Here is a 905,576-nt window from a genome sequence, read left to right on the forward strand (position 1 = left end):
CGCCTATCGCCGCGTGACCCAGGGCTCGCTGTTGCCGCAGAACCTGCGGACCCTGGAGGCGCGGATCCGCGAGATCGCCCGGGGGTTCGTCGACCGCATGGCCGCCCAGGGTGATCGCTGCGACTTCGCCCGCGACGTGGCCTTCCTCTATCCGCTGCACGTGATCATGGAGGTCCTGGGCGTGCCCGAGGCCGACGAGCCGCGCATGCTGAAACTGACCCAGGAGCTGTTCGGCAGCGCCGACCCCGATCTGAACCGCGACGGCAAGATCGCCACCAACGTCAATGAGGGCATCGACAGCCTGCAGTCGGTGATCATGGACTTCATGATGTACTTCAACGCCATGACCGAGGATCGCCGGGCCAATCCGCGCGAGGACCTGGCCAGCATCATCGCCAACGGCAAGATCAACGGCGAGCCGATGGGCCACCTGGAGGCGATGAGCTACTACATCATCGCCGCCACGGCCGGCCACGACACCACCTCCTCGACCACCGCCGGCGCGCTGTGGGCCCTGGCCGAGAACCCAGACCAGTTCGCCCGGGTCAAAAACGATCCCAGCCTGATCCCCGGCCTGGTCGAGGAGTCGATCCGCTGGGTCACGCCGGTGAAGCACTTCATGCGCACCGCCACCGCCGACGCCGAACTGGCCGGCCGCAAGATCGCCAAGGGCGACTGGCTGATGCTGTCCTACCCGTCGGGCAACCGCGACGAGGCGGTGTTCGAGGATCCGTTCAGCTTCCGTATCGACCGCACGCCCAACAAGCATGTGGCCTTCGGCTATGGCGCCCACGTGTGCCTGGGCCAGCACCTGGCGAGGATGGAGATGCGGGTGCTGTGGGAGGAACTGTTCGCCCGTGTCGAGAGTGTTGAACTGGACGGCCAGCCTACCCGCATGACCGCCAACTTCGTCTGCGGCCCCAAGGCCGTGCCGATCCGCTTCAAGATGCACTGAGGCGACCATGAGCGAGCCCTTCAAGGTCTGGCAGTGCCGAACCTGCGGCTACATCTATGACGAGGCCGAAGGCGATCCGGGCGAAGGCCTGGCGCCCGGAACCCGGTGGGCGGACCTCCCCGCCCACTGGATCTGCCCGCTGTGCGGCACGCCCAAGTCCGACTTCGACATGATCGAGCTGTAGGGTTCAGACTCAATTCCAGCGCAAGCCTCTCAAACCCTCACCCCGTTTCCCCGGCGAAGGCCGGGGCCCAGATCCATCCTGAGCGTGTGGGGGTGATGCGCCCTCAAAAGCGCGAAACCGACCCAATCTGTGGGCTCGATCTGGATCCCGGCTTTCGCCGGGAAGACGGAAGATGGGGTAGCTCATCGCGCAATTGAATGTGGACCCTAGCAACAGCCCCTTGCCCTCGAAGCTTCGCCACACAATGTTCGGTTGGCGACCTTCAGGAGAAAACCATGAGCGCGACGTTCCACCTCGCGCAGGTCAATATCGGTCGCCTTCGCGCGCCGATCGACGATCCGATGATCAAGGACTTCGCCGACAATCTCGACGCCGTGAACGCCATCGCCGAGGCCTCGCCCGGCTTCGTCTGGCGGCTGACCGGCGAAGGCAACAACGCCACCGACCTTGCCCCCTACGAAGACCCGCTGATCGCCATCAACATGTCGGTCTGGGCCGACATCCCGTCGCTGGGCGCCTTCGTCTATCGCGGTGACCACGTGAAGATCATGCGCCGCCGCCGCGAGTGGTTCGAGCATATGGACGTGTTCATGGTGCTGTGGTGGGTGCCGGCAGGCCACCGCCCGACCATCGACGAGGCCAAGGAAAGGCTGGCGCTGCTGGAGGCGCTGGGCCCCACGGACCGCGCCTTCACCTTCAGGACGCCCTTCCCTGCGCCCGACGCCGTTCCGGTGACGCCGGTGCTGGATGAATGCGGAGCCTAGATTTACCGCCCCCAACCGCTGACAGCCGGTGCGAACGGTGCTACAGGCCCGCGCCATGAAAGCCGCCGTCATCGTCTTCCCGGGTTCCAACTGCGACCGCGATTGCAAGGTCGCCATCGAGCGCTCCGCCGGAGCCCGCGTCGAGATGGTCTGGCACCAGGAGACGTCCCTGCCGGACGACCTGGACCTGGTGGTCCTGCCCGGCGGTTTCTCGTACGGCGACTATCTGCGCTGCGGCGCGATGGCGGCCCAGAGCCCGATCATGAAGGACGTCGTCAAGGTCGCAGGCGACGGCATGGCCGTGGTCGGCATCTGCAACGGCTTCCAGGTGCTGTGCGAGGCGGGCCTGCTGCCCGGCGCCCTGCTGCGCAACGAGAAGCTGAAATATATCTGCAAGCCGGTCGAACTGGACATCGTCAACAGCCAGACCCGCTTCACCGCCGAGTTCGGCGAACAGCGCGAGGCGGTGATGACCGTCGGCAACGGCGAAGGCAACTTCTTCGCCGATGAGGAAACGCTGGACCGCCTCGAAGGCGAGGGCCAGGTCGTGTTCCGCTACAAGGACAATCCCAACGGCTCGGCCCGCGACATCGCCGGCATCATGAACGCCAAGGGCAATGTCCTGGGCCTGATGCCCCACCCCGACCGTTCGTTCGACGCGGATCTGGGCTCCGAGGACGGCGCGATCCTGTTCCGCAGCATTTTCGCCAGCGCCTAGATCTGTCATCCCGGCCAAGCGCGCAGCGCGCCGAGCCGGGACCACCGGAAACACTAAGCCTGTTGCGGTCCCGGGTCTTCGCTCCGCTGCGCCCGGGATGACAGACTTAGACGTTACATCATAGCACTCCGCGAAAACCGATCCTAAGGTGCGCGCCTCGTATTGGAGGGCCATCATGAGTCTCGTCACCACCCTGCGCGCCGGTCTGCTGGCCGCTGTCGCCCTGACCGCCGTCGCAACCGCGGTTCACGCCCAGACCCCGGCGATGACGCCGGACATCGACGGCAAGTACGTCGCCGCCAAGGTCGGCTTCGACTACGAAAAGCGCGTGGTCATGGTCCCCATGCGCGACGGGACCAAGCTCTATACCGTCATCGTGGTCCCCAAGGGCGGCAAGAGCCTGCCGATCATGCTGACCCGCACGCCGTACAACGCCGCCAAGCGCGCCGCGCGCAACGACAGCCCGCACATGCTGGCCGCCATGCCCCAGGGCGACGAGCCCTTCGTGGCCGACGGCGGCTATATCCGCGTGTTCCAGGACATCCGCGGCAAGTATGGTTCCGAAGGCGACTATGTGATGACCCGGCCGCTGAAGGGGCCGCTCAACTCGTCCGAGGTCGACCACTCCACCGACGCCTATGACACCATCGACTGGCTGGTGAAGAACGTGCCCGAGACCAACGGCAAGGTCGGCATGCTGGGCAGCTCGTATGAGGGCTTCACGGTGGTGATGGCCCTGGTCAATCCGCACCCGGCCCTGAAGGTCGCCGCGCCGATGAGCCCGATGGTCGACGGCTGGATGGGCGACGACTGGTTCCACCACGGGGCCTTCCGCCAGCCCAATTTCGACTACTTCACCGGCCAGACCACGGTGCGGGGCGCGGGCGAGAGCGTTCGTCGCTCCGGCTATGACGACTACGCCAATTTCCTCAAGGCGGGCTCGGCCGGCGACTACGCCAAGCTCAATGGCCTGGACCAGCTGCCGTGGTGGAAGAAGATGGTCGAGAACGCGGCCTACACCCCGTTCTGGAGCCAGCAGGCCCTGGACAAGACCATGTCGGACCAGCCGCTGAAAGTGCCGACCATGTGGATCCAGGGCCTGTGGGACCAGGAAGACATGTGGGGCGCGGTCCACGCCTATGCGGCCACCGAGCCCAAGGACGCAGGCAACGACAAGAGCTATCTGGTGCTGGGCCCCTGGCGGCACAGCCAGGTCAATTACGACGCCTACAACCTGGGTCCGTTCAAGTGGGACGGCGACACCGCCCTGCAGTTCCGCCGCGACGTGCTCAAGCCCTTCTTCGACCAGTATCTGAAGGACGGCGCGCCCAAGGCCGACACCCCGCCGGTGCTGATCTACAACCCCGGCGCCAATCACTGGGACCGCTTCAAGAGCTGGCCGCTGTCGTGCGAGAGCAACTGCCAGGCCAAGTCCAAGCCGCTGTATCTCGAGCCCAATGGCGGTCTGTCCTTCGCCGCCCCGGCGGCGGCCAAAGGCGCGGCGGCCTATGACGAATACGTCTCCGATCCGGCCAAGCCGGTGCCCTATCTGCCGCGTCCCGTGCGCTTCGCCGACGGCGATCGCTGGAAGCAGTGGCTGGTGACCGACCAGCGCGCCTTCGCCGACCGCCCCGACGTGCTGACCTATACGACCGAGCCGCTGGACAAGCCGCTGACCATCGCCGGCGTGCCCAAGGTCAACCTGACAGCCTCGACCAGCGGCACCGACGCCGACTGGGTGGTCAAGCTGATCGACGTCTATCCTGACGAGGTCCCCAGCCAGCCCGAACTGGGCGGCTACCAGCTGGCCGTCGGCATGGACATCTTCCGCGGCCGCTATCGCGAAAGCTTCAGCGAACCCAAGGCGCTCAAGCCCAACACCCCGCTAAAGTACCAGTTCATCCTGCCGACCGCGAACTACACCTTCCAGCCGGGGCACCGGATCATGGTGCAGGTCCAGTCCAGCTGGTTCCCGCTGTACGACCGCAACCCGCAGACCTTCGTGCCCAACATCTTCCTGGCCAAGCCGGCCGACTATGTGAAGGCGACCCAGCGGGTGTTCCACGCCGGCGACACGGCCAGCTTCATCGAGCTGCCGGTCGTCGAGAAGTAGCGACCAGGAAAAAGGGCCGGCGAATGATCGCCGGCCCTCCACCTTCGGAAGCTGTGTGTCGCGTCAGCGATCGCGCCGCACGTCGTCGTCGCGTTTCAACTGATCGGACCTGGCCGCGCTCGCGGCCTGATCACCCTGACCGCCGGGATTTCGTCCCTGTTCGGGCAGCTTGGGCCGGCCCTGCTGCTGTTGCTGCCCGGGGGCCTGTCGGGCGGGGTCGTTCTGCTGTTGCGGGGGATTGCGATTGTTATCGGCCATCGGCTTTGCTCCTTTGCACAGCGCGCTTGTGGCGCACGATGAAAGAACGGTCCGCGCCGGGGGGCGTTCCTAAGGCTCCGCTGCCTTAGTTGCGGCTTAGCTTCTGAATCTTCACGGGTTTCGCGAGGATCTGCCCCTTCAGATAGGGATCGTCCGCCTTGCTGACGGTGGGCGCGTCGTGGATCTGGCGCACCACATCCATGCCCGAAACCACCTTGCCGAACGCCGCGAAGCCCTGGCCGTCCTTGTTGCGCGCGCCGCCGAAATCCAGGGCCGGATTGTCCCCCAGGCAGATGAAGAATTCCGAGCCCGCCGAACCCGGCGCGTCGCGCGCCATCGAGATCACGCCGTCGGTGTGGCGGATGCCGGTGACCCGGGTCGTCTCGTGGGCGATGGCCGGCAGCGGACTGTCGTCGCGATTCAGCCCGCCCTGGATAACGCTGATGGTGGCGGGATTGTTGTCGTTCTTCGGGCCCACCGTCCGATAGAAGCTGCCCCCGTCCAGCAGATGCCGGTCGGCATAGGCCAGGAAGTTGGCGACGGTGATCGGCGCCTTGTCGGGATAGAGCTCGACCACGATCGGCCCCAGCTCCGTGGCCAGGGTCACGCGCACCGGCCCCGGCGCGGCGGCGACCAGCGGCAGGGTCGCCAGCCCCAAGACGAGGGCGCGGCGGCTGGTGGCCAGGGCGATTGAGCTTGGCATCGACGGATCTCCAGGCCGCGCCACGACGCGACTCCCTTGTTTTCGCCGACAACACCGCCCCCGGCCAGTCGCCTTTTCGCACCCGTCGCCCGGACCGGGCTCGCGCCGCTGGAGAGGACGTTGGATCGCCGGCGGGATCTGGCGGCCTAGTGGGGGCAACGAGACGACGTCCGGCCGTTCGCCCACGCGCGCGTTCGAGACGCGGAGACAGACCTTTGGGGGGTCCGATGAGCGTTCCAGAGCCGACCAGTGGCGTGCCCGTCTGGGCCCGGAAACGCCGCAGGCAGGGCAATCCGCTTGTCGGCCTGGTGCTGGTCCCCCTGGCCCTGTTCGGCGCCGCGACGGCCGGCCTGGCCATCCACGACAAGTCGTTCGCCGCCGCCGGCGCCCGAATGGACGGCTGGGTGGTCCTGGCCCATGAGCGTGTCAGGGAAGTCCTGCACGAGGCCGCCGCGCCAGCTGCGGACAAAAAGGCCGGCTGATCGCGTCAGATCCGGCGATCGGCGCGTCTGCTTGGTGGCGGAATCCATGAGGCCGCGCTAGAAGGCGCCCTCATGAGCACCCCCTCCGCCACCCCCGCCCAGACCGCTCCGAAGTCCATGGCCGATATGGCCCGCGAATTCGGTCTCAACGCCGAGGAATACGGCGTCGTCCTCGACCGCCTGGGCCGCGAGCCCAACCTGGTCGAGCTGGGCGTGTTCTCGGTGATGTGGTCCGAGCACTGCTCGTACAAATCCTCCAAGAACCAGCTGAAGAAGTTCCCGATCACCGGCCCCCGCGTGATCTGCGGACCGGGCGAGAACGCCGGCGTGATCGATATCGGCGACGGCGACGCGATCATCTTCAAGATGGAAAGCCACAACCACCCCTCGTACATCGAGCCCTATCAGGGCGCGGCGACGGGCGTGGGCGGCATCATGCGCGACGTCTTCACGATGGGCGCGCGACCGATCGCCCTGCTCAACGCCCTGCGCTTTGGCGATCCTTCGCACCCCAAGACCAAGCGTCTGGTCGACGGCGTGGTCGCGGGCATCGCGGGCTACGGCAACTGCGTGGGCGTGCCCACCGTGGCCGGTGAGACCAATTTCCACAGCGGCTACAACGGCAATATCCTGGTCAACGCCATGTGCGTGGGCCATGCCGAAGCCGACAAGATCTTCTATTCCGCCGCCCCGGGCGCGGGCCTGGCCGTGGTCTATTTCGGCTCCAAGACCGGCCGCGACGGCATCCACGGCGCCACCATGTCGTCGGCCGAGTTCTCCGAAGACTCCGAGGAAAAGCGCCCCACCGTCCAGGTCGGCGACCCCTTCGCCGAAAAGCTGCTGATCGAGGCGACGCTTGAGCTGATGGCCACCGGCGCCGTCGCCGCCATTCAGGACATGGGCGCCGCGGGTCTTACGTCGTCGTCGGTCGAGATGGCCGGCAAGGGCGGCGTCGGCATCGAGCTGAACATGGATATGGTGCCCCAGCGCGAAGAGGGCATGAGCGCCTACGAGATGATGCTGTCGGAAAGCCAGGAACGCATGCTGGCGGTCCTCAAGCCCGGCCGCGAGCACGAAGGCCACGCCATCTTCGAAAAGTGGGGCCTGGACGCCGCCGTCATCGGCCACACCACCGACACCGGCCGTCTGGTGCTGAAGCATCACGGCGAGACGGTGTGCGACGTGCCGCTGGCCCCGCTGTTCGACGACGCGCCTCTGTATGATCGCCCGTGGGTCCAGCCGACCCTGCATCCGCGCCTCGACCCGGCCAGCATCCCTGCCCCGACGGACTGGAACGCCGCCGTGCTCAAGGTCGTCGGCAGCCCCGACATGGCCTCCAAGCGCTGGCTGTGGGAGCAATATGACCGCCACGTGATGGCCGACACCCTGGAAGACAGCGCCACCGGCTGCGACGCCGGCATCGTGCGCATCCACGGCAAGGGCAAGGCCATCGCCGTGACCAGCGATGTCACCCCGCGCTACGTCCAGAACGATCCCTATGAGGGCGGCAAGCAGGCCGTGGCCGAGGCCTGGCGCAACCTGACGGCCGCCGGCTCGCTGCCGATCGCCATCACCGACAATCTGAACTTCGGCAGCCCTGAAAAGCCCGAGACCATGGGCCAGATCGTCCGCGCCACCGACGGCATGGCCGAGGCCTGCCGCGCGCTGGACTTCCCGGTCGTGAGCGGCAATGTCAGCCTCTACAACGAGACCAATGGCGTCGCCATTCCGCCCACCCCGACCGTCGGGGCCGTGGGCCTGCTGGAAGACTATGACCTGCGCATGGGCTTCGGCAATGTGGCCGAGGGCGATGCGCTGATCCTGATCGGCGAGACGCACGGCGAACTGGGCGCCTCGATCTATCTGCGCGAGATCCTGGGCCGCGAGGATGGCGCCCCGCCGCCGGTCGACCTGGCCGCCGAGCGCAAGCATGGCGACTTCGTGCGCGACCTGATCCCCACCGGCCTGGTGGCCGGCCTGCACGACCTGTCTGACGGCGGCCTGCTGATCGCGGCGGCCGACATCGCCCTGGCCAGCAAGGTCGGGATCACCCTCGACGCCGCAGACGCCCTGCCGGCGCAGGCCTATCTGCTGGGCGAGGACCAGGCGCGCTATCTGGTCGCCACGCCCGATCCGGACGCGGTGCTGGCCGCCGCCAAGGACGCCGGCGTCCCGGCCCGCGTGGCGGGCGTGGCCGGCGGCGACGCCTTCGCCTGCACGAATCTGTTCAGCATCCCGGTTGAGACCCTGCGCGCCGCGCACGAGGCCTGGATGCCGGGCTTCATGGGCGCGGCCGCGTAATGCGCGCGCTCATCGCCTCAGCGACTCTCGCCGTCCTGCTGCTGGCGGGCTGCGCGCCCACGGCGCCCGGGCCCGCGCCCGCCGCTCAGACCACCGAGGCCGCCTGCGCGGCGCGCGGCGGCGTCATCCAGAAGGCGGGCAAGCTGCAACTGCCGACCTGCGCCATTCCCTATGCCGACGCCGGCAAGGCCTGCACCGACAAGGCTCAGTGCCAGGGCGCCTGCATCATCGAGGGCAACCTGGAGGCCCAGGGCGCCGTCAGCGGCCAATGCCAGAAGACCAGCGTCCAGTTCGGCTGCTTCGCCAGGGTCGTGAACGGTCAGGCGACCGGCGCAATCTGTATCGACTGACGGCGCGCCCTGGGGCGCCCGCGAAACGCCGGCCGGGAGAGATCCCGGCCGGCGTTGGCGTGTCAGGGCATCAGCACGGTATCGACGACGTGGATCACGCCGTTGGACTGCAGCACATCGGCGATGGTGATCATCGACTTGCCGCCCTTGGCGTCCGTGATCGCCCAGCCCATGCCGGACTTGGACACGGTGAGCGTCTCGCCCTGGACCGTGGTCAGGACGGCCTTGCCGCCATTGGCCTTGGCCTGGGCTTCGATGTCGGCCGCCGTCAGGCGACCGGCCACCACGTGATAGGTCAGGATCGTGGTCAGGGTGGCCTTGTTCTCGGGCTTGACCAGGGTCTCGACCGTGCCGGCCGGCAGCTTGGCGAAGGCGGCGTTCGTCGGCGCGAACACCGTGAACGGACCAGGACCCGACAGGGTCTCGACAAGACCAGCGGCCTTGACGGCGGCGACCAGCGTCGTGTGATCCTTGGAGTTTACCGCGTTCTCGATAATATTCTTCGACGGATACATGGCCGCCCCACCGACCAGCACAGTCTTGCCATGCCCCATGGACGCATGATCCATTTGGGCAAGAGTGGGACCGGCAAGCGACATCGACAGCACGCCGACAGCGGCGAGCACCAACGACTTCTTCATAGGATCGTCTCCGAGAGTTTTACTGGTCCGTTGCTGGGACGAAGACAGCTACGAGACCAAGGCGCGTGAGGATGCGCGAGGCGGTGAAATCTTTACGCGATCACGGTCGGAGCGCCGTCAGGCGTGCGCCCGCCCCGACCAGCGGGCCACCGCTTCCAGCAGCTTGGCCGGATTGATGGGCTTGCCCAGGTGGTCGTCCATGCCTGCGGCCAGGCAGCTGGCGACCTGCTCGGGCAGGACATTGGCGGTCATGGCCACAATCGGGATATTGCCGCCCGCGTCGCGGGTCAGCTCGCGGATGCGCCGGGTGGCGGTCAAGCCGTCCATCCCGGGCATCTGAACATCCATGAGCACCAGATCATAGTGGCCCCGGCGCACGGCCTCCACGCCGCCGACGCCGTCATTGGCGGTTTCGACCTCGATCTCGAAAGGCTCGAGCATGGCGCGGACCAGTTCGCGATTGACGGCGTTGTCCTCCACCAGCAACAGCCGAACCGGCTGATCGGTCTCCGGCGCCGCCGGCTCCTCAAGTGAGGCTGGAGCCGTGGTGAGATCGCGCAGCGGCGCCCGGATCTCGAACCAGAAACACGAACCCTCGCCCGGTCGGCTGTCGGCGCCGATCGCGCCATCCATCTGCTCGATGATCCGACGCGAGATGGCAAGACCCAGTCCCGTACCGCCAAATCGCCGGGAGACCGCAGCGTCGGCCTGCGAGAAACGCTCGAAGACGCTGTCCAGCTGATGCGGGGCGATGCCGATGCCGGTGTCACGCACCTCGACCCGCAGCAGGCCCAGATCGCCCTCCAGCCGCTGCTCCAGCACGATCTCGATACGGCCCACGCTGGTGAATTTCACGGCGTTGGACAGGAAGTTCAGCAGCACCTGGCTCAGGCGGGGCCCGTCGGCCTCCATCGGGCGCGGATCCTCGCCCCGCGTGGTGACGGCCAGTTCAAGTCCCTTGGCCCGCACCTGATCCTCGACCAGCGCCGCGCAGGAGGCGACCAGGGCCCGGGGATCAAACGGCTGGGGGTCCAGCTCGACACCACCAGCCTCCAGGCGCGAGAAGTCGAGCACGTCGTTGACGACGCTGAGCAGCGTATTGCTGGCGTCCTGGATCAGGCCCACATGCCGGGCGTCGCGCTCCGACAGGGTGCTGGAGCCGCGCAGCACCCCGGCGAAGCCGATGATGGCGTTGAGCGGCGTGCGCAGCTCGTGGGTCATGTTGGCCAGGAAGTCGGACTTGGCGGCGGCGGCGGCCTGCGCCAGCTCCAAGGCCTGGGTCAGCTCCAGTTCGAGCTTCTTGCGCTGGGTGACATCGCGCGTGGTCACCAGCAGTTCCTGCTCGGCGCCGGGAACGCGCGAATAGGTGCTCTCGAACCAGATCGGCGTGCCGTCCTTGCGAGCGCTCTCGTACTCGTAGACCTTGGCCTCGCCGCCCGGAACCAGGGAGGCCACGAGCTTCATGATCGCCTGATAGTCCTCGGCGCTGGTCATGGCGGCAGGCGGGAGCGACTGCCATTCCGCGATCGAAAAGCCGGTGAGCCGCTCGATCGAGGGCGACATGTAGAGCCGCTCGCCGGTCCGGGACCACAGATTGATGTTGTCGGTCAGGTTGTCGGAGAAAAGGCGATAGAGGCGATCGCTTTCCCGCAGACGCTCCAGCGCGTCCTCGGCCTCGGCGCGGCGGCGCTCGGCCTCCTCGATGGCGATCTTCTGGGCGGCCATGCTGCCCGACAGCTCGCGCTCAAGGCGGAGAAGGCCCTCTTTGCGGACGTTCAGGAAATAGGCCAGCGGAACGCCGATCACCAAGGCTACGACGAAGGTGGCCAGCGGCGAATAGGCGGCGGGGTTATGGGCGATCAGGATATTGACGATGTAGTCCGACGCCATCGCGAGGCCGACGATGACCACGACCGTCAACGCGGTTTTGAAGACCGTGGCGCGGAGCATCGATTTGGAGATCGCGCGCATCCCTCTGTGAATCACCCTGTCGGATCCATTTAAGGGCAGATGCCGCGATTTAACCACGCGCGCGACAATTCGCCGCGCGCGCAGAGGGGCTTTCCGAACTCAAAATGCGTCGCGGGCGTAAAGGGCTCGGCGGCGAGCCTACCTGTGGGCCACCTGGTCCAATCCCTTTTCCAGCGCCTGGCTCGCCGCGATCACCGTCACGATCGACCGCTTGAAGAAGTCCTGCGGGATGGTTTCGAAGTCGTCCGTGCTCTTGTGATATTCGGGGTGATCCTCGACCCCGAAATACACCCACGGCACGCCCTTTTCGCCGAAGGCGTAGTGGTCGGACTGGTCGGTCCAGTTGTTGTGCTTGCCGTCCGCGTCGGTGTCGTGACCCTGCCTGAGGGTGACCGGCGCTGTCGCCGCCACCCTGTCGAGGATCGGCTTCACGGACGGGAACGGCGTCGCGCCGCTGACATAGAGCTCGTTCCTGGTATTCTTGCTCAGCATGTCGAAATTGACGTTCAGCGCGATGGTGGACAGCGGCACGGGCGGATTGGCGACGAAGGCGCGCGCGCCGCGCAGGCCGCCCTCCTCGGCGTCGACCACCGCCAGGATCACATCATGCTGGGGAGGATTGGCCTTGAAGGCCTCGGCCACCGCCAGCAGGCCGGCGACGCCCGAGGCGTTATCGTCGGCGCCGTTGAAGATCTCGCCGTCCCGGACGCCCAGGTGGTCATAGTGGGCCGAGACCACCATGGCCTTGCCGCCCTTGTCCGTTCCCGGGATGCGGGCCACCAGGTTGACGGCGTTGACCTTCGTCCCATCGCGCTTGGCATAACTGAACGGCTGCTCGAAGCTGGCCCCGATCGGCGCCAGGCCGATCTGCCCAAACCGTTCCAGGATATGGGCCCGCGCCGCCGCCGAGCCCGGCGTGCCCGGCGCGCGCCCCTGCATGGCGTCCGAGGACAGGATCCTGACGTCGTCAAGCGCCTTGTCACCGGGACCGGCGAGGGCCGGCGCGGCGACGCCCAGCACGAAAAGCACGGCGATCGGCGCGAGCCGGAGAACGAAGTTGGATGTCATGACGACCGTATGCCTCGCGTCGGGTTCGAGGAGGAGTTAAATCCTCTTAACCGTGGGCGACCGCCGAAACACGTCCTATTTGCCGCCTGTATGCCCGTTCTTAAGGATTGCGGGCGATACAACCCCTTCAAGGATTGGAGTTTTCTCCCGTGCCCATGTCTCCCGCCGACCTCGAAGCGCGCCTTCACACCGCTTTCCCCGACGCCGAGATCGTTCTGACCGATCTGGCCGGCGACGGCGATCACTACAAGGCCCGCATCGTTTCTCCGGCTTTCCGGGGCCTGAACCGGGTCAAGCAACACCAGATGGTCAACCGCGCCCTGGCCGATGTGCTGGGCGGAACGCTGCACGCCCTGGCTCTCGAAACCCTGGCCCCGGCGGACTGATCGATGCGCTACCGGCCGTTCGGCAACTCGGGCATGACGGTTTCGGCGATCACGCTTCGCCTGTCCGACCAGTCGCGCCTGCGCGCCGCTGAATGGCGGACCCTGATTTTCACGGCCATTGAAAACGGCATCAACAGCTTTCAGATCGACGGCGAGTCGCCGGACCTGCTGCGGGGCGCGGCCGAAGCCTTCGCCTCGGTCGAGCGGCGGCTGCTGTTCCTGACCTGGCGCGTGCGCGACGAGGACGGCCAGGTGACGCCGGCCGTCATCGACGCCATGATGGCTGCGGCCTCCGATGATCTGGGCCTGGACTATCTGGACCTCGTCCTGATCAACGATCCGCAAACCCCCGAGCCGCCGGCGGCGGCCAATGCCGCGCTTCGAACGCTGCGCGAGGGCCGCGCGATCCGGGGCCTGGGCGTCGCCAGTCGGGGCGACGTGGATCCCGGCCTCATGGCGTCCGGCCTGGTCACCGCCCTGTCGTCGCCCTTCAACCTGTCGTCGGGCTGGGCCGAGCGCAATCGCGTCCGCGCCGCCGTGAGACAGGACCTGGCCGTGATCGGCGAGGATTTCTGGCCCCAGGCCCTGCGCGAGACGGGCGCCAAGCCCATCTTCCAGAAGCCCTCGCTGTGGCGGCGTCGCAGCGATCCGCTGGCCGATGTCGGCGGCTACGACTTCCTGACCAGCACGCCCGGCTGGAGCGCCGAGGACATCTGCCTGGGCTACGCCCTGACCGAACCCTCGCTGGCCACGGTGCGGATCACCGCCGACACCCCGGCCGAGGTCGAGCGCCTGGCGGCCGTGGTCGAGCGCGACCTGCCCAACGGCGTGTGCGCCCAGATCGAAATGGCCCGCTTTTCCGCCCAGGAGCGCGAACGCGCCGCCGGCCGCGGCTAGAGGTCACGCGCCGCACTTGACCCCGGCCCATGCGGCGCCTAGCTGAAGGGACTTGCAAGGACCTGCCCGCCATGACCGACGTCGCCTCCTCCCCCGCCCTCGACTTCATCGCCAAGACCGTGGCCGACCACGCCGTGGTGCTGTTCATGAAGGGCGTTCCCGACCAGCCGCGCTGCGGCTTCTCGGCGGTCAGCGTGCAGATTCTCGACCATCTTGGCGTCGAGTTCATCGGCGTTGACGTGCTGCAGGACGACGACCTGCGCCAGGGCATCAAGACCTTCACCGACTGGCCCACCATTCCCCAGCTGTATGTGAAGGGTGAGTTCATCGGCGGCAGCGACATCATCCGCGAGATGTTCCAGTCGGGCGAGCTGAAGACCCTTATGACCGATCAGGGCCTGATCGCTTCTTGAGCCGAGTCTTCGTCCCGCCGGGCGACGCCTTTTCCCTGACCTTCACGCCCACGGCGTCAGATATCGACGCCAACGGCCACGTCAACAACGTGGTCTATCTGGGCTGGGCCCAGGACCTGGCCATCGCCCATTGGGAAGCCTGGGCCTCGCCCGAAGAGCGGGCGCCCTGGAGCTGGGTCGCGCGTCGGCACGAGATCGACTATCGCCGTGAACTGCTGCCGCACGAGGTCGCCACCGGCTACACCTGGGTGGGCGAGCTGAAGGGCCCGCGCTTCGAGCGCTATGTCCGCATCGACGGCCCCGACGGCGAGATGTGCGCCCAGAGCCGCACCGACTGGGTGCTGATCGACATCGCCGCCCGGCGTCCCGCGCGGGTGATGGACTGGATGGTCGAGCGGTTCACGCCAAAGGCGTGAACCTTCGCTGCATTCTTTCATTGTCATCCCGGAAGCCTCGCAGAGGCTCTCCGCTTCGCTGCGGCCGGGATGACAAGCTAGATTAGTTAGAAGGATTGGCCACCACGAAGCGCTCGCCCCGCCGCAAGCCCAGCTCTTCATAGCCGAACACCAGATCCACCGTCCCCACGTCTCCGAACCGGCAGGTCTCCAGCCGCCGCCGCGCGAAGGCCAGAACCGTCCGGCCGCCCACACGATCCAGCCGGAACACGATGTCCGCCTTGACCGTGCAGCCTCTGGACGCGAACCGAACGGTCAGTCCCTCGCGCCCGGCCGTCACGGCCACGGTCTCCAGTTCGGGCCAGCTTTCATGGGACGCCATCAGGCTGGGCCGCGTCGCGCAGCCGGTCGCTATCAGCGCCAGGCCGGAAGCCAGAATCGATCGACGCGAGAAAGACATGGACGACCGTCACACCCCAGGAGCCGGGCTGATCCTTGGGGAGAGACGGTCCATGCGCAATGGTGTTGTTGACCGGCGGCCTAGCTCCAGGGCCCCGGCCGGCGGGGCGTGCTGACCGGCACGGCCGTGCCCACGCGACGCGCATGCGTTCCCTGCCCCACGCCCAGCGCCAGCAGCGCCTCGACGCGGTTGTGGGTGGCCGGGTGGGTCGAGAACAGGCTGTCGGCGCCCTTCCCGTTCAGCGGGTTGATGATGAACATGTGAGCCGTGGCCGGATTGCGCTCGGCCTCGTGGTTCACCGCCCCGCCGCGCGCATAGGCCTCGATCTTCGACAGAGCCCGCGCCAGGGCGGCGGGGTCGCCGCCGATCTGCGCGCCGATGCGGTCGGCCTCGTATTCGCGCGAGCGGCTGATGGCCATCTGCACCAGCATGGCCGCGATCGGGGCCAGGATGGCGATGGCGATCGCGCCGATCATCCCGCCGGGACGGTCGTCGTCCTCGCGCGAGCCGCCGAAGAAGAACGCGAAATTGGCCAGGGCCGAGATGGCGCCGGCGATGGTGGCCGTCACCGTCATGGTCAGGGTGTCGCGGTTCTTCACGTGGGCCAGTTCGTGGCCCATGACGCCGGCGATCTCGTCGCGGTCCAGCATGGCCAGCAGGCCCGTCGTGGCGGCGACGGCGGCGTGCTGCGGGTCGCGGCCCGTGGCGAAGGCGTTGGGCTGGTCATTGTCTATCACGCAGACGCGCGGACGCGGCAGACCGGCCCGGTCGGCCATGGCGTGGACGTCGATGGCGTAGTCGCGGATGCGCCGGTCGGGATGGGTCTCGTCGACCTCGACCGCGCCATAGGTCTTCAGCACGATCTTGTCGGCGTTCCAGTAAGAGAAGGCGTTCAGGCACACGGCGAAGACCAGGGCGATCAGCATGCCCGTGGCGCCGCCCAGCAGAAAGCCCGCCGCCATGAACAGGGCGGTCAGGCCGGCCAGCAGCATGTAGGTCTTGAAGTGGTTCATGGCTCTTTCGTCAGTCGAAGATGTCAAACAGGTCGAAGCGTTTTTTCTTGTGATGGCCGGGCTGGCCATGGCGGTAGCGGTCGTCGTCCTTGTAGCGGCGCGGCTCGTCATGGCGCGGCTGGGCGTATTCCCGGGGAGCGTATTCCCTGGGGCGGGGGGCATAGGCGTCCTGCGGGGGCGCGGCCTGGGCTGTGGCTTCGGCGTGTTCCAGGGCCATCAGCTTTTCCAGCTCGCCGCGATCCAGCCAGACGCCCCGGCACTTGGGGCACATGTCGAACTCGACGCCGGCGCGTTGCACGGCCTGCATCGAACCATCGCAGTTGGGACACATCAGTAGCGGCATGGACGGGGCTCCTATCCGTTGGGGATGGGTGCTCTCGACGCTGATCCGGACCGAGGGGGAGAGGGACAACCGGACCCATGCATCGAGAACACCCGATGCGGTCCGACATCACGAGTGCTTGCATCACTCGCCAGAGGGGCCCGGCCCGCTTCTAGAAACTAGGGAGCCAAAAAGCCGGTTCAAGGCGGCGACGTGAAAAAAGATCAAAGATGCTCCCCCTCTGGAGGTGCTGTCGCGGAGCGACTGGGGGGCTACGCGGCCTGAACGGAGCTGCCCCCCCCGGCCCTCTGGGCCACCTCCCCCAGCGGGGGAGGATCTGCACAACATGCAAAGAAAAAGGCCCCGGATCGCTCCGGGGCCTTTCCGTATCTCTTCGAGGTCGAAGGGCTTCTTACGAAGCGTAGAATTCGACGACGAGGTTGGGTTCCATCTTCACCGGGTACGGCACTTCCGACAGTTCCGGAGCGCGGACGAACGTGGCCGACAGGCCCTTGACGTCGACGGTGACATATTCGGCGAAGTCGCGTTCGGCCGAGGCGACGGCTTCCAGCACCAGGGCCATGTTGCGCGAACGCTCACGGACGGCGATGACGTCGCCGGCCTTGCAGCGGTACGAGGCGATGTTGACGCGCTTGCCGTTCACGGTCACGTGGCCGTGGTTCACGAACTGGCGGGCGGCGAACACGGTCGGCACGAACTTGGCGCGATAGACGATGGCGTCCAGGCGCGACTCGAGCAGCGAGATGAGGTTTTCCGAGGTGTTGCCCTTGCGGCGGGCGGCTTCCTCGTAGGTGCGCGAGAATTGCTTCTCGGTCAGGTTGCCGTAGTAGCCCTTCAGCTTTTGCTTGGCGCGCAGCTGCAGACCGAAGTCGGAAACCTTCTGCTTGCGGCGCTGGCCGTGCTGGCCAGGGCCGTAGGACCGCTGGTTGACCGGCGACTTGGGCCGGCCCCAGAGGTTTTCGCCCATACGGCGGTCGATCTTGTACTTGGCGCTATGGCGCTTGGACATGTGTAGCTCTTCAGTTCGATCCGGGCCGGCACCTCAAGAAGTAGAAGCGCGATCTCAACGGCGGCGTCGCATCAGTCCGTCATATGATTCCACGCCGCACGGCGAGCCGGCGGCGGGAAGGCGCGGTTTATGACGGAGGGGCGACGGGGAGTCAACGCCCAGGGGCCCCTCCTTCGCGCTTAAGGCCGCACGATCGGATTGCGCACGCGGATCTTGCCGCCCCGCTCCACGCCATAGGCGTCGAGATAGAAGCGCATGTCGACGCCCTCGGCGATCAGGGCCCGGCACAGGTCGGGGCGCTTGCGGGTGAAGGTGAAGGTGGCCACGCCGTCGCGGCGCTGGGTCTCAACCGCGAAGTCGTCCAGCCGCGTGCAGCCGTTGGACGAGACGCGCACCACCAGGGCGTCCTTGTCGATGGTCGCGCCATAGATCGGCTCGAGGTCGGACTTGGTCATGTTCATCGAGACGTTCTCGTGATCGTCGGCGTCGATGATCACGCAGGCCGAGGTCGAAAGCGCCATCGCGATGACGGCGGCGAGCGGTGCGAATTTCATTGGGGGTCCCCTCCGGTGCAAACTTGACCTTGAGAGGAGCGTCCGCCGCCTGAACCCAGGATGAATTACAGGAAGTTCACAACCCGGGCGACGCCGGCGGCTGCGGGCGAACGACGTTACTTCACCTGCGACTTCCCTCTGGACGTGTATTACAATGGCGCTCGCCAGACACAGGGGAGCGCCATGGCCGTATCCGATCAGGAGATCAACACCGCTGTCGCCGTGACCGGGCGCTTCGAGAACGCCGGCGATCCCTGGCGCGGCGTCACGGGCGATTTCGACGGCATGGGCATTTCCTGCGGCGTGCTGCAGTGGAACATCGGCTCGGCCTCGCTGCAGCCCCTGGTCAAGGCGGTGGGGCAGGCGGTGGTGCTGCGCGAGGCGCCCACGATCGGCCCCGATCTCTGGAAGGCCTGCAACACGGGGGTGGCGACCGGCCTGACCCTCGTGCGCGGCTGGCAGACCGGAACCCGGCTGAAGGCGACACCCGCCAAGGAGCTGGCCAGCCTGATGGGCTGTCCCGAGATGAAGGCCCAGCAGACCAGCCGCATCCGCGTGGTCGCCGAAAAGGCCGACACCCTGGCCAAGGGCTGGGCCCAGGCTGCGGGTCGAAGCGAACGGACGCTGCAGGAACTGATCTGGTTCTTCGACCTGGTCACCCAGAACGGCGGCCTGAAGGGCCTGACCCATGCCGATGTGAAGGCCTTCATCCAGACCTCGACGCCGGGCCGCGCCGATGACGTGGTCTGCGACTGGCTGCTGGCCGCGCCGGCGGCCTGGTGGGGTCGCCTGGACTGCATCAAGAACGCCGGCCTGTGGCGCGACAAGATCACCCCGGCCCAGCTGGACCTGTTCGCCCTCAGCTATCTGCGGTCAGGGCTGAGCACCCCACGGGCGCGCGGCGTGGTCATGAACCGCAAGGGCGCGCTGGCCTTCCGCAAGGGCTGGGTGAACGGCCAGCTGTTCGACTTCGCCGGCCAGTTCTGACCGCTACAGCCGCGCGGCGTGCCAGGCCAGGTGGTCGCCGATGAAGGTGGTGATGAAGAAGTAGCTGTGGTCGTAGCCCGCCTGACGACGCACCGTGACCTTGCGGCCGGCCGAGTTGGCGGCGGCTTCGATCAGCTGCGGCTTCAGCTGGTTTTCCAGGAAGCTGTCGGCCAGGCCCTGGTCGATCAGGATGTCGTCCAGGCCGCTCCCCGCCCCATCCTCGATCAGGGCGCAGGCGTCGTGCGCCCGCCACAGGCCGCGATCCTCGCCCAGATAGGCGCTCATCGCCTTGTCGCCCCACGGGCAGTTCAGCGGCGAGACGATCGGCGAGAAGGCGCTGACCGACTTGAAGCTGTCCGGGTTGCGCAGGGCGATGGTCAGGGCGCCGTGCCCGCCCATCGAGTGTCCGAAGATCCCCCGCCGCGACGGGTTCAGCGGAAAGGCGCCGTCGACGGCCTCCAACAGGTCCTTGGTCACGTAGGAATACATCTGGAAGTGCGGCGCCCAGGGCGCCTGCGTCGCGTCGACATAGAAGCCCGCCCCCTGCCCCAGGTCATAGGCCGGATCGTCGGCCACACCTTCCCCGCGCGGCGAGGTGTCGGGCGCGACGATGGCGATCCCGTGCTGGGCGGCGTGTTCATAGACGCCCGACTTGGTGGTGAAGTTGTCTTCCGTGCAGGTCAGGCCCGACAGCCAGACCAGATAGGGAAACGGCCCCTCGCCGTCCGGCGTCCACACCGTGAACTTCATCGGCGTGCCGGTGCTGGCGCTGGCGTGCCGGCAGTAGCGCAGGGTTCCGCCGTGGACGCGGTGGGTGGCGGTGATTTCGACGGTCATGGACGTCTTCTCCCCCTTCCCCCTTGATGGGGGAAGGGTCGGGGATGGGGGTGAACAGCGGTGGCGGACGTCACTGAGGCCGCGCCTAATCCTGAAGCGGGGTCACCCCCACCCCTACCCCTCCCCCATCCAAGGGGGAGGGAAGAGTTTGCCCTAGAACGTCACCACCGTCCGGATGCTCTCGCCCGCGTGCATCAGGTCGAACGCTTCATTGATGCGCTCCAGCGGCAGGACGTGGGTGATCATCGGGTCGATCTGGATCTTGCCGTCCATGTACCAGTCGACGATCTTGGGCGTGTCGGTGCGGCCCCGCGCGCCGCCGAAGGCGGTGCCCTTCCAGACCCGGCCGGTGACCAGCTGGAACGGACGGGTCGAGATCTCTTTACCGGCCTCGGCCACGCCGATGATGATGCTTGTCCCCCAGCCGCGATGGCAGGCTTCCAGCGCCTGGCGCATCACCGTGGTGTTGCCGGTGGCGTCGAAGGTGTAGTCGGCGCCGCCGTCGGTCAGGGCCACCAGATGGGCGACGATGTCGCCGTCGATGGTCTTGGGATTGACGAAGTGGGTCATGCCGAACTGGCGGCCCCAGGCCTCGCGGGCGGGATTGATGTCGACGCCGACGATCATGTTGGCGCCGGCCAGGCGAGCGCCTTGCAGCACGTTCAGGCCGATGCCGCCCAGGCCGAAGACGATGACATTGTCGCCCGGCTTGACCTTGGCCGTGTTGACCACCGCCCCCACGCCCGTGGTCACCCCACAGCCGCAGTAACAAGCGCTCTTGAACGGCGCGTCCTTGCGGATCCTCGCCACCGCGATCTCGGGCAGGACCGTGTAGTTCGAGAAGGTCGAGCAGCCCATATAGTGGTGGATGGTCTGGCCCTTGTAGGAGAAGCGGCTGGTGCCGTCCGGCATGAGCCCCTTGCCCTGGGTGGCGCGGATGGCCGTGCACAGGTTGGTCTTGCCGCTCAGACAGCTTTTGCACTGGCGACATTCGGGCGTGTAGAGCGGGATCACGTGGTCGCCGACCGCCAGGCTGGTGACGCCCGCGCCGACCTCGACCACGACGCCCGCGCCTTCATGGCCCAGGATCGAGGGGAACAGGCCCTCGCTGTCCAGGCCGTCCAGCGTGTAGGCGTCGGTGTGGCAGACGCCGGTGGCCTTGATCTCGATTAGGACCTCGCCGGCCTTGGGCCCTTCCAGATCGACCTCGACGATCTCCAGCGGATGTTTGGGCGCGAAGGCGACGGCGGCGCGGGTTTTCATCGGCAGGTCTCCGGGAACTTGAGTCGGGGGATTTTGCCGTCCCCAGGGGTTCCGGTCGAGGCCCTAGACGCCTCCAGGCCTCAGACCGGCGTAATTGGCGCGAACCGGAACTGGCCGTTCAGCAGTTCGGCGCGCGGCAGATAGGTGCGCAGGGTCATCGAGAACGGCCCGGCCTTGGGGGCCGGCAGCCAGTTGGCCGACCGCTCGCCGCCCGGGTCGGTGCGCCCGATCCAGATATCCAGCGTCCCGTCGGCATTGCGCTTCAGCCCGGCCGTGCGGTCGCCGATCGCATAGCGCCGGAGCGGATTATCGGTGAAGAAATACTGCCCGTCGGGCGTGACCTCGTACATCGACAGCGACCAGAAGCCGTCCAGCGGCAACTGGGCCGGCAGGGTCAGGCGATACAGGCCGTCTCCCTTGAAGTTGCCGGCCCCGTCATCGCCGGCCGCCTTCATGTACATGGCCTCGGCCACCGGCAGGGCGCCCAGCCCCTGCAGGGCGACGATGGCGCGGTAGAGATAGTCCTGGCCATAGTCGCCCAGGTTGGCGCGCGGATAGGCCCAGCCGTTGACGAAGGTCTGCCGGCCCTTGGCGAACACGGTGATCATCCGGGCGTTGTCGACGCCCTCGTCGGCGGCGGCCGCGTCGAACGGGCCGGCGCCCAGATAGGCCGAGGTTCGGCGCAGGAGGCGCAGGTCGGTGGGCGGCGCCGGGTCGGCAGCGAGCAACTGGCGGGCGGCGGCGAAATAGGCGGCGGGCGCGGCCTCGCGGGCGGCATAGGCCGGCGTCGCGGTCGCGGCCGGCCCCTTCAGCCCAAAGCCGTCCTGAACCTTGTGGGCGGCGGCGAGATCGGCGTTGTCATTGACCAGGGTGCGGATCAGCAGCCAGGCATGGGCGGTGGCGATGCGGGTGGGGTTGGGCCCCGTCGCGGCCTGGCCCGGTCCGACCAGGGTGAAGATCCCACCCTCTCCGCCGACCGTGCGGGTACCCAGCACGACATTGTTGTTGGTGAACATGTCCATGACGGCGACCGAATAGTAGCGCGTCCCGGTCACGGGGATGGTCAGGGTCACCGGCCCCTTGGTCAGGTCCAGGAAGGCCGTCGAATAGAGCGTGTCGTTGTTGGGCGTCGTCACCGCGCGCCCGGTATGGTCGGTCAGGGTGCGGCTGTGGTTGAGCGCATTGATCGCCGCGCCGGGCATCTTGAGCATGCGCGCCCGCGCGGTCGCCATCTCGATCAGCGGCAGGGCATAGAGCCAAGCGTCGCGCGCGGCCGAAGCCGCGGCGGCGTCGCCGGTCTGCCGGGCCTGGGCCCATGACGGCGCCCATGACGGCGCAAGGCCCAGCACGCCGGCCATGGCCAGCAGCTCCCGACGGTTCATGGCGCTTTCTCCCCAACGCTTGTTTGAAGGGGAGATTAGTCCCGCGCGCGCCACCTGTCTCGCATTTTACGGCACGATCCGTGCCACTGTGTGGGCCAGGCGCGCCGGGCGGATGGCCCGGCGCTGTCGCGGGGCTAGCTCGCCGCTTCGCGCCGGGCGGTGTGGACCACATCCTCCAGGGTCATGATCGTCGCATCGACCCGCTCATGGGGATTGCAGCCGACCACCTTGCTGGCCAGGGCCGGCGACAGGTCTTCGCGCAGATGGCCGAGGGCGCGGGGCGGCGCGATCAGGATCAGCTGATCAAAGGCGTGCTCCTGGGCGACGCCGTCGAGGCGGTGGGCCAGATCCTTGATGAAGGCGCGCTCGGCCCGGTCGTTGGCGTCGCCGTCGTGCGGCGCCGGCTTGCGCGAATGGGCGTGATGCTCCTTCAGGCCATGCAGCCAGTCGGGGCGATCGTGCAAAGGCCCGTCCAGCCTGGGCTGTTCCAGCAGCCGGGCGCGATGGCCATCGGCGACCACGACCAGGGTCTTTGCATCGGGGTTCATCGGTCGGACTCCATTCAGGGCTTCAAGCCCGAACGTTGCTCACCGGGCCCGGAATTCAGCCATGACCTAGATCAATCCCCGAGCGGTCGCGCGGCTCAGTTGACGGCGGGAACCCGGGTGGCGTGCAGGAAGTCGATCACCCAACGGCCCGCCTGGCGATGCAGGGCGGCGGACTCCAGCCAGGTGACGGGCTTCATCTCGGCCGTCGTGCCGACCGCCCCGTGATTTTCCCACGCCGCCCAGGCCAGTCCGCAGCGCGTCTGGACCTCGATATCGCCCGGCGCCCACTCATAGACCACGCCCCGGTCGTGCGATTCCTTGATCAGACCGGTCAGTTCCGCCTTATCGAAACGCTTGCCGGTCTCGAAGGCGTGGAACGACGGCGCCAGCAGGCGATCCAGGGCCTCGTCGTCATCCTTGGCCAGAGCGTCATAGAGGGCGTGGATCGTGGTCCTGACCTGCTCGCCATCCTTCGGCGAGGCCTGGCATGCCGGCGTCGCGGCGCTGGCCATGCCGGCGGTCATCAGGGTCAGGGCGGCGGCGAGCAGAGTGATGCGCATCAGGCGTCATGATCCGGATGGGGCCTGTCGCCAGCGGAAGTGTCGGCCCGGCGCCCGTTGGACAAGGGTGACGACGTCAGAAAGGGTTTGGCAAGCCGGGCCGCGCCCTACTCTTCAACCTTGCCCGCCTTCGCCGCCAGCTTGGCCAGCACCCGACCCCGACCTCTCGACAGGGCCGTGATCACGCCCCGGAAGGTGCGGACCTCCTGCTCGGTCAGGCGGGCGCGGGCCAGCGGGACGCGCAGGTTGCGGACCATCGAGGGCTTCTTCTCCGGCGGATGATAGAAGCCGGCCTTTTCCAGCTCGTCCTCCAGCTGGCCGTAGAGGCCCAGCAGCGAGGCCTGGTCGGCGGGGTCTTCGACGTTCTGTTCGAACTTGGCCCACGGGCGGTCATTGACCGTCATCATCCACTCATAGGCGTTGATCGACACGGCCTGGGCCAGGTTCAGCGACCGGAAGCGCTCGTGGATCGGGATGCTGATGATCGCCTGGCACAGGGCGATGTCCTGGGTTTCCAGCCCGGCCCGCTCGCCGCCGAACAGCAGGCCCACGGCGCGGCCCTGGGCCACATCGTCCGACAGCTGGGTCGCCGCCTCGCGCGGGGTGAGGATCGGCAGGCGCGTCTCGCGCGGACGGGCGGTGGTGGCGAACACCAGCTTCAGGTCCGAGATCGCCTCTTCCAGGGTGTCGAACACCTTGGCGTCATTCAGCGGCCAGTCGGCGCCCGAGGCCGAGGGCCAGGCGCGCTCCTGGGGCCAGCCGTCGCGGGGCCGCACCAGGCGCAGGTCGGCCAGGCCGAAATTGGCCATCACGCGCGCCACCGCGCCGATGTTCTCGGCCAGCTGGGGCTCGTTCAGGATGACGCAGGGAGGAAGGCGCGTTTCAGTCATGCCTCCCTTTGCCGCCGCCGGCGGGCCGGGCGCAAGTCCCGTGTGACGCCACGCGATGATCGTCGGGCGCCGAACCGGGCCGCCATGCGTTCATGGTCCAGCTTGTCTTCGAGAGAACACCCATGCTTCGCCGCGCCTTCCTGCTGTCCGCCGCCGCCCTGCTCACCGCCTGCAAGGCCGAGCCGATGTTGGGTCAGCTGGAGCCGGTGTTCGACGGCAAGGACCTGAGACAGCGGCTCCAGGCGCTGGCCGACGGGGCCGCCCCCGGCGTGCTGGGCGTCGCGGTGCGCGACTGCCAGACGGGCCAGACCGTGGCCTTCAACGGCGAGCATCCCTTTCCGCTGCAGAGCGTCTTCAAGGCGGCGCTCGGCGCGGCCGTCCTGGCCGAGATCGACGCCGGCAAGCTGCGCCTCGACCAGACCATCACCATTCGTGACATCGACCTGTCGCCGCCGTTCAGCCCCATCGCCGACGCCTGGCCGGACCGCACCGACTACACGCTGGAGGACCTGCTGGAACGGGCCAGCGGGGCCAGCGACAACACCGCCGCCGATGTGCTGATGAAGCTGATCGGCGGTCCCGGCGTGCTGACCGCGTGGCTGGTCCAGAAGAAGATCGAACACTTCCGGGTGGATCGCTACGAGCGCCAGCTGCAGCCCGAGATCGCCGGCATGGCCTCGTTCCGCGCCGGCTGGAAGGGCGAGGCCAACTACCGCCCCGTGCTGCTGGCCGTGCCGGAAGCGACCCGCCGCGCGGCGACGGCGGCCTATCTGGCCGATCCGCAGGACACCGCCACGCCGATCGCGGCGGTCACCTTCCTTGAAGCGCTGCGGGCGGGGCAATTGATCTCCAAGCCTTCGACCGAACGGCTGCTGGGCATCATGACCCGCACGGGAACCGGGGCGAAGCGCCTGAAGGCCGCCCTGCCCGACGGCGCGACCCTGGCGCACAAGACCGGCGGGGCGCGCACCGACCTGGGCATGACCCCCGCCACCAACGACATCGGGATCTATACGCTCAAGGATGGTCGCCAGTATGCCGTGGCCGTGTTCCTGAGCGCATCGACCGCCCCGGAGGATCAGCGCGACGCGGTCATCGCCGAGGTGGGGCGGATCGTCCTCAGGGCGGCGGGCGCCTAGAGCCCTTTAGCCGGCTCTAGAGCCTCACTCCGCCGCGCTGGCCGATCCCGCCGCGGCCGCCGCCAGCCGCACTCCGGCCAGGGCGGCCAGCAGCTGGTCGGGATGCAGGGGCTTGGCCAGATGGAGATCGGCGCCGGCGGCTCGGGCCGAGACGATGTGCTCTTCCATGGCGTTGGCCGTCAGCATGATGATCAGCACCGGCGGACGGCCCTCGGCCGCCTCGTGCGCCCGAATGGCCCGGGTGGCGGTCAGGCCGTCCATGATCGGCATCTGCATGTCCATCAGGACGGCGTCGAAGGTCTGGCGCTCGAAGGCCTCCACCGCGGACGCGCCGTCCTCGACCATGGTCAGGTCCACGCCGAACGGCTCCAGCACCACCTCGACCACCTTGCGGTTGGTCGGGTGATCCTCGGCCACCAGCACCCGCAGGCCCTGCAGGGACACCTCGTCCTCGGGCTGGTCGGGCGCATCGCCCACCGAAACCTCGCAGCGCGGCAGGGGCAGCTCGACCAGGAAGGTGGCGCCGGCTCCGACAACGGCCCGCGCATCGATCCGGCCGCCCATCATCTCGGCCAGGGCCGCCGAGATCGACAGGCCCAGACCCGTGCCGCCGAACTGGCGGGTGATCGACTGGTCGGCCTGGACGAAGCGCTTGAACAGGCGCTCGCGCACCGTGTCGTCGAAGCCCACGCCGGTGTCGGCCACCGTGAACACCAGCATCTCGTCGCACCGCTCGACGGCGAGGCTCACCGAGCCCCTGACCGTGAACTTCACCGCGTTGGCCAGGAGGTTGGAGAGAATCTGGCTGATCCGGCCGGAGTCGCCCAGATAGCAGCCCTCGGCGTCCGGCGTGATCGACCAGGTGAATGTCAGATGCTTGGCGGCGGCGGCGGCGGCGTGCAGCTCGGCCATGCCGCGCACCAGACGTTGCAGGTCGAACGGCCCGGTCGTCAGCTGGAACTGGCCGGCCTCGATCTTGGAGACGTCGAGAATGTCGCCCAGCACCTGCTCCAGCAGCCGGCCTGACGAGGTGACCAGAGCGCCCAGCTCGCGGCGAACCGCCGGGTCGCTTTCCTCGGCCAGCCGGTCGCCGATGGCGATCACCCCGTTCAGCGGCGTGCGCAGCTCGTGGCTCATATTGGCCAGGAACACCGACTTGGCCTGGTTGGCGCGCTCCAGCTCGGCGGTGCGCTCGGCGACGCGATCCTCCAGCGACCGCAGCAGCTCCTCGTTGCCTTCGCGTTGCTGGCGCAGGCTGCGGGCCAGATCGCCGATCTCGTCGGGGCGCGCCTCGACCGCCAGCGCTTCCTCGCGGTCGCCGGTGCGCTGGGCCCGGGCCAGCACGCCCAGCGGCCAGGCCACCTCCCGGCTGATCACGCGGTAGAGCAGCAGCACCTGGATCACCACGCCCAGCACGCCAAACAACAGCACCCAGGAGGCGGTCTTGATCGACGACCAGATCAGGTCGCCCGAGGGGAAGCTCATCAGGAACCACCAGTTGGGCTCCTTCAGTCGGCCATAGGCGATGATGCGGTCGCCGCGGCTGTCGCGGATGGCGCCGACGTCCCTGCCCTGCCGGCGGATCTGGCTCATGATCTCGCCGAGATGGGCCTGGGCCTCGGCCGAGCGCAGGCGGGCGACATCGACCACCCCGTTGCTGGCCAGGCCCGGCGCGGCGATCAGCTCGCCGTCGTCGGAGACGATCATGTTGCTTCCGCCCGGCAGGGACTCGGCCATGGCCCGCAGCAGGTAGGAGTTCAGCGACAGGCTGGTGCCCCAGGCCCCCATGAACTGGTCGTGGAAATAGAAGGGCGTCACGCACGCCGCGTTCAGGCCCCGACCGCTGGGATCGGAAATCAGGCGGCGAAGCTTGGTGCACCGCATCACCCGCTCGGGATTGTTTTCCGGCAGGGCCAGCTGCGTCATCTCCTCCTGGGCGATGTCCAGGTTCGGCGGCGCGTCGCGGCGGTAGTAGAGCAGCTTGTCCGGCCGCCTGGGCCCGAACATCACCAGCCGGGTCCTGGGCGTGAAAAAGTAGAAGTTGTCGTAGTGATGGATCTCGGTCTCGCCGGTGTTGGCCACCACTTCCATCGCCGAGACGAACAGGGCCCGTTCCTCGCGACTCAGGGTTTCGGCCTGGGGGAGATAACCGCCGATCCCGTACACGAAATGCGGCCCGTTGCGGGCGCCGGCGAACAGCGCGGGCGCGGTGCGGCGGGTGCCATCGCCGAACTCGGGATAGAGGACGTTGAACTCCCGCTGCGCGTCGGCGGCGTCGCGGCTGTCAAGTCGCCGGGTCAGGGCCTGGCTGGCGGCCGCGTGCACCTTGACCAGGTCCGAGAACAGGCGGTCCTCGGTCTTGACCCGCTGGCCCACATATTCGGCCAGGTGGCGCATCTGGGTGTCGGCGGCGCTCTTCTGCACGAAGACGAACGCGACGGCGGTCGCCACGCCGGTGACGGCGATCGACAGCACCGCGACAATCGCCAGCAACCGCTTGGCCAGCGGCGAGGCGATCTCGGCATTGGGTCGAAGGCTGAGCACGCCCTGTTCAATTCCCCTGCCCCGGATCAGGGGCTGTCGGTCACTTCATCACAGAGCGGGACGCCCTAACAGGGGCTGAAGATCACCTGCGCGAAGCGAGTCGCTTTTCCCTTTACGCGCAACAGTCTATAGCCAGCCCGTCCGCGCCCGCGACCTGGCCCTCTGCGCCAGATTGCCTCAGGCGCGCCACCGCGAGAGGAAAGACCCAGCAATGGCCAAGATCAAAGTCGCCAATCCCGTTGTCGATATGGACGGCGACGAAATGACCCGGATCATCTGGAAGCTTATCAAGGATAAGCTGATCTTCCCGTATCTGGACCTGGAACTCGACTACTACGACCTGTCGGTCGAGAACCGCGACGCCACCAACGACCAGGTGACGATCGACGCCGCCGAGGCCACCAAGAAGCACGGCGTCGCCGTCAAGTGCGCCACCATCACGCCTGACGAAGCCCGCGTGAAGGAATTCAATCTCAAGAAGATGTGGAAGTCGCCCAACGGCACGATCCGCAACATCCTGGGCGGCGTGATCTTCCGTGAACCGATCATCTGCCAGAACGTGCCGCGCCTGGTGCCCGGCTGGACCCAGCCGATCATCGTCGGCCGCCACGCGTTCGGCGACCAGTACAAGGCCACCGACTTCCTGTTCCCCGGCAAGGGCGTCCTGACGATGAAGTTCGTCGGCGAGGACGGCGCGGTCATCGAACACGAGATCTACCAGGCCCCCGGCGCCGGCGTGGCGATGGGCATGTACAATCTCGACGAGTCGATCCGCGACTTCGCGCACGCCTCGTTCGCCTACGGCCTGGGCCGCGGCTATCCGGTCTATCTGTCGACGAAGAACACCATCCTGAAAGCCTATGACGGCCGCTTCAAGGACATCTTCCAGGAGATCTTCGACGCCGAATACGCCGACAAGTTCAAGGCCGCCGGCATCCACTACGAGCACCGCCTGATCGACGACATGGTGGCTTCGGCCCTCAAGTGGTCGGGCGGCTATGTCTGGGCCTGCAAGAACTACGACGGCGACGTGCAGTCCGACATCGTCGCCCAGGGCTTCGGCTCGCTGGGCCTGATGACCTCGGTGCTGATGACCCCGGACGGCAAGACGGTGGAAGCCGAGGCCGCCCACGGCACCGTGACCCGTCACTATCGCCAGCACCAGAAGGGCCAGAGCACCTCGACCAACTCGATCGCCTCGATCTTCGCCTGGACGCGTGGCCTGGCCCACCGCGCCAAGCTGGACGACAACGCCGAGCTGGCCAAGTTCGCCCTGACCCTCGAAAAGGTCTGCGTCGACACCGTCGAAAGCGGCTTCATGACCAAGGACCTGGCCCTGCTGGTCGGCGACAAGCAGTCGTGGCTGACCACCGAAGGCTTCCTCGACAAGATCGACGAGAACCTCCAGAAGGCCATGGCTTAATTCATCCGCCCCCTATGGGGGCGGACGACCGCGAAGCGGGCCGGTGGGGGCGAGTGGTCGAAAGACAGGCCCCCTCCGCGCGGAGGGGGCCTGTCCTCGGGAGCGCGCTTCGCGCGACCCGGGGGCGCTCCTCCCCCGTAGGGATAAGATGAAATCAGCGCCTCCCGGGAAACCGGGGGGCGTTTTTCGTTTGGGGATGACACGCCGTCTGACGGAGCCAGAACAACGCCCGCTGCGGGTTAGATCTGGACCCCGGCTTTCGCCGGGGAGAGCGGCGTTTTAGGGTCTGAGGGTCACCCGACGCCCCGCCTAGCGGCCGTCTTTCAGGGCGGTGGCGTGGCCCTACCCAATCCCGCCAGATCCGGCGAGGCCGCGCCTAGCAATGGCAGGGTATCACGCCAGCAGACCATGCCGAATTTGGCTAGATTTCCACCAAAGCAACCAAAAGCGTGACTAACGCGGAACTCACGTGAATAGTGCCAAGCTGCGCCAGACCACCTGAAGTGGCCAGAAAAATCTGCTCACAACTGGCTCGAGAGAGGGGGAACCATGGACTTGGCTATGCGACTCGCGGAACTGCAAAAGCGCACAATTGAACACCGTGAGGTGCTGCTGACAGAAGAGGCCGCGAAAACAGCCTTGGTCATGCCCTTCATTCAAGCGCTCGGATACGACGTTTTCAATCCCTCAGAGGTCGTCCCCGAATACACAGCGGACGTGGGAACCAAGAAGGGCGAAAAGGTCGATTATGCCATCTGCAGTGGTGGCAAGGTCACTGTCCTTATCGAGTGTAAGCCGTCGTCATCAGAGCTAAATCTCAATCATGCGGGGCAGTTGTTCCGTTACTTTTCTGTGACCGAGGCCCGCCTTGCGCTCCTGACAAACGGCGTCGTCTATCAGTTTTATTCTGATATCGAAGCTCCGAACAAGATGGATAATAAACCATTTTTCACATTCAGCATGGATGCGATTAAACCCACAGATATCAAGACACTTGAAAATTTCGCTAAATCTACTTTCGACATTGAAAAAATAGTAAAGGAAGCTGGAAATCTAAAAATACAATCTTCACTCAGAAAAGAACTTGAGAAAGAGTTTTCGGAGCCATCGGAGGAATTTGTCAGGCTTTTGGCGAGACGCGTCTACACCGGTAACGTCACCGCAGCCATTAAAGACAATACGGCTAAGCTACTCGTAAGCACGATCTCAACGATGGTTCGAGACATGGTGACCGAGCGCCTATCCTCCGCACTAAATGCTTCTACACCCAAACCTACCGAGACTATCGGCGAGGCCGATACGATTGAGGAAGAGGTTACGACGACAGCCGAGGAGTTTTCCGGCTTCCATATCGTACAGGCTATCGCTTCTCGGCTTGTGCACCCTAAGCGCGTCGTTATGCGTGACGCTAAATCCTACTGCGCTATTCTGCTCGATGACAACAATCGCAAGAGTATAGCGCGCATGCACTTTAATGGAATTACGACAAAATACTTCGGAACATTCTCTGGCAAGGAAGAGACACGTCACGTGATCGGAGATTTGACGGACATTTATCAGTTCGCGGCTCAAATCGAGCAGCGGCTGCGCGAGTTAGATGAAAGTATCTCGGCCTGACGCAAGCCGCACTCAGAACACGAAGCCCTGCGCGACCCACCTACCCCGCCGCCCGCGATCTCCCAGTGGGCGCGCTGGATGGGTGTGGCCGCCTGCAGGCGCGGATACCAGGCCAGCGGCGCGGCGACGCTGCGGCCGTCCACGAGTTCGACCACCAGCCGTTCGTCATCACAGCGGACGTCGCGCACGCGCTCGTCAGCCGAATTTGACGCAGTGGTCATGACGATCAACGATCCCGGCTTAGCCTTCAGACACCTTGGCGCCGCCCCGGAAGGACCTCTCGCTGAACCCGCGTCCGTGAAGACCCCTCCATGAGCCGCCCGGGCCCGGGCCACGACGTCGACCGCGTCTGCGAACTCCTCCGCACCGCCCGCGCGCGCGTCGGCGAGATAGGCAGCTATGGCCTCATCACTGTCGAGGTATTCCGCCGGGTCAAAGGGCCGGGTTTCCACGTCAAACCTCCTGCGCGAAAGTCGATTATCGCGCCGCCGGCGCCCCGCGCAGCAGGCCTTCGGTGCTGAGGTCCTCGTCCAGGTCCGGCCAGTGAATGCCGTATCCACCGCCCGCGACTTCCCAATGGGCACGCTGCGCCGGCGTGGCCTTCAGCAGGCGCGGATACCAGGCGAGCGGCGCGGCGATGCTGCGGCCGTCCATGAGTTCGACCACCAGCCGTTCATCATCACAGCGGACGTCGCGCACGCGCTCGTCAGCGGCTGTCGCCAAAATGCTCATGCCATGCCTCCACGAGGGTGACCCTGTGCTCGCGCACAAGGGTGAGGATAACATTCAACTCGTGCGCCCGGTAGCCGAGGTTGCGCGCCAGAGCCACGGGCGTGAGCCACGCCTTCAGGGATGCGTCGCCCCTATCGACATGAACGTGCGGCGGCTCGTTCGGCTCATGGCTGTAAAAGTAGAACCGGTAGCCGTTGATGCGCAGGATTGTGGGCACCGATAATTCTACTCATCGTAGATTTATCTCGTCAATACCACCTCTGTTTCCCTTCCCCTCCTCACCACACCCGCGACCGCCCCGTCGGCGCCAGCCGCAGCCTCTGCATCACCCCCGCGTCCGAAACCCCCGCCTCGTCCGCAGCCAACGCCGCCTCGTCCGCATAGGCCGTCATCCAGACCAGCACCCGCTCGCCCTCGCGCACCGGCAGGCGGGGAAAGGTGTTTTCGGCCGGGTTGGTGACCCAGGCGGCGAGGATCTCGGCGCCGGGGTGACCGGGGTCGGGCACGTCCAGGGCGGTGTCGAGGGTCTGGACGGTGAGGGTCAGCAGTCGGTCGCCACCGGTCCACGGCCTTTCAGCCCCGGCCCGCATAGGGTGGGGCTGCAGCAGCAGGACGTCGTCGCTGTCGATCATGGTCGCGTTGGCCGCGTCGCGATGGGCGGCCCAGACCGGGCCGTCATAGAAGGCGGTCAGGGCCGCTCGCCGCTGCTCCATGTCGGTGAAGCCGCGCAGCCAGACGAAGCGGTTGGGATCGTCCAGATCGCGGAACAGGCCGATCAGGGTGACGCCCGCCGCCTGCTGGCTCTCGACGAATTCCCGCTCGAACAGGGTGATCAGGGCGTCGCGCCGGCCCGGATGCAGGGTGTATTGGCGAAGCTCGACGACGGCGGGGCTGGGGATGGTCATGGTGTCTCCCTTGCCAGGGCTAGTGACCGGGACCTGCTGGCCGGGCGGCGCGCCCGCGCGACAGGCCTAGCGCGCGGCGGCGCCAGAAGCTGTCAGCAGAAAGCCTGTCTACCCCGCCATCCACGCCTAAGACGTTGAAATGGCTTGTCTGGAACAGCGCTTATCCCCCGCTCCACGCGTCGGCCTATACTGTCTTCACCTTGAGGCGATGGGGAGGGCGCGCGGCCAGCGACCTTCGCGGCCTTGGGGGGCGATCGAGCGGAGACGCGCTCGTCGACGGCGTCGGTTCTCCACGTGGGGATCGGCGCGACCTCCATCCCTCTGGCGGCGGTCGGCCGTGGAAAACAAAAACGACGTGGGATGACAGGGTTGGCGAGGGCGGCAGGCGAGCGGAAACGTTCGCGGTCCGGGACCAGGCCTCGCGGCCTGGCCCGCCGTCGGCGGCCTAGACGGTCTGGCGTCAACAGCGCCCAGGGGCCGGAAGCCGTCGAATAACGGTCGCGCGGAGCGTTCTGTCCGAGTCGAAACGGTATTTTTTCCAAGTCTCCGGGCCCGGCCCGGACGCTCCGCATCCCTCCCCCATCTTCGCAGCGAAAGCGCGAGGCCGAGACCTCGCGCCTCATCTCAAAGGAGTTCCCATGCCCCGTAGCCGCACCCGAGCCCGCCTGTACCCCCGCCCCGCCCCCGCCCACGATCCGGCCTGGCCGAAGGCGCGCAGGGCGCGGCTGTATCGCGAGTTCGACAAGCGCATCGACAAGCTGTTCGCCCTGAAGGCCCTGGATGAGGCGCGCGACGCCCAGGTTCGGGCCGCCAAGGCCGCCCAGGTTCAGGACGCCCTGGTTCGGGATGGGGGCGCGGCGGCGACCGATGAGGGTCCCGCGCCGCGCGAAGCCCCTTGCGAGGCGGCGGCGATTACCCCTTCTATGCCGCGTTAACCTTCACTGGCCCGAGACCCGACATGAGTTTGCAGAAGCGGATCTGGGACCTGATCGTCCTGGGGATCTTCGTGTTCGCGGCGGCCTTCGCCACGGCGCCGTGGTTCGCCTTCCGGGCCCTGAAGGCGGCTGCGCAGTACGAAGACGTGCAGGCGATCAGCGAGCTGGTCGACTTTCCGTCCGTGCGGCGCAGCCTGACCGGCCAGCTGCAGGAGGACGCTCCGGCGACGGCCGCCGAGCCGCCCTCGATCTGGCGCGACCCTCTGGGCGCGATGCGGCGGGCCATCGAGCCCATCGCCCCGCCCGAGCCCAAGGTCGATCGCTATCTGACCGTCGCCGGCCTCTGGGCCCTGACCCGGGGCTATGCGCCCGGGTCGGCGCCCACCGGGCCGCCCCGCCCGGAGACGACGACCGGCAAGGTCAAGGCCACCCTCCAGGGCCCCTATCCGACCATTGTCTACTGGGATCCCAACCGGGTGCGGGTGGGCATGAAGCGGCCCGGCGATCCCCGCCGCGTGACGGTGTTCACCTTCCAGCGGCGCGCGCTGTTCACCTGGAAGCTGGTCCACATCCGGCTGCCGCGCGAGGATCGCCAGGCCGCCAGTCGCGCTGTCACTGAAGCATCAAGCTAGGCTGGTAACCGCGTGGGGCCCTCTCGCTGGAAGCCCGCGCCATGATCCGTTTCGCCCGCCCGCTGCTGTTCGCCGCCGCCTCGCTGCTGGCCATGGCCACGGCCGTGGCGGCCCAGCCGACCGCCTGGTCTCGCCCCAACGTCGCCACCGCGCAGGGCGCGGTCACCGTGGAGTTCCAGGGCGCCAAGCTGGTCAATCACGGCCTGGTGGGGGCCGGCCGGCTGGCGGCCTCGACCCGCGATTTCCACGGCGACACCCTGGGCTCGTTCTCGGCCATGGCCATCACCGACTGGCGCCGGCTGGCCGACGGGACCTATGCCGGCAGCCTGACCACCCTGCCCGATCGCGGCCCCAACGGCGTGGGCACGATCGTCGGCACCTCCGACTATGCCGGCCGCCTGCACCGCTTCAGCTTCACCTTCGCGCCCCATGTCGGCGCGGGCGTCGCCGCCCCGGACCAGGTGACGCTGACCCCGACCGGCGGCCTGCTGCTGAAGGACGCCAAGGGCCAGACCTTCACGGGCCTCGACCCGGCCGAACCCGCCGCCGCCGGCCGCACCAGCCTGGACAGCGAGGGCCTGGCCATCGCCGCCGACGGCGGCTTCTACGTGTCCGACGAATATGCCGCCAACATCTACCGCTTCGACAAGACCGGCGCCCTGATGGGCGTGATCGCCCCGGTCGCGGCCGTGGCCCCGATGAGCGGCGGCGCGCTGACGCTGACCGGCGCCAAGGCCCCGGACACCGGGCGTCGCAACAACCAGGGCCTCGAAGGCGTCAGCATCGTCCCGGGCGGCAAGCGCCTGGCCGCCCTGCTGCAGAGCGCGACCGTGCAGGATTCGGCCCCCGGCAAGGACGCCGACCAGAGCCGGGCCAACACCCGCCTGTTCCTGTACGACATCAGCAAGACCGCCACCCCGGCCGCGCCGGTGGCGGAATACGTCGTCCAGCTGCCGGTGTTCCGCAACAAGGGCGACGGCGCCGCGCCCGACAAGACCGCCGCCCAGTCCGAGATCCTGGCCCTGAACGATCACCAGTTCCTGGTTCTGGCCCGCGACGGCAATGGACGCGGCAACGGCGCGACCCGGCCGGCGGTCTATCGCAGCGTGCTGCTGATCGACACCACCGGCGCGACCAATCTCGCCGGCACGCCCTATGAGACCTCGACCCGGCCCATCGCGCCCAATGGCGTGCTGGAAGCCGGGATCGTCCCGGTCGGCCAGGTCGAGCTGGTCAACCTGATCAACCCCGGCCAGCTGGCGCGGCTTGGCCTCAACATCGACAACGCCGCCTCGAACGCCTTCACCCTGCCCGAAAAGTTCGAGGCCCTGGCGCTCGAGCCCGCCCTGGACCCCAAGACCCCCCACGACGCCTTCCTGTTCATCGGCTCGGACAACGACTTCCAGACCGCCAGCGGCATGGTCGGCGGCGTCGCCTTCGACGCCGGGGTCAAGGCCGCCGACGGCAGCCCGGCCGGCGACACCGACAACCTGATCCTCGTCTATCGCCTGACCCTGCCGGGCTGGTCGCCGACCGCCGCCAGGTGATAGAGCGGGGCGTCCTCCCACCCGGAACCCGCGCCCTGTGATCCATCTCGTGCTCGACATCCTGTCGCGGGTGCTGCCGTTCTTCCTGCTGGTCGGCGCCGGCGTGGCCCTGGTTCGGCTGCGCCTGCTGGACGAGCCGATGTCGCGCGGCCTGTCGGCCTATGTATTCTGGATCGGCTTCCCGGCCCTGCTGATCCATTCGCTGTCGCGGATCGGCACGCCCGGCCCCGCCCTGGCCTGGGGCCTGGCGGCCTTCGCCGGGGCGGCGCTGACGGTGATGGCGGGACTGCTGGTCGTGGGTCTGGCGCTGGGCTGGACCCGCGAGGAACGCGCCGGCGCCGCCCTGTCCGGCGGACTGGGCAACAGCGCCTTCCTGGGCCTGCCCGTCGCCGCCGCCGTGCTTGGCCCCGAAGCGGCCCGACTGGCGGCCGGCGTCGTGGCCGTGGACTTCGTGCTGATCGCCGCCACCGGCATCGCCCTGCTGGGCTGGGCGGCGGGACGCTCGATACCCGGCTCGGCGCTGCGGGCTCTGGGTAACCCGATCGTCGCTGCATCCCTGATCGGCGTGGTCATGGCGCTGACAGGCCTGGCCCTGCCCGACCTCCTGGACCGCGCTGTAGGCGCCGCGGCGGTGTCAGGCAGCCCCGTGGCGCTGGTGGCCCTGGGCGCGGCCCTGGCCCTGCGATCGTCCGAAAGCGAAGCCGCGCCCCGCACCGGACCCGTCCTGGCGGCGGCGGCGGCCAAGCTGCTGGCCTTGCCCGTCCTGACCTGGCTGGCCGTGGGCCTGACCGACGCGCCGACCGCCTTCCGCCTGGGCGCCACCCTGCTGGCCGCCACCCCGACGGCGGTCAACGTCTTCATCCAGACCCGCGCCCTGGGCGTATTCGCCCGAGGCGGCGCCCGAACCGTGGCCCTCACCACGGCGGCGGCGTGCGTGACCCTGTCGGCTGTCGCGATCATGCTGACACAGGGTGTCAGCTAGTTCCTGTTCCGTTCTGGATTGAAGCGTCGCCTTGCGGCTAGTCTGGGTCTCCAAGGAGGACACCCACCATGATCCGCTACGTCACCATCGGCGCCAACGACCTCGATCGCGCCCAGAGCTTCTACGACGCCGTCTTCGCCGTGCTGGGCCAGCAGCGCCTGTGGCGACAGGGCGACTGGATCGGGTACGGCCCGGAAGGCGGCGACGCCAAGGTGTTCATCTGCAAACCCCATGACGGCCAGGCGGCCCGCGCCGGCAACGGCATCATGGTGGGCCTGCAGGCTGAAAACACCGCCCAGATCGACGCCTTTCACGCGGCGGCCCTGGCCCATGGGGGCACGTGTGAAGGACCGCCCGGCCCCCGACCCGCCTATGGCGACGGCCACTATGGCGCTTACGTCCGGGATCCGGACGGCAACAAGCTCTCGACCTTCCTGAGCAGCTGATCGCAAAGAAAAACCCGCCGCCTCCTGCGAGACGGCGGGTTCCCATGTTACGAGCTAAACAGGCCCTAGCCCGCGATGGCCGCCTTGATCGCGTCCAGACCATCCTGGGCCTTTGTCGCGTCGGGCGCGCCGCCCTGGGCGAAGTCGGCCTTGCCGCCCGCCCCCTGGCCGCCCATGGCCAGCACAGCGGCCTTGGCCAGCTCGGCGGCGCTGAACCTCGCCGTCAGGTCAGCGGTGACAGCCACGGTCACGGCCGCCTTGCCTTCGCCGGTTCCGACCAGGGCCACAACGCCGCTGGTCAGCTGTTTCTTGAACTCCTCGGCCACGCCGCGCAGTTCCTTGCCGCCGACGCCATCCAGGATCCTGGCGATCACGGCCGTGCCGGCAATGTCTTCCGGACCCGAGGCCGCGCCGCCTCCGCCCAGGGCCAACTGCTTCTTGGCCTCGGCCAGCTGCTTCTCCAGCGACTTGCGCTCGGCGATCAGGGCCTCGACGCGCGCGCCGACCTCCAGCACCGGGGTCTTGAACTGGTCGGCCAGGGCCTTGGCGACGCCGGCCTGGTCCAGCAGGAAGCGGCGAGCCGCCTCGCCGGTCAGGGCCTCGATGCGGCGGATGCCGGCGGCCACGCCCTGTTCCGAGACGATCTTGAACAGAGCGATGTCGCCGGTGCGGGCCACATGGGTGCCGCCGCACAGCTCGACCGAATAGGCCTTGCCGGCCTCGACCAGCGACTTGCCCAGGGTCAGGACCCGGACGCTGTCGCCGTACTTCTCACCAAACAGCGCCACGGCGCCGGCCTCGATCGCCTCCTGCGGCGCCATTTCCTTGGTCTCGGCGGGCACGTTCTGGCGGATCACCGCGTTGACCTCGGCCTCGATGCGCTCGATCTCGTCGGGCGACAGCGGGCCGCCGTGGCTGAAGTCGAAACGCATGCGCTCGCCATCGACCATCTGGCCCTTCTGGGCGACGTGCGGGCCCAGCACATGGTGCAGGGCGGCGTGAACGAGGTGGGCGGCCGAGTGGTTCGAGCGGGTGGTGGCCCGCCGCGCGGCGTCCACCGAGGCGACCACGCTGTCGCCGACCTTCAGGTCGCCGGCCAGTTCGACGCGGTGAACATAGAGCTCGCCGGCCTGCTTCTGGGTGTCGAGCACGCGGCTTTCAACGCCCGCGACCTCGATCATGCCCGTGTCGCCGGCTTGACCGCCGCTCTCGGCATAGAAGCTCGTGCGGTCCAGCAGGATCTCGACGGTCTGGCCAGCGGCGGCGGCATCGACCTCCGCGCCGTCGGCCAGGATGGCCTTCACCACGCCCGTGGTCTCGGTGTTGTCATAGCCGACGAAGTTGGTCGGGCCCGAGCGTTCCTTGATGCCGAACCAGGCGGCGGCCGCGCCGGTCTGGCCCGAGCCGGCCCAGTTGGCGCGGGCCATGGTGCGCTGGCGATCCATGGCCACATCGAAGCCGTCGGTGTCGACCGTGATGCCCTTGGCGCGCACGGCGTCCTGGGTCAGGTCCAGCGGAAAGCCGTAGGTGTCGTAGAGCTTGAAGGCGGTTTCACCGTCCAGCACGCCGCCGGCGGTCAGGTTGGCGGTCGCCTCGTCCAGCAGGCCCATGCCGCGGCCCAGGGTGACCCGGAAGCGCTCTTCTTCCTGGCGCAGGGTCTCGACGATCGAGGCCTCGGCGCGGCGCAGTTCCGGATAGGCCTGGCCCATCTCGGCCACCAGGGTCGGGGCCAGGCGGTGCATCAGGGGCTCCTGCGCGCCCAGCAGATAGGCGTGGCGCATGGCCCGGCGCATGATCCGGCGCAGGACATAGCCGCGCCCTTCATTCGAGGGCGTGACGCCGTCGGCCAACAGGAACGAGGTCGAACGCAGGTGGTCGGCGATCACGCGGTGCGACGGGGCCTCGGCGCCTTCAGCCTTGACGCCGGTCAGCTCGACGCTGGCGGCGATCAGGGTCTTGAACAGGTCAATGTCGTAGTTGTTGTGCACGCCCTGCAACACGGCTGCGACGCGCTCCAGGCCCATGCCGGTGTCAATCGAGGGCTTGGGCAGCGACAGGCGCTCACCGCCGGCCAGCTGCTCGAACTGCATGAACACCAGGTTCCAGATCTCGATGAACCGGTCGCCGTCTTCATCGGGACTGCCGGGGGGGCCGCCGGCGATGCCTTCGCCATGGTCGAAGAAGATCTCGGAGCACGGGCCGCACGGACCGGTGTCGCCCATCGACCAGAAATTGTCGTTGGTCGCGATGCGGATGATGCGGTCATCGGACAGTCCGGCGATCTTCTTCCACAGATCGGCCGCTTCGGTATCGGTATGATAGACCGTGACCAGCAGCTTGTCCTTGGGAAGGGCGAAGTCGCGGGTCAGCAGGGTCCAGGCGTGGGTGATCGCCTGTTCCTTGAAATAGTCGCCGAACGAGAAGTTCCCCAGCATCTCGAAGAAGGTGTGGTGGCGGGCCGTGTAGCCGACATTGTCCAGGTCGTTGTGCTTACCGCCGGCGCGAACGCACTTCTGCGAGCTGACCGCGCGCGGATAGGCCGGGGCCTCGGCGCCCGTGAACACGTTCTTGAACGGCACCATGCCCGCATTAACGAACAGCAGCGTCGGGTCGTTCTGCGGCACCAGGGGCGCGGAAGGCGTAATCGCGTGATCGGCCTTGCCGAAGTAGTCGAGGAAGGCGCCGCGGATCTCGTTCAGCTTAGGCATGGGAATCTCAGGTGTTCAGCAGGTCCGGCGAACCGGAGGTTGGGGCTGCATAGCGCGGTTTTCGGCGGAGTGGAAACCGAGTTGGCGTCGGGCGTGGCGTGTTGGCGGATATGGGACGGTCGATGACGGAAACTCGCCCCCTCTGCGCCAGCGGCTCGCGCTTCGGCTTGGGCGGTTGAGATGGGTTCGTCGGCGTCGTCACTGAGCGCATGATTGGGCGGCAGCCCCGTTGGAGCAAGGCCAGATCCAGCCCCTCCCCCACCTGGCTCTTCGGGCCGCGTCCTCGGTCAGGCGGAAGGATAAACGAAATCGGACGCCTGGCATGGGGTCCAGGCGTCCGGGGGATCGCGGCCTTCGCGGCGGGGAGCCACGGGCGTCATAGTCAGGCGGGAAACGCCCGGGCAGGCAAAGGTCGCGAAACCTGTCTGGGACTATTCGTCGCCGTCCTCGGGACCGCCGACCAGAAGCTCTTCCTCGATCTTCTGGGAAGACTTGCGGACCGCAGCTTCGATCTCGTCGCACATGTCCTTGTTGGCCTTCAGGAATTCACGGGCGTTATCGCGACCCTGGCCGATGCGCTGGCTATTGTAGGAGAACCACGAGCCGGCCTTGTCGATGATCCCGGCCTTGACGCCCAGATCGATGATTTCGCCCAGCTTGGAGATCCCCTCGCCGTACATGATGTCGAACTCGACCTCGCGGAACGGCGGGGCGACCTTGTTCTTGACCACCTTGACCCGGACGTTGTTGCCGATGATCTCGTCGCGCACCTTAACCGAACCCGTGCGACGGATATCCAGGCGCACCGAAGCGTAGAACTTCAGAGCGTTGCCGCCCGTGGTGGTCTCGGGGCTGCCGTACATCACGCCGATCTTGTGACGGATCTGGTTGATGAAAATGACGATGGTGTTGGCCTTGTTGATCGAGCCGGTCAGCTTGCGCAGCGCCTGGCTCATCAGTCGGGCCTGAAGACCCGGCAGGCTGTCGCCCATCTCGCCTTCGATTTCGGCCTTGGGCGTCAGGGCGGCCACCGAGTCGATGACCACGATGTCGACCGCGCCCGAGCGCACTAGCGTATCGGTGATCTCGAGCGCCTGCTCGCCGTTGTCGGGTTGCGAGACCAGCAGGTTGTCGAGATTGACCCCCAGCTTGAACGCATAGCCCGGATCCAGCGCATGCTCGGCGTCGACGAAGGCGGCGGTGCCGCCGGCCTTCTGAACCTCGGCCACCACGTGCAGGGCCAGGGTCGTCTTGCCCGAGCTTTCGGGGCCATAGATCTCGATCACCCGGCCCTTGGGCAGGCCGCCAATGCCGAGGGCGATATCGAGCCCGAGCGAGCCGGTGGACACCGACTCCATCTCGACCTTGCCCTTTTCGCCCAGCTTCATGACCGAGCCCTTGCCGAAGGCCCGATCGATCTGCGCCAGCGCCGCTTCGAGCGCGCGCTGCTTGTCGCCGTCTTCCTTGCCCACGAGTTTCAAAGCCGCCTGATTGCTCATTTAAGGTCCGCCCTTATTCCATGATTCCAACCGAGGGATCGGAGGTTCGCGCCCGCCGCGCTCATCCGCCTGTGGAATGATTAATGCGTACATGCTTTGTTCCATGTTCGCAAGATGTTCTTTTCCGCAAGGCGAAGAACAGAGCCTTCCACGCAGCGCGCGTGGCGGACGACGTTCCCGTCGTCACGGCCCGCCGTTCCTCATATCGGGTAACGCCACACACCGAGGCGCGCGATTTACGCCCTTGGGAGCAAGGGGTCTTTAAGACGCGCGTGCGATTATCCGGAGTTCTTGGGGGAAGTCCGACTTGTCCATCGATCCGCGCCGCCTGCTGGGACTGGCCTTCGCCAGCGCTGACCTGCTTGTCGAGATTCGCGACGGCAAGATCGACATGGCCCTGGGCGCCGCCCAGCGCATCCTCGGCCAAAGCGAAGCCGCACTGTCCGGCAAGGTCTGGCGAGACCTGTTCGCCGAGGTCGACGGATCGCTGATCGATGCGATTCTCGCCTGCGCCGACGACGGGGCGCGACGGGGCCCGGTTTCCCTGCGCCTGGCGGACGGCGAAGATCGCCATGTCAACGTGGTGATGCGCGCCCTACCGGAGAACAAGGGACGGATTTCCTGCGCCGTCACCTCCGGCCAGGCCAGCAGCGCCAAGGTCGATGACAAGGGCCTGCATCCGCGCGAGTCGTTCGAGGATATCGCCAAGGGCCTGTTCGAGGCCGCCAGGGTGACCGGCCTGGAGCTTGAACTGGCGATGATCGAGTTCTCGGGTCTTGGCGACAAGCGCGCCAGCCTGCCGCGCGCCGAAGCGGAGGCTCTCGATATCCAGGTCGCCGGCGCGGTGCGGGCTGAGTCCCATGGCGGGTCGGCGGCGACCCGGCTGTCAGATGACCGCTTCGCCGTGCTGCGCGCCAAGGACGACAATCCCGAGAACCTGACCCGCCGGCTTGGCCAGATGGTCGCGCTCGACGTCGCGGCCCACGTGGTGACGCTGGAAGGCGGCGGCGCGCCGGCCCGAGCCATGCGCGCCCTGCGCTATGCGCTGGACGATTTCCTGCGGGAGGGCCTCAAGGACACGCCGCCCATGAGCCTGTCCGAGGCGATGAACCGCTCGGTCAAGCGCACCCTGGCCAGGGCCGGCGCGCTGGGCGTGGCGGTCAGCCAGCGACGCTTCAATCTGGCCTTCCAGCCCGTGGTCAATCTGATGACGGGCGCGGCTCATCACCACGAGGTGCTGGTGCGCTTCGAGGAGGGGGTCAGCCCGTTCGCCCTGATCCGCATGGCCGAGGAATTCGACCTGATCGAGGAACTGGACCAGGCGATCGTGGAACAGGCCATCCGCCGCCTGGCCCAGGACCGCTCTGGGGATCTGAAGCTGGCGGTGAACGTCTCGGGCCGCACGATCGTCAACGAGAGCTTCATCGACAATGTCGAGCGCGAACTCAACAAGTATGATCGCGCCAAGGGCCGGCTGATCTTCGAGATCACCGAGACCTCGACGATCGACGACCTGCCGCGCGCGAACCGCCACATCCAGTCCCTGCGCGCCCTGGGCTCGCTGGTCTGCCTAGATGATTTCGGAGCAGGTTCGGCCTCGTTCGCCTATCTGCAGGAGCTCAATCTCGACATCGTCAAGATCGACGGACGCTATGTTCGCGAACTGGCTGACAACGGACGCGACGGCGCCATGGTGCGTCGCCTGGTCGAGCTTTGCCGCGACCTCAATATCCGCACCGTCGCCGAGATGGTCGAGACCTCCGAGGTTGAGGATGTGGTGCGCAAGGCCGGCGTCGATTTCGCGCAGGGCTGGCTGTACGGCCGACCGGCGGACATGCCGCAATCGGCCCTGAAACCCAGCGCCGCGACCAAACCCCTGGCGCGACGCGCCGGAGCCTCCGAGAGCTGGGGCTAAAAACCCGCGAACTGGCGCGAGGGCCCGAAAGCCCTCGCCCCGATTCCCGTGTGACTGAAAGCCCTCAGACCTTGCCGCCGTTGGCGACGATGTAGTTGTCGATCACCTTGTCCAGCACGGTCAGCGGCGTCATGCCCGCCAGCAGGCCGGCGTCGTGGAACTTGCGGATGTCGAACTTCTTGCCCAGCGCCTTCCTGGCGCGCTCGCGGGCCCGCAGCCAGGTGATCTTGCCGATCATGTAGCTGCACGCCTGGCCCGGCCACACGACATAGCGTTCAATCTCGGTGATCGAGCCGCTTTCCTCGTCGCCCATGGTCTCCGCCATGTACTTGACGGCCTGTTCGCGGCTCCACTTCTTGTGGTGCATGCCGCTGTCGACCACCAGACGGACGGCGCGGAACAGGGCGTCGTGCAGCATGCCGATGTGGCCGCGGGGGTCGGTCTTGTAGATGCCCATCTCCACGGCCAGTTGCTCGGCATAGAGCGCCCAGCCTTCCGCGTAGCCCGAGAAGCCGACGACCTTGCGGATCAGCGGCAGGCCCTGCGCCTCGTTGGACAGGGAGAGCTGCAGATGGTGGCCCGGAACGCCCTCGTGCACCGTCAGGGTGGTCAGGGTATATTTGGCCTGCTCCTTGGTGTCGCGCAGGTTGATCCAGTAGATCCCCGGGCGCTTCCCATCCAGCGACGGCGAGTTGTAGTAGCCGCCCGGCGCGCCGGCCTCGATGGCCTTGGGCACGCGGCGGATCTCCAGCGGGGCCTTGGGCAGTTGGCCGAAATAGGCCGGCAGCTGCTTGTCGATCCACTTGGCCTTGGTGTTGAGGTCCGCGATCAGCTGTTCCTTGGCCGCGTCGGTGTTCGGATAGATGTCCTTGCCCAGTTCGGCCATGCGCTCGCCGACCGTGCCCTTGGTCATGCCCATGGTCTTGAAGATCTTGTCGGCCTCGACGGAGATCGACTTCACCAGGTCCAGGCCCAGCTGGTGGATCTCGTCGGGGGTCAGGGTCGAGGTCGTGTAGTTCTTCAGCGAGGTGGCGTAGTAGTCGGCTCCGTCCTTCAGGCGCCAGACGCCGGCGTCGTGGGTGGCCTTGGGACGCACGCTTTCCAGCAGCGCGATCTGCCGCTTCAGGGCCGGCAGAACCGAGTTCTCATAGACCTTGGTCGCCTCGCCCGCCCAGTCGCCGGCGATGGCCTTTTCCTTGGTGCGACGGGCGATTGACTTGACCAGAGGCGCGTCGGCCACCGGCGTGTCGGCGAAGGACCTCATCTGGATCAACGCCTTGTCGATCACGAAATCGGGCGGGATCACGCCGTCGGCCATGTCCCTCCTGGCGATCAGGGTTTCCTGATCCATCAGGCGGGCGAACCCTTCCATGCGCTGCAGATAGGCGTCGGCGTCGGCCTTGGTCTCGATCGCGTGCTGAGTGTCCAGGAAATCGGGCATGTACTGGTAGGAGCCCGTCAGTTGGCTCAGCACATAGGGCGCGCCCGAGCCGCCGCCGCCATAGCTGAACTTCCGGTTGCCTTCATCCTGCACAGCCAGCACGAACTCGACGGTGTCGTAGTTCACGGCGTCCATGCCGGCCAAGGCGCGACGGTCGATGCCGCGCAGGGCGGCCAGTTGCTCGCTGGTTTGCAGCGCGTTGGCGCCGATCGCCTCAAACGAACGGTCGCTGAGCAGCCCCTTGGTCCAGGCCAGATCGCCCGTGTCCAGGCCAAGGCCGGTCGCGGTCTCAGGCGACTGGCGCAGTTGCTTGGCCATGAACGCGTCGAACAGCGCGTTCAGCTTGGCGGCTTCCCCGCTCGCGGCCGCCTGGCGGGCCAGGCCAAGCGACGGCGCCGTCGCGGCCAGACCGGCGGCGACAGTGGACAGCAGCATCTGACGACGATTTTGCAAGGCGAGACCCCTAAAGAACAGTTTGTTGGGGCGAATGCGTAGGCCTTGAGGGGGATAGCCGTAAATTAATTTCTCTTAATGCGCGGCCGCGAACCCGGGCTGCCCTGAAGCGATCAGCGGCCCCGATCCAGCGTGACATAGAGCTCGCTCTCGATCACCCACTGGCCAGTGACCTTCTTCCAGGTCGCCAGATAGGTCCCGGACTGGTCCGGCGTTCCCTTCCAGGCTCCGACCCATCGGCCGCGCTCGGCCGCGCGAAGACCGGCGCTGTCGATCTCAGTCGCCTCGCTGGTGCGGACATAAGCGATGAAGTCCGGGTCGCGGAACTGGGCGTCAAAGGCGGCGATCACCTCGGCCGCGCCCATCAGTAACGAGCCGTCGCCGGCGATCAGCACCACCTTCGGATCGAAGAAGGGCGCCAGGCGCGCGGCGACCTTTCCGGCGATCAGCTTGTTGGTCAGCTTACGGCGGGCGGCGATGGCGTCTTGAGGCGTGGTCATGCTGGGTCTCGCAAACAAGCTTCAGCGGTGTAGCCTGCGGGTTCAACGCGCCGCAAACAGAGTTGTCCCGTCCTCATGCTCGCCCCTCCCCCGACCCTGGTCACCAAGCGCCTAACGCTCCGTCCGCCCGAAGTCAGCGACTTCGACGACAGCGCCGCCATGTGGGCCGACCCCGTGGTGACGCGCTTCGTCGGCGGACGGCCCAACACCAGCGAGGAAAGCTGGGCGCGGCTGCTGCGGGCGCGCGGGCTGTGGTCCCTGCTCGGCTACGGCTATTGGGCGGTGCGCGAGACCTCGACCGGCCGCTATGTCGGCGAGGTCGGCTTCGCCGATTTTCATCGTGACATCGAGCCCTCGCTGACGGGCCTTCCGGAAATGGGTTGGGTGCTGACCGCGTGGTCCCACGGTCAGGGCTTCGGGACCGAGGCCGTGACCGCGGGTCTGGCCTGGATCGACGCGGCGCTGAAGCCGAGGGTGACGCCGTGCATCATCGATCCAGGCAACGCGGCGTCGCTGGCTCTGGCGGCCAAGATGGATTTCCGGATCAAGGCCCACACCACCTACAAGGACGCCCCGATCATCATGCTGGAGCGCCGAACATAGACGGCGCCGCAGGCCTGTTTCAGTGTTCGGCGGCGGATGTCTCCTCGCAGGCCCGCACGGCCTCCGCCATGGCCTGGAACAGCAGCCTTACGCGCTCGACGGATTCAAGATCGGCGGCCACGGAGAAGGCTGAAACGATCTCTTCGCGCTCGACGAGCCCCTTGGCCACCAACAGCGAGGTCAGGGCCAGCGTGGCGCCGACCTGAAATCGCAATGCGTCGCCTTCGATATCAAACTTGGTCAGTGACTTTACTCCGGACGGCGCCTGGGGAGCGCATAGACTCTAGGGGACGGTCGCGAGAGACGGCGTTGCGGGTTCAAGAACCCGCGAAAGGGTTTCGAGCAGACCCGCGATGTCGATCGGCTTGGTGACCACGGCGTCCATGCCGGCGGCGCGATAGGCCGCGATCTGGCGGGCCAGGGCGTTGGCGGTCAGGCCGATGATGGGAATGCGCGGACGGGCGGTCGCGGCCTCCTCGCGCCGAATGACCTTGGTGGCTTCCCGTCCATCGAGAACGGGCATCTGCACATCCATCAGGATCACGTCATAGGTCGCCGCGCGCCAGGCCTCGATCGCCAGCTGGCCATTGTCGACGACCGAGGCCTCGAGCCCCACCTGTTCGAGGATCGTCTGGATCACCACCTGGTTGGTCGGATTATCCTCGGCGACCAGCACCCGGATCGACGACTCCGGCCGCGCGGCGCGCGGGTTTGGCCGGGATGGCGATGGGGGCGCCTGGTGCTCCTCGCCAGACACCCTGATCAGCGGAAGGGTGACGACGAAGCGAGAGCCGTGACCTGGCGCGCTGTCGACGGCGATCGCGCCGCCCATCAACTCCACCAGGCGCCGCGTGATGCTGAGGCCCAGGCCCGTTCCGCCATGACGCCGGGTCATCGAGGGGTCGCCCTGATAGAATGGAGCAAACAGCGCGCCCATGACCGCCGCGCCCATGCCGATCCCAGTGTCAGCGATGGTCAGGCGCAGCACGTCGGCTTCGTGACGCGCCGTGACGGTGACGGAGCCGGTCTCCGTGAACTTCACGGCATTGGAAATCAGGTTGTAAAGGACCTGCAGGACGCGGGTTTGATCGCCTCGGTAGGTCCCGCGCGCCGCCTCGATATCCAGCATGAAGGTCAGCCCTTTCTGGCTGGCCAGCGAGGCGAAGGTGGCCTGGGCGCCCTTGACCAGCGTTTCCAGATCGAACTCGGCGACTTCAAGGTTCAGCTTGCCCGCCTCGATCTTGGAGAGATCCAGAACGTCATTGAGGATCGCCAGCAGAGCCTGACCGGATTGCTGGATCACTTCGATCCGGGCGCGCTGGGCGGGTGTCAACTCGTCAAGGGCCATCACCTGAGCCATGCCCAACACCCCGTTCAGGGGCGTGCGTATCTCGTGACTCATCGTCGCGAGGAAGGCGCTCTTGGCGTCGCTAGCGACCTTGGCGTCCTCGAGGGCCGCGCCAAGAGCGGCCTGGGTCTGCCGGCGTTCGGTGATGTCCTGCAGCGCACAGATCAGACGCCGGGGCCGCCCGGCTTCGTCGGCTTCCAGTTCACCGGTGATCAGCGCCCAGGTCTCGCGCCCGCTGGGACGGTTCAACATCGCCTCGAAGCGGAAGGGCGCGCCCGTGGCCTGATGCTTTCGCCAGGCCTCCAGCCCAACCGGGCGATGATCGGGATGCAGGCCACACCAGACCTCGTCGCGAAGGTCCTCGTAGGTCATCGGCTGGTCGAAGAACGGCTCCTCCGTCCCGACCTTGAACAGGCTCTCGGCGACGTAATCGACCTCGAAGACAAGCAGGGTCGCCGTCTGCACGGCGATGCGTAGACGGCGTTCGGACTGTCGCAGGATCTCCTGGGATCGCTCGCGCGCGCTGGTGTCGCGGACAATGGCGGTGAAGGCGAGCCCCCGCGGCGTCTTGCGTTTGGAAAGCGAGGCTTCGAGCGCGAACACCTCGCCATTCTTGCGCTGCCCCACGACCGAACCGCGCTGGCGCATCACCAGGGTCTCGGCGTCATCCGAGGCGAACGCTTCCACGTGACCGGCATGGCGGTCCCTGAAAGCGCTCGGCATCAGAACACTGACCGGCTGGCCGAGGATTTCGGCTTCGTCGTATCCGAAGATGGCCTCCGCGCCCTTGCTGAACAGAGAGATCCGCGTCTCGCAGTCCATCACGATCACCGCTTCGGTCGAGATCTTGAGGATCCCCTCGAGAACACCGTCCCGCTGTCGTCGACGACGCTTCTTGAACTCACGCGACACGATTCTTCTCCAACGCCGACAAAGCATCTGTTCGTCGAGGTTTGACCCAGATCAAGGCGATCGGTTCGCAAAATGGGAAGATCCGTGGTTATTTGAAAGGAAAGTGGACATGAGGCGTCGTCAGACACCGGCGCTCATACGTCGACATTTGAATCTTGGGGCAGATTACGTCCTTAGATGTGTTGGACTTTTGAGTGATGTTTTCGGCGGCGATATCATTTCGGGCCTTGTCTTCCTGGCCGCTGTCCAAGCTTCCACCCAACACCTGCGTAATCCCTCCGCCCAGGACGACTGTGAGGAAGAGTTCTTTCCCGATGAGGTCCGGCGCCCCGCCAGCCTGTCGGCCATTGCTCGCTCGCTCGGCATCCCGGTGGAGACCACCCGGCGACATGTCATCAAGCTGGAGCGCGCCGGTTTCGCGCACCGCAGCAAGGGCGGCGGTGTCCTGGTTACCGCCGACATCCTGGCCCGCGAGGATATCCGCGCGGCGATGCTCGCCAACAGCGGCTACGTCCTGCGCCTCAATGACGGCGTTACGCGAAGCGAAATGATCCGGGATGCAGGCGCCGGTCGAGAGTGCCCATCCTACGAACGCGCGGACGATTAGACCGTCCGATGCAACGTCGGCGGCTCTCAGCCGCTCAACGACCTTGTGAACCGTGAAGGATGGACGCGATGATACTTCCCAAGGGCGCCGTGGTGGCCGTCGTCGACGGCGAAAAGCTGCTGCTGTTCAAGAACACCGGGGACCATGAGCCCCAGTTGTCGGCCCTGCCGACGCCGGCGGTCGACGGGTCCGCCGCGGGATCCGGCGGGCATCAGTCGAGCTCGGCCAATCCCGACGACAGCACGCGGGCGGAAGATGGCTTCGCCGCCGGCGTGGCCGCGCTGCTGAACCATCAGGCCGGCGCCGGCGACTTCGACCAGTTGCTGGTCATCGCCGCACCCAGGACTTTGGGCGAACTGCGCAAGCACTGGGCCAAGCCGCTGCAGGCCAAACTGGCGGGCGAGATCGCCAAGGATCTGACCGGCCAGAGCGTCGATCACATCATCAAGGCGATCGACAACGCCTGAGGACGATGGCGGGGGCTCGTAAGCTCCCGCCGCGTCTTTCTAGGCCGCCGCCATCTGCTGCTTGACACGCTCGGCCAGGGTCTTGATGTCGATCGGCTTGGGCAGGAACGTCACGCCCGTCTCGCCTTCCAGCAGATCGCTGAACTCGGCCTCGGCATAGCCGCTGATGAACATCACCGGCGCGTTGCCCAGATAGCCGCGCGCCTTCTTCAGCAGCGTCGGGCCGTCGATGCCCGGCATGATCACGTCGCTGATCAGCAGGTCGATGGTGCCGGCATGGGCCTCGGCGATCAGCAGGGCCTCTTCGCCATCGCAGGCTTCCAGCACCTCGTAGCCGCGTGCGCGCAACAGGCGGGCGGCGACCCCGCGCACGGCGTCCTCGTCCTCGACGAACAGGATACGGCCGGCGCCCGACAGGTCACGGGGCGGACGCACCTTGGCCGGCGCGGCGGCGACGGCGGCGGCCTCCGCCAGTGCGGCCTGGGTGGGAACATGCACCGGCAGGAAGATCCGGAAGGCGGCGCCTTCATCCGGACGGCTGTGGACGTGGATCCAGCCATCGCTCTGCTTGACGATGCCATAGACAGTGGCAAGGCCCAGGCCAGTGCCCTCGCCCACCGGCTTGGTGGTGAAGAACGGGTCGAAGATCTTGCCCATGACGTCGGGCGGGATGCCCGGACCGTCGTCGGAAACCTCGATGAAGGCGGTGTCGCCATCAGCGCCGGGGAAGCCCAGAGCCACGGCCTCTTCCTGGGTCAGGCGCGCGGTGCGGATGCGGACCACGCCGCCGCCCTTGGCGGCGCGCACGGCGTCACGGGCGTTGACGGCCAGGTTCATGACCGCCGTTTCCAGCTGACTCTTGTCGGCCCGCACCTGCGGCAGGTCGCGGCCATAGTCGGTGATCAACTTGACGTCTTCGCGCAACAGACGGCGCAGCAGAACCTCGAACTCGGAAATCAGCTCGCCCAGGTCCAGCACCTCGCGCTGCACGGTCTGCTTGCGCGAGAAGGCCAGCAGCTTGCGCACCAGGTCAGCGGCGCGAACGCCTGTCTGCCGGATTTCGTTGAGGCCTTCATACGAGGGATCGCCGACCGGATGACGATGCAGCAGCTCGTCCAGGCGCAGCTGGATGGCGGTCAGCAGGTTGTTGAAGTCGTGGGCGACGCCGCCGGCCAGCTGGCCAATGGCCTGCATCTTCTGGGCCTGGGCCAGCTGAAGCTCGATCTGCTTCTGCTCGGACACGTCGATCATGTAGGCGACCAGACGCCCCTCGGCCCGATAGAGATAGAGGTGAGCGATGCGGGTCGGGTCGCGTGACAGGCGCACCTCGAACGGCCCGGCCTTGCCGCCGGCCATTCGGGTCTCGGCCTCGGTGCGGGTGGAGGGCTCGATCAGGTCGCCAAACAGCACCCCGGCCTTGGCGTTCGGACCGGCCATCGCCGACAGGGCGGGATTGGCCTCGAGGATGCGGGAATTGAACGGGTCCAGTCCCTCCAGCAAGGCCGCGCCGAACGGCGAGGCGCCCGAGAAAGCGTCCAGCGACCCCGGCGGCGGCGCCACGGCCTCGACCTTGGGGGCGACGGGAAGCTCGGAGGCGATCGTGTGGATCACGGCGGGCGGGGCCAGGCGCACCAACAGGCGACCGCCAGCAAGACGAGAAACGGTGGCGATGCGTTCTTCGCCGTCGACGCGCAGCACGCCCTCGGCCATCTCGCCCTTGCGGGCCCGGACCAGGGCGGCGAACAGGCCGGAGCCCGCCACGCCCTTGGGCAGGCGCTTGGCCTCGCCCATCACGCCGCGCCAAGCGGTGTTGGAGGCCATCAGGCGGCCGTCGGCGGCGACCAAGGCGGCCGGCTCGCTCAGCGCGTCGATAAAGCCTTCGGTGGCGTCCACGTCGCTTTCATGGTGGGCAGAGGCCCGGATGGCGACCAGGCCCAGAATAGCCACGCCCGCGACCCCGCCCAGCAGCAACAGGCCGGCCAGGGTGGTCGGCCCAGCCCGCATGGCCGGCATCGCCGCCAGGCCCGCCGCGGCCACGAAGAAAACCGCCGCGCCCCAGATGTAGGGATCGAAGCGGCGACGCGGCGCGTCGTGTTCGGCGATGTCCTGGACGGGCATTTCGGCCATGGACGGCGGCAATCCTTGTTCAGCGATCAGGTCGCGACTCACTCGAAGACCTTCGGAGGATACTCTTTATGGAACGCAAGGTCAGAGGGCGTCTGAATTACGCTTTTTAAGCGGCTAAAGCGGTCTTGCCCTCGCCTTGGGCTTCTTGCCGTTCATGATGAAGCCGATGACCTTGGCCACGGCCTCGAAATGCTCGGCCGGAATTTCGTCGTCGATCTCCACCGAGGCATAGAGCGCGCGGGCCAGGGGAGCGTCTTCCAGCACCGGCACGCCGTGCTCTTCGGCCACGGCGCGGATCTTCAGCGCCAGTTCGTCCATGCCCTTGGCCACGCACAGCGGCGCTGGCGTCTCGCCGGCCTCGTACTTCAGCGCCACGGCGTAGTGGGTTGGGTTCATGACCACGACCGTGGCCTTGGGCACCGCCTGCATCATCCGCTGACGCGAGCGCTGCATCTGGATCTGGCGGCGCTTGGCCTTGATGTGCGGGTCGCCGTCCGACTGCTTGTACTCGTCCTTCACTTCCTGGAGCGTCATGCGCATGCGGGCCATGAAGCGCTGGCGCTGCCAGAACCAGTCGAAGCCGGCCATCACGACCAGCAGCAGGATGACCGCGAAGAACAGGCTCTTGGCCAGCTTCATCGCCTCGGGGATCATCGCCGCCGGGTCCATGCCGACCAGATTGACCACCTCGCCGGTGTGCGGCTTCAGCACCATCCAGGCGATGATGCCGGTGACGATGAACTTGATGGCCGACTTGGCGAACTGCACCAGGCCATCGATGCCGAACAGGCGCCCCAGGCCCTTGACCACATCCAGCTTGGACAGGTCGGGCTTGATCTTCTCGGCGCTGAGGATGAATCCCGACTGCGAGACGTGGGCGATGGCGCCGAACAGGCCCGTGACCACCATCACCAGGATCACCGGCGGCAGGGCGGCCGTGATCGCCTGACGCGCCACGACAACGGCGCCGCCGCTGCTCATGTCCATCTGGCCGGCATGGGCCAGGAAGGGCGTCAGCGCCGCCGACAGGTCGCGGGTCAGCCAGCCGCCGGCCATCAGCACCACGCAGACCGCGCCCAGAAGAGACGCCAGCTGCGGGACGTCCTGGCTCTTGGGCGTATCGCCCTTGGCCTTGGCGTCCGACAGCTTCTTGGCTGACGGTTCTTCTGTTTTCGAGTCGTTGTCTGTGTCTTCCGCCATGGCCCGCCCCTAGTTGAAGATCATGAGGAGGTCGCGATAACGGTCGGTCCAGACCATGGCGATGCCGCCAAGGCTCAGGGCCAGCAGGGACAGGCCCAGGATCACGCTGAGCGGAGACGCCACGAAGAAGATCTGGAAGGCGGGCATCACCCGTCCCACCAGGCCGACGGCCAGGTTGAACACCAGCGAGAAAACGATCACCGGCGCGGCCAGCTGAACGCCCAGCGAGAAGCTGTCGGCCACCGTCCGCACGGCCAGGGTGGCGGCGTCATTCACCGGCACCGCGCGGGTGAACGGAAAGATGTCGTAGGATTTGACGATCGCGCCGATGAACAGGTGGTGCAGGTCGGTGGCCATGATCAGGGTCAGGCCCAGCATCGACAGGAAGGTCGAGACCGCCGTGCTGGACTGCCCCATCGACGGGTTGGTGGTCTGGGCGAACGACAGGGTGGTCTGCATCGAGATCACTTCGCCGGCCGTCGACATGGCGGTGAAGAACAGCTTCAGCACCGAGCCGATCATCAGGCCGATCAGAAGCTCGTGGATCACCGCGCCGGCCAGCCCGCCGACGGTGGCGGGCATCGGGCCCACGCTCCGGTAGACCAGCGGCGCCAGCAGCAGGGCCATCAGCAGGGCGAACGACAGGCGGATGCGCGGCGGCACGGCGTTGTCGCCGATACCGGGCATCAGCATGACCATGGCGCCGACCCGCGCGAAAACGAGGCCGCCGACATAGACCTGGGCCGCTGTCGCGTAGGAGTCCAACCGCCCTCGCCTCCCCTACATGCCGGCGATGCGGGCGGCGATCTGACGCATGAAGCCCGCCATCAGGGCTCCCATCAGCGGCAGGAAGATCAGCAGCGAGATGAAGATGGCCACGATCTTGGGGGCGTAGACCAGGGTGGCTTCCTGGATCTGGGTCAGGGCCTGGAACAGGCCGATGGCCACGCCGACCACCAGACCGACGATCAGAACGGGCGCGCACAGCTGAAGGGTCAGCCAGATCGCGTCGCGACCGACATCAAGAACTTCGGCGCCGGTCATTCCAGAAAGCCTCGTGAAAGCAGGCCCGAACAGGGCGTGGAATCAAGGCTTGAGGATGGGCGGATATGGTTAACAGGGCGTTAGGGGTTAGGATTGAGCGGCCTTGATCAAGGCTCGAGCGTTGGCGGGTCATGCCGCGTCGGCAAAAAAGCAAGATCGATCTGTCGGCTCAGGCGCGGCTCAATCGTTCTTGAGTCACCCGGGCAAACGCCCTCCGCCAGCGGGCGAACAGGAGAGGATACGATGGCGAAGTTCATGGCGATCTATACCGGCACGCCCGGTGCGACGGCTCAGCCCGACCCCGACACCATCGCCAGGGGCATGCAGGCCTGGGGCGAGTGGATGGCGCGCCACGCTGGCCAGATCATCGATGCCGGCGGCCCTCTGGGCAAGACCAGGAAAGTCTCGGCCGCCGGGATCACCGACATCCAGAACAACGTCGCCGGCTACATCATCGTCGAGGCCGAGGATCATGAGGCGGCCGCGCTCATGTTCGAGGGCCATCCCCATTTCAGCATCTTTCCCGGCGACGCGGTCGAGGTGATGCCCTGCCTGCCGATTCCGACAGCCTGAAGCCAGCACCCCGATAACGTGACCCGCGACAGTTGGGCCACGTTAGGAAATCAACCAAAGCAAGGGAGAAATGCGATGGCCAGCAAGATGACCACCTGCCTGTGGTTCGACCACGGCGAGGCGCGCAAGGCGGCTGAGTTCTATGCCAGCGTCTTTCCAGACAGCCATGTCGGCGCGGTGATGGCGGCGCCCAGTGACTTCCCCGACGGCGCGGAGGGCGTGGAGCTGACGGTGACCTTCACCGTGCTGGGCGCGCCCTTCCTGGGGTTGAACGGCGGCTCTGCCTTCAAGCCCAACGAGTCTGTTTCATTCATGGTCGAAACCCAGGACCAGGCCGAAACCGACCGGTACTGGGACGCCATCGTCGGCAACGGGGGCCAGGCGAGCGCGTGCGGCTGGTGCAAGGACCGCTGGGGCTATTCCTGGCAGATCACGCCGCGTCAGCTGACCGAAGCGATGGCCGATCCGGACAAGGCGGTCGCCAAGCGGGTGTTCGAGGCGATGATGACCATGGGCAAGATCGACGTCGCAAAGATCGAAGCCGCGCGACGGGGCGCGAACTGACCGGGCCTCTCAGGGCAGGCTAACGCGCCTGCCCCTCATCCCTTGCTCAGCGAATACGGATGCGAACCGGCACTTCGATGTAGGTGCCTGCGCGGCTCTTGCCGTCGGGGCCCAGCAAGTCGATCTGGAAGCGCGAGGCCATCTTGAGGGCGGCGTCGCCGACGCCCAGTTCCGGCGAGCTTTCGCCCTGGACGGTGCAACCCGTCAGGTGGCCGTCGTTGGTGACCATGCAGTTGAGGATCGCGACGGCTTCCCGCGGCTGCGAGGCCGGCACCAGCATGTCCATGGCGGCCTTGGCCGGCGCGGCGTTGGAGATCATGGCGGCGAGAGCAAGCGTAACGATCACGATTTCGTCCCTGTTATTCCCGCCCCGTCGCGCCGCCTTTACGGCGCGCGGAGCTTGTTTCGATCCGGCGGTCCACCCGCCTGGCTGTCCCGATCCGGGTCAGTGCGCGTGGGTCGCCTTCAACCGATGCAGACCCTGTGCCGCGAGGTCGGTCAGCGACCGCAGGCCCAGTTCGGAGAACACGTCGAAGGCGCAGGCCAGAGCGACGGCGGCACGGTCCAGCCGGCCGTCATCGCGGCCGGTGATCTCGACCCGGGCCTCGTACAGCCGCGCCAGGTTCAGCTGCGCCACGGCCCACAAGGCGGGATCGCGCGCGCCCGGCTGGGCCGAGAGTTCTGACTTGAAGGCCATCTCGGCGGCGTCCAGCACGGCCAGGTCGGCGGTCAGCTCAGCGCAGCGCGCCAGGCTGAGGGCCCGGTTGTTGGCGACCACGGCGCGCAGGGCCAGGGCCGGCTGCACCTTCAGCACCTGGGTGGCGCGGTCGTAGCAGGTGACGGCCTGTTCGAAGGCGCGGTCAGACGTCGTGGCTTCGCCGATCGCCTGCAGGCCGGCGCCAAGCGCGGCCTGGGCGCGCGCCCAGTCCATCGGGCTGTGATCCATCGACAGGGCGCCCACGGCGGCGTGCAGCGCCTCGACGCCCTTGGCCAGATGGGCGAGTTCGCCGTCCAGTTCGCCCAGCTGGACCAGCGCCGAGCCGCGCAGGCCCTCCAGACGGGCCCAGGTCAGGGGTTCGAAATCAGCGTCCAGGGCGGTGGCCGCGGCGGTCGCCTCGGTGATCGCCAGCTGGGTCAGGGCGCGGTCCTTGAGGCGAGCGCCGCAGGTCAGGATCAGCTCGATCCGCGCGGCGCGCTGGTCGGCCAGCATCAGCCTCGCCGAACCGCCCTTAGTGCGCTTGGCGGCGGCCAGGGCGCGAAGCGGCGCGTCATAGCCCTGCACGGCGGCGAGGGCGCGATCGACATTGTTTTCAGCCAGGCCCGCGCGACCGTCGAGCCCGGCGATCAGCGCCATGGCCAGACCACAGCGCTGGCTGGGCGCGGTGCGCGCCAGGGTGAGAGCCGCGCCGGCGGCGGCGTTCAGACCTTCGTCGCCGAACAGGTCGGCGCCCAGGATCGCCAGGGTCGCCTGCTCGCAGCGGGCCGAGGCTAGGGCGTCCTGGCGGCGCTCGCTCTCGAACATCTTGCTGGCGGCCTCGGCGTGAGAGGCGGCCTTGCGCAGTGCGGCGGCGTCGCCCGAACGGCGGGCCAGTTCGCGCCAGACAATGGCGGCTTCCAGCAAGCGCGAGCCCCTGTCCTTGGCGCTGATACGCCCGGCCGCGACATCGGCTGAACGCGCCTCGTTGGTCAGAAGCCGCATGTCCAGCAGCTCCAGCAGCGACGTGTCGCCACCGGTCAGGCCTTCCCTATGGGCGGCGGCCCGGGACTCTCCCCCGGCGTCAACACCGAAGAGACGTTTCAGATCACGACCGAACTCGAACATCGACGCGCATCTCCGCACACGGACCGTCCCACACCGGGACGTCCGGCAAGGGTTCAACGCATCAAGAGCAAAGCCGGAGCCAACGATCTTAACAAGTGGTTAATGGGTATTTACGACGCGTTAACCATAATTAGTTGTGACCTCCTGGAAAAGTTAACCATCCGGCATGATTTCAGCGATTTGCGGCCCGCTTTGGCACACTTCTTGCTTCGCAGCCCCATCGGTGGAGCTAGCGTAAACCACGCCCTTTAGAGATTTGTTCATCAAACCAAAGATGACGTTAACCATCAAATTTAAGAGCTCGTTTACTTTTCGTTCCTCGGAGCGCGTCTTCGCGATGGCATTTCCGGGTTTTGGTCGCCCGACCCGCCCTCCCCTCACGACGAAAACACGCTAGAAAGTCGGCCTTCGTCACGAGGGAGCCCGCCATGTCCGTCATCCTGTGGACCGCCAGCCTGTGCAGGCCCGATCCAGGCTATGGTGGGTATGCCTTCGTGCGTCGGATCGAGGGCGAGACCGGAGCCGCGGCGCTCAAGGGCCTGGCCGGCGGCGAGCGTCGCACCAGCGGCGCGCGCATGGCCCTGGCGGGACTGACCGAAGCCCTGGCCAGCCTGGCGGACCTGCCGTCGGGCCAATCCGTCACCCTGCATTTCGCCGATCCCGCCCTGGCGGCGGAGCTGGTCAGCGCCGACGGCGCCTATGCGACCGCCGAGCCCGAGGCCTGGGCCGCCGCCCGCGCGGCTGTCGCGGCCTGCCCGGCCCTGAGCCTTTCACCGCTGTCGACCAGCGTCCCCGCCCACGGCTTCCTGGCCGCCTGGGCCGACTTCGGCCTCGACACGGCCAAGACGCGCGGCAGCTTCAAGGCCGCCATCCCCAAGCCCAACCTGCTGAAGTTTCCGGGCTAGCTAGCCAAGGCCGTCGGCGATCAGGTCGGCCGTCGCGGGATTGCAGGCCAAAGGGATGTCGGCCAGCGTCGCCATCCGGATCAGGGCCTTGACGTCGACATCGTGCGGCTGCGGCGACAGCGGATCGACGAAGAAGATCAGCACGTCCAGTCGCCCCTCGGCGATCATCGCGCCCAGTTGCTGGTCGCCGCCCAGCGGGCCGCTCTTCAGCCGGGTCAGGTTGAGGTCCGGCAGGGCTTCCAGGATCCGACCGCCCGTCGTGCCGGTGGCGTAGAGCGTCTTGTCGGCCAGGAACGCCGCGTGCGCTCGCGCCCACCCGACCAGCGCCGCCTTGCGCTCATCATGGGCGACCAGGCCTATCGTGAGAGGGGCGGACATGAGGATGTCTCCAGGGCCAGGGCCGACCGCACTCTTTTCGCGCCTGGCCGCCAATGACAAGGCGCCGGCGCGCCGAACCTTTGTGCACGCCCCCCGCCCGGACACTTTTCGCGTCAAAGCGCCCTTGCGCGAACCGCCCGACAGGTTCGTCCTTCGACCGTTCGGGAAAAGGGGAGAACCATCATGACCACCCAGGCATCCAACCCGTCGGCGCTGGGCCGGCGATCGTTCCTGCGCGGCGCGGCGTTCGCGGCCGCCGCGGTTCCCATCCTGACCGAGGCGCATCTGGCCCAGGCTGCCCAGACCGGGGCCGCGCCGTCGGGCCTGGCCCTGCATGGCCAGAGCCCAAACGCCCCGCCGCCCGGCATGGTGCTGATCAACGCCAACGAAAACCCGCTGGGTCCCAGCAAGGCGGCCTGCGAGGCCATCGCGCGCGTGGCGCCGCTGGGCGGTCGCTACGACCAGTATGGCGAAACCGAAATGCTCGCCAGCACCTTCGCCGCCCAGAACGGGCTGAAGATGGAGAACGTCGCCGTCTATGCCGGCTCGTCCGAGCCGCTGCACTACAGCGTTCTGGCCTTCACCTCGCCGACGCGCAGCTTCGTCACCGCCGACCCGTCCTATGAGGCGGGGATGTACGCGGCCAAGACCAGCCAGGCCAGGATCGTCAAGGTTCCCCTCACCGCCGACTGCGCCCACGACGTCAAGGCGATGGTCGCGGCCGATCCGCAGGCCGGCGTGATCTATATCTGCAATCCCAACAACCCCACCGGCACCCTGACCACAAAGCAGGACATCGTCTGGGCACTGGAGAACAAGCCGGCCGGCGCCATCGTGCTGGTGGACGAGGCCTATATCCACCTGACCGACGCCCAGGACACGCTGGACCTGGTGGCGGCGGGCAAGGACCTGATCGTGCTGCGCACCTTCTCCAAGATCTATGGCATGGCCGGCATCCGCTGTGGCTTCGCGGTAGGCCGCCCCGACCTGCTGGCCAAGCTGACGCCCTTTGGCCAGAACGCCATGCCGATCACCGGCTCGGCCGCCGCGCGCGCCTCGCTGGAGGAGCCGGGCCTCGTGCCGCTGCGTCGCAAGATCATCGGCGACACCCGCCGCGACACCCTGGCCTGGCTGAAGGCCAACAATTACAAGGTGATCGGCGATCCGCAGACCAACTGCTTCATGATCGACACCGGCCGAGACGGCAAATCAGTGATCGCGGCGATGAAGGCCAGGAACGTCCTGATCGGTCGCACCTGGCCCATCTGGCCCAACGCCGTGCGCGTTTCGGTAGGCACGCCCGAGGAGATGGCCAGCTTCAAGACCGCCTTCAAGGCTGTCATGGACGCCAAGCCGGTGGCCCTGGAGGCGTCGCGCCAGCACGCCGAACTGGACTATTTCGCGACGCTGTAGAGGCGGACGCGCCCGAAATCACGCCAGCTTGAACGTCGGCGGCGGCAGGCTCAGTCGGGTGTCGGCCACGGCCTCGCCCCGGAAGAACCGCACCAGCATCCCCTGCACGTCGGGGTGGGCCTCGAAGACGTTATGGCCGGCGTTTTCGACGATCACCCGGGACTTGCGCGTGAACTGGGCGGCCACCTCGTCCTGCTCGGACATCGGCGTGCGGCCGTCCAGCGTGCCGGCGACCAACAGGGCCGGATGGTCGATGCGGAGCGGCGAGCGGAAGCCCGCGCCCAGGTCGACGCCCGGGACCACGCCCAGCAGCTGCGGCATTGGGAAGTTCAGCGCCTCGCCCAGCACGGCGGTCTTGGCCTCGCGCCGCACCAGAGCCAGCCGGGCTGGCGAGATCCCCGACGCCAGGTCCGTGGCCTCGGGCATGCCGGCGATGCCGAGCAGGCCCGAAAATTCGCCCATGAACGGCGCCAGAACCTCGGTCTTGCCCGCGTCGAGCGCCAGATAGAGCCCCGGCAGCATGACGAGGGTCTGCGGATTGGCGATCAGCCCACCTGACATGAGCTGAATGGCGAAGCCGCCCAGCTTCAGCTCGACCGGCGCGCCATTCAGCATCGCCGGCATCTTCACCGGAGCCGCCTCCATCCTGGCATGCACCCGCCGCATCAGGGCCGGCAGGTCAGGGATGGCCGCGCGGACGGCGGGATCGGCGGCCAGCAGACCATCTACATGCTGCAGGAGCGCATCGACCGCCGCCGGCCGCTTCACGGTCTGGTCCTGCCCCTCGAGGCTGGCCAGGGCCACGCGGCTCACACGATCGCCGTGCCGCTTGAGCATGCTCAGCGCCAAATGGGTGCCGTAGCTGATGCCCCACAGGTCGACCTTCTCGGCGCCCAGGTGGCGGCGCAGGTCGTCGATGTCATCGGCGTTCTGCTCGGTGTTGTAGCCGGTCATGGCCACGCCGGCCTTGGTCCAGTCGGCCCAGGCGCTCTTGAAGTCCTCCCGGAAATACGAGGTCAGCCCAGCCTGGGTAAATTCCGGCAGAGGGCGCGTCGAGAGCGGGCGCTCGGGGATGTGGTTGGATAGGCCCGTGCCCCGCTGGTCGAAGGCGATGACGTCAGCCACCTCGCGCAGGGCCATCATGATCGGAAAGCGCGGCCCGGCCAGCGCGCGTGTCGCCGTGCCGCCGGGGCCACCGGCGAGATAGATGATCGGCGGCCCCGGCTTGGCCGCCGTGGAGGCGAACCGCACATAGCTGAGCCGGATCTTCCGAGAGTTGAGATCGCGGCGATCCTCGGGAACCTCGAAGAAGCCGCGCTCGGCGTCGGTATCCTGCCCCTTCCAGCCCTTGAAACGGAAGGGTCCGGCCTGGGACGGTGGAGCGGTCGGCGGCGCGGCGGCCTGGGCGAGGGCCAGCCCGGGAAGGGCGAGGCCGGCGGCGGCGAGCACGGCGCGGCGGTTGAGCGAGGCATGGGTCATGTCGACAGCTGAGCGATACGCGGGGCCGTCCGCCACGCCGCTTCGGTCAATGGCGTCCCGCCATCGGCGAACGGTGGCGCGTCTCGGCGAACGACGCTCTAAGGTGGCGCCATGTGGCGAACCCTGCTTTTCACCCTTCTGCTGACCGGCCTTTCAACCCTGGCGCGGGCCCAGGATATCGCTTGGGAGGTCTGCCATGGCGCGATCGGCCCCTCCGGCCCGGCGCTGAGCGACTGCCGCCCGATGCGGGATTTCGTCGATCCCCAGGGCCGGGAACTCTGGATCCGCTCGACGATCAACACCCCGAACGACCTGCGCCCCAGAGCGCTCTACGTGGCGGGCGTCGCCTCGTCCGAAGCCTGGCTCAACGGCGAGCGCCTGGGCGTCAATGGCAGGCCCGGAGCGACGGCGCGGGACGAGACACCTGGACGATATCAGGCGACCTTTCCCATCCGCGAGACGGCCTGGCGGCCCGTCGGAAACACCCTGGTGATGCACCTGTCGTCCTTCCACGGCGGCCTGCGTTTTTCCCGACCGATGAGCGCTCTGGTCGTCCTGCCCTATCCCTATCCGCAGCGCACCGCGTTGCTGGCCGTCACCTTCGTGGCGGCCGGAGCCCTGCTGGCGGCGGCGTTCGGCTTTGGTGTCATCCACGCGATGCGGCGAACGGCATCCAGCCTGTTGCTGGCCGCCATGGCCGGGGTCGCGGCCCTGCAGGCCGTCGTCGAGAGCCTGCGGCCGCTGTTCGACTATCCCTACCCCCTGCACGCCTGGCGGATGAGCGCCATCTGGGGACTGGCGGCCACCTTCGCGATCCTGCTGGTGGTCTCCATCACCAGCCGGTTCCTGCCCAAGGCGCGCGGCCTGATGACTGGCCTGGCCCTGGGCGTGGTCGGCGCCACGGTCCTGTTGCCAGGGTTCGACATCAAGACGGCATGGGCGCTGATCCTGGGGGTCGCGCTCGCCGTGCCGCCGGCCGCGGCGGGCGTGCGCCTGGGGGTCCCCGGCGCGCGGCTGGCCCTGGCCTATCTGGCGCTGTTCCTGGCGCTGGCGCTGGGCTTCCCGGAATGGCTGGCCGACTTCTCCTACTTCCTGCTCGCCGCCAGCCTGGTGCTGCCGCTGCTGATGGTCGAGGTGGTGCGACTGGGCCGCGACGACCGCAGCCGGGAGGCCGCCCTGACCCAGGCCGCCAGCCGCCCCGACCGCCTGACCGTGGCCTCGGCGCGCGGCGTCGAGCTGGCGCCGATCGCCGACATCTTGGCCGTGGTCGGGGCCGACGACTATGTCGAGCTGCGGCTGGTCGGCGGCCGCAGCCTGCTGCACGCCGCGCGCCTAGACGGGCTGTCGAGCCAGTTGCCGGCGAACTTCCTGCGCGTCCACCGGTCGGTGATCGCCAACCTGGAGCACGTCCAGCGGCTGGAGCGCGATGGCGATCGCTGGCGGCTGCATCTGAGCGAGGGCGCGCCCCTGCCCGTCAGCCGCTCCCGCCAGCCGGCCCTGCGCGAGGCTTTGGAAGACCCTAGCCCCGCTCGCGCGTCCGTTCGAACCGCACCTTAGGGAATTTCTCGGCTACATAGCCGATCTCCCACGACGACTTGCCCAGGAACACCGGCTGGTCGTCGATGTCGGTGGCCATGGCGGTCTTGTGCTTGTCCTGGAAGTCCTCGACATCGGCGCGAGCGCCGCTGATCCAGCGGGCCTCGGCATAGGGCGAAGGCTCGAACATCACGTCCAGCTGGTACTCGCCGCCCAGCCGGTCGGCCATGACCTCGAACTGCAGCTGGCCCACGGCGCCGACGATGAAGTCGGAACTGCCCAGCATCGGCCGGAACAGCTGGGTGACGCCTTCTTCAGCGAGGCCTTCCAGCGCCTTCTTCAGGTGCTTGGCCTTCAGAGGATCCTTGACCCGCACGCGGCGCAGGATTTCCGGCGCGAAGTTGGGCAGGCCGGCGAAACGCAGGGCTCCGCTCTCCGACAGGCTGTCGCCCACCCGCAGCACGCCGTGGTTGGGGATACCGATCACGTCGCCGGCGTAGGCGTCTTCAGCCAGTTCGCGGTCGCTGGCGAAGAACATCACCGGGGCGTTGACGCTCATCGACTTGCCGGTGTTCTGCGCCTTCAGCTTCATGCCGCGCGTGAAGCGGCCGCTGGTCAGACGCAGGAAGGCGATCCGGTCGCGGTGATTGGGGTCCATATTGGCCTGGACCTTGAAGACGAAGCCCGACACCTCGGGATCGCCCGGCGCGACATGGGTCTCGACGCCGTTGCGCACGGCCCTGGCCGGATGGGGCGCGGGGGCATAGGCGCCGATGCCGGCCAGCAGTTCGGCCACGCCGAAATGGCGCAGGGCCGAGCCGAAGAACACCGGCGTCATGTGGCCTTCCAGGAAGCTCTGCACGTCGAACGGCTTGGCGGCCTCGGAGACCAGCATCGCGCCTTCCTCGACCTCGGCCTGTTCCTCGGGGCTCAGATACTGGACGATGGCGTTGGAGTTGATCGGGACAGGCGCGGGGTGGCCCTCGTCATCGGTCGAGCTTTTCTTCGCGTAGGGGATGAAGGTCTGCTTTCGCAGGTCCAGCATGCCCTTGAACCGCCCGCCCGACCCGGCCGGCCAGAACAGTGGCGCGGGGTCCAGGGCCAGCTTGGACGACACCTCGTCCAGCAGCTCGAACGGGTCCTGGGCCTCGCGGTCCATCTTGTTGATGAAGGTGATGATCGGGATGTCGCGCAGGCGGCACACCTCGAACAGCTTCAGGGTCTGGGGCTCGATGCCCTTGGCGGCGTCCAGCACCATGATCGCCGCGTCGGCGGCTGTCAGGGTGCGATAGGTGTCTTCCGAGAAGTCCTCGTGGCCCGGGGTGTCGAGCAGGTTGAACATCAGACCGTCGTGGTCGAACGTCATCACCGAGGCCGACACCGAGATCCCGCGCTCGCGCTCGATCTTCATCCAGTCCGACTGGGTGCGGCGGGTCTGCCCCCGCGCCCGCACCGCGCCGGCCGCGCGGATGGCGCCGCCGGCCAGCAGCAGGTTTTCGGTCAGGGTCGTCTTGCCGGCGTCAGGGTGACTGATGATGGCGAAGGTGCGCCGACGGGCGGCCTGGGCGGCGGGGGAAGTGCTCATGGCGCGGGACTAGCCGTCCGGGCCCGATTTGTCACCTTCCAGCTTGAGAGCCGGCGTGAGGGCGAGCCTTTCGACCCGCCCTCTTGCAAGCCTAGAACGAGACGGCCAGGCGCGCGTACCAGAGCCCGCCATCGGTGTCGTAGACGGCGTTGCGCGAATAGATCAGGCCGCGCGAGGCCTGGAACGTGGCCTCGTCCGGATAGGTGTTGAACAGGTTCTCGGCGCCGACCGTGAGCTTGAGGCTGTCGGTGAGACGGGCCGTGGCCGACAGGTCGACAAAGGTTTTCGCCCCGAACACCTGGATCAGGTTGGCCGTGCCGTTCAGCTGGGCGTCGGTCCATTCACCGGTGTAGCGGACGCGGGCCATCAGGCTGTAGCGGCCTCGGGCATAGTCGAAGGTCACGTTGCCCGCGTACTCCGGCAGGCTGTCTTCGATATTGATCTTGGACAGCGCGCTGATCTGGGCCGGGTTGGCGCGGCGCACCTTGGTGTCGTTCCAGTTCATGGCGCCGGTCAGGCCGACCTTGCCGCTCAGCCAGTCGCCCTTCCAGGCGGCCACGGCGTCCAGGCCCTGGGTGCGGGTGTCGAAGGCGTTGGTGAAATAGGACACCGAGGTCAGGCTGTCGGCGCCGGGCACGCCCAGGGCCAGCAGTTGCGCCTTGACCGCCGCCGTCACCGTGAACGCCTGCGACGAGGCGAAGCGGTTGTCGACGTCGATGCGGTAGTAGTCCAGCGAGGCGGTAAAGCCCGCATGGCGATAGACCGCGCCCAGCGACAGGTTGGTCGACTCTTCCGGCTGCAGCGGCTTGGCGCCGAAGAACACCGCCACCGGATTGGTCGTGGCCAAGCGGCCCGAGGTGAACAGTTGCAGGGTCGTGGTGTTGAGCCCCTGCGAGGTGCGGGTGCTGTAGATCTGGCCCGGGGTCGGGGCGCGGAAGCCGGTCGAAACCGCGCCGCGCACCGCGAAGTCCGGCGTGAACTCGTAGCGCGCGGTGATCTTGCCGTCGGTGGTCGAACCGAATTCCGAGAAGTCTTCATATCGGATGGCCACGGCCGTGGTCAGCTTGTCGGTCAGCGGCAGGTCTAGATCGACATAGCCGGCATAGCTGGTCTGGTCCCATGACCCGGCCTGGCTGGGGCTGTAGCCGGGGAAGCCGTTGGACCCGCTGGGCAGGCCGCTGGCCGCGCCCGGTCCCACGTCCCACGAATAGCGGTCGCCGGCCTTGATCTCGAAGGTCTCGGTGCGCGCCTCGGCGCCCATGGCCAGGTTGGCGGGCTGGGCCAGGAACGACCAGGCCAGCGGACGGGTGACGTCGAAGTTCAGCGTCTGCTCTTCCTGCACCAGCGTCCCGGCGTCGAACGACGTCGGCGAGTTGGGACCGAACGAGGCGTTGATGCTGTTGTTGAGGAAGTAGTTGACCTCATCGCGCCCAAAGCCTGCGCTCAGATCCCAGTGATACGAACCCAGATCGCCGCGCACGCCGCCATTGAGCTGGTAGTCGGTCTCGTCCTGGCCGAACTTCGGCGAGAAGCCGGTCGGATAGACCGAGTTGAGCGTCCAGCCCGGGAACACGGTGCTGGCGCGGTAAGAGCTGTCGGTCGACGGGTTGCGCCAGTTGAAGTCGGTGACGCCGGTGCTGTCGGTGTAGGTGGCGAAGCCATAGGCCTCGACCGCCTCACTGATCGGCAGGGCGGCGTTGAGGCTGGAGCGCCAGACGGTACGGTCGGGCTGGCCCCACCGCTGCACCGGATTGGGAACCTTCAGCGACGGATTGGCGGCCTGAAAGGCGATGGCGTCGGGGCGCTGGCGGGTGCGCGAGGTGGCCTCGGCGTCGGTATAGTCCAGCGCGCCGACCAGATAGCCGCCCTCGCCCAGCTTGACTCCGTAACGGCCGCCGACCTCGGTCTTGGTCCCATCGCCCTCATAATACTGGCTGGTCTGGGCGTAGCCGTTGAAACCCTCGCGGTCGCTGAGGATGACATTGATCACCCCGGCGATGGCGTCCGAACCGTACTGGGCCGAGGCGCCGTCGCGCAGAACCTCGATCCGCTCCATGCCGCCGGCCGAGAACTGGGCCATGTCCACGCCCTGCTGGCCGCGACCGCCCAGCACCGCCGAACGGTGGCGGCGCTTGCCGTTGACCATCACCAGGGTCTGGTCGGGCGATAGCCCGCGCAGGGTGGCCGGGCGCACGAACGCCTGTCCGTCGGCGGCCGGCAGACGCTGCACGTTGAACGACGGGGTCGTCGCCTGCAGCTTGTTCATGATCTCGTCGGACGCGATGCTCTCCAGAACGTCGTGCGAAACCACATCGACCGGGGCGGCGGACTCGAAGGCGGTGCGATTGACCCGTCGCGTGCCGGTGACGATCAGCGCATCGATTTCAGTGACAGCAGCGGCCGGGGATGGCGCGGCGGGGGCCTGCGCCCAGGCCGGCGCGGCGACGGCCATGGCCAGAACGGTCCAGGCGGTTGAGGTCATAAGCGTCATGAGTCGGCAGCCCCGTTGTTACTGCCGGGGGGATAGGCAGGGGGTATGACCGGGATGCGACGCCACGGTAGTGCTTAGATGACGATCACGCCGGGCTTCACGGCGTGCAGATCGCAGGACGGAACGCGACAAACCGCCCCTAACAACCGTTCGAAATGCCACTTCCTTTGTAAGGGATTTCGGATCATGCTCCCAATGTCAGGGATGTGGCGTCCATCGAGAACGCTCAGCCTGCAGAGGAAACGACATGGCTCTCTGGGACGAGCACCACCACGCGCAACGGCCTCGCGCTGAAGCCAGCGCCCTGTGCATGGCGATCACCATCGGCGGACTGGTCGCCGTGGCGGTGGCCGTGAAGTGGCTGATCGCTCTGGTTCTCTAGAGTCCTTTCCCGCCTGACACCTTCACCAGGGTCGGGCGAAAAGGGCTCTCAATCAGATTTTGGCGGCCCGATCAGGCCGCCAAACGCCGCCAGACCTGACGGTCGGCCTCGACATTGGTCAGGCTGCCAGCCTTTTGCCTTTGCAGCAGCGCGCCCATGACTTCCAGGCCGATCTGGGCATAGCGGACCTGCACTTGATCGACCAGGCAACCGCGTCCGGGCGCGATGAACAGCGCCGCATTGATTTCCGGCGACTTGTTGATGATCAGGGCGGCCAGGCGCTTGGCCCGTTCCGGATCCTTCAGATGCAGCAGCGGCTCTTCCGCGTACAGCTCGCGCCCAAGTTCCCCGACATAGGCCATCGACAGTTTCGCGAAGCGGTCACGCGCCATCGGCGGCGTCAACTCGGCCGCGTCGAAACTGAAAACAACATCGTTCATCAGGAAAAGCATGGCGGAACGCGCACTGATCTCTCGGGGGTGAACAGGAGCCGAAAGATTGCCCTAACGAACTTTAAGTCCGGTGTAGGAGCGAGGTTAACAGCCCGCCGGAACTGCGTTGTCCACAGCCGGTTGGCGCGCCGCGCGCGCCCTGGCTCCTATTCCTCGACCGCCTCGGTCAGGAAGTGGCGGCCGTCCCGGTCCTCGATCTCGATCACCCAGATATCCGGATCAATGCGCGCCGCGCGCTCGGCATAGGCGTCCAGATCAGGCTCGAAGTCCGACTTGGTGGGCTGCATCCAGAAGCGTTCACCGTCGCCGCGCGTGGCCTCGGCGAACAGGCGGGCCGTGTTCTGGCGGCGATCGACAGCCTTGACCAGCACCGCCCCGGCCTTGGCGTCGCCCTTGCGGGCCACGGTGGCGAAGGCCCCGCCCAGTTCGGCGCGGCGGATCAGCGCGCTCACCCAGATATCCGTCGACAGAAGCATGCTAACCGAACCGCAACCCCGAGGCCGCTACAGTCGCCCCTCAAGCCTCGAAGCATACGAGAAAACCGAGCCCCGAGCCTGCTCTTTCGAACAGGCGCCGCTCCAGGAGTGAGACGCGTGATGGCCGCCGAAGCCGGCTTTCCCTTTCGGCGATCGCGCGTTGTGACACCCGCCAAGGGCCGCGCGGCGCGATGGGCGGGATTCCTCGCCTGCGCGGCATCCTTGACCGCACCCGGGCTCGCCTTGGCCGCCACCGCAACCGATCAGCTCTATGAACGCACGGTGATGACGGCGGCGGACGGCCGCTGCCGCCTGTTCGCGCCCGCCATCGGCTCGGCGCTGGACGCCGCCCGCGCCCAGGCGCGAGGCGCCGCCCTGCGCTCCGGCGTCAGCCAGACCCAGGTCGAAGGCGTGGAACAGAGAGCGCGGGCCAAGGCGGCCAGCGCCGCCTGCAACTCGGCCGACCTGGCCACCGCCGCCGCGCGGGTCCGCAAGGCCTTCGAGGCCTATACGACCATGCAGCGCATCAACTATCCCGGCGATGTCTCGTCCTGGCAGGCCGAGCGGACCAGCTCGGCGACCATTCCCATCTGGCGGCTGTCGCAGTCTGCAAGCTTCGGCGCCGATCGGCTGATCTTCGGGCTGGCGGGGCGCAACGGCCTGGTCACGGCGACGGTCACGTTCGCGGACGGGGCGCGCCCCTATGCGGCGCGGATCGTCATGCGCGACCCCGCCCGCACCCAGGGCCCCTACATAGACCAGCGCGGCAAGGGGCTGGCGGCCAAGGTCGCGCCGCGGTCGGCCAGCCTGGTGTTCAACGCCGAGACCCGCGAGGAATCGCCCCTGACCCTGCTGCCGACCGGCGCCAAGACCGGTCTGAGTTTCCGCTTCCCCAACGCGCCGGCCGAGGTCATCTCGCGCCTTGACCCGCGCGAGGCCGTGACCATCGAGTTCAGCTTCGCCGGACGTGGCGGCGGCGAGGATCTGGTGCGCAGAGCCTATATCGAGGTTGGCGACTTCGCCGCCGGGCGCGCGTTTCTGCGTTAGAACGGCCTAACGCGGCGCGAAGGCGATCACGTTGTCGCCCAGGCTAGCCGGCGGCTCGGGGTCCGGCGACGGGGGGGCGACGGGTTCCGGCGACGGCTCCACCGGCGGACTGGCCGCGCGCAGCGGCGCCAGCAGCACCGGCAGGCGCACCGAAACGCTGGTGCCCGCGCCCAGACGGCTTTCGATATGCATCTCCCCGCCATGCAGCTTGGCGAAGGCGCGGACCAGCGACAGGCCAAGGCCCGTCCCCTTGGCGCGCTGGTCGACCCCGCCCGCCTGCTCGTAGGGACGCCCCAGACGCTCCAGGTCTTCAGGGCTGATGCCGACGCCGGTGTCGGCGACCACGATCTCCAGAACGCCGTCATAGCCGTCGGCCGTGACCGTCACCTGACCACCGCGCGGGGTGAATTTCAGGGCGTTGGAGATCAGGTTCAGCACGATCTGTTTCAGCGCCCGGCGATCGGCGTCGACCTCCAGGTCGGCCGGCGGCAGGACCCCGCGCAGCTGAACGCCCGCCCCGTCGGCCTGGACACGCATCAGCCGCATGGCCGCCTGCACGGCCTCGCGGGCGTCGAACACGCCGCGCGACAGCTCGAAGCGTTCTGCCTCGATCTTGGACATGTCCAGCACGTCGTTGATCAGGTCCAGCAGATGGCCGCCGCTCTCGTGGATCAGCTCGGCGTATTCGCCGTAGCGATCGGACAGGGGGCCGAACATGCGAGCGCGCATGATGTCGGAAAAGCCCATGATGGCGTTCAGCGGCGTGCGCAGTTCATGACTCATATTGGCCAGGAAGCGGGCTCGGCCGGCGGCCAGGGCCTCGGCGTCGGCGCGGGCGCGATCCAGGTCACTCTCGCGCGTCCGCTCGACGGTGACGTCGCGCAGCAGGCCCACCAGCAACACGGGCGAGACCCTTTGCAGGTCCAGCGCCACGATCCGGTCCAGCCCCAGGGCCGGATTGAAGGTGATGCTGACCTGGCCTTCGCGAAAGGCCTGGGCGATCGCCCCGCCCACCCGCTGACGGTCGTTCGGCGCCGCCGCGGCGGCCAGGCCGCGATTGACGATATCGACGATGGTCACGCCGGGCGGCGGCGCGCCGCGCACGGCCGTGACCTTGCCCCGCGTCGTCACGGCGATGGCCAGGTTAGGCAGGCCGTCCAGCATGACCTCAAGCGATTGAAGTTCCGAGGCATGACGGCTGTCGCGCACGCCACTCCTGCGGCGCCCGATCAGCAGGCCCGAGGCCAAACCAAGCCCGGTGGTGGACAGGGCCAGGAAGCCCATGATGAAAGCCAGGGGACCGGTCGGCGCGGCCGGCGCCAGGCCCGACAGCTGGGTCAGGGCCGCCACGCAGCCGCCGATCAGCGACAGGGCCGCGCCCTCGGCCAGTCTGCGGGAGGGCGTCTGGGTGGATGCCGCCGCCACCGGAGCCAGGCACCAGGCGCTCATCGCGCCGGACACGCCGCCCGTCAGGACGGCTGCGGCGGATCCGCCCACCGCCCACAAAACCAGCAGCAGGGACTGGATACGATCATCCTCGCCCGCCCTATCGCCCGCAATCGGAAGGGATACGAGCGCCGGAATCGCGCCGGCCGCGAAGGCCGCCCAGATTGGCCAGCCCACCCGACCCGGCAGGAACGCCGTCGCCCCGGCCGCCAGACAGATGGCCGCCAGCCAGCCCAGCCGCCACAGACGCGCGGTCCCGAGGCCCCGCGCCTGTGGCGCGGGTCGCTTGAACGGGTCCGGAAGCGTTTCAAATTCCAAGCGCGAGTGACTTCCCTGAACGCGACGCCAATCAGCGCCGTCGCCAAACCTTAACGCGACAAGCCCGATCTCTCCAGACCGCTCAATCAGTGAGCGATCATTCCTGGTGGAGGGTCTGTGGACGGAAACGGAATCGTAAGCGGCATCGGGCATGGTTCAGACCGCGCCAAGGCGGACAGAACGTCCCGGAGCTTATCGCATGCCTGAACCGGCGTCTCTGGACGCATCGCCCCCTCTGGACGCCTCGACCGCGCGACGCGCGGCCGCGCACGCGCGTCGCCGGGCCGCGCTGGACGATCGCAAGCGCTCGTTCCTGCGGATGGTCAGCCATGAACTGCGCACCCCGCTCAACGCCGTCATCGGCTTTTCCGAGATCCTGTCGCGCGAGCTTTACGGCCCCCTGGGCTCTCCCCAGTATCGGGAGTACGCGGAGATCGTGCACGACAGCGGCCTGAAGCTGCTGAAACTGGTCAACCAGATTGTGGAAATCGCCCGGCTTGAAGGTCATGTCACGGACCTGGATCTGGCGCCCGAGGCGCTGGACGAAGCCATCGACGACGCCATCGAGCAACTGAAGGGCGAGATCGCGGCGCGCCAGATCAAGATCACGGTCGCCGAAGCGCGCCCCCTGGCCCCGATCATGGCCGACAGCCGCGGGCTGCGGACCATGCTGGGCAATCTGCTGCAGAACGCGATCACCCATTCCCCGGTCGGGGGTCAGGTCTACATCACGGCGCACGACCTTCCCGGCGACATGGTCGAGATCGCCATCACCGATCAGGGCCCAGGCGTCGAGCCCGAGGACCTGCCCCGCCTGCTGCGCCCGTTCGAACAGGGCGGAACGGCCCTGACACGGTGCAGCGAGGGCGCGGGACTCGGCCTGCCAATCGTGGACCTGCTGGCGCGGGCCATGGGCGGGGCCCTGCGGCTGAACTCGCGACCAGGCGCGGGCCTCTGCGCGATGGTCAGCCTGCGTCAGGCCTGAACGCGGCGACCAGAACGCTTGCCAGCGATCGGCCACGCCCCTAAACGGCGCGGCATGACACGCCCCATTGACGCCGCCCTGACGGAACTGGTCGACGAGTTCGACATGCTCGGCGACTGGGAAGAGCGCTATCGTTATGTGATCGAGTTGGGCGGGTCGCTGACGCCGCTGAGCGACGCCGAGCGCTCCGACGAGAACAAGGTGCGCGGGTGCGCCAGCCAGGTGTGGCTGGTCACAGAACCCAAGGCGGACGGGACCATCGTGTTCCGGGGCGACAGCGACGCGCACATCGTCAGCGGACTGATCGCCATCCTGCTACGGCTCTATTCGGGTCGACCCGCGGCGGACATCGCGTCGTTCGACGCCAAGGCGGCCCTGGACAAGCTGGGCCTGTCCGACGCCCTGTCTTCACAGCGGTCGAACGGCCTCAAGGCCATGGTCGCCCGGATCCAGCGCGACGCGGAAGCCGCGCTGACCCAGGGGCCAAAGGCCTAGAAGAAGCCCGCGCGATTGCCGATGAACAGGATCGCGATGACCACCAGCACGAGCTGGATCATCCAGTTCACGGGTGACGGGATCGGCGACCTCTGAACGATGTAGAGGGCGAGTCCGAGAAGGACCAGGGCGATAAGGATGACGATCAGGATGCTCATGCCAGCTTAACCGCCAAGCCTGGATCTTGGTTCCGCGAGCGCTTGAGACCGCTTCCAGAAGCGCCTATGGCCTCCCTGAGATGACGTCTGAAACCCAAGCTTTCCGCGTGGCCGCCCTCTACCGGTTCACGCGCTTTTCCGATCCGGCCGCCCTGCGGGGCCCGCTGGCCAAGGCCTGCTGCGCGGTCGGCGTGAAGGGCACCCTGCTGCTGGCGCGCGAGGGGATCAACGGCACCATCGCCGGAACCGACGCCGCCATTGAGAGCGTGTTGGCCCACATCCGCGCCCTGCCCGGCTGCGGCGATCTGGTCCCCAAGAGCGCCTGGGCCGAGGCCATGCCCTTCCACCGCATGAAGGTGCGGCTGAAGAAAGAGATCGTGACCCTGGGCCTTCCCGACCTCGATCCCGTCGCCAACGCCGGGACCTATGTCGAGCCAGCCGACTGGAACGCCCTGATCACCGATCCCGACGTCGTGGTGATCGACACCCGCAACGACTACGAGGTCGCCATCGGCGCCTTCGCCCGCGCGGTCGATCCGAAGACCTCAAGCTTTTCGGCCTTTCCCGACTGGTTCCGCGACTATCGCGCCGGTCTGGAAGAGGAGCGCGGTCCCGGCGCCCCGCCGTTGAAGGTGGCCATGTATTGCACCGGCGGAATCCGCTGCGAGAAATCGACGGCCTTCCTGAAGTCGGAGGGGATCGAGGAGGTCTTCCACCTCAAGGGCGGCATCCTCGACTATCTGGAACAGGTTCCCGAACCCGAAAGTCTGTGGCGCGGCGAGTGCTTCGTGTTCGACGAGCGGGTGGCGGTCGGCCATGGCCTGTCCCCCGGAACCCACGCCCTGTGCCGGGCCTGCCGGCGGCCGATCAGTCCGGAAGAGCGCGCCTCGCCGCTGTTTGTCGAAGGCGTCGCCTGCCCGGCCTGTCACGACACCCGAGACGAGGCGTCAAAGGCCCGCTACGCCGAGCGCCACCGCCAGGTCGCCCGCGCGCGCGAACTGGGCATCGCCCATGTCGGCGCGACGCGGGATAGCGGCGAGACCTGACATCTCGCGCGGATCGTCCGCGCCCGGCTCGCGTTATCGGAGGCAACCCCCAGCAAGGAGCCTCCCCATGGCCCATACCAACGAAGACCACATCAAGCTCGTCAACGGCCTGGTCGAGACCACCATCGACAGCGCCGACGGCTATGAAACCGCCGCCAAGGACGCCGAAGGCCAGCGCTTCAAGACCCTGTTCGAGCAGCGCGCCCAGGAGCGCCGCAGCGTCGCCTCGGAACTGCAGGACGAGGTCCGTCGCCTGGGCGGCGAGCCCAAGGACGACGGCACCATCCTGGCCGCCGCACATCGCGCCTTCGTCAATCTCCGCGACAGCCTGTCCAAGGGCGACGAGGCGGTGATCAACGAGGTCGAGTCCGGCGAGGACTTCATCAAGGGCAAGTACGAGAAGGCGATGAAGGACACGGACGTCGACGCCCAGACCCGCGCCGTCATCGAAAAGGCCTGGACCTCGGTGAAGTCGGGCCACGACCAGATGCGCGACATCAAGCACATGCTGAAGCACTAGCTTTCGGCGTTTGAGCGCGAAGGGCGGGACCGCAAGGTCCCGCCCTTTTTCGTGTCAGCCCATTCCGTAGTGAACGACCAACCGCTGCAGGGCCAGTTTCAGCACCGTCTTGCCCGCCCGGCGCGGCAGGCCCAGAGACCGCTCCGCCGCCTCAAGGGCGGTGCCGGCCAGGCAGACATGCTCGAGGATCTCGCGCAGACCGGGACCAGCGGCCTCCAGCGCGGCCGCGATCCGCGCCTTGGCCGCACGGCCACGCTCCGCCGGATCCAGACGGCGACCGCCGCCGCCATCGACGCGCGGGCCGGCGTCCCAGTTCATGGTCAGGCGGCCCACCGTGCCGGCGCGGTGAAAGTCTTCGCGCAGACGCTCGCCCGCCCCGGCCTCCACCGGCGTCAGCCACGGACGCCCCTTGCCGTCGCGACGCCGCGCCAGCCAGGCCAGCGGCGACTCGCCCAGATTGGCCTTGAAGGCGATCGGGCCCAGGCCCGGCTCCTCCAACACCTTCTCGCCCTCGATCACGCCCGGCTTGCCGGCCGGCGGCGCGGGCTTGGCCGGCGGGGTCAGCACCAGAGACCACCCGCCCTGGGCGCGTGGCCGGAGAGTGGCCATCCGCACCAGCGCCTGAAAGGCGGCCTCGTCGATGACCAGCATCGGCCGCCGCCGGCGATTGGAGCCCAGCCGCACCGCATAGCCCAGGGGCGCGCCCTCGATCACCGCGCCGGGACGGGCCAGCAGCCGGGCCGCACGGCCGGCCAGGTGTTCGACCTCAAGATCGTTCATCGCGGGATCTCCGCCACCAGGCGCGGCGCCTGACGCAGGCAGTCCTCCAGGGCCACCAGCCGGGCGTCGAAGGCGGCATCGGCGCGCAGGTCCTCCACCTTGTGGCAGGCATGACCGCAGGTCGTCCGGTCGCGGCCGAAGGCGAAGGCCACGCGCGACAGCGGCCAGTGGAAGGTGACGTGGGTGAGGTAGATGGCGATCTGCCGGGCGCGCGCCGCCGCCACCGACGTGCGCTTGTGGGCCGAGATATCGCCCGGCGAAACATCCGTCGCCATGGCGACCAGATGGGTGACGAAGGCGACCGTCAAACGGTCGCGACGGGGATCGGGCGTGATCGCCCAGATATCCTCAAGTGCTTGAACCAACATGGCGTCCTCTCATCGGGATCGCGATCAGCGACCACACCCGAATCTAGGTTGATTTTCCGCACATGAGGATAATTTTCCTATCGTGACGCACAAGTAGGAAAATAAGCCTTTGAAAATCCTACGTCCGAATCTGTCCTATCCCCGTTCGCGAACGGGGATAGAGCCACAAACCGCTGGAAAATCGGCCACCAGCGCATCGCGCCAAGCCTGGTCCGAAGCCCGTCCCGTCGCCCGCGCCGATTGGCAAGCCTGGATCGCCGCCTCCCGTCCCGGAGGCCCTGCGGCGGCGAGCAGGGGCGCGGGGCAAAGCGACCTGACCGCCTCGATCACGTCAGTGGACGGCGCGGGTCCTTCGGTCAGCCAGGCTTGCGACCGCGCGAAGGCGTCCTGGCGGAACAGTTCGACCATGTACTGGGTGTTGGATTGCAGATGGGCGGGCCCGCTGACCGGCACGCCGATCATCGGCAGCAGCGGCGCAAGGGATGGCACGGCGTGATTGGCGTAGACCCGCAGCCCCCAATAGGCCTCGGCGATCCCCGCGAAATGAGCGGCGTCGCGAATGGCCTCGAAACCGGATTCCTGGATCGGCAGGATCTCGACCTTGGGCTTGCGCACATCGACCGTGTCGTTGGCGACGTCGATGTACAGCCCGCCGATCTGCAGGGCGGTCTGGAAATACTGGCCGCGCAGCACGCCCCAGACACAGCGCCCGTCGCCGCCGGCGTGGATGAAGGCCTTCAGCGCTCGCTCTCCGGCGTGGCGCGGCTGGCGAAGCCTCGCCCCCAGTCGCGCCAGCACATCGTGGGTGATCTCGGCGCAATAGCCGATCGGATAGGGCTTGCCGTACCGGGCCGCGCCTTCGCCAAGCGCCAGGTCGGTCTCGGCGCGGACCTCCAGCAGTAACGCCTCCAGGGCGGGAAGGACGGGACGTAGAAAACGCGCCGTCAGAGCCGCTTCGGGGCGCTGCACGGCGGCGGGTTGCTGGAAAAGGACGACCATGACGCTAAAAAAATCGCTCTACTGCACCACGCCCGCCGCCGCGACGAAGCGGGGGCCAAGCCCCGGCATTCTAGCATCGCTTCGCGGCGACCGTCTCCGTCATCCCGGAGGATGATCGCGCCCTTGCAGGTGACGACCCGGGTCGCGAGTGCTCTGGGAGCGGCCTCGCACAAACGGCTATCTCAGAGGCGGCGGCTCAACCTGGAGGGCGAATATTCCGATTCACAGCATCGTGAACAGAGTCCGCCCGGGAGGCCGTTCCATCTAAAGTCGCATTCAGGCAGCCTCTCGCATAGATATAGCAAGGAGGCTCGAGTGCTCAACAAGGTCGTTTTGGTGGTAACGCTTTTCGCCGCGTCCGCGATTGCCGCCCCTAGCAAGGCCGACAACAACGCTGCATGTCTTCTGAGTGCGGGCTGTTTCTTCCAAAGCCCCGCCGGTGGATGGATATGCCCCAACCCCGAGACCTACATGCTCTGCATTGACGAGTAATCTAGAGGCGGAAAACATAATTGCGTCTAAGGTCACACTGAGAACAGCGAGACCTTAGACGCCACCCTTCAATTCATACACCAATCGTCGCAGACAACATCAAGCGACTTGCGGCAGTTCAGCGGTTCGTTGACCGCTCAGAGCTCAGCACATCCGCAAGACGGCTGGCCCTACCCCCGCGCCGCCTTCGCCCCGATCTTCCCGAGCCCTTCAACCGCCGCCCGGAACGCTTCGCCCCGCGCCTCGAAGTCGGCGAACTGGTCGAATGAGGCGCAGGCGGGCGACAGCAGCACGATGGCGTCCTCGCCGCTGTCCAGCGCGTCGGAGAACGCGGCGGCGGTGGCCACCTCGATCGAGCCGCACAGTCGCGTGGGGGCCTTGCCTTCGAGGGTTTCAGCGAAGTCTTCGGCGGCTTCCCCGATCAGATAAGCCTTGGCCACGCGGGGGAAGAGGTCGATCAGATCGGCGATACCGCCCGCCTTGGGCACGCCGCCGGCGATCCAGTAGAACTTGGGATAGCTGCTCATCGCCTGGCGCGCGGCGTCGGCGTTGGTGGCCTTGCTGTCGTTGACGAAGCGCACGCGGCCGATCTTGCCGACGGTCTCCATCCGGTGCGCGAGGCCCGGGAAGGTCATCAGGCCCTCGACCGCGTCGTGGTGCGGGATGCCGATGGCGATGGCGGCGGCGTAGGCGGCGCAGGCGTTCTGCCAGTTGTGGCGGCCCGGCAGGCTGCGGGCGCGCAGCAGGTCGGCCATCTCGGTCACCCGGTCGCCGGTGGCGTCGTACAGCACGCCCTGCAGGGCGTAGACGCCCCGGCCCATGGCCTTGCCGGCGCTGATCGGCCAGATGGTGCGGCGGTTGGCGGCGGTGATCTCGGTGCAGATCTGCTGGCACCAGGGATCGTCGACGCCGATGATGGCGGTGTCGCCCTTGCCCTGGTTGAGGAAGATCCGGCGCTTGGCGGCGATATAGCCTTCCATGCCGCCGTGACGGTCCAGGTGGTCGGGCGAGATGTTGAGCAGCACCGTGGCGTCGGCCTTGAGGCTGCTGGTCAGGTCCAACTGGTAGGAGGACAGCTCCAGCACGTAGACCGCGCCGCCATGCATGTCTTCCAGGCCCAGCACGCCGGCGCCGATATTGCCGCCGACGCGGGTGTCGCGTCCGGCCGAAGCGCACAGGTGGCCGATCAGCGCCGTGGTCGTCGACTTGCCGTTGGTGCCGGTGATGGCGATGATCTTGGGGCGCTTGTGCGGCGGGGCCTCGTTGACCGTGCGCGCGAAGAGCTCGATGTCGCCCAGGATCTCGACCCCGGCGTCCTTGGCCATCTTCACCGTCCAGTGCGGCTGGGGATGGGTCAGGGGCACGCCGGGCGACAGCATCAGGGCGGCGAACTGGCTCCAGTCGGCGGCGCGCAGATCCACGGGCTTGAAGCCCTCGTCCTCGGCGGCGGCGCGACGGGCCGGACTTTCGTCCCACAGGGCGACCTTCGCCCCGCCGGCCGCGAGCGCGCGGGCGGCCGTCAGGCCGGTCCGGCCCAGGCCGAACACCGCGACCGTCTTGCCCTCGAAACCACGGACGGGGATCATCGTCTGGCGCTCCCTATCTCAGCTTCAGCGTGGCGAGACCCACGAAGGACAACATCATCGCCACGATCCAGAAGCGGATCACGACGGTGGATTCTGCCCAGCCCAGCTTCTCGAAATGGTGGTGGATCGGCGCCATCAGGAACACCCGCTTGCCGGTCTTCTTGAAGTAGCCGACCTGGATGATCACGCTGAGCGCCTCGACCACGAACAGGCCGCCCACGATGCCCAGCACCAGCTCGTGCTTGGAGCAGACGGCGATCGCGCCCAGGGCGCCGCCCAGGGCCAGTGAGCCGGTGTCGCCCATGAAGATCTTGGCCGGCGGGGCGTTGTACCAGAGGAAGCCCATGCCCCCGCCGATGATCGCGCCGCACAGCACCGCCAGCTCGCCGACGCCCGGCGCGAAGTGCAGGTTCAGATAGTCGGCGAACCTGTAGTTGCCGACCAGATAGGTGATCAGGCCGAAGGTCGAGGCGGCGATCATCACCGGCACGATGGCCAGGCCGTCCAGGCCGTCGGTGAGGTTCACGGCGTTCGAGAAGCCCGCGATCGTGACGGCGGCGAAGGCCACGTAGAACCAGCCCAGATTGATCACCAGGGCCTTGAAGAACGGGAAGACCACGCTGGTTTCCATGCCCGGCGTCATCGGCGACTTGGGCGCGTAGAGGATCAGCAGAACGGTGGCGACGATGGCCACGACGAACTGGGCGACCAGCTTCTGGCCGCTGGAAAGGCCGGCCGTGGTCTGCTTGGTGACCTTGGCGTAGTCGTCCATGAAGCCCAGCACGCCGTAGCTGCCGGTGATCAGCAGCACGACCCAGACGTGGATGTTGCGCAGATCGGCCCACAGCAGCGCGCCGACGAACAGGCCGGCCAGGATCATGAAGCCGCCCATGGTGGGCGTGCCGGATTTCTCGGTGACGTGGCGGGCGATGCCGTCGGTGCGGATCGGCTGGCCCTTGCCCTGCTTGCTCTTCATCCAGCGGATGAAGCGCGAGCCCATGGCGACAGCGACGACATAGGCCGTCAGCATCGACATGCCGGTGCGGAAAGTCAGGTATTTCAGCAGGTTGAGCAGCGGCACGTGGTCGTGCGCGCGCGCCAGCCATTCATAGAGAAAATACAGCATCAGCCCTGCCCCTCGAGATCGAGCGCGGCCAGCGCCCGGGCGACAACCCCGGCCCTGGAGCCATTCGACCCCTTCACCATCACCACGTCGCCCGGCGCGATCTCCGCGGCCAGTAGCGGCGTTAACGTTTCAGAAACCTCCGCGTAGCCGCCCCGCCGAGTCGGCGGAAGCGCCTCCCACAGTGATTTCATGTGGACGCCCGCGAGAAAGACGAGATCGACCTTGGCCGCGTCCAGCGGCGCGGCGAGTTCGGCGTGAAAACGGGCGCTGCCCTCGCCCAGTTCGAGCATGTCGGTCAGCACGACGATGCGCCTGCCGGCCACCTTTCGCGCGCCCAGCGTCTTCAGCGCCGCCTGCATCGAGACCGGATTGGCGTTGTAGCTCTCATCGACCAGGGTGAAGGCGCCGCCCTCGATCCTGACCGTTTTTTCGGCGCCCCGGCCTTCGATCGGCTCGAAGGTCGCCAGGGCTGCCAGGGCGATCTCGCGCGAGACGCCCAGCGCCTCCAGCATCAACAGCACGCACAGGCTGTTGGGGCCCCAGTGGACGCCGGTCTGCAGGATCGGGAAGCTGATGGCTTCGCCGCGCAGATTGACCGAAACGGTCGCGCCGCCGGCGTGGACGTCAAAGCCCGTCAGCTGGGCGGTGACGCCCTCGTGCGAGCCGAAGCTCCAGATGCTGGCGCCGGCCTTGCGGGCCTCTTCGCTGAGCAGGCCAAACCACGGATTGTCGGCGTTCAGCACCGCCACGCCTTCGGGCTCCAGGCCGGCGAAGATCTCGGCCTTGGCCCGGGCGACGCCCGCCTCGCCGTCGGCGAAGTTCTCAAGGTGCACCGGGCCGACCGTGGTGATGGCCACGGCGTGCGGACGGATCATCCGCGACAGCGGGACGATCTCGTTGGCGTGGTTCATGCCCACCTCGAACACCGCGCGCTCGGTGTCGCGCGGCATACGGGCCAGGGTCAGCGGCACGCCGATATGGTTGTTGTACGACTTGACCGAGGCGTGGGCCTTGCCGGCCAGGCGCAGGCCGGCCTCGACCGCGCGGGTGACGCTGGTCTTGCCGACCGAGCCGGTCACCGCGCCACGACGGGTCTGCGGCGCGCGCAGGCGCGCGGCCTCGCCCAGGCGCTCCAGGCCGCGGAAGGTGTCTTCCACCAGTACGGCCGGCACGGCGACGGGCTTGGAGACCAGGGCCCCGGCCGCGCCCTTGTCATTGGTCTGCACGACGAACTCGTGACCGTCCCGCGCGCCGGTCAGGGCCACGAAAAGGTCGCCGGGCTCGATGCTGCGGCTGTCGATCGAGACGCCGGTGGCGGAGAAGTCCTGCGTGACCTTGCCGCCCGTGGCTTCGGCGATCTCGTGCGCTGTCCAGAGGGGCTCAGACATCAGCCATCTCCAGCGCGGCCAGCGTCTCGGTGACGTCATCGAACGGGTGGTTGACGCCCGCGACCAGCTGACCCTGCTCGTGGCCCTTGCCCGCGACGACCAGCACGTCGCCCTCGCCCAGCTGGGCGGCGGCGGCGCGGATGGCCGCCCTGCGGTCGCCGATCTCGGTCGCGCCGGGCGCGGCGGCCAGGATGGCGGCGCGGATCGCGCCGGGCTCTTCCGAACGCGGATTGTCGTCGGTGACGATGGCCACGTCGGCCAACCGCGCGGCGATCTCGCCCATCAGGGGCCGCTTGCCGCGATCGCGATCGCCGCCGGCCCCGAACACCACGATCAGCTTGCCGGCCGTGTGCGGGCGCAGAGCCTCGAGCACGGTCTCCAGACCATCGGGCGTGTGGGCGTAGTCGACATAGGCTTCGCCGCCCCTGGCGCCGCGCCCCACGCGCTGAAGACGACCAGCGGCGCCCTCCAGGCTCTCCAGCGCCTTCAGCACGGCGGCGGTGTCTTCGCCGGCCGCGATGCACAGGCCCGCCGCGACCAGCACATTGCTGGCCTGGAAGGCGCCGGCCAGCGGCAGATCCACGGTGTAGGTCTGGCCGGCGGCTTCGACGATCATGGTCTGCCCGCGCGGGGTCAGGACGCGCGAGACCAGCTTCAGCCCCTGCCCTTCATCACCCACAGAGAACACGCTCTGGCCCGAGGTCACCGCGCTGGCGGCGAAGATCGGGAAGGCGTCGCTGTCGGCGTTGAGAACGGCCGTCGCGCCCGTCGGCAGCAGGGTGTCGAACAGGCGCAGCTTGGCGGCGCGATAGCTCTCCATCGAGCCGTGATAGTCCAGGTGATCCTGGGTGAAGTTGGTGAAGCCGGCGGCCTTCAGGGTCACGCCGTCCAGGCGGCGCTGATCGACGCCGTGCGACGAGGCCTCCACCGCCAGGTGGGTGACGCCCATGCCGGCTAGCTTGGCCATCATCTCGGCGACATCGGCCGCGTCAGGAGTGGTCAGGCCGGGAGGGGTCAGTTGCTGGTCCGCGACGCCGGGACCACTGACCACGACGCCCAGGGTTCCCATGCTGGCGGCCTTGTGACCGAGTCTCGCGAAGATCTGGCGACAGAAGCCGGCGACCGAGGTCTTGCCGTTGGTGCCGGTGATCGCGATGCAGGTCGCCGGCTGGGCGCCCCAGAAGGCGGCGGACGCCAGGGCATAGGCGCGACGCGGATCCTCGACCGTCACGGTCGGAACCGCGAAGGTCTCCATGCCGACCGGCCCCAGCACGGCGGCGGCGCCGGCCGCGATCGCGCCCGGGGCGAAGCTGGCGCCGTCGACCTTGGTTCCCGGCAGGGCGGCGAACAGGGTTCCAGGCCCGACCTTGCGGCTGTCGGCCGTCACCCCGGTGATCACCGGGTTGGCGGGCAGATCGCGTTTCAGGAGGTCGGAAAGCGTCTTGGTCACAGGCCGGTTCCAGGGTTGACGTTGGGCGAGGTGGCGACGGTGAGGATCTCGGCCCGGCGCTTGACGCCGAGGAACGGCGCGATGCGGGCGATCACCCGGCCGGCGGCCGGCGCGGCGACCCAGCCGCCGGTCGAGAAGCCGGCGGTGGCGGCGGTGCCCTTGGGCTCGTCCAGCAGGATCAGCACGAAATAGCGGTCGGCCTCGATCGGCCCCTCGGTCGGGAACACGGCGGCGAAGGACGAGACCTGACGCTGGTGGTTGTAGCCCCGGATCGCGGGATCGTACTTCTCGCCGGTGCCGGTCTTGCCGCCGACGGTCAGGCCGGGCACGTCGGCCTTGCCGCCGCTGCCGCCCTCGCCGGGGATCACATTGGCCCGCATGATCCGCAGCATCTGCTGCGAGGTCTCCTCGGAGATCACCCTTGGTCCTTCGGGCCGCACGCCCGAGGCCAGCTTCAGGATGGTCAGGGGCGGGCGGGTGCCGCCATTCAGCAGCGGGCCCATGGCCGCCGCCAGAGCCAGGGGGCTGACGTTCATGCCATGGCCGAACGAGGTGGAGGCCACGGCGTCCACGTCCCACTTGCGCGGGGTCAGGGGGCGGGCCGATTCCTGCAGCTCGACGATGGCGGGCTTGGTCAGGCCCAGCTTGGCGAAATACTGGCTCAGGCGCGTCGCCCCGACGCCCTCGGCCAGCTTGGCGGTGCCGATGTTGGACGAGTGCTTGAACACCTCGACCAGCGTCAGGATCGCCTTGGCCGCGTGGTAGTCGTGGATCGTCCGGTAGCCCAGCTTGAACGGTTCGCGCGCGTCGAAGGTCGAGGCCGGTGTGGCGACTCCGGTGTCCAGACCGATCGCGACGGTGAAGGCCTTGAAGGTCGAGCCCATCTCGTAGACCGAAGCGGCCGCGCGGTTCAGTTTCTGGTCGTCGGTGGCCGCACCAGCCTTGTTGGGATCGAAGTCGGGATAGCTGGCCAGACCCAGGATCTCGCCGGTGTGGACGTTGGTGACGATGCCCACGGCGCCCTTGGGCTGGAACTCCATCGCCGCCTTGCGCAGCTCGTCTTCCAGCGCGGCCTGCACGCGGATGTCGATCGACAGGACCGTGGGTCCGCCGCCGCCCGCCGCCTGGCGGATCGGCTTGTCCAGAGCGCGCTCGGCGCCGGCCAGGCCCTTGCCGCCACTGTCGACAAAGCCCACCAGATGAGACGCCGTGGCGCCCAGCGGATACATGCGCCGCTCCTGGTCCTCGAACGAGATGCCCGGCAGGCCCAGATTGAAGATGGCGTCCTTCTCGTCGGGCGTCAGGCCGCCGATCAGGAAGGTGCGGCGATCGCCATAGACGGCCTTGTCCAGGCGCTTGGCCGGGATCTGAGGCAGGGCGCGACCGAGGGCGCGGCGCGCCTCGCCCTTGTCCCAGACTTCCCGGGGATCGACGTAGAGGGCGTAGTGGGTCAGGTCGACGGCCAGCAGACGACCATCGCGATCGACCAGGTCGCCGCGCGCGCCCTCGGTGGAGGCCATGAAGCCGTTGCCCTTGCCGGCGTTCGACAGCAGCGCCGCCACGCTGGCGCCCAGGCCCAGGGCCACGAAGCAGACGCCGAAGAAGGCCATCACGAAGAAGATGCGGATGCGGGTGTCGTCTTCGGGCTTGGCGGCGGCGCGCGAGCGCTCGAAGGCGTGCTCCAGCCGCCAGACCCGCTCGATCAGCCAGCGCCAGGCGCCGGGCTGGAAGCCCGAGGGACCAAGGTTGGCCAGGCTCATCGCGGCGCCTCCGGCGGCGGCGCGACGTCATCGGGCAGAGCCTCTGGCGCGTCGGCGGCCAGGGCGGCGGCCTCGACAGGCGCGGCCGACAGCTCAACCGGCTGGGCGGCCGGATGGTGGCGCGCCACATCGACCAGCGCGTCCTCGGTCGTTTCTCGGCTGGCCGGGATGGGCTCCAGCCCCATGGCCACGGCCAGGGCCTCGATGCGGCGCGGCTGCTCCAGGTGGGCGACCTCGGCCATCAGCAAGCGCTTGCGGCCCTTCTCGTCCTCGATCTGCTGCTCGATGCTGGCGATCTCGTTGCGCTCGCGACCGGCCACGGTCTTGGCCAGATAGACGCCCGTGACCAGGGTCACCAGAATACCCAGGCCGACAACCTCGACCACGCGGAAACCGCGAACCCGGCGATTGAAGACGCCCGAGATGGTCACGCGACGGCCTCCCAGATCGGGGCGGTCGTGCGGATAGCGGCGCGCAGCTTGGACGAGCGGGCGCGCGGATTGACGGCCAGCTCGGCCTCGCTGGGGGCGATGGCCTTGTTGGCGATCAGCTGGAAGCTGGACGGCGCGCCGGCCGGCGCCTGCGGCAGGTGGCGCGAGCCGCCCGGCGTACGCCCAGCCCGCTCGGCCAGATAGTTTTTCACGATGCGGTCTTCCAGCGAGTGGAAGGTCACCACCGCCAGACGGCCGCCCGGCTTGAGGATGCGCTCTGCGGCGGCGAGGCCCGCCTCCAGCTCGGCCAACTCTTCATTGACCGCGATGCGCAGCCCCTGGAACGAGCGGGTGGCCGGATGCACCTTGGCGCCCTTGCGGCCGCCCAGGGCGCGCTCGATCACATGGGCCAGGTCCAGGGTGCGCTCGAACCGGCGCTCCTCGCGGCGGCGGAGGATGAAACTGGCGATGCGGCGTGAGGCGTGCTCCTCGCCATAGACGTAGAGGATGCGGGCCAGTTCGGTGTGGTCCAGCTCGTTGACGAGGTCGGCGGCGGTCGGGCCGGTGTCGCTCATCCGCATGTCCAGCGGACCGTCGCGCATGAACGAAAAGCCGCGCTCGGCCTCGTCCAGTTGCATGGACGAGACGCCGATATCCAGCACCACGCCGTCCACCGACTGCGGCTCGAAATGCTCGGCCATCTGCGAGAAGCGGTCCTGGATCAGGCTGAAGCGGTCAGCCGGCAGCCCCTCGGCGAACCGCTGGACGGTGGGATCGCGGTCGAAGCCCACGACGCTCGCGCCCGAAGCCAGGATGGCGCGGGTATAGCCGCCCGCCCCGAAGGTGCCGTCGATGATCGTCTCGCCCGGCTTGGCGTCCAGGGCCTCGACGATCTCATTGAGCAGGACGGAGATGTGCGGCGCCGTGTCGGTCATGCGGCGCCGCCGACGATCCGCGCCGTGCGCTGCTGAACCCGCATGGCCGCCAGACCCTCGCGGGCCAACTCACGTTGCGCCGCGCGATGGGCCTGGAAGGCCTCGCGCGACCAGATCTGAAAACGCTCACCCATGCCGACGACAGTCACCCAATCACTAAGGCCGAACATCTCGCACAGGTGATCGGGCAAGGTAATGCGACCAGCTGTATCAAAAGACAGCTTGGCCATGCCGCCCAGGACGCTGGTCTCCAGCGCGCTGCGGACCGGATCGCCGAATTCCAGCTCCTCGATCACGCCCAGGTAACGGTCGAACAGGGCTTTGCCGCCACCCTCAAGGCAATCGGCCTCGATGGAGGGGAAGCAGAACACGCCGTCGAACGGGCCCGAGACAGCGGCGCGGAAGTCCTGCGGCACAACGATGCGCCGCTTGCTGTCCACCTGCTTCTCGAACGTCGAGAGGAACACGCCCTACCCCTGCCAAGCCCCAGTCGGAGCCACGCAATTCCAGCGCGCCCGACGCAACTGGGTTAACATGGGATGAATTGGGAAACAATGACACCAGCGGCTATTTTGCCATGAAAACAAAGATGTCGCACCGCCTCGTGACTTGTGATCACAAGCCATCAACAGAACATACACAGAACTGTTAAGTGTTAGGCGCGCGCAACGGCTTATCCCGTAAAGGGATCGACGTGCGATAAAGCTGGATTGGGGACACCCGCCGCCTCCCCGCCACATTCAAGACGGGGAGAGAACGGACCAGACGGTCTATAAGCCGGGTTCTGTGCCACCCTTGCCCCGAAGGCCAAGAGCGCGACGATCATTCCTCTGGACCGCCCATTGCTGGACGGTTCTCGCGACCTACCCGGACCCTTCTCAGCCAGTGACGGCCTATCCGACGCAAGGTCGGCGCGGGGTCCCTATTCGGTCTTGCTCCAGGCGGGGCTTGCCATGCCGTCCCTGTCGCCAGGTCCGCGGTGGGCTCTTACCCCACCCTTTCACCCTTCCCGCCCTCGAAAGGGAGGAGGTTTGCTTTCTGTGGCGCTATCCCTGGGATCGCTCCCGGCGGGCGTTACCCGCCGCCTTGTCACCGTGGAGCCCGGACTTTCCTCGACCTTCTTGCGAAGACCGCGACCGCCCGACCGTCTGGTCCGAGGGTTCAATGACCGTCAAAGGCCGAGGGGTCAAGCCGGATGGGATTTTCCATGGCGCACCACCAGGACCAACCGGGTGATGAGCATGGCCAGCCAGTACGGTGTCTTTCTGGGCAGGAACTCGTAGGGATGCCCCGCGGGCAGCGCCAGGCCGCGAGATCGCGCCTCATACGCTTCCCAACGCGCCCGGCGACGGCTGGGAAAACCGGATCGCGTCGGTAGAACCTGTTTGTTGCGCATCGTCGTCATCGCCATAACCCGCCGCCCGCACGGCCTGTCTAGTCTGATCGGACGTCAAGACTATGACCCTGTGGCCAAGGTTGTTCAATCGCCCAAGCGCCAGGGCGCGAGGCGCGCCTTCGACGGCGGCAGGCAGAGGGGGTCCTGAGCTTCGGCTGCTCGCTTCGGGCGCGAAAACGCGACCCTACGCGACGCGCCGCATCAACTCGGCGAGGGGATGAGCGCCCAGGGCCTCGGCGGCGCCCAGACGGTCCGCCTCGCTCTTGTTTTGCGACAGCTTGAAGGTCCCCTCCAGCCGGTCGACATGCAGCCGGCCGCCGATGATACCGCGCAGCATCGCCTCGAACTTGCCGGGCGCCATCTTGTGGCGGGTCCATAGCGGCTTGGGGGCCAGCCGCGCCTCTTCCTGGTCCGACAGGCTGTCGAGCTGGGCGATCAGCTCGGCCTCGTTCAGCACCGCCACAGAGCCCTCGGCCTCGACGGAGAGGTAGTTCCAGGTCGGCACCTGGTCGGCGCTCTCGTACCAGTCAGGACTGACATAGGTATCGGGGCCTGTCGCCAGCATCACGGCGCGGAAACCCTGCACCAGATGCGGGACCAGAACGTTGCCGCGCGACAGGTGGAAGTCGATGACCAGCTCACCATCGACCTCGCGCGCCACGACCGGGGCCTGGGCCACCATCGGACGACCGCCGACGCTGGCGGCGATCGTCACGAAAGGATGCTCGCGCAGGAAGGCGAGCAGCGTTTCCCGATCCTCGACCCTAAACAGCCTGGCCGGATGCATCAGTCGCCGGCCCGCAGCAGACCGACCAGCCGGGCGCGGGTCTCCCCATCGGCGATGCCGTCGAAGCGCGTCTGCAGCCAGTGGCGCTGGAAGGCGCTGACCACGGTGGTGGTCCATTCGTCGTACTTGCCGGTGGGCGGGCAGTCATAGCCCAGCCGGGTCAGGCCGGCCTGCAGGGCGAAGACGCCCGTGCCCTCCTCGCCCTCGCCCAGCGGCGCGCCGGGCGACGGGGGCGGCTCGATCCACAGGCCGTGGCCGCTCTGCGCCAGACGCTTCCACGGGAACAGCTCGCCCGGATCGATCTTGCGGGCGGGGGCGATATCGGAGTGGCCCAGGATGCGGCTGTCGCTGATCATCCAGCGCGAGCGCACATCGGCCAGCAGGTTGATGACCGCGGCGATCTGGGCTTCGGGAAAGGCGCGATAGCCGAACTCGTGGCCGGGATTGACGATCTCGACGCCGATCGAGGCCGAGTTGATGTCCTTGACGCCTTTCCAGAAGGCGGCTCCGGCGTGCCAGGCGCGACGCTCCTCGGCCACCAGACGGAAGATGCGGCCATCCTCCTCGACCACATAGTGGGCCGAGACCTTGGCTTCCGGATCGCGCAGGCGCTCGATGGCGCCCTCGCCGGTTTCCATGCCCGTGTAGTGCAGGATCACGCAGTCGGGCACGGCCTTGCGGGCGTCGAAATTGGGCGACGGCGCCTCGATCAGCGGCAGGGTCATTGGGCGCGGTTCCGGATGGACATCAGCAGGGGCATCACCTGGTTCTTGCGCAGGGCGATGACCAGAACGCCTAGCAAAGCCAGGGCCGCGCCGACACCCATCCGCAGATCGAAATGGTCGTGGGTGATCAGCACGCCCAGCCCGATGGTCATCAGCGGCGTCATCAGGGTGAGCGGCGCGATCAGATTGGCTTCATAGCGCTGGATCAGGCCGTAATAGGCGGTATGGCCGACCACCGAGACCACCAGGGCCGAGAACACCACCGCGGCCACGAACGGCCAGCCGGCGTGCAGGGCCGCCGGGATCGAGCCGGGTTCGGTCAGGGCGCTCAGCGCCGCCAGCGGCCAGACCGACGAGAAGCCGACCCAGGCCTGGAACTGCAGGGGTTTGACGCCTTCCATCTGCTTCATCATCACCGCGCCCAGCGATCCGGTGAAGGCCGCCGCCGCGACCAGCCACAGGCCGGCCGACAATTGCAGACCGTGCGGACTCCACATCACCACCACCGCGCCCGACAGGGTGAGCGCGATGCCCAGGCCGCGTTTCCAGCGGATGCGCTCGCCCAGGATGAGGACCGACAGGATGGTCGTGAACGGCACGCCCAGCTGGATGATGACCGAGGCGGCCGAGGGCGAGGCGGTCTTGAAGCCCATGAACAGCAGGGCGAAATTACCGGCGCCCATCAGCAGGGCCACCAGGATCAGCCGCCACACAGGGCGCGGCGCCGGAAGCAGCCACGGCAGGGTGACCAGCGCCACCAGGCCAAAGCGCACCGCCGCATAGGCCAGCGGCGGCACGCCCCAGTGGGCGACCACGATCTTGGAGATGATGTTGTTGCCGGCCCAGACCAGACAGATCAGGATCAGCACGCCGAAATCGCGCAGGGTCATGCCCCGCAATACGCGCGAGAGACGACCGTGCGCAATGAAAACCGACGCCATGCTCATGTGTCGCGGTTGACGCTAGGTTGAAACGGTCGTTTGCTGGTGAACACTGATCAGATACCAAGACGTCCGGAACAGCCGGACCGATCCATCAGGGGCGGGAACGGCATGACGACCCAGCATTTCGACGTTTTGATCGTGGGGGCCGGGCTCTCCGGCATCGGCGCGGGCTATCACCTGCAGGCCAACTGCCCGGGCAAGACCTATGCGATCCTCGAGGGCCGCGCGGCGATCGGCGGCACCTGGGACCTGTTCCGCTATCCCGGCATCCGCTCCGACAGCGACATGTACACCCTGGGCTATTCGTTCAAGCCGTGGCGTCAGGCCAAGGCCATCGCCGATGGCCCGTCGATCCTGAACTATGTGCGCGAGACCGCCGCCGAGCATGGCATCGACCGCCACATCCGCTACGGCCACCACGTCAAGCGCGCCAGCTGGTCGTCGGACACCGCCACCTGGACGGTCGAGGCCGAGCATGTGGGCAAGATCGTCAGCCTGACCTGCAACTTCCTCTACATGTGCGCCGGCTACTACGACTACGCCGCCGGCTACACGCCCGACTTCGCGGGGGTTGAGACCTTCAAGGGCCGCATCGTGCACCCCCAGCACTGGCCCGCCGACCTCGACTATGCCGGCAAGAAGGTCGTGGTGATCGGCAGCGGCGCCACCGCCGTCACCCTGGTGCCGGAGATGGCCAAGACCGCCAGCCACGTCACCATGCTGCAGCGCTCGCCCACCTATGTGGTTTCACGCCCGGCCGAGGACGGCGTCGCCAACTGGTTGCGGGCGAAGCTGCCGGCCATGACCGCCTATGGCATCACGCGCTGGAAAAACGTGCTGATGCAGATGCTGTTCTTCAACATCGCCCGCAAGAAGCCGGAAAAGACCAAGGCCCAGCTGATCGAGCTGGTGCGCGGGCACCTGGGGCCGGACTACGATGTCGAGACCCACTTCACGCCCAGCTACAATCCCTGGGACCAGCGCCTGTGCCTGGTGCCCGACGCCGACCTGTTCGACGCGCTGAAATCAGGCAGCGCCTCGGTGGTCACCGACCATATCGACACCTTCACCCCCACCGGCCTGAAGCTGAAATCGGGCCAGACGCTGGAGGCCGACGTCGTCGTCACCGCCACCGGCCTGCAGATGCAACTGCTCAGCGGCATGGAGATCGTGGTCGACGGCAAGGTCGCCGACCTCTCCAAGTCGATGAGCTACAAGGGCATGATGTTCAGCGACGTGCCCAACCTGGCCTCGGCGTTCGGCTACACCAACGCCTCGTGGACGCTGAAGGCCGACCTCACCAGCGAATATGTCTGCAAGCTGCTCAACCACATGGACCGCAACGGCCTGGCCTTCTGCGTGCCGCGCCTGGATGAGTCGGGCATGGAGGTCGAACCCTGGCTGGACTTCTCGTCCGGCTACGTTCAGCGGGCCATGGCCAAGTTCCCCAAGCAGGGCAAGAAGAAGCCCTGGAAGGCCTATCAGAACTACGCCCTGGACCTGATGGCCCTGAAGCTGGGCCGCGTGGACGATGGAGCGATGAAGTTCGAGAAGAAGAAGCGGGCGAAGGAAGCCGCATAGCCCTCAGCGCTCGATCGACGGCCCGCCCTCAACGCGGCATCCGCAGCACCGGGTCGTTATTGGCCGCGTGCGGATTGATGATGGTGTTGTGGCCATGGATCAGCAGCCAGCGGCCGTCCCTCTGGACCGCCGTCAGGCTGAGGCGGTCATGGGCCTGTGGCATGCTATTGCCGTCCGGCGTGGTGTAGGCGTCCTGGATCATGGTCACCACCGCCAGCGCGACGCCGGGCGCAACCGCACGCGCCTCGATCGACACCAGGGTCTGCTTGCAGTCCTTGAAGATGGTCGCCAGGAAGGTCTTGTGGGCGAACGCCACCTGCTCGCGCCCGCGCCAGTGCATGCCCACCACATTGACCCAGCTGGCGTCCGGCCAGAAATGATCGGCATAGGCCTGGGCGTCGGTGGCGTTCCACGCCGCCAGCAGGGTCTTCACCAAGCCTTCGATCTGCGCGACGCCGTCATCGGCCGCGCGCGCTTCGCTCGCCAGTCCCGTCACCACAAGTCCTCCCATCGCCAGCAAGGCTCGTCGTCCGATCATTCGTCCCGCTCCACCGATCCTCGACCGGGGGAAAGACTAGGATCCGGCAGGCTGGCCCGATTGTAGATTTCCGACAACCGGCACGACGGTCTCCCGCGCGGGGGCCATGGCGGCCATCAGGCGTTCGGGACTGTCGCCGGCCAGGGCCTGAAACTCATGGATCATGTGGGCCTGATCCACATAGCCGGCGGCCTGAGCCACCGAGGCCCAGCCGGCTTCGACACCCTCGGCCTTCAGCCGCAGGGCCTCGCGAAACCGCAGCACGCGGGCGTAGCGCTTGGGCGAGACACCCACCGCGCGGGTGAACCGGCGCTCGAACTGGCGCTCTCCCAGATCCGCGGCGCGGGCCAGGTCGGCCACCCGGACACCGCCGTGCAGGGCCGTCATCCGCCGAGCGGCCCAGGCGATCGGGTCGCGCGCCTGGGCCAGCGCCCTTGGGGCCAGCCAGGCCTCGATGATCGCGGCCCGGGCGGCGAGATCAGGCGCGGCTTCCAGGCGCTCGGCGATCAGGGCGACCTCCGGCCCCAGCACGTCGCCACCCGCAAGGGCCCGGTCCGTCAGCTGCGCCGTCGACGGGCCAAAAAGGGCTGAAAAGCCGGTCGGCGTGAACTGGATCGTGAACAGCCTGAGCGCGCCGCCCAGCAGCACATCCACCCGGCGATAGGTCTGCAGGCCCACCAGCACGGCCTGAGGCGCGGTCTCGATCGCACCGCTCGCGATGTCGCGCACCCGATAGCGGTCGGCCAGGTAGAATTCGAGAAATTGCTCGGTGCGCGCCGGCAGGGGCCGCAGGACGACGGTGGCGTCCAGCCGCTGAACCCGCTCCTCGAACGCCTTCACATAGGGGGAAAGGAGGCGGGAAGGACGAATGCGCCGAACCGGAAACATCGCCCCTCCCCGCCCTCAGATCTCGTCGTCGAAGGCGACGTCATCCTCGACCGGCTTGCTCGCCGCCGGCGGTCCCGCCTTGCGCTTGACGAACCGCAGGGCCGAATGGGACTTGGAAAAGCTGCAGACCTTGGTGTCGATCAGGCCATGACCGCGCGCGGCGGCCAGGATCTCGGTGTCCTTCAGCGGCGCGCCCTTGCCCTTCTGGGCCACGATCCAGATCGCGCCCTTGGGACCCAGGCCGCCGATCAGGTCTTCCAGCTGGTCGAAATCGGCCAGATCCTCGACGCCCAGGAACAGCAGGTCGATGTTCTCCTCGGCCTCGACCGGTTCGACCCGGGTCGCCAGCTCCTCGAGGAACTCCTCGTCTTCCAGACCCAGGACCACGACGGTTTGGCCCGGCTTGACGCCCAGCTTGTCCAGTCGCCCCGGCGGATTGAGAATGGCGTGCAGCCACTTGTCGGCCTCGCCCGGCTCCATCTCGAACCGGGTGCCGTCGTTCAGGACGAGGTCGTTGCCCTCGACCTTGATGTAGCGCAGGGCGTGGCCCTGAAAGATGCCGCGATGGGCCCCGCGGAAGATCAGCTTGGGAAACTCCCACAGGAGCTTGCCCTCGCAGTCCCCGTCCGACAGGTGGCCCCAGACGCCCCGCGCTTCCTTGCCCATGACCTCAGGCGCCCTTGAAGACCGGAGCGCGCTTTTCGAGGATCGCATCGACGCCTTCCATGTGGTCCTCGGTGTGGTGGGCGATCGCCTGGGCGGCCGCGCTCATTTCCATCAGGGTGTCATAGCTGGCGGTCGTGCCGTGCTTGAGCAGGCTCTTGGCCATGCGCAGGGCATGCGGCGGCTGCTGGGCGATCCGCGTGGCCAGGGCCATCGCTTCGTCCATCAGGGTGTCGGCGGGAACCGCCTTGCTGATCAGGCCCCATTCGGCGGCCTTGGCCGCGTCGATGACGTCGCCGGTGAACAGCAGTTCCGCCGCGCGGCTCATGCCGATGGTGCGCGGCATCAGCCAGGCGCCGCCGTCGCCGGGGATCAGGCCCAGCTTCAGGAAGGTGACGCCGAACTTGGCGGTGTCGGCCCCGATGCGGATGTCGGTCATGCAGGCCACGTCGCAGCCCAGGCCGATGGCCGCGCCGTTGACGGCCGCGATCGAGGGGACCTCCAGGCCATAGATGGCGCGGACGATGCGGTGGATGTTCTTGCGATAGCCGTCGCGGACCTTGACGCCGTTGCCGCCGAACGCGCCCTCGCGGGCCTTCATCGCCTTGACGTCGCCGCCGGCCGAGAAGGCCCGGCCCGCGCCCGTCAGGATCACGCAGCGGATGTCCTGATCGTCATTGATCGCCTCGCAGGCGGCCGCCACCTGGTCGCCGTCGCCCGGCGCGCCCAGGGCGTTCATGGCGTCGGGACGGTTGAGGGTGAGGATGGCGATGTGACCGCGTTTCTCGGTCAGGATCAGGGGGGCGTCTTGCGACATGGGTGGAGCGCTCCTGCGACTTGGCTTTTTCGCCTGCATAGCGCGGATCGCACCTCCGCGTCGCCTGTCTCGCGGCGGATATCGGGATCAGGGCAAGGCGGCGCACGGGTCCCCGGTACCCAGGGCGAGAACCCATGCGCCTATCAGCCCCGTCGCGTCACGCCGCGCCCAAGGCCGAACCCTTCGCCCTCAGCCCGGCGCGTCGCGGACGACGAACGCCAGGCCTGGCAAGACCGGCAACCCGGTAATGGGCCCCTTCGAAATCGTCCTCTCGCCCGAATCGGGCGACACTGGAGCCAACGTTTGAAACGTTGGTTTTTTCCGCTTCACCGTCAATTTTCGCGACTCGCCCTCTCCGTGCAAGCCCCTGATCACGAAAACGAGACTGGCGCCGGTGGTATCCCGGGCGTTGAAATCGAGGCGGGACGACAAAGAAGGCAGCGGCGATGACCGTGCACACCAAGGCCCGCCACGCACTGATTATCGAGGATGAGATCCTCATCGCCTTCGAGGTGGAAGCGCTCCTGGCCGAACAGGGCTTCACCAGCTTCGACATCGCCGACACCCCTCAGGACGCCCTTGCCCTGGCCCTGGCCCACAGGCCGGACCTGATCACCGCCGACTACCGCATCGTCGGCGGCACGGGGGTCGAAGCGGTCGAGGCCATTCACGAGCAGCTGGGCGAGATTCCCGTCGTCTATGTCACCGGCAATTCCGACCTGCTGCTGGGCCGCAAGCCGCCGGTGGTGGGCAAGCCGATCTCGGCCCTGCGTCTTGCCGAGGCCTGCGCCCGGGCCTTCACGCGCTGAAGCTCAACCTCTAGGCTCCCACGGATACGGAGGGCCACATGACCGAGATCCGCAGCCTTGAGGCCCTTGAGGCCATCTACAACACGGCCCCCGCGCCGGCCTCGATGGTCAAGGCCGCCGACCACATCACCCCCGACTATCGCGCCCTGATCGAGGCCTCGCCCTTCGTGGCCCTGGCCACCATCGGTCCCGAGGGCCTGGACTGCAGCCCGCGCGGCGACCGGCCCGGCTTCGTGCGGATCGCCGATCCAAAAACTCTGATCCTGCCCGACCGGCGCGGCAACAACCGCATCGACTCCCTGCGCAACGTGGTCCGCGACCCGCGCGTGGCCCTGCTGTTCCTGATCCCCGGTTCTGGCACGACCTTCCGCGTCAACGGCCGCGCGGTGATCAGCGCCGATCCGGCGCTGCTGGATAGCTTCATGATCGACGGCAAGGCCCCGCGCACGGCCATGGTGATCACCGTCGAGGAGGCCTATTTCCAGTGCGCCCGCGCCATCGTGCGCTCCGGCCTGTGGAAGCCCGAAAGCCACGTCGATCCCAACTCCATCCCCTCCCCCGGCGCCATGCTGGCTGCGGTGACGGCCGGTGAGGTCGGGGGTGAGGCTTATGATCGCGAATGGCCGGAGCGGGCGGCCAAGACGATGTGGTGATTTCCCCTCTCCCCTTGTGGGAGAGGGAAAAACAAAACGGCCCCGGGGTTTCCCCCAGGGCCGCTTCAAAACACATAAGCCGTGAGGGCTCGCTAGTCGTCGCGGTGGACGCGTTCGCGGCGCTCGTGGCGCTCCTGGGCTTCCAGACTGAGCGTCGCCGTGGGGCGGGCGTCCAGCCGGGCCAGGCCGATCGGTTCGCCCGTTTCCTCGCAGTAGCCGTAAGATCCGTCCTCGATGCGGCGCAGGGCCTGGTCGATCTTCGAGATCAGCTTGCGTTGACGGTCGCGGGTGCGCAGTTCAAGCGCCCGATCAGTTTCCGAGGACGCGCGATCGGCCAGATCGGCGTGGTTCTCGGTTTCTTTCTGGAGGTGAGCGACCGTTTCGCGAGATTCGCGAAGGATCTCTTCCTTCCATTCGTTCAGCTTGCCCTTGAAATACTCAAGCTGACGCTCGTTCATGAACTCTTCGCCCTCGGAAGGGCGATAGGTCTTCGTGTCGACTAGAACAGTGGCCGTTTGCATTAACGCCTCACGCCCCGATGAACTCAGCCCTAGACAGGCCGGGTGCTTATACCAAAAGAAGAGCCGCGTTCAATGAACCTCGCGTGAGTGGCGCGTTCATGCTCGCCCCAGCCGCGATATCCGCCTCGGGCGCGGCCCGCGACAAGTGTGGAAACGCGCGAAAGCGGCGCGCGCAACATCTTGATTTCGCTCAAGGCGCCAGCCCGGACATCGTCCGTGGTCGTCGCCCGGCGCATCAGGCGCCCCGCGCCTGTTCGAGCTTGGCCTTCTCGACCGCCGCGCGGGTTTCGATCTCGTTGAGCACCCCGTCCAGCCGGGGATCGTCCGTCGATTCGCGCTGCTCGCGGATGGCGCGGGTCAGGCGGTCGAGGGTTCCGGTCGACACATCGCCGTCCAGCAGGGCGATCTTCACCTCGCCCAGGATGTCCAGGATGTTGTCGGCGCGCTTGACCTGCTTGCGGCGGCGCTCCAGCGGATCGCCATTGGCCTGCAGCGCCAGAAGGGCGTCCAGCGAGCCGATGCCGGCCAGGCCGCCGACCGAGGCCGTGCTGGCCGCGCCGCTGGCGGCGTTGACCGAAGGCAGGGCGAAGCCCGACCCGCCGCCGCTGGATGGCTTGGCCCGCGATGCGCCGCTCGCGCCCACGCCCCCCGTGCTCGAAACCTTCATCGCGTACGCCGCTCCGATATGACTGTGGGCGAGTCACTTCCCCGCCGCTTAACCATAGTCGGTCAGGTCGCTTGCGGTATGGTTAATGCCGGGCAGAATCTGCCGAAGGGCGCCCGCTGGCCTGCGTCATTCCGCACAATCCCTTACGACTCAAGCCTTTGAGATTGGCCCGCTTTTGGCATGGGGCGGCGTGGGGACGTTTCCCCACGTCAGGATAGCCATGTCGCGTTTACGTCTGCGCACCGTTCTAGCCCTTATCGCCACGGCCTGCGCCCTGGTGGCCGGACCCGCGTTCGCCAAGTCGCGGATCAAGGACATCGTCTCGTTCGAGGGCGTGCGCGACAACCAGCTGATCGGCTACGGCATCGTCGTGGGCCTGAACGGTTCGGGCGACAGCCTGCGTAACGCGCCGATGACCAAGCAGAGCCTGGAGGCCATGCTGGAACGTCAGGGCGTCAACGTCCGCGACGGCAACCTCAACACCAAGAACACCGCCGCCGTGATGGTCACGGCCAACCTGCCGCCGTTCTCGGCCGCCGGCGCCAAGCTGGACGTCACGGTCTCGACCCTGGGCGACGCCAAGAGCCTGCTGGGCGGCACCCTGCTGGTCACCAGCCTGCAGGGCGCGGACGGCCAGACCTATGCCGTGGCCCAGGGCAGCGTGCAGACAGGCGCCATCTCGGCCGGCGGCGCCTCGGGCAGCTCGGTCACCAAGGGCGTTCCGACCGCCGGTCGCATCGCCGCCGGCGGCATCATCGAAAAGGAGACCGGCTTCCAGATGGTGAACATGGGCGAGCTGCGCATGACCCTGCGCAACCCCGACTTCACCACCTCGCGCCGGATCGCCGACGTGATCAACGCCAAGTTCCCGCGCTGCGCCCAGGCCCAGAACCCCACCATCGTCGCCATCCGCCCGCCGCAGGGCACGGACATGATCAGCTTCGTCACGTCGATCGAAAACCTAGAGGTCGAGCCCGACGGCCCGGCCAAGGTGATCATCGACGAGGTGGCCGGCGTCATCGTCATGGGCGACGACGTTCGCATCAGCCAGGTGGCCATCGCCCAGGGCAACCTGACCATCTCGGTGCAGGAGACCCCGGCCGTCAGCCAGCCCGCCCCCTTCAGCCAGGGCCAGACCGCCGTCGTCCCGCAGTCGTCGGTCAAGGTCGACGAGGAGAAGGGCAAGCAGCTGATCACCCTCAACGCCGGCGCTTCGCTGAAGAGCCTGGTCGGCGGTCTCAACGCCCTGGGCGTGACCCCGCGCGACATGATCTCGATCCTGCAGGCGGTGAAGGCCGCCGGCGCCCTGCAAGCCGACATCGAGGTGATGTGATGAGCGCCCTGTCCTCCATAGCCGCCCCGATCGACGCGCTCTCCAAGGCCGTCACGGCGGCCTCGACCAAGGAACTGGCCAAGCGCGGCCAGATCAAGGAGACGGCCCAGAAGTTCGAGGCCTCGTTCCTGTCGGTGATGATGCAAACGATGTTCGAAGGGGTGAAGACCTCCGAACCGTTCGGCGGCGGCCAGGGCGAGGAAATGTTCAAGTCGCTGCTGACCGAGTCCATGGCCAAGGAAGTCACCAAGGCCGGCGGCGTCGGCCTCGCCAACACCGTCCAACGCGAAATGCTCAAGCTTCAAGGGTTGAAATAGTCATGGCCCTCGCCGCCACCGATCCCAACGACCGCGTCGACCAGTTGGTCATCCTGACCGAGCGCCTCACCGACCTGATCGCCAAGGAGGCCACGGCCTTCGAAGCCCGTCGTCCGCAGGACGCGGCCCAGTATGTCGAGGAGACGGCCAAGCTGGCCAATCTCTATCGGCATGAATCGGCGCGGGTGCGCGCCAACATCGCCCTGGTCTCCAGCGCCGACTCCGCCCTGCGCGAGCGCCTGATCCGCGCCACCGAGGCCTTCGACGCCGTGCTGGCCCGTCAGGCCCGCGCGCTCAACGCCGCCCGCACGGTCACCGAGGGCTTGGTCAAGGCCGTGGCCGAGGAGATCGCCAACCAGCGCGCGCCCGCCTCCGGCTACGGCGCCGGCGCGCGGATGAACAATCCGGTGTCCAGCGGCACGGCGATCACGCTGAACAAGAAGGCCTGACCGCAAGCATCGGGTGGAAGGCGGGCACGGGGCCCGGGCATGAAGGCGCCATTGGTTCAGCCCTCTGGAGACGCCCCATGTCCTTCACGATTTCCGGCCTGCCGGTCGAAGACTTCCGTCCTCTGTTCACCCTCGACACCGAAGCCCTCGCCGCGCGCGGGATCATCCGGCGCGTCGCCACCGCCAAGCCCGGCTTTCCCTGCCGCATCGGCCTACGCGACGCCGAGTTGGGCGAGACCGTGCTGCTGCTGAACCATGAGCATCAGCCGGCCGACAGCCCCTATCGCTCGTCCTACGCCATCTATGTCAGCGAGGCGGCCGTCGAAACCTGGAGCGCCCGCGACACCATCCCGTCGGCGATGCGCGGTCGCCCGATCGCCCTGCGCGCCTTCAGCGACGAAGGCCATCTGGTCGGGGCCGAGGTGGCCGCGGGCGACCACCTCGAAATCGCGATCGAGCGACAGCTGGCGGCGCCGGGCTCTGCCTATCTGCACGCCCACAACGCCGCCCATGGATGCTTCGTGGCGCGGATCGACAGGGTCGAAACCTAGACGGCCTCGGCCGCCTGGGTCGCCTCGTCCAGGGCCGGATAGTCGGTGTAACCCTTCTCGTCCGGGCCATAGAAGGTCGAGGCGTTCCAGGCGTTCAGCTCGGCGCCGATCCGCAGGCGCTTGACCAGGTCGGGGTTGGCGATGAAGGCCTTGCCGAAGGCGATGGCGTCATACCGCCCGCTCTCGACGGCGGCCTTCGCCGTCTCGCCGGTGAACTTCTCGTTGGCGATATAGACGCCGCCGAAAGCCGTCTTCAGCGCCACGCCCAGGCTGTCATCACCCTCGTATTCACGGGCGCAGATGAAGGCGACGCCGCGCTTGCCCAGCTCGGCGGCGACATAGCCGAAGGTGGCCGCGAGATCGCTGTCGCCCATGTCGTGGGAGTCGGCGCGCGGGGCCAGGTGGACGCCCACGCGGCCCGGACCGAACACCGAGATCGCCGCGTCGGTCGCTTCCAGCAGCAGGCGGGCGCGGTTCTCGATCGGGCCGCCGTATTCGTCGGTGCGCTGGTTGGTGCCGTCCTGCAGGAACTGGTCCAGCAGATAGCCATTGGCGCCGTGCAGCTCCACGCCGTCGAAGCCGGCGGCCTTGGCGTTTTCAGCGCCGCGGCGGAAGTCCTCGACCACGCCCTTGACCTCTTCGGTGGTCAACGGACGGGGTGTGGAATAGGGGCGCTCGGGGCGCAGCAGGCTGACATGGCCCTTGGCCGCGATGGCGCTGGGGCCGACCGGCGTCTCGCCGTGCAGCAGCGACGGGTCGGAGATCCGGCCCACATGCCAGATCTGCATGAAGATGCGGCCGCCCTCGGCGTGGACGGCGCGGGTGACCTGCTTCCAGCCCTCGACCTGCTCCTGCGACCAGATGCCCGGCACGCCGGCATAGCCGACGCCCTGGGGCGAAACGGGCACGCCCTCGCTGATGATCAGGCCGGCGCTGGCGCGTTGACGATAGTACTCGGCCATCATCGCGTTGGGGATCTGGGTGGGGCCGGCGCGCAGGCGCGTCAGCGGCGCCATGATCACGCGATTGGGCAGGTGCAGGTCGCCAAGGCGCAGGGGATCGAAAAGCGTGGGCATGGAAGCCGTCCTCAATGGAAAGGCGCCGCTCGGCGGCGCGTGAGCCTGATGTGGCGCCGCACCGCAGCAAAACAACCGGCCTCGCCTGCAATTCTCCTGAGCCCGTGCCGGTCAAAATCTGGACGCGGAGAGATCGATCCGCCGCTCCACGCCGATGGCGTCCAGGAAGTCACTGTCGTGGCTGACCACCAGCAGCGCGCCGTCATAGCCCGCCAGGGCCGCCTCGACCGCCTCGATCGAGGCCAGGTCCAGGTGGTTGGTCGGTTCGTCCAGGATCAGCAGTTGCGGCGGGACGGCGGCGCACAGCACGCAGGCCAAGGCCGCGCGCAGGCGCTCTCCGCCGCTCAGCGTCCCGGCCACCTGATGGGCGGCGGCGTTGCGGAACAGGAACCGCGCCAGCGCCGCATGGGCGTCATTGACCGAGGCGGCCGGGTTCAGCCGGCGGAAGTTCTCCAGAATGGTCTGATCGTCCTCCAGCAACGCCGCCCGCTGGTCCAGCAGGGCCGCCGCGACACCGCGCCGGATCTCGCCGCCGGTGGGCGCCAGATCACCGACCGCCAGCCGGATCAGGGTGGTCTTGCCCGCGCCGTTGGGGCCGACCGCCGCCACCCGCTCGGGACCGATGATCTGGAACGACAGGTCCGCCAGCACGGGCGTCCCGTCCGGCCAGGCGAAGGTCACGCCGTCGAAGTCCAGCACGGTCCGGCCGGCCGGCAGGTGCGAGGGCGGCAGGTCGAAGGCCAGGGTCTTCGGTCGCTCCACCCGCGCCTCGGCCGACGCCCTGGCTTCGGCGGCGTCGGCGGCCAGGCGCTGGGCCAGCTTGCCCTCGCGCGCGCCGCTGAGTTCCGCCCGCTCGGCCATGGCCCCCAGCAGGATCTTCGGCTCCGAGCGCCTGGCGGCGAACTTTCGCCCGGCCGCGTCGCGGCGGTCCTTGCGTTCGCGCGCCACCTGCGCCTCTCGCGCCACGCGCCGGGTCTCGCGCTCGGCGTGATCCAGATCGCGTTCGGCGGCGGCGGCCTCCTCGGCCTTGCGGTCGACATAGAGATCATAGCCGCCGCCATAGGAGCGCGCGCCCAGCGACGACAGCTCGACGATGCGATCCATGCCGCGCAGCAGCGACCGGTCGTGACTGACCACCACCGCCCCGCCCTTCCAGCGCGACAGGACCCGGCCCACGAGATCGCGGGCGTCGGCGTCCAGATTGTTGGTCGGCTCGTCCAGCAGCAGCACGTCGGGCGCGGCGATCAGCAGCCGCGCCAGGGCGGCGCGCGTGGCCTGGCCGCCGGACAGCGAGCGAGCGGGCCGTTCGGGGTCCAGGTCGCCCAGGCCGACATCGGCCAGGGCCTGGGCCAGACGCCCGGGCAGGTCCCAGTCCGCGTCCGAGAGATCGGCTTCGTCCCCCTGCCCGGCCTGGATGCGGCTCAGCCGATCCCATGCGGTGGCGACGCCCAGCAGGGCGACAAGGCGGTCGTCGGTGGCGAGGTCGGGCGTCTGGTCCAGCACCGCCACCGATCCGGCGCGCGCCACGGTCCCGGCGGCGGGCGACCGCTGGCCGGCCATGATGGCCAGCAGGCTGGACTTGCCCACGCCGTTGCGGCCGACCAGGCCGATGCGCTCGGCCCCGATCGACAGGGTCAGGTTTTCGAAGAGGCGACGGCCGTCAGGCGTGGCGGCGGCGACGGATTCCAGCGTGATGAAGGCAGGCATTGGGGCTCACGGTCAGGGTAACGGGAAGGACGAACCGGTCTTCCGTCGCGCTGATCATGGGAGCCTCCATCAAGGGTGTCGGGTCTGCGATTTACGCTGACCGTGGGTCTCGGGCAAGCGTGGCCGCGCCTAGTTCGGCGCGATGGTGTTGAACACGTAGATCAGCGAGCCGACGCCGCCGACAAAGACCATGAAGTCGATGATCACCGAGCGCGGCTTGGGTTGCTTCAGGGCGTCGAAGGCCTCCTGCTTGGCGTCCAGCTTCTCGTTGCCCGCGGCCTTCTTGCTCATCGCGATCTCCGTCACCGCCGAGCCTGGCGGTTGTATCAGCAGAGCTTGAACCATGCGTCTGCTGAAGATCGCGCTTCCAAGAAGGGTTAAGCCATGCCGAACGCGCGCAAAACGTCCCTGGCCGTAAACCGTCACGGAACCGTAGCGCGACCGTAGCAAAACCGCCGGACGACGCGGCTAAGCCCCCACCTCAACGCGGCCGCTCCCCGAGCCGCGCGGGGGATAATCATGACCATTCGCACGCTTCGCCTGGGCCTTCTGGCCACCACCGCCCTGCTGGCCCTGAACGGCCGCGCGCTGGCCGCGCCCGCCTCGGAAGCGCCGATCGCCACGGCCGCCGCCGACGCGACACCCGAAGACGCAAACGCCGTGGACTCCGTCGTCGTCAGCCTGACCAAGACCACTCGCTCGGCCGTCGCCCTGGGCGGCGACGAGATGCAGAAGCTGCTGCCCGGCGTGAACCCGCTGAAGGCCCTGCAGACCCTGCCGGGCGTCAACTATCAAACGGCCGATCCGTGGGGGAACAACGAGCAGAACATCACGCTCAACGTCCACGGCTTCTCGACCCAGCAGCTGGGCTACACCCTGGACGGCGTGCCGCTGGGCGACCAGCAGTACGGCAACTACAACGGCCTGTCGCCGCAGCGCGCCGTGATCAGCGAGAACGTCAGCAAGGTCGTGTTCTCGGCCGGCACCGGCGACCTGGGCACCGCCTCGACCAGCAACCTGGGCGGCGCGATCGAGACCTTCACCAGCGATCCGCGCAAGGAACACGGCTGGAACCTGCAGCAGACCCTGGGCAGCTATTCGGCCACCCGCACCTTCCTGCGCCTGGACACCGGCGAGTTCGGCGACGGCAACAGCGCCTACATCTCCTACGTCCACCAGGACGCGCGCGCCTGGGACTTCCGCGCCCACCAGGGCGGCGACCAGTTCAACATCAAGTATGTGCGCGACCAGGACGCCGGCAAGCTGACGATCTTCGCCGACTATTCCGACAAGATGGAGCCCAACGAGGACTCGATCGTCCACCTGGCCGGCGAGACCAGCACCATCTACACGCGCCCGTTCCTGTACCCTGACTATGACGCGGCGATCTCGTACCTGTCGAACGCCGGCGCGCCGCCTGCCTCGGCGGGCAGCAACTTCCGCAACTATCACAGCGCCGCCCAGCGGATGGATGCGCTGGCCTATGTGAAGTACGACGCCAAGCTGAACGCCAATGTCACCTGGTCCAACCAGGTCTATTTCCACCATGACGAAGGCCGCGGCGTGGTCGCCGGCCCGATCAACCAGGCCGGCCTGCCCGCCCTGTTCGCCATCTACTATCCGGGCCAGGACCTGAAGACCGTGTTCGGCGGCAGCGGCTACGCCGTGCGCACCACCGAATACATGATCAATCGCGGCGGCCTGGTCAGCAATGTCGACTGGACCCTGGGCGACCACCAGATCGGCTTCGGCGCCTGGTACGAGCACAACAACTCGGGCACCCAGCGCGCCTGGTATCCCTTCTCGGCCAACTCGACCGACCTGAACCCCTACAGCATCCCGACCAACAAGAACTTCAGCCAGTACGCCAGCAACATCAACAACGACGTCGTGCAGTTCCACGTGCAGGACGAGTGGAAGATCCGCCCGAACCTGCGCCTGAGCTATGGCTTCAAGTCCAGCCTGCAGTTCGCCGAAGGCACGGTGCCGATCCAGCAGAAGAACCTGGCCACCAACCTCAACCCCACCCTGCTGCCGACCGGCAAGATCACGACCAAGGAATGGTTCCTGCCCCAGGTCGGCGGCGTCTGGGACGTCACCGAGAACGAGCAGGTCTTCTTCAACGTGCAGAAGAACCTGCGCCAGTTCGTGACCTACGGCGCCGGCGGCCTGTCGCCCTGGAGCCTGGGCAGCCAGGCCGCGTTCGATCTGTTCAAGAAGAACGTCAATCCGGAAACCGCCCTGACGTATGAAGCGGGCCTGCGCACCCGTCGCGCCTTCAACGGCCCGATCAGCGCCATCGAAGGCCAGGTCAGCCTGTACCACGTCGACTTCTCCGACCGCCTGCTGCAGATCAGCTCGACCCCGGTGATCTCGTCACTGGTGGCCGGCGCGGCCATCCTGGCCAATGTCGGCAGCGTCAAGACCGACGGCGTCGACGTGGCCGCCACCGTGCACTTCGGCGACCATTTCTCGGTCTATGACGCCCTGTCGTACAATCGCTCGCAATACCAGGACAACTACACCACCGGCGCCAACAACACCGTGGTCAAGACGGCCGGCAAGAACGTTCCGGCCAGCCCGGCCTGGCTCAACAAGTTCGTCGCGGCGGTCAATTACGGCAATTTCGAAGGCCAGCTGGTCGGCGACTTCGTCGGCGAGCGCTTCGCCACCTATACCAACGACCTGAAGGTCGACAGCTACTTCCAGCTGGGCCTGCAGGCCTCCTACCGCTTCCCGATCGAGGAGCCGGTGCATGGGATCAAGGCCGCCAAGATCAGCCTCAACGTCACCAACCTGAACGACGAAAAGGGCGTCTCGACCCTGGTCGTGGGCGCGGCTTCGGGCACCTACAACACCTTCCCGATCGCGCCGCGCCAGTACTTCGTGACGCTGAACGCCTCGTTCTAACCCCCTCCACCCCTCCTCCCCTCAACTTCAGGCCCCGGCGCAAGCCGGGGCCTTTTCTTTTTGGAAGATCAGGCGCGCGACTGCGCCCCCTGCTGACACCAACTGTCAGCAGGATGCCGCATCACCACACCGCGACATTTGTTCGCATCTTGTTCTTGTGTTAATTCCCGGTTCGAGCCCTACATATAGCCGCTGCGCTGCACCCTCCCTGCGGCCCCATGCGTTCCGGAAAACATGGCTGAACAACTGAACTTCATCCGCGTGCGTGGCGCGCGGGAGCACAATCTGAAGAATGTCAGCGTCGACATCCCGCGCGGCGAACTCGTCGTGCTGACCGGCCTGTCCGGCTCGGGCAAGAGCTCGCTGGCGTTCGACACCATCTATGCCGAGGGCCAGCGGCGCTATGTCGAGAGCCTGTCGGCCTATGCCCGCCAGTTCCTGGAGCTGATGAGCAAGCCGGACGTGGACCTGATCGAGGGCCTGTCGCCGGCCATCTCGATCGAGCAGAAGACCACCAGCCGCAACCCGCGCTCGACCGTCGGCACGGTCACCGAGATCCACGACTACATGCGCCTGCTGTGGGCGCGGGTCGGCGTGCCCTATTCGCCCGCCACCGGCCTGCCGATCGAGAGCCAGACCGTCAGCCAGATGGTCGACAAGATCACCGTCCTGCCCGAGGGCACGCGTCTCTACCTGCTGGCCCCGGTCGTTCGCGACCGCAAGGGCGAGTACAAGAAGGAGATCGCCGAGTGGCAGAAGGCCGGCTTCCAGCGGCTGAAGATCGACGGCGAATACTATCCGATCGAGGACGCCCCGGCCCTCGACAAGAAGTTCAAGCACGACATCGACGTGGTCGTGGACCGCATCGTCACCAAGCCCGACATGGAGCAGCGCCTGGCTGACTCCATCGAGCAGGCCCTGCGCCTGGCCGATGGCCTGGCCGTGGCCGAGTGGGCGACGATCGACGAGGGCGAGAAGGAGCCCAAGCGGCTGCTGTTCTCGGAACGCTTCGCCTGCCCGGTCAGCGGCTTCACGATCGCCGAGATCGAGCCGCGCCTGTTCTCGTTCAACAATCCGGCGGGCGCCTGCCCGGCCTGTGACGGCCTGGGCGCCAAGCTCGCCTTCGACGCCGACATGATCGTGCCCGACAAGGACAAGAGCCTGCACAAGGGCGCCATCGCCCCGTGGGCCAAGGGCCAGTCGCCACTCTACACCCAGACCCTGCAGGCCCTGGCCCGCCACTACGGCTTCTCGATGGACGAGCCCTGGCACAAGCTGCCGGCCAGCGCCCGCGACATCGTGCTGCAAGGCTCGAAGGGAGAGAAGATCAAGTTCGTCTATGATGACAACGCCCGCAAATACGAGGTCGCCAAGCCCTTCGAGGGCGTGATGCCCAACCTCGAGCGCCGCTGGCGCGAGACTGACAGCAGCTGGGTTCGCGAGGAGCTGGGCCGATACCAGTCCGACACCCCGTGCGAGGTCTGCCACGGCAAGCGCCTGAAGCCCGAGGCCCTGGCGGTGAAGATCGCCGGCATGGACATCTCGGCCGTCTCGATGCTGGCCATCCGCCCGGCCCGCGACTGGTTCACGGCGCTGGAGACCAGCCTCTCCGACAAGCAGATGGAGATCGCCCGGCGGATCCTGAAGGAGATTAACGACCGCCTGCGGTTCCTGGTCGATGTCGGGCTGGACTATCTCAACCTCTCGCGCGGCTCGGGCACCCTGTCGGGCGGTGAGAGCCAGCGCATCCGCCTGGCCAGCCAGATCGGCTCGGGCCTGACCGGCGTGCTGTACGTGCTGGACGAGCCGTCGATCGGCCTGCACCAGCGCGACAACACCCGCCTGCTGACCAGTCTCCAGGGCCTGCGGGACCTGGGCAATTCGGTGCTGGTGGTCGAGCACGACGAGGAAGCCATCCTCACCGCCGACTATGTCATCGACATGGGCCCGGCGGCGGGCGTGCACGGCGGCCAGATCATCGCCGAGGGCAAGCCGGCCGACATCATGGCCAATCCCAACAGCATCACCGGCCAGTACCTGACCGGCGCGCGCGAGATCGAGGTTCCCGAAGACCGCCGCCCGATCAACAAGAAGAAGATGCTGAAGGTCATCGGCGCCACCGGCAACAACCTGAAGAACGTCACCGGCGAAATCCCGGTCGGCACCTTCACCTGCATCACCGGCGTCTCCGGCGGCGGCAAGTCGACCTTCACGATCGAGACCCTCTACAAGGCCGCCGCGCGTCGCCTGAACAACGCGTCGGACGCCCCAGCCCACCATGAGCGCATCGAGGGTCTGGAGAACTTCGACAAGGTCATCGACATCGACCAGAGCCCGATCGGCCGCACCCCGCGCTCGAACCCGGCCACCTATACCGGCGCCTTCGGCCCGATCCGCGACTGGTTCGCCCAGCTGCCGGAAAGCAAGGCGCGGGGCTATGGCCCCGGCCGCTTCAGCTTCAACGTCAAGGGCGGCCGCTGCGAGGCCTGCCAAGGCGACGGCCTGATCAAGATCGAGATGCACTTCCTGCCCGACGTGTACGTCACCTGCGACGTCTGCAAAGGCAAGCGCTACAACCGCGAGACCCTGGACATCCTGTTCAAGGGCAAGACCATCGCCGACGTCCTGGACATGACGGTGGAAGAGGCCGCCGACTTCTTCAAGGCCGTGCCGCCGATCCGCGACAAGATGGAAACGCTGAAACGCGTGGGCCTGACCTATATCAAGGTCGGCCAGCAGGCCACGACCCTGTCGGGCGGCGAGGCCCAGCGCGTGAAGCTGTCCAAGGAGCTTTCCAAGCGCGCCACCGGCCGCACGCTCTACATCCTCGATGAGCCGACAACCGGCCTGCACTTCGAGGACACCAAGAAGCTGCTGGAAGTGCTGCATGAGCTGGTCGACCAGGGCAACACCGTGGTCGTCATCGAGCACAATCTGGATGTGGTGAAGACCGCCGACTGGCTGCTGGACTTCGGCCCCGAAGGCGGCGACGGCGGCGGCGAGATCGTCGCCGTGGGCTCGCCCCAGGACGTGGCCAAGGTCGAGGCCTCGTGGACCGGGAAGTACCTGAAAGAAGTGCTGGATCGCCACGAGACGCGCCGCAAGGCGCGGGTGGCCGAGCTGAAGAAGAGCAAGAAAAGCGCCTGATGAAACTCCCTTCCCCCTTGATGGGGGAAGGGCCGGGGATGGGGGTGAACGCGCAGCGTTCAGCTCCGACCTGAAAGCCATTTGGGTTGAGGGAGGTTGAACCGCAGCATCACCCCCATCCCAACCCTTCCCCCATCAAGGGGGAAGGGCTTTAGGATCAGACGCTGGCGTCCACCGGCTCCGCCCCACCCGACTTCAGGATCTGATAGATCGTCGGGGCCGGCGAGAAGATGATCAGCGTCGTCAGCACCGAGATCAGGCCGGCGAACACCGCCCGCACGATGCCGACCGGGGTGAAGAAGGCCTCCAGTGAGCTCATGTCCGGCTCGAACAGGCCGCCAAGGCCTCCGATGCCGCCGGCCACGATGGCGCCGACCGCCGCGACGATGGTCATGATCAGCAGATAGACGATGACCCCCATCACCACCGCCAGCAGATAGGCGCCCAGCAGCGCGCCGACATGACCCTTGGTCACGGCCCAGGACTCGAAGACCGAGACCTTGCCGGTGGCGAAGGTGATGGCCGAAGCGAAGGACAGCCGCACGGCGGTGTAGATCATCAGGCACGCCACGGCCACGAAGCCCACCAGACCGATGATCCCGCCGATGGCGCCGCCGCCCGCGGCGATGCCGATGCCCAGAAGCACGGCATAGATCAGCACGGCCACGAAATAGACGCCCAGCAGCAGCAGGTTCGACAGGATCAGCACCCCGGCCTGCCGCAGTTCGTCGCGACCCAGCCGCAGATAGGCCGAACGACCCTCGTCCGGGCGCAGCACGATCCGGTTCACCGCCGCCAGCATCACCGAATAGAGCGCCAGGCTGTAGACCAGGGACACGGCCATCAGCGGCGCCAGACGACCCAGCATCGCCATCATCTCCTGGGGCGAGGCGTTGTTCTCGGCGCTCATGGCCATGAACTCGGCCAGCTGCGGACCGGCCAGCTTGATCGTCAGGGTGCTGATGGCCAGCGACAGCACGGTCATCAAGGCCGCCCAGACCGCCACCGTCCTGGGATGCTCCCGCACGAGCCGGAAGCCGACGAAAGCGGCGTCGGAGGCGGAGAACTTGGACATGCGGCCCTCGATGGCGAGACGGATAATTCTATACGCCTAACGCGGTTTGCGGCGCTTCAACAGGGCGCTCAACTGGAAATCGACATCGCGGCGAATGACACTTGCCCGCGTCGCCGCCCGACCTCTAACATCCGTTTGAAAGGCGGCCGTCAGCGTCGCCACCCGGGAGGTCGACATGAAGCTCTATGGTGAAGCCAACCCCGCGCCCAATCCGCGCCGGGTCCGCATCTTCCTGGCCGAGAAGGGCGTCGACCTGCCGGAGATCCGGATCGGCATGCGCCAGGGCGGCCACAAGTCGCCCGAGCACAAGGCCCGCAACAGCCTGGGCCAGGTGCCGACCCTGGAGCTCGACGACGGCACGATGATCAGCGAGAGCGTGTCGATCTGCCGCTATCTGGAAGCCCTGCATCCCGAGCCGCCGCTGTTCGGGACCACGCCGCTGGAGCAGGCCCAGATCGACATGTGGCTGCGGCGGGTGGAGTTCCAGCTGCTGATCCCGGTCGGCATGTTCTGGCGCCACGCTCACCCGCTGACCGCGTCGCTGCTGAAGCAGAACGTCGAGTTCGGCGAATCCAACCGCGAGACCGTGGCGCGCGCGATGAAGTGGCTGGACCGCGAACTGGCCGACGGACGCGCCTTCATCGCCGGCGAGACCTACTCGATCGCCGACATCGTGGCCCAGACCACGATCGACTTCGCGGGGTTCACCGGCCTGGAGGTTCCGGAGGACACGCCGCACCTGACGGCCTGGCGCGAGCGGGTAGGGTCGCGGCCCAGCGCGGCGGCTTAGGTCTACTCAAGTTTAAGCTCAAATAGCTTGTCATCCCGGCCGCAGCGAAGCGGAGCGCCGGGACCCAGGGGCCAACGCAATGCGTTGGCCCCTGGGTCCCGGACAGCCTCTGCGAGGCTTCCGGGATGACAAGATTATAGGACTTCAAATCTAGTCCAGATCTCTAGGAGGCTTCAGCTTCCGTCTTCGCCAACTGCCGGAACGCCGCCGCCGGCGCCGCCGTGACGATCACCGCCTGCAGCGTCAGGAAGATCGGGGCCAGCAGCAGGTTGGCCAGCAGGGCCAGGATCAGGCGCGGGTGGCTGGCGGCTGGACCGCCGGCGATGGGGTCTTCCAGTCCGCCGGCGATCACCGCACCGACAATGGTCGACACCGTGGTGCCCACGATGGAGACGATCACGCACATCACGATCACCATCACCAGCATGATCAGCAGCCGCCAGAACTGGCCATGGGTCAGCAGCCAGGCGGCGCGGGGGTCGATATGGCCGACCTGGAAGGCGTGCGGGGCCAGCAGGCACAGGCGCACGGCCACCCAGGTGGACAGTCCGATCACGGTCAGGCCGCCCAGGAAGGTGAACCACCCCGCCACCGGCGTGCCGCCCAGCAGGGACGCGCCCAGGGCCACGACGCCGCCCGGGATCACCGTGACCATCAGGGCCGCCGCCCAGGCGATCAGGGACACGACCAGCAGCCGAAGATCCTCGCGACCGACGCGCAGATAGGCCCAGCGGCTCTGCTGGGGCTGCAGCACCGCCCGCATGATCGCCGCCGACAGGATCGCCCCCAGCACCAGGGCCAGCATGATCAGCAGCACCATCACCCCCCCCAGCTGCGAGACCATGTCGAGGATCTCGCGCGGGTCGGCCGACGACTGACGCTGCGCCAGGGCCAGGCGCTGCTGTTCCCCCAGCACCATCTTGGCCAGCAGGCCCAGCAACGGCAGCATGACCAGGGAGAACGTCGCCCAGGCCAGCACCACAAGCGGGCGCCGGCGCATGATCCGAGGGCCCTCGAGGGCCGCGTCAAAAGGCGAAAGCGAGGTCATCCAGGTGTCCCGTCCGGCGTCCAGCGATGTCTGTAGACGTGAACCAGCGCGCCGGTCCAGACCGGGGCCAGATAGAGATAGAGCAGAATGGCGCCCAGCAGGGCCAGCGGGGCGTCCAGGCCCGGCCCCGCCCAGCGGCCGATCAGGCTGGAGACCCCCGCCAGCGCGACCACCGGAAGGGCCAGAACAAGGCCCGCGCCCAGCAGTTGCGGGGTGACGCCGCGCGTCAGGGGAAAGGCGCTGAGCACCCTCACCCGGGCCTGATCCACCGAGGCCGGCGCGGAGAGGGACAGGCGCAGACAGAGCCAGACCAGCAGGCAAAGACTGAACAGCGGCGCGGCGCCGGCGACGATCCCGCCCAGGCCCGACCGGGCGAAGGCGTCGCGCCAGGCCTGGGCCGATGTGGCGTCAAAGCCCGGCGCGCTGGCCCGGGCGACACCCAGGGCGATGGCGCCCACGACGGTGGCCAGCACCGCCAGGACCACCAGCATCAGGGCCGCGATCAGCAGTTGCGCGCCCAGCAGACGCCACTCGTCCATGCCCCAGCGCAGGCCGGCCAAGCCGCTTTGACGTCCGAAGGCGCGGCGATAGAGCGCGCCGGAGGCGAGCACGGCGGCGGCGATCTCGACCAGCAGGGTCAGCCCCCCGGCGGCCGGGGGCAGAAGCCGGCTGATCGCGCTGATCAGCACCGCGACCGCCAGCGCCGCCCAGCAGGCGCGAAGCGATGGGAGCAGGCCGGACAGGCCCGCGCGAACGGTCGCTCCGATCGCGACCGATCCATCCGTCATCGCCTGGTCCCTTCTGATCCATGGGCGCGCGAGTCGCGCCGCGCCTGACCTTACGACGCACCGTCCCGCCTTGCGACGCACGCGCGAGGCCGCCGGCGAATTTAGGACAGGCGTTGCGCCGCCGCTTCAGGGGCCGGTCAGGCCCGGCGAGTCAGGCTGGCCGGGTCAGGTCGCGATAGGCCGCCGCCCAGGGCGCGCAGAAGATCGTGAACAGGCCCGAGGCGATCAGGGTCCAGACCGCGCCGCCCGCCGCCAGCCACGGCCAGACGCGACGGAAGAGCTCCGCGGGCGGCTGGGCGATGAAGGCTTCAACGGCCTTGCCGTCATGGATCCAGGCCGGCGGACCACCGGCGGCGAACAGGGCGCATAGCACCAGGCCGCAGATCACCAGTTCCAGAACCAGCACGATCACCACGGTCAGAACGCCCACGCCCAGCAGCCGCGCCGCCGAGCCGCGTGTCAGGCTCCACGACTCGAACAGCCGGAACTGACGGTCGGCGAAGGTCATGGGGGCGGCCATCGACAGCCGCAGGGCGATCCAGATCAGCACCGCCGCCGCCACGAAGCCCAGCCCCACCGCCGTGAGCACGCCGCTGGCCGCGCCCTGCCCCCCGTGCCCCCCGGCTACGCCGACGATGACGGCGGGCAGGACCACCATCATCGTGGTGATGATGGCGACGATATAGGCCAGCACGCTCTCGACCAGGAACAGCAGGGCCAGCCACAGCTCCTGGGCGCCCAGCCGTAGATGGGCCAGGCCCGACGCCTTCGGCTCGAGGATCGCGCGAAACACCGCCGCGCAGATCACCGCCTTGACCAGCGTGCCCCAGATCCAGCTGCCCAGGTTGAACAGCATCATTCCCGACTGCAGCCGCATCATCTGCTGCATCGCCACGGAATCGGGGCCGCCGCCCTTGCTGGCCTGGATCGTCTGGATCATCCGCAGCAGTTCCGGCCCCATGGCGGCCATCATGCCCATGGCCGGAACCAGGGCCAGCACCAGCAGGGCCAGGCCCCAGATGACGATGGTCATGGGCTCGCGCACGATCAGGCTCAGGCCCGCCGTCGCCGAGCCTCCCACGGAAATCCTGGCCATGCGGTTCCCCCACGCTCGCCAGACGCGAAACGCGCCCGATTTCGCGTGAGTCTACACGCAGGTTTCGCCGAGCGACAGCCGGAGGTATGAGGGCGGCCATGAACACCAAGACCTCCTCGCTCGCCCCCATCCACGTCATCGGCGGTGGCCTCGCCGGTTCGGAAGCCGCCTGGCAGATCGCCAGCGCCGGCGTGCCCGTGATCCTGCACGAGATGCGGCGCGACGAACCCTCGGGCCCCGTGCGCACCGAGGCCCACCATACCGACGGCCTGGCCGAGATGGTCTGCTCCAACTCGTTCCGCTCGGACGACTGGCAGTTCAACGCCGTGGGCCTGCTGCACGCCGAGATGCGCAAGCTGGACTCGCTGATCCTGTCGGCCGCCGACCAGCATCAGGTGCCCGCCGGCGGCGCCCTGGCCGTCGACCGCGACGGCTTCTCGGCCGAGGTCACCCGCCGCCTGGAGGCTCATCCTCTGGTGAGCATCGTGCGCGAGGAAATCGCCGGCCTGCCGCCCGAGGACTGGGACAATGTGGTGGTCGCCACCGGCCCCCTCACCTCGCCGGCCCTGGCCCAGGCGATCCTGGAGCTTTCGGGCGAGGGCCAGCTGAGCTTCTTCGACGCCATCGCCCCGATCATCCATCTTGAATCGATCAACATGGACGTCGCCTGGCGCCAGTCGCGCTACGACAAGGAAGGCCCCGGCGGCGACGCGGCGGCCTATATCAACCTGCCCATGGACAAGGCCCAGTACGAGGCCTTCGTCGACGCCCTGATCGAAGGCCCCAAGGCCGAATTCAAGGAGTGGGAGCATGTCCCCTATTTCGACGGCTGCCTGCCGATCGAGGTGATGGCCGAGCGCGGCCGCGAAACCCTGCGCCATGGCCCGATGAAGCCGGTGGGCCTGACCAATCCGCGTGACCCGCTGGTCAAGTCCTACGCCATCGTCCAGCTGCGCCAGGACAACGCCCTGGGCACGCTGTGGAACATGGTCGGCTTCCAGACCAAGCTGAAGCACGGCGCCCAGGCCGAGGTGTTCCGGATGATCCCGGGCCTGGAGAACGCCCAGTTCGCCCGGCTGGGCGGTCTGCACCGCAACACCTTCATCAACAGCCCGCGCCTGCTGGACCGCAGCCTGCGGATGAAGGTCGCCCCGCGCCTGCGCTTCGCCGGACAGATGACCGGCGTCGAGGGCTATGTCGAAAGCGCGGCCACGGGCCTGCTGGCCGGTCGCTTCGCCGCCGCCGAGCGCCTGGGCCGAACGCTGGACGCGCCGCCGCCCACAACGGCTCTTGGCGCTTTGGTCGACCACGTCACCGGCGGCCACATCGCGGCCGACGTCGAGCCGGGCAAGACCTCGTTCCAGCCGATGAACATCAACTATGGCCTGCTGCCGCCGATGGAGGCCCCCAAGACCGGTGAGGACGGCGTCAAGATCCCGCTGAAGGAACGCGGCCGCGCCAAGAAGCGCCTGATGAGCCTGCGGGCCCTGGCCGATCTGGACGCCTGGATCGCCTGATCCGCGGCCCGACGCCCGTCCGGGCGCCGCGACAAGACGTTAAAAGCATGCGCCCGCACACCCTGTGGCGCCATGGCTACGCTCGCCCGATAAGTGTGGCCGACCGCCTCCATTCCGCCCGACCTTGATTGCGCGCAAACGCCGATAGTATCAAATGACACCGGTTTCTGTTGCAAATGACACCGGTAACCGTTAGCGATAACAGTCAAATCTGGGGTCCGGCCGGCCAAAAAAGAGCCGGACCTTTCGTGACCTTTCGGGAGGGAACCATGCAGGACACCATCAAGACCTCGCGCGTGCGCGCGCTCCTTGGCCAGGCTTCGTTGGGCGCGCTGGTCGCCGCCTCGACGCTGATGATGGCCGGCTCAGCCTTGGCCCAGAACGCCGCCGCCCCGGCCGCCGCGCCCGCTTCCGAGCCCGAGACCGTCGAGGCCGTGGTCGTCACCGGCTACCGCGCCGCTCTGCAGAGCGCCCTCAACCTGAAGCGCAGCTCGAACGTGATGGTCGACGCCATCAACGCCGAAGACATCGCCGACTTCCCGGACGCCAACCTCGCCGAGTCCCTGCAGCGCCTGCCAGGCGTTTCGATCGACCGCGACAACGGCGAAGGCCGCACCATCACCGTGCGCGGCCTGGGCCCGGACTTCACCCGCGTTCGCCTGAACGGCCTGGAAGCCCTGTCCACCGCCGGCGCCAACGACAGCGGCACCAGCGGCAACCGCACCCGCGGCTTCGACTTCAGCGTGTTCGCCTCGGAGCTGTTCAGCTCGCTGCGCGTCCAGAAGACCGCCTCGGCCGAGACCGACGAAGGCTCGCTGGGCGCGACCGTCGACCTGATCACCGGCCGCCCGCTGGACTACAAGGGCCGCCGCATGGCCCTGTCCGTCCAGGACGCCTATTACGCCGCCGGCAAGCACAACAACCCGCGCGTCGCGGCCCTGTATTCCGACCGCTGGGACACCAAGTGGGGCCAATTCGGCGCCCTGTTCTCGGTGGCCTATAACGAGCGCAACAGCACCATCGACAGCTATGGCCGCCAGGCCGGCCAGTCGGACTACGCCTATCGCGGCGCCACCTTCGCCGGCACCACCCTGACCACCAACGGCACGAGCATCCTGCAGCGCCAGGGCTTCGCCGCCCCGACCGGCACGTCGTGCAACGGCTCGGTGGTTCCGGGCGTCAACATCACCAACGCCGCGCTGTGCTCGGCCCTCACGGGATCGAACCCGACCGCCTACGCGCTGGTCAACAATCCGATCGGCTCGACGCTGACCCGCGCCAACGGCATCACGACGACGACCGCGCCGGGTTCGCTGGTCCGCATCCCCGCCCTGCCGACCGTCAACCAGCAGGAGCTGGAGCAGGAGCGCCTGGGCATCACCGGTTCGCTGCAGTGGAAGCCGACCGACCGCACCAAGATCACCTTCGACGGCGTCTATTCGCGCTTCTACAACAACTCGATCAACTACCAGATCAGCGCCGTCGGCCTGAACCGCAACAACACCACCGCCAACTACAACACCGCCACGGCGGCGACGGCGGCCGCCACCAAGCGCGCCCTCTACAACGGCTGTAACTTCAACGCCGGCAGCGCCATCGTCCAGGCGGTCGACTGCGGCCAGTCGCTGAACGGCACGACCCCGGTCGCGGGCTATACCTACAGCTTCAACCCCAACAACCTTGATCCGTACGAGTATTACAACAACCCGCTGTCGGTGGGCTACGTGGCCAGCGCCGACGGCCTGGCGATGCGCGACAAGTTCATCGGCCGCCCCTCGGTCAAGCTGATCGACGCCGCCCTCAGCGAGTCCGGCGCCAACGCCAGCTATCTGAAGCTGGGCAATGTCGACATGCGCTCGGCCGCCGACCAGCAGTACTACACGACCTTCTTCCAGCAGGGCTCGCTGAACCTCGAGCACGAGTTCACCGACCGCCTGAAGATGACGGCGATCTGGGGCCAGTCGCGCTCGTACAACAAGGGCACAGGCCTGCTGGCCGACTACCTGAAGCTGGACAGCGGCAACGGCACGACCGGCAACGACTACTTCACCTATGACGAGCGTGGCGGCGGCGCGATGCCGCTGGTCAATTTCGGCTTCGACGCGGCCAACCCGGCCAACTGGGACCTGATCAAGGGCTACTCGTCGCTGCGCGTGTACCGCACCACGGCCGACAACCGCTATGAAGGCGGCCGGGTCGACTTCAGCTACGACGCCGACGACAACCTGACGGTCAAGTTCGGCTTCTCGCGCCGCAAGTACTCGTTCTACACGACCCGCGAAGGCCGCGCCGGCGGTTCGTCGGGCGAAACCCTGATCCCGTCGCTGAAGGAAGCCGGCAGCTCGGTGGCCGCCACCAGCCGCCTGATCAACTGGGGCCGCGGCCTGGACGTGCCGGCCGGCACCACCACCAGCTTCCTGGCGCCGGACCTGGACAAGTTCACGTCCCTGTTCGACTTCAACTGCAACTGCATCAACAAGTGGGGCGACTGGCGCACCTCGGCCCTGTCGAACCCGGCCAACACCTTCGGCGTCGACGAGGTCGACACCGGCGCGTTCGTGCAGTTCGACTTCAACACCGATCTGTTCGACCGTCAGCTGCGCGGCAACTTCGGCACGCGCTACGCCATCACCGAGGTCGACTCCAACGGCCTGACCAACACCTCGCGTCCGATCTACGGCGACAACAAGTACACCGACATCCTGCCGTCGCTGAACATGTCGTACGAGGTGGCCGACAACATGCTGCTGCGCTTCGGCGCGGCCAAGGTCATGGCCCGTCCGCTGCTCGGCAACCTGGCGCCCAGCATCACCTCGTTCAGCGCGCCCAACTCGGCGGGCGTGACCACCGGCGGCTCGATCACGGTCGGCAATCCCAAGCTTGAGCCCTTCCGAGCGATCAACCTCGACCTGAGCCTGGAGTGGTACTTCGGCCAAGGCTCGCTGATCTCGCTGGCCGTGTTCGACAAGGACGTCCGCAGCTTCCCGCAGACCGTCGTCAACTCGGGCACCCTGGACAGCATCCTGTCGGCCACCGCCATCCAGGACCTGATCACGGGCTCGACGACCACGGGCACGCCGGCCCAGATCGCCGCCATCACCAACTACATCAACACCCAGTCGTTCGACATCCGCCAGTATCGCGACGCGCCGGGCGGCTATATCCGCGGCTTCGAGATCGGCTATCAGCAGAACCTGACGTTCCTGCCGGGCTTCCTCGACAAGTTCGGCATCCAGGCCAACTACACCCACCTGGAATCCGAGCTGAAATACATCATCGATCCGGGCGCGCTCGAGGTGAAGAACGCCGCCGGCGTCGTCACCACCGTGGGCCGCGCCCAAGTCGTGGCGCCGGGTCCGTTCACGGGCGCCTCGCCGGACTCGTTCAACTTCACGCTCTACTATGACGCCGACAAGTGGACGGCCCGCGTGTCGACCGCCTATCGCGCCAAGTATTACACCCAGTATCCGATCGCGTCGGGCACCTGTAACCCCGGCTATTGCGACTCGCCGCTGGTCAACGACTTCCTGGGCAGCGAGGCCACCACCAATATCGACGCCTCGTTCAGCTACAAGTTCAACAAGAACATGTCGTTCAGCGTTGAAGCCCTGAACCTGACCGAAGAGACCAGCAACCGCTTCGGCTATGCCGACGACCCTGTCGTCACCAGCTATTCCGCCCCGGGCCGCCAGTTCTTCGTCGGCTTCCGGATGGTCTACTAGGCGCTCTTCCTCCTCGGACACGCGACTTTCGGCGGCGCTGGTTCATCCAGCGCCGCCTTTTCTTTGCGCGCGGTCCTGGCGGGGCGGAACGGTGGGGTCCGGGTAGGTGCGAAAGCCCTTCAGCACGATCTTCAGCGCCTCCCAGACGATCGCCGCCAGCACGCCCACCACCTGCCAGGGATGGCCCAGCAGGGCCCGAAGCAGGGCCGCGTCGGTCAATTCGCGCCGCGCGCCGTCGAACGACGCCGACAGCACCAGCCCCTGCTCGTCGAAGGTGTCGACCCCGACATGGACGCCCTGCCCCGGCGGCGCGATCTCGAACGCATAGCGCAGGTCCATCGGCAGGAACGGCGAGACGTGGAAGGTCTTGGCGCAGCCCTGGTCCACCCAGCCGCCGCGCTCGCGCCGCACCGGCAGCACGTAGTCGTGGCGGCCGCCGAAGGTGTTGCGCACCGCATAGACGATCGCCGCAAGCGCTCCCCCGCCGTCATGGCAGAAATAGACGCTCAGCGGATTGAAGCCATGCCCCAGCACGCGCGGCATGCACAGCAGCGAGATCCTCGGATCGGCCAGCACGATCCCTTGGCCCGCCAGCTTGTCCAGCACCGCCGCTTTCGCGCTCTGGCCTTCGGCGCCGACATGGTCGCGGTCGAAGAACGACAGCAGATTGAAGCGGTTCAGCGAGAAGCGCTTCAGCTCACGGTCCAGATCCTCCAGCTCGTCGAGATCCAGCAGCAGCATGAAGACGCGATAACGCAGGTGGTGCCTCTTGGGCCGCGCCCGGTCGTGAACGACCTCGCCCGCATAGATCGCCGAGCCCCGGGTCATGCCACCAGCGCGGCCTCCTCGACGGAGGGCGTCTCGACAAAGATCCGGCCCGAAGGATCCGGGGTCAGCCACGGACGATGCACGCCGCCCAGCTGTTCGGCGACGGCGAGGCCGGCCTGCAGGCCGTCCTCGTGGAAGCCCGAGCCGAAATAGGCCCCGCAGAACCACACCCGGTCGCGGCCCTGCAGCGACCACAGCCGGCGCTGGGCCAGCATGGCCGGACCGTCGAACAGCGGGTGCTCATAGACCTGGTCGTGCAGGGTGTGCGCGGCGCCGGGCGAGGCCTGCGGGTTCAGCGACAGGAAGAACGGATCGGCGCTGTCCAAAGGCTGCAGCTTGTTCATCCAGTAGGTCACGCCGCCCTCGCCGCTTTCGCCGCGATGGCCCACATGGTTCCAGCTGGCCCAGGCGGCCGGCCGCTTGGGCATCAGGGCCTTGTCGCGGTGCAGGACGGCGCGGTTGCGGCTGTAGCGGAAGGCGCCCAGCAGTTGGACTTCGTCCGCCGTGGGCGAGGCCAGCATGGTCAGGGCCTGGTCGGCATGGGCGCCGATGACCACCTGGTCGAACCGCCGGGCGCGACCCGTGGCGTCCTCGACCATCGCCCCGTCGGGGCCCCGCGTGATCCGCCGCACTGGGCTGCTCAGCAGGATCTCGCCCTGGAAGTCGGCCTCGAGACGCGAGACATAGGCGCGGCTGCCGCCGACCACGGTGCGCCAGGTCGGGCGCTTGTCGATCGGCAGCATCAGGCCGTGATTGTCGAAGAAGCGCAGCAGGGCGGCGGCGGGAAACTCGCGGATGTCGCGCATCGAGGCCGACCAGATGGCGGCGGCCTGGGGCAGCAGGTGATCCTCGGCGAAGGCCTGGCCGAAACCCTGCTGGCGCAGATAGTCGTCCAGCCGGCACAGGCCGCCCTTTTCCAGCTCCACAACGTCGCGCGCGCCGGCCTTGTAGAAGCGGGTGACGTCCAGCAGCATCCGCAGGAAGCGCGGGTTCACCACATTGCGCTTCTGGGCCAGCAGGTTGTTGCTGCTGTATTCCAGCGCGCCGTCGTCCAGCGAGACGCCGAACGACATGTCGCTGTCGACGGTGGGCACGTCCAGATGCCGGAACAGCGCCACGAGATTGGGATAGTTGGGCTCGTTATAGACGATGAACCCGGTGTCGACCGGCACGCCCTCGACATCGATGGTGTTGGCGTGTCCGCCCAGGCGATCATCGGCCTCATACAGGGTGACGTCATGGCGCTTGGACAGCAGCCAGGCGGCCGAGAGGCCAGCGATTCCCGCGCCGATCACGGCGATGTTCAGGCGTTGGGTCGAATGCGACGCGGGCAAATGGAGCTTCCCTTCAACACGTCATGACGACGCGACTGGCCAAGGTACGTAACGCGCGAGACCTTGGACGCGCCGCGCCTCCGCCAAAGCGCATCCAACCGGCGGCCCCGCGCGTAGCTGACCCTGTCGAGCCCGCCCGCCTGGCGGACGTGTCAGCAGGAGCCGCCATGAGCCTGGTCAAGGCCGCCATCCACGCCTTCGAGGACGCGCCCCTGCCCGACGTGGTTTCTCGCGCCGCCATCCGCTTCCTGGTCGGCGACGCCCGCCGGCGGCTGGCCGGCGCGCCTGAAGGCGCCTCGGCCGACTTCGCGCGCGACATGGCCGCCCACCCGATCGCCGAACACACCGAAGCCGCCAACGCCCAGCACTACGAACTGCCCGCCGAGTTCTTCGAGGTCGTGCTGGGTCCCAATCTGAAATATTCCAGCGGCCTCTATCCGCCCGGCGCATCCACCCTGGCCGAGGGCGAGCTGGCCGCCCTGCGCGAGACCGAGGCCCATGCCGACCTGAAGGACGGCCAGACGGTGCTGGAGCTGGGTTGCGGCTGGGGCTCGCTGTCGCTGTGGATGGCGGCGCGCTTCCCCAATTCCGAGATCACCTCGGTCTCGAACTCGGCCTCGCAGCGCCAGTATATCGAGGCGCGCGCCGCCGAGCTGGGCCTGAACAACCTGACCATCGTCACCGCCGACATGAACGACTTCCAGACCGGCCAGCGGTTCGACCGCGTGGTGTCGGTGGAGATGTTCGAACACATGTCCAACTGGCGCGCCCTGCTGACCCGGGTCAACGGCTGGCTCAAGCCCGACGGCCTGCTGTTCATCCACATCTTCACGCACCGCAACACGCCCTATCGCTTCGACGTCAACGACCCGGCCGACTGGATCGCCCAGTATTTCTTCACCGGCGGCGTCATGCCCAGCCACGACCTGCTGGCCCAGTTCCCGGACCTGTTCACGGTCGAACAGGACTGGCGCTGGAGCGGCGCGCACTACGCCCGCACCGCCCAGCAGTGGCTGGAGAATTTCGACGCCAACCGCGCCAGGATCGATCCTGTGCTGGACCGCGTTTATGGATCCGACGCCGCCGTCTGGCGCCGCCGCTGGCGTCTGTTCTTCCTGGCCACGGCCGGCCTGTTCGGCCATCGTGGCGGCGAGGAATGGGGCGTCAGCCACTATCGCCTTCGCCCCGTCCTCCAGACCACGAGCCCCGCATGATCCGCTATATCCTCGGTTACCTGGCCACCGGCGGCGCCATGCTGGTGCTGGATTTCGTCTGGCTGAGCCTGATGGCCCCGCGCCTGTATCGCCCCCGAATCGGCGAACTGATGGCCGACAAGCCGGCGATGGTCCCGGCGGCGGCCTTCTACCTGATCTATCTGACCGCGATCATGCTGCTGGCCATCCTGCCGGCCGTCCGCGAGGACAGCTGGAAGCGTCTGCTGTTCAACGCCGTCGTGTTCGGCTTCTGCGCCTACGCCACCTACGACCTGACCAACCAGGCGACCCTGAAGACCTGGTCGACCACCATCACCCTGGCCGACATGGCCTGGGGCACGTTCCTGACCACGGTCGCGGCCTCAGCCGGCTTCGCGGCGATGCGGGCGGTGAAGTAGGTCGGGGCTGACGAGGGGCGTCGGCCAGATAGATCCTCCCCCTGAGGGGGGAGGTGTCGGCGAAAGCCGACGGAGGGGGAAGTTTCGCTGACTCATTGCGGCCTTCCCCCTCCGGCCTCCGGCCGCCTCCCCCTTCAGGGGGAGGATCTTCGACTCCCAACCGAACCCTCCCCGCGACAACCGGCCATTGCCTCGCTCAAGCCGGCATGCCACCGTTGCGTGACAGTGTGTCGCGGGAATTGACTGAACATGGATGCGGATACCAGTCGCGCCTTGCTTTCGCGCGCGATCGCCCGAGTGGCCAACCGCGATTCCGACGCCCTGAAATACGTGTATCGTCACACATCCGCGAAACTGTTTGGCGTCTGCCTCCGTATCTTGAATGACCGCGAGGAGGCGGAAGACGTGCTTCAGGATGTGTATCTCTCGGTCTGGAACAAAGCTGATCGCTTCGATCCGGAAAAGGCCAGTCCGATCACCTGGCTGGTGTCGATGGCCCGCAACCGCTCGATCGACAAGCTGCGCTCGCGCGGCGGCCGGGTGATGGCGGGCGTGGAAGAAGCCGAAGCCCTGCCCGACTCCGCGCCCCTGGCCTCGACCCTGGTCGAGGCCGACGAGGACCGCCGCCGGCTGGACGGTTGCCTGGACCAGCTGGATCCCAAGTACGCCAACGCGGTGCGCACCGCCTTCTTCGAGGGCGTCACCTATGACGCCCTGGCGCAGATGATCGGGGCGCCGCTGGGCACCGTCAAAAGCTGGATCCGGCGCAGCCTGATCAGCCTTCGCGCGTGTCTCGAAGCATGACCGACGCTTCGCCCCCCGTTCCCGACGAAGACCGCCCCCTGGCCGGCGAATATGTGCTGGGCGTGCTCGACGCCAATGAGCGGGCGGAAGCCCGCCGCCGGATCGCCGCCGAACCGGCCTTCGCCCGCGCCGTGCAGTGGTGGGAGAACCACCTGACTCCGCTGGCCGCCGACATCCGGGCGGTCGAGCCCTCGGCCGGCCTGTGGCCCCGCATCGCCAGCCTGGTGGGCGAACGCGCCAGGCCGCCGCTGTGGAACAATGTCCGCGTCTGGCGCGGTGTGTCGGTGGGGGCCCTGGCCCTGGCGGCCGCCAGCGTCGCGGCCCTGGTGCTGACGCCGCGCTCGGCGCCGACGCCGGCGATCGCGCCCGCCGCGCCGGCCCCGGCCGAGGTGGCGGTGATCAACGACCCGACCTCCAAGCAGCCCGCCCTGATCGCCACGCTGGACCACGCGACCGACAAGCTGATCCTCACCCCGGTGAAGATGAAGATGCCGGCCGGCCGCGAGCCGGAACTGTGGATCATCCCCGAAGGCCAGAAGGCCATCTCGCTGGGCGTGATTCCGACCGACGCGCCGATCCAGATCGCCCTGCCCGCCGGCCTGCGCGGCGGCGGAACCTATACCGCCACCCTGGCGGTCACCGACGAGCCCCCCGGCGGCGCCCCCACCGGCGTGGCCACCGGCTCGGTCCGCGCGATCGGCAAGTTCGTGAAGGCATAGCTCCGACTAAGTAAGTGGTTTATGACTTATTCGCAGGCGCCGACCGCAAGGTCTTGCGCCTGTCGAGGCATCGGCGCGGGATCGAGATCACCGCCGCCCTTGGACCGCGCGGCTTGGCGAAAGCTGCGCTACCAAGGACGCCACGGCAAGCCTAGCTGTGGATCGGAGCCAGGACGGGGTGACGGGGAAGTTCGACATCGGCGGCAGGGCCAAGGCCCGCTGCGGCCTGCTGGGCGTTTCGCCCTATAGCGAGGTCGAGGGCCAGCTGACGCGGCGCTTCCTGACCCCCGCCCACGACGCGGCGCTGCAAACCCTGACCCAGTGGATGACGTCCGCCGGCATGAGCGTCCGTCGCGACGCCGCCGGCAGCCTGGTCGGCCGCTATGAGGGCCAGACGCCGGACGCGCCGGCCCTGCTGATCGGCTCGCACATCGACAGCGTCCGCAACGGCGGGCGCTATGACGGCCCGCTGGGGATCATGCTGGGCATAGACGTGATCGAGGCCCTGCGCGACACCGGCCGCCGCCTGCCCTTCGCCGTCGAGGTCATCGCGTTCGGCGATGAAGAAGGCTCGCGCTTCGCCGCCTCGATGAGCTGCAGCCGCGCCATCGCCGGCACGCTGGATCCGTCGGCCGTGCTGGGCCTGACCGACGCGGAAGGCGTAACCTTGGCCGATGCGTTCGTGGCCTTCGGACTCGACCCGACCAGGATCACCGACGCGGCCCGTACGCCGTCCGATGTCATCGCCTTTCTGGAAGCCCACATAGAACAGGGCCCGGTGCTCGAAGCCGAAGGCCTCGCCCTCGGCGTGGTCACCGCCATCGCCGCCCAGAAGCGGCTGATGGTGCGGATCACCGGCATGGCCGGTCATGCCGGCACGACACCGATGAACCTGCGCAAGGACCCCGGCCCCGCCGCCGCCGAGTGTCTGCTTGCACTCGAGCGCATCTGCCGGGCCGGGACCGACAATCTGGTCGGCACGGTCGGCCGCATGACCGCCCTGCCCGGCGCCTTCAACGTCATCCCGGGCGCGGTCGAGTTCTCGATGGACATCCGGGCCGAGACCTACGCGACCCGTGACGGGGCGGTCGAGGCCGTCACCGCCGAGATCCACGCCATCGCCGCGCGGCGGGGTCTCACGGCGACTGTCACCCTGATGCAGGCCCTGGACGAGAGTCCCTGCGATCCCGGCCTCACCGCCCTGCTGGAAGCGGCCGTCGCCGACCTGGGCCCGCCGCCCCGCCGCCTGCCCTCGGGCGCGGGCCACGACGCCATGGTGATGGCGGCCCTCTGCCCCACCGCCATGCTATTCATCCGCTGCGAAGGCGGGATCAGCCACAACCCGGCCGAGTCGGTCACGCAGGCCGATTGCGCCCTGGCGGCCCAGGCGATGCTGGGGTTCGTGGACAAACTCTCAGACCAGTTTTCCCCGCAAATTTCCTTGTCATCCCGGCCGGAGCGCGCCAGCGCGGAGCGCCGGGACCCAGGGGCCGCGCGCGCCGCCCCTGGGTCCCGGATCGCCCCTTCGGGTCGTCCGGGATGACAAACTTATGGATCGTGACATGAGCACCTTCGGCGAACTCGACCACCCGCCCCGCCTGCTGATGGGCCCCGGCCCGATCAACGTGCATCCGCGCGTGCTGCGGGCCATGTCGGTGCAACTGCTGGGCCAGTTCGACCCGGAATTCACCGGCTACATGAACGAGACCATGGCGCTGTACCGCCAGGTCTTTCAGACGCAGAACCGCTGGACCTTCCTGATCGACGGCACCTCGCGGGCCGGGATCGAGGCGGCGCTGGTGTCGGTGCTGGCCCCGGGCGACGACGTGGTTGTGGTCAATGCCGGCCGGTTTGGCCTGCTGCTGTCCGAGATCGCCGAGCGCTGCGACGCCAAGGTCACCCTGGTCGAGGGCGAGTGGGGCAAGGTCATCGACCCGCAGGCCGTCGAGGACGCCGTCGCGCGCGTGAAGCCGCGCCTGGTCGCCTGCGTGCACGGCGACACCTCCACCACCATGGCCCAGCCGATCGAGGCCATCGGCGAGATCTGCCGCCGTCACGACGCCCTGCTGTATGTCGACGCCACCGCCACCCTGGCCGGGATGAACTGCCCGGTCGACCAATGGCAGGCCGACATCGTCACCGCCGGTCTGCAGAAGTGCCTGGGTGGTCCGTCCGGCTCGGCGCCGATCACGATCAGCGACCGCGCCGCCGAGCACATCGCCGGCCGCAAGCATGTCGAGCGCGGCATCGCCACGGCGGGGTCGGTCAGCGGCAATGGCCGCCGCATCGCCTCCAACTATTTCGACCTGGCGATGATCATGGACTACTGGTCCGACAAGCGCCTGAACCACCACACCGAGGCGGCCAGCATGTTGTACGCCGCCCGCGAATGCGCCCGCGTGGCGCTGGAGGAAGGCCTGGAAGCCCGTTTCGCCCGCCACGCTGCGGCCGGCGCCGCCGTGGTCGCCGGGGTCGAGGCGATGGGGTTGAGCGTCTATGGCGACCCGGCCCACAAGATGACTAACGTCACCGGCATCTGGATTCCCGACGGCGTCGACGGCGACCGGGTGCGGGCCCGCATGCGCACCGAATTCGAGATCGAGATCGGCACGGCGTTCGGGCCGCTGACCGGCAAGATCTGGCGGATCGGGGCGATGGGGGTCAATGCGCGCAAGCATGCGGTGCTGACCACGCTGGCGGCGCTGGAGGCGGTGCTGCGGTGGGAAGGGTTCACGGCGACGCCGGGGGCCGGGGTCGATGCGGCGGCGAAGGTGTTTTCGTGATCGGCGGGGCGTCAAAGGTCCTCCCCCTAGCGGGGGAGGTGTCGCCGAAGGCGACGGAGGGGGAAGTTGGCCGGCGTGGGATGACTTCCCCCTCCGGTCGCGTCGCGACCGCCTCCCCCGCTAGGGGGAGGACTTACCGATGACCACCGCCTACCCCCGCGACCTCATCGGCTACGGCGCCACCCCGCCCCACGCCGCCTGGCCCAACGGCGCCCGCATCGCCGTGCAGTTCGTCCTCAACTACGAGGAAGGCGCTGAACGCTCGATCCTGCATGGCGACCCCGCCTCCGAGTTCTTCCTGTCGGAAATGGTCGGCGCCCAGCCCATCGAGGGCATGCGCAACATGTCGATGGAGAGCCTCTACGAATACGGCTCGCGCGCCGGCTTCTGGCGCATCCGCCGGCTGTTCGACGAGCTGGGTCTGCCGCTGACCGTGTTCGGCGTCGCCCAAGCGATGGAGCGCCATCCCGACGCCGTCGAGGCGATGATGGAGTCCGGCTGGGAGATCGCCAGCCACGGCTATCGCTGGATCGACTACCAGCACTTCACGCCCGACCAGGAGCTGGAGCACATCCAGAAGGCCATCGAGATCCAGGCCCGCCTGACGGGCGAGCGGCCGCTGGGCTGGTACCAGGGCCGCACCAGCCCCAACACCGCGCGGCTGATCGCCCAGGAAGGCGGCTTTCTCTACGACGCCGACAGCTATGCCGACGACCTGCCCTATTACGACGACCAGCATGGCCGCCCGCAGCTGATCGTGCCCTACACGCTGGAGGCCAACGACATGCGCTTTACGGCCGCCCAGGGCTTCAACACCGGCGAGCACTTCTTCACCTATCTGCGCGACGCCTTCGACGCCCTCTATGCCGAGGGCGAGACCGCGCCGAAGATGATGAGCGTCGGCCTGCACTGCCGGGTGGTCGGCAAGCCCGGCCGCATCCTGGGCCTCAGGCGCTTCCTCGAGCACGTCATGGCCCACGACAAGGTCTGGGTGGCCCGGCGCATCGACATCGCCCGGCACTGGATCGAGACGCATCCGTATGGGGAGAGCGCGACATGATCGCTTCCACTATTTCCCCGTCATCCCGCGCCTTGTGCGCGGGACCCATGGTTCAGCTTCCACGTGAGAGCGTGATCATCCCCGCATTTGCGACGGACAAATGGGTCCCGCGCATGAAGCGCGGGATGACGGGATTGGAAAGGGTGACCGCATGAGCTCAGCACCGCCCCTTTCGCTGAAACTCCTCAACAGCATGAACCAGACCGGCTTCACCACCGCCCTGGGCTTTGCCTTCGAGCTCTCCCCTTGGGTGGTGCAGCGCGCGTGGGACGAGCGGCCGTTCGACACCGTCGAGGGGCTGCACGCCGCGATGATGCGGGTGCTCGACGCCTCGACCACCGCCGACAAGCTGGCCCTGATCCGCGCCCACCCCGAACTGGCCGGCAAGGCCGCCATCGCCAAGGCCCTGACCGCCGAGAGCAACGCCGAACAGGCCAGCGCCGGCCTCGACAGGCTGACCCCGGAAGAGTTCGAGCGCTTCCATCAGCTGAACGCCGCCCATGCCGAGCGTTTCGGCTTTCCGTTCATCATCGCCGTGCGCCTGAACGACAAGACCTCGATCCTGGCCGCCATGCAGGCGCGGCTTTCCAACGACGAGGCGACCGAGATCAACACCGCGATCGAACAGATCGGCTTGATCAGCAAGCTGCGCATCCTGGATGCGGTGAGCTCATGAAGATCTCAAAATTCCCGTCATCCCACGGTCGCGAAGCGGTCCGGGGGACCCAAGCCGAGCCGGCCAAAGCCGCTTGGGTCGCCCGGACAAGCCGGGCGATGACGGCGGGGGGCATGGACTAGATGGACTATGATTTCGCCGCCTGGGCCGGCCTCTGCCTTCGCTGGCTGCACGTGATCACCGGCGTCGCCTGGATCGGCGCGTCGTTCTATTTCGTCTGGCTGGACAACAATCTGCGCGACCCCGTCCCGCCGAAGGACGGCGTGAAGGGCGAGCTGTGGGCCGTGCACGGCGGCGGCTTCTATCACTCGCAGAAGTACATGACCGCCCCGCCGCACATGCCCGACCACCTGCACTGGTTCAAATGGGAGGCCTACACCACCTGGCTGTCGGGCTTCGCCCTGCTGACGGTGCTGTATTACGTCCAGGCGCCGCTCTATCTGATCGACACCGCCAAGTTCGCCTTCACCCAGCCCCAGGCGATCGGGGTGGGCCTGGCCTTCATCTTCGGCGGCCTGCTGGTCTATGAGGCTCTGTGCCGCTCGCCCCTGGGCCAGCGACCCCGCGCCTTCGGGATCGTCTGGTTCCTGACCCTGACGGCGGCGACCTGGGCCCTGACCCAGCTGTTCAGCGACCGGGGCGCCTTCATCCACGTGGGCGCGATCATCGGCACCTGCATGGTCGGCAACGTCTTCCTGATCATCATCCCCAACCAGCGCAGGATCGTCGCCGACATGCTGGCCGGCCGCCCGGTGGATCCGCGCCTGGGGGCGATGGGCAAGCAGCGGTCGGTGCACAACACCCACATGACCCTGCCGGTCATCTTCATCATGATCAGCAACCACTACGCCATGGTCACCGGCCACCCGCTGGCCTGGCTGCTGCTGGCGATGATCAGCGCCGGCGGGGTGTCGATCCGCTATTTCTTCATTCTCAAGCACCACGGCACGATCCGGCACGACTTCCTGTTCTATGGCGCGATGCTGATCTTCGCGGTCAGCGTGATCGCCAGCGCCAAGCCCAGGACCGACGCCGCGACAATGTCGCCCGTGCCCTTCACCACCGCCCAGGCCATCATCAGCAAGCACTGCGTGATGTGCCACAGCCCGGCGCCGACCCATGCGGGCATCCCCGCCCCGCCGCTGGGCGCCAGCTTCGACACGCCTGCCCATATCCAGACCTATGCGGCGAAAATCCATGAGCGCGCGGTGGCCACCGACTCTATGCCCCTTGGCAACGAGACCGGCATGACCGATGAGGAGCGCGCCCAACTGGGCGCCTGGATCAAACAGGGAGCCAAGATCCCGTGACCGACGCCCTCACCCTGGACGCGCCCGCGCCCTTGGAAGACGCGCCCGCGCCGCGCAAGCGCGACGCCGAGCGCACCCGCAAGGCCATCCTGGCCGCGGCGCTGAAGGAGTTCTCGCAGGCGGGTTTCGCCGGCGCCCGGATCGAGAAGATCGTCCGCGCCGCCAAGTGCAATATCCGCATGCTCTACCACTATTTCGGCGACAAGAAGGGCCTCTACATGGCCGTTCTCGAGGCCGCCTATGTGGACCTGCGGGCCCGCGAGGCCGAGCTGAAGATCGACTTCGACAAGCCGCTGGAGGGCCTGCTGGAGCTGCAGCGCTTCACCTTCAACTACTTCGAGAAGAACCCCAAGTTCGAGGGTCTGCTGCGCAACGAAAACCTGGCCCACGGCAAGTTCGCGGCCCAGTCGCGGGTGGTCACCGAGACCGCCTTCCCCCTGCGTCGCACCATCGAGCGCCTGATCGAGAGCGGCCAGCGCCAGGGCCTGTTCCGCCCCGACCTCGACCCCGTGCAGTTGTATGTGACCATCGCGGCGATGAGCCGCTTCCACCTGGCCAACGGCTATTCGCTGTCGGCCACCCTGGACACCGACATGACCACCGCCGAATGGCGCAAGGCCCGCCTGGCCCATTCGCTGGCCCTGCTGGAAGGGTATCTGACGGCGGGCAGGCGGTAGGGACGGAAAGTTGCTCCCCCTTTGGGGGAGCTGTCGCGGAGCGACTGAGGGGGCCTTCTGGACTTAGGCCGAGCTAGCCCCCTCCGGCCCTCTGGGCCACCTCCCCCACAGGGGGAGGATCTTTTGCCTTACTGCGCCGCCACCGGCGCCGCGACCAGCGGCGGACCGCTGAACTCGGTCTCGATCACCACGTCCACCGCGTCGCTGACGCCCATGGTCGTGCCGGGGGCCGGAACGCCATAGGCGATGCCGAAGTCCGAGCGCTTGAACGATCCCTTGGCCGAGAAGCCGATGCGGGCGTGCGGATCCATCGGGTGGCCCGCATAGCCGCCGTTATAGACCACATCCAGCACCACCGGCTTGGTGACCCCGTGCAGGGTGAAGTCGCCCGTGACCTTGGCGGTGTCGGCGCCGGTCACCTCCACCTTGGTCGACTTGAAGGTGATGGCCGGATACTGGGCGGCGTTCAGCCACTGCGGGCCGGTCAGCTCCTCGACAAAGCCGGCCGGCGGATGCGGCAGGGTCAGGGACCGCGGATCGATCGTCACCTCCAGCGTCGCCGCGCCGGGATTGGCCGGATCGAGGTTCAGCTTGGCGTCGAAGTCGGCGAAAGCCGCCGTATAGTTGGAAAAGCCCAGGTGGCTGAGGCGGAAGATCAGCGTCGCGTGGGACTTGTCTAGCGTATAGGCGCCGCCCGGGATCTTGGCGGGCGGCGGCTTGGCGGCGACGGGCGCGGCGGCCGGCGGGGCCTTTTCCGCGACCGGCTTGGGCGAACAAGCAGCCAGGGCCAGCAGGGCGACGACGGGCAGGATGGTCTTCATGGCGTTTCCCTTTGCGGCGATATCGCGCGTCGTGACGGGTCGCTAGGCCAAGAACGTTCAGGCGGGCCGATCGCCGACATCGGCCCGCAAAATATTGCCCGCGCCGAGTCTAGCGGAAGTTGTTGAAGGCGACCTCGTCGATTCCGACCCCCACCAGCTTGACCACATTTTCCAGATGGGCGCCGGTGGCGTCCCTGGCGCCCGAAAAGACAAAGACGTCGCTTCCGACCTGCACCGCCGTGAAGACCTTTTCCGTGAGCGCGCCCGCCAGGCTGTCCTGCGCCAGGGCCAGGGCCTCGACATAGGAGCTCCGCACGGCTTCGCCGTACGTCATGGTGACGCTGGTCGAACCGAACACCAGCTGATCGACCGCCTTGAAGTCCATGATGACATCGACGCCATTGCCCAGAGCGTCGGTCGCGACGGAGTCGCCGGCCGCGAAGACGAAATGATCCTTGTCCGCGCCGCCCCACAGCACGTCCCTGCCCTTGCCGCCGGTCAGGGTGTCGCTGCCCGCGCCGCCGTCCAGGGTGTCGTCGCCCAGGCCGCCGCCAATCACGTCGTTGCCGTCAAAGCCGATCAAGATGTTGTCGTCGGCGCTCCCCGTGATGTGGTCGCCCGCCATCGAGCCGACGACCTTTTCGATGCCGCTCAGCACCATGGAAACGCCGGTCGCGACCTGCTGGGCCTGGAGGAGAAGCGACAGGTCGACGGTCACGCCGGCGGCGAACTCCAGCGGCCCGCCCGTTCGATAGGAGAATTGCAGGCTGTCGACGCCCTCGCCGCCGGCGATGATCTTAAGCCCCGCCAGGTTGTTGACGTAGAAGACGTCATCGCCCTCGTCGCCCTCGGCGCGATTGTCGCCAAGGCCCAACTCGAGGGTGTCGCGTCCGGCCCCGCCCCGCAGGGTCGTACCCGCCGAGGACGCCGTATTGTTGTTCAGGACATAGGCCGAGAGGTAATCGTCGCCTTCGCCGCCCTCCAGCGTGTCGTAGCCGCCATAACCCCAGATGACGTCATTGCCGCCATTGCCGCGCAGAACGTCATTGCCCGCGCTTCCCGTGATGAAATCATCAAAGGCCGAGCCCTCCACGCCCTCGATCGAGATCAGGGTGTCCTGCCCCCGATCCGAAAGAGTGCTCTGCCAGCCCATGTAGAGATTGACCGTGACGCCCGTCTGCAGGCCGTCGTCGAGATAGCTGACGAAATCGACGCCCTCTCCGCCGTCGATCACATCATCGCCCGCGCCGCCGGTGAAGACATTGTTGCCGGCGTCGCCGGTCAGGCGGTCGGCATAGGCCGTGCCGATGATATTCTCGATCGCGATCAGCGTGTCCTGGCCATGGGCGCTCCTCGCCTGGAGGGACTGGCGCAAGTCGATGGTGACGCCGCCCGACGCCCCGTCGTTCAGATAGCTGACGGTGTCGACGCCCGCCCCGCCGTCCAGGATGTCGTCGCCTTCGCGCCCTTGCAGCACATTGTCCTTGGTGTCGCCGATCAGGTGATCATTTCCGGGCCCGCCGATGAGGTTCTCGACGCCCTTGATGTCCAGAAACTGCCCCGCGCCGATGTCCTGCGGTCCCAGGATCCTGAGATCAACGACCGCCCCGCCGATCGGCACGTAGCCGCCGCTCAGCTCCAGGGTGTCGATACCGGCCCCGCCGTCCACGGTGGTCACCCCCACCAGTCCTGGCGCGCGGTCGACGAAGAACCGGTCATCGCCCTCGCCGCCGTCCATGGTCACCCAACCGTTGTAGGTGAAGAAGGCGTCGTTACCCGCCCCGCCGGTCAGATAGTCTCCCGACGCATTCTGGCTGGCGCGCAGCAGGTCATTGCCCTCGCCGCCGTCCACAACGTCTCCGCCGCCGATTGCGATCAGATAGTCATCGCCGCCGGCGCCGTAGATGTAGTTTTCAGCGGCGTTGCCGCTGATGTCGTCGCGCAGGTCGCTGCCGATCACGCCCTCGATCGAGACCAGGGTGTCGCGGCCGTGGTTGCCGCCCTGTTGCAGGGTCGCCGCCAGATCGACCAACCCCTCACCGCCATCCAGGGTGATCACGTCGAAGCCGGCGCCGCCGTCGATATAATCGCTGCCCCAACCGCCGCTGAGATGGTCATCGCCCGCGCCCGCGATGAGACGATCATCACCGTCGCCGCCGGCCAGGGTGTTGTCCTTGCCATCACCCGTCAGCACGTCATCGAACGCCGAGCCGTAGACGTTCTCGATCGAGATCAGCTTGTCGGTCCCGCCGCCGCCGGTGTTCTGGGCCGTGGTCAGGTTGAGGTTCACGGTCACGCCGGAGGTCGCGTCCTCATAGGCCGACCAGTCCGAACCCGCGCCGCCATCGATGGTGTCGTTGCCGGGGCCGCCGAAGATGTAGTCGTCGCCGTCGCCGCCCAGCACGGTGTCGTTTCCAGCGCCGCCGTTCAGGGTGTCGTCGCCCTTACCGCCGGTCAGGCTGTCATTGCCGTCGCCGCCGCCCAGCATGTTGGCGCCCGCGTCGCCGATCAGGGTGTCGTTGAAGGCCGAGCCGTAGAGGTTCTCGATGCCGATCAGCTTGTCGGTCCCGCCGCCGCCGGTGTTCTGGGCGGCGGTCAGGTTGAGATCGACCTTCACGGCCGACGCGGCGTCCTCATAGGCCGCCCAGTCGTTGCCGGCCCCGCCGTCCAGCGTGTCATTGCCCGCGCCGCCCAGCAGATAGTCGTCGCCGTCGCCGCCGTTCAGGGTGTCGGCGCCGTCCATACCCGCCAGGACATCATCGCCCGGACCGCCGTTCAGGGTGTCATTGCCGCCGAAGCCGTAGAGCGTGTCCGCATCCGGGCTGCCAATCAGAACGTCCCCGCCTTGCGTGCCGTGCAATTCCATCTTTCAAGCCCCTCGACCCTGCTGCAACCTCAGCGTGACCTAGCGAGTGCAAGATGCAGGCCGAACTCCTTTCAGCCTCTACGGGAATATTAACGATAATCCCTGTGTCGGCGCGGGACGTTCCGCGCCATTTTGGCACGCAACCCTTTATCAGAAAGGGGTTGTGGCGGTTCAATGACAGCCGCGACGCTGGCCCCGGGAGCCGAGGCGCCCGGGACTTCGCGGTCAGAAACCGCCACACGCAAAAGTCGTCCTAGAATCCCAGGATGGCGCTGGGATCGATCGACGACAGGGTCATTCCGCTGAGGATGATCATCTGATCGTAGCCCGTCCCCTCGTCGCCGACATCGGCGAACAGGAACACGTCCGAGAACATCTGCATCGCCACATAGCGAACGCCCTCGCCCGCGAAGGCGGCGCTGACGGCCCCGAAGTCGATCGTCGACAGTTCCAGATAGTTGCCGCTGGTTCCGGCCGGCCCGTCGACAAACAGGATGTGATCGTCGGCCGTGAAGGCCTGGATCGTATCGGGCGCGACGCTGTCGCCCGCGGCGAAGGCGAAGGTGTCGGCCCCGGCGCCGCCGGTCATCGAATCCTGGCCCTGACCGCCTTGAATGTAGTCGTCGCCGTCGCCGCCCTCGATGCGGTCATCGCCAGCGCCGCCGTACAAGATGTCGGCGCCGCCATTGCCTCTGAGCAGGTTGGCGTTCGCGTCGCCGATCAGCGTGTCGCCGGCGCCGGAGCCATAGACGTTCTCGACATTGCTCACGGTAACCACGACGCCGGAAGCGACGGTCTGAGCACCGGTGTTGTTCAGGTCGAAGACGACACCGGTGGAATAGATCACCGAGCCGTTGTCCAAGAAGCCAAGCGCGTCGACGCCCGCCCCGCCGTCGATGATGCGAGTGGTCGTGTAGTTGTCGGCTTCGAGAAAGTCGTCGCCGTCGCCGCCCAGCAGGGTGTCGTTGGAATTGCCGCTCTGGATTGAATCATTGCCGTCGCCGCCGATCATCACGGAGCCGATGGCGGCCGCGCCGAAGATGCCGAGCGTGTTGATTGCGTCGGCGCCGTCGCCGCCGTCCAGAACGTCGGCGCCGCCCTTGCCTTCGATGTGGTCGGCGCCCGCCCCGCCCGACAGAACATTGTCGCCGCTGGTTCCGACCAACCAGTCCGCCCCGCTGGAGCCGATCGCGTTCTCGATCGAGACCAGCGTGTCGATCGCGCCGCCGCCCGGACCGACCATCGAGGTGTACTGGCCCTGGAGATTGATCATCAGAAAGCCGAACATCCCCGCAGGCGTAGCGCCCGCATAGCTGACGGTGTCGCTGCCGTCGCCGCCGTCCAGGGTGTTGTGTCCGCCGCCGCCGACCAGCAGATCGTCGCCGGCCAGGCCTTGGATGGTGTCGTCTTCGGCGCCGCCGACCAGGCTGTCGTCGCCTTCGGTTCCCGTCAGATACATGCTTGGACCTCCTGCCCCCGGATCGGGGCGAGGCCACTTCGAACAACCTGAGATTTTATCTCAAGTGAATTTTTCAATTCATGAGAGATAAGTTATGAGCGACAAATTCAAGTTAAGTCCGCCGCTCGATCAGAACAGAACGCCCTTCTCCAGCATGCCGTGCACGCCCTTCTCGCCGTTCACCGTCTGGGTGACGCGGAAGTCCACGGCCAGCGAACAGAACTGATAGGCCTGCACCCGGGTCAGGGCCGAGCGGGCGGTGATGAAGTCGATCATGCCGCGCAGGGCCTGCTTCATGGCCAGGTCCAGATCCTCGTTGAAGCCCATGACAATGTAGTGGGTCGGGGTCTCGGCCCGGGGCCAGACGGCGACGCCCACGTCGGCGGCCTTGTGCAGGATGAAACTGAAGGTCCCCGTCAGGCCCATCTCCAGCGCGTTGACGCACACCTCGCCGTCGCCCTGACGGCCATGGCCGTCGCCCACGGAGAAGTTGGCGCCGGGAACCCAGACCGGCAGGAACAAGGTCGCGCCCGCGCCCAGCTCCTTGTTGTCCATGTTGCCGCCATGCTCGCGCGGCTCCTTGCTGGACAGGCGTCCGTACCTCGCGGGCGGCGCGACGCCCATGGTGCCGAAGAAGGGCCTCAGCGGCAGGGTCGGGCCCCAGTCGGGCTTGCAGGTGCCCGCCGCGCGGTCGACGGCGATGTGGCTGACATAGCGCTCGGGGAAGTCCTCGGGCAGGGTCCCGGCCAGGGGGCGCACGGCGCAGTAGCCCCAGTCGTTATTGGGCTCCACCGCCTCGATCCGCACCTCCAGCGTGTCGCCTGCCTCGGCGCCGGCGATGGCGACGGGGCCGGTCAGGATATGCGGGCCGATCCGTTCGGGTCTGGCGTCGTGGATCGCCCGCAGGGCCGGCGGGATCGTAAGGCCGCTGCCCTCGCCCGGCATCACCTCCACCCCGCCCGAGACGCACTCGAAGGTGACGCTGTCGCCGGACGCGACGGTCAGCACCGGATCAAAGGCCGCGTCGAACATGCCGAAGCGGATGGTCTGCGGCGTGGAGGTCAGAATGTGGTGGGGCATCAAGTAAGCCTTCTCTTACAAGCTCCCACTTCGACCCTGCTCCGCCGCCGGACCCAAGGGCGGCGCGACCTGGGGCCCGCCGATTGCCGCGAGGCGCCCGCCCGGCGGGCGTTTGGCGGCGAGACTGTCCGTCTGGCGGGCGAAGCCGCCCCGCCGCAGGCGCACGCGCCGCCGCACTAGCCTCGACGCACAACCCCGGTATATGAATAAATTTCTTACTTAGGAGGACCGCCCGACGATGGCGATCGATGCGGCGCTGAAGGCCTTTCTCGACCTGTCCGACGGCGACGTCGCGGCCTATGCCGAGGCGCGCGCGGCGGAGATCGGCCTGCCCCTGCCCGAGCCGACCCTGCCGGGCGTGCGGGAGAACCTGGCCCTGCTGCGCGTCCAGACGGCCCTGTTCGTCGCCGCCCTTTCCTCCGGGGTAGGTAGCGACACCGCCGAAACCTTCACGCCATGAGCTTTCCCAGCGTCGTCGAGATCGCCGGCGAGGTCCGCGCCGGTCGCGTCACCGCCCGCGCGGTGACCCAGGCCACCCTGTCGCGGATCGCCCGCCGCAACGGATCCCTCAACGCCTTCACCGCCGTGCTGGACGCGCGCGCCCTGGCGCGGGCCGACGCCGTCGATGCGGCCATCGCGGGCGGCGCCGCCGTGGGCGCGCTGGCCGGCGTGCCGTTCGCGGTCAAGAACCTGTTCGACGTCGAGGGCCTGCCCACCCTGGCCGGCTCTAAGATCCGCCGGGATGCGACGCAGCCGCCCCGCGACGCCACCCTGATCCAGCGGCTGGAGGCCGCCGGCGCCATCCTGGTTGGCGCGCTGAACATGGACGAGTTCGCCTATGGCTTCGTCACAGAGAACGCCCATGACGGCCCGACCCACAATCCCCACGACCTGACACGGATCGCCGGCGGCTCGTCGGGCGGCTCGGCCGCGGCCGTGGCGGCGGGCCTCGTGCCGCTGACCCTGGGTTCGGACACCAACGGCTCGATCCGCATCCCCGCCAGCCTGTGCGGGGTGTTTGGCCTGAAACCCACCTATGGCCGCCTGTCGCGCCAGGGCGTGTTTCCCTTCGTCGAGAGCCTGGACCATGCCGGCGCCTTCGCCCGGTCGATCGAGGATCTGGCCCTGGCCTATGACGTCTTGCAGGGGCCGGACGCCGAGGGCGACGCGATCTGCACGCGCGTGGCCGAGCCGGTGTCCGACGTGATCGCCGCCCTGGCCGACGGCCCGCTGCGCGTGGGCGTGCTGGGCGGCTGGTTCGCGCAGGGCGCCTTTCCCGAGGTGCTGGAGGCGCTGGACAGCGTGGCCAGGGCGCTGGACGCCCGCGACCGCGTGATCCTGCCCGGCGCCCAGGCCGCCCGCGCCGCCGCCTTCTGCCTGACGCCGGTCGAGGCCGCCCACCTGCACCTGCCCGACCTGCAGACCCGCGCCCTGGACTACGACCCCGCCGTCCGCGACCGCCTGCTGGCCGGCGCCCTGCTGCCCAGGGGCATCGCCGAAGCCGCCCAGCGCTATCGCACGGTGTTCCGCGACGAGGCGCGCCGCGCGTTCGAACACTTCGATATCCTGCTGGCGCCGTCCTCGGTCTGTCCCGCCCCCGGCATCGGCCAGGCGACCATGGAGATGGGCGGCCAGCAGGTCTCCGTCCGCAAGAACCTGGGGGCCTTCACCCAGCCGATCAGCTATATCGGCCTGCCGGTGCTGGCCGCGCCGGTCAATCGCCCGGGCCAACTGCCGATCGGCGTGCAGATCATCGCCCCGGCGTGGCGCGAAGACCTGGCCCTGGCCGCCGGCCTGAAACTGCAACGCCAGGGCGTCGTCGCCGCCCATGCGCCGGAGGGCCTGCTGTGATCCTCAACAATCCCGTGGTGCTGGCCCAGGTCGCCGAAGCCGTCGACGCCTATGAGGCGGCCCTGATGGCCAATGACGTCGAGGCCCTGGACGGCGCGTTCTGGGCCTCGCCGCACACCGTGCGCCTGGGCGTCAGCGAAAACCTCTACGGCTTCGACGAGATCGCCGCCTTCCGGGTCGGCCGGGCCGGCGGCTCGCCGCCCCGCACCCGTCTGCGGACCGAGATCACCACCTTCGGCGACGACTTCGCCATCGCCAATGTCGAGTTCCGCCGCGATGGCGCGGACAAGATCGGCCGCCAGAGCCAGACCTGGATCCGCACGCCGGAGGGCTGGAAGGTGGCCTCCGCCCACGTCTCCCTGATGCAATCGGGCGCCGATCAACGCCTCGCGTCACCCGAAGAAAAACGCTAGAGCCCGCCCATGACGCACAAGATCATTTTCGACACCGACCCCGGCATCGACGACGCCATGGCGCTGCTGTTCATCGCGGCCAGCCCGGCGCTGGACCTGCTGGCCATCACCACGATCTTCGGCAATTCCGACATCGACACCACCACCCGCAACGCCCTGTATCTGAAGCAGCGCTTCAACCTGGCCGCGCCGGTGTTCAAGGGGACCGACAAGCCGCTGACCCGGCCGCGCAACCCTTCGCCGACCTTCGTGCACGGCGAGAACGGCCTGGGCGACGTGGAGCTGACCGGCCTGATCCCGGCCCAGCCCGAGGCCAAGCCGGCGCATCAGGCGATCATCGACCTGGCCCGCAAGCATCCCGGCGAGGTGACCCTGGTCGCCGTCGGCCCGCTGACCAATCTGGCCCTGGCCCTGAAGGCTGATCCGCAGGTCGCGACCCTGCTGAAGGGCGTGGTGATCATGGGCGGCGCGTTCGGGATCGCCGGCAAGCCCGGCAATGTCACCCCCGTCGCAGAGGCCAATATCTGGAACGATCCGGAAGCCGCCGATCTGGTCTTCACGGCTCCGTGGAACCTGACCGCCGTCAGCCTGGACGTGACGACCCAGGTGGTGATGTCGCCGGCCTATATGGACGCTCTGGAAGCGTCGGCCGGCCCCGCGGGCGTGTTCCTCAACGCCATCTCCAAGCCCTATGCCGCCTTCTATGGCGGCCGCGACGGCATCGAGGGCTGCTGCGTCCACGACGCGGCGGCGGTGGCGTTCGTCATCGACCCCGCCCTGTTCGAGACCCGGCGCGGATCGGTGCGGGTGGTGACCGAGGGCATCGCCCTGGGCCAGACCTGCCTGAAGGCCGAGGGCGAACTGTTCGGACCATCGGCCTGGGACGACCAGCCGATCCAGGCGGTGACCGTGGCGGTAAACGAGGCGGGGCTGTTGGCGCTGTATGCGCAGACGATGAAGGTCGGCGCTTAGGCGGCCAGGCCGTGCGTCCGTCGAGGCTCGCCGCTGGCTCGCACCTCAGGATGAGGACTGTTTGTTTCTGAATTCCTCATCCTGAGGCGCCCGCGCAGCGGGCCTCGAAGGACGCACAACCTCACAACCGCCCGCGCCGCCCCCCCTTGAGCCGGTCGATACCGCGCGCCGGCGCCGGCGGCGCATCGACCGCCTCGAATGGCGCCCCGGACGGCGCGACGGCGACGCTCGCCGGCCGTCGAGGCCCCGTCATCAGCACGATCCGGCGGGCCGTCGCGGCCATCACCCCGCACGCCCGGGCCTTTTCGCGGGCCTTGCGCAGGGCGACGGGGTCGTCGGTCTTTTCGATCAGGGCCCAGGCGGCCTCGAGGCCGGCCATCAGCTTGCCCTGCAGGCGTTCGCACCAGGTGTCAGGCGAGATCTGTGTCATGCCGCCATGATGCGGCCGGTTTGGAGGCCGGGGACAAGAAACGTGCGTTTTTGTCTAGGGCGTTGAATTTGCTGGGGTCTGATCCGGCGAGAGCGGGGATAGAGCGCTCCAGATCCTCTCCCTGAGGGGAGAGGTGTCGGCGCAGCCGACGGAGAGGGAAGCATCAGCGGAACCTCAGCTGACTTCCCCCTCCGGTCGCTTCGCGACCACCTCCCCCGCTGGGGGGAGGATCACCCTGTGGATAACTTTTACCGCGTGTGGCGCAGCGTGCCGGCCAGATAGGTCCGCTCCACCACCCGGTCATCACCCAGCACGGTCAGGGCGAACAGCCGGTTCTCCAGGCTGCGGTCTCCCGACATCCGTCGCTTCAGCAGTGGCGTCGCGGCCAGGTCCAGCACCAGGAAATCGGCTTCCTTGCCGGGCGCCAGATTGCCGATACGGTCGCCCAGGTCCAGGGCCCGCGCACCGCCCAGGGTGGCCAGATAGAGGGCGTGGAACGGGTCCAGCGCCGCGCCCCGCAGCTGGCCCACCTTGTAGGCCTCGCCCAGGGTGTGAAGGATCGAGAAGGTCGTCCCTGCCCCGACGTCGGTGCCGATCCCCACCTTCACACCGTGCGAACAGGCCTCCTCCAGCGGGAACAGGCCCGAGCCCAGGAAAAGGTTCGAGGTTGGGCAGAACGCAACCGCCGAGCCCGCCGCCGCCAGCCGCTGAAACGCCTCGCCCTGCAGATGAACACAGTGGGCGAACACCGAGCGCGACCCCACCAGGCCAAAGCCGTCATAGACGTCGAGATAGTCCTTCGCGGCCGGAAACAGCGCCGCCGTCTCCTCGATCTCGCGTTGGTTCTCCGACAGGTGGGTCTGCATCCAGACGCCCGGATGCGCTGCCAGAACCTCGCCGGCCATGGCCAGCTGCTCGTCGCTGCAGCTGATGGCGAAGCGCGGGGTGACGGCGTAGCCGAGGCGCCCCTTGCCGTGCCAGTCGGCGATCAGGCTTTCCATGTCGGCGCGGCTGGACTCGACCGTGTCGGTCAGGCCCGCCGGGGCATTGCGGTCCATCAGCGACTTGCCGGCGATCAGCCGCATGTCGCGGGCCAGGGCGGCGCGGAACAGGGCCTCGACCGAGCCCTTGTGGACCGAGCCGAACACCAGGGCCGTGGTCGTGCCGTTGCGCAGCAACTCCTCAATGAAGAACTCCGCCGCCTCGGCCGCGTGGACGGGATCGGCGAACGCCGCCTCGGCCGGAAAGGTGTGCTGCTCCAGCCAGTCCAGCAACTGCGCGCCATGGGCGGCGATGATGTCGACCTGGGGGAAGTGGATGTGGGTGTCGATGAAGCCGGGCGTGATCAGCTTGCCGCTCAGGTCCTCGACCGGCGCATCGCCCAGCAACTCGCGCAGTTCGGCATAGTCGCCGCAGGCCACGACATGGCCGTCCTCGACCAGCAGCAGGCCGTCCTCGTGGAAGGCCACGGCCCCCGCGTCTTTTGTCGGATCATCCAGCAGGTGGAGGATCGACGCCCTATAGGCTTGCAACGGCGACGTCCTCGTCATTGGAAACACGCGCCGCTTCCAGGCGCATCAGCAGGTCGGCGGCCACCGAGACGGCGATCACCTCGGGCGCCTTGCTCTTCAGGGCCGGCAGGCCGATCGGACAGGTCAGGCGGGTCAGGGCGGCCTCGGAGAAGCCGTCGTCGCGCAGCCGGCTCATGAACCGGGCGCGCTTGGTCTTCGAGCCGATCAGACCCAGATAGCCAAATCCGCCGCCGGCCAGTCCGGCCGAGGCCAGGGCGTAGTCGAGGGCGTGGTCGTGGGTCAGGATCAGGCCATAGGCCTCCGGGCTCGCGCCCATGGCGGCGGCGGCCAGCTCGGCCGGTTCGGCGACGGTGACGCCCGGGATCTGGGCGGTCTCGGGCCGGCTGTCATACCAGAACAAGCGGAAGGGCAGCGGCGCGAAGGCCCGGGCGATGGCCTGGCCCACATGACCGGCGCCGAACAGCAGCAGGGGCGGACGCGGCGCGGCGTTGCGCTCGACCAGTTCGTCACCCAGCTCGGGGCGCGCGCCCCGCGCGGCGGCCTGGGCGCCGGACAGGCTGACGGCCGGAGCGTCGGACAGGGCGGCGATCGGCGCGATGGTCTTGGTCAGCAGGCCTGGATCGAAGCGGGTGCGGACCTCGAACGGCTGGTCGGCGTCCATCCGGCGGGCGGCGTCGGTCAGCCAGTCGCGGCTGGCGGCCTCAATCCGCTCGATCAGCAGCCGCACCCGGCCGCCGCAGCACTGGGCCAGCAGCGGGCCCAGCGGATAGTCCTGGATGGCGAAACTGGCCTGGGATCCGGTCAGCATCCTGCGGGCCTGGCTGGTGGCCTGATGCTCCAGATTGCCGCCGCCGATCGTGCCCGACTGGCCGCCCTCCCAGACCACCATCTTGGTCCCGGCCTCGCGCGGGGCCGAGCCCTCGGTGGCCAGCACGGTGACCAGGGCGGCGGGTTGGTTCTCGCCGATACGGGCCAGGGCGGAACGGGCCCAGTTCATTGACCCTCTCCCAGAGGGAGAGGGAGGGGCCCATGCGCAGCATGGGAGGGTGAGGGGTTAGGGTGGCTGACGGCGTACCGGCACACCGGCTGGCGGCGTAACCCCTCACCCTCCCACGCCTGCGGCGCGGGCCCCGCCCTCTCCCTCTGGGAGAGGGACCTAAGCACGAGCCCTCGCCTTCACGTCCTCAACCGCCATCAGGATCCGCTCCGGCGTGGCCGGCGCATCCAGACGCGGCATCACCTTGTGGTCAGCCACGCTGGCCACCGCCCGGGTGATCGCCGAAAACACCGAGATCGCCAGCATCAGCGGCGGCTCGCCCACGGCCTTGGAGCGGTGCACCGTGGCCTCGACATTGCGGCCCGCCGCCCACAGCTTGACGTCCAGATGAGCCGGACGGTCGCCGAGGGTCGGGATCTTGTAGGTCGAGGGAGCGTGGGTGCGCAGGCGGCCCTTGTCGTCGAACACCAGCTCCTCGGTGGTCAGCCAGCCCATGCCCTGGATGAAGCCGCCCTCGATCTGGCCCAGGTCTATGGCCGGGTTCAGCGACTTGCCCACGTCGTGCAGGATGTCGGCCCGCGTGACCTTCATCTCGCCGGTCAGGGTGTCGATGATCACCTCCGACGCCGCCGCGCCATAGGCGAAGTAGAAAAACGGCCGGCCGGTGTGGGTGGCGCGGTCGTAGTGGATCTTGGGCGTGGCGTAGAAGCCGGTCGAGGACAGCGAGATCCGCGCCAGATAGGCCTGCCGGCACAGGTCGTTGAACGACACCAGCGTCTGGCCGGCCCGCACGCCCTGGGGGGTGAACACCACCTCGTCCGGCGCGCAGCCCCACTTGCCGGCGGCGAACGCCACCAGTCGGGCCTTGATCTTGTCGGCCGCGTCCAGCGCCGCCATGCCGTTGAGGTCCGCGCCCGAGGAGGCGGCGGTGGCCGAGGTGTTGGGCACCTTGTCGGTGACGGTCGAGCTGATCCTGATCCGCGACAGGTTTACCTGGAAGGCCTCGGCCACCACCTGGGCGACCTTCAGATAAAGCCCCTGCCCCATCTCGGTCCCGCCGTGGTTCAGCAGGATCGAGCCGTCGGCATAGACGTGGATCAGGGCGCCGGCCTGGTTCAGGTGGGTGGTGGTGAACGAGACCCCGAACTTCACCGGCGTCAGAGCCAGGCCCTTCTTCAGGATCGGGCTGCTCGCATTGAACGCGTCGATCTCGCGCTGGCGGGCCGCATAGTCGCAGGAGGCGGCCAGCTGCGCCATCAGCTCCGGCGCGACATTGTCCTCGACGGTCTGGCCATAGGGGGTCAGGTCGCGGCCCGCGCCGCCATAGAGGTTGCGACGGCGCACCTCCAGCGGATCGATCCCGAGGTCTTGCGCCACCGCGTCCATCACCCGCTCGATGGCGATCATGCCCTGCGGTCCGCCAAAGCCCCTGAACGCGGTGTTGGATACCGTGTGGGTGCGATAGCGGTGCGACAGGATCTCGACCGCCGGCAGGAAATAGGTGTTGTCGGCGTGGAACATCGCCCGGTCGTTGATGGCCATCGACAGGTCGGTGGTCGCCCCGCAGCGCGAGGACAGCTCCAGCGCCAGGCCGGTCAGAACGCCGTCGTCGTCGAAGCCGACATCATAGGCGGCCTCGAAGTCATGCCGCTTGCCGGTCATGATCATGTCTTCGTCGCGGTCGGGCCGGCACTTGGCGGCGCGGCCGGTCTTCACCGCCACCAGGGCGGCGGCGGCGGCGAACAGCGAGGCCTGAGTTTCCTTGCCGCCGAAGCCTCCGCCCATCCGGCGCACCTCGACGGTGACGGCGTGGTCGGGACGGCCCAGCACCCGGGCGATCAGGTGCTGCACCTCGGTGGGATGTTGCGTGGACGACCAGACGTGGACGTCGCCCTCCTCGCGCGGCGTCGCCAGGGCCACCTGACCTTCGAGGTAGAAGTGATCCTGGCCGCCGATGGCGAACTGGCCTTGCAGCCGTCGGGGCGACGCCACCAGGGCGGCGGCGGCGTCGCCGCGCGCCATGCGCTGGCTGGCTTCGATCTTCAGGCCGGCGTCGCGGGCGGTGGCGATATCGAGGGCGGCCGGAAGATCCTCGTATTCGACAATCGCCAGCCCGGCGGCGGCCCGCGCGGCGGCGATCGAGGTCGCGGCCACGGCGAACAGGCTCTGGCCCACGCAGTAGACCTCGCCGTCAGCGAACAGCTTGTCGTCCTTGATTACCGGACTGACGTCGTTCTCGCCGGGAATGTCCTCGGCGCTCAGGACCAGCACGACGCCAGGCGCGGCGCGAACGGCCGAAAGGTCCATCCGCGTGATCCGCGCATGGGCCTTGGCGCTCATGCCCAGATGGACGTGCAGCATGCCGGCCGGCTCGGGCAGGTCGTCGATATAGACCGCAGAGCCGGAAACATGGCGGGCGGCGCTGTCATGCGGCAACGAGGCGGCGACGCCCTGGAAGGCGGCCAAGACGGGCGCGGTGGCGGAGGAGTCAGCCATTCAGCGTCTCCTGGGCGGCGCTCTCCGGTTCGACGCGAGCGACGACACCCGGCGAGGTGGTCTCTATGAACACCTTGCGCAGCATGTTCCGCGCGGTCAGGGCGCGATAGGCCGCCGAGGCCCGCATGTCGCTGAGCGGCGTGTAGTCGGCGTCGAGCGCGGCCATGGCCGCTTCGACCGTCGCCTCGCTCCAGGCCTGGCCGACCAGCGCCGCCTCGCAGGCGCTCGCCCGCTTCGGCGTGCCCGCCATCCCGCCAAAGGCGATCCGCGCCGAAGTGACGACACCGCCGTCGAGGGTCAGGGCGAACGCGCCGCAGACGGCCGAGATGTCCTGGTCGAAGCGCTTGCTGAGCTTGAAGACCTTGAAGATCAGATCCGGCCTCGGCGCCGGCGCGATCACCGCCTCAACGAACTCGCCGGGTTTGCGGTTCTGCTTGCCATAGTCGATGAAGAAGGCTTCCAGCGGCATCTCGCGCCGCTCGCCGCCGTGATTCAGCACCAGGGTCGCGCCCGCCGCGATCAGGGCCGGCGGCATGTCGCCGATCGGCGAGCCGTTGGCGATGTTGCCCCCGATCGTGCCGCTGTTGCGCACCTGGGTCGATCCCAGCCGCCGCATCATCGCGCCGAGTTCGGGATAGAGCCCGCTCAGCGTCTCCATGGCGTCGACATAGCGAACGCCCGCGCCGATGCGCACCCCGCCCTCGACCGGTTCGATGGCCTTCAGCTCGGCGACCTGGCCGATATCGATCAGCGTTTCCAGCGGCTTGCGCAGCTTGGTGACCCACAGGCCGACATCGGTGGCCCCGGCCACGATCGTCGCGTCCGGATGCTCGGCAAACGCCTGGGCCAACTGATCGAGTGACCGTGGCGCCAGCCAGCGGCGGGTTACGCCCTGCACCGGATCGTCATGCGACAGGTCGAGCATGGTCTCGTCGCTTACGACCGAAAAATCGACCTCCGGAGCCGGCTCGGCTTCGATGGCCTTCGCAACTTCGATGATTGGGCCATAGCCCGTGCAGCGGCACAGATTCCCCGCCAGCACCTCAGCCGGCGGCGCGTCGGTTCCGCTGGCTCCAACGGCCTTGCCATACAGCGACATGACGATGCCGGGCGTGCAGAAGCCGCATTGCGAGCCATGCTTGTCGACCATGGCCTGTTGCACAGGATGCAGCGCGCCGTCTCGCGCCAGGCTCTCGACCGTGATCAGGGCCTTGCCGTGCAGCATCGGCAGGAACTGGATGCAGCTGTTGACCGCGCGCCAGGCCACGCCCTCGCCGTCCGGCTCGCCCACCAGCACGGTGCACGACCCGCAGTCGCCTTCGGCGCACCCCTCCTTGGTTCCGGTGCGCCGCAGATCGCCGCGCAGATGCTCCAGCAGGGTCCGGGTGGGATCCACGCCGCGCACCGCCTGCGCCTGACCGTCCAGCAGAAAACGGATCGTCTCTCCCATCAGCTGCCCCGATAGGTCGAATAGCCGTAGGGCGAGACCAGCAAGGGCACATGATAGTGCTGCTCGACGTTCGAGACGGCGAAATCGATCACCACCACGTCCAGGAACGGCGGATCGGTCACAGCCGCGCCGGTGCGCGTGAAATGCTCGCCGATCGAGAACTCCAGGCGATAGCCGCCGACGGCGAGGTCTTCTCCGGCGATCAAACGCGCCCGGCCATCGTCGTCCGTGCGAAATTCGGCCAGCGACGACAGCGTTTCGCCGTCGCGGCGCGACACGCGCACCAGGACCCCGGCCGCAGGCCGCCCGACCGCCTGGTCGAGAATATGGGTCGTCAGTCCGCTCATGCCTTGCCCTTCCAAACGCCTCACGCGGATGCTCCGCTCGCCCGAGCGCCATGTCCAGCTTGATGCGCGATACCGGCGCGAGGCCTCTCACGCCGCCGCGGAACGCGGCGACCGGCGCCCGCAAGTCAGGCATTATATAATAGATTTATTACTTACCAGAGCCCTCACCAGCCCCGTTGAAATGTGACCGCTACCATAAAAAGTATCCCTATCTGCCGCATAGGGTTGGCAATGAACGTCCATCCCCGGTAGCTAGAACCCGACGGTCCACCAGTGAGATGGGCCGCGGCCATACGCCTGCGCAGACGCCACAAAGGACCGCTTCATGGACGAGGATTTCCGCAAAGCCGCGCTGGACTATCACCGTCTGCCGCGCCCCGGAAAGCTGGCCATCGAGGCCACCAAGCGCATGGCCACGCAGCGCGACCTTGGCCTGGCCTACTCGCCCGGCGTCGCCGCGCCCTGCGAAGCCATCGCGGCCGATCCCGACAAGGCCCGCGATTATACCGCTCGCGGCAACCTGGTCGCGGTGATCTCCAACGGCACTGCCGTTCTGGGCCTCGGCAATATCGGTCCGCTGGCCAGCAAGCCGGTGATGGAAGGCAAGGCGGTCCTCTTCAAGAAGTTCGCAGGCATCGACGTGTTCGACATCGAGGTCGACGCCGAGGATCCGGACAGGTTCATCGAGGTGGTCGCAGCGCTGGAGCCCACCTTCGGCGGCATCAATCTGGAAGATATCAAGGCGCCGGAGTGCTTCATCATCGAGCGCAAGCTGCGCGCCAGAATGAAGATCCCGGTCTTCCACGATGACCAGCACGGCACGGCCATCGTCTGCGCCGCCGCCGTCCGCAACGCCCTGGTCGTCCAGGGCAAGCAACTGAAAGACGTCAAGCTGGTCACCTCGGGCGCGGGCGCGGCCGCCCTCGCCTGCGTCGATCTGCTGGTCTCCATGGGCCTGCCGGTCGAGAACGTGACCCTGACCGACATCAAGGGCGTGGTCCATGCCGGCCGCGATCCCGACATGCTGGACAACATGGCCCGTTATGCGCGCCAGACCGACGCGCGGACCCTGCCCGAAGTGCTGTCCGGCGCCGACATCTTTCTGGGCCTTTCGGCTCCGCGGGTGTTCAAGGCCGAGTGGCTGCCTCTGCTGGCGCCCAATCCGCTGATCCTGGCCATGGCCAATCCGGAGCCTGAAATCCTGCCCGAACTGGTCGCCGCCGCGCGTCCCGACGCGATCATGGCCACCGGCCGCAGCGACTATCCCAACCAGGTCAACAACGTCCTGTGCTTCCCCTTCATCTTCCGGGGCGCTCTGGATGTCGGGGCCTCGGAAATCAACGAGGCGATGAAGGTCGCCGCCGTCGAGGCGATCGCTGAGCTGGCCCGCGCCGAAGCGTCCGAAGTGGTGGCTTCGGCCTATGGCGGCGTCGCGCCGATGTTTGGCGCCCAATACATCATTCCCAAGCCGTTCGACCCGCGCCTGATCCTCCAGATCGCCCCGGCGGTGGCCAAGGCGGCCATGGACTCGGGCGTCGCCACCCGACCGATCGCCGACTTCGACGCCTATCGGCAGGAACTGGAATTGTTCGTCTACCGTTCGGGCCAGCTTATGCGGCCGGTATTCGAGCGCGCCCGCAAGGCGACCAAGGCCGCCGTCGAGACCGGAGGCGTCCGCGTGGCCTATGCCGAGGGCGAGGACGAGCGCGTGCTGCGGGCCGTCCAGACCGTGCTCGATGAGGGTCTGGCCAAGCCGGTGCTGATCGGACAACGCGAATCCATTATCGCCAAGGCCACCGAAATGGGGCTACGGCTGGACTTCGACAACCGGGTTGAGATCCTCGATCCCGCCGCCGACAAGGCGCTGTTCGCACCCCTCGTCGAAAGCTACCAGAGCCTGGTCAGTCGCCGGGGCGTTCCCCCGCTGGCCGCGGAGCGCCGCGTGGCCAACCGCCGGACGGTCGCGGCCTCCATGCTGCTGCAGGCCGGCCATGTCGACGCCGCCCTGGTGGGCGGGTCGGGTGACTGGTGGCAGCACATGACCTATGTGCTGCCGATCATTCCCAAGCACGAGACCGTCGATCGGATCTATGCCCTGTCGGCCCTGATCCTGGACAACGGCACGCTGTTCTTCTGCGACACCCACGTCAATGTCGACCCGACCGCCGAGCAAGTGGCCGAGATGACGCTGCTGGCCGCCGAATCCGTCCGCCGCTTCGGCCTGACGCCGAAGGCGGCGCTGCTGTCGCACTCAAGCTTCGGCGCCAGCAACTCACCGACGGCCCGCAAGATGCGCGACGCCCTGGCGATTGTCCGCGAGAAGGCGCCTGAGCTTGAAGTGGACGGCGAAATGCATGCCGACGCCGCCCTTTCCCAGGCCCTGCGCGATCGACTGGTGCATGACAGCGCCCTGAAGGGCTCGGCCAATCTGCTGGTGATGCCCACCCTGGACGCCGCCAACATCGCCCTGACCTTGCTCAGCGCCGCCACGGAAGGCCTGCTCGTCGGGCCGGTGCTGCTGGGTATGAGCCGTCCGCTGCATGTGCTGACGCCCAGCGTCACCGCGCGCGGCATCGCCAATATGACGGCCCTGGCGGTCAACCAGGCGGTCGGCGAACGCGCGCTCCGAGCCTAAACTCCAGACGCGGAAAAGCCCCACGCGAAGGCAGCCTCCGCCCAGTGGGTCGGAAGCCGCTTCGCGCGGGGCCTGATCTTCAGGTCAGAAGGATGGGCGGGCGCGTCGCGCGGCCGCCCAAGCCTCTCAAACCTTAGAGAATGCGCAGGTTGCCGGCCGAGGTCTTGCCCGAGCGGCGGTCCTGTTCCAGTTCGTAGCCAACTTGCTGGCCTTCGTTCAGGCCGCGCAGACCGGCGCGCTCAACGGCCGAGATGTGCACGAACACGTCGCCGCCGCCGTTGTCGGGCTGGATGAAGCCGAAGCCCTTGGTGGTGTTGAACCACTTCACGACGCCGGTGCCGGCTTCGCCGCCACCGCCACCGCCACCGCCACCACCACCGTAGCCGCCGCCGCGGGGCGCGTCATAGCCGCCGCCGCGCGGGGCGTCGAAGCTGCGAGCCGGACGGCGCGGAGCCGACGGCGCGGCGCCTTGACCGGTGACGCGCAGGTTGCCGGCCGAGGTCTTGCCCGAGCGGCGATCTTCTTCGAGTTCGTAGGCGACGAGGTCGCCTTCGTTCAGGCCCGAAAGGCCCGACCGTTCAACGGCCGCGATGTGGACGAACACGTCCTCGCCGCCGTTCTCGGGCTGAATAAAACCAAAGCCCTTGGCCGGGTTGAACCACTTAACGACACCGTTCGCCATCTTATCCTCAAAAACCTATTCCGTGGGCCAGTTGCCGACCCACGCCTTCCATAGCATCTCATGACGCAAATCAAAGGATCGCGCCATGGGCTTTGAACGGAGATTCTCGAAGAACGATGTCAGAAACGTAGAAAATATCGCTTACGGGGCGATCAAGCCCCGATAACCCGGATAATTCGATCGCCCATGTTGGGCGCTTGGCGAAGTTAAGCAAGGCGCTCGCGCAAGAAGCTTGGGTGCGGGGACAGGATTTGAACCTGTGACCTTCAGGTTATGAGCCTGACGAGCTACCGGGCTGCTCCACCCCGCGGCGAAGTCGGTAGTTTGGTATCGTGAGGTAGGGTTGGACTTTGAAGACTTGGTATTGGCATCCTTTTAGCGGACCTGGCGGCGACCTACTCTCCCGCGCCTTGAGACGAAGTACCATTGGCCCAGGGGGACTTAACGACCGAGTTCGGAATGGGATCGGGTGGGGAACCCCCGGCATAGCCACCAGGTCAGCAAAAAGGATGCTAGCAGCGCCTTTTGAGGGGCGCTGGTTATATCAAGTCGAAGAAGACATCGTATGTCTGAGCTCTACAAAGAGCATTTGCATAGGTTTGGCTGAAGAACGATCAAGCCTATCGAGCTATTAGTACCAGTAAGCTACACGCCTCACAGCGCTTCCACACCTGGCCTATCAACGTGGTGGTCTTCCACGGCTCTCAGCGAGACCTTGTTTTGAGGTTAGTTTCCCGCTTAGATGCTTTCAGCGGTTATCTAGTCCACACTTAGCTACCCTGCTGCACAGCTGGCGCCATGACAGGTCCACCAGAGGTGTGTCCATCCCGGTCCTCTCGTACTAGGGACAGATCCTCTCAAGTCTCGTACACCCACGGCAGATAGGGACCAAACTGTCTCACGACGTTCTGAACCCAGCTCACGTACCACTTTAATCGGCGAACAGCCGAACCCTTGGGACCTGCTCCAGCCCCAGGATGTGATGAGCCGACATCGAGGTGCCAAACTTTGCCGTCGATATGGACTCTTGGGCAAAATCAGCCTGTTATCCCTAGAGTACCTTTTATTCGTTGAGCGATGGCCCTTCCACGCAGGACCACCGGATCACTATGGCCGACTTTCGTCTCTGCTCGACTTGTCAGTCTCGCAGTCAGGCGGGCTTATGCCATTGCACTCGACGACCGATTTCCGACCGGTCTGAGCCCACCATCGCGCGCCTCCGTTACACTTTGGGAGGCGACCGCCCCAGTCAAACTGCCCGCCACGCCATGTCCCGGACCCGGATAACGGGCCGCGGTTAGACGTCAACAACAATAAGGGTGGTATTTCAAGGATGGCTCCACTCGAACTGGCGCCCAAGTTTCATAGCCTCCCACCTATCCTACACATGTTGTTGCTAACGCCAAGGCGAAGCTGCAGTAAAGGTTCATAGGGTCTTTCCGTCTGACCGCGGGAACCCCGCATCTTCACGGGGAATTCAATTTCGCTGAGCCCATGCTGGAGACAGTGGGGAAGTCGTTACGCCATTCGTGCAGGTCGGAACTTACCCGACAAGGAATTTCGCTACCTTAGGACCGTTATAGTTACGGCCGCCGTTTACCTGGGCTTCAGTTCGCTGCTTGCACAACTCCCTTTAACCTTCAGGCACCGGGCAGGCGTCAGACCCTATACGTCGCCTTACGGCTTCGCAGAGCCCTGTGTTTTTGATAAACAGTCGCTACCCCCTGGCCTGTGCCACTCTACTCTGGTTGCCCAAAGCAGAGTCACGCTTATCCCGAAGTTACGCGTGCAATTTGCCGAGTTCCTTCAGCATGGTTCTCTCAAGCGCCTTGGTATACTCTACCTGCCCACCTGTGTCGGTTTCGGGTACGGTCTCCGTTGGAGTTATTTCCAGGGACCTGTTCACTGCCCAGAGCAATCCAATAAGCCTAGACAATTTACCAGATCCGTCACTTCCAACTGGTTCAGGAATATTCACCTGATTCCCATCGACTACGCCTTTCGGCCTCGCCTTAGGGGCCGACTAACCCTGCGCAGATTAGCTTTACGCAGGAACCCTTGGGCTTTCGGCGAGAGTGTCTCTCACACTCTTTATCGCTACTCATGTCAGCATTCTCACTTCCGATACCTCCAGCCAGCCTCACGACTGACCTTCAACGGCTTACGGAACGCTCCGCTACCGCGTGCACAAAGTGCACACCCATACCTTCGGCGTCTGGCTTGAGCCCCGTTACATTTTCCGCGCAGGTTCGCTTGACCAGTGAGCTGTTACGCTTTCTTTAAATGATGGCTGCTTCTAAGCCAACATCCTGGTTGTCAAAGCAAACCCACATCGTTTCCCACTTAGCCAGAACTTGGGGGCCTTAGATGATGGTTAGGGTTGTTTCCCTTTTCACGACGGACGTTAGCACCCGCCGTGTGTCTCCCGGATAGTTCTCTTGGGTATTCGGAGTTTGATTAGAATTGGTAGAGATCGCTCCCCCCGCATCCATTCAGTGCTCTACCCCCCAAGGAATACGTCCGAGGCACTACCTAAATAGTTTTCGCGGAGAACCAGCTATGTCCAGGTTTGATTGGCCTTTCACCCCTATCCACAAGTCATCCGAGAATTTTTCAACATTCACCGGTTCGGTCCTCCAGTAAGTGTTACCTTACCTTCAACCTGCTCATGGATAGATCACCTGGTTTCGGGTCGTCATGCGACGTACTTATTCGCCCTATTCAGACTCGCTTTCGCTGCGCCTACACCTAACGGCTTAAGCTTGCACGACACATGAAGTCGCTGACCCATTATACAAAAGGTACGCCGTCACCACGCGCGGTGGCTCCGACTGCTTGTAGGCTTCCGATTTCAGGATCTGTTTCACTCCCCTTGTCGGGGTGCTTTTCACCTTTCCCTCACGGTACTTGTTCACTATCGGTCATTGAGGAGTACTTAGGCTTGGAGGGTGGTCCCCCCATGTTCAGACAGGATTTCACGTGTCCCGCCCTACTCGAGTCTGTCGCTATTTGACGCTTACGGGGCTATCACCCACTATGGCCGACCTTTCCAAGTCGTTCAGCTTTATGTCACGACAGCACTGGCCTGGTCCCGGTTCGCTCGCCACTACTACGGGAGTCTCGGTTGATGTCCTTTCCTCCAGGTACTGAGATGTTTCAGTTCCCTGGGTTTGCTTAATGGAGCCTATGTATTCAGCCCATTATACCTCTTCTGACCAACCCACTACGTGCCCAGCCGAAGCTGGAAACAAGTGGAGTGACCATAAAGGTGGGTTTCCCCATTCGGAAATAGCCGGATCAAAGGGTGCTCGCGCCTCCCCGGCTCTTATCGCAGCGTGCCACGTCCTTCATCGCCTCTCAATGCCAAGGCATCCGTCAGAAGCCCTTATGCGCTTGATCGTTCTCAGCAAAACCCATGCGCTTACCGTCTAGGGACGGTTCGCATGCGCTTTGTATTTAGTCAGACATTTGATGTCTTCTTCAAAGTCCGCCCTAAAACCTCGACCATCCCCAAGGGGAGATGATGTCGGCGGGTGAACCCTACCTTTACGATGTCATTTCGTAGCTGGTGCTAAGCACACGGCTACAAACTTGATCATTCCTCGATCGCGTTACCAAATCTTCCGGATGAAGAGGTGGTGGAGCCAGACGGATTCGAACCGACGACATCCTGCTTGCAAAGCAGGCGCTCTACCAACTGAGCTATGGCCCCTCACACTCGGTGTGAGTTGCTTCGCCCAGGAGAGCCTGGTCGCCAAGATGAACTTGGATTGGTTCGGATCCGTGTAGGAGAGAGTGGTAGGCCCGATAAGATTTGAACTTATGACCTCACGCTTATCAAGCGTGCGCTCTAACCAACTGAGCTACGGGCCCATAGGCCACATAGACCAGATCCAGTCCGCTAGGGACTGACCCGCTCCTGGGCTCGCGATCGCCCCAAAAGCCTGAACGGCTATTGAGGAGTGGAAAGAGAAACGAAGACGGCGGCGATCCGCTCATCTGTATATTTAGACGTCTCAATAAGCCGAAGCTTGGAGAGACAGTCCTTAGAAAGGAGGTGATCCAGCCGCAGGTTCCCCTACGGCTACCTTGTTACGACTTCACCCCAGTCGCTGACCCTACCGTGGTCGCCTGCCCCCTTGCGGTTAGCGCAGCGCCTTCGGGTAGAGCCAACTCCCATGGTGTGACGGGCGGTGTGTACAAGGCCCGGGAACGTATTCACCGCGGCATGCTGATCCGCGATTACTAGCGATTCCAACTTCATGCACTCGAGTTGCAGAGTGCAATCCGAACTGAGACGACTTTTAGGGATTGGCTCCCCCTCGCGGGATTGCAGCCCTCTGTAGTCGCCATTGTAGCACGTGTGTAGCCCACCTTGTAAGGGCCATGAGGACTTGACGTCATCCCCACCTTCCTCCGGCTTACCACCGGCGGTCCTATTAGAGTGCCCAGCCAAACCTGATGGCAACTAATAGCGAGGGTTGCGCTCGTTGCGGGACTTAACCCAACATCTCACGACACGAGCTGACGACAGCCATGCAGCACCTGTGTCCCAGTCCCCGAAGGGAAAACCACATCTCTGTGGCGGTCCGGGCATGTCAAAAGGTGGTAAGGTTCTGCGCGTTGCTTCGAATTAAACCACATGCTCCACCGCTTGTGCGGGCCCCCGTCAATTCCTTTGAGTTTTAATCTTGCGACCGTACTCCCCAGGCGGAGTGCTTAATGCGTTAGCTGCGTCACCGACATGCATGCATGCCGACAACTAGCACTCATCGTTTACAGCGTGGACTACCAGGGTATCTAATCCTGTTTGCTCCCCACGCTTTCGAGCCTCAGCGTCAGTAACGGACCAGTATGTCGCCTTCGCCACTGGTGTTCTTCCGAATATCTACGAATTTCACCTCTACACTCGGAGTTCCACATACCTCTTCCGTACTCAAGATAGCCAGTATCAAGGGCAATTCCAAGGTTGAGCCCTGGGCTTTCACCTCTGACTAAACTATCCGCCTACGCTCCCTTTACGCCCAGTAATTCCGAGCAACGCTAGCCCCCTTCGTATTACCGCGGCTGCTGGCACGAAGTTAGCCGGGGCTTCTTCTCCGGGTACCGTCATTATCGTCCCCGGTGAAAGAATTTTACAATCCTAAGACCTTCATCATTCACGCGGCATGGCTGCGTCAGGCTTTCGCCCATTGCGCAAGATTCCCCACTGCTGCCTCCCGTAGGAGTTTGGGCCGTGTCTCAGTCCCAATGTGGCTGATCATCCTCTCAGACCAGCTAAGGATCGTAGCCTTGGTGGGCCTTTACCCCACCAACTAGCTAATCCTACGCGGGCCGCTCTAATGGCGATAAATCTTTCCCCCGAAGGGCTTATCCGGTATTAGCTCAAGTTTCCCTGAGTTGTTCCGAACCAAAAGGCACGTTCCCACGTGTTACTCACCCGTCCGCCACTAATCCCGAAGGATCCGTTCGACTTGCATGTGTTAGGCCTGCCGCCAGCGTTCGCTCTGAGCCAGGATCAAACTCTCAGGTTGAGTTGACCGCTAACACAGACTTCAGTTCCAAGGGGAAAACCGAGGAACCGGTTCTGGTTTGCATAGTATCTTGACGAGTTCCCAATCACATCGATGGATTGAAGATCGAAACCTTCAGTCCATGATATTCATGGTGTCTTCAAGAGACCGCATTTGTCAGCGTTCGAGATGGACCTTTTCAGTCCATCGCCAGAGCGCCGCCGCCTGCGTTTCTCTTTCCAAATCAACAATGTCAAAGACCCAGAGCCGAAGCTCCCAGAACCGCCTCTCAGCGGAACCAACCGTTTAGCGCCAGTTGTCGGCGGAGGCGGCTATCTATCCAACCTCGAATTCCGTGTCAAATCGTTTTTTGCAAAACCATCTGACTTTCTCAACTTGACCAGCCCGAAGGCAGATCCGGAAGAGTTGGCAGCTTCTAAAGAAGCCGGCCAATCCAGTCAAGCTATTATTTTGAAGAAAACTTCGAAACAACAACCAACTAGACCTTCGAAATACTTGGAAGATCTTGAGATCTTCTTCCGCACTTCTCAGGGAGGGCGGCTTCTAACGAAACCAAAACTCCCTGTCAACCGAACGTTCTGAACTTTGTTTCCAGTCCGGCAACCGCCGTATCCAGAGACAAAAACGGAGCCGTCAGCGCGCCGTAAGGAGCGCTTGTCATTTCCGTGACCGAGTCGATTGAGGCTGCTGAACCTAGCGATCCATCTTCCGAAAAGCAAGGCCCGAAAGCCGTGATTTCGTCCGACGGGCGTTGGCCCCGAGGCGAGGGGCGGCTTCTAGAGACAGCCCCCGGGACTCGCAAGCCTTGAATCCAGGAAATATCCCCAGACCGGCCATTCCCCTGTGCACGGATGCTTGCGCGTCGCCTTATCCTCCCCCAGAAGTCGGGATTAGAGGAGCACCCGCCTACTATGTTGTCTCAGAAAGCGCGTTACGCACTGCGCGCGATGATCGAACTGGCCCGCGAGGACGGGCAGGTCACGGCCGGCGAACTCTCGGTTCGGGCCGACGCGCCGCGCAAGTTCCTGGAAGCCATTCTCCTGAACCTGGCACGCGAGCGCCTCGTCGTCAGCCGCCGGGGCAAGTTCGGCGGCTACCTTCTGGGTCGCCCCGCCGAAGACATCAGCTTCGCGGAGATCATCAGACTGGTCGACGGCCCCCTCGCCCTGGCGCCCTGCGTCAGTCGAACGGCCTTCAAGCGCTGTGAAGATTGCCGTGACCTGGCCACCTGCGCCCTGCGCGAGGCTCTGCTCAAGGCCCGCGACGCCACGGCCCAGGTGCTGGAGGGTTACAGCCTCGCCGACGCGGTCGCCGGCAAGGGGGCGGAACTGCTCGGCGGCTAGCCCCGCCCTTGTCTCTATGTACGCACGCTTGATGCACGCACTCTTGGATCAGCCCGCGGCGATATAGGCCTTGAGACCCTCGGCCTCGGCCTGAGCTTCGTTGATCTTGTACTTCACCAGGTCGCCGATCGAGATGATGCCGGCCAGGCGCCCATCGCGCACGACCGGCAGGTGGCGGATGCGGCGATCGGTCATACGCTCCAGGAGAGCATCGATGCTCTCCTCCGGCTGGGCGAAGATCACGTCGGCGCTCATGCAGCCGGCGATCGGCTTGCTCAGGGCGCCCGCCCCTTCCTTGGCGATCACCCGCACGATGTCACGCTCGGAGAGGATGCCGACGATCGCCTCATTGGCGTCCACCACAACCATGGCGCCGACCCTGCGGGTATGAAGCAGAGCCGCCGCGGCTCCCACCGTTTCCTGGGGCGAGGCCGTGAACACGAGATCGCCCTTGTCCTTGAGGATCTGAGAAACCAGCACTGCGCATCTCCCTTGTTCGTTATTGTTGAACGAGGGTCTCGCAAAGCGGTCCGGGGATCAATGGGTCTCCGCGCGCTGGGCCAGTCGCGAGACGGGTGAAATGAGTAGGGCTCCGGCGGCAAAGCCGAAAAGGTGCGCCTCCCAGGCGATGGCGCCGGTTCCAAAGCCGGGAAAGCCTCCAACCAGCGCCATCACGACATTGACGATCAGCCACCCCAGGGCCATCGAAGCCGCGCGGGGGGCGAAGGGGCTGCTCAGTCGCCCGGGGCGATCCATCAGGCGAGCCGCCGCGCCCATCAGGCCGGCGACCGCGCCAGACGCGCCCACCAGCGGAGTGACGCTCGCCGGGTGAATGGCCGCATAGCCCAGCCCCGCGAAGACACCACTCACTATATAGAACAACACGAACAGGGCCCCTCCCCGCGCGCCCAATCCCAGGAAGCGGGCGACCGGCGCGCCGAAAGCCAGAGCAAAGACGCTGTTCATCAGCGCGTGCAGCCAGCCGCCATGCACGAACAGGCAGGTGACCAGTCCGATGGGATCGCCGGCCAGCACACGCGCAGGCACGAGGGCGAGCTGATAGATCGTCGCGTCACTGGCCCCGCTCAGGATCAGATGCGGACCCAGGATGCTCACGGCCGCCAGAAGCGCCGGCCAAGGCGCATTGAAGATGGGTTCGGGGCGGTCGTCGGGGCGGTCGGGGGTCATCACGCTCTTACATATAGAGTCGACGCCGGGATTCGCAGGGGCGCCGCCTCCGGCTTAACCATTTTGCGAGACCTTGGCGCTAGACCTGAGACTGTACGGATTTGGCACAAGGGTTGCTTGCACCCTCGCGTCGGCACTCGCGGAGCCTCTCATGGCCTGGCATCGGAAGAACACCATCGGTCTCGGCGTGGGTCTCACCGCCGCTGCCCTGAGCCTTGGCGCGTTCGGCGCGGCCAGCGCGCAGTCGATGTCCAGCAATTCCGCCGCCTTCAACTCGGGCTACGGCCGCATCGCCGGCCAGGAGAACCGGGTCGTCGAGTATTCGACCCGCGACGCCAACGGCAACCGCATCATCGTCGACGGCGTGATGCTGACGGGCGCCGATCAGAGCGTCTATTCCTCCAGCAATTCCTCGGGTTCGCTCGACTCCTATTCCGGCGTCGGCGGCCTGGGCGGCTACAGCGGCGCGACGGCGATCGGCAATAACCTGACCGTCATCACCCAGGGCAACAACAACACCGTCATCGTCAATTCCACACAGACAAACACTGGGAACATCAGTGCGGGATCGTCGACGAACGGCGGGGTCTCCAATGGCAAGTAAGCGTCTCTCCCTCGCCGTCGTGGCCCTGGCCTGCACGGCCCTGACGGCCTGCGGCACGTCGATGCCCAAGGTTTCGACGGCCGGCAACTACGCCACGCCGATCGGCACGGCGCCGGTCACGGCTAACCCGACCGACTATTCCGCCGCCCTGGTCTGCCTGAACCAGTACGCCAAGCAGAACCGTGTCGCCGCGCCGCGCGTGGCCATCGGGCGCATCGCCGACTACACTGGCAAGGAAGAGTCCGACGGCTCTGGCCGCAAGGTGACGCAGGGCGCGTCCCTGCTGGCCATGACCGCCTTCGCCAAGGCCGGCATGCCCATGGTCGAACGCTTCGACACCTCGGTGTCGGAGTTCGAGCTGAAGTACGCCAACAACAAGCTGATCACCGACCGGCCCAACCCGGGCGCCGACGTGCCTGTGGACTATCGCCGCATCCTGGCCGGCCAGGTGCCAGGCTCCGACTTCTATGTGGTCGGCGGCATCACCGAGCTGAACTACAACATCCGCTCGGCGGGCGTTGACGCCTATATCGGCGACAAGGACACCGACGGCCTCAAGGGCAACTTCAAGCGCCGGGTATTCGTGATGAACATCGCGCTGGACCTGCGCCTGGTGAACACCCGCACGCTGGAAGTGGTCGATGTCGTCGCCTACCAGAAGCAGGTGGTGGGCCGCGAGATCAGCGCCGGCATCTTCGACTTCCTCAATGGCAACATCTTCGACATCTCGGCCGGCAAGGGCGCGCTTGAGCCGATCCAGCTGGCCGTGCGCGCGCTGATCGAGCGCTCGGTCGTCGAGTTCAGCGCCAATCTCTATGGCATGCCGGGGCCGCAGGGCTGCCTGCGCTACGATCCAATAGGCGACCCCACCGTGGGCCAGACGGGCGCTTTCACCCCGGCCTACAACAACCTGGGAACCAACAATGCGCAGACCCGCGAAGACCCGGCTCGCTGGAACGCTCGCCGCGATTCCGATATGCGCGATACTGCTAAGCGAGGCCGCTACTAGCCAGACCCTGCCGGGTCAGGTCCTGAACAACCAGATCAATCTCGGCGACGTGTTCGCCGAGCAGAGCCTGAACGTCCAGACCGTCAGCGATGGCATCAGCGCCACCACGACCGCTCCAGCCAACAGCGCCTTCGTGTCGGTCCAGAACGCCGACGCGACCATGACCTCCAACCAGGAGAACTCTGGCCAGGTGCTGGCGCATGGCGTGGTCAATGTCAGCGCCTATGGCGGGACCGCCAGCAACATCACGACCACGGCCGTTGGCAACGCCGGCACGGCGGCCGCCGTGGAGGGCACGCTCACCGGGCGCGCGACGCAGTTGAACACGGCCGCCGTCACCGCGCGCAGTCAGCTGGAAGGCGATGGCGCGGCGTTCGGCGACCTTTCGATCAGCACCCTGGCCAGCGGCAACACCCACGGGCTGACCCTGATCAATGGCGCCATGGGCGCGCGGGTCAGCCAAGGCAACACCGCCAATACGCTGGCCGACGGCGGCGCCATCGCCACCTATGTCTCGGGCACGGCGGCGGTGGCAGGCACCGCGACCGGCAACAACATCACACTCTCGGGCAGTCAGCAGTCAGCAGCCCGGGTGATCACCGAGCAGTCGAGTTCGGGCATCACCCAGGCCAGCAAGTTCACGGCCTATGGCAACGCCTATCTGTCCAGCACCGTGGCCACCGCCAGCGCCAACAATCTGTCGGCGACCAACGAAGGCCCCCTGCTGGATGTGACCTCCAGCCAGTACAACGCGGGCTATGTCAGGGCTCAGGCCGAGGCCACATCCTACGAGTTCGGCGCGGCCCAGGTCGGCGCGCACGGGGTGGGCAATTCCGCCCTGGTCGGCAACACCGGCCAGGAAGTCGTGCTCGACAACACCCAGACCAACGAGGGCGGCGGCGTCGAGGTGATCGCCAGCCTGGGCGGCGACACCGGCTATGACGGCGTGGCCAGCGCCACGGCCATGGGCAACGCGGTGACGGGCTACGCCTGCAGCGATTGCAGCGGCAGGATGACCGTCAACAACAACCAGACCAACAGCGCCGACATCGGCGCGCGGACCACGGTCTCGGTCGTCCATTCAGGTCGCTCGATCGTCGGGGTCACCACCGCCACCGGCAACAACGCCAGCTTCTATGTGAGCTCGCCCACCAACTAGGCAGGCCGCTAGATTGGACGATTGCGCGCAGTTCGGCGCGCGGCGACGCCGCCGGGCTCGCTCCATTCCGCGATCCGGGTCAGCAACTCGCGTGGATTGATCGGCTTGCCGACGTGGTCGTCGATGCCCTGGGCGCGATAGAAGGCGACCTGGTCGGCCAGCACATTGGCGGTCAGGGCGATGATCGGCGTGGCGGCCACCTCACCGGGCAACGCGCGGATCACCCGGGTCGCGGCCAGACCATCCATCACCGGCATCTGCACGTCCATCAGGATGAGATCGTAGTCGCCAGAGGCCGCCGCCTCGACCGCCTCGGCGCCGTCGCGCGCGACCTCGACCACATGGCCGGCGGCCCGGACGATGGCTCCGATCAGTTCCCGATTGGCCTCGTTGTCGTCGACGACCAGGATCCGCAGCCCTTCAATGATCTCGAGCGCCGGCTTCTCGATCACCTCCGTCGCGGCCCGGGCGACCGGCAGATCGATGACACACCAGAAGCGCGCGCCCAGACCGGCCGTGCTTTCGACGCCAATCTCGCCGCCCATCATCTCGACCAGTTGCCGGGTGATCGTCAGCCCCAGCCCCGTGCCGCCAAAGCGGCGCGACACGTCCGGCCCTGCCTGGGCGAAGCGGTCAAAGACCGTGCTCAGCATGGCCTCGGGTACGCCGACGCCAGTATCCGAAACGACCAGTTCCAGACGCGCCAGGTCGGGATCACCAGGGTTGCGGCGCGCGACAGACAGGGTGACGCCGCCCTCGCTGGTGAACTTGATGGCATTGCCCAGCAGATTGAGCAGCACCTGGCGCAGGCGCTCGGGATCCCCCTCCACCCACTCGGGACAGAGATCGTCGACCGAAAGATCCAGGGCCAGCCCTTTCACGACGGCCTGAACCTCCACGATGCCGACCGCCTGTGTCAGCATCTCGCGAAGATCGAAGGGGCGCGGCGCCAGCTGCAGACCGCCGGCCTCAAGTTTGGAAAGGTCCAGCACGTCGTTCAACGTGGACATCAGGGCCGAGCCCGCGTCCTGCACACGATCAAGATGGCCCCTTTGCTCGGGATTCAGGGGCGTATCGGCCAGCAGACCGGCGAAGCCGATCACACTGGTCAGGGGCGTTCGCAGTTCATGGCTCATATTGGCCAGAAACGCTTGGCGCGCCCGCATCGCGGTCTCGGCGCGTTCGCGGGCCTCGCTCAGCGCGTCGCGGGCCTCGACCTCCTCGGTGATGTCCATGGCGTTGACCAGCACGCAGACGTCACCGCTGACCGGATCGCGGGTGAGGCGCGCGTCAACGCTGTGCCAGCGCGCGCCCGTGGTGGTCGCCAGGAGGAAGGAGCCGAAGGCCGGAGCGCCGGTCAGGGCCGTCCGCCAAAGCCGCTGGCCCGCCTCGTGGTCGACAAAGGTCTCGCCAAACACGTCACCGCGGAAGCCTCCGGCCTTCAGGGCCGCCGGGTTCGCGAACAGCCGCGCGCCCTCCGCGTCATGAAGCGTCACGCGCACGGTGGTGTGACGCAGGGCTTCGATCGCGCGATGCTCCTCGGCCTCGATCTCGGCGGGTACGGCCTCGAACAGCATGGCCGATCCGCCATCCGTGAGTGCGATGCCCGATATCGCCGTGCGCACCGCCACCGGCTCGCCATTGGGATAGAAGGTCCAGCGGTCGTGAACGGTCTCTCCCCGCGCGATGCGCTGGCTGATCGCGTCCATCCGGATGCGCACCGCGTCAGACTGTTCGGTAAAATCGCGGAGAAGAAGATCCTCCAGGCTGGCCGCCCCCCAGAGCTCCAGCGCCGCCGGATTGGCGTAGACCTTGCGCTTGGCCACATCGTCGAACACCCAGACCGGTCGACGCAGATGCTCAAGCGCGTCGACCGAGAACGGCAAACGACCCAGAGCCTTGGCTAAGGTGGGGTTGAACGACAAGATCTGAACTTCTGCTTCCTGAGGCCGCTATCCTAGCAAGCGCGCGCTTGGAGGGCCGTTAACGGGTGAATTTGTCGCGGCTTGCCCGGGTTGGGTTTCAAATTGGTCGGTGTGACATCTCATCAATGCCGTAAGGCCGGATTTTGGCGTTTCTTCGCCGCCAAGCCTGATATAGGCCGCATCTTCCGCGACCCCCCAGTTACGAGCACCTTATGGCTTCCCCTACCCGCGCGCCGATCCTCGCCCTCAAGGACGTCCGACTGGCGGATGGCGCCAAGCCCCTGTTCGACGGCGTCGACCTGGCGCTGGAGCCGCGCGTCCGCGCCTGCCTAGTGGGCCGCAACGGGGCCGGCAAGTCCACCCTGCTCAAGATCCTGGCCGCCCGGGGCGTCGAGGCTGACAGCGGCGAACGCTCCGTGCAGCCGGGCGCCAAGATCGTCTTCGTCGACCAGGAGCCGGAGATCACCGGCGAGACCCTGCTGGACTACTGCACCGCCGGCGGCGCCGAGGACTATGAGGCGCACACGACCCTGGCCGACTTCGGCCTGGACTACGCCAAGAGCACCCAGGGCCTGTCAGGCGGCGAGCGGCGGCGAGCGGCGCTCGCCCGCGCCTTCGCCGAACAGCCCGACGTGCTGCTGCTGGACGAGCCGACCAACCACCTGGATATCTTCGCCATCCAGACGCTTGAGGAAGAGCTGGCAAGCTCCAAGTGCGCGGCGCTGATCGTCAGCCACGATCGCGCCTTCCTCAATCGCGTCACCCAGCGCACCTTCTGGCTGGAGCATCGCAAGGTGCGCCGCCTGGACAAGGGCTTCGCCGAGTTCGAGGTCTGGAGCGAACAGGTGCTGGCCGCCGAGGCCGACGAGGAGCGTCGCCTCAACAAGCAGCTTGAGAAGGAAAACGCCTGGCTGGCGCGCGGCGTCCAGGGCCGCCGGGCCCGCAACGAAGGTCGCCGTCGCGCCCTGCTGGAACTGCGCGGCCAGAAGAAGGACCTGCAGGCCGACAAGCGCGGCAGCATGACCATGGCCGTCGAGTCCTCGGGCACGTCCGGCAAGCGCGTGGTCGAGGCCAAGCACGTCACCAAGCGCTTCGGCGACCGGGTGATCGTCGAGGACTTCTCGACCCGCATCCTGCGCGGCGACCGCGTGGCGCTGGTCGGCCCCAATGGCGCGGGCAAGACCACCCTGGTGCGCATGCTGCTGGGCGAACTTGAGATCGACGCCGGCGACATCAAGCTGGGGACCAATCTCGAGATTTCCTATGTCGACCAGAACCGCATGGCGCTGTCGGAGAAGATGACGCTGTGGGACTTCCTGACCCCCGGCGGCGGCGACTCCATCCTGGTGCGCGGCATTCCCAAGCACGTGGCCGGCTACGCCAAGGAGTTCCTGTTCACCGAGGCCCAGCTGCGCCAGCCGGTCACCAGCCTGTCGGGCGGTGAGCGAAACCGCCTGCTACTGGCGCGGGCCCTGGCCTCGCCGACCAACCTGATGGTCCTCGACGAGCCGACCAACGACCTGGACATGGACACCCTGGACCTTCTGGAGGAGCTGCTGGCCGACTTCGAGGGCACGCTGATCCTGGTCAGCCACGATCGCGACTTCATCGATCGCCTGGCCACCTCGACCATCGCCATGAACGGCCATGGCAAGGTGCTGGAAACCCCCGGCGGCTGGAGCGACCTGATCGATCAGAGCCCGGACTTCTTCAAGGGCGCGCGCGGCGCGGCCGGCGACTTCGCCACCGGAACCGGCTCCAACAAGGCTGTCGTGGCCGCTCCGCCCCCTCCGCCCAAGAAGACCGGCAAGCTGTCCTACAAGGACCAGCGCCGCTTCGAGGAATGCGAAGCCCTGGTCGCGGCCAGCCCGAAGATCATCGCCGATCTGGAGAAGAAGCTGGAAGACACCAACTTCTACGCTCGCGATCCGGCCGGCTTCGACAAGGTGATGAAGGCGATCGACAAGGCGCGCGCCGACCTGGCCCAGGCTGAAGAAGACTGGCTGGCCCTGGAGGAAAAGCGAGAGGCGCTGGCGAGCTGAGCCCGCGCCCGGGGGCGCCCGGCCCCGATCGCCGCCTGATCCATCAGCCTTCGCCGCGAACGCGTCCAACTGAAGGTAGCCAAGCTTCGAAAGGCCGGCTCGAAACATCCGGGCGCCGCCCTGCGCTTGAAACCCGCCGCGCCCTATGCATTGTCGTGCGTTCGCAAAGTAGACGCTCCGCCAAAAGGGGTCAGCCCTGAGTTGAACACGGCGACGGCGGACCACTGCGGCAAAGCGACACAGCCGCAAATAAGCCGGCAACCGCGATCAGCCGTGGGCGTAATTGTTCGGGGGGAACCAGACAGGCATGCGGCATCAGCTGGCACAACACGAGCAACGACGGCAGAACACTCTGCTGCTGAGCTTGGCCGTGGCCGTCGTCGCGAGCCTGGCGTTCAGTGAGTTCCTGACCCGCACAGACCTGGGCGTTGCGTCCTTCTGGCCCGCCAACGGGCTGCTGGCCGTCGGCCTGATGGCGCTCCATCCGCCCCGCCGCATCGCCCTGACCAGCGTGATGATCGTGTTCCACGTGATCATCGATCTGTTGGTCGGAGACACCGTCGGCAAGGCCCTGCTGTACACCAGCGTCGATGTGCTGGAAGCCTACGCGGTCTGGGCCGTGGCCCGCCGGTTCTCGGGCGGCGTGCTGCGCTTGAGGACCATGCGTCAGTTGGCCCTTCTCGTGGCGATAGGCGCGCCCATCGCCGCGGCCGCCGCGGTGATCTGCGTAACACCGCTTTCGATAATGTCGGGAGCGCCCGTCCTGACCCTGATGTGGGCCTGGTTCGCGCGAAGCGGACTGGGGCTTGCCGTCGTACTGCCCGCCACCCTGGTGTTGCTCGACGCCGAGCATCGACGCACCTTCCATCGCTCCATCACCGAGCGCCTGGCGTTGTACGCGTCGATCGCGGCGATGACCGCGATCTGCTTTCACCCCGATGGCATTCCGGCGCCGTTCCTGATCTTTCCCCTGGCCATGCTGGCGGCCTTCCGACTGGGTGCGCGAGGGGCTGCTGAAAGTTCTCTGGTGGTGGCGTTCATCGCCATCCCCCTTGTGACCTCCTCCGGCGAATTGGCGATGGGCCTGCGGTGGGAAACCGCCAATCCGACCCGTGTGGCCCAGGTGTTCATCAGCCTCCTGTTCGGCACAAACCTGGCGACGGGCCTCGCGCTGGCTCAACAGGAGCGCCTCAAGCGCCTCCTTGTACGCCGCGAGCAGCTGACACGCGCCGCCAGGGCCCGAGCGCTGGCCGCCACCGAGGCCAAGACCGAATTTTTGGCCACCATGAGCCACGAGATCCGGACGCCCCTGAACAGCGTGCTGGGCTTCGCCCAACTCCTGGCCGCCCGCAACGACCTGCCGCCCGACGCCCGCAGGCAGGTGAACCTGATCGACTCGGCCGGGGGCGCTCTCCTGACCGTGGTCAACGATATCCTCGACTTCTCGCGGGTCGAGGCGGGCCAGGTTGAGCTTGCGCCGCAACCAACCTCCGCGGCCGCCCTGCTGCGCGACACGGTCGCGATCATGGCCCCTGAGGCGCGCGCCAAGGGTCTGACGCTGGACGTCGAGATCGTCGATCCGATCGACGCCCTGCACGATCTGGACGACACCCGTCTGCGCCAGGTGTTGCTCAACCTGCTCAACAACGCGGTCAAGTTCACGGATTCCGGCCGTATCGACGCCAGCCTGATCGTCGAGCCAGGCGACCATGAGGATCGACTGCGCTTCGAAATCGCCGACACCGGCGTCGGAATCTCGATTGAACAGCAGACCCTGCTGTTCCAGCGCTTCTCGCAGATCGACAGCTCGGCGAGCCGCACCTATGGCGGCGCGGGCCTGGGTCTGGCGATCAGCCGGGCGCTGGTTGAGTTGATGGGTGGAAGGATCGGCGTCGACAGCGTGCCGGGACGTGGCTCATGCTTCTGGATCGAGATCACCGCCCCGGTGGCTGAGCCTCTGGCCGAGCCCGAGCATCCCGCGCCCGCCTCTCCGGGCGCCGCGCGTATCCTGCTGGTCGACGACCATCCCATGAACCGCGAAATCGGCGTGGCCCTGCTGACCCTGGCGGGTTGCAAGGTCGATATCGCCGAGAATGGCCAGCAGGCGGTCGACGCCGCCACGGTCGGCGAATACGACATGATCCTGATGGATATTCACATGCCGCTGATGGACGGCCTGGCCGCCACCCGCGCCATCCGCGCCCTGCCCACCCCGGCCGGCAAGATCCCGATCATCGCCATGAGCGCCGACGCCCTGCCCCAGCAGGTCGAGCGCTGCTACGCGGCCGGCATGGTCGACCACATCGCCAAGCCGATCCAGCGCGAGGTGCTCTACGCCAAGGTGGAACGCTGGCTGACGGCGCCGCCCGCCCCCTGAAACAGAACGCCGTTCACTCTTGGAAGTCTCGGCCGGCGCGCCTAACTTAGCCGGGCTTGTCCGGGAGAGATTCATGGGTTTCCGTCGCTTGGCCGTTCTGGCCCTCTGCGCGCTCGTCGCGGCCTGCTCTCCCGCCAAGAAGGACGTCGCCGCGCCGACCGGCCGCACCGCGATGAAGCTGGCCACCGACTGGCGGGCCGAAGCCGAACTGGGCGGCTACTATCAGGCCCTCGCCACCGGCGAATACGCCAAGCGCGGCCTGGACGTGACCCTGATCCAGGGCGGCCCCGCCGTGAACGTGCCCCAGCTTCTCGCCACCGGCGCGGTCGATGTCGGGGTCGGCTCCAACAGCTTCATCGTCATGAACCTGGCCAAGGAAAAGGCCCCGGTGAAGGCCGTCGCCGCCTTCATGCAGAAGGACCCGCAGGTCCTGATCGCGCACCCGGACCAGGGCATCAATTCCCTCGCCGACATGAAGGGCCGGCCAATCCTGCTTTCGGACGCCTCGATCACCGCCTTCTGGGTCTGGCTGAAGGCCAAGTACGGCTTCACCGACGATCAGGTCCGCAAGTACAATTACAGCGCCGCCCCGTTCCTCGCCGACAAGCGCGTCGTCCAGCAGGGCTACGCCACCAGCGAGCCGTACCTCATCGAGAAGGAAGGCAAGATCAAGCCGGCGGTCTTCCTGCTGGCCGATAGCGGCTATCCGGCCTACGCCTCGATGGCCCTGATGCCCGAAAGCTTCATCGCCAAGAACCCGACGGCGGCCCAGGCCTTCGTCGAGGCCACGGCGGCGGGCTGGAAATCCTATCTCTATGGCGACGCCAAGCCTGGCGACGCGGCGATCCTCAAGGACAATCCGGAAATGACCCAGGACGTGCTCGACCAGGCCCGCGAGAAGATGCGGTCCTACGGCATCGTCGGTCCCAATGGTCCGGGCATCGGCCAGATGACCGACGCCCGCTGGGCCGAGTTCTTCAAGGTCGCCTCCGACCAGGGCGTCTATCCCAAGGACATGGACTACAAGCGCGCCTACACCCTGCAGTTCCTCCCGAAGGGGCAATGAGCGTCTCGATCGCGTCCCTCACGGCGGTAGAGGTCGACTATCCCAGGCGCGGCCGCGCTCTGGGTCCGGTCGATCTGGACCTGCGCGCCGGAGAGATCGTCGCGCTGGTCGGCCCCTCGGGCTGTGGCAAGTCCACGGCGCTGCGGCTGCTGGCCGGGTTGGAACAGCCGACACGCGGCGCCGTGGCCCGCGCGGCCGGCAAAGGCGAGACAGCCGTGGTCTTCCAGGCGGCCACGCTCGCGCCGTGGCTGAGCGCGAGGGCCAATGTGGCCCTGCCGCTGGAACTGGCCGGCGAAAATCGAGCGATCGCCATGGGGGCCGCCGCCCAGGCCCTGATCCGGGTGGGCCTGGGTGACGCCCTTGAGGCGCGGCCGGCGCAGCTGTCCGGCGGCATGGCCATGCGCGTCTCGCTGGCGAGGGCCCTGGTCACCCGCCCGCGTCTGCTGCTGCTGGACGAGCCCTTCGCCGCGCTCGACGAGATCACCCGCCGGGTGCTGGCCGATGACGTCCTGGCCCTGGCCGCGGACCTGGCGCCGGCGATGGTCTTCGTGACTCACAATGTCGAGGAAGCCGTCTACATGGCCGGTCGCGTGGTGGTGATGAGTCCCGGTCCGGGTCGGATCGCTGGTGAAGTCTCCATCGAGGGTCCCATCGTGCGACCGCCTGGCTTTCGCACCACCGAGGCGTTCCGCCAGGCCGCGGAGGCCGTCTCCGATCTGCTGGCCCAGGCCGGAGCCCGCGCCGCGTGAACAGAAACGTTTCAGCCTTTCTCTCACCCTTGATCCTGATCGGCCTGATGCTGGCGGGCTGGGAGATCGCCTGCTCGCGTCTCGCCATCCCGCCCTATCTGCTGCCGCCGCCCAGCGCGATCTGGACTGCCCTGCTGCAAGGCTGGCCTCTGCTGCTGGCCTCGGCCTGGGGTACGTTATCCACAGCCCTTCTGGCCCTGGTCATGGCCAGCGTCCTGGCCTGCGCCCTGGCCTTCGCCGTCAGCCTCAGTCCGCTGATGGAGGATGCGGTCCGCCCGATCGCCGTCACCCTGCAGGTCACGCCGCTGGTGGCCATCGCGCCGCTGGTGACGATCTGGGCCGGCATCGACCATCCCGAACGGGCCGTGATCGGTCTGGCGGCCGTGGTCGCCTTCTTCCCGATCTTCTCGGGCGCTCTGACGGGCCTGAAAGCCGTCGATCCCGACCTCTCGCGCCTGTTCGACCTTTATGGCGCGACATCCTTCCAGCGCCTGCTGCGGCTTCGTCTGCCCTCTGCCGTGCCCGCTCTGCTGGAGGGGCACAAGGTCGCGTCCGGCCTGGCGGTGATCGGGGCCGTGGTCGCTGAGTTCGTCGCCGGGTCGGGCGGAGCCCAGGGCCTGGCCTGGCGGATTCTCGAGGCCTACAACCGCCTGCAGACCGCCAGGGTGTTCGCCGCCCTGCTGGCCCTGGCCCTGCTGGGCGTGGCCCTGCATGCCCTGATGGAATGGGCCGAACGCCGCCTGCTCATCTGGTGGCGCGGACGTTAGCCCAAGGTTAAGCGACGCGGCGTAGGAGTTGAGGTCAGGAGCCTCGGGCCAACCATGCGTTCAGTCGTTCTCATCGCCGCCCTTGCCTGCGCCGCGTCCGCCGCGAGCGGCGTTGAAGCGCGTGAAGACCGCTATGGCCCCAGCCCTGATCGTAGAACCGCCCCCCTCAGCGCCGCCGACGGCTATGTGGGTCCAGTGCTGCGCTGGGCCGGCAAGCGGGACGCCCCCCCGCCGGCGCCCACCCAGGTGGCCCAACCGCTCAATCGCCCGTGGCTGAAGATGGGCGCCGCACCCCCGCAAACGGTCGCCCAGCCCGCCTTGACGGCTGCAAGCGCGCCTCTCGCGACCGCGCCACCCTCGACACAGGTCGCCGCCCCGGCCATCGGCCCGAACATGGCCCGCACCTATTCGGTGGGTCGCCTCTACGGCCAGCAGCCTGATCCGCTCGCGCCGCTGAAACCCAACGGCATGGTGTTCATCGCGCCGTCCGACGAGCGCGCGCCCGCCAGGAACGAACCGCCACGTCACGGCTCGGCCGAGTGGCTGGCGCAGGCGCCGCTGGACGCCGACGACACGGCCAAGGGCGAAGACGCCAAGGACAATACCTTCTGATGCAATCCCGCCTTCACGACCTGATCGCCCTGGCCGACGAGCCGTCGAGCGCCAAGCGCCGCGAGCTGCTGCGCGGCGTTACCGACCTGTTCTTCACGGGCGAGAACCACGGCCAGGTCGAGATGGGCCTGTTCGACGACGTCATGAGCCAACTGGCCGGCGACATGGAAGAAGCCGTCCAGGTCGAACTGGCCGAACGCCTCAGCCACGCACCCGCCGCGCCGCGCGGAATCACCCTGAACCTGGTCTCGCAAAGCATCGCGGTCGCCCGGCCGTTGCTGCAGAGCTCTTCGGCCCTTTCCGAGGACGACCTGCTGCAGGTGGCCCGCACCCAGGGCCAGGACCATCTGCGCGCTATTTCCCAGCGGCCGACCGTGCCCAGCGCCGTGTCCGACGCCATCGTCCAGCGCGGCGATGATGACACCCTGGGCGTATTGCTGCGCAACGAGGGCGCGGTTCTGTCGCGCGAGGCTCACGAAGCCGTGGTGGATCGCGCCGCCGCCAACCCGGCCCTGCACGAAGCCGTGGTCGATCGCCACAGCCTGCCGGTCGATCTGCTCAACGAAATGTACTTCATGGTCGAGGCCAAGCTTCGCGACCGGATCATGGAAAAGAACGCCGACATGGATCCGGCCACGCTGGAGGCCGCGCTCAGCGCCGGCCGCAAGCGCGTCGCCGCCCAGGACGGCGCCCTGCCCGCCGACCACGCGGCCGCCGAAGAGGAATTCCGCGCCATCAAGTCCAAGGGCGGCGTCTCGCCCCAGACCCTGGCCAACATGCTGCGCGGCAAGAAGACCACCCTGTTCCTCGTCGCCTTGGCGGACCTTGCCGACATCGACTTCCATACGGCCCGCAGGATCCTGGAGCGCCGGGAACTGGACGCCCTGGCCGTGGTGTGCAGGGCGGCCGATTTCGATCGCGCCCTGTTCCTGACCTTCGCCCTGCTGATCCTGGATCCGACGGACGACGTGATGGGCAAGGCCAAGGCCTATGGCGAGATCTATGGCGCGCTGCCGCGCGAGGCGGCCCTGCGGACCATCCGCTTCTGGCGTTTGCGTCGCCAGACCGGCGACGTGGCCGCCGCCTGATCGCGGCTTTCGCGAGGCGGCAGACGCCTTGCTTGCGCCTTCACCCCCGGTCAAGGTGCGGCTTCCTTGAAGCCCGCCATAACCCTGGGTCGTATATGATTCGCGCCTCGCGCCTGACACTGCTCGCCGCGGCAGGTCTCTCCCTCGCCGCCTGCTCGGCGCTCCCCAAGATATCCATGCCGACCATGGGCGGCAAAGAATCCGCTCCCGCCGCCCAGGCGCGGCTGGGCGGACCGACCCTGGCGTCGCTGAAGCCGGGACAGTGGGCCCATACCCTTTCCGACATCGCGCCCGACCCCCGCGTGCGTTTCGGCGTCCTGCCCAACGGCATGCGTTACGCTCTCGAAAAGAACGCTACCCCGCCCAACCAGGCCGCGGTCCGCCTTTGGTTCGACACCGGATCGATGATGGAGGCCGACGACCAGCAGGGTCTGGCCCACTTCCTCGAGCACATGGCCTTCAACGGCAGCAAGAACGTGCCCGAAGGCGAGATGATCAAGATCCTGGAGCGCCACGGCCTGGCCTTCGGCGCCGACACCAACGCCTCTACCGGCCTGGACGAGACCGTCTACCAGTTGGACCTGCCCAAGACCGACGACGCCACGGTCGACAGTTCGCTGATGCTGCTGCGCGAGGTGGCCGGCGAACTGACCATCGCCCCCGAGGCCGTGGATCGCGAGCGCGGCGTGGTGTTGTCCGAAGAACGCACCCGCGACAGCCCCGGCTATCGCGTGGCCATCAAGACCATGGACTTCCAGATGGAAGGCCAACTGCCGCCCAAACGGATCCCGATCGGCAAGACCGACATTCTCAAGAGCGCCCCGGCCCAGAAAATCCGCGACTATTACGAAGCCTATTACCGTCCCGAGCGCGCGGTGATCGTGGCTGTCGGCGACTTCGACCTCGACGCCATGGAAGCCAAGATCAAGGCGCGCTTCGGCGACTGGCAGGGCAAGGGCAAGGCCGGCGGAAGCCCCGACATTGGCAAGGTCGCCAAGCGCGGCGAGACCGCGCGTCTGATCGTCGAGCCAGGCGCCCCGCTTTCGGTGCAGCTGTCATGGGCCAATACGCCTGATGGCCTGATCGAGACCAAGGCCGTCGATGAGCGCGACACCCTGAAGAACCTGGGCTTCGCGGTGCTGAACCGCCGCCTGCAGGCCCTGAGCCGTTCGGGCGACCCGCCCTTCATCGCCGGCGGCGCCTTCAGCGGCGACCAGTACGGCGCCGTGCGCCTGACCACCTTGGGCGCCACCGCCCAGCCGGGCCGCTGGAAGGAGGCGCTCTCCGCTCTGGAGCAGGAGCAGCGCCGCGCCGCGCAGTTCGGCATTCGCCAGGATGAGCTGGACCGCGAGATCGCCGGCATGCGCGCCGGCCTGGTCGCCGCGGTCTCGGGCGAAGCCACTCAACGCACCACCACACTGGCCGCCAGCATCGTCGGCACGCTGGGCGACGGCGAAACCGTCACCAGTCCCAGCCAGAACCTGGCCGCCTTCGACGAAACGGTGAAAGGCCTGACGGCCGAGCGGGTTTCGGCGGTGCTGAAAGACGCCTTCGCGGGCCAGGGCCCGCTGATCCTGATCCCGACGCCGGTCAATATCGAGGGCGGCGAAGCCACCGTCCTGGCGGCCTTCGCAGACTCCCGGAAGGTGGCCGTCACCGCGCCCGCCGCGCCCGGCGTCACCGTCTGGCCCTATTCCAGCTTCGGCCCCATCGGCAAGGTCGCCGAACAGAAGGACGTGGCCGACCTCGACACCGTCTTCGTGCGCTTCGACAATGGCGTGCGCCTGACCGTCAAGCCGACCAAGTTCCGTGACGATCAGGTGCTGATCAAGACCCGTATCGGCCATGGCCTGCTGGACCTGCCGTCCAACGTCCAGACGCCGTTGTGGTCGGCTTCGGCCCTCGTCGAGGGCGGTCTCAAGCAGATCAGCACCCAGGACATGGAGCGGGTGCTGAACGGCAAGATCTGGAACGCCAGCCTCGGCGTCGAAGACGACGCCTTCACCCTGACCGGTCGCACCCGCCCGGCCGATGTCGAGACCGAACTCCAGGTTCTGGCCGGTTACGCAACGGAGCCCGGCTGGCGTCCCGAGGCGTTCTCGCGGATCAAGACCTACTACGGCACCATTCACGATCAGCTGGAGACCACCCCAGGCGGCGTGATGGGCCGCGACCTCAGCGGCATGCTGCATGGCGGCGACCTGCGCTGGACCTTCCCGACTCGCGCCGACATCGCCTCGGCCTCGATCGACACCATGAAGTCCATCGTCAGCCCGCCGCTGGCCAAGGGCGACATCGAGGTCGTCGTGGTGGGCGACATCACGGTCGACAAGGCGATCGCCGCCGTGGCCGCGACCTTCGGCGCCCTGCCGGCCAGGCCGGGTCTGGCGGATCCGGCCGCCCAGCGCCAGTCGCCCTTCCCGGCTCCGTCGAAGACGCCCGTGGTGCTGACCCACAAGGGCCGCGCCGATCAGGCCCAGCTGTTCATGGCCTGGCGCACCGACGACCTGTTCTCGGACCTTCAGCGGGCCCGCAACGTCTCGATCCTCGCCCAGGTGATGCAACTGCGCCTGACCGACGAACTGCGCGAAAAGCAGGGCGCCACCTATTCGCCCTCGGCTTCGGCGACCCACAGCGTGGTCTTCAACGACTGGGGCTATCTGGCCGTCAGCGTCGAGGTTCCGCCCGAGAAGCTGGATGCGGTGATCGCCTCGATCCAGAAGATCGCCGCCGATCTGCGCGACAAGCCGGTCACCGACGACGAGCTGGACAGGGCCAAGAAGCCGCGCATCGACCAGATCGAGAAGTCGCGGGTGACCAACGAATATTGGCTGAGCTCGCTGTCGGGCGCCCAGAGCGATCCGCGGATACTGGACTCCACCCGCTCGGTCATCGCCGGGCTGGAACGGGTCAAGGCCGCCGATGTGCAGAAGGCCGCCAGGACCTTCCTGGGCGACGACAAGTCGTGGACCGTACTGGTGAAGCCGCAGGGCAAATAGGCCGTCGCAGCGATCATGGCGCCTACGAAAAGGCCCTCCCGCCGGACTGGCGGGAGGGCCTGATTGTTTGCGGTGGAGCCGGCCCTAGTAGACCACGCCGCCCACGCCGCCATCGAGGCTGAAGCTCATCGAGGTGGTGGCCGCTTCCCGCACCGTTTCCTCGCGATAGGCCGTGTAGGTCTCGGTGGTCAGGATCGTCAGGATCTTCACCCCCGCGCCGAAGCGGCGCAGCAGCGAGCGCTCGTTGCAATCGCGGGCGGGGCGTTGCGGGCGACAGACCAGCGTACCGGCCTGGCCGCGCTGACCCGCACCCGGCGTGTGGTAGAGGGCCTCGTTCTTGGCGCAGATATAGGTCTGGGCGCCGCGGCCGCCGGTGCTGATGTCGATCGCGCCGTCAAAGTCGCCGATCACGTACTGCATGCGCGAGCCGGCGATGCAGCGATAGAGTTCGCCGTCATAGAGATCGTCGATGTCGCGGTCCGGTGTGACCTGCGAAGCCGGGTGGGGAATGTCCTTGTCGTCCAGGCAGACGGCGCGGATGACAACGCGGCGCATCTTGGTGCGGGTGGCCTCGTAGGCGGCGCGACGGCGGGCTTCGCCGCCCTCGACATTGAGGCCCTGAATGTAGCCGGTCGCCATCGGACCGGAATAGTAGCCGCCATGCGTACCGCCGCCGTAATAGACGTTGGATGTCGCGCCGGCTCCAGCGCCGGCTCCGGCGCCCGCCGAGGCGCTGCCGCTGGCCGAGGCATTGGCGTTGGCATTGACGATCACCGTCGCGCCGACGTTCACGTTCACGCCCGGAATGTTGACGTTATGGCCCGGCGTGCAGCACGGCGTGACCGGCGGCTTGGGCGGCCGGGGTGGCGGCGTCGGGGTGGTGCAGCAGGTCGGCGGGGTCGGCGTGCAGCCCGAGGTGCAGCCGGCATAGGCCGCGCCGCCCAGCATCAGGCTTCCCAGCAGGGCGCCAAGGCCCCACAGCAGCCCGCGCATCGATCGTTTCGGCGCCTTCATGGCGGTCCCCTTCACACGACGTCGTCCGGCCATTTGGCCAGCAAGAATCGGGCCGTGAACCGCCGCCCGGCCGGCTTGCGCCAAAACGGGACGGTCGGGCTCTGGCCCGGATCTCCTAGCAAGCCCCGTGCGGCCGAAAACAGCCGTGGAAGGACCCGCGAGGGGACGACGATGTTCCATCCAAGCACGGAACGGTTGATAGACTATTGGCGTGAGCGGAAAGGCGACGCGCCGGCCCCAGCACGCGCCGACATCAATCCGGGTGATTTCACCGATCTGCTGCCGCAGGTGTTCATCGTCGGTCGTGAGAAACTGGGCCGCATGCCATTCCGCCTGACCGGCGGCTTCGTCGCGGACCTGCACGCCCGCGATCTGCGCAATGAGGACCTCCTGAGCCTGTGGGCCCTGTCCCACCGCCTGGAACTGAAGTCGTCGCTTGAGATCGCGCGTCGCCGGCGCCAGCCCGTCGTCGTCACGGCCGATATCCGCGCCCAAGGCGTGCCCTCGGTCGGGATGGAGGTCCTGTTCGCCCCCCTGCGCGGCGCGAACGGGGAAACCGACCGCTTCCTGGGCCTGTATCAGCCCATCGCCATGATCCAGCGCCTGGAAGGCCGTCCGGCCCATGAACTGGGCGTGCGCCAGATCCAGTCCCTGGGCCTGGCCAACCAGGAGGGCCCGCAACTGCGCCTGGCCACCCTGGATGGACGCCGGATCGCCTAGAGCGCGGTAGCCGAAAGTGTACGCGGCTTCGGCGGCTATCACGCTCTAAATGTTTGATTTAGAGCCTTTTTAGACGCCTCACATGATTCCATGCGAGGCTAAAAGGCTCTAGGATAAAGCCGCCCGGGCTGTCTCGGACTGGTCGGGATGGGTGACATAGTAGTCCAGCTCGACCAGCAGTTCGCGCCAGGCCGCGTCGATCTCCGGCGACCAGTCCTGACCCAGCACCTCGCGCAGCGTCGCGGCCACAACCCCAAAAAAAGTCCCGAACACGGCTGGCGGAACGTCATAGCCCGCGTGCGTCATCACCTCGGTCTGGATCAGCGTGGCCGCGTACTGACGCTCGCCCACGAAATCCAGGATCGACCGGATCACCTGGGACAGCATCTCGCCCCGCACCTGATGATTGGCGTCCAGGCAGAACAGGGCTTCCATCTGGGGCTGCTCGGCGAACAGGCGGGCATAGACCAGTGGCGTCAGATCCTCGATCCGCCCCGCGGCGACCTCGAAGGTCCGCTCGATCAGGGCGGCGCGCATCGCGATCAGGTCGCCGCGTCCAGATCGGCCAGGATCTCCACCGGCAGCGCCAGATGGGCGGCCTTCATCAACTCCTCCAGCTGGGCCACCGAGGTTGCGCTGGCGATCGGCGCGGTAATGGACGGATGGGCCATGATCCAGGCAAGAGCGATCTGGGCATGGGTCGCGCCCGTGGTCGAGGCCGCCTTGTCCAGCGCGGCCAACACCCGCGCGCCCTTCTCGTTGAGATAGTCGCGCTTGATCGTGCTGCTCCGGGCACGGCCTTCCAGATCGGCTTCCGACCGGTACTTGCCCGTCAAAAAGCCCGCCGCCAGCCCGTAGAATGGAATGACGCCCAGCCCTTCGGCCTGGGTCAGGGCCGCCAGTTCACCCTCGACCTGGTCGCGATCATAGAGATTGAACTTGGGCTGGATGGTCTCGTAGCGCGGCAGGCCGTGCGCCGCCGAAACCTTCAGGGACTCCGCCAGCCGGGCAGGCGTGAAGTTGGACGCTCCGATCGCCCGAACCTTGCCGGCCTTCACCAGCCGGCCAAAGGCCTCCAGGGTTTCCTCGACCGGCGTCGCCGCGTCGTCCTGGTGAGATTGATAGAGGTCGACATAGTCCGTCTGCAGCCGCTTCAGCGAACCCTCGACCGCCGCCTCGATATTGGCGGCGGACAGGCCCGGCTGTTTGGGCCACATCGCCACCTTGGTCAGGATCAGGACGTCGTCGCGCCTGCCGCGCGCCTTGAGCCAGCGGCCGATGACGCTCTCGGACTCCCCGCCCGTGTGACCGGGAACCCAGGCCGAATAGACGTCGGCCGTGTCGACGGCGTTGAAGCCGCCGCCGACGAAGGCGTCGAGCAGGCGATGCGAGGTCGCCTCATCCGCCGTCCAGCCAAAGACGTTGCCGCCGAAGATCAGCGGCGCGGTCGAAAGGCTGGAACGGCCGAGAGGACGCTTTTGCATGACTTAGCTCCGCCGATCAGGCCGCCACGGCCCGGCCGTCTTCGAACACAGGGACGTCGACCGGCGGCAGTGTGGCCTTGCCCCGCAGCAGGTCGGCCGCCCGCTCGGCGATCATGATGGTGGGCGCGTTGGTGTTGCCGCCCACCAGGGTGGGCATGACCGAAGCGTCGATGACCCGCAGGCCCGCCACACCCTGAACGCGAAGTTGGTCGTCGACCACCGCCAGCGGATCGCCCGCCGCGCCCATCCGGCAGGTGCCGACCGGGTGGTAGATCGTTTCGGACTTGGCGCGGATCCAGGCATCGAGGTCGGCGTCCGCGCGCACATCGGCGCCCGGCGCGTATTCGGCGTCGCGGTAGGGGTCCAGGGCCGCCTGGGCCACGACTTCGCGGGCCATCCGGACGCCTTCGCGCAGGGCGCGGCGGTCTTCATCGGTGGCGAGATAGTTGCCCAGGATGGTCGGATCATCGAAGGGGTCGGCGGACCGCAGACCCACCTTGCCCCGGCTCTCCGGCCGCAACTGGCAGACGTGAAGGGTGAAGCCGTCCTTCTCGATCAGGGTCTTGCCGTGGTCCTGCATGATGGCCAGCACGCCGTGGATCTGCAGATCCGGGCGATCGAGATCCGGGCGCGACTTCAGGAAGGCGCCCGATTCCAGAAACTGCTGCCGCCCCAGGCCCTTGCCCATCAGCATGTAGGACAGGCCCGTACCCAGCTTGCGCAGGCCCTTGTTAGCCGAGTAGGCGCTGACGAGGTTCTTGCTGGTCCACGACAGGCAGACATCCAGGTGGTCCTGCAGGTTGGCGCCGACGCCCTTGGATTCCTGAACTACCGCCACGCCGTGCGTCTTCAGCAGGTCGGGCGCGCCGATCCCCGACAACTGCAGGATCTGCGGCGACTGCACCGCCCCGGCGCTCAGCAGCACCTCGGCGTCGGCGTGGGCCGTGACCTTTTGGCCGCCCTTGCCGACCACATATTCAACCCCGATCGCCCGGCCCTTCTCGATCAGGATTTTGGTGGTCCGGGCCTCGGTCACGCAGGTCAGGTTCGGCCGCGACAGGGCCTCGGTCAGATAGGCCGCCGCCGCGCTCCAGCGCTTGCCGTCGCGGATCGTCAGGTCGTAGGGCCCGAAGCCCTCCTGCTGGAAGCCATTGAAATCATGTGTAGTCTTGTAGCCCGCCTGGCGACCGGCCTCGACCAGGGCCGGATAGAAGGGGCTGGGCGACTCGCCCTTGGACACGTGCAGCGGACCCTGGCCGCCATGATAGGCGTCGCCGCCGGCGTGGTGGGTCTCCGAGCGCTTGAAATAGGGCAGGACCTCCGAATACGACCAGCCCGACAGTCCCATCTGCCGCCACTGATCGTAATCGCGCGCATGGCCCCGGATATAGATCATGCCGTTGATCGCCGAGCTGCCGCCCAGACCCTTGCCGCGCGGCCACCACAGCTTGCGGTTATTCAGGTGCGGCTCCTCCTCGGTCCAGAAGCCCCAGTTCTGCTCGCCCTTGGCCTTGATCAGCTCGCCCACGCCGGCGGGCATCTTGACCAGGATCGAGGTGTTCTTGCCGCCGGCCTCCAGCAGCAGAACCTTGATGTTGGGATCTTCCGTCAGCCGCGCCGCCAGGACGCAGCCCGCCGATCCGGCGCCGATGACGATATAATCGAAGCGTTCGCTAGCCATGGCCCCGACGCCCTCCCTGAATGTTATCGTTGTTAAGGCAGAGAGTGGCTCGGCTTTTGGCCGGGCACAAGAGCGCTCGCGGTTGTCGGTACAGGTTAGAAGTGGCCCCGCTACGGGTCAGAGCCGCCAACAACGCGAGGAGGTCGCAACTTCCCGCTTGGATTGGTCCTTGCTGCGGTGTGTCGATGAACACCGGGTTCGGGCGGTTTGAGGAGTCGGCGCCGCTACCCTCCGGGGTGCAATCCCGGCGCTTCCTGGCCCGTGCGGGTGACGTATTCCGTATAGCCGCCGCCGTACTGATGCACCCCCTCGGGCGTCAGTTCGAGCACGCGGTTTGACAGCGCCGCCAGGAAATGGCGGTCGTGGGAGACGAAGAGCATCGTGCCCTCGAAGTCCGCCAGGGCCGCGACCAGCATCTCCTTGGTCGCCATGTCGAGGTGGTTGGTCGGCTCGTCGAGCACCAGCAGGTTCGGCGGATCGAACAGCATCTTGGCCATGACCAGCCGCGCCTTCTCGCCGCCGGACAGGACGCGGCAGGGCTTTTCGACATCGTCGCCGGAGAAGCCGAAGCAGCCCGCCAGGGTGCGCAACGCCCCCTGGCCCGCCTGCGGGAACGAGCTCTCCAGGGACTCGAAGATCGTCTCTTCGCCATCCAGCAGGTCCATGGAGTGCTGGGCGAAATAGCCCATCCTGACGCTGGCGCCGATGTTGACCACGCCCTGGTCGGGCTTGGTGTCGCCGGCCACCAGCTTGAGCAGCGTTGATTTGCCGGCGCCGTTGGCGCCGAGGACGCACCAGCGCTCCTTGCGGCGCACCAGGAAATCGAGCCCCTCATAGATCGGCTGGGCGCCGTAGCCCTTGTGGACATTGCGCAGGTTGATCACGTCCTCGCCCGAACGCGGCGGGCTCTGGAAATCGAACTGGACCGACTGTCGACGGCGCGGCGGCTCGACGCGTTCGATCTTGTCGAGCTTCTTCACCCGGCTCTGCACCTGAGCGGCGTGCGAGGCGCGCGCCTTGAACTTCTCGATGAACTTGATTTCCTTGGCCAGCATGGCCTGCTGGCGCTCGTACTGCGCCTGGCGCTGCGCCTCGCCGAGCGCGCGCTGCTGGTCGTAGAAGTCCAGATCGCCCGAATAGGTGATGAGCGAGCCGGCGTCGATCTCCACAACCTTGCCGATGATGCGGTTCATGAACGCCCGATCGTGCGAGGTCATCAACAGCGCGCCGTCATAGCTCTTGAGGAAGGCCTCAAGCCAGATCAGGCTTTCCAGGTCCAGGTGGTTGCTGGGTTCGTCCAGCAGCATGCCGTCGGGCCGCATCAGCAGGATGCGGGCCAGCGCCACGCGCATCTTCCAGCCGCCGGACAGAAGGCCGACGTCGCCGTCCATGCGTTCCTGGCTGAAGCTCAGACCGGCCAGCACCTCGCGCGCCCGCGCCTCCAGCGCATAGCCGTCCAGTTCCTGGAAGCGTTCCAGCACCTCGCCATAGCGTTCCATGACGGCGTCCAGGGCGTCGGCCTGGTCCGGATCGACCATGGCCGCCTCGAGCGTGGCCATTTCGGCGGCCAGCGCGCTGACCGGACCGACGCCATCCATCACCGCGGCGACCGCGCTCTGGCCCGACATCTCGCCGACATCCTGGCTGAAATAGCCGATCGTCATGCCGGGATCGATCGTGACCAGTCCGTCGTCGGGCTGCTCCTGACCGGTGATCATGCGGAACAGCGTCGTCTTGCCGGCGCCGTTTGGACCGACAAGCCCGACCTTTTCGCCCTTCTGGACGCCCATCGAGGCTTCGATGAACAGGATCTGGTGGCCGTTCTGCTTGGAGATATTGTCGAGGCGGATCATGGGGGGCTGCTAACCCGGGTGGAGGCAGAAAGCCAGCCTTGGAGCCATGCCAATTCCCGGTGCGATGATCTGCCCCTCCCCCTCCTGACACCGCGAGTGATCCCGCATCGGAGCGCGGAGTCGAAGGCGGAGCGCGCCGGCCACCGCGGCGACCCGGTTCTGGCTAGATCTGGCGGCCAATGTCGCGGCGCGCGACTGGCATGAACTTCCCGGGAAGTGGACCCCGCTGCCCAACGTCGACAGCCAGCGCATCCTCTCGATCACGCCGCGGCTGCCGCCGCTGGCCCGCGCCATCTTCGCGGGCCAGATCGGCTACGAGGCGCCGGTCTCAAGCGCTGTCCTGTCGGCCGGAGAACTCGATGAGGTCATCAAGGCGGGTTACGCGCCGGCGGCCGGCGCCTCTTCCTAGCCGAGGCAGGTCTCTCGAACCGCCGGGAAGACCCCAACCTCGGAGTCTGCGGCGCGACCGGAACCATGGGCTCGCCGGGAGGTTTCAGAAGTCGGCCGACCGTCAGGCCGCTTTTGGGGAAGAGCTTGCCATGCGTATCGCCCAGGTGCCGCCGCTGTACGAAGCCGTCCCTCCTCGCCTGTATGGCGGAACGGAGCGCGTGGTGGCCCATCTGACCGACGCTCTGGTCGAGCTGGGTCATGAGGTGACGCTGTTCGCCAGCGCCGAGGCGCAGACCAAGGCCAATCTGGTGGTCGTGCGCGATCAGGCCATACGGCTGGATCCGGCGGCGTTGAAATCCGACCTCGCCGCTCACCTGGCCATGCTGCTGGAAGTGCGCGACAGGGCCGATGACTTCGACATCATCCACTTCCATACCGACATGCTGCAGTTTGGCCTGTTCGCCGACATGGCCGAAAAGACCCTGACGACCCTGCACGGCCGGCTGGACCTGAAGGACCTGCCGGATCTGTATCGACGCTACCCGGAATTTGGACTGGTCTCGATCTCGAACTCCCAGCGCGCGCCGCTGCCGAACGCCAACTGGATCGGCACGGTGCTGCATGGCGTCCACGCCGACAGCGACGTCTATCATGACAGCACCGAAGGCTATCTGGCCTTCCTGGGGCGCATCTCTCCCGAGAAAGGTCCCGAACGCGCGATCGCCATCGCCAGACGCTCTGGCCGTCGCCTGAAGATCGCCGCCAAGATAGATCCCGTTGATGTCGCCTACTTCCACGAAGTGGTCGAACCCCTGCTGGCCGATCCGCTGGTCGAGTTCATCGGCGAGATCGGCGAGCACGAGAAGGGCGCGTTTCTGGGCGGCGCGGACGCCCTGCTGTTTCCCATCGACTGGCCAGAGCCCTTCGGCCTGGTGATGATCGAGGCCATGGCCGCCGGCACGCCGGTGATCGCCTATGAGCGCGGCTCGGTTCCCGAAGTCATCGAACACGGACTGACGGGCTTCATCGTCAACAGCGAAAGCGAAGCGGCGGACGCGGTGGCGCGGCTCGGGAGCCTCAGCCGACGCGCGATCCGCGATCGCTTCGACCTTCGCTTCTCGGCCATCGCCATGGCGCGGCGCTACCAGGCCCTCTACGCGCGACAGCTCCAGGGCTTGGTCGCGGGCCAGGATCTCGCGCTTCGCGCCTGACCGCAGACAGGGCAAAATGATGGATGACCTAGCGGCGGCGCCCGCCGCGACGACCAGCGACGAACGGATGGGCGAGCCTCGCCCGCCCTTTCCCCTCTATGCGCTCAAGGACCATGACACCTTCCTGGTCGCCGATTCCTTCGGCGACATCGGTGGCGTCGGCGACGGCCTGTTCCACAACGACACCCGCCTTCTGTCCCGGTTCAAGCTGACGCTGGGAGGCGAAGCGCCGTCGCACCTAAGTTCGTCGGTTTCGCAGGACAACGTCTTCTTCAACTGCCACGCCACCAATCAGAACCTGCCGCTGCTGGGGGCCGGAGCCGCGCCCCACGGCACTATCCATCTGGAGCGAAAGCGGTTCCTGTGGGGCCAGCGCTGCTATGAGCGCATCACCTTCTCCAACTACAGCCGCGACCTGGTGATGCTGCCGGTCAGCCTGGAGTTCGACGCCGACTTCAGCGACATGTTCGAGGTACGCGGCAGCAAGCGCGGCGCGCGCGGCGTGAACCATACGCCCGTGGCCGAAGGTCGTTCGGTGACCTTCGCCTATACCGGTCTGGACAAAGTGGACCGCGGAAGCGTCATCAGTTTTTCCGAGCCGCCCGGCCGCCTCTCGTCCTCGCGGGCGGATTTCCTGTTCATGCTGGCGGCCGCCGACCGCTTTGAGCTGTATGTCGAGATCGGCCCGATCCTGGCGCATCCGCCAAGCCGCGCGCGCTGGCGCGACGCGGCGGCCCGCGCCAAGCTGAGCATGCGCCACCGCATCCGGCGCGGCGCGCGGCTGCACAGTTCCGGACGGCTGTTCAACGAGTGGCTTGAGAAGTCCCGCGCCGACCTGGCCCTGCTGACCACCGAGCTCGACACCGGGCCGTATCCCTATGCGGGCATTCCCTGGTTCTCGACGCCGTTCGGCCGCGACGCGATCATCACCGCCTGGCAGGTGCTTTGGATCCAGCCTGAACTGGCGCGCGGCGTACTGGCCTATCTGGCCAAGTATCAGGCGGTCGAGGTCTCGGCCTTCCAGGACAGCGCGCCGGGCAAGATCATGCACGAGACCCGGCGCGGTGAGATGACCGCCTTGGGCGAACTGCCCTTCGCGCGCTACTACGGCGGCGTCGACACCACGCCGCTATTCGTGGGCCTGGCCTGCGCCTATGCCGACCGCACGGGCGACATGGCGTTCGTCGATGAGCTTTGGCCCGCCATGGTCAAGGCCGTCGGCTGGATCGAGCAGTATGGCGACAGCGACGGCGACGGCCTGATCGACTATGCGCGCGGCGCCGCCAGCGGGCTGTCGAACCAGAACTGGAAGGACAGCGAAGACAGCGTCTTCCACGCGGACGGCCGCTTTCCCGCCGGCCCCATCGCCGTGGTCGAGGTGCAGGGCTATGCCTACGCAGCGTTCAAGGGCATGGCCGACCTCGCCAGGCGTCGCGATGATCGGGCCAACGCCCGGCGCTGGAGCCGGCGCGCTGAAACCCTGCGCAAGACGGTCGAGGATCGCTTCTGGATGGAGGATCAGGGCTTCTACGCCATGGCCATCGACGGCCTGGGCCAGCCCTGTCGGGTGCGGGGCTCGAACCCGGGCCATCTGCTCTTTTCGGGACTGCCCAGTCCGGAGCGCGCAAAGCGGGTCACCGAGACCCTGCTGAGCTCGGCCTTCCATGCCGGCTGGGGCTTTCGGACCCTGGCGGCGGGCGAGCCGCGCTTCAATCCCATGTCCTACCACAACGGTTCGATCTGGCCGCATGACACCGCGATGTGCGTGCTGGGCATGGCGCGCTATGGCGAGCGCCAGGGCGTTGTCAGGATGCTGGCGGGCCTGTTCGAGACAGCCTCGAACTTCGGAATGCGTCTGCCGGAGCTGTTCTGCGGCTTCTCCCGCGCCGCCGGCGAGCCGCCCGTCGCCTATCCAGTCGCCTGCCTGCCCCAGGCCTGGGCGGCGGGCTCGGTGTTCATGATGCTGCAGGCCTGCCTTGGCGTCAGCGTCGATGGCTGGAAGCGGCAGGTGCGCCTGACCGATCCGCGCTTGCCGATCGGCGTCGATCGCCTCGACATCGACAGCCTGATCCTGGGCGACAAGATCATCGACATCCGCCTTGCCCGAACGGGCGAGCGCACGCGGGCGCGGATCAACCATTCAAGCTCACCGTCCGGCGTGTGGCCCGGTCGCCTGGGCCGGGCCTAGACCTTTCCCAGACGCTGGATGGCGGTCGCCAGGGACCGTTCGCTTTCAGGATAGTCTTCCCAGGCGGTGAGCTTGCCCATCAGGCCCGGCGCCGTGCGCATAGTGTAGCGCGCGGGGTCCAGGCCGGCCTTGACCTGGGTCCAGGTTAGCGGAAACGACACCGGCGCGCCCGAGCGGCCGCGCGGCGACAGGGGCGCCACGGCGGTCGCCATCCGGTCGTTGCGCAGATAGTCCAGAAAGATCCGGCCGGCCCGAGCCTTCTTGGCCATGGTGATCAGGAACCGATCGGGGGCGTCGGCCGCCATGGCCTTGCAGACGTCGCGCGCGAAGGCCTTGGCCGTGGGCCAGTCGACGCCCTTGGCCTTCAAGGGGGTGACGACGTGCAGTCCCTTGCCGCCCGTGGTCTTGCAGAAGCTGACCAGCCCCAGGTCCTCCAGTCGGTCGCGCACCTCCCGCGCCGCCGCGATCACCTCGCCGAAGTCCACATCAGGCGCGGGGTCGAGATCGAAGACCAGTCGACCCGGCTGCTCCAGAGCGAAGGGCTCGCAGTTCCACGGGTGCAGTTCGACGGCGCCGATCTGGGCCGCCGCGATCAGGGCCTCGACCCGGTCCAGCTGGAGATAGGTCTTTGGATCGCCCGCGACCTGGACCTGGGTGAACAGGGCCGACGCGCCGCGCGTGGCGTGGCGCTGGAAGAAGGTCTCGCCGCCAAGCCCGTCCGGCATGCGGATCAAGGAGCAGGGCCGGCCCTGGATATGCGGCAGCATCCAGGGGCCGACGGCCTCGTAATAGCGCGCCAGATCCAGCTTGGTCACGGGCTGGCCATCACCGCCATCCGGCCACAGCGCCTTGTCGGCGCTGGACAGGGTGACGCCCATCACGGTCGAGCCGCCCGCGCGACGCACGACGCGCGGCGACGCGTCGGGGGTCTTCAGCGGCGTCGACGCGGCGGCCGGCGCCTCGGCCTCGACCTCGCTGGCGGGCTTGTCCTCCCGCAGAGCCTTGAAGGCTCCCTGGCGGATCAGCCCCTCGCCAGTGAAGCCGGCATATTCGATCTCGGCGACCAGCTCGGGCTTGACCCAGTGAACACCCTCCGCCCCACGTGGCGCGCCCTTGCCACTGAACGGGCTGGTGTCGGCTTCCAGGGCATGCAGCCTGGGCGTCAGCCGGGCGACCTTCTCGCGGCCATAGCCCGTGCCGATCCGCCCGACATAGATCAGGCGGTCGCCGCGATACACACCGGCGAGCAGGGAGCGGAAGGCCTGGCCCGTGGTGGTCCAACCGCCGATGACCACCTCGTGGCCCTGGCGGCACTTGGACTTCACCCAGCTGTCGCCGCGCCCCGACCTGTAGGCCGCGTCCAGCCGCTTGGAGATGATACCCTCGAGATCCATGCGACAGGCCGATTGCAGAACCGCGTCGCCGGCGGTCACGAAATGGTCGACATAGCGGAGCGTCGAAGGCGCCCCGGCCAGGAGCGCCTTCAGACGGATCTTTCGCTCGGACAGCGGCAGGTCGCGCAGGTCCGCCCCGCCCTCGAACAGCAGGTCGAAGGCGAAGAAAATCAGCTCATCCGTCCGCGCGTCCGATATGGCCGCCTGCAGAGCCACGAAGTCGGGCGCGCCGGTGTCGTCCAGCGCGACAATCTCGCCGTCGAACAGGCCGTCGGGCAACGTGGCGGCGGCCTTCACCAGCGCCGGGAACTTCGCCGACCAGTCCAGCCCCTTCCGGGTCAGCAGTGTCGCCTTGCCGTCCAGCACGCGAAGCTGCATCCGATAGCCGTCGAACTTGATCTCGTGCGCCCAGCCCGCTCCGCCGGGCGGCTTTTCCTGGGTCTTGCACAGCTGGGGTTCGACGAAGCTGGGTACGGACGCCGCCTTTGGCCGCGCCTTGCGGGGCGAGGCGGTCGGCTCTGATGGCTTGGGAGACTGCCCCCGCGTCTCCGCGGTGCTCCAGACCGCATCGGCCTGCCCCTTCGCGGCGGTCATGAAGGGCGACGCGCCCTTTCCCTCTCCGTTGGCGATCTGGGCCATGCTTCGGCCCGAGGCGATGGATCGGTCTTCCGCCGCCAGCGCGCCGCCGTTTCCGTCGACGGCGGCGGCGTCGCGATGCTTGATCAGCAGCCAGTTGTGACGCTTGCCCTCGTCCCGCAGGCGCACCAGCACCCATGAGCCGTGCAGGCGGCCGCCCTCCATGACGAACTTCAGCTCGCCCTTTTTCAGCGCCTTGTCGATGTCCTCGAAGCCGGCCTCCGGCGCCCAGTAGCCGCGATCCCACAGCTGCACGGTGCCGCCGCCATATTGCCCCTTGGGGATGGTCCCTTCGAAGTCGCCATAGTCCAGCGGATGGTCCTCGACCTCGACCGCCAGACGCTTGTCGCGCGGATCGAGCGACGGCCCGCGGGTGACCGCCCAGGACTTGAAGACACCCTCGTGCTCCAGCCTCAGATCAAAGTGCAGCCGCGTGGCGTCATGCTTCTGGATGACGAAGCGACGCTGGTCGGCCGCGACCACTCGGGCGTCACGCCCTGACGGCTCGGCGGTTTTCCTGAAGTCGCGCTTGTCCTGATATCGCGCGAGTTTCGTCATGGCGTCATGGCTCCAGGCGTTGCCCGACAGGAACGAACAGACCGCCGTCTTGATCCTCCGTTCGCCTTGGACCCAGTTCCGTCCGCGGGCGCACAACCGTCAAGCGCTCACTCCACCAGGAGCCTTCTCATGTTGAGCAGAACAAATCAGCGGGTCAGCCGTTCAGGATTCCTAGCCGGCCGTCGTGGCGCTGGGGATCTGGAACATGGCTTATCGACCCACCTGGCAGGGGCATCTTCGCCTGTCGCTCGTGACCTGTCCGGTCGCGCTCTACACGGCGACCGACAGCGGCGGCGACGTGCATTTCAACCTGATCAACCCCAAGACCAGCAACCGGATCAAGATGGTCGCGACCGACCCCGACACCGGTCCGATCGAGCGCGCCGATCTGGTCAAGGGCTACGAGATCTCCGACGGTCAGTACGTGCTGCTGACCGACGAGGAGATCAAGTCGGTCAAGCTGGAGAGCACCAAGACCATCGACATCGAGCGCTTCGTTCCCGCCGCCGACATCGATCGGATCTATTGGGACAACCCCTATTATCTGGCCCCCGACGGCAAGCTGGCCCAGGAGGCCTTCGCCGTCATCCGCGAGGCGATGGAGCGGTCAGGCCAGATCGCGCTCGGCCGGGTGGTGCTCTCGACTCGCGAGCGACTGCTGGCCCTGGAGCCTCGCGGCCAGGGTATTCTGGCCTATTCGCTTCGCACCGACGACGAGGTGCGCAAGGCCGACGAAATCTTCGCGTCGATCACCGACAAGGCGCCCGACAAGGCCATGATCGCCATCGCCGAGAAGATCATCGAACAGCAGAAGGGCCCGTTCGATCCCACCCTGTTCGTCGATCGCTATGAGACCGCTCTGAAGGCGCTGATCGCCGACAAGCAGAAGGGTCACAAGGTCAAGACGGTCGCCGAGGTCGAGGACACCAACGTGGTCGACCTGATGGCCGCGCTTCGCGCCAGCCTGGCGGGAAAGTCTTCGCCAACGGCCCCGAAGGCCAAGGCGACCGCGGCGAAAAAGCCGGCGGCCAGATCCAGCGCGCGAAAATCGGGCTGACGGCTTCGGGTGGACGTTGTGGCGGCGGAGCCGCGCGCCAGACCTTTTCCGAGACGGGACGCCGGCGGTCCGGATATTCGCGCTTAAGGCGACAGCCCTTGTTGATGCAACCAAATTGAAGGTGAAGCCTTCTTAAGAGCGAAGGATCGGTTGGCCTACCGAACTTCCTGACTTCGGCCGGCGACAGCGCTCCTGTTCCGGCCCAGCCCCTCGCGCTGGTCGCCCAACGCGAGACCGGAGCGCCGCTTCCCGATTCCCCCTGAAGGACGCGGCGCTCCAACCTCGGCCTATCAGGCCTCTTCGCGGACCAGCAGGTCGCGACGGTAGCGCCGCCAGTTCTCGACATAATGCATCGCCGAGGCCTGCAGGATCAGGGCGTGCTGCTCGCCGATCTCGCGCACCACCTTGCCTGGAGCGCCCATGACCATTGAGTTATCCGGAATTTCCTTGCCTTCGGTGATCAGGGCGCCGGCGCCGATCAGGCAGTTGCGGCCGATCCTGGCGCCGTTCAGCACGATGGCGCCGATCCCGATCAGGGAGCCGTCGCCGATCGTGCAGCCATGCAGCATCACCATGTGACCGATGGTCACATTGGACCCGATGGTCAGCGGCGAGCCATGATCGGTATGAAGTACTGAGCCGTCCTGGACGTTGCTGTTCTCGCCGATTTCAATGGGATCGTTGTCCCCGCGAGCAACCACGCCCCACCAAATACTGGCATTTTTCTTGAGAATGACATTGCCCATGACCGATGCCGTCGGCGCGATCCAGTAATCGTCCGACGCGGGAAGGATCGGGCCGACGGCGCCCAAGGAATAGACAGTCATCCGTACACCCCATTTTCTTAAAATCGTTGCTTGCTTAACATCTGAGAAACCACGTTAGCATCATCCTAGTCGGGCGATTCGAGGGGATAAATCCCGTCGATTCCCACCGGAGCCGATGTTCGGTTCCGGCTCCCGATAACGGAGACCAGGGTGTCGCTCTTGGCGTGCAGGCGTTCTCTCGAACCACCGCCCTCTCGGCCAGGCGCCGAGCCGTCGCGCGACGCACGGGTCTTTGTTCATCTCCTCCCCACCGCCAAGGACGACGCCACACGGCCTCGTCCTTTTTTCATGCCTGAATGGAGGCTTCCATGACCAAGCGAGCCCTGAAGCGTATGGCGCGTGAAGGCGCGATCGAGACCGGCAACTACGGTGACGACGCGAAGGTACGCCGCCTGCCGATCGATGTTCGGGAGCGCGGAAACGGCTGGTCGCCGCTAGGCCATGACGGGGCTCCGCGGAATCCGGATCGGGACCAGAGTTACCTCAAAACCATCAAACCCAAGTCACCCGGCCAGGCCGCGTTGATGGAGGCGATCGACAACAAGAACCTGGTCATGGCCCTGGGCCCGGCGGGCACAGGCAAGACCTACATCGCCATCGCCAAGGCCGTTGAGGCGCTGGAGGCTGGCAGCGTCGCGCGCATCGTCCTGTCGCGACCAGCGGTCGAGGCCGGCGAGTCGATCGGCTACCTGCCGGGCGACATGGAAGACAAGCTGGCGCCCTATCTGCGCCCGCTCTATGACGCCCTCACCGACAGACTCTCCACCCGGCGCATGCGCGCCATGATGGCCGAGGGCTCGATCGAGATCGCTCCCGTGGGCTTCATGCGCGGCCGGACGCTGAACAACGCCTTCGTGGTGATCGATGAGGCCCAGAACTGCACCTACATGCAGCTGAAGATGCTGCTGACCCGCCTGGGCTGGAACTCCACCATGGTGGTCACCGGCGACCCGAACCAGTCCGACCTGCTGCCGGGCATTTCGGGCCTGGCCGACGTGGCCGCCAAGTTCGACGCGCTCGAGAACATCGGCGTGGTTCGCCTCGCCGACCGCGACATCGTTCGCCACCCGCTGGTCGCGGAGATGCTGGGCGTTCTTTAGGGCGCCGCAAGCTCCCGCCCCGGTTCGCCGGGGCGGGATACTTGCAGCCTCCAGAGCTTCAACCTTGACGAACCGTTTCGAGCGGCCGCAATCTACGGAAATGCGGCCACTCTCCTTCGATGGGACCGGGTCTGCACAAAGGAGCGGACCTTGCGCACTTTGAACACGATCGGCGTCGCCGCCATCACCGGCGCCCTGCTGCTGGCCACCGGGGCCCAGGCCCAGAGCGCCTCGACGCCTTGGTCGCCGCCTGCAGCCTATCGAACGCCCAGCACCCCGTTCAATGACAGCAGCATACTGACCCAGATGTGGCGCCAGTCGCTGACCGACACCGCCAGGATCAAGGCCACCCGCCCAGAGTGGATCCGCGCCCGTCGCGCCGCCGCCCTCGTCAATGCCAACCGCTGCGCCGAAGCCTATGCGCTGGCGCGAGCGGAACGGGACGCCCGCCTAGCGTCAGGTGTGAAGAAGATCTGCACCGCGCCCGCCACCTGACCGCCTCAAGGAGATCTTCATGCGCAAGTCAGTCGCCATCCTGTTGACCGCCGCCGCGCTCGCGGCCGCCACGACCGCCGCCAGCGCCCAGTCGCGTCCCACCGCCCCTGTGGCGGGGAACATCTTCGACCGCTCCAACACCGCCCACGGAACGCCGTCGGGCTATCCGTTCGTGAACTACACCCGCGAACGCGAGCTTAGCGAACAGCGCCTGCGGGTGGCCGCCGGCCTGGTGCGCGCGGGGCGTTGCGACGCCGCCGCCCGGCTGGCCAAGCGCCAGTCCGATGATGTCCTGGCCGACAAGCTGGCCCGGGTCTGCGCCGCGCCTTCCGCCTCCGGAACGTCCAACCGGCCCATCTAGACCGGCGACGCCCAGCGCTTTCGCGCGAAAATACCCGCTTGAGTTCCGGGCGGTCGGACGTGCAAGGTCCGGCCGCCTTAACTGTTTCGGGACTGCTTCATGGCCGACGCCGCACCACGCTCGGAGTTCACCCTCCGGGGCGTCCTGCTGGGGATTCTGATCACCCTGGTCTTCACCGCCGCCCAGGTCTATCTGGGCCTCAAGGTGGGCCTGACCTTCGCGACCTCGATCCCCGCCGCCGTGATCTCGATGGCCCTGCTTCGGGCCTTCAAGACGGCCACGATCCAGGAGAACAATATCGTCCAGACCATCGCCTCGGCGGCGGGGACGCTGTCGTCGGTGATCTTCGTGCTGCCGGGCCTGCTGATGATCGGCTGGTGGGCGCACATTCCGTTCCTGCCCACCTTCGGCGCCTGCGCGGTCGGCGGCATTCTGGGCGTGATGTACACCATCCCGCTGCGCCGGGCCCTGGTCAGCAATTCCGACCTGCCCTATCCCGAAGGCGTCGCCGCCGCTGAAGTGCTGAAGGTCGGCACCGGCTCGCGGGCCGGCGAGGCCGAAGGTCAGGCCGGTCTGCTGGCCGTGGCCGCAGGCACGATCGCTTCGGCCGCCTTCGCCGCCCTGGCCGCCGCCAAGATCTTCGCCGCCGAGGTCGCGGGCTACTTCAAGGCCGGAGCCGGCGCGACCGGCCTGGGCGCGTCAAGCTCGCTAGCCTTGATGGGCGCGGGCCACCTGATGGGCATCACCGTCGGCGTCGCCATGTTCGCGGGCCTGGCCATCGCCTGGGGCGTGCTGGTGCCGATCATGACCACCCTGCACCCGATCGCCGGCGCGGATGCCGCCAAGCACGCCCTCACCGTCTGGAAGACCGAGGTCCGCTTCATGGGGGCCGGCGTCATCGGCGCGGCCGCCATCTGGACCCTGGGCAAGCTGGCCGGTCCGATCTGGAGCGGCTTGATTTCCTCCCTGGAGGCCGGCAAGGCCCGCAAGGTCGACGGCGCGGTCATTCCCCGCACAGAACAGGACATCCCGATCACCATCGTCGGCCTGGTCACCCTGCTGCTGCTGGCTCCGGCCGGCTGGTTCCTGGCCGAGTTCCTGGTCGGCGGTCCGATCGCCAGCCTGACCGTTCCGCTGGTCGCCATCGGCGTCGGCTATGTGCTGATCGCCGGCCTGCTGGCCGCCGCCGTCTGCGGCTACATGGCCGGCCTGATCGGCTCGTCCAATAGCCCCGTCTCCGGCATCGCCATCCTGACCGTGCTGGGCGCCTCGCTGATGGTCGGCGCCGCCGCGCGCGGCGTGATCGGTCCCGACGTGACCAAGGCCCTGGTCGCCTTCGCCCTCTATGTCACCACCGTGGTCCTGGCCGTGGCTGTCGTCGCCAACGACAACCTGCAGGACCTGAAGACCGGCCAACTGGTCGACGCCACCCCGTGGAAGCAGCAGGTCGCCCTGGTGATCGGCGTCATCGCCGGCGCCATCGTGATCCCGTTCGTGCTTGAACTGCTGAACCGCTCCAACGGCTTCGCCGGCGCGCCCAACCTCGACTCGATCTCCAATGACCCCCTCGCCGCGCCCCAGGCGACGCTGATCTCCACCCTGGCCAAGGGCGTGCTGGGCGGCGACCTCAACTGGAGCCTGCTGGGCGTCGGAGCCCTGATCGGCATCGCGCTGGTGATCGTCGACGCCATCCTGCGCAAGTCCAGCGCCGGGCGTCTCAGCCTGCCGCCCCTGGGCGTGGGCCTGGCCATCTACCTGCCCAGCTCGGTCACAGCCCCGGTCGTTGTGGGCGCGGTCGCCGGCTGGATCTATGACAAGGTGGTGGCCAAGGACAAAACCGCCGAACCGGCCAAGCGCCTGGGCGTTCTGATCGCCTCGGGCTTCATCGTCGGCGAAAGCCTGTTCAACGTCGCCCTAGCCGGCCTGATCGTGGCCACCAACAAGGGCGAGCCCCTGGCCGTGCCGTTCGCGCCGTCCGAGCACATCGGCATGATCCTGGCCCTGATCGCCGCGGCCATCGTGGTGTTCGGGCTCTACAGCTGGGCGCGCAAGGCGGCGGCCAAGACGGCCAGCGTCTGAAGCGTCTCGCATCCGACAGGATCAGCCCCGGAGGACCAGCGTCCTCCGGGGTTTTTCTTGGCGACTAGGCGGGCTGGAGGATCGTGAACACCACCTCGCGCCGGCCGCGATAGCTCAGCGACTCGTACAGGCCGATGGCCGTCGCGTTGTCGGCGTAGCTGTGCAGGAAGACCTTCTCGCCACGCGCCAGGATCCTGGCCGTCACCTCGCGCAGCAGACGGGCGGCGTAGCCCTTGCCGCGATGATCCGGATGGACACAGACGCCGCTGGCCTCGGTGAAGCCATCCGGCCGCATCCGCTCGCCGGCCATGGCGACCAGTTGGCCATCGACGCGCACGCCAATGAAGCTGCCCAGTTGGTGGGTGCGCGAAAAGAACGGGCCGGGCTTGGTCAGGGTGGCCAGGGCCAGCATCTCGGCCGCGTCGGCGTCGCCCAGCGGTATCAGCTCGAAGGCGGCCTCCCAGGCCGAAACGACGGTCTCGGCGACCATCTGCAGGCAGACGGCGCTGGAGACGACTTCGGTCCCAGGAATGGGCGGCGGGGCGGCCAGCTCGATCAGGCCGACGGACCCCATCTCGCGCACCAGGTCGCCGAGATCGGCGAGCGCTTCGGCAGAGTTATCCACAGCCCCGGCGAACAGGCCGAAGTCTGGATGCACGCGCAAGGCGCCGCCGCGCCGGATCGCGACATCTGCCTGCCGACCGGTGAACGCCGACCAGACCGGCCGATCCAGGAGATGGGTCATGGTCGATGCGAAGCCTGGGGACGGAAGACGATCAACGCCGGCGGCCGCCTGATCAGCGGCCGCGCGGCGGATCAAGTCTAGTCGAGGTCTTCGGCCAGGATCGCCATTTCGAACATGAACGAGCCGTCCTCGTCCTCGTCCTGGAAGACGACGCCGATGAACTCGCCGGCCACTTCGACCTCGGCGGAGTCCTTCTGCTTCGGGCGCGCCTTCACGGCGATGTGCGGGTTGCCGAAGGTGCGCTTCAGATGCTTTTCGATCTTTTCGATGGATGCAGCGTCCACGGGGAGCTCCTGTTTTCTCGTTGGGCGCCGTGGCGCGTATCGACGCGAACCTAGCGTTCCGCGCTGGAGTCGCAAGCCGCTTCCGGCGAAGTCGGCGGCAGGGGCGAGCTTCGCCCCTCCTCCACCAGCCAATCGCGGAACCGAAGCGCGGCCGGCGCCGAGCCCTCGATGGGGGTGAGGGCGACGACCGCGGCCTCACCGGAGACAAATCCCAGCGGCGCGGTCAGGCGGCCGCTGGCCAGGTCGCGCTGCACGAAAGCCCACGGACCGACCGCGACGCCCAGGCCGGCCGCCGCCGCCTCGATCAGATAGAAATAGTGGTCGAACTCCTGCTGGCTGACAGGCTCCGGCAGGTCGCCCGGCATCTTTCGGGCCCAGTCCGACCAGCTTTCCATGAAGGTGCGGGTGTGCAGACGCGGCAAGGCGCAGATATTGGCCAGGGTGGGCTCGATGCTGGCCGCCAGCTCGGGCGACATCACCGGCCCATGGAAGTGCTCCATGAACGGGGTCTCGAGCGAGTCCTGCGGATAGGTCTGGCCCAAAGTCCGCATGCGAATGGCCAGATCGACACCGTCGGCTTGATAGTCGAAGGGGCCGTTGGACTCCATGACCCGCACGGGAATATCCGGATGCGCCGCCTGGAAGCGCGGCAAACGCGGGATCAGCCACTTCATCGCGAAGGTCGGCAGGCAAGAGACTACCAGCGGGCGCGGGCCAACCTGCGGCGGGCGCGGCACGGCGGCCTCGATCTGGTCAAAGGCCGGCGACAGGCCCTGGGCCAGCTTGAGCCCGGCCTCGGTCATCCGCAGGCGCGAGCGCGGCCCCTCGGTCAGGGGCACGCCCAGCTGTTCTTCGAGCTGGCGGATCTGCCGGCTGATCGCGCCATGCGTGACGCACAGCTCGTCAGCGGCCAGGGTCATCCGTCCATGCCGCGCGAAGGCCTCGAAGGCCCGCAGGGCGTTCAGCGACGGCAGGGCGCGGCGAGCCATGTGATGAAACCTCACAGAAGGCCGACGGATAAGTCGTTATCGCGACGGATTCAACTGCGGGATAAGGCGGACATGCCCAACCGCATAACCCCCGTTCAGCTCTTCGCCCTCACCGTCATCTGGACGGCGGTAGCCTATGGGGTGGCGACCAATGAGGATCGCCCTACACGACCCCTCTCCTATAAGGAGAGGGAGGGGCCCCCGCCCAAAGGGCGTGGGAGGGTGAGGTGCTACAGCCTGTCAGGCGTTCGCGCTGAACCGCCGCCGCAGCTTCCGGGGTAGAATTGGCCATGGGCGCCCCCCTCACCTCCCACCGCTGCGCGGCGGGTCCCTCCTCTCCCTCTGGGAAAGGATCCAAGATTATTTCGGCGTCAGCCTGATCTCGAACAGCCTGGGCCACAGCTTGCCGGTGACGAACAGCCGGTCGCCCGCCGCGTCATAGGCGATGCCGTTCAGCACATCGACAGGGCCCACCAGGTCCGCTGGGCTCAGCAGACCGCTCATGTCGATCCAGCCCGTCACGTGGCCCGTCCTGGGATCAATGCGGGCGATACGGTCGGTCTGCCAGATATTGGCCAGGACCTCGCCCTTCACCCACTCCAGCTCGTTGATGTTATCCACAGGCTTGCCGTCGTCGGTCACCTGGACGCGGCCGGTTTCCTTCAGGGTCTCGGGATCCAGGAACCGCAGAAACGACGTGCCGTCGCTCATGATGATCCGGCTGTCGTCGCGGGTCAGGGCCCAGCCTTCGCCGGGATAGCTGAACTCGCCGAGCTTCTCGAAGCTGGCCAGGTCATAGATGAAGCCGATCTGGTCCTTCCAGGTCAGCTCGATCAGCTTGCCCTTCCAGTCGATGATCCCCTCGCCGAAATAGCGGGACTCCACCAGCCGCTCCTGCTCGGGCAGGCCGGTCTCCAGCGTCACCTTGCGGATCGACGAGCGGCCTTCCAGGCCCGTGCTCTCATACAGAAAGCCGTCGCGCCAGAAGAGGCCCTCGGTGAAGGCTCCGGCGTCATGCGGATAGGCCTTCACCACCGTGTAGCCGTACTGGCGCGGCTTTTCGGCCAGGGCCGGCGCGGAAACGCTCGCGGTCAGCAGCGCCGCGAGGGCCAGGCCCTTCCAGAAACCAAACCGCACTCAGATCACCCAAACCTTAAATGACGTAGTCGTACACGGCCTCGGCCAGGGTGTGGTCCATGGTCCGGGCGGGCTCGTCGCAGGTCGGGCAGTTGACGATGCGGGCCGGAACGCCAGCGGCCGTGCAGTGCGGCGGCACGGGCTTGAGCACCACCGAACCCGACGCCACCTTGGCGTAGTCGCCGACCGTGATGTTGCCCAGTACCTTGGCCCCCGCGCCCAGCAGCACGCCGCGGCCGATCTTGGGGTGACGGTCGCCGCGCTCGGCGCCGGTGCCGCCCAGGGTCACGCCGTGCAGCATCGAGACGTCGTCGCCGACCACCGCCGTCTCGCCGATGACGATGCCGGTGCCGTGGTCGATGAATACGCCCTGGCCGATGCGGGCGGCGGGATTGATATCGACCTGGAAGACCTCGCTGGCGCGGCTCTGCAGGTAGAAGGCCAGGGTCTCGCGGCCCTCGTTCCACAGCCAGTGCGACACGCGGTGGGTCTGCAGGGCCAGGAAGCCCTTGAAGAACAGGAACGGCTGGACGTAGCCCTTGCAGGCGGGATCACGCTCGAACACGGCCATCAGGTCGGCCTCGGCGGCGGCGATCAGGGCCGGATCGGAATAGAAGGCTTCCGCCGCGAACTCACGCGCTGTCATGGCCCGCATTTCCTGGTCGCCCAGCTTGCGCGCCAGCTGGAAGGTCAGGGCGTCGGCGATGTTGTCGTGGCTGAGGATCACCGCGTTGAGCAGCGAGGCCAGGGCCGGCTCGGCCTTGGCGGCGTGTTCGGCCTGGTTGCGCAGCGCGGCCCATACGGGGGGCGTCGACTGCTCCGTGACGACTTCCAGATGCTTAGCCACCGGGCTCTCCCTCTGCCTTGCGGCACTAGAGCATCCTTTTTGGAAACGCTCTAGTCCCTTTGGGAAAGGCCATGCCTTCGCCCGGTCGCGCCTATCCTAGCACAAGCCGGGCAAGATCGCTCGGAAGCTCTCCCCTGACCGCCATATGGTGCACCCGAAGCAGTAACGCCACCGTCAACGCGTCGGGCATGTGGCCGGCCACCGCCGCGTCCAGCGCCTCGGTGAAGGGGACGCGCACGACGGCCAGGTCCTCGGTCTCGTCCGGCTCGGTTTGGGTGGGGGTGAGCCCCAGGGCGAGATAGCCGTATCCGCGCTCGTCGGTGACCGAATTGGAAAGCTCCAGCCGCAGGATGAGCCGCCAGTCGGAGGCCTCTAGCCCGGCTTCCTCGGCCAGTTCGCGCTTGGCGCCGTCCAGCGGATCCTCGCCCATGGGCGCGCCGCCCTCGGGCAGCTCCCAGCTGTAGTTGGCCAGGGAAAAGCGGTTCTGGCCGATCAGGGTCACCGTGCCGTCGTCGTGCAGCGGCACGATGCCGATCGCTTGGTTCTTGAACCCGATCTTGCCGTACAGCGCCGGCCGCCCCGTCGGCGCCGTGGCCTGATACTCGGTCACGGTGATCCATGGATTGTCGTAAACGATCTTTTCCGAGCGTACGCTCCAGGGCGTTCCGTGCGACTTCAGCCAGGCGGGTTTGTCGGACATGCCGTCTCGCGACTTGTGGCGGCCGAACCCCGGCCATAGGTAGACCTGCAGTACATCGCTTCGAGGAGATCGTCTTGACCGGTTCCGTCCCCCCCGCGCCGGAGTTTGGCGAGACCCTGCCCGTGCAAGCCGTTCCCGAAGTGCTGGCCTATCTGGCGCGTCGCCGATCGGCCTCGGCCATGGCCCTGACCGCGCCCGGTCCCAGCGACGCCGAACTGGCCGACCTGCTTCGCCTGGCCGTCCGCGTGCCCGACCATGGAAAGCTGGCGCCGTGGCGGTTCGTCATCCTGCGCGGGCCGGCCAAGGACGCCTTCGCCGCGAAGATCACCACCCTGGCCGATAGCCAGGCCAATCCGGCCAAGGCCAACGCCGCCCTGCGCAAGCTGACGCGCCCGCCGATCTGCGTGGTGGTGATCTCGCGCCACATCCCCGGCGAGATCCCGGAATGGGAGCAGCGCCAGAGCGCGTCGGCGGTGTGCCAACAATTGCTGCTGGCGGCGCCCGCCATGGGCTATGGCGCCAACTGGATCACCGACTGGTATTCCTATGACCCCCGCGCGCTGGAGATCCTGGGCGTCGAGGCCGGCGAACAGGTGGCCGGCTACCTCTATCTGGGCACGACCACCGAGCAGCCGCAGGAGCGCGTTCGCCCCGACGTGGCGGCGATCACGACCGAATGGACGCCCGGCTAGGTCGAAAACGCCTCGTCGCGCGTTGTCGAGAGGCAAGCCGAGGAGGCGACCATGAAACGACGCGACAACCCTTGGGCCGGCATGGCCTGGGACGCCTGGGCGATGGGGCTGGAAGCCTCGTCGGTGATCGGGATGCGAACGCTGAAGATCGCCGCCGGCGGCGCGGCGGCCGATGCGGAAATCCGGCTCATGGTTGGCGAGAAGGTGACGGCCGCCATGACCCTGCCGATGCTGGCCATGACCGGTCAGTTGGGCGCCAACCCGACGGCGGTGGCCGCGCGCTCGCTCACGCACCTGCGCAAGAAGGTCCGCGCCAACCGCCGCCGCCTGTCGAAGGGTTAGATCAGCCCCGGCCACGATAGGGCGCGACGCCCTGGTCGGGCACCCAAAGGCCTTCCGGCGCCGGGCCCGTCTGCCAGAACACGTCGATCGGGATGCCGCCGCGCGGATACCAGTAGCCGCCGATGCGCAGCCAGCGGGGCTGCGCGATCTCGACGATCTTGCGAGCCACCTTCACCGTGCAGTCCTCGTGGAACGAGCCGTGATTGCGGAAGCTGGTCAGATACAGCTTCAGCGACTTGCTCTCGATCAGCCAATCGCCGGGCGCATAGTCGATGACCAGATGCGCGAAGTCCGGCTGGCCGGTGACGGGGCACAGCGAGGTGAATTCCGGGGCGACGAAGCGCGCCAAATAGAGCACGTCGGACTGCGGATTGGGCACGCGCTCGAGGATCGCCGCTTCAGGGCTTTCAGGCGCATCGACCATGCGGCCGAGTTGGGTGACGTTGAGATCTGTCATCGGCGGGATTTAGGCGTCTCCGGTCCGCGAGACAAGCGGACGCCGTGTCGCTACAAAAGTCCAAACACGTGTTCGAACGCGGGAGGATCGCCATGACGGGACGGGATTTCGACGGCTTTACGGTGGTTGTCACCGGGGCCTCCACGGGGCTGGGCCGGGCCATCGCCCTGGAAGTCGCCGGGCGCGGCGCGGGCCTGGTGGTCGTCAACTTCGCCCGGAGCGCCGAGGAGGCCGAGGAAACCGCCCAGATGGTCGAGGCTCTGGGCGCCAGGGCCGTGCTGGCCCAGGGCGATGTCGCGGTGGACGCCGACTGCCAGGCCATCGCCCAGGCCGCGGCGTCGACCGGGCGAATCGATGCGCTGTTCAACAATGCCGGCGTGACCAAGTTCGCGCCCAACCACGCCGATCTGGACGCGGTGAACGCCGAGGATTTCCTGCGGCTCTACAGCGTCAATGTCGTGGGCGCCTTCCAGATGACGCGGGCGGCGCGGTCGCTGCTCGAGGCCGCGCCGCAGCCGGGCGCCGTGGTCAACACCTCGTCGATCGCAGGGGTCGTCGGCAACGGCTCGTCGATTCCCTACGCGGCGTCGAAGGGCGCGATGACCACCATGACCCTGTCGCTAGCGCGGGCTCTGGCGCCACACATCAGGGTTAACGCCGTATGCCCCGGATTCATTGATACGCCCTGGTTCGGCAAGGCCATGGACGCTGAACGGGTGGACCGTCTGCGGGCCGGCGCGGCCGCCGCGACCCCGCTCAAGGTGGCCTCGACCGCCGAGGATATCGCCGGCGCGGCGGTGTTTCTGGCCTCGCCCGCCTCACGCCACGTAACGGGTGAAACCCTGCTGGTGGACGGCGGCCTGCACCTGGGCGGCGCGAGTCTTTCGATGCGCTGAAGCCACAGATAAAGGTTAAACAAGCGTTATAGACAACTGTGGCTTCCTGCGATGAATCTGAAGCAATTTCGTCACACTGCGCCCAAACTTTAGTCGAATAACACTGTTCGGACTAGCGCTTCGTCTGGCTTGATTGCAACTACGGGATGGTCAACGGCTAATCGGCCGTCGGCTAAGTGCGCTTGCAGGCGCCGTCGATATCGGGGCGAGCCCTGATAAAGCGACACAGACAAGGGGATACCACAGATGAACCTCATGAAGATCTCGCTGGCCGCCGCCGCTGCCACCGTCGCCCTGAGCGGCGCCGCCATGGCCGAAGAGCTGAAGCTCTCGTACAACGTTGGCGTCGCCAGCGACTACGTGTTCCGCGGCGTCAGCAACACCCAGGAAGACCCGCAAATCTTCGGCGGCGTCGACGCCACCTACGGCATCGGCTACGCTGGCGTCTGGGCCTCGAACGTCGACTTCGGCGCCGATGACCCCACCGCTGAAATCGACCTGTACGCTGGCGTGAAGCCGGTTGTCGCCGGCACCAACCTGGACCTCGGCGTCATCTATTACGGCTATGTCGACGACAAGGGCATGACCCCCGGTTCGTTCAGCTACGTCGAACTGAAGGCCGCCGCCTCGCGCGCCTTCGGCCCGGCCACGCTCGGCGTCGCCGGCTACTACTCGCCGGAATTCCCTGGCAAGGGCGGTAACGCGTTCTACTACGAAGTGAACGGTTCGGTTCCGGTTGCTGAAAAGCTGTCGGTGAGCGCCGCCCTGGGTCACCAGGAAATCAAGAACTACGGCGACTACAACACCTGGAACATCGGCGCGACCTACGCCATCACCAGCCAACTGGCCGCTGACCTGCGCTACTCGGACACCGACGAGCACGGCTACGGCAAGATCTACGGCGACCGCGTCACGGTCAGCCTGAAGGCCGCGTTCTAAGAAAAGTCCCGCGTCATCGACGCAGGATCGAGCCGCCCCGGGCAACCGGGGCGGCTTTTTCTTGGCCGGTACTCCCGGCGCGTCCCTCAGGGCCGAGCCGCCGGACCCGTTACTCCGGGACGTCGACCATGTCGGTCGGCGCGGCGGGCGGGCGCATGAAGACAGCCGCCACGAACACCACGGCGATCACCGCCGCGAAGATCTGGAAGGTCGGCGCGAAGCCCCCCAGCCGGTCGCGCATGAACCCGCCGATGAACGGCCCCGCCGCCGAAACGGCTCCGACCAGGCAGGTCAGGGAAAAGAGCTCCAGATTGCTTCGCCGGCCATAGTAGTTGAGCAGCAGCACGGTCACAGCCAGCACGGTCAGGCCAAAGCCCACACCGGTGCCCAGGGCGTAGAGCAGCATCAGCGGCAGGGTCGTCGCCTGGGCCAGGGCCAGCAGCCCGGCCACCAGCATGGCCTGCGCGCCGACCAGCAGCCACTTGGGATCGATCCGGTCGCCCAGGAAGCCGCCCCCCAGCCGGGCCAGGGTCTGCATCAGCGATTCCAAGCTCAGCATCTTGGCCGCGATGGCGGCCGCCGCCACGGCCGACACGCCGGCGGCGACGCCGATCTCGCTCAGATGGCTCACCGACAGGCTGGCCACCGTCACGCCGGTCAGCAGGTGGGTAAAGTAGGCCGCCGCCAGCACGTAGAACTGCGGCGTGCGCAGGGCCGCCTTCACCGTCCACTCGTGCGACGTGCGATACACCCGCGCGTCGGCGGGGGCCGCGCGGGCCGCCTGCTCGACCTCGATATCGACCTCGTGAGCGGCCGCCGCCAGCCACTTGGACCCGCCGACCAGACCCGCGCAGATCAGGCCAACCACACAGGCCAGCACGGCCTGCACCAGCCAGTAGGCGCGCCAGTCATTGTGCGTCGCGCCCATGATCGACAGCGCCATCCACGGGCCGGCGACGCCGCCCAGGGATCCGAAGGTGAAATAGATCCCGAACGGCAGGGCCCGCTGGCGATACAGCGCCGACAGCACGTGGGTGCCGGGAATCAGGGCCGCCATCTGGAAGCCGATCCCGCACAGGGCCGCGCCGATATAGTAGCGCGCGATACTCTCCGAACCGGCGAAGCCCAGCAGCCCCGCGCCCAGCACGACCGAGCCCAGCAGCAGGGTGCCGCGCACGCCGATCCTGCGGATAAGGATGGCCGGCAACCACGACGACGCGCCGGTGAAGACGCCCAGCACCGAAAAGCCCAGGAACGCCTTCTCGAAGCTCCAGTGCAGCTCGCCGATCATCGTGGGCAGGATCACGCCCAGCGAACCGTAGGTCGAGGCAGTGATCAGGAACAGCAGCAGGCTGAAGCCGGCCAGAAGCGAGATGCGACGCAGATCCGTTGAAGCCAAGGTCAGAACGTCCGCTTGAGGGTCACACGCCATTCGCGGCCCTTGCCGGGCAGCGCGCCCAGATTGGCATAGGTGTCCGCGTCCGGGGTGAAATAGAACGTGTCGAACAGATTATCGACGTTGAGCTCGGCGGTGTAAGGCCCGCGCGTCACATAGGCTGAACCGTTGACCACGGAATAGGCGGGATAGCGGACGGCGTTCTGCACGGTCCCGGCGGTGCGGCTGACATGGCTGACACCCAGGGTCGCCCCGGCCTGCCCCCAGTCATGGCCCTTGCTGGTATAGGCGCCGTACAGGCTGACCACTGACTTGGGGATCAGGGTGTAGGCATAGTCCCCGCTCCGCCCCGGCAGGCCCGCGAAGCTCCAGACCACATAGGATCCGCCATAGGCGCTCGCGCCCGCCACGCCCGCCGTATAGGCCGGGATATATTGGAACGAGGCGTCGGGTCCCTTGATCGTGGTGCGCTGGCTGTTGCCGGTGAAGGTGAAGCTGAGCTGCTCCGACGCCAGCCACCGAACCTCAAGCTCCACGCCCTTGGCGCGCGTGCCCTGCACGGTGGGCGGCGAGGTGTTGGTCAGCTGGGTGCGGTTCTGACGATAGGCGGCCAGCGAGCCGACCAGGGTCCCGTCCAGCAGTTGGAATTTCACGCCGGTCTCAGCGAGATTCGAGCCCGACAGCCACGAGCCGTCGGCCACCAGTGAGGGCGCGATGTCGCCGGCCTGGCTCATCTCCAGCGCCGAGGCCTTGGCGTAGCTGAGGTAGGGCATCAGGCCGAACGCGGTCTTGTAGGTCAGGCTGGCGTTCCAGGTGGCCTTGTCGCGATCGTCCGATTGGCGGCCCGCGACCGTGTAGCTGAGAAAGCCCGTGTCCTGGCTCTCGACGTCGTAGTGATCGTAGCGCCCGCCCAGGACCAGGTTCCAGCGCCCGGCCTCGACATCCGACGTGAAGAACACGCCCGTCTGGTTCCAGGTCGAGCGGTTGTCGTTCTCCCACTGCAAACCGATACCGCCGGCCTCGCTAGTGAACGGGCTGTCGATGGTGTCGGTCGCCGTGGCGCCAAAGGCGATGTCGCGGCGGTCGATGGCGATCAGGCCGCTGTTATAGCTCTCGCGACGACGCCCCTCGAACCGGCGATAAGACGCGCCGGCCAGGGTCCGTGCGCTGACCGCCCCGACGCGCGTCGGCAGGGCCAGGGTGATCCGCGCCTCGCTGACCTTGGCGTCCACGGCCGACGGATAGCCGTAGGAGACAAAGCGCTTGTTGTCCTGGGTGTCGTGGAACAGCTGCAGCTTGAGCGTCCGGTCGCCGCCCAGGTCCTTGGCCAGGTCAAAATAGAGCGTGCCGGTGGTGGTCTTCGAGAAGTCGGCCGGACTGATATAGACCGTGCGACGGTTGAGCCTGGTCTTGCCGACGCCGGTGTCCAGCGTGTGGGCCGCGTCACTGCTGGGGAAGCCGTAGTACGGAATGTAGAGCGCGCTGGCATAAGGATAGAAGCCCACCTCGTTGGGCGTCAGGCGACCATTGCCGTCGGCGTCCTTCAGGCTGGAGTCGCGGCCGGTGATGTAGGTGCGGTTGTCGATCAGGTCCTGGGTCAGGCGGTTCCAGCCGGGCGTCTGAACGTCGCCGTCAGAGTGGAAGGCCATGCCGCCGAAGGCCGTGCTCCAGCCGTCGCCGAGGTCGAAATCGGCCGACAGTTCCAGCGTCTGGTGACGCGGATAGACGCCCCGATAATAGCTGTGGCTGTCCTCGACCTCGCCATAGGCATAGACGCCGCCCTCGGCCGCGCCCAGGCTGACCGGAGCCCCGAACTGGCCGGTCAGCAACTTCTTGTTGAAACTGCCGAAGGTGGCGGTGACCTGCCCTTCCGGCTGGGCCAGGAAGCGGCCTTCGTCGCGGGCCGACTTGGGGATGAAGTTCACCAGCCCCCCGACCTTGCCCGCGCCATAGACCGGGGTCGGCGGGCCGCGCAGGATCTCGATCCGCGCCGCGCCGCCGATCGGGGTCGAATAGGTCCCGCGGTTCTCCACCCGCTTGAAGCCTCGGAAGTAGTTCTCGGCCAGGGTGCCGCGAATATTCAGCGCGCCCGGCACGCCGTAGAAGCTGGCGGTGTGGGTCCCTGGCGAGACCGCCGAGATCCCGTCCAGGGTCTCGATGCCGAAGCGTTCCAGCGTCACGTCGCTGACCAGGCTGGCCGAGCGCGGCGTCTCGATCAGCGGTTTGTCGATCCCGAACACCGTGCTGGACGGCTGCTTCTCCAGCAGCCCGGCCTTGTCGCGGGCCAGTACCAGCACCGTGTCGACCTGGTCGGAGATCTGCTCTTCAGCCTGAGCTCCGCTTGCGGCGGCGAGCGACAGAAGACTGGCGGAAAGCAGCGCGCGACGAAACGACATGCGGACGAACCCCGTATTGCCCGGCGATGCGGGCGGCGACCTGCACCATTTGGGAATGACGCGGCGTTCGTCAAAATGCCTTCTGACATTTCAGATGATATTGCGAGAGACCTGTGACCTCCGCGCCTCACCCTTTGAAAAGTACGGGAATTAGAGTTCGAACGTCATCCCCGCCGGGGAAAAGGTCTAGGCCGCCCCGACCATGGGCCGCTGCACGGCGTCGGGCGTGATGTTCAGCACTCGCATCATGGCGGCGCGCGAGCCTTCGACATCGCCCTTGGCGATCACGCGGGCCACGTCGCGGTGCTGCTCGATATCGGCCATCAGTTCGGCCTCGGTGGCCCCGCCGAACGAGAACACCCAGAATCGCGCGGCCTTGTGCTGCAGGGGAATGAGGATGCGGGCCAGGGCCAGGTTCTGGCTGGCGCGGGCCACGGCGGCGTGGAAACGCTGGTCCATGGCCACCAGGGCCGGCAGGTCGCGCTCCCGCGCCGCCTGCTCCCCGTCGGCAAAGGCGTCGAGGATGGCCTTGGCCTCGGCCTTCGAGGCGTGACGGGCGGCTAGGCCCGCGCAGTGCGGCTCGATCAGCGCCCGGGCCTCATAGCCCTGACGCAGTTCCACCAGATCCAGCGGCGCGACCAGGGTGCCTGACCGAGCGCGACGGATGACCAGACCCTCCAGCGCCAGACGGCCCAGAGCGTCGCGCACGCCGGCCAGGCCGGTCTCGTAGCGGGCCGCCAGCGACTGCTCGTCAAGCCGCGCGCCGGGCGCCAGTTCGCCCAGGATCAGGTCCAGCAGGATCCGCTCATAGACCTTGGCCTTCTGAAGGTCCGGCGACCAGTCCTCCAGGCCCGACGAGGAACAGACGTCTAGCACCAGCATCCGCGAACGCGCGTCCTGGACAGGCGAAAGTGGCACGGGCGAGGCTCCGTTCAGGTTGAGCCCTGATAGGTAGGCTGAAATGTCAGTCGGCGCTAGCCGCCCTGTTTAAAACGCCGGCACCACCGCGCCTTCGTACTTCTGCTGCATGAACGCGCGGACCTCGGGGGTGGTCAGGGCGGCGGCCAGCTTCTGGACGCGCGGGTCGTCCTTGTTGTCCAGGCGACCGACCAGATAGTTCACATAGGGGCTCTTGCTGTCTTCGATCAGCAGGGCGTCCTTGGTCGGGTTCAGCTTGGCGTCCAGGGCGTAGTTGGTGTTGATGATCGCCAGATCGACCTGACCCAGCACGCGCGGCAGGGTGGCGCCTTCCAGTTCCTTGAACTTCAGGCCCTTGGGGTTGTCGACGATGTCCTTGAGGCTGGACAGGGCGTTGGTCGGGTCCTTCAGGGTGATCACGCCGTTGCGCGACAGCAGCAGCAGGGCGCGGCCCTCGGTGCTGGCGTCGTTGGGAATGGCAACGGTCGCGCCTTGCGGAATTTCGGCCACCGACTTCAGCTTGGCCGAATACAGGCCCATCGGCTCGATGTGGATGCCCTTGATCGGCACCAGGTGCGTGCCCTTGTCCCGGTTGAAGGTCTCCAGATAGGGCAGCGTCTCGAAATAGCTGACGTCGATGCGCTTCTCGGCCACCTGGGTGTTGGGCTGGACGTAGTCGTTGAAGACCTTGATCTCGATCTTCAGGCCCTGGGCCGCCAGCTTGGGCTTGATGAACTCCAGCACCTCGGCGTGCGGGATGGCCGTGGCCGCGACGGTCAGGGTGTCGCTGGCGCTCGACGAGGCGGCGGGCTTCTGGCCGCAGGCGGCAAGCGCCAGAGCGGCGAGGCTGAGGGCGACGAAAGCGCGACGGGCGACCATGAACGGCTCCATAAGGCGATAAATCGAGTAGGGTTTTGCCCGGTTTTCGGCGGGGAGCGAAATCAGATTTCCTGATCGGCGATGGAGGGATCACTTGACCCTGCCGTCGAACAGGTCGCCTCAGGAGGGATGGCCAAGGAAACCGTCTATATCGTGCAAGCCTATATCGCCGGGCGCGGCAAGGGCTTGAAGGCCGAGCAGCAGATCGGCTGCAAGGACGCCGCCGAGGCCCGCCGCAAGGCCGAGCGCCTGGCGCCGCTGCGCGAAGGCGTCGTGGCCTTCGCCGCCTCGGCCGACGTCGAGCTGGGCGACTATGACGAGAACCCGGACATCCTGTTCAAGGCAGGCAGGCTGCCGTTTCCGTTCGATCAGAGCTGAGGTTCGGCCTCAATTCAACCTCCCAAAGCTTGTCATCCCGGCCGCAGCGAAGCGGAGAGCCGGGACCCAGGGGCCGATGCACTGCGGCTGCCCCTGGGTCCCGGACAGCCTCTGCGAGGCTTCCGGGATGACAAGGGTTTGAGACCTTTAGGCGCTTCGTAGAGTACGTCTCTAGTCCAGGTCCTCGTCATTGGCCGGCTCGTCCGGCGCGCCGTGGATCGTCCAGCTGACGACGAAGTCGGGCGCGTCGCCCGCCAGGCTGGTGACGCCCGCCTCGGCCGCCTTGATGGCTGACGTTTGGGGCGGCAGGGCATAGGTGTCGCCGTCGTGCTCGCCCAGCAGGTCCAGCACGATACCGTCGCGATCGTCGGCCTCGATCACCACGCCGAAGACCTGCTGGCGCTCGGTGATCTCACCGTCCTCGTCGAGAAAGGTCAGGCCGACCAGCAGGGTCTTGCCGATCAGCGCCTTGGCGAAGGCCTCGTCCCAATGTTCGGGCGGCGGGGCGGAGAGGATGGGCGTTTCGTCGGTCATGGCCGCCTTCTAGCGTTTGGGCGCCGCGATGGGAACGCCGTGCGTCCTTCGAGGCCCGCTGCGCGGGCGCCGCAGGATGAGGAGCGCTATTCTGAATTCCTCATCCTGAGGTGCGAGCCAGTGGCGAGCCTCGAAGGACGCAAGGCCTCAACGGTGCGAGACCCGCCGCACCACCCGATCGCCGATCATCTGCAACGCCTGCACCAGAACCAGCAGCAGAACGACAGTCACCACCATCACGTCGGTCTGGAAGCGCTGATAGCCGAAGCGGATGGCCAGATCGCCCAGGCCGCCGGCCCCGACCACCCCGGCCATGGCCGTGTAGGACACCAGCGCGATGGCCGTGACCGTCGCGGCGGCGATGATCCCCGGCATGGCTTCGGGCAACAGCGCGCCCAGCACCACCTGCCGACGCTTCGCGCCCATGGCGAAGCTGGCCTCGACCACGCCCTTGTCGACCTCGCGCAGAGCGGTCTCGACCAGGCGGGCGAAGAAGGGCGCGGCGCCGGCCACCAGCGGCGGGATCGCGCCGGCCACGCCCAGCGACGTGCCGACCAGAGCCACGGTCAGGGGGATCATCACGATCAGCAGGATCACGAACGGGACCGAGCGCAGGATGTTGACCAGCAACGACAGCGCACCGTGAGCGAGGCGGTTCTCGAGCATCTGGCCCTTGCCGGTCAGGAACAGGATCACGCCCAGCGGCAGTCCCAGCGCGACGGTCAGCACCATCGATCCGCCCAGCATGCTCAGGGTGTCGAGGGTGGCCTGGGCGATCTCGGACCAGTCGATGTTGGACACGCTCATCGGCCATTCTCCCTGGTGGGGGCCTCCCCGATCAGGACGGGATCCACCCGCACGCCCTCGGCCTTGAACTGGGCGATGGCCGCGTCGACGTCGCCGCCGGTCAGGGCCAGGGTCAACTGACCGTAGGGCGTCTCGCGCAAACGATGGATGCGGCCGCCCAGGATCGAATAGTCGACGCCCGTGGCGCGGGCCACCTCGCCCAGCACCGGCTTGTAGGTCGCCTCGCCCTTGAAGGTCAGCCGCACCACGCGGCCGGCCAGCACGGCGCCGGCGGCGGGTTCGCCATCGGCCTCGCGCACGAAGCGGCGGGCGGTGTCGCTGGCCGGATGCAGGAAGACGTCCTCAACCGCGCCGGCCTCCACCACGCGGCCGGCCTCCAGCACCGCCACCCGGTCGCAGACGCGGCGCACCACGTCCATCTCGTGGGTGATCAGCACGATGGTCAGGCCCAGCTCGCGATTGAGACCCGAGACCAGATCCAGGATTTGCTCGGTGGTCTCCGGATCCAGGGCGCTGGTCGCCTCGTCGCACAGCAGCACCTTTGGACCCGTCGCCAGGGCCCGGGCGATGCCCACGCGCTGCTTTTGCCCGCCCGACAGCTGGGCCGGATACTTGGTCGCGTGGTCCGACAGGCCCACCCGCGCCAGCAGCTCGGCCGTGCGCGCCTTGACCTCGGCGGCCGGACGACCGGCCAGCTTCAGCGGGAAGGCGACATTGTCGGCCACGGTCTTGGACGACAGCAGGTTGAAGTGCTGGAAGATCATCCCCACCCGGCGCCGAAGGGCGCGCAGCCCCTCGACGCCCAGGGCGGCGACATCGTCGCCATCGACCACGACGCGACCGCCGGTGGGCTTCTCCAGCCCGTTGATCAGCCGGATCAGGGTCGACTTGCCGGCGCCCGAGGCCCCGATCACCCCGAACACCTCGCCGGCCTTCACCGACAGCGACACCTCGCTGAGGGCGGCGTGACCGCCGGCTGAATAGGTCTTGGAAACGGCCTCGAAGGCGATCACGGGCGCGAAGATCCTTTGGAAAGAAGACCCGGGTGATCGCTCACGCGGCCGAAAGGGTCAAGTTAAGGCGGCGCCTGCGGAGCGCCTGCAATCAGAACCCGGTTCGGCGAACCAAGGGTCTTCGCCAATCCGTCACACACGCGTTATAGCTGTGTCGCTATGGGTTTGGGGCCAGAAGTATGAATCACCTGATGATCGGGCTCGGCGGCACGGGCGGCCGGGTTCTGCGCGCGATGCGCAAGTCCATGTATCGCTCGTTTCGCGATCGTCAGCCCGACAACACGGTCGTCGACTACCTGTTCGTCGACAGCGACCCCAAGTCCTTCGTCGATGGCGATCCGGCCTGGACCGTGCTGGGCAAGTCGATCCACTTGCCCAAGCGCAGCCAGATGCTGATCGCCCAGGCGAACCTCAACAGCATCGTCGACGACCTGAACGCTCACCCGAACCTGAAGCCATGGATCGGCGACAGGACGGCCTGGGGCGAGATCCTGGCCAGCCTGAACATCGACTCGGCCGGCGGCCAGAAGCGCCGCCTGGGCCGGTTCCTGTTCGCCATGAGCGCCCGCAAGTTTCGCGACTCGGTCTCGACCATCGTGGCCGACATGCAGCAGCAGGGGCCGCGTTCGACCGACGTCACCTTCCACATCTTCTGCGGCCTGGCCGGCGGCACGGGCTCGGGCGCGATCGTCGACACGGTCGCCCAGCTGCGCGCCATGTATCCGGATCCACGCCAAAAGATCGTGCTCTATCTCTACCTGCCGGACCTGAACCCGCCGGCCAAGTGGAACACCGGCAACTATCACGCCAACGCCTATGCGGCCCTGATGGAGCTGAACGCCATGGGCGCGGGGGCGTTCGCGCCGTTCGACGTCGTGGGCGGCGGCGGACCGGTCAAGAACCCCGGCGGCTTCTGGTACAACGGCGCCTACGTCTTCACCGACGACAACAACCTGGGCTTCCGCGCCGCGATCGACCGCGACCTGCCCGACATCCTGGCGGACTTCGTCTTCCAGAAGGTGATCGTCGCCCGCAAGGTCAACTGGGACGGCCTGGTGCGGATGGAGAACTCCGAGAACGGCGACGCCTCGCCGGAAATCTCGGCCGGGGCGAAGATCGGCCAGCGCTCGGTGCGGTTCCTGTCGTTCGGTGTCCGCCGCATCGCCTTCCCAGAAGAAGCGATCCGCGAGTCCCTGACCTACGACTTCGAGATGCAGGGCCTGCGCCAGCTGGCCTTCAACAACTGGCAGGACGGCGTCGGCTATCTCGAGAACGCCCGGCCGCGCGCCAACGCCGAGTTCGTCGCCGACAAGCAGAAGCGCGAGGACTGGCGCCTGACCGACGACCACCTGCGCCTGCAGCGTCCGATCATCGACACCGAGGGTTCAAAGCGCTGGAAGACCTTCGCCGAGGAGTGGGAGACCTGGGAGACCCACTATGTGGGCCTGGCTCAGCAGACCGACCGCGCCCAGTGGCTGAACGAGCTGAAGACCCTGTTCCAGACCGCCTGGTCGCAGAATTTCCGCAACGCGGGCGTGCCGCAGTTCTTCCAGGCCGCCGGCCGCGACCGCAAGAACCTCGCCCAGGCCATTCGTAACCTGATCGAACAGTCGCTGTTCGAGGACTGGCGCAACGGCGTCCGGGCGATCTCGGAGAACGGCCGCGTGGTCGACGCCCTGCTGGTCGACATCGAGGAGCGCCTGAACCAGGTCGCCGACTTCGCCGCCAAGCGCGAGTCCTCGGCAGACGACCTGGACCGCCAGTTCGGCGAGATCGAGCGCAAGTGGAACGAGTTCCGCCTGATCCCCGGCTCGCGCGAGCGCGAGATGACCAAGGCCGGCTTCATCCTGCGCGAGCAGTACACCGCCCGCACCCTGGCCGAGGCGGCGCGCTTCTCGCGGTCGCTGATGGAGGACCTGCGCAGCGAACTGACCGACCTGGCCAGCTCGATCGACGCGGCCGAGAAGGTGGTCACCGAGGCCGCCGACCGGGCGATGAAACGCGTTCAGGCCCGCAAGGGCATGGTCGGGGCCGCGCCCAGCGACGCGCCGTCCTACGTCACGACCATCGGCGACGCCGGCGCGGTCGAGAAAGCCCGCCGCACGCTGGTTCTCTCCGAGGAGGAGCAGCGCACCCACACCGCCAAGCTGCGCCAGAAGATCCTGGAGGCCCTGGGCAACCAGCCGACCTTCTCGCTGTTCTCGCGCCGCCTGGCCGAGACCGACGTGCAGAACGCCCTGACCGCGGCCAGCGCCGAGGAGGTGGCCTCGGCCCACCAGCGCCTGGTGACCGAAAAGAGCGATCGCGTGATCGGCGTCTCGGTCATCGACAAGCTGCGCGACCAGTGGGGCGACGACCAGGAGCGCCTGAACAGCGAAGCCGCCGCCCTGACGCGCGGCGCCGGCCGGTTCATCAGCTTCGACGAGGCCGAGGTCAACAAGTCGTTCCCCGGCAAATCCCCAGCCCCGCGCGGCGTCGAGAGCTTCGCCGTCATTGTCCCCGCCCCGCCCGAGCAGAAAGACTTCGTCGACAAGCTGGAGCGTGCGTTCAAGAACGCCCGCCCAGGCGGCGATGTCGACTTCATCCGCTCGGACGACACCTCGGGCGACATCGCCCTGGTGACCCTGGTCAACCTGTTCCCGCTGCGCTTCGCGCGCGTCGTGCGCGGCCTGCGCGACCGCTACAACGACCGCTTGGCCGAGGGTAAGGCGCGGGCCCAGCTTGAGGTGCACACCGAAGGCGACGGCTCGCAGTTCCCCGAACTGTTCGTGGCCGACCGGGCCCAGGTCGCCACCCGCCTGCGGCCGGTGCTGCTGGTCGGCGTCGCGCTGGGCGCGGTGGCGACCGTACGCAGCCAGTCCTCGGGCCGCGACCAGCTGGTGCTGGTTCGCAAGGACGCCGACGGTTTCGACCTGGATCCGCTGGTGCTGGGCGACAGCGCCCTTGGCGCCACGGAAGGCTGCGGCGAGACCGAGTACTTCGCCCTGGAGGACACCGTCGAAGACGCTCTGGGCAAGGGCGCCCTGACCAGCGACCCCGACCGCGAGGCGGCGCGGACCAAGATCATGGAAGTGGTCGAGTCCGTGAAAGCCGCCAAAGGCGGCGACGCCACCGATCCCGAAGTCGCCGCGTGGAACAGCGCCGCGCGCGACGCCATGAAGCTCATCCGGCGGGAAGCCTGACCATGTCCACGACCTTCGGCGTTTGCACCAACCTGCCCAGCCAGTGCGCCAAGGCGGCGGCCAAGGAGCAGATCCCCATCACCTCGGCGGACAGCGTGTGCCCGGAGTGCGGCAGCCGGCTGCAGTTCGTGAAGCCCACCGCCACCGAGAAGGCGAAGTCATTCATCCGCCCGGCGCTTGCCGGCGTAGGGATCGTGATCGGCCTGTTCCTGCTGATCGGGCTCTACGGCGCCCTGTCCGGCGGCGACAAGACGACCAGCGGCGGGGGCGCCGCTCCGGGCAGCGCCAGCGACTACTATCTCAGCCTTTCCGGCTCCAACACCGTCGGCAGCTCGCTGGCGCCCGAACTGGTCAAGGCCTGGCTGGCGGCCAAGGGCGCGACCAACATCCGCGAGGAGGAACGCAAGATCACCGGCAAGCCCGCGCCGGAAAAGATCATCAGCGCCCGTCTCGAAGACAAGGACATCCAGGTCATCGTGCGGGCTCACGGCAGCGCCACCGCCTTCACCGACCTGAAGAGCGGCGCGTCCGACATCGGCATGGCCTCGCGCCCGGTCAAGGACGCCGAGGCTGAAAGCCTGGCTTCCATGGGCGACATGCGCTCGGTCTCGAACGAGTATGTGCTGGGCCTGGACGGCGTGGCGGTCATCGTGCCGGCCAGCAACGAAACCCCCACCCTCTCGCGCCACGAACTGCGCCGCATCTTCTCGGGCGAGGTGACCAACTGGTCCGAGGTCGGCGGCCCTGACCGGCCCATCCGCCTCTATGCGCGCAATGACGAGTCCGGCACCTACGACACCTTCAAGGAGCTTGTCCTGAAGGACTCGCCCCTGGCCGCGGCCAAACGGTTCGAGGACAGCGCCCAGCTGGAGGAAGCGGTCTCGCGCGATCCGGGCGGCGTCGGCTTCGTCGGTCTGCCCTATGTGAAGACCACCCGCGCGGTGGCGGTCAGCGACGGCGAGTCGTCCGCCCTGGAGCCGACGCGCTTCAGCATCAAGACCGAGAACTACCCGCTAAGCCGCCGCCTGTTCCTCTACAGCTCCAGCGATCCGACGAACCCCGCGGTCAAGGACTTCATCACCTTCGCGCTGTCGGCGCGCGGCCAGGCGATCGTCCGCCAGGCCCACTTCGTCGACCTCGACCTCAACCAGATCGTGTCGCGCGAGGAGGTCTCGACCCGCGGCGGCTGTCGCCTGTCCTCGCGCTGGCGCGGGGATCCCAACGCCTATTGCCGCCTGCGCAACGGCGCCGAGCAGCTGGGCACAACCTTCCGCTTCCGCACAGGCTCGGCCGAGCTCGACACTCGCGCCTCGCAGGACCTGCGCCGGGTGCTGGAGCGGATGGAGCGCTCGACGGACAAGACCATCGTGCTGGCGGGCTTCGCCGACAGCTCCGGCGAGTACACCGCCAATTGCGCCCTGTCCCTGTCGCGGGCCAAGAGCATCGCCAAGGCCCTGGGCACCCTGGGCCTGCAGATCGACAACACAGTCGGCTTCTGCAGCGAACTGCCGGTGCGCAACAACGGCACGCCGGAAGGCCGCGACCAGAACCGTCGTGTCGAGATCTTCCTGAAATAGCGAGAACCTGGTCCGGGGCCGCCGCCGGCGCGCCCCGGACCATCGCCTTCTACGGCTGACGGACGACCGCCCCGCCCTTCATGACGAACACGGGCTTTTCCAGCACCGTGACGTCCGCCAGCGGATCACCCGACACCGCGATGATGTCGCCATAGCGGCCGACGGCCACCTGGCCGACGTCCTTGGTCTGGCCCAGGGCCTCGGCGGCGGTCACGGTGGCGGCCTGGATCGCCTGCAGCGGAGTGGCGCCATAGCGCACCATCACCGCGAACTGCTTGGCGTTGTCGCCGTGCGGATAGACCCCGGCGTCGGTGCCGTAGACCATTTTCACGCCCGCCTTCAGGGCCTTCTTGAAGTTCTGCCGCTGGATCTCGCCGATATCGCGATCCTTGCGCAGGTTGTCTTCCAGTACGCCGTTCTTCTTGCCCTCGGCCTGGGTGTAGTCGGTGTTGTAGATGTCCATCGAGAAGTAGGTCCCATGCTGGACCGCCAGCTTGATGCCCTCGTCGTCGACCAGGCTGGCGTGCTCGATGGTGTCGATACCGGCCTTGATCGCCTCGCGGATGCCCGCCGCGCCGTGGGCGTGGGCCGCCACCTTGATGCCGGCCATGTGGGCCTCGTCGGCCACGGCGGTCATCTCGGCCAGGGTCAGTTGCTGCTGGCCCGGCTCGTCGCCGCGCGAGAACACCCCGCCCGTCGCGCAGATCTTGATCACCTGGGCGCCGTACTTCTTCAGCGTCCGCACCACCTTGCGGGCCTCGTCGGGGCTGTCGATGTTGTAGGGGCTCTTCTCGTCCATCGACGGCGGGAAGAAGGTGGAGTCGCAGTGACCGCCCGTCGCGCCGATGGCGTAGGCGGCTGTGACGACGCGCGGGCCAGACACATAGCCGCCGTCGATGGCCTCGCGCAGGCCCACGTCGTCGAAATCGGCCGAGCCGACATTGCGCACGGTGGTGAAGCCGGCCTCCAGGGTCTTCTTGGCGTTGGCCGTCTGGACCACGCTCCAGAAGCGGTCGCTGTGTTCCAGGCTGTTATACCCGCCGATCTCGGCCAGGCTGTCCAGATGGACGTGCATGTCGATCAGGCCCGGCAGCAAGGTCGCGCCAGGCAGGTCGACCAGAGTAGCGCCGGCCGGCACGGGCACTTCGCCCTTCTTGCCGATGGCGGTGATGCGCCCGTCGGTGATCACCACCATAGGATTGTCGACATACTTGCCGGTGGTCACGTCCAGCAGGCGCGCGGCGCTCACCGCCTCGACCTGCGCTGCCTGGGCCGACGCCGCGACGCCCAACGCGCCGACCACCGCCATAACCTTGATACCCTTACGCATCTCTCATCCCCGTCCTGATTCAGGACCGGGACGCTAGCATGGGATCACAGGGCGTCGAGGGCGTTTCGGAGCGTGGCGGCCGAGGCCTGCAAGGCGATGACTTCCTGCTCGGAAAGAGGCGGCGAAAGCACGTGCTCGACCCCGCCGGCGCCCAGCACGCAGGGCAGGCTCAGGCACAGGTCGCGGATGCCGTATTCCCCGGTCAGCAGAGTCGAGACCGGAAGCACCGCCCGCTCGCCCCGCTGGATGACCTCGCAGATCCGTACGATGGCGGTGGCGACGCCGAACGAGGTGTAGCCCTTGCCCTGGATAATGCGATAGGCGGCCGTGCGCACATCATGAGCGATCTGGGCGTGGTCCAGAGCCGCTCCGGCGGCGGGGAACTGATCCAGCGCCACCGCGCCGATCCGGGCGACCGAGAAGGCCGCCACTTCGCTGTCGCCGTGCTCGCCCAGCACCATGGCGTCGATCGCGCTGGACGCCACGTCCAGACGCCCGGCCAGGGCCTGCTTGAAGCGGCTGGAGTCCAGCAGCGTGCCCGAGCCGATGACGCGCGCGGGCGGAAAGCCCGAACGGCGCAGGGCCACCAGGGTCATCAGATCCACGGGATTGGCGGCGACCAGGATGATCCCCGCGAACCCGGCGCCCAGCAGCTGATCGACACAGCTGGTGACGATGGCGGCGCTGCGACTGGCGACCGAAAGACGATCCTCGGAGCCCCGCGTGGCCGCGCCGGCGGTGATCACGGCGATCCGCGCCAGGCCGGCGTCGGCATAGTCGCCCGCCCAGATCCTGGCCGGGCGCGCCAGGGCGTTGGCGTCGGAGAGATCGGCGGCCTCGGCCTGCGCCAGCGCCGTGTCACTGTCGACCAGAACGATCTCGCGAAACAACGCCCGCAGCATCAGGGCGTAGGCCGCCGTCGACCCCACATGACCGGCGCCGATGATGGCGATGCGCTCGTGCTCGATCATGGCGCGCTCAGTTTTTCTTCGCAGCGGGCTGGAGGCTTTCCAGATAGGCGATCAGGTCATTGACCTGCTGCGCCTCAAGAACGATCTCGGGCATCTTGGGGTGCCCCGTCGAGATCCCCTCGGCGAAGGCTTCCTGCAGATTGGCCACGGGATAGCGCTGACCCAGGGTCCGGAACGGCGGCGCGGGCGAGACCGGGCTGTCCCCGCTTGTCCCCACGGCATGGCAAGCCGAACAGCGCGCCTCGACCAGCGCCTTGCCGCGTTCGACGGGACTGGAGGCGAGCGCCACGGGCGGCGCGGCGGACGCCGGGCGGGGCGGGGCCACCGGCGCGCAGGCCGCGACCAGCAACAGGCTCAGGATCGATATCCGACGCACGAGAATCTCCAGGATCAGACACACCCGTTCGTACCGCGGGGCGACTTGGCGGGTCTTGACCCCGGTCAAGCCCAGGCTAGCACGTCTCTCAGGCGATCGGCGCGCCCGGCATGGGCCGCAAACGAAAATCGCCTCCGTTGAAGGCTCAACGGAGGCGATTGATCGTGAACGCTAAGCGGTGAGGCTTATGCGCCGCCCGGGAAGCGGAAGGGAACCTTCACCGAACCCGACTTGGCGCCCATCGGCAGCTTCTCGGCGATGCACATGGCGGCCTTGTCGAAGCCCTTACCGGCGGCCGAATTTTCAACGACCTTGCAGTCGCCCAGCTTGCCGGCGTCAGCGGTGCATTCCAGCATCACCTGAGCGGCGTCGCGGGTGTTGGCGTACTGCTGCAGGCAGCGGCCCATTTGGTCTTCAAAGCCGCCGGCGGCCGAAGCGGCTTGGGCGATGAAGAGGCTACCGGCAAAGCCAGCGACGACGGCGATCGAAAATTTCATGGCCCATTCCCTGTGGCGACCAACAACTGATGACGACGTTGTCGCACCCTCGCCCTAAGGAATGCCGAAAGGTTGAGGTTAATCATTTTCGAAAATCATGAATGTGCTTCCGGAACCTGCTGAAGCCGCCAACTCAAGGCTGCCTCGCGACGGGCAGGGCCCGCGCCGTTACTCAGGCTATAGTCGATCAGGTCGCCACACAGGCGATCGCCGACGATTTCGTCGCCGGCCGCCCTGGCCTATGCCTGACCACGGTCGTTCAGGCGGCTTTCTCGACGCGGGACGACGTCGCCGCCCCCTCAAGCCGGAAGAGCGCGACGCGGTCGGTGAGTTCGCCCGCCTCGCGCTTGAGCGCATGGGCCGCGGCCGTGGTCTGCTCGACCATGGCGGCGTTCTGCTGAACGACCCGATCCATCGCGCCCATGGTCGTGTTGACGTCATCCAGGCGCTGGGCCTGATCATTGGCCGACCGGGCGATCGCCGTGACCTGGGCGTCGATTTCGGAAACCCGCGCGACGATGCGCTCCAGGGCCTCGCGGGTGTGGCCCACGCGTTCCACGCCGGCCGACACCTGGCGGCCCGACAGTTCGATCAGCGTCTTGATTTCGCTGGCGGCCTGAGCCGAGCGCTGCGCCAGGGCCCGGACTTCCTGCGCCACCACCGCGAAGCCCCTGCCCGCCTCTCCGGCCCGGGCCGCCTCGACCCCGGCGTTGAGCGCCAGCAGGTTGGTCTGGAACGCGATCTCGTCGATGACCGAGACGATCTGGCCGATCTGGCCTGAAGAGCTCTCGATCAGGGTCATCGCCTCGACCGCCCCCATGACCACCGTGTCGGAATTCTTGGCTTCCTGTTGCGCGCCGGCCGCGGCGGCGTTGGCCTGGCGCGCCCCGCGAGCGGTTTCGGTCACGGCCGTGGTGATCTCGTCGAGGGCGGCGGCCGTCTCAACCAGGCTGGCGGCCTGGTGTTCGGTTCTTTGCGCCAGGTCGTCGGTGGCGCGGCTCATGTCGGCCACGCCGGCGTTCATGCTGGCGGCGTTGTTGTGGATTTCGCTGAGGGCGGCGCGCAGCCGGTCCAGCGCGTGGTTGAACGTGGCGCGCAGCCCCTCGTAGCGGGGCGCGAACACCACCTCGACGCGGCCCGTCAGATCACCGTCGGCGAGTCGCGAGATCGCGCGATCAAGGGCCTCCACCACCTCGGTCTGCTCGGCTTCGATGGCGGCCCGGAGCGTGGCCTTCTCGGCGTTGGACGCGTCGTGGGCCGCGCGTTCGAGCGTGGCTTGCGCATTGGCCGCGTCGGCGCGGCGCGCGGCGTCCTCGGCGCGGTCCGTGCGGGCGGAAACGGTGGCGAACAGCCGGGAGACCCCGGCGGTCAGCCAGATCAGCGACCAGGCCGTGGCCAGCGTCACGCCGATGCTGAACATCACCGCCAGGGGGCGGGCGTCGGCCGACAGATGGTGCGGGAACCAAAGCGCCGCGACCACGTCGAGGATGACCAGTTGGGCCGCGCCGGCGGCGACGATGCGCCAGTCGCCATAGGCCACCAGCAGCGCCAGCCCGGCCAGGAAGGCCATCCGCGCCTGGGCCTGCAGCGGATCGCCCTTGAAGGCGAGAACAAAGAGCGTGATCTGGCCCATCAGGGCGACGGCGGCGACAAGGCGTTGTCCCAGGCGTTCGGATCGCCAGCGATAGATCGCCAGCGCAACGACGGCGAGACCCAGCGCGACCAGGAACGATGTCAGGACAGGCCCATGCGCCACGGCGCACGCGCCCGGCACGAGAAGCACCATCGCGGCGATACAAGCGACGACCAGCTTTCCGCCGATGCGGCGCTGCTCCTCTATCGTCTCGAATTCAATCATGGGGGGCCCTTCCTGCCATCAGAGCCTTCCCAGCATTTGGTTAAATGCAGATTATGAACAGGCGGCCGAGACCAACTTGACGCATACGCAGATTTACCTATCGATCGAAGAATCTCGGGATATTTTCTCAAAATGAGAAGACTATAGGGCAGGCGCCGCCAATCCAGGCGCTGTCGTCCGCCGGGTGAAGAGACGACACACCCATCAGCCCGTCGCGGACCGAGCGATCAATCGCCGGGGTGATCATCGCGCCTTCCCCGCCCTGGAAGGCGCCGCGACGAGTCTTTGACATCGAAAGCGCGATATCGAGGGGGCTATGGCGACCAATCCGTGTCATCACCCTAAGACGTTTGCCGGAGGGCGGGGTCGACCGGAAGATGAACGATCTGCGGACGGTCTATCGTTCATTCCTGGCGCGGACGCGCTGGGCCCAGCCCCGACACCTGGCGCGCGCGCTGTTGCTGAGCGCGGGTCTGGTATCGGCCAGCGTCATGGCCAGGCTAGCCTGCGAGCCCGTTCTGGGCGAACGCGGCGTCTATCTGTTCTTCATGCCGGCCGTGATCGGCGCTTCGGTGTTTGGCGGCGCATCGACCGGCGCGATCAGCACGGCCCTGGCGGCCATGGCGTGCCTTGGCCTGGCCCTGCGCAAGCGCGCCCTCGATCAGGGAGACCTGCTTGGCGTGGCGCTTTTCTTCACCGTCAGCATCTTCGTGCTGATCGGCGGTGAGGCCTTCCACGCCGGTCGGCGTCGAGCCGAGCGGGCCAATGACGATCTGGCCGCGCGCGAGGCCCACCTGAAGTCCATTCTCGACACGGTTCCTGACGCCATGGTCGTGATCGACGATGCCGGCCGGATCCAGTCCTTCAGCCAGGCGGCCGAGCGTCTGTTTGGCTGGTCTTCCGCCGAGGTGGCGGGGCGCAATGTCAGCCTGTTGATGCCCAGCCCTCACCGGGACGCGCACGACGGCTATCTGGCCCGCTACTACACCACCGGAGAGCGTCGCATCATCGGCCAGGGCCGGATCGTCGTCGGCGAGCGCAAGGATGGATCGACGTTTCCGATGGAATTGTCGGTCGGCGAGATGCTGACGACGGCGGGCCGGTTCTTCACCGGCTTTGTCAGGGACCTGACCGAGCGACAGCAGACCGAGGCGCGCCTCCAGGAACTGCAGAACGAGCTGATCCATATCTCGCGGCTGACCGCCATGGGCGAGATGGCCTCGGCCCTGGCCCATGAGATCAATCAGCCCCTGACCGCGATCGCCAACTACCTGAAGGGCAGCAAGCGTCTGTTGTCGCAGGACGGAGCTCCCGAGATCGCGCGGGTCATCGACGCCATCGACAAGGCCGGCGATCAGGCGCTGAGGGCCGGCGACATCATCCGCAGACTGCGGGACTTCGTGGCGCGCGGGGAAACCGAACGCTCGGTCGAGAGTCTGCCCCGTCTGGTCGAGGAGGCCGGGGCCCTGGCCCTGGTCGGCGTCAAGGAGAACGGGGTGCGGGTCCGGTTCGAGTATGCGCCGGAGATCGATCTGGTTCTCGCCGATCGCGTCCAGATCCAGCAGGTGTTGCTCAACCTGATCCGCAACGCCATCGAGGCGATGGAAGCCTCGCCGCGCCGCGACCTCATGGTGACGGTCGCGGGCCTGGAAGAGGACGCCGTGGTCAGCGTCGCCGATACCGGACCCGGCATCGCACCGCACATGATCGAGCAACTGTTCTCGCCGTTCGTCACCACCAAGCGAGACGGTATGGGCGTTGGTCTGTCGATATCGCGCACGATCATCGAGGCCCACGGCGGCCGGCTATGGGCCGAGGAAACGTCGGGCGGCGGCGCGACGTTTCACTTCACGCTGAAACGCGCGGACACAGGGGACGAGGGCGATGGGGACGACAGCGATGACTGACGGTGTGGTCCACATCATCGACGACGACGAAGCGCTGCGCGACTCGCTGGCCTTCCTCCTCGACAGCGCCAGGATGCCTTGCGCCCTTTACCCTTCCGCGCGCGATTTTCTGGAGCGTCTGCCGGGCCTCGCCAACGGCTGCGTGCTGACCGACGTGCGCATGCCCGACATGAACGGCCTGGAACTGGTGCGCCGCCTGAACACGGTGGGGTATCGCGATCCGATCGTCGTGATGACCGGCCATGCCGACGTGCCGCTGGCCGTGGAGGCGATGAAGGAGGGCGTGCACGACTTCATCGAGAAGCCCTTTGACGACGAGCTGATGCTGAACGCGCTGGATTCGGCGCTGCGCCGCCGGGCGGCCGATCGCATCGAGGATGACCAGATCGCCGAGCTCGACCGCCGCCTCGACCTGCTGTCCGGACGCGAGCGTGAAGTGCTGGAAGGCCTGATCGCGGGCTCCGCCAACAAGGTCATCGCCTTTGACCTGGGCATCAGCCCGCGCACGGTCGAGATCTATCGCGCCCACGTGATGAGCAAGATGCAGGCCGCCAGCCTGTCCCAGCTGGTTCGCATGGTGATGACCGTTCGGCGCTGACCGCCCGCGTGCGGCGAGGGCGGGTTGTCTTCGATCAAGGCGCGACGGACGCGACGGGCGCACGGTCCGCACCTCACGAACGGTGCGCCATGTCAGTCCTCTCGCCTTCGCCCTCGACCATCGTCCTCGTCGAGGATGACGAGGCTGTGCGCTCGGCGTTGACCTTCACGCTGCAGCTCGAAGGCTGGACGGTGATCGGCCTGGCCAGTGGCGAGGCCCTGCTGGAGATGGCCCTCCCCGCCGGACCAACGTGCCTGGTCCTCGACCAACTGCTGGAGGGGATCAGCGGGCTGGACGCCCTGTCGGCCCTGCGCGAGCGCGCGGTCACGGCGCCGGCGATCCTGATCACTACCCATCCTCCCGCAGCGGTGCGGCGCCGCGCCCGGAGCCTGGGCGCGACCCTCATCGAAAAGCCGCTGCTGAGCGATCGACTGCTGGCGACGATTCGGCGCGATCTGGCCGCCTAGAGCTTCGCGCCGTCAGGGCCCCCTGCCTCCGAAGGCCATGGACGCGAGCGGAAAGCCGGCCCGCCGGCTCATCTCCGACGCCTCGCCGTCCGCGAAACTTTTCGTCGCTCCCCGTGGAACCTTTTTCTGCGCTCTCCGTTAGACGCTCCGCGCCATGGGGCGGGCGGTCGGGAGTAGCGCGTTGATTTCATGGCCTTTGGTGTCAGCGAACGTCGGGGAGAGGCTCCCCGCGTCGCCCGACGGCGCGCCTTCGGACGGGTGTGCGACGCCGCCAGACCTCGCATCCGGTCGTCCAGCGGTATCGCCCCCTGTCGATCCGGCCTCGCGCGCCCTGTGCGGCAAGACTCAAAAGCCTTCGATTTCGAGGCCCTCATGTCACTGACCCAACCGAATGGCGCGTCCTCCTCGCGGACGAACGTGGAGCTATGGACGGCGCTGGGGCTGGGGCTGGTGCTCGCCTTCTTCCTGATCAGCGGCGTCATCGCCTACCGCAACATCGAGGTTCTGCGGACCAACAGCGAGAAGATCTGGCACACCCACAAGGTCATCGTCGCGCTCGACGATCTTCTCTCCACCGCCCAGGACGCGGAGACCGGCCAGCGGGGCTATCTCCTGACCGGCAACGATCGCTACCTCGAACCCTACCAGAGCGCGGCCGCGGCCATGACCGCGCGCATCGACACCGTCGCGGCGCTCACCAGGGACAACGCCGCCCAACAGGCCAATCTCGTCCAGCTCAAACGCCATATCGGCGCCAAGCTGGCCGAGCTCAATGAAACGGTCGAGCTTCGGCGCGAAAACGGCCATCAGGCGGCGCTCGCAATCGTCGGCACCGACCGCGGCAAGGTCGAGATGGACGCGGTCCGCAACCAACTCTCGATCATGCGCCAGGAAGAAAATCGCCTGCGCCAGGGCCGTCTGGACGAGATGGACGCCGCCTACACCACGGCGCTGGTCAGCGGCGCGCTGGCCAGCCTGCTGGGCGCGGCGCTGACCGCGATCGTCTTCATTCTCATCCGTCGCGGCGTCGGCGCCCGCGCGCGCCAGCAATGGCTGCAATCTGGCCAGGTCGGCCTTGCCCAGGCGATGATCGGCGACAAGTCGGTCGAGGAACTGGGCGACAGCATACTGAGCTTCCTGGCGCAGTATCTCGGCTTCCAGGCCGGCGCGCTGTTCAAGGGCGAGAAAGGCCAGTTCTACCGCGCCGCAGCCCTGGGGATTCCGGGCGACGCCGATGTGCCCGTGCGCTTCAATGTCAAGGAAGGCCTGCTGGGCAAGGTCGCCGCCGAGGGACGGACGATGATCGTTCGCGACGTGCCGGACGGCTATCTGACCATCGGGTCGGCCTTGGGACGCGACAAGCCCAGGCACCTGGTCCTCGTGCCGGCCCACGCCGATGAAAACGTCAACGCCGTGATCGAACTGGGCTTCCTGCAGCCGGTGGATGACCGCATCGTCGAGCTTCTGGATCAGGCGGCGGCATCCATCGGCATCGCCCTGCGATCCGCGCGCTATCGCTCAGAGCTCCAGGCCGTCCTGGAGGAAACCCAGCGTCAGGCCGAAGAGCTGCAGGTCCAGAGCGAAGAGCTTCGCGTCTCCAACGAGGAGCTGGAGGAACAGGGTCGAGCCCTGAGGGAATCCCAGACGCGACTGGAGCAGCAGCAGGTCGAGCTGGAACAGACCAACAGCCAGCTGGAAGAACAGGCCCAGACGCTGGAAGCTCAACGCGACGAACTGGAACGCACCAGCGCCGCGGTGTCGCTGAAGGCGCGGGAACTGGCGCAGGCCAGCCAGTACAAGTCCGACTTCCTGGCCAACATGTCGCACGAACTGCGCACGCCGCTGAACTCGCTGCTGATCCTGTCAAAGCTGCTCAGCGACAATCCCGAAGGCAACCTGTCGAGCCAGCAGGTCAAGTTCGCCCAGACCATCGCCTCGTCGGGCAATGATCTGCTGGTTCTGATCAATGACATCCTCGACCTGTCTAAGATCGAGGCGGGTCATATCGAGATCCGACCCGAAAGCGTTCCGATTTCCCGCCTGACGGGCGACCTGCGCCAGATGTTCCAGCCTGTCGCCGACGAGCGCCAGCTGGACTTCGCGATCAGCGCGTCCAGCGACTGCCCGCCCCTGATCGAAACCGATCGCCAGCGTCTGGAACAGATCCTCAAGAACCTGCTGTCGAACGCCTTCAAGTTCACGGAGACCGGCGGCGTTCGCCTGGTCATCGCGCCCGCCGACGCCGACCGCCTGGCCTTCTCCGTGATCGACACCGGCATCGGGGTTTCGCGCGAGCAGCAACAGGCGATTTTCGAGGCGTTCCGCCAGGCCGACGGCGCCATCAGCCGCAGGTACGGCGGCACGGGCCTGGGTCTGTCGATTTCGCGGGAACTGGCGCGCCTGCTCGGCGGGGCGATCACCCTCGAAAGCCAGGCCGGGAAGGGCAGCACCTTCACCGTCACCATTCCGCTCGCCTACGACCCGGCCCGCGTCGGCGCGCACCACCAGCCCGCCAGCGTCGAAGCCGCCCCCTCGCCCGCTCCTCCGCGCCCCAAGCGGTCCAGACCCCTGGCCCGAACGGTCGATGACGATCGCGAACAGGTCGACGGGACGCGTCGGGTGCTGCTGGTGGTCGAGGACGACGACAAGTTCGCGAGCATCGTGCGCGACCTGGCTCGCGAGCTGGACTTTGATTGCCTGGTCGCCGGCACCGCCGAAGAGGCCCTGAAGCTGGCCCGTCAGTTCAAGCCCAACGCCGTGGTGCTGGACGTCGGCCTTCCCGATGAATCAGGCCTGATGGTGCTGGACCGTCTCAAGCGCGACGATGCGACCCGGCACATCCCGATCCACGTCGTCTCGGCCAGCGACCACAGCCAGACCGCCCTGTCGCTGGGCGCGATCGGCTACCTGGTCAAGCCGGTCAAGCGCGAGGCGTTGGCCGAAGTGCTCGAGGCGCTGCAGTCGAAACTGGCCAGCACGATGCGGCGGGTGCTGATCGTCGAGGACGATCCCGTCCAGCGCGACGCGGTCAGCCGATTGCTGTCGTCGGGCGAGGTCGAGACCGTCGGCGTCGGCACGGCGGCCGAGTGTCTGGAACAGCTCAGCCAGCAGACCTTCGACTGCATGGTGCTGGATCTGTCCCTGCCCGACGCCTCGGGGTTCTCGTTGCTGGAGACGCTCAGCCGCGACGGCGACCGCCCCTTCCCGCCGGTCATCGTCTATACCGGCCACGACCTGTCGGCCGACGACGAGCAGCGACTGCGCCGCTACTCGAGCTCCATCATCATCAAGGGCGCGAAGTCGCCCGAGCGCCTGCTCGACGAGGTCTCGCTGTTCCTGCACCAGGTGGTGTCCAAGCTGCCGCCCGAGCACCAGAAGATGATCCAGAAGGCGCGCCATCGCGACGCTGTCCTGGAGGGTCGCCGCGTCCTGATCGTCGAGGACGACATCCGCAACGTCTACTCCCTGACCAATGTCCTGGAACCCCGCGGCGCCCAGGTAGAGATCGCGCGCAACGGGCAGGAGGCCCTCGACGCCCTGGCCCGCTCGACCGAAGACCCCGCGAACGCGATCGACCTGGTGCTGATGGACGTGATGATGCCGGTCATGGACGGCCTGACGGCGACGCGGCGGATCCGTGACGACGCGCGGTGGACCAGGCTGCCGATCCTGATGCTGACCGCCAAGGCCATGCCCGACGACCAGGAACGCTGCATCGCCGCCGGCGCCAACGACTACATGGCCAAGCCCATCGACGTGGACAAGCTGCTGTCGCTTGTCCGGGTCTGGATGCCGCGATGAACGTGACCGCGCCGGACACGATCGTGGACCTGGAGATTCAGCTGCTGCTGGAAGCGCTGTTCCAGCGCTATCACTACGACTTCCGTCACTATGCGCGGGCCTCGATCAAGCGACGTCTTGTCCAGGCGCGCGACCAACTGGGCTTTGGCAGCATCTCGGCGATGCAGGAGCAGGTTCTGCACGATCCCGCCATCCTGCCCCGCCTGCTCGGCTACCTCACCGTGCAGGTGAGCGAGATGTTCCGCGACCCGTCCTATTTCCGGGCCCTGCGCGAGAAGGTCCTGCCCCACCTGCGGACCTATCCCTCGCTGAAGGTCTGGATCGCGGGCTGCAGCGAGGGCGAGGAGCTGTATTCGCTGGCCATCCTTTTCCGCGAAGAAGGCCTCTATGAGCGGACGCTGTTCTACGCCACCGACATCAATCCGGATGCGCTGAACGCGGCGGAGGCCGGCGTCTATCCCCTGGACCGGATCCGGAAATTCACCGAGAACCACCAGAAGTCGGGGGGGAAGTCGTCGCTGTCGGACTACTACACCGCCGACTACGGACGCGCGGTGTTTGACAAGACCTTACGCGAGCGTGTCGTGTTTTCGGACCACAGCCTGGTGACCGACGCCGTGTTCGCAGAGATGCACCTGATCTCGTGCCGCAACGTGATGATCTATTTCGATCGCGTGCTGCAGGATCGAGCGATTGGCCTGTTTCGCGAGTCCCTGGCCCGCAAGGCGTTCCTCGGCCTGGGCTCGAAGGAAAGCCTTCGCTTCTCCACCCACGCCGCCGCCTTCTCCGACTTCGTGCCAGACGAAAAGATCTATCAAAGGCGCGAGCCATGAACCGCGCGCCCGTCAGGGCGGTGGCGATCGGCGCCTCCGCCGGCGCCGTCCAGGCGCTGCAGGCCATTCTGCCGGCGATGGCCGCCGGCTACGGCCTTCCCGTGCTGGTCGTGGTGCACGTGCCGCCGGACCGCGCCAACATGCTGGTGCCGCTGTTCCAGGCCCGGTGCGCGATCACGGTCAAGGAAGCCGAGGACAAGGAGCCCGCCCTTCCCGGCGTGATCTATTTCGCCCCATCGGACTATCATCTGCTGGTCGAGCCCGATGAAAGCCTGGCCCTGTCTGTCGACGAGCCGGTGAACTATTCGCGGCCTTCCATCGACGTCCTGTTCGAGAGCGCCGCCGACACCTACGGGGCGGGACTGGTGGGCGTGGTGCTCACCGGCGCCAATCATGACGGCGCGGCGGGGCTTCGCGCGATCATCGACGCCGGCGGACTGGCGGTCGTGGAAGACCCCGGCGGCGCCTATGCCACCGCCATGCCCCTGGCGGCGATCAAGGCGTGCCCCTCGGCGAGGGTCATGACCCTGGACGCGATCGCGTCCTATCTGTCGAATCTGGGAGCCGCCCAATGAGCGCGGAAAAGCCAATCAACTTCCTCCTGGTCGACGATCTCGAAGAAAACCTGCTCGCGCTCGAGGCCCTGCTGCAGCGCGAGGGGCTGACCTGCCTCAAGGCCCGATCGGGCGAAGAGGCTCTCGAGCTTCTGTTGACGCATGAGGTGGCGCTGGCGCTGCTCGACGTCCAGATGCCGGGCATGGATGGCTTCGAACTGGCCGAGTTCATGCGCGGCAACGAGCGCGCGCGTCATATCCCGATCATTTTCGTGACCGCCGGCGCCGCCGACAAGCAGCGCCGTTTTCGCGGCTACGAGGCCGGAGCGGTCGACTTCATCCAGAAGCCGATCGAGGCCGACATCCTGCGCAGCAAGGCCAATGTGTTCTTCGACCTTCACAGACAGCGCCAGCAGATCGAACGCCAGCGCGACGAGCTGGAGACCGCGGCCCTGGCCCTGCGACGCGCCGACCGGCACAAGGACAACTTCCTGGCGGTGCTGGCCCATGAACTGCGCAATCCCGTCGCGGCCCTGAGCGGCGGCCTGCACCTGCTGGGCAAGGACATCACGCCCGAACGATCACAGGACATCCGTGGACGGATGGACCGGATGCTCACCCACCTGACGCATCTGGTCGACGATCTCCTCGACGTCTCGCGCGTCAGCCAGGGCAAGATCTCGCTGAAGAAGGAACGGATCGCCCTGAGCGAAATCCTTCAGTCGGCCATCGAGGCGAGCCAGCACTATCTCGACGCCGGCCGCCATCGGTTCGTCACCGAGATCCCCGACGATCCGATCTGGCTGGACGCCGATCACACCCGATTGGCCCAGGTTGTGACCAACCTTCTCAACAACGCCGCCAAATATACGCCCCCAGGCGGATTGGTGACCCTGTCGGCGAGCGTGAGCGGCGACATGGCGGAGATCAAGGTCCAGGACACGGGGGTCGGCATTCCCCCCGACATGCAGCCGCGCATCTTCGAGATCTTCGCCCAGGTCGAGGACCATCTGGCCAAGGCGCAGGGCGGCCTGGGCATCGGACTGGCGCTTGTCAAACAACTGGTCGCCCTCCACGAGGGCGCGATCGAGGTGCGGAGCGCCGGTCGGGACATGGGCAGCACCTTCATCGTCAGGATCCCGATCGCCATCGACCTGGCGACCAGCGGGCGCTGAGCAGCGTTCGCCCCCAAGCGCGCGCTCTCCTCGCCCGTTCCCCGGCCCCCGCATCGTCCGCCATCGCGGATGCGGGGCGATCTGGACAGGGCGCGCCGTTGGGCGTAGGCGAGCGGCCATGGGACGGTGGTGGTCACGATTGACTCGAATGCAGGGGCGCGTCGGCGCGCTGCTGGCCGTCTGCGCCATCGCCGTCAGGGTGCTGATCCCGGCGGGCTACATGATGGCCCCCACCCAGGGACAGGGCGGTTTGCCCGCCATCGTCATCTGTACGGCGCAGGGCGCCAAGACCGTCTCGGTCGACGCCAGCGGCGTCGTCCAGAACGGTGAAAGCGCGCCTAAGCCGGCTGACGGCAAGGCCAATCCCGACCATGGCTGCATATTCGCCGGCGCGGTGACGCCGCTGCCGGTTCCGAGCCTCGCGCTGGTCCCGGCCGAAGCCTTCGTCACGGTTTCAAGGGTCGATCTGCCGGTCGGACATCAGCGACCGGGCCTGGGTCTGGCCGCGCCGCCACCCTTCAAGACCGGACCGCCCACCATCGTCTGACGCCCATCGCCGCCGGCCGCCTCGCGCGCCGGCCCCTTGACGTTCGACGATTGGAATTTTCATGTCCTCCACGCTTTGTCGCGCCGCTTCGGCGCGCGCCCTGCTGGCCGCGCTCGCGATCAGCCCCGCCCTCCTGCCCGCTCTCGCCCTGGCCGATGACCGCGTCATCGGAGCGGTCGATCCCACCGAAAACACCGCCTCCGAAGTCGATCAGGTCCTGGTCGTGGGCCGCAGCGACAAGCCCATCACCGTCGTGCCGCGCGGCCTGGCCGTCTCGCTGGGCCAGACCGAGTTCGAGGCCATCAACGCGGTCAATGTCGAAGACCTGATGAAGTACGCGCCCGATTTCTTCGTGCGCAAACGCTTCGCCGGCGACGACAACGCCGTGGTCGCCCTGCGCGGCACCAACACCGTCCAGAGCGCCCGCACCATCGTGCTGGTCGACGGCTTCGTGGTCTCCAACTTCCTGGGCAACCGCTACGACTTCCCGCCCAAATGGAACGTTGTCGGCCCGGCCGAGGTGCGCCAGTTCGACATCGTGTATGGCCCCTATTCGGCCCGCTACGGCGGCAACTCGATGGGCGGGGTGATCTCGGTCACCACCCGCGAACCCGAGCCCGGCCGCGAGGTCTACGCCAACGCCCAGACCATGATCATGCCGTTCAAGGAGTACGGCTATGACCAGACCTTTAAGGGCTACAGCGCCGAGGGCGGCGTCTCCTACAAGCAGGACGACGGCCCCTGGAGCGTGCGCACCGGCTTCCGGCATTTCGAGAACACCGGCCAGTCGATGACCTACAACCTGTTGTCGGCCACGACCGGCACAGGCACGGCGGTGACCGCCGCCTATGACGACAAGCGCCTGGCGACCCCGGTGTTCGGCGGGGCCTCGCCGGTGCATGTGATCCAGGACCAGCTGCGTCTGCGGGTGGGCTACGCGGCCAGCAATGGCTGGGACATCCAGGCCCTGGGCTTTGCCTGGAAGACAAACCAGGACCTGACCAATCCGCGCAGCTGGCTGGTCGATGCGTCGGGCAAGCCGGTCTACCAGGGCAAGGTCAGCCATGGCGGCAGGACCTGGAACGCCACGGGCCTGACCTTCTCCGAAACCGACCGGATCGAGTATCTGGCCGGTCTGAAGCTGGCGGGGCCGCTGGCCGGCTGGAACGCCGCCTTCAACCTGTCGCGCTACTGGATCCCCGACCAGGACGCCCGCACGTCCAACGACTACGCGACCGGCGCGGCCAACGGGGCCGGGACCCAGACGCGCCAGACCAAGCCGGGCTGGTGGACGGGCGACGCAAGCTTCGATCGGGCCTTCGGCAAGCATGAGGTGGGCTTTGGCTTGAACGCCAACCTCTACGAGGCCGGAACCGACACCTACACGACCACCAACTGGCACACGGCCACCGCCCCGGTCTACTCGACCTCGACCTATGGCAAGACCAGCCTGTGGGGCGTGTGGGCCGAGGACGCCTATGATCTGGACGGCAATTTCGTCCTGACCGGCGGCCTGCGGTTCGACAGCTGGCGGGCCTTCGACGGCGGCATCGGCAAGCGGGTCAGCGGCGCGCGCGCCGACAGCGCCTATCCCGAACGCGAGGAAACCTCGGTCAGTCCGAAACTGTCGTTGCAGGGCCGCATCCCGGGCGACGTCGAACTGCAGGTCAGCCTGGGCACGGCCGAGCGCTTCCCCACCGTGGGCGAGCTCTATCAAGGCCGGTTCGACGACATCACCCGCGAGATCGACCCCACCAGCTATGACCCCAACCTGAAGGCCGAGAAGTCCAGGGACGCCAACCTCATCCTGCGGCGCACCTTCGGCAAGGTCCGCTCGACCACCAGCCTGTTCTACCAGGACATCGAGGACGCGATCTTCAGCTTCAGCGGTCTCAACCAGTATGGAACCGTCGTCTCGTCCTACAAGAACGTCGACAAGGTCCGGCAGTACGGCCTGGAGCTGATGCTGGAGGCCAGCGACGTCCTGATCCCTGGCCTGGACATCGACGCCAATGTCACCCGCATCGACGCCAAGACGATCAAGAACAGCGCCAACACCGCCGCCGAGGGCGTGAAGTTCCCGCGCATTCCCGACTGGCGGTCCAGCGGCAATGTCCGCTACCGGATCAGCGACAGCGTCAAGGCTTCGCTGGGCTGGCGCTACGCCTCGCGGCCCAACTCGGACCTGTTTGGCCTGTCCCGCGGCGACGCTTACGGCTTCCAGACCGAGTATTTCACGGTCGACGGCCGGGTGACGTGGAACGTAACCGAAAAGGCCCAACTGGGCGTCGGGATCGACAACCTGTTCAACGACCAGGCCTACGTTTCGCACCCGCTGCCGCAGCGGACCTTCGTCTTCGACATCAAGACCAAGTGGTAGGAGTCTGATCTCATGACCGCGTCCAGCCCGGCCCTGATCAAGGCCCGCCGAACGATCTTCGACTATCGCGCCATCTGGCGCTGGCACTTCTATGCCGGCCTGTTTTGCGCGCCGTTCGTCATCATCCTGGCGATCACCGGCTCGATCTATCTGTTCAAGCCCCAGGTCGAGGCCTGGCTGGATCGCCCCTATGACCACCTCACGCTGACGGGGAAACCCGTCAGCGCCCAGGCCCAGGTCGACGCCGCCCTCAAGGCCGTGCCCGGCTCACGTCTGCGCACCTATGAGGTCAGGCGCGAAGCCGATGACGCCGCCCGCGTGGTGGTGGGCAAGAAGGGCGAGAATATCCTCGTCTATGTTCACCCCGAAACCCTGCGGATCCTGAAGGTGATCAATCAGGACGACCGCCTGATGGACATCGACAAGACCATCCATGGCGAGTTGCTGATGGGCGACAACGGCTCGATCCTGGTCGAGCTGGCCGCCTGCTGGGCCATCGTCATGGTGGTGACCGGGCTTTATCTGTGGTGGCCGCGACAGGCCCGGGGGCTGGGCGGGGTGCTGTATCCCCGCCTGGGTCGGGGGTCGAAGCTGTTCTGGCGCGACCTCCACGCGATGACCGGCGTGTGGATTTCCGGACTGGCGCTGTTTCTGCTGCTGACCGGCCTGCCCTGGGCCAAGGTCTGGGGCGACAGCTTCAAGGAGGTGCGCAGGCTGACCGGCACGGCGGTCGCAAAGCAGGACTGGTCCAACGGCCGGGCGGGCGAGAAGGCCGAGCGCAAGGCTCTCGACGCCTCGGGCGGCGGCGAGCACGCCGGGCACATGATGGGCATGGATATGGCCGGCATGGATATGTCGAGCATGGACATGTCGGGGATGGCTATGGACCCCACGCCCCCGCTCGATCGCATGGTCGCCACGGTGCGGGCCCTGGATCTGCCGCCGCCGGTGCTGATCGCCCCGCCGTCAAGGAAGAAGGGCCGCAACGCCTCGCCCGACTGGACCGCGCGTTCGGACACGCCCAACCGGCCCCATCGCGTGACCCTGACGCTCGATCCCGACACCGCCCAGGTGATCCGCACCGAGGACTTCGCCAGCCGCCATCCGATCGACAGGGTGATCGGCTACGGCATCGCCGCCCATGAGGGGCAGTTGTTTGGCCTGGCCAACCAGCTTCTCGGCGTCCTGACCGCCCTCGGCCTGATCACCCTCAGCGTCAGCGGCCTGGTCATCTGGTGGCGTCGGCGGCCGGAAGGACAGCTGGGCGCGCCGCCCGCCTTGCCGGAAGGCCGCATCGCCGCGGGCGTCGGCGTTCTCATCGTGGTGTTCGGCGTTCTGCTGCCCGTGCTCGGGATCTCGATGATCGCCATCGCCCTGATCGAACGTCTGGCCCTGCGCCACATCCCCGGCGTCCGCCACTGGCTGGGCCTGCGCCAAGCCAACCCCGCAGCCTGATAGACCAAAGAGGTTTTCCATGAAGAACGCAGCTTTCATCACGGCCGCCGTCTGCCTGGTCGCCACCTCGGCGCTGGCCGCCGCTTCGACCCCGCGCATCGAGGCGGGCTGGGTGCGCGCCACGCCGCCCGGCGCGCCCGCCGGCGCGGCCTATCTGACCCTCACCAACCCCGGCAAGACGCCTGATCGCCTGCTCGGCGGCTCGGCGCCCGGCGTCAAGCGCGTCGAGGTTCACGAGATGTCCATGACGGGCGGCGTCATGCGCATGCGGCCGTTGACGGAGGGCCTGGCGATCCCCGCCGGCGGGACCGTCGTCCTGAAGCCGGGCGGCTATCACATCATGCTCATCGGGTTGGACAGCCCCCTGAAGGCCGGCGACACCCTGCGGCTGACCCTGCGGTTCGAGAAGGCCGGGCCCGTCGAGGCGGTGTTGCCGATCAAGACCCCGCCCGCCGCCGGGGCGCACTGATGCGGCGCAGGACCCTGGTGCTGGGCGGCCTGGCCGCCGCGCTCGGCGCGGCGACGGGCGGCGCGCTCTATGTCAGAAGCCGCCAGGGCAAGCCGCTGCTGAAAGTCGGCGGCCCCTTCGCCTGACGGATGTCGATGGCAAGGCCGTCACCGATCGCGACCTGCTGGGCAAGCCGACCCTGATCTATTTCGGCTTCACCTATTGCCCGGAAATATGCCCGACGACGCTGACCGATATCGGCCAGTGGCTGGAGAAGCTGGGCCCAAAGGCCGACCGCCTCAATGTGATCTTCATCACGGTCGATCCCGAGCGCGATACGGCCCCACAGCTCAAGCGCTATCTGTCGAACTTCGATCCGCGCATCCGGGGCCTGACCGGCTCCCCCGAGGCGGTCGCCGCCACGGCCAAGGCCTATCGCATCTACTACAGCAAGGTCCCGCTGGAGGGCGGCGAGTACACGCTCGACCATTCCACGGCTGTCTATCTGTTTGATCGGCGGGGCGAGTTCGTGGGTCCGATCGGCTATGGCAGTTCGCCCGATCAGGCCCTTGAGCGTTTGCGAGCGGTGCTCGGCTAGAGCATTTTCCGACGAAGTGGACGCCGGTTCGTCGTCAGAAAATGCGTTAAAACAAAAGACTAGAGCGTTTCACCGATCCAATTGGATCGGAAAATGCTCTAGACAGGCCTTGGCGCGGCGGCGGACCATCTGCCGCGCCCGCGGACCGGTGAGACAACAGCCTCCGGGGTTGGACACCTGACCCCGGGGGATTTTCCGACCGCCGAGCCCTGCCCTCTCGACGGGGAAACCCCTCGCGTAAGACCTTCAGACCGCCACGTCGTGTGATTTCGGTGGCGGCGTGGTGGCGCAGGTCATGGGCGGGCCGGGCGTCTGCAATGCCTGCCTTGTCGAGCGCCTTGCGCGATGCCCAAGCAAAGCCGCGGAGCCAGCGCACCTGCCCGCGCAGCCGCTCAACCTTCTCCTTCAGGCGCTCCGAGGGCGCCTCGACGGCTTCGCCCTCCTGGCGGTCGGCGGTGTCCAGGTCGCCCAGATAGCCGGCGATGTGCTCGGCCACGTAGTCGTCCAAACATTCGGAAAGCAGCGTCGGCTGCCGGCGGTCGCAACCCTCAACAAAGCGGCTCAAACCCACCGCCAGACTGCTACTCTGACGTCAGGATTCCAGCCGATTTGGGGGTGTTTTCACACAGCCTCGACTCGTAGGTGACCTTGGGAGCGTCCGCTCGTTGACGTGCCAGGCGCCTAGTCTCCGCGACATCCCCAGCGTGGCGCATTTCGGTCGGGTTGTCGCTGTAACGAGGAGAGGACGAACATCGTCGCGAGGTCCGCTCATGAGCGACAAGACGATTCTTACTAGATCTGGCAAACAGTCCGGATGTTGCATTTCGTGTGATCCAGATGAAAATGCGTTTTCCAGCGAATCTTGCAACGTCGAATTGTCGACACTAATTGAAGCTCCAGCATAAAAACTCAAATATTTCAGCAAATTCGCCAGAAAAATAAATTGCAGTGCGATAACCTGTCGCATTACGGTCCCACAATTTCGCTTGTAGTTTAAATTAACCATACAAGGTTGAGTGCGAGTACAAAGGGGGCGTCATTGTTACATAAGATCGCCCGCCAGGCGCTGCTGGCGGTATGCGCGGGCTGTTGCCTGGGTGTCGGCGAAGTCTCTGCGCAGGTGTTCGAGATCGGCGACGAAGGCCAGGTCACCCGCTTCGACGGCCCGGCAGTGTTCACCCGCCAAGGCGTCCAGACCCTGGCGCTGACGCCCGCCGCCGACGCCTCGGGCTCGGTGGGCGAGGTGCGAGGCCAAATCAGCCTGGCCGCCGCCGACTACGCCCTCGACCCCAAGCTCGTCGAAGCTGTCGCCTGGCGCGAGAGCGCCTTTCGCCACGGGGTCCGCTCCAGCAAGGGCGCGCTCGGGGTGATGCAGCTGATGCCGTCAACGGCCCGCGCCCTGGGCGTCGATCCCAGCGACATGGCCCAGAACGTCAGGGGTGGAGCCTTGTATCTGCGCCAGATGCTCAACCGGTTCGGCGGCAGCGTGCCGCTCGCCTTGGCCGCTTACAACGCTGGTCCCGGAGCAGTTTTGAAGCATGGCGGCGTGCCGCCTTATGCCGAAACCCAAGCCTATGTCACCTCGGTCCTGGGTCGCATGGCCGCCACCCGCACCGACCTTGCCGTCCTGCCTGCCCTCGGAGCCGTCAACTGATGCGCACTTTCCTCGATCGCCGCCTGGCGGCGCTGGCCGTCGCCTTGAGCGCAGCCGCCAGCCAGGCCCACGCCCAGGCCGTGCAGGCTGTGCAGGCCGACCCCCAGGGGTCGGGCGCGCTTCTGGCCGGCGTCCAGTGGTTGCAAGGTACGCTGCTGGGCAATGTCGCCACCGTGGTGGCGGTGATTGCCGTCGCCGCCGTCGGCTTCATGATGCTGACCGGTCGGATGAACTGGCGCTATGGCGCGACCGTCATCCTGGGCTGCTTCATCCTGTTTGGCGCCGCCACCATCGTCAGCGGCATCCGCTCGGCTTCCGGCGGCGCGATCTAGCCGATGGCCGCGCCCCTGGATCGCGACGTGGTGTTCGGCGCCCTGACCCGGCCGCAGATGTTCGCGGGCGTCACCTACAGCTACTTCGTGCTGAACGGCGTGGTCACGGCCGAGCTGTTCCTGATCACCAAGTCGTTTTGGGTCATAGCGGCCGCCCTGGTGATCCACGCGATCGGCTACGCCGCCTGCCTGCGCGAACCGCGCATCTTCGACCTCTGGCTTACCAAGGTCAGCCGCTGTCCCCGCGTGCCCAATTTCAAGGTCTGGCGATGCAACAGCTATCAGCCATGAAAGCACGCAAAGAGGCCTCGGCCGGCAAGCGCCTGCCCTATGGCCGTCATCTCGACGAGCGTACGATCGAGACCCGCGACGGCATGCTGATGCAGGTCATCCACCTGGCCGGCCTGCCGTTCGAGACGGCCGACAGCGAGGAGCTGAACTACCGCAAGGCTGTGCGCGACGTGATGCTGCGCGGCCTGGCCAGTTCGCACTTCGCCGTCTACCACCACATCATCCGCCGTCAGGTTCCGGCTCAGACGCAAGGCGCGTTCACCGACGCCTTCAGCCAGAATCTCGACGCGGCCTGGGGCGAGCGCCTCGCCGCCCGCAAGCTCTATGTGAACGACCTTTTCCTGACGATCGTGCGCCGCCCCCTGCAAGGTCACGGCGGGATCATCGACGGTTTCCTCCGCGCACTGAAGGGAACCGGCAAGGCGGAAGCCGCCGCCACCCTGGCCCAGGATCGCCGCGAGCTCGACAGCGCCACAGGCAGCCTGATCTCCGCCCTCGCCCCCTATGGCGCGCGGGTGCTGGGCGCCTATGAGGGCGTCCAGGGTCGTTGTTCCGAGCCGCTGGAATTCCTGTCGTGCCTCTTCAATGGCGAGATGCGCCCGGTCCAGGCTCCGCTGGGCGACGCTGGCGACTACCTGCCCTATCGCCGCGTCAGCTTCGGTGTCGAGACGCTGGAGATGTCCCGCGCGGGTGTCCTGGCGCGCGGTTTCGGGGCCATGGTCTCGATCAAGGACTATCCGGCCCAGACCAATGCCGGCATGCTGGACGACCTTCTGCGCCTGCCCTGCGAGATGGTGGTCACCCAAAGCTTTGGCTTCGTCGACCGCCAGCCGACCCTGGAGCGGATGAATCTGGCCCTGCGCCGGATGCGCGCCGCTGACGACGACGGCGTCAGCCTGCGCGCCGACCTTACCCGCGCCAAGGACGACGTCGTCTCGGGCCGCGCGGCCTTTGGCGAACATCACCTGACCGTTCTGGTACGCGGCGAGACGCTGGACGGCCTCGATCGTTCGACCGCCGAAGTGCTGTCGGCCTTCACCGAGATGGGCGCCATCGCGGTGCGCGAGGACATCAATCTGGAACCGGCCTTCTGGGCTCAGTTCCCGGGAAACTTCAAGGATATCGCCCGTCGGTCGATGATCTCGACGGCCAATTTCGCCGGCTTCGCCAGCGGCCACAACTTCCCGGTCGGCCAGGCCGAGGGCAACCACTGGGGTCCGGCGGTGACGCTGCTGGAGACCACCTCGGCCGGTCCCTACCACTTCAATTTCCACAAGGGTGACCTGGGCAACTTCACGATCATAGGTCCGTCCGGGTCGGGCAAGACGGTGGTGCTGAACTTCCTGCTCGCCCAGGCCCGCAAGTACGACCCGCGCATCGTGTTCTTCGACAAGGATCGCGGCGCCGAGATCTTCTTGCGCGCAATCGGCGGGCGCTACGAGACCCTGCGCCCCGGCCAGCTGACCGGCTTCAACCCGCTTGCCCTGCCGGATACAGCCGCCAACCGCCGCTTCCTCGCCGACTGGACCGCGCGTCTCGTGTCGATCCCGGGCGAGCCCCTCACCGCCGACGACCAGGCCCGCATCAAGGACGCCGTCGACGCCAATTTCGACCAGGCGCCCCGCTTGCGGCGCCTGCGGTTCTTCGCCGAACTGTTCAAGGGCGCGCGTCGTCCCGACGCCGCCGATCTGGCCGCGCGTCTGGCGCCCTGGCACGGCGCGGGTGAGCACGCCTGGCTGTTCGACAACGCCGAGGACGAGCTCGATCTGGACCAGGCCACGCTGGGCTTCGACATGACCCAGCTGCTGGACGACCCGACCCTGCGCACGCCGGCCATGATGTACCTGTTCCACCGCGTGGAGCAGCGCCTGGACGGCCATCCGACCCTGATCGTCATCGACGAGGGCTGGAAGGCGCTGGACGACGACGTCTTTGTGGCGCGGATCAAGGACTGGGAAAAGACCCTGCGCAAACGCAACGGCGTGGTCGGTTTCGCCACCCAGAGCGCTCAGGACGCCCTGGAAAGCCGCATCGCCAGCGCCATCATCGAACAGGCCGCCACCCAGATCTTCATGGCCAATCCCAAGGCCCAGGCCAAGGATTACTGCCAGGGCTTCGGACTCACCGACCACGAGTTCGAGCTGGTCAGGAGCCTGCCCGACACCGCCCGCTGCTTCCTGATCAAGCACGGGACCGACAGCGTCGTCGCCCGCCTGAACCTGGCCGGCGCGCCTGAGCTGCTGACCGTGCTGTCGGGCCGCGAAAAGACTGTCCGCCAGCTCGACGCCCTGCGCGAGGCCGTCGGCGACGCGCCAGAGGCCTGGATGGCCAGGCTGCTGCGTGAGGCCGCATGAACGCCCTGGCCTGTCCCAATCCCGGCAGCGCCCTGGTTCAGGGCCTGATCGGTTCGGTCGACTGCAAGGTCCATGGCCTGGCCCAGGCCGGCTACGCGACCCTGTCCGCCCCCGGCTCGCCGATCGCCGGCCTGCTGACCGCTTTGCTGACCCTCTATGTCGCCTTCATCGGCTATCGCCTGATCCTGGGTCACGGGAACCTGCGGATCGGCGATGTCACCATCTCGGTCCTGAAGATGGGCCTGGTCGTGGCCTTGGCCACCAACTGGGCGCTGTTCCAGACCCTGGTCTACGACACCCTGTTCCAGGCGCCGGCTGAATTGGGCGCGATCTTGCTGGGCCAACTGCAGGGGCCGGACGCCACGCTTGGCGCGGATCCCTATGCTGGTTTGCAGGTCGCCTTCGACACCCTGCAGAAGGCCGCCGTCCAGTTCGCGGCCCGAGCCGGGGGCGGAGCCTCGGCCCTGCAAGGCGGTCCAGGCTTTGCGGCCTTCGCGGTCAATGCCGGCGGCATGGTCATGCTGCTGTCGACCTTGGGTCTGGTTCTGGCCAGCAAGGTCGTGCTCGCCGTTCTCTTGGCTGTGGCCCCGCTGGTCGCCGGCCTGCTGTTGTTCGAAGCCACCCGCGGCGTGGTCGAGGGTTGGATCAAGGCCATGGTCGCCCTGGCCCTGGCTCCGATGATCGCCACCCTGGCTCTGTCGCTGGAGCTGGCCATGCTTGAGCCGGCGCTGAAGGCCCTGGCGGCCATGGGCGCTGCCCAGCAGTTCGCTGAGTTCGACATCGGCCCGGCCGTCACCGTGCTGGTCCTGACCCTGGTGTTCGCCGCCGTGCTGGTGCTGGCCTCGATCGCCATCGCCGTGATCTGCGCCGGCATCCGCCTGCCGCGTCGCGCGCCGGGACAGGCCCAGTCCGATGCCGCCGGCGCCGCGTCCCAGGACCGCTACGCCGCCTCCCAGGTCGAGCCGCGCTCGCGCGCCACGGCGATCGCGGCGGCGGCGGCGGCCCTTGATCATCGCGAACCGACCACGGCCGCGAGTTCGAGCCCGATCGGTCCGCGAATGCTGACCGTGGTCTCCGACCGCACCGCCGCCCCCGCTCCCGCCAGCCAAGGCGTCGCACCGCTGGGAACTACCTATCGCCGCAACCCCGCCACCCGTCGCACCGCCTCGGGCGTCCGGAGAGACCAGTGACCGTTCCCGCTTTCCGCAAAAGCGTCCTGACCGCCCTGGTCCTGGGCTGCGCCCTGTCCGGCGCTGCTCAGGCGGCCGACGTTCCGCGCCCCGGCCTGATCGATCCGCGCATCCGCACGGTGGCCTACAACCCAGACCAGGTGGTGCGTCTGACCGGCTATTTCGGCATCCAGACCATGCTGGAATTCGCCGCCGACGAGCGGATCGAGAACGTCTCGATCGGCGACGCCATGGGCTGGCAGGTGACGCCGAACAAGAAGGCCAACCTGCTGTTCCTCAAGCCGCTGGACCGCACGGCCGCCACCAACATGACCGTGGTCACAGACCGCCGGCGCTATGTATTCGAGCTGGTCATCGCCCCGGCCAGGGCCTCGACCCGCGACCTCGCCTACGTCGTGCGCTTTCTGGTCCCCCAGGCCGCGCCGGTCTCCATCGCTCCGCCGCCGCCCGCGCTTCCAGCGGCTCCTGTCGCCCGCAACAGCGCCTACAGCCTGCAAGGCCCCGCCGCCATCCAGCCGACCCGCGTGTTCGATGACGGCGCGGCGACCTATTTCGCCTGGCCGACGCAAGTGGACCTGCCGGCCGTATTCGTGGTCGGCGCCGACGGCGTCGAGGGTCTGGCCAACGCCGTGGTGCGCGACGGCTACCTGGTGGTCGACCAGTTGGCTCCGCGCTTCGTGCTGCGCGGCGGCAAGTCGGCCGTGACCGTCACCAACACCGCCTACAACGCCCGCTCGGAGACGGTCCGATGAGTCCGCGCGACCTCGATCCCCGCCAATCGGCCCAAGTCATCGACGACCTCGCCGCCGCCGACGCCCAGGCCCGACCCGTCATTGCGCGCGCCCATGCCGGCGTGCCCAACGCCGTCATCGTCGCCGGCTTCGGCGTGGTGGGCGTTGGCCTCTTCCTGTGGATGTCGAGCCACCGGGTCGACGCCAAGTCGATGCCCCGCCAGGCCGCCCAGCCCGTCGTGGCTCAGGCGCCACCGGCAGCTCCTCTGCCGTTGCCGGCTAGCGGCCCGCTCTACGCCGTGCCCGCCCCGCAGTTCACCGAAAACAACAGCCTCCCGCAGCCGCAGATCATCGCGGGCTCTATGGCGGCGAGCGGTTCGATGTCGGCAATGCCAGCACACGCGCTGACACAAGCTGATCTCTTGCAACGTCGTCGTGCGCCGAGTCTGGTCGTGGACTTCGGCGGCGAGCGTCCGGCCAGCGTGATCAAGGCCAGCGTCGACGCCTCGGTCATCGCCCAGATGGCCAAGACCGGCGCGGCCGACACCGGCCTCAACGCCGACGAGCGCTTCGCCGACCGCGTGTCGTTGTCCGAAGCCGAGCCGGCCAGGGCTGTCGCCATGCGCGACCTCGACGCCGTCGTGCCGCAAGGCGCGGTGATCCCGGCGGTGATGGAAACGGCGATCAACTCGGATTTGCCGGGTCTGGCCCGCGCCATGGTCACCCGCGACATCAAGAGCTTTGACGGCTCCACCGTGCTGATCCCGCGCGGCAGCCGGGTGATTGGCCAGTACAAGTCCGGCGTCGCCATGGGCGCCTCGCGCGTCTTCGTGATCTGGACCCGGGTGATCCGTCCCGACGGCGTGTCGATCCAGATCGCGTCTCCCGCCGCCGACCCGCTGGGTCGCGGCGGCCTGGAGGGCAAGGTCGATCGCCACTTCTTCAATCGCTTCAGTGGCTCGATCCTGCTGTCGGTGCTCAACGCCGGCGTCGCCGCCGTCAGCAACACCCGCAGCAGCTCGCAGATCTATATCGGCTCGGCCGCCGAAGCCGCCAGCGTGGCCGGCGCGGCGATCAAGACCGACGGCGGCACGGCCCCGACCATCCAGACGCCGCAAGGCGCGCCAGTGACCATCTTTGTCGCCCGCGACCTGGACTTCTCGGGCGTGCGGAGCCCTCGCCGATGACCGCCCACGTCGCATCCTTGGGCGTCTATCTCGAAGCCTATTTGGCGCCACTGGCCCCTTGGCTGGCCGAGCCTGCTGTCACCGATCTCTATGTCAATCGCCCCGGCGAACTATGGGTCGAACGCCTGGGCGGCGGACTCGAACAGATCGCCGTGCCGGAGCTGGACGAAACCAACCTCTGGCGGCTGGCCCGGCAGGTCGCGAGCCTCTCCAGCCAGGGCGTCAGCCGCGAGCACCCGCTGCTCTCGGCCGTACTGCCCGATGGCTCCCGGGTTCAGGTCATCGCCCCGCCCGCCACGCGCGGCGGGTTGGCCCTGGCCATCCGCAAGCACGTGGTCTCAGACCTCACTTTGGCTGACTATGCCTCGGCCGGAGCCTTCGACCACGCGACCAAGCGCCCGGCGCGGCCGGACGCGGCGCTGCGCGCCCTGCTCGACGCCGGCGACGTGCAAGGCTTCCTTTCCGCCGCGGTTCGGGCCGGCAAGAACATCGTCATCAGCGGCGGCACATCGACCGGCAAGACCACCTTCCTCAACGCCCTGCTGAAGGAAGTGCCCCTCGACCAGCGCCTGGTGCTGATCGAGGACGCCCCGGAAATCCGCCTCGCCCACCCCAACGCCGTCGGTCTGGTGGCCGTGCGCGGCGACCAGGGACAGGCCCGGGTCTCGACCGAGGACCTGCTGCAGGCCTCGCTTCGGCTGCGTCCCGACCGCATCATCCTGGGTGAGCTACGCGGCGCCGAAGCCTTCAGCTTCCTGCGCGCGGTCAGCAGCGGCCATCCCGGCTCCATGACCACCGTCCATGCCGACAGTCCATCGGGCGCAGTCGATCAGCTTGCGCTGATGGCCTTGCAGGCCGGCGCCAACCTGGGTCGCCAGGACGTGGTCGACCATGTTGCCGGCGTCGTCGACGTCTTTATCCAGCTTCATCGCCAGAACGGCGTCCGAGCGGTGCGGGAGGTCGTCTTCAGCGACCGGTAGCCCACCGCTCAACCTCTTTTCTCAAATGTCATGACACGCCCCCTCCAGGGTGTGATCGGGAAAGTGTGCCATGCGTATCAAATATCTGACCTCAAGCGCGTTGCTCGGAGCCGCCTTGATCCTGTCCGCCTGCGGCGGCGGGGGAAGCGGCGGGGGGAGCGGTGAGACCAGCAGCGCCATTCGCGGCGGAGAAACCACGGCCCCGCCCGTCCTGCCGCTGGAGGACACCAACATTACGCCCAGCGAGGCCGCGCGCTTGGCCAAGCAGGCCAGCTTTGGCCCCACACCGCAGCTGATCGACCGCATAGTGGCGCTCAAGAACGCCTCGGCCTGGATCGACGAGCAGATGAGTCTGAAGTCGAGCACCTATGCGGATATCGCCGCCCTGCCGGTGCCGGTAAATTATTGCGCCGCCAAGACGGGCCAGGATCTGACCAACTGCAATCGAGACAACTACTCCTCCGTGCCGATGGTGATGCGCTTCTACGCCAACGCCACAGCCAAGGATGACCAGCTGCGCCAGCGGGTCGCCTTCGCCCTGTCGCAGATTCTGGTCGCTTCCGACCTGGAAGTGCACTCCACGGCGGGCCTGGCGACCTACAACCAGATCCTGCTCGACCGGTCTTTCGGCAACTACCGCGACCTCCTGGCCGCGATCACGCTGAACCCGTTCATGGGCAACTTCCTGGACATGGTCGATAGCAACAAGACCGCCGCCAACGAGAACTATGCCCGCGAACTGATGCAGCTGTTCTCGTTGGGTACGGTGCTTCTCAATGCTGACGGCACGCCGCAGACCGACACCGCTGGCGCGCCGATCGCCGCCTACAGCAACACCGACGTCAAGGAAGTGGCCCGCGCCCTGACCGGCTGGACCTATGCCCGCCTCGATGGCGCGGCGGTCAGCGACTACAACAAGATCGACTATACCCGACCGATGATCCTGTACCCCGCGCGCTACGACACGGGATCCAAGACCTTCCTGGGCAAGACTGTCGCGGCCAACGCCACCCAGCAGGCCAATGTCGACGCTGTCATCGACGCGGTGTTCAACCACCCCAACACCGCGCCCTTCATCTCCAAGCGCCTGATCCAGCAATTGGTGCTCGCCAATCCCACACCGGCCTATGTCGGACGCGTGTCGGCGGTGTTCGCCAACAATGGCGATGGCGTGCGCGGCGACATGAAGGCGGTGATCAAGGCGATCCTGACCGACAGCGAGGCGCGCGGCTCGGCCGCGATCCCTGGCAAGGTCAAGGAGCCGGTGCTGCTGGCCACCTCCCTGGCCCGCGCCATCGGCTTCACCACCGACGGCTATTCGCTCTACACGCGCGACTCCGGCATGGGACAGCGCCCCTTCAGCTCGCCGTCGGTGTTCAACTTCTATCCCTACGACTTCCCGCTGCCCCTGGGGGATGGCGCGGTCAGCCCGGTCAGCAAGCTGATGACCACCTCGACCAGCATCGCGCGCCACAACTTCGTCTACGACTGGACGGTCAGCGGCGAGCAGACCCGCAGCGAGTTCCAGCCTCAGACGGTCATTACCGGCGCGACCGGAACCCAACTGGGCTGGGCGACCTGGGAGGCCCTGGCCGCGGATGAGACCAAGCTGCTGGATCGCATCAACTTGGTTTTGCTGAACGGCACAATGACCTCCGCCCAGCGACAGTCGCTGTCATCGGCCATGGCCGCCATCACGAACAATGACCCCGTCCTGCAGGCCCGCAAGCGCGTCCAGGTGGCGCTCTACGTAGCGGCCTCATCCCCCATGTTCCAAGTCGATCGGTAAGCGTCCCATGACCATTTCCCGCCGTGAACTCTTCCGCCTTGTCGCCGGAAGCACCGCCGTCGCCGCCATGGGGCAGATGGGCCTGGCCAGCGCCATGGCCGACACCTCATCCTACCGCGCCATGGTCGGCGTCTTCCTGTTCGGCGGCAACGACGCCTGGAACATGGTCGTTCCGACCGACGGCAGGTTCTCGACCTATACCAGCCAGCGCGGTTCGGTCGCTCTGCAACAGAGCAGCCTCGTGCCTCTGACCGGCACGCCGTTTGGGCTGCACCCCAGCTTCGCGTCGCTGAAGCCGGCGTGGGATGACGGAGCCCTGAGCGTCGTGCTCAACACCGGCACTCTGTTCCAGCCTCTGACCAAGAGCCTCTATACGAGCCAGCCCGCTCTGCGCCCGCTGAACCTGATGTCCCACGAGGACCAGCAGAACCAGTGGCAGAGCCAGATGATGCGCTCGAGGGGCGTCAACGGCTTCATGGGCCGGATCAACGACCGCGCGCCCAAGGTCGACCTGCCGCCATTGATCTCCATCGCGGGGTCGCAACTGGCCCTGATCGGCGACCGCAGCTCGCCGCTGATCCTGCCGTCCACCGGCTCGATCGTGCGCAACGGCTATAGCGCCACCTCCACCGACGCCAGGGTCAAGGCCCGCCAACTGGCCCTGGACACCTTCGCCGACGCCTCGTCGTTTGGCCAAATGACCGACCTGACCGGCAAGGGCATGTCATCGGCCTACGCCCAGGCCGTGGCCGCCAACACCGTGATCAGCGCCACGACCTCGGTGGTCGACAAGTATTTCGTCAATCCGACAACGGGTGTGACCCTGACCTCGGACATCTCGCGCCAACTCCTGCGCGCGGCGCGGATGATCGAGGCGCGCGACAGCCTGGGCCACGCCAAGCAGACCTTCTTCGTCAGCCAGGGCGGCTACGACACCCACGTCGGCCAGCTGGCGACCCACACCGCGATCTACGCCGACCTCGCCAACGCCCTGGCCGGCTTCTACAACGCCATGAAGGCGCTGGGTCTACAGAACAATGTCACGGCCTTCACGATGTCGGACTTCGGGCGGGTGTTCAAAGGTAACAGCCAGGCGGGCACCGACCACGCCTGGGGCTCAAACCACCTCGTCCTGGGGGCCGCCCTGGCCAAGGGCAAGGTGCATGGCCGCTATCCGGACATGACCTTCGGCGGACCGGAAGACTCGGCCAACGACGGCCGCTGGATCCCCAGCATCGCGACCGAGGAATATATCGGCGCCATCGCCCAGTGGTACGGCGTCAGCGCCGCAGACCTGCCTTACATCTTTCCCAACTGGTCGACCTGGAATGGCGGCGGGCGCGGGCCGGTGCCGCTGTTTGGCTAGGTGTGTGGTCCCGCAGTGTGATGGTGCATCATCGGTCCTGACACGTCAGGAGGAGGATGGCCTATGCAAGCGTTCTTCACGGCAGCGCCGGACGCGTCATTGGGCCGAGAAGATTGGGCTCCAGACGATCTAGGTCGCAGGCTTCAAGCGCCATGCCTGGACGCAAAGCTTGCTACCAGGGAGGAACCGAACTTGGCAGCTTATGCTCACCAGGGCGTCGCTCTAGCCTAGCAGCGCATGTTTCACCGGAAGCTTGGCGCCGTCTTCCACGCTCATCACGCCGCTGTGCCCGTTGAGGTCGGTCTTCACGTAGCCCGGGCTGATCGAGTTGACGACGATGTGGGTGCCTTGAGCTCTTGCGTGCGCTGTGCGCGTCGAAAGACGCTCCACGGCCGGAAAGCAGGTCCCGCTCCCCTCACCTTCGTCGCGGGCGTGCTGAAGGCCCACTTCATCGCATGGAACCCCATCCCTACGCCCTCCACGAGGGGCGGGACAAATCAGGGCGTGAGACCACAACAGGAACGGACTGTGGTCGATTTTGTGTCACGCCCGTTCCAGAGACCTCCCGAAGTTCTCTGATCGTTCCCGCCTTCACATGGACAACCACCTTGTGAATAGGGCCCGAAACGCTTACGCCACGCGGGCGGGGACATGGCGGAACTGGTAGACGCGCCGGACTTAAAATCCGTTGGAGCAATCCGTGTGGGTTCGACTCCCACTGTCCCTACCAGCGCCCGCGCCGCCGAGGGGGCCGGTCCAGCAGGTCGGGAACTTCCAGGAACCGGCTCCGCGCTTGCGATTTCCCTAGACCACGGGCCAGATCATGCTCGACGGACTGGAGACCAGCATGGCCCTCTACGCTTTCGCTCCGCTGCCCGTGTGAGCGAGGTTTCAATGACCCAGACATTCGACGCGATCATCATCGGGGCGGGCCAGGCGGGGCCTGCCCTGGCCGGACGTCTGACGGCGGCCGGCCAGACGGTGGCCGTGATCGAGCGCAAGCTGTTTGGCGGCACCTGCGTCAATACCGGCTGCATGCCGACCAAGACCCTTGTGGCCAGCGCCTACGCCGCCCATCTGGCCCGTCGCGCCGCCGAATATGGCGTCACCTTTGAGGGCCCGGTCGGGATCGACATGAAACGGGTCAAGGCGCGCCAGCAGACGGTGGTCCACAACGCGCGCCATGGCGTCGAGACCTGGCTGAAGGGCATGAAGGGCTGCACGGTCTTCGAAGGCCATGCCCGTCTCGAATCCGCGACCACCGTGCGGGTGGGCGACGCCCTGCTAAGCGCCCGTCAGATCTTCATCAATGTCGGCGGCCGCGCCAACATCCCCGACATGCCGGGCGTGGATCAGGTGCCTTACCTGACCAACACCGGCATGATGCAGATCGACACCGTGCCCAAGCACCTGGTGATCGTCGGCGGCAGCTATATCGGCCTGGAGTTCGCCCAGATGTTCCGGCGCTTCGGCGCCGAGGTGACGGTTGTCGAGATGGGGCCGCGCCTGATCCAGCGCGAGGATCCCGAGATCTCGCAGGCCATTCAGGACATCCTCGAGGCCGAGGGCATCGCGGTGCGGCTCAACGCCGAATGCATCAGCTTCGCGCCCTGCGAGGAGGGTGTCTGCGTGCACGTCACTTGCGAGGCCGGCGCGCCCCAGGTGACCGGATCGGATCTGCTGCTGGCGGTGGGACGCAAGCCCAATACCGACGATCTGGGCTTGGACGTGGCCGGCGTGGCGACCGACAAGCGCGGCTATATCGTGGTCGATGACCAGTTGCGCACCAGTGTCCCGGGGATCTGGGCGATGGGCGACTGCAACGGCAAGGGCGCCTTCACCCACACCGCCTATAACGACTTCGAGATCATCGCCGCCAATCTGCTGGATGCCAATTTACAGGAAAAGGGGCCGCGCAAGGTCAGCGACCGCCTGACCGCCTACGCCCTCTATATCGACCCGCCGCTGGGCCGGGTGGGCCTGACCGAGGCCGAGGTTCGCGCCTCCGGCCGCCCGGCCCTGGTGGGAACGCGGCCGATGACCCGCGTGGGCCGGGCCGTCGAGAAGGGCGAGACCCAGGGTTTCATGAAGGTGGTGGTCGACGCCGAGACCAAGATGATCCTCGGCGCCGCGATCCTGGGCCTCAATGGCGACGAGGCGATCCACGGCATCCTGGACATCATGTACGCCAAGGCGCCGTACACCACCCTGCAGCGGGCGGTGCATATTCACCCCACCGTGTCGGAGCTGATCCCGACCGTGCTGGGCGATCTGAAGCCGCTTTAGGCGGTCGCTTCGATCCGCTCGATGTTCGCGGCGCCGGCTTCGGTGAGCGCCGCCACCAGCTCCTCGACGGCCGCGTCGACCTCGGCCGGGTCGCGGCCGCGCACCACCAGATTGGCGCCATAGATGTCGGGCGGCGAAAAGAACGGATAGCTGCCCAGGGACATGTCCGGATGGGCCTTGGCCACGGCTTCCAGCGGCGCGGCGATCAGGCCCTCGCCCGAACCGGTGACGCGGACGGTCTTGCTGATCACCACAGCGCCCGTGCGCAGGCGCGGGCCCACGTCGTCGAGCATGCCGCGCATGATCGCCGGCACCCCGGCCAGCACGAAGACGTTTTCCTTCTGGAAGCCGGGCGGCCCCTGCACCGGGTTTTTGACCAGCACCCCGCCCTCCGGAACGTGGGCCATCCGGCGGCGGGCGGCGTTGGGCTCGCCCCAGCGCTCGCGCAGCATGGCCATGATCTCGGGATGCTCGGGCGCGGTCACGCCGAAGGCCTTGGCCACCGAATCGGCGGTGATGTCGTCATGCGTCGGGCCGATGCCGCCCGTTGTGATCAGGTAGTCGTACTTGGCGCGCAGATGGTTCACGGCGTCGACGATCTCGTCCTCGATGTCGGGCACGACCCGCGCCTCGGCCAGATCCACGCCATAGGTCGCCAGATACTTGGCGATGGCGTTGAGGTTCACATCCTGGGTGCGGCCCGACAGGATCTCGTCGCCGATGATCAGAACCGCCGCCGTCACGCGTTGCTTGCTGGTCGTCATCGCCACGTTCCCTTACAGCCATCGTCTCTGCTGAACCGACTTAGGGCTCGCATGCTTCTCCCGCAACCGCTCGTTCGCGGCCGCCTGGTCCAGCGCTACAAGCGCTTCTTCGCCGACATGGTTCTGGACGATGGTCGGGAGATCACCGCCCACTGCCCCAACCCCGGCGCGATGCTCGGCGTCAATCTGCCGGGACAGGGCGGCTGGGTGTCGTGGTCGGACGATCCCAAGCGAAAACTGCCTTGGACTCTGCAACTGGTCGAGGCTGGCGACGCCCTGGTCGGCGTCAACACCATGCTGCCCAACAGGATTGTCACCGAGGCCCTGGCGGCGGGCGCCATACCGGAACTGACAGGCTACGCATCCATACGGCCCGAGGTGAAGTACGCCGAGGCCAGCCGCGTGGACTTCCTGTTGACGGGCCCGGACCGGCCCGACTGCTGGCTCGAGATCAAGAACGTCCACCTTTCGCGAACGCCGGGTCTGGCGGAGTTTCCCGACTGCGTGGCCGCACGGTCGACCAGGCACCTTGCCGATCTGGCGGCGCAGGTCGCGGCGGGCGATCGGGCGGTGGCGCTGTTTGTGGTGCAACGCGCCGACTGCGACGCCCTGACGGCCTGCGCCGACCTGGACCCGGCCTTCGCGAAAGGCCTGGCCCAGGCCAGCGCGGCCGGCGTGGAGGTGCTGGTCTATGCCTGCGAGGTGACCACCCAGGCCGTCACCCTGCGGCGGCGCATTCCCTGGCGCCCCTGAGCGGGCGGCCTAGCCGAAGATCAGGTCGCCGACGCCGCCGCCATTGGCGACCTGCAGGCCGGTGACCCCGGCCAGCATCACCAGGCCGTCGGCCATGTCGAGCGCGGCGTTGTAGTTCTGGTGATAGACATAGGTCGCGCCATTCCACTCGAACACGCTGTTGCTGTTGGCCGCCGTGACGCTGGCCACATAGGTCAGCACCTGCTCCAGCTTGATCCCGACCACCGCCGGCAGCACCAGATCAACCTTGGTGGCGGCCCCCAGGGACGGGAGGAAGTGGACGGAGTCAAAGCCCTTGGCGAAATCGGTGACGATCGCCGTGGGAATGATGTCCGGGACGATTCCGTGGTTGTGCAAAGGGCCAAAGCCCTCGATCTCGATCGAGTCGTAGCCGGCGCCCGTGGTGATCTGGCCGTCGGCCTTGAAGATCAGGATGGTGTCGTTGCCGGCGCCAGAGTCGATGTGGCCCGACGTCAGACCGTTGGTGACCGCGATGATGTCATTGCCGCCGCCGGTGAAGATCGTCCGACCGGCGTCCAGCCCCGCGTCCACGCCCGGGAGACTGCTGATGAGGTCATTGCCCTCGGTGGCGATGGCGTGGACGTCCGAGGCGGGCCCATCCTTGCTGACGCCGACATTCCAGTCGTGCTCGAACTTGGCGCGCGCGCCGGGCAGGCCTGGGTCATCCACGCCGCCGGGGGCATAGGCGCCGCCGGGTCGATAGGTCGCGAAGAAATCCTCGACCTGGTGCGGAGCGCCGTCGCCGGCCACGTCGCGAAGATAGTTCTGGTTGGCGACGGCGTAGGGCCCGATCCCCGCCTTCACCGCCTCGGCCAGCAGCCAGCCGACCATGGCCGCCTTGGTTCCGATGCCGTTGCCGCCGTCATGACCGATCGCGGCGAAATACTCGCCCCGCGTGAACACGCCGCCCCGTCCGTCAGGAACATCTGCGCCCAGGATATCGAAGGCCTCCTGCAGGGTCTTGGTGACGCCAAACAGCTTCTGATAGGCGTGAACGAAGGCCTGGAAGATCGAGCCGTCGCCATAGTCTGCGGCGAAATCGGCCTTGCCCTCGCCCATCGTGGCCAGGTTGACGGCGAAGTTGATGTAGCGGTTCTCCAGTGAGAACCCCTTGTAGTAGTCGGAATTGAGATTGTTCGGATTGCCGCCGGTCGGCGAGACCAGATAGGTCAATCCAGCCGCCGTCAGGCTGGTGTCGGTGATGAAGCCATAGGTCATCGACGCCACTGAGGTGGTGGTCCTGGCGGTGTCGATGATCTGGGCCAGCGCGCTGTTCAGCGTCCAGCCGAGACCGACCTGCCCGTCGCGGGCGGCGTCAATGCCATCGGCCATGATCTTCAGCTGCGCGGCGGCGTCGCTCGGCAAGGCCGCGCTCGGGGCCATCCGCTGAACGTTGCGGTAGAGCGCCGATAGGGTATCCAAGGTGGTCACGTTAAATCTCGATGTCTGAAAGGTCCCTCTGGCCGCCCCCTGAGCGACCTGTGGCCAAGCTAGAAGGCCCAACATGAACGTGGGATAACAACGCTCTGAAATCGGGGAAAATTAAATATAAGCAATGTGATGGTCACATCTGACCCCGGAATTGATCGCCGCGCCGGGTCCTCTGGAGAGAGGCGCGTCATCGCTCCGGCGCCGTCGGACGGGCGCCCGAAGCCTTAAGCGGACGAACAATCCAAGGTGGTCCGCCGCCACACATGACGGCGAATTAAGCTGCAATCGCATCGCGATCCGATACCCCTTGCCCACGATCTGGGGGAACGCCGTCACATGAAAATCTCGACCCTGGCGGCCGTGTCGCTGGCCCTGGTGCTCTGCGCCTGCGGACCTGGAGCGCACGGCCAGTCGAGCGCCGAAGCGGGTGGCAAGGAGAGCAGCCTGATGACCGCCCTGCGCGCCGTGTTCGCCTTCAAGGCCTGCACCGGCAAGCTTGAGGAAAAATTCAACCTCGGACCGATCAACGGCGTCTCGTCCAACGACATGGATCCCGTCGCGGTCGGCAAGCCCGGCGAATGGGACGTGAAGTTCACCGCCGACGTGACCGAGAAGCTGACCGGTCGTGTCAGCCGCTACAAGGGCGTCTGCCATGTCCGCCGCGACAGGCCCACCACCCTGGAGGCGGCCTTCCTGAGCGAGATCAAGCCCAGCAAGGTCGGCGGAGAGGTGCGGCGCATCACTCCCTGAGGCTGGCCGCCCAGGGCGCCATTGCGGAGATGCCCGAAGTTCACGCGGTCGGTGTGGCGCCGGGGAAGCGGTCATTGAAGATTCGTGCTATAGCACCACCTTCAGTTCACCCGCCCCGCGCCCTTCCGGATCAGGGCGGTTCCAAATCCGAGTACGCCATGACCCTTGACGACGCCCTTGAGATCGAAGCCGAGACCCGCACGGGCGCGATCAAGATCCACAAGCCGGAAGATTTCGAAGGCATGCGCCGCGCCGGCAAGCTGGCGGCCGAATGCCTGGACATGCTGATCCCGCACGTCGTGCCGGGCGTCTCGTCCGACCACCTGGACACCCTGGCCCGCGAATTCATTCTGGATCACAAGGCCGTCCCGGCCTGCCTGTACTATCGCGGCTATCCCAAGACGGTCTGCATCTCGCGCAATCACGTGGTCTGCCACGGCATTCCGGGCGACTGGAACCTGCGCGAGGGCGACATCGTCAATATCGACGTCACCGTGATCGTCGACGGCTGGCACGGCGACACGTCGCGGATGTACGGCGTGGGCGAAGTGGGCCCCCGCGCCCGTCGCCTGGTCGAGATCACCTATGAAGGCATGGCCCGCGGCCTGGCCGCCGTGAAGCCCGGCGCGACGCTGGGCGACATCGGCCACGCCATCCAGTCGTATGTCGAGGCGCAGCGCTGCAGCGTCGTGCGCGACTTCTGCGGCCACGGCCTGGGCAAGGTGTTCCACGACGCCCCCAACATCCTGCACTTTGGTCGCCCCGGTCAGGGCGCGGTGCTGAAGCCCGGCATGTTCTTCACCGTCGAGCCGATGGTGAACCTGGGCAAGCCGGCCGTGAAGGTGCTGGGCGACGGCTGGACGGCCGTGACCCGCGACAAGTCGCTGTCGGCCCAATGCGAGCACTCGATCGGCGTCACCGAGGACGGCTTCGAGATCTTCACCGGCTCGCCCGCCGGCCTGTTCCAGCCGGCGATCCTGGGCGCCTGATCCAAGATCCTCCCCCTGGCGGGGGAGGATCTGATCTAGACAACCTGAAAGTGTTAAGGCCAAATACTCGCCTCTGACTCGGGGGCGGTATGGTCAGCGCGACTTCACTCGGCTTATCGGACATGACGCCGGCCGCCCATCACCTGGGGCATCGGGAGCGACTGCGCAGCCGCGCGAAGGCCGGAGGTCTGGTCGCCCTGCCCGACTACGAACTGCTCGAGCTGTATCTCTTCCGCACGTTCGCGCGGGGCGACGTCAAGCCCAAGGCCAAGGCCCTGCTGGCGCGGTTTGGCTCGTTCGGCGCGGTGATCAGCGCCTCGATCGAAGAGCTCAAGACCGTGCCCGGCGTTGGCGAGACAGCCGCCATCGACATCAAGCTCCTGCACGAGGCCACGATGCGGGCCGGCCGCGACAAGATCGCCAAGCGGCCGGTGATCTCGTCCTGGACCGCCCTGCTGGGCTATGTCCGCGTCGCCCTGGCCAACGAGCCGCGCGAGCAGTTCCGGGTGCTGTTTCTCGACAAGAAGAATCAGCTGATCGCCGACGAGATCATGAACCACGGCACGGTCGATCACGCGCCCGTCTATCCGCGCGAGGTCATGCGGCGGGCGCTGGAGCTGTCGAGCAGCAACATCATCCTGTTGCACAACCATCCCAGCGGAGACCCCACCCCGTCGCGCCCCGACATCGACATGACCAAGCAGATCATCGAGGCCGGGCGGGCGTTGAAGATCAATGTTCACGACCATCTGGTGGTGGGACGCGAGGGCGTGGCCAGCTTCAAGGCGCTGGGGTTGATGTGAGCCTGTCATGACCTCAATCAAGCCGGCGCGCCGACAAAGGGGCTAGGATGGGTTCGCCGGAGCCTCCCGGTCCGAGGATCACGCCATGAAGCACGCCATTATTCTCGCCCATCCCAAGCCCGACAGTTTCTGCGCCTCCATCGCCCGGACGGCGCGCGAGACCCTGCTCGCACTCGGCCAGGAGGTGGCGCCGCGCGACCTCTACGCCATGGGCTTCGACCCGTGCCTGAAGGCCGACGAAATCCCGACCCCGGACGGCGTCCAGGCCCGTCCGGATGTGCTGGCCGAGCGGGATGTCATCAAGGACGTCGACAGCCTGATCTTTGTCTACCCCTTCTGGTTCAACGCGCCGCCCGCGATCCTGAAAGGCTATGTGGACCGCGTGTTCAGCATGGGCTTCGGCTATGATCCGCGGCGCGGCGGCCCCCTGCTGGAAGACAAGACCCTCGTCAGCATCTCGACCTCCGGCGCGCCCGAGCACTGGGTCAAGGACACCGGCGCGATGGAAGCCCTGATGACGCTGTTCGACCGCCACCTCTCTGGCGTCTGCGGTCTGCGCGTGCTCGACCACGTCCATCTGGGCGGCGTCGTTTCCAGCATCACCCAGGAGGCCGCCGATGACATGCTGGGCGTGGTGAGCGAACGGCTGCGCGGCGCTTTCGGCCCCGAGGACGCCCGCGTCTGAGGCAGGCCGGACCGGGGCGCCGCCGAAAGTGTCGGTAAGGCCGCCCCGCGCCGCCAGACCACGGTTGCGCTTGACCTGTCCTCGACCATCCGTGACCGTGATGTTCCAGTCCGCGTCCCATATCCCGGAGCCTTGATGTCCTATCGCCTGCTGTCCGCCCTGCTCGGCTCCGCCGCCCTGCTCGCCACCGCCGCCCACGCCGCGACGCCTCCCGCGCCCAAGCCCGCCGCTCTCAAGGAAGGCGTGTCCAAGGCCGACATGGCCGCGCATCAGAAGATGCTGATCCTCGACACCCACCTGGACACGCCCGAACACTTCGCGCGACCGGGCTGGAGCATGCTGGACGGTCACGGCGTTTCGGTCGACGGCACCCAGGTCGACCTGCCGCGCATGAAGGCCGGCGGCCTGGATGGCGGATTCTTCGTGATCTACACCGGCCAGGGCGACCTGACCGCCGAGGGCTATCGCTACGCCCGCGACTTCGCCCTCAAGCGCGCGGTGGACATCCGCGAGATGGTGGCGGCCCATCCCGACCAGTTCGAGCTGGCCTTCACGCCCGAAGACGCTGTCCGCATCAACAAGGCCGGCAAGATCTTCGCCTTCCAGAGCATCGAGAACAGTTGGCCGATGGGTGAGGACCTCACCCTGATGCAGACCTTCTACCAGGCCGGCGTGCGGATGGCCGGACCGGTCCACTTCCGCAACAACCAGTTCGCCGACAGCTCGACCGATCCCAAGGGCAAGATCTGGAACGGCTTCTCGCCGCTGGGCCTGCGCTGGATCGCCGAGGCCAACCGCCTGGGCATCCTGATCGACGTCAGCCACGCCTCCGACGACGTGGTCGACCAGGCCGTCGCCCTGTCGAAGTCGCCGATCATCGCCTCGCACTCGGGCGCGCGGGCGGTGTCGGACCATCCGCGCAATCTGGATGACAAGCACATCAAGACCATCGCCGACGGCGGCGGGGCGATCTGCATCAACTCGGTCTATCTGATCCCGCCCAAGTCCACGCCCGAGCGTGACGCCGCGCTGAAGGCCCTGGGTCGTCCGCCCCGCGACGAGGCCAGCCAGGCCGACATCGTGGCCTGGACCGCAAAGCGCGTGGCGATCGACAAGCAGTACCCGCCGGTCCGCGCCAATTTCGACATCTACATGGCCAGCATGCTGCACACCCTGAAGATCGCCGGCCCGCAGCACGTCTGCGTCGGCGCCGACTGGGACGGCGGCGGCGGTGTCGAGGGCCTGGAAGACGTGGCCGACCTGCCCAAGATCACCGCGCGCCTGAAGGCCGAGGGCTATTCCGACGCCGACATCGAGGCGATCTGGAGCGGCAATGTGCTGCGCCTGATCGGCCAGGCCCAGGCCTACGCCAAGAGCGTGGCGGCGAAGTAGATTCGGAAAATCCTCTCCCTGAAGGGAGAGGTGTCGCCGCAGGCGACGGAGAGGGAAGTCGACGGTGGCTCAGCCAGACTTCCCCCTCCGGTCGCTTCGCGACAGCCTCGCCCTTCAGGGGGAGGATCTTTTGAGCCGATCCCACACCCGCCACCCCATCAGCACCACGAACAGCGCCGCATAGATCACCGGCGGCCGGTGGTCGGCCTTCACCAGCAGGTAGTAGTGGGCCACGCCCAGCGGGACGATCAGGTAGATCAGCCAGTGCAGCCGCTGCCAGGCGGCGCGGCCCATGCGGAGGATCCAGCCGTTGGTCGAGGTCACCGCCAGCGGGATCAGCATCACGAAGGCGCCCATGCCCAGGGTGATGAAGGGCCGCTTGAGGATGTCCTTCCACAGCTGGTTGAAGTCGAAGAACAGGTCGACGCCGATATAGCTGAGCAAATGCAGCACGATGTAACTGAAGGCGAACAGGCCCACGGTCCGCCGGAACCGCACAAGGCGCGGCTGATTGAAGATCCGCGCCGCCGGAGTGATCGCCAGGCCCACCAGCAGCAGTCGCAGCCCCCAGACGCCGAGCTGGCGGATCAGCTTCTCGATCGGGTTGGCGCCCAGGTCGCCATGGAAGCCCTTCCACGCCAGCCAGGCCAGGGGCGCGAAACAGGCCAGCCAGACCAGGCCATAGACTAGGTTGTCTTGGAGCTTTGACGGGCGTTTGCGTTTGCTCATCACGCCTTCCAAACCCCGCTCTCCCCGGCGAAGGCCGGGGCCCAGATCGAACCCCTGGACATGATCGATTTGGGCTGAGGCGGAAGGCGAGTCATCCCCCGACGCTCAGGCTGAATCTGGCCCCCGGTTTTCGCCGGGGAGATCGGAATATTGAGACCCATCAGTAGAACGTCTTCAGGTCCATGCCCCGATACAGATCGGCGACATACTGGCCATAGCCGTTGAACGGCAGGGTCTCGCGGCGTCGGAACTCGCCGATCCGGCGCTCGGTGGCCTGGGACCAGCGGGGATGGTCCACGGCCGGATTGACGTTGGAATAGAAGCCGTACTCGCGGGCGGCCAGCTTGTTCCAGGCCGTGACCGGCTGCTTCTCGGTCAGGGTGATCCGCACGATCGACTTGATGCCCTTGAAACCGTATTTCCAAGGCACAACCAGCCGCAGCGGCGCGCCGTTCTGGTTGGGCAGGGTCTCGCCATACAGGCCCACCGCCATCAGGGTCAGGGGATGGGTCGCCTCGTCGATCCGCAGCCCTTCGCGATAGGGCCAGTCCAGCGTGTTCCAGCTCTGACCCGTCATTTCGGACGGCCGCATCAGGGTCTCGAAGGCGACGTACTTGGCCTTGGAGGTCGGCTTGACCGACGCGATCAGGTCCTTGAGCGGGAAGCCCACCCACGGGATCACCATCGACCAGCCCTCGACGCAGCGCATACGGTAGATGCGCTCCTCCAGCTTGTTGGCCTTGATCAGGTCGTCGATGCCGACGGTGCGGGGCGCCTCGCACTCGCCGTCGATACGCACGGTCCAGGGGCGGGTCTTCAGCTTACCGGCGTTCTCGGCGGGGTCGCCCTTGTCGACGCCGAACTCATAGAAGTTGTTGTAGCTGGTGATGTCGTCCTTCGAGGTCGGCGGCTCGGTGGTCGAAAAGCCCTTGGAAAAGCTCAGCGGCGCCGCGCCGGCGGCTCCGGCCAAACCCGCCAGCCCAAGACCCGCCGCCCCGCCGATGAACTCGCGCCGCCGCAGATACAGCCCATGGTCAGTGGTGTCGTTCTCGGTCAGGTCGGGGGCGTTGCGGATCAGCATGACGGGCTCCGGAGGCGATCTCTTGGGTGAAGATACGCACGGTCGCGCCGATTGGTTACGCCCGGGACGCGTTTTTCATCGCGGCTGGCCATTGGCCCGCGGACGCTGCGCATAGACCCGCGCCAGACCGTCCGCCAGGGCCGCTCGCTCTTCCGGCGAAAGGGTCGCCGCATAGCTTGACAGGGCGGCTTCGACATTGCCCCGCGCCTGGATGTCCAGCGCCCGGGCGGCGGCCAGACGTTTGCTGACCTCGGCGGGATCATAGGACTTGGCCTTCAGCGCCTGCAGGGCCGCCTGCCGCTCGCCCCGCGCCTGACGGGTGATCGGCTGGTTGCGCTGATTGGCCTCGCGAAGGGCCCGGCGCAGAGCTTGCCGGCTCTCCGGTGAAAGGTTCTGGCCAGCGGTCCAGAGGGGCCGACGCCCCATCTGTTCGCCCTGGACCAGGGGGTTCTCAAGCTTGGCGCGCGGCGCGGGCGGCTGTCGAAGCTGCGGCAAGACCTGCTCGGGCGACGCTTCGCCGGGAAGCGGACGCTCTGGCGGTTCAGCATAGTGCGGCGACGGCGGCGGGGGCGCCGAACGCCTCACCCAGACCACACCGGCGACGCCGCCGATCAGGAACACATTCAGCGCCGCCGAGACGATCAGGCCGATGAGCAGCGAGCGGGACAGGGTCATAGCTCGGCGGGCTCCTCGAGGGCCTCTGAAAGATCGGAGGTGAAGTCGGTGGCGATCACCGTCTCGACCTCGACAGGCGCGGCGACGGGTTGTTGATGGCCCACGGCCACGCCCACCGCGACGCCCGCGACGGCGGCGGCGGCCAGCCCGAGTCCCGCGCCCAGGCCGGCGATCCAGCGGCGCGCCGAATTGGCCGGCCGTGGCGCGGCGTTGATCAATCGGCCCAGCAGGGCGGCGCTCACCGCCCCGGCCGGCGCCAGATCCAGCAGGCGATCCAGATGCGCGGCCTCGGCCAGGACGGGGTCAAGCGTTTCCGGATGGGCGGCCAGCGCGGCGCGCGCCGCCTCGCGGCAGGCCTCGGGCCAGCGCGCGATGTCACCGCCGTGGATCTCGGCGAGCTGCGCGAACCGTTCGACGGTCATGGTCATCGCTTCATCTCCCTTGCCCCCTCAGATCGGCCAGCGACGCCTTCAACGCCCGCCGACCGCGTCCCAGAAGGCTTTCCAGCGCCTCGACGCTGATCTCCATCAGGGCGGCCGCCTCGATATTGCCCAGCCCCTGGTGATGACACAGCACGATCGCCTCGCGTTGGCGCTCCGGCAAGGCCGCGAGGGCCGCCTCGACCCGGCGCGAGAGATCCGCGCCCAGCAGCCCGGCGTCCGGGGCCGGGCCGTTGTCGATCTGCTCCGGCGGCTCGGCGGTCGCCACCTCCCGTCGACGGCGCAGGCGATCGTAGCAGAGGTTCAGCGCCACCCGGTGCAGCCAGGTGTCGAATTTCGCGCCGTCCGGCCGCCACGACCGCGCCTGTTTCCAGGCCCGCAGGAAGGTCTCCTGCGCCACATCCTCGGCCTCGCCGGCGTCGTTGAGCATGCGCCTGGCCAGGGCCAGGACGCGCGGCAGGCGTCGGTCCAGCAGCTGGCGAACGGCGGCCGGATCGCCCCGGCCCACCCCTGTCAGCAACGCCTCGTCGGGATCGCTCCCCTCGGCCGCCAAACCTCACCTCGCCGCGCGCGGACACATCAACCCGTCAGATCCCGACCTTCGCCCTGCCCGCGCCGGTCTTCAACTCCGCCATGGTCAGGGCGCCGTCATTGTCGGCGTCCATATGCTTGAAGCGGCTTTCGAGGAAACCGTCCAGCTCGGCCTTCGACACCAAGCCGTCGCTGTCGCCGTCGATCCTCGACCACATCCGCCCCGCGCCCTTGCCGGGCTTGGCGGCGTCCTCGGACTTGCCCCTGCGCATCGCGGCGAACTCGTCCTTGGACAGCTTGCCGTCCTTGTTGGCGTCGAGCCGGGCCATCATCTGCCCGCCCCGTCCGGCCTGGAATTCCGACAGGGTGACCTTGCCGTCGCCATTGGCGTCAAGCGCGGCCGCGCCCCGGGGCTGGGCCAAGCTGGGGCCGGCCAGCATGACAATCGCGGCGGCCGCGATAAGTGCGTGTTTGACCATGTGATCTGCGTCTCCAAGACGTTGAAAGCCCGTCCCATGATCCGTTGAACGGCGGGGTCCGGCATTTCCGTCGCGGATGTTCAGACTTTCGCGCGGACGATGGTCTACAGCGCCGCCCGCGCGGCAGTTCTGGCCCGAGCCAGCAGGGTGCGAAAGGCCTTCCCTATCGCGGCGTAAGCCGGTTGGGGTCGATGAACTGACGGGGAAGGCCGGGCCCCTGAAAGTAGGCCCCTAGCCAGGCGCCGCCACCGCCGTTGAACCATTCCACCCGGATGGCGTGCTTGCCGGGCTGCAGGTCGACGCCGCCATTGGCCGTGACCACGCCGTGGTCGCCGTCATTGTCGACCACCGGCTTGCCGTCGATATAAAGCTTGCTGCCGTCGTCCGAGGCCAGCGAGAAACCATAGGCCCCGGCGGCCGCGATCTGGAGGTCGCCCTCGAACACCACGGCGATGCTGTCTTCGCGGGGAAGCTTCAGGCCCGTGAGGGAGATTTCATGGGCCAGGCCGGAGGCCACGGGTTCAAGCCGGGTGAAATCAGGCAGCCGTACCGGCCCCTCCGGCAGCAGATAGACCTTGTAGGTCACGCCACGCGCGCCGGAGGTCTTGGTGTCAAGGATCCGGAAATAGCCCGTGGCCGGAACGCTGGCGGCCTTGCCCTCCACGAACAGGGAAGCGCGCACGATCGTGTTGCGCGTAATCGTGACCGGGCCGGTATAGAGCGTGGAACCGGGCGCGGGGATTGAATTGTCCAGCGTGTAGCGGACCTCGCCCTCGGGGTTGGGGTTGCGGATGGTCATCTGCACGGCTTGATCGACGAACAGCCCGCCTGCGGTCGCCGTCCCATCATTGGCCGGTTCGATTACCGGCGCGGCGTAAAAGCTGCTGGAGCGATAGGCCTGCTCCGGCGCCGTTTCGCCCTTCAGGATGGGTGTCACCGGCCGGCCCAGCCAGGCATAGGGGATCTTGGCTCCCAGCAACCAGGCGGCGGTGGCCGCGGTGTCAAAGGTGTTGATCGGCAGGTCGAGTTGGACGCCCGGCTTGATGGCCTTGCCATAGGCGATCCAGGGAATTTCCAGTTCGGCCAGGCTTTCGCCGCCGTGCCCCTTGCCCACGCCGCCATGGTCGGCGGTCACCAGGATCACCGTCTCGTCGGCGATGCCCGCATCGACGGTCGCCTGCCGGATCGCCTTGATCAGCGCATCGACCTTGGTCACGGCCTCATAGTAGCGCGGGGAGCCATGACCATAGGCATGGCCCGCATGGTCGACATCATCGAAATGCACGAACAGGAACCCGGGCTTCTTGGCCTTGATATAGGCGACAGCCAGAGCCGCGGTGTCGTCCTCGTCCTTGCCGTTGACGTCGTAGTCCACGAACCGGTGGTCGTAGAGATTGCCGAAGCCATCCCACTGATAGATCGAGCCCACCTCCAGCTGCGGTTGCTGATCGAACAGAACCTGGAAGATCGACGGGAAGAAGCCGCCGGAACCGGTCACCGAGGCGGGGAAGTTGAACTCGCCCACCTTCCAGTCATTGCTGGTGACGCCGTGCTGCTCCGGCCCCACCCCGTCGATGATGGAGGCCCAGTTGGCGCCGCTGGTGGTGGGCAGGACGCCCCGCGCATGGAGGCTCCAACTGCCGTGCTTCATCATGTCGTGCAGGGTCGGGGTCTCGGCCTTCATCACCCCATCCGGGCTGAGCGCGTCCACGCCGATGATGATCACGTGCTCGGCCTTCCGGGGCCCTGCGGCAAGGGCGCCGCTGGCGCTGGCGCTGGCCAGGCCGGCGATGAGCGCGATCGACGTTACGAGGTCGCGGATGGGGTTGGTCATGACAGGCTCCAGAAACGGGCCAGCACGCTGGACCGCGGACACCCTGCTGGAGCCGACCGTCCCTCATGATTGGTATAGACCAGTTACCACGGCACATTTGCAGTTTTGCGACTGTCGCCTTTGACGGCCCAGAAGGCCTTGGGCGCCCTCACCTCTCCGCCCGCATCACCGCCTCGAACGCCGCCCGGGCCTCGGCCTTGGCCTTGGTCAGCTTGGTCTTCAGCGTGGCGAAGGTGCGCGCCTGGCCGGCCCTGGCCAGCAGAGCCTTGAAGGCCTTGGGCTCGGCCTCGGGATCGCCGCCGTCCTCCAGCGCCACCTTGATCAGCTGCGACAGGTCCTGCTCCAGCCGCCAAGCCGCTTCCAGCGACGACAGGGCCGCATCGTCGGCCAGACCCGCCGAACGCAGGGCTGTCAGGGCCTCGCCGGTGTTCTGCGCCAGCGGGCCGCCAGCGGCCGCATGCTTGAGCTGCAGGAACTGGGCGACGAACTCGATGTCGACGAGGCCGCCGGGCGTCAGCTTCAGGTCCCAGACACCGTTGCCGGGACGCTCCTGCTCCATCAGATCGCGCATCTCCAGCACATCGGCGGCGGTCTTCACCGGATCGCGCGGACGGCGCAGGGCGGCCTCGATGGCGGCCTCGGCGCGCGCCTGGAAGGCGGGTGAGCTGGCCCACATGACCCGGGCGCGGGTCATCGCGAGCAGCTCCCAGGTCTCGGCCTCGCGGGCGTAGTAGTCCTCGAAAGCCGCGAAGCTGACCGCGACGGGGCCCTTGGTCCCGGACGGCCGCAGCTTAAGGTCCACCTCGTAGAGCGTGCCCTCGCCGGTCGGCGCCGACAGGGCCGAGGTCAAGCGCTGGGTGAAGCGAGCGTAGAAGCTGTCGGCGCTCCACGACTTGATCGACGACATCGCCGTCGGATCATCGGCTGCATACAGAGTCATCAGGTCGAGGTCCGACTTGGCCGTCATCTCGCGCGAGCCGGCCTTTCCCAGGGCCACCACAGCGACCTGCCCGGGGAAGTCGCCGCCGATGCGCACCGTCTCGGCCAGGGCGGCCGGGGCAAGGCCGCCGACGATCAGATCGCCCAGGCCGGCGAAGGCCGCCCCGACGTCGCTGGCCCCGGCCGTGCCGCTCATCACCCGCACGCCAATCCGGAAGCTCTGGTCGCGGAAGAGCCGCCGGGCGGCGTTCATCGCGCCCTCGAAGTCCTCAGGATCCCAGGAGGCGATCTCGGGGACGGCCATGGGACCGAAGAAGGCCGGATCCAGCAGGGCGTCCAGCGCCGTCGGCCGCCGGGCCAGGGTGGCGGCCAGGCGCGGAGCGAAGGCCATGACCTCGACGATCAGTTCGAACAGGCGCGGCTGGGCCAGGAACAGCGACTGGATCTGCACGCCGGAACTGAGCGAGGCGAAGAAGTCGGCGAACCGGTTGAAGGCGGTGTCGGGCGCGCCCGTGGCGTTGGCGGCGTCCAGTAGGCGCGGGGCCACGCGGGTGAACAGCTCTCGCCCGCGTTCGGTGCGGGTGGCGGCGATGTGGCCGTGGTGCCAGCCCCGGATGGTGGCGGCCACGCGTTCGGGGCTGGAAAAGCCCATCCGCTTCAGCGTGGCCAGGGTCTCCGGATCATCCTCGACGCCGGTGAAGACCAGGCTGCCAAAGCGCGAGGACAGCGCCTCCTCGCCCGCGAACAGCCGGCCATAGCGGACATTGACGCCCTTGAGGATCTTGCCGACGGCGGCGTCGAAGCCGCGCAGATTGTCGTGGTTCCACAGCGCCGCGACCCTCTTCCGGTCGACATCGGACTCCGGCAGTTTGTGGGTCTGCTCGTCGGCGATCATTTGGGCGCGGTGTTCCAGGGCCCGCAGGTCCTGATAGGCCTTGGCCAGCCAGCCCGCGTCCTCGGGCGTGACGTGGCCCGCCGCCGAAAGGGCTAGCAGGGCGTCCAGGGTGCGCGGGCCGCGCAGGTCGGTCTGGCGGCCGCCCAGGATCAGCTGCTGGGTCTGGACGAAGAACTCGATCTCGCGGATGCCGCCCCGGCCCAGCTTCAGGTCCGCGCCCTTGGCGGTCAGACGGTCGTCGACCTTGTAGGTGTGGATCTGGCGCTTGATCGAGTGGATGTCGGCGATGGCCGCGAAGTCCAGATTGCGCCGCCAGATGAAGGGCTGCAGCTCGGCCAGGAAGGCTTGCCCCTCGGCCATGTCGCCCGCCGCGATCCGCGCCTTGATGTGGGCGGCGCGCTCCCAGTTCTGGCCAACGGTCTCGTAATATTCCAGCGCCGCGTCGATCGGCATGGCCGGTGGCGTGGATGACGGATCGGGCCGCAGGCGCAGGTCGATGCGGAAGACGTAGCCGTCGGCGGTGCGCTCCTGCAGGACCCGGCCCAGATGGTTGGCGATGCGCACCGCCACGCCCTGGGGCTCGACACCCTCGGCGACGGGCAGCTTTTCGGGCGCGTAGAAGATCGAGAAATCGATGTCGCTGGAATAGTTGAGCTCGAAGGCGCCGTGCTTGCCCATGGCGATACAGAACAGGCCCGGCGCGGGGCCGGCGTCGCTGTCGCCGATGTGGGTGAGCGCGCCGCGATCGACCTCCAGCCGTACGGCCTGGGCCAGGGCGGCGCGCAAGGACGCGTCGGCGAAGCGGGTCAGGGCCCCGGTGACGGCGTCCAGGTCCCAGACGCCGCCCAGGTCGCACAGGGCGGTTAGCAGGTGCAGATCAGCCTTCAGCTCGCGCAGGGTCTTGCGGGCGGTCTCGAAGTCCGGCTCGGCGGCCACAGCGTCCGTGGCGGCCAGAATCTGGGCCAGGCGCTCGACGGGCTCGGCGTCCAGGATCAAGGGCAGTCGGGTCGCGTCACGTCGCGCCAGGCCGGCCAGATAGGGCGAGGCCGCGAAGGCCGGGGCCAGGGCGGGCCAGGCCGCCTCGACCATCTCCGCCGCCTCCCCGACCCGGCGAACTATGGCCTCATGGGCCCGTTCGGCGGCCTTCGGATCGGCGATGGGACCGCAGGGGGCGAGGCGTTCGAGCAGGCGAGTCATGACCCGCACCGTGGCCCGCCCTGACCGGCCGGGCAAGCTGCGTGCTTGACGCGCCAAATTACAGTTGTAACCATTGCAACCTGGAGATCCGCATTCTGGACGGATCTCGCGCTGGGACTGGAAACCACGCGATGATGGCGGAACTGTTTGCCCTGGCCCTGACCCGAGCCCAGATCGCCGCTGCGGCGGCCGTGGTGCTGATCATCCTGACGCGCGGCCCGGTCCGCCGCCTGTTCGGCGCGCGCCTGGCCTATGGCCTGTGGCTGCTGGTTCCCGCCGCCGCCGCCGCCGCTGTTTTTCCCAGCCTGGCCGAGACGCTGGAGATGGGCGCGCCCACCGCGCCGCTGGGCGCCAGTCTGGCGACCAAGATCCTGATCGCCTGGATCATCGGCGGCCTGGCGTTGACCGTGCTGATCGCCCAGCAGGAGCACGCCTTCCGCCGCCGCGCCGCACGCGGTCAAGCCGGTCCCGCCGTGATGGGCGCGCTATGGCCCCGGATCGTCCTGCCGGCCGACTTCACCACCCGGTTCAACGCCCGCGACCGCGAGCTGATCCAGATGCACGAGCGCACCCACATCCGGCGCGGCGACCCGATCGCCAACCTGGCGGTGGCCGCCTGCTGCGTTCTGGGCTGGTGCAATCCGCTGATCCTTCTGGGCGCGGCCCTGGTGCGCGTCGACCAGGAGCTGGCCTGCGACGCCACCGTGCTGGCCCTGCGGGGCGAAGTGCGCGCCGACTACGCCAAGGCCCTGATGAAGGCGCAGATGGGCCGGGCCGCTTCACCCCTGGCCTGCGGCTGGGGCACGCATCCCCTGCTGCTGCGGGTGCGTCTGCTAAGCCGTCGCGAGCCCAGCCGCCCGCGCGAAATCGCCGGCTTCACGGCCCTGTCCCTGCTGGGTCTGGTCACCGTCACCGCCGTGTGGAGCGTGGCGCCGCGCGGCCTCGACAGTTACGCCCTGGCCCCGGTCGTCGAGCCCGACCACGGGCCGGAGGTTCAGCTGCCGGTCCTGTCCGCCCGGCGATAGAGGCCGGCGATCGTGGCGATCGCGGCCTCGGCTTCGGTCCGGCTGGCGGTCTCGTTGTCGTCGTTGTAGCCCCAGGCCTCGGTCTCGCCGACATACTGCACGACGATGCCGTCGCGACGCGGCAGCACCGAGACGTTCCTGTAATAGAGGCCGTAGTGCAGTTCGGGCTGGGGGATCAGCCAGGCGATCTGGCCGCGCACTGGAATGATCGACTCGTCCTTCCACAGCGCCCGCGCGCCATAGCCGGTGCAGTTGACCACTACCTTCTGCTTCAGCACCGCCAGATCGGCCGGGGTATGGAAGGTCATGGTCTCGATCTGTCCGCCGGCCAGCAGATAGTCGGTCAGCAGCAGATGGGCGTATTCGGCGACGTTGAACTGCATCGACGACCCGCGCCGCGCATAGGGCGTCGGGAACGGATGGCTGCCCGCCGGCAGGTCCACGCCGCGCGGAGTGATGTCGCGCACCCGCTCCACATAGTCGACGAACCGCACGCCGTTCGGATCATGCGGGGTGACGCGGCCGGGACCGGGCGGCGTGTCGAACAGGCTGTAGCGGTCGGTCCATTCCACCGGATCGCCGGCCAGGCCCAGATAGGTCTGATAGGCCTTGTAGGAGGTGCGGCACATCTCCTCCCACTGCTCTTCGAAGCCGGGGGCGGTCGAGCCGACGGCGGCGATGCGCGAGTCCGGCGACCAGGTGCCGGTCGCCCGGGCCGAGCGGGTATAGGGCGTCCGCTCGCTGGCATAGATGGTCACATTGGCTCCCGCCCGGCGCAGCAGGGTCGCCGCCGTCAGACCCAGGGCGCCGCAGCCGATCACGGCGACGTCCTTCTCGCCGGTCGACAAGGCGTTCTTCGCCGCGATGGTCCCGGAGCCCCAGGACAGCGACCAGCCGCTGCCGCCGTGGCCGTAATTGTGAACGATGGTCTTGTCGCCCACCGTCTCGACATCCAGACGCGGTCCGGCCTTGCGGAAGGGACGCAGGCAGACGGTGATCTTCGAGATCCGGTCGGGTCGCATGCGGATCGGCGCCAGCGGCGGCGTGACGTCGAAGGGGGCCAGACCGCTGACCCGGCCCGGCCGCATCATCTGCCCCGGCGCGCAGGCGGCCACACCCATCAGGCTGAGGCCGCCCAGCCCCGCCAGCAGCCGCCGCCGGCTGGCCATCGTGTCGTTCTTGAAAGTCATGCGGCCTCACCCTGCTTTGGATTGAGCGTCAGTTTGGCCCAGCCTGTCACGCGGTTCGACCTTGATCAGCCGGCCAGTCACAGCTGCGTGGCGCACGCCGCAGGAACGGGCGCGCCGTGCCTTGCGAGCGAGCTATTCGCGGACGTGCTGCTCCAGGTCCATCGCGTCGTGCAGCACGCGCAGCACAAGTACTCTGGAGGGATCGGGAAGTTCGTAGACCAGCAGATGGCGTGGCGACCTGACACGTCCACTTTCGACCGGCGTGCGATCACGGCTGAATCGAAAATGATAGGTGCGGGAGCCCTCGCCGAGCTCGGGACGAACGACACTGCCTGGCCGCAAGGGATCCGCCCGAATGTCCTCCAGAGCGCAGGCGACCAACGCCTCATAGCGGCGACGGGTCATTGAGCCAAAACGTTCCGCGCTGGTGTCGAGAAGCTCGGCGATGTCATCACGAGCCTGAAGCGTCAGATGAAGCTGACGTTCATCCTTCACGTAGCTGGACGTCCGGTACGTCCAAGTCCAGCGAGAAACTCGCCGGTCTGGCCCGGCTCTACGCGAATGGTGCGACCACGCCTGGCATCTTCGCGGCCAATCTCAACAGCCTGTCGCAAACGCTCGAGCTTAAGTTCATCCTCGCGCTGGCGTTGCTCCAGCAATCGCAAGCCTTCGCGAACCACTTCGCTGGCGTTCTGAAACCGCCCCGTCGCGACGTTCGCATCGACGAAGTCCGCCAGATGATCCGTCAGATTGACATTGCGCGCCGCCATCGCATCGGCCTCCAGGATCCGATCAAAACGATAGGGCCATTGTCAATCTTTGACAACCTTACTCCACCCGAGGCAGCACCAGCGCCACCCGCAGACCCGGGCCCATGCCGTTGTATTCACCCGGCCCCTCGGCCAGTTCCAGCCGGCCGCCGTGCGAGGCGGCGACGGCCTGGACCAGCGACAGGCCCAGGCCCGCGCCCGGCTCGCTGCGGCTGTTCTCCAGGCGCACGAAGCGCTGGACGACGCGGGCGCGGTCCTCCTCGGGCACGCCGGGGCCGGTGTCGGTGACCGAGAACTCAAGCTCTCCGGACGAGCGGCGGCGGGCCCGCAGCATCACGGCGCCGCCTTCGGGGGTATATTTGATGGCGTTGTCGAGGATGTTGGCCAGGGCCTGGGCGATGAACTCGCGATTGCCCCGGATGGTCAGGGCCGGGGTGATCTCGGCCTTGAAGTCCAGGCCCTTGTCCTCGCAGCTGGCCTCGTACAGTTCGGCCATGTCGGTGGCCAGTTCGCTGGAGTCGAAGTGCTTCTGGTCGGGGGCCTGGCCGGCGGCCTGCAGGCGGGCGATGGCCAGCACGGCGTTGAAGGTCTTGAGCACGCCGTCGGCGTCCTGCAACGCCGTTTCCAGCGCCGCCACGGGATCGCCCTTGCCGTTCTCGGCGTCGATCAGGGCCACTTCCATGCGGGCGCGCAGGCGGGTCAGGGGCGAGCGCAGGTCGTGGGCGATGGCGTCGCCGGCGTGGCGCAGGCCGCCCATCAGGCGCTCGATCCGGTCGAGCATGTCGTTGAGCCCCTCGGCCAGCTCGTCATACTCGTCGCGCGCGCCCCGCACCTTGGCGCGGGCCTGTAGGTCGCCCGCCTGCACGGCGGCCACCAGATCCACCAGGCCCTGCATGCTGCGCGAGACGTTGCGGCTGATCAGGACGCCGCCCGCCAGACCCAGGAGGATGACCAGAGCCCCCGCGCCCCACAGGGCCCGGACGATCTTGCGGACATAGCCCTCGGACGCGGCCACGTCGGCGCCGACGAACAGCACCTCGCCCCCCATCAGGCGCTCCTGCACCCCGCGCGCGGCGTTCTTGACCTCGGCGCCGTCCAGATCGGTCTCGGTGACCTTGAAGCTGGCCCAGCTGGGGCCGTCGCCCTTGAAGTCGTCCAGGGGCGAGGCCTCGATCGAGCCGGAGATCCGCTTGCCGCTCTTGTCGGCCAGGAAATACAGGAACGGCCGCTCGCCGGTGGCCCGCTCGACGATGGTCTGGTTCAGCGCATTGACGCCGCCCTGGCGATAGGCGGCCTCGAGGCTCTCCATCTCGCGGCTGATCTCGGCGTCGGCGCGGCGGTTCACCTCGCCGGCCGTGGCGACGTAGATGTAGCCCAGGAAGGCGCTAGCGGCCGCCGCGAACAGCGCCAGGAACAGCAGGGTCAGCCGAAACGGCGTGGTGCGGAGAAGACGCGGCAGGCGCATGGCGGGTCTCGGCGGCGAACCGCCCTGGGTCCTACGGATCGAGGCGGTAGCCGGCGCCGCGCACAGTCTGCAGCATGGGGCGATCGAAGCCCTTGTCGATCTTGCTGCGCAGGCGGGAGATGTGCACGTCGATCACGTTGGTCTGCGGGTCGAAGTGGTATTCCCACACCTTCTCCAGCAGCATCGTGCGGGTCACCGACTGGCCGGCGTGGCGCATCATGAATTCCAGCAGCTGGAACTCGCGGGGCTGGAGGTCGATCTCCTTGCCGGCGCGATGGACCGTGCGGTTGATCAGGTTCATCTCAAGCTCGCCCACCTTCAGGGTGGTGGCCACGGCGCCGGTCTCGCGACGACGCGACAGGGCCTCGACCCGGGCCATCAGTTCGGGGAAGGCGTAGGGCTTGACCAGATAGTCGTCGGCGCCGGCCTTGAGGCCCACCACGCGGTCGCTGACCTCGCCCAGGGCCGAAAGGAACAGCACCGGGGTGTTGTCACCTTCGCGGCGCAGGGTCTCGACGACCTCGACGCCGTCCTTCTTGGGCATCATCCGGTCCACGATCAGCACGTCGAAGCCGCCCTTGCCGGCCTCGGTTAGGCCCGCCTCGCCGTCAGGGGCGTGGACGCACTGATAGCCGGCCTCGGTAAGACCGTGCGCCATGGCGGCGGCCGCCTCGAGATCGTCTTCGATAATCAGAATACGCATCAGCAACCCCTCATGCGCCGAACGGACAGAGAAACGACGTTCTCCCGATTCTGCCCCGCGACGCGATAGAGCTGATCGATACCGGTTTTGGGCTGGCCCGTCCCTTAAACCTTGGACAGATATAAAAAGTCCCGCCTCGGACGTTCCGAGGCGGGACTGATCTTGCGCGAAGAGGCTGCGTCTTACGGCGCGATCTTCAGCGGCACGAAGACCGGCCGGTTCTGGCGGATCACCTTGGCCAGAACGCTGGTGCGGCCGCCCGCCTTGGCCGCGGCGATCGCGGTGGCGACCTCGCCGGTGGTGTTGACCGCCACGCCGTTGACGCTGGACAGAACGTCGCCCTTCACCAGGCCCTTTTCGTCAGCGTCGGAGTCAGCCTTCACGCCCGCGATCAGGAGACCGCGCACGTCGGGCTCGATCTTGTAGGTGGAGCGGGCCGTCGCATCGATCGGGGTCAGGGTCAGGCCCAGCGCCTCGAACTTCTGCGTCTGCGGCTTGTCCGGGGTCGGCGTCGCGTTGTCCTCGCCGTCCTCGGAATTGATCGCGTTCTCGGCCGGACGGACACCCGACTTGACCTCGACGGTGCGCGGCTTGCCGCTGCGCAGGATCGACAGGCGAATGGTCTCGCCCGGACGGGCCTTGGCGACTTCGCGGGTCAGTTCCGAGCGGTTCTTGACGTTGACGCCGTTGACGCCGACCAGAACGTCCTCGGGCAGCAGGCCGGCCTTCTGGGCCGGCGCGCCGGGCACCAGCTCGGCGACGATCGCGCCCTGCACGCCCGTCAGGCCCTGGGCTTCGGCCATTTCCGGGCTGAAGTCCTGGATGTTGACGCCGATATAGCCGCGCACGACCTTGCCGCCAGCGATCAGTTGCTTGGCGGTAGCCTCGGCCACGTCGGCGGGGATGGCGAAGCCGATGCCGACCGAACCGCCCGTCGGCGAGAAGATCGCCGTGTTGACGCCGATCACGCGGCCATAGATGTCGAAGCTGGGACCACCCGAATTGCCCCGATTGATGGGGGCGTCGATCTGGATGTAGTTGACGAACTGCGAGGAGCTGTCGCCCAGGTCGCGGTTATAGGCCGAGATGATGCCGGCCGTGGCGGTGCCGCCCAGGCCGAACGGGTTGCCGATGGTGATGACCCAGTCGCCGACCCGCGGCTTGGCCGAGTTCTCGAAGTCCACATACGGGAAGTCGGCGCCCTTGGCCTTGGGGTCGGTGACCTTGATCACCGCCAGGTCGGTGCCTTCGTCGCGGCCGACCACGGTGGCCTTCAGCTCGCGACCGTCCTTCATCACCACCTTGATCTCGTCGGCGTCGGCGACGACGTGGTTGTTGGTGACGATGTAGCCGTCGGCCGAGATGAAGAAGCCCGAGCCCGAGGACTGCTGCTTGGGCGCGGCGGGGGTTTCTTCCTCGCCCTCGGCGCCCGGCTTGGCGCCGCGCGGCACGATGTCGAAGCCTTCAAGACCCGGAATGCGCAGGCGCGGCGAGGCGGCGGCCTTGGACGTCACGTCGATCTGGACGACGGCCGGGGAAACCTTTTCGAAGATGTCGGCGAACGACAACGGCGCGCCGGGCGGCGGCGAGAAGGCCGGCGCCGCGACCGCGGCGACACGGGTTACGGCGGGGGCCTCGGCCGCGCCGGCCGTCCCCATGCGCATGCCCATGCCCGCCAGAGCGGCGGCGGCGACACCGGCGCCCGCGATAGCGCCAACAACGAAACCCGACTTCCTAGCGGTCATCTCTTGTCTTTCCTCACCCACGACGCGACGCGTCGGGACCTGCTTGCCTCGGCGCCCGGCGCCGCGACACTCCTTGATATGGGAACCTAGACGCGATGGCGTATCGCGCAATGGCTCCCGCACCATCTTTCCGTTACCGGGGAGGTGCTTCTTGCGGCGTCTTTTCGGCGCAATCGTGGCCTTTGTCTTCCAGCAAGTCGGCGAGCCGGGCTTCCTCCTCGGCCGACAGCCCCGGATCCTCGTCCAATTCGCCGGCCTCGCCCGTCCGACGGCGACGCAGCAGGGCGATCAGCAGCCCGCCGCCGGCCGCCAGGATTCCCGCCGGGGCCAGCCACAGCACGGCGTTGCCGGCCGAGAACGGCGGCTTCAGCAGAACAAATTCGCCATAGCGCGCCACCAGGAAGGCGCGGATCTCGCGATCGCTGCGCCCCTTGGCGATCTCTTGCCGGACAATTCGTCGCAGGTCGGCGGCCAAGTCGGCCTGCGAATCGTCGATCGACTCGTTCTGGCAGACCAGGCAGCGCACTTCCCGGAACATGGCCCGGGCGCGGGCCTCCTGGGCGGGATCGGGCAGACGCTCGTTGGGCTCGGACGCGGCGGCCATGCAGGCCACGGCGGCCAGGGTCACCAGCAGGGCGCGAAGGGCCTTCACGCCTTGGCCTCCGAAGCCTTGCGCCCGACGCCCAGCCGCAGCCGGCGATCCGACAGCGACACCGCGCCGCCCAGCGCCATCAGCAGCGGACCCAGGAAGATCAGCCGCACCCACGGATTGACATAGGCGCGCACCAGCCAAGCGGGCTTGCCGCCCTCGCCGGCCCGGCGCTCGCCCAGCACCACATAGAGGTCATCCAGACCCCGGGGGCAGATGTGCACCTCGGACGTCGTCTGGCCGCCGGTGGGATAGAAGCGGCGCTCGGGCTGGGCCTTGCAGATCAGGCGCCCGGCCTTGTCGGTGATCCGAACCAGGCCGCGCTCGGCCAGGTAGTTGGGCCCCTCGACCGTGCCGACATCGGTCAGGGTCAGCTCATAGGCGCCCAGCTGGAAGTGGCCATTGAGGCTAAGCGCCTGGGCCTGCTCGACACGCCAGGCGGTCTCGAACGAGGCCCCCAGCACGAAAACCCCCATGCCGGCGTGAGCCAGGGTCGTGCCCCAGGCGCCGCGCGGCAGACCAAAGGCCCGGCGGCCCACCTCGGCCAGCGGCGCGCGGAACAGCTTCAGGCGCTCGGCCAGTTCGGTCAGGGCCCCGCCGATCAGCCAGAAGCCCAGGGCGACGCCGGCGCTGGCCAGGGCCTTGCGCGGGACGATCAGGCCATAGGTGACCAGGCCCAGCGCTGCGGCGGCGGCCAGGGCGATCCACAGGCGGCGGGCCACGGCCGAGGCGTCGCCACGCTTCCAGGCCAGCAGGGGTCCGGCCGGCAGGATGGCCAGGGCCAGCAGCATCACCGGCGTGAAGGTCAGGTTGAAGAACGGCGGGCCCACCGACACCGCCTCGCCGTCGATCGCCTCGCGGATCAGCGGATAGAGGGTGCCCAGCAGCACGGTGGCCGTGGCGGTCGACAGCACGATGTTGTTGAGCACGATGGCGCTCTCGCGGCTGACCGGGGCGAACAGGCCGCCCGAATTGAGCGACGGCGCGCGGATCGCGAACAGCAGGAAGCCCGCCCCCGCCGCCACGCCCATCATGATCAGCAGCAGCACGCCGCGGGTCGGATCGACCGCGAAGGCGTGGACGCTGGTCAGCACGCCCGACCGCACCAGGAAGGCGCCCAGCATCGAGAAGGTGAAGGCCGCCAGGGCCAGAAAGGCGGTCCAGCCCGGCAGGGCCCCGCGCTTCTCCATGACGATGGCCGAGTGCAGCAGGGCCGCGCCGATCAGCCACGGCATGAAGCTGGCGTTCTCGACCGGGTCCCAGAACCACCAGCCGCCCCAGCCCAGTTCGTAATAGGCCCAGAAGGCGCCCAGGGTGATGCCGATGGTCAGCAGGCTCCAGGCCGCCAGGGTCCAGGGCCGCACCCAGCGGGCCCAGGCCGCGTCGATGCGGCCGTCGATCAGCGCGGCCATGGCCAGGCTGTAGACCACCGAGAAGCCGACATAGCCCGCGTAGAGGAAGGGCGGATGCACCGCCAGCGCCCAGTCCTGCAGCAGCGGATTGAGCGAGCGCCCCTCGACCGGCGGATCCATCAGCCGGATCATCGGGTTGGAGGCGAAGACGGTATAGGCCAGGAACATCACGCCCAGCGCGCCCTGCACGGCCACGGCGTAGGCCCGAAGGCGCGGCGGCAGGCTGGCGCCGAACAGGGCCATGGCCGCGCCGTAGCCGGTCAGCACCAGGCACCACAGCAGCATCGAGCCTTCATGGCTGCCCCAGGCGCCGGCCACCTTGTAGAGCAGCGGCTTGGCGGTGTGGGAGTTGGCGGCGACGTTGGCCACCGAGAAGTCGGAGGTCACGAACGCCCAGACCAGGCAGGCGAAGGTGACCAGGGTCGCGCCGAACGCGCCCACGGCCGCGCCGCGTCCCGCGCCGGCCAGCACGGTCGAGCGCCGCGCGCCGCCGACGGCCGACAGACCGCTCTGCAGCACCGACAGCATCAGCGCCAGGATGAGGGCGAAGCCGCCCAGTTCAACGGTCATTGGGTCTTGGCCCCATAGGCCGGCGGCGGCGCGCCATCGCCGCGCCACTCGCCCTGTTCCTTCAGCGCCTTGGACACTTCACGCGGCATGTAGCGCTCGTCGTGCTTGGCCAGGACCTGCTTGGCGACGAAGACGCCCGACTTGTCGAAGGCGCCCTGCGCCACGATCCCCTGCCCTTCGCGGAACAGGTCGGGCAGGTCGCCGTGGAACTTCACCTTGGCGGTTGAGCGATGGTCAGCGACCACGAACTCGACGTCGCCGCCGGGATGCTTGACCACGCTGCCCTTCTGGACGAGGCCGCCCAGCTGCACCTTGCGGCCGGCCTTGACGTGAGCCTCCTGCGCCTGGGCGGGCGTGTAGAACAGCGAGATGGCGTCACGCATCCCGTAGAGGGCCAGGCCCACGGCCAGGGCCAGCACCGGCGCGATGGCCAGCAGCACGGTCAGGCGACGGCGCGCCTTGCGGGATTTCGGCCACAGGCTCATCGGGCGGTCTTCTGCTGGGGCGGCGTCTGCGCGGCCTGGCGCAGGGCGGCGAGGATCTTGGGCTGACCCGCGTAGCGCCGGGTCGCGTCGGCCATGGCGGCGTCGCGCTTGGCCGTCTCGCCCAGCACGGCATAGGCCCGCACCAGCCGCACCCAGCCATCGGGATCGTCGGGCGAGGTCTTCAGCCGCGTGGCCAGGCCCTCGACCATGCCGGCGATCATGCCCTGGACCTGCGAGGTCTCTTCCGGGGCGGCGACCGGCGCGGGCAGGCCGCCGGCGCGTTCGACCACGTCGATCTCGTTGACCATGGCGGCGTGGCGCGGATCGGCGTCCGGAAGGTCGGCGGCGATGGCGCGCCAGTCGGCCAGACCCGCGTCCACGTCGCCGTCGGCGATCTTGCCCCGGGCCAGGTGATAGCGGGCCGACAGGCTGGTCGGGTCGATCTTCAGGACCTCGCGGAAGGCCAGGCGGGCGTCGGGACCGATCTGGCCCTCGGCCTCGGCGACGAAGGTCTCGCCCAGGGCGGTCCACAGGTCGGCGCGGGCCGGCGCCAGGCGCACCGCGCGGCGCAGGGCCTGCTCGGCCCCGGCCAGGTCGCCAGAGGCGGCGCGGGCCATGGCCAGATGCTTGAGCGGCTCGGCGTCCTTGGGGCGCTGGGCGGCGATGCTTTCCAGAACGGCGGCGACGCGCGGCGGATCCAGCTGGACCGGGTCGGTGGCGCGCCATTCGGCCACCCGGCGGGCATAGGGCTGGTCGGGCGTTCCTGGCGATCCGACCACGACATAGGCGGCCACGGCCGCCAAGGGCGCGACCACGGCCGCGATCAGGGCGATCCGGCGCGGGCCGCGGCCTTCCTCGGGCCAGGCCTCGGCGGTGTCGGCGGCGATCAGCAGGCGACGTCCCGCCTCGGCCCGCGCGGCCTTGCGCTCGGCCTCGCCCAGCAGGCCGCCCTCGGCCAGCCGGTCGATCTCGGCCAGTTGGCGTTTATGGGCGTCAAAATCGGTCAGGGGCGCGCCGGCGGCGCTCGTCCGCGCCGCGCCGCGCAGAATCAGGGCGCCGGCCACAGCCGACAGCCCCGCCGCCGAGATCCAGAAAGCGATCATGAGCGCGTGTTAGCCGGGAAAACGATCCGCCGTTAGCGAAAAAAGCGCTTAAGGGCCCAGGCCCGGGGCGACGCCCGGTCTAGGCCGCGGCGGCGATGGCGGCCGCCGCGCGGCGACGCACGATTTCGGCGGTCTTCTCGTCGCGGGAATAGGCGATGAAGTCGGCGGCGACATCCAGATACTGCTGGGCGATGACGGGATCGCCACCCTCGCCGGTCCGCGCCGCGTAAAGGACGTCCTCGATATACTGGTCCAGCCGGGTGTTGAGCTTTTCCAGCGTCTTGGTGCGGGTCGAGCCATATCCGCTCTGGGTGGCGCAGGACCGCAGGTCGGCGATGAAGGCCAGGATCGAGGTGGCCCGGCGGATCATCTTCTCGTCCGGGGGATCGGTCAGCCGGGCCACGCCCTTGCCGCCCTTCTTGCCCAGGATCGAGATGGGCCTGGTCGGCAGCGCGTCGTTCAGCTCCTTGTCGGCGGCGCTCATCCGCAGATCCACTTCCTTGGCGATCTGCTGCCGGAACTTGGCCAGGCGGCGGCCCCAGGGCCCGTCCTTGGCGATGTTCACCGACTGCTCGAACTCGGTGATCTGCAGCGCCACGCGCTGGGCGGCCAGCGCCGCGTCACGCCCCTGTTTCTCGCCCTTGTTCAGGTCGAAGTCGCGGATCAGCGCGATCGAGGCCTCGATGTCGGCCAGCACGCGCTCGCCAAAGGCGCTGACCTCGGACGAGGCCAGATAGCGGTCGTTGGGCCGGTCCATGACCGCCGAGATCACGCGCAGGATCCGCCAGTCGTCGGGCAGGTGAGCGGCCAGGATGTCGAACAGGCGGGCGCCGGAATCGCCGCGAATGACGCAGGCGTCGTTATAGGCCAGGCGCGCCGCGGCGGCGCGCTCGCCGCTCATCCGGCTGACCCATTCGGAAAGCTTGGGCAGGGCCCCGCGGACGATGACGCAGAGGTCCAGGCAGTTGGCCAGCTCCTCGGCCGCGCCCAGCGCGCGGACGGGATCGAACAGGTCCTGCTCGGCGTCGCGCAGTCCCCGCGCGGCCAGTTTGCACAGATCGTCGAACACCTCGGGCGAGCCCTGTTCGAGATCCCAGGGATTGCACTTGGACGAGGCTTCCTCGACGCGTTGCGGCGCGGTGCCCTTCAGGGCCTTCCACAGCAGCGGCAGGGTGCGCGGCGAAAAGCTGATCTGGCCGGGCGCGCGCACGGCGCACAGCGGCACGATCGGCGCCAGCACGTTGTTGCGGATGAATCGCTCGGAGGTTTCGCCCTCGACCAGGCCGCGCACCTGCGCCAGGCCGCCGGTCGCACCGACGCCCGCCAAGGCCATTTCCAGGCTGCGCAGGGCAGAGTCCGGAGCGGTTTCCACCAACATCCGGATGATCTGCAATTTGTGTGCAGCGATTGCGGTCATAGTCCCCCGCCGGATCACAAAGACCGACAGCGTCAACCATGTTCGCAACGAGGTTAAGACTTTCCCAAGCACGGCAAAAAACACGCCCTGTCCCGCGGGACGCGCCCGCGGCGAAAGCTCAAGGGCTCCAGAGGCTTAGGGTCGGCGATCAGAGCGGCTCGCGACACAACCTGGGCGACGCCCGATCGCTAGGTTTCCGACCTCGGCAGATCCAGGCAAACCCGCAATCCGCCCAGCGGCGATTCACCAAGCGTGACCGAGCCGCCATAGGCCCGGGCCAACTCATCGACGATCGACAGACCCAGGCCCGAACCGGGCGTGTGCTCGTCCATCCGCTGTCCGCGCTTGAGGGCGTCGCTCCAGCGTTCGGGCGGCAGGCCAGGGCCGTCGTCGTCGACCACCAGGGTCCAGCGGTCGATCGTGGTGGGACTGGCGACGGCGCGGATCCTGCCCTTGCACCACTTGGCGGCGTTTTCCATGACGTTGCCGGCCAGTTCCATCAGGTCCTGCTTCTCGCCCTGGAAGCACAGGTCCTCGGGGCAGCGCCAGTCGATCTCGACGCCCCGCCCCTCTGACTTGTCCTGGAAGATCCGCTCCAGGGTCACGGCCAGTTCGTCGAGGATCGGCTCGACCGGCGTGCGTTCGCCCGAGGTCTGGGAGCGGGCCGCGGCGCGGGCCCGGCGCAGATGGTGGTCAACCTGCCCGCGCATCACGTCGGCCTGGCGGCTGACCACCTCGGCCAAACTTCCAGGGACTTGGCCCCCCGGCTGCTGACTGGCCTCGGTGATCATCACCGACAGCGGGGTCTTCAGGGCGTGGGCCAGGTTGCCGACATGGGTGCGCTGGCGCTCGACCACTTCCTGGTTGTGGGCCAGCAGGGCGTTCAGCTCGACGGCCAGAGGCTCCAGCTCCTCGGGATACAGCCCCGCCAGCCGCTCGGCCTTGCCGCGTCGCACTGACGCCACCTCGCGCCGCAGCCGAAACAGCGGCTGCAAGCCGACCCGCACCTGCACCACCACCGCCAGGATCAGGCCGCCGCCCAGCAGCAGCAGGGCCAGGGCGGTGATGCGGCCGAAATGGGCGGCGTCGGCGTCGATGGGCGAGCGGTCCTCGGCGGCGACGAACACCACCGGATCGGCATAGCCGGGCAGCCGGGCCAGCAGGGCGGCGGCGCGCAACGGCTTGTCCTGCGGGCCGCGCATGTCGAAGAACAGGGTCTTGCCCGGCGCGGCGTCCAGGCGCTCCACCTGCTGGGACGCCACCATCAGGTCGCTGTCGAACAGCGAGCGCGAGCGCTCCACCACCCGCAGGGCGCCGTCAGGCGTGCGGCGCGAGATCGTCCAGTAACGGCCCGAATAGGTGCGGGTGGCGCGGATGTCGGTCAGGAACGGGGCCTTAAGCACCCCCTCCTCCACCGACGATCCGGCATAGAGGTCGTCGGTCAGCACCGCCAGGGTCTGGTCGAAGCGGCGGATGGCGGCGTCGCGGAACTGGGCGGTCAGGAACGCGCCCGCCACCACCAGCACCACCAGGTTCCAGGCGGTGGCCAGCAGCACCAGCCGCCGGACCAGCGAGGGGCGGCGCAGGTCGATCATCGACAGACCTCCGCCGGGGCCGTCACGCGGTCGCCTCGCCCTCCAGCGGGGTCAGGCGATAGCCCAGGCCGCGCACCGTCTCGATGCGGTCGGCGCCCAGTTTCTTGCGCAGACGGCCGATGAACACCTCGATGGTGTTGGAGTCGCGGTCGAAGTCCTGGTCGTACAGGTGCTCGACCAGCTCGGTGCGGCCGATCACCCGGCCCTGGTGCATCATCATGTAGTGCAGCAGTCGGTATTCCAGCGAAGTCAGGCGCAGCGGCTCGCCATTGACGCTGGCCCGGGCGGCGCGCGGATCCAGGCGCAGGGCCCCGCACGACAGGCTGGGCGCGGCGTGGCCGGCCGAGCGGCGCAGCAGGGCGCGCAGGCGGGCCAGCAGCTCCTCGGTGTGGAACGGCTTGGCCAGATAGTCGTCGGCCCCGGCGTCGAACCCGGCGACCTTGTCGCTCCAGGCGGCGCGGGCGGTCAGGATCAGCACCGGCGTGGCGACATTGCCGCGCCGCCAGCGCTCCAGCACCGAGACGCCGTCCACCTTGGGCAGGCCCAGGTCGAGGATCACCGCGTCATAGGGCTCGGTCTCGCCCAGGAACTGGGCTTCCTCGCCGTCGGGCGCGTGGTCGACGGCATAGCCGGCGTCGGCCAGGGCCAGCTTCAGCTGGCGCGACAGATCGGGATCGTCCTCGACGAGCAGGATACGCATGCGGAGCCTTTAGTTGGCGCTGAGGATCTGGCCGGTTTCCGCATCGACGATGAAATCGATGCGGCGGCCGTCGGTGGTGGCCCACCGGACCCGGTAGTTGCGACCTTCCAGTCCGGCGTCCAGCACCCGGCCCGGCGTGCGGCGGCTGATCTGCTCGATCACCCGCGCCAGCGGCACCAGCCGGCCCGACTGCACGCCGCCGCGCGCCTGGTCCTGCTGGGCGCGCCAGTCGGCCCCCAGCGAGTCCGGACGCCGCTGCGCCGACGCCGCGCCCGGCAGGGCGGCGGCGATGGCGATGGCGACGAGAAGGGCGCGGATCGGTTTCATGCGCTCAGATGTAAGGGACGGTGGCTGAATGGAGACTGAACGGACAGCTTATGAAGCGCGTGTGGCGTTCTGTCACGGGCGGACCACGCCACATCGACCTCCTCGCGCGAAGGGCCGCGAAACAGCGCGCCGGACAGGTCTCGATCAACCCCGGAAACAACCTGGAAGATTCTTTGGGCCAGACAATCGTTTCACGTGTTTTTGATGCGTCGGGAGCTCGACCGTGGCGCATAGTTAACACGCGCCGATGAGGTCTGCTCCAGCGACCGGACGCGCATGGAGGAAGCCGATGCAGTCTCCCAAGGGCCATGCCGAAACACCGGCCGCCAAGACCCCGTTCCAACCGAACATGCTGGTCGTTCAGGCCGATCTGATGAGCTCGACACTCAGTCGCGTGCGCCACGATCATTCGGTCATCGCCGACAGCCGCTATCTCAACTGCGCCTTTGTCGACACCAACTTCGAAGGCTCCAGCTTCGCGGGCTGCGAGTTCGACGGCAGCGTCATCGAGAACAGCAGCCTGCGCGGCGTTGAACTGCGCAACTGCGACGTCGAAGGCCTGGTGATCAACGGGATCAAGATCGGTGCGCTGCTGCATCAACTGACCGGACAATAGGGGGCTCGGCCATGGCGAACTCAAAATCCCACGCGGCCACGGCGTTTCTGCCGTTGGCGCATCGGCGGGAACTGCTGGCGGGAATGGCGCGCGGCAATCGCGGCGTCATCGCCAAGACCGTGCAGGAGCTGATCGAGCGAGGCCTCAAGGCCAAGCCCGAGCTCAAGACGGACGGCAAGAACGGCGCTGTCGACGGCGTCGATCGCTGGGTCGACGGCGAACTGGTCAATCCGGGCCGCGTCGGCGGTTTCGACCCCGGAACGATCGGTCCGGGCGGCGTCACCGAAAAGGGCTTCAAGGAAGGCAAGGACTTCAAGGAAGGCAAGGATTTCAAAGAGGGCAAGGACTTCAAGGAGGGCGGCGACAGCGGCTTCCCGGGCGACGAGGTGATCAATCCGGTGTTCCGCTACGGGCAAACCGAAGCCCTGAGCTGGAAGGCCCTCGACGCCGTCGGCGGGATCCATGGCCAGCGCATGCAGCATCTGCTCAAGAGCGGCCCGCTGATCTGACGAGGTCGCCGGCATGGACCTCCTGTTGGTCTGCGAACCGGATGATCCGGTGGCGGCGGGTATCGCCAGCATCGCCCTGGGTCGGGGCCGTCAGGCCATACTGCTGAACCACGACCAGGCGGCGCGGCTGTTCACCATCGCCGGCGGCCCGGACAATGTCCGCGTCGAACCCGATGTTCCGATGATGCTGCGCCCCCGGGCCCCGCCCGCGGCCCCGCTGACGTCGGACGAGCGGTTCCTGCGCGGCGAGGCCTGGGCCACGCTGTGGGCCGCCGCCGCCCTGGCGACCTCGCCGGTGATCAACCGTCCCGGCGCGTTCGGCCCGGAGGGGCGCTGGTCGCCCTCCGGCGCGATCGTGGAAGCCCGCGCCGCCGCGCCGCCCACACCTGAATTGCATCTGGCCGAACGACGGCGCGGCGCACCGCCCGACGCCCGGCCCTGGGCGATAGAGCCCTCTGGCCAGCCCGCCCGGCGGTGGCTGAAGGCCGGAGGGGTCCGGGCCCTCGGGCGGGCGCGACCGCTCCTGAAGGATGAACGCTACGAGCGCGTCATCGTGTTGGGCGACCAGGCCTGGAAGAGCTCGACGGTGGACCTGACGCCCCTGAACCTGGAGGCGCGCAGCATCGAGGCGGCGCGCGGGCTGGAGCTGGCCTTCGCGACGGTGATCTGGGGCGTCGGCGCCGGTCATGACGCCGCCCGGCTGGCGCGTGTTGATCCCTATCCCAGCCTGGAGCAGCTGTGGCCCGTCTGGACGGACGTCGCCCCGGCCTTGCTGGCGAGGCTGGGATGCTGATCGCCATCGGGCTGGACACCGACCCCACGCTCTCGCATTTCACGCGCCAGGCCTCCCGGATGGTGGAGCGCCTGGACCTGATCAACCTGCGCGCCGCCGTGGGCGGGGAATGGTGTCTGCCGCTGAACCTCGACACACCGGCCTGGATCGCGTTCGGCGGCCGCCGCATCGACCTGCGCCCCGAACACGCGGTCTATTGCCGCCTCATCGACCTGTCGTCCGTGTCGGGCGGGTCGGCGCGGCGGCGGCGCTGGCGATCGCTGATCTCCGGGCTGGCGGCATGGCTTGAACAAACGCCGGGGCGGGTGGCCAACCGGCCGGGCCATTCGGCCGACAACGGCTCCAAGCCGCTGCACGAGACCTGGCTGCGCCGAAACGGCTTCGCCGTGCCCGAAAGCCTGACCTCCAGTCAGCGCGACAGACTGACCGCGTTCGCCGAAGAGGGACCCTGCATCGCCAAGTCGGTGGCGGGCGTGCGGGCCGACACGCGGCGCGTGACCGGCGCCGATTTCGCCGATTTCACCCCCGAGCGCGGCCCGGTTCATCTGCAACGACGGATCATCGGCCGCGACGCGCGCCTGCACGTGATCGGCCAGACCGTCCACGCCGAACTGATCGAAAGCCAGGCCGTCGACTATCGCGTCGCGCCGGCCAGATTTCGCCCCTTTGAACCGCCCGCCGACCTGGCCGCGCAGATCGTCGCCGCCACGCGACAGGCCGGCCTGGTGTTCGCGGGCTGGGACTTCAAGCTGGATGACGACGGGAGGTTCTGGTGTCTCGAGGCCAATCCGATGCCGGGTTACGACAGCTACGATCGCCGAGCCCAAGGCGCAATTACGAGATCGTTGGTCGAACAGCTGATCTCCCGACCCTGATCGTCGACCTGCCGCTGCTGGACGTGGCCGGGGCGGACTCGGTGCTGGCGCGGGTGATGGCGCTGCGCGGGTCCTGGATCGGGCGCGGCGATCGCGACCGCACGCAGTTCCACACGCTGGGCGCGGCGTCCTATCTCGACTTCTGCTGCTCGGACGATCCGCGGCGCGACTATCTGGAGCGCGCCCCCGAGGAAAACACGCTGCTCTGGCTTGAGTTCGACGATCTCTACGAGAGTCTGCGGTCGACGCTTGAGAACCATCTGGGCGAGCCCGTCGCCTTCACCGACGTCTTCGCCCTGCCCGGCTTCCACATCTTCATGGGCGAGGCGATCGCCTCGGCGGCCCGCGCGCCGGTGCATTTCGACGGGCAATATCAGTATCTTCCGTGGGAGCGGCCGCTGGATCTGGTCCCGCCGATCAGCTTCACCCTGCCGATCAGCCTGCCGGCGGCGGGGGGCGGACTGGATCTGTGGAACCTGACGCCCCACGACGTGCGCCGGGCCGGCGACATGGGGATGGACACCGACATCGACCGGATCAAGGACCGCAAGCACAAGACCTTCCACCCCTATTCGCGGGGTGTCATGGCGCTGCACTCAGGCCTGCTTCTGCACCGCATCGGCGACGTGGGACCGATGGGGCCCCGGGATCACAGGATCACCCTGCAGGGCCACGGGGTCCGGGTTGACGGAACCTGGCTGCTGCACTGGTAGGCCGGCCTACTTCCGCTTCGGCGTGTAGGGCTTCTGCTCCCGCCAGGCCTGGGCGAACTTTTCCAGGTCGGGGTCGATCGTCTCCGGCAGCGTCAGCATCAGCCGGGCCAGCAGGTCGCCGCGCTTGCCCTTGGCGTCGACCAGGCCCCGGCCCTTGAGACGCAGGGTGGCGCCGCTGCTGGAGCCCTTGGGCACGGCCAGCATGACATTGCCGTCGGGCGTCGGGGCCTCGACCTTGCCGCCCAGCACAGCGTCGGGGATCGAGACGGGCAGGTCCATGACCAGGGTCTCGCCCTCGCGGCGATAAATCGGGTGCGGCTTGAAGGTCAGCTCGATCAGGGCGTCGCCGGGGCCGGCGCGGCCGGGGCTGCCCTGGCCTTTCAGGCGCAGGGTCTGGCCTTCCTGGGCGCCGACCGGGATGGTCACGTCGATGGTGCGGCCGTCCGAGAAGGCGACGCGCTTCTTGCCGCCGCGAATGGCTTCTTCCAGGTCGATGTCGAGGCGCGCCTTGACGTCGGCGCCGCGCGGCGAGAAGCCGCCGCCGCCCGCGCCGCCGCCGAACCCGCCACCCCCGCGCGCGCCGCGGCCCAGGATGTCGCCGAACAGGTCGCCCAGGTCGACCTCGGGCCCGTCGCCGGTGCGCGCCGAGAAGCCGCCGCGCTGAAAGCCGCCGGCCCCGAACGGATTGCCCGCGCCCGAGGCGCCGCCAAAGCCGCGCATGGTCTCGCGACCGTCGGCGTCGATCTCGCCGGCGTCGAACTTCTTCTTCTTGGCCGCGTCGCCCAGGATGTCGAAGGCGGCGCTGACCTGCTTGAAGCGTTCCTCGGCCGCCGCATTGCCCGGATTGGTGTCGGGGTGAAACTGCTTGGCGAGCTTGCGGAACGCCTTGCGGATCTCGTCCGCGCTCGCGGTCCGGGAAACACCTAGTTCCTGATAAGGGTCGCGCGCCAAGGAAGGTCCTCGAGTTGTGATTGGATAGGCCCGCCCTCACTTAGGCCATTCGCGGCGGCGCACAAGCGTTATGTTGCATTATTATCACAGCAACCTTGTCGTAAAGACACCCCAACCCACTGAAGCCGAGCCCTGAGCGACCTCGACGCTCAAAGATCCGGCGCTTGCGGCCGCCAGATCGGCGGCGCGCATCGCGGCGGTGTGGACGAAGGCGGGGCTGTCCAGCTCAACCTCACGGACCACCGCCGCGCCGTTCAGGATGCGCAGACGATAGACCTCGCGCGCCTCGCCCAGCGGCGTTTCCCCGTCCCAGACATCGCCGCCCAGGCGGTCGCGGCGGATCCAGCTGATCACGCGGTCGCCCGACGACGCCTTCACCCTCAGGTGGGCCGGCGCCAGGGGCCGCAGGGCGCGGGCCCGCCACACCACCGTCGCCTCGGTCATCGACGGTCCCGAAGGCGGCCCGCCGGCCGGGGCCGCGCGGACCAGCAACGGCGCGCCGCGCTCGAACGGCGCGACGTCCAGCCGGACCACGGCGTCATCCAGCAGCGCCACCGCCGCCCCGGCCGGGATCACGGCCTCGTCCGCCGCGCCGTCGCGCTGGCCGCGCAGCAGGCCCGACAGGGTCCAGACGTCCTCGCCGACCAGCTGCGCCGTGGTGAAGCCGATGATTTCCCACTCGCCCGAGGTCGCCAGCACCGCCAGGGCGTTGTCGCCGGCCAGCACGGCGGCCAGGGTCCGGCTCTGGGGCGAGACGCCCTCCAGCCGCACGGTCAGACGGCCGGACCGGTCCAGCCGATGGGGTGAGGCTGGCGCCAGGTCGGTCAGGGTCTGACCCAGGGTGGCGGGCGCGGCCAACCTGGCCCGCAGGCGCAGGGTGTCGAGATCGCCGCCGGCATGGATGTCGAACGGCCGCCAGGGCTCGGCGGCGGCCACCACCCAGGGGCGAGCGTCATCGTCGGCGCCCGGCAGGTCCAGCACCCGCAGCAGCGGCGGGCCGACCGGATCGCGGACCGGCGCCGGGGTCCAGTCCAGCCGGCCGTCCAGCGCCGAGGCGGCCACCACCGGCGCCAGCACGGCGCGGGGCCGCTCGTCCAGATCCACCCGCAGCACCCGCCAGGCCTCGCCCGCATGGATCACCCGGTCGCCGGGCTCCAGCCTCAAGGCGGCCAGCGGCGACAGGTGGACGGTCAGCTCGCGCAGCGCCGCCGCCGCGCCGTCCAGCATCCGGCGGGCCGCCAACTCGGCCTCGGGCCCGGTCATGACGATGGGTGCGTCGGCGTCGGCGGTCCCCTGCCCGGCCTCGCGCCGCACGATCAGCGCGCCGGTCTGGTAGTCGCGGGCGGCGTCGATGAAGCGCAGCCGCAGGGCCCGGGCCGGCGCGACCAGGGTGCGGGCGGCCGACACGGCGGCGGGTCGATCCTCGGGCCAGGCCAGGTCAGCCGGGTCCAGCGCCGCCCCGGCGCGACCGGACTGGGCCACGACGCGGACATGGTCGCCCCGCTCCACCGTCTCCAGCCCGAAGGCCGACAGCAGCGGGGCCAGGGCGTCGCGCAGCCGCATCGGCCGGTCCACGACATAGCCCACCACCGCCCCGCCGGCCTCGCCCGGATCGACGGTGACGCCCGACCGCGCGGCCAGGGCCCGGATCAGCTCGGCCAGCGGCGCGATGCCCGTGCGGCCATTCAGCCAGTGGCCCAGCGACCAGTTGGGACCGTCCTTCCAGACCTCGACCCTCGCCGGAAAGTCCGGAAACGGCCGCGCGTCCCAGCACCAGACGCTGGCCGCCTCGATCATCGGCCCGCCATAGACCGGCGAGACGGGATTGGCCGCCGGGTCGGCCACCCAGTCCAGCACCGCCTCCAGCAGCCGCCGCTGCCCGAACGCGTCGCGCGCGCCGCTGGAAAAGGGCGGCAGGACGCTCTCGCTGCTCTTGGGATCAATGAACAGGTTGGGCGAGTTGGCGCCCCGGTCGACGGCCGGGCAGCCGAACTCGGTCAGCCGGATCGGCTTGGACATCGGAACCCACGCCGTCGACGTGGCCGAGCGCACGCCGCCGGGACGGTCGCGATGGCTGTGACTCCACCAGCCCTTCAGGTCCTTGGGCCGGAACATCCAGGCCTCGCCATGGGCGCCGTCGGTGATGGGCGTGCGCACCTGGGCGGCGCGGGCGGCGGGGCTGGCATAGAACCAGTCATAGCCCTCGCCACTGTCCAGCCGGGCGCGCAGATAGGCGGGGTCATGCGGACCTGAGAAGCCGGCCTGAGCGTCCAGATGGGTCTCGCCGTCGCGCCAGTCCGTGACCGGCGGGTAATAGTCGACACCGACAAAGTCGATGGCCGCGTCGCTCCACAGCGGATCGAGGTGGAACACCGCATGGCCCGAGCCGTCGGCGGGCTGGTGGCCGAAATACTCGCTCCAGTCGGCGGCGTAGCCCAGCTTCGTCCCGCCGCCGACCAGGCCGCGCACGTCGGCGGCCAGGGCTTTCAGCGCGCTGACGGCGGGGTAGCTCCCGCCCGCGCCGCGCACCGTGGTCACCCCGCGCAGCTCCGAGCCGATCAGGAAACCGTCCACCCCGCCGGCCAGCTGGGCCAGGCGGGCATAGTGCAGCACCATGCGGCGAAAGCCCCATTCGCCGGACGGCCCCGTATAGCTCGGCAGGCCGTCGCTCGCCCCGAACTGGCCCGGCGTGGCATTGCCGAAGAAGGCTCCCACCTGACCGGCCGCCGTGGCCGTGCCGTCCGGCGATCCTGGCCGTCCCGCCGCCGGGTGGCAGGTGATCCGCCCCCGCCACGGATAGGCGCCCTGGCCGGCGGCCCCATAGGGATCGGGCAGGCTGGAGCCCTCCGGCACGTCCATCAGCACGAACGGATAAAGACTGACCTTCAGCCCCCGCCGTTTCAGCTCGGCGATGGCCTGCAGCACCGCCGCGTCGGCCGGCGTGCCGCCATAGGCCGGGCCGCCGTCATGGTCGGAGATCAGATGCGCGCCGGCGCGATCGACCCCGCCGGCCCGCCAGTCCAGCGGCGCGGTGGCCTTGGCCGCCTGCTCGACGCCCGGCTTGATCTGGCACACTCCGGCCCGCAGGTCGGTTCCGAACCACGAGACCACCAGGGTCACGTGATCCACATTGGGCAGCTGGGCCTGCAGCTGGTCCAGCGACACGGCGATGTCGGGCCGCCCCTCGGCGTTGTTGACGTTCTCGGCCTGGGTGCGGGTCAGACCCGTGCGGCGCAGCACGGCTTGCGTGGCATAGACGAACTCGCCCGCCCCGGGGATCAGGCAGACGCCCTTCAGCCGCTCCTCCAGCCCGGGCGGCGCGTCGGGCGCGCGGGGCCGGCGGAACACCTCGAACGACAGCTGCGGCGGGCGGTTACCGAAGGCCTCCAGCGGCAGGTCTTCGAACACCACATAGGCCAGGCCGCGATAGGCCGGCGCCGCGCCCTCGACGGCCTCGATCAGCGGATCGGGCGTCTGGTCCTCGGTCCCGCGATACAGGCGCATCGTCACCCCGGACAGGTCCATCGCCTTGCCGTCGGCCCAGACCCGGCCGATCCCGTCGATCGGCCCCTCGGCCAGGGCCACGGCGAACGACAGGCTGTAAGCATAGCTGGTAGTCTTCTGGCCCTTGCCGCCCCCGACCCGGCCCTCGATCCGCTTCTCGCGAAACCGCGCCGCCCAGATCACCTGGCCGCCCACCCGCCCTCGCCCGAACACGCAGGGGATCGGCGCGCCCTCGGCGGCGCCGGTCAGCCGCAGCTCGGGAATGCGCGGGCCGATCTGCCGCGCGGGCGACAGGGCGTTGAGCGCGGCGTTGTCGATCGCCCGACCGAGCATCGCGCCGACAAACCCGCCCACCGGCCCGCCCAGGGCGGCGCCGGCGGCGGACAGGATCACCTGGGCCATGTGAAAATCTCCATGTCTCCTTCTCCCCATGCGGGAGAAGGTGGCGGCCGAAGGCCGACGGATGAGGGGTCAATAGGCCTGTCGGCGTGGCGCGTTTCAGGGTTGGTCGCCGCCGTGCGACCCCTCACCCTCCCGCTGCTTCGCATCGGGCCCCTCCCTCTCCCGCAAGGGGAGAGGGGTGCTTTTCCGGAAACCGAAACGCCCCCGCCAGCCTCTGCCGCCACCAGCGGCCCAGCCAGCTTTCGACGCAGGCGCGGCCCCAATAGGCGTGGATCATGCGGTCGGGCGCCGAGAGGATCGCGCAGTGCTTGGCGGCGGCCTCGGGGACGATGCGGAACACCAGCACGTCGCCGGCACGCGCCTCGCCGGGGTCCAGCGGGACCAGCCAGCGCCCCAGCGCCTCCAGCAACGCCTCGCGCCCACCGACCTCGGCCCAGTCGGGACGATACGGCGGCGGGGCTTGCGGCTCGGCGCCATGCAAAGCCCGCCAGATCCCCCGCACCAGCCCGAGACAGTCGCAGCCGACGCCGCGCAGGCTGGCCTGATGACGATAGGGCGTGCCCAGCCACAGGCGGGCTTCGGCGAGGGCTTGATCCCGGAGATCCTCCCCCTGAAGGGGGAGGCGGTCCCCATGCCAATGGGGGCCGGTGGGGGAAGACCGCAATGAGTCAGCAGCACTTCCCCCTCCGTCGGCTTCGCCGACACCTCCCCCGCTAGGGGGAGGACTTAGACCCCTCACCGCTTCCCCCCATCATTCCGCTCACCCTCCGCCGGATACAGCGTCACGAAGTCCTCCCCCGGCGTGGTCGGAAAGCCGCGAAAATTGATCCCGTTGGCGAAGGTCTCGACGCAGGTGCCCCAGCGCTTGTCGCAGACCGCGCCGGGAAACGCCGAGGCGGCCACCCCGCAGCGCCCGTCGCCGAACGCCGCGTCGCACAGGCGGCCCAGCGTGCGCCCGGCAACGCGGTCGAGGTCGGCCAGCGGCCCCTCAAGGTCGGCGGAGAAGGCCTGGCCCTGGCGCGCGATCCGGGCGATCCGCGCCGTCCACAGGCGCACCAGTAGCGACGGCGCGCTCCAGTCGACGCGCAGGCACGCCACGCGGGCCCCGTCATAGAGCCCCGCCTCCAGGTCGGCCTCGGTCACCGCCGCGTCGTCCAGCGCGCCGAGGGCGGCGGCCAGACCCGGCGCGGAGCCGGCGGCGGTCTCGTGGGCGCCGGCGGTCCAGCCGGTGGCGGCGCGGCAGGTCACGCCGTCGACCACCAGGTCGCGGTCATGATCGGTGAAGCCCAGCACCACGCCGTCGGCGCGGGTCAGGACCCAGGCGTGGCAAAGGGTGGCCGCCCCGCTGTCGAGGCGGGCGGCGAAGTCTTCGGAGACCGCGCGCATCAGACCCGCACCTCCACCAGCGGACAGGCCGTGATCCGCGCGGCGGCGAAGCCCTCCATCTGCAGGTCCAGCCGGTCGATGTCGAAGCGCACGGGCGTGTCGAACTCGAAGCCGGCGGTGACGGCGGCGCCCGAGGCCGGCGCGCTGACCAGGGTGACGATGCCGGTCGCCGCATCGACGCTGAACGCCGCCGGCGCCAGGACCGCCCCCGCCACCGCCACCTTCACCGTGCCGGCCACCGGCTTGGCGATGACCCGCGACACGGCGTCGGCGCCGACCCCATAGGCCTTGGCCAGCTGGAAGCTCTTGCGGGCGCCGTCGCCGGTTCCCAGCGCCTGATCGACGGCGGCGGGCTGGGCCGAGGGCGCGCACGACTTGAAGTCGGTCGGATCGCGGAACCGGAAACCGTACAGCTGGCCCCGCCGCGCCTCGAAAAACGCGACCAGCTCGGCGGCGTCGTCCAGCGGACGTGGGGCGGTGGCGATCAGATAGCGGCGGCGGCCCTGGGCCCAGGGGCTGGAGCGGCGCTCGTGGCCCGAGGCCAGGCTGACCACCTCGGTCCGCCGCTCGACGCCGCCCGTGCAGCCGAAAGCCAACCGCGCGGGCAGGCGCGTTTCATGGAAGGCGCTCATGGCGCGGCTCCTTGTTTGTTGGAACTCCCCCTCTCCGCTCATCCCCGCGAAAGCGGGGACCCAAGCTGGATCGGGAGGAAGGACAGGGCCAAGCCGCGTCGCCGAGCGTCTCGCGGACAGGCGGCTTGGGTCCCCGCTTTCGCGGGGATGAACGGTGGAAGAAGAGGCGCTCGCAAAACACCACCGCCGATTAAGTCTGCGTCATGACCCGCTTTTCACTTCGCTTGCGGCAGGCCAGCCCCTAAGTTCAGGTCAAGACTTGGAGACCGACATGGACTGGAAAAATCTGTTCTTTTCGCCTGAGGGCCGTATCGGCCGGCAGTCGTTCTGGATCGGATGGCTGTGCCTTCTGGGCGCCAACGTGGTTCTGGGCTGGGTTCCGTTCTTCGGCTGGGCGCTGTCGCTGGCCACCCTCTGGTGCTCGGTCTGCATCCACACCAAGCGCCTGCACGACATGGGTCAGACCGGCTGGTGGCAGGTGCTGCCCTGGGTGTTCGGCCCGATCCTGGTGTTCGGTTCGGCGATCTCGATCGGCGTCTCGGCGGCCCTGGCGGCGATCAGCCACGGCGAGCCCGACCTGGCGGCCCTGACCGCCCTGGGCGGCTTCTTCATCTCGCTGTTCGTCGCCTTCGCGGTGTGGTTGGCCTTCACCCTGTGGGTCGGCTGCAGCACTGGCCAGGCGGGCGAGAACAAGTATGGCTCCGAGCCGATGCGCGCGGCGGTGGCGATCTAGCAATCTCCCTTCCCCCTTTGATGGGGGAAGGGTCGGGGATGGGGGTGACACCCTGTCCGAACGGACGCGGCCCGCGTGAAATCCACCGCCCCATCACCCCCAACCCTGCCCTTCCCCCATCGAGGGGGAAGGGTTCTTCATAACCCCCTCGCCCCCAGGCTCACCGCCCGCGCCAGCGCCTGGGCCAGTTGCGCGTCCGACCGGGCCAGGCCCGCCGCGTCGCCGCCAGAGACATTGACCGTCACCGAAACACCCCCGCCGCCCAGCGGCTCAATGCTGCCGGCCGAGGCGGGGCGAAACACCTCCGGCCCGCGCTCGCCGACCAGATAGGCGCCGCCGCCGGTCACCGGGCCGCCATCAGCTCTCGCGCCCGAAAACACCCCCGACACCGCCGCACCCAGCCCGCCGCCCTTGAGAGCCGCGCCCGCCGCGCCGATCACCGCCCGCGCCAGCTCGGCCAGCGACACCTCGCCGTCGGCCGCCGCGCGGGCCAGGGACTGGACCAGGCTGGATCCCGCCCGGGCGAAGGCCTGGTCGATGGCGCTGGCCGCCTTTTCGGCGGGCGCCTTCAGGCTCTCCAGAGCAGCAGCCGCCTCGGCTGTCTTCGCGGGAAGGCTCGAGAGGCCGTCGTCGTTGAAACCGCTCATGCGGGGATCTCCTGATCGGGAAAGCGGGCGACCAGGGCGTCCAGGCCCGGCCGGGTCAGCACCGGCGCGGCGGGCGCGTCGGTCAGGGCCCGCCACTCACGCAGCGAAAGGCGCCAGAAGGCCTCGGGCGGGACGCCCAGCCGGACGGCCAGACGCAGGGCGTCGCTCCAGGCGTTCACGCGCTGGCCGCCAGGGCGGCGGCCACGGCGGCGACCGCCTCCGGCACGGTGACAGGGTCGGTCAGCCCGGCCGGCTCGCCCCCGCCGTCCAGCAGGGCGGCCAGCACGGCCATCAGCTCTCGGGCCGACAGGGTCTCCATCCGGGCCGGCAGCTCGCGCCAGTCGGCCAGGTTCAGCGCGCCCTCAATGCGCGCCAGGGCGCCCAGGGTCAGGCACAGGCGGCGCGGGACGCCGGCCAGGAGCGCGACGATTTCGCCGCGGGCGGGGTTGGGGGGTGGCATTTTGGGAGCGCCTTTCAAGTCCTCCCCCTGAAGGGGAGGTGTCGCGAAGCGACGGAGGGGGAAGTCGGCCGGCTTGGGATCACTTCCCCCTCCGGCCCGTTCGGGCCGCCTCCCCCATCAGGGGGAGGACTGTCAGATCGCCGTGAACGTCAGCGCGCCCGCCGACGCGAGGCTCAGCGCGAACGCCGCCTCGCCGTCGTGGTCGCCGGCATATTCCAGGGCCGCCACCAGGAACGGCCCTTCCAGCTGGCCAAAGTCGGGGATGATCAGCCGCCAGGTCCTGGCGGACTGGTCGAAGAAGCTCTGGCGCACCTGGGCGTCGGAGGCGGCGTCGCGGAACACGCCCGCGCCCGACACCGCGCACGATCGCACGCCGGCTCCGGCCAGCAGTTCGCGCCAGCGGCCGGCGCTGTCGCCGTCAGTGGCGTCGATGGTCCTGGCGTTGAGACTGATGGTCCGGGCCCGCAGGCCCGCGACGGTGACGAAGGTCGGGGTGGGCGCCCCGTCGCTGATCTTCAGCAGGATATCCTTGCCGGCTTGTGCGGCCATGGGTGGGCTCCAAATCTGCTCCCTTCCCCCTTGGATGGGGGAAGGCGGGGATGGGGGTGGAAGAGGTTCAGGAGGAGGCGCGGCCGGCGTGAAATCCGCCGACGGTGTCACCCCCACCCCTGCCCCTCCCCCATCCAAGGGGGAGGGGTTCATTCAGGGTCAGGCCGGCTCGGTCACCGCCCGCACGCGCACGATGCCGAGGGTCAGCTCGCGGTCGGCGGCGGGGAAGACGTCGGCATAGGCGACGCGGAGGTTGACCAGTCGCCGACCGGCGATGGTCGGGCGGGCGTCGTGGATCGCGGCGCGGACGGCGGCGACCACCGCCCTGGCCTCCTCCGGTCCGCCGAACCTGGAGACACAGGTCAGGGTCAGCAGGTGCTCCAGCACCTCGCCCTCGACCACGCGGCTCTCGGTGCGGCTGACGGCCAGGCAGGGATAGGTCGGCACGCGGGGGGCGCGGGCGTAGATGCGCTGGCCGAGGATGGCGGTGACGGCCGGCGCGGCCTTGAGGGCGGCGACGAGGCCGTCGGCCAGGGCTTGATCGCTCACAGGCGAGCCTTTCGGTAGGGGGCCAGCCACGGCTCGACCAGGCTGAGCGGCGGATCGCTCGCGTCGCGCTGGGCGTAGGCGTGGGCGACCAGGGTCAGGATCGCCAGGCGCAGCGGCGCCGGCGCGGCGGGGGTCAGGGTCAGGCCGGCGGCGGCGGCGACGCGGGCCTCGGCGGCGTCGATCATCAGGGTGACCAGGGCGTCTTCCGAGGTGTCGGCCACGCGCAGGAAACCCTTGGCTTCCGCCAGAGTCAGGGATTGGGGCATGTGGGGGTCTTTCTGAAATCCTCCCCCCAGCGGGGGAGGTGTCGTTCCGACAGGGACGACGGAGGGGGAAGTTCAGCGGACCGTCAGCGGCCCCTTCCCCCTCCGGCGCTTCGCGCCGCCTCCCCCTTCAGGGGGAGGACTTGCGCCTACGAAACCGCGAACTTCAGCAGCTTCACCGCGTCGAAGTTCTGCACCCCGCCGCCGACGCGCTTGGTGGTGTAGAACAGCACGTGCGGCTTGGCCGAGTACGGGTCGCGCAGCACCCGCACGCCGGCGCGGTCGACGATCAGGTAGCCCTTCTCGAAGTCGCCGAACGCCACCGAGACGCTGCTGGCGGCCACATCGGGCATGGCCTCGATCTCGGTGACGGGGAAGCCCAGCAGCGACGCCGACTGGCCCGGCTGCAGGGCGGCGTTCCAGATGTAGTTGCCCTGCGCGTCCTTGAACTTGCGCACCGCGCTGACCGTGCGGCGGTTCAGCACAAAGCGGCCGTTCTGACGGTACTGGGCCTTGGTGGAATAGATCAGGTCGATCAGCTTGTCGGTCGGGTTGCTGGCCGGCCAGCCGCCCGCGACGCCGGTGGCCAGATAGCCGACCTGGCCCCAGGTGTAGGAGGCGTCCGGCGCGGCGGTGTAGGCCAGCAGGCCCTTGGGCTTGTTGACGCCATCGCCGCTGATGAAGGCCGTGGTCTCCTGGGCGGCGAAGGCGTCCTGCACCTCCTCGGCCAGCCACTCGTCGATGCTGACATAGGCGTCGTCCAGCAGGGCCTGGGTCGCGGCCGGGCTGGCGTAGAGCTCGCCGGCCGGGAAGTCGATCACGTCCAGCGTCGGGGCCGTGGTCTCGGGACGGGCGGCGGTCTCGGCCACCCAGGCGGCGGCCAGGCCAGCGGGCGACACCGGCTTGCGGAACGTGCCGGCGCCGATGGTGCGCACCTGGCAGATCTCGCGCATCGGGCTGGTGGCCGCCAGGCGACGCAGGATCAGCCGCTCCAGCTCCGGCGGCGCCACATAGCCGCCGGCCGTGGCCGTGCCCTCGGAAAGGCCCTTGGCTTCCAGCAGCAGACCGGGCGTCTCGCCGGTCTTGATGTAGCGGTCGAAGGCGGCCTTGCGCTCGTCCACCCGCGCCAGCGGCGCATCAACGCCAAGAGAGGGTCTACGGCTGTCGGCCAGCACCCGGTCCAGGCGGTCCTGGGCGCGGCTGACGGCCTCGTCGATACGGCTGACCTTCTCCTCCAGCAGCACGTCGGCCCGCTTGGTCTCGATGGCCGAGAGGCGCTGGTCGTTGGCGGCCTTGAAGGCCTCGAACGCGGCCAGCACCTCATGCATCATCGCGCCCGGCGAAGCCGGGGCGTGTTTGGTCTCTTTCATGGAGTTCTCCGGTTTGTGGAAAGTCCTCCCCTGAAGGGGGAGGTGTCGCCCCACCGGGGCGACGGAGGGGGAAGTCGGCCGGCGGGGATCACTTCCCCCTCCGGCCCTTCGGGCCACCTCCCCCTTTGGGGGGAGGATCTTGGTTGCGCGGCCCAGCCCGTTCAGGCCAGGCTGGCGAAATGACCGATCACGCCACGCCCAACCTGCCGTCCCGCGACTTCGAGACCACCGCCCGCTTCTACGCGGCGCTGGGGTTCGTGCAGGGCTGGCGCGACAAGGGCTGGATGATCCTGACGCGCGGATCGCTGACGCTGGAATTCTTTCCGTATCCGGAACTCGACCCGGCCAGCAGCTCGTTCGGATCGTGCCTGCGGCTCGACGATGTCGACGGCTTCTACGCGGCGTGCGTAGCCGCCGGCCTGCCCGAGACCACCAAGGGCTGGCCCCGCCTGCACCGGCCAAAGCTGGAAGCCAGCGGCCTGCGCATCGGCGCCCTGATCGACCCGGACGGCTCGCTGCTAAGACTGATCCAGAACCCGGACTAGGCGGGCGCCGGGCAGCATCGGGAAGGTGACGATCGAGACCTCCCACAGCTCGACACGCCCCAGCACCCGCAGGCGCCCGTCCTGCCGCGCCTTCACCTGGCGAAAGCCGATGGAGAGGCCGTCCAGCGCGCCGGCCTCGACCAGAGCGGCGACGAGGCGACCGCGCGGGGTCGAGCGCAGGATCCGTCCACGGACGAACAGGCCCTTGGCGTCCTCGGCGATCTCGTCCCAGACGCCGACGGGTTCGGCGTCGTCGTGCTGGTGCAGCATCTTGACGCCCGCCGCGCCGCTCGCGGCCAGGCTGCCCTCGAAGGCGCCGGCGGCGGTGACGTCGTCATTGAGGTCGCGGGTCCAGAACAGCGAGGCGTAGCCCTCGATCTTGAGGTCATCCGTCATCGGTCGCGCTCCAGCTTGGCTTCAATACGGTCCAGCGCCGCGCGGCTGGCCGAGGCCTGCTCTTCCAGCCGGGCCAGGCGTTCGGCGACGGGGGCCTGGGCGTTGAGGCGGCTCTGCATCTCGTCGATCCGGGCCGAGGCGCGTCCGGCCCACATCAGGGCGGCGGCGGCCTGCAGGGCCACGGCCACGATCAGGGCGACCGAGATCTGGCGGTCGAGCCGCCAGCGGTTGGGGGTGGTTGGCATGGGTGGGATGCTCTCAAAAGTCCTCCCCCTGAGGGGGGAGGGGTCGCCCCATCGGGGCGACGGAGGGGGAAGTCGGCCGGCGGTGGATCACTTCCCCCTCCGGCCCTTGCGGGCCGCCTCCCCCCTCAGGGGGAGGACTTTTCGCGGCACTAACCGTCCAACCCCGCCAACCGCCGCCGCTCCTGCGGCGTCAGAAAGCTCGCGCCCTCCAGCCGCGCCCACAGGGCGTCGCGTTCGGCCGACAGGGCCGGCACGGCGTCGAGGTCCGGCGCGATCCGGGCATCGGGGAACTTGACCGCCAGCCACGCGGTCATCGCCCGCGCCGCCCGCTCGACCAACGGCACCACCGTGTGGCGCCAGAAGGCGGCGTTGGCCTCGCGATAGTTGGCGTAGGTGGCGTCGCCGGGGATGCCCAGCAGCTGGGGCGGCACCCCAAAGGCCAGGGCGATCTCGCGGGCGGCGGCGTGCTTGCCGTCGGTGAAGTCCATCTCGGCCGGGCTCAGCGACATGGCTCGCCAGTCCAGGCCCCCTTCCAGCAGCAGCGGCCGGCCGGCGTTGGCGGCGCCGGAATGGACCGAGGACAGCTCGGTCTTCAGCCGGTCGAACTGCTCGTCGGAAAGCCGGTCGCCGGCCTCGCGGTTGGAATAGACCAGGGCGCCGGACGGCCGGGCGCTGTTGTCCAGCAGGGCCTTGTTCCAGGCGCTGGAGGCGTTGTGCACGTCGATGGCGAAGGCCGCGGCCTCCAGCGGCGACAGGCCGTAGTGGTCGCTGGTGGGGTTGAACAGCTTCAGGTGCAGCACCGGCAACCAGCCGTCGGCGTCGCGCCCGATCCGCGCCGTCTGCCCGCCGGCCTGGTAGTCATAGGCCAGCGGCCAGCCGCGCGGGCCGGGAACCAGGGTCATGCGATCCGGGCGCAGGGCGTAGAGCTCGCCCGGCGCCTCGCCCTCCCCGGCCGCTTCCAGATAGGCGTTGCCGGCCGTCTGCAGATTGCCAAAGAACGCCTCCATCAGGTCGGGGCCGCCCTGTTCGGGATTGGGCGTCTTCAGCAGCTTTTGCAGCGGGTGATCGGGGGCGCGCTGGCCGTCCGCGAACACGATCAAGGGCGTGGCGGCGGCGGCCTCGGCGATCATCCGCACGCAGCGATAGACGACGGGGTTCTTGGCGAAGCCCTCGCTGGCCAGGGCGGCATAGTCGCGCGGCGTCCACTGGGGCCGGCCGCCGGTGGTCAGGGCGATCAGGCGAGCGGCGCGGGAGTCTTTCACCTCGCGCTCGGACTGGGGCGGGCGGGGTTTTCGGAACAGGGGCATGGAGCCTCGCGGTTGAGAACAAATAAGGAACATGTTAGGGTTGAACGATCCAGGTCCTCCCCCTGAGGGGGGAGGCGGCCGGAGGCCGGTGGGGGAAGACCGCATTGAGTCAGCAGTCACTTCCCCCTCCGTCGGCTGCGCCGACACCTCCCCCGCTAGGGGGAGGACTTGGGGGAAACGGAGAGGGTTATGAAGAGACCTGAAAAGCCGCCCATCGCTCGCGCCCGATCGCTCCGGCGGGAGATGTCGCTACCCGAAATCCTGTTGTGGTCTGAGCTGCGCGGCGGTCGGCTGGGCGGCCTCAAGTTTCGCCGACAGCATCCCTTTGGTCCCTATGTTCTGGACTTCTACTGCGCCGAAAAACGGCTGGCGGTAGAGGTCGACGGTGAGGCTCACGCTCACGAAGACCGACCCGAACAGGATCGGATCAGGGACCAACGTCTCTCCGAGAACGGGGTCATAACCTTGAGAATTCCCGCGCGTGACGTGCTCCAGTCCGTGGACAGCGCCATCGCCGTCATCCGCGAAGCCCTCTGGCCCTGGCGCCCAAATCCTCCCCCCAGAGGGGGAGGTGTCGGCCCGTAGGGACGACGGAGGGGGAAGTATACACAAAGCAGGATCCAGGTTCCGGATCGGCCCCAGCCACTTCCCCCTCCGGCGCTTCGCGCCACCTCCCCCGCTAGGGGGAGGATCTTTAAAGCGCCCGCAACCTCGGCGCCCCCGCCACCCCCAGCATCAGCTCACTCACCGCCCAGACCAGCGCATCCGCGCGGTCGGGACTGTGCCCCAGATCCCCGGTCCCCAGGGCCATCAACTCCTCCTCCAGCGCCGGGAAGGCGCCGCAGTGAACCACGCGGCCCTGTTCGTAGAGGGCCGCCACCGGTTCGGCGCGAGCGCGTTTGCCGACCGAGGCGCGGACCAGTTTGACCGCGCAGGGCGGGTCGGCCTGGACCAGCACCGCGCGCACCATCTCGCCGCCCTGGTTGGCCTCGGCGACAAGAGCCTGGGCGTCGAAGGCGCGGGCGGCGTCCACCGCCTGGCGGGCCCAGCCGTTGGGCGACAGGCCCTTGGCCGAGCGGTCGGCCAGCACGAAGGCGCGGTCGCCCAGGCGGCCCACCACCACGATCCCGCAGGCGTCGCCCGTGGCCGTGGCCGGCGGATCGACCGCCACCACCACCCGGTCGAAGCGCGCGGGAACAGCGCCGCGGCAGCGGGCCAGGTCCTCGGCGCGGAACAGGCCGCCCTCGTCCTCGACGATGACGCCGTCCAGCTCCTGGGCCGCCAGCCGCGTGCCGCCGTAAAGGGCGTGCAGGGTCGACAGGAAGGCCGGCGCCAGGTTCTCGGCGTTGGCCGCCGTGCCGGCCCGGGTGACCGCGACGCCGGGCTCGGCGATCAGGGTCTTGAGCGCCCGGATCGGCCGGGGCGTGGTGGTGACCACCAGCCGGGGATCCTCGCCCAGGCGAAGGCCGAACCGCAGCATGGCCAGGGTCTCGGCGGGCTTTGGCCAGGCGCAGAACTCGTCGGCCCAGGCGGCGTGGAACTGCGGGCCGCGCAGGCTGTCGGGGTCTTCGGCCGAGAAGGCGTAGGCGACGGCGCCGTTGGGCCAGACCAGGCGTTTGCGCGATGTCTCCCACCGGGGTTGGAAAGCCGGGCCGCTCATGGCCCGCAGGCCCGAGGGCCCGTCGATCATCACCTCGCGCACATCGTGCAGGGTGGCGCCGACAAGGGCCAGATTGGAATGGGTCAGGGCCTGCCAGACCATCCAGCGGGCGCCCGCGAAGGTCTTGCCCGCGCCGCGTCCGCCCAGCATCAGCCACGCCGACCAGTCGGTGTGTTCGGGCTGTTGCTGGTGCAGCGCCGCCTTAGCCAGACCGACGCTGAGGAGCGCCCGCCGGTCCTCGTGACTCAGGGGCGCGAGCGCCTCGATGAGGATCGCCTCCCTCTCGGCGCTTGAGCTCGATAAGGTCAGCAACGCCGCTGATCTGGGTGACAAGAGCGGCCTGAAGCTCGGCCGGATCGTCGGGAATATCGTCATGCATGGGGGCCTCTTCCTCAGGCGCCGGCTGTGCGGGTTTTCGGGCGACAGGCTTGTCTTCGGGAACCATGACCACGATGGCCCGCGTGGTGCGGGCGTGCGTGCCATAGGTCTCCGCCTTGCGCTTGGACAGCACCACGACGGCGACCTCGGTCGCGGTCCTGGTGATCTCCCACTCGCTGTCCATTTCCTTCATGAGCCGGGCCTGGTGCATCTCGCCCCATTCCCGAACTCCCTCGCTTTTTCCGGCCATGACACAAAGATACGGGAGCAGCGGGCGCCTCTGATCCAGAGACGCGAGAAAGTTTTAGAGCATTGATTTCGTTGGATTCGATTCGCTGTACGCAGAGGATAGAGGGCAGCTTATCCCCGTAGTCGGGCTCGACGAGCCCACCTTTGACAGCTTGCTCGGCCGCCTCATGGCAGGAGACCAACCGAACTACGGCGATGGAACCCGATGTGAGTAAATGGGAGAATTTTCGCGCAATTGTTGAATTGACCGATTAATTCCCGCCATTAGTGTCCCCATGGGGTGTTAGACTCCGGGGGAAATCAAAATGTTCAGGAAGCTTATAGTGGCCAGCGTTTGCGCTGGGCTGATGACGGGTTGCGCCACGAGTTCTGACAAAATCAGCTCTAGCTACGTGTCTCCACTTACCTATTCAAACTATGACTGCGACCAGATCCGAATGGAACTTATGCGGGTCTCCGCCAAGGTCCAGGAAGTGGCCGGTTCGCAGAACAAGCAGGCCAAGAACGACAAGATTGCGATGGGTGTAGGCCTGGTCCTGTTCTGGCCCGCGCTGTTCTTCCTGGCGGGCAGTGACAAGAAGGACGAACTGGCGAACCTGAAGGGTCAGTACGACGCCCTGGGCACCGCCGCGATCGAGAAAAAATGTCCTGTCGCCAATGAGATGAAGAAGACCTAACGGTCTTTGCGGGCCGCCCTTCCCCTGACCAAAGCGGGAAGGGCGAGGCCGCTCGGCCTATTGACCTGCGCACCCAGCGCAACGAATTCTGCGGCGCTTTCAAACAGAACCCCCGAACATGACCCTGCACGCCCTCGCCGTCCCCACCTTCGTCCAGATGCTCAACGGCCTGTCGGGCCAGCTCGACAAGGGGGCTGAACTGGCGCGGGCCAAGGGGTTCGACGCGGCGGTGCTGGTCAACGCCCGCCTGGCGCCCGACATGTTCCCGCTGTCGGCCCAGGTGCGGTTCACCTGCTTCCAGGCCACCGACGCCGTCGCCAAGCTGACCGGCCTGACGGGCCCCGGCATGCCCGAGGGCGAGGCCAGCCTGGAGGACCTCAAGGCCCATGTCGCCGCCGCGATCGCCTTCGTGGAAAGCGTCCCGGCCTCGGCCTTCGACGGGGCGGAGACGCGGACCACCACCCTGAACCTGCCGGGAAATCTGGTGTTCGAGATGACCGGGATGCAGTTCCTGCGCGACTGGGCCCTGGCCCAGTTCTACTTCCACGCCGTCACCGCCTACGACATCCTGCGCCACAACGGGGTGGAGCTGAGCAAGCGGGACTATGTGGCCCACGCGCTGGCGTATCTGAAGGCTTAGGGGCTGTGGATAACTTTTGAGATTGTGCGCCTTCCCTCTCCCCTTGCGGGAGAGGGTGGCCCGCGACAGCGGGTCGGGTGAGGGGTCGCGCGGGCCCTTCCGACAGGGTTTTCAACCCCTCATCCGGCGCTGCGCGCCACTTTCTCCCGCAAGGGGAGAAGGAAAACCCCTCAATCCTCGTCCGGGTCGTAAATCTCGTCGCCGCGATCCTTCATCAGGTCCAGGGCCACGAAGTCCATGGCGTCCTCGGCCTCGACGAACGACAGCTCGCTGACGGTCTGGTCGCGGATCGAGATGCCCTGCTTGCGGGTGCTGTCGGGGTCGCCCGTCACCAGCGGGTGCCACATCGGCAGGGGCTTGCCCTCGTGCAGGCGGCGATAGGCGCAGGAGGGGGGCATCCACTCCAGGTCCTCGATATTGTAGGGGGTCAGCTTGATGCAGTCGGGCACCGTCTTGCGGCGGTTCGCATAGTCCTTGCAGCTGCAGCGGTGCTCGTCGAACAGCTGGCAGTGCACGCGGGTGGGAATGACCTCGCCGGAATCTTCGTCTTCGAAGCGAACCAGGCAGCAAAGCCCGCAGCCATCGCATAGGCTCTCCCACTCGGGGACGGTCATCTGCTGGAGAGACTTTGTCTCCCAGAAAGGTTTGCGCGGCATCATCCGCGCGTCCTAAACCGGATTTAGGCTGAGACCAAACAGGGCCGTACCGAAACCGTGAACGACTGGACGCTTCCCCCGTACCGTTTCGAAGAAGGTCCCAAGCCGCCGCCGACTCCGGAGGCGGCGTTTGGCGCGTCCGCGCCCCCGCCGGAAGAGCCGCCGCCCGAGCCTCCGGCGCCCGAACCTGAACAGCCGTTCCGCGCCGACCTGAAGCACCAGAAGGCCAGGCGGCGGGGCTGGATCCTGCCCACCCTGCTGGTCGGCCTGCTGCTGGGCGTGCTCACCGCGGGCGGCGGGGCCGGCTATGTCTGGTGGAAATATCTGCGCGACACCCCCGCCCTGCCCACCCGCGAGGCCCTGTTCGCGGTCAACCGCGCGCCCGGCATCCGCTTCGAGGACAAGAACGGCCAGGTGATCGCCACCCGGGGTCCGCGCTATGGCCAGCGCATCACCCTGGGGACCGTGCCCAACTATGTGCCGCTGGCCTTCATGGCCGCCGAGGACCGCCGGTTCTACAAGCACGGCCCGATCGACCTGCAGGGCATCGCCCGCGCCGCCTGGGTCAACTTCAAGGCCAAGCGCACCGTGCAGGGCGCCTCGACCCTGAGCCAGCAGTTGGCCAAAGGCCTGTTCCTGACCCCCGACCGCACCGTCAAGCGCAAGCTGCAGGAAATGGTCATGGCCCGGCGCCTGGAGCAGGTGCTGACCAAGGACGAGGTGCTGGAGCTGTACCTCAACCGGGTGTTCTTCGGGGCCAACACCTTCGGCGTCGACGGGGCCAGCCGCACCTATTTCGGCAAGCCGGCCAGCGAGCTGACGCTGTCGGAAGCCGCCCTGCTAGCGTCCCTGCCCAAGGCCCCCTCGCGCCTGGCCCTGAACCGCGACATGAGCGGCGCCCTGGCCCGCTCGCGCCTGGTGCTGGCCAATATGCGCAAGGAAGGCTGGATCACGGCGGAGCAGGAAAGCCGCGCGCTGGACGACACCCCGCGCCTGTCGCCGATGGCCGTCCAGAACGAGGGCGACTATGGCTGGGTGCTGGACTACGCCACCACCGAGGCCGTGCGGATCGCCGGTCAGAACGCGCCCGACCTCGTCGTTCGCCTGACCATCGACCCCCTGCTTCAGCGGCAGGGCTCCGAGGTCGTCCGCCAGACCATGGCCTTCGACGGCGAACGCGGCGGCGCCACCCAGGCGGCCCTGCTGTCGCTGTCGGCCGACGGCGCCATCCGCGCCATGGTGGGCGGGACCGACTATATCGAAAGCCCCTTCAACCGCGCCGTCCAGGCCCGTCGCCAGCCGGGCTCGACCTTCAAGCCGTTCATCTACGCCGCCGCCCTCGACCGGGGCGTGCTGCCCACCGACATCCGGGTGGACGAGCCGGTGAAGTTCGGCGAATGGGCCCCGGAAAACTACGGCGGCGGCTATCGCGGCCCGATGACCGTGGAACAGGCCCTGGTCAATTCGACCAACACCATCGCCGTCAAGCTGGGCCAGGAGGTCGGCGGTCCGGCGATCGGCGAGCTGGTCCGGCGGTTCGGAATCACCAGCCTGCCGCCCAATCCCGACCTGTCGGTCGCCCTGGGCTCCTATGGCGTCAGCCTGCTGCAGATGACCTCGGGCTTCCAGGTGTTCCAGCAGGGCGGAAACCGCATCGAGCCCTACATCATCGAGAGCATTTCCAGCCAGGGCGGCGCGCCGATCTTCGCCCGCCAGGCGCCGGCCCCGCTCAGCGTCTATGACGTCGGCCGGGCCAGCATGATGGTCAAGATGATGAAGAAGGTCGTCACCGAGGGCACCGCCCGGCGCGCCGCCTTCGGCCGTCCGGCGGCGGGCAAGACCGGCACCAGCCAGAACTGGCGCGACGCCTGGTTCGTGGGCTTCACCCCCGACTACGTCACCGGCGTCTGGGTGGGCAACGACAACGAAAAGCCCATGAACAAGGTGGTCGGCGGCGACATTCCGGCCAGCATCTGGCGGCGGTTCATGATGGTGGCCCACCAGACCCTGGCGGTGCGCGACTTCGACTGGCTGCTGCCCGATCCCATGCCCGAAAGCGAGCCCGACCCCCGCAACGGCTACTACGAGACCCTGGCCGCCGAATTCGCCCGCGCGGCCTCGGACCTGGACGCGGAGGCCAATCCGCCGCCGGTTCCAGAGGGACAACCGGCGCCGGCCAATCTGCCTTACTGAGCCCTCAAGCGACCTAACGGCGCCCTCGACATCCCCGGCCCTGCCCGCCACCCTCCCCGCCAACGACAAACGGGGAGCCCACCGCCATGACCGACCAAACCCTTGCTCACCAAGCCTTGGCAGGCCGCATCGTGCTGGTCACCGGCGCCTCCTCGGGCATCGGGGCGCATCTGGCCAAGGCCGCCGCCGCCGCCGGCGCCAGGGTGGCTCTCGCCGCCCGGCGCACCGACAAGCTGGCGAGCCTGGTGGCCGAGATCGGCCCCGCCGCGTCCGCCTTCGCCATGGACGTCGAGGACGAGGCCTCGGTGATCGCCGCCTATGACGCCATCGAGGCCCAGTTGGGAACGCCGGACTCGGTGATCGCCAATGCCGGGATCAATGTGGAAGGCCTGGCCCTGGACCTGGCCATCGAGGACTTCGACAAGATCCTGTCGGTCAACACCCGGGGCATGTTCCTGACCGCCCGCGAAGGCGCGCGGCGGATGATCAAGGCGGGCAGCGTCCAGAGTGGCCGGGGCCGGGTTCTGCTGGTCGCCTCGATCGGCGCCCATCAGGTGCAGCCGGGCCTGACCGCCTACTGCACGTCCAAGGCCGGCACGGCCATGATGGGCAAGAGCCTGGCCCGCGAATGGGCCCGCAAGGGGATCAACGTCAACGTCCTTTGCCCCGGCTATATCCGCACCGAGCTCAACAGCGACTGGTTCGACCAGGAAGGCGGCCAGAGGCTGGTGGCGAGCTTTCCGCGCAAGCGCCTGATGGCCGAAAGCGACCTGGCCCCCACCGCCATGCTGCTGTGCTCGGACACCTCGGCGGCGATCACCGGGTCGGTGTTCACGGTCGATGACGGGCAGACGCTGTAGCGTAGGTCCTCCCCCCAGCGGGGGAGGTGTCGGCGCAGCCGACGGAGGGGGAAGTTCGGCCTGAGTGGGTTCACTTCCCCCTCCGGCGCTTCGCGCCGCCTCCCCCTTCAGGGGGAGGACTTACCGCCGCCGATAGAGCCAGTCCCCCGGCAACCCCATCCGCATGCACGCCTGGGCCGGCGGCGCCTCCAGCACCGCGATCCGGTCGGACACCCGCCCCGCCAGCCGGATCATCGGCAGCTCCAGCGGCCTTGGCATCCACTCGCGCCCCAGGCCCAGCCGCTCGCGAACCTCCGGCGGAACCAGCCCCACCGCCGCCCGGATCAGCGGGCGTTGCAGGCGGCTGACCGGACCCGGCGCCAGCCGCGTCTCGCGCATCAGCCCCAGGAACTCCAGCACGATCTCCGACCGCTCCAGACGGGGAAGCATGGCCGCCAGCTGGCCCTCCCATTGCGCCCGCGAGGTCGGCGCGCCGGCCGCCCCGTATAGCCGCGCGGCGGGAGCGGCCTCGGCGTAGAAGCGGTCCTTCTCAGCGTCCGACAGAGGCGAAACCAGGGTGTGATACGCCTCCAGGAAACTGAAGCTGGCGGTGGCCTGCACCCAGTCCAGCAGCTCAGTGTCGGTGGCGCGATAGGCGGTTCCGTCCGGCGTCGAACCGGCGACCCGGGCGTGCTGGCGCCCGACTCCGGCGATCATCTTTTCAGCGACCGACCGCGCGCCATAGACCGTGACCATGGCCGCAAGACCGGTGCGCTTCAGGCGGGTCAGGGGATCGGTGCGGAAACTCGAGTGGTCCCAGACGCCCGAGCGCACGCGGGGCTCGGCCAGTTCCAGGATCACCGCCGTGATCCCGCCGACGAAGAGCGCCACCGGGTTCTTGAACACCCACCACGACACCGAATCCGGCGCCGCCAGGGCCGGCTCGCCGGCAGGCGCGGTGAAGTCGATGCGCGGCCCGCCGGGCGTTTCGATCAGGTTTCGGACGGATCGTGTCAGCATGGCCCTTAAACGCGCGAGGCGGGCTTGACGAACGGGGCGCGGGTCGCCGTCATGGTTGATCCGGTCTCCAACGCGCGTCGCGCTTCCAGGATGGTATGGCATGGCTTCCGACCCCGACAAGGCCAGCGCGCGCATGACGCCCTTGTCGCCCAACACCGTCATGCTGCCCGCGCGGCCCGAGCCGATCCCGGTGGATCCCAAGACCACCGCCGTGATCGTCATCGACATGCAGAACGCCTATGCCTCGCCGGGCGGCTATCTGGACCTGGCCGGGTTCGACATCAGCGGCGCGGCCGGGGTGATCGAACAGATCGCCGGGATCCTGCCCGTGGCCCGCGCGGCTGGCATGCAGGTGATCTTTTTCCAGAACGGCTGGGACGACCAGTATGTGGAAGCCGGCGGTCCCGGCTCGCCCAACTGGTGGAAGTCCAACGCCCTGAAGACCATGCGCGCCCGGCCCGAACTGCACGGCAAGCTGCTGGCGCGCGGCCAGTGGGACTATGAGCTGGTCGACGCCCTGAAGCCCGAGCCCGGCGACATCCGCCTGCACAAGACCCGCTACAGCGGCTTCTTCAATAGCCAGTTGGACAGCGTGCTGCGGGCGCGCGGCATCAGGCACCTGGTGTTCGTCGGCATCGCCACCAATGTGTGCGTGGAGTCGACCCTGAGGGACGGCTTCATGCTGGAATATTTCGGCACGGTGCTGGAGGACGCCACCCATCAGGCCGGCCCAGACTTCGTGCAGAAGGCGGCCCTGTTCAACATCGAGACCTTCTTCGGCTGGGTCTCGACGACGGCGGACTTCAAGGGGGCGTTCGGGCAAATCCCTCCCCCCTAAAAACTCCGCTCTCCCCGGCGACACGCCAGTGCGGCGAAGCCAACGCCGGGGCCCAGATCGAACCCGCGAAAGTTTGAAACGACGGACCGGCCGTAAGGCGCGAACACCCCAAAGGCCCAGGATGAATCTGGGTCCCGGCCTTCGCCGGGAAGAACGGATTTAAAGAGCAAGAGGACACGAAAAATGCCCAAGACCGTCATCACCCCGCCCGGCACCGGTACGCCGATCGCGCCGTTCTCGCCCGGCACGCTGGCCGACGGGATCGTCTATGTCTCGGGCACCCTGGCCTTCGACAAGGACAACAATGTCGCCCATGTCGGGGACGCCGAGGGCCAGACGCGGCAGGTGCTGGAGACCATCAAGTCGGTCATCGAAACGGCCGGCGGCACGATGGAGGACGTGACCATGAACCACATCTTCCTGACCGACTGGGCCAACTACGCGACGATCAACAAGGTCTATGCCGAATACTTCCCGGGCGACAAACCGGCCCGCTACTGCATCCAGTGCGGCCTGGTGCGGCCCGACTTCCTGGTCGAGATCGCCAGCGTCGCCCACATCGGCAAGCGCTAGCGGCATGATCGTCTCAGGGACCGTGGACGGCCTCCATTACGAACAGCACGGCGGCCCGATCGCCGGGCGCGAGGTCGTGCTGATGTCCTCGGGCCTGGGCGGGTCGGGCGTGTTCTGGGCGCCGCAGATGGACGCCCTGACGGCGAAATATCCGGTGGTGCTGTACGACCATCGCGGCACGGGCCGCAGCGCGCGCGAGCTCCCCTCCCCCTACGCCGTTCAGGACATGGCCGATGACATGGTCAAGGTCATGAACGCCCTGGGCCTGGAGCGCGCCCACGTGGTGGGCCACGCGGCCGGCGGCAATGCCGGCCTGGCCCTGGCCCTGAGCCATCCCGACCGCCTGGGAAAACTGGTGGTGGTCAACGGCTGGTCGCGGCCCGATCCGCACATCCGGCGCTGTTTCGACACCCGCATCCATCTGCTGAACGACAGCGGGGTGCAGGCCTATGTCCACGCCCAGCCGATCTTTCTGTATCCGGCGACCTGGCTGTCGGAGAACCATGCCCGGCTGCAGCTGGAAGAGCCCCACCACGTGGCCGGCTTTCCGCGGCGCGAGGTGATGCTGGCCCGCATCCAGGCCCTGCTGGACTTCGACATCGACGAGGACCTGCCCCGGATCCCGCACCCGGTGCTGGTCAGCGCCAGCAGCGATGACATGCTGGTTCCGGTGACCTGCTCGCAGCGCCTGGCCGACCGGCTGCCCAACGCGGAACTGCAGGTCGCGCCCTGGGGCGGCCACGGGTTCACGGTCACCGATCCGGAGACGTTCAACGCGGCGTTGCTGGGCTTTCTGGAGGGGGACGGATGAAATCCTCCCCCTGACGGGGGAGGTGGCGCGAAGCGCCGGAGGGGGAAGTCATCCCACCCCGGCCAGCTTCCCCCTCCGTCGGCTTCGCCGACACCTCCCCCGCTAGGGGGAGGACCTGAACAGCACGACCGTCGGCGCATCCGGCGGTCCCGGCTTTCGCCGGGATGACATTCTAAAGTGAAAGAAGGGGCGGTAATCCCATGCAGGTCGGCGTCTTCATCCCCATCGGCAACAACGGCTGGCTCATCTCCGAGACCTCGCCGCAGTACATGCCCAGCTTCGCGCTGAACAAGGAGATCACCCTCAAGGCCGAGAAGTACGGCTTCGACTTCGCGCTCTCGATGATCAAGCTGCGCGGGTTCGGGGGCAAGACCCAGTTCTGGGAGCATAATCTGGAGAGCTTCACCCTGATGGCCGGCCTGGCGGCCGTGACCAGCAAGATCAAGATCTTCGCCACCGTCGCCACCCTGACCATCCCGCCGGCCATCGTGGCGCGGATGGCCGCGACCATCGACTCCATCGCCCCGGGCCGCTTCGGGATCAATCTGGTGACCGGCTGGCAGAAGGCCGAATATTCCCAGATGGGCCTGTGGCCGGGCGAGGCCCACTATACCGACCGCTACAACTACCTGGCCGAATACACGACCGTGCTGAAGGGCCTGCTGGAGACTGGCGTCTCGGACTTCAAGGGCCAATATTTCCAGATGGACGACTGCCGGGTCAGTCCGCACCCGCAGGAGACCAAGCTGATCTGCGCCGGCTCATCGGACGAAGGCCTGGCCTTCACCGCGCAATATGCCGACTACAGCTTCGCCCTGGGCAAGGGCACCAACACCCCCACCGCCTTCGCCTCAGTCAACAAACGCCTTGAGGCCGCCGCCGAGAAGACCGGCCGCGACGTGGCCAGCTTCATCCTGTTCATGGTGATCGCCGACGAGACCGACGAGAAGGCCATGGCCAAGTGGCAGCTCTATCGCGACGGGGCCGACCAGGAAGCCCTGGCCTGGCTGACCCAGCAGGCGGCGCCCAACGCCAAGGCCGGCGCGACCACCAACACGACCCAGCTGGCGGCGCCGGAGTCGGCGGTGAACCTCAACATGGGCACCCTGGTGGGAAGCTATGAGAGCATCGCCCGGATGCTGGACGAAGTCGCCGCCGTGCCGGGCACCGGCGGTGTGCTGCTGACCTTTGATGACTTCGTGCAGGGGGTCGAGGACTTCGGGACGAAGATCCAGCCGCTGATGACGTCGAGGAATTAAAGTCCTCCCCCTGAAGGGGGAGGCGGCCGGAGGCCGGTGGGGGAAGACGGCAATGACTCAGTAGTCACTTCCCCCTCCGTCGCCTGCGGCGACACCTCCCCCACTAGGGGGAGGACTTGATCGCCCCTAATCCACCGACAGCATCCCCAGCAGCTTCAGCCTGAACACCATCACGCTGCCGGCCGGGATCGGGCCGACGTCGCGGTCGCCGTAGCCCAGCTCGGCCGGCACATAGAGCACCCACTCGTCGCCGACGTGCATCATCGGCAGGGCCTCCAGCCAGGCCTGGACCAGTCCGTCCAGCGGCATGATGGCCGGCTGGTTGCGTTCGAACGAGCTGTCGAACACCGTGCCGTCCAGCAGCTTGCCCTCATAGTGGACCTTGATGATGTCGCCGATCTTGGGCGACTCTGCGGTCTTGGGGCCCGAGGCGACGATCTTGTATTGCAGGCCCGAGGGCAGGACGACCACGCCCGGCGCCTTGGCGTTGGTCGCCAGGAACAAGGCGCCGGCCGCCACGGCGGGCGACGGGGACGAGGCCGCCGCCGGCGGCGAGACCGGGGCCTGGGCGGCGGCGACACCGCCCGTCAAAAGCGTCAGGCCGGCGGCCAGGGCGGTAAATCGAAGCATTGTTGGACCTGACAAGGAATCTGCACTGGCGGCGAGCCTAAGGGCTCCCCCGGTCGATGCAACCTTTTTGCGTTACAAAAAAGGCAACGTAATCATCGACTTGAGACAACAACGCGGCTGCCTGGGCGAGCAAAGGCCGGGCCCGGGAAGCGTTTCACGGGCACTTGTCGCAAATGTGACAAAGATTAACCAAGCCTTAAGGTCGGTTTTAGTCCACGATGCTTGGAGGATGGCAGTCCAGATCATCAAAAGGGAGGTATGCCATGACCAGACATAACGGCGTCAGCGCCTCTCAGCGCCGCTGGTGGCAGCGTTATCCGATGTTCGGCCTGGCCGCCGGCTGGGTCGTCATCGCCATCGTGATGGCCGGCGCTTCCCAGCTGCGCTTCGCCTGAATTCCTCCCGCCCCCGCGTCCTGAAGACCGCCAGCGCCCCTAGTTGGACGGGATCGGCAGACGCGGCGGACGCGGCTTTGGCGGCGGCTTTGGCGGCGGCGGCGGGGCGGCTTCCACTACGACCGGCGGCTTCTGAGCCTCGGCGGCCACTTCCGGCAGCGCGCCCAGCGACTTGTTGATCTGGTCGATCTCCTCCGGCGTCGGGATGCGGCGGCCGGCGATCGTGCCCTCGAACCTCAGGCGTTCGCCATTGGGCGCCGTCGGATCCTGGGTCACGGTCAGCTGCGCGCCGGGCGTCAGCAGCGTGGGGGCCAGGCCCGCGGCCTGGGCCTGAGCCAGGACATCGGTATTGACCACCTGGCCCGCGGCCAGGGCGTCAGACGGCGCGGCTTCCAGCGTCCGGGCGTCGGCGGCCAGCAGGATGTCGGCCGAGACATCCTCGCCGCCGCCATACCGGCCCTTGAACGCGGCAAGCGTCCCTGACGGGCCCGTCCAGCGATAGAAGATGTGCTGGCCCACCTGGCGCAGCTTGACCAGGGTCGGAGCCCAGTACGGGGCCACATAGCTGGCGTGATAGTGGGTCGCGACGCCCACCTCTTTCATGACGAAGCCGTTCAGCGCCTCGCGGGCCACCGACTCGGCCGTCGCCCACAGGCTGGGGCTGGGCTCGCGCGCCAGCGACCCGTCGCAGGTGAAGCTGAACTGGCATCCCGTGGCCCGCGCGGCGCCTTCATAGATCACGCCGCAGACCGACTTGGGATAGCCCGCGTGCCGCAGGCGGTTCAGCACCGCCTGAGCGACGGCTTGCTGGCCTTTGACGGGTTCAAATCCGGCTTCGTAATAGACCGCCTGGGTCAGGCAGCGCAGGGCCTTGGCGCGATCTGTCGTCGACGCCTTCAGGATGAAGGGCCTGGCCGGCTCGACCGGCAGCGGCGCGACGGGACGCAGGGCGTTGATGATGCGGGCTTCGTCGAAGTCGGGGGCGATATCCCCCAGGCGCGGGATGGACGCCAGGTCGATCCGCTCCCAGCCCCGCACGCGGCCCCAATAGTCGATGTGCGGGCGCGGGTCGTGCCGACGGGCCAGGCTCAGCATGGCCGGATCCATGTTGGCCACATAGCGCCGCAAGCCGTCATCGGTGAAGCTGCGCGCGATCCGCGCCATGCCCGCCTCGCGCCCATAGCCGCTGGGCACATAATAGGTGGCGCAGGCCGACAGGCCGCCCAGGGCCAGAAGCCCCGTGGCGGCCCGAAACAGGCCAGATTGCGGTCGCGGGATCACGAAGGCTTATTTCACGCCCAGGGTCGCGCGGATCATCCAGGCATGCTTTTCGTGGGCCTGCAGGCGTTGGGTCAACAGATCGGCCGTGGCCTCGTCGCCGGCGTCATCGGCGGCAGGGAAAGCCGCGCGGAGGGTGGCGATGACCGTCTCGTTGTCGGTCTTGAGCTCGGCCAGCATGCCCTCCCAATCTTTTTCGGGATCGCCGTCCTTGATGCTGGAAAGGTTTCCGAAGGCCGCATAGCCCTGCGGCGCCAACTCGCCCAGAGCGCGAATGCGCTCGGCGATGGCGTCCAGCGCCGTCCATTCCTCGGTGTATTGCCCCTCCAGCAAGACGTGCAGGGACTGGAAATTAGGGCCCCGAACATTCCAGTGATAACCATGCGTCTTGAGATAGAGCGCGTAGCTGTCGGCCAGCACCTTGTTCAGTCCCGCCGCGATGTCCGAGCGTTGCTTGGAGGACAATCCGATGTTCGGTGTTCCGGCCATGATAATCTCCCGTGTTGCGTGTTCTAGGTAAGCTCGTCCATGCTCTTGGCAAGCCTTGTTTGAGCGGGGAGCAACAAAGGTGACAAGGGACGCCCCATCCGAGGTTTTCGATGAGCGCGGACGGCTCTACGCGCTGATTAGCGCGTGGCTGATCCCGCCGGTTCCGCCGCCTTTCTGGCGTTGCGCCGCGGCGAGCGTCATCGCCGTCGCCGCCGCCATCCTCATGCGTGTCGCGCTGCTGGGCCTCAGCGGCGGGGTGGGCGCGACCCAGCCGTTCTTCCCGGCCCTGGTGCTGGTCACCCTCTATGCCGGCTGGCGCTGGGGACTGGTCCCGATGATCAGCGCGGTGATCTTCGGCTGGTGGCTGTGGGGCGGCCGCGACGGCCAGGGCCTGTCGGACGACGAGATCGCCACCATGGTGATCTTCCTGATCTCCGCGGTCCTCACCACCGTCGTCGCCGAAGGGCTGCGCGGCGCCTTGCAGGGCCTGGCCAAGGCCCGCCGCGAGCAGAACGACGCCGAGACCCGGCTGGAGGTCACCCAGTCGGCGGTCGGCGTCGGTCCGTGGGACTGGGACATCGTCAAGGACATCCTGAACCTGTCACCGGAAGCGCGCCGCAACCTGGGGGCCACGCCCGACGAGCCGATCGACTGGGCGCGAATGTGGGCCCTGTTCCATCCCGAGGACCGCCAGAGGGTCTCCGACACCATCCGCGCCTCGGTGCGGGCCGGCGACGCCTGCGAGGTCGAGTTCCGCCTGGCCGATCTGAGCCAGGGCGAGCGCTGGATCCATGCCCGCGGGCGGATGCTGCGCGACCCGGCCGGTCGGGCCGTGCGGATGGTGGGGGTCAATTTCGACGTCACCGACCGCCGCCGGGACGAGGAACGGCTGCGCGAGAGCGAGGCCCGCTTCCGAAGCCTGGCCGACAGCGCCCCGGCCCTGATGTGGGTGTCGCGGGTGGACGGTCAGCGGCAATTCGTCAACAGGGCCTATGTCGAGTTCGCCGGCGGCGACTACGAGTCGGCGCTCACTCTCGACTGGCGCGGCCGGCTGGACCCCGAAGACCTGCCAGGCATCCTCAAGGGCCAGATCGCCGGCGAAGGGTCGCGCAAGCCCTTCAGCCTGGAGGGCCGCTATCGTCGGGCCGACGGCGCCGTGCGCTGGCTGAAATCGTTCTCCCAGCCCCGTTTCGATCCGAACGGCGACTTCGAGGGGTTCATCGGCATCGCCTTCGACGTCACCGACACCAAACAGGCCCAGGCCGACCTGGCGGGCGTCAACGAACTGCTGGGCGAGCGGGTGCAGGCGGCCATGGCCGAACGCGACGCGGCCCAGGCGGCCCTCTTCCAGTCGCAGAAGCTGGAGGCCATCGGCCAGTTGACCGGCGGCGTGGCCCACGACTTCAACAATCTGCTGACGGTGATCATCGGCGCCCTGGACGTGGTCGAGCGCCACCCCGACGACGCGACGCGTCGCAAGCGGATGCTGGCCGCCGCCCTGGCCGCCGCCCGACGCGGCGAGAAGCTGACCCAGCACCTGCTGGCCTTCGCCAGACGCCAGCCCCTGCGGCCGGAGATCTGCCGGATCGACCGCCTGATCGCCGAAAGCGAGGGCCTGCTGCGCCGCGCCCTGGGCGACGCCTATGGCTTCCACCTGCGGCTGGGCGGCGGCGTGCGAACGGCGCTGATCGACGCCGGACAGTTCGAGGCGGCCCTGCTGAACCTGGTGGTCAACGCCCGCGACGCCACGCCGGCCGGCGGCGAGGTGACCATCGAGTCCCGCCCTGTCACCCTGACCGAGGCGGCCGGCGACCTGGAACCCGGGCCATACCTGCGGATCGCCGTGCGCGACACCGGAACGGGCATGGACGCCGCCACCGCCGCCCGCGCGATCGAGCCGTTCTTCACCACCAAGCCGCCCGGCGAGGGCACCGGCCTTGGCCTGTCGCAGGTCTATGGCTTCGCCCGCCAGAGCGGCGGCACGGTCGAGATCGAAAGCCGTCCCGGCCAGGGGACCTCGGTGGTCATGCTGTTGCCGGTCGCCGACGCCCTGGCCGACAACGAGGCCGCCGACCCGTTCGATCCCGTGGCCAACCCGTCGCCCGCCCGGGTGCTGCTGGTCGAGGACGATCCCGAGGTCGCCGCTCTGGTCGACGCCATGCTGGGCGACCTGGGCCACACCGTGGTGCGGGCCGGCGGCGTGGCCGAGGCCCTGGAGCGGCTGGATCAGGACCAGGCCATCGAGCTGGTGCTCAGCGACGTGATCATGCCCGGCGGCCAGAGCGGCGTGGACCTGGCCGAGCATCTGGCCGCCGCCCGCCCGGGCCTGCCGGTGGTGCTGTGCTCGGGCTATACCGGCGGCGACCAGGGCCGGGCCCGCGCCGGCGACTGGCCCTTCCTGGCCAAGCCGTTCTCGCTGGACAGCCTAGCCCGCGCCCTGACCCAGGCGCGCCCTCACTGAGGGATGATCCTGAACTCCAATTCCCGTTCTCCCCGGCGAAGGCCGGGGCCCAGATCGAACCCCGGAAGGTGGGTGATCGTGGCTTTGCCCGAGAGGCGCATCATCCCCAGGCGCTCAGGCTGAATCTGGGCCCCGGCCTTCGCCGGGGAGACGGGTTTAGGGGATGATCCAACGCCCAGTCATCACGCGGGGCGGGACGCGCCGCAGCACGGCTTGCCACCAGAACCGATCTGGTCGAACAGGGATCAGGGACAATGCAAGCCGGGGGCGCGGGGTGGCGAAGACGAAGTGGGGTGAAACGGCCAGCGCGGCGCCCGCCGCTGTCTGGGCCTTGTGGGACGAGCTGAAGACCCTGTTCCCCGTCTGGAGCCTTCTCCCGTCCAGCTTCCAGACACCCGGCGCCTGGGGCTATTCGGGGGTCGATTTCGTCAGCGGCTTTCGCAGGAACCCCTCGACGCTCAAGACCTTCGAGCTGCTGAAGGACGTGGACGACGCCCTGTTCGACGCGCTGTCGGCCCTGGCCAGCCTGAACGCGCGCCGGCAGGACCAGATGCTGCAGGCGGTGATCATCGGCTATCTGACCATCCCGCTGTCGATCATGGCCCTGCTGGCCGAACTGGCGGGCGGTAGCGTCATGACGTTCCTGAAGGCCCATTCCGAGGCGGCCATCCAGTTCGGCGTCGGGGCGGCCCTGGGACCGATCGTCTATTTCCTGAGCCACTGGCGGTCGCGCCAGATCGTCGGCGTGCTGGACCTGATCCGCATCGAACGCGGGCAGGCGCCGTTCACCGCGCTGGAACTGCGGGAGGAGTAGCGCCCTCCCCGCGCTGGAGCATTTTCCGATAAGTGTGAAACGGTTATCGGATCGGAAAGGGCTCTAGGCGCGGTCGCCGCCCTCGGCCGACATCGGCGGCGGCAGGGGGCGCAGGGCGGCGGTCATGTCGCCCCTGCGCAACAGGGTGCGAAACGGCTGGGTGAACGCCCAGGCCGACCCGTTTTCCAGGGTGACGGCGCGAAAGACCGGCGTGTCGGGAATGTCGTCGAGACCCGTCTCGCACAGCCTCTCAAGAATCGAGCCTAGAAACACGTTCGTCCATGCGGCGCGCTGCCCCGACACCCCGCGCACCAGAACCGAGAGTTCCTCCAGGGTCGCGGGCTCGCCCAGCCGGCGCAGCGCCGCGACGAGATACATAGCCGCGTCGGCCTCGACCTGTCGCTGTCCCGGTTCCTGCGTTCTCGAACGTGGAAAGCTTATGACGTTCACCCTGTCTCCCGCATCCCGCGCGGCCCCAGACCTTGGGGGGGCCGGCGTATCATCCTGCCTGGTCTTGCGCCCGTGGAAGCCGAAGACGTCGACCGTCAGCGCTTTTCCATCCGGATCGCGATAGTGCTTTGTTTTCAGGCGCTTTCTTCACGCGAACCGGAAGACGCTCTAGAACTCGTCCCAATCGGAGTCCTGCCGCCCCCCGCGACCCGACCCCATGGCCGCCGCCACCCTGGCCTGCTGCCCCGCGACCGGATTTTGTCCAGGACGATCCCGTCCGGACTGAGCGACCTGCGGCCGCGTCGCGGCCCCCCGCCCGCCGGTCTGGAACCGCGACACCAGCCGCGCCAGGTCCTGCGATCCTGTCTTGAGATTGGCCGCGGCGGCCGTGGCCTCCTCGACCATGGCGGCGTTCTGCTGGGTCACCTGGTCCATCTGATTGACGGCGGTGTTGACCTGGTGAAGGCCCGTGGCCTGCTCCTGCGACGACTTGGCGATCTCGGAGATCAGGCTGTCGATCTCGGCCACCTTCTCGACGATGCCGGTCAGGGCGCGGCCGGTTTCACCCACCAGCTTCACCCCGCGCTCGACATGGGCGCTGGAGGTGGCGATCAGGGTCTTGATCTCCTTGGCGGCGTCGGCGGACCGCTGGGCCAGGGCCCGGACTTCCTGCGCCACCACCGCGAAGCCTCGACCCGCCTCGCCCGCGCGCGCGGCTTCAACGCCGGCGTTCAGGGCCAGAAGGTTAGTCTGGAAGGCGATCTCGTCGATCACGCCGATGATCTGGGTGATCTGCCGCGAGGAGGTGTCGATTTCGCCCATGGCGGCCACGGCCTCGCCGACCACCTGGCCGGACGTCCCCGCGTCGGCGCGGGCGGCGGTGGCGGCGGCGGAGGCCTGCCTGGCGCCCTCGGCGCTGCGGCGCACCGTGGCGGTGATCTCGTCCAGGGCGGCGGCGGTTTCTTCCAGGCTGGCGGCCTGTTGCTCGGTGCGGCGCGACAGGTCGGAGGACGCCGAGGCGATCTCCTCGGCGCCGCTGCCGACGCTGTCCGTCGAGCCCGCGACCGCGGCCATGGTCTCGTCGAGCATGGCCATGGCCGCGTTGAAGTCGTGGCGCACCTTCTCAAAGGCCGGATCGACGGCCGCCTCGATCCGGTGCTTCAGATTGTTCTTGGCCAGTTGCTCCAGACCACTGGCCACCTCCGCCACGGCGCGAACGCGGGGCGTGACGTCGGTGGCGAACTTGACCACCTTGATGACGCGCTTCCTGTCATCGAAGATCGGATTGTACGAAGCCTGGATCCAGACCTCGCGACCGCCCTTGCCGATGCGCTTGAACTCGGCGGCGACGAACTGGCCGTCGTTCAGCTTCTTCCAGAAGTCCTGGTATTCGGCGGTCTGGGCCAGCGCCGGCTCGACGAACATCCTGTGGTGCTGACCCTGGATCTCGGCAAGGGTATAGCCCAGCGTCTTGAGGAAGTTCTCGTTGGCGGTGACGATCCTGCCGTCGACGGTGAACTCGATCACCGCCTGGGCGCGGGAGATGGCGTCGATCTTTCCTTCAAGCTCTGCGTTGCGCAGCTTTTCGGCCGTGATCACCGTCGCGACCTTGACCACCTTGGTCACCACGCCCTTGCCGTTGCGGACGGGGTTGTAGGACGCCTGGATCCACACCTCCGCGCCGCCCTTGCCGATACGCAGATACTCCCGCGCGTCGAATTCCCCCCGGGCCAGCTTGGCCCAGAAGGCGGCGTATTCGGGGCTGCTGGCGAAGGCGGGCTCGACGAACAGGCTGTGATGCCGACCTTTGATCTCGGACAGGGCATAGCCCATGGCCGCGCAGAAATTCTCGTTGGCGGTCAATATCTTGCCGCTGGCGTCGAACTCGATGATGGCCAGCGCCCGGCCGATCGCGGCCAGGGTTTGCGAAGCGTCCGATCCCGAGCTGGATTGAATACCGAACATACTGAACTCCGCCAACAACGATGACGCACCTCGACCTTGTCGCACCCCCTACGCGCGGGAGGACGTGATCAAGATCAATTCGCACTTCGAAGAAATAGTGAATTAACGTAAATGGCGTGTGAGTTCGAAAGCTGCTTTGATTGTTCCAAGGATGCAGGAACGGATGCCAAACTGCACTGGGAGAATGTTATGGGTTGGAACTGGAATATAATGCCACCCGCCCGAGAGTTCACGGCCTCGCAACCCAAGTTTGAAGCTTGAGCAACCCGCCGCCCCTTGATGATCACGTCCCCCTGGCGTCTCGCGGCATCCTGCGGGCGACGGATCGCGACGATCTGGCCGAGAGCCTGTGGGGCAAGTATGGCGCAAGGCTGACCGGGGCCGGTGACGACGCCTCGCCGTTCTTCGCCCTCGCCAACCGGGTTCAGGTGGGGGGCGTGCAGCTGCACTATTGCCGCTATGACGCGCCCGTCGAGATCCAGTTCTCCGACATGCCCGGCGTCAGGCAGATGCTGTGCCTGTCGAGCCGGGGGCGGTTTTCAGTCGCCGGCCGCCAGGTCGAGATCGACGCCGACACCACCACGATCGTGCCCCCCGGCTCCTCGTTCCTGGCCGCCTATGGCGCCGGCTATCAGCATATCGTCACCCAGTTCGATGAAGACGCGCTGCGCCAGAAGGCCGAGGCCATCATCGGATACTCGCGGCGCGGCCCCTTGATCCTGCCGACGCTGGAGGCGCTTTCGACCGCGCCACGCGTTCGCTCGCGAGAGATCACCTGGGGGCTGGCCCGGATCCTGGCGACGGAGACCGATATCGACTGGTCGCTAGTCGAGATGGGCCAGGCCCTCGCCAGCGCCTTTCTCTTCGAGAACCTGGCCGGCTTCGCCGATCGTCTCGCCGAGCCGCCGAAGAGCGCCTCGACCTCGACCGTCAAGGTGCTGGAGGACTACATCCAGTCCAACTGGAACCGCGCCTTGACCGTTGAGGAAATCGCGGCGGCCTGCGGCGTCAGCGTCCGCAGCGTCTTCGCCCGGTTCAAGCAGCACCGGGGCATGGCCCCCCTGACCTATCAGCGCGAGCTTCGCCTCGATCACGCCCATCAGATGCTGCTGGGCGATACCGAGGACTCGGTCATCTCGATCGCCATGGCCTGCGGCTTTTCCAGCTTCGGACATTTCGCCCGCCGCTACCGGGAAAGGTTCGGAGAACTGCCCTCGACCACCCGCGCCCGCACACGCCCCTGGTGATCCGGCCGGGCCGGGCGCCCCGCGCCCGCGACTTCGTCATTATATCGTCACATAAGCGCCCTAAGGGACCCGACCTCGCGAACAAGTAAGCGGGTACTTATAAGCGGCCTCCGCATCGCGGACCGCACCGGCGATTCGCGAGCCTTCCGGCAAACTGGCCGGCCAAAAAAATGGGGATAAATAAGATGTCAGGATTCAACGTTCGCAAGAGCGTGCTGCTGCTCGGCGCCGCCGGCTCGCTGCTGGCCATGGCCAGCGCCGCCCAGGCCCAGCAGGCGCCGGCCGCCACGTCCGCCGCGGCGCTGGACGAGATCGTCGTCACCGCCGAGCGCCGCTCGGAAAACCTGCAGAAGGTGCCGCTGTCGGTGGCCGCCGTGGCCGGCGACCAGCTGCGCGCTGTCCAGTCGGGCGGCGAGGACATCCTGGCGCTGTCGGGCCGCGTCCCGGGCCTGTACGCCGAGACCACCACGGGCCGGATCTTCCCGCGCTTCTACATCCGCGGCCTGGGCAATATCGACTTCTACCTCGGCGCCTCGCAGCCGGTGTCGATCATCCAGGACGACGTCGTGCTGGAGCACGTGGTGCTGAAGTCCAACCCCGTGTTCGACGTCAAGCAGGTTGAAGTGCTGCGCGGCCCGCAGGGCTCGCTGTTCGGCCGCAACACCACCGCCGGCATCATCAAGTTCGACACCGCCAAGCCGACGCAAACCTTCGAAGGCCGCGTCAACGCCTCGTACGGCACCTACGGCACCACCACCCTGGACGCCGGCTTCGGCGGCCCGATCGTGGCCGACAAGCTGGCCTTCCGGGTTTCGACCCTCTACCAGCACCGCGACGACTGGGTCGACAACACCTTCACCGGCGTCAGCGCCGACGGCACCGTGACCCCGGCCAAGAACGCCATGGGCGGCTTCGACGAGAAGGATGTGCGCCTTCAGATCCTGGCCACGCCGACCGAAGCCCTGACCGTCCTGGCCTCGGCCCACAGCCGCAACTACGAGGGCACCTCGACCCTCTTCCTGCGCCAGGCCATCACCAAGGGCAGCAACAAGAGCAGCGCCCCGCGCGACAGCGTCGCCTTCGACGAAGCCGCCAACAACCCGCAGGCCTATGACACGGTCGGGACCTCGCTGAACGTCGCCTATGACTTCGGCGGCGTCACCCTGACCTCGATCAGCGCCTTTGAAGGCTCCAAGGGCTACAGCCGCGGCGACACCGACGGCGGCGCGGCCGCCAACTTCCCCTTGGGCGGCGTTCCGAACGGCTTTGGCCAGTCGATGGGCAAGCTGCGCGACCTGGATCAACTGACCCAGGAAATCCGCCTGGCCAGCGACGGCGAAGGCCCGCTGAAGTGGCAGGTCGGCGGCTTCTACTTCGACAGCCGCGACTACACCGACTTCTATCAGCGCGCCTATTTCACCAAGGCCAACCCGAACAACTCGGTGGCCCTGAAGAACGAGAACACCTCGTACGCCCTGTTCGGCCAGGTCAGCTATCAGGTCACCCCGGCCCTGACGATCACCGGCGGCGCGCGTCAGACCAAGGACACCAAGAAGACCCGCCTGCTGAAGAGCGCCGACACCGCCGCCGGCGTGGTGACCTATGCCGGTCGCCGCTTCGTCAAGCTGTCGGACACCCAGCCCAGCTGGGATCTGAGCGCGCTGTATCAGGTCAATGACGACGTCAGCGTCTATGCCCGCGTCGCCAAGGGCTTCCGCGGCCCGACCATCCAGGGCCGTTCGGCGGTGTTCAACGCCGATTTCACCACCGCCGACAGCGAGACGATCCTGTCGTACGAAGCCGGCTTCAAGAGCAGCCTGTTCGAGAACAGCCTGCGCCTGAACGCCTCGGCCTTCACCTATGAAGTCAGCGACATCCAGCTGAACGGCAACGACAGCAACGGCAACGGCGTGCTGTTCAACGCCGACAAGGCCAAGGCCTATGGCATGGAAGCCGACGCCGAATGGCGCCCGGTCTCCAACCTGCTGCTGACGGCCGGCGTCAGCCTGCTGCACAGCGAGATCCAGGACAAGCGCGTCTACGCCCAGGTCTGCGCCCTGAACGGCGTGGTGGTCTGCACGGTGGAAAACCCGACGATCAAGGTGGGGGCCAACACCTTCGCCCAGATCGACGGCAACCCGCTGCCCAACGCCCCGAAGTACAACCTGAACTTCACGGGTCGCTATGACGTGCCGCTGGCCGACGGCAAGCTGTTCGTCGCCACCGACTGGAACCTGCAGGGCTATACCAACTTCGTGCTCTACAAGACCAAGGAGTTCTACTCGAAGGACAATTTCGAAGGCGGCGTGAAGCTCGGCTACGAAAGCGACAAGGGTTATGAAGTGGCCCTGTTCGGTCGCAACATCACCAACGAGAAGAACCTCAAGGGCGTGATCGAGAACTACATGGCGGCCGTCTACAACGAGCCGCGCATCGTGGGCGTCTCGGTCTCTGCCAAGCTTCGCTAAGACCTGCCTGACGGCTGGGAAGGCCTCCGATCGCCCAGGCGGTCGGAGGCCTTTTTCCGTTTCCGCGCGGTCTATTTCCGCCGTCGGCCTCGCGCGCGGATCAGCACGGTCAGGGCGCTGAACACCAGCACCATCGACACCAGCATGTAGCCCAGGACATAGCCGGGCGAGACCGGCGGGCGCCAAAGCACCATCGCCATCACGCCGCCGCCCGGCGCGACGCACAGGGCCAGAAGAACCACCCAGCCCTTCCAGTGCACCGGCCTGGCCTTCAGCCGTCGCCCCACCTGGGCGTACTCGAACCAGATTTCCCCGCCGGCCATCGCCATCCTCCGACACCCGGCCAGACTAGGCAGGGGATGGGCAAGCCACAACCTGGGATCACGCCACGGCTTCAAGCCGATCTGCAAGGGCGTCGAGACAAGCTGCCCTTTGCAATCCCCGAACAAAGGTCTATATGTGGCTTGTCACTTATGCTCAATTTCAGCATAAGTAGGGCGTCGGAATGGCTCACCCTGCTCCGGCGTTTTTTGAGGCCCGGGAAATGCTCAGATTGAGCATAAGCGAGGATCACATGGCCGACGGTTTCGCCGCTCTGGATTTCACGCCCGCGATCGAGGCGGAAACCGCGTCCGTCTGGGACAAGGTCAAGCACCATGTCACGCCCATGGAATGGCGCATCCAGGCCCCGCTGATCGCCGCGATCAACCGTCTGAAGCGCGAGAAGAACGCCGCGATCCTGGCCCACAACTACATGACGCCCGACATCTTCCACGGCGTGGGCGACTTCGTCGGCGACAGCCTGGCCCTGGCCAAGGAAGCCGCCAAGAGCGACGCCCAGATCATCGTCCAGGCCGGCGTGCACTTCATGGCCGAGACCAGCAAGGTGCTGAGCCCGCAGAAGAAGATCCTGATCCCCGACCTCAAGGCCGGCTGCAGCCTGGCCTCCTCGATCACCGGCGCCGATGTGCGGCTGATCAAGCAGCGCTATCCGGGCGTGCCGGTGGTGACCTATGTCAACACCACGGCCGACGTGAAGGCCGAAACCGACATCTGCTGCACCAGCGCCAACGCAGTGCAGGTGGTGGAGTGGGCCGCGCGCGAATGGGGGACCGACAAGGTCATCCTGATCCCCGACGAATATCTGGCCCGCAACGTCGCGCGCCAGACCGACGTCAAGATCATCGCCTGGGCCGGCCACTGCGAGGTGCACAAGCGCTTCACCGTGTCGGACATCGCCGACATGCGCGCGGCCTGGCCGGGCGCCGAGGTGCTGGCCCACCCCGAATGCCCGACCGAGATCCTGGAAGCCGCCGACTTCGCCGGCTCGACCGCGGCGATGAACGACTATGTGGCGGCCCGCAAGCCGGCGCAGGTGGTGCTGATCACCGAGTGCTCGATGGCCAGCAACGTCCAGGCCGAGAGCCCGCTGACCCAGTTCATCGGCCCCTGCAACATGTGCCCGCACATGAAGCGGATCACCCTGCGGAACATCCACGACGCCCTGCTGTACGAACAGTTCGAGGTGACGGTGGACCCCGACGTCATCGACCGCGCGGCCCTGGCCGTGCAGCGGATGATCGACCTGCCGCCGCCGCTTGTTCCCGCTCGCTACGACCTCGTGAAGGCCCGCCATCACGTGGACGTGGAACTGATCTAAGAGCCCTTCCCCCTTGATGGGGGAAGGGTTGGGATGGGGGTGACCACGGCTGGTCAGCTTCCCCCGCCCAGCCCGCCTTTCGCCGATGGCCGAGCGCTTCGCGTTCACCCCCATCCCCGGCCCTTCCCCATCAAGGGGCAAGGGAGTGGAGTGTGAAATGAACAACCGCCTGATCTTCGACGGCCCCGTGATCCTCGGGGCCGGCCTGGCCGGACTGACCGCCGCGCTGTCCTCGGTGAAGGGGGCCGCACGCAAGGCCCTCGTCCTGTCGCCGACGCCGCTGGCGACCGGCTGCTCCAGCGCCTGGGCGCAGGGCGGCATGGCCGCCGCCCTGTCGGCGGACGACACTCCGGCCCTGCACGCCGCCGACACCGACGCCGCCGGCGCGGGTCTCTGCGATCCGGAAGCCGTCGAACTGCTGACCCGCGAAGGTCCCGACGCCGTCCGCGCCCTGGCGGCGCTGGGCGCGCCGTTCGACCGGAAGGACGGCGACTTCACCCTCAGCCTGGAGGCGGCCCACTCCAGGGCCCGCGTCGCCCGCGTGGGCGGCGACGGGGCCGGCGCGGCGATCATGGCCGCCGTCATCGCCGCCGTGCGCGCCACGCCCGCCATCGAGATCCGCGAAGGCGCCCGCGCCCGCCGGCTGCTGCAGGACGCCACCGGCCGCGTGATCGGCGTGCTGGCGCAGATCGACGGCCAGCTGGTCGAGATCCTGAGCCCCGCCGTCATCCTGGCCACCGGCGGCGTCGGCGGCCTCTACGCCGTCACCACCACGCCGGCCGAGGTGCGCGGCGAAGGCCTGGGCCTGGCGGCCCTGGCCGGGGCGGTCATCGCCGATCCCGAGTTCGTGCAGTTCCACCCCACGGCCATCGACATCGGCCGCGATCCCGCCCCGCTGGCCACCGAAGCTCTGCGCGGCGAGGGCGCGATTCTGCGCAACAGCGACGCCCGCGCCTTCATGGCCGACTATCACCCGGCGCGGGAACTGGCCCCGCGCGACGTGGTGGCCCGCGCCATTCATGCCGAGCGCGAGGCGGGCCGCGGCGCCTTCCTCGACGCCACGGTGGTTGTGGGGGGGCACTTCCCCAAGGAATTCCCGGCCGTGTTCGAGGCCTGCATGAGCGGCGGCGTCGATCCGCGCCGCGCCATGATCCCGGTGGTTCCGGCGGTGCACTACCACATGGGCGGCGTGGCCACCGATCTGGACGGCCAGACCTCCCTGCCCGGCCTCTACGCCGCCGGCGAATGCGCCGCCACCGGCGTGCACGGCGCCAACCGCCTGGCCTCCAACAGCCTGCTGGAAGCGGCCGTGTTCGGCGCGAGAGCCGGTCGCGCGGCGGCGGGCGAGCAGCACGCGCCGAGCCAGCCGGTCTCGCTGGCGCCCACGCCCGACCTGCCGGCCGACGTCCTGCAGATCCTGCGCAAGGCCATGAGCCGCGACGCGGGCGTGATCCGCAGCGCCGAGGGCCTGACCCGCCTGATGGGCGTGATCGAGGCCCTGGAAGCCGCCCACGGCCAGGGCCCGATCCTGGCCGCCGCCCGACTGATCACCACGGCGGCCCTGGCCCGGCATGAGAGCCGCGGCGGCCACAGCCGCGCCGACTTCCCCGCCACGGACCCTGTCGGCATCCGCACGTTCGTCACCCTCGACGGACGCGAGCCCGGCTTGCGATACGCGGCGGAGTAGGGGTACGTTTCGGGAACGGAGATGCGATCATGACGACATCCGAGCCCGGCCTTGAAGATGGCGCCGTCAGCGAATTCCTGTTCGATTTCGACGCCTTCGAGCAGATGGACCGAGCGGGCCTGTTCCAGCGCGCCATGGGTCGCGTCCAACTCATCGAGGGAAGACTGCTGGAAATGGCGCCCACCTCTTCGGATCACGGCGACACGTCGGGTGAGGCTCTTTTCGCGCTGAAATCCGCCGCCGTCAGGGCGGGCGTTGCGGCGGACTTTCGCTTCCTGGTCCACGCCACTCTGAAGATCGGCGAACACAGCGCGCCCGAACCCGACCTGGCGATCGTGCGGACGTTCTCCGGCCGGACGTATGCCGAGGCGGCCGACGCGGTCCTGGTCGTCGAGGTGTCGATCTCGACGCGCGACGGCGACCTGAAACTGAAAGCTCCGCTCTACGCCAGGGCCGGTATTCCCGAATTCTGGATGATCGAGCCAGAACAGCGCCGACTGACCATTTTCCGCGCCCCTCAACCGAACGGGACCTGGGCCCTGACCACGGTCCACGATGACGACGACACCGTCTCGCCGCTGTTCGCCCCGCAGATCAGTCTCTCGCTGTCGGAGTTGTTTTGACGCTTTCCCCCCTCCCCGACCTCCTCGTTCGCCCCATCATCGACCTCGCCCTGGCCGAAGACCTCGGCCGGGCCGGCGACATCACCGCCCAGGCCTGTATCGACGCCGACGCGCGGCTGTCGGTGGTGTTCGCCGCCAGACAGGATGGCCGCGTCGCGGGCCTGTCCTGCGCGCGGCTGGCCCTGGCGGCCATGGACCCGACCGCGAGCTTCGAGATCATCACGCCCGACGGCGCCGACTGCGCCCCGGGCACGGTGCTGGCCCGGGCAGAGGGCAATGCCCGCGCCGTGCTAGCAGCCGAGCGCACGGGCCTGAACCTGCTGGGGCGCCTTTCGGGGATCGCCACCCTGACCCGCGCCTACGTCCGCCTGGTCGAGGGGACGGGCGCCACCATCGTCGACACCCGCAAGACCACGCCGGGCCTGCGGGCGCTCGAAAAGTACGCCGTGCGCTGCGGCGGCGGGATCAATCACCGCTTCGGCCTGGATGACGCCATCCTGATCAAGGACAACCACGTCGCCGCCTGCGGCGGGGTCGGCGAAGCCGTCCGCCGGGCGCGGGCCTTCGCCGGGCATCTGGTCAAGGTCGAGGTCGAGGTCGATGGGCTGGATCAGCTGGACGACGCGCTGAAACACGGACCCGACGTGGTGATGCTGGACAATTTCAGCCTGGATGACCTGCGGACAGCCGTGGCCCTGGCCAAGGGCCGGGCGGTGCTGGAGGCCTCGGGCGGGGTCAACCTGACCACCGTGCGGGCCATCGCCGAGACGGGCGTCGACGTGATCAGCGTCGGCGCGCTGACCCACTCGGCGCCGGTGCTGGATATCGGGCTGGACGCGGTTTGAGATGCTCCCCCTCTGGGGGAGCTGTCGGCAAAGCCGACTGAGGGGGACAGCTGGGCAAACGCCGCGCTGCCCCCTCCGGCCCTCTGGGCCACCTCCCCCGAAGGGGATGATCAAAGCCATGCTAGAAGATCTTCAGCAGCTCCCGCACCACCATCACCGCCAGGGTGATGGTCGAGGCCGCGAACAGCAGGAACCGCAGGTTCACGATGTTCACCGTCACCTGCACCAGGCTGTGCAGCACCCGCAGGCCGACATAGACCCAGGCGAAATGCACGGCCCAGCCGTCAGCATGACCGGCCACGGCGATCGCCAGGGCGGCGGCGTAGAAGATGGTCGGCTGTTCCATCAGGTGGTTGTAGTTGTCGGCAGCCTGGCGGGCCCCGGCCGGCAGCACGTCCAGCGAGCCCGGAAAGGCCGCGTCCTGCGGCTTGACGCCCGCCTTGGCCATCGCCGGAATGCGGCGGATATACATCCACAGCCAGATCACCAGCGACCAGGCTACCAGCGCCATCACCGGCGCAATCATCGTATTCATGGAGCGTCCCTCCCCGGACGTTTTGTTTGTGCAGGGAGGTTAGACGCAGAACCGCGTTATCGCGAAGCATGACGTTGCGGCAGGGCTTTACGTCCGGTCGCGGAACGGATCGGCCGGGTAAACCCCCAGGATCTCGAACTTGTCCGAGAAGAACTTCAGCTCATCGAAGGCCAGGGCCAGGTTGCGGTCCTCGGGGCGGCCATCGACCTCGGCGTAGAAGAAGGTGGCCGTGAAGGCCCCGTCTTCCATGTAGCTTTCCAGCTTGGTCATGTTGACGCCGTTGGTCGCGAACCCGCCCATGGCCTTGTAGAGCGCGGCCGGAAGGTTACGGACCTTGAACACGAAGCTGGTCACGCAGCGATGGGTGAAGGCCGGCGGGGTCGGGGTCGTGTCGGCCGTCATCACCAGGAAGCGGGTGGTGTTGTGGCGCTCGTCCTCGATGTCGCTGGCCAGGATGTCCAGGCCATAGATCTCGGCGGCCAGGGCCGGGGCCACGGCGCCGCGCGTGGGATCGGGCTTGAGGGCCAGGGCCTTGGCGGCGCCGGCGGTGTCGCCCGCGCCCTCGGTGGCCACGCCCAGCTTGCGCAGGCTGTTGCGGCACTGGGCCAGAGCGATCGGCATCGAGGCCACGACCTTGATGTCCTCCAGCTTGACGCCCTTGTTGGCCATCAGCTGGAAACGGATCGGCTTGAAGCGCTCGCCGATGATCTTCAGGCCCGAGGCCGGCAGCAGGTGGTGGACGTCGGCCACCCGGCCGGCGATCGAGTTCTCGATCGGGATCATGCCCAGTTCGCAGACGCCGGTCTTGATGGCCTCGAACGCCTCCTGGAAGGTGGCGCAGGGATAGGCCTCGTAGTCCGGAAAATAGGTGCGGCAGGCCTCGTGGCTGTTGGCGCCGGGCTCGCCCTGGAAGGCGATCTTCTTGAGGATGCTCATGCTTGTTTCCCAGCCTGCAGACGCGCGGCTTCGAGATCGGAGGGATTATCGACGGAGATGGGAGCCTCGCCCGCCACGGCGGCGCGGATCGTCATGCCCAGCTCCAGGGCCCGCAGCTGCTCCAGCTTCTCGCGCTTTTCCAGCGCCGAGGGCGAGGCGGCGTTGAACGCCTCCAGCGCCTCGCGGCGATAGCCGTAGATGCCGATATGGCGCCAGACCGGGCCGTCGCCATAGAGGGTGGAGCGGGTAAAGTAGAGGGCGCGGCCGCTCTGGCCGTCGTCTTCCATGGCCAGCACGGCCTTGACCACGTCGGGATTGGTGCGATCGGCGGGCGAGGCCTCGGCCGCGACGACGGTGGCGATGTCGCAATCGCCGAAGTCTTCCAGCAGGCCGGCGCAGGCGCTCAGCACCGACGGATCGACGAACGGCATGTCGCCCTGCAGGTTGATGACCACGTCGTGCTCGAAATGGGGATCCAGTTCGGCGAGGGCGGCGAGGATGCGATCGGAGCCTGACGGCAGGTCCGGGTCGGTCAGCACGGCCCGGCCGCCGGCGGCGCGCACGGCCTCGACGATCTCGGAATCGCCCGCGGCGACCGCCACGGGGCCGATATTGGCCTTGAGCGCCTGATGCAGAACGCGGACAATCATCGGCAGACCGCCGATATCGGCCAGCGGCTTGTTCGGCAGACGGGTCGCCGCCATGCGGGCGGGGATCAGGACGATAGGGTTCATGAGTTCAATATCGCTGCTGCCCGGTTGCGCGAGGGGCGGTAGCGTGTAAGAGACGCGAGCGCAACAAGAGGCGCGCGCGGGGGATTCCCCGCCGCGGGTTTGGGCCCCGCTCCGGCGGGCCGGTAAGAGGCTGACAAGGCTGAGATGAGCGACCTGACGTTCAACAAGATTGCTGGCGGCGTGCTGCTGACCGGCCTCATCGTTTTTGGTCTGCGCGAGGCGTCGGACATCGTCTTCAAGAAGCATGAAGTCGAAAAGGCCGGCTACGAGATCGCGGTCCAGGAATCCACTGAAGGCGGCGGCGCCCCCGCGGTCGAAGTCGCGCCCGACTGGGGCACGGCTCTGCTGCTGCCGGCCAACATCGCCGCCGGCGAGGCCATCTCGGCCAAGTGCCAGGCGTGCCACAAGCTTGATCCTTCGGGCGCCAACGGCACCGGTCCTGGCCTGTATGGCGTTGAAGGCCGTCAGCCGGGCTCGCACCCGGGCTACGCCTATTCGGCGGCCATGAAGGAATTCGGCGCCAAGAACCCCAAGTGGGACTACGACCACATGTACGAGTTCCTCAAGGCTCCGGGGAAGTACATTTCGGGCACCAACATGTCGTTCGTCGGCCTCAAGAAGCCGGAAGATCGCGTCGCCCTGATCGCCTATCTGCACACCCTGGGCTCGACCCTGCCTGTGCCGGCTCCCAAGCCCGCCGGCGCTCCGGCCGAAGCCGCTCCCGCCGCCGAAGGCGCTGCGGCTCCCGCCGCTGACGCCGCCGCCGCTCCGGCTGCCGCAACGCCGGCCGCTGCGGCTCCGGCCGCCGCGCACTGATCGTTTTTCGATCATAAGAGATCAGAGGCCGCGAAGTTCGCTTCGCGGCCTTTTTTCTGCTCGCACCATTTTCCTATTCATTTAGTAGGGTATCGGAACAGTCCCGCTTCACCGGATCCGATCGCCATGACGCCTCGCGCCCTCGCCGCCGCCGCCCCCCTCGTTGCGCTCGTCGCCCTGCTGGCCGCCGCGCCGGTCTTCGCCTTCGCCGCCAAGGCCCCGACCGTGGCCCTCAAGTCGTTGGCCGACCTGCCGACGCCCCTGCCCTATCCCTATGACGAGAACGCCGACGCCGAGGCCGACGTCGCCGCCGCGATCAAGCGCGCCAAGGCGAGCCGGAAGCTGGTGCTGATCGATTTCGGCGGCAACTGGTGCGGCGACTGCCGCGTCTTCGCCGGCGTGATCGAGCAGCCCGACGTGAAAAAGTTCGTCGACAAACACTATGAGGTCGTGACCGTCGACGTCGGTCGCTACACCAAGAACATGCAGATCCCCGCCCGCTATGGCGTCGACAAGCTGCAGGGCGTGCCCAGCTTCCTGGTGGTCGACACCAAGGGCAAGCTGGTCAACGAAGGGGCGTTCTTCGCCCTCACCGACGCCCGCCACATGACGCCGCAGTCGATCACCGACTGGCTGGCGCAGTGGGTGAAGTAGGATCGCCCTTCTCCCCTTGCGGGAGAAGGTGGCCTGCGAAGCAGGTCGGATGAGGGGTCACGCAGGATTTGCCGGATAGGGCGTTCAACCCCTCATCCGGCCCTGCGGGCCACCTTCTCCCGCAAGGGGAGAAGGATTCAAACCCGCCGATAGCCCAGCGGCGCGCCGACGCCGGCCGCCTCGATCCGGGCGATCGCTTCGTCCAGGGGCTCGATCGCCACCATCATGTGATGGGCGTTGGCGTGCAGGATGGTTTCGGCGTCCAGCAGGATGGCCACGTGGCCCTTCCAGAACACCAGATCCCCGCGCCGACGTTCCGACGCCGCCACCTCGGGGAAGAAGGCCCGCTGCAGGTCGGTGTCGCGCGGGCAGGCCCGATTGCAGGCGGCCAGGGCCTGCTGGACGATGCCCGAACAGTCCAGGCCCAGCGACTCGCGGCCGCCCCACTGGTAGGGCGCGCCCAGGAAGCGTTCCGCCACCGCCACCCAGTCGGCCTCGCCCCGCCCGATCGGCGTCAGGTGCGTCTCGATGAACCAGCCGGACCGGGCGACCTTCACGAACCGCCCCTCTCGCGCCTCGACCGTCAGCAGAGCATTGAGGCTGTAGAGCCCGACGATGGCCGACTTGATGTCGGGCTGGCTGAAGGCGTAGGTCCGGATGGCTGAAACCCGATGGGTCGGCGCCAGCACGGGCGCCGACAGGGCGTCGCTGGGCACATAGCCCACATAGCCGTCGCGCCGCGCCTGACCGAAGGCAAAGCCGTCGACCTCGAACAGCACATCGAAACGTTCGCCGAACACCAGCTGGTCTTCCTGCTCGGCGTCGGGGGCGGGCGCCTTGCGGAGCGCGGCGATGGGCGCGCTGGCCTGCATCGGCGTCGCCGCCGCGAAGCGCTGGGCCGCGACCAGCCCCTCCAGACGCACATCGGCCACGCCGTCGCGCATCAGGGTCAGGCGACGATCAGGCGTCGGGGCGCTCATGCCCGGAACCGCGTCTTGAGCATGGCGAACAGCGCCCGGATCGCCTGGGCCTCGCCGCCGGCGGGATAGCCCGGCCGGCTCTTGGGGTTCCAGGCATAGAGGTCGAAGTGGGCCCACGCCCCCTCGGTGGGCGCGAACTTCTGCAGGAACAGCGCCGCCGTCGTCGCCCCGGCCTGGGCCCAGGCGGCCGAGTCGTTCTGGACATCGGCGATCTCGCTGTCGATCGCCTCGCGATAGGCGTCCGTCAGGGGCATCCGCCACAAGGGATCGAAGGTCGCGCTGGAGGCCGCGGCGATCTGGCCGGCCAGGGTGTCGTCCGGGGTCCAGAACGGGATCACGAACGGCCCCAGCGCCACGCGCGCCGCGCCGGTCAGGGTGGCCAGGTCCAGGGTCAGGACCGGCTTGTGCTCGCTGGCGCGGGCCAGGGCGTCGGCCAGGATCAGCCGCCCCTCGGCGTCGGTGTTGCCGACCTCGATGGTCAGGCCGGCGCGGGTCTGCAGCACGTCGCCGGGCCGCATGGCGTCGCCGCTGATGGCGTTCTCGACCACCGGGGTCAGCACCACCAGCCGCACCGGCAGCTTGGCGTCCATGACCAGCCGGGCCAGGGCCAGGGCGTGGGCGGCGCCGCCCATGTCCTTCTTCATCAGCCGCATGCCGGCCGAGGGCTTGATGTCCAGGCCGCCGCTGTCGAACACCACGCCCTTGCCCACCAGGGCCAGGACCGGATGGGCGGGATCGCCCCAGACCATCTCGATCAGGCGCGGTGCGCGATGCGGAACGGCGGCGCGGCCCACGGCGTGGACGGCCGGATAGTTCTGCCCCAGCAGCGCATCGCCGGTGATCACCGAGAGGGTCGCGCCGTGCTTCTCGGCGATCTCGCGGGCGATGGTCTCGATCTGCAGCGGGCCCATGTCGTTGGCGGGCGTGTTGACCATGTCCTTGGCCAGGGCGCAGGCGTGGCTGATCGCGGTGACGGCCTCGATGTCGACGCCCTTGGGCGCCACCAGCCGGGGCCCGGCCTCGGGAGCGCGCTGGCGATAGCGATCGAAGCGATAGAGGCCCATGGCGAAGGCCAGGGACGCCTCGGCCGCGTCCAGCCCGCGCGGCAGGCGCGCCAGCCTATAGTCGCCGGCCGGCAGCTTGCCGGCCAGACCCCGGAACAGGCCGGGATCCACGACGGCGCGGGTTCCCAGCCCCATCAGCACCCGCTCGACCTGGCCGGCGGGGCCGGTCAGCACCAGCACCTGGCCGGCCTTGGCCTTGAACGCCTCGCGCTCGGCCAGCGTCCGGGCGGCGGGACGGCGGCCGGCGAGGAACGCCTCCAACTCGGCCTCGAACAGGGGGTGGACCGGGATCGCGTTTTCCGTCCCGGACGGCAGGATCGCAGAGGTGTCCAACATGTCGCGGCCTTCCCGAATTATGCTTAACGATTCCTTGAGGGCCGCGAGGCGAGGATGCGGGACCTTTCGGAGACTCGTCTTCCATGTGTCGCAAGCGCGCGCTCCTCGCAACCGTTCTCGCCCCTGCCCTGCTGCTGCTGAGCGCTACGGCCCATGCCGCCGACGCCCCCGCCAAGGCCCCCGCCACCCCAGGCGCTACAGCCCAGGCCGCGCCGCGCAAGGCCTCGCCCGCCCAGCGCCTTGAGGCCCGCCGCGAGGATCCCCTGGCGCGGGCCGCCTTCTGGGGCGCGGAGTTCGAGAACGACGCCCGCGACACCGAGGCCGGCGTCGCCCTGAGCCAGGCCCTGCGCGCCCTGGGGCGCTATGACGACGCCGCCGCCACGATCAGCAAGGTGCTGATCGTCGATCCCGACAATCTGGAAGGCCTGCTGGAAGCGGCCCGCGCCCAGATCGCCCGCGGCCAGGGCTTCTACGCCATCGAGCCCGCCCGCCACGCCGCGGCCCTGGCGCCGAAGGACTGGCGTCCCCAGACCCTGCTGGGCGTGGCCTATGAGCAGGCCCAGCGCGACGACGAAGCCGCCACCGCCCATCGTCAGGCCATAACCCTGGCTCCCAACGAAGCCGCGCCCAACGCCAACTACGCCATGCACCTGGCCGCCAGCGGCGATCTGCCGGGCGCCGAGGCCGTGCTGCGCCGCGCCGTGACCATGCCCGGCGCGACCATCCAGATTCGCCAGAACCTCGCGCTGGTCATCGGCCTGCAGGGCCGCCTGGGCGAGGCCGAGAAGCTGGCCCGTCAGGACCTGCCGCCGGAGTCGGTGGACAACAATCTGGCCTGGCTGCGCGCCGCCACCGGCCAGGGCGCGGGAACCCTGCAACCCCGCTCGTGGGAAGCTCTTAAGGCCGGCGGCTAGAGCATATTTGGCTGACATCGAAGCGACCACCCCATGGCTCCATCTTCCCGGCGAAGGCCGGGACCCAGATTCAGCCTGAGCGTCGCGTGGGTTTCATCTGGGCCCCGGCCTTCGCCGGGGAGACGGGAAATTTGGATGCGCGATTCACTCTGAACCAAATCCGCTCTAGCAAGCCTGGCGAGCGACAGCGGCGTCCGCTTCGCTCGAAAATCCTAGCCCAAGGCCCGCGAGAGGATGTTGGCCGCATCCACGAACTTCTGCAGCAGCGGCCCAACCAGGGCCGAGCGCATCACAAGGACCATGGCCGCCACCAGACACAGCAGCAGGGCCGTCTCGATGGCGGCGCTGCCCGTCTCGTCGCGGGCGAAGTCGTCGCCGGGTGTCGCCGGTTTGCCGATACGCTGCATGTCCACTGTCCCAAAATGGATGGTCACGGGGACAGTCTTCGCAAGAAGGGCGCCGGATTGCAGCCTCCGGTGGAGCTTTATCGGATCAGGCGACGAGGCGGCCGGCTTCCAGTTCGTCGAGATAGATGAAGTCGGGGGCCTTCACCCCGGCGATCCGGCGAATCTCGACCAACTCGGGCGATTCGAAGAACCGGCGGGCGTCATCCAGCGAGCGCCAGCGCGAGAAGTGCACGATGCGGTTGGCGTCGGTGTCGTATTTCAGGACCTGATAGCTGATCTCGCCCGCCTCGCGGCGAATTCCGGCGGCCTCGTCGAAGACGATCTTCCAGGCGGCGTAGTCGGCCACATCGTGAACGATCAGGACGTATTGCATGGGTGGCCTCCAGACCTCAGTGCTTGGCCATCACGTCCTGGATCTTGATGATCGCCGGCCCCAGGATCACCACGAACAGCACCGGCAGGAAGAACAGGATCATCGGCACGGTCAACTGGGCCGGCAGGGCGGCGGCCTTCTTCTCGGCGGCGGAAAGCCGAAGCTCGCGGTTTTCCTTGGCCATGACGCGCAGGGCGCTGCCCAGCGGCGTGCCGTAGCGCTCGGCCTGGATCATGGCCGTGGCTACCGACTTGATGCCCGGATGGTTGGTGCGGCGGGCCAGACCCTCATAGGCCAAGCGACGGTCGGGCAGGTAGGACAGCTCGGCGGTCAGCAGGCTCATTTCCTCGGCCAGCTCCATCGAGGTGGAGCCCACCTCGGCGCCCACCTTCTGGATGGCGGCCTCGATCGACATGCCGCTTTCGACGCAGATCAGCAGCAGGTCCAGCGAGTCGGGGAAGGCCGCGACGATCGACTCGCGGCGCTTCTGGGCGACGTTGCTGATATAGACGTTGGGCGCGTAGTAGCCGATCGCCAGGGCGGCGACGCAGGCGCACATCTTCTGCATCGGCAGCAGGCCGAAATCGTTGATCGCGTAGATGTAGATCGCCGTCACCACGGCGAACACGAACGGCATCACGAAGCGGAAGAAGTAGAAGGTCGAGACCGGCTGCGGCCCCCGGAACCCGGCCTGGGCCAGCTTGTCGACCACCTTGGGATCTTCCAGCAGCCGCGACAGCTGCAGGCGATCGACGATGGTCTTGTACAGGCCCTCGTCGGCGTGGCGCAGGGTGCCGCCGGCCGTGCCGCCGCCCTTATGGGCCATCGCCTCGCGCGAGCGGCGACGCAGCTCCTCGCGGCGGTTGGCCACCGATTTCAGGCGCCCTTCCAGGCCCTTGTCGCTCAGCATCGGCGCGGTCAGGGTGATGATGGTGGCGAACACCACGAAGGCGATGAAGGCCGTCAGCAGGTTGCTGGGATCGGTCAGGACGGCGACGATGTTCATGCGAGCGCCCTCCCCTAGAACTTGAAGTTGATCATCTTGCGCATCACGAAGATGCCGATGCTCATCCAGATGCCGCCGGCCAGCAGCATCAGGTGTCCGCGCGGGTCGGTGAACAGGGGCTGCATATAGGCCGGCGAGGTCACGGTGATCAGCACCACCACGCCGGGCGGCAGGCAGCCGATGATGAAGGCCGAGGCCACGGCTTCGGCCGACAGCGCCTTGATCTTCTCGCCCATCAGCTTGCGGGCGCGCAGCACGGTCGACAGGTTGCCCAGCGCCTCGGCCAGGTTGCCGCCGGTCTTGGCCTGGATCGACAGCACGATGGCGAAGAAGCGCAGCTCGTTGGTCGGCATGCGCTCGTACATGCGCTCAAGCGCGTCGGTCATCGGCATGCCCATGCCGACGTTCTCGGTCATGATGCGGAACTCGCCGGCCAGGGGCTCGGGACATTCCTTGCCGATGATCTTCAGACAGTCATGGACCGGCAGGCCCGACTTGATGCCGCGCACGATGATGTCGATGGCGTCGGAAAAGGCCTCGGTGAACTTCTTGGTGCGGGCCTTGGCCAGCATGCCGACGACCCAGCGCGGCAGGCCGAAGCCGGCGGCGAAGGCCGCGCCCAGGGCGACCAGCGCGGTCTGGCGCAGCAGCAGCACCAGCAGGAAGACCGTGACGGCGATGACGCCGCTGACGATCCAGAAGTTCTGGACCTTCTCTCCCAGTCCCGCCTGGCGCAGGCGCGCGGCGATGGTCAGCGAGGCCTTCTTCTGCTGGCGATCCTGTTCCTTGAGGGTCTTGAGGATCTGCTTGCGGCGGGCGTCGGGCGTATTGGCGGCGGCCTTGGCCCGGGCGGCCTCGCGCGGCGCGGCGCCGACGATGATCTGGGCCCGCTTGGCGGCGCGTGCGGCGTTGGGATCGCCGCCGGCCAGGGCGAAGCCCAGCGCCGTGATGGTGATGAAGCCCAGAACGCCGGCGATCACGAACAGCATGGGCTACTCCGCCGCGTCGAGGGCTTCGGCCAGCTCGCGCTCCAGGCCGTAATAGCGGGCGCGGTCCCAGAACCGGGGCCGGGCGATGCCGGTCGAGCGGTGCTTGCCGATCACCTTGCCGTCAGCGTCCTCACCGGTGATCTCGTAGACGAACAGATCCTGGGTGACGATCACGTCGCCTTCCAGGCCCACCACCTCGGTGATGTGGGTGATGCGGCGCGTGCCGTCGCGCAGGCGAGCGGCCTGGACGATGACGTCGACCGAGCCGACGATCATTTCCTTGATCGTCTTGGAGGGCAGGCCGTAGCCGCCCATGGTGATCATGCTCTCGATCCGGCTGATGGCTTCACGCGGGCTGTTGGCGTGCAGCGTGCCCATCGAGCCGTCGTGGCCGGTGTTCATGGCCTGCAGGAGGTCGAACGCCTCCGGCCCCCGGACTTCACCGACGATGATCCGCTCGGGACGCATCCGCAGGCAGTTCTTGACCAGGTCGCGCATGGTCACCGCGCCCGAGCCTTCCAGGTTGGCGGGCCGGGTTTCCAGACGCACCACGTGCGGCTGCTGCAGCTGCAGTTCGGCGGCGTCCTCGCAGGTCACCACCCGCTCGGTCGGGTCGATGAAGGCGGTCAGGGTGTTGAGCAGGGTGGTCTTGCCCGAGCCCGTACCGCCGGAGATGACGATGTTGCAGCGGCAGGCGCCGATGACGCCCAGAACCCGCGCCCCTTCCGGGCTGATGGACTTGTAGTCGACCAGGTTCTTCATCGTCAGCTTGTCCTTCTTGAACTTCCGGATGGTCAGGGTGGGACCATCCAGAGCCAGGGGCGGGGCGATGACGTTGACGCGGCTGCCGTCGGGCAGGCGGGCGTCGCAGATCGGGCTGCTTTCATCGACGCGGCGACCGACCTGGCTGACGATCCGCTGGCAGATGTTCATCAGCTGCATGTTGTCGCGGAAGCGGACATTGGTCAGCTGGACCTTGCCGCCCACTTCGATGAACACGCGGTGGGCGCCGTTGACCATGATGTCGGCGATGTCGTCGCGGGCCAGCAGCGGCTCCAGCGGGCCATAGCCGAGGACATCATTGATGATGTCCTGGACCAGGTGCTCCTGCTCGGCCACCGACATCGAGACGTTCTTGATCGCCACCAGCTCGGCGACGATGTCGCGGATCTCCTCGGCGGCCTGCTTGACGTCCAGCTGGGCCAGCTGGCTCAGGTCGATGGTGTTGAGCAGCGCGTTGAAGATGACGGTCTTGGTGGCGTGGTAGTAGTCGCTCTGCTCACGAACGATCGTGGTCGTGGGCGGCGCGCCCTGGGCCGCGCGCAACTGCTCCAGGCCCGGGGTCTGCTTGGGCGTGGCGACCTTGGCGGTCGGCGCGCCGCGTTCGCCCGCCCGTTCGGCCGCCGGCTCGACCCGCTGCGGACGCGTGGCGATCGCGCTTCCGTCGACAGGCGCCGGGGGCGGGGCCTGCCGGTCCGTGGCGGGGTTCTGGTCGCGCTTGCCGAACATCCGTCGCTACTTCTTCCTGAACAGGCCAGACAGCATCGAAGCTTTCTGGAGCTTTGGCGGTTCGCGGCGGCTGATCAGCTGGGCCAGGTGGTCGATGCCCTCGGCGGCCTTGGACTTGGGCGCCACCTCGCCGACCATCTGGCCGTTGTTGGCGGCCTGGCCGAACGACTTGGGATCGAACGGCAGAACCAGAGACGGCGTCACGCCCAGGGCTTCGCCGAAGTCCTTGACCGGGATCTCGGGACGGCCGGGCACGCCCACCTGGTTCAGCACGAGGCGCGGCGGGGCGTCGTTGGGACGGGCCTGGCGCACCAGGTCGACGATGTTCTTGGCGTTGCGCAGGCTGGCCAGATCCGGCGTGGCGACCACGACCAGATCGTCGGAGCCGATCAGCACCCGCCGGGTCCAGGCCGCCCAGCTGTGGGGCAGATCCAGCACCACGAAGGGCGCGGCGCCGCGGATCTTCTGGGTGACTTCCTCATAGGCGTCGGCGCCGATGTCGTAGTCCTGGTCCAGGGTGGCCGGGGCGGCGAACAGCGACAGGCGGTCACCGCAGCGCACCATCATCCGGTCCATCAGGACGGGGTCCAGGCGCTCGGGCTGGGTCAGGGCGTCGATCACGCCCTGCAGCGGGTCCTGGTTGAAGTCGAGGCCGGCGGTGCCGAACGGCAGGTCCAGGTCGACGATCACCGTGGCCGTCTGCATCCGCTCGGCCATCGACCAGGCGAAGTTGTGGGCGATGGTCGAGGCCCCTACCCCGCCCTTGGCGCCGACGAACGCCACCTGGCGGCCGACGAAGGGGGCCGACGGATCGGCATACAGTCCGGACACCGCGCGGATGATCTGCAGCGGCCCCAGCGGCTGGGTCAGATACTCGCTGACGCCGCGCCGCATCAGCTCGCGATAGAGGGCGATGTCGTTGGTCTGGCCGATCACCACGACCTTGGTGCCCGGGTCGCAGACCTGGGCCAGGCTGTCGAGCAGGTGCAGCAGGCGCTGAGCGCCGTCATGGCTTTCCACCAGCACCAGCGAGGGCGTCGACTGGTTCTGATAGAGCTCGACGGCGGCGTCGAGGCCACCCGTCCGCACGGTGGTCGAGGCGCGGGCCATGCGGCGGTCGGCGGCGGCGGTCTCGACCAGCGCGGCGGTCTCGGGCCGGACGCAGAAGGCGTGGATGGTGATGCGCGGCACCGCCACCTCGCCCAGGGCCGCATCGGCGCCCGACAGGCTGTCATGGCCGGCATGGGTGGCCGGTTCGGGCATCGGCGGCGTCGGGTCGGCGACAGGGCGCTGCTGAACCGGCGCGGCCGCCGAAGCCGCGGCCTGCGCCATGATCGACGGCGGAAGCGGCGCGGCGGCGCGGGCGGCCTGGGCCTGGGCCTGACGGGCGGCGGCCGGAGCGGCGAACGGATCGTCCAGCGCAGAGGGCCGCTCGTCGCGTGGCCGGGCCGGCGGGAAGGCCGCGAAGGGATCCTCCGCGCCTTCGATCGCCGGCGTCAGGGCCGGAGCGGACGAGCGCCAGGGATCGGAGCCGACCGAGGTGAACTCGTCGTCGGCGTCGAAGCCCAGATCGAAGGGGTCTTGATCGGAAGGTTGCCGCGGCATCAGTTGATCGCCTTGGAAATGGCGCCGGTGGCCTGATCGTCCTTGGCCGACGAGGTGATCTCGCCCTTGCGGTACTTGCCGAACACCGTGTCGCGGCGGGCGGCGTCGGCGGGGGTGCTGTCGCGCGGCCGGATCAGGTCTTCAGGATTGGCGACCTGGGCGGCCAGGTTCGCGGCGAGCGAGCACCCGAAATTGTCATAGACCTCGTTCTTCCGCGTCGCGGCCAGGTTCTCCCAGTGCTGACCGCACTTGGGCCCCTCGGCGACGAAATATTCGAAGCCTACGCGCAGCGGCGCGGCGGCCTGGCCGGCGGCGTCATAGCCGATCACCCGCACCTGGGCGCCGGGGGCGCCCAGCATGACGAGGCGTTCGCGCACGTCGACGGCCATGCGGCCGGACGCGGCCGGATCACCGCCGCCGACCGGGGCGCTGACCACGATCTCGCGGGCTTCCGCCGACAGCCAGCGGCCGACCAGCGCCCGCAGGGCCTGGTCCTGATTGGCCGACAGGCCCGAGGCATGGGCGGCCAGCAGGATCTCGTCGGCATGGCCGTCGACCTTGATCCGGTTGGTCCACTTGTCGGCTTCCAGGCGGGGCGGCTGTTCCGGCGCGGCCTTGTCTTCCGCCACGGTGGCGCAGGCCGACAGGCTGATCAGCGCGGCGCCGACAAGGGCGGCCTGGAGGATGCGGTTCACGGGTTGCCTGATCATGTCCGCGTCCTCACTCGATCACATAGCCGACGGGGCCCTGATAGGCGCGGCCCGCATTGGCGCCGGCCGGAGCCTTGACCACCTTGTTCAGTCGACCCAGCAGGGTCGTGCTCATGTCGCCGGCGATCCGCAGGCCGTCGGCCGGGGTCTGCAGGTTCTGCGGGCGGGTGGGATCGACGATGTAGGGGGTGATGATGATCACCAGCTCCGTCTCGCCGTTCAGGAAGTCGCGCGACCGGAACAGCGAGCCCAGGATCGGCATGCTGGTCATGCCCGGGATCGCGTCGATGGTCTGCTTGGTGGTCTGCTGCAGCAGGCCGGCGATCATCAGCGAACCGCCCGAGGGCAGCTCGACCGTGGTCTCGGCGCGGCGCACCGTCAGGCCCGGCACGACCAGGATGTTGGTGGCGGTCTGAACCGAATAGGCGCCCAGGCTGGTCAGCTCCGACACCTCGGTCGACAGCTTCAGCGAGATGCGGCCGCCCGACATCACGACCGGCGTATAGCCCAGACCCACGCCGTAGGGCTTGAACTCGATGGTGATCTTGCCGGTGTTGTCGGCCGCGACCGGGACAGGGAATTCCCCGCCGGCCAGGAACTTGCCGCCCTCGCCCGACAGGACGGTGAGGTTCGGCTCGGCAAGGGTGCGGACCAGCCCCACCCGTTCGAACGCCTGGATCATCGCCTTGGCGGAGTTGACGTTATCGCTGCCCGCCAGCCCGCTGGTGACGCTGGCAAGAGGGTTGCCCTTGTCCTGGTAGAAGCCCGTACCCGGCGTGACCGTGTTCACATTGGTCAGGAAGTTCTGGATCCACAGGTTCTTGGCGTCATTGCCGGTCGTACCCGAGCCGCCCGAGAGGAAGTTCTGCACGTCGGACGACAGCGAGGCCGCCGAAATCCCGACATCCTTCATCGTATAGGTCACGGCGCTGGCGCCGGAGCCGACGACGGCCGTGGTCTTGCCGGCGATGGAATTGGCGTAGGAGCCCAGCCAGGTGCTCTGAGCCGAGGTCAGGCTGCTGTCGTTCGTCAGGAAGCGCTGCAGATAGTTCAGCAACGACACGCCCGACTGTCCGCCCGGAATCATGCCGAACAGGCTGGGCACCAGGTTGGTCGGCTGGCTGGTGGTGTTGACGTTGTAGCCGCCCCTGACACCGCCCAGCAGGCTGCCGTTGACGCCGTAGGTGGGCGACATGCCGAACGAGAACTGATCGCTGCCCAGCTGGCCCAGCACGGCGTTCAGGTCGACGCCCAGCTGCTTGATCACGTTGCGCTGCACCTCGACGATGCGCACTTCCAGCATCACCTGGTCCTTGCCAGCGATGCTGAGCATGTTCAGCACCTTGTCGGGGCTGGACACGAACTGGGCGGCGATGCGCGAGGCCTTGTCGGAGTCGGCGGCGTTCATCACCAGGCCGCTGAGGATGACGCTGTCGTTGACCGGCGAGACCTTGATCGTTCCCGAGGGCAGGACGTTCTTCAGCGTGGCGGCCAGCAGGCCGGTGTCCTGGTCGACGCGGATGGCCAGTTGCAGGATCTTGCGGCCGGCCTCGTCGAAGAACACCGCGTCGGTCGAGCCCGACTTCAGGCCCAGCAGATAGATGCGGCGGGGATTGCGCAGGACCGCGTCGGCCACCAGCGGATTGGTCACCAGCATGTCGCGCACGTCGACCGGCAGCTCGATGATCGCCGACTTGCCCACCGGCAGGTCCACCACGCGGGCGCCGGCCCCGGCGGTCAGGTCGATGCTCAGCACCTGGTCGGGCGCGGGCAGCGGGGCGGAGGCGACGGGCGCGGGCTGCCACGCTGGGCGAACTGCCTTGGCGGCGGGCCGGTAGACGTGCGAGCCCCCGACGGGACCGTCGGCGAGCAGCGGCGAGGCCGAGCTGAGCGCCAGAAGGCCGGCGGTGCTCGCGGTGAGAAGGCGACGGATCATGGTGGAACGGCTCATGGGCGCACCGAGACGTTGGTGGTCTCGCCGCCACGATTGATGCGAACGAGGTTGTCCTCGCCCGGCTTGCGGCGCGCGGCGCGGGTCGTGACCCCGGACGGTCCGCCCAGGTCGGTATAGGCGCGCAGGGCCAGGGTGACGGGCCCGCCGGCCTTGGCCTTGGTCAGGGCCTCGGCGTCGATGGGGCCGACCTCGATGGTGGCGGTGGCCGCGACGATGGACTTGGCGTCCTTCTCGGCGGCGGTGCTCTGGTCCAGCGCCAGAACGCGGACGTTTTCCAGGATGGTCTCGGCGATCATCACCTTGCCGGAGCCGCCGTCGCCGGTGGGACCGACCTCTTCGCGGGTCTGCAGCACATCCACCCGGTCGCCGGGCAGGATGAAGCCGCCGACGGCGGTTTCGGAGGTGATGGGCACGGCCATGGCGCGCTTGCCGGGCGACAGCACGACCGACAGATAGCCGCCGTCGCCGCCACGGACGATCTTGCGGGGGGTGATGGGTTCGCCGGTCAGGATCGGGTCGCGGACGATCGCGCCCTCGACGGCCTTGGCCGGATCGACGCCGCCAATCATGTCGCTGGCCGCGATGGCGGCCGCGGCGGTGACCTTGGCGGCGCCCTGGGGCTTGGGCTGGGCCGCGCCATTGGTGATGAAGGCGGCATTGACGGCCTCGGTCGGCCAGGCCTGCCAGGTGACGTCGTCGCCGGTCAGACGGTCGCCGATCGCCAGGTCGCGCTTGGCCACCAGGACCTGGGTCATGGGCTTGCCGGCGACCGGCGCGACCGCGGCGGACGGCGCGGCGGCGGGCTTGCCGCCCATGGCGCGCTGCATCACCACGGCCAGGCCGATGGCCGAAACAGCGGCGACCAGAACGATCAGGAGGCGAACAGGATTCATAACGCGGGCACGGCTTTCGCGACGAGAAGCGAGGATTCTCGAGCAGGCGCCCTTCAGGGCGGCGTGCGCGATTCGTCAGACAGCCTTTCTGGCCACGCTCTTCGTCGCCCGCGCATGGTTAACACCGGCTAAAGTTTTGGAGCCGTGAGTCGATATGCCAGCGCGACAGGCTGACGCGGGACGAGCCCTGTTCAGCCCAGAATGGCCGAGGCGAGAGCGCCCTGCGGGAAGGTCGCCAGGGCGCCGGCCGCGATGGCCACGCCATAGGGGATATCGCCGCCCTGGGCGCCCAGCTTGCGCAGCCAGGCGGGGCTTCCGGCCAGCACCGGCTCGAGCCAGCCCGAGCGCAGGGCCAGGATGCCGAAGGTCAACGCGCCGCCCGCCAGGCCAGTGGCCAGCATGAACGGCACGGCGGCGGGCCAGCCGATCCACAGGGCCGAGGCGGCGAAAAGCTTGGCGTCGCCGCCACCGATCCAGCCGGCCGCGAACATACCCATTCCGAGGAGAAGACCGCCCACGCCGATCGCCAGGCACAGGCCGATGGCCGGCCAGGTCGCGCCGCTGACCAGCGCCGTCGGGAAGAAGGCGGCGATCAGGGCCAGCGAGATCCAGTTGGGAATGGTGTAGCTGGTGACGTCCTTCAGGGCGGCCACGATGGCCAGGGCCGGAAAGATCATCAGCAACGAAATCTGGATCAGGTGCATCGCGGCTCGCCTTGTTAACCGCCCCATTCTGGGACGATCAGGTGAAGCAAGGGTTTCCAACCCTGGCCCAAGATGCGGAAAAGGCCGCGACATGACTGTCGCGACCTTCCCGTTTTCGAGTTCGGCTTATTGCCGGGTCGGCCCACGGGCCGACCGTCTTAGCTGGCGGCGTTGGCCGTGCTGACCGTGGTGCCGACCTTGGTGAAGGTGGCCTTCAGGTTGGTGCCCAGCGTGGTGACGGCGGTCACGATCACGACGGCGATCAGGGCGACGATCAGGCCATATTCGATGGCCGTGGCGCCGGATTCGTCATTCAGGAAGGACTTGATGAAGCTGGTCATGGGAGAATCTCCAGGGCTTGAACTTATGAACTAGACACTACGGCAACAGTATTAAGTAAGTGCTTTCAAACCTGTAATACAGAGTTAATACGACGACTTATTTTCGGTAACTATAACTGTCGAATACAGACCAAAGAAAAGGGCCGGAACCGAGGTTCCGACCCTGTTTTCCTTGCCGCTGCGAGCAAGCCGGCTAGCTGGCGGCGTTGGCCGTGGCGATCTTGGTTCCGACCTTGGTGAAGGTGGCCTTCAGGTTGGTTCCCAACGTCGTGACGGCGGTCACGATCACGACGGCGATCAAGGCGACGATCAGGCCATACTCGATGGCGGTGGCGCCGGCCTCATCCTTCAGAAAACGAACCAGAAATCTGGACATCAACCCTCCTGAGCCTGGGAAACCAAGGCAGTCGTTTCAAGAAAAAGGGCCGGAACGGTGGGGCTCCGGCCCTCTTTTTTCGAGGCCTGAGGCCGGTCTTAGCTGGCGGCGTTGGCCGTGCTGACCGTGGTGCCGACCTTGGTGAAGGTGGCCTTCAGGTTGGTGCCCAGCGTGGTGACGGCGGTCACGATCACGACGGCGATCAGGGCGACGATCAGGCCATATTCGATGGCCGTGGCGCCGGATTCGTCATTCAGGAAGCGGGTGAAGAACTTCGACATAACTTGATCTCCTAAATCATCGTTGATTGATTTTGAGGTCTTCAAGCCGTGTTGACTTGCTCACCCCCGAAAACACGATCAATTTCCCCCAACTCGCTTAATTGCCAGTAAACGCAGGAATAGTTTTCGACATTTTTCTCTTGGTTTATTTGTATTTACTATTACTTCCTCTTAACCGTGACTCGGAAATCGAGGATCAAAGCCTTTTGAATCAATGATTTCGAGGATGGTCACGTTGTCGCGCCCCGGGCGGATTTAGTCTTTTGTTGACCATTCAAAGTCAGTGTCCGCGGGGTCCGGACACCGAATTGGAACCGCAATGCGCCGCCTGTCGCTCGCTTTCGCCGCCGTTTTCGCCTTCGCGGGCGCCGCCGCCCATGCTGAAAACCTGTCGCTCGCGACCGGCCAGGCCGTGCGGATCGGCCTGAGCGGACCCGTGCGCGACGTCGTGGTCGGCGACCCCACGGTCGCCGATGTCAGCGTCGTCAACGAACGCACCCTGGTGGTGATGGGCAAGCGCGCGGGCATGACCACCGTTCTGGCCTTCGACGCCGCCGGCCGCGCGCTGAGCGATCGCCAGGTGATGGTCTCCGACGCCGCCGGCGCGATCACCGTCTATCGCGGCGTGACCGCTCCGGCGAACTATGCCTGCGGCGAGCAGTGCGCCCGCCTGTCGCCCCGCGCCGGCAACTAGCGCCACGCCTGTATAAGGACTCGCACGCGCACGCGCGTAGGCACGCTAAACGACTGATTAGGGTCGCGGCCCTAGGATGGGTTCATCCGCCCTCGATGGCGGACGTGGAAGCGGATCTCCCTGTCATGGCCGAAGTCTCGCGACTTCATCGTTTACGGCGTCGATACGGCCTGCTGGCGCGCTTCGCCCGCGCGCGCGACGGCGCCACGACGGTGGAGTTCGCCTTCGTCTCCATTCCCTTCTTTCTGCTGATCTTCGCGACCATCGAGCTGGGTCTGGTGTTCCTGGTCTCGGTGACGCTGGAGAACGCGGTGATCGACACCGGCCGCCAGATCCGCACCGGCGAGTTGCAGACCGCCGGCGGCAACGCCGCGACCTTCAAGACCGCCATGTGCGGCAGGATGAGCTGGGTCGGGGCGGCCTGCTCCAGCGCGCTGAGCGTCGACGTGCGCACCTTCACCGGCTTCTCGGCCTCGGCCACCGCGCTCAACGCCGCCAAGCCCAACACCACCTGCTGGGACCCGGGTGGCCCCGGCTCGATCGTGCTGGTGCGCGCCTATTACAACTGGCCGCTGATCACGCCCCTGCTGCAGACCGGCCTGCAGACCGCGAACGGCAAGCGGATGATCACGGCCGCGTCGGCCTTTTCCAACGAACCCTATTCCGACACCCCCGCGACGCCCGTGACATGCCCGACCACCTGACCCCCCGCCGCTCACGCCTGGCCGGCTTCTGGCGCGACCGTCGCGGCGTCTCGGCCGTAGAGTTCGCCCTGATCGCCCCCGTGATGGTGATCTTCTATTGCGGCATGGCCGAAGCGATCCAGGCGATGATGGCGCAAAGGCGGGTCAGCAACATCGCCGCCTCGATCGGCGACCTGGTGGCCCAGAACGCCCAGCTCAGCGACACCAAGGCCGCCGACATCTTCGCGATCGGCAACGCGATCATGGCGCCGTTTCCGACCACCAGCCTGCGCATGTGCCTGGTCAGCGTCTCGTCCGACGCCACGGGCAAGGACACGGTCGACTGGTCCGTCACCTACAACAGCCACGCCAACTGCCCGGCCAAGGGCGCGGTGCTGGCCGCCAGCGTCGTGCCGGCCGGCGTGCTGCCGGCCAGCCAGAGCGTCATCATGGCCAAGACCAGCTATGCCTATGTCTCGCCGATCAAGTTCGTGATGCCCCGGACCCTGAACTTCTACCGCACCTACTACCTGCGCCCCCGCCGGTCGGAGACGGTGATGAAGGTGACCGGCTAGAAGACGTTTGGTTTACATCGAAGCGACCGCCCCAAATCTCCGTCTTCCCGGCCCCCGGGTCGCGCAAAGCGCGCGCCCGAGGATAAACTCCGGCCGGGACCCAGATTCATCCGGAGCGTCTCGTGGGTTTCACCTGGGCCCCGGCATTCGCCGGGGAGACGGGAAATTTGGATGCGCGATTCAATCTGAAGCAAACCCGCTCTAGACCACGTCCCGCGCCAGCCGCGTCACCAGGGCGTGCGGCGCGAAGGTCCGCTGGCCCAGGCGCGACACCGGCCGCACCCCGATCAGGCTGTTGGTCAGGAACACCGCGTCGGCCGCGTCCAGCCGCGCCGCGTCGGCCGCGACCTCGGCCACCGTGATCATCCCCAGCAGCCGACCCCGCGTGATCCCCGCCAGGACCCCGCACGACAGCGCCGGGGTGAACACCCGCTCGCCCTCGATCCAGAACAGGTTGGCCGCCCCGGCGCAGGCGAGCTCGCCGCGATTGTTCAGCATCACCGCCTCGTCGGCGCCGGCCGCCCAGGCCTCGGCCCGGGCCAGCACGTTGTCGAGATAGGACAGGGTCTTCAGGCGCGAAGCGGGCGAACCCTCGTTGCGGCGGGCGGCGGCGACGATCAGGGCGGCGGGCGTCTGGACCGGCGGCGAGACAGCGGCGGTCGCCAGCAGGCGCGGCGCGACCGGGTCCGGCCGATCCAGCCCCCGACCACCCGACCCCGCCGTCAGGGTCAGCCGCACAGCCGCGCGACCCGCCGGCGGCGCGGCCTCCACACACAGCGCGCGGGCGGCGTCGCGATCCAGGGCGGGCAGGCCCAGCGTGGCGCAGCCGCCGGCCATGCGGTCCAGATGCGCCTCGATCAGCGGGATCGCGCCGTCCAGCGCCAGCATCGTCTCGAACAGGCCATCGCCCAGCAGCAGGCCGCGATCGTCCAGCGGGATCATCCGGCGGTCTCCGTCAGGGCGCGTTTCAGGGCGGCGATCTTGGTCTCGGTCTCCAGCCGCTCGGCGTGGGGATCGCTGTCGGCGATGATGCCCGCCCCGGCCCGCGCTTCCAGCGTCCAGCCGGCGGCGTCCCGCTGCAGCCCCACGGTGCGGATCAGTACGCTGGAGTCGAACCCGCCGTCGAAGCCGGCCCAGAACAGCGAGCCGCAATAGGGCCCGCGCGGCGGCTCGTGGCCGGCGATCACCTTCATGGCCTGGACCTTGGGCGCGCCGGTGATCGAGCCCGGCGGGAAACTGGCCCGCAGCAGGTCGGCGACACCCAGTCCCGGGCTCAGCCGCGCGGTCACGGTCGAGACCAGATGGTGGACATTGGCGAAGGTCTCGACCCGGAACAGCTCGGGCGCCCTGACGCTGCCTGGCGGGCTGACCCGGGCCAGGTCGTTGCGCATCAGGTCGACGATCATCAGGTTCTCGGCCCGGTCCTTGGCGCTGGCCGACAGCTCGGACGCCTGGCGGGCGTCTTCGGCGGGCGTGGCGCCGCGCGGGCGCGTGCCCTTGATCGGCTTGGTCTCGATGGCCCCGTCGGGCGCGACCTTCAGGAACCGTTCGGGCGAGTTGGAGACCAGCGCCCTGCCCTCCAGCCGCCAGTAGGCCGAGAAGGGGGCCGGGCTCTGGGCGCGCAGCCGCGTGAACAGGTCGAACGGATCGGCCCCAGGCGCCAGCCGCCCGGTCCAGGCGCGGGCGATATTGGCCTGGAAGATCTCGCCGGCATGGATGCGGCCCACGACATCGGCCACGGCGACCTCGTAGGCCTCGCCATCGGTGGCGTGGAGCGCCGAGCACAGCGCGCCCTCGACCGGCGGCCGCGCATCGACCGGCGCGTCCAGCCAGGCCAGGGCCGCCCTGGCCCGCGCGCCGGCCTCCGCGTCGGTGTCGCCCCGGCCGACAGCGACCACGCGGCGCTCGCGATGGTCGAAGGCCAGCAAAGCCGGATAGCGGGCGCAGGTCAGGTCGGGCCAGCCCGTGCGGCCAAGACCCAGAGCCTCGACCCGCTCGCCCAGCTCATAGGCGCCCAGGCCAATGACGCCGCCCTGGAACGGCGGCCCCTCGGGATCGGCGGGCAGGCGCTTGCCGATCAGGGCCGCCAGGGCCTGGAACGGATCACGCGGATCGGCGGCGTCGATCGTCAGCACCGCGTCCGGCGCGCGCAGCAGATACGACCACCGCTCACCGCCCCCCGACAGCAGGGCGCAGGCGTGGACCTCGTCCCGGAAGGGCTGCAGCGCCCAGACCGGCTCGCGCCACGGGGCGGAATGAAGGACGACGCGGCGCATGGCGGGGTATGTACAGAAATCCTCTCCCTGAAGGGAGAGCTGTCGGCGCAGCCGACGGAGAGGGAAGGTTCAGCGGAACCTCTGCCGACTTCCCCCTCCGGTCGCTTCGCGACCACCTCCCCCTTCAGGGGGAGGATCACCTCACGCCTGCCGTTCCCCGCCCTTGACGAAGAACAGCCCCACCACGCCCAGGAACAGCAGTCCGGCGATCGGCAGGAAGCCGCCGACCTGGCTGTGAAAGATCTTGGTCGCCAGCGCCACCAGCAGCGAGCCCAGCCACACGGTGGCCGTGCCCGACAGCGAGAACAGGCCGAAGAAGGCCGCGATGCGGTCCGGCGGCGCCAGGCGCACCAGCAGGGTGCGGCTGGAGGCGTACTGGGCGGTGACGAACACCGCGATCAGCAGGCCCAGGCCCAGATAGATCAGCTCGGGCAGGGTGCGGAACAGGGGGCCGTTCCACACCGGTCCATGGGCGGCTGCGTCATAGGGCCAGAAATAGAGGATCTTGTCGCGACCCATGCCCAGGGTGCCCGCCAGCACGGCCAGACAGCCGAGGATCTCGACCTGCACCGCGCGGCGCGGCCCCAGGGTCTTGTCGAGCCAGGGCGCGATCAGCCCGCCCAGCACGCCGAAGATCGACAGCGATATGCCATAGGCCAGCATCTCCAGCTCGCCCCACTTCATCAGGCCGGCGGCCAGCAGACCGCCGAAGATCAGCAGGGCGGTCATGCCGTCGCAATAGAACATGCGCGCGGCCAGGAAGGTGGCGACGTCCTTGTGGCCCTTGAGGTTGCCGAAGATATCGAGCAGCAACTTCACCCCGTCGCCCAGGCTCTGGATCATCGTGCGGCCGGTGCGGGAGGCGTCGCGCGTCCACAGCAGGAACGGGATCGCGCCCAGCAGCATCACCGCGCCGGCCAGCGGTCCCGACAGGCGGGCGGGTTCGTGATTGGCGGTCGGCAGACCAAACAGCGGCGCGGCCGGCACGCCCGGCCAGTGCACCGCGCCGGGCAGCACGAAGCCCCACATCATGAAGATCAGCAGACTGACCGACAGGCCGTTGGCCATGGCGTAGCCCAGGCCCGACAGCAGCGGCTCCTGCCCGCGCTCGGCGGCGCGCGACAGCAGAGAGTTGTGGAGGACGTCGCCCCAGTTATAGGTCACGCCCAGCACGATCAGGGCCAGGCCGATCAGGGCCACCGACGGGCCGCCGTTCGGCTGGGCGAACCACAGCATCAGCAGCAGCGGGATCATGATCGCCAGGATGCCGATCAGGAACGGCTTGCGCGGGCCATAGCGCTCGATAGAGGCCCCCAGGATCGGCGCGGTGACGGCGGTCAGGGCGCCATAGGCGGTGGCGATGTCGGCCACGGCCGCCTGGCCCTTGACCGGATCGCCGACCAGCACCCGCGAGAAATACGGCGCGAAGATATAGATGGTGATCAGCACGACATAGGCGTCGCGCGAGCCCTGGTGCAGGATCCAGCTGAGCCCGCCCTTCGACAGCGGCTGCGGCTTGCCGATCGGCAGCAGGTCGCCGTCCGACGCAACATCCGCCAAGCCCGGCGGCGTGCCTGTGGTCTCGTTCATGCCCTACCCTAATCAGAGCGCCGTCTTGTGCGGTCGCTTGGGTAGAGCGTGGCGTTTAAACGAGCGTTTGTCACCACCCTATCATCCGTCTCCCCGGCGACCCGAAGGGCGGCGAAGCCAACGCCGGGGCCCAGATTCAGCCCGAGCGTTTGGGGATGACGCGCCTACAAACGCGGCCCGTTCGAACCACGCTCCGGGTTCGATCTGGATCCCGGCTTTCGCCGGGAAAGCGGGGACCTACAGAAGAATATGCGCCCTGACCGCCTCGCGCGTGGCGGCGTCCAGCTCCAGCGCCTGCTCCAGATAGCCGTCCAGCGAGCCGTGCTGGTCCTTGATCACCGCGAAGGCGGCGGCCAGGTAGTCGGCTTCCACGCCCATCGCCGCGCGCATCGCCGCCTCGGACGGAGTGCGGCCGGTGGCCTCTTGAATGGCGGCCATGAACTTGGGCCCGCGCCGTTCAAAGCGGCTGTCGTCATTGGTCAGCAGATAGTCGTCGATGACGTCGTCGTCCGACACGCCGGCCACGTGGTGGGTCAGGGCCGCCAGCACGCCGGTGCGGTCCTTGCCCGCCGCGCAGTGGATCAGCACCGGCCCGCGCCCTTCCGCCAGGGCCAGGAAGTAGCGGCGGAACAGGTCGATGTGCCGCTCCTTGAACGGCAGGCGGCGATAATATTCGACCATGTAGTCGTGGATCGACTGAACGCTCAGGTCCGAGCTGTGCAGGAAGGTGTGCCAGGGATCATCCGGCGAGCCCTGGTCGTTCTCGATGACCTCGACGGCGAAGCCCTCCCAGCGCCGCGACGGGTCGCGCTCGCGCTCGTTGGGCCGGCGCAGGTCGACCAGGGTGGCCAGGTTCAGGCCGGCCAGCACGGCCAGGTCCTCGTCGGTGGCCTGGGACTGGTGGGCGGCGCGATACAGCACCCCCCGCTTCAGACGGCCCACACCGGCGGCGTAGTCGCCATAGTCGCGGAGATTCTCGACGCCTTGGAGGGGGATCAGACGGGTCATGGGGCCGGTGTTAGCGCGCGGAACTAACAAGACGAAGTCGGTTGATGACGAATCCAGAAATTTCTTGTCATCCCGGGTCGGCTTCGCCGCCCGGGATGACAAGGTTTTTGGTCTGGGAAATCAGGTCTTCCGCAGCCACGGCGCCAGCCGGTCCTGCAGCGGCTGGTCGATATAGGTGTGGAACAGCCACGCCACGCCATAGGCCAGCGGGAAGCCGGCCAGCCACATCAGCCACTGCCAGCCGATGCCGATCGGCACCTTCTCGATCAGCTTGTGCACCGCGCTCCAGTAGATCACCCCCACCAAAATGTGGGTGATGAACAGGGCGAACGACAACTTGGCGCCCTCCTCGATCCAGGCGCGGGGCTTCTTCACCGGCAGGCGGCCGGCCCCCAGCACGATGCAGGCGATGGCGAAAAGGCTGGGCAGGTCGAAGATCAGCACGTCAGGCAGGGCGTAGCGGTCCAGGAACTGCCAGACCACCAGCAGGCCGATGCCGCCGAACAGCAGGGCGCGGGCGGCCTTTTCCGAGGGCCAGTCCATCTCGACCGCGCGGGCCAGGCAGACGCCCAGCACGAACAGCGGCAGGGCGCGCACCACGCCGAACTGGAACTGCAGGTCGGCCAGGGCGTGGTGGAAGCCAAGGCGCGCCACCACCTCGAACAGGATCACCGTCACCAGGCCGATCAGCGGCAGGACCACGGGATGGCGGATCTTGTTGGCGGCCTTCCACATGAACGGAAAGATCGCGTAGCAGACGATCAGGGCCGACAGCGACCAGCTGGGCAGGTTCCAGCCGTCGCTGGGAAAGCCCCAGGCGTGGATCAGCAGGGCCTGGACCGGCAGCTGGTCCCAGGCGAAGCGCGAGGGCTTGTGGGCGTCGGTGCCGATGGTGTTGAGGATCAGCACCAGCACCGCCATGGCCGCCAGCACCATCAGGTGCCCGGGCCAGACGCGGGCGGCGCGGCGCAGCCAGAAACGGGCCGGCGTGATCTTTCCCGACAGGGTCGAGGCGCCATAGGCCCGGCCCAGCACATAGCCCGACAGCATCAGGAAGAAGTCGGTGGCCAGGAAGCCGCGCGAGAACACCTGATGGAAGCGCTCGATCCGCATCGGGCTCTCGGCCCCGAAGTGGTAGAGCACGATCAGCAGCGAGGCCAGGAAGCGCAGGAAATCCAGGGCCCCGCCCCGGACGGCGCGATGGCGCGCGGACACACCGGTCGCGATCGGAGCGGCGTCTGACGCGACAGGAGGCGAAGCAGGAACGGTCACGACCATGGCCTTAACAAAGCCGGCCGCGCCGGAAAAGCCGTCGTTTGGCTCGATCTTGCGGTAAGACGACGCGCCGCCTATCTGTAACTATCACTGTGTCGAAAGAGATCGCCATGTCGCGCATGCCCGTCCTGTTCGTCGGCCACGGCTCGCCGATGAACGCCATCGAGGACAATGACTGGAGCCAGGCCTGGGCCCGGCTGGGTCGCGACCTGCCCCGGCCGCGCGCCATCGCCATGGTCAGCGCCCACTGGGAGACGCGCGGCGCCACCGCCGTCAGCGCGGCGGCCCATCCCGAGACCATCCACGACTTCGGCGGCTTTCCGCAGGCCCTGTTCGACGTGCGGTACCAGGCGCCGGGCGATCCGGCCCTGGCCGCGCGGATCGGCGAGATCCTGTCCCCCGACCCGGTCGTGCAGCATCCCTCACGCGGTCTCGACCACGGCGCCTGGGGCGTGCTGAAGCCAATGTATCCGGACGCCGACGTGCCCGTCGTGCAGATCAGCCTGGATCGCGACCGCTCCAACCGCTGGCACTATGAGGCCGGCCGGCGGCTAGCCGTCCTGCGCGACGAGGGCGTGCTGCTCGTCGGCAGCGGCGACATCGTTCACAACCTGCGCGCCGCCGACTTCCGCCGCCCTGAAGCCCCGCCGTGGGCCGAACGCTTCAACGAGACGGCCAAGGCCCCGATCCTCGCGGGCGACCACGATCCGCTGATCGACTGGCAGGGCCTGGGCCCCGACGCCGAGATCTCGATCAACAGCGCCGAGCACTACCTGCCGCTGCTGTATGTGCTGGGCGCGCAGGGCCAGGACGAGCCGGTCAGCTTCTTCACCGACGACGTCTTCGCGGCGATCTCGATGACGGGCGTAAAGGTGGGCTGAACGCGAACAACGCCCGTGCCGGGGGAGCACGAGCGTTGCGCTTTTAAGGACGCTGGGGCCGGCCGGGGGGGGGGAAGCCGGGTTGTCCGCGTCGAGTCTTAGATTGGGCGGCGAACCCGGCTTTGCAACGGCGCGACTGGGGTCATTTCGCGGTCGAATTGTTGCAGGATCGCCGCAATCGCCCCGACCCGACCTCAGGCCCCGACCTCAGGCCGCCCTCTCAGGCCTCGGCCGCGATCTGGCGCAGCGCCTGCTCGAAATACTCGGCCGGCTGGCCGCCCGAGATCAGATAGCGGTCATTGATGATCACGGCGGGCACCGAGGTGATGCCGGCCGCCTGCCAGGCGCGCTCGGCCTCGCGCACCTCCTGGGCGTACTGGCCCGACGACAGCACCTCGCGCGCGGCGGCGCCGTCCAGGCCGGCCTTCTCGGCGGCGGCGACCAGCACGTCGTGATCGGCGGGGCTCTGGTTGTCGGTGAAATAGGCCTCGAACAGCGCCCGCTTCAGGGCCGCCTGCCCGCCCACGATGCCGGCCCAGTGCAGCAGCCGGTGGGCGTCGAAGGTGTTGTAGATCCGGCTGGTCTCGCTGGTCTTCATCGTGAAGCCCACCGAGGCGGCGCGCTCGTGGATGGCCTTGCGGTTGGCGGCCGACTGCTCGGGCGTCGCGCCATACTTCTCGCCGATGTGCTCGACGATGTTCTGGCCTTCGGGCGGCATGTTGGGGTTGAGCTCGAAGGGCTGGAAATGGATCCGCGCCTCGACCAGATCGCCCACCCGTTCCAGAGCCGTCTCCAGCCCGCCCAGACCGACAATGCACCACGGGCACGAGACGTCGGAGACGAAATCGATCTTCAGGGACTTGGTCACGGGCGCGGCTCCAGGCGGTGGCGAGCAGGCGAATATAGGGCCGCGCCCCCGCCGATGCGAGGACGCGGGCGCGGCGGCGCGCCTCGAACCCGCCTCACGCCACCTGCGTCGCGGTTCCCGCCACCATATACCAGGTCAGCAGCAGGCCGCAGAGGACGCTGGCCGCCGCGTAGCCGCCGGTGCGCCGCCAGGTGAAGACGCCGACCACCGCGATCAGGGCGGTCAGGGGCAGGAACTGGATGGCCACCACGGTCGACAGCGGATCGAAGGCGGTGGGCAGGCCGCCGGTCAGGAACAGCGCGCCATAGTCCAGGCCCAACAACAGGGCGAAGCCGCCGCTGAGCGCCAGGATCGCGCTGGCGTACAGCCTCGCGCCGCTGTCGCCCGCCACCGGGATGCGCGCCAGCAGGGTGCGCAGGGTCACCCCGAAGGCGAAGGTGAACGGCAGCACGTAGACCAGGGCCAGTTGCGCCTGGGCCGGGCTGAAGCGCTTCAGCGCCACCACCCAGAAGCGGAAATCGACCAGGAACAGGCGGTGGACCAGCTCGAGCGCGCCGTACAGCACCGCCAGACTGGCGACGCCGATCAGGATCGACAGCGGCAGCTGGCGGGTGAAGACCGGCCTCTCCCGCTTGCCGATCGCGCCCAGGGCCAGGGTCAGCAGCGCGCCCAGCACGGCCCAGGTCAGCACCTGGTTGGTGATCCCCTGCTTGAGGATGGCGTTGGGCTTCAGGGCCAGCATGCCCAGGATGAAGAACGGGAAATAGGTCAGGGCCGGCAGGATGGCGGTGATCGCCATCGCGCCCCACCAGCCCCTGTCGCGCCGCGTCACGGTGGGCTGGGGCGCATGGCGCAGCGGGGCGAACAGCGGCAGGGCCAGCAGCAGCTCGAAGGTTCCCAGCAGCAGCACCACCGCCCCGACCAGGGCGATGCCGGTTCCGGCCTCTTTCCACATCCAGATCTGGTCGCCGGCCGGGCGCGGCGTGCCGCCCGTCAGGGTCAGGGCGAACCAGTCCAGGGCGTGGCCGATGGCGGTGGGCGAGATGTGGTCGCCCGGATGGGTGGTCGACGGCGTGCGCAGCAGCCGCGCCGTGCCGTCGGCGACCGAGCCATAGACGCGGCCGGGCTCGATGGCGCCGGTCGTTCCAAACACCGCCCGCAGCTTGGCGCTGGTCGTGACGTCGCGGGCCTTGTCGACGCCCCACATCAGCTTGGAGAACTCGTCATAGCGGCTGTAGACCAGCGCCAGGTTGCGCGGCCAGGTCGGCGTGCCGTCAGCGGCGAACGGCTTGCCGGTCGACGAGCCCTCCAGCACCACGGCCTTGTAGGCGTCGGGCATCGTCGCGGCGGCGGCCAGCACCGTCCAGCCGCCCATGCTGTGGCCCTCCAGCCCGATATTCTTCGGATCGACGATCTTGAGGCCGCGCAGATAGTTCAGCCCGTCGGGACCGCCGAAGCCGTTCGAGAAGGCCGCCCCGCCGCTGTAGCCATGACCCGTCTGGTCCAGGGCCAGCACCACATAGCCGCGCCGGGCGAACTCGATGGCGAAGCCGCTCTGGGTCTCGCGGGAATTGATGTAGCCGTGCACGGCCAGCACGCCCGGCGCCGGCGTGGGTGCCGTGGCGTTTTTCGGCACATAGAGCAGGGCGCTCATCGGCGTGCCGCCGGCCCCGGGGAACGTCACCTCGGTGACCTTGATCCCGCCCGCCGTCTGCACCTTCCAGGCCAGCGCGCTTCCGCCCAGCACCAGAACCACACCCAGCACGAACAACAGCCATGGCTTGCGCATGACATCCCCTCCCCCGCGCCGGTCGTTCGCCGGCTTTGGCGGGGAGCCTAGAGGAGGTGTAGGGAAAGTCGAAGCCGGCCCAACATCAACTTGTCATCCCGGAAGCCTCGCAGAGGCTATCCGGGACCCAGGGGCAACCGCATTGCATTAGCCCCTGGGTCCCGGCGCTCCGCTGCGCTACGGCCGGGATGACAAGCAAATTTCGAGATCACACCAGCGCCCCGGCCTTCTCCGCCGCCGCCCGGCGCTCGTCCATCCCCTGGCCGTACATCCGCTGCACCCGCTCCAGCACCTTGGCCGGCGCCGTTTCCGGCCGTCCCGCCTCGAACGGCGGCGCGGGGGCGTATTCGACGGCCAGCTGGATGGCCTGGGCCACGTCCTCGCCGGCGATCTCGGCGGCGATGGTCAGGGCGAAGTCGATGCCGGCCGTCACCCCGCCGCCGGTGAACACATTGCCGTCCCGCGCCACCCGCGACGGGTCGGGGATCGCGCCAAACAGCGACAGCTGATCGCGCCACGCCCAATGGCAGGCCGCGCGCTTGCCCTTCAGCAGCCCCGCCGCGCCCAGGACCAGAGAGCCCGTGCAGACCGAGGTGACATAGCGCGCCCCTCCGGCCAGCCGGCGGATCTGGTCGAGGAAGGCCTCATTGCCCATGGCCTGGGTGGTCCCGAATCCGCCGGGCACCACTAGCACGTCGCACGCCTCCACGTCAGTCAGGCGCGGCAGGTGCGCGAAGATCAGGCCGTCGGCCTCGATCTCGCCGCCGTCCAGGCTGGCCACCGTGACTTTCGCGCCGGGAAGGCGGCACAGGATCTGGTGCGGTCCCGTGAAATCCAGATGGGTGACGCCCGGAAACAGGGCGAAGACGATGTTCAGCACGTCAGCTTGAGCCATGGGGACATCTCCGTTTGACGCTCCATCATCGGCGACCTAGCGTCTGGCGGAAATGACATAATTCCCTCGGATTCCGCCATGACCCGCACGATCGGCTTTCTCGTCTATCCGGACTTCCAGCTGCTGGACGCCACCGGCCCGATCGCGACGTTCGAGATCGCCGCGCGCTTCTCGCCGGGGGCCTACCGCCTGGTCTTCCTGTCCCGCGACGGCGGCATGGTCGCCAGCTCGTCGGGCATGGCCGTCGCCACGATCAGCCTGGCCGAGGCGCCGCCGCTGGACACCCTGATCGTCGCCGGCGGCGACGGCGTGCACACGCCGGCCACCTGCCCTGTCACCTTGGCCTATGTGCGTGACGCCGCGAAGACAGCCCGCCGGGTCGCCAGCGTATGTTCGGGAACCTACATCCTGGCCGAGGCCGGTCTGCTGGACGGAAAGCGCGCCACCACCCACTGGAGCCGGACGAAAGACATCCAGAAGCGCTATCCGGCCATCCGGTTGGAGCCCGACAGGATCTTCGTCCAGGACGGCATGATCTGGAGCTCGGCCGGCATCACCGCCGGCATCGACCTGTCGCTGGCCCTGATCGGCGCCGACGAGGGCGAGGCCGTGGCCCGCCGGGTGGCCCAGCAGCTGGTGGTCTATCACCGCCGCCCCGGCGGCCAGTCGCAGTTCTCGGCCCTGATCGACCTGAAGGCCAAGCGCTTCGACGCCCTGCTGGCCTGGGCCCGCGAGCATCTGGCCGAAAGCCTCAGCGTCGAGCAGCTGGCCGACCGGGCGGCCATGAGCCCGCGCAACTTCGCCCGGCTGTTCGCCGCCGAGACCGGCGTCACCCCGGCCAAGGCCGTGGAACGCCTGCGGGTCGAAGCCGCCCGCGCCCTGCTCGACAGTCAGCCGCTGCAGGTGGAGGACGTGGCCCTGGAGACCGGCTTTGGCGATCCCGAGCGGATGCGCCGGGCCTTCATCCGGGCGTTCGGCCAGCCGCCCCAGGCGCTGCGCCGCACGGCCCGGGCGGGGTGAGGCCGCACTGAGCTCTAGACTTGGGCGTCCAGATAGCGGGACAGCTGCTCGACCAGCTTGCGCGAGGCGACGAGGTCGCCGCCGTCCGCCGCCAGTTCCAGGCCAGCGCCGAAGTCGGTGATGGGCTGGAAGCCAAAGCCGCCGCCCGAGCCGCGCAGGTTATGTCCCAGCAAGCTCACCGGCTGGAGATCGGCCCTGTCCAGCGCGTCCAGCATGGTGACGACATGGCCTCGGCAGCTGTCCAGATAGATCGGAATGAGGGCCGCCAGCCGGGCGCTGGGGCGCCAGGGCGGGGGCTCGCCCGCCGCCCCATCGCTGGTCGGCGCGGCCGCGAAGGCGGAATAGTCGCGGATCGCCTGCAGCAGCACGTCCTGCTTGATCGGCTTGGTCAGATAGGCCGTGCAGCCCGCCGCCAGGCAGGTCTCGCGGTCGCCTTTCAGCGCCGAGGCGGTCAGGGCGATGATCGGGGTCGGCGCGCGGCCGTGCGACTTTTCCCAGGCGCGGATCGTGCGGGTGGCGGTCAGGCCGTCCATCACCGGCATCTGCCGGTCCATCAGCACCAGGTCATAGCGGCCGGTCTTGAACATCTCGCAGGCGATCAGGCCGGTCTCGGCGATGTCGATCCGGTAGGGGGTGTCTTCCAGATAGGCCAGGGCGATGGTGCAGTTGTCGGGCGAGTCCTCGGCCATCAGGATGCGCAGGTTCGGCAAGGGCGCTTCGGGGCCGTAACCCACGGGGGCGCTGACCGGCCGGTTGGCGGCGGCCCAGACCTCGAACGGCACCGAGAAGGCGAAGACGCTGCCCTGGCCCAGGGTGCTGGTGACGCCGATCCTGCCGCCCATCAGCTCGACCAGGCGCTTGGAGATGGTCAGCCCCAGGCCCGAACCGCCGAAGCGCCGCGTGGTCGAGCTGTCGGCCTGGGTGAAGCGCTCGAACACGCGCGCGAGCTTGTCGTCGGCGATGCCGATGCCGGTGTCGGAGACCGAAAAGCGCAGGGCGGTCGGGGCCAGGCCCTCGGGATCGCGCTCGACCGTCAGCGAGACCTCGCCGGCCTGGGTGAACTTGATGGCGTTGCCCAGCAGGTTCAGCAGCACCTGGCGCAGGCGGGTGGGGTCGCCCACCAGATCGTTGCTGACGCCGGGCGCGATCTCGCAGATCAGGGTCAGGCCCTTTTCCTGGGCCTTGGGGGCGACCATCTCGATGGCCTTTTCCAGGTGATCGCTCAGCGAAAAGCCCGTCTGCTCCAGATCCAGCTGCGAGGCTTCCACCTTGGACAGGTCGAGAATGTCGTTGATCAGGTTGAGCAGGTTGTCGCCGGAGCGACGGAAGATCTGGACGTACTTGTCCTGCTCGGGCGTCAGCTGGGTCTTGGCCAGCAGGTCGGCGATGCCCATCACCGCGTTCATCGGCGTGCGGATCTCGTGGCTCATGCTGGCCAGGAAGTCGGACTTGGTGCGGCTGGCGCTCTCGGCGTCGGCCTTGGCCTGCTGCAGCTCGGCCTCGACCCGCTTGCGCTCGGTGACGTCGCGGGCGGCGGCGAACACGCCCTGCAGGGTTCGGCCCCGGTCATAAAAGGTGGTGGCGTTGTAGGACACGACGGTCTGCTTGCCGTCGCGGGCGCGCACGGTCAGTTCGTAGTCGGTCAGCGACTTCTCGCCCAGCACCCGGCGGATGCCCGCCTCGGCCCGTTCGGGATCGGTGAAGCAGTCCTTGAACGGCGCGCCGATCAGCTCGTCGCGGGTCGAGCCGGTCAGGGCCTCGGTCTGCTTGTTGACGTCGGTGATGATGCCCGAAGGGTCGGTGGTGATCAGGGCGTCGATGTTGGATTCGATCAGCGAGCGGGTGTAAAATTGCTGGTCGCGCAGGCGCTGGTCCGACCGCTTCTGCTCTTCTTCCACCAGCTTGCGGGCGGTGTTGTCGGTGCCGATCAGCAGATAGCCGATGATCGCCCCGGCCGCGTCGCGCAGGGCGGTGACCGAGACCACGGCGGGGAAACGCGTGCCGTCCTTGCGGATATAGGTCAGCTCGTAGATGTCCTCGATCCCGCGCGAGGCCTTGAACACCAGGGCCTCGAAGCCGGGCTCGATCGGAGTGGCCAGTTCGGCGCTCAGGGCCCGGGCGCGGGCGACCAGTTCCACCGGGTCGGAGATGTCGGCCGGCGTGACGGTGTTCATCACCTCGGCGGCCGTGTAGCCCAGCATTCGCTCGGCCCCGACATTGAAGATCTGGATCACGCCCTTGGCGTCGGTGGCGATGCTGGAAAAGTTGGCGCTGTTGAAGATCGCGTTCTGGAGCGCGTCCGCCTTGACGATCGACTCTTCTGTCCGGCCGGGGGCCGACTTCGAACTGGCGATGCGGGTTCCTAACTCAGGCGGCGGGCCGTGGCGCTTCGGGGGTGAAGCCTCACTCGAGGTCTAGTGAAGCAGCCTGCCGACGGAGGCTTCCAGCTGCTCGGGCGAATAGGGCTTCTGCAGGAACTGGCCGCCGCCGACGAACAGGTCGGACATCTCGGCGATGAGCGGCGTTCCCGACGTATAGAGCACGCGCAGGTTCGGCCGCAGGCCCAAGGCCTGATTGGCCACCTCATAGCCGCCCTCCGACAGGGCGCTGAGCCGGATATCGACGAACAGCATGTCGATCTGTCCCGGCGCGCGAAGGTGAGCCAAGGCTCCGGCCAGATCCTCGGCCATCAGCGGCGTGTGGCCCAGATCCTCGATGGCCCATTCAGCGGCCTGGCGAATGAAAACCTCGTCCTCCACGACAAGAATAATCGCCATCAGATGGCCCCAAGCCCGAATTTCGTCATTGAATAAATTCCTATCGAAACCAAAATATGTCGCGGCCTCGACACCCCTCAGGCGAGAACTTTAACTATACAATATTTAGTCTAATTTTGAACAACCGCCTATATCACCAATCAAGACACAGACGCGCGGACGAAATTTATAATCCTCGCGGGCACGGAATGTGGAGCCTTTTTCTCTTCGCGTCCCGCCAGGCCACGATGTCGTCCTAGACCGTGCTAACCCTTCGACCCCATCGCCGCGTTCAGCGCCTGGACCTGACGGTTCAGGGCGTCCAGCTGCTCCAGCGTCAGGCCCGAGCGCTCCATCATCAGCTCGCCCAGGCAGCTGCTCTGTTTCAGCGTGGCGCGGCCGGCGTCGGTCAGGCGCACCTGGACCTGGCGTTCATCGACCTTGCTGCGCTGGCGCTCGACCAGGCCCGCCTGTTCCAGCCGCTTCACCGGCGGGGTGATAGTGCTGGATTCCAGGCTCAGACGGCCGGCGATCGCGCCGATGGTCATGCCGTCTTCCTCGCCCAGCACGTTCAGCACCAGATACTGCGGATAGGTTATGCCCATCGCGTCCAGCATCGGCTTGTAGGCCCGGTTGATGGCCATGCTGGTGGCGTACAGGGTGAAGCAGATCTGATCGTCTAACGGAACGGGCACAGGACGTTTCCTCGGCGGGCCTTCCAGCCCCTCTAGCCCCCCATACTACAAGAAAAGATATCGCGATAAAGATTCTAGTGGACAGCCGCCCTGCGACGCTTTAGCCCTATCATTATCGCGATAACAAATATCGCGACCACAACAACAGGGACACCGAGATGAGCCAGTCAAACACCCAAGCCTCGCGCCGCGCCGTGATGACCGGCGGCCTTGGCATCGCCGCCGCGGCCGGCCTGACCGTCGCCGCCTCCGCCCAGACCGCCGCCCCCCGCGCCGCCCAGACGAAGACCTCGGGCGCCAAGCCCGCCCAGGGCAGCGGCTTCTTCACCGCCAAGGACGGCGCGCAGATCTTCTACAAGGACTGGGGCCCCAAGACCGCCCAGCCGGTGGTCTTCCATCATGGCTGGCCGCTGAGCAGCGACGACTGGGACGCCCAGATGCTGTTCTTCTTCAGCAAGGGCTTCCGCGTCATCGCCCATGACCGTCGCGGCCACGGCCGCTCGACCCAGACCGATGTCGGCAACGAGATGGACACCTACGCGTCCGACGTCATCGCCCTGGCCAAGCATCTGGACCTGAAGAACGCCGTCCATATCGGCCATTCCACCGGCGGCGGCGAGGTGGCGCACTATGTGGCGCGCGCCGAGCCTGGCCGCGTCGCCAAGGCCGTGCTGGTCGGCGCCGTGCCGCCGATCATGCTGAAGACCGCCGCCAATCCGGGCGGCCTGCCGATGGAGGTGTTCGACGGCTTCCGCAGCGCCCTGCTGGCCAATCGCGCCCAGTTCTTCCACGACGTCGCGGCGGGCCCGTTCTACGGCTTCAACCGTCCGGGCGCGCAGGTCTCGCCGGCCACGGTCGAGAACTGGTGGCGTCAGGGCATGATGGGCGGCGCCAAGGCCCACTATGACTGCATCAAGGCCTTCTCGGAGACCGACTTCACAGACGACCTCAAGGCCATCACCGTGCCGGTGCTGGTGATGCACGGCGAGGACGACCAGATCGTGCCGATCGCCGACAGCGCCCACCTGGCCATCAAGCTGCTGAGGAAGGGAACCCTGAAGACCTATCCCGGCCTGCCCCACGGCATGGCGACGACCCACGCCGAGGTCATCAACAAGGACCTGCTGGCGTTCATCAAGGGCTAGGCTCAACAGCTCAAAAATCTTGTCATCCCGGGCGGCGAAGCCGACCCGGGACCCAGGGGCAACCGCACTGCAGCGGCCCCTGGGTCCCGGCTCTCCGCTTCGCTACGCCCGGGATGACAAGCATTTTTGGACTTGAACCTTTGAGGCCGCCTAGTGCCCCCCGCCCAGCACCGGATGCGGGATCTTGGCCACGTCCGCCGCCGTCACCGGCTTGGGATAGCTGTTGCCGAAGCTGGTGCGCACATAGCTGACCACCGCCGCGATCTGGGCGTCGTCGAGATTGCCGGTCAGGCCGGGCATGGCGCCCCTGCCCGACACCACCATCGAGATCGGATAGGCCGCGCCGGCCAGACGCGGATTGGCGGCCAGGGCGGGGATGGCCGCGGCGCCGACGCCGCCCCTGGCGTCGGCCATGTGGCAGGCCTGGCAGACGGCCTCATAAACCTGCTGGCCGGTGACGGGCTTGGCGATGCGGACCACGCCGCCGCCGGTGTCGCCGCCGGCCGGGGTCTGGGCCAGGGCGGGGGCCGAGACGGCCAGCAGGCCGGCCGCCAGCGCGAGGTGAAGACGAAGGGTCATGCTCAGGCCTCCAGGGCGCGCTTGTGCAGGCGGGTGATGGCGTCGATGGACGAGAGCAGCGCGCCCTCCATCCAGCAGCCGACGTAAGACGCGTGCTCCCCGGCCAGGACGATGCGGCGGTCCATGCCCACCAGGGTCTGGTAGTGTTCCTTGCGCGTCTCCTCGGTCCAGCGGGCGCAGCAGCCCAGGCTCCAGGGCACGCGGCTCCAGGCCACCGAGGCGCCGTTCGAGAACTCCTTGCGATAGCTGGCCGGGTGCAACACCGAGCCCTGCTGCAAGGCGACCTCGATCCGCTGCTCGGGCGTCATGCCGGCCAGGCGATAGGCCCCCATCTCGCGAGCGAAGGCGCCCAGCAGCACGGCCGGCTTGTCGGTGAACATGTTGTTATTGGGATAGGAGATCAGGGCGATCTCCTGGTCGGTGAAGCTGTGGCCGCCATAGATGGAGTCATCCTCCTCCCAGAACCGGCGCTTCATCTCCAGGCCGATCTTGACCTGGCCGGAATAGGGCACGGCCTTGATGGCGGCGGCCATCTCGTCGGTGACCTGGGTGTCGATCTGGCTCAGCACGCCCAGCGGGATGGTGCAGACGCACCAGTCGGCCTGGGCGGTGACCACCTTGCCCGACTTGGTGTCGGCATAGGTGACGGCCACGCCCTTGTCGTCCTGGGCGATCTTGCTGACCTTGGCGTTGTAGGTGATCTGGCCCTCGACCTGCCTGGCGAAGGCCTTGCCGATCATGTCCATGCCGCCCACCGGCTGGAACATGGTGGTCTGCATCTCGTGCCCCATGAAGAAGGCCATCGAGGTCCAGACCTGCGGGTCCAGCACGTCGTGAAAGTCGTACAGGGCCGACGGGATCGGCGCGCCGTTGATGCCGCCGCCGGGCGGACGATCATAGCCCCGGTGCGAGGCCGACCGCAGGTTGGAGGCGTACCTGTAATCCTTGTCCAGCATGCCCCAGCCCTTCAGGGCCTCCAGCAGCCGGTCGCGATCCTCGGGCGTGACCTGCTGGTCGAGGGCCTTGGTGTTGATCGACTTGGCCAGCAGCTCGGCGACATTGCCCTCGAAGTCGGCGGCGGCGGCCTTGAAGCGCACCGGCTTGCCGCCGAACGACTGCGACGAGTGGATCCAGGTGTTGTGGTTGAACTGGATGAACGGCTCCAGCGCCACGCCGAAGGTCTTGCAGTAGTGCAGCAGGGTGCGGTGATGGTGCGGGATCCGCCAGGGGCCGGGATTGAGGTAGTTGCCCTCGGAAAAGCCGACCTTCTGGGTGGCTCCGCCCAGCTCGGTATAGGTATCGCCGCCCCGCAGCGACCAGTTCCGGCCGCCGGCCCGGTCCTGATATTCCAGGATCTGCACCTTGTAGCCGGCCTTGGTCAGCTCGTGGGCCGCCAGCATGCCGGCCAGGCCCGCCCCCAGCACGATGACGGTCGCACCCTTGCGCGCGCCGGTCAGGTTGGGCGGGCCCATGAACTGGGTCTCGGCCGCATGGCCCAGAGACGTCATGGCCTGATAGAGCGCCGCCGTGCCCCCGACAGCGGCGATGGCGGACAGCAACTGGCGCCTGGTCGGCGCGCGAACACCCAAATCCATTCGACGAATTCCCCTCGCGCCGCCCGTCCGGCGGCTGTCGGGAACGAGCTAACGAGGACTCGGGCGGCATGGCGCGGGTGATGTCTCTCACCAGGCGATCACCGACGCACCGTTGGCCATTTGGGGCGCCGCGTGGGGGAGGCTGCGCAGGAACTATGCAGACTTCGCGTCACGGGGTGGAGGCAGGACGTTATGATCAAATCCCTCTCTCTTTGAGAGAGGGAATCCGAACGGCCGCCCTCCCCGCCTCCCCCTACCCCCTCGCCTCTAGCTTCCCAGCCAGCGCCGCCACCTGCGCTTCCAGCCTCGCCAGGGCCTCGGCGTTCTGGCGGCTCATTTCGGCGATGTCGCGTTCGCGCAGGGCGTCCAGCTTGTCGTGCAGGTGCATGATCTCCAGCTCGGCGCGCAGGTTGACGACATAGTCGTGCTCGGCGTTCTGGCGATCCTTCAGGGCCTGGCGGTTCTGGCTCATCATGATCACCGGCGCCTGCAGGGCCGCGACGGTCGAGAGCAGCAGGTTCAGGAAGATGAAGGGATAGGGGTCGAAAGCCAGGTCGAAGCGCTTGAGCACCACGTTCAGACCGATCCAGAGCATCAGCGCGGCGCTGAAGCCGCCGATGAACCCCCACGACCCGCCCACCTTGGCGACCGTGTCGGCCAGGCGATCCCAGTAGCTGCGATCGTCATTGACCAGCGTCCGGTTCAGGCCCGTGGGGGCCTCGTCGCAGATCAGGTCGATGACGCTCTTCTGGACGTCGTTCAGCTCGACATAGGGAACGGACAGCAGCTGGCGGGACAGCTGGTCCAGGCGGTCGTCAACAGTCATTCACATTCTCCCGGGCCCATCTCGATTGACACGCCAGCCGGCGGCAAGTCACGGTCGAGGGGTCGCGCACGCGGCACATCGCATTCCGCTCTGGAGACACCCATGGCCTACAAGTTCATAATCAAGAAGGACAAGGCGGGCGAGTTCCGCGTCAATTTCGTCTACAACAGCGAAGTGATGTTCGCGACCGAGGGTTATTCGTCGAAGGCCTCCGCCAAGAACGCCATCGAGTCGTTCAAGAAGAACGGCCCCGAGGCCGAGATCGACGACCAGACCGACTGATCGGTCCTTTTCCACCCGCGCGCCTCGCCCATGGGCTTGGAGGCGCGCGGGTCTTGACCCCTCCCCGCTCTCGGCGTCTGATCGCTGATAACAAATAAGGGGAGGACGACCTGATGAGCGCCAACGGCCGCAAATCCATCTTCATCACCGGCGCCGCCAGCGGCATCGGTCTGGCCAGCGCCAAGCGCTTCGCCGCCGCCGGCTGGTTCGTCGGCCTGTCGGACATCGACGCGGTGGGGCTGAAGGCCGCGCTCACGGCCATCGGTCCCGACAATGGGGCCACCTACAAGCTGGACGTCCGCGATCGTGAAGCCTGGGACAACGCCCTGGGCGCTTTCGCCAAGCTGACGGGCGGCAAGCTGGACGTCCTGCTCAACAATGCCGGCATCGCCCGGTTCGGCGCGCTGGAGGAGCTCAGCGAGGCCGACTGCGACCTGCAGGTCGACATCAACATCAAGGGCGTGATCAACGGCGCCCGCGCGGGCCTGCCGACGCTGAAGGCGGCCGGCGGCCGGCTGATCAATGTCGCTTCATGCGCGGGCCTGTACGGCTCGCCGAAGCTGGCGGTCTATTCGGCCACCAAGTTCGCGGTGCGCGGCCTGTCCGAGGCGCTGGACGTCGAGTACGCCGCGCATGGCGTCAGCGTCGCCTGCGTGATGCCGTGGTTCATCGAGACGCCGATCCTCAACGCCGGGGCGCAGGGCAGCAACGAGAGCATGGCCGACGCGCTCAAGAAGGGCGGGCTGGAGGTCTATCCGGTCGAGGACGCGGCGGAGGTGGTCTTCCGCGCCGCGACCGGCAAGGACCTGCACTATTTCGTGGGCAAGCGGGCCAAGCAGATGCGCTTCGCCACCAGCCACATGCCCGGAACCGTCAGGAAGCAGCTCCGGTCGAGGCCGCCGATGTCGGCCTGACGGTCTCGGCGGAGGTTTTCTCCAGCAGCGGCTTGGCCGGGGTCGGCGCGGACGCCGGCTCCTGGCCCGAGCTCAGCGGACCGCCCATGCCGTTGGACGAGACAGGCTGGATGTTGCTGACGGCGTTGGCGGCATAGACCACCGGACCGTTCAGCGGCATGCCGTCGGCCGAGATGTCGGCGATGCTCGGCGCATTGGGCAGGTCGTCCAGGGTCGAGGGACGCGGCGAGGCCGAGAAGGCCCCCGGCGCGCCGGCGCGACCGCCGAAGCGGTAGAACACGTGCATCCCCACTTGGGCCACGCGCAGCAGGCGCGGACCCCAGCCCGGCGCGACGCCGGTGGTGTGGAAGTGGGTGGCCGAGCCGACCTCGTTCATCACGGCGCCGGCCAGGGCGCGCGAGGCGATCTTCTGGGCCCGGCCCCACGCGCCGCGTTCGCGGTTGCGCTTCATCGAGCCGTCGCAGGCGAAGCTGAACTGGCAACCGACGCGGTGATAGGCGCCCTGGAACACCACGCCGCAGATCGACTTGGGGAAGGCCGGATGGCGGACGCGGTTCAGCACCACCTGGGCCACGGCGGCCTGACCGCTGGGGGTCTCGCCGCGGGCTTCGTAATAGACGGCGTCGGCCAGGCAATCGAGCTCGCGCGAGCTTTCCAGCACATTGCCGAGGCGGAAGGGCGCGGCGGCCGGATTGAACGGACCGCCAAAGCTGGCGCGCAGCATGAGCGGGCCGCTGCGGGGAACCGACAGGCTCGCGTCGCGGTTCTCCAGACGGGCCACCATCAGGGCGACCTGCCGGTCGCGCTGCGGCGCGCCCCCGGACGTATAGGGATCGTGACGGCGGGCGACGGCCAGCGCGCCCAGGTCCATCTTGGAGACGCCATTGACCAGCGCGACGTCGGAAAAGCCTTCCGAGGCGCCGTTGGCCAAGCGGGTGACGCGGGCGTGTTGGGTGGCCGTCTGGGCCAGCCCACCAGCAAGGTAAACGCCGCCCAGGGCCAGACCCGTGATGGATCCGACCAATACGGCGCCGACCAGCCCACGTGCGTCCGCACGCGTCTGCGACTTGATATACAAAACTCGTGTCCTGCGCGGCGAGGGCGAACCGCCCCCCGACAAAAGCGCCTTTAAAGACCCGGAAAACTCACTGTCGGGCAGCTCTAAAAGCGGAGGTCCGGCCGTTTCACGATGTGGCCGAAAACCTACTTATGACGGGCTTATGAACGATCTGGCGACGAGTCGCAAGCACATGCCGCAGTGCAGCATGCATTCTGAGCGAAAACGCCGCAGTCAAGATCGTTAACACCTTGATTCGCTAGAAAAACCGCTCAATCGAAAAAATTGCTTGTTTGCCGCGGCGCGAAGCATTGGGAACACTGTTCTCAAGGCTTTGACTCTTGGAACTCGACCGTAGCGGGCGCCGTTACTGAAGGCGTAAATTCACCTTCTCAAGGACCCCTCCATGCGCCTGAACCTTCTCGCCGCCCGCGCGGCTGTCGTTGCGTCAACCGCCCTGCTCCTGACCGCCTGCGGCCACAACATGGAGCAGCGCGCGGCGACCGGCGCGATGACCGGCGCCGTGGTCGCCGGCCCTGTCGGCGCAGTCGTCGGCGCCGGCGTCGGCGCGGTCGTCGACACGGCCGCCAAGCCGAAGAAATAGCCCCGGCCCCGCTCTTCCCGACGCCCGCCGGGAAGAGCGTAAAAGGACGATCACCGACCCAGTCGCGCCAGCCGCCAGCCCTCGATCAAGATCTTGCCGGCGCAGATGGCGGCCGCGACCAGGGCCGAGATCCTGAAGATGTTGTCGACCATCACCTGCAGGGTCACGGCGCCGTCGATCACGTCGACAGGGCCCGTGAAGGTGACCAGCGGCATCTGACGCCACAGGACCCAGGCCAGGGCGATGCCGGCGATCGACAGCACGATCTCGGCGACGGCGCGCGGCGCGATCCAGGCCGGGCGGATCACCAGGATCAGGCCCGAGATCACCTGGCCGATGGCCAGCAGCAGGATCGGCGTGTGCAACTGGGTCAGGACCGGCGCCAGGGTGATCTGCAAGTCGCCGTCAGGACCGAACGGCCCACGGCTGCCGGGGAAGTCCACGACGCCGGCCCACCACAGGGCGAAGAAGGTCATGAAGATGACCTCGAACAGGGCCTCGAACCGCGTGGTCTGGAACCACTGCCGCTTGGGCGAGACCTGCGGCAGATCGCGGACCTTCCAGTTGCCGAAGTCTCCCGCCTTGATCCAGCCGCGCTCGACCATCGCGCCGACGATGGTGATGAGGCCGATCAGCTTCAGGGCCGAAGGAATGAAGGCGTTGAGCGCGTGGCCGATCACCCGGCTGACATCGCCGCCTTCCGTGACGACGCCGATCACCGCCGGGATCACCGCCACGAAGGCCGCGATGGCCAGGGCCACCTTCACCGCGAAGATATAGAACGGATACAGCTCCACCCCGATCAGGGCGCGCTGCGGGCCATAGCGGCCGGCCACGGCCAGCGGATGGCCGAAGTCGCGGAACAGGGCTTCCAGTTCGGTCTTGTTCAGCGGGCGGCCCGTCTGGGCCTCGCGGTCCTCGATGCGGCTCATCAGCAGGTCGCGCAACTCGGCGATGATGTCCTGGCGTTGGGCGGCGGGTAGCAGGGCGGCGATGGCGCCCAGATAGCGGTCGAGCAGATCCATGATCCGTCCTCTCTCAGAGCAGGGGTTGCAGGGTGTCGTTGATGGAGCGCCATTCGTCGGCCAGACGGGCCAGCACGGCCTCGCCCTCGGCCGACAGGCGGTAGAAACGCTTCTTGCGCTTGTCTTCCTCGCGCCACTCGCTGGCGAGCAGGCCCTGCCCCTCCAGCCGGCGGAGCATGGGATAGAGCGCGCCTTCGTCGATCTCGACGCCCACCTGGGAGAGCGCCTGACGCAGGCTGTAGCCGTAGCGCTCGACCCGCAGCTGGGCCAGCACGGCCAGGATCAGGGTTCCTCGCCGCAGCTCCTGGCGGAGCGATTCAAAGATCTCGGTTTCAGTGGGCATGGTGTGCGCCGTATCGTGTGCGCCACATGGTGTGTGACGCACACTGTGTGTCACACAGTGAATTGAGAGTCAAACGCCTCACATCCCGATGTTCTTCGGAGACGTAGCTGTGGCGAAGCTCGCCCGAGCCGGACCCGGAGATCCCCGCCATGCGCCGCCACGCCCTCTTCACCGTCCTGGCCGCCGGCCAGAACGCGCCCCAGACCGCGCCCGACATCGCCGCCCTGCGCCTGGCCACGGCCGGCCGCTGGGAGGGCAAGCTGGACTATCTCGACTATTCGGCCAACCGCTGGTTCGGCCTGCCGATGAAGGTGCGGGTCGAGGACGGCGGCGACGGCGTCACCCTGATCCGCAAGGCCGATTTCGACGACGGCCCCAAGGTGGGCACTGTGCGGATCACCACGGTGGAGTTGCTGGACCCGGCCACGGGCCAGCAGACCTCGGCCAGCTTCCGCAAGGCCCGACCGTCCAGCCTCGACATCTACGCCCTGCGCCTGGCCGCCCCGCCGACCGACACCGCCCACTGGACGCTCATCGCCGAAACCACCGGCCGCGACGGCGACAAACCCGCCCGCCTCCGCGAAACCACCACCCGCGCCGGCGATGTGATGACCACCCTCAAGGAAGTCGACTATCTGGACGACGCGACCGAGACCTGGATCCAGCGCAACCGGTCAACGCTGAAGCGGGTTGGTGATTGAGAGGGCCACGGGCCACCCCGGTCAGACCTTGGGGTCAGCTTCATTCATCGAGCGGATCGGGCTCATCTCGGACCTTGGGAAGTTCCGCTTACGCGCCGTGATCAACGCGCCGACGACGTGGGCCCGCGAACGGGAAGCTTGGCGCTTGGGCGGCCTAAAGTCGGGAGAGCTGATCAACCGGCTGGCCGGCCAGTGGGTTCTTGTACTTCAGACCGGCTCGTTCGATGGTGGCTACAAAGGGCGGGCATGTACCATGATCGAACACAATCGACGCCGCGCATTGGCGGATCTGGTTGGTCTGGACGCCTGGAAAGGCGCTCTCGACAAACAGGGAAGATTCAACCTGCATGTCGACGTCGCCTTCGGTGTCTCCCGTGTCGGTGGTGGAGTGGAAGAGCGCGCCCGCTTTCGCATCTGTTTGAAGCGGGCTGAAGTCGTGGTGATCGTCCCGCCGACGGAGCCCGCGACAGTCGACAAGGCCACGGTGGAACGGGATTCGGGCGGCCTCTCGGTCAAGACACAGGAATCCTACGTCACTCGTACCCAGGCCGCTGCCAGCGCCCGTGCCAATGTCACTGTCGGTGCGAAGGGGGGGGTGGATGCGGGCATCTCCGCAGCCGTCAACTCGGGCGCAGATGTCTCAGCCACCTCAAGCGCGACGCTATCGCGCAACGGGACTGCTTTGGTATCGGGCCAAAGCCAGACGTTTGATGGCAACTATCGGTGGGTGATCACGCCAGCAATCGACGGAGCCATGCTCGATGGACATCCCTGGGATGCCAAGCAGAAGCCAAGAATGAAGGTCCGCGATGATCGATCCGATCGGGCTCGGCACCTGGAGCCCACCATCCGTATCCAAGTGCGCTGCCTTCGGGAAGATCTCGAGATCACCGATATCGTCCTCAAGGATACGAAGCGTTGGCAGTCGTTGGTCCGCTCGCCTACCCACCGTAACCGAGTTGCGGCCGCTGAGGCCGTTATCCGGGACCGCCTTTCTAAGGCCGGGCTCTTTCATGACCCACTCGACGAGCCGTTCTCTGAGCTCTGCCTTGCCGAGGTCTCGGTAGGAGAGGGCGCATGAATCTGGACGACGACGGGGAAGACTGGACCTTAGTCGTCGAACGCGTCCTCGTCGCTCAAACGGCAGACCTGCGGGAACTGGCGCTTTTGGCGAATGCCGACCCTGAGACATTCTATTTGGGCACTCGCCTCGACGGCGTCGACATATGTGGCCAGGATCTGCGGGGGATGCACTTCTCAGATTTGCGACTTTCCCACGTCAAACATGACGAGGGCACATTGATCGACGCGCGATGGGCGATCAGCCATGCTCGCCCGATTTCTGTCCTTATAGCTTCATATGACCGGAATCCACGCAACATTAAAGAAGAGATAGGTAGAGAAAACATAGAAGTATTCACGCTTTCGGATTCGCAAATTTTCTCAGAAAGCATAAATGCTGGTGCTTTGGGCGTAATTATTGCGTCAAATTTTGAATTATATACCGCAACCGCTTTAGCCAGAAACATCAAAGACCCACATAGCGAAGCAATTATTATTGTTTCGTCGGAGAATGCTACCGAATCAATTTCGTACTTGACCGACGCCTCGTTCAATAGAGACGCTATAATCTGCATAGCTAGCGGCTCTAGCGTACGTTCGAGCGAAAGGTCCCTTGATCGCGACGTCGCTTTGGCCCTGGGGTTTGTAGCTGAGGGTAACGCCGACCTAATCCGGCCGCACCATGGGCAATGCATCTTCATGCGGGTCATAGGTCACGGCGCGTTGCCGGTCCTGGACGCCTGCTGTCAGATCTTCGAGCGAGCTTGGTCGGCCAAGATCCAGTGTCTAGAATTGCGACTGCTGAGCGGGGACGTTCGATCCGAAAGCTCAGAAATGCTCGCAGTCGCCACTCTTTTTGACTCGCGCGTATCACATTCTTGGGTCGATCGCCCCTTCGGCCTCTACGGAATAATCGAGGTTAGGCGGCAGAACGGATACCCGACCCGTTATTGGGAAGAACAATATCAAGCACGAGTCATTTCCTCGCTCGAAGTGCTGCGCCCTTCTGAACGGCGCTCCGGACTTTTTTCCGGAATTGACAATATTTCGTTGGAGGAAGTGCGAGTCGCGAGAGGGAGGCGACGTGCAATTTCAGTTGCATGGCACGATGTCACGCAATTCTGCCTCAAGGGAGTCAGCAAGATCGCCATTGTCGAGAAGTGCGATATCGCTTGGGTCGTCTATCAGCTTGTAGAACACAACACACTCTGCGTCAGCGCCAGAGACATACTTGGAATTCCACTCGAAGATAAGATATCTACTTGGTCTATAGTCGGAAGACAACTCGATCGATTCATGGGGGGCGAAATAGGAGGTGGCGGTGCCAGGCGCCGCTACCTGGGCATCCTGTTGAAGGAGGCGGCCGCCCGCGAGCCTTCCGCGAGTACTTGGTCGGCGGTTCTGGACGATGAAACTACCTCCATCGTCGTAGACTCAATCCTTGTTGATCCGAAAAACACCATTCTCGAATTCCAGCTCAAGTTCCGCTCGCAAGGCCGGCGTAAGGTTGCTCACGCCCGCTTTACGGCTGGACCCGAGGGTCCTGTGCTAGAGATCCCGGCTGCGACAAGGAAATTCTCAGAGTTCGAGCGGTAAAGATCGTGTCGATCGGTAGATGGGCTCGCTTAAAGTGTCGCTTTTCGAGAGCTTTGAATGCCGCATTTGAGCCGAGTAGCTAGGATGGGACGTTGCCATGGCTTGTTCGGCTGAAGTTCCAGTTTCCGGAGCGGCCCCAGAGACCGCTCATGGCGCAAGGTCGCCTTTTCGGCCGCTCGGCGTGAAGTTCGCTCCCCCTCCCGGAAGTTGCCAACCTCCGCTTGCAAGCCTCCAGCGGGGCGGACGACGTCGAAACGTCGCCCGCCCCTGACGGCCTACTTCACTTCGGTCACGAACTGGTCGCGCGGGCGGCGGACCTTCTTGAGATTGACCAGCCAGTCGCCCTCGGGCTGGCGATAGCCCAGCGGGGCGATGACCACCGAGCGCAGGCCGCGTTCGCGCAGGCCCAGGATCTCGTCCAGGGCGGCGGGGTCGAAACCTTCCATCGGCGTGGCGTCGACGCCTTCGAAGGCGGCCTGGGCCAGGGCCAGGCCAAAGGCGATATAGGCCTGACGGGCGGCGTGCTCGAAATTGACCTGCGGGTCGCGCTGCGGATAGGAGGCCAGAAGCATCTGGCGATAGTTCTCCCAGCCCTCGTTGCGCAGGCCGCGCTCTGCATTGACCAGATCGAACATGTGGTTGATGCGATCGGCGGTGTAATTGTCCCAGGCGGCGAAGACCAGCAGGTGCGAGCCGTCGGTGATCGGGGTCTGGTTCCAGGCGATGGCCTTGATCTTCTCGCGGACCTCGGCGTTGGTGACCACGAAGACCTCGAACGGCTGCAGGCCGCTGGAGGTGGGCGCCAGGCGCGCGGCCTCGACGATGCGTTCGACCTTGTCTTCCGATACGGCCTTGGCCGGATCCATCTTCTTGGCGGCGTAGCGCCAGTTCAGCTTTTCAAGCAGCACGGAGAGGCCTCGTTCAGGACTAATCCCTGCATGTGGCGAGGCCGAACTAAAACCGAAACGGGTACGGTTCTTGTTTCGGCCGATGACCGCCTGCCTCCGCTCGCGGATCAGCGCTCCAGCCGCCCAGCCTCGGCCCGCCTCGGCGGCCCCGAGCCTATCCCCTGGACGCACATCCCTAGGTGGAATACAGAATCAGAGCATTAGGGATAACAGCGTTCCATCTTCGGAATTTCCGAAGTCCAGATCGCTTCAGAGCGGTCAAGATCGCGCCCTCTTGACCTGAAAGATCACAACGGAAGCCCCCGCGTCGCGTCTTGACCAGTCTTCTCACCAATAGATGGGCGTCCCTGGCGGTCCAGGCCCTGAACGCGGCGAACAAGACCCTGGTGACGGCGCAGAACCGCATCACCACGGGGCTGCGGATCGCCTCGGCCAAGGACGACGGCGCGCTGTGGGGCATCGGCCTGCGGATGAGCCACGAGGCTCGCGCCCTGGGGACCGTCAAGGACAGCCTGCAACGCGGCCAGTCGCTGCTGCAGGTGGCCTCGGCCGGGGCCGAGCAGATCGTCGACCTGCTGGCCGTGGCGCGCGAGAAGGCGGTGGCCCTGCGCGACACCTCGCTGTCGATCGAGGCCCAGGACGCGCTGCGGGCCGACATCCAGGGTCTGCGCGACCAGATCGAGCGCACGGCCCTGCAGGCCGAGTTCGACGGCAAGCGCCCCCTGGCCGACAAGCAGGTGCCGACCACCGTCACCTACACCTCAAGCAGCTATGGCGCGGCCACGCCCTCGGCCCTGACCCCGGCCTCGCTGAGCGGGTCGATCGCCCCCAGCGCCGGCGTCGCCTCCCAGACCGTGGTGCGCGACGGCGGCGCGGCGGCCGGCCGGGTCGACCTGTACCTGGACGCCTATTCGGTGCCCGACGTGCTGGAGATCTGGCAGGGCGGAACCCGGGTGGCGGCGACCGGCCAGGCCTATGTCGCCGCCGGCGCCGGGGTGGCGGCCGGGACGGCGGTGTCGGGCCAGAACATCCTCAGCTTCGACTACAATCCAGCGGCCGGGCGAAACCTGGAGTTCCGGTTCAACGAGAACGGCAGCGCGGCGGGCACGGCCTGGGCGGTGCCCGGGGTGGAGCTGCGCGCCCTCGCCTCGCCCCGTCCGGTCGCGGCGACCAGCTCCACCGTCGTGCCGGGGGTGCTGGTCTCGGCCCCGCTGAACTACGCCTTCGTCTCCGGGACCGACGGTTCGACCGAGAGCGTCTCGTCCAAGGCCCTGACCGTCAACGCCCTGGGACTGGACCGGATCGACTGGAGCCATCCCGAGGGGGTGCTGGAGAGCATCGACATCGCCGTGACGCGGGCCACCGACGCCGCTGTCTATTTCGGCCAGCGCGCCGAGGCCTTCGACGGCCTGGTCACCCAGACGGGCCAGCTGGCCGACAGCCTGACGACCGGCGTGGGCAATCTGGTCGACGCCGACCTGCCCAAGGAGAGCGCCCGGCTGCAGGCGGCGCAGAGCCAGCAGTCGCTGGCCACCACCGCCCTGTCGATCGCCAACGCCTATCCGCGCTGGCTGGGCGACCTGTTCCGCTAGCCCCTGCCGCCACCCTGCTGACACTGGCCGTCAGCAGCGCCCCTAGCCATCGACCGCCGCCGCCCTTACCTTCTGGCCATGCCCAGCACCCCGGACAACGGCGTCTCCGACGTCTCCGCCAAGTTCATTCACGACGTCGCGCTGGAAGGCGAGATGATCGGCGTCCAGACTCTGTGGACCCCGCACCGTCCCGAGCGTCCCGCCAAGTCGGAAGGCGGCAAGAAGTTCAAGCTGGTCAGCGAATACAGCCCCGCCGGCGACCAGCCGACCGCCATCGCCGAACTGGTGGAGGGCCTGCAGAACGGCGACCAGGACCAGGTGCTGCTGGGCGTCACCGGCTCGGGCAAGACCTTCACCATGGCCCAGGTCATCGAGAAGACCCAGCGCCCGGCCCTGATCCTGGCCCCCAACAAGACCCTGGCGGCCCAGCTCTACAGCGAGATGAAGAGCTTCTTCCCGGAGAACGCGGTCGAATATTTCGTCAGCTATTACGACTACTACCAGCCCGAAGCCTACGTCCCGCGCACCGACACCTATATCGAGAAGGACAGCTCCATCAACGAGCAGATCGACCGGATGCGCCACTCGGCCACCCGGGCGATCCTGGAGCGCGACGACGTGATCATCGTCGCATCGGTCTCTTGCATCTACGGCATCGGCTCGGTCGAGACCTATACGGCCATGACCTTCACGCTGGAGGTCGGCCAGACGGTCAACGAGAAGCAGCTGATGGCCGACCTGGTGGCCCAGCAGTACAAGCGCAACGACGCCGCCTTCGAGCGCGGCACGTTCCGCCGCCGGGGCGACACGCTGGAGATCTTCCCCGCCCACTATGAAGACCGCGCCTGGCGCATCAGCCTGTTCGGCGACGAGGTCGAGGCCATCGCCGAGTTCGACCCGCTGACCGGCAAGAAGACCGCCGATCTCCCCAGCATCAAGGTCTACGCCAACAGCCACCACGTCACGCCGCGCCCCACCCTGCGCCAGGCGATCATCGAGATCCGCGCCGAGCTCAAGGAGCGCCTGGCCTGGATGTACGAGAACGGCAAGCTGCTGGAGGCCCAGCGCCTGGAGCAGCGCACCACCTTTGATCTGGAGATGATCGAGACCACCGGCTCGTGCGCCGGCATCGAGAACTACAGCCGCTATCTGTCGGGCCGCAAGACCGGCGAGCCGCCGCCGACCTTCTTCGAATATATCCCCGACAACGCCCTCCTCTTCACCGACGAGAGCCACCAGACGGTTCCGCAGATCGGCGCCATGTACAAAGGCGACCGCAGCCGCAAATGGACCCTGGCCGAGTACGGCTTCCGCCTGCCCAGCGCGCTCGACAACCGCCCGCTGAAGTTCGAGGAATGGGACGCCATGCGGCCCCAGTCGGTGCATGTCAGCGCCACCCCGGCCGCCTGGGAGCTGGAGCGCTCCGGCGGCGTCTTCGCCGAGCAGGTGATCCGCCCCACCGGCCTGATCGACCCGCCGGTCGAGGTGCGCCCGGTCAGCGCCAACGGCGCCAGCCAGGTCGACGACGTCATCGACGAGATCCGCCAGACGGCCAAGAAGGGCTACCGCTCGCTGGTCACCGTGCTGACCAAGAAGATGGCAGAGGACCTGACCGAATATATCAACGAGCAGGGCATCGGCGTCCGCTACATGCACTCCGACGTCGACACCCTGGAGCGCATCGAGATCATCCGCGACCTGCGGCTGGGCAAGTTCGACGTGCTGGTGGGCATCAACCTGCTGCGCGAGGGCCTCGACATCCCCGAATGCGGCCTGGTGGCCATTCTCGACGCCGACAAGGAAGGCTTCCTGCGCTCGGAAACCAGCCTGATCCAGACCATCGGCCGCGCGGCGCGCAACATCGACGGCAAGGTGGTGCTCTACGCCGACCGGATCACCGGCAGCATGGAGCGGGCCATGGGCGAAACCCAGCGCCGCCGCGACAAGCAGCACCAGTTCAACCTCGACAACGGCATCACCCCCGAGAGCGTCAAGCGCGACATCAAGGACATCCTCAACAGCCCGTTCGAGCGCGGCGACCGCGTCACCGTGCCGATCGGCGGCCTGCACGCTGGCGACGTCGAAAAGCCCTTCACCGGCGACAACTTCAAGGCCGCCCTCAAGGACCTGGAGTCCAAGATGCGCGAAGCCGCCTCCAACCTCGAATTCGAGACCGCCGCCCGCCTGCGCGACGAGATCAAGCGCATGAAGATGATGGACCTGGAGTTTGCCAACGAGGTCCTGACCGCTCCGGGCGAGGCGGTGGACAAGTCCGCGCCCAAGCGGATCCGGCAGGAGCTGCGGGCGGAGCAGGCCGAGGCGTTTAGGAAGAGCCGGCTGTAGGACGTAGATCCTCCCCCTCCGGGGGAGGACGGCCCGAAGGGCCCGGAGGGGGCAAGTGCGCGGCTTGGCGAACCGACAGGTCACTTCGAGATCGCAGGCATCCGCAACCCGCCGCCGAGCGCGAGGGCTGTTCGAGACGGTGCCAAACGCCGTGCACCGCCATGCGCCGGGGGCGCGGATCGCGTTCAACAGGCGGCCGGAGGACAGTGATGCGGCAGCGGTGATGTGGGTGGGGCGATAGCTGGAGCTGGGCCTCCCCTCGGACGGGACTGGCCTTCCAACGATATGCCATCTTGATTGCTGTCAGATAGTCTTGTTAGCTGGGCCAATCGATCTCAAGCCTCGTGCATGGGCCAAAATATCGACTATGGAAATCGTCGCGTTACACCTTCAAATCGAAGCAAACAAAAGAAGCGAATCTGATGGTCGAGATATATTCGGCAGATCCGCCTATAATCGATATTACTATGCGACATTTCTCATAATAAGAGGAATGATATCGAGCTTCGACGCAAAGTGGTCATCGATACCACATGCAACTTATCCTGAAATTCTATCCGGCGCTATACAGAAGACGTTCAGAGATGAAAAGCGGCGCGCGGTAAAGGCATCCGATTCCGAGATGATACAAATTTGCGAACAGGCGATATCTGCTGCGAGAACCCTGTCTGAATTAATGAAAACAGGCTCAACAACCCGCGTAATAGCCGACTATCAACCGGAAGTTTCCGTGAAATTCGAAGATGCAAGCCGCTTCTCACTTCAAGGCGTAAACATAACTGAAGCCCATCAATGGCCCATTACCGCCAGAAACTTGACAGTCATCATAGATAGAGCCTGGAGGCAAATCCATGACTGACGAAGAGATAATCCAAGAAATTAAAGAAAATGATATTATAATAACTGGCGACGTTATTAGAGATCCAAATAGAGACGGAATTCTACTAATATTTGTTGAAATAAATAGAGATATAGAAAACAAGCAGCGCCCATCAAACGCTCTCCTTAGGAAGATTTCCGAAAATCTTCTATCTAAGGACGTTAATGTTGATTTCATACTTGTTGATAGAACAAAGAACGACATCGAGGCCGGCGCTCGTGCAAGCCTAATACATTCATTTGGGGATCTGATAAGAAATTCATTTCTCTCCATGACAGACAAAACCGTTAGCGTTTGGATCGATGTAAAAAGAGACATCACTTCCGAAGAAGCCAATAAAATTAGAGGAAAGATGAAGTTATATTTTGATAGCTTCGAACTGAATTTCCTCGATATCTTTCTCACAAAGAGAGAAAACACGCCAGCTAAATTGGCCTGCTTGAGAAATCTGCGAACAATATCCCCAGCAAGCGTGAAAGATTTGTCAGAAAAATTGGCAAAAAGTGGATTTATCGTTCCATCCGAAACTTGGCTTTCACACAGGCTCGATAGTTTGAGGAAAAGCAATCTTGTGCTGCGACTTAAAAGCGGTGCCTACGCTGTAACACAGCAAGGCCTTTCCCTTCTCGGAACCCAGAAAAATTCCCGCAGCCCAGACATAACTCGACTGCTTGATCTAGCGAGGCGAGGAGACTAGCTTGCTAGATGCGGAAGCCTCTGGCGCGGGTGTGCATCACGCCCATTTGCCAAGATCTACAATAGAAGGGCACCGGCCGTATAGCTGGCGCTCCTTCGAATCACCACCTATACGGCCGGTGCTTTACGAAAGCTTGCTTTGCTAAATGAGGCTTCCGCACCATCTCGTAAACTCGCTGTTCTTTACATTCGAGACAGTCGAGGAATTCATCACTGCTCTCGGAATCGATGCCGATTCTGCTGATGGCAGAGAAATTTTGCGGCTTAGCGAACTCGGGCTGCCGCCCATTACATCACAGACCGCCCTTGCCACGATGATCGGCATAAATCCCGGCCTAGTGTGGTCTCTTCAAAATAGGACAAGGAAATATTATCGAGAGTTCAGCATACCAAAGGGAAAAAGCCGAAGACACATCCAGGCACCGAAAATCGCCCTAAAAATTATACAGAAATGGCTTTCTATACACCTGCAGAATCGATTTTCTGCACCAAACCATGTATTTGGTTTCGTAAATGGCAAGTCACATATAGATGCCGCAAAACAACATCTTGGCGCAAATTGGATTATTTCTCTCGATATAAAGGATTTTTTCCAAACAACACCCCAGAAACTTGTCGAGATATCTCTTATATCTATGGGATATAATGAAGAATCCGCCAGTCTAATCTCAAGCATTAGCTGCCTGAACGGGTACTTGGCGCAAGGGTCCCCCTGCAGCCCGGTACTCTCCAATATTTGCTTCCAAGAAATAGACGCCCAACTCATCGCCTTGACGAAAGGCTATGATGCAAGGATCAGTCGCTATGCAGACGACGTAGTCATATCTGGCTGCGGTGATATTCCTGACGATATTAAGGAGAACGCGTCCAAAATTATTCAATCCTCGGTTTGGAATATTTCACATGAAAAAACCCTTTTAAGCAAATCTCCAGACAGATTAAAGGTACACGGCTTGCTTGTTCATGGAGATAATATTCGACTAACTAAGGGTTATAGGAACAGAATTCGCGCTATAAGACACTTAGTTTCTATTGGGCGCATACCAAAAGAAGCCGAAAATAGGGCACTTGGGCACCTAAATTACAGCAACCAAGTCGATTTAGCGGCAAAAAAGTAGATTTCCAACTCCCTCCACAATCATCCCCCGCCCCACCCCGCCCTTCATCTCATGGAGGCCGAGCGTGCCGGTCTGGACAGGTTGGTCAAGGACGGCCCTCCGGGCCGCCGCGGCGCGGCCGGTCGCAGACCGGTGTCGGCGGAGCAACCTGTCCAGACCGGCGATCGTCTCGCCGTCAGATGAAGGGCTGGCTCCCTTCGGCGCGAAGGGGGCGGGATGGCAGCGACAAGTCCTCCCCCTGAAGGGGGAGGCGGCCGGAGGCCGGTGGGGGAAGACCGCAATGACCCGGCCGCACTTCCCCCTCCGATCGCTTCGCGATCTCCTCCCCCTTCAGGGGGAGGACTTTGTGGCGCGCGCCAGCGCGACCGGAAGACCAGCAGAACGAGCATAGCGCGCACCTTATCCCCGTTCTTTCCGCCACAAACTCCAGCGAAAACAACCCCCTGTAAAATAATCGATCGCGCCAATCCTCCGCGTTCAAACCTGCCGCATACTTCTGACTGTCCCGTCGCGAGGGAGAGGGCTCTTGGATCCGGCCCGAGACGCGCGGCGTGGATGCGGTCGAGCGGGGCCGCCGGAGTCGCGGATGCGGGACCGGCCGGCTTGATGGGAGGGCGGGTGACGTAAACCCGCCTATCGGGAGGTCCGTCGGAGGACCCCCGCCCGCCCGAAGGTAAGTTCCGGGTCCTCCGGAATCGGCGAGGCTGCAGCTTCAGGGCTGGGTCCGTCGCGAGGCAGGACAAACCCGGATGGGGGCAAAGGGTTGAACGAGACCCGCGCGCCCCGGCCAGAGGGAAAACGACCGCGCGGGGCGTCAGGCTTCGTCGAAACGGTACCATAGTCACACACGCTCCGGACGCTGTCCGGGCGCCCCGCGCCTCTCCCGTTCTCACCCGCGCCGCGATCCGGCGCGGCGGCGACTGAACGGGGACGACTGCCTGGGGACGACTGACCGCCGGTTCAAGGGGAGCGAAGCCGGTCTTGTTCCCAAAATGGGTAGAAAAGACATTTTGCCACAGGGCCGTTCGGCTCCCCGTTATGGGGCCGTTAAGCCGATTGGCCGCACGACCTCAGCCCTGTATCCGCGCGATTTCGTCGGCTTTCCCAAGGGCGTCCATGACAGCTGCTTCCTCCCCCAAAACCGCTCGCGGCGGGTCGCTGGAGCGGTTCATCACCCTGATGGTCGCGGGCCTGACGGTGTTCTGCGTGGCCTCCACCGTGATCGGGGCGGTCTCGATCGAACACCAGCGGGCTTTGCGCGCGGAGGAAGCCCTGCGCGACCAGCGCACCGGGGCCATGACCACCGAGCTGGCCGTGCTGGACAAGCAGATCCAGACCGACATCATCCAGGTGCAGCAGTGGCTGACCGACGTGTCGGCCACCCGCGGCCTGTCGGGCTTGAACGACGGCTGGCAGGAAGCGGCCAAGAACGCCAAGGCCTTCGAGACCGATGTCGCCCGGGCCCGGGTGCTGGCCCGCGAGCTGGGCTCGCCGGCCTTCGACACCGCCATGGGCGAGGTCGCCGCCGCCTTCCCCGCCTATTACGCCACCGGCCAGTCGATGGCCCACGCCTATGTCGACGCCGGTCCGGAAGCGGGCAACCTGCTGATGGGCCAGTTCGACACCACCAGCCAGACCCTGGCCAGCAAGATGGAGGCGGCCACCACCGCCTTCGGCGCGCTGGAAGCCACCCAGTCGCAGCGCGACGCGGCCGTCGAGAAAAAACTGCGCGACGCCCAGACCCACGCGATGATCCTGTCGGGCGCCATGGCCCTGGGGGCCTGCGTGCTGGGCCTGGCCGTGGTGCTGATGACCCGCGCCCGCCTGCTGCGCCCGCTGTCGATCATCGGCGACTATATGGGCCGGCTGGCCGAGGGCGACTATGAGCGCGAGCCGCCGTTCCGCAATCGCAAGGACGAGCTGGGCGGCATGGCCCGCTCGATCGCCGTGTTCCGCGAGGCCGCCATTGAGCGCCGCCAGGCCCGCGAGGAGCAGGAAGGCCTGCGCGACGCCGCCGACGCCGACCGCGCCCGGGCCGAACACGACCGCCGGGCCTCGGAAGCCGAACGCACCGGCGTGGTCGCCACCCTGGCCCAGGGCCTGGGCAAGCTGGCCCACGGCGACCTGCGCGCCCGGATCGACACCCCCTTCCCGCCCGCCTTCGAGGCGCTGCGCCAGGACTTCAACGCCGCCCTGCTGCGGCTGAACGAAACCCTCACGGCGATCAAGACCGGGGCCTCGACCATGCAGTCGGGCACCGAGGAGATCGCCTCGGCCGCCGACGACCTGTCGCGCCGCACCGAACAGCAGGCCGCCAGCCTGGAAGAGACCGCCGCCGCCCTCGACGAGATCTCCGCGACGGTCAAGCGCGCCACCAGCGACGCCCGCGAGGCCGCCACCGTGGTGGCCAACGCCAAGTCCGAGGCCGAGCGCTCGGGCGACGTGGTGGCCCGGGCCGTGGCCGCCATGGGCGAGATCGAGAAGTCCTCGGGCCAGATCGGCCAGATCATCGGCGTGATCGACGAGATCGCCTTCCAGACCAACCTGCTGGCCCTGAACGCCGGGGTCGAGGCGGCCCGCGCCGGCGAGGCCGGTCGAGGCTTCGCCGTGGTGGCCCAGGAAGTGCGGGCTCTGGCCCAGCGCTCGGCCGACGCCGCCAAGGAAATCAAGACCCTGATCAGCAATTCCAGCCGCCAGGTGGCCTCAGGCGTCGACCTGGTGGGCCAGACCGGCCAGACCCTGACCCGCATCGTCGCCGAAGTGATCCAGGTCGACCGCCTGGTCACCGACATCGCCCGCTCGTCCGAGGAACAGGCCACGGGCCTGGCGCAGGTCAATACGGCCGTCAACCACATGGACCAGGTGACCCAGCAGAACGCCGCCATGGTGGAACAGACCACCGCCGCCACCCACTCGCTGCTGACCGAGGCCCGCGACCTGACCCGCCGGGTCGGCGAGTTCTCGATCGACACCGCCGCGCGTCAGGCCCCGGCCCGGGCGGCCTAGCTACTCCGCCCTGGCCTCGGCCTCGGCCTCGGCGGAGGCCTTGGCCTCAGCGGCGGCCCGGGCCTTCTTCAGGCGTTCGCGATAGGCCTCCGAGGTCTTCACGAAGCCTTCGGCGTCGCCATAGTCCAGGAAGGCCGCGTAGCGCTCGTGGCTGCCCTTGACCTTCAGGGCGTGCTTGATCGGGCACCAGTATTGCTCGGTGCGGGCCGTGATCTCGCGGGCATAGGCGATGACGCCGTTGCCATAGCCGCAATAGACGCAGTTGAGCTTCTGGACCGGGTTCAGATAGCCCAGCCGATGCCGGTCGATCACCACATAGTCGCGGCGCCGGACCCGCTCGATGCCCCAGGCGGTGAAGCAGCCCAGCTGATAGACGCTGACCGCCAGATCCATCAGGGCGATGGGAATGACCATCCCGTAGATCAGCGGCATGGTCAGCAGGGTGGGCCACGGCGTCTTGAAGAAGTCGATCCGCCGCTTGTGGCCCCGCTGGCGGGCGCGGACCTCGGGCCCGAAGCGCGGCTTGCCGCTCTTCAGGTCCAGGCCATGCGTTCCAGCCCGCGCCGCGAAGGCCGCCTCCAGCTGGTCCTCCAGCTGGCGAAGGCGGTCGATCATCGTCTCGATCGAATCGGTCATCGAAAACGCCCTCGGTTACCCAGGCGCTTTCATCGACCATCGCGCCGGCCGGGGCCAGTAAAGCTTCTGCGTCGGGGTCAGGCCACCATGCCCGCCAGACGGCCGCGGATCAGGTCCTCGGCCTCGCTGACGATGCGGTCGACCAGGTCCTTGACGGTGGGAATGTCATGGATCAGGCCCTGGACCATGCCCGCCGACCAGATGCCGCCGTCGGTATCGCCCTGGGCCAGGGCGTCGCGGCCCCGGGTTCCGGCGACCAGGTGCTGGACGTCCTCGAACTTGGCCCCGCCGGCCCGCTCGATCTCGACCACCTGCTGGCTGACCGCGTTGCGCATCACCCGGGCGGTATTATGCAGGGTGCGGAAGATCAGGTCGGTCTGGCGCTCGTCATTGGCGACCATCTGCTCCTTGAAGGCCATCGGGATTGGGGCTTCCTGGGTGACGCAGAAGCGGGTGCCCATGTTGACGCCGTCGGCGCCCAGGGCCAGGGCCGCCACCAGGCCGCGCGCATCGGCGATGCCGCCCGACGCCAGCATCGGGATCTTCACCTTGTCGGCGGCGGCGGCGATCAGGATCAGGCCGGGAATGTCATCCTCGCCCGGATGGCCGGCGCATTCGAAGCCGTCGATGCTGATGGCGTCCACGCCCATCCGCTCGGCCGACAGGGCGTGGCGGACGGCGGTGCACTTGTGGATGATCTTCACGCCGTTGGCCTTCAGGTGATCGACGTGCTCCTGCGGCTTGTAGCCGGCGGTCTCGACGATCTTGATCCCGCTCTCGATGATCACGGCGCGGTATTCGGCGTAGGGCGGCGGCTTGATGGCCGGCAGGATGGTCAGGTTCACGCCGAACGGCTTGTCGGTGAGATCGCGGGTGCGGGCGATCTCCTTGGCCAGGTCCTCGGGGGTCGGCTGGGTCAGGGCGGTCAGGAAGCCCAGCGCGCCCGCGTTGGCGACGGCCGACACCAGCTCGGCCTTGCCGACCCACTGCATGCCGCCCTGGGCGATCGGGTGTTCGACGCCGAACAGCTCGGTGAAACGGGTCTTGATAGCCATGACGATGCGCTCCCTCTGATTTTGCCGAACTATGCCGCCATGACCTTAGGGAGAGGCAAGAGGCTAAAAGCCCCTGTGGAAGGCCTCGAGATCGTTGGCGCGCCGGATCGTCTGATCCAGCACGCAGGCATTGGCCTGAACGCGGGCGATCGAACCCCAGTCCTCATCGTAATAGCTGGCGCAATCGGCGTCGCGGAAAGCCATCCAGGCGCGCTGGGCCTTCTGCAGGGCCGTCTTCTGGCGCGGCCGCTCCAGCCGCAGGATCGCCGCCTGGTAGGCGCGGTTGAGGCGGGCGTCCTGGATCGCCAGCTCGGCCGAGGCGCATTCGATCATCCCCGCCGTGGTCTGGCCGGCGGGGATGGCCAGGCACCGGTCATAGGCCGACACCGCTGGCTTGGCCTTGGCGACCTGCGCCTGCGCTCCGCTGATCGGCAGGGCGACGATGGCCAGGGCCGCCAGGGCCAGGGCTCGAGAACGGATCATCGCACGCTCCGGGGTTTCACGGATCAGGGCTTAAGGAGGTCTTCCAGCGCCTGGGCCCGGCGGGCCGTGTGCTCCAGATAACAGTTCTGCATATAGATCGCGGCGATGGTGCCGCCTCTCACTTCCCGGACCGACGCGCAGTCGGCGTCGCGAAAGGCGATCCAGGCCCGCTGGGCCTTCAACAGAGCGGCCTTGCCGGTCGAACCGTCGGCCATGTCGGCCATATCCGCCTTGTAGGCCTTGTTCAGCCGGGCGTCCTGGACGCCGATCTCGGCGTCACCGCACTGGAGCATCCCATAGGTGCTCTGACCGGACGGCGCCGCCAGACAACGATCATAGGCGGGGCTGTACTTTATGCCCTCGTCCGCCTGAACCGCGACAGGCGCGGCCAGCAGCAAGGCGGACCCAATCAGCATCGTCCGAACAAACATGGGCTTTCCCCCTAGAAGGCCTACTGCAGTCCCACGCGGCCGATGGCGTAGAAGCGTTCCGAGCGCTGGTGCTTCAGAGCGGCGGCGTCCAGCTGGGACAGGGCCTTCAGCTCTTCCTCCACCGCGTCGCCGACCGATTTCAGGGCGGCCTGGTGGTCCGAATGGGCGCCGCCGGCCGGTTCCTCGATGATCCGGTCGACGATGCCCAGCTTGATCAGGTCCTGGGCGGTGATGCGCATCTGGGTGGCGGCGTCCTTGGCCCGGGCGCCGTCGCGCCACAGGATCGAGGCCGCGCCCTCGGGGCTGATCACCGAATAGATGGAGTGCTCCAGGATCAGCACCTTGTTGGCGCCGGCCAGGGCAATGGCCCCGCCGGAGCCGCCCTCGCCCACGATGGTGGCGATCATCGGCACTTCCAGGGTCAGGCAGCGCTCGGTCGAGCGGGCGATGGCCTCGGCCTGGCCGCGCTCCTCGGCGCCGAGGCCCGGATAGGCGCCGGCCGTGTCGACGAAGGTGATGACCGGCAGGCTGAAGCGCTCGGCCATGTCCATCAGGCGCACGGCCTTGCGATAGCCCTCGGGGCGCGCCATGCCGAAATTGTGCTTCAGGCGGGTGGTGGTGTCATGACCCTTCTCGTGGCCCATGACCACGACGGGCTGACCCCGGAACCGGCCAAGCCCCCGACAATGGCCTGGTCGTCGGCGAACTTGCGGTCGCCGCGCAGTTCGACGAACTCGTCGATCAGGCTGGCCAGATAGTCGCGCAGGTGGGGCCGCTGGGGATGCCGGGCGACCATGGTCTTCTGCCAGGCGTCGAGATTGGCGTAGGCCTCGACGCGCAGCTCCTGAGCGCGATCGCGCAGGGCCTGGATCTCAAGCTCGAACGCGCCCGGCCCAGCGGTTTCGGAGAGCTTGCTCAGCTCCTCGATCTTGCTTTCCAGGTCAGCGATGGGGCGTTCGAAATCGAGATAGTGGGCGGCCATGGAGTCTCAACGTCGCCGTTTACGAAAGGGTGCGAACCTAGAGGCTACGCCGCGAAAAGGGAACCGGCTTTGGAACGATCCGGCGCGGGGCGGATTCATCCACACGACCATCCCCAACTGCTTCGCGAGAGAGTCTCTTTTGAAGACTCATTTCCATAGAGAATCGCGACATTTGGTCCTATGGTCGAGTTCTGGCTGGTAACGAAGAAAATCAGCGCCCGCGGCCCCCGCCCATCGAATATGGCTCGGACCCGCCTGTTGAGAACCGTGTTCCCATGCAGGTGTTTACGTTCTTCTGCGTTGAGCCCGATGGCTCCGTCCCGCGCTTCGATGTCGCCCCCTACGCCGATGATCACGCCGCTCGCCAACGTGCGTTCGAGCTGATCGACATGCACCACCGCTGTGACCTGATCGAGGTCTGGCGCGGCGCCACGCGCGTCTTCGACGTTCCCGCCCAACGCAGCGCCGCCGCCTGATTTTCACCGGGCGGTGAACATCTGGCGGTGCTAGGAGATGCTTCCGGCAGGGGCCCTAACGCCCCGATTCCGGAGGCTCCCATGGACGCCCTCGTCGCGACCCACGCGCCGCTCATTCCGCCCGCGCCCCGGGTCCATCCCCGCAACCTCTCGAGCGCGAGAGTGATCTGGGAGATGAGCCAGAATCTTGTCGGCGCCTGGGCCGCGTCCGACTTCGAAGCGCTGCTTACCCCCTTCAGATTCGTCGGCAGACCTGGCCTCGTGGTCAGCGATCCGGCGGGCGTGCGCCATGTGCTGGGCTCGCACGCTCACCTCTATCGCCGGCCACCCAAGGCGGCGCGCCCCCTGCGGCCCCTGGCGGGCGACGGCGTGCTGCTGGTCGAGGGCGAGACCTGGCGGCGGCAGCGCAAGTCGCTGGCCCCGGTGTTCACCCCCGCCGCCATCGGCGCTCTTGTCCCGCACTTCGCCGAAGCCGGCGCCGCCATGGCCGCGCGGCTGGACGGCGAGACCCGAGCCAACCTGGCCGAAGTCTTTCACCAGGCCACCCTGGACGCCGTGCTTCGCGCCCTGTTCTCCCGACGGGCCGACGAGAGCGGCGCCACTCTGGCCCGACTGGCCCGCGACTATCTGGAAGGTCCGGCCCACCTGAACCTGTTCGACTTCCTGGCCGTCGGCCCCGATGACCTGACCTTCGCCGACGGCGCACGACGACGGCAGGGAGACCTCTGGTTCGCGGCCGTCGAGGCGATCATCGCCGAGCGTCGGGCGGCCCCCGCCATGGGGCAGGATCTGCTCGACCGCCTTCTGGCCGCCCGCAACGAAGAGGGTCAGCCTCTCGATGACAGAGAGATCCGCGACCAGTGCGGCACCATGCTGGTCGCCGGCTTCGAGACCACCTCGCGGCTGCTGTTCTGGGCGACCTATCTGCTGGCCCTGGACCAGACCGCCCAGATCAGGGTCCGCGCCGAGGTCCTGGCCTGCCCGCCCGGACGGATTGAAGCCCTTGATGATCTCAAGGCCTGGCCGCTGCTGCGTTCGGTGCTGATGGAAGCCCTGCGGCTCTATCCGCCCGCGCCGCTGATCGCCCGCGAGGCCGTCGCGCCCGACGAAATCGGGGGCCATCGCGTCGAACCCGGCGCGAACATCGTCATCAGTCCGTGGCTGATCCATCGACACAAGCGCCTGTGGGACCAGCCCGACGCCTTCCTGCCCGACCGCTTCATCGACCAGCCGCATCCGTGGGGAATCGAGGCCTTCATCCCGTTCGGGGCCGGTCCGCGCGTCTGCATCGGCGCGAGTTTCGCGATGAGCGAGGCGCAGCTGATCCTGGCCAGCCTGCTGTCGCGGTTCAGGGTCGAAACCCTGGGATCGCGCCCAGTCATGCCAAGGGCCAGCATCACGCTGGGCCCCGATCACGAGCCGGATTTCAGTCTGACGCCGCTCTGACCGGAATCGACAAGTCGCGCCGTCTTGCGCATGTCAGCTTGCGACACGAGCTTGATCCAAGGCCCTGAAGGAACCCCGCCATGACCGACGCGCCCCGCCCCTCCGCCATCGCCGACGACAGCGGCCACGGCGGCCTGCAGATGTTCGTCACCGCCGGCCCGACCAGCCTGGTGGCCGACGTCAAGGTCGCCGCCGGCGGCCTGGGCCTGGGTCCCGATCCCCACGACCTGGTCGCGGCGGGTCTGGCGGCCTGCACCACCATGACCCTGCGCCTCTACGCCAAGCGCAAGAACTGGGCGCTGGGCGCGGTGCATGTGGAGGTGCGCAGCAGCCGCGAGGCCGACATGGTCCCGCCCGAGCGCTTTGATCGCGCGATCACGATGGACGGCGATCTGGACGCCGATCAGCGCCAGCGCCTGTTGGAAATCGCCGAGATGTGCCCGATCCACCGGCTGCTGACGCAGGGCGCACGGGTGGTGACGACGGTGGGGTGAAACTGGACCACTTGCCCCCACCGGGCTGCTTCGCAGCCGTCCGCCCCCGTAGGGGGCGGATGACATCATCTTCCCCCTACGGGGAGGAGCGCCGTAGGCGCGGACGGGGCAAGTGCTAGCCGCTAAAACCCATAAAGCTTGGCATATTCCGCATCCTTGCCCGCGATCTGCCGCGCGCAATCGACCATGACCTTGGCCTGTTTCCAGGTCGCGTCGTCCTGCATCTTGCCGTCCAACATGGCGACGCCGGTGCCGTCGGGCATGGCTTCCAGAATGCGCTTGGCGAAGATCACCTCGTCAGGCGCGGGGCTGAACACCGACTTGGCGATGGCGATCTGGCTGGGGTGCAGGCTCCAGGCCCCGGCGCAGCCCATCAGGAAGGCGTTGCGGAACTGCTGCTCGCAGGCCACCGGATCGTCGATCGCGCCGAACGGGCCGTAGAACGGCTTGATGCCGTGGGCCGCGCAGGCGTCGACCATCTTGGCGAAGGTGTAGTGCCACAGGTCCTGCTGCACCGAGGCGCGGGCCGATCCGTCGGCGTGCGGATCCTCGATGACGCGATAGCCCGGATGGCCGCCGCCCACGCGGGTGGTCTTCATCGCGCGGCTGGCGGCCAGGTCGGCCGGGCCAAGGCTGATGCCCTGCATGCGCGGGCTGGCGCCGGCGATCTGCTCGACATTCATCACCCCCTCGGCCGTCTCGAGGATGGCGTGCAGCAGGATCGGCCGGGTGACGCCATGCTTGGCCTCCAGCGAGGCCAGCAGCTGGTCCATGTAGAAGATGTCCCACGGTCCCTCGACCTTGGGCACCATGATCACGTCGATCTTGTCACCGGCCTTCTCGACCAGGGTCGAAACCTCGTCCAGGTGCCAGGGCGAGTTTAGGCAGTTGATCCGAACCCACAGGCCGACGCCCAGGGCCTTGAAATCGACGTCCCGGGCCATGGCGATCGTCCCGGCCAGGGCCGCGCCCTTGGCGTCGGCGGGGATGGCGTCTTCCAGGTTGGCCAGGATCACATCGACGGTCGGCGCGATCTCGGGAATCTTGGCGCGCACCTTGTCCAGATGCGGCGGCACGAAGTGGATCATGCGCTCGACGCGGGCCGGCAGGTCGCGGTACGGCGCGGGCGCGCCGATGGCCAGGGGTTTGAAAAAGCCTCGCGCGGTCTTCATCCGCAGTCTCCCCGATTACATCTTCTTTTCGCAGTTGCGAGAAGATTGCGGCGGCGCGGCAGGGGCGTCAAGAGCTCAGCTTATCGCCGTTCAGAAACTCACCCCTTGGGCGCCGCCGACGGCGGCGGCATCGGCGGCTCCTCCGGATCCTCGCGTTCGAGGTCCAGCGCGGCGTCGTTATTCGAGGCGGGCTTGGCGGCCTTGGCCTTGCCCCGGCGGCGGGCGGCGGGTTCCAGCTTGAGACTGGTCAGGGCGTCCTCGCCCTCTTCGCCGAACAGGCCGCGCACCCGGATGTCGCGCTGCGGATAGGGGATCTCGATATTGGCGTCGCGCAGGGCGTCGTCGATGGCCCAGGTATAGGCCGCGAAGATCGCCGCCGGACGGCGGACGGCTTCCACCGTGGGCCAGACGATCAGCTCGAACTTCAGGGCGTGCTCGCCATAGCCGACCAGCCACACCTGGGTGCGGCGCACGGCGTCGTCGGGCGAGGTGAAGGGCACCGACCGGGCCGCCTTCAGCACGGCCTCGCGCACCTTCTGCTTGTCGACGCCAAAGGCGGTGACGAACGGCACGCGGATGCGGCGGTTGGTGTTGCGCAGCGTCCAGTTGATGACCAGGTCGTTGACCAGCACCGAGTTGGGCACGATCAGGTCGGTGCTGTCATTGGTGCGGATGCGGGTCGCGCGGGGCCCCACCTCGTGCACCACGCCGCGCTGGCCGTTGGGCAGTTCGACGAAATCGCCCACCCCCACCAGCCGCTCGAACACCAGCGAGATACCCGAGGCGAAGTCCTTGACCATGCCCTGCAGGCCCAGGCCGACGCCGACGCCCAGGGCGCCGGCGAACACCGCCAGCGAGGTCAGGTCCAGGCCCATGGTCGACAGGCCCGCCACGAAGCCGATGACCACCAGGCCATAGGTCACGACCTTCTCGACGACGTAGAGTGAAGCGGCGCTGCCGGCGGCCTTGGCCCGCAGGCGCTGCAGGCCCGCCGAGGTCAGCCGCGCGGCGATCAGGGCCGCGGCGACGATGACCACCGCCGCGGCCAGCCCGCCGACCGTCACGGAGGCCTTGCCCAGCTTGACCAGTTCGAAGGCGTCGAGGCGTTGCAGCGGATTTTCGGCCATGGCGGCACTGTGGGCCGCGCCGCGTGGCCGGATCAAGAGGGGCATTTCCAACAAGTCCCGCTCTCCCCGGCGAAGAGGCGCGCTACTCTTCCACCGCCGGAACCCAGCCATCCGCGCCCTTGAGGAACCCGGGCATAGCCCACCGGGCGGCCTCGGCCTTGGTCAGCTGATGGGTCCACGGCTCGCGCGCCCTGGGCTTCGCGCCCGAGCCCTTCGAGCGATATTCGGCGTAGTAGGCGGTCTTCCAGGTCTCGGTCTTACCCGGCGTCCACTCGCGCCAGCCCTTGGGATCCAGGCCCTTGCCGAGCCGGGAATTCAGGAACACCACCGTCGCATAGGGCCGCCAGGCGCGGCCCAGAAACACGCCGGTCGCCTTGCGATCGACCGTCACCCTGGCGTGGTCGAAGACATAGCCGCTATCCTGCTCGGGCGTCAGGCGGCTCTGGGCGGTGAACATCACGCCGTCATGGGCGAGACCATGCAGATGGCAGTGATCGAAGACGGTCTTGCCGTCGCCGAAGATGAAGTCGATGTGGCCTTCGATATAGGTGTCGCGGAAATACTGCCGGCTGTTCTGGCAGACGGTTCCCGCCCCGCACTTGCGGTGACCGGCATACAGGGTGTCCTGCGCGCCCAGCAGGCGCAGGCGGTCGAACACGGCCCGGTCGCCATTGACGAACAGCGCCACGGCCTGGGACGGCACGGTCGCCTTCAGATGATAGTCGTTGGCGATGGTCAGGTTGCGGGCCTGGAAGTCGTCGCCGGTGATGATCACCGACGCGCTCTTGAACGTGCCGCCGATGGTGGCCGAAGCATCGCCCCAGACCAGCACCACATCGCCGGGTTTCCGGCCCAGCCCCTTGAAGCGGACATGAGGCCGCGAGACGTTGATCTTCTCGCGATAGGTCCCCGGCGCGATCTCGATCACGCCCCCCTCGGCCGGCAGGGCGTCGACCGCGCTCTGGACGCTGGCGTAGTCGCCGCCGCTGGGGGCCACGCGAAGCCCCGTCTGGGCGGAGGCTGGCGAAGCCACGAACGCCAGCGCCAGCGCCATGCCGATCCAGATCGGTCTCATCACGTCCTCCCAGCCTAGGGCTGGAGCGATAGCATGACACCGGGGGACATGGGCGGATATGTCAGGCTTTTCGGCCAGGTTCAGGCGAGATGGGCGAGCACAGCCAAGGTCACAGCCAGAGCCCGTCGGCCTCGATCCCGTCGCCCCAGAACCCGGCCTTCGGCGGCGTGATCACGCCGCGCTCGACCCGCAGGCCGCCGGGATGATCCGCGGCCAGCCACCACGGCCCGTCGAGATCGGCGAACTGGCAGCTTCCCGCCAAGTGCAGGGCCGGCGCTATGCCCAGCGACGAGGCGACCATGCAGCCGGTCATCAGTTGGAAGCCCAGCGCGCGGGCCTGTTCCAGCATCCGCACGGCCTCGGACAGGCCGCCGGTCTTGTCGAGCTTGAGGTTCACCGCCTGGTAGCGACCGCGCAGGGCGGCCAGGTCATGGCCGACATGCACAGACTCATCGGCGCAGATCACATAGGGCGGATCGTAGCCGTCCAGCTGATGGTCGGCGTCGGCCGGCAGGGGCTGTTCGACCAGGGCGATCGGCAGGTCGGCCAACAGCGCGCGCAGGCCGTGCAGGATCTCGAACGTCCAGCCCTCGTTGGGGTCAACGATGAAACGAGAGTTTGGCGCGGCGGCCGCCACGGCGCGCAGGCGAGCGGCGGGATCCTCGGCGCCCAGCTTGATCTTGATCAGCGGCGCGTCGGCGACGGCGCGGGCGGCGACGGCCATGGCCTCGGGCGCGTCCAGGCTGACCGTGACGGCGGTGACCAGCGAGGCCGGGACCGGCAGGCCGGTCGCCTCGGCGACGCTGACGCCGGTGCGCCTGGCGCGAAGGTCCCAGAGCGCGCAGTCCAGCGCGTTGCGGGCCGCGCCGGGCGCCAGCAAGGCCAGGGCCGCGCTCTCGTCGCCCTCAAGTTCCAGCGCCGCCAGGGCCGGCTTCAGCTGGGCCAGAACGCCGGCGACCGTCTCGTCATAGCGCGCATAGGGCACGCTTTCGCCGCGTCCGACATGGCCGTCGGCGCGGACCTCGACCACCACGACCTCGGCGGCGGTCTTGACCCCGCGCGAGATGCGGAACGGGGCCTTCAGCGGGTGATGGACGGCGCGGGCGGCGGCGGACAGCGACATGGGCCAAGGCTTGTCATTGTTCGCCGGGCTTGGCGAGACCTCTACCAGCGCCAGTCGCGGCGGATGGGCGAGTCAGCACGGCGCTCGCGGAACACCTTCATCGCCAGCGGCCGGTCGACCACGAAGAGCGCCAGCCAGACTAGCAGCACGCCGGCATAGTTGATCGCGCCGAGCACGCCCGTAGGACGGCCCGGACGCGCAGGGCGGCGGGTGGCGTGGAAAGCGTGGGGCATGGCGAGATCGGTCATGGCGTCCTCCTTGAGTGACGTGACACTGACTCGCCAATACGTCAGAAACGGTCGTCGAACGTTCGCGCCATCCGGGCGTTGATCCCGAACCTTCCACGGAGACCACCATGGCCAAGCCGATCAGCATCACCATTCCCCACCAGCTTGGCGCGGCCGAGGCGCGGCGGCGGCTGGAGACCGGTCTGGAGCAACTGGCCGGCCAGATCCCGGGCGGCGACGCGGCGCGCTTCACCCAGAGCTGGAGCGGCGATGTGCTGAACTTCTCGGCCCTGGCGATGGGCCAGGCGATCACCGGCGCGGTGGCGGTGCTGGAAGACCATGTCCGCCTTGACGTCACCCTGCCCGGCATGCTGGGCATGATCGCCGGCAAGATCAAAGGCGAACTGGAAAAGCGCGGCCGGCTGCTGCTCGAGAAGAAGTAGCCGGCCCGCGGTCAACTAGAGCAAAGGTCGCCATGATTGAATCATGTCGTTTGCTCTAGATTCTTGTTTTGACGCGTTATTTCGGCGGCGAACCGGTATCCACTTCGCCGAATAACGCTCTAGAGGCGGCGGGGATCGCGATCGTGGCGGCCCACGCTTTCGAACCGCCCCTCCTCGGCCTTGTGGATGTATTGCGACGCCACCAGCCAGGCCTTCACGGGCCGCAGCGTACCCAGGCATGCGCCGATCAGGGCCGGGAACACGGTGACGAAGGGCACCCAGATCGGCGGACGATAGGCGATCTCGACCCAGGCGAAGATGGCGATGACCACGATGCCGACGCCGCTCATCACGAAGAAGGCCGGACCGTCCGCCGGATCGGCGAAGGCGTAGCTCAACCCGCACTGGTCGCAGGCCGGGGCCAGTTTCAGGAAGCCCCGGAACAGCTTGCCCTCGCCACACCGCGGACAGCGGCAGCGCAGGCCCGAAATGATGGGTTCGGGGGAGTCATAAACCGGATCGGCCATCGAAAGCCCTTCCTACAATCGCGAATTTGATACATACATTACAGATACAATGTATGTATCTGTGAGCGACAAGACAACCGCCATGCCGTCGCATCCGTCCGCCGCCTGGTTGAAACGCGCCGATCAGCTGACAGGTCCCGCCTACAAGCGCCTGGCCCAGGCGCTGGAAGCGGCCATCGCCGAGGGCGAGCTGCAGGCCGGCGACCAGATCCCCGCCCAGCGCGAGGTGGCCCGGCGGGTCGGCGTCGACTTCACCACCGTCACCCGCGCCTACGCCCTGGCCCGCGAGCGCGGCCTGATCGAGGGAACCACGGGACGCGGCACCTTCGTACGAGGCCAGACCGGCGAGGACGAGGCCGGCCTTGTCGACCTGTCCATGAACCTGCCGCCACAGCCCCAGGGCCTGAACCTGGGCGCCCTGCTGCGCGAGACGATCGGCGCGGTGCTGACCCGCACCGATCCGGCGGTGCTGATGGCCTACCATCCCGGCGCCGGATCCCTGGCCCAGCGCACGGCCGCCGCCAGCTGGCTGGCGCCGAGCCTGGGCGAGGTCTCGCCCGAGCGGATGCTGATGAGCAGCGGGGCACAGACGGCGCTCAGCGCGCTGCTGGGCCTTCTGGTCCGGCCGGGCGAGACGATCCTGGTCGAGGCCCTGACCTATCCGGGCCTGCTGACCGCCGCCGCGCAGCGGGGTCTGCGGGTGGTGGCCTGCCCGATGGACGAGGAAGGCCTGGAGCCCCACGCCCTGGCGCGGCTGTGCGCCGAACATCGACCGCGCGCGATCTGCTGCACGCCCACCTTCCAGAACCCCACCACTGCGACCATGGGCCTGGCGCGGCGGGCGGCGATCGTCGCGGCGGCCCGGGCGGCCGGCGTTCCGATCATCGAGGACGACGCCTATGGCCTGCTGCCGGGCGCCCCCCTGCCCGCCCTGGCCAGCCTGTGGCCCGAGGGCGTGTTCCACATCGCCACCACCGCCAAGACACTGTCGCCTGGTCTGCGGATCGCCTTCGTGGTCGCGCCGGCTGATCGGATCCCGGAGACGGCCCAGGCCCTGCACGCCATCGCCCAGATGCCGGCCCCGCTCATGGCGGCTGTCGTCACCGCCTGGATCCGCGAGGGGGACGCTCTGCGCCTGCTGGACGGCGTACGCCGCGAGGCGGTCGAGCGCAGGCGGCTGGCGTCCGAAATCCTGCCGACGGCGATCGGCGGCGCCGAGAGCCTGCATGTCTGGCTGGACCTGCCCGTCGGCTGGAGCCGGGGCCGGCTGCTGGACGCGGCCCGGGCGCGCGGCCTGTCGCTGGTGGACGCCGAGGCCTTCCGGGCGCCGGACGTCGCCCGGGACGGCGTGCGGCTGTCGCTGGGCGCGCCGGCCAAGGCCGCGACCCTGGCGCGGGCGCTCAGGGAAGTGGCGGGGTTGCTGGCGGCGGGGCCGGGATAGGGCCTCAAAAACAGAAAACCCGTCTCCCCGGCGAAGGCAGAAGGGTTCTAGAACTCGCCTTCGTCCTCGCCGGCCCCTTCACCGTCCGGATCATTGCCGACGGCCAGTTCCAGGGAGTCGATGATGTCGTCCATCTGCTCGGCGGTGATGGAGACATACAGGGTGTCGCCGCCGATGGCCGAGACCAGCAGGCGGTAGCCGTCTTCGGTCTCTTGCAGGCTGAACGACTGGAGGGGCTGCAGCTTGGCCATGGGAGGCTCCGGTAAAATCAAGGCGCGGATATAGGCTGCCGCGACCGGTTTCGCCACGTCGCTATTTCAGCGTCCCCCGCCTGAGCATGGTGACATGGGCCGTGACCAGCGCCTCGCGCTCGGCCCAGGGAAACTCCGGCCGGGCGATCAGCAGCGAGACCAGGCCATGCAGGCCCGCCCACAGCGTCTGGGTCGTCAGCAGAGCGTCGTCCAGCACCGTCAGGCCAGCGGCCTGATACTCGCCGACTATGTCGCGGAACATCTCGAAGGCTTCCAGCCCGGCGATCATCGGCCGGCCGCCGGTCTTTTCCAGGAACTCGCCGTGCTGGCTCTTCTCGATCATGAAGGCCACGCGATAGGCGTTGGGCCGCTCCATGCCGAAATCCACATAGACCCGCAGCGAGCGCTCGAAATTCTCCACCGTCGGCGCCCCGCGCACCCGCGCCGCGCACATCCGCTCGACCAGGATCGCGAAGGCCCGCACGCACAGCTCGGCGGCCATGTCGTCCTTGGTGGCGAAATAGGCGTAGAGCGCCGGCTGCGAGATGCCGGCCTTCTCGGCGATCTGGCGGGTGGAGACCGCGTGGACACCCTTTTCGCTGAACAGGGCCAGGGCCGCGTCGAGGATTTCCTCGCGCCGCTCGGCCCCGTGCCCCTTGGGTTTGCGGGGCGAACGGGGATTGGGAGACTTCATCGTCGGACCTTCGATCATCCCGCGTCGGACTTGACAAGCACCATCAATCTATCACTGATAACTTATCACTGATTGATTTGGAACAAAGTCGATGTGGCGCGCCTCCCCGCTCCCTCACCACGTCCTCTGGCGATCGCTCGCCTTCGCCGCGACCCTGCCTGTGCTGGCCGGATGCGGCGGCAAGGCCAAGGAGGCCGAAGCCCCCGCGCCGCCCACGCCGGTCGAGGCCGTTCGCGTCGCCGCGCCCAACGCGTCCGGCACGGTCTCGGGAACCGGCACGCTGGAGCGGCGCCGCGAGATGGCTCTGTCGTTCCGCATCGCCGGCGTGCTGACCCGCATGAGCGTCGAGGCCGGCGACAGCGTCCGCGCCGGACAGGTGATCGCCGCGATCGATCCGGCCAGCCTCGACGCCCGCCAGCAGCAGACCGTCGCCGACCTGGAACGCGCCCGCCGGGATGTGGAGCGCGACAAGGCGCTGTTCGAGAAGGGCTATGTCAGTCGCCAGCGGATCGATGATCGCCAGAGCGTGCTGAAGTCGGCCCAGGCCGCCTACAACGCCGCCGCCTTTGATCGCCGCTGGGCCCAGCTGGTCTCGCCGGCCTCCGGCGTGGTTCTGACCCGCGCGGCCCAGACCGGCGAGGTGGTGCAGCCGGGTCAGGTGGTGGCGCGGATCGCCGACCTGACCAGCCCGCTGGTTCTGCGCCTGCCTCTGGCCGCGCGCGACGCCGCCCGCGTCAGGGTGGGCGACAGCGCCCGGCTGAAGGTCGAGGACCTGGGCGGCCAGCTGCTCACCGGAACCGTCACCCGCGTGGGCGAAGCGGCCGACACCCGCACCGGCGCCGTCACGGTCGAGATCGAGCTGGCCGGCCGGCCCGACCTGCGCAGCGGCCAGATCGCCAGCGCCGAACTCTCGGTCCGCGCCACGCCCACCGCGAGCGGGACCTTCGCCCGCATTCCCGCCGAGGCCGTGCTCGAAGCCGACGGCGCCCGCGCCTTCGTGCTGCGGATGGACGGCGGCGTCGCCCGCCGCACCCCGGTGGCCTTCGGCGGTTTCGACGGCGATGACGCCCTGGTCTCGGGCCTGGCCGACGGCGCCGAGGTGATCACCGCCGGCGCGGGCTTTGTCTCCGACGGCGAAAAGGTGCGCGTCGTCGATCCCGCCAAACTTGCCGGGAGCAAGTAGCCGTGAAGTTCGACATCGCCGGACTGGCGGTCCACCGCTGGCAGTTCACCCTGGTCGCGTTCGGCCTGCTGGTGATGCTGGGCTTCAACGCCTTCACTAGCATTCCGCGCTCCGAAGACCCGCACTTCCCGATCCCGATCGTGGTGATCCGCGCCGTCCTGCCGGGGGCCGAGCCCTCGGAGATGGAGCAACTGGTCGTCGATCCGATCGAGGATGCGGTCGATGGCCTCGACAATATCGACAAGGTCGAGTCGACCAGCGCCGACGGCGCCGCCGTGGTCCGCGTCCACTTCACCTGGGATGTCGATCCCGAGCGCAAGTACGACCAGGTGGTCCGCGAGGTGAACGCCATTCGCGGGGCCCTGCCCGCCGGCCTGGCGCGGCTGGACATCCAGCGGGCCCGCACCACCGAGGTCTCGATCGTCCAGGTGGCCCTGACCAGCGACATCCTGCCGATGCGCCGCCTGGAAAAGACCGCCGATCGCCTGCGCGAGCGGCTGGACCGCGTGGCGGGCGTGCGCGAGGCCAAATACTGGGGCGCGCCGCCGTCAGAGGTTCAGGTGACCCTGGATCTGGCCCGCCTGTCAGCCCTGAAACTGCCCGCCACCGCCGTCGCCGACGCCCTGAAATCGGCCGGCGCCGAGGCCCCCATCGGGGCGGTGCAGGCCGGTGAGCGGCGCTTCAACGTCAAGTCCGGCGGCGCCTTCCATTCGCTGGAGGCCGTGGGCGACACGCCCGTCCGGGCCCTCGGCGGTCAGGTGACCCGCGTGCGCGACGTGGCCCGGGTGGCCTGGGCCCAGGCCGAGCCGACACACCTGGCCCGCTTCAACGGCCAGCGCGCCGTGTTCCTGACCGTGACCCAGAAGGACGGCCAGGACGTCACCAAGATCACCAAGGCCGTCGAGCAGGTTCTGGACGACTACGAAAAGTCCCTGCCCGCCGGGGTGAAGCTGCAACGCGGCTTCGTCCAGGCCGAGAACGTCAAGCATCGCCTCAACAACCTGTTCCGCGATTTCGGCATCGCGCTGGTGCTGGTGCTGATCACACTTCTGCCGCTGGGTCCGCGCGCCGGGCTGGTGGTGATGGTCTCGATCCCGCTGAGCCTGCTGATCGGCCTGTCGATGCTGCAGGCTTTCGGCTTCACCCTGAACCAGTTGTCGATCGCGGGCTTCGTCCTGGCCCTGGGCCTGCTGGTCGACGACAGCATCGTCATCACCGAGAACATCGCCCGCCGCATCCGCGAGGGCGAGGAGCGCACGCAGGCCGCCGTCAACGGCACGCGTCAGATCGGCCTGGCGGTGCTGGGCTGCACGGCGACCCTGATGCTGGCCTTCCTTCCGCTGATGGCCCTGCCGGCCGGCTCGGGGGCCTATATCAAGTCGCTGCCGGTGACGGTGCTGTGCACGATCGCCGCCTCGCTGCTGGTGTCGATGACCATCATCCCGTTCCTGGCCAGCCGCATCCTGGACAAGCATTCCGATCCCGAGGGCAACCCGCTGTTGCGCGCCGTCAACGGCGGCATCCACCGCTTCTATCGGCCGGTCCTGCACCAGGCCCTGGCGCGGCCGTGGCTGGCCCTGGCCCTGATGCTGGCCCTGTGCCTGACCACCTTCCCGCTGATGAAGCTGATCGGCTCCAGCCTGTTTCCGGCCGCCGAGACGCCGCAGTTCCTGGTGCGGATCGAGACGCCGGACGGCTCGTCCCTGGCGCGCACCGACCGGGCCCTGAGGTTCGTCGAGCAGCGCCTGAAGGCCACGCCCGAAGTGACCTGGCGGGCCGCCAATCTGGGACGCGGCAATCCGCAGATCTTCTACAACCAGCAACAGCGCGAGAGCGCCACGACCTATGCCGAGGTCTTTGTCAGCCTGAAGGCCTGGGAGGCTGGCAAGAGCGACAAGGTGCTGGATGGCCTGCGCCACGACTTTTCCAGCTTCCCCGGCGCGCGGATCAGCGTGGTCACCTTCGAGAACGGCCCGCCGATCGACGCGCCGATCGCCATCCGCCTGACCGGCCAGAACCTCGACGCGCTCAAGGCCCTGGCCGCTCGCGCCGAGGAGATCCTCAAGGCCACGCCGGGCGCGCGCGACGTGACCAACCCCGTGCGCCTGGACCGCACCGACCTGGACCTGGGCCTGGACGAAGCCAAGGCGGCCGCCCTGGGCGTGCCCGCCGGCGCCGCCCGCCGCGCGGCGCGGCTGGCCCTGTCGGGCGAGGAGACCGGCCGCTTCCGCGATCCGGACGGTGACGACTATGCGGTCAAGGTGCGCCTGCCGATGGAGCAGGCCGACGGCGCGGCCCGCAACCCGCTGTCGGCCCTGAAGGCCGTCTATGTGCCCACCGCCGACGGCCTGGCCGCGCGGCTGGACGCCGTGGCCACCCCGACCCTGAAGTCCAGCCCCGCCCGCATTGACCGTTTCGACCGCGAGCGGACGGTGACGGTCACGTCCTATGTCTCCACCGGCTTCCTGGCCGCCAAGGTGACCCAGGACGTGGTCGCGCGGCTGGAAAAGGACCTGCCCATGCCCCCCGGCTATCGCCTGAGCCTGGGCGGCCAGGCCGAAGCCCAGTCGGAAAGCTTCGCCGGCCTGGGCGCGGCGGTGCTGGTGGCGGTGTTCGGCATCCTGGCGGTGCTGGTCCTGGAGTTCCAGAAGTTCAAGACCGCCCTGGTCGTGGCCGGGATCATCCCGTTCGGGATCTTCGGCGCCGTGGCGGCCCTGGCCCTCACCGGCAACTCGCTGAGCTTCACGGCGACCATCGGCCTGATCGCGTTGATCGGCATAGAGATCAAGAACTCGATCCTGCTGGTCGACTTCACCGAACAGCTGCGCAAGGGCGGCATGGGCCTGCACGACGCCATCGAAAAGGCCGGCGAGGTGCGCTTCCTGCCGGTGCTTCTGACCTCGGTGACGGCGATCGGCGGGCTGCTGCCCTTGGCGCTGGAGCGATCGGGGCTCTACTCGCCCCTGGCCATCGCGATCATCGGCGGGCTGATCACAAGCACCCTGCTGTCGCGGGTGGCGACGCCGGTGATGTACTGGCTGACGGCGCGGGGGAAGCAAGACTGAGCCCTCCCCCTTGATGGGGGAGGGTTGGGTGGGGGTGACTACGGCCTTGGCGGCTGGACGGCAGCATCACCCCCATCCCCGGCCCTTCCCCCATCAAGGGGGAAGGGAGAAGGCTTGCCTATTATACACTCGTATAGCAACCTCTCCCCACACATCGGGGAACACACCACATGGCCGCCACCCAGACCCGCGACGCCGTCATCATCGGCGGGGGGCATAACGGCCTCGTCTGCGCCTTCTACCTGGCCAAGGCGGGTCTGAAGGTCACGGTCTGCGAGGCGCGGGGCGTGGTCGGCGGGGCAGCGGTGACCGAGGAGTTCCATCCGGGGTTCCGCAACTCGGTGGCCAGCTACACGGTCAGCCTGCTGAGCCCCAAGGTCATCACCGACATGGATCTGCACGGCCACGGCCTGAAGATCGTCGAGCGGCCGATCTCCAACTTCCTGCCGATCAGCCCGGACAAGTACCTCAAGCTGGGCGGTGGGCTGGAGCGCACCCAGGAGGCGTTCCGCCAGTATTCGCGCAAGGACGCCGAGGTGCTGCCGGCCTATTACGCCATGTTGGACGAGATCGGCGACGTGCTGCGCGACCTGGCCGCCGAGACCCCGCCCAACCTCGGCGACGGCATCCACGGCCTGCTGCGCGGCGTGCGCCAGGGCTCGCGGCTGGCCTTCCTGTCCAAGGAGCGCAAGCGCGACCTGCTGGACCTGTTCACCAAGAGCGCCCGCGACTTCCTGGACGGCTGGTTCGAGAGCGACGCGGTCAAGGCCAGCTTCGGCTTCGACGCCGTGGTCGGCAACTTCGCCAGTCCGGATTCGCCGGGCTCGGCCTATGTGCTGCTGCACCACACCTTCGGCGAGGTGAACGGCAAGAAGGGCGCGTGGGGTCACGCCATCGGCGGCATGGGGTCGATCACCCAGGCCATGGCCCGAGCCTGCGAGGCGGCGGGCGTCGAGCTACTGGTCAATGCGCCGGTCGAGGCCGTGCATGTCGAGACCGGCCCCAAGGGCGCCAAGGCCGTGGGCGTGCAGCTGGTGGACGGCCGCCAGATCATGGCCCCGATCGTCACCTCCAACCTCAACCCGGCCCTTCTGTACGACAAGCTGATCGCGCCCTCGGCCCTGCCGCCGGCCTTCGCCAAGGCCATCAAGGGCTACAAGAACGGCTCGGGCACGTTCCGGATGAACGTGGCCCTGTCGGAGCTGCCGGACTTCACCTGCCTGCCCGGCAAGGCTGTGGCCGAGCACCACCAGTGCGGCATCGTGATCTCGCCCAGCCTCGACTACATGGACGAGGCCTATCGCGACGCCAAGGCGTTCGGGATCAGCAAGAAGCCGATCGTCGAGATGCTGATCCCCTCGACCCTGGACGACAGCCTGGCCCCTCCGGGCCAGCACGTCGCCAGCCTGTTCTGCCAGCAGTTCGCGCCCACCCTGCCTGACGGCCGCTCGTGGGACGACGAACGGGAGGCCGCCGCCGACCTGATCATCGACACGGTCAATGACTGGGCCCCCAACTTCAAGGCCTCGGTCGTGGGGCGGATGATCCTGTCGCCGCTGGATCTGGAGCGAAAGCTGGGTCTGGTCGGCGGCGACATCATGCATGGCCACATGTCGCTGGATCAGCTGTGGGCGGCGCGGCCGGTGCTGGGCCACGCCAGCCATCGCGGACCGCTGGAAGGGCTCTACATGTGCGGCGCCGGCTGCCATCCCGGCGGCGGGGTCTCGGGCAATCCGGGACGCAACGCGGCGCGGGAGATCCTGCGCGACAAGGATTTCGTCACGGCGCTGAAGCTGTCGGTGGTGGGGCGGTGATGGCTGGAGAACATCTCCCTTCCCCCTCAATGGGGGAAGGGTCGGGGATGGGGGTGACAGCGTCGGCAGGTCTCGGCTCAGCCGCGCCACATCCTGAAACGGTGTCACCCCCACCCCTGCCCCTCCCCCATCCAAGGGGGAGGGAACGTGATCTTGCTGGAGGGCTCGGCGCATGAACGCTCCCATCCCCAACACCGACCCGCAAGCCGACTGGGGCCTGCCCGGCTGGACCTACGGCAATGACCGGTTCTTCAGGGAGGAACAGGACAGGATCCTGCGCCCGTCCTGGCAGATCGTCTGCCATCTGAACGACATCCCGAAGGCCGGCGATTTCCACACCCTGGACTTTCTGGGCGAGAGCGTCGTGGTGGTGCGCGCCAAGGACGGCGGCGTGCGGGCCTTCACCAATGTGTGCCGCCATCGCGGCGCGCGGCTGGTCGACGGGCCCAGTGGCAGCTGCGGCAAGGGCGGCGGTCGCATCGTCTGCCCCTATCACGCCTGGACCTACGACCTGGAAGGCCGGCTGATCGGCGTGCCGATGCGCGACACCTATCCGGCGCTGGAGATGGACAAGCAGGGCCTGGTCAGGGTGGACGTCGAGGTCTGGCGCGGCTTTGTCTTCACCCGTCTCGAGGGCGATGGCCCGTCCGTCGCCGAGATGATGGCCCCCTTCGACCATGAGGTGGCCCACTACCGTTTCGAGGACCTGCAGCCGTTCGGCCGCGTCACGCTGCGGCCCCGCGCGGTGAACTGGAAGAACATCAGCGACAACTATTCCGACGGCCTGCACATCCCCGTCGCCCACCCCGGCCTGACCCGGCTGTTCGGCAAGGGCTATGGGGTGGAGGCCGAGGCCTGGGTCGACAAGATGTGGGGCCAGCTGATCGACGAGCCGTCGAACAATCCGTCCGAGCGGCTGTATCAGGACATCCTGCCCGACGTTCCGCACCTGCCGCCCGAGCGCAAGCGGCTGTGGACCTATTTCAAGCTGTGGCCGAACTTCGCCTTCGACATCTATCCCGACCAGGTGGACTTCATGCAGTTCATCCCGGTTTCGGCCACCCAGACCCTGATCCGCGAGATCGCCTACGCCCTGCCCGACGACCGCCGCGAGATGAAGGCGGCGCGCTATCTGAACTGGCGCATCAACCGCCAGGTCAATGCCGAGGACACCGAACTGGTGGCGCGGGTGCAGGAGGGCATGGCGTCCAAGAGCTTCACGGCGGGGCCGCTGGCCAGCTCGGAGGTCAGCCTGCGGAGCTTCGGCCGCAAGATGCGGGCCCTGATCCCGGAGGCGCGGCTGGACCGGCCGCCGACGGGGTGGTGATTTGCGCGCATCTCCCTTCCCCCTTGATGGGGGAAGGGTCGGGGATGGGGGTGATGCGGCGGTTCAGTCGTCACCGCCCTATCACCCCCACCCAACCCTCCCCCATCAAGGGGGAGGGCTAGGACTATGCGCGCCGCCTTCACTCGCGAGACCGCCGACGTCCGCCGTCAGGCCCTGGTCGCGGCCGCCGAGACCGTACTGGCCCGCGACGGAGTCGCCGGGACCTCGGTGCGGAGCATCTGCGCGGAAGCCGGCGTTTCGCCCGGCCTGCTGCGGCACTATTTCGAGGGCGTCGACGCCCTGATCGCCGCGGCCTACGAGGCGGTGGGCCAGCGGATCGATGTTGCGTTCGAGACGGCGGTCGAGGCCGCCGGGCCCGACCCCCGCGCCCGTCTGACCGCCTATCTGACGGCCAGCTTTCAGCCGCCGGTGCTGGACCCGCAGTTGCTGGCGACCTGGATCGCGTTCTGGAGTCTGGTGAAAACCCAGCCGGAGATCGGGGCCATCCACGCGACGGGCTATGCCGCCTATCGCGCCCGGCTTGAAAGCCTGCTGGCGGACTGCGGGGCGCGGGAGACGCGGCTGGCCGCGGTGGCCCTGACCGCCGTCGTCGACGGTCTGTGGCTGGAACTGTGCCTGGACGCGACGGTCTTCACCCCCGCCGAAGCGACGGTGATCGCCGAACGCGTCCTGGAAGGCTGGCTGGCTTAGGCCGCCGTCTGCTGAGCGACGATGCTGCGGCCCCAGGTGGCGCGGCGCGCTTCGGGTTCGAACACGTGGACCTTGGCGGTACGACCTTGGGTATGCATGTGGCGCGCCAGCAACTCGGCCATCGCCTGGGCCTCGGCCTGGCAGGAATACGAACCGATCAGGTCCGGCGCGTCGTTCCAGGTGACATGCCAGACGCCGGAGACGGGGCGGACGAAGTAGTTATGTTCGTTGGCCATGAGAGGACTCCTTGGTCTGACTTAGCCTCGGACATACAGCGTCCGTGTGACAGGTGTTTCAATGTTGCACAGCAACATCGTGCTGCATTGCACATTGCACAGGCCACGCCAAGGCGAACCGTGTCGAATTGAGGGGCAACTTTAAGGCGAACTCGCCTCAAAAGGGCAGGCCGGGGCGGCTAGTCCTTCACGAGTTCCCCGCCCTTCATCACCTTGGCTACACGGGTCAGGACCGCGATATCGCTCAAGGGATCGCCCACGACAGCGATCAGGTCGGCATAGCAGCTCGGCCCCGCGCACCCCACCTGCCCGGTCTTGCTCATCAGGGCGGCGGCGACCGTGGTGGCAGACTGGATCGCCTGCATTGGCGTCATGCCGTACTTGACCATGTAGGGCATCTGTTTGGCGTTCCAGCCGTGCGGAAAGACCCCGGCGTCGGTGCCATAGGCGATCTTGACCCCCGCCTTGACCGCCTTGCGGAAGCCCTCGCGCTGGGCGTCGGTGGTTTCGCGGTTCTTACGCAACATGCCCTCGGGCCAGTGGTGGGCTGTTCCGTAGCTGTCGATGAAGTCGCCATTGTAGATGTCGGCCACCAGCCAGGCGCCCTTGGCCTTCATCAGCGCGATGCCCTCGTCGTCGATCAGCGAGCCGTGCTCGATCGAGCGCACCCCGGCCCGCACCGCCACCTTGATCCCCTCGGCCCCGTGGGCGTGGGCGGTGGCGTAGGTTCCACGCTTGGCGGCTTCCTCGACGGCGGCCTTGATCTCGTCCTCGGACAACTCCAGCTGTCCCGGCTCGGTGCCTTCGGTCAGGACCGCGCCGGTGGCGATCAGCTTCAGGAAGTCGGCGCCGTGCACCAGGATGTCGTGAGCCTTGCGATGGGTGTCGGCCGCGTCCTCGACCACGCCGCGCCGCATCTCGGCCGGAATCCCCACGTCGGCGGCGATGCCGGTGATCTCGCCGCCGCCGCCGGGGGTGGTGATATAGGCGCCCGCCACCGACATCCGCGGTCCGGGCACCAGCCCCTTGTCGATCGCGTCGCGCAGGGCGACGTCGCCGAAGGCCCGCCAGGTGCCGACGTCGCGCACGCTGGTGAAGCCCGCCATCAGGGTGGCCCGGGCGTGGGCGGCGCCGATATAGGCCTGCTCGGCGGCCGTGGTCAGCAAGGGTTCGGCGATGTTGTCGGTCTGCTCCTGGTCGACAAGGTGGGTGTGCATGTCGATCAGGCCGGGCAGCACGGTCAGGCTGGACCAGTCCAGCACCGGCCCGTCGACCGGCGCCTTGGTCCAGGGCGAGACGGCGACGATCCGCTCGCCCTCGATCCGGATCAGCTGGTTGGTCAGAACCTTGCCGGCCTCGGGATCGACCAGTCGGCCGGCGTGGACATAGGTCGGCTTGACCTGGGCCAAGGCGGCGGGCGCGCCCAGACCGACAAGACCCGCGACCAGAACGGCGACACCCGGGAACGCAAGGCTGCGCGACATGACTTTCACTCCGTATCGGGAACGACGGCGAACCGCTTGATCAACCAGTGAATGGGCAGGCCCACCACCAGCAGCACCAGACTCCAGAGGCTGGCCTCGCCGGCGCCATACAGCGTCCAGAACGAATAGATCGTCGCGATGATCGCCACCACGGTCACGGCGCGCGAGGGCTCCATGCGGCCCTGGCTCTGCAGGCGCAGCGCCGCCATGGCGCAGAACAGATAGGCGAACAGCGAGATGGCCGTGGCCAGCAGGGCCATGAAGGTGAACAGCTCGACCATCGACTTGGCGTAGTTCATCGCCACCAGCACGGTCAGGAAGAGGCTGGAGAGCACGTGGGCCCGGACGGGCGCGCCGCGCTTTGAGGTCTTGGCCAGAAAGGCCGGAAACACCCCGCCCTTGGCCATGGCGTAGGGCACCTCGCCCTGCAGCAGCATCCAGCCGTTCAGGGCGCCAAAGCCGCTGATCGCCGCGAAACCGGCCAGCACCAGACGGGCGTCGCCACCGCCATACAGGCCCACGAAGTCGGCGAAGGGCGCGTTGGAGGTCTTGAGCATGTCTGTCGGGGTCAGCAGCACCACCGCCGAGCAGACGATCAGATAGATCACCCCGGCAAAGGCGGTGCCCACCAGGGTGGCGCGGGGAATGGTGCGCTCGGGATCGATCACCTTGCCGGCCGGCACGGTGGCCGACTCCATGCCCAGCAGGGCCCACAGCGTCAGGGTGGCGGCGGCGGTGATGCCCACCGGCGTCAGGTCCTGGGCGTGGAACGGCAGGACGGTCGAGCCGCCGGTCTTGCCCAGCACCACGGCCGCTAGCAGGATCACCCCCATCAGCGGCATCAGCTTCAGCGCCGTGGTGATCACCTGCATGCCGCCGGCCAGCCGGGCGCCGAAGCAGTTCATGATCGTCAGTCCCCAGATCATCACCAGGGTGATCGCGCAGTGCAGGCCGGTCTGGGTGGCGATCTGCGGGAAGAAGACGCTGAGATAGCTGACCGTGCCGGCCGCGATGGCGGCGTTGCCGACCCAGATCGAGATCCAGTAGCTCCACGCCACCACGAAGCCGGCGGCGGGGCCGAACGCTTCCTGGGTGTAGATGTAGGGGCCGCCGCCTTGCGGAAAGGCCTTGGCCAGGCGGGCGAACACGAAGGCCAGACACAACGCTCCGCCGATGGTCAGCACCCAGCCGACCACCGCGTTCCAACCATAGGGGGCCAGGGATGCGGGCAGCATGAAGACGCCCGAACCGATCATGTTGCCCACGACCAGGGCCACGCACATCCAGAAACCCAGGGCGCGGGGTGTTGTCTTGCTCAAGTCTGGTTTCCCCCTAAATTCCGCTCTTCCTGGCGGCGGCAGTGGCCCAGATCGAACCCGGGACCAGGATCACGTCCGGCTGTGCGAGACAGCGCGTCATCCCCAGAAGCCCTGGGTGACTCTGGATCCCGACCTGCGCCGGGACAGCGGATGACTGGGACCGCGAACGGGATTCGTTCAAAAGCGAAAAGGGCGGCCTTTCGGCCGCCCTCCCCGATCAGAACTTGCGTCCCACCTTCACCCCAACGGTGCGAGGCTGATTGGGCACGATGTAGGTCTGGGCGCCGCAGACGCTTTCGGCGCACTCGGCATAGCGGTTGAGGCTGGCCCGCTTGTCGGCGAGGTTCTTGACATAGACCGACGCCGACCAGTCATCACGGGTGAAGCCGCCGGACAGATCGACCAGGGTGTAGCCCGCCTGGCGCCCGATGATCGCGCGCTCCTTCAGCCGCAAGTCGGTCCAGTTGCCGGTTTGGTTGACCATCGAGGCCTGCACGAAGCTTTCATACGGTCCGATATCGAACTCGTAGCGCGCCGTGAGGTTGGCCTTGAACTTCGGCGTCACCGGCAGGGCGGTGCCGTCCGGAGCCTGCGGGCTGGCGCAGGTGGTGATCGGGTTGCCCGAGGAGTCGGTCACGCCGCAGTAGTTGGCCGACAGCTTGGCGTCGGTATAGGCGGCCGAACCACTGAGCGTGAATCCCGTGGCCACGGCCCAGGTGATGTCGCTCTCCAGACCCTTGATGCGCGCCTGGTTGGCGTTCTTGATCTCGGTCAGGCCGTTGGCCCCCAGGATCGAGAACTGGAAGTTCTTCCAGTCTTCCATGTAGGCCGCGCCGTTCCAGCGCACGCGGTTTTCCAGCCAGCTGGTCTTCCAGCCGAACTCGTAGTTCTTCAGATAGTCGGCCTGATAGGGCGGCAGGGTGCTGCGGCGGTTGATGCCGCCCGGCCGGAAGCCCTCGGAATAGGTGACATAGGCCAGCTTGTCGTCGTCGAACTTGTAGGTGACCGTGACCTTGGGAACGTTGCCGGTTTCCTTGACCCGCTTGTCCAGGTTCGTACACGGCGCGCCATTGACGCCGCCGGTGCGGAAGCAGGCCTTTTCACCGGTCGAGCCGTAGCCCTTGCCGTAGCCGTAGAAGCCTTCCAGCGAGTTGTCCGACTTGAAGAAGCGGATGCCGCCCATGACGGTCAGCTTAGGTGTGATGTCGAAGCTGACCTCGCCGAAGCCGGCATAGTCGCGGTCGATCCGCTGCTGGGCCGTCAGCCAGATGGTATCGCTGTAGCCGGGGACCTCAATGTCCTTGCCGATGCCGTCGATCTTGTAGCGCTGAGTGATGTTGTGCTGCTGGCGCTGGTAGAACAGACCGCCGATGACGCGCAGGCGCTTGTCATCAGGCGTGGCGAGGCGGATCTCGTGGCTTTCCTTGGTGAAGCCGTCTTTGCCCTGGATGTACTGCGACGGGTTGGCCAGGCCGCCCGCGTCGTTGGTCCAGTAGAAGCCGTAGCCGACCTGATCGTAGAAGTAGGAGTAGTCGGAATAGTCCTGACGCGTGTCGACGTCGCGCTTCAGGTAGGAGCCGGCATAGGTGACGTCGAGATTGGCGATCTGGCCTTCGATGGTCATCGCCGTCTGGACCCAGCGGTCGTCAGACGATTCCGGATAGAAGTGGGTGACCTTCAGGTCGCCGACCTTGGGGTCATAGGCGTAGAGGCCGCGGGTCTTGGCGCGCTGGCCCATCACCATCGGGGTGATCACCCAGTTGTCGCCCAGCTCGACCCGCAGCCCGACGCGGCCGCCCAGGGTGCTGGAGCTGTTGTAGTTGTCCTTGGCGATGCCGGCGTTGCTGATCGTCAGGTCATTGGTCGGGTCGGAGTCGCCGCGCGTGTAGGTGCGCGTGCCCTTGACGTTGTCGATATAGCCGGCGGCTTCCTCGTTCCAGCCGACCAAGCGCACCGCGATGGTGTCCGACAGCGGAATGTTGACGAAGGCTTCCTCGACATGGCCCGTATCGTCGCCATCGACGATATTACCCTCGACGTCGACACCGGCCGAGAAGCCGGTCGTGGTCGGCTTGTTGGTGATGATCCGCAGCGTGCCGGCCTGCGAGCTGGCGCCGTACAGCGTGCCCTGCGGTCCGGCCAGGGCCTCGACCCGCGCCATGTCATAGACGTGGACGTCGAGCGCGCCCTGGATGGTGCTGATCGGCTGTTCGTCCAGATAGACGCCGACGCTGGGCAGCGAGCCGGAGTGGTTGCCGTCGCCGCCGCTGGCCACGCCGCGCATATAGACCTGGCCAAAGCCCGGGCCCGCCGTCGTGAACGACACGCTGGGCAGGTATTTCACATAGTCGACGAAGTTGCCGACCTGCAGTTGCTCCAGCTTGGCCTCGCCCATGGCCTGGATCGAGACCGGCACGTCCTGCAGATTTTCGGATCGCTTCTGGGCGGTGACCACCACCTCTTCCAGCGACACCGCCCCCGGCGCCGTCTGCGCGCTGGCCGCCACGCTGGTCAGCATGGTCGAAGCCAGCAGCGCGACGGAGTAAACACCCGCCCTTTTTAGGTTTTTCGTAGCCGACGCCATGGTCGCTCCCCGTACGATTAAGGGAACGATGTTCGCGCTGCTCCCGTCACGACGGCAAGGTTGAAACGACCGTTTTGGTTCAAATCCGCCGAGTGTTGCAGAAATGGCAAGGTTTCATGAAGGTGGTCAAATTCTGGGCGCGGCGGGATAGGCTGGCAGACAGTCGCCCAATGCCTGCTTGAGCGGTCCCAGGGCCGATTCGAAATTCTGCCAATGTTCGACGGCGCTCTTGAAGATCGGCTGGCGGACCTGCTCGGAACTGGCGGTGCGCACCGCCCGGTCGTTCTCGTGGAAGTTCAGGCAGGCCGTCTCGAACGGCAGGCCGCAATGATCCAGCAGGGCGCGGATCTGGCCTTCCGGATCCTCGATCATCGCCTCATAGATCACCCGATGCACCCGGCCGGGCAGCACGGTGTCGAAATGGTCCATCAGGGCCACATAGTCGGCATAGTAGCGGCCGATGTCGGTCAGGTCGTAGCTGAAGGCCTGGCCCCGGGCGAAGTGCTGCTTGAAGCCTGAGAAGCAGCAGCCCAGTGGATGGCGGCGCGCGTCGATGATCTTGGCGTTCGGCAGGATCAGGTGGATCAGGCCGGTGTGGGCGAAGTTGTTGGGCATCTTGTCGATCAAGAACGGCTTGTCGGTCTTCCTCTGCACCCGGGTGCGCTCGATGAACTCATCGCCCAGCGCGCGCAGGGCGTCGGGCGACAGGTCAGCCAGCATCTCGGGATAGGACGAGTCCGCGCGGCGATTGGCCTTGCCGCCCAGGCGACGGGCCATGACGATCAGGTCGGGCAGCTCCATCGTGCCCTCGACCTGCGAGTGGCTGGCCAGGATCTGCTCGATCAGGGTCGAGCCCGAGCGCGGCAGGCCGACCACGAAGATCGGATCCGGGGCCGGGCAGCCCTGCCCCGCCGTGGCGGCCAGCAGGGCCGGCGTGAACACCGCGCGTGAGCGGGCCACATCGGCGTGGTTTTCCTCAGGATCGTAGTCCACCTGCTGGCGCCGGATCGCCGCGCCGGCGGCATAGTGCTGGAAGGACTCGTCGTACCGCTTGGCGTCTTCCAGCGCCTTGCCCAGGGCGTAGTGCAGGTGCAGGCGGTCGTCGTCCGACAGGTCCGGCTGCTCGAGCCCGGCGGCCATGGCGGCGCGATCGGCCTCGTCGAACTTGACGGTCTTGAGGTTGGCAAGGCTCCACCAAGCCTCGCCCAGGCCCGGCGACAACTCCAGCGCCTTGCGATAGGCGGCCACGCAATCGGCCTGACGGCCCACGGTCTTGAGGGCGTGGCCATAGCTCATCCAGCCCTTGGGCTGGTTGGGATAGTCGGCCAGCATCGGCTCATAGACGCCGATCGCCGCCGCGTATTCGCCCAGCCGCGCCAGGATCGCGGCGCGCAGATTGGCGTAGCCCGGATGGCGCGGATCGCGCTGCGTCAGGCGCTCGATCTGGGCCAGGGCCTCCGCCGACTTGTTCTGGCGATAGAGCATGGTGGCCAGGTTGTGCCGGGCGGCGGCGAAGCCGGGGGCGATCTGCAGACAGCCGACCAGCAGCCGCTCGGCGTCCTCGTAGCGCCCCAGCCGCGCGCCGGTCTCGGCCAGCATCCGCAGGGCGGCGATGTCGGCGGGGTGGTCGGCCAGGTGATCGCGCAACAGCTGCTCGGCGACGCCCAGCCGGTTGTCGATCAGGGCGGCGGCGGCCTCGATCAGCACCGGATCGCGGGTGGAGGCCCGCAGCTGCTGGGCCAGGGCCCGCTCGGCGCCGGCTCGGTCGCCCATCAGGTCCAGCCCCTCGGCCAGACCGCGCCAGGCCTCGCCAGCGCGGGGATCCAGCGCCACGGCGCGCTGAAAGGCGGCGACCGCCTCGCCGGTGCGGCCAAGATCGGCCAGGGCCAGACCCAGTTCCAGCTGCGCCTCGGCCATGTTCGGCAGGCCCCGGGCCAGGGGCGCGACCGTCTTCAGCGCAGTATCGGCGTCGCCGCTCAGACGGCAGGCGGCGGCCAGCACCACGGTCGTGTCGGCGTGCCGGGGAACAGCCTCCAGAATCGCTTCGGCCTGCTGTCGCGCCAGAATCGGATCGCGCTCCAGCAGGCGCCGGGCGTGTTCGAGAGCCGTGGCGAGGCCGGCCTGGGCGGAGGTCGTCTGGGTGGTCATGCGGCGAGGAGAGAGGGGCTCGGAGAGGTTGTCAATTCGCACTTGCCCCCTCCGCGCCTTCGGCGCTCCTCCCCCGGAGGGGGAAGATGAGGTCGGCGCTGTTTCATCTTCCCCCTCCGGGGGAAGACGGCTGCGAAGCAGCCCGTAGGGGGCAAGTTCACAACCGATCCCGCAGCGCGTACCAGCTCAGCCCCGCCACCGTCAGCGGCCAGCGCAGCAGTCCACCGCCGGGGAACGGTGGCGTCGGCAGGCGCGACAGCAGCTCGACGCCGGCCGTCTGACCCAGGGCCGCCTCGGCCAGCAACTTGCCGACATAGGGCGCCAGCATCACGCCTTGACCGGAATAGCCGGACGCCACCCGCACGCCCGGCGCGACCTCGCCGACGAACGGCACGCGGTTCATCGTGATGCCCAGGGTCCCACCCCAGGCATGGGAGATCTTCACGTCGGCCAACCGCGGATAGACCTTGACCATGTGCCGCCGCACGAAACCGGCGATATCGGCGGGAAAGCCTGGCCGATAGTTCTCGCCGCCGCCGAACAGCAGCCGGCCGTCCGGGGTCTTGCGGAAATAGTTCACGACGAAGCGGCTGTCGGCCACGGCGGCGTCCGAGGTGATGATCTCATGGGCCAGGTCGCCCAGAGGCTCGGTGGTCAGGACGAAGTTGTTGATCGGCATCACGCGGGCCCGCGCCTTGCCCGCCATGCGGTTCAGGCCGCCGTCGCCGCTCAGGATCAGCTGGTCGCAGATCACGCGGCCCTGCGCGGTCTGCACCGCAAGCCGGCCCTCCTCGCGGCGCCAGTCCAGCGCGCGACTGTGCTCGTGGATCGTCGCCCCGGCCGAGATCGCCGCGCGGGCCAGGCCCAGGGCCAAGTTCAGCGGATGCAGGTGGCCGCCGTCGCGATCCAGCAGGCCGCCGTGATAGACATCGGTTCCCAGATCGCGCGCCAGATCGTCGGTCCCGATCAGCGACAGGGCTTCATAGCCATAGCGACGGGCCATGTGCTCGATATGGGCGGCGTCCTCGGCCTCGCCGCCGGGGCGGTGGCGGGCGTGGATCATGCCGGGCTTCAGGTCGCAGGCGATGGCGTGCTCGGCGATCACCGCGTGCAGATGGGCGCGGGCGTCCAGAGCCAGCCGCCACAGGGCGTGAGCGTCGGCCTCGCCCACGGCTTTCTCCAGCCAGACCTGGTCGCGCCGATGGCCGGTATGGACCTGCCCGCCATTGCGGCCCGAGGCGGCGCGGCCGACCCCGTCAGCCTCCAGCACGACGACCGAAGCGCCGCGCCGGGCCAACTCCAGGGCCGCGCCCAGGCCGGTATAGCCCGCGCCGACCACGCAGACATCGACGCGAACGTCGCCGGTGAGAGGGGGCTGGTTCGGAAAGGGCGTGGCGGTGTCGGCGTACCAGGAGTTCATCTCCCTTCCCCCTTAATGGGGGAAGGGTCGGGGATGGGGGTGACCACGGCGGTTCCCCATCCCCAAGCACTCAGACGATGCCCGCCCGAGGCTGAACGCTGCGCGTTCACCCCCATCCCAACCCTTCCCCCATCAAGGGGGAAGGGCTCGACGGCGCTAAACATTCAGCAGCAGGAACTCCCGCTCCCACGGGCTGATCGTGCGCATGAAGGTCTCGTATTCGGTCTGCTTCACGTGGTCATAGGCCTGGCAGAAGATCGGCCCCAGAATCTCGACCATCGGCGCGCAGGCCGTGAACAGCGACAGGGATTCGGTCAGGCTGCGCGGCAGTTCGATGCCCCGCAGGCTGGCGTCGGAGTCGACCGGCGCGCTGGGCTTGAGATTGCCGACCATGCCCAGATAACCCGCCGCCAGAGAGGCCGCGATCGCCAGATAGGGATTGGCGTCAGACGAGGGAATGCGGTTTTCCAGCCTGCGGTTGGCGGCGTTCGACGGCGGCACCCGCAGGCCGCAGGTGCGGTTGTCATAGCCCCACTGGGTATTGACCGGCGCGCCGCTGTCCTTGGCGATCCGGCGGTAGGAATTCACATAGGGCGCCAGGATGGCCATGATCGCCGGCAGATAGGTCTGCTGGCCGGCGATGAAACCGTGGAAAAGGTCGGTCTCCTCGCCGGTCTTGGGATGCGAGAACAGGTTCTGTCCGTCCTTGTCGATGATCGACTGGTGGACGTGCATGGCGCTGCCCGGCTCGGACGCCATGGGTTTGGCCATGAAGGTGGCGTAGATCTCGTGCTCCAGCGCCACCTCGCGGATGGTGCGCTTGAACATGAACACCTGGTCGGCCAGCTCCAGCGGATGGCCATGGCGCAGGTTGATCTCCATCTGGGCCACGCCGCTCTCGTGGATCAGGGTGTCGATCTCCAGGCCCTGGCGTTCGGAATATTCGTACATGTCCTCGAACAGGGCGTCGAACTCGTTGACCGCGCTGATCGAATAGCCCTGCCGCCCGGTCTCGGGCCGACCCGAACGGCCGACCGGCGGCTTGAGCGGATAGTCAGGGTCGGTGTTCCGGTCGACGAGATAGAACTCGATCTCCGGCGCGACGATCGGCTTCCAGCCCTTGGCCTCGTAAAGCGCCAGAACGCGGCGCAGCACCTGGCGGGGGCTCTCCTCCACCGGCCGGCCGTCGGGGTGATAGGCGTCGTGGATCACCTGAGCGGTGGGGTCCTGGGCCCACGGCACGGCGGCCAGGGTGGCGAAGTCGGGCGTAAGCACGATATCGGTGTCGGCCTGCACCGAATTGACCACCCCCTCGAACTCGGGGAAGTCGCCGGTGATGGTCTGGTAGAACACCGCCAGCGGCAGGTTCATCGACGGCGTGCCCAGGAACTTGCGCACCGGCATGATCTTGCCACGCGCCACCCCGGCCAGATCGGGCACGACGCACTCGATCTCCTCGATGTTCTGCCGGGTGAACCAGGCCTGAGCCTCCTCGAGGGTTTCAACCCCCCGGTTCACGCGCTGGTCGGGCTTGGTCTTCTTGTGCTTGGGCTGTTTCATGACGCGGCCTCGGGCTTCAAGGCCCGCAGAACGGGCTCGGCCTCGATCAGCGACTTGCGGATGATGCCGACCAGCTCATCGATCTGGGCGTGGGTGATGATCAGCGGCGGGCAGCAGACGATGGTGTCGCGAATGCCGCGCACCATCAGGCCGTTCTTGATGCAGAAGTCGCGCACGATCGGCCCCGCCTCGCCTTCCTTGTCGAGGAAGCGGTGGTTGGTGCCCTTTTCGCGCACGATCTCGACCGCGCCGATCAGGCCCAGCGAGCGGGTCTCGCCGACCAGAGGGTGATCGTTCAGCGTCGCCAGGGCCTTGGCCAGATAGGGGCCGGTATCCTCGCGGGTGCGCTCGACCAGGCCCTCGCGCTCCATGATCTCGATGTTCTTCAGCGCCACGGCGCAGCAGGTCGGGTGGCCCGAATAGGTAAAGCCGTGGATGAAATCCCCGCCCTTCTCCTTCATCTCGGCGACGATGAAATCGGCCACGCCCACGGCGCTGATCGGCAGATAGCCGGACGACAGGCCCTTGGCCATGGCGATCATGTCGGGCTTTACGCCATAGTGCTGGTGGCCGAACCACTGGCCCAGCCGTCCGAAGCCGCAGATCACCTCGTCGCAGACAAACAGGATGCCGTACTTGCGGCAGACCGCCTCGACCGCGGGCCAGTAGCCGTCGGGAGGGATGATCACCCCGCCGGCGCCCTGCACCGGTTCGCCGATGAAGGCCGCGACGTTCTCGGGGCCGACCTCGAGGATCTTGTCCTCGATTTCCTTGACCGCGCGGTCGCGGAAAGCGGCCGGGTCTTCGCCGAAGCCCTCGCCGAATGAATAGGGCTGCATGACGTGCGCGACGCCCGGGATCGGCAGATCGCCCTGCTCGTGCATGTGCTTCATGCCGCCCAGCGAGACGCCGGCCACGGTCGAGCCGTGATAGGCGTTCCAGCGGCTGATGAAGACCTTGCGCTGCGGCTGGCCCTTGATCTTCCAATAGTGGCGCGCCAGGCGGAAGACCGTGTCATTGGCTTCCGACCCGGACGAGTTGAAGAACACGTGGGTCAGGTTGCCGCCCATCTTCTCGGCGATCTTGGCGGCCAGCCGGATCGGCGGCGGCGAGGCCGTCTTGAAGAAAGTGTTGTAGTAGGGCAGCTCCAGCATCTGGTCATAGGCCGCCTGGGCCAGTTCCTGACGGCCATAGCCGACGTTCACGCACCACAGACCCGCCATGCCGTCGAGGATCTGATGGCCGTCGCCGTCGTGGATATAGACGCCGTCGGCGCGGGTGATGATCCGGCTGCCGCCCAGTTCCTGCTGCAGTTTGTAGTCGGTCTGGGCCGGCAGGTGGTGCGCCAGGTCCAGGCGCTTGAGCTCGGCGATGTCGTGGTTGCGGATCGGGACGGTAGTCATTGGGGCAGGTTCCTACGCGACGTCTTTGTGGGGCGCTCCCGCCGAGGCGGGACCGACGAGCGGCGCGCCTCTGAGGGCGCGTCCGAAAAGCTGGAAGAAGGTCTGGGACTGCGGATTGGCCTCGGGCTTCCACTCGGGGTGCCACTGTACGGCCAGCAAGGGCGCGCCGTTGACGGTGGCCGACACCGCCTCGACCACGCCATCGGGCGCGCGAGCCTCGACGGTCAGGCCTTCGCCCAGGCGATCGACGCCCTGATAGTGCACCGAATTGACCACCGCCCGCCCGGTCCCGAACGCGCCCGCCAGCACCCCGCCGGGGGTCAGGTCGACCGGATGCAGGTGCTCGAACATGCCGTTGAAGTCGACCTCGTCGGGCGCGTGGTGGGCGATCAGCTCGGCGCTGGAGGCCATGTCGCGGCGCAGGGTGCCGCCGAACGCGACATTGATCTCCTGAAAGCCCCGGCAGATCCCGAACACCGGCCGGCCCAGGTCGAGCATGGCCTTGATCAGGTCGGCCGTCATGGTGTCGCGCGCCGCGTCGAACGGACCGGGCGCATCGCCGATCTCCTCGCCATAGAGGGCCGGATCCAGGTTCGAGGGGCTGCCGGTCAGCATCAGACCGTCCAGCCGCGCGGCGACTTCCGAGGCCTTCATCAGCTCCGGCATCGACGGGACCAGCAGGGCGGCGACGTCGGCATGGCGCATGGCCCCGGCGACATAGCGGTTCATCACCGCCTGGGCCGGTTCGATCCCGACGGTGCGGGTGCAGCAGATGATGCCGGCGACGGGGCGGGTCACGACAACAAAACCGCCGGCGAACAGGCGTGCCAGCATAGCCAGACCTCTTCGCCCAGCTTGAAGTCTTCCTGGTCCCAGCGGGTCAGGTTGGAGCGATGGACCTTCACGCGCCGCCCTCCGGCGATCTCGACCTCGTAAACCGACGAGCCGCCCAGATAGGCCTCGTGCTTGATGACACCCGCCACCGCGTTGGCGCCCTTGGGCGCGTCGCCGAGGTTGGGGGCCTCGTCGCCGTCCTTCTTGTGCAGCTCGATCTTCTCGGGCCGGATCGCCGCCCAGGCCGCGCCGCCGCGCGGGCCGGTGACGCCGTGATCCAGGAAGATGTCGACCGGCAGGTCGGGCGAGCGGATCACCGCGTGGCTGGGCTCGTCCACCGCCAGCACGCCTTCGAACAGGTTCACGCTGCCGATGAAGTCGGCCACGAAGCGGCTGTTGGGGAACTCGTAGAGATCGCTGGGCGTGGCCACCTGTTGCAGCACGCCCCGGTTCATCACCGCGCAGCGCGACGCCAGGGCCAGGGCCTCGTCCTGGTCGTGGGTGACCATGATGAAGGTGATGCCGACCTTCTCCTGCAGGGTGCACAGCTCGGTGCGCATCTGCTCGCGCAGCTTGGCGTCCAGGGCCGACAGCGGCTCGTCCAGCAACAGCACGCGGGGGCGCTTGACGAGCGCCCGCGCCAGCGCGACCCGCTGACGCTGGCCGCCCGACAACTGGTCGGGCTTGCGCTCGCCCAGGCCGCCCAGTTGCACCAGCTCCAGCGCTTCCTCGACGCGGCGGTCGCGCTCGGCTTTCGGCACCCGGTCCACCTTCAGGCCGTAGGCGACATTGTCGGCCACGGTCATGTGCGGGAACACCGCGTAGGACTGGAACACCATGTTCACCGGCCGCTTGTTGGGCGGCACGGTCGAGACGTCCTGGCCGTCGATCAGGATGCGGCCCTCGGTCGGCGTCTCGAACCCGGCCAGCATCCGCAGCAGGGTGGTCTTGCCGCAGCCCGACGGGCCCAGCAGCGAGAAGAACTCGCCCTCCTCGACGCTGAGCGAGACGTTGTCGACGGCCACCATCTTGCCGAAGCGCTTGGTGACGTTCTCGAAGGTGATGATGCTCATGACTTTTCCCCACCATGTCCGGCCGTCGCCGCCGAATTGCCCTGCAGTTTCAGCGCCGCCGCCGTCAGGATCACGGTCAGCACGATCAGGATGGTCGAGGCCGCGTTGACCTCGGGCGTCACCGAGAAGCGGACCATCGAATAGACCTTGACCGGGAAGGTCACCGTGTCGGGTCCGGCCGTGAAGAAGGTGATGACGAAGTCGTCCAGGCTCAGCGTGAAGGCCAGCAGCGCCCCGGCCACCAGCGACGGGGCCATGTGCGGCAGGATCACGTCCTTGATCGTTTGCCACTCGCCGGCGCCCAGGTCGCGGGCCGCCTCCTCCATCTCGCGGTTGAAGCTGGTCATGCGGGCCCGCACCACCACCGCCACGAAGGGGAACGAGAACGACACGTGCGAGATGATGATCGCGCCCAGGTTCAGCGGCCAGACCATGCCCTGCGGCCACGGCATCACCCGGGCGAAGAACACCAGCATGGCCACGCCCATGCAGATCTCGGGCACCACGATCGGCAGGGCCAGGGCGCCGTCCAGCGCCGTCTTGCCCGGGAAGCGGAACCGCCACAGGGCCAGGGCCACCATCGCGCCCAGCGCCACGCTGACCACGGTGGAGATCGCCGCGATGGTCAGGCTGTTGCCGAACGCCTCGATCAGGCCGGTGTTGTGGAAGGCCTTGTCGTAATATTTGAGCGTGAAGCCCTTCCAGACGATGTTGCGCCGGCTGTCGTTGAAGCTGAAGGCCATCAGGGCGATCAGCGGCGCGTAGAGAAAGATCGCCACGGCCGCCAGCCAGGCCTGCATCTGCCAGCGGCGGAGATATTCCAGGGGACCGGGAGCGGAGCGTTTGCCCATCACTTCGCCTCCGGCGTCTTGCGAGACAGCACCGCCTGGATCGCGATGGCGATGAAGGTCAGGTACATCAGCACGAACGACATGGCCGCCCCGAACGGCCAGTCATTGGCCCGCTTGAACTGGCGCTCAATGACATTGGCGATCATCTGGCTGTCGGGCCCGCCCAGCAGGTCGGGCGTCAGATACGCCCCCAGCGCCGGGATGAAGGTGATCAGCACCCCCGAGGCGATGCCCGGCAGGGCCAGGGGCACGACCACCTTGAACAGGGTCCGCATGTGGCCGGCGCCCAGGTCGAGGCTGGCCTCCAGCAGCGACTTGTCCAGCCGGTCCAGCGCCGAATACAGCGGCAGCACCATGAACGGCAGGTGGACATAGATCAGGCCGAGAATGACGGCGAAATTGTTGTGCAGCAGCTCCAGCGGCTGGAAGTCGCCGATCGGCTGCAGACCCAGCAGGGCGCCCACCACGCCCCCGCCCTTCCAGATCCATTCCAGGCCCATGTTGATATAGCCCTCGGTGCGCAGCACCGCGATCAGGGCGTAGGTGCGGATCAACAGGTTGGTCCAGAACGGCAGCATGATCAGCAGCAGCAGCCAGGTCTTGGCCTTCTCGGACGCGAAGGTGATGGCCAGGGCCACCGGAAAGCCGATCACCAGGCACAGCCCAGTGGTCAGGGCCGCCACCCAGGCCGACTTGAGGAAGATCTTCAGATACAGCGGCTCGATCGCCCGGGCGTAGTTCTTGAACGTGCCGGTGATGGCGATCTCGGTCAGGCCGTCATTATGGCCAAAGCTGTAGGCCCAGACGATGGCCAGCGGCACCAGGAAGAACAGCACCAGCCAGAACAGCGGCGGGCCCAGCGCGGCGGCGAACACCACCTTGGCCTGTTTCCAGCTCTGTTCCATCGGTTCGTCCCCCTAAAGTCCTCCCCCCAGCGGGGGAGGTGTCGACGCAGTCGACGGAGGGGGAAGTCGTGCTGACTCAGCAGCACTTCCCCCTCCGGCCTTCGGCCGCCTCCCCCGCTAGGGGGAGGACTTGGCTCGCGCCCTAAGCCGCCCGCACCCGCGTGATGACTTCCTCGTACTGGCTGGCCTTTTCGGCCCCCTCGAACGCCCCGTACTCGCAGCGCGCCATGATGGCGGCCGGCGGGAAGATGACCGGATTGTTCCTGTAATCGTCCGGCATCAGCGCCTTGGCCGCCGCGTTGGGCGTCGGATAGAGGATGGTCTTGGAGATCGTCGCCCCGGCCTCGGCGTCCAGCAGGTAGTTGATGAACTTGTGGGCGTTCAGCGGACGCGGCGCGCCCTTGGGGATGCACAGGGTGTCGGAATTGATCAGCGACCCTTCCTTGGGCACCACGAAGTCGACGTCCTCGTCTTCCTTCATGAGCTGGGCGATGTCGCCATTGTATTCCAGCACCAGGTCGACCTCGCCCGAGGCCAGCATGTCCTGACCGTTGTCGTCGTGGAACGCCTTCACATAGGGCTTCTGCTTGATCAGCATCTTCTCGATCTCGGCGACCAGTTCGGGCGGGATGTTGTTGACGCTGTGGCCCTTGTACTTGGCCGAGAGGCGGATCAGGTCGGCGCTTTCCGACAGCAGGGCGATCTTGCCGGCGTACTGGTTGCTGTCGAACAGGTATTTCCAGCTGTCGGGAACACCCTTCACCTTGCTCTTGCGATAGCCGATGCCCAGCACCAGCCACGTATAGGGCATCGAGAACTTCCGCTCCGGGTCGTATTGCGGGTTCATGAAGGACGGGTCGATGTTCTTGATGTTGGGGATCTTGGCGTGGTCCAGCGGCTCCAGCAGACCGGCCTGACCCATGCGGGTGACGAACTCGTTGGACGGCACGATCACGTCGAAGCCCGGATTGCCGGCCTTCAGCTTGGCGAACAGTTCGTCGTTGGTGGCGAACAGGCTCATGTTCACGTCGACGCCGGTGGCCTTCTTGAAATCGGCCAGGGTCGTGTCGCCGATATAGGTGTCCCAGTTGTAGAAGTTCAGCTTGGCTTCCTCGGCGCCCGGCGCGACGGGCGCCGAAGACTTGGGACTACAGGCCGTGAAGGTCAGACCGATGGCGGCGGCGCCCGTGGCCGTCAGCAGCGATCGGCGGTTCATGCCCGCCCGTTGCATGCCCCGTTGAGTGATGGTGGTCATGGTCCCTCAAAGCTCCCTGTTCTTTTGAAGCCGGCGATCCCCCCGGCGGTTTCAACCCAAAGCCATTGCCGCGCAGCGTGATCACGCGTTGCGCAGGTACCAATCGAAATCGAGGCTGGTGACCACCTCGAAGAACCTCGCCTGTTCGGTGCGCTTCACCGACACGAACATGTCCACGAAACGGTCGCCCAGATAGTCGCGCAGCACCGTGGACTGATCGAACAGGTCGACCGAGGCGAACCAGTTCGAGGGCAGGCGCGACTTCTCCTTGGCCGCCGCGGCATAGCCGTCGCCGACCACCGCCGGGCCTGGATCGATCTTGTTCGTCAGGCCGTGGTGGGCGCTGGCCAGCAGCACGGCCATCACCAGGTACGGATTGCCGTCAGCCCCCGCGACGCGATGCTCGACATGGCGCGTCGGGGCCGGGCCGGCCGGGATGCGCAGGGACACCGTGCGGTTGTTGACGCCCCAGGTCGCGGCGACCGGCGCATAGCTGTTGGCCTTGAAGCGACGATAGCTGTTGGCGTTGGGCGCCAGGATCGCCATGCCCTCGCCCAGCAGCTGCTTCATGCCGCCGATGGCGTGGCGCAGCATGGGCGAGCCTTCCGGATCCTCGTCGGCGCAGAGGTTGTTTCCGTCCTTGTCGTTGAAGCTGACATGGACGTGGAAGCCGTTGCCGGCGCGATCGGCCCACGGCTTGGCCATGAACGTCGCCTCGCAGCCGTGACGCAGGGCCACCCCCTTGGCCATACGCTTGTAGAGCAGGGCGTCGTCGCAGGCCCGCAGCGCGTCGGGCTTGTGCTTGAGGGTCAGCTCCACCTGGCTGGGCGCGAACTCCGAGATCGCGCCTTCCAGCGGCACGCCGATCACGTCGGCGCTGTCCCACAGCTCGCGCAGGAACGGCGCGATGGCCTCCAGTTCGGGCAGGCCATACACCTCGATGCCGTGCGGGCGGCGACCGGTCTGCAGCGACTTGGGCGGCTGCAGGTCGCCGTCGGCGGTGCGCTCCAGGTCGACCAGATAGTATTCCAGCTCGCAGGCCGCGACCGGCGTCAGGCCGTCGGCGGCGTAGCGGTCCAGCACCCGTTGCAGCACATGGCGCGGGTCCAGGTCGTTGGGCGCGCCGTCCAGCTCGTACAGCGACAGCATCACCTGGGCCATGTCGTCGCCCAGCCAGGGGGCCAGGGTCAGGGTGCCGGGCACCGGCCGCGCGCGGCGGTCGGCGTCGCCGTCTTCCCAGACCAGGCCCGTGTCCTCACAGTCGGCCCCGGTGGTGTCGACCACCAGGATCGAGCCGGGCAGGAAGCGGCCATAGTCATAGATGGCCTGCAGCTCATGCACCCGCAGCCGCTTGCCGCGCGGCACGCCGGTCATGCTGGTGAAGAACACATCGACAAACCGCACCTGCGGATGGGCGGCCAGGAAGTCGCGGCATTCCTGGGGATCGGCGACCATGGGATTGCTCATTCGACCCATCCAAAATCACCGGTCATCCCCGCGAAAGCGGGGACCCAAACGGCCTTGCCAGCTTGCACGCCGTACGAAATTCCGACCTCGGCTTGGGTCCCCGCCTTCGTGGGGATGAGCGGATTAGTGATCATGCGGATAGGCCCTCGAGCGCCCCGGCGAAACCGTCGACCGCCGCGACCAATCGGTCGATCGACGCATCTTCAGTCACCGGCGACACCAGCATCATGTTGTGGAAGGGCGCGATCAGGACGCCCCGGTTGATTAGCCACAGATGAAGCGCGGCCACGAGGTCGTGGTCCAGCGCCTTGCGCATCTGGGCGGCGTTTTTTGGCGGAGGATCGGCGAAGACCAGCTCGACCCGCGCCCCAACATGGACCACCGACCAGGGCAGGCCGCGCGCCGCGATCACGGCGTTCAGGCCGGCCACCAGCCGCTCCGCTCCGGCCAGCATCCGGTCATAGGCGGCGGGGGTCATCACCTCGCTCAGCATGGCGCGCATGGCGGCCATGGCCAGGGCGTTGCCCGACAGGGTGGTGCCGATGCCCGACTGGCCTGGACCGATCCGCGCCTGGGCCGCATCCATCCGCGCCGACAGCTCGGCCGTGACGCCCCAGACGGCGGCCGGCACGCCGCCGGCTATGGCCTTGCCGACCACCAGCATGTCGGGCTCCAGCCCGTGCAGGCCGGCATAGCCGCCGGGGCCGCTGGACAGGGTGTGGGTTTCGTCCAGGATCAGCAGGGTCCCGGCGTCGCGGGTCAGGCGGCGCAGGGCCTCGTGAAAGCCGGGCTCGGGCAGGATCATCCCGCAATTGGTCATCACCGGCTCGGCCAGCACGGCGGCCACCTGGTCGGAGGCCAGGGCCATTTCCAGAGCGGCCAGGTCGTTGAACGGCACGACCCAGGTGGTGGCGGTCAGGTCATGGACCTGGCCCAGCAGGCCCGGCTTCATCACCCGCGCGCCGTCCTTCAGCACCACGAAGGCGTCATCGACCATGCCGTGATAGCAGCCGTCGAACACCAGGATCACCGGCCGCTGCGTGACCGCCCGCGCCCAGCGGATGGCGGCGCGGTTGGCGTCGCTGGCCGTGGTCGCCGTCTGCCACAGCGGCAGGCCGAAACGCTCGGCCAGCAGCCGGCCGACGATGATCGAACTGGCGGTCGGCAGCATGAAGCCCGTCCCGCGCCGGGCCTGGTCGGCGACGGCGGCGGCCACGCTGGCCTCGCCGTGGCCGAACATCCCCGGCGTGTCGCCCAGGCAGAAGTCGTCATACAACTTCCCGTCAACGTCGGTGATCTGGGCCCCGACGCCCTGGGCCGCGAAGATCGGCGACGGACTGGCCCAGTCGTTCATCCAGTGCATCGGCGCGCCGCCGCGCCAGACGCTGGCGGCCTGAGCGGCCATGGCGACGGAACGCGGATGCTCTGCCGTGAAACGCGCGGCTTCGGCGGCGAGGAGGTCTTTCAGCGTCGATGCCTTGGAGAGTTCGGCGATCATCGCGCCGCCTCCACAAATATCCCCGTCATTCCCGCCCTTGTGGCGGGACCCCCTCGTTCAGCTGACCCGTGAGACGCAAGCGGACCGCCGGCGGTCCGCCCCTCCCGCACCTGCGGCGGAGAGAGGGGTTCCCGCCACAAGGGCGGGAATGACGGAGTTTTATGAGAGGGGGCGAGAAAACCCATCATCCCACCCCGCCAAAGCACAGATACTTGGTCTCGAAATACTCATCCAACCCCTCGGACGCGCCCTCGCGGCCCAGGCCGGACTCCTTGACCCCGCCGAACGGCGCGACCTCGGTGGAGATCAGGCCTTCGTTGATGCCGACCATGCCGGCCTCGATGGCCTCGGCCACCCGCCAGCAGCGGCCGACGTCGCGGCTGTAGAAATAGGCCGCCAGGCCGAACGGCGTGGCGTTGGCCAGGTCGATGGCGTCCTGCTCGGTCTCGAACTTCACGATCGGCGCGACGGGACCGAAGATCTCTTCGTTGAACAGCCGCATATCCGCCGTCGCGCCGGCCAGCACCGTGGGCTGATAGAACAGGCCGCCCAGGTCATGGCGCGCGCCGCCCACCGTGGCCTTGGCGCCCTGCCCCACGGCTTCGGCGACGAGCTTCTCGACCTTGGCCAGGGCCTTGTCGTTGATCAGCGGTCCGATGGTCACGCCCTCGCCGGTTCCGGGACCCACCGTCATGGCCGCGACCTTTTCGGTCAGGCGCGCGACGAAGGCGTCATGGATGCCGGACTGCACGATCAGCCGGTTGGCGCAGACGCAGGTCTGGCCGGTGTTGCGGTACTTGCTGGCGATCGCGCCCTCGACGGCGGCCTCCAGATCGGCGTCGTCGAAGACGATGAAGGGCGCGTTGCCGCCCAGCTCCAGGCTGAGCTTCTTCATGGTGCCGGCGCACTGGGCGTACAGCACCTTGCCGACGGGCGTGGAGCCGGTGAACGACAGCTTGCGCACCCGGCCATCGTCGCAAAGCGCCTTGCCGATGGCGCTGGCGTCGCGGCCGGTGACGACATTGAGCACGCCGGCCGGCACGCCAGCCTCCGCCGCCAGCCGGGCGATGGCCAGGGCGCACAGCGGCGTTTCGGCCGCCGGCTTGATCACCACGGTGCAGCCCGCCGCCAGGGCCGGACCGACCTTGCGGGTGATCATGGCGATCGGGAAGTTCCACGGCGCGATCGCGGCGCACACCCCGACCGGCTGCTTGATCGACATCAGCCGCTTCTTCGGATCGGGCGAGACGATCGACTGGCCATGGCCGCGCTTGGCCTCCTCGGCGAACCAGTCGATGAAGCTGGCGCCATAGGCGACCTCGCCCCGGGACTCGGCCAGCGGCTTGCCCTGCTCGGCGGTCATCAGCCGGGCCAGGTCGTCGGCATGGGCCAGCATCAGGTCGCTCCACCGGCGCAGGATCGCCCCGCGATCCTTGGCGGTGCGCGCGGCCCAGGCCGGGAAGGCGCGGTGGGCGGCCTCGATGGCGATGACGGTCTCGGCCGCGCCCAGATCGGCCACCTTGGCGATCACCGACCCGTCGGCCGGGTTGGTCACCTCGAAGGTCGCGTCAGCCTCGATCCAGAGGCCATCGATAAAGGCGGCGGTTTCTACAAGCTTCATCAGGTCACCTCAGCGTCACGGACACCGACTTCAGGTCGGCGTACTTGTGCAACGCATGGAGGCTGCGGTCGCGGCCAAAGCCCGACTGCTTGAAGCCGCCGAACGGCATGGTGATGTCGCAGGCGTCCCAGCCGTTGACCCAGACCAGACCCGCCTTCAGCTTCCGCGCCCCGCCCAGGGCGCGGTTGATATCCGAGGTCCACAGCCCGGCGGCCAGGCCATAGACGGTGTCATTGGCCAGGTGGAACGCCTCGGCCTCGGTCGTGAACGTCATCACCCCCAGGACCGGTCCGAACACCTCCTCGCGGGCCAGTGTGGAGTCGGGCGCGACGCGGTCGAAGATGGTGGGCTCGACATAGAAGCCGCCGCTCTCCTTGCGCACCTGCTGGCCGCCCAGCAGTCGGCGGCCGCCCTGGCTGTCGGCGGTGGCGATGTAGTCGAGCGCGGTGTTCATCTGCCGCTCGCTGACCATGGCCCCGAACACCGTCGCCGGATCCAGCGGATCGCCTGGAACCATCTCCCGGGCGACGGCGACGACGCGGGCGATGAAGTCGTCCCGGATCGAGGCCTCGACCAGCAGGCGCGAGGCGGCGGTGCAGACCTCGCCCTGGTTATAGAACACGCCCCAGGCGGCGGCCTGGGCGGCGGCGTCCAGGTCGGGACAGTCGGCGAAGACGATCTGGGGTGACTTGCCGCCCAGCTCCAGCGACACGCGCTTGAGGTTCGATCGCGCCGAATATTCCATCAGCCGCCGGCCCACGGGGCCCGAGCCGGTGAAGGCGATCATGTCGACATCCATCGACAGGGCCAGGGCCTCGCCGGCCACCGATCCGAGACCCGGCACGACGTTCAGGACCCCTGCCGGGAGCCCGGCTTCAAGGGCCAGAGCCCCCAGCTTCAGGGCGGTCAGCGGCGACTGCTCGGCGGGTTTCAGGACGACGGAATTGCCCATGGCCAGGGCCGGGGCCACCTTCCACATCGCCATGTGCAGCGGGAAGTTCCACGGCACGATCGCGCCGATCACGCCCAGCGGCTCGTGCACCGCATAGCTCAGCCGATCGACCGGCGAGGTCCCGACCTCGCCATACACCTTGTCCAGCGCCTCGGCGTACCAGCGGCAGGTGTTGATCGCCAGCGGCACGTCCACGGCGCGCGCGTCGCGGATCGGCTTGCCGACGTCCAGGCTTTCCAGCAGGGCCAGTTCCTCGGCGTCGCGCTCCATCAGATCGGCGAGGCGGAACAGGATCTTCTTCTTGTCACGTGGCCCCAGGTCGCGCCAGCGGCCGTCCTCGAAGGCCGCGCGGGCGCTGGCCACGGCGCGCTCGACATCGACGGCGCCGCAGGCCGCGACGTCATTGAGCACCCTGCCGTCACGCGGCGAGACGTTGTGGAACACCTCGCCCGAGGCGGCCTCGACCAGAGCGCCGTCGATCACGGCCAGACCCGGCAGGGTCAGCCGCGAAAGCGCGTCGGTGATGGCGGCGGGAAGGGTCACGGCTGCGCGCTCCTCAAACTGTGATCACAGTTCTTGGGCAAGGCTTGCCTGTCAAGCCGGGCCGTCACGCCCCCGCCTCCACGGCGGCCCGCATCTTGTCCATGCCTTCGGAAAGATCAGCGGCGATAGCCCGGCGGGCGCCCGGCGCATCCTGGGCCTTGAGCGCGGCGATGGCCTCGGCGTGGCGGTCGGCCGGCAGGCCGCCCGTGCCCACCCGGCCGAACACCACCCGCATGAACGGTCCGATCTGCAGCCACAGCCCGCCGGCCATCGACAGCAGCACATCGGCCCCCGCCCGTTCGTAGATAGCGAAATGGAAGGCGTGGTTGGCGGTCATGTAGCCGTCGACGTCGCCGGCCGCGAGGGCGGCGTCCAGGCTGGCGTCAATGGCCTGCAGCGACCGGATCAGGGCCTCGTCGGCCAGCGGCGCGGCGCGAGCGGCCAGCTCGGGCTCGATCCACAGGCGGGCCTGGGACAGCTGTTCCAGCCGCCCGGCGGTCAGGGACGGCACCGACAGGCGCTTGTTGGCGGGGTTGATCGCCAGGGCCCGCTCGGCCACCAGTCGTCGCACGGCGTCGCGCACCGGCATCGGGCTGACGCCCAGCTCGGCGGCCAGGGTGCGCAGGCTGACGCCGACGCCGGGCGCGATGCGGCCGGTGATCAGGGCCTGGCGGATCGCGCCATAGACCTGATCGTGCACGGCCAGTGACTCGGCCAGGGGACGGCGTGTCTTCGGTTCGACCATGCGCCCGCCTCCTCCGCATATTGGGGGGTTGCAAGATCACACCCGATTGCGATCACAATGCAAGACCTCGCCAAGGATCTCCGCCATGCCCGATTTCGGCGCCAACAACCTCGACGCCTTCTGGATGCCGTTCACGCCCAACCGGCGGTTCAAGGCCCATCCGCGCATGCTCTCGTCCGCGAAAGACATGCACTACAAGACCCCCGAGGGCCGCGAGATCCTCGACGCCACCGCGGGCCTGTGGTGCGTCAACGCCGGCCACGACCGCCCCCGCATCCGCGAGGCGATCCAGAAGCAGGCCGCCGAGATGGACTACGCCCCCTGCTTCAACATGGGCCATCCGCTGGCCTTCGCCTTCGCCAGCCAGCTGGCGCAGGTGACGCCCGAGGGCCTGGACCGGATCTTCTTCACCAACTCAGGCTCGGAGTCGGTCGACACCGCCCTGAAGATCGCGCTGGCCTATCACCGCGCCCGGGGCAAGGGGACCAAGACCCGGCTGATCGGCCGCGAGCGCGGCTATCACGGGGTGGGCTTCGGCGGCATCTCAGTGGGCGGCATCCCCAAGAACCGGATGTATTTCGGCTCCCTGCTGACCGGCGTCGACCACCTGCCCCACACCCACGGCGTGGTCGGCAACCTGTTCGCCAAGGGCGAGCCCGAGCACGGCGCCGACCTGGCCGACAACCTCGAAAAAATCGTCGCCCTGCATGACGCCTCCAACATCGCCGCCGTCATCGTCGAGCCGGTGGCCGGCTCGACCGGCGTGCTGATCCCGCCCAAGGGCTATCTGCAGCGCCTGCGGGCGATCTGCGACAAGCACGACATCCTGCTGATCTTCGACGAGGTGATCACCGGCTTTGGCCGCCTGGGCGCGCCGTTCGCCGCCGACCGCTTCGGCGTCACGCCCGACCTGATCTGCATGGCCAAGGGCCTGACCAACGCCGCCGTGCCCTGCGGCGCGGTCGCCGCCTCGGGCAAGATCTATGACGCCATGATGGAGGGCGCCGACGCCCCCATCGAGCTCTTCCACGGCTACACCTATTCGGCCCACCCCCTGGCCTGCGCGGCCGGGATCGCGACGCTGGAAACCTACAAGGAAGACGACCTCTTCGCTCGCGCGGCAGGCATGGAGGCCTACTGGCAGGAGGCCATGCACAGCCTGCGCGACGCCCGCCACGTCATCGACATCCGCAATCTGGGCCTGATCGGCGGCATCGAGCTTGAGGCCCGCCCCGGCGCGCCGACGGCCCGGGCCCTGGAGGTGTTCGAGGCGGCCTTCGACGCGGGCCTGCTGATCCGGGTGACCGCCGACATCATCGCCCTGTCGCCGCCGCTGATCATCGAAAAGAGCCATGTGGACCAGGTGGTCGAGACGCTGCGGAACGTGCTGGCCAGGGTGGACTAGGCGGCCGAGATCCGATTGAGCTCTTAAACTCCCATCTCGAGCATGCGAGACAGATCGCTCTCGCATAGCGGGAACTTGACACCACACAATCGTTCATCAAAGTTTGCATTAGCCCCAGGCCATCACACTGGTCTGCTAGGCTGCGGGGGAGACGAGAAATGAAAAACTCTGGAAAGACGCTTTTGGCGCTCGCGTTCTTCATCGCAATATTTGGCACCAATAGTGCAAGTGCGGCCAAGGGTGATAGATATGCTGCCGTTTCACTTTCAACCGAACAGACCGCATTCCTAGTTGACACGCAATCTGTATCCGGAAACACGGCTTGGATTATAACCGTTTCTCCGATTTCTGAATACGATGAGAGCGACAAGTTTTTTTATAATATTACATACAAAAGAACTCAATTTGACTGCGCAAATAGAAAAACGAAAACTCTAGCCATGGATCAACGCGATGCAAATGATAAATCTCTTTGGAGCAAAGATAATTTGAACTGGGATTGGAGTTTTGTAAAACCAGATACCGCTTATGAAGGCGTTTTGAATTTCATGTGTAATAAAAATTCTATTTCCGACAACATGTACTGGAACTCACCTAAAGATTTGCTGATAAATTTACAACAAACTCTCCGAGAGGATCTAAGCAGAAAATAGATATGTCGCGAACTTGTAGAATTTCTGGATGATAAATCTGAATGCGGGCGCATCCAGCATCGCCTTGCACTACCACGACAGCCAGTTTGGGTGCGTCGACTGGACCGAGGGCCAAGGCGCCCAGACTTGATCTGGATCAATTTCCCGCGGCCGTTTGGGCGCACACTCCCATCATCCTCACGGGCGCGAGCGTCACGATGTCATCGCCAGTCAGTACCGTCCTTCGTCTGCTCCTGATCCTGGCCGCGACCGCCAGCCTCGGCGCCTGCGCCAGCACGCCGAACGAACCGTCAAAGTCCGACATCGTCGCGCGCGGCCGGGCCCTGGCCCTGAGCGAATGCGCGCAATGCCACGCGGTCGGCGCCAGCGGCGGCCGCGCCTCAAGCGGCGCGCCCAACTTCGCCAGCGTCGCCGAACGCTACCGCGACACCCGGCTGGACTGGGAACTGGAGGCCATCTCCCAGGTCGGCCACTACCGGATGCCCCGCAAGCAACTGACCTCCAGCGAAATCGCCGACATCACGGCCTATATCCGCTCCCTGGACCACGCGCCGCGTTAGGGACGTGGGGGAGGTCTGTTCAAAGGGTGCGCCCCCTTAGGTCCTCCCCCTAGCGGGGGAGGTGTCGCCGCAGGCGACGGAGGGGGAAGTAACTGCTGACTCACTGCGAACTTCCCCCTCCGGCCTCCGGCCGCCTCCCCCTTCAGGGGGAGGGCCTGTCGCGCCATATCCTCTGCGTTCAGAGAATGGAGTGCAGCAAAATCAATTACTTCAAACTTTCTCGCGCTTGCGTATCCCCCGCTCCGAAAACGGGTGGATACTTCTTCTTGTCCCCGTCGCAGGGGGAGGGCGCTTGGTACCGGCCCAAAGCGGCGACGGGTGATGAAGCTGAGCGGGGCCGCGACGCCCTGCATCTGGGACGATGGTGGTCTGTTCGTTGGATTGATCCGGGACCACCGGAAGCCTGGGCGCGGAACGGCGTGGATCACAGGGCGGGGATCAGAGTCCGCCTATCGCACATCGTCGGCGTCGAGACGGATTAGCCGATCGACAAGATGCGCGCCCGTCCGGGGGCTAGTTGGGAATCAGAGCTGAAACCGACGCTCGTGTGCCCCAATCCTCACGGTCAAGAACAGCTTGGCGAAGCGGACAGGTCGAGCCGAAACGCAAAACACACATCACGGTCTCCGGGTTCGTCCCGGCCGCTTCGCGCCTCCCCGACTAACTCAGCGGTCTCCCGCGTGAGGCTGAGACGCCATGTCCGCCAGACTTGCCCCCTACGGACCGCTACGCGGTCGTCTTCCCCCGGAGGGGGAAGACGAAGAGCGCGGATCCCGTCTTCCCCCTACGGGGGAAGACGACCTGCGCAGCAGGTCAGGAGGGGGCGAGTTCCTCGCGAAGTCGGAAATGACACCGGTGGACAGAACCGCCTCCGACGGTCATTTTCGCGTTCACCGCCCAAAGGCGCCATGAGACGCCACTGCACCACCGGGGATGAAACACGCCATGCGTCGCCACCTTCAGAACGCCGCCAGCCTCGCCGCCCTGGCTCTTGCCGTCTCGGCCTGCGCGACCGGCCCCTCCCTCGCCGCCCCCAAGGAAATCGTCGCCTTCCCCGGCGCCGAGGGCGCGGGTCGCCTGAGCGTCGGCGGGCGCGGCGGGGCGGTGATCCGGGTGACCAATCTTGAGGACGCCGGTCCCGGCTCCCTGCGCGCCGCCGTCGAGACCAAGGGCCCGCGCACCGTGGTGTTCGACGTGGCCGGCACGATCCCGCTCAAGAGCGAACTGAAGATCGCCAGCGGCCAGATCACCATCGCCGGCCAGACCGCGCCGGGCGGCGGAATCACGCTGCGCGACCACACCCTGGTGGTGGCCGCCGATGACGTGGTCATCCGTTTCATCCGCTCGCGCCTGGGCGCCGAGAGCAGGACCGAGGGCGACGCCATCTGGATCGCCAAGGGTCATCGGATCATCCTGGACCACGTGTCGGCCAGCTGGTCGGTGGACGAGACCCTGTCGGCCTCGGCCCGGTTCGACAATCCGGAACAGGGCTTTTTCGACCTGACCGTCCAGTGGTCGATCATCGCCGAAAGCCTGGCCCACTCGATCCACGCCAAGGGTGATCATGGCTATGGCAGCCTGGTGCGCGGCGGCCAGGGCTCGAAGATCAGCTTCCATCACAATCTGTGGGCCAACCACGTGGCGCGCATGCCGCGTCCCGGCAATTATGACGGGCCCGACAAGGACCCGGTCGGCGCCTTCATCGAGTTTCGCTCCAACGTCTTCTACAACTGGGGCCACGGCTATGCCGGCTATGACGCCGACAAGGCGGCGCTGGTCGCCTACAACTTCGTCGACAACGCCTATGTCGCCGGACCCGACTCCGAAAAGGCCATCGCCTTCAACGAGAGCAACAGCCTGGCCAGGGCGTATTTCGCCGGCAACAGCATGAACGGCGAGATCCCGGCCGATCCGTGGAGCCTGGTCACCGGCGTCAATCCGGAGGGCTATCGGCAGTCCGCGCCCATCGACATCGCCCCGATCACGCCCGAGCCCGCCGCCAGCGCCTATGGCCGCATCCTCGCCGACGCCGGGGCCTCGGTGGCCCGCGACGCGGTGGACCTTCGGGTGATCGAGGGCGTGAAAGCCCGGACCGGCAAGATCATCAATAACGAGCAGGACGTCGGCGGCTGGCCCGCCCTCGCCCCCGGCAAGGCGGCGGTCGACTTCGACGGCGACGGCATGCCCGATGCGTGGGAGGCGGCGCACGGCTTCAACCCGAAAAAGGCCGACGGCGCGGCGCCGGCCCGGGACGGCTCGGGCTGGACGAACCTGGAGCTCTACCTGGCGGATGCGGCGAAGGTTCGGGGGTAGTTTCAAAGGTCCTCCCCCTAGCGGGGGAGGTGTCGCCGAAGGCGACGGAGGGGGAAGTTCTGCTGACTCATTGCCGACTCCCCCCTCCGGCCTTCGGCCGCCTCCCCCTTCAGGGGGAGGATCTACCGCGCTTTGCCGCAGCCGGCTCTTTCCGCTAGAAGCCCCGCCATGTCGCACAACACCTTCGGTCATCTGTTCCGCGTCACCACCTGGGGCGAAAGCCACGGCCCGGCGCTTGGCTGCGTCGTCGACGGCTGCCCTCCCGGCATCGCCCTGACGCCCGAGATGATCCAGGCCTTCCTCGACAAGCGTCGCCCCGGCCAGGGCAAGTTCGTCACCCAGCGCCAGGAGCCGGACGCGGTGCGCATCCTGTCGGGCGTGTTCGAGGACGCGCGCACCGACGGCCAGCGCACCACCGGCACGCCGATCTCGCTGATGATCGAGAACACCGACCAGCGGTCCAAGGACTATGGCGAGATCGCCCAGGCCTTCCGGCCGGGTCACGCCGACTATCCCTATTTCGCCAAGTACGGCGTGCGCGACTATCGCGGCGGCGGCCGCAGCTCGGCCCGCGAGACGGCGGCGCGGGTCGCGGCCGGCGCCATCGCCCGGCTGGTGATCCCCGGCGTCACGGTGCGCGCGGCCCTGGTGCAGATCGGCCCGCACGCCATCGACCGGTCGCGCTGGGACTGGGACCAGGTCGAGCAGAACCCCTACTGGTCGCCCGACGCCGACATCATCCCGGTCTGGGAAGAGCATCTGGAAAAGATCCGCAAGGCCGGCTCCTCGACCGGGGCCATCGTCGAGGTCGAGGCCACCGGCGTGCCGGCAGGCTGGGGCGCGCCGCTGTATGGCAAGCTGGACGCCGAGCTGGCGGCGGCCCTGATGTCGATCAACGCCGCCAAGGGCGTGGAGATCGGCGAGGGCTTCGCCAGCGCCGCCCTGACCGGCGAGGACAACGCCGACCAGATGCGGATGGGCAATGACGGTCCGGTCTTCCTGACCAACCACGCCGGCGGGGTGCTGGGCGGGCTGTCGACCGGCCAGCCGGTGGTGGCCCGCGTGGCGTTCAAGCCGACCTCCTCGATCCTGATCCCGCGCGAGACGGTCAACGAGGCCGGTGAGGACGTCGAGCTGCGCACCAAGGGCCGTCACGACCCCTGCGTGGGCATTCGCGGCGTGCCGGTGGTCGAGGCCATGACCGCCTGCGTGCTGGCCGACGCCTTCCTGCGGCATCGCGCCCAGACCGGCGGCGGCGCCTATCGCCCGGGCCAGGACGGCCGCTTTTAGGGCCTTTTGGCGGCTATCGGAGCCGATGTGGTCTGACCACTGAAAACATTCAGGTTTTCAGGTTGACCAGTCACATTGCAAGACTGTAATGCTTGCCCGATGAGCGAACTCCACCCATGGAGATCGCCCAAAGGTTGCGCCGACGCGCATCGAGAAACAGAGAGCGCGTGCGTTTCGATCCGCTGAAAATCCTGCTGGTCGATGACAACAGTCACATGCGGCTGCTGCTGACCGAGATGCTGCGCGCCATTGGCGTGCGGCATATCTTCGAGGCGATCGACGGCGGTGAAGCGCTGTCGATGATGCGGCGCGTGCCGATCGACATCGTCATCAGCGACCTGAAGATGGGCGGCCTCGGCGGGATCGACTTCGTCAACCTGCTGCGCCGTTCGCCCGACAGCCCCAATCCGTTCGTCCCGGTCATCATGATCACCGGCCACTCGACGACCCGGCGCGTGCAGGACGCCCGCGACGCCGGGGTCAACGAGTTCCTGACCAAGCCGGTGACGGGTCGAAGCCTGGTGCATCGCCTGACCCTGCTGATCGACCAGCCCCGCGACTATGTGCGCTGCGCGGGCTATTTCGGCCCGGATCGCCGGCGAAGAACAGCGTCCGACCACAACGGCCCCTGGCGGCGGGCCGAGGACGCCATCGCCCTCTGACCGTCGCTCACGCGGTCTTAAGACCTGTTAGCCATGATGGCGCCGTCTCCTGACCCGTGAGCGCGCCATGACCCGTCAACGCCTGATCACCGCCACCGCCTTCGCCGTCCTGGGACTGACGCTTCAGGGCTGCATGGCCGCCAGCGCCGTCGGCACGGTGGCGGGCACGGCCATCGGCGTCACCGGCGCCGTGGTCGGCGGCGCCGCCAAGATCGGCGGCAAGGCCGTGGTCGCCACCGGCAAGGCGGTCATACCGGGTGACAGCGACAAGGCCCGCCAGGCTCGCCAGTACGAAGACTAAGCCCCGGCCCTCAGAGGCTGAGCGCGCAGCTTTCGCCGATCGTCGGCCGCGAGATCACCACGCGCGACAGACCCGGAAAGGCCGGCGTCAGGCGCTCGGCGAAATAGAGACACAGCCGCTCCAGGGTGGGGCTTTCCAGACCGGGCCGATCGTTCAGCAGGCCATGATCCAGTTCGGTGGCGACCGACTTGAGCGCGGTGTCCAGGCTTTCCAGGTCGGCGACCCAGCCGGCGTCCTGCAACGCGCCCTTCACGCTGGCTTCCACCTTGAACGAGTGGCCGTGCAGCTTGCGGTAGCGATGGTCGGCGGGACCTTGCTCGATGTAGTGAGCCGCGTCGAACGTCGCGGCCTTCGTGATCTCGAAGACGGGCTTCATCAGGTACTTCTTTTTGACAGGGCCTGGGAGGCTCTAGCGCAACGACCCTGTCACCAGGTCGAGCGCCTTATCCGTCAGGGCAGGCCGAGATATTTGTGTGTTTGGACGCTTAAACGCCATTGAGGGTGGGAAAGGCAATAGGCGACGGCCAATTGCGTATTCCGCTCGCGATCGGGACCGTCCATCGGCTGCAGGTAGAAGCGCTCGAAATCGAGGTGCTCGAAGCGCTCGGGCAGCGCCTTGTCCTGCGGATAGACCAGCTTCAGTTCCTGGCCCTGGGTCTGCACGACGGGCGCGTCGGCCTTGGGGCTGATGCACACCCAGTCGATGCCGTCGGGGGCTTCGACGGTGCCGTTGCTCTCCACCGCGATCATGAAGCCGCGGGCGTGCAGGGCCGCGATGGCCGGCGAATCCAGTTGCAGCAGCGGCTCGCCGCCGGTGCAGACCACCAGGCGATCGTTGGGGCCACCGGTCCAGGCGGCCTCGACCGCGTCGGCCAACAGTTCCGGCGTGGCGAACTTGCCGCCCCCCTCACCGTCCGTGCCCACGAAATCGGTGTCACAGAACGTGCAGACGGCCTTGGCGCGATCCTGCTCCCGGCCAGTCCACAGGTTGCAACCGGAAAAGCGGCAGAACACCGCCGCCTTGCCCGCCTGACCGCCCTCGCCCTGCAGGGTCAGGAAGATCTCTTTCACCGAGTAGGTCACGCCGGAAGGGCCTCCCGCCCTGCGGCGTCCCAGTCCTCATAGCCCTTCTGGCGCAGGTCGCAGGCCGGGCATTCACCGCAGCCGTGGCCCCAGGGATGCAGGTCGCCGCGCTCGCCGCGATAGCAGGTGTGGCTCTCGACCACGATAAGGTCGACCAGGTCCTCGCCGCCCAGCGCCTTGGCCAGGGCCCAGGTTTCCGCCTTGGTCAGCTTCATCAGCGGCGTTTCGATGCGGAAGTCGCGATCCATGCCCAGGTTCAGCGCGGTCTGCATGGCGTCCAGCGTGTCGCGCCGGCAATCCGGATAGCCCGAGAAGTCGGTCTCGCACATGCCGCCCACCAGGGCCGCGATGCCCCGACGATCAGCCAGGGCCGCGGCATAGATCAGGAACACCAGGTTGCGGCCCGGCACGAAGGTCGAGGGCAGGCCGCGATCGGTCATCTCGATGGCGCGATGGGCGGTGAGGGCCGACTCCGCGACGGCTCCGAAACCCTTCAGGTCCAGCACGTGGTCCTCGCCCAGGCGCTCGGCCCAATGCGGGAAACGGGCGGCGATCTGGTGACGCACCGCCACGCGCGCCTCCATCTCGATGACGTGTCGCTGGCCATAGTCGAAGCCGACGGTCTCGACGCGGGCATAGCGCTCCAGCGCCCAGGCCAGACAGACGCTGCTGTCCTGGCCGCCAGAGAACAGCACCAGGGCGGCGTCAGTCATGGACGGATCTCCGGCCCGGCGAACGCCGGGCTGTGCGGGGGTCGAAAGGGAAAGCCATGCCCTCCTCTACACGAGGCGGCGGCGGCTCGAAACGCCCCTGGTCCCGCAAAGGCCTTCGCCGTCACGGGAGACCGTCGGAAAACAGCCCCCTTGAGGCTTTGAGGCCCAATACCCAAACCATGAACACAGATACACTTGCGACGTATTATCACCGCAGGGCTTCGTTCCGGGGGCGCATAAAGTCTGATTTCCGTAGCGGAAACGCCAAACCGACTTTTCTAATGCCGGTGGAAACTTGCCCCAAACAGGAGAACCTGACCCGAGGGAAAGTGAAAAGGCGTAACCTATCACTGTTCACTTAGGCTCGCGGCAGTTGACAGTCAAAGAACGCAAGTATGCAATCCTCCAATGCTGCGAGGGGCCAGCCGTACGCCCGCGTAGCGCGAATGGTACGGCGCCGAGGAAACAAACAGCGCCCGCAGAAGTCCGCATAAGGACTCGCGGCGTTCAGGGAGGGAATTCGAATGTCGCAATCTTCGCGTTTGCGGAGCCTGCTGGCCATGGGCGCTTCGGCGGCCGTGCTTTCAGCCGTCGCCGCCCCAGCTTTCGCCCAGCAGGCCAGCGGTCAACAGACCACGGTCATCGAGGAACTGGTCGTCACCGCCCAGAAGAAGGAAGAGGCCCTTCAGGACGTGCCGATCGCGGTTTCCGCCTTCAGCCAGGACACGCTTGAAGCCCAGAAGATCGACGGGGGTCCCAACCTTCAGCAAGCAATCCCGAACGTCACCTTCGCCAAGAGCAACTTCACCAACAGCTTCAACTTCCAGATCCGCGGCATTGGGGCCAAGGCGGTCGGCGCGTCCGCCGACCAGGGGGTCGGCGTCCACCTGAACAACGCCCCCCAGCAGTCGGGCACCCTGTTCGAAGCCGAATTCTATGACGTGGAGCGCGTCGAAGTGCTGCGCGGCCCGCAAGGCACGCTCTATGGCCGCAACGCCACGGGCGGCGTGGTCAATGTGATCACCGCCAAGCCGACCGACGTCTTCGAGGCCATGGTCCGCGCCGAAGTGGGCAACTACGGATCCCAGAAGGTCCGCGGCATGGTCAACATGCCGATCTTTGGTGACAAGCTGGCCGTCCGGCTGGCCGGCACCATGGTCAAGCGCGACGGCTTCGTCACCAACACCTTCAACAATCACAAGGTCGACGACCGGGATCTGTACTCGACCCGCGTCCAGGTGATGTTCAACCCGACCGACAAACTGCGCACCAACTTCCTGTGGGAGCGCTTCAATGAAGACGACGCTCGCGCCCGCACCGGCAAGCAGCTTTGCACCAAGGACAACGGCCCCGCCTCGGTCGGCGGCGTTCCCACCGGCGCGTCGCGGATCTTCCTGACCCAGGGCTGCCTGCCGAGCTCGCTCTACGGCGCCTCGGCCTATGGCACCGTCAATACGTCAGGCACCCTGACCGGCCTGCTGGGCAATATCTTCGGCTTTACCTCCGGTGATGTGAACGCCGGCGACACCACCTCGCGCGACCTGCAAGAAATCGAAACCGCGCTTGATCCGCTCTATCAGTCGAAATCGAACAACTATCAGTTCACCCTGAACTATGACCTGACCGACGAGCTGTCGATCACGGCCATGACCTCGTATGGCAAGGGTAACGTCTACACCAAGCAGGATTACAACCGGAACGTCGCGATCGTTCCGTTCAACAGCACCCCGTTCACGCCGGGCGGCTTCTTCAACGACCCGCAGGTGGGCAACACCAACAAGTTCACCACCATCGACATCTCGTCGGGCCGTTCAGAGCAGTTCAGCCAGGAACTGCGCCTGCAGTCCAACTTCGACAGCCCGCTGAACTTCAACGTCGGCGGCATCCATTTCACCTACCGGACGCTGACCGACTACTACGTGATCGGCAACTCGCTGACGCTGTCGTCGCTGGCCTTGAACTATTCCAAGACCGGAAACCCGAACTGCAACGCCACGACCACCGCCAACTGCATCGGCATCGACACCTCGGCGACGCCGACCGGCAATGGCCACAACTACTATGACAACCGCACGCCCTATAACCTGGTGTCGGACGCCCTGTTCGGCGAACTGTACTTCCAGGCCAATGACGACCTGAAGTTCACCCTGGGCCTGCGCCAGACCCGCGACAAGAAGGCCGTCAAGAACTACTCGACCGTTCTGCTGGCGGCGGGCACGGGCCTGACCCTGAACCCGACCAACCCCGACCAGCGCGCGCGCTTCAGCGAACTGACCGGACGCTTCGGCTTCGACTACAAGGCGCACCTGTCGTTCACCGACGACACCCTGCTGTATGCCTTCTATTCCAAGGGCTACAAGGGCGGCGGCATCAATCCGGGCGTGCCCGCCAACTCGGTCGGCATCAAGCAGACCTTCGAACCCGAGTTCGTCAACGCCATCGAACTGGGCACCAAGAACACCCTGATGGGCGGCAGCCTGCTCTTCAACGCCACGGGCTTCTACTACGACTATCAGGGCTATCAGATCTCGAAGATCGTCAACCGCACCTCGGTCAACGAGAACGTCAACGCCTCGGTCTATGGCCTTGAGTTCGAGTCGATCTGGTCGCCGGTCCATAACCTGCGCCTCAACGCCAATGTCGGTTACCTGCACACCAAGATCGGCGACGGCGTCACCTCGATCGACACGATGAACCGGACCCAGAGCAATGCGGCCTACACGGTCGTGAAGGTGGGTCCGAACGCCTCGTCCGTCGGCGCCAACTGCGTGCTGACGACCGCTGGCGTGGCCACGATCATCGGGGCCGGCGCGGGAGCTACCCTGCCCTTCGCCTGCACCGGCGCGGCGGCCTATCAGGGCTTCCTCGCCACTCCGGCGGCCCTGGGCGGCGCGGGTCTGCCGGCCGGCACCGCGGCCTTCCTGGCCAACGCCACCGGGCTCTACAACTACGGCGCGGGCTATTCGATCGAGGGCACGGCCGCCAATCTGTCGGGCAACGAACTGCCCAACTCGCCGCATTGGACCACCGCGGTCGGCGCCCAATACACCTGGGACTTCTCCGGTGGCTGGTCGGCCACCCTGCGCGGCGACTATTATCGTCAGACCGGCCAATACGCCCGCGTCTACAACACCGCCTACGACAAGCTGAAGTCCTGGGAAAACGCCAACATCACCCTGAAGGTCGAGAAGCCGGAATGGGGCGTGTCGGTCGACGCCTATGTGAAGAACCTGACCAACGACACCCCGATCGTCGACGCCTACACCACCGACGACTCTTCGGGTCTGTTCACCAACGTGATCACGCAAGAGCCGCGCCTCTACGGCGTGAGCGTGACCAAGAAGTGGTAGGCTTTCGTCGCTGAGACGAGACGTCCTTCCTGGGGCGGCGGGTCATCCCGCCGCCCTTTTTGGTGACCGATCACCGGCCCTCGCGACGACGCCCGAAACGACCCTGACGAGAATCCTCGGGAGACTTAACGACTCCGCAAGGGCGACGAGGGCAGTATGGCTCTTCACAGACGCCAGCGAAGCGGCCGCATGGAAACGCTATTTCGTCTTATTGATCGCCGCGCGCCGGTCGCCCCGACCATGTCCTGCAAGGACGTGCTGGCGATCTTCACGGGCGATCCCAACGCGTCTTCAGTCGCCGTGACCGGTGACGACGGCGCGCCCGTGGGCTTGGTCTATCGCGACGTGCTGGTCGGAATCATGGCCGCGACTGGCGACAGCCTGGCTGAAAGCCCGATCAGCAAGCTGATGGACGCCTCGCCCCGTCTGGTTCAGGCCTCGGAAGATCTGAGCGCCTTTGTCGATGGCCTCGCCGAAAGCCCCTCGCCCATCTTCCGCACCTCCTTCGTGGGCGTGGACGAGGCCGGCGGTTATGTCGGCGTCGGCGGCCTGGGGTCGCTGCTCGCCTCCTATCGCCGCCGCCAGCGCGAGGCCCGGGACGCCATGGCGTTGGTCGAGCGCATGGCCGCCGACATCACACATCACCTCGACGGCGTCCTGGCCATCACCGAGCGGCTGGAACAGCAGCGCCTGACGCCCGACGCCAGCGCCTTTGTCCGCGCCATCGGCGAAACCAGTCGCGACATGGGCGCGATGCTGGGCCGCGCCATCGACCTGCACCGCTCGACCCTGGGCCATCTGGCGCTGCATCCGACGCCCGTCCGCCTGCGCGACCTGGCCGACGCGGTGGAGGCCCGTTGGTCGGCGCGCGCCACCGAGAGCGGCGCCACCCTGCTCTTCTCCTACGACGGCGATCCCGAGTGCGGCGTCGAGGTCGACGGCGAGCGCCTGATGCAGGTGTTCGACGCCCTGATCGAGAGCGCCCTGGCCAGCGGCCGCGGCGTCATCGAAGCCTGTCTGCAGGCCCGGCCCGAAGAAGACGGCGTGCACCTGGAAGGCAGCGTCCGAGACAACGCCGCCGGCGTGGCCGAAGACCGCCTGGACCGCATCTATACGCCCCTGGGCGCCGCCCGCATCGAGGACCGCACCGAGATGGCGCTGGGCGTCGGCATGGCGCTGGCGCACCGCATCATGCGCGGCCTGGGCGGCGAGGTCTCGGCGAGAGCCAATCGCGGCTCCGGCCTGACCGTTCGCTTCGCCTTCGTGGCGCCCTCGGCCGAGACCAGCGCGGCCCCGCCCGCCGAACCGGCGATCGACGCCCGGGCCGCTCACATCCTGATCGTCGATGACAACGCCACCAACCGCATGGTCGCCGAAGCCCTGTGCGACATGTTCGAGTGCACGTCGGAACAGGCCGTCGACGGCGTGGAAGCCGTCGAAATGGCCAGAAGCGGCCGCTTCGACCTGATCCTGATGGATATCAAGATGCCGCGCATGGACGGCGTGACCGCCACCCGCGCCATCCGCGACATGGGCGGCCACCCGGCCGCAACGCCCATCGTCGCCCTAACCGCCAACGCCGATCCGATCGACGTCCAGACCTATCTGGCCGCCGGCATGCAGGACGTGGTGGAAAAGCCGATCAAGCCCGAGCGACTGGCCATCGTACTCAGCGCCCTTCTGGGCGGCGACGCCGACAGCGCCGAAGCGGCGGCCTAGAGCCCTTTCCGACCTGATAGTTTCATCAAGGTCGGGCGAAAAGGGCTCTAAATCAAAAGTTTAGAGCATTTTTCGATCCGATAACCGTTTCACACTTATCGGAAAATGCTCTAGCTTCGACGGCTAGGCCCTGACCTCAATCGCCCCGCAGGTTCCGCTTGCTGGCGCGGTAGGTCTTCTGAAGCGCGGCCAGACGGCGGCGTTCGGCGTCCTTGGCGACCCGATCGGCCTTCTCTTCCACGGCCGCCAGTTCCAGGCCCAGCTTCTGGAAGTTCGCCCAGCGGGCAGGGTCTAGCGCGCCGCTCTTCAGCGCGCCTCGCACCGCGCAGCCCGGTTCGTTGGCGTGACCGCAGTCGTTGAACCGGCAATCCTGGATCAGGCTCTCGATGTCGTCGAACACGACCCCGAGACCTTCATCGGCGTCGATCAGACCGACTTCGCGGATGCCGGGCGTATCCAGGATCAGCCCGCCGCCGGGCAGCAGGACCAGCTGACGATGGCTGGTGGTGTGGCGCCCCTGGTCGTCGGACTCGCGGATCGCCTGGGTCGCCATCCGCTCCTCGCCCAGGAAGGCGTTGACCAGGGTGGACTTGCCCACGCCGGATGAGCCGATCAGGACGCAGGTCTCGCCCGGAGCCACCTGGGCCAGCAGTTCGTCCAGACCCACTCCTTGCCGCGCCGACACCATCAGCACCGGGCACCCAGCCGCCAAGGCGGCGATCTCGGCGGCCTGGGCCTGCGGATCGACGCACAGGTCGGACTTGGTCAGCACCACCACCGGCCTCGCCCCGCTCTGCCAGGCGGCGGCCAGATAACGTTCGATCCGACGCGGATTGAGGTCGGCGTTCATCGAGGTGACGACGAAGGCGACGTCGATATTGGCGGCGATGACCTGCAGGGTCTGCACGCTGTCGGCCGCCCGGCGCACGAAGGTCGTGCGGCGCGGCAGGATGGCGTGGATGGTGGCGGTGCGCTCGACGAGGTTCAGCGCTAGCGCCACCCAGTCGCCGACGGCCGGATGACCCGCCTCGCGCGCCTCGTGGAGCAGACGGCCAGACGGCTTGCCGCGAAGCTCGCCCTCGTCGGTGGCGACCAGATAGCTTTCGCGATGCTGGACGACGATACGTCCGGGGATGAGGCCTTCGCGCGCGTGCGGTTCAAAGGCCCGCGACAGCGCATCGGACCAGCCATATTGCTCGATCAAGGAACGCTCTTTCAAATGATCGGGCAACCTAGCACCGACAGGCCGGCGAACCCATCGCTTGAAACCCTTGCGCGCTCACCAGCGTCGCTGGCCCGTCACCACCTCGAACCACAGGCGGAAGTCGCCCGCCAGGCTGTAGAGCGGATACTTGAACGTCGCCGGCCGGTTCTTTTCGAACACGAAGTGGCCCACCCAGGCGAAACCGTAGCCGACCAGCGGCGCGGCGATGAACCAGCGGGGGTTCGCCAGCACACCCAGGGCCAGGCAGATCAGCACCAGGGTCGTGCCCACCACATGCAGGCGGCGGCTCGTCGGATTGACGTGCTCGGTCAGATAGAAGGGATAGAAGGCCGAGAAGCTGCGGTAACGCTCGCCGGAGGTCTGGGTCATGGGTCGATGTTCGGGCCGTCGCGCGGCGAACGCAAGCCCGCGGTGGGATGGCATAGGCCGTTTGGTCTATCGCCACGCGAAGAACCCCGCACCCATGACGACCGTCAGGTCCTGGGGGCGCGTTCATGATCCATCATCGTCACATCCGAAAATCGGCCCCTCCGCGACTCGCGCCGGTTGGCGATGGGCGGCGTGTTCCATGACGAGGGCGACAAGAGCGCCCTCAAGACGTGGACTTCCTCAATTTGGGTAGGGACACCCTGTCTCAAATCGAGAGAAAGTTCCCTGTTTCCGGCATCTTATACCCATATCGGGGTCTGGAGGCTCAACCTGCGCGACGTAACGCCGCGCCGTACTTCCGCCAACGTCACGGTCGTGTCATTCTTTCCAGACAACCGCTGGAGGCGAAAAAAATGAGCGAAGAAACCGAAGGCCGGCGACCCAATCCGGTCGATCTGCACGTCGGCGGGCGCGTTCGCATGCGCCGGAAACTGCTGGGTGTCAGCCAGGAACAGCTGGCCGATTCCCTGGGTTTGACGTTCCAGCAGGTGCAGAAATACGAGCGCGGCGCCAACCGCGTGAGCGCCTCGAAACTGTATGAGATCGCCCGGACGCTGCAGGTGCCGGTGTCGTTCTTCTTTGATGGCCTGGCCGACCCGATGGGCGGCTCGGAAATCGATGACGCCAGCCAGCACGCCGAGCGCGTCGTTCAGGAATTCCTGACCACGCCCGAGGGGCTGGAACTGGCCGAGGTGTTCCCGCGCATCGGTCGCGGCCGTGTTCGCCGTCAGGTTCTCGATCTGGTGCGGGCGATGGCCGACGAAGCCGGCCGGACCGAAAACGCCGCCTGATCCTGAGGCGAGGCGACCTGGGTCGTCACGTGCAAACCGAGACCCCGACGGTCACCTGTCGGGGTCTTTTGCTGTCAGGAGACTCGCCACGGACGCGCTCAGCTCGCTGAAACCCGTGACTGCGAAGCGGCCCAGATCTTCTTGGCGGTGCGCGCCGACGACGCCGTCAACCCGCGCAGGTCGTGGGTGCGCAGGACTTTGAAGCCCACCTCGCGATCCTTCTGCCAGGCGACCTGCACGTCATGGGCCAGACCCGCCGTGATATCGACCAGCTGGACCTTGGCCGGAGGGTTCACACCCGCCAGCATCTGCACCCGCAGGCCGGCGCTGGAAACGTCGCGGATGACGCAATCCCACGCGAAGACGCCGCACAGCACCTTCCCAACCCTGTGGGTCGCGGTCCGGGGCGCGACCCGGCGATCGGCCTCTCCATCTGACGCGTACTTCGACATGAAGTCATAAACGCATCACGCAGTTAATCGGCCGTGCAGCGAAGTCCTTTAACGCCCGTTAAGGACATAATTTTAATCACAACACCCTGAAACCATGGAGTTTTGTCGGCTTCCCGACGCGTCGGGGCACAGTCCCCGGCCGGGGCGTCGCGTTAACCTCCTCAAAGGCGGCGCGCCGCCGGCGAGGGCGCGTTTCTGGACGTCTAGACCGCCTGGGGCACAGCCACGGGCCGCAGCGCATGGGCCAAGTCCGCCAGGATGTCGGCCTCGTCCTCCAGACCGATCGACAGCCGCACCAGCCCCTCGCCGATCCCCGCCGCCGCCCGTTCCTGCGCGCTGTAGGTCGAATGGGTCATGCTGGCCGGATGCTGGATCAGGGTCTCGGCGTCCCCCAGCGAAACGGCCCGGCGGATCATCGTCAGGCGGTTCATCATCGCGACGCCGGCGGCGTGCCCACCCGCCAGCTCAAAGGCGATCATCCCGCCCGGCAGCGCCATCTGGCGGCGGGCCAGGTCTTGCTGGGGAAAGCTCTTCAGCCCCGGATAGAAGACCCGTGTCACGGCGGGATGGGCCTCCAGCCAGGCGGCGACGCTAGCGGCGCTGGCGCAGTGCTGGCGCACGCGCAGGGTCAGGGTCTTCAGGCCCCGCAGGACCAGAAAGGCCGTGAAGGGCGACATCACCGCCCCGGTCATGTCCTTGACCCCGGTCAGACGCACGCGGGCCATGTCCTCGACGCCGCCCACCGCGACACCGCCGATCAGGTCGCCATGACCGCCCAGATACTTGGTCGCCGAGTGAACGACGATGTCGGCGCCCAGTTCGACCGGCCGGGTCAGCAGCGGGGTGGCGTAGGTGTTGTCGACCACCAGCTTGGCGCCGCAGCGCCGCGCCACCTTGGCGGCGGCGGCGATATCGACCAGCCGCATATTGGGATTGGCCGGGGTCTCGAAATAGATGATCCGGGTCCTGTCGCTGACCGCCGCCGCCAGGGCGTCCATGTCGGTCATGTCCACCTGGGTGACGGTGATCCCGAACCGTGAAAGGCCGTCGCGCATGAACGCGAAGGTGCAGCCATACAGGGTCTGGTCGGTGACCACCTCGTCGCCCGAGCGCAGGAAGCTCCACATCACGGCCGTGATCGCGCCCATGCCGGAGGCGGTGGCGACGCCAGCCTCGGCGCCCTCCAGCGAGGCGATCCGGCGCTCCAGCAGGTCGGTCGTGGGATTGGAGATCCGCGAGTAGAAGTGGCCCGGCCGCGTGCCGGCGAACATCTCGCCGCCCGCCTCGGCGCTGTCGAAGGCGAAGGTCGAGGTCAGGTGCACCGGCGGCGTCAGGGCGCCGTGCTCATCGGCCGGGTCATAGCCCGCGTGGATCGCCCGCGTCGAAAAGCCGGCTTCGCCAAGATCGTGCGCCATGAACTCTGCTCCCTGTTCACGACGAGGTTCACCCGGATCAGGCGGCGGAAGATTGCCAAGTCTGCTAGAATTGATCTTCAGATTGGCAGAATCCGCTCAAGGAGCCCCCCATGGACGCCAAGGACCGGCAGATCATCCGCGAACTGCAGAAGGACGGCCGCCTGACCAACCAGGATCTGGCCGACCGCGTGAACCTGTCACCCTCCCCCTGCCTGCGCCGGCTGCGCAATCTGGAAGCCGAGGGCGTGATCACCGGCTATACGGCCCTGGTCGACCAGAAGGCCTATGGCCTGCCGATCACCGTCTTCATCCGCGTGCGGCTGGATCGTCATGGCCAGGACGTGGTCAAGGGCTTCGAGGACCAGGTGGCGCGGATCGACCAGATCCTCGACTGCTTCCTGCTGGCCGGCGGCGACGACTACCTGCTGCGGGTGATCGTGCAGAGCCTGGAAGCCTATGAGGACTTCATCCGCCGCAAGCTGCACGCCATCCCCGGCATCGCCTCGATCGACACCAGTTTCGCCTATGGCGTGGTCAAGCAGACGCGGGTGTTTCCGGTCGCGGGCTAGGCTGTGAGGAAATCCGTCCTGGTGGTTGGAGGCGGGATCGAACCGCCGACCTGTGGGTTATGAATCCACCGCTCTAACCATCTGAGCTACCCAACCGCACCAGGACGGGAGCGGCGTCATACGCTCTCAGCGTCAGGTCATCAAGCCCGGGAAAGCATCAGATCGACCACCGCTTCAAGGCGCCGCGCCAGCTGGTCGGGGCCATAGTCGGCCAGCACCAGCTTGCGGGCCGCCGCGCCCATGGCCTGGGCGGCCGCGCGATCGGCGATCAGCTCGCCCAGGGCGTCAGCCAGACGATTGTCGTCATCATCGGGGACCAGGCGGCCGGTCTTGCCGTCCTTGAGGATCTCGATCGGCCCGTCGATCTCGGACGCCACGACGGGCAGGCCGACGGCCATGGCCTCCAGCAGGGTCAGGGGAAAGCCCTCCTGATGAGACGGGAAGGCGAAGATGTCACCCGTCGCCAGGAAGCCGGAAACGTCCTCGGTCCAGCCGACCAGTTGCACGCAGGCGTCCAGATCCAGCTCCGTGATCAGGGCCTGCAGGCGCTCGCGCTCGTCGCCCTCCCCGGCGATCTCGCAGACCACGTCGATCCCCCAGGCGCGGAGGTGACCGATGGCGCGGATCAGGAGGTCGAAGCCCTTCTTGGGGTGCAGTCGACCCGCGGCGACCACGCGGACGCTCCAGCCCGGATGCGTGAACGGCGCGGCCTGAGCGGTGGGCGGCTTCACCGCGTTGGGGATGAAATGCACATGGTCGGCGGGCGCGCCGCGCTCCACCGCCAGCGCGGCCAGATGTTGACCCACGCACAGGTAGTGGGTCCCCGGCGTGACGTCGAAGACCGGCTTGTGGACGCAGACGCCCATCACCGTTCCGGGCGCGGCCACGCGGGCGAACAGGCGCGCGGGCCGCTGGCCGTGGCTGATGATCAGGCCAGGCTGGGCCGATTTCACCAGCCGCCGGGCGGCGCCGGTCGAAACGGGATCCCAGTCCGTGAAGGCCGGGATGGCGGCCAGGGAGGGCGTCCGCCCCGCCTCGGCGGCGGCGACCTTGCCGTCCTTTCGCACCACGCCCGTACAGGTTCCGCCGCGCTTGGCGGCGATGGCTTCCAGGATCGGCTGATAGTCGAGGAACACCTGCTCCAGGCCGCCCAATCCCTTGCCCAGCATGGCGTGCAGGATATTGGTCAAGGCGGACTCCGGGTCAGGCGGGATGGCCGGGGACCTTCGGAGTCCGCGATCAGACTGTCAACGCGCGACCGCGCGAAGATCGCCAGACAGCAGCAGGCGAAGGCCCAGGCTGATCATGACGAGGCCCGTGAAACGCTCCTGCCAGGCGCGCCGTTCCGGCGCGCGCGCCAGCCATCCGCCGACCGCGCCGGAGGCCAGGGCGGCGGAGCCCAGAGAGATCATGCCCGACAGCTTCTGCAGGCAGCCCAGGATCAGAAGCTGCAGCCAGACAGGCCCCCGCGCCGGGTCAACGAACTGGGGCAGAAAGGCGAACATGAACAGCAGGGGCTTTGGATTGGTCAGGTTGTTGACCATGCCCTCGCGCACCGCCCGCCAGGCCGAAACCGGCGCGACCGTCCGAGCGCCGGCATGGCCGCGAAAGCTGCCGATGATCAGCTTGCCGCCCAGCCAGACCAGATAGGCCGCGCCGACCCACCGCAGGGCGGTCAGGGCCAGCGGCGTGGTCGCCAGCAGCGAGGCCACGCCCAGCACCAGCAGGGACACCTGTACGACGCCGGCGACGACCGTCATGCCCAGCACGGTCAGCAGCGCGATGCGACGGCCCTGCCCTATGCCCCGCCCGACCACCAGCATCATGTCCGGGCCGGGTGTCAGCTGGAGAACCAGCAGACCCGCACCGAACGTCGCCAGGGTGGACAGGGAGAACATGGCTACTTGCCGCCCAGCAGTGTCTTCACCGCCGCGTCCAGTTGCGCGTCGCCGCCGCTGAGGGTCTCGCCCAGCGGCCGGTCGACATCGACGTCCACCGGACGCGGATTGAGCTCCATGTTCTGGCCGCGCAGGTCGTCGATGCGAACAAATGGCAGGCGCACATTGGAGCCGTCGACCAGGGCGCGACCGCTGGTGAAGATGATCCACCCGGCCGTGGGCTTGCCCACCACCTTGCCCAGTCCCAGCGCGCGGTAGCCCTCGGTGAAGTCCTCGGCGTCCGACAGCGACGACTCGTTGGTGACCAGCACGGTCGGCAGGCCCAGGGCGCGCTGACCCAGGTTCTGGCGGCTGGGCACCGGGAAGCGGTCGCGGGCGGTCATCATCAGATAGTTGCGGCGCGCGAACACGTCGATGACATGGCCATTCACATAGCCGCCGTTGTTGTTGCGCACGTCGACGACCACGCCCTCGCGGCCCTGGTTCTGGGCGTCCAGATCGATGAACAGCTGGGCCAGCGAACCGTCGGACATGTCGGCGATGTGGACATAGCCCAGACGCCCACCGCTGACCTTCTCGACATAGGCCCGGCGGTCATTGACCCACTGGCGATAGAGCAGGCCGGTGGCGACGGCGCTGGTGACCGGCCGCACGACGGTGTCGCGCTTTCCGCTCGCCCCGGCGATGGTCAGGGTCACCCGCTTGCCGGCCTGGCCACGCAGCAGCAGATCGAGGTTGACGCCTGGCTCCAGCGCCGTGCCGTTGACGGCGGCCAGGACTTCTCCCGGCTTGATGCTGCCCTCGATGGACGCGGGCCCCAGGGCGATGACCTCGCGGATCACCAGGCCCTTGCCGGCCTCATAGGCCTCGCGGTCGAACCGTAGGCCCAGATCACCCGAGCGGGCCGGCTGCGGCCCCGTGGGATCAGGACCCCGGATGCCGGAGTGCGAGGCGTTCAGCTCGCCGATCATCAGGTTGATGTTGCGGCGCAGTTCGTCGCCGGTGCGCGCGCCCGCGATATAGGGCGCCCACTGCTGGCGAAGCTTGTCCCAGTCCTTGCCGTGGAACTTGGCGTCATAGAAGCCGCGATCCAGAGCGCCCCAGGCCTGCTCGAAGACGATCGTCTTTTCGAGGTCGAAGTCGACATCCAGCTCGGCGTTGACCGCCAGCGGCTTGGGCTTGGGCGTGTCGATCGGGCTGGAGACGATGCCGCCGCCTTCCAGGAAATAGACCTCCTTGGAATCGGGCGTGAAGGCCGCGTCGCCCTTGGGGCGGCGGGTGGAGGTCAGCTGCACCGGAACCGGCGGCTCCTTGGCCAGCTCGTCCAGGCCATAGGTGTAGAAGTTGGTCTGGCCGGCCTGGCGGGCGCGGAACAGCAGGGTCTTGCCGTCCGGGCTGATCACCGGGTCGGCGACATCCATGCCCAGCGGCAGGAACGAGGCGCGCTCGCGGATGCCCTCGAAGACGATCCGGACGGGCGCGACCTTGGCCTTGGGCGCGGCTGGCTTGGCGGGCTCGGCCTTGGCGTCAGCCTTGGCGGCGTCGGGCTTGGGCGCATCGGGTTTGGCGGGACCGGCGTCGTTCGGCGCGGGCTTGTCCGGCTCGCCCGGCTTGAAGAGGTCGCGGAAGGCGTCCTCCCGGTATTTGGGCGTATTGGGCAGCAGGTCGATGCGCAGCATCTTGGCGTCTTCGCTGCGCTGGCTGGTGTCGGCCAGGATGAACTTGCCGTCCGGCGACCAGGCGATCTTGCCGCCGGTATTGCCGTTGGCCAGGAAGCTGATCGGCCGCGCCGCCCCGCCCTCGGCCGGGATGACGTTGATGTTGGCGAAGGCCTTGCGGTCGGTGAGGGTGAAGGCCAGCCATTTGCTGTCGGGCGACCAGACGGCGAAGGTGTCGTCGAAATTGTCCAGCGGGCCGGTGAAGATCGTGGCGTCCCGCGCGACCTTGCCGCCCTCGAACGCCATCACATGCAGTTCCTTGCCGTCGCGCACATAGGCCAGCGCCTTGCCGTCCGGCGAGAACACCGGCGCAGTGTTGCGGCCCTTGCCCGAGGTTAGGGCGCGCTCGGTCGCCGTGGCGAAATCATACTCATAGATCTGCGCCGACAGGTCGCGTTCGGACACATAGACCAGCCGCTTGGAGTCCGCCGACCAGACCGGATCGTGCTCGACTCCCGGCGTGCGGGTGACCCGCTGGGCCGCGCCGCCGTCCTTGGTCGACACCGCGAACAGCTCGCCATGGGCGATGATCGCCGCCTTCTTGCCGTCGGGCGACAGGGTCAGGCTGTCGAAGCTGGTTTCGTTGAGGCGCTTCTCCCCCGCCGCCGCCGGTGATCCGCGCAGGGCGATGGGCGTCTGGGAAGCCTTGCCCGTGGCGGTGTCCAGCGACCAGATCGAGAAGTCGCGCTCGAAGACGATGGTCTTGCCGTCGTAGCCGATCGACGGCCACAGCACCCGGCCGTCGGTGAAGCGGGTCACCTGCTCGGGCTTGCCGTTGAGCGGCAGCTTCCAGATGTTCTCGGCGCCGCTCTCGTCGCTCATGTAATACAGCGCGCCGCCGTCGGGCCGCCACATCGGCCACAGGTGCTTGGCCCCGGCCGGCAGGAGTTTCGTATAGGGCGCGCCGGCCGCGATGGGCTTAAGCCACATCTCGGTCTCGTCGATGTGCGAGTGGCCGTTGCGCCACCACTGGCCGTTGCTGAGACCCTTGGCCATCAGCGCCACCGACTTGCCGTCTGGCGACGGCGCACTCTGGAACTCGGCCAGATAGCGCTCGCGGCTCACCTCCAGCGGCGTTCCGCCGCTGGCCGCGACGCGGAAGATGTCGCCCTGCCGGGCCACGTCATTGGCCCCCGAGGTGAAGTAGATCCACTGGCCGTCGCGCGACCAGCCATCCAGCGCCTCGCCGGTCTCGGCATAGGTCAGGCGCTTCAGCTCGCCCGTGGCCAGGGTCAGGACGTAGAGGTTGGCGTAGCCGCTACGGGTCGAGACAAAGGCCAGCTTGCTCCCGTCCGGCGAATAGGTCGGCCGCGACTCGGTGGCGGGATCGGTGACCAGCAGGCGGGCCTGCCCGCCCTTGGCGGGAACCGTCCAGATGTCGCCGCCGGAGACGAAGGCGATCTCGGCGCCGTCCGGGGACAGGGCGGGCTCGGCCAGGGAAGGCAGCGCCTTGACCTGCGCGAAGGCCGGCGCGGCGGCCAGCAACGCGACAGCGGAAACAGCGCCGAGCAGCGCCCTCGAACCCAAACCCATGACCGCCCCTTCCCCGAAAATCGAAGGCGCGGACGCTAACATGCCAACGACACACGCCAAGCTGGAAGGCGCCGATCGGCGGCAACGTTAAGGATTTGTCATGTGGCGGGCGAGGAAGCGCCCAGCAGCCGCTCAGCCACCTCTTCGCCGATCGCCAGCGAGCTGGTCAGGCCCGGGCTCTCGATCCCGAACAACGCCATCAGGCCTTCAAAGCCGTGGTCGTCCTGCCCGCGCAGTTGGAAGTCCGGCTGCGGCTCGCCGGGGCCATGCAGCTTGGGCCGCACTCCGGCATAGTCGGCCGAGAGCGCGCCCTCGGGCAGGCCCGGCCAGAACTTGCGGATGTAGGCGGCGAAGACCTCGGCCTTGGCCGGGTCGACCGAATAGTCCGGAGCCTCGACATATTCCAGGTCGGGCCCGAACACCGCCTGGCCGCCCAGGTCGTTGCGATAGTGGGTGCCCAGCGCCCCGTGGATCGGCGGCGGATAGATCAGGCGCTGGAACGGCGCCTTGCCGGTCAGGCGGAAATAGATCCCCTTGCCGAAATGCCCCTTGGGGATGCGACCTTCGGGATAGCCCTCGATCCGGCCAGCCACGTCCTGAGCCGACAGCCCCGGCGCGGTGACCAGCAGCCGGCAGGTCAGGGTGGTGGGCTCGGCTCCGCCGGCCCGGACCGAGAAGCCGCCATCGGCCAGGGCTTCCGCGCCCTCGAACGGCGTGGCGATCACCACCGCCCCGCCGGCCGCCTCGATCTCGCCCTGCAGGGCCAGCATGTAGCCATGACTGTCAAAGACCCCGCTTTCCGGCGACAGCAGCGCGGCGTGGGCATTGAGGCCGGGTTCCAGCGCCCTGGCCTGTTCGCCGGTCAGGCGCTCCATGCCCTCGACGTCGTTCGCCAGGGCCTGGGCCCAGATGTCGTCGAGGCGCGCGACCTCTTCCTCGCTGGTGGCCACCACCAGCTTTCCGCACTTCTTGTAGGCGACGTTGTGCCGCTCCAGGAACGGGTAAAGCGCCCTGCGCCCCTGCACGCACAGCCGCGCCTTCAGCGAGCCGGTGGCGTAGTAGAGCCCGCCGTGGACCACCTCGGAATTGCGCGACGACACGCCCTGGCCGATATGGCCCTGCTCTTCCAGCACCGCGACGACCAGCCCGCGTTTGGACAGAGCGTAGCCGCAGGCCAGGCCCACGGCGCCGGCGCCGACGACGACGACGTCGAAATCAAAAACCTCGCTCACTCGTCGGCGGCCTTGGCCTGCGCCTTCAGGTTCGTCAGCATCTCGGACAGCGAGATATTGCCGGCGACCGGCTCTTCGGGGTCGATCAGGTCGAAGTCCAGTTCGTCCAGCAGCGCCTCGAGCTTTTCCGAACCGCCGACGATCTCGGCGGCGCGGCGGTAGTTGAGCTCGGCCAGTTCCGCCGCGACGCCTTCGTCGAGCGACGCGAACTCGCCCCGCTCCACCCGGGCCTGCAGATCGGCGGCGTCCTCGGCGGAAAGCTGCACGGTGACCGGATGGGGGCTGGCTGGTTCTGTCATGCGGCGAGCCTATCACGAACCTTCCGTCGCGCCACACCGGGGGCGGCGCTGGTTGACAGTCCCGCGACCGCGCTGGAAAAGGTCAGACCAATGACGGCGCTAGCCTGGCAAGGGCGGCGTGGTGTTGGGGGGAATGGACCATGGACCGCGACACGCCGGTGACTTCCGCGCGCAACGACCTGATCGACACGCTGCGGGCCTTCGCCCTGATCGGCGTCTTCATGGTCCACATGTTCGAGCAGTTCGAGATCTACTGGGTCTCACCGCGGGAAAACCTGACCCACGCCCTGATCACCACCCTGATGATGGGCAAGGCGTTCTCGCTGCTGGCCCTGTGCTTTGGCCTCAGCTTCTTCCTGCTGATGGACCGCTCGGCGCGGCGGGGCGAGGACTTCTCCAGGCGTTTCATCTGGCGGATGGTTCTGCTGGCCCTGATCGGCGTGGCGCACGGCCTGATCTATCGCGGCGACATCCTGATCGTGCTGGCCCTGCTGGGCATTCCGCTGATCCCGTTCTATCGCGCACCGACCAAGGTTTTGGCCGGCGCGGCGGCGCTGTTTCTGCTGCAGCCCTGGATGTGGCTGCAGATCGCGATCGCCGCGTCGGGCGCGCCGTGGGCCAATACGCCGCCCAACCACTGGATCGATCCCGCCCTGGCCCTCTACCAGACGGGCGACTTGGTCGCGGTGCTGAAGACCAACCTGTTCGAGAGCCAGTTGACCAAGTGGTGGTTCTTTATCGAGACCGGGCGGCTGAGCCTGGTCTTTGGCCTGTTCATGGTGGGACTGATGCTGGGCCGCGGCGGCTTCTTCGACACGCCGCAGCGGTTCGTGGTCCAGCGCCGCGTCGCCCTGGCCGTGCTGGCGACCATCGCCGTCGCCCTCTACATGGCCAAGCCCCACCTGACCGCCCTGCTCCCCGCCGGGCCCAAGCCCGGCATGGCCCGCGTCGCAGCCGGCAACCTGCTGGGCGACTGGTTCGACGTCACGGTCATGGGGACCTACGTGCTGCTGATCGTCGAGGCCTATCTGGGCGTCGCGGGCAAGGCCCTGCGCCTGCTGGCCCCGATGGGCCGCATGACCCTGACCTTCTACATCACCCAGTCGCTGATCTGGGTCCCGGTGTTCTACGGCTTTGGCCTGGGCGCCTGGAAGACCTTGCCGCAGGCGACCGCCCTGTGGCTGGGCGTCGGCTATCTGGTGGTCCAGGCCGTGATCGCCCAACTGTGGTTCAGGCGCTTCGCCTATGGTCCGCTGGAGTGGCTGTGGCGCGCGGCGACCTATCGGACCTTGAAGCTGCCGTTCCTGAAGCGGGCGGCCTAACTTCCTTGTCATCCCGGAAGCCTCGCAGAGGCTGTCCGGGACCCAGGGGCCAAGGCAATGCGTTTGCCCCTGGGTCCCGGGTCGGCTTCGCCGCCCGGGATGACAAGCAGAAGGACTACCCCGCCCACTGCTCCCACAACTTCGCCTCGGCCGCCCTGGCCGTGACCACCGAGGCGTCCTTGACGTGGCCGTAGCCGCGGATGGCCTGCGGGATCTCGGCGATCTTGACGGCCAGGGGCAGGCTCTCGGGCTTGAGGCCGGCCGACAGGCGGTCGAGCGTGATCTCGTAGTCCGCCATCAGGCCGCGCTCCATCCGGCGCTCCTCGGTCTTGCCGAAGATGTCGAACGGACCGCCGCGCAGGCCCTTCATGCGGGCCATCAGCGGGAAAGCGTAGTCGAGCATCCAGCCGCCGAAGGCGATCTTCTTGGGCTTGCCGTCGGGGCCCTTGGGCGCGAGCAGCGGCGGGGCCAGCCAGACCTTGGCCTTGCCGCCCTTGAACGTGCCGGCCAGTTCGGCCGCGAACCGACCGTCGGTGTAGAGGCGGGCGACCTCGTACTCGTCCTTGTAGGCCATCAGCTTGTAGAGATTGACCGCCGCCGCCCGGGTCAGCGGCAGGGCGCTCTCGGCGCCGCTGACCGCGACCTCGGCGGCGCGGACCTTGGCGACCTTGGCGACATAGCGTTCAGCATAGGCGGCGTTCTGGTAGGCGGTCAGCTCGGCGGTGCGCTTGGCGATCAACTCGTCCAGCGGCATCGTCTCGGGGGTGGCGACGGCTGCCACCTTCGGGCCGGCGGCTGACGGATCATGGGCGATCCGGCGGCCCAGCTCGAAGGCCTGCAGATTGGCCTCGGCGTCGACCCCGTTCAGCTTGATGGCGCGATAGAACGCCCGGCTGGAAACCGGGATCACCCCGCGCTGCCAGGCGAAGCCGACCATGATCATGTTGGCGTAGATGGCGTCGCCGAACTGGCTCTCGGCCAGATGCTGGGCCGGGCAGGCGTCGAACGTCTTGGTCGCGCCCTTCACGCGGCGGGCCATGGCGCCGGAGTCGAACTTGACGTCTCGGCTGGTGACGAAGTCGGCGGTGGGGGCGAAATCGCTGTTGCCGAAGGCTGCGGTGCGGTCCTTGGCGTACAGCGACAGACCCTCGGGGCTGGCGGCGACCAGCAGGTCGCAGGCGATCAGCACGTCGGTGCTGGCGGCCGGCACGCGGCCGCCGACCACGGTGTCCTCGGTCTCGCCGATCTTGACGTGGCTGAACACCGAGCCGCCCTTCTGGGCCAGACCGGTCATGTCCACCACGCTGCCCGAGCGCCCGTCGATATGGGCGGCCATGGCCAGGATCGAGGCCACGGTGGTCACGCCGGTGCCGCCGACGCCTGTGAACAGGATCTTGCGCACGCCGGTCAGGGGCTCGAACTCGGGCAAGGGCGTGGAGTCCGCCGTCAGCGCGGCGGGCAGCTTCTTGGATTGCGCGTTCTCGGTCCCTTCCAGGGTGATGAACGACGGGCAGAAGCCCTCGACGCAGGAATAGTCCTGATTGCAGCTGGACTGGTTGATCTTGCGCTTGCGGCCAAACTCGGTGGCCAGCGGCTCGACCGAGACGCAGTTGGACTTCACCGAACAGTCGCCGCAGCCCTCGCAGACCAGCGGATTGATGAACACGCGCTGGGTCGCCTTGGCCATCGTGCCGCGCTTGCGGCGGCGGCGCTTTTCGGTGGCGCAGGTCTGGTCGTAGAGCAGCACCGTGGTGCCGACCGTGTCACGCAGCATCTTCTGCACGGTCATCAGTTCGGAGCGCGGGAAGACCTCGACGCCGGGGGCCAGATCCTTGACCTCGGCGTAGCGTTCCAGCTCGTCGACGACGATGACGGTCTTGGTCACGCCTTCTGACGCCAGCTGGCGGGTAATCTGGGCGGGGGTGAAGCCGCTCTCGGCCTTCTGGCCGCCGGTCATGGCGACGGCGTCGTTGAACAGCAGCTTGTAGGTGATGTTGGCCTTGGCCGCGATCGCCGCCCGGATCGCCAGCGAGCCGGAGTGGTTGTAGGTGCCGTCGCCCAGGTTCTGGAAGACGTGCTTCTCGGTGGTGAACGGCGCCGCGCCCACCCAGGTCAGACCTTCGCCGCCCATGTGGGTGTTGAGGTCGGTCGAGGGGTCGTTGAAACCGGCCATGTAGTGGCAGCCGATGCCGGCCAGGGCCCGCGAGCCCTCCGGCAGCTTGGTCGAGGTATTGTGCGGGCAACCCGAGCAGAAGAACGGCTTGCGGGCCTGGTCGGCGGCGAGACTGACGGCGGCGACGCCGGCGGCCGAGACGCGGTCCAGATAGGCGCGGGCCCGTTCCATGTGCGGCCCGTCAGGCAGGCGGTCATAGATGGCCAGGGCGATTTCGGCGACCGACAGCGAACCCAGCTCCGACAGCAGCGGGTGATGGTGCTCGTCGGTCTTGCCGATGATGCGGGGCCGAGCCTGGGCGGGAAGGTCATAGAGCGCGGCGCGCGCCTGGGGCTCGATCAGGCCGCGCTTGTGCTCGATGACCATCAGGGTCTCGAGGCCGGCGGCGAAGGCGCGGATGCCCAGGGGCTCCAGCGGCCAGGGCATGCCGACCTTGTAGATCGACACGCCCAGGTCGGCGGCTTCCTGCAAGGTCATGCCCATGGCCGTGAAGGCCTCCAGCACGTCCTTGTAGGCCTGGCCCTGGCAGACGATGCCCAGGCGGGCCTTGCCGACGCGGACGTGCGAGGCGCCCAGCACCACGCGGTCGATGTGGTTGGCGCGGGCGAAGGCCAGGGCGGCGGGCAGCTTGTGAAGGCGGAGGCGGCGCTCCTTCTCCATCGGCTGGTCTTTCAGCCGGATGCCCAGACCGCCGGGCGGCATCGGGAAGTCGGGAATGACCAGTTTGTGGCGGTCCAGCGAGACGTCGATGGTGACGCCCGAGTCCATGGTGTCGGCCAGAGCGATCATGCCGGTCCACAGGCCGGTGAACCGCGACATCGCGATGCCCATCAGGCCGTAGTCGAGCACCTCCTGCACGTCGGCGGGCGACAGCACCGGCATCTCGAAGTCCTGGAAGGCGAACTCCGACTGCGACGGCAGGGTCGAGGACTTGCAGGCATGGTCGTCGCCGGCCACGGCCAGCACGCCGCCGGTCGGGAAGCTGCCGGCGAAATTGGCGTGCTTGAAGACATCGCCAGTGCGGTCAACGCCGGGCGCCTTGCCGTACCACATGCCGAACACGCCATCATGGGTCGCGCCCGGGAAAAGATTGGCCTGCTGACTTCCCCACACGGCGGTGGCGGCCAGGTCTTCGTTGAGGCCTTCCTTGAAGACCACGTCATGGGCGGTCAGCAGCTTGTTCAGGCGCGCGGCCTGCTGGTCGAGGCCACCCAAGGGCGAGCCGCGATAGCCCGAGAGAAAGCCCGCCGTGTTCAACCCGGCCCTGCGGTCCAGACGCTTGCGATCGAGCAAAACCCGGATCAAAGCCTGCACGCCGGTGATGAAGGCTCGACCATCTTCGAGCACATATTTGTCGTCGAGCGTGACTTCCGAGTGCCTCATGGCAAAAAAATTCCTCCCGGGTCTTCTCGCCCGCTCAGCAATATCTTATAGAAGCGGGGAAATTGTTTGCCCAAGGCATGCCCTACCCATGGCCGCTTTCGGCACGATCGCCGCGCTAAATGACCTCTGGGGGAGGAATTCTTGTCCGAACAACTCGACGCCGTGGATGCCAAGATCCTCGATCTCATCCAGCACGACGCCGGACTGTCCGTCGCCGAGATCGCTGAGCGAGTCGGATTGTCGTCCAGCCCGTGCTGGCGGCGGATCAAAAGGCTGGAAGACGCCGGCGTCATCCAGCGCCGCGTCACCATTCTTGACCGTGAAAAGCTTGGCCTGGGCTTCGAGGTCTATTGCACCGTCAAGCTGTCGCTGCCGACCAAGGAAAACCTCGACACGTTCGAGCAGGCCGTCGGCAAGTGGGCCGAGGTCGTGCAGTGCGCCACCGTCACCGGCGCCGCCGACTACGAGATGCGCATCGTCACCCGCGACATGCGCGCCTTCGATGAGTTCCTGCGCGACAAGCTGCTGTCGCTGGGCTTGGTCAGCAACATCGAGAGCCGGATCGTGATCCGGGGCGTCAAGAACTCGACGGCGGTGCCGCTGGGGCTGGTCAGCCCGTATGTGAGCCCGCTGGGGTAATCGTTAAGTCCTCCCCCTGAAGGGGGAGGAGATCGCGAAGCGATCGGAGGGGGAAGTCCCGCTGAATCAATGCGGTGTTCCCCCACCGGCCTCCGGCCGCCTCCCCCTTCAGGGGGAGGACCTTCTTCACCGCAGCGCATTTCAACAAGACGCCCACCGCAACTCATGAGAATCTCCCGGCAACCCCGACCGGAGCCCTCCATGATCGACCTCGTTATCGAAGCCCGCCGTCACGACATCGGCAATTTCGAGGTCGGGCGGGTGCTGCCGTTCCATGCCAAGCGGATGGTCGGCCCCTTCACCTTCCTCGACCATATGGGCCCCGCCGAGTTCGCGCCGGGCTTTCCCAAGAGCGCCGACGTGCGCCCTCACCCGCATATCGGCCTGTCGACCCTGACCTATCTGTTCCAGGGCGAGATCACCCACCGCGACAGCGTCGGCTCGCTGGCGGTGATCAAGCCGGGCGAGGTCAACTGGATGACCGCCGGCAGCGGCATCACCCACTCCGAGCGCTTCGAGACCCTGCGCCGCCAGGGCGGCCGGATGGACGGGATGCAGGCCTGGATCGCCCTGCCGAAGGAATTCGAGGAAGTCGATCCCGGCTTCACCCATCACGAGGGCGACGTCGAGCTGCCCTCCTATGAGAGCGGCGGCCTCAAGGCGCGGCTGATCGCCGGCGAGGCGTTCGGCGCCAAGGCCAATGTGCCGGTCTATTCGCCGCTGTTCTATGTGCACTGGGAGATGGCGGCCGGAACCACCGCCGCCCTGCCGGCCGAATATTCCGAGCGGGCGGCCTATGTTGCCAGCGGCCGGGTCGAGGTGGACGGGCGCGAGCTGACCTCGCTGCAGATGGCGGTGTTCGCGCCGGGCGAGACGATCGTGTTCAAGGCCCTGGAGCCCTCGACCGTCATGCTGCTGGGCGGCGAGCCGATCGGCCCGCGCTTCATGGAATGGAACTTCGTCTCGTCGTCCAAGGATCGGATCGAGCAGGCCAAGGCCGACTGGAAAGCCGGTCGCATGAAGCTGCCCGACCTGGACCACGACGAATTCATCCCGCTGCCGGAGACGCCGGCCACCGCCGCGCCTCCGGCAGCGTGAGGGGCAATTAGGCGGCGATCCGGAACGACTGCAGTTCAGCCAGCAGCGCGCCCATGGCCAGGCCGGCCGGTTGGCCGTCGCGGTCGTACTTGCCGGTGGCGAGGATGGCCTGCAGATCGGCGCGGGCGCGGCTGACGCGGCTTTTGACGGTGCCGACGGCGACGCCCATGACCTCAGCGGCCTCTTCATAGGAAAAGCCGCCCGCGCCGACCATGATCAGCGCCTCGCGCTGGGTGTCGGGCAGCATGGCCAGGGCCTGGCGCACATCGTCCAGCTCCAGGGCGTCATCGGCGTTGGTGTGGGCGACCAGAGTGCGCTCGGCGACTTCCTGGTCGAGCGGCTGCGAGCGCCACGAGCGGCGCTTGTCCGAATAGAACTGGTTGCGCAGGATCATGAAGGTCCAGGCCTTCAGATTGGTGCCCGGCTGAAAGCTGTCACGGCTTTTCCAGGCCTTGGCGACGGCGTCCTGGGCCAGATCGTCGGCATCGGCGGGATTGCCGCACAGGCTGCGGGCAAAGGCGCGCATGTGCGGGATGAGCGCGATCAGGTCACGCTGGAAATCGCGGCTGGCGTCGATCTTCGCGGCGGATGCGGTCATGTTTGTCTCCTGGCCGGCCAGCTGGAAATGTCCCCCGAGCTAGGCCTTGCAGATCAAACGCCACCGCACGCGGCGGGTTGCACCCGGCGTCGAATTTCGTTGTTCGACGACGCCGGGGCGACCTTGGGGAGTTCTAACGCGGATCGCGATGATAGACGGTGCGGGTTCCGCGCAGCATCAGGCCCAGGGCGATGCCGACGCCGGCGGCGATCGCCAGGGCGGGACCGGGCTTGTTCTGCACGAAGGTTTCCAGGTCGCTGTAGCCGTGACGGACGCGGTCCTTGGTCCGGTCGACGGCCACATGAACCGTCTCGCGCGTCTGGTCGACGGCCTCCAGGGCCACCTCCTTCAGGTGACCATAGGTTTCCTTGGCCGCTCCGGCCGCCTGCTTGAGCTTGCCCTTGGCCTGGGTCTTGACGTCGCCGTTCAGGGCGCCAACGGCGTCCTGCACGCGGCCCGTGGCCTGTTCGGCCGAGCCGATGATCTGTTCGCTGTTCATGGGACTGGTCCTGGGTTTTCAACGCACGCGCCGCGCGGCCGTCCCGAGGGGATCGCCCGCGCCGCTACGCCTCCTCACAACCCCGAGGGCGCCGATCCGTTCCAGGCTTACATGGCCTTGTGCCTAGCGATGGTCGCCGCATCTAGCCGCAGGAAGCGCGCGGCGTTGTTGTAGAGGATATCCCGCTTCTGGTCGGGGCTGAGGAACGGCGCCTCCTCGATGACCGTGATCGAGCGCTCTATGGTCTCGGGCCAGACCATCTGGTCGGAGCCGAACATCACTCGCTGGCCAAAGCCGGCGTCCACCAGGGCCTGGAGGTAGCGATAGAAGGCCGGGCGAGGCTGGGTGTAGACGATGACGCCGGTGTCCACATAGACCTGAGGGTGGGCGTAGAGCAGGGCCAGGGTGTCATCCAGCATCGGATAGCCCGCATGCATGACGTTGATCCGCAGCTTGGGGTGCTTGACCAGCACGTCCTCCAGCAGCAGCGGACTGCTCATTCGGGCGCGATAGCCGGAGCCGGGCAGATAGGCGACGCCGGGCGGGCCGGGACCGACATGGATCGCCACCGGGATGTCGAGCGCCTCGGCGGCGGCCCAGATGTTCTCCAGGCGCGGATCATTCGGCGCGATGCCATCATACTGGAAGCCCAGTTCGCCGATCACCGCCAGCTGCCCGGCCTTCTGGGCCTTGCCGAAGTCGTCGAGCATGGCCTTGGGCTTGCTCATCTCGGCCTGGTCGGGGATCAGCCCGGGCAGCACCCGGTCGGGCGCCAGGGCCTGCCACGCCATCACGCGCTTATAGCTGCCGCTGACCACCCCGATGATGTTGCGCTTGCGCATGATCGCCAGGGTCTTGTCGCGGATCTCGTCGTCGCTGGTCGGCGACCATATCGGATCGGCGCAGGCCGGATGCTTGAACATGTCGATCAGGCCGTCGGTCCACGGCTTGCGCTGGTCCCAGGTCGGCATCGGGCTGATCGGCGTGCACATCGCCAGCGGCGGCGGCCCCTGCTCGTCGGCCCCCATGGCGTGCAGGTGCATGTCGATGATCGGATCGGCCGCCCGGGCTGGGCTGGTCGCGAGCATCAACGCCGCGAGGGCGATCAGGAGGGGCGCGCGGCGCATGGGGGTGCTCTGGGTTGCAGTTGACCCAGTCAAGCTTAACGGCGCGCCTCTGTAAACGTGGCGCGGGCGCCCTTTGCCTTGCATCGGCCCCACAAACGAAAAAGGCCGGCTCCTTTCGGAGCCGGCCCAATCCGGTAGGCTTCGAGACTAGTATTCGAAGCGGATGCCGACCTTGTAGGTCCGGCCGATGAGGCCGGCATAGTGCCAGGTCGTCAGGAAGTTCGGGGCGCTGGCATAGGCGCCCGGCGCGATCGGAGCGCGCTTGTCGAACACGTTGCCGACGTTGGCGTACAGCTGAATGCCGTCTTTGACTTCAGCCGTGGCGTTCATGTCGACATTGATGAACTTCTTGATGGTGCAGAACTTGTTGGCCGCGGCCGGGTTGCCCGAACCGCCGTAGGGGTTGCCCGGGACGCAATCGGTGCTGCCGTTGGTGTCGGCGGCGACCGACTTGATCTCACCCACATAGTAGGCCGTGGCCGACAGGGTGTAGCGACCGAAGTCCACCGTGTTCTGCCAGTTGCCCTTCCAGTCCGGCGTGCCGTTGCCCGACGACAGGTCGTAGGGGCCGAGCGTGCCGGCGTACTTCTGCACGCCCGAGGTGGTGTGCAGGTCGTACTTCAGGAGGTGGGTGACCTCGACGCGGCTGGTCCACTTGATCGTGTCGGTGACCGGCACCTTCGCGGTGACGGCGAAGTCGACGCCGGCGGTCAGCGCGTAGTTGGCGTTGACGTAGGGCACGTTGATGATCAGGACGCGCGGCAGGGCCGACGGGAACAGCGGATCGGGCGCGTCGACGACGTTGCACGAATAGCCCGTGCCCACGGCGGCGACAGCGGCGCAACCCGCGGCCTGGCTGCTGGCGCCGTAATAGGCGGCGACAGCCTTGCTGATGTCCGGACCCGAGGTGATCAGGTCGGACTTCTTCACGTTGTAGTAGTCGACCGTCATGCTGAGCCACGAGGTCGGCTCGGCGATGGCGCCCAGCGTGAAGCTGCGCGAGGTTTCCGGCTTCAGGTCGGGGTTGCCGGCCACGCCGCGACCCAGGCTGTAGGCGGCGGCATAGGGGTTGGTCGTGCCGCCGTGCGCGGCCTGGAAAGCCGCCGGCGGGGTGGTGGTGACGAAGCCGGCATACTGCGAGCGCGGGCCCGATTCAGCGAAGGTCGGAGCGCGGAAGCCCTTCGAGTAGGTGCCGCGGAAGGCCAGTTGCTTCATCGGCGTGTACTTGACGCCGAGCTTCGGCGAGAAGTGGTGGAAGCCTTCCGAGTAGTCGTCGTAACGGCCCGAGAGGTTGACTTCGACCTGTTCCAGGACCGGGGCGGCGACTTCGAAGAAGGCGGCGGTCACGGTGTGCTCGCCGAACGCCGAGGCGGTCGTCAGGCCGTAGGTGTCGAGGCGGGCGTTCTGGTTGTTGTTGACCAGGGTTTCCTTGCGGATCTGACCGCCGACGGCCAGCTGCATGTCACCGCCCGGCAGGGCCCACAGCGACTTCGTGATCGACGCGTCCACCGACATCATCGTCGAGTGCGACGGCGTGGTCTTGTCCGGCGAGATGAAGTTGCGGACGGTCGCGGTGTTCTGCGACGGATCGACGAAGTTGTACGAGCCCGTGTTGATCGCCGTCATCAGGTTGGCGATGTTCAGCAGGCCGTGCTGGGTGATCTTCAGGTTGTCGCGGGCGCCGACGGCGTCCACGGTCCAGTTCCAGTCGTCTCCGAAGCTGCCCTTGAAGCCGAAAGCGCCGCGAATGACTTCGTTGGAGCGATCGCTGCCGGCCGGCAGATCGCCGAACAGGTAGTAGATGCGCGCCGCGCCGTTCGAAGGATCGGCGGCGAAGGCGGTGGCGTAGGGGTTGTTCGGGTTCAGGCGACGGTCAGCGGCCGTGGCGCAGTTGAGCCCGGTCGAGCAGACATAGACCGGCAGGACGATACCGGGGTTGCTGGACGCCAGCGACGGCGCGCCGCCGAAGGGTTGCGTGGCCCGGATGGCCGTCGGGGCGCCCTTGATGCTGACATAGCTGCTGGAATAGCTGCCGGTCGCGTAGGCTTCGACGTTCTCGTTGAGGCGCATGCTCAGGCGGCCGTTGAACGCATAGCGGCGCTGCAGCGGAGCGATCTGACGATAGGAATCGACCAGGTCCCACTTACAGCTGGTGCCGTTGGCGCTGGCCGAGACCTGCGTATAGGTGCCGTTGGCGCAGTTCAGGTTCAGAGCCTGGTAGGCGGTGGTCAGCGGCGCGCCGACCTTGCCGGCCAGCGGGTTGTTCAGGTCGGTCTGGCTGACGCGGGTGACGACGGCGTTCGGCGTCGCGGTGGTCAGGGTCTGGTCGGCGGTGTTGCCGTCGATGCCGCCGATCGAGCTCAGGTCCTGGGTGTTGTAGGGGAAGCCGCGGCTGTGGCTCGAGACCCGGCCGTTCTTTTGATATTCGGCGTTGATGTAGAAGTTCCAGCCGTCCTCGGCATAGTTGCCGTGACCCAGGGTCAGGTCGGCGCGGCGATGCTCGGCGTCGCCGCGATCGCTTTCGCCGACTTCCATGCTGCCCTTGATGCCGACGAACTGCTTCTTCAGCTTCAGGTTCACAACGCCGCCGATGGCGTCGGCGCCGTACGACGACGAGGCGCCGTCCTTCAGGACTTCGATGCGGTCGATCAGGCTGAACGGGATCGAGTTCAGGTCGACATAGGCGTTGTGGCCGTCGTCGTTGATCGGGAAGTTGGTCGAACGCAGGCCGTCAACCAGCACCAGGGTCGACGAGACGCCCAGGCCGCGCAGCGAGACGGCCGAGCCGCCGGCGCTGAAGCCGGACTGGAAGCCGGTGCCGATCGAACCGGCGCCGTCGGCCGAGATCGAACGGATGGCTTCGGCCGCCGTCACGATACCGGCGCGCTGCAGGTTCTCGGAGGTCAGCACGGTCACCGGCGAAGGCGTCTCGGTGTCGGTGCGGCGGAACAGCGAACCGGTGACGACGATTTCTTCGACCTGGGTCTGGTCGGCGGGCTGGGCCGCCGCCGGCGCGGCGGTCTGCGCCGCGGCGCTGCCAGCGCCGAACACCGTCGCGGCCAGGCCGCAGATCATCGTGGAGGCCAGCAGGCGCTCCCGGACAGTTCTAACCATAGGAATATTCCCTCCCCTTGAGTGCGCCCACAATTGGCGCAGCAGCTGGAATCAGCCCAACGCCAGGTCCTCGCTGGCGCACGGACCTCGACGACTCGAGCTCTGGGAGCATTGCAATATAGAAATGCAATCAGCGTCGCGTGACAAAATTATAACTTGCCGTACCCGCGCCCGAGTGTGGCGCTGGCGAAAAACCCGGCTTTCGAGGTCGATTTACGCCATTTCGTCAATATTCAGAGCCTTTTAAATCCCCGCGCAAACGGGGACTCGCGCCTATCGGGGCGAAACGGCGCGTGAAATTGGCGACAGCTTGTTGCCCTCACGCAACATGTTGCCCCCCACGGGCATCCCGCGGGCGCGTGATCAGGATGGGCGGGGCGACGAGGCCGGGGCGCCCTGGATGGTACGACCCGAGGCGTCGAGCGCGGTCGTCAGGCTGGAGAAAAGACCCTGGATGCTGACCGGCTTGGCGAGGTGAAAATCGGCTCCGGCCGCCAGGCAGGCCCGCACCTGATGCGGCATGGCGTTGGCGGTCAGCGAGATGATCGGTGTGGGCCTGGCGTCGAGCCGCTGTTCGTGCGCGCGAATGGCGGCGATGGCGGCCAGACCGTCCAGCACCGGCATCTGGGTGTCCATCAGGATCACGTCATAGTCCTCGGCCAGGAAGGCGTCGATCGCCGCCTGGCCGTCGTGAGCCACCGTGACGTCGGCGGCGTCGGACAGCATCAGGGCGATCACCTTCTGGTTGGTGGGATGGTCCTCGGCCAGCAGCACCCTCAGGCGCCGGTCTCCGATCCACTCCGCCCCGACGCTGGAGGCCGGCCGCGAGGCCTGGGGCTGACCGACCGTCAGCACGGCCGTGAAGGTGAAGCTCGCTCCGACGCCGGGCGTCGCGGTCCAGGCGATGTCGCCGCCCATCAACCGGGCCAGCCGGCGCGCGATCGGCAGGCCAAGGCCGGTTCCGCCGACCTTGCGGGTGACCGAGCCGTCGGCCTGCTGGAACCGTTCGAACAGCCGATCGCCGGTCGCCAGGTCGAACCCCTCACCGCTGTCGCGGACCGTCACCGACAGGCTCGCCCGCCCGTCGGCCCGAAGGCGGCTCTCGGCGTGAATGGCCACGCCGCCGACGGAGGTGAACTTCACCGCGTTGCTGGTCAGGTTGGCGACGATCTGGCGGATCCGCAGGGCGTCGCCCAGCACGTGATCCTGGAAGCCGTCGGCGAAGCTCAGCTGGAAATCGAGGCCTTTCTCGCCGGCCACCGCCCGGAACACCGCGACCGCGTCGGTCACCGCCTCGCGCAGGTTCATGGGCTCCAGCGCCAGATCCAGCGCCCCGGCCTCGATCTTCGACAGGTCCAGGATGTCGCTGAGCAGCAGGTTCAGCGTCCGCCCCGAGTTGAGGATGACCTCCATCATCTCGCGCTGGGCGTCGTCCAGCGGCGTGCGGCTGAGCACCTCGGCCATGCCGATCACGCCGTTCAGCGGCGTGCGGATCTCGTGACTCACATTGGCCAGGAATTCGCTCTTGGCGACGCTGCCCGCCTCGGCCTTCTCCAGCGCCTCGGCCAGGGCCGCGGCGCCGGCCTTGCGCTCGGTGATGTCCTCGCAGATCACCAGCAGGTGACGACGGTCGTTCCCGACGGGAATGGCGATCTTGCGGGTCTGCAGCCAGCGACGGCCGTTGTGCGGCGTGTCCAGCGGCTCCTCGTCGATGGTGACCAGCTGACCGCTCTCGATCACACGCCGGTCATCGGCGGCGAAGGCCTGAGCCTGTTCCTCCGGGAAGAAATCATGGTCGTTCTTGCCCAGCAGATCGGCGCGGGGCACCCCCAGCTGCTGTTCGGCCGTGCGGTTGACCAGCAGGAACTTGCCTGTCTCTCCATCCTTGACGAAGAGCATGGCCGGCGTGTTCTCGACCACGGTGTCGAGGAAGGACTGGGCCGCGACCGCCTCGGCCTCGCGACGGCGCAGGTCGGTGATGTTGATGCAGCTCGTCACCAGCCCGCCCGACGGCGTGCGCCGGGTCTCGAACCGCAGGTGCTCGCCGAACTCTTCGCGCAGCTCGTCGAAATGGTCCAACGCGCGTCGAGCCCGCTGCCCGGCGATCCAGGCCTCTAGCTTGCCCTCGGCCTCCGGATAGCGCCCCGCCGCGAAGCCCGCGCGCAGGATGTCCTCGAACGGCGCCCCGCGCGTCAGCGTCACGCCCCAGTTGGCCCAGAGGCGCTCATAGCGCGCATTCCAGATCAGGCACCGGTCGTCGGCGTCAAACACCGCGAACCCCTCGGGCACCACGTCAAGCGCCGCCTGCAGGGTGGCCTCCACAACGGAGGTCGATGTCGAGCCGTCAGCGATCATTGGGCCTCCGCTCCCCTAGGCGGGCGCCAGTTGAGGGCCGCAAGCGTTTAGGGTTGTTGAAATCTGGCGCGCCGCGACAATTTGTCTCCAGGATGGGCGCCCGCCAGCCGATCGCGACCGCGCGCCGCGATTGCCGGATGCGCGTTATAGGCGACCGTCGCCTTGACCGCGCCGCGCCAACGTCCGATGGAATCGGCATGACCGACACCACCGCCCTGACCGACTTCGTCCGCGGCCTGCCCAAGGCCGAGCTGCACATGCACATCGAGGGCAGCCTCGAGCCGGAGCTGATGTTCGAGCTGGCCCGGCGCAACGGGATCACCCTGCCCTATGCCTCGGTCGAGGAGATCCGCGCGGCCTACGCCTTCTCCAACCTGCAGGACTTCCTGGATATCTATTACCAGGGCGCCGGCGTGCTGATCACCCAGGCCGACTTCAAGGACCTGGCCCTGGCCTATTTCAAGCGGCTGGCGGCCGATGGCGGCACGCACGCCGAGATCTTCTTCGACCCCCAGACCCATACCGATCGGGGCATTGCCTTCGACGTGGTCATGGAAGGCCTGCTGGCCGGCATGGACGAGGCGGAAAAGACGCTGGGCGTCACCAGCAAGCTGATCCTCTGCTTCCTGCGCCACCTGGACGAAGACGCCGCCTTCGCCACCCTGGAACAGGCCAAGCCCTGGCTCTCCAAGATCGCCGGCGTCGGCCTCGACAGCTCCGAAGTCGGCCATCCGCCCGCCAAGTTCGCCCGCGTGTTCCAGGCCGCCCGCGACCTGGGCCTGAAGGTCGTCGCCCACGCCGGTGAGGAAGGCCCGCCGGCCTATGTCTGGGAGGCCATCGACCTGGTGAAGGTCGACCGCATCGACCACGGCAACCGCGCGCTGGAGGACGAGGCCCTGACCGCGCGGCTGGTGCGCGATGGCACGACCCTGACGGTCTGTCCCCTGTCGAACCTGAAGCTGTGCGGCGTGAAGACGCTGGAGGAGCATCCCCTCAAGCGCATGCTGGACCTGGGCCTGAAGGCCACGGTCAATTCCGACGACCCGGCCTATTTCGGCGGCTATCTGCTGGAAAACTACATGGCCACGGCGACGGCGGTGGGCCTGACGCGCGAGGATCTGGTGACCCTGGCCAAGAACAGCTTCTCGGGCTCGTTCCTGAGCGAGGCCGAGAAGGCCGAGCGCGTGGCGGGGGTCGAGGCCTACGCGGCGGCGAACTAACCCGCCACGGCGCTCCTCAGCGCATCGGCCAGATCGTCCAGCCCCTGGATATCCAGGTCCGGATCGATCCGGACGACGATGACCGAGCCCTCCAGGCGATCGGCCACCGGGGTGTCATCGGCGATCGCGTGACCGCGCGAGGTGACGCCAGTCGCTTCGACGCCGGCCTGCGCCAGGCGCGACAACACGCCGGGAGCGGTGTCGTCGGGCACGCTCAGCGCGCAGGACTGCGAGATCCAGCTCATGCCCCAGCCGGGCTGGAAGCCGATCGGCGCGTCCAGCAGCAGCACCCGCAGGCGCTGGGCGGCGGTGGCCAGGCGCGGACGGATCCGCGGCCACAGCTCCAGGCCCGCCTCGCCCTCGAACAGGGGGGCGTCCATGGTGACGATCGGGGTGGCGTCCTCGCAGGCGACGAACACCCCCTCGCCGCTGGGCAGGCCGACGATGACCGGCACCGGGGCGCTCTGGATGACGTCGAAAGCCTCGACGGCCTCGACCAGGATCGGCAGGCCGGTCTCGTCGCGAAAGGCGGCCCAGGCGCGCAGGTCGGGCGCGCGGCCGTGGGCGCCCGCGGGCAGGATGGCTTCCAGCGGACCCGGCGCCTCGGGCAGGCGCTCGCGCAGGTGCGAGGGGTCGAACATCCAGCTGAACGGGTCGACATCGACCAGCCAGGGCTTCAGGCCCGCCGCCGCGACGCCGGCCAGGGTCTCGGCGCTGGCCAGGGCGGAGACCACGCAGACGCCGCCCGGACGCACGCCCATGGCGGTCAGGGCCGAGGCCACGGCCTGGGTGTGATCGGAGAGAACGCGGACGGCGACGGGACGGCAGAACCGCGCCATCAGGGCCGCTTCCTGGCCAGGGCCATGACCGGCGGCGCGGAGAGCTTCGGCGACGGCGTCGAAATCAACCGGAGCGGCGGCGTCTTGCGAGGAAGGCGCGCGCGTCTTGACGTTGGTCGGCTTCAGGGCGGGAGCGACGACGGCGGGCGAAGGACGCATGGGGCAGGCGCTTCCACGAGAAACCGGTTGCGCCCTATGGCGTCACCTTATGGTTAAGCAACCGTAACAACCGATTCCACTCGTCCCACTGCGGCGCGCCGTCGCGGGACCAAGGCTTACGCGATAACCGAAGCCTGCCATGAGTCGCGCAGTTCGCGCTTCAGGACCTTGCCGATGTGGCTGCGCGGCAGGGCGTCGACCAGGCGCAGCTCCGCCACCCGCTGGGTCTTGCCGACCCGACTATTGACGAAGGTCTTGATCTCGTCGGCGCTGGCGGTCGCGCCCGCCTTCAGGGCGACAAAGGCGACCGGCGTCTCACCCCAGGCGTCCGACGGCACGCCGACCACGGCGGCCTCGGCGACGGCCTCGTGCTTGACGATCTCGGCCTCCAGATCGCTGGGATAGATGTTGAAGCCGCCGCTGATGATCATGTCCTTCTTGCGGTCCATCAGCGTCAGGAAGCCCTCCTCGTCGAACCGGCCCACGTCGCCGGTGCGGATGAAGCGCAGACCCTCGGGCGAGACCCAGGTCGCCTCGGCGGTCTTGCCGGGCTGGCCATGATAGCCGTTCATCATGCCGGCCGAGCGCCCGACGATCTCGCCGACCACGCCGGGCCCGACCTGCGCGCCGTCCTCGTCGATCAGCCGGATGTCGTGGCCCGGCGCCGGCTGGCCCACCGTGTGCAGCTTGTCCGGGTGCTCGTGGCACATCAGGATGCAGGTGCCGCCGCCTTCGGTCATGCCGAAATACTCAACCAGCCCGCCGGGCCAGCGCTTGAGCACATCGGCCTTCAGATTGGCCGCGAAGGGCGCGCTGGTGCAGAATTTCAGGTGGGTGGTCGACAGGTCGTGGCTGTCGAAGTCCGGTCGCTCCATCAGGCGGCGGTACTGCACCGGCACCAGCATGGTGTGGGTCATGCGGTGGGTCTGGGCCAGCTCCAGATACCGGCCCGCGTCGAACTTCTTCATCAGCACCACCGTGCCGCCGCCCGCCAGGGTGGGGAAGAAGACGACCAGCGTGGTGTTGGAATAGAGCGGGGTCGACAGCAGGGTCACCGCCGTGGGGCCATAGCCGACGGCGTCGCCCCGGAAGACGTGCTTCCAGCGCATGGCGTGCGACTGGACGATGCCCTTGGGCGTGCCGGTGGTGCCGCTGGAATAGATGATGTTGAACGGCGCCTCGGGGGCGATCTCAACGGGCGTCGGCTTGGCCCCCTCCGGAGCCAGCCAGGCGTCGAAGGCCTCGCCCGCGCTTGAGCCGTCCAGCGCGATCTGGCGCACCGGAACCGGCGCGGGCTTCTGGGCCTCGGCCACGCCGGCGTCGAGGAAGAACAGCCTGGCTCCGCAGTCGGCGACCATGCCGGCGATCGAGTCCGGCGTCGACGACGGCGCGATCGGCGCCACCGCGACACCCGCCCGCAGGCCGCCCAGGAACACCGCCGTATAGGGAATAGACGACAGGGCGCAGACCGCGACCGCCTCGCCGGGCTTTATCCCGTCCCGTTGCAGCGCCGCCGCCACCCGGTCGACCAGGGCGTCGAACTGGCCGTAGGTCACCGTCTCGCCGGTTTCCATGATGATGGCCGGACGGTCCGGGCTTTCCTGCGTCCGCAACCGCAGGATGTCGCCCATCACGCCATAGTCGGCGGTCATCATGGCGGCGATGGTGGTCATGGGCTTCTTCCTGAAACGCAAACTCTTGTCATCCCGGGCGGCGAAGCCGACCCGGGACCCAGGGGCCGGTGCAGTGCGGTTGCCCCTGGGTCCCGGCTCTCCGCTGCGCTGCGGCCGGGATAACAAGCTTTTTTTGGATGTTGCCGAACGCTACGCGTCCTTGAAGCCCTTGCCCTCGGCCACGAGGCGCTCGAGCAGGGCCGACGGCTTGAAGTCCTCGCCCAGCGTGGCGTGGAATTCCTTCATCTTGGCCAGAACCTTGTCGAGACCGACCAGTTCGCCCCAGAACATCGGGCCGCCCGTATAGACCGGCCAGCCATAGCCGTTGATCCACACCGTATCGATGTCGGACGCCCGGATGGCCTTGCCCTCTTCGAGGATCTTCGCGCCCTCATTGACCATGGGGTACAGGCAGCGCTCCAGAATCTCCTGGTCGGTGATGTCGCGGCGCTGGATCTGGCGCTTCTCGGCGAAGTCGCGGATCACTTCCTCGACGATGGCCGAGGGCTTGGCGACGCGGTTTTCGTCGTAGTCGTAGAAGCCCTTGCCGTTCTTCTGGCCGCGACGGTCCATCTCGCACAGCACTTCACGCACGGTGGACGAGGACGTCTTGGCGGGATCCCAGCCGATGTCGAGGCCGGCCAGGTCGCTCATGGCGAACGGGCCCATGGGCAGGCCGAAGTCGTAGAGCACGCGGTCGACATCCCAGGGCATGGCGCCTTCCAGGATCAGCTTCTGAGCCTCGCGCTGGCGCTGGGCCAGCATGCGGTTGCCGACGAAGCCGTGGCAGTTGCCGACCAGCACGGCGACCTTGCCGATCTTCTTGCCGATCTGCATCGAGGTGGCGATCACCGACTTGTCGGTCTTGGCCCCGCGCACGATCTCCAGCAGGCGCATGACATTGGCCGGCGAGAAGAAGTGCAGGCCGATCACGCTCTCGGGCCGCGAGGTCGAGGCGGCGATCACGTCGATGTCGAGATACGAGGTGTTGGAGGCCAGGATCGCGCCGGGCTTGGCGATCTTGTCCAGCTTGCCGAACACTTCCTTCTTGATCTCCATCAGCTCGAACACGGCCTCGATGATCAGGTCGCAGTCGGCCAGGTCTTCCAGCTGCATAGAGGGCGTCAGCAGCCCCATGCGCTTTTCGACGTCGTCCTGGGTCAGGCGGCCCTTCTTGGCGGTGTTCTCGTAGTTCTTGCGGATCGTGGCGACGCCGCGATCCAGGTTCTCCTGTTTCATCTCGATGATCGTCACCGGGATGCCGGCGTTGAGGAAGTTCATCGAGATGCCGCCGCCCATGGTGCCGGCGCCGATCACGCCGACCTTCTTGACGGGGATGATGGCGGTGTCGTCCGGCACGTCGGGGATCTTGGCGGCCTGGCGTTCGGCGAAGAACACATGGCGCTGGGCGGCCGACTGGCTGCCGGTCATCAGCTCCATGAACAGCTTGCGCTCGGCCTTCAGGCCTTCGTCGAAGGGCAGGTTCACCGCCGCCTCGATGCACTTGATGTTGTTTTCCGGAGCCATGAAGCCGCGGAACTTCTTGGCGTTGGCCTTGCGGAATTCGGCGAAGATCTCGGGCTTGCCGCGGGCGGCCTCGACCTTGGCGTTGAGCTCGCGAACCTTGGCTAGCGGGCGCTTCTCGGCCAGCACCTTTTGGGCGTAGGCGATGGCGCCGGCCCGCAGATTGCCTTCCTCGACCAGCTCGTCGAACAGGCCCATGGCCAGAGCGGCCTTGGCCGGCACGTGCTGGCCGCTGGTGACCATCTCCAGCGCCTTCTCGACGCCGACGATGCGCGGCAGGCGCTGGGTGCCGCCGGCGCCCGGCAGCAGGCCGATGTTCACTTCGGGCAGGCCGCCCTTGGCCGAGGGCACGGCCACGCGATAGTGCGCCACCAGGGCCACTTCCAGGCCGCCGCCCAGCACCGTGCCGTGGATCGCGGCGATCACCGGCTTGGGCGAGTTTTCGATGGTGTTCTGCACGTCCTGCAGCGACGGGCCGGTCATGGCCTTGCCGAACTCGGTGATGTCGGCGCCGGCGATGAAGGTCTTGCCTTCGCAGATCAGCACGATGGCCTTGACGGCCGGATCGGCGATGGCGGCGTCGAAGGCGCCCGAGAGGCCCTCGCGCACGGCGGCCGACAAGGCGTTGACCGGCGGCGAGTTCAGCGTGACGACGCCGATGTCGCCTTCGACAGTTAGATCGGTGACGGCGTTGATCGCGGTCATGGCGGTTCCACCCCTGCTCTTTTGAACGGTTGTTTGAAGACAAAACCTGCACGGCCAGACGCGGATGTCCAGCCTGACGAAGCGGCGCCCGATTTGTGAGCAGCCGGCGTTGACGACGTCGAGAACATACTACAAATTCGAAATAGTGATTTCAGCCAAGATTGTCCGTGGGGGCGGACAGCGCGTTGAACGCGGCTCGCCCCGACTTTCAAGAGAACGATCGGGCTGGGGGAGGGCGTACGCGTGGGAGCTGTGGCTTGGGACGCGACTTGCAAGCGTCCCGAAATTTCGAAGTCGTGGATTTCGCGTGGACGCGGCGCGTTGTGGCCAATGCGTCGAACTCAAAGTGAAGCGCACTTCGGCGCGGGAGCCTGGCTCCCGCGCCGCTTTCTTTAGGCCGCGCTTTCGGTGAACGCCGAATAGACCAGCGTCCGCAGCTCGCGCCGGATCGGATAGGCGCTGGACGGCATCAGCTGGGTCATGAACACCACCGCCAGATCCTCCACCGGGTCGATCCAGAAGGCGGTAGAGGCCATGCCGCCCCAGAAATATTCGCCCAGCGAGCCGATGTTCTTGGTCCGCGCCTGATCCACCGTCATCGCAAAGCCCAGGCCAAAGCCCAGCCCCTCGAACACGGCCTCGCTGAACAGCGACTTGGACAGCTCGGTCAGCTCCTTGCCGCCGGGCAGGTGGTTCATGGTCATCAGCTTGAGGGTCTTGGGGCTGAGCAGCCGCGCGCCGTCCAGTTCACCGCCGTTCAGCAGCATCCGGCAAAAGCGCATGTAGTCGTCGGCCGTCGAGACCAGCCCGCCGCCGCCCGACTTCATCGCCGGATCCGACAGGTAGCGGCTCTTGGTCGGGTCGTCCTGCAGGATCACCCGGCCCGACGGCGTCAGAGCGTAGCAGGCGGTGAACCGCGCGCGCTGGCTTTCCGGCACGAAGAAGCCGGTGTCGACCATCTTCAGCGGGTCGAAGATGCGGGCCTTGAGGAAGGCGTCGAACGGCTGGCCGGAGATCTTCTCGACCAGATAGCCCAGCACGTCGGTCGCCACCGAATAGTTCCACGACTCGCCCGGAGAGAACTCCAGCGGCACGGTCCCCAGGGCGTCGACGAACGCCTGCAGGTCGCCGCCGCTGTTGATGCCGTCCAGCTCCAGCTTGCGATAGGCCGCGTCGACATTGGTGCGCTGCTGGAAGCCATAGGTCAGGCCGGCCGTGTGGCGCAGCAGGTCGATCACCCGCATGGGCGCTGAAGCCGGCTTGGTCTGGAAGGCGCCCGAGACCCCGCCGTTGAAGACGCCCAGATCGCGCCAGGCTGGAATGTAGCGGTGGACGGGATCGTCCAGGGCCACCAGCCCCTCCTCGACCAGCATCATGAAGGCGACGCTGGTGACCGGCTTGGTCATCGAATAGATGCGAAACAGGCTGTCGGCCTTCAGCGGCGTTCCGCGCTCGACATCGGCCGATCCCAGCACGGACGTGTGGGCCAACTGGCCGCGCCGCCAGACCTGGGTCAGGGCGCAGGGCAGCTTGCCGGTGTCGATGTATCGTTCCTGGATATAGGCGTCGATGCGCTTCAGGCGCTCGGACGAAAGCCCCACGGCTTCTGGCGTGCTCAACTCGAATACTCCCCTGCGACCATCGATGCTCGACGGCGTTGTTGTTGGCGCCGGGGCGAGGCATTGTGACGCAACGCTACCTTTACCCGTCTCACGCATAGTGATTGAAAACGAGGGAGCGCCGATGGGCAAGCACTTGGATGACCAGGGCGCCCCAAGCACCGAAGACGCCGCCGCCGACTGGTTCTTCCAGAACAGCCTCGACATGTTCGTCGTGCTTGAGAACGGCGCCATCTCGCGCGTCAATCCCGCCTGGACCGCGCTGACCGGCTGGTCGGCCGAGGAAACCCTTGGCCGGCTGATGCGCGACTTCTTCCATCTGCACGACACCGAGATCTTCCAGGAGCTTGACCGGTCGCTGCGCGCCGAGGGCAGCGCGCGTTCCGAGCACCGCCTGGCGCGCAAGGGCGGCGGCTGGCTTTGGGTTCGCTCGCAGTCCAAGCAGCTGTCGCGGGACGTGCTGCTGGTGGTCTTCCAGGACTTCAGCGAGGAGCGGTCCCGCGCGATCGCCCGCCAGCAGGCCGAGCGCGCCAACGAGATGCTGCGCGGCGCGGCCGGGGTCTATGTCTGGCGGTTCGACCCGCGCAAGGGCGTCTATGTCTTCGAGCAGGACATCCCCACCCCATCGTCGCCCCAGGGCGGCGCGCGAACCATGACCATGGCCGAGATGACCCAGTCCATCCATCCGGACGACTGGGCCCGGGTGTGGGAGAACTTCTCGGCCACCCTGCAGACCGGCGACTATCGCCTGATCGACTATCGCTACATGGAGCCCGAGAACCAGACCTGGGTCGTCATGCGCGCCGCCTGGCGCGGCGTGCGCGGCCAGAGCGCGTCCATGTGGGACGTGATCGGCATCAGCCAGGACGTCACCGAACTGACCGCCGCCCGCGACGCCGCCCTGGACGCCGCCGAGGCCAAGAGCCAGTTCCTGGCCAATATGAGCCACGAGATCCGCACGCCCATGAACGGCGTGCTGGGCGTGCTGCACCTGCTCAAGCAGGAGAATCTCACGGACGACGGGCGCCTGCTGCTGAACGAGGCGCTGGGCTGCGGAGCCATGCTGGCCGAACTGCTCAACGACATCATCGACTTCTCCAAGGTCGAGGCCGGCAAGCTGGAACTGGCGCCCGAGCCGACCGATCCCGTCGCCCTGGTGCGCGGCGTCGCCGACCTGCTGCGCCCCCAGGCGCGCGACAAGGGCCTCTATCTGCGGGTCGAGACGCCCGACGACCTGGGCTGGGTGTCGATCGATCCGGTGCGCCTGCGCCAGGCCCTGTTCAACCTGCTGGGCAACGCCGCCAAGTTCACCCTGGCCGGCGGGGTGGATGTGCGGCTGACCGCCACCCCGACCGCGACGGGCTCGCGCCTGCGGTTCGAGATCCAGGACACCGGCGTCGGCATCTCCGCCGAGGCGGGCCAGAACCTGTTCGAGCGCTTCAGCCAGGCCGACGGCTCGACCACCCGCCGCTTCGGCGGGGCGGGCCTGGGCCTGGCCATCACCAAACGGCTGATCCAGCTGATGGGCGGTCAGATCGGCTTTTCCAGCACGCCGGGCCAGGGCTCGATCTTCTGGCTCGAGATCGACGCCGACCGGGCCTGCCCCGTGACCCAGCAGGAAGAAGCCGACTCGCCGCTGTTCGCCGGCCTGCGCATCCTGCTGGTCGAGGACAACGCCACCAACCGGATGATCGCCGCGCGGATGCTGGAGGCCATGGGCGCCAGCGTCGAGGCCGCCGAGGACGGCGCCGGCGGCGTCGAGGCGGCCCGGCGCGGCTTCGACCTGATCCTGATGGATATCCAGATGCCGGGCATGGACGGCGTCGAGGCCACGCGCCGCATCCGGGCCCTTGACGGGCCGGTGGGCCAGACACCGATCCTGGCCATGACCGCCAACGCCATGGCCCACCAGCAGGCCGGCTACGTCGCCGCCGGCATGAACGGCGCCATCGCCAAGCCCCTGTCGCCGGCCGCCCTGATCCAGACCATCGCGACGACGCTGAACACCCCTCCGGCGCCTGCTCTGCGGGCGTCCTGAAACAATCCTGAAAAACTGGCGGGCGTTACGGCGGTTATCCTGCGGATAATCGGCCACGGCCTTGGCCGCGGGCCATCGGGCGCCTAAATTGGACCATACAGTCCAGCGACAGGCGACGCCGGTGTATCAGAGGCCCTTCAATGGATGACGGACGGATCGTCGGCGTAGCCACCGAGCGCTACGCCCGCAAGAAGGAGGCGATCCTGGCCGCGGCCACGGCTGTCCTCAATCGGCAGGGCGTGCGCGGCATGACCCTGGCCGACGTCGCCGCCCGCGTGGGCCTGATCACCACCAGCGTCACCTACTACTACCGCAAGAAGGACGACCTGGCCGCCGCCTGCTTCCTGCGCGGGCTGGAACGGTTCGACGCCATGATCGGCCAGGCCGCCGACGAACCCGATCCGGCCTCGCGGCTGCGCCGGTTTCTGGACCTCTATCTCGACCTGAACCGCCGGGTGCGCCTGGGCGAGGCCACGCCCCTGACCAGCTTCACCGAGATCAAGGCCCTGAAGGAGCCCCTGCGCGCCTCGGTGCTGGGGGCGTTCAACGACCTGTTCCGGCGGGTGCGCGGCTTCTTCGAGGGCGACGCCTTCGACCATCTGGAAAAGCGCGAGCGCAACGCCCGCACCCACCTTCTGATGGAACAGGTCTTCTGGTCGGGCACCTGGCTGCGGCGCTACGACGTCGATGACTACGACCGCGTTCGCGACAAGATGTACGACATCCTGGTCCATGGCCTGGCCGCGCCCGGCCGCGCCTGGGCCCCGGCCGCCCTGCCCGACCCCACGCCCCTGCCGCCCGACGGCCAGGAATCGCGCGAGACCTTCCTGGTCGCCGCCACTCGCCTGATCAACCAGCGCGGCTATCGCGGCGCCTCAGTCGAAGACATCTCGGCGGCCTTGAACGTGACCAAGGGCTCGTTCTACCACCACCATGACGACAAGGACGCCCTGGTGGTGGAATGCTTCCAGCGCACCTTCGCGGTGACCCGCAAGTCGCAGGCCGACGCCCGGGGCCTGAAGGGGACGTCCTGGGATCAGCTGTCGGCCGCGACCGCCACCCTGGTGGCCTATCAGCTGTCGGAACACGGCCCGCTGCTGCGCGCCTCGTCGATGGGCGCCCTGCCCACCGATATCCGCCACGACATGGCCGAGGGCTATGGCCGGGGTTCGGAGCGGTTCGCGGCGATGATCTCGGACGGCATGGCCGACGGCTCGATCCGCGCGGTCGATCCGATGATCGCCGCCCACATGATCAACTCGATGCTGAACGCCGCCGCCTCTCTGGGCGCATGGGTCCCCGGACTGGAGCGCGACGAGGCCGCCGCCCTGTTCGCCCGTCCCCTGCTGATGGGCGTCTTCACCCATTAACCAACCAAGCGGCTGATTTCGCCGCATTTCAAAGCGTGTCGGGACTGTTACTCTCGCGACAAGTGAGTCGCCGTGAGCACCGCCATGACCATCATCGGAACCTCGCCGTACGTCACGGGCTACGCCAGCGCCGGCGTCGCGACCAACAAGACGGCAACCCCCGCCACGGCCGACAGCTCGGGCCAGGCCAAGGCGGCCAACACCGGCTCGGCGGCGGTCAATGTCACCCTGTCGGCCGAGGCCCAGGCCGCGCTGAAGGCCCAGACCGACACCCGCTCGCCCGAGGCGGTGGTCAGTGAGGCCCGGTCCGCCCTCGACGCCCTGCTGAAGGCCGCCAAGACCACCAGCGCGCTAAAGGACGGCAAGGCCACGATCGACCTTTCGGATCTGGATCGCCGCGAGCTCTACGCCATCGCCAGCAATCGCGGCGGCAAGTTCCCGATCGAGGAGCAGGTCGTCGCCTCGCTGGCGCTGAAGTCTCGCCAGTCCGACGCCCTGGCCGGCCCCGCCGCCGCCGCCCGCGTCACCGGCGACTACGCCACCCTCTACCAGACCGCGATCGACCGTCTGGACGCCGCCGGCCCCGAGGAAAAGGCCACCGGCCAGTGGGCCAAGGACCGCGCCGCCCTGGTCGAGGGCCGCAAGCAGGCCATCGCCCGGCCCGGCGTCGCGCCGTCCGGGATCGAGGGCGACACCGTCGCCGCCTATCTGAAAGAGGTCGGCGGCGTGGTGGCCAATCCCCGCACCCGCGACTTCGGCAAGGTGGCCACCGACGTGCGCACGGTCCTCGACAAGCAGTACGCCACGGCCAAGGGCGACGGCGCGGCCACCAGTCCCGACGGCGGCGACATCGACTTTTCCAGGTTCGACACCCGGTCCCTGGCGGCGATCTCGCTCAATCGCGACGGCCAGTTCTCGGATCACGAGGTCACCCAGGCGGCCAATGAGATCCGCGCCCGCGACCATCAGTCGGTGATGAGCAGCTACAAGAGCAGCGCCGGCGCCGATCCCTCCGACTTCGGCAAGGCGATGCTGACCCGCTACGCCGACATGACCTCCGAAGAGCGCGAGGCCTCGGGCTGGACGCCTGCGCTCTACGACAAGATGGTCGCCATGCAGAACACTCGCGAAAAACTGGCCTCGCTGTTCAGCGCCTCGGGCGGGGTGGCCACCTCGGGGTCGATGACGCTGCTGGACTATCTGGGCTAGCGGCGGGGCCGCTGGAGGCGGACGTCGCGGAGGAACGCAGGGCGCCGGCCGGACAGATCCTCCCCCTAGCGGGGGAGGTGTCGCCGCAGGCGACGGAGGGGGAAGTGCTGCTGAGTCATTGCGGTCTTCCCCCGCCGGCCTTCGGCCGCCTCCCCCTTCAGGGGGAGGACCTATCGCGCTCTATCCTCGGCGCTCAGCGAGCAGAACGCAGCAAAATCAACGACTTCAAACTTTCTCGCGCTTGCGTATCCCCCGCTCCGAAAACGGGCGGATACTTCTCCTTGTCCCCGTCGCAGGGGGAGGGCGCTTGGTACCGGCCCAAAGCGGCGACGGGTGATGAAGCTGAGCGGGGCCGCGCGGTCCCGCGTCGAGGACGATGGTGGTCTGTTCGTTGGATTGATCCGGGACCACCGGAAGCCTGGGCGCGGAACGGCGCGGATCACAGGGCGGGGATCAGAGTCCGCCTATCGCACATCGTCGGCGTCGAGACGGATTAGCCGATCGACAAGATGCGCGCCCGTCCGGGGGCTAGTTGGGAATCAGAGCTGAAACCGACGCTCGTGTGCCCCAATCCTCACGGTCAAGAACAGCTTGGCGAAGCGGACAGGTCGAGCCGAAACGCACAAAACACATCACGGTCATCCGGGTTCGCCCCGGCCGCTTCGCGCCTCCCCGACTAGCTCAGCGAGTGATCTCGCGTGAGGGCGAGAAGCCGTGCGCTCCAAGATCCTCTCCCCGTGGGAGAGGGGTCGCCCAACGGGCGACGGAGAGGGGCTGCCATGAACAGAAGGGGACTTCCCCCTCCGTCGGCTACGCCGACACCTCCCCCGCTAGGGGGAGGATCTAAGAAAAAGAGCGCGCCCCTTGCGAGGCGCGCTCCATCTCCAGCCTCGAAAGGAGCCTAGAACTTCTTGCGAAGGCCCACCTTGTAGGTGCGGCCCAGCGGGTCCCCGGTGAAGGGGTCGTAGCCCAGGTCGAGGCGGGCGTAGGACGGATCCTTGTCGAAGAGGTTGGTGATCGCCGCCGTCAGGGTGGTGTCCCAGGGCAGGAAGACGCGATAGGCCAGATCGGTCAGGGTCTGGGCGTCGATCTTCTTGCCGGCGCTGATCGTCACCGCGGCGCCCGTCGTGTCCTTGTAGTTGGGCAGGAACGGCGCGGTGCGCTGGTCGGTGTAGGAGTCGATATAGTGGACCGTCAGGCGCACATTGTGCGGCCCCATGTTCCACTCGCCAAAGACGTCACCCTTCCACTGCGGGATCGGCACGACCGTGGTCTGGTAGTTGAGCAGGCCCACGGCGTCGAAGGCCTTTTCCACCACCACGCCGGCGACGCTGGTGGCGCCGACCTTGTATTCGGAGACGTAGGTGGCGTTGGCGCCGACCGAAACCTCACCGCCCAGCACGTTGTCGAACCGGTAGTCGGCCGAGAAGTCGAAGCCCGAGTTCTTCACCGCCGCGCCGTTGATATAGTTGGTCTTCAGGCGGGCGATGCTGGTGGTGGGCGTGCCGCAGGCGCCGTTGAAGGTGAAGCGGGCCACCAGGGCGGCATAGGCCGGATCGGCGCAGTTGTTGGCTCCGGCCGCGCCGTTCGGATAGAGGGCGTTGACGATGCCCGCGACCGGCTCGGCCACGATCGGGTTTTTGAAGTCGAACTTGAAGTAGTCGATGCTGCCCTTGAAGTTGCCGACGCTGAACAGCAGGCCGCCGTTATAGGTGTTGGCCTTTTCCGGCTTCAGGTTCGGATTGCCGAAGATGTCCACGGCCCGGAACACGCCCAGGATCCCCTGCAGCGAGGTGATCGAGGTGGTGGTGGTCTGCGGATCCGGCGGACCGCGGAACGTCGAACCGGCCGAGGCGCGCACGGCCATCCAAGGCAGGGCCTGCCAGCGGACCGAGGCCTTGGGATTGAAGGTCGAACCCACCGCGCCGCCATAGTTCTCGTAGCGGGCGGCCAGCTGGGCCTGGAAGGTGTCGGTGATCGGCACGGACAGTTCGCCGAACGCGGCCATCACGTCGCTCTGGTTGTCGGCTTCGTTGCCGACGCCCAGGAACATGAAGGGTCCGTTGCGGGTGGAGCCCGTGCAGGTGGTCACGCCGAAGTCGGGCGTGTTGACGCACGGATTGATCGCCGCGTTGCTGATGTCGTTGTAGTCGGCCTTGAAGTAGGTGCGGCGATACTGGACGCCGGCCGCCCAGGCGATGTCGCCGCCCGGAAGGGTGATGGCCGTCTTGCCGTTCAGGACCGCTTCACCGACGAACAGTCGCGAGGACTGCTTGGTCGACAGCTTCTTGAAGAACCAGTCGACCAGGTCCTTGTTGTTGGCCAGGGCCGAATTGTAGGCCGGGTTGGCCGCGCCGGTGATGGCGTTGCTGGGGATCGCGCTGGCGAAGGGGTTGTAATACATGCACTGGCCGACGCCGGCCGTGCCCTGGATGCCCGGCAGCGACGGGTTGCTGTCGCACAGCGGACCGCCCAGGCCTTGCAGCGCCAGGGCGAAGCGGTTGACCAGGGTGTCGTAGCCGGTGCGGATGCCCACTTCCTGCGAGTAGGTCAGGGCGATGTCCCAGCCGATGCCGTTGTCGAACTCGCCCTGCAGGTCGCCCGAGACGCGGAAGGCGTCGAACGACCGCGCGCCGATCGAGGGGCCGTAGCCGAACTTGGGGTTGCCGCCGATGCCGAACGGCCGGTTGGCCGCGTTGATGGCGCCGAACGCGAAGACCGAGCTGGGCACGGTGCTCTGCGTGCCGTTGATCAGGCTGGTCAGGGTGACGGTGGGATTGGCCGCCATGAAGGCGATCAGGCCGGGGTTGCTGGCCGGCACGATGTAGCGCCCGGCGATCGGCGAGGCTTCAGCCGTGGGCGTGGCCAGGGCGGCGTAGGACGGCGAGGTGTTCCAGTCCGGAACGTCGGTGTGGGCGTACAGCACCTCGACGTGGAACTTGGTCTTGTCCGACAGGTCGGCGTTGACCTCGCCATAGATCTGCACCGCGTCGGACTTTTCCACGAGGTTGTCGAACGGGGTGTAGTGCCAGTAGCAGACCGGGGTCAGACCGCTGAAGCCGGGGAAACCGCTCAGGCCCGAGCAGCCCGGGTCCCGCAGGCCGTTGGTGGTGCTGGCCAGGGGGATGAAGGTCGAGGGGTTGCCCGCCGCCGACCAGCCCGCCTCGGGGTTGGACAGATAGGGCCGGTTGGCCCATTCGCGGTCGGCGACGCTGAGCTTGGAGCGATGCTGCCAGCCGGCGCTGACCAGCACGTTGCCGTTGTCCCAGATCTTGCCGAACGTGGCGTTGACGCCGTAGTCGCCCTTGGAGCCGTCGATGACCCGGTAGTCGGCGCCGACCTCCAGGCCGCTGAAGTTCTTCTTGGTGATGAAGTTGACGACGCCGGCGATGGCGTCGGAGCCATAGGTCGCCGCCGCGCCGTCCTTGAGCACTTCCAGGCGGCCGATGGCGGCGGCGGGAATGATGTTGGTGTCGACAATGCCCGCGCCGGCCGCGCCGAACGGGTTGATGGCCATCCGGCGGCCGTTCAGCAGCACCAGGGTGCGTTGCGAGCCGAGGCCGCGCAGGTTGACCGAGCCCGAACCTTCGGAGCCCTGGGCGCGACTGTCGAACTGGTTGGTGTCGCCCAGCACGCCGCTGGACACCGACAGGGCCTTCAGGAGTTCGACGGTGGAGGGCGAGCCTCGCTTCTGCAGCTCTTCGGCGCCGATGACTTCCACCGGCAGGGCGGCGTCTTCGGGGGTGCCGCGAATGAAGGAGCCGGTGACGACGACTTCCTCGACTTCGGTGGGCGCGGTGTCAGGCTTGGCTTGCTGCGCATGGGCGACGCCGGTTGTCAGGGCGATGGCCAACGCCATGGACGAGCCGCCGCGCAGGAACACGGTTCTTTTCATTTTTCTTCCCTCCCTCGTTTGCTTTTTTTTGACGCGTAGTCTTGGAGGGCCGCAGTCGATCTCAGGCGGCGGGGCGCTCCGGTCGAGGAAAGGCGCGCGAAATCCCGCCGCAAGCGACGGGATCAGGCCTCGCGCCATTTTCGAAACGTGAAGATGCGCCGTTCATTGCCGACAACCTTGGGATCTCCCCCAGCCGGATCATTGGAAAGCCACGCATACTGGCCCGCCTACTCCCGCGCGCCGGTGTTCGATTTCGGATTCGAACATCTGTTTCGATGATGCGGTATGTTTTGACGGTACGTCAACCTGCGCCCTGCCCCCCTGGGGCTTCGTGTCGCGGCTGACATGTTCCGGCAACATGAGACAGCAAGAGCGTCACGAGGACCGCGCGTTCGGTGATCAATGATCAATAAGGGGTTTTCCCCAGGCGCCGAGACGCCTAATTGAGAGCCGGAACAGTCGCCGCCGCTCAGGGCTCGGCGAGGTCACTGAGCAGGTTGGACTTCATGAGTTTCGTCGCGACGGACGCCCCTGGGCATGTTCGCGCCTTTGGTCCCCGGGCCCGCGCGATCACGGCCTCGGGTTTCGCCGCCCTGGCCCTGACCGGCTGTGTCTCCGCGCCCCGACAGGCCGACACGCGCCTGCCCGCCGCCTATGAGGCCCCCGCCGGTGTGGCCTTGCCGGACCAGGCCCTGGACCGCTGGTGGACCGCCTTCAACGACCCGGCCCTCACCCAGCTAATCGAGACCGCCCTCGCGCAGAGCCCCGACGCCCGCCTGGCCGCCGCGCGGCTGGACGAGGCCCGCGCCGTGCGCGGCGGCCAGGTGCGCCAGCTCTACATCCCCTCCACGCCCCTGACCGGCGCGGCCAGCAAGACCCACACGAAGATCATCGACCAGAGCGGCGCGGGCGGCTTCACCCAGGGCGGCGACAGCGAGAGCTACAGCGCCAATTTCGATGTCAGCTGGGAGCTGGATCTGATCGGTCGTCGCCGGGCGGCGATGAAGTCCGTCAACAACGATCTGGCCGCCGCGCGCTTCAACCACGAGGGCGCGCGGGCCGCGCTGGCCGCCAATGTCGCCCAGTCCTACTTCCAGGCCCGCACCCTGGCCGTGCAGCTGGACGACGCCCGCCAGAGCGAGCGCATCGCCGGATCCCTGGCCGACACCTCCGCTGAACGAAGTCGTCGGGGACTGTCGGCCGGTTCCGAAGCCGATCGCGCCGCCGCCGACCGCGCGCAGGCCCAGGCCCAGGTCGCCGGCCTGGAGGCTGAACTGCAGGTCGCCCGGCGCAGTCTGCTGATCCTGGTGGGACGCGGCGTCGATCCGCTGGCCAGCCTGCCGGTTCCCGCCGTCCTGGCCGACGCGCCGCCCGCCCCCGCCGCCATTCCGGGCGCCCTGCTGGCGCGACGCCCCGACGTGCGTGAGGCCCAGGCCCGCCTGGCCTCGGCCTCGGCCAATCTGAACGTCAATGAGCTGGCCCTGTTTCCCACCTTCACCCTGGCGCCGGGCCTTGGCCTAGCCAAGTCGGTGTCGCCCAGTTTCCTGTCGCCGGGCACAACGTCCTCGACATCCAGCTCGGCCTGGACGATCGGCGCGAACCTGTCGATCCCGGTGCTGAACATCCCCACCCTGCTGGCCAATATCGACGCCCAGAACGCCCGCACCGAGCAGGCCGCCGTGACCTATGAGAAGACGGTGCAGACCGCGTTCGGCGAGGCCGAGGGCGCCCTGCTGCAGCTGGCGGCCGACAATCGGCGCGTCGCCCTGCTGGCCGCCGGCGAGGCCCGCGCCGCCACCGGCTATGAGGCCAACCGCAAGGGCTATGCCGCCGGCCTCACCGACCTGACCTCGGCCCTGCAGGCCGAACAGTCGTGGCGCGCCGCCCGCACCGCCCTGACCGGCGCCCGGGGCCAGGCCCTGCAGCGCGCCGTGCAAACCTACAAGGCCCTCGGCGGCGGCTGGTCGCCCGATGCGGTCCCCAGCAAAGCTTCCTCGCGATGAGATCCGCCTCGATGACGTCCCGCACCCTGATCGCCGCCCTGCTCCTGACGACGACCCTGGGCGTCACCGCCTGCGGCGGGAAGAAGGACGCGCCCCAGACGGCCGCGAAGCCCGCCCAGCAGGCGCGGACCGTGACCGTCGGCCGCGTCGAGAGCCGCCCCCTGGGCGTCGGCTTCGAGGCCTCCGGCCAGCTGGTGCCGCGTGAAGAGGCCGCCGTGGGCTCGGAACTGTCAGGCTATCGCGTCGCTCGGGTCTTCGTCGAGGAAGGCGCCAGTGTCCGCGCCGGCCAACCCCTGGTCCAGTTGGACGACACCCTGCTGCGCGCCCAGATCGCCCAGCAGGCGGCCGTCACCGCCCAGGCCCAGGCGGAAGCCGCGCGGGTCGCCGGCCTGGACGGCCAGGGCATCCTCTCGCAGGAACAGATCGAGAGCCGTCGCTACGCCGCCAAGGCGCAGGAAGCCGCCCTGGCCGAACTGCGCACCCGCGCCAGCCGCATGATGGTCACGGCCCCGGTCGGCGGCCGCGTGCTGGAACGCACCATCCGCCCCGGCGACATCTCGGGCGGCGGAACCACGCCGTGGTTCCGGATCGCCCGCGACGGCCTGGTCGAGCTGGACGCCGAGGTCGGCGAGGCTCAGCTGTCGGGCCTGCGCGTCGGCCAGAGCGCCCAGGTCACCCTGCCCGACGGCCGGGTGGTCTCCGGCGCCATCCGCCTGATCAGCCCGCGCATCGACGCCACCACCCGCCTGGGCAAGGTCCGGGTGCGCCTGCCCGTCGACAGCGACCTGCGGCCCGGCGGCTTCGGCCGCGCCGCCTTCGGCTCGTCGGGCAAGACCGTCAAGGCCGTGCCCGAGGCCGCCATCCGCTATGACGCCGAGGGCTCGTCGCTGGTGACGGTCGACGCCTCCAATCGCGCCCGCCAGGCGCCGGTGCGCACCGGCCAGCGCGGCGGCGGCTGGGTGGAACTTCTGGACGGCCCGCCCGCCGGAACCCGCGTGCTGCTGGGCGGCTCGGCCTTCACGCTGGACGGCGACCTGGTCGCCCCCACCGACGCCGCCGGCAAGGCCGCGCGCTAATGGCCCAGGTCCGCATATCCGCCTGGTCGATCAAGAACCCGATCCCCGTCGCGGTCCTGTTCATCGCCCTGGTCCTGGCCGGCATCGCCAGTTACCTGATGCTGCCGATCAAGCAGTATCCCAACGTCTCGTTCCCGCTGGTCGCCGTGACCATCACCCAGAGCGGCGCCGCCGCCGGCGAGATGGAAACCCAGATCACCCGCCCGATCGAAGACGCCGTCGCCGGCATCTCGAACGTCAAGAGCATCCGCTCCTCGGTCGTGCAGGGCGTCTCGACCACCTCGATCGAGTTCGAGATCGGCGAGGACCTGCAAAAGGCCACCGACGAGGTGCGCTCCAAGATCGACCAGTCGCGCGCCCTGCTGCCGCGCGAGATCGACGAGCCCATCGTCCAGCGCGTCGACCTGGATTCGCTGCCGATCGTCACCTACGCGGTCTCGTCGCCCGACATGACGATGAGCCAGCTGTCCTGGTTCGTCGACGACACCATCAGCCGGGCCCTGCAGGGTGAAAAGGGCGTGGCCCAGGTGGCCCGGGTGGGCGGCGTCGATCGCGAGATCAATATCGTCATCGACCCCGACCGCATGGCCGCCGCCGGCCTGACCGCGCCGCAACTGAACAACGCCCTGGCCAGTTTCAGCCAGGACGCCCCCGGCGGGCGCGTGGCGATCGGCGATCGCGAGCAGACGGTGCGCGTTCTGGCCGCCGCCCATACGGTCGAGCAACTGCGCGCCCTGACCATTCCCACCACGGGCGGACGCTTCGTGCGCCTGACCGACGTGGCCGAGGTGGGCGACGGCGCCGGCGAGGCCCGCTCGTTCGCGCGACTGGACGGCCGCCCCGTGGTGGCCTTCCAGGTCAGCAAGACCAAGGACGCCAGCGACGTGCGCGTCGAGGACGGCGTGATCATCGCCATCGCCAAGCTCGAGGCGGCGCATCCCGGCGTGAAGTTCACCAAGATCTATTCGATCGTCGATGACACCCGCGCCAGCTTCTCGGCCACCAAGGCCACCCTGCTGGAAGGCATGGCCCTCGCCGCCCTGGTGGTGTTCCTGTTCCTGCGCGAGTGGCGGGCAACGGCCATCACCGCCATCGCCATGCCGATGTCGCTGATCCCGACCTTCATCTTCATGGCGATCATGGGCTTCTCGCTCAATGTCGTGACGCTGCTGGGCCTGACCCTGGTGATCGGCATCCTGGTCGACGACGCCATCGTCGAGATCGAGAACATCGAAAAGCGCGTGGCCGCCGGCCAACGCCCCTATGAGGCCGCCATGGTCGGGGCCGACGCCATCGGACTGGCCGTCGTGGCCACCACCTTCACCATCGTGGCCGTGTTCGCGCCCGTGGCCTTCATGCCCGGCATTCCCGGCCAGTTCTTCCGCGAGTTCGGCCTGACCGTCGCCGTCGCCGTCCTGTTCTCGCTGGTGGTGGCCCGCCTGCTGACCCCGCTGCTGGCCGCCTATTTCCTCAAGCCCTCCAGCAACCCGCATCCGCGCAAGCCGTTCAAGGGCCTCTACCGCGACACGCTGGAATGGGCGCTGGATCACCGGATCGTCGCCTGCGTCATCGGCGGCGTGATCTTCGCCGGATCGATCTTCATGGCCGCGGGCCTGCCCGCGGGCTTCCAGCCGCCCGGCAACAACAACTACTACTATCTGAAGGTCCAGGGCCCGCCCGGCGCGACCGCCGCCGACATGGACCGCGCCGTGACGGCGATCACCAAGCTGTTTGGCGAACGTCCCGAGACCGCCCACGTCTTCGCCCAGATCGGCTCGGTGATCGCCTCCAGCGGCCCCGGCGGCGGCAGCGGCGGCAGCGACCTGCGCGACGGCACCGTCACCGTGGTGCTGCATGACAAGCGCGATCTGAAGGTGCCGCAGATCAAGGCCCTGATGCGCGACAAGCTGCTCGACCTGCCCGACGTGCGGGTCAATCTGCTCAGCGACGACGGCGCGGCCGAGGTGCAGACCATCCTGACCAGCGAGGACGGCACGGCTCTGGAACGCGCCGCCCTGGTGCTGGAACGGCAGATGCGCGGCCTCAAGACCATCGCCGATCCGCGACCGGCCTCGCCGCCCAGCGGACCGGAAATCGTCATTCGCCCGCGCACCGACGAGGCCGCCCGGCTGGGCGTGTCCGCCGCCGACATCGCCGCCATCGCCCGGGTGGCGACCGTGGGCGACATCGACGCCAATGTCGCCAAGCTGACCGACGGTGAACGACGCCTGCCGATCCGGGTGCGCCTGGATGAAGGCGTGCGCTCGGACCTGCAAAGGATCAAGGCCCTGCAGGTCCCGACCGCCACGGGCGGCTTCACCCGCCTGGACGCCGTCGCCGATGTCGAGTTCCAGGCTGGCCCCGCCAAGATCGAACGGTTCGGCCGCAAGCGCCAGCTGACCACCGAGGCCGATCTGCAGCCCGGCGTGGTGCTGGGCTCGGCCAATGCCGAGGTCGACAACCTGCCGATCATGAAGAACCTGCCCGCCGGCGTGGTGAAGGCGACCGGCGGCACGGAAGAGGCCATGGGCGAGCTGTTCGGCGGCTTCGCCATCGCCCTGCTGTCGGCGATCTTCCTGGTGTTCGGCGTGATGGCGCTGCTGTTTGGCAGTTTCTTCAAGCCGATCACCATCATGTCGGCCCTGCCGCTGGCCATCGGCGGCGCGTTCATGGGCCTGCTGGCCTGCGGCATGAGCATGTCGATCCCGTCGCTGATCGGCCTGCTGATGCTGATGGGCCTGGCGGCCAAGAACTCGATCCTACTGGTCGACTACGCCATCGAGGAAGAGCGGGCCGGCAAGCCGCAGCGCGAAGCGATCATCGAGGCCTGCCGCGAGCGGGCCCGGCCGATCATCATGACCACCCTGGCGATGATGGCCGGCATGCTGCCGACCGCCCTGGGTCTGGGCAAGGGCTCGGAATTCCGCCAGCCGATGGCCGTGGCCGTGATCGGCGGGCTGATCACCTCCACCGTGCTGTCGCTGGTGCTGGTTCCGGTCGTCTATGAGTTCATCGACGACTTCGAAACCTGGCTCAAGCCCAGGCTGGCCCGCCTGACCACACCGCGCGAGGCGCCGGCCGCGCCGGCCCCCGTCGAACGTCCATGAGCGATCTCGTCGTGCGCGGGTTCGTGAGCGACGACGGCGCCCAGGTCGTCGACCTGATCCTGTCGATCCAGCGCCAGGAGTTCGGCCTGTCGATCACAGCCGCCGACCAGCCTGACCTGGCGGCGATCCCGGACTTCTACCAGACCGGCGCCGGCGGCTTCTGGGTGGCGACGCTGGACGACGTGATCGTCGGCTCGATCGCGCTGAAGGACATAGGCGGCTCCGCCGTGGCCCTGCGCAAGATGTTCGTCGCCCCCAAAGGACGCGGCCAGGCCGGCGCGGCCGGCGCCCTGCTGGAGGCGGCCCTGAGCCATGCCCGCGCCCACACCGTCACCGATATCTATCTAGGCACGACGGACCGTTTCCGGGCCGCCCACAGGTTCTACGAGAAGAACGGCTTCGCCCAGGTCGCGCCGGACGATCTGCCGGCCGCCTTTCCACGCATGACGGTGGACACCCGGTTCTACCGGCTGCGCCTCTAGCTCTCGATGAGAGCCGGATAGGTCAGGCGGCAGGTTGTCCAGCCGTCGCCGCGGGTCATCTCGAACCGGCCGCCCAACTGCCCCGCCATGGCCCGCACGATGCGCAGGCCCAGGCTCGTTGACTTGGCCGGGTCGAAGCCCTCGGGTGGCCCCGCGCCGTTGTCGCGCACGGTCAGCACGTGGTCCGCGCCATCCTGATCCAGCCGCACCGCCACCGCGCCGTCGCGCCCCCCGGCGAAGGCGTGCTCCAGGGCGTTGTTGAAGCACTCCAGCAGGACCAGGGTGACGGGCGTGGCCTGATCGGAATGCAGAGGCAGCTCGCCGCCCTCGATGGAGACGCTGGCCTGGGTTCCGGCGGCGACATTGGCGTCGTTGAGCAGGGACTGGGCGAAGATCCGGAAGGGCACGGGGTCGCCGACGCGGTTGTGCAACTCGCGCTGGATCTTGGCGATCACCTCGATCCGCCCGCCCGCCTCCTGCAGGGCGTGCCGGGCGTCGCCGTCCTTGACCCCCGCCGCCTGCAACCGCAGCAGAGCGCCGACCACCTGGATGTTGTTGCTCACGCGGTGATGCAGCTCGCGGTACAGCAGGTCCTGGCTCTCGGCCAGCCGGGCATAGCGCTCGCGTTCGCGCGACAGCTGCCGCACCGCGCGCTGCATGCCGTCGATGAAGAAGATGTCCACCGCCACGACAAAGGCGAAGAAGCCCAGGGCCACAAAGGTGGTCGGACCGAAGGCGAAATGCTGCTCTGGTCCGATGAAGAAATACCAGGCCGCCAGGCCCGATAGCGTCGCGCACAGAACGGCCGGTCGCGCGCCGACGAAATAGGTCGTGACGATGATGACGGGGAAAAACGTCAGGTAGGGAAAGCCGGGGGGGAACCAGTCGCCCAGCAGCAGGCGAACGACCAGCCCCAGGCCGGCCGCCGCCACGGCGAAGCCATACCTGTACGCGATCGTCTCTTTCAGCGCCCGCGGCGTCATCACTTGCTCCCCCACCCCACGCTTGCTGACCGCTCGCCGCACACTCGTCAAGTCGGTAGCCGACATAGACAGGTCGCTACAGTCAAGCTTCAGGAGTCATCGCATCAAACGGCCGCGCGCGCGCCCGGATCTCTGCTGAGGGCGCGGCGAACCCCCAAAGCAAAAGGCCCCGGCGTTTCCGCCGGGGCCTTCGCTTTAGATCAGCTTGTCGCTGAAGATCGGTCGACTACTCGACGATCTTGGCGACCACGCCGGCGCCGACGGTACGGCCGCCTTCGCGAATGGCGAAGCGCAGGCCCTGGTCCATGGCGATCGGGGTGATCAGCTCGACGTCCAGCTCGGCGTTGTCGCCCGGCATGATCATTTCCACGCCTTCGCGCAGCTTGATGATCCCGGTCACGTCCGTCGTGCGGAAGTAGAACTGCGGACGATAGTTGGTGAAGAACGGCGTGTGACGACCGCCTTCTTCCTTCGTCAGGATGTAGGCTTCAGCCACGAACTTGGTGTGCGGCGTGATCGAACCCGGCTTGCACAGCACTTGGCCGCGCTCGACGTCTTCGCGCTTGGTGCCGCGCAGCAGAACGCCGACGTTGTCGCCCGCTTGACCTTGGTCCAGCAGCTTGCGGAACATTTCGACGCCCGTGCAGACCGTCTTCTGAACCGGACGGATGCCGACGATTTCGACTTCTTCGCCGACCTTGACGATGCCCTTTTCGATACGGCCGGTCACCACGGTGCCGCGGCCCGAGATCGAGAACACGTCTTCGACCGGCATCAGGAAGGGCAGGTCAACAGGGCGTTCCGGCTGCGGGATGTAGTCGTCAACCGTCTGCATCAGCGCCAGGATCGACTGTTCGCCGATCTTGGGATCGCCGCCGTCGATGGCGACCTTGGCCGAACCCTTGGTGATCGGAATGTCGTCGCCCGGGAAGTCATACGACGAAAGCAGCTCGCGCACTTCCATCTCGACCAGCTCGAGCAGCTCTTCGTCGTCGACCAGGTCGACCTTGTTCATGTAGACGACCAGCGCCGGAACGCCGACCTGACGGGCCAGCAGGATGTGCTCGCGGGTCTGGGGCATCGGGCCGTCGGCGGCCGAAACCACCAGGATCGCGCCGTCCATCTGCGCAGCGCCCGTGATCATGTTCTTCACATAGTCGGCGTGGCCGGGGCAGTCGACGTGGGCGTAGTGACGGTTGGCCGTCTCATATTCCACGTGCGCGGTGTTGATCGTGATGCCGCGGGCCTTTTCTTCCGGCGCCGCGTCGATGTCGGCGTAGTTCATCGCCTTGCCGCCGCCGGCCTTGGCCAGCGTGATCGTGATCGCAGCCGTCAGCGTCGTCTTGCCATGGTCAACGTGACCAATCGTGCCGATGTTGCAGTGCGGCTTGTTACGTTCGAACTTTTCCTTGGCCATTTTTCTCTACCTTGGGACCCCAGAGGGGCCATCAATTAATGGGAATATCTGGGGTTTGCTTACGCGTACTTCTTGATCACTTCGTCGGCGACGTGTTGCGGCACCGGCTCGTAGTGGTCGTACTGCATGGTGAACTGGGCGCGGCCTTGCGACATGCCCCGCAGGGTGTTGACGTAGCCGAACATGTTGGCCAGCGGCACGAAGGCGTTAACCACCGTGGCGTTGCCGCGCATGTCTTGACCCTGGATCATGCCGCGACGGCTGTTCAGGTCGCCGATCACCGAACCCAGGTACTCTTCCGGGGTCACGACTTCGACGGCCATGATCGGCTCGAGCAGCTTGGGGGCGCCCTTTTCACGCAGTTCCTTGAAGGCGGCGCGCGACGCGATTTCGAACGCCAGCACGCTGGAGTCGACGTCGTGGTACTTGCCGTCCGTCAGGGTGGCCTTGAAGTCGATCAGCGGGAAGCCGGCGAGCAGACCGTTGTCCTTGACGGACATCAGGCCCTTTTCGACGCCCGGGATGTATTCCTTGGGCACCGCGCCGCCGACGATGGCGCTTTCGAAGACGAAGCCCGAACCCGGCTCGCCCGGCTCGAACGTGATCATGACGCGGGCGAACTGGCCCGTACCACCGGTCTGCTTCTTGTGGGTGTAGTCGATCTCGGCGCGCTTGCCGAGGGACTCGCGATAGGCAACCTGCGGCGCGCCGATGTTGGCTTCGACCTTGTAGGTCCGCTTCAGGATGTCGATCTTGATGTCCAGGTGCAGTTCGCCCATGCCCTTCAGGATCGTCTGGCCGCTTTCGAAATCGGTCGAGACGGTGAAGGACGGATCTTCGGCGGCCAGTTTCTGCAGGGCGACGCCCAGCTTTTCCTGGTCGGCCTTCGACTTGGGCTCGACGGCGATCTCGATGACGGGCGCCGGGAATTCCATGCGCTCCAGGATCACCGGCGACTTCAGCGGATCGCACAGGGTGTCACCCGTGCGGGTTTCCTTGAGGCCGGCCAGGGCGACGATGTCGCCGGCGAAGGCTTCCTTGATGTCTTCGCGGTTGTTGGAGTGCATGAGCAGCATGCGGCCAACGCGCTCGCGCTTGTCGCGCGTGGCGTTCAGCAGGCCCATGCCGGTTTCCAGCTTGCCCGAATAGATGCGGCAGAAGGTCAGCGAACCAACGAAGGGGTCGTCCATGATCTTGAACGCCAGAACCGACAGGGGCTCTTCGTCCGAGGCGCGACGCACGACTTCTTCTTCGGTCTTGAAGTCGATGCCCTTGGTCGGCGGGATGTCCAGCGGCGACGGCAGGTAGTCGACGACGGCGTCCAGGAGCGTCTGCACGCCCTTGTTCTTGAAGGCCGAGCCGCAGAGGATCGGATAGAAGGCGCCGTTCAGCACAGCCTTGCGGATGCACTTCTTCAGCACGGCTTCCGAGGGCTCTTCGCCGCCCAGATAGGCTTCCATCGCCTCGTCGTCGAGTTCGACGGCGTTGTCGATCAGGTACTGACGGGCTTCGTTGGCCTTCTCGACCAGATCGGCCGGGATCGGACCGACGGTGAAGTTGGCGCCCAGGGCGTCGTTGTCCCAGATGACCGAGGTCATGGTCACGATGTCGACCAGGCCGCGCAGGTTCGATTCGGAGCCGATCGGGAACTGGATCGGAACGGCCTTGGCGCCCAGACGGTCGCGGATCGACTGCACCGAGGCGTCGAAGTCAGCGCCGATCTTGTCCATCTTGTTGACGAACACGATCCGCGGAACCCGGTACTTGTCGGCCTGACGCCAGACCGTTTCGGTTTGCGGTTCAACGCCGGCGTTGCCGTCCAGAACGGCGACGGCGCCGTCGAGCACGCGGAGCGAACGCTCGACTTCAATGGTGAAGTCGACGTGGCCTGGGGTGTCGATGATGTTGAGGCGCTTTTCTTTCCAGAAAGCGGTCGTCGCGGCCGACGTGATCGTGATGCCGCGCTCTTGCTCCTGGTCCATCCAGTCCATGGTCGCGGCGCCGTCGTGGACTTCGCCGATCTTGTGCGACTTACCCGTGTAATACAGGATCCGCTCGGTCGTCGTCGTCTTCCCGGCGTCGATGTGCGCCATGATGCCGAAGTTACGGTAGTCTTCGATTTTATGCTGGCGGGCCATGATGGAGCTCTGCGTAGCGCTGCCGTGGGGCAGGGACATTTAAACGTGCGGCGCGGGCGGTTTATCGCAAACCGCCCGCGCCTGAAAGAGTGCTGGTAAGAAAGGTTACCAGCGGTAGTGCGAGAACGCCCGGTTGGCTTCAGCCATCTTGTGGGTGTCTTCGCGCTTCTTCACCGCGGTGCCGCGGTTGTTGGAAGCATCGAGCAGTTCACCGGCCAGCTTCTCGGTCATGGTGTTCTCGCCACGCTTGCGCGCAGCGGTCACCAGCCAGCGGATGGCCAGGGCGCGACGACGGTCCGGACGAACTTCAACCGGCACCTGATAGGTGGCGCCGCCAACGCGACGCGACCGGACTTCGATCGCCGGGGCGACGTTGTCCAGGGCGGAGTGGAAGGTCTCAAGCGGACCTTGGTCCTTGCGCTTGTTTTCCAGGATGTCGAAAGCACCATAGATGATGTTTTCGGCGACGGCTTTTTTGCCCTCGTACATCACGTAGTTCATGAACTTCGTGACAATCAGATCTCCAAACTTGGGATCCGGCAGGACTTGGCGTTTCTCGGCGCGACGGCGGCGGGACATTCTTCTTTTTCCTTACTTCGGACGCTTGGCGCCGTAGAGCGAACGACGCTGCTTACGATCCTTGACACCTTGGGTGTCGAGGACGCCGCGCAGGATGTGATAGCGCACGCCGGGCAAATCCTTGACGCGGCCGCCGCGGATGAGCACCACCGAGTGCTCCTGCAGGTTGTGGCCTTCGCCCGGGATGTAGCAAACGGCTTCGATGCCGGTGGTCAGACGGACCTTGGCGACCTTACGCAGAGCCGAGTTCGGCTTCTTCGGGGTCGTCGTATAGACGCGGGTGCAAACACCGCGACGTTGAGGGCAGCCCTTCAGGGCGGGCACCTTGTTCCGGACCGGCTTCGGAGAGCGCGGCTTACGGATGAGCTGGTTGACGGTAGGCATTAAGTCTCTGCTCTGATGGAAGCGTGTGCCTTTCGGCCGAGGCGCTTCAGGTCCTTGTCATTTATTCCGGCTTGCAAGGCCCCGTTAGGAGACCCGATAAACACGAAACTCGCCGGGACGCGGAAAGCGTTCCGGCGGGCTATCCGTCGATAGGGACGGGCGTTCATCAGGACGGGCGCAAAGCCCACCTCGAAAGAGCGCGGTATTTACTCGCGAAGTCGATCCGCGTCAACGCCAGTGATTGCGTCGGTTAATGCGGTCTTAAAGGCCACGCTTTCGCCACTTCCGGTGGAGAGGGTGGCGCGGATATCCTCCATTCGTCGAGTTCCTGGTGACCTTATATACGGCGCGCCTTCGCCCATCGAGACGGACCGCCGTACTGGCCCTTTCCCTGGCCGCCCACGCGGTCGTGCTGGGCTTCCTGGCCTTTCCGCGAATCGAGGCGTTCGTCGATCGCTCCAATGACGAGGACGCCCTCACCGTCCTGCTGGAACGGCCGCCCAGACCGATCGACGCCCCCTCGCCCGCCGCCCAGGCCGCCTCGCCCCTGGCGCCGCCCGTGATGCGGCCAAGGGCCCCGCGCCTGGCCGTTCCGGCCACAGTCGCGCCCTTGGCGATCGGGGGCGCGCCACGCATCGGAACCGCTCCACACCCGGCGCCCCTGCCCGAAGGGCCCAGGGGCGACCTGCGCTCGGCCCTGCGGGGCAGCAGCGTCGGCTGCGCCAACGAGGCGGCCGTCGGCCTGAACCGGCGAGAGATCGAGCGCTGCCACGAGCGCTGGGGCGAGGCGGACCGCAAGGCGCCCGTCTACGCCAACGCCCCGCGCAGCGCTGCGGCGGCGGCCGACTTCGAACGTCAGGCCGCCGGCCAGGAGGCCTATCGTCGCTACCTGGACGCGCCCATGGGCCCGGGCGTCAATCACCGCGATCACGGCGGCCCCGGCCAGGCCAAGGACATCCCCTTCGTGATGGGCGACACTGACGGAATCGGTCGCAAGAAGTCGGATCAGAGTCTGGGCATCAAGCGTGACCCCACGCCGAAACGCGACCATTAGGTGCGACAGCCTCCCCGCCGGCCCCGAGCATGGACAAACGAAAAAGGCCCGGGATTTCTCCCGGGCCTTTCCGTTTAACGCGTCAGACTGAAGCCTAGTCGGCGTCCGCCATCCTTAAGTGTCGCAGACGCCTAGTCGGCGTCCGCGAGGGCGATGGCCGTCGGAAGCGGCTCCATCGCGTCTTCGCGCTGCTGGGCCAGCTGCTCGTCGCGCTTGGCGGCGACGCGCTGCAGGCTGCGCAGGTAGGAACCCGTACCGGCGGGGATCAGACGACCCACGATGACGTTTTCCTTCAGGCCTTCCAGGGTGTCGGTCTTGCCGTGCACCGAGGCTTCGGTCAGGACGCGGGTCGTTTCCTGGAACGACGCGGCCGAGATGAAGCTCTTGGTCTGCAGCGAGGCCTTGGTGATGCCGAGCAGCACGGGCTGGGTGGTGGCCGGACGGCCGCCACGCGAGATCGCGCGATCTTGCTCGATGTAGAACTCGGGCTTGTCGAGGTGATCGCCCTTGATCAGACCCGTATCGCCCGGTTCCAGGATCTCGACCTTCTGCAGCATCTGACGAACGATCGTCTCGATGTGCTTGTCGTTGATCGGCACGCCCTGCAGTCGATAGACCTCCTGGATTTCGTCCACGAGGAAGTTGGCCAGGGCCTCGACGCCCAGGATGCGCAGGATGTCGTGCGGATCCGGGTTGCCGTCGATGATGTATTCGCCGCGCGCGATGAAATCGCCATCGTGCACCGCGATGTGCTTGCCCTTGGGGATCAGGAACTCGACCGGTTCGGCCTGGTTGCCGTCGGCATCAGGCTCCGGCGTGATCTTGATCCGGCGCTTGTTCTTGTAATCCTTGCCGAATTCGACACGACCGTCCATTTCCGCGATGACCGCGCAGTCCTTGGGACGGCGGGCTTCGAAGAGTTCGGCGACGCGCGGCAGACCGCCGGTGATGTCGCGGGTCTTGGCGCCTTCGGTGGGGATCCGCGCGATGACCTCGCCCGGCTTGACCATGTCGCCGTCAGCGACGGAGAGAATGGCGCCGACCGACATCAGGTAGCGAGCCTCGCCGCCGTTGGCCAGGCGAACGTAAGAGCCGTCTTCGGCCAGAACGCCCATGGCGGGACGCAGGTCCGAAGCGCGGGCCGAGGTCCGCCAGTCGGCGATCACGCGCTGCGCGATGCCGGTGGCTTCGTCGGTTTCCTCGCGGACGGAGAAGCCGTCCACCAGGTCTTCCGCACGGATCTTGCCGGCCACTTCGGTGATGATCGGGGTGGTGTAGGGGTCCCAATCGGCCAGACGCTGGCCACGCTTCACCTTGTCGCCGTCCTTGATCTTCAGACGCGCGCCGTACGGCGGCTTGTAGTTCTCGCGTTCCTTGCCGTCGACCAGGACGCTCACGGCCGTGTTGCGGCTCATGACGACCAGGAAGCCTTCGGTGCCGACAACGGTGGCGCCGGTCACGCGGACCACGCCGTCGTTGCTGCTTTCGAAGAACGACTGCTCGGCCACCTGGGCGGTGCCGCCGATGTGGAAGGTCCGCATCGTCAGCTGGGTGCCGGGCTCGCCGATGGACTGGGCGGCGATGACGCCGACCGCTTCACCGATGTTGACCGGCGTACCGCGGGCCAGGTCGCGGCCGTAGCAGGCGCCGCAGACGCCGACCTTGGCTTCGCAGGTCAGGACCGAACGCACCTTCACCGACTGCACGGCGGCCGCTTCGATGGCGTCGGCCATGTTCTCGTCGAGATAGGTGTCGGCGGGAACGACCAGTTCGCCGGTCGCCGGATCCTTGATGTCCTCGGCCGAGAAGCGGCCCAGGACGCGCATGCCCAGCGAGACGAGGACGTCACCGCCCTCGACCACGGCCCGCAGGGTGATGCCCCGGGTGGTGCCGCAGTCTTCCTCGACGATGATGCAGTCCTGCGCCACGTCGACCAGACGACGGGTCAGGTAACCCGAGTTGGCGGTCTTCAGCGCGGTGTCGGCCAGACCCTTACGGGCGCCGTGGGTGGAGTTGAAGTACTCCTGAACGGTCAGGCCTTCCTTGAAGTTCGAGACGATCGGGGTCTCGATGATCTCGCCCGAAGGCTTGGCCATCAGACCGCGCATGCCGCCCAGCTGCTTCATCTGGGCTTGCGAACCACGAGCGCCGGAGTGGGCCATCATGTAGATGGCGTTGATTTCCTTCTCGCGGCCGTTCTCGTCCTTATGCTTCATCTGAAGCTCGGCCATCATCTCGTCGGCGACGCGATCGGTGGCCTTGGCCCAGGCGTCAACGACCTTGTTGTACTTCTCACCCTTGGTGATCAGGCCGTCGGCGTACTGTTGCTCGTACTCTTCAGCCAGGGTGCGGGTTTCGGCGACGATCGCCTCCTTCCGCTTCGGGATGATGATGTCGTCCTTGCCGAAGGAGATGCCGGCCTTGGCCGCTTCCTTGAAGCCCAGACCCATGATCTGGTCGGCGAAGATCACCGTCGCCTTCTGACCGCAGTGGCGGTAGACGACGTCGATCAGGTTGCCGATTTCCTTCTTGGTCAGCGCCTTCTCGATCAGTCGGTGACCGATCGCGGGGTGGCGCGGCAGCAGGGCGGCGATCTTCATCCGGCCCGGGGTGGTGTCGATCACGCGGCGACGGGCCACGCCATCGGCTTCCACTTCCGTGAAGCGCGACTTGATCTTGGCGTGCAGGCTGACGACGCCGGCGTCCATGGCGGCTTCGATTTCGGCGATGTCGCTGAAGATCTTGCCTTCGCCCGGCTCACCATCGCGAGCGACCGACAGGTAGTACAGGCCCAGGACGATGTCCTGCGACGGCACGATGATCGGGCGACCGTTGGCGGGCGACAGGATGTTGTTGGTCGACATCATCAGGACGCGCGCTTCGAGTTGCGCCTCCAGCGACAGCGGCACGTGGACAGCCATCTGGTCGCCGTCGAAGTCGGCGTTGAAGGCGGCGCAGACCAGCGGGTGCAGCTGGATGGCCTTGCCCTCGATCAGCTTGGGCTCGAACGCCTGGATGCCCAGACGGTGAAGCGTCGGCGCGCGGTTCAGCATCACCGGGTGTTCGCGGATCACCTCTTCGAGGATGTCCCACACCTGGGGCTGTTCGCGCTCGACCATGCGCTTGGATTGCTTGACGGTGCCCGACAGGCCCTTGGCGTCCAGGCGCGCATAGATGAACGGCTTGAACAGCTCCAGAGCCATCTTCTTGGGCAGGCCGCACTCGTGCAGCTTCAGGTCGGGACCCACGACGATGACCGAACGGCCCGAATAGTCGACGCGCTTGCCCAGCAGGTTCTGACGGAAGCGACCCTGCTTGCCCTTCAGCATGTCGGCCAGCGACTTCAGCGGACGCTTGTTGGCGCCGGTGATGACGCGACCGCGACGGCCGTTGTCGAACAGGGCGTCGACCGACTCCTGCAGCATCCGCTTTTCGTTGCGGATGATGATGTCGGGCGCGCGCAGCTCGATCAGGCGCTTGAGACGGTTGTTACGGTTGATGACCCGACGGTACAGGTCGTTCAGGTCGGAGGTGGCGAAGCGGCCGCCGTCCAGCGGCACCAGCGGACGCAGTTCCGGCGGGATGACCGGAACGACCGTCAGCACCATCCACTCGGGACGGTTGCCCGATTCCGAGAACGCCTCGAGGATCTTCAGGCGCTTGCTGAACTTCTTCTGCTTCATGTCCGACACGGTGCCGGCCAGCTCTTCGCGCAGGCGTTCGGCTTCCTTGTCGAGGTCGATCGCCTTCAGCAGGTTCTGGATGGCTTCGGCGCCGATCTCGGCGGTGAAGCTGTCATCGCCGTACTCTTCCTGGGCGCGCATGTAGTCGTCCTCGCTGAGCAGCTGGTGCTGCTTCAGCGGGGTCAGGCCCGGCTCGGTGATGATGTAGTATTCGAAGTACAGGACGCGCTCGATGTCCTTCAGCGGCATGTCGAGCATCATGGCGATACGCGACGGCAGCGACTTCAGGAACCAGATGTGGGCGACCGGCGAGGCCAGTTCGATGTGACCCATGCGCTCGCGACGGACGCGGGCCAGGGTGACTTCAACACCGCACTTTTCGCAGATGATGCCCTTGTACTTCATGCGCTTGTACTTGCCGCACAGGCATTCGTAGTCCTTGGTCGGGCCAAAGATACGGGCGCAGAACAGGCCGTCACGCTCGGGCTTGAACGTGCGGTAGTTGATGGTCTCGGGCTTCTTGATCTCGCCGAACGACCACGAGCGGATCTTTTCCGGCGAGGCCAGCGAGATGCGGATCTGGTCGAAGGTCGGAGCGGCCTGGACCGGATTGAAGATGTTCAGGACTTCCTGGTTCATCTTGGTTCCTTCTGCGGGACTACCCGCGAAAATTCAAAGTTGGAGAGCGGCGATCGAAGGCCCCTCCCCCGCCATCAGGCGGGAGAGGGAGGTTCGGATCAGCTGTTCTCCAGCTCGACGTTCAGGCCGAGCGAGCGCATTTCCTTGACCAGCACGTTGAAGCTTTCGGGGATACCGGCTTCGAACGTGTCGTCGCCACGGACGATCGACTCGTAGACCTTGGTGCGGCCGGCCACGTCGTCGGACTTCACCGTCAGCATTTCCTGCAGGGTGTAGGCGGCGCCGTAGGCTTCCAGAGCCCAGACTTCCATTTCCCCGAAGCGCTGACCGCCGAACTGGGCCTTACCACCCAGCGGCTGTTGCGTGACGAGCGAGTACGGACCGATCGAACGGGCGTGGATCTTGTCGTCGACCAGGTGGTGCAGCTTCAGCATGTAGATGTAGCCGACCGTGACCGGACGCTTGAACTGGTCGCCCGTCTGACCGTCATACAGGATCGACTGGCCCGACGGGTTGAGGCCCGCCATGCGCAGGTGATCCTCGATGTCGCTGATGCGGGCGCCGTCGAACACGGGGGTGGCGATCGGAACGCCCTTGCCGAGGTTGCGAGCCAGCTCGATCAGGCCCTCTTCGGTGTCGGGCAGTTCTTCATCGGGACCATAGATCTCGGTCAGACGCTCGACGAGCGCCTGCTTCTGACCGCCGGCCTGCCAGTCTTCCAGCAGAGCGGTGATCTGCTTGCCGAGACCGGCGCAGGCCCAACCCAGGTGGGTTTCGAAGATCTGGCCGACGTTCATGCGCGACGGCACGCCCAGCGGGTTCAGAACGACGTCGACGTGCGTGCCATCGGCGAGGAACGGCATGTCCTCGATCGGCAGGATGCGCGAGATGACGCCCTTGTTGCCGTGACGGCCGGCCATCTTGTCGCCGGGCTGAAGCTTGCGCTTCACGGCCACGAAGACCTTGACCATCTTCATCACGCCCGGGGGCAGTTCGTCGCCGCGCTGCAGCTTGTCGACCTTGTCCTCGAAGCGACGGTCCAGACGCTTGCGGTTCTCGTCGAACAGACGACGCAGGCTTTCCAGTTCGCCCATCGCCTTCTCGTCTTCGAGGGCGATCTGCCACCACATGCCAGGCTGCACTTCGGCCAGGCCCTGGGCGGTGATCTCGCCGCGCGACAGGCCCTTGGGACCCGACAGAGCGACGTTGCCGATCAGCAGCTCGCGCAGACGGCCCGAGATGTTGCGGTTCAGGATCGCGAATTCGTCGTCGCGGTCCTTGCCCAGACGGTCGATTTCCGAGCGTTCGATCGCCAGGGCGCGTTCGTCCTTGTCGACGCCGTGACGGTTGAACACGCGCACGTCAACGATCGTGCCGGCGACGCCCGGGGGCAGGCGCAGGCTGGTGTCGCGGACGTCCGAGGCCTTTTCACCGAAGATGGCGCGCAGGAGCTTTTCTTCCGGCGTCATCGGGCTTTCGCCCTTCGGCGTGACCTTGCCGACCAGGATGTCGCCCGGCTGGACTTCGGCGCCGATCGCCACGATGCCGGCTTCGTCGAGGTTGCGCAGGGCTTCCTCGCCGACGTTCGGGATGTCGCGGGTGATTTCTTCCGGGCCGAGCTTCGTATCGCGGGCCATGACTTCGAATTCCTCGATGTGGATCGAGGTGAAGACGTCGTCGCGGACGATGCGTTCGGAGATCAGGATGGAGTCTTCGAAGTTGTAGCCGTTCCAGGGCATGAACGCGACGAGCGCGTTGCGGCCCAGGGCCAGTTCGCCCAGCTCGGTCGAGGGACCGTCGGCGATGATGTCGCCGGCGCTGATCTTGTCGCCCACCTTCACCAGCGGGCGCTGATTGATGCAGGTCGACTGGTTCGAACGCTGGAACTTGCTGAGGCGATAGATGTCGACGCCCGAACGGGCGGCGTCGGTCTCTTCCGTGGCGCGGACGACGATACGGGTACCGTCGATCTGCTCGACCACGCCGGTGCGCTTGGCCACGACCACGGCGCCGGAGTCGCGGGCGACCACGGCTTCCATGCCGGTGCCGACCAGCGGCGCGTCGGACTGCACCAGAGGCACGGCCTGACGTTGCATGTTCGAGCCCATGAGGGCGCGGTTGGCGTCATCGTTTTCAAGGAAGGGGATCAGGGCCGCGGCCACCGAAACCACCTGACGCGGCGACACGTCCATCAGGTCGACCATCTCCTTTTGCAGGAGCGTGGGTTCGCCGTTGATCCGGCCGGGGACCAGGTCGTCGACGATCTCGCCGTTCAACACCTTGATGTTGGACTGGGCGATGACGTGCTTCGACTCTTCCATGGCCGACATGTAGACGACCTCGTCGAGCGGCTTGCCGTCGGCGACGCGACGGTAAGGGCTCTCGATGAAGCCGTACTTGTTGACGCGGGCGTGGGTGGCCAGCGAGTTGATCAGACCGATGTTCGGGCCTTCCGGCGTTTCAATCGGGCAGATCCGGCCGTAGTGGGTCGGGTGAACGTCGCGGACTTCGAAGCCAGCGCGCTCGCGGGTCAGACCGCCCGGGCCGAGGGCCGAGAGGCGACGCTTGTGGGTGATTTCCGACAGCGGATTGGTCTGGTCCATGAACTGCGACAGCTGCGAGGAGCCGAAGAATTCACGCACCGAGGCCGCGGCCGGCTTGGCGTTGATCAGGTCGTGCGGCATCACGGTGTCGATGTCGACGGACGACATGCGTTCCTTGATGGCGCGTTCCATGCGCAGCAGGCCGACGCGGTACTGGTTTTCCAGCAGTTCGCCGACCGAACGCACCCGGCGGTTGCCCAGGTTGTCGATGTCGTCGATTTCGCCGCGACCATCGCGCAGACCGACCAGCAGCTTCAGGACGGCCAGCACGTCTTCCTTGCGGAGCACGCGCATCTCGTCCGAAGCGTCCAGCTCCAGGCGCATGTTCATCTTCACGCGACCAACGGCCGACAGGTCGTAGCGTTCGGCGTCGAAGAACAGCGACTTGAACATCGCTTCGGCGGCTTCGACGGTCGGCGGCTCGCCCGGACGCATGACGCGATAGATGTCGAACAGCGCGTCTTCGCGGACGGCGTTCTTGTCCACGCGCAGGGTGTTGCGCATGTAGGCGCCGACCGTGACGTGGTCGATGTCCAGCACGTCGATGGTGCTGAAGCCTTGATCGGCCAGGGCCTGGATCGAGGTGACGTCCAGCTCGTCGCCGGCTTCGGCGTAGATTTCGCCGTTCTCGAAGTTGACGGCGTCGCGGGCCAGATAGCGGCCGGTCAGGGCCTCGGGCGCCAGCAGCAGGGTCTTGAGGCCGGCGTCAGCCAGCTTCTTGGCCTGGCGAGCGGTGATCTTCGTGCCGGCCGGAGCCACTTCTTCGCCGGTGTCGGCGTCGATCAGGGCGAATTCCGGCTTCACGCCGCGCCAGCGCTCGGGCTTGTAGGGGGTGGCCCAGCCTTCGGCGCCGGCCGTGGTGCGCTTCTCGAAGGGCACCACGTCATAAAACGTCGTCAGGATCTCTTCGCCGTCCATGCCCAGGGCATAGAGGAAGGTGGTGGCGGGCAGCTTGCGGCGACGGTCGATGCGGACATAGACCACGTCCTTGGCGTCGAACTCGAAGTCCAGCCACGAGCCGCGATACGGGATCACGCGGGCGGCGAACAGCAGCTTGCCCGAGGCGTGGGTCTTGCCCTTGTCGTGGTCGAAGAACACGCCGGGCGAACGGTGCATCTGCGAGACGATGACCCGCTCGGTGCCGTTGACGATGAAGGTGCCCTTGTCGGTCATGAGCGGGATATCGCCCATGTAGACGTCCTGCTCCTTGATGTCCTTGACGGACCGGGCGCCGGTTTCTTCTTCGGTTTCGAACACGATCAGGCGCAGCTTGACCTTCAGCGGCGCCGCGAAGGTCATGTCGCGCTGGATGCACTCTTCAACGTCGTACTTGGGCTCTTCGAATTCGTACGAGACGTATTCGAGCACAGCGCGCTCGTTGAAGTCCTTGATCGGGAAGACGGACTTGAAGACCGCCTCGATGCCTTCGTCGCGGCGTTGGCCCGGACGGACCTCGCGCTGAAGGAACTGCTCGTAGGAAGAGCGCTGAACCTCGATCAGGTTCGGCATCTGCACAGCTTCGGGGATGCGGCCGAAAGACTTCCGGATCCGCTTCTTGCCGGTGAAGGATTGCGCCATGTTTTTTCCCTGCGGCGCGGATACGGAATCCGCGCGTAAATTCGTTTTGATCCTGCGTCCACCCTCGCCGCGCCCGCCTGAAACGGGAGCGCCGGACGCTGGAATTCCCCTGTCAGGCGACCGGGACCGGTAGACCTGACGGGCGCCCCTTCGCGCTGGTCGGAGGGCGGCTGACCGCGCCTCGGGGCGTAAATACGGACACGCGCGTGCGCGCTCCGCCGAATGTCTTCGTGAACGGGCGGATATAGGCCAAGAGCCTGGGGATGGAAAGGGGGATTATTAAGAAACCCGCTTTTGCCCACCGGACCCGGATCGAGGAGGCAAAATATTCACCCCTCCCCGCGTATCGATAAAGTCCCAGAAACCTGGCTTGAAGAACGACCCATGACGGCCAAGACCAGCTGTAACGGCTGCCGCGACGGCGCCGGCTTTGAACTGCCCATCACGATGGCCTTCCAGCCGATCGTGGACGTCAGCACGGGAACGATCTTCGCGCACGAGGCGCTGGTGCGCGGCGTGGCCGGCGAGGGCGCGGGCTTCGTCCTGGACAAGGTCTCGGAAGCCAACCGCTACGCCTTCGACCAGCAGTGCCGCGTCACGGCGATCGAACTGGCCGCACAGCTGAAGATGGCCGACCAGGGCGCCAACCTGTCGATCAACTTCCTGCCCAACGCCGTCTATGAGCCCCGCGCCTGTATCCGCCTGACCCTGGCGGCGGCGATGCGCACCGGCTTTCCGATCAATCGCATCATCTTTGAATTCACCGAGGCCGAGCGCCTCGACGCCGATCACATCCTCAACATCCTGCGCAGCTATCGCGCCATGGGCTTCCAGACCGCGATCGACGACTTTGGCGCCGGCTACGCGGGCCTTGGCCTGCTGTCGAAATTCCAGCCCGACATCGTCAAGCTCGACATGGACTTGATCCGCGACATCGACACCAGCACGGTCAAGCAGACCATTGTCGGCTCCACCCTGCGAATGCTGCGCGACCTGGGGGTCACTCCGCTTTGCGAAGGCATCGAAACCCTGGGCGAGTACGAGACCCTTCGCGACCTGGGCGTCGATCTGATGCAGGGCTATCTGCTGGCCAAGCCGGCCCTGGCCGCCCTGGCGACGCCGATCTGGCCGGGCGCGGCGACGCAAACCGCCGCCGTCGCCTGACCAACCGGGCCGACACGCCCGCCGGTGGCTGGCTCAGGACGCCAGCGCCAGCGCGATGGCCGCGCGCAACTGACGGTCGGAGACCGGCTTGAACAGAACGCCCGCCGGGTGGTCCAGGGAAATGCGGTCGATCGTGGCCTGCTCGCGCGAGCCGGTAATGAAGATCACCTTCGAGCCGACATCCTGATGAATGGCCAGGGCGGCGTCGACACCGTCGCGCTCGCCGCGCAGCCGCATGTCCATCAGCACCAGGGCGGGTCTGTGCTGCTTGGTCAGGGTCACCGCCTCGTCGGCCGTCGCCGCGGTGCCGCAAACGCGCATGCCCATGTCCTCGACCTGCATGCACAGGCCTTCGGCGATCAGGAACTCGTCGTCGACCACCAGCACGGTGTTCTGCAGCTTGCTCATGTCGGCAAAGGCCCCGGGACGCGAATCTCACTGCGGACACCGTTCTCATGGTTCACGGACAATGTCCCGCCGAGTTGTTTGACCAGGCCTTCGACAATGGTCGAGCCGAGCGACGCCCGATCGGGCTCGGGATCCAGGCCCTTGCCGTCGTCGGCGACCACCAGCGTCACCAGCCCGGTCTGGTCCTGCTCCAATATGACCTCGACATGGCCGACACCGTCGGGAAAGGCGTGCTTGAGCGCGTTGGTGACCAGTTCGGTGACGATCAGGCCCAGCGGGATGGCGAAATCCAGACCCACGGTCAGGGGCGCCGCCCGCACGGTGAAGCCGACCTCCGACGGAGGACCGCTCTGCATGACGTTCTGCGTCAGCTCCTTCAGGAAAGGCCCGATGTCGAAGGTCTCCAGATCCAGAGACTCCATCAGCTGGTGATGAACCAGGCCCAGGGCGTGGAGGCGGCTGCGCATATCCGTCAGCGCCTGCTTGGCCTGCGGATCGGCCAGTCGCCGCGCCTGCATCACCATCATGCCGTCGACGATCTGCAGGTTGTTCTTCACCCGGTGATACACCTCGCGCAGCAGCAGATCGCGCTGGGCCAGGGCTCGGGTCAGCTCCGCCGTGCGCTCGGCCACGCGGGCTTCCAGTTCGCCGTTCACGCGCGCCAGATCGGCGGCCGACGGAAGGGCCGCGATCTTCGGCAACAGCGGCCACAACACCCCGGCCGTGGCCAGGGACAGCATCGCCGTCACCGTCTTGATCACCGCCTCGACGCCATAGGCCGGGTACCAGAGCGTCAGGATGGCCCACAGGTGGGTCGTGCCGCACGCCAGGATGAAGCCGACGAACAGATAGGCCACCCAGCTGTAGCGGATATCGGGCCGGCGGCGCAGCAGCGAGGCGATGGCCAGGGGAATCGAGAAATAGGCCAGGCCGATGACGGCGTCGGCGATCACATGGGTGGCGATCAGGCCTGGAGCCCAGCTCAGGCAGAAGCCATGAGGCGTCAGCCCCGAGGGATTCATCAGCCAGTCCCAGATCGACATCGCGAACTCCCCGGCTAACGGCGCCGGCGGCCCCAGGCGCGGCCGGCATGCGCCAGCAACTCAGCGTCGCCCATCACCATCGTCAAGTCGACACGCGCGTCAAACAAGACGGCCCCGGAGGTTTCCCTCCGAGGCCTTTCCGAAAAAGGGCTAGGTCTTGAGAGCCGCCAGCAGCGCCTGCGCCGCAGGCTTGGACGAGGCCGGATTTTGTCCGGTGATCAGCAGGCCGTCGGTCAGCACGTAGGGACCCCAGTCGGGACCCTTGGAATAGACCCCGCCGTGGGCCTTCAGCATGTCCTCGACCAGGAACGGGACCACGTCGGTCAGGCCGACGCCCTCTTCCTCGGTGTTGGTGAAGCCCGTGACGGTCTTGCCCTTCACCAGAGCCTGGCCATCGGGTCCCTTCACATCGCGCAGCACGCCCGGGGCGTGGCAGACGGCGGCCACCGGCTTGCCGGCGGCGATCAGGGCTTGGATCAGGGCGACGGACTTGGCGTCCTCGGCCAGATCCCACAGCGGGCCATGGCCGCCGGGATAGAAGACCGCGTCGAAATCCTCGGCCTTCACCTCGGACAGCTTCACGGTCGTGGCCAGCGCCTTCTGGGCGTCGGGGTCGGCCTTGAAGCGCGCCGTGTCCTCGCTCTGGGCGTCGGGCTCGTCGCTCTTGGGATCCAGCGGCGGCTGGCCGCCGGCGGGCGAGGCCAGGACCAGGGTCGCGCCGGCGTCCTTCAGCACATAATAGGGCGCCGCGAACTCCTCCAGCCAGAAGCCGGTCTTCTTGCCGGTGTCGCCAAGGCGGTCATGGGAGGTCAGAACCATCAGGATATTCATCGGTCGCTCGCAATTTCGGGGGAACAGGTGATGTGGGTGCGCAAGGCGCGCCCGCCAATGAACCGCACGTCCGCGATCACCCCTGACCCAACAGGATTGGGGGCCAAAGGTTCAGCCGAGCGACGGAAAAATTCAGGATTTTCGGAGCGCCTTCGCGGCCAGCGATACGCCGAAGCCGATCAGGCAGATGAAGAAGGCGATCTTGGCCAGGCCGCCGGCCACATCCACGACGAAGCCGAGGACGCCGAAGACGATCATCAGGACGAGCAGGATACCGGCGAGCTTGAGCATGGGAGGCTAACGCGGCCGCGGCGGCCGGGTTCCGCCGAGCGACGCGCGGACAGATGGAGGGCCCGAGAGGCCCTAGGCGCTCACGTCCACGAACTGCGGCACCGAAACGCCGGACTTGCCCTGCGCCCTTGCGCTCTCCAGGGCGTCCTGAATCTTCTGCTTCACGGCGTCGTCGACCAGCTTCAGGGCGGCGGCGCGTTGCTCGCCCGGCATGGCGTCGAGGCGATCCTGGGTCAGGCCCATGGCGCCCATCGCCTCTTCGCGCCACTGCTTGAGCTTTTCTTCCCAGGCGGTCTTCTTGGCGTCGCGCGCGAACGCCACCAGCCCCTTCTCGCGCACCGAGTCGAGATCGCTGCTGGACTCAATCCTGGTGTTTCCGACCGCCGCGCCGCGGTTCACCGCCATGCCGTAGCCGCCGAAACTCCCGGAAACCCCTGAAACCGCCATGATCGCACCTCTCGGAAAACTTCGCCGAAAGGTTGCAAGTGTTGTGCCAGGACGGGACAGTCGCCCGCCACGGCGCCAAAGAAAACGGCCCCGGAGGTTTCCCTCCAGGGCCGTTCTTTAGGTCGTGATTCCCAACCGAAATTGGGAAACTCCAATCGCCGAAGCGAATGGAATTCTTACTTCACGGTGACCTTGGCGCCGGCTTCGGTCAGCTTCTTGGCGACTTCGTCGGCTTGGGCCTTGGAGACGTTTTCGACGACGTTCTGCGGAGCGCCTTCGACCAGGTCCTTGGCTTCCTTCAGGCCGAGGTCCGGACGGACGCCGCGGACTTCCTTGATCACGTTGATCTTCTTGTCGCCACCGTCCGTCAGGACGACGGTGAATTCGGTTTGCTCTTCAGCAGCTTCAACCGGAGCGGCCGGGCCGGCAGCGGCGACGGCGACCGGAGCGGCGGCCGAGACGCCCCACTTTTCTTCCAGCATCTTGGACAGGTCAGCGGCTTCGAGGACCGACAGGGTGGACAGTTCTTCAACCAGCTTTTCGAGCTTGGACATGGTTCAGTTCCTTAAACGAATGAGGGATGTACGCGGAGATGACCGTTAGGCGGCGTCTTTGGTCGCATAAGCGTTGAAGACGCGAGCAAGTTGGCCAGCCGGGGCCTGCAGGACGCCAGCGATCTTGGTCGCCGGAGCCTGGATGAGGCCGATAAGCTTGCCACGGATCTGATCCAGCGACGGCAGCGTGGCCAGGGCCCGCACCGCAGCTTCGTCGAGAACCGTCGTCTGACCCAGGATGCCACCGACCAGCTTCAGCTTGTCGTTTTCCTTGGCGTACTGGGCGACGATCTTGGCGGCGGCAACCGGGTCCTTGCCGAAGGCGATGGCGACCGGGCCGGTGAACAGGGCGTCGCCCGCTTCACCGATCGAGCCGTCCAGGGCCTTCTGGACCAGGGTGTTCTTCACCACCTGGAACGTGGCCTCTTCCTTGCGGAGGCGGCTACGCAGTTCAGTCATTTCCGCAACGGTCATGCCCATGTAGTGGGTCACGACGACAGCGCCGGCGCCGGCGAAAACGCTTTTCAGCGCCTCGATCGACTCCTGCTTTTGAGCGCGGTCCATTGCGGTCTCCTACTCAATTACAGCGGCCGGACCATTCCGGCAGCCAAACGCCACGAACGTGCGGGATCGCTCCCGCATGCGAGTGACGTCAGCCTGTTCCAAGGAAAGTCAGCCGCGCGTCCCATCCGTGAAGGAGGAAATAGCGTGGGCTTGTCCATCCCTGTCTCCCGACGGCGAGGAAGGGCTCTTCCTCATTTACGGCGTTGGTGACCCCACGCCCCGCTGTTCACAAACAGGTCTTCGCCGGGCGAGCCCGACGGAGAAGGTGGGGCGTATAGACGGTTTGGCGGAGGATTTCAACCGGGGGCGACAGGAACCGCCCGACGCAGACTTGATACCGCGCCGGACGTCGCCGGTCAGGCTGCGGTGAGTGCGCCATCGACGGTGTAGAAGCCGCCGTTGCAGTAGGTCGAGTCGTCGGAGGCCAGGAAGGCCACCAGGCCCGCAACCTCCTCGGGCGTGCCATATCGCTTGGCCGGCACCGCGCTGCTGATCTGGTCATGGGCGAGCTTAGGGTCGCCGGACTGGCCGGTGTTGATCGACTGCATCATCCGGCTCTCGATCGGGCCGGGGTTGACGCAATTGACCCGCACGCCCTTGGGCGCGGCCTCGATAGCCGCCACGCGCGTCACACCCACGACGGCGTGTTTCGAGGTGCAGTAGCCGGCCATGCCGGCCGCACCGGTCAGTCCAGCGACGCTGGAGGTGTTGATGATGCTGCCCGCGCCTTGGGCGTACATCACCGGCAGGACATATTTCAGGCCCAGGAACACCCCGGCTACATTGACGCCCAGCACCTTCATGAAGGCGTCCAGCGGATAGGATTCGATCGGCTGGACGGGGCCTTCGATGCCGGCGTTGTTGAAGAAGATGTCGATCCGGCCGCACTCGGCCTGGGCCTTCTCAACATAGGCCTTCACCGAGGCCTCGTCGGTGACGTCGGCTTCGGCCGTGATCAGCTTGGCGCCCGCGGGCAGGCTAGCCTTCAGTTTGGACCAGTCTGTTCCGGGCATATCGACGGCCACGATGGTCGCTCCACGCTCGGCCAGCAGCTTCGCGGTCGCGCCGCCGATCGCTCCGGCCGCTCCAGTGATGACAGCGACCTTACCGTCGAGAACTCGTGTCATGGAAGTGATCCTTGCTACGGCGTGTTCCGCCAACGTCTTAAACTGTAACAAGCGCTGTCTCGTTGCACCCCGCGTTCGGACCGGCCAGCGAACGGCGCGCCATCGGCATGTTACGCCCGCGCCGGCGGCTTTTCGAGATGACCTTTCATGACGCCCAGCCCCACGCCCATGGCGGGACGATACACATCGGCCAGGACATGCGGCAGGACGTCGGCGGTCCAGACCACCCGGGATCGCCCCTCGCCGGCGTCGACGATCACGATGGCCCCATTGTGGTGCGTCACGCTCTCGCCCTGGATCGTCCAGACCAGCCGGCGGCGGATATCGTCGCGATCGATGATCACCTCCCTGGCGACCGCGCCATTGCCAAAGGTGACGATCCGGATCGCCGGGTCGGCGCCGACCACGAGCTGGGTGTCGACGACGAAGCCCGGGGCCAGCCGGGTATGCAGCGCGCCGATGTCGGCGACCGCGTCCCACACGGTGTCCGGGGTCGCGTCGATGAGGATTTCCTGGTGGATCGAGGCCATGTTGCTCTCCTTCTTGGCCCCCAAGGCCTAGCAGCGGACCTGTCCCGCGACTGGCAGGAAACGGACGTGGTCAACCCGGCGCGTGATGCGCCCCGGCCCGCATGCGGTATTGTCCAGGCCAAGGAGACCGCCATGGACGGATCGGAGCAGCCCGCGCTGACGCTGGACTTCGCGTTCTGCGAGCGCGTTCGCCATGATCGTGACGCGGCCTATGACGGCCTGATCTTCATCGGCGTCACCTCGACCCGGATCTATTGCCGGCCGGTCTGCCCCGTGCGCCAGCCGCTGTCGCGGAACGTCCGCTACTATCCCAGCGCCTCGGCCGCCGAGGGCGCGGGATTTCGGCCGTGCCTGCGCTGTCGGCCCGAGACCGCGCCGCACTCGCCCGCCTGGATGGGCGTGCGCGCCACGGTGGGCCGCGCCCTGCGACTGATCGAGGAGGGCGCGCTGGACGAGGCCGACGTGACCACCCTGGCCGAGCGCCTGGGCATCGGCCCCCGCCACCTGTCGCGCCTGTTTCGGGTTCACCTGGGCTCGACCCCGTCGAAGGTGGCGCGCACGGCCCGCGTCCAGCGCGCCAAGCGGCTGATCGACGGCACCGACCTGTCGATGACCGAGATCGCCGGCCGCGCCGGCTTTTCCAGTCTGCGCAGCTTCAATGCCGCCTTCCGCGAGATCTATCGCCGCGCGCCGACGGACATCCGGCGCGGCGGACGGGCAAAAGCTCCGGCCTGAGCCCGGAGCCCCTTTCCGCCGTCGCGGTTTTCTGGATTATCGAGCCCGACGCAAGGTCGCTGACGGGACGCTCATGACACGCAAGTTGATCGCCGGGGCCTGCGCCCTGCTCCTGGGCGCCCTGACGCTGGCCGGCGGCTCCGTCGCCGAGCCGCGCTTCCAGCCCGTGCCGCGCGCGGTGATCGCCGATCCGGCCCGCGACCCCAAGCATCCGGCCGACATGGCCGCCTTCACGCTCCCCACCGGCGGCGTCGCGGTCAATGCGCTGATGTACCTGGCCTCGGGCGACCAGCCGCATCCGACCATGCTGTTCCTGCACGGCTTTCCCGGCAACGAGACCAATATCGACCTGCTGCAGGCCGTGCGCCGGGCCGGCTGGAACGTTCTGAAGATCAACTATCGCGGCTCGTGGGGCAGCCCGGGCCAGTTCTCGTTCGCCCATGCCCGCGCCGACGGCGAGGCGGCCACAGCCTTCCTGCGCGACCCGGCCAATGTCGCCAAATACCACATCGATCCGACCCGTATCGTCGTCGCCGGCCACAGCATGGGCGGCTTCATGGCCGCCGACGCCTCGGCCGCCGACCCCAAGGTGGCCGGAACCATCCTGATCGACGCCTGGGACATCGGCAGCCGCGCCGAGCGCATCACCAGCCCCGAGGCCCGCAAGGCGGCGATCTCGGCCATGGCCCCCGACACCGTCCCCCTGGCGGGAACCAGCCCCGCGTCGCTGATCCAGGAAATCGAGACCAACGCCGACAAGCTCGACCTGGAAGTCCTCAGCGCCAAGATCGCCGATCGCCCGGTGCTGATGATCGGCGCCGAGTTCGCCGGGGCCCCGACCACCCGCAAGCTGGCCGCCGCCGCCCGCGCGGCCGGGGCCACCGCCCTGACCGAGACCTATTTCCCCACCGACCACAGCTTCTCGGATTCGCGCATCGGCCTCGAAGCCGAGGTCATCCGCTGGCTGGGCCGCTTCGACCCGGCCTCGGCCAGGCCCGCCGGCGCCGTCACGCCGCTCAAGGCCGCCTATGACGAAGCCAACCCCTTCGCGAAGATCCTGCGCGGCGAGTCCCCGGCCCCCAGGATCTACGAGGACGACCAGGTTCTGGTGTTCATGGACCGCGCGCCGGCCGAGACCGGCCACGCCCTGGTGATCTCCAAGACCTCAAAGGCCCGCAACATGCTGGAGATCGCTCCGGCCGACCTGGCGCGAATGCTGGCGGTGGCCGCCAGGGTCGGCCAGGCCCAGATCGACGCCCTCGGCGTCGGCGGTTTCACGATCGTCCAGAACAACGGCGTGGGCCAGAGCGTGCCGCACCTGCATATCCACGTGATCCCGCGCATCGCCGGCAAGCCGCTGGAGTTCAACGAGAACAGGATCGGCGACCCGGCCGATATCGAGGCGGTGGCGGTCAAGCTGCGCGCGGCGCTGAAGTAACCGCCGTGCGTCCTTCGAGGCTCGGCTGCGCCTCGCACCTCAGGATGAGGAATTTGGTTGCTCTGACTTCCTCATCCTGAGGCGCCCGCGCAGCGGGCCTCGAAGGACGCAGGACGTTAGCCGAGCTGGGCCAGCACCTGTCGCGCCGCCGCCACCCCCGTCGCGAAACAGGCCTGCAGCAGATAGCCGCCGGTCGGCGCTTCCCAGTCCAGCATCTCGCCGGCCACGAACACGCCGGGCGCGGCCTTCAGCTCCAGGCCGTCCAGCGCCTCGAACGTCAGCCCTCCGGCCGAGGAGATGGCCCGATCCAGCGACTGGACGCCCGTCAGGGTGATCGGCGCGGCCTTGATCGCCGCCGCCAGGGCGGAGGGTTCGGCGGGCAGGTCCAGACCATGGGCCTCGCGCAGCAGATTGACCTCGACGGGCGACAGGTTCGCCGCCTTGCGCAGGAAGTTGGCCAGCGACTGACCCGCGCGCGGCCGCGCCAGCCGGGCCGCCAGGGCCTCAAGGGAGAGATCCGGCCGCAGGTCGATCTCGACCACCGCCCGCCCCGATCGCGCGATGGCCTCGCGCGGCGCGGCGCCCAGGGCGTAGACCGCGCCGCCCTCCAGGCCGTAGCCGGCGATCATGGCGTCGCCCCGCGCCGTGGCCTCGCCCAGCCGCAGGCCGATATTCTTCAGCGGCTCGCCGGCGAAGCGCTCCCGGAAGACCGGGCTCCAGGCCACGTCGAACCCGCTGTTGGCGGCGGCGAACGGCGCGACCGCCGCGCCCCGCGCCTCCAGCAACGGCGCCCAGGCCCCGTCCGAGCCGAGCCGAACCCAGCTGGCGCCGCCCAGGGCCAGGATCGTCGCGCGCGGCCGTACGATCTCGGGCCCCTCGGGGGTGAGGAAGTCCAGCGCCCCGTCTGCCGTCCAGCCGTTCCACTGGGCCCGCGTGCGCAGCGAGACGCCCTGCCCCTCCAGCCGCGCCAGCCAGGCCCGCAGCAGGGGCGAGGCCTTCAGCGCCTTTGGGAACACCCGGCCGCTGGAGCCGACGAAGGTGGCCTGTCCCAGCCCTTCCGCCCAGGCGGTCAGGGCCGAGGGGGGAAAGGCCTCCAGCATCGGCCGCAAGGTGGCGTTGGCCGCGCCATAGCGCCCCGCGAACCGCGCGAAATCTTCCGAGTGGGTCAGGTTCAGCCCGCCGCGCCCGGCCATCAGGAACTTGCGCCCGAAGGTTGGCATCTTCTCGAACACCGTCACCGACCGGCCGGCGGCGCTCAGCACCTCGGCCGCCATCAGCCCGGCCGGCCCGCCGCCGATCACGGCGACGTCGAGTGTCTGGTCCTCGGGACTCATGCGGCGTCCATCAAAGAAAAAGGGCGGGACCGCGAGGCCCCGCCCTTCTCATAGTCTATTCAGCTCGAAGAGCTTAGGCGATCGACGAGGTGTCGACCTTGAAGCCCGGACCCATCGTCGACGACAGGCCGATACGCTTCACATAGATGCCCTTGGCGCCGGTCGGCTTGGACTTGTTCAGCGCGTCGATCATCGCCTTGACGTTGATCAGCAGGGCTTCGTCGGTGAACGAGACCTTGCCGATGCCGGCGTGGATGATACCGGCCTTTTCGACGCGGAACTCGACGGCGCCGCCCTTGGCGTCCTTCACGGCTTGACCGACGTTCGGGGTCACGGTGCCGACCTTCGGGTTAGGCATCAGGCCGCGCGGACCCAGCACCTTACCGAGGCGACCGACCAGGGCCATCATGTCCGGCGACGCGATGACGCGGTCGAAGTCCATGAAGCCGCCGGCGATCTTTTCGTACAGGTCTTCGGCGCCGACGTGTTCGGCGCCGGCCGCGAGGGCTTCAGCGGCCTTGGCGTCCTTGGCGAAGACGGCGACGCGAACGTCGCGGCCGGTGCCCGACGGCAGGTTGACGACGCCGCGGACCTGTTGGTCGGCATGGCGCGGGTCAACGCCGAGGTTGACGCAGATCTCGATCGACTCGTCGAACTTGGCCTTGGCGTTGGCCTTCACCAGAGCGATGGCTTCGGCGGCGGTGTGGGTGGCTTCACGATCGCCGGTCCACGCCTGGATGCGCTTTGCTTGCTTAGCCATGATCTTAGGCCTCCACGATCTTCAGGCCCATGGCCTTGGCGGAGCCTTCGATGATCTTGGCCGCGGCCTCGAGATCGTTGGCGTTCAGGTCCTTCATCTTCTTTTCGGCGATCTCGCGCAGTTGCGTGCGCGTCACTTCGCCGACGGTCTCGCGACCGGTCAGCTTGGCGCCCGACTTCAGGCCGGTGGCCTGCTTCAGGTAGTGCGTCGCCGGCGGGGTCTTGGTGACGAAGGTGAACGACTTGTCTTGGTACACGGTGATCACTGTCGGCAGGGGCGTGCCCTTTTCGACGTTCTCGGTGCGCGCGTTGAACTCCTTACAGAAGCCCATGATGTTGACGCCGCGCTGGCCCAGTGCGGGGCCGATGGGGGGCGAAGGCGTGGCCGAGCCAGCCTTCACCTGGAGCTTGATATAGCCCAGGATCTTTTTAGCCATTGTATCCTCTCAAGAAAGCCGAGCTAACGGCCTTCGCTGGTTGGCCGTGGTGCGGGATTGGCGCCCCTTCCACGGATTTGATCTCGCCATAACAGCGAGCACGCCCCGGGACGGAGTCCAGGAGCGAGGCGCGGCGTGTAGCAGGTGGGGGATGGGGAGTCCAGCGCGTGGGGCCAGGGATGGATCCGGACGGGCGGACCGCGAGGCCGGGGGTCAGTCCCGCAGGATCTTGTCCATCGCCTTGCCCTTGGCGAGTTCGTCGATCAGCTTGTCCAGATAGCGAATCTCTCTCATCAGCGGCTCGGCGACCTCCTCCACGCGAACGCCGCAGACCACGCCCTTGATGTTGGCGCGCGCGGGGTGAAGCCTGGGCGCCTGGGCGAAGAAGGTTTCAAAGTCGGTTCGCGCCGCGATCTGGGCGTCGAGTTCCGCCTGGCTGAACCCGGTCAGCCAACGGATGATCTGTTCGACCTCGGCCCTGGTGCGGCCCTTCTTCTCGGCCTTGGCCACATAGGCCGGATAGACGCTGGCGAAGCTGGTCGTGTAAATTCTGTGCCCGGTCGTCATGGGCTGCCTCTCCCACCTGCGTCCGCCCCCGCCCTGTCAGGCGCCGGTCGCATCCACCACGATGGCGACCGTCTTGCCTCGGGACAGCGGGTCCCATCCGGCCACGATAGCTGATGAAATGGCTTTGGCCACCAGGGCCGGGGCGATCTGCGAACCCTTCAGCAGCGGCGCGCCATATTTGGGCTCGGGCCCCGGCGGAAACTCCACCACCGCCTCGCGCTGCCCTTCCTTGTGGCGCACGGCGATCGCCATGCCGTGCCTCTGGCCATTGTCGCTGGACCAGCCGGGCTGGCGATGGAGCCGCCAGAGATAGGGCGCGCCGTCGACGTCGATCTCGAATTCAGGGCTTTGCTTGGTTCGTGCCATCCCAAGGTGTTAGCCCGCCCAGCGCCCCCAGACCACCCCGCCCCGGCCCTTCATCGCTTCCGGCGCCGACCGCCAGACAGCAAAAATCCCGCGCCGTCGCCGGCGCGGGGTTTTCGAAACGCAGGGCCGAAGCCGAAATCAGCTGATCTTTTCGACCTGGCTGTATTCCAACTCGACCGGGGTGGCGCGGCCGAAGATCGAGACGGTGACGCGCAGGCGGGCCCGCTCCTCGTCGACCTGCTCGACCGAGCCGTTGAAGCTGGCGAAGGGACCGTCGGTGACGCGGACGTTCTCGCCGATCTCGAACAGCACGACCGTCTTGGGACGCTCGACGCCCTCTTCGATCGCGCCGACGATGCGCTGAACTTCCTTTTCCGACACCGGCATCGGCTTGGAGCCGCTGCCCAGGAAGCCGGTGACCTTCGGGGTGTTCTTGATCAGGTGATAGGCTTCATCCGAGAGGTTCATCTTCACCAGCACGTAGCCGGGGAAGAACTTGCGCTCGGCGTTGACCTTGCGGCCGCGGCGGATCTCGACGACTTCCTCGGTCGGAACCAGGATCTCGGAGAAGCTGTCCTCGAGCCCCTGGCTCTTGGCTTGCTCGCGGATGCTCTCGGCCACCTTTTTCTCGAAGTTCGAGTAGGCGTGGACGATGTACCACTTGTGGTTCGGGTTGGACGCGGTTTCGGTGCTCATGGTCTCTTATCCCGCGGCGAACGACAGGAGCGCCTTGGCTCCGAGGCCCAGCAGCCCGTCGACCGCCGAGAAGAACAGGGAGGCCATGACCACCATCATGAAGACCATCACCGAGGTGATCCAGGTCTCCTTGCGGGTGGTCCAGGTGATCTTGCGGGCTTCGGCGCGCACTTCGCGGAAGAACTGCACGGGGTTCGTGCGCTTCTTCGGGGCAGCGGCCGCCGCTGCGGGAGCGCCGCCAGCGGGCGCGAGCGCCGCCGCCGTCTTGGCGGCGCGGCTCTTGATCGCGGACGGGCTCGAACCCGGTTTCCTGGCCATGCTCTTGAGGCTCACGACTTTCCAAAACGACACGCCCGGAACCGGGCCTGTCGAAAACATATAATGGCAGGAGTGGGGGGACTCGAACCCACGACTTTCGGTTTTGGAGACCGACGCTCTACCAGCTGAGCTACACTCCTGCAGACCATGACCCTCGCGGATCGCGGTCTCTGGACAAATGGAAGCGCGTCGCAAGCCTTCAAGGGCCGTCGTCGCGCCGGGGCCAATCGCCAGAGCCGCGCCATTTAGCAGGGTCATCTCCGCCGGGCAAGCGGCCCGAGGGCGTCATGGCGAGGTTGAGCGCGCCAGGAGCGCCGTGAAAGGCGCAAAACTCCCCGCGCGGCGGCGCGAACGGATCAAAAGCGGCGCGGGTGGCGTTATGTCGTCATGACCCAGCCCGCCCCGACGACCGGCAAGGCCGCGCCTTCCGAACGCCCTTCGAATCGCGAGGTCGAGAACGAGAATCTGCGGCCCGCGCGTGACGGAAAAGCCCCTCGCCCGGCGACGGAGCCCGGCGGCGGCGAAAGCAGCACGAAGTCACCCGAGACCCTCACGGATCCCGGATCGGGCGCGAACTAGTCCTTCGCCGTCGGCCATCAGGGGGCCGCTCGCGCGTCCCCCTTTTTGACGAACTGGCGCTAGCCGGCCTTCTTTTCGGCCTTTTCGGCCGACGCCGAGGCGGCGGGGGCGGCGCACTGGATGCCCAGATACGACCACCGCACATCCGTCAGCTGACGGCCGCATTCGGTGTTCTTGCCGGCGTCCTTGCCCTGCAGCGAGATCGCCACGCCCTTGGCCGGATCCGGCGCCGGGCTGGCCGTGCTGATGTCATAATATCCGCCGGCTCGACCCCGAACCACCAGGCACGAGGTCGTCGCCACGGGGCGCACGCACCCCGACGCCGTCACCGACTTCGCTTCAACTACCACTTGTTGAGCCTGCGCGACTTTCGTCTTCGCGCCGCCTTCGCTGCAACCGGCCAAACCAAACGCTAACAGACCGGCCGAAGCGGCGGCCCCCACGAACCATACCCGCATGCGTTCCTCCGTATCGTTGGCTCCGCGAACGAAGCAAATACGACTGTGCGCCCGGTTTCATTGGGCGGCAATCACAATTTTGACACGTTTCAAAAAACCGAACGCTGAGTTTTGACAGTTTTGGGAAATATTTTCCCCGCCCCTGCGTTGACGAGCCAAGTTGACAGCGGGCCCGCTCTTCTCACATGAGACACACGTCGCCTCAGGGCCGTGGCGGCGCACCAGTCTAATCGCGCGTCGGGACGCGCCCAGGATAGAGACAAGATGACGGCCACCGCGATGAGCACGCCTCCCAAGGAAGCCGCCCAGTCGGTCGAAACCGTGCTGTGGGTGAAGCACTGGACCGACCGGCTCTTCAGCTTCGCCATCACCCGTCCCGCCAGCTTCCGCTTCCGCTCGGGCGAGTTCGTGATGATCGGCCTGCCGCCGCGCGAAGAGCTGGGCGAGAAGAAGCCCATCCTGCGCGCCTATTCGATCGGCTCGCCGTCGTTCGCCGAGGAGCTGGAATTCTTCTCGATCAAGGTGCCCGACGGTCCGCTGACCTCGCGTCTGCAGCAGATCCAGGTCGGCGATCAGATCCTGCTGGGCAAGAAGCCGACCGGCACCCTGGTGCTGGACGCCGTCCGCCCGGGCAAGCGCCTGTTCCTGTTCGGCACCGGCACGGGCCTGGCGCCCTGGCTGTCGGTGGCCCGCGATCCCGACGCCTACAGCCGCTTCGAGAAGGTCATCGTCGCCCACGGCGTGCGCGAGGTGAAGGAACTGGCCTATCGCGACCTGTTCACCCACGACATCTTCGACGATCCGCTGGTCGGTGACGAGGCGCGCACGCAGCTGGTCTATTATCCGACCGTGACCCGCGAGCCGTTCGAGCGCCAGGGCCGCTTCACCGACCTGATCCAGAGCGGCCAGCTGTTCCGCGACCTGGGCCTGGACACCGACCGGTTCGATCCCGAGCACGACCGCGCCATGCTGTGCGGCTCGATGGCCATGATCAAGGACACCGCCGCCCTGCTGGAGGCCCACGGCTTGAAGGAAGGCTCCAACGCCGAGCCGGGCGACTTCGTGATCGAACGCGCCTTCGTCGGCTAGGCCATGAGCCCGCCCGCCTCGCTCAGAAACCTCACGGTCGAAGAGGCGCGCGACCGGATGCTGGCCGACGCCGGCCCGCTGGGCGTCGAGACCGTGGCGATCGGCGAGACCCTGGGCCGCACCCTGGCCGGGGCCATAGACGCCACGCGCGACCAGCCGCCCTTCGCCGCCTCGGCCATGGACGGCTGGGCGATCCGCAGCGCCGACTACGTCCCCGAGGCAAGCTTCACGATCGCCGGCGAAAGCGCCGCCGGGCGGGCCTATCCCCACATCGTCGGCCCCGGCGAAGCGGTGCGGATCTTCACCGGCGCGCCGGTTCCGGCCGGCGCCGACCTGGTGATCATCCAGGAAGAGGCCCAGCGCGACGGCCAGACCGTGTGCTTCGCGGCCGGCGACGCGCCCAGGCCCCACATCCGCCCCGCCGGCGGCGACTTCAGGACCGGCGACCGCCTGATCGAGGCCGGCGCGCGCCTGGATCCCTGGCGGCTGTCCCTGGCGGCGGCGGCGGGCCGGGCCACGCTGGAGGTCGCCCGCCGACCGCGCGTCGCCATCCTGGCCACTGGCGACGAGCTGGTTCAGCCGGGCGGCGATCCTGGTCCCGACCAGATCTTCGAATCGGGCTCCATCGCCCTGGCCGCCCTGGTCGAGACCTGGGGCGGCTCGGCCGTCCGCCTGACCGCCGCCGCCGACCGGCTCGAAGCCATCGCCGACGCGGTGGCGAGCGTCGAGGCCGACCTGATCGTCACCATCGGCGGGGCCTCGGTCGGCGATCACGACCTGGTCAAGCCGGCCCTGGAGCGCCTGGGCCTGATCCTTCGGGTCGAGACCGTCGCCATCCGCCCCGGCAAGCCGACCTGGTTCGGAACCCTGAACGACGGCCGGCGCGTGCTGGGCCTGCCCGGCAACCCCGCCTCGGCCCTGGTCTGCGCCGAGCTGTTCCTGCGCCCGCTGCTGGCCGCCCTGACCGGACGCGAGGCCCTTCCGGCGATGACCGTCGCCGCCCTCGCCGCCCCCCTGCCCGCCAACGGCCCCCGCGAGCACTGGATGCGGGCGGCGCTGTCGATCGACGCCGAGGGGCGAGCCGTCGTCTCGGCGTTCCCCGATCAGGATTCCTCGCTGGTCACAGTCTTCTCGCGCGCCGATGCTCTGATCCGGCGGCCGGTCAACGCGCCGGCGGCCCCGGCCGGCGACCGCGTGGATGTTCTGAAACTGGCCCGGGGCTGAACGGGCGACGGCGGCGAACAAGCATGCTAAGCCCGGACGAACTTCGGGTCGCGGCCCGGTGCTTGACGGAGAGTTTCATCTGATGGGTCGTGCCGGAAAGATCGCAGCCCACGTGCTGTTGGCCTTCCTGGCCTTTCTCATCGGACGCGTCATCGCCGGCGTCACCACCCTTGACGCCCACACGCTGTCGCAGGCGGGCCTGTTCGCGGTTTCGGCCTTCCTGGTCGAACTGGCCCTCAAGGTCGAGCGCGCGCCCTGGCGATTCGTCGCCGCCAGCGACATCCTGCGCCTGGCCCGCTCGTCCCTGGTGACCTGCGTGGTCTATGCCGGCCTGGCCTGGCTGGTGATCGCCCGCTTCGAGGGCCTGCGGGCCCTGGTCTGCGCCTTCGTGATCCAGGTCTTCCTGCTGGCCAGCCTGCGGGTCATCCGTCGCGGCCTGCATGAAGGCGTGCTGCTGGAAGCCATTCTCAGCCTGCGGCCGGCGGCGGTTCATCCCGCCCTGCCCAACCTGCTGATCGTCGGCTCGGCGGTCGAGGCCGAGGAGTTCCTGCGCGCCCCGGCCAGCCTGGGCGAACGCTACGCCCCGGTCGGCGTGGTCTCGCCGCTGGACAAGGAAACCGGCGATGAACTGCGCGGCATCTGCGTGCTGGGGTCGATCCCGGCCTTTGACGAGGTGCTGGCCCAGCTGCGCGAGGGCGGCCTGGCCCCGGCCGCCATCCTGTTCCTGGCCGACAGCCCGATGAGCGCCTTCGGGGCCGAGCGTCTGGGCCGGCTGAAGAGCGAGGGCGTCCGCCTGCTGCGCCGCCACGGCGTGGTCGAGATGGGCCACACCGCCGCCACCCTGCGCGAGATCAGCCTCGAGGAACTGCTCAGCCGCCCGCCCGTGCGCCTCGACCCCGAACCCGTCCGCGCCCTGGTCGCGGGCCGCCGCGTGCTGGTCACCGGGGCCGGCGGCAGCATCGGCTCCGAGCTCTGCCGCCAGATCGCCGCCAGCGGCTGCGCCCAGCTGACCATGCTGGACGCCTCCGAGGTCAACCTGTTCCACATCGACCGCGAGATCGGCGAAGCCTGGCCCACCCTGCCCCGCCGCGAAGTGCTGTGCGACGTGCGCGACGCCGCCCGCCTGGACCGCGTCTTCGCCGCCGAGCGACCCGAGATCGTCTTCCACGCGGCGGCGCTCAAGCACGTCACCATGGTCGAGAACCACCCCTGCGAGGGCGCCCGGACCAATGTGCTGGGCACCCGCAACGTCGCCATGGCCGCCAAGGCCTTCGGCGCCGCGCACATGGCCCTGATCTCGACCGACAAGGCAGTCGCCCCCACCAGCGTGATGGGCGCCACCAAGCGCGTGGCCGAGGCCCTGGCCCGGCAGTATGGCTCCAGCGCCGAGACGCGGGTCAGCATCGTGCGCTTCGGCAATGTGCTGGGCTCGGCCGGCTCGGTCGTGCCGCTGTTCCAGCACCAGATCGCCCGAGGCGGACCGATCACCCTGACCGACGCGGCGGTCGAACGCTTCTTCATGACCATCCCCGAGGCCGTGCAACTGGTGCTGCGCGCCGTGGCCCTCTCGGCCGGCTCGTCCGAGCCCCCGGCCGGCGTCCTGACCCTGGAGATGGGCGAGCCGGTCAAGATCATTGACCTGGCCCGCCGGATGATCGAACTGCAGGGCCTGGTCCCGGACCGCGACATCCAGATCCAGATCACCGGCCTGCGCCCTGGCGAAAAGCTCACCGAGGTGCTGGTCGACGTCAACGAGGCCGCCCGCCCCAAGGCCGCCGGCGTGATCGAGGCCGCGCCGATGACGCCGCCGCCGATCCTCGAGCCCGACGTGCTGGCCACGCTGGAAGCCTCCGCCCTGGCCGGCGACGAGTTCGGCGTCCGCACCCAGCTGTTCGCCATGGTCGAGCGCATCCGCGGGACCGAACCGGCCGTGAAAACCAAGGCGCGCTCGCGGGCTTAGGGCTCTGCAGGCGGCCGCCGACGCCGCCCTAGTGGAAATCCCGGCTCCGTTGCAGCCGCCGGTCTCCCCGGCGATGCGCCGCCGGGCCGGACGCCTCGGGATCGTCGCGCAGTTGCCCCAGCTCCGCCGACAGGTCGGTGAAGCGTTCGGCCACCACGTGGATGACCCCCTCGGCCGACTGCACGCGGCCGTGCACGATCAGGAAGCTGGCGGTCATCACCGTGTTGCGGTCGGCCTCGAAGCGGTCTTTCCAGACCACCGCATTGGCCACGCCGGTCTCGTCCTCCAGGGTGACGAACACCACGCCCTTGGCGGTGCCGGGGCGCTGGCGGATCAGCACGACGCCGCCCACCGCCACACGCTTGCCGTCCTTGATCCCCGGCAACTGGTCGGCCGTGATCGCGCCCAGCCGGGTCAGCAACGGCCGCAGAAAGCCGCAGGGATGGGCCTTCAGCGACAGGCTGGTGGTGCGATAGTCCTCGGCCACGGCCTGGGGCAGGGCCATGGCCGGCAGGGCCACCGGGGTCTCGAACAGCGGCAGGCCGGCCAGCAGCGGCGCCTGGACCGGCGCCTTGCTCTCGCCCTTGACGCCCTTGACCGCCCACAGGGCCTCGCGCCGGCTCAGGCCCGTTGAGGCAAAGGCGTCCGCCTCGGCCAGCAGTTCCAGGGCCGGCTGGGGAACGCCGTACTGCGCGAAGTCGGCCGGGGTTCGCGCGCCCTCGTCGCGCGCCATGGCCAGCAGCCGGGCCTCGGCCTCGCGCACGCCCTTGACCTGGCGCAGGCCCAGACGGACGGCCTTCCACAGGGGGCGGGTGTCGGGGTTGAAGAGCTTGTCGGGGCGAAAGTCTCCCTTCCCCCTCGATGGGGGAAGGGGCGGGGATGGGGGTGACAGCGTGTCAGGATGTTGCGCGGCCCCGCTCAGGCCCGCCGCCGGGGTCACCCCCACCCCTGCCCCTCCCCCATCCAAGGGGGAGGGAGAGATTTTCGCCTCCAGCGTACAGTCCCAGTCGCTGGTCATCACATCGGGCGGCAAAACCTCGACGCCATGCTCGCGGGCATCCCGCACCAGCTGGGCCGGCTGATAGAACCCCATCGGCTGCGAATTGATCAGCACGGCGCAGAACACATCCGGCCAGGCCCACTTCATCCAGGCCGAGACATAGACCAGCTTGGCGAAGCTGGCCGCGTGGCTTTCCGGAAAGCCGTAATGGCCAAAGCCCTCGATCTGCTTGAAGCAGCGCTCGGCGAAGTCGCGCTGATAGCCGCGCCCGGCCATGCCCTCGATGAACTTGTCGCGATATTCGGCCGGCGTGCCCAGGTTCTTGAAGGTGGCCATGGCCTTGCGCAGGCCGTCGGCCTCGTCGGGCGTGAACTTGGCGGCCTCGATGGCCAGACTCATGGCCTGTTCCTGAAACAGCGGCACGCCGAAGGTCTTGCCCAATATGCCCCTCAGCTCGTCGGCCGGGCCGTGCTCGGGCGACGGCGCGGGCCATTCCACCGGGTCCTGGCCGTTACGGCGACGCAGATAGGGATGGACCATGTCGCCCTGGATCGGGCCGGGCCGGACGATCGCCACCTCGATCACCAGGTCATAGAATTCCGCCGGCTTCAGGCGGGGCAGCATCGACATCTGGGCCCGGCTCTCGACCTGGAACACCCCAACCGAGTCCGCCTTGGACAGCATGTCATAGACGCCCTTCACCTCGCGGGGGACGTCGGCCAGGTCGGTTATCTGCTGCCCATGCTCGGCCCGCAGCATGCCAAAGCCGCGCTGGATGGCGGTCAGCATGCCCAGAGCCAGAATGTCGACCTTCATCAGGCCCAGGCTGTCGATGTCGTCCTTGTCCCACTCGATGAAGGTGCGGTCCTTCATCGCCGCGTTGCCGATCGGCACGGTCTCGTCCAGCCGTCGCTTGGTCAGCACGAAGCCGCCGACGTGCTGCGACAGGTGGCGGGGAAAGCCCAGCAGTTCGGTGGCCAGACTGACGGCGCGGGCGATCTCGGGCGCGTCGGGATCAAGGCCCGCGTTGCGGATATACTCTTCCGGCAGGCCCGAGCCCCAGCTGCCCCAGACCGTGGCGGCCAGCAGGCTGGTGACATCCTCGGTCAGGCCCAGGGCCTTGCCCACGTCGCGGATGGCGCTGCGCGGCCGATAGTGGATCACCGTGCCGCAGATGGCGGCATAGTCGCGGCCATAGCGGCGATACACATACTGCATCACCTCCTCGCGCCGCTCGTGTTCGAAATCGACGTCGATATCCGGCGGCTCGCCGCGATTTTCCGAGATGAAGCGGGTGAACAGCAGGCGGTGCTCGGTGGGGTCGATCGAGGTCACGCCCAGGCAGAAGCAGACCGAGGAATTGGCCGCCGATCCCCGCCCCTGGCACAGGATCCCCATCTTCCGCGCCTCCTGCACGATGTCGTGCACGGTGAGGAAATAGTTGGGGTAGTCCATCTTGCCGATCAGCCGCAGCTCCTCGTTCAGCTGCGCGACCACCTTGTCCGGGACCCCGCCCGGATAGCGCCAGGCCGCGCCGGCGAAGGTCAGGTCGGTCAGGTGCTGCATCGACGTCTTGCCCGGCGGCACGGGCTCGTCAGGATATTCCTCGCGCAGCTTGCCCAGGTCGAAGTCGATGCGCTCGACGATCTCCATCGTGCGCTCGACGGCGCGGGGCCAGCGCTCGAACAGGCGGGCCATCTCCATGGGCGTCTTCAGGTGGCGCTCGGCATTGGCCTCCAGCCGGAAGCCCGCCTCGTGGATCGTGCAGTGCTCGCGCACGCAGGTCATCACGTCCTGCAGCGGCCGCCGTTCGGGCGCGTGATAGAGCACGTCATTGGTGGCCACCATCGGCGCGCCGGCCTCGCGGGCCAGCTCGTCCAGCCGCGCCAGGCGCTGCAGGTCGCGGGCGGCATAGGCCCGGCTGGCGGCCAGCCAGACCCGGCCGCGCAGCTCACCGGCCATGCGGGTCAGGTCGGTCGTGAAGGCCTCGTCCAGCTTGGCGGGCGGCACGATCAGGGCCAGCTGCCCGTCGGCATGCGCCAGGAAGTCTTCCCAGTGCAGCTCGCACTCGCCCTTGCGGGCCCGGCGCTGGCCCACGGTCAGCAGCCGCGTCAGCCGGGCGAAGGCCTCGCGGTCGGAGGGGTAGCACAGCAGGCTGGGCGTGCCGTCGACGAAGTCCAGCCGGCAACCGGTCAGGGCCCGGACCTTCAACTCTTTCGCCGCCGTCCAGGCCCGCACCACCCCGGCCAGGGTGTTGCGGTCGGCGATCCCCACGGCGGTCAGGCCCAAGCCCTCGGCGGTGGGCATCAGCTCGCGGGCGTGCGAGGCGCCGTGCAGGAACGAGAAGTTGCTGGTGGTTTGCAGCTCGGCATAGGCGGGGGTCATCAGGTCCTCCCCCTGAAGGGGGAGGTGTCGGCGCAGCCGACGGAGGGGGAAGTTGCGGGAGGGAGAGGATGACTTCCCCCTCCGGCGCTTCGCGCCACCTCCCCCTCTGGGGGGAGGATTTCACCCAAACAGGCCATGCAACCACCACTTCGGGTCCTCGCCCGTCCCGAACAGCCCCTGCCGAAAGATCCAGAACCGGCCGCCGGCCTCGTCCTCGACCCGGTAATAGTCGCGGATCCTGCCGGGCCCGGTGTCGTCGAAATCGCCGCGCCACCACTCCTGGCCGATCCGCTCGGGCCCCTCGGCGCGGCGCACGCGGTGCGAGCGACCGCGCCACTGGAACTGGACCGGCGGATCGTCGGGCAGCTTGGCCATCGCCGTGATCGGCTCGGGCCGCTTGAACAGGCGCACCGGCCGGGGTCGCTCCGGATCCCAGGTCTTTTCGGGGGGCGAGGCCAGCGGCGCGCGGCGGATTACCGAGCGTTCCGGCACATGGCTCTCATACGGATCGGCGCGCCAGACGCGGTCCTCGCCCAGGCGGTTGATCAGCCGGTCGACCAGAGGGGCCAGCGTCTCGTCCAGCCCGGCTCCCGCCTCGGCGTCCAGCCGGGCCTGCACGGCGGTCAGGGGCTCGACGTCGCCCGCGAACACCGTGACCACCTCGATGCCAAAGCCGGGGTCGATGACGTCCAGCTTGGGGACCATCAGCCGGGTCAGCCGCGCGGCGTCGCGGCCCGGCCGCGCCAGGCCGGCCCGCACCGGCAGGGCCTTGCCGTCCAGCCGGTGAAAGACCACCTCGAACCGCCGCGCGCCCTGGCCCTCGGCCTCCAGCCGCCGGCAGATCAGGGCCGTGACGTCGCCGACCACCCGGGCCAGGTCGTCGGGCGCGCTGATCGGCTCGGCGAAGGCCACGCGGTCGAACCACGGACTGGCCGGGCGGCGGAACACCAGGGCCTCGCCCGCCGCGCCCAGAGCCTGGTCCAGCCGCAGGGTCAGGGCCATGCCGAACCGCTTGGCCAGTTGGGCGCGGGGCAGGCCCAGCAGCTGCTCGATGCGGAACAGGCCCAGGCGCGGCAGCTGGGCGGTGGCCGTCTCGTCCAGCCGCAGGGCCGCCACGGGCAGATGCGCCAGCCGCTGTCTCTGCCCACCCGGCGGCGCGATCTCGCCGGACTCGCCGAACCGGGCCAGCGCCCAGGCCGCGCCGGGCGTGTCGGCGATCGCCGCCCGGGCCGGCACGCCCCAGCGGGCCAGTCGCGCCAAGAGGTCGGCCAGCATCGCCGCCTCGCCGCCCCACAGGTGATCGGCGCCGGTGATGTCCAGGAACAGGCCGTCGTCGCCGTCGATGGCCACGGCGGGCGAGAACCGCACGCACCAGTCGCTCAGGGCCTCCAGCGCCGCGCGATCCGCCTCTGGATCGTGGTCGGCGGTGACCAGATCGGGCGCCAGCGCCATGGCGTCGGCGGCCTTCTGGCCGGGGCGCAGGCCCAGGGCCATGGCCGCCTCGTCGATGGCGGCCAGGCGGCGGGTTCCGGCTTCGGAGACCAGCAGGGCGAAGGGAACAGATCCTCCCCCTGAAGGGGGAGGTGTCGGCGTAGCCGACGGAGGGGGAAGTCTGCGAGCTTTGCGGGTTACTTCCCCCTCCGGCCCTTCGGGCCGCCTCCCCCGCTGGGGGGAGGATTTTTCACCCAGCCCGTCTGAACTCGGATTCCGCCGTCGCCACGTCGTGATCGGCCAGTTGGGACACCAGACGGAAAGGATGCGGGCCATGCTCGGCCTCCGAAGACTCCAGGATCCAGCTGCCGGACCTTCCGCCCCGACAGCGCTCAAGTTCCACCCGCCAGCGCGGCGGGCCCAGGCCGGGAACATCCGGCGGCGGCTGGCTGGGCGCGCCGGCGATGCGCCAGCGGCTAAACGACGATGAGCCCGACACCGTCCGCGCCTGGCCCACCGGTCCGCCATAGGGCCGCCGGTGCAGCAGCACGCCCAGGCTGCCCCGCTTCTCGCAGGCCAGCTGCAGCCGTCGCCCGGCCTTCAGCTCCGGCGCCTGGGCTTCGCCGATGGCGGCGGCGACGCCGACGGTGCCGAGCGCGTCCTCCAGCACCGACAGCACCTCGGCCTCGTCGCGAGCCCTGACCTGAATCAGCCGACCGGTCGGGACGTCGAGCCCCGCCAGGCCCGGCGCGAACAGGTCGGTGCGCCGCATCACCCAGACCACCGCCCCGGTCTTCAGCAGCGGCCGGATCAGCAGGGCGGCGAAGGCGGCGGGGGCCGCGCAGGTCTCATCCTCCAGCCCCGCGCCCATCACCTCGTGCCAGGCCCCCGACGGCAGGCCGCCGGCCGGGAAACAGCCGTCGATCCGGGGGTCGCCAAAGGCCAGGACCGGAGTCGGAGTCCGAGTCCCTGCTTCCAGAGCAGCGATCCGGCCCTTCAAAGCCGCGAGACGCGCCTGGCGCGATCCGGGCATCCTTCCAATCCTTTTGTTCCACTTTTGTTCTGATCTTATGGGCTTGGAGAGTCAAGCGGGGGCGGCCATGGTGCGTCAAACGGCCGTATGAACCCGCCGTCCGGGGAAGAGTCATGTTCCAGCGCGTGCTGATCGCCAACCGCGGCGAAATCGCCATCCGTATCGCCCGCGCGGCCGCCGAACTGGGGGTGCGCAGCGTGGCGGTCCATGCGGGCGACGAGGCGGCCAGCCCGCACATCGCCGCCGCCGACCAGGCCGTGGCCCTGCCGGGCTCGGGCGTACGGGCCTATCTCGACATCGACGCCATCATCGCCGCCGCAAAGGGCGCGGGCTGCGACGCCCTGCATCCCGGCTATGGCTTTCTGTCGGAGAACGCCGGCCTGGCCCGGGCCTGCGCGGCGGCGGGGATCACCTTCGTCGGCCCCGCGCCCGAGCATCTGGAGACCTTCGGCGACAAGGCCGCCGCCCGCGCTTTGGCGGCCCGGCTGGCCGTGCCGCTGATCCCCGGGACCGGCGCGCTGGACCTGGCCGACGCCATCGCCTTCCAGGCCGAGCACGGCGCGATCATGCTGAAGGCGCGGGCCGGCGGCGGCGGGCGCGGCATGCGGCTGGTGCTGGACCCCGGCGAGCTGGAAGCCGCCTTCGCCGCCTGCGCCCGCGAGGCCAAGGCCGCGTTCGGCGACGACGGCCTCTATGCCGAAAAGCTGATCGAACGGGCGCGGCATATCGAGGTGCAGATCGTCGGCGACGGAACCCGCGTGCTGGCGGTGGGCGACCGCGACTGCTCGCTGCAGCGGCGCAACCAGAAGCTGGTCGAGATCGCCCCCGCCCCCAACCTGCCCGCCGCCACGCGCGCCGCCATGGCCCGCGCCGCCGAGACCCTGTGCGCCGGCTATCGCGGCCTGGCGACCGTGGAATATCTGCTGGACGCCGCCACCGGCGACTTCGCCTTCATCGAGACCAATCCCCGCCTGCAGGTCGAACACACCGTCACCGAGGAGGTCACGGGCCTGGATCTGGTGCGCCTGCAGTTCGAGCTGGCGGCGGGCAAGACCCTGGCCGAGCTGGACCTGACCACCGCTCCGCCCGCCGTCGGCGCGGCGATCCAGGCGCGGATCAATGCCGAGACCCTCAGCGCCGACGGACAGGTGAAGCCCTCGTCCGGGACTCTCAGCGCCTATGCCCCGCCCGGCGGTCTGGGCGTGCGGGTGGACGGCGCCGGCGCGGTCGGCCTGGCGGTCGGCGGGGCCTATGACAGCCTGCTGGCCAAGGTGATCGCCTGGGGCCGCACCCCCGCCGAGGCCGCCGCGCGGCTGGACCGGGCCCTGGCCGAGTTCACGATCACCGGGGTCGCCACCACCGCGCCGCTGATCCGGGCGATCCTGGAAACCGAAGAGGCCCGGGATGGCGGCGCCACCACGCGCTTCATCGAGGATCACGCCGTCACCCTGTCGGCGCGGGCCCAGGCCCTGTCGCCCGCCGCCACGACGGTGGAGACGACCTTCGAGACCCTGGACGGCGCGGTCGCCGTCGCCGCGCCGCTGGCCGCCACGGTCGGGGCCATCGAGGTCGCGGAAGGCGATCTGGTCCGCCCCGGCCAGGCCTTGGCGGTGCTGGAAGCCATGAAGATGGAGCACCTCGTCCACGCTACGTCCGGCGGCCGGGTGCTGAAGATCGCCGCCGCGCTCGGCCAGACCCTGGCCGAGGGCCAGCCTCTGATGTTCCTGGAACCGGTCGAGCTGGACGCCGCCGTCGCCGCCGACACGGCCGCCGAGGACCTGGACGCCCTGCGCCCCGACCAGGCCGAGGTCATCGCCCGCCACCGCTTCACCCTGGACGAGGCCCGGCCCGACGCCGTCGCCCGACGCCGCAAGACCGGCCATCGCACGGCGCGGGAGAATATCGAAGACCTGGTCGATCCCGGCAGCTTCCTCGAATACGGCGCCCTGGCCATCGCCGCCCAGAAGCGCCGGCGCACGACCGAGGACCTGATCGCCAACACCCCCGCCGACGGCCTGATCACCGGGATCGGCGTGGTCAATGGCGCGCTGTTTCCCGCCGACAAGGCCCGCTGCGCGGCGCTCGCCTATGACTTCACTGTGCTGGCCGGCACGCAGGGGGCGATGAACCATCGCAAGACCGACCGGTTGATGGCGGTGATCGCCGACCAGAAGCTGCCCGTCGTCTGGTTCGCCGAGGGCGGCGGCGGACGGCCGGGCGACACCGACACCACCGCCGTGGCCGGGCTGGACGTGCCGACCTTCCGCAGCTTCGCCCAGCTGTCGGGTATCGTGCCCAAGATCGCCATCGTCGCCGGCCGCTGCTTTGCCGGCAACGCTGCCATCGCGGGGCTGTCAGAGATCATCATCGCCACCAAGGACAGCAACCTGGGCATGGGCGGCCCCGCCATGATCGAGGGCGGCGGCCTGGGCGTGTTCCGGCCCGAGCAGATCGGCCCCTCGGCCCATCAGTGGGCCAACGGCGTCATCGACATCCTGGCCGACGACGAGGCCCACGCCACCCGACTGGCCAAGCAGGCCCTGTCCTATTTTCAGGGCAAGCTCGCCGACTGGACCGCGCCGGACCAGCGGCGGCTGCGAGGCGCGATCCCGGAGAACCGCCTGCGGATCTATGACGTCCGCGCCCTGATTACCGGCCTCGTGGACGAAGGGACGTTCCTGGAACTGCGCGGCGGTTTCGCGGCGGGGATGGTCACCGGCCTGATCCGTATCGAGGGCCGGCCCATGGGCCTGATCGCCAATGATCCGCGCCATCTGGGCGGCGCGATCGACTGCGACGGGGCCGACAAGGCCGCCCGCTTCCTGCAGCTGTGCGACGCCTTCGCCCTGCCGGTCTTGAGCCTGTGCGACACCCCCGGCTTCATGGTCGGCCCCGACAGCGAAGACGCCGCCGCCGTGCGCCGCGTCAGCCGCCAGTTCATCGCCGGGGCCAAGCTGCGCTCGCCGCTATTCACCGTAGTCACCCGCAAGGGCTACGGCCTTGGAGCGCAAGCCATGGCGGGCGGCAGCTTCCACTCGCCGGCCTTCATCGCCGCCTGGCCGACGGGCGAGTTCGGCGGCATGGGCCTGGAGGGGGCCGTCAAGCTGGGCTACCGCAAGGAGCTGGACGCCCTGACCGATCCGGCCGAGCAGAAGGCCCTCTACGACCAGCTGGTCGCGCGGCTCTACGCAGCCGGCAAGGCCACCAGCATGGCGGCGGCGCTGGAGATCGACGCGGTGATCGACCCGGCCGACACGCGGCGCTGGGTGGTCGGCGGTCTCGACGCGGCGGCGGGCTCGACCCGCCCCTGGCAGGTGCGCGTCGACAGCTGGTGACGGCTGCCCGTTCGGCCGCCACCACGAAAGGCGCCCTGGCTCCGGAACCCCGGAGCCAGGACGGCCTCCTCAATATTCCCGGCGCGCGGGATCGATCGCGGGACGGTCGGCGCGACGCAGATCGTCATCGGTGGCGACGTCTTCGACCGTCGTGAACGAACGGCTCTCGCCATACAGGGTGCGTTCGCGACCGATGTCGGCGGCGTTGTAGGGCGTCGCGGCCGGATCGAAAGCCGTCCAGCCGCTCTGGCGATAGGCCTCGCCGCGCACCGTCGCATCGACGCCGCGACGCTCGTTGAGGATGCCCTCGACCGTGGCGATCTCGTCGTCATGCGCCTTGACGCTGACCAGGGCGCCGCCGCGTCGCACGCCCTCGGCATAGACATTGGCTTCCTCGTCGCTGTGGCCCGCTTCCTTCAGCGCGCCCAGCAGTCCGCCTGTCGCGCCGCCAGCGGCCGCGCCGACCACCGCGCCAACTGCGGTCGCGGCCAGCCAGCCCGCCGCCACCACCGGACCCAGGCCCGGAATGGCCAGCATGCCCAGACCGGCCAGCAGGCCCGCGCCGCCGCCGATCAGGCCGCCCGTGGCCGCGCCCTTGCCGGCGCCGTCGGCGACGTCGTTTTCACCGTCGCCGTTGCGATCGCCCAACGGACCGGCCGTCCCCGGCGCGCCGCCGGCGTGCTTGTGGCCGTCATGCCAGTTGTCGGTGTTGTCGGAGACCAGGCTGATCTTGTCGTGGTGGATGCCCTTGGCTTCCAGATCGGAGACCGCTTGGAGGGCTTGAACGTGGCTGTCGAACAGCCGGGTGATCGTCTTGCTCATGGCTTTTTCCCGAGATTTTTGGATTGAGGAGCTGTTCGAGATCTAGAGCGCGGTGATCGCGCCCTTGTAGTCGATCGAGACGCTGACCGGCTTGCCGTCCTTCATCGCGTTGCCCTGCCAGATACCGTTGGTGTTCTGGTTCAGAGGGCCCAGCTCGGTGTAGCCGGCCTTCTCGATGGCGACCCGGGCCTGATCGGCCGTGTACGAACTGGCGCCCGGCGTCGGGCCGCTTTCGCCCGTCGTCGGCGCGGTGTCGACGGCGACATTGGTCGGCGCGGCGGCGGCCGAAACGGCCGGGCCTTCGACCTTTTCATGGTCGGCGTTCTTTTCGCCGCAGGCGGCCAGAAGCAGGCCGGCCAGCGCGACGCCCGTCATTGATTTCAGCATGGTGTGGATCTCCCAGAGGTCACGACAAAAGGCTCCGGGACGCGGAAGGTTCCGGGGATGGGCGCGCCGGGCTGGTCCGGATCAGCCGACTTCACGGGAGAGCCCATTGCCCCTAGGCTCGCGTGGGGACCGGGGGGATCACATGACGTCAGCTGACATCGCGCAACGGTTTGGTCCGGGGACCGACCGTCGCTTTTTCCTGATCATGTCCCTGGTCGTCGCCCTGGTCGTCGTCAGCGGCTTTGGCCCCAGCTACGCGTCCAGTCTCGCGCCGCCCGGCCTGCCGCTGTGGGTTCACCTGCACGGCGCGGTCATGAGCGCCTGGATCGTCCTGTTCGCCGTCCAGAGCTGGCTGGTGGGACGCCGTTCCCTGTCCCTGCACCGGCGTCTGGGATGGCTGTCGATCGGGCTGGTCGTGGTCATGGCGCCCCTGGGCGTCCTCACCAACGCCATGGCCATCCACCGGGGCGCGACGCCGCCGTTTTTCACCCCGGCGATGATGATGGCGGCCGACGGCCTGGATCTGTGCCTGTTCGTGGGCCTGTATGGGGCGGCCATTCTGCTTCGACGCAACGGCGCCTGGCACAAGCGGCTGATGCTGTGCGCGACCATCCTGCTGACCTGGCCCGCGCTGGGCCGGTTGCCGCCGCTGCGCGAACTTGGCCTCTCGATGATCATTCCCGCCGCGACCGGGCTGCTGATCCTGCTCGCCCTGATCGGCCCCGCCCATGACCTCGCTACCCGGCGCCGCGTGCATCCCGCCTATCTCTGGGGCGTGGGCCTGATCATCGCCGCCCAGCCCCTCCACGGCCTGATCGCAGCCAGCCCCCTGATCCAGGACCTGGCCCGGCGGTTGCTGGGCTGAGGGAAGGCTAGACGTTCGGCGGGGCGGGAACGGGGCGGAGGCTCAGCGTTGGCCACCGGGTCACGAGCGGACCTTGGGATCGTCCGCTATGGGTGGCGAGGTCGAAAGCAGTCGTCGACATCCGCACCGAAAGCCGACGCCCCGGCGTCGCGCTCATCCTTAAATCTCCTGGAGGCTGCAGCGTGCCGGTCTGTCCAGGTTGCTCAAGGACGAGGCTCCGCGTCGCCGCGGCGCGGCGGCCCGCAGGGCCGTCCTTGAGCAACCTGGACAGTCCGGCGGTCGTCTCGCCGTGAGATGCAAGGATGGCTCCCTTCGGCGCGAAGGCGGGCGGTACGCGCGCTACCAAGTCCTCCCCCTGAAGGGGGAGGCGGCCGGAGGCCGGTGGGGGAAGACCGCAGGGATTCAGCGGTTACTTCCCCCTCCGTCGGCCCGAAGGGGCCGACACCTCCCCCGCTAGGGGGAGGACTTGAGGGGATAGACCGCGCTCAATCCCCGTTCTTTCCAGAACAAATCCCAACCCGATCAGCGGCTTGCAAAATAGTTGATCGCGCCAATCCTCCGCGTTCAAACCGCCCGCATAATCAATCTCACCTGACAGCACGGGAAGGGCGTCCGGCCGGCGACCAGAGGCGGCTGTCAGGGGTGATCGAGCGGGGCCACCGGAGTCGCGTGAGCGGGACCGGGCTGGGCTTAAACGAGGACAGGTGACGTAAACCTGTCCATCGGGGAACTCTCGTCGGAGGTCCCCGCCCGTCCGAAGGTACGTTCCGGGTCCTCCGGAATCGGCGAGGCTGCAGCCCAAGGCTGGGTCCGTCGCGAGGAGGGCAACCCGGATGGGGGTGAAGGGTTGAACGAGACCCGCGCGCCCCGGCCAGAGGGATAACGGTCACGCGGAGCGTTCGTCTTCGTCGAAACGGTACTTAGAACTCACACATTCCGGGCGAGGCCCGGACGCTCCGCGACCCTTCCCATCAACTCGGCGGTTTCCGCGCGAGGCTGCGAAGCCGTGTCCGCCAGACTTGCCCCCACCTGACCTGCTGCGCAGGTCGTCCGCCCCCGTAGGGGGCAGATGAAGGGCGCTGATCTCATCTTCCCCCTCCGGGGGAAGACGGTCGCGACCCGCAGGGCGGCGAAGCCAACCGACCCGTAGGGGGCAAGTCCGCCGCAGACCCCCTCTTCGCGCCGCCCCGATTCCCCCCTAGGACTCCCGCCATGACCCAAGCTCATCAAGGCCGCGTCCTCGTCATCGCCGGATCGGATTCCGGCGGCGGCGCGGGGATCCAGGCCGATATCAAGACCATCACCGCCCTGGGCGGCTATGCGGCGACAGCGATCACCGCCGTCACGGTGCAGAACACCCTGGGCGTCACGGGGGTCCACCCGATCCCGCTGGAGATCATCGCCGCCCAGGCCCGGGCCGTGCTCGATGATATCGGCGCCGACGCCATCAAGACCGGCATGCTGGGCGATGTCGGGGTGGTCGAGACGGTGGCCGTCGTTCTGGACTATGCCGGAGCTGTTCCCGTCGTCGTCGATCCGGTGATGGTCGCCAAGGGTGGGGCCAGCCTGCTGGCCGACGCCGCGATCGGGGCGGTCAAAAGCCTGATGATTCCCCGCGCCGCCCTGCTGACCCCCAACGCCCCCGAAGCCGCCGCCCTGACCGGCCTGACGGTCGAGACCACCGACGACCTGCGCCGGGCCGGCGAGGCGCTGCTGGCCCTGGGCGCCAAGGCGGTGCTGATGAAGGGCGGGCATGTGGCCGGAGACCGCGTGGTCGACATCCTGATGACCCCGGCCGGCGAGACCACCTTCGAGGGCGAGCGGATCGACACCCGCCACACTCACGGCACCGGCTGCACCCTGGCCTCGGCCTGCGCGACGGGCCTGGCGCAGGGTCTGCCCCTGGAGCAGGCGGTGGCGCGGGCCTGGAACTATGTGCACGAGGCCATGCTGCGCGCGCCGGGCTTTGGCCAGGGCCACGGTCCGCTGGACCATGGATGGATGCTGCGTCGATGAGCCCTTCGGAAGTCTGCGCTAAGTTTGGTGCTGAATTTCATCCGCCTAAAGACGGGGCAAAGTTCGGTGTTGCATTGCCCCTGGCAGGGCGACCACTTCATGCCTTGAGGCACCCGGAAGAGGGAGATTCTTCCGGCTGGTATGTATGGAGCGGCGAGCTTCGCGACTCTCCAGACTTCTTCCAGCCGCTACATATTTCACATCTTGAAGACGTTGCGCCAAGGTTGGGACCGTACATTGGCCTGGCTCCAGGGTGGCGTGTCCTGCTTGGCGAGAACGGGCATGAGGATGTTTGGTTTGACGAAAGTCTGCTGCATTTGGTTGTGAACGATGCCTAACCTCGAAACCCGCCTGATCGAGATCGTCCGCGGCGTACCGACCACGATGGAGGTGCTGCGCAAGGTGCGAGACCTGCAGTTGCCCGACGGGATGATCTTTTCCGGGGCGATCTACCAGCCGGTCTGGAACCACCTGACGGGCCGCGCGCCCGACTATGGGATCAAGGACTATGACGTCGCCTATCACGACGCGTCGGACACCTCCTACGAAGCCGAGGACGTGGTCATCCAGCGGGTGGCCGCCGCGTTCGAGCCGCCGCTGCGCGACCTGGTCGAGGTGCGCAACCAGGCGCGGGTGCATCTGTGGTTCGAAAAGAAGTTCGGGGCCGACGAGCCCTATCCGCCGCTGGAGAACAGCGCCGCCGCCCTGAAGCGGTTCGTGGCCACGGCGTTCTGCGTGGGCGTGCGGCTGGAGGCCGATGACAGTCTCAGCGTCCATGCGCCGTTCGGCCTGGAGGACCTATTCGCCCTGCATCTGCGGCCCAATCCCCTGCGGGTGAAGGGCGCCGGCGGCTGGGAGCGCACGACCGGCTCGGCCCGGGCGCGGTGGCCGGAGATCACGGTGGAGGGGGCTTCCTAGCTCGAATTGTCACTGTGGCAATGTTTGCTTTGAACCATGGTTCAATCGCAATTATCACCATTGGCGTCATAACCCAGGGGATCCGGCCATGCGCCAGTGGACCATCGACGCCTTCGCCTCCGCCCCGTTCCGGGGCAACCCGGCCTGTGTGGTCGAGCCGCTCGACGCCTGGCCCTCGAGCGCCTGGATGCAGGCCCTGGCGGCCGAGAACAATCAGGCCGAGACCGCCTTCCTGCTGAAGACCGCAGACCCGGCCCGGTTTGGCCTGCGCTGGTTCACCCCGGCGCTGGAGGCGCCGCTGTGCGGTCACGCCACCCTGGCGGCGGCCCACGCGCTGTTCGAGGAACTGGCCGTCGACGTTCCGCTGCTGACCTTCGACACCCTGTCGGGCCCCCTGACGGTGCGCCGCGACGGCGACCGCCTGGAGATGGACTTCCCCGCCGATCCGCCGCGCCAGACCGCCGTTCCCGAAGGTCTGGCCGAGGCCCTGGGCGTCGAGCCCGTCGAGGTCTGGGCCGGGGCCTATCTGGTCGCGGTGCTGAAGGACGAGGCGGCCGTGCGCGGCCTCAAGCCCGACCTCGCCGCGCTGAACAGGATCGAGGGCGAGGCCACGGGCGGCCCGGGCCAGACCGTGGTCGTCGCCCTGGCCGACGCGGGCCAGCCCTATCAGGTGGTCAGCCGCTTCTTCGCGCCGGGATTCGGCATTCCCGAGGACCCCACCACCGGCTCGGCCCACTGCATCCTTATGCCGCTCTACGGGGCCAAGCTTGAGCGCGACGTGCTGAGTTTCCACCAGGCCTATCCCGGGCGCGGCGGCGACCTGGAATGCGAAAACCGCGGCGCGCGCGTCCTGTTGCGCGGCCGCGGCTTCACGGTGGTGGAAAGCCGGCTCCGGGTGGAGCCGGCCTGATCCGCATCGGGTTTACCAGCGCGGACGATGGTCGTCGCGGTGGTCGCGATCGCGGCCGTAGCCGTAGCCATAGTCGCGGTCGTGACGCTCGTAGCGGATCTGGGCGCTGATGCGGTCGAAGCGGCGGTCGAGGTCGGCGCGCTCCCAGCCGCTCAGGCCGCCACGGCGATAGCGGTATTCCAGGCGGGCGGTTTCGCGCAGTTCGGCCTGCAGGCGGGCGGCTTCGCGGCGGTTCAGCGAACCGTTGCGGACGCCCTGGTCAATCCGGCGCTCCAGCATGTCCTGGCGATGGTTGATGGACTGGGCGGAGGCGACAGCGGGGACGGTGGCGGCCGCCAGGGCCGTGACCGCCGTGATCGAAAGCAGGATCTTTTTCATCGGTTCGGTTCCTCTTGAACTCCTCGTCGCCCCGTTTGACGACGTTGACCTCAAAAGAACACGGCGCGCCTGAAGCGGTTCTGAGCCGCTCGTTGTCTGGCGTTCAGGTTGGACCTAGGCCGCGTCGGCCAGGCGGGCGGCGGCTACGGCCGCCTCGATCGCCGCATAGAGCTTGGTCACTTCGATCGGCTTGGCGACGTGGCCATCCATGCCTGCGGCCAGATAGCCCTCGACCTGATGGGCCAGGGCGTTGGCGGTGACCGCGACGATCGGGGTGCGCGAGCGGCCCTCGGCGGCCTCCAGCGCACGGATGGCGCTGGCCGCCTCGACCCCGTCCATGACGGGCATATGGATGTCCATCAGGATGATGTCGTACCCGCCGCGCTTCCAGGCCTCGATACAGGCCGCCCCGTCGGCGACCATCTCGACCTCGGCGCCCAGCGGGGCCAGGACGGCGGCGATGACCTTCTGGTTGGTCGGATTGTCGTCGGCCGCCAGGACGCGCAGGCGGGGCGCGGCGATCACGACAGCCTGGTCTCCGTCGGCGGCCTCGCCCGTCGGCGATCCGGCTTCGGAGCCACGCGGCATGGCCAGAACCACGGTGAAGGTCGAGCCCTGGCCTTCGCGGCTTTGCACGGCGATGCCGCCGCCCATCAGGGCCGCCAGCTCGCGGCAGATCGCCAGGCCCAGGCCCGAGCCGCCGAACTGGCGGGTGGTGGAGCTGTCGGCCTGGACGAACTTGTCGAACAGGCGAGGCCGCATCTCGGCGGAGATGCCGATCCCGGTGTCGGCCACGTCGATGCGCAGGCCCGAGCCGTCCTCGGCGGAGGCGAACCGCACGGCGACGGCGCCGTGCAGCGTGAACTTGAGGGCGTTGGAGATCAGGTTGACCAGGATCTGGCGCAGACGATCGACGTCGCCGCGCCAGACGCCCTGCGCCTCGGGCGCGACCGCGACTTCGAAGGCCAGGCCCTTTTCCCGGGCCTGGGCGGAGAAGCTGTCACGCAGCGACATGGCCAGACTGGCCAAATCGAAGTCTTCGACATCCAGATCCAGGCGACCGGCTTCGATCTTGGACAGGTCCAGAACGTCATTGAGCACGGCCAGCAGCAGGCCGCCCGATTCGCGGATCACCGACAGCCGCTCGCGCTGGGCCGGCTTGAGGTCATCCATGGCCATGACCTCGGCCATGGCCAGCACGCCGTTCAGGGGCGTGCGGATCTCGTGGCTCATATTGGCCAGGAAGTGTGACTTCAGGACATTGGCGGTGTTGGCGTCGTCACGGGCCTTGACCAGTTCGGCCATGGCCCCGCGTAGGTCGTGATCGTTCAGTTCAAGCCGGCCAACCAGTTGGTTGAAGCTTTCGGTCAGGCTCTGGAAGACGTCGTCGTCGCTGGTCTGCTCGACGGGTTTGAAGCGACCGTCCGAGGCCACGGCCTGCATGGCCTCGGTGAGGCGCTGCATCGGCCGGGTCATTCGGCGGGCCAGACCGTTGGCCAGCAGGATCGCCAGCCCAGCCGAACCGAAGAAGAGCGTGCCGGTCAGGGCCAGGTCGCGGGCCAGAATCTGGGCCAAGCGCGGCTCCCGGGCCACCAGGGTCAGGGTGCCGATCTGGCGGCCGTCCAGCTTGATCTTTCGGTCCAGGGTCTGGGTCGCCTTGCCGACGCCGCTGGTGTCCGGCGCGGCGCCGACCGCCGCGACGACATGCCCATCGAGGTCGGAAATCCGGACTCCGGCTACGTGCGGGGCGGTGGCGATCGCCTCGAGGGCCTTGCGGACGCCGACCATGTCGCCGGCGGCCAGCGGCGCGGCCGAGCCCGCAGCGACCATCTGGGCCAGAACCAGGTGATTGGCCCGGGCTTCCTGACGCGCGACGCTCCACTGCTGCACCATGAAACAGGCGCAAGCGGCGATCAGGGCGATCACCGTCGTGACGAGCGCGACACCCGCGATCCGCGCCTGCAAAGGCGCGTGCGTCGGAGCTTCTGCGGTGCGGAGCGGTTCAGGCATGGGCCGTCCGGGTGAGATCCAGCGGCCATTTTGCAGGCATCTCCCTAACGCTTCGCTTCCAAGGCCAAAAAGTGGCGCGGCAAAACAACGCTAGGAGGTGTTTCCCGTTGCGCACGCGTTAAGACTTCGTTTACCTTCGTTTATAGTTTCTTAACGGGAGATGGGCGTGGAAAAGGTTTTTGTTGCACAACGCATCGCGACCAAGCTGTTCGCGACGGAGAACGCCGTGGACGCCGCGATGGTGGAAGCCGCCGAGCTGATGGCCGACATGCTGAAGGCTCGTAAGGACATCGGCCTCTCGGCCGTGGTCGGCGATCGGGCCAGCTCTAAGCTCGTCGAAGCCCTTGCCGCGCTGGGCGAAGCCCGCTCGGCCATGGTCGAGATGCACAGCGAGCTGAACGATGTGAAGCTGCGTATCGGCGTTCGCACCAAGATGATCGGCGTCGAAGACAAGCCGCCGGAAACGACGGGTGTTCACACCGGCGTGCGGGCTGTTCGCGAAGCCGGCTAACAACATTGCAATAGTTTAACGCCTAAGGCCTCTAATCTCGGTTAGAGGCCTTTTGCATGTACTCCTCGATCGTCCCCATTCTGATCTGGCTGATCATCATCGCGGTGTGCGCGTTTGGCTGGATCAAGGGGGGCGCGCCCGAGCGGTGGGGCGTCGCAATCGTCCTGTCCGGCAGCGCCTATGCGCTTCTGGCCCATATGGTCACCCCCCTGTCGCTTCAGCCCCTTCTGCTGTTGGCTGGAGAGGGGGCGATGGGCTTGGCCTTTCTGATGCTGGCCCTGCGATACGCTAGTCCCTGGCTGGGCGGCGCCATGCTGTTTCAAGCCATCCAGTTCAGCCTTCACGCCTATTATCTGGTCGGCGAGCTGAAGCGTGATCGGACCTACGCCCTGGTCAACAATATCGATACCCTGGGTGTGCTGGTCTGCATCCTCGTCGGCGCCGTCCTCGCTTGGCGCAAGCGCACCCATCTCGCAAAATAATTGCCGGCGAGGGGGCGATATCTCGCCGCCGCGACAAATTCGACCTTGCCTTTCGATCTGAAACGGAGTTTCTCGCCGGCGGGCCACGCCCCCCCAACGGGGCGCTGTCCATCTGTAAGGATGGGAGACATCGCTATGACCACCCTCGCCAAGCCGGCGCAACGCCCGGCTCGCCCCGAGTTTTCTTCCGGCCCCTGCGCCAAGCGCCCCGGCTGGACCCCCGAAAATCTCAGAAACGCCGTGCTGGGCCGTTCGCACCGCTCCAAGCTGGGCAAGGCGCGCCTGAAGGCCGCCATCGACCAGACGCGCGAAGTGCTAGAAGTGCCCGCCGACTTCCTGATCGGCATCGTCGCCGGCTCCGACACCGGCGCCGTCGAGATGGCGATGTGGTCGATGCTGGGCGCCCGCCCGGTGCAGCTGATGGCCTTCGAATCGTTCGGCAAGGACTGGGTCACCGACGTGACCAAGCAATTGAAGCTGCCCAATGTCGAAGTGCTCGACGCGCCCTACGGCCGGCTGCCCGACACCTCCAAGGTCGATCCGGCCAAGGACCTGGTCTTCACCTGGAACGGCACCACCTCGGGCGTCCGCGTCCCGAACGCCGACTTCATCTCGGCCGACCGTGAAGGCATCACCATCTGCGACGCCACCAGCGCCGCCTTCGCCCAGGACCTGGACTGGACCAAGCTGGATGTCGTGACCTTCTCCTGGCAGAAGGCGCTGGGCGGCGAAGGCGCGCACGGCGTGCTGATCCTGTCGCCCCGCGCGGTCGCTCGCCTGGAGAGCTACACGCCGGCCTGGCCGATGCCGAAACTGTTCCGCATGACCAAGGGCGGCAAGGTTTCCCTCGACATCTTCGAAGGCGCGACGATCAACACGCCCTCGATGCTGTGCGTCGAAGACGCCCTGGACGCCCTGAAGTGGGCCTCGTCCATCGGCGGTCTGGAAGGCATGCAATCGCGCGCCGACCAGAACCTGGCCGTGATCGCCGACTGGGTGGCCAAGACCCCGTGGGTCGATTTCCTGGCCGCGACGCCGGACATCCGCTCCAACACCTCGGTGTGCCTCAAGGTCGTCGATCCCGCGATCGCCGCCCTGTCGGACGACGCCCAGGCCGACTTCGCCAAGAAGCTGGCTAGCCTGCTCGAGAAGGAGGGCGCCGCCCTCGACATCGGCGGCTATCGCGACGCTCCGGCCGGCCTGCGCATCTGGTGCGGCGCCACGGTCGAGGCTTCGGATCTGGAAGCCCTGACCCCCTGGCTGGACTGGGCGTTCGCCACGGTCTCGGCCGAGCTGGTCGCCGCCTAAGCACATCCTCCTATCGCTGAAATCCTCGTCCCTCGACCTGTTCGGGACGGGGGTTTCAGACCCCCACATCACAGCCGCCGCCCGAAATCCGTCGCAGGACAGGGCCGGCTCTCCAGGATCGGACACCTCACCATGGCTCCTCGCGTTCTCATCGCTGACAAGCTCAGCCCCGCCGCCGTCGACATCTTCAAGAACCGCGGCGTCGACTTCGACATCAAGGTCGGCCTGTCGAAAGACGAGCTGATCGCCGTCATCGGCGACTATGACGGCATCGCCATCCGCTCGGGCGCCAAGCTCGACAAGGACGTGATCGCCGCCGCCCACAAGCTGCAGGTCATCGCCCGGGCCGGCATCGGCGTCGACAATGTCGACATCCCCGCCGCCACCGCCAAGGGCGTGGTGGTGATGAACACCCCGTTCGGCAACTCGATCACCACGGCCGAGCACGCCATCGCCATGATGTTCGCCCTGGCCCGCCAGCTGCCCGCCGCCGACGCCAGCACCCAGGCCGGCAAGTGGGAGAAGAACCGCTTCATGGGCGTGGAGCTGTACGCCAAGACCTTGGGCCTGATCGGGGCCGGCAACATCGGCGGCATCGTCGCCGACCGGGCTCTGGGCCTGAAGATGAAGGTCGTCGCCTACGACCCGTTCCTCAGCCCCGAGCGCGCCATCGAGATGGGCGTCGAGAAGGTCGAGCTGGACGACCTGCTGGCCCGCGCCGACGTCATCACCCTGCACACCCCGCTGACCGACAAGACCCGCAACATCCTGTCGGCCGAGGCCCTGGCCAAGACCAAGAAGGGCGTGCTGATCGTTAACTGCGCCCGCGGCGGCCTGGTCGACGAAGTCGCCCTGCGCGCCCTGCTCGACAGCGGCCATGTCGGCGGCGCCGGCTTTGACGTGTTCGTCACCGAGCCGGCCAAGGAAAACCCACTGTTCGGTTCCGACCGGGTCGTGGCCACCCCGCACCTGGGCGCCAGCACCAACGAAGCCCAGGAAAACGTCGCCCTGCAGGTCGCCGAACAGATGAGCGACTATCTGCTGACCGGCGCCGTCACCAACGCCCTCAACAGCCCGTCGATCACGGCCGAAGAAGCCCCCAAGCTGAAGCCGTTCGTGGCCCTGGCCGAGAAGATCGGCGCCCTGGCCGGCCAGATGGTCGACTTCGGCATCAAGGCCATCGACATCGCCTATGAGGGCGAGGTCGCCAACCTGAACGTCAAGCCGATGACCTCGGCCGCCCTGGCCGGGATCCTCAAGCCGATGCTGGCCGAGATCAACATGGTTTCGGCCCCGGCCGTGGCCAAGGAGCGCGGCATCACCGTCTCGGAGAGCCGCCAGGAAGTCAGCCCCACCTATGACAGCCTGATGCGCATCACGATCACGACCGAAAAGGGCAAGCGCGCCTTCGCCGGCACGGTGATCGCCGGCGCGCCGCGCGTCGTCGAGGTCAAGGGCATGGAGCTGGACGCGGCCTTCTCGCCGGCCATGCTCTACATCAACAACCTCGACAAGCCGGGCTTCATCGGCGCCCTGGGCATGCTGCTGGGCGAGGCGGGCGTCAACATCGCCACCTTCAACCTGGGCCGCGTCTCGGCCGACGAGGACGCCATCGCCCTGGTCGGCGTCGACCAGGCCCCGACGGCCGAACTGCTGGGCAAGATCCAGGCTCTGCCGCACGTCAAGGAAGCCCGCGCGCTGACCTTCTAGGCCGCATCGACCTTTCCTGTCCCGGATGGCCGATGGCTGATCCGGGACAGGACAAGGCCTGTAGAGTGGCCGGACATTGGCTGCGTCCTTGCATCGCCTGGATGACGCCACTTTTTCGTTCGATAGGCCGCGCATGCCGTTTCGCAATCGCAAGATCAACGCCCTGGCCTTCGCGATCTTTGTCGCGGCGGCGGCTTTCGCCCTGTGGCGGGCCCTGCTGCCCGACGATGGCGGCCTCAGCATGATCCCCTGGGACAAGGCCAAGCACTTCATCGTCTTCTATGTCCTGACCGCCCTGGCGATCACCGCCCTGCCGGCCAGCCGCTTCTGGCGCATCGGCGTGGTGCTGTTGGCGTTTGGCGGCCTGATCGAGGTGCTGCAGGCCTTCGTCGGCCGCGACGCCGCCTGGGGCGATGTGCTGGCCGACGCCTGCGGGATCGGCGCGCTGTTTGGACCGATCGTCCTGCGCGACCTGACCGTCGGGCGCGCCACCCTGCCGATCGCCCCGCCCCTAGAGGTAGGCCAGGTGCTCGGGCAGGAAGTAAAAGAGCCACTCTAGCTTCAGCACGTTCTGCAGCTCCCGGAAGCTGGGCGGCTGATAGCGCGAGACGATGTGCAGCGGCGTTCCGGTGATCTTCAGCGCCTCGATCAGCAGCACGATCGAGGTGTCGACCGTGGCGATCCGCGCGGCGCGCTCGATCACCGTGCTCCAGTCGATCAGGCTGTAACCCTCGATCATCTGTAGACGGATTTCCTTCTCCGGCGCCCGATGCGGGAAGGGAATGGTCCGCGAGCTGCAGGTCTCGTTGATCAGGGCATAGGGCACGCCGTCGTCGAGACCCAGCAGCTTGAACAGCGCCTCTTCCTTGGCCAGGTCACGGCGCAGCTCCACATAGTCGGCCCAGTCGGCCATCTCGACCCCGGCCACCTGATACTTCAGGTCCATGGTCTGCTCGGGCGCATAACGCCAGCTGAAGAACAGCGACAGATAGGTGTAGTTGGGCCCCTCGATCGGGCACAGGGCGATCTTGTCGCCCAGGAACAGCGTCTCTTCCTTGAAGTCGAACTCGTCCTCCAGCAGGGGCGTCTCGACATTGGCCGGCATCACCAGGGCGTCATAGACCCACTTGTGCTTTTCCAGCACGGGCATGATCACGCGACGGCCCTGGGCGGCATAGGTCTTGGCGATCTTCTGGATGAAAATCAGATCGCCGGCCATGCCGGGCTGGAAGATGATCACGGGCTTCATGGGGGGCTCGCAGAATCAGGGTGACAGCCAGTCTGTCATAACTTCACCGTTCCGCGCCCTGTGGCGGATTTTCCTGGACGCACGGCCTTACGTCCTCGCGCGGAAACCGCCGAGTTATTGGGAAGGGTCGCGGAGCGTCCGGGCCTCGCCCGGAATGTGTGAGTTCTAAGTACCGTTTCGACGAAGACGAACGCTCCGCGTGACCGTTATCCCTCTGGCCGGGGCGCGCGGGTCTCGTTCAACCCTTCACCCCCATCCGGGTTGCCCTCCTCGCGACGGACCCAGCCTTGGGCTGCAGCCTCGCCGATTCCGGAGGACCCGGAACGTACCTTCGGACGGGCGGGGACCTCCGACGAGAGTTCCCCGATGGACAGGTTTACGTCACCTGTCCTCGTTTAAGCCCAGCCCGGTCCCGCTCACGCGACTCCGGTGGCCCCGCTCGATCACCCCTGACAGCCGCCTCTGGTCGCCGGCCGGACGCCCTTCCCGTGCTGTCAGGTGAGATTGATTATGCGGGCGGTTTGAACGCGGAGGATTGGCGCGATCAACTATTTTACAAGGCGTTGATCGGGTTGGGGTTTGTTCTGGAAAGTACGGGGATTGAGCGCGGTCTATCCCCTCAAGTCCTCCCCCTAGCGGGGGAGGTGTCGGCCCCTTCGGGCCGACGGAGGGGGAAGTAACCGCTGAATCCCTGCGGTCTTCCCCCACCGGCCTCCGGCCGCCTCCCCCTTCAGGGGGAGGACTTGGTAGCGCGCGCCCCGCCCACCTTCGCGCCGAAGGAAGCCATCCTTACATCTCACGGCGAGACGATCGCCGGACTGTCCAGGTTGCTCAAGGACGGCGCTCCGCGCCGCCGCGGAGCGGCCGGTCGAAGACCGGTCCTTGACCAACCTGGACAGACCGGCACGCTGCAGCCTCCAAGAGATGTAAGGATGAGCGCGACGCCGGGGCGTCGGCTTTTTGGCGTGAAGGCAAAGGGCGCTTTCGACCCATTGCGGACGTCGGGCTCAGGCTACAATGATTGGCGATGCCCACCATCGAACTCATCGTTGAGGCCGACGAGCCCGCATTGTTCTTCTCATCAGTGAGCGGGGCCGAAGCCTACCTCGAAGCTATTGACGTCCGACATGGTGTCTACGCCGCCGCCTACGGGCCTGACGGGCAAGTCTTCAAGTTGGAGGCGATAGGCGACAAGGTGCGGATCACCTCCGTCGGAGGCTCAAAGGCGCAAGACGATCTACGCGCGCTTCTGCTTCGCCATCTCTCCGCCGGTAAAGCGCATGACGTCAAAAGCACGGAAACACTTTCAGGCCTGTTGGCGAAATGCGAGGCCGCAGCGATCTAACTATCGCAAATCACCCTAGTCGGACTCTGACTGGTCTTCAGCTAGGCTGGAAGAATGATTGATCTCTTCAACTTCCAAGATCGCCTCCCTCGAAGGGGAGACGTCCATATTTGCTTAATCGACCAAGCTGCGGCCGAGGATTTGATCTCGCTGGCCGAAATCGATAGCCGCTTCTTTGGCCACATCCTGTATGGCGATGACGTCGGTAAGCGATATGTCGGCGTTTGGGGCAAGCGGACAGCGGCTAAATTTCGCAAGACGCTGCAAGAGCGCGGCGCGAACTTGAAAGTGCATGCCAGCCATCCACCTGCCCGGCTCATACGGTTTGCGACACAAGGGTCAGCGCGAGCAAAGTCACCGAGCTGCAGCTAACGACCCTAAGCGGACGCCTGTTCGCGGCTATCTTCTCCACCGGCCGGGACTGGCCAAAGTCAGGACAGTGCAGGTAGCGACGACCGTGCACATAACGCCAATTCTGAACTTCCCGCTCCAATGGGTGGGGAAGCTAAAGAGGAACGACAGCCCTATAACTGTCCCGACAAAGGTCGCCAAGGCAAGGGATAGGTAAATGCGGCGGGTCGCGATGTAAAAGAGAGCTAGCGAGATAAATAAGCCGAAAAGGCCCGCTGAGACCGCATCGATATACAACATGGAAATTCCGCTTGATTAGCCGGGCGCAGGCCACGGTGTATCAGCACGACCACTTGAGCAAGGTCCGCAAACCACCCCAAACGGATCATCAGAATGTCCGCTCCCCACCTCGGCGGCGCTGCTCTCTCAAAGGCGCTGAACGTCGCCCCCTAGTTCGGAGCCGACACTTCCAAGTCGAACGCCGCGTTAAGCGCGTCGTCATCCGCCACGGTCCCGCCCAGGGCGGCGTCCAGCACGCCCTCCAGCGCCGTCCACACGAAGGCCAGCTGCTCCAGGACGGCCGGGAGGCGCTCGACGTCGAAGCCGGGATAGAGGTCCTCGACCAGCCACAGGCCGGTGTGCGGGTCGAAGCCGAAGCGGCTGCCGATCAGGCGGAACTGGGCGCGGGCCAGGGTCTCGAACAGGGCGTCCAGGGTGCGGGCGCGGTCCAGGTCGTCGGTGTCGAGCACCTGGCAGCGCACCTGCAGCCAGCCGTTCTCGGGCAGCAGATAGAAGGCCCCGCCGTCTTCGGAGCCGGAAACCTCAAGGCCGCCGTCGATGTCCTCGACCACATAGCCGTGCTCGCGACAGATCGCGGCGACCTCGCCCAGCAGCAGAAGGGGGAGCTCGTCGGACATGGCTAGCTCCGGTAGTCGCCGTTGATCGCCACATATTGCTTGGTCAGGTCGCAGGTCCAGACCGTGGCCGAGCCCTTGCCCACGCCGACATCGACGGTGACCTCGAACTCGGGCTTCTTGACGTAGGCGCTCATCGCCGCCTCGTCATATTCGGGCGAGACCAGGCCGTCGCGGGCGGCGTAGAGGTCGCCGAACTTGATGCTGATCCGCTCGCGGGCCACCGGCTCGTCGGCCCGGCCGATGGCCATGGCGATGCGGCCCCAGTTGGCGTCCTCGCCGGCGAAGGCGGTCTTGACCAGCGGGCTCTCGGCGATGGTGCGAGCGATCTTGCGGGCGCTGGCCGGGCTTTCGGCGCCGTTGACGGTGACGCGGACGAACTTGGTCGCCCCCTCGCCGTCGCGCACCAGCTGCTGGGCCAGGTCGAGCAGCAGCAGGTCCAGCTTCTCGCGGAAGTCGGCCAGGCGCCTGTCGCCGGCGCGGTGGATCTTGGGCGCGGTCGACTGGCCGGTGGCGAACAGCAGCAGGGTGTCGTTGGTCGAGCGGTCGCCGTCCACCGTCACGCTGTTGAAGGTGGTGCGGGTGTAGAGCGAAACCAGGGTCTGCAGGGCGGCCGGGGCGATGGCCGCGTCGGTGGCCACGAAGGCCAGCATGGTGGCCATGTCGGGCGCGATCATGCCCGAGCCCTTGGTGATGCCGGCGATCTTGACCTCGTGCCCGTCGATCAGGGCCGTGGCGAAAGCCCCCTTCGGGAAGGTGTCGGTGGTCATGATCGCCTGGGCGGCCTCGGACCAGGCGTCCTCGGTCAGGCGGGTCTCGACCTCGGCCAGGCGGGCGGTGATCTTGCTGTCGTCGAGGATGACGCCGATCACCCCGGTCGAGGCCATCATCACGTCGCGCTGGCGGCAGTCGAAGCGCTTGCCCACGGCCGTGGCCACCCGGCGCACCGCGTCGGCGCCCGGCTTGCCGGTGAAGCTGTTGGCGCAGCCGGCGTTGACCACCAGGGCCCGCACGTCGGCGCCGCCCGTGGCGGTGAGCTGGCGCTTGCACCAGTCGACCGGGGCGGAACCCACGCCATGACGCGTGAAGACGCCCGCCGCGCTGGTGCCCTCGGCGAAGCGCATCAGCAGCATGTCCTCGCGCTCGTGCTTGTAGAAGCCCGCGCGGCCGGTGGCGATCTCGACGCCGGCGATCGGGGGGATGCGCGGGAACGGCACGGCCAGGGGCGAGATCGCCAGGCCCGGCTTGCCCGGCGCGGCTGCGGCCTTGGCGGCGACCTTGGAGGGCGCCTTGGCCGGAGCCTCCTCGCGCTTGTCGGCGCGACGCTGGCCGGCGCGTTTCAGGGCCGAGGCCAGGGGATCCAGCGCGCGCTCGATCGTCTGGCCCACGCGCTCAACGGCGCCGGGCGCGGCTTCGGGAGCGGGCGTCGCCGCGGTCTTGTCGGTCTTGCGGGGCATGGGCTCGCCTCGATCTGGCTTGACGTCTATTTCTTCTGGGGCGCAGGAGCGGACGCGGGCGCCGCCGCGCCGCCTTGCAGCTCGGGCGGGGCCGAGGCCGGTTCCTGCGGCGCGCCGGGCAGATCCTGGGCCTTGCCGGTCAGCATGTCGACCTTGGCCCCGCCGCGCAGCTTCTCCAGCAGGTCGCGGACCTGGTCATAGGTCAGGAAGCGGACGATCTGGGGACGCGCGGCCTCCAGGGTGATCGGCTCTTCCATGCGCTTGTCCTCGACGCGCAGGATGGCCCAGCCGCCCTCGGTCGCGAACGGCCCGATCAACTGGCCCTTCTGGGCGTTCTTCAGCGCGCCGGCATAGGCCTCGGGCATGACGTCGACGGTGAAATAGCCCAGGTCGCCGCCGTTGAAGCGGGTGGCCTGGTCGGTCGAGCGTTCCATGGCCAGGGCGTCGAACGAGGCGCCGGTCGCCAGCAGCTTCTTGATGCTCTCGCCCTCGGCCTGGCTGGCGACCAGGATCTGGCGGGCGCGGATTTCCTCGGAGCGTTTGGACAGCTTCTGCTGCTCGGCATACAGGCGGCGGATGGCGTCCTCGTTGACGGCCTTTTCCACCACGCTCTCGACCAGCATGTCGCCCAGGATGCGCTCACGGGCGGCGGCCAGGCGGCGCTGGGCGACCGGATCCTTGTCCAGCTTGCGCTTGAGGGCCTCGGCGGCCAGCAGCTTCTGGTCGACCACCTCGTCCAGGCGCTGGCGGAACAGCTCGCTGGAGATGTCCAGCGGCTCGCCCTCGCTGATCAGGCCCTGGGCCACGGCCTCGCGCTTGACGTCGGAGGCCCAGACATTGTGGCCATTGACCCGCGCGACAGCGGTGTCGCCCGGCTCCGGCGGTTTCTCGGCGCTCTTGTTCTGACCGCAGGCGGCCAGCATCAGGGCGGCGGCCAGGGCGATCCAGACGCGGGTATGGGCGGACTTGGCCAAGGAGGGATCTCCGTGCGGACTTCGGTTCGGCTCTAGCGTGGTTTTGACACAAGGGGAATGCAACTCGGGCCCTTCTATCAGAAGGCCTTTCGCGAAATTGGGGCGGCGAGGCCACAGAACGGCGAGAAGGGCGGAAACCTTGGCCTTCCCCACGCTCTATAAGGGGGGCTCGCGTTGACACTGACAGGGTCGCTGCTTAAGTCTCGCGCGCGCCGTAAGAGGCCGAAATCGTCGCGCGGGGCAATGTCCTCGCAGGAACGCAACGCCCTTTACGCCTAACACTTCACCGGAATCTCGACTTCATGCTCGGCTTCGCCAAAAAGCTCTTCGGCTCTTCCAACGACCGCAAGGTCAAGACGCTGACCGCCCGCGTGGCGAAGATCAACGCCCTGGAGCCGGAATACGCCGCCCTCTCCGACGAGGCGCTGAAGGCCAAGACCGACGAGTTCAAGGCGCGGCTGGAAAAGGGCGAAACCCTTGACGACCTGCTGCACGAAGCCTTCGCCGCCGTGCGCGAGGCCTCCAAGCGCGTGCTGGGCATGCGCCACTTCGACGTCCAACTGGTGGGCGGCATGGTGCTGCACTTCGGCGGCATCTCGGAAATGCGCACCGGCGAGGGCAAGACCCTGGTCGCCACCCTGCCCACCTATCTCAACGCCCTGGCCGGCAAGGGCGTGCACGTCATCACGGTCAACGACTACCTGGCCAAGCGCGACGCCGAGTGGATGGGCCAGATCTACAACTTCCTGGGCCTCAGCTATGGCGTCATCGTCAACGGCCTGAGCCAGGGCGAGCGCCAGCGCGCCTATCGCAGCGACATCACCTACGGCACCAACAACGAGTTCGGCTTCGACTATCTGCGCGACAACCTGGTCTACAGCGTCGACGAGATGGTCCAGCGCGGCCACCACTTCGTCATCGTCGACGAAGTGGACTCGATCCTGATCGATGAAGCGCGCACCCCGCTGATCATCTCGGGCCCGACCGAAGACCGCAGCTCGCTCTACATGACCATCGACGCCCTGATCAAAGAGATGATCAAGGACAAGACCACCTACGATCACGACGAGAAGCAGAAGCAGGTCATCCTCACCGAGGAAGGCCAGGAGCGCATCGAAGAGATCCTGATGTCGGGCGGCCACCTGGCCGAGGACACCGCCGGTCTCTATGACGCCGCCAACATCTCGGTGGTGCACCACGTCAACCAGGCCCTGCGGGCCAACGTGCTCTACACGCGCGACAAGGACTATATCGTCAAGGACAACGAGATCGTCCTGATCGACGAGTTCACCGGCCGCATGATGACCGGCCGCCGCCTGTCGGAAGGCCTACACCAGGCCATCGAGGCAAAGGAAGGCGCCGCCATCCAGCCCGAGAACCAGACCCTGGCCTCGGTGACCATCCAGAACTATTTCCGCCTCTACACCAAGCTGTCGGGCATGACCGGCACGGCCTCGACCGAGGCCCAGGAGTTCGAGGACATCTACAAGATGGGCGTGTCGGAAATCCCGACCAACCGCCCCGTCCAGCGCATCGACGACGACGACGAGGTCTATCGCACCGAGCGCGAGAAGAACGAGTCGATCCTCAAGCAGATCGCCGACTGCCACATGCGCGGCCAGCCGATCCTGGTCGGCACGGTGTCGATCGAAAAGTCCGAAGAGCTGTCCAAGCTGCTGTCGACCTTCGCCTGGGAAAACGACGGCAAGAAGATCAAGGGCATCCCGCACCAGGTGCTGAACGCCCGCTTCCACGAGCAGGAAGCCGGCATCGTCGCCGACGCCGGAGCGCCCGGCGCGGTGACCATCGCCACCAACATGGCCGGCCGCGGCACCGACATCCAGCTGGGCGGCAACCTCGACATGCGCCTGGCCAGCTGGCGCCAGCAGCAGAAGGGCCTGGGCATCACCCCGACCCCGCAGGACGAGCTGGCCATGCGCGCGGAGATCGAGGCCGACATCGCCGAGTCCAAGGCCAAGGCCCTGGCCGCCGGCGGTCTGTTCGTGCTGGGCACCGAACGCCACGAAAGCCGCCGGATCGACAACCAGCTGCGCGGCCGCACCGGCCGTCAGGGCGACCCGGGCCGTTCGAAGTTCTTCCTGTCGTGCGAAGACGACCTGCTGCGCATCTTCGCCGGCGAGCGTCTGGACGCGATCATGCGCACCTTCGGCGTCCAGGAAGGCGAGGCGATCACCCACAAGTGGCTCAACAACGCCATCGCCACCGCCCAGAAGCGCGTCGAGCAGCGCAACTATGAGATCCGCAAGAACCTCCTGAAGTACGACGATGTCGTCAACGACCAGCGCAAGGCCGTGTTCGAGCAGCGCCAGGAGTTCATGGAAGCCACCGATCTCTCCGAGATCATCCACGAGATGCGCCATGACGTGGTCGACGACCTTGTCCTGCGCCACCTGCCGCCCAAGGCCTATGCCGAGCAGTGGGACATCGAAGGCCTGACCGAGCGCGTCAAGTCCATTCTCGGCCTCGACCTGCCCCTGGCCGAATGGGCCGCCGAGGAAGGCATCGCCGACGAGGAGATGCGCGAGCGCATCACCAAGGCCGCCGACGAATACGCCGCCCAGCGCGAAGAGATCATCACGCCCGAGCAGATGCGCTCGGTGGAAAAGAGCTTCCTGCTGCAGATGATCGATCTGCAGTGGCGCGAGCACCTGATGCACCTGGACCACCTGCGCAACGTCATCGGCCTGCGCGGCTACGGCCAGCGCGATCCGCTGAACGAGTACAAGACCGAAGCCTTCAGCCTGTTCGAAAAGCTGCTGGGCGACCTGCGCACCAACACCACCCGCTGGCTGATGACGGTCGAGATCGCCTATGCCGAGCCCGAACCGCTGCACACGCCGGAAAACCTGATCCAGGTCCACATGGACCCGCTGACCGGCGAGAACGTCGCCATCGCCGGCGCGATCCCGGAAGGCCTGTCGCCGCAGCAACGCGAAGCCCTGCCGATCTCGGTGCTGCCGGAAGGCTGGGAAAACACCAGCCGCAACGGCGCCTGCCCCTGCGGCTCGGGCAAGAAGTTCAAGTACTGCCACGGGTCGCTGGTCTAGGCGGCTCCGGGTTTTGAATTGAGTTTGAAGCGCCCGTCCTGGGAAACCGGGGCGGGCGTTTTGCTGTTTCCCTTCTCCCCTTGCGGGAGAAGGTGGCGCGAAGCGACGGATGAGGGGTCGCACCGGACAAGCCGAGAAACCCCTCATCCGTCATCCTTCGGATGACACCTTCTCCCGCAAGGGGAGAAGGGCGAAGCACGCCGCCCCCGCCAGCATCACCGCCGCGATCACCGCTGACGCCCGCAGCCCGAACACGATCCGCTCCGGTCCGCCCGCCGCCAGAGCTCCGAACACCGCCACGCCCGCCGCGCCGCCGGCCTGGCGACAGGCGTTCAGCACCCCGGTGGCCGCCCCGGCGATCCCTCGATCCACGCTGGCCAGCAGGCCGGACGTCAGGGCCGGGATCGCCAGCCCCATGCCGCCGGGGATCAGCAGGAAGCCGGGCAGCATCTCGAGGAACGAACTGCCCGCCCCCAGCCGCGCCGTCAGCCCGTACCCCGAGGCCGCGATCAGCACGCCGGTCGTCGTGACCCGCGCCGCGCCGAACCGCGCCGCCAGCCCGCCGCTGACCAGGTTGGAGACGATGAAGGTCGCCGTCAGGGGCAGGAAGGCCAGGCCCGCCCGGGCCGGCGCATAACCGACCGCGCGCTGCAGATAGAGCCCCAGCACGAAGACCAGACCGTAGTAGGTGAAGTTCAGGCCAGACCCCACGACCACCGCCGTGGAGACCGCCCGCTGGCGGAACATCGACAGCGGCGCGACGGGATGCGGGCTGATCACCTCGACGCGCAGGAAGGCGCCGGCCGCGAGCAGGCCGACCAGCAGCGCCGCAAGCGGCCCCGGATGCCCCCAGCCGCGACGGCCGCCCTCGATGATCGCCCCGACCACGGCGGTGACCGCGACCAGGGCCAGGGCCTGTCCGGGCAGGTCCAGCGGCTTGCGGGCCTTGGGCGGAGCCTCGGGGATAACGGCCAGGGTCAGGACCACGCCTAGCAGGCACAGCGGCAGATTGACCAGGAACACCCAGCGCCAGCCCAGCCCGGCGATCAGCAGACCGCCCAACACGGGTCCGGCGGCGATCGACACCCCGCCGGCCGCTGTCCACCAGCCCACCGCCCAGGCTCGTCTGCGGTCGTCGCCCGCGAAGGCGTGGGCGATCAGGGCCAGGGACGGCGGAACCAGCAGGGCGCCCGCCGCGCCCTGGGCGACCCGCGCGGCGATCAGGTCGGTCGGTCCCCGCGCCAGACCGCAGGCGGCCGAGGCGACGGCGAACAGCACAAGGCCGGCCACGAACACCCGCCGGGGTCCGATCCGGTCGCCCAGCGCGCCGGCCGACAGCAGCATGGCCGCCAGCGCCAGGACATAGGCGTCGACCACCCACTGCAACTGCGCCATCGGGGCGTCGAACGCCGTGCCGATGGCGTCCAGCGCCACATTGACGATGGTCACGTCCAGCTGGGTGACCAGAAAGCCGAAGCTGGCGGCGATGACGATCAGTGACGGGCGGGCGGCTTGGCTCATGGCCCCTCCTTGCCCCGGCGCGGGTCGCCGACGCTACACGAACCGCTGAACTATCCTCGGCCCCGGATGAGCTATGGTGCCGACATGGACGCCAATATCGCCGCCCCCGCCGCCCTGATCGGCGACCCAACCCGCGCCGCCATGCTGCAGGCCCTGCAGGACGGCCGCGCCCAGCCCGCCAGCGCCCTGGCCTGGGCGGCCAGCGTCACGGCCCAGGCGGCCAGCAATCACCTTGCCAAGCTGGTCGACGGCGGACTGCTGGCGGTCGAGCGCGAAGGCCGTCACCGCTATTACCGCCTGGCCAACGCCGAGGTCGCCCACGCCCTGGAAGCCCTTTCCGTGCTGGCCGCGCCGGTGCGCTCGTTGGAGACCCCGCGCTCGCCCAAGGCCCGCGCCCTGCGCGACGCTCGCTGCTGCTACGGCCACCTGGCCGGCCGGCTGGGCGTGTGTGTGGCCGAGGCCCTGACGCGCCGCGACCTGATCCGGCCCGCCGACAACAAGCTGTATGAGATCACACCGACAGGCCGTGTCTGGTTCGAGGACCTGGGCGTGGCAGTTTCCACCCTGCGCTCGCCGCGCGGCGTCGCCCGCCAGTGCCTGGACTGGACCGAGCGTCGGCATCACCTGGCCGGACCGCTGGGCGTGAAGCTGCTGGAGCGGATGACGGCGCTGGGCTGGCTGGCGGTCGAACGCGAGGGGCGGGCCGTGCGGCTGACCCCGGAGGGATGCGCGGCGCTGCGCGAGCGGCTGGGGGTGGATCTGGACGCCGAGGGGCTGCGAGCTGCCTAGAGCGCGCGCGACGGGATTGGACATCGGTTAACGCGAGGCCCAAGGTGCCCCATCGTCGGCTAGCTTCCCTGGACGCCCGACGGCTGAGAGACCGGGCCTGTCGCCCCAAGCTCCCGTCTTTGCTGACGTGGAGCCCAAATGTCCTCCTACACCGTCTTTCCCTTCAAGGCGTCCGGCGTGGCGCCGGTGTTTTTCGCCATCGAACGCGATGGAGACGCCGCCGCCGCTCTGGAAGCGATCCGGTTGCTGGGACAGCACACCAGCGCCGACCGCGTCACCGTCTGGCGCGATGAGCAACTCGTCTTCAGCGGTCTCTCGACAGATTGCGCGGCGTGGCTGGCGACCGAGCCGGACCGCCTGGCCAGTTGTCTGGCCCTGAACAGTCCCGAGGACGCGTGCCCTGCCGATTGCGGACGACTGGCCGCCTCGGCGACCTGAGTTCCGGGCGGATCGGAACGCAATCCGGCGTCGATCGCGGCGCGGGCGGGGAAACCACGGCCGAGCACAGGGTAGAATCGACGCGGCGCATGGTCGAAGGTGATCTGGCGCAAGGCGGCGCCCATGGCCTGGTGGCAGAATTCAGACTTCGACCTCGGGAGCGACCAAGATGGCCTATCATGATCTGCTGCTGCACATCGACACCTACCCGACACCCACGCCGGACGCGGCGGTCGACGAGGCCATTCTCCTGGCGGCCAGCCTGGGCGGCAGGCTGACGGCCCTGGCGCTGGAGATCGAGATCCCGGTCCACAGCAATCGCGTGGCCGACTTCCTGATCGGGCTGAGCGACATGGCCACCGCCGAGGAGGCGCGCAGCCGCAAGGCCTGCAAGGACGGACTGGCGCACTTCACCGCCCAGGCCGGCGCGGCGGGCGTGTATCAGGCCGCCCTTTCGGCGAAGGCCAATCACTATGACGCCCCCGATGACGTGGCCAGGATCGCGAGGGCCTACGACCTTTGCCTGCTGCCGCGCATCGATGGCTTCGACGGACAGTTCGAGGTGGCGCAAAGCGTGGTCTTCGGGTCCGGCCGTCCCGCCCTGGCCTTCAAGCTGGGCACGGCGGCGCCCCTCATCGAGGGACCCGACGCGGTCGTCGTCGCCTGGGACGGCAGCCGCAACGCCGCCCGCGCGCTGGCTGACGCCTTGCCCATCCTGGTTCGCGCCCGGCACGTGCGCATCCTGACGGTGCTGAACGAGAAGCCGGGCCTGCCCGCCGGCGCTGGCGCCGAAGCGCTGCGCCATCTTCAGGTTCACGGCGTCAGCGCCGCCCTGGATGAGGTGGATACCAACGGCGAGTCGATCGGAACGGTCTTGGACCGCTATCTTGAACGCGTGAAGCCGGACCTGCTGGTGATGGGCGCCTATGGCCATTCCCGCGCCCGGGAGTTTCTGTTGGGCGGCGCGACCCAGCATGTTCTGGCGCGCCAGCCCTGCCCCGTGCTCCTCTCGCATTGACCTAAAGGGTCGGGACCTCAAGGGCTGGCGAACGCCGGCGGATCGGACAGGCTGATGGCGCGCGATGACCTCGGCGGACTGACAACGATCGAGGCGGAGCGACGGCTGGCCGAGATGGGTCCCAACGCCCTGCCCCAGGCGCCCGGTCGGGGCCTGGGGCGCATCGTGCTGGACACCCTGCGCGAGCCGATGTTCCTGCTGCTGATCGGGGCGGCGGGGCTCTACTTGGTGCTGGGCGACCTGGGCGAGGGTCTGTTCCTGATGGCCGGGGCGGTCGCCACCATCGGGCTGGTCGTCCTGCAGGAGACGCGCAGCGAGAACGCGCTGTCGGCTCTGCGCGACCTGTCGCAACCGCAGGCCCGCGTGATGCGCGACGGGGTCGAGGTCCGGCTGGCCGCGCGCGACCTGGTTCCGGGCGACATCGTGCTGGTCGGCGAGGGCGAGCGCCTGCCCGCCGACGGCGCCCTTGTGGCCGGCGACGTGCTCAGCGTCGATGAGTCGGCGCTGACCGGGGAATCCGCGCCGGTCTCCAAGCGCCCCCTGGCGAAGGGCGAAGCCGCCGACGCCGAGACCCAGCCCGGCGCGGACACGGGACCCTATCTGTTCTCGGGCACGCTGGTGGTTCGCGGCCAGGCGGTGGCGCAGGTCGGCAAGACCGGCCCGCGCACGGCGCTGGGCAAGATCGGCGTGTCCCTGGCCGCCATCGTGCAGGAACCCACGCCGCTGCAGAAGACGGCGGGCCGCCTGGTCACCCTGCTGGGCATGCTGGCCATCGCCTTCTGCGTCGTCGTGGCCGTGGCCTATGGGCTGCTGCGCGCGGACTGGGTGGGCGGCGTGCTGGCCGGCATCACGGTGGCCATCGCCCTGATCCCCGAAGAATTCCCCATGGTGCTGGCCGTGTTCCTGGCGCTGGGCGCGGGCCGTCTGGCCCGGCACAAGGTGCTGGTCCGGCGCAGCGCCGTGATCGAGGCCCTGGGCGGAGCCTCCTTCCTGTGCGTCGACAAGACCGGCACCCTGACCGAGAACCGGATGCGCGTGGCCCGTCTGTGGACGGACGAAACCGATCTCCTGATCGAAGAGGGCGCCGCGCCGGCGGGGTCGGCGCGAGCCCTGCTGGAGGTCGCGGGCCTAGCCTGCGCCGTCCATCCGGTGGATCCGATGGACAGGGCGGTGCGGGCGTTGCTGGAGCCGTCGCCCGACGCGACGCCCGAACCGGAACGGACCTGGCCCCTGCATCCGGAGATGATGGCCATGATCCAGCTCTGGCGCGAGCCGGCGGGCACATGGCGCGCGGCCGCCAAGGGCGCGCCGGAGGCGATCTTCCGGCTGTGCGGCCTGGGCGATGAGCAGGCGGCGCGCCTGACGGGCGTCGTCGAGCAGTTCGCCGGCCAGGGCCTGCGCGTCCTGGGCGTCGCCGCGTGCCGGACAACGACGCCCTTTCCCGACGATCCTCAGGACGCGCCGTTCGCGTTCGAGGGCCTGGTCGGCTTTCTGGACCCCGTGCGCCCCGACGTCCCGGCGGCGCTGAAGGAGGCCAGGGAGGCGGGGATTTCGGTGGTCATGATCACGGGCGATCACCCCGCGACCGCCCTGGCCATCGCCCGGGCGGCGGGTCTCGACACCTCCGCCGGGGTCATGCTGGGCGACGAACTGGCCGCCCTGAGCGACGCGGCCCTGACCGAACGCCTTCGCCAGACGCGGATCTTCGCCCGCATCATCCCCGAGCAGAAGCTGCGCATCGTCCAGGCCCTGAAGGCGGACGGCCAGGTCGTCGCCATGACCGGCGACGGGGTCAATGACGCACCCGCCCTGGAGGCCGCGCACATCGGCATCGCCATGGGGCGCAAGGGCACCGACGTGGCGCGCGAGGCCGCCGATCTGGTGATCCTCGACGACAGCTTCGCCTCGATCGTCGGCGGCGTGCGGCTGGGACGACGCATCTTCGTCAATCTGCGCAAGGCGCTGGTCTATATCACCGCCATACACGTGCCGATCGCGGGCGTGGCGCTGCTGCCGATCGTCATGGGCCTGCCGCCGCTGCTGTATCCCATGCACGTGGTGTTCTTGGAGCTGGTGATCGATCCGGTCTGCGCGATGGTGTTCGAGGCCGAACCGGGCGGCGCCGCGGCGATGAAGCGCCCGCCGAGACGGCGTGACGAGCCGCTGTTCGGACCGCGCCAGCTGGGTCTGGCCCTGCTGCAGGGGGCCGGCGTGCTGGCCGGCGTGCTGGGGATCTACCTCTGGGCGCTGGGCCATCATCCGGAAAATCAGGCCCGGGGCGCGGCCTTCCTGACCCTGGTGGCCGGCAACCTGGTCCTGGCCCTGGCCGACGCCTCGTCGACTGGCGGCCATCTGTTCGCGCCGCATCGCCGGATCTTCTGGATCATCGCCTCGGCGGCTTCGGGCGTCCTGGCCCTGATCTTCGCCACGCCGGCCCTGGACACGATCTTCAAGGTCGCCCCGCCCTCGCCCGGCCTTCTGGCCAGCGCGCTGCTGATCGCGATCGCTAGCGGCGGCTGGTTCGCGGTGGCCAGACGCCTGGGTGGCCCAGGCAAGGCGTCGTCTCCGGTTGCTTCAATCAGAGGCCGATAACCCGCGAATACAATTTATCATTGTATTACTCGTTTAACGTGCTTAAGCTCGACGGTATTCAACCAGTGCAATCGGCGCCAATCCGGCCAGATCGCGTCTCTCCGCCCGGACAAGGCTGCCAGACCGAGGGAACGCGCCGTGGAGACTTTCCGCATACACCCCGCCGTGGGCATCGCGCGGGTCGGCAACAGCCCGCAATATGTGATCGCGCCGGAGACCATGGCGGGCCGTCCCGTCCCTGGCGCTCCAGGCCTGACGGGCGGCCTGCCGATCCGGGCGGGCACGGAGGCCGATCCTGTTCGCAGCACCGATCTGCGCGACGCGGCGGGCGCGCTGAAGCGTCATGCGGCGCGCTTCCGGATCTTCGCCTATCCCGATCAGGCCGAGGAATCCTGGCCCAGGGGCGATGGCGAGGAGGTCGTCATCGGCGGCGTCCTGAACGGCCGGACGGTGGCCGACATCGTCTGGACGGTTCACGTCGCCAACAAGAAGGCCAACGGCTTCGTGCTGACCGAAAGCGGCCTGCAGGGCATCGCCAGCTACAGCAACGGCCACCTTCCGCCCATCCGCAACCCGAAGATCGACGATCCCGACGCGCCCCAGCCCGTCGACAAGATCGCGGTGATCAACGACCCGGCGCGCGTGCGGCAATTGACGATCGATCCCGGCCCGCGCGTGACCCGCGGACGCGGCGCCCCGGCGGTGGGCTTCGACGCCCCGACGACAGCCGCCTATTTCGACGCCGACAAGGGCGAGGTGGTCGATCTGCCGGCCTACCCCAAGTCCTTCCCGTCCGACAGTTTCCCGAACATGGACACCCCCTCGGGCGCCATCGACACGCTGGGCGAGCTGATCACCGACGACAAGGGCCGCCTGCTGGTGTTGGGCGGATACGGACGCGCGGCGGCGTGGCGCCTGCGGGGCCAGGCCGCGCCCCTGGACGACGACGTCAACAACAACCAGTGGTTCGACGACTCCTGCGACGGCCCGGTCTCGGCCGCGATCCTGTTCACCGACGGCACGCGGGCCCAGGTTCACGGGGCCTGGGTGACCGCCACCGATCCGTCCTATGCGCCGCAGATCCTCAACGTGGTGTCGCTGTGGGATGACGTCTACGACAGCTGGGTGCGCGACCTGGCGCTGGAGCCGGGCCTCTACGACCCCGGTCGGGGCGGCTATCAAAGCACCTACAAGCCCGCCTTCGACGATCAGGTGGCGCCGATCTTCCGCAGCGCCGCGCTGCAGCAGTGGACGGTCAATCTCAGCCAGAAGGGGATGTCGGCCCATAACCAGCTGGCCACCATCACCGCCGAGGACGATCCGGCCACCACGCCCCTGGCGGGCATAGCGGCGATTTTCCGCGATCCCTATTCCCCCCAGCAGCAGAACAACACCACCCTGATGCCGCTGCATCTGGGCGACGCAGGCGAGCCGTTCCTGACCCTGCGCAAGACCCAGTATTTCTTCCTGCAGCGCTGGAACGAGGGCAAGGGCGCCTATCTGCCCGGATCGGGCAAGGCGCTGGGCCCCGGCGAGGCGCTGGACAAGGCCACCCTGGTCAACTGCCTGGGCGGCCGCTTCAGCCCCGGCATCGACCTGACCTTCGTGATGCGCGAGCCCGCCCTGTATATCCAGCCCTGGTCGACCTCGGGCGCGGGGCCGTTCCGCATTCATGGCAAGCCCCTGAACTACGCCGCCGTCAAGCCGGACGCGCCGCTGCTGACCGGCGGCTATGTGCCCCGCCATGTCGAGGCCGACGGCCTGGAGCCGGGCGACCTGTCCAAGTTCATGGCCCTGCCCTGGCACACCGACTACAATTCCTGCGCCACCCATCCGCCTTCGCCCAACCCGGCGGGCAATCGCACGGTGTTCTGGTCGTGGCCGGCCCAGCGGCCGGTGGCGGTCTACGCCGCCGAGGACGTCGCCTGGGGCTCGGACTCGGCCCCGGACGACGACCCCGCCAGCAGCTGGGTGCTGGGCGAGCAGCGCTGGTCTGTGCGCGGACCGGGCACGGATTCACCCGCGCCCGAAAACTGGGGTCGCTACCAGACGCGGCTGGACATGCTCGACAACTGGAACCGCATCGGCGTGGTGCTGCAGGCCCCGCAGATCGATCGTCCCAAGAGCAAGCAGAAGCAGCCCTGGCGCACCGACTGGTATCTGGAGGTCGCCAGCCAGCTGCGCGACACCGGCCTGACGCCCGTCGAACCGTTCCCCAACGAGGCCGCCGATCTGGATCCCGATCCGACACTGGGCCTGGATCCGCGCGAGCTGTTCTTCAAGCTGCTGAATGTCGACGTCTATCCCGAGATCCGCACGGACGCCCGGGCCTATGTCGACGCCTGGCTGCAGTGGGCCGAGAACTTCTCGAACGACGCGCAGACGCCCGAGGCGCAGCGGTTCTTCCCCTATAGCGAGCAGGCCTTCCTGAACCGGCTGGAGCTGATCTATCAGGAGCTGGTGGACGAGGCGGCCGACTTCGACCCCGCCGCCGACGGGCAGTTCACCACCTATGACGAGATGTGCGTCTATACGACCCAGTGGGCGCCGTTCAATCTGATCGACGGCGCCTGGCTGCGCAACATCGGCCGCACCGGGCCGATCGACGAGGTTCGGGCGCTGCTCTACTCGGTCTCGATGGACGAACTGGGCGACGGCGTCGTCTCGATGAACCACTGCAACATCTACCGCGATCTGTGCCACAGCATCGGCTATTACCCGCCGCCGATCGAGGCGCGCGAATTCGCCTATGACCCCCAGTTCCTCGACAGCGCCTTCACGGTGCCGGCCTTCCAGCTGGCGATCTCCGAGTTCACCGAGGACTACTATCCCGAACTGATCGGCATGACCCTGATGCTGGAGTGGGAGGTGGTCCAGCTGAAGCAGACCCGCGATAGCATGATCTATACGGGCCTGGACCCGCATTTCTACATCATGCACATCGGCATCGACAACGCGGTCAATGGCCATGGACAGCGCGCCGCCGACGCCGTGCGCCTGTATCTGCAGACCCTTCGCCTGACCGGCGGCGAGACCGCCGTCCAGCGCGCCTGGCGGCGGATCTGGAACGGCTTCGTGGCGTTCGGCAGCATCGGCACGTTCGGCGATGACCTGCTGAACCTGATCAACAGCAAGCCCGACCTGCGCCAGCAGATGCTGGACATGATCCAGCGCAAGGCCAATTACGGCAGCCGCAACCACCAGAAGCACATGGTCGGCCCAAGCCGCATCGACGAGTGGTTCGCCGATCCCCCCGGCTTCCTGCAGGCCCTGCAGGACCACGGCTGGATCACGCCCGGCGACTGGCAGAACAGCCGCATGCACGGCCTGATGAATTTCGAGACCGGCCCGATGTACCGCGTGTTCACCGACGACGAGATCGCGCTTTGGGAGGCCTATACCAACGGCCTGACCGCGCCGCCGCCCCCGCCGCCCCCGCCGCCGGTCTCCTCGGCCCGGGCCATGGCGGCGGTGATCGACCAGTTGCGACCCATCCAGAAGGGCAAGTCGGGCCATGTGACCAACATGATGGCCGACCCCGACGGCATGGTGCACACCCTGGCCTGGTGGTTCGAACAGCCGACCCGGGCGCTGATGCAGGCCCTGGCCTCGCCGGTCAACGATCTGGTCAAGCCCGGCGACCCGGCCTCCAGCCGCTTCCTGATGGAGCTGATCGCCCCCACGGGGCCCATGGGTTCGGTGTTCGGCATGCCGGCCAATCCGCCCAATACCGGCTCCCTGCGCGACGTGGTCAATCGGTGGATCACCGACGGCTGCCCGCTTCTGGACCAGACCCCTTTCACGCTCAGGCTCAACACCCCCCGGGCTAAGCGCGACCGCCATCCGACAGGGCGGATCTACGGGATGGGCAACGTCCATTGAACCGGCCGGCGCAAGCCCTGTACGACGTCGTCGTGCTGGGCGCGGGCCCGGCCGGCGCGGCGTGCGCCCTGGCCCTGGCGCGGGCGGGCGTGGAGCGGGTGCGCCTGATCGACGGCCCCTCGCCAGCCGGCGGCGCCGTCGGCGAGACCCTTCCGCCCGACACGCGGCTGTTGCTGGACCGACTGGGCCTGTGGACCGCGTTTGTCGCCGAAGGGCACCTGCCCTGCCTGGGTAGTTGCTCGTCCTGGGGCGCGGCGGCGCTGGGCTTCAATGACTTCCTGCTCAGCCCTCACGGGGGCGGCTGGCATCTGGATCGCGGCCGTTTCGACGCCTTTCTGCGCCACCACGCCGCCGCGGCGGGCGTCGAGACCTCGCAGGGCCTGCGGCTGGTCGACGCCGGCCCTGATCCGTCGGGCGGCTTCGCCCTGCGGCTGCGCGCGGCCGGCGGCGAGACGCCCGTGGTGCGCGCGCGCTTCGTCGTGGACGCCACCGGTCGCGCCTCGGCCTTCGCCAAGCGGCTCGGCGCGCGGCGCCGGGAGCTGGATCGCCTGACTTTTATCTATGGCTATTTCGCCGCCGGCAACGCCGCTTCTCCCTCGCGACTGACCCTGCTGGAAGCGGTGGCTCAGGGGTGGTGGTACGCGGCGGCCCTGCCCGGCCAGCGCCTGGCCGTGGCGCTGGCCGCCGACGCCGACCACGTGCGCGACCAGGGCCTTGGGCGCGACGCCCGCTGGCTGGGCGCGGCCCTGGCGACGCGACATCTGGCGCCGCGCCTGGACGGTTGCCGCTATCTGGCCGGCGGACTGACGCCGCGCGTGGCCAGCAGCTTCATCCTCGACAGGGTGGCCGGTCCGCGCTGGCTGGCGATCGGCGACGCCGCCGCCGCCTTCGACCCCCTGGCGGCCCAGGGCCTCTACAAGGCGCTCGCCGACGGTCTCGACGCGGCCGCCTGCCTGGGTCAGGCGCTGGACGGCGGCGACGAGCGCTTTGGCGACTACGCCGCCGGAATCCAGGCCCGCTTCGACGCCTATCTCGTAGGCCGCAACCATTTCTATGGGCTTGAACGCCGCTGGCCGGGCTCGGCGTTCTGGACGCGTCGACAGGCCCGACTTGACCTGGCGACCGCCGCCTAGCGTCGGCGCCGCCCCCACCCACGAGGCACAGCATGGCAAACGTCGCCCCCCATCACCGCCCGCCCCATCGCGTCGGCCAATGGCTGCCCAGCGACCAGAGCGCTGTCGAAACCTGGCTGGCGAACCTGATCGACGAGGTCGACGGCGACCACGGCGGACGGCGCGCCAGACCGCTGCACCCCGTCATCGAAGATCTCAAGACGCTGATCGAGAGCGACGCCGAGATCTACATGCTGTTCCATCAGATGTTCGAGCAGGTGCCCCACAGGCCGCCCTACAATAACGACCCCACCGGCAAGCCCCAGGTGCGCGACTATCACCTGATGCTGCGCCTGCTGAACGCGATCATGACGCGCGCGCCGGCCTTCAACAAAACCGATCTGGTCGGCTTTCCGATCAACGCGATCCTGGATTGGCCGATGGGCACGGGCGGCGGCTTCACCGCCTTCCTGAACGACAAGGTCAATGCCCGCTTTCGCGCCATGCTCGACGCCTGGGCGATCTTTCTCCGTTCGCCGGACTCGACCCACGTGCTCAACACCGACCCGGTCTCGGGTTGGTTCGGGCGCGACGCCATGGAGGCCATGCCCAACTTCGACAAGACGTTCCTCTGCGATCCCGTCGCCCCGCACCATGGCTTCACGTCCTGGGACGACTTCTTCACCCGCCGGTTCCGGCCTGGCGTTCGCCCCGTCGCCGCGCCCCACGACGACGCGGTGATCGTCAACGCCTGCGAGTCATCGCCCTATCGCCTGGCCGCGAACGTCAAGGCGCGCGACCGCTTCTGGATCAAGGCGCAGCCCTATTCTCTGGAGCACATGCTGGCGGGTGATGCGCTGGCGCCCAAGTTCGTGGGCGGCACGGTCTATCAGGCCTTTCTCAACGCCCTGAGCTACCATCGCTGGCACAGCCCGGTCTCCGGCACGATCGTCAAGGCCTACGTCCAGCCGGGAACCTACTATTCCGAAACCCCGGCCGAGGGCTTCGACCCGGCGGGACCCAATGAGTCTCAGGCCTACATCACCGAGGTGGCCACCCGCGCGATGATCTTCATCCAGGCCGACAATCCGGCCATCGGGCTGATGTGCTTCATGCCCGTGGGCATGGCCGAGGTCTCGACCTGCGAGATCACCGTGTACGAGGGCCAGCACGTCAAGAAGGGCGATCAGCTGGGCATGTTCCATTTCGGCGGCTCGACCCACTGCCTGATCTTCCGGCCCGAGGTGAAGCTGGAGTTCGATCTGCATGGCCAGAAGCCCGGCCTGGACTCCAAGAACATCCCGATCAACGCGCGCATCGCCACCGTGCTTTGACGGCCGCCCTACCTGCGGCGGGTTGACAGGACCACCACCGCCGCCGCCCCGGCGACCACCAGCGCGTCCTCGATCAGGCCGCTGCGGGTCTGCCCCACGCGGGCCATCGCGCGCTTGCGGCCGGCCAGGGTGAGGTAGGCCAGGGAAACGGCGGTCGCGACGGCGATCGCGGCCCCGGCCTTCTCCCGGCCGCGCGGCGCCAGCGCCGCGCCGGCGATGCCCGCGCTCATCACGCGGGCCAGCAGCCCCAGCGGGACGGTTCGATCCGGCGCCGACTTCATCTTGTCGCCGAGCAGTTCGCCCACGCCCATGAACAGGGCGCCGAACTCGAACAGGGGCTGGTCCAGCAAAACCAGACGGCCCGGAGCGGCGCGGCCGGCGAGGCGGGCGATCGCGATGGTGGCCATGGGCGTCATGGAGCGCGCGCTGGCGACAGCGCCGATCAGGGCGGAGGGAAGGAGTCCGAAAGTCTTCATCCTGGCTGAACACGCCAGCGCACCGTAGGTTCAGCCGCGCGACGGCCCTTTCCGATGCCATGCAACAGGCGCCAGCGAGCCGATGACGTCAAACCGTCATGCAGCCTCGCTAGTCGGACTTGCTCCCGGAGGATCCATGCTCAATCTCGTCTTCGCGTTCCTGATGGCGACCAGCGCCGCCGCCCAAGCTCCCGCCCCTTGCCCCAAGGACGTCGCCTGCGCGCGACCGCTGGCGGGCGCCGAGCTGGGCATGAACGACCTGACGGCCGTGGGCACGCACAACAGCTACAAGCTGGCGATCCCGGCCGAGGAGATGGCCGCCATCCTCGCGGCCGGCGGCCGGCAGGCCCTGGCGATCGACTACGCCCACCGCCCCCTGGCCGAGCAACTGGACGCCGGCGCGCGCCAGTTGGAGATCGATGTCGTCGCCGACCCGCAGGGCGGACGCTACGCCCATCCGCTGACCGCCCTGGGCAAGGGCGTGACCCTGTCGCCCGATATGGCCGCCACCCTGGCCAGGCCGGGGTTCAAGGTCATGCACATGCCCGACATCGACTTTCGGGTCTCGTGTCCCACCTTCGTGGCGTGCCTGACCCAGATCAGGACCTGGTCGAAGGCCCATCCCGACCACGCCCCGATCCTGATCCTGATCAACGCCAAGGACGGCGCGCCCAGCCTGCCGGGCGGGGTGACGCCGCTGGCCTTCGACGAAAAGGCGTTCGACGCCCTGGACGCCGAGGTTCGCTCGGTGTTCGCCGAGGCCGAGCTGATCACGCCCGACCGGGTGCGCGGCGACCGCGCCACCCTGCGCGAAGCGGTTCTGGCCGGCGGCTGGCCCCGGCTGAGCGCGGCGCGCGGCAAGGTGCTGTTCGCCCTGGATGAAAGCCCCGAAAAGGTGGCGCTGTATCGCGGCGCCCGGCGCTCGCTGGAAGGCCGGGTGATGTTCGTCAACACCGACGAGGCCTCGCCGGCGGCGGCCTATCTGACCCTCAACGATCCGATCGCCGAAAAGGACCGCATCGCCGCCGCCGTGAAGGCCGGCTTCATCGTCCGCACCCGCGCCGACACCGGCACCTGGGCCGCGCGGGACAATGACGTCAGCCAGCGCAGCGCCGCCCTGACCAGCGGCGCGCAATATGTCTCGACCGATTATCTGTGGGCCGATCCGCGCTTCCCCGGCGGCTATGCCGTGCGCCTGACCGGCGGCGACGTGGCGATCTGCAACACGGTCCGGGCGGCCAAGTGCGACGCGCCGCTGGAAACCCTGCCCGGCGCGCCCGCCAGCGGCTATCTGTCCGCCGAGGCCCGGCCGAACCTGACGACCATTCTGGCCCCGCCGCCCGCCGCCGGCTCGCCCCGCGCGATCGCCGACGCGGCGATCTTCGACCAGACGCGAAGCCTGAAGGGCTCGCCGCGCTGGGCGCTGGCGACCGCCGACGTCGATGGCCATGTCTACGACCACTTCGCCGCCGCCCTGGGCGTGAGGCTGGATCCCGCCAGGACGCCGATCCTGAGCGCGCTGCTGGAGCGCGCGGGCGAGGACCGCTCGGTGGTCAGCCTGGCCAAGACCCATTGGGGAACCCAGCGGCCCTATATCGGCAAGGACGCGTCACCGATCTGCGAGGCCAAGAGCGCCCACCTGGCCGGCAATCCCGACTATCCCTCGGGCCATTCGGCGTTCGGCGAGCACGTGGCGATGATCCTGGCCGAACTGGCCCCCTCGCGCGCCGACGCGCTGTACGCCCGGGGCCGAGAGTATGCCGAGAGCCGCTATGTCTGCGGCTCGCACAGCTTCAGCGCGGCCCAGGCGGGGATGGAGTCCGGGGCAGTGATCTATGCGGCCGAGCACGCCTCGCCGATCTTCCGGCGGGACATGGAGATGGCGCGCGCCGAGCTGGATGCGGCCCTGGGCCTGACGCATCCTTGACCTGGGGGGCGAGCGTCAGCCGCCGGCTTCGATGATGTGCGGCACGAACCGGGCGAGGTTCTTGGTGACCACGCTGTCGTCTTCGCGCACGCCGATGCCGGCCGGCTCGGCCCCGACGATCCAGGCCCCGATCACCGGCCGCCGGCCGCCGAAATCGGCGGGCGGGTAATAGGCCTGGAGGATCGCGCCTTCCTGGCCATAGCCCTGGTCCAGCACCGGTTCGTCGCCGCCGATGACCTCGACATTGGCCCCTTCGCGCGAGAACAGCGGCTTGCGCACATGGCGCGGACCTAGGGCCGATGCGCGGGGATCGTCCTCGAAATAGGCCTCGAGCAGATTGGGATGGCCGGGATGGCGCTCCCACAACAGGGGCAGAATGCCCTTGTTGGACAGGATGCTCTTCCAGGCGGGCTCCATCCAGCGCACGGCCGCCGTCTTCAGGTGCGCGGCATAGGGCTCGCGCAGCATGAATTCCCACGGATAGAGCTTGAAGGCGGCCTGCAGCAGCAGATTGTCCTTGTCGACGAACTGGCCTTCGGCATTGACCCCGATGTCATCGATCGCAACGAACTTGGGATCCAGCCCCGCCTGCAGCGCCAGATCCTCGAAGAACCGCACCGTCTGGCGATCCTCGACGGCCTGGGCGTCGCTGGCGAAATGCACGAAGCCGCCGGTCGGAAACAGGGTCTTGAACCGGTCGCGCAGGGCCTCGAACAGGCTGTTGAACTGGTCGGTCCCGGCCGGAAGCGCGCCCGAGGCCAGCAGCTCCTCCAGCCATAGCCACTGGAAGGTGGCGGCCTCGAAGACACTGGTCGGGGTGTCGGCGTTGTATTCGTAGAGCTTGGGCTTGGCGGCGCCGTCATAGCCGAAGTCGAAACGGCCATACAGCGACGGTTCCTTGGCCCGCCATGAGGCGGCGACGAAGTCCTGGTGCTCGGCCGGGATCGCCAGCCGCGTCATCAGGGCCTCGCTGCGCACCGCCTCGTCGACGAGGTCCAGGCAAAGCTCGTGCAGGTCGGCCGCCGCCGGCTCCAGATCGTCTTCGATCTGGGCCAGGGTGAAGGCGTAGACCGCCGACTCGTCCCAATAGGGCTGGCCATCGGTGTGATGGTAGACGAAGCCGACAGCGTCGGCTTTCGCCTGCCAGTCAGCGCGCGGCGTCAGGTCAAGTCGGCGCACGCGGGCTAGGCGTCGCTGGCTTTGGGATCGGCCGATTTCTGCTCGATCTGCAGCGGCGCGGCGGGCGGGGCGGACAGGCGCGCCAGGATGTCGTCGGCCGAGGACTGGCCCGGTCCGATGCCGGCCAGACGCAGCTTTTCGTCGAGATCGGCGCCGGTGCGGCGGTCTTCCAGTTCGCCGGCGGCCTTGATGCGCTCGCCGCGAATGGCTTGCTTTTCCTTGATCCGGGCCAGGCTGTCGGCGGCCGAACCCAGCGAGGAGCCGGCGCCCGCGCCGCGCGCCGCGACCGAGGCCTGGGCCTTCTGGACGGACTCGTTGACCTTCACGACCTCGACCTCGCGACGCAGGGTCTCGATGCGGCGGTCGGTGGCGCTGATGGCCTGGTGCAGTTGGTCCTCGGCGGCGCGCATGCCCTCGATCTGGGGCTCCTTCAGGGCGATGTCCTGCTCGAGGTCGGCGATGCGCTGGGCCACCTGGCGGGCCAGGTCCATGTCGCCCTTGCCGACGGCGGCGCGGGCCGAGCCTTCGTACTTGGTCACCTGTTCGCGGAAGCTGGACACTTCCTTTTCCAGGATGCGGCGACGGGCCACCAGGGTGGCCATGTCGTCGCGGGCCTTGCCCTGGGCGGTGTCGGCGTCGCGGATTTCCTGGTCCAGGATCCGGATGGCGTTGGCGTCGACGACGGCGGCCGAGGCTTCATGCGCGCCCGCGCGGCCCAGGGTGAACAGCTTGCGCCAGATGGACATCGAGTGGTCTCCGGGAACGATATTAGGCGGGGGTGAAGGACGAGCGCAGGTCGGAAGCGGCCTCGATGGCGTTCTCGGCCAGCACGCGCAGCTCGATCAAGATATCGTCCAGCGACGAGGACGGCGCCAGTTCGCCGAACAGTTCGTAATAGTCGCGGTCGCCGACGCTGCTGATGCCGAAGTTCGACAGCGGCACCAGCTTCTGGGCCTTGAGCAGGAACTCGTTGAAGGCGTGGCGATCCTCCTGCTCGTCGACCGGCCACAGCAGGACCGAGGCGGCGATCTGCTGGTCGCTGACGCTGACGAAGATCTCCAGGTCGCCGTGCTCGTGCATGGTGACCAGCAGGATGGGATCGGCGCCTTCGACGACGCGGGCCGTCATGGCGTCGCTGAGGCCGTCGGAAAGGGCGGCCTGCAGCGAGCGAACAGTCCAGGCGGGGGTCGTCATAAGGCGTGATCCTCGAGAGGGGAGTGGCGTTCATACAAGATGGGAGGGCGAACGCCAGTCGTCGAGAGCCTCGCCCGCCCGTTCGCCATGACAAGTTCGTAATGGCGCGGCCCCTGTCGTCCGGCCCGCGGGCGCCGTACAGATAGACGCAGTCGCCACCGGGTCCGCTTTTGATGTTCAGCAAGCTTTTCGGACGCAAGGACGCCGCGCTCGCCGCGCCGGCCCTTCCCATCATCCGCAACGTCACGCTGGGCCGGACCGTCTGGCTGGACACCCTGGCCTGGCGACGCTTTGGCGGCGACACCCGATTCTCGCTGGACCGCGACACGCTGGAGATCACCGCCCAGGGCCTGGTCGACCTGAAGGACGGCGGCTTCGTCCATCGCTTCTACACCGACGACCACGTGATGTTTCAGGCTGTCTCCGACGATCGCGAAGGCCAGCGCCTGACCGACGTGACGGTCTTCATCCCCTGGGACAGCGCCTATCCCGGCGGTCGCGCCGACCGCGAGGCCTGGGCCGCGAGGCTGAAGGCCCGCACCTTCACCGCCAAGGGCCTGGCGGACTATGCGCGGCTGTGGTTCGGCGACGAGGCCGAAAGCCAGGACCCCGTGACCTTCTGGGAAGACCTGCATGACGACCGGGACGGAATCCCGGACCGGCGCATCTTCCAGACCTGCATGCTGTTCGCCCGCGACCTGCCGGACGAGGGCCGTGAATTGCTGCTCGCCATCGAGCAGGAGAGCGAAGACAAAGAGGTCTCGTTCGAGATCATGCTCGGCATCCCGCTGGAAGCCGGCGAATTCAAAGCCTGACCGGAAAGAGACAGACCATGTTCGATCTTCAGGGGTTCGCCTTCAGCGCCCTCGCCTTCCTGGTGGCCTTCATCGCCGCAGGCCTGTTCACCGTGGCCTTTAAGGTCATCTACCAGTGGGTGACGCCGTATAACGAGGGTAAGCTGATCCGCGAGGGCAATGTCGCCGCCGCCCTGGCCCTGGGCGGGGCGCTGGTCGGCTATGTGCTGCCGTTGGCCTCGGCGCTCAGCCACACCGTCTCTCTGGTCGAGTTCTGCGCCTGGGCCGCCCTGGCCGGCGTGATCCAGGTGGCGGCCTTCACCCTGATCCGGGTGACGGTGATGAAGGACATCTCGGCCCGCATCGAGCGCGGCGAACTGGCGGCCGGCGTCTATCTGGCCAGCATCTCGGTGGCGGTGGGCCTGATCAACGCCGCCTGCATGACCTCGTGAGCCCCGCCATGACCGATCAAGCCAAATCCCGCCAAGCCAGGTCTGCAATGAAGCGCTCGCGCAGCCTGACCCTGACCACCCTGATGGCCGGGGCGGCGGTGTCGATCACCGCCTGCGACAACAGCCCGGCCGTCACCCAATGGGGCGATCCGCCGGCCGCGCAGTCGGGCCGCGCCGTCGAGGCCCGCAGCTTCGCCAGCCTGGACGAATGCAAGGCCTCGGGCGACTTCACCGCCCAGCAGTGCGAAACCACCCTGGCCCAGGCCCAGAAGGACAGCGCCGAGAACGCCCCCAAGTTCAGCGACCAGCAGAGCTGCGAGGAACGCTATGGCGTCGACCAGTGCGTGCCGCGCTCCAGCCAGAACGGCGGCAGCTTCTTCACGCCCCTGCTGACCGGCTTCATCATCGGCCAGGCGTTGAACAACATGGGCGGCGGCTATCGCGGCGCCCCGATGTATCGCGACCGCGACGGCACCTATTACGGCGGCGGCGGCTATCCCCTGTCTCGCGACTATGTCACCGGCCGCACGCGGGTGCGTTCGGAGAGCTTCAACGCGCCCTCGCGCGCCGAGGCCCCCACCCGCGTCCAGAGCCGCAGCGCGGTGATCTCGCGCAGCGGCTTCGGCGGCGGGCGGTCGTTCGGCGGCTAGCAGCCCTCGACCCGAGGCGGCTCAGTGGTTCTCGTGGGTCGCCACGATCTCGGGCTTGACCAGCCTGAGCCGATCCAGCGCCACGCGGCGGGCGCGGGAGACGACACGCACGGTGTGAGGCCCCGGAGAGAGCTCGGGGCCGACCGTCGCCGTCAGCTGGTTGTCGAGCACGCCCTGGGCCCAGGCCGGCGAGCCCACGGCGCGCGGCCAGCGGACAGCCTCGAGAGGGCCTCCGTCGACACTCACCTCGACCACGATGTCTTCGGCCTGGCCGTCCGGGAAGATCGGCAGGACGCCCAGTTGCACGCGAAGGCCTTCGGACGGCGCCGTGATCTGGACGCTCAGCGAGGCCCCGGCCGCGTCGGCGATCATCACGCCCTGGCCGCGCCCCACGCCCTCGACCCGCCTCCAGCCGGTATTGGCCGTGAACGCCTCGGCCTCGACGAGGGGCGAGTCCGCCGGAGGATCGCCGTCGACGACCGCCAGGAACGTCGCGGGGTCGGCCGTCAGGGCCGCGCCCGGCAGCGGGATCGGACGCGCGCGATAGATGCGCCACTGGCTGTCGGCCGGCTCCTCCGGCATCAGGCCGCGCCACTTGCCGCCGGCGATCTGGTTATTGAACCGGTCGGTCAGGGCCGTGATCTCCGCCTGGGCCTCGACGGCCGCGCCGCCGGCCGAGCGCGCCATCGCCTGATCGCCGTCGATCAGCTCGTTGTATCGCTCGGCGGCGAAGAACCGCATGTTGGCGGCCGCCGAGATCCGGATCGGGAACTCGACCAGTTCGAACCAGGCGTCGGCCAGGGCGGGCGAGACCTGCCGGCCCGTCGCCTCGGTGGCGGCTGCCAGCTGGCGGAAGGCGCGCAGGCGGTCATTGACCTCGGCGGGGGTATAGCTGCTCAGGTGACGGTTCTCGGCCTTGGGCTGCCATTCCAGATGCTCGGGCCGGCGCTCGAAGTTGAGGCGGTAATAGGTGTCGAGCAGGTCGGCGGTCTTGCTCGCCAGGGCCGGATCCAGGGTGCGGCGGGTCCAGTCCTCCAGGAACTGGCGCTGGCTGCGGCCGCGCCAGCGATCGATGTCCCAGGCCATCTCGAGGAAGTGGCTGGTCCCGATCTCGGCCGGCTTGATGTCGCCGACATTGGCGATCCAGACATTGCGCGCGCCCTTGTCCCAGGCGTGGATCATCTCTTCCTGGACGAGGGCCGGCGGCGTGGTGGACAGCCACAGATAGGACAGCGGATAGCCCAGATAGGACAGGTGGTAATAGACCCCCGCCCCGCCCTTGCGAGCCGCTTCCTCGAGGCTGGCGAACTGGCGGATGTAGCCAAAATTGTCGTCGGGCCACACGATCGTGACGTCGTCGGGAACCTTGACGCCCGCGCGATAGATCTCCAGCACCTCCTTGTAGGGCACGAAGATCTGCGGGATCCGGATCAGGTCCGGCGAGACGTCGCGCTTGAGGATCTCGCGCTGGTCGCTGATGATCCTGTCCAGCAGCGCGACCTTTTCCTGCACGGTCTTTGGCCCGACCATCCCGGTGTCGTGGATGCCGCGCATGCCGACCGTCCAGAGGCTCTCATAGCCTGAATTGGCCTTGGCGCGCTCTTCCCAGTAGGCCTTCACGCCGTCCGGATTGGTGGCGTAGTTGAACTTCTCCGGCGCGTCCTTCCACTCGCCGACATTGTTGCGCAGCATCGCTTCGGCGTGGGACGAGCCCATGACGATCGCATATTCGTCGGCCAGCCTGGCGTTGGCCGGATCGGCGTTGAACGGCGCGGTCGTGTGGTGCATGGCCGGCCACAGGGTGTTGGCCTTCAGGCGCAGCAGCAGGGTGAAGACGCGGCGGTAGGTCTTGGGCCCGATATCGCCGAGTTCGGGATCAAAGGTCTTGGCCGCCCAGGGATAAAGGCCCCAGTCCTCGTCATTGACGAAGACGCCCCGGTAACGCACCGACGGCGGTCCGAAGCGATGCGCTCCGGCGCGCGCGAACAGCCGATCGCGATGGCGCGGCGTGACATCGGCCCACCAGGCCCAGGGCGAGACGCCCATGTCCTGCGCCAGCTCATAGACGCCAAAGGCCGCGCCGCGACGGTCGCTGCCGATCACCACCAGGGCCTTGTCGACACCCGGGGCCGGGCGGTCGACCGTGGTGATCACGAAGCTCTCCCAGGCGCCTTTCAGGCGGGAGACATCCAGCTTTCGGGTCGCGACCAGACGGTCGATCAGGGGGCTTTCGCCCAGCGTGCCGACCAGGATCGCCGCGCCCGCCGGCGCCTGTCCGGCCACCGCGACCGACTGGCCGGTCACCGTCTTGATATCCGCCGCCAGATCGTCGGCCGCGTGACGAACCACGGCGGCGTCCGCCGCATCGACGACGATCGTCGTCGATACGCCCGGCCCCACCAGCAGGAAGCCGTCGCCGGGGGCGTCCGAGAAGATCGCCTGTGGCGCATCCGTCCGCGCGACCTTGCCGGCCAGGGCGCAGGCCGGCCACACGCTCAGCGCCAAGGCCACACCCAGCAGCCAGGGCTTTGAAGGCAACTTCCTCATCACGCGTCTCCCTGCCTCTCTGGTCGGAGGCTTTTCATGCACGCCGCTCGCGCGGCCGGTGGAAGGTCAGGGACCCACCGCCAGGTTACGGTCCAGCACGGCGCGAAGATCTCGCACGGAGCAATCGAAGGCCGGCGTCGCCGAGCCGCAGCCGGGAATGAACACCGGCGACGACAGGGGCGGCGCCGAAAGCGACAGGGGCGTCGCGGCGCGCAGCTGCTCCAGGCCCTGCCCCGTGTAGCGCACGCGGATCACACGCTGGCCGTCGTCGCGGAGCCAGCGTTCGAACACCAGCGCGCCGCCGGGCTGGATCTGGTTGGGTTGATAGCCCGGCAGGCTCCACTCGGCGCGCAGCAGACCGCCCAGGGCCGCCACCGTGCCGTCGTGACCGGCGATCAGCACGATCTTGGCCTCGTCTGGTCCCATGGCGGCGGCGTCGCCCTCGACCAGACCGGCGCCGGCCTCCAGCGTGGCGAGCAGGCGTTGCGCCAGGCCGCCGGCCAGCACCTTGGCCACATAGGGCGTGCGCAGGCGCAGATCGAACTCGGCCTGGTGCAGGAAGAACAGCGGGGTCAGCCCCTGCGCGTCGACGCCCTTCCAGCCCAGGCCCGCAAAGTCGCGTCCGTCGGCCCAGGCCATCAGCAGGCTTTCGGTGATCCCGGAGGCGAAGGCCTCGGGCCCCGCGAGTTCGACCATCTCGCCGCCCTCCGCGAAGCCGGGGCGCGCGTCCAGGGCGCGGCGCTTGCCGGGCGAGGCCGCGCAGGGGCCTTTCGGGCACTGCATCAGAAACGCGTCGAGGGTCTCGACCTCCTGGCGATGGCTGGCGCTCCAGGCGGCCAGGTCGCCCCCGACCCGTCCGGCCACGGCGGCGCGGGCCAGGGCCGGGTCCAGCTTCGCGGCCCCGGTCTTGACCGGCTCGAACAGGGGATCATCACGCCCTTCGCCGACCGTGTTGACCACGACCGGGCATCCCGGCGCGAGGGCGCGGGCATAGGCCTCACCGGTGGCGATGGTGCGCTGGGTGACATTGGCCCAGACATAGAGCTGCCCGCAGTCACCGGGCTTGAGCAGCCCCTCGGCGAGGTACAGCGCGCGATAATAGCCGCCCATCTGTTCGACCAGCTGGGCGCCGCGCGCGGTCAGGTGTCCCGCCGGGACCTCGAAACGCGGCCAGGGACGGGCCGAGGCTTCCTCGAGACGCTCGGGCGTCGACATCGCCGCGCGCACGCCGTGGCGGCTGAGGATGACGACCTTCTCCAGGCGGTCGGCCGCGCTGGAGGCCGCCGGCGCCGAAAGCGCCAGCGCCAGGGCGGCGGCCAGAACACGGGAAAGGCGGGACATCGGCGAGACCTACAGCTTCACGACAATGCCGCGCCGGTACATGACGTAGCCCAGCAGCCAGCAGACCAGCATGTAGGCGACCGCGCACAGCAGCGACCCCAACGCCCCGGGCGCGACGGCCTGGAAGACATGGACGCCGACCCACTCATAGAAGCCCACGCCCGGCGCGACCTGGATCATGCCCAGGACCACGACGAACAGCTCCGAGAACAGATAGATCACCAGCGGATTGAGCCCGAACACCTCGAAGAAGCGGGCGCCCGCGTTGCCCGACTTGCCCTCGAGCATCAGGGTCAGCATCGCCAGCGCCAGAAAGTCGATGCCGACCGTCAGCAGGACGAAGCTGCCGGTCCACAGCTTCTTGGCGATCGGGAACCCCAGGCTCCAGGCCAGGGCCGCCACAACCAGGCCCGCGCCGATCAGCACGAGGCGCAGCGAGGCCTTTCTCGCCTCGGGAGTCTCCCGCAGCAGACGGGCGGCCAGATAGCCGGCCAGCACATTGACCGTGGCCGGCAGGGTTCCCAGCAGCCCCTCGGGATCAAAGCCGCCGTCCTTCTTGTAGAGGTGGTCGCGGCCGATCAGCAGCAGGTCCAGATGCGTTCCCACATTGCCCAGCTTCGACAGTGGGGCGGCCGGATCGCCCAGCGCCATCAGGATCGCCCAGTAGCCCAGCAGCAGCAGGGCCGACAGGCCGATCAGCAGGCGCGGCGAAAGCCATCGCACGGCCAGGGCCGCCAGCAGGTAGCACAGCGCGATCCGCTGCAGCACGCCCATGACCCGCGTCCCGGAGAAGGGGATCAGCCCCCAGTACCCGTCGACCTGCCGGACAAACGGGAACCAGTACATCAGGAAGCCGAGCAGGAAGATCAGCGCCGCGCGCTTGACCACCTTGGTCAGGAAGGCGTCCAGCGGGACGGGGCGCGAGAAGGCGAAGGCCATCGAGCAGCCGACCGCGAACAGAAACGACGGAAACACCACGTCGGCCGCCGTGAAGCCGAACCACGGCGCGTGGACCAGCTGGGTATAGGCCTTGGCGCCCGGACCGGCCGTGTTGACGACGATCATCAGACAGACCGTCAGTCCCCGGAAGACATCCAGGGACAGGAAGCGCGCGCCGGGTTTCGTCATGCCCTGGTTCCTCGAGCTTGATCCATCCGGGCGACAAGGGCCCGCACATCAGTGACCGGGTCGACCGGACGATCGCGCCGATAGACCGTTTCAGCCGAGACCCAGCCGCGCTCCCACGCCACCATCTCGCGGGTGTGGGTCACCTCGTCGAAGGCGCCGGTCCCAGCCGCACGGAGCGCGGCGAGGAACCGCAGCCAGCGCGGCAGATAGAAGTCGCGAACCAGCCCTTGCCAGGCCTTGGAGGCGTAGTCGTTGAGGTTGCCCTCGCCGCCCCAGACGGTGACCTGGGCCTTGGCGTTGGCGACATAGGCGGCCGCGTCGGCGGGCGTATCGCCATAGGCGCGCGCGTCGTCGATCCAGGTCGCCAGGGTCTCGGGCTGGACGCCCAGCAGTCCATCGACAGCCAGGGCCAAAGCCTGCACCTGGTCGCGCGCCAGATCGCCACGCGCCAGATCGCCCGCGCGATAGGCGGCGACCGCCGCCTGCAGCTGGTCGTCGATCTCGAGCCCGGCCAGGTGCCGCGCGGCGTCCACCAGGTCGATCACGAACAGGGGTTGCCGGGCGAACGGGTCGGCCTGGGCCGCGAGGGCGCGCACGGCGGCGTCCAGCTTGGCCCGGTCGCCCGGATGGGGCGGAAACTCGCCGATCGACGCCGTCGGGCGCTTGAAGAAGAGGTAGGCGCCGGCCTTGCTCTTCCACCAGCGCGGCGACCAGTATCGGGTCGAATAGGCGCTCTGGACCAGCAGACCCATGGCCTCGTCCAGCGCCGGCGTGGTGTGGCCGTAGCGCGAACGGGCATAAGTGGACAGCCAGGCGGCCGTGCTGTCGCCGCCGCCGCCCCAGGCCAGGTCATAGGCGGCCTCATACACGATCGAGTTGTTGTTCAGGCCTTCGGGGAACATGCCAAAGCCCGCCAGCTGGCCCTTTTCGGGGTTGGCCGTGATCGCCGCCATGTCGCGGCGATAATAGTCCAGGTCCCCGTAGACCGGATTGCTGCCGCCGTAATTGTGGACGTAGCCATAGATCCAAGGCTTGCCGCCAAAGGCCTTGGCGTTGCGCCAGACGTTCGGATAGCGGTCGTTGCCGATGTCCAGGATCATCAGCCGGTCATCCGGAACCTGGCTGAGATAGGCCGAGATGGCCGGCGGATCCCAGAAGTGCGAGTCCGCGCCAAACAGCCAGCCCTGCATCACCCAAACCGCGTCCGGCCGGGCCTGGCGGATCGAGTCGTAGATCGCCTTGCCGTAGGCGGCCAGACGACGGGACTTCAGGTCGGGATCCACCGCGACCGCGGTCCGCGTCGCCGCAGTGTTGGCCGTGCCATCGCCATAAGCCGCGTCGCGGGCGTCCGCGCCGTCGGCGTTGATCGGCGGCAGCATCTCGTTGAACGAGTCGGCCAGGTAGTAGCGCCCCGCCCCGTAGGTCTGGGTGTAAAGCTCAAGGAACCGCGCGGCGATGCGGGGGAAAAGCGGATCGGCCGGATCCAGCCAGTAGGTCTCGTGGAAGCCTTCCCACGCGCGCATCCGATAGATGCGGGCCTCGGGGTGCTTCTGGGCGAAGGCCTTGGGCACGTAGCCGCCGAAGGCCGGCAGGATCGGGGTCATGCCCAGCGACCGCATGCGCTCAAGAATACGGACCTGCAGGTCCTTCTTCCTGTCGATCCAGTTGGCGGGCAGAGGCGCCCGGTAGCCTTCGATGTTGCCCATGCGCTGCCAGGGCGTGAAGGCGGGACCCGAGAAGTAGTCGGACAGTTCGGCTTCGGTCAGGCCCAGGTCGCGCCACAGGGCGCGCCAGACAAATTCCTGACCTTCCATGGCCAGCGGCATGTCGACGCCGTGCGCCGCCATCCAGTCGATTTCACGGCTCCAGCGCGGCCAGCCCCACCAGGGGGTCGTATAGCCGTAGGTGCAGGTGTTCATGTAGGCGCGATGCCGGAACGGGCTCTCGACCCGGCCGCTGGAATAGGCCGGCGCGGCGCCGCCCTGGGCGACCCGGTCGCCCTCCCAGCTGACATGGGCCAGGCCGGTCTGGCGAAGATAGGCATAGGCGCCGCGCACCAGGGCCAGCGGACTGTCGCCCGCGATCGAGACCTTGCCGGCGACGCTCTCGACGTCAAACCACGGCCCCGCGCCACCCGGCTTGAGCGACAGCCTGGCGCCGGCCAGCCGTGCGCCGAACAGGCGCTCCAGGCTGGATCGCGCCGCGCGCGCGCCGTCCTTGGCGCCGGCGGCGAAGGCCGAGGGCGCGGCCGAGGCGGCGATCGCGGCGATGAACGCCTCGCGTCGGGTCAGGGATGAGGTCATCGATCAGAATCTATCAAAAGGACGCCCGCCGCCCGGAGAGTGAAGCGGCAGGCGCCAGGGACAAGCGGTCTCTCTGGCTGAACCAAAGCCAGAGAGACCGTGATGGACGCGGCGGCAAGGGGAGGACATTGCGCCGCGCCGAACGCGCTACATCTTGTAGAGGAACGAGAGGTAGTAGCTGGGGCCCGTGGAAGAGCTCATCTGCCAACGGCTTGCGTTGCCGAGATAGGCCTTTTCCTGGACGTTGTTGATGTTCATCGCCGCGAAGGCGAAGCTCAGCTTTTCGTTGAAGTTGTACCCGAGGTTCAGGTCCAGCTGGGTGCGTTCGGCCACCGTGTGACCCAGCGGCCCGGAGAAGAAGCTCTCCACCGAGGTCTGATCGTAGGCGCTACGGTAGTTGGCCGACAGACGGGCGCTGAACGTCTGGTTTTCCCAGTAGACCGTGCCGTTCGCCGTGTGCTCCGACAGGTTGGCCAGGCGGAAGCCGGTGGTCGACTTGGCCGGGTTCACGTGGGTGTAGTTGGCGATCAGGCCGAAGCCCTCGATCGGCAGCCAGGCGTCGAGCGACTGTTGCCAGTTCAGCTCGTAACCGTGGATATCGACCGTGCGGCTGTCGTTGAAGCTCTGGGTGATCGAATAGGTGTCACCCGCCGCCGACAGACAGACGCCGCTGGCGTCCTTCGACAGCGCCGTGCCTTCGTACGAGGTCGGGCACATGAGCGAGGTGTAGACCCCGTTCTTGACCTTCTTCGAGAAATAGCCGGCGCTCAGACCGTCACCATTGCCGTAGTACCACTCGATCGTCGCGTCGAACTGGTTGGCCGTCATCGGGTCCAGACCGCCCTGCCCGATCGAGATCGTGTTGACCTTGTGTCCGGTGGTGTCGGTGGTGCTGGTCACGGTCGTGGCCAGCTGGTTATTGGAGTCGATGATCGGACGCACCAGCACCTTGGCGGCGGCGAAACGCAGCAGCAGGTTGTCGGTCAGATCCAGGCTGAGGTTGGCCGACGGCAGGATGTTGTCGTACGACTTCTTGGTGTTGTACGTGCCGGCCACCAGCTTGACCTCGGTGTTCAGCGGGTTGGCGGCGCCGCCGATATAGCCCTTGACGGTCTGGTCGGTGCTTTCGCTGCGCACGCCGATATTGCCGCGGAACGGCAGGGACAGAACCTCGCCCTTCAGGTTGGCCATCGCGTAGAACGAGGTCAGATCCCGCTCGACGCGGAAGCTGCCGGCCGGGTCGAACGCCTCGTAGATCGAGACGCCCTGAGCCTTGAGCGCCTCACGATAGGCCTGCAGGTTCGGCGACACCCAGCTGGTCGGCAGGGTCATGTCGCCGTCCAGGAAGTTGGTCACCTTGATGCCCGTGGCGGCCATGGTCGGCGAGTAGGACGCCGGAATGGCGTTCTGGCCGTCACGACGCACCACGTAGCGCTTGAGCACTTCGTGACGCAGCTTCGCGCCGCCCTGGATCGACTCCAGCACGCCCCAGTCCAGATAGCGCTTGGCGTCGAACTGGCCAGCGTTCTCGAACGAGTCGATCGTGCGATAGGCGCCGTTCGGATAGGTGTTCCGGATCAGGGTGGCCGGCGCGTAAAGCGAGGCGTCGGTCAGCGGCGTCGACGTCGTGAAGACGATGTTCTTCGGGTTGCTGATGTCCACCGTGGCGCTGGGGATGTTGATCCCGAGGATCGCGGCTTCTTCGTTGAAGATCGCGTGGCCGCGCGAATAGTGCGCGACACCCTTGAACTCCCAGTTCTCCAGGCCCGTATAGCGGACATTGGTGGTGAAGGCGCCGGTCGATTGAGGACGGGTCTCGTGCTGGTGATTGTTCTCCAGCCGGAAATTGTTGACCTGGACCTTGGTGGTGGTGCCGTTCGCCACGGTGATCGGCACGACATTGGAGGCCGACGGCGTAGTGAACAGGAAGACCTGCTGGTGCAGTTCCTGGGTCGTCTTGTCCTTGGCGTAGGTCGCGATCGCGTCGATCTGCAGATCGTCGGTCGGCTTGAACTGGATCGCGCCATTGACCATGCTGCGCTCGGTGTCGCGGTCAATGCGGCGATAGCGCAGGCGGCCCGGCGTATAGACGTTGTTGGCGACGTTCCAGCGATCCATCCACAGATAGTCGCCGCGGTCCTTCAGCGCCTGATAGCCGCCGCCGAGGAAGACGCCCAGCTTGCCGTCGAAGAAGTGGTCGACATAGGTCAGGCCGTACTTGCCCGTCGGGTTGCCACCGATCAGGTCCTGCTTCTGGACCTTGCCGGCGAAGATCAGCTGACGACCCTTCACATCGAACGGATGGACCGTGTCGATGTTGACGGTGCCGGCCAGGCCGCCGGCGTCCATGTCGGCCGAAGGCGATTTGTAGACCTGCACGCCCGAGGCCAGTTCGGTCTGGATGACGTCATAGCGGAAGCCGTCGGTGAAGTTCGAGCTCTTGAACGCCTGGCCGTTGACGGTGGTCAGGGCGTACTGCGGGCCCAGGCCGCGAATGCTGATCGTCGAACCGCGACCGTTGATGTTGGAAATCTGCACGCCCGGGATACGTTGAATCGCCTCGGCGATGTTCTCGGACGGGAACTTGCCGATGTCCTCGGACGAGATGCCGTCCGACACCCGCACGTCCTTGCGCTTGGCCTCCAGGGCCGTGGCCAGGCTCTTGCGGAAGGCCGTGACCACCACTTCATTGACGGCGTCGGGCTCGGGCGCCGGAGCGGCCTGGGCCATGGCCAACTGGGCGAAACAGGCGCCGCCCAGCAGCGTCAGTACGAACGTCTTGCGCCGCGCGCGGGTCGCGGACGTCTTGGAATTCGGAACCATCATCTTGTTATTCCCCCTTCTGTGATCCGAGCGACGCAAGGCCGACTGCAACGGCGCCGCTCAAGCATGAAGCATACCATTCAAGTACCTGTTTTCGGCGCAGGCGAGGGCTCGTAATGGCCTCGTCAAGCGGCGGAGAAGGAACTCAAATCCTTATTTATGTTGACTTTATAGACCTTCTCCAGCTTCCGTCCGCATTCTGCGAGAGACGAGCGGACGATCAGCGCGAGAATTTCCAATACTGAAATTATTTCATGTGCTTAAGGTCTATTCGATCCATATTCTTCCTCCCTGTTGTTAATACCATTATAGTGCCTATTTTTAACCCTCTCCGGCCGGCGCGATGACGCCTGCGAGGCGCCGCGAAGGCCGGGCGGATCACCCGCTGCAGACCCGCCGCATGACCTCTCCGACACGCTCGGCTTCGGGCCCCATGACCACATGGATCGTGCGTTCGCCGATGCGGGCGAGGCCGCGGGCGCCGAGGGCCTTGAGGGCGGCTTCGTCGATGGCCGAGGGGTCGAGGACCACCAGGCGAAGGCGGCTGGTGCAGCTGCTCAGCGTCTCGATGTTGCGCGCGCCGCCGAGGGCGGCGACCAGACGCTCGGCCTGGGCCGTGTCGCCGGCCAGAACGGGCGGGGCGACGACCGGGGTCGGGACCGAGACCGGGGCTTGAACCTGAGCCTGCCTCCCGCCCATGGCGTCGCGGATTTCGCTGGCGACCTGGTCGGCGATGGGGCCGAGCACGACCTGCAGGGCGCGGTCGGAAGGCCGCACGATGCCGCGCGCGCCCAGGGCCTTGAGGCGCGGCTCGTCGATCGCGCCCTGGCCGGTGACCACCAGACGCAGGCGGGTGGTGCAGGCGTCGACCGAGGCCAGGTTGGCCGCGCCGCCCAGGGCGATCAGGAAGTCCTCGCCGCGTCCGCCGGGGGCGTCGGCGGCCGGCGCGGCCAGGGCCTCGTCGGGCTCGCGGCCGGGGGTCTTGAGGTCGAAGCGCACGATCACCCAGCGGAAGACGCCGTAATAGACCGCGCCATAGACCAGCCCCACCGGGATCAGCATCAACGGCCGGGTGGCCTTGTTGAAGTTGAGCACATAGTCGAACAGCCCGGCCGAGAACCCAAAGCCCAGCTTCACGTCCAGCAGGTTCATGATCACCATCGACGCGCCGGTCAGCACCGCGTGAACCGCATAGAGCGCCGGGGCCAGGAACATGAACGAGAACTCGATCGGCTCGGTCACGCCGGTCAGGAACGAGGTCAGGGCCAGGGAGGTCAGCATGCCGCCCACGGCCTTGCGACGCTCGGGCCGGGCGGTGTGCAGCATGGCCAGGCAGGCGGCGGGCAGGCCAAACATCATCACCGGGAAGAAGCCGCTCATGAACGCCCCGGCGGTGGGGTCGCCGGCCGCGAAGCGGTTGAGGTCGCCGGTCGCGCCGTTGAAGTCACCCAGGATGAACCAGACCACGTTGTTGAGGATGTGGTGCAGGCCCGTGACGATCAGCAGGCGGTTGAGCACGCCATAGACGAACAGGCCCACATCGCCCGAGGCGGTGACCAGATGGCTCAGGCCGTCGACCCCGGCTTCGAGGAAGCCCCAGCCGAAGCCGAATACCAGGGCCAGGCCCACGCCCGCCACGCCGGCGGCGATCGGCACGAAGCGGCGGCCGCCGAAGAAGGCCAGATACTCGGGCAGCTTGATGTTGCTGTAGCGATTGTAGAGCCCGCCGGCGATCAGCCCGGACAGGATGCCGACCGGGATCGACAGCTTGCTGATCTCCTTGGCCTTCCAGGCGGCGACCACCAGGTCCCTGGCGCCTTCGACGGCCTTGGCCGCCACCTCGGGCGGAACCGCGATCAGGGCGTCGGCGCCCTTGGTGGCGACCAGATAGGCCACTACCCCGGCCAGGCCGGCCGCGCCGTGGTTCTCGCGCGCCAGGCCCACGGCCACGCCGATGGCGAAGATCAGGCCCAGGCTGCCGAAGATCGCGCCGCCGGCGGCGGCGAACACATTGGCGATGGTCAGGGACAGGCCGCCGGTCAGGGCGGCCAGGGCCGGCGCGCCCAGCAGGTCGGGCTGGCCCACGCGCAGCAGCAGGGCCGCCACCGGCAGCACCGCGATCGGCAGCATCAGGGCGCGGCCCAGGGGCTGGAGGACTTCGAGCGGCGACCGCATCGCTTAAACTCCGGCCAGGAAGGATTGAGCGGCGTCACGCACCGCCTCGGAGGAGGTCAGCTCCAGCGCCCGGGCGGCCAGGGTCCGGCAGGCGGCCAGATCCAGGGCGCGGACCAGGGCCTTGACCTCGGGCAGGATCGCGGCGGTCGCCGACAGCTCGGTGACCCCCAGGCCCAGCAGGATCGGCACGGCCGCCAGGTCCGAGGCCGCCCCGCCGCAGACGCCCACCCAGCGCTGGTGTTTTGCGGCGCCGGCGCAGGTCTGGGCGATCATCCGCAGCACGGCCGGGTGCAGGGCGTCGATGCGGGCGGCCAGCTCGGGATTGCCCCGGTCCATGGCCAGCACATACTGGGTCAGGTCGTTGGTGCCGATCGACAGGAAGTCGGCCTCGGCGGCCAGCAGGTCGGCGGTGACGGCGGCGGCCGGGGTCTCGATCATCACCCCCAGCTCGACGCGCTCGGTGACGCCCAGCTCGCGCTTGGCCTCGTCGAGCACGGCGCGGACGGCGCGCAGCTCGTCGAGGCTGGCGATCATCGGGACCATGATCCTGCACTGGCCAACAGGACGCGCGCGGAGGATGGCGCGGATCTGGGTCTTCAGCAGATGCGGCCGCCACAGGCTGACCCGCACGCCGCGCAGGCCCAGGGCCGGGTTCTCCTCGGCCGGGATCGGCAGGTAGGGCGCGGCCTTGTCGCCGCCCACGTCCAGGGTGCGGATGATCAGCGGCTTGCCGTCCAGGGCCGAGGCGATGGCCTGGTACTGGCGGGCCTGTTCGTCCTCGTCGGGCGGGGTGTCGCGCTCCAGGAACAGGAACTCGGTGCGCAGCAGGCCGCAGCCTTCGGCCCCGTTTGCGGCGGCGGCGACGGCGTCGCCCAGCGCGCCGACATTGCCGAACACCGCGATGCGCTGGCCATCCAGGGTCACGCAGCTCTGATGGGCCGAGGCCTTGGCGCGGGCCTTGCGCTCCTGGCGCTGGGCCAGCCGGGTCTGGGCCGCTTCCAGGGCCGGGGCGTCGGGCGCGACGCGCAGCTGGCCGCTGTCGGCGTCGAGGATCAGGGCCGTGCCGTCGGCCACGGTCAGCACCGCGCCGCCCACCGCGACCAGGGCCGGTATGCCCATGGCGGCGGCCAGGATGGCCACATGCGAGGTGGGTCCGCCGCGCGCGGTGCAGAACCCGGCCACCAGGCCCGGATCCACGCCCATCAGCTGCGAGGGCAGCAGCTCGTCGGCCAGCAGGATCGCGCCGGCCGGCAGGGCGGCGGCGCTTTCCTCTTCGCCGATCAAGGCGCGCAGCACCTGGCGTTCCAGATCGATCAGGTCATCGACCCGCTCGGCCAGGCGCGCATCGCCCAGGCCGCGCAGGGCGTCGACATAGCCGCCCACCGCGCCGCGCCAGGCAAAGCCGGCGCTCTTGCCCTGGTCGATCAGGGCGCGGGCCACGGCCGACAGCTCCGGATCGTCGAGGAAGGCCAGGTGGGCGTTGAGGATCGCCTGGCGGGCCTTGTCGCTTCTGGCGGCCGCCGCCTCCAGGCGCGCGCGGACCGTCTCCAGCGCCTGGGTCAGGGCGGTGTGTTCATGGCCAGGATTGTCGCCCAACTCGCGGACGGTGATCTCGCTGGACGACAGGCGCACGGCCTTGCCGATGGCCAGGCCCGGCGCGGCCAGCACGCCCTTGAGCACGCCGTCCCGGGGCAGGGTGACGGGGCCGGCTTCGACCGAAGAGGGGGCCGGGGACGGAGTCGGGACGTGCGCGGCGACCGGGCCGCCCTCGCCCATGCCGCCCTCGATCAGCTCGGCGACGGCGGCCAGAGCCGCTTCAGCGTCGGGGCCGCTGGCGGTGATGGACAGGCTGTCGCCATGGCGCACGGCCAGGGCCATCACCCCGACCGGGCTGCGGGCGCTGGCCCGGCGCTCGCCGGCCACCAGCGCGACCTCGGCGGTGAAGGCGCGGACCGTCTCGACGATGCGGGCGGCGGGGCGGGCGTGGAGGCCATGGACCAGCGGCACGACCACCCGGCGGACGATCTCGCCCCCAGCCTCGGCCACAGTCGAGGCGCCGGCGGCGGACTCGGCAGTCTCAGCGGCGATCGGCGACAGCGCCATCAGCTCGTCGCCCACTTCGGCGGCGCGATCCTGCTGGCGGCGCACGATGCGGAAGGCGTCCAGATTGGTCACCACGATCGGCGTGATCAGGCTACGGACGTTCTGGGCCAGGAAATCCAGGTCGAAGGCGATCAGCGGCTCGCCGGCCCTGACGCTCTGGCCCTCGCCGACCAGAACCTCGAAGCCCGCGCCCGCCAGGGCCACGGTGTCCAGCCCCAGATGCATCAGGATCTCGGCCCCGTTGGCCGCCCGCAGGGTCACCGCGTGGCGCGCCCGGTGCACCGTCAACACCACCGCGTCGCACGGCGCGTGCAGCACCGACCCCGTCGGATCAATCGCCAGCCCGTCCCCCAGCATCCGACCCGCAAACACCGCGTCCGGCGTCTCCTCAAGCGGCGCTATCCAGCCCTTCAGCGGCGACGAGAGCACCAACAGAGACAAACCAGACCCCTCCGCCGCCACCCAGACGCACAGGCGGTCGGGTGATCACGGGTATATTACATGCCATTCTAATACCATTTGGCAAGGCCACTTTGAAAAATGGCAAGGCCACTCTTGTTAAGCCCTGAAACGATCCGGTATATATGGGGAATTGCCGCGTGGCCGGATTTGGGCATTGACGTAGGGGCTACGTTGAGTGGACTCATATTGGTATCGCTCGACGCGAATCTCCCGCGTCAGGTTCGCATAGATGGAAGAGGCGTCGTCCAGTGTCCCTATCCCAGCGCATAGGTTTCGCCCATGGGAAGGACGCCGCGCCCCTGTATCTACAGATGCAGCGGGCCCTGCGCGAGGCGATCCACCAGAAGATGCTCTCGCCCGATGACGCCCTGCCCCCCGAGCGGGACATGGCCGAGGACTTCTCGGTTTCGCGCATCACCGTCCGCAAGGCGCTGGAAGGCCTGGTCAGCGAAGGCCTGCTGACCCGCCGCCAGGGCGCGGGCACCTTCGTCGCGGCTCGGGTGGAAAAGAGCTTCTCAAAGCTGTCGTCCTTTACCGAGGACATGATTTCGCGCGGCCGCGCGCCGAGCAGCGAATGGATCAGCAAGAGCGAAGGCTCGGTCACGCCCGAGGAGTCTCTGACCCTTGGGCTGTCGCCCGGCACGCCGGTCTATCGCTTCGCCCGGATCCGCTACGCCGATGGCGCGGCGATGGCGGTGGAATACACGACGATCGCCGCGTTCGCCCTGCCGTCCGCCGACGCGGTGCAGAATTCGCTCTACGCGGCCATGGCCGCCACCGGCCATCGCCCCTCACGGGCGCTGCAGCGCCTGCGCGGCGTGCTTGTCACGCGCGAACACGCCGCCCTGCTCGGCGTAAAGCCCAAGGACGCCGGCCTGCTGGTCGAGCGCCGGGGGTTCTTGCGCGACGGGCGGGCGGTGGAAGTCTCGCACTCTTACTATCGCGGCGACGCCTACGACTTCGTCGCCGAACTGAACGATCAGTCCTGATCGTTCCCTCATACGTTCATTTGAAGGAATAGAGCTTGGAGGCGCCCATCTTGACCCGTCCCGAGGCCCCCGCGCCCGAGCCCGCCCCGTCGCGGCTGACGCCGGAATCGACGCGGATGTTCCTGGAAGCGGGTCAGGCGTCGCGGGTTGTCGCCACCCAGCTGGAGGCCAACGCCGCCCGGGTCGAGGCCATCGCCGCGCGCCTGCGCGCCAGCCCGCCCCGCGCCGTCGTCACCTGCGCGCGCGGCAGCTCCGATCACGCCGCCACCTTCGCCAAGTACCTGATCGAGACCCGGGTCGGCGTCCTGACCTCGTCGGCCGCCCTGTCGGTCAGCTCGGTCTATGCCGCGCCCCAGGCCATGGACGGGGTGCTCTACCTGGCCATTTCGCAGTCGGGCAAGAGCCCCGACCTGCTGGCCTCGGTGCGCGCCGCCAAGGCGGCCGGCGCCTTCACCCTCGCCCTGGTCAATGACGAGACCTCGCCCCTGGCCCTGCTGGTCGACGAGGTCCTGCCGCTGCACGCCGGTCCCGAGCTGAGCGTGGCGGCCACCAAGTCGTATATCGCCGCCCTGTCGGCCATCACCCATCTGGTGGCGGCCTGGACCGGCGACGCCGACCTGGCCGACGGCCTGGCCGCCCTGCCCGCCGGCCTGGCCAAGGCCTGGGCCCTGGACTGGACCCCCGCCGTCGAGCGCCTGAAGCCGGCCCGCAACCTCTATGTGCTGGGACGCGGCGTCGGCTTCGGCGTCGCCCAGGAGGCGGCCCTGAAGTTCAAGGAGACCTGCGGCCTGCATGCCGAGGCCTTCAGCGCCGCCGAGGTGCTGCACGGCCCCATGGCGCTGGTGAAGGCCGGCTTCCCGGTGCTGGTCTTCGCCCAGAACGACGAGAGCCGCGACAGCGTCGACGCCATGACCGCCGGCCTGGCGGCCCGCGACGCCGAGGTGCTGCTGGCCCGCGCCGGCGAGACGGGAGAGGGCGCCCTGCCCGCCCTGGCCGCTCACCCGGCCATCGAGCCGATCCTGATGATCCAGAGCTTCTACCGGATGGCCAATGCGCTGTCGGTGGCGCGCGGCTATGATCCCGACAGCCCGCCCCATCTCAACAAGGTCACAGAAACCGTCTGATGCAGGCTGTTCTCGTAAATGGCCGCGTCCTGACGGAAGACGGCGTCGCCCTGGGCCAGTGCGTGGTGATCGAGGCTGGACGGATCGCCGCGATCCTGCCGGCCGCCGACGCGCCCGCCGGCGCGACCCAGTATGACCTGCGCGGCGGCCTGCTGGTTCCCGGCTTCATCGACACCCAGGTCAATGGCGGCGGCGGGGTATTGTTCAACGACGCCCCGACGGTGGAGACCATCGCCGCCATCGGCGCGGCCCACCGCCCGTTCGGGACCACCGGCTTCCTGCCCACCCTGATCAGCGACGACCTGGCCGTGGTCGACGCCGCCCTGCGCGCCACCGAAGCGGCGATCGCGGCCGGCGTGCCAGGCGTGCTGGGCATCCATATCGAGGGCCCGTTCCTCAACGCCAAGCGCAAGGGCATCCACGACGCCGGCAAGTTCCGGGTCATCGACGAGGCGGCCCTGGCTCTGCTGACCTCGCTGAAGGTGGGCAAGACCCTGGTCACCCTGGCGCCGGAGACCACCACGCCGGAGATGATCCGCAGGCTGACGCAGGCCGGCGTCATCGTCGCCGCCGGCCATACCAACGCCGCCTACGCCACGATGCGCAAGGCGCTGGCGGCGGGCCTGAGCGGCTTCACCCACCTGTTCAACGCCATGTCGCCCCTGACCAGCCGCGAGCCCGGCGCGGTCGGCGCGGCCCTGGAAAGCCAGACCGCCTGGTGCGGCCTGATCGTCGATGGCCGCCATGTCGATCCCGTGGTGCTGCGCATCGCCCTGCGCACCCGCCCCCGCGACCGCTTCATGCTGGTCACCGACGCCATGCCGACCGTGGGCATGGTCGACAAGAGCTTCGACCTGCAGGGTCGCCGCATCCACGTGGTCGACGGCGTCTGCGTCGATGATCACGGCACCCTGGCCGGCTCGGACCTGGACATGATCGGCGCGGTGCGCAACGCCGTCGCCATGCTGGACCTGTCCCTGCCCGACGCCGTCGCCATGGCCTCGTCCTCGCCCGCCGACTTCCTGGGCCTGACGGGCCAGCGCGGCCGCATCGCCATGGGCCAGGCGGCGGATCTCGTGCTGTTGGACGAGGCGCTGAACGTCGCCGCCACCTGGATCAATGGGGAAGAAGATCATGACCAGGAAGAGCGCTATCGCCGCGCCTAGCGGCGCGATGGGCCTGATCGCGGCCCTGGCGCTGGGCTCCAGCGTGATGGCCCAGACGCCCATCGGCGCCGCGCTTCTGGCCAAGGCCGATCCGTTCGTCGGCGTGGACGGCGGCGGCGTCGCCGGCGGCAACACCGTGCCCGGCGCCGGCGTTCCGTTCGGCTTCGTCTCGCTGAGCCCCGACACCACCAACGCCGACACGAACGGCTATGACTCCCGCAGCCCGATCATGGGCTTCAGCTATACCCACGTCAGCGGCACGGGCGGCTCGGGCAAGTACGGGAATTTCCGGGTCACCCCGACGGTCGGGCCGCTGCGGGTCAACCATCTGCATTTCGACAAGGTCGCGGAGCGGGCGTCTCCGGGCTTCTACGCGGTCGAGATCGGCAATGCGCCGGCCGACCGGATCAAGGTCGAACTGACCGCCTCGCGCCGGGTCGGCTTCCAGCGCCTGACCTATCCGGCGGTCCGCGAGAGCCAGCTGATCTTCGACGTCAGCTCGGTGATCGCCATGCGCGGGCGCGGCCAGCGTATTCGTCTGGCCAAGGTCGAGCTGATCGACGACCACACCCTGGCCGGCGAGGTCACGGTCGAGGGCGGCTGGAACCCCGCGCCCTACACCCTGTATTTCCACGCCGTCACCGATCGCCCGGCCAAGGCCTTCGGCGCCTGGAAGAGCGGCCAGGGCTGGATGGAGACCCAGCCCGGCGTCGGCCGGTCCGAGGGCGGCGTCCAGGTCAAGAGCGGCGAGAACCGCCAGGGCCTGATGATCGAGTACGACACCGAGCGCGAGTTCTCCAACCGCCTCGGCGCCTACCTGACCTTCGACACCACCACCGACCGTCAGGTCCAGATGAAGATGGCGGTGTCATTCATCAGCGCCGACAAGGCCCGCGCCAATCTCGCCGAGGAAATGCCCGGCTGGGATTTCGACGCCTGTCATCGCGGGGCGGAGGCGCAATGGAGCCAGGCCCTGGCCCAGATCCAGGTCGAGGGCGGCAGCGAGGCCCAGCAGCGGATCTTCTATTCGGCGCTCTACCGCGCCCACACCATGCCGCACGACCTGACCGGCGAGAACGTGTGGTGGAACTCCAGCGAGCCTCACTACGAGGACTTCTACACCCTGTGGGACACGTTCCGGACGCTGCATCCCCTGCTGACGATCATCCAGCCGCAGCGCCAGCGCGACATGCTGCGCTCGCTGATCGACACCTACGAGCACACCGGCTGGATGCCCGATGCGCGCATCGCCGGCACCAACGGCATGACCCAGGGCGGCTCCAATGGCGACATCCTGGTCGCCGACGCCGTGGTCAAGCGCTTGGGCGGGTTCGACAAGGCTCTGGCCTATGAGGCGATCCGCAAGAACGGCGAGGTCGATTCCGATCAGCCGTTCCTGCAGGGCCGGGTGCTGAAGGACTATCTGAAGCTGGGCTATGTGCCGTTCACCCAGACCCGGTCGGCGTCGCGGACCCTGGAATACGCCTATGACGACTACGCGATCGGCGTGGTGGCCAAGGCCCTGGGCAAAACCGAGGACGCCAGCCGCTATCTGGCGCGCTCGGGCAATTGGAAGAACATCTGGGACGACCAGCTCGGCTGCGTTCGCCCGCGCTACCCCGATGGCGAGTGGGTCGAGAACTACAGCTGCACCTACGAATATCCCGACCGCTCGGGTCCCTGGTGGGACGCCGTCTTCTACGAGGGCAACGCGCTCCAGTACTCGACCTATGTCCCGCAGGACGTGGCGGGCCTGATGGCCAAGGTGGGCGGGCCCGACAAGTTCATCGCCTGGCTCGACCACCTGTTCGACGGCCACTACTCGCAGGGCAACGAGCCCGACATCCTGGCGCCCTACCTGTATATCCACGCCGGCCGCCCGGATCGCACCGCCGAGATCGCGCGCCAGCTGATGGAAAAGCACTACCGCCTCGACCGCACCGGCCTGCCCGGCAACGACGACGCGGGCGCCATGTCCAGCTGGTATGTCTGGAACGCCATCGGCCTGTATCCCAATGCGGGGCAGCCCTATTACTACATCGCCTCGCCGGTGTTCACGCGCAGCGTCATCGCGGTGGAGGGCGGCAAGACCTTCGTCATCAACGCGCCGGCGGCCTCGCGCGACAATCGCTATGTCGCGGCGGCGCGGCTGAACGGCAAGCCGGTGGATCGCGCCTGGATCACCCATGACGAACTGGCGCGCGGCGGCGTGCTGGACCTGACCATGGCGCCCGCTCCGTCCGGCTGGGCCAGAACCTTCTCTGCGCCGCCATCGGGTCTGTGAACGCGTTGGCGGCGCGCCGAGGCGGCTAGGGGACCAGAATGCAGCCCACCTCGGCCGAGGACCGGCCGTCCAGCACGGTCCGGTAGGTCTCGGCGATCGCGGCCTGTCCGACGCCGCGCTCGACTTTCAGCCACCGCGCCGCGTCGGCCACGAAGGCGGCCCAAGCGGCGCCATAGCGGCTCTCGAAGCCGCCGGGGCCCCAGTCTTCCTGGCGCTTCTTCACGCGGTCAGGGGCGAAGAACAGGATCGGCTTGGGGCCTGGCAGTTCCCCCGCGCCGCGCCGGGCCTCCCAGTGGGTGCCGCCCACCAGGCAGGAATAGGCCAGATCTTCGCCGAACCGCTGGTGAACGCCGGCCAGCACGGCCGAGTCTCCGGCGAAGTCGACAAACACCGTCGGCGTCGCGATCGGCGCTGTGGGCAGATCGTCATAGACCACGACCTGATCGTAGAGCCCCAGCGCCTCGACGAACGCCACGTTGCGCGGCGAGGTCAGGCCCACGACCTTGACCCCACCCCTCTGCTTGAGCTGGAACGCCAGACCGATCGCCGTCTTGGACGAGGCGCTGGAGAGGATGATCGACCTGGCGCCGAACATGTCGTGCTCGCCCAGGAAGTCGTCGATCAGGAAGGCGGTGATGTAGAGGGGCTGCAGCAGGGCCCGATGCGCCTCAAAGCCATCGTCGGCGGGAACGGCCGCGTATTGGTTATAGACCGCCGCCAGATGCTGGCGGTGCGGCGCGGCGTCGGCGAAGCCGCCCCGCGTCTTGCGCGCCTGCACCGTCAGATGGCTCGACATCGGATAGTAGCCGTAGAACCGCTGGCCGACGGCGATGTCGGGATGGTTCGAGGCCTCGACCGTCGCGAAACCCCAGACCGGCACCCGGCCGAAACCCTCGGTCGCCGGGAAGAAATCCCAGTAGCGCATCGCCTCGCCGAACACGGCGTAGGTGATGTTGTTGGCGGTCAGGGCGAAGCTGTCGACGGCCAGCCGAACGTCGTTCTCGCCCAGGTCAGGCAGGGTCGCGGGCTGGAATTGCGTCTGTCTCAGGTCGGTCTTGGCGACCAGAAAATCCCAGGCCATGGCGGCGCTCCCTTGGTTGTTGGGGGTGAGGTAACAGGACCTTCCGCGATCAAGTCAAACACTTGTTCGCCACCCTTCTCCCCTTGCGGGAGAAGGTGGTCGCGAAGCGGACGGATGAGGGGTTTCACCTGATCCGTCCGCGCGACCCCTCATCCGTCGCCTGACGGCGACACCTTCTCCCGCAAGGGGAGAAGGCTGCTAGGCGTTGACCCAGTTGCCATGAAACCCGAACGGCACGCGCCGGGGCAGCCTGGCGCTCGCCACCGGCCCCGCCGCCACGTTCATCGCGTCCAGCACCACCAGCTCGCTGACGTTCAGCTGTCCGCGATAGACCACCGCCGTCAGCCAGCCCTCGCCTTCCGGCGCGTCCGGTGACGCGGGCGTGAACACCGCCTCGGAGATCGCGTCGCCCGCCGGCGCGGTCCAGTCGGCCCGCACGCCGGTCTCAAGGTCGATATGGGCGATGATGTTGGCGCGGAAGTCGCCGGGCTTGAGGCTCTGACCGACGAACCAGCCGTGGCGATAGGGCAGGCCCGCCAGCCGCTCGTCAAAGCGCGGGAACTCGCCGGCCAGATCGTCGAGCGGTGCCTCGGTGACCGAGCCGGTCGTCAGGTCGATCGTCCAGCGCACCAGATAGGCCGCCGCGTTCTCGCCTCGCGTGCCGTCGGCATTGGGGAACAACGGCGCCGAGGCGTAGCGCATCACGTCGACGATGATGGTCTCGCCCTCATCGAAGGCGTTCATCACGTGGAAGACATAGCCCTTGGGGGCCTCGATCCAGCGCAGGCTGGCCACGCCCTGGTCGCGACGCATCACGGCCAGCTGGCCGCCCTTTTCCGGCTCCCAGGCGAACGCCGGCTTGCCGGCCATGGCCCGTTGCAGGCTGCCCGTCAGGGGCAGGACCGGGATCACCACGTGGTCGCGGGTGACCGCGAAGTCGTGGATCATCGAGCAATAGGGCGCCGCGAAGGTCTCGCGCTTGAGAAGCTTTCCGGTCGCGTCGGCCACGCCCCAGCTGATCTGGCTGGACAGCGGCATCGGGTCGTCGGCATAGGCGAAGAACACCATCTCGCCGGTGATCGGGCAGGTCTTGGGGTGGGCCGTGACCTTGCCGCCCAGGTCATGCGGGCCGATCGAGTCGAGCGCGGGCCCGGAGAGCTGGAACGGCGCATGCGCCTCCTCCAGCGCCAGCAACCGGCCGGCGTGCTGGACGATGTTGGTGTTGGCCACGCCGCTGTCGGTTCCCAGGACCGCAGGGTCGGTGGTCATGGGATTGCCCCAGCTGCCGAACAGGGCCCGGCCCGCCGCGTGCTCGACCGTCCACTTGTTCGTGCGGACCCAGCGGTTGCGATAGTGGACCTTGCCGTCGGCGATCGTGAAGGCGTGCAGCATGCCGTCGCCGACGAACCAGTGATAGTTGGCGTCGCGCGGGTCGAACTGCGGGTTGGGGCCGTTGCGGTACAGCGTGCCCGACAGGCCGGCGGGCAGCGCGCCCTCCACCGGCAGCTCAAAGTCATCCTCGCTGCGCACCGGCGCGAAATTGCCGCTCAGAAAGGGGTTGATGCGAACTTCGCCGTCCATGGCCGATCTCCCTGACGCCTGTCGAAAGGCTTATTGTTTACGTTGTAAATTTATGTTGTAAGCGAATGCCTGAGTCAACTCGGATTCCGCCTTGCCCCGCGTTCTGTCCTCCGAAGACGTTGAAGACTTCCGCCGCCGCCTGTGCGCGGCCGCCGAGAGCCTGTTCGCCGAGCGTGGCCCAGAGGCCGTAACCATGCGCGAACTGGCCACCGCCATGGGCGTCAGCCCCATGACCCCCTATCGCTACTTCAAGGACAAGGACGCTATCCTGGCGGCCGTGCGGGCGGCGGCCTTCACCCGCTTCGCCGAAACCATCGAGGGGGCGATGGCCCTGCCGGGCTCCGCCGTGGACAAGTCACGCCAGGCCGCGGGGGCCTATGTCGACTTCGCCCTCGAGCAGCCCCAGGCCTACAAGCTGATGTTCGACCTCTCGCAGCCGACCGAGAATGACTACCCCGAACTGACCGCCGCTGCGGCGCGCGCCCGGCGCACCATGACCGCCCATGTCGAGGCCATGATCAAGGCCGGCGCCATCCAGGGGGACGCCGAAATGATCGGCCATGTGTTCTGGACCATCCTGCACGGCAGCCTGGTGCTGCAGCTGTCGGGCAAGCTTTCGCCCTCGATCGACCCCCAGAAGCTGCGTCAGACCGCGTTCGCGCTGCTCGGGCGCGGCCTTGACCTGGCGATGGGCTGAGTCCAGCGGCGGCCCGGCATTGTCATCGAGACAATGTTTCCGTTGCGACGCGGCGCACGGGGGTTCAAGTCCCCGTCAAGCCTAGCCTCGGATCGGTTTTGTCCCATGACCAACGCTCCCCTGCCCTTGCGCCACTTCCTGCTGGCGCTGGCCGTGGTGGCGGTGTGGGGGACCAATTTCGTGGTCATCCGCATCGGACTGGACCACCTGCCGCCCCTGCTGTTCGCCACCCTGCGCTTCACCCTGGTGCTGCTGCCGATGGCGTTTTTCGTGAAGCGTCCGGCCGTGCCGTGGTGGAACCTGGCGGCCTATGGCGTGCTGATCGGGGCGGGGCAATTCGGGCTGCTGTTCATGGCCATGAAGGGCCATATCTCGCCCGGCCTGGCGTCGCTGGTCGTGCAGACCCAGGTGTTCTTCACCATCGGCATGGCCATGCAGATCAATCGCGAGAAGGTGCAGGGCTTCCAGATCGTCGCCCTGCTGCTGGCCGCCTCGGGCATCGTGCTGATCGCCGCGCATGGCGGCGGCGCGGCCACGCCGCTGGGCGTGCTGCTGGTGCTGCTGGCCGCCGCCAGCTGGTCGGGGGGCAATATCGTCGCCCGCCAGGCCGGCAGCGTGAACATGCTGGGCTATGTGGTCTGGGCCAGCCTGTTCTCGATCCCGCCGCTGTTTCTCATGTCGCTGTGGCTGGAAGGCTGGAGCGCCATGGTTCACGGCGTCCGCTCGGCCGACGCCCTGACCTGGGCGGCGGTGCTGTGGCAGGCCGTCGGCAACACCATGTTCGGCTACGCCGCCTGGGGCTGGCTGCTGGCCCGCCACCCGGCCGCGACCGTCACGCCGATGGCCCTGCTGGTGCCAGTGTTCGGCATGGGCGCCTCGGCCCTTTTGCTGCACGAGGGCCTGCCCGGCTGGAAGCTGGCGGCCGCGGCGCTGGTGCTAACCGGCCTGGCGGTGAATATGCTTTGGCCGAAGGTGCGGGGGCGGTTTTTAGCTAAGGCCCAAGCATGACTTACGCGCGAAAAGTCGTTCTGCGGCTGCCTCTTTCGGACAGTGCGGCGCTGAAACCATTCGTCGAGCAATGTCTACGTGATCAAGTCGCGCTGGTCGCCATTGTGGGCGATGATGCCGACGAGATCGAGGATCGCATTGACGATATCCTGGTCGACGATGGTTCCGATCCCAGCGGCTTCTTCGTCACCAGCAGCCACATGGATGAACCCATCGAGGATGTCTTGTTCTTCGCTCAAGCCTATGAGGCCGACCAGGGCGGTGAAGTTCAAGAAATCCGCCTCTAAATCTTCCGCTCTCCCCGGCGAAGGCCGGGGAGAGCGGAGGTTTCGGTTGACCTCCCCGACGTCACCCGCCTGACCCTCCGACAAAACAGGGAGGACGCCATGGCCACGCCGTTCAAGGTCGAGTGGAGCCAGGAAGCCGTCGACAGGGTCCGCGCCCAGGTGCGGGCCTACGAATTCCCCGTCTCGCCGGAGGGCGGCGGCTGGAACCATGGCTGCGACGCCGAGACGCTGAAACGCCTGGCCGCCTACTGGGCCGACGGGTTTGATGTCGGCAAGGCGCAAGAGACCCTCAATCGCTATCCGCAGTTCACGGCCAGGGTCGAGGATCTCGACATCCACTATGTCCACGTGATCGGCGAGGCGGGCGGCAAGCGCCCGCTGCTGCTGACCCATGGCTGGCCGGGCAGCCACTTCGAATTCTGGGACGCCATCGAGCCCCTGGCCTTCCCGTCGCGCCACGGCGGCGACCCGGCCGACGCCTTTGATCTGGTGATCCCGTCCCTGCCGGGCTTTGGCTTCTCCGGAAAGCCCAAGGCGCCGATCGGTCAGCGGACCACCGCGCGGCTGTTCAACACCCTGATGACCCAGGAACTGGGCTACGACCGCTATCTGGCCCAGGGCGGCGACTGGGGTGGCCTCGTCACCTCATGGCTGGGGCTGGACCATGCGGCGCATGTGAAAGCCATCCACCTGAACATGATCGGCTTTCGCCCGGACGGCCCGCCGCAGGGCGAGGCCGAGATCGCCTGGATCCAGCGCACGGGCTTCGCCATGGACGTCATGGGCGCCTATTTCCGGCTGCAGGCCTCCAAGCCACAGTCCCTGGCCTGGCTGGGCGCGGGTAATCCCGTGGGCCAGGCCGCCTGGATCCTGGAGCGCTTCCACGACTGGGCCGACCTGTCGGGCAAGCCGTTCGAGGAGGTGTTCAGCGACGACCAGCTGCTGACCAACATCATGCTGTACGTGATGACCGGCAGCTTCACGACCGGCGCCTGGTACTATCGCGGCCTGATGGAGGAAGGCGGCATCGTCCTGCCGGCCGGAACCCGCTGCGAAACCCCCACCGCCTTCGCCAATTTCCCGGGAGAGGCCCTGTATCAGGCCCCGCCGCGCAGCTGGTGCGACCGGGCCTACAACATCACCCGCTGGACCGACATGCCGCGCGGCGGACACTTCGGGGCGATGGAAGAGCCTGAGCTGTTCGTCGACGACGTGCGGGCCTGGGCGCGCGAGGTCAGGTGACAGGGCCGGGACGCGCGCCTCAAATTTTCTAAGGCGCCGACAAGAATATCCGGCGTTTTACCCCGGCGCGGCCGGACTAGGGTCGCCCGGTCCTTTTCAGGAAAAGTCGCAGGAAACGCCGATGACCGACCGCAAGCTTCACCCCGAAACCCTGGCCCTGCACGCCGGCTGGCGCGCCGATCCCGCGACGGGCGCGGTCGCGCCGCCGATCTATCAGACCACCTCGTATCAGTTCGAAAGCACCGAGCACGCCTCAGACCTGTTCGCCCTGCGCAAGCTGGGCAACATCTATACGCGCCTGGGCAACCCGACGACCGACATCCTGGAACAGCGCCTGGCTGCCCTGGAAGGCGGCGCCGCGGCCCTGGCGGTGGCTTCGGGCCAGGCGGCCTCGGCCACGGCGATCCAGAACCTGGCCCGGGCCGGCGACAATATCGTCAGCTCGACCGACCTCTATGGCGGCACCTGGAACCTGTTCGCCAACACCCTGCGCGACCAGGGGATCGAGGTGCGCTTTGTCGATCCGGAAGATCCCCAGGCCTTCGCCCGCGCCACCGATGAGCGCACCCGCGCCTACTATGCCGAGACCCTGCCCAATCCGAAGCTGACCGTCTTCCCGATCGCCGAGGTGGCCGAGATCGGCCGCAAGCTGGGCGTCCCGCTGATCGTCGACAACACCGCCGCCCCGCTGCTGGCCCGGCCGCTGGAGCACGGCGCGGCGATCGTCGTCTATTCCACCACCAAATATATCGGCGGCCACGGCACCTCGATCGGCGGCGTAATCATCGACGGCGGCAATTTCGACTGGACCGCCCATCCCGAGCGCAGCCCGACGCTGAACACCCCCGACCCCAGCTATCACGGCGCGGTCTGGTCGGAAGCCGCCAAGCCGCTGGGGCCCATCGCCTATATCCTGCGGGCTCGCACGGTGCTGCTGCGCGACCTGGGCGCGGCCCTGTCGCCGTTCAACGCCTTCCAGATCCTGCAGGGCGTCGAGACCCTGCCGCTGCGCATCACCCGCCATAGCGAGAACGCGGCGGCCGTCGCCAAGGCCCTGTCGCAGACGTCCGGCGTGACCCGCGTGATCCACCCCAGCGTCCAGACCGGCGTCCAGCGCGAGCGCGCCGACCGCTACCTGTCGGGCGGCTATGGCGGGCTGGTCGGCTTCGAACTGGCCGGGGGACGCGAGGCGGGACGCAAGTTCATCGACAGCCTCAAGCTCTTCTATCACGTGGCCAATATCGGCGACGCCCGCAGCCTGGCCATCCACCCGGCCTCGACCACCCATTCGCAGCTGAGCGCCGACGAGCAGCGCGCGACCGGGGTTTCGGACGGCTATGTGCGCCTTTCGATCGGTCTGGAGCATATCGACGACATCCTGGCCGATCTGAACCAGGCCCTGGCGGCGGCCCAGTAAGGCGCTCGCGACGTGGGTTCCGGCTTGCCCGGAGCCCACGCCTGCCCCTATCCAGAGGGCATGACAAAAGCCCGCTACGACTTCGCTTCCGACAATGTCGCCGGCGCCATGCCCGAGGTGATCGAGGCGCTGGTCGCCGCCAATGCCGGCGCGGCCTCGGGCTACGGGACCGACCATGTCAGCGCCGCCGCCGCCGAGCGTATCCGGGCCCTGCTGGACGCCGACGCCCAGGTGCGCTTCACCGCCTCGGGTACGGCGGCCAACGCCTTCGCCCTGACGGTCCTGGCCCATCCGCACGAGGCGGTGCTGGCCCACGAGCACGCCCACATCCTGACCGACGAGACCGGAGCCCCCGGCTTCTTCGGCCAGGGTGTCGGCCTGATCGGCCTGCCGGGCCCGTCGGGACGGATCGAACTGGCGGGCCTAGAAGCGGCCCTGGCGCGGCCCGAGGTGTCCTATAATCAGCCGGCGGCGGCCCTGTCCCTGACCACCGCCACCGAATACGGCACGGTCTATGACGAGGCCCACCTGCTGTCGTTGATCGCGCCGGTGAAGGCCAAGGGCTATGGCGTCCACCTCGACGGCGCGCGACTGGCCAACGCCGTGGCGGCGGGCTTTGACCTGAAGTCGGTGGCGAAGATGGGCGTCGACATCCTGGTCATGGGCGGCACCAAGGCCGGCTCGACCCCGACCGAGGCCGTGGTGTTCCTCAATCCCGACCACGCCCGCCGGCTGGACGCCCGGCTGAAGCACGCCGGCCAGTTGGTCAGCAAGGGCCGCTTCCTGGCCGCCCCGTGGCTGGGCCTGCTGGGTGAAGCCAACGACGGCGGACCTTGGGCCCAGCGCGCGGCGCACGCCAACGCCATGGCCCGCAAGCTGGCGGCCCTGATGCCCTTCCCTGTCCGTCACCCGGTCGAGGCCAACGGCGTCTTCGTCGACATGGACGACGCGGCCCTCGAGCGCCTGCGCGGCGAGGGCTGGTTCGTCTATCGCTTCCTGGACGGCACGGCCCGCTTCATGTGCTCCTGGGCCACGACGCCCGAGAGCGTCGAGGACCTGGGCGCGGCCTTGAGCCGGATCGCCTGAGCTGGCGCGCGCAGGTCGCGCGCCTCCACGTTCAGCATCCGGGCGATGTCCGACGCCGGGGAGGGGCGGCTGATGAAGTAGCCCTGGATCTCGGCGCAGCCCTGGTCGCGCAGGGCGTTCAGCTGCTCCACAGTCTCGACGCCCTCGGCCGTGGTGACGATGCCCAGGCTGGCGCCCAGGTCGAGCACCGCCTTGATGATCGCCAGGGCGTCGCTGTCCTTCAGGATGTCGCGCACGAAGGTCTGGTCGATCTTGATCTTGTCGAACGGGAAGCTGCGCAGATAGCTCAGCGAGCTGTAACCGGTGCCGAAGTCGTCCATAGAGATGCGCACGCCCAGGGCCCGCAGGTCGTGCAGCATGGTCATGTTGGCGGCGTTGTCCTGCAGCAGCACCGACTCGGTGATCTCCAGCTCCAGCCGCTCGGCGGGCAGGCCCGAGGTGGCCAGGGCCGAGACCACCGTGCGCACCAGGGCGCGGTCGCGGAACTGGGCCGGCGACAGATTGACCGCCAGCCGCACGTGATCGGGCCAGGTAGCCGCCTCGGCGCAGGCTTCGCGCAGCACCCATTCGCCCAGCTGGACGATCAGGCCGATCTCCTCGGCCAGGGGAATGAAATCGGCGGGCGAGACCATGCCGCGCTCGGGATGGTTCCAGCGCAACAGCGCTTCGCAGCCCGTCACCCGGTCGTCGCCCAGATGGTAGAGCGGCTGGTAGTAGAGCTGGAATTCGCCGGCCACCAGGGCGCGGCGCAGGTCAAGCTCCAAGGCCCGGCGGGCCTGGAGCTGTTCGTCCATGGCCGGCTCGAAGAAGTGGAAGGCGCCGCGCCCGTCGGCCTTGGCGCGGTACAGGGCCATGTCGGCCTTCTTGAGCAGCTCGTCGGCGTCGTCGCCGTCGGACGGCGCGACGGACACCCCGACGCTGGCGCCGATCACCACATGATGACCGTGCAGGTCGAACGGCGCGGCCATGGCCTTGACCACCCGCTCGGCCAGGCGCGTGGCCCCGGTCAGGTCAGACAGGCCCGTCTGCACGACCGCGAACTCGTCGCCGCCCAGCCGCGCCACGGTGTCGCCGTCGCGGACGCAGCCGCGCAGGCGCTCGGCGGCGATGCGCAGCAGCTCATCACCGATCGGATGGCCCAGGGTGTCATTGACGCTCTTGAAGCGGTCGAGATCGATGAAGTGCACGGCCAGCTGGTCGCCCTTGCGCCGGCGCCGTGACAGGGCCTCGCCCAGATGCCTCTGGAACAGCACGCGGTTGGGCAGTTCGGTCAGGGGGTCGTAATGGGCCAGACGAGCGATCTGGGCCTCGGCGCGCTTGCGCTCAGCGATGTCTTCCGACACGCCCAGCACATATTCGGCGCGGCCGTCGGCGTCGGCGATGGCAATTTTCTTTGTACGGAGGATGGCCAGGCTGCCGTCCTTGCGCGGCACCAGGTCCTCCTCGATGATCCGGACCTCGCCGGACTCGATCACATCGCGGTCACGCTCGGTATAGAGGACGGCGTGCTCGGCCGAATGGAAGTCGGCGTCGGTGCGGCCGATCACCTCGTCGCGCGAGAAGCCCAGGATCTTTTCGCCGGCGCGGTTCAGCAGCACATAGCGGTGGTCGTCGGCCCGCTTGACGAAGACCATCGAGGGCATGGCCTCGACGACCGCCGTCATGAAGATCTGCGCCCGCTCGGCGTCGGCCTTGGCGGCGGCCAGTTCGGCGACGCCCCGGCGATTGCTCTCGTTGGCGGCCTGCAGCAGGGCCAGCACGGTGCCGACACCCAGATAACGGCCGCCATCGGTGACGATGAAGCCCCGCAGCAGGTCGGAGGCCCGGTACGAAAGGCTGTCGGTCGTGAAGTCGGCCAGGGCCGTGTCGGCGTCCACCACCAGCGGCTCGACATCCATCAGCGCCGAAATCGGCCGGTTGGCATAGAGGGCGCGGCCGTACTCGGCCGCCATCCGCAGGAAGAAGGCGTTGCGCTCGACAAGACCAATCGGCCGGTCCTCGTCATCGAGCACCGGGATGATCAAGGTATCGGGCTCCTCGCGGAACCGTTCATAGAGTGTCTTGCCCAGGTCGTCGCGACGCGCCGGAGCCAGGGAAGAAACGGTATCTCGCAAAGTGAACATGGGCACGCCTCCACTACCGGAGGTAACGACCATTTCCCGACTAACGGCGTGCTAATACAGGCGCTTGTAGACACTCATTTCGCGAAAACTTCACCAGGGCGTCACAGTGCTTTCAGGGGCGTTTACCTTGATTGCCAAGGATCTCTCAAACACGCCCCGACTCCGCCCAGGGTAGCCCTACCGCCCCGTATCCATAAAGTCCCGCGCCGTGAAATCCTCCGGCGCGGCGATCTCCACGATCGGTTCGGCGCGGTCGTCGAACTCCAGGCGTAGGGCCCGGCTCATCACCGCGTGCATCTCGTAGAGGCAGGTGATGTAGGTCAGCTCCAGGATCTGCTCATCATCCAGAAAGCCCTTCAGGGCCTCGAACACGCCGTCGGCGACCCGGCCGCCGTCCAGGACCAGAGCGTCGGCATAGGCCAGCACGGCGCGCTCGCGGGCGTCGAAGACGTCGGACACCTGCCAGGCCGGCACGGCGGCGATCCTGGCTTCGGACACGCCCAGGCCACGCAGCGACTTGCAGTGCTGGGAGAACACGAACTGGCTCCCGCGCGCCCAGCCGGCCCGCGTCTGGGCCAGTTCGCGCAGCACCGGATCGATCTTGCGGGCCGGGTCGCGATACAGGCCAAAGCCGCGCGCGGCGTGGATCAGCACGTCGGGGCTGTTGGCGAACACCGTCCACCAGTCCCCGCGCGTGCCGGTGGCTGTGCCGGGCTGCGCGACGGGATCACGATCACCGAACAGCTGGTCGTAGAGGGCCAGGACCTTCGGATCGGTCACCTCGCCCCGCGGAACCTCGCGCAGACGCGGCACCTCAGGCCTCCGCCGGGACGCGGAGGCTGCCCGGCTGGTGGCGCACATCCTCGGGCGTGAACGGCCGGGTGAAGGCCGCCAGCTCCATCATGATGCCGTTGGGATCGGTGAAATAGACCGAGCGCACGAAGACGCCGTCGTGAGGCTTCGACGCCACGCCCATGGGGCTGTCGTCGTGATTGACCACCATCGGGAAGGTCTCGACCCCGGCGTCGACCAGGCGCTGGCGCCAGGTCTCAAGCTCGTCCTGCGGCACCGAGAAGGCGATGTGGTTCATCGAGCCCACGGCCGTGCGCGGCTCTTGCGGAAAGGCCTTGACCGAGGCGATCCCCGGCGCGGCGGGCGGGCCGTCGGGCCACCAGAAAAAGGCCAGGCTGGAGCCGCCCCCGCAGTCGAAGAAAAAGTGCTGTCCGCCGTCCGGCAGTTGCACCGTCTTGATCAGCGGCATGCCCAGAACTTCGGTATAGAATTTCGTGGTCTCCGCCATGTCGCGGCAGACCAGGGCCAGGTGATTGACGCCGGCGATAGTCATCACGGCTCTCCTCCCGCGCGCCGGTCCCATGGCCGGCGCGTCTGTGGCGGGCAGGTTAGATCAAGATCGCCGAGCGGGGCAGTGTGACGTTGCGGCGCCCCCTAGGCCCGATCCGACGTCCCATCCCCCATCAGCACCTGACCGCCCCAGCTGACCACGCCCACGACGAGCGCGCCCAGGATGCCGGGGATCAGACCCTTGACGACCAGACCGTCCAGCAGCCAGGCAACCAGACCCAGCATCGCGCCGTTCACCACCAGCAGGAAAAGGCCCAGGGTGACGATGGTGATCGGGAAGGTCAGCACCACCACGATCGGCTTGACCACCGCATTGACGATCCCCAGCAGCAGGCCGGCGATCAGCAGGGTGGTCCAGCCGTCGGCCGAGATGCCGGGAACGAACCGCGCGGCGATATAAAGGCCCAGCGCGGCGAACAGCACGCGGAAGATCAGTCGGAACATAGGGCCGCCCTCAGTTGAGTTTCGCCGCAAGATCGCCGCGAAGCCGCTTCGGTTCAAGGCCATGACCGATACGATCAATATCCGAGCCCGCGCGTGGGACATTACAAATGCGTTATCGGACTTAACTTGGCCGCAACCGCTCCCTATCTCACCTGTTGTGAGGGGATGATGGCGCGCGGCCCGCGTGCGGATCCGCGAAGCCGAAGGGGATAGTACCATGGCCGTTAGTTCATTGTCTGTGATGTCGCCGGATGGCGGCCTGTCGCGCTACCTCACCGAAATCCGCAAATTCCCGATGCTGCCCAAGGACGAGGAGTTCATGCTCGCCCAACGCTGGAAAGAGCATCAGGACTCTGAAGCCGCCCACAAGATGGTCACCTCGCACCTGCGTCTGGTGGCCAAGATCGCCATGGGCTATCGCGGCTATGGCCTGCCGATCGGCGAAGTGATCTCCGAGGGCAATGTGGGCCTGATGCAGGCCGTCAAGAAGTTCGAGCCCGACAAGGGCTTCCGCCTGGCCACCTACGCCATGTGGTGGATCCGCGCCTCGATCCAGGAATACATCCTGCGCTCGTGGTCGCTGGTGAAGATGGGCACGACCGCTGCGCAGAAGAAGCTGTTCTTCAACCTGCGCAAGGCCAAGAGCCAGATCGAGGCCTTCCAGGACGGCGACCTGCGTCCCGACCAGGTCAGCGCCATCGCCACCAAGCTGGGCGTGCTGGATAGCGAGGTCATCTCGATGAACCGCCGCCTGTCGGGCCCCGACGCCTCGCTGAACGCCCCCCTGCGTTCGGACAGCGAGAGCGAGTGGCAGGACTGGCTGGCCGATGACGACCAGGTCTCGCAAGAGACCGTCGTCGCCGAGAACGAAGAGAAGTCCCTGCGCATGGGTCTTCTCGAGGAAGCCATGGTCGAACTGACCGATCGCGAACGTCACATCCTGACCGAGCGCCGGCTGAAGGACGACCCGACCACCCTGGAAGACCTGGCCACCCACTATGGCGTCAGCCGCGAACGGGTTCGCCAGATCGAGGTCCGGGCGTTCGAGAAGCTGCAGAAGACCATGCGCGAAGCGGCCATCGCCAAGAACATGGTCGAGGCCTGATTTAAGATGCTCCCCCTCTGGGGGAGCTGTCGCGGAGCGACTGAGGGGGCCTTCACGGCATAGGCCCAGTTGGCCCCCTCCGGCCCTCTGGGCCACCTCCCCCAGAGGGGGAGGACCTCCTATAGGTGGGACATGCCCGCTCCCCTCCCCCAACTCCTCCTGCTGACCGGCCTCCTGAACGACGCCGAGCTTTGGCGCGATCAGATCAGCGGCCTCGCCGACATCGCCCGCTGCCACGTCCCCGACCTGACGCGCGGCGAAACCATCCGCGAACTGGCGCAGTCCGTGCTGGCCGAGGCCGAGCCGACCTTCGCCCTGGCCGGGTTCTCGATGGGCGGCTATGTGGCCCAGGAGATCGCCCGCCTCGCGCCCGAGCGGATTCAGCGCCTGGCCCTGATCGACACGTCCATCCACGCTGACAGCCCTGACCGAGCCATCCGCCGCAAGGCCCTGGACGAGGCCGCCCGTCGACCGGGGGCCTTTCTGGGCATCAGCCACGCGATCCTGAAGAGCTATGTCGACGCCTCGCGGCTGGACGACGTCGCCCTGACCAGCCGCATCATCGACATGACCCAGCGCCTGGGCCGCGAGGTGTTCCTGCGCCAGAACGGCCTGGCGCGCGAGGATGGCGAAGCGGCGCTGAAAGCCCTGCGCTGTCCGATGGTGATCATCTGCGGCGAGAACGACCAGATCACGCCCGCCGAGGGCCATCGCGCCATGGCCCGGGCGATCGGCTGCTCGCACCTGCTGGTCATCCCCAACGCCGGTCACATGACGCCGATGGAGGCGCCGGGCGCGGTCAACGGGGCCCTGCGCCACTGGCTGGACCGATAACAAAAAGGCCGGCTGATCGCTCAGCCGGCCCCCTTCAGGTCTGAAGGACCCTAGAAATTGAAGCGGATGCCCGCGACGTAGCGGCGGCCGAACTTCTCGTATTCGATCGGATAGCGCGACTGGTCGCCATAGCGGCGCGCGCCCTGATTGCTCAGGTTGCTGGCGTCGAAGAAGCCTTCCATGCGCTTGTTGAACTGGTAGCGGGCCGAGAAGTCGACTTCCTCGTCAGCGTTCCAGTAGATGTCTCCGTTATCGACCGGATAGACGCCGCCGTTGATGACGCGATACGTACCGATCGATTGGCCCCAGGGCGTGCGGTACTGGTAGGCCAGGCGCAGGCTCCAGCCGTACTTTTCATAGAGCGCCTGCAGATTGTAGACGCCGTCCGAGGTGCCCAGCAGGCTGATCTTGCGGGCCGGCACGCCGTTGACGGCGGGCAGGTTGATCTCCGACTTGGTCCAGGTGGCCGAGGCGCGGACGCCGAAGCCCTGCATCCATTCGGGCAGGTTCAGGTCTTCGGCCAGTTGCTTGGCGCTGCCCGAATAGAACAGTTCCAGGCCTTCCAGGTGGCCGTCGCCGCCGTTGTCGATGCGGCTGACAACATAGCTGCTGCGGTCGATGCCGCCCGAGTTCAGGGTGTCGTTGCCGAACACGCCCGAGGTCTGGACCAGGACATCCTTGATGTCCTTGTAGAACACGCCGGCCGACAGGAAGCCTTCCGGGTTCATGTACCACTCGACATAGGTGTCGAGGCCGATCTGCTTTTCAGGCTTGGCATAGGGATTGCCGCCCGAGATCGTCTGCGAGGCGTCGTTGAAGGTGTAGTTGGGACGCAGGTCGTCAAAGTCGGGGCGCGAGGCCGAGGTGGTGACGCCCACCCGCAGCTTGACGTTCTCGCGCACGTTCCAGTTCAGGTGAACGCTGGGATAGACCAGGGTGTCGTCGCTGGAGGTCTTGACCAGGCGGTTGCCCGCCGGCGTGGTTCCGGCGGCCGGGAAGGCGACATAGGCCTCGCCGGTGTTCTCGATCTTCTCGACGCGGGCGCCGTAGACGATGTTGCCCCAATCGAAGGTGGTGGTGGCCATGCCGTAGCCGGCGGTGATCTTCTCGCTGACCTTCCAGTAGTTGGACAGGCCGTTGCTGTAGACCGCGCGACCGGCGGCGATCTCGTTCTTCATGAACGCGTTGGTGCGGCCCTTGTCGGTGTAGCGGAACGTGTAGTTCAGGTTCTGCGAACCCAGGTAGCCGATGGAGTCGGCGAACAGGTTCCAGGCCGGCGCCTCGGCGGCGGCGAAGGTGCGGGTCCAGCCGAACTCGCGCGACTTCTTGGTGCGATCGGTGAACAGGCCGCCGAACTCGAACTTGGTCGGCAGACCAAACAGCTCCGCCTCGCGATCGATGTCGAACTTGGCCGTGTAGGCGCCGGTGATGTCGCCGCCGTCCAGATAGGACAGGTTCTGCATCGGGAAGGCGAACGCCTCGATATCGGTGACCTGGGCGCCCTTGGTGCGGGCCGTGGTCGTGCCGCCGGTCGTGTAGAGCTTGACCGTGTTCACGTCGCCATTGCGGAAGTCGTATTCGATGGTCGGACGCAGCAGGAAGCTGGACGGGCTCTGGAACGCGCCCGAGGCGGTGTTGTTACGGCCGTCGTTGGTGAAGGTGTAGTTCAGGCGCCAGGACAGGTCCCAACCCGACAGGCTGTGCTCGCCGCCAACGGTGTTGGTGGTCATGAACTCCTTGGTGTCGCGATAATCGATGCGGGCGTTGATGCGCGCGCCGTACACGGTGCCGAAGGTGGGGCTGTTGCCATTGATGTAGGCGGCGCTGGTGTAGCTGTTGCCGGCGGCGTCCGTGCCCTGGTCCAGGCGGAAGATGAAATTGTCGCGCAGTTCGTCGTCATGGTACAACGTATTGATCGTGCTGAAGAATACGCTGTTGTTGTCGTCGAACTTGTAGTCGATGCGGGTCGAGGCCGAGATGTTCTCGCGCACCAGGCGATAGTGCTTGTTCTCGTGTTCGCGGGCGAAGTGCTTGGTGGGGTCGACCGTGTTCGACAGGTAGGGATCGGTCTCCCAGTTATCGGTCGCCATGCCGCGCGAATAGTACGAGGCCTGGGCCACGACGCCCAGCTTGCCGTCCATGAAGATGTTGGAATAGACGAGATTGGTGTCCAGCTCGGTGCCGTCGCCCAGCTCGACCACGCCCATGCCGAACTTGCCGGTGACCTTCTGGCCCTTGTAGTCGAAGGCGCGGCGGGTGCGGATGTCGACATTGCCGGCGACCGTGTCGCCCGGCATCGACGGCACGATGGCCTTCTGCACCGTGATCATGCTGGCGATGGCCGACGGGATGTTGTCGAAGCGCGAGGCGCGGCCCTCGGGGCTGACCACGCTGAGACCGTCGAACGACAGGGTTGTCCAGTAGACCGGGGCGCCCCGCAGGTTGACATAGCGGGCCTGGCCCTGGTCGCGCTCGATGCCGACGCCGGGCAGACGGCCCACGGCGAAGGCGATATTCTGGTCGGGCAGGTTGCCGACGGCGTCGGCCGACAGGACGCTGACCAGCGAGTTGGAATTGCGCTGCGCCAGAAGGGAGGCCGCTTCGCTTTCCGCCATCGGACGGCGGGCGGTGACCAGGAGTTCACTGACCTCGGCGCTGTCGGCGGTCTCGGGCGCGGCAGCGGTGACGGCGGCGTCAGGGCCAGCTTGAGCGGCGGACGCAAGGCTGAGCGCGGACACCGCGCCCATCAAAAGAACTCGAATTTTCAATGTAGCCCCCTTCGAAAGCGGGGGCAGGGTTAGTTAAGCTCGATGACGGATTTTTACCGTTTAGGTTGTCGAATTGTGACGACCAGCCGAACAACGGCGTTGTGCGGCATGAGGGTCACACCGGCGCCATGATAGCCAAACACATCGCAAAACCCATCTTTGTCGCCAAATGCGGCGGTATTACGCCGCGCCGCGACCGCCGTTGTCGTCCGCGGCCGTGAAGACCAGCAGGGAATCGATGCGCGCCAGCAGGTCGATGCGCGCCTGGGGCCCGGCGGCCTCGCTCCTCACGCACTGGTCAAGCGCGGCGGCGGCCGCGACCAGCCGCGGCTCCTTGACCGCCTCGCCCACCTTGCGCAGCTCCAGGGCCTGAGCCGCCAGGGCTCGGCGGGCCTGGGCGGGATCGCTGTCCAGGGCCTGGGCGGCCGAGCGGACGATGCGCAGCGCCTGGGACAGACGCGCCGCGACCGTGCCCGCGGCGTCGGCCTTGCGCTTGCGCGGTCCCTTGTAGTCCGCCGAATTGAAGCGGCGACGGTCGGGGCCGACATACTGCACCGCCTCGATCCAGTCGCGGGGCTTGAGGGTCACCGCTTCCAGGCGGCGCTCCAGGTCCCCGATCGTGAACGGCTTGCGCATGAACTCGTGCACGCCGGCGTCGCGGGCGCCGAAGATGATCTCGGCCGTGGCCTCGGCGGTGCACATGATGATCGGCGCCTCGCGGCAGACCAGGTCGCTTCGACGGATCGTCCGGGTCAGCAACACGCCGTCGAGACCGCCGCTGGTCGATTCCACGAAGATCAGCTGCGGGTCGACAGTCCGGGCCATCGCATAGCCCTTCTCGAGGGTCTGGGCCGGATAGATCTGGACGTTGCCGAGCTGGCGCAGCTGATCGGCCAGCAGACGGGCCGTCGCCGGATTGGGGTCGACGACCAGCACCCGCTGAACCTTGGCGGCGACACGCTGGATTGTGCGGATATTGCCGTCGAACACCGGACCAATCGGCTCCTGATAGACTTACTCGAAACGACTCTAGCAGCCGTTCGTAAAAATCAGCTTGATAACGTTATGCGAAAACAGCCTCGCCGCGATCAGCTGGTCAGGGTCACGCTAAGCCCGCCTTCGAAATCCTGAAAGATATCGATGGCTTCGTCCACATGGGCCGTGGGCGTACGCCCCTCGGCGAAGCGGTAGCGCCAGTAGCTGGCGATATGCGAGATCACCCCGACCTTTTCACCCAGAGAGATGAACATCTCGGGCGCGCGCAGGAGGAAGTCGCGGAAAGCCTGTGGCTTACCGTTGTCGATCAGATCCTCGAAGGCGTCGTCATAGATCTTGATGGCCCGCTGCACGGCGTTGCGCTCGACCACCACGCCGCCCTGCAGGCGCCGGCGGGCGTCGTCGAGATAGCGGGCGGTCTCGGTGTCGCGCGCGCCGGAGATCACCAGCTGGCCGATCTCGCCGCTGACGGTGGCCATCTGCGGCCACAGGCGGGTCAACATCCACTTGTAGTAGAGGAAGCCCTTCCAGCTGAAGACGCCCTCCTTGAAACTCTCGCCCTCCATGACGAGGGTCGCGCGCAGGGGCTCCAGCCGCTCGTCGACGTCGGTGGACAGCAGGGCCTCGACCAAGCGCGCCACATGGGCGCCCGAGGTGCGGCCGGTGTGGCGGTAGGCCAGCTCGATCAGCCGAGTGATCTCGGCCGCGACAAAGCCCTGCATCTGCGCCAGATCGCCCGACGACAGGGCGAAATAGCAGGGCGCGATGTTCATGCCGTGCCGGCGCAGATGTTCGCGCAGCAGGAAGGGGTCCAGCGACGGCAGCATGTCGATCATGCTGAGCGTCGCAAGGTCGCGCGTCATGTCGGTGCGGTCGTTGGAGGCCTCGCGCAGCAGTTCGACCCAGCCGCGCTGGCCGACGAAGAACGACTGGCCGCCCAGGCCCAGGTCGGTGCGGTCGAACGGGATGATGATCTTGGTGGCCGTCGGCCGCGCCTCGTCGAACAGGAAGATGTCGTCGTTCCGCAGGCGATGCTTGAGGATCAGGGCGGTGTTGAGGATCCGGTTGCGAAACAGCGGATGCTCGGCGTGCTCTGGCCGGTGGCCGCTGTCGGCCTGGATGGCCAGCAGGTTCAGCACGCGGCTCGTCGAGGCCGTTCGCTCCAGGGCCCGCAGGCTGCGCGTGACGCGGTCAACGCTACGCACCGGTTTCAACTTGCGACGCGCTGACAAGGTTTCTGCTCTCTAGGGGGGGATGAAGGTTCGTAGCGCTCGCGCGCTAAAAGTTCGCTAACCGAACGTCGTCAGGCCGACAGACGCGTCGGCGCCACCGAGCCGACCGCGAGGCGAGCCACCGCCTGCAGCAGCTCGGCGGGGCGGATGGGCTTGGGGTGGGCATCGTCAAAGCCCTGGCTCAGCAGCCTCTCGGCGTCGCCAGACATGGCGTCGGCGGTCAGGGCCAGGACCGGGATATCCGCTCGCCCGGCCTCGCCGGCGCGGATGCGGCGCACCGCCTCGACACCGTCCATGCCCGGCATGTGGACGTCCATCAGCACCACGTCGAAATCCTCGATCAACAGGCGGGTCAGGGCCTGATGGCCGTCGCTGGCGGTGGCGACGACGATGCCGGCCGCCTCCAGGATCGCCCGCGCGACCGTCAGGTTGACGGCGTTGTCGTCGACCACCAGCACCCGCGCGCCGTCGATGTCGAGGACCGGCGCCGCGGCGCCATGGCGCGCCGGAGCCTGAGCCAGCGGCAGGGCGAGGGAAACCTTGAACGTCGAGCCGGCGCCCACGGCGCTGGTCACGGTGATATCGCCGCCCATCAGCTCGGTCAGATGCCGACAGATCGTCAGGCCCAGCCCGGTTCCGCCGAAGCGGCGCGCGGTGGATCGATCACCCTGGGTGAATGGCGCGAAGAGATGGCTCAGTTGCTCTTCGGTCAGGCCGACGCCGGTGTCCGAGACCGACAGGGTCAGCCCGCCCGCCTCGCCCGGCGCGATGGCGATGTCGACGCGCCCGCTCTCGGTGAACTTCAGCGCGTTGGAAACCAGGTTCAGCAGCACCTGACGCACGCGCAGGGCGTCGCCCAGCAGCCAGGCCGGGGTGTCTGGCGTCACCGTCAGGACCAGCTCCAGCCCCTTGCGGCGCGCGGTTTCGTTCCACGCCTTCTGGATCTGGCCGGCCAGCTGGCGCACGTCGAACGGCGCGCTTTCCAGCTCCAGTTTTCCGGCCTCGATCTTGGAAAGGTCGAGGATGTCATTGAGGATGGTCATCAGGCCGTCGCCCGACTGGATGATCATGTCCAGATAGTCGGCCTGACGGGCGTCCAGCTTGGTCGCGCCCAGCGCATGGGCCAGGCCCAGGACGCCGTTCATCGGCGTGCGCAGTTCATGGCTCATCATCGCCACGAAGGCCGACTTGGCGCGGCTGGCCTCCAGGGCCTCGATCTGGGCCCTCTCCAGCGCCAGGGCGTTGGCGCGCAGCGCGCGCGAGGTTTGCACCATGTAGCCCAGCAGGCCCAGCAGGGTGAACGCCACCACGGCCAGCTCCCACGGCTTGAACCCGCCCGAAATCAGGGGCGCGGCGGCCAGGGCGATGAAGGGCGGCGGAGCCATGACCAGCAGGGCCGCGCGGTTCAGCGCGGCGTATTTCAGCGCCTCGATCAGGAGGCCGAACATCATGACCAGCGCCGCGAACTTCATGGCCTGGGGCCCATACGCCCAGCTCAGGGTGGTCATGACCGACCAGGCCAAGGTGAAGAGTCCGGGCACGCCCAGCCGGACCACCAGGGAGGGGCGTCCACCGCGCCGCCTCAAAAAGGCGACAACGACCAGCAGGCTTTCCAGAACAGCGTTCACCGCCAGCCACGCCAGCATCGCGACCGCGCCGAAATAATAGCCCAGCAGGCCGCTGACCATCATCGTCACGGTGAGGCGCGCGGTCCGGCTGCGATGGCTCATATCGAGCATCGCGCCGTCCACCCCGTCATCGAGAAAATCGCGCAAGCCCAACGGCTATCCCCACAACGCCAAGTCGCGGGGACGCTAGTCCGAACAAGCTTCACAAGCGTTTACGCAACGCCTGTCGCGCGCATTCTATCCCTGAAAAGGATCGCGCATCAGGATGGTGTCGTCGCGTTCGGGGCTGGTCGACAGCAAGGCCACCGGGGCGCCGATCAGTTCCTCGACGCGGCGCACATACTTGATGGCGTTGGCGTTGAGGTCCTTGAACGAGCGGGCGCCGGCGGTGCTTTCGCTCCAGCCTTCCATCTCTTCATAGATCGGAACGGCGGCGGCCTGATCGCGCATGCCGGCCGGCAGATAGTCGACCTCGCGGTCGCCGATCCGGTAGCCGACGCAGATCTTCAGCGTCTTCAGGCCATCCAGCACGTCCAGCTTGGTCAGGGCGATGCCGTGGATGCCGTTGATGGCCACCGACTGACGCACCAGAACAGCGTCGAACCAGCCGCAGCGGCGGGCGCGGCCGGTGTTGACGCCGACCTCGCGGCCCACGGTGGACAGGTGCTTGCCGACCTCGTCATCAAGCTCGGCCGCGAACGGACCTTCGCCAACGCGGGTGGTGTAGGCCTTGACGATACCCAGCACATAGCCGGTCGCCGAAGGGCCCATGCCCGACCCGGCCGAGGCCTGGCCGGCGACAGTGTTGGACGAGGTGACGAACGGATAGGTGCCGTGGTCGACGTCCAGCAGGGCGCCCTGAGCGCCCTCGAACAGGATCTTGCGACCGGCCTTGTAGGCCTGGTCCAGCACCCGCCACGCCGGCTGGGCGTAGGGCAGGATGCGCGGGGCCAGCTCCATCAGGGCGTCGAACAGCTCCTGGGCGCTGGCTTCCGGCAGACCCAGGCCGCGACGCAGGGCGCCGTGGTGGCTGAGCAGGCGCTCGATCTTGGGCTTCAGGGCTTCGGGGTCGGCCAGATCGGCGACGCGGATGGCGCGACGGCCGACCTTGTCCTCATAGGCCGGGCCGATGCCGCGGCCCGTGGTGCCGATCTTCTGGCTGGAGGCGGCCTCGCGGGCCTGGTCCAGGTCCTTGTGCAGCGGCAGGATGAGGCAGGAGTTGTCGGCCAGGATCAGCAGTTCGGGCGAGATCATCACGCCCTGGTCGGCGATCTTGTCGATCTCGCCCAGCAGGTGCCAGGGATCGACGACCACGCCGTTGCCGATCACCGACAACTTACCTTGAACTACCCCAGAGGGCAGCAGGGCCAGCTTGTAGACCTTGCCGTCGACCACCAGCGTGTGGCCGGCGTTGTGGCCGCCCTGAAAGCGCACGACGACGTCCGCCCGGTTGGACAGCCAGTCGACGATCTTGCCCTTGCCTTCATCGCCCCACTGGGCGCCGACGACGGTCACATTGGCCATGGTAGAGATATGCCTTGTCACCTGCCCGGTGACGTCACGCGGCCCTTCGACAGGACTCGGCCGCAGACGTTTATTCGATTTTGGGCGGCGACACGCTGTCCGTCAAAGCGGACCGGCGCGAAGTCAGAAGGCGTAGACCAGCCGAACCCCTACGTCGTCAAGCCCCTGGTTCTTGCCCTGGTGGAAGATCTGGCCGTTGGACAGGTGCGTGTAGCTGAGCTCGCTGGACCAGCGGTCGTTGAATTTATAGCCCAGGGCCAGCTCGGGCTCGAACAGCACCTTCGAGCCGAAATCGATGCGGGTGTAGTAGAGGTTGGTGCGGCGATCGCGCTCAGCCTGGGTCAGGCCCGGCGCGTTGGCGGGCGGCAGGCCGGCCTTGCCGTCGGTATAGGCCAGGCCAAAGCCGGGCCGCAGATAGAAGCCGCCGGGCGCGCCCAGCTCGATCGGCCAGTCAAAGCCCGTGGCCACGAAGTTGGAGGTGTTGTTGGTGTTCAGCGACACGAAGACGTGAACCTGCGGCTTGCCCAGCCAGGTCAGGTTTTCGAGCCGGTCGGTGCGGTAGCCGATGTGAATATCGGCGCCGTCCTCGCGGCCAGCGGCGCCCAGCCCAACGGCGTCGCCAAGGAACGTGACGTCGTGCTTATAGGCGCCGACGAACACTTCTTCGGCCAGGACGGGCGCGGCCAGGCTCAGCGCGGCGGCGGCCACGGTGGCGAACAGTGCGGTCTTCATGTGGTTTCCCTGAACAGCCCAACCCCGAGCCGGTTATGGCTTGAACGGCGAAGCTCGCAAAGGGTTTCGATCGGACCACGAGCGAGCTAGACCTTTTCGCATGACCATCACACTTTCCGACATCCAGGCCGCCGCCGGCCGCCTCCAGGGCCTGTCCGTCGAGACCCCGCTGGTGGAAAGCCCGGCGCTGAACGCGCGCCTGGGCGGCCGCGTTCTGCTCAAGCCCGAGACCCTGCAAAGGGCCGGAGCCTTCAAGTTTCGCGGCGCCTATAACCGCCTCAGCCAGTTGACCGCCGACGAGCGCAAGCGCGGCGTCGTGGCCTTCTCGTCCGGCAACCACGCCCAGGGCGTGGCCCTGGCGGCCCAGTTGGTCGGCTGCCCCGCCCTGATCGTCATGCCGTCCGACTCGCCGGCCGTGAAGGTGGCCGGCACGCGGGGTTTCGGGGCCGAGATTCGCTTCTACGACCGCTTCACCGAGGACCGCGTCGCCATCGCCGACGAGATCGCCCGCGAGCGCGGCTGCGTGGTGGTGCCCTCCTATGACGACCCGCACATCATCGCCGGCCAGGGCACGCTGGGGCTTGAGATCGTCGAGCAGGCCAGGGCGCTGGGCGTCACGCTGGACCGGGTGCTCTGCTGCGTCGGCGGCGGCGGGCTGATCGCCGGAACCAGCACGGCGGTGAAGGCCCTGTCGCCCTCGACCCAGGTGTGGGGCGTCGAGCCGGCCGGCTTCGACGAGACCCGCCGCTCGCTGATCTCGGGCCAGCGCGAGACGATCGACAAGGACGCCCGCTCGATCTGCGACGCCCTGCTGACCCCGATCCCCGGCGAGCTGACCTTTCCGATCAATCAGCGCAACCTGACCGGCATCGTCGCCGTCACCGACGCCGAGGTGGCCGAAGCGATGCGCTACGCCTTCTCTGTGCTGAAGCTGGTGGTCGAACCCGGCGGCTGCGTGGCCCTGGCGGCGGCGCTGGCGGGCAAGATCGAGGTGGCCGAGCAAAGCTGCGCGATCGTCCTGTCGGGTGGCAATGTCGACCCCGCCCTGTTCGCCCGCATCCTGAACGGAGAGATCTAGCCCATGCAGACCTATCTCTTTCGTGGCCCCGGGCGGATCTTCGGCGTCACCGGCGAGGCGACGGGCGCAAACCTGCCCCAGCGCTACGCCCCCTGGACGGCGGTCAAGGCGGTTGAAATGATCCGGGGCCAGCCGATGCCTGGCGTGGAGGTCGACGACTGCCTGGACGATCTCGAGGTCTATGGTTTCCACGTGACCGACGCCCATGTGCGGATCACGGAAGAGGCGGCGCTCTAAGCGGTTAGGCTTGACGCCAACAACAACCGTCATCCCGCGCTTTATGCGCGGGACCCATGGTTCAGTTGGCAGGAGCGTGTTCCATTCCTCTCGGCACGTGCGGCGGACGAATGGGTCCCGCGAACAAGTCGCGGGATGACGGTTGAAGGGAAGGGAACAACATGAAATTTCCGAGCGCGGACGCCCTCCCCCAGACCCCCCTGCTGGTCATCAACCGCGCCGCCCTTGAGCGGAACATCACCCAAATGCAGGCCCTGTGCGACGCCGCCGGGGTCCGCCTGCGGGCCCATGGCAAGACCCACAAGTGCTCCACCCTGGGCCGGCTGATCGTCGAGCGCGGCGCGGTCGGCCTGTGCGCCCAGACGGTGGGTGAAGCCGAGGCCTTCGTGGCTGGCGGGATCACGGATGTTCTGGTCACCGCCCCGCCGCCGGCCTGGGCCGGCCCGCGACTGGCCGCCCTGGCCAAGACCGGCGCGACGATCGGCGTCACCGCCGATGACGAGGGTCAGATCGACCGGCTGTCTGACGCCGCCGTGGCGGCCGGGACGACGCTGGGCCTAGTGGTGGACCTGGATCTCGGCACCCACCGCACCGGCGCCTATCCGCATGAAGCCCTGACGCTGGCCCGCGCCGCCGACGCCGCGCCCGGCCTGCGCTTCGCCGGGATCCAGGCCTATCTGGGCCACCTGCAGCACATGGACGACGGCGACCTGCGCCGATCCGCCGACGAAGCCGCCTTCGCGACGCTGAAGGCCCTGGTCGCCGAGCTGACCGCCGCCGGTCTCGCCCCGCCCGTGGTCACCGGCGGCGGCACGGGCACCCACGCCTTTGACCTGGCGTCGGGCGTCTTCACCGAGCTTCAGGCCGGCTCCTACGCGGTGATGGATGTCGAATATGACGACTGCGGCCCACCCGGCGGCGGCGCCTGGCCGTTCGAACCGGCGCTCTACGTCGCCGCCAGTGTGGTCTCGACCCGCCACAAGAGCCATGTCGTGGTCGACGCCGGCTTCAAGGCCATGTCGATGGACGGTCCGCCAGCCCGCGTGATTTCGGGCGCCGCGCCGGGCTCGCTGTGGCGACCGATGGGCGACGAGCACGGCATGATCGCCCACCCGTCGATGATCGACGTCTTGAAGGCCGGCGGCCGCGATCCCCTGGGCTTCGCCGGAGCGGTGACCGCCGCCGACGCCGACCCCGCGCGCGCCTTCCCCACCGATGCGCCCAAGGTCGGCGACATCGTCTGGCTGCAGCCGGGCCACTGCGATCCGACGATCAATCTCTATGACGCCCTGCACGTCTGGGACGGCGAGCGGCTTGAGCGCTGGGCGGTGGATGGGCGGCGGGTGACGTCCCTCTAATTCCGCTCTCCCCGGCGAAAGCCGGGGCCCAGATCGAACCCACCAAGGTCGGCGGGTTGGGTCGCGGCAGAAGGCGCATCATCCCCAGACGCTCTGGATGAATCTGGGTCCCGGCCTTCGCCGGGAAGCTCGGGTTTAAAGTAGGTTTCGCTACGCGAACCGAACCGGCTTCCCCTCCCCCCGGACCCCGGATACGGTCCGCGCCAATGACAAGATCTGACCCCAAAGAGTGTCAACGATGAAACGCCTGCTGCTCGCCACCGCCCTGATCGTCGCGCCCATGCTGGCTCACGCCGCTGACGCGCCCAAGATCGACCCCGCCCGGCTCTCGGCCCACATCAAGGTTCTGGCCTCGGACGACTTCGAAGGCCGCGGCCCCGCCACCGAAGGCGAGAAGAAGGCCGTCGCCTACATCGTCGACCAGATGAAGGCCATCGGCCTGACCCCGGCCGGCGACCTCCAGAAGAACGGGACCCGCGCCTGGACCCAGGACGTGCCGCTGGGCAAGTTCGAGATCCAGGGCCCGGTCGCCGCCCACGTCATGATTGGCAATGACCACATCACGTTGGCCCAGGGCGAGCAGGTCTCGATCCGCGCCGCGATGACCAATGTCGACGCCGTCGCCATCAAGGACGCCCCGCTGGTCTTCGTCGGCTATGGCGTCAAGGCTCCCGAGCGTAACTGGGACGACTTCAAGGGCGTCGACCTGAAGGGCAAGATCGCCGTCGTGCTGATCAATGACCCCGACTTCGAGACCGGAACCGGCGACTTCGGCGGCAAGGCCATGACCTATTACGGCCGCTGGACCTACAAGTACGAGGAAGCCGCGCGCCAGGGCGCGATCGGCATGCTGATCGTGCACGAAACGGCCCCGGCCTCGTACGGTTGGGCGACGGTCAAGAATTCCAACACCAATGTGATGTTCGACATCGTCCGCAAGGAGCCAGCCAAGCAGCATCCGTCGATGGAAGGCTGGATCCAGCGTGACGTCGCCGTCGACCTGTTCAGGAAGTCGGGCCTGGATTTCGACGCCCTGAAGAAGCAGGCCCAGACCCGCGACTTCAAGCCGGTGGAACTGACCGGCGCCCGGTTCTCGGCCGACTACAAGGTCAAGCACGAGGTGATCGTCTCCAAGAACATCGCCGGCGTGGTCAAGGGCTCGGTCCACCCCGACGAATACGTCGTCTACAGCGGCCACTGGGACCACCTGGGCGTTGGCCTGCCGGACGCCAAGGGCGACAGGATCTATAACGGCGCGGTCGACAACGCAGATGGCATAGCGGCTTTGCTGGAACTGGGCCGCGCGTTCAAGAGCCAGCCGGCGCCCCAGCGCTCGGTGCTGTTCCTGGCCGTCACGGCCGAGGAAAAGGGCCTGCTGGGCTCGGAATACTATGCCGCCAACCCGCTCTATCCGCTGAGCAAGACGGTCGGCGACCTCAACATCGACGCCCTGTCGGCGGCGGGTCCGGCCAAGGACATCACCACCTCGGGAGACGGCAAGGTCGACCTGCAGGATCTGCTGGTGGCCAAGGCCAAGGCCCATGGCCGCTACTTCACGCCCGATCCCCTGCCCCAGGCCGGCCACTTCTATCGCTCGGACCACTTCCCCTTCGCCAAGCGCGGCGTGCCGGCCATCTCGGTCGGCTCGGGCAATGACCTGATCAACGGCGGCAAGGAAGCCGGCGAGAAGGCCGAAGAAGACTACGTCAACAACCGCTACCATCAGCCGGCCGACGAATGGAAAGCCGACTGGGACCTGAGCGGCCAGGCCATGGACATCGGCCTGTTCTACGAGGTGGGCGCGGACCTCGCCAATTCGCGCGTCTGGCCCGAATGGCAGGCGGGATCAGAGTTCAAGGCGCTGCGCGACAAGTCCAAGGCGGATCGGAAGTAGGCCATGAACGGGGCGGTTCGATTTCTCGCACCGCCCCGTCTCCCGCTCTCCCCGGCGAAAGCCGGGGCCCAGATCGAACCCACAACCGCTCGTGAACCGGCTCGGATCGCGGGCGCGATAACCCAAATCGCTCAGGCTGAATCTGGGCCCCGGCTTTCGCCGGGGAGAGCGGATTGGGTGGGGCGAAGCGATCCTAGCAAAGCCACCAAGTTCCCCCAATGACAGCCTCGGTCTTCGACCTCTTCAAGCTCGGCGTCGGTCCGTCCAGCAGCCACACCATGGGGCCGATGAGCGCCGCCGTGCGGTTCGTCGGCCGCCTGCGCGACACCGGCCAGCTGCCCAGCGTCGCCCGCGTCGAGACCCGGCTCTACGCCTCCCTGGCCCTGACCGGACGCGGCCACGCCACCGACCGCGCCGTGATCCTGGGCCTGATGGGCTTCGTGCCCGCCGACCTCGACCCCGACGCCGGCGAGGCGGCCCTGGCCGAGACCCGCGCCAACCAGTGGCTGATGCTGGGCGGCGAAACCGGCGTCGCCTTCGACGAGGCCCGCGACATCGTCTGGCTGGGCCACGAGCGCCTGCCGCAGCACCCCAACGGGCTCACCTTCTCGGCCTTCGACGCCGCCGGCGCCGTGCTGGCCGAACGGACCTATTTCTCGATCGGCGGCGGCTTCGTGCGCGACGAGTTCGAGATGGGCAGCAACGTCCCGCCCGACGACGGCCCGCCTGTCCCCCACCCGTTCGAGAGCGGCGCCGACCTGCTGCAACGGGCCGCCGACGCCGGCCTGACCATCGCCGGGGTAATGGGCGCCAACGAGCTGTCGCGGATGAGCCAGGACGAAATGCACGCGGGCCTGGATCGCATCTTTGGCGCGATGGAGGCCTGCATTGACCGGGGCATGCGCCAGGACGGCGTCCTGCCCGGCGGCCTGGACGTCAAGCGCCGCGCCCGCCAGATCCACCAGACCATCCAGGGCCGCATGGAGAGCCAGATCAGCGACCCGCTGGCGGCCATGGACTTCGTCAATCTGTGGGCCATGGCGGTCAACGAAGAGAACGCCGCCGGCGGCCGGGTGGTCACCGCCCCGACCAACGGCGCGGCGGGGCTGGTGCCGGCCGTGCTGCGGTTCTTCGTGCGCTTCCACAACGGCTCACCCGAGCAGATCCGGGTGTTCCTGCTGACCGCCGCCGCCATCGGCGCGCTCTACAAGCGCAACGCCTCGATCAGCGGCGCCGAGGTGGGTTGCCAGGGCGAGGTGGGCGTGGCCTGCTCAATGGCCGCCGCCGGCCTGTGCGCGGCTCTGGGGGGCAGCAACGCCCAGATCGAGAACGCCGCCGAGATCGGCATGGAGCACAATCTGGGCCTGACCTGCGATCCGATCGGCGGGCTGGTGCAGATCCCCTGCATCGAGCGCAACGCCATGGGCGCGATCAAGGCCATCGACGCCGCCCGTCTGGCGCTGCTGGGCGACGGGCAGCACAGCGTGTCGCTCGACAAGGTGATCGCCACGATGAAGCGCACCGGCGAGGACATGAACGAGATCTACAAGGAAACCTCGATGGGCGGGCTGGCCGTGGGGCTGTCGGTCAACCGGGTGGAGTGCTGAGACAAAGATCCTCCCCCTAGCGGGGGAGGTGTCGGCGAAGCCGACGGAGGGGGAAGTCCCGCAGACTCAATGCGGTCTTCCCCTCCGGCCTCCGGCCGCCTCCCCCTTCAGGGGGAGGATTTAGGCGCTCGACGCCCATCAAAACCTCCCCTAAGTTCACCCGGAACAGGAAGGGAACAGGCATGTCCACAGGCGTCATCCGGGCCGGCATCGGCGGCTGGACCTTCGAGCCCTGGCGGGGCGTGTTCTATCCCGACACGGTCAAGCAGAAGGACGAGCTGAAATACGCCTCGTCCCACCTGACCAGCATCGAGATCAACGGCACCTACTATTCCACCTTCAAGCCCAACAGCTGGATGAAGTGGCGCGACGAGACGCCGGATGACTTCGTGTTTTCGGTCAAGGCCAGTCGCTACTGCACCAACCGCCGGGTGCTGTCGGAGAACAACGACTCGCTGGAAAAATTCCTGACCCAGGGCCTGGAAGAGCTGGGTCCCAAGCTGGGCCCGATCAACTGGCAGTTCATGGCCACCAAGAAGTTCGATCCGGTCGACTTCGAGGGCTTCCTGAAGCTGCTGCCCAAGGAGATCGGCGGCCGGCCGGCGCGTCACGCGCTGGAAGTGCGCAGCCCCACCTTCCAGACCCAGGCCTTCTACGATCTGGCCGCCAAGTACGGCGCGGCCATCGTCTACGCCGTCGACGACGAGTCGCCCGACTGGCCGCGCATTGACGAGCCCACCGCCGACTTCACCTATGCCCGTCTGATGTGCAGCCGCGACGACGAGCCCACCGGCATGACCTCCGAGGAGCTGGACGGCGTGGTCGCCCAGACCCGCGCCTGGGCCCAGCGCGGCGACGTGTTCGCCTACTTCATCTCCGGAGCCAAGGTGCGCAACCCGGCGGCGGCGATGGCGCTGATCGAGAAGCTGAACGGCTGAGGTACTTCTCCCCCCTGCGGGAGACGGAAAACATGGTTAGCCAAACCTTAACCGCCCGCGCGCTAGGCTGCCGCCATGCGCCGCGCCCTTGTCCTGTTGGTGATGACCCTGGCCCTGGCCTCGCCGGTCCATGCCGCCGCTCCGCCAGCCAAGCAGGTCCAGCCGAAAAAGGCCCCCGCAGCGGCGGCGCCCGTGATCGCGCCCAGTGTTGTGCTGCAGTCCCCCATTCCGCTGGCCTCGACCACGCCGGGCGGCGACGCCGGCCAGTGCCGGGCCAGCTGCGCGCGCACCTACTATTTCTGCAAGGCCCAGGACGATGATCAGTGTCCAGCGCAATGGGCCCAGTGCAGCGCGCGCTGCACGTCCAGCTACAAGCGGCTGGGGTCGTAGGATCAAATATTATAACCGTCATTCCCGCCCTTGTGGCGGGAACCTCTGGTTCAGCTGACACGTGAAGCGCAAGCGGATCGCTAGCGATCCGCCCCTCCCGCCCCAGCGGCGGCACGAGGGGTTCCCGCCACAAGGGCGGGAATGACGGAGAAATTATGAGAGGCTCTGGCCCGCCTACTCGTCCAGGCAGACCCGCGAGATCTCGGCGCGCAGTTCCGGCATGCCCAGGCCCTTTTCCGACGACGTGGCCAGCACGCGCGGGAAGGCGGCGGGGCGCTTGGCGATGGCCTTCAGCGTCTCGGCGGTGACCTTCTCGACCTCGTGCGGCTTGATCTTGTCGGCCTTGGTCAGGATGATCTGGTAGGAGACCGCCGCCGTATCCAGGGCGTCCAGCGCCTCGCTGTCGACCTTCTTGAGGCCATGGCGGGCGTCGATCAGCAGATAGACGCGCTTGAGCGTCGCGCGGCCGCGCAGATAGGCCCGGCCCAGGTCCTGGAACTTGCTGACCGTGGTCTTCGACGCCCGCGCGAAGCCGTAGCCCGGCAGGTCGACCAGACGCAGCTTTTCGGCCAGCACGAAGAAGTTGATCTCGCGCGTGCGGCCCGGCTCGTTGGACGCCCGCGCCAGGTACTTCTGCCCGACCAGCCCGTTGATCAGGCTGGACTTGCCGACATTGGAGCGGCCGGCGAAGCACACTTCTGGCGCGAAGGCGCCCGGAAGGCCGTCCATGCTGACGGCCCCCATCATGAAGGCCACGGGCTGGGCGAACAGGATTCGCGCCGCCTCGATCTCTTCCTCGGTGAAGACGGGACCTTCAGGCGGCGCGAAGTTGGGTTCAGTCATCAGGTGGCCGTTGCGGTCTTGCCCTGGAAGCGGGCGATGATCTTGTCGATCGGGTTCTCGACCTTGTAGCGGCGCATGATGATGTACTGCTGCAGGATGGTCAGGACGTTGGACCAGCACCAGTAGATCACCAGGCCCACCGAGAACTGCGACAGGGTGAAGGTGAAGATGATCGGGAAGAACTGGAAGATCTTCTGCTGCACCGGATCGGCGGCCGGCGGGTTCATCGACGTGGTCAGCCACATGGTGAAGCCGTACAGCAGCGGCCAGACGCCGATGTGCAGCGGACCGGCCAGGAACGTGCCAATCAGCGGCGCCGTCGCCGGATCCCAGGGGATCAGGCCAAACAGGTTCATGAAGGTCGAAGGATCGCGGGCCGACAGATCCTGGATCCAGCCGAAGAACGGCGCGTGCCGCATTTCGATGGTCACGGTCAGCACCTTGTACAGCGAATAGAAGACCGGGATCTGGATCAGCATGGGCAGGCAGCCCATCATCGGATTGATCTTCTCCTTGCCGTACAGCGCCATCATTTCCTGCTGCTGTTTGGCGGGATCGTCCTTGAACTTGACCTTCAGCTTTTCGACCTCGGGCGCGATCTTCTTCATCTTGGCCATCGACTCGTAGCTCTTGTCGGCCATCGGATAGAGGACGAGCTTGAGGACCACGGTCAGCAGCAGGATGGCGACGCCGAAGTTGCCGACCATCTTGTAGAAGATCTCCATGATGTTGAAGATCGGGCGGGTGAAGAACCGGAACATGCCCCAGTCCACCGCGTCGTCGAAGCGGGCGATCTGCGGGGCCTTGGCGTCCCAGAACTTCCACCAGGCCGGGGGCTGGCCGCCGTACTCATAGCTGCGCAGCAGCGGCACGGTCTTGGCGCCGGCGAACAGGCGGGTGTTCTGGGTCAGGGTCTGGCCGGGGGCCAGCACCTTGGCCGGGCCGACGAAATTGACGTCATAGATATCGACAGGACCCGACTGGGTGACCCGGTACTGGGCGGTGACATCCTGCGACTGGTCGGGGATCACGGCGGCCAGCCAGTATTTGTCGGTGATGCCGGTCCAGCCGCCCTTGGAGGTGAAGGTCTCCAGCGGATGGTCCTTCTTCCACTTCTGGTACTTGGACTGCTTCAGGTCATGGCCCTTGCCGTCGGCCGAGCCGAACACGCCGATGGCGCCTTCGTGGACGATGCCGGTCTTGCCCAGCGTGGCCGGGATGCCCTGGCGCTGCACGGTGGCGTAGGGGGCCAGCGACAGGGTCTGGCCGCCCTGGTTGCGGACGCTGTCGGCGACGGTGAACATCGCCTGGGCGTCGACCGAGATCGTGCGGGTGAACACCAGGCCCTGGCCGTTGTCATAGGTCATGACGACCGGCGTGGTCGGACGCAGCACCTGGCCCGGCGCGGCGGTCCAGATCGTGCGGCTGTCGGGCAGGCCCGGCAGGTTGGCGCCAGCCCAGCCGAAATCGGCGAACCAGGCGTGCTCGGCGCCCTCGGGGCGGAACAGCTCGACGGGCGGCGAGCCCTTGGCGATCGTTTCGGCGTAGCGCTTGAGGTACAGGTCGTCGATGCGGCCGCCCTTCAGCGAGATCGAACCCGACAGGGCCGGCGTGTCGACCACCAGGCGCGGGCTGAGCGCCTTGGCCGCGTCGCGCGACAGGGTCAGCGGCGCGGGCTTGCCATCAGGCCCCATCACCAGACCCGGCTGGGTCGCGACCATCTTCTCCTCGGCGATCTTTTTCGCGCGCAGTTCGGCCTCGGCCTTCTTCTGCTGCGGACCCAGGATGAAGAACTGGTACCCGATCAGGATCGCGAACGCGCTGACGATGAACATCAACGTGTTTTTGTTGTCGTTCTGCATGGATGACTTAACCGGAAACGGAGGGATCGGGCGCGGAAGCGTCCAAAGGCGAAGATTCAGGAAGATCAGCGGATTGGGCCAGCCTGGCCCGAGCGTCCGCGCGATCATGTTCGGCCGCGAGGCTTATCAGCGCGCTTTTCACATCGTCAAGCAAACGCCCCCATTCGCGGGTGCGGGTGCCGCCGCGCGCGATGAACACATAGTCGCACATGGGGCGGCCATGAAGGGGCAACAAGAGTCTGGCGGCTTCGCGAAGGCGACGCTTGGCGCGATTGCGCTCGACCGACCCGCCGACCTTCTTGGTGGCGGTAAAGCCGACGCGGATCAGGGGGTTGTCGTCGCGGCGGGCGCGCATCTGCATGAAGACCGCCCCGCGCGACAGGGCCGGGGCCTTGGCGGCCTGCAGGAAATCGGGACGCTTTTTCAGGCGCTCGATCTTCACCGCGTCCGCCATCTGGGTCGCGGTCATGAAAAAAGCCGCCCTTTCCGGCGAAAACCTGAGGTCAGGCTCTGGGAAAAGGCGGCTTTTGTCATGGTCTGTGCCTCCCGCGAACGGGAGAAAAGAGCGGGGTTGAGCCGCTCTTAGGCCGTCAGGCGCTTACGGCCCTTGGCGCGGCGACGCGCAACGATCTTTTGGCCGTTCTTGGTGGCCATACGCGCGCGGTAGCCGTGACGGCGGGCTCGCACGAGCTTCGACGGCTGGAATGTCCGCTTCACGAGGTGGCTCCGATAATAATGGGACGCGACGGCCGCAAGGCCTCCGCGAGTGAGGGGCGGTGGATAAGGGATGGTGCGGCGGCTGTCAACCTGAGTCGGTTCAGGGACTTGCAAGTGGGGCTCGCCACGTCTCGGGTTCGCAAATAAGCCCGTCATCCCGCGACTTGTTCGCGGGACCCATCTATCCGCCGCGAGGGCGGAGCGAAAGCGAGCGCTCACGCGGAAGCTGAACCATGGGTCCCGCGCATAGAGCGCGGGATGACGATTTATGGAACTCAGGGAACAATCACCGCCTTGCCCACCACCCTGCGCTCCGCCAGCAGGTCAAACGCCTCGCGCCACCGTTCGAGCGGCAGCTCGGCGTGGACATGAGGCTGGATGATCCCCTCGTCCGCCATCCGCCACACCGCCTCGCCGTTCTCGCGGCCCTTCTCGGGAAACTGCCGGCCATACTCTCCGGCCCGCACGCCCATCACCGAGAAGCCCTTGATCAGCGGCATATTGACCGACACGGTCGGGATCCGCCCGGAGGTGAAACCGATCACCAGCAGCCGGCCGTCAAAGGCGATACAGCGCACGCTCTCGTCGAACACGTCGCCGCCCACCGGATCATAGATGATGTCGGCCCCGCGCCCGCCGGTGATCGCCTTGACCTGGTCGCGAAAGCCGCCGGTGACATTGACCGCCGCGTCGGGCGCATACAGAGCCTGGATGGCCGCCAGCTTGGCGTCGGAGGCCGAGGCCGCGATCACCCTCGCGCCCAGAGCCTTGGCCAGGTCCACCGCCGCCAGCCCCACCCCGCCGGCCGCGCCGTGGACCAGCACCCAGTCGCCCGCCTCGATCCGCGCCCGGCGCACCAGGGCGACATAGGCGGTCAGATAGGCCGCGCCATAGGCGGCGGCCTGCGCGAACGACAGGCGCGCGGGCTTGGGCTTCAGCGCCTGGGCCGAGACCACGGCATATTGGGCGAAGGCCCCCAGGCGCGCGCCGCCCACCACCGCGTCGCCGATCTGGAAGCCGGTGACCCCCTCGCCCAGTGCCGCGACCTCGCCCGCCAGATCCAGGCCAGGCGTGAACGGGACCGGCGGCTTGAACTGGTATTCGCCGCGGGTCATCAGCAGGTCGGGAAAGTTGACGCTGGCGGCGCGGACGCGGACCAGCACTTCGCCGGGACCGGGCGTGGGGGTTGGGACGTCTTTCACCGCGCAGCCGGCGAAGTCGGGGGCCAGGCTCTCGACAACGAGCGCGCGCATCATAGCGGTCATCAAGCTCCACCTTCCTCCGTCTTCCCGGCGAAGGCCGGGACCCAGATCGAACCCAGAGCCTTCGTTGCGCTTGGCGAAGCGACCAGGCGCATCACCCCCAGACGCTCAGGCTGAATCTGGGCCCCGGCCTTCGCCGGGGAAACGGAAGTGAGTTAGCCCTTCGCCGCGTCGAACGCCTTGCGCACCAGCCCCGCCACCTCGCGGCAAGCCGCGTCGGCCGCGGGCACCGCCCCGGTGAACGCCGTGAAGCCGTGGGCCAGGCTGTCATAGCAGCGATAGGTCACCGGCACGCCGGCGGCCTGCAGGCGCTTGGCATAGGCCTCGCCCTGATCGACCAGCGGGTCGAAGCCGGCGGTGATCACCACGGCGGGGGCCAGGCCGGTCAGGTCCTCGGTCTTGTTGGGCGACAGGCGCGGATCGGCCGGATCGGCGTCCGGGCCCATATAGTGGCCCATGAACCAGTCCATGATCGGCCGGCTCAGCGGATAGGCGTCGGCATAGGTGCTCATCGAGGCGGTCTCGCTGGCCACGTCGACGGCGGGATAGATCAGCAGCTGCAGGGACGGTTGCGGCTCGCCCAGGCGCCGCATCTCCTGCGGGACGATGGCCGCGAAATTACCGCCCATCGAGTCGCCGCCGATCGCGGCGGTCCCGGGCAGGGCTCCGAAGCGGGCGGCGTTGTCGCGGCCCCAGCGATAGGCGGCCAGCACGTCGTCCAGGCCGGCCGGGAAGCGGTGATCCGGGGCCAGCCGATAGTCGACCGACAGCACCGCCGTCCGGGCGAGCTTGGCCAGGATGCCGCAGAAAGCGTGGCAGGTTTCCAGGTCACCGATCACCCCGCCGCCGAAGTGGGCGAAGACGATCAGGGGGGCGCTGGCGTCCTGATCGGCCGGGCGATAGGCGCGCAGGGGGATCTTTCCCCCGGGCCCGTCGATCGACAGGCTCTCGGTGCGCACGCCCGGCTCCGGCGGTCCCGACACGGCGGCCAGCCCCTTGGCGCTGGCCTCGCGGGCCACGTCGGGCGGCAGCGACGTCATCGACGGCATCTTCTGGGCCGCGTGGGCAAAGAACTGGAAGCGCGGGTCCAGCGTGCGGCCGCCGCGATACACCACTCCGCCCCCGGACATCGCCCGCAGGATGGGGCTGGGCAGCGACAGGATGGTCTTCAGGACGAACTTCTGGACGTCAGCCATGCGGGCTCCGAACGGGCGCTAGAGTTTGGGAAGGGCGGGCAGGCCGCCCAGGATCAGTTTGATGGCGAAGTCGGCGGCGGCGGCGGTGTCGACCGGGCGGCGCTCCAGCATCTTGTCGCTGACCTCGCGAGCCACGGCGATGCAGGCGGCGGTCAGGTAGTCGAGGTCCACGGCCGGCGCGTGCTCCAGCGCCAGCACCTTGGCGAAGCCCTCGCGGACCTCGTCGAACACCGCGACGATCTCGGGCGTGGCGCGGGCGTGTGGGATCTGTTCGCCGGCCGGCCGGTTCAGGCGCCAGTTCTCCTGCTCTGTGGCCACGAACACGAAGTAGGCGGTGATCGCGCCGTGCAGGAACGACTGGAAGTCCTTGGCCTTCTCGACCTCGACCCGCAGCAGCGGGCGAAAACGCCGCGCGCCGTCGTCGGCCAGGGCGTCGAACACCTCTTCCTTGGACTTGTAGTAATTATAGAAGGTGCCCGAGGCTAGGCCGGTGCGACGGATGATGTCGCGCACCGTGGCGCCGTCATAGCCCAGTTCGCCGAACACTTCCCGCGCCGCGTCGAGGATCGCCTGGCGATTGGCGACCTTGGTGCGCTCGCGCTTGCCGGGCCGGTCATCAACCGCCGGAGCCTTGGGGAAGTAGGCGATGTTGGACATGGCGTAACGCGACTCATGGGCGAGGCGATCATGACGCCCCGTCATGATTTGAGCCTCATTCCGCCGCATGGAGCAAGGCCTTCGCCACTTGCGGTCGAACACGACGGGCGACGGTGCATCGGCGCGCAGACCATCCGCTCACTGAATGCCGGGCCATGCCGCCCCTCCCCTCGCATCTCCATCCGGTGGAGACTTATCGTTGTTCACCGATGATGCGCCGGCCGCCGGGGACGTCAATCCTTACGCAGGGGGAGCGGCGATCAGAACCCCTTCACCGGCTGCTCCAGTTCGTAGACCGCGTCGGTGATGCTCTCGATCTTCTTGGCGAACAGGGCCTGGGCGTCGTGGAGGCCCTGGTTGTAATAGTAGGGTCCCAGGCGCTCGGTGATGAAGTCGAGCAGGAACTGGGCGTCGAAACCCTTCACCTCCAGATCCAGCTCATCCCTCAGATAGCGCGAGAGGCCGTCGGTCAGCTTGGCGCGGGTGTCCTTGTCGAGGTCGATCTTGGGCATGGGGCGGGCTTTCGATTCTTGTCGGCGCACCCTAGCCACTTGCCCCCTCCGGGCCTATGGCCCTCCTCCCCCGGAGGGGGAAGATGAAACGCGCCGACCTCATCTTTCCCCTACGGGGGAGGACGACCTGCGTAGCAGGTCAGGAGGGGGCGGGTGATCAAGCCGGCACGCTGACCTTCGCTTCCGCCCGCGCCGCCACCGGCAACACATTCCCCGCCGCCCGCGCCCGCTTCTCGCCGCGCGCGATCTCCTTCTTCAGGTCGGCGCAGTAGACATTGAAATCGACCTGAATCGTGTGCCGCGCCGAGGCGTAGAACTGGCCCAGGTGGCGTTCTTCGTCCTTGGCGGTGATGCGCACCATCTCGTCGGCCGACGGCGGGGCGTAGGTCCCCGCCAGATAGCCCGCCGCCAGCTTGGCCTGCTGCTCGGCGAAATTGACCAGGGTGGGCAGGGGCTGGGCCAGACCCATGAAGAACAGGTTGGGCACATCCGCCTTCATCATCCGCTTGAACAGCGGGAAGCGGTGATCCGCGCCGGGCAGTAGCGCCGGATCCTTGAAGAACGGAAAGCTGATCTTGTAGCCGGTGGCGAAGACGATGGCGTCGACCTGTTCCACGCTGTCGTCGGCGAAACGGACGTTCTTCCCCTCCAGCGCCTTGATCGCCGGCTTGAACTTGATGTCGCCGCAGCCGGCCCGGGTCAGGAACTCGCCCGACACCGAGGGGTGGGCTTCCAGCGGCTCGTGGTCGGGCTTGGGCAGGCCGTAGTCTTCCATCTTGCCGATGGTCTTCTTCAGCACCTTGCGCGACAGGGCCAGGCCCAGCTTGCGCGGCATCCAGGCTGGCATGGCGCTCTTGTCGGCCGGCTTGCCGTTCAGATATTTCGGGAACACCCACACGCCGCGCCGGGCCGAGACCCAGAGGTTCTTGGCGATCGGCCGCTGGGCCAGTTCGCTGGCGATATCCATGGCCGAATTGCCCATGCCCACCACCACGACGTTCTTGCCGCGCATGTCCACCGGGTCGAACGGATCGCGATAGTGGTGGGCGTGGAAGGCCACGCCGTCGAACTCGCCCGGATAGTCTGGCGTGCGCGGATCCCAGTGGTGGCCGTTGCAGACGAACAGCACATCATAGAGCCGCGTTTCGCCGCTGCCCAGGGTGACCGCCCACAGGCCGTCATCGGTGCGCCTGGCCGTCTCGACCCGGGTGTTGAAGGTGATGGTGGGACGCAGGCCGAAGTGGTCGACATAGTCCTTGAAGTACTGGAACAGCTGGGCGTGGTGGGGAAAGTCGGGCCAGTCGGCGGGAACCGGAAAGTCCTCGAAGGCCAGTCGCCACTTGCTGGTGTCGATGTGCAGGCTTTCGTAGCAGGACGACATGCCGTTGGGGTTCTTGTAGTACCAGTTGCCCCCGATCTCGTCGGACATCTCGAAGCAGTCATAGGGAACACCGACGTCCTTGAGCCGCTTGGCCGTGGTGAAGCCGCTGCAGCCCGCGCCGATGATGCACGCCTTGGGAAGCTTGCCCGTCATTTCCGCCCACCTGAGTTATCGTTGTTCAGGAAAGCGTATCAGCGTTATGCGGCGCGTCAAACGCCTCCCCTACGTCATCGCTCTCCACAGGCGGGCGCGGCTGGGTTAATCCTCCGCTAGGATGTGGCGGGACACATCCGCGATCCCGTCTTTCCGACTCCCCCTCTTCCCGACTCCCCCCTCTCTTCCCGACCCAAAGCGCATACGAAGGCCGCCTCCCATGACCCGCCACGAATTGAAGACCTGGCCGCAGTATTTCGCCGCTGTCCGCTCGGGCAAGAAGCGCTTCGAGATCCGCCGCAACGACCGCGACTTCTCGGTCGGCGACATCCTGGTGCTGCGCGAGTTCGACCCCGACAGCGACGCCTATACCGGCCAGGTCGAAGAGCGTCAGATCACCTTCCTGCTGTCGGAAGAGGATTACGGCGTCATCCACGGCTTCGTGGCCATCGGCTTTGGCGAGGTGATGCCGCACGCCGACGCCTCGCCCGAGGGCGTGCTGACCGCCGACCACCTGGCGACCTGGCACGAGACGCAAGCCTCGAACGCCACCCTGCGCGCCCAGGACGCCCGCAAGGTCTCGCAGAGCTACGCCGCCCCGACCACCGGCCGCCAGGCCATGAGCGTCGCCGCCGACCGCCACGCCGGCGTCGCCGCCGCAGCCGAGGCCGAAGCCCACTTCCACGCGGCGGCGGCCAAGATCGTTCGCAAGGGGTAGGTGGGGGCGAAAGCCTCGCCCTTCGACACGCTCAGGGTGAGGTTTTTCAACGGCCTGTAGGGGGTCCTCACCCTGAGCGTGTCGAAGGGCGAGGACCGTATCCCAAACAACAAAAAGCCGCCGCCCGCGTGTCGCGGACGGCGGCTTTTGATTGTGCGGCGGTTAGCGCTTAAGCCGCTTCGCGGATGATCGCCGGGAACACGTCGTTCATGCGCAGATAGGTGATCAGGCGGTTTTCCATCGAGATGATCGCCTGGATGAAGCGCAGTTCCTCGACGCCCAGGTCGGGAGCCGGCTGCAGGTGATCGCGCGAGACGGTGAAGGTTTCCGACACGGCGTCCACCAGGATGCCGGCCAGGCGGTCCTGGCATTCCACGACCACGATCACGTGGCGGGTCTCGGGGATGGTGACCCCCAGGCCCAGGCGGTTGCGCAGGTCGATGACCGGCATGATCGCGCCGCGCAGGTTGATGACCCCGCGCAGATAGGACGGCGCGTGCGGGATCGGCGTCGCCGGAGTCCAGCCGCGGATTTCGCGGACCGTCTTCACGTCGATGCAGAACTCCTGCTCGCCAATGCAGAAGGAGATCAGCTCCAGGGCCGGCTCGGCTTGGTCGGACATTTGGATTTCCCCGGGATAGTGGTTCGGCGACAGGTGGGGGTTCGCGTGTTCGACGCGCTCCCGGCCACAATGACACAAGACCCGATCCGCCCTTTAACAACCGTTAACAGTGAAAGGAATCCGGCGCGCGGATTGTCGCAATCAGGGTTCGGAGTGCCCTTCATCGCCGTCATCCGACAGATTGAACTCGTACCAGAGGCCGTTGAGCACGCCGAAAGCGACAGCCAGGCCAAGGCCCAGAACCCAGGTGAAGTACCACATCGTCTTGTTTCCCCTCAGTAGAGGTCAGGGTTGGTGGTCAGGGCGTCGGTCGTGCTGCGGCCCCACAGAACCTTGTAGACCCAGGCGGTGTACAGCAGCACCAGCGGCAGGAAGATTGCCGTGCAGATCAGCATGATGAACAGCGTCATGTGGCTGGAGCTGGCGTTCCACACCGTCAGGCTGGAGCGCGGATCGGCGACGCTGGGCAGGATGAACGGGAACATCGACAGGCCGACGGTCGAGATGATCCCCACCGTCGCCAGCGAGGAGCCGCCGAACGACAGCGGGGCCTTGTCGTAACGCAGTCCCAGCAGGGCCATGACCGTGCCGACAAAGCCCAGCACCGGCGCCACGATCATCCAGCCGTGGCGGCCATAGTTGTCGAGCCAGGCGCCCGGCGCGGACACCACCGCCCCGCGCAGCGGGTTGGACGGTCCGGCCGCGTCGGCCAGGCCCTCGATGCGGAAGCCCATATGGCCGAAGGCCACGAAGAAGCCGCCGGCCGCGAACAGCACGATGCTGGCCAGGCCCGCGGTCTCGCCCAGGCGGCGGGCGCGATCGACCACGGGGCCGCGCTCGGCCTTGACGGTCAGCCAGCCCGCGCCGTGCAGGACCAGCATCGAGACCGACAGCAGGCCGCACAGCAGGGTGAAGGGCGTAAACAGGCCCAGGAACGAGCCCAGATAGCTAACGCGCAGGTCGCTGTCGAAGCGGAACGGCGCGCCCTGCAGCACATTGCCGACGGCGACGCCGAACACCAGCACCGGCACGAAGCCGCCGACGAACAGCGCCCAGTCCCAGAACGCGCGCCAGCGCGGATCGGGCCGCTTGGACCGGTACTTGAAGCCGACGGGTCGCAGGATCATCGCCGCCAGCACAAGGAACATCGCCAGGTAGAAGCCCGAGAAGCTGACGGCGTAGACGAAGGGCCAGGCCGCGAAGATCGCCCCGCCGCCCAGGATGAACCACACCTGGTTGCCTTCCCAGGTCGCCCCGATGGTGTTGATCACCATCCGGCGTTCCTTGTCGGTCTTGGCGACGAACGGCAGAAGCGCGCCCACGCCCATGTCGAAGCCATCGGTCAGGGCGAAGCCGATCAGCAGCACGCCCAGCAGGGCCCACCAGATGATCCGCAGGGTCGCATAGTCGATTGGGAGTTCCATCACCGCGACTCCTTTAAGCGACGGCCGGTTCGGCGGCGGGGGCGTTGAACGCCTCCTGCTCGGCGAACGGGCCCTTCTTGATGTGACGCAGGATCAGCCCGACCTCGACAACCGCGAGGCCGCCGTACAGCAGGGTGAACAGCACGATGGTGGTCCACAGCTGGGCGACGCTGAGGCTGGACGCGCCCAGGAAGGTGGGCAGCACGCCCTCCACCGCCCAGGGTTGACGCCCGACCTCGGCCAGGATCCAGCCCAGCTCGGTGGCGATCCAGGGCAGCGGGATGGCGATCACCGCCAGCACCAGGAACCACTTGGTCTGATGCTTGCGCAGGGTCACCAGCACGAAGGCGGTGGCGAACAGGGCGATCATCGCCAGGCCCGTGCCCGCCATGATCCGGAACGCCCAGAACATCACCGGTACATTGGGCACGGTGTCCCAAGAGGCCTTCTTGATGGTGGCCGCGTCCGCCATGCGCGGGTCGGCGACATAGCGTTTCAGCAGCAGGCCATAGCCCAGGTCGCGCCGGTGCAGTTCGAAGGTGGCGCGGGCCGCCATGTCCTTGGGATTGACCTTCAGGGTCTGCAGCGCGCCATAGGCGACGACGCCGGACTCGATGCGGTCCTCGGCGGTGGCGACGAGCTCGAAGATACCCGCGACAGGCTTGTCGATGCTGCGCGTGGCGATCACGCCCAGCACATAGGGGATCTTGACCTCGTAGTGGGTCTTGCGATCGGCGAGGCTGGGAATGCCGAAGGCGGTCAGGCCGGCCGGCGCGGGCTCGGTTTCCCACATGGCTTCCAGCGCCGCGAGCTTCATTTTCTGGTTGTCGGTCAGGGCGTAGCCGCTCTCGTCGCCCAGCACGACCACCGACAGAGAGGAGGCCAGGCCAAAGGCGGCGGCGACGGTCAGCGAGCGCTTGGCGACGCTGACATACTTGCCCTTCAGCAGGTAGAAGGCCGAGACGCCCAGCACGAAGACGGCCGCGATGGTGTAGCCGGCGCTGACGGTGTGGACGAACTTGGCCTGGGCCACCGGATTGAACAGCACGGCGCGGAAGTCGGTGACCTCCATGCGCATGGTGTCGGGATTGAACGCGGCGCCGACCGGGTTCTGCATCCAGCCGTTGGCGATCAGGATCCAGAGCGCCGATAAGTTGGTGCCGATGGCCACCATGAAGGTCACGAACAGGTGCCCCAGCCGCGAGAGCTTGTCCCAGCCGAAGAACATCAGGCCCACGAAGGTGGCTTCCATGAAGAAGGCCATCAGGCCCTCGATCGCCAGCGGCGCGCCGAAGATGTCGCCGACATAGTGCGAGTAGTAGGACCAGTTCATGCCGAACTGGAATTCCATGGTCAGGCCCGTGGCCACGCCCAGAACGAAGTTGATGCCAAACAGCCCAGCCCAGAACCGCGTGACCGTCCGCCAGATTGGACGCTTGGTCATCACGTAGATGCTCTCCATGATGACCAGCATGAACGAGAGCCCGAGCGTCAGCGGCACGAACAGGAAATGGTACAGCGCGGTCAGCGCGAACTGCAGCCTCGAGAGATCGACGACAGCGGGGTCCATGCTTAGCTCCGAAACGGACGGCGAATGATCACGCCAGCCGAGGGCGGCACCCTAGACAGGCCGGGCCTCGCGCCCCTTGATCCAGATCAAGGCGGCCAGGCCAGGCTAGCCTACACTCCTCCCATGCAATCTCGTCCAGTGCTTATCGACGACCCGATTCCGGTCGCGACGAGATTGAAGGCCCTGGCCCTCATCGGCGCCGCGCCGCTGCGCCGCGCTCAAGCCCTGCTGCTGCTGGACGGAGCGGCGGCGATCGGCTTCGCGGCGGCCCTGGCCTGCGCGGTCGACGCCCTGTCAAAAGGTCGCACCCTTTCCATCGCCGTCGCCTGGCTGAGCCTGCTGGCCGCCGCCATGATCGCGCGGGGCGTCGTGGCCAAGCTGGCCGGCGAGGCCGGCGCCCGCGCCGCCGCCCGGGTCAAGGCCGCCGCCCGCGCCGACGCCGCCGTCGCCCTGGTCGCCCGCGCGCCCGGCGGCCCGCTGTCCACCGCCGACGCCGCCACCGCCGTCGTCGAGGGCGTCGAGGCGCTGGACGGCCATGTCTCGCGCTTCCTGCCCGCCCGTTTCGCGGCCACCGCGACGCCCCTGGCCCTGATCGCCGTCGCCGCCGTCGCCAGCCCGATCGCCGCCGCCATCCTGCTGGGGGCCATGGTTCCCTTCATCGTGGCCATGGCCCTGGCCGGCACGGCGGCCGCCGCCGAGTCGCGCGCCCAGTTCACCGCCCTGGAACGGCTGTCGGGCCTGTTCCTCGACCGGGTCCGCGCCCTGCCGGTGGTGCTGGCCTTCCAGGCCGAGGGTCGGGTCAGGCGCGACCTGGCCCGCTCCGCCGACGAGCTGGCCGGCCGCACCATCCGCGTCCTGCGGGTGGCCTTCCTGTCGTCGGGCGCGCTGGAATTCTTCGCCGCCCTGTCGGTGGCTCTGGTCGCGGTCTATTGCGGCTTCAACCTGCTGCGCCTGCTGCCCTTCCCGGTTCCGGAGCAACTGGACCTGAAGCGCGCCTTCTTCGTGCTGGCCCTGGCGCCGGAGGTCTATCTGCCGATGCGCCGGTTGGCCGCCGCCTATCATGACCGCCAGGCCGCCGAAGCGGCGACGGCCAGCCTCGTCGCCCTGCCCCGTCCCGAGCCCCGCCCGCTCGCGCCGACGCTGTCGGCGCCGCCGGCCATCCGCTTCCAGGGCGTGACCATCCGCTATCCCGAGGCCGACGCGCCCGCGCTGCAGGCCTTCGACCTGGAGGTTCCCGCCGGCCAGATCACCGCCATCCTCGGCCCCAGCGGCTCCGGCAAGAGTTCGCTGCTCAATCTCCTGCTCGACCTGGCCCCGCTGACCGGAGGCGCGGTGCTGATCGACGGGCGGCCACTGAGCGAACTGGGCGCGCTGTCGGGCCAGATCGCCTGGGCCGGGCAGCACCCGCTGATCATCCCCGGATCGATCGCCGACAACATCGCCCTGGCCCGGCGCGACGCGCCCCGCGCCCAGATCGAGGCCGTCGCCCAACGCGTCGGGCTGGCGGGCGCACTGGCGATGCGCGCCGGCGGTCTGGACGCCCTTCTGGACGAGCGCGGCGGCGGGCTGTCGGGCGGAGAGCGCCGACGCCTGTCCCTGGCCCGCGCCCTGCTCAAGCCCGCGCCCATCCTCCTGATGGACGAACCGACCGCCAATCTGGACGCGGAGGCGGAGCTGGCCTTGCTGAACACCATCCGCGAGGCCGCGCGCGGCCGCACCACCCTGATCGCCACCCATTCCAAGGCGGTCGCCGATCTCGCCGACCAGATCGTCAGGCTGTCATGAGCGCGTCCCCCCTCCAGGCCCTGATCCGCGTCCAGCGACGCCGCCACGCCGAGGGCCTGTTGCTGGCGGCGGTCTGCGCGGCGTTGGTCGGGGCGACATCGACCCTGCTGCTGGGCCTGTCGGGCTGGTTCATCACCGCCTCGGCTCTGGCCGGCGCGGCGGGACTGGCGGCGGCCCAGGCCTTCAACGTCCTGCTGCCCAGCGCGATGATCCGGCTGCTGGCCATCCTCAGAACCGGCGCGCGCTACATCGAGCGGCTCAGCGGCCACGCCGCGGCCCTGCGATCCCTGGCCGCGATCCGTCCCGTCCTGTTCGCCGCCCTGGCTGCGGCCCCTCCCGGCGAGGCTTTGGCCCTGTCCGGCGGCGAGGCCTCGGCGCGTCTGGTGCAGGATGTCGACGCGGTCGAGACCCGCTTCGTGCGGCTGTCGGCGCCCTGGGGCGCGGGGGCCGCCGTCATCGCCGGCCTGGCCCTGGGCCTGCTGGCCGGCTGGCTCCCGGCCACGGCCATCCTGCTGGCCGCCGCGGCGGCCATCCTGACGGCCAGGACCCTGGCCCGACGCCTCTCGGCCCCGGCCGGACGCGAGATCCAGACCCGGATGGGAACCCTGAAGGACGCCGCCGCCAGCCTTTCGGCCGCCGCCCCCGAGCTTCGCGCCTATGGCCTGGAGGCCTGGGCCGGCCAGACCCTGGCGACGCGCGGCGCGGCCGTCGACGCCGCCCGGCTGGACGCCGCCCGCGCCCGGGGCTGGATCGCCCTGTCCCAGGCCGCGATCCTCGGCTTCGCGGTCGCCGCCGCCATCCTTCTGGCCGCTCCGGCCGGCGCGCCGCTGGCGGCGCTGGCGGGCCTGGCCGCCGCCATGGCCATCGAGGGCCTGGCCGGCCTGACCGCCGCCTTCGACCAGGACGGCGCCGCGGATGAGGCGGCCGACCGACTGGACGCCCTGCTGCGGCACGCCCCCTCCGAAGCCGCCCCGGCGCCGCGCCTGGACCGGACCGACCTCCGGCTGCGGAGCCAGGACTTCGCCCCCGGCTCGCGGATCGCCGTCTCGGGCCCGTCGGGCGTCGGCAAGACCACCCTGCTGGAACAGCTTCTGGGGCTGCGTCCCGCCGCGACCGGAACCCTGATGCTGGGCGGCGCGGACATCATGACCCTTGCCCCCGCGACGGCCCGCGCCGCCTTCGCCCACGCGCCGCAGGACGCGGCCCTGATCGCGGGAACCGTCGCCGACAACCTGCGGCTGGCCGCCCCGGCCGCGACCGACGAGGATCTGTGGAGCGCCCTGAGCGACGCCGCCCTCGACGCGCGTATCCGCTCGGCGCCGGCGGGACTGAACAGCTGGCTGGGCGACAACGGCGAGCGCCTGTCCGGCGGGGAGCGGCGGCGGCTGTCCCTGGCCCGGGCCTATCTGCGACCCGCGCCCTGGCTGTTGCTGGACGAACCCACCGAGGGCCTGGACGCGGCGACCGAGGCGCTGGTGCTGGATCGACTGGCCGCGCGCCTGGATCGAAGCGGTCAGGGCCTGGTCCTGGTCAGCCACCGTCCCGCGCCCCTGGCCCTCTGCGATCGCCGGATCGACCTGGATGACGCACAAAAAAGGCCCGGCGATCTGCGCCGGGCCTCCTGAAACGACCTGGTCGTCCGAACCGCTACTTCCAGTTCGTATAGATGTATCCGCCAAACAGCACCAAGGCGAAGGCCGTGAACACCACGACGACCATCGAAAGATATGCGACTTGCCCACCCGACATGAGAGGTCTCCCTGTTGAAGGGCGGAACATCGCGTGGGCTCCGGGCTCGCGCCTTGACGTCGATCAAGCGGGTCTCGCGCCGCCCCGCGCCTCGGCTATAAGGGCCGCAAGAGCGATGGAGACGATGACGCGATGAAGGCGGTCCGGCAGGCCCCCTCCCCCCTGTTCAGCGACCCCCGGCCCGGCCCCTATGTGCTGGCCGCGACGGCGGTGGCGGCGACCTTTGTCATCCGGCTGTCGCTGGGCGAGACCTTCACGGCCGCCTCGTCGTTCCTGCTGTTCATGCCCGCCATCCTGGTCAGCGCCGCGGTCGGCGGGCTGACCTGCGGGCTGTTCGCGACCGTGTTCGCCAGCCTGGCCGTGGGCTGGGCGACGCGCGACGACACGCCAAACCTCGTCTCGGCCCTGAGCGGGGTGATCTTCCTGCTGGTCGGCGTGGGCTTGGCCATCGGCGGCGGCTGGTTCCACGCCGCGCGGCGACGGGCGGCGGCGACCAACGCCCACCTCCAGTCGATCCTCGACACCATTCCTGACGCCGTCGTGGTCATCGACCGCGCGGGGCTCATGACCTCGTTCAGCCCCGCCGCCGAGCGCCTGTTCGGCTGGACGGCGGCGGAAGCCCTCGGCCGCAACGTCGAAATGCTGATGCCCAGCCCCTACCGCCAGGCCCACGACGGCTATCTGGCCCGCTACGCCGCGACCGGCGAGAAGCGGATCATCGGGGTCGGCCGGGTGGTGGTGGGCGAGCGCAAGGACGGCTCGACCTTTCCGATGGAACTGGCGGTCGGCGAAACCAAGGGCCCCCGCCCCTCCTACACCGGCTTCATCCGCGACCTGACGGACCGCCAGCAGACCGAGACCCGCCTGCAGGAACTGCAGAACGAGCTGGTCCACGTCTCGCGCCTGACGGCGATGGGCGAGATGGCCTCGACCCTGGCCCACGAACTGAACCAGCCCCTGTCGGCCATCGCCAACCTGCTGACCGGCTCGCGGCGGCTGATCGACCGGGGTCGCGAGGCCGATCAGGCCAAGGTGCGCGACGCCATCGATCGCGCCGCCGCCCAGGCCCTGCGCGCCGGCGACATCATCCACCGCATGCGCGACTTCGTCCGGCGCGGGGCCAGCGAGCGTGAACCCGAAAGCCTGTCGAAACTGGTCGAGGAAGCCAGCGCCCTGGCCCTGATCGGCGAGAAGGAGCGCCAGGTCGATGTGCGTCTTTCCATGGATCCGGCGGCGGACCCCGTCTTCGCCGATCGGGTGCAGATCCAGCAGGTCCTGCTCAACCTGATCCGCAACGGGATCGACGCCATGCAGGACGGCGCGCGCCGTGAACTGGTCATCTCCAGCGACCTGACCGAAGAAGGCTGGGCGCGGGTCAGCGTGGCCGACACCGGCGGCGGCATCGCCGATGATGTTCGCGAAAAGCTGTTCCAGCCCTTCATGACCACCAAGCCCCAGGGCATGGGCGTCGGGCTGTCCATCTCGCGCTCGATCATCGAGGCTCATGGCGGCCGCATCTGGGCCGAACCCAATCCGCGCGGCGGAACGGTCTTCCGCTTCACCCTGCCCCCGGCCGACCAGGAGGACGAGACCCCCCATGACTGACGCCGTCGTGCATGTCGTCGATGACGACGAGAGCGCCCGCGAGTCGCTGGCCTTCCTGCTGGAATCCGCGGACCTCCACGTGGAGACCTACGCCAGCGCGCCGGACTTCCTGGCCGCCCTGCCCACCGCGCGGGCCGGCTGCGTGATCACCGACGTGCGGATGCCCGAGATGAGCGGCCAGGAACTGGTCGCCCGCCTGGCGGCGCTGAACGCCCGCATGCCGGTGATCATGATCACCGGCCATGGCGACATCCCCATGGCCGTTGAAGCCATGCGCTCGGGGGTCGTCGACTTCCTCGAAAAGCCGTTCTCGGAAGGTCGCATTCTCGACGCCCTGAAGCGGGCCCTGGGCGCGATGAACGAGGCCACCGCCGTCAGCGGGGACCAGGTCGAGATCCTGCAAAGGCTGGAAACGCTGTCGGAGCGCGAACGCCAGGTGCTGGACGGCGTCGTGGCCGGTCATCCCAACAAGGTCATCGCCCGCGACCTGGGCATCAGCCCGCGCACCGTCGAGATCTATCGCGCCAAGCTGATGACCAAGATGCACGCCGACAACCTGGCGGCCCTGGTGCGCATGACGCTTTCGGTGCGGGCGGGCTGAGCCCCGGCTCGCGCGTTACGGACTACTGCACCACCGCCGCGATCCGGCGGCTGAGGGCGTCGGTGATCAGGGGCTTTTCAACGACGCTGATCAACCCGCCCAGGCGCGTCCGCTGGGGACGGCGACCGCCGCTGGAGAGCAGGATCACCGGCACCCGCTGGCGCCTCAGCTGCTGGGTCAGGCCCGGCTCGCATCCGGCCTCGTCGATCACGAAACAGGCCGCGCCAGAACACTGGTCGCTATCCAGAAGCTCCGAGGCCGCGCCGAACGCGCTGACGCGGTAGCCCTCGGTCTCCAGGGAAAAGCGCAGGGCCTCGCGCAGGGCCTCGTCTTCATCGAGAACCACGATCAAGGGATGCTTTCTTCCCGTCGGAACCGGACCGCACATACTTTCATTTCAGCACGCCCGATCCGGGCTCGCCTTGATCCAGCGCAAGCGCGGCGGACACATCTTCCGCAAACCCGCTTAAGTAACGTTCCTTAGGCGTCGCACCCGAATTTACCGTCTCGCGGGCATGGCCCAGAAACGGGTCAACAAGGGATGTTCAACATGCTGTCTCCGCTTCGCCAGACCGACCACGCGCCGACCGCAACCGGGCCCTTCGGCTTCACCGGTCCCTGCCTGCGCCACGCCCGCGACGAAGAGATCTTCAGCGAGGGCGACAGCGCCGACTACATCTACCAGGTGATCTCCGGCTCGGTGCGGACCTGCCGGCTCCTGCGCGACGGCCGTCGCCAGATCGACGAGTTCCATCTGGCCGGTGACTATTTCGGCATCGAGGCCGGCGACCTGCACCGCGTCACCGCCGAAGCCATGGCCGACACCACCGTCCGCATGGTCCGCCGGGGCGCCCTGAGCGATCTGGCCGCCCAGCGCGCCGACGTGGCCCGGGCGCTGTTCCGGCTGACGGCCGAGGGTCTGCAACGCAGCCAGGACCACGTACTGATGCTGGGCCGCAAGTCGGCGCGCGAACGGGTGGTCGGCCTGCTGGTCGATTTGGCCGAACGCACCGGGGCGCAGTCGGAACTGGACGTGCCGATGTCGCGTCAGGACATGGCCGACTATCTGGGCCTGACCATCGAGACCGTGTCGCGCACCCTGACCCAGCTGCAGTCCGACGGCGTGATCGCCCTGCCGACCACCCGCCACATCGTGCTGCGCGACCGCGCCGCCCTGCGTCGCCTGGGCGACTAGGAGCCTTCGTCGCTGCGCTCGAGGCTGGCCAGGGTGGCCTCTTCCTGGGCGTCGCCCTCATTGGCGCGGCGCAGCATCTCCTGGCTCATGGCGTAGACCAGCAGGCCCGCCAGGATCAACGTGTTCAACGCGAACGGCCCCCAGCCGATGTGGCGGTACAGCAGCACGAACAGCGGCCCGAACACCACATTGAGCCCATTGATTGCGGCGATGGCCCCGGCCGCCCCGGCCTGGTCCCGCGCCCCGACCGACAGGGAGGCGCCCGCCGTGAACCCCGGACGCGCGAAGCCGTAGCCCAGATTGGCGATGGCGAAGCCTATGGCCACGGCCGCGTAGTCGGGCGCCAGGGCCACGATCACATTGCCCACGGCCGCCGCCGCCACGCCCCAGCGCATCAGGTCGCGCGGCCGCATCGAGAACATGCGGATCAGGCCCCACTGGGCCAGCAGGCCCGCGACCGCCCCCGCCGCCATGGCCAGGGTGATGTAGCTCTGGGCCTGCATCGGCGGCAGCTTCAGCTTGTCGATGATCAGGAAGCCCAGGGTCTGTGACTGGGCCGTCTGGCACGAGGCGACCAGGAAGCCATAGATCAGAAAGGGCTTGAGGCGCGGGTCCTTCCACAGGGCCACGCCTTCGCCCTTGAACGGGAAGCCCCTCCGGCGCGGCGCCGCGTCGCTGTTTCCGGGCTTGAAGGTCTCGGGCAGGCCGCGCTGGACCACGATCAGCATGATCCCGGCCAGGATGGCGAAGGCGAACATCGGCCCCGCCAGACCCACGACGGGCAGCACGAACAGCGGGGCCAGCAGCGGCCCGACCACCGTGCCCAGGCCGAAGGCCCCGGCCAGGGTGGCCATGGTCTGGGTGCGCTCCTCGCGGCTGGTGCGCTCGGCCATATAGGCCTGGGTGGCGGGATTGGAGGCCGAGCCGAACAGGCCAAACAGCGCCCGCGCGGTCAGGAACAGGCCGAAGATCACCATCGGGGCGGCCAGATGATGCAGGCCGGCGCTGACCACCACGGCGCACAGGGTCATGGAGACGCAGAATCCGGCCAGGCCCAGCAGGATCAGGGGCTTGCGGCCGCGCAGGTCGGACTGGCGGGCCCAGAACGGCGAGCTGATCGCCCACAGCACGGCCGACAGCGAGAAGATCGCCGCCACCAGCACGTCGGGAATGCCGATCTGCCGCCCGATGGCCGGCAGCACCGACCACATGCCGCTGTTGCCCATGGCCGAGACCACGGACACTCCAAAGAGGATCGCGAATGCGCCCCGGTTGCTCCGGGCTTCTTGTGCGGCGGTCGACATCAAACACTTGTTAGGCTGGTCGGCGCGACCACGCAACTCAGGCCCTTCTGGCCCTGTGGGAACGTTGGATTAAGCATTAACCCCGATGATGCGGGATCAATTCTCGGGGTCGGCTTTCGTCATGTTCCAGATCATCGGCATCGTCCTGCTCTTTGGCCTCGTCTTCGGCAGCTTCATCATGTCCGGCGGCAAGATGGACGTGATCATCGAGGCCGCCCCGCACGAGCTCATGGCCATCCTGGGCGCGGGCGTCGCCGCCTTCCTGATCGCCAACTCGATGACCACCATCAAGGCCACGGCCGGCGGCTTCGGCAAGATCTTCAAGGGCCCCAAGTGGAAGGCTGCCGACTATCGCGACCTGCTCAGCCTGCTGTTCCTGCTGACCAAGACCATGAAGTCCAAGGGCGTCATCGCCCTGGAAGCCCACATTGAAAAGCCGCAGGAAAGCACGATCTTCTCGCGCTATCCCAAGATCGCCCACGACCACTTCGCCGTCGACTTCATCTGCGACACCCTGCGGATGATGACCATGAACCTGGAAGATCCCCACCAGGTCGAGGACGCGATGGAGAAGCAGCTCGAAAAGCACCACCACGAGGCCCACGCGCCGGCCCACGCCCTGACCAACCTGGCCGACGGCCTGCCCGCCCTGGGCATCGTCGCCGCCGTGCTGGGCATCATCAAGACCATGGGCTCGATCACCGAGCCCCCCGCCGTGCTGGGCGGCATGATCGGCTCGGCCCTCGTCGGCACCTTCCTCGGCGTGTTCATGGCCTATGGCCTGGTTGGCCCGATGGCCACCCGCCTGGCCTCGGTCTGCGACGACGACTACGCCTTCTACAAGATCATCCAGGCTGTTCTGGTGGCCCACCTGCATGGCAACGCCGCCCAGATCTCGGTCGAGATCGGCCGAGGCAACGTGCCCACCGATTCCCAGCCCAGCTTCCTGGAACTGGAAGAGGCGCTGCAGGCCATCCCCAACGACGCCTGATAGACCCGCTGGACTCTGTCCGCGAAGTAATCACGGGCGCGTGAACTCTGGCTTGCGCGCCCATTCGAACCGGTATTCCCTGACACGGACAGACGCCGCCTGGAATTGCGGGCGGCGCGCTCGAGACAAGGGATTGCCCATGAACGCCACCATGCTCCGTAAGCTTCTCATCGCCGGCGCGGCCGTGTCGGCCCTGTCGCTGGCCGCCTGCGGCAAGAAGGAAGAGGGCGCCGACGCCTCGACCGCCGCCGCCGAAGCGGCCGCCGCAGGCGCCAGCACCGTGACCGACGCCGCCGCTGCTCAGGATCAGGCCGTGGCCGACGCCAACAAGGCCGCCGCCGACGCCGCCGCCGCCCCGGCCGCCGAAGGCGACACCGTCGCCTCCACGGGCGCGACCGCCGCCGAGGCCCCCGCCGCCCCGACCAAGGAGCCGGCGACCCCGCCCGCCGCCGCTCACGACGAGAAGAAGGCCGCCCACTAGGGCCCAGGCTTTCAGCCAGATCGAGAGGGGCCGTCCGCGAGGGCGGCCCCTTTTTCTTGGCCGCTCCAGATTGACAGCCGCCCGGCCGGGGCGGCTTTAGCGCGGCATGAGCGACACCGCCCCAGGCCCTGAAGACGACACCTCGCCCCTGATCTGGAACGAGAACGGCCTGCCGCGTTCCCGACTGTATGGCGACGTCTATTTCTCCAGCGCCGACGGCCTGGCGGAGACCCGCGCGGTGTTCCTGACCGGCTGCGGCCTGCCCGAGATCTTCGCCGGCCGGGACCGTTTCGTCGTCGGGGAACTGGGCTTCGGCACCGGCCTGAACATCGCCGCCCTGCTGCACCTGTGGCGGCGCGAGGCCCCCGCCGGGGCGCGGCTGAACATCTTCTCGATCGAGGCCCATCCGATCAGCCGCGAAGACGCCGCCCGCGCCCTGGCCGTCTGGCCCGAGTTGGGCGAGGCCGCCCAGGCCCTGATCGACGGCTGGCCCGGCCAGGCGCGCGGCTTCCACCGCGTCGACCTGCCCGCCTTCCGCGCCACTCTGGACCTGGCGGTGATGGAGGTGGGTCCCGCCCTGGCCGCCTGGGACGGCGCGGCCGACGCCTGGTTCCTGGACGGCTTCTCGCCGGCGCTCAATCCCGCCATGTGGAGCGAGGACATCCTGGCCGCCGTGGCCGCGCGCTCGGCCCCGGGCGCGCGCGCCGCCACCTTCACCGTCGCCGGGGCCGTGAGGCGCGGCCTGCAGGCGGCGGGCTTCGAGATCGCCAAGCGCCCCGGCTTTGGCCGCAAGAAGGACCGGCTGGAGGCCTGGCTTCCCGGCGATCCGCCCGCCCCGCATCGGCCGACCAGCCTGGCGATCGTGGGCGGGGGCGTGGCCGCGGCGTCCCTGGCCCGCGCCGCCCGCGCCGAGGGCCTGAGCGTGACGGTCATCGACGCCGGGGCGGCCCCGGCCTCGGGCAACCCCGCCGCCCTCGTGACCCCGGCGCTGGACGCCGGCGGCGGCCCGCGCGCGGCGCTCTATGCCCAGGGGCTGGCCCGCGCCGCCGCCCTGTATCAGGCCTTGCCCGATGCGGTGATCGCCCGCGGCGTCCTGCAACTGGCCCAGGACGAAGCTGTCGAAGCCCGCTTCGCCGCCATCGCCCGACAGGACCTGTTCGAGCCCGGCGCGATGACCCTGCTGCCCGTGACGGCCGACCGCCTGGGCGAGCCGACGGCTCCGGCGCTGGAAATGACCCAGGCCCTGGTCGTCGAGCCCCGCGCCATTCTGGACGCCTGGCGCGGCGAGGCCCTCAAGGCGCATGTCCAGGCCATCGAACACACCCCGGAAGGCTGGCGACTGCTGGACGCCTCCGGCGCCGAGATCACCCGCGCCGACGCCGTGGTCATCGCCCCTGGCGCGGGACTGGGCGAGTTGCTGCCGAACCTGCCCTGGCGCCCGGTGCGCGGCCAGACCAGCTGGATCGCGCTGAACGGTCCGCGCCAGACGCCCGTCGCCTTTGGCGGCTACGCCGTTCCGACCCGCGACGGGGTGCTGTTCGGCGCCACCCACGACCGCCAGGACCTGGCCACCGAGGAGCGCGCCGAAGATCACGCCCGCAACCTGGAGACGCTGGCCAAGGGCCTGCCGAGGCTGGCCGCTGGCCTCAGGTCAGCGGCGCTCACCGGCCGCGCCGCGATCCGCGCGACCACCGCCGACCACGTTCCGATCGCCGGCAAGGTCGAGGATGGACTATACGTTCTGGCCGGCCTGGGCTCGCGCGGCTTCTGCCTGGCGCCCCTGCTGGCCGAGCATGTCGTGGCCGGAATCCTGGCGGCGCCCTCGCCGCTGCCGCGCGAATTGTCGCGGCTGGTGCGCCCCGGTCGTTTTGACTCGCGCGGAACGAGAGCCGGCGTATAGTCGAGGCGTCGCAACCGGACGGGGACGTCCATGTCGCTCCAGGCTTCCAGTGCCGTCGTCGCCGCGCGTCAGGCGCGCCCCTGACGGTCGCGCTCGCAATCCCTCACGGCCGACACCCCCAATAAGGTCGGCCGATTCCGGCGCCCTCGCCCTCTTGGGCCGCCGGGGATGACGCTCCCGACGCCCCATCGGGAGCGTCTTTTCGTTCAGCGCCCCCCTCAAGGCACGAACCCTTGGCCCACGAAAAAGGGGCCCGGCCTTTCGGCCGAGCCCCCAATCCAGTTTCGACGTCGATCGTTAGAAGTTGATCGAGATCGAGGAACGACGGTTCAGAGGTTCCTTGACGCCATCACCAGTCGCGACGGCCGGAGCGCTTTCGCCCTTCCAGTCGACGGCCAGGCTGGTGGCGGCGACGCCCATGCCCACCAGGCCATCGGCGACGGCCTTGGCGCGGCGTTCCGAGAGCTTGGCGTTATACTTGTCCGAGCCCGAACGGTCGGTGTGACCCGTCACGGTGATCTTCGTGGCGCCGCCAGCCTTGGCGTAGTCAGCGGCTTGCGAAACCACGGCCTGGGCTTCCGGCGTCAGCACGTACTGATCGAACGGGAAGTAGACCACGAACTCACGCGCCTCATAGGCGGCCGCCGGCGGAGGCGGGGGCGGAGCCGGGGGCTCCATGACCGGGGGCGGCGGGGGCGGCGGCGGGGGCGGCGGGGGCGGAGGCGGGGGCGGCGGCGAGCCGAAGGTATAGCGAACGCCCAGCGTCAGCGAGGCGTCCTTATACTTGCCGTCGAACGAGCCGACATCGGTGATCGCGCCGACGCCCGGGCCGACATTTTGCGTCACCGAACCCCAGGTGAGGTCCTTGGTGGCCAGATAACGGCCGGTCAGGTCCAGGCTCCAGTTCGGCGCGAAGTCCCACGCCAGACCCAGAAGGCCTTGATAGGCGAAGGCCTGATCGACGTCGTCGATGCTGGTGTTCTGGAAGGGCGCGGCGAAGGCGGGCACGCCGCTCAGCTGGCCATAGACCTTGTTGTGAACCCAGGCGACGCCGGCGCCGGCGCCGATGAAGGGGTGGATGGCCGAGTCGGGCATGAAGTCATAAATGACGTTGCCCATCAGGGTGGTGGCCTTGATCTCGCCGTTCGGGCCATCGCACTTGGGCGAGGCCGCGGTGCGGATCGGGCCAGCCAGGCAAAGACCGGTCGGCTGGGCGCCGGACGCATTGCCCGTGCCGTGAACGCCCTTGATGTCGGAACCGCGATAGCCGTACTCGGCCTCGACGCGCCAGTTCGGCGTGAACTTGTAGCCCAGACGCCCGAAAGCGGCCCAATCCTCGTCCTGCGAGAAGGTCCAGTTGTAGCCGGCCGAAGAGGTGGCCTTGATGTCCTTGGGGATATGGTAGCCGGCGTCGCCAGCGACATACCAACCGCTCGTCGCGCTTTGGGCTGACGCGCCGGAGGCCGCGCAGAGCGCGACCACCGCGACGCCGGCCAGCAATTGGAATCTCATGTTCGTGCACCCTTTAGTGGAATTGTCATGGAGCCGACGTTGAGCGGTTCCAGCACGACAAACGCACCGCGGATGATTTCGGGTGTGGCCGATCGGCCACATTGGCGAGCATAAGCTCAAAACCTAGGAAACCCGGTCCTGGGACAAGCGAAAACCCCGCCGAAGACGGGTGTTTCAGACTGGGTTTTGAAGAAGGAATGGTGGACGCGACAGGGATTGAACCTGTGACCCCCTCGATGTCAACGAGGCGCCAGCGTCTTTCCCCGGCTTGTCCGCCGATGCCCCAGATTACCTAAGCAGTTGAAAAACAACGGACTAGGACGACCCGTCCTTTTCTCCGGTTTACCCCCACATGACCTGAGTTGCCACGACGCTGGTGTCTATTTGGTGTCGGGCGGCTCGCTGCATTGGAGACTGCGAGTGACCAATCTCACCGCGAAAATCACTAAGCGCGCCGTTGACGCGCTTCAAATCCCGACCATGGGCGAGACCCGCCTCTGGGATACCGAGGTCAAAGGCTTCCACATCCGCGTCCACCCAACGGGGCGCAAAGTCTATGCGCTGCGATACCGGCGCGGGACGGTTCAGCGCACCCTCACAATTGGGCGACATGGCTCACCATGGACGCCGGACCAGGCCCGCGAAGAGGCCGTCCAGATCATCGCCAGAGTGACGGCCGGGCTCGACCCCGCCGCTGAAAAACGTGCTGAACGCAACGCCAGCACGCTGTCCGCGCTCATCGACATCTACCTGTCAGACGGCCCGGCCACAAAGCCCGCGAAGCGCGCCAGAACCTGGGTAGATGACGCGAGCAACCTCAATAGGCACATCAAGCCGCTGCTCGGCAGCCGTCTGGCCAGCGACGTCACCAAGAGCGACGCCGCCAAGGCGATCCGCGACATCACCCAAGGCCGTACCGCCAAGACCGTGAAGACCAAGAAGCGCGGCGTTGCCCGAGTCACTGGCGGGCCTGGAGTGGCCAGAAGGACGCGGATCACAGCGGCGGCGATGTATGCCTGGGGCATCGAACACGACCTGGTGACCACCAACCCGTTTGCCAGTGTGCGTCTGGCCGCAGCGCCCGTGAAAGAGCGCTTCCTGTCGCCCTCAGAGCTGAAGGCCCTTTGGACTGCGGTGGGAGATCTGGAGGCAACGATGGGGATCAACCCGACCTTCGCGGACGCCATCCGGCTGCTACTGCTCACAGGCGCGCGCAAGACCGAGATCCTTGGCCTCAAGTGGTCGGAAGTCGATCTAGGACGCCGGGTGCTCACCCTGCCGCCCGAACGGACCAAAGCGGGAGGCAAGACAGGCGAGCGCAGGATCCCGCTATCTGATGAGGCCAGCAGGATCCTTGCCCGACGCCACGGCGCGTCTGACGGCGATCTTGTGTTTCCGGCGTCTGGCGCTGCTGGTCATGCGGTTGCCCTTCGACGCCCGTTCAAGAAGGCCTGCGACCGCGCGGGTTTGTCAGACGTCCGGGTGCATGACCTGCGGCACAGTTATGCGAGCGCTCTCCTGGCTTCGGGCCACAGCTTGCCCCTGATCGCAAAGGCTCTGGGACACGCTGGCACCCGCACCACCGAACGGTACGCACACCTGGCCGATAATCCGCTCCAGGCGGCGGCGAGCGAGGTGGCGGACCTGGTGTTTGGGCAGACGCGGACCGCGAACGCTGCGTGAGTCGGGCGAGGGGGTTGGGCGATGCCTGCCCCCTCACTTCGCGGTGGATAAAGTTTGGAAATACACTCATGCAAACGCCTATCAATATCACCTACAGCGTCGTGAATGATCAGCGCCAATGACTTAGCAAGCTCTTCACCCCCTGGACACTTCCAGGAACACCGGGACGACCGGGTCTATGAAGGGGAATATCTGGATACCCGCTGTCAGGGCACTTCCTGACCTCACACAGAGAGAGCGCGGGTAGATGTCACCCCACGAAACACACAAACAAGACGGCGGGCTTCTAACCGTCGAGGAAGCAGCCTATCGGCTGCGGCTGTCCGAGTCTTCGCTCAACAAATGGCGGGTCAGCGGCAATGGGCCAGCCTTCATCAAGCTGGGCCGTCGTATTTTTTACAGAACATCCGATTTGGATGCCTGGCTATCGCAGAGCATTTACAAAAGCACGACGCAATATAGCACTGGGGAGCGCCTCTAATGCTGTTCCCAACTTACGAAAACTGGCTATCCAAGCTTTGGCAAGATGCCTTTTTTGAAGGCGACACCGAAGAAAACCTGCGCAAACGCTACAAAGCCCAACGCGAGCGAGCGATGCCTTTTCGCGGCGGCTGGGCGGAAATGACCCCACCAACGGCTAATGAGTGGCTGATTGACGGCCTGATCCCCAAGCAGGGCTATGCACTAGCATACGGCAATCGGGGGACAGGCAAGACGTTCGTGGCGTTGGACATGGCAAGCTCTGGAGCGCTCGGCCTACCCTTTCTGGGCTTTTCAGTTCCAAAGCCGTTTGGCTCGGCCTTCTTCGTTGGCGAGAAGCAAACTGGCTTCGGCAAGCGCCCCATCGCTTGGTCTATGGACAGAGGCGTTTCCGGTGCACCGCCCTTTGTCTGGTTTACAGCTGGGGTCCCTGTTCTGCTCGATGACGCCTCCGTTGCCAAAACAATTGCCTACCTGAACGAAGAAGTGCGGCCGCAGATGGAGGATCGGGGCCTCCCTCTGGAGGCGGTCTTCATTGATACGCTGGCACGCGCTGTGGCCGGGGCAAGCGTCTCAGAACAAAGCATTGCATCGCGAGGTACAGATGCGATTGCACGCATCGCCGATGGCGCTGGCGTCTCAGTCATCATGCTCGCGCATGTCGCCAAGGCAAAGGCTGGCGTCCACCAAGACGCGACAGCCAAGGGCGCGGGCGAGTGGGAAGACGCTGCTGAAACGGTCATCAAGCTGGACAGGGCAGGAACCAGTCCCGTCCGGACGTTAACGGTGACGAAGCAGTCCGACGGCGTTGACGGCTGCAAGGCCGCCTATGAATTGCATCCGGTCGAAGTGGGGCGAGACAGCTACGGTCGCCTCATAACCTCTTGTGTTATCAAACCTTCGACCCTCCCAACACGGCAGGCCAAGGGTAAGTCGCCCCATTCCTCAGCTAGCGAAATCCTGGGTCAGATCGAGGCGATGATAGCTGCGGGAGCCAGCGACCGATATATGCCGAAGGGCCCGGACAGCAGCGTCGGATCGGCGGTGACTGCGATTTCACTCAAGGCGCTGAGGGAGCGGTTGGTCGCTAGCGGCTTTAGGTCCTCCCTGCGACCGCCTCCAGGTGACGCCAAGGCGTATCAGACTTGGCTGGACAGCTGTCGGAAGACGTTGGATCGCGGGTTGGCCAGCCTGGTTGAGACCAGTCGCATCGAAAGAGATGACGAACGCATCTGGATCCCTACATCCGGTCCAGACTGACATCGGACGGTTTCGGACAGGACACGGACACACCCCCTAGGGGTGTGTCCGTGTCCGGTCCGTCCAGATGTCTGGGCCGATTTTTGTCCAGCCTTGCGGTTGAACCGACCTCTCCAGCATCAACAAGCGCCGGAACTCTCCGTTGACGTCGTTGCTTTTCCAAAGGTCGCAAATCGCTGTGAGTACCGAACGATGAAGTGTTCGTCGACACCTCGAAACACCACGCAGATGTGGATGGACATACCCCTTTAGGGAGTGCCCTGTCCGTCCACAGAGTGGCTGGCGGTACCAGCAAACAACGCGGCCAGGAGCTTCTTAAAGGGTCCCCTCCACGAAAGCCGCGTCTTGCTCCCAATCCGACATCGCCGCTGTCATCGACTCAAAATTGTCTCGCTGACCAGCTTGGCGGGCCAACCAGCGCAGATGTAGCGCCATCGCCTGCCGACGTTCCGCCGTGCCTGGTTTGCCCCAGCGGCATGCATGCTCTTCCGGGTATTCAGCCGGTAGCTCGATATCGAAAAAGGTCGCTAGCAGGAGACGCCGCTTGGGAAGGCTCAAACCCTTGCGGCCGACGCGATAGCCGAGGAGGTGGAGCGGACTTTGGTCGGCCCAGCTTCTCAACCTGTAGCCATTAGGCGGCGCAGAAAACGCTGGATTGCCCGCCGCGAGCGTCTCGAAGGTGGCTGGAAGAATTTCTTCCACAATCCCCACCGTCATCAGAAAGCCATCGCGGCTCAATGTTTCCGCGCTATCGGCAGTAAGCGAAACGCACCAACCTTGCTTCACCGCATAGGCCAGCTGCGCATCGTCGTCGCAGAAGTGGACATGGCTGTTGCAGGCATTGCAGTGCCTGATCTGATCGAAACTTGTCCCGTCCAAGTCCTCCCAACTTTTTTCGCACCTCGCGCCCCAGGAGCAGTTCCTGAGTAGTGTCTGGCTTATCGGCATCATCGATCTCGCTGCTTCCTACGCATGCGATTGGACTGCTCTCCTTTTTGCCGTTCAAGCCCCGAACACAATTTCCAATTGTCTACATCGGTCCGCCACGCCCATCCGCCTCCCTGTCTTGTGATCCTCGCCGTTTCTTGCTCAGGTAGCGCCGAAGGTAGAGGGGCTACTATTGGGCAAGCCAAAAGGCGCTCTTGAGCGAGCCGCGTGGTTCTCAACCGCGCCATGAGCAGATCGAGCCTTAGCGAAGCCGACATCTGCACCAAGTTCATCACGCCGGCCTTGGCCGAGGCGGGGTGGGATATCGTCACGCAGATCCGGCAAGAAGTCAGCTTCACTAAAGGCCGCATCATCGTGCGCGGCAAGCTGGTCACGCGTGGCAAGGGCAAGCGCGCTGACTATGTCCTTTACTACAAGCCCAACATCCCCCTGGCCCTCATAGAGGCCAAGGACGGCTCACATAGCGTCGGGGATGGCATTCAGCAGGCGCTGGACTATGCCGAGACGCTCGACATTCCCTACGTCTTCTCGTCGAACGGCAGCGGCTTTGTGTTCCACGACCGCACGGGAGCCAGCGGCGAGAAGGAAAGCAACCTCTCGCTGAAGGCCTTCCCCTCTCCTGCCGATCTCTGGGCGCGCTACGCCGCCTGGAAGGGCTTCTCGGACGAAGCCGAGCGGGTGGTGCTGCAGGACTACTTTGACGACGGCAGCGGCAAGGCTCCCCGCTACTACCAGGTCAACGCGGTCAACGCCGCGATCGAGGCCATTGCCCGTGGGCGAGACCGCGTCCTTCTGGTCATGGCGACAGGCACGGGCAAGACCTACACGGCCTTCCAGATCATCTGGCGGCTGTGGAAGGCCAAGCAGAAGAAGCGCATCCTGTTTCTGGCGGATCGGAACGTCCTGATCGACCAGACGATGGTCAACGACTTCAGGCCTTTCGGATCGACCATGGCCAAGCTGTCAGCCAAGTCGAAGACCATCGAGCGCAGCGACGGCAGCACGGTCGATCTCGCTACCGCCATCGGCCCCAAGCGGCGCATCGACACGTCTTACGAGATCTATTTGGGCCTCTATCAAGCGATAACCGGACCGGAGGAAGCCCAGAAGCTCTACAAGGAGTTTTCCTCCGACTTCTTCGACCTGATCGTCATCGACGAATGCCATCGAGGCAGTGCGGCAGAGGACTCTGCCTGGCGCGAGATCCTCAACCACTTCTCGTCGGCCACGCAGATCGGTCTGACGGCCACGCCCAAAGAGACGGAGTACGCGTCCAACAGCGACTACTTCGGCGAGCCGGTCTATTCCTACTCCCTCAAGCAGGGCATCCGAGACGGCTTCCTGGCCCCCTATAAGGTCATCAAGATCCACATTGATCGCGACGTGGAGGGTTACCGGCCAGAGAAGGGCACGCTCGACCGCGACGGCGAGGAAGTCGAAGACCGCATCTACAACCCCAAGGACTTCGACCGCACCTTGGTGCTGGATCAGCGCACCAAGCTGGTCGCCGCGCGGGTTACAGAATTCCTCAAGGAGAGCGGCGACCGCTTCCAGAAGACGATTGTCTTCTGCGTCGATGAGGAACACGCCGCCAGAATGCGCCAGGCCCTGATCAACGAGAACAAGGACCTCGTTGATCAGAACGCCAAATACGTCATGCGCATCACCGGCAGCGATCAGGAAGGCCAGGCCCAGCTTGGCAACTTCATCGATCCCGAGTCGCGCTATCCCGTCCTCGTCACCACCTCGCGCCTGCTCTCCACGGGCGTTGACGCCCAGACCTGCCGGCTGATCGTTCTCGACCGCCCTGTTGGCTCCATGACGGAGTTCAAACAGATCGTGGGCAGGGGCACGCGGGTCCACGAGGACACCCGCAAGTTCTACTTCACCCTCATGGACTTCCGGGGCGCCACCAACCACTTCGCCGATCCTGAGTTCGATGGCGAACCGGTGCAGATTTACGAGCCGGGCGAGTTCGACCCGATCACCCCGCCTGACGACGTATCCTCGGATGAGGAAGACGACATCCCGCCCGTTCCTGGCCCTGACGAGATCGTGGTCGATCGTCCCGATATCACGATCACCGACAGCTTCAGCGAGCCGCGACGCAAGGTCTATGTCGATGGAGTCCCCGTCGCGGTGATCTCCGAGCGCATCGAATACCTCGACGCCAACGGCAAGCTGGTCACCGAAAGCCTGCGCGACTTCACCCGCAACACCCTGCGCAAGCACTACGTGTCGCTGGAGGCTTTCCTGCGGCGCTGGAACGAGACCGATCGCAAGCAAGCCATCATCGACGAACTGGCCGAGGAGGGTTTATCGCTAGAGGTGCTCAGCGATGAAGTGGGCAAAGGTCTCGACCCCTTCGACCTGATCTGCCACGTCGCCTTCGATCAGCCGCCGCTGACCCGCCAGGAGCGCGCCACCAACGTTCGCAAGCGCGACGTCTTCACCCGCTATGGCGACCAGGCCCGCGCGGTGCTGGAGGCCCTGCTGGCGAAGTATGAGGATGAGGGTTTGCTGAACCTGGACGATCCGCAGGTTCTGCGGATCGCGCCTTTCGATCAGATGGGAACGCCCATGCAGTTGGTTCGGCAGTTTGGGTCTCGTGCGAATTTCGAGAGCGCCGTTCACGACCTCCAGGCCGCGATCTATAGCGGCGGCGCGTAGCCATGCCTGCTGTTCAGATCATCCGCTTTTCAGCAACGCCGGAAGAGATGCGGCTGCTTTTGGAAGCGCACGAAGCCGAGTTCACCAAGACCAAGGCGGTCGAAAGCCAAGCGCGCGAAGCGTTGGAAGACGGCCTAACCGCTCAGCAGGCGATGGACCTCATCAGAGCGGTTTGCGAGTGGGGAAAGTATGCCGGGATAGCGGGCCGTGTCCGCGCCAGAAATAGCCCGGAGACTATTTTGCTGCGCATCCGGGAGGCGTTGTCGTTGGTTGACGCGGGCTTGGTGGGCGAGGCGGTATTCCGCATCGCCAAACTGAAGGGCCTGGGTCCTTCATTTGCTTCGAAGGCGCTTCGGTTCCTTCGCCCCGATAAAGCCGTCGTTTTGGATAGCGTCATCAGCGAGGGTCTGGGCTTTGCGCGAGACCTACCTGGCTACAACGCCTTCCTGATGGAATGCGTCCGAATTGGCGAATTGATGAACGTCCCGGACCAGCCTAATCCCGCCCCATCAAATCGAGTCTGGCGTCCCTGCGATGTCGAGATGGCGATCTACGCAAAGCTTCGAGGCCTGTAATCGTGTCTGTCCGCACCCTCGTAAAATCCATCCAGAAAATCATGCGCAAGGATGTCGGCGTTGACGGAGACGCCCAGCGTGTGGGTCAGCTTTGCTGGCTGTTCTTTCTCAAGATCATCGATGACCAGGACCAGGAGCTTCAAATGCTCCGCAGCGACTATCGCTCGCCGATCCCGGACCATTTGCGCTGGTCGGCCTGGGCAGCTGATCCGGAGGGCATGACCGGCGAGGCGCTGATCGACTTCATCAACGACACACTATTCCCCAAGCTTAAGACCCTGCCATTGAGCGGCAAGCCGGGTGACCGCGCCCGCGTGGTGCGCGGCGTCTTCGAGGACGCCTACAACTACATGAAGTCGGGCCAGTTGCTGCGCCAGATCGTCAACAAGATCAACGAGGTCGATTTCAACGACCTCGCCGAGCGTCAGCATTTCGGCGACGTCTACGAGCAGCTTCTCAACGACCTGCAGAGTGCCGGCAACGCAGGCGAGTATTATACGCCCCGCGCCGTCACGGCCTTCATGGTCGACCGTATCGACCCGCACCCCGGTGAGATCCTGTTCGACCCCGCCTGTGGCACAGGCGGCTTTTTGACTTGCTCGATCCGGCACATGCGCGAACGCTATGTGAAGCGGCCAGAAGACGAGCAGGCCCTGCAAGCCGGTCTAAGAGCGGTAGAAAAGAAGCCCCTGCCGCACATGCTGGCCACCACCAACATGTTGCTGCACAGCATCGAAGACCCCAGCTTCGTGCGCCATGACAACACTCTGGCTCGCCCGCTGATCTCATGGAGCAAGGATGAACGCGTCGATATCGTGCTCACCAATCCTCCTTTTGGTGGTCAGGAAGAGGATGGCATCGAGAGCAACTTCCCAACCTTCCGTACCAGAGAAACGGCGGATCTATTTCTGGCGCTGATCGTGCGGCTGTTGAGGCAGGATGGCCGCGCAGCCGTGGTGCTGCCTGACGGCTCGCTGTTCGGCGAGGGCATCAAGACGCGGTTGAAAGAACATCTGATGGAGGAGTGTAACCTCCACACCATCGTTCGGCTGCCCAACTCGGTCTTCAAGCCCTACGCCTCCATTGGGACTAATCTGCTGTTCTTCGAGAAGGGCGCGCCGACCAAGGAGACATGGTTCTTCGAGCATCGCGTGCCGGAGGGCCAGAAGGCCTATTCGATGACCAAACCGATCCGCCTGGAGCACTTGCAGCCCTGTATCGACTGGTGGGGTGGGAAGGAGCGGAAAGGGCGCGAGGAAGGCCCGCAAACCTGGCGCGTCACCATCGATGAGGTGAAGGCGCGCGGTTACAATCTTGACTTCAAGAACCCGCATGCAGTGGCGGATGACCACGGTGACCCAGACACCCTGCTCGCTCAGTTAGACGCCGCAGAGCGTGACGTCGCTGACCTCCGCGACCAGTTGAAGACGATCTTGGCCGAGGCGCTGGCACGATGAACGCCGAGCGTCTCCTGGAGCACTACGAGCGGATCGCCGACGCGCCGGATGCGATCACCCGCCTGCGCCGCTTCATTCTCGAACTGGCCGCGCGCGGCAAGCTGGTGCCGCAAGACCACAACGACGAACCAGCCTCTGAACTGCTGAAGCGGGTAGCGAAAGAGAAGGCGCGCTTGGTGAAGGCAGGTGAGATCAAGAAGCCGCCAACACTAAAGCCGATCCAAGATGGTGAAGCACTTTACGCATTACCAAAAACTTGGGCTTGGGTGCGTATCGGCGACATCTTCGACTACGATGCCGGGACAAAGCGCGATCCGAAGGAGTTGGATCAATCGCGATGGCTTCTGGAGCTTGAGGATATCGAAAAGGACACGTCGAGGATCGTCGCCCGGCTGCGCGTCAGCGATCGAGACTCGCAAAGCACGAAATCCGAGTTTGAACTTGGTGACATTCTTTACGGCAAACTGCGCCCCTATCTGAATAAGGTGGTGGTTGCTGATGAGCCCGGTTACTCGACCACCGAGATCGTCGCAATCCGCGCCTTCCTGCCGCTTTGTCCTGAATATTGCGCGCTCGCATTTCGTCGCCCCGATTTCGTGGCGTATGTCGAGCGATTGGGACGCGGCACCAAGATGCCACGCCTTCGTACGCCCGACGCAATCGTTGCGCCCTTCCCGCTGCCGCCGCTCGCCGAACAGCACCGCATTGTGGCTAAGGTCGATGAGTTGATGGGCCTGTGCGACCGGCTGGAGACGGCGCGGAAGACGCGGGAGGCGACGCGCGACCAGTTGACGGCGGCGAGCCTCGCTCGCCTCAATACGCCCGATCCAGAAACGTTCCAGGCCGATGTAGACTTCGCGTTCGACGCGCTCGACGCGCTTTTCACGCGTCCCGACCAGATCAATCGCTTGCGGCAAACCATCCTCCGCCTCGCCTTGTGCGGCAAAATAGTACCGCAGGACCCTCGCGACGAATTGGCGTCTAATTTATTAGAGCGGATTGTCGCAGAGAATAAGAAACTGATCGCGGAAAAAGGTATCCGCCCCCAAAGACCTGCACCACCTGCCAATAATTTCGAAGTGTATAGCGAAATACCGCTGACATGGCGCCATGTATACCTGCAGGATATCGCTTATCAGATTACAGATGGGACACACCTAACGCCACAATACACCGAGACAGGGAAACCCTTTCTATCGGCGCAGAACGTAAAGCCTTTTCGGTTCATTCCAGATAGACATCGGTTTGTTTCAGAGGCTGATTTTGACGGCTACCGCGCAAACCGCCGACCCGAGCGTGGCGATATTTTGATGACACGGGTGGGCGCGGGTATTGGCGAGGCTGCCGTACTCAATTCTGACTTTGAATTCGCCTTCTATGTCAGCCTGTGCCTTATCAAGGTGCCCGTCCGGCTCGTCAGCTCGGACTATCTCGTACTTTGGCTGAACAGTCCTGAAGGTCGAGAAAGTTCAACGAGCCGCACCTATGGCAAAGGCGCATCCCAAGGAAATCTTAACTTGGGACTTATTCGAACATTTAAGATCCCACTCCCGCCGCTCGCCGAACAGCATCGCATTGTCGCCAAGGTCGATGAGTTGATGGGCCTGTGCGATCGCTTGGAGGCGAGCCTGACGATTGTAGGTAGCACCCAACAACGGTTGTTGGAGGCCATACTGCACGAAGCGTTAGCACCAATAGAAGTCGGTGACAGGGAGGCCGCTTAGTGAGTGAACTTCCAACACGCCCGCGCCGCGTCTGGCTTCGCTCATTCTATGGATTTAGCCCAGAGAACGACGGCTACATCGGCTGGAGCGAGGCCCGCACGCGCGACAGAATGCTCGGCCTGATCGAAGACGGCGACCTTTTCATGATTTATGGCGCGGTGAGTGCCGAAACCAACAAGGCTGAGCGCAACCGTATTCTGGGCTTCCTCCAGGTCGAGGCTCGCCCAATTAGAGATGTCGATAAGGCCTCGCCAGTTGGCATGGAACGTAAGCGCACCCAAGGCTGGAAAGACAAATGGACCTATGCTTTGCCAGTGGTGCGCGCATGGAGGGTCGATGAGCAGATGCTTTTGGAACGGATCGCCCCTGAGACCTATCGGCCGGAGGCCGGGCAATCGATCGCCGTGTGGAGCCCGCCTTTGCTCTCACAGGAGGTCGAACGGGCATTGAAGATCAAAGTGACGGAGGTGAACGTTTTCGGGGAACCGGCGCTCCCTGGGCCTGGATTTGAGAAAGCACCCCTCGGTCAAGCTTTCCAGCCTTCGCGCGCTTTTCCTGGCGGCTTTGGATCCAGAACCGCCTACTACGAAGATGGCCCGACCCGGCTCTATCTGGCGCGCTTTGATGGCGACGGTTTTGCGCTCCTAGGTCGGGACCATCCCTTCGGCGATAAGTCTGTTCTTATGAAAATTGGCGTCTCGAACGACCCTGGCAGACGCTCTTTGGAGCTCAACGCCGGCTTTCCACCCGCGTGCGTAGGAAAATGGTCCATGCAGCTCCTGTCGGAACCCTATGAGGCGCGAAGGCCGGCAGAGGATGCCGAACAGGCCTTTAAGGACCGAGCCGCCAAAAACCTACGCAGCTTGGGAGGAGAATTCTTCTTGGGCGACTGGACCTCCGCGCAGATCATTTTTTCGGGCGTACCCGGTGTATCTCGGTTCGGTGGATAAGCGCAGTCGCGCGGCGCGCCTCGACGTTCCGAAATTTGTCGGCGCTCTCGGCTGCCTAGAGACGTAACGAGTCGCCAGATGGGACCCGCGCCGGGGCAACCCCTCCCCCCGGGGGCATCAGAACGGCCAGAGGTAGCCCTTTTTCTTTTCGAGGGGGTGGCGGGGGCCTGTGGGGCATGATCGAAATATCGAACACCGTCGGGCTTGAAATTGCGCCCTGTGGTGTCGATTTGGTGTCGGGCCGAAACCGGCCTGAAGAACCACCGCCACCGAATGACGCTAAGTCATTGAAAAGAAAGGAGGAGTATGGTGGACGCGACAGGGATTGAACCTGTGACCCCCTCGATGTCAACGAGGTGCTCTCCCGCTGAGCTACGCATCCGCCAAAGCGACCCAGAAGCACTTTAAAAGCGTCCCGGGCGGGAAGGTGACGGGGTATAGCGGCGGCTTTCGCATCGCGCAACCCGCCAGTTTTAAATTATGTGACGGGGCGAGAAAGTTAGGCGGCCATCATCTTTTCCACCTCGGCGACAAGGTCGCGCAGGTGGACGGGCTTGGACAGCACCTTGGCCCCGGCGGGCGCGCGGTCCTGGGCCGACAGGGCCACGGCGGCGAAACCGGTGATGAACATGATGCGCAGGGACGGATCACGTGCGGCGGCCTGACGGGCCACCTCGATGCCGTCCATGCCCGGCATGACGATGTCGGTCAGCAGCAGGTCCCACGGGTGATCGAGGTGCTGGACGGCCTCCTCGCCATCGGCGCAGGCCTGGACCTCGAAGCCGGCGCGCTCCAGCGCGCGGGCCAGGAAACCCCTGAGCGAATCGTCGTCTTCGGCGAGAAGGATGCGGGCCATGTGGGTCTTGGTTCCGGATTGATCGGATTTGAACGCCTACTGTAACGCGTCGACTGTAAATCGGGGATGAACCCCGCGCCTCGCCCACAGGAACGCGCCAGTTGTCCAAAGGTGTTTGACCGCAAGCGGCGGCGCTCGCCTATATAGGAGCCATGACCGCTTGGGAGCCGATCGCCACGACGGAGCCGTCGGCGACGGCCCCGTCCCCGGCCGCCGCCCCCGTCGCCCTGCCCGCTCATGACGTTCTGCGCGCCGCGCCCGAAGGCGCGCCGCCGCCCACGGCGCTGGTTTTCGCCTCTCCCCATTCCGGCGACATCTATCCCGAAGACATGATGGCGGCCGCGCGCCTGACGGCTGACGCCATCCGGGGCTCGGAAGACGCCCATGTCGACCGCATCATCGAGGGCGCGCCGGCCCTGGGCGCGGCGGTGATCCGCGCGCGGCTGGCGCGGGCCTATATCGATCTGAACCGCGATCCCTGGGAACTGGACCCGGCGATGTTCTCGGACGAACTGCCCGACTTCGCCCAGGGCCGCTCGGCGCGGGTGGCCGCCGGACTGGGGGCCATCGCCCGGGTAGTGGCCGAAGGCCGGCCGATCTATGCCCGCAAGCTGACCTTCGCCGAGGCCAAGGCCCGGATCGACCTGGCCCACCGCCCCTATCACGACGCCCTGGACCGCCTGCTGGCGGCGGCGCGGTCGACGCACGGGGTCGCGATCCTGGTGGACTGGCACTCGATGCCGGCGGCGGCGGCGCGCGGCCAGCGGGCCAGAGGCGGCGGCCCGTGCGACATCGTGCTGGGCGACCGGTTCGGCGCGGCCTGCTCGCCCAGGCTGACCGCCCTGGTCGAGCGCGAGCTGGAATCGATGGGGTATCGGGTGGCCCGTAACGCGCCCTATGCCGGCGGCTACACCACCGAGCACTATGGCCGGCCGGCGCGGCGCACCCACGCCCTGCAGATCGAGATCAATCGCGCGCTCTACATGAATGAAGCGACGCGCGAGCCGACCGAGGGCCTGGCGCGCCTGACCGCGGACGCCGCGCGCCTGACCCAGGCCTTGGCCGATCTGGACGTTTCCAGCCTCCGATAAGCCGTTTTTACCCCCGAGACGGATCGTCGCGGACATTTCCCGGGTCCAGGCCAAAAAAAAGCCCGGCTCGAAAGCCGGGCAGTTCATTAGGGAGGAAACGCCCAGGAAGGGCAGAGGCGGCGAGGCCGCCTCACACCTCATTTATAGGGTGCGGTGCGAAATCGGGCAAGCGGAAAAGTCGACAGCGATGTCGATTTTTCTGGAAGGGTTTCGAGAAACCCTTTGCAGCGCAGGGATTGAAGAACGCCGATCTGCGAGAATGTTCATTTTTTAGGCATGTTGCAGTGCACAATTAGTTGCGAGCGAAACAACCTCGGCCGCCAACAGCGCGCAAACCCCGTTAAATCAAGGCGTTCACATTGACACCGGTTTCCATGGAATCCCCTTTCTCAAGGGATGGGCTGGATAAACGCAGCGCAGTCGCGTAAAAGCCGCGCGCCTGACGCGCGCAGCGTCACATTCCGTTTCTTCCCCGAAAGTCCGCCTTCTCCATGTCCATGCGAAACATCGCCATCATCGCGCACGTCGATCATGGCAAGACCACCCTCGTCGATCAGCTCCTGGCCCAGTCCGGCGTCTTCCGCGCGAACGAAGCCACGACCGAGCGCGCCATGGACTCCAATGACCAGGAGCGCGAGCGCGGGATCACCATCCTGGCCAAGTGCACCAGCGTCCTGTGGAACGGTGAAGCGGGCGAAACCCGCATCAACATCATCGACACCCCCGGCCACGCCGACTTCGGCGGCGAAGTCGAACGCATCCTGGGCATGGTTGACGGCTGCGTCATCCTGGTCGACGCCGAAGAAGGCGTCATGCCCCAGACCAAGTTCGTCCTGGGCAAGGCCCTGAAGATGGGCCTGCGTCCGATCCTCTGCCTTAACAAGGTGGACCGTCCGCACGCCGATCCGGACCGGATCCTCAACGACGTGTTCGACCTGTTCGCCGCCATGGGCGCCACGGACGAGCAGCTGGACTTCCCGCACATCTATGCGTCGGGCAAGAACGGCTGGGCGACGCTGGACATGAACAAGCCCAACGACACCCTGGCTCCGCTGTTCGACCTGATCGTCCGCCACGTGCCGGAACCCAAGGTCGTCGCCAACGTCGACAAGCCGTTCCAGATCCTGTCGGTCCTGATCGAAAACGACCCCTTCCTGGGTCGCCTGCTGACCGGCCGCATCACCTCGGGCAAGGCCGTCCCCGGCATGTCGATCCACGCCCTGTCTCTGGACGGCAAGGAAATCGAGCGCGGCCGCATCACCAAGGTGCTGGCCTTCCGCGGCCTGAAGCGCCAGCCGGTCGATGAAGCCGAAGCCGGCGACATCGTCGCCATCGCGGGCCTGTCCAAGGCGACCGTGGCCGACACCCTGTGCGCCATGGAAGTCACCGAGGCCCTGCCCGCCCAGCCGATCGATCCGCCGACCATCTCGATGACCGTCTCGGTCAACGACAGCCCGCTGGCCGGCAAGGAAGGCGACAAGGTCCAGAGCCGCGTCATTCGTGACCGTCTGCTGCGCGAAGCCGAGTCGAACGTGGCCATCAAGGTCACCGAAACCGCCGAGGGCGACGCCTATGAAGTCGCCGGTCGCGGCGAACTGCAACTGGGCGTGCTGATCGAAGGCATGCGCCGCGAAGGCTTCGAAGTGTCGATCAGCCGTCCGCGCGTAGTGTTCCAGACCGATCCGGAAACCGGCAAGCGCCTCGAGCCCATCGAAGACGTCATGATCGACGTCGACGACGAGTTCTCGGGCATCGTCATCGAAAAGCTGTCGATGCGTAAGGCCGAGCTGAAGGACATGGGCCCGTCGGGCGCCGGCAAGACCCGCCTGCAACTGGTGGCGCCGTCGCGTTCGCTGATCGGTTATCAGGGCGAGTTCCTGACCGACACGCGCGGTTCGGGCGTGCTGAACCGCGTGTTCAGCCACTACGAGCCGTACAAGGGCGCCATCGACAGCCAGCGCAAGGGCGTGCTGGTCTCGAACTCCGACGGCGAAACCGCCGCCTTCGCGCTGTGGAACCTGGAAGATCGCGGCACGATGTTCGTCGGCGCCGGCGAAAAGACCTATCAGGGCATGATCATCGGCGAGAACGCCCGTCAGGACGACCTCGACGTCAACCCGATGAAGGCCAAGCAGCTGAACAACATCCGCGCCTCGGGCAAGGATGAAGCCGTTCGCCTGACCCCGCCGCGCCGCATGACCCTCGAACAGGCCATCGCCTACATCGAGGAAGACGAACTGGTGGAAGTGACGCCCAAGAACATCCGCCTGCGCAAGCAGACGCTGAACCCGTCGTTCCGCAAGCGTCGCGTCAAGGAAGAATAGAGCCTTAGGGGCTTTCCCCCTCGCTCTGAAAAAGCCGCCGCCCCGCAAGGGACGGCGGCTTTTTTTCTGAGCAGACAGCGCCCGAAGACGCGGCGAAAAGCGGTAAGTTTTCTATTGTTTGAAACTGTCACAAAACTCGCAACAACATGTCAGCGAGCTGCAGTAGGGCGCCTACTGCGCCCCTTTCCAACGGGCGTTCATGCCTGAGGGGGCTTATAATGACATTCACCAGAAAACTGGCCGCGAGCGCGGCCCTGGGCGCACTCGCCCTGGCCATGTCGGCGCCGGCCGCGATCGCCCAACAGACGACCGCCGCCGTCCGCGGCGTCACCGTCGATGAGAACGGCGCGCCGATCGCGGACGCCACCGTCACCATCACCCACGTGCCCAGCGGCACCAGCCAGATCACCCAGACCACCGAAACGGGCGCCTTCGACGTGCGCGGCCTGCGGGTCGGCGGTCCCTACAAGGTCACCGCCACCCGTCAGGGCTATAACAGCCAGACGCTGGACGGCCTGTTCCTCAATGTCGGCGACGCCCAGCGCGTGAAGCTGGCCCTGGTGCCCGAGGGCCAGGTGTCGGAAGTGACCGTCACCGCCGCCAAGGCCGCCAGCACCACCCAGCTGGCCAATGTCGGCTCGCGCACCACCCTGCAGCGCGAAGAGATCGACGCCGTCGTGTCGGTCAAGCGCGACATCCGCGACATCGGCCGCCGCGATCCGCTGGCCACGCTGGACTTCGTCAACCGCAGCACCGGCCCGTCGGGCGGTCTTTACATCGCCGGTTCGGCGCCGCGCGCCAACCGCATCACCATCGATGGCGTGCGCTCGCAAGACAGCTACGGCCTCAACACCGGCGGCCTGTCGACCAACCGCGGCCCGATCTCGTTCGAAGCCCTGGAGCAGGTGTCGGTGACGGCCGTGCCGTTCGACGTCGAGGACGGCGACTTCACCGGCGGCGCCCTGAACCTGATCATGCGTTCGGGCGGTAACAGCTTCCATGGCTCGGTGTTCGACAACTATCGCACCACCCGCATGGTCGGCAACGAGGTGCCCAATGTCGGCTTCGTCAACAACGACGTCACCCAGGCCCCGCTGACCGGCTACAAGAAGATCAAGAACAAGATCCACGAGAGCAATTACGGCCTGTTCCTCTCGGGCCCGATCATTCCCGACACCCTGTTCTTCGCGGCCTCGTACGAGAAGTTCTCGACCTTCGACACCACCGGCACGGGCCCCCTGGGCGCCGGCTTCGCCAACACCTTCAACAAGATCCCGGGCGTTTCGACCGGCGCCGGCGCCAGCCAGGCCGACATCGACACGGTGTTGAGCAACTGGAAGAGCTATTCGGCCTCCTCCCTGCTGGCGACGGGTACGGTCGCCCTGACCAAGCCGGTTCTGGATGAGAAGTCGTCGATCAAGATCGACTACAACATCACCGACAACCAGCGCCTGACGGCCACCTACCGCCACGCCTACAGCTCGGTGTGGAAGCGCAGCCCCGGCACCACCTCGATCAGCCCGGACACCAACTGGTACGTCCAGCCCGAGAACGAAGACAACTACGCCCTGCAGCTGAACTCCAAGTGGACGCCTGATCTGTCGACCGAGGCCCGCGTCTCGTTCCGCGGCTATCAGCGCGGCCAGCTGCCGCCGGAAGGCCAGGGCTTCGCGAACGTCTCGATCTGCACGGACGTCACCTCGCTGGGCTCGACCAATGCCTGCTCGTCGGGCGTGCCCTCGATCGGCATCGGCCCCGACCAGTTCCGTCAGGCCAACGTCCTGAAGACCAAGGACACCTCAGGGTCGTTCATCGCCAACTACACGGCCTTTGAGAACCACCAGCTCAAGGTTGGCTACCAGTACCGCGGCATGGAGATCTACAACCTGTTCCTGCAGGCCGCGCGCGGGGTCTATTATTTCGACTCCGTCGCCGACTTCGCGGCCGGCAAGGCCAACCAGCTGTCCTACGGCAACTCGCTGACCGGCACGGCCACCGACGCCGCCGCCGTGCTGGACTACAAGGTCCACACCCTGCTGGCCCAGGACACCTGGGACGTCACCGACGCCCTGACGCTGAACTTCGGCGTGCGCTGGGATCACTATGCGGCCGACAAGAAGCCGACCCTGAACACCAACTATGTCAACCGCTACGGCTATTCCAACCAGACCACCTATGACGGCATCAACGTCGTCATGCCGCGCGTCTCGGCCAAGTATAACGGCGACTGGTTCGAACTGTCGGGCGGCTTTGGCCTGGTCTCGGGCGGCACCCCCGACGTGTTCCTGGGCAACAGCTACGGCGGCACCACCGGCGCCCTGACCAACAGCTTCACGATCCGTCGTCAGGCCGACGGCAGCTTCTTCGACAGCGCCACCAGCACCGTGGTCGATCCGGCGACGGGCGCGGCCCTGCTGAACCTGAACAAGGCCAACGCCGGCTTCATCACCGGCCCGGGCGCCACCGCCAACGCCCTGCTGACCGCCGACAGCGTCAGCCGTCGCAACGCCTACACCAACTCGCTGGCGCCCGATTTCGAGATGCCGTCGGACTGGAAGACCAACGTCTCGTTCAAGACCACCCAACTGGGCATCGACTGGGGCGTCGACGCCGTGGCCAGCTGGTCGAACGTCAATGTCGCCTTCCGCGACGCCCGCGCCCGTCCGCTGACCCTCAATGGCGTGCAGCAATACACGCCCGATGGCCGCATGCGGTATGACGGCCTGGTCATCGCCGGAACCAACGCGGCGGCGGTCAACGCCAACCGCCTGGCCCTGGGCCTGCCGGTCGCCACCAATGCCGACCTGGCCAATCTGGGCCTGTTCGGCGACATCCAGGCCTATAACCCCTCAACGAAGGCCTGGACGCGCACCCTGGCCCTGTCGGCCCGCCGCAACATCTTCGGCGTCGACACCTGGGGCGCCTATACCTGGCAGTATGGCCATCAGTACGGCGGCATTTCGGAGTTTGGCACCACCGCCGGCGGCAACGGCACCAGCGGCGCCTACTATTCCGACCAGGGCTTCGACCTCAATCCCAACGCCGCGGCCGAGGGCAAGTCCAACAACATGATCCGCAACGCCTTCAAGCTGAACATGAGCTACAAGGCCGAGCTGGTCCCCGGCTGGACGTCGCGCTTCACCCTGTTTGGCGAGCGCCACTCGGGCCGTCCCATCAGCTTCCTGATGAGCGATCCGACCGGCGGTCGTAACCCGACCTTCGGCACGTCGCGCGACGACGCCCTGGCCTATATCCCCAACCTGAAGAGCCCTGACGCGGCCAACCCGCTGAAGTTCACCGACTCCCACGGGACCACGGTCTATTTCGACAGCGCCGCCTCGGTGGCCAAGCTGCAGGCGCTGGTCGACCAGTTCAACCTGCCGATGGGCAAGATCGTGCCGCGCGGCTTTGGCAAGAACCCGGACGTCGATCGCTTCGACTTCCAGTACTCGCAAGAGATCCCCGTGCCGATCCAGGGCCACAGCCTGCTGTTCACGGTCGACATCGCCAACCTGGGCAACCTGCTCAACAAGAAGTGGGGCGTGGTCAAGGAATACACCAACAGCCGCTCGGGCGGCGTGGTGGTCAACGCCCAGTGCGCCAAGGCGGACGGGACGGCGGCCGGCACAGCCGACGCCACCTGCGCGGCCTATCGCTACAGCTACACCACCGCCAGCCCGACCTCGCTGGCCACCCCGACGGTCGACCAGAACGCCAGCCTTTGGTCGGTGGGCTTTGGTCTGAAATACAAGTTCTAGTCTGACGGCCGACGCCTGGGACGGCTCGTCCGGTCCTAGGCGTCTCCAGTTTCGTCATGAAAAAGGCCGCCGTTCTCGCGAACGGCGGCCTTTGCCATGGAAGGATGAAGCTCTAGCGCTTCTTGAACAGGCCCAGCAGGGCCAGGAGCAGGATCGCGCCGATCGTCGAGACAACCAGGCTGCCGATGAAACCGCCCCAGTTGAACCCCAGGGCGCCGGCCACGAAGGCGCCCAGGAACGAACCGATCACGCCGACGACCAGATTCGTCAGCAGGCCGTGATTGCGCTTCATGATCTGTTCGGCGATCCAGCCGGCCAGAATGCCGATGATGATCGCGCCGATGATGCCTACGCCGCTCATGTGTGTCTCCCAAAAGCCCTGTTGAGCATCGGGAATGCGCGAGTCGTGGTGAAGGTTGCCTGGGACGGCGGACTTGCCCCCTACGGACCGCTTCGCGGTCGTCTTCCCCCGGAGGGGGAAGATGAGACGCGCCGACCTTCATCTTCCCCCTACGGGGGAGGAGCGCGTCAGCGCGGAGGGGGCGAGTCTCGCCGCCCCCTTAGATCAACCGCTCCATGAACACATCCGCCCGCGCATAGGGCGTCTCGCGCTTTGGCAGGTCGACAAAGCCCATGGCCCGGTAGAGGCCCAGCGCCGGCGCCAGGCTGGAATTGGTCTCCAGATACAGACGCGGCGCGCCCAGGGCGGCGGCCTTGTCGATGCAGGCCTGCATCAGCAGGCGGCCCAGCCCCGTCCCGCGGGCGGCCTCCGACACCGTCATCTTGGCCACTTCGAAGCCGCCGTCGGCCAGGGCCAGAAGCCCGACGCAACCGATGGCCTGACCATCCTCCGCCTCGGCCATCAGGATGTGGCCGCCCCTGTCGAGGATCTTGCCGACCGGGTCGTTCAGCGCCTCGCGGTCCTTGGCCTCCAGCGTGAAGTGCTTGGAGATCCAGGCCGTGTTGAGGTCGCGCCAGGCGTCGGCATGTCGGGGCTCGAAGGGGAGGATGCGCATGGCGTCGATAATGTGCGATCAGACGGATGAGGCAACAGCGAACGCGTCCCATGGTCCATCCCGTCTTCGACAACCTGCCCACCACCATCTTCGAGGAGATGAGTGGTCTGGCCCGCGAGCTGGGCGCGATCAATCTGGGCCAGGGCTTTCCCGACGACGCCGGCCCCGAGCCCGTGCGCGCCAGGGCCGCCGAGGCCCTGATGACCGGCTCCAACCAGTATCCGCCCATGCGCGGTCTGCCCGAACTGCGCCGCGCCGTCGCCGAGCACTATCGCCTCAGCCAGGGGCTGGACCTGACGCCGGATGAGATCACCGTCACCTCCGGCGCCACCGAAGCCCTGGCGGCGGCGTTCTTCTCGCTGATCTCGCCGGGCGACGAGGTGGTGCTGTTCCAGCCGCTGTACGACGCGTATCTGCCGCTGATCCGCCGGGCGGGCGGCGTGCCCAGGCTGGTGCGCCTGACCCCGCCGCACTGGCGCTTCGACCGGGCCATGCTGGAAGCCGCCTTCACCGACCGGACGCGGATGGTGGTGCTCAACAGTCCGCTCAATCCGGCCGGCGTCGTCACGCCCGACGAAGACCTGGCCCTGCTGGCGCAGTTCTGTGTAGCCCATGACGTGATCGCCGTCTGCGACGAGGTCTGGGAAGCGGTCACCTTCGACGGCCGCCGCCACCGCTCGCTCATGGACTTCCCCGGCATGCGCGAGCGGACGGTCAAGATCGGCTCGGCCGGCAAGATGTTCGGCATGACCGGCTGGAAGGTCGGCTTCCTGTGCGCCGCCCCGCCCCTGACCCGCGCCCTGGCCGCCGCCCACCAGTTCCTGACCTTCACCACCCCGCCCAACCTGCAGGCCGCCGTGGCCTGGGGGCTGGAGCACTATCGCGACTGGTTCCAGACCATGCCCGCCGGGCTGCAGGCCTCGCGCGACCGGCTGGCCGCCGGCCTGACGCAAGCCGGCTTTCACGTGCTGCCCAGCGCCGGGACCTATTTCCTCAATGTCGACCTGCGCGCCTCGGGCCTGACGATCGGCGACCGCGAGTTTTGCCTGAAGAGCGTCCGCGAGCACGGCGTGGCGGCGATCCCGGTCTCGGCCTTCTATGCCGACGATCCCGTGATCCACATCGCGCGCCTGTGCTTCGCCAAGGCCGACGCCACCCTGGATACGGCGATCCAACGGCTGGCCGGGGCGCGCAAGGCGATGCGCTCATGAGCGTCGAAATCATCACCGCGCGCCTCCTGATGCGGCCGCCGCGTCAGGACGATTTCGAAAGCTGGGCCTGCTTCGACGGCGACGCGGACGCCACACGGTTCTTCGGCGGTCCCAAGTCGCGCGCCGTGGCCTGGGACGGCCTGGCCATGGCCGCCGGCATGTGGTCGCTGCGCGGCTGCGGCCTGTTCTCGGTGATCGAACGCGAGACCGGCCAGTGGGTCGGACGCGTCGGCCCGTGGGTCCCCGAAGGCCCCGGCCTGGCCGAGGTGGGCTGGGCCATCCTGCCCTCCCGCTGGGGTCGAGGCTATGCCGGCGAAGCAGCCGCCGCGGCGGTCGGCTGGGCGTTCGAACATCTGGACTGGGACGAAGCCCGGCACCGCATCGACGCCGCCAATCTGGCCTCAATCGCTGTCGCACGAAGGATCGGCTCGCGCTGGCTGCGAGAGGAAATCTCCGCTGACGGCCATCAGGTTCAGGTCTACGGACAGCCGAAGGCGCAAGGCTAGGCGCGTTGATCCGGCTTCGGCGGATGCTACCGTGACGGGCGCCAACGTCAGGGGCGGGATAGGGATGGCTGCTGCATTGCTGATCGAGAAAGGATCGCTCGTGTCGTTGATCGCCACGACCCCAGCCCTGCTCGATGCAGAAGACGGCGGCGGCGCCAGTCTGGCGGAGGGCCTGGGCGTCCTGCCGCCCGTCGACTGGCCGCCGGAGGACAACGGCGCCCAGACCCGCGACTGGATGCGCGACCTGCTCACCGCCCATCCCGACGAGCCCGGCTATGGCAGCTGGTATGTAGTGGCCGCCGGGCGACTTGTCGGCATCTGCGGCTTCAAGGGGCCGCCCGACATCTGGGGCGAGGTCGAGATCGGCTATTCGATGCTGGAGGCCGAGCAGCGCAAGGGATTCGGAACCGAGGCCGCGCGCATGCTGGTCGCGCGGGCGTTCCAGGATCCCAGGGTCGGCGTCGTGGCGGCCGAGACCCTGCCGGCCCTCACCGCCTCGCAGACCATACTGCGGCGAAACGGCTTTGGCGCGGTCCAGGGCTATACCCATCCAGAACTGGGCGAGGTGCTGCGCTTCGAACGCCGGCGCCCGGGCGTCGGGGCGACAGGCTAGCCGCCGAAGGCGGTCAGATCGTCGCGGCCTGCGACGCCGACCGGGCCGACAGCACCTGGTCCATGATCGACAGCAGGCTGCGCAGGTCGATGGGCTTGGCCACATGGGCGTCGGCCCCGGCGGCCAGGCAGGTCTTGATCTGGGCCGACATGACGTCGGCGGTCAGGGCGATGACGGGCAGGCCGGTGAAGCGCGGATCGGCGCGCAGGCGGCGCGTGGCCTCCAGCCCGTCCATCACCGGCATGTTGACGTCCATCAGCACGATGTCGACCGTATTGCCGTCCAGGGCGTCCAGCGCCTCGCGGCCGTTCTCAGCCTCGATCAGCTCGCAGTCGAAGGGGGCCAGGAACAGGCGGATGACCCGGCGATTGACCGGGTGGTCGTCGACCACCAGCACCCGGCTGCCGTGCAGGGCGGCGAAGTCGGGCTCGAGGGGCTGGATCGCGCGCGAGGGCTGGTCGTCCGTGGCGGCGGTCGCGCTGGCGGCGAGGTCGGCCAGGATCTCGATGGTGAAGGTCGAGCCGCGCCCTTCCGCACTTTCAACCCGGATCTCGCCGCCCATCATCTCCACAAGGCGGCGGGTGATGTTCAGGCCCAGCCCGGTGCCGCCGAAGGTGCGGGTGGTCGAGGCGTCGGCCTGGGTGAAGGCGCGGAACAGCTTGGCCTGCGTCGCCTCGCTCATCCCGATGCCCGTGTCGCCCACCTTCAGCCGGACCCGTTGCCGGCCCGAGGCCAGGTCGGGACCGCACGACAGGGTCACATCCACCCGGCCGCCATTGGTGAACTTCAGGGCGTTGGAGACCAGATTGGTCAGACACTGGCGCACCCGCACGGCGTCGAACATCAACAGTCCCGGGGCTATGCCCTCGACGCGGAAGCTCAGGTCGATGCCCTTTTCGCGCGCGGTCGGCTGATAGCCGCCGATCAGGCGCGAACAGATGGCGACCAGATCGCCGGCCGTCGGCGCGATCTCCAGCTTGCCCGCCTCGATCTTGGACAGGTCGAGAATGTCGTTGAGCAGCACCAGCAGGGTGTCGCCGGAATCCAGGATCAGGTCGATCTGCTCGCGCTGATGGCCCTCGGCCTGTTCGCTTCTCAGCGCCTGGGCCAGGCCCAGCATGCCGTTCAGGGGCGTGCGCAACTCATGGCTCATCACCGCCAGGAACGCCGACTTGGCCTCGCTGGCCGCCTCGGCCCGACGCTGGGCCTCGCGCAGGCTGCGCGAGATCCGGCGCTGGTAGAAGGCCCAGGTGACGCCGCCCGCCACCAGCAGCGCCAGCAGCAGGGCGATGACGCCCCACGAGCGCGCCAGCTGGCGGTTCAGCTCGACCTCGGCGGCCAGGCGGCGGCTCTCGTCGCGCTTGACCCGCAGCTCGCTCTCCAGCGCCGCCGACATCTCGGCCACGCTGCGCGCATGGGCCTGGTCGGTCTGGGCGCGATCGGTTCGCCGCCAGGCGTCCAGTTTCTGGAAGGCCTGGGCCCCGCGCCCGTCGGCCTGATCCAGATAGGCCTCGGCCAGCAGTTCGACCTGTGGGTCGCGCGCCAGCAGGCTGGCGGGCACGGCGCGCAGGGCGGCCAGGTCGACGCGGGCGGCGGCGGCGGAGCCCAGCATGGCCTCGGCCACCAGCCGCCGCTGCAGCATCAGCACGTGCAGGCGACGGCGCGGCTGGCGCAGGTCGTCGCGCATTGGCGCCAGGCAGGCCAGGGTCTTGCGCGGATCGGCGCGCGCTTCGGCGGCCAGGGCGCACAGGAACTGTGTCCAGGTCTTCAGGTCGCGATCGCCGCCCGCCGCCGCCAGTCGGGCGTGCAGCGCCACGAAGCGGTCGGCGGCGTCCAGCTCGCCCAGCTCCACGGCCGTGTAGCCGATGTCGTACAGGCGCTCGATCCGGCGCATGTAGAAGGCGTCGCGTTCGTCCAGGCTGGCCGCCTGGGCCATGTGATCGAGAGCGCCTTCCTTGTCGCCGATATCGGCCAGCGTATAGGAATGCACCTGATGGGCCTCGGCCAGCAGGGGCTGGGCGACCCGTCCGCGGCGCTCGACCTCGGAGGTCACGTCGGCGGCCAGACGGGCGGCCTGGGCCCAGTGGCCTTTCTGCCCCAGGTCCCGCACCCGCTCGATCCCGGCCATCATCCGCACGTCGTGCGACGGCCCCTCGAGGAACCGCTTCCAGTCGGCCGGCGAGAAGGCGCGATAGCCGCCCGTCTCCTGGCGATAGGCCAGGGTCATCAGGTCGGCCAGGGCGGTCAGGGACGCATCCTGGTCGCGTTGGGCGGCCTGCCGCGTCTGCTTAGTCCAGGCCTCGAACCGGTCGCGCACCTGGTTGCTCTTATAGGCGTACAGAACCCGCCACAGACCATACAGTCGCTCGGCGCCGCGCTGCTTCAGGGCCTTGCGGCCGGCGCGCTCGACATCCTCGTTGTCGCGTGGCGGAAGCCCCTGGCGGCGGGCGCCGATCTGATCGGCCAGTTGGTCCAGCCGAGCCGACATCGTCAACACCGGAGAGGCCGGCGAAGCCGCGTCTCTGGCCCAGGCGCCGGCGGCCAGCGCCAGGCCGCCGATCAGAGCGAGAGAAGCAACAATTCGCCGCAAGCCTAGTCCCCGGAATAGGATCGCCACCCTGCGACAAGACAATGTACGGCCGGTTAAGCTTGACCGGACCGGGCGACCTAGATGGTGGCCCCGCCATCCACCACCAGGGCCTGGCCGGTCATGAAGCTGCCAGCCTGGGACGCCAGGTACACCGCCGCCCCGGCCAGTTCGTCGGGCTCGCCGATGCGGCGCAGCGGCACGGCCGTTGTGGCGCGCTTCAGGGTCTCGGGGTTCTCCCACAGCGCCCGGGCGAAGTCGGTCTTGATCAGGCCCGGCGCGATGCAGTTGACCCTCACATTGTCGGGCCCGAACTCGTGAGCGAGGTTGCGCGCCAGCTGGAAGTCGGCGGCCTTGCTGATGTTGTAGGCCCCGATGATGGCGTTGCCGCGCAGGCCGCCGATCGAGCTGATGATAATGATCGAGCCATCCTTGCGCTCGCGCATCTCGGGCGCGACCATGCCGATCAGCCAGTGATTGCTGATGATGTTGTTGTCCAGGATCTTGCGGAACTGCTCGTCGGCGATGCCGGCCAGCGGGCCGTAATAGGGATTGCTGGCGGCGTTGCAGACGCAGATGTCGATCTTGCCGAACGCCTTGCGCGTCTCGTCGACCAGGTTCTGCAGATCCTCCTTTGAGGCGATGTTGGCGGGCACGGCGATGGCCGTTCCAGCGCCATGACGGGCGTTGATCTCGGCGGCCACCTCGTCGCAGGGCCCGGCCTTGCGGGAGGAGATCACCACCCTGGCGCCCTGCTCGGCCATCCGCTCGGCGATCGCCTTGCCGATTCCCTTGGAGGATCCGGTGATGATCGCCACCTTGCCGGTGAGGTCGAAGAGGCCCATGGCGCGCTCCCTGAAACGCTTGTTTGAATTGCGCGCACACTGGCGGGCGGGGAAGGCGGGGTCAAGACGCCGGGATCACGACCATCGCGGGCCAAGAATAAATCGCGCCGACTCTGTCGGACAGGCTGGAGCCCGCGCGTCCTTGAGGCGACAGTCACGCCGATCCCGATGGAGACGACCATGCCTCTCGATGCCGCGAACCTCGACACCGAGCGCGACCTGGTGCTGACCCGCGTCATCGACGCCCCGGCCGACAAGCTCTTCAAGTGCTGGACCACGCCCGAACTGCTGCCGCTGTGGTTCTGCCCGCCGCCCTGGACGGTGAGCAAGGCGGTGATGGACGTGCGCACCGGCGGTCACAGCCTGATCACCATGGCCGGTCCCAATGGCGAGGTGGTCGACAATCCCGGCGTCTATCTGGAGGTGATCGAGAACCGCAAGATCGTGTTCACCGACGCCTTCACCGAAACCTGGAAGCCGTCGGCCAAGCCGTTCATGACCGGGATCGTCACCTTCGAGGATCTGGGCGACGGCAGGACCCGCTACACCGCCATCGCTCGCCACTGGACGGCCGAGGACCGCCAGGCCCACGAGCAGATGGGCTTCAGGGAAGGCTGGGGGATCGCGGCCGACCAGATGGCCGCTCTGGCCGCGACTTTGTAGGTAACCGACTTTCCAGGCTCGCTTTTCACCGTCTCCCCGGCGAAGGCCGGGGCGAACGGGGCGTGAAATCGGAACCCGCCCGGCTCCTCGCCGTTGCCTCTCGAGAGTCACTTGAGGAGCGTCAGATGAGCAAGGCCGTGATCGCCGAAACCGCGCTGGAGGAGGTCTTGGCCTTCCTCGACACCCCCCCGACGCCGGGCTCACCCGAGGATGCGGTGTTCGGCGAGCGCCTGCGCCAGGTGATCGCCGCCTCGATCCCCAGCGATCCCGACGACGCCGAAGAGGACGTCCCGGCCCTGGCGCTGGGCGAGGACCTGCGCCGCAAGCTGGAAGCCGCCGCTAAGCGCCGGTCGGGAAGCCATCCGTTCGGCGAGCATCCCGACGGCATCGGCCCGACCCTGGGCATGGACCTCAGCAAGAGCTGACGCCTGGGTCAGGCCATCAGGCGCACAGGTTTCCGCCGCTCATGTCCAGGTGGAAGTGGTCGCGATGCTCGGCGTTGTAGTCGGGCCCCAGCGTGGTCTGAAACACCCGGCACGCCCCGTCGCGAACCCGGCGCAGGAACTGCCCCCTGGGGCCAGGATCGGTCCAGTCGCTGGCCACCGACACCGTCTGGCCATCGGCCAGCCTGAAGGCGGCGATGTCGATGGCGGCGGCCGAGGCGTGCTCGCTGACCGGCCCCTCGGCCTTGCCGTACATGCGCCGGCAGGCATAGCTGCCATAGTGGTCCAGCCCCACGACGCTGCGCCCCAGCAGCTCATCGGCGGCGGGCTGAACCACCTGCCGTTCCCAGAGGATCAGGGCCAGGGCCTCCTTGCAGGCCAGGGGCGCGTCGGCCGGACTGAGTTTGGCCATGCCGGACTCGACCCGCAGGGCGTCGCGGATATGGCACAGGCCGCCCTCGCCCTCGACGCGGTCGGGAACCTCGGCGAACGACACGCCCGCCTGGGCCAGGATGGCGCGGCACTGGCGCGGATCGGCGCCGGCCCGCGCGGCCTTCAGGCGGGTGGCCATGCCGACGGGGTCGATGATGCTCAGCGGCTTCCACGGCAGGTGCTGGTCGGGGATCACGCGCTGGGCCACGAAGGCCATGACCAGCACCAGCAGCCACAGCAGGGCCAGCCCCGTCAGTCGCGCCAGACGGGTCTGGCGGCGGGCGTGATGCTCGATGCGCGGATGGCGCGGAACGCGATAGGCCATGGGCGGGGGAGCGCCTGGAAAAGGTTAACGCCGCACCAAGCACGACCTTGGCGCCGGGTTCAATCGTCAAACGGCCCCGCCACACCCAAGCTCCGTAGTTGCTCGGACTTGGCGCGGCGGCCAGAAACGGGCATCACCCCCAGCCCATGTCCGCCTCCCCCAAGTCTCAGCCCACCGGGCGCCCTGCCCTGTTCGACCGCAAGCTGCTGCCGAGGTTCGCCCTGCTGTGCCTGGGCATCTGGCTGAACGCGGCCGACACCCTGGTGACCGCCACCATCATGCCCAGCGTGGCGCGCGAGATCGGCGGCTACCAGTATTTCGGCTGGTCGGTGGCGGCCTTCCTGATGGGCTCGATCGTGGCCGGGGCCTGTTCGGGCAAGCTGTCGATCGGGCTGGGCCTGCGCCGGGCCACCGCCCTGAGCGGCGTGGTCTATGCCGTGGGCTGCGCCATGGGCGCCCTGGCGCCCGACTTCATCACCTTCATCGCGGGACGGCTGGTCCAGGGGCTGGGCGCGGGGGCCATCGTGGCCCTGTGCTATGTGGCCATCACAGCCCTCTTCCCCGAAAGCCTGTGGCCGCGCGTCTATGGCGCGGTGGCGGGGATCTGGGGCGGGGCCACCCTGCTGGGGCCGCTGCTGGGCGGCCTGTTCGCCCAGGCCGGCTTCTGGCGCGGGGCCTTCTGGATCTTCGTGGTTCAGGCCTTGATCTTCGTCGGCGCGGTGATGGCCATGCTGCCGTCCGACAAGCGCGGCGATGAGCGCAACCGCATCCCCGCGCCGCAGCTGGCGTTCCTGGTGGCCGGCGTGGCCCTGATCGGAACGGCCGGGGTGGTGGGCGATCCGCGCCTGGCCGCCCTGCTGGCGCTCGGCGGCGTCCTGTCCATGACCGCCATGCTGGTCGCCAACCGGCGGACCCGCGACCGGCTGCTGCCCCGCGCGGCCGGCGACCTGTCGACCGCCACCGGCCTTGGCCTCTTGACCGTCTTCGCCTTCGAGGCCGCCGCCATCGGCTTCACGGTCTATGGCCCGGCCTTCATCCAGGCCCGCCAGGGCGCCTCGCCGCTGCTGACCGGCTATGTGATCGGGGCGATCGCGGCGGGCTGGACCACCTGCGCCCTGGCGGTCTCCAACCTGCCGCCCCAGCGCGACGGCGTGGCGATCCGCGCGGGCGCCGGCGTGATCCTGATCGGCGTGCTGGCCAGCGCCTGGGCCGTGACCCAGAGCGGTCTGTGGGAGATCGCCCTGGCCCTGCTGGTGCTGGGCTGCGGCTTCGGGCTCAGTTGGGCGTTCATCGCCCGCCACGCCATCGCCTCGGCCCCGGCCGACGAACAGGCCCTGGCCTCGGCCGCGGTGCCCACCACCCAGCTGATCGGCGGGGCGGTCGGCGCGGCGGCGGCCGGGGCCATGGCCAACATCCTGGGCTTTGGCCACGGCATCGACCCCGCCGCCGCCCAGGCCCACGGCTTCTGGCTGTTCGCCGCCTTCGCCCCCCTGGCCGGAGTGGGGTTCCTGGCGGCGTGGAAGCTGGCGCGGGTTTAGGACCTTCGAAATTGATCCGTTCTCCCCGGCGAAGGCCGGGGCCCAGATTCAGCCTGAGCGTCTGGGGATAACGCGCCTCTCTACGGGGCTTCAGGCCGCTCCCGTCCGGGGTTCGATCTGGGTCCCGGCCTTCGCCGGGAAGACGGAAGAAAGAAAAACAGTCTCGCTCATCACGCGCGTCTGGATCAGTCTGTGCAGCCCATCCTCAGTGACCAGATCGACGGGTCGCCGTAGCTGTCCAGCAGCGGCTTTGCCGCGCGCAGTATGGCGAGGGCGTCGTCCAGAAGGATAGACTAGCACAGGTCGCGACGATCACGATCCGTTCGCCACCTGGACGGTCTCAGGCGCGTCGGCCGCGCCCTTGATGGCCAGCACAAAGCCATTGGAGTTGAAAGGCTCCACGCGCGTGGCGGGTTGGGCCTTGCGGATCGCCGCCATGGCGTCGCGCGCCGACAGGCCCGCCCGGTCGAGCGGCAGGCGCAGAAAACCGCCGTTCACGCGCAGCGACGGCGACAGGCCCGTCGCCGCGTCGGGTCCCACCATCAGGCGCAGGACGGGTTCGCGCGCCCCGGGCTGGACCACATAGTCGACCTTGTCCCAGCCGATGGTGGTCTTCCACTTGGGCGTGAAGATCCCCGCCGCGTCGATCCGCAGCTCCACCACCGACCGCCGGGCGCGCCAGAGGCGGAGCGCGGCCAGGCCGGATAGAGCAGCGCCCAGCCCGATCGCCGCGACCGTTCGCCAGACGTCGTGGATCGCCCAGAGCGCCAAGGTGGTCCGGATCAGGTCAACCAACAGCGCCGCGACCAGCAGGGCCGGCAGGCATCGCTTCAGGCGCACCGCGCGCGCGGTCATCCAGACCTCGGCCTCCGGAGCCGACGGTCGGTTGACGCTTCCCGCGCCGGCCGGCGTCGCCAGCCAACCGTCGAGCGCCACGATCAACACGAACACCGCGCCGACCGGCAAGCTCGTGATCGGCCCAACCGGAGCGGTCAGCCAGCGACAGGCCGCGACGACGGCGATATAGACGACCACCCACGCCCCGACAGCCCGCCACGCGCGTCGGTTACCGCTGTCGATCTGGTTCGGGCCAGCCATCCACTCAATCTAGACGGGTTTTGTCGCTCCCGCCACCACCGCGTGTTCCACCAGCCTGACCACATCGCCCATGATGTCGGTGATCTTGAAGTCCTTGGGGGTGTAGATCCGCGCCACGCCCATCTGTTTCAGGACCAGGGCGTCGGCGTCGGGGATGATGCCGCCCACCACCACGGGGATGTCGCCCAGCCCTTCGGCGCGCATCAGACGGATCACTTCCTGCACCAGGTCCAAGTGCGAGCCCGACAGGATCGACAGGCCCACCACGTGGGCGCGGCTCTCTTTGGCGCGGCGAACGATCTCGTCGGGGGTCGAGCGGATGCCGTCATAGACCACCTCCATGCCACAGGCGCGAGCCCGGGTGGCGATCTGCTCGGCGCCGTTGGAGTGACCATCCAGGCCCGGCTTGCCGACCAGATAGGTCAGGGTGCGGCCCAGCACCTGGGACACGCGTTCGACCTCGCGCTTGACGGACTCGACGTCCTCGGCGTCACCGGTGGAGACCACGACGGCCACGCCGGTCGGGCCGCGATATTCGCCGAACACCTCGCGCAGGGCGCCGGACCATTCGCCGGTGGTGACCCCGGCCTTGGCCGCGACAATCGAGGGCTCCATGATGTTGCGACCGTCCCGGGCGGCGGCCTTCAGGTCGGCCAGGGCCGCCTGGACGGCGCCGTCGTCGCGGGCCGCGCGCCAGGCCTTGATGCGTTCGACGACGCCGGCCTCGAGGCGCGGATCGACCGTCTCGATGGAGCTTTCGCCGGCCGACAGGGGCGAGACCTCGGTGTCGGTCCAGCGATTGACCCCGACCACGGTCATGTCGCCGGTCTCGACCGAGCGCACCCGCTTGGCGTTGGACGCCACCAGCTGGGTCTTCATGTAGTCGATGGCGTTCTGGGCGCCGCCCATGCCGTCGATCAGGGCCAGCTGTTCCAGCGCGCCCTTGCTGAGCTCGGCGACCTTGGCCTCGACCACATGGCTGCCGTCGAACAGGTCCTCGTATTCCAGCAGGTCGGTCTCGTAGGCCAGCACTTGCTGCAGGCGCAGCGACCACTGCTGGTCGAACGGACGCGGCAGGCCCAGGGCCTCGTTCCAGGCCGGCAGCTGCAGGGCCCGGCAGCGGGCGTCCTTGCTCAGCGTCACCGCCAGGGCCTCAATGAGAATACGGTAGACGTTGTTCTCGGGCTGCTGCTCGGTCAGGCCCAGCGAATTGACCTGCACCCCGTAGCGGAAGCGGCGGGCCTTCTTGTCCTGCACGCCATAGCGCTCCAGCAGGATCTGGTCCCACAGCCGGGTGAAGCTGCGCATCTTGCACAGCTCGGTGACGAACCGCACGCCGGCGTTGACGAAGAAGCTGATGCGCGAGGCGACGATCTCGAAGTCCTGCTCGGGCACCTGGCCGCCGGCCTTGACGGTGTCGAGCACGGAAATCGCGGTGGCCAGGGCGAAGGCCAGCTCCTGCTCCGGCGTCGCGCCGGCTTCCTGCAGGTGGTAGCTGCAGACGTTCATTGGGTTCCACTTGGGAACCTCCAGATAGCACCAGGCGATCATGTCTCCGATCAGCCGCAGGCTGGGGCCCGGCGGGAAGATGTAGGTGCCGCGGCTCAGATATTCCTTGATCAGATCGTTCTGCGTCGTGCCCTGCAGCAGCTTGCGGTCCGCCCCCTGCTCGTCGGCCAGCGCCACATACATCGCCAGCAGCCAGGCGGCCGGGGCGTTGATGGTCATCGAGGTGTTGGACTGCTCCAGCGGGATCTGGTCGAACAGCTGGCGCATGTCGCCCAGATGGCTGATCGGCACGCCGACCTTGCCCACTTCGCCGCGCGACAGGATGTGGTCGGGGTCATAGCCGGTCTGGGTGGGCAGGTCGAAAGCCACCGACAGGCCGGTCTGCCCCTTGGACAGGTTGGCGCGATACAGGGCGTTGGACTTCTCGGCCGTCGAGTGGCCGGCATAGGTGCGGAAAATCCACGGCGCATCCGGCTCGTGCTGATACGGCTTGGCTGACATCCCGCGCTTCCCGATTATCGTTCTTGATTACCGCCGATCATGAACCCGGTTTTGCTGCGATGCAATATCGCGAGAGCGAAGTGTTGTGGGCGACCCGGCGACGCCCGAGCGCCGCCGGGTCTGGCGAAGGCCTCAGGCCAGCTTGGCCAGGGCCGAGGCGATCTTGTCCTTCAGTTCCAGGCGCTGCTTCTTGAAGTCCTCGAGGACGGCGTCAGCCACCGCTTCGATGTTGGTCTCCATCCGGTGAACGGCGCGATTGATCTCGTGATAGCCGTCGACCAGCTTGGCGAAGTGGGCGTCGCTGGTCTTCAGCGCGTGGATGCGGTCGGCGTCCTGGGGAAACTCTTCGTGCAGTTCATGGGGCGTGTTGCTCATGGCTCAGGACTTCCAGCAAATTGACGCCCAGCTTGGCGCCGCACGCATCCTGCGCGAGCGCGGAGGCGCCGGCCTTGCGGTCGATCAATCCGCGCCGCGCTTCCCGCTCAGGCCCGCAGGAACAGCGCTGTTCGTTTGGCCATGAACGCGGCGACGGCCTCGCCGTGATCGGCGCTGGCCACCAGCGCGGCCACATCCGCCCTGCGCCCGGCGACCGCCCGCTTGGCGGCTTCGACCGCCAACGGCGCGCGCGAGGCGATGCGTTGGGCCAGATCCAGCGCGGCCGGCAGCAGCGCATCAACCGCGCACACCTGCGTCACCACCCCATCGGCCAGAGCCCGCGCCGAATCAAAGGTCGCGCCGGTCAGCAGGTGCGCCTTGGCCCGCGCCTCGCCGATCAGCCGGGGCAGGCGAACCACCGACGCCATCAGCCCGATATTGACGCCGGACGCCGCGAAACTGGCCCGCTCGCTGGCGATCCGGATGTCGCAGGACAGGGCCAGCTCCAGTCCGCCGCCCAGGCACCAACCGTCGATGGCGGCGATGATCGGGACCCGGCAGGCCTCGACCTCGTCCATCAGTTCATTGAAGCCCAGCACGGCGGCCAGCTGGCCATCGCCCCGTCCCGCCGCCTCGCGCAGGTCGTCGCCCGCGCAGAACGCGCCGTTGCGCCCGGTCAGCACCACGGCCCGCACATCAAGGTCGGCGTTGATAGCCGCCAGGGCGCGGGACAGCTGGCCGCGCAGCGCCATGCCCAGGCCGTTGGCCGGCGGGCCGTCCAGCTCCAGAAGGACGATCGCGGACGCGGGGCGGGAGACATGCAGGGTCGGGCTCATGGCCAAACCTCGCCGATCGTCGCGCGCTTGACCAGCCGCTTGACCCGCGATGCGTCGCGCAGCGGACACGTCCATGCTGCGTCGCACAAGATTCCACTTGCCAGTTTCAAACAGTTGTCTCAGCTTAGGCGGCTTCGGGGTGGTTTCTCCCATTTCGAGCCGAAAATGACGGGCCGGCGAGGTGAATTCACCGTTTCGACCGGCGCGCGCGCAGCCGAGTTGAGCTTTCGGACGTTGCTGCAACGCCGAAAGAAACGGGGAGTGACATGACCACCACCACGCTTGAAAAGACGCCCGTGAAAGACCTTTACGAGATCGGCGAGATTCCGCCGCCCTTCCATGTGCCCGCCAACATGTACGCCTGGAGCATCCGCAAGGAACGCCACGGCAAGCCGACCCAGGCCATGCAGGTCGAGGTGGTGCCCACCTGGACCATCGGCGAGGACGAGGTGCTGGTGCTCGTGATGGCCGCCGGCGTCAATTACAACGGCGTCTGGGCCGCGCTCGGCGAGCCGATCAGCCCGCTGGACGGCCACAAGCAGCCTTTCCACGTCGCCGGCTCCGACGCCTCGGGCATCGTCTGGGCGGTGGGCAAGAAGGTCAAGCGCTGGAAGCCCGGCGACGAGGTGGTCATCCACTGTAACCAGGACGACGGCGACGACGAGGAGTGCAACGGCGGCGACCCGATGTTCTCCACCAGCCAGCGCATCTGGGGCTATGAGACCCCGGACGGCAGCTTTTCGCAGTTCTGCCGGGTGCAGTCGCGCCAGCTGATGCCGCGCCCCCAGCACCTGACCTGGGAAGAAAGCGCCTGCTACGTCCTGACCCTGGCGACGGCCTATCGGATGCTGTTCGGCCACAAGCCGCATGAGCTGCGGCCCGGCCAGAACGTGCTGGTGTGGGGCGCCTCGGGCGGCCTGGGCGTGTTCGCCACCCAGCTGGCCGCCGTGGCCGGCGCCAACGCCATCGGCGTGGTCAGCTCCGAGGACAAGCGCGAGTTCGTGCTGTCGATGGGCGCCAAGGCGGTGCTGAACCGCAACGAGTTCAACTGCTGGGGTCAGCTGCCCAAGGTCAACGGCCCCGAATTCAACGACTACATGAAGGAAAGCCGCAAGTTCGGTAAGGCGATCTGGCAGATCACCGGCAATCGCGACGTCGACATGGTGTTCGAGCACCCCGGCGAGGCGACGTTCCCGGTCAGCGTCTTCGTGGTCAAGCGCGGCGGCATGGTCGCCATCTGCGCCGGCACCAGCGGCTTCAACCTGACCATGGACGCCCGTTTCCTGTGGATGCGCCAAAAGCGCGTGCAGGGATCGCACTTCGCCAACCTGATGCAGGCCAGCGCCGCCAACCAGCTGGTCATCGACCGCCGCGTCGACCCGTGCCTGTCGGAAGTGTTCCCCTGGAACGACATTCCCCTGGCCCACGAGAAGATGCTGGCCAACCAGCACCTGCCCGGCAACATGGGCGTGCTGGTCTGCGCCCAGCGGCCGGGTCTGCGGACCTTCGAGGAAGTGCAGGAACTGAGCGGGGCGCTCTAGGCATTCCGCCTGCGACCCGTCGGCGAAGCCATTCCCTCTCCCGGTGGGAGAGGGAAGCGGCCCCCGCGCCCAGGGCTTCGGCGAAGACCTCCTCGAGCACGGCCAGCCGCTCATCTCAAGAACGACCAAGCCTGTCGAAAATCGAGCGTCGGCTGGCTTCGCTTGCCCCTCTTCGGCGCCCGGCCAATGCCGCCGCTCAGAAGGTCGACTGGCCCAGGGCGGGAACAGCCTGCTCCTCGCCCGGCGCGGCCGAGCGGCGGTGGGCCAGGGCTTCGGCGACGTGGACACGGCGGACGCTGGGCGCCCCCTCCAGGTCGGCGATGGTGCGCGACAGGCGCAGCACGCGGGTCCAGCCCCGGGCGCTGATCCGGCCGGCCTCGGCGGCGCGGGCCAGCAGGGACCGGCCCGCCTCGTCGATATCGACGATCTTGTCCAGGAAGGCGCCCTCGGCGCGGCCGTTCAGGGCTTCAACGCTGCCTGCCGCCTCGGCCCGGTCGATCTGCAGCTGGCGGGCCCGCGCCACCCGCGCGGCGACCTCGGCCGAGCCCTCGACCGGCGGCGGCAGGGCCAGGTCGGCGGCCGTGACGGCGGGCATGTCGACCGACAGGTCGATGCGGTCCATCAGCGGACCCGACACCCGGCCCTGATAGTCGCGCTGGCAGCGCGGGGCCTTGCCGCAATAGCCCCGGCCGGCGCCGCCATGGCCGCAGCGGCAGGGGTTCATCGCCGCCACCAGCTGCACCTTGGCCGGATAGCGCACATGGGCGTTGGCGCGGGCCACCATCACCTCGCCGGTTTCCAGCGGCGCGCGCAGGGAATCCAGAGCCTGAACCCCGAACTCGGGCAGCTCATCCAGGAACAGCACGCCATTGTGCGCCAGCGAGACCTCGCCCGGCTTGGCCTTGTGCCCGCCTGTGAAACTGCAGAACCCGGTGATCGTGCGGGCTGCTGAAACGAGACAGGAGGCCAACAGTCCATGATTTCAATGCAACAGCCCATGAGTGCCAATTGCAGGGCGCAACAGCTGGCGAGTTTGGTTGATCATGTTACTGGGCGCTCGGTTGCGTCTCGACCGCCCAGGCCCCTGAGCGCCTCTCGCGGTACCCTTCGCGCGCCGGCGGGAGCTGAACCCGTGGCTTTTGAATCTGCCCTCGAACGCGATTTTCTCGTTTTCTGTCGAACCGAGCCTCGGGTGAAAGAAGTCCGCGCGCAGCAGCTTCAGATCCATTATTGGGACCGGAAAAGGCAAACACACCGTAGGTACACCCCAGACTTCGTCGTGGAGTTTGATGGAGGCGCTGGGCTGACGAGCGCAATTGTAGAGGTCAAGCGATCACAAGACCTGTGGCGCTCGCGGTGTCAGATGCGATGCGCATACGCCGCAGCCAGGGTTTGGGCTGCTGGCCAGCCGAACACCATTTTTCGGGTCGTTACCGATCGGCTTATGGCGGGGAATTGGATAATCAATGCCCGCTTGCTGTCTGCTTCACTCGATAGAGCATGCGATGTTGCGGCGATCTCAGCTTGCAGCGAGCTTTTCGCCTCCGGCGAGCCGCGACAACTAGGGGCGGTGCTTTTGCAAGCTAGGGAACTTGGGCTTAATCCTGATACTATACTCGGCGCTGTGTATCGCATGGTCGCGCTCGGTCAGCTGGATCTTGACCGTGGGCATCCAATCACGATGACTACATGGGTTACCCGTCATGAAGCGCCGAAGTGATTACGAGAAGAAACTGGCTAAGCCCGGACCTGGCGCCGAGTTAGATATCCAGTTCATTGAGCCTGATCTCGTCGAGGTGGCTGAAAAGCGACGTGCAGCAATCTTGGAATTGGAAGCTGCCGAAAAAATAACGGCAGAGCTGGTTGCAGGTGCCGCCGCAAGTCTTGGCCTCTCAACCCCGCAGTTCAACCGTTATCGACGCGCTTTTCGTGAGAAGGGTACGCTTACGTCTTTGCTGCCCCAGCGCAGCAATGGTGGTCGCGGTGGCCTGCGACTTGATCCTCGTGTTGACGTCATCATCGTTGAGGTTCGCCTTGAATATGACCGCGACCGCCCAAACGCCCTGGATCATCATGCTTATAAGGAAATTCGCAGGCGGTGTCGTGCCAACGAATTGGCAGAGCCGTCGTTCAACACCCTACGCAGCCGCTACGCTAACGTCCCGATAAGGCAACGCACGGAGCGAAAGTTCGGGAAAAAGCTAGCACGCGAACGGCACTCGCTTCTTTTTGGAGAGACACCTCCAACGGCGTTTCCGCTTGAGCGCATCCAGATCGACCACACGATGGTCGATGTGGTTTGCACTGGCGTTGAAGACAGGGACCATGTCGGCCGACCATGGATAACAATCGCCATCGACGAACACACTCGGTCGGTTTTAGCGTTTGTTTTGTCCTGGGAGTATCCCAACGCGACAACCGTGGCGCTGCTGATCACGCGGATTATGACGCCCAAGCGGGATATGTTGGAGCGTCTAGGATCTCAAGTCGATTGGCCCATGTACGGCAAGCCGGCTTCGATCTACGTCGATAACGCCAACGAATTCAGTTCTCGCGCCGTGGTGTTCGGCTGCAACCAGTGGAACATTCCAAAGCCGGAAACGCGGCCGGGCGGTATGCCGCACTTCGGGGGCATCATCGAGCGCTTTATGGGGACGGCCATGACGCAGCTACGACTGCTGAGCGGCACTACAGTCCATCAGAGGGGTTTTGGTAAGGAGAGAACCAAAAATCCCAACGAGACGGCTGAACTTAGTTTGCCAGAGCTTGAACTTTGGATGCTCGAAGCTATCTGCGGCCAATATCATAAGCAGCCGCATTCGGGAAACGGCAACCAGCGCCCAGACCTTGCCTGGAATAGAGGGATATACGGCACCGAAAAGCGAGCTGGACTTGGCGAGCCTGAGGTTGTGAAGGACAAATTGAAGCTGTTTCTGGATTTTGCGGAAATAAATCTCCGCACCATCGAGCGATATGGCGTTCAGCTCGATAAAATTAGGTATCAAGGTGATGTTCTTCAGCCTTATCTTGACGCTGGAGATCAGCGAAAATTTGTAATCAAGCGCAACCCATATGATCTTTCTTGTGTCTGGTTTCTCAGGCCCGAAGATGGGAAGTATTACGAGCTTCGGACAATGGTGCTGACTAGCTCAAACGTTTCGCTCTGGGAGTGGAAGGAGCATGGGCGACGCCTGCGCGAACTGGAAGATGTGGCAGACGTCGAAGCGCAAGACCGCTCGATTGCGCGACAACGCGAGCTCGAAAAGGCCGCGAGTAGCGCGACTAGCCGACATAGGCGCCGTAAAAATCAGGAGCGCAGGTCGTTGGCAGCGACTGTGACGGCAGAGATCGTTGGGTCCTACGAAGGGAAGCCCTACGTTGCGTCTCCGAAGGCTCAGCCTTCCTACCGGCGCGACGTATTTTTCCAGGTGGACGATGAATCGCTTGGCTGATTCCCGGATCCTCACGCGAGGCGCCCAGGAGGTGCTTAAGGCGGATGACCTAACCCGACTGAAATTTGTCAGGCGAAGGCCGTTCATTTTGCATGGCGCCGCAAAAGACATTCACTTGAGATTGGAAGAAGCCCTCGAAGACTTTCCAACAGAGGGTGATGCCCACATTCTAATTGTTGGCGACTCTGGCATGGGTAAGAGCAAACTTGTGAAGCGCTTCGCCGCGCTTCATGGGTGCCCAGAGGATGGCAGCGCCAGCGCGGCGCGGATCCCCGTTCTCTATGTGAGCTTTGCAATCACAGCCTCGCCGAAGGGCTTTCTCGGGAGGATTTTGGAGCGCCTGAATGCCCCCTACAGTTCGAATGCCAGTTCCGAGGTGCTCTACCCGCTCGTTCTTCGCCTCTTGCGAAGGATTGGCCTCAAGATGCTCATCGTCGATGAGGTGCATCACGTCTTCAGCGGCGCGAAAGACCGGCGATTGGAGGCCCTCGCCGTTTTAAAGCTGCTTGGCAACGACCTCGGGATAACCATCGTCGCTTGCGGCATAGATACCGCGTTGCGCGCGATCCAGATCGATCCTCAGATGGTGCGACGGTTCGATCCCATCCCGCTAAATCGTTGGACGGTGAACGACCAGAGCGCGGGTTTCCTCAACAGCCTGGAGGCGCATCTACCGTTAGCGCATGCTTCGAACTTGTCTGAGGAAAGAATTCTAACGTGGATTTTGACCGAAGCCGAAGGGCTGACGGGCGAAATCGTTGGAATTGTACGCAGGGCCGCGGTTGAGGCGATCAAGACGCAACGAGAGCGGATTGATCTCCAAACCTTGCGCTCCTTGGACTGGATTCGTTTGTCGGCACGCACCAAGGCCTCCGAAGCCGCGCTGAAAATTGGTAGCCCCCGGTGACACAGCTCACGCTCTGGCCGTGGCGTCCGCGCCCTCAGCCAGATGAGCTGCTTTCGTCCTGGTTACGAAGGGTTGCGCTTGGGCACGCCCCCAGGGTCCATAGCTTTTGCCACTCTGTCTGGCCTGGGTTGCAAATTTGGAACCGAGATATCGACGCCTCGGCTCCGCCGGTTCTGACAACCGTTCTTGCACGCTCTACAGGCCTTTCGACCGACGACGTCGAACAAACAACATTCCGCCCGTTGTCCGGAACTTTATTTGAGCATCTGCGGGTAAACGGCCCAACTGAATTGTTGCTAGTTGTCGGGATTTATCATCGCACGCGCCGTCGGGCTGGCCTGCAATGGTGCCCGCACTGCTTGGCGAGTGATGTCGAGCCCTATTACCGCCGACGCTGGCGATTAGCGCTGGCCAGCACATGCCCAAGTCATGGGGTAGTTCTGGCTGATCGGTGTCATGATTGTGGGCGCCCGGCGTCTCCTCATCGGGGGGTGGACCCATTCTGCGACGTTTGCCATGCCGATCGGCGCGAAACTCCTGTTGTGACTGCCGACTCTTGGGCGCTGCAATTTGAGTATCGCCTAGCTGAGATGCTGAAGCCCGACGTTCGTCCGATGACTGAGCTGGAAGCGCTTCACCCTCTCGCTTATTTCGGCGTCATGCATCGAGTGATGACCATCATTGCTGGAGGGCGGCGCGCACAAGCCCTGCGAAATCAAATTGCAAAGCATTCGGGCGGCGATCCATCACCACCCCAGGCAAGTCAGTTGGAGTTCTTGTGTAGCTCCGATCGGCATCGGATTTCTGGCCTTGCGGCCAGATTGATGCGCGGATGGCCATGGATGTTCATTGGCCTTTGCGCCGACGCTCGCATTTGGAAAAGCTGGGCGCTCCGTGATCAGCGCAAAGGCTGTTCTCCATTCGCCTATGAAGACACGGTGATCCGCTATCTCTCGGGCATGCCGGAGCCTGGTACGGTCGGATCCAGCGCTCCGCTCCTAGGAAGCTAGACTAAGGAGAACAACGATCGAACTCAGTCTTCCCGCTGATCGCCCCAAAGGGAGCTGGCCAAGCTCTGAGATTCCGGCCGGCTACAGAATTCACATTCAGGGTGGCGTGACCGAAGCTTCCGTAGCCGCCTCAGAGGCGCCTTCCAAGGATCGACCTGCCAGTAATTGACTTGTGGCGCCTCTGCCGCCCACCGGAGCATTTCCAGTACCAGCAGAGCGCCGGCGAGGGCCGAAACGAAGGCGAACGGCGCTAAGACCTGTTTCCCCTCAGGCGTGCGAAGTGCCTGCGCTCCGCAGAGCTCCCGAAACAAAGTGTCGAATGCCTTGCCGGCGATGGCGGTGGCATCGATACCAGCATGCATCGTTGCCAGCTGTTCAGCGACCTCCTGGCTGATAAATCCGGCTTTAATCGTCTCCAGCTCCAAACCCAGACCATCGGCGATCGAGCGCTCACGCGCATGCTCGTCTGGAATATGCCGATAAATGCAAGCTAGGCAGGCATTGGCCGTCGGCTGCTTATGCGCATGTACCACCACGCCGCGAACATCGGTGGTCGAAGCGTCGAACACTGCACCTGGCAAAAACTTTTGGATGCTACGGCGCGCGCGGCGGCTATCGACCGTCACGATTACCGTTCCGACGGGCCCGCGGCCGGCCATGAAATCTTGAAACTCGACCGTCGCAGGTGAGAGGGTGAGATGCAGAAAGTCGCCGCTCGCCTTTTGGGCCAGTACGTTGGCTTTAGGCTGTCCAACATCATCGGCGTCGAGATAGAGGCAGCGGTTGGGATTTCCAGCGCCCACGAGCTTTGGATCAAGGATCGTGATTTCGCCCGTGGTCGGGACGTGGCGCAGTGCGCGGAGGAAGCCATGAGCTACCGCTCCCGCGCCGACCAGCACCGCATCCGTGAAGTGCAAAGGCTTGAGATTTGCCAGGTCTGGGAAGCCCAGTTCGGCCTTCGAAATGACCAGAGGATCGGGCACTGAAGGCAAAGAGGGCACGCCAATAACAGCATGCAAGACCGCCGCCGCCACCGGGCAAGCCGCGATGGTCCGAAAGAGCGCATGGGGCTGTTCCACGCCCGCTGTACAGCGCTCTGTTCCGACCTTGGCTTCTCGCTCGTCAATAGTAGTGAAAAGCGCCTTCGCGGAGGACCGTGGCGCCGCCTGGCCGATAATCAGCTCGACATCCGCCTGTTGTGGATGCGTGGTCACAGCGACTGTGCGTTCAAGAAGCGCAACGATCTCTGAGCCCCAAGCTAGAGCGGAAGGCGACCCATCGCTCGTAACCAGCACTTTCCGGTCGAGGCGCTCGGCGGCTTCATCCAGTTCCGCCCCCATTAGAGCAGCCAACATTCGAGCGTTTTCAGCGGCAGCGGTCATCAGACGAGCTCCAGTTTCGCACCCGGGCCGCGATTAGGCGTTAGCGCCCAATCTGCCTCAGGGGTGAAGGCGTAGGTCATCACCTCGTCGAGAAAGGTCTCGGCTGTGGTCGTGGCGGCGAAGCGCGGCAAGACCAGCGACAGGGCCCCGACATGACGAACAATCGCCCACTCTGCGTCGGCTTCCGAATGGAATGCATGCCCCGGGTGGGTATGGATTTGGGCGACGATCTTCAGCCTTTTTGACCGGAGATGGCTCATCAGCTGACGCATGCTATGCGGGGGCAGATAAAACCGATCCTTTGCCGTCACCTGTTCTGGCTCATAGGCTTCAAGGACGCGTCCACCGGCGCTCGTCGCGCCCAGCCAGAGAACGACCCGTTCGTGTCCGACGACCCCACCAGCCCGAAGGGTGGCCAAGGTCCTATTGAGGATGGTTAGGGGAACATTCACCTGGGTCATTTTACCGCCCGCCGCCAAACTTGAGAGAGTTGATCCAGCAGACCGAGCAAGTCGTTGCCGCTCAGGCCGCGATAGCCGTCCCACGTCTCGCCACGATGGCCTTCATGAGTGTGGAACTCGCGCGAGCCACGCATGCAGACGAAAGGCTGGCCAGTTTGGGTGTGGGCGCTGGGGTTGAACACGCTGCCGCCCCTGTCGAACATGGCCCTGTCCTCGTTCGAGTTCGGCTGGACGGGCGAGCCGTCCAGCCGCAGGAGAGCTATCGACGGCGGGATGTCGTCCCATCCGTCACAGGTAAAGCGCACGCGCAGCGGTGACGCCGAAGGGCGCCGGAAGATCACTTCGAGAACCGGAAACTCCGATCGAACGATTTCCCACCCGCGCTGAGCGGCCAGCCGAGGCGTTAGCCGGCCGACGTCACGCTCGAAGGCCGCTTTTGCAAGCGCTTCAAGCATAGCCGCCACCACCTTCCGGCGCGCTCCAGTCGAGTTCGACCGCCCCCGCCAAACCGTTGTCGGCGAAGCTCTGGGCCGGATCGATACTGCGCCCGTCAATCGACACGACCCACCCGGCAGTGTCGGCGATGTGCAGGGCCTCCGCCGCGAGCTGCAGCACAGTCTGGACGAGGGCCGACGCCGGAACGCGCAGGGCGCCTTCAGCGGGGAAGACCCCGGCGGTGGCGAAGACGGTCACCAGAACTTGGTCCGGCCGGGTCCCGGGCCGCGTGATCAAGTGCTCGGCGCCGCGCGGGGCGAACGACAAGCTACCACCGGGGCGCAACACGACATCCGGCTGGTCCACGCGTTCGAGGACCAAATCGTGACCTTCCGGGACGTGGAAAAGGGTCAAGAAGTCATCGACCTCGATCGTTTCAGCGCACCAGACCTCACCGACCTCGTCGAGGGTGAAGGTGAAGGCGCGATCACCCAACGCCGCACGGAAGACGGCGCCCCCGACCTCGCGGAGATCGATCTTGTCGTCGAGCCCGATCAGACGCGTGCGACGGCTTTTCACCATCACGAGGATGAACTCGCTGGCCGGTGCCAGGCCGCCAAGGCCGAGGAGATCGCGCCCCGTGAGAACCGGGTCGTCACTCTGGTAGACTTCGCCATTGAGAGGGACGGACCAATTTCGGCGCCGGTCCTCTTGCGTGTCGATGGGGATGGTCTTGGTATCCATAATGTTTTCCTTCCCCAATCGGGGCTTGCTTGACAGGTTTCGCATAGAGACTAATGTCGGTTTTAAGTCCCGATGTAGACAGTCTATATGTGGACGATACCGGCAGTCAAGTCCGGAAGTGGATGGAGCGACGTAATGGAGGAATTGTCACCCGGGGCCCAGGAGGGTGCCGGGGCCTCAGGGATTCCTGTCGAGCTGGAGGCCTTTTTCAGCTTGGCGGACAAATGGCGCTTAAGCGCGGATGAGCAGATCACGCTGCTCGGATCCCCAGGTCGATCGACATTTTTCAAGTGGAAAAAGTATGGAGGATCTGTTCCTGCCGATACCGTAGAGCGTATTTCTCATCTATTGGGTATATGGAAGTCACTGAACATATTGTTCACCGTCGAGAATCATGCCTGCGAATGGCTAAGAAGGCCTAACCAATACTTCGATGGAGCCAGCGCTTTGAGTATCATGCTTCAGGGGGGCGTAGTCGATCTCTACAAGGTGCGTTGGTACCTGGATGCGCAACGTGGTGGATGACGTCTCGCTGATAGAGTGGGAAGGCAACGCGTATCGCTTGATCCCTTCCCGCTTCCCGCCGATCTCGATTTACGCTGGCTTGGTGCGCGCTGACCGCACAGCTGCCTTGGTCGAAGTCGAAAGTCTGACAAATCCGCGACTACAGTCCGCGGAACGGCTGATGGCGGCGAGCTTAGCAATTCCCGCGAACTCGCCGCGGCTGCAGAACTGGAACCATGCGCCATTCGCCTATTCTAACCCGGAAGGCGGGCGATTCTTCCCGCCTGAACGGCCATGCTTGGAGCTAGCTGACGGGCATCAAACGGCGCTGGCGATCTCCGTAGCCCGGCGCCAGCGATTCCTAGGTCGAACTGAAGAGCCAGCTATCGGCCTTGATATGCGAATGTTGAAAACTCCCGTTGCGGGCCGTTTTTTCGATCTGCGTACGCTGGATCCGGCGACTCCAACATCAGCGCTTTGGGCGTATGGGGCCCAGGTGCCCCTCGATGCGGACGGCGTTCTCTATCATCCACCTGAACGCCCGTCGGCGACCTGCCTGGCTGTTCTCAAGGCATCGGCGCTGGGCCGCTCCCTCCAGACAGTCCACTATCGATTTGTCTGGAATGGCCGCCAAGTGTCTTCTCTGTACGCGTTCGACCAAGAGGGACGAGTGCTTCCGCCAGAGCGCCTGTCTAGCGATGAAGATGTGCTCGCCGCTTAGATGACTGAAGGGCCGGCCGACTGAAGGTGCCATGCAGTTGGTCGGGCCGCACCAGGCCGCTTGCCACCTCGAATGTTCGCCACCGGGCCGGGGGCTATTTGCTGCTACCGACCCTGTCCGGCAGTCGCCCGCATCCGCTTCGAGTCGCCTACGGCGCAGGCTTACGCTCGGCGCGGACTTTCACGCCGCGCCCTGTCAGGGTCAGCCCGTGTGTATCGAAGGCGACGTCGAGATCCGCCGTGTAGGCGTAGAAGCGGTCAGCGCCGTTCGGCAACCAGTAGGCGGCGGGTTTGTCATCCAGTTGGGCTGACAGATATCCGTCGAACCCCGGCTTGATGGTCAGCGTGTGGCCATCGGGCAAGGCGTAGGCGCCGAGATAGCGCGCCAGCTCGCTCTGCGACGACGGCGCGTAGGGCAAGTCGACCGGTACGGTGGGTGGCAGCACAAAGCGAAAGCCGTCGAGCATCAGGTTCGGATAGTAGGAGATGTGGTTTTCGCCGGGATAGGTTTTGGCTTGCAAGGTCACGCCAGGTTTCGCCCTGAACGCTTCGGCCAAGGCCGCGAAGCCTCGCTTCATTTCGCGCTTCTCCGCCTCCGTAGCGTCCTCGGCGCCGCCGACCGCTAGAAAGACTCTCTGGCCACGCGCTCTGGCCGTCGCCTTGGCGACCCGGTCCACGAGGCCGGGATCTCGCGGAACCACCACGCTGCCGATGATGTAGCCGGCGAAGGCGTCGGGATTGCCCGCGAAGACGTTGGCGGCGAACACCCCGCCGAGCGAGTGACCGAAGAGCACGGAGCCCGCCGGATCGGCTGGGTACTTCGCTTCAATAAACGGCTTCAGGTCCTGAAGCAAAAACGCCTCGAAGGCCGTGCCCCCGCCGCCGGACGTCTTTCCGTCCACGGTGAAGGCGCGGTGGGTGAAGTCCTCATTCCGGGAGGACGGTTGGCCGGGAGCAAGGCGGAGGCTGACGACGATCGCCGGCGCCATCATGGCCCGCGCGCTGAGAAAGACGCTGTTCGGCCCAGCCAGTCCGTAGCCGCCGTCGAGCACGTAAATGGCCGCCAGCTTCTGTCCGGGCAGAGCGACCTTGGCGTTGGGAAGCTGGACGGTGACCTCGTAGTTGCGCGCCAGTCGGTCCGAGTGAACGATAAACCGCGTCGCGTTCTGCTCGGCGACGGAGGCCTCCGAGACAACTGTCAGGGTATCGGCGACCGCCACCGACGCCAGTGTTGCAACGACGATCGACAAACACGCCGCCAAGATCCGGTGCATAGCCCCTCCTGCATTCCAAGGTGAAGCTGGAGGTCCCTGGTGTCCGAAAGGTGACGCGGTGGCGATTTCCTCTCACCACCCCTCTCGGAAGTGGCAACTTCCGTCCGAGACCGCTCGCGGTTCGACCAGCTGTATCGCGCTGTCGTCCTGGCGGCTCAGGCTCTCTAAACGGCTTACACTTCAGATGACGCCGCCGTCCCAGCGGTTAAGACGAACAAAATCGTGGAAGGCGCAACCGGAGTGGCGACACACCACACTCGGCCGAACTTCACCGGCGGCGGAGATTGAATGTTCGCGCAGGACCAGGGAATGCCCCTCCGCGCAGGTCATCTCCGCTTTAAAACGGCGGCGGGTCTGCGGATGGCAATGCTTCCAGTGCATCGCTGGAGGGGTACCAGATCCATCGTAACGGGCCACGGGAATGACCCGATAAACGCGCGCTGGTGGCGCAGGCTGTGTGCGTCCCGACGAAGAAGTAGGCTGCAGCTTCTTAGCGAAGGCGCGCGCAAACAGTCCCATCAACCAGTGAAACATACAAATTCCTCACTCTGTCGTGGCCGGCCGGGGGCAGTTGGCGCCATTCACCTCAGCCTTTAACTCGGCTTTGGTGCTGGCTCGTCGCCGTATAGCCAGTCAATTTCATAGCTGCCGCTAGCCTGGTTCACGATGCATTGCGACGGCCGCTTGAAGAGCTCCCACTCACGGCGGGCGCTGCTGCTACCCATGGTGACCGCCAACTGTTTGGTTGGGTATTCCGCTTGGCGGACGGCATCGCGCGAAACAACCCAGTTATCGCCATCTAAAGCGACACGATAAATTACTCGGCTCATGTCTGTGGACCTCGATTTGGCGCGCGCCATCGCTTCGCTGCCCGTGGGCGCAGAGCGATGGTCGCGGGGCGGGGTAGAGTGGTGGCGGAGGCGGAAAGGCGGCAGGAGCGCTGTCAGGCGCTGTTGAGGTCTCGACTAAGCGCTAACATCATCGGCATCTCCCGGCTTCGGAGCGCCGATCGCGGGGAACGTCGGCACCCCATAGTTGATCCTTGTGCTGATCGCCCAGCTTTTCATCTCGGCGACTGGTGCCGGAGTTACCTGAGGCCGGCTGAGGCTCCGGGCCGCCGCAACGAGTACGCGGTGTGTCCGGCCGCCCTGCACCATCTTCCATGCCTTGGCCCCGTCGCTGAGTGCCTGCTCGGCATCCGGCTGGCCCGCCAGCGTAAGTTCGCGACCCAAATATAGCTGCGCGGACGCCGCTAGAGTGCGATCACCAAGGTGCTGGAATCCAAGTATCGCTCTGCGATAGCGCGCTCGCCCCTCCTCAAAGTTGCCGCGTCGAATAGCAATCAAGCCGTGGTTGGCTTCCGCGACAAAATTGGAAGGATCTTCTGGCGACACGTCGATGTTGGCCAGCATCGCCGCAGCGCGATCCAGATCTCCGTCGGAGGCAGAGGCGAAGGCGAAGGCGTTAACTAGCTTTGGGGCCCTTGGGCGTAGCTTTAGCCCGCGCGAGGCGAAGGCCACAGCCGCTTTGTAATTCTCAGCCTGGCTTGCAACGGTCGCCCCAAATTCGAACGGCCGAATGGAATAGGGCTCCTCGGCCGCCCAACGCTCACAGGCCTCCGAAACGTCATTGAGCTGGTCACTAGCGTACAGGTGGAAAGCGCACGCCTCCCCTGTCTCCGCGACAGACCTAAATCGATCAGGAGGCACCAGGTTTGATCGGGCCATTGGGCTTGCCCATTCAGCTTGCGCCAAGGCGTTGCCAGTAGGATCGACCATGCTTTGTTGAAAGAGCTTTCGCGCCGTCTTGGCGCCTCCGGCGATTAACTCCTGGGTGGCTAAAGCCCCGGATAGCTCCGTTGTCATGCGCGGAGCCAAGCCTGCGCCGTTGAGCATTTGCCGAGCGGCCTTGATGTAGTGCGGCTGCGTTTTAGCTAGCACCGAAAGGCTAATTTCTGCCGCGAGCAACCAGGGATCATCCCGAGTGGCCGCGCTGCGAACTACCAGATCGTGTGCTGCGTCCGGGCGCTGAAGGTGGAGGTAGAGTCGGGCAGCGGACCGCAAAACATGTCGGTTGTCCGGCGCTAACTGCAGGGCCACCTGCATGGCCCGTTGAGCGGGTTCGGCCTGCGCCCGAATGGTGTGGTGGAAGGAGAGCTCCACCCATGACAAAGCGTCTCGAGGGTGAACGCGCGTTCGGCTGCGCCAATATCGGACCGGATTGTCGTGACTTTCGGCCGCTACTTCGGGCAACTCGCCGCTATGACCGGTGAGCTCAAGCAGCTTTGCCGCTTGCCGGCGGATAAGCGGTGTCGCAGATCGCTCCTGAAATACCAGGCGGCGCGCGGCGATAACAGCTAGCGCAGCTTTACCCTCTACTAGCGCTGACTCAACAAGCTCCGCCGCGGAAATAAGTCCGGGTTCGTGGCGCCAGTTGGCCAGGCGGGTCTGCAACTCAGGTGACAGCCTCTGACTTTCTCGGGTCGAGACTGCGCGTCGAAGTGCAGTTAGCTCCCCCCCACGCGCTGTTTGCTCAAGGCTGCGCCAACGCGGCACGAGGAGGCGCTGCGCGATCCAGGCGTCGGGGATCATGCCATGGCCTGTAGGCGCACTTGCAAGCGCGCTCGGCCGCTGGCGGCGTCGAGCGTCGAAACATAGCGTTCCAACGAGTATTGATTATGCCGGCCGATCCCGCGCGGGTGGCCGCGGCGAGCAAGATCAGGAGCGCAAAGCTCGCCAATGAGCCGGAGAACGTCCGCGCAGACCGTTTCGTCGATCACGGGCTTCAAATCTTCGAGCAGGCGCGTGAAGGCGAAGTTCAGATATGGCAGCACTTGCTGATAGGTGCCGGTCCACTGTGATGGATGGTGCTCCGACCCAAGGCGCTCAAACAGCATCGCAGTCACATTGCGACCGGAGAACAGGAAGGCCGCGAGATTGCCCAGCATATAAAGGTCGCACCCAACCCGCCGGGCGACGAAATCGGCGTTGGTATGCCCGTAAAGGAGTTCTGGCGGCGCATAGGTGCGATCGCCCGCGATCTCCCGATCATCATGCCATACGGGATGCCCCTTGCGAGAGGAGCGGCCGAAATCAGCGATCTTGAACGTCTTGTCTCGATAGGCCAGGACGTTCGAAGGCTTGGTGTCCTGGTGGGCGATCATTTCCTTGTGGACCTGCCAGAGCCCAAGGCAAACATCTCGCAGCGCTTGCATTGACCAGACGGCGTCGAACCGGGTGGACAGATCCATTTGGCAACGGACGTCGCCATCTGCCATTTCAAAGATCAGGTAGTAGACACGCCCTTCCATGATTGGCAGTCCCGGAACCTGGACATGGCCATGGTCGATCGCGATTACGACGTGCGAGAGGGAGCGATCGGCACAATGGGTAAGGACGGTCCTTTCATGCTCGTAGCCGGCGGTTAGCCGATTCAAGATCGCCAAAGTATCCTGTCCATCTTCAAACGCTTCCGAAAAGTCGAAAGCCTTGAGGAATCCCTTCCGGCCGTCCCGCACCACCTCGTAACTTTGCGAAAACATCCCGCCCGTACCATCGAGACCTCGGGGTAATTGGCGCGTGATCTTCCAGCCGCCGGGCAGCGCTACACCTTCGAGTTGCTCTGCCGCTGTCATCGCACCGCCCTCACCAAATTCTGTGACGGGTTCCCAGAGACTCGCGTGATCATCTCGGCACCGTATTCGGTCAAGAACAGTGCGCGCTTGCGCGGGTCTTCATCGTTCACACCCTGCGATATCAGGGCATGCCGGGGACCCTGCCCGCTGGCGGACTCGTAACGGCCCAGAAGGACCGCGACGTATCGACTAGCTGTTTGTTGAGGAACTGCGACGCGGTCGGCGAGATCATTCACCGAAAGCCCTGGCTCTATGGCCACGGATAGCAGTGCGACGAGCTGGGGAAGGTTCAGCTCGCTCTGCAGATCCATAAGCGCATCACGAAGGGCGATCGCAGTTGAGTGTGATTGGCTTGCGGACACATTTGGCCTCATAACGGGGTTCATACCCATATATGGGTTTATACGTTGGCGCAATGTATTTCGCCGGCCGATGGCTGCGCGAACCGGCGTAACCTTTGCTGAGATTGGGGCAGCAAAATTCACATAGTTTTAGTGACGTTCAATAGTGACAAGCGTCGGGCCTTGCCATTTGTGCTGTTGGCGGTGTCACTTAATCGAACGTTTGTGGAGCGGGAGAAGAAGCGTGCTGCTGGGCTACATGCGCGTGTCAAAAGCTGACGGGTCACAATCTTTGGATCTTCAGCGGGATGCCATGATCGCGGCTGGTGTGGAGCAATGCCACATCTATGAGGACATGGTGACAGGGAAAGCCGAGCATCGACCGGGCCTTGATCAGTGTTTGAAAGCGCTCCGAGACGGCGACACCTTGATAGTATGGAAGCTAGATCGGCTGGGTCGGGATCTGCGCCATCTCGTGAATCTGGTCCATGAACTCACCGCAAAGGGAGTGGGCTTTAAGGTTCTCACCGGTCAGGGCGCGACGATCGACACGACCACCCCCTCAGGCAAACTTGTGTTTGGAATCTTCGCAGCGCTCGCAGAGTTCGAGCGTGAGCTCATTCGTGAGCGAACTTTGGCAGGCTTGGCCGCTGCTAGGTCGAGGGGGAGATCTGGAGGGCGGAAGCCGAAAATGACTGCGGCGAAGGTTAGATTGGCTGCGGCGTCGATGGGGCAACCTGAAACCAGAGTTGCTGCCCTATGCCGCGAGTTAGGCGTCACGCGACAGACCCTCTATCGCCACGTCGGACCGAAGGGCGAGCTTCGGCCAGACGGCATCAAAGCCCTCGGACGGCGTTAAGTCCGCGGACCGGCCTCGGCCTTTGCTAAGAGCGCTTGGCCCAACGCAAGCAAGAAGCTTGCACTCTCTTCTACTTCAGTGTCCGACACTTCAGGGTCGGTGGCACCGTGAGCAATCTGATTGCGAAGTCGAACAGTATCTTCCAGCCTCTCCTTTGTGCGATTTAGGGCATCTCGTGTGCTAGCATTCTTGGACCAGCTCTTTAGGGACGGGTGTTTTACAAGTCCGTCTTCAAACGCCAGTCCCAGGCGCAAGCTTTTGAACAAAGTATCTAAACGATCTGACGTGCATACTCCTAGCAACGCCGTGAAGGCTCCCCCGTTCAACCGATAAGGTGTGGCATCGGAGAAGCAGGCGGAAAGATCTCTCTGAAGCTGTATAAAGTCAAAAGATACTCCGTTGATTGCTCTGTCGTGCATCTTCGTCAGAAGGCGTGCTGAACCGACAGTGTGCGCATTACGGATTACCTCGTCTAAAGCGGAATAAGTTTCCGCCTTCATCTGCGCCGCTTCGAGCGTAGCCTCGGCAATATCTGAAATTAGGCGCTCAAACGTGCCGTATAGCTGTAAAAGTAACCCTCTATGCAGGACCTCAGCCGGTGCCTTTCGACTCAGCGCGCGGCTAAGGTCAGCCTTGAGATCTGCCCGCATCCCTTCGCGCTTGAACAATTCGCCTTGGTATAGGACAAAAAACGAGTGATCACGACGAAGCGTGAGGTTAGCAACTACATCTTCAATGCGACTCGAGAACGTAGAGTTTGCGCGCTCGAAGCCGTCCATCAGATGTTTCCGACAATTGTACGCGCAACCAAAGCAATCCGATCTCTGATCGTCGCGGCTGTATTGCCGCGACCAACCATCAAGTCGTAATTTGGTGAGTCCGGGTGGGCCAACTGCGTTACAGCGCTGGAAATCGCCGCTGCACTTTCAACGATTTCCGCGCGACGAGGCATGAGGCGATGCATTGCGACCATTTGCGCATCGTACAGTGGTCGAGATAGCAGGCCTTGGGGTTTTGCCCCTACAGGCGGAAGTCTGAACGCTTGAGCCCCAAATACCTCAAGTGTCAAATCTAGCGCATTCTCGAACTCAGATCTCAGGTTCACTATTTCTTCCGGACCTGAGTTACGAAGGCTCTTCATGGTGTTGTCGAGCATCCCCCTGACGCCCCCAATTATTCCTTCATCTTTTCGAAAAGCAAAGAATCGTAGAACAATCTCGACATCAAGCATGCGCTTAAATAGCGTATTAGTTCTTAGCGCGTTGTCAGGAGTTAAATCGCTAAGGGTGTGTTCTTCATGCGAAGGTATTCCCCACGCATCCGTAAATCTGACGTCAGTCGCAAGGTTCACGACGAGCTTATTAAATGGTCCAGAGTACAGCGAGTTCCGAAGCTCTTGAGGATTTAGCTGCTCACCCCCCGTATTCAGGCGCTCGAATACCTGAGCTCTAAGGTCCATGTCGTTTACGCCAGTACCATTTGAGTCTGACATAAGAGTTATGGCAGAAATCTTTGCCCTCTCAAGCCCTCTGCGAACTATAGGGGGTAGTTGCGAAAAAGTTCTGTCGTTCAGGCCCGGCCAAATCTTCAATCCAGTTAAAGAAAATTTCCCCTGAAGAAAATCAACGATTGCATTCAATCGTTGTTGGCCGTCCATCACCTCAAAAGAGCCAATGTTAACTTCGTACAGAAAAACAGGTGGCACCGGGACATTCATAATAAAGCTCTCTATGAGCTTTGATTTCTTCGCATCATCCCATCGTAGACGGCGTTGATATTCTGGCCGCAGATTGCCCCATCGATCTTTCACGATGAAATCGACCACATGCGGCAAATACAGCTCGGATTTTTCCTGAACTACCCGGAGCCGTCCGGTCTCGAAATGTCGCTCAATCGCTCTATCAGTAGCGTCAGCCGACACCGCTGGTGGAACGGCGAGGTCTTCTGCCTCTTCTTCAAACCCTACGGTTTCTGCTGGTTGTTCCACAAATGCTCCGAAATTGCTTGTGTGCCGAGTAGGTACGGTAAGGCGCCCAGAAATCAACCGAGCGATTTAATGTTCCAGGCGCAAAGCAACCATTGGCGGCGACAGCGGTATCCTGGACCTGAATGATATGGCAATCGCTATACTTCAAGTAGCGGGGATGTGTCAGGCAAGCCGAGCTTCTGGCAGTAGCGAGTAAGATCGTGGTGGTCTGGGCGGCAGCGTGGCTGGCGGGCGACCGATCAATCCAATGATCAGGCTGCTGCGCTTGTGGGCTGATCAAGGTCAAATAGCGATCTGGCAAGCCCATCCAATTCCTCGGCGAGGACGCTGGCAAAGCGCCTTTTCGCCGTGTGAGCAACGATGCGGCCGGTTATGTCGCGGAACGCGTCCGGGCCAGGCCAAACACCCCGATTGCGCCCCTCTGTGTTTGAGCCGCGACTACCCATCTGCTGCGTCGCATGTTCGACTACGCGGGATAGCTCGATAATCGACATCTGCGAGCCGTCAACTTTCGCCACAAGTCCCAAGCTAATGCTCTCAGATGCCCGCCGACGCGACATCTCAAATGCGTATACCGAGCGGCCATCCACATCGATCCGCCCGATAGCAATCCGCCGGCCCCTCGCCATGCTATTCCACGATGGATTGCCCACCATCAGCATTGCTAAGTTGTTCGTCATTTGCAGCGGGTCTTGCGCCACGAGACCGCCGGATTGGTGTCGCGAGAGCCTGTTCATCGCTTTGACGAATACTGAGAGGGGATATTTTAGCTCTGTGACAGCAAACGATTCAAAGCGGCCCGCCTCAGTCGAAATAGCTTCGAACAGACGCCGTGACGGCCGTTCGAGCTGAGCGGGCGGGAAATAGGCCTTGCTGGGACGGAAAAGGACACCGCCAACTTTGGGATCGCTCCCCGGTGAGAGCGCTGAAAGTGCCTCCACCATTCGTATACGCCGCTCGACCTCGCGTGGCTGATTGCGTGCTAGACTCGCGACATCGTACTGAACTGCGACGCGGCTCAAGCCTGGGAAAGTGCGCCGCAGGGATTCGTGATGAGGGGACAATCGGGCGACTTGGATACCCGGTCGCCTTCGCGCCTCAAGCTTTGCGTCAAGTGCCACAACAGTATTGTGGCGCGTTCTCGGATTATATGAGGCATCGTCAATATTGCCGGCATCGCTTTCGTTCATCCCATATGGTAGTTTGACAACGAGCTTGCTGAAAGGTGCTGGTCGATAATCGCTTATTATTGCCGAGGCTACAAAAGCGCGTTCCTGTGCTACCAGCATAAAGCGTTCGACAGAAGAGTTTTTGCCAAGAAGCGCGAGGGAATGCTTGCCCTCAGGCAGCATCAAGGTGGATCGAAAAATACCACCCTCCCTTCGCTCAGAACCCAGGCTAGCGTCTGAAGCTTCCTGCCAAAGCTGCAGCAAATCCGGAGAATTCAAAAGCAACGCTAGGTGCAAAGCGGATGCGCGATCAGCCAATCCCGCAACGGGAGCTATTTGGAACACACCAGGCTCTATGAACCGAGTTTCCTCTGGATCGAACAGCCCATCGCCCGGCGCACCGTAAACAGCGCTCATGAAACTGTCGGCTAGCCAGCTAATAGGCCCAAAATAAAAGCGCAATATCTCGCTGGAAGGTATGTATATTCGCCGGCTGTCGTGATCCCCCACGCAAGCTGATGGTGCCAGGAGGATCATGCTTGAGACTGGTTCGTCCTCCCGACGCTCGCCGCTAGTTTGATAACGACCGGGATAAATCTCCTTGAGCTCAGTCAAGAATCTTGGTCGAAAGTTTGTGGCCTGTCTCATGTTCAAGTCGGACCGTTGCCCAACTAGCGCTCTTCCTTCAAAAATTGACCCTGCGCGCAGTACTGACAGCTGTTCCAGAGGTGCCCATGCTTGGAGGATGGAGCCGAACCTTTGGCCCGTCTCGTCTAGTTGTGCGAACTCGCACTCGACCTCGTAGCCATCGGTTCGAACAGCGCTCTTGCGCATGAACATTTGATTGGTGAGCAGAAGCCTCTGATCACTCGGAATCCAAGGTAGGACGAGCGGGTAATCAGCCATTTCGCCATGGGGCACAGAAGGTGTGTTCAGCATGGATGCAGCTTGCAGGACTCATCGTAAGCAGTTTGCTACCGGCGCTTGTCTCGCCTTTTCTGTTGCGGCGAACTCATCGAGTGTTTCTGCCGATCATCGTCTTTTGCGTACTCACACCGCCGCCGGTGAGGGCGGCCATGCTGGCCGAGTGGTGCGGTGACCGAAACGGCCGGGCGCGGGTCAGCGCGCCGCGCGCGATCAGCCCCGCCACGGAGTGGACCATCGAGGTTTGCAAGAGCTCGGTCGAGGTGAGCGGTGGGAGAAGTCCCGGCAGGCGCTGGGCCAGCATCGACTTGCCCGAGCCCGGCGGCCCAACGAACAAGAGGTTGTGGCCCCCGGCGGCGGCGATCTCCAGCGCGCGCTTGGCGTGCTCCTGGCCCTTGACGTCGCGCAGGTCCTTGGCCCGCTCGCCCTCGATCACCGGGCCGGGCGAGGGCGCGCCCAGCACCTGGCTGCCCCGAAAGTGATTGATCAGCGCCACCAGCGAGCGCGGGGCCAGGATGCGCGTGCCGCCGGCCCAGGCGGCCTCCGGGCCGCTGGCCTCGGGACAGATCAGGCCCAGGCCCAGGGCGCCGGCGGCCATGGCGGCCGGCAGGGCGCCGGCGGCGGGAACGATGCGGCCGTCCAGCGACAGCTCGCCCATCGCCGCCCAGCCGTCGAGCGCGTCCAGCGGAATGACCCCGATCGCCGCCATCACCGCCAGGGCGATCGGCAGGTCGAAATGCGTGCCCTCCTTGGGCATGTCGGCGGGGGCCAGGTTGGCGACGATGCGCTTGCCGGGCAGCGAAAGCCCCAGCCCGGCGAACGCCCCGCGCACCCGCTCGCGGCTCTCGGCCACGGCCTTGTCGGCCAGGCCCACGATGACGAAGACCTGCTGACCGGTGGTCAGCTGCACCTCGACATCGACGCGCCGGGCCTCGACGCCCTCGAACGCGACGGTGACCACCTTCGCCGCCATGAGCCCCCTCGCGGATAAGTCGACTTATCCACAAACGAACCATGGGGCGAAGGGCGTAGCAAGAACAAAAAACGAACGTTTCGGGAAATCAGCGCGCTGGCGGGCGCGCTTCATCCTCTGACCTAGCTCTGGTTGCGGATCGCCTCGATGCGGTCCCACAGCGCCGCCGACGCGTCGGCGCCGCCGAAACGCTTCAGCTGCTGGGCGCCGGTGGGCGAGGTGACGTTGATCTCGGTCAGGTACTCGCCGATCACGTCGATGCCCACGAACAGCAGGCCGCGCCGCTTCAGTTCCGGCGCGATGATGGCGCACAGTTCCAGATCGCGGGCGGTCAGCTCCACCGCCTCGGCCCGGCCGCCGACGCGCAGGTTGGAGCGCACCTGGCCGGCGGCGGGCACGCGGTTGATCGCGCCCACCGGCTCGCCATCGACCAGCAGGACGCGCTTGTCGCCCTTGCTGACGGCCGGAACGAACTTCTGGGCGATCACCTGCTCGCGGCCGATCATGGCGTGCAGTTCCAGCAGGGCGTCGAGATTGGGATCGTCGGCCAGCAGCCGCGCCACGCCCGAACCGCCGCCGCCGTAGAGGGGCTTGAGCACGATGTCGCCATGTCGGGCGCGGAAGTCGTAGATCGCCTCGTAGTCGCTGGTGATCAGGGTGGGCGGCTGCACGCCGGGGAAGTCGGTGACAAACAGCTTTTCGGGCGCGTTGCGCACCTCGGCCGGGTTGTTGACCACCAGGGTGTGGGGGTGAACCTTTTCCAGGAAGTGGGTGGCGGTGATGTAGGCCATGTCGAACGGCGGATCCTGGCGCATCAGCACCACGTCGATGTCGTCCTTCATGTCAATCAGCACGCTTTCGCCCAGTTCGGCGTGCGCGCCCTTGGTGTTGGTCAGCACCAGCGACTGGGCGCGGGCGAACACCCGCCCGTCCTCCATCGACAGCTTGTCGGGCGTATAGACCCACAGCCGGTGACCCCGGGTCTGGGCTTCCATCATCATCTGGAAGGTGGTGTCGGTGTCGATGTTGATCCCCAGCACGGGATCCATCTGGACGGCGACTCTCAACGACATGGACGACTCCGGATCAGGCTGGCGCCGGGGTCAGGAACGTCCCGCGCCGCGAGTGTGTAGTTAAGGCGGCCAGGGGGGGAATGCGAGAGGGGAGTTGGGGGATGGGCCCGAGGCCAGCCTCAATCGCACCCGTCGACCAGCACCAGTTTGCTGTCGGTCGTCCTGTGGCGCAGGTCAAAGAGCGCCTGAGCGTCGGGATCGTCCAGGAACGCTTTGGCGTGCTGGCGGGAGGGGAATTGCAGAATGACCATCCGCTCAGGCGCCCAGCCACCCTCCATGACGGTCGGCTCGGCGCCCTGAACGATATAGGTCCCGCCATGCTTCTCGATGAAGGCGGGAATCCGGGCGGCGTAGGGCAGGAAGCCGGGAAGGTCGCGAATGGCGAAGTCGAGCACAAGATAGGCCTTCATCGTCTATTCCCCGCGTGGACAGATCGCGGATCCTAGCGCCGACGCGCTACCGCCTCCAGGCAATGTGAGGATCGGCTTGGCGAGAGATGTCCGGCGTTGGGCGCGGGTGCAATGCGACGCGCTCGGGAAACCGCGCCCTGGTCCATCGGACACGGCTGGATCGCGCTGAGGTCAAGCCGGCGTCGTCCAGCGGGTCACAAGGCGCTGCAACCGGGGCCGCGCGCGCAGGAACCGGCGGTAGCTGAACTCCAGCGCCGCCAGCACCCAGGGCTGTCTGGCCGCCAGGCCGAAAGGGCGGAGCAGCGGAATGGCGCGCCACATGGCCGCGAAGGCGGCCGCGCCGGACAGCAGCACGCCATCCTCGGCGGCGTGAAAACGCGCCAGCAGATCGGCGCGGTCGATCGGGCATTGGGCGTCGCCCTCCGCCGCATCGATGAAGTCGATGGCGCCCGACCGGTCGAGCCGCCGCATCAGGGCGATCTCGCGCAGGCAGAGCGGACATGCGCCGTCGAACCAGACAGTCAGTTGGGCCATGCCCCTAGACTAGGGATCCGAGCGCGTCTTCGCACCGGCTATCTGAAAATAGGCGCGCGGGCGGCCCGCCTCGGCGCGAGAACGGGGATTGGCAGCGCCCAATCCCCGTGTTTTCGGGGATGAAGTCCAGCCCGATCAACGGCTTGTGAAATAGTTGATCGCGCCAATCCTCCGCGTTCAAACCGCCCGCATAATGATCTCACCTGACAGCACGGGAAGGGCGCACGTACGGCGACCGTTGCGGCTGTCAGGGGTGGTCGAGCGGGTTGAGAGGACAGGGGACGTAAACCTGTCCATCGGGGATTGGCCAAGGTCCCCGCCCGTCCGAAGGTTCGTTCCGGGTCCTCCGGAATCGGCGAGGCTGCAGCCCAAGGCTGGGTCCGTCGCGAGGAGGAGCGCCCGGATGGGTGCAAAGGGTTGAACGAGACCCGCGCGTGCCGGCCAGAGGGATAACGATCACGCGGAGCGTTCGTCTTCGTCGAAACGGTACTACTCAAACTCACATCCGGGCGAGGCCCGGACGCTCCGCGACCCTTCCCATCACCATCGCAGCTTCGGCGCGAGGTCGCTGACACTTGCCCCCTACGGGCTGCTGCGCAGCCGTCTTCCCCCGGAGGGGGAAGATGAAACGCGCCGACCTCATCTTCCCCCTACGGGGGAGGACGACCGCGAAGCGGTCAGGAGGGGGCCAGCGCCCCCACAGGGGATTGGCAATCGCCCCGCGCCGCCGCAAAGTCCCAACAACTGTTTGGGGGAGACGCGTGATGGGTATCGCAGGCAAGGCCGGCTTGACGGCGGTGGGACTGGTGCTGGCCGTGGCCGGCGTGGTGGCGGTGCGGACCGCGACCTTCAAGCCGCCCGCGACGGTGGATGTCGCCAGCGTCCGCCTGGTCGCCGCCCGTCCGGTCGATACGGCCAAGGCCGCCGCCGACCTCGCCCAGGCCGTGCGCTTCCAGACCGTCAGCCACCAGGACAAGGCCGACGACCAGCCGGCCGAATGGGACAAGCTTCACGCCTGGCTGCAGACGACCTATCCCGCCGCCCACGCCGCCATGACCCGCGAGGTCATCGCCGAACACACCCTGGTCTACACCTGGACCGGCTCGAACCCGGCCCTGCCGCCCATCGTGCTGATGGCCCACCAGGACGTGGTGCCGGTGACGCCGGGCAGCGAAGGCTCATGGACCCATCCGCCGTTCGACGGCGTGGTGGAGGGCGGCGCCGTCTGGGGTCGCGGCTCGATCGACGACAAGGGCTCGCTGGTCACGCTGTTCGAGGCCCTGGACGGGCTGGCGGCGGGCGGGTTCAAGCCGGTTCGCACCGTGATCGTCGTCAGCGGTCATGACGAGGAGGTGCGCGGCGTCGGCGCGCGGGCCGCCGCGGCGCTGCTGAAGTCTCGCGGGATCAAGGCCCAGTTCGTGCTCGACGAGGGCATGGCCGTGGTCGAGGACCATCCCGTCACCGGCAAGCCCACCGCCATCATCGGCACGGCCGAAAAGGGCTATGCGACGATGAAGATCGTCGCCCCGGCCGTCGGCGGCCACTCCTCGGCGCCGCCGCCCGAGACCGGCGTGGCGACCCTGGCCCGCGCCGTCCTGGCCATCGCCGACAAGCCGTTCCCGATGAAGTTCAACGGCCCCGGCGCCGACATGCTGAAGTCGCTGGCCCCGCACGCCTCGCCGGTGGTCAAGATGGCGGCCGCCAACACCTGGCTGTTCGCGCCCCTGCTGATCCAGGTCACCGCCAAGACCCCGGCCGGCGCGGCCATGCTGCACACCACCATCGCCCCCACCATGTTGAAGGGCTCGCCCAAGGAAAACGTGCTGCCGCAGGACGCCACCGCCTGGATCAACTATCGCATCGCGCCGGGCGATAGCTCGGCCAAGGTGATGGCCCAGGCCAAGGACGCGGTGGGCAAGCTGCCGGTGCAGCTGTCTTGGACCAAGACGCCGGACGAGCCGTCGAAGGTGTCCTCAACCACCTCCGACGCCTGGAAGACCCTGGCGGGTCTGGCCGCCGACGAGAGCAAGGCCCCGGTCACCCCGGGCCTGGTCACCGCCGGCACCGACAGCCGCTACCTCGCCCCCGTGGCCGCCGACGTCTACCGCTTCCAGCCGCTGGTGCTGAAGGTGGACGAGACCAAGATGATCCACGGCACCGACGAACACATCACCCTGGCCAATGTGGAACGGATGGTGCGGTTCTATCAGCGTCTGGTGGAGACGGCCGCGTCGCGGTAGGCGAGGCTGGTCTCGCCGGCTCCGTTTCCGGGGCGCGAGCGACGAGCCGCTCAAGGCGTCGTGAAAAGCCAACAAACTCGGCTATAAGATCCCCCCATGCCCGACGACGCCTCCAAACCCGCCACCAAGTCCGCGCCCGCCAACAAGTTCGGCGAGGGCTTCGTTACCGACGCCTGGTATGTCGCCGCCCTGTCGCCGGACCTGAAGCCCGGCAAGATGGAGCACCGCGAATTTCTGGGCGAGCCGGTGCTGCTGGGCCGCACGAAAGCCGGCGCGGCCTACGCCATCCGCGACGTGTGCCCGCACCGGGCCGCCTCGCTGTCGGCCGGTCGGGTCAAGACCGAAGCCAACGGCGCCGAGAGCGTCGAGTGCCCCTATCACGGCTGGCGGTTCGGCACGGACGGCGCCTGCACGGCCATCCCGTCACTGACCCCCGACAGCGAGATCGACATCGGCAAGGTGCGGGTGCGCCGCTATCCGATCGTCGAGCAGCAGGGCCTGGTCTGGATCTGGATGTCGTCGGACGCCCGCTTCGACGGCGAGCCGCCGGAGGCCCCGCCGGTGATCCCCGGCGTGGTGGGCGGCAAGCCCAAGCTGGTCGACCACCTGGACTATGACATCCATATCGACCACGCGGTGCTGGGCCTGATCGACCCGGCCCACGGCCCCTATGTGCATCAGCAATGGTGGTGGCGCACCACCGCCAGCCAGCATGACAAGACCAAGCGCTTCGCCCCGTCGGAAGCCGGCTTCACCATGGTGCGGCACGAACCGTCGAAGAACTCCAAGGCCTACGCCATCCTGGGCGGCGAGCCGCTGACCGAGATCACCTTCCGCCTGCCCGGTCTGCGCTGGGAGCATGTCACCGTCGGGAAAAAGCAGGTGCTGGCCCTGTCGGCCATGACGCCGATCAACGCCAACAAGACCCGCATGAACCAGATCATGTGGTCCGACCACTGGGCCTTCACGGCCCTCTATCCGATCATCCGGATCGCCGCCCGGGCCTTCCTGCGCCAGGACGGCTTCATCGTCGGCGTGCAGAGCCAGGGCCTGCAGTCCAACCCGCCGCTGATGTGGGTGGGCGACGCCGACCAGCAGGCCCGCTGGTACCAGCAGTGCAAGCGCGAATGGCTGGCCAGCCGCGCCGAGGGCCGGGCCTTCGTCAATCCGGTCAAGGAGACCGTGCTGCGTTGGCGCACCTGAGCATTACGCGAATAAGCCCGCCTGGCCGGGGGACCAGACGGGCTCTCGTTGAAGCGCGACAAGGGACAGGAGTCGCGCTCCAGACCTCTAGGCCTTAGGCCCGGTAGACATAGGCGCTGGAAACATAGCCGACGCCGACGCCGTCCTGGCCGACCAGGATCCACTTGCCGTCACCGGTGCGGCCCAGGGCCTGGAAGGTCTGGCCGGCCGGAACGCCGCCCACCTTGGCGCCGCGGATCGAGGCCGAGGCGCGCAGGTTCAGGTTCGAGCGGGCGACGAACTTGTCGTTGATGCGCGTCACCGGCGCGGCCTGGACCGACTGGGCGTAGCGAGTGCCGTCGCTCTTGTAGGTGCCGCCGACCGCCTCCCGGGCGTCCTTCTTCTGCATCTTGCAGCCGACATAGGAACCGGCGCCCGCGCCGACCACGGCGCCGATGGCGGTGCCCGTGCCACGGTCGTTCTTGGCCAGGTTGCTACCGGCGACCGCGCCCAGCAGGGCCCCGAGCACCGCGCCGCCTTCCTGCTTGTGGCCCGAGGCGTTGCAGCCGACGACGCCACCCAGGCGCTGCTCGACGGCGAAAGCCGACGGGGCCGAAACCAGGGTCAGGGCGCTGGCCGAGGCGGCCAGGGTCAGAGCGATGGTCTTGAAAGTCTTGAGGCTGGTCATGTCGATAGTCCTTCGTCCCGATTGAATGTGTCCGGGGTCATCAACCCCGTGAGACAGACCATGACAGGGTGAAGCTGAACGGGGTCGGCGACCCGACCGACAGATTTCGTTCATGTGGAAAAAACTTCGGGGGCGCGTCCCGACGGCTTGCGGCAAGACGGTTGAGGCGGTCACAGAGCCGCGTCGTCTTGCCATCGAAGCGCGAAGGCGACCCGCCCGGACCGCGCCGACCTTGGAGACCGCGCTTGAAAATTTCCAGCACCACGCCGCCGATCACGCCGCCGACGGCGGAAGCCGCCGAAGGTCCCGGTCCCGAAATCCGCAACGATGGCGACGGTGACGACGCCGCCGCCAAGACCTCTCCCCGCCCGGCCCTGCCGCCCGGCCAGGGCGTCATCGTCGACAAGAGCCTCTGAACGCACGCCTCCCCGCCAGATCAGCGCCGTCGGCCCTGACCTGGTGGGGAGTGACACCGGGGGATCAGGCCCCCAGCGCGTAGGGCCCGCTCTTGTCCAGCGCCGTCTTCCAGGCCGGGCGGGCGTGCATGCGCTCGATCCAGGCGGCCATGTGCGGATATTCCGGCAGCTTGCCCATGGCCTTGGCGACCTCGGGCACGAAGCTCATCTGGATGTCGGCGCCGGTCAGGGTGTCGCCGACGAAGAACGGGCGACCGGCCAGGCTGTCGTTGACGAACGCCAGATGATTGGAGATCTCGGACTGGATGCGTGGCTGCAGCGGCGCGCCGCCCTCGCCCAGACGGCCGACATACATGTTGAGCATCAGCGGCAGCATGGCCGAGCCCTCGGCATAGTGCAGCCACTGCTGATACCGGTCATAGTCGGCCGACGCCGGATCCGGGGCCAGACGGCCGCCGCCATGACGGCGAATGACGTAGTCGATGATCGCGCCGGACTCGATGACCGTCAGGTCGCCATCAACGATGACCGGCGACTTGCCCAGCGGATGCACGTCGGTCAGCGAGGCGGGAGCCAGGCGCGTCTTGGGATCGCGGGTGTGGAAGACGATCTCGTAGGGAAGGCTCAGCTCCTCCAGCAACCACAGGATGCGTTGCGATCTGGATTCGTTGAGGTGGTGGACCTTGAGCATGCTTCTTCCCCTTTTTTGTGGACTTATGCTGCGCTGCGACATTGCTCGCAGATGCGAAAAGCTCCAGAGTGAAAGAAAACAACTGTTTGGCGCAGGGGAGCAAGCGATGACCGACACGATCGTTCAGGACACCACCGAAATCATCCTGCCGGGCCTGACGGGCCTGTTGCGCGACGCCGCGACGGCCGCGCAGGGCTTCGTCGACCACGCCCGCCCCGCCGTGAAGGCCCGCATCGCCACGCCCGAGGGCAAGGTGGATCGCAAGCTGGCCGACCTTGAGCAGCACAGCGTTCACGGCTTTGGCTGGTATGCGTCCTATGCCGAGCTGATGAACCAGGTCGCCGGCTGGGCCGAACGCCTGAGCGCCGCCGGTCAGTTTGGCGAGATCGAGGCCCTGCTGGCCCAGCTGCTGTTCGCGGAATACGCGTCCCAACTGGTGGGCGGGATCGCCATGAACCAGGGCGAGGTCGTGCGCCCCGCCGATCTGACCCCTGACCGCGAGGTCCTGAACCGGTTGTTCGCTCCCGCCCTGGTCACCCTCATGACCAAGGGCGGCGGCCAGGCGGTCAAGACCGCCATCGCCAAGCGCCTGGCCGAGGCGCGCGGTCGTCCCACGCTGGAAAACACCGGCCTGGACGAAACCTTCGAGATGATCCGCGACCAGTTCCACGCCTTCGCCGAGGAAAAGGTCACGCCTTTCGCCCACGAATGGCACCTGAAGGACCAGCTGATCCCGATCGAGCTGGTCGAGGAGCTGGGCGCGCTGGGCGTGTTCGGCCTGACCATCCCGGAAGAATATGGCGGCAGCGGCATGGGCAAGACCGCCATGTGCGTGGTCTCCGAGGAACTGTCGCGCGCCTGGATCGGCGTCGGCTCCCTGGCCACCCGCTCCGAAATCGCCGGCGAGCTGATCCTGACCGGCGGCACCGAGGCCCAGAAGCAGTACTGGCTGCCGCGCATCGCCAGTGCCGAGATCCTGCCGACCGCCGTCTTCACCGAACCCAATACCGGCTCCGACCTCGGCGCCCTGCGCACCCGGGCCACGCTGGAAGGCGAGCAATATGTGGTGACAGGTAACAAGACCTGGATCACCCACGCAGCCCGCGCCGACGTGATGACCCTGCTGGTGCGCACCGAGCCCGGCACCTCCGACTATCGCGGCCTGTCGATGCTGCTGGCGCCCAAGCCCCGCGGCGTCGAGGGCGACGACTTTCCCGCCCAAGGCATGAGCGGCGGCGAGATCGGCGTCATCGGCTATCGCGGCATGAAGGAATATGAGCTGGGCTTCGACGGCTTCACCGTGCCGGCAGCCAACCTGCTGGGCGGCGTGCCGGGCCAGGGCTTCAAGCAGTTGATGGCCACGTTCGAAAGCGCCCGCATCCAGACCGCCGCCCGGGCCGTCGGCGTCGCCCAGGCGGCGCTGGAGACCGGCCTGGCCTACGCCATGGACCGCAAGCAGTTTGGCCAGGCGATCTTCGAGTTCCCGCGCGTCGCCAACAAGCTGGCCATGATGGCCGCCGAAATCATGGGCGTGCGCCAGTTGACCTATTTCGCCGCCGCCCAGAAGGACGAGGACAAGCGCTGTGACCTCGAGGCCGGCATGGCCAAGCTGATCGCCGCCCGCGTGGCCTGGGCCGCCGCGGACAACGCGCTGCAGATCCATGGCGGCAACGGCTTTGCCATGGAATATGTGGCCAGCCGCCTGCTGGCCGATGCGCGGATCCTCAACATCTTCGAGGGCGCCGGCGAGATTCAGGCCCAGGTGATCGCGCGCCGACTGCTGGATGGCGGGAACTGATTGAACGCACTCGTCCCGGTGCAGCGGCGATGAGTGGTGGTTTATGCCCCTTGTGGCCGGGCTGAAGGCAAGCTTAGCTTCGCCGCCTCGCACCAAGGACATCCCATGATTGCCACGACCCGCCGCGCCGCCCTGCTGTCGGCCTTCGCGACCACCGGCCTCGCGGCTTTCGGTGGCTCGGCGAGGGCCCGGGAGACGGGCTCGGTCGCCGCGGCGGTCGACACCTTCGCCCAGGAGGTCATGGCCGCCTTCCCCGACCAGCCGGGCCTGGGTGTGGCGGTTGTCGAGAACGGCGAGATCACCCTGGCCAAGGGCTATGGCGTCAAGCGCCTGGGCGCGCCGGCCAGGTGCGACGAGAACACCATCTTCGGCATCGCCTCCAACACCAAGGCGATGACGGCGGCGGCCCTGGCCATGCTGGTCGAGGAGGGCAAGGTCGAGTGGGACGCGCCGGTCACCCGCTACCTGCCCGACTTCCAGATGATCGATCCGGTGGTCACCAAGCTGATGACCGTGCGCGATCTGCTGGTGCACCGCAGCGGCCTGACCCTGGGCGCGGGCGATCTGATGATCTGGCCCGATCCCAAGCACAGCCGCGCGGACATCGTCGCGGGCCTGAAATACCTGCCGATCGGCGGGCAGTTCCGGGGCGGCTACGCCTATGACAACGTCCTGTACGTGGCCGCGGGCGAGGTGATCGCGGCCGTCACGGGCAAGCCCTGGGAAGTCTTTATCCAGACGCGCATCCTGTCTCCCCTGGGCATGACCGACACCGTGCCCATGCCCTCGATGGTGGACAGGAGCCGGCGGGCGGAACCGCATTGCCGGATGGGGCCGCCTGTGCGGGGCCTAGGCCCCCAGACCGTGCTGCCCTTCGACGGCAGCTTCGATTCCGCCGCCGCGGCAGGGGGGCTCAACACCACCGCCAGGGACATCGGCAAGTGGATGCGGGTGCAGCTGGCCCTGGGCGCCCTGCCCGACGGCAAGCGCCTGTGGAGCGAGGCCTCGGCCCGCGAGATGTGGAAGCCGCAGACCATCACCAGCTCATCCGACGGGCCCACCGCGGAGAACCCGGTGCGACCGTCGATCCAGGCCTATGCCCTGGGCTGGTTCGTGCAGGACCATCGCGGTGAACGGCTTCTGTCTCACACCGGCGGCCTGGCGGGCTTCATTTCCTACACGGGACTGCTGCCGGGTCGGAAGTCCGGCATCATGATCATGACCAACGCCGAGGAGAACCCGGTGCTGCGCTCGCTGCGCTACGGCGGCCCCGATCGCCTGCAAGGCCGCAGCGACTACGACTGGATCGCCTCGAGCAAGCGGGTCAAGGCCGAGTCAGACGCCCAGTTGCTGAAGGATGTCGCGGCCGCCACCACACCCAAGAGCGGCGGCGCCAAGCCGAGTCTGCCGCTTTCCGCCTATGCCGGCGTCTATCGCGACCCCTGGTACGGCGCCGTGACGGTCAGCGAGACAGGCAAGGGCAAGACCCGGGGTCTGAAGGTGTCTTTCGACAAGACGCCGGCCCTGCGGGGCAAGCTGATCCCATTCGATGGCGAGACCTTCCAGACGGTCTTTGACGACCGCACCCAGGAGGACGCCTTCATCAGCTTCGACGTGGCGAACGGCGTGGTGACTTCAGCCCTGGTCAAAGCCGTGTCGCCCCTGGCCGACTTCTCCTTCGACTATCAGGACCTGCGCCTGAAAAAGGAGAAGTGACCGTCTAGCGCGGGCGCCATCCGTCCGAGATGGCCATGATCTGCTGGTCCATCGCCGCCGACATGACGCTGGCGTCGCCCTTGCCGCCGCTGCTGGCCGCCATCCGGTAGTTCCAGGCATACACGGCCTTGAGTACGTCGATGGCCACGTCCTGATCGAGATCAGGCCGGATCTCGCCCCGACGAACACCTTCGGTCAGGACTTCGCGCAGCATGTCGGTCAGGCGCTCGTTACGCCCATAGGGCGTGACCCCAGGGTCGATGCTGGGGCTGTAGGAGGCGGCGATGTGGGCGAGGAACAGTTTCACCCGCCGGGTCTCGAACTCGTAGTGGATCGCGAAGATCGAGCACAGCCGATCGACCGTCGAGCCGCGCAGGAAGGGCACGACGCGATCGAACTCCGTGTACAGATCAGAGAGCCTGTGATCCATCACGTGGCTCAGCACCTCGGCCTTCGAGGCAAAGGTCGTGAAAACGCTGCCGACCGAGACACCCGCCCGCTCCGCGATCGCGCGGATGGTGGTTTCCTCATAGCCGACGTCGTTGAAAAGGTCGCGGGCGGCCTCAAGGACCTTCTCCCGCGTCGCCTTTTTCTGTTCGTCTCTTACGCCCAAGCCCGTCCCCCTCGAACACGCTAGCGTCGTTTAAGATGTAGAGGACGCCCCACCCCTCCGGGGCGTCCCCCAATCAGGCGCGGGCGCCCGCGAAAATGACTTTCAGTTGATCCGAAAGCCGCGCCAGCAACGCGTCCGCCGACCACCCGTCGAAGACGGCGCGGCGATAGTTGGCGACATACACGTCCCAAGTCATTTCAGCCAAGAGCTTTGCATTAATATCGCTCTTCAATTGACCTTGATCGATACCACGCTGGGTGACTTCGCCGATCAGGCGGAAGATGTGCTTGACGTCGGTGCGAGCACGACGCTCGGCGGCGTCGGAGCGCGTCCATGACACGGCGATGCTGGCGCGCAGCAACGGCAGTTGATCAAGATGGAAGCTGTAGGCGACGCCGAACAGGCCCAGCAGCGCCTCGTCGACGGTAGCGCCCGCACGGGCGGCCTGGACCATCTGGGCGTAGATGACTTCGTAGTCGGCGGTCAGGATCTCATCGAAAAGTTCGGACTTGTCGGAGAAGCTGGCGAACACAGCACCCGTCGACATACCGGCGGCCTGCGCGATGTCCCGGATGGTCGCGCCTTCATAGCCGCGCTCACTGAACAGGCGACGGGCGGCCGACAGGACGCGTTCGCGCGTGCGCTGCTTGGCCAGGGCCCGGCGGGTCAACTTGACGGGTGCGTCGGTCGCCGACTCTATATTCACGGATACAAAGCTCATGCGGCGGCCTCCAGGCGAGCGAGGGCGGCCTCGGCGCGCTTCTCAAACTCAGTGCAATACTCATCGACGACATTCTGAAGAACGTCGGCGTAACGGCGCGCCAGTTGGCGGCCATCCTGCGCGGCGTCGCGCAGGTCGGTGATCAGTTGGCGGACTTCCGCCATGGCGTCTTCGCGTTCGGACGCGGAGAACGCGGCGACGGCTACAGAAGCCTTTGCCATGATTTTTCTCCTGCCTCCCCGCTGGGAATGAAGCGCTGAACGATCTGCGGTGAGGAGGTGATCATGTTCAACGAACGCATACTTTGAAATCGGATCGGGGGCATTATCGTCGTACAGAAGCGATTGCAACCTTCAAACAAACCAAAAATCGACGAACAATGGCTTGGGGGACATATATGATGCTGGTTTATGATTGCCAGTGCGACAAATGCACTCAGCGAACTCGTTCGGCGAATTGACTCATCGGACGCTGTTTCGCGAAGAACGCAGCGCTATGGCAAAGCCTGTGACGAACCCCTATCCTATCGCCATGGACAGACTGTTCGACTTCCTCGTGCCAGCGGTGCTGCTGGCGGTGCTCTCGGCCCTCGGCGTGGGCCTGTACGCGCTCTTCAGGGGCGGAGAGTTCGGCCGCTCCTACTCCAACAAGCTGATGCGGCTCCGCGTCCTGCTCCAGTTCGTGGCCATCCTCGTGTTGGTGGCTGCATTCTGGTGGCGCACGCGCTGAAAATCGATAATGGCGGTCCGCGACCCATGGTCACGCTCAACAAGATCTACACGCGCACGGGCGACGGCGGTTCGACCCGCCTGGCCACGGGAGCCCCGGTCAGCAAGGCTTCCTTGCGGGTCGAAGCCTATGGCGGCGTCGACGAGACCAACGCCTGCCTGGGCGTGGCGCGACAACACACCACGGGCGACGCCGAGCTCGATGCGATGCTGGAGCGGATCCAGAACGACCTTTTCGATCTGGGCGCCGACCTGGCGACGCCGGAGCAGCATGAAAAGCCCGCCTGGGAGCCGCCGCGAATCGTTGAAAGCCAGGTCGAGCGACTGGAGCAGGAGATCGATCGCCTGAACGGCGCGCTCGAGCCGCTCAACTCCTTCGTTCTTCCGGCGGGATCACCGGCCGCGGCGGCCCTGCATGTGGCGCGCACGGTCTGCCGCCGCGCCGAGCGGGCCGTGGTTCAGTTGGCCGAGACCGAAGGTGAGATCGTGGGCCAGCCGGCGCTGAAATATCTCAACCGGCTGTCGGACCTTCTGTTCGTCGCGGCCCGCTGGACCAACGACCAGGGCCGCGCCGACGTGCTCTGGAAGCCGGGCGCGACGCGCTAGGCCCAAAGCCTACTTCTTGGCAGGCGCGATTTCCGGCTTCGGCGCGGGGGCGATACGCGCCTCGCCATTGATCGGCGGCACGTTCAGGGGACGGTGTGTCAGGGTCTCGATCGAATAGACCCGCCCGCACTTCATCCACTTGGCGGCCCAGGGGCGGCCCTGCGCCTCGCAGCGCGCCTTCGGCCAGACCCACATGTAGTGGTAGGCGAAAATGGCCGCGCAGCTCACGACGAACAGGCCGACAAAAATGTTCTTCAGGCGATTGATCGTGCGGTTCATGGCCCGCGTCTTTAGTGGCCGTCCACAGGCCTGACCAGCCCTTTCGCGCGACGGGCCTGTCCGCGCGGGCGGACGCCGGCCGCGAACTGTCGTACAGTTGTTTGAACCCTGAGCGCAATGCTGCTTTACGCTTACGCGAAGGGAAACTTGCGTTGCGGTGCAAAAAGGGTAATTCCGTGCCCACGCAGGAGAAAACGCAGCCTGGAGGCGTGAAACCCGATGAAGGTCCTAGTCCCGGTTAAACGGGTTATCGATTACAACGTGAAGGTCCGCGTGAAGCCGGATCAGACGGGCGTCGATCTGGCGAACGTGAAGATGTCGATGAATCCTTTCTGCGAGATCGCGGTCGAAGAAGCCGTGCGTCTCAAGGAAAAGGGCGTGGCGACGGAAGTCGTCATCGTCAGCATCGGCCCGGCCCAGGCCCAGGAGACGATCCGCACGGCCCTGGCCATGGGCGGCGATCGCGGCGTTCTGGTCACCACCGACGCCGATCCCGAGCCCCTGGCCGTGGCCAAGCTGCTGGCCGCCGTGATCAGCGAAGAGCAACCCGGCCTGGTCCTGATGGGCAAGCAGGCCATCGACGGCGACAACAACGCCGTCGGCCAGATGCTGTCGGCCCTGCTGGGCTGGCCGCAAGCCACCTACGCCTCGGCGATCGAAATCTCGGGCTCGACCGCCAAGGTCACCCGCGAAGTCGACGGCGGCCTGCAGGTCCTGGATGTGGATCTGCCCGCCGTGATCACCGCCGACCTTCGCCTGAATGAGCCGCGCTACGCCTCGCTGCCAAACATCATGAAGGCCAAGAAGAAAGAGATCGCCAGCAAGACCGTCGCTGACTACGGCGTCGACATCGCGCCGCGCCTCAAGGTTCTGAAGGTCACCGAACCCGCCAAGCGTTCGGCCGGCATCAAGGTGGAAACCGCCGCCGACCTGGTCTCCAAGCTCAACACCGCGGGAGTGCTCTAGATGGCCGTTCTCGTCGTCGCCGATAATGACAACCTGGTGCTGCGCGACGGCACCCACAAGACCGTCACCGCCGCCCTGAAGCTTTCGGGCGACGTGGACGTGCTGGTGCTGGGCCACAACGCCAAGGCCGTGGCCGACGCGGCCGCCAAGATCAGCGGCGTCCGCAAGGTGCTGCTGGCCGACAGCGCCGCCCTGGGTCATGGCGTGGCCGAGGCGGAAGCCGACGCCGTGCTGGCCCTGGCCGGCAATTATGACGCGATCCTCGTGCCGGCCACTTCGGGCGGCAAGAACTTCGCGCCGCGCATCGCCGCCAAGCTGGACGTCGCCCCGATCAGCGAGATCGTGGAAGTCGTCTCGGCCGACACCTTCGTTCGCCCGATCTATGCCGGCAACGCCCTCGAAACCGTCCAGTCGTCGGACGCCAAGAAGGTGATCACCGTCCGCCCCACCGCCTTCGCGGCGGCGGAAGAAGGCGGCTCGGCCCCGGTTGAGACCGTGGGCGGCGCCGACGCCGGCAAGACCCGCTTCGTCAGCGAAGAGATGGTCAAGTCGGACCGTCCGGAGCTGGCCGCGGCCAAGATCGTCGTCTCCGGCGGTCGCGCCATGGGTTCGGCCGAAGAGTTCCAGCGGGTGATCGAGCCCCTGGCCGACAAGCTGGGCGCCGCCGTCGGCGCCTCGCGGGCCGCGGTCGATGCGGGCTATGCCCCCAACGACTATCAGGTCGGTCAGACCGGCAAGGTCGTGGCTCCGGCCCTGTATGTCGCCATCGGCATCTCGGGCGCCATCCAGCACCTGGCCGGCATGAAGGACAGCAAGATCATCGTCGCGATCAACAAGGACGCCGACGCCCCGATCTTCCAGGTCGCCGATTTCGGCCTGGTCGCTGACTACAAGACCGCCGTGCCCGAACTGATGGACGCGCTGGCCGCGGCCGGAAAGTAGGCTTCGGCTTTCAGAACCAGCGGAAAGGCCCGGAGGCGACTCCGGGCCTTTTTGTTTGGGCGTCACGGCGGGACGAGCCGCCGCGCCCGTCAACGCGGGCTCTTGGGCGTGAGGCCCTCCGCCCAGCGCAGGTCGTCGTGACGGATGGCGCCCGGCGGAACCTTGACGATCACCGCGGAGATCAGGGCGAGCGTCGCCGCGCCCGCCAGAAGCAGGAGTTTCATGGGAATGTCCCTGGAAGCTTGGGTTGGGGGAAAGCGGCGCCGCAGGGAAACAATGCCGCCGAACACCGGTCTTTACGAACGATAGCTTCTGCGCGAACCTGTGAGCCCAGCTAACATCCCTTTTCATCATGCGCCTCCCCCCGTTCCCCGCCTTGACCGCGCTCGAAGCCGCCGCCCGCCACCGCAGCTACAGCCGGGCGGCCGATGAGCTGTTCGTCACCCACGGCGCGGTCAGCCAGCAGATCCGCAAGCTGGAGGACGAGCTGGGCGTTCGCCTGTTCGTTCGCCAGGGCAACACGATGGAGCCCACCGCCACGGGCGCGGCCCTGGCCTCCCGGGTCGCCGAATCCCTGGCGACGCTGAGAGCCGGCGTCGACAGCGCGCGGCGGGCCGCCATCGGTCCGATCGTGCTGAGCACCGGCGCGGCCTTCGCCACCCGCTGGCTGGTGACGCGGCTGGCGCGGGTGTCGGACGAAACCGGCGAACTGGACCTGACGGTTCGCGTCGAGGACCGGGTCGCCGATCTGTCCGGCGACGGCGTCGACGTGGCCTTGCGCTTTGGCGCGGGGCCGTGGAGCGGGGTCGAGTCGGTCCGGCTGTTCAGCGAGCGGCTGTTCCCGGTGTGCAGCCCCGCCCTGCTGGCCCGCCACCCGATCGACAAGCCCGAAGACCTGCTGACCGCCCCGCTGCTGCGCCACACCGCCCTGCCCTGGAGCGCCTGGTTCAGGGCCATGGGCCTGAGCGCCCCCGACCTGCCGCCCAGCCTGGGCTTCGACGACACCTCGATGATGCTGGACGCCGCCGCCCAGGGCCTGGGCGTGGCCCTGGCCCGCAGCGGCCTGTCGGAACGCGACCTCCGCGACGGCCGGCTGGTGCGGCCGCTGGCGGGCGAGGTCGATGTCGACACCGGCCACCACTTCGTCTGGCGCGCCGACAATCCGAAACTGGCCCGCATCCTCAGGCTGCGCGACTGGTTCGTGGCCGAGACGGCGACAGCGCGTGGCGCGCCGCCATCGGCAGGGTGACGTTGAGGCCCGCCAGGGTTTCGGCCACGGCCTGATCCAGCGGCGTGTGCGGCTCCTCGCCCAGAAAGGCGACCAGCTTGCGGTTATCGAGGCGCGCGGCGTTGCGCCACAGCGGCTTCATTTCGATCAGTTCGCGCATCGTCTCATTGAACGGCGCGATCAGCCCCAGCAGCCCCCAGGGGAAGGCCCTGATCGGCAGTTTCGGCACGCCGGCCACCCGGCGGATCGCCGACGTCATCGCCGTCCCGTCGGCGTCCCACTGGCCGTCGAAGTGGAAGCGGGCGAAGGCCGGCAGCTCGGCTTCGCGGTCGGCGAGGCGGGCGAAGGTCTCGGCCACATCGGGCAGATAGGCCCAGGCATGGCCGACCCCGCGCTGGCCCGGATAGGTTATGGCCTTCAGCGGCTTGCCGGGCTTTACCAGCCCCTGGCCAAACCAGTTGTTGCCGGCGCTGGGTCCGAAATAGTCGCCGGCCCGCAGGATCAGCGACCGCACGCCCCGCGCCGAGGCCGCCTCCAGCCGCGCCTCCATCTTGACGCGGATCTTGCCCTTGCGGGTCTTGGGCTTCTGGGGCGAGCCCTCGGCCAGCAGCGGATAGGCCTTGCGGCCATAGTTGTAGATCGTGCCCGGCAGCAGAATGCGCGCCCCGCTGACCTGGGCCGCCGCGATGGTGTTGTCGATCATCGGCAGGACCAGCGTCTTCCAGCCGCGATAGCCCGGCGGATTGACGGCATGGACAATGACGCCGACGCCCCGGGCGGCCTCGACCACGGTTTCGCGGTCCATGGCGTCGCCGGCGACATAGCTCCAGTCGGGGCGGCGGGGCGCCTTGGACGGATCGCGCACCAGGGCGCGGATGGTCCAGCCATGGCGGGCCAGGGCGATCGCGGTCTCGCCGCCGACGCCGCCATGGGCGCCCAGGACCAGGGCTATGCGGGAAGGATCTTGGGTCATGATGGTCTCCTTGAAGGGGTGATGGCGCCAAGATGCCCAGACCTGGATACGATAGAAATTGACTAGATTGATTGATCGGTTAGTCTAAAATATATGAGCCATCCGCCGACCGATCTGATCGACTGGGAACGCCAGCGGGCCTTTCTGGCTGTGCTGCGCGAGGGCAGCCTGTCGGGCGCCGCCCGCGTGCTGGGCGCGGCCCAGCCCACCGTCCGCCGACGGGTCGAGGACCTGGAGCGCCAGATGGGCGTAGCCCTGTTCACCCGCTCGCCCTCGGGCCTGACCCCCACCGCCCTGGCCCGCGAGCTGGGCGGCCATGTCGAGGCCATGGCCAGCGCCGCCGCCGCCTTCGCCCGCGCCGCCTCGGCCGAGGCCGGATCGGCGGCCGGCGCGGTGCGGATCACCGCCAGCGAGGTGGTCGGCGTCGAGGTGCTGCCGCCGATGCTGGCGGCCCTCCAGGCCGACTATCCGGGCCTGGTGATTGAGCTGGGCCTCAACAACCGCAGCGAAGACCTTCTGCGCCGCGAGGCCGACATCGCCATCCGCATGACCCGTCCCCTGCAGGACGCCCTGGTCGCCCGCAGGATCGGGGCCATTCCACTGGGCTTCCACGGACATGCGCGGCTGCTAGACGCCTGGGGCCGTCCCGACACGCTGGATGCGGCCAGGGCCCTGCCCCTGATCGGTTATGAGACCGAGACCATCGGCGTCCGGGCGGTCAAGGCCATGGGCCTGGACCTGAACCGCGAGGACTTCGCCTTCCGCACCGACAGCGACCTGGCCCAGCTGGCGGCGATCCGCGCCGGCGTGGGCGTCGGCATCTGCCAGGTGGCGCTGGCGGCGCGCGACCCGATGCTGGAGCGAGTGCTGCCGGACTTCACCTTCGACCTAGAGACCTTCGTGGTCACCCATGAGGACCTCCGCGAGGTGCGCCGCGTGCGGCTGGTGTTCGACGCCCTGGTCGAGGGGTTGAGCGCCTACGCGCGAGGCGGGTGACTGGCCCCCTAGGGGTCGCTGCGCGACCGTCTTCCCCCGGAGGGGGAAGATAAAGCGCGCGGACCTCATCTTCCCCCTCCGGGGGAAGACGACCGCGATAGCGGTCCGTAGGGGGCAAGTGTCTGCGACCTCGCGCTTTCGCTGCGATGGTGATGGGAAGAGTCGCGGAGCGTCCGGGCTCGCCCGGAATGTATGAGTTCTAAGTACCGTTTCGACGAAGCCGTCCGCTCCGCGTGACCGTTCTGGCGAAAGCGCGCGGCGCTCGAGCCCTGTTCGGGCCTCGCCGCCTTGAAGCCTCCGACGGGCGGACGGGATAGCGTTTCCCGCCCGGACTGCCGATCCTCCCGGACCAGCCTGCTGCTCGTTCGACCCTCGAAGTCACGTCGTTTTTGTTTTCCACGGCCGACCGCCGCCAGAGAACAACGAGGTTGACGGCCCGGAGCACATGGCTCCTCCCGCCATCGATTGAGCTTCCCGCTCGATCACCCCTGACAGCCGCAACGGTCGCCGGCCGAGCGCCCTTCCCGTGCTGTCAGGTGGGATGATTATGCGGGCGGTTTGAGCGCGGAGGATTGGCGCGATCGTTTTATTTTTAGGGCGTTGATTTTAATGGGCTTCATCCCAAAAAGAACGGGGATTGAGAGCCGTCCATCCCCGTGCCCGACAGATCCTCCCCCTGAAGGGGGAGGCGGCCGGAGGCCGGTGGGGGAAGACCGCAATGACTCAGCAGCACTTCCCCCTCCGATCGCTTCGCGATCACCTCCCCCGCTAGGGGGAGGATCTGAGCGCGCGCCAACGAAAAAGGCCCGGCGCTGGCGCGCCGGGCCTTTCGATCTTGCACGCCTCCCACGAGGAGAGACGGAACGCGTTCTAGTCCTTGGCGCGTTCCTGATAGCTGTTGTCTTCCGTCAGGATCACCACGCGGGTGCCCACGGCGATGTACGGCGGCACGGTGGTCTTGATGCCGTTGCTGAGCAGGGCCGGCTTGTAGGACGAGCTGGCGGTCTGGCCCTTCACCGACGGTTCGGTGTCGACGACTTCCAGGATCATGGTGCGCGGCAGTTCGATGGCGATCGGCACGTCGTTGTGCGTCGACAGCTGCACCGTCATGTTTTCCTGCAGATAGGGCGCGGCGTCGCCGATCACGTCTTCGGTGGCCACGACCTGGTCGAAGCTTTCCGGGTTCATGAAGTGGAAGCCCTCGCCATCCTGATACAGGAAGGTGTGGTCGCGCTGGTCGACGAAGGCGCGCTCGACCTGCTCGGTGGTGCGGTAGCGTTCCGAAACCTTCACGCCGTCGCTGATGCGGCGCATGTTCAGCTGGGTCACCGGGGTGCCCTTGCCGGGGTGGATGTTGTCGACGGTCAGAACGACATACAGACGGCCGTCCATATCGACGACGGCGCCCTTGCGGAGCGAGCTGGCGGCTACCTTCACTTAGATACGTCCTTGATTTCCGGGCGCTGCCTGACAGGCCGCGCGTAGGGGATGGTGATCCTTTGACCGCCCTCCTATAGCGAACGCGGCGAAATCGCCAGTCTCAGATGCGGGAAGCCCTGTGGTCGCCGACGCCCCCTCTCCCCAAAGGTCGCCCTGGTGGACACCCTCGGTCCACGCCGACCGCCGGCCGTTCCTGTTGATCCGCAACCGGATCACCCGCGCGGTGCGCGGCTGGTTCGAGGACCAGGACTTCGTCGAGGTCGAGGCCGCCGCCCTGCAGGTCTCGCCGGGCAACGAGGCCCACCTGCACGCCTTCTCGACCACGATGCTGAGCCTGGCCGGCGAGCCGGACCAGACCTTCCACCTGCACACCTCGCCGGAATTCGCCTGCAAGAAGCTGCTGGCGGCGGGCGAGGACAAGATCTTCGACTTCGCCCGCGTCTGGCGCAATCGCGAGCGCGGGCCGCTGCATCACCCTGAATTCGTGATGCTGGAATGGTACCGGACCGGCGCGCCGTACCAGACTCTGATGGACGACTGCGCGACCCTGCTGTCGATCGCCGCCGAGACGGCGGGGACGCGGCTGTTCTCGTTCCGGGGCCTGGACTGCGATCCCTTCGCCCAGCCCGAGCGGCTGAGCGTGGCGCAGGCCTTTGACCGCCACGCCGGCGTCGACCTGCTGGCCAGCCTGGGCGCCGGCGGCGAGACCGACCGCGACGCCCTGGCTGGCTCGGCCCGCGCGGCGGGGATCCGGGTGGCCGATGACGACAGCTGGGCCGACGTCTTCAGCCGGGTGATCGTCGAGAAGGTCGAGCCCAAGCTGGGCGTGGGCCGGGCCACGATCCTGTGCGAATATCCCGTGGCCGAGGCGGCCCTCGCGCGACCCAAGCCGGGCGATCCGCGCGTGGCTGAACGCTTCGAGCTCTATGCCTGTGGCGTGGAACTGGCCAACGCCTTCGGCGAACTCACCGACCCCGCCGAGCAGCGCCGCCGCTTCGTGGCCGAGATGGACGAGAAGCAGCGGATCTATGGCGAGCGCTACCCGCTCGACGAGGACTTCCTGGCCGCGCTGGAGATCATGCCCGAGGCCTCGGGCTCGGCGCTGGGCTTTGACCGGCTGGTAATGCTGGCGGCGGGGGCCAGCCGGGTGGATCAGGTGATGTGGGTGCCGGTGGCGGGCTAAAAGTCCTCCCCCTGAAGGGGGAGGGGTCGGCCCCCGGGACCGGCCAGCGGCCGGCCCGAGGATAAACTCCGCCGACGGAGGGGGAAGTCGGCCGGCGCAGGGGATCACACTTCCCCCTCCGGCGCTGCGCGCCACCTCCCCCTCTGGGGGGAGGATTTGCGCGGCAAGCCCTTTTACGCCATATCCCGCCCCCTCATGCCCCCCGCCAACACCCTCCGCAGCGCGGCCGCCCTGGCCGACGCCGGCCTGATCGCTCCCGAACGCCTGCCGGCGCTCGAGCGCGTGGCGGCGCAATATGCGGTGGCGATCACGGCCGACATGGCCGCCCTGATCGAGCCCGCCAACCAAGCCGACCCCATCGCCCGCCAGTTCGTGCCGCAGACCGCCGAACTGGTCTCGGCCCCCGGCGAGGATCCCGATCCGATCGGCGACCTGACCCACAGCCCGGTCGAGGGGATCGTCCATCGCTATCCCGACCGGGTGCTGCTAAAACCCACCCATACCTGCGCGGTCTATTGCCGGTTCTGCTTCCGTCGCGAGATGGTCGGGCCCGAGGGGCTCAGCACCCTGTCGTCCGCCCAGCTGGACGCCGCCTTCGCCTATATCGCCGGCCGCCCGGAGATCTGGGAGGTCATCGTCACCGGCGGCGATCCGCTGGTGCTGTCGCCGCGCCGCCTCCGCGAGATCGGCGAGCGGCTGGCGAAGATCGAGCATGTGAAGGTGGCGCGCTTCCACACCCGCGTTCCCGCCGTCGATCCGTCCCTGATCACCGATGAAATGGTCTCGGCCCTGAAGGCCAGCGGCAAGGCGGTCTATGTGGCGCTGCACGCCAACCACGCCCGCGAGCTGACCCCCGCCGCCCGCGCCGCCTGCGCCCGGATCGTCGACGCGGGCGTTCCGATGATCAGCCAGACCGTGCTGCTGGCGGGGATCAACGACGATCCCGACACGCTGGGCGCCCTGATGCGGGCCTTTGTCGAGACGCGGATCAAGCCCTACTACCTGCACCATCATGACCACGCGCCGGGGACCAGCCACCTGCGCACCAGCGTCGCCAGGGGCCAGGACCTGATGAAGGCCCTGCGGGGAAACGTCTCGGGCCTCGCCCAGCCGACCTACATCCTCGACATCCCGGGCGGGCACGGCAAGGTTCCGGTGGGACCGGTCTACCTTGAGCGCAACACGGTCGAGGACCCGCAAGGCCAGCCTCACGCCTATCCGCCCGTCGGCTAGCGCGACCGATCCGCGCTGCGACGCAGCAAAGTCTGGACGAGGCCGTGGTTTCTCGTGCTAGAAACGTCGCCACAATCGATGGCGCGGACCCGTGTCCCGGCGCCGTATCAAGCGAAGGCTTGGCGTTCATGAGTGAAATCAAGACGGTCGGCGTCATCGGCGCTGGCCAGATGGGCTCTGGCATCGCGCATGTGTGCGCGCTCGCGGGCTATGATGTTCTGCTGCACGACATCTCGAAAGACCGCATCGACGCCGGTCTTGTCCTGATCGAGAAGAACCTCGCCCGTCAGGTCGGCCGGGGCATCATCGACGACGCCGCCATGGCCGGCGCGCTCTCGCGCATCAAGCCCGCCGAGGGCCTGGAAGCCGTGGGCCAGGCCGATCTGGCCATCGAGGCGGCCACCGAGAACGAAGAGACCAAGAAGGCCATCTTCCGCAATCTCCAGCCGCACCTGCGGCCCGACACGCTGCTGGCCTCCAACACCTCGTCGATCTCGATCACCCGCCTGGCCAGCTCGACCGACCGCCCCGAGCGGTTCATCGGCCTGCACTTCATGAACCCCGTCCCGCTGATGAAGCTGGTCGAGATCATTCGCGGCATCGCCACCGACGTCCCCACCTATGAGACGGCCGTGGCCTTCGCCCGGTCGCTGGGCAAGATCACCAGCAACGCCGAAGACTTCCCCGCCTTCATCGTCAACCGCGTGCTGGTGCCGATGATCAACGAGGCGATCTACACCCTGTACGAGGGCGTGGGCACGGTCGACGCCATCGACACCGCCATGAAGCTGGGCGCCAACCATCCGATGGGCCCGCTGGAACTGGGCGACTTCATCGGCCTGGACACCGTGCTGAGCATCATGAACGTGCTGCACGAGGGCCTGGCCGACAGCAAGTATCGCCCCTGCCCGCTGCTGGTGAAGTATGTCGAGGCCGGCTGGCTGGGCAAGAAGGCCGGCCGCGGCTTCTACGACTATCGCGGCGAGACGCCGGTTCCGACGCGCTGAGGCCGGCATCCGCCGACGCGCTGGGCCTTACCAGAGCGTCGGGGCGCCATAGGCAGCGATAGCGGGATCGCGCGTGACGATCGTGGCGCTCTCGACGAGGCCCTGAGCGACGATGATCCTGTCGAAAGGATCGCCGTGAAGGCGCGCCAAGCCTCCCGCCATTGAGGCGTGAGACGCATCGATGCTCAGCCACTCGAAGCCCAGCGAGTGGACAACGCTCTGGATGTCGGTGGGCAAGGCGGCGATCTCAGGATCTCGCGCGCGCTTGAACTCGATCTCGTAGGCGCAAGCCGCACTGACCAGCACCGTGTTGTCCGGATCCTCAAGCAAACCGGCAATCGTGACGGGGAGCCGATGCGAGTTGCCCAACGCCCAGATCAGGGCGTGGGTATCAAGCAGCAGCTTCATCGTTAGGCGGGAAGATCGGGCCATCGACAGCAGCCACGGTCTCAGGATCGGGGCCGATGAAGAGATCGTCCGAAAGCTTGAGGTTCAGGTGATTCCAGACGCCCAATTGGCGCCGCCGCTTTGGTGCGACGGTCTGAGGCGGGGTCACGATGGCGACGACCTCACCATCGGCCGTGAGGACGACATCCTCACCCGCCCGCACATGAGCCACGAGCTCGGCGAGAGCGTCCTGCTTGGCGATGTCGACCTGGATCGTCATGTCCTGAGTTTAGCACAGAACACAACCAGAACAATCCCTACCCCGCGCCCATCGCCACGGCGATGTGGTAGGTGGCCAGCGAGGCCAGATAGGCCAGGCTGGTCATGTAGAGGAACATCACGGTCGGCCAGGTCCAGCTGTTGGTCTCGCGCTTGACCACGCCAAGCGTCGCCGCGCACTGCGGGGCGAAGATGTACCAGGCCAGGAACGACAGGGCGCTGGCCAGCGACCACTGGTGGGCCAGCACCGTGCCCAGCGCCTGCGGCGAGCTGTCGGCATTGCCCACGGCGTAGACGGTGCCCAGGGCGGCCACGGCCACCTCGCGGGCGGCGAAGCCCGGGATCAGGGCCACGGTCATCTGCCAGTTGAAGCCGATGGGCGCCATAAGCGGGGCGATGAAATGCCCGATGCGGCCGGCGAAGCTGTAGTCGATGGCCGGCCCCGTCGCGCCTTCCGGCGGATAGGGGAAGGTCGACAGCACCCAGACCAGCACCATCAGCGGCAGGATGATCCGGCCGGCGCGGGTGAGGAAGATCCGGGCGCGGGTCCACAGGTTCATCAGCACGTTGCGCGGCTCGGGCCAGCGATAGGTCGGCAGCTCCATCATGAACGGCTCGACCGTGCCCCGCCAGAACACGCGGCGCAGCACGAACGACACGGCCAGGGCGCTGACGATGCCGCCGGCATAGAGCCCGAACATCACCAGACCCTGCAGCGACAGCACGCCCCACACGGTCTGATTGGGAATGAACGCCCCGATGATCAGGGTGTAGACGGGGATCCGGGCCGAGCAGGTCATCAGCGGCGCCACCAGGATGGTGGTCAGCCGGTCATGCTTGTTGTCGATCACCCGCGTCGACATGATCCCGGGAATGGCGCAGGCGAAGCTGGACAGCAGCGGAATGAAGGCTCGGCCGTGCAAGCCCGCCCCGCCCATGATCTTGTCCATCAGGAAGGCCGCGCGGGCCATGTAGCCGCTGTCTTCCAGCAGCAGGATGAAGAAGAACAGGATCAGGATCTGCGGCAGGAACACCAGCACGCTGCCGACGCCGGCGATCAGACCGTCGGCCACCAGGCTGCCCAGCAGGCCCTGCGGCAGGTGCGCCGAGGTCCAGCCCGCCAGGGCGGTGAAGCCGGCGTCGATCAGGTCCATGGCCGGCGTCGCCCAGGTGAACACCGCCTGGAACATCACGAACAGCAGGGTCAGCAGAATCACCAGGCCGGCGGCGGGGTGCAGCAGCACGTCGTCGATCTTGCCGGTGACCGTGTCGGGTCGCTCGGGCGGCTTCACACAGGCCCGGAAGATGCGCTGGGCCTCGGCGTGGGCGGCGCGGATCTCGGTGGCGTCCGGCTCGCGCCAGGTGCTGGCGTGCTCGCCGGCGTGGCTGATCGTCAGGGCCTCGGCCTGGGCGATCAGGTCCTCCAGGCCACGCTTGCGAGTGGCCACCGTGGTGACGATCGGCGCGCCGAGCTCGGCGGACAACTTTTCGACGTCGATCCGGAGGCCCTGGCGCTGGGCGATGTCATACATGTTCAGCGCCAGCACAAACGGCCGGCCCACCTGCTTGAGCTCCAGCGCCAGGCGCAGAACCAGCCGCAGGTTGGTGGCGTCGGCCACGCAGATCAGCACCCGCGGCGCGGCCTCGCCCGCCAGACGGCCCAGGATGGCGTCGCGGGTCACGGCTTCATCGGGGCTGCGGGCGCGCAGGCTGTAGGTGCCGGGCAGGTCGAGCACGCGCAGCACCCGGCCGGCGGCCGTGGTCAGCACGCCTTCCTTCCGCTCGACGGTGACGCCGGCGTAGTTGGCGACCTTCTGGCGGCTGCCCGTCAGGGCGTTGAACAGGGCGGTCTTGCCGGAATTGGGATTGCCGACCAGCGCGATACGAGCGGGGTCGAGCGCGGTGACGCCAGTGTCGGTCAAGGCTTGGTTCCGTCGAACTTCACGGTCACGGCGCCGGCCTCGCGCCGACGCAGGGCCACGCGGGTGTCGTCCACGCGTACGGCGATAGGGTCGCGGCCGAACAGGCCCTCATGAAGGACCTCGATCCGCGCGCCCTCGACGAAGCCCATCTCCAGCAGCCGCCGCTCCAGCTCCTGGGCGTCCACCGACTCGTCGGCGCCGGTCACGCCGGTGACCTGGGTGATCACACCGCGATCGCCGCGCGACGCGACGCTCAGCGACCGCTCCGAGGAGGGCTGGGCGAAGGCGGCGTCGGGGCCGGAAGTCAGGGTAGCGCCGTCGGGCATTGGAACTCCGCGATAACTTGCGAGTGATTATCAGTCCAAGCGCTCGCTGTCGATGCGGCGTGTACGCCCGATGTGCTCAAAGCGGGACACCCCGTCGCCGCGAAGGATTCCGGTTGAATCCGGCGGCCACCCCGGCCGGGTTGCGTTATGATGCGCAAGAACCCCGGCGTACGAGGCGGAATGGCGCAGGGGCGTTAATCTGTTCGACTCTTGGGACGCGGACCGGTCTGATTGTCCGTAACGATTCGTGTGGACGGAATGATGCGAAGGCTGATGCTTGGGCTGCTTACGGGCGCCTATCTTTGTCTGGCTCTGATCGTCTCCCTCGTGCTGTGGCGCACGGGGGCCACGCCCGCCGTGGGCCTTTCGGCCTTTATCGGCACCCTGGCCCTGTGCTTCGCGTTCCACGGCCTGATCGCCAGCACCTTCGACACCGCCCGCTCGCGCATGGACATCGACACCGTGCGCGAGGCCCACGCCATCCTGCTGGACCAGATCGAGAAGATCGACGCCCGCATGACCGAGCTGGTCGAGAGCGTCGCCGTCGACGCCCAGCGCCGTTCCGAGGAGCTGTCGACCGAGGTGCATCAGCTGGAAGACCTGATCGCCACGATGAACGAGCGGCTGGAACACCAGCTGACCCATCAGGTCGCCGCCGCCCGCGTCGACGTGCGCGACCGCACCCCGCAATCCAGCGTCATGCTGCAGGTCGTGCAGGAAGCCCTGGCCGAGAACCGGGTCGACCTCTACCTGCAGCCGATCGTCAGCCTGCCCCAGCGCCGCACGGTCTTCTACGAGAGCTTCTCGCGCCTGCGCGACGAGACCGGCCGGGTGATGATGCCCGCCGAATACCTGGCCGTCGCCGAGCCCGAAGGCCTGATGACCGCCATCGACAATCTGCTGCTGTTCCGCTGCGTGCAGATCGTGCGTCGCCTGGCCAAGCAGGATCGCAAGGTCGGGATCTTCTGCAACATCTCGCTGGCCAGCCTGGCCGACGAGAGCTTCTTCCCGCAGTTCCTGGAATTCATGCAGGCCAACAAGGATCTGGCCGGCTCGGTGTTCTTCGAACTGGGTCAGGCCGCGTTCGAGCGTCGCGGTCCGGTGGAAGCCCGCCACATGTCGCGCCTGGCCAGCCTGGGCTTCCAGTTCAGTCTCGACAAGGTCAGCGACCTGGATCTCGACTTCCAGGACCTGGCCCGCGCCGACGTCAAGTTCCTGAAGGTCGGCGCCCAGATGATGCTGGACCAGCTGCAGGAGCAGGACGGCAAGCTGGTGATCGCTTCCCTGCCCGACCTCAACGCCTCCGATTTCGCCGCCCTCACCCGCCGCTACGGCATCGAGGTGATCGTCGAGAAGGTCGAGGCCGAAAAGCAGATCGCCGAGATCCTGGATCTCGACATCGGCTACGGCCAGGGCCACCTGTTCGGCGAGCCCCGCGCCATCCGCGACGCCGTGCTGGCCGAAGCCGAGCCCCCGGTCGACTTCATGCGCGGCGCCCTGCGCCGCCGTGCTTCGGGCTGGTAGCACGCGGCTTTAACGCCAGCGATCGACCTTCCAGGCCATCGGCCTTGGCGGCATGGGCCGCTTGCAGGTCACGGTCGCGACCGCCTGGCCCTTGAGGGTCAGGGCGATCTCTCCCCCAGCCGCGCACAGCGGGACGGCGGCGTCGAACGCCGCGTGAATGTCGCTCATGATGTCGTGGCCAGCGATGGCGTCGATGGTCGGATCGCCGTTCAGCACGCCACAGTGGTCCTGGGTGTCCAGCTTCAGCGCCTTTGGATCGCCGCCATAAAAGCCCCGGCTGCCTTTGCAAACCTGGGCCAGCACATGCATCACCAGCGCCTCGCGCTCGGCATCGGCGGAGCGGCTCGGTGAAACCTGGGCGCCCAGCCCGACCAGGGCCGCGCTCAGGCGGGTCCAGCGCCCGGTGTCGCCCGGCTGCATGAGCAGGGACAGCGGCTCGTCGGCCTGGTCGCTCAGGCCGGCCAGGGCAAGGAAGCCCGCGCTGTCATAGGTTTTGCCCCTCCGACCAGCCGCCTTGAACAGGTCGCGCCAGAGGTCGAAGGCGTCCCGCGCCCCATTCGAGGCGCGGCGGACCTTCAGGTCGGCGATCCACTCGACGAGAACGCCACAGTCATACACCGCCCTGCCCCGGCGCGGTGGATTGGTCTTCAGGTCCTTGGAGCCCAGCATGTTGGCGCAACGGGTCAAGCGGTCGCCCAGAGCCTCGCCGACCTCGACCTCGCTCATGGACCCGGCCTGGCGCGAGGTCAGCAAGGCGGCGTATTCGGCCATGCCTTCGTGCAGCCAGGCTTCGGTCTCGCCGTCCCGCGATTTAAACCCTCGGCTGTTCCAGAAGTGGAAAAACTCGTGGTTGACGAAGTGGGTGGCAGGGCCCGCAACGCTCTCGTCAAACCGGGCCGCCTCGGGACCGAAGAACCGCAGCGAAGCTGTGGGACCTTCGGTGGTGTCACCCTGCCAGCCGCGGTTGAACGTCGGAAGCAGCGCGATTATCACCGTGGGGCGGTTCTCCAGACCGACGCCCAGCCGCCGTGTGTAGTACGCTGCGGCGTCGCTGGCGGCTTTGGCCAGATGCGTGCGCATGACGGGTGGAACGTCGGGGGCCGCCACGAAGGTCGCCGCGCCGGCGGTGACGTTGGCCGGGGGGCCCAGATAGACATAGCCGGCCAGGCGCAGTCGTCCGCCGGCGGCGGCGGGAACGACCGACCACCCCTTGGGCGCCACCGTCCGCGCCTCGACCGGTGGCTGGCCCTGAGCGGACTGGAAGTAGGGGCCGTAGATCTGCCAGCCCTCGCCGATGCGGGTCAGGGCCGGATAGCGCCGGTCCCGGGGGCGGCTGTCGGGCGTGATCAGCACCGTGAAGCGGTCGAATGGCTTGCCGTCCGGCCGCGACACGACACCCTTGGCCAGGGTGAGGTCGGGCGTCGCGACATGCCAGGTGTCGGCGCGCACATCCTCGACCTCTTCCTCCAGCGCAAAGCGTGCGGCAGGCGCGGGCAGGACGAAGGTCGCCTCCACCCCGGTCGGGACGGGCCGCAGGGCGACCCTGACGGGCGTGGCCGCCCCGGCGATAGAGGCCGAGAACAGCAAGGCAAAGGCCAGCCCCGCCAGACTTAACACCTTCATGCCATCCCCCGAATATGGTGCGCGCGCCGCCCTGCGTCGTCGCGGTTCAGGTTGGTGACACTTTCGGGTAGCGCACCGCAAGCATCGGAATGACCCGCTGGTCGCTCGGGCGCATCGTGTCTCCAGCAGAGGAGATGTTCCGATGACCGTTTCGACCTATCCCGACGACGACGCGCGCTGGGACGCCATGCGCCGCAAGGACCGCGCCGCCGAGGGCGCCTTCTTCATCGCCGTGCGCACCACCGGCGTCTATTGCGTGGCCAGCTGCGGCGGCCGCCCGCTGCGCAAGAATGTCGAGTTCCATGACACCCGCCAGAGCGCTCGCGACGCCGGCTTCCGCGCCTGCCTGCGCTGCAGGCCCGACATCGACCGCGAGGTGCTGCGTCACGCCACCGTCCCCACCAGCCTGGGCCTGGCCCTGGTCGCGCGGTCGGACGCTGGCCTGCGCCTGGTCACCCTGGGCGATGACGCCGACGCCCTGACGGCGGACCTGGCAAAGCGCTTTCCGGCCGCGCGCCTGCTCCCCGATCCGGACGGCCTGAGCGGCGAACTGGCCGCCGTGGCCGGTTTCATCGACCGGCCGGAAACGGGTCTGATCCTGCCGCTGGACGATCGCGGCACGGCGCTGCAACAGGCGGTCTGGGGGGCCCTGCGCGCCATCCCGGCCGGCCAGACGGCCTCCTACGCCCAGGTGGCCCGCGCCATCGGCCGGCCGGCCGCCGCCCGGGCCGTGGCGCAGGCCTGCGGCGCCAACCCGCTGGCGGTGATCACGCCCTGCCACCGCGTGGTCCGGGCCGATGGCGGCCTGTCCGGCTACCGCTGGGGCGTCGCGCGCAAGGCGGCCCTGCTGGCGCGCGAGGCGGCGTGAGCCCGGAGCTCGATTGGAAGCGCATCGCCGCCGAACTGGACGCGCGCGGCTGGGCCCTGACCGGGCCGCTGCTGACGCCGGAGCAGTGCGCGGACCTGACCGCCCTGTATGAGCAGCCGGCCCTGTTCCGCGGCAAGGTGGTCATGGCCCGGCACGGCTTCGGCAAGGGCGAGTACCAGTATTTCGCCTATCCCCTGCCCGCGCCGATCCAGGCGCTGCGCGAGAGCCTCTATCCGCCCCTGGCCTGGATCGCCAATCGCTGGGCCGCGCGGCTGGGCGAGGAGCGGCGCTTTCCCGAGACTCTGGACGCGATGCTGGCCCGCTGCCGCGAGGCGGGCCAGGCGCGGCCCACGCCGCTGATGCTGACCTACGGGCCCGGCGACTACAATTGCCTGCACCAGGACCTCTATGGCGAGCAGGTCTTTCCGTTGCAGGCGGCCTTCCTGCTGGACGCGCCGGGTCGTGACTTCGAGGGCGGCGAGTTCGTGCTGGTCGAGCAGCGGCCCCGCCAGCAGTCAGCGCCCCAGGTCGTGCCCCTGACCCAGGGCCAGGGCGTGATCTTCGCCGTGCGCGAACGGCCGGCCGAGGGCACGCGCGGTGTCCACCGGCGGGTGCTGCGGCACGGGGTCAGCGAGATCCGCGCGGGACGGCGACGGACGCTGGGGGTGATCTTCCACGACGCGTCGTGAGCCTCACCCCAGCGGCGAAACGCCGAAGAACACCCGGTGCAGGAACAGCACGAACAGACCGTACAGCACCGTCCCGGCCACGATCATGATCAGGTCCGCCGCCGGTTTGGTCGCCACCGGCGCGGGTTCCTTGCGGCCCAGGGCCGAGATCAGGTCGATGACGGCGAACGCCAGGAAGCCGCCAAACAGCAGCACCGAGGCCTGGTCGCCATTGGCCAGCAGGTGGCCGACCGACCACAGGATGACCCCGATCAGCATCGGATGGCGCACCGTCGCCTTGATCCGGCCCACCGGGCCGTTCGATCCGGCCAGCAGGATGAAGGCCGGCAGCACCAGGGCCATGGCCGCATGGCGTCCCCAGGCCGGCGGGTCATACAGCTGCGGCGCCATCAGCCGGTACTGGATCCAGCCCCAGATGATCAGGCCCAGCCCGACGGCCGCGACCAGCGAATACAGGCCCTTCCAGCGACCCGGGGCGGCCGCGACCTGGGCGTTGCGCCAGCCCGGCGCCACGATCCGCACCGAATGAACGCCAAAGAACACCACAAGCCCGAGGATCAGAATCGTCATCGGCCGTCTCCCTGTCTGGGGGCGAGGATAGTCATGGAACGCGGGTCTTCGATAGCGCGGCCTCTTGAAACCCCGCCCGGCGGCGACACCTAAGACCCTCGTTCCAACGCCCATTGGCGTTGACGCCTTGGCCCCCGACCGGTACCGCCGCCGTCATGATGGATTTCCCAGACCGCCTCTCGGCCCTGTCCGACCGCTATGACATCGTGCTGTGCGACGTGTGGGGCGTGATCCACAACGGCGTGCGCAGCTTCCCGGAAGCCTGTGACGCGCTCACCCAGTGGGGCGCGCGGGTGGGTCCCGTGGTGCTGATCTCCAACGCGCCGCGCCCGTCGTATGACGTGGTCGAGCAGTTGGACAGCCTGGGCGTGCCGCGCTCGGCCTGGAGCGGCTTTGTCACCTCCGGCGACGCCACCCGCGCCCTGCTGGCCGCCCGCGCGCCGGGCAAGGTGTGGCGGATCGGTCCCGACCGCGACGCGCCGCTCTATGCCGGTTTCGACCTCGACCTGACCGGCTCGTGCGAGGACGCCGATTTCATCGGCTGCTCGGGCCTGTACGACGACGAGACCGAAATCCCGGAAGACTATCGCGATCGCCTGGCCGTGGCGGCCAAGCGCGGCCTGACCTTCATCTGCGCCAATCCCGACCGGGTGGTGCAGCGCGGCGACAAGCTGATCTTCTGCGCCGGGGCCCTGGCAGACCTCTATGAGAGCCTGGGCGGCGAGGTGATCATGGCCGGCAAGCCGTTCGCGCCGATCTACGACCTGGCCATCGCCAAGGCCGCCGAACTGACCGGCAAGCCCGTCGACCGCTCGCGCGTGCTGTGCATCGGCGACGGCGTGATCACCGACGTGAAGGGCGCGCAGGACCAGAACCTGGCCTGCCTGTTCATCGCCAAGGGTATCCACGGCGAGGCCGCCATCGGTCCGGACGGCCTGCTGAACCCCGAGGCCGTGCTGGCTCTGCTGGCGGCTGAAAAGGTCGGCGCCACGCACGCCGTGGGCGATCTGGTCTGGTGAAGATCGGATCAGCCGCTAAGTTCGACCGCAACGCACAATAAGAATTGTCGCAGGGACGCGTGATGCAGGGCTTGTTTCTAGAGGATCTGACCGTCGGCCAGAGCGCCGAGTTGGTTCGCGCCGTGGGCGCGGCCGATATCGAGGCCTTCGCCGCCGTGACCGGCGACAACAATCCCGTCCACCTCGACGCCGAGTTCGCGGCGACCACCAGCTTTGGCGAGCGCATCGCCCACGGCATGCTGTCGGCGGGCTATATCTCGGCGGTGATCGGGACCCAGCTGCCGGGCCCCGGCGCGATCTATCTGTCGCAGTCGCTGCGCTTCAAGCGGCCAGTGAAGATCGGCGACGAGGTCACCGCGCGGGCCACCATCACCGAGATCGACGCGGCCAAGGCCCGCGTCACCCTGGCCACGGTGTGTCTGGTCAACGGCAAGCCCGTGGTCGAGGGCGAAGCCCTGATCATGGTTCCGCGCAAGGCCGTCTGATGAAGCTGAAGATCGTCCACGGCTGGAAAGACCTGCCGGCGCAAGCCCGGGGCGCCGCCGCGGCGCTGGGTAATTTCGACGGCGTGCATCGCGGCCACCAGCAGGTGATCGCCGAAGCCGCCAAGGCCGCCTCGGCCCTCAAGGCCCCGCTGGGCGTCATCACCTTCGATCCGCACCCGCGCCGGCTGTTTCGACCCACCGAACCGGCCTTCCGGCTGATGACGATCGAGCAGCAAGCCCGCGTTTTGAGCGGAATGGGCGTGGATATCCTTTATCTGCTGCCGTTCGACTTCCAGATGGCCAGCTTCTCGGACAAGGAATTTGTCGAGCAGGTGCTGGTCGAGGGTCTGGGTGTGAAGCACGTGGCGGCAGGGTTCGACATCTCGTTCGGCAAGGGCCGCACCGGCAGCCCCGAGGCGCTGAGAGACTATGGCCAGCAGAACGGCTTTGGCGTCTCGATCGCCGCGCCCGTGGCCGGCCGCGCCGGCGACAAGTTCTCGTCCACCAGCGTCCGCGACGCCCTGCGCGAGGGCCAGCCCGAAGAGGCCGCCCGCATCCTGGGCCGTCCCTTCGCCATCGAGGGCGTGGTGCGGCGCGGCCAGCAGCTGGGCCGCCAGCTGGGCTTTCCCACCGCCAATGTCGAGATCGTCGACTATGTGGTGCCAAAACTGGGCGTTTACGCCACCCGCACCCGCCTGCCCGACGGCCGCGAGGTGCCCGGCGTGGCCAATCTGGGCAACAACCCCACCACGGGCGAGGTCGAGACCCGGCTGGAAACCTGGCTGTTCGATTTCGACGAGGACCTCTACGGCCAGGTCATCGAAACCCAGCTGATCGCCTTCCTGCGCCCCGAGCTGAAATTCGACAGCATCGAGCTGATGGTCGAGCAGATCCGCCGGGACGAGGCGCAGGCGCGCGCGATCGTGGCGCCGGGGTTCTAGAACCCTTCTCCCGCAAGGGGAGAAGGGATGTTCAAGCGCTACCGCCTGCTGTTAACCTCCGTTAACCACTGCGGGGGCGGGATGTTGAAGGCGCGCAAGTACGAGCATTTCGCCAGGGCGCGCCGGCCCGCGCCGCGTCGGCGGCATGAAATCCTGTCCTATCCCGACGACGTGCAACTGGTGTTCGACACCGGCAAGGCCATCGAGGTCGAGGGCGGCTATTGCGCCCTGCCCAATGGCGACCTGCTGGACGCCTATTCCAACGCCGTGGTCCGGGCCGTCGAGGTGGTGGGGCCCAGCGTGGTGCGCGTTCACCCGATGCTGGAAGATCCCCGGATGCAGGGCATCGGCTCGGGCTTCGCCTTCGCACCGGGCGGACTGATCCTGACCAACAGCCATGTGGTGCAGGGCGCCACGCGCTTCGTGGTCATCACCGCAGAAGGCCGCAGCCTGACGGCGCGCTGCGTGGGCGACGATCCCGACACCGACCTGGCCATCCTCAAGATCGACCAGAACATCGACATCCCGGTGGCCCGGCTGGGCGATTCCAAGAAGCTGCGGCGCGGCCAGCTGGTCATCGCCATCGGCGCGCCGCTGGGCTTCGAGGCCACCGTGACCACCGGCGTCGTCTCGGCCCTGGGACGATCCCTGCGCGGCGAGCGGGGCCGGCTGATCGAGGACCTGATCCAGACCGACGCCGCCCTCAATCCCGGTAACAGCGGCGGCCCGCTGGTCAATTCCAGTGGCGAGGTGGTGGGCATCGCCACCGCCGTCATCGCCGGCTACCAGGGCCTGTGCTTCGCCGTGGCGGTCAACACCGCCACCTATGTGATCAAGGAGCTGCTGGACCACGGCTTCGTGCGGCGCGGCTCGATCGGCCTGATCGCCCAGCAGGCCCCGATCCCGCCCGCCCTGGCCAAGGCCACCGGCGTGACCCAGCCCTATGCGGTGTTCGTCGCCCACATCGACGCCGGCGGGCCGGCCGCCAAGGCGGGCGTCAAGGAAGGCGACCTGCTGATCCAGGCCGGCGACCAGCAGTTGACCGGCCTGGACGACCTGCTGCGCGCGCTGGACAACCACAGCATCGACAAGCCCACCCTGTTCACCCTGATCCGCGAAGGCCGTCTGCTGACGGTGACCATCACGCCCCGGATCCGCAAGCGGACCTGAACGCTCTGCGCCGCGTGGCCATACCCAATCAGGGGCCGCGACCCGCCGTTCGCGCTGGACGCGAATAGGGGTCGGGACTACACCTTGCACGTCATCGGTAGGGGAAGGACGATGCGGCACTGGTTTTCCGCGCGCGACCTCAAGTCGGGAACGGGCTGGCGTCCCGACCGATACCCCATCCCCTATGGCCTGGTTCCCGTCGGCTGGCGGGGCTGGACCCTGACCGTGCTGTGGGTCACCGCCATGGCCGTGACCCTGGGCGCGGCCTGGCTGCAGGACCTGCGCACCTTCCTCCTGGCCGCCGTGGCGACGACAACAGGTTCGGTCGCCGTCCTGTGGATGCTGCGCGGCCGCGTCAAACCCGCCCGGCGCTAGACCTTCCCCGTTTGTGCGCGGCGCGCGGCTCTGCTATCCCCGCGCCATGACTTTTGTTCGGAAAACCCCGCGAATTATCCGCCCGGCGTGACGCTGCCGGACGAGTTTCCAGCGCGCGCCGGGTCCAACACCCTCGCACCCCGTTTTTCCGAACTTCCAAACGCTGGATAGCTATCCCATGGCCGACGACGCCACGACCGCCCGCGACTATCGCGAAACCGTCTTCCTTCCCGACACCCCCTTCCCGATGCGCGGGGGCCTGCCCAAGAAAGAGCCCGAGATCCTGGAGGGCTGGGCGGCCCTCTCCGACAAGGGTCTGTACGGCGCTGTCCGGGCGAAGAGACAAGCCGACGGCGCCCCGCTGTTCGTGCTGCACGACGGCCCGCCCTATGCCAATGGCGCGATCCACATCGGCCACGCCCTGAACAAGACGCTGAAGGACTTCGTGGTCCGCAGCCGCTTCGCCCTCGGCTACGACGTCGACTATGTGCCCGGCTGGGACTGCCACGGCCTGCCGATCGAATGGAAGATCGAGGAAGAGTTCCGCGCCAAGGGCCGCCGCAAGGACGAGGTCCCGGCCGAGGAATTCCGCACCCGCTGCCGCGAATATGCCGGCGGCTGGATCGAGGCCCAGAAGGTCGAGTTCCAGCGCCTGGGCATACTGGGCGACTGGTGGAACCGCTACGCCACCATGGACTACACGTCCGAAGCCACGATCGTGGCCGAGTTCCACAAGTTCGCCGCCTCGGGCCAGCTCTATCGCGGTTCCAAGCCGGTGATGTGGAGCCCGGTCGAGCGCACGGCCCTGGCCGACGCCGAGATCGAGTACCACGACCACGTTTCGCCCACGATCTGGGTGAAGTTCCCGGTCAAGGTCTATGACGAGGAGCACTATGCGCTGTCGGGCAATCCGGCCGGCGACAATGTCTTCCGCCTGCCGCCCAACGACGCCAGCGTCGTGATCTGGACCACCACGCCGTGGACCATCCCCGCCAACCGCGCCATCAGCTTCAACCCCAAGGTCGAGTATGGCCTCTATGAGGTGGAAGCCATGGAGGAGAACCTCGAGTTCGCCCCGTGGTCGAAGGTCGGTGATCGCCTGATCGTCGCCGACAAGCTGGCTGACGATGTCCGCAAGGCCGCCAAGGTCGCTGCGTGGCGTCGCGTCGAGCCCGTCGATCCCACCGGCCTGATCTGCGCCCACCCGCTGGCCGCCTTCGATGAGGGCTTCGCCTTCGAGGTGCCGCTGCTGGCCGGCGACCACGTCACCGACGACGCCGGCACCGGCTTTGTCCACACCGCCCCGGGCCACGGCGCGGACGACTATCTGGTGTGGCTCAAGAGCGGCTACGCGCTGGACTCCATCCCCGACACCGTCGACCCCGACGGCGCCTATTACCCGCACGTCCCGCTGTTCGCGGGCCTGAAGGTCATCGAGACCGAGGGCAAGAAGGCCGGCAAGTTCGGTCCGGCGAACGCGGCTGTCATGGACAAGCTGATCGAGGCCGGAAACCTGCTGGCGCGCGGCCGCGTCGAGCACAGCTATCCGCACAGCTGGCGCTCGAAGGCTCCGATCCTGTTCCGCAACACCCCGCAGTGGTTCATCCGCATGGATCAGCCGCTGGAGAGCGGCCAGACCCTGCGCGAGACCGCCATCCAGGCCATCGCCGACACCGTCTTCCACCCCGACGCCGGCCGCAACCGCATCGGGTCGATGGTGGAAAGCCGTCCCGACTGGCTGGTCAGCCGCCAGCGCGCCTGGGGCACGCCGCTGGCCATGTTCGTCGACAAGGACAGCGGCCAACCGCTGATGGACCAGGCCGTCAACGCCCGCATCCTGACGGCCATTCGCGAGGGCGGCGCCGACGCCTGGTTCACCCGTCCCGACGCCGAGTTCCTGGGGCAGGCCTATGACCCCGCTCAATACGAGAAGGTCGGCGACATCCTGGATGTCTGGTTCGACAGCGGCTGCACCCACGCCTTCACGATCGAAGGCCGGGCCGACAGCCACTGGCCGGCCGACCTCTATCTGGAAGGCTCCGACCAGCATCGCGGCTGGTTCCAGTCGTCCCTGCTGGAAGGCTGCGGCACCCGCGGCCGCGCGCCCTACAAGGCGGTTCTCACCCACGGGTTCACCCAGGATGAGAACGGCGAGAAGATGTCCAAGTCCAAGGGCAACACCGTCGAGCCGCAGACCGTCACCAAGGAAAGCGGCGCCGAAATCCTGCGTCTGTGGGCGGCGATGGTCGACTATTCGGAAGACCAGCGGATCGGCAAGACCATCCTGGCCACCACCACCGACGCCTATCGCAAGCTGCGCAACACCACCCGCTACCTGCTGGGCGCCCTGGCCGGCTTCGACGAGGCCGAGCGCGTCACGAACTACGATGACTTCCCGCCGCTGGAGAAGTTCATCCTGCACCGCCTGTGGGAGCTGGATGGCCAGGTCCGCGCCGCCTACGAGGCCTATCGCTTCAGCGACGTGACCCGGCCGCTGATCGAGTTCTGCCAAGGCGATCTCTCGACCCTGTTCTTCGACATCCGCAAGGACAGCCTCTACTGCGACAAGCCCACGGACCTGCGCCGCCGGGCCTATCGCACGGTGCTGGACTATGTGTTCGAGCGCCTGACCATCTGGCTGTCGCCCCTGACCAGCTTCACCATGGAAGAGGCGTGGCAGACGCGCTTCCCCGAGGCGGGCAGCAACAGCCTGCGGGTGATCCCGGAGACGCCGGCGGCGTGGAAAAATCGAGACGAAAAGCAACGTTGGATCACGATCCAACTCGTGCTCGAGACCGTAACGGGAGCTCTTGAGGAAGAGCGTCGCGAAAAGCGAATTGGTTCTGCGCTTGAAGCGGCTCCCAAGGTTTGGCTCGCATCGGATGAGAAATGGGCAGCATTCGAAGGCATTGACGCCGCCGAAGTGTTCCGCACGAGCCAAGCGACGCTCGTTCGCGGCGATGGGCCTGAAAACGCCTTCCGTCGTGCAGATGTCGGCGGCGTAGCGGTCGAACCAAAGCTGGCCGAAGGTCAGAAATGCGCCCGCTCGTGGCGGATCCTGCCCGAGGTCGGAACCGATCCGCGCTATCCGGAGCTTAGCCTGCGCGACGCCGAAGCGGTGGCGTGGTGGGATAGCCAACACGGGTGATCCCCTTCCCCCTTGATGGGGGAAGGGTTGGGGATGGGGGTGACGCGGCGTTGAGACCGGATGAGGTCGGCGCCAAATTGCCGCCGCCTTTTCACCCCCACCCTGCCCTCCCCCATCAAGGGGGAGGGTCGAGACCTGAACTGACAAGCCTTGGGGGCTGAGAAGGACAATGCCGAAGATCACCCGCCAAGGCTGGATCGCCTACGCCATCGCGGCCGCCACCGTGGTCCTCGACCAGCTCAGCAAGCTGTGGATTCTGCATGGCCTGAACCTGCCGGCCAAGGGCACGGTGCTGGTGCCCGGCCCGATGGACCTGACCATGGTCTGGAACCGGGGCATGAGCTTTGGCCTGCTCAGCGGCCACGCCGAATGGGGCCGCTGGCTGCTGACGCTCTTTTCCACGGTCGTGGTCGTGGCCCTGGTCCTGTGGGCCCGTAAGGCGACCAAGCCGTTGATGGCGATCGGCCTGGGCATGATCATCGGCGGGGCGATCGGCAACAACCTGATCGACCGGGTGGTCTATGGCGCGGTGGCCGACTTCATCGACGTGCGCGACCTCTACTTCCCGTGGATCTTCAACATCGCCGACGCCGGCATCTCGGTGGGCGTGGCCTTCCTGCTGCTCGACAGCTTCATGACGGGCGAAGAGAAACTGGTCCACCCGACCGAATAAGGCCGCAATCGCAAGAGACATTGGCGCCCGCGCCGTGATGTCGTATCGAGAGCGTCCAAAATTCTGGCCCCGGGGCGGGGTCTACCGGAGCATGGGTTCATGAGTTTCAATCGGGTCGCGACCCTGAGCGTTCTGGCCGTCGTGGCCGCCACGGGCCTCGCCGGTTGCCAGTCGGCCTCCAAGGCCCTCGGCATGAGCAAGGTGGTCCCCGACGAATTCCGCGTCGTCACCAAGGCCCCGCTGGTGGTGCCGCCCGACTACGCCCTGCGTCCGCCGGCCCCCGGCGAGCCCCGTCCGCAGGAACTGCAGCCGGAAAGCGCCGCGCGCATGGCCTTGGTCGGCCAAAGCATGGCCGCCGGCCGCTCGGACGGTGAAAAGCTGCTGGTCTCCAAGGCCGGCGTCGACAAGGCCGACCCGCTGATCCGCTTCGTCGTCGACGACGAGACCGGCGATCTGGCCCACAAGGACGAGAGCTTCGCCAGCAAGGTGATGTTCTGGAAGAAGGACAAGTCGGCTCAGGTGACCGCCACCGCCACCGAAACCGGCGCCAACGCCCCGGTCGCCGTGGACGCCGCCGCCGAGGAAGCCCGCCTCAAGGCCCTGGTCGGCAGCAAGGCCGTGGTCATCAGCCGCGAGAAGCAAACCCGCATCAAGCTGCCGGGCCTGTAGGCTTCGACACAGCTTCGAAATTCAGCCGGCCCGGACGCGAAAGCTTCCGGGCCGGCTTCGTTTCAATCCCCCGGCGTGCGCACCGTGAAGCCCTTGGCGCGCAGCTGGTCCAGTACGCCGTTCTGCATCAGCAGGGGCGCCAGATCGACGAGGGCCACCGCCCCCTGGCCGCGCTCCAGGGTCGCGGCGATCGCCCTGACCATGGCCTTGTTCTGGGCGCGCTGGGCCGCGTTCAGGGCGGTCATGCTCTCATCGCAGGGATCGTAGGCCATCGGGCCGGACACCAGGGCCCGCACGTCACCCCGCCCCCAGGCCTCGCCCCGCTCGCGAAGCGCGCCGGTTCGCAGGGCCTGCTGCGTCACCCAGTTCAGGCAGACCAGGTCGTCCGCGCCGTCGGCCCGTAGCGACCGCCGGAGATCCGACTTCAGCCGGCCACCGACCTTAAGATCACGCGCCTTCGGGACTTTGGCCCTGTTCAAGAGGCTGGCCTCGGGCTCGTCCGACGAAATCCCGGCCGCCGCCTTGACCTCGCCATACAGGAGCAGCGCGGCGATGTTGGGCCGCAGGCGGGCGTAGAATTCCAGCGACCGGGGCGTCAGTGCCGCCGCGCGGGTCAGTCGGTCGCGCTCGGCAGGCGTCAGGTGTCGAACCACGGCTCCCGCGTCGCCGCGCCCTTGACGCTGTAGTAGACCGTGGCGGCGGTCTCGGCGCGGATCAGCCGACCAGACTGGCGAAGGCGGCGCTCATAGGGCTCACAGGCGACGTCACGGCGGCCCAGGCCGCCAGGGCGAACATCATGGATTTCAAAGATGCGCCCCGATGCAACCCTCGTTTTCAGAGTGGATCAGGGCCGACGTGACCGTCAATCCCCCGGCGTGCGCACCGTGAAGCCCTTGGCGCGCAGCTGGTCCAGAACGCCGTTCTCGGCCACCAGGCCGCGCAGGGGGAAGGTGGCCACCGCGTGGCCGGGGGTCTTCAGGGCCTCGGTAAGGGCGGTCGCCTCGTCGGCGGTGGCGCGCCGCGCCAGTTCCGGCACGCCGGGCAGTTGCAGCTCGCATCTCTGTCCGCCCCGCGAGGCGGCCAGCGCGCCCCGCACATTGCCCTCGGCCCAGTCGCGGGCCAGTCGGCGGGCGTCGCCGGTCCCGGCCTCGACCTCGTCCAGCACCTCCTCGAGGCAGGCCAGGCCGGTCGCCTCGGAATGGCCCTTTGCGACGGCCTTGATCATCGGCATGGCCTTGTAGGTCGCGGCGATGCGGGTCTTGACCCGATGTTTGCGGGCCAGCTTGCCGATGGTCCGGTCAGGCTCACTGCCGACCAAGGCGGCCGCCTTGTTGGCCTTGCCCGCCAGCAGGATGCCCGCGCCCAGCGGCTTCCAGTCGCGCCAGCCCTCGGCGTCCTTGGGATCGGCGGCGGCCCAGGCCCTGGCCAGACGTGCGGCCAGGGCGGGCGAGGTCTCCTGCAGCGGCTTGTCGGCCTTCAGGGTCTTGCGCAGCTTCAGCAGGGCCGGAATGTCGGTGAACCCGGCCCGCGCCTCCGGCGGCGTGATCAGGGCGAAGGCGCCGTCCAGCCGATGGTCCAGCACCGACTGGTCCCAGGCCATGCCCTTGGGAAGGGCGGGGGGCACGCCCAGGACATAGATCGTGGTGTCGGCGTCGGACACCTTCCACCAGGCCGGCCCCGGCAGCTTGGCGTTGACCACCAGGGCCTCGACCACCGCCGCCTCGGGATCGTCGATGACCTGGGCCGCCGCCGCGACGGGCGTCAGCAGGGCCAGCAAGGCGACCAGCGGGGAGATGTTCATGCGCGTGTTCCTGGCGGTTCCTGACGGCGCGACCCTGAGGCGACGCTTGCGGCGAAAGCTTGGCCTTTACGGCTGAACCTCGCCCGGCGTCGTCACCTTGAAGCCCTTGGCGCGCAGCTTGGCCAGAACGCCCTCCTCCGACAGCAGGGGACGGAAATTGACCAGGGCCACCGACTTGCCGGGCGTCTTCAGCGCCGACTCGATGGCCTTGGTCGAGCGGTTGATCGTGTCGCGGATCTCGGCGGCGACGCGCGGCGTGGCCGACAGGCAGGCCTGATAGCCCCGATCGGCCGCCGCCAGTTGAACCACATCGCCCGCCGCCCACCGCTTGGCGGTCGCCTCGATGGCCGGACCGCCGGCGTCGGCCTCGCGCAGCCCGGCGTCCAGGCAGAACTCCTGCTGGGCCTTGGGCAGGGACCCCACGGCCTTCAGCGCGTCGATCACGTCATAGCCCTCCAGCTCCTGCACCTTGGGCCGCTTTTCCAGGTCGCCGCTCTTGGCGATCTTCTCGATGCGGTCGGCGACCGAACCGCCGCCGAGGGTGACCGAACCGCCCTGCTTCATGTTGGCGACCAGAAAGCCGGCGAAGGCGGGCTTGATGTCGTCCATGCTCTCGGGCGTCTCGCCTGCGATCTTGAGGCGGGCCTCCAGCCGGGTCCGCAGATCCGCTGGCAGGGTCTGACGCATCGGGGTGTCAGACAGGAAATAGCGACGACCGCCGACGGCCAGGCTGACGATGCGGAAGACATTGATCTTGGGCCCCGGCGCCAGGATCAGGCGGTTGGCGCCGTCCAGCCGCCGCTGGATCACCGAGCTGTCGAACTCCAGGTTCTTGGGCGACAGGGCCGGAACGGCCAGCACATAGACCGTGCTGTCGGCGTCGCTGACCTTCCACCAGGCCGGTCCGGGCAGGCGGGCGTTGACGACCAGCTCCTCGACCAGATTGGCCTCGGGATCGACGCGCCTCAGGCCGATGGGCCCGGAGTCGTCGACCGCCTGCTGGGCGAAGGCGGCCGGAGCGGCCGACAGGATCAGGGCGGCGAGCAAGGGGGCGAAACGTCCGATCGTCACTATGTCTCTTCCTCGAAGGGCGGCGGAATCGATCTAGGGTGATCGGTCTTCCGCGACTTGGACGGTCTGCAAGCCGACGGGTCAAATTACGAAGACGCAATGCGGACCGTCGGTCCGACGAGAGTTCCACCATGCCGATCCGCCGCCTGCCGCCCGAAACCGTCAACCGCATCGCCGCCGGCGAGGTGGTGGAACGGCCCGCCAGCGCCATCAAGGAGCTGGTCGACAACGCCGTCGACGCCGGCGCGACGCACATCGAGGTCGAAGCCCACGGCGGCGGCCTGACGCGCATCCTGGTCGCCGACGACGGCATGGGCCTGTCGGCGGAAGAACTGCCCGTCGCCATCGAACGCCACGCCACGTCCAAGCTGGCGCCCGACGCCGACGGCCTGTGGGACCTGCTGCGCATCCACACCATGGGCTTCCGGGGCGAGGCCCTGCCGTCGATCGGCTCGGTGGCGCGGCTGCAGATTTCCTCGCGCGCCAAGGGCGAAAAGGACGCCTTCTCGATCCTGGTCGAGGGCGGTCAGGTCGGCGATGTGGCCCCCGCCGCCTTCCCCGGCCCGCACGGCGCGCGGATCGAGGTGCGCGACCTGTTCTACGCCACCCCCGCCCGCCTGAAGTTCATGAAGTCGGAACGCGCCGAGGCCCTGGCGATCACCGAGGAGATCAAGCGTCAGGCCATGGCCCACGAGGCGGTCGGCTTCTCGCTGGACATCGACGGTCGCCGGATCCTGCGCCTGCCGCCCGAGCATCCGGGTCCGCAAGGCCGTCTGGCGCGACTGGCCGCCGTGCTGGGTCGCGACTTCCAGGACAACGCCATCGAGATCGACCAGACCCGCGACGGCGTGCGGCTGACCGGCTTCGCGGGCCTGCCCACCTACAACCGCGGCAATGCAGCGCATCAATATTTGTTCGTGAACGGACGACCTGTGCGCGATCGGCTGCTGCAAGGCGCCCTGCGCGCGGCCTATGCCGACTTTCTGGCGCGCGACCGGCACCCCACAGCGGCGCTCTATGTGTCGCTCGACACCGCCGAGGTCGACGTCAACGTCCACCCGGCCAAGGCCGAGGTGCGGTTTCGCGATCCGGCCCTGGTGCGCGGCCTGATCGTCGGGGCGCTGCGCCACGCCCTCGCCGGGGCAGGGCACCGGGCCTCCACCACCGTGGCGACCCAGGCGCTGGACAGCATCAGGACCCAGCAGAGCCCGTTTCCGGGGTATCAGCCGGGCCCGTCGGCCGCCGGCTTCTCGGCCTGGCGCGACGGCGGCTGGACACCCCCGACCCAGCGCCCCCTGACCCTTCCGGGCCTGTCGGACGTTTCGGCGCGGGTCGAGCCGGCCATGGCGCCGGGCCTCGGCGAGGTCATTCAAGAAGCCTGGCGGTCGGGCGCCTTTGGAACTGATCAGTCAACGGATGGTTATGCCGCCGCGCCGGTTTTCGACCCCGTGGATTTCCCGCTGGGCGCGGCCCGGGCCCAGGTTCACGAGACCTATATCGTCGCCCAGACCCGCGACGGCATGGTCATCGTCGACCAGCACGCCGCCCACGAGCGTCTGGTCTATGAGCGAATGAAGCACGAGATGGAGGCCGGCGGTGTCGCCCGCCAGACCCTGCTGCTGCCCGAGGTGGTCGACCTGGACCCCGCCGAGGCCGAGCGCGTGGTGGCCCGCGCCGAGGAACTGGCGGCCCTGGGCCTGGTGATCGAGAGCTTTGGCCCCGGCGCGGTGCTGGTGCGCGAGACCCCGGCCCTGCTGGGCAAGACCGACGCCGCCGGCCTGGTGCGCGACATCGCCGACGACCTGGCCGAGAACGGCCAGGCCCTGGCCCTGAAGGAGCGGCTGGAAGAGGTGTGCTCCACCATGGCCTGCCACGGCAGCGTCCGGGCCGGCCGCCGCCTGAACGGCGCCGAGATGAACGCCCTGCTGCGCGAGATGGAAGCCACGCCCCACTCAGGCCAGTGCAACCACGGCCGCCCCACCTATGTGGAGCTCAAGCTGGCTGATATCGAGCGACTGTTCGGGCGGCGGTAGGCGTGAGGGTCAAGCGCCGGTGACAAGACCGATCAGGCGACCTTGCTGACGCCAGCGTCCTCGGCCTTGACCGACCAGTCGTGCAGCGGCAGGCGCAAGGTCGAGCACGGCACGACATCGGTCGGAACTTCCAGAAGCTCGGTGATCGCCGGCCCGCTCAGAAAGGGTACGGCGTACTCGATCCCGGCGTTCAGCTCGCGCCGGGTCCGCACATCGGTCACGCCCTGCCAGATCCGTTTGCGCCGGTAGCCGGCGGCGTCGCGCATGAAACGGGTGATCGCCGCGAGCCGCGCGGCCTCCCCGCCCGCTGGCAGCAGCAGGGTGACGCTGCTGGCGAAGTCTGGCGGCAGGTCGTCGACCTGAAAGGCCGGGTCGCTCACGCGCAAGTCGATGCGGCCGAAAAACGGATCCAGAAAGCTCTTCAGCTGTGACAGGGCCGAGAACGACGGCGCGCGGGGCGTATCGTAGACGCCCGCCGCGAGGCGTCCGCGCAGCTCCCTTGGCAGAGATTCCAGGTAAGGCAGGAGCTCGGCCCGGGTGCTGGGCTTGACGGCGGCGGCGAAGTTGATCGGCAGGAACATGACCCCCGCCTGGAAGCGACCGATCTCGCCGAGCGCGCCCTGCAGGGTGGGAATGTCGTGGTCGGCCTCATGAACGTCGAGAACCGGCTCATCCAGCCCATAGACCGAAATCGCGCCAGCCTCGCACCAGACCGCGACATTGCCCACGAAGATCTGGCGCTGGGTATGGAACACGCCGCGATAACCGGTGCGGGCCGGAGCGGGCCCCGACGGCGCGCCCCTCAGGGCCTCCATTGGCGGCTCGCCGGCCACCGGCCCGCCAGGGGGCGCGATGGAGCTGACGCCGTTCGGCGTGATCTTGCAGATTCGGCCCGCGAACGCGCCATCGTCCCCGCCGTTCAGCAAGGTCTTGAGCTGAGCGTTCGGAACGCCGGCGAAGCGCATGACATCGTTCTGGTTGCCCTCAAAGGTCAGGAGCGCGATCTCGCCCTCGCCCTTGTCGCCAAACAGCTTGTGCTGCAGGTCGCGCGCCAGAGCCTGCAACTCGCGAGCGTCCAGGGTCTGCGCGCGCGGATCGGTGAGAACGAACGAGAAGGGCGCGACCAGGCCGTGCCGGCGCGGCCAGAGCCACTTGGTCTCCAGATAGGCGCCAGCGACCTTGGCCACCAAGGCAGCCATTGTCTCGGCATCCGAGAACCGCAGTTCCTCGCCGACAAAAATTTTCAAGCACGCTAAAGCCGTCATTCGGCTAATCCTGCGCGCAGAAGGTTAGCAAGCCTATGGGGCGAGACGTCGCCGACCTGCGGCCAACCGACGCGGCGTGGAGCCCGCGCCCCTCTGAAACGGACTCACTTGAAACGAAGACGCGCGCCGGGTTTGGAACCTTTGGACCGCCTCGTCGCCAAGCGGATCAAGCCGCGTCGCGCGCCTGGACCAGGGGCGCGCCTTCGGCCTGGATCAGGGGCGCTTCAAGGAAGGCCGTCACCGCCGGTCCGTGCACACGGGCGATGCCGCCCTGGCGACAAGCCTCCAGCTCCTGGGCGGTCTGCACGCCGGCCACGCTCTGCAGCACGGCCTTGCCGCGATAGACGTTCTGGCGCTCGACGAACTTGGCGATCGCGGCCAGGCGTTCGCGCTCATCCTCGCCGGTCAGGCTGAGCGTGACGCTGTCGATCAGTTCCAGCGGAAGGTTGTGCACCGGGAAGGTGGGGTCGACCACATTGAGATCGAGAAAGGCGAAGCCGCTCTTCAGAAAGGCGCGCATCTGCTGGACCAGGCCAATGGAGGCCTCTCGCGGCGTGCCATAGACGCTGGCGCCCAGGCGCGGCTGCAGGTCCAGCGGATAGCGCGACAGGCGGCGCTTGTAAGCCTCCTGCGAGGCCGGGGTCGTCAGGTTCCAGAAGCCGAACGGCAGATAGAGATCGCCAAACGTCGCCGCCTTGAAGAGGGGCTGGGCGTCGTTGAGGCAGGCCAGATCGCGGGCCAGAAGCTTGGAGTCTTCCTCGGGCGCCGGGGCGTTGAGGTCGGCGCGCAGACCGATCACCGAACCGACAAAGGCGTTGGCCGTCAGGTCGTAGAGGCCCCACCAGCCCGTCTGGGACGGAGGCGGCGGAGGCGCGGGCGCAGCGGGCGGCGGCGTCCTAGCCTGGGCGACGGACGGGGGGGCCGGCGCGCGCGGCTCGGCGGACGTCGGGGCGGCGGCGGCGGCCGGAGCCTTGGCCACGGCGGGCGGCGGAACGGGCGCGGGCGCGGCCTTGGCGGCGGCTTCGGCGGCCTGACGGGCTTCCTCGTGCGTGCTGGGCACCGAGCGAATGGCGTCAGCGGTGATCACCTGGACCCGGCCGGCGGCGCCGCCATAGCCCTTGCCGGCGACCAGGCCCTGCAGCTCGGCCTGGGTCAGGCTGGCGAACTTCAGAACCGAGCTCTCGTCGCCCTCGAAGGTCATCAGGCAGACCTGACCGCTCTTGCGGCCGGGGAACAGGCTGGCCTCGAGTTCGGCCGCCAGGGCCTGCATCTCGACGGCGTCCAGCTGCGCGGCGCGATTGTCGGCGAGCACGAAAGCCAGCGGCGCCACGGCGCCGTAGCGGCGCGGGGCCTTCCAGCGCGCCCTCAGATAGACGTCGGCCGTCTCCTGCGCGTGCGCGGCGGGAAAGGCTTCATCATCGATGAGCAGGCGTAGGCACGCGATCGCGGTCATGCCAAAGCCTTAGCCGCGATTTATCGCCAATTGGTTAGGGGCAGTGGTAGCCGACCATTAACTCAACCCTTGGCTTTCATGACCAGCGGGTGGACCTGAACGGCAGTTCGGCGTGTGGAAAAGCCTGCTCGTGCAAGGGATCTTCAAAGGTCGCGCTGATCAGGAGGCCGCTCACCGAGGGCACTCTGAACTCCCTACAGAGCTCAAGTTCGCGACGCGAGCGAAGGCCCGCGACACCTTGCCGCAAGTCGCGGTCGAGATACTGACGCCGCGCCGACAGGAACTGCTGGAGGTTCGTGAAGCGCTGGTGGTCGTCGTGGCCCGTCAGCTCCAGCACCACGCCGTCGATCAGGTGCTCGGGGACGGCCTGGACGTGGAAAATGGGATCATGGGTCCGCAGCTCGACGCGACGGAACACCGGTCGCAGCAATTCGCGCAGCGGCGCGATCGCCATGAAAGGCAGCTCGCGAGGCACGTCATAGACCTGGGCGCTCAACTGTTTCACCGCCGCCGGAGGGAGGGACGCCAGCTTGGCGCCATAGACCTCGCGCAGGCTTGTCCGGACCATGCTCCACATGCGGAAATCGGTCTGCACATGCAGGCCAGGATGCCTTCTGAGGGCGGCGATGCTAGCGTCCAGCATCTCCATGTCCGACCGCATGTAGTCACCGTCCTGATGGGTCGTCCATTCCGGCTCCTGAGCCATGAAGAGCGGCTGGCTGGCCTCGAAATACTCGGACACGGGATTGTAGACCCCGCGCCACCCCAGGCGTGGCGCCTCGTGGGGCTCTGTCGCTTCAGTGGCGACGGCGTGCGGCGTCAAGTCCCGCAGCCCTAGCTCGCGCACGCCGTCGCGCGTGACCACGCGGGTTCGTCCGACGGGCGGGGGCGGCTCTCCTTGCCTCATGGCCAGCAGGTCGGCCTCTGGCAGGCTAGAGAAACGCAGGACTTCCGCCTCGTGGCCCTCGAAGATCAGCAGGCACAGATCCTCGCGGCCGTGAGTGCCGAACAGGCGAAGCTGAAGTTCCGAAGCGAGCTGCTTGAGCTCCTCGCCATCGAGAAACGTGGAATACGGATCGATCAGAACATAGGCGCCGGGCGCGACATGGCCATGGCGGCGCGGCGGCGGCCAATGCGTGTCGATATAGAGCGCCGCGGTGCGATCGATCCTGACCGGGGTCACGCCTTCGACGGAGGTCTCGCGCGCGGCGTGTTCGATACAGATTCTAAGACACGCAATGCCGCTCATGCGGCAAAGGTTACACGAAGAGCATTGTCGGAAACCCGGATCTACACTCAGATTGGGTATAGATCTGGCGGTTCAGGCGGCGATCACTCAAACTCTAGAACGTTCTGGATGCGTCGTATTGGCGCAACACCCTTCGGCCAAGGGTGATTATTTCAGGGGATAGGCCGCATGCCGGCGCCCGCTAGACGAACGTCTCCTGCAGACGGAAATCCAGGCGCTGCTTGACGCCCGGCCAGTCGGCGTCGGTGATCGAGAACACCGCCGTGTCGCGCACGTGGCCGGTCCAGGTGATCTTGTGATTGCGCAGCACGCCGTCCTTGTCGGCGCCCAGCTTCTCCACGGCCGCCTGGCTGCGGGCGTTGCGCACGTCGATCATGAACTCCACGCGGATCGCGCCGGCGGCGAAGGCGTGGCCCAGCAGCAGGCGCTTGGACTCCGGATTGATCGGGCCCGAGCGGGCGTCCGGATGCAGGAAGGTCGAGCCGACTTCCAGGCCCTTGTGCAGCTTGCGGATGTTCAGATAGCTGGACGTGCCGACCACCTTGCCGTCCAACAGCCGGCGGATGGCGAAGCCGATGCGCTCGCCGCGCTGGGTCTCGCCCTGCAGCGCGCCCCACCAGTCCTCAAAGCCTTCGCCGCAGCCGTTGGTCGACATGATCTCCCAGCTTTCGGGGTCGCAGTCGATCGCGCCGCGCAGTTCCTCGCGCAGGGCGGGGGTGACGGGTTCCAGCCGGACGTGGCGGCCTTCAAGGGGGAGAATCTCGATGTTCATGGCCGCTAGTTTTCAGGCGCCGCGCCGTCGCCCGCAAGTGTGCTTGCCGTCCCACCTTGCCGTCAACGTCAGCAGGGTGTTACAACCACTTCAAACAAGCGTTTGAAGACAGGGATTGGGAAGCGCCATGGATTTCGACATCTCCCCCAAGCAGCGTCAGTTTCTTGACCGCGTCACCGCGTTCATGGACGAGCACATCTATCCGGCGGTCCCGGTCTATGAGGCCGAGATGGATGTCCTGGGCGCCGAGCGCTGGAAGGTCGTTCAGGTCGTCGAGGAGCTGAAGGCCAAGGCCAAGGCCGCCGGCCTGTGGAACTTCTTCATGCCGCCGCACAGCGGCCAGACCCACGTCGACGACACGTTCCAGTTCGAGGGCATCCAGCTCACCAACCTGGAATACAGCCTGATCGCCGAACAGCTGGGCAAGGTCGGCTTCGCGTCGGAAGTCTTCAACTGCTCGGCGCCCGACACCGGCAACATGGAAGTGCTGATGCGCTACGGCACGCTGGCGCAGAAGGAAAAGTGGCTGCGCCCGCTGATGAACGGCGACATCCGTTCGGCCTTCCTGATGACCGAACCGGCCGTGGCCAGCTCGGACGCCACCAATATCGAGACCCGCATCGAGCGCGACGGCGACCACTATGTCGTCAACGGCCGCAAGTGGTGGAGCTCGGGCGTGGGCGATCCGCGCTGCAAGGTCGCCATCGTGATGGGCAAGACCGACCCCGACAACGCCAGCCGCCACCAGCAGCAGAGCCAGATCCTGGTGCCGCTGGACGCGCCCGGCATCGAGATCGTCCGCATGCTGCCGGTGTTCGGCTATGACGACGCCCCGCACGGCCACGCCGAGGTCATCCTCAAGGACGTGCGCGTGCCGATCGAGGACGCCCTGCTGCTGGGCGAGGGCCGCGGCTTCGAGATCGCCCAGGGCCGCCTGGGCCCCGGCCGCATCCACCACTGCATGCGCACCATCGGCACGGCGGAAGTCGCGCTGGAAAAGATGTGCAAGCGCCTGATGAGCCGCAAGGCGTTCGGCAAGTACGTCTCGGACCACTCGGTCTGGGAAGAGCGCGTCGCCGACGCCCGCATCGACATCGAGATGTGCCGCCTGCTGTGCCTGAAGGCCGCCGACATGATGGACAAGGCCGGCAACAAGTCGGCCCGTCTGGAGATCGCGATGATCAAGGTCGCGGCCCCGCGCCTGGCCCTGAAGATCATCGACGACGCCATCCAGGCCCACGGCGGCGGCGGCGTGACCACCGACTTCGGCCTGGCCAAGGCCTATGCCGGCATCCGCACCCTGCGCCTGGCCGACGGCCCGGACGAAGTTCACCAGCGGATGATCGCCCGCATGGAATACGGCAAGTACGGCGACCTGGTCTTCAAGCAGAAGGCCGAGAAGGAAGCCGCCCTGCACGTGCCGGGCATTCGCTAGATCCTAAAAAGCCCTTCCCCCCTGATGGGGGAAGGGTTGGGATGGGGGTGACCGCTGAATCTCAGCCGCCACGCGCTCGGAGACGTCATACGGATACTCATAGGCCTCGCGGTCTCGCAACCGCACGACCCTGTAGCCCTGCGCGGTCAGCCACGTGTCGCGCTCGGCGTCGTGCAACTGCGCCTCTGGAAGATCGTGGCGCCCGCTATCCACCTCTATGGCGAGCTTGGCGCCATGATGGGCGAAGTCCGCCACGTATCGGCCGATCGGCGCTTGTCTGCGAACATGTAGTCTCAAACGCCCGCAAAGCTTTCCACAGCCGCTTCTCGCTGACTGTCATCTCTCGGCGCAGTCGGCGGGCCCGGCGGATCGCGCCGGGCGCGTGGCTTGGCTTTGGCTTGTCGGACATGCCGCGTCACCCCCATCCCCGGCCCTTCCCCCATCAAGGGGGAAGGGAGACTGTGCATGATGTTGAACAAACAGTGAACAATCTATCGCAACAATCGGGCGGACAGCGGCTTCCCGAGTGCGGATAATCACGGCATGCCGCCCCCGTCCAACCTCCGCCTCGACCGCCTGCCCTCGCCCCTTGGCGAGATCCTGCTGGTGACCGACGAGGCGGGCGCGGTGCGAGCCATCGACTTCCACGACTACGTCCCGCGCATGACGCGGCTGCTGCGACTGCACCATGGCGACCCGCCGCTGACGGACGGCGCGGCGCCGGTCGAAACGCGCCAGGCGCTGACGGCCTATTTCGACGGACAGTTCGAAGCCCTGGCCGACATCCCTTGGGCCACGGGCGGCACGGCGTTCCAGCAACAGGTCTGGACCGCCCTGCGCGATATCCCCGCCGGGACCACCTCGACCTACGCCGCCCTCGCCGCCCGGATTGGCAAGCCCAGCGCCGTTCGCGCCGTGGGCGCGGCCAACGGCGCCAATCCGATCGCCATCCTCGTGCCGTGCCATCGCCTGATCGGCGCGGACGGATCACTCACCGGCTATGGCGGCGGGCTGCAGCGCAAGCGCTGGCTGCTGGAGCACGAAGGCGCCCGTCAGGCCAGGTAGCCGCCGCGCAGAACCAGCCGCCCGGGGTTGAAGAAGGGCAGGCACAGGGTCACGCCGATCAGAACCTCGAACAGCAGGTGGCTGAGGTTCAGCCGCCCATGGGTCCGGTCGATCAGCAGCGAGGCCACCTGCCCCAGACCGGCGCCGAACCAGCCGATGGCCAGGGCGAAGGCCATGGCCGCCCCGATGCTGGGCTGATAGCCCAGATACAGCGCCGCGCCGGCGTGGGAGAAGATCAGCAGCCCCCCGAACGCCCGGCCCTCGGTCAGCAACGTCGGCGCGCCGTCATCGCCGACCGCGAGGCCCAGGGCCGCCTGGGGCCGCGCCAGGGCCCGCCCCCCGAGGGTTCCGCCGATCACGCAGGCGATCACGGCTAGCAACAGCGACAGGGCGTAGCTCGACATGCGCGAAGCGCTCCTTGAGGTCCGGCTAGACCGGCGCGTGGCAGACGGCTTCGATATTGAAACCGTCCGGATCCAGCACGAAGCCGCCGTAGTAGTGTTCATGATAATGGGGGCGAAGTCCGGGCGCGCCATTGTCCCGCCCGCCGGCCGCGATCGCCGCCGCGTAAAAGGCGTCGACCATCGCCCGGGTCCTGGCCTGAAAGCAGACGTGCAGCCGCCCGGAGGTGTCGCCGCCGCCGGAGATCCAGAACTGCGGACGCTCCACGCCATAGCCGGTGGCGTCGACGCCACCGCTGTGTTCGGGCGGAACGGTGAACAGCCGCTTGATGCCCAACGGCGCCAGGGCCTGATCGTAAAAGGCCGTGGACCGCGCGAAATCGGTCACGCCGAAACCCAGATGATCGAACATTTCCGGCCTCCACCTTAACCGTGATCGCAAAAAGTTCGCGGGCCCTGTCCTTGACTCCCGGGGGGCTCGGACCTAACTCAAGCACCGCGTTGGCACTCAAGGGGATGGACTGCTAACAGCAGCGTTCCCCGCGCCAACGACCCCTTTATCGATAACCGTCCCGACGGAGAACAACCATGAAATTTCGTCCCCTTGGCGACCGCGTCCTCGTGAAGCGCGTCGAAGAAGAAACCAAGACCAAGGGCGGGATCATCATCCCCGACACCGCCAAGGAAAAGCCGCAGGAAGGCGAAGTCGTCGCTGTCGGCCCCGGCGCCCGTAACGACAAGGGCGACGTCGTCGCTCTCGACGTGAAGGCCGGCGATCGCATCCTGTTCGGCAAGTGGTCGGGCACGGAAGTGAAGGTCGATGGTCAAGACCTGCTGATCATGAAGGAAAGCGACGTTCTGGGCGTGGTCGAGGCCTAAGCCCTCCTCCGCCCGAACCAAGCTTTCCACCCCAAATTTCTCTTTAAGAAGGGCTCATACACATGGCCGCTAAAGACGTTTATTTCTCCTCGGACGCGCGCGACAAGATGCTGCGCGGCGTCAACATCCTCGCCAACGCGGTGAAGGTGACCCTCGGCCCCAAGGGTCGTAACGTTGTGATCGAAAAGTCCTTCGGCGCCCCGCGCTCGACCAAGGACGGCGTCTCGGTCGCCAAGGAAATCGAACTGGCTGACCGCTTCGAGAACCTCGGCGCGCAGATGATCCGCGAAGTCGCTTCGAAGACCAACGACAAGGCCGGCGACGGCACCACCACCGCCACCGTCCTGGCGCAAGCCATCGTGCAGGAAGGCCTCAAGTCGGTCGCCGCCGGCATGAACCCGATGGACCTGAAGCGCGGCATCGACAAGGCCGTCAACATCGTCGTCGACGAGATCAAGAAGTCGTCGAAGAAGGTCACCACCAACACCGAAATCGCTCAGGTCGGCACCATCTCGGCCAACGGCGACAAGGAAGTTGGCGACATGATCGCCAAGGCCATGGACAAGGTCGGCAACGAAGGCGTCATCACCGTCGAAGAAGCCAAGACCGCCGAGACTGAACTCGACGTCGTCGAAGGCATGCAGTTCGACCGCGGCTACCTGTCGCCCTACTTCATCACCAACCCCGACAAGATGGAAGTTCAGCTCGAAGAGCCGCTCATCCTGCTGTTCGAAAAGAAGCTCTCGTCGCTGCAGCCGCTGCTGCCGGTGCTGGAAGCCGTTGTTCAGTCGGGCCGTCCCCTGCTGATCATCGCCGAAGACGTCGAGGGCGAAGCCCTGGCGACCCTGGTCGTCAACAAGCTGCGTGGCGGCCTGCGCGTCGCCGCCGTCAAGGCTCCGGGCTTCGGCGATCGACGCAAGGCCATGCTGGAAGACCTGGCCATCCTGACCGGCGCTCAAGTCGTGTCGGAAGACCTGGGCATCAAGCTGGAAAACGTGTCGCTCGACATGCTCGGCAAGGCCAAGAAGGTCTCGATCACCAAGGACGACACCACCATCGTCGACGGCATCGGTGAGAAGGACGCGATCGAAGCCCGTATCGCCCAGATCAAGCGCCAGATCGAAGACACCACGTCGGACTACGACAAGGAAAAGCTGCAAGAACGTCTGGCCAAGCTGGCCGGCGGCGTCGCCGTGATCCGCGTCGGCGGCTCGACCGAAGTCGAAGTGAAGGAAAAGAAGGACCGCGTCGACGACGCCCTCAACGCGACCCGCGCGGCCGCCGATGAAGGCATCGTCCCGGGCGGCGGCACGGCTCTGCTGAAGGCCTCCAAGGCCCTCGAAGGCCTGACCGGCGACAACGCCGACCAGACCGCCGGCATCGCGATCATCCGTCGCGCCCTGCAGGCTCCGATCCGTCAGATCGCCGAAAACGCCGGCGTTGAAGGCTCGATCGTGGTCGGCAAGGTTCTGGAAAGCACCAGCGCCTCGTTCGGCTTCAACGCCCAGACCGAGCAGTATGTCGACCTGATCGCCGACGGCGTCATCGACCCGGCCAAGGTTGTCCGCACGGCTCTGCAAGACGCCGCTTCGGTGGCCGGTCTGCTGATCACCACGGAAGCCGCGATCGTCGAAGCCCCCAAGAAGGGTGGCGGCGCCGGTGGCCCTCCGGGCGGCGGCATGGGCGGCATGGGTGACATGGACTTCTAGTCCACGCGCTCAGCTTCCTGCTGAACAAGACGAGGGGCGGGACCGAAAGGTCCCGCCCTTTTTCTTTGTCCGGAGGCGGTCAAAAATCGTCACGCCGGCGCATCCAAGCGCGGCCGCCCGCGTTTTCCATCCACAAGCAGAAACGTGGATGGGAGGCAGTAGGCCATGCGTCGCGTACATCACATTGGTCACGCTCGCGGCCCGCGCATGGGCGTGTTGCTGTTCGCCGGCGCCCTCTGGCTCACCTTGGGCCTGATCAGCCAGGTCGCCTTCCAGGTGATCGGCTAGACAAACCTTCAGGCCGGCTGTCGGAACCGGGCGGGCTGGCGCGTCCTTGGGCGTACTGTCCCTCGCTGAAGGCGCGCCATGCCAGCCACGACGTCCATCGCTCCCCGCATCGAACAAAGCCCGGCCCTGCATCTGATCGGTTCGATCTGCGACTACGACCTATCCGACGGCGACATGTTGCGCGCCCTGCCCCTGCAATGGGCCGCCTTCGCGCCGCTGATCCCAAGGCCGGCCTCGGGCGCCGAGCCCGTCTCCTTCGGCGTCGCCCTGACGGTCCAGGATCCCCGCTGCTTCCGCTACATGACCGCCTATCCCGGCGCCGCCGACGACAGCCCACCGCGCGGCCTGAGCGTGGTGACGCTGCCCGCGCGCTCCTACCTGGCCTTTGCGCACGACGGCCACGTCTCGACCCTGCACAGGACGGTGTCGGCGGCCTGCGCCGGACGCCAGCCTGTCGAGGGCCTGCCGGCCTTTCTGGAATATTACGGTCCGGGCTTCGACCCGGCGACCGGTCTTGGCGATATCGAAGTTTGGCTGCCGCTGGCGGAATGACCTTCCGCCGCGCCCCGACGACGGCTACAGCCAGACCATGTTCCGCCAGCGCCCAGACACCGATCTGATCCCCCAGGGCTGGGTCGTGGGCGTGATGGTCGAGGTTCCGGGCGAGCCCTATCCGGTCCGGCACTATTTCGGCGTGGGCAAGGCCGAGCGCGAGCAGGCCGAATGGGCCGCCGTCGACCGCGCGCTCGAGGTGGGCGGCGTGGCCTCCAGCCCCTTCCGGGGCATCGAGCCGGTCGAGGCGATCCGCGAGATCGTGGCCTATCGCATGCGGGACCTGGGCCTGAAGACCGGCGAGGTCCGCGCCCTGGGCGACAAGTTCCCGCGCCGCTGGCTGCCGGCGGACCTGCCGTCGCCCTAGCCACGGCGACCGCTGTGGCGCCGGGCTGTAGTCACTCCCCTCTTGGCTGTCGCCCGGGTTTCCCCCATGTTCACGCCAAACAAGCGTTTGAGCGAAATGGGGAGAAGACGATGGTGAAGATCCTGGCCGCCCTGGGCCTGACGGCGGGCCTCGCCCTTTCGACGGCCGCCCACGCCCAGGCCCCCGCCGCCGGCCCGAACGACTACGCCAAGGCCGAAAACTGGCTGTGCCTGCCCGGCCGGGTCGACGCCTGCGCGGCCGACCAGACCACGACGATCGTCGCCGCCGACGGCCGCTCGACGGTCGAGCCCTTCAAGCCCGCCGCCAAGCCGGCCGTGGACTGCTTCTATGTCTATCCCACGGTCTCGACCGATCCGGGCGACTACAGCGACATGACCATCGACGCGGCCGAGCGCTCGGTGGTCGAGCAGCAGCTGGCCCGCTTCGCCGGCCAGTGCCGTCTGTTCGCGCCGATGTACCGTCAGGTGACCCTGGCGGGCCTGCGCAAGGCGATGATGGGCCAGCCGGTGGTCGACGGATCGCTGGGCCAGGCCGACGTCCGCGACGCCTGGAATTATTACCTGGCCCACGAGAACAAGGGCCGGGGCGTGATCCTGATCGGCCACAGCCAGGGCTCGCGCGTGCTGCTGCAGCTGATCAAGCAGGAGGTGGACGGCAAGCCGGTCCAGAAGCAGGTGATCTCGGCCCTGGTGCTGGGCATGAACACCCCGGTCGACGCCGAGGGCCGCTATGGAACGATGCCGCTGTGCGCCAGCGCCAGCCAGACCGGCTGCGTGGTGACCTATGTCTCATTCCGCGCCTCCAGCCCGCCGCCGGCCAACAGCCGCTTTGGCCGGACCGATGCGGCCGGCCTGCGCTCGGGCTGCGTGAACCCCGCCGCCCTGCTGGCGGGCAAGGCCTCGACCGAGAGCGTGGCGCTGCATTCGTATCTGGGCAACAAGCCGATGGGCTCTTCGTCCCTGCCGCCCAGGCCCTGGGCCACGGGCCTGACGGTGACGACCCCGTTCGTCTCGACGCCGGGGCTGCTGTCAGCCCAATGCGTCAGCGAAGGCGACTTCACCTATCTTTCGGTGGCGGTGAACGGCGACCCGGCCGATCCGCGAGTCGATGACATCAGCGGCGACATCCTCGTCGGCGGCGCGGTGCTCAAGGACTGGGGCCTGCACCTGATCGACGTGAATCTGCAGATGGGGGATCTGGTGGCGCTGGTCGGCCAGCAGTCGAAGGCCTGGCAGGCGGCCCACTAGACCGGCGAAGCGGGGAGGCGCGCGAAGCACGCCTCCCCGCCGCTCGCTATTTCGATACGGCCTTGAACACGGTGGTCCCCAGGACCAGCATCAGGGCGAAGCCGATCAGGAAGACGAAGAACAGGATCTTGGCGATCCCGGCGGCCGCCCCGGCCACGCCGGTAAAGCCCAGGGCCCCGGCGATCAGGGCGACGATGGCGAGAATGATGGCCCACTTCAGCATGGCGCGTTTCCTTGTTTGGGAAGCCAGCAGCGCTTCTGACATTTCAACCCGCCAGAGCGCACAGCGTTCCTTGTTTTCGCCGCGCGGGGCCGGTAACCGATAGTCATGGCCTCCAAGCCCGAAAGCCCGACCGAACCCTTCAAGCGCGCCCTGGCGCACGCCGCGCGTTCGCTTGCCGAAACGCCAGACCTCGAGGTCGTGTTCTCGGGCGATGGTCCCCAGCTGCTGGGCAAGCGAGCGGTGCTGCCGCACCCGCCGCGCGACCTCAATTCCAAGGAAGCCGCGCGCATCCGGGGCCTGGCCGACCAGATGGCCCTGCGCCTGGCCCACCACGACAACATCGCCCACGCCCGCGCCCGCCCCAGCAGCCCCGACGGCCAGGCGGCCTTCGAGTCGATCGAGCAGGCGCGGCTGGAAGCGATCGGCGCCAACGCCATGGGCGGCGTGCGCGCCAACCTGACGGCCGCACTCGAGGCCCGGCTGGAAAAGCAGGGCCTGACCCGCAACGTGGCGATGGACCGCCAGTCGGCCCCCATGGCCGAGATCCTGGGCCTGATGGTGCGCGAGCGCCTGACCGGCGACGCCCCGCCCGAGGGGGCCAAGGCCCTGGTCGACATCCTGCGCGCCGACATCGAGGCCAAGGCCGGCAAGGACCTGGATCGCCTGGCCGACGCCATCGGCGACCAGGCCGCCTTCGCCCGGGTGACGCGCGAGATCCTGCGCGACCTGGACCTGGGCGAGGAGATGTCCGACGCCACCGAAAGCTCCGACGAGGACGACGGCGAACAGGACCAGCAGGACCAGACCTCCGACGAGGATCAGGGCGAAGGCGAGGGTGAACAGCCCGAAGGCTCATCGCCCCAGGAAACCGAAGCCTCCGACCGCGACACCGAGGCCGGCGACGAGGAGATGGTCCAGTCCGAGCAGGACGGCGAGCCCGAGGACAGCGACGAAAGCCCCGAGATGGGCGACGGCGCCAAGCCGGCTCGTCCCGACAGCGGCCCCGCCCAGCCGGGCGAGCCGGCCTACAAGATCTTCACCAGCGCCTATGACGAGATCGTGCCGGCCGAGGAGCTGTGCGACGCCGAGGAGCTGACCCGCCTGCGGGCCTATCTGGACCAGCAGCTGTCAGCGCTCTCCAGCGTGGTCTCGCGCCTGGCCAACAAGCTGCAGCGCCGTCTGCTGGCCCAGCAGAACCGCGCCTGGACCTTCGATCTGGAAGAAGGGATGCTGGACGTCGCCCGCCTGACCCGGGTGATCATCGACCCCACCGCGCCCCTCTCCTTCAAGCAGGAAGAGGACCAGGAGTTTCGCGACACCGTCGTGACCCTGCTGATCGACAATTCCGGTTCGATGCGCGGCCGGCCGATCATGGTGGCCGCCGTCTGCGCCGACATCCTGGCCCGCACCCTGGAACGCTGCGGCGTCAAGACCGAGGTGCTGGGCTTCACCACCCGCGCCTGGAAGGGCGGCACGTCGCGCGACGAGTGGGTCAAGGCCGGCAAGCCGCCGGCGCCGGGCCGCCTCAACGACCTGCGCCACATCATCTACAAGGCCGCAGATTCTCCGTGGCGCCGGGCCCGCAAGAACCTGGGCCTGATGATGCGCGAAGGCCTGCTGAAGGAAAACATCGACGGCGAAGCCCTGATGTGGGCCCACCAGCGCCTGATCGGCCGGCCCGAAGCCCGCCGTATTCTGATGGTGATCTCCGACGGCGCGCCGGTGGACGACAGCACCCTGAGCGTCAATTCAGGTCACTATCTGGAGCGCCACCTGCGCCAGGTCATTTCCGAGATCGAGGGCAAGAGCCCCGTCGAGCTGATCGCCATCGGCATCGGCCACGACGTCACGCGCTATTATCGCCGCGCGGTCACCATCGTCGACGTCGAGCAACTGGGCGGCGTGCTGGTGGAACAGCTGGCCGCGCTGTTCGAGGAAGAGCCCCGCGCCGTGAAGAAGGCGCGTGGCCTGCTGGCGCCGCTGCCGACCGTTCAGCCGCAGGCAGCCAAGGCGGCGCGCAAGGTTCCAGCGTGACCGGCCTGCGGGTCGGTCTGGTCCTGGCCCTGTCGGTCGGGATGCTGAGCCATTGCGGCCGCAAGCCCGCCCCGCCGGTCCTGCCGATCGCCCCGGTCAAGGCCGGCCCCGAGATCACCGTCCAGACCACGCCCGTGCCGCTGGACACCGCAAATCCGGCCAAGACCGCCCTTGAGGGTGGCTTCAGCTATGCGGGCGGCATCGCCATCACCAGCAACCAGACCTCGCTGCTGCATGGCCTGTCGGACCTGGGCATGGGCCCTGGCGGCACGCTGGTGGCGATCAGCGACGCCGGCGACCTCTTCGAGGCTCGCCTGCAGCTGGACCCGGCCGGGCGCCTGGTCGGCCTGACCGACGCCAAGCTGCAGGGCCTGAAGGGGCTGGACGGCGCGGCCCTGCCCAACAAGGACGCAGCCGACGCCGAGGGCCTGGCGATCCTGGCCAATGGCGACCGACTGGTCAGCTTCGAGCGCGATCACCGCATCTGGCTGTATCCGGCCCCCGTCAATGGGGTCGCCGCCCCGCCCCGGGTCGCGCCCAAGCCGGCGACGACCTTCCCCTTCAACGAGGGCATGGAGGCGATCGCCGCCTATCCCGCCGCCGGGCCGGACGCCTATATCGTGGGCGGCGAGGAAGGCGAGGTCTGGCTGTGCCGGCTGTCGACCGCCTGCCAGGCCATCGCCCCGCAGCAGGGCCCGGACTTCACCTGGGGCCTGACCGCCATGGCCGCCTTCCAGGGCAAGGCCATCGCCACCCTGCACCGGGGCTATGATCCCATCCGGGGCTTCCGGGCCATTCTGCGCTTCATCGCCGACCCGCTGGCGCCGGCCGCCCGACAGGTCCAGATCGCCAGCCTGCATCTGGACGGCTCGACCACGCGCGACAATTTCGAGGGCGTGGCGCTGAGCCAGGCGCCGTCGGGGGCCACGCGGATCTATCTGCTGTCCGACGATCAGGCGATCGGCAACCAGCGCACCCTGCTGATGGCCTTCGACTGGACCCCGCCGCCTCCGCCGGCTCCCCTTCCGCCCAAGACGAAGAAGCCGGTTCGCAAGCGGTAGATGGCCGCCCCTCGACGGCGACAGCGTATCCGCTGGCAATCCGAGGTACCGCTAACATTTTTATGCTGCGGCGCAATATCAGCCTTGCATTGACAACGTTGTCATCTATTCTGATCTCGACGGTTGACGAGGCGAGACCCTAAGCGCCGTCAGAGGAACGCGTCGGGAGGAGGTTGAACCCAACCCCCTTTCCGGGACTACAAACATGATCCGCCTTCTTGTTCTGGCCATCTCCGCTCTCATGGCCGCTTCCGCCGGCGCCGCCAGCGCGTCCGAACTGACTGTCAAGGTCGCCGGCAAGTCCGTCCCGCAGGTCCACGCCGACCTGGTGGACGCCGCCAAGACCGTTTGTCGCGCGGATCTGGGCGATACGCGCTTCGGCATCGACCTGGTGCCTTACTGCGTGCGCGACGTGACCCGCGCCGCCGTCAACAAGGTCGGCAACCCCGACCTGACCGCCTATGACAAGGCCAACTGGCGCGGCGCCTACCTGGTCAAGGTCAGCCGCTGATCCCTTTCCCAGTCGCGTACGGGACAGCCCGCGAAGCCCCCGCTTCGCGGGCTGTTTCGTTTTGAGGCGCCTGTCAAAAAATACGCGTGCATCGCAACATAATCATTGATCAGTCATCCAGCTCCGACTATGGATTTCAGCGACGGCCAAGCAGGCTAGATCCCAACGGACCGTCAGAGGAACGCGTCGGGAGGAGGTTGAACCCAACCCCCTTTCCGGGACTATCACCATGATCCGCACCATCGCCCTGGCCGTTTCGGCCATCGCCCTGACCGTCGCCGCCCCCGCTTCCGCCGCCGAACAGCGCGTCAAGATCTCGGGTCGGTCCGCTGAACAAGTCCGCGCCGACATCGTGAAAGCCGCCAGCACCGTTTGCTGGCAAGACGTCCGTGGCGAAGCCATGGCCGGCTACATGTACCCGGCCTGCGTCCGCGCCTCGGTCAGCGACGCCTATGCCAAGATCAGCGCCCCGTCGCAAACGGCCGCCAACGCCGGCTCGACCGTTTCGGCCCGCTAAGCCAAGCGTTTCAGTACCAGTAGCGTAGCGTTCCAAACCCGGCGCGACTCAGTCGCGCCGGGTTTTGCTTGTCTGGACTCCAGGGAGGTTGACCGTGGCGCCCAGACGCGGAAAGGCCCGCGGAGATTGCTCTCCGCGGGCCTTTCAAAGGTTCGATCGGGATCGAAGCCTGCTCGGCCGTCCGTCGGACGCCTGAACCGGCGTCCTCCGTTCGGCGAAAGCGCCTTAGGCGGCGACCGCGACGGCGGCCTTGGCCTTGGCCTTGACCTGCGCCTTGATCTTCAGGGCGCGCGGCGACAGTTGCTCGTCCTTGGCGCCCAGCAGGAACACGTCCAGGCCGCCCTTGTAGTCGAGGGTGCGCAGGGCCGCGTTGCTGATGCGCAGACGGAAGGTCTGGCCCAGCGAGTCCGAGGCCAGCGTCGCCGGCGACAGGGCCGGCAGGAAGCGGCGCTTGGTCTTGATGTTGGAGTGGCTCACATTGTGGCCAACCATCGGACCGATACCGGTGAGTTCGCAGCGGCGCGACATGGGATTACCTTGGCTGGGCGAAACCCGAGGGCTCCGCAGACATGAATTTCGGGGCGCGGAGGGCGAGCCGCCACGCGAGAGCGGGCGATATAGGCGAAGGAGGCTGGCCGAGTCAAGGCGGAGCGCCCCTTCCGGATGAACGCGCGCCTCAAGACGGCCTTCAAGACAGGTTCATCTGGCGCCTTATATAGAGAGGTCCATGAAGAAAGCCGTTTCCATGCGTTTGATCGCCCTCGCCCTGACCGCCGCCGGCCTCGCCATGGGCGCCAGCCTGGCCGCCGCGCCGGCCCCGGCCACGATCCTGCCCGGCCACTGGGAATACAGCTACCGCATCGGCCCCATCCCGGCCGGCGACGAATCGCGCTGTCTCAAGCAGGCCGACGTCGAGCAGTTCGCCAAGGGCATCTGCACCCGGAAATACACCTGCGACTACCAGACCCGCGTGGTGAAGGACGGCAAGATCAGCCTGAAGGGCACGTGGACAGACAAGAAGGGCCGCGTGGCCCCGGTGACCGCCAAGGGCGGCTACACGCCCGAGAGCTTCCGGATGGACATCAAGCTGAAGACCGTCAACGGCCTGCCCCTGGCGGGCGTGATGGACGCCCGGCGCGTCAGCGCCAGCTGCCCCGCCGACGCCAAATAGCGCCGGTGGAGGTCGCCGAAGATCCAATTGTGGTTAATTCAAATTAAGATACAATGGGTTGTAGGGAACAAAGACTGAATCGGCGGGCGTCGCCGATTCGGTCCTGATTCGTTTCGCCCCTGTTCGCGCATTCCTGTCGCGGCGTTAACTTGAGCGCGGGCGGCCTCCGACAGCCTTTACTGTCCCCTCGGCGGGGCCACCGAAAATTCCAGGTCAAACAGGGTCGGGACCGCGTCGGTCCTGGCCCGCTCGATCGTCAGCAGCTGGGCCTTGGCGCTGGCCCCGCCAGGCGCGGAAAACCCGCCCATGCGGCCGGACGCCGCCAGCACCCGATGGCAGGGCACCACGATCGGCCAGGGGTTCTCGCCCAGGGCCTTGCCCACGGCGCGCGCCGCGCCCGGCTCGCCCATCGCCCGGGCCACCTCGCCATAGGTGGAGGTTTCGCCAGGACCGATGGCGCGGGCGATCTCATAGACCCGCCGGTTGAAGTCGGACACGTCGGTCTGGTCCAGGGGGATGTCGGTCAGGTCGTCGCGGCCGCCGGCCAGCAGATCCCGCACCCGCTCGATGACCCGCTCGACATGCGGCGGCGGCGGCGCTTCAACCGCGTCGGGGTAGCGCTTGCGCAGGCGGGCCCATTCCACGCCAGGACTGGCCGCGCCCGGCGCGGCCTCGGGCAATTGCACGCCGATCAGGCCGGACTCGCCCCAAGCGACGCCACAACGGCCTATGGGCGTGTCGAAAAGCGCGAAAGCCTGTCCCTTCATGCGGCATTTATAGCATCGCGGTTGCGGCTTTCGAGCGGCGCCCTACGATTTCCGTTTCTTGCTGTCGGGGGAAATCACCATGCGCCACATCGCCATCGCCACCTTGCTGGCCGCCACCAGCCTCTCCTCCGCTCAGGCCGGCGACATCCTGATCCATGGCGGGCCGATCCACACCGGCGTCGATGCGGCGCCCGAGGCGCAGGCCCTGCTGATCCGCGACAGGACCATCCTGTTCGTCGGCGATCTGGCCGCCGCGAAGGCCAAGGCCGCGAAGGACGCCCGCGACATCGACCTGAAGGGCGCGACCGCCTTTCCCGGCTTCGTCGACGCCCATGCCCACCTGACCGGCGTCGGCCTGCGCGAACTGACCCTGAATCTCGACACCACCGCCTCGGTCGCCGAGCTGGTCGCCGCGGTGAAGGCCTATGCCGCCGCCCATCCCGAGGGGCCGATCTATGGCCGGGGCTGGATCGAGACCCACTGGCCCGAGAAGCGTTTTCCCAACAAGGCCGACCTCGACGCCGCCGCCCCCGGCCGGATCGTGGTGCTGGGCCGCTCGGACGGTCACGCCTCGGTCGCCTCCAGCGCCGCCCTGGCCAAGGCCGGCGTCACCCGCGACACCGTCGCACCCGCCGGCGGCCAGATCCTCAAGGGCGCCGACGGCGCGCCCGACGGCATGCTGATCGACCACGCCCAGGCCCTGGTGCGCGACGTCATCCCGCCGCCGTCCGCCGCCACCAAGCGCCTGGCGCTGGAAAAGGCCGGGGCGCTCTACGCCTCGCGCGGCTGGACCGGTCTTGGCAATATGAGCGTCGACGCCGGCGACCTGAAGCTGCTGACCGCCCTGGCGGCGGAAAAGACGTTCAGCCTGCGCGTCGACAACTACATGGATCCCAGTGGCGCGGCCGAGGTGCTGGCCAAGGGGCCGTTCGAAGACGCCACCGGCCTGATCCGCACGCGCGGGATCAAGCTCTACATGGACGGCGCCCTGGGTTCGCGCGGCGCGGCGCTCTTGGAACCGTACAGTGACGCGGAGGGTCTGGGCCTGCAGCTGACCGAGCGCGACAAGGGCCTGGCGCTGATGAAGGCCGCCCGGGCGGTCAAGGCCCAGGTGGCCATGCACGCCATCGGCGATCGCGGCAACCGCATGACCCTGGACTGGTTCGAGGAAACCCTGGCGGGCGACACCGCCGCCCGCTGGCGCATCGAGCATTCGCAGATCGTCTCGGACGCCGACCTGCCGCGCTTCTCGAAGATGGGCGTCATCGCCTCGATGCAGCCCTCCCACGCGATCGGCGACCTCTATTTCGCCCCTGCCCGCCTGGGCCAGGCCCGCCTGCACGAGGGCTATCGCTGGAAGGACATGCTGGACAGCGGCGCGGTCGTCGCCGCCGGCTCGGACGCCCCGGTCGAGGTCGGCGACCCGCGCATCGAGTTCTACGCCGCCGTGTATCGCCACAGCCTCGACGGCTTCGCCAACGCCGACTGGCATCTGGAGGAGGCCGTCAGCCGCGCCCAGGCCCTGAAGATGCTGACCTGGGCCCCCGCCTACGCCGCCTTCGCCGAAGGCGAGCGCGGCACGCTGGAGGCCGGCAAGAAGGCGGACGTGACGGTGTTTTCCAAGGACCTGATGACGGTGGCCCCGGCGGAGATCCTGAAGGCCGAAACCGTGCTGACCGTGGTGGACGGCGTGGTGGTGTTCGAGCGGCGGTGAGCCCCCACGACCCGGAACCCGCGTCTCGCGAAGGCTCTAGGCGGCCCGATCACCGATCAGGGCCGCCTGCAGGTCCGCGATCATGATCGGCTTGGACACCAGACCATCCATGCCGACGGCGGTGTAGATCTCGATCTGGTGCGGGAGGGCGTTGGCGGTCAACGCCACGATGCGGGTCGGCGCCAGGCCGCGTTCAGCCTCCAGCCGCCGAATTTCCCGTGTCGCCTCGACACCGTTTCGAAGGGGCATCTGGATATCCATCAGCACCAGGTCCCAGGATGCCTGGCTCCAGGCGTCGACCACGGCCTGGCCGTCGGCGACGATGACCGGCTCTATGCCCAGCGCATTCAGCACGGTGCGCACCACGACCTGATTGGCCTCGTTGTCCTCGGCGACCAGCACGCGCAGGGCGTCGATCCGGTCGGCGTCGGGCCCGGACCGCCTGTCGATCCTGTCCCGTTGCAGCGGGAGGCTGATCGAAAACACGCTGCCCCGACCGACCACGCTCTCCACGGAAATTCGCCCGCCCATCAGCTCCACGAGGCGGTGACTGACAGCCAGCCCCACGCCCGCTCCGCCGAAGGCGCGGGTCAAGGTGTCATCGGCCTGGGTGAAGGACTGGAACAGACGCGGCAGGACCTTCGCATCGATACCCATGCCGGTGTCGGTGACCGACAGCAGAAGCTCATCGCCCCGAGCGGCGGCCTTGACCTCGACCCGCCCCGACGCCGTGAACTTCAGGCCGTTGGAGATCAGGTTGTAGAGCAGCTGGTGGATGCGCCGGGGATCGCCCAGCCAGTTGCCCGCCGCTTCCGGAGCGATGTCGATCGCCAGAGCCAGTCCCTTGTCCTCGGCCATCAGGCTGGCGGTTTCGCAGGCCCCGGCGATGATCGTCTCCAGATCGAAGGCCTTGTGGGCGAGCTGGACATTTCCCTGGTCCAGATCGGACAGGTCGAGAATCTCGTTCAGCAGGGTGAGCAGGGCGTTGCCGGATTTCTCGATCAGTTCGACCCGCTCCCTCTGGACCTGGATCATCGGCTCGCGCAGCAGGGCCTGGCTCATCCCCAGCACGCCATTCAGCGGCGTCCTGAGCTCGTGGCTCATATTGGTCAGGAAGCGCTGCTTGAGGCGATTGGCCCCCTCGGCCGCATCGCGCGCGGCGGTGACCTCCGTCATGGCGCCCTTCAGGTCCAGATCGGAGTTCTCCAGGGTGGCCAGCAGGCGATTGAAGCGCTCCGTGAGTCGCCCGACCTCGTCCGTCCGCGCCACCGGCAGGCGCGCGCTGAAATCATGCGAGGTCGTCGCGGCGTCCATCGCGTCCGCGAGGTCTCGAAGCGGCCCAAGCGCCCGGCGGGTAAGCTGGCGCGCCATGAGGCCGGCGCCGCCAACCGCCAGCGCCGACAGTACCAGGGCGATCAAGATGTTGAGCAGCCTGGCGTCCAGCAGCTCCCGTCCATCGATCACCAGGACGACTGTCCCCACCCGGCGCCCCTTGACGCTATAAGGCGCCGTCACCTCCAGATCGAGGCCGCGATACCGCGCCTGGGGTGTTGAGACCTGTTGAACGGTCGGACCGATCATCGTCGCCCAGGCCTGCCCGAAATGCAGCTGCTGGCCCTGAATGGGCGCATAGATGGCGATGCTCTTGAGATGGCTGGCGCCGATCAGTTCGCGAACGGTGTCCTCGCCGGACAACTGCGAGCCGTCGACCTGGGCATGGGCGGCCTTGGCCACGGAATTGGCCAGCACCAGGGCTTCATCCGCCAGGGCGTGCCGGTCAGCGTTCCAGTTGCGCCACTGGTAGACGGTGAAGGCCGCGAAGAGGGCCGCGACCGTGGACAGCAGCGCCACGCCCACGATCCGGGTCTCAAGACCACGTTCGCGACCGGGCCGCGCACCCGGTCCAGCTTTTTCCATCACGGCCGATCGACCTCGTCTGGGAAACCAATCTTAACCGTTGCGATGGTCCTGGAAAACAAGATGTGAAAAATCGCTCCCTGCGACCACGAGTCGCGTCAGCGGACCAACGCGGATCGCTTCATGGCGCGGCGCGGAGCGGCCCCGCTTGCCTCCCCGCGATTCGCGCCCCACCTTCAGGACATCATGAGCGACCGTTCGACAGGCCTAGCGCCCTCAAAGCTCACAGCGGTCCTGGGCCCGACCAATACGGGCAAGACCCATCTGGCCGTCGAGCGGATGCTGGGCCACGCCTCGGGCATGATCGGCCTGCCGCTGCGCCTGCTGGCGCGCGAGATCTACGACCGGATCGTCAAGCTGCGCGGCAAGGCCAGCGTGGCGCTGATCACCGGTGAGGAGAAGATCACCCCGCCCCGCGCCAGCTATTTCGTCTGCACCGTCGAGGCCATGCCGCTGGGGCGCGAGGTCGACTTCCTGGCCATCGACGAGATCCAGCTGTGCGCCGATCCCGAGCGCGGCCACATCTTCACCCACCGCCTGTTGCACGCCCGGGGCAAGTACGAGACCATGCTGCTGGGGGCCGGGACCATGGCCCCGCTGGTGCGTCGCCTGCTGCCCGACGCCGAGATCGTGTCGCGCGAACGGTTCTCCAACCTGTCCTACGCCGGCTCCAAGAAGCTGACCCGCCTGCCCCGCCGCAGCGCCGTGGTCGCGTTCTCGACCGACGCCGTCTACGCCATCGCCGAACTGATCCGCCGGCAGAGGGGCGGGGCGGCCGTGGTCATGGGATCCTTGAGTCCCCGCACCCGCAACGCCCAGGTGGCGCTCTACCAGTCCGGCGAGGTCGACTTCCTAGTGGCCACCGACGCCATCGGCATGGGCCTGAACATGGATGTCGACCATGTGGCCTTCGCCGGCCTGCGCAAGTTCGACGGCGTGCGCACCCGCTGGCTGCATCCGCAGGAGGTGGGCCAGATCGCCGGCCGCGCCGGCCGCTACACCCGCGACGGCACCTTCGGCGTCACCGGCGACTGCGAGGAGATGGACGAGGATCTGGTCGAGAGCGTGGTCAACCACCAGTTCGAGCCGATCATCGCCGCTGAATGGCGCAACGCACGGCTGGATTTCGGATCGCTGCCGCTGCTTCTGAAGTCCCTGGGCCAGGGCCCCGGCCGGGCGGGCCTGACCCTGTCCAACGAGGTGCTGGACGAGCGCACCCTGCGCAAGCTGGCCCAGCACGAGGACGTCATCGCCCGTTGCAAGGCCGACCGCTCGGCCCTGATCCGGCTGTGGGACGTGTGCCAGACGCCCGATTTCCGCAAGACCACCGACGATGACCACCAGCGCATGGTCAAGACGCTGTTCGACGACCTGACCACGGGCAAGAAGCGGCTGCCGGAGGACTGGATCGGCAGCCAGTTCAAGGCGCTGGACCGCATCGACGGCGAGATCGACAGCCTGGCCGGCCGGCTGTCGGGCGTGCGCACCCTGTCCTACATCGCCAACCGCCCCGACTGGCTGGCCAATCCGGCCCACTGGCAGGGCGTGACCCGGCAGCTGGAAGACCGCATCAGCGACACCCTGCACGAAAAGCTGATGGCCCGGTTCATCGACCGGCGCACCAGCGTGCTGATGCGCCAACTGGGCGAGCGCGAGACCATGCTGGCCGGTGTCGGCCAGGACGGCGCGGTGACGGTAGAGGGTCATGTCGTCGGCCACCTGGCGGGCGTCACCTTCACGCCGGAAAAGGGCGCCAGCGCGCTGGAGGAAAAGGCCCTGCGCAACGCGGCCGTCCGCGCCGTGGGACCCGAGATCGCGCGCCGCCTGGGCGCCCTTTCCAGCGAGCCCGACGACGCCTTCGCCCTCAGCCCCGACGGCGCGATCCTGTGGCGCGGCGAGATCGCCGGCGTCGTTCGATCGTCCTCGACATCAGGGGGCGGCGAACTGCTGTCACCCCGCGCCCGGCTGCTGGGCGAGCTGGGTCCCGCCGCCGTGCGCGAGCGGGCCGAGCGGCGACTGGACGCCTTCCTGGCCGCCGAGGTCGACAACAAGCTGGCGGGACTTCGCAAGCTGCAGAGCGCCCTGGCCGGGGGCGACCTGCGGGGCCTGCCGCGCGGCCTGGCGCACCGGCTGCTGGAAGCCGGCGGCCTGCTGGACAAGCGCCCCGTCGAGCCCGAACTGAAGGCCCTCAGCCAGGCCGAGCGCCGCACCCTGAAGGCCCTGGGCGTCCGCATCGGCGCCTTCAGCCTGTTCCTGCCGGCCGTGCTGCGCCCCGAGGCCATGGCCTGCGCCCGCGCGCTGAACCCCGGCGGCTGGCGCGGCGACCTGGGCAAGCTCGCCCCCCTGCCCTCACCCGCCCCCACGGCGCGAGAGCTGGTCGCCAGCGGCCTGCGCGCGGTCGGCGGCTTCACGGTTCCGGTCGAGATGCTGGAGCGGCTGGACGCCCTGCTGAGGGCCGAGCAGAAGCCCGGCGGCGTCATCCTGAGCGAGGCGGCCCTGCAGGCCCTGGACTGGACGGCCGCGCAGGGTTCGGCCGTGCTGCGGGCGCTGGACTACACCCCCGCCATCCGGCCCAAGTCCGACGCGCCAATCGTCTGGAAGCGGCGCGGGGCGACCAAGGCCGAGGTCAGGATCGCCCCGCGTCCGGACTCCCCGTTCGCGGCCCTGGCCCAGCTCACCGAGCCGCCGCCCCGCCGCAAGAAGCCCCGCCGGCGGAAGGCCGCTCCGAAAGCCGTCGCCTCGTGACGGAGGCGGACGACGCCTGCCGCGCCGATGTCTGGCTGTGGCGGGCGCGATTCTTCAAGACCCGCTCCCTGGCCTGCAGGTTCGTCGAGGAGGGCCGGATCCGGCTGACGCGCGGCGGCGTCGAGAGCCGGGTCGACAAGCCGTCGCGGGCGCTGAAGGCGGGCGACGTGCTGGTTTTCGGGCTTGGTGGGCGGTTGATCGCCGTGCGGGTGCTGGCGTCGGGCGAGCGGCGGGGACCGGCGAGCGAGGCGCGGGCGCTTTATGAGGCGGTGGAGTAGGCGGTAGATCCTCCCCCTTTGGGGGAGGTGGCCCGGAGGGCCGGAGGGGGCAGCGTGGTGTTGGCCCAGATGGAGCTCCAATCAGGCCCGCCGGCGCTGCCCCCTCAGTCGCTCCGCGACAGCTCCCCCAGAGGGGAGCATCTGCCCTTTACTGCGTAAACCCCGCCAGGAACCCCGGCACCTCGGCCGCGGGCATCGGCCGGCCGAAGTGATAGCCCTGCACCTGATCGCAGCCATAGCTGATCAGCTTGGCCAGCTGCTCGGCGTCCTCGACCCCTTCGGCGACCACCTTCATGCCCATCGAAGAGCCCAGGGTGATGACCGCCTTCACGATGGCCTCGTCCTCGGTGTTCTGGACGAAGGACTTGTCGATCTTCAGGCGATCGATGGGGAACTGGCGCAGATTGGCCAGGCTGGCGTAGCCGGTGCCGAAGTCGTCCAGGGCGATCATCACGCCGGCGTCGTGCAGACGCTTGACGGTCTCGCTGACCATGTCCGAGCCCCAGCCCATATAGACGTTCTCGGTCACCTCGATGGTCAGCCGGTCGCACGGCACATTGGCCCGGGCCAGGCGCTCCTGGACCTCCTCGGCCAGCCGACCGCTGCGGAACTGGGCGGCCGAGATGTTGACGGCCACCCTGCCGAACGCGACGCCCGCGTCGATCCAGTCGCGCATCTGCCGCAGCGCCGCGTCGAAGGCCACGTCGCCCAGCTTGAGCGACAGGTCCTGATCCTCGAACGCCACCATGAAGCTGGCCGGCGACAATATGCCCTGCTCGGGGTGGGCCCAGCGCATCAGGGCCTCGAAGCCCGCGACACCGCCCTCGCGCACGTCGACCACCGGCTGGTAGAACAGCACGAACTCGCCCGCCGCGATGCCGGCCCGCACGTCGCGCAGCAGCTCGATCCGACGCTCCAGCTCCGACCGCATCGAGGGCTGGAAGACCACGCTACGGTTCCGGCCGGCGTCCTTGGCCCGGTAGAGGGCGATGTCGGCGTTCTTGACCATGTGCGAGGGATCGGCGTCGGGATCGCCGTGCAGGGCCGCGCCGATGCTGGCGCTGACCGTGAAGCTGCGTCCCCCGTGCTCGATCGGGCGCTGCAGCAAATTCTGCAGGGTGCTGATCGGCCGCAGCATGTCGGCCTCGCTGTGCAGGCCGCGCAGGATCACCGCGAACTCATCGCCGCCCAGGCGGGCCACGGTGTCGTCGGCGCGGAAGGCGTGGCGCAGCATTTCGGCCAGCCGCTTGAGCAGGGCGTCGCCGGCGTCATGGCCCAGGGTGTCGTTGATGTCCTTGAAGTGATCGACGTCGATCATGATCAGGCCGAACATCTCGCCCATCAGCTCCGAGGCGCTGACCGCCTCCTGGAACCGATGCTGGAAGAAGGCCCGGTTGGGCAGGTCGGTCAGGGTGTCCTTGAAGGCCAGGGTCTCGACCGCCTCGGTCTGGCGACGGCGGTCGGTGATGTCCTTGAACAGGTTGACCAGGCGTTCCGGCTGGCCGTCGGAGCCGATCAGCACCTTACTGGCCGAGCGCACCCAGGTCTCGACCCCGTCGTCGCGATTGAGCCGGAACTCGTAGACGCCCGTCTCGCCAGGCTTGCGGGCGGCCACGAGGGCCGAGACCCGGTCGCGATCGTCGGGGTGGATGATCTCCAGCGGATCGGTCTTGAATCGGCACCAGGCCTCGAGCTCGGGCGTCGCGCCGGAGAACGCCAGCTCGCGGGTCTTCATGTCGTATTCGCGAACCAGCAGGCCATCCAGCTCCAGCGCCATGCGCAGGCGCTGCTGGTCGCGCTCGGCCCGCAGGGTGGCCTCGGCATAGCCGGTGACGTCGCGGGCGGTGACCATCACCGCATAGGGCAGCGCGCCGTCATCGCGGCAGGCGCTGAACTCGGTGCGCCAGAAGCGCTGAACGCCGTCGGGATCGGTCACCGGCAGATAGCGCGAGAAGGCCTCGCCCTCATCGACGCATTTCATCAGGCTCAGGACATCCTCGGCGGCCACCAGGGCGCGACGGGCGTCTACGCCGGGGCGAAGATCAGGGGCCAGACCATGGGCCGCCCACTCCGGGCTCACGGCCAGCAGACGAAGGTCGCGATCCAGCAGGGCCGCCGCGAACGGCAGCTGGCGGACGAATTCCGAGAACGCGGCGGCGCGTGCGTCGGCCAGGCTGGCCAGCCCGGTTCCGGACTCGGGCAAACGCCTGACCTCCACGGTCGTCTTCATCATGTGTCGGGTTCTCGACATTGTTTTCTTTGAGCGTTTCCTCGCTCGGAGATTGCGGTTATTTTGGATAAGAAATCATGAGCGACCATACGACCCAAGGTCGCGCGACATGACGCCCCGGCCCCCTTCTCTGGGGACGGAAGCAGAATTCCTGTATCCCATCTCGAGCAAGCCGCATTGACAACCAGGGCCGCGCCTTGGAAAACGCCCCGCGCCCGCGCTCCGTCAGATCAATCGAGTTCTCGATGACCTATATCGTCACCGACGCCTGCATCCGTTGCAAATACATGGACTGCGTCGAGGTGTGTCCGGTCGACTGCTTCTACGAGGGCGAGAACTTCCTCGCCATCAATCCGGACGAGTGCATCGACTGCGGCGTCTGCGAACCCGAGTGCCCGGTCGACGCGATCAAGCCCGACACCGAGGACGAGGCCGACGGCAAGTGGCTGCGGATCAATTCCGACTACGCCAAGGTGTGGCCCAACATCACGGTTAAGGGCACGCCGCCCGCCGACCGCGACGACTTCGAGCGCGAGACCGGCAAGTTCGAGAAATACTTCAGCGAAAAGCCCGGCAAAGGCTCCTGATCGGGCCGTCCCGAGCCCCCTTCGGGGCCGCAAGCCTTTCATGAGGCTGAATTTTATGATATTGTCGCAGCCAACGTGACGGTTGCGGCAATTCGCGGCTGTCCGTTTTTTGTCGAAGAGCCGTTCTACCGGCACGCCCGATCGAAGGCGAAGGGTGTCTTAGAGGTTAATTCCAAATCCTGTCCTGGCTTGGCTCCCGCGCCCAGATTTCGCGGACGCCGAGCCGTCTCTATTGGCGGATCGGGAATGACGGTGTTCCGGGCCCTTTGGGCTCGCATTGATGAGGACGAACATGAGCAAGAGCGGTCTGGAATTTTCGGTCGGCGACCACGTCGTCTATCCCGCGCACGGCGTGGGCAGCATCCAGGGCATCGAGACCCAGGAAGTGGCCGGGATGTCGCTCGAAGTCTACGTCATCACCTTCGACCACGAGAAAATGACGCTCCGCGTTCCGACCAAGAAGGCCAAGACCGCCGGCCTGCGCCCGCTGGCAGAGGGCAATGTCGTCAGCCAGGCCCTCACCACCCTGAAGGGCCGCGCCCGGGTCAAGCGCACCATGTGGTCGCGTCGCGCCCAGGAATACGAAGCCAAGATCAATTCCGGCGACCTGATCTCGATCGCCGAGGTCGTCCGCGACCTGCACCGCGCCGAGAACCAGCCGGAACAGTCCTATTCGGAGCGTCAGCTCTATGAATCGGCCCTGGACCGCATGGCCCGGGAAGTCGCCGCTATCGAGCGCATCGACCGCGAGGCCGCCATCGGCATCCTGACCAAGTCGCTGGTCAAGACCGCCGCCGCCGCCTGATCCGCCGGCCAAACGCCTGAAGATTTGACGCCCTCCGCCCACCCGGCGGGGGGCGTTCTTCGTTTCTGGCGGGCGTCGCGGCCTTTCGCGACAACTAGGGTTGATAGGCGCGCTCGACATAGCGGAAGCCGTCGAAATCGGCCGGTCGCGCCGCGCCCGACAGGTCCTGGCAGGCCATGCCGACAAAGGCCCCGGTGAAGTTGGGCGCGCCGGGCGCGGTGGCCTCGTCCGACAGGATCGAGGCGTCGAACCCCTCGGGCAGCCAGGTCCAGTCCTCGCCGTCCAGACTGAAGGCGAAACGCAGGCGCTCGAAGTCGACCTCCACCCGCAGGTGGACCAGGCCCTCGTCCGGCAGCGGGATCGGCGTGGTGAAGGCGTCGGCCTGGGGGCTGTCGGGCAGGGCCGACATCACCTGAACGTGCCGTCCGTGCTCGTCGTCGCGCGACACGAACAGATAGTGGAACTTGCTGGCCCCATAATAGCAGACCAGCCCGGCGGACTGCTGGAAGTGCTCCGGTGCGAAGTCCATCACCGTCCCGGCCGAATAGCAGTGGGCCTGCTGGCGGCGGGCGACTAGCGCCTGGCGGTACTGGCTGCCCATCGTCTCGCGACCGAACAGGCGCAGCCAGCCGGGGCGGGCCGTCAGGCTGAACAGCTCTTGCGAGAAAGGCGATCGCAACCACTGGAAATCCAGCGGAAGGTCAGGACTGTCGAAGGTCTCATGCTCGGGCCCGGGCGGGAACGGCGCGGGCGGCAGGCCGGGCGACGGCGGGTTCAGTTCCGGATCGCCGGACCCATCGCGCGTGCGCAGCCAGCCGTCGTCGCCCCAGACCATCGGCTGGATCGCCGTCTCACGCCCCAGCACGCAGCGGCCGCGATTGGGCAGGGGACGACCGCACAGATAGGCCATCCAGGTCTGGCCGTCGGGCGTGTCGACCAGGTCGGCGTGACCGGCGCGCTGCAGCGCCACGTGCGGCCGGTCGCGGGCGGTCAGGACGGGGCCGTCGGGATGGACCTCGTAGGGGCCTTCCAGGGCGCGCGAGCGGGCCATGGTCACCGCGTGGCCAAAGCCCGTGCCGCCCTCGGCGGTGATCAGGTGATACCAGCCGTCGCGCTTGTAGAGGTGCGGCGCCTCGGTCAGGCCCAGCGACGTGCCGGCGAAGATGAGCTTTCGGGCGCCGACCAGGGTGGCGGTGGCCGGGTCATATTCCTGGGCCACGATGCCGGCGAAGCGGTTGCGGCCCGGCCGGTGGTCCCACAGCTGGTTCAGCAACCACTTGCGGCCGTCGTCGTCGTGAAACAGCGAGGGGTCAAAGCCGCTGCTGTTGAGGTACACCGGATCAGTCCATGGCCCCTCGATGTTGTCGGCGGTGACCAGATAGTTGTGGAAGTCGCGCAGGGACGCGCCGGACGCCCCGCCAACGGTCGTGCGGCCATAGCGCTTGACGTCGGTATAGATCAGCCAGAACCGGCCGTCGGCATGGGTCAGGCACGGGGCCCAGACGCCGCAGCCGTCGGGCGCCCCCAGCATGTTCAGCTGGCTGGCCCGCGTCAGGGGCCGGGTCAGCAGCCGCCAGTTCACCAGGTCGCGCGAATGGTGGATCTGCACGCCGGGAAACCACTCGAAGGTCGAGGTGGCGACGTAATAGTCCTCGCCGACGCGGATGATCGACGGGTCGGGATTGAAGCCCCGCAGGATCGGGTTCGAGATCGTGGCTTGCGGCATGGGAACTCTACAGGGCGGGGACCGTGGCGGACCTGGAGGCCGACGGCGCGGCCGGGTCGCGGACGAGAATCCACAACAGCGCCGCGCCCGCCAGATCCAGCACGCCCAGGGCGACGAAGAACGGATCATAGCCGACGGTGGCCACCAGCCCGCCGATCAGCAGCGAGAAGATCAGCACCCCCAGATTGGCGAAGAACCCGGCCATGCCAGCCACGGTCGCCACCTCGTTGCGGCGGAACAGGTCCGACGACATGGTGATCACCGTCACCGACAGGGTCTGGTGGGCGAAGCCGCCCAGGCACAGCAGGGCGATGGCCAGATACGGGCTCTCGACCCGGCCGACGAACATCATGCTGGTCATCAGCAGGGCGCCCAGGGTGAAGGCCCCGCGCCGGGCGTTGACCAGGCTGACGCCGCGCCTCTGCAGGAACAGCACGACCATCGGGCCAAACAGGCACCCGATGTCGGCCGCCACGAACGGCAGCCAGGCGAACAGGGCGATCTGCTTGAGCTCGAAATGCCGGACCGTGGTCAGGTACAGCGGGATCCAGAACGACAGCGTGCCCCAGGTGGGGTCGGCCAGGAACCTGGGCAGGGCGATGCCCCAGAAATTGCGCCGCCCCAGCAGGCTGAGCATCGAGGGCCGCGCCCCGCCGTCCTCAAGATGGGCCTCCTGGCCGGCGACGATCAGGTCGCGCTCGGTGTCCGACAGGGCCTTGTGCTTGTCGGGCGACTGGTAGGCCAGCAGCCACAGAACCACCCAGGCCAGGCCCAGGACGCCGGCCACCAGGAAGGCCGCCCGCCAGTTCCAGACCAGGATCGACCAGGCCACCAGCGGCGGGGCCAGCACCGAACCCATCGACGCGCCGATGTTGTAGACCCCGCCGGCCAGGCCGCGCTCCCGGGCCGGGAACCAGATCGACACCGCCTTCATGCCCGCCGGATGCGCGCAGCCCTCGGCCGCGCCCAGGGCGCCCCGCAGCCCCAGCAGCACCTGCCAGTTGCCCGCCAGGCCATGAGCCATGGTGATCAGCGACCAGGCGGTGGCGAACAGGGCGAAGCCCAGCTTCAGCCCGATGGAATCGAGCACATAGCCGCACAGGGGCTGCAGCATGACCCCCAGCTGAAAGGCGCCGGTGATCCACGAATATTCCCGCGGCCCGATGTGAAGATCGGCCAGCACGGTGGGCGCGGCCACGCCCAGCGTGCTGCGGGCCAGATAGTTGATCACCGCCCCCAGCATGACCAGCCCGATCATCCACCAGCGAAGATTGCGGATCTTGCGGCTCATGGCAGCGGTCCCGTCACGTCTGTCCGTCGTGGTTCAGGGCGCGGGCTCACCCGACCCTCGCCCGCGCCTTGTCGAGCTGGGCCATGGCCACGAAGATCAGGGCGCTGGTCACCAGCAGCACGGCGGCCAGCGCCAGCATCGGCGCCAGGTTGCTGCCGGTCGCGTCGCGCACCATCGGCACCAGGTTCTGGGCGATGAAGCCGCCCAGATTGCCAATCGCGTTGATCGCCGCGATGCCGGCCGCCGCCCGGGGACCGCTGAGGAAGCTGGGCGGCAGGCTCCAGAACACGGGCTGGGCCGCGAAGACGGCCGGCGCGGCGATGCACAGCATGGCGAACTTCAGGGCCGCGCCCGGCAGGACCACGCTGAGAATCAGGGCGACGGCGGCCACCAGGGTGGGTCCGGCGATGTGCCAGGCGCTGGCCCCGTGGCGGGCGGCGTGGCGCGGCACGATCCACAGCGCCACGGCGACGAACAGCCAGGGAATGACATTGATGAAGCCATTGACGCTGTTGGACACGCCGAACGACTTGACGATGGTCGGCAGCCAGTAGCTCAGGCCGTAGGCGCCCAGCGGCATGCCGATATACAGGCCCGCCAGCAGCAGCACGCGCGGATCGAACATCGCCTTCCAGGCGCCGCGATGGTCGTCGGACGCCTCGCCGCGCTCGGCGTCCAGAACCTTGGCCAGCCAGGTCTTCTCGACCTGCGGCAGCCACTTGGCCTGGGTCGGACCGTCGGGCAGGCGCCAAAGCACATAGGGGGCCAGCAGCACGGCCGGGATGCCGGTGACCAGGAACACCCACTGCCATCCCGCAAGTCCCAGGGTGCCGTCCAGATCCAGCAGCAGGCCGCCCAGGGCCGCGCCAACGGCGTTGGCGGCGGCGCTGGCGATCATGAACAGCCCGACCATCCGCGCGCGATGGGCCTGCGGATACCACAGCGTCAGGACGTAGAGCACGCCCGGAAAGAACCCCGCCTCGGTGACGCCCAGCAGGAACCGCAGGATGTAGAACATCGTCGCGTTCTGGGTGAAGCCCAGGGCCAGGGTGACCAGGCCCCAGGTGAACATGATCCGCGCGAACCACACCCGCGCGCCCACGCGCGCCAGGATCAGGTTGGACGGCGCCTCGAACAGGAAATAGCCGATGAAGAACAGCGACGCGCCCAGGCCGTAGGCGGCCTCGGTCAAGCCCAGGGCGTGCACCATGTCGAGCTTGGCGTACGACACGTTCTGCCGGTCGATATAGGCGATCAGGTACATCAGGCAGAACAGCGGCATCAGCCGCCGGGTCACCCTCCCGACCGTGGCGCGTTCCAGATCGGGGCCCCGGTCGGGCGCCATGTCGGGAGACGGCTCAGGCATGGGATGACCTTTGGGGGGCTTTCGCGCCGGCGACGGCGCGTGGAGGGGCGGTGGACTCGCGCGCGATCAGCACGTGGTCCAGGACATATTCAGCGGCGGTGTCGGCCGACGGGTCGGTTGATCGCAGGGCGCGCATCAGGCGATCCAGGGCCACGGCCGCCATCTGCCGCACGGGTTGGCGCACTGTGGTCAGCGGCGGCCACAGGGTGGTGGCGACGGTCGTGTCATCGAACCCGACCACGGTCAGGTCGCGGGGCACGTCGAGATGTCGGCGGTGGGCCACCGATACGGCGGCGGCGGCCATGTCGTCGTTGCTGGCGAAGATCGCGGTGGGCGGCGCGTCGGAATCGAGCAGCTGCTCGGCCGCGCGCAGGCCCGACCCATAGGTGAAGGCGCCCTCGGCCAGGATCAGCTGGGCCCCGTCGACGGCCGCGATCGCCGCCCGCGCGCCCTCGAGGCGCTCGGCGCTGGCGCTCTGGTCGGGGTTCCCGGCGATGAAGCCGATCCTGCGGTGGCCCAGATCCAGCAGGTGCCGGGCCATGGCGTGACTGGCCTGGCGGTCGTCGATGCGGACATTGATGGCGTCGGTCGGCGGACGCCCGGCGGCCACCACCGCCACGGGCAGATGGGCGGCGCGGAGGATGTCGCGCACGATGGCCGACTCGCCCAGGGGCGGCGCCAGCACCACGCCGTGGACGCCCGAGCCCACCAGGCGCTCAAGCTCGCGGGCGGCGGGCGCCTGGCCGTTCTCGCCCCGCACCAGGATCAGCCGGGCGCCGGCGCTGGTGGCCTCTTCGAACACGCCGATCAGGAAGTCGCTCATGAAGGCGGCGCTGGGATTGGAGTAGATCACCCCGATCCGCAGTTCGCCGGCGGTGACGAGGTTGCGAGCCGCCAGATTCGGCTCGTAGTTCAGCTCGCGGATCGCGGCGAGGACCGCCTCGCGCGTGGCGTCCCGGACCTTGGCGCCGTCATTGATCACCCGCGACACCGTCATGCGCGAAACGCCCGCGAGGCGGGCGACATCGACGATGGTGGCGCCCCGGGCGCGGTCTGGCCTGCTCAATGGATAACCTTCTGACGTCCGCCCGCGATACGGCGGCGTTTGGATCTGATCGCCGCCGCCGCGGTCCGGCATTTGAGCCGAACCGCGGCGGCGCGCCAGGGCCGCGCTAGAAGCTGTAGCGCAGACCCACGTGGTAGAACCGGCCCAGCAGGTCATAGAGCGCCGGGTTGGCGTCAAGACCGGTGTTGGTCTGGGGGGAAGGCGTCGGATCGCGGTTCAGCAGGTTGTCGACCTTGAAATAGGCCTGCAGACCCTTGCCGAACTTGTACGAGCCACTGACGTCCACATAGGTGGCGCCGCTCATGTGGTTGTAGTCGATCGTCGGGTTGTTGTTGGTCGACACCGGGCACTTGCCGGCGCTGCAGGTCACGTACTGGTTGCCGAAGGTCCCGTCGCTGAACCAGCGTTCCTGAACGCTGAAGGCGAAGCGGTCGGTGTCCCAGGACTGGATGGCCAGGAACTTCCAGTCCGGCGTGGCGCCGGAGTTCTGGCCGGCGGAGTCGACGGCGATCGCGCCGGGGATGCCCGGGTTGGTGACGAACTTGTGCGTGTTCGTCGCCAGCCCGCGCACGGCGAAGCGACCCGGCACGCTGGGCAGCTCGAACCGGTAGCTGGTCTCGATGTCAAAGCCGCTGGTCTTGATCGAGGCCAGGTTGAACGTCTGCGAGTTGACGTAGGGCGTGCCGCTGGTCGGGCTGAAGTTGAAGGCGCTGCAGAACTGCGTCAGGCCGGTATAGCAGAAGTTCACCACCTGCTGGGCGCTGAGGCTCGAGATGCCGCCGTTCAGCACGATGTTGTACCAGTCCACCGAGGCGCTGAAGCCCGGCAGCCATTCGGGGTTCGACAGCACGACGCCGAGGGTCGTGTTCTTGGCGATCTCGGGCTTCAGGTTCGGGTTGCCGACCACGTTCTGAAGAACCAGCAGCGCGCTGCCCGTGAACGGGTTGGTGAAGTTGGGCAGGGTGGTCGTCACCGGAGCGGCGAACAGCTCCGACAGGTTGGGCGCGCGAACGTCGCGCGACGTCACCGCCCGCAGACGAACGCCCTGGACCGGCGTGTCCCAGGTCCCGCCGACCTTCCAGGTATAGACGGTGCCCGAGGTGCTGTAGTCGGTCCAGCGACCGGCGAAGTTCAGGTTGGCCTTGCCCGCGGCTTCGGAATTGATCAGCGGCAGGTTCACTTCCGCGTAGGCTTCCTTGACCGTGTATTTGCCGGCGCCGGAGTGATAGTTGCCCGCGTACCAGTTGGCGCCCGAGACGTTCAGGATCGGGTCGGCCTTGTAGTCGTCGGTGTAGGGCGAGTCCGCCGCGCCGTCGCCATAGGGGTCGCCTTTGACGTGGTACTGCTCACGGCGATACTCACCGCCGAACGCCACCGACACGGGACCCGCCCACAGCGACAGGGGCTCGCCGCTGAAGTTCAGGCTGGCGACGTCCTGCTTCTGGACCGAGTGCTGGTAGGGGCCGTTCTTGGGCGTGATGTAGGCCAGGGCCGCTTCGCTGGGCGTCTGGCCGCCGAACACGTTGATCGGGGCGCAGCCGTTGGCGCGGGCCACCGGGTCGGCGCAGACGATCTGGCCGCCCACCAGCGTCGCCTGGATGGCCTGGCGGTAGCGCGGGTTCAGCATGATGTCGCGAACATGGATGTTCGTGGTGTTCTGCCCGTGGGTGAAATAGCCGTCGTAGTGCCATTCCTTGCCCAGGGCGTCGAACTTGCCATTGGCGCCGAGCACGAGCCGATACTGGGTCCGCGTCGGATGGACCGAGATGTTGCGGGGCAGCAGCGCGTTGCTGGTGCCGAAGGTGAAGCTGGTGATGCCGTTGGCCGCGCAGGCGGCGGCGACCGAGGCCGGCAGGTACGGGTTGGAGCACTGCATCGTCAGGCCGGTGGTGGCCCCGCCCGGGTTGGGCTGGTTGCTGCTCTCGACGCGGGCGGCGTTGAAGGTCGCGTAGATCTCGTTGTCCGCGTCGAGATCGAAGCCGACGCGGGTATAGGCGTTCATGCGCTTGATCTTGGACTGCAGCGACGTGCCGACGCCGACATTGCCCGACAGGTCGCCGCCGACGCAGAAGCCGCCCGAGGTGTAGCAGCCGATCACCGCGCCATTGGCGGCCTTGGAGGGCACGCCGTTCGAGCCGTACTGGAACTGGAACGGATTGCCGCTCTTGTCGAAGGCCGTGCCCTGAAGCGGGCCGGCGCTGATCAGGCCATACTTGGTGTACTGATAGGCTTGGGCGTGCTCGCGATAGAGGTACTGCGGCGAGCCGTCATTGGTGATCCCGCGATTGACCAGGGTGGCGGTCGTGTACCAGTCGCGGCTGCCGGGCGCGTCTTCGCCGAAGCCGCCGGCGGGAACGCCCTCTTCCTTGTCGTACTCGCCGCTGACCTGAACGTGCAGGCGGTCGTCCATGAAGGACTTACCCCCGGCGACCTGCGCCAGGTACTGCTCGTTGTCGCCATAGGTGGTGATGCCGGCCAGCACATTGGCCTTGAAGCCGACGAACCGCTTGTTGGTGATGAAGTTGACCACGCCGCCGACGGCGTCCGAACCGTAGGACGCCGAGGCGCCGCCGGTGACCACGTCGACCCGCTCGACCAGCAGCTGGGGGAACAGGCTGATGTCGGGAACGCCCGTGACGTTGGCCGGAACGACGCGCTGGCCGTCCAGCAGGGTCAGGGTGCGGATGGTGCCCAGGCCCCGCAGCGAGAACGAGCTCAGGCCCTGCGCGCCGCTCGAGGTGCTGAACGTGCCCGTCGTCGCGCCCGTCGACCCCTGCAGGGACGGCAGCTGGGTGATGGCGGTGAAGATGTTCGGCTGGGCGGCGCGCTCGAGGTCGGCCTGGCCCAGAACCTGGGTCGGGGTGGGCGCGGTGAAGCCGGTGGAGCGGATCCGGGTGCCGGTGACGATGATCTCGGTCAGGGCCGTCGCGGCGGGTTCCGGCGACGCGGGCGCCTGCGCCGTCTGCGCGCTGGCCGCTCCGGCCGACACGATCATCGCGACCGCGCTGGTCGCGAACAACACCTTCAAGAAGGGCGATCCCCCTCGCATCCGACCTAGAGCACTCATCCGGCAGCCTCCCTTTTTCGTTGAGTCCATCTGCGATGGCCTGGCCGGAAGTTGTCAGACAAAACTCGGGCGAACCATTACGACCATGGTCGTAGGTCCGCCCCGCCGGGCGACGCGGCGTCTATGGGCGCCGCACCGCGTAAAGCGCGTGGTGGGTCAGGATGAACAGCGTCTGTTTGCCCGGACCGCCGAACAGCAGTTGCAGCGGCCGCTCGGGAACATCGATGCGCCCCAGCTCGCGGCCGTCCGGCGCATAGACGAACACCTGGCCGTTGGCGACATAGACCCGTCCCTCGCCGTCCACGGCCACGCTCTCGCCGCCCCGGTCGGCGAAGGGCTTCAGGTCGGTGATCGCGCCCCGTTGCCCGACCAGCCCGCTGTAAGTCCTGTTTTCCGAGCCGTTGGTGACGAACACCCTCTGGCCCGGCCGGGCCGTGGTGAAACCATGGGTGTCGAGCGCGTCGGAGAAGCGCAGCCCCCGGAAATCGGGCGGCCCCTGCTGGAAGACGCGATAGGCGGGCAGCGTCAGACTGCCGTCGGCTGAGACGTATTCCATGGGCTTGGGCAGCGCCATGTCGCGGGCGAACATCTCCGCCAGCGTCGTGAACTGGTAGGTCGCGACATCCAGCTGATCCTTGAACTCGCCGTTGTTCCACCAGTTGACCGGCAGCACGGTCGCCGCGCCCGAGTGATCGACCGCCGGGGTCGGCGCGACCACCGTGACCTCCGCGTCGGGGCTGCCGGGCCTGAAGCTGTAGACCGAGCCGTTTCGACCGTCCGACGACAGCACCAGCAGGTTCCCCGACCCGTCGACCGCCAGGTTGATGGGATCCAGCGTGTTGTCGCGCACGATCGACAGCTTGCGCGCGTCCGACCAGCTGTAGATCCGCTGGTGCTTGCGGTCGGTGAAATACAGCGTCCCGGCCGCGTCCACGGCGCCGCCGGACAGCGAGTAGAAGCCGTCGCCCAGCTTTTCCAGACGGGCGCCGGCCGGGAAGATCGACGGCGCGACCGGCGGCGGATCGCCCGTCAGGTCCAGCACCGCGAACTGCCGCTCGCGCACCTCAAGGCCGCTGGTCACGTCCTGGATGGCGTTCTCGTAGGGATATTTGCTGAGCCGCAGGAAGGTGGCGCAGCCGTTCTCGTCACACAGGCCAATCCCGCTCTCGGCGTTCACCGCCACGTTGCGGAACCGGATGTCGCGCGAGTTGTAGATCCTGGCCGCGCTGGGCGCGGGCCGGCGCGTCCGGGTGACGCGATAGGCGTGATAGTTGGCCACCAGGATGTCGTGCGAGTCGCGGATCTCCAGCGAGACCGTGTCTTCGCCCTCGCCCGCCTCCTCCTCGGTCTGCGGGGCCAGCAGCTCCCAGTGGGCGACCCGGTTGAGGCTGATCTCGCTGCGCACATGGTGCTCGACCGAGGCCTGGTAGACATGGCCGGGCGTCTGGGTGTCGGAGATGTAGATGCCAGAATAAGCGTAGGTGCTGGGGCTCCACAGATTGGCGAAGGTTCCGCCGCCGCCGTCCGTCACCCACAGGCTGGGATACTGGCCCGCCCAGCGCTTGGCCGGATCGGCGTCGGCCGTGGCGTTGGCGTTGTAGGGGTTGAGCCGCGAGCCGTCATACAGATTGGTGCCGTGGCCGCCCTGGAATTTGACGTCATTGACCATTGAGCGCTCGCCGGCGGTCCACAGCAGGGCCGTGGCGCGCGGATTGATCCCGCTGGTGTTGAGGCCCAGCCCCGAGACGATGTTGTCGCCGCCAGGCGCCGACAGCACCAGGGCCTTGGGCGCGCCCACGCCCTGATAGCCGGGCGTGCGATCGGGCAGGACGATCTGGGTCAGGCTGGGATGCAGACCGATCAGCACGGTGTCCGCCCGCAGCCGCAGGGTGTCGGTCACCCGGTAGAAGCCGGCGGGGAAATAGACGACGCGGTGGCTGTCGATCGCCTTCTGGATGGCGGCGGTGTCGTCGGCGGCGTTGTCGCCCAGGGCGCCGAGCGCGCGGACGCTGGTCCACTCGGCCACGGGCGGCAGGGCGCGGATCGCCGGCGGACGCGGGCCAGGCGACGCCGGCATGGCCTCCGCCTTCATCTGCGTCTTGGTCACGCCCATCTGGCCGGGCGCCGGCAGGGTCAGGCCATGATTGAAGGCCGTCACCCTATAGGCGCCGCCCTGTCCCGGCACGGACTTTCCGCTGTCTCGGAAGCGGGCGAACACAGGGGTGTTGACGCCGGTCGCGTTCTCGAAGCCCACCTGGGTGTAGACGCTGGCCTCGTTGGAGATGACGATCCCGGCCTTTGAGACGTTCTCGAAGCGGACGTCCTTGCCCCACAGCCAGTCGCCATAGCCCCGGTCGATCTCGATGCCGACCGGCGTGTCGCGCAAGGTCACATTGACCAGGGTGAGGCCCGCCTCGTGCTCGCGGATGGCCGCGTCGCGCTGCCCCTCGAAGGTCGAGTCCAGCAGAACAAAGCCCCAGGCCGGCGAGGTCTTCTCGGCCAGGATGCCATAGCGGCCGCCCTTGAAGTGCAGGTCCTCGGCCTCGTTGGCCACCTGGTGCAGGCCCGCCAGGCCCGACCCGATATCGAAGCTCATATGGCTGAGATAGGCGTGCTGGGCGGCGTGGAAGCGGATCGCCGTCGCCGCCGGATTGCCCTGGCCGATCCTGAAGTCGATATTGCTCATCGCCGAATAGAAGGTGCCGGAATTGGCGTCGGCGATGTCCTTGTTGAACGGCACGCTGCCCGGCGGCGGGAAAGGCACGCGACGCGACGGGTCCACCTTGGCGCCCGCGAAGATCACCATGTTTGCCAGGCCCTTCTGGAACCCCGGCGTCTTGTCGGCCAGCAGGATCAGCGGGCGGGTCGCGCCCACCCCGAACACCCGCACGCCCGGCCACAGGAAGAGCGTCCGGCTGATCCGGTAGCGGCCCGAGGGCAGGAAGACCAGCCCGCCGCCGTCCCGGGCCGCGGCCTGGTCGATCGCGCCCTGCAGCGCGGCGCTGTCATCGGCCCGGCCATCGCCCACGGCGCGAACCACCACGGCGCGCGGATCGTCCGGCGCCACCGCGAAGGCCGACACCGAGCCCGCCCAGGCGCCGGGCGCCATCAGCAGCATCAGGGCCGCCATTGTCGTCGCCACCCAACCTCGCATCCGTGAACCTCAAGAAAAAAATGTCCCGGCGCGAGCCGGGACAGTTGGGGGGTGAAGGTTTCACCCGAGCGCGGCCTGTCGGCTCGCGTCGGGTGGATAAGGTTGCCCGTCGGCCCGCATCAGGGCGTGACCGCGTAGAGCGAATGGTGGGTCAGGACGAACAGCGTGCGGCGGTCCGGTCCGCCGAAGATCAGCTGCAACGGCCGCTCCGGCAGGTCGATATGTCCGGCCGACTGGCCGTCGGCCGCGTACTTGAAGACCTGGCCATTGGCCACGAACACCTGGCCCTGGCTGTCGACCGCGACGCTCTCGCCGCCCCGGTTGGCGAACACCTTCAGGTCGGTCAGGGCGCCGCCGGGCGCGATCTTGCCGCTATAGGTCCGGTTCTCGGAGCCGTTGGTGACGAACACGCGATCGCCCTGCCCCGCCCCGATCAGGCCATGGGTCTGCAGGGTGTCGGACCAGCGCCAGCCGACATGGTCGGGCGGACCCTGCTCCCACACGCGGAAGGCGGGCAGGACGAGGCTGCCGTCGGGCGAGACATATTCCGTCGCCTTGGGCGCGCCGGCGTCGCGGGCGAACATCTCGGCCAGGGTGGTGAAGTGGTCAGTCGCCGGATCATACTGATCCCTGAACTCGCCATTGTTCCACCAGTTGACCGGCAGCAGCGTGCTGGCGCCCGGACGCGACCCCGCCGGTGTAGCGGCGATCATCGTCATCTGGTCCTTGGGACCGGTCGGGTCGATCGAATAGACGCTGCCCTGGGGCCCATAGGAGGACAGCACCAGAAGCTTTCCCGAGCGGTCGACCGCCAGGTTCACCGGGTCCAGCGAATGGTCGCGCACCACCTCCAGGCCGTGCGCCTGCGTCCAGCGATAGATCCGCTGGAAGCGCCTTTCCACGAAGTAGAGCGCGCCGTCGGCGCCCACCGCCGCGCCCGAGATCGACCAGAAGCCGGTCTCCAGCCTACGCACCTTGCCGTCGTCCGCCGCCGGCGCCGGGACGGGCTTGTCGGTGACATCCAGCACCGCGAACTCGCGCTCGCGCGTCTCGACCTTGCGGGTCTTGTCCTGAATGGCGTTCTCGAACGGATACTTGCTGGCCCGCAGATAGGCGCCGCAGCCGCTGGCGCCGCACAGCGCCACACCGCTCTCGGCATTGATGTGGACATTGCGGAACCGGATGTCGGACGAATTGAACAGCTTCACCGCCGTCTCGGCCGGGTGGTACGACCGCGTCACCCTGTAGCCGTGGTAGTTGGCGAACAGGATATTGCGCGAGTTGCGGATTTCCAGCGACACCGCGTCGGGGCCGTCGCCGACCTCCTGCTCGGTCTGCGGGGCCAGGAATTCCCAGTTCTGCACGTTGTCGAGCACGAACTCGTTGCGCACGTGGTGCTCGACCGACACCTCGTAGATGTGGCCCGGCGTGCTGGTGTCGGAAATGTAGAAGCCGGCCGAGGCGAAGGTGTTGGGGCTCCAGACATTGGCGAAGGTCCCGCCGCCGCCATCGGTCACCCAGATGCTGGGGTATTGCGCGTCCCACCGACCGTCGGCCACCGGATCGCCGCTGCGCGCCTGGGCCGCGCCCAGCGATTTGCCGTCCATGGTCGGCGTGCCGCCGCCGCCCATGATCTTGACGTCCGTGACCTGCGAGGCCTCGCCCGACCGCCACAGCAGCGCCGAGGCGCGCGGATTGACCCGGCCGGTGAACAGCCCGATCCCGGCCAGCAGGTTGTCGCCACCGCGCGGCGTCTCGAGCATCGGCGCAACCGCGCCGACCCCGGCATGGCGCGGATTGTTGTCGGGGATGACCAGCTGGGTCAGGGCCGGGTGCAGCCCGATCAGCTGGGTGTCGGGCTTGAGCCGCAGGGTGTCGGTGATCTTGTAGAAGCCGATAGGCAGATACAGCACGCGGTGGCTGTCGATCGCGGCCTGCAGCGCGGCGGTGTCGTCGGTCTCTCCGTCGCCCTTGACCCCCAGGGTCTTGACGTTCGTCCAGGCGGCCACCGGCGGCAGCGCGCGGAGGGCCGGCGTCGCGGCGGGCGCTGCCGCCGTCAGGGCCGTGATCTCGGCCCGGGTCTCGTAGGCGCCGATCTGGCCCTGGCCCGGCAGGGTCAGGCCATAGGTGAAGGACGCCACGCGATAGTCGCGTCCCTTGCCGGCCACGGTCTTGGCGCTGTCGCGGAAGCGGGCGAACACCGGCGTGTTGGACGCCACGGCGTTGTCGAAGCCGACCTGGGTGAAGACGCTGTCCTCGGCCGAAATGACGACGGCGGCCTTGGAGACGTTCTCGAAGCGGACGTTCTTGCCCCACAGCGAGTCGCTGTAGCCGCGATCGATCTCGATCCCGACGGGCACGTTGCGCATGGCCACATTCACCAGGGTCAGGTCGACCTCGTGCTCGCGGATCGCCGCGTCGCGCTGGCCGTCGAAGGTGGAGTCCATCAGGGTGAACTGCCAGGCCGGCGAGGTCTTCTCGGTGACGATGCCATAGCGGCCGCCGTGGAAATGGACGTCTTCCATGACGTTGCCGGCCTGATAGACGCCGGCGAAGGCCGAGCCCAGGCGGAAGTCCATGTGGCTGAGGAAGGCGTGCTGGGCCATGCGGAACCGCACCCCGGCCGCGGCCGGGTTGCCGGCGCCGATCTCGATATCGACATTGCTCAGGGCCGAATAGAAGGTCCCGGAATTGGCGTCGCGGACCTCTTCCTTGGCGCCGACCGCCGTGGGAACCGGCACCGGAACCTTTCCGACCGCGTACTGGTCGCCGCCGGTGAACACGATCATCGTGCCCACGCCCTTCTGGAATCCGGGCGTGTTGGCGCCCAGCACGAACACCGGCCGCGTCGCGCCGACGCCGAAGATCCGAACGCCGGGCGGCACCAGGATGCTGCGGCTCAGGCGGTAGCGACCCGACGGCAGGAACACCACGCCATGGCCGGTCTTGTCGCGCGCCGAGTCGATGGCGCGCTGAACCGCGTCGGTGTCGTCGGCCCGGCCGTCGCCCACGCCCTTGACGCTGATCGCGCGCGGATCATCAGGAGCGGTGAGATAGACAGACCCGGTCCCGGCCATCGCGCCAGAGGCCGAAGCCAGGATCACCGCCGCCAGTATGACTACTCTCATGCCGCTTCCCTGATGCTTGCTCAACTACGGATAAGGCGTCGAAAGCGGGTCGCCATCCACGACCATGGTCGTAGTTCTCGCCATGTCGGCTTGGCCGTAAAAGCGGCGCTTGACCCGCCCGGCTGAACCTTCGGCCTCGCCCGCAAGACAAGGACGCCGTTTGCAGCCGCACCCCCGCCACGCCGGATCCGCGCCTGTCGCCATCATCATCATGGGGGTGAGCGGAAGCGGAAAGTCGACACTGGGCGCCGTTCTGGCCCAGGCGCTGGCGTGTCCGTTTCTGGACGGCGACGACTTTCACGACGCGGCGGCCATCGCCAAGATGAGCGCCGGCCAGCCCCTCACCGACGAGGACCGCTGGCCGTGGCTGGATCGGCTGGGCCGCGCCATGAGCCAGAGCCTGGCGGCGGGCGGCAGCGCGGTGGCGGCCTGCTCGGCCCTGCGGCGCAGCTATCGCGACCGCCTTCGCGCGGCCATCGCGGCGCCCACCCGGTTCGTGCTGCTGGACGCCAGCCCCGCCGAGCTCCAGCGCCGCCTTGATCACCGCAGCGATCACTACATGCCCGCCAGCCTGCTGGGCAGCCAGCTGGCCACGCTGGAGCGCCCGGGCGACGACGAGGCCGCCACCTTGCTCCCCGCCGGCGACTCGCCCCGCCAGCTGCGCGACGCCGCGCTGAGCTGGCTCAGGGCCACCGAAAGCCCGATCGACCGCGCCTCGCGGACCTCAGGGCATTAGACGCTTTCGCCCCTGGGACAGGTGCCAGCGCATCGCCAGGGCCGCGCCGTCGCCGTCCTGGGCGCGGATCGCCTCGACGATCATCTCATGCTCGCGCATCATCTCGCCAATGGCCTCCGGCGGCCGGGAGCGCGAGATGCCGACGCCGGCGCGCATGATCCGGTCGACGTCCGACTGCAGCGCCTCGAAGGCGATCAGGAAGGCGGGGTTGGCGGTGGCCAGCACGATGCGGCGGTGCAGCTCCATGTCCTCGACATGGGCCGGCGCGTTCGACAGCAGAGCGGCGCGCAGCTGGGCGAGACCCTCCTCGATGCTGGCCATCTCCTCGGCCGAGCGGCGCGCCGCCGCCAGCCGCGCCGCCTCGGCCTCGAGCACGAAGCGCACCTCGTAGCTTCCAAGCGTCGAGGGCAGCTCCGACAGCGGCATGTAGGCGCCCAGCTTGTCGGACGGACGGTTCTTGACGAAGGATCCCGCGCCGCGCCGGGCCTCGGTGATGCTGTCGGCCGCCAGTCGGACCAGCGCCTCGCGCACCACGGTGCGCGACATGCCAAAGATCTCCGCCAGGCGAGCCTCGGAGGGCAGACGATCGCCAACGGCCAGTCCGTCGGCGTTGATCATCTCCACGATCCCCGTATAGGCCCGGTCGGCCAAACGGCCTTCGCTCATCCATCGGTCTCCAGTTTGGTAGCGCCACCATCGCGCCGTTCGCGTCGCAGAGAAAGCGGCCGCCCGTCGCGCCGCTCAGGCGGCGAGGCCTGAAACGCAAACCTGTATGACAGATTTTGGCTCGACGCTCCCCATGTTGCGATGTTCACGCTCACATCGTCAAAATCACTTGAACTTGTCCAACAGATAGCGCTAACATCATCGAACACGACCCGAACCCGCCAGCGATCGGCGAGCAAAACAATCGGGCGTCGCGCCGTCGCAAGACGGGCGCATTGGGATGAAGCTGAGGGGATCAGGAATGACCACGACGGAAGTCCGCGTTATCGACCGGGATCTGGAGACGTTCGGCGGTCTCACGCCAACCCAGATGAAGGTGCTGGAAGGCGTCAATTCGGGGCTGCTGAACAAGCAGATCGCGTTCGACCTCGGCATCGCCGAGGCCACCGTCAAGGCCCACATGACGGCCCTGATGCGCAAGCTCAACGTTCACAACCGCACCCAGGCCGCGATCGCGGCCCAGGCCATGGTCCAGGGCGCGCGGTCCGCCGCGCGATAGACCGCCTAGCCCAGCCCCTGCAGGCCATCCTCGTCGAACCACAGCCGGGCCGCGCGCTGAGCGGCGCTCATCTTGGACGCGCCCCGCTTGGCGATGGCCATGGCGGCTTCCTGGGCCAGATAGTCAGCGACCAGCGTGGCCGGCATCGGACGGGCGAACCGATAGCCCTGCATGACCACGCCGCCCAGCGCGGCGACCTTTTCCAACTGTTCCTGGGTCTCGACGCCCTCGACGACACAGTCGATCCGCAGGTTGCGACACAGCTCCAGCACCGTCTTGACGATGTCCTCGCTGGGCCGGTGATGCTCGATGTCGGTGACGAAGCTGGCGTCGATCTTCAGCTTGTCCAGCGGCAGCAGCCGCACATGGCTGAGACTGGAATGGCCGGTGCCGAAATCGTCCAGCGCGGTGCGCACGCCCAGGGCGTGGAAGGTCGTCAGGGCGGCGCGAGCCTGGTCGAAGTCGCAGACGATGGCCGTTTCGGTGATCTCGAAGTCGATGCGATGCGGCGCGACCTGGCTCGCCAGCACGATCTCGACGATGCGGCTGACCGTCTCCATCGAGGCGATGTCGCGGGCCGACAGGTTGATCGACACCCGCATGTCCATCGGCCAGGCCCGCACCGCGGCCAGGGCCTTGGCGACCAGCACGCGGGTGATCTCGACGATCTGGCCCGAGCGCTCGGCGGCGTTGATGAACACGGTCGGCGCCACCTCGCCCAGCTCCGGGCTGGACCAGCGGGCCAGGGCCTCGAAGGCGATGGTGCGCTTGGCGGCGATGTCGACGATGGGCTGAAAATGGATGTGCATCTCCGCGTGCAGGTCGGCGCGGCGCAGGGCCTGCTCGACCCGTCCCAGTTCACGGATGTCGGCCTCGTGGCGCTCGTCGAACACGACGGCGCTCCCCTTCAGGTTCTGCTTGGCGTGATACAGCGCGTAGTCGGCCCGCTCGAACAGCTGGGCGCTGGTCTGGGCGCCGCTGGGGAACGAGCAGAAGCCGATCGAGCCGCCGACCTGGGCGGTGACACCGGGCAGGCGGCAGGGCGCTCGCAGCAGCTCGCACAGGTCGCGCCCCAGATCCCGCACCGCCTCAGGGCTCAGCGGCGCGTCGATGATCACGCCAAACTCGTCGCCGCCCAGCCGCGCCGCGAACAGCGGCGGCGAGCCGAAGGTCTCCAGCCGTCGGCCCACCTCGGTCAGCAGGCGGTCGCCGGTGGCGTGACCGAAGGCGTCATTGATCGGCTTGAAGCCGTCCAGGTCGATCACCCCGACGACAAGCCCGCGATTGTGCAGCTTGGCGCGCGCGACGTGAGCGTCCAGCTCGCTGAAGAAGCGGCGGCGGTTGGGCAGGCCCGTCAGGCTGTCCAGATTGGCCAGGCGATCATTTTCATCGCTCAGTTGCTGGGCGTGAACGGCCTTGTCGATCAGGGCCCCGCGCGACTCCACCAGGTCGGCGAACTCGCGATAGTGGATCAGCAGGATCACGATCATCACCGCCGCCACGATCAACACGTTCAGCGAGATGGCCTGGAACACCGGCTGGCCGGTCAGGGCGAAGAACAGGGTCATCGGACCCAGGACCAGGACGGTGACGGTCAGGGCGGCGGCCCGCATGTGCATCAGGCAGAAGATGCAGGCGATCACCGTGATCGCCATGTAGAAGGCCACGTGGCCCTTCTGATAGGCGTCGCCGTACGGGAAGAGCGACAGCGCCCACGCCGAGAACAGCACGGCCATTACGGCGGCGGCGCCCAACGTTCCGCCCAGCATCCTGGTGGCCCGGGCCAGATCCATCTCCTGCTCGCGCAGTCGCCACCAGCCGATCACCCGCCAGCCGCTGCCCAGGGTCAGCACCAGCGGGCCGCCGATGGTCAGATAGGCGGGCGCGGAATGGAAGTGCGTGGCGGCCAGCACAGCCGCGTTGACCAGCACGACCAGGTACATCATCGGCACCTGGCGGCGGAACGCCGTCGCCTGCGCGATCAGCAATTCCGGTCGTTCCTTCTGGATCGCGAAGAGTCCCGCGACTTTCTGGATAAGCGTCATCTATGCCTGCCCCCGGGCCGAGCGGCACGGTAGGAGAGCAAGACTAAATATTCTGTGTCTTCAATCTTGGCCGTGCGGGGCTGGGTCTGGCCACAGCCCGCGCGTTACTCGACGGCGACCTTCGCCGCTTCAAGCGCCTCACCCACGGTCTGGCCAGGGTCATCGATCTGGACGCGCTTGATGTCCCGACGGTCGACGATCTCGCCGCACGCCTCGCAGGCCATGCGCGGATGGAAGTCGCAGCCGCAGGTCTTGTGCACAAAGCGCACGGGCCTCTTGCCCACGCCATAGACGTGCTGGTCGCCCCACTCGGCCATGGTCAGCAGCACGGGGCTCAGATCCAGGCCCTTCTCGGTCAGCAGATATTCCTGGCGCGGCGGCCGCTCGGAATAGCGCCGGGCTTCCATCACGCCATGGGCCACCAGGGTCTTGAGGCGGGCGGCCAGGACGTTGCGGGCCACGCCCAGGCGCTCCTGCCACTGCTCGAAGCGCTTCACCCCGGCGAAGGCGTCGCGGAGGATCAGCAAGGTCCACGGATCGCCTACGACTTCGAGCGTGGCGGCGATGCTGCAGCGTTGGTTGGTGTAGTCGGCGGTGCGGCCCATGGGGCGAGGTTGGGGTGTTCCGCCGGGGAATGCAAGAGAGCGTTGCGTTTAAGGATGAACAGCATTAGTTTTTAATCACAACTGACTACCTCGGTTGCGCCTTGGGAGGCGATGGCCGATCCTTAGGGTTCGACATCGCCTCCCCTTTCCGCGAACCGCTTGCGCGGCAGCGCCAGGTCAGGGTTTATTCCACCCCTAATTGCCGCAATCTGGAGACCATCCATGTCCGCAGCCCATGATCCCGTCGTCATTGTTTCCTTCGCGCGCACCCCAATGGGCGGTTTTCAGGGCGCGCTGGGCGGGGTCAAGGCCACCGAACTGGGCGCGACGGCGGTGAAGGCGGCCATCGAACGGGCCGGCGTCTCCGGCGACCTGGTCGAGCAGATCTTCATGGGCTGCGTGTTGCCGGCGGGCCTGGGCCAGGCCCCCGCGCGCCAGGCCGCGATCGGCGCGGGCCTGCCCAAGTCGGTCGAGGCCACCACCGTCAACAAGATGTGCGGCAGCGGGATGCAGGCGGCCATCATGGCCCACGACGCCCTGGCGGCCGGCAGCGCCGAGATCATCGTGGCCGGCGGCATGGAGAGCATGACCGGGGCGCCCTACCTGATGACCAAGCACCGGGGCGGGGCCCGCATCGGCCACGACCAGATGTGGGACTCGATGTACCTCGACGGCCTGGAGGACGCCTACACCCCCGGCAAGCTGATGGGGGCCTTCGCCGAGGACTCGGCGGCGACCTACCAGTTCAGCCGCGAGGCCATGGACGACTACGCCACCCGGGGCCTGATGAAGGCCAGGGCGGCGATCCAGAGCGGCGCCTTCAAGGCCGAGATCACACCCGTGACCGTCACGACCCGCAAGGGAACGGAGGTCGTGGACCAGGACGAACAGCCGCTGAAGGCCGATCCGGCCAAGATCCCCACCCTGCGCCCGGCGTTCAGCCGCGACGGCGGCATCACGGCGGCCAACAGCTCGTCGATCAGCGACGGGGCGGCCGCCCTGGTGATGACCCGCCAGAGCGTCGCCGAACGGCTGGGCCTGCCGGTCATCGCCCGCGTCGTCAGCCACGCCGCCCACGCCCACGAGCCGGGCCTGTTCACCACCGCCCCCGTGCCCGCCATGCGCAAGGCGCTGAAGAAGGCCGGCTGGGACGTCGCCGACGTCGATCTGTGGGAGGTCAACGAAGCCTTTGCCGTGGTCGCCATGATCGCCCAGCAGGAGCTGGGCTTTGATCCCGACAAGCTGAACATCAACGGCGGCGCCTGCGCCCTGGGCCATCCGATCGGCGCCTCGGGCGCGCGGATCCTGTGCACCCTGATCTCGGCCCTGCAGGCCAGCGGCGGCAAGAAGGGCATGGCCTCGCTCTGCATCGGCGGCGGCGAAGCCACGGCTATGGCGGTGGAGCTGGTTTAGCCACGTCAACAGATGCTCCCCCTCTGGGGGAGGATCAGTTTGCCTCCACCTGCGTTGAGCATCCCATGACCGAAACCTTCCGCCACAACCCCGAACTGAGCCGCTACGAACTGGAGGTCGATGGCCTGCTGGCCGTGGCCGACTATCAGCGCAGCGGCCATCGCCTGGTGATCCCGCACGTCGAGGCCGACCCCGCCCTGCGCGGCAAGGGCGCGGCCGGGCGCCTGATGGAAGAGGTCGCCAGGACGGCGCGCGCCGAGGGCATGCGGATCACCCCGCTGTGCTCCTACGCGGCCGCCTGGCTGCAGCGGAACGATCCGGACCTGATCGCGTAACCCCCATAACCCGCTCTTCCCGGCGAAGGCCGGGACCCAGATTCAGCCTGAGTGTTTGGGGATGACGCGCCTTCTGACGGCGTTCGACCGCCCGGCTCTCCGGGTTCGATCTGGACCCCGGCTTTGGCTTCGCCGCCCTTCGGGTCGCCGGGGAGAGCGGTTATTTGGAGGCCGGAGTGGCCGCGGCCGGCGGCGGGCTCTCGAACGAGCCGGCGGGGCCCGGGAACACCACCGGGCTCTCCCAGCCGTCGGCCGTCACCGACGAGACGCCGAAGAACCAGTCGTCGATCACCACATCCTTCAGCGTCGCCGTGGTTCCGGTCGGGACCCAGCGGCTGTAGCGCCAGGTCGGATCGGTGGTGCCGCGCCACCAGACGCGGTGTCCGGCCGCGCCCGGCGTGGCGGTCCACGAGACCTTGGTGTCGGGGCTGACCGCGCCCTCGATCTTGACGCCCTGCGGCGGGGTCGGCGCCGAGGCCAGCGAGGCCATGGCCACGGTGTTCAGGCGGGTGACCTGGGCCAGATAGGCGAAGTCCACGCCCTCGATCACGTCGCCATAGGCCTTGCCGTTCTCGGTGCGCAGGTTCTGGTGCTGGCGGTCATAGTTCTCGGCCGCCTCGGTCACCCGAACGGCGGGATAGCCGGCTTCCAGCAGCGGCACCTGATCGCCGCCCCGGCCATAGCGGTCGGTGCGATAGACCATCACCACGTCGAAATTGGACAGGTAGCGGTCGGCCAGGCCGTCCAGGAACCGGGCCAGGTTGCGCGAGGGGCTGTCGACCTCGCCGCCGTTATAGCGCCGGCCGTTGGCCTGCTCGGGGGTCTCGACCGCCTTGGTGCCTTCCGAGAACACCCGCACCTGGGTGTTGTTCATCACCCCGCTCTGGCCGCGGCTGTTGCCGACGATGTCGTTGTTGAGGTCGGCCTCGACCTTCCAGCCATGCGCCCGGGCGTAGTCCGCCAGCACCTTGCCGCCCAGCAGCCCCTGCTCCTCGCCCGACAGCACCGCGAACACCAGGGTGGCGGGGAACCTGTGCTTGCTCAGCACCCGCGCCGCCTCGATCACGGCCGCCACGCCCGAAGCGTCGTCATTGGCGCCGGGGGCGTCGCTGGTGAAGTCCATCACGTCGGTGACGCGGCTGTCGATGTGGCCGGCGATCAGGATCACCCGGTCGGGATCGGTGGTCCCCTTCTGGATGGCCAGCACGTCCATGACCTCGGTCGGATTGGGCACGCGGCGGCCGGTCACGGTTTGCGAGGGCGTCTCCACCGTCAGGCAACCGCCGCAGTCCTTGCTGATCGCCTCGAACCGGCCCTTGGCCCAGCGCCGCGCCGCGCCGATGCCACGCGTCTCCGACCTGGTGTCCGACAGGGTATGGCGGGTGCCAAAGCCCACCAGCGACCTGATCGTGCTCTCCAGCGCCCTGGGATCGACGTCGGCGGCGACGGCTCGCAGCAAAGGCTGGTCGGTGGACGGCGCGGGGATCTCGGCGGCGAGGGCGGGAGAGGCCAGCAACAGACCGGCGGCGAGGACGAGGGGCAGACGCATGGCGACTCCGGGAAAACCGAGGGCCGGACGTTGCCGTTGCTTCAGCCTTGCAGCAAGGCCTTACCGCCCAGATCTTCGCACTCGCCGAGAGGCTTGCCGGCGCGGTACGCACGCTCGCGCCGGCAAAGTCCTTACGACAGAACCATCACCACGACCCGGCGGTTCTGGGCGCGACCTTCGCGGGTGTCGTTGCCGGCCACCGGGGCGTCCTCGCCATACGAGATGGTCGACATGCGGTTGAGGGCGATGCCCTGCTTGCTGAGGAACTTGCGCACCGCTTCGGCGCGCTTTTCGCCCAGGCTGTCGTTGTAGTCCGGCTGGCCGACATTGTCGGTGTGGCCCTGGATTTCCAGATAGACGTTCTTGTTCTCGCCCTTGAGCTTGTCGGCGAACTCGGTGAGCCGCTGCTCGGCTTCCGGCGACAGGTCGGCGGCGTTGAGCGGGAACTTCACCGAATCGTCCGACAGCACCATCGAGTACATGAACTTGCCCTCGGCCAGCTTGCCGGCGGCGGTGGCGCGTTCGAGGGCTTCGCGGGAGGTCTTGTCCAGCGCGCCGATCTGGGCGCCGTGCTCGGTGACCTGGGTCTGCACGCCGCCGACCTTGGTCTTCACATAGTCCTTGGTGGCGCAGCCGCTGACGGCAAGGCCGCCCATGACCAGCGCGCAGGCGGTGGCCATTTTCAGGGTTCTCATCATCGGTTTTCGTCTCGTCCGTTGATCCGGTGGCGCCTCCAGGAGCGCCGACCGAGGAACCCGCCAGCTTATCAGGGCGAAAAATAGGCCAGTTCTGGGCCTCGCGGCGCCAAGCTAGGCCATGAAAATCAATGACTTCTATTACCCCGCGCAAGCGCACGCGCCGCGATCTGGTTCCCGGATTTTTTAACTCGAGTTTGTCGGCGCCGACGACCGACACGAAAGTTATCCACAGGCCCGGCGCCTGAATTCTCTCGTTTGACGCGGCCAACGGAAGTAGCGCGGCCCGCACGGAAAGGGGGCTCCCTGACCGCGAGCCTCTGACACAAAGCGCGGGGGCAGACCCGGCCTATCCTCGCTCTTTGCGAGACGCCTTTATTTGATATCTCGACATCCGCGAGGACGCTCCGCTTGATGAGGCCCAGTTCGGCGGCTGGGGAAGCAAGCCAGTCAACTGCCGGGTCATAGCCTGTGAACCCTCAGCACGAGGTGGGATCATGATGAAGTTGAGCGATATCGAGACGGCCCTGGTCGCCGCGGGCGAGCCGCCCTCCCGGCTGATCGACGCCCGGATCGAGGGGCTGGGCGGCTGGCGGGGCGAGACCCTGGCCCGGCTTCGCGCGCTGATCCTGCGGGCCGATCCCGACGTGGTCGAGGCCTGGAAGTGGAACGTGCCGGTGTGGGAGCACGCCGGCATTGTCTGCACAGGCGAGGTCTACAAGGCCGCCGTGAAGCTGACCTTCCCCAAGGGCGCGGCGCTGGAGGATCCTTCCGGGCTTTTCAATTCCAGCCTCGAAGGCGCCGCGCGCCGGGCGATCGATTTCCGCGATGGCGAGACGATCGACGAGGAGGCCTTCAAGGCGCTGATCCGCGCGGCGGTGGCGCTGAACACCGCGAGCAAGGCCGGGAAGACGTCGAAGGCCCCCTAGGGTCGAGCCTTCTTCGGCAGGGCCGCGATCTCCTCGGGGCTCAGCTTGCGGATGCTCGACACCGGACAGGTCTGCAGGCCGGGCCCCGCGTCGCGCGTCACGACATCGACACCGGAGAGGCCACCCTCGCAGATGAACGACCCGCCCCGCGAGACCAGCGCGAGGGAATGCACCCACGACAGATCGAAGCAGTTGCCGAACATTTCCAGCCGATAGACGTCTCGCACTCCGACCCGGACATAAAGGTTCTGGTCATCGACAGCGGCGAAGTTGTTGACGCTGCGGGCGGGAAAACAGGCGCGCTGGGCCTTGGGCGGCTTGGACATCCTGGCCGGCTCGGCCGCGTGGGCGACGGTGGCGAGGCCGACGGCGGCGATCAGGGTCAGAAGCGTTCGTTTCATGCGGTGTCTCCCGAAGCGTCTGCGCCAATCATGATGCTCCCCTTTTGGAGAAGCGTCGCCCCCGGGGATGACGTCCAAAAATGTCATCCCGGCTCGGCGCGCTAAGCACTGGCCGGGATGACATCCGTTGTCGGTCGTAGGTCTCCAAGCCTTACTGCAGCACGGCCTTGCCGATGTTGAGCTGACCGTCCTGGACGCCGACGGCGATCACGCCGCCGTCTTCCAGCTCGCCGGCCAGCAGCCGCTTGGCGATGGGGTCGACCAGTTCCTTCTGGATCACGCGCTTGAGCGGGCGCGCGCCATAGACCGGGTCGTAGCCCTTCTCGCCCAACCAGGCCAAGGCCTCGGCGTCGATGGCCAGGGTCATGCGGCGGTCGGCCAGCAGCTTCTCGACGCGTTGCAGCTGGATGCGGACGATGTCGGCCATGTTCGCCCGGCCCAGCCGCTTGAACAGGATGATCTCGTCGATCCGGTTGAGGAACTCGGGGCGGAAGTGGCCGCGCACCACGTTCATCACCTGCGGCCGCACCGCGTCCACGTCTTCCCCGTCTTCCTGGTTGGCCAGGTATTCGGAGCCGAGGTTGCTGGTCATGATGATCAGCGTGTTGCGGAAGTCGACCGTGCGGCCCTGGCCGTCGGTCAGGCGACCGTCGTCCAGTACCTGCAGCAGCACGTTGAACACGTCAGGGTGAGCCTTCTCGACCTCGTCGAACAGCACCACCTGATACGGACGCCGACGCACGGCTTCCGTCAGCGCGCCGCCTTCATCGTAGCCGACATAGCCGGGAGGGGCCCCGATCAGGCGGCTGACCGAGTGCTTTTCCATGTATTCCGACATGTCCATCCGGGTGATGGCGTGCTCGTCGGCGAACATGAACTCGGCCAGGGCCTTGGTCAGCTCGGTCTTGCCCACGCCCGTCGGGCCCAGGAACAGGAAGCTGCCGATCGGACGCGAGGGGTCCTGAAGGCCGGCCCGCGCGCGGCGCACCGCGTCGGAGACGGCTTCCAGGGCCTCGTCCTGACCCACCACGCGGGCGCGCAGGGCCAGCTCCATCTGCAGCAGCTTCTCGCGCTCGCCTTCCAGCATCTTCTCGACCGGAACCCCGGTCCAGCGGCTGACCACGGCGGCGATCTGCTCGGCGTCGACGACCTCGGGGGTCAGCGACTTCTGGGCGGCGCCATCGACGGACTCGGCCTGGGCCAGGCGGGCTTCCAGGGCCGGGATCTCGCCATACTGGATCTGGCCGGCGCGGGCGAAGTCGCCGGCGCGCTGGGCGGCGGCCAGGTCGGCGCGCAGACGGTCGAGGGCTTCACGCGCTTGCGCGGCCCCGCCCACCTTGTCCTTCTCGGCCTTCCAGCGGGCGGTCATGTCGTCGGACTGGCCCTGCAGGTCGTCGATTTCGTCTTCCAGCTTTTCCAGGCGCTGACGCGAGGCCGGATCGGTTTCCTTGCTCAGGGCCTCGCGCTCGATCTTCAGCTGCACCAGGCGGCGGTCGATCTCGTCCAGTTCTTCCGGCTTGGAGTCGATGGCCATCCGCACGCGGCTGGACGCCTCGTCGATCAGGTCGATGGCCTTGTCGGGCAGGAAGCGGTCGGCGATGTAGCGGTTGCTCAGCGTGGCGGCGGCGACGATGGCCGAGTCCGAGATGCGCACCCCGTGGTGGACCTCGTACTTCTCCTTCAGGCCGCGCAGGATCGAGACGGTGTCCTCCACCGTCGGCTCGCTGACAAACACCGGCTGGAAGCGACGGGCCAGGGCCGCGTCCTTCTCGACGTGCTTGCGGTACTCGTCCAGCGTGGTGGCGCCCACGCAGTGCAGTTCGCCGCGCGCCAGGGCGGGCTTGAGCAGGTTGGAGGCGTCCATCGCCCCGTCGCCCTTGCCCGCGCCCACCAGGGTGTGCATCTCGTCGATGAACAGGATGATCGAGCCTTCGGCGGCCGTGGTCTCGTTCAGGACCGCCTTGAGGCGCTCCTCGAACTCGCCGCGATACTTCGCGCCGGCGATCAGGCTGCCCATGTCCAGCGACAGCAGGCGCTTGTCCTTCAGGCTCTCGGGCACATCGCCATTGACGATGCGCAGGGCCAGGCCCTCGACGATGGCGGTCTTGCCGACGCCGGGCTCGCCGATCAGCACGGGATTGTTCTTGGTGCGGCGGCTCAGCACCTGGATCGTGCGGCGGATCTCTTCGTCGCGTCCGATCACGGGGTCCAGCTTGCCGTCGCGGGCGGCCTGGGTCAGGTCGCGGGCATAGCGCTTGAGCGCCTCATAGCCTTCCTCGGCATTGGCGCTGTCGGCGGTGCGGCCCTTGCGGATCGAGTTGGCGGCGTCTTCCAGCCCCTTGGGCGTGACGCCGGCGTCCTTCAGCAGCTTGGCGACGTCGCCGCCTTCCTTGGCGATGGCGATCAACAGGCGCTCGGTGGTGACGAAGGCGTCGCCGGCCGCCTTGGCGCCCTTTTCGGCCTCGGCGAACACCCGGGCGGTGTCGGGCTTCATGTAGAGCTGACCGCCCGCGCCGTCGACGCGGGGCGTCTTGGCCAGCAAGGCGTCCACGGCCTTGTCGACCACGTCGGGCCGACCGCCGGCGCTCTGGATCAGGGCGCCGCTGAGGCCGTCCTTTTCCTCGAGCAGGACCTTCAGCACGTGTTCGGGTCCAAGTTGCTGATGGCCGCGGGCCAGAGCCAGGCTCTGGGACGATTGCACGGCCTGCTTGGCGCGGTCGGAATACAGATCGATGTTCATGATGTCCCCTTCTAGGCGGATCGCGAGCCATCGCCTTGATCAAGCACAACGCCTCGCAAGTCCGATGTAGGTGTGGCTGGTTTGTCACACAAGGGGTCGGACGCCGCCTTAGGAGGCCTCGGGCAAAATCACCGGCGTGGTCATCAGATCTTCCAGGAACAGGCTGGCAAGGGCCGAGCGCGAATTGACCCCGGCCTTCTCGTAGACCCGCGCCAGTTGGGCGCGCACGGTGCCGGCCGCCGAGCCCCGCAGGACCGCGATCTCGGCCACGTCGAACCCCTTGAGCGCGAAGACCGCCACGTCGGCCTCGGCCGGGGTCAGACGCCATTCGCGGAACCGCTGGGCGGCCACCTCGCTCAGGGCGCCGGCGGCCACCGCCAGGGCCGCCTGCCTGCGTCGGCCGTCGGTCCACATCCGTCGCACCAGCAGCGCCCCGACGGCCACGCCGCCCAGCAGGGCCAGGGCGATGATCGCCTCGATCACGATATGGGGGCTGGGCCCGGCGTTGCGGATATCGGCCAGGGCGTCGCCGATGAAGAACACGGCCGCCACCGCCTGCACGGCGACAACGAAGGAGACCGCCGGGGCCAGGCGGTCTCCCAAGACTGTACGGGACTTGGTGGGTCGGTGGGCCATCAAGGCTCCTTGGACTTTCCCTTTCCGCCTATCATCGACAGCACGATCTGACGACCGCTGCGGCGTGTCTCGAACGCGACGCCCAGCAGATGCAGCGCCGCCAGGGCCAGCAGCAGGTTGGCCGCGATCTCGTGGACCTCCTCGGCGATCTCGCCGCCTTCTCCGCCTTCCTCTCCCTCGCCGGCTTCCTCGCCCTCCTCAGCTGGGGCTGAAGACGTCGCGACGGCCGCCGGCCGCTCGCCGCCCTCGGCATGAACCCTGGGCGGAAAGCCGGTCATGGCGATCCCGCTGGCGATGACCACCGCCAGGGTCGCCCACAGGGCATAGGCCATCAGGGCGCCCAGCGGATTGTGCGACCGGTGGGAGACATGTCGTCCGGCCAGGATGTCGCGCACATGCTCGACCGCCCGGCGCGGACTGGGCGGGAAGGACGTGAACCGCGCCTCGACTGGACCGATGAAGCCCCAGGCCAGCCGCAGGGCCAGCAAGGCGGCCAGCGCCAGGCCGATCCAGACGTGGATCTGGGACCCACCCTCGGTCACCAGGCGGTTGATGACCACCGCCGCCGCGATCCCCCAGTGCGTGATCCGCACCAGGGGATCCCAGCGACGCGTTGCGTGAACCGCGCCGCTCATTGGCGCTCACCCCGACCCTTGCGGGCCTCGACCTTGAGCACCTTGCCGGTCTTGGCCTCGGCGAGGATTTCCAGCCGCTCCTCGCCCTTGACGGCCTTGATCTCCAGCCGCCCGTGCTCGGCTTCAAATTCGGTGAGGCGATAGCCCTGGGCGGCCAGGCTGGCCTCGGCCCGGGGCCTGTCGGGCCCGATCACCTCGCCCAGGCGAGGCTGGGCCAAGGCGGGTTGGGCGAGGGTCAGGGTCAGGATGGGTAGGGCGATGAAAAGACCGCGCATGGGAACCTCCGTCTGTTGCGACGGGGATCAGGAACGGCGCGGACGGGGCCGTGACCATTGACCGGGCGCTTACGGCCCGGCGGATAAGCACCTGCTTACGACGGACGCCACACGCTCAAGAAGGCCTCACCAGCCCTTGCTGGAGATATAGGCCTGCAGGGCCGCGATCCGCGAGGCGTCCGACGGGTGGGTCGAGGCGATCTCGGGCTTGCCGGCCCCGCCGCCCTGGGCCTGCATCTTGCGCCACAACACGACGGACTCGCGCGGCTGGTAGCCGGCCCGCTGCATGTAGTCGACGCCCAGGCGGTCGGCCTCGAGCTCATGCTGACGCGAGAACGGTAGCAGGAACAGGTACTGGCTGGCGTCGTCGCCATAAGACTTCAGTCCGCGACCGAAATCGGTGGAGGTTCCCGCCGCCGCCCCGGCCACGCCCAGCAGGATCTTGGAGGTCATGGTCTGGGAATAGCGCTCGGCGGCGTGCTGGGCGACGACGTGGCCCGCCTCGTGGCCGATCACGGCGGCCAGCTGGTCGTCATTGTCGACCAGGTCCAGCAGCCCCACGGTGACGCCGACGTGTCCGCCGGGCAGCACGAAGGCGTTGGGCGCCTCGTCCAGCAGGACCACATAGTCCCACGGCCGACCGCCCAGGCCGGCGGCGGTGACCACCCGCTGCCCCACGGACTGCACCCGAGCGTTGCGCTTGGGATCGCTGGACAGCAGGCCGGTCTTCAGGGTCTGGGCCCAGGCCTTCTCGCCCTGGGCGGCCAGGCCGGAGTCCTTGACGATCAGCAGCTGGTCGCGCCCCAGATCGGCGTTATAGGCGCAGCCCGCCAGGGGCGCGGCCAGGGCCAGGGCGATCAGCGGAGGCAGGCGGAGACGAAAGGTCATGGTCTGGCTTCGATAGGAGACGAACGCGACACAACCTTATCTCCGCTGCAAAGCTTGCGCGCAACCGGGACCAGGGCCGGGACGACCTCGGGCGCTCCATCGGAAATGGCCGGGCGCCGGCGCGCGGACCGCCAAAGAAAAAGGAGCCGCTTTCACGGCTCCTTTTGAAACGCGGCGGAAGGCGCGGATCAGGCGTCTTCGGATCCCGTGGCGGGCGGCGCGCCTTCGCCGCCTTCGAAGCTGCGCGGGGCGCGGCGACGACGGGGCTTCTTTTCTTCGCCTTCGGCGGCGGCCGGAGCCGGCGACTCGACGGCCGAGGAACGGCCCAGGAAGGCCGGCGCGTGGCTGACGTCGCCGCCCTGGCCGCGCAGCATGGGCGAACCCTCGCTGGCGGAAGACGGGCTGGTCAGCGGCGTGGCCTGCGGCTCGATCACGGCCATCGGATCGCGGTCGCGATCACGCGGCGCGCGGCGCGGGGCGCGTTCGCGGCGGGTCTCGGCCTGCGGCTCGGCGGCGGCCTCGACAGCGACAGCGGCCGGACGCTCTTCGCGCGGACGTTCGTCACGGGCCGGACGGTCGTCGCGGAAGCGGTCTTCGCGAGGCCGGTCATCCCTCGGACGGTCGTCACGGGGACGGTCATCACGGGGGCGATCGTCGCGGGGGCGGTCTTCCCTGGGGCGGTCATCGCGCGGGCGATCGTCACGAGGGCGGTCATCGCGGGGACGGTCGTCACGAGGACGGTCGTCGCGGGGGCGGTCATCGCGGTCGCGCCAGCGGTCGCGGCGACCTTGGCCCTGCCCCTGGCCGCCCTGGTTATTGTCGAAACGATCGCGGTTCTGGCCGTCGCGGGGACGGTCGTCGCGCTGGCGATCTTCGCGGGGACGATCGTCACGGGGGCGATCATCGCGCTGGCGGCCTTCGAAGCGGTCGCGGTTGTCGCGCTGGCCTTCGCCCTCGCCGCCCTCATTGCCGTCGGCGGCGGGCGCCTCGGGGGTCTCGGGGGCTTCCTCGGGCTCGGCCTCGAAGTCGATCTCGTAGGCTGAATAGGCGTCCTTGCCGATGATGTCGCTGACGGGGCGATTCGGCTGGATGGCGCGCAGGACGCGGAAATAGTGCTCCGCGTGCTGCAGGTAGTTCTCGGCCAGAACCCGGTCGCCGGACGAAGAGGCGTCGCGGGCCAGCTGCTGGTACTTCTCGTAAACGCTCTGGGCCGCGCCGCGCACCTTCACGCCCTCGGGGCCGTTCGAATCGAAGGCCCGGTTGGCGTTGTGCTGCTGAGGCTTGCCGCCGGTATTGCCGCCGCCGCGATTGTTGCGGCCGCGCTGGCGCTTCATGCCCTTGAAATCTCTCATGGTCTTCTTCTGAACCTGTCCGGCGGTCAGTCTGTGCTGCGCGTCCGGCCTTGTTGGTCTCTAGGCGGGTCGAACCCTGAAAGGTCTCGAGACACTGGTTTCCGTAGAGCCCCCATCCTGGTTCTGGCGCGGCGACCGGCTTGAGACCGTGCGCACCTGCCGGAGGAGCTTTACGACCGTCATCGACGATCGCTTTTCCCGTCACCCGGCTTTTTGGAAGGAGACCTCTTTCGTCTAGCCTCTCACGCGGGGGTTTCCAAGGGATTTTTCACCCCGGTCACGACGCGGTCATGCGTCGACAGATCCTTGATCGTCCGCACGTTGGTGGCGCCGGCCTGCCTGAACAGGGCTTCGACGTCGACCGACTGGTCGTAGCCGATCTCGACGGCGAACATACCGGCGGGCTTGAGCACTCGCAGGATCTCGGGCGCCAGATGGCGATAGGCGTCCAGACCGTCGGGACCGCCGTCCAGGGCCAGGCGCGGTTCGTGGTCGCGGACCTCGGGCTCCAGCGTCTCGATGATGTGGCTGGCGATATAGGGCGGGTTGGAGACCACCAGGTCAAAGCCCGCGTCGCCCAGGCCGGCCGTCCAGTCGCCGCGCAGCAGGGCCGCGCGGGTGTTGAGGTCCAGGCTGGCGGCGTTCTCGCGGGCCACGGCCAGGGCCTCTTCCGAGACGTCGATGCCCAGCCCCCTGGCGGCCGGCCGCTCGGCCAGCACCGCCAGAAGGATGGTTCCGGAGCCCACGCCCAGGTCCAGCATGTTGAAGGCCATGGCCTCGGGGAAGGCCTTCAGCACCTCGTCGACGATGACCTCGGTCTCGGGGCGCGGCGTCAGGACGTTCTTGTTGACCTGCAGCAGGATCTTCCAGAAGCCCTTGCGGCCAATGATGTGGCTGACCGGCTCGCGGCGGGCGCGGCGGTTCAGATACTCGTCCAGCGTCGCCATCTGTTCTTGCGTCAGCACGCGATAGGGATCGGTGATGATGTCGGTGCGGGTGACGTCGGCGGCCACTTCCAGCAGCAGGCGGGCGTCGATGGCCGGCTGGTCGATCTGAACGTTCTTCAAACGCTCCTTGGCGGCGGTCCAGGCTTTGACGAGGGTCAGGGTCATGGGCGGTCAAATAGCGCGAGTTGAAGCCGGCTGCCATTCCAATTCCCCGCCCGTCCGGCGGGAGACACGGTCAGCTCAAGGCCAGCCTGTCGCCTTCCCGGATCTCACCGCCCTGCGTGACGTTCAGATAGATCCCGCAAAACATGTGGCCGTAGGTGTCGAACAACGCCTTCACCACCTCGATGTCCCGCTCCGCCGTGACCGGATCCACATGGGTCGCCGCACAGCGGACGATGGGCTTGAGGACTTCCGCCGTCGCGCCGCCGACCCGCAGGGTTCGCCCCGTCCAGTCGTTCTCGACCCAGGCCGGCCAGCCCTCGACATAGAGGTTGGCGCGGAACCGCAGGGGATCGACGGAAACGCCCAGTTTGGCCTCCAGGTCGCGCACGCTGGCCAGATTGATGATCGAGACATAGCCCGACCTGCTGTCCATGAACCGGTACGCGCCCGGCCCTTCGACCACGCGCGGCGGGCCGGAAAGATCCTCGCCCAGCAGGCCGGTCAGCCAGGCTTCCAGCCCCGCCCGCCCCTGGCCCGTGCGCAGGTCGCCTGCGAAATCGGGCCGGCCTTCGGCGGCGCAGCGGAACACCCCCGTCGCCTCGTCATAGGCCGTGCGGGCCCTGGCGACGGCGGGGATCTTGGCCAGCACCGTGAACTTCATCTTCGAGATGTGGGCCGGCGCGTCGGGGTCGAAGCCGCTGGGACCGTCCTCCACCGCATAGAGCCGGTCACAGGGAAAGCACGCGCCGGCCGTCAGTTCGGCGGCGACCAGGCGCTCGGGCGTGAACCCCTTGACGGGATGACGGTAGAGGGCGGCGATGCGGGCTTCCATCCCGGCAGGGTCGGCGACGACTCGGCCGAAGGCAAGGGCCCGACAGTCAGACCCGCACCTCGATCCTCATCGGCGTCCCGCGGCGGTGATCAGATCGAACTGGATCGGATCCAGCCCCACCAGGGCGCAGATCCTCAGCAGCACATCGCGCTCCTCGGCGTCGAGACCGCCATCGGCCACCGCCACCGCGCAGGCCGAGTTGACCAGGCGCCGCGCGGCGTCATCGCGGCCCCGCAGGCGGCGGACCATCAATTCCGCCTCGACCCGGGCCCCTTCGGGGTCCGCCTCGAAGCGTTGCTCAAAGGCCTCGAACGCCTCGAGCGTATCGTCGACGCCGAACACGGCCAGCACGGACAGGCCGCGCAGGCGCTCCAGCATCCGCCCGCGCTCTTCCAGCGTGACCCAGCCATCGGCATGGGCCACCAGGGCGCAGGCGGCGACCAGCGCGTCCAGCTGTTCCACCTGAGCCGGCGTCCAGGCATCGGTGACGCGGGCCCGTTGGGCGTGAATAGGACTGAAGGACATCAAAAGCTCTCCTCTGTTGGGAGGGCGCACCCGATGTCGGGCTTGCTGGGCTCTTGGGGGGCAACAGACCCTCTGGACCCGGCATCGAGCGCACCCGATGCGGTCCGACATCACGACCACGCCGTTCGGCGTCGATGATCGTCAGAGGGGCCCGGCCCGCCCTATAGAGATTAGGAACGCCGCGGGCCGCCGCAAGACCCCCGCGCGCGCATCACGGCGATAAATCTCGGCCACACCCCGCCGGCCGGCGACGGGAACGTGCGCCGCGCTCACGCTTTCCTAGCGCGGGAGCCCTGATGACCGACGCGCCGCCGCCGAAACGACCGATCCGCTCATGGCTGGCGTCGCGGCCCTATGGGCTGACGCCGTGGATCGTGCTGCTGGCCCTGGCGCCGTTCGCCTTCCCAAGGCCCACAGCAGTCGTCCACGAAGCCCCGCCGGGTCTGTCGGAAGACCGCGTCCTGCCGCCCGACGACTTCGACGCCGCCGAGCCGATGCGCGGCCGCGCCGCCGGCCATCCCCACCACATTCCCCTGCTGGGCTGGCGCGACATCCTGTGGCGCACCTGGCGTGAGATCACCGTCGACCGCCTGCCCGCCGTGGCCGGCGGCGTGACCTTCTACACCCTGCTGGCCCTGTTCCCGGCCATCGGCGCCTTCGTGTCGCTGTACGGCCTGTTTGCCGATGTCGGCGCGGTCCAGAAGCAGCTTGGCGAGATGTCCGGCGTCTTTCCCGCCAGCGTCGTCCAGATCGTCGGCGAGCAGATGCTGCGCCTGGCCAGCCAGGAACAGGCCAAGCTGGGCGTGGCGTTCGTGATCAGCCTGCTGCTGTCGGTGTGGAGCGCCAACGCCAGCATGAAGGCGCTCTTCGACGGGCTGAACATCGCCTATGACGAGGAGGAACGCCGCCACCTGGTCGCCCGAACGGCCCTGACCTACCTGTTCACCTTCTGCGGCGTGCTCTACGCCGCCGCCGCCGCCCTGATCCTGATCGCGACGCCCATCCTGATGGAGCGGGCCCACCTGTCGGCGCTGGTCGAGATCTGGGCGCCCATCCGCTGGATGCTGGTCTGGCTGATGACGGCCGTCGCCTTCGCCGTGCTCTACCGCTTCGCCCCCTGCCGGGCCCGGGCCCGCTGGCGGTGGGTGGTGCTGGGCGCCCTGCTGGCCGCCGCCGGATGGCTGGCCGGCTCGCTGGGCTTCTCGGTCTATGTGAACCGGGTGGCGCACTACGACGCCACCTATGGCCCGCTGGGCGCGGTGATCGCCTTCATGGTCTGGATGTGGTTCTCGATCATGGCCGTGCTGGTCGGGGCCGAGTTCAACGCCGAGATCGAGCATCAGACCGCCATCGACTCCACCACCGGCCCAGAGCGGCCGATGGGCCAGCGCGGCGCGGCGATGGCCGACACCGTCGGTCTGGCCTTCCACCCCTGGGAAATGATCAAGCGCGAGGCGGGGATGGTGCGCCGCGTGGCCGGCGGCGCCTGGACCCGGGTCCGCAAGCGCTGAAGGCTTGGCCGCGTGGAACCCGGAGGCTAGGTTGCCCGCCCTTCCCGCCCGGAACTCGCCTCGCATGCTGCTCGTCGTCGCCAAACCCAGGGATCTCCCCGCCGTCGCAGCGCTGGTGAATTCCGCCTATCGCGGACCCGAGGCGCAGAAGGGCTGGACCACCGAGGCGGCCTTCATGGGCGGCGAGCGCACCAACGCCGAAACCCTGGCCGCCGACCTGGCCGCCAAGCCCGGTTCGGTGATCCTGACCCTGCGCGACAACGAATACGACGCGCCGTTCGCCTGCGTGTGGCTGGAGCCCCAGGCCGACGATGTCTGGCTGCTGGGCATGCTGGCCGTCGCGCCGGACCTGCAGGATCGCGGCGCCGGCCGCGCCCTGATCGACACCTGCGAGGCCTATGTGAAGGCCCGGGGCGGCGCGGCCATCAAGATGACGGTGATCGAGGGTCGCGACACCCTGATCGCCTGGTACGAGCGCCGGGGCTTCCGGCAGACCGGCTTCGAGCCGTTTCCCTACAATGACCGCCGGATCGGCGACACCAGCGGCGAGCTGCGGTTCGTGGTGCTGACCAAGGCGCTGTAGGCGCCGGCGACCACGGGGATTGGCGGCGCTCTATCCCCGTGCTTTCCGATGCAAATACGAATGGAATCAACGCGCTGAAAATAAAATGAGCGCGCCAATCCTCCGCGCTGAAACCGCCCGCATACTGATCTCACCCAGAAGCAGGGGAAGGGACGTCGGCCGGCGACCTGACGGGCTTTTGGGGGTGGTCGAGCGGGAAGCGCCCGTCGGCCGTCGTCGAAGGCCCGGCAGGGTCTGGTGGAGCGGACCGGTCCTTGCGGGGGCTGGACGTGTTGAAGCCGGACCGGGACCGCCGGGAACACCCTTCGGCGCCGCCCGTACGACGCGCGACAGGCCTGGGCTGAAATCGCCCAGGCATTCCGGACGGGTTAGCCAACCCTCCGCCCGCCGGGGGCCGAACGTCGGGAGCGGGTTAAAACCCCGCGTCTCGCAGGCTCACCGGATAACGGATCACGCGGAGCGTCTGTCTTCGTCGAAACGGTACTTAGAACTCACACATTCCGGGCGAGGCCCGGACGCTCCGCGACCCTTCCCATCACCATCGCAGCGAAAGCGCGAGGCGGCGAAGCCGTGCGTCCCCCCCGGGGTCTGGCTTCGCCGGCCCGAGGGAACACACGGCCAGATCCTCTCCCTGTGGGAGAGGGGTCGCCCAACGGGCGACGGAGAGGGGATGCCATGAACAGAAGGGACTTCCCCCTCCGGCGCTTCGCGCCACCTCCCCCGCTAGGGGGAGGATCCACAGCGCAAAGGCGCTCAATGGCCGTCGCTGAACGCCCGCACCGCCAGGCGCAACTGGCCGATGTTCAGCGGCTTGCTCAGCACATGAATGTCCTCGAAGCCCCGGCGCGGCAGGTTGCCATAGCCGGTGGCGAAGACGAACGGCACGCCCCGGGCGCGCAGGGCCTCGGCGACCGGGAACACCATCTGGCCGCCGATATTGACGTCCAGCACCGCCCCGTCCGGCGGCGGCTGGTCGCTGGCCAGCCAAGCCAGGGCCTTGTCGACCGCGCCGAACGACCCGGCGATCTGGCAGCCCAGGTCGCCCAGCAGGTCTTCCAGCATCATCGCCACCAGCGCCTCGTCCTCGACGATCATCACCCGCGGCGCGCTCATGCCGGGGCTCCTGGCTGGGTCAGCGGCACGTGAAGCACGAACCTCAGGCCCTCGGGCTCGAACCGCATTTCGGCCGAGCCGCCCAGGTCGCGGGCCAGGCCCCGCTCGATCAGCCGGGACCCGAAGCCTTGCCGTCGGGGAGCGCCCGACACGGGCGGGCCGCCGCGTTCCAGCCAGTTGAAGGTCAGAGACCGGGCGCCGGGCGTCTCGTCGATCGTCCAGGCGATGTCGACATGTCCGGTTGGCGTCGACAGCGCGCCATGCTTGGCGGCGTTGACGACCAGTTCGTGCAGGGTCATGTGCGCGGTCACCGCCCGCTCGGCCGTGATGCGGATGTCGGGCCCGAGAACCGTGAAGCGCGGGTCGTGCAGGCCGCCGAAGGGCTCCAGCGCCGTCGCCACGATCTCGCGCAGGTCGGCCAGACCCCAGGACTGCCGGGTCAGCATCTCGTGGGCCCGCGAGATCGCCATCAGCCGGGCCTCGAACGCCTCGGTGAAGTCCGCCGGCGACGCGGCCGAGCGCAGGGTCTGGAAGGCGATCGACTGCACGGCGGCCAGGGTGTTCTTCACCCGATGGTCCAGCTCGCGCAGCAGGAAGGCCCGGCGCTCCAGCGACTCGCTGAGCGAGGCGTAGAGCCGGCCGGCCTCGAGGGCGGCGGCGGTGGCGCGGGCCATCACCCGCAGCTTGGTCACCGTTTCGGCCGAGGGGGTATGTTCGCGGGCCCAGTAGGCGCCGATCGCGGCGATCGGATCCTCGGGCCGCACGGGGGTCATGACCAGGCTTTTGACGAAGGTCGGTCGGTAGGCGTCGTGCGGAACCCGCTCATCCTTGTAGATGTCGGGAATGATCACGGTCTGACGGTTGAGCATGGCCCAGCCCGCGACGCACTCGGTCAGCGGAAAGCGCCGGCCCTTCCACAGGGGGCCCATCGCGTCCTCGTCGACATACCAGCACTGGTCGGCGTCGCGCATCACGAAGGCCACGCCGTCGGCGCCCGAGATGCGCCGCGCCGAAGAGCGCACGACGGCCGCCACCTGGTCGATGGTCCGCGCGCCCGACAGGGCCTCGATCATCTCGACCAGCGTGATCAGCGCGGTGTCGGACTCCGTGTCCGCGGCATCGCCGATCGCCGAATCCAACATCATTTACGCTCGACATGACTCTATCGTCGCTCAAGCCTAGCATGGCCCCGCCGCGTCACAAGGCGAGGAGATCGGCCAAGCTTGCACTATTTTCGGTTGCATCGCGAACGCCCCGCGCGCCGGCCTTCCTAGTCGGCGTACGGATCAGCGATCGGTTCCGCCGTCGACGAAACCGGGCCTCGCCGCAACTCCCGCGACAATTGCTCACGATCCAGGGCGCCGTCCCAGCGGGCCACGACCAGGGTCGCCACGCCGTTGCCCACCAGGTTGGTCAGGGCCCGGCACTCGCTCATGAACCGGTCCACCCCGACCAGCACCGCCAGGGCGGCGATCGGGATATCGGGGACCACCGCCAGGGTCGCGGCCAGGGTGATGAAGCCCGCCCCCGTCACACCGCTGGCCCCCTTCGAGGTCAGCATCGCCACGCCCAGCAGGGTCAGTTCCTGGGCCAGGCTGACATGGGTGTTGGTCGCCTGGGCCAGGAACAGGGTGGCCAGGGTCATGTAGATATTGGTGCCGTCCAGATTGAAGCTGTAGCCGGTAGGGATCACCAGTCCGACCACGGACTTCTTGGCCCCCAGCCGCTCCAGCTTCTCCATCATCTGGGGCAGGACCGATTCCGAGGAACTGGTGCCCAGCACGATCAGCAGCTCCTCGCGGATATAGGCCAGGAACCGCAGGATCGAGAAGCCGGCCGCGGCGGCGATACCGCCCAGAACCACCAGCACGAAGATCAGGGCCGTCAGATAGAAGGTGGCCACCAGCGCGCCCAGCTGGACCAGGGCGTCGATCCCGTACTTGCCGATCGTGAAGCCCATCGCCCCGAAGGCGCCCAGGGGCGCGAAGCGAACCACCACATGGATGATACCGAAGAACAGCTTGGCCAGGGCTTCCAGGCCATCGGCCACCTTGTCGCCGAAATCGCCCATCCGGGTGCAGGCAAAACCGGTCAGCACCGCGATGACCAGCACCTGCAGCAGGTTGCCCTCGGAAAACGCGCCGAAGAAGGTGTCGGGGATCAGGTGCAGCAGATAGGCGACCAGCCCCTCGCCATGCTGGGCCTTGGCCAGGTAGCCGGCGGCGATCTTGGGATCCAGCGTCGCCGGATCGATGTTGAAGCCCCGCCCGGGCTGCACCACCTTGCCGACGATCAGGCCGATGATCAGGGCCACGGTCGAGACGACCTCGAAATAGACCAGGGCCTTGGCCCCGACGCGGCCGAAGGCCTTGATGTCGCCCATCCGCGCGATGCCGCCGGCCACGGTGCAGAAGATCACCGGCGCGATGACCAGCTTGATCAGCTTGATGAAGGCGTCGCCCAGCGGCTTCAGCCCCACCCCGACCGTCGGCCACAGCGCGCCGACCAGGATTCCCAGCGCGATGGCGATCAGGACCTGCACATAGAGCGACTTCAGACGTCCAAACACACCCATCGTTTCCCCCGTTTCCGGACGGGGTTCGCAAGCCCGCCATCCTGCGCTATTGACCCCTGCCCGCGCGGCGCGCGGCCCGGTAGCTCAGCAGGATAGAGCAGCGCTTTCCTAAAGCGAAGGTCAGGGGTTCGAGTCCCTTCCGGGCCGCCAAAATATTTAATTAAATCAATATCTTATATAGAATCTCATCGACTTTCTTGGTGGCGAAAATCAGAACAAACCCGGTAGTGCGGGGGTGTGCGGGACCCCATTCCCCGCAATAGTCCCGCATAATGTTCTGCGTGCGTTCTTAGATTTTGCTGGGCGGGGAGCGCTATGTGGTTCATGCGATGACCTCTCGCTCGGCGCCGACCACTTCAGATTTGCGCCAATTGCTGCCGTTGGGGCGGCTCCAAGAACTCGACCTTCACCGCCCCGTCATGGACGCCGCCACCCCCGAACTGACGTAGGGCCCGGTCGACCAGACCGGCTGGCGCACGGTCGCGAGGCCCACGCGCCCATTCTGCTGCGCTCTCTCGGTCATGCGAGAGCAGCGCCGCCGGGAATGGATGCAGGCCGAGCTCCAAGCCAGCGCCGATCGCCCTTAAGGCGGCGCCCGGCTTGTCCCGACAGGGCGGCCAACGCATTGTGGACCAGCGTAGCCGTCGCCTGCTCCGGGTCGGCGATCTCAAGCTTGGAAGCGAACGCGTGAGTACGGCTGATTTCATCGAGAACCGCACGTTCGACGAAATCCGGCTCGGCGAGGTCGGCCGTCTGAGTCGGGCGCTGGCGCCCGAGGATCTGGAACTTTCGCGCGCCCTCGTCGGCGGCCTGAGCAATGGCGCCGAGCCGGCGTGGACAGTATGGAGCGCGGGTCTACTGACCGCGACTTTCGGCCTGCGCCTGCCCGGGCCGGGCGCCGAGACGATCAGCCAGACCTTGAGGTTCCTGACCGCGCCGACGGTGGGCGACACCGTCACCGCCACGGTCGAGGCGCGCGAGAAGACGGCCAATAACGTCGTCGTCTTCGACTGCCGCCTGAACGGCTCGCGCGGCGAGCTGCTGGCCAACGGCTCGGCGGAGGTCCGCGCGCCTGCCGAGAAGCTGCGCCGCGCCGTCGAGGTCCCGCCCGATATCCGCGTTTCCGACCATGACGGCTACAGGCGGCTGATCGACGCGACGCGCGGCGGCGCTCCCGCCGCGACCGCCATCGTCCACCCCTGCAGCGCCGCCGCCCTTTTGGCCGCCGTTGACGCGGCCGAGGCCGGACTGATCGCCCCGATCCTGGTCGGCCCCGAAGGCAAGATCCGCAAGGCCGCCGAGGAGGCGGGCAAGGACCTGAGCGACTTCCGCATCGTTCCCGCCGCCCATAGTCACGAAGCCGCCGCCAAGGCCGTAGAGCTCGTGCGATCGGGCCAGGTCCAGCTGTTGATGAAGGGCTCGCTGCACACCGACGAGCTGATGGGCGCGGTCGTCGCCTCGGCGACCGGCCTGCGCACGGAACGCCGGATCAGCCACGTCTATGTCATGGATGTGCCCTCGCATCCCGCGCCCCTGCTGATCACCGACGCGGCGATCAACATCGCGCCGACCCTGCTCGAAAAAGCCGACATCATCCGCAACGCCATCGACTTGGCCCACGTGATCGGCATCGCTCAGCCGCGCGTGGCGATCCTGTCGGCGGTCGAAACGGTCAATCCGGCCCTCCCCTCCACTCTGGAAGCGGCCGCCCTTTGCAAGATGGCCGACCGGGGGCAGATCGCCGGCGGCCTGCTGGACGGACCGCTGGCCTTCGACAACGCCGTCTCCGAGGCCGCCGCTGCCGAAAAGGGCATCGTCTCGCCCGTGGCCGGCAAGGCGGACATCCTGGTGGCCCCCACCCTGGAGGCGGGCAACATGCTAGCCAAGCAGCTGACCTTCCTGGGCGGGGCCGACGCCGCCGGCGTGGTGCTGGGCGCGCGGGTCCCGATCATCCTGACCAGCCGGGCCGACAGCCTGCGCACGCGACTGGCCTCCTGCGCCGTGGCCGTGCTGATGGCACGCGCGGCGACCAAGGCCGCCCCCGGTCTGGCCAAGGAGCCGACCGCGTGAAGGCCATCGTCAGCCTCAACTCCGGCTCTTCCAGCATCAAGTTCTCGTTGTTCACGGTCGACGGCGCGGGTCCGCCCAAACTCTCGGCCGGCGGCAAGATCGAGAAGATCGGCATCGCCCCGGAACTGGTCGCCAAGACCATTGAGGGCGAGGTCCTGCTGCAACACGCCTGGCCCGACGGCGCGGCCCTGCGCCACGCCGACCTGCTGGAGTTCCTGTTCGCCTGGGCGGTCGAGCATCTGGAGGATCGCGAGATCATCGCCATCGGCCATCGCGTCGTGCATGGCGGGATCGACTTCGCCGAGCCGCTCAGGGTGACGCCGGAGCTACTGGCGGCGCTCGACAAGCTGAGCCCCCTAGCGCCGCTGCACCAGCCGCACAACCTGGCCGCCATCCACGCCATCACCCGCCTGGCGCCGGACCTGCCGCAAGTCGCCTGCTTCGACACGGCCTTCCATCACCACCGGCCCGAGATCGCGACTTGGTTCGCCCTGCCCCGCGAACTGCACGCGCGCGGCGTGCGGCGCTACGGCTTCCACGGCCTGTCCTACGAGTTCATCACCCGCCGCCTGCGCGAGATCGACCCGGCCCTGGCGAGTGGCCGGGTGATCGCCGCCCACCTCGGCAACGGGGCCAGCCTCTGCGCCATGCGCGACGGCAAGAGCGTCGACACCACCATGGGCTTCACGGCCCTGGACGGTCTGATGATGGGCACGCGATCGGGCGCCCTGGACCCCGGCGTGGTGCTGCACCTGCAGACCCAGCTGGGCATGAGCCCGGACCAGGTCGAGGATCTGCTCTATCGGAAATCGGGCCTGCTGGGCGTGTCGGGCGTCTCCAGCGACATGCGCGTTCTGTCCGCGAGCGCCGCGCCGGAGGCCGATGCGGCCATCGAGCTCTTCGCCTGGCGCGCCGCTCGCGAGATCGCCGCCCTGGCGGCCAGCTTGGGCGGGGTAGACGGCCTGGTCTTCACCGCCGGGATCGGCGAGAAGCACGCCGACGCGCGCGCCCGGATCGCCCGGCGCCTGGAATGGATGGGGCTGCGCCTCGACGAGGCCGCCAACGCCGGCAACGCCACCCATCTTTCGACGCCCGACAGCCGCGTGCGAGCGCTGGTCATCCCGACTGACGAGGAGCTGATGATCGCCCTGCACACCCTGCGGGTGGCGCGGGGGGATCAGGCCGCGCCCAGCGCCCGGTAGAGATCGATCGAGGCCTCCAGCGCGGCCGAACGGGCGACGATACCCTGGTCTCGCGCCTCCCAGAGCCGCTGGTCGGCGCGCAGCACCGGGTCCAGCGCGAGCTCTCCCACGGCGTGGGCGCGATCGGCGGCGTGGCGCACCTTGGCGATCTCGCCGATCACAGCCTCGACCTGCTGGGTCCGCTCGGCCCCGGCCCGCACCGCGGCCAGGGCGGTGTCGATCTCGGCCGCCGCCTTCTCGGTCGTGGCGCGATAGACGGCCAGCGCCTCGGCCTCGCGTCCCTTGGCCGCGCGTAGGTCGGCGTTCAGCCGTCCCCAGTCGAGCAGCCGCCAGCGCACCGAGGCCCCTCCCAGCCAGAGCTTGGCGTCGGGATCGAACAGCCGGGCCGCGTCCGTGCTGGAGAACCCGACCAGGCCGCCAAGGCTCACGGACGGATAGTACCCCGCCATCGCCACCCGCACCCCCGCGTGGCTGGCGGCGACCGCCCCCTCGGCCGCCGCCACGTCCGGCCGCCGCGCTACGGCGGCGGCCGGAGCGTCCAGCACGGCGGCGGGCAAGGCCGTCGGCAGGCCTCCCGTCTCGGCGAGCAGAGCATGGCTCTGGCCCAGCGGCGCGCCCTGCAGCACGTCCAGCGCGTCGGCGGCCTTTACCAGGCCCGCCGCCAGAGAAGGGCGCGCGGCTCCAAGCGCGGCCAGCTCGGCCCTGGCCGCATTGACCTCGACCCTCGCCCCCTCGCCCACGGCGGCCCGACGCTCGGTCAGCTTCAGCGCGCGCTCGGCCAGGGCGGTCCGCGCGTCGAGGACGGCCGATCGGCCCTGCAGGGCGCGCAGTAGGACATAGGCCCGGGCGGTCTCGGCGGCGACCGCCACCCGCATGGCCCGCGCCTTTTCGACCTCCAGTTCGACCTGGGCCGTCCGCGCCTCGCGCGCCTGGCGGATCTGTCCGAACAGGTCGGCCTCCCAGCCCACCGTCAGGACACTGGCGTAGAGATCGGTCTCGCGGTTCAGTCGGAAACCTTCGAGGAGACTTCCTACGGGGCTGGAGGCGCTGTCCTCGCCGCGGCCCCCGACGCCGGAAACCTGGCCGATCGGCAGCGACAGGGCCCGCACCGCGTCAATGCCCGCGCGGGCCTGCTCGATTCGAGCGGCCGCCATCCGAAGATCGGCGTTGTTTTTCAGGGCCGCCTCGACGCAGGCGGTCAGGGAAGCGTCGCCGAGGCCATGCCACCAAGCCGCGAGCGCCACGGCGCCGGACGACGCCACCGCGTCCTGGGCAGGAAAGCGGGCGGGCAGCTCAGGTTGCGGCGCAACATAGGGTCGCCCCACCGCGCAGCCTGCCAGGGCCGCGCCCCAGGCGCCCACGGCGATGGCAGATCCCCGGCCCAGAAAGGCTCGCCGCGAAATCATCTAACCCTCTCCCTAGCCTCGCAGGCCGGAAACTACGCCGCTTGCTTGGCGATCATCGTGAGCTTGATCAAATTATGCTGCACCGCAACGTCGTAATATGCATCACTCTTGTGCGGATCATCGGCGCGGCCAAGGCAAACATGACGAAGCGGCTTCCAGCTTTCCTCCTCGTCCTCGTCATCCTGGGCGCCGCCGGCGGCTATTGGGTCTGGCGCGCCACGCGTGAACCCGGTCCGCCCGAAGGCTTCGTCTACGCTAACGGGCGGGTGGAGCTGCAGCGCTTCGTCGTCTCGGCCAAGATGGCCGGCCGGCTGCTGACGGTCACGCCGCGCGAAGGCGACCTGGTGGAGGCCGGCGCCGTGGTGGCGACCCAGGAAACCGAGCAGTTAGACGCCAGGTCGCAGGCCGCCATCGCCAACGCCGCCGCGGCGCGCGAGGCTGAGGCCCGCGCGGCCGCCGAGGTGCGCGCTCGCCGCGCCGCCGTCGCCCTGGCCCAGGTCGAGACCCGGCGCGCCGATCAACTGGTGGGCGATGAGGCCGTCTCGCCCGCCGACGCCGACCGTCGCCGCACCCAGCGCGACGCCGCCCTCGCCGCCCTGGCCGGGGCCCAGGCCGCTCAGGCCCAGGCCGCCGCCATGGTCCAGGCCGCCGAGGCGCAGCTCAGCGAGGTCCGCTCGGCCATCGGCGACGCCCGCCTGCGCGCGCCGGCGGCCGGCCGGGTCGAGTATCGGCTGCTGGAGCCCGGGGAGATGGTCGGCACCGGCTCGCGGGTACTGACCCTGCTCGACCCGCTCGACGCCTACATGACCGTGTTCATCCCGACCCGCGAGGTGGCCGAGTTGCGCATCGGCGCCGAGGCGCGGCTGAAGCTGGACGCCGCCCGCCCGCTGGTCGCTCCGGCCCGCGTGGCCTTCATCGCCGCCGACGCCCAGTTCACCCCGCGCACGGTCGAGACGGCCTCCGAGCGCGACAAGCTGATGTACCGCGTGAAGCTGGCGATCGACCGCGACTGGCTGGCCTCCCACCGCGACGGCGTCCATGGAGGCCTGACCGGCGAGGCCTATGTCCGGCGCGACGCCAAGGCCCCTTGGCCCGTCGATCTGGGGCTCAACGATGGCCGCTGAAGCGCTGGTCGAGGTCAGCGGGCTCACGCACCGCTACGGCAAGCGCCTGGCCTTGCGCGAGGTGTCGCTGACCATACCGGCCGGCTCGACCACCGCCGTGGTCGGTCCCGACGGGGTCGGCAAGTCGGCCCTGCTGTCACTGATCGCTGGCGCGCGCCGGATGCAGACGGGCGAGGTGCGAGTCTTCGGCGCCGACATGCGGCGCGGACGCCAGCGCGCCAAGACCTTCGAGCGCATCGCCTTCATGCCCCAGGGCCTGGGCAAGAACCTCTATCCGACGCTTTCGGTGCGGGAGAACATCGACTTCCACGGCCGGCTCTACAGCCAGCCGTCCGATGAGCGGCGCGCGCGCATCCAGCGGCTGACCGAGGCCACCGGCCTCTCCCGTTTCCTGGACCGCCCGGCCGGCAAGCTTTCGGGCGGCATGAAGCAGAAGCTCTCGCTGTGCTGCGCCCTGGTCCACGACCCCGACCTTCTGATCCTCGACGAGCCGACGACCGGCATCGACCCGCTGTCGCGCCGCCAGTTCTGGGCGCTGATCGACCAGCTCCGCGCCGCCCGCCCGGGCATGACGGTGCTGGTCGCCACCGGCTACATGGAGGAGGCCGAGCGCTTCGAGCGGATCGTCGCCCTCGACGACGGCCAGATTCTCGCGGACGGCCCAGCCGCCGAGGTGATCGGCGACGCCGGGGGCATGGAGGCCGCCTACACCCTGCTCGTCTCGGGCAAGCCAGCAGAGCCGGTCGTCGCCCCGCCCCTGAAGGATGACGACGGAACGCCCGCGATCCGCGCCCAGGGTCTGACCCGGCGCTTCGGCGACTTCGTCGCGGTCGAGGACGTCAGCTTCGAGATCCGGCGCGGGGAGATCTTCGGGTTCCTGGGCTCGAACGGCTGCGGCAAGACCACGACGATGAAGATGCTGGTTGGGCTGCTGGCCGCCAGCTCAGGCGAGGCCGAGGTGCTGGGCGAGCCCGTCGACGCCTCATCGATCGCCCGCCGCGCCCGGCTCGGCTACATGTCCCAGGCCTTCTCGCTCTACGAGGAGCTGACGGTCCGGGGAAACCTCGCCCTCCAGGCCAAGCTCTACGGCATTCCGGCGGGCGAGCGGGACCGGCGACTGGACGAGGCCCTTCGGGCCTTCGACCTCATGGGGAACGCCGACAGCTACCCGGGCAGCCTACCGCTGGGCGTGCGCCAGCGCCTGCAACTGGCGGCCGCCTGCCTGCACCGGCCGGACATTCTCATCTTGGACGAGCCGACCTCGGGCGTGGACCCGGCCGCGCGCGACATGTTCTGGCGCACGATCATCAGGCTGGCGCGCGAGGACGGAGTGACCGTCTTCCTGTCGACCCACTTCATGAACGAGGCCGCCCGCTGCGACCGGATCTCGCTGATGGACGCGGGCAAGGTGCTGGCCGTCGGCGCGCCGGAGGCCCTGCGCGCGCAGCGGGGCGCGGCGACGCTGGAGGAAGCCTTCGTCGACTATCTCGCCGAGGCACAGGGGGGCGAGGCCCCGGCGGCCGCGCCGCCGGTCGCCACCACGACGGCCGGCCGCCCGCGCTCGCGGCCGCTGGCGCGCATCTGGGCCTTCGCCAGCCGCGAGAGCCTGGAGCTGCGACGCGATCCCGTCCGGCTGGGCTTTGGGATCTTCGCGCCCCTGCTGCTACTGTTCGTCTTCGCCTATGGCATCTCGTTCGACGTCGAAAACCTGACCTTCGCCGTGCTCGACCAAGACCAGAGCGTCGAGAGCCGGGGCCTGGCCCAGGCGTTCGAGGGGTCGCGCTACTTCCAGCGCAAGCCGCCCTTCGAGAGCATAGACGACATGACCCGCCGCCTGCGGGCCGGCGAGGTGACGGTGGCCGTCGCCATTCCACCCGGCTACGGCAAGGCTCTGCTGTCGGGACGCCAGCCCGAGGTCGGCCTGACGGTCGACGGCGCCGCGCCCTTCCGGGGCGAGACGGCGGAGGGCTACGCCTTGGCCCTGATGCAGGCCTACGCCTACGACCGTATCCGGCAGCAGTATGGCGTCTCGCCAGTCCGGGCCGCGCCGATGAGCCTGGAGCCGCGCTTCCGCTACAACCAGGGCTTCCGCAGCGTGTTCGCCATCACCCCCGGGGTGATCATGTTCGCCCTGGCGCTGATCCCGGCCATGACCACGGCCTTGGGCGTGGTGCGAGAGCGGGAGCTGGGTTCGATCCTGAACCTCTACACCTCGCCGGCGACGGTGGGCGAGTATCTGATCGGCAAGCAGGCACCCTATGTGGTCGTGGCGATGGTCGCCTTCCTGGCCCTGGTCGCCAGCGCGGTCGGCTGGTTCGGCGCGCCCATCAACGGCTCCCACCTCGCGCTGCTGGTGGGCGGGCTGGTCTACGTCTTCGCCAGCACGGCTTTCGGCGTCCTGCTGTCGTCGGTGCTGCGCAGCCAGACGGCGGTGATGGCCGCGACGGCCATCCTGACCCTGATCCCCGCTGTCAACTTCTCCGGCTTTCTCTATCCGGCGTCGGAGATCGAGGGCGCGGGTCGGCTGATCCACGCCATCTTCCCGGGTGCCTGGTTCCAGCAGGTCAGCCTGGGCGCCTTCGTGAAGGCGCGGAGCCTGGCCGACCTGGCGCCGGCGATCGCCGTGCTGGCGATCCTGGGTTTCGTCCAGCTGGCGGCCGCACGGGTCCTGCTCCAGAAGCAGGAGGCCTGAGCCGTGCGCCCGACCAACCTCCTGAACCTGACCCTGAAGGAGTTCGCCAGCCTATGGCGCGATCCGGCGGCGATCGTGCTGATCCTGTTCGCCTTCACCTTCGCGGTCTACACCGTCTCGAAGGACATTAAGACCGAAGTCAACAACGCCCCGATCGGGGTGGTCGACAACGATAACTCTCCCCTGTCGCGCCGCCTGACCGACGCCCTGCGGCCGCCGCTGTTCCGCGCCCCGATCCCCCTGACCGCCCAGACCGCCGACACGGTCCTGGAGAGGGGCCAGGTGATCTTCGTGCTGGAGATCCCGCCGAGTTTCGAAGCCGATCTGCTGCGCGGCCGCAAGCCGGGCCTGATGCTGCTGATCGACGCCACGGCCATGACCCAGGCGGGCCTGGGCGCCAGCCATGTCGGCCGCATCGTCGCCGCCGAGGTCGCCGACGCGCTCGGTTCGCCGTCGATCGAGGCCTCCCTGCCCGTGCGGGTGGTCCCGCGCACGGCGTTCAATCCGAACCACCAGGCCATCTGGTTCGTCTCGGTGATGCAGATCACCCTGGACCTCACAATCCTGTCGATCCTGCTGGTCGGGGCGGCCTTCATGCGCGAGCGCGAGCGCGGCACGATCGAGCGGCTGCTGGTCATGCCCGTCACCCCGATGGAGGTGGCGCTGGGCAAGATCATCGCCAACGGCGTGGTCGTGGCAGCGGCGGCCTTCCTGTCGTTGCAGTTCGTGGTGCAAGCCGGGCTGGGCGTGCCGATCCACGGCTCGGTGGCGCTGTTCATGGCCTGCGTCGCGCCCTATCTGTTCGCCACGGCGGCCATCGGCATCCTCCTGGCCACCTCGGCCGGATCGATGCCGCAGTTCGCCCTGATGTCGATCCCGGTCTTCGTGATCCTGAACCTGCTGTCCGGGGCGGTGACTCCCATGGAGAGCATGCCTGCCCCGATGCGCATGGTCATGGAAGCCTCACCGACCACCCAGTTCGTGGCTCTGTCCAGCGCCATCCTGTTCCGAGGCGCCGGCCTGGCCGAAATCTGGGAGCACCTGGCGGCGATCATGGTCGTGGGATCCATGGCCCTGGCCCTGGCCCTACTCCGCTTCCGGGCCCAGATGCAGAAAGCGGGATGAAAACGCTCATGACCGCCAGCCCCGCCCCTCAGACGAGCGAGCCGCCGATGCCCAACCGCGTTCCGATCCCGCGTCCGCCCGAGCCGATCTCGGCAAAGCCCGCCCGCGCCCCGAACCCAGCCCCCGAACCCCTGGACGGGGTGGCCGAAACCCTGGACCGCGCCGCCGGGGCCTTGGTGGCCCAGGCGACCGGCGGCATCTCGCCGGCCACCCTGGTCCAGTCGTTCTCGGACTGGTGGACCCACCTGGCGATGTCGCCCGGCAAGCAGTTGACCCTGGTGGCCAAGTCCGCGCGCAAGACCCAGCGCCTGGCGGACTTCGCCATGCGCGCCCAGGAGCAGCAGGATCCCGCGCCGGCGATCGAGCCCCTGCCCCAGGACCGCCGGTTCCGCGACCCGGCCTGGAAGCAAGCGCCCTACAACCTGATCTCCCAGGCCTTCCTGCTGAACCAGCAGTGGTGGCACGCGGCCACGACCGGCGTCGGCGGCGTCAGCGCCCATCACGAGCAGGTCGTCGAGTTCGCCACCCGCCAGGTGCTGGACATGTTCGCCCCCACCAATTTCGTGGCGACCAATCCCGTGCTCCGGCAGCGGATCCTGGAGACGGGCGGGCGCTGCCTGGTCGACGGGGCGCGTCACCTGTTCGAGGACCTTGGCCGCACCATGCGCGGCGAGCCGCCGGTGGGCGTCCAGGCGTTCCCGGTGGGCGAGGCGGTCGCCGCCACCCCGGGCAAGGTGGTGCTGCGCAACCAGCTGATCGAGCTGATCCAGTACGCCCCCACCACCGAGACGGTGCGTCACGAGCCGGTGCTGATCATCCCGGCCTGGATCATGAAGTACTACATCCTGGACCTGTCGCCGGAGAACTCGCTGATCGCCTGGCTGCGCGACCAGGGCTACACCGTCTTCGCGATCTCCTGGCGAAATCCCCGCCCCGCCGACCGGGGCATGGACATGGACGACTATCGGCGGCTTGGCCCGATGGCCGCCCTCGACGCGATCGGGGCCATCACCGGCGCCGCCAGGACCCACGCCCTGGGCTATTGCCTGGGCGGGACGCTGCTGGCGATCACGGCCGCGGCCATGGCGCGCGACGGCGACGAGCGCCTGGCCAGCCTGACCCTGCTGGCCGCCCAGACCGACTTCACCGAGCCCGGCGAGCTGAGCCTCTTCATCGACGAGGCCCAGGTGAACCTGCTGGAGAGCATGATGTGGAGCCGGGGCTATCTGGAAAGCGCCCAGATGGGCGGCGCCTTCCAGCTGCTGCGCTCCAGCGACCTGATCTGGTCGCGGGTGCTGTCGACCTATCTGATGGGCCAGCGCGAGCCGCTGAACGACCTGATGGCGTGGAACGCCGACGGCACGCGCATGCCCTACGCGATGCACTCCCAGTATCTGCGCCGCCTGTTCCTGGGCAACGACCTGGCCGAGGGGCGCTTCCTGGCCGACGGCCGGCCGGTCACCCTGTCAGCGGTGAACGCGCCGATGTTCGTGGTCGGGGCGGAGACCGATCACGTCGCGCCATGGCGCTCGGTCTTCAAGATCCACCTGTTCTCGGACTCGGCGATCCGCTTCCTGCTCGCCAGCGGCGGCCACAACGCCGGCATCGTGTCTGAGCCCGGCCATGCTGGCCGCCACTACCGGGTCCTGTCGCGCCCCGCCCACGGCCCGGCGCTGGATGCGGAAGACTGGCTGGCCCGCGCCGAGGCCAGGGACGGCTCGTGGTGGCTGGACTGGAAACGATGGCTGGACAGCCAGTCCGGCGAGCCCGCTCCGCCGCCGCCCCTGAGCGCGCCCGAGCGGGGCTATCCTGCCCGGATCGACGCGCCGGGATCCTATGTGCGCGAGCGGTGATGGTCGCACGCCCGGTGGCTCGCCCAGTCTCGCTGGGCTCCGCTCTGGCCTCTCCCCCCTTCTCGGCAGCTTCTGCGGCTGAACTGCGCCATGTGTGGACGGCTCCCCGTTGGCAAGGGTTGATCTGATGTTCTGCTAGGCTTGGTCGGTGCGGCCATGTGTTCGACCTGTTAGTGCGGTACGCATGACCGCTGGCCATAATGCCTTTCGCGAAGATGGGTCCCGACCATAAGCACGCGCTCGAGGCGCGCTGGCGCAGATGGGTTTTCCCGCCTTCCGGTATCGACCGGCTGTTGCATTACATCTCGTCCGCCCTTCCCAAGTTCGTCGGCCGCGGCGTGGCGCCGAGCCTGTCTTCTAAGCCGGCTGCGGCTCCCTGTAGCGTTCGCCGCTGGTCATGATCGCCCAGATCATTCGGGCGTTCTTGTTGGCGAGCGCGACCGCCGCGACCTTCGGCGTTCGTCGGGCCAGCAGTTGCACCAACCACGGCCGACGCGTGCCGTTGCGTTGCGCGTAGCGAACGACGGCCAGTGCGCCGACCACCAGCAGCTGTCGCAGGTATCGATCGCCCTGCTTGGTGATGCCGCCCAGCCGCTCCTTGCCGCCGCTGGAGTTCTGTCGAGGGACCAGGCCGATCCAGGCCGCCAGATTGCGTCCGGTCTTGAAGGCTGCAGGATCGGCCACGGCGGCGACCATGGCGCTGGCCAGCAGCGGCCCGACCCCAGGGATTTCCATCAATCGGCGGCCAACTTCGGTCGCGCGGGCATTGGTCCGGATCAGCCGATCGTTCTCGAGGATCTGCAGGTTCACCAACCGAAGCTGATCGACCAGCATGGTGAGGCACACGCGCGCTTCTCGCGTCACCCGTTCGTCCGCGCCATCGAGGATCACCGCGATCAACTTGCCCAGCCCTTCTCGACCGATCGCGGCGGTCAGGCCGAACTCGGCCATGTGACCCCGGATCGCGTTGGAGAGCTGGGTGCGTTGGCGCGTCATGACCAGCCGTGTCCGATGCAGCACCATCACGCCCTGCTGCTCAGGCGACTTCACCGGCACGAACCGCATCGTTGGGCGGGTCACCGCCTCGCAGATAGCCTCCGCGTCGGCCATGTCGTTCTTCTGGCGCTTCAAATAGGGCTTCACGTAACTGGGCGGCATCAGCCGAGCCTCATGGCCTAGCCTGGTGAGCTCGCGCGCCCAGTGATGGGATGCGCCGCACGCCTCGATACCGACGAGGCAGGGCTCCAACTTGGCGAAGAACGACAGCAGACGCGCTCGCGGGAGCTTCTGCCGAATGACGACGGCGCCCTCCGCGTCGACGCCGTGCACCTGGAACACCGACTTGGCGATGTCCAAACCGATCGTGACAACCTGACCCATGGCCTTTCCTCCAGCTCTAACCGGAAGCCAAGGCTGCCGGTGGGGTGGAGAGCCGTCCACAGCATCACTAGCGGACTCTCGAACCGCCCAGGAACACGACGTTCAGTTCACAGCCAACACGGACATCGGCCTGCCACTCAAGCGGACGCCCTCTTCGGCGCCTCATGGACCAAAGCCTCTCCGACGGCGGAGACAACATCGCCGATGACGATCAGAAGCGGGCCGCCCGACGTCGAGGCTCCGCCTTGGGCAAGTTCCCCAAGGGTCACAGCGGTCAGCTTAGCGTTCGGTCCACCGACGCTCTCCATGATGGCGACCGGCGTTGTCGGAGCCCTGCCTTGCAGAAGAAGCGCCATCGCCAGCGAAGAGGCCGCTTCGCCGCCCATATAGATGGCCAAGGTGGCTTCGGGATCGGCGCCGAGCCGCCAGTCGCTGACGGCGCCGGCGCCCTCGACCCGCGCGGTGGCGAAGATCACCCGCCGGGCCTGGCCGCGATGAGTCAGAGGAAAGCCGAACTGCGCCGCCGCCGCGCTGGCGGCGGTGACGCCGGGCACCACCTCGACCGCGACCCCGAAGCGCCGCAGATAATCGGCCTCTTCACCGACCCGTCCAAAGATCGAGGGATCGCCGCCCTTGAGACGTACGACCCGCAGGCCTTTGCGCGCCAGGCGCAAAGCCAGGCGATTGATGGCCTCCTGGCTCATGCTGGGACGACCGGAGCGCTTGCCGGTCTCGATCCGGATGCAGCCCGGCGGCGCCAGGGCGACGGCCTCCTCGGAGATTAGGGCATCATACAGCAGGGCCTGGGCGCTCTCGACCGCTCGCACCGCGCGCAGGGTCATCAGATCGACGGGCCCTGGGCCCGCGCCGACAAGCAGGACGCAACCGGCCTTTGGATCATGCGACATCGACGGTCTCCTTTGCGAGCTTGAGGGAAGCGGCGATCATCCGGGCGATCTCTGGCCGGCAGGAGCCGCAATTGGTTCCCGCCCCGGTGGCCACGCCCACGGCGTCGGGATTGACGGTGCCGGCCGCGATGGCGGCCTGGATAGTCTTGGCTCCCACCTTCAGGCAGGCGCAGACCAAAGCGCCCTTGTCGACTGGCGCGCCGAGTGGACGGCCAAACAGCAGGGCCGAGCGCGCCTCGGCGCCCAGCACCGGCGCGGTGAACAGCTCGGCCAGCCAGTCGCGCGACGGCAGCGCGCCGCCCGTGGTCATGAACAGCACTGCCGTCAATCGCCCGTCGCGCACCCAGGCCTCCCGCCGCGAACCGGAACCGGCGTCCTCATAGGCCACCAACTCGCCGACCAGCCCCTTGGACAGCACCTTGCGTACGACCTCGCGTTGGGCCTCGTCGCCGCGCCCCGCGAACTCATGCTGCTGGCAGGCCTCCTGCGGGATACGTCGCCAGACGAGATCCTGGCCGGCGAGCGCGCTGAGACTGTCGCGCGACAGAAAGAAGCCCTTCCAGGTTTCGCGATAGGGCCGGATCCTGGCCGGGGTGTGTTTGAACTCTGGCTGACCGGAGATCGGGTCGATATTCGGCGCGATCAGGCCATTGGAACGCCCTGACGGCGCGAAGGCGGCGGTCCAGTGCATGGGCATGAACAGGTCGCCGGGGCGTTGCCGGTCAGTGATCCTGGCAATGACGACGGCTTCACCACGCGCGGTCAGCACCCGGGTCAGGGCCCCGTCCTTGACGCCGGCGGCCTCTGCGTCGGCCGGGTGCATCTCGACAAAAGGCTCGGGCGCGTGGCGGCACAGGTCGGGCGCGAGACCCGTACGGGTCATGGTGTGCCACTGGTCGCGGATACGTCCCGTATTGAGTGATAGCGGATAGGCGTCGCTGACAGCGTCGGCCGGCCCCTTCGGATGGGTCGGGATCATCCGCCCGCGCGCATCGGGGGTCTGAAAGCGCCCGTCGACAAACAGACGCGGCGCGCCCTGTCCATCGGCTCCGACTGGCCACTGTACCGGCTTCAGACCGGCATATCCGTCCGGATCGATGCTGGTAAGGCCCGAAAGGTCGAGCAGGCGGCCGTCGTTCTCGTAGGCCGTCAGCCGCGCCCATTCGCGGAACACACTGGCTGGACTGGCCCAGCCGAAGCCGTCATGGCCCATGGCCACGGCGACGTCGGCGATGATCTTCCAGTCGGCGCGGGCCTTGCCCGGCGCGGCGAACAAGGGCCGCTGACGCGAGATGCGGCGTTCGGAATTGGTGACCGTGCCGTCCTTCTCGCCCCAGGCCAGGGCCGGCAGCTTCACATGGGCGAAGGCGCTGGTGTCGGTGTCGGCGATGCAGTCGGAGACGACCACGAACGGGCACTTGGCCAGGGCCTCGCGCACCCGGCCGGCGTCCGGCATCGAGACGGCCGGGTTGGTGGCCATCACCCAGATCGCCTTGATCCGGCCGTCATGGACCGCCTCGAACATGTCGACGGCCTTCAGACCCGGCTTGCGGGCAGTGTCGGGCGCGCCCCAGAAGCGGGCGACGCGGTCCCGGTCGGCCGGCTCGAAGTCCATGTGGCCAGCCAGGGTGTTGGCCATGCCGCCGGTTTCCCGCCCGCCCATGGCGTTGGGCTGGCCGGTGATCGAGAACGGGCAGGCCCCGGGCTTTCCGATGCGGCCTGTGGCCAGATGGACATTGAGGATCGACAGCCCCTTGGCCACGCCCTGGGCCGACTGGTTTGCCCCCATCGAGAACAGACTGACCGTCCTGGGATGGGCGGCGAACAGATCGAAAAAGGTCAGCAGGTCGACCAGCGCCAGACCGCAGTCGGCGGCGACCGCCTGGCGCGACTGGTCGAGTTCGCCCAGGGCCGCCTCGACCGCGTCAAAGCCGTTCACATGGGCGGCGATGTAGTCACGGTCTATCGCGCCGCGCCGGATCAGGTCGGCCAGCAGGCCGGTCCACAAGCGCACGTCGCTCTGCGGCGCGATGGCCAGGTGCAGGTCGGCCCCCTCGGCGGTGTCGGTGCGGCGGGGATCGATGACCACGTGCTTCTGGCCGCGGGCCCGGGCCGCCTCCATGCGCCGATAGAGCACCGGATGGGTCCAGGCGGCGTTGTGGCCGCTGAAGACCACCAGATCGGCTAGATCTAGGTCTTCATAGCAGCCCGGCACCAGGTCGGCGCCGAAGGCCTGCTTGTGGGCCGCGACGGCCGAGGCCATGCAGAGCCGGCTGTTGGTGTCGATATTGCCCGAGCCGATGAAGCCCTTCATCAGCTTGTTGGCGACGTAATAGTCCTCGGTCAGCAATTGGCCCGAGACATAGAAGGCCACGCTGTCAGGACCGTATTTGGCGATGGTGTCGCCAAAGCGCTTGGCGACCAGGGCCGTCGCCTCGGTCCAACTGGCGACGCGTCCGCCGATCATCGGCTCCAGAAGCCGGCCTTCGAGACTGACGGTGGCGCCCAGCGCCGTGCCTTTCGAGCAGAGGCGGCCCAGATTGGCCGGATGGGTCGGGTCGCCCGACACCGACACCGCCCTGTTCTCGCCCCGGTCGGCGGTGACGACAGCGGCGACGCCGCAGCCGACGCCGCAATAGGGGCAGGCGGTCTTGACCGACAGGGCGGCCGCGCCGTCAGCCATCGGCCTCGACCAGGGCGAAGCTCAGCAGCAGGCGGCCGTCGCGGACTTCCAGCGGCACCACAGGCGCACAGCCCTTGCCCTTGTCGGCGCCCATCGGCTCGCCGGTGGCGAGGTCGATCGACCAGTTGTGCAGCGGACAGGCCACGGCGCGACCATGGACAATACCCTGGCTGAGCGGCCCGCCCTTGTGCGGACAGGCGTCCATCAGGGCGAAGACCTCGCCGTCGCCGGTGCGGAAAATGGCGATATCACCGCGCGGGCTGGTCACGCGCCGCGCGCCGCGACGGGGAACGTCGGTAACGGCCCCTATGTCGATCCAGACCGGCTCCTTGACGGGGGCGTTCATGCGGGGGCGAACTCCATCCGGCGGCTCATGGGGGTGAACTCCTCGTTGTGCCGGCCGGCCACGCGCTCGGCCCAGGGGTCGATGCGGGCAAAGCGCTGCGAGAAGACAAAGCGGTCGTAGAGGGCCTTGCGCTGGTCTGGATCGGTAACCTGGGCCTGGATCGTCTCCAGCCCCACCCGCGCCATCCACTTGTAGACCCGCTCCAGGTACCAGCCCTCTTCGCGATAGAGCTGCATGGCGGCGGCGATGACCCAGACAGCCTCGTCCTCCGAAGCGACATGGGTCAGCACCTTGGTGCCCTGGATGTGCAGGCCCGCCGCGCCGCCGATGTGGATCTCGAAGCCGCTGTCGACGCAGACGACGCCGAAGTCCTTGCAGGTGGCCTCGGCGCAGTTGCGAGGGCAACCCGACACCGCCAGCTTGACCTTGGCCGGCGCCCACGACCCCCAGAGGAACTTCTCCAGGCGGATGCCCAGGCCCGTGGAGTCCTGGGTGCCGAACCGGCACCAGTCGGTGCCGACGCAGGTCTTCACCGTGCGCAGGCCCTTGGCATAGGCGTGGCCGCTGACCATGCCAGCGGCGTTGAGGTCAGCCCAGACGGCCGGCAGGTCGTCCTTCTTGACGCCCAACAGGTCGATGCGCTGACCGCCGGTGACCTTGACCGCCGGGATGGCGAACTTGTCGGCGACGTCGGCGATGGCCCGCAGCTCGTCCGGCGTGGTCATGCCGCCCCACATGCGCGGCACGACGGAATAGGTCCCATCCTTCTGGATGTTGGCGTGGACCCGCTCGTTGATGTAGCGCGACTGCTTGTCGTCGCGATATTCGGCCGGCCAGGCGCACAGCAGGTAGTAGTTCAGGGCCGGACGGCACGACGAGCAACCGTCGGGCGTGGTCCATTCCATGGCCTGCATCACCGCCGGCATGGATTTCAGCTCGTAGTCGACGATGGCCCTGCGCACGTCCGAGTGCGGATGGTGGGTACATTGGCACATCGGCTTGGGGCCGACCTGGGCCTTGAAGTCGTCGCCCAGGGTCAGTTTCAACACCTGCTCGACCAGCGGGGTGCACGACCCGCACGAGGCCGAAGCCTTGGTTACCGCCTTCACCTCATCCAGGCTCTTCAGGCCCTGGGTGGTGATGGCCGAGATGATGGAACCCTTGCAGACGCCGTTGCAGCCGCAGATTTCCTGCGTATCGGGCATGGCCGCAACGGCCGCATTAGGGTCCAGGCCGGCCAGCCCTTCAGTGATGGCCTGACCAAAGATCAGGGTGTCGCGGATGTCGGCGACCACGGTCCCGGCCCGCATCAGGTCGAAGTACCAGCCGCCGTCGGCGGCGTCGCCGAACAGCACGGCGCCGGCCACCTTACCATCCTCGATGACCACGCGCTTGTAGACGCCGCGCCCGGCGTCGCGGAACACGATGTCCTCGCAGCCCTCGCCGCCGGAAAACTTGCCGGCTGAAAACACGTCGACGCCGGACACCTTCAGGCGAGTGGACAGCACCGAGCCTTCATAGCCGCCTTCGCCGTCGGTCAGGCTTTGGGCCAGGGCCCGGCACATATCCCAGATCGGCGCGACCAGGCCGTAGCAATTGCCCCGGTGCTCGACGCACTCACCGACGGCGAACACGGCGGGGTCCGAAGAGCGCATGCCGTCATCAACGACGACGCCGCGGTTGACCGCCAGACCCGCCTCGCGCGCCAAGGTGGCGTTGGGCCGGATGCCGACCGCCATGACCAGCAGATCGCAAGGCAGGACGCGGCCGTCTTTCAGCTTCAGGCCGGCGACCTGGCCGTCCTCACCGACGATCTCCTCGGAATGCGCGCCCAGCACGGTCTCAACACCACGCTCCAGCAGGGCCTCGCGCAGCAGGAAGCCTGCGCTTTCGTCCAGTTGCCGCTCCATCAGAACGTCCATCAGGTGGACGACCGTCGCGCCCATCCCCCGGCGAGCCAGACCGTAGGCGGCTTCGAGGCCTAGCAACCCGCCGCCGATCACCACGGCGCGGGCGCCCGGCCTGGCCGAGGCCGCGACCATGGCCTCGACATCGTCGAGATCGCGGAAGGTCACGACGCCCTTCAGGTCCGAACCCGGCAGCGGCAGGCGGAAAGGATCCGAGCCCGTGGCGAGGATCAGCTTGTCATAGGCCAGTTGCAGCCCGCCCTCGGCTTGGACGGTCCTGCCGTCCAGATCGATGCCGGTGACGGCGAGGCCCGCATGCAGGCTAATGCCGTTGTCGGCGTACCAGGCCTCGTCATTGATCACGATGTCGGCGAAGGCCTTCTCGCCCGCCAGCACCGGCGACAGCATGATCCGGTTGTAGTTCACCCGGGGCTCGGCGCCGAAGATGGCGATCTCGTAGCGATCGGGGTCGCGCTTGAGGATTTCCTCGACCGCCCGGCAACCGGCCATGCCGTTGCCGATGACGACCAGACGTTCCCGTCGGGGATGGGTCATGACTTTGCTCGCTCAGTCTGAGGACTAGACGCGGATCGGGGCGGCGTCGGGCTGCAGGGTCGGCCAGACCGAGCGCCAGCGGGCCTTCAGGCTGTGCAGCGCGACGAGGGCGAACAGCGCCAGGGCCGCGAAGCCGAGAAAGCCGAGCTGGTAGGAGCCGGTCAGTTTCTTGGCCATGCCCAGGGTCGAGGCCAGATAGAAGCCGCCGATGCCGCCGGTCATGCCGATCAGACCGGTCATCACGCCGATCTCCTTGCGGAAGCGCTGCGGGGCCAACTGGAAGACCGCGCCATTGCCGGCCCCCAGGGCCAGCATCGAGACCATCAGCACGGCCAAGGCCAGCCAGGCGGAGGGCATCTGGAAGCTGGCGATTGCCAGGCCGATGGCGGCCAGCACGAACACGAAGCTCAGGGTCCGCACGCCGCCGAAGCGATCGGCCAGGGCCCCGCCGACGGGCCGGACAAACGAGCCTGCGAACACGCAGCCGGCGGTGAAGAAGCCGGCGATCACCGGGTCCAGGCGATATTCGGAATTGAAATAGATGGTCAGGGACGAGGCCAGACCCACGAAGCCGCCGAACGTCACCGAATAGAGCAGCATCAGCCACCAGGCGTCGGGCGCCTTCAGGACGTCGAGATATTCAGACAGATTCTTGGGCGCGGGCTGCTCAGGGGCGTCCTTGGCCAGTAGCATATAGACTAGGAAGGCGACGGCCAGCGGCAGCGCAGCCAGGCCGATGACGTTCTGCCAGCCAAAGTGCTTGGCCAGCAACGGCGCGAACAACGCGGCCAGGGCGGTGCCGGAATTTCCCGCCCCGGCGATGCCGAGCGCCAAGCCCTGATATTCTTGCGGATACCAGCGCGAAGCCAGCGGCAGGGCGACGGCGAACGAGGCGCCCGCCACGCCCAGCACCAGGCCCAGAGCCAGAACCTGATGATAGCTGTGAATGCCGACGGCCCAGGCCAGGACCAAGCCGGTCAGCACGATCATCTGGTTGATCATGCCGGTCTTCTTGGGTCCGATACGGTCCACGAGCACGCCATTGACCAACCTGAGGAGCGCGCCGGCCAGCACCGGCACGGCGACCATCAGGCCCTTCTGCGCAGGATCCAGATGGAAGTCCTTGGCGATCGCCACGCCCAGCGGGCCCAGGATCACCCAAACCATGAAGCTGAGGTCGAAATAGAGGAAGGCGGCGAAAAGCGTCGGCGAGTGGCCGGCCTTGGCGAAATCGCGGAGATTCATGAGAGTGCCTCGGTCTTGCGTGTCTGCGAGAGGGGCAACTGAGCCCGACGGGTGACCGCATCCGAGCGGTCTTCTCTTGCAGCCACGAACGCCGTTGTCCGAAGGCTTGCGTCTAGAAGGGGATCAAGACGTGGCGGGTGTCACCCTGTCTTGATCCCTCAGGCAACCGCGCATTGGACAGCGCTCGATTGCTCATCAAATAAGCGAAGCTGCCGCCCAATTTATGGGCGCCCTAGGCTGCCCGCCGCGCGTACAGGAATTCGATCACCGCCGCGCGGGCGTGGATGTAGGTCGGGTTCTCGGCGACGGCCAGGCGATCGCGTGGCCGCGGCAGAGCCACATCCAGGACCTGGCCGATACTGGCGCGCGGTCCGTTGGTCATCATCACGATGCGATCTGACAGCAGGGCCGCCTCGTCGACATCGTGGGTGACCATCAGCACGGTGTTCTGGAGGGCCGCATGGATCTCCATGACGCTGTCCTGCAGATGGGCGCGGGTCAGGGCGTCCAAGGCTCCGAACGGCTCGTCCAGCAACAGCACCTTGGGCTCCATGGCCAGGGCCCGAGCTATGCCGACCCGCTGCTTCATGCCGCCGGAGATTTCGGCGGGCCGCTTGTCCAGGGCGTGGGTCATCTTGACCAGCTCCAGATTGTGCAGCGTCCAGTCGCGGCGCTCGGCGGCGGTCTTGGTCCTGCCGAACACCTTGTCGACCGCCAGGCTGACATTCTCGCGCACCGACAGCCACGGCAGCAGCGAGTGGTTCTGGAACACCACGGCCCGTTCGGGGCCCGGCGCATTGACCTCCTGCTTGTCGAGGATCACCGCGCCGGTCGTCACCGGCACGAGACCGGCGACCACGTTGAGCAGGGTCGATTTCCCACAGCCCGAATGGCCGATGATCGAGACGAACTCGCCCTTATCAACTTTCAGGTCGATGCCGGTCAGCACCTCGGACCGCGCGGCGCCTTTCGAGAAGGTCACGCCGACGCCTTCGATGGAGAGATAGGCTTTTGCCATGGGATTATCTCCTTAGCTCGCCGCGTTGCCGCGCGAGATGACGTGGCCCAGCAGGGCTACCAGGCGATCGAGGAAGAAGCCGGTCAGTCCGACCCAGGCCAAGGCCACGATGATGTCGGAAATGCGCGAGGCGTTGTACTGGTCCCAGATGAAGAACCCGACGCCGACGCCCCCCAGTAGCATCTCGGAGGCGACGATGGCCAGCCAGCTCATCCCGATGCCGATCCGCAGGCCCGTGAAGATGTAAGGCGTCGTCGCCGGCAGCAGGATCTTGAAGAAGTACTCGGTCGGCGACAGCCGCAGCACCTTGGCGACATTGACGTAGTCGGTCGGGATGTTGCGCACGCCAACGGCGGTGTTAATGATGATCGGCCAGATCGAGGTGATGAAAATCACGAACAGGGCCGAGGGCTGGGCTTCGCGGAAGGCGGCCAGTGAGATCGGCAGCCAGGCCAGCGGCGGCACGGTGCGCAGCACCTGGAAGATCGGATCCAGCCCCCGGTGCGCCCAGCGGTTCGAACCGATCAGCACGCCCAGCATGATCCCGCAGACCGCCGAGATCGAGAAGCCCATGCCTACCCGCTTGAGGCTGGTCAGCACGTGCCAGAACAGACCCTTGTCGACACCGCCGTGATCAAAGAACGGGTGCAGGATCAGGTCCCTGGACTCCGCCCAGACGTGAGCCGGAGACGGCAGGCCGACATAGGAGTCGCCCGCCGCGATCTGCCAGACGCCGAGAATGACCAGCAGGGTGAGCAGCGGCGGAAACACCGCCGCTGCGATCTCGCCGGCCCGCCTGGAAACCTCGGCAAGACCCGAGGTGCGGGTCTCACCCGATGAATGAGCGACGGGTGCGATCGCGACCGGCTCGGCGGGCGAGAACGAAGGTTTGGGAAAGGTCATGGCCGCGCCCTCCCCTAGACTAGCTTCTTGATCGGCTGGCTGGCCAGGTAGGCGCCCGGATTGGCCGGGTCGAACACCTTGCCGTCGAAGAAGCGCTCGACGCCGCGGCTGTCGCCGGCCGGGCCGGTCTGGCCGATGGCCTTGGCCGCCGCGCGCCAGATGTCCGAGCGGTTGACCTTGTTCACAAGGGCCTGGGTGTTGGTCTTCTGCGGCAGCACGCCCCAGCGGATGTCCTCGGTCAGGAACCACAGGTCGTGCGACTTGAAGGGGAAGCTGGCGTTGTCGGCCCAGAACTTCATCCGGTGCGGCGAGTTGGTCAGGGTTCGGCCGTCGCCATAGTCCACCGTGCCCTGCAGGCGGGGCAGGATGTCGCCCATCGGCACGTTGACGTACTGGCGGCCCGAGACGATCGAGCACATGGCCGGCAGGTTGCTGGCCTTGTCGCACCACAGAGCCGCTTCCTGCACCGCGGCGGTGATCGCCTGGGCGGCGCGCGGATATTTGTCGACCCAGGCGGCGCGCATGCCCAGCGCCTTTTCCGGGTGGTTCATCCACAGCTCGGAGGTCAGGCAGGCGGTGTAGCCGACCTTCTGATTGACCAGCTGGCCGTTCCACGGCTCGCCCACGCAGAAGGCGTCCTGGGTGCCGGCCTTCATGTTGGCCACCATCTGCGGCGGCGGGATGACGATGGTGGCGACGTCGGTTTCGGGATTGATGCCGCCGGCCGCCAGCCAGTAGCGGACCCACAGATCGTGGGTGCCGCCCCGGAAGGTCATGGCCACCTTGGCGATGTTGCCGGCCGCCTTCATCTGCAGGAACTTGGCCTTGGCCCCGGCGCTGTTCAGCCCGACCTTGACCGCCTTCAGGTCGTTGCCGACCGAGATGCCTTGGCCGTTCGTATTGAGGCGGGCCAGGATGTACATGGGCGTCGGCGCGCCGCCGGTGATGGCGCCCGTGCTCATCAGATAGGGCATGGGCGACAGGATGTGGGCGCCGTCGATGCCCCCGCGCTCCGAGCCGAGCACAAGGTTGTCGCGGGTGGCGGCCCACGAGGCCTGCTTGACCACTTCCAGGTCGGGCAGGCCGTGCTTGGCGAACAGCCCCCGCTCCTTGGCGATGATCAACGGGGCGGAGTCGGTCAGGGCGATGAAGCCCAGGCGGGCCTTGGCGACTTCCGGTCCCATGCCGGCGGCGTGGGCACCCGCCGGGAAGGCGGCTTTGACGGCGGCGACGGTGGCGGCCGCGCCCAGCAGGGCGTTGCGGCGGGTGAGGCTCACTTCAGAGCCGGCGAGGGTCTTGTCGGTCTTGGTCATGATCTTCAGGTCCCGCTGGGGCTTAGAGTTTGTATTCGAGGGTGATCCAGCCCTTGGTCCGCGACGGCGGCGGCGTCGCCGTGCCCAAAGGCACGGTCGTCTCGCGCTTGAAGTCGGCGTACTTGAACTGGATCGAGAGCTTGGGATTGATCGCGGCCGTCAGCTGGACGTCCCACTCGCGGCCCAGATCCGCGCCGGTCTTCTGGTCGTTGAAGTCGTGGTAGCGCAGCAGGACATCGGTGTTGAACCAGTAGGTCCGCTTGAACCGGGGCTTGGCGTTGAAGGTGAGGTTGGCGTCCTCGATGCCGTCGACGAAGCTCTTGTTGCCGCCCGGCGAGACGAAGGCGTCGCTCCAGCCTTGGAAGGCATGGACGGTGGCAAGGGGCGTGGTGAAGCCGCGCGTCCCGTCGCCTTCAAGCGACTCGTAAGCCGCCTTCACCGTGTAGATGTCGAAGGTGGCCGCGACGTCGCCGCCCCAATAGGCCAGGTCGAAACTGGGCGTGTTGTGGCGGTAGTCCGTCTGCTGGGCGTAGGTGGCGTTATAGGCCAGCTGAAACAGGTTGACCCAGGTCTTGCCCGAGGCCTTCACGCCCTTGGTGATCGACGAGTTGACCGCCGAATTGCCGAAGTCGAGCGCGTAGACGAAGCCTTGCAGGCGCAAGGCCTCGGCCGGCGACCAGGTGGCGTTGAAGAGGTGACTGTCTGAGTCCCAGTCCTTCAGCTCGCCCAGGATGCGGTTGATGTGGGTGACATAGGCGTAGGTCGCCTTGAACCGGCCCAGGGCGAGGTCGGCGCGGAAGCCGTCTATCGTCTGCTCGTCCTGGCGCCAGCCGACATTGCCGACGAAGCGCTGGTCATCCAGCAGGATGCGCTGGCGGCCGGCGGTGACCTGCAGGGCGGCGCTGGGCGTCCAGGTCAGCTGGGCGCGGTTCAGCTCGGTGACGTCGGGGTCGTTGACCACCGGGTAGCGGGACTTGTCGGCGCCGTTCAGCGGGGCGGTCGTCGCGCCGGGCACGTTGACGGCGTAATGCTCCTCACCGACCTGACGGACGTCCTCGAACTCGACCAGCGCCTTGACGCCCTGGAACTCGGCGGTCTCCCAGCCAAAGCGGGTGCGGACGGTGAAAGCCGAGGCGTCATCCTTCAGCGTAGCGGTCTTGGTCTGGTCGACGGTCTCGTAGCGCGCGCGAACCTCCAGGATCAGCTTGCCGGCCCCGATCTGGTCGCTGATGGTCGGCGGCGGCGCAAGCGGCGGCGGTTCGGCGGCCGGCTCGGCGACGGCCTCGACCGTGGCGTCAGCGGTCGGCGTGGCAGGAGCCGGCGCCTCCTGGGCCCAGGCCGTTCCGCCCAGCATCAGAGCGCAGCCAGCCGAGCCGCACCGCAGCATTCCTCGCAGATTTTTCATTGCCTCAATCCCCCAAGGCCAAAAAAAAACGCCCGGTGAGACCGCGTGTGCGATCTCTCCGGACGTCGTTGTCCATTTCATACCGACGATTGCGTCACCGTCGGCGGCCCTCTCGGGCCAGCGCGGAACCTCGTTGCCCCGCGTGTCGCCCTTAGGAAGGGATCGGCCGCTGACCTGCGGCAATCGAAAAACGGCGTTCTCGCCTACGGCGCTCCGTCATCGGCGTATTTTTGCACAGCTGAACAGCAAATCTCAGCAGGGGCCTGCCCGTATTCCGCGCGTTTGTGCGACCCCAAGGATCCCTGCGCCCTGCCCCGTCAGATGCTCAAGCGGGTGATCGGGAAGCCGGCGGCATAGAGTCCGGCAGCTTCGGGACTAAACTCCAGGCCATCGAACAGAACCATGGACGGGACATTCGCGGCCTCCGCGAACGCGCCTGCCGGCTCGATGACAGGGCCCAGCGAGATCGCCGCGGCTTGGAAGAGGTCCGGGCGATAGACCATGTCAGCTATGCGCCCAAAGTCCTGGTTCACCTCAACCTGGCCCCAGCGCGCCATTTGCGACAAGAACCAGAGGGCATGCTCCCGGCGCGGCAGTCCCGCCGCCCCGTCATGAAAGACGATCTCGTCTTCCAAAGCCCAGGCTATGGCCTCAGCGGGCGCGCCGATGTGTTCGGGCAAGGCCAGCAGCTCCACAAGCGTCTGACGATGGGCTGGATCATCAGCCCAGGCCGAGGCCCGGATGATCGCCCTGAGGGCGGCGCGAAGCTCGTCTGGATAGGTCGCGGCCCACTGCGCCTTGACCCCGAACACCTTGTCGGGCGAGCCGGGCCAAAATTCCGAGGCCTTGATGAGCACCTCTCCCAGCCCCTCGTGCAGCGCGACGGCGTTCCACGGCGCGCCGACGCAGAACCCATCGACGCCGCCCGATCGCAGTTGCTCGACCATGCGCGGCGGCGGCGTGACCACCAGCTTGATGTCCCGGTCCGGATCGATCCCGGCCTGGGCCATCCAGTAGCGCAGCTCGTAGGCGTGCATCGAATAGGTGAAGACCACGGCGAAGGTCAGAAGCGGCTCACCGGACGCCCGGCGCTGTTCCAGGAGCCGCGCCAGGGGACGCGCCGTGATCGGCCGCTGGGCCATGCCTTCGGGATCGACCTGGCGCAAAGCGTCGGCCAAGACCGTCGAGACCGTGATGGCGCTGCCGTTGAGGTTCAGGGCCATCGGCGCGATCATCGGCACGGCGTCGCTTGCCACCCCCAGGGTGGAGGCCAGGGCCATCGGCGCCAGCATGTGCGCCCCGTCCAGGGCGCCAACCGTGACCTTGTCGCGAAGGGTCGCCCACGAGGCCTCACGGCTGAGGCTGACCTCCAGCCCTTCTTCGGCAAAGAAACCCAGGGCCTTGGCCACCACCAGTGGCGCGCAGTCGGTCAGGGGGATGAAGCCCAGGCGCAGATCGACGAGACCGCTCACGAGGCGTCTCCTTTCAGAATACCCGCGAAGGCCATCAAATCGGCGGCCACCGCGCCGATCGGCCGGCCCTTGTCCATGGCCAGCTTGCGCAGCAGACGATAGGCGCCGTCCTCGTCCAGACCCCGCTCCTTCATCAACAGGCCCTTGGCCCGTTCGACGATCTTGCGAGACTCCAGGTCGGCCTTGGCCTTGGCCAGATCGCCGCGTAATTGCTGGGTCAACGCAAAGCGACTCATGGCCACGTCCAGGATCGGCCTCACCCGCCCTGGCGCAAGGCCATCAACGATATAGGCCGCCACGCCCGCCCGCACGGCTTGCTCAGCCAGCCCCGGTTCGGAGCGATCGACGAACATCACCACCGGGCGAGCGTTGCCATGCGTAACCTCCCGCAAGCTCTCGAGGGTGTCGCGGTCGGGACTATCGGCCGCGATGACCACCACATCGGGGGCAAAGGCCGCCACCTCCCGTTCATCGAAAAGCGCCGCCTGCCGCACCTCGAGCGGATCAATGCCCAACAGGCCTTCGGCAACCAGGGCAGCTCTCGCGGGATCGGGGTCGATGACGAGGACGCGCATGAAGAATGCCTAGGGCCGAGACGGCTTGAACAGGAACCAGCGCAGACGCTGTGAGCCGCACAACCTCGCCGTCGCCCATGTTTTATACAGTTGAGCCTTGATCGCGGGCGCCGCCCTCATTCGACGCCCCGACTTGGCTATCTCGTTTGAAGCGCGGCTTTCGCCCTCCAGAAATAGTGGCTTGTCAGCCGCCGGTTAGCCCCATGAACAATACGCAACTGCCGCCGGAAACGCGTCTTCATATGCTTGGAGCGCGTCAGGCCGCGCTTACCGAAGTCCTGGAACAGTTCAACCGCCTCACCGTCGCGGCGCGAGATGAAGCCAGTATCGATGGCGGACCAACGGCGCTCGAAAGCAGCTGGCGTCGACTGCATCATTGGCTTGCCGAAGCGGGCCGTGAAAATCTCATCGAGCTTTCGCTCATACGCCATGAAATGGCGACCACGTGCGACCATACTGACGCGCCGCGGAAGGCCAAGCACTGGCTATCCAAATCCGGAATATTCAGCCGCTTCAGACCAACCCGGATGTCCAGATAACTTTCGTCGTGTGTCTGCGCGATGTCCTCGCCTTCGCCGGCAGTATCATGACCTCCGACAACGAAACTTCCCAAAAGCCCGAGAAGCGCCAGGAGCAAACCCAAGGGGCGCTCCAGAAACAGGACACTCAGCGCTGCGGCATGCCGGCTCTGAACGTGTGGAGCGGGCCAAAGGCGAAGACCGCCGAGTTCGCGTCTTTGATTTCGGATGCCTGCAAGGCGGGTGCCAGAGCAGCGAGAGTAGCTCAGATTCCCAGCTTGTCGAAGAATACGCGGTTGCGCATTTCGGCGTCCTTGCGAATTTTGTCCCAGCTTAGGACCTCGATGTAGAGCCGTATATTCCCGCGCCATTGGAACCAGCCCAGGCCATCGGGCATCGGGACAAACTCTTTTTCATCGCGCAGCCAGTCTTCGACCTTCTTGGTCAGGTCCAGCACGACGTAGCCGTAAAAGGGCGTCGTGTCGGAGACCTTGATGTCACGACCTTTCGGCGTGGTGAATTTGCCGGCGCGGAACTTGTTAACGTAGCGCACGATCTGATCGACGGGGTCCTCGTCAGATGAGGGGTTAGCGAAATCCTGCCGGAGCGGGCGCTTGAACTCGAAAATGATGATCGGATTGCTCGGATCGTTCTCTCCGCGGAACGCGACCTTCCGGTTGAAAATCGAGACATCGGCGCGGTCAGACTGCGGCCCATCGATAGGGAGGTCGGAGGTAAGGTATTCCGTGAAGTTCAGGCGCTCATCCAAGATCCACAGATTGTGGTCCTTGTAGTCCAGCTGCAGGCTGTCCTTGCGCCGCGGGATAATGATGTCGTGGACCTCGCCCTCCGATCGGTAGTGGCCGTCGGCGTCGACCTCAAGCGACTTTTCGAACAGGTCCAACACGCATTTGCGCATCGAGACATAGTGGATGAGGTCGTTCTTACTGGTCTGGGAAATACTGCTCACGACCTTAGCGACTTGATCGCCAAGGCCTGAGATGTCGCCCTTCGCTAGGATCGAGGCGACCTCCGTGCGGGCTTTGATCTCCAGGTCATGCTTGCTCCGCTGCAGGTGCAGCTCGATGTCCAAGGGCGAGGGATGCATCGGCAGCGACGTAAAGTCCGCGTCCTTGGCGACGCTGGCATGCCAAGGCGCTTTTTCGGCGACGTAGTCCTCGATCCGCTTCAACTTCCGCTCACGTCGCGTCGTGATGTCCGCGCCCATCGCAACACGCGCGACCTCGGCGGCCGCCTGCTCGATCTGGGTCTGCGATACCCCGAGCAGCATGTCGGACTCCTTGCCGAACGAGAAGGCGCCCCGTTCAAGCGAGACGTTGTCGTCGAGATAGGCGCCGTAGACATAAGCTTTGACGATGTAGTTGCGGTCGCGCCCGTCGCTCTCCGGGAAGCTGGTGTCGAAGAACTCGTCCGCGAACTCCGGCACGTAGGTGTGGATCGGGACGTTGGTAACTTCGCGCCGGTGTGCGACCAGGCTGATTTTGCTCTTCTGGGTGCGGGGCGAATAGAATTTGAAAACGCGGACCCGAAAGTCGATCGGTGCCCCTGACGAGTCGAAGCTTAGATCCGCGCCAGCCACGTCCAACTCGACGATCTGGCCCTGGCCGGCGCTCACATAGTCGTTCAGCACGACCCGGTTCTCGCCGCCCGCCTCCTCGACGGTGATGGTAGGGCAGACCTTTTCGTCCACGAGATAGGGCAGCAACTTCTCGACCAGGACCCGAGCAATGATGTCGATGCTGCGGTCCGTCATCTTGACGTGGCGGGCACCCGAGATAGTCACCGTCGTTCCGGTCGCGCGTTGGTCGGTGGCCTCGACCTCCTCCCGCTCGATGATGGAGTTCTTCGTCCCCATGTCGAAGGTGCGCCGTCGGAACTGACCGCCCTCGCTGAAGACGCTGTCCACGGTCAGCCGGTCATAATATTTCAGGCAGGTGAAGCGGCCGAACCCCTTCCCGCCGAGGGCGAGTTTGTTGGCAGTATAGAGCGTGTCGAAGGCGTCTCGATTAACTTGGGTGAAACCTACTCCGTCGTCGGACACCGCAAAACCGTCGACTTCCGGCGTACCCGACTCGAACAGATCTGATTCTTGCGAGCGCAGCACGACGACGCGAATGTTCCCCGAAACTGCCGCATCTTCGGGAATTGCTTGGATCGCATTGACGATCAGCTCGATCACCGGCGTGTAGACCGTCGTCCCAGAGCGGATTGTGTCGACCGCGCGTCGGATGTCGATGTTGCTCATTCTGCTCCCCCGCCCAGCTCTTTGTGCTGGCACCGGGCTCGCCGGCGGTCTTGATGTTTTCTATACCACGACCCCGGGTATGGTCCCGCTTAAGCTGGAGCTAGACCGTGGACGCCAGACTGTTTCTGAAGGAGCGAACCCGCTTCATTCGATATTTCTACGACAACAGTGTCGCCCCGTTCGCCGAGATCAAGGCGGCGATCGAGGAAGAGCGGCCCCCATTCGACGCCCCCCCCTACGACGAGTCGGGCGAGCCAGCCTTTTTGTCGGAATGGGAGGATGCCCACGCGGCCATCGACCTCGCCGGTCTGACGTGCGTCTCGCTGCTCACCGACAGCCTAAAGCTCTACCTGGAAACCCTGAAAAGCCATGTCATTGGCTTCAAATTCAGCGGGACGCAGAAGCAGCTGAGAGGCATGTGGAAGCCAGGGTGGATAACTGTCTACAGGCGGGTCCTCGGTGAAATCCTAGGGACCGATTGGAGCGGCTGCCCCGTGGACTTTGGCGTGCTGGAGCAAGTGGTCCTGGCCCGCAACCGTGCGCAGCACGGAACGGACCTCACGTCCCTGAGGGTCACCCACGACACCAAGACCCTCGGCAAATTCCCTCGGCCGTTTTTTGCCAACAGCGCCGAAATCGATGCCCATGAGCCGCGTGATGGCTCCTGGGCGTACATCTTCAACCCTGCGGTCGAAGTACGCCGAGACACGTTGTTCGCCGCCATCGGCGAGGCCGAGGCGCTGGCCGACTGGATTGACGCCCAAGAGGATCGGGTCTGGGCTTGGCGCACCAGTAAGAAGTCGGCGCCGGAGGCCGACGCCTAGCCTGGGACGCCGACGTCTATTGCGACGTCCAGATAAGCTATCCGAGCAAGTCTCAGCCGCTCGCCTACGCCGCCATCCCTGCCTGCAGGCCTCGGATCTGGCCTTCCCGGAAGCGGACTCTTCCAACGTCCGAGAAGGGTCAGCAGACGGCCATAGTCGGTCATCGCAAGGCAGGCGTGGGCGTGGGGCCCAGCCCAAAGGCCTGGCCGATCGTGAACGGCGCGGACCATTCCGCGTCGCCAGAAGCTCGACGAAGTGGTCCAGCAACTCCAGCGGGGAGAAGCTGTGTCGCGCCTTCAGGCGCCCCTCCAACTACGCGCAAGGGAAGCTCTTGAACCGCTTGCGATCTACCCGCGCGACCTCCAGTCACAGAGCTCCGGACAGTATGTCAGCGTAGACGATTCCGGCCTGCAATCGACCGCGCTTCCGTGCGACGCGCCAATAACCCAGCAGCATAGTAGGGTGTAGTAGGGCTGTAGTAGGTCGGACCTTTGTAATCTATGAGCTTTTTGCCACTCCCGTAGTATGCCCTGTAGTGAGGTCGATTTGCGGCGCTTCCATATATAGTCAGGATTTCAAGCGCTTAGTGCCACATGACCATGTGCGTATGGTGTATGAGCTAGTTAAGGGCAGCAATCTGGCGCTTTTGCTGACAGTCGCACAGGCCCTCCTGTGGGTCCCAACCCTCGTCGATGGCTTGTCCATCGACATCGCCGCAGAGCAAGTATGCGTTAGTATGCGTTGGTATGCGTTAGGCTGCAAAAGTATGCGTTTGTATGCAAAAGACGCAGGTCCTTAGTATGCAAAAGTATGCGTTTGTATGCGTTAGGCTGCAAACTCAGCCCGATAGCGCCCTGCACAGTCCACGATCGCTTGATTAGGTGGCGAGGGGTAGCTTGGGGGTCATTGGCAAGGGCTTTCTCGCCCACCCGCGCCGTCGCAACTCCCGTCCCCGCACCGAGCTTCCCTTTGCGCCCGACCCTGCTAATCCACGCCACGGACTCTCGCTCGTCAGCGTCGCGACTGTGCTTGGCAACTGGCCCTCGGCGGTAGCGGAGCCGATCGCGTAGCGCGCCTCCCACAAGGCGCCGTAGCAAGCGGGCGGCGCAGCGGCGGCCCTGTCGAGCGTATCATTCCCAACATAGACGTACCAATTCAGGGCGTCTTTGTACCCGATGCGGTCGGTTTGTGGAGACTGCGCCAGGGGCTGATCAGCGCGCGTCCCGGTGTATGATCCACGATGAACCGATGTGTGATCCACGATGCAGTTTCGTTGAATTCATTAGGAAAAATTACGACCTCGAGGGATCTGGCGTGACCTCTGTCGGCAAACGATGCGGGACCTAAGATACAGCGATGTGTGATCCACGATGCACCGATGTGTGATCCACGATGATCCTTCATTGAAATCATTGGGTAAAATCACGAGCTATGATCGCGATGTGTGATCCACGATGCACCGATGTGTGATCCACGATGCAGTTTCATTGAATTCATTAGGAAAAATTACGACCTCGTGAGACCTGGCGCGACCTCTGTCGGCACGCGATGCGCGACCTAAGATACAGCGATGTGTGATCCACGATGATCCTTCATTGAAATCATTGGGTAAAATCGCGAGCTATGATCGCGATGTGTGATCCACGATGCCCCGATGTGTGATCCACGATGATCCTGCATTGAAATCATTGAGTTAAAATTGCGGGCTGTGACCGCGATGTGTGATCCACGACGCTAGAATCTCTGCACGTGGGGCGCGGGCGCAATCCTAGCCGCGTGACACCAATCATCCCCACTTCCCGGTATATCGAGTAAACAGAATAAACAGTTTTAGACTTATTTTTTCATCGCGCGCGTCGCTGGCAATAATGGACCGCTATCGCACCCAAGCTTGAAATCCGTTCGCGCAAATGTCACCGCAAGTGACTTGGATTTTTTCGTAGTGAACTGTCGATTAAGCTTTCTTTAGGGAACAGTACCCAAAATGTTCCTCAAGTTAGCCCACGAAAGGGCGATTTTTATATATTTCGGACAGTCACATGAGTTTGGGCCCCACGACCGAAATCCGATTTAGGGAAGCCTTCTCGGCTGGGGCATTGATCACCGCAAAGGCCGCAGCGAGCCTGCTCGGTGTCGATGTGGACACGCTCAGCGAGATGACTGCGCAGGGCAAGATCCGCGCCGTGCCGCGAGGAAGAAGGCGCAGCTACTCCGAAGCGAGCTTGCGCTCGTTCGTGGAGGGCGCCGAGCAAGTCTGGGAATTTAAACCAAAGGGAAAGGCGCCTGCAGTGCGACGCGCGCGGCCAACGCCATTCTCTGAGAGACCTGGGCGCAATCCGCCCCGTGCCGGCGCATGACTGTCTATCTGAGAGGTACGTCGCGGTTCTGGGCGTATGACTTTGTCTACAAAGGCCGGCGCTACACCGGCTCCACCGGTGTGGAGACCCGCCGAAAGGCAGAAGAGGTCGAGCGCAAAGTCCGAGGCGATGCGGCGCTCGGTCTTTATGACGACCAAGCCAGAATGACTCTGGATGATGCTGCGGGCCGGTGGTGGGCGGAGGTCGGTCAAGAATTAGGGTCGGCTGTTGACGTCGAACGCCGGCTAGAAATTCTCTTGCGGTTGATCGGCAAGGATACCCGCCTCGTCGACATCACGACGCGCACCGTCGCCAAGGCCGTCGAGCGCCGCCGCCGCGAGACCTATACAAAGGCGCCCGACAAGCCGGGCAAACCGGCGAAACGCTACGCTTTGGCCAACGCCACCGTAAACGCCGACATCATCATGTCACTGCGGAGGATACTGCGCCGCGCAAAAACGGTGTGGGAAGTCAAACCGCTCGCCGAGATTGACTGGCGCGCCCTAACCCTGCCAGAGCCGGAACCGGAAGTGCGCCTCTATTCCGCAGAACAGTGCGCGGCCTGGTTGGAGCAATGCGACGCGCCTGCTCGGCTCGCCCTGCACATGCTGCTGACCTATGGCCTGCGACTCGGAGAGCTTTTCTTCAAGCTCGATGCGTTCATTCCGGAAGGCCCCCGCCTCGTGTTGAACAAGCGGAAGAAGGGCGCGCATCTGCTGCCCCTCCGCGTCGATGATGGCAGCCAGATTGCCGCCCGCGCCTCTCGCGCTGCAACCGCGAAGTTCGACACGATCTGGTTCGACGAGGTTAGGCACCCATCGCGCGGAATGCGGCCGGGAAAGATCGAGTTGCGCGCCCTGACCTACTACGGCCTTCAAGCCCGCCTTCGCGGCGCAGCCAAGCGCGCAGGGATAAAGCTTCCGCGTCTGATCCACGGTGCCAGGCACCACGCAGGAACGACCATGCTGAGCAAGAGCGGCAATCTCCGCCTCACCCAGCAACTGCTGGGTCACGCCGACATCAAATCCACGATGCGTTACGCCCACGCACTGGAAACGGATCTGAGAGCCGCGCTGGAGACGTCAATACCGCTAGAAAAATTTGTCAAATAAGCGCCGAGAGGGCCGAAATGAGATTCAAAGGTCGAGAATTCGCAGGCTATTTGGCGCTGATCTGGCTGCGCACCGGCCCCGCCCCAAGGCCTATGCCATTTGCGCTGGATGAGCGCGACGAGGAGGCCGCCATGGACGCCGCCTATGAAAGTATTATAAGAAACAAATCCCACTATACAGCTGCCGGCCTTGAGGTTCGCACTGAGGTTTGGGCCCTTCATATGATCGATGAAATAGCAAGTACCGGACATCCAGAGCAATTTGTCGGAGCCTGGTGTCTCAGTCGAGATGGAAATTCGATGCGAGTACATTCGAGTCTCGAATACATTGATCCTAAAAATCTCTGGAAAACATAAAAACACAATCGCGGCGTCGAACAACGAAGCGCAACTTCGACGCCGTTGCCTTGCGCACGTGAACCGGTATGACCATCAAGCTTCCACTTTGGCTTCTACGCCGCCTAGTCAAACGACATCCTTGGCTTCTGTCGAAGAGCGGCACGGTCTCGCGGCCGCTGGTCTTCGGGATTTTGTTCTGGGAACTGACGATCGATACGGCTTGGGCGCTTTCAGACGATGAACGCGAGCGCCTTATTCTAGAGCGGGATGCCGGTATGCTTTAAGCGCCTATGGGGGACGCTCGTTCTGACGACTCTACCCGGCGATTTGCCTTAGAGGTCAGTCAGCCAATCATTCAGGGCGTCGCACGCCGCCTCCGCCAAATAGGCCGATATTTGGATGCCTAAGACGACACGCGCCAGTTCAACGTGCGGGACGCGTGCGGGACTATTCCGCAATATTCCCGCAGCGCCTCGACCAAACACGGAATTTTCTAGTATTTACAGCATTATACGGCTCACTTGCTTCGCTTTCCTAAAGCGAAGGTCAGGGGTTCGAGTCCCTTCCGGGCCGCCAAAATATTTAATTAAATCAATGACTTATTCAGAATTTGGTCAGCTTTCTTGGCGGCGAAAATCAGAACAAACCCGGTCGTGCGGGGGTGGGACCCAATTCCCCGCAATAGTCCCGCATACTGTTCTGCGTGCGTTCTTGGGTTTTGCTGGGCGGGCAGCGCTATGTGGTTCATGCGATGGCGCCTCTAGGCTTCGGTCAGGAGAAGGGGTCTGGGTGCAGGCTGGCCGAGCCGCCCTGCCCATGGCCTCCAATATCACCTCGCCATTGTCCGATTAGCTCCGCGGCGTCCCGCCTTGGTGAGCGACCAAACAGCCGGGCGTATTCGCGACTGAACTGTGATGGACTTTCATAGCCAACACGATCAGACGCCTCAGCGGCTCCCAACGCCTCGCTCACCATCAATCGTCGCGCCTGGATAAGGCGGATTGTCTTGTGGAATTGCAGTGGGGTCATGCTGGTCACCGCCTTGAACCGCCGGTGGAAGGCCGAGACGCTCATGGCCGCCAGACGCGCCAGATCTTCAATCGGCGCGGGCTGATCGAAGTGTTCACGCATCCATCGGACGGCCGCGTGAATGCCAGAAAGCGCCGCGCCGGGCGTGGCTATGTCGCGCAGCAACCAGCCCTGCGGCCCCTGGAGCACGCGATAGAGGACTTCACGCTCATAAGCAGGCGCGAGGATGGGAATGTCTTCCGGCCGCTCCGTCAGCCGCATCAGCCGAACCCAGGCGTCGAGTAGTTCCGGCGTCGTCGCCGCCACGGAAAAGCCGGCTCCCTCGCCGGCCAGGAGCGGCGCCTGTTCCAGAAGCGACGCGATCACAGCGCGATCCAGCGTCAGGCTGACGGCGAGATAAGGCTCTCCAGTCGGCTCGGCGTGGACCGTCCCTATCGCCGGCAGATCGACCGACATCACGAAATAGGTCGCCGGATCATAGCGCAGCGTCTTGCCGCCAATGGTCATGGATTTCGATCCTCGCAGGATCAGATTGATCATCGGCTCGTAGACTGCGGCCAGTTCGTGCTCGGGGATGACCCCCTGCGCCATCGCCAATCGCGGTATCCCGGTCTCGGTCCGCCGGTTCTCGGCGCGGGCCGCGAGACGCCGCAACTCGTCCAAGGACTTTTCCATGCGAACTGCTTGCGCGGCCGTTTTGCCCCGCGCAAGCACAAAGCAGGATCAGGCAAGGATCAGGCAGGATCTCCCAGCGCCGAAAGAGCCCCGCCGGCCTATCTCCCGCGCCTCAATCAGCGCGGAGAGCGGACATGTCAGTCGTCATCATCACCGGTGCGAGCCGGGGCCTGGGTCGGAGCGCGGCCCTGCAGTGCGCCCGGCGCGGCATGGGTGTGATCGTCACCTACAACAGCCATCCCAAGGGCGCCGAGGAGGTCGTCGCCGGCATCGAGGCGATGGGCGGCAAGGCCAAGGCCCTGGCGCTTGATGTCGCCCAGGTCTCGAGCTTTACGGCGTTTCGCGACGCCGTCAGCCAGACGCTTGAGGCCCATTGGGCGCGCGACCGCTTCGACTTCCTGGTCAACAACGCCGGCCATGGCCTCTTCGAGCCGATCGCCAGCGTCACCGAAGCCCAGTTCGACGGGCTCCTGAACGTCCACCTGAAAGGGCCGTTCTTCCTCACCCAGGCCCTGCTCCCGCTGATGGCCGACGGCGGAGCCATCGTGAATATCACCAGCGCCACCACTCGGGTCGCCACGGCGGGCGTCGCCCCCTACGCGGCGTTCAAGGGCGGGCTCGAGGTCCTGACGCGCTACATGGCCAAGGAGTTTGGCGATCGGCGCATCCGCGCCAACGCCATCGCGCCGGGGGCGATCCGCACCGACCTCGGTGGAGGCCTTAACGCCGAATTCGAGACGCTGCTTGCGGGGCAGACCGCCTTGGGCCGCGTCGGCGAGCCGGACGACGTCGGTCGGGTGGTGGCGATGTTGCTGTCCGATGAGAGCGCTTGGATCAACGCCCAGTCGATCGAGGTGGCTGGCGGCTACCTGATCTGACGCGAACCTGGGGCGCGATCTAGCCAAGCCCTCGCGGCGCGGCAGTCGCATCGTGCGTCGGAGCGAGGCAGACGTCGTGCCTGCCCCCAAACCAAGCTTGGAGACTGACATGACTGACGAGATCGCCGTTCGCGAGGTTATGGCTCGCTACGTCCGCGCCGCCGACCAGAGAAACGGAGCCGCGATGGCGGCGCTGTTCGTCGAGGGTGCCACTGTCGAGATCCACTATGACAAGGGCGGCGCGGACCAGTTGCTGGGCGTCCTGGATGGCCGCGAGGCGATCGCCAACGCGGTCAGCGCGATGATGCGTCCCCATCCTCCGCGCGGCTGGAGCCACCACACGACGCACGACGCCTTGGTCTCGATCGACGGCGATGTCGCCGAACTCGACACCCAGTTCGTCGTGTTCAACGTCTTGGGCGCGGAGGAGCCGGCCGGCGGATGGCCCGCCACGGCGTCTGGAGCCCAGGGCGCCATCACCCCGATCGAGTCTGGCTACTACCGGCCCACGCTCCAAAAGCGCGACGGCGCGTGGCTGATCCAGACGCACAGGATCTATCACGACTTGCCGATGGCCTTTCCCCGCCAAGCCGACTGAACTGCCTTGGCGTCGCGCCCGAACGTACCCACGACGAAGCGTTTGCGCCCCCCTTGCTCCGAAGAACGCTCGGGCGGTCGGCGAGCCGATAGCCGACACACTCGTGACCTTCGCCTCCATTGGCAAGACGACGCCTTGGCCGAAGCAAGGCGGCAGTCTGCTGGAGCTCGCCGAACAGGCTGGGCTCGAGCCCGCCTCCGGTTGTCGAATAGAGGTCTGCGGCGCGTGCCGGACCGCGGTGCTGTCGGGCGGCGTCGCCTACGAGGTCCCGCCGACAGCCGAACACGCGCCGGATGAAGCGCTCCTGTGCTGCGCCAGGCCCACGACCGATCTCGTTCTCGACCTCTAGCGATCAAGGCTTCCCATGACCAAGCCCACCCCGGCCGAGGCCATCGAAATCACCCGCTTCCATCTCGCCGAGGGGCTGACGATCAGTGATTTCATCCGCGCCAACGCCGACGTCGATCCCTGGCTCTCACGCCAACCCGGCTTCGTGTCGCGGCGTATCGCCCAGGACGCGGACGGCGAGGTCATCGACATGCTGGTCTGGGAGAGCGCCGCGCAAGGCCGGGCCGCCGCCCATCGGCTGATGTCCGAACTCGCCGACTCGCCCGTTCACGACGCCATCGACCAAGGGACCGTTTCTTGGACGGTCGCGCCGGTGTTCCACCGCCTGGACGCCGAGACCGCTCAGGCTGGATGACGGGGCCGAAGGCGGCGTTCAGCCAAAAGCGGGCGGCCCGGCTTCAAGCCCGCTGAGGAAGCAAGGCGCAGGGTCTGGAGACGCGACAGGTTGCTGCGCGCCGACATCTCCAAGGAAGAAGACATGAGCGATCCCCAAACCCTCTCGCGCCAAGGCGCGGCCCTCGCCGTCGTCGTCGCCGCGCTGCTGGGCGCCCAGCCCGGCGCAGCGGCCGCCCAGACGCCCTACGCCAACATCAACAAGGCCGCCGCGGCAGCCGACATCACCCTCAAGCCGCTGCGCGGCGGGGTCTATCTCGTCGAGGGATCCGGGGGGAACATGGCCGCGATCGGCGGTCCCGAGGGCCTGCTGCTGGTCGACGACGGCATCGCGCTTTCGAAGGCCAAGATGCGCACCGCGCTCAAGCGCGTGGGCAAAGGCCCGCTGCGCTATGCGATCAACACCCATTGGCATTGGGATCACACCGACGGCAACGGCTGGGCGCGCCAGGACGGCGCGGTCGTGGTGGCCCACGCCAACACCGCCCGCCACCTGGAGGAGACCATCCGCGTCGAGGAATGGGGTCACACCTTCACCCCGGTCGCGGCCGGCGCGCGCGCCGACATGCGCATCACCGCTTCGACGACGATCGCTTTCGCCGGCGACCAGCTTGTCCTTCGCCCGTACGCCCCGTCCCACACCGATGGCGACCTGTCGGTCTATTTCCAAGGCGCCGACGTCCTGATGACGGGCGACACCTGGTGGAACGGCCTCTATCCGTTCATCGACTATGTCGCCGGCGGCGGCATCGACGGGATGATCGCGGCCGCCGACGCCAGCATCGCTCAGGCCGGGGCGCGCACGATCGTCGTTCCAGGCCATGGCCCCGTGGGCGGGCGCGAAGACCTGGTCGCCTATCGCACGATGCTCGCGACCATCCGCGACAACGTCGCCCGGCTCAAGGGCCAAGGCCTGACGGTCGATCAGGTGATCGCCGCCCGTCCGACCGCCGCCTTCGACGACGTATGGGGCAAGGCGATCATCAGCCCCGAACTCTTCACGCGCCTCGTCTATCGCGGCGTGTAACCGGATCCGAAGCCCAATTCCCCCAGACGGTCGTCGCCCCCACCCCTAGCGGCGAGACGTCCAGGGCTTCGGTAGGCTCGTCGCCCCCTCCCCCCGACGGGGCGACGAGCCGATCACGCGCCGTAATCCCCCAACGAGTGACGCATGGCTTCAAGCGTGGCGATCATGGCCCGCATGGCCGCGGGATTGTATTCGCTCTGTCCCTCCACGCCGTGCCGGAGCTCCACGGCCCGCCCGTCGCCCAAATCCATGTGAAACATGTTCACGGTCACGAACCGCTGACCAGCAGGGGCGCCGTCCGGAGCTAGCTCGCGCGCGCCGGCCTCCGTGTCGACATCGCCAAGCTGCGCGAATTGGCCATTGAGCAGCGCCTTGAGCGCGGGGTCCAGGCTTCCGCCGGAAGGTCCCAGCACCTTCAACGAAAAGCCGTTGGCGGTGTCCGCGCCGAACAGGCTCGTTGGGCTTTGCAGCGACGCCATCTTGGACGGCGCGGTGGGATCCGTGGGCGAAGGCGAAGCGGGCGGCGCTGCCCCCTTTCGCGCCAGGGCCGCGATGGACTGCCCGACCGTCAGACCCATGATGCTCATGATGGAACGCTCCTCAGTCTGTAACTGCAGAAGCCATCGCAACAAGCGGGCCACGGATCAGACGTACAAGGCGCGACCTGCCCGTTCCCAAAACCATCACGCGGGCGGCGGGATCTGCCTACGCCGCCCTCCAACCTGCCCAGCGGCGCGTCGTGCCGATCACCTGGGCAAGCGTTCAAATCCCGCCAGGACTTCCGCCAAGGCGGCGGGGGCGGACAGAAACGGCGAGTGGTCCGCGTCGAGCATGGCGCGTCCTGTCAAAGTCAGACGCGCGCACATCGCCGCCTGGGTCTCTAGCGGGATCGTCTCGTCGCGGGCGCATTGGACATAGAAGCGGGCGACCTTGGCCGGCGGATCGCGCGTCAACGGATCGACCGCTGGCCCAAGCGCCTGCCAGGTCGCGCAATGGTCCGCCGCCCAGGCGGCCAAGTCGGCGGGACAGCGCGTGTAGAAGGCCGCGAGACGATCCTCCCGGCTCAGCGCCGCCACGCCTTTTTCGGCGTCGATGATCATCCTGGGAACCGCGCGACCCGCCGGGCCGAGGTCGAGCGCCTGAAGATGCGTCTCGCCGCCGAGCGGCGCGCTGGCGGCGACGTAGACGAGCGCTTCGACGCCCTGAGGGCGCATCGCCGCGGCGGCGGTGATCGCCGCGCCGGCGAGGGAATGGCCCACCAGCCAAACCGGATTTTCCCCCATGGCGGCCGTGATCGCTCGCGCGCAGTCGTCCAGGCCCACAGCGCCCAGCGCGTCCGGCGCTTCACCGACGCCAGGAAGGTCGATGGTCTCCACCACGTGCCCTTGGCGCTGGAGCAGCTCCCCGAGGCGCGACCAGCACCAAGCGCCGTGCCAGGCGCCGTGAACGAGGAGAAAGCGCGCCATGGATCAGGACTCCGAACAGGTGAGGACTTGGAGGTATGAAAACGGCTCCTCGCGCTCCCGGGCGACCGCCGCGAGGTCGGCGACCAGCGCCTTGGGGTTCAAGGCGACGTGTGCGGCCCGCAGACGGGTGGCGACCGCTAGGGCGATCGATGGTTCCTCCGACCAGACCGCCGCGCTCGGCCGGCCCGGCAGGGCGTTGGCGATGGCGATCGCTTCATCCAGATCGCCGTAGGGAATCACCGTCGCGACCGGCGCCCAGGGCTCGCTGTGGACGAGGGTCATTGTCGGCGAGACATTGGCCACCAAGGTCGGGCCCATCACGGCGCCTTGCCTCGGCGACGCGTCATCGCCACGCACGACGATTTCGGCGCCGGCGGCCGCCGCCTCGTCCAACAGCGATGCGGCGCGCATCCGCGCCGACTCGGAAATCAGCGGTCCGATCACCGTCCGAGCGTCTCGCGGATCGCCGACGGGCAGCGTCCTGGCCAAGCTGGACAAGGCCTCGACCAGTTCCGCCTGGCGATGTCGCGGCGCCAGCAGGCGGCTCGGATTGGACGGGCCTTGGCCGCTGGCCAAGAACAGGCGTGGCCCGAGCGCTGAGATCACCGCGCCCAGGTCAGCGTCCGGCAGCAGGATGCCCGTCGCGCGACCATGCAGGCCCAGGACGAGCGACTTGCCCGTCGCCGCGCGCGCGCGAGCCAAGTCGGCGGCCAGCTCGGCGGGGCCGGAGAAAGCCAGCCAATCGATCTCGGAATGCGCCGCCATCCCGAGGCAGGCGGCGTCGTCGGCGACCACGATGTTGAACACCCCGTCGGGAAGCCCCGCCTCGGCCAGCAGTTCGCCCAGCCACTGGCCGTCCAGCGGGCAGGCCGGCGGAAGCGCCAAAATCATGGAGCACCCCGCAAGCAGGCTCGGCAACAGCCAGGACACGGCGCTGGGCTGGGTTGCGTTCCAGGCCGTGATGGCCGCCACGATCCCGGCGGATTGTCGCTGATCGGCGCGCGGCCCGCCGACCGCCCTGCGCGCTTGGGCCAGGCGAGCTTCGCCAGCCTCCAAGACCTGAGCCATCAAGTCGCGCGCCGCCGTCACGGGGACAGCGGTCTGGCGGACGCTCAGCAGGACCAATTCATCGACCTGCGCGCGGTAGAGACTCCAGAAGCGCTCAAGGATCGCCAAGCGCGCTTGATGGGTCGCCCCCGACCAACTGCGCCGCTGAAGCGCCTGGCGCGCGGCCTGGACCGCCAGCTCGATGTCGGCCGGGCTGGCCAAGGGCGCCTGACCAAGCCAGGCGTCGTCGTAAGGAGACCGGACCTCAACGCGCAGGCGGCCGAGCGGCGTCTGTCGCCGGCCGTCAATGAAGTTACGCCGATAGGAGAGCATGTCGTTATGAGCTCTTTCGCGATCGCCACGCGGCCACGCAAGGCGCTCCGGACGGCTTGTCAAAGCCTGCGGCGCCGGCGGCGCGGCCGCCAGTTCAAGGGTGTGAAGCGGCGTGAAAGCGTCGGGCTTAGGCCACCGCTGACAGCATGTCGGCGGCCCTCCGGGCCAGGGGACCGTCGTGGTCGGGCATCTCGGACAGCAGCTGTCGCACACGCTCACGCCCCTCGCCACGCGCCTCCTCATGGGCGTCCCGGGTCAGCAGCACCGTGGCCGCCGCGAGTTCCAGGCTAAGCGCCGAACCCGCTCGCGCGGCCTCCAATGCTTGCAGCGCATAGCCGCGCCCGACCTCTTCGCCGTCGCCCGCCAGCACCTCGCTGGCGATCAGATAAAGCCTTGGCAGGTCGTAGTGCTGGCCGATCGCGCGGGCGTCCTCCAGCGCCGCGAGGATCCGCCGACGCGCCTTGGCTTGATCGCCCAGGGCGTGGAGCCCCCGGGCGAGGGTTCCGGAAAACGCTGGCGAGAGGATGCGGTGGGCTTCCCGATCCAGCCGCTCCAGCGCCTGACTGAGCCCTTCGACCCCTTCGGCGTATCGCCCGCGACCGATATCCAGCTCACCGGCCAAGGCCAGGCCCACGCCATGATAGGGGCCGATCCCGTGCCGCCCCGAATGCTCGACCAGGCGGGCCACCAGGCGCTCGGCCGTTTCCCAGTCCTCGTCCCATAGCGCGACCGTCGCGGTGTAGATCAGCGCGATGCACAGGCTGACCGGACGGCCTCCGCGCTCAGCTTCGGCCACGGCGGCCTCGCCCACCTCGATCGACCGCGCGCGCTCGCCGCGAAGCCAGAGCGCGCGGCACAGCACGATCATCGCGCGCACCTTGTGGTCGTAACCAAAAACATCCGCGCCGTCGGCGTCGGCCGCAGCCCAGTAGGCAAAGCCGCGGTCGATCGCCTCCTGGGCCAGACGTTGGTCCGAAACCAGGTGGAGCGATGTGCCAAGCATCCATTGAGCCAGCGCCGCCCCGCCCGGATCGCGCGCGGGGTCGCAGAGCTCGGCGCATTGGCGACCACAGTCGAGCGCCGCGGAGAACTCGCCGAGCCGCGTGAGAAAGATATGCTGGCCCGCGAGCAGCTGCACCTGGTCGGAGCGCGCCCCCAAGCGCTCGGCGAGCGCCAGGCCGCGCTCGATCGTCTCGCGAACGGCGTCGTGGTTGCCCCGACCGAACATGCGAGCGATGGCGACGGCTTCCAGCAGCCTCAGTTCCTCGCCCCCTCCGCGCCGCGCCTCGGCGAGCCTGTTCAGCGCCCGCACGCACCAGGACTCGCACTCCTCCAGCAGCGCGCGCGACAGCAGCAGAGGCGCCGCGCCAACGGCCAGGCTGGGGAAGAGGTCGTCCGGACGGGCCCCTTCGGCCCATCGTAGCGCCGCGAGCACATCGCCGATGGCGGGCGGCGCCGAAGGGGCCCGTCTTTGGAATAGCGAGGCTTCGGGTCCGCCTCCGTCGGCGAGGCGCGCGAGAACCTGCGTGGCGTGGCGCTCGGCGATGACCTCCGCCTCCCCGCTGCGCGTCAGCTTGGCAAGGGCGTAGGCCCGGGTCGTGTCGAGCAGACGGAACTGCACGGGACCTGCTCCCCCGTGGGAGGTCCAGATCAGCGACTTGTCGACCAGGCTGGTCAAGGCGTTGGCCACCTCGAGCGCGTCATCGCCCACGTCTCCGGCCAGGGCATGGGCGTCCTTCAAGGTGAAGGGCCCGGTGAATAGCGCAAGCCGCCGCAGCACCCGCCGGTCGCGGTCGCCCAGCAGATCATGGCTCCAGTCGAGCAGCGCCTGCAGCGTTTGGTGGCGCGGAGCGGCGTCGCGGCGTCCAGGCCATTGCAGGCCCAGGCTCTCGTCGAGCAGGTCGGCGACGCCTTTGAGGCCAAGGGCGCCGACGCGACTGGCGACGAGCTCGATCGCCAGCGCCAGGCCATCCAGGCGTCGGCAGATGTCCCCGGCCAGGCGCGTCTCCGCCGCCGTCCATGGACCCCGCCGCCCGCTGACCTCGGCGCGCTCGATAAAGAGCTGCACCGCGGAATAGCCGAGCGGCTCCCGCGCGGCGCCGGCGTCATCGGCGGGCGGGAAGGTCAGGGGTTCGAGCAGGTGGACGGTCTCCGCCTCCACGCGCAGAGCCTCGCGGCTGGTGACCAGGACGCAGTAGGCGTCGAGCCGGCGGGTGAGCCGATCGCAGAACGCCGCGACCGCTTCGACGAGATGTTCGCAACCGTCCAGGACCAGCAGCAGGCGATGGCTGGCCAAGGCGGTGAGCACCGCCGCCTCAAGTTCGCGGCCCGGGCCGTCCAGGCCCAAGGCGGCCGCGACCGCCTTGACCAGGCCGGCTTCGCCATCGGCCGCGCTGAGATCGACGAACACCGGCTCAATCCCCGCCCGCGCCTTCAAGGCCTGGGCGACCAGCGCCGCGACGGTGGTCTTGCCCAGACCGCCGGCGCCGACCAGGGAGATCAGGCTCCGCTCGTCCAGGGCCGCCACGAGGCGATCGACGACGTCTTCGCGGCCGATCACGCGCGCGGCGGGCAGCGGCAGGCGCGTGGAGAGATGCTGAGCTGGCGGCGGAAGGGCGGAAGGCGTGGCCTGTTCGGCTTCAAGGTTGAGCCAACGCACCGGCGCGACGAAACAATAGCCGCGCCCGACCACGTTCTCGATGTAGCGCGCGCCCTCTTCGCCATCGCGCAAGGTCTTGCGCAGGCCCGAGACCGCGACCCTGAGGTTGGATTCCTCGACCGTGAGGCCTGCCCAGGCGCGCTCGATTAATTGTCTATGGGTCAGCACCCGGCCATGCTCGCCAACCAGCGCGATCAGGACCTCGAGAGCGCGCGCGCCGACGGCTACGGGGACGCCCTGCCGCGTCAGCAATCGCTGCTCGGGAGCGAGCACATAGGGTCCGAATAGCGCCTGGCGTGCGCCGCCGGCCTCGCCCGTATCTATGGCGCGTGGATCTCCCAAACGGCCTGTCCCTCATAAGACGCCGATAGAACCGCGGCGGACGCAGCTGTCAGCGCCGCGCGGTCCGGCGACTTAACCACAGTCAGGTTTCGTGGGCTTGTCCGCAAGCGCGTTCGTTCAAGTCACCCCGCGGTTCTTGGCTCTCGCCGCCCGGCGTCTGCAAGCCCTGGAGGCGCCCGAAGATGACGCCGGCCTCGCTGCGGGCGAGGACAGCGCTCAGGTCCGCCCAGGTCTCCGAGCGGACCGCGCGGTAAGGCCGAACCCGTGCTGGGGGTGGCGGCCTCACGCGACCGCCTCCGCAGCGGGCCACGAGGCTTGGACGGCTCGGCGCTCGCCCCGGTGATCGCGGCGCCAGGCGGCCGGGGGGCAGCCGTAGTGCTTGCGAAAGGCGCGGGTCAGATGGGCTTGGTCGCATAGCCCGCAAGCGTAGGCGATCTGGGCCAGGCCTTCGTCGCTGCTCAGCATCATGTGCCGAGCCCGCTCCAGCCGCTGGCGCATGATGTAGTCCGAAGGCGTCAGGCCGAAGGTGAAGTTGAAACAGCGGCCAAGCTGGCTGGTGCTGATGCGGATCACGCTGGCCAGCTCGCCGACCTGGATGGTCCGTTCGATATTGGCCTCGATGAACTCGGCCAAGCGGCGCACTCGCCAGCCGGAGAGGCGCGCGCCCTTGGCGCGGGGCGGCGCGGTCTCGGGAGCAGCCAGCGCGACATCCAGTTCGCGATCGATGATCCGATGCGCCTGGCCCAGATAGGTGCGCGCCGCATGCCGGTCGCGGTCCAGCGACTTGAGCGCGTCGTCGATCAGGGCGCGGACCATATCGTGGCCAGGCGCGCCCCAGGTGGGCTGGTCTGTCAGGGCGATGCTGCGCATGGGAGCCTCCTTGTCGTGATGACAGGAGCATCGCCCCGGATCGCCCCGAGCGCGCGTTAAGCGCCGTGACCGGGCGTGAGGCGTCGCGAAAGCTTTCGCCGCCCCTCGCACAACATCGTTCGCCGGAAGGCTTCACAACGCTTCACATCGCCTGACTCGGGGCTCGGCAAGGACCGTGCGCAGATCGCAGGGCGAACGGCGTCAACGTCTCTCGCCCCTTCAACAGGTTGCAAAAGAGGCCGCCATGCGTCCCCCACTCCCCCCGTTCACCCCCGAGACCGCGCGGCAGAAGGTGCAGGCGGCCGAGAATGGCTGGAACAGCCGAGATCCCGCCGCCGTGGCCCAGGCCTACACGCCGGACAGCGTCTGGCGGAACCGCAGCGACTTCCTCACGGGCCGCGAGGCCATCGTCGCCTTCCTGACCCGCAAGTGGGAGAAGGAGCACGACTATCGGCTGATCAAGGAGCTGTGGGCCTTTACCGAGAACCGCATCGCCGTTCGCTTCGCCTATGAATGGCGCGACGCCACGGGCGCCTGGTTCCGCTCCTACGGCAACGAGAACTGGCAGTTCAACGCCGACGGCCTGATGGAATGGCGCCTGGCCAGCATCAATGACCTGCCAATCAGCGAGTCCGAACGCCTGTTCTTCTGGCCGCTCGGCGCGCGACCGGCCGATCACCCCTCGCTCTCCGACCTGGGTCTCTGATCCCCGCCATCCCCCAACCGACCTCAGGAGAAAGGATCCCCCAATGACCATGCTCAACTGGAACGACTACCGCGATCAGCTCATGAAGGGCGTTGGCGAACTCGGCAAGTTGTCGCCCGACACCGTGCGCGGCTACGCCACGCTCAGCGGCGCCGGGTCCAAGACCGGCCATCTCGACGCCAAGACCCGCGAGTTGATCGCCCTGGCCGCGTCCATCAGCCTGCGGTGCGATGGCTGCATCACCGTCCACACCGAGGCGGCGCACAGGCTCGGGGCCACGCGCGACGAGATCGCAGAAGCGCTCGGCGTGGCCATCGCCATCAACGCCGGCGCGGCCTTGGTCTATTCGACGCGAACGCTGGACGCGCTGGACGCCTTGCCGGCGCTGTAAGTGTCGCGGTCGGACGGCGCGGGGCTTCGGCCCCGCGCCGATCCAGGCGTAGCGCCGTCTTGGCGCCCTCACGTGCGAGCGCCGCGCCGCCAGGCGGCCGGCGTCTGGCCATAGGCCTTGCGAAAGGCGCGACTAAGATGGGCCTGGTCGCAGAGGCCGCAAAGCTGCGCGATCTGCGCCAGGGCGTCGTCGGTCGCGAGCATCAGGCGCTGGGCCATGAGCAGGCGCCTTTGCATGACGAATTCGGACGGTGACAGACCGAACGTCGCCTTCAAGGCGCGGCCAAGCTGCCCCGTACTCATCTTGGCGGCGCCGGCCAGTTCGGCGCTATAGAGCGTGCGCCCGATATTGCCATCGACAAAGGCGGCGATCTGGCGCGCGCGCCAAGCCGGCAGCACGCAACTGACCGGTCCTTTCGAGGCGCCGCTCTCATCTCGCGACGGCGTCTCCAGAAGGGCTCGCGCCCGGGAGACCAGGACCTTGGCGTCCGTGGGATCGGCGGGCAGCGCCGCGAGCGCCTGATCCAACAGGACGGCGACCCTCAGCTGCAGCGGCCGCGTCAAGCGGGCTTCGGAGGCGGCTAACGCCATGGCGATACGCCCGATAGCGCGGCTTCACAGCGCGCAACACAGCACAACACCCCGCGCGGCCCCGGGCGACCTAGTCTGCTCGCCAGGTTCAACGAAGACCGTCGAGCCCCAAGGAGTTCTCCCCCATGAAAACCTGGTTCATCACCGGCGCGGCGCGCGGTCTCGGCGCCCAGATCACCGAACGGGCCCTGCAAGCCGGCGACAATGTCATCGCCACCGCGCGCGATCCGAGCGCCGTCGCGACGCGATTTGGCGAGCGGGCGAACCTGTTGGCCGCGCGGCTGGACGTGACCCAGCCGGCAGAGGCCAAGACCGCCGTTCAGGCGGCCTTGGACCGGTTCGGCGCGATCGATGTCTTGGTGAACAACGCCGGCTATGGCCTGGTGGGCGCGGTCGAGGAGGCCAGCGCCAGCGAGATCGAGCAGCTCTTCGCCGTCAATGTCTTTGGCCTCTTGGCGGTGACGCGCGAGGTTCTTCCGTCGATGCGCGCCCGGCGCGGCGGCCATGTGATCAACATGTCGTCGATCGGTGGCTACCGGGGCGCGGCGGGCTTTGGCGTCTATTGCGCCACCAAGTTCGCGGTCGAAGGCCTGTCGGAAGCCCTGCAGGCGGAACTGGCGCCGCTGGGCGTCCATGTCACGGCGGTCGAGCCAGGCTATTTCCGCACCGACTTCCTCGATCCTGCTTCGTTGAAAATCAGCGCGCCGACGATTGCCGACTATGCCGGGACCGCTGGCGCCGTCCGCACACGGGTGGGCGGCCTCAATCACCAGCAGCCCGGCGATCCGGCCAGACTGGCCGACGCGGTCCTGCGGTTGGCCAACATGCCCGCGCCCCCGGTGCGCCTGCCGCTTGGCGCCGATACGGTCGCGGCGATCGCCGCCAAGCACGCCCGCGATAGCGAGATCCTCGCGACCTGGGGCGGATGGGCGGCGGACACCGGCCATCAGGCCGATTAGACGTCGAGAAGGACTGTCGGTGGCCCTTCGTGGGCCGCCGACGCAGGCGTCATGGATGCGCGACATCGACGACGACCTTGCCGCCAGCCCGACCACTCGCCAGCGTTCCATAGGCGGCGTCCAGCGCATCCAAACCGAACCGGCCAGCATGCAGCCGCGGCTTCAGCAACCCCGAGTCCGCCAGGGCCGCCACTTCGGTCAGGATCTCGCCGAAGTGGCGGCGGCCTTCACCGCTCAACAGTGGCTGGAGCGTGAACACCCCCGAATAGGTCGCCTGCTTGAACGAGAGCGGCGCCAGCGCGTGAACGCCCCAGCCCAGGCAGCTGACCACGTGGCCGAACCTTTTGACGGCCTGGAACGACGCATCCAGGAGGACGCCGCCGCCGGTGTCGTAGACGACCTCGAAGCCGGCGCCGGCGGTATGCTCGGCGACATAGTCCTCGACCGATCGCGCACCGTCGATGGCGACCGCGCCAAGGCCGCGCAGGTAGGTCTGATCCTCCTCGCCCAAGGCGGTGGCGTAGACCCGCGCGCCCTTGGCCAGCGCGATCTGGACGGCCAGGTGGCCGACGCCGCCCGCGCCGCCTTGGACAAGCACGGTCTGACCCGGCCGGATCTGGGCGCGATCGACGAGGCCCTCCCAAGCGGTGATCGCCACCAACGGAAGGGCGGCGGCGGCGCGCGCGTCGAGGTTCGCCGGTCGCTTGGCGAGAAGGCGCGCGTCGACGGACACGTACTGGGCGTGGGCGCCCTGCAGTCCCCCGACGCCGCCGATGAGCCCGTAGACGCGATCGCCAGGCGCGAACCCTTCGACACCCGCTCCAACGGCTTCCACCTCGCCCGCCACGTCCATCCCCAGCACCGCCGGCAGCGGATTGCGGGCGTGCGCCGCCTGTTCGGCGCGGATCTTCAGGTCGAGGGGATTTAGGCCGCTGGCCTCGACGCGGACAAGCACCGCGCCTGGGCCGGGTGTCGGGCGTGCTACGGCCTGGAGGGTGAAGGGGCCGTCGCGAGAGTCGACGACAGCGGCGGTCATGGTTTGGGTCGGGCTCATCAGAGCAGCTCCGGTTTGGTTGAGCCCAGAAGATCATTCAAACAGGATTGACTGGAATAGAAGACTTGGCACGATATCCATTCAATTTTGAATGGATTAGGCATGGCGCCGCTGGAGTGGAACGACCTACCGATCTTCCTCGCGATCGCGCGTGAGGGCACGCTGGGCGCCGCAGGTCGTCGGGTTGGCCAATCGCAGCCGACCATGGGCCGGCGGTTGAAGGCGCTTGAAGCAGCGATTGGCGCGGCGCTGTTTCAACGCACCGCTGACGGGTTCGTCCTGACAGACGAAGGCCTGACGCTCCTGGTCCATGCCGAACGCATGGAGACCGAGTCGCTGGCCTTGCTTCGAGCGCTGTCAGGCAGCGACGCGGCGCTGGCCGGCGAGCTCCGCGTCTCCTGTTCGGATTGGTTCGCCCGCGTGCTGCTCGCGCCGGTTCTGGCCGAACTGGCTGAGCTCCACCCTGCCGTGGTGGTCGAGACCTTGACCGATCCCCGCATCTACAGCCTTGCGCGACGGGAAGCCGACCTTGTCGTGCGCATGGTTCCGTTCAGCGAAGCCGAGGTGATCGCCCGCCGCCTGGTGACAATCACGTACGGCCTATATGGTCGCCCCGAGGCCTGCGTCGACCCCATTGGAGACGGCGAGGGTCATGCCCTGGTGGTGATGGACACCGCGTTCGGCGGCATGCCCGACGTTGCATGGATCACGCGACGTCTGCCGCGGGCCAGGATCGCCTCGCGCAGCAACAGTCGCGAGGTGCAGGCCCAGCTTTGCGCGCTGGGCGCCGGTCTGGCGGTGCTGCCGCGCCCGCTGGGCGACGCCGCCCCTGGCATCCAGCGTATCGAATTGGATGAGAACCCGCCAAGCCGCACCCAATGGCTAGGCTACCATCGGGACCTGCGGCGCCTACCGCGATTGCGGGCCCTTGCCGACCTGCTGATCGCGCGGATCCCCACCCTCGCCTATTAGCCCCGCCGCGATCGTCCCTCATTGACCGTCTGGCGCGCGGCGTCACGCCCCAAGCGGGGGACGATCGCGCCGAGGCCCTATCGATCCAAAGAAGGCTCGAAGCGCTCAAGCCCTGCGCGAACGACAGGATCAGGTTCCTCCCGACGCCGACCTCGTCGGTCATCATAGGAGGTTTGAAATGAGCGAGCGTTCGACCAAGAACCAAGCCGCGTCACGACGCGCGGTGATGACGTCCGGCCTAGGCCTGGCCGCCCTCGCCGCGACCCCGACGCTGTCGCCGTCCGCGGCCCTCGCAGCGGCCGCCCCCGCTACGTCGCGGCCGAGCAGCGGCCTGATCAAGACCAAGGACGGCGTCGAGCTCTTCTACAAGGACTGGGGCCCGGCCGGCGGACAGCCGATCATCTTCCATCACGGCTGGCCCCTGACCGCCGATGAGTGGGACACCCAGATGCTGTTCTTCGGCGGCCAGGGCTTTCGGGTCGTCGCCTTCGATCGGCGCGGGCACGGCCGCTCGACCCAGACGAACGACGGCAACGAGATGAACGCCTATGCCGCAGACACGCACGCCGTGGTCCAAGCCTTGGGTCTGGCGAATGCGGTCCATGTCGGCCATTCGACGGGCGGGGGCGTGGTGACCCGGTATGTGGCGCGCTTCGGGCGCGGCGACCACGTCGCCAAGGCGGTGCTGATCGGCGCCATCCCGCCGATCATGCTGAAGACCGCGGCCAACCCCGGCGGTCTGCCCATGGAGGTCTTCGACGGCTTCCGCGCGGCTCTGCAGGCCAATCGCGCCCAATTCTACCGGGACGTCCCCGAGGGGCCGTTCTACGGCTTCAATCGTCCTGGCGCGAAGGTCAGTCCGGGCTTGATCAACAACTGGTGGCGCCAGGGCATGGCCGGCGGCGCCAAGGCCCAGTACGACTGTATCGCGACCTTCTCCGAGACCGATTTCACCGAAGACCTGAAGACTATCCAGGCGCCGGTGCTGATCATGCACGGCGAGGACGACCAGATCGTTCCCATCGCCGACAGCGCGCACCTGGCCATCAAGCTGCTCAAGAACGGCACGCTGAAGACCTATCCCGGGTTTCCGCACGGGATGGCGACGACGCAGGCCGACACGATCAATCAGGATCTACTGGCCTTCATCCGCGGCTAGGCCGTCGCCAATTCGCGATCGGAATAGCACTTGCTTGTCGGTGGCCCCCTGTGCGGGCCCTGCAAACAGCGGGAAGCCGATCACCACACGAGGCCAAGGCCAAGCGCGGCGATAACTTGAAACGACTGCGCGGCCTGACGGGCATCAGGCCGCGCACGCCCGCCCTCAGAATTTACCGCTCAGGGAGACGCCGACCAGCCGCGGCGCGCCGCGCACGAAAGTCGGGAAGGTGAAACTGTCGCCCGTATTGCCGGCGTCCAGCAGATACTTCTTGTTCAGGAGGTTGGTGGCGAAGACCTCGACCGCCCAGGGTCCCGCGGCTGGCCGCTCGAGACGCACCCGCAGATTGAGAAGGCCGTAGGCGTCCTGATACTCGTCGACGACGCGATCGCGAAGACCGGGCGCGGTCGGCAGCAGCGGCAGCTGCAGGTCCCGGCGATCATTGGCGTCGTCGAAGAACACCTTCGACCGCCAGGTATAGGTCGGCAGGACGCTCAGGACGCCGAGGGCGCCCAGGGATCGGGAATAGGCGGCTCCGAGCGAGACACTGTGATCGGGGGCCAGGCGGAACTGGTCGCCGTCATAGGCGCCGCCCGAGAACCGCGCGTGCGAGTAGGCATAGGTTCCGAACAGCTCCAGCGCCTCGCTCGGTCGCCAGGTGGCCTGCAACTCCGCGCCCGGCGACTTGGCCTTGCCGGCGTTGATCGTCACCAGCTTGCCGCCGTCGAACTTCTGGGTCTGGAAGTTGGCGTAGTCGTAGTCGTAGATCGAGCCGTTGAGCCTCAGGCGGCCGTTCAGGAACGCGGCGCTGGTCCCGACTTCGAACGAGTCCACCTCTTCCGCCGGAAGCGTCTTGGCGGTCAGGCTCGTGCCCGGCAGGCTGCCCGGGGTCAGGGAGATGACGTCCGGCCGGCGGCCGTGCGCGAACGACGCCCACACCGAGACGTTGGGGGTGAACTGATAGCGGCCGACCAGGCGATAGGTCCGCCCGTCGAAGCTGCCGCTCTTGGAGATCAGGGCCTGCGGCTGCGTGAAGAGGCCGAACGCCGGCAGGGGCGCGCCGGGTGTCAGGAGGGCCGTCAGAAGGGCGCGCTGAGTCGCCGGACTCGTCGAGCCCAGCGCGCCGATCAGCACCCCGAGACGGCTGGTCCCGTTGAGCAGATCGCCCTGGACGGCCGAGGTCTTGTCGTCCTTCGTCCACCGGACCCCCGCAGTCAGTTCCAGGGCCTTCACCGGCTTCCAGGTCAGGTCGCCATAGACATCCAGCGAGTCGGTCTCACCGTAATTGATCGACTGTTCGTAGTGGTTCGGCTTCAGCGACGAGACCAGCGAGGTGGCGACCGTGGACGTGGCCGCGCCGAAGGCCGGCGAAAGCGCCGCCGTCAGGAAGCCGGTTCCGATCGCCTGGGCTTCGGCCAGGCTCGGGGTCGAGCGCGTGGGCGTGGTGATCAGCAGGCCGCTCAGCAGGGCGAGGGCGTAACGCTCGTCGTACATCGCCGACAGCCGCTGGCTACCCTTCTCGTGCAGGTAGGAGACGCCGGCGAAGCCGGACAGCGGGCCGGCGTCGTCAAACCGCAGCCGCAGCTCCTGGCTCCATTGCTCGCCGCGGGCGTCCTCGGCGCCCTGAATGAAGGGCATGGACGACCCGTCGGGGTCGTTGGTCTCCAGGCTGTCGAACTTGCGCCAGCCGCTGATGCTGGAGAGGGTCCAGGCAGGGGTCAAGCGCCAGTCGCCCAGCAGGGTGGCGGTGTTGACCGTGCGGTTCAGGCCCGTCTCCGCGCCGCCTTCGAACCCCGCCGCCGACCGGTTCAGGCGGGCCGGCGCATAGGGGCTGATCTCGCCACCGGCCGGGACGAAGGTTCCGGACTTGAACGCGGTGCCGCTGTTGTCGTCGTGGTGGTGGTTGACGATCAGGTCGAAGCGAACCGCCTCGGCCGGCCGGAAGGTCAGCACCCCGCGATAGGCCTGCGCCTTGGCGCCCTGGAGGGGATCGCCGCCCTCCAGGTTCTCGACCCAGCCGTCGCGATGGCGCACGGTGGCGGCGAGCCGGAGCGCCAGCTTGTCGGTCGCCAGGGGCAGGTTGGCCATGCCATAGGCGCGGTAGTAGCCGTCGCTCCCGACCCCCAGTTCGGCCGCAGCGGACGCCTGGCCAACATCGGCCTTGTGCTGGATGACGTTGATGCCGCCGATCAGGGCGGCGCGACCGAACAGGGTGGCTTGCGGCCCCTTGACCACCTCCACCCGGTCCAGATCGAAGAGCTCCATATAGGCCCCGCGGTTGCGGGAGGCCGAGACCCCGTCATAGAAGATCGCCACGCGCGGCTCGTCCTGGGCGCTGCCGCTGTCGGTGGTGACGCCGCGCACGACGAAGCCGGCGTTGTTGGCGCTTTGCTCCTGCACCGTCAGGCCGGGCGTGAAGGCGGCGAGTTCGTCGAACTTGGTGATTCCGACCTTTTCGAGGAAGTCCGAGCCGTAGGCGGTGACCGCCATGGGGACTTCACTCAGGCGTTGCGCCCGCTTCTGCGCGGTCACCACGATGTCGGCCAGGGTGGTCACGCCGTCGGCCTCCGAGGCGCCGGCCGGGCGGTCTTGGGCGGCGGCCGCCCCGGTCCATCCCATCCCCAAGACGAGCGCGAGGGCGCCGCCCGAGACACTGCTGCGCGAGACCCATCGGCTCAGAACTGAAACGCTCACCATCCCCTCCACATAATTTGACGGTGATGATCTGATCTCACGGATCACCTTTTGCTAACAGTGAAGGTTTTATGGCTCCGCTTGCGCGGCGGGCGGCCGGGCCAGGGGAAGACGGACCATCACGACCCCGCTCAGAACCGCGGCCACGAACGGGGCGGCGGCGGCGATGACGCGCAATCCGTCCGCGGCGGGCCCCTCGCCCGCCTCGCCCGCCCGAAAGCCCATCCCGGCCAGGATCCATAGCGACAACGCGGTCCCGAGCGCCTGGGCCAGACCGTAGGTCAGGTTGAACGACGCGTAGAAGACGCCAGCGCGGGCGCCGCCGCCCTGGCGTTCCTCGTCGGCCACCAGATCGGCGACGATCGAGCGCAGCAGGGTGTATTCAGCGCCCCAGGTCAGGCCCTTGGCGGCCGAATAGGCGGCGAAGGCCGCGATGTCGCCGGCCGGCAGGACCAGCGGGATCGGCGCGACCAGCGCCATCAGGGTGAACACGCCCAGCAGGGCCCGCCGCTTGTCGGTGCGCCTGGAGACCGTCAGCCAGATCGGCAGGGAGACCAGGCAGCAGAGCGCCTGCACCACGAGAAACGACGCCGTCCAGTTCGGAAGCCTCAGGGCGTCCCGGACCAGGAACATGAAGACGCTGGACCCCGCCGCCTCGGCCGCGCCGACGAGGAAATAGACCAGAGAGATCCGCGCGAAGGCCCGCTTGGTGAAGGTCAGGCCGAACGCCTCCGCCAGGCCGCGCCAGCTGAGCCGCACCGGCGGCGCCTTGGCCTCGGGGGTGAAGGCGATCAACGCCGCCACGGCCAAGGGCAGAGCGATGATCACCGTCCATCCCATCAGGGCCATCTGTTGCGACGGCGAAGCGCCGCCGGTGCGCTCCAGGATCGCGGGTCCCAGGACGAACACCGGCAGGGACAGGGCCACGGCCATGGTCTTGGCCCCGAAGATCCGCGAGCGCTCGTCATAGTCGTCGGAGAGCTCGGCGCCCCAGGCGCCGTGGGCGACGACCACCATCGTCCAGCCGGCGAAGAGGACGCTCATCCACGCCGCCACCCAGGGCGCCGACATGCCGGGGGCCGCGAAATAGAGTTTCCAGGTGGCCAGCAGCGCCAGGGGCGCGCCCGCCAGGATCCAGGGCCGGCGCCGCCCGATGGGAGTGTGGGTCGCGTCCGTGAGCGCGCCCATGATCGGGTCGTTGAAGACGTCCCACAGACGGCCGATCAGCAGGATCCAGCCGACGGCGGCCAGCGGCAGGCCGACATGCTCGCTCAGGAAGGCGGGCATGAACACCGCCATCGGGACCAGATAGCCGGTCGCCACGAAGGCCGGCGCGGAAAGCGCGCCCAACTGCACCCAGCTCAATCGCCGCAAACGCTGGCCAGCCACGAGACCTCCTCCTCAAGGCCGCGAGAACGGGCCGTCCTGGAAGGCCGCCGCGAGGAACCGCGCGGCCATCGTCTCGTGCCCCCGCGCGTTGGGATGCACGCGATCGGGCAGGTCGGCCGCGTCCTCGGCTGAAAACAGGGTCGTCCCATCGATCACGGCCAGCGCCGTGTCCCCTTCGGCGCGGCGTTGCTCCACGATCTCGTCGAGAATTCGGCGGACGTCGGACACGGTCAGGGCGCCGTCGGCCTGGGCATGCGGGCGCGCCAGAGCCTCGTAGCCGCCCCCGGCGAGGCGGCGCAGCGGTCCCGGCGTCTCTTCCAGAAGCGGACAATGGATCGGCGACACGACGAGGACCGGCGCCGCCGGGGCCAAGGCGCGCAGCGTGTCCAGGAAGGCATGAACCGCGCCCGCGAAGGTCCGTCGGCGCAGGGTGTCGGCGGCGATGACATTGACCCCCAGTTCGAGGCTGATGAGGTCGGCGGACGCCTCGCCCAGAACGCGGGCCATGAAGCCGTCCAGGTGGCACTCGCCGGCCAGGCCCAGGTTGAGCAGGTCCAGGCCGGCCCCGCGCGCCACCAGGGCGGGCCAGGTGCGGGCCGGCCCCGCCGCCTCCATGCCATGGCTTATAGAGCTGCCGTAATGGGCCCAGCGCCGCGCGCCTTCGGGCGCCGCCGCGAGCCCCGCGCCGCGTTCGAGGCGAAAGCCGCGCACCTCGGTGATCGCCGCCTGGGGCAGCCACGCCTCGATCCGCTTCTCGCCAGGACCAAGATCGAAGCGCAGGGTCTGCGGCCGCCCCGGGGTGAAGCCCGTCGCCGCCTCCCCGACCACGACCGTATGTCCGTGGCGCAGATCCCGCGACACCAGCGCGCCGTTGCAGCAAAGGTCGACGATCGCCCGCCGCCGCGGCTCGCCGTCGAACTGCAGGCCGGTCTCGAGCAGGTCGATTTCCCAGACGGCCGAGGTGGTCACGAAGTCCAGGCGGACGCCGCTGGTCATCCCGGCCATCAGCGCGAAGGCCGGGCCGGGCGAGCGGGGGCGGGTCCAGTCGGGCAGCCGCGAGGGGGTCAGCCCTTCGGCGTCGCGGCGCACGCCGAGCGCGCCGCGAACCCCGATCCTTGGGTCGTCGAGCGGGATGGCGTCGAGCAGGCTCATCCGCGCATGGCGGCCACTTGCCGCAGGCGTGGCCGCCAGTGGTCGAGGCCCGGGACCACGCGCCCAGGCGTCTTGGCGGCGTCGTCGGCCTTGCGCAGCAGGATCGCGTCCTGCGCCAGGGGATTGGCCTCGAAGACGGCGACCTCGTCGGCCGTCAGCGGGCCGCCCTGCAGGGCCAGGGTCTGGACGCTGACCGGCGACAGCACGCCGGCATAGTCCTGCTGCTTGGCCACCAAATAGCGCTTGGCGACCACATGAAGCTTGACCAGGTCCGCGACCCGGTCGCCGAGCACGCGCCGCACCGCTTCGCCGCCCACCGCGTCGTGAATGCCGATGTGGCATTGGCCATGACAGACGTCGTGCACCAGGCCCGCGACCTGCAGCTCGATGTCGGCCGGCGCCGCCGCCTCCAGCTCGGCCGCGCATTGCAGGCTGTGCTCGAGTTCGTAGAGCCCGGGCTCCTGCATCGGCATGGTCGCGGTCTCTTCGAGGAAGGCCTCCAGTGCGTCGATCGTGTCGAAATGAGTCACCGGGGCGCGGTCCGTCTGCGTCATGGTCAAGTCTTTCCTTTGTTGTAACTAGTCGCGCGGCGGCCAGCGGCCGACGCCTCCGTCCTCGACCAGCATGCCGGTCAGCGCCCGATCCAGATGTTCGGCCCGCCACTGCAGCAGGCCTTCGGCCAGACCCAGGCGGGCGGCGGGGTCCGGCAGGGGCGTGCGCCAGGTCGGATCGGCGGCCAGATCGAAGGCCAGCGAGGAGCCGTCGCCGAAATGCACATAGGCGGCCGACGCGGTGCGATGGACCGAGAGGTTCTGGCGTTCCAGCACGCGGTTGCGCGGCCAGCCGTGCGCGTGGGCGCGCAGGGCGCTGAAGCGCCAGTCGAACTCCCAATGCGCGGCGTTTCGCCACCAGGACGGGTCATCCTCGCCCTCCAGGAAAGGCGTCAGGGGCAGGCCGTCGCACTGGGCGGGAACGGGCAGGCCGATCGCCTCGCACAGCGTCGGGAACCAGTCGACGTTCTCGGTGAACCGGTCGACGGTCACCCCTCGCGCCTTGCCGGGCCGGGGGTCGCGCATGATTCCCAGGACATGGAAGCTGGCCTCGAAGAAGCCGAGCTTCTGGACCAGCCCGTGATCGCCTAGCTGTTCGCCGTGGTCGGACGTGACGATGATCAGCGTGTCGTCCCACCAGCCGCGATCCTCGAGGGCGCGCCACACCCGACCGAGTTGATCGTCGACCTCGCTGACCATGCCGAAATACTGCGCCTGCATCCGCGCCAGGGCGACAGGATCGGCAGGGGCGGCGAGCTGCGGATGCGCCAGCAGGGCCGCATGCAGCCAATGGCGCTCGGCGCTGGGCGGGATCGGCGGCGCCGCCGCGCCGGGCGCGTAGAGGCCGCCGAAGCGGCCGGCGGCGGCGAAAGGCTCATGCGGCCTGAAATGGCTAAGGTGCGCGAACCAGGGCCCCTCCTGCCGATCGAGCCAGTCCACGAACTGGTCCGTCAGAAAGGCGGCCAGGCTCACCGTCTCGGGCCGGTCGCCTTCGGAGGCGAGCGCCTCGACGCCGTCGTCGGGAACCTCGAATCCCTTGTCGCGCAACCAGTCAATCCAGGGCTGCGGGCGGGCGGGGCTCAGATGGCAGACCGGGTCGAACCCCGGCAGGACCTCGTCATAGCGGCTCAGGCGCGGATCGTCCGGGCCGGTGGCGTCGCGAGGGTCGATGCTCTGGTCGGTGTAGCCGAACAAGGCCGGCGCATAGCCCGCGCGCCGCGCCGCCCTGGCCATGTTGTCGAAGCGGCGATCGAGCGGGGTGCCGTTCGCCACCACCCGATGGTTCATCTGGTAGAGGCCGGTATAGAGGCTGGCGCGGCCAGGTCCGCAGGGCGCGGCCTGGCTGTAATGGCGCGCCAGCCGAAGGCCGTCCCGCGCCAGACGATCCAGGTTCGGCGTCCGCACCACGGGGTGCCCCGCGCAGGACAGACAATCCCCTCGGAACTGATCCAATGTGACGAGCAGCACGTTCATAGCTGCTCTATATCACCTTAGAATGATGTTTAAATGACGAACATCACTTTCCGTTATGGGCGAGCCCGACGAACGCCTCCACCGAGGGAATCTGCAGATTTTCCGGGAGAGTCACGAGATAGAAGCCCGCGCGATGTCGGCCGTCGTCGATGTTGACGACGCGCAGGCGTCGGTCGTCGTCGGCCTCGCCGCGAAACACCAGGGCCAGGCCCAGGCCGGCGGCCACCGCCGAGCGGACGGCGGTCGTGCCGGTGACGGTCAGCGACGGCCCCGCCCACTGGCGGTAGGGCGAGAGAGCGGCCTCGGTCAGGGCGCGGGTGACCGAGCCCGCCTCCCGAAACACCAAGGGCTCCTGCGCGACGTCGCGAAGCTGGGCCGCGCCGGAGCTGTAGCGCGGGTCGTCCCTGGGCAGGATCAACTGCAGGTCCAGATCCTCCAGGCGCTGGCATTCCAGCTGGGCGTCCGGCTCCAGGAGGGAGCAAAGCGCCAGGTCGATGCGGCACTCCAGCAGCTCCTGCCGCAGGTATTCGGAGTTGCCGCTGGACGTCGAAAGCTCGACCTCGGGATAGACCTGGCGAAAGCGCCCCAGGACCGGGATGGCGAGCGAGGGACTGGAAAAGCCGACGGTCAAGCGTCCCTGACGCAGGGCGCGGAATTCCCGCGCGATGTCCTCGATCTCGCCGACCTTCGCCAGGGCGAGACGCGCGCGGACAAAGACCTCTCGGCCAATGTCCGTCAGCATGAGCGTCGCGCCCCGGCGGTTCATCAGCCGCGCGCCCAGGGCCTGCTCGAGCGCGCTGACCTGGTTGGAGATGTTGGGTTGCGACACCCCCAGGCTCTGAGCCGCCTTGGAGAAGCTGCCGTGCTCGAAGGCCTGGATGAATGCCCGCAGGGCGCCGATCGTGACGCTGGGCTCCCGGCGGGCGGCGGGGCGAGGCGATGTATCCCGGGGCTCTGATTTCGTCATGGGAGGTGGATACGGGCAGACGCGGCGGCGATCAACGCGCGCCTGCGGTCGTTCAACGGCGGTTGCGACGTGACATCAAGGCCAACCACGTCCCGCCCGCCTCGCGCCGCCAAGTGGATGCCTGGATTGTCGGCTGGGCGCCAGGTGTTCCCGTTGCCGAGGACGGCGCGCTCTGAGCCTCGCCGCTGCCGGAAAGCGGCCCTTCCAAACTTCCCAGATGAGTTGAAGGCACGCCCGGGCTTCCCGCCCGAAAGCCGACGTCGAGGCGTCGCTGCAGGCCCCCCACATAGACTTGAAGGGGACAGCCACCCAAAAAAGCGGGGCTCCGTTTCCGGAGCCCCGCCATCGTCCGCCGGAGTGAACCGACAGACGTCTTCGATGATCTGAAGCCGGCCCTAGGCCTGCATCGTCCAGCCTTCGACGCCCATGGCCGCCTGGCGCAGGGCTTCCGAACGGGTGGGGTGGGGGTGGCAGGTGCGGGCCACGTCTTCCGACGAACCGCCGAACTCCATGGCCACGCAGTATTCGCCGATCATGTCGCCGACATTAGGACCCACCATGTGGACGCCCAGGATGCGGTCGGTCTTGGCGTCGGCCAGAACCTTCACCTGGCCTTCGCCCTCGTGGTTGATCTTGGCGCGGCTGTTGGCCGTGAAGGGGAACTTGCCGACCTTGTAGGCGACGCCCGCGGCCTTCAGTTCTTCCTCGGTCTTGCCCACCGTGGCCACTTCGGGGCTGGTATAGATGACGCCGGGGATCAGGTCGTAGTTCACGTGACCCGCCTTCCCGGCGATCAGCTCCATGCAGGCCACGCCTTCGTCCTCGGCCTTGTGGGCCAGCATCGGACCGCTGGTCACGTCGCCGATCACCCACACGCCCGGAGCCGTGGTCTTGAAGTGATCGTTAGCGATCATGCCGCGCTTGTCGGGAACGACACCCACGGTGTCGAGACCCAGGCCTTCCGTGAACGGACGACGGCCGATGGCGACCAGCACGTAGTCGGCCGAGATCTTCTGGGCCTCGCCGCCAGCGACGGGTTCGAGGGTCAGGTCCACGCCCTTGGCCGTGGCCTTGGCGCCGGTGACCTTGGCCCCCAGCTGGAACTTGAAGCCCTGCTTGGTCAGGCTGCGCTGGAACACCTTGGCGGTCTCGTCATCCAGGCCCGGGCAGATCCGATCCAGATATTCGACGACGGTGACTTCGGCGCCCAGGCGGCGCCAGACCGAGCCCAGCTCCAGGCCGATGACGCCGGCGCCGATGACGACCAGGCTCTTGGGCACTTCCGGCAGCGACAGGGCGCCGGTGGAATCGACGATGCGCTTGTTGTCGACGCTCACGCCCGGCAGCGGGGTGGGCTCCGAGCCCGTGGCGATGACGATGTTCTTGGTCTCGAGCGTGGTTTCCGAACCGTCCTCGGCCTTGACCACGACCTTGCCGGCGCCCGCGATGCGGCCCCAGCCCTTGATGTAGTCGACCTTGTTCTTCTTCATCAGGAACTCGACGCCCTTGGTCAGGGCTTCGACGCTGTCGGCCTTCTGCTTCATCATCTGGGGCAGGTTCAGCTTCGGCTTGACGTCGATGCCCAGGGTGGCGAACTCATTGCCGGCCGCGGCGGCATACAGTTCCGACGCGTGCAGCAGCGCCTTGGAGGGCATGCAGCCGACGTTCAGGCAGGTGCCGCCTAACTTGCCGCGTCCTTCGATGATGGCGACCTTCAGGCCCAGCTGACCGGCGCGGATCGCGCCATTGTATCCGCCGGGACCGCCCCCGATGATGACGACGTCGTACTGAGCCATGGATCTTCGCCTTCAGGACGCGCCGGAAGCGGCGCCGGACAGAATATGGGGCCTCGCCGGCCGCATTGTCAGACCTTTGGAGGCGGGAGTTCCTTAGAGCGCGAACGGTTAAAACGAAACCCGCTTTCGACGCTTCGCACGCTGAAACGCACGCGAAATCCAGCCTTTGGTCATCGGGCCCCGCTCCGCCTGCCCCTAGGTGACCGCCAGGCGATCCACGCACCCTGAAAGGGGAGCATTGCGGAAGCCGTGGCGGCGAGCGAGCCCCTTCCCTCTCCCGCCAACGCGCCCTAGCGTCGCGCCCATGCTTCGCGCCCTCGCCCTCGCCCTGACCCTGCTGACCGCCGCCCCGGCCCTGGCCCAGACCGCGCCCGCCGAGGGCCGCCCGATCATCACCGGTCAGTCCCTGACCCTGGAGTCGAAGGTCCTCAAGGATACGCGGCGGATCAACGTCCACCTTCCGGCCAGCTATGCGAAGGCGCCCGACAGGACCTATCCCGTGCTCTACCTGCTGGACGGCGGCGAGCAGGAGGATTTTCCGCATATCGTCGGCCTGGCCCAGCTGGGCGAGCTGTCCTGGACCTTTCGGGAAATGATCGTGGTCGGGATCGAGGGCGTCGATCGCAAGCACGACCTGACCCACCCGACCCGCGTGGCCAAGGAGCTCAAGGACCTGCCCACCAGCGGCGGCTCGGCCGCCTACCGGCAGTTCCTGGGCGAAGAGCTGAAGCCGTGGATCGCGGCCCGCTATCGCACCAGCGGCGAGACCGCCTTGATCGGCGAATCCCTGGCTGGCCTGTTCGTGGTCGAGACCTTCCTGAAGCAGCCGGCGCTGTTCGACGCCTATATCGCCGCCAGCCCCAGCCTGTGGTGGGACGATCAGGGCCTGGCGCGCGGCGCCGCCGCCGACCTGACGCGCTGGCCGGCGGGAGAACGGCGGCTCTACCTGACCATCGGCGACGAGGGGACGACCATGCAGGCGGGCGTCGACAAGGTGGTGGCCGCCCTGAAGGCAGCGCCGCCCAAGGGCCTGACCTGGACCTATGATCCGATGCCGCAGGAGCATCACAGCACCATCTATCATCCGGCGGCGCTGAAGGCGTTCCGCGCGGTGTGGCCGGGGCCGAGACCGGACTGAAGTCAGGCGGCCCAGTCCTCGACCTTCAGGCCTTCAACGCGTTGGAACTCCCGGACATTGGAGGTGACCAGGGTCCAGCCCCGCGCCAGGGCTTGGCCGGCGATCAGAAGGTCGTAGGGGCCAATGGGCTGACCCTGACGCTTGAGCGCTGCCCGAACGCGCGCCGCGACAATGACATCATCCTCGGTAAGCGGCTCGACGACGATATCCCGCAACGCTTCGCCCATCTTGAAGGCCGCAGCAGCGGGATCGTGGCTGGCGGCTATGCCAAACTGCAGCTCATGATACACGACAAGCGACGCCACCATCGAGGCATCAGCCAGCACCGCTTCATTGTAGCGACGGCGGACCATGGGTTGGCGGCGGCGGATGAGATCAATGAAGACGTTGGTGTCGAGCGAGCGGATCACCAATCGAAATCGCGCTCTTGCATCGGCGGCTGTTCGCGTTCCGGAAAGTCCACGCCCATGGCATCGATGCGCGCCCACATGGCGTCCAGGTCGGCCTGCGTGCGTCGAGCCCTGCGCACGATGGGCTCCAGGACCACAGCTTCGCCCTCGCGGCGTACGGCCACCTCTGTGCCCTCAAAGCGAAACGCCTTGGGCAAGCGGACGGCCTGGCTGCCGCCGTGGGTGAACAGCTTGGCGCGGGCGGGTTCGATATCGATCTTGGCCATGGCGACATTCCGTAGCTACAGACCGTAGATACATCAAAGAGTCACTTGATTCAATGTCGCGCCGAAAACGCTCTGGCGCCTATGGGAGATTCAGCCAAGCCGCCAAGCCAAATGTCAGGTTCAGGAAAAGGGCAAGCGCTGTTCGCGCGCCCCCAACGACAGCCGAGGTTGAGGGACGTTGGATCTGGCCGTCGTTTGCCAAGGCCAAAACGCAAAAGGGGCCGCTTGCGCGGCCCCTTCGACGTTCGACGGTGCGCCGGGACTAGAGTTCCAGCAGCAGGCGCTGCGGGTCTTCCAGGGCTTCCTTGACCTTGACCAGGAAGGTCACGGCGCCCTGGCCGTCGACCACGCGGTGGTCGTAGCTGAGGGCCAGGTACATCATCGGGCGGATCTCGATCTTGCCGCCCACGACCATGGCGCGTTCCTTGATCGCGTGCATGCCGAGGATCCCCGACTGCGGCGCGTTGAGGATCGGCGTCGACATCAGCGAGCCATAGATGCCGCCATTGGTGATCGTGAAGGTGCCGCCCTGCATGTCGTCGATGGCCAGCTGGCCGTCGCGGGCCTTCTTGCCCAGCGCGCCGATGGCCTTTTCGATATCGGCCAGGCTCATGGCGTCGGCGTCACGCACGACCGGAACGACCAGGCCCTTGTCGGTGCCGACGGCCACGCCGATGTCGTAGTGGTTCTTGTAGACGATGTCGGTCCCGTCGATCTCGGCATTGACGTCCGGCACGGCCTTCAGGGCGGCGACGACGGCCTTGGTGAAGAACGACATGAAGCCCAGCTTCACGCCGTGCTTCTTCTCGAACACGTCCTTGTAGGAATTGCGCAGGGCCATCACCGCGCTCATGTCGACCTCGTTGAAGGTCGTCAGCATGGCGGCGTTGTTCTGGGCTTCCTTCAGGCGACGGGCGATCGTCTGACGCAGGCGCGTCATCTTCACGCGCTCTTCGCGCTCATGGATCGGACGCGGGGCCGACGGCGCGGCGGCCGGAGCCGGGGCGTTGGCGCGGGCTTCCAGGGCGGCCAGGGCGTCGCCCTTGGTCACCCGGCCGTCCTTGCCGGTGCCGGCGACGGTCGACAGGTCCAGATTGTTCTCGGCGGCGATGCGGGCCGGGGCCGGGCTGACCGGCGCGGCGGCGGCGGCAACGGCCACGGGGGCCGGAGCGGCGGCGGCGACCGGAGCGGGCGCGGGAGCCGGGGTCGGCGCGGGGGCCGGAGCGGCGGCCTTCGGCGCGGCGGCGGCGGGAGCGGCCGAGGCGGTCGCGCCTTCGGTCACAACGCCCAGAACCGTACCCGGAACAACCGTCGCGCCCTCTTCGGCGCCGATGGCGCTCAGCACGCCGTCGGCGGGAGACGCCACTTCCAGGCTGACCTTGTCGGTCTCGAGCTCGATGAGGATCTCGTCCTTCTTCACCGCCTCGCCAACCTTCTTGGTCCAGCGCGCGACCGTCGCTTCGGTGACGGATTCGCCGAGGGCGGGGGTCATGATGTCGGCCATGGGTGTTCCGATGTCTCTCGTTTTTGCCGGTCGGGTGTGAAGCGGCCCCGCCATGACGGCGGGGCCTTATCGATAGAGTTAGGCGAAGGTCTCGTCGAGGAAGGTCTGGAGTTCCTTCATGTGGCGGCTCATCAGACCCGCCGCCGTGGAGGCGCTGGCCGGACGGCCGATATAGCGCGCGCGCTTGGCCTTGATGTCCAGCTTGGCCAGGGTCAGCTCGATCCACGGATCCACGAACGTCCAGCCGCCCATGTTCTTGGGTTCTTCCTGAACCCAGACCAGTTCGGCGTTCTTGAAGCGGCCCAGCACGCCCATCAGCGACTTCATCGGCCAGGGGTAGAACTGCTCGAGGCGCAGCAGATAGACGTCGTCGCGACCGCTCTTGGCGCGGGCGTCGACCAGGTCAAAATAGACCTTGCCCGAGCAGATCACGACACGCTTGATCTCGGCGTCGGGCTTCAGGGTCACGCCGCCGACGTCGCAGCCGGCTTCGGCCCCGTCGAGCATCACGCGGTGGAAGGACGAGCCTTCCGCCAGGTCGGCGATGTTGGAGACCGCGCGCTTGTGGCGCAGCAGGCTCTTGGGGGTCATGATCACCAGCGGCTTGCGGAACTCGCGGTGCATCTGGCGGCGCAGCGCGTGGAAATAGTTGGCCGGCGTGGTGCAGTTGAGCACCTGCATGTTGTCTTCGGCGCACGACTGCAGGAAGCGCTCGAGACGGGCCGAGCTGTGCTCGGGGCCCTGGCCTTCATAGCCGTGCGGCAGCAGCATGACGAGGCCGCTCATCCGCAGCCACTTGCGCTCGCCCGAGCTGATGAACTGGTCGATCACCACCTGGGCGCCGTTCACGAAGTCGCCGAACTGGCCTTCCCACAGGGCCAGGGTGTTCGGGTCGGCCAGCGAGAAGCCGTATTCGAAGCCGAGCACCGCCTCTTCCGACAGGGCCGAGTCGATCACTTCATAGTGCGCCTGGCCGGCGCGGATGTTGTTCAGCGGCGTGTAGTGCTCCTCGGTCGTCTGGTCGATGACGTCCGAATGGCGCTGGGTGAAGGTGCCGCGAACCGAGTCCTGGCCCGACAGGCGAACCGGGAAGCCTTCGTCGAGCAGGGTGGCGAACGCCAGGTGCTCGGCGGTGCCCCAGTCGAGGCCCTCGCCCTTTTCGATGGCTTCGCGACGGTTCTCGATGACGCGCTTGACGGTCTTGTGGGCGTCGATGCGGTCGGGGATGGTCGTGATCTGACGACCGATCTCCAGCAGGCGGGTCGCCGGGAAGGCGGTCGAGCCGCGACGCTCCTCGTCGGCGGGCGTGGCGAGACCGGCCCACTTGCCGTCCAGCCAGTCGGCCTTGTTGGCCTTGTAGGTCTTGCCGGCGTCGAATTCCTTGTCGAGGAAGGTCTCGAACTCGGTCACCCAGGTGTCGACTTCAGCCTGGCTGATCACGCCCTCGGCGATCAGGCGGTTGCCGTACAGTTCGCGCGTCGAGGGGTGACCCTTGATCTTGGCGTACATCAGCGGCGAGGTCATCGTCGGGTCGTCACCTTCATTGTGACCGAACCGGCGGTAGCAGAACATGTCGACCACGACGTCCTTGCCGAACATCTGGCGATATTCGGTGGCGACCTTGGCCGCATAGACCACGGCTTCGGGATCGTCGCCGTTGACGTGGAAGATCGGGGCCTCGACCATCAGCGCCACATCCGACGGATAGGGCGAGCTGCGCGAATAGCGCGGGCTGGTGGTGAAGCCGATCTGGTTGTTGACGATGAAGTGGATGGTGCCGCCCGTGCGGTAGCCCTTCAGGCCCGACAGGGTGAAGCACTCGGCCACCACGCCCTGGCCCGCGAAGGCCGCGTCGCCGTGCAGCAATAGCGGCAGCACGTGGCCGCGACCGGCGTCGGGCTGTTCGCGCAGCGTGAAGGCCTGCTTGGCGCGGGCCTTGCCGATCACGACGGGGTTGACGATTTCCAGGTGCGACGGGTTGGCCGTCAGCGACAGGTGGACCTTATTGTCGTCGAACTCACGGTCCGACGAGGCGCCCATGTGATACTTGACGTCGCCCGAACCCTCGACGTCCGAGGGCAGGCTGGTGCCGCCCTGGAACTCGTGGAAGATCACGTGATAGGGCTTGCCCATCACGGCGGCCAGCACGTTGAGGCGGCCGCGGTGCGGCATGCCCAGGACGATGTCCTTCACGCCCAGCGAACCGCCGCGCTTGATGATCTGCTCCAGCGCCGGGACCATGGCCTCGCCGCCGTCGATGCCGAAGCGCTTGGTGCCGGGGAAGCGCTTGTGCAGGAAGCGTTCGAAACCCTCGGTCTCGATCAGCTTCTTGAAGATGGCGACCTTGCCCTCCTTCGAGAACACGATCTCCTTGTCGCGCCCCTCGATGCGCTCCTGCAGCCAGGCCTTCTCGTGGGGGTCGGAGATGTGCATGTACTGCACGCCGACATTGCCGCCATAGGTGCGGCGCAGGATCGACAGGATCTCGCGGATCGTCGAGGTCTCCATGCCCAGCACGAAGTCCAGGAAGATCGGACGGTCATAGTCGGCTTCCGAGAAGCCGTAGGTGGCGGGATCAAGCTCGGGGGCCGGCGGCTTGGGCTCAAGGCCCAGCGGGTCAAGATTGGCGGCCAGGTGACCGCGCATCCGGTAGGCCCGGATCATCATGATGGCGCGCAGGCTGTCCAGGGTCGCGGCGCGGACGGCCTCGGACGACGACCCGGGGGCCTTGGCCTCGATGGCCTTGGTCATCTTGGCTTCGACGGCGGGCGCCACCGACGGCCACTGGCCGTCGAGGGCCGAGAGCCAGTCGGGACGGGCGGTCGGAACGGCGCGCGGGGTCCAGGCCGGGTCCTTGGCGGCCCGCTGAACCTGGTCGGCCTGTTCCTTCAGGGTGGAGAAGAAGGCGTTCCACGAGGGTTCGACCGAATTGGGGTCGGTCGCCCACCGGGCATACAGGTCTTCGACGAACGCCGCATTGGCGCCGTAGAGGAAGGAGGTCTCGGTCAAGACCTGATTGATGATGCCTGCGTCGTCCGCCATGGTTCTTCGCCTTAGATCCGTCGGTCTACGGGACCGGTAACCCAGGCCCGTAAATATAGTGTCTCAATCACCCGGGCGCCCGTCGAATAGGGGGCCCAGGTGATTTTTTCGGATCGTCGACTGGCGGTCGCAAAAAACCTGGGCCCCGCGAGGGCGGGGTTTCGGTGTCGTCTTAGCCCTTCAGGACCTCAAGCAGGGTTTCGCCCAGCTTGGCCGGCGACGGCGAGACGCGGATGCCCGCGGCTTCCATCGCGGCGATCTTGTCTTCCGCGCCGCCCTTGCCGCCCGAGATGATCGCGCCGGCGTGGCCCATGTGACGGCCGGGAGGAGCCGTACGGCCGGCGATGAAGCCGACCATGGGCTTCTTGCGGCCGCGCTTGGCTTCGTCGGCCAGGAACTGGGCGGCTTCTTCTTCGGCCGAGCCGCCGATTTCACCGATCATGACGATCGACTTGGTGGCTTCGTCGGCCAGGAAGAGTTCCAGGATGTCGATGAACTCGGTGCCCTTGACCGGGTCGCCGCCGATGCCGACCGCCGTGGTCTGGCCCAGGCCAGCGTTGGTGGTCTGGAACACGGCTTCATAGGTCAGGGTGCCCGAACGCGACACGACGCCGACCGAACCGGCCGAGAAGATACCGCCCGGCATGATGCCGATCTTGCACTGGTTGGGCGTCAGGACGCCCGGGCAGTTGGGGCCGATCAGGCGCGACTTGGAGCCTTGCAGCGCCTTCTTCACCTTGACCATGTCCAGCACCGGAATGCCTTCGGTGATGCAGATGATCAGGCCGATCTCCGCGTCGATGGCTTCCAGGATCGAGTCGGCCGCGAAGGGAGGCGGCACGTAGATCACCGAGGCGTCGGCGCCGGTGGCTTCCTTGGCTTCGCCGACCGTGTCGAACACCGGCAGGCCGATGTGCGTCTGGCCGCCCTTGCCGGGGGTCACGCCGCCGACCATCTTGGTGCCGTAGGCGATGGCCTGTTCGGAGTGGAACGTGCCCTGGGCGCCGGTGATGCCCTGGCAGATGACCTTGGTTTCAGAACCGATGAGGATCGACATTTAGCGAGCACCCTTCACGGCCGCGACGATCTTCTCGGCGCCGTCAGACAGGTCGTTGGCGGCGATGACGTTCAGGCCGCTTTCCGAGATGATTTTCTTACCGAGTTCGACGTTGGTGCCTTCCAGGCGCACCACCAGCGGAACCTGCAGCCCGACTTCCTTCACGGCGGCGATGACGCCTTCCGCGATGATGTCGCAGCGCATGATGCCGCCAAAGATGTTGACCAGGATGCCCTTCACGGCCGGATCGGCGGTGATGATCTTGAAGGCCGCGGTGACCTTCTCCTTGTTGGCGCCGCCGCCGACATCGAGGAAGTTGGCCGGCTCGGCGCCGTACAGCTTGATGATGTCCATGGTGGCCATGGCCAGGCCGGCGCCGTTGACCATGCAGCCGATTTCGCCATCGAGGGCGATATAGGCCAGGTCGAACTTGCTGGCTTCGATTTCCTTGGGGTCTTCTTCGCTCTCGTCGCGCAGCGCCTTGATGTCCGGGTGGCGATAGAGAGCGTTGCCGTCGAACGACAGCTTGGCGTCCAGAACCTTCAGGTGATCGTCGGCGGTGACGATCAGCGGGTTGATCTCCAGCATGGCCATGTCCTTGGCCAGGAACGCCGTATAGAGCTGCGTCAGCAGCACGGCGGCTTCCTTGGCCAGGCCGCCGGTCAGGCCCAGGGCCTTGGCCAGCGCGCGCTGGTGGGTCGGCCACACGCCGGTGGCGGGGTCGATCGAGAAGCTGTGGATCTTCTCGGGCGTGGCGTGGGCCACGTCCTCGATGTCCATGCCGCCTTCGGTCGAGGCGACCACCGAAACCATCGAGGTTTCGCGGTCGACCAGCAGCGACAGGTAGAATTCCTTGGCGATGGCCGCGCCTTCCTCGATGTAGAGGCGGTTGACCTGCTTGCCCTTGGGGCCCGTCTGGTGGGTCACCAGCACGCGGCCGAGCATTTCGGCGGCGTTGGTCTTGACCTCATCGGCCGTCTTGACGACGCGAACGCCGCCCTTGGCGTCGGGGCCCAGGCCCTCGAACTTGCCCTTGCCACGGCCACCGGCGTGGATCTGGCTTTTCACCACGAAAACCGGCGTGCCCAGCTTTTCAGCGGCGGCGAAGGCTTCTTCGGGAGTGAAGGCGGCGAAGCCGCGCGGAACAGGGGCGCCGAACTCTGCGAGTACGGCTTTGGCTTGGTGTTCGTGGATGTTCATGAGGGCCCGGTCTCGACGACGGCTTTTCTGAAATGTGGCCGGGTTATAGGAGCGTGATTTCCCAGGCGCAACCGCGCTTGGCCTATAAGGCGCCCACTTGCGCGGTTCTTATGTCCGAAAGGACAGCGGCGCCGCCATCGTGAGCGCCTCGGGCAAGGAAGCCCCTGACCCTACGACACTGTTACCGGTCACACACGCAAGACCCTCCCGCGCGGCCCCGCCCTCGCCCGCTCCGCTTTCCATCACGCGCCTTTTTGAAATCCCGGAGGCGCCCGACGCCGGCTAGGGATAGGGCCACGGCCACCACGGCCCAAAGTGTCGGCGCCTACCGCCGCCAGATCACCTTGACGCCAAGGCCGCCGCGCAGTTGGGGCCGCAGCTCGACAGGCGGCTTGGGCGGCGCGTCGGCCACCACGGCCGTATCCCAGCTGAGCCTGTAGCGCACCAGATAGCCATCATGGTCCGACAGCCGAGGCCCCGACCGGGATGCGTCGAACAGGGTCTCGATCCGGATGGGCCGCACGGTTACGGGCCCGGCGCTGGCGAAGGCCTGCAGGTCCTGAGAGCGCAGCCACGGCCGAGGCGTCGACGGATCCAGGGCCTGGCCCTCGCAGGGATTGGCGGCGCGGTCGCAGAATTCGCTGACCACCTGGTAGGGCCGCTCGGCGGATCGATAGTCATAACGGTCGGGGGCGTTGCGAACATTGAAGTCGCCGCCGACCAGCAGCGGCCGATCGACGTCGCGATGGGCGTTGATGAAGGTCATCAGCTCTTCGGTCTGCAGGTTGTGAGCGCGCAGCGACCGGGCGATCGGCACCCTGGCGGCCCGACGCGAATTGAGGTGGGTGTTGACGATCTCGATCTGGCGGGGCGCGCCGGGCAGCGCCAGGCTGGCCAGCATCACCCCCTTGTTAGCCAGACAATCCAGGCCCGCGCAGTAGCGGTAGGGCGTGTCCTTGACGTCCGTGATCGGCGCGTCGCTCAGCATGTGCAGGCCGGCGCCGGTGAACTTGCCCCACCCCTCGCCGAATGACGGATAGCGCACCGTGGCGTAACGCCGCCCGCCCTCTGGCGCCGCGCCCGAGGCGCGTTCGGAGCGGCTGGGCCCGCGCGCCCAGTAGTGGTAGCCGCTGGCCTTGACCAGGTCGCCGACCTCGCCGCGAAAGCCCTCCTGGATCAGGACCACATCGGGCTGGCGGCCGGCGCGTCGCATCGTCGCCAGTTCCGCCCCGATCGCCTTCAGGGCCTTGGCGCGGCCGCTGGCCAGCGGCCAGGGCAGGCCTCGGATATTGTAGGTGAGCACGCTGATTTCGGTGCTGTGGGCGCCCTCGTGGGGCGAGGCGCCGAGATCCGTCAGGTCGGCCGTCAGGACCGCCAAGGCGGGAACCACGGTCAGAGTCGCCAAAGTCATCATCGCCGCTCCCAGACATGCGGGCCGCTTTGAAGGACGATTCAGACCGTAATCGTCCTCAAGACGGCGCGTAGTTCAGACGCAGCCGGATGTTTACTGAGTTCCTTGCCGGCAAGTTCTGTCTCCGCTGAGTCGGCGACGGCGAAGTGAATCAGACGCGAAGGTTTTGTTGCTTGGGCCAAACGGGGCGCGGCGCAACGCCGCACCCGGGCCGCCGCAGTCTCAACGCTTGGGCGAAACCGATGCCGTCGCCCGTCGCTCCAGCTTGCCCCAACCGACGCTGCCGCCGCGCACGGCGGCGACCACCGACTTGATCACCACATAGTACATCAGCTGACGGTAGCCGAAGCGCTGGATGGGCAGGAACGGCAGGTCGGCCCAGGGCGCGCGCTTCTCCAGCGCCATGCCCAGGGCTCCGGCCGACAGGTCGACCAGGATGAAGACCGCCCAGTAGAGCAGCCCCTGCAGGGTGTCGTCCGGCCGCCACTCCAGCGGATGGGCGACCGCGCCATAGAGGCCCGAAATCAGGCTCCAGACCACCGCCAGGTCGACCAGCGGCGCGGCCACGGCCAGGATGATCTGGAACAGCCAGATCTGCGGCAGGGCGATGAAGCCCAGCACCGGGTTCTTTCGATTGAACATCGCCGAGCGATGCTTCCACACGCATTGCAGCGTGCCGAACGACCAGCGGAAGCGCTGCTTGAGCAGGCCGCCCACCGTGTCGGGGGCCTCGGTATAGGCGCGCGCCTCCGGGTCGAAGGCCACCTTCCAGCCGGCCCGCTGGCAAGCGATGGTCAGGTCCTGGTCCTCGGCCAGGGTGTCGGACGGATAGCCGCCCAGCGCGTCCAGCACGCTCTTGCGCCAGGCGCCGACCGCGCCGGGCACCACGGTGACCGCGCCCAGGGCCGACAGCGCGCGGCGCTCCAGGTTCTGGGCCGTGACATATTCCAGGGCCTGCCAGCGGGTGACGATGTTGAGGCGGTTGCCGACGATGGCGTTGCCGGCCACGGCCCCGACCTCGGGATCCTGGAACCAGCGCAGCAGCTGGCCGATGGTTGAGGGGGGGAACAGGGTGTCGGCGTCCAGGGCCACCACATACTCGCCCTTGGCGGCGGCCAGGCCCTTGTTGACCGCCCGCGCCTTGCCGCCGTTCTTGAAGCGCATCAGCGTCACGCGCGAATCATCGGCGAAGGCCGCCTTGACCTGGGCCGAGGTGCCGTCGGTCGAGCCGTCGTCCAGCACCAGCACTTCCAGATTGGTCCAGTCGGACTCCAGGATCCGCGCCACCGAGGCGGCGATGACCTTTTCCTCGTTGAAGCAGGGGATCAGCACCGAGACCAGCGGACCGTTCCCGACATCCAGGTCGGGCGGGGTCACGGCGGTCCAGCGGTGCACCAGGGCCAGGCTGGCCAGGAACACCAGCCGCGCCACGCCCAGGAAGATCGCGGTCAGGAACAGCACCGTCATGCCCGTCCGCATCCAGCGGAAGAAGTCGAAGCCCAGCCGGTCCAGGGCCAGCTCGACGCCGTCGCGCGAGGTCGGCGGCATGGCCTGGGCCGGGGTCATGCCGGCCAGTTCGCCCACCGTGACCAGCCGATAGCCCCGCGCCCGGATCGCGTCGATCAGGCCCGGCAGGGCCGCCACGGTGCGGCTGCGATCGCCGCCCGCGTCGTGCAGCAGAACCACCTGACCCGGGCGATTACCCGGATGGTCCAGTCGATCAAGGGTGCGATCGATGATCGCCTGGGGATCGGGCTTTTGCCAGTCGTCAGTGTCGATACGCAGGCCCACGGTCATGTAGCCCAGGGTCTGGGCGATCACGAGCGGCGCCACCTCGTGCGGGGTCGAGGGCTCGGCGTCGCCGAAGAACGGCGGGCGGAACAGTCGCATCGAGCGGCCGGTGATCACCTCGAACAGGCGCTGGGTGGCGTTCAACTCGACCTGCACCTGGGCCAGGGGCGTCTCGCCGATATTGGGGTGGGTCCAGGTGTGACCGCCGACGTCATGGCCTTCGCCGACCTCTCGCGACACCAGGTCCGGACGATTTTGCATGTTCTCGCCGATGACGAAGAAGGTCGCCGGCGCGTGCTTGGCCTTGAGGATGTCGAGGATCTTCGGCGTCCAGCGGCCATCGGGACCGTCATCAAAGGTCAGGGCCACCAGGCCCGGCTTCTGGCCATAGCGCTCGATGACATAGGAGCTGGGAAGGACGTCATAGCTCTCGTCCGAGACCAGGGCGGTGTCGGGATCGAACTCCAGGCTGCGCTTACCCGGCGTCGGCAGGGACGAGACGTGCAGCACCTCGCCGCCGCCGTCGAAATCCACCCCCTGGCCGGTGGCCAGCTCGCGCAGGCTGGCGGGATCGGCCTTGCCATAGGGCTTGCCCAGCAGGTTCCAAACGCCCGGATCCTCCATGCCCATCCGCCACAGGCCATAGCCGCGCGGCCGCCAGGGGTCGGAGACCTTGATCTGGTTGAACAGGGTGACGGCGTCGAGGAACCAGACCTCGTGATTGTCGCCGTTGTCGTCGGTGTAGGCATAGGTCGGGTTCAGGGCGTTGTCGTCCATGCGGATCGTCGCGCCGCTGTCCTGGGCGTTGCGCATGGCCTCGTGGAAGGTCGCCGCCGCGCCGGAGGCCCGCTTGCCGTCGGGCTTCAGCGTCCAGTCATAGCCATAGGCGCCGAGCGCCAGGATCGTCCGGTTGGGGTCCAGCCGCTGGAAGCGCTTTTCCAGCTCGGTCTCGTACCAGTCCTGGCCGGCGTTGGGGCCCGGATCGCCCAGGGCGTAGTGCTGGTCGTAGGCCATCAGCACCAGGGCGTCGGCGGCGTCCTGCAGGCGCTTCAGCGGCCAGCCTTCCTCGTCGAACGGCGCGGTGACCCACACCTCGCGGCCCGAAGGCTTCAGCGCCGCGCGGACCTCGGCGAGGAAGCCGGGATAGGCCGCCAGCCCCTTGGGCGACAGGGCCTCGAAATCGAGGATGTAGCCGCCGTAGCCGTGACCATTGGCCAGATCGACCAGATGGCCGATCAGCGCCTTGCGGGCCGCCGGACTGGTCAGCAGGGCGTCGGCGGCCGGGCCGTTGAAGGCGGCGTTGGCCGAGTTGTGCACCAGCGGCAGCACGGCGGGATGGTTGGAGGCCGAGGCGATGCGGGCCACGCCCTGCGGGTCGTCGGTCAGATCAACCTCGCCGGCCGAGCCCTTGATGGCGATCCACTGCGGCGAGACCACGTCCAGCTTGTCGATGTTGCGGCGCAGGCTGTCGCGCGAGTCCTCGTCCCAGGGGACATAGAAGCCGACGTTCAGCGGGCGCTCGGTCTTCCCATTGGGCGCGACCTTGGGATGGGGCACGCGCCGCCAGGTCCGGGCCAGCCGATGCCGGCGCGGCGTTTCCTGGTGCAGCGAGGTCAGGACGTGCGGGTCGCGCAGCGGCGCGTCGGGCAGGCGCGGCGCGAAGGCCAGGGTCGCCAGGAAGCCGGCGACCACCGCGGCGACCACCGACAGCACGATCCCCAGGATCAGCTTGGCCCGCCTGTCCCGTCGCCCGGAAGGATCATGGAAAACGTGCCGGTCGTCGGGAGTCATGGGCGTGCTCGTGGTTCAAGCGGCTCTTGATCCCCGATCTTGGCCTAACCGTGACCGTTTCGCGTCCCTGAAACAGCGCGGCAATCTGTCGTCGTCAGTCGACCCAGTCGCGCTTGAGCCGGCGCGAGGCCAGGATCAGCAGGATGGCGCTGGCCACATAGAAGCCCAGACCGAAATACAGGGCGTGGCGCATCGACTCGGCGCCGTAGCGCGGGGCCAGCAGGTCGGAGACATAGCCGAAGAACCACAGGCCCACGGCCAGGCCCAGCAGGTTGTTGATCAGCAGGAACAGGGCCGAGGTCGTGGTCCGCATCGAGGCCGGGGCCAGGTGCTGCACGGCGGCGACCACCGGACCCAGCCACGCCAGGTTCAGGCCGGTGGGGATCAGGAACAGCGCGAAGGCCAGCACCAGCGAGTGGACGTTCATGGCCAGCAGGAAGCATGGCAGGGCGATCAGGAAGCAGATGGCCGGCGCCAGGGCGTAGGCGGCCTTGTTCTTGGCGCCGAACCGGTCGGCCAGCACGCCGCCCAGCCAGATGCCCGCCACGCCGCCAAACAGCGACAGGGCGCTGTAGAACAGGGCGCGCTCGGTCAGCGACAGGCCAAAGCTGCGCTGGAAGAAGGTCGGCAGCCAGAAGGCCACGCCATAGCCGCAGATCGACGAACAGGCCGCGCCGAACGACAGCAGCCAGAAGCTGGGCTTGGGCATGATGGTGGCCAGCACCGCGCCGAAGGCCGGGGCCTTGGGCGCCTCGACGGGCGCGACCTCGCCGGGCTCGCGGTCCATCCCGCCGCGCACCGGATCCTTGACCACCCACTTGAAGATCGGGGCCAGCACCACGCCGGCCAGGCCGACCGCGATGAAGGCGAAGCGCCAGTTGACATAGGCCGCGATCAGCCCGCCGAACAGCACGCCCAGGGCCGTGCCCAGGGGGATGCCGAACGAATAGACCGCCAGGGCCCGGGCGCGCTGCGACTTGGGGAAATAGTCGGCGATCAGCGAATAGGCCGGGGCCACGCCGCCCGCCTCGCCCACGCCCACGCCCATGCGCGACAGGAACAGGCTCCAGAAGCCGCCGGCGAAACCGCAGGCGATCGTGAAGCCGCTCCACAGGGTCAGGGCCGTGGTCATGATCCAGGTGCGGCTGACGCGGTCGGCCAGCCAGGCCAGCGGCACGCCCAGGGTCGTGTAGAGCGCCGCGAACGCCACCCCGCCCATCAGCCCCAGCTGGGTGTCGGTGAGATGCAGGTCGGCCTTGATCGACCCGGCCAGGATGCCGAGGATCTGCCGATCCAGGAAATTGAAGGTGTAGGCGAGGATCAGCATCGCCAGCACGACGTACCGATAGCGCGAGCCCGGCTGCTCGATTTGGCGCTCGCCCATGATCGTCCCCACTACGTTTTACGCAAAGAAATGGCGTCGGCGCGTTGCAGCGCGCCGACGCCAGTTTTTACCTAGATCAGAATGCCAGTTCGACGCTCGCCGACACCGTACGCGGCGGGCCGTAGAAGCCGATGACCGAGTTGTTATACGTCGCGACGCCGAAATTATAGCCGCCCGTACGATAACGCTCGTCCGTCAGGTTCTTGCCGGTCAGGGACAGCTTGTAGCCGCCGCCCGGCGCCGTCCAGATCGCCGTCAGGTCCACCAGGGTGAAAGCCTTCTGGTCGAGCAGCGGCAGGGGCTGTTCGAACTGCTGGTAGCTGTCGCGATAGCTGACCATCGGGGTCACGGCCAGCAGGCCGCCGGCCACGTCGGTCGTCCAGGTCAGGCTGACATTGCCCGTCCATTCCGGCGTGTTCTGGAAGCCGTACAGGTCGGCCACGTTGACCACCTGGCCGCCCGCCGGAATCACCTGCGAAGGGTTCAGCGGGTTGGGCGCGCCGGCCGGCACGAAGCGGTTGAAGGTGTCGTACTTGGCGTGGATGTAGCCCAGCGCCACGCTGCCCGACAGGCTGGCGGCCAGCTTGGCCTTGGCTTCGAACTCGACGCCGTACAGGGTCGAGGCGCCGGCGTTGTCGATCGAGCTGGCGATGCCGCTGGGCACCACCACCTGGGTCGAGACCTGCTGGCCCTTGTACTTCGACAGGAAGGCGGCCGAAGCGAACGAGACGCGACGGTCGAACAGATAGCCCTTCAGGCCGGTTTCGTAGGCGTCGACCGTTTCGGGTTGATAGCCATTGACGGTCTGCGGGGTGATCAGGGCGTCGCCGCGCATGTCCCAGCCGCCCGACTTGAAGCCCTTCGAGTACGAGACATAGGTGTTCAGGTCGTCCGACAGCTCGTACGACGCCGACAGGCGCGGCGTGAACTGCGAGAAGGTCGTCGTGGCGCTGTAGTTGGTGCGCGTCTGCAGGATCGGACGCTGGGCGCCGCCCTGGAACGGCGTCGGCGTGGCGCCCAGATAGAACAGGCGGAAGGTGTTGCTGCGCTTGTGATCGCGCGTGGCGCGGGCGCCCAGCGAGACCTTGAACTTGTCGGTCAGGTTGGCGCTGAAGTCGAAGAAGGCCGCGAAGCTCTGGGTGCTGACCTTGCCGCCGTCGGCGATGGCCAGGCCCAGGTTGCCGGCGATGGTGTCGAACTCGCCCGAAGCCTGGCTGTTCATGTAGTAGAGGCCAAACACCCCCTGGACGTTCTCGTCCGAATAGACCGCCTGCAGTTCCTGCGAGAACGACCGGTCGTCATACTTGGCCGGCACGTCGAGGGTCGGCAGCGGGGTGCCGTCGAAGTCGATGACGGTCTTGGTGTGACCCTTGCGGCTGGCGGTGATCGACTTGAGGGTCAGGTGGTCGGTGGCGTCGTACTGGCCGGTCAGCGACACGCCTTCGGTCACCACCGAGTTCTTGTCGCCCAGGCCCGCCTGGGTGTCATAGACGTCCAGCACCTTGTAGCCGCCCGTCAGGGTCGGCAGTTCGCGGTGGCCGTGACGCGGGTTGGAGTCGTCCTCGACCTTGTCATAGGCCAGGCGGAAGAACAGGTCGTCGGTCGGCTTGTACTCGGCGCTCAGGCGGATGGCCTGGACGTCCTTGTTGTACTGCTCGGCGCCCGTGGTCAGGTTCTTGCCGAAGCCGTCGCGCTTGTAGAGGGCGTAGGCGCCGCCCACCGACAGGCCGCCGCCGATCGGCGTCTGGGCCGAGACCAGCAGGTCGGTCTGGTTATAGCTGCCGTAGGTGCCCTTGATCTTGGCCTGAGGCTCGTCGCCCAGGCGCTTGGTCACGTACTTGATCGCGCCGCCGATGGTGTTGCGGCCGTACAGCGTGCCCTGCGGGCCGCGCAGCACTTCGACGCGCTCCACGTCGAACACGTCCAGCACCGCGCCTTGCGGGCGATACACATAGACGTCGTCGACATACAGGCCCACGCCGGGCTCATAGCCCCACAGCGGATCCTGCTGGCCGATGCCGCGGATATAGGAGATCAGGGTCGAGTTCGAACCGCGGGCGGTCTGCACCGTGATGTTCGGGGTCGTCTGCTGCAGGACGGTGATGTCCGCGCCGCCCTGGCGGGCCAGGGTCTCGCCGCTATAGGCCGAGACGGCCACCGGCACGTCCTTGAGATTTTCCTCGCGCCGACGCGCGGTGACGACCACCTGCTCGACTTGCAGGTCGCCCTGGGCGGCGGCCGGGGCCGCGTCCTGGGCCGAGACGGCCGTCGCGGCCGCGGTCCATGCAGCGCCAGCCAGCAGCGCAGCCTTCCACATCGATGTCATTGGGTTTCCCCTCCCTTGTGTTCCGCCCACCCGAACCGGGTCCTTTTGGCGGACACGTGTTCGGAGCTCGCGAATTCATCGAACCGCGAATTGCCACACTGTCACTCAACCGGCGTATTCGCGCCAGTCTTTTTTCATCAGATGATGAAATGGTAATTCAGGCGACGGACGATGCCTGGTTCTGGCGGGCGATCACCGCCTCGAACCCCGCCGCGCAGTAGGCGAACAGGCGGGCGCGCACGGCCTCCAGATCGCTGGAATGGCACTCGCCGTCCGACAGCGAGTCGATCCGGCCGGTCTCGGAAAGGGCCAGCATCATCGAGCCGGTCAGGAACTGGTAGCACCAGAAGAGGTCGCGATACGCCGCGTCCGGACGCGCGGCCTTCAGGGTCTCGACCAGCTTGTGGACCACCGGATCGAAGAACCGCGTCATGGTCTCGCCGCCCCAGACCGGGGTGTTGTTCACCTGGGCCACCAGCACGAAATAGTTCTTCCAGCCCTGGCCGCCCTCCTGGGAGATGCGCAGCAACGGCTCGATGAAGGCCTCGATCACGCCCTCCACCGTCATGCCCCCGGCATGGGTCTTCACATACAGGTCCATCGAGGCCAGGCGCGCCTGGTTGAGGATCTCGGCCCGGCGCAGGAACACCGCGTCGAACAGCTCGCGCTTGGCGCCGAAATAGTAGTGGATCAGCGCGGTGTCGACGCCGGCCTCGGCCGCCACCTGGCGGGTGGTGACGCCATAGAAGCCGTGACGCGCGAACAGGCCCTCGGCCGCGTCGAGGATGGTTTCCTTGAGGTCCAGACCCTTGGCCTTGGACGGTCTGCCACGTCCGCCGGGACGGGCGAGGGGCTTGGCTGCGGTCATTCGACTCTCGGGCCTGCCTTGATTGCGCTGCCCCCGGATGGCGCATCCGGGAGAGCGTGGCAAGGTGGATGAGGCGCGGGCGGTCCAGGTTCGCGCTCGCCGTCGTACGGACAACAGACGGGCCCGGGGTCTGTTTGGTCGGGATCGGACATAAGATCCTCCCCCTAGCGGGGGAGGTGTCGGCCCCCGGGACCGGCCAGAGGCCGGCCCTAGGATAAGCTCCGCCGACGGAGGGGAAGTGCTGCTGAGTCATTGCGGTCTTCCCCCGCCGGCCTCCGGCCGCCTCCCCCTTCAGGGGGAGGATCTATCGCGCTCCATCCTCTGCGTTCAGCGAATCGAACGCAGCAAAATCAATCGCTTCCAACTTTCTCGCCCTTCTGTATCCCCCGCTCCAAAAACGGGTGGATACTTCTCCTTGTCCCCGTCGCAAGGGGAGGGCGCCTAGTACCGGCCCAAAGCGGCGATGGGTGATGAAGCTGAGCGGGGCCGCGACGCCCTGGATGGCGGGTCGAAGCGTGTGGGCTGTCTCAGAAGGACGGACCGCACGCCGAGGGGCCCGTCGGCCGAGCGAGCGCGGGTCGAAGAGGGCGGGGATCAGAAGCCGCCTATCGCACATCGTCGGCGTCGAGACGGATTAGCCGATCGACAAGATGCGCGCCCGTCCGGGGGTTAATTGGGAATCAGAGCTGAAACCGACGCTCGTGTGCCCCAATCCTTACGGTCAAGAACAGCTTGGCGAAGCGGACTGGTCGAGCCGAAACG

At 67.4% G+C, this 905,576-nt stretch carries 802 protein-coding genes, 9 tRNA genes, 3 rRNA genes, 1 other RNA gene and 15 pseudogenes (1 of these 830 running past the window's edge); 363 read left to right on the forward strand and 467 right to left on the reverse strand.

The window, feature by feature from the left end:
• From ACQY9P_RS00800 to ACQY9P_RS00820, 5 genes are all read left to right on the forward strand, one after another.
• Nucleotides 1-955 carry the 3' portion of a cytochrome P450 gene (locus tag ACQY9P_RS00800; protein WP_421737149.1) on the forward strand. 320 nt of this gene lie to the left of the window's left edge, so 955 of the gene's 1,275 nt are visible here — the last part of the coding sequence; its start codon lies off the left edge, out of view; it ends in the stop codon at nucleotides 953-955.
• A gap of 7 nt (nucleotides 956-962) precedes the next feature.
• Entirely contained in the window at nucleotides 963-1,139 is a 177-nt protein-coding gene (locus tag ACQY9P_RS00805; RefSeq protein ID WP_421737148.1) for a rubredoxin, read from the forward strand.
• A gap of 275 nt (nucleotides 1,140-1,414) precedes the next feature.
• Nucleotides 1,415-1,903 carry a DUF3291 domain-containing protein gene (locus tag ACQY9P_RS00810; RefSeq protein WP_421737147.1) on the forward strand — a complete coding sequence of 163 codons (489 nt, stop codon included), beginning with the start codon at nucleotides 1,415-1,417 and terminating at the stop codon, nucleotides 1,901-1,903.
• Between the two features lie 55 nt (nucleotides 1,904-1,958).
• Nucleotides 1,959-2,621: a phosphoribosylformylglycinamidine synthase subunit PurQ gene (purQ, locus tag ACQY9P_RS00815; protein ID WP_421737146.1), complete on the forward strand. Its 663-nt coding sequence runs from the start codon at nucleotides 1,959-1,961 to the stop codon at nucleotides 2,619-2,621.
• Nucleotides 2,622-2,796: 175 nt separating this feature from the next.
• On the forward strand, nucleotides 2,797-4,734 hold the full coding sequence (locus tag ACQY9P_RS00820) for a CocE/NonD family hydrolase (protein ID WP_421737145.1): 1,938 nt from the start codon (nucleotides 2,797-2,799) through the stop codon (nucleotides 4,732-4,734).
• 63 nt (nucleotides 4,735-4,797) lie between these two features.
• Here the strand turns inward: ACQY9P_RS00820 and ACQY9P_RS00825 are convergent, their stop codons facing one another.
• Together ACQY9P_RS00825 and ACQY9P_RS00830 are read right to left on the reverse strand one after the other, a co-directional pair.
• Complete coding sequence (locus ACQY9P_RS00825) at nucleotides 4,798-4,992, reverse strand: hypothetical protein (protein ID WP_421737144.1); 195 nt, start codon at nucleotides 4,990-4,992, stop codon at nucleotides 4,798-4,800.
• A gap of 85 nt (nucleotides 4,993-5,077) precedes the next feature.
• Nucleotides 5,078-5,695 carry a peptidylprolyl isomerase gene (locus tag ACQY9P_RS00830; RefSeq protein WP_421737143.1) on the reverse strand — a complete coding sequence of 206 codons (618 nt, stop codon included), beginning with the start codon at nucleotides 5,693-5,695 and terminating at the stop codon, nucleotides 5,078-5,080.
• A 227-nt stretch (nucleotides 5,696-5,922) separates the two neighbouring features.
• Between ACQY9P_RS00830 and ACQY9P_RS00835 the strand changes: the two genes are divergently transcribed.
• From ACQY9P_RS00835 to ACQY9P_RS00845, 3 genes are all read left to right on the forward strand, one after another.
• Nucleotides 5,923-6,177, forward strand: coding sequence for a hypothetical protein (locus tag ACQY9P_RS00835; RefSeq protein ID WP_421737142.1), 255 nt, complete (start codon nucleotides 5,923-5,925; stop codon nucleotides 6,175-6,177).
• Between the two features lie 72 nt (nucleotides 6,178-6,249).
• Entirely contained in the window at nucleotides 6,250-8,478 is a 2,229-nt protein-coding gene (purL, locus tag ACQY9P_RS00840) for a phosphoribosylformylglycinamidine synthase subunit PurL (RefSeq protein WP_421737141.1), read from the forward strand.
• Nucleotides 8,478-8,828 carry a hypothetical protein gene (locus tag ACQY9P_RS00845; RefSeq protein ID WP_421737140.1) on the forward strand — a complete coding sequence of 117 codons (351 nt, stop codon included), beginning with the start codon at nucleotides 8,478-8,480 and terminating at the stop codon, nucleotides 8,826-8,828. Before purL ends, ACQY9P_RS00845 begins: the two co-directional genes overlap by 1 nt.
• Before the next feature lie 62 nt (nucleotides 8,829-8,890).
• On the opposite strand, the gene ACQY9P_RS00850 is transcribed toward ACQY9P_RS00845, so the two are convergent.
• From ACQY9P_RS00850 to ACQY9P_RS00860, 3 genes are all read right to left on the reverse strand, one after another.
• Nucleotides 8,891-9,469, reverse strand: a complete 579-nt coding sequence (locus ACQY9P_RS00850; RefSeq protein ID WP_421737139.1) for a fasciclin domain-containing protein — start codon at nucleotides 9,467-9,469, stop codon at nucleotides 8,891-8,893.
• A 117-nt stretch (nucleotides 9,470-9,586) separates the two neighbouring features.
• On the reverse strand, nucleotides 9,587-11,419 hold the full coding sequence (locus ACQY9P_RS00855; protein WP_421737138.1) for an ATP-binding protein: 1,833 nt from the start codon (nucleotides 11,417-11,419) through the stop codon (nucleotides 9,587-9,589).
• A gap of 159 nt (nucleotides 11,420-11,578) precedes the next feature.
• Nucleotides 11,579-12,508: a M20/M25/M40 family metallo-hydrolase gene (locus tag ACQY9P_RS00860; RefSeq protein WP_421737137.1), complete on the reverse strand. Its 930-nt coding sequence runs from the start codon at nucleotides 12,506-12,508 to the stop codon at nucleotides 11,579-11,581.
• A gap of 149 nt (nucleotides 12,509-12,657) precedes the next feature.
• Here ACQY9P_RS00860 and ACQY9P_RS00865 point away from each other — a divergent pair, with 149 nt between their 5' ends.
• From ACQY9P_RS00865 to ACQY9P_RS00880, 4 genes are all read left to right on the forward strand, one after another.
• Nucleotides 12,658-12,894 (forward strand): BolA family protein, encoded by a 237-nt coding sequence (locus ACQY9P_RS00865; protein ID WP_421737136.1) that lies wholly within the window; start codon nucleotides 12,658-12,660, stop codon nucleotides 12,892-12,894.
• Nucleotides 12,895-12,897: 3 nt separating this feature from the next.
• The gene (locus ACQY9P_RS00870) at nucleotides 12,898-13,791 is read left to right on the forward strand and encodes a hypothetical protein (protein ID WP_421737135.1); all 894 of its coding nucleotides are present in this window, start codon (nucleotides 12,898-12,900) and stop codon (nucleotides 13,789-13,791) included.
• A gap of 71 nt (nucleotides 13,792-13,862) precedes the next feature.
• Entirely contained in the window at nucleotides 13,863-14,204 is a 342-nt protein-coding gene (grxD, locus tag ACQY9P_RS00875; protein ID WP_421737134.1) for a Grx4 family monothiol glutaredoxin, read from the forward strand.
• Nucleotides 14,201-14,620, forward strand: a complete 420-nt coding sequence (locus ACQY9P_RS00880; RefSeq protein ID WP_421737133.1) for an acyl-CoA thioesterase — start codon at nucleotides 14,201-14,203, stop codon at nucleotides 14,618-14,620. The genes grxD and ACQY9P_RS00880 overlap by 4 nt, the downstream gene beginning before the upstream one ends.
• A gap of 82 nt (nucleotides 14,621-14,702) precedes the next feature.
• On the opposite strand, the gene ACQY9P_RS00885 is transcribed toward ACQY9P_RS00880, so the two are convergent.
• The 5 genes from ACQY9P_RS00885 to ACQY9P_RS00905 form a co-directional block, all read right to left on the reverse strand.
• Nucleotides 14,703-15,059, reverse strand: a complete 357-nt coding sequence (locus tag ACQY9P_RS00885; protein ID WP_421737132.1) for a hypothetical protein — start codon at nucleotides 15,057-15,059, stop codon at nucleotides 14,703-14,705.
• Between the two features lie 80 nt (nucleotides 15,060-15,139).
• On the reverse strand, nucleotides 15,140-16,072 hold the full coding sequence (gene htpX / locus ACQY9P_RS00890; RefSeq protein WP_421737131.1) for a zinc metalloprotease HtpX: 933 nt from the start codon (nucleotides 16,070-16,072) through the stop codon (nucleotides 15,140-15,142).
• A gap of 10 nt (nucleotides 16,073-16,082) precedes the next feature.
• On the reverse strand, nucleotides 16,083-16,415 hold the full coding sequence (locus ACQY9P_RS00895) for a zf-TFIIB domain-containing protein (protein WP_421737130.1): 333 nt from the start codon (nucleotides 16,413-16,415) through the stop codon (nucleotides 16,083-16,085).
• A gap of 391 nt (nucleotides 16,416-16,806) precedes the next feature.
• Entirely contained in the window at nucleotides 16,807-17,424 is a 618-nt protein-coding gene (gene rpsD, locus ACQY9P_RS00900; RefSeq protein WP_062145186.1) for a 30S ribosomal protein S4, read from the reverse strand.
• 179 nt (nucleotides 17,425-17,603) lie between these two features.
• Entirely contained in the window at nucleotides 17,604-17,978 is a 375-nt protein-coding gene (locus ACQY9P_RS00905) for a hypothetical protein (protein WP_421737129.1), read from the reverse strand.
• A gap of 183 nt (nucleotides 17,979-18,161) precedes the next feature.
• Here ACQY9P_RS00905 and ACQY9P_RS00910 point away from each other — a divergent pair, with 183 nt between their 5' ends.
• The gene (locus ACQY9P_RS00910; RefSeq protein WP_421737128.1) at nucleotides 18,162-18,965 is read left to right on the forward strand and encodes a hypothetical protein; all 804 of its coding nucleotides are present in this window, start codon (nucleotides 18,162-18,164) and stop codon (nucleotides 18,963-18,965) included.
• 3 nt (nucleotides 18,966-18,968) lie between these two features.
• Here the strand turns inward: ACQY9P_RS00910 and fghA are convergent, their stop codons facing one another.
• From fghA to ACQY9P_RS00940, 6 genes are all read right to left on the reverse strand, one after another.
• A complete protein-coding gene (fghA, locus tag ACQY9P_RS00915) occupies nucleotides 18,969-19,802 on the reverse strand; it encodes an S-formylglutathione hydrolase (protein ID WP_421737127.1) in 834 nt (277 codons plus the stop codon).
• Nucleotides 19,803-19,955: 153 nt separating this feature from the next.
• On the reverse strand, nucleotides 19,956-21,065 hold the full coding sequence (locus tag ACQY9P_RS00920; RefSeq protein ID WP_421737126.1) for an S-(hydroxymethyl)glutathione dehydrogenase/class III alcohol dehydrogenase: 1,110 nt from the start codon (nucleotides 21,063-21,065) through the stop codon (nucleotides 19,956-19,958).
• Nucleotides 21,066-21,145: 80 nt separating this feature from the next.
• Nucleotides 21,146-22,447 carry a DUF1254 domain-containing protein gene (locus ACQY9P_RS00925; protein WP_421737125.1) on the reverse strand — a complete coding sequence of 434 codons (1,302 nt, stop codon included), beginning with the start codon at nucleotides 22,445-22,447 and terminating at the stop codon, nucleotides 21,146-21,148.
• Nucleotides 22,448-22,581: 134 nt separating this feature from the next.
• Nucleotides 22,582-22,995 carry a host attachment protein gene (locus ACQY9P_RS00930; RefSeq protein WP_421737124.1) on the reverse strand — a complete coding sequence of 138 codons (414 nt, stop codon included), beginning with the start codon at nucleotides 22,993-22,995 and terminating at the stop codon, nucleotides 22,582-22,584.
• A gap of 95 nt (nucleotides 22,996-23,090) precedes the next feature.
• A complete protein-coding gene (locus ACQY9P_RS00935; RefSeq protein WP_421737123.1) occupies nucleotides 23,091-23,555 on the reverse strand; it encodes a nuclear transport factor 2 family protein in 465 nt (154 codons plus the stop codon).
• Nucleotides 23,556-23,662: 107 nt separating this feature from the next.
• Nucleotides 23,663-24,445, reverse strand: a complete 783-nt coding sequence (locus ACQY9P_RS00940; RefSeq protein WP_421737122.1) for an RNA methyltransferase — start codon at nucleotides 24,443-24,445, stop codon at nucleotides 23,663-23,665.
• A 122-nt stretch (nucleotides 24,446-24,567) separates the two neighbouring features.
• Here ACQY9P_RS00940 and bla point away from each other — a divergent pair, with 122 nt between their 5' ends.
• Nucleotides 24,568-25,584, forward strand: a complete 1,017-nt coding sequence (bla, locus tag ACQY9P_RS00945; protein WP_421737121.1) for a class A beta-lactamase — start codon at nucleotides 24,568-24,570, stop codon at nucleotides 25,582-25,584.
• A gap of 24 nt (nucleotides 25,585-25,608) precedes the next feature.
• On the opposite strand, the gene ACQY9P_RS00950 is transcribed toward bla, so the two are convergent.
• Nucleotides 25,609-28,128, reverse strand: coding sequence for an ATP-binding protein (locus ACQY9P_RS00950; protein ID WP_421737120.1), 2,520 nt, complete (start codon nucleotides 28,126-28,128; stop codon nucleotides 25,609-25,611).
• Nucleotides 28,129-28,339: 211 nt separating this feature from the next.
• On the opposite strand from ACQY9P_RS00950, the gene ACQY9P_RS00955 reads away from it, so the two are divergent.
• Complete coding sequence (locus ACQY9P_RS00955) at nucleotides 28,340-29,551, forward strand: NADP-dependent isocitrate dehydrogenase (protein ID WP_421737119.1); 1,212 nt, start codon at nucleotides 28,340-28,342, stop codon at nucleotides 29,549-29,551.
• Between the two features lie 549 nt (nucleotides 29,552-30,100).
• Nucleotides 30,101-31,168, forward strand: coding sequence for a type I restriction endonuclease (locus ACQY9P_RS00960; protein WP_421737118.1), 1,068 nt, complete (start codon nucleotides 30,101-30,103; stop codon nucleotides 31,166-31,168).
• Here ACQY9P_RS00960 and ACQY9P_RS00965 read toward each other — a convergent pair.
• The 4 genes from ACQY9P_RS00965 to ACQY9P_RS00980 all read right to left on the reverse strand — a co-directional run bounded on the left by ACQY9P_RS00965 (nucleotide 31,120) and on the right by ACQY9P_RS00980 (nucleotide 32,805).
• Nucleotides 31,120-31,389, reverse strand: a complete 270-nt coding sequence (locus tag ACQY9P_RS00965; protein ID WP_428150981.1) for a DUF2442 domain-containing protein — start codon at nucleotides 31,387-31,389, stop codon at nucleotides 31,120-31,122. The two genes, ACQY9P_RS00960 and ACQY9P_RS00965, sit on opposite strands and share 49 nt — an antisense overlap.
• A 256-nt stretch (nucleotides 31,390-31,645) precedes the next feature.
• Nucleotides 31,646-31,900, reverse strand: a complete 255-nt coding sequence (locus ACQY9P_RS00970) for a DUF2442 domain-containing protein (protein WP_421737116.1) — start codon at nucleotides 31,898-31,900, stop codon at nucleotides 31,646-31,648.
• Nucleotides 31,875-32,117: a DUF4160 domain-containing protein gene (locus ACQY9P_RS00975; protein WP_421737115.1), complete on the reverse strand. Its 243-nt coding sequence runs from the start codon at nucleotides 32,115-32,117 to the stop codon at nucleotides 31,875-31,877. The genes ACQY9P_RS00970 and ACQY9P_RS00975 overlap by 26 nt, the downstream gene beginning before the upstream one ends.
• Nucleotides 32,118-32,178: 61 nt before the next feature.
• A complete protein-coding gene (locus ACQY9P_RS00980; RefSeq protein WP_421737114.1) occupies nucleotides 32,179-32,805 on the reverse strand; it encodes an NIPSNAP family protein in 627 nt (208 codons plus the stop codon).
• 638 nt (nucleotides 32,806-33,443) lie between these two features.
• Between ACQY9P_RS00980 and ACQY9P_RS00985 the strand changes: the two genes are divergently transcribed.
• The 5 genes from ACQY9P_RS00985 to ACQY9P_RS01005 all read left to right on the forward strand — a co-directional run bounded on the left by ACQY9P_RS00985 (nucleotide 33,444) and on the right by ACQY9P_RS01005 (nucleotide 37,347).
• Nucleotides 33,444-33,740, forward strand: coding sequence for a hypothetical protein (locus ACQY9P_RS00985; RefSeq protein ID WP_421737113.1), 297 nt, complete (start codon nucleotides 33,444-33,446; stop codon nucleotides 33,738-33,740).
• Nucleotides 33,741-33,763: 23 nt separating this feature from the next.
• Entirely contained in the window at nucleotides 33,764-34,372 is a 609-nt protein-coding gene (locus ACQY9P_RS00990; protein ID WP_421737112.1) for a DUF2939 domain-containing protein, read from the forward strand.
• A 41-nt stretch (nucleotides 34,373-34,413) separates the two neighbouring features.
• Nucleotides 34,414-35,919 (forward strand): esterase-like activity of phytase family protein, encoded by a 1,506-nt coding sequence (locus ACQY9P_RS00995; protein WP_421737111.1) that lies wholly within the window; start codon nucleotides 34,414-34,416, stop codon nucleotides 35,917-35,919.
• Between the two features lie 37 nt (nucleotides 35,920-35,956).
• Nucleotides 35,957-36,901, forward strand: a complete 945-nt coding sequence (locus ACQY9P_RS01000; protein WP_421737110.1) for an AEC family transporter — start codon at nucleotides 35,957-35,959, stop codon at nucleotides 36,899-36,901.
• Between the two features lie 68 nt (nucleotides 36,902-36,969).
• Nucleotides 36,970-37,347, forward strand: a complete 378-nt coding sequence (locus tag ACQY9P_RS01005) for a VOC family protein (RefSeq protein ID WP_421737109.1) — start codon at nucleotides 36,970-36,972, stop codon at nucleotides 37,345-37,347.
• A 65-nt stretch (nucleotides 37,348-37,412) separates the two neighbouring features.
• Here the strand turns inward: ACQY9P_RS01005 and alaS are convergent, their stop codons facing one another.
• Nucleotides 37,413-40,055 (reverse strand): alanine--tRNA ligase, encoded by a 2,643-nt coding sequence (alaS, locus tag ACQY9P_RS01010; RefSeq protein ID WP_421737108.1) that lies wholly within the window; start codon nucleotides 40,053-40,055, stop codon nucleotides 37,413-37,415.
• Nucleotides 40,056-40,486: 431 nt separating this feature from the next.
• Nucleotides 40,487-41,554, reverse strand: coding sequence for a recombinase RecA (gene recA, locus ACQY9P_RS01015; protein ID WP_421737107.1), 1,068 nt, complete (start codon nucleotides 41,552-41,554; stop codon nucleotides 40,487-40,489).
• A gap of 307 nt (nucleotides 41,555-41,861) precedes the next feature.
• Between recA and ACQY9P_RS01020 the strand changes: the two genes are divergently transcribed.
• Nucleotides 41,862-43,469 carry an EAL domain-containing protein gene (locus tag ACQY9P_RS01020; protein WP_421737106.1) on the forward strand — a complete coding sequence of 536 codons (1,608 nt, stop codon included), beginning with the start codon at nucleotides 41,862-41,864 and terminating at the stop codon, nucleotides 43,467-43,469.
• Between the two features lie 64 nt (nucleotides 43,470-43,533).
• On the opposite strand, the gene ACQY9P_RS01025 is transcribed toward ACQY9P_RS01020, so the two are convergent.
• Nucleotides 43,534-45,363 (reverse strand): DUF885 domain-containing protein, encoded by a 1,830-nt coding sequence (locus tag ACQY9P_RS01025; protein ID WP_421737105.1) that lies wholly within the window; start codon nucleotides 45,361-45,363, stop codon nucleotides 43,534-43,536.
• A 113-nt stretch (nucleotides 45,364-45,476) separates the two neighbouring features.
• Nucleotides 45,477-45,863, reverse strand: coding sequence for a nuclear transport factor 2 family protein (locus ACQY9P_RS01030; RefSeq protein ID WP_421737104.1), 387 nt, complete (start codon nucleotides 45,861-45,863; stop codon nucleotides 45,477-45,479).
• 75 nt (nucleotides 45,864-45,938) lie between these two features.
• On the opposite strand from ACQY9P_RS01030, the gene ACQY9P_RS01035 reads away from it, so the two are divergent.
• Nucleotides 45,939-46,466 carry a GNAT family N-acetyltransferase gene (locus ACQY9P_RS01035; RefSeq protein ID WP_421737103.1) on the forward strand — a complete coding sequence of 176 codons (528 nt, stop codon included), beginning with the start codon at nucleotides 45,939-45,941 and terminating at the stop codon, nucleotides 46,464-46,466.
• 19 nt (nucleotides 46,467-46,485) lie between these two features.
• Here ACQY9P_RS01035 and ACQY9P_RS01040 read toward each other — a convergent pair whose 3' ends face one another.
• Both ACQY9P_RS01040 and ACQY9P_RS01045 read right to left on the reverse strand, forming a co-directional pair.
• Nucleotides 46,486-46,680, reverse strand: coding sequence for a hypothetical protein (locus ACQY9P_RS01040; protein ID WP_421737102.1), 195 nt, complete (start codon nucleotides 46,678-46,680; stop codon nucleotides 46,486-46,488).
• 69 nt (nucleotides 46,681-46,749) lie between these two features.
• Nucleotides 46,750-48,726, reverse strand: a complete 1,977-nt coding sequence (locus tag ACQY9P_RS01045; protein ID WP_421737101.1) for an ATP-binding protein — start codon at nucleotides 48,724-48,726, stop codon at nucleotides 46,750-46,752.
• Nucleotides 48,727-48,835: 109 nt separating this feature from the next.
• Between ACQY9P_RS01045 and ACQY9P_RS01050 the strand changes: the two genes are divergently transcribed.
• Nucleotides 48,836-49,333, forward strand: a complete 498-nt coding sequence (locus tag ACQY9P_RS01050) for a hypothetical protein (RefSeq protein WP_421737100.1) — start codon at nucleotides 48,836-48,838, stop codon at nucleotides 49,331-49,333.
• A 68-nt stretch (nucleotides 49,334-49,401) separates the two neighbouring features.
• Nucleotides 49,402-49,800: a host attachment family protein gene (locus tag ACQY9P_RS01055; RefSeq protein ID WP_421737099.1), complete on the forward strand. Its 399-nt coding sequence runs from the start codon at nucleotides 49,402-49,404 to the stop codon at nucleotides 49,798-49,800.
• A 39-nt stretch (nucleotides 49,801-49,839) separates the two neighbouring features.
• On the opposite strand, the gene cckA is transcribed toward ACQY9P_RS01055, so the two are convergent.
• From cckA to fliQ, 4 genes are all read right to left on the reverse strand, one after another.
• Nucleotides 49,840-51,927 carry a cell cycle histidine kinase CckA gene (gene cckA, locus ACQY9P_RS01060; RefSeq protein WP_421737098.1) on the reverse strand — a complete coding sequence of 696 codons (2,088 nt, stop codon included), beginning with the start codon at nucleotides 51,925-51,927 and terminating at the stop codon, nucleotides 49,840-49,842.
• Between the two features lie 114 nt (nucleotides 51,928-52,041).
• Nucleotides 52,042-53,127, reverse strand: a complete 1,086-nt coding sequence (gene flhB / locus ACQY9P_RS01065) for a flagellar biosynthesis protein FlhB (RefSeq protein ID WP_421737097.1) — start codon at nucleotides 53,125-53,127, stop codon at nucleotides 52,042-52,044.
• Nucleotides 53,128-53,136: 9 nt separating this feature from the next.
• Complete coding sequence (gene fliR / locus ACQY9P_RS01070) at nucleotides 53,137-53,892, reverse strand: flagellar biosynthetic protein FliR (protein ID WP_421737096.1); 756 nt, start codon at nucleotides 53,890-53,892, stop codon at nucleotides 53,137-53,139.
• A 15-nt stretch (nucleotides 53,893-53,907) separates the two neighbouring features.
• The gene (gene fliQ / locus ACQY9P_RS01075; RefSeq protein WP_421737095.1) at nucleotides 53,908-54,171 is read right to left on the reverse strand and encodes a flagellar biosynthesis protein FliQ; all 264 of its coding nucleotides are present in this window, start codon (nucleotides 54,169-54,171) and stop codon (nucleotides 53,908-53,910) included.
• Nucleotides 54,172-54,414: 243 nt separating this feature from the next.
• Between fliQ and ACQY9P_RS01080 the strand changes: the two genes are divergently transcribed.
• Entirely contained in the window at nucleotides 54,415-54,744 is a 330-nt protein-coding gene (locus tag ACQY9P_RS01080; protein WP_421737094.1) for a hypothetical protein, read from the forward strand.
• Between the two features lie 75 nt (nucleotides 54,745-54,819).
• Nucleotides 54,820-55,308 (forward strand): VOC family protein, encoded by a 489-nt coding sequence (locus ACQY9P_RS01085; RefSeq protein WP_421737093.1) that lies wholly within the window; start codon nucleotides 54,820-54,822, stop codon nucleotides 55,306-55,308.
• A gap of 46 nt (nucleotides 55,309-55,354) precedes the next feature.
• Here ACQY9P_RS01085 and ACQY9P_RS01090 read toward each other — a convergent pair whose 3' ends face one another.
• Entirely contained in the window at nucleotides 55,355-55,654 is a 300-nt protein-coding gene (locus ACQY9P_RS01090; RefSeq protein WP_421737092.1) for a TonB family protein, read from the reverse strand.
• A 99-nt stretch (nucleotides 55,655-55,753) separates the two neighbouring features.
• Nucleotides 55,754-57,130: a hypothetical protein gene (locus ACQY9P_RS01095; RefSeq protein WP_421737091.1), complete on the reverse strand. Its 1,377-nt coding sequence runs from the start codon at nucleotides 57,128-57,130 to the stop codon at nucleotides 55,754-55,756.
• A gap of 428 nt (nucleotides 57,131-57,558) precedes the next feature.
• Here ACQY9P_RS01095 and ACQY9P_RS01100 point away from each other — a divergent pair, with 428 nt between their 5' ends.
• Nucleotides 57,559-58,035 (forward strand): ribonuclease H, encoded by a 477-nt coding sequence (locus ACQY9P_RS01100; RefSeq protein WP_421737090.1) that lies wholly within the window; start codon nucleotides 57,559-57,561, stop codon nucleotides 58,033-58,035.
• Here ACQY9P_RS01100 and ACQY9P_RS01105 read toward each other — a convergent pair whose 3' ends face one another.
• A complete protein-coding gene (locus tag ACQY9P_RS01105) occupies nucleotides 58,036-58,413 on the reverse strand; it encodes a methylglyoxal synthase (protein ID WP_421737089.1) in 378 nt (125 codons plus the stop codon). It lies immediately after the preceding gene.
• Nucleotides 58,414-58,596: 183 nt separating this feature from the next.
• Here ACQY9P_RS01105 and ACQY9P_RS01110 point away from each other — a divergent pair, with 183 nt between their 5' ends.
• Nucleotides 58,597-59,826: a pyridoxal phosphate-dependent aminotransferase gene (locus tag ACQY9P_RS01110; protein WP_421737088.1), complete on the forward strand. Its 1,230-nt coding sequence runs from the start codon at nucleotides 58,597-58,599 to the stop codon at nucleotides 59,824-59,826.
• A gap of 18 nt (nucleotides 59,827-59,844) precedes the next feature.
• Here the strand turns inward: ACQY9P_RS01110 and ACQY9P_RS01115 are convergent, their stop codons facing one another.
• A complete protein-coding gene (locus ACQY9P_RS01115) occupies nucleotides 59,845-61,305 on the reverse strand; it encodes an alpha/beta hydrolase (RefSeq protein WP_421737087.1) in 1,461 nt (486 codons plus the stop codon).
• A gap of 111 nt (nucleotides 61,306-61,416) precedes the next feature.
• On the opposite strand from ACQY9P_RS01115, the gene ACQY9P_RS01120 reads away from it, so the two are divergent.
• Nucleotides 61,417-62,862, forward strand: a complete 1,446-nt coding sequence (locus tag ACQY9P_RS01120; protein ID WP_421737086.1) for a LytR/AlgR family response regulator transcription factor — start codon at nucleotides 61,417-61,419, stop codon at nucleotides 62,860-62,862.
• Here the strand turns inward: ACQY9P_RS01120 and ACQY9P_RS01125 are convergent.
• Together ACQY9P_RS01125 and ACQY9P_RS01130 are read right to left on the reverse strand one after the other, a co-directional pair.
• Nucleotides 62,825-64,426 (reverse strand): peptide chain release factor 3, encoded by a 1,602-nt coding sequence (locus tag ACQY9P_RS01125; RefSeq protein WP_421737085.1) that lies wholly within the window; start codon nucleotides 64,424-64,426, stop codon nucleotides 62,825-62,827. The genes ACQY9P_RS01120 and ACQY9P_RS01125 overlap by 38 nt on opposite strands.
• 91 nt (nucleotides 64,427-64,517) lie before the next feature.
• A complete protein-coding gene (locus tag ACQY9P_RS01130; protein WP_421737084.1) occupies nucleotides 64,518-66,917 on the reverse strand; it encodes a TonB-dependent receptor plug domain-containing protein in 2,400 nt (799 codons plus the stop codon).
• Nucleotides 66,918-67,164: 247 nt separating this feature from the next.
• Between ACQY9P_RS01130 and ACQY9P_RS01135 the strand changes: the two genes are divergently transcribed.
• The gene (locus ACQY9P_RS01135) at nucleotides 67,165-67,299 is read left to right on the forward strand and encodes a hypothetical protein (protein WP_421737083.1); all 135 of its coding nucleotides are present in this window, start codon (nucleotides 67,165-67,167) and stop codon (nucleotides 67,297-67,299) included.
• Nucleotides 67,300-67,370: 71 nt separating this feature from the next.
• Here the strand turns inward: ACQY9P_RS01135 and ACQY9P_RS01140 are convergent, their stop codons facing one another.
• Together ACQY9P_RS01140 and ACQY9P_RS01145 are read right to left on the reverse strand one after the other, a co-directional pair.
• Entirely contained in the window at nucleotides 67,371-67,751 is a 381-nt protein-coding gene (locus tag ACQY9P_RS01140) for a hypothetical protein (RefSeq protein ID WP_421737082.1), read from the reverse strand.
• Between the two features lie 146 nt (nucleotides 67,752-67,897).
• Nucleotides 67,898-68,227 carry a DUF1491 family protein gene (locus tag ACQY9P_RS01145; RefSeq protein ID WP_421737081.1) on the reverse strand — a complete coding sequence of 110 codons (330 nt, stop codon included), beginning with the start codon at nucleotides 68,225-68,227 and terminating at the stop codon, nucleotides 67,898-67,900.
• A gap of 120 nt (nucleotides 68,228-68,347) precedes the next feature.
• Here ACQY9P_RS01145 and ACQY9P_RS01150 point away from each other — a divergent pair, with 120 nt between their 5' ends.
• A complete protein-coding gene (locus ACQY9P_RS01150; RefSeq protein WP_421737080.1) occupies nucleotides 68,348-69,274 on the forward strand; it encodes a hypothetical protein in 927 nt (308 codons plus the stop codon).
• Between the two features lie 6 nt (nucleotides 69,275-69,280).
• On the opposite strand, the gene ACQY9P_RS01155 is transcribed toward ACQY9P_RS01150, so the two are convergent.
• Entirely contained in the window at nucleotides 69,281-71,038 is a 1,758-nt protein-coding gene (locus ACQY9P_RS01155; protein WP_421737079.1) for a sensor histidine kinase, read from the reverse strand.
• Between the two features lie 199 nt (nucleotides 71,039-71,237).
• On the opposite strand from ACQY9P_RS01155, the gene ACQY9P_RS01160 reads away from it, so the two are divergent.
• Together ACQY9P_RS01160 and ACQY9P_RS01165 are read left to right on the forward strand one after the other, a co-directional pair.
• Nucleotides 71,238-72,023, forward strand: coding sequence for a sensor histidine kinase (locus ACQY9P_RS01160; protein ID WP_421737077.1), 786 nt, complete (start codon nucleotides 71,238-71,240; stop codon nucleotides 72,021-72,023).
• Nucleotides 72,024-72,077: 54 nt separating this feature from the next.
• Nucleotides 72,078-72,518 (forward strand): SufE family protein, encoded by a 441-nt coding sequence (locus tag ACQY9P_RS01165; RefSeq protein ID WP_421737076.1) that lies wholly within the window; start codon nucleotides 72,078-72,080, stop codon nucleotides 72,516-72,518.
• Here ACQY9P_RS01165 and ACQY9P_RS01170 read toward each other — a convergent pair.
• The gene (locus tag ACQY9P_RS01170) at nucleotides 72,515-72,676 is read right to left on the reverse strand and encodes a hypothetical protein (RefSeq protein ID WP_421737075.1); all 162 of its coding nucleotides are present in this window, start codon (nucleotides 72,674-72,676) and stop codon (nucleotides 72,515-72,517) included. The genes ACQY9P_RS01165 and ACQY9P_RS01170 overlap by 4 nt on opposite strands.
• Nucleotides 72,677-72,756: 80 nt before the next feature.
• Between ACQY9P_RS01170 and ACQY9P_RS01175 the strand changes: the two genes are divergently transcribed.
• Complete coding sequence (locus ACQY9P_RS01175; protein WP_421737074.1) at nucleotides 72,757-73,722, forward strand: rhodanese-related sulfurtransferase; 966 nt, start codon at nucleotides 72,757-72,759, stop codon at nucleotides 73,720-73,722.
• 67 nt (nucleotides 73,723-73,789) lie between these two features.
• The gene (locus ACQY9P_RS01180; protein ID WP_421737073.1) at nucleotides 73,790-74,242 is read left to right on the forward strand and encodes a PA2169 family four-helix-bundle protein; all 453 of its coding nucleotides are present in this window, start codon (nucleotides 73,790-73,792) and stop codon (nucleotides 74,240-74,242) included.
• A 54-nt stretch (nucleotides 74,243-74,296) separates the two neighbouring features.
• On the opposite strand, the gene ACQY9P_RS01185 is transcribed toward ACQY9P_RS01180, so the two are convergent.
• From ACQY9P_RS01185 to ACQY9P_RS01260, 16 genes are all read right to left on the reverse strand, one after another.
• Nucleotides 74,297-75,022, reverse strand: a complete 726-nt coding sequence (locus ACQY9P_RS01185; RefSeq protein ID WP_421737072.1) for a DUF6456 domain-containing protein — start codon at nucleotides 75,020-75,022, stop codon at nucleotides 74,297-74,299.
• Nucleotides 75,019-75,390 (reverse strand): helix-turn-helix domain-containing protein, encoded by a 372-nt coding sequence (locus tag ACQY9P_RS01190; RefSeq protein WP_421737071.1) that lies wholly within the window; start codon nucleotides 75,388-75,390, stop codon nucleotides 75,019-75,021. Before ACQY9P_RS01190 ends, ACQY9P_RS01185 begins: the two co-directional genes overlap by 4 nt.
• Nucleotides 75,391-75,525: 135 nt before the next feature.
• Nucleotides 75,526-76,389, reverse strand: coding sequence for a hypothetical protein (locus ACQY9P_RS01195; RefSeq protein ID WP_421737070.1), 864 nt, complete (start codon nucleotides 76,387-76,389; stop codon nucleotides 75,526-75,528).
• A 662-nt stretch (nucleotides 76,390-77,051) separates the two neighbouring features.
• Nucleotides 77,052-78,467, reverse strand: a complete 1,416-nt coding sequence (murD, locus tag ACQY9P_RS01200; RefSeq protein WP_421737069.1) for a UDP-N-acetylmuramoyl-L-alanine--D-glutamate ligase — start codon at nucleotides 78,465-78,467, stop codon at nucleotides 77,052-77,054.
• Between the two features lie 13 nt (nucleotides 78,468-78,480).
• A complete protein-coding gene (mraY, locus tag ACQY9P_RS01205; RefSeq protein WP_421737068.1) occupies nucleotides 78,481-79,593 on the reverse strand; it encodes a phospho-N-acetylmuramoyl-pentapeptide-transferase in 1,113 nt (370 codons plus the stop codon).
• Nucleotides 79,593-80,981, reverse strand: a complete 1,389-nt coding sequence (locus ACQY9P_RS01210; RefSeq protein ID WP_421737067.1) for a UDP-N-acetylmuramoyl-tripeptide--D-alanyl-D-alanine ligase — start codon at nucleotides 80,979-80,981, stop codon at nucleotides 79,593-79,595. The genes mraY and ACQY9P_RS01210 overlap by 1 nt, the downstream gene beginning before the upstream one ends.
• Nucleotides 80,974-82,431, reverse strand: coding sequence for a UDP-N-acetylmuramoyl-L-alanyl-D-glutamate--2,6-diaminopimelate ligase (locus tag ACQY9P_RS01215; protein ID WP_421737066.1), 1,458 nt, complete (start codon nucleotides 82,429-82,431; stop codon nucleotides 80,974-80,976). The genes ACQY9P_RS01210 and ACQY9P_RS01215 overlap by 8 nt, the downstream gene beginning before the upstream one ends.
• Nucleotides 82,428-84,191 (reverse strand): peptidoglycan D,D-transpeptidase FtsI family protein, encoded by a 1,764-nt coding sequence (locus ACQY9P_RS01220; RefSeq protein WP_421737065.1) that lies wholly within the window; start codon nucleotides 84,189-84,191, stop codon nucleotides 82,428-82,430. The genes ACQY9P_RS01215 and ACQY9P_RS01220 overlap by 4 nt, the downstream gene beginning before the upstream one ends.
• Nucleotides 84,188-84,622, reverse strand: coding sequence for a cell division protein FtsL (gene ftsL, locus ACQY9P_RS01225; RefSeq protein WP_421737064.1), 435 nt, complete (start codon nucleotides 84,620-84,622; stop codon nucleotides 84,188-84,190). Before ftsL ends, ACQY9P_RS01220 begins: the two co-directional genes overlap by 4 nt.
• Complete coding sequence (rsmH, locus tag ACQY9P_RS01230; RefSeq protein ID WP_421737063.1) at nucleotides 84,619-85,557, reverse strand: 16S rRNA (cytosine(1402)-N(4))-methyltransferase RsmH; 939 nt, start codon at nucleotides 85,555-85,557, stop codon at nucleotides 84,619-84,621. The genes ftsL and rsmH overlap by 4 nt, the downstream gene beginning before the upstream one ends.
• Nucleotides 85,554-86,024 carry a division/cell wall cluster transcriptional repressor MraZ gene (locus ACQY9P_RS01235; RefSeq protein ID WP_421737062.1) on the reverse strand — a complete coding sequence of 157 codons (471 nt, stop codon included), beginning with the start codon at nucleotides 86,022-86,024 and terminating at the stop codon, nucleotides 85,554-85,556. Before ACQY9P_RS01235 ends, rsmH begins: the two co-directional genes overlap by 4 nt.
• Nucleotides 86,025-86,314: 290 nt before the next feature.
• An RNA gene (gene rnpB, locus ACQY9P_RS01240) (RNase P RNA component class A) lies at nucleotides 86,315-86,709 on the reverse strand.
• Between the two features lie 34 nt (nucleotides 86,710-86,743).
• Nucleotides 86,744-86,962: a hypothetical protein gene (locus ACQY9P_RS01245; protein ID WP_421737061.1), complete on the reverse strand. Its 219-nt coding sequence runs from the start codon at nucleotides 86,960-86,962 to the stop codon at nucleotides 86,744-86,746.
• Between the two features lie 175 nt (nucleotides 86,963-87,137).
• Nucleotides 87,138-87,740, reverse strand: a complete 603-nt coding sequence (locus tag ACQY9P_RS01250) for an FMN-binding negative transcriptional regulator (protein ID WP_421737060.1) — start codon at nucleotides 87,738-87,740, stop codon at nucleotides 87,138-87,140.
• Nucleotides 87,740-88,465 carry an N-acetylmuramoyl-L-alanine amidase gene (locus ACQY9P_RS01255; protein ID WP_421737059.1) on the reverse strand — a complete coding sequence of 242 codons (726 nt, stop codon included), beginning with the start codon at nucleotides 88,463-88,465 and terminating at the stop codon, nucleotides 87,740-87,742. The genes ACQY9P_RS01250 and ACQY9P_RS01255 overlap by 1 nt, the downstream gene beginning before the upstream one ends.
• A complete protein-coding gene (locus ACQY9P_RS01260) occupies nucleotides 88,462-89,355 on the reverse strand; it encodes a DMT family transporter (RefSeq protein ID WP_421737058.1) in 894 nt (297 codons plus the stop codon). The genes ACQY9P_RS01255 and ACQY9P_RS01260 overlap by 4 nt, the downstream gene beginning before the upstream one ends.
• 162 nt (nucleotides 89,356-89,517) lie before the next feature.
• Here ACQY9P_RS01260 and ACQY9P_RS01265 point away from each other — a divergent pair, with 162 nt between their 5' ends.
• Nucleotides 89,518-90,990, forward strand: a complete 1,473-nt coding sequence (locus tag ACQY9P_RS01265) for a flavin-containing monooxygenase (RefSeq protein WP_421737057.1) — start codon at nucleotides 89,518-89,520, stop codon at nucleotides 90,988-90,990.
• Nucleotides 90,991-91,018: 28 nt separating this feature from the next.
• On the opposite strand, the gene ACQY9P_RS01270 is transcribed toward ACQY9P_RS01265, so the two are convergent.
• The 4 genes from ACQY9P_RS01270 to ACQY9P_RS01285 are packed head-to-tail and all read right to left on the reverse strand — an operon-like array spanning nucleotide 91,019 to nucleotide 93,896.
• The gene (locus ACQY9P_RS01270; protein WP_428151002.1) at nucleotides 91,019-91,528 is read right to left on the reverse strand and encodes an SgcJ/EcaC family oxidoreductase; all 510 of its coding nucleotides are present in this window, start codon (nucleotides 91,526-91,528) and stop codon (nucleotides 91,019-91,021) included.
• Between the two features lie 36 nt (nucleotides 91,529-91,564).
• The gene (locus ACQY9P_RS01275) at nucleotides 91,565-92,416 is read right to left on the reverse strand and encodes a helix-turn-helix domain-containing protein (protein ID WP_421737056.1); all 852 of its coding nucleotides are present in this window, start codon (nucleotides 92,414-92,416) and stop codon (nucleotides 91,565-91,567) included.
• A 15-nt stretch (nucleotides 92,417-92,431) separates the two neighbouring features.
• Nucleotides 92,432-93,082, reverse strand: coding sequence for a DUF3052 domain-containing protein (locus ACQY9P_RS01280; RefSeq protein ID WP_421737055.1), 651 nt, complete (start codon nucleotides 93,080-93,082; stop codon nucleotides 92,432-92,434).
• 4 nt (nucleotides 93,083-93,086) lie between these two features.
• The gene (locus tag ACQY9P_RS01285; protein WP_421737054.1) at nucleotides 93,087-93,896 is read right to left on the reverse strand and encodes a crotonase/enoyl-CoA hydratase family protein; all 810 of its coding nucleotides are present in this window, start codon (nucleotides 93,894-93,896) and stop codon (nucleotides 93,087-93,089) included.
• 446 nt (nucleotides 93,897-94,342) lie between these two features.
• Here ACQY9P_RS01285 and ACQY9P_RS01290 point away from each other — a divergent pair, with 446 nt between their 5' ends.
• Together ACQY9P_RS01290 and ACQY9P_RS01295 are read left to right on the forward strand one after the other, a co-directional pair.
• Complete coding sequence (locus ACQY9P_RS01290; RefSeq protein WP_421737053.1) at nucleotides 94,343-94,705, forward strand: response regulator; 363 nt, start codon at nucleotides 94,343-94,345, stop codon at nucleotides 94,703-94,705.
• Between the two features lie 38 nt (nucleotides 94,706-94,743).
• The gene (locus tag ACQY9P_RS01295; RefSeq protein WP_421737052.1) at nucleotides 94,744-95,358 is read left to right on the forward strand and encodes a pyridoxamine 5'-phosphate oxidase family protein; all 615 of its coding nucleotides are present in this window, start codon (nucleotides 94,744-94,746) and stop codon (nucleotides 95,356-95,358) included.
• Nucleotides 95,359-95,450: 92 nt separating this feature from the next.
• Here ACQY9P_RS01295 and dksA read toward each other — a convergent pair whose 3' ends face one another.
• Both dksA and ACQY9P_RS01305 read right to left on the reverse strand, forming a co-directional pair.
• Nucleotides 95,451-95,879, reverse strand: coding sequence for an RNA polymerase-binding protein DksA (dksA, locus tag ACQY9P_RS01300; protein ID WP_421737051.1), 429 nt, complete (start codon nucleotides 95,877-95,879; stop codon nucleotides 95,451-95,453).
• Between the two features lie 235 nt (nucleotides 95,880-96,114).
• Nucleotides 96,115-96,546 carry a flagellar assembly protein FliX gene (locus ACQY9P_RS01305; RefSeq protein ID WP_421737050.1) on the reverse strand — a complete coding sequence of 144 codons (432 nt, stop codon included), beginning with the start codon at nucleotides 96,544-96,546 and terminating at the stop codon, nucleotides 96,115-96,117.
• Between the two features lie 220 nt (nucleotides 96,547-96,766).
• Here ACQY9P_RS01305 and ACQY9P_RS01310 point away from each other — a divergent pair, with 220 nt between their 5' ends.
• The 4 genes from ACQY9P_RS01310 to ACQY9P_RS01325 all read left to right on the forward strand — a co-directional run bounded on the left by ACQY9P_RS01310 (nucleotide 96,767) and on the right by ACQY9P_RS01325 (nucleotide 99,196).
• A complete protein-coding gene (locus tag ACQY9P_RS01310; protein WP_421737049.1) occupies nucleotides 96,767-97,879 on the forward strand; it encodes a flagellar basal body P-ring protein FlgI in 1,113 nt (370 codons plus the stop codon).
• Entirely contained in the window at nucleotides 97,879-98,196 is a 318-nt protein-coding gene (locus tag ACQY9P_RS01315) for a rod-binding protein (RefSeq protein WP_421737048.1), read from the forward strand. Before ACQY9P_RS01310 ends, ACQY9P_RS01315 begins: the two co-directional genes overlap by 1 nt.
• A 2-nt stretch (nucleotides 98,197-98,198) precedes the next feature.
• Entirely contained in the window at nucleotides 98,199-98,645 is a 447-nt protein-coding gene (locus ACQY9P_RS01320) for a flagellar basal body protein (RefSeq protein WP_421737047.1), read from the forward strand.
• Nucleotides 98,646-98,722: 77 nt separating this feature from the next.
• A complete protein-coding gene (locus ACQY9P_RS01325; RefSeq protein ID WP_421737046.1) occupies nucleotides 98,723-99,196 on the forward strand; it encodes a DUF1203 domain-containing protein in 474 nt (157 codons plus the stop codon).
• On the opposite strand, the gene ACQY9P_RS01330 is transcribed toward ACQY9P_RS01325, so the two are convergent.
• From ACQY9P_RS01330 to ACQY9P_RS01345, 4 genes are all read right to left on the reverse strand, one after another.
• On the reverse strand, nucleotides 99,193-100,272 hold the full coding sequence (locus ACQY9P_RS01330; RefSeq protein ID WP_421737045.1) for an alkene reductase: 1,080 nt from the start codon (nucleotides 100,270-100,272) through the stop codon (nucleotides 99,193-99,195). The two genes, ACQY9P_RS01325 and ACQY9P_RS01330, sit on opposite strands and share 4 nt — an antisense overlap.
• A 111-nt stretch (nucleotides 100,273-100,383) precedes the next feature.
• Complete coding sequence (locus tag ACQY9P_RS01335; protein ID WP_421737044.1) at nucleotides 100,384-101,979, reverse strand: ABC-F family ATP-binding cassette domain-containing protein; 1,596 nt, start codon at nucleotides 101,977-101,979, stop codon at nucleotides 100,384-100,386.
• Entirely contained in the window at nucleotides 101,933-102,049 is a 117-nt protein-coding gene (locus tag ACQY9P_RS01340; RefSeq protein ID WP_421737043.1) for a hypothetical protein, read from the reverse strand. The genes ACQY9P_RS01335 and ACQY9P_RS01340 overlap by 47 nt, the downstream gene beginning before the upstream one ends.
• Before the next feature lie 59 nt (nucleotides 102,050-102,108).
• On the reverse strand, nucleotides 102,109-102,270 hold the full coding sequence (locus ACQY9P_RS01345) for a hypothetical protein (protein ID WP_421737042.1): 162 nt from the start codon (nucleotides 102,268-102,270) through the stop codon (nucleotides 102,109-102,111).
• Between the two features lie 228 nt (nucleotides 102,271-102,498).
• On the opposite strand from ACQY9P_RS01345, the gene ACQY9P_RS01350 reads away from it, so the two are divergent.
• Nucleotides 102,499-104,889 carry a TonB-dependent receptor gene (locus tag ACQY9P_RS01350; protein ID WP_421737041.1) on the forward strand — a complete coding sequence of 797 codons (2,391 nt, stop codon included), beginning with the start codon at nucleotides 102,499-102,501 and terminating at the stop codon, nucleotides 104,887-104,889.
• A gap of 234 nt (nucleotides 104,890-105,123) precedes the next feature.
• Nucleotides 105,124-108,036 carry an excinuclease ABC subunit UvrA gene (gene uvrA / locus ACQY9P_RS01355; protein ID WP_421737040.1) on the forward strand — a complete coding sequence of 971 codons (2,913 nt, stop codon included), beginning with the start codon at nucleotides 105,124-105,126 and terminating at the stop codon, nucleotides 108,034-108,036.
• A 157-nt stretch (nucleotides 108,037-108,193) separates the two neighbouring features.
• On the opposite strand, the gene ACQY9P_RS01360 is transcribed toward uvrA, so the two are convergent.
• Nucleotides 108,194-109,111, reverse strand: coding sequence for a hypothetical protein (locus ACQY9P_RS01360; RefSeq protein WP_421737039.1), 918 nt, complete (start codon nucleotides 109,109-109,111; stop codon nucleotides 108,194-108,196).
• A gap of 175 nt (nucleotides 109,112-109,286) precedes the next feature.
• Here ACQY9P_RS01360 and ACQY9P_RS01365 point away from each other — a divergent pair, with 175 nt between their 5' ends.
• Nucleotides 109,287-109,901 (forward strand): glutathione S-transferase family protein, encoded by a 615-nt coding sequence (locus ACQY9P_RS01365; protein WP_421737038.1) that lies wholly within the window; start codon nucleotides 109,287-109,289, stop codon nucleotides 109,899-109,901.
• 163 nt (nucleotides 109,902-110,064) lie between these two features.
• Here the strand turns inward: ACQY9P_RS01365 and ACQY9P_RS01370 are convergent, their stop codons facing one another.
• From ACQY9P_RS01370 to ACQY9P_RS01380, 3 genes are all read right to left on the reverse strand, one after another.
• Entirely contained in the window at nucleotides 110,065-110,949 is an 885-nt protein-coding gene (locus tag ACQY9P_RS01370) for a hypothetical protein (protein ID WP_421737037.1), read from the reverse strand.
• Nucleotides 110,946-111,737: a hypothetical protein gene (locus ACQY9P_RS01375; protein WP_421737036.1), complete on the reverse strand. Its 792-nt coding sequence runs from the start codon at nucleotides 111,735-111,737 to the stop codon at nucleotides 110,946-110,948. Before ACQY9P_RS01375 ends, ACQY9P_RS01370 begins: the two co-directional genes overlap by 4 nt.
• A gap of 151 nt (nucleotides 111,738-111,888) precedes the next feature.
• Nucleotides 111,889-112,833: a hypothetical protein gene (locus ACQY9P_RS01380; protein WP_421737035.1), complete on the reverse strand. Its 945-nt coding sequence runs from the start codon at nucleotides 112,831-112,833 to the stop codon at nucleotides 111,889-111,891.
• A gap of 98 nt (nucleotides 112,834-112,931) precedes the next feature.
• Between ACQY9P_RS01380 and trmFO the strand changes: the two genes are divergently transcribed.
• Nucleotides 112,932-114,350 carry a methylenetetrahydrofolate--tRNA-(uracil(54)-C(5))-methyltransferase (FADH(2)-oxidizing) TrmFO gene (gene trmFO, locus ACQY9P_RS01385; RefSeq protein ID WP_421737034.1) on the forward strand — a complete coding sequence of 473 codons (1,419 nt, stop codon included), beginning with the start codon at nucleotides 112,932-112,934 and terminating at the stop codon, nucleotides 114,348-114,350.
• 269 nt (nucleotides 114,351-114,619) lie between these two features.
• Nucleotides 114,620-118,072, forward strand: a complete 3,453-nt coding sequence (locus ACQY9P_RS01390; protein WP_421737033.1) for a TonB-dependent receptor — start codon at nucleotides 114,620-114,622, stop codon at nucleotides 118,070-118,072.
• 42 nt (nucleotides 118,073-118,114) lie between these two features.
• Here ACQY9P_RS01390 and ACQY9P_RS01395 read toward each other — a convergent pair whose 3' ends face one another.
• Complete coding sequence (locus tag ACQY9P_RS01395) at nucleotides 118,115-118,900, reverse strand: DUF1365 domain-containing protein (RefSeq protein WP_421737032.1); 786 nt, start codon at nucleotides 118,898-118,900, stop codon at nucleotides 118,115-118,117.
• Entirely contained in the window at nucleotides 118,897-120,234 is a 1,338-nt protein-coding gene (locus ACQY9P_RS01400; RefSeq protein WP_421737031.1) for an NAD(P)/FAD-dependent oxidoreductase, read from the reverse strand. The genes ACQY9P_RS01395 and ACQY9P_RS01400 overlap by 4 nt, the downstream gene beginning before the upstream one ends.
• A gap of 167 nt (nucleotides 120,235-120,401) precedes the next feature.
• On the opposite strand from ACQY9P_RS01400, the gene ACQY9P_RS01405 reads away from it, so the two are divergent.
• The 10 genes and pseudogenes from ACQY9P_RS01405 to ACQY9P_RS01450 all read left to right on the forward strand — a co-directional run bounded on the left by ACQY9P_RS01405 (nucleotide 120,402) and on the right by ACQY9P_RS01450 (nucleotide 129,875).
• On the forward strand, nucleotides 120,402-121,448 hold the full coding sequence (locus tag ACQY9P_RS01405) for an SAM-dependent methyltransferase (protein WP_421737030.1): 1,047 nt from the start codon (nucleotides 120,402-120,404) through the stop codon (nucleotides 121,446-121,448).
• The gene (locus tag ACQY9P_RS01410) at nucleotides 121,445-121,846 is read left to right on the forward strand and encodes a DUF2177 family protein (protein WP_421737029.1); all 402 of its coding nucleotides are present in this window, start codon (nucleotides 121,445-121,447) and stop codon (nucleotides 121,844-121,846) included. The genes ACQY9P_RS01405 and ACQY9P_RS01410 overlap by 4 nt, the downstream gene beginning before the upstream one ends.
• A gap of 249 nt (nucleotides 121,847-122,095) precedes the next feature.
• Nucleotides 122,096-122,650: a sigma-70 family RNA polymerase sigma factor gene (locus tag ACQY9P_RS01415; protein ID WP_421737028.1), complete on the forward strand. Its 555-nt coding sequence runs from the start codon at nucleotides 122,096-122,098 to the stop codon at nucleotides 122,648-122,650.
• Entirely contained in the window at nucleotides 122,647-123,369 is a 723-nt protein-coding gene (locus ACQY9P_RS01420; RefSeq protein ID WP_421737027.1) for an anti-sigma factor, read from the forward strand. Before ACQY9P_RS01415 ends, ACQY9P_RS01420 begins: the two co-directional genes overlap by 4 nt.
• Nucleotides 123,370-123,547: 178 nt before the next feature.
• A pseudogene (locus ACQY9P_RS01425) lies at nucleotides 123,548-124,786 on the forward strand (allantoate amidohydrolase); the annotation flags it as partial.
• 145 nt (nucleotides 124,787-124,931) lie between these two features.
• The gene (locus tag ACQY9P_RS01430) at nucleotides 124,932-126,152 is read left to right on the forward strand and encodes a pyridoxal-phosphate-dependent aminotransferase family protein (RefSeq protein ID WP_421737026.1); all 1,221 of its coding nucleotides are present in this window, start codon (nucleotides 124,932-124,934) and stop codon (nucleotides 126,150-126,152) included.
• A 139-nt stretch (nucleotides 126,153-126,291) separates the two neighbouring features.
• Nucleotides 126,292-127,212 carry an allantoinase PuuE gene (gene puuE / locus ACQY9P_RS01435; protein ID WP_421737025.1) on the forward strand — a complete coding sequence of 307 codons (921 nt, stop codon included), beginning with the start codon at nucleotides 126,292-126,294 and terminating at the stop codon, nucleotides 127,210-127,212.
• A gap of 151 nt (nucleotides 127,213-127,363) precedes the next feature.
• Nucleotides 127,364-127,888: a 2-oxo-4-hydroxy-4-carboxy-5-ureidoimidazoline decarboxylase gene (gene uraD / locus ACQY9P_RS01440; protein ID WP_421737024.1), complete on the forward strand. Its 525-nt coding sequence runs from the start codon at nucleotides 127,364-127,366 to the stop codon at nucleotides 127,886-127,888.
• A 122-nt stretch (nucleotides 127,889-128,010) separates the two neighbouring features.
• Nucleotides 128,011-129,198, forward strand: a complete 1,188-nt coding sequence (locus ACQY9P_RS01445) for a urate hydroxylase PuuD (protein ID WP_421737023.1) — start codon at nucleotides 128,011-128,013, stop codon at nucleotides 129,196-129,198.
• On the forward strand, nucleotides 129,195-129,875 hold the full coding sequence (locus tag ACQY9P_RS01450) for a TetR family transcriptional regulator (RefSeq protein WP_421737022.1): 681 nt from the start codon (nucleotides 129,195-129,197) through the stop codon (nucleotides 129,873-129,875). Before ACQY9P_RS01445 ends, ACQY9P_RS01450 begins: the two co-directional genes overlap by 4 nt.
• A gap of 128 nt (nucleotides 129,876-130,003) precedes the next feature.
• Here ACQY9P_RS01450 and ACQY9P_RS01455 read toward each other — a convergent pair whose 3' ends face one another.
• The 4 genes from ACQY9P_RS01455 to ACQY9P_RS01470 form a co-directional block, all read right to left on the reverse strand.
• Nucleotides 130,004-130,696 carry a YceI family protein gene (locus ACQY9P_RS01455; RefSeq protein WP_421737021.1) on the reverse strand — a complete coding sequence of 231 codons (693 nt, stop codon included), beginning with the start codon at nucleotides 130,694-130,696 and terminating at the stop codon, nucleotides 130,004-130,006.
• Between the two features lie 109 nt (nucleotides 130,697-130,805).
• Entirely contained in the window at nucleotides 130,806-133,562 is a 2,757-nt protein-coding gene (locus ACQY9P_RS01460; RefSeq protein ID WP_421737020.1) for a calcium-binding protein, read from the reverse strand.
• Between the two features lie 253 nt (nucleotides 133,563-133,815).
• Nucleotides 133,816-135,021, reverse strand: coding sequence for a calcium-binding protein (locus tag ACQY9P_RS01465; protein ID WP_421737019.1), 1,206 nt, complete (start codon nucleotides 135,019-135,021; stop codon nucleotides 133,816-133,818).
• A gap of 129 nt (nucleotides 135,022-135,150) precedes the next feature.
• Nucleotides 135,151-136,104 (reverse strand): acetamidase/formamidase family protein, encoded by a 954-nt coding sequence (locus ACQY9P_RS01470; protein ID WP_421737018.1) that lies wholly within the window; start codon nucleotides 136,102-136,104, stop codon nucleotides 135,151-135,153.
• 235 nt (nucleotides 136,105-136,339) lie between these two features.
• Between ACQY9P_RS01470 and ACQY9P_RS01475 the strand changes: the two genes are divergently transcribed.
• Genes ACQY9P_RS01475 through ACQY9P_RS01490 form a run of 4 tightly spaced genes read left to right on the forward strand, consistent with a single transcriptional unit; the run spans nucleotide 136,340 to nucleotide 139,337 of the window.
• Complete coding sequence (locus ACQY9P_RS01475; RefSeq protein WP_421737017.1) at nucleotides 136,340-136,561, forward strand: DUF4089 domain-containing protein; 222 nt, start codon at nucleotides 136,340-136,342, stop codon at nucleotides 136,559-136,561.
• Nucleotides 136,558-137,952 carry an AtzE family amidohydrolase gene (locus ACQY9P_RS01480; RefSeq protein WP_421737016.1) on the forward strand — a complete coding sequence of 465 codons (1,395 nt, stop codon included), beginning with the start codon at nucleotides 136,558-136,560 and terminating at the stop codon, nucleotides 137,950-137,952. Before ACQY9P_RS01475 ends, ACQY9P_RS01480 begins: the two co-directional genes overlap by 4 nt.
• The gene (gene hpxZ, locus ACQY9P_RS01485; protein WP_421737015.1) at nucleotides 137,949-138,365 is read left to right on the forward strand and encodes an oxalurate catabolism protein HpxZ; all 417 of its coding nucleotides are present in this window, start codon (nucleotides 137,949-137,951) and stop codon (nucleotides 138,363-138,365) included. Before ACQY9P_RS01480 ends, hpxZ begins: the two co-directional genes overlap by 4 nt.
• A 9-nt stretch (nucleotides 138,366-138,374) precedes the next feature.
• The gene (locus ACQY9P_RS01490; protein WP_421737014.1) at nucleotides 138,375-139,337 is read left to right on the forward strand and encodes a nucleoside hydrolase; all 963 of its coding nucleotides are present in this window, start codon (nucleotides 138,375-138,377) and stop codon (nucleotides 139,335-139,337) included.
• A 121-nt stretch (nucleotides 139,338-139,458) separates the two neighbouring features.
• Here the strand turns inward: ACQY9P_RS01490 and ACQY9P_RS01495 are convergent, their stop codons facing one another.
• From ACQY9P_RS01495 to uraH, 6 genes are all read right to left on the reverse strand, one after another.
• Nucleotides 139,459-139,767, reverse strand: coding sequence for a hypothetical protein (locus tag ACQY9P_RS01495; protein WP_421737013.1), 309 nt, complete (start codon nucleotides 139,765-139,767; stop codon nucleotides 139,459-139,461).
• A gap of 248 nt (nucleotides 139,768-140,015) precedes the next feature.
• Nucleotides 140,016-141,299: a guanine deaminase gene (guaD, locus tag ACQY9P_RS01500; RefSeq protein ID WP_421737012.1), complete on the reverse strand. Its 1,284-nt coding sequence runs from the start codon at nucleotides 141,297-141,299 to the stop codon at nucleotides 140,016-140,018.
• Nucleotides 141,286-142,296, reverse strand: coding sequence for a xanthine dehydrogenase accessory protein XdhC (xdhC, locus tag ACQY9P_RS01505; RefSeq protein ID WP_421737011.1), 1,011 nt, complete (start codon nucleotides 142,294-142,296; stop codon nucleotides 141,286-141,288). Before xdhC ends, guaD begins: the two co-directional genes overlap by 14 nt.
• A 159-nt stretch (nucleotides 142,297-142,455) precedes the next feature.
• Nucleotides 142,456-144,792 (reverse strand): xanthine dehydrogenase molybdopterin binding subunit, encoded by a 2,337-nt coding sequence (gene xdhB / locus ACQY9P_RS01510; RefSeq protein ID WP_421737010.1) that lies wholly within the window; start codon nucleotides 144,790-144,792, stop codon nucleotides 142,456-142,458.
• On the reverse strand, nucleotides 144,785-146,242 hold the full coding sequence (gene xdhA / locus ACQY9P_RS01515) for a xanthine dehydrogenase small subunit (RefSeq protein ID WP_421737009.1): 1,458 nt from the start codon (nucleotides 146,240-146,242) through the stop codon (nucleotides 144,785-144,787). Before xdhA ends, xdhB begins: the two co-directional genes overlap by 8 nt.
• Nucleotides 146,242-146,589, reverse strand: a complete 348-nt coding sequence (gene uraH, locus ACQY9P_RS01520) for a hydroxyisourate hydrolase (RefSeq protein ID WP_421737008.1) — start codon at nucleotides 146,587-146,589, stop codon at nucleotides 146,242-146,244. The genes xdhA and uraH overlap by 1 nt, the downstream gene beginning before the upstream one ends.
• 325 nt (nucleotides 146,590-146,914) lie before the next feature.
• On the opposite strand from uraH, the gene ACQY9P_RS01525 reads away from it, so the two are divergent.
• A complete protein-coding gene (locus ACQY9P_RS01525; RefSeq protein WP_421737007.1) occupies nucleotides 146,915-149,224 on the forward strand; it encodes an NADP-dependent malic enzyme in 2,310 nt (769 codons plus the stop codon).
• A 133-nt stretch (nucleotides 149,225-149,357) separates the two neighbouring features.
• Here ACQY9P_RS01525 and ACQY9P_RS01530 read toward each other — a convergent pair whose 3' ends face one another.
• The 8 genes and pseudogenes from ACQY9P_RS01530 to ACQY9P_RS01565 all read right to left on the reverse strand — a co-directional run bounded on the left by ACQY9P_RS01530 (nucleotide 149,358) and on the right by ACQY9P_RS01565 (nucleotide 155,440).
• On the reverse strand, nucleotides 149,358-149,552 hold the full coding sequence (locus ACQY9P_RS01530; protein WP_035017693.1) for a cold-shock protein: 195 nt from the start codon (nucleotides 149,550-149,552) through the stop codon (nucleotides 149,358-149,360).
• Nucleotides 149,553-149,702: 150 nt separating this feature from the next.
• Nucleotides 149,703-149,906: pseudogene (locus ACQY9P_RS01535) on the reverse strand (cold-shock protein); the annotation flags it as partial.
• Between the two features lie 233 nt (nucleotides 149,907-150,139).
• Nucleotides 150,140-150,216, reverse strand: a tRNA-Met gene (locus tag ACQY9P_RS01540).
• Between the two features lie 72 nt (nucleotides 150,217-150,288).
• Nucleotides 150,289-150,403: ribosomal RNA gene (gene rrf / locus ACQY9P_RS01545) — 5S ribosomal RNA — on the reverse strand.
• Between the two features lie 113 nt (nucleotides 150,404-150,516).
• A 23S ribosomal RNA gene (locus ACQY9P_RS01550) occupies nucleotides 150,517-153,305 on the reverse strand.
• Nucleotides 153,306-153,542: 237 nt separating this feature from the next.
• Nucleotides 153,543-153,618, reverse strand: a tRNA-Ala gene (locus tag ACQY9P_RS01555).
• Between the two features lie 84 nt (nucleotides 153,619-153,702).
• Nucleotides 153,703-153,779, reverse strand: a tRNA-Ile gene (locus ACQY9P_RS01560).
• Between the two features lie 177 nt (nucleotides 153,780-153,956).
• Nucleotides 153,957-155,440, reverse strand: a 16S ribosomal RNA gene (locus tag ACQY9P_RS01565).
• The 16S, 23S and 5S rRNA genes sit together here with 3 tRNA genes alongside, the layout of an rRNA operon.
• Before the next feature lie 153 nt (nucleotides 155,441-155,593).
• On the opposite strand from ACQY9P_RS01565, the gene ACQY9P_RS01570 reads away from it, so the two are divergent.
• Together ACQY9P_RS01570 and ACQY9P_RS01575 are read left to right on the forward strand one after the other, a co-directional pair.
• Nucleotides 155,594-156,022, forward strand: a complete 429-nt coding sequence (locus ACQY9P_RS01570; RefSeq protein ID WP_421737006.1) for a hypothetical protein — start codon at nucleotides 155,594-155,596, stop codon at nucleotides 156,020-156,022.
• A gap of 329 nt (nucleotides 156,023-156,351) precedes the next feature.
• The gene (locus ACQY9P_RS01575; protein WP_421737005.1) at nucleotides 156,352-156,783 is read left to right on the forward strand and encodes an RrF2 family transcriptional regulator; all 432 of its coding nucleotides are present in this window, start codon (nucleotides 156,352-156,354) and stop codon (nucleotides 156,781-156,783) included.
• A gap of 48 nt (nucleotides 156,784-156,831) precedes the next feature.
• On the opposite strand, the gene ACQY9P_RS01580 is transcribed toward ACQY9P_RS01575, so the two are convergent.
• Both ACQY9P_RS01580 and ACQY9P_RS01585 read right to left on the reverse strand, forming a co-directional pair.
• Nucleotides 156,832-157,263 carry a CBS domain-containing protein gene (locus ACQY9P_RS01580; protein WP_421737004.1) on the reverse strand — a complete coding sequence of 144 codons (432 nt, stop codon included), beginning with the start codon at nucleotides 157,261-157,263 and terminating at the stop codon, nucleotides 156,832-156,834.
• A 57-nt stretch (nucleotides 157,264-157,320) separates the two neighbouring features.
• Nucleotides 157,321-157,971 carry a rhomboid family intramembrane serine protease gene (locus tag ACQY9P_RS01585; protein ID WP_421737003.1) on the reverse strand — a complete coding sequence of 217 codons (651 nt, stop codon included), beginning with the start codon at nucleotides 157,969-157,971 and terminating at the stop codon, nucleotides 157,321-157,323.
• Nucleotides 157,972-158,122: 151 nt separating this feature from the next.
• Between ACQY9P_RS01585 and hfaA the strand changes: the two genes are divergently transcribed.
• The 3 genes from hfaA to hfaD are packed head-to-tail and all read left to right on the forward strand — an operon-like array spanning nucleotide 158,123 to nucleotide 160,743.
• On the forward strand, nucleotides 158,123-158,575 hold the full coding sequence (hfaA, locus tag ACQY9P_RS01590) for a holdfast anchoring protein HfaA (protein ID WP_421737002.1): 453 nt from the start codon (nucleotides 158,123-158,125) through the stop codon (nucleotides 158,573-158,575).
• Complete coding sequence (gene hfaB, locus ACQY9P_RS01595) at nucleotides 158,565-159,584, forward strand: holdfast anchoring protein HfaB (RefSeq protein ID WP_421737001.1); 1,020 nt, start codon at nucleotides 158,565-158,567, stop codon at nucleotides 159,582-159,584. Before hfaA ends, hfaB begins: the two co-directional genes overlap by 11 nt.
• On the forward strand, nucleotides 159,499-160,743 hold the full coding sequence (gene hfaD, locus ACQY9P_RS01600; RefSeq protein WP_421737000.1) for a holdfast anchor protein HfaD: 1,245 nt from the start codon (nucleotides 159,499-159,501) through the stop codon (nucleotides 160,741-160,743). Before hfaB ends, hfaD begins: the two co-directional genes overlap by 86 nt.
• An 8-nt stretch (nucleotides 160,744-160,751) precedes the next feature.
• Here hfaD and ACQY9P_RS01605 read toward each other — a convergent pair whose 3' ends face one another.
• Complete coding sequence (locus ACQY9P_RS01605) at nucleotides 160,752-162,668, reverse strand: ATP-binding protein (protein ID WP_421736999.1); 1,917 nt, start codon at nucleotides 162,666-162,668, stop codon at nucleotides 160,752-160,754.
• 212 nt (nucleotides 162,669-162,880) lie between these two features.
• Here ACQY9P_RS01605 and ACQY9P_RS01610 point away from each other — a divergent pair, with 212 nt between their 5' ends.
• From ACQY9P_RS01610 to ACQY9P_RS01645, 8 genes are all read left to right on the forward strand, one after another.
• Nucleotides 162,881-164,710, forward strand: a complete 1,830-nt coding sequence (locus tag ACQY9P_RS01610; RefSeq protein WP_421736998.1) for an ABC-F family ATP-binding cassette domain-containing protein — start codon at nucleotides 162,881-162,883, stop codon at nucleotides 164,708-164,710.
• A 307-nt stretch (nucleotides 164,711-165,017) separates the two neighbouring features.
• Nucleotides 165,018-167,087 (forward strand): ATP-binding protein, encoded by a 2,070-nt coding sequence (locus tag ACQY9P_RS01615; RefSeq protein ID WP_421736997.1) that lies wholly within the window; start codon nucleotides 165,018-165,020, stop codon nucleotides 167,085-167,087.
• A gap of 73 nt (nucleotides 167,088-167,160) precedes the next feature.
• Nucleotides 167,161-168,153, forward strand: a complete 993-nt coding sequence (locus ACQY9P_RS01620) for an ABC transporter substrate-binding protein (RefSeq protein WP_421736996.1) — start codon at nucleotides 167,161-167,163, stop codon at nucleotides 168,151-168,153.
• Nucleotides 168,150-168,902, forward strand: coding sequence for an ABC transporter ATP-binding protein (locus ACQY9P_RS01625; RefSeq protein ID WP_421736995.1), 753 nt, complete (start codon nucleotides 168,150-168,152; stop codon nucleotides 168,900-168,902). The genes ACQY9P_RS01620 and ACQY9P_RS01625 overlap by 4 nt, the downstream gene beginning before the upstream one ends.
• Nucleotides 168,903-168,949: 47 nt before the next feature.
• Complete coding sequence (locus ACQY9P_RS01630) at nucleotides 168,950-169,669, forward strand: ABC transporter permease (protein WP_421738277.1); 720 nt, start codon at nucleotides 168,950-168,952, stop codon at nucleotides 169,667-169,669.
• 54 nt (nucleotides 169,670-169,723) lie between these two features.
• Nucleotides 169,724-170,281: a hypothetical protein gene (locus tag ACQY9P_RS01635; RefSeq protein WP_421736993.1), complete on the forward strand. Its 558-nt coding sequence runs from the start codon at nucleotides 169,724-169,726 to the stop codon at nucleotides 170,279-170,281.
• Nucleotides 170,281-171,369 (forward strand): DUF2336 domain-containing protein, encoded by a 1,089-nt coding sequence (locus tag ACQY9P_RS01640; RefSeq protein WP_421736992.1) that lies wholly within the window; start codon nucleotides 170,281-170,283, stop codon nucleotides 171,367-171,369. Before ACQY9P_RS01635 ends, ACQY9P_RS01640 begins: the two co-directional genes overlap by 1 nt.
• Nucleotides 171,370-171,464: 95 nt before the next feature.
• Nucleotides 171,465-174,368, forward strand: a complete 2,904-nt coding sequence (locus ACQY9P_RS01645; RefSeq protein WP_421736991.1) for a M16 family metallopeptidase — start codon at nucleotides 171,465-171,467, stop codon at nucleotides 174,366-174,368.
• An 84-nt stretch (nucleotides 174,369-174,452) separates the two neighbouring features.
• Here ACQY9P_RS01645 and ACQY9P_RS01650 read toward each other — a convergent pair whose 3' ends face one another.
• Nucleotides 174,453-175,382 carry a hypothetical protein gene (locus ACQY9P_RS01650; RefSeq protein WP_421736990.1) on the reverse strand — a complete coding sequence of 310 codons (930 nt, stop codon included), beginning with the start codon at nucleotides 175,380-175,382 and terminating at the stop codon, nucleotides 174,453-174,455.
• Nucleotides 175,383-175,553: 171 nt separating this feature from the next.
• Here ACQY9P_RS01650 and ACQY9P_RS01655 point away from each other — a divergent pair, with 171 nt between their 5' ends.
• Nucleotides 175,554-176,102, forward strand: a complete 549-nt coding sequence (locus ACQY9P_RS01655) for a PAS domain-containing protein (RefSeq protein ID WP_421736989.1) — start codon at nucleotides 175,554-175,556, stop codon at nucleotides 176,100-176,102.
• A gap of 108 nt (nucleotides 176,103-176,210) precedes the next feature.
• Here the strand turns inward: ACQY9P_RS01655 and ACQY9P_RS01660 are convergent, their stop codons facing one another.
• The 4 genes from ACQY9P_RS01660 to ACQY9P_RS01675 form a co-directional block, all read right to left on the reverse strand.
• Entirely contained in the window at nucleotides 176,211-176,639 is a 429-nt protein-coding gene (locus tag ACQY9P_RS01660; RefSeq protein ID WP_421736988.1) for a globin domain-containing protein, read from the reverse strand.
• A gap of 5 nt (nucleotides 176,640-176,644) precedes the next feature.
• Nucleotides 176,645-177,586: an aldo/keto reductase gene (locus ACQY9P_RS01665; RefSeq protein ID WP_421736987.1), complete on the reverse strand. Its 942-nt coding sequence runs from the start codon at nucleotides 177,584-177,586 to the stop codon at nucleotides 176,645-176,647.
• A 16-nt stretch (nucleotides 177,587-177,602) separates the two neighbouring features.
• Complete coding sequence (locus ACQY9P_RS01670) at nucleotides 177,603-179,267, reverse strand: choline dehydrogenase (RefSeq protein WP_421736986.1); 1,665 nt, start codon at nucleotides 179,265-179,267, stop codon at nucleotides 177,603-177,605.
• Between the two features lie 224 nt (nucleotides 179,268-179,491).
• A complete protein-coding gene (locus tag ACQY9P_RS01675; protein WP_421736985.1) occupies nucleotides 179,492-181,120 on the reverse strand; it encodes an ABC-F family ATP-binding cassette domain-containing protein in 1,629 nt (542 codons plus the stop codon).
• Between the two features lie 539 nt (nucleotides 181,121-181,659).
• Here ACQY9P_RS01675 and ACQY9P_RS01680 point away from each other — a divergent pair.
• Nucleotides 181,660-182,721 carry a glycosyltransferase family 4 protein gene (locus tag ACQY9P_RS01680; protein ID WP_421736984.1) on the forward strand — a complete coding sequence of 354 codons (1,062 nt, stop codon included), beginning with the start codon at nucleotides 181,660-181,662 and terminating at the stop codon, nucleotides 182,719-182,721.
• A gap of 16 nt (nucleotides 182,722-182,737) precedes the next feature.
• Complete coding sequence (locus ACQY9P_RS01685; protein ID WP_421736983.1) at nucleotides 182,738-184,909, forward strand: glycogen debranching N-terminal domain-containing protein; 2,172 nt, start codon at nucleotides 182,738-182,740, stop codon at nucleotides 184,907-184,909.
• Here the strand turns inward: ACQY9P_RS01685 and ligD are convergent.
• Nucleotides 184,906-187,497 (reverse strand): DNA ligase D, encoded by a 2,592-nt coding sequence (gene ligD, locus ACQY9P_RS01690; protein WP_421736982.1) that lies wholly within the window; start codon nucleotides 187,495-187,497, stop codon nucleotides 184,906-184,908. The two genes, ACQY9P_RS01685 and ligD, sit on opposite strands and share 4 nt — an antisense overlap.
• A gap of 205 nt (nucleotides 187,498-187,702) precedes the next feature.
• Here ligD and ACQY9P_RS01695 point away from each other — a divergent pair, with 205 nt between their 5' ends.
• Nucleotides 187,703-188,554, forward strand: coding sequence for a Ku protein (locus tag ACQY9P_RS01695; protein WP_421736980.1), 852 nt, complete (start codon nucleotides 187,703-187,705; stop codon nucleotides 188,552-188,554).
• A gap of 290 nt (nucleotides 188,555-188,844) precedes the next feature.
• On the opposite strand, the gene ACQY9P_RS01700 is transcribed toward ACQY9P_RS01695, so the two are convergent.
• On the reverse strand, nucleotides 188,845-189,381 hold the full coding sequence (locus ACQY9P_RS01700) for a gamma carbonic anhydrase family protein (RefSeq protein ID WP_421736979.1): 537 nt from the start codon (nucleotides 189,379-189,381) through the stop codon (nucleotides 188,845-188,847).
• A gap of 296 nt (nucleotides 189,382-189,677) precedes the next feature.
• Between ACQY9P_RS01700 and ACQY9P_RS01705 the strand changes: the two genes are divergently transcribed.
• The 4 genes from ACQY9P_RS01705 (at nucleotide 189,678) to ACQY9P_RS01720 (ending at nucleotide 193,416) form a co-directional block, all read left to right on the forward strand.
• Nucleotides 189,678-190,481, forward strand: a complete 804-nt coding sequence (locus ACQY9P_RS01705) for a PhoH family protein (RefSeq protein WP_421736978.1) — start codon at nucleotides 189,678-189,680, stop codon at nucleotides 190,479-190,481.
• A 150-nt stretch (nucleotides 190,482-190,631) separates the two neighbouring features.
• Nucleotides 190,632-190,976: a hypothetical protein gene (locus ACQY9P_RS01710; protein ID WP_421736977.1), complete on the forward strand. Its 345-nt coding sequence runs from the start codon at nucleotides 190,632-190,634 to the stop codon at nucleotides 190,974-190,976.
• A 19-nt stretch (nucleotides 190,977-190,995) separates the two neighbouring features.
• Complete coding sequence (locus tag ACQY9P_RS01715; RefSeq protein WP_421736976.1) at nucleotides 190,996-191,337, forward strand: hypothetical protein; 342 nt, start codon at nucleotides 190,996-190,998, stop codon at nucleotides 191,335-191,337.
• A gap of 99 nt (nucleotides 191,338-191,436) precedes the next feature.
• The gene (locus ACQY9P_RS01720) at nucleotides 191,437-193,416 is read left to right on the forward strand and encodes an OPT family oligopeptide transporter (RefSeq protein ID WP_421736975.1); all 1,980 of its coding nucleotides are present in this window, start codon (nucleotides 191,437-191,439) and stop codon (nucleotides 193,414-193,416) included.
• 64 nt (nucleotides 193,417-193,480) lie between these two features.
• On the opposite strand, the gene ACQY9P_RS01725 is transcribed toward ACQY9P_RS01720, so the two are convergent.
• The 6 genes from ACQY9P_RS01725 to ACQY9P_RS01750 form a co-directional block, all read right to left on the reverse strand.
• Nucleotides 193,481-194,161 (reverse strand): GNAT family N-acetyltransferase, encoded by a 681-nt coding sequence (locus tag ACQY9P_RS01725; RefSeq protein ID WP_421736974.1) that lies wholly within the window; start codon nucleotides 194,159-194,161, stop codon nucleotides 193,481-193,483.
• Between the two features lie 77 nt (nucleotides 194,162-194,238).
• Nucleotides 194,239-194,445, reverse strand: a complete 207-nt coding sequence (locus ACQY9P_RS01730; protein ID WP_062144725.1) for a DUF3126 family protein — start codon at nucleotides 194,443-194,445, stop codon at nucleotides 194,239-194,241.
• Nucleotides 194,446-194,495: 50 nt separating this feature from the next.
• Nucleotides 194,496-195,434: a LysR substrate-binding domain-containing protein gene (locus ACQY9P_RS01735; protein WP_421736973.1), complete on the reverse strand. Its 939-nt coding sequence runs from the start codon at nucleotides 195,432-195,434 to the stop codon at nucleotides 194,496-194,498.
• Nucleotides 195,435-195,794: 360 nt separating this feature from the next.
• Nucleotides 195,795-196,571: a glutaminyl-peptide cyclotransferase gene (locus ACQY9P_RS01740; protein ID WP_421736972.1), complete on the reverse strand. Its 777-nt coding sequence runs from the start codon at nucleotides 196,569-196,571 to the stop codon at nucleotides 195,795-195,797.
• A gap of 16 nt (nucleotides 196,572-196,587) precedes the next feature.
• Nucleotides 196,588-197,418, reverse strand: a complete 831-nt coding sequence (gene cysE / locus ACQY9P_RS01745) for a serine O-acetyltransferase (RefSeq protein ID WP_421736971.1) — start codon at nucleotides 197,416-197,418, stop codon at nucleotides 196,588-196,590.
• Between the two features lie 91 nt (nucleotides 197,419-197,509).
• Nucleotides 197,510-198,118, reverse strand: a complete 609-nt coding sequence (locus ACQY9P_RS01750) for an NUDIX domain-containing protein (protein WP_421736970.1) — start codon at nucleotides 198,116-198,118, stop codon at nucleotides 197,510-197,512.
• Between the two features lie 74 nt (nucleotides 198,119-198,192).
• Here ACQY9P_RS01750 and ACQY9P_RS01755 point away from each other — a divergent pair, with 74 nt between their 5' ends.
• Nucleotides 198,193-198,810 (forward strand): nitroreductase family protein, encoded by a 618-nt coding sequence (locus ACQY9P_RS01755; RefSeq protein ID WP_421736969.1) that lies wholly within the window; start codon nucleotides 198,193-198,195, stop codon nucleotides 198,808-198,810.
• Between the two features lie 51 nt (nucleotides 198,811-198,861).
• Complete coding sequence (locus ACQY9P_RS01760) at nucleotides 198,862-199,152, forward strand: hypothetical protein (RefSeq protein WP_421736968.1); 291 nt, start codon at nucleotides 198,862-198,864, stop codon at nucleotides 199,150-199,152.
• A gap of 1 nt (nucleotide 199,153) precedes the next feature.
• Here ACQY9P_RS01760 and queF read toward each other — a convergent pair whose 3' ends face one another.
• Nucleotides 199,154-199,609 carry a preQ(1) synthase gene (gene queF, locus ACQY9P_RS01765; RefSeq protein WP_421736967.1) on the reverse strand — a complete coding sequence of 152 codons (456 nt, stop codon included), beginning with the start codon at nucleotides 199,607-199,609 and terminating at the stop codon, nucleotides 199,154-199,156.
• A gap of 92 nt (nucleotides 199,610-199,701) precedes the next feature.
• Between queF and ACQY9P_RS01770 the strand changes: the two genes are divergently transcribed.
• Both ACQY9P_RS01770 and ACQY9P_RS01775 read left to right on the forward strand, forming a co-directional pair.
• On the forward strand, nucleotides 199,702-200,505 hold the full coding sequence (locus tag ACQY9P_RS01770) for an SDR family NAD(P)-dependent oxidoreductase (RefSeq protein WP_421736966.1): 804 nt from the start codon (nucleotides 199,702-199,704) through the stop codon (nucleotides 200,503-200,505).
• A gap of 246 nt (nucleotides 200,506-200,751) precedes the next feature.
• Nucleotides 200,752-201,444 carry a TorF family putative porin gene (locus ACQY9P_RS01775; protein WP_421736965.1) on the forward strand — a complete coding sequence of 231 codons (693 nt, stop codon included), beginning with the start codon at nucleotides 200,752-200,754 and terminating at the stop codon, nucleotides 201,442-201,444.
• Between the two features lie 109 nt (nucleotides 201,445-201,553).
• Here the strand turns inward: ACQY9P_RS01775 and ACQY9P_RS01780 are convergent, their stop codons facing one another.
• From ACQY9P_RS01780 to ACQY9P_RS01795, 4 genes are all read right to left on the reverse strand, one after another.
• Nucleotides 201,554-202,843, reverse strand: coding sequence for a CynX/NimT family MFS transporter (locus ACQY9P_RS01780; RefSeq protein ID WP_421736964.1), 1,290 nt, complete (start codon nucleotides 202,841-202,843; stop codon nucleotides 201,554-201,556).
• A gap of 2 nt (nucleotides 202,844-202,845) precedes the next feature.
• Nucleotides 202,846-205,236, reverse strand: coding sequence for a TonB-dependent siderophore receptor (locus ACQY9P_RS01785; protein ID WP_421736963.1), 2,391 nt, complete (start codon nucleotides 205,234-205,236; stop codon nucleotides 202,846-202,848).
• 186 nt (nucleotides 205,237-205,422) lie between these two features.
• Nucleotides 205,423-206,118 carry a GntR family transcriptional regulator gene (locus ACQY9P_RS01790; protein ID WP_421738276.1) on the reverse strand — a complete coding sequence of 232 codons (696 nt, stop codon included), beginning with the start codon at nucleotides 206,116-206,118 and terminating at the stop codon, nucleotides 205,423-205,425.
• Nucleotides 206,119-206,223: 105 nt separating this feature from the next.
• The gene (locus ACQY9P_RS01795) at nucleotides 206,224-207,045 is read right to left on the reverse strand and encodes a MetQ/NlpA family ABC transporter substrate-binding protein (RefSeq protein ID WP_421736962.1); all 822 of its coding nucleotides are present in this window, start codon (nucleotides 207,043-207,045) and stop codon (nucleotides 206,224-206,226) included.
• Nucleotides 207,046-207,162: 117 nt separating this feature from the next.
• Between ACQY9P_RS01795 and ACQY9P_RS01800 the strand changes: the two genes are divergently transcribed.
• Complete coding sequence (locus ACQY9P_RS01800) at nucleotides 207,163-207,411, forward strand: hypothetical protein (RefSeq protein ID WP_421736961.1); 249 nt, start codon at nucleotides 207,163-207,165, stop codon at nucleotides 207,409-207,411.
• Nucleotides 207,412-207,423: 12 nt separating this feature from the next.
• Entirely contained in the window at nucleotides 207,424-207,573 is a 150-nt protein-coding gene (locus ACQY9P_RS01805) for a hypothetical protein (RefSeq protein ID WP_421738275.1), read from the forward strand.
• A gap of 9 nt (nucleotides 207,574-207,582) precedes the next feature.
• Here the strand turns inward: ACQY9P_RS01805 and ACQY9P_RS01810 are convergent, their stop codons facing one another.
• The 3 genes from ACQY9P_RS01810 to ACQY9P_RS01820 all read right to left on the reverse strand — a co-directional run bounded on the left by ACQY9P_RS01810 (nucleotide 207,583) and on the right by ACQY9P_RS01820 (nucleotide 209,765).
• Entirely contained in the window at nucleotides 207,583-207,945 is a 363-nt protein-coding gene (locus ACQY9P_RS01810) for a hypothetical protein (RefSeq protein WP_421736960.1), read from the reverse strand.
• 147 nt (nucleotides 207,946-208,092) lie between these two features.
• The gene (locus ACQY9P_RS01815) at nucleotides 208,093-208,752 is read right to left on the reverse strand and encodes a methionine ABC transporter permease (protein ID WP_421736959.1); all 660 of its coding nucleotides are present in this window, start codon (nucleotides 208,750-208,752) and stop codon (nucleotides 208,093-208,095) included.
• Entirely contained in the window at nucleotides 208,749-209,765 is a 1,017-nt protein-coding gene (locus ACQY9P_RS01820) for a methionine ABC transporter ATP-binding protein (protein WP_421736958.1), read from the reverse strand. The genes ACQY9P_RS01815 and ACQY9P_RS01820 overlap by 4 nt, the downstream gene beginning before the upstream one ends.
• Nucleotides 209,766-209,944: 179 nt before the next feature.
• Between ACQY9P_RS01820 and ACQY9P_RS01825 the strand changes: the two genes are divergently transcribed.
• Complete coding sequence (locus ACQY9P_RS01825) at nucleotides 209,945-212,947, forward strand: tubulin-like doman-containing protein (protein WP_421736957.1); 3,003 nt, start codon at nucleotides 209,945-209,947, stop codon at nucleotides 212,945-212,947.
• 2 nt (nucleotides 212,948-212,949) lie between these two features.
• Nucleotides 212,950-214,524, forward strand: a complete 1,575-nt coding sequence (locus ACQY9P_RS01830; RefSeq protein ID WP_421736956.1) for a substrate-binding domain-containing protein — start codon at nucleotides 212,950-212,952, stop codon at nucleotides 214,522-214,524.
• A 49-nt stretch (nucleotides 214,525-214,573) separates the two neighbouring features.
• Here the strand turns inward: ACQY9P_RS01830 and ACQY9P_RS01835 are convergent, their stop codons facing one another.
• From ACQY9P_RS01835 to ACQY9P_RS01855, 5 genes are all read right to left on the reverse strand, one after another.
• Complete coding sequence (locus ACQY9P_RS01835; RefSeq protein ID WP_421736955.1) at nucleotides 214,574-215,854, reverse strand: amidohydrolase family protein; 1,281 nt, start codon at nucleotides 215,852-215,854, stop codon at nucleotides 214,574-214,576.
• Between the two features lie 44 nt (nucleotides 215,855-215,898).
• Nucleotides 215,899-216,825, reverse strand: coding sequence for an L-lactate dehydrogenase (locus ACQY9P_RS01840; protein ID WP_421736954.1), 927 nt, complete (start codon nucleotides 216,823-216,825; stop codon nucleotides 215,899-215,901).
• A 7-nt stretch (nucleotides 216,826-216,832) separates the two neighbouring features.
• Complete coding sequence (locus tag ACQY9P_RS01845; protein ID WP_421736953.1) at nucleotides 216,833-217,201, reverse strand: c-type cytochrome; 369 nt, start codon at nucleotides 217,199-217,201, stop codon at nucleotides 216,833-216,835.
• 185 nt (nucleotides 217,202-217,386) lie between these two features.
• A complete protein-coding gene (locus ACQY9P_RS01850; protein WP_421736952.1) occupies nucleotides 217,387-217,698 on the reverse strand; it encodes a hypothetical protein in 312 nt (103 codons plus the stop codon).
• Nucleotides 217,699-217,957: 259 nt separating this feature from the next.
• Complete coding sequence (locus ACQY9P_RS01855; RefSeq protein WP_421736951.1) at nucleotides 217,958-219,556, reverse strand: methyl-accepting chemotaxis protein; 1,599 nt, start codon at nucleotides 219,554-219,556, stop codon at nucleotides 217,958-217,960.
• Between the two features lie 377 nt (nucleotides 219,557-219,933).
• Between ACQY9P_RS01855 and ACQY9P_RS01860 the strand changes: the two genes are divergently transcribed.
• The 13 genes from ACQY9P_RS01860 (at nucleotide 219,934) to ACQY9P_RS01920 (ending at nucleotide 234,319) form a co-directional block, all read left to right on the forward strand.
• Nucleotides 219,934-221,463, forward strand: coding sequence for a PAS domain S-box protein (locus ACQY9P_RS01860; protein ID WP_421736950.1), 1,530 nt, complete (start codon nucleotides 219,934-219,936; stop codon nucleotides 221,461-221,463).
• Nucleotides 221,456-222,061, forward strand: coding sequence for a response regulator FixJ (gene fixJ / locus ACQY9P_RS01865; RefSeq protein WP_421736949.1), 606 nt, complete (start codon nucleotides 221,456-221,458; stop codon nucleotides 222,059-222,061). Before ACQY9P_RS01860 ends, fixJ (ACQY9P_RS01865) begins: the two co-directional genes overlap by 8 nt.
• An 89-nt stretch (nucleotides 222,062-222,150) precedes the next feature.
• Entirely contained in the window at nucleotides 222,151-222,528 is a 378-nt protein-coding gene (locus ACQY9P_RS01870) for a response regulator transcription factor (RefSeq protein ID WP_421736948.1), read from the forward strand.
• A gap of 372 nt (nucleotides 222,529-222,900) precedes the next feature.
• Entirely contained in the window at nucleotides 222,901-226,329 is a 3,429-nt protein-coding gene (locus tag ACQY9P_RS01875; RefSeq protein WP_421736947.1) for a response regulator, read from the forward strand.
• Entirely contained in the window at nucleotides 226,326-227,162 is an 837-nt protein-coding gene (locus ACQY9P_RS01880) for a CheR family methyltransferase (RefSeq protein ID WP_421736946.1), read from the forward strand. The genes ACQY9P_RS01875 and ACQY9P_RS01880 overlap by 4 nt, the downstream gene beginning before the upstream one ends.
• Complete coding sequence (locus tag ACQY9P_RS01885; protein WP_421736945.1) at nucleotides 227,159-227,737, forward strand: chemotaxis protein CheB; 579 nt, start codon at nucleotides 227,159-227,161, stop codon at nucleotides 227,735-227,737. Before ACQY9P_RS01880 ends, ACQY9P_RS01885 begins: the two co-directional genes overlap by 4 nt.
• Nucleotides 227,734-228,891 carry a hybrid sensor histidine kinase/response regulator gene (locus ACQY9P_RS01890; RefSeq protein WP_421736944.1) on the forward strand — a complete coding sequence of 386 codons (1,158 nt, stop codon included), beginning with the start codon at nucleotides 227,734-227,736 and terminating at the stop codon, nucleotides 228,889-228,891. Before ACQY9P_RS01885 ends, ACQY9P_RS01890 begins: the two co-directional genes overlap by 4 nt.
• 148 nt (nucleotides 228,892-229,039) lie before the next feature.
• The gene (locus ACQY9P_RS01895; RefSeq protein WP_421736943.1) at nucleotides 229,040-229,438 is read left to right on the forward strand and encodes a DUF2946 family protein; all 399 of its coding nucleotides are present in this window, start codon (nucleotides 229,040-229,042) and stop codon (nucleotides 229,436-229,438) included.
• A gap of 61 nt (nucleotides 229,439-229,499) precedes the next feature.
• Entirely contained in the window at nucleotides 229,500-231,818 is a 2,319-nt protein-coding gene (locus ACQY9P_RS01900; protein ID WP_421736942.1) for a TonB-dependent receptor, read from the forward strand.
• 12 nt (nucleotides 231,819-231,830) lie between these two features.
• On the forward strand, nucleotides 231,831-233,273 hold the full coding sequence (locus ACQY9P_RS01905) for a PepSY-associated TM helix domain-containing protein (protein WP_421736941.1): 1,443 nt from the start codon (nucleotides 231,831-231,833) through the stop codon (nucleotides 233,271-233,273).
• Between the two features lie 19 nt (nucleotides 233,274-233,292).
• Nucleotides 233,293-233,742 (forward strand): copper chaperone PCu(A)C, encoded by a 450-nt coding sequence (locus ACQY9P_RS01910; protein WP_421736940.1) that lies wholly within the window; start codon nucleotides 233,293-233,295, stop codon nucleotides 233,740-233,742.
• Nucleotides 233,742-233,867: a hypothetical protein gene (locus ACQY9P_RS01915; RefSeq protein WP_428151042.1), complete on the forward strand. Its 126-nt coding sequence runs from the start codon at nucleotides 233,742-233,744 to the stop codon at nucleotides 233,865-233,867. The genes ACQY9P_RS01910 and ACQY9P_RS01915 overlap by 1 nt, the downstream gene beginning before the upstream one ends.
• 38 nt (nucleotides 233,868-233,905) lie before the next feature.
• Nucleotides 233,906-234,319 (forward strand): SCO family protein, encoded by a 414-nt coding sequence (locus tag ACQY9P_RS01920; protein ID WP_428151622.1) that lies wholly within the window; start codon nucleotides 233,906-233,908, stop codon nucleotides 234,317-234,319.
• Between the two features lie 361 nt (nucleotides 234,320-234,680).
• Here the strand turns inward: ACQY9P_RS01920 and ACQY9P_RS01925 are convergent.
• Nucleotides 234,681-234,821, reverse strand: a pseudogene (locus ACQY9P_RS01925) (hypothetical protein); the annotation flags it as partial.
• Nucleotides 234,822-235,358: 537 nt separating this feature from the next.
• Between ACQY9P_RS01925 and ACQY9P_RS01930 the strand changes: the two are divergent.
• From ACQY9P_RS01930 to ACQY9P_RS01985, 12 genes are all read left to right on the forward strand, one after another.
• Entirely contained in the window at nucleotides 235,359-235,973 is a 615-nt protein-coding gene (locus ACQY9P_RS01930; RefSeq protein ID WP_421736938.1) for a lytic transglycosylase domain-containing protein, read from the forward strand.
• A complete protein-coding gene (locus tag ACQY9P_RS01935; protein WP_421736937.1) occupies nucleotides 235,973-236,305 on the forward strand; it encodes a TrbC/VirB2 family protein in 333 nt (110 codons plus the stop codon). The genes ACQY9P_RS01930 and ACQY9P_RS01935 overlap by 1 nt, the downstream gene beginning before the upstream one ends.
• A 3-nt stretch (nucleotides 236,306-236,308) precedes the next feature.
• Nucleotides 236,309-236,596 (forward strand): type IV secretion system protein VirB3, encoded by a 288-nt coding sequence (locus ACQY9P_RS01940; RefSeq protein WP_421736936.1) that lies wholly within the window; start codon nucleotides 236,309-236,311, stop codon nucleotides 236,594-236,596.
• Nucleotides 236,593-238,950 carry a VirB4 family type IV secretion/conjugal transfer ATPase gene (locus ACQY9P_RS01945; RefSeq protein WP_421736935.1) on the forward strand — a complete coding sequence of 786 codons (2,358 nt, stop codon included), beginning with the start codon at nucleotides 236,593-236,595 and terminating at the stop codon, nucleotides 238,948-238,950. The genes ACQY9P_RS01940 and ACQY9P_RS01945 overlap by 4 nt, the downstream gene beginning before the upstream one ends.
• Nucleotides 238,947-240,140, forward strand: a complete 1,194-nt coding sequence (locus ACQY9P_RS01950) for a type IV secretion system protein (RefSeq protein ID WP_421736934.1) — start codon at nucleotides 238,947-238,949, stop codon at nucleotides 240,138-240,140. The genes ACQY9P_RS01945 and ACQY9P_RS01950 overlap by 4 nt, the downstream gene beginning before the upstream one ends.
• On the forward strand, nucleotides 240,137-240,892 hold the full coding sequence (locus ACQY9P_RS01955; protein ID WP_421736933.1) for a TrbG/VirB9 family P-type conjugative transfer protein: 756 nt from the start codon (nucleotides 240,137-240,139) through the stop codon (nucleotides 240,890-240,892). The genes ACQY9P_RS01950 and ACQY9P_RS01955 overlap by 4 nt, the downstream gene beginning before the upstream one ends.
• Nucleotides 240,889-242,058 carry a TrbI/VirB10 family protein gene (locus ACQY9P_RS01960; RefSeq protein WP_421736932.1) on the forward strand — a complete coding sequence of 390 codons (1,170 nt, stop codon included), beginning with the start codon at nucleotides 240,889-240,891 and terminating at the stop codon, nucleotides 242,056-242,058. The genes ACQY9P_RS01955 and ACQY9P_RS01960 overlap by 4 nt, the downstream gene beginning before the upstream one ends.
• Complete coding sequence (virB11, locus tag ACQY9P_RS01965) at nucleotides 242,055-243,038, forward strand: P-type DNA transfer ATPase VirB11 (RefSeq protein ID WP_421736931.1); 984 nt, start codon at nucleotides 242,055-242,057, stop codon at nucleotides 243,036-243,038. The genes ACQY9P_RS01960 and virB11 overlap by 4 nt, the downstream gene beginning before the upstream one ends.
• Before the next feature lie 70 nt (nucleotides 243,039-243,108).
• On the forward strand, nucleotides 243,109-244,827 hold the full coding sequence (locus tag ACQY9P_RS01970; protein ID WP_421736930.1) for a DUF1800 domain-containing protein: 1,719 nt from the start codon (nucleotides 243,109-243,111) through the stop codon (nucleotides 244,825-244,827).
• Between the two features lie 7 nt (nucleotides 244,828-244,834).
• Nucleotides 244,835-246,193, forward strand: coding sequence for a DUF1501 domain-containing protein (locus ACQY9P_RS01975; RefSeq protein ID WP_421736929.1), 1,359 nt, complete (start codon nucleotides 244,835-244,837; stop codon nucleotides 246,191-246,193).
• Between the two features lie 645 nt (nucleotides 246,194-246,838).
• Nucleotides 246,839-246,923 (forward strand) — tRNA-Leu (locus tag ACQY9P_RS01980).
• A gap of 164 nt (nucleotides 246,924-247,087) precedes the next feature.
• Nucleotides 247,088-248,479, forward strand: coding sequence for an FAD-containing oxidoreductase (locus tag ACQY9P_RS01985; protein WP_421736928.1), 1,392 nt, complete (start codon nucleotides 247,088-247,090; stop codon nucleotides 248,477-248,479).
• Here ACQY9P_RS01985 and ACQY9P_RS01990 read toward each other — a convergent pair.
• Nucleotides 248,476-249,243 (reverse strand): competence/damage-inducible protein A, encoded by a 768-nt coding sequence (locus ACQY9P_RS01990; protein ID WP_421736927.1) that lies wholly within the window; start codon nucleotides 249,241-249,243, stop codon nucleotides 248,476-248,478. The genes ACQY9P_RS01985 and ACQY9P_RS01990 overlap by 4 nt on opposite strands.
• Before the next feature lie 51 nt (nucleotides 249,244-249,294).
• Here ACQY9P_RS01990 and sfsA point away from each other — a divergent pair, with 51 nt between their 5' ends.
• On the forward strand, nucleotides 249,295-249,996 hold the full coding sequence (sfsA, locus tag ACQY9P_RS01995) for a DNA/RNA nuclease SfsA (RefSeq protein ID WP_421736926.1): 702 nt from the start codon (nucleotides 249,295-249,297) through the stop codon (nucleotides 249,994-249,996).
• Between the two features lie 9 nt (nucleotides 249,997-250,005).
• Here sfsA and ACQY9P_RS02000 read toward each other — a convergent pair whose 3' ends face one another.
• Nucleotides 250,006-251,448: a hypothetical protein gene (locus ACQY9P_RS02000; RefSeq protein WP_421736925.1), complete on the reverse strand. Its 1,443-nt coding sequence runs from the start codon at nucleotides 251,446-251,448 to the stop codon at nucleotides 250,006-250,008.
• Nucleotides 251,449-251,784: 336 nt separating this feature from the next.
• On the opposite strand from ACQY9P_RS02000, the gene ACQY9P_RS02005 reads away from it, so the two are divergent.
• The 5 genes from ACQY9P_RS02005 (at nucleotide 251,785) to ACQY9P_RS02025 (ending at nucleotide 256,067) form a co-directional block, all read left to right on the forward strand.
• Nucleotides 251,785-252,198 carry a hypothetical protein gene (locus ACQY9P_RS02005; protein ID WP_421736924.1) on the forward strand — a complete coding sequence of 138 codons (414 nt, stop codon included), beginning with the start codon at nucleotides 251,785-251,787 and terminating at the stop codon, nucleotides 252,196-252,198.
• Between the two features lie 158 nt (nucleotides 252,199-252,356).
• Nucleotides 252,357-253,187: a type I methionyl aminopeptidase gene (map, locus tag ACQY9P_RS02010; protein WP_421736923.1), complete on the forward strand. Its 831-nt coding sequence runs from the start codon at nucleotides 252,357-252,359 to the stop codon at nucleotides 253,185-253,187.
• 89 nt (nucleotides 253,188-253,276) lie between these two features.
• Nucleotides 253,277-253,990, forward strand: a complete 714-nt coding sequence (gene radC, locus ACQY9P_RS02015) for a RadC family protein (protein WP_421736922.1) — start codon at nucleotides 253,277-253,279, stop codon at nucleotides 253,988-253,990.
• Between the two features lie 85 nt (nucleotides 253,991-254,075).
• A complete protein-coding gene (locus ACQY9P_RS02020) occupies nucleotides 254,076-254,675 on the forward strand; it encodes an NAD(P)H-dependent oxidoreductase (protein ID WP_421736921.1) in 600 nt (199 codons plus the stop codon).
• A 135-nt stretch (nucleotides 254,676-254,810) separates the two neighbouring features.
• On the forward strand, nucleotides 254,811-256,067 hold the full coding sequence (locus tag ACQY9P_RS02025) for a dipeptidase (RefSeq protein WP_421736920.1): 1,257 nt from the start codon (nucleotides 254,811-254,813) through the stop codon (nucleotides 256,065-256,067).
• Between the two features lie 114 nt (nucleotides 256,068-256,181).
• Here ACQY9P_RS02025 and msrQ read toward each other — a convergent pair.
• From msrQ to ACQY9P_RS02065, 8 genes and pseudogenes are all read right to left on the reverse strand, one after another.
• Nucleotides 256,182-256,947 (reverse strand): annotated as a pseudogene (msrQ, locus tag ACQY9P_RS02030) (protein-methionine-sulfoxide reductase heme-binding subunit MsrQ).
• Between the two features lie 9 nt (nucleotides 256,948-256,956).
• Nucleotides 256,957-257,877: a protein-methionine-sulfoxide reductase catalytic subunit MsrP gene (gene msrP / locus ACQY9P_RS02035; RefSeq protein ID WP_421736919.1), complete on the reverse strand. Its 921-nt coding sequence runs from the start codon at nucleotides 257,875-257,877 to the stop codon at nucleotides 256,957-256,959.
• A 75-nt stretch (nucleotides 257,878-257,952) separates the two neighbouring features.
• Entirely contained in the window at nucleotides 257,953-258,552 is a 600-nt protein-coding gene (locus tag ACQY9P_RS02040) for a periplasmic heavy metal sensor (protein ID WP_421736918.1), read from the reverse strand.
• Nucleotides 258,549-258,980, reverse strand: a complete 432-nt coding sequence (locus tag ACQY9P_RS02045; RefSeq protein ID WP_421736917.1) for a hypothetical protein — start codon at nucleotides 258,978-258,980, stop codon at nucleotides 258,549-258,551. Before ACQY9P_RS02045 ends, ACQY9P_RS02040 begins: the two co-directional genes overlap by 4 nt.
• A 4-nt stretch (nucleotides 258,981-258,984) precedes the next feature.
• Entirely contained in the window at nucleotides 258,985-259,545 is a 561-nt protein-coding gene (locus tag ACQY9P_RS02050) for an RNA polymerase sigma factor (RefSeq protein WP_421736916.1), read from the reverse strand.
• A 34-nt stretch (nucleotides 259,546-259,579) separates the two neighbouring features.
• Nucleotides 259,580-260,002 (reverse strand): EF-hand domain-containing protein, encoded by a 423-nt coding sequence (locus ACQY9P_RS02055; protein WP_421736915.1) that lies wholly within the window; start codon nucleotides 260,000-260,002, stop codon nucleotides 259,580-259,582.
• A gap of 163 nt (nucleotides 260,003-260,165) precedes the next feature.
• The gene (locus tag ACQY9P_RS02060; RefSeq protein ID WP_421736914.1) at nucleotides 260,166-261,836 is read right to left on the reverse strand and encodes an alkaline phosphatase family protein; all 1,671 of its coding nucleotides are present in this window, start codon (nucleotides 261,834-261,836) and stop codon (nucleotides 260,166-260,168) included.
• A gap of 148 nt (nucleotides 261,837-261,984) precedes the next feature.
• On the reverse strand, nucleotides 261,985-264,867 hold the full coding sequence (locus tag ACQY9P_RS02065; protein ID WP_421736913.1) for a bifunctional [glutamine synthetase] adenylyltransferase/[glutamine synthetase]-adenylyl-L-tyrosine phosphorylase: 2,883 nt from the start codon (nucleotides 264,865-264,867) through the stop codon (nucleotides 261,985-261,987).
• A 134-nt stretch (nucleotides 264,868-265,001) separates the two neighbouring features.
• Here ACQY9P_RS02065 and ACQY9P_RS02070 point away from each other — a divergent pair, with 134 nt between their 5' ends.
• Nucleotides 265,002-265,892: a M56 family metallopeptidase gene (locus ACQY9P_RS02070; protein ID WP_421736912.1), complete on the forward strand. Its 891-nt coding sequence runs from the start codon at nucleotides 265,002-265,004 to the stop codon at nucleotides 265,890-265,892.
• On the opposite strand, the gene ACQY9P_RS02075 is transcribed toward ACQY9P_RS02070, so the two are convergent.
• The 14 genes from ACQY9P_RS02075 to ACQY9P_RS02140 all read right to left on the reverse strand — a co-directional run bounded on the left by ACQY9P_RS02075 (nucleotide 265,862) and on the right by ACQY9P_RS02140 (nucleotide 280,023).
• Nucleotides 265,862-267,082, reverse strand: a complete 1,221-nt coding sequence (locus tag ACQY9P_RS02075) for an FAD-dependent oxidoreductase (protein ID WP_421736911.1) — start codon at nucleotides 267,080-267,082, stop codon at nucleotides 265,862-265,864. The two genes, ACQY9P_RS02070 and ACQY9P_RS02075, sit on opposite strands and share 31 nt — an antisense overlap.
• A 132-nt stretch (nucleotides 267,083-267,214) precedes the next feature.
• Nucleotides 267,215-267,577 (reverse strand): type II toxin-antitoxin system RelE/ParE family toxin, encoded by a 363-nt coding sequence (locus ACQY9P_RS02080; RefSeq protein ID WP_421736910.1) that lies wholly within the window; start codon nucleotides 267,575-267,577, stop codon nucleotides 267,215-267,217.
• Entirely contained in the window at nucleotides 267,574-267,852 is a 279-nt protein-coding gene (locus ACQY9P_RS02085; RefSeq protein WP_421736909.1) for a type II toxin-antitoxin system ParD family antitoxin, read from the reverse strand. Before ACQY9P_RS02085 ends, ACQY9P_RS02080 begins: the two co-directional genes overlap by 4 nt.
• Before the next feature lie 58 nt (nucleotides 267,853-267,910).
• Nucleotides 267,911-269,317 carry a sensor histidine kinase gene (locus ACQY9P_RS02090; protein ID WP_421736908.1) on the reverse strand — a complete coding sequence of 469 codons (1,407 nt, stop codon included), beginning with the start codon at nucleotides 269,315-269,317 and terminating at the stop codon, nucleotides 267,911-267,913.
• A 31-nt stretch (nucleotides 269,318-269,348) separates the two neighbouring features.
• Nucleotides 269,349-270,020, reverse strand: coding sequence for a response regulator transcription factor (locus ACQY9P_RS02095; protein ID WP_421736907.1), 672 nt, complete (start codon nucleotides 270,018-270,020; stop codon nucleotides 269,349-269,351).
• A gap of 182 nt (nucleotides 270,021-270,202) precedes the next feature.
• Complete coding sequence (locus ACQY9P_RS02100) at nucleotides 270,203-271,765, reverse strand: Do family serine endopeptidase (RefSeq protein WP_421736906.1); 1,563 nt, start codon at nucleotides 271,763-271,765, stop codon at nucleotides 270,203-270,205.
• A gap of 133 nt (nucleotides 271,766-271,898) precedes the next feature.
• Nucleotides 271,899-272,417, reverse strand: coding sequence for a cytochrome c-type biogenesis protein (locus tag ACQY9P_RS02105; protein WP_421736905.1), 519 nt, complete (start codon nucleotides 272,415-272,417; stop codon nucleotides 271,899-271,901).
• On the reverse strand, nucleotides 272,414-274,396 hold the full coding sequence (locus ACQY9P_RS02110) for a heme lyase CcmF/NrfE family subunit (RefSeq protein WP_421736904.1): 1,983 nt from the start codon (nucleotides 274,394-274,396) through the stop codon (nucleotides 272,414-272,416). The genes ACQY9P_RS02105 and ACQY9P_RS02110 overlap by 4 nt, the downstream gene beginning before the upstream one ends.
• On the reverse strand, nucleotides 274,393-274,881 hold the full coding sequence (gene ccmE / locus ACQY9P_RS02115) for a cytochrome c maturation protein CcmE (protein WP_421736903.1): 489 nt from the start codon (nucleotides 274,879-274,881) through the stop codon (nucleotides 274,393-274,395). Before ccmE ends, ACQY9P_RS02110 begins: the two co-directional genes overlap by 4 nt.
• Nucleotides 274,878-275,984 (reverse strand): c-type cytochrome biogenesis protein CcmI, encoded by a 1,107-nt coding sequence (ccmI, locus tag ACQY9P_RS02120; RefSeq protein WP_421736902.1) that lies wholly within the window; start codon nucleotides 275,982-275,984, stop codon nucleotides 274,878-274,880. Before ccmI ends, ccmE begins: the two co-directional genes overlap by 4 nt.
• A 79-nt stretch (nucleotides 275,985-276,063) precedes the next feature.
• Nucleotides 276,064-277,362, reverse strand: coding sequence for a hypothetical protein (locus tag ACQY9P_RS02125; protein WP_421736901.1), 1,299 nt, complete (start codon nucleotides 277,360-277,362; stop codon nucleotides 276,064-276,066).
• A gap of 227 nt (nucleotides 277,363-277,589) precedes the next feature.
• Complete coding sequence (locus ACQY9P_RS02130) at nucleotides 277,590-279,002, reverse strand: ATP-binding protein (protein ID WP_421738274.1); 1,413 nt, start codon at nucleotides 279,000-279,002, stop codon at nucleotides 277,590-277,592.
• Between the two features lie 16 nt (nucleotides 279,003-279,018).
• Nucleotides 279,019-279,696 carry a response regulator transcription factor gene (locus ACQY9P_RS02135; RefSeq protein WP_421736900.1) on the reverse strand — a complete coding sequence of 226 codons (678 nt, stop codon included), beginning with the start codon at nucleotides 279,694-279,696 and terminating at the stop codon, nucleotides 279,019-279,021.
• Nucleotides 279,697-279,705: 9 nt separating this feature from the next.
• Nucleotides 279,706-280,023: a PepSY domain-containing protein gene (locus tag ACQY9P_RS02140; protein WP_421736899.1), complete on the reverse strand. Its 318-nt coding sequence runs from the start codon at nucleotides 280,021-280,023 to the stop codon at nucleotides 279,706-279,708.
• Between the two features lie 289 nt (nucleotides 280,024-280,312).
• Between ACQY9P_RS02140 and ACQY9P_RS02145 the strand changes: the two genes are divergently transcribed.
• Genes ACQY9P_RS02145 through ACQY9P_RS02165 form a run of 5 tightly spaced genes read left to right on the forward strand, consistent with a single transcriptional unit; the run spans nucleotide 280,313 to nucleotide 283,529 of the window.
• Nucleotides 280,313-280,639 carry a pentapeptide repeat-containing protein gene (locus ACQY9P_RS02145; RefSeq protein ID WP_421736898.1) on the forward strand — a complete coding sequence of 109 codons (327 nt, stop codon included), beginning with the start codon at nucleotides 280,313-280,315 and terminating at the stop codon, nucleotides 280,637-280,639.
• Between the two features lie 11 nt (nucleotides 280,640-280,650).
• Nucleotides 280,651-281,148, forward strand: a complete 498-nt coding sequence (locus tag ACQY9P_RS02150; RefSeq protein WP_421736897.1) for a hypothetical protein — start codon at nucleotides 280,651-280,653, stop codon at nucleotides 281,146-281,148.
• 13 nt (nucleotides 281,149-281,161) lie between these two features.
• A complete protein-coding gene (locus ACQY9P_RS02155) occupies nucleotides 281,162-281,941 on the forward strand; it encodes a hypothetical protein (RefSeq protein ID WP_421736896.1) in 780 nt (259 codons plus the stop codon).
• Complete coding sequence (locus ACQY9P_RS02160) at nucleotides 281,935-282,816, forward strand: ATP-grasp domain-containing protein (RefSeq protein WP_421736895.1); 882 nt, start codon at nucleotides 281,935-281,937, stop codon at nucleotides 282,814-282,816. The genes ACQY9P_RS02155 and ACQY9P_RS02160 overlap by 7 nt, the downstream gene beginning before the upstream one ends.
• Nucleotides 282,817-282,839: 23 nt before the next feature.
• Entirely contained in the window at nucleotides 282,840-283,529 is a 690-nt protein-coding gene (locus tag ACQY9P_RS02165; RefSeq protein ID WP_421736894.1) for a hypothetical protein, read from the forward strand.
• Between the two features lie 6 nt (nucleotides 283,530-283,535).
• On the opposite strand, the gene ACQY9P_RS02170 is transcribed toward ACQY9P_RS02165, so the two are convergent.
• The 5 genes from ACQY9P_RS02170 to ACQY9P_RS02190 all read right to left on the reverse strand — a co-directional run bounded on the left by ACQY9P_RS02170 (nucleotide 283,536) and on the right by ACQY9P_RS02190 (nucleotide 290,404).
• A complete protein-coding gene (locus ACQY9P_RS02170) occupies nucleotides 283,536-284,480 on the reverse strand; it encodes a DnaJ C-terminal domain-containing protein (RefSeq protein ID WP_421736893.1) in 945 nt (314 codons plus the stop codon).
• An 84-nt stretch (nucleotides 284,481-284,564) separates the two neighbouring features.
• On the reverse strand, nucleotides 284,565-288,386 hold the full coding sequence (locus tag ACQY9P_RS02175) for a baseplate multidomain protein megatron (RefSeq protein WP_421736892.1): 3,822 nt from the start codon (nucleotides 288,384-288,386) through the stop codon (nucleotides 284,565-284,567).
• 124 nt (nucleotides 288,387-288,510) lie between these two features.
• Nucleotides 288,511-289,050 carry an NlpC/P60 family protein gene (locus ACQY9P_RS02180; RefSeq protein ID WP_421736891.1) on the reverse strand — a complete coding sequence of 180 codons (540 nt, stop codon included), beginning with the start codon at nucleotides 289,048-289,050 and terminating at the stop codon, nucleotides 288,511-288,513.
• A gap of 71 nt (nucleotides 289,051-289,121) precedes the next feature.
• Entirely contained in the window at nucleotides 289,122-289,772 is a 651-nt protein-coding gene (locus ACQY9P_RS02185; protein ID WP_421736890.1) for a baseplate hub protein, read from the reverse strand.
• Nucleotides 289,772-290,404 (reverse strand): phage distal tail protein, Rcc01695 family, encoded by a 633-nt coding sequence (locus ACQY9P_RS02190; RefSeq protein ID WP_421736889.1) that lies wholly within the window; start codon nucleotides 290,402-290,404, stop codon nucleotides 289,772-289,774. The genes ACQY9P_RS02185 and ACQY9P_RS02190 overlap by 1 nt, the downstream gene beginning before the upstream one ends.
• Before the next feature lie 271 nt (nucleotides 290,405-290,675).
• Between ACQY9P_RS02190 and ACQY9P_RS02195 the strand changes: the two genes are divergently transcribed.
• On the forward strand, nucleotides 290,676-291,137 hold the full coding sequence (locus ACQY9P_RS02195) for a DUF805 domain-containing protein (RefSeq protein ID WP_421736888.1): 462 nt from the start codon (nucleotides 290,676-290,678) through the stop codon (nucleotides 291,135-291,137).
• 137 nt (nucleotides 291,138-291,274) lie between these two features.
• On the opposite strand, the gene ACQY9P_RS02200 is transcribed toward ACQY9P_RS02195, so the two are convergent.
• The 7 genes from ACQY9P_RS02200 to ACQY9P_RS02230 form a co-directional block, all read right to left on the reverse strand.
• On the reverse strand, nucleotides 291,275-291,784 hold the full coding sequence (locus ACQY9P_RS02200; RefSeq protein WP_421736887.1) for a phage tail tape measure protein: 510 nt from the start codon (nucleotides 291,782-291,784) through the stop codon (nucleotides 291,275-291,277).
• Complete coding sequence (locus ACQY9P_RS02205; protein WP_421736886.1) at nucleotides 291,781-291,963, reverse strand: phage tail assembly chaperone; 183 nt, start codon at nucleotides 291,961-291,963, stop codon at nucleotides 291,781-291,783. Before ACQY9P_RS02205 ends, ACQY9P_RS02200 begins: the two co-directional genes overlap by 4 nt.
• Nucleotides 291,960-292,244, reverse strand: a complete 285-nt coding sequence (locus ACQY9P_RS02210) for a GTA-gp10 family protein (RefSeq protein ID WP_421736885.1) — start codon at nucleotides 292,242-292,244, stop codon at nucleotides 291,960-291,962. The genes ACQY9P_RS02205 and ACQY9P_RS02210 overlap by 4 nt, the downstream gene beginning before the upstream one ends.
• 132 nt (nucleotides 292,245-292,376) lie before the next feature.
• Complete coding sequence (locus ACQY9P_RS02215) at nucleotides 292,377-292,793, reverse strand: phage major tail protein, TP901-1 family (protein ID WP_421736884.1); 417 nt, start codon at nucleotides 292,791-292,793, stop codon at nucleotides 292,377-292,379.
• 159 nt (nucleotides 292,794-292,952) lie between these two features.
• The gene (locus ACQY9P_RS02220) at nucleotides 292,953-293,342 is read right to left on the reverse strand and encodes a DUF3168 domain-containing protein (protein ID WP_421736883.1); all 390 of its coding nucleotides are present in this window, start codon (nucleotides 293,340-293,342) and stop codon (nucleotides 292,953-292,955) included.
• Complete coding sequence (locus ACQY9P_RS02225; protein ID WP_421736882.1) at nucleotides 293,339-293,608, reverse strand: head-tail connector protein; 270 nt, start codon at nucleotides 293,606-293,608, stop codon at nucleotides 293,339-293,341. Before ACQY9P_RS02225 ends, ACQY9P_RS02220 begins: the two co-directional genes overlap by 4 nt.
• Before the next feature lie 146 nt (nucleotides 293,609-293,754).
• On the reverse strand, nucleotides 293,755-294,975 hold the full coding sequence (locus ACQY9P_RS02230) for a phage major capsid protein (protein ID WP_421736881.1): 1,221 nt from the start codon (nucleotides 294,973-294,975) through the stop codon (nucleotides 293,755-293,757).
• A 179-nt stretch (nucleotides 294,976-295,154) separates the two neighbouring features.
• Here ACQY9P_RS02230 and ACQY9P_RS02235 point away from each other — a divergent pair, with 179 nt between their 5' ends.
• Entirely contained in the window at nucleotides 295,155-295,520 is a 366-nt protein-coding gene (locus tag ACQY9P_RS02235) for a bleomycin resistance protein (RefSeq protein WP_421736880.1), read from the forward strand.
• Here ACQY9P_RS02235 and ACQY9P_RS02240 read toward each other — a convergent pair.
• The 3 genes and pseudogenes from ACQY9P_RS02240 to ACQY9P_RS02250 form a co-directional block, all read right to left on the reverse strand.
• Nucleotides 295,494-295,916: an HK97 family phage prohead protease gene (locus ACQY9P_RS02240; RefSeq protein WP_421736879.1), complete on the reverse strand. Its 423-nt coding sequence runs from the start codon at nucleotides 295,914-295,916 to the stop codon at nucleotides 295,494-295,496. The genes ACQY9P_RS02235 and ACQY9P_RS02240 overlap by 27 nt on opposite strands.
• Nucleotides 295,913-296,161 carry a hypothetical protein gene (locus ACQY9P_RS02245; RefSeq protein WP_421736878.1) on the reverse strand — a complete coding sequence of 83 codons (249 nt, stop codon included), beginning with the start codon at nucleotides 296,159-296,161 and terminating at the stop codon, nucleotides 295,913-295,915. The genes ACQY9P_RS02240 and ACQY9P_RS02245 overlap by 4 nt, the downstream gene beginning before the upstream one ends.
• A gap of 149 nt (nucleotides 296,162-296,310) precedes the next feature.
• Nucleotides 296,311-297,521: pseudogene (locus tag ACQY9P_RS02250) on the reverse strand (phage portal protein).
• Nucleotides 297,522-297,711: 190 nt separating this feature from the next.
• Between ACQY9P_RS02250 and ACQY9P_RS02255 the strand changes: the two are divergent.
• Nucleotides 297,712-298,053 carry an endonuclease domain-containing protein gene (locus ACQY9P_RS02255; protein WP_428151625.1) on the forward strand — a complete coding sequence of 114 codons (342 nt, stop codon included), beginning with the start codon at nucleotides 297,712-297,714 and terminating at the stop codon, nucleotides 298,051-298,053.
• 109 nt (nucleotides 298,054-298,162) lie between these two features.
• Here the strand turns inward: ACQY9P_RS02255 and ACQY9P_RS02260 are convergent, their stop codons facing one another.
• Nucleotides 298,163-299,278, reverse strand: a complete 1,116-nt coding sequence (locus ACQY9P_RS02260; RefSeq protein WP_428151064.1) for a DNA-packaging protein — start codon at nucleotides 299,276-299,278, stop codon at nucleotides 298,163-298,165.
• A 52-nt stretch (nucleotides 299,279-299,330) separates the two neighbouring features.
• Complete coding sequence (locus tag ACQY9P_RS02265) at nucleotides 299,331-299,756, reverse strand: hypothetical protein (protein WP_421736875.1); 426 nt, start codon at nucleotides 299,754-299,756, stop codon at nucleotides 299,331-299,333.
• 436 nt (nucleotides 299,757-300,192) lie between these two features.
• Between ACQY9P_RS02265 and ACQY9P_RS02270 the strand changes: the two genes are divergently transcribed.
• Both ACQY9P_RS02270 and ACQY9P_RS02275 read left to right on the forward strand, forming a co-directional pair.
• Complete coding sequence (locus ACQY9P_RS02270; RefSeq protein WP_421736874.1) at nucleotides 300,193-300,432, forward strand: hypothetical protein; 240 nt, start codon at nucleotides 300,193-300,195, stop codon at nucleotides 300,430-300,432.
• Nucleotides 300,433-300,550: 118 nt separating this feature from the next.
• A complete protein-coding gene (locus ACQY9P_RS02275; RefSeq protein WP_421736873.1) occupies nucleotides 300,551-301,072 on the forward strand; it encodes a DUF1993 domain-containing protein in 522 nt (173 codons plus the stop codon).
• A gap of 170 nt (nucleotides 301,073-301,242) precedes the next feature.
• On the opposite strand, the gene ACQY9P_RS02280 is transcribed toward ACQY9P_RS02275, so the two are convergent.
• Nucleotides 301,243-301,731 carry a YcgN family cysteine cluster protein gene (locus ACQY9P_RS02280; RefSeq protein ID WP_421736872.1) on the reverse strand — a complete coding sequence of 163 codons (489 nt, stop codon included), beginning with the start codon at nucleotides 301,729-301,731 and terminating at the stop codon, nucleotides 301,243-301,245.
• Nucleotides 301,732-301,785: 54 nt separating this feature from the next.
• On the opposite strand from ACQY9P_RS02280, the gene ACQY9P_RS02285 reads away from it, so the two are divergent.
• Nucleotides 301,786-303,921, forward strand: coding sequence for a PBP1A family penicillin-binding protein (locus ACQY9P_RS02285; protein WP_421736871.1), 2,136 nt, complete (start codon nucleotides 301,786-301,788; stop codon nucleotides 303,919-303,921).
• An 86-nt stretch (nucleotides 303,922-304,007) separates the two neighbouring features.
• Nucleotides 304,008-304,781, forward strand: coding sequence for an SDR family NAD(P)-dependent oxidoreductase (locus ACQY9P_RS02290; RefSeq protein ID WP_421736870.1), 774 nt, complete (start codon nucleotides 304,008-304,010; stop codon nucleotides 304,779-304,781).
• 120 nt (nucleotides 304,782-304,901) lie between these two features.
• On the opposite strand, the gene ACQY9P_RS02295 is transcribed toward ACQY9P_RS02290, so the two are convergent.
• The gene (locus tag ACQY9P_RS02295; protein WP_421736869.1) at nucleotides 304,902-305,780 is read right to left on the reverse strand and encodes an oxygenase MpaB family protein; all 879 of its coding nucleotides are present in this window, start codon (nucleotides 305,778-305,780) and stop codon (nucleotides 304,902-304,904) included.
• A gap of 100 nt (nucleotides 305,781-305,880) precedes the next feature.
• Between ACQY9P_RS02295 and rutB the strand changes: the two genes are divergently transcribed.
• The 5 genes and pseudogenes from rutB to rutA all read left to right on the forward strand — a co-directional run bounded on the left by rutB (nucleotide 305,881) and on the right by rutA (nucleotide 309,261).
• Entirely contained in the window at nucleotides 305,881-306,618 is a 738-nt protein-coding gene (gene rutB, locus ACQY9P_RS02300; protein WP_421736868.1) for a pyrimidine utilization protein B, read from the forward strand.
• Nucleotides 306,619-306,801: 183 nt separating this feature from the next.
• On the forward strand, nucleotides 306,802-307,191 hold the full coding sequence (gene rutC / locus ACQY9P_RS02305; RefSeq protein ID WP_421736867.1) for a pyrimidine utilization protein C: 390 nt from the start codon (nucleotides 306,802-306,804) through the stop codon (nucleotides 307,189-307,191).
• Between the two features lie 4 nt (nucleotides 307,192-307,195).
• A complete protein-coding gene (gene rutD, locus ACQY9P_RS02310; protein ID WP_421736866.1) occupies nucleotides 307,196-308,002 on the forward strand; it encodes a pyrimidine utilization protein D in 807 nt (268 codons plus the stop codon).
• A pseudogene (locus ACQY9P_RS02315) lies at nucleotides 308,003-308,115 on the forward strand (hypothetical protein); the annotation flags it as partial.
• A gap of 87 nt (nucleotides 308,116-308,202) precedes the next feature.
• Nucleotides 308,203-309,261: a pyrimidine utilization protein A gene (gene rutA / locus ACQY9P_RS02320; protein WP_421736865.1), complete on the forward strand. Its 1,059-nt coding sequence runs from the start codon at nucleotides 308,203-308,205 to the stop codon at nucleotides 309,259-309,261.
• A gap of 126 nt (nucleotides 309,262-309,387) precedes the next feature.
• Here the strand turns inward: rutA and ACQY9P_RS02325 are convergent, their stop codons facing one another.
• Nucleotides 309,388-309,891, reverse strand: a complete 504-nt coding sequence (locus ACQY9P_RS02325) for an FKBP-type peptidyl-prolyl cis-trans isomerase (RefSeq protein ID WP_421736864.1) — start codon at nucleotides 309,889-309,891, stop codon at nucleotides 309,388-309,390.
• Between the two features lie 263 nt (nucleotides 309,892-310,154).
• Here ACQY9P_RS02325 and ACQY9P_RS02330 point away from each other — a divergent pair, with 263 nt between their 5' ends.
• On the forward strand, nucleotides 310,155-310,286 hold the full coding sequence (locus tag ACQY9P_RS02330) for a hypothetical protein (protein WP_421736863.1): 132 nt from the start codon (nucleotides 310,155-310,157) through the stop codon (nucleotides 310,284-310,286).
• 39 nt (nucleotides 310,287-310,325) lie between these two features.
• On the opposite strand, the gene ACQY9P_RS02335 is transcribed toward ACQY9P_RS02330, so the two are convergent.
• Entirely contained in the window at nucleotides 310,326-311,567 is a 1,242-nt protein-coding gene (locus tag ACQY9P_RS02335; protein WP_421736862.1) for a cell wall hydrolase, read from the reverse strand.
• A gap of 6 nt (nucleotides 311,568-311,573) precedes the next feature.
• On the reverse strand, nucleotides 311,574-312,053 hold the full coding sequence (locus ACQY9P_RS02340) for a Dps family protein (RefSeq protein ID WP_421736861.1): 480 nt from the start codon (nucleotides 312,051-312,053) through the stop codon (nucleotides 311,574-311,576).
• Between the two features lie 79 nt (nucleotides 312,054-312,132).
• Here ACQY9P_RS02340 and ACQY9P_RS02345 point away from each other — a divergent pair, with 79 nt between their 5' ends.
• Together ACQY9P_RS02345 and ACQY9P_RS02350 are read left to right on the forward strand one after the other, a co-directional pair.
• Entirely contained in the window at nucleotides 312,133-314,514 is a 2,382-nt protein-coding gene (locus tag ACQY9P_RS02345; RefSeq protein ID WP_421736860.1) for a PAS domain S-box protein, read from the forward strand.
• 274 nt (nucleotides 314,515-314,788) lie between these two features.
• Entirely contained in the window at nucleotides 314,789-315,328 is a 540-nt protein-coding gene (locus ACQY9P_RS02350) for a hypothetical protein (RefSeq protein ID WP_421736859.1), read from the forward strand.
• Nucleotides 315,329-315,391: 63 nt separating this feature from the next.
• Here the strand turns inward: ACQY9P_RS02350 and ACQY9P_RS02355 are convergent, their stop codons facing one another.
• Nucleotides 315,392-315,706, reverse strand: coding sequence for a hypothetical protein (locus tag ACQY9P_RS02355; protein WP_421736858.1), 315 nt, complete (start codon nucleotides 315,704-315,706; stop codon nucleotides 315,392-315,394).
• Nucleotides 315,707-315,946: 240 nt separating this feature from the next.
• A complete protein-coding gene (locus ACQY9P_RS02360; protein WP_421736857.1) occupies nucleotides 315,947-317,743 on the reverse strand; it encodes a methyl-accepting chemotaxis protein in 1,797 nt (598 codons plus the stop codon).
• Nucleotides 317,744-318,000: 257 nt separating this feature from the next.
• Here ACQY9P_RS02360 and ACQY9P_RS02365 point away from each other — a divergent pair, with 257 nt between their 5' ends.
• Together ACQY9P_RS02365 and ACQY9P_RS02370 are read left to right on the forward strand one after the other, a co-directional pair.
• Nucleotides 318,001-318,990, forward strand: coding sequence for an AraC family transcriptional regulator (locus ACQY9P_RS02365; protein ID WP_421736856.1), 990 nt, complete (start codon nucleotides 318,001-318,003; stop codon nucleotides 318,988-318,990).
• A 185-nt stretch (nucleotides 318,991-319,175) separates the two neighbouring features.
• Complete coding sequence (locus ACQY9P_RS02370; RefSeq protein ID WP_421736855.1) at nucleotides 319,176-321,458, forward strand: TonB-dependent receptor; 2,283 nt, start codon at nucleotides 319,176-319,178, stop codon at nucleotides 321,456-321,458.
• A gap of 71 nt (nucleotides 321,459-321,529) precedes the next feature.
• Here the strand turns inward: ACQY9P_RS02370 and ACQY9P_RS02375 are convergent, their stop codons facing one another.
• A complete protein-coding gene (locus tag ACQY9P_RS02375) occupies nucleotides 321,530-321,781 on the reverse strand; it encodes a hypothetical protein (protein WP_421736854.1) in 252 nt (83 codons plus the stop codon).
• A 251-nt stretch (nucleotides 321,782-322,032) separates the two neighbouring features.
• Between ACQY9P_RS02375 and nadA the strand changes: the two genes are divergently transcribed.
• From nadA to nadC, 4 genes are all read left to right on the forward strand, one after another.
• Entirely contained in the window at nucleotides 322,033-323,118 is a 1,086-nt protein-coding gene (nadA, locus tag ACQY9P_RS02380; RefSeq protein ID WP_421736853.1) for a quinolinate synthase NadA, read from the forward strand.
• Nucleotides 323,119-323,275: 157 nt separating this feature from the next.
• On the forward strand, nucleotides 323,276-324,805 hold the full coding sequence (locus ACQY9P_RS02385; RefSeq protein ID WP_421736852.1) for an L-aspartate oxidase: 1,530 nt from the start codon (nucleotides 323,276-323,278) through the stop codon (nucleotides 324,803-324,805).
• A gap of 29 nt (nucleotides 324,806-324,834) precedes the next feature.
• Entirely contained in the window at nucleotides 324,835-325,428 is a 594-nt protein-coding gene (locus ACQY9P_RS02390) for a Uma2 family endonuclease (RefSeq protein ID WP_421736851.1), read from the forward strand.
• Nucleotides 325,425-326,273, forward strand: coding sequence for a carboxylating nicotinate-nucleotide diphosphorylase (gene nadC, locus ACQY9P_RS02395; RefSeq protein WP_421736850.1), 849 nt, complete (start codon nucleotides 325,425-325,427; stop codon nucleotides 326,271-326,273). The genes ACQY9P_RS02390 and nadC overlap by 4 nt, the downstream gene beginning before the upstream one ends.
• Nucleotides 326,274-326,394: 121 nt before the next feature.
• On the opposite strand, the gene ACQY9P_RS02400 is transcribed toward nadC, so the two are convergent.
• From ACQY9P_RS02400 to ACQY9P_RS02410, 3 genes are all read right to left on the reverse strand, one after another.
• Nucleotides 326,395-326,808 (reverse strand): MAPEG family protein, encoded by a 414-nt coding sequence (locus ACQY9P_RS02400; RefSeq protein WP_421736849.1) that lies wholly within the window; start codon nucleotides 326,806-326,808, stop codon nucleotides 326,395-326,397.
• Between the two features lie 87 nt (nucleotides 326,809-326,895).
• Entirely contained in the window at nucleotides 326,896-327,744 is an 849-nt protein-coding gene (locus ACQY9P_RS02405) for a prephenate dehydratase (protein WP_421736848.1), read from the reverse strand.
• The gene (locus ACQY9P_RS02410) at nucleotides 327,741-328,478 is read right to left on the reverse strand and encodes a 3-deoxy-manno-octulosonate cytidylyltransferase (protein WP_421736847.1); all 738 of its coding nucleotides are present in this window, start codon (nucleotides 328,476-328,478) and stop codon (nucleotides 327,741-327,743) included. The genes ACQY9P_RS02405 and ACQY9P_RS02410 overlap by 4 nt, the downstream gene beginning before the upstream one ends.
• A gap of 144 nt (nucleotides 328,479-328,622) precedes the next feature.
• Here ACQY9P_RS02410 and ACQY9P_RS02415 point away from each other — a divergent pair, with 144 nt between their 5' ends.
• Nucleotides 328,623-329,294 carry a c-type cytochrome gene (locus tag ACQY9P_RS02415; RefSeq protein WP_421736846.1) on the forward strand — a complete coding sequence of 224 codons (672 nt, stop codon included), beginning with the start codon at nucleotides 328,623-328,625 and terminating at the stop codon, nucleotides 329,292-329,294.
• Between the two features lie 126 nt (nucleotides 329,295-329,420).
• A complete protein-coding gene (locus ACQY9P_RS02420) occupies nucleotides 329,421-329,948 on the forward strand; it encodes a thioredoxin family protein (RefSeq protein ID WP_421736845.1) in 528 nt (175 codons plus the stop codon).
• A 137-nt stretch (nucleotides 329,949-330,085) separates the two neighbouring features.
• Here the strand turns inward: ACQY9P_RS02420 and ACQY9P_RS02425 are convergent, their stop codons facing one another.
• Both ACQY9P_RS02425 and ACQY9P_RS02430 read right to left on the reverse strand, forming a co-directional pair.
• Complete coding sequence (locus ACQY9P_RS02425) at nucleotides 330,086-330,928, reverse strand: C40 family peptidase (protein WP_421736844.1); 843 nt, start codon at nucleotides 330,926-330,928, stop codon at nucleotides 330,086-330,088.
• The gene (locus ACQY9P_RS02430; RefSeq protein WP_421736843.1) at nucleotides 330,925-332,328 is read right to left on the reverse strand and encodes a leucyl aminopeptidase family protein; all 1,404 of its coding nucleotides are present in this window, start codon (nucleotides 332,326-332,328) and stop codon (nucleotides 330,925-330,927) included. Before ACQY9P_RS02430 ends, ACQY9P_RS02425 begins: the two co-directional genes overlap by 4 nt.
• An 83-nt stretch (nucleotides 332,329-332,411) precedes the next feature.
• Here ACQY9P_RS02430 and ACQY9P_RS02435 point away from each other — a divergent pair, with 83 nt between their 5' ends.
• Nucleotides 332,412-333,242: a pilus assembly protein TadD gene (locus tag ACQY9P_RS02435; RefSeq protein ID WP_421736842.1), complete on the forward strand. Its 831-nt coding sequence runs from the start codon at nucleotides 332,412-332,414 to the stop codon at nucleotides 333,240-333,242.
• 212 nt (nucleotides 333,243-333,454) lie between these two features.
• On the opposite strand, the gene ACQY9P_RS02440 is transcribed toward ACQY9P_RS02435, so the two are convergent.
• From ACQY9P_RS02440 to ACQY9P_RS02500, 13 genes are all read right to left on the reverse strand, one after another.
• On the reverse strand, nucleotides 333,455-333,649 hold the full coding sequence (locus tag ACQY9P_RS02440; protein ID WP_421736841.1) for a hypothetical protein: 195 nt from the start codon (nucleotides 333,647-333,649) through the stop codon (nucleotides 333,455-333,457).
• 85 nt (nucleotides 333,650-333,734) lie between these two features.
• Nucleotides 333,735-334,022, reverse strand: a complete 288-nt coding sequence (locus ACQY9P_RS02445) for an antibiotic biosynthesis monooxygenase (RefSeq protein ID WP_421736840.1) — start codon at nucleotides 334,020-334,022, stop codon at nucleotides 333,735-333,737.
• 16 nt (nucleotides 334,023-334,038) lie between these two features.
• Nucleotides 334,039-335,028: a type II secretion system F family protein gene (locus tag ACQY9P_RS02450; RefSeq protein WP_421736839.1), complete on the reverse strand. Its 990-nt coding sequence runs from the start codon at nucleotides 335,026-335,028 to the stop codon at nucleotides 334,039-334,041.
• 14 nt (nucleotides 335,029-335,042) lie between these two features.
• Nucleotides 335,043-336,017, reverse strand: a complete 975-nt coding sequence (locus tag ACQY9P_RS02455; protein ID WP_421736838.1) for a type II secretion system F family protein — start codon at nucleotides 336,015-336,017, stop codon at nucleotides 335,043-335,045.
• 3 nt (nucleotides 336,018-336,020) lie between these two features.
• Nucleotides 336,021-337,526 (reverse strand): CpaF family protein, encoded by a 1,506-nt coding sequence (locus tag ACQY9P_RS02460; RefSeq protein ID WP_421736837.1) that lies wholly within the window; start codon nucleotides 337,524-337,526, stop codon nucleotides 336,021-336,023.
• A 6-nt stretch (nucleotides 337,527-337,532) separates the two neighbouring features.
• On the reverse strand, nucleotides 337,533-339,131 hold the full coding sequence (locus tag ACQY9P_RS02465) for an AAA family ATPase (protein ID WP_421736836.1): 1,599 nt from the start codon (nucleotides 339,129-339,131) through the stop codon (nucleotides 337,533-337,535).
• On the reverse strand, nucleotides 339,131-339,841 hold the full coding sequence (locus ACQY9P_RS02470) for a CpaD family pilus assembly protein (protein WP_421736835.1): 711 nt from the start codon (nucleotides 339,839-339,841) through the stop codon (nucleotides 339,131-339,133). Before ACQY9P_RS02470 ends, ACQY9P_RS02465 begins: the two co-directional genes overlap by 1 nt.
• A gap of 10 nt (nucleotides 339,842-339,851) precedes the next feature.
• Entirely contained in the window at nucleotides 339,852-341,777 is a 1,926-nt protein-coding gene (locus ACQY9P_RS02475) for a type II and III secretion system protein family protein (RefSeq protein ID WP_421736834.1), read from the reverse strand.
• Nucleotides 341,778-341,788: 11 nt separating this feature from the next.
• On the reverse strand, nucleotides 341,789-342,688 hold the full coding sequence (gene cpaB / locus ACQY9P_RS02480) for a Flp pilus assembly protein CpaB (protein ID WP_421736833.1): 900 nt from the start codon (nucleotides 342,686-342,688) through the stop codon (nucleotides 341,789-341,791).
• 191 nt (nucleotides 342,689-342,879) lie between these two features.
• Nucleotides 342,880-343,392: an A24 family peptidase gene (locus ACQY9P_RS02485; protein WP_421736831.1), complete on the reverse strand. Its 513-nt coding sequence runs from the start codon at nucleotides 343,390-343,392 to the stop codon at nucleotides 342,880-342,882.
• A gap of 158 nt (nucleotides 343,393-343,550) precedes the next feature.
• Nucleotides 343,551-343,733 carry a Flp family type IVb pilin gene (locus tag ACQY9P_RS02490; RefSeq protein WP_421736830.1) on the reverse strand — a complete coding sequence of 61 codons (183 nt, stop codon included), beginning with the start codon at nucleotides 343,731-343,733 and terminating at the stop codon, nucleotides 343,551-343,553.
• A 193-nt stretch (nucleotides 343,734-343,926) separates the two neighbouring features.
• Entirely contained in the window at nucleotides 343,927-344,109 is a 183-nt protein-coding gene (locus ACQY9P_RS02495; RefSeq protein ID WP_421736829.1) for a Flp family type IVb pilin, read from the reverse strand.
• A 98-nt stretch (nucleotides 344,110-344,207) separates the two neighbouring features.
• Nucleotides 344,208-344,390: a Flp family type IVb pilin gene (locus tag ACQY9P_RS02500; RefSeq protein WP_421736828.1), complete on the reverse strand. Its 183-nt coding sequence runs from the start codon at nucleotides 344,388-344,390 to the stop codon at nucleotides 344,208-344,210.
• Nucleotides 344,391-344,709: 319 nt separating this feature from the next.
• Between ACQY9P_RS02500 and ACQY9P_RS02505 the strand changes: the two genes are divergently transcribed.
• From ACQY9P_RS02505 to ACQY9P_RS02515, 3 genes are all read left to right on the forward strand, one after another.
• Entirely contained in the window at nucleotides 344,710-345,084 is a 375-nt protein-coding gene (locus ACQY9P_RS02505) for a pilus assembly protein N-terminal domain-containing protein (RefSeq protein WP_421736827.1), read from the forward strand.
• A gap of 125 nt (nucleotides 345,085-345,209) precedes the next feature.
• Nucleotides 345,210-345,788, forward strand: coding sequence for a TadE/TadG family type IV pilus assembly protein (locus tag ACQY9P_RS02510; protein ID WP_421736826.1), 579 nt, complete (start codon nucleotides 345,210-345,212; stop codon nucleotides 345,786-345,788).
• The gene (locus ACQY9P_RS02515; protein ID WP_421736825.1) at nucleotides 345,773-346,342 is read left to right on the forward strand and encodes a TadE/TadG family type IV pilus assembly protein; all 570 of its coding nucleotides are present in this window, start codon (nucleotides 345,773-345,775) and stop codon (nucleotides 346,340-346,342) included. Before ACQY9P_RS02510 ends, ACQY9P_RS02515 begins: the two co-directional genes overlap by 16 nt.
• A gap of 201 nt (nucleotides 346,343-346,543) precedes the next feature.
• Here ACQY9P_RS02515 and ACQY9P_RS02520 read toward each other — a convergent pair whose 3' ends face one another.
• The 5 genes and pseudogenes from ACQY9P_RS02520 to ACQY9P_RS02540 all read right to left on the reverse strand — a co-directional run bounded on the left by ACQY9P_RS02520 (nucleotide 346,544) and on the right by ACQY9P_RS02540 (nucleotide 352,494).
• Nucleotides 346,544-347,284 (reverse strand): aminotransferase class IV, encoded by a 741-nt coding sequence (locus ACQY9P_RS02520; RefSeq protein WP_421736824.1) that lies wholly within the window; start codon nucleotides 347,282-347,284, stop codon nucleotides 346,544-346,546.
• A pseudogene (gene pabB / locus ACQY9P_RS02525) lies at nucleotides 347,281-348,621 on the reverse strand (aminodeoxychorismate synthase, component I); the annotation flags it as partial. The gene ACQY9P_RS02520 and the pseudogene pabB, both read right to left, overlap by 4 nt.
• Nucleotides 348,622-348,759: 138 nt before the next feature.
• Nucleotides 348,760-350,208, reverse strand: coding sequence for an MFS transporter (locus ACQY9P_RS02530; RefSeq protein WP_421736823.1), 1,449 nt, complete (start codon nucleotides 350,206-350,208; stop codon nucleotides 348,760-348,762).
• A gap of 237 nt (nucleotides 350,209-350,445) precedes the next feature.
• A complete protein-coding gene (locus ACQY9P_RS02535; protein WP_421736822.1) occupies nucleotides 350,446-351,216 on the reverse strand; it encodes a tyrosine-protein phosphatase in 771 nt (256 codons plus the stop codon).
• A 120-nt stretch (nucleotides 351,217-351,336) separates the two neighbouring features.
• Nucleotides 351,337-352,494: an acyltransferase family protein gene (locus ACQY9P_RS02540; RefSeq protein ID WP_421736821.1), complete on the reverse strand. Its 1,158-nt coding sequence runs from the start codon at nucleotides 352,492-352,494 to the stop codon at nucleotides 351,337-351,339.
• Nucleotides 352,495-352,601: 107 nt separating this feature from the next.
• Here ACQY9P_RS02540 and ygiD point away from each other — a divergent pair, with 107 nt between their 5' ends.
• Nucleotides 352,602-353,372, forward strand: a complete 771-nt coding sequence (ygiD, locus tag ACQY9P_RS02545; protein ID WP_421736820.1) for a 4,5-DOPA dioxygenase extradiol — start codon at nucleotides 352,602-352,604, stop codon at nucleotides 353,370-353,372.
• Nucleotides 353,373-353,592: 220 nt separating this feature from the next.
• On the opposite strand, the gene ACQY9P_RS02550 is transcribed toward ygiD, so the two are convergent.
• The 4 genes and pseudogenes from ACQY9P_RS02550 to ACQY9P_RS02565 form a co-directional block, all read right to left on the reverse strand.
• Nucleotides 353,593-354,240 (reverse strand): DsbA family oxidoreductase, encoded by a 648-nt coding sequence (locus ACQY9P_RS02550; RefSeq protein WP_421736819.1) that lies wholly within the window; start codon nucleotides 354,238-354,240, stop codon nucleotides 353,593-353,595.
• Nucleotides 354,241-354,334: 94 nt separating this feature from the next.
• A complete protein-coding gene (locus ACQY9P_RS02555) occupies nucleotides 354,335-356,029 on the reverse strand; it encodes an alpha/beta hydrolase family protein (protein ID WP_421736818.1) in 1,695 nt (564 codons plus the stop codon).
• A 119-nt stretch (nucleotides 356,030-356,148) separates the two neighbouring features.
• Nucleotides 356,149-356,241: pseudogene (locus ACQY9P_RS02560) on the reverse strand (hypothetical protein); the annotation flags it as partial.
• A complete protein-coding gene (locus ACQY9P_RS02565; protein ID WP_421736817.1) occupies nucleotides 356,238-356,924 on the reverse strand; it encodes a DJ-1/PfpI family protein in 687 nt (228 codons plus the stop codon). The gene ACQY9P_RS02565 and the pseudogene ACQY9P_RS02560, both read right to left, overlap by 4 nt.
• Nucleotides 356,925-357,002: 78 nt before the next feature.
• On the opposite strand from ACQY9P_RS02565, the gene ACQY9P_RS02570 reads away from it, so the two are divergent.
• Nucleotides 357,003-357,944 (forward strand): GlxA family transcriptional regulator, encoded by a 942-nt coding sequence (locus ACQY9P_RS02570; protein ID WP_421736816.1) that lies wholly within the window; start codon nucleotides 357,003-357,005, stop codon nucleotides 357,942-357,944.
• A gap of 14 nt (nucleotides 357,945-357,958) precedes the next feature.
• On the opposite strand, the gene ACQY9P_RS02575 is transcribed toward ACQY9P_RS02570, so the two are convergent.
• Nucleotides 357,959-360,178, reverse strand: a complete 2,220-nt coding sequence (locus tag ACQY9P_RS02575; protein WP_421736815.1) for an ATP-binding protein — start codon at nucleotides 360,176-360,178, stop codon at nucleotides 357,959-357,961.
• Between ACQY9P_RS02575 and ACQY9P_RS02580 the strand changes: the two genes are divergently transcribed.
• The gene (locus tag ACQY9P_RS02580) at nucleotides 360,162-360,362 is read left to right on the forward strand and encodes a hypothetical protein (RefSeq protein WP_421736814.1); all 201 of its coding nucleotides are present in this window, start codon (nucleotides 360,162-360,164) and stop codon (nucleotides 360,360-360,362) included. The genes ACQY9P_RS02575 and ACQY9P_RS02580 overlap by 17 nt on opposite strands.
• On the opposite strand, the gene ACQY9P_RS02585 is transcribed toward ACQY9P_RS02580, so the two are convergent.
• Nucleotides 360,359-360,721, reverse strand: coding sequence for a response regulator (locus tag ACQY9P_RS02585; protein WP_421736813.1), 363 nt, complete (start codon nucleotides 360,719-360,721; stop codon nucleotides 360,359-360,361). The two genes, ACQY9P_RS02580 and ACQY9P_RS02585, sit on opposite strands and share 4 nt — an antisense overlap.
• 245 nt (nucleotides 360,722-360,966) lie before the next feature.
• Nucleotides 360,967-361,395: a MarR family winged helix-turn-helix transcriptional regulator gene (locus ACQY9P_RS02590; protein WP_421736812.1), complete on the reverse strand. Its 429-nt coding sequence runs from the start codon at nucleotides 361,393-361,395 to the stop codon at nucleotides 360,967-360,969.
• A gap of 158 nt (nucleotides 361,396-361,553) precedes the next feature.
• On the opposite strand from ACQY9P_RS02590, the gene ACQY9P_RS02595 reads away from it, so the two are divergent.
• Nucleotides 361,554-362,540: an alpha/beta fold hydrolase gene (locus ACQY9P_RS02595; protein WP_421736811.1), complete on the forward strand. Its 987-nt coding sequence runs from the start codon at nucleotides 361,554-361,556 to the stop codon at nucleotides 362,538-362,540.
• Between the two features lie 2 nt (nucleotides 362,541-362,542).
• On the opposite strand, the gene ACQY9P_RS02600 is transcribed toward ACQY9P_RS02595, so the two are convergent.
• From ACQY9P_RS02600 to ACQY9P_RS02615, 4 genes are all read right to left on the reverse strand, one after another.
• Complete coding sequence (locus ACQY9P_RS02600) at nucleotides 362,543-362,716, reverse strand: hypothetical protein (protein WP_421738273.1); 174 nt, start codon at nucleotides 362,714-362,716, stop codon at nucleotides 362,543-362,545.
• Complete coding sequence (locus ACQY9P_RS02605; RefSeq protein WP_421736810.1) at nucleotides 362,691-363,119, reverse strand: c-type cytochrome; 429 nt, start codon at nucleotides 363,117-363,119, stop codon at nucleotides 362,691-362,693. The genes ACQY9P_RS02600 and ACQY9P_RS02605 overlap by 26 nt, the downstream gene beginning before the upstream one ends.
• Before the next feature lie 2 nt (nucleotides 363,120-363,121).
• Nucleotides 363,122-364,714 (reverse strand): flavin monoamine oxidase family protein, encoded by a 1,593-nt coding sequence (locus ACQY9P_RS02610; protein ID WP_421736809.1) that lies wholly within the window; start codon nucleotides 364,712-364,714, stop codon nucleotides 363,122-363,124.
• A gap of 253 nt (nucleotides 364,715-364,967) precedes the next feature.
• Nucleotides 364,968-365,540, reverse strand: coding sequence for a DUF1003 domain-containing protein (locus ACQY9P_RS02615; RefSeq protein ID WP_421736808.1), 573 nt, complete (start codon nucleotides 365,538-365,540; stop codon nucleotides 364,968-364,970).
• Nucleotides 365,541-365,642: 102 nt separating this feature from the next.
• On the opposite strand from ACQY9P_RS02615, the gene ACQY9P_RS02620 reads away from it, so the two are divergent.
• Together ACQY9P_RS02620 and ACQY9P_RS02625 are read left to right on the forward strand one after the other, a co-directional pair.
• Complete coding sequence (locus tag ACQY9P_RS02620) at nucleotides 365,643-365,822, forward strand: YegP family protein (protein WP_421736807.1); 180 nt, start codon at nucleotides 365,643-365,645, stop codon at nucleotides 365,820-365,822.
• Between the two features lie 113 nt (nucleotides 365,823-365,935).
• The gene (locus ACQY9P_RS02625; protein ID WP_421736806.1) at nucleotides 365,936-366,736 is read left to right on the forward strand and encodes an SDR family oxidoreductase; all 801 of its coding nucleotides are present in this window, start codon (nucleotides 365,936-365,938) and stop codon (nucleotides 366,734-366,736) included.
• On the opposite strand, the gene ACQY9P_RS02630 is transcribed toward ACQY9P_RS02625, so the two are convergent.
• Nucleotides 366,696-367,760, reverse strand: coding sequence for a cell wall hydrolase (locus tag ACQY9P_RS02630; protein ID WP_421736805.1), 1,065 nt, complete (start codon nucleotides 367,758-367,760; stop codon nucleotides 366,696-366,698). The genes ACQY9P_RS02625 and ACQY9P_RS02630 overlap by 41 nt on opposite strands.
• Before the next feature lie 439 nt (nucleotides 367,761-368,199).
• On the opposite strand from ACQY9P_RS02630, the gene ACQY9P_RS02635 reads away from it, so the two are divergent.
• Nucleotides 368,200-368,397, forward strand: coding sequence for a hypothetical protein (locus ACQY9P_RS02635; RefSeq protein WP_421736804.1), 198 nt, complete (start codon nucleotides 368,200-368,202; stop codon nucleotides 368,395-368,397).
• A gap of 50 nt (nucleotides 368,398-368,447) precedes the next feature.
• Here ACQY9P_RS02635 and ACQY9P_RS02640 read toward each other — a convergent pair whose 3' ends face one another.
• Together ACQY9P_RS02640 and ACQY9P_RS02645 are read right to left on the reverse strand one after the other, a co-directional pair.
• Nucleotides 368,448-369,422, reverse strand: coding sequence for a hypothetical protein (locus ACQY9P_RS02640; RefSeq protein WP_421736803.1), 975 nt, complete (start codon nucleotides 369,420-369,422; stop codon nucleotides 368,448-368,450).
• Between the two features lie 13 nt (nucleotides 369,423-369,435).
• Nucleotides 369,436-369,765 carry a PadR family transcriptional regulator gene (locus tag ACQY9P_RS02645; protein WP_421736802.1) on the reverse strand — a complete coding sequence of 110 codons (330 nt, stop codon included), beginning with the start codon at nucleotides 369,763-369,765 and terminating at the stop codon, nucleotides 369,436-369,438.
• A 149-nt stretch (nucleotides 369,766-369,914) separates the two neighbouring features.
• On the opposite strand from ACQY9P_RS02645, the gene ACQY9P_RS02650 reads away from it, so the two are divergent.
• From ACQY9P_RS02650 to ACQY9P_RS02660, 3 genes are read left to right on the forward strand one after another with little or no spacing between them, the layout of a single operon-like run.
• Entirely contained in the window at nucleotides 369,915-370,466 is a 552-nt protein-coding gene (locus ACQY9P_RS02650) for a hypothetical protein (RefSeq protein ID WP_421736801.1), read from the forward strand.
• Complete coding sequence (locus ACQY9P_RS02655; RefSeq protein ID WP_421736800.1) at nucleotides 370,459-371,547, forward strand: hypothetical protein; 1,089 nt, start codon at nucleotides 370,459-370,461, stop codon at nucleotides 371,545-371,547. Before ACQY9P_RS02650 ends, ACQY9P_RS02655 begins: the two co-directional genes overlap by 8 nt.
• Entirely contained in the window at nucleotides 371,544-373,124 is a 1,581-nt protein-coding gene (locus tag ACQY9P_RS02660; RefSeq protein ID WP_421736799.1) for a hypothetical protein, read from the forward strand. The genes ACQY9P_RS02655 and ACQY9P_RS02660 overlap by 4 nt, the downstream gene beginning before the upstream one ends.
• A gap of 275 nt (nucleotides 373,125-373,399) precedes the next feature.
• On the opposite strand, the gene ACQY9P_RS02665 is transcribed toward ACQY9P_RS02660, so the two are convergent.
• Entirely contained in the window at nucleotides 373,400-374,032 is a 633-nt protein-coding gene (locus tag ACQY9P_RS02665; protein WP_421736798.1) for an NAD(P)H-dependent oxidoreductase, read from the reverse strand.
• A 314-nt stretch (nucleotides 374,033-374,346) separates the two neighbouring features.
• Between ACQY9P_RS02665 and ACQY9P_RS02670 the strand changes: the two genes are divergently transcribed.
• From ACQY9P_RS02670 to ACQY9P_RS02690, 5 genes are all read left to right on the forward strand, one after another.
• A complete protein-coding gene (locus ACQY9P_RS02670; protein WP_421736797.1) occupies nucleotides 374,347-375,624 on the forward strand; it encodes a flagellin in 1,278 nt (425 codons plus the stop codon).
• Nucleotides 375,625-375,702: 78 nt separating this feature from the next.
• Complete coding sequence (gene uvrB / locus ACQY9P_RS02675) at nucleotides 375,703-377,967, forward strand: excinuclease ABC subunit UvrB (protein ID WP_421736796.1); 2,265 nt, start codon at nucleotides 375,703-375,705, stop codon at nucleotides 377,965-377,967.
• 851 nt (nucleotides 377,968-378,818) lie between these two features.
• Complete coding sequence (locus ACQY9P_RS02680) at nucleotides 378,819-379,544, forward strand: hypothetical protein (protein ID WP_421736795.1); 726 nt, start codon at nucleotides 378,819-378,821, stop codon at nucleotides 379,542-379,544.
• Between the two features lie 145 nt (nucleotides 379,545-379,689).
• Complete coding sequence (locus ACQY9P_RS02685; protein ID WP_421736794.1) at nucleotides 379,690-380,661, forward strand: reverse transcriptase family protein; 972 nt, start codon at nucleotides 379,690-379,692, stop codon at nucleotides 380,659-380,661.
• Nucleotides 380,662-381,777: 1,116 nt separating this feature from the next.
• The gene (locus ACQY9P_RS02690) at nucleotides 381,778-383,667 is read left to right on the forward strand and encodes a methyl-accepting chemotaxis protein (protein WP_421736793.1); all 1,890 of its coding nucleotides are present in this window, start codon (nucleotides 381,778-381,780) and stop codon (nucleotides 383,665-383,667) included.
• On the opposite strand, the gene ACQY9P_RS02695 is transcribed toward ACQY9P_RS02690, so the two are convergent.
• The 5 genes and pseudogenes from ACQY9P_RS02695 to ACQY9P_RS02715 all read right to left on the reverse strand — a co-directional run bounded on the left by ACQY9P_RS02695 (nucleotide 383,668) and on the right by ACQY9P_RS02715 (nucleotide 387,254).
• Entirely contained in the window at nucleotides 383,668-384,303 is a 636-nt protein-coding gene (locus ACQY9P_RS02695) for a hypothetical protein (RefSeq protein WP_421736792.1), read from the reverse strand.
• Nucleotides 384,304-384,380: 77 nt separating this feature from the next.
• Complete coding sequence (locus ACQY9P_RS02700) at nucleotides 384,381-385,358, reverse strand: NAD(P)H-dependent flavin oxidoreductase (protein WP_421736791.1); 978 nt, start codon at nucleotides 385,356-385,358, stop codon at nucleotides 384,381-384,383.
• A gap of 63 nt (nucleotides 385,359-385,421) precedes the next feature.
• Nucleotides 385,422-385,841, reverse strand: coding sequence for a lysozyme inhibitor LprI family protein (locus ACQY9P_RS02705; protein WP_421736790.1), 420 nt, complete (start codon nucleotides 385,839-385,841; stop codon nucleotides 385,422-385,424).
• 23 nt (nucleotides 385,842-385,864) lie between these two features.
• Complete coding sequence (locus ACQY9P_RS02710) at nucleotides 385,865-386,272, reverse strand: lysozyme inhibitor LprI family protein (RefSeq protein ID WP_421736789.1); 408 nt, start codon at nucleotides 386,270-386,272, stop codon at nucleotides 385,865-385,867.
• 20 nt (nucleotides 386,273-386,292) lie between these two features.
• Nucleotides 386,293-387,254 (reverse strand): annotated as a pseudogene (locus tag ACQY9P_RS02715) (acetyl-CoA carboxylase carboxyltransferase subunit alpha).
• Nucleotides 387,255-387,529: 275 nt separating this feature from the next.
• Between ACQY9P_RS02715 and ACQY9P_RS02720 the strand changes: the two are divergent.
• From ACQY9P_RS02720 to ACQY9P_RS02730, 3 genes are all read left to right on the forward strand, one after another.
• A complete protein-coding gene (locus ACQY9P_RS02720; RefSeq protein WP_421736787.1) occupies nucleotides 387,530-387,730 on the forward strand; it encodes a hypothetical protein in 201 nt (66 codons plus the stop codon).
• A 174-nt stretch (nucleotides 387,731-387,904) separates the two neighbouring features.
• Nucleotides 387,905-389,176: a cytochrome P450 gene (locus tag ACQY9P_RS02725; protein ID WP_421736786.1), complete on the forward strand. Its 1,272-nt coding sequence runs from the start codon at nucleotides 387,905-387,907 to the stop codon at nucleotides 389,174-389,176.
• 80 nt (nucleotides 389,177-389,256) lie between these two features.
• Nucleotides 389,257-389,670, forward strand: coding sequence for an OsmC family protein (locus ACQY9P_RS02730; protein WP_421736785.1), 414 nt, complete (start codon nucleotides 389,257-389,259; stop codon nucleotides 389,668-389,670).
• Between the two features lie 122 nt (nucleotides 389,671-389,792).
• On the opposite strand, the gene ACQY9P_RS02735 is transcribed toward ACQY9P_RS02730, so the two are convergent.
• The 5 genes from ACQY9P_RS02735 to didA all read right to left on the reverse strand — a co-directional run bounded on the left by ACQY9P_RS02735 (nucleotide 389,793) and on the right by didA (nucleotide 394,415).
• Nucleotides 389,793-390,842 (reverse strand): HpcH/HpaI aldolase/citrate lyase family protein, encoded by a 1,050-nt coding sequence (locus ACQY9P_RS02735; RefSeq protein WP_421736784.1) that lies wholly within the window; start codon nucleotides 390,840-390,842, stop codon nucleotides 389,793-389,795.
• A 98-nt stretch (nucleotides 390,843-390,940) separates the two neighbouring features.
• Complete coding sequence (locus ACQY9P_RS02740) at nucleotides 390,941-391,969, reverse strand: mechanosensitive ion channel family protein (protein WP_421738272.1); 1,029 nt, start codon at nucleotides 391,967-391,969, stop codon at nucleotides 390,941-390,943.
• Nucleotides 391,970-392,051: 82 nt separating this feature from the next.
• The gene (locus ACQY9P_RS02745; RefSeq protein ID WP_421736783.1) at nucleotides 392,052-393,044 is read right to left on the reverse strand and encodes a pectinesterase family protein; all 993 of its coding nucleotides are present in this window, start codon (nucleotides 393,042-393,044) and stop codon (nucleotides 392,052-392,054) included.
• A gap of 109 nt (nucleotides 393,045-393,153) precedes the next feature.
• Nucleotides 393,154-394,167 (reverse strand): N-acetyl-D-Glu racemase DgcA, encoded by a 1,014-nt coding sequence (dgcA, locus tag ACQY9P_RS02750; RefSeq protein WP_421736782.1) that lies wholly within the window; start codon nucleotides 394,165-394,167, stop codon nucleotides 393,154-393,156.
• Nucleotides 394,168-394,208: 41 nt separating this feature from the next.
• Entirely contained in the window at nucleotides 394,209-394,415 is a 207-nt protein-coding gene (gene didA, locus ACQY9P_RS02755) for a DNA damage-induced SOS-independent cell division inhibitor A (protein WP_421736781.1), read from the reverse strand.
• 107 nt (nucleotides 394,416-394,522) lie between these two features.
• Between didA and ACQY9P_RS02760 the strand changes: the two genes are divergently transcribed.
• Nucleotides 394,523-394,837, forward strand: coding sequence for a polyhydroxyalkanoic acid system family protein (locus ACQY9P_RS02760; protein ID WP_421736780.1), 315 nt, complete (start codon nucleotides 394,523-394,525; stop codon nucleotides 394,835-394,837).
• Nucleotides 394,838-394,956: 119 nt separating this feature from the next.
• Here ACQY9P_RS02760 and ACQY9P_RS02765 read toward each other — a convergent pair whose 3' ends face one another.
• Complete coding sequence (locus ACQY9P_RS02765; protein ID WP_421736779.1) at nucleotides 394,957-395,364, reverse strand: DUF983 domain-containing protein; 408 nt, start codon at nucleotides 395,362-395,364, stop codon at nucleotides 394,957-394,959.
• Nucleotides 395,365-395,413: 49 nt separating this feature from the next.
• On the opposite strand from ACQY9P_RS02765, the gene ACQY9P_RS02770 reads away from it, so the two are divergent.
• Nucleotides 395,414-396,805 carry a PLP-dependent aminotransferase family protein gene (locus ACQY9P_RS02770; RefSeq protein ID WP_421736778.1) on the forward strand — a complete coding sequence of 464 codons (1,392 nt, stop codon included), beginning with the start codon at nucleotides 395,414-395,416 and terminating at the stop codon, nucleotides 396,803-396,805.
• 47 nt (nucleotides 396,806-396,852) lie between these two features.
• Here the strand turns inward: ACQY9P_RS02770 and ACQY9P_RS02775 are convergent, their stop codons facing one another.
• Nucleotides 396,853-397,056, reverse strand: coding sequence for a hypothetical protein (locus ACQY9P_RS02775; protein ID WP_421736777.1), 204 nt, complete (start codon nucleotides 397,054-397,056; stop codon nucleotides 396,853-396,855).
• Between the two features lie 61 nt (nucleotides 397,057-397,117).
• Nucleotides 397,118-397,750: a TetR/AcrR family transcriptional regulator gene (locus ACQY9P_RS02780; protein ID WP_421736776.1), complete on the reverse strand. Its 633-nt coding sequence runs from the start codon at nucleotides 397,748-397,750 to the stop codon at nucleotides 397,118-397,120.
• Nucleotides 397,751-397,841: 91 nt separating this feature from the next.
• On the opposite strand from ACQY9P_RS02780, the gene ACQY9P_RS02785 reads away from it, so the two are divergent.
• From ACQY9P_RS02785 to ACQY9P_RS02805, 5 genes are all read left to right on the forward strand, one after another.
• Nucleotides 397,842-398,933 (forward strand): efflux RND transporter periplasmic adaptor subunit, encoded by a 1,092-nt coding sequence (locus tag ACQY9P_RS02785; protein ID WP_421736775.1) that lies wholly within the window; start codon nucleotides 397,842-397,844, stop codon nucleotides 398,931-398,933.
• A 2-nt stretch (nucleotides 398,934-398,935) separates the two neighbouring features.
• Nucleotides 398,936-401,998, forward strand: a complete 3,063-nt coding sequence (locus tag ACQY9P_RS02790; RefSeq protein ID WP_421736774.1) for an efflux RND transporter permease subunit — start codon at nucleotides 398,936-398,938, stop codon at nucleotides 401,996-401,998.
• A gap of 170 nt (nucleotides 401,999-402,168) precedes the next feature.
• Entirely contained in the window at nucleotides 402,169-403,812 is a 1,644-nt protein-coding gene (locus tag ACQY9P_RS02795; RefSeq protein WP_421736773.1) for a phytoene desaturase family protein, read from the forward strand.
• 172 nt (nucleotides 403,813-403,984) lie between these two features.
• Nucleotides 403,985-405,139 carry an aromatic ring-hydroxylating oxygenase subunit alpha gene (locus ACQY9P_RS02800; RefSeq protein WP_421736772.1) on the forward strand — a complete coding sequence of 385 codons (1,155 nt, stop codon included), beginning with the start codon at nucleotides 403,985-403,987 and terminating at the stop codon, nucleotides 405,137-405,139.
• A 126-nt stretch (nucleotides 405,140-405,265) separates the two neighbouring features.
• Nucleotides 405,266-405,850: a TetR/AcrR family transcriptional regulator gene (locus ACQY9P_RS02805; RefSeq protein WP_421736771.1), complete on the forward strand. Its 585-nt coding sequence runs from the start codon at nucleotides 405,266-405,268 to the stop codon at nucleotides 405,848-405,850.
• On the opposite strand, the gene ACQY9P_RS02810 is transcribed toward ACQY9P_RS02805, so the two are convergent.
• The 18 genes from ACQY9P_RS02810 to ACQY9P_RS02895 form a co-directional block, all read right to left on the reverse strand.
• On the reverse strand, nucleotides 405,847-406,086 hold the full coding sequence (locus ACQY9P_RS02810) for a hypothetical protein (RefSeq protein WP_421736770.1): 240 nt from the start codon (nucleotides 406,084-406,086) through the stop codon (nucleotides 405,847-405,849). The two genes, ACQY9P_RS02805 and ACQY9P_RS02810, sit on opposite strands and share 4 nt — an antisense overlap.
• 179 nt (nucleotides 406,087-406,265) lie before the next feature.
• Complete coding sequence (locus tag ACQY9P_RS02815; RefSeq protein WP_421736769.1) at nucleotides 406,266-407,570, reverse strand: amidohydrolase family protein; 1,305 nt, start codon at nucleotides 407,568-407,570, stop codon at nucleotides 406,266-406,268.
• A 5-nt stretch (nucleotides 407,571-407,575) separates the two neighbouring features.
• Entirely contained in the window at nucleotides 407,576-408,889 is a 1,314-nt protein-coding gene (locus ACQY9P_RS02820; protein WP_421736768.1) for an amino acid permease, read from the reverse strand.
• A 217-nt stretch (nucleotides 408,890-409,106) separates the two neighbouring features.
• The gene (locus ACQY9P_RS02825; RefSeq protein WP_421736767.1) at nucleotides 409,107-411,473 is read right to left on the reverse strand and encodes a TonB-dependent receptor; all 2,367 of its coding nucleotides are present in this window, start codon (nucleotides 411,471-411,473) and stop codon (nucleotides 409,107-409,109) included.
• A 126-nt stretch (nucleotides 411,474-411,599) separates the two neighbouring features.
• On the reverse strand, nucleotides 411,600-413,621 hold the full coding sequence (locus tag ACQY9P_RS02830) for a tetratricopeptide repeat-containing sulfotransferase family protein (protein WP_421738271.1): 2,022 nt from the start codon (nucleotides 413,619-413,621) through the stop codon (nucleotides 411,600-411,602).
• Nucleotides 413,622-413,778: 157 nt separating this feature from the next.
• Nucleotides 413,779-415,041, reverse strand: coding sequence for an NAD(P)/FAD-dependent oxidoreductase (locus ACQY9P_RS02835; protein ID WP_421736766.1), 1,263 nt, complete (start codon nucleotides 415,039-415,041; stop codon nucleotides 413,779-413,781).
• Between the two features lie 156 nt (nucleotides 415,042-415,197).
• Complete coding sequence (locus ACQY9P_RS02840) at nucleotides 415,198-416,601, reverse strand: glutamine synthetase family protein (RefSeq protein WP_421736765.1); 1,404 nt, start codon at nucleotides 416,599-416,601, stop codon at nucleotides 415,198-415,200.
• Nucleotides 416,598-418,004 (reverse strand): aspartate aminotransferase family protein, encoded by a 1,407-nt coding sequence (locus ACQY9P_RS02845; RefSeq protein WP_421736764.1) that lies wholly within the window; start codon nucleotides 418,002-418,004, stop codon nucleotides 416,598-416,600. The genes ACQY9P_RS02840 and ACQY9P_RS02845 overlap by 4 nt, the downstream gene beginning before the upstream one ends.
• 12 nt (nucleotides 418,005-418,016) lie before the next feature.
• The gene (locus tag ACQY9P_RS02850; protein ID WP_421738270.1) at nucleotides 418,017-418,802 is read right to left on the reverse strand and encodes a gamma-glutamyl-gamma-aminobutyrate hydrolase family protein; all 786 of its coding nucleotides are present in this window, start codon (nucleotides 418,800-418,802) and stop codon (nucleotides 418,017-418,019) included.
• A complete protein-coding gene (locus tag ACQY9P_RS02855; protein WP_421736763.1) occupies nucleotides 418,799-419,911 on the reverse strand; it encodes an ABC transporter ATP-binding protein in 1,113 nt (370 codons plus the stop codon). Before ACQY9P_RS02855 ends, ACQY9P_RS02850 begins: the two co-directional genes overlap by 4 nt.
• The gene (locus tag ACQY9P_RS02860) at nucleotides 419,908-420,762 is read right to left on the reverse strand and encodes an ABC transporter permease (RefSeq protein ID WP_421736762.1); all 855 of its coding nucleotides are present in this window, start codon (nucleotides 420,760-420,762) and stop codon (nucleotides 419,908-419,910) included. Before ACQY9P_RS02860 ends, ACQY9P_RS02855 begins: the two co-directional genes overlap by 4 nt.
• Nucleotides 420,762-421,667, reverse strand: coding sequence for an ABC transporter permease (locus tag ACQY9P_RS02865; RefSeq protein WP_421736761.1), 906 nt, complete (start codon nucleotides 421,665-421,667; stop codon nucleotides 420,762-420,764). Before ACQY9P_RS02865 ends, ACQY9P_RS02860 begins: the two co-directional genes overlap by 1 nt.
• Before the next feature lie 142 nt (nucleotides 421,668-421,809).
• Entirely contained in the window at nucleotides 421,810-422,922 is a 1,113-nt protein-coding gene (locus ACQY9P_RS02870) for an ABC transporter substrate-binding protein (protein ID WP_421736760.1), read from the reverse strand.
• Between the two features lie 81 nt (nucleotides 422,923-423,003).
• Nucleotides 423,004-424,377, reverse strand: coding sequence for a glutamine synthetase family protein (locus ACQY9P_RS02875; protein ID WP_421738269.1), 1,374 nt, complete (start codon nucleotides 424,375-424,377; stop codon nucleotides 423,004-423,006).
• Between the two features lie 142 nt (nucleotides 424,378-424,519).
• On the reverse strand, nucleotides 424,520-425,887 hold the full coding sequence (locus tag ACQY9P_RS02880; protein WP_421736759.1) for an aspartate aminotransferase family protein: 1,368 nt from the start codon (nucleotides 425,885-425,887) through the stop codon (nucleotides 424,520-424,522).
• 184 nt (nucleotides 425,888-426,071) lie between these two features.
• Nucleotides 426,072-427,508, reverse strand: coding sequence for an NAD-dependent succinate-semialdehyde dehydrogenase (locus tag ACQY9P_RS02885; protein ID WP_421736758.1), 1,437 nt, complete (start codon nucleotides 427,506-427,508; stop codon nucleotides 426,072-426,074).
• A gap of 4 nt (nucleotides 427,509-427,512) precedes the next feature.
• Complete coding sequence (locus tag ACQY9P_RS02890; RefSeq protein ID WP_421736757.1) at nucleotides 427,513-429,003, reverse strand: aldehyde dehydrogenase; 1,491 nt, start codon at nucleotides 429,001-429,003, stop codon at nucleotides 427,513-427,515.
• 64 nt (nucleotides 429,004-429,067) lie between these two features.
• Nucleotides 429,068-429,748: a GntR family transcriptional regulator gene (locus tag ACQY9P_RS02895; RefSeq protein ID WP_421736755.1), complete on the reverse strand. Its 681-nt coding sequence runs from the start codon at nucleotides 429,746-429,748 to the stop codon at nucleotides 429,068-429,070.
• Between the two features lie 76 nt (nucleotides 429,749-429,824).
• On the opposite strand from ACQY9P_RS02895, the gene ACQY9P_RS02900 reads away from it, so the two are divergent.
• The 7 genes from ACQY9P_RS02900 to ACQY9P_RS02930 all read left to right on the forward strand — a co-directional run bounded on the left by ACQY9P_RS02900 (nucleotide 429,825) and on the right by ACQY9P_RS02930 (nucleotide 436,932).
• Entirely contained in the window at nucleotides 429,825-431,153 is a 1,329-nt protein-coding gene (locus ACQY9P_RS02900) for an aspartate aminotransferase family protein (protein ID WP_421738268.1), read from the forward strand.
• Nucleotides 431,154-431,311: 158 nt separating this feature from the next.
• Nucleotides 431,312-431,806, forward strand: a complete 495-nt coding sequence (locus ACQY9P_RS02905; protein WP_421736754.1) for a surface-adhesin E family protein — start codon at nucleotides 431,312-431,314, stop codon at nucleotides 431,804-431,806.
• Between the two features lie 197 nt (nucleotides 431,807-432,003).
• A complete protein-coding gene (locus tag ACQY9P_RS02910; RefSeq protein ID WP_421736753.1) occupies nucleotides 432,004-432,366 on the forward strand; it encodes a c-type cytochrome in 363 nt (120 codons plus the stop codon).
• 945 nt (nucleotides 432,367-433,311) lie between these two features.
• Entirely contained in the window at nucleotides 433,312-434,679 is a 1,368-nt protein-coding gene (locus tag ACQY9P_RS02915) for a pectate lyase family protein (RefSeq protein ID WP_421736752.1), read from the forward strand.
• Nucleotides 434,680-434,847: 168 nt separating this feature from the next.
• Nucleotides 434,848-435,969 carry a chorismate synthase gene (gene aroC, locus ACQY9P_RS02920; RefSeq protein ID WP_421736751.1) on the forward strand — a complete coding sequence of 374 codons (1,122 nt, stop codon included), beginning with the start codon at nucleotides 434,848-434,850 and terminating at the stop codon, nucleotides 435,967-435,969.
• Between the two features lie 167 nt (nucleotides 435,970-436,136).
• Nucleotides 436,137-436,631, forward strand: a complete 495-nt coding sequence (locus ACQY9P_RS02925) for a response regulator (RefSeq protein ID WP_421736750.1) — start codon at nucleotides 436,137-436,139, stop codon at nucleotides 436,629-436,631.
• A 67-nt stretch (nucleotides 436,632-436,698) separates the two neighbouring features.
• Nucleotides 436,699-436,932, forward strand: a complete 234-nt coding sequence (locus ACQY9P_RS02930; protein ID WP_421736749.1) for a hypothetical protein — start codon at nucleotides 436,699-436,701, stop codon at nucleotides 436,930-436,932.
• A 10-nt stretch (nucleotides 436,933-436,942) separates the two neighbouring features.
• On the opposite strand, the gene ACQY9P_RS02935 is transcribed toward ACQY9P_RS02930, so the two are convergent.
• From ACQY9P_RS02935 to queC, 3 genes are all read right to left on the reverse strand, one after another.
• Nucleotides 436,943-437,308 (reverse strand): 6-carboxytetrahydropterin synthase, encoded by a 366-nt coding sequence (locus ACQY9P_RS02935; protein WP_421736748.1) that lies wholly within the window; start codon nucleotides 437,306-437,308, stop codon nucleotides 436,943-436,945.
• 74 nt (nucleotides 437,309-437,382) lie between these two features.
• Nucleotides 437,383-438,015 carry a 7-carboxy-7-deazaguanine synthase gene (gene queE / locus ACQY9P_RS02940; RefSeq protein ID WP_421736747.1) on the reverse strand — a complete coding sequence of 211 codons (633 nt, stop codon included), beginning with the start codon at nucleotides 438,013-438,015 and terminating at the stop codon, nucleotides 437,383-437,385.
• Entirely contained in the window at nucleotides 438,012-438,728 is a 717-nt protein-coding gene (queC, locus tag ACQY9P_RS02945; RefSeq protein WP_421736746.1) for a 7-cyano-7-deazaguanine synthase QueC, read from the reverse strand. The genes queE and queC overlap by 4 nt, the downstream gene beginning before the upstream one ends.
• Nucleotides 438,729-439,252: 524 nt before the next feature.
• Here queC and ACQY9P_RS02950 point away from each other — a divergent pair.
• Both ACQY9P_RS02950 and ACQY9P_RS02955 read left to right on the forward strand, forming a co-directional pair.
• Nucleotides 439,253-442,078: a TonB-dependent receptor gene (locus tag ACQY9P_RS02950; RefSeq protein ID WP_421736745.1), complete on the forward strand. Its 2,826-nt coding sequence runs from the start codon at nucleotides 439,253-439,255 to the stop codon at nucleotides 442,076-442,078.
• Nucleotides 442,079-442,267: 189 nt separating this feature from the next.
• A complete protein-coding gene (locus ACQY9P_RS02955; RefSeq protein ID WP_421736744.1) occupies nucleotides 442,268-443,797 on the forward strand; it encodes a response regulator in 1,530 nt (509 codons plus the stop codon).
• A 136-nt stretch (nucleotides 443,798-443,933) separates the two neighbouring features.
• Here ACQY9P_RS02955 and rsgA read toward each other — a convergent pair whose 3' ends face one another.
• A complete protein-coding gene (gene rsgA, locus ACQY9P_RS02960; RefSeq protein WP_421736742.1) occupies nucleotides 443,934-445,001 on the reverse strand; it encodes a ribosome small subunit-dependent GTPase A in 1,068 nt (355 codons plus the stop codon).
• Between the two features lie 75 nt (nucleotides 445,002-445,076).
• Nucleotides 445,077-445,391 carry an Mpo1-like protein gene (locus ACQY9P_RS02965; RefSeq protein ID WP_421736741.1) on the reverse strand — a complete coding sequence of 105 codons (315 nt, stop codon included), beginning with the start codon at nucleotides 445,389-445,391 and terminating at the stop codon, nucleotides 445,077-445,079.
• Between the two features lie 413 nt (nucleotides 445,392-445,804).
• Here ACQY9P_RS02965 and ACQY9P_RS02970 point away from each other — a divergent pair, with 413 nt between their 5' ends.
• Nucleotides 445,805-446,242: a helix-turn-helix domain-containing protein gene (locus ACQY9P_RS02970; RefSeq protein ID WP_421736740.1), complete on the forward strand. Its 438-nt coding sequence runs from the start codon at nucleotides 445,805-445,807 to the stop codon at nucleotides 446,240-446,242.
• A 98-nt stretch (nucleotides 446,243-446,340) separates the two neighbouring features.
• Here ACQY9P_RS02970 and ACQY9P_RS02975 read toward each other — a convergent pair whose 3' ends face one another.
• Together ACQY9P_RS02975 and ACQY9P_RS02980 are read right to left on the reverse strand one after the other, a co-directional pair.
• Nucleotides 446,341-446,694, reverse strand: coding sequence for a PilZ domain-containing protein (locus tag ACQY9P_RS02975; protein WP_421736739.1), 354 nt, complete (start codon nucleotides 446,692-446,694; stop codon nucleotides 446,341-446,343).
• A gap of 203 nt (nucleotides 446,695-446,897) precedes the next feature.
• Complete coding sequence (locus ACQY9P_RS02980; RefSeq protein ID WP_421736738.1) at nucleotides 446,898-448,109, reverse strand: methionine gamma-lyase; 1,212 nt, start codon at nucleotides 448,107-448,109, stop codon at nucleotides 446,898-446,900.
• Nucleotides 448,110-448,219: 110 nt separating this feature from the next.
• Between ACQY9P_RS02980 and ACQY9P_RS02985 the strand changes: the two genes are divergently transcribed.
• Nucleotides 448,220-448,678 carry an Lrp/AsnC family transcriptional regulator gene (locus tag ACQY9P_RS02985; protein ID WP_421736737.1) on the forward strand — a complete coding sequence of 153 codons (459 nt, stop codon included), beginning with the start codon at nucleotides 448,220-448,222 and terminating at the stop codon, nucleotides 448,676-448,678.
• A 19-nt stretch (nucleotides 448,679-448,697) separates the two neighbouring features.
• Here the strand turns inward: ACQY9P_RS02985 and ACQY9P_RS02990 are convergent.
• From ACQY9P_RS02990 to ACQY9P_RS03015, 6 genes are all read right to left on the reverse strand, one after another.
• Nucleotides 448,698-448,774 (reverse strand) — tRNA-Met (locus ACQY9P_RS02990).
• 44 nt (nucleotides 448,775-448,818) lie between these two features.
• Complete coding sequence (locus ACQY9P_RS02995; RefSeq protein WP_421736736.1) at nucleotides 448,819-449,868, reverse strand: glycosyltransferase; 1,050 nt, start codon at nucleotides 449,866-449,868, stop codon at nucleotides 448,819-448,821.
• Between the two features lie 57 nt (nucleotides 449,869-449,925).
• Entirely contained in the window at nucleotides 449,926-450,576 is a 651-nt protein-coding gene (locus ACQY9P_RS03000) for a LysE family translocator (RefSeq protein ID WP_421736735.1), read from the reverse strand.
• 2 nt (nucleotides 450,577-450,578) lie between these two features.
• Complete coding sequence (locus ACQY9P_RS03005; RefSeq protein ID WP_421736734.1) at nucleotides 450,579-453,827, reverse strand: S41 family peptidase; 3,249 nt, start codon at nucleotides 453,825-453,827, stop codon at nucleotides 450,579-450,581.
• A 98-nt stretch (nucleotides 453,828-453,925) separates the two neighbouring features.
• Nucleotides 453,926-455,059: an NAD(P)/FAD-dependent oxidoreductase gene (locus tag ACQY9P_RS03010; protein ID WP_421736733.1), complete on the reverse strand. Its 1,134-nt coding sequence runs from the start codon at nucleotides 455,057-455,059 to the stop codon at nucleotides 453,926-453,928.
• Nucleotides 455,056-455,358: a hypothetical protein gene (locus ACQY9P_RS03015; protein ID WP_421736732.1), complete on the reverse strand. Its 303-nt coding sequence runs from the start codon at nucleotides 455,356-455,358 to the stop codon at nucleotides 455,056-455,058. Before ACQY9P_RS03015 ends, ACQY9P_RS03010 begins: the two co-directional genes overlap by 4 nt.
• A gap of 140 nt (nucleotides 455,359-455,498) precedes the next feature.
• Between ACQY9P_RS03015 and ACQY9P_RS03020 the strand changes: the two genes are divergently transcribed.
• Nucleotides 455,499-456,680: a DUF418 domain-containing protein gene (locus ACQY9P_RS03020; protein ID WP_421736731.1), complete on the forward strand. Its 1,182-nt coding sequence runs from the start codon at nucleotides 455,499-455,501 to the stop codon at nucleotides 456,678-456,680.
• A 115-nt stretch (nucleotides 456,681-456,795) separates the two neighbouring features.
• Here the strand turns inward: ACQY9P_RS03020 and ACQY9P_RS03025 are convergent, their stop codons facing one another.
• The gene (locus ACQY9P_RS03025) at nucleotides 456,796-460,236 is read right to left on the reverse strand and encodes an indolepyruvate ferredoxin oxidoreductase family protein (protein WP_421736730.1); all 3,441 of its coding nucleotides are present in this window, start codon (nucleotides 460,234-460,236) and stop codon (nucleotides 456,796-456,798) included.
• Between the two features lie 141 nt (nucleotides 460,237-460,377).
• Here ACQY9P_RS03025 and ACQY9P_RS03030 point away from each other — a divergent pair, with 141 nt between their 5' ends.
• On the forward strand, nucleotides 460,378-460,875 hold the full coding sequence (locus tag ACQY9P_RS03030; RefSeq protein WP_035045585.1) for an Lrp/AsnC family transcriptional regulator: 498 nt from the start codon (nucleotides 460,378-460,380) through the stop codon (nucleotides 460,873-460,875).
• Nucleotides 460,876-461,076: 201 nt separating this feature from the next.
• Nucleotides 461,077-461,973, forward strand: a complete 897-nt coding sequence (locus tag ACQY9P_RS03035; RefSeq protein ID WP_421736729.1) for a pirin family protein — start codon at nucleotides 461,077-461,079, stop codon at nucleotides 461,971-461,973.
• 7 nt (nucleotides 461,974-461,980) lie between these two features.
• Here the strand turns inward: ACQY9P_RS03035 and ACQY9P_RS03040 are convergent, their stop codons facing one another.
• The 5 genes from ACQY9P_RS03040 to ACQY9P_RS03060 all read right to left on the reverse strand — a co-directional run bounded on the left by ACQY9P_RS03040 (nucleotide 461,981) and on the right by ACQY9P_RS03060 (nucleotide 469,666).
• Entirely contained in the window at nucleotides 461,981-462,571 is a 591-nt protein-coding gene (locus ACQY9P_RS03040; RefSeq protein WP_421736728.1) for a sigma-70 family RNA polymerase sigma factor, read from the reverse strand.
• 133 nt (nucleotides 462,572-462,704) lie between these two features.
• Nucleotides 462,705-463,070 (reverse strand): DUF883 family protein, encoded by a 366-nt coding sequence (locus tag ACQY9P_RS03045; RefSeq protein ID WP_421736727.1) that lies wholly within the window; start codon nucleotides 463,068-463,070, stop codon nucleotides 462,705-462,707.
• A 107-nt stretch (nucleotides 463,071-463,177) separates the two neighbouring features.
• Entirely contained in the window at nucleotides 463,178-464,197 is a 1,020-nt protein-coding gene (locus ACQY9P_RS03050; RefSeq protein ID WP_421736726.1) for an amidohydrolase family protein, read from the reverse strand.
• 147 nt (nucleotides 464,198-464,344) lie between these two features.
• Nucleotides 464,345-467,311: a TonB-dependent receptor plug domain-containing protein gene (locus ACQY9P_RS03055; protein ID WP_421736725.1), complete on the reverse strand. Its 2,967-nt coding sequence runs from the start codon at nucleotides 467,309-467,311 to the stop codon at nucleotides 464,345-464,347.
• 363 nt (nucleotides 467,312-467,674) lie between these two features.
• Nucleotides 467,675-469,666 (reverse strand): PAS domain-containing protein, encoded by a 1,992-nt coding sequence (locus tag ACQY9P_RS03060; RefSeq protein WP_421736724.1) that lies wholly within the window; start codon nucleotides 469,664-469,666, stop codon nucleotides 467,675-467,677.
• 197 nt (nucleotides 469,667-469,863) lie between these two features.
• Between ACQY9P_RS03060 and ACQY9P_RS03065 the strand changes: the two genes are divergently transcribed.
• Nucleotides 469,864-470,886, forward strand: a complete 1,023-nt coding sequence (locus ACQY9P_RS03065; RefSeq protein ID WP_421736723.1) for an adenosine deaminase — start codon at nucleotides 469,864-469,866, stop codon at nucleotides 470,884-470,886.
• Here the strand turns inward: ACQY9P_RS03065 and ACQY9P_RS03070 are convergent.
• The 5 genes and pseudogenes from ACQY9P_RS03070 to ACQY9P_RS03090 all read right to left on the reverse strand — a co-directional run bounded on the left by ACQY9P_RS03070 (nucleotide 470,883) and on the right by ACQY9P_RS03090 (nucleotide 477,405).
• Nucleotides 470,883-471,884 carry a DegT/DnrJ/EryC1/StrS family aminotransferase gene (locus ACQY9P_RS03070; protein WP_421736722.1) on the reverse strand — a complete coding sequence of 334 codons (1,002 nt, stop codon included), beginning with the start codon at nucleotides 471,882-471,884 and terminating at the stop codon, nucleotides 470,883-470,885. The two genes, ACQY9P_RS03065 and ACQY9P_RS03070, sit on opposite strands and share 4 nt — an antisense overlap.
• A gap of 116 nt (nucleotides 471,885-472,000) precedes the next feature.
• Nucleotides 472,001-473,557: a class I adenylate-forming enzyme family protein gene (locus ACQY9P_RS03075; protein WP_421736721.1), complete on the reverse strand. Its 1,557-nt coding sequence runs from the start codon at nucleotides 473,555-473,557 to the stop codon at nucleotides 472,001-472,003.
• Nucleotides 473,554-473,691, reverse strand: a pseudogene (locus tag ACQY9P_RS03080) (hypothetical protein); the annotation flags it as partial. The pseudogene ACQY9P_RS03080 and the gene ACQY9P_RS03075, both read right to left, overlap by 4 nt.
• Nucleotides 473,692-473,707: 16 nt before the next feature.
• Nucleotides 473,708-475,786, reverse strand: coding sequence for a 3-hydroxyacyl-CoA dehydrogenase NAD-binding domain-containing protein (locus ACQY9P_RS03085; RefSeq protein WP_421736720.1), 2,079 nt, complete (start codon nucleotides 475,784-475,786; stop codon nucleotides 473,708-473,710).
• 392 nt (nucleotides 475,787-476,178) lie between these two features.
• Nucleotides 476,179-477,405: a serine hydrolase domain-containing protein gene (locus ACQY9P_RS03090; protein ID WP_421736719.1), complete on the reverse strand. Its 1,227-nt coding sequence runs from the start codon at nucleotides 477,403-477,405 to the stop codon at nucleotides 476,179-476,181.
• A gap of 124 nt (nucleotides 477,406-477,529) precedes the next feature.
• Here ACQY9P_RS03090 and ACQY9P_RS03095 point away from each other — a divergent pair, with 124 nt between their 5' ends.
• From ACQY9P_RS03095 to ACQY9P_RS03105, 3 genes are all read left to right on the forward strand, one after another.
• On the forward strand, nucleotides 477,530-479,443 hold the full coding sequence (locus ACQY9P_RS03095; protein WP_421736718.1) for an ATP-binding protein: 1,914 nt from the start codon (nucleotides 477,530-477,532) through the stop codon (nucleotides 479,441-479,443).
• Between the two features lie 140 nt (nucleotides 479,444-479,583).
• Complete coding sequence (locus ACQY9P_RS03100; protein ID WP_421736717.1) at nucleotides 479,584-480,813, forward strand: TetR/AcrR family transcriptional regulator; 1,230 nt, start codon at nucleotides 479,584-479,586, stop codon at nucleotides 480,811-480,813.
• A gap of 72 nt (nucleotides 480,814-480,885) precedes the next feature.
• On the forward strand, nucleotides 480,886-482,022 hold the full coding sequence (locus ACQY9P_RS03105) for a hypothetical protein (RefSeq protein ID WP_421736716.1): 1,137 nt from the start codon (nucleotides 480,886-480,888) through the stop codon (nucleotides 482,020-482,022).
• Between the two features lie 901 nt (nucleotides 482,023-482,923).
• Here ACQY9P_RS03105 and ACQY9P_RS03110 read toward each other — a convergent pair.
• The gene (locus ACQY9P_RS03110; RefSeq protein ID WP_421736715.1) at nucleotides 482,924-485,917 is read right to left on the reverse strand and encodes a TonB-dependent receptor; all 2,994 of its coding nucleotides are present in this window, start codon (nucleotides 485,915-485,917) and stop codon (nucleotides 482,924-482,926) included.
• Nucleotides 485,918-486,423: 506 nt separating this feature from the next.
• Here ACQY9P_RS03110 and ACQY9P_RS03115 point away from each other — a divergent pair.
• From ACQY9P_RS03115 to ACQY9P_RS03130, 4 genes are read left to right on the forward strand one after another with little or no spacing between them, the layout of a single operon-like run.
• Nucleotides 486,424-487,920, forward strand: coding sequence for an efflux transporter outer membrane subunit (locus ACQY9P_RS03115; RefSeq protein ID WP_421736714.1), 1,497 nt, complete (start codon nucleotides 486,424-486,426; stop codon nucleotides 487,918-487,920).
• An 11-nt stretch (nucleotides 487,921-487,931) separates the two neighbouring features.
• A complete protein-coding gene (locus ACQY9P_RS03120; RefSeq protein WP_421736713.1) occupies nucleotides 487,932-488,996 on the forward strand; it encodes an efflux RND transporter periplasmic adaptor subunit in 1,065 nt (354 codons plus the stop codon).
• Complete coding sequence (locus ACQY9P_RS03125; RefSeq protein WP_421736712.1) at nucleotides 488,996-492,103, forward strand: efflux RND transporter permease subunit; 3,108 nt, start codon at nucleotides 488,996-488,998, stop codon at nucleotides 492,101-492,103. Before ACQY9P_RS03120 ends, ACQY9P_RS03125 begins: the two co-directional genes overlap by 1 nt.
• On the forward strand, nucleotides 492,100-492,585 hold the full coding sequence (locus tag ACQY9P_RS03130) for a GNAT family N-acetyltransferase (RefSeq protein WP_421736711.1): 486 nt from the start codon (nucleotides 492,100-492,102) through the stop codon (nucleotides 492,583-492,585). Before ACQY9P_RS03125 ends, ACQY9P_RS03130 begins: the two co-directional genes overlap by 4 nt.
• Here the strand turns inward: ACQY9P_RS03130 and ACQY9P_RS03135 are convergent.
• The 5 genes from ACQY9P_RS03135 to rpsL all read right to left on the reverse strand — a co-directional run bounded on the left by ACQY9P_RS03135 (nucleotide 492,582) and on the right by rpsL (nucleotide 498,086).
• Nucleotides 492,582-493,568: a sensor histidine kinase gene (locus ACQY9P_RS03135; RefSeq protein WP_421736710.1), complete on the reverse strand. Its 987-nt coding sequence runs from the start codon at nucleotides 493,566-493,568 to the stop codon at nucleotides 492,582-492,584. The genes ACQY9P_RS03130 and ACQY9P_RS03135 overlap by 4 nt on opposite strands.
• 226 nt (nucleotides 493,569-493,794) lie before the next feature.
• Nucleotides 493,795-494,985, reverse strand: coding sequence for an elongation factor Tu (gene tuf, locus ACQY9P_RS03140; RefSeq protein ID WP_421736709.1), 1,191 nt, complete (start codon nucleotides 494,983-494,985; stop codon nucleotides 493,795-493,797).
• A 59-nt stretch (nucleotides 494,986-495,044) separates the two neighbouring features.
• Nucleotides 495,045-497,123 (reverse strand): elongation factor G, encoded by a 2,079-nt coding sequence (fusA, locus tag ACQY9P_RS03145; RefSeq protein WP_421736708.1) that lies wholly within the window; start codon nucleotides 497,121-497,123, stop codon nucleotides 495,045-495,047.
• 105 nt (nucleotides 497,124-497,228) lie between these two features.
• Nucleotides 497,229-497,702: a 30S ribosomal protein S7 gene (rpsG, locus tag ACQY9P_RS03150; RefSeq protein WP_007661568.1), complete on the reverse strand. Its 474-nt coding sequence runs from the start codon at nucleotides 497,700-497,702 to the stop codon at nucleotides 497,229-497,231.
• A 12-nt stretch (nucleotides 497,703-497,714) separates the two neighbouring features.
• Nucleotides 497,715-498,086, reverse strand: a complete 372-nt coding sequence (gene rpsL / locus ACQY9P_RS03155) for a 30S ribosomal protein S12 (protein ID WP_058350131.1) — start codon at nucleotides 498,084-498,086, stop codon at nucleotides 497,715-497,717.
• Nucleotides 498,087-498,417: 331 nt separating this feature from the next.
• Between rpsL and ACQY9P_RS03160 the strand changes: the two genes are divergently transcribed.
• On the forward strand, nucleotides 498,418-499,140 hold the full coding sequence (locus ACQY9P_RS03160) for a hypothetical protein (RefSeq protein WP_421736707.1): 723 nt from the start codon (nucleotides 498,418-498,420) through the stop codon (nucleotides 499,138-499,140).
• A gap of 131 nt (nucleotides 499,141-499,271) precedes the next feature.
• On the opposite strand, the gene rpoC is transcribed toward ACQY9P_RS03160, so the two are convergent.
• Both rpoC and rpoB read right to left on the reverse strand, forming a co-directional pair.
• Entirely contained in the window at nucleotides 499,272-503,462 is a 4,191-nt protein-coding gene (gene rpoC, locus ACQY9P_RS03165; RefSeq protein ID WP_421736706.1) for a DNA-directed RNA polymerase subunit beta', read from the reverse strand.
• A gap of 98 nt (nucleotides 503,463-503,560) precedes the next feature.
• Nucleotides 503,561-507,643 (reverse strand): DNA-directed RNA polymerase subunit beta, encoded by a 4,083-nt coding sequence (rpoB, locus tag ACQY9P_RS03170; RefSeq protein WP_421736705.1) that lies wholly within the window; start codon nucleotides 507,641-507,643, stop codon nucleotides 503,561-503,563.
• A 384-nt stretch (nucleotides 507,644-508,027) separates the two neighbouring features.
• Between rpoB and ACQY9P_RS03175 the strand changes: the two genes are divergently transcribed.
• A complete protein-coding gene (locus ACQY9P_RS03175; protein WP_421736704.1) occupies nucleotides 508,028-508,807 on the forward strand; it encodes an EAL domain-containing protein in 780 nt (259 codons plus the stop codon).
• A 33-nt stretch (nucleotides 508,808-508,840) separates the two neighbouring features.
• Here ACQY9P_RS03175 and ACQY9P_RS03180 read toward each other — a convergent pair whose 3' ends face one another.
• From ACQY9P_RS03180 to ACQY9P_RS03220, 9 genes are all read right to left on the reverse strand, one after another.
• Nucleotides 508,841-509,215, reverse strand: coding sequence for a response regulator (locus ACQY9P_RS03180; RefSeq protein ID WP_421736703.1), 375 nt, complete (start codon nucleotides 509,213-509,215; stop codon nucleotides 508,841-508,843).
• A complete protein-coding gene (locus tag ACQY9P_RS03185) occupies nucleotides 509,212-510,258 on the reverse strand; it encodes a sensor histidine kinase (RefSeq protein WP_421736702.1) in 1,047 nt (348 codons plus the stop codon). The genes ACQY9P_RS03180 and ACQY9P_RS03185 overlap by 4 nt, the downstream gene beginning before the upstream one ends.
• A gap of 150 nt (nucleotides 510,259-510,408) precedes the next feature.
• Nucleotides 510,409-511,077, reverse strand: coding sequence for a type 1 glutamine amidotransferase domain-containing protein (locus ACQY9P_RS03190; RefSeq protein WP_421736701.1), 669 nt, complete (start codon nucleotides 511,075-511,077; stop codon nucleotides 510,409-510,411).
• A gap of 144 nt (nucleotides 511,078-511,221) precedes the next feature.
• The gene (locus ACQY9P_RS03195) at nucleotides 511,222-511,380 is read right to left on the reverse strand and encodes a hypothetical protein (protein ID WP_421736700.1); all 159 of its coding nucleotides are present in this window, start codon (nucleotides 511,378-511,380) and stop codon (nucleotides 511,222-511,224) included.
• Nucleotides 511,381-511,452: 72 nt separating this feature from the next.
• The gene (locus ACQY9P_RS03200; RefSeq protein WP_421736699.1) at nucleotides 511,453-511,827 is read right to left on the reverse strand and encodes a hypothetical protein; all 375 of its coding nucleotides are present in this window, start codon (nucleotides 511,825-511,827) and stop codon (nucleotides 511,453-511,455) included.
• Nucleotides 511,828-512,003: 176 nt separating this feature from the next.
• Nucleotides 512,004-512,381, reverse strand: a complete 378-nt coding sequence (gene rplL, locus ACQY9P_RS03205; protein ID WP_062149279.1) for a 50S ribosomal protein L7/L12 — start codon at nucleotides 512,379-512,381, stop codon at nucleotides 512,004-512,006.
• A gap of 45 nt (nucleotides 512,382-512,426) precedes the next feature.
• Complete coding sequence (gene rplJ, locus ACQY9P_RS03210) at nucleotides 512,427-512,945, reverse strand: 50S ribosomal protein L10 (protein ID WP_421736698.1); 519 nt, start codon at nucleotides 512,943-512,945, stop codon at nucleotides 512,427-512,429.
• A gap of 356 nt (nucleotides 512,946-513,301) precedes the next feature.
• Nucleotides 513,302-514,072 carry an SDR family NAD(P)-dependent oxidoreductase gene (locus tag ACQY9P_RS03215; RefSeq protein WP_421736697.1) on the reverse strand — a complete coding sequence of 257 codons (771 nt, stop codon included), beginning with the start codon at nucleotides 514,070-514,072 and terminating at the stop codon, nucleotides 513,302-513,304.
• A gap of 110 nt (nucleotides 514,073-514,182) precedes the next feature.
• Nucleotides 514,183-514,602: an SRPBCC family protein gene (locus tag ACQY9P_RS03220; protein ID WP_421736696.1), complete on the reverse strand. Its 420-nt coding sequence runs from the start codon at nucleotides 514,600-514,602 to the stop codon at nucleotides 514,183-514,185.
• A 132-nt stretch (nucleotides 514,603-514,734) separates the two neighbouring features.
• Between ACQY9P_RS03220 and ACQY9P_RS03225 the strand changes: the two genes are divergently transcribed.
• The 3 genes and pseudogenes from ACQY9P_RS03225 to ACQY9P_RS03235 all read left to right on the forward strand — a co-directional run bounded on the left by ACQY9P_RS03225 (nucleotide 514,735) and on the right by ACQY9P_RS03235 (nucleotide 516,895).
• Entirely contained in the window at nucleotides 514,735-515,337 is a 603-nt protein-coding gene (locus ACQY9P_RS03225; protein WP_421736695.1) for a bifunctional transcriptional activator/DNA repair enzyme AdaA, read from the forward strand.
• Nucleotides 515,338-515,410: 73 nt separating this feature from the next.
• Nucleotides 515,411-516,775, forward strand: a complete 1,365-nt coding sequence (locus ACQY9P_RS03230; RefSeq protein ID WP_421736694.1) for an alpha/beta fold hydrolase — start codon at nucleotides 515,411-515,413, stop codon at nucleotides 516,773-516,775.
• 25 nt (nucleotides 516,776-516,800) lie between these two features.
• A pseudogene (locus ACQY9P_RS03235) lies at nucleotides 516,801-516,895 on the forward strand (hypothetical protein).
• Here the strand turns inward: ACQY9P_RS03235 and ACQY9P_RS03240 are convergent.
• The 9 genes from ACQY9P_RS03240 to ACQY9P_RS03280 all read right to left on the reverse strand — a co-directional run bounded on the left by ACQY9P_RS03240 (nucleotide 516,892) and on the right by ACQY9P_RS03280 (nucleotide 522,289).
• Complete coding sequence (locus tag ACQY9P_RS03240) at nucleotides 516,892-518,109, reverse strand: TIGR03862 family flavoprotein (protein WP_421736693.1); 1,218 nt, start codon at nucleotides 518,107-518,109, stop codon at nucleotides 516,892-516,894. The pseudogene ACQY9P_RS03235 and the gene ACQY9P_RS03240 overlap by 4 nt on opposite strands.
• Before the next feature lie 73 nt (nucleotides 518,110-518,182).
• Nucleotides 518,183-518,869, reverse strand: a complete 687-nt coding sequence (gene rplA, locus ACQY9P_RS03245; RefSeq protein ID WP_421736692.1) for a 50S ribosomal protein L1 — start codon at nucleotides 518,867-518,869, stop codon at nucleotides 518,183-518,185.
• Between the two features lie 4 nt (nucleotides 518,870-518,873).
• On the reverse strand, nucleotides 518,874-519,305 hold the full coding sequence (rplK, locus tag ACQY9P_RS03250) for a 50S ribosomal protein L11 (protein ID WP_421736691.1): 432 nt from the start codon (nucleotides 519,303-519,305) through the stop codon (nucleotides 518,874-518,876).
• 213 nt (nucleotides 519,306-519,518) lie between these two features.
• Nucleotides 519,519-519,872 (reverse strand): DUF2200 domain-containing protein, encoded by a 354-nt coding sequence (locus ACQY9P_RS03255; RefSeq protein ID WP_421736690.1) that lies wholly within the window; start codon nucleotides 519,870-519,872, stop codon nucleotides 519,519-519,521.
• 36 nt (nucleotides 519,873-519,908) lie between these two features.
• A complete protein-coding gene (locus ACQY9P_RS03260) occupies nucleotides 519,909-520,238 on the reverse strand; it encodes a hypothetical protein (RefSeq protein WP_421736689.1) in 330 nt (109 codons plus the stop codon).
• A 138-nt stretch (nucleotides 520,239-520,376) separates the two neighbouring features.
• Nucleotides 520,377-520,934, reverse strand: a complete 558-nt coding sequence (nusG, locus tag ACQY9P_RS03265) for a transcription termination/antitermination protein NusG (protein WP_035049755.1) — start codon at nucleotides 520,932-520,934, stop codon at nucleotides 520,377-520,379.
• A gap of 6 nt (nucleotides 520,935-520,940) precedes the next feature.
• Nucleotides 520,941-521,252 (reverse strand): preprotein translocase subunit SecE, encoded by a 312-nt coding sequence (gene secE / locus ACQY9P_RS03270; protein WP_421736688.1) that lies wholly within the window; start codon nucleotides 521,250-521,252, stop codon nucleotides 520,941-520,943.
• Between the two features lie 64 nt (nucleotides 521,253-521,316).
• A tRNA-Trp gene (locus ACQY9P_RS03275) sits at nucleotides 521,317-521,392 on the reverse strand.
• A gap of 498 nt (nucleotides 521,393-521,890) precedes the next feature.
• The gene (locus tag ACQY9P_RS03280; protein WP_421736687.1) at nucleotides 521,891-522,289 is read right to left on the reverse strand and encodes a hypothetical protein; all 399 of its coding nucleotides are present in this window, start codon (nucleotides 522,287-522,289) and stop codon (nucleotides 521,891-521,893) included.
• Between the two features lie 264 nt (nucleotides 522,290-522,553).
• Here ACQY9P_RS03280 and ACQY9P_RS03285 point away from each other — a divergent pair, with 264 nt between their 5' ends.
• The 3 genes from ACQY9P_RS03285 to ACQY9P_RS03295 all read left to right on the forward strand — a co-directional run bounded on the left by ACQY9P_RS03285 (nucleotide 522,554) and on the right by ACQY9P_RS03295 (nucleotide 526,562).
• A complete protein-coding gene (locus ACQY9P_RS03285; protein ID WP_421736686.1) occupies nucleotides 522,554-523,378 on the forward strand; it encodes a ferredoxin--NADP reductase in 825 nt (274 codons plus the stop codon).
• A gap of 3 nt (nucleotides 523,379-523,381) precedes the next feature.
• Nucleotides 523,382-524,602 (forward strand): molybdopterin-binding protein, encoded by a 1,221-nt coding sequence (locus ACQY9P_RS03290; protein WP_421736685.1) that lies wholly within the window; start codon nucleotides 523,382-523,384, stop codon nucleotides 524,600-524,602.
• An 82-nt stretch (nucleotides 524,603-524,684) separates the two neighbouring features.
• A complete protein-coding gene (locus ACQY9P_RS03295; RefSeq protein WP_421736684.1) occupies nucleotides 524,685-526,562 on the forward strand; it encodes a polysaccharide biosynthesis protein in 1,878 nt (625 codons plus the stop codon).
• 28 nt (nucleotides 526,563-526,590) lie between these two features.
• Here ACQY9P_RS03295 and ACQY9P_RS03300 read toward each other — a convergent pair whose 3' ends face one another.
• The 3 genes from ACQY9P_RS03300 to ACQY9P_RS03310 form a co-directional block, all read right to left on the reverse strand.
• Nucleotides 526,591-529,950, reverse strand: a complete 3,360-nt coding sequence (locus ACQY9P_RS03300; protein WP_421738267.1) for an error-prone DNA polymerase — start codon at nucleotides 529,948-529,950, stop codon at nucleotides 526,591-526,593.
• Between the two features lie 117 nt (nucleotides 529,951-530,067).
• Nucleotides 530,068-531,435, reverse strand: coding sequence for a Y-family DNA polymerase (locus ACQY9P_RS03305; RefSeq protein WP_421738266.1), 1,368 nt, complete (start codon nucleotides 531,433-531,435; stop codon nucleotides 530,068-530,070).
• 193 nt (nucleotides 531,436-531,628) lie between these two features.
• The gene (locus ACQY9P_RS03310; RefSeq protein WP_421736683.1) at nucleotides 531,629-532,411 is read right to left on the reverse strand and encodes an ImuA family protein; all 783 of its coding nucleotides are present in this window, start codon (nucleotides 532,409-532,411) and stop codon (nucleotides 531,629-531,631) included.
• 113 nt (nucleotides 532,412-532,524) lie between these two features.
• Between ACQY9P_RS03310 and ACQY9P_RS03315 the strand changes: the two genes are divergently transcribed.
• Nucleotides 532,525-535,746 carry a carboxyl transferase domain-containing protein gene (locus tag ACQY9P_RS03315; protein WP_421736682.1) on the forward strand — a complete coding sequence of 1,074 codons (3,222 nt, stop codon included), beginning with the start codon at nucleotides 532,525-532,527 and terminating at the stop codon, nucleotides 535,744-535,746.
• Between the two features lie 69 nt (nucleotides 535,747-535,815).
• Here ACQY9P_RS03315 and ACQY9P_RS03320 read toward each other — a convergent pair whose 3' ends face one another.
• A complete protein-coding gene (locus ACQY9P_RS03320) occupies nucleotides 535,816-536,568 on the reverse strand; it encodes a hypothetical protein (protein ID WP_421736681.1) in 753 nt (250 codons plus the stop codon).
• A 42-nt stretch (nucleotides 536,569-536,610) separates the two neighbouring features.
• Complete coding sequence (locus tag ACQY9P_RS03325; RefSeq protein ID WP_421736680.1) at nucleotides 536,611-536,955, reverse strand: hypothetical protein; 345 nt, start codon at nucleotides 536,953-536,955, stop codon at nucleotides 536,611-536,613.
• Between the two features lie 142 nt (nucleotides 536,956-537,097).
• On the opposite strand from ACQY9P_RS03325, the gene ACQY9P_RS03330 reads away from it, so the two are divergent.
• From ACQY9P_RS03330 to ACQY9P_RS03350, 5 genes are all read left to right on the forward strand, one after another.
• Nucleotides 537,098-537,820 (forward strand): hypothetical protein, encoded by a 723-nt coding sequence (locus ACQY9P_RS03330; protein WP_421736679.1) that lies wholly within the window; start codon nucleotides 537,098-537,100, stop codon nucleotides 537,818-537,820.
• Between the two features lie 1,212 nt (nucleotides 537,821-539,032).
• Nucleotides 539,033-539,836 (forward strand): bifunctional hydroxymethylpyrimidine kinase/phosphomethylpyrimidine kinase, encoded by an 804-nt coding sequence (gene thiD, locus ACQY9P_RS03335; protein WP_421736678.1) that lies wholly within the window; start codon nucleotides 539,033-539,035, stop codon nucleotides 539,834-539,836.
• On the forward strand, nucleotides 539,833-540,174 hold the full coding sequence (locus ACQY9P_RS03340; RefSeq protein WP_421736677.1) for an immunity protein Imm33 domain-containing protein: 342 nt from the start codon (nucleotides 539,833-539,835) through the stop codon (nucleotides 540,172-540,174). Before thiD ends, ACQY9P_RS03340 begins: the two co-directional genes overlap by 4 nt.
• Complete coding sequence (locus ACQY9P_RS03345) at nucleotides 540,167-540,754, forward strand: nucleotidyltransferase family protein (protein WP_421736676.1); 588 nt, start codon at nucleotides 540,167-540,169, stop codon at nucleotides 540,752-540,754. Before ACQY9P_RS03340 ends, ACQY9P_RS03345 begins: the two co-directional genes overlap by 8 nt.
• A gap of 88 nt (nucleotides 540,755-540,842) precedes the next feature.
• Nucleotides 540,843-541,664 (forward strand): PhzF family phenazine biosynthesis protein, encoded by an 822-nt coding sequence (locus ACQY9P_RS03350; RefSeq protein ID WP_421736675.1) that lies wholly within the window; start codon nucleotides 540,843-540,845, stop codon nucleotides 541,662-541,664.
• Nucleotides 541,665-541,676: 12 nt separating this feature from the next.
• Here the strand turns inward: ACQY9P_RS03350 and ACQY9P_RS03355 are convergent, their stop codons facing one another.
• Together ACQY9P_RS03355 and ACQY9P_RS03360 are read right to left on the reverse strand one after the other, a co-directional pair.
• Entirely contained in the window at nucleotides 541,677-542,042 is a 366-nt protein-coding gene (locus tag ACQY9P_RS03355) for a hypothetical protein (RefSeq protein ID WP_421736674.1), read from the reverse strand.
• 114 nt (nucleotides 542,043-542,156) lie between these two features.
• Nucleotides 542,157-544,052 carry an ATP-binding protein gene (locus ACQY9P_RS03360; RefSeq protein ID WP_421736673.1) on the reverse strand — a complete coding sequence of 632 codons (1,896 nt, stop codon included), beginning with the start codon at nucleotides 544,050-544,052 and terminating at the stop codon, nucleotides 542,157-542,159.
• A gap of 160 nt (nucleotides 544,053-544,212) precedes the next feature.
• On the opposite strand from ACQY9P_RS03360, the gene ACQY9P_RS03365 reads away from it, so the two are divergent.
• The 5 genes from ACQY9P_RS03365 (at nucleotide 544,213) to ACQY9P_RS03385 (ending at nucleotide 548,622) form a co-directional block, all read left to right on the forward strand.
• Nucleotides 544,213-544,563 (forward strand): hypothetical protein, encoded by a 351-nt coding sequence (locus ACQY9P_RS03365; protein WP_428151129.1) that lies wholly within the window; start codon nucleotides 544,213-544,215, stop codon nucleotides 544,561-544,563.
• A 56-nt stretch (nucleotides 544,564-544,619) separates the two neighbouring features.
• Nucleotides 544,620-545,045, forward strand: coding sequence for a hypothetical protein (locus tag ACQY9P_RS03370; protein WP_421736671.1), 426 nt, complete (start codon nucleotides 544,620-544,622; stop codon nucleotides 545,043-545,045).
• Nucleotides 545,046-545,180: 135 nt separating this feature from the next.
• On the forward strand, nucleotides 545,181-546,353 hold the full coding sequence (locus ACQY9P_RS03375) for a phosphoserine transaminase (protein ID WP_421736670.1): 1,173 nt from the start codon (nucleotides 545,181-545,183) through the stop codon (nucleotides 546,351-546,353).
• Between the two features lie 132 nt (nucleotides 546,354-546,485).
• Nucleotides 546,486-548,063, forward strand: coding sequence for a phosphoglycerate dehydrogenase (gene serA, locus ACQY9P_RS03380; protein WP_421736669.1), 1,578 nt, complete (start codon nucleotides 546,486-546,488; stop codon nucleotides 548,061-548,063).
• Between the two features lie 133 nt (nucleotides 548,064-548,196).
• Nucleotides 548,197-548,622, forward strand: coding sequence for a VanZ family protein (locus ACQY9P_RS03385; protein WP_421736668.1), 426 nt, complete (start codon nucleotides 548,197-548,199; stop codon nucleotides 548,620-548,622).
• Here ACQY9P_RS03385 and ACQY9P_RS03390 read toward each other — a convergent pair.
• Nucleotides 548,575-549,312 carry a hypothetical protein gene (locus ACQY9P_RS03390; protein WP_421736667.1) on the reverse strand — a complete coding sequence of 246 codons (738 nt, stop codon included), beginning with the start codon at nucleotides 549,310-549,312 and terminating at the stop codon, nucleotides 548,575-548,577. The genes ACQY9P_RS03385 and ACQY9P_RS03390 overlap by 48 nt on opposite strands.
• A gap of 1,027 nt (nucleotides 549,313-550,339) precedes the next feature.
• Here ACQY9P_RS03390 and ACQY9P_RS03395 point away from each other — a divergent pair.
• A complete protein-coding gene (locus ACQY9P_RS03395; protein WP_421736666.1) occupies nucleotides 550,340-550,657 on the forward strand; it encodes a hypothetical protein in 318 nt (105 codons plus the stop codon).
• A gap of 114 nt (nucleotides 550,658-550,771) precedes the next feature.
• On the opposite strand, the gene ACQY9P_RS03400 is transcribed toward ACQY9P_RS03395, so the two are convergent.
• From ACQY9P_RS03400 to ACQY9P_RS03415, 4 genes are all read right to left on the reverse strand, one after another.
• Nucleotides 550,772-550,951 carry a hypothetical protein gene (locus ACQY9P_RS03400; RefSeq protein WP_421736665.1) on the reverse strand — a complete coding sequence of 60 codons (180 nt, stop codon included), beginning with the start codon at nucleotides 550,949-550,951 and terminating at the stop codon, nucleotides 550,772-550,774.
• 506 nt (nucleotides 550,952-551,457) lie between these two features.
• Nucleotides 551,458-551,925, reverse strand: coding sequence for a hypothetical protein (locus ACQY9P_RS03405; protein ID WP_421736664.1), 468 nt, complete (start codon nucleotides 551,923-551,925; stop codon nucleotides 551,458-551,460).
• 2 nt (nucleotides 551,926-551,927) lie between these two features.
• Nucleotides 551,928-553,379, reverse strand: coding sequence for a bifunctional glutamate N-acetyltransferase/amino-acid acetyltransferase ArgJ (gene argJ, locus ACQY9P_RS03410; protein WP_421736662.1), 1,452 nt, complete (start codon nucleotides 553,377-553,379; stop codon nucleotides 551,928-551,930).
• A gap of 26 nt (nucleotides 553,380-553,405) precedes the next feature.
• The gene (locus tag ACQY9P_RS03415) at nucleotides 553,406-554,302 is read right to left on the reverse strand and encodes a peptidylprolyl isomerase (protein ID WP_421738265.1); all 897 of its coding nucleotides are present in this window, start codon (nucleotides 554,300-554,302) and stop codon (nucleotides 553,406-553,408) included.
• A gap of 353 nt (nucleotides 554,303-554,655) precedes the next feature.
• Between ACQY9P_RS03415 and secA the strand changes: the two genes are divergently transcribed.
• Nucleotides 554,656-557,421 (forward strand): preprotein translocase subunit SecA, encoded by a 2,766-nt coding sequence (gene secA, locus ACQY9P_RS03420; RefSeq protein ID WP_421736661.1) that lies wholly within the window; start codon nucleotides 554,656-554,658, stop codon nucleotides 557,419-557,421.
• Nucleotides 557,422-557,571: 150 nt separating this feature from the next.
• On the opposite strand, the gene ACQY9P_RS03425 is transcribed toward secA, so the two are convergent.
• Nucleotides 557,572-558,942 (reverse strand): MFS transporter, encoded by a 1,371-nt coding sequence (locus tag ACQY9P_RS03425; RefSeq protein ID WP_421736660.1) that lies wholly within the window; start codon nucleotides 558,940-558,942, stop codon nucleotides 557,572-557,574.
• An 84-nt stretch (nucleotides 558,943-559,026) separates the two neighbouring features.
• Here ACQY9P_RS03425 and ACQY9P_RS03430 point away from each other — a divergent pair, with 84 nt between their 5' ends.
• The 7 genes from ACQY9P_RS03430 to ACQY9P_RS03460 all read left to right on the forward strand — a co-directional run bounded on the left by ACQY9P_RS03430 (nucleotide 559,027) and on the right by ACQY9P_RS03460 (nucleotide 570,107).
• Complete coding sequence (locus ACQY9P_RS03430) at nucleotides 559,027-559,731, forward strand: ArsR/SmtB family transcription factor (RefSeq protein WP_421738264.1); 705 nt, start codon at nucleotides 559,027-559,029, stop codon at nucleotides 559,729-559,731.
• A 138-nt stretch (nucleotides 559,732-559,869) separates the two neighbouring features.
• Nucleotides 559,870-560,169 (forward strand): hypothetical protein, encoded by a 300-nt coding sequence (locus tag ACQY9P_RS03435; RefSeq protein WP_421736659.1) that lies wholly within the window; start codon nucleotides 559,870-559,872, stop codon nucleotides 560,167-560,169.
• 169 nt (nucleotides 560,170-560,338) lie between these two features.
• Complete coding sequence (locus ACQY9P_RS03440) at nucleotides 560,339-561,187, forward strand: universal stress protein (protein ID WP_421736658.1); 849 nt, start codon at nucleotides 560,339-560,341, stop codon at nucleotides 561,185-561,187.
• A gap of 54 nt (nucleotides 561,188-561,241) precedes the next feature.
• Nucleotides 561,242-563,779 carry a cation-translocating P-type ATPase gene (locus ACQY9P_RS03445; RefSeq protein ID WP_421736657.1) on the forward strand — a complete coding sequence of 846 codons (2,538 nt, stop codon included), beginning with the start codon at nucleotides 561,242-561,244 and terminating at the stop codon, nucleotides 563,777-563,779.
• Nucleotides 563,780-563,917: 138 nt separating this feature from the next.
• On the forward strand, nucleotides 563,918-567,661 hold the full coding sequence (locus tag ACQY9P_RS03450; protein WP_421736656.1) for a LodA/GoxA family CTQ-dependent oxidase: 3,744 nt from the start codon (nucleotides 563,918-563,920) through the stop codon (nucleotides 567,659-567,661).
• The gene (locus ACQY9P_RS03455) at nucleotides 567,658-568,794 is read left to right on the forward strand and encodes an FAD-dependent monooxygenase (RefSeq protein WP_421736655.1); all 1,137 of its coding nucleotides are present in this window, start codon (nucleotides 567,658-567,660) and stop codon (nucleotides 568,792-568,794) included. Before ACQY9P_RS03450 ends, ACQY9P_RS03455 begins: the two co-directional genes overlap by 4 nt.
• A gap of 32 nt (nucleotides 568,795-568,826) precedes the next feature.
• Nucleotides 568,827-570,107: a phosphatidylserine decarboxylase family protein gene (locus ACQY9P_RS03460; protein WP_421736654.1), complete on the forward strand. Its 1,281-nt coding sequence runs from the start codon at nucleotides 568,827-568,829 to the stop codon at nucleotides 570,105-570,107.
• An 8-nt stretch (nucleotides 570,108-570,115) separates the two neighbouring features.
• On the opposite strand, the gene ACQY9P_RS03465 is transcribed toward ACQY9P_RS03460, so the two are convergent.
• Entirely contained in the window at nucleotides 570,116-570,583 is a 468-nt protein-coding gene (locus tag ACQY9P_RS03465) for a hypothetical protein (protein ID WP_421736653.1), read from the reverse strand.
• Between the two features lie 136 nt (nucleotides 570,584-570,719).
• Here ACQY9P_RS03465 and ACQY9P_RS03470 point away from each other — a divergent pair, with 136 nt between their 5' ends.
• On the forward strand, nucleotides 570,720-572,510 hold the full coding sequence (locus tag ACQY9P_RS03470) for a Ca2+-dependent phosphoinositide-specific phospholipase C (protein ID WP_421736652.1): 1,791 nt from the start codon (nucleotides 570,720-570,722) through the stop codon (nucleotides 572,508-572,510).
• Nucleotides 572,511-572,525: 15 nt separating this feature from the next.
• Here ACQY9P_RS03470 and ACQY9P_RS03475 read toward each other — a convergent pair whose 3' ends face one another.
• The 3 genes from ACQY9P_RS03475 to ACQY9P_RS03485 are packed head-to-tail and all read right to left on the reverse strand — an operon-like array spanning nucleotide 572,526 to nucleotide 574,883.
• Entirely contained in the window at nucleotides 572,526-573,689 is a 1,164-nt protein-coding gene (locus ACQY9P_RS03475; RefSeq protein ID WP_421736651.1) for a glutathionylspermidine synthase family protein, read from the reverse strand.
• 5 nt (nucleotides 573,690-573,694) lie between these two features.
• Nucleotides 573,695-574,435 carry a PspA/IM30 family protein gene (locus tag ACQY9P_RS03480; protein ID WP_421736650.1) on the reverse strand — a complete coding sequence of 247 codons (741 nt, stop codon included), beginning with the start codon at nucleotides 574,433-574,435 and terminating at the stop codon, nucleotides 573,695-573,697.
• A 22-nt stretch (nucleotides 574,436-574,457) separates the two neighbouring features.
• The gene (locus ACQY9P_RS03485; protein ID WP_421736649.1) at nucleotides 574,458-574,883 is read right to left on the reverse strand and encodes a YjfI family protein; all 426 of its coding nucleotides are present in this window, start codon (nucleotides 574,881-574,883) and stop codon (nucleotides 574,458-574,460) included.
• A 173-nt stretch (nucleotides 574,884-575,056) separates the two neighbouring features.
• Between ACQY9P_RS03485 and ACQY9P_RS03490 the strand changes: the two genes are divergently transcribed.
• From ACQY9P_RS03490 to ACQY9P_RS03500, 3 genes are read left to right on the forward strand one after another with little or no spacing between them, the layout of a single operon-like run.
• Nucleotides 575,057-575,698 carry a DUF2491 family protein gene (locus ACQY9P_RS03490; RefSeq protein WP_421736648.1) on the forward strand — a complete coding sequence of 214 codons (642 nt, stop codon included), beginning with the start codon at nucleotides 575,057-575,059 and terminating at the stop codon, nucleotides 575,696-575,698.
• 17 nt (nucleotides 575,699-575,715) lie between these two features.
• Nucleotides 575,716-576,129 carry a DUF350 domain-containing protein gene (locus ACQY9P_RS03495; protein ID WP_421736647.1) on the forward strand — a complete coding sequence of 138 codons (414 nt, stop codon included), beginning with the start codon at nucleotides 575,716-575,718 and terminating at the stop codon, nucleotides 576,127-576,129.
• 47 nt (nucleotides 576,130-576,176) lie between these two features.
• Entirely contained in the window at nucleotides 576,177-576,779 is a 603-nt protein-coding gene (locus ACQY9P_RS03500; protein WP_428151139.1) for a DUF1190 domain-containing protein, read from the forward strand.
• A gap of 21 nt (nucleotides 576,780-576,800) precedes the next feature.
• Here the strand turns inward: ACQY9P_RS03500 and ACQY9P_RS03505 are convergent, their stop codons facing one another.
• The 7 genes and pseudogenes from ACQY9P_RS03505 to ptsP form a co-directional block, all read right to left on the reverse strand.
• Nucleotides 576,801-579,326: a glycosyl hydrolase 115 family protein gene (locus tag ACQY9P_RS03505; protein WP_421736645.1), complete on the reverse strand. Its 2,526-nt coding sequence runs from the start codon at nucleotides 579,324-579,326 to the stop codon at nucleotides 576,801-576,803.
• A gap of 66 nt (nucleotides 579,327-579,392) precedes the next feature.
• Complete coding sequence (locus ACQY9P_RS03510; RefSeq protein WP_421736644.1) at nucleotides 579,393-580,667, reverse strand: histidine-type phosphatase; 1,275 nt, start codon at nucleotides 580,665-580,667, stop codon at nucleotides 579,393-579,395.
• Nucleotides 580,668-580,676: 9 nt separating this feature from the next.
• On the reverse strand, nucleotides 580,677-581,795 hold the full coding sequence (locus ACQY9P_RS03515; protein WP_421736643.1) for an acyltransferase family protein: 1,119 nt from the start codon (nucleotides 581,793-581,795) through the stop codon (nucleotides 580,677-580,679).
• Nucleotides 581,792-584,098: an alpha-N-acetylglucosaminidase gene (locus ACQY9P_RS03520; protein WP_421736642.1), complete on the reverse strand. Its 2,307-nt coding sequence runs from the start codon at nucleotides 584,096-584,098 to the stop codon at nucleotides 581,792-581,794. The genes ACQY9P_RS03515 and ACQY9P_RS03520 overlap by 4 nt, the downstream gene beginning before the upstream one ends.
• A 147-nt stretch (nucleotides 584,099-584,245) precedes the next feature.
• Nucleotides 584,246-587,024 (reverse strand): annotated as a pseudogene (locus tag ACQY9P_RS03525) (TonB-dependent receptor).
• A 275-nt stretch (nucleotides 587,025-587,299) separates the two neighbouring features.
• Nucleotides 587,300-589,096: an N-acetylglucosamine-specific PTS transporter subunit IIBC gene (gene nagE, locus ACQY9P_RS03530; protein ID WP_421736641.1), complete on the reverse strand. Its 1,797-nt coding sequence runs from the start codon at nucleotides 589,094-589,096 to the stop codon at nucleotides 587,300-587,302.
• A 3-nt stretch (nucleotides 589,097-589,099) separates the two neighbouring features.
• Complete coding sequence (ptsP, locus tag ACQY9P_RS03535) at nucleotides 589,100-591,640, reverse strand: phosphoenolpyruvate--protein phosphotransferase (RefSeq protein WP_421736640.1); 2,541 nt, start codon at nucleotides 591,638-591,640, stop codon at nucleotides 589,100-589,102.
• Nucleotides 591,641-591,972: 332 nt separating this feature from the next.
• Between ptsP and ACQY9P_RS03540 the strand changes: the two genes are divergently transcribed.
• From ACQY9P_RS03540 to ACQY9P_RS03555, 4 genes are read left to right on the forward strand one after another with little or no spacing between them, the layout of a single operon-like run.
• Nucleotides 591,973-592,650 carry a GntR family transcriptional regulator gene (locus ACQY9P_RS03540; RefSeq protein WP_421738263.1) on the forward strand — a complete coding sequence of 226 codons (678 nt, stop codon included), beginning with the start codon at nucleotides 591,973-591,975 and terminating at the stop codon, nucleotides 592,648-592,650.
• A gap of 35 nt (nucleotides 592,651-592,685) precedes the next feature.
• The gene (locus tag ACQY9P_RS03545) at nucleotides 592,686-593,774 is read left to right on the forward strand and encodes an SIS domain-containing protein (protein ID WP_421736639.1); all 1,089 of its coding nucleotides are present in this window, start codon (nucleotides 592,686-592,688) and stop codon (nucleotides 593,772-593,774) included.
• Entirely contained in the window at nucleotides 593,774-594,940 is a 1,167-nt protein-coding gene (gene nagA, locus ACQY9P_RS03550) for an N-acetylglucosamine-6-phosphate deacetylase (RefSeq protein ID WP_421736638.1), read from the forward strand. Before ACQY9P_RS03545 ends, nagA begins: the two co-directional genes overlap by 1 nt.
• Nucleotides 594,909-597,224, forward strand: coding sequence for a GH92 family glycosyl hydrolase (locus ACQY9P_RS03555; protein WP_421736637.1), 2,316 nt, complete (start codon nucleotides 594,909-594,911; stop codon nucleotides 597,222-597,224). The genes nagA and ACQY9P_RS03555 overlap by 32 nt, the downstream gene beginning before the upstream one ends.
• 25 nt (nucleotides 597,225-597,249) lie before the next feature.
• Here ACQY9P_RS03555 and ACQY9P_RS03560 read toward each other — a convergent pair whose 3' ends face one another.
• Together ACQY9P_RS03560 and ACQY9P_RS03565 are read right to left on the reverse strand one after the other, a co-directional pair.
• Nucleotides 597,250-598,305, reverse strand: coding sequence for a DUF2855 family protein (locus ACQY9P_RS03560; RefSeq protein WP_421736636.1), 1,056 nt, complete (start codon nucleotides 598,303-598,305; stop codon nucleotides 597,250-597,252).
• A gap of 198 nt (nucleotides 598,306-598,503) precedes the next feature.
• Nucleotides 598,504-599,886, reverse strand: a complete 1,383-nt coding sequence (locus tag ACQY9P_RS03565) for a carotenoid oxygenase family protein (protein WP_421736635.1) — start codon at nucleotides 599,884-599,886, stop codon at nucleotides 598,504-598,506.
• A 91-nt stretch (nucleotides 599,887-599,977) separates the two neighbouring features.
• Between ACQY9P_RS03565 and ACQY9P_RS03570 the strand changes: the two genes are divergently transcribed.
• Both ACQY9P_RS03570 and ACQY9P_RS03575 read left to right on the forward strand, forming a co-directional pair.
• Nucleotides 599,978-600,583, forward strand: a complete 606-nt coding sequence (locus ACQY9P_RS03570; RefSeq protein WP_421736634.1) for a TetR/AcrR family transcriptional regulator — start codon at nucleotides 599,978-599,980, stop codon at nucleotides 600,581-600,583.
• 105 nt (nucleotides 600,584-600,688) lie between these two features.
• A complete protein-coding gene (locus tag ACQY9P_RS03575; protein ID WP_421736633.1) occupies nucleotides 600,689-601,591 on the forward strand; it encodes an EamA family transporter in 903 nt (300 codons plus the stop codon).
• A 74-nt stretch (nucleotides 601,592-601,665) separates the two neighbouring features.
• Here ACQY9P_RS03575 and ACQY9P_RS03580 read toward each other — a convergent pair whose 3' ends face one another.
• Nucleotides 601,666-601,863 carry a hypothetical protein gene (locus ACQY9P_RS03580; RefSeq protein WP_421736632.1) on the reverse strand — a complete coding sequence of 66 codons (198 nt, stop codon included), beginning with the start codon at nucleotides 601,861-601,863 and terminating at the stop codon, nucleotides 601,666-601,668.
• 114 nt (nucleotides 601,864-601,977) lie between these two features.
• Here ACQY9P_RS03580 and ACQY9P_RS03585 point away from each other — a divergent pair, with 114 nt between their 5' ends.
• From ACQY9P_RS03585 to ACQY9P_RS03595, 3 genes are all read left to right on the forward strand, one after another.
• Nucleotides 601,978-603,120: an alpha/beta fold hydrolase gene (locus ACQY9P_RS03585; protein ID WP_421736631.1), complete on the forward strand. Its 1,143-nt coding sequence runs from the start codon at nucleotides 601,978-601,980 to the stop codon at nucleotides 603,118-603,120.
• A gap of 121 nt (nucleotides 603,121-603,241) precedes the next feature.
• Nucleotides 603,242-604,537 carry an O-acetylhomoserine aminocarboxypropyltransferase/cysteine synthase family protein gene (locus ACQY9P_RS03590; protein ID WP_421736630.1) on the forward strand — a complete coding sequence of 432 codons (1,296 nt, stop codon included), beginning with the start codon at nucleotides 603,242-603,244 and terminating at the stop codon, nucleotides 604,535-604,537.
• 60 nt (nucleotides 604,538-604,597) lie between these two features.
• Nucleotides 604,598-605,623, forward strand: coding sequence for a beta-eliminating lyase-related protein (locus ACQY9P_RS03595; RefSeq protein WP_421736629.1), 1,026 nt, complete (start codon nucleotides 604,598-604,600; stop codon nucleotides 605,621-605,623).
• Here the strand turns inward: ACQY9P_RS03595 and ACQY9P_RS03600 are convergent.
• The 4 genes from ACQY9P_RS03600 to ACQY9P_RS03615 all read right to left on the reverse strand — a co-directional run bounded on the left by ACQY9P_RS03600 (nucleotide 605,524) and on the right by ACQY9P_RS03615 (nucleotide 609,552).
• On the reverse strand, nucleotides 605,524-607,746 hold the full coding sequence (locus ACQY9P_RS03600) for a putative bifunctional diguanylate cyclase/phosphodiesterase (protein WP_421736628.1): 2,223 nt from the start codon (nucleotides 607,744-607,746) through the stop codon (nucleotides 605,524-605,526). The two genes, ACQY9P_RS03595 and ACQY9P_RS03600, sit on opposite strands and share 100 nt — an antisense overlap.
• Before the next feature lie 177 nt (nucleotides 607,747-607,923).
• On the reverse strand, nucleotides 607,924-608,559 hold the full coding sequence (locus ACQY9P_RS03605) for a carboxymuconolactone decarboxylase family protein (RefSeq protein ID WP_421736627.1): 636 nt from the start codon (nucleotides 608,557-608,559) through the stop codon (nucleotides 607,924-607,926).
• Between the two features lies 1 nt (nucleotide 608,560).
• On the reverse strand, nucleotides 608,561-609,121 hold the full coding sequence (locus ACQY9P_RS03610; RefSeq protein WP_421736626.1) for a VOC family protein: 561 nt from the start codon (nucleotides 609,119-609,121) through the stop codon (nucleotides 608,561-608,563).
• 71 nt (nucleotides 609,122-609,192) lie between these two features.
• On the reverse strand, nucleotides 609,193-609,552 hold the full coding sequence (locus tag ACQY9P_RS03615; protein WP_421736625.1) for a phage holin family protein: 360 nt from the start codon (nucleotides 609,550-609,552) through the stop codon (nucleotides 609,193-609,195).
• 217 nt (nucleotides 609,553-609,769) lie between these two features.
• On the opposite strand from ACQY9P_RS03615, the gene rpoH reads away from it, so the two are divergent.
• On the forward strand, nucleotides 609,770-610,657 hold the full coding sequence (rpoH, locus tag ACQY9P_RS03620; protein WP_421736624.1) for an RNA polymerase sigma factor RpoH: 888 nt from the start codon (nucleotides 609,770-609,772) through the stop codon (nucleotides 610,655-610,657).
• A 132-nt stretch (nucleotides 610,658-610,789) separates the two neighbouring features.
• Complete coding sequence (locus tag ACQY9P_RS03625; RefSeq protein ID WP_421736623.1) at nucleotides 610,790-611,491, forward strand: alpha/beta fold hydrolase; 702 nt, start codon at nucleotides 610,790-610,792, stop codon at nucleotides 611,489-611,491.
• Between the two features lie 50 nt (nucleotides 611,492-611,541).
• Here ACQY9P_RS03625 and ACQY9P_RS03630 read toward each other — a convergent pair whose 3' ends face one another.
• The 6 genes from ACQY9P_RS03630 to ACQY9P_RS03655 all read right to left on the reverse strand — a co-directional run bounded on the left by ACQY9P_RS03630 (nucleotide 611,542) and on the right by ACQY9P_RS03655 (nucleotide 620,371).
• On the reverse strand, nucleotides 611,542-614,238 hold the full coding sequence (locus ACQY9P_RS03630) for a TonB-dependent receptor (RefSeq protein ID WP_421736622.1): 2,697 nt from the start codon (nucleotides 614,236-614,238) through the stop codon (nucleotides 611,542-611,544).
• Nucleotides 614,239-614,439: 201 nt separating this feature from the next.
• Complete coding sequence (locus tag ACQY9P_RS03635; protein ID WP_421736621.1) at nucleotides 614,440-615,249, reverse strand: response regulator; 810 nt, start codon at nucleotides 615,247-615,249, stop codon at nucleotides 614,440-614,442.
• Nucleotides 615,250-615,347: 98 nt separating this feature from the next.
• On the reverse strand, nucleotides 615,348-616,460 hold the full coding sequence (locus ACQY9P_RS03640) for a hypothetical protein (RefSeq protein WP_421736620.1): 1,113 nt from the start codon (nucleotides 616,458-616,460) through the stop codon (nucleotides 615,348-615,350).
• A gap of 98 nt (nucleotides 616,461-616,558) precedes the next feature.
• Entirely contained in the window at nucleotides 616,559-618,262 is a 1,704-nt protein-coding gene (locus ACQY9P_RS03645) for an ATP-binding protein (RefSeq protein ID WP_421736619.1), read from the reverse strand.
• Nucleotides 618,263-618,352: 90 nt separating this feature from the next.
• The gene (locus ACQY9P_RS03650) at nucleotides 618,353-619,639 is read right to left on the reverse strand and encodes an adenylosuccinate synthase (protein WP_421736618.1); all 1,287 of its coding nucleotides are present in this window, start codon (nucleotides 619,637-619,639) and stop codon (nucleotides 618,353-618,355) included.
• A 123-nt stretch (nucleotides 619,640-619,762) separates the two neighbouring features.
• Complete coding sequence (locus ACQY9P_RS03655) at nucleotides 619,763-620,371, reverse strand: acyloxyacyl hydrolase (RefSeq protein WP_421736617.1); 609 nt, start codon at nucleotides 620,369-620,371, stop codon at nucleotides 619,763-619,765.
• 100 nt (nucleotides 620,372-620,471) lie between these two features.
• Between ACQY9P_RS03655 and ACQY9P_RS03660 the strand changes: the two genes are divergently transcribed.
• The 5 genes from ACQY9P_RS03660 to ACQY9P_RS03680 all read left to right on the forward strand — a co-directional run bounded on the left by ACQY9P_RS03660 (nucleotide 620,472) and on the right by ACQY9P_RS03680 (nucleotide 626,545).
• Nucleotides 620,472-621,449 carry a threonine ammonia-lyase gene (locus tag ACQY9P_RS03660; protein ID WP_421736616.1) on the forward strand — a complete coding sequence of 326 codons (978 nt, stop codon included), beginning with the start codon at nucleotides 620,472-620,474 and terminating at the stop codon, nucleotides 621,447-621,449.
• Between the two features lie 3 nt (nucleotides 621,450-621,452).
• Nucleotides 621,453-621,686 carry a hypothetical protein gene (locus tag ACQY9P_RS03665; RefSeq protein WP_421736615.1) on the forward strand — a complete coding sequence of 78 codons (234 nt, stop codon included), beginning with the start codon at nucleotides 621,453-621,455 and terminating at the stop codon, nucleotides 621,684-621,686.
• A gap of 161 nt (nucleotides 621,687-621,847) precedes the next feature.
• Nucleotides 621,848-623,044: a DSD1 family PLP-dependent enzyme gene (locus ACQY9P_RS03670; RefSeq protein ID WP_421736614.1), complete on the forward strand. Its 1,197-nt coding sequence runs from the start codon at nucleotides 621,848-621,850 to the stop codon at nucleotides 623,042-623,044.
• 238 nt (nucleotides 623,045-623,282) lie between these two features.
• Entirely contained in the window at nucleotides 623,283-624,938 is a 1,656-nt protein-coding gene (locus ACQY9P_RS03675) for a M28 family metallopeptidase (protein ID WP_421736613.1), read from the forward strand.
• A 218-nt stretch (nucleotides 624,939-625,156) separates the two neighbouring features.
• Complete coding sequence (locus tag ACQY9P_RS03680) at nucleotides 625,157-626,545, forward strand: L-serine ammonia-lyase (protein ID WP_421736612.1); 1,389 nt, start codon at nucleotides 625,157-625,159, stop codon at nucleotides 626,543-626,545.
• 6 nt (nucleotides 626,546-626,551) lie between these two features.
• Here ACQY9P_RS03680 and ACQY9P_RS03685 read toward each other — a convergent pair.
• A pseudogene (locus tag ACQY9P_RS03685) lies at nucleotides 626,552-626,666 on the reverse strand (hypothetical protein); the annotation flags it as partial.
• Between the two features lie 61 nt (nucleotides 626,667-626,727).
• Between ACQY9P_RS03685 and ACQY9P_RS03690 the strand changes: the two are divergent.
• Nucleotides 626,728-627,483 carry a DUF72 domain-containing protein gene (locus ACQY9P_RS03690; RefSeq protein WP_421736611.1) on the forward strand — a complete coding sequence of 252 codons (756 nt, stop codon included), beginning with the start codon at nucleotides 626,728-626,730 and terminating at the stop codon, nucleotides 627,481-627,483.
• A gap of 75 nt (nucleotides 627,484-627,558) precedes the next feature.
• Complete coding sequence (locus tag ACQY9P_RS03695; RefSeq protein WP_421736610.1) at nucleotides 627,559-627,873, forward strand: hypothetical protein; 315 nt, start codon at nucleotides 627,559-627,561, stop codon at nucleotides 627,871-627,873.
• Nucleotides 627,874-628,047: 174 nt separating this feature from the next.
• On the opposite strand, the gene yihA is transcribed toward ACQY9P_RS03695, so the two are convergent.
• The 9 genes from yihA to ACQY9P_RS03740 all read right to left on the reverse strand — a co-directional run bounded on the left by yihA (nucleotide 628,048) and on the right by ACQY9P_RS03740 (nucleotide 636,456).
• Nucleotides 628,048-628,716 (reverse strand): ribosome biogenesis GTP-binding protein YihA/YsxC, encoded by a 669-nt coding sequence (gene yihA, locus ACQY9P_RS03700; RefSeq protein WP_421736609.1) that lies wholly within the window; start codon nucleotides 628,714-628,716, stop codon nucleotides 628,048-628,050.
• On the reverse strand, nucleotides 628,716-630,578 hold the full coding sequence (yidC, locus tag ACQY9P_RS03705; protein WP_421736608.1) for a membrane protein insertase YidC: 1,863 nt from the start codon (nucleotides 630,576-630,578) through the stop codon (nucleotides 628,716-628,718). Before yidC ends, yihA begins: the two co-directional genes overlap by 1 nt.
• Before the next feature lie 7 nt (nucleotides 630,579-630,585).
• Nucleotides 630,586-631,032: a ribonuclease P protein component gene (rnpA, locus tag ACQY9P_RS03710; protein WP_421738262.1), complete on the reverse strand. Its 447-nt coding sequence runs from the start codon at nucleotides 631,030-631,032 to the stop codon at nucleotides 630,586-630,588.
• Nucleotides 631,033-631,160: 128 nt separating this feature from the next.
• Entirely contained in the window at nucleotides 631,161-631,295 is a 135-nt protein-coding gene (rpmH, locus tag ACQY9P_RS03715) for a 50S ribosomal protein L34 (RefSeq protein WP_012284717.1), read from the reverse strand.
• Nucleotides 631,296-631,570: 275 nt separating this feature from the next.
• On the reverse strand, nucleotides 631,571-632,560 hold the full coding sequence (locus ACQY9P_RS03720) for an NADPH:quinone oxidoreductase family protein (protein WP_421736607.1): 990 nt from the start codon (nucleotides 632,558-632,560) through the stop codon (nucleotides 631,571-631,573).
• A gap of 152 nt (nucleotides 632,561-632,712) precedes the next feature.
• A complete protein-coding gene (locus ACQY9P_RS03725; protein WP_421736606.1) occupies nucleotides 632,713-633,753 on the reverse strand; it encodes an alpha/beta hydrolase in 1,041 nt (346 codons plus the stop codon).
• An 18-nt stretch (nucleotides 633,754-633,771) separates the two neighbouring features.
• Nucleotides 633,772-634,410: a TetR/AcrR family transcriptional regulator gene (locus tag ACQY9P_RS03730; protein WP_421736605.1), complete on the reverse strand. Its 639-nt coding sequence runs from the start codon at nucleotides 634,408-634,410 to the stop codon at nucleotides 633,772-633,774.
• A 260-nt stretch (nucleotides 634,411-634,670) separates the two neighbouring features.
• Nucleotides 634,671-634,922: a DUF2164 domain-containing protein gene (locus tag ACQY9P_RS03735; protein WP_421736604.1), complete on the reverse strand. Its 252-nt coding sequence runs from the start codon at nucleotides 634,920-634,922 to the stop codon at nucleotides 634,671-634,673.
• A 157-nt stretch (nucleotides 634,923-635,079) separates the two neighbouring features.
• Nucleotides 635,080-636,456 carry a flavin-containing monooxygenase gene (locus ACQY9P_RS03740; RefSeq protein ID WP_421736603.1) on the reverse strand — a complete coding sequence of 459 codons (1,377 nt, stop codon included), beginning with the start codon at nucleotides 636,454-636,456 and terminating at the stop codon, nucleotides 635,080-635,082.
• Nucleotides 636,457-636,676: 220 nt separating this feature from the next.
• Between ACQY9P_RS03740 and ACQY9P_RS03745 the strand changes: the two genes are divergently transcribed.
• Nucleotides 636,677-637,174, forward strand: coding sequence for an ASCH/PUA domain-containing protein (locus tag ACQY9P_RS03745; protein WP_421736602.1), 498 nt, complete (start codon nucleotides 636,677-636,679; stop codon nucleotides 637,172-637,174).
• Nucleotides 637,175-637,343: 169 nt separating this feature from the next.
• On the opposite strand, the gene ACQY9P_RS03750 is transcribed toward ACQY9P_RS03745, so the two are convergent.
• The 4 genes from ACQY9P_RS03750 to ACQY9P_RS03765 form a co-directional block, all read right to left on the reverse strand.
• Nucleotides 637,344-637,796 carry a chemotaxis protein CheW gene (locus ACQY9P_RS03750; protein WP_421736601.1) on the reverse strand — a complete coding sequence of 151 codons (453 nt, stop codon included), beginning with the start codon at nucleotides 637,794-637,796 and terminating at the stop codon, nucleotides 637,344-637,346.
• 141 nt (nucleotides 637,797-637,937) lie between these two features.
• The gene (gene cydX / locus ACQY9P_RS03755; RefSeq protein ID WP_421736600.1) at nucleotides 637,938-638,057 is read right to left on the reverse strand and encodes a cytochrome bd-I oxidase subunit CydX; all 120 of its coding nucleotides are present in this window, start codon (nucleotides 638,055-638,057) and stop codon (nucleotides 637,938-637,940) included.
• A gap of 14 nt (nucleotides 638,058-638,071) precedes the next feature.
• Complete coding sequence (gene cydB, locus ACQY9P_RS03760) at nucleotides 638,072-639,220, reverse strand: cytochrome d ubiquinol oxidase subunit II (protein WP_421736599.1); 1,149 nt, start codon at nucleotides 639,218-639,220, stop codon at nucleotides 638,072-638,074.
• 13 nt (nucleotides 639,221-639,233) lie between these two features.
• Nucleotides 639,234-640,790 carry a cytochrome ubiquinol oxidase subunit I gene (locus ACQY9P_RS03765; RefSeq protein ID WP_421736598.1) on the reverse strand — a complete coding sequence of 519 codons (1,557 nt, stop codon included), beginning with the start codon at nucleotides 640,788-640,790 and terminating at the stop codon, nucleotides 639,234-639,236.
• Between the two features lie 123 nt (nucleotides 640,791-640,913).
• On the opposite strand from ACQY9P_RS03765, the gene cydD reads away from it, so the two are divergent.
• From cydD to fixJ (ACQY9P_RS03785), 4 genes are all read left to right on the forward strand, one after another.
• On the forward strand, nucleotides 640,914-642,575 hold the full coding sequence (cydD, locus tag ACQY9P_RS03770; protein WP_421736597.1) for a thiol reductant ABC exporter subunit CydD: 1,662 nt from the start codon (nucleotides 640,914-640,916) through the stop codon (nucleotides 642,573-642,575).
• On the forward strand, nucleotides 642,572-644,200 hold the full coding sequence (locus ACQY9P_RS03775; protein WP_421736596.1) for an amino acid ABC transporter ATP-binding/permease protein: 1,629 nt from the start codon (nucleotides 642,572-642,574) through the stop codon (nucleotides 644,198-644,200). Before cydD ends, ACQY9P_RS03775 begins: the two co-directional genes overlap by 4 nt.
• A gap of 256 nt (nucleotides 644,201-644,456) precedes the next feature.
• A complete protein-coding gene (locus tag ACQY9P_RS03780; RefSeq protein ID WP_421736595.1) occupies nucleotides 644,457-645,929 on the forward strand; it encodes a PAS domain S-box protein in 1,473 nt (490 codons plus the stop codon).
• Nucleotides 645,922-646,530 carry a response regulator FixJ gene (gene fixJ, locus ACQY9P_RS03785; RefSeq protein WP_421736594.1) on the forward strand — a complete coding sequence of 203 codons (609 nt, stop codon included), beginning with the start codon at nucleotides 645,922-645,924 and terminating at the stop codon, nucleotides 646,528-646,530. The genes ACQY9P_RS03780 and fixJ (ACQY9P_RS03785) overlap by 8 nt, the downstream gene beginning before the upstream one ends.
• 22 nt (nucleotides 646,531-646,552) lie before the next feature.
• Here the strand turns inward: fixJ (ACQY9P_RS03785) and ACQY9P_RS03790 are convergent, their stop codons facing one another.
• Nucleotides 646,553-646,882: a nucleoside transporter gene (locus ACQY9P_RS03790; RefSeq protein ID WP_421736593.1), complete on the reverse strand. Its 330-nt coding sequence runs from the start codon at nucleotides 646,880-646,882 to the stop codon at nucleotides 646,553-646,555.
• 198 nt (nucleotides 646,883-647,080) lie between these two features.
• On the opposite strand from ACQY9P_RS03790, the gene ACQY9P_RS03795 reads away from it, so the two are divergent.
• A complete protein-coding gene (locus ACQY9P_RS03795) occupies nucleotides 647,081-647,725 on the forward strand; it encodes a helix-turn-helix domain-containing protein (RefSeq protein WP_421736592.1) in 645 nt (214 codons plus the stop codon).
• On the opposite strand, the gene ACQY9P_RS03800 is transcribed toward ACQY9P_RS03795, so the two are convergent.
• The gene (locus tag ACQY9P_RS03800) at nucleotides 647,722-649,029 is read right to left on the reverse strand and encodes an MFS transporter (protein WP_421736591.1); all 1,308 of its coding nucleotides are present in this window, start codon (nucleotides 649,027-649,029) and stop codon (nucleotides 647,722-647,724) included. The two genes, ACQY9P_RS03795 and ACQY9P_RS03800, sit on opposite strands and share 4 nt — an antisense overlap.
• A gap of 121 nt (nucleotides 649,030-649,150) precedes the next feature.
• Between ACQY9P_RS03800 and motA the strand changes: the two genes are divergently transcribed.
• The 3 genes from motA to mnmD all read left to right on the forward strand — a co-directional run bounded on the left by motA (nucleotide 649,151) and on the right by mnmD (nucleotide 652,401).
• Nucleotides 649,151-650,020: a flagellar motor stator protein MotA gene (gene motA, locus ACQY9P_RS03805; RefSeq protein ID WP_421736590.1), complete on the forward strand. Its 870-nt coding sequence runs from the start codon at nucleotides 649,151-649,153 to the stop codon at nucleotides 650,018-650,020.
• A 151-nt stretch (nucleotides 650,021-650,171) separates the two neighbouring features.
• On the forward strand, nucleotides 650,172-650,501 hold the full coding sequence (locus tag ACQY9P_RS03810) for a hypothetical protein (protein WP_421736589.1): 330 nt from the start codon (nucleotides 650,172-650,174) through the stop codon (nucleotides 650,499-650,501).
• A gap of 106 nt (nucleotides 650,502-650,607) precedes the next feature.
• The gene (gene mnmD / locus ACQY9P_RS03815; RefSeq protein WP_421736588.1) at nucleotides 650,608-652,401 is read left to right on the forward strand and encodes a tRNA (5-methylaminomethyl-2-thiouridine)(34)-methyltransferase MnmD; all 1,794 of its coding nucleotides are present in this window, start codon (nucleotides 650,608-650,610) and stop codon (nucleotides 652,399-652,401) included.
• 297 nt (nucleotides 652,402-652,698) lie between these two features.
• Here mnmD and ACQY9P_RS03820 read toward each other — a convergent pair whose 3' ends face one another.
• Nucleotides 652,699-653,913, reverse strand: coding sequence for an OmpA family protein (locus ACQY9P_RS03820; protein WP_421736587.1), 1,215 nt, complete (start codon nucleotides 653,911-653,913; stop codon nucleotides 652,699-652,701).
• Between the two features lie 420 nt (nucleotides 653,914-654,333).
• Here ACQY9P_RS03820 and ACQY9P_RS03825 point away from each other — a divergent pair, with 420 nt between their 5' ends.
• The 3 genes from ACQY9P_RS03825 to ACQY9P_RS03835 all read left to right on the forward strand — a co-directional run bounded on the left by ACQY9P_RS03825 (nucleotide 654,334) and on the right by ACQY9P_RS03835 (nucleotide 657,336).
• Nucleotides 654,334-655,596 carry a tyrosine-type recombinase/integrase gene (locus tag ACQY9P_RS03825; protein WP_421736586.1) on the forward strand — a complete coding sequence of 421 codons (1,263 nt, stop codon included), beginning with the start codon at nucleotides 654,334-654,336 and terminating at the stop codon, nucleotides 655,594-655,596.
• Between the two features lie 247 nt (nucleotides 655,597-655,843).
• Complete coding sequence (locus ACQY9P_RS03830; protein ID WP_421736585.1) at nucleotides 655,844-656,077, forward strand: helix-turn-helix transcriptional regulator; 234 nt, start codon at nucleotides 655,844-655,846, stop codon at nucleotides 656,075-656,077.
• The gene (locus ACQY9P_RS03835; protein ID WP_421736584.1) at nucleotides 656,077-657,336 is read left to right on the forward strand and encodes an AAA family ATPase; all 1,260 of its coding nucleotides are present in this window, start codon (nucleotides 656,077-656,079) and stop codon (nucleotides 657,334-657,336) included. Before ACQY9P_RS03830 ends, ACQY9P_RS03835 begins: the two co-directional genes overlap by 1 nt.
• Nucleotides 657,337-657,651: 315 nt before the next feature.
• Here the strand turns inward: ACQY9P_RS03835 and ACQY9P_RS03840 are convergent, their stop codons facing one another.
• Nucleotides 657,652-658,215, reverse strand: coding sequence for a hypothetical protein (locus ACQY9P_RS03840; protein WP_421736583.1), 564 nt, complete (start codon nucleotides 658,213-658,215; stop codon nucleotides 657,652-657,654).
• A 294-nt stretch (nucleotides 658,216-658,509) separates the two neighbouring features.
• Between ACQY9P_RS03840 and hsdR the strand changes: the two genes are divergently transcribed.
• From hsdR to ACQY9P_RS03865, 5 genes are all read left to right on the forward strand, one after another.
• Nucleotides 658,510-660,954 (forward strand): EcoAI/FtnUII family type I restriction enzme subunit R, encoded by a 2,445-nt coding sequence (hsdR, locus tag ACQY9P_RS03845; RefSeq protein ID WP_421736582.1) that lies wholly within the window; start codon nucleotides 658,510-658,512, stop codon nucleotides 660,952-660,954.
• Nucleotides 660,955-660,956: 2 nt separating this feature from the next.
• Complete coding sequence (locus tag ACQY9P_RS03850; RefSeq protein ID WP_421736581.1) at nucleotides 660,957-661,529, forward strand: hypothetical protein; 573 nt, start codon at nucleotides 660,957-660,959, stop codon at nucleotides 661,527-661,529.
• A gap of 2 nt (nucleotides 661,530-661,531) precedes the next feature.
• A complete protein-coding gene (locus tag ACQY9P_RS03855) occupies nucleotides 661,532-662,986 on the forward strand; it encodes an N-6 DNA methylase (RefSeq protein ID WP_421736580.1) in 1,455 nt (484 codons plus the stop codon).
• Entirely contained in the window at nucleotides 662,983-664,710 is a 1,728-nt protein-coding gene (locus ACQY9P_RS03860) for a restriction endonuclease subunit S (protein ID WP_421736579.1), read from the forward strand. Before ACQY9P_RS03855 ends, ACQY9P_RS03860 begins: the two co-directional genes overlap by 4 nt.
• A 110-nt stretch (nucleotides 664,711-664,820) precedes the next feature.
• Complete coding sequence (locus ACQY9P_RS03865; RefSeq protein ID WP_421736578.1) at nucleotides 664,821-665,660, forward strand: hypothetical protein; 840 nt, start codon at nucleotides 664,821-664,823, stop codon at nucleotides 665,658-665,660.
• Between the two features lie 307 nt (nucleotides 665,661-665,967).
• Here ACQY9P_RS03865 and ACQY9P_RS03870 read toward each other — a convergent pair.
• Nucleotides 665,968-666,042 (reverse strand) — tRNA-Val (locus tag ACQY9P_RS03870).
• Nucleotides 666,043-666,159: 117 nt separating this feature from the next.
• On the reverse strand, nucleotides 666,160-666,516 hold the full coding sequence (cpdR, locus tag ACQY9P_RS03875) for a cell cycle two-component system response regulator CpdR (protein WP_010918630.1): 357 nt from the start codon (nucleotides 666,514-666,516) through the stop codon (nucleotides 666,160-666,162).
• A gap of 152 nt (nucleotides 666,517-666,668) precedes the next feature.
• Here cpdR and ACQY9P_RS03880 point away from each other — a divergent pair, with 152 nt between their 5' ends.
• From ACQY9P_RS03880 to ACQY9P_RS03890, 3 genes are all read left to right on the forward strand, one after another.
• Nucleotides 666,669-667,607: an N-formylglutamate amidohydrolase gene (locus ACQY9P_RS03880; protein ID WP_421736577.1), complete on the forward strand. Its 939-nt coding sequence runs from the start codon at nucleotides 666,669-666,671 to the stop codon at nucleotides 667,605-667,607.
• Between the two features lie 491 nt (nucleotides 667,608-668,098).
• Nucleotides 668,099-669,931: a translational GTPase TypA gene (gene typA / locus ACQY9P_RS03885; protein WP_421736576.1), complete on the forward strand. Its 1,833-nt coding sequence runs from the start codon at nucleotides 668,099-668,101 to the stop codon at nucleotides 669,929-669,931.
• Between the two features lie 218 nt (nucleotides 669,932-670,149).
• The gene (locus ACQY9P_RS03890) at nucleotides 670,150-673,689 is read left to right on the forward strand and encodes a TonB-dependent receptor (RefSeq protein ID WP_421736575.1); all 3,540 of its coding nucleotides are present in this window, start codon (nucleotides 670,150-670,152) and stop codon (nucleotides 673,687-673,689) included.
• A 112-nt stretch (nucleotides 673,690-673,801) separates the two neighbouring features.
• On the opposite strand, the gene ACQY9P_RS03895 is transcribed toward ACQY9P_RS03890, so the two are convergent.
• Nucleotides 673,802-674,050 (reverse strand): GlsB/YeaQ/YmgE family stress response membrane protein, encoded by a 249-nt coding sequence (locus ACQY9P_RS03895; RefSeq protein ID WP_421736574.1) that lies wholly within the window; start codon nucleotides 674,048-674,050, stop codon nucleotides 673,802-673,804.
• 199 nt (nucleotides 674,051-674,249) lie between these two features.
• Nucleotides 674,250-674,705: a GNAT family N-acetyltransferase gene (locus ACQY9P_RS03900; RefSeq protein ID WP_421736573.1), complete on the reverse strand. Its 456-nt coding sequence runs from the start codon at nucleotides 674,703-674,705 to the stop codon at nucleotides 674,250-674,252.
• Nucleotides 674,706-674,755: 50 nt separating this feature from the next.
• On the opposite strand from ACQY9P_RS03900, the gene ACQY9P_RS03905 reads away from it, so the two are divergent.
• The 3 genes from ACQY9P_RS03905 to ACQY9P_RS03915 all read left to right on the forward strand — a co-directional run bounded on the left by ACQY9P_RS03905 (nucleotide 674,756) and on the right by ACQY9P_RS03915 (nucleotide 677,035).
• Entirely contained in the window at nucleotides 674,756-675,916 is a 1,161-nt protein-coding gene (locus ACQY9P_RS03905) for an aminotransferase (RefSeq protein WP_421736572.1), read from the forward strand.
• The gene (locus ACQY9P_RS03910; RefSeq protein ID WP_421736571.1) at nucleotides 675,913-676,422 is read left to right on the forward strand and encodes a GNAT family N-acetyltransferase; all 510 of its coding nucleotides are present in this window, start codon (nucleotides 675,913-675,915) and stop codon (nucleotides 676,420-676,422) included. The genes ACQY9P_RS03905 and ACQY9P_RS03910 overlap by 4 nt, the downstream gene beginning before the upstream one ends.
• 100 nt (nucleotides 676,423-676,522) lie before the next feature.
• A complete protein-coding gene (locus ACQY9P_RS03915) occupies nucleotides 676,523-677,035 on the forward strand; it encodes a GNAT family N-acetyltransferase (protein ID WP_421736570.1) in 513 nt (170 codons plus the stop codon).
• A gap of 13 nt (nucleotides 677,036-677,048) precedes the next feature.
• Here ACQY9P_RS03915 and ACQY9P_RS03920 read toward each other — a convergent pair whose 3' ends face one another.
• Both ACQY9P_RS03920 and ACQY9P_RS03925 read right to left on the reverse strand, forming a co-directional pair.
• Nucleotides 677,049-679,625, reverse strand: coding sequence for an ATP-binding protein (locus ACQY9P_RS03920; RefSeq protein WP_421736569.1), 2,577 nt, complete (start codon nucleotides 679,623-679,625; stop codon nucleotides 677,049-677,051).
• 77 nt (nucleotides 679,626-679,702) lie between these two features.
• Nucleotides 679,703-680,467 (reverse strand): SDR family oxidoreductase, encoded by a 765-nt coding sequence (locus ACQY9P_RS03925; RefSeq protein WP_421736568.1) that lies wholly within the window; start codon nucleotides 680,465-680,467, stop codon nucleotides 679,703-679,705.
• Between the two features lie 180 nt (nucleotides 680,468-680,647).
• Here ACQY9P_RS03925 and ACQY9P_RS03930 point away from each other — a divergent pair, with 180 nt between their 5' ends.
• Both ACQY9P_RS03930 and ACQY9P_RS03935 read left to right on the forward strand, forming a co-directional pair.
• Nucleotides 680,648-681,130, forward strand: coding sequence for an SRPBCC family protein (locus ACQY9P_RS03930; RefSeq protein WP_421736567.1), 483 nt, complete (start codon nucleotides 680,648-680,650; stop codon nucleotides 681,128-681,130).
• A gap of 125 nt (nucleotides 681,131-681,255) precedes the next feature.
• Nucleotides 681,256-681,555, forward strand: a complete 300-nt coding sequence (locus tag ACQY9P_RS03935) for a hypothetical protein (protein ID WP_421736566.1) — start codon at nucleotides 681,256-681,258, stop codon at nucleotides 681,553-681,555.
• Between the two features lie 16 nt (nucleotides 681,556-681,571).
• Here the strand turns inward: ACQY9P_RS03935 and ACQY9P_RS03940 are convergent, their stop codons facing one another.
• Nucleotides 681,572-682,330 (reverse strand): extensin family protein, encoded by a 759-nt coding sequence (locus ACQY9P_RS03940; RefSeq protein ID WP_421736565.1) that lies wholly within the window; start codon nucleotides 682,328-682,330, stop codon nucleotides 681,572-681,574.
• Nucleotides 682,331-682,476: 146 nt separating this feature from the next.
• Here ACQY9P_RS03940 and ACQY9P_RS03945 point away from each other — a divergent pair, with 146 nt between their 5' ends.
• Nucleotides 682,477-683,868, forward strand: a complete 1,392-nt coding sequence (locus ACQY9P_RS03945; RefSeq protein ID WP_421736564.1) for an MFS transporter — start codon at nucleotides 682,477-682,479, stop codon at nucleotides 683,866-683,868.
• Between the two features lie 312 nt (nucleotides 683,869-684,180).
• On the opposite strand, the gene ACQY9P_RS03950 is transcribed toward ACQY9P_RS03945, so the two are convergent.
• The 4 genes from ACQY9P_RS03950 to ACQY9P_RS03965 all read right to left on the reverse strand — a co-directional run bounded on the left by ACQY9P_RS03950 (nucleotide 684,181) and on the right by ACQY9P_RS03965 (nucleotide 688,187).
• Nucleotides 684,181-684,966, reverse strand: a complete 786-nt coding sequence (locus tag ACQY9P_RS03950) for a hypothetical protein (RefSeq protein ID WP_421736563.1) — start codon at nucleotides 684,964-684,966, stop codon at nucleotides 684,181-684,183.
• Nucleotides 684,967-684,975: 9 nt separating this feature from the next.
• On the reverse strand, nucleotides 684,976-686,976 hold the full coding sequence (locus tag ACQY9P_RS03955; protein ID WP_421736562.1) for a methylmalonyl-CoA mutase family protein: 2,001 nt from the start codon (nucleotides 686,974-686,976) through the stop codon (nucleotides 684,976-684,978).
• A gap of 132 nt (nucleotides 686,977-687,108) precedes the next feature.
• Nucleotides 687,109-687,351 carry a YdcH family protein gene (locus tag ACQY9P_RS03960; protein WP_421736561.1) on the reverse strand — a complete coding sequence of 81 codons (243 nt, stop codon included), beginning with the start codon at nucleotides 687,349-687,351 and terminating at the stop codon, nucleotides 687,109-687,111.
• Between the two features lie 107 nt (nucleotides 687,352-687,458).
• Nucleotides 687,459-688,187, reverse strand: a complete 729-nt coding sequence (locus tag ACQY9P_RS03965; protein WP_421736560.1) for an enoyl-CoA hydratase/isomerase family protein — start codon at nucleotides 688,185-688,187, stop codon at nucleotides 687,459-687,461.
• Between the two features lie 266 nt (nucleotides 688,188-688,453).
• Between ACQY9P_RS03965 and ccrA the strand changes: the two genes are divergently transcribed.
• Entirely contained in the window at nucleotides 688,454-689,728 is a 1,275-nt protein-coding gene (ccrA, locus tag ACQY9P_RS03970; RefSeq protein WP_421736559.1) for a crotonyl-CoA carboxylase/reductase, read from the forward strand.
• A 196-nt stretch (nucleotides 689,729-689,924) separates the two neighbouring features.
• Here the strand turns inward: ccrA and ACQY9P_RS03975 are convergent.
• Nucleotides 689,925-690,641: pseudogene (locus tag ACQY9P_RS03975) on the reverse strand (ATP-binding protein); the annotation flags it as partial.
• 84 nt (nucleotides 690,642-690,725) lie between these two features.
• Between ACQY9P_RS03975 and ACQY9P_RS03980 the strand changes: the two are divergent.
• The 5 genes and pseudogenes from ACQY9P_RS03980 to ACQY9P_RS04000 all read left to right on the forward strand — a co-directional run bounded on the left by ACQY9P_RS03980 (nucleotide 690,726) and on the right by ACQY9P_RS04000 (nucleotide 695,097).
• A complete protein-coding gene (locus tag ACQY9P_RS03980; RefSeq protein WP_428151632.1) occupies nucleotides 690,726-691,448 on the forward strand; it encodes a TnsA endonuclease N-terminal domain-containing protein in 723 nt (240 codons plus the stop codon).
• Nucleotides 691,432-693,180: a Mu transposase C-terminal domain-containing protein gene (locus ACQY9P_RS03985; protein WP_421736557.1), complete on the forward strand. Its 1,749-nt coding sequence runs from the start codon at nucleotides 691,432-691,434 to the stop codon at nucleotides 693,178-693,180. The genes ACQY9P_RS03980 and ACQY9P_RS03985 overlap by 17 nt, the downstream gene beginning before the upstream one ends.
• A complete protein-coding gene (locus ACQY9P_RS03990) occupies nucleotides 693,173-694,087 on the forward strand; it encodes a TniB family NTP-binding protein (RefSeq protein ID WP_428151172.1) in 915 nt (304 codons plus the stop codon). Before ACQY9P_RS03985 ends, ACQY9P_RS03990 begins: the two co-directional genes overlap by 8 nt.
• Nucleotides 694,084-694,518: pseudogene (locus ACQY9P_RS03995) on the forward strand (TniQ family protein); the annotation flags it as partial. The gene ACQY9P_RS03990 and the pseudogene ACQY9P_RS03995, both read left to right, overlap by 4 nt.
• Nucleotides 694,519-694,677: 159 nt before the next feature.
• On the forward strand, nucleotides 694,678-695,097 hold the full coding sequence (locus ACQY9P_RS04000) for a hypothetical protein (RefSeq protein WP_421738321.1): 420 nt from the start codon (nucleotides 694,678-694,680) through the stop codon (nucleotides 695,095-695,097).
• Nucleotides 695,098-695,120: 23 nt separating this feature from the next.
• On the opposite strand, the gene ACQY9P_RS04005 is transcribed toward ACQY9P_RS04000, so the two are convergent.
• Genes ACQY9P_RS04005 through ACQY9P_RS04020 form a run of 4 tightly spaced genes read right to left on the reverse strand, consistent with a single transcriptional unit; the run spans nucleotide 695,121 to nucleotide 698,119 of the window.
• Nucleotides 695,121-696,479, reverse strand: a complete 1,359-nt coding sequence (locus ACQY9P_RS04005) for a ThiF family adenylyltransferase (RefSeq protein ID WP_421736555.1) — start codon at nucleotides 696,477-696,479, stop codon at nucleotides 695,121-695,123.
• Nucleotides 696,479-696,940, reverse strand: coding sequence for a hypothetical protein (locus ACQY9P_RS04010; protein ID WP_421736554.1), 462 nt, complete (start codon nucleotides 696,938-696,940; stop codon nucleotides 696,479-696,481). The genes ACQY9P_RS04005 and ACQY9P_RS04010 overlap by 1 nt, the downstream gene beginning before the upstream one ends.
• A complete protein-coding gene (locus ACQY9P_RS04015) occupies nucleotides 696,937-697,395 on the reverse strand; it encodes a hypothetical protein (protein ID WP_421736553.1) in 459 nt (152 codons plus the stop codon). The genes ACQY9P_RS04010 and ACQY9P_RS04015 overlap by 4 nt, the downstream gene beginning before the upstream one ends.
• Complete coding sequence (locus tag ACQY9P_RS04020; RefSeq protein WP_421736552.1) at nucleotides 697,388-698,119, reverse strand: multiubiquitin domain-containing protein; 732 nt, start codon at nucleotides 698,117-698,119, stop codon at nucleotides 697,388-697,390. Before ACQY9P_RS04020 ends, ACQY9P_RS04015 begins: the two co-directional genes overlap by 8 nt.
• Before the next feature lie 135 nt (nucleotides 698,120-698,254).
• Between ACQY9P_RS04020 and ACQY9P_RS04025 the strand changes: the two genes are divergently transcribed.
• Complete coding sequence (locus ACQY9P_RS04025) at nucleotides 698,255-698,644, forward strand: MbcA/ParS/Xre antitoxin family protein (protein WP_421736551.1); 390 nt, start codon at nucleotides 698,255-698,257, stop codon at nucleotides 698,642-698,644.
• On the forward strand, nucleotides 698,625-699,344 hold the full coding sequence (locus ACQY9P_RS04030) for an RES family NAD+ phosphorylase (RefSeq protein ID WP_421736550.1): 720 nt from the start codon (nucleotides 698,625-698,627) through the stop codon (nucleotides 699,342-699,344). Before ACQY9P_RS04025 ends, ACQY9P_RS04030 begins: the two co-directional genes overlap by 20 nt.
• Before the next feature lie 148 nt (nucleotides 699,345-699,492).
• On the opposite strand, the gene ACQY9P_RS04035 is transcribed toward ACQY9P_RS04030, so the two are convergent.
• The 3 genes from ACQY9P_RS04035 to ACQY9P_RS04045 form a co-directional block, all read right to left on the reverse strand.
• Entirely contained in the window at nucleotides 699,493-700,617 is a 1,125-nt protein-coding gene (locus tag ACQY9P_RS04035; RefSeq protein WP_421736549.1) for an alpha/beta hydrolase, read from the reverse strand.
• A gap of 965 nt (nucleotides 700,618-701,582) precedes the next feature.
• A complete protein-coding gene (locus ACQY9P_RS04040; RefSeq protein ID WP_421736548.1) occupies nucleotides 701,583-703,208 on the reverse strand; it encodes a hypothetical protein in 1,626 nt (541 codons plus the stop codon).
• Nucleotides 703,205-704,251 (reverse strand): protein kinase domain-containing protein, encoded by a 1,047-nt coding sequence (locus ACQY9P_RS04045; RefSeq protein WP_421736546.1) that lies wholly within the window; start codon nucleotides 704,249-704,251, stop codon nucleotides 703,205-703,207. Before ACQY9P_RS04045 ends, ACQY9P_RS04040 begins: the two co-directional genes overlap by 4 nt.
• A 585-nt stretch (nucleotides 704,252-704,836) precedes the next feature.
• Here ACQY9P_RS04045 and ACQY9P_RS04050 point away from each other — a divergent pair.
• The gene (locus ACQY9P_RS04050) at nucleotides 704,837-705,451 is read left to right on the forward strand and encodes a recombinase family protein (RefSeq protein WP_421736545.1); all 615 of its coding nucleotides are present in this window, start codon (nucleotides 704,837-704,839) and stop codon (nucleotides 705,449-705,451) included.
• Here ACQY9P_RS04050 and ACQY9P_RS04055 read toward each other — a convergent pair.
• The 7 genes from ACQY9P_RS04055 to ACQY9P_RS04085 form a co-directional block, all read right to left on the reverse strand.
• A complete protein-coding gene (locus ACQY9P_RS04055; RefSeq protein WP_421736544.1) occupies nucleotides 705,448-706,230 on the reverse strand; it encodes a HEPN domain-containing protein in 783 nt (260 codons plus the stop codon). The two genes, ACQY9P_RS04050 and ACQY9P_RS04055, sit on opposite strands and share 4 nt — an antisense overlap.
• Complete coding sequence (locus ACQY9P_RS04060) at nucleotides 706,230-707,438, reverse strand: DUF262 domain-containing protein (protein ID WP_421736543.1); 1,209 nt, start codon at nucleotides 707,436-707,438, stop codon at nucleotides 706,230-706,232. The genes ACQY9P_RS04055 and ACQY9P_RS04060 overlap by 1 nt, the downstream gene beginning before the upstream one ends.
• Nucleotides 707,439-707,689: 251 nt before the next feature.
• The gene (locus tag ACQY9P_RS04065; protein WP_421736542.1) at nucleotides 707,690-709,222 is read right to left on the reverse strand and encodes a hypothetical protein; all 1,533 of its coding nucleotides are present in this window, start codon (nucleotides 709,220-709,222) and stop codon (nucleotides 707,690-707,692) included.
• A gap of 397 nt (nucleotides 709,223-709,619) precedes the next feature.
• Nucleotides 709,620-710,504, reverse strand: a complete 885-nt coding sequence (locus ACQY9P_RS04070; RefSeq protein ID WP_421736541.1) for an ATP-binding protein — start codon at nucleotides 710,502-710,504, stop codon at nucleotides 709,620-709,622.
• Between the two features lie 122 nt (nucleotides 710,505-710,626).
• Nucleotides 710,627-711,577 carry a glutathione synthase gene (gene gshB / locus ACQY9P_RS04075; RefSeq protein WP_421736540.1) on the reverse strand — a complete coding sequence of 317 codons (951 nt, stop codon included), beginning with the start codon at nucleotides 711,575-711,577 and terminating at the stop codon, nucleotides 710,627-710,629.
• Nucleotides 711,578-711,696: 119 nt separating this feature from the next.
• Nucleotides 711,697-711,987 carry a DUF1330 domain-containing protein gene (locus ACQY9P_RS04080; RefSeq protein ID WP_421736539.1) on the reverse strand — a complete coding sequence of 97 codons (291 nt, stop codon included), beginning with the start codon at nucleotides 711,985-711,987 and terminating at the stop codon, nucleotides 711,697-711,699.
• A 171-nt stretch (nucleotides 711,988-712,158) separates the two neighbouring features.
• A complete protein-coding gene (locus ACQY9P_RS04085) occupies nucleotides 712,159-712,521 on the reverse strand; it encodes a thiol-disulfide oxidoreductase DCC family protein (protein ID WP_421736538.1) in 363 nt (120 codons plus the stop codon).
• A gap of 764 nt (nucleotides 712,522-713,285) precedes the next feature.
• On the opposite strand from ACQY9P_RS04085, the gene ACQY9P_RS04090 reads away from it, so the two are divergent.
• Nucleotides 713,286-714,761, forward strand: coding sequence for a M20 family peptidase (locus tag ACQY9P_RS04090; protein ID WP_421736537.1), 1,476 nt, complete (start codon nucleotides 713,286-713,288; stop codon nucleotides 714,759-714,761).
• Nucleotides 714,762-714,857: 96 nt separating this feature from the next.
• Entirely contained in the window at nucleotides 714,858-715,964 is a 1,107-nt protein-coding gene (locus ACQY9P_RS04095; RefSeq protein ID WP_421736536.1) for a Rieske 2Fe-2S domain-containing protein, read from the forward strand.
• Nucleotides 715,965-716,058: 94 nt separating this feature from the next.
• Here the strand turns inward: ACQY9P_RS04095 and ACQY9P_RS04100 are convergent, their stop codons facing one another.
• A complete protein-coding gene (locus tag ACQY9P_RS04100) occupies nucleotides 716,059-716,631 on the reverse strand; it encodes an SH3 domain-containing protein (protein ID WP_421736535.1) in 573 nt (190 codons plus the stop codon).
• Between the two features lie 245 nt (nucleotides 716,632-716,876).
• Here ACQY9P_RS04100 and ACQY9P_RS04105 point away from each other — a divergent pair, with 245 nt between their 5' ends.
• Nucleotides 716,877-717,047 carry a hypothetical protein gene (locus ACQY9P_RS04105; RefSeq protein ID WP_421736534.1) on the forward strand — a complete coding sequence of 57 codons (171 nt, stop codon included), beginning with the start codon at nucleotides 716,877-716,879 and terminating at the stop codon, nucleotides 717,045-717,047.
• Nucleotides 717,048-717,111: 64 nt separating this feature from the next.
• Here the strand turns inward: ACQY9P_RS04105 and ACQY9P_RS04110 are convergent, their stop codons facing one another.
• On the reverse strand, nucleotides 717,112-717,738 hold the full coding sequence (locus tag ACQY9P_RS04110) for a glutathione S-transferase family protein (protein ID WP_421736533.1): 627 nt from the start codon (nucleotides 717,736-717,738) through the stop codon (nucleotides 717,112-717,114).
• A 106-nt stretch (nucleotides 717,739-717,844) separates the two neighbouring features.
• Between ACQY9P_RS04110 and ACQY9P_RS04115 the strand changes: the two genes are divergently transcribed.
• Together ACQY9P_RS04115 and ACQY9P_RS04120 are read left to right on the forward strand one after the other, a co-directional pair.
• The gene (locus tag ACQY9P_RS04115; RefSeq protein WP_421736532.1) at nucleotides 717,845-719,536 is read left to right on the forward strand and encodes an acyl-CoA dehydrogenase family protein; all 1,692 of its coding nucleotides are present in this window, start codon (nucleotides 717,845-717,847) and stop codon (nucleotides 719,534-719,536) included.
• Nucleotides 719,537-719,641: 105 nt separating this feature from the next.
• On the forward strand, nucleotides 719,642-721,252 hold the full coding sequence (locus ACQY9P_RS04120; protein WP_421736531.1) for a serine hydrolase: 1,611 nt from the start codon (nucleotides 719,642-719,644) through the stop codon (nucleotides 721,250-721,252).
• Between the two features lie 4 nt (nucleotides 721,253-721,256).
• Here ACQY9P_RS04120 and ACQY9P_RS04125 read toward each other — a convergent pair whose 3' ends face one another.
• From ACQY9P_RS04125 to ACQY9P_RS04135, 3 genes are all read right to left on the reverse strand, one after another.
• A complete protein-coding gene (locus ACQY9P_RS04125; RefSeq protein WP_421736530.1) occupies nucleotides 721,257-721,865 on the reverse strand; it encodes a TetR/AcrR family transcriptional regulator in 609 nt (202 codons plus the stop codon).
• 73 nt (nucleotides 721,866-721,938) lie between these two features.
• Nucleotides 721,939-722,586: a TetR/AcrR family transcriptional regulator gene (locus tag ACQY9P_RS04130; protein ID WP_421736529.1), complete on the reverse strand. Its 648-nt coding sequence runs from the start codon at nucleotides 722,584-722,586 to the stop codon at nucleotides 721,939-721,941.
• Nucleotides 722,583-722,807, reverse strand: a complete 225-nt coding sequence (locus ACQY9P_RS04135) for a hypothetical protein (RefSeq protein WP_421736528.1) — start codon at nucleotides 722,805-722,807, stop codon at nucleotides 722,583-722,585. The genes ACQY9P_RS04130 and ACQY9P_RS04135 overlap by 4 nt, the downstream gene beginning before the upstream one ends.
• Before the next feature lie 310 nt (nucleotides 722,808-723,117).
• Here ACQY9P_RS04135 and ACQY9P_RS04140 point away from each other — a divergent pair, with 310 nt between their 5' ends.
• Together ACQY9P_RS04140 and ACQY9P_RS04145 are read left to right on the forward strand one after the other, a co-directional pair.
• Complete coding sequence (locus tag ACQY9P_RS04140) at nucleotides 723,118-723,315, forward strand: twin transmembrane helix small protein (protein ID WP_421738261.1); 198 nt, start codon at nucleotides 723,118-723,120, stop codon at nucleotides 723,313-723,315.
• Nucleotides 723,316-723,341: 26 nt separating this feature from the next.
• Complete coding sequence (locus ACQY9P_RS04145) at nucleotides 723,342-723,920, forward strand: cob(I)yrinic acid a,c-diamide adenosyltransferase (RefSeq protein WP_421736527.1); 579 nt, start codon at nucleotides 723,342-723,344, stop codon at nucleotides 723,918-723,920.
• A 9-nt stretch (nucleotides 723,921-723,929) separates the two neighbouring features.
• On the opposite strand, the gene ACQY9P_RS04150 is transcribed toward ACQY9P_RS04145, so the two are convergent.
• Entirely contained in the window at nucleotides 723,930-724,199 is a 270-nt protein-coding gene (locus ACQY9P_RS04150) for a hypothetical protein (RefSeq protein ID WP_421736526.1), read from the reverse strand.
• Nucleotides 724,200-724,418: 219 nt separating this feature from the next.
• Here ACQY9P_RS04150 and ACQY9P_RS04155 point away from each other — a divergent pair, with 219 nt between their 5' ends.
• Nucleotides 724,419-725,165 carry an electron transfer flavoprotein subunit beta/FixA family protein gene (locus tag ACQY9P_RS04155; protein WP_421736525.1) on the forward strand — a complete coding sequence of 249 codons (747 nt, stop codon included), beginning with the start codon at nucleotides 724,419-724,421 and terminating at the stop codon, nucleotides 725,163-725,165.
• A complete protein-coding gene (locus tag ACQY9P_RS04160) occupies nucleotides 725,166-726,107 on the forward strand; it encodes an electron transfer flavoprotein subunit alpha/FixB family protein (protein ID WP_421736524.1) in 942 nt (313 codons plus the stop codon). It abuts the gene before it with no gap.
• 89 nt (nucleotides 726,108-726,196) lie between these two features.
• On the opposite strand, the gene ACQY9P_RS04165 is transcribed toward ACQY9P_RS04160, so the two are convergent.
• Nucleotides 726,197-726,331, reverse strand: a complete 135-nt coding sequence (locus ACQY9P_RS04165) for a hypothetical protein (RefSeq protein WP_421736523.1) — start codon at nucleotides 726,329-726,331, stop codon at nucleotides 726,197-726,199.
• A 152-nt stretch (nucleotides 726,332-726,483) separates the two neighbouring features.
• Here ACQY9P_RS04165 and ACQY9P_RS04170 point away from each other — a divergent pair, with 152 nt between their 5' ends.
• Nucleotides 726,484-727,356, forward strand: coding sequence for a LysR substrate-binding domain-containing protein (locus ACQY9P_RS04170; protein WP_428151185.1), 873 nt, complete (start codon nucleotides 726,484-726,486; stop codon nucleotides 727,354-727,356).
• Here ACQY9P_RS04170 and ACQY9P_RS04175 read toward each other — a convergent pair.
• On the reverse strand, nucleotides 727,289-728,308 hold the full coding sequence (locus ACQY9P_RS04175; RefSeq protein ID WP_421736521.1) for an NAD(P)H-binding protein: 1,020 nt from the start codon (nucleotides 728,306-728,308) through the stop codon (nucleotides 727,289-727,291). The two genes, ACQY9P_RS04170 and ACQY9P_RS04175, sit on opposite strands and share 68 nt — an antisense overlap.
• A gap of 93 nt (nucleotides 728,309-728,401) precedes the next feature.
• Here ACQY9P_RS04175 and ACQY9P_RS04180 point away from each other — a divergent pair, with 93 nt between their 5' ends.
• Nucleotides 728,402-729,304 (forward strand): LysR family transcriptional regulator, encoded by a 903-nt coding sequence (locus ACQY9P_RS04180; RefSeq protein WP_421736520.1) that lies wholly within the window; start codon nucleotides 728,402-728,404, stop codon nucleotides 729,302-729,304.
• Between the two features lie 870 nt (nucleotides 729,305-730,174).
• Here ACQY9P_RS04180 and efp read toward each other — a convergent pair.
• Entirely contained in the window at nucleotides 730,175-730,741 is a 567-nt protein-coding gene (efp, locus tag ACQY9P_RS04185) for an elongation factor P (protein ID WP_421736519.1), read from the reverse strand.
• Nucleotides 730,742-730,862: 121 nt separating this feature from the next.
• On the opposite strand from efp, the gene epmA reads away from it, so the two are divergent.
• The 3 genes from epmA to ACQY9P_RS04200 all read left to right on the forward strand — a co-directional run bounded on the left by epmA (nucleotide 730,863) and on the right by ACQY9P_RS04200 (nucleotide 734,167).
• On the forward strand, nucleotides 730,863-731,927 hold the full coding sequence (gene epmA, locus ACQY9P_RS04190; RefSeq protein ID WP_421736518.1) for an EF-P lysine aminoacylase EpmA: 1,065 nt from the start codon (nucleotides 730,863-730,865) through the stop codon (nucleotides 731,925-731,927).
• A gap of 195 nt (nucleotides 731,928-732,122) precedes the next feature.
• Nucleotides 732,123-733,160, forward strand: coding sequence for a lysine-2,3-aminomutase-like protein (locus ACQY9P_RS04195; protein ID WP_421736517.1), 1,038 nt, complete (start codon nucleotides 732,123-732,125; stop codon nucleotides 733,158-733,160).
• 128 nt (nucleotides 733,161-733,288) lie between these two features.
• Nucleotides 733,289-734,167 carry a 3-hydroxybutyryl-CoA dehydrogenase gene (locus tag ACQY9P_RS04200; protein WP_421736516.1) on the forward strand — a complete coding sequence of 293 codons (879 nt, stop codon included), beginning with the start codon at nucleotides 733,289-733,291 and terminating at the stop codon, nucleotides 734,165-734,167.
• Nucleotides 734,168-734,194: 27 nt separating this feature from the next.
• Here the strand turns inward: ACQY9P_RS04200 and ACQY9P_RS04205 are convergent, their stop codons facing one another.
• From ACQY9P_RS04205 to ACQY9P_RS04220, 4 genes are read right to left on the reverse strand one after another with little or no spacing between them, the layout of a single operon-like run.
• Complete coding sequence (locus tag ACQY9P_RS04205) at nucleotides 734,195-734,575, reverse strand: type II toxin-antitoxin system VapC family toxin (protein WP_421736515.1); 381 nt, start codon at nucleotides 734,573-734,575, stop codon at nucleotides 734,195-734,197.
• Nucleotides 734,559-734,834: a hypothetical protein gene (locus tag ACQY9P_RS04210; RefSeq protein WP_421736514.1), complete on the reverse strand. Its 276-nt coding sequence runs from the start codon at nucleotides 734,832-734,834 to the stop codon at nucleotides 734,559-734,561. The genes ACQY9P_RS04205 and ACQY9P_RS04210 overlap by 17 nt, the downstream gene beginning before the upstream one ends.
• A gap of 37 nt (nucleotides 734,835-734,871) precedes the next feature.
• On the reverse strand, nucleotides 734,872-736,755 hold the full coding sequence (feoB, locus tag ACQY9P_RS04215) for a ferrous iron transport protein B (protein ID WP_421736513.1): 1,884 nt from the start codon (nucleotides 736,753-736,755) through the stop codon (nucleotides 734,872-734,874).
• The gene (locus ACQY9P_RS04220; protein ID WP_421736512.1) at nucleotides 736,752-737,081 is read right to left on the reverse strand and encodes a FeoA family protein; all 330 of its coding nucleotides are present in this window, start codon (nucleotides 737,079-737,081) and stop codon (nucleotides 736,752-736,754) included. Before ACQY9P_RS04220 ends, feoB begins: the two co-directional genes overlap by 4 nt.
• A 261-nt stretch (nucleotides 737,082-737,342) precedes the next feature.
• On the opposite strand from ACQY9P_RS04220, the gene ACQY9P_RS04225 reads away from it, so the two are divergent.
• Nucleotides 737,343-738,605, forward strand: coding sequence for an EAL domain-containing protein (locus ACQY9P_RS04225; protein ID WP_421736511.1), 1,263 nt, complete (start codon nucleotides 737,343-737,345; stop codon nucleotides 738,603-738,605).
• Nucleotides 738,606-738,614: 9 nt separating this feature from the next.
• Here the strand turns inward: ACQY9P_RS04225 and ACQY9P_RS04230 are convergent, their stop codons facing one another.
• Nucleotides 738,615-740,228 carry a hypothetical protein gene (locus tag ACQY9P_RS04230; RefSeq protein WP_421736510.1) on the reverse strand — a complete coding sequence of 538 codons (1,614 nt, stop codon included), beginning with the start codon at nucleotides 740,226-740,228 and terminating at the stop codon, nucleotides 738,615-738,617.
• Nucleotides 740,229-740,370: 142 nt separating this feature from the next.
• On the opposite strand from ACQY9P_RS04230, the gene ACQY9P_RS04235 reads away from it, so the two are divergent.
• Both ACQY9P_RS04235 and ACQY9P_RS04240 read left to right on the forward strand, forming a co-directional pair.
• Nucleotides 740,371-741,096 carry a methylated-DNA--[protein]-cysteine S-methyltransferase gene (locus ACQY9P_RS04235; protein ID WP_421736509.1) on the forward strand — a complete coding sequence of 242 codons (726 nt, stop codon included), beginning with the start codon at nucleotides 740,371-740,373 and terminating at the stop codon, nucleotides 741,094-741,096.
• Nucleotides 741,093-741,785 carry a 2OG-Fe(II) oxygenase gene (locus ACQY9P_RS04240; RefSeq protein WP_421736508.1) on the forward strand — a complete coding sequence of 231 codons (693 nt, stop codon included), beginning with the start codon at nucleotides 741,093-741,095 and terminating at the stop codon, nucleotides 741,783-741,785. The genes ACQY9P_RS04235 and ACQY9P_RS04240 overlap by 4 nt, the downstream gene beginning before the upstream one ends.
• A gap of 3 nt (nucleotides 741,786-741,788) precedes the next feature.
• On the opposite strand, the gene ACQY9P_RS04245 is transcribed toward ACQY9P_RS04240, so the two are convergent.
• A complete protein-coding gene (locus ACQY9P_RS04245; RefSeq protein ID WP_421736507.1) occupies nucleotides 741,789-742,355 on the reverse strand; it encodes an NnrU family protein in 567 nt (188 codons plus the stop codon).
• A 155-nt stretch (nucleotides 742,356-742,510) separates the two neighbouring features.
• Between ACQY9P_RS04245 and ACQY9P_RS04250 the strand changes: the two genes are divergently transcribed.
• The 8 genes from ACQY9P_RS04250 (at nucleotide 742,511) to ACQY9P_RS04285 (ending at nucleotide 750,835) form a co-directional block, all read left to right on the forward strand.
• Complete coding sequence (locus ACQY9P_RS04250) at nucleotides 742,511-743,374, forward strand: TIGR01459 family HAD-type hydrolase (RefSeq protein WP_421736506.1); 864 nt, start codon at nucleotides 742,511-742,513, stop codon at nucleotides 743,372-743,374.
• A gap of 59 nt (nucleotides 743,375-743,433) precedes the next feature.
• A complete protein-coding gene (locus ACQY9P_RS04255) occupies nucleotides 743,434-743,859 on the forward strand; it encodes a MaoC family dehydratase (protein WP_421738260.1) in 426 nt (141 codons plus the stop codon).
• Nucleotides 743,859-744,800 carry a bifunctional riboflavin kinase/FAD synthetase gene (locus ACQY9P_RS04260; RefSeq protein WP_421736505.1) on the forward strand — a complete coding sequence of 314 codons (942 nt, stop codon included), beginning with the start codon at nucleotides 743,859-743,861 and terminating at the stop codon, nucleotides 744,798-744,800. Before ACQY9P_RS04255 ends, ACQY9P_RS04260 begins: the two co-directional genes overlap by 1 nt.
• A gap of 81 nt (nucleotides 744,801-744,881) precedes the next feature.
• A complete protein-coding gene (locus ACQY9P_RS04265) occupies nucleotides 744,882-745,970 on the forward strand; it encodes a S1C family serine protease (RefSeq protein WP_421738259.1) in 1,089 nt (362 codons plus the stop codon).
• Between the two features lie 111 nt (nucleotides 745,971-746,081).
• Entirely contained in the window at nucleotides 746,082-746,345 is a 264-nt protein-coding gene (locus tag ACQY9P_RS04270) for a hypothetical protein (RefSeq protein ID WP_421736504.1), read from the forward strand.
• A 178-nt stretch (nucleotides 746,346-746,523) separates the two neighbouring features.
• Nucleotides 746,524-749,493, forward strand: coding sequence for an isoleucine--tRNA ligase (gene ileS, locus ACQY9P_RS04275; protein ID WP_421736503.1), 2,970 nt, complete (start codon nucleotides 746,524-746,526; stop codon nucleotides 749,491-749,493).
• A gap of 169 nt (nucleotides 749,494-749,662) precedes the next feature.
• Nucleotides 749,663-750,166 (forward strand): signal peptidase II, encoded by a 504-nt coding sequence (lspA, locus tag ACQY9P_RS04280; RefSeq protein WP_421736502.1) that lies wholly within the window; start codon nucleotides 749,663-749,665, stop codon nucleotides 750,164-750,166.
• Between the two features lie 99 nt (nucleotides 750,167-750,265).
• Nucleotides 750,266-750,835: a DUF3035 domain-containing protein gene (locus tag ACQY9P_RS04285; RefSeq protein ID WP_421736501.1), complete on the forward strand. Its 570-nt coding sequence runs from the start codon at nucleotides 750,266-750,268 to the stop codon at nucleotides 750,833-750,835.
• A gap of 62 nt (nucleotides 750,836-750,897) precedes the next feature.
• Here the strand turns inward: ACQY9P_RS04285 and ACQY9P_RS04290 are convergent, their stop codons facing one another.
• The 3 genes from ACQY9P_RS04290 to ACQY9P_RS04300 form a co-directional block, all read right to left on the reverse strand.
• Nucleotides 750,898-751,488 carry a TraB/GumN family protein gene (locus tag ACQY9P_RS04290; protein WP_421736500.1) on the reverse strand — a complete coding sequence of 197 codons (591 nt, stop codon included), beginning with the start codon at nucleotides 751,486-751,488 and terminating at the stop codon, nucleotides 750,898-750,900.
• A gap of 209 nt (nucleotides 751,489-751,697) precedes the next feature.
• On the reverse strand, nucleotides 751,698-752,636 hold the full coding sequence (locus tag ACQY9P_RS04295; RefSeq protein ID WP_421736499.1) for a TraB/GumN family protein: 939 nt from the start codon (nucleotides 752,634-752,636) through the stop codon (nucleotides 751,698-751,700).
• Between the two features lie 66 nt (nucleotides 752,637-752,702).
• On the reverse strand, nucleotides 752,703-753,707 hold the full coding sequence (locus ACQY9P_RS04300; RefSeq protein ID WP_421736498.1) for a TraB/GumN family protein: 1,005 nt from the start codon (nucleotides 753,705-753,707) through the stop codon (nucleotides 752,703-752,705).
• 131 nt (nucleotides 753,708-753,838) lie between these two features.
• On the opposite strand from ACQY9P_RS04300, the gene mutL reads away from it, so the two are divergent.
• Nucleotides 753,839-755,740 (forward strand): DNA mismatch repair endonuclease MutL, encoded by a 1,902-nt coding sequence (mutL, locus tag ACQY9P_RS04305; protein ID WP_421736497.1) that lies wholly within the window; start codon nucleotides 753,839-753,841, stop codon nucleotides 755,738-755,740.
• Nucleotides 755,741-755,772: 32 nt separating this feature from the next.
• On the opposite strand, the gene ACQY9P_RS04310 is transcribed toward mutL, so the two are convergent.
• The 4 genes from ACQY9P_RS04310 to ACQY9P_RS04325 all read right to left on the reverse strand — a co-directional run bounded on the left by ACQY9P_RS04310 (nucleotide 755,773) and on the right by ACQY9P_RS04325 (nucleotide 760,479).
• Nucleotides 755,773-756,939 carry a hypothetical protein gene (locus ACQY9P_RS04310; protein ID WP_421736496.1) on the reverse strand — a complete coding sequence of 389 codons (1,167 nt, stop codon included), beginning with the start codon at nucleotides 756,937-756,939 and terminating at the stop codon, nucleotides 755,773-755,775.
• Nucleotides 756,940-757,171: 232 nt separating this feature from the next.
• Nucleotides 757,172-758,458, reverse strand: a complete 1,287-nt coding sequence (locus tag ACQY9P_RS04315) for a hypothetical protein (protein WP_421736495.1) — start codon at nucleotides 758,456-758,458, stop codon at nucleotides 757,172-757,174.
• A 76-nt stretch (nucleotides 758,459-758,534) separates the two neighbouring features.
• The gene (locus tag ACQY9P_RS04320; RefSeq protein WP_421736494.1) at nucleotides 758,535-759,707 is read right to left on the reverse strand and encodes a hypothetical protein; all 1,173 of its coding nucleotides are present in this window, start codon (nucleotides 759,705-759,707) and stop codon (nucleotides 758,535-758,537) included.
• Between the two features lie 181 nt (nucleotides 759,708-759,888).
• Nucleotides 759,889-760,479, reverse strand: coding sequence for a GNAT family N-acetyltransferase (locus ACQY9P_RS04325; RefSeq protein ID WP_421736493.1), 591 nt, complete (start codon nucleotides 760,477-760,479; stop codon nucleotides 759,889-759,891).
• A 127-nt stretch (nucleotides 760,480-760,606) separates the two neighbouring features.
• Between ACQY9P_RS04325 and ACQY9P_RS04330 the strand changes: the two genes are divergently transcribed.
• Nucleotides 760,607-761,914 carry an acyl-CoA dehydrogenase family protein gene (locus ACQY9P_RS04330; RefSeq protein WP_421736492.1) on the forward strand — a complete coding sequence of 436 codons (1,308 nt, stop codon included), beginning with the start codon at nucleotides 760,607-760,609 and terminating at the stop codon, nucleotides 761,912-761,914.
• Between the two features lie 3 nt (nucleotides 761,915-761,917).
• Here the strand turns inward: ACQY9P_RS04330 and ACQY9P_RS04335 are convergent, their stop codons facing one another.
• Both ACQY9P_RS04335 and ACQY9P_RS04340 read right to left on the reverse strand, forming a co-directional pair.
• Nucleotides 761,918-762,211: an endonuclease domain-containing protein gene (locus tag ACQY9P_RS04335; RefSeq protein ID WP_421736491.1), complete on the reverse strand. Its 294-nt coding sequence runs from the start codon at nucleotides 762,209-762,211 to the stop codon at nucleotides 761,918-761,920.
• A complete protein-coding gene (locus tag ACQY9P_RS04340; RefSeq protein WP_421736490.1) occupies nucleotides 762,120-762,323 on the reverse strand; it encodes a DUF559 domain-containing protein in 204 nt (67 codons plus the stop codon). The genes ACQY9P_RS04335 and ACQY9P_RS04340 overlap by 92 nt, the downstream gene beginning before the upstream one ends.
• A gap of 134 nt (nucleotides 762,324-762,457) precedes the next feature.
• Between ACQY9P_RS04340 and ACQY9P_RS04345 the strand changes: the two genes are divergently transcribed.
• Nucleotides 762,458-762,979 carry a methylated-DNA--[protein]-cysteine S-methyltransferase gene (locus ACQY9P_RS04345; RefSeq protein ID WP_421736489.1) on the forward strand — a complete coding sequence of 174 codons (522 nt, stop codon included), beginning with the start codon at nucleotides 762,458-762,460 and terminating at the stop codon, nucleotides 762,977-762,979.
• Here ACQY9P_RS04345 and ACQY9P_RS04350 read toward each other — a convergent pair.
• Nucleotides 762,967-763,383 (reverse strand): DUF4345 family protein, encoded by a 417-nt coding sequence (locus tag ACQY9P_RS04350; protein ID WP_421736488.1) that lies wholly within the window; start codon nucleotides 763,381-763,383, stop codon nucleotides 762,967-762,969. The two genes, ACQY9P_RS04345 and ACQY9P_RS04350, sit on opposite strands and share 13 nt — an antisense overlap.
• A gap of 25 nt (nucleotides 763,384-763,408) precedes the next feature.
• On the reverse strand, nucleotides 763,409-763,792 hold the full coding sequence (locus ACQY9P_RS04355) for a VOC family protein (RefSeq protein WP_421736487.1): 384 nt from the start codon (nucleotides 763,790-763,792) through the stop codon (nucleotides 763,409-763,411).
• Between the two features lie 176 nt (nucleotides 763,793-763,968).
• On the opposite strand from ACQY9P_RS04355, the gene groES reads away from it, so the two are divergent.
• The 6 genes from groES to ACQY9P_RS04385 all read left to right on the forward strand — a co-directional run bounded on the left by groES (nucleotide 763,969) and on the right by ACQY9P_RS04385 (nucleotide 768,443).
• Nucleotides 763,969-764,259, forward strand: a complete 291-nt coding sequence (groES, locus tag ACQY9P_RS04360; protein ID WP_010918572.1) for a co-chaperone GroES — start codon at nucleotides 763,969-763,971, stop codon at nucleotides 764,257-764,259.
• Nucleotides 764,260-764,321: 62 nt separating this feature from the next.
• The gene (gene groL / locus ACQY9P_RS04365) at nucleotides 764,322-765,968 is read left to right on the forward strand and encodes a chaperonin GroEL (protein WP_421736486.1); all 1,647 of its coding nucleotides are present in this window, start codon (nucleotides 764,322-764,324) and stop codon (nucleotides 765,966-765,968) included.
• A 165-nt stretch (nucleotides 765,969-766,133) separates the two neighbouring features.
• Complete coding sequence (locus ACQY9P_RS04370) at nucleotides 766,134-766,256, forward strand: hypothetical protein (protein ID WP_421736485.1); 123 nt, start codon at nucleotides 766,134-766,136, stop codon at nucleotides 766,254-766,256.
• Nucleotides 766,257-766,334: 78 nt separating this feature from the next.
• The gene (locus ACQY9P_RS04375) at nucleotides 766,335-766,808 is read left to right on the forward strand and encodes a GyrI-like domain-containing protein (protein ID WP_421736484.1); all 474 of its coding nucleotides are present in this window, start codon (nucleotides 766,335-766,337) and stop codon (nucleotides 766,806-766,808) included.
• 37 nt (nucleotides 766,809-766,845) lie between these two features.
• A complete protein-coding gene (locus ACQY9P_RS04380) occupies nucleotides 766,846-767,175 on the forward strand; it encodes a hypothetical protein (RefSeq protein ID WP_421738258.1) in 330 nt (109 codons plus the stop codon).
• Between the two features lie 110 nt (nucleotides 767,176-767,285).
• Complete coding sequence (locus ACQY9P_RS04385; protein WP_421736483.1) at nucleotides 767,286-768,443, forward strand: DUF3089 domain-containing protein; 1,158 nt, start codon at nucleotides 767,286-767,288, stop codon at nucleotides 768,441-768,443.
• Nucleotides 768,444-768,489: 46 nt separating this feature from the next.
• Here ACQY9P_RS04385 and ACQY9P_RS04390 read toward each other — a convergent pair whose 3' ends face one another.
• Nucleotides 768,490-768,666: a DUF1328 domain-containing protein gene (locus tag ACQY9P_RS04390; RefSeq protein ID WP_421736482.1), complete on the reverse strand. Its 177-nt coding sequence runs from the start codon at nucleotides 768,664-768,666 to the stop codon at nucleotides 768,490-768,492.
• A gap of 105 nt (nucleotides 768,667-768,771) precedes the next feature.
• On the opposite strand from ACQY9P_RS04390, the gene cobT reads away from it, so the two are divergent.
• The 4 genes from cobT (at nucleotide 768,772) to ACQY9P_RS04410 (ending at nucleotide 772,789) form a co-directional block, all read left to right on the forward strand.
• On the forward strand, nucleotides 768,772-770,700 hold the full coding sequence (gene cobT, locus ACQY9P_RS04395; RefSeq protein ID WP_421736481.1) for a cobaltochelatase subunit CobT: 1,929 nt from the start codon (nucleotides 768,772-768,774) through the stop codon (nucleotides 770,698-770,700).
• Nucleotides 770,697-771,761, forward strand: coding sequence for an esterase-like activity of phytase family protein (locus ACQY9P_RS04400; RefSeq protein ID WP_421736480.1), 1,065 nt, complete (start codon nucleotides 770,697-770,699; stop codon nucleotides 771,759-771,761). Before cobT ends, ACQY9P_RS04400 begins: the two co-directional genes overlap by 4 nt.
• A 205-nt stretch (nucleotides 771,762-771,966) precedes the next feature.
• A complete protein-coding gene (locus ACQY9P_RS04405) occupies nucleotides 771,967-772,272 on the forward strand; it encodes a hypothetical protein (protein ID WP_421736479.1) in 306 nt (101 codons plus the stop codon).
• A 229-nt stretch (nucleotides 772,273-772,501) separates the two neighbouring features.
• Nucleotides 772,502-772,789, forward strand: coding sequence for a hypothetical protein (locus tag ACQY9P_RS04410; RefSeq protein ID WP_421736478.1), 288 nt, complete (start codon nucleotides 772,502-772,504; stop codon nucleotides 772,787-772,789).
• 225 nt (nucleotides 772,790-773,014) lie between these two features.
• On the opposite strand, the gene rpmB is transcribed toward ACQY9P_RS04410, so the two are convergent.
• Complete coding sequence (gene rpmB / locus ACQY9P_RS04415; protein ID WP_421736477.1) at nucleotides 773,015-773,317, reverse strand: 50S ribosomal protein L28; 303 nt, start codon at nucleotides 773,315-773,317, stop codon at nucleotides 773,015-773,017.
• Between the two features lie 217 nt (nucleotides 773,318-773,534).
• Here rpmB and ACQY9P_RS04420 point away from each other — a divergent pair, with 217 nt between their 5' ends.
• Nucleotides 773,535-773,960 carry a DUF3617 domain-containing protein gene (locus ACQY9P_RS04420; protein WP_421736476.1) on the forward strand — a complete coding sequence of 142 codons (426 nt, stop codon included), beginning with the start codon at nucleotides 773,535-773,537 and terminating at the stop codon, nucleotides 773,958-773,960.
• Nucleotides 773,961-774,136: 176 nt separating this feature from the next.
• Here the strand turns inward: ACQY9P_RS04420 and ACQY9P_RS04425 are convergent, their stop codons facing one another.
• Nucleotides 774,137-774,727, reverse strand: a complete 591-nt coding sequence (locus ACQY9P_RS04425; RefSeq protein ID WP_421736475.1) for a methylated-DNA--[protein]-cysteine S-methyltransferase — start codon at nucleotides 774,725-774,727, stop codon at nucleotides 774,137-774,139.
• 79 nt (nucleotides 774,728-774,806) lie between these two features.
• Between ACQY9P_RS04425 and ACQY9P_RS04430 the strand changes: the two genes are divergently transcribed.
• Entirely contained in the window at nucleotides 774,807-776,441 is a 1,635-nt protein-coding gene (locus tag ACQY9P_RS04430; protein WP_421736474.1) for an amidohydrolase, read from the forward strand.
• Between the two features lie 36 nt (nucleotides 776,442-776,477).
• Here ACQY9P_RS04430 and ACQY9P_RS04435 read toward each other — a convergent pair whose 3' ends face one another.
• Entirely contained in the window at nucleotides 776,478-778,358 is a 1,881-nt protein-coding gene (locus ACQY9P_RS04435; protein WP_421736473.1) for an ATP-binding protein, read from the reverse strand.
• Between the two features lie 186 nt (nucleotides 778,359-778,544).
• Between ACQY9P_RS04435 and ACQY9P_RS04440 the strand changes: the two genes are divergently transcribed.
• Nucleotides 778,545-781,103 (forward strand): helicase-related protein, encoded by a 2,559-nt coding sequence (locus ACQY9P_RS04440; protein ID WP_421736472.1) that lies wholly within the window; start codon nucleotides 778,545-778,547, stop codon nucleotides 781,101-781,103.
• Nucleotides 781,100-781,381: an RNA-binding S4 domain-containing protein gene (locus ACQY9P_RS04445; protein ID WP_421736471.1), complete on the forward strand. Its 282-nt coding sequence runs from the start codon at nucleotides 781,100-781,102 to the stop codon at nucleotides 781,379-781,381. Before ACQY9P_RS04440 ends, ACQY9P_RS04445 begins: the two co-directional genes overlap by 4 nt.
• Before the next feature lie 148 nt (nucleotides 781,382-781,529).
• Here the strand turns inward: ACQY9P_RS04445 and ACQY9P_RS04450 are convergent, their stop codons facing one another.
• Nucleotides 781,530-783,614 carry a putative bifunctional diguanylate cyclase/phosphodiesterase gene (locus ACQY9P_RS04450; RefSeq protein ID WP_421736470.1) on the reverse strand — a complete coding sequence of 695 codons (2,085 nt, stop codon included), beginning with the start codon at nucleotides 783,612-783,614 and terminating at the stop codon, nucleotides 781,530-781,532.
• A 242-nt stretch (nucleotides 783,615-783,856) separates the two neighbouring features.
• On the opposite strand from ACQY9P_RS04450, the gene fdxA reads away from it, so the two are divergent.
• Nucleotides 783,857-784,198, forward strand: a complete 342-nt coding sequence (fdxA, locus tag ACQY9P_RS04455) for a ferredoxin FdxA (protein WP_421736469.1) — start codon at nucleotides 783,857-783,859, stop codon at nucleotides 784,196-784,198.
• Nucleotides 784,199-784,490: 292 nt separating this feature from the next.
• Nucleotides 784,491-785,003: a CarD family transcriptional regulator gene (locus ACQY9P_RS04460; protein WP_421736468.1), complete on the forward strand. Its 513-nt coding sequence runs from the start codon at nucleotides 784,491-784,493 to the stop codon at nucleotides 785,001-785,003.
• A gap of 94 nt (nucleotides 785,004-785,097) precedes the next feature.
• Here the strand turns inward: ACQY9P_RS04460 and ACQY9P_RS04465 are convergent, their stop codons facing one another.
• The 7 genes from ACQY9P_RS04465 to ACQY9P_RS04495 all read right to left on the reverse strand — a co-directional run bounded on the left by ACQY9P_RS04465 (nucleotide 785,098) and on the right by ACQY9P_RS04495 (nucleotide 799,801).
• A complete protein-coding gene (locus ACQY9P_RS04465) occupies nucleotides 785,098-786,729 on the reverse strand; it encodes a glycoside hydrolase family 43 protein (RefSeq protein WP_421736467.1) in 1,632 nt (543 codons plus the stop codon).
• 7 nt (nucleotides 786,730-786,736) lie between these two features.
• Entirely contained in the window at nucleotides 786,737-788,020 is a 1,284-nt protein-coding gene (locus ACQY9P_RS04470) for an MFS transporter (protein WP_421736466.1), read from the reverse strand.
• Nucleotides 788,021-788,066: 46 nt separating this feature from the next.
• A complete protein-coding gene (locus ACQY9P_RS04475) occupies nucleotides 788,067-789,365 on the reverse strand; it encodes an MFS transporter (protein ID WP_421738257.1) in 1,299 nt (432 codons plus the stop codon).
• A 13-nt stretch (nucleotides 789,366-789,378) separates the two neighbouring features.
• On the reverse strand, nucleotides 789,379-790,452 hold the full coding sequence (locus ACQY9P_RS04480; RefSeq protein WP_421736465.1) for a LacI family DNA-binding transcriptional regulator: 1,074 nt from the start codon (nucleotides 790,450-790,452) through the stop codon (nucleotides 789,379-789,381).
• 106 nt (nucleotides 790,453-790,558) lie between these two features.
• Entirely contained in the window at nucleotides 790,559-793,519 is a 2,961-nt protein-coding gene (locus tag ACQY9P_RS04485) for a TonB-dependent receptor plug domain-containing protein (protein WP_421736464.1), read from the reverse strand.
• Between the two features lie 121 nt (nucleotides 793,520-793,640).
• Entirely contained in the window at nucleotides 793,641-796,649 is a 3,009-nt protein-coding gene (locus ACQY9P_RS04490) for a glycosyl hydrolase family 28-related protein (protein ID WP_421738256.1), read from the reverse strand.
• Between the two features lie 143 nt (nucleotides 796,650-796,792).
• Nucleotides 796,793-799,801 (reverse strand): glycosyl hydrolase family 28-related protein, encoded by a 3,009-nt coding sequence (locus ACQY9P_RS04495; protein ID WP_421736463.1) that lies wholly within the window; start codon nucleotides 799,799-799,801, stop codon nucleotides 796,793-796,795.
• Nucleotides 799,802-799,961: 160 nt separating this feature from the next.
• Between ACQY9P_RS04495 and ACQY9P_RS04500 the strand changes: the two genes are divergently transcribed.
• Nucleotides 799,962-800,537 (forward strand): gluconokinase, encoded by a 576-nt coding sequence (locus tag ACQY9P_RS04500; protein WP_421736462.1) that lies wholly within the window; start codon nucleotides 799,962-799,964, stop codon nucleotides 800,535-800,537.
• Here ACQY9P_RS04500 and ACQY9P_RS04505 read toward each other — a convergent pair.
• Complete coding sequence (locus ACQY9P_RS04505; protein WP_421736461.1) at nucleotides 800,526-801,203, reverse strand: FadR/GntR family transcriptional regulator; 678 nt, start codon at nucleotides 801,201-801,203, stop codon at nucleotides 800,526-800,528. The genes ACQY9P_RS04500 and ACQY9P_RS04505 overlap by 12 nt on opposite strands.
• A 301-nt stretch (nucleotides 801,204-801,504) precedes the next feature.
• Here ACQY9P_RS04505 and ACQY9P_RS04510 point away from each other — a divergent pair, with 301 nt between their 5' ends.
• Nucleotides 801,505-801,762 (forward strand): helix-turn-helix domain-containing protein, encoded by a 258-nt coding sequence (locus tag ACQY9P_RS04510; protein ID WP_421736460.1) that lies wholly within the window; start codon nucleotides 801,505-801,507, stop codon nucleotides 801,760-801,762.
• A 5-nt stretch (nucleotides 801,763-801,767) separates the two neighbouring features.
• On the opposite strand, the gene ACQY9P_RS04515 is transcribed toward ACQY9P_RS04510, so the two are convergent.
• Both ACQY9P_RS04515 and ACQY9P_RS04520 read right to left on the reverse strand, forming a co-directional pair.
• On the reverse strand, nucleotides 801,768-803,807 hold the full coding sequence (locus tag ACQY9P_RS04515; RefSeq protein WP_421736459.1) for a putative bifunctional diguanylate cyclase/phosphodiesterase: 2,040 nt from the start codon (nucleotides 803,805-803,807) through the stop codon (nucleotides 801,768-801,770).
• A 104-nt stretch (nucleotides 803,808-803,911) separates the two neighbouring features.
• Nucleotides 803,912-804,412, reverse strand: a complete 501-nt coding sequence (locus ACQY9P_RS04520) for a winged helix-turn-helix transcriptional regulator (protein WP_421736458.1) — start codon at nucleotides 804,410-804,412, stop codon at nucleotides 803,912-803,914.
• A gap of 222 nt (nucleotides 804,413-804,634) precedes the next feature.
• On the opposite strand from ACQY9P_RS04520, the gene ACQY9P_RS04525 reads away from it, so the two are divergent.
• Together ACQY9P_RS04525 and ACQY9P_RS04530 are read left to right on the forward strand one after the other, a co-directional pair.
• A complete protein-coding gene (locus tag ACQY9P_RS04525; protein ID WP_421736457.1) occupies nucleotides 804,635-805,825 on the forward strand; it encodes an acetyl-CoA C-acyltransferase in 1,191 nt (396 codons plus the stop codon).
• Between the two features lie 65 nt (nucleotides 805,826-805,890).
• Entirely contained in the window at nucleotides 805,891-806,160 is a 270-nt protein-coding gene (locus tag ACQY9P_RS04530) for a GNAT family N-acetyltransferase (RefSeq protein ID WP_421736456.1), read from the forward strand.
• 160 nt (nucleotides 806,161-806,320) lie between these two features.
• On the opposite strand, the gene ACQY9P_RS04535 is transcribed toward ACQY9P_RS04530, so the two are convergent.
• Nucleotides 806,321-807,709, reverse strand: coding sequence for a M20/M25/M40 family metallo-hydrolase (locus tag ACQY9P_RS04535; protein ID WP_421736455.1), 1,389 nt, complete (start codon nucleotides 807,707-807,709; stop codon nucleotides 806,321-806,323).
• A gap of 131 nt (nucleotides 807,710-807,840) precedes the next feature.
• The gene (locus ACQY9P_RS04540) at nucleotides 807,841-808,404 is read right to left on the reverse strand and encodes an OmpA family protein (RefSeq protein ID WP_421736454.1); all 564 of its coding nucleotides are present in this window, start codon (nucleotides 808,402-808,404) and stop codon (nucleotides 807,841-807,843) included.
• Between the two features lie 497 nt (nucleotides 808,405-808,901).
• Here ACQY9P_RS04540 and ACQY9P_RS04545 point away from each other — a divergent pair, with 497 nt between their 5' ends.
• On the forward strand, nucleotides 808,902-809,333 hold the full coding sequence (locus ACQY9P_RS04545) for a DUF1801 domain-containing protein (RefSeq protein WP_421736453.1): 432 nt from the start codon (nucleotides 808,902-808,904) through the stop codon (nucleotides 809,331-809,333).
• Here ACQY9P_RS04545 and ACQY9P_RS04550 read toward each other — a convergent pair.
• The 10 genes from ACQY9P_RS04550 to ACQY9P_RS04595 form a co-directional block, all read right to left on the reverse strand.
• Nucleotides 809,330-809,734, reverse strand: a complete 405-nt coding sequence (locus ACQY9P_RS04550) for a DUF6491 family protein (protein ID WP_421736452.1) — start codon at nucleotides 809,732-809,734, stop codon at nucleotides 809,330-809,332. The genes ACQY9P_RS04545 and ACQY9P_RS04550 overlap by 4 nt on opposite strands.
• 151 nt (nucleotides 809,735-809,885) lie before the next feature.
• Nucleotides 809,886-812,474, reverse strand: coding sequence for an ATP-dependent chaperone ClpB (clpB, locus tag ACQY9P_RS04555; RefSeq protein ID WP_421736451.1), 2,589 nt, complete (start codon nucleotides 812,472-812,474; stop codon nucleotides 809,886-809,888).
• A gap of 108 nt (nucleotides 812,475-812,582) precedes the next feature.
• A complete protein-coding gene (locus tag ACQY9P_RS04560) occupies nucleotides 812,583-813,110 on the reverse strand; it encodes a helix-turn-helix transcriptional regulator (protein WP_421736449.1) in 528 nt (175 codons plus the stop codon).
• Complete coding sequence (locus ACQY9P_RS04565) at nucleotides 813,110-813,745, reverse strand: cytochrome b/b6 domain-containing protein (RefSeq protein ID WP_421736448.1); 636 nt, start codon at nucleotides 813,743-813,745, stop codon at nucleotides 813,110-813,112. The genes ACQY9P_RS04560 and ACQY9P_RS04565 overlap by 1 nt, the downstream gene beginning before the upstream one ends.
• Entirely contained in the window at nucleotides 813,742-814,020 is a 279-nt protein-coding gene (locus tag ACQY9P_RS04570; RefSeq protein ID WP_421736447.1) for a PepSY domain-containing protein, read from the reverse strand. The genes ACQY9P_RS04565 and ACQY9P_RS04570 overlap by 4 nt, the downstream gene beginning before the upstream one ends.
• 126 nt (nucleotides 814,021-814,146) lie before the next feature.
• Nucleotides 814,147-814,908 (reverse strand): M48 family metallopeptidase, encoded by a 762-nt coding sequence (locus ACQY9P_RS04575; protein ID WP_421736446.1) that lies wholly within the window; start codon nucleotides 814,906-814,908, stop codon nucleotides 814,147-814,149.
• Between the two features lie 188 nt (nucleotides 814,909-815,096).
• Nucleotides 815,097-816,260 carry a DUF4167 domain-containing protein gene (locus ACQY9P_RS04580; RefSeq protein WP_421736445.1) on the reverse strand — a complete coding sequence of 388 codons (1,164 nt, stop codon included), beginning with the start codon at nucleotides 816,258-816,260 and terminating at the stop codon, nucleotides 815,097-815,099.
• A 242-nt stretch (nucleotides 816,261-816,502) separates the two neighbouring features.
• Nucleotides 816,503-817,372: a peptide chain release factor N(5)-glutamine methyltransferase gene (gene prmC / locus ACQY9P_RS04585; RefSeq protein WP_421736444.1), complete on the reverse strand. Its 870-nt coding sequence runs from the start codon at nucleotides 817,370-817,372 to the stop codon at nucleotides 816,503-816,505.
• Nucleotides 817,373-817,442: 70 nt separating this feature from the next.
• Complete coding sequence (locus tag ACQY9P_RS04590; protein WP_421736443.1) at nucleotides 817,443-818,204, reverse strand: MOSC domain-containing protein; 762 nt, start codon at nucleotides 818,202-818,204, stop codon at nucleotides 817,443-817,445.
• Between the two features lie 66 nt (nucleotides 818,205-818,270).
• Nucleotides 818,271-818,729 (reverse strand): tellurite resistance TerB family protein, encoded by a 459-nt coding sequence (locus ACQY9P_RS04595; protein WP_421736442.1) that lies wholly within the window; start codon nucleotides 818,727-818,729, stop codon nucleotides 818,271-818,273.
• A gap of 296 nt (nucleotides 818,730-819,025) precedes the next feature.
• Here ACQY9P_RS04595 and ACQY9P_RS04600 point away from each other — a divergent pair, with 296 nt between their 5' ends.
• Nucleotides 819,026-820,240 (forward strand): YihY/virulence factor BrkB family protein, encoded by a 1,215-nt coding sequence (locus ACQY9P_RS04600; protein ID WP_421736441.1) that lies wholly within the window; start codon nucleotides 819,026-819,028, stop codon nucleotides 820,238-820,240.
• A 64-nt stretch (nucleotides 820,241-820,304) separates the two neighbouring features.
• Nucleotides 820,305-820,823 (forward strand): GNAT family N-acetyltransferase, encoded by a 519-nt coding sequence (locus ACQY9P_RS04605; protein WP_421736440.1) that lies wholly within the window; start codon nucleotides 820,305-820,307, stop codon nucleotides 820,821-820,823.
• 753 nt (nucleotides 820,824-821,576) lie between these two features.
• Here ACQY9P_RS04605 and ACQY9P_RS04610 read toward each other — a convergent pair.
• From ACQY9P_RS04610 to ACQY9P_RS04620, 3 genes are all read right to left on the reverse strand, one after another.
• Nucleotides 821,577-821,936, reverse strand: coding sequence for a response regulator (locus tag ACQY9P_RS04610; RefSeq protein ID WP_421736439.1), 360 nt, complete (start codon nucleotides 821,934-821,936; stop codon nucleotides 821,577-821,579).
• Entirely contained in the window at nucleotides 821,933-823,081 is a 1,149-nt protein-coding gene (locus ACQY9P_RS04615) for a sensor histidine kinase (protein ID WP_421736438.1), read from the reverse strand. The genes ACQY9P_RS04610 and ACQY9P_RS04615 overlap by 4 nt, the downstream gene beginning before the upstream one ends.
• 125 nt (nucleotides 823,082-823,206) lie before the next feature.
• Nucleotides 823,207-824,493, reverse strand: coding sequence for a dicarboxylate/amino acid:cation symporter (locus ACQY9P_RS04620; protein ID WP_421738255.1), 1,287 nt, complete (start codon nucleotides 824,491-824,493; stop codon nucleotides 823,207-823,209).
• A gap of 91 nt (nucleotides 824,494-824,584) precedes the next feature.
• Between ACQY9P_RS04620 and ACQY9P_RS04625 the strand changes: the two genes are divergently transcribed.
• From ACQY9P_RS04625 to ACQY9P_RS04635, 3 genes are all read left to right on the forward strand, one after another.
• A tRNA-Arg gene (locus ACQY9P_RS04625) sits at nucleotides 824,585-824,661 on the forward strand.
• 537 nt (nucleotides 824,662-825,198) lie between these two features.
• A complete protein-coding gene (locus ACQY9P_RS04630) occupies nucleotides 825,199-826,581 on the forward strand; it encodes a bifunctional enoyl-CoA hydratase/phosphate acetyltransferase (RefSeq protein ID WP_421736437.1) in 1,383 nt (460 codons plus the stop codon).
• Nucleotides 826,578-827,783: an acetate/propionate family kinase gene (locus ACQY9P_RS04635; protein ID WP_421736436.1), complete on the forward strand. Its 1,206-nt coding sequence runs from the start codon at nucleotides 826,578-826,580 to the stop codon at nucleotides 827,781-827,783. The genes ACQY9P_RS04630 and ACQY9P_RS04635 overlap by 4 nt, the downstream gene beginning before the upstream one ends.
• On the opposite strand, the gene ACQY9P_RS04640 is transcribed toward ACQY9P_RS04635, so the two are convergent.
• The gene (locus tag ACQY9P_RS04640) at nucleotides 827,759-829,189 is read right to left on the reverse strand and encodes an efflux transporter outer membrane subunit (protein ID WP_421736435.1); all 1,431 of its coding nucleotides are present in this window, start codon (nucleotides 829,187-829,189) and stop codon (nucleotides 827,759-827,761) included. The two genes, ACQY9P_RS04635 and ACQY9P_RS04640, sit on opposite strands and share 25 nt — an antisense overlap.
• A gap of 140 nt (nucleotides 829,190-829,329) precedes the next feature.
• Between ACQY9P_RS04640 and ACQY9P_RS04645 the strand changes: the two genes are divergently transcribed.
• The 4 genes from ACQY9P_RS04645 to ACQY9P_RS04660 are packed head-to-tail and all read left to right on the forward strand — an operon-like array spanning nucleotide 829,330 to nucleotide 835,983.
• Complete coding sequence (locus ACQY9P_RS04645; protein ID WP_421736434.1) at nucleotides 829,330-830,313, forward strand: HlyD family secretion protein; 984 nt, start codon at nucleotides 829,330-829,332, stop codon at nucleotides 830,311-830,313.
• Nucleotides 830,303-833,005 carry a ribosome-associated ATPase/putative transporter RbbA gene (gene rbbA / locus ACQY9P_RS04650; protein ID WP_421736433.1) on the forward strand — a complete coding sequence of 901 codons (2,703 nt, stop codon included), beginning with the start codon at nucleotides 830,303-830,305 and terminating at the stop codon, nucleotides 833,003-833,005. The genes ACQY9P_RS04645 and rbbA overlap by 11 nt, the downstream gene beginning before the upstream one ends.
• A gap of 3 nt (nucleotides 833,006-833,008) precedes the next feature.
• Complete coding sequence (locus ACQY9P_RS04655; protein WP_421736432.1) at nucleotides 833,009-834,130, forward strand: ABC transporter permease; 1,122 nt, start codon at nucleotides 833,009-833,011, stop codon at nucleotides 834,128-834,130.
• Nucleotides 834,131-834,177: 47 nt separating this feature from the next.
• The gene (locus ACQY9P_RS04660; RefSeq protein WP_421736431.1) at nucleotides 834,178-835,983 is read left to right on the forward strand and encodes a PHA/PHB synthase family protein; all 1,806 of its coding nucleotides are present in this window, start codon (nucleotides 834,178-834,180) and stop codon (nucleotides 835,981-835,983) included.
• A gap of 357 nt (nucleotides 835,984-836,340) precedes the next feature.
• Here ACQY9P_RS04660 and ACQY9P_RS04665 read toward each other — a convergent pair whose 3' ends face one another.
• From ACQY9P_RS04665 to ACQY9P_RS04730, 14 genes are all read right to left on the reverse strand, one after another.
• Nucleotides 836,341-837,363 (reverse strand): IS110 family transposase, encoded by a 1,023-nt coding sequence (locus ACQY9P_RS04665; RefSeq protein WP_421736430.1) that lies wholly within the window; start codon nucleotides 837,361-837,363, stop codon nucleotides 836,341-836,343.
• A 137-nt stretch (nucleotides 837,364-837,500) separates the two neighbouring features.
• The gene (gene cobA / locus ACQY9P_RS04670; RefSeq protein ID WP_421736429.1) at nucleotides 837,501-838,271 is read right to left on the reverse strand and encodes a uroporphyrinogen-III C-methyltransferase; all 771 of its coding nucleotides are present in this window, start codon (nucleotides 838,269-838,271) and stop codon (nucleotides 837,501-837,503) included.
• A complete protein-coding gene (locus ACQY9P_RS04675) occupies nucleotides 838,261-840,954 on the reverse strand; it encodes a molybdopterin-dependent oxidoreductase (RefSeq protein WP_421736428.1) in 2,694 nt (897 codons plus the stop codon). Before ACQY9P_RS04675 ends, cobA begins: the two co-directional genes overlap by 11 nt.
• Complete coding sequence (gene nirD / locus ACQY9P_RS04680; protein ID WP_421736427.1) at nucleotides 840,947-841,300, reverse strand: nitrite reductase small subunit NirD; 354 nt, start codon at nucleotides 841,298-841,300, stop codon at nucleotides 840,947-840,949. Before nirD ends, ACQY9P_RS04675 begins: the two co-directional genes overlap by 8 nt.
• On the reverse strand, nucleotides 841,297-843,762 hold the full coding sequence (nirB, locus tag ACQY9P_RS04685) for a nitrite reductase large subunit NirB (RefSeq protein ID WP_421736426.1): 2,466 nt from the start codon (nucleotides 843,760-843,762) through the stop codon (nucleotides 841,297-841,299). The genes nirD and nirB overlap by 4 nt, the downstream gene beginning before the upstream one ends.
• A gap of 24 nt (nucleotides 843,763-843,786) precedes the next feature.
• Complete coding sequence (locus ACQY9P_RS04690; protein WP_421736425.1) at nucleotides 843,787-845,007, reverse strand: nitrate/nitrite transporter; 1,221 nt, start codon at nucleotides 845,005-845,007, stop codon at nucleotides 843,787-843,789.
• A gap of 232 nt (nucleotides 845,008-845,239) precedes the next feature.
• On the reverse strand, nucleotides 845,240-846,025 hold the full coding sequence (locus tag ACQY9P_RS04695) for an ABC transporter ATP-binding protein (RefSeq protein WP_421736424.1): 786 nt from the start codon (nucleotides 846,023-846,025) through the stop codon (nucleotides 845,240-845,242).
• 12 nt (nucleotides 846,026-846,037) lie between these two features.
• Nucleotides 846,038-846,928 (reverse strand): nitrate ABC transporter permease, encoded by an 891-nt coding sequence (gene ntrB / locus ACQY9P_RS04700; protein WP_421736423.1) that lies wholly within the window; start codon nucleotides 846,926-846,928, stop codon nucleotides 846,038-846,040.
• 14 nt (nucleotides 846,929-846,942) lie between these two features.
• Nucleotides 846,943-848,241 carry a CmpA/NrtA family ABC transporter substrate-binding protein gene (locus ACQY9P_RS04705; protein ID WP_421736422.1) on the reverse strand — a complete coding sequence of 433 codons (1,299 nt, stop codon included), beginning with the start codon at nucleotides 848,239-848,241 and terminating at the stop codon, nucleotides 846,943-846,945.
• 22 nt (nucleotides 848,242-848,263) lie between these two features.
• Nucleotides 848,264-849,646, reverse strand: coding sequence for an alginate export family protein (locus ACQY9P_RS04710; RefSeq protein WP_421736421.1), 1,383 nt, complete (start codon nucleotides 849,644-849,646; stop codon nucleotides 848,264-848,266).
• A gap of 317 nt (nucleotides 849,647-849,963) precedes the next feature.
• Nucleotides 849,964-851,118, reverse strand: a complete 1,155-nt coding sequence (locus ACQY9P_RS04715) for a CmpA/NrtA family ABC transporter substrate-binding protein (protein ID WP_421736420.1) — start codon at nucleotides 851,116-851,118, stop codon at nucleotides 849,964-849,966.
• On the reverse strand, nucleotides 851,115-851,693 hold the full coding sequence (locus ACQY9P_RS04720) for an ANTAR domain-containing response regulator (protein WP_421736419.1): 579 nt from the start codon (nucleotides 851,691-851,693) through the stop codon (nucleotides 851,115-851,117). The genes ACQY9P_RS04715 and ACQY9P_RS04720 overlap by 4 nt, the downstream gene beginning before the upstream one ends.
• Nucleotides 851,694-851,830: 137 nt before the next feature.
• Nucleotides 851,831-852,148, reverse strand: a complete 318-nt coding sequence (locus ACQY9P_RS04725; protein WP_421736418.1) for a hypothetical protein — start codon at nucleotides 852,146-852,148, stop codon at nucleotides 851,831-851,833.
• Nucleotides 852,149-852,476: 328 nt separating this feature from the next.
• Nucleotides 852,477-854,477 (reverse strand): ATP-binding protein, encoded by a 2,001-nt coding sequence (locus tag ACQY9P_RS04730; protein WP_421736417.1) that lies wholly within the window; start codon nucleotides 854,475-854,477, stop codon nucleotides 852,477-852,479.
• Nucleotides 854,478-854,584: 107 nt separating this feature from the next.
• Here ACQY9P_RS04730 and ACQY9P_RS04735 point away from each other — a divergent pair, with 107 nt between their 5' ends.
• The 6 genes from ACQY9P_RS04735 to ACQY9P_RS04760 all read left to right on the forward strand — a co-directional run bounded on the left by ACQY9P_RS04735 (nucleotide 854,585) and on the right by ACQY9P_RS04760 (nucleotide 859,684).
• Nucleotides 854,585-855,301 (forward strand): hypothetical protein, encoded by a 717-nt coding sequence (locus ACQY9P_RS04735; protein ID WP_421736416.1) that lies wholly within the window; start codon nucleotides 854,585-854,587, stop codon nucleotides 855,299-855,301.
• Between the two features lie 2,039 nt (nucleotides 855,302-857,340).
• Nucleotides 857,341-857,658 carry a helix-turn-helix domain-containing protein gene (locus ACQY9P_RS04740; RefSeq protein ID WP_421736415.1) on the forward strand — a complete coding sequence of 106 codons (318 nt, stop codon included), beginning with the start codon at nucleotides 857,341-857,343 and terminating at the stop codon, nucleotides 857,656-857,658.
• Nucleotides 857,655-858,770: a tyrosine-type recombinase/integrase gene (locus ACQY9P_RS04745; protein ID WP_421736414.1), complete on the forward strand. Its 1,116-nt coding sequence runs from the start codon at nucleotides 857,655-857,657 to the stop codon at nucleotides 858,768-858,770. The genes ACQY9P_RS04740 and ACQY9P_RS04745 overlap by 4 nt, the downstream gene beginning before the upstream one ends.
• Nucleotides 858,771-858,787: 17 nt before the next feature.
• Nucleotides 858,788-859,126 (forward strand): hypothetical protein, encoded by a 339-nt coding sequence (locus ACQY9P_RS04750; RefSeq protein WP_421736413.1) that lies wholly within the window; start codon nucleotides 858,788-858,790, stop codon nucleotides 859,124-859,126.
• A gap of 68 nt (nucleotides 859,127-859,194) precedes the next feature.
• Nucleotides 859,195-859,392: a hypothetical protein gene (locus ACQY9P_RS04755; RefSeq protein ID WP_421736412.1), complete on the forward strand. Its 198-nt coding sequence runs from the start codon at nucleotides 859,195-859,197 to the stop codon at nucleotides 859,390-859,392.
• Between the two features lie 220 nt (nucleotides 859,393-859,612).
• Nucleotides 859,613-859,684, forward strand: a tRNA-Arg gene (locus ACQY9P_RS04760).
• A 195-nt stretch (nucleotides 859,685-859,879) separates the two neighbouring features.
• Here ACQY9P_RS04760 and ACQY9P_RS04765 read toward each other — a convergent pair.
• A complete protein-coding gene (locus ACQY9P_RS04765; RefSeq protein WP_421736411.1) occupies nucleotides 859,880-860,800 on the reverse strand; it encodes an AraC family transcriptional regulator N-terminal domain-containing protein in 921 nt (306 codons plus the stop codon).
• Between the two features lie 146 nt (nucleotides 860,801-860,946).
• Between ACQY9P_RS04765 and ACQY9P_RS04770 the strand changes: the two genes are divergently transcribed.
• The 5 genes from ACQY9P_RS04770 to ACQY9P_RS04790 all read left to right on the forward strand — a co-directional run bounded on the left by ACQY9P_RS04770 (nucleotide 860,947) and on the right by ACQY9P_RS04790 (nucleotide 864,056).
• A complete protein-coding gene (locus ACQY9P_RS04770; protein WP_421736410.1) occupies nucleotides 860,947-861,690 on the forward strand; it encodes an SDR family NAD(P)-dependent oxidoreductase in 744 nt (247 codons plus the stop codon).
• A gap of 109 nt (nucleotides 861,691-861,799) precedes the next feature.
• Nucleotides 861,800-862,288 carry a nuclear transport factor 2 family protein gene (locus ACQY9P_RS04775; RefSeq protein ID WP_421736409.1) on the forward strand — a complete coding sequence of 163 codons (489 nt, stop codon included), beginning with the start codon at nucleotides 861,800-861,802 and terminating at the stop codon, nucleotides 862,286-862,288.
• A 103-nt stretch (nucleotides 862,289-862,391) separates the two neighbouring features.
• A complete protein-coding gene (locus tag ACQY9P_RS04780; RefSeq protein WP_421736408.1) occupies nucleotides 862,392-862,637 on the forward strand; it encodes a 2Fe-2S iron-sulfur cluster-binding protein in 246 nt (81 codons plus the stop codon).
• A 15-nt stretch (nucleotides 862,638-862,652) separates the two neighbouring features.
• The gene (locus tag ACQY9P_RS04785; RefSeq protein WP_421736407.1) at nucleotides 862,653-862,991 is read left to right on the forward strand and encodes a hypothetical protein; all 339 of its coding nucleotides are present in this window, start codon (nucleotides 862,653-862,655) and stop codon (nucleotides 862,989-862,991) included.
• A 123-nt stretch (nucleotides 862,992-863,114) separates the two neighbouring features.
• Nucleotides 863,115-864,056, forward strand: a complete 942-nt coding sequence (locus tag ACQY9P_RS04790; protein ID WP_421736406.1) for an MBL fold metallo-hydrolase — start codon at nucleotides 863,115-863,117, stop codon at nucleotides 864,054-864,056.
• Nucleotides 864,057-864,169: 113 nt separating this feature from the next.
• Here the strand turns inward: ACQY9P_RS04790 and ACQY9P_RS04795 are convergent, their stop codons facing one another.
• The 5 genes from ACQY9P_RS04795 to ACQY9P_RS04815 form a co-directional block, all read right to left on the reverse strand.
• Nucleotides 864,170-864,643 carry a hypothetical protein gene (locus ACQY9P_RS04795; protein ID WP_421736405.1) on the reverse strand — a complete coding sequence of 158 codons (474 nt, stop codon included), beginning with the start codon at nucleotides 864,641-864,643 and terminating at the stop codon, nucleotides 864,170-864,172.
• Nucleotides 864,644-864,802: 159 nt separating this feature from the next.
• A complete protein-coding gene (locus tag ACQY9P_RS04800) occupies nucleotides 864,803-865,522 on the reverse strand; it encodes an alpha/beta fold hydrolase (RefSeq protein WP_421736404.1) in 720 nt (239 codons plus the stop codon).
• 3 nt (nucleotides 865,523-865,525) lie between these two features.
• Nucleotides 865,526-867,145: an aldehyde dehydrogenase family protein gene (locus ACQY9P_RS04805; protein WP_428151229.1), complete on the reverse strand. Its 1,620-nt coding sequence runs from the start codon at nucleotides 867,143-867,145 to the stop codon at nucleotides 865,526-865,528.
• Nucleotides 867,030-869,813 carry an ATP-binding protein gene (locus ACQY9P_RS04810; RefSeq protein ID WP_421736402.1) on the reverse strand — a complete coding sequence of 928 codons (2,784 nt, stop codon included), beginning with the start codon at nucleotides 869,811-869,813 and terminating at the stop codon, nucleotides 867,030-867,032. Before ACQY9P_RS04810 ends, ACQY9P_RS04805 begins: the two co-directional genes overlap by 116 nt.
• A gap of 372 nt (nucleotides 869,814-870,185) precedes the next feature.
• Complete coding sequence (locus ACQY9P_RS04815) at nucleotides 870,186-870,773, reverse strand: helix-turn-helix domain-containing protein (RefSeq protein ID WP_421736401.1); 588 nt, start codon at nucleotides 870,771-870,773, stop codon at nucleotides 870,186-870,188.
• A 244-nt stretch (nucleotides 870,774-871,017) separates the two neighbouring features.
• Between ACQY9P_RS04815 and ACQY9P_RS04820 the strand changes: the two genes are divergently transcribed.
• Both ACQY9P_RS04820 and ACQY9P_RS04825 read left to right on the forward strand, forming a co-directional pair.
• Nucleotides 871,018-871,479 carry a DUF1348 family protein gene (locus ACQY9P_RS04820; protein ID WP_421736400.1) on the forward strand — a complete coding sequence of 154 codons (462 nt, stop codon included), beginning with the start codon at nucleotides 871,018-871,020 and terminating at the stop codon, nucleotides 871,477-871,479.
• A gap of 43 nt (nucleotides 871,480-871,522) precedes the next feature.
• Complete coding sequence (locus tag ACQY9P_RS04825; protein ID WP_428151232.1) at nucleotides 871,523-871,870, forward strand: carboxymuconolactone decarboxylase family protein; 348 nt, start codon at nucleotides 871,523-871,525, stop codon at nucleotides 871,868-871,870.
• A 68-nt stretch (nucleotides 871,871-871,938) separates the two neighbouring features.
• Here the strand turns inward: ACQY9P_RS04825 and ACQY9P_RS04830 are convergent, their stop codons facing one another.
• Nucleotides 871,939-872,460, reverse strand: a complete 522-nt coding sequence (locus tag ACQY9P_RS04830; protein ID WP_421736399.1) for a helix-turn-helix transcriptional regulator — start codon at nucleotides 872,458-872,460, stop codon at nucleotides 871,939-871,941.
• 125 nt (nucleotides 872,461-872,585) lie between these two features.
• On the opposite strand from ACQY9P_RS04830, the gene ACQY9P_RS04835 reads away from it, so the two are divergent.
• A complete protein-coding gene (locus tag ACQY9P_RS04835) occupies nucleotides 872,586-873,419 on the forward strand; it encodes an oxidoreductase (protein WP_421736398.1) in 834 nt (277 codons plus the stop codon).
• Nucleotides 873,420-873,468: 49 nt separating this feature from the next.
• Here ACQY9P_RS04835 and ACQY9P_RS04840 read toward each other — a convergent pair whose 3' ends face one another.
• Nucleotides 873,469-874,473, reverse strand: a complete 1,005-nt coding sequence (locus ACQY9P_RS04840; protein ID WP_421736397.1) for a zinc-dependent alcohol dehydrogenase family protein — start codon at nucleotides 874,471-874,473, stop codon at nucleotides 873,469-873,471.
• A gap of 102 nt (nucleotides 874,474-874,575) precedes the next feature.
• Between ACQY9P_RS04840 and ACQY9P_RS04845 the strand changes: the two genes are divergently transcribed.
• On the forward strand, nucleotides 874,576-875,445 hold the full coding sequence (locus ACQY9P_RS04845; RefSeq protein WP_421736396.1) for a LysR family transcriptional regulator: 870 nt from the start codon (nucleotides 874,576-874,578) through the stop codon (nucleotides 875,443-875,445).
• A gap of 178 nt (nucleotides 875,446-875,623) precedes the next feature.
• The gene (locus ACQY9P_RS04850; RefSeq protein WP_421736395.1) at nucleotides 875,624-876,604 is read left to right on the forward strand and encodes an alpha/beta fold hydrolase; all 981 of its coding nucleotides are present in this window, start codon (nucleotides 875,624-875,626) and stop codon (nucleotides 876,602-876,604) included.
• A 165-nt stretch (nucleotides 876,605-876,769) separates the two neighbouring features.
• Here ACQY9P_RS04850 and ACQY9P_RS04855 read toward each other — a convergent pair whose 3' ends face one another.
• The 7 genes from ACQY9P_RS04855 to lpdA all read right to left on the reverse strand — a co-directional run bounded on the left by ACQY9P_RS04855 (nucleotide 876,770) and on the right by lpdA (nucleotide 886,626).
• Complete coding sequence (locus tag ACQY9P_RS04855) at nucleotides 876,770-879,298, reverse strand: TonB-dependent receptor (protein ID WP_421736394.1); 2,529 nt, start codon at nucleotides 879,296-879,298, stop codon at nucleotides 876,770-876,772.
• A gap of 69 nt (nucleotides 879,299-879,367) precedes the next feature.
• The gene (locus ACQY9P_RS04860; protein WP_421736393.1) at nucleotides 879,368-880,687 is read right to left on the reverse strand and encodes an MFS transporter; all 1,320 of its coding nucleotides are present in this window, start codon (nucleotides 880,685-880,687) and stop codon (nucleotides 879,368-879,370) included.
• Between the two features lie 12 nt (nucleotides 880,688-880,699).
• Nucleotides 880,700-881,839 (reverse strand): GDSL-type esterase/lipase family protein, encoded by a 1,140-nt coding sequence (locus tag ACQY9P_RS04865; RefSeq protein WP_421736392.1) that lies wholly within the window; start codon nucleotides 881,837-881,839, stop codon nucleotides 880,700-880,702.
• Entirely contained in the window at nucleotides 881,836-882,393 is a 558-nt protein-coding gene (locus ACQY9P_RS04870; RefSeq protein ID WP_421736391.1) for a metal-dependent phosphohydrolase, read from the reverse strand. The genes ACQY9P_RS04865 and ACQY9P_RS04870 overlap by 4 nt, the downstream gene beginning before the upstream one ends.
• Before the next feature lie 24 nt (nucleotides 882,394-882,417).
• The gene (locus ACQY9P_RS04875) at nucleotides 882,418-883,863 is read right to left on the reverse strand and encodes a sulfatase-like hydrolase/transferase (RefSeq protein ID WP_421736390.1); all 1,446 of its coding nucleotides are present in this window, start codon (nucleotides 883,861-883,863) and stop codon (nucleotides 882,418-882,420) included.
• 43 nt (nucleotides 883,864-883,906) lie between these two features.
• The gene (locus tag ACQY9P_RS04880; protein WP_421736389.1) at nucleotides 883,907-884,830 is read right to left on the reverse strand and encodes a LysR family transcriptional regulator; all 924 of its coding nucleotides are present in this window, start codon (nucleotides 884,828-884,830) and stop codon (nucleotides 883,907-883,909) included.
• 395 nt (nucleotides 884,831-885,225) lie between these two features.
• A complete protein-coding gene (lpdA, locus tag ACQY9P_RS04885) occupies nucleotides 885,226-886,626 on the reverse strand; it encodes a dihydrolipoyl dehydrogenase (RefSeq protein WP_421736388.1) in 1,401 nt (466 codons plus the stop codon).
• A gap of 304 nt (nucleotides 886,627-886,930) precedes the next feature.
• Between lpdA and ACQY9P_RS04890 the strand changes: the two genes are divergently transcribed.
• Nucleotides 886,931-887,764: an alpha/beta hydrolase gene (locus ACQY9P_RS04890; protein WP_421736387.1), complete on the forward strand. Its 834-nt coding sequence runs from the start codon at nucleotides 886,931-886,933 to the stop codon at nucleotides 887,762-887,764.
• A 2-nt stretch (nucleotides 887,765-887,766) separates the two neighbouring features.
• On the opposite strand, the gene ACQY9P_RS04895 is transcribed toward ACQY9P_RS04890, so the two are convergent.
• The 11 genes from ACQY9P_RS04895 to ACQY9P_RS04945 all read right to left on the reverse strand — a co-directional run bounded on the left by ACQY9P_RS04895 (nucleotide 887,767) and on the right by ACQY9P_RS04945 (nucleotide 904,814).
• On the reverse strand, nucleotides 887,767-888,174 hold the full coding sequence (locus ACQY9P_RS04895; RefSeq protein WP_421736386.1) for a PIN domain-containing protein: 408 nt from the start codon (nucleotides 888,172-888,174) through the stop codon (nucleotides 887,767-887,769).
• Nucleotides 888,171-888,440, reverse strand: a complete 270-nt coding sequence (locus ACQY9P_RS04900) for an antitoxin (RefSeq protein ID WP_421736385.1) — start codon at nucleotides 888,438-888,440, stop codon at nucleotides 888,171-888,173. The genes ACQY9P_RS04895 and ACQY9P_RS04900 overlap by 4 nt, the downstream gene beginning before the upstream one ends.
• 262 nt (nucleotides 888,441-888,702) lie before the next feature.
• A complete protein-coding gene (gene odhB / locus ACQY9P_RS04905) occupies nucleotides 888,703-889,944 on the reverse strand; it encodes a 2-oxoglutarate dehydrogenase complex dihydrolipoyllysine-residue succinyltransferase (protein ID WP_421736384.1) in 1,242 nt (413 codons plus the stop codon).
• Nucleotides 889,945-890,022: 78 nt separating this feature from the next.
• On the reverse strand, nucleotides 890,023-892,986 hold the full coding sequence (locus ACQY9P_RS04910; RefSeq protein ID WP_421736383.1) for a 2-oxoglutarate dehydrogenase E1 component: 2,964 nt from the start codon (nucleotides 892,984-892,986) through the stop codon (nucleotides 890,023-890,025).
• 172 nt (nucleotides 892,987-893,158) lie between these two features.
• A complete protein-coding gene (gene sucD / locus ACQY9P_RS04915) occupies nucleotides 893,159-894,043 on the reverse strand; it encodes a succinate--CoA ligase subunit alpha (protein WP_421736382.1) in 885 nt (294 codons plus the stop codon).
• The gene (gene sucC / locus ACQY9P_RS04920; RefSeq protein WP_421736381.1) at nucleotides 894,044-895,243 is read right to left on the reverse strand and encodes an ADP-forming succinate--CoA ligase subunit beta; all 1,200 of its coding nucleotides are present in this window, start codon (nucleotides 895,241-895,243) and stop codon (nucleotides 894,044-894,046) included.
• Nucleotides 895,244-895,568: 325 nt separating this feature from the next.
• A complete protein-coding gene (locus ACQY9P_RS04925; protein ID WP_421736380.1) occupies nucleotides 895,569-896,654 on the reverse strand; it encodes an endonuclease/exonuclease/phosphatase family protein in 1,086 nt (361 codons plus the stop codon).
• A 222-nt stretch (nucleotides 896,655-896,876) separates the two neighbouring features.
• The gene (locus ACQY9P_RS04930; RefSeq protein WP_421736379.1) at nucleotides 896,877-900,236 is read right to left on the reverse strand and encodes a glycosyltransferase; all 3,360 of its coding nucleotides are present in this window, start codon (nucleotides 900,234-900,236) and stop codon (nucleotides 896,877-896,879) included.
• A gap of 94 nt (nucleotides 900,237-900,330) precedes the next feature.
• Nucleotides 900,331-901,620, reverse strand: a complete 1,290-nt coding sequence (locus ACQY9P_RS04935) for a spinster family MFS transporter (RefSeq protein WP_421736378.1) — start codon at nucleotides 901,618-901,620, stop codon at nucleotides 900,331-900,333.
• Between the two features lie 76 nt (nucleotides 901,621-901,696).
• Nucleotides 901,697-903,946 carry a TonB-dependent receptor gene (locus tag ACQY9P_RS04940; protein ID WP_421736377.1) on the reverse strand — a complete coding sequence of 750 codons (2,250 nt, stop codon included), beginning with the start codon at nucleotides 903,944-903,946 and terminating at the stop codon, nucleotides 901,697-901,699.
• Nucleotides 903,947-904,103: 157 nt separating this feature from the next.
• Entirely contained in the window at nucleotides 904,104-904,814 is a 711-nt protein-coding gene (locus ACQY9P_RS04945) for a TetR/AcrR family transcriptional regulator (protein WP_421736376.1), read from the reverse strand.
• Nucleotides 904,815-905,576: the final 762 nt, after the last annotated feature.

It is taken from the genome of Caulobacter sp. (genome assembly GCF_965279145.1).
In the GTDB taxonomy this organism is placed as follows: Bacteria; Pseudomonadota; Alphaproteobacteria; order Caulobacterales; family Caulobacteraceae; genus Caulobacter.

Coding starts and splice junctions, on each gene's coding strand:
- ACQY9P_RS00805 (WP_421737148.1), top strand. CDS start 963: ATGAGCGAGCCCTTCAAGGTCTGGCAGTGCCGAACCTGCGGCTACATC.
- ACQY9P_RS00810 (WP_421737147.1), top strand. CDS start 1,415: ATGAGCGCGACGTTCCACCTCGCGCAGGTCAATATCGGTCGCCTTCGC.
- purQ (WP_421737146.1), top strand. CDS start 1,959: ATGAAAGCCGCCGTCATCGTCTTCCCGGGTTCCAACTGCGACCGCGAT.
- ACQY9P_RS00820 (WP_421737145.1), top strand. CDS start 2,797: ATGAGTCTCGTCACCACCCTGCGCGCCGGTCTGCTGGCCGCTGTCGCC.
- ACQY9P_RS00825 (WP_421737144.1), bottom strand. CDS start 4,992: ATGGCCGATAACAATCGCAATCCCCCGCAACAGCAGAACGACCCCGCC.
- ACQY9P_RS00830 (WP_421737143.1), bottom strand. CDS start 5,695: ATGCCAAGCTCAATCGCCCTGGCCACCAGCCGCCGCGCCCTCGTCTTG.
- ACQY9P_RS00835 (WP_421737142.1), top strand. CDS start 5,923: ATGAGCGTTCCAGAGCCGACCAGTGGCGTGCCCGTCTGGGCCCGGAAA.
- purL (WP_421737141.1), top strand. CDS start 6,250: ATGAGCACCCCCTCCGCCACCCCCGCCCAGACCGCTCCGAAGTCCATG.
- ACQY9P_RS00845 (WP_421737140.1), top strand. CDS start 8,478: ATGCGCGCGCTCATCGCCTCAGCGACTCTCGCCGTCCTGCTGCTGGCG.
- ACQY9P_RS00850 (WP_421737139.1), bottom strand. CDS start 9,469: ATGAAGAAGTCGTTGGTGCTCGCCGCTGTCGGCGTGCTGTCGATGTCG.
- ACQY9P_RS00855 (WP_421737138.1), bottom strand. CDS start 11,419: ATGCTCCGCGCCACGGTCTTCAAAACCGCGTTGACGGTCGTGGTCATC.
- ACQY9P_RS00860 (WP_421737137.1), bottom strand. CDS start 12,508: ATGACATCCAACTTCGTTCTCCGGCTCGCGCCGATCGCCGTGCTTTTC.
- ACQY9P_RS00870 (WP_421737135.1), top strand. CDS start 12,898: ATGCGCTACCGGCCGTTCGGCAACTCGGGCATGACGGTTTCGGCGATC.
- grxD (WP_421737134.1), top strand. CDS start 13,863: ATGACCGACGTCGCCTCCTCCCCCGCCCTCGACTTCATCGCCAAGACC.
- ACQY9P_RS00885 (WP_421737132.1), bottom strand. CDS start 15,059: ATGTCTTTCTCGCGTCGATCGATTCTGGCTTCCGGCCTGGCGCTGATA.
- htpX (WP_421737131.1), bottom strand. CDS start 16,072: ATGAACCACTTCAAGACCTACATGCTGCTGGCCGGCCTGACCGCCCTG.
- ACQY9P_RS00895 (WP_421737130.1), bottom strand. CDS start 16,415: ATGCCGCTACTGATGTGTCCCAACTGCGATGGTTCGATGCAGGCCGTG.
- rpsD (WP_062145186.1), bottom strand. CDS start 17,424: ATGTCCAAGCGCCATAGCGCCAAGTACAAGATCGACCGCCGTATGGGC.
- ACQY9P_RS00905 (WP_421737129.1), bottom strand. CDS start 17,978: ATGAAATTCGCACCGCTCGCCGCCGTCATCGCGATGGCGCTTTCGACC.
- ACQY9P_RS00910 (WP_421737128.1), top strand. CDS start 18,162: ATGGCCGTATCCGATCAGGAGATCAACACCGCTGTCGCCGTGACCGGG.
- fghA (WP_421737127.1), bottom strand. CDS start 19,802: ATGACCGTCGAAATCACCGCCACCCACCGCGTCCACGGCGGAACCCTG.
- ACQY9P_RS00920 (WP_421737126.1), bottom strand. CDS start 21,065: ATGAAAACCCGCGCCGCCGTCGCCTTCGCGCCCAAACATCCGCTGGAG.
- ACQY9P_RS00925 (WP_421737125.1), bottom strand. CDS start 22,447: ATGAACCGTCGGGAGCTGCTGGCCATGGCCGGCGTGCTGGGCCTTGCG.
- ACQY9P_RS00930 (WP_421737124.1), bottom strand. CDS start 22,995: ATGAACCCCGATGCAAAGACCCTGGTCGTGGTCGCCGATGGCCATCGC.
- ACQY9P_RS00935 (WP_421737123.1), bottom strand. CDS start 23,555: ATGCGCATCACTCTGCTCGCCGCCGCCCTGACCCTGATGACCGCCGGC.
- ACQY9P_RS00940 (WP_421737122.1), bottom strand. CDS start 24,445: ATGACTGAAACGCGCCTTCCTCCCTGCGTCATCCTGAACGAGCCCCAG.
- bla (WP_421737121.1), top strand. CDS start 24,568: ATGCTTCGCCGCGCCTTCCTGCTGTCCGCCGCCGCCCTGCTCACCGCC.
- ACQY9P_RS00955 (WP_421737119.1), top strand. CDS start 28,340: ATGGCCAAGATCAAAGTCGCCAATCCCGTTGTCGATATGGACGGCGAC.
- ACQY9P_RS00960 (WP_421737118.1), top strand. CDS start 30,101: ATGGACTTGGCTATGCGACTCGCGGAACTGCAAAAGCGCACAATTGAA.
- ACQY9P_RS00965 (WP_428150981.1), bottom strand. CDS start 31,389: ATGACCACTGCGTCAAATTCGGCTGACGAGCGCGTGCGCGACGTCCGC.
- ACQY9P_RS00970 (WP_421737116.1), bottom strand. CDS start 31,900: ATGAGCATTTTGGCGACAGCCGCTGACGAGCGCGTGCGCGACGTCCGC.
- ACQY9P_RS00980 (WP_421737114.1), bottom strand. CDS start 32,805: ATGACCATCCCCAGCCCCGCCGTCGTCGAGCTTCGCCAATACACCCTG.
- ACQY9P_RS00985 (WP_421737113.1), top strand. CDS start 33,444: ATGCCCCGTAGCCGCACCCGAGCCCGCCTGTACCCCCGCCCCGCCCCC.
- ACQY9P_RS00990 (WP_421737112.1), top strand. CDS start 33,764: ATGAGTTTGCAGAAGCGGATCTGGGACCTGATCGTCCTGGGGATCTTC.
- ACQY9P_RS00995 (WP_421737111.1), top strand. CDS start 34,414: ATGATCCGTTTCGCCCGCCCGCTGCTGTTCGCCGCCGCCTCGCTGCTG.
- ACQY9P_RS01005 (WP_421737109.1), top strand. CDS start 36,970: ATGATCCGCTACGTCACCATCGGCGCCAACGACCTCGATCGCGCCCAG.
- alaS (WP_421737108.1), bottom strand. CDS start 40,055: ATGCCTAAGCTGAACGAGATCCGCGGCGCCTTCCTCGACTACTTCGGC.
- recA (WP_421737107.1), bottom strand. CDS start 41,554: ATGAGCAATCAGGCGGCTTTGAAACTCGTGGGCAAGGAAGACGGCGAC.
- ACQY9P_RS01030 (WP_421737104.1), bottom strand. CDS start 45,863: ATGACCACGCCTCAAGACGCCATCGCCGCCCGCCGTAAGCTGACCAAC.
- ACQY9P_RS01035 (WP_421737103.1), top strand. CDS start 45,939: ATGCTCGCCCCTCCCCCGACCCTGGTCACCAAGCGCCTAACGCTCCGT.
- ACQY9P_RS01050 (WP_421737100.1), top strand. CDS start 48,836: ATGAGGCGTCGTCAGACACCGGCGCTCATACGTCGACATTTGAATCTT.
- ACQY9P_RS01055 (WP_421737099.1), top strand. CDS start 49,402: ATGATACTTCCCAAGGGCGCCGTGGTGGCCGTCGTCGACGGCGAAAAG.
- cckA (WP_421737098.1), bottom strand. CDS start 51,927: ATGGCCGAAATGCCCGTCCAGGACATCGCCGAACACGACGCGCCGCGT.
- flhB (WP_421737097.1), bottom strand. CDS start 53,127: ATGGCGGAAGACACAGACAACGACTCGAAAACAGAAGAACCGTCAGCC.
- fliQ (WP_421737095.1), bottom strand. CDS start 54,171: ATGACCGGCGCCGAAGTTCTTGATGTCGGTCGCGACGCGATCTGGCTG.
- ACQY9P_RS01080 (WP_421737094.1), top strand. CDS start 54,415: ATGGCGAAGTTCATGGCGATCTATACCGGCACGCCCGGTGCGACGGCT.
- ACQY9P_RS01085 (WP_421737093.1), top strand. CDS start 54,820: ATGGCCAGCAAGATGACCACCTGCCTGTGGTTCGACCACGGCGAGGCG.
- ACQY9P_RS01095 (WP_421737091.1), bottom strand. CDS start 57,130: ATGTTCGAGTTCGGTCGTGATCTGAAACGTCTCTTCGGTGTTGACGCC.
- ACQY9P_RS01100 (WP_421737090.1), top strand. CDS start 57,559: ATGTCCGTCATCCTGTGGACCGCCAGCCTGTGCAGGCCCGATCCAGGC.
- ACQY9P_RS01105 (WP_421737089.1), bottom strand. CDS start 58,413: ATGTCCGCCCCTCTCACGATAGGCCTGGTCGCCCATGATGAGCGCAAG.
- ACQY9P_RS01110 (WP_421737088.1), top strand. CDS start 58,597: ATGACCACCCAGGCATCCAACCCGTCGGCGCTGGGCCGGCGATCGTTC.
- ACQY9P_RS01115 (WP_421737087.1), bottom strand. CDS start 61,305: ATGACCCATGCCTCGCTCAACCGCCGCGCCGTGCTCGCCGCCGCCGGC.
- ACQY9P_RS01120 (WP_421737086.1), top strand. CDS start 61,417: ATGTGGCGAACCCTGCTTTTCACCCTTCTGCTGACCGGCCTTTCAACC.
- ACQY9P_RS01125 (WP_421737085.1), bottom strand. CDS start 64,426: ATGAGCACTTCCCCCGCCGCCCAGGCCGCCCGTCGGCGCACCTTCGCC.
- ACQY9P_RS01130 (WP_421737084.1), bottom strand. CDS start 66,917: ATGACGCTTATGACCTCAACCGCCTGGACCGTTCTGGCCATGGCCGTC.
- ACQY9P_RS01135 (WP_421737083.1), top strand. CDS start 67,165: ATGGCTCTCTGGGACGAGCACCACCACGCGCAACGGCCTCGCGCTGAA.
- ACQY9P_RS01140 (WP_421737082.1), bottom strand. CDS start 67,751: ATGCTTTTCCTGATGAACGATGTTGTTTTCAGTTTCGACGCGGCCGAG.
- ACQY9P_RS01145 (WP_421737081.1), bottom strand. CDS start 68,227: ATGCTTCTGTCGACGGATATCTGGGTGAGCGCGCTGATCCGCCGCGCC.
- ACQY9P_RS01150 (WP_421737080.1), top strand. CDS start 68,348: ATGGCCGCCGAAGCCGGCTTTCCCTTTCGGCGATCGCGCGTTGTGACA.
- ACQY9P_RS01160 (WP_421737077.1), top strand. CDS start 71,238: ATGCCTGAACCGGCGTCTCTGGACGCATCGCCCCCTCTGGACGCCTCG.
- ACQY9P_RS01165 (WP_421737076.1), top strand. CDS start 72,078: ATGACACGCCCCATTGACGCCGCCCTGACGGAACTGGTCGACGAGTTC.
- ACQY9P_RS01170 (WP_421737075.1), bottom strand. CDS start 72,676: ATGAGCATCCTGATCGTCATCCTTATCGCCCTGGTCCTTCTCGGACTC.
- ACQY9P_RS01175 (WP_421737074.1), top strand. CDS start 72,757: ATGACGTCTGAAACCCAAGCTTTCCGCGTGGCCGCCCTCTACCGGTTC.
- ACQY9P_RS01180 (WP_421737073.1), top strand. CDS start 73,790: ATGGCCCATACCAACGAAGACCACATCAAGCTCGTCAACGGCCTGGTC.
- ACQY9P_RS01185 (WP_421737072.1), bottom strand. CDS start 75,022: ATGAACGATCTTGAGGTCGAACACCTGGCCGGCCGTGCGGCCCGGCTG.
- ACQY9P_RS01190 (WP_421737071.1), bottom strand. CDS start 75,390: ATGTTGGTTCAAGCACTTGAGGATATCTGGGCGATCACGCCCGATCCC.
- ACQY9P_RS01195 (WP_421737070.1), bottom strand. CDS start 76,389: ATGGTCGTCCTTTTCCAGCAACCCGCCGCCGTGCAGCGCCCCGAAGCG.
- murD (WP_421737069.1), bottom strand. CDS start 78,467: ATGATCCCCGTCCGTGGTTTCGAGGGCAAGACGGTCGCGGTGTTCGGC.
- mraY (WP_421737068.1), bottom strand. CDS start 79,593: ATGCTGTATTTTCTCTATGAATGGCTGGCGCGCGCGCACGACCACGTG.
- ACQY9P_RS01210 (WP_421737067.1), bottom strand. CDS start 80,981: ATGTCTGAGCCCCTCTGGACAGCGCACGAGATCGCCGAAGCCACGGGC.
- ACQY9P_RS01220 (WP_421737065.1), bottom strand. CDS start 84,191: ATGAGCCTGGCCAACCTTGGTCCCTCGGGCTTCCAGCCCGGCGCCTGG.
- rsmH (WP_421737063.1), bottom strand. CDS start 85,557: ATGACCGACACGGCGCCGCACATCTCCGTCCTGCTCAATGAGATCGTC.
- ACQY9P_RS01245 (WP_421737061.1), bottom strand. CDS start 86,962: ATGACGACGATGCGCAACAAACAGGTTCTACCGACGCGATCCGGTTTT.
- ACQY9P_RS01250 (WP_421737060.1), bottom strand. CDS start 87,740: ATGCATCCGGCCAGGCTGTTTAGGGTCGAGGATCGGGAAACGCTGCTC.
- ACQY9P_RS01255 (WP_421737059.1), bottom strand. CDS start 88,465: ATGACCCTGCCGCTGATCGAGGCGCCGTCGCCCAATTTCGACGCCCGC.
- ACQY9P_RS01260 (WP_421737058.1), bottom strand. CDS start 89,355: ATGACCCTGCGCGATTTCGGCGTGCTGATCCTGATCTGTCTGGTCTGG.
- ACQY9P_RS01265 (WP_421737057.1), top strand. CDS start 89,518: ATGACGACCCAGCATTTCGACGTTTTGATCGTGGGGGCCGGGCTCTCC.
- ACQY9P_RS01270 (WP_428151002.1), bottom strand. CDS start 91,528: ATGATCGGACGACGAGCCTTGCTGGCGATGGGAGGACTTGTGGTGACG.
- ACQY9P_RS01275 (WP_421737056.1), bottom strand. CDS start 92,416: ATGTTTCCGGTTCGGCGCATTCGTCCTTCCCGCCTCCTTTCCCCCTAT.
- ACQY9P_RS01280 (WP_421737055.1), bottom strand. CDS start 93,082: ATGGGCAAGGAAGCGCGGGGCGTCTGGGGCCACCTGTCGGACGGGGAC.
- ACQY9P_RS01285 (WP_421737054.1), bottom strand. CDS start 93,896: ATGTCGCAAGACGCCCCCCTGATCCTGACCGAGAAACGCGGTCACATC.
- ACQY9P_RS01290 (WP_421737053.1), top strand. CDS start 94,343: ATGACCGTGCACACCAAGGCCCGCCACGCACTGATTATCGAGGATGAG.
- ACQY9P_RS01295 (WP_421737052.1), top strand. CDS start 94,744: ATGACCGAGATCCGCAGCCTTGAGGCCCTTGAGGCCATCTACAACACG.
- dksA (WP_421737051.1), bottom strand. CDS start 95,879: ATGCAAACGGCCACTGTTCTAGTCGACACGAAGACCTATCGCCCTTCC.
- ACQY9P_RS01305 (WP_421737050.1), bottom strand. CDS start 96,546: ATGAAGGTTTCGAGCACGGGGGGCGTGGGCGCGAGCGGCGCATCGCGG.
- ACQY9P_RS01310 (WP_421737049.1), top strand. CDS start 96,767: ATGTCGCGTTTACGTCTGCGCACCGTTCTAGCCCTTATCGCCACGGCC.
- ACQY9P_RS01315 (WP_421737048.1), top strand. CDS start 97,879: ATGAGCGCCCTGTCCTCCATAGCCGCCCCGATCGACGCGCTCTCCAAG.
- ACQY9P_RS01320 (WP_421737047.1), top strand. CDS start 98,199: ATGGCCCTCGCCGCCACCGATCCCAACGACCGCGTCGACCAGTTGGTC.
- ACQY9P_RS01325 (WP_421737046.1), top strand. CDS start 98,723: ATGTCCTTCACGATTTCCGGCCTGCCGGTCGAAGACTTCCGTCCTCTG.
- ACQY9P_RS01330 (WP_421737045.1), bottom strand. CDS start 100,272: ATGCCCACGCTTTTCGATCCCCTGCGCCTTGGCGACCTGCACCTGCCC.
- ACQY9P_RS01335 (WP_421737044.1), bottom strand. CDS start 101,979: ATGCCTGCCTTCATCACGCTGGAATCCGTCGCCGCCGCCACGCCTGAC.
- ACQY9P_RS01340 (WP_421737043.1), bottom strand. CDS start 102,049: ATGGAGGCTCCCATGATCAGCGCGACGGAAGACCGGTTCGTCCTTCCC.
- ACQY9P_RS01345 (WP_421737042.1), bottom strand. CDS start 102,270: ATGAGCAAGAAGGCCGCGGGCAACGAGAAGCTGGACGCCAAGCAGGAG.
- ACQY9P_RS01350 (WP_421737041.1), top strand. CDS start 102,499: ATGACCATTCGCACGCTTCGCCTGGGCCTTCTGGCCACCACCGCCCTG.
- uvrA (WP_421737040.1), top strand. CDS start 105,124: ATGGCTGAACAACTGAACTTCATCCGCGTGCGTGGCGCGCGGGAGCAC.
- ACQY9P_RS01360 (WP_421737039.1), bottom strand. CDS start 109,111: ATGTCCAAGTTCTCCGCCTCCGACGCCGCTTTCGTCGGCTTCCGGCTC.
- ACQY9P_RS01365 (WP_421737038.1), top strand. CDS start 109,287: ATGAAGCTCTATGGTGAAGCCAACCCCGCGCCCAATCCGCGCCGGGTC.
- ACQY9P_RS01370 (WP_421737037.1), bottom strand. CDS start 110,949: ATGACCTCGCTTTCGCCTTTTGACGCGGCCCTCGAGGGCCCTCGGATC.
- ACQY9P_RS01375 (WP_421737036.1), bottom strand. CDS start 111,737: ATGACGGATGGATCGGTCGCGATCGGAGCGACCGTTCGCGCGGGCCTG.
- ACQY9P_RS01380 (WP_421737035.1), bottom strand. CDS start 112,833: ATGGCCAGGATTTCCGTGGGAGGCTCGGCGACGGCGGGCCTGAGCCTG.
- trmFO (WP_421737034.1), top strand. CDS start 112,932: ATGAACACCAAGACCTCCTCGCTCGCCCCCATCCACGTCATCGGCGGT.
- ACQY9P_RS01390 (WP_421737033.1), top strand. CDS start 114,620: ATGCAGGACACCATCAAGACCTCGCGCGTGCGCGCGCTCCTTGGCCAG.
- ACQY9P_RS01395 (WP_421737032.1), bottom strand. CDS start 118,900: ATGACCCGGGGCTCGGCGATCTATGCGGGCGAGGTCGTTCACGACCGG.
- ACQY9P_RS01405 (WP_421737030.1), top strand. CDS start 120,402: ATGAGCCTGGTCAAGGCCGCCATCCACGCCTTCGAGGACGCGCCCCTG.
- ACQY9P_RS01410 (WP_421737029.1), top strand. CDS start 121,445: ATGATCCGCTATATCCTCGGTTACCTGGCCACCGGCGGCGCCATGCTG.
- ACQY9P_RS01415 (WP_421737028.1), top strand. CDS start 122,096: ATGGATGCGGATACCAGTCGCGCCTTGCTTTCGCGCGCGATCGCCCGA.
- ACQY9P_RS01420 (WP_421737027.1), top strand. CDS start 122,647: ATGACCGACGCTTCGCCCCCCGTTCCCGACGAAGACCGCCCCCTGGCC.
- ACQY9P_RS01430 (WP_421737026.1), top strand. CDS start 124,932: ATGAGCACCTTCGGCGAACTCGACCACCCGCCCCGCCTGCTGATGGGC.
- puuE (WP_421737025.1), top strand. CDS start 126,292: ATGACCACCGCCTACCCCCGCGACCTCATCGGCTACGGCGCCACCCCG.
- uraD (WP_421737024.1), top strand. CDS start 127,364: ATGAGCTCAGCACCGCCCCTTTCGCTGAAACTCCTCAACAGCATGAAC.
- ACQY9P_RS01445 (WP_421737023.1), top strand. CDS start 128,011: ATGGACTATGATTTCGCCGCCTGGGCCGGCCTCTGCCTTCGCTGGCTG.
- ACQY9P_RS01455 (WP_421737021.1), bottom strand. CDS start 130,696: ATGAAGACCATCCTGCCCGTCGTCGCCCTGCTGGCCCTGGCTGCTTGT.
- ACQY9P_RS01460 (WP_421737020.1), bottom strand. CDS start 133,562: ATGGAATTGCACGGCACGCAAGGCGGGGACGTTCTGATTGGCAGCCCG.
- ACQY9P_RS01465 (WP_421737019.1), bottom strand. CDS start 135,021: ATGTATCTGACGGGAACCGAAGGCGACGACAGCCTGGTCGGCGGCGCC.
- ACQY9P_RS01475 (WP_421737017.1), top strand. CDS start 136,340: ATGGCGATCGATGCGGCGCTGAAGGCCTTTCTCGACCTGTCCGACGGC.
- ACQY9P_RS01480 (WP_421737016.1), top strand. CDS start 136,558: ATGAGCTTTCCCAGCGTCGTCGAGATCGCCGGCGAGGTCCGCGCCGGT.
- ACQY9P_RS01490 (WP_421737014.1), top strand. CDS start 138,375: ATGACGCACAAGATCATTTTCGACACCGACCCCGGCATCGACGACGCC.
- ACQY9P_RS01495 (WP_421737013.1), bottom strand. CDS start 139,767: ATGACACAGATCTCGCCTGACACCTGGTGCGAACGCCTGCAGGGCAAG.
- xdhC (WP_421737011.1), bottom strand. CDS start 142,296: ATGAACTGGGCCCGTTCCGCCCTGGCCCGTATCGGCGAGAACCAACCC.
- xdhB (WP_421737010.1), bottom strand. CDS start 144,792: ATGGCTGACTCCTCCGCCACCGCGCCCGTCTTGGCCGCCTTCCAGGGC.
- xdhA (WP_421737009.1), bottom strand. CDS start 146,242: ATGGGAGAGACGATCCGTTTTCTGCTGGACGGTCAGGCGCAGGCGGTG.
- uraH (WP_421737008.1), bottom strand. CDS start 146,589: ATGAGCGGACTGACGACCCATATTCTCGACCAGGCGGTCGGGCGGCCT.
- ACQY9P_RS01525 (WP_421737007.1), top strand. CDS start 146,915: ATGGACGAGGATTTCCGCAAAGCCGCGCTGGACTATCACCGTCTGCCG.
- ACQY9P_RS01575 (WP_421737005.1), top strand. CDS start 156,352: ATGTTGTCTCAGAAAGCGCGTTACGCACTGCGCGCGATGATCGAACTG.
- ACQY9P_RS01585 (WP_421737003.1), bottom strand. CDS start 157,971: ATGACCCCCGACCGCCCCGACGACCGCCCCGAACCCATCTTCAATGCG.
- hfaA (WP_421737002.1), top strand. CDS start 158,123: ATGGCCTGGCATCGGAAGAACACCATCGGTCTCGGCGTGGGTCTCACC.
- hfaB (WP_421737001.1), top strand. CDS start 158,565: ATGGCAAGTAAGCGTCTCTCCCTCGCCGTCGTGGCCCTGGCCTGCACG.
- hfaD (WP_421737000.1), top strand. CDS start 159,499: ATGCGCAGACCCGCGAAGACCCGGCTCGCTGGAACGCTCGCCGCGATT.
- ACQY9P_RS01610 (WP_421736998.1), top strand. CDS start 162,881: ATGGCTTCCCCTACCCGCGCGCCGATCCTCGCCCTCAAGGACGTCCGA.
- ACQY9P_RS01615 (WP_421736997.1), top strand. CDS start 165,018: ATGCGGCATCAGCTGGCACAACACGAGCAACGACGGCAGAACACTCTG.
- ACQY9P_RS01620 (WP_421736996.1), top strand. CDS start 167,161: ATGGGTTTCCGTCGCTTGGCCGTTCTGGCCCTCTGCGCGCTCGTCGCG.
- ACQY9P_RS01625 (WP_421736995.1), top strand. CDS start 168,150: ATGAGCGTCTCGATCGCGTCCCTCACGGCGGTAGAGGTCGACTATCCC.
- ACQY9P_RS01630 (WP_421738277.1), top strand. CDS start 168,950: ATGCTGGCGGGCTGGGAGATCGCCTGCTCGCGTCTCGCCATCCCGCCC.
- ACQY9P_RS01635 (WP_421736993.1), top strand. CDS start 169,724: ATGCGTTCAGTCGTTCTCATCGCCGCCCTTGCCTGCGCCGCGTCCGCC.
- ACQY9P_RS01640 (WP_421736992.1), top strand. CDS start 170,281: ATGCAATCCCGCCTTCACGACCTGATCGCCCTGGCCGACGAGCCGTCG.
- ACQY9P_RS01645 (WP_421736991.1), top strand. CDS start 171,465: ATGATTCGCGCCTCGCGCCTGACACTGCTCGCCGCGGCAGGTCTCTCC.
- ACQY9P_RS01650 (WP_421736990.1), bottom strand. CDS start 175,382: ATGAAGGCGCCGAAACGATCGATGCGCGGGCTGCTGTGGGGCCTTGGC.
- ACQY9P_RS01655 (WP_421736989.1), top strand. CDS start 175,554: ATGTTCCATCCAAGCACGGAACGGTTGATAGACTATTGGCGTGAGCGG.
- ACQY9P_RS01660 (WP_421736988.1), bottom strand. CDS start 176,639: ATGCGCGCCGCCCTGATCGAGCGGACCTTCGAGGTCGCCGCGGGGCGG.
- ACQY9P_RS01665 (WP_421736987.1), bottom strand. CDS start 177,586: ATGCAAAAGCGTCCTCTCGGCCGTTCCAGCCTTTCGACCGCGCCGCTG.
- ACQY9P_RS01670 (WP_421736986.1), bottom strand. CDS start 179,267: ATGGCTAGCGAACGCTTCGATTATATCGTCATCGGCGCCGGATCGGCG.
- ACQY9P_RS01675 (WP_421736985.1), bottom strand. CDS start 181,120: ATGATCCGCCTCGACAATATCTCCAAGCAGAACGGCCACCAGATCCTG.
- ACQY9P_RS01680 (WP_421736984.1), top strand. CDS start 181,660: ATGCGTATCGCCCAGGTGCCGCCGCTGTACGAAGCCGTCCCTCCTCGC.
- ACQY9P_RS01685 (WP_421736983.1), top strand. CDS start 182,738: ATGATGGATGACCTAGCGGCGGCGCCCGCCGCGACGACCAGCGACGAA.
- ligD (WP_421736982.1), bottom strand. CDS start 187,497: ATGACGAAACTCGCGCGATATCAGGACAAGCGCGACTTCAGGAAAACC.
- ACQY9P_RS01695 (WP_421736980.1), top strand. CDS start 187,703: ATGGCTTATCGACCCACCTGGCAGGGGCATCTTCGCCTGTCGCTCGTG.
- ACQY9P_RS01700 (WP_421736979.1), bottom strand. CDS start 189,381: ATGACTGTCTATTCCTTGGGCGCCGTCGGCCCGATCCTTCCCGCGTCG.
- ACQY9P_RS01705 (WP_421736978.1), top strand. CDS start 189,678: ATGGAGGCTTCCATGACCAAGCGAGCCCTGAAGCGTATGGCGCGTGAA.
- ACQY9P_RS01715 (WP_421736976.1), top strand. CDS start 190,996: ATGCGCAAGTCAGTCGCCATCCTGTTGACCGCCGCCGCGCTCGCGGCC.
- ACQY9P_RS01720 (WP_421736975.1), top strand. CDS start 191,437: ATGGCCGACGCCGCACCACGCTCGGAGTTCACCCTCCGGGGCGTCCTG.
- ACQY9P_RS01725 (WP_421736974.1), bottom strand. CDS start 194,161: ATGACCCATCTCCTGGATCGGCCGGTCTGGTCGGCGTTCACCGGTCGG.
- ACQY9P_RS01735 (WP_421736973.1), bottom strand. CDS start 195,434: ATGGCTCGCCGCGCCCTGCCGTCGCTGAACGCCCTGCGGGCCTTCGAG.
- ACQY9P_RS01750 (WP_421736970.1), bottom strand. CDS start 198,118: ATGTCCGACAAACCCGCCTGGCTGAAGTCGCACGGAACGCCCTGGAGC.
- ACQY9P_RS01760 (WP_421736968.1), top strand. CDS start 198,862: ATGAAACGACGCGACAACCCTTGGGCCGGCATGGCCTGGGACGCCTGG.
- queF (WP_421736967.1), bottom strand. CDS start 199,609: ATGACAGATCTCAACGTCACCCAACTCGGCCGCATGGTCGATGCGCCT.
- ACQY9P_RS01770 (WP_421736966.1), top strand. CDS start 199,702: ATGACGGGACGGGATTTCGACGGCTTTACGGTGGTTGTCACCGGGGCC.
- ACQY9P_RS01775 (WP_421736965.1), top strand. CDS start 200,752: ATGAACCTCATGAAGATCTCGCTGGCCGCCGCCGCTGCCACCGTCGCC.
- ACQY9P_RS01785 (WP_421736963.1), bottom strand. CDS start 205,236: ATGTCGTTTCGTCGCGCGCTGCTTTCCGCCAGTCTTCTGTCGCTCGCC.
- ACQY9P_RS01790 (WP_421738276.1), bottom strand. CDS start 206,118: ATGCTGGTGCTAGACGTCTGTTCCTCGTCGGGCCTGGAGGACTGGTCG.
- ACQY9P_RS01795 (WP_421736962.1), bottom strand. CDS start 207,045: ATGGAGCCGTTCATGGTCGCCCGTCGCGCTTTCGTCGCCCTCAGCCTC.
- ACQY9P_RS01800 (WP_421736961.1), top strand. CDS start 207,163: ATGGCCAAGGAAACCGTCTATATCGTGCAAGCCTATATCGCCGGGCGC.
- ACQY9P_RS01810 (WP_421736960.1), bottom strand. CDS start 207,945: ATGACCGACGAAACGCCCATCCTCTCCGCCCCGCCGCCCGAACATTGG.
- ACQY9P_RS01815 (WP_421736959.1), bottom strand. CDS start 208,752: ATGAGCGTGTCCAACATCGACTGGTCCGAGATCGCCCAGGCCACCCTC.
- ACQY9P_RS01825 (WP_421736957.1), top strand. CDS start 209,945: ATGAATCACCTGATGATCGGGCTCGGCGGCACGGGCGGCCGGGTTCTG.
- ACQY9P_RS01830 (WP_421736956.1), top strand. CDS start 212,950: ATGTCCACGACCTTCGGCGTTTGCACCAACCTGCCCAGCCAGTGCGCC.
- ACQY9P_RS01835 (WP_421736955.1), bottom strand. CDS start 215,854: ATGCGTAAGGGTATCAAGGTTATGGCGGTGGTCGGCGCGTTGGGCGTC.
- ACQY9P_RS01840 (WP_421736954.1), bottom strand. CDS start 216,825: ATGATCGAGCACGAGCGCATCGCCATCATCGGCGCCGGTCATGTGGGG.
- ACQY9P_RS01850 (WP_421736952.1), bottom strand. CDS start 217,698: ATGAAATTTTCGATCGCCGTCGTCGCTGGCTTTGCCGGTAGCCTCTTC.
- ACQY9P_RS01855 (WP_421736951.1), bottom strand. CDS start 219,556: ATGATTGAATTCGAGACGATAGAGGAGCAGCGCCGCATCGGCGGAAAG.
- ACQY9P_RS01860 (WP_421736950.1), top strand. CDS start 219,934: ATGAACGATCTGCGGACGGTCTATCGTTCATTCCTGGCGCGGACGCGC.
- fixJ (WP_421736949.1), top strand. CDS start 221,456: ATGACTGACGGTGTGGTCCACATCATCGACGACGACGAAGCGCTGCGC.
- ACQY9P_RS01870 (WP_421736948.1), top strand. CDS start 222,151: ATGTCAGTCCTCTCGCCTTCGCCCTCGACCATCGTCCTCGTCGAGGAT.
- ACQY9P_RS01875 (WP_421736947.1), top strand. CDS start 222,901: ATGTCACTGACCCAACCGAATGGCGCGTCCTCCTCGCGGACGAACGTG.
- ACQY9P_RS01880 (WP_421736946.1), top strand. CDS start 226,326: ATGAACGTGACCGCGCCGGACACGATCGTGGACCTGGAGATTCAGCTG.
- ACQY9P_RS01885 (WP_421736945.1), top strand. CDS start 227,159: ATGAACCGCGCGCCCGTCAGGGCGGTGGCGATCGGCGCCTCCGCCGGC.
- ACQY9P_RS01890 (WP_421736944.1), top strand. CDS start 227,734: ATGAGCGCGGAAAAGCCAATCAACTTCCTCCTGGTCGACGATCTCGAA.
- ACQY9P_RS01895 (WP_421736943.1), top strand. CDS start 229,040: ATGCAGGGGCGCGTCGGCGCGCTGCTGGCCGTCTGCGCCATCGCCGTC.
- ACQY9P_RS01900 (WP_421736942.1), top strand. CDS start 229,500: ATGTCCTCCACGCTTTGTCGCGCCGCTTCGGCGCGCGCCCTGCTGGCC.
- ACQY9P_RS01905 (WP_421736941.1), top strand. CDS start 231,831: ATGACCGCGTCCAGCCCGGCCCTGATCAAGGCCCGCCGAACGATCTTC.
- ACQY9P_RS01910 (WP_421736940.1), top strand. CDS start 233,293: ATGAAGAACGCAGCTTTCATCACGGCCGCCGTCTGCCTGGTCGCCACC.
- ACQY9P_RS01915 (WP_428151042.1), top strand. CDS start 233,742: ATGCGGCGCAGGACCCTGGTGCTGGGCGGCCTGGCCGCCGCGCTCGGC.
- ACQY9P_RS01935 (WP_421736937.1), top strand. CDS start 235,973: ATGCGCACTTTCCTCGATCGCCGCCTGGCGGCGCTGGCCGTCGCCTTG.
- ACQY9P_RS01940 (WP_421736936.1), top strand. CDS start 236,309: ATGGCCGCGCCCCTGGATCGCGACGTGGTGTTCGGCGCCCTGACCCGG.
- ACQY9P_RS01945 (WP_421736935.1), top strand. CDS start 236,593: ATGAAAGCACGCAAAGAGGCCTCGGCCGGCAAGCGCCTGCCCTATGGC.
- ACQY9P_RS01950 (WP_421736934.1), top strand. CDS start 238,947: ATGAACGCCCTGGCCTGTCCCAATCCCGGCAGCGCCCTGGTTCAGGGC.
- ACQY9P_RS01960 (WP_421736932.1), top strand. CDS start 240,889: ATGAGTCCGCGCGACCTCGATCCCCGCCAATCGGCCCAAGTCATCGAC.
- virB11 (WP_421736931.1), top strand. CDS start 242,055: ATGACCGCCCACGTCGCATCCTTGGGCGTCTATCTCGAAGCCTATTTG.
- ACQY9P_RS01970 (WP_421736930.1), top strand. CDS start 243,109: ATGCGTATCAAATATCTGACCTCAAGCGCGTTGCTCGGAGCCGCCTTG.
- ACQY9P_RS01975 (WP_421736929.1), top strand. CDS start 244,835: ATGACCATTTCCCGCCGTGAACTCTTCCGCCTTGTCGCCGGAAGCACC.
- ACQY9P_RS01985 (WP_421736928.1), top strand. CDS start 247,088: ATGACCCAGACATTCGACGCGATCATCATCGGGGCGGGCCAGGCGGGG.
- ACQY9P_RS01990 (WP_421736927.1), bottom strand. CDS start 249,243: ATGACGACCAGCAAGCAACGCGTGACGGCGGCGGTTCTGATCATCGGC.
- sfsA (WP_421736926.1), top strand. CDS start 249,295: ATGCTTCTCCCGCAACCGCTCGTTCGCGGCCGCCTGGTCCAGCGCTAC.
- ACQY9P_RS02005 (WP_421736924.1), top strand. CDS start 251,785: ATGAAAATCTCGACCCTGGCGGCCGTGTCGCTGGCCCTGGTGCTCTGC.
- map (WP_421736923.1), top strand. CDS start 252,357: ATGACCCTTGACGACGCCCTTGAGATCGAAGCCGAGACCCGCACGGGC.
- radC (WP_421736922.1), top strand. CDS start 253,277: ATGGTCAGCGCGACTTCACTCGGCTTATCGGACATGACGCCGGCCGCC.
- ACQY9P_RS02020 (WP_421736921.1), top strand. CDS start 254,076: ATGAAGCACGCCATTATTCTCGCCCATCCCAAGCCCGACAGTTTCTGC.
- ACQY9P_RS02025 (WP_421736920.1), top strand. CDS start 254,811: ATGTCCTATCGCCTGCTGTCCGCCCTGCTCGGCTCCGCCGCCCTGCTC.
- msrP (WP_421736919.1), bottom strand. CDS start 257,877: ATGCTGATCCGCAACGCCCCCGACCTGACCGAGAACGACACCACTGAC.
- ACQY9P_RS02040 (WP_421736918.1), bottom strand. CDS start 258,552: ATGACCCTGTCCCGCTCGCTGCTCATCGGCCTGATCGTCTCGGCGGCG.
- ACQY9P_RS02045 (WP_421736917.1), bottom strand. CDS start 258,980: ATGACCATGACCGTCGAACGGTTCGCGCAGCTCGCCGAGATCCACGGC.
- ACQY9P_RS02055 (WP_421736915.1), bottom strand. CDS start 260,002: ATGGTCAAACACGCACTTATCGCGGCCGCCGCGATTGTCATGCTGGCC.
- ACQY9P_RS02060 (WP_421736914.1), bottom strand. CDS start 261,836: ATGACCAACCCCATCCGCGACCTCGTAACGTCGATCGCGCTCATCGCC.
- ACQY9P_RS02065 (WP_421736913.1), bottom strand. CDS start 264,867: ATGACTCGCCTGCTCGAACGCCTCGCCCCCTGCGGTCCCATCGCCGAT.
- ACQY9P_RS02070 (WP_421736912.1), top strand. CDS start 265,002: ATGGCGGAACTGTTTGCCCTGGCCCTGACCCGAGCCCAGATCGCCGCT.
- ACQY9P_RS02075 (WP_421736911.1), bottom strand. CDS start 267,082: ATGACTTTCAAGAACGACACGATGGCCAGCCGGCGGCGGCTGCTGGCG.
- ACQY9P_RS02085 (WP_421736909.1), bottom strand. CDS start 267,852: ATGGCGGCGCGCAATGTCAATCTGACGGATCATCTGGCGGACTTCGTC.
- ACQY9P_RS02090 (WP_421736908.1), bottom strand. CDS start 269,317: ATGCGCCTGCCGCGTCTTCTCCGCACCACGCCGTTTCGGCTGACCCTG.
- ACQY9P_RS02095 (WP_421736907.1), bottom strand. CDS start 270,020: ATGCGTATTCTGATTATCGAAGACGATCTCGAGGCGGCCGCCGCCATG.
- ACQY9P_RS02100 (WP_421736906.1), bottom strand. CDS start 271,765: ATGACCGCTAGGAAGTCGGGTTTCGTTGTTGGCGCTATCGCGGGCGCC.
- ACQY9P_RS02110 (WP_421736904.1), bottom strand. CDS start 274,396: ATGACCGTTGAACTGGGCGGCTTCGCCCTCATCCTGGCGCTGATGCTG.
- ccmE (WP_421736903.1), bottom strand. CDS start 274,881: ATGAGCCTGTGGCCGAAATCCCGCAAGGCGCGCCGTCGCCTGACCGTG.
- ccmI (WP_421736902.1), bottom strand. CDS start 275,984: ATGATCGCTTTCTGGATCTCGGCGGCGGGGCTGTCGGCTGTGGCCGGC.
- ACQY9P_RS02125 (WP_421736901.1), bottom strand. CDS start 277,362: ATGTTGGTGGAAACCGCTCCGGACTCTGCCCTGCGCAGCCTGGAAATG.
- ACQY9P_RS02135 (WP_421736900.1), bottom strand. CDS start 279,696: ATGCGTATCCTGCTCGTCGAGGACGATCCCGATCTGTCGCGCCAGCTG.
- ACQY9P_RS02140 (WP_421736899.1), bottom strand. CDS start 280,023: ATGAAACCGATCCGCGCCCTTCTCGTCGCCATCGCCATCGCCGCCGCC.
- ACQY9P_RS02145 (WP_421736898.1), top strand. CDS start 280,313: ATGCAGTCTCCCAAGGGCCATGCCGAAACACCGGCCGCCAAGACCCCG.
- ACQY9P_RS02150 (WP_421736897.1), top strand. CDS start 280,651: ATGGCGAACTCAAAATCCCACGCGGCCACGGCGTTTCTGCCGTTGGCG.
- ACQY9P_RS02155 (WP_421736896.1), top strand. CDS start 281,162: ATGGACCTCCTGTTGGTCTGCGAACCGGATGATCCGGTGGCGGCGGGT.
- ACQY9P_RS02160 (WP_421736895.1), top strand. CDS start 281,935: ATGCTGATCGCCATCGGGCTGGACACCGACCCCACGCTCTCGCATTTC.
- ACQY9P_RS02175 (WP_421736892.1), bottom strand. CDS start 288,386: ATGGCCCAGGTGATCCTGTCCGCCGCCGGCGCCGCCCTGGGCGGGCCG.
- ACQY9P_RS02185 (WP_421736890.1), bottom strand. CDS start 289,772: ATGCGCGCGGTCTCCGAAGACTTCGCCGCCCGCCTCGACAGCGGGGCG.
- ACQY9P_RS02190 (WP_421736889.1), bottom strand. CDS start 290,404: ATGAGCGCCTTCCATGAAACGCGCCTGCCCGCGCGGTTGGCTTTCGGC.
- ACQY9P_RS02195 (WP_421736888.1), top strand. CDS start 290,676: ATGGACTGGAAAAATCTGTTCTTTTCGCCTGAGGGCCGTATCGGCCGG.
- ACQY9P_RS02200 (WP_421736887.1), bottom strand. CDS start 291,784: ATGAGCGGTTTCAACGACGACGGCCTCTCGAGCCTTCCCGCGAAGACA.
- ACQY9P_RS02210 (WP_421736885.1), bottom strand. CDS start 292,244: ATGCCACCCCCCAACCCCGCCCGCGGCGAAATCGTCGCGCTCCTGGCC.
- ACQY9P_RS02215 (WP_421736884.1), bottom strand. CDS start 292,793: ATGGCCGCACAAGCCGGCAAGGATATCCTGCTGAAGATCAGCGACGGG.
- ACQY9P_RS02225 (WP_421736882.1), bottom strand. CDS start 293,608: ATGCCCCAATCCCTGACTCTGGCGGAAGCCAAGGGTTTCCTGCGCGTG.
- ACQY9P_RS02230 (WP_421736881.1), bottom strand. CDS start 294,975: ATGAAAGAGACCAAACACGCCCCGGCTTCGCCGGGCGCGATGATGCAT.
- ACQY9P_RS02235 (WP_421736880.1), top strand. CDS start 295,155: ATGACCGATCACGCCACGCCCAACCTGCCGTCCCGCGACTTCGAGACC.
- ACQY9P_RS02240 (WP_421736879.1), bottom strand. CDS start 295,916: ATGACGGATGACCTCAAGATCGAGGGCTACGCCTCGCTGTTCTGGACC.
- ACQY9P_RS02245 (WP_421736878.1), bottom strand. CDS start 296,161: ATGCCAACCACCCCCAACCGCTGGCGGCTCGACCGCCAGATCTCGGTC.
- ACQY9P_RS02255 (WP_428151625.1), top strand. CDS start 297,712: ATGTCGCTACCCGAAATCCTGTTGTGGTCTGAGCTGCGCGGCGGTCGG.
- ACQY9P_RS02260 (WP_428151064.1), bottom strand. CDS start 299,278: ATGCTGGGCGGACGCGGCGCGGGCAAGACCTTCGCGGGCGCCCGCTGG.
- ACQY9P_RS02265 (WP_421736875.1), bottom strand. CDS start 299,756: ATGGCCGGAAAAAGCGAGGGAGTTCGGGAATGGGGCGAGATGCACCAG.
- ACQY9P_RS02270 (WP_421736874.1), top strand. CDS start 300,193: ATGGAACTTATGCGGGTCTCCGCCAAGGTCCAGGAAGTGGCCGGTTCG.
- ACQY9P_RS02275 (WP_421736873.1), top strand. CDS start 300,551: ATGACCCTGCACGCCCTCGCCGTCCCCACCTTCGTCCAGATGCTCAAC.
- ACQY9P_RS02280 (WP_421736872.1), bottom strand. CDS start 301,731: ATGATGCCGCGCAAACCTTTCTGGGAGACAAAGTCTCTCCAGCAGATG.
- ACQY9P_RS02290 (WP_421736870.1), top strand. CDS start 304,008: ATGACCGACCAAACCCTTGCTCACCAAGCCTTGGCAGGCCGCATCGTG.
- ACQY9P_RS02295 (WP_421736869.1), bottom strand. CDS start 305,780: ATGCTGACACGATCCGTCCGAAACCTGATCGAAACGCCCGGCGGGCCG.
- rutB (WP_421736868.1), top strand. CDS start 305,881: ATGGCTTCCGACCCCGACAAGGCCAGCGCGCGCATGACGCCCTTGTCG.
- rutC (WP_421736867.1), top strand. CDS start 306,802: ATGCCCAAGACCGTCATCACCCCGCCCGGCACCGGTACGCCGATCGCG.
- rutD (WP_421736866.1), top strand. CDS start 307,196: ATGATCGTCTCAGGGACCGTGGACGGCCTCCATTACGAACAGCACGGC.
- rutA (WP_421736865.1), top strand. CDS start 308,203: ATGCAGGTCGGCGTCTTCATCCCCATCGGCAACAACGGCTGGCTCATC.
- ACQY9P_RS02325 (WP_421736864.1), bottom strand. CDS start 309,891: ATGCTTCGATTTACCGCCCTGGCCGCCGGCCTGACGCTTTTGACGGGC.
- ACQY9P_RS02330 (WP_421736863.1), top strand. CDS start 310,155: ATGACCAGACATAACGGCGTCAGCGCCTCTCAGCGCCGCTGGTGGCAG.
- ACQY9P_RS02340 (WP_421736861.1), bottom strand. CDS start 312,053: ATGGCCGGAACACCGAACATCGGATTGTCCTCCAAGCAACGCTCGGAC.
- ACQY9P_RS02355 (WP_421736858.1), bottom strand. CDS start 315,706: ATGTATCTCGTCGCGGCGCTGCGCCGGCTGGGCGAGCCCGCGACCCTG.
- ACQY9P_RS02360 (WP_421736857.1), bottom strand. CDS start 317,743: ATGTTCGGTATTCAATCCAGCTCGGGATCGGACGCTTCGCAAACCCTG.
- ACQY9P_RS02370 (WP_421736855.1), top strand. CDS start 319,176: ATGTCAGGATTCAACGTTCGCAAGAGCGTGCTGCTGCTCGGCGCCGCC.
- ACQY9P_RS02375 (WP_421736854.1), bottom strand. CDS start 321,781: ATGGCCGGCGGGGAAATCTGGTTCGAGTACGCCCAGGTGGGGCGACGG.
- nadA (WP_421736853.1), top strand. CDS start 322,033: ATGGCCGACGGTTTCGCCGCTCTGGATTTCACGCCCGCGATCGAGGCG.
- ACQY9P_RS02385 (WP_421736852.1), top strand. CDS start 323,276: ATGAACAACCGCCTGATCTTCGACGGCCCCGTGATCCTCGGGGCCGGC.
- ACQY9P_RS02390 (WP_421736851.1), top strand. CDS start 324,835: ATGACGACATCCGAGCCCGGCCTTGAAGATGGCGCCGTCAGCGAATTC.
- ACQY9P_RS02400 (WP_421736849.1), bottom strand. CDS start 326,808: ATGAATACGATGATTGCGCCGGTGATGGCGCTGGTAGCCTGGTCGCTG.
- ACQY9P_RS02405 (WP_421736848.1), bottom strand. CDS start 327,744: ATGAGCATCCTCAAGAAGATCGCCTTCCAGGGCGAGCCCGGCGCCAAC.
- ACQY9P_RS02410 (WP_421736847.1), bottom strand. CDS start 328,478: ATGAACCCTATCGTCCTGATCCCCGCCCGCATGGCGGCGACCCGTCTG.
- ACQY9P_RS02415 (WP_421736846.1), top strand. CDS start 328,623: ATGAGCGACCTGACGTTCAACAAGATTGCTGGCGGCGTGCTGCTGACC.
- ACQY9P_RS02420 (WP_421736845.1), top strand. CDS start 329,421: ATGACGCCTCGCGCCCTCGCCGCCGCCGCCCCCCTCGTTGCGCTCGTC.
- ACQY9P_RS02425 (WP_421736844.1), bottom strand. CDS start 330,928: ATGAGCGCCCCGACGCCTGATCGTCGCCTGACCCTGATGCGCGACGGC.
- ACQY9P_RS02430 (WP_421736843.1), bottom strand. CDS start 332,328: ATGTTGGACACCTCTGCGATCCTGCCGTCCGGGACGGAAAACGCGATC.
- ACQY9P_RS02435 (WP_421736842.1), top strand. CDS start 332,412: ATGTGTCGCAAGCGCGCGCTCCTCGCAACCGTTCTCGCCCCTGCCCTG.
- ACQY9P_RS02440 (WP_421736841.1), bottom strand. CDS start 333,649: ATGCAGCGTATCGGCAAACCGGCGACACCCGGCGACGACTTCGCCCGC.
- ACQY9P_RS02445 (WP_421736840.1), bottom strand. CDS start 334,022: ATGCAATACGTCCTGATCGTTCACGATGTGGCCGACTACGCCGCCTGG.
- ACQY9P_RS02450 (WP_421736839.1), bottom strand. CDS start 335,028: ATGAACATCGTCGCCGTCCTGACCGATCCCAGCAACCTGCTGACGGCC.
- ACQY9P_RS02455 (WP_421736838.1), bottom strand. CDS start 336,017: ATGCTGTTCGTGATCGCCGGCGTTCTGGGCTTCATCACCATCACGGCG.
- ACQY9P_RS02460 (WP_421736837.1), bottom strand. CDS start 337,526: ATGTTCGGCAAGCGCGACCAGAACCCCGCCACGGACCGGCAGGCCCCG.
- ACQY9P_RS02465 (WP_421736836.1), bottom strand. CDS start 339,131: ATGCCGCGGCAACCTTCCGATCAAGACCCCTTCGATCTGGGCTTCGAC.
- ACQY9P_RS02470 (WP_421736835.1), bottom strand. CDS start 339,841: ATGATCAGGCAACCCGTGAACCGCATCCTCCAGGCCGCCCTTGTCGGC.
- ACQY9P_RS02475 (WP_421736834.1), bottom strand. CDS start 341,777: ATGATCCGTCGCCTTCTCACCGCGAGCACCGCCGGCCTTCTGGCGCTC.
- cpaB (WP_421736833.1), bottom strand. CDS start 342,688: ATGAATCCTGTTCGCCTCCTGATCGTTCTGGTCGCCGCTGTTTCGGCC.
- ACQY9P_RS02485 (WP_421736831.1), bottom strand. CDS start 343,392: ATGCACCTGATCCAGATTTCGTTGCTGATGATCTTTCCGGCCCTGGCC.
- ACQY9P_RS02490 (WP_421736830.1), bottom strand. CDS start 343,733: ATGACCAGCTTCATCAAGTCCTTCCTGAATGACGAATCCGGCGCCACG.
- ACQY9P_RS02495 (WP_421736829.1), bottom strand. CDS start 344,109: ATGTCCAGATTTCTGGTTCGTTTTCTGAAGGATGAGGCCGGCGCCACC.
- ACQY9P_RS02500 (WP_421736828.1), bottom strand. CDS start 344,390: ATGTCGAAGTTCTTCACCCGCTTCCTGAATGACGAATCCGGCGCCACG.
- ACQY9P_RS02505 (WP_421736827.1), top strand. CDS start 344,710: ATGCGCCGCCTGTCGCTCGCTTTCGCCGCCGTTTTCGCCTTCGCGGGC.
- ACQY9P_RS02510 (WP_421736826.1), top strand. CDS start 345,210: ATGGCCGAAGTCTCGCGACTTCATCGTTTACGGCGTCGATACGGCCTG.
- ACQY9P_RS02515 (WP_421736825.1), top strand. CDS start 345,773: ATGCCCGACCACCTGACCCCCCGCCGCTCACGCCTGGCCGGCTTCTGG.
- ACQY9P_RS02520 (WP_421736824.1), bottom strand. CDS start 347,284: ATGATCCCGCTGGACGATCGCGGCCTGCTGCTGGGCGATGGCCTGTTC.
- ACQY9P_RS02530 (WP_421736823.1), bottom strand. CDS start 350,208: ATGAACGAGACCACAGGCACGCCGCCGGGCTTGGCGGATGTTGCGTCG.
- ACQY9P_RS02535 (WP_421736822.1), bottom strand. CDS start 351,216: ATGACCCGTCTGATCCCCCTCCAAGGCGTCGAGAATCTCCGCGACTAT.
- ACQY9P_RS02540 (WP_421736821.1), bottom strand. CDS start 352,494: ATGGTCGTGACCGTTCCTGCTTCGCCTCCTGTCGCGTCAGACGCCGCT.
- ygiD (WP_421736820.1), top strand. CDS start 352,602: ATGTCGCGCATGCCCGTCCTGTTCGTCGGCCACGGCTCGCCGATGAAC.
- ACQY9P_RS02555 (WP_421736818.1), bottom strand. CDS start 356,029: ATGCGCAAGCCATGGCTGTTGTTCGTGCTGGGTGTGGTTCTGGTGCTG.
- ACQY9P_RS02565 (WP_421736817.1), bottom strand. CDS start 356,924: ATGGCTCAAGCTGACGTGCTGAACATCGTCTTCGCCCTGTTTCCGGGC.
- ACQY9P_RS02570 (WP_421736816.1), top strand. CDS start 357,003: ATGACCCGCACGATCGGCTTTCTCGTCTATCCGGACTTCCAGCTGCTG.
- ACQY9P_RS02585 (WP_421736813.1), bottom strand. CDS start 360,721: ATGGCGATTATTCTTGTCGTGGAGGACGAGGTTTTCATTCGCCAGGCC.
- ACQY9P_RS02595 (WP_421736811.1), top strand. CDS start 361,554: ATGAGCCAGTCAAACACCCAAGCCTCGCGCCGCGCCGTGATGACCGGC.
- ACQY9P_RS02605 (WP_421736810.1), bottom strand. CDS start 363,119: ATGACCCTTCGTCTTCACCTCGCGCTGGCGGCCGGCCTGCTGGCCGTC.
- ACQY9P_RS02610 (WP_421736809.1), bottom strand. CDS start 364,714: ATGGATTTGGGTGTTCGCGCGCCGACCAGGCGCCAGTTGCTGTCCGCC.
- ACQY9P_RS02615 (WP_421736808.1), bottom strand. CDS start 365,540: ATGACTGTTGACGACCGCCTGGACCAGCTGTCCCGCCAGCTGCTGTCC.
- ACQY9P_RS02620 (WP_421736807.1), top strand. CDS start 365,643: ATGGCCTACAAGTTCATAATCAAGAAGGACAAGGCGGGCGAGTTCCGC.
- ACQY9P_RS02625 (WP_421736806.1), top strand. CDS start 365,936: ATGAGCGCCAACGGCCGCAAATCCATCTTCATCACCGGCGCCGCCAGC.
- ACQY9P_RS02635 (WP_421736804.1), top strand. CDS start 368,200: ATGCGCCTGAACCTTCTCGCCGCCCGCGCGGCTGTCGTTGCGTCAACC.
- ACQY9P_RS02640 (WP_421736803.1), bottom strand. CDS start 369,422: ATGGATCTGCTCGACCGCTATCTGGGCGCCATCGCCGCCCTGCTACCC.
- ACQY9P_RS02645 (WP_421736802.1), bottom strand. CDS start 369,765: ATGCCCACTGAAACCGAGATCTTTGAATCGCTCCGCCAGGAGCTGCGG.
- ACQY9P_RS02650 (WP_421736801.1), top strand. CDS start 369,915: ATGCGCCGCCACGCCCTCTTCACCGTCCTGGCCGCCGGCCAGAACGCG.
- ACQY9P_RS02660 (WP_421736799.1), top strand. CDS start 371,544: ATGAATCTGGACGACGACGGGGAAGACTGGACCTTAGTCGTCGAACGC.
- uvrB (WP_421736796.1), top strand. CDS start 375,703: ATGCCCAGCACCCCGGACAACGGCGTCTCCGACGTCTCCGCCAAGTTC.
- ACQY9P_RS02680 (WP_421736795.1), top strand. CDS start 378,819: ATGACTGACGAAGAGATAATCCAAGAAATTAAAGAAAATGATATTATA.
- ACQY9P_RS02685 (WP_421736794.1), top strand. CDS start 379,690: ATGAGGCTTCCGCACCATCTCGTAAACTCGCTGTTCTTTACATTCGAG.
- ACQY9P_RS02690 (WP_421736793.1), top strand. CDS start 381,778: ATGACAGCTGCTTCCTCCCCCAAAACCGCTCGCGGCGGGTCGCTGGAG.
- ACQY9P_RS02695 (WP_421736792.1), bottom strand. CDS start 384,303: ATGACCGATTCGATCGAGACGATGATCGACCGCCTTCGCCAGCTGGAG.
- ACQY9P_RS02700 (WP_421736791.1), bottom strand. CDS start 385,358: ATGGCTATCAAGACCCGTTTCACCGAGCTGTTCGGCGTCGAACACCCG.
- ACQY9P_RS02705 (WP_421736790.1), bottom strand. CDS start 385,841: ATGATCCGTTCTCGAGCCCTGGCCCTGGCGGCCCTGGCCATCGTCGCC.
- ACQY9P_RS02710 (WP_421736789.1), bottom strand. CDS start 386,272: ATGTTTGTTCGGACGATGCTGATTGGGTCCGCCTTGCTGCTGGCCGCG.
- ACQY9P_RS02720 (WP_421736787.1), top strand. CDS start 387,530: ATGCAGGTGTTTACGTTCTTCTGCGTTGAGCCCGATGGCTCCGTCCCG.
- ACQY9P_RS02725 (WP_421736786.1), top strand. CDS start 387,905: ATGAGCCAGAATCTTGTCGGCGCCTGGGCCGCGTCCGACTTCGAAGCG.
- ACQY9P_RS02730 (WP_421736785.1), top strand. CDS start 389,257: ATGACCGACGCGCCCCGCCCCTCCGCCATCGCCGACGACAGCGGCCAC.
- ACQY9P_RS02735 (WP_421736784.1), bottom strand. CDS start 390,842: ATGAAGACCGCGCGAGGCTTTTTCAAACCCCTGGCCATCGGCGCGCCC.
- ACQY9P_RS02740 (WP_421738272.1), bottom strand. CDS start 391,969: ATGGCCGAAAATCCGCTGCAACGCCTCGACGCCTTCGAACTGGTCAAG.
- ACQY9P_RS02745 (WP_421736783.1), bottom strand. CDS start 393,044: ATGAGACCGATCTGGATCGGCATGGCGCTGGCGCTGGCGTTCGTGGCT.
- dgcA (WP_421736782.1), bottom strand. CDS start 394,167: ATGTCGCTGTCCGCCGCCGCCCGCGCCGTCCATCACCCGCTGAAGGCC.
- didA (WP_421736781.1), bottom strand. CDS start 394,415: ATGACCGATCTCGCCATGCCCCACGCTTTCCACGCCACCCGCCGCCCT.
- ACQY9P_RS02760 (WP_421736780.1), top strand. CDS start 394,523: ATGGCCAAGCCGATCAGCATCACCATTCCCCACCAGCTTGGCGCGGCC.
- ACQY9P_RS02765 (WP_421736779.1), bottom strand. CDS start 395,364: ATGGCCGATCCGGTTTATGACTCCCCCGAACCCATCATTTCGGGCCTG.
- ACQY9P_RS02770 (WP_421736778.1), top strand. CDS start 395,414: ATGTATGTATCTGTGAGCGACAAGACAACCGCCATGCCGTCGCATCCG.
- ACQY9P_RS02775 (WP_421736777.1), bottom strand. CDS start 397,056: ATGGCCAAGCTGCAGCCCCTCCAGTCGTTCAGCCTGCAAGAGACCGAA.
- ACQY9P_RS02780 (WP_421736776.1), bottom strand. CDS start 397,750: ATGAAGTCTCCCAATCCCCGTTCGCCCCGCAAACCCAAGGGGCACGGG.
- ACQY9P_RS02785 (WP_421736775.1), top strand. CDS start 397,842: ATGTGGCGCGCCTCCCCGCTCCCTCACCACGTCCTCTGGCGATCGCTC.
- ACQY9P_RS02795 (WP_421736773.1), top strand. CDS start 402,169: ATGGCCGCCACCCAGACCCGCGACGCCGTCATCATCGGCGGGGGGCAT.
- ACQY9P_RS02800 (WP_421736772.1), top strand. CDS start 403,985: ATGAACGCTCCCATCCCCAACACCGACCCGCAAGCCGACTGGGGCCTG.
- ACQY9P_RS02805 (WP_421736771.1), top strand. CDS start 405,266: ATGCGCGCCGCCTTCACTCGCGAGACCGCCGACGTCCGCCGTCAGGCC.
- ACQY9P_RS02810 (WP_421736770.1), bottom strand. CDS start 406,086: ATGGCCAACGAACATAACTACTTCGTCCGCCCCGTCTCCGGCGTCTGG.
- ACQY9P_RS02815 (WP_421736769.1), bottom strand. CDS start 407,570: ATGTCGCGCAGCCTTGCGTTCCCGGGTGTCGCCGTTCTGGTCGCGGGT.
- ACQY9P_RS02825 (WP_421736767.1), bottom strand. CDS start 411,473: ATGGCGTCGGCTACGAAAAACCTAAAAAGGGCGGGTGTTTACTCCGTC.
- ACQY9P_RS02830 (WP_421738271.1), bottom strand. CDS start 413,621: ATGACCACCCAGACGACCTCCGCCCAGGCCGGCCTCGCCACGGCTCTC.
- ACQY9P_RS02835 (WP_421736766.1), bottom strand. CDS start 415,041: ATGAACTCCTGGTACGCCGACACCGCCACGCCCTTTCCGAACCAGCCC.
- ACQY9P_RS02840 (WP_421736765.1), bottom strand. CDS start 416,601: ATGAAACAGCCCAAGCACAAGAAGACCAAGCCCGACCAGCGCGTGAAC.
- ACQY9P_RS02845 (WP_421736764.1), bottom strand. CDS start 418,004: ATGACTACCGTCCCGATCCGCAACCACGACATCGCCGAGCTCAAGCGC.
- ACQY9P_RS02855 (WP_421736763.1), bottom strand. CDS start 419,911: ATGAGCATCATCACCTTCGAGAACGTCACCAAGCGCTTCGGCAAGATG.
- ACQY9P_RS02860 (WP_421736762.1), bottom strand. CDS start 420,762: ATGGGCAAACGCTCCGCTCCCGGTCCCCTGGAATATCTCCGCCGCTGG.
- ACQY9P_RS02865 (WP_421736761.1), bottom strand. CDS start 421,667: ATGGAACAGAGCTGGAAACAGGCCAAGGTGGTGTTCGCCGCCGCGCTG.
- ACQY9P_RS02870 (WP_421736760.1), bottom strand. CDS start 422,922: ATGACCACCATCACTCAACGGGGCATGCAACGGGCGGGCATGAACCGC.
- ACQY9P_RS02875 (WP_421738269.1), bottom strand. CDS start 424,377: ATGGTCGCCGATCCCCAGGAATGCCGCGACTTCCTGGCCGCCCATCCG.
- ACQY9P_RS02880 (WP_421736759.1), bottom strand. CDS start 425,887: ATGATCGCCGAACTCTCCAAGGCATCGACGCTGAAAGACCTCCTCGCC.
- ACQY9P_RS02885 (WP_421736758.1), bottom strand. CDS start 427,508: ATGAAGCTTGTAGAAACCGCCGCCTTTATCGATGGCCTCTGGATCGAG.
- ACQY9P_RS02895 (WP_421736755.1), bottom strand. CDS start 429,748: ATGGTCGAACCGAAGACACGCCGTCCCCTGGCCGAGTCACTGGCCGTG.
- ACQY9P_RS02905 (WP_421736754.1), top strand. CDS start 431,312: ATGAAAAACTCTGGAAAGACGCTTTTGGCGCTCGCGTTCTTCATCGCA.
- ACQY9P_RS02910 (WP_421736753.1), top strand. CDS start 432,004: ATGTCATCGCCAGTCAGTACCGTCCTTCGTCTGCTCCTGATCCTGGCC.
- ACQY9P_RS02915 (WP_421736752.1), top strand. CDS start 433,312: ATGCGTCGCCACCTTCAGAACGCCGCCAGCCTCGCCGCCCTGGCTCTT.
- aroC (WP_421736751.1), top strand. CDS start 434,848: ATGTCGCACAACACCTTCGGTCATCTGTTCCGCGTCACCACCTGGGGC.
- ACQY9P_RS02930 (WP_421736749.1), top strand. CDS start 436,699: ATGACCCGTCAACGCCTGATCACCGCCACCGCCTTCGCCGTCCTGGGA.
- ACQY9P_RS02935 (WP_421736748.1), bottom strand. CDS start 437,308: ATGAAGCCCGTCTTCGAGATCACGAAGGCCGCGACGTTCGACGCGGCT.
- queC (WP_421736746.1), bottom strand. CDS start 438,728: ATGACTGACGCCGCCCTGGTGCTGTTCTCTGGCGGCCAGGACAGCAGC.
- ACQY9P_RS02950 (WP_421736745.1), top strand. CDS start 439,253: ATGTCGCAATCTTCGCGTTTGCGGAGCCTGCTGGCCATGGGCGCTTCG.
- ACQY9P_RS02955 (WP_421736744.1), top strand. CDS start 442,268: ATGGAAACGCTATTTCGTCTTATTGATCGCCGCGCGCCGGTCGCCCCG.
- ACQY9P_RS02965 (WP_421736741.1), bottom strand. CDS start 445,391: ATGACCCAGACCTCCGGCGAGCGTTACCGCAGCTTCTCGGCCTTCTAT.
- ACQY9P_RS02970 (WP_421736740.1), top strand. CDS start 445,805: ATGAGCGAAGAAACCGAAGGCCGGCGACCCAATCCGGTCGATCTGCAC.
- ACQY9P_RS02975 (WP_421736739.1), bottom strand. CDS start 446,694: ATGTCGAAGTACGCGTCAGATGGAGAGGCCGATCGCCGGGTCGCGCCC.
- ACQY9P_RS02980 (WP_421736738.1), bottom strand. CDS start 448,109: ATGGCGCACGATCTTGGCGAAGCCGGCTTTTCGACGCGGGCGATCCAC.
- ACQY9P_RS02985 (WP_421736737.1), top strand. CDS start 448,220: ATGGACGCCAAGGACCGGCAGATCATCCGCGAACTGCAGAAGGACGGC.
- ACQY9P_RS03000 (WP_421736735.1), bottom strand. CDS start 450,576: ATGTTCTCCCTGTCCACCCTGGCGACGTTCGGTGCGGGTCTGCTGGTT.
- ACQY9P_RS03005 (WP_421736734.1), bottom strand. CDS start 453,827: ATGGGTTTGGGTTCGAGGGCGCTGCTCGGCGCTGTTTCCGCTGTCGCG.
- ACQY9P_RS03015 (WP_421736732.1), bottom strand. CDS start 455,358: ATGACAGAACCAGCCAGCCCCCATCCGGTCACCGTGCAGCTTTCCGCC.
- ACQY9P_RS03020 (WP_421736731.1), top strand. CDS start 455,499: ATGGACCGCGACACGCCGGTGACTTCCGCGCGCAACGACCTGATCGAC.
- ACQY9P_RS03025 (WP_421736730.1), bottom strand. CDS start 460,236: ATGAGGCACTCGGAAGTCACGCTCGACGACAAATATGTGCTCGAAGAT.
- ACQY9P_RS03035 (WP_421736729.1), top strand. CDS start 461,077: ATGATCGACCTCGTTATCGAAGCCCGCCGTCACGACATCGGCAATTTC.
- ACQY9P_RS03040 (WP_421736728.1), bottom strand. CDS start 462,571: ATGACCGCATCCGCCGCGAAGATCGACGCCAGCCGCGATTTCCAGCGT.
- ACQY9P_RS03045 (WP_421736727.1), bottom strand. CDS start 463,070: ATGAACAGCGAACAGATCATCGGCTCGGCCGAACAGGCCACGGGCCGC.
- ACQY9P_RS03050 (WP_421736726.1), bottom strand. CDS start 464,197: ATGCGCCGCGCGCCCCTCCTGATCGCCCTCGCGGCGTTGATGCTCGCG.
- ACQY9P_RS03055 (WP_421736725.1), bottom strand. CDS start 467,311: ATGGTTAGAACTGTCCGGGAGCGCCTGCTGGCCTCCACGATGATCTGC.
- ACQY9P_RS03060 (WP_421736724.1), bottom strand. CDS start 469,666: ATGATCGCTGACGGCTCGACATCGACCTCCGTTGTGGAGGCCACCCTG.
- ACQY9P_RS03065 (WP_421736723.1), top strand. CDS start 469,864: ATGACCGACACCACCGCCCTGACCGACTTCGTCCGCGGCCTGCCCAAG.
- ACQY9P_RS03070 (WP_421736722.1), bottom strand. CDS start 471,884: ATGCGTCCTTCGCCCGCCGTCGTCGCTCCCGCCCTGAAGCCGACCAAC.
- ACQY9P_RS03075 (WP_421736721.1), bottom strand. CDS start 473,557: ATGACCACCATCGCCGCCATGATGACCGCCGACTATGGCGTGATGGGC.
- ACQY9P_RS03085 (WP_421736720.1), bottom strand. CDS start 475,786: ATGACCGCGATCAACGCCGTCACCGATCTAACTGTCGAAGGCGACATC.
- ACQY9P_RS03095 (WP_421736718.1), top strand. CDS start 477,530: ATGGGCAAGCACTTGGATGACCAGGGCGCCCCAAGCACCGAAGACGCC.
- ACQY9P_RS03100 (WP_421736717.1), top strand. CDS start 479,584: ATGGATGACGGACGGATCGTCGGCGTAGCCACCGAGCGCTACGCCCGC.
- ACQY9P_RS03110 (WP_421736715.1), bottom strand. CDS start 485,917: ATGAAAAGAACCGTGTTCCTGCGCGGCGGCTCGTCCATGGCGTTGGCC.
- ACQY9P_RS03115 (WP_421736714.1), top strand. CDS start 486,424: ATGAGTTTCGTCGCGACGGACGCCCCTGGGCATGTTCGCGCCTTTGGT.
- ACQY9P_RS03120 (WP_421736713.1), top strand. CDS start 487,932: ATGACGTCCCGCACCCTGATCGCCGCCCTGCTCCTGACGACGACCCTG.
- ACQY9P_RS03125 (WP_421736712.1), top strand. CDS start 488,996: ATGGCCCAGGTCCGCATATCCGCCTGGTCGATCAAGAACCCGATCCCC.
- ACQY9P_RS03130 (WP_421736711.1), top strand. CDS start 492,100: ATGAGCGATCTCGTCGTGCGCGGGTTCGTGAGCGACGACGGCGCCCAG.
- ACQY9P_RS03135 (WP_421736710.1), bottom strand. CDS start 493,568: ATGACGCCGCGGGCGCTGAAAGAGACGATCGCGTACAGGTATGGCTTC.
- tuf (WP_421736709.1), bottom strand. CDS start 494,985: ATGGCCAAGGAAAAGTTCGAACGTAACAAGCCGCACTGCAACATCGGC.
- fusA (WP_421736708.1), bottom strand. CDS start 497,123: ATGGCCCGCCAGCATAAAATCGAAGACTACCGTAACTTCGGCATCATG.
- rpsG (WP_007661568.1), bottom strand. CDS start 497,702: ATGTCCCGCCGCCGTCGCGCCGAGAAACGCCAAGTCCTGCCGGATCCC.
- rpsL (WP_058350131.1), bottom strand. CDS start 498,086: ATGCCTACCGTCAACCAGCTCATCCGTAAGCCGCGCTCTCCGAAGCCG.
- rpoC (WP_421736706.1), bottom strand. CDS start 503,462: ATGAACCAGGAAGTCCTGAACATCTTCAATCCGGTCCAGGCCGCTCCG.
- rpoB (WP_421736705.1), bottom strand. CDS start 507,643: ATGGCGCAATCCTTCACCGGCAAGAAGCGGATCCGGAAGTCTTTCGGC.
- ACQY9P_RS03175 (WP_421736704.1), top strand. CDS start 508,028: ATGACGGCCAAGACCAGCTGTAACGGCTGCCGCGACGGCGCCGGCTTT.
- ACQY9P_RS03180 (WP_421736703.1), bottom strand. CDS start 509,215: ATGAGCAAGCTGCAGAACACCGTGCTGGTGGTCGACGACGAGTTCCTG.
- ACQY9P_RS03185 (WP_421736702.1), bottom strand. CDS start 510,258: ATGTCGATCTGGGACTGGCTGATGAATCCCTCGGGGCTGACGCCTCAT.
- ACQY9P_RS03190 (WP_421736701.1), bottom strand. CDS start 511,077: ATGGTTCTGACCTCCCATGACCGCCTTGGCGACACCGGCAAGAAGACC.
- ACQY9P_RS03195 (WP_421736700.1), bottom strand. CDS start 511,380: ATGCTCAAGCTCGCCGGTATCCTGCTCGTCCTGATGATCGTCTTCGGC.
- ACQY9P_RS03200 (WP_421736699.1), bottom strand. CDS start 511,827: ATGGCGGTTTCAGGGGTTTCCGGGAGTTTCGGCGGCTACGGCATGGCG.
- rplL (WP_062149279.1), bottom strand. CDS start 512,381: ATGTCCAAGCTCGAAAAGCTGGTTGAAGAACTGTCCACCCTGTCGGTC.
- rplJ (WP_421736698.1), bottom strand. CDS start 512,945: ATGGACCGCGCTCAAAAGCAGGAGTCGATCGAGGCGCTGAAAAGCGTT.
- ACQY9P_RS03215 (WP_421736697.1), bottom strand. CDS start 514,072: ATGACACGAGTTCTCGACGGTAAGGTCGCTGTCATCACTGGAGCGGCC.
- ACQY9P_RS03220 (WP_421736696.1), bottom strand. CDS start 514,602: ATGGCCTCGATCCACCAGGAAATCCTCATCGACGCGACCCCGGACACC.
- ACQY9P_RS03225 (WP_421736695.1), top strand. CDS start 514,735: ATGGACGGATCGGAGCAGCCCGCGCTGACGCTGGACTTCGCGTTCTGC.
- ACQY9P_RS03230 (WP_421736694.1), top strand. CDS start 515,411: ATGACACGCAAGTTGATCGCCGGGGCCTGCGCCCTGCTCCTGGGCGCC.
- ACQY9P_RS03240 (WP_421736693.1), bottom strand. CDS start 518,109: ATGAGTCCCGAGGACCAGACACTCGACGTCGCCGTGATCGGCGGCGGG.
- rplA (WP_421736692.1), bottom strand. CDS start 518,869: ATGGCTAAGCAAGCAAAGCGCATCCAGGCGTGGACCGGCGATCGTGAA.
- rplK (WP_421736691.1), bottom strand. CDS start 519,305: ATGGCTAAAAAGATCCTGGGCTATATCAAGCTCCAGGTGAAGGCTGGC.
- ACQY9P_RS03255 (WP_421736690.1), bottom strand. CDS start 519,872: ATGACGACCGGGCACAGAATTTACACGACCAGCTTCGCCAGCGTCTAT.
- ACQY9P_RS03260 (WP_421736689.1), bottom strand. CDS start 520,238: ATGGCACGAACCAAGCAAAGCCCTGAATTCGAGATCGACGTCGACGGC.
- nusG (WP_035049755.1), bottom strand. CDS start 520,934: ATGAGCACCGAAACCGCGTCCAACCCGAACCACAAGTGGTACATCGTC.
- secE (WP_421736688.1), bottom strand. CDS start 521,252: ATGGCCAGGAAACCGGGTTCGAGCCCGTCCGCGATCAAGAGCCGCGCC.
- ACQY9P_RS03280 (WP_421736687.1), bottom strand. CDS start 522,289: ATGCGGGTATGGTTCGTGGGGGCCGCCGCTTCGGCCGGTCTGTTAGCG.
- ACQY9P_RS03285 (WP_421736686.1), top strand. CDS start 522,554: ATGACGGCCACCGCGATGAGCACGCCTCCCAAGGAAGCCGCCCAGTCG.
- ACQY9P_RS03290 (WP_421736685.1), top strand. CDS start 523,382: ATGAGCCCGCCCGCCTCGCTCAGAAACCTCACGGTCGAAGAGGCGCGC.
- ACQY9P_RS03295 (WP_421736684.1), top strand. CDS start 524,685: ATGGGTCGTGCCGGAAAGATCGCAGCCCACGTGCTGTTGGCCTTCCTG.
- ACQY9P_RS03310 (WP_421736683.1), bottom strand. CDS start 532,411: ATGCCCGGATCGCGCCAGGCGCGTCTCGCGGCTTTGAAGGGCCGGATC.
- ACQY9P_RS03315 (WP_421736682.1), top strand. CDS start 532,525: ATGTTCCAGCGCGTGCTGATCGCCAACCGCGGCGAAATCGCCATCCGT.
- ACQY9P_RS03320 (WP_421736681.1), bottom strand. CDS start 536,568: ATGAGCAAGACGATCACCCGGCTGTTCGACAGCCACGTTCAAGCCCTC.
- ACQY9P_RS03325 (WP_421736680.1), bottom strand. CDS start 536,955: ATGCTGAAATCAATGACGGGCGTCGCGCTGGCCGGCCTGCTTCTGGCC.
- ACQY9P_RS03330 (WP_421736679.1), top strand. CDS start 537,098: ATGACGTCAGCTGACATCGCGCAACGGTTTGGTCCGGGGACCGACCGT.
- thiD (WP_421736678.1), top strand. CDS start 539,033: ATGACCCAAGCTCATCAAGGCCGCGTCCTCGTCATCGCCGGATCGGAT.
- ACQY9P_RS03340 (WP_421736677.1), top strand. CDS start 539,833: ATGAGCCCTTCGGAAGTCTGCGCTAAGTTTGGTGCTGAATTTCATCCG.
- ACQY9P_RS03345 (WP_421736676.1), top strand. CDS start 540,167: ATGCCTAACCTCGAAACCCGCCTGATCGAGATCGTCCGCGGCGTACCG.
- ACQY9P_RS03350 (WP_421736675.1), top strand. CDS start 540,843: ATGCGCCAGTGGACCATCGACGCCTTCGCCTCCGCCCCGTTCCGGGGC.
- ACQY9P_RS03355 (WP_421736674.1), bottom strand. CDS start 542,042: ATGAAAAAGATCCTGCTTTCGATCACGGCGGTCACGGCCCTGGCGGCC.
- ACQY9P_RS03360 (WP_421736673.1), bottom strand. CDS start 544,052: ATGCCTGAACCGCTCCGCACCGCAGAAGCTCCGACGCACGCGCCTTTG.
- ACQY9P_RS03365 (WP_428151129.1), top strand. CDS start 544,213: ATGGGCGTGGAAAAGGTTTTTGTTGCACAACGCATCGCGACCAAGCTG.
- ACQY9P_RS03370 (WP_421736671.1), top strand. CDS start 544,620: ATGTACTCCTCGATCGTCCCCATTCTGATCTGGCTGATCATCATCGCG.
- ACQY9P_RS03375 (WP_421736670.1), top strand. CDS start 545,181: ATGACCACCCTCGCCAAGCCGGCGCAACGCCCGGCTCGCCCCGAGTTT.
- serA (WP_421736669.1), top strand. CDS start 546,486: ATGGCTCCTCGCGTTCTCATCGCTGACAAGCTCAGCCCCGCCGCCGTC.
- ACQY9P_RS03385 (WP_421736668.1), top strand. CDS start 548,197: ATGCCGTTTCGCAATCGCAAGATCAACGCCCTGGCCTTCGCGATCTTT.
- ACQY9P_RS03390 (WP_421736667.1), bottom strand. CDS start 549,312: ATGAAGCCCGTGATCATCTTCCAGCCCGGCATGGCCGGCGATCTGATT.
- ACQY9P_RS03395 (WP_421736666.1), top strand. CDS start 550,340: ATGCCCACCATCGAACTCATCGTTGAGGCCGACGAGCCCGCATTGTTC.
- ACQY9P_RS03400 (WP_421736665.1), bottom strand. CDS start 550,951: ATGCACTTTCAAGTTCGCGCCGCGCTCTTGCAGCGTCTTGCGAAATTT.
- ACQY9P_RS03405 (WP_421736664.1), bottom strand. CDS start 551,925: ATGTCCGACGAGCTCCCCCTTCTGCTGCTGGGCGAGGTCGCCGCGATC.
- argJ (WP_421736662.1), bottom strand. CDS start 553,379: ATGCCCCGCAAGACCGACAAGACCGCGGCGACGCCCGCTCCCGAAGCC.
- ACQY9P_RS03415 (WP_421738265.1), bottom strand. CDS start 554,302: ATGCTGGCCGCCTGCGGTCAGAACAAGAGCGCCGAGAAACCGCCGGAG.
- secA (WP_421736661.1), top strand. CDS start 554,656: ATGCTCGGCTTCGCCAAAAAGCTCTTCGGCTCTTCCAACGACCGCAAG.
- ACQY9P_RS03425 (WP_421736660.1), bottom strand. CDS start 558,942: ATGAGCCAAGCCGCCCGCCCGTCACTGATCGTCATCGCCGCCAGCTTC.
- ACQY9P_RS03430 (WP_421738264.1), top strand. CDS start 559,027: ATGGACGCCAATATCGCCGCCCCCGCCGCCCTGATCGGCGACCCAACC.
- ACQY9P_RS03435 (WP_421736659.1), top strand. CDS start 559,870: ATGTCCTCCTACACCGTCTTTCCCTTCAAGGCGTCCGGCGTGGCGCCG.
- ACQY9P_RS03440 (WP_421736658.1), top strand. CDS start 560,339: ATGGCCTATCATGATCTGCTGCTGCACATCGACACCTACCCGACACCC.
- ACQY9P_RS03445 (WP_421736657.1), top strand. CDS start 561,242: ATGGCGCGCGATGACCTCGGCGGACTGACAACGATCGAGGCGGAGCGA.
- ACQY9P_RS03460 (WP_421736654.1), top strand. CDS start 568,827: ATGGCAAACGTCGCCCCCCATCACCGCCCGCCCCATCGCGTCGGCCAA.
- ACQY9P_RS03465 (WP_421736653.1), bottom strand. CDS start 570,583: ATGAAGACTTTCGGACTCCTTCCCTCCGCCCTGATCGGCGCTGTCGCC.
- ACQY9P_RS03470 (WP_421736652.1), top strand. CDS start 570,720: ATGCTCAATCTCGTCTTCGCGTTCCTGATGGCGACCAGCGCCGCCGCC.
- ACQY9P_RS03480 (WP_421736650.1), bottom strand. CDS start 574,435: ATGTCCATCTGGCGCAAGCTGTTCACCCTGGGCCGCGCGGGCGCGCAT.
- ACQY9P_RS03485 (WP_421736649.1), bottom strand. CDS start 574,883: ATGACGACCCCCGCCTGGACTGTTCGCTCGCTGCAGGCCGCCCTTTCC.
- ACQY9P_RS03490 (WP_421736648.1), top strand. CDS start 575,057: ATGTTCAGCAAGCTTTTCGGACGCAAGGACGCCGCGCTCGCCGCGCCG.
- ACQY9P_RS03495 (WP_421736647.1), top strand. CDS start 575,716: ATGTTCGATCTTCAGGGGTTCGCCTTCAGCGCCCTCGCCTTCCTGGTG.
- ACQY9P_RS03500 (WP_428151139.1), top strand. CDS start 576,177: ATGAAGCGCTCGCGCAGCCTGACCCTGACCACCCTGATGGCCGGGGCG.
- ACQY9P_RS03505 (WP_421736645.1), bottom strand. CDS start 579,326: ATGAGGAAGTTGCCTTCAAAGCCCTGGCTGCTGGGTGTGGCCTTGGCG.
- ACQY9P_RS03510 (WP_421736644.1), bottom strand. CDS start 580,667: ATGTCCCGCCTTTCCCGTGTTCTGGCCGCCGCCCTGGCGCTGGCGCTT.
- ACQY9P_RS03515 (WP_421736643.1), bottom strand. CDS start 581,795: ATGACGAAACCCGGCGCGCGCTTCCTGTCCCTGGATGTCTTCCGGGGA.
- ACQY9P_RS03520 (WP_421736642.1), bottom strand. CDS start 584,098: ATGACCTCATCCCTGACCCGACGCGAGGCGTTCATCGCCGCGATCGCC.
- nagE (WP_421736641.1), bottom strand. CDS start 589,096: ATGCGGTCGCCGCTCGAAGTCCTCCAGCCCCTGGGCCGCGCCCTGATG.
- ACQY9P_RS03540 (WP_421738263.1), top strand. CDS start 591,973: ATGCAGCGGGCCCTGCGCGAGGCGATCCACCAGAAGATGCTCTCGCCC.
- nagA (WP_421736638.1), top strand. CDS start 593,774: ATGCAGGCTGTTCTCGTAAATGGCCGCGTCCTGACGGAAGACGGCGTC.
- ACQY9P_RS03555 (WP_421736637.1), top strand. CDS start 594,909: ATGACCAGGAAGAGCGCTATCGCCGCGCCTAGCGGCGCGATGGGCCTG.
- ACQY9P_RS03560 (WP_421736636.1), bottom strand. CDS start 598,305: ATGGCCTGGGATTTTCTGGTCGCCAAGACCGACCTGAGACAGACGCAA.
- ACQY9P_RS03565 (WP_421736635.1), bottom strand. CDS start 599,886: ATGGACGGCGAAGTTCGCATCAACCCCTTTCTGAGCGGCAATTTCGCG.
- ACQY9P_RS03575 (WP_421736633.1), top strand. CDS start 600,689: ATGACCAACGCTCCCCTGCCCTTGCGCCACTTCCTGCTGGCGCTGGCC.
- ACQY9P_RS03585 (WP_421736631.1), top strand. CDS start 601,978: ATGGCCACGCCGTTCAAGGTCGAGTGGAGCCAGGAAGCCGTCGACAGG.
- ACQY9P_RS03590 (WP_421736630.1), top strand. CDS start 603,242: ATGACCGACCGCAAGCTTCACCCCGAAACCCTGGCCCTGCACGCCGGC.
- ACQY9P_RS03595 (WP_421736629.1), top strand. CDS start 604,598: ATGACAAAAGCCCGCTACGACTTCGCTTCCGACAATGTCGCCGGCGCC.
- ACQY9P_RS03600 (WP_421736628.1), bottom strand. CDS start 607,746: ATGTTCACTTTGCGAGATACCGTTTCTTCCCTGGCTCCGGCGCGTCGC.
- ACQY9P_RS03610 (WP_421736626.1), bottom strand. CDS start 609,121: ATGGGACCGGCGCGCGGGAGGAGAGCCGTGATGACTATCGCCGGCGTC.
- ACQY9P_RS03615 (WP_421736625.1), bottom strand. CDS start 609,552: ATGTTCCGACTGATCTTCCGCGTGCTGTTCGCCGCGCTGGGCCTTTAT.
- rpoH (WP_421736624.1), top strand. CDS start 609,770: ATGGCCGTTAGTTCATTGTCTGTGATGTCGCCGGATGGCGGCCTGTCG.
- ACQY9P_RS03625 (WP_421736623.1), top strand. CDS start 610,790: ATGCCCGCTCCCCTCCCCCAACTCCTCCTGCTGACCGGCCTCCTGAAC.
- ACQY9P_RS03630 (WP_421736622.1), bottom strand. CDS start 614,238: ATGGGCGCGGTGTCCGCGCTCAGCCTTGCGTCCGCCGCTCAAGCTGGC.
- ACQY9P_RS03650 (WP_421736618.1), bottom strand. CDS start 619,639: ATGGCCAATGTGACCGTCGTCGGCGCCCAGTGGGGCGATGAAGGCAAG.
- ACQY9P_RS03655 (WP_421736617.1), bottom strand. CDS start 620,371: ATGAAGACCGCACTGTTCGCCACCGTGGCCGCCGCCGCGCTGAGCCTG.
- ACQY9P_RS03660 (WP_421736616.1), top strand. CDS start 620,472: ATGACCATCACACTTTCCGACATCCAGGCCGCCGCCGGCCGCCTCCAG.
- ACQY9P_RS03665 (WP_421736615.1), top strand. CDS start 621,453: ATGCAGACCTATCTCTTTCGTGGCCCCGGGCGGATCTTCGGCGTCACC.
- ACQY9P_RS03670 (WP_421736614.1), top strand. CDS start 621,848: ATGAAATTTCCGAGCGCGGACGCCCTCCCCCAGACCCCCCTGCTGGTC.
- ACQY9P_RS03675 (WP_421736613.1), top strand. CDS start 623,283: ATGAAACGCCTGCTGCTCGCCACCGCCCTGATCGTCGCGCCCATGCTG.
- ACQY9P_RS03680 (WP_421736612.1), top strand. CDS start 625,157: ATGACAGCCTCGGTCTTCGACCTCTTCAAGCTCGGCGTCGGTCCGTCC.
- ACQY9P_RS03690 (WP_421736611.1), top strand. CDS start 626,728: ATGTCCACAGGCGTCATCCGGGCCGGCATCGGCGGCTGGACCTTCGAG.
- ACQY9P_RS03695 (WP_421736610.1), top strand. CDS start 627,559: ATGCGCCGCGCCCTTGTCCTGTTGGTGATGACCCTGGCCCTGGCCTCG.
- yihA (WP_421736609.1), bottom strand. CDS start 628,716: ATGACTGAACCCAACTTCGCGCCGCCTGAAGGTCCCGTCTTCACCGAG.
- yidC (WP_421736608.1), bottom strand. CDS start 630,578: ATGCAGAACGACAACAAAAACACGTTGATGTTCATCGTCAGCGCGTTC.
- rnpA (WP_421738262.1), bottom strand. CDS start 631,032: ATGGCGGACGCGGTGAAGATCGAGCGCCTGAAAAAGCGTCCCGATTTC.
- ACQY9P_RS03720 (WP_421736607.1), bottom strand. CDS start 632,560: ATGACCGCTATGATGCGCGCGCTCGTTGTCGAGAGCCTGGCCCCCGAC.
- ACQY9P_RS03725 (WP_421736606.1), bottom strand. CDS start 633,753: ATGGCTGACGTCCAGAAGTTCGTCCTGAAGACCATCCTGTCGCTGCCC.
- ACQY9P_RS03730 (WP_421736605.1), bottom strand. CDS start 634,410: ATGTCCAACATCGCCTACTTCCCCAAGGCTCCGGCGGTTGATGACCGG.
- ACQY9P_RS03735 (WP_421736604.1), bottom strand. CDS start 634,922: ATGCCCAAGATCGACCTCGACAAGGACACCCGCGCCAAGCTGACCGAC.
- ACQY9P_RS03740 (WP_421736603.1), bottom strand. CDS start 636,456: ATGACGGGCAAGCTTCCCAAGGCGTGCATCATCGGCGCGGGCTGCAGC.
- ACQY9P_RS03745 (WP_421736602.1), top strand. CDS start 636,677: ATGACCCGCCACGAATTGAAGACCTGGCCGCAGTATTTCGCCGCTGTC.
- ACQY9P_RS03750 (WP_421736601.1), bottom strand. CDS start 637,796: ATGTCCGACCAAGCCGAGCCGGCCCTGGAGCTGATCTCCTTCTGCATT.
- cydX (WP_421736600.1), bottom strand. CDS start 638,057: ATGTGGTACTTCACCTGGGTTCTGGGCCTTGGCCTGGCTGTCGCTTTC.
- cydB (WP_421736599.1), bottom strand. CDS start 639,220: ATGGAACTCCCAATCGACTATGCGACCCTGCGGATCATCTGGTGGGCC.
- ACQY9P_RS03765 (WP_421736598.1), bottom strand. CDS start 640,790: ATGGACCCCGCTGTCGTCGATCTCTCGAGGCTGCAGTTCGCGCTGACC.
- cydD (WP_421736597.1), top strand. CDS start 640,914: ATGCAATCTCGTCCAGTGCTTATCGACGACCCGATTCCGGTCGCGACG.
- ACQY9P_RS03775 (WP_421736596.1), top strand. CDS start 642,572: ATGAGCGCGTCCCCCCTCCAGGCCCTGATCCGCGTCCAGCGACGCCGC.
- ACQY9P_RS03780 (WP_421736595.1), top strand. CDS start 644,457: ATGAAGGCGGTCCGGCAGGCCCCCTCCCCCCTGTTCAGCGACCCCCGG.
- fixJ (WP_421736594.1), top strand. CDS start 645,922: ATGACTGACGCCGTCGTGCATGTCGTCGATGACGACGAGAGCGCCCGC.
- ACQY9P_RS03795 (WP_421736592.1), top strand. CDS start 647,081: ATGCTGTCTCCGCTTCGCCAGACCGACCACGCGCCGACCGCAACCGGG.
- ACQY9P_RS03800 (WP_421736591.1), bottom strand. CDS start 649,029: ATGTCGACCGCCGCACAAGAAGCCCGGAGCAACCGGGGCGCATTCGCG.
- motA (WP_421736590.1), top strand. CDS start 649,151: ATGTTCCAGATCATCGGCATCGTCCTGCTCTTTGGCCTCGTCTTCGGC.
- ACQY9P_RS03810 (WP_421736589.1), top strand. CDS start 650,172: ATGCTCCGTAAGCTTCTCATCGCCGGCGCGGCCGTGTCGGCCCTGTCG.
- mnmD (WP_421736588.1), top strand. CDS start 650,608: ATGAGCGACACCGCCCCAGGCCCTGAAGACGACACCTCGCCCCTGATC.
- ACQY9P_RS03820 (WP_421736587.1), bottom strand. CDS start 653,913: ATGAGATTCCAATTGCTGGCCGGCGTCGCGGTGGTCGCGCTCTGCGCG.
- ACQY9P_RS03830 (WP_421736585.1), top strand. CDS start 655,844: ATGTCACCCCACGAAACACACAAACAAGACGGCGGGCTTCTAACCGTC.
- ACQY9P_RS03835 (WP_421736584.1), top strand. CDS start 656,077: ATGCTGTTCCCAACTTACGAAAACTGGCTATCCAAGCTTTGGCAAGAT.
- hsdR (WP_421736582.1), top strand. CDS start 658,510: ATGAGCAGATCGAGCCTTAGCGAAGCCGACATCTGCACCAAGTTCATC.
- ACQY9P_RS03850 (WP_421736581.1), top strand. CDS start 660,957: ATGCCTGCTGTTCAGATCATCCGCTTTTCAGCAACGCCGGAAGAGATG.
- ACQY9P_RS03860 (WP_421736579.1), top strand. CDS start 662,983: ATGAACGCCGAGCGTCTCCTGGAGCACTACGAGCGGATCGCCGACGCG.
- ACQY9P_RS03865 (WP_421736578.1), top strand. CDS start 664,821: ATGCTCGGCCTGATCGAAGACGGCGACCTTTTCATGATTTATGGCGCG.
- cpdR (WP_010918630.1), bottom strand. CDS start 666,516: ATGGCCCGCATCCTTCTCGCCGAAGACGACGATTCGCTCAGGGGTTTC.
- ACQY9P_RS03880 (WP_421736577.1), top strand. CDS start 666,669: ATGACCGCTTGGGAGCCGATCGCCACGACGGAGCCGTCGGCGACGGCC.
- typA (WP_421736576.1), top strand. CDS start 668,099: ATGTCCATGCGAAACATCGCCATCATCGCGCACGTCGATCATGGCAAG.
- ACQY9P_RS03890 (WP_421736575.1), top strand. CDS start 670,150: ATGACATTCACCAGAAAACTGGCCGCGAGCGCGGCCCTGGGCGCACTC.
- ACQY9P_RS03895 (WP_421736574.1), bottom strand. CDS start 674,050: ATGAGCGGCGTAGGCATCATCGGCGCGATCATCATCGGCATTCTGGCC.
- ACQY9P_RS03900 (WP_421736573.1), bottom strand. CDS start 674,705: ATGCGCATCCTCCCCTTCGAGCCCCGACATGCCGACGCCTGGCGCGAC.
- ACQY9P_RS03905 (WP_421736572.1), top strand. CDS start 674,756: ATGGTCCATCCCGTCTTCGACAACCTGCCCACCACCATCTTCGAGGAG.
- ACQY9P_RS03910 (WP_421736571.1), top strand. CDS start 675,913: ATGAGCGTCGAAATCATCACCGCGCGCCTCCTGATGCGGCCGCCGCGT.
- ACQY9P_RS03925 (WP_421736568.1), bottom strand. CDS start 680,467: ATGGGCCTCTTCGACCTCACCGGCAAGGTGGCGATCATCACCGGATCC.
- ACQY9P_RS03930 (WP_421736567.1), top strand. CDS start 680,648: ATGCCTCTCGATGCCGCGAACCTCGACACCGAGCGCGACCTGGTGCTG.
- ACQY9P_RS03935 (WP_421736566.1), top strand. CDS start 681,256: ATGAGCAAGGCCGTGATCGCCGAAACCGCGCTGGAGGAGGTCTTGGCC.
- ACQY9P_RS03940 (WP_421736565.1), bottom strand. CDS start 682,330: ATGGCCTATCGCGTTCCGCGCCATCCGCGCATCGAGCATCACGCCCGC.
- ACQY9P_RS03945 (WP_421736564.1), top strand. CDS start 682,477: ATGTCCGCCTCCCCCAAGTCTCAGCCCACCGGGCGCCCTGCCCTGTTC.
- ACQY9P_RS03950 (WP_421736563.1), bottom strand. CDS start 684,966: ATGGCTGGCCCGAACCAGATCGACAGCGGTAACCGACGCGCGTGGCGG.
- ACQY9P_RS03955 (WP_421736562.1), bottom strand. CDS start 686,976: ATGTCAGCCAAGCCGTATCAGCACGAGCCGGATGCGCCGTGGATTTTC.
- ACQY9P_RS03960 (WP_421736561.1), bottom strand. CDS start 687,351: ATGAGCAACACGCCCCATGAACTGCACGAAGAGTTTCCCCAGGACGCC.
- ACQY9P_RS03965 (WP_421736560.1), bottom strand. CDS start 688,187: ATGAGCCCGACCCTGCATGTCTCCCGCCCCGCGTCCGCGATCGTCCTT.
- ccrA (WP_421736559.1), top strand. CDS start 688,454: ATGACCACCACCACGCTTGAAAAGACGCCCGTGAAAGACCTTTACGAG.
- ACQY9P_RS03980 (WP_428151632.1), top strand. CDS start 690,726: ATGAGTGCCAATTGCAGGGCGCAACAGCTGGCGAGTTTGGTTGATCAT.
- ACQY9P_RS03985 (WP_421736557.1), top strand. CDS start 691,432: ATGAAGCGCCGAAGTGATTACGAGAAGAAACTGGCTAAGCCCGGACCT.
- ACQY9P_RS04000 (WP_421738321.1), top strand. CDS start 694,678: ATGCTGAAGCCCGACGTTCGTCCGATGACTGAGCTGGAAGCGCTTCAC.
- ACQY9P_RS04005 (WP_421736555.1), bottom strand. CDS start 696,479: ATGACCGCTGCCGCTGAAAACGCTCGAATGTTGGCTGCTCTAATGGGG.
- ACQY9P_RS04010 (WP_421736554.1), bottom strand. CDS start 696,940: ATGACCCAGGTGAATGTTCCCCTAACCATCCTCAATAGGACCTTGGCC.
- ACQY9P_RS04015 (WP_421736553.1), bottom strand. CDS start 697,395: ATGCTTGAAGCGCTTGCAAAAGCGGCCTTCGAGCGTGACGTCGGCCGG.
- ACQY9P_RS04020 (WP_421736552.1), bottom strand. CDS start 698,119: ATGGATACCAAGACCATCCCCATCGACACGCAAGAGGACCGGCGCCGA.
- ACQY9P_RS04025 (WP_421736551.1), top strand. CDS start 698,255: ATGGAGGAATTGTCACCCGGGGCCCAGGAGGGTGCCGGGGCCTCAGGG.
- ACQY9P_RS04030 (WP_421736550.1), top strand. CDS start 698,625: ATGCGCAACGTGGTGGATGACGTCTCGCTGATAGAGTGGGAAGGCAAC.
- ACQY9P_RS04035 (WP_421736549.1), bottom strand. CDS start 700,617: ATGCACCGGATCTTGGCGGCGTGTTTGTCGATCGTCGTTGCAACACTG.
- ACQY9P_RS04040 (WP_421736548.1), bottom strand. CDS start 703,208: ATGATCCCCGACGCCTGGATCGCGCAGCGCCTCCTCGTGCCGCGTTGG.
- ACQY9P_RS04045 (WP_421736546.1), bottom strand. CDS start 704,251: ATGACAGCGGCAGAGCAACTCGAAGGTGTAGCGCTGCCCGGCGGCTGG.
- ACQY9P_RS04055 (WP_421736544.1), bottom strand. CDS start 706,230: ATGGACGGCTTCGAGCGCGCAAACTCTACGTTCTCGAGTCGCATTGAA.
- ACQY9P_RS04070 (WP_421736541.1), bottom strand. CDS start 710,504: ATGGCGGCGAAGGTGGTCACCGTCGCGTTCGAGGGCGTCGAGGCCCGG.
- gshB (WP_421736540.1), bottom strand. CDS start 711,577: ATGTCGTTGAGAGTCGCCGTCCAGATGGATCCCGTGCTGGGGATCAAC.
- ACQY9P_RS04080 (WP_421736539.1), bottom strand. CDS start 711,987: ATGAAGGCCTATCTTGTGCTCGACTTCGCCATTCGCGACCTTCCCGGC.
- ACQY9P_RS04085 (WP_421736538.1), bottom strand. CDS start 712,521: ATGGCCCAACTGACTGTCTGGTTCGACGGCGCATGTCCGCTCTGCCTG.
- ACQY9P_RS04090 (WP_421736537.1), top strand. CDS start 713,286: ATGGGTATCGCAGGCAAGGCCGGCTTGACGGCGGTGGGACTGGTGCTG.
- ACQY9P_RS04095 (WP_421736536.1), top strand. CDS start 714,858: ATGCCCGACGACGCCTCCAAACCCGCCACCAAGTCCGCGCCCGCCAAC.
- ACQY9P_RS04100 (WP_421736535.1), bottom strand. CDS start 716,631: ATGACCAGCCTCAAGACTTTCAAGACCATCGCTCTGACCCTGGCCGCC.
- ACQY9P_RS04110 (WP_421736533.1), bottom strand. CDS start 717,738: ATGCTCAAGGTCCACCACCTCAACGAATCCAGATCGCAACGCATCCTG.
- ACQY9P_RS04115 (WP_421736532.1), top strand. CDS start 717,845: ATGACCGACACGATCGTTCAGGACACCACCGAAATCATCCTGCCGGGC.
- ACQY9P_RS04120 (WP_421736531.1), top strand. CDS start 719,642: ATGATTGCCACGACCCGCCGCGCCGCCCTGCTGTCGGCCTTCGCGACC.
- ACQY9P_RS04130 (WP_421736529.1), bottom strand. CDS start 722,586: ATGAGCTTTGTATCCGTGAATATAGAGTCGGCGACCGACGCACCCGTC.
- ACQY9P_RS04135 (WP_421736528.1), bottom strand. CDS start 722,807: ATGGCAAAGGCTTCTGTAGCCGTCGCCGCGTTCTCCGCGTCCGAACGC.
- ACQY9P_RS04140 (WP_421738261.1), top strand. CDS start 723,118: ATGGACAGACTGTTCGACTTCCTCGTGCCAGCGGTGCTGCTGGCGGTG.
- ACQY9P_RS04145 (WP_421736527.1), top strand. CDS start 723,342: ATGGTCACGCTCAACAAGATCTACACGCGCACGGGCGACGGCGGTTCG.
- ACQY9P_RS04150 (WP_421736526.1), bottom strand. CDS start 724,199: ATGAACCGCACGATCAATCGCCTGAAGAACATTTTTGTCGGCCTGTTC.
- ACQY9P_RS04155 (WP_421736525.1), top strand. CDS start 724,419: ATGAAGGTCCTAGTCCCGGTTAAACGGGTTATCGATTACAACGTGAAG.
- ACQY9P_RS04160 (WP_421736524.1), top strand. CDS start 725,166: ATGGCCGTTCTCGTCGTCGCCGATAATGACAACCTGGTGCTGCGCGAC.
- ACQY9P_RS04165 (WP_421736523.1), bottom strand. CDS start 726,331: ATGAAACTCCTGCTTCTGGCGGGCGCGGCGACGCTCGCCCTGATCTCC.
- ACQY9P_RS04175 (WP_421736521.1), bottom strand. CDS start 728,308: ATGACCCAAGATCCTTCCCGCATAGCCCTGGTCCTGGGCGCCCATGGC.
- ACQY9P_RS04180 (WP_421736520.1), top strand. CDS start 728,402: ATGAGCCATCCGCCGACCGATCTGATCGACTGGGAACGCCAGCGGGCC.
- ACQY9P_RS04195 (WP_421736517.1), top strand. CDS start 732,123: ATGCCCCCCGCCAACACCCTCCGCAGCGCGGCCGCCCTGGCCGACGCC.
- ACQY9P_RS04200 (WP_421736516.1), top strand. CDS start 733,289: ATGAGTGAAATCAAGACGGTCGGCGTCATCGGCGCTGGCCAGATGGGC.
- ACQY9P_RS04205 (WP_421736515.1), bottom strand. CDS start 734,575: ATGAAGCTGCTGCTTGATACCCACGCCCTGATCTGGGCGTTGGGCAAC.
- ACQY9P_RS04210 (WP_421736514.1), bottom strand. CDS start 734,834: ATGACGATCCAGGTCGACATCGCCAAGCAGGACGCTCTCGCCGAGCTC.
- ACQY9P_RS04220 (WP_421736512.1), bottom strand. CDS start 737,081: ATGCCCGACGGCGCTACCCTGACTTCCGGCCCCGACGCCGCCTTCGCC.
- ACQY9P_RS04225 (WP_421736511.1), top strand. CDS start 737,343: ATGCGAAGGCTGATGCTTGGGCTGCTTACGGGCGCCTATCTTTGTCTG.
- ACQY9P_RS04230 (WP_421736510.1), bottom strand. CDS start 740,228: ATGAAGGTGTTAAGTCTGGCGGGGCTGGCCTTTGCCTTGCTGTTCTCG.
- ACQY9P_RS04235 (WP_421736509.1), top strand. CDS start 740,371: ATGACCGTTTCGACCTATCCCGACGACGACGCGCGCTGGGACGCCATG.
- ACQY9P_RS04245 (WP_421736507.1), bottom strand. CDS start 742,355: ATGACGATTCTGATCCTCGGGCTTGTGGTGTTCTTTGGCGTTCATTCG.
- ACQY9P_RS04250 (WP_421736506.1), top strand. CDS start 742,511: ATGATGGATTTCCCAGACCGCCTCTCGGCCCTGTCCGACCGCTATGAC.
- ACQY9P_RS04260 (WP_421736505.1), top strand. CDS start 743,859: ATGAAGCTGAAGATCGTCCACGGCTGGAAAGACCTGCCGGCGCAAGCC.
- ACQY9P_RS04265 (WP_421738259.1), top strand. CDS start 744,882: ATGTTGAAGGCGCGCAAGTACGAGCATTTCGCCAGGGCGCGCCGGCCC.
- ACQY9P_RS04270 (WP_421736504.1), top strand. CDS start 746,082: ATGCGGCACTGGTTTTCCGCGCGCGACCTCAAGTCGGGAACGGGCTGG.
- ileS (WP_421736503.1), top strand. CDS start 746,524: ATGGCCGACGACGCCACGACCGCCCGCGACTATCGCGAAACCGTCTTC.
- lspA (WP_421736502.1), top strand. CDS start 749,663: ATGCCGAAGATCACCCGCCAAGGCTGGATCGCCTACGCCATCGCGGCC.
- ACQY9P_RS04285 (WP_421736501.1), top strand. CDS start 750,266: ATGAGTTTCAATCGGGTCGCGACCCTGAGCGTTCTGGCCGTCGTGGCC.
- ACQY9P_RS04295 (WP_421736499.1), bottom strand. CDS start 752,636: ATGAACATCTCCCCGCTGGTCGCCTTGCTGGCCCTGCTGACGCCCGTC.
- mutL (WP_421736497.1), top strand. CDS start 753,839: ATGCCGATCCGCCGCCTGCCGCCCGAAACCGTCAACCGCATCGCCGCC.
- ACQY9P_RS04310 (WP_421736496.1), bottom strand. CDS start 756,939: ATGGCTGCCTTGGTGGCCAAGGTCGCTGGCGCCTATCTGGAGACCAAG.
- ACQY9P_RS04315 (WP_421736495.1), bottom strand. CDS start 758,458: ATGACCGCGATCGCGTGCCTACGCCTGCTCATCGATGATGAAGCCTTT.
- ACQY9P_RS04320 (WP_421736494.1), bottom strand. CDS start 759,707: ATGAGCGGCATTGCGTGTCTTAGAATCTGTATCGAACACGCCGCGCGC.
- ACQY9P_RS04325 (WP_421736493.1), bottom strand. CDS start 760,479: ATGAACATCGAGATTCTCCCCCTTGAAGGCCGCCACGTCCGGCTGGAA.
- ACQY9P_RS04330 (WP_421736492.1), top strand. CDS start 760,607: ATGGATTTCGACATCTCCCCCAAGCAGCGTCAGTTTCTTGACCGCGTC.
- ACQY9P_RS04340 (WP_421736490.1), bottom strand. CDS start 762,323: ATGTCCGACAAGCCAAAGCCAAGCCACGCGCCCGGCGCGATCCGCCGG.
- ACQY9P_RS04345 (WP_421736489.1), top strand. CDS start 762,458: ATGCCGCCCCCGTCCAACCTCCGCCTCGACCGCCTGCCCTCGCCCCTT.
- ACQY9P_RS04350 (WP_421736488.1), bottom strand. CDS start 763,383: ATGTCGAGCTACGCCCTGTCGCTGTTGCTAGCCGTGATCGCCTGCGTG.
- ACQY9P_RS04355 (WP_421736487.1), bottom strand. CDS start 763,792: ATGTTCGATCATCTGGGTTTCGGCGTGACCGATTTCGCGCGGTCCACG.
- groES (WP_010918572.1), top strand. CDS start 763,969: ATGAAATTTCGTCCCCTTGGCGACCGCGTCCTCGTGAAGCGCGTCGAA.
- groL (WP_421736486.1), top strand. CDS start 764,322: ATGGCCGCTAAAGACGTTTATTTCTCCTCGGACGCGCGCGACAAGATG.
- ACQY9P_RS04370 (WP_421736485.1), top strand. CDS start 766,134: ATGCGTCGCGTACATCACATTGGTCACGCTCGCGGCCCGCGCATGGGC.
- ACQY9P_RS04375 (WP_421736484.1), top strand. CDS start 766,335: ATGCCAGCCACGACGTCCATCGCTCCCCGCATCGAACAAAGCCCGGCC.
- ACQY9P_RS04380 (WP_421738258.1), top strand. CDS start 766,846: ATGTTCCGCCAGCGCCCAGACACCGATCTGATCCCCCAGGGCTGGGTC.
- ACQY9P_RS04385 (WP_421736483.1), top strand. CDS start 767,286: ATGGTGAAGATCCTGGCCGCCCTGGGCCTGACGGCGGGCCTCGCCCTT.
- ACQY9P_RS04390 (WP_421736482.1), bottom strand. CDS start 768,666: ATGCTGAAGTGGGCCATCATTCTCGCCATCGTCGCCCTGATCGCCGGG.
- cobT (WP_421736481.1), top strand. CDS start 768,772: ATGGCCTCCAAGCCCGAAAGCCCGACCGAACCCTTCAAGCGCGCCCTG.
- ACQY9P_RS04405 (WP_421736479.1), top strand. CDS start 771,967: ATGATCCGCCTTCTTGTTCTGGCCATCTCCGCTCTCATGGCCGCTTCC.
- ACQY9P_RS04410 (WP_421736478.1), top strand. CDS start 772,502: ATGATCCGCACCATCGCCCTGGCCGTTTCGGCCATCGCCCTGACCGTC.
- rpmB (WP_421736477.1), bottom strand. CDS start 773,317: ATGTCGCGCCGCTGCGAACTCACCGGTATCGGTCCGATGGTTGGCCAC.
- ACQY9P_RS04420 (WP_421736476.1), top strand. CDS start 773,535: ATGCGTTTGATCGCCCTCGCCCTGACCGCCGCCGGCCTCGCCATGGGC.
- ACQY9P_RS04425 (WP_421736475.1), bottom strand. CDS start 774,727: ATGAAGGGACAGGCTTTCGCGCTTTTCGACACGCCCATAGGCCGTTGT.
- ACQY9P_RS04430 (WP_421736474.1), top strand. CDS start 774,807: ATGCGCCACATCGCCATCGCCACCTTGCTGGCCGCCACCAGCCTCTCC.
- ACQY9P_RS04435 (WP_421736473.1), bottom strand. CDS start 778,358: ATGGAAAAAGCTGGACCGGGTGCGCGGCCCGGTCGCGAACGTGGTCTT.
- ACQY9P_RS04440 (WP_421736472.1), top strand. CDS start 778,545: ATGAGCGACCGTTCGACAGGCCTAGCGCCCTCAAAGCTCACAGCGGTC.
- ACQY9P_RS04450 (WP_421736470.1), bottom strand. CDS start 783,614: ATGATGAAGACGACCGTGGAGGTCAGGCGTTTGCCCGAGTCCGGAACC.
- fdxA (WP_421736469.1), top strand. CDS start 783,857: ATGACCTATATCGTCACCGACGCCTGCATCCGTTGCAAATACATGGAC.
- ACQY9P_RS04460 (WP_421736468.1), top strand. CDS start 784,491: ATGAGCAAGAGCGGTCTGGAATTTTCGGTCGGCGACCACGTCGTCTAT.
- ACQY9P_RS04465 (WP_421736467.1), bottom strand. CDS start 786,729: ATGCCGCAAGCCACGATCTCGAACCCGATCCTGCGGGGCTTCAATCCC.
- ACQY9P_RS04470 (WP_421736466.1), bottom strand. CDS start 788,020: ATGAGCCGCAAGATCCGCAATCTTCGCTGGTGGATGATCGGGCTGGTC.
- ACQY9P_RS04475 (WP_421738257.1), bottom strand. CDS start 789,365: ATGGCGCCCGACCGGGGCCCCGATCTGGAACGCGCCACGGTCGGGAGG.
- ACQY9P_RS04485 (WP_421736464.1), bottom strand. CDS start 793,519: ATGAGTGCTCTAGGTCGGATGCGAGGGGGATCGCCCTTCTTGAAGGTG.
- ACQY9P_RS04490 (WP_421738256.1), bottom strand. CDS start 796,649: ATGGCGGCCCTGATGCTGCTGATGGCGCCCGGCGCCTGGGCGGGCTCG.
- ACQY9P_RS04495 (WP_421736463.1), bottom strand. CDS start 799,801: ATGAGAGTAGTCATACTGGCGGCGGTGATCCTGGCTTCGGCCTCTGGC.
- ACQY9P_RS04505 (WP_421736461.1), bottom strand. CDS start 801,203: ATGAGCGAAGGCCGTTTGGCCGACCGGGCCTATACGGGGATCGTGGAG.
- ACQY9P_RS04510 (WP_421736460.1), top strand. CDS start 801,505: ATGACCACGACGGAAGTCCGCGTTATCGACCGGGATCTGGAGACGTTC.
- ACQY9P_RS04515 (WP_421736459.1), bottom strand. CDS start 803,807: ATGACGCTTATCCAGAAAGTCGCGGGACTCTTCGCGATCCAGAAGGAA.
- ACQY9P_RS04520 (WP_421736458.1), bottom strand. CDS start 804,412: ATGGGCCGCACCGCCGACTACACCAACCAACGCTGCAGCATCGCCGCC.
- ACQY9P_RS04525 (WP_421736457.1), top strand. CDS start 804,635: ATGTCCGCAGCCCATGATCCCGTCGTCATTGTTTCCTTCGCGCGCACC.
- ACQY9P_RS04530 (WP_421736456.1), top strand. CDS start 805,891: ATGACCGAAACCTTCCGCCACAACCCCGAACTGAGCCGCTACGAACTG.
- ACQY9P_RS04535 (WP_421736455.1), bottom strand. CDS start 807,709: ATGCGTCTGCCCCTCGTCCTCGCCGCCGGTCTGTTGCTGGCCTCTCCC.
- ACQY9P_RS04540 (WP_421736454.1), bottom strand. CDS start 808,404: ATGAGAACCCTGAAAATGGCCACCGCCTGCGCGCTGGTCATGGGCGGC.
- ACQY9P_RS04545 (WP_421736453.1), top strand. CDS start 808,902: ATGATGAAGTTGAGCGATATCGAGACGGCCCTGGTCGCCGCGGGCGAG.
- ACQY9P_RS04550 (WP_421736452.1), bottom strand. CDS start 809,734: ATGAAACGAACGCTTCTGACCCTGATCGCCGCCGTCGGCCTCGCCACC.
- clpB (WP_421736451.1), bottom strand. CDS start 812,474: ATGAACATCGATCTGTATTCCGACCGCGCCAAGCAGGCCGTGCAATCG.
- ACQY9P_RS04560 (WP_421736449.1), bottom strand. CDS start 813,110: ATGGCCCACCGACCCACCAAGTCCCGTACAGTCTTGGGAGACCGCCTG.
- ACQY9P_RS04565 (WP_421736448.1), bottom strand. CDS start 813,745: ATGAGCGGCGCGGTTCACGCAACGCGTCGCTGGGATCCCCTGGTGCGG.
- ACQY9P_RS04570 (WP_421736447.1), bottom strand. CDS start 814,020: ATGCGCGGTCTTTTCATCGCCCTACCCATCCTGACCCTGACCCTCGCC.
- ACQY9P_RS04575 (WP_421736446.1), bottom strand. CDS start 814,908: ATGACCTTTCGTCTCCGCCTGCCTCCGCTGATCGCCCTGGCCCTGGCC.
- ACQY9P_RS04580 (WP_421736445.1), bottom strand. CDS start 816,260: ATGAGAGATTTCAAGGGCATGAAGCGCCAGCGCGGCCGCAACAATCGC.
- prmC (WP_421736444.1), bottom strand. CDS start 817,372: ATGACCCTGACCCTCGTCAAAGCCTGGACCGCCGCCAAGGAGCGTTTG.
- ACQY9P_RS04590 (WP_421736443.1), bottom strand. CDS start 818,204: ATGGAAGCCCGCATCGCCGCCCTCTACCGTCATCCCGTCAAGGGGTTC.
- ACQY9P_RS04595 (WP_421736442.1), bottom strand. CDS start 818,729: ATGTCCTTCAGTCCTATTCACGCCCAACGGGCCCGCGTCACCGATGCC.
- ACQY9P_RS04600 (WP_421736441.1), top strand. CDS start 819,026: ATGACCGACGCGCCGCCGCCGAAACGACCGATCCGCTCATGGCTGGCG.
- ACQY9P_RS04605 (WP_421736440.1), top strand. CDS start 820,305: ATGCTGCTCGTCGTCGCCAAACCCAGGGATCTCCCCGCCGTCGCAGCG.
- ACQY9P_RS04610 (WP_421736439.1), bottom strand. CDS start 821,936: ATGAGCGCGCCGCGGGTGATGATCGTCGAGGACGAGGCGCTGGTGGCG.
- ACQY9P_RS04615 (WP_421736438.1), bottom strand. CDS start 823,081: ATGATGTTGGATTCGGCGATCGGCGATGCCGCGGACACGGAGTCCGAC.
- ACQY9P_RS04640 (WP_421736435.1), bottom strand. CDS start 829,189: ATGATTTCGCGGCGAGCCTTTCTGGGCCGGGGATCTGCCATCGCCGTG.
- ACQY9P_RS04645 (WP_421736434.1), top strand. CDS start 829,330: ATGACGAAGCGGCTTCCAGCTTTCCTCCTCGTCCTCGTCATCCTGGGC.
- rbbA (WP_421736433.1), top strand. CDS start 830,303: ATGGCCGCTGAAGCGCTGGTCGAGGTCAGCGGGCTCACGCACCGCTAC.
- ACQY9P_RS04660 (WP_421736431.1), top strand. CDS start 834,178: ATGCCCAACCGCGTTCCGATCCCGCGTCCGCCCGAGCCGATCTCGGCA.
- ACQY9P_RS04665 (WP_421736430.1), bottom strand. CDS start 837,363: ATGGGTCAGGTTGTCACGATCGGTTTGGACATCGCCAAGTCGGTGTTC.
- cobA (WP_421736429.1), bottom strand. CDS start 838,271: ATGTCGCATGATCCAAAGGCCGGTTGCGTCCTGCTTGTCGGCGCGGGC.
- ACQY9P_RS04675 (WP_421736428.1), bottom strand. CDS start 840,954: ATGGCTGACGGCGCGGCCGCCCTGTCGGTCAAGACCGCCTGCCCCTAT.
- nirD (WP_421736427.1), bottom strand. CDS start 841,300: ATGAACGCCCCCGTCAAGGAGCCGGTCTGGATCGACATAGGGGCCGTT.
- nirB (WP_421736426.1), bottom strand. CDS start 843,762: ATGACCCATCCCCGACGGGAACGTCTGGTCGTCATCGGCAACGGCATG.
- ACQY9P_RS04690 (WP_421736425.1), bottom strand. CDS start 845,007: ATGAATCTCCGCGATTTCGCCAAGGCCGGCCACTCGCCGACGCTTTTC.
- ACQY9P_RS04695 (WP_421736424.1), bottom strand. CDS start 846,025: ATGGCAAAAGCCTATCTCTCCATCGAAGGCGTCGGCGTGACCTTCTCG.
- ntrB (WP_421736423.1), bottom strand. CDS start 846,928: ATGACCTTTCCCAAACCTTCGTTCTCGCCCGCCGAGCCGGTCGCGATC.
- ACQY9P_RS04705 (WP_421736422.1), bottom strand. CDS start 848,241: ATGACCAAGACCGACAAGACCCTCGCCGGCTCTGAAGTGAGCCTCACC.
- ACQY9P_RS04710 (WP_421736421.1), bottom strand. CDS start 849,646: ATGAAAAATCTGCGAGGAATGCTGCGGTGCGGCTCGGCTGGCTGCGCT.
- ACQY9P_RS04720 (WP_421736419.1), bottom strand. CDS start 851,693: ATGCGCGTCCTCGTCATCGACCCCGATCCCGCGAGAGCTGCCCTGGTT.
- ACQY9P_RS04725 (WP_421736418.1), bottom strand. CDS start 852,148: ATGGTCGCACGTGGTCGCCATTTCATGGCGTATGAGCGAAAGCTCGAT.
- ACQY9P_RS04730 (WP_421736417.1), bottom strand. CDS start 854,477: ATGAGCAACATCGACATCCGACGCGCGGTCGACACAATCCGCTCTGGG.
- ACQY9P_RS04740 (WP_421736415.1), top strand. CDS start 857,341: ATGAGTTTGGGCCCCACGACCGAAATCCGATTTAGGGAAGCCTTCTCG.
- ACQY9P_RS04745 (WP_421736414.1), top strand. CDS start 857,655: ATGACTGTCTATCTGAGAGGTACGTCGCGGTTCTGGGCGTATGACTTT.
- ACQY9P_RS04750 (WP_421736413.1), top strand. CDS start 858,788: ATGAGATTCAAAGGTCGAGAATTCGCAGGCTATTTGGCGCTGATCTGG.
- ACQY9P_RS04755 (WP_421736412.1), top strand. CDS start 859,195: ATGACCATCAAGCTTCCACTTTGGCTTCTACGCCGCCTAGTCAAACGA.
- ACQY9P_RS04770 (WP_421736410.1), top strand. CDS start 860,947: ATGTCAGTCGTCATCATCACCGGTGCGAGCCGGGGCCTGGGTCGGAGC.
- ACQY9P_RS04775 (WP_421736409.1), top strand. CDS start 861,800: ATGACTGACGAGATCGCCGTTCGCGAGGTTATGGCTCGCTACGTCCGC.
- ACQY9P_RS04785 (WP_421736407.1), top strand. CDS start 862,653: ATGACCAAGCCCACCCCGGCCGAGGCCATCGAAATCACCCGCTTCCAT.
- ACQY9P_RS04790 (WP_421736406.1), top strand. CDS start 863,115: ATGAGCGATCCCCAAACCCTCTCGCGCCAAGGCGCGGCCCTCGCCGTC.
- ACQY9P_RS04795 (WP_421736405.1), bottom strand. CDS start 864,643: ATGAGCATCATGGGTCTGACGGTCGGGCAGTCCATCGCGGCCCTGGCG.
- ACQY9P_RS04800 (WP_421736404.1), bottom strand. CDS start 865,522: ATGGCGCGCTTTCTCCTCGTTCACGGCGCCTGGCACGGCGCTTGGTGC.
- ACQY9P_RS04805 (WP_428151229.1), bottom strand. CDS start 867,145: ATGAGGAGGCGCGTGGCGAGGGGCGTGAGCGTGTGCGACAGCTGCTGT.
- ACQY9P_RS04815 (WP_421736401.1), bottom strand. CDS start 870,773: ATGCGCAGCATCGCCCTGACAGACCAGCCCACCTGGGGCGCGCCTGGC.
- ACQY9P_RS04820 (WP_421736400.1), top strand. CDS start 871,018: ATGCGTCCCCCACTCCCCCCGTTCACCCCCGAGACCGCGCGGCAGAAG.
- ACQY9P_RS04825 (WP_428151232.1), top strand. CDS start 871,523: ATGACCATGCTCAACTGGAACGACTACCGCGATCAGCTCATGAAGGGC.
- ACQY9P_RS04830 (WP_421736399.1), bottom strand. CDS start 872,460: ATGGCGTTAGCCGCCTCCGAAGCCCGCTTGACGCGGCCGCTGCAGCTG.
- ACQY9P_RS04835 (WP_421736398.1), top strand. CDS start 872,586: ATGAAAACCTGGTTCATCACCGGCGCGGCGCGCGGTCTCGGCGCCCAG.
- ACQY9P_RS04840 (WP_421736397.1), bottom strand. CDS start 874,473: ATGAGCCCGACCCAAACCATGACCGCCGCTGTCGTCGACTCTCGCGAC.
- ACQY9P_RS04845 (WP_421736396.1), top strand. CDS start 874,576: ATGGCGCCGCTGGAGTGGAACGACCTACCGATCTTCCTCGCGATCGCG.
- ACQY9P_RS04850 (WP_421736395.1), top strand. CDS start 875,624: ATGAGCGAGCGTTCGACCAAGAACCAAGCCGCGTCACGACGCGCGGTG.
- ACQY9P_RS04865 (WP_421736392.1), bottom strand. CDS start 881,839: ATGAGCCTGCTCGACGCCATCCCGCTCGACGACCCAAGGATCGGGGTT.
- ACQY9P_RS04870 (WP_421736391.1), bottom strand. CDS start 882,393: ATGACGCAGACGGACCGCGCCCCGGTGACTCATTTCGACACGATCGAC.
- ACQY9P_RS04875 (WP_421736390.1), bottom strand. CDS start 883,863: ATGAACGTGCTGCTCGTCACATTGGATCAGTTCCGAGGGGATTGTCTG.
- ACQY9P_RS04880 (WP_421736389.1), bottom strand. CDS start 884,830: ATGACGAAATCAGAGCCCCGGGATACATCGCCTCGCCCCGCCGCCCGC.
- lpdA (WP_421736388.1), bottom strand. CDS start 886,626: ATGGCTCAGTACGACGTCGTCATCATCGGGGGCGGTCCCGGCGGATAC.
- ACQY9P_RS04890 (WP_421736387.1), top strand. CDS start 886,931: ATGCTTCGCGCCCTCGCCCTCGCCCTGACCCTGCTGACCGCCGCCCCG.
- ACQY9P_RS04900 (WP_421736385.1), bottom strand. CDS start 888,440: ATGGCCAAGATCGATATCGAACCCGCCCGCGCCAAGCTGTTCACCCAC.
- odhB (WP_421736384.1), bottom strand. CDS start 889,944: ATGGCCGACATCATGACCCCCGCCCTCGGCGAATCCGTCACCGAAGCG.
- ACQY9P_RS04910 (WP_421736383.1), bottom strand. CDS start 892,986: ATGGCGGACGACGCAGGCATCATCAATCAGGTCTTGACCGAGACCTCC.
- sucD (WP_421736382.1), bottom strand. CDS start 894,043: ATGTCGATCCTCATCGGTTCTGAAACCAAGGTCATCTGCCAGGGCATC.
- sucC (WP_421736381.1), bottom strand. CDS start 895,243: ATGAACATCCACGAACACCAAGCCAAAGCCGTACTCGCAGAGTTCGGC.
- ACQY9P_RS04925 (WP_421736380.1), bottom strand. CDS start 896,654: ATGACTTTGGCGACTCTGACCGTGGTTCCCGCCTTGGCGGTCCTGACG.
- ACQY9P_RS04930 (WP_421736379.1), bottom strand. CDS start 900,236: ATGACTCCCGACGACCGGCACGTTTTCCATGATCCTTCCGGGCGACGG.
- ACQY9P_RS04935 (WP_421736378.1), bottom strand. CDS start 901,620: ATGGGCGAGCGCCAAATCGAGCAGCCGGGCTCGCGCTATCGGTACGTC.
- ACQY9P_RS04940 (WP_421736377.1), bottom strand. CDS start 903,946: ATGACATCGATGTGGAAGGCTGCGCTGCTGGCTGGCGCTGCATGGACC.
- ACQY9P_RS04945 (WP_421736376.1), bottom strand. CDS start 904,814: ATGACCGCAGCCAAGCCCCTCGCCCGTCCCGGCGGACGTGGCAGACCG.